This window comes from Bdellovibrio sp. MYbb2, assembly GCF_056175685.1.
Map to the genome: position 1 here is coordinate 171,423 of NZ_JBJKJI010000001.1, position 767,747 is coordinate 939,169.

Sequence of the window (767,747 nt, forward strand, 5' to 3'; positions counted from 1 at the left end):
GACGCTCTTTCAGATCCAGATCTTTAAAGCTGCGGAAGCGGAAGTTGGAAACCATCACCAACGCCAGCAAAATAGTCATTACCAACAAACCATAATTACCCAGCGGCTCCAATTCCAGATCCTGGAATGCCAGAACGGAGGAAGCCACGATACCCGCCGCCATTGGAATCGGCAGACCCTGGAAGTAGTTCTTTTCAACCACGTTCGCCTGAACATTGAAACGCGCCAAACGAAGAGCACCGCAGGCTACGAACAGGAAGCACGCCACCCAACCCAAACGGCCGAACGGTTGCAAAGCCCACAAGAACAACAACACACCCGGAGCCATACCGAAGCTGACCAGGTCACACAAAGAATCGTATTCCGCACCAAACTTGGAAGTCGAGCGGGTCAAACGCGCCAGACGGCCGTCCAACTGGTCAAACACGGCTGCGACAACGATCGCGTAAGCTGCGTAAAGATAGTTACCTTTGATGGATTGGATGACCGCAAAGAAACCGGAAAACAAATTCCCCGTGGTCATCAAGTTTGGAAGAATATAAATGTACATCGCCAAACGCTGAGCTTTGGCATCGTCGGAATCAATTTTATCAAGATGAGTATCAGTAGCCATTTTTCGTCCACCTAAGCTAGAAAATGTATGCGGCTGGAAAGGCGGATGGGCCCTGCTCCAGCCTCAAAGACATTAGCTTACGGCTGCGAAAAATCCAAAGAAATAAAACAGGATAGTCAATCCGACAGCGCTCATCAGAGGCAAAGTCAGATTGTCATCAAGCTTGGCGATAGGAATCAATTCTGCAAAAGCCCCAACCAAACCGGCAAACAAGCTGACCACAATCAGACGATCCATAAGGTAATTATGGTAGATCAGATAAATGAACGTGACAGCTGCGCAAACAAAGAACGCCGCCATGAATCCTTGAATGGATTTATGACCGAAGATCTTGTCTTTGCCGTAAAGAATCCCGAAGTAGCTCGCGATTGGATCGGCAAAAGCCAGGAACAACAGCGTCAACGCCACGATCGGACGAGGGAACAGGATATTAACAATCAAAACACCGCTGAGCAGGAAGGTTGTTCCCGCCAGTTTTTTCACTTCGCTTTGACGCATGATGGGCTTAAATGCGTGCATCGCCCAGTCATTCAAAGCAGGGTATTTCAAACGAAGAAAATCAAAAGGAACAAACAGACTCCACGCGACGATCAACACGGTCATGGAAACAGCCGGTGGCATGTACACATAAGCCAGGAACATCGCGAAGACTCCAGACATATGCCAGATCTTTCGAGCATAATGAATGTCCGAACGTTTTTTTAGATCCACAGGTTGGGTCAATCCTTCAATTAGCATCAGTATAAATCCACTTATTGTCCGCGCTTCAACGCAGGGACGGGGGCTAACTTAAAGGCAGAGTAACTGAAGATCAATTTAATTGATCTTACTCTAGCTGGATGCATTAAGATGTTGATTTTAAAGGACTAAATCTGGCTGGAGTGAACCAAAAGGACTTCCTCGACAGCCTTCCCGGAACGTTCACGATAGCGAATCGTGATTTCATTATCGCCCTTTTTAAGCTGGATCAGATCCGTTTGATATTTGTCAGTACCACGCAGGAAAATAGAAGCCGTGTAACCGTTGCTCTTATTAATGATCTCTACGTCGCCTTCCTTGAAGCCACGCAGACAGTTTTTACCCTCGAACTGGACATAACCGCTGTCCACGCTTAACGGGCTCAGGGCTTTTTTTGCACAGCTCAGATCAAACTGCGTCAGACGGCTGACCGCCGCCACTTTAGCACTCGGAATGCTGGCGGGTTCTCGGCCCCCGGCAAGTGCGGGTGCATTGGCTGTTTCAAACACCTCTTCTTCCGCCACGACAGCTGAATCCTCGGTCAAATTCATAAACGTCGGAATTCCCAAAAGGAGAACCAACACGAAAGTGACTATAATGAACTGAGTGTCTGAAGGTTGTGCTTTAAACATACCTTTTAATCATCGGAATACCGGCGCAGGACTTTAGCTGTGTCATTTTGAGATCCACCGATCAAAAAACAGCCAATTTGCTTTAGTTTTTCCACATTTCTTCCGTATTAAAGTCCAGGTACTTGGGGGAAAGTAACTATGAATGGCCGTATTCTTCGGAAAATTCGGAATTTTCGCGTCCTTTCGGCGTTGATCATCGCTTCCCTTACTATTGTCAGTTTCCAAAACTGTGCTCCACAAAATTCATTTTGCAGTGGCGAATGCGCTGAAGAAGGCTCCAGCACCGAGGCTTCCAAAGGCAGCGGCAGCAGCTCGGGCGGCCGCACCGATATTTGGGGCTCCCGTCCCGGCGGCTCTGGTGGCGTGAATATGGGTGGCGGCTCCAACTCTTCAGGTTCTGGTTCCAGCTCTTCCACGGGTGGCGGTGGCGCCGTCAATATTGGTGGTGGCGGCAGTGGCGGTTCCTCCAGTGGTGGCGGCATCAGTACTGGCGGAGGCAGCTCTTCCGGCGGCAGCGGTTCTTCCGATGGCACCTTCCGCATCACCCGTCAGCCTGAAGGCGTCAGTGTCCAGGAAAACGGCGACTTCCAATTGGATGTCACGATTGCCGGGGGAACTCAGCCTTATTCTTATCAATGGTATGTCAACAGCAAGGCCATTTCCGGCGGCTTTGGCAACTATGCGTTCTATTCCGGCAGTGCTGACAGCTGGAAAAACGAAGGCACCTATTATGTGATTATTAAAGACTCCAAAGGACAGAGCCTGCAAAGCACGATGGCGCGTGTGACGATTCTTGAGCCCACCGTGGGTTGCACTGCCGGCAAGTACTTCACTTTCACCAACGGCACCTACGATCAGGGATACAACTATTTCACTGAGTTCTTTGATGGTCCGCGCGGGAAATTCCTGCTGCATCAAAGCTATGACATTTACAATATGCTGTTCCCGTATCCCAGCTACAGTCAGCTGACTTACTTCAACGTTCCGTCGAACTTGAACTATCTGGACAAGACCTGGATCAGCTGCCGTTCAACGATTCCGCGCATTCACACACCAGCGGTGAATCCGAATTACTATGATTACGGGGATCGCTATGATGATACGTCTGAATGGAAGTATGACGGCAATATCGCCTTTGAGTGCCGCAACAAGAAACTGAAGATGATTTCAAACACCTGCAAATGGGTGCGAAGATAAAAAAAAGGGCTCTTGAAGAGCCCTTTTTCATTTCTATTTTTTATCGATACTGATCGCGAACTTTTTGACCCCGGACCCTTTGACGATATCCAGAAGTCCGACCACTTTTCCGTGCGGCACATCTTTGTCCGCTGAAATGATGGCCTGAACATCCGCGTTCTTGCCCACTTCTTCCGTGGCTTTGGCGCGAACATCCTCTTCCGTCACGAAGGTTCCATTCAGGTTGATGCGTCCGTCAGCAGTCAAAGCAATATTCAGCTTGCTCGGAGCTGTCTGATCACCGCTGGCTGCTTTTGGCAGATTCACGTTGATCGTGGGCTTCATAAACATGGGTGCCGTCACCATGAAGATGATCAGAACCACAAGAATGATGTCCACGAGCGGAACGACGTTAATGTCCGCTATGGCTTCATTATTGTCGCTGTTATTAAATGCCATTTTTAAACACCTTTTTTCTTAGCGTAAGCCAGGCACAACTCTTTCACGCTTTCCAGATTCTGGAACACACCACGAACCTGTTTGCTGTAATAGTTGTACGCGGCCACCGCCGGGATCGCCACGAACAGACCCGCTGCCGTTGCCACAAGGGCCATAGAGATACCCGCCATCACCGTCTGTTGACCCGCTTCAGGAGCTGTCGCCAGATCGTTAAAGGCTTTCATGATACCCAAAACCGTACCGAACAAACCGATATACGGAGCATTGGAACCAACTGTTGCCAGGAAACCCAGGAATTTTTCCAGCTCTGGACGCTCAGTCAAAGCAAAGGTGTTGAAGATTTCAGAAAGACCTTTGCTGCCAGCGTCTCTCATGTGCTTCAAAGCGTAACCTGCGGCACGGCCTTCGATAGAGTTTGGATCTTTCGCCAGATCCTCCACGTCTTCAAGGCTGTTACTTTGAAGTGCCAGCTTGATGCGAGCGCGCACTCTTTGCGACTCTGCGGAGATTTTCTTCAGGGCAAAATAACGCTCCAGAATCATGCCGATGCTCAATACGCTGAGAACAAGCAAGATCCACAAAACGACCTGATCCGCCAAGTGAGCAATAGTAAATATCTTTTCCGTGAGCATGGGTGATTCCTCCAAATCTTTGACTGCGCTGTCTAATTGATCCATTATCACTAAAACCATTACATACGGTCAAGGTATGCGGAAAATCATTTTAACTCTCACACTCTTCCTTCTGAGTTTGGTCCAGCTCTCGTGCCAAACAAAAGACAGGAACTCTATATTGATCATCGCGGTGGACGAATTGACCATCAGCGACGTCAATTGCAGTCAGGATCCTTCCGAGAGGTCTGGTTTTCAATTGCTTTGCAGTGAATCGGTCCGCTTCACTCATGCCTTTTCCCCATCACCGTTATCAGTTCCGGCGTTGGCCTCCCTGCTGACGGGTCTTTATCCTTATCAACACAAGGTTCGCCACAACGGTGGTCCGGGCTTGGCTGCCGAAGTCGAGCTGGCTTCCGAGGTCGCCCTGGATCAGGACTACCGAACCAGCTTCTTTTCTGGGGGCGCCCCCGTCTTTCGTCGTACCGGGCTGAATCAGGGCTTTGAACTTTTTGATGACAATATAGTTCCCAGCTTCCGCAGCCTGATTCGCCCTTTTAAACAAAATGCCGATGCTTTTCGACAATGGGTTTCTCAGGATGTCGGAGGTATGTCCTTTTTCAGCGTGATCTATGTTCCGGATTTGCTGTTCACCACAACTGAGACCCTGACGGATCTGGGCGAAGCCCGCAACTTAAGCTTCGAAAGTCAGCGTGAAGAACTTGATGAAAGCCTTTTTGAACTGTTCCAGGAACTGAAATCCAGCGGCCACTGGGACAGCACCACTATTTTCCTGGTCGGCCTGAACGGGCACACCGGCAACGATCGCCCTAAAGAACTCAGCTCCATGAACCTGCACGGTGAAAACACCCAGGTGGCGTTGTTCATCAAACCGTCCCAAAAGAAAAAGCGCGACGAAGCCATTCACTGGAAGATCGATCAAAATGTCAGCTTGGTGGACGTCGGGCGCACACTGTTCCATCTATTGGGTGAAAGCATCGTGGATCAGGCACCGCAATCCTTCCCGGCACAGTCACTGACTGAAGTGATGAAAAGTGCCACGGCCACTTGGCCGGAAGACCGTCCATTGCTATTGGAATCCGGGTGGGGTCTGTGGCGCAAAGCCGGTCCTTTAAAAACAGCAGCGATTTCCAATCACGTTCTTTATATCAACGATGAAAAGCCCCGCCTGTACAACACTCTGGTGGACCGCTTTGAAACAAACCCATTGCCGCTGTTGCAGGAAAGTATTTTGCCAACCACGCAAAAGCTGCAAAACCTGCTTTATCGCAATCAGTTCGTGTCCTTCCCGCCCCTGCTGTCGGAATGGACCACCAAACTGAGCCTGCCCTATTCCCGCTGGATGCGCGCCGATCAGGAAGATCTGCTTTTGAAAGATCTGAAACGCCTGCAAAGTCAGCAACCCGGCAGTCTGGATCTTTTGAACTGGACAGCACAGATCGCCTTGAACCGCAAAGACTGGGATACTTTAAAGCAACTGGGTCAGAAGAATAAGATTTCAACCTGGCAGTTTGTGGCGGAAAAAAATCTGAATATAAAAACCGCGAAAGTCACCGATGCCTGCTTTGATCTGGTGACGGTGAAGACCATTGGCACTGACAATCTGAAAAACTGCAACGATGCGCTGTTTTTGGAATGGATCGACTGGATCCGCGCTGATGCCCGCGGACTTTCACGCGAAACCCAGCGCAAGCGCTTTGAAAGATCCTTCCGCAACTATATGATGGATCAGCAGATTCAGCGCAATAACATTGCCGCCGGTCTGATCTGGGATACATCCCGCGACAATATCTTCGCCCCATCGCGCGTGGAACTGGCACTGGCATTGCCGGAGTTTTCAAAACTGCGCAATCAGGTTTACAAGTCCCTGACGATCGAAGAACTTTAATTTCCGGGATTATTCGGCGGAAACGTCGATCAGACCCAGCCAGAACGGCGAATCCGGATCTTCCTGAATCATGCCCGTGGTGACAGAGCCCAGATCCAGGGAATCCCCTTCACGGGTCCACAGGGTCGTTGCCACACTGGAACTTGCCAGCAGAACCAGACGATCCCCTTCGTTCACGTAGGTATGTCCGCACTGAATATAGCAGGTCGGATCCAATCCCAAAAGCTGGGAAGGCAAAGGTGGCAAGGCCTGCGGTCTTGGCAGTTCGCTGGACAGATCCTGTCCGATCGACAGCGGTTGCAGCCTTTGATTTCTTCTTTGAATGAACAAACTTGGACAACCCACATGCGCCCACGCGACTTGCGGGCCGCGTTTGAAGATCGCCATCAGCTCCACGCCGGAAAAATACTCTGCACGGTTTTCACCGCGATAAAGCAGATCATTGGCGATCAGAATCCCGGTGCGCACATAGTTCACTTCATCCGAAAGACAGGTCAGAAACTCAAACGGGGAAGTCACTTCCACGTCCGCTTTCGCCGCGCTGACATACTTCACCACTTCATCCAGGGCTCTTTGGGCGTGTTCAGGCTGCCCCCATGAGGTGGCAATCACAAACAGACTTCCGTCATCTTCACGATGAATGAGCGGTTTGGGACGAAGAATCTTGGTGCTGTACGAGCGCTCCTGCAGTTTCACTTTACAATGCTCCGTATTTTTTCAACTTGATGTAAGCCTTCTTGTAGTACTCACCATCCGGGATATCCAGCTCCAGGATCTTTTTCCACTTGTCCTTGGCGCCGGCCTTGGATTCGCCGCCATCGACGTTACCAAAGCTTTCTTCCAGGATGCCCTCCTGATACAGCGTCATCATCTGCTTGCGCAGTTCCGTTGTGTATCGTTCGATGCGGTCCGGAAGTTCATCATTTGTAGGATCCAGGCTGCGCGCTTTACGCAAAGCCTGAATCGCCCCTTTCAGATTCTGGGCCTGATAGTTCTTTTCAGCCTCGGCCTGGAAGCTGGCCGTTTTCGAATTCATCATCTGACGAATTGAAGCGATATTGCGCTTAGCCTGACCTTTATAGCCACTTGGATCCGGAAGTTTTGATTCCAGCACCTTTTCATAAGCGGCAATGGCATCCAACGGTTTGCCTTTTTTGTGCACCCCTTCAGCCCAGCCATACAGTCCGCGCATCTTCGACACCAGGGACTGGTAAGCGGCTCTTTCAGCCTCTTTCGCCTCGCGCTGGGCATTGAGCATATCGACCTGGGATTTCAGATCAAGAATGCGTGGATGCTCTGGATTGAACTGCAGAACGGGACTTAGACAATCTTCCATCTCGGCGGCCGTGATAGCTGGATTGATTTTCTTCTGACATTCCACAACCTGCTTTTGGATTTTATCCTCAGCTTCGGCTTTGGCTTTTTCAATTTCATCCTGACGACGCTGCTGTTCCTGAATGAAGATCGCCTCTTTGGACAGACGCTCGATCTCGCGGATGTCCTCGTAGTCCGGGATGATCTCCTGGATCTTTACGATTTCATCCTGGGCCAACTGGTATTTACCCTGCATGTACAGATTCTTCGCGTCTTTATAGCGCTGACGAACCAGGGCCTGCTGTTCAGGCTTCAGTTTCGAGAACAGCTCTTGCGGCGAACCCGGAGCCATCACCTGACCCGGCTGCGCAGGAGGAGCAGACTTTTCCCCGCCGCTGAACAGATACGCCACGGCCAAAAGCACCACCGCACCCACAATCAGCTTCGGACGGTGTTTCTGGAAATCAAATTTACCCGAAGCCTGCGGCATCTGCCCTGGCATCGGCGCCCCCATGCCCGGATACTGCATCGGCTGTTGATACGGCATCGGCGGCATTGCCCCCTGATACGGCATCATTTCATGGGACTGCTGCTGATATTCCATGGGTACGTTGTCATAGCTGGTTGGCACCAGCGGACTTGGCGGAGCCACATTCACCATTTCCAGACGGCTCTGGAAACTGGCATCGTGCAATTCAAAATAAAGATAATTTTCCAGCACACTGATCGCGTCCCCGGACTTGATCGGCGTCATGTCCGTGGAAGAAATCGGATTGCCGTTTAAAAGCGTCCCATTCACGCTGCCCAGATCCAGAATCACAAACTGGGATCCGGCACGGCGGATTTCAAACTGACGACGGCTGACTCGCTGATCGCGAATCTGGATGTGACAGGTCGAATCCCGTCCTGCAATCCAGGCGTCACCCGCATCAAGGCGGATCATCTCTTTGGTGTCATTCTGAGCATCAACAATCTTGATGAAGGCCGCGGTCGGCGCCACCCCAATCATGGTTTTTTCATCGCTGCCGTCGAATGATTCCGGTGCGGAACCAAGGACTGCGGGCAGGTTTTCGCCACTGTTCATGACGGGAGCTTCCTGATACACCGGCGCTTCCGCCACGGTATTCAGGAAGTCAAATTCGTAAGGAGGCACGGTGAACATCGCCCCGTGCTCAAGCTGGAACTGCTGAACCTGTTCGCCGTTATGGATCACTTCACCATAACGGGACACAACCTCGACATTCCAGCTGCCATTGAAGAAAACTTTGAAATGCTCGCGGGAAATGCCCTTTTCCGGCTGCAAAACGATATCACAGTCCTCTTTGCGGCCAGCCACATAAGAGCGGTCCTCCGTCAGATTCACTTCACAGACTGTTTTGCCACGCAGGCGCACGCGCAGAAGAGCCATTAGAACCTGCCCTCCAGATTAAGCGTGCACTCTTCATAGAACTGCTTGGCTTCCTTGAATGAAGGATCGTCCTTGCGGTGCTGAAGCATGGTCATCACGTTGGAATAATTCGACTGGCACATTCTCCAGTTCTTTTTCTCGCGGTATCTGTTGCCTTGAATCATGTTGAATTTCACCAGCTCGTCAAACTTGATCTTCGAAAGATGGAAATACCGTTTTGCCAGCTCGTTGTCCGGATCCAGATTCAAAACAACCTGGAAAGCCTCGCGCGCACGGGCATACTGGCCCTGCTGGAAGTCGCGGAAGCCCTTGATGAAGTTTTCCTGAGCCCGGCGGTATTGAACCGAGTCGTATTTTTCTTTCTTGATGGTCAAAAGCTCCTGCGACCGCTTTTCAGCTTCAGCCACGTCCGCCATGGACAAAGCAGAAGTTCTGAAAGCATTCGGGTCTTTTTTGTTCTTATTGCCGGAATCCGACAGGAAGAACCACGCTGCCAAGCCCACGATGGCGATGATTCCATAGAATCTTGCCTTCGGATTGGAAAGCAGTCCGCCACCACCGGAGGGGCCACCCATCGGCGCACCCATGTTGGGCATGCCGTGATTCGGAGGTGGAGTATACCCACCATAAGCCATCGGCTGGGCCGGAGGCATTGAAGGATTCGGCATGGCCGGCATCGGACGAGGCTGTTGATAAGCCGGCATCTGCTGCGGACGCGGCGGAGTCGGCGCCGGGAATGGATTCGGCGTCAATAGCGGAGACGGAGTCGCTGCTGGTGTTGGCGGTGGCGCCTGCACCACTGGCATGTCGACTTTGAACAGAATTTCTGTCTCACCAATCTGAATCACCGAATCGTTCGTAAGAACTTCGGATTGAACGCTCTGGCCATTGACCATAACGAAGTTTTTCTGACTCAGATTGACGAGCACAAATTCATTGCCACGCTGTTTGATTTCCGCGTGCTGACGACTGACGCGCGGATCCTGGGAAAGGACAATGTCGTTTTCCGGACCACGGCCCATGGATACAGAAGCCTTTTCAAAAGAAAGCTTCTGACCAATATGCGGGCCTTTGATAATCTCAATATCAAACTTCATGGAATCCTTCACCTGAGGGGCCGCGCTCATCACGAGCCTCCTTCAGTTGGTGACACTGTGATCACATAATAGTCCACTTCCTGACCTGTGCAGAATGCCTGACAGCTCAGAATACAAAGATGTCCGCTGAACTCGAGCTGATCGGTGTGGATGCCGCGTGGATTTTCACGGGAACGCGCCACCAGACCTTCGATGTTCTGCTGCAAAGCCACATCGGGGATTGCTTTGTACATCTGCCCCTGAATCTGCGCCATTTCCGCACGAGCCACCTGCAGGAACGACGGATTGCAGGAAATAATCCGGCCTTCCTTCGCGATCGCCACACACGGGTAGCCGATCATCTGCATCAGATTTTCAGCCTCGCCGTCCTTGTTCACAAATCCTGCAGCACCACCGCCCTTGTCGGTGTCACCGTTGATATATCTTGTCAGCAGACTGTTGATATTGCCAATCAAGGCCTGCAATGGCGGGAACTGGAAGTCCACCACCGTATTGTCGGTCTTTTCACGCATCGCCGCGTCCAGCTGCGCATTCAACGTGACCAGCGGATATTCAATCAGCTTGTACATGAAGAAGAACAACAACAGACCAATCAACGATGCAATCACCAGCGTCTGCATGAACAGACTGATCGCCCGGCCGTCATCGAAGGCCAGACTGCCGATATCATAAAGCACAATCGCATGAGCCTTCACCGACTGCTCGCCCGTGTTCGGATCAAACAGACCAATGGGGAAGCTCGCGCCGATAGTGGATGAATCCACTTCAACGGACTGTGGGCGCATTTCCCGGCGGGCTGAATGCACAAACGGCAGATCCGGTGTGGTTCCCGCGCGCGAAGCCGGAGCCAGGATCATACCGTCAGACTGCTGCACAATCAGAACCTGCTTCACACCGTCTTCGGATTCCGCCGCGTTGGTGCTTAAGGATGAATAGCTGTTTTGCAAAAGAGCTGCCTGATTCAATGTCGCCACGGTGCGGGCAATGGAAGCGGCCCGACGTTTACTTTCATTGATGATGCTGGCGCGGGTGATCTGCACCATCGGGATCATTGAAAGCAGCGTTGTGGAGAAGATGAACATCACCACAAAGCCCAGCAGAACCATTTTCATTTCCACAAACTGTGGAAGCTTGTAAACCCCGGGCAAAGCCACGCGGTCCATATATTCATTGAATTTATCCACCAGGCCTTTGAAGCCACCCTGCTGGAAAGCCGGGGCTGGCGTCGGTGCGGGGCCTGCGCCCGGCATCCCCATACCTGCCATTGGCTGCGGCATCCCCTGAGGCATGCCCATGTTCTGCTGTGGCATACCCATGTGCATAGGTTGCGGCATCTGCGGAGCCGCCCCACCCCCATAATATGGCATTGGTGCCTGCGCACTTGGCTGTCCCTGCGGACGCTGCGCACGGGATTCCTGCGCCGGGATCACATCGGCAATCACATCGTGAATGCCCAGCTTGTCACCCAAACGCATCACACCGCTCTGCACACGGACACCATTCAGGTAAGTACCGTTGCTGGAACGAAGATCCGTCACAACAATTTTGTCTTTGAATACAGAAATCTCGGTGTGTTCTTTGGAAACACCGGAACTGATAAGTTTTATGTCACACTGAGGAGCCCGACCGATGAGGTTCCTCCCCATCTTCAGCTCCAGCACTGAACCCGCCTGCGGGCCGGACAAGATTCTAAGCGCCCACATAAAGTTGATCTCCCACGCTGACATTCCCGTTGCTGACCGTACCTGATGCCATCTCTATCACCGAAGCGGCTCCCCATACCGGGAGCACCAATCTCCAGGGACGCACGTCCCTGCGGATCGCACGCACCTTAAGATTTTTATCCACAAACACGCAATCAATCGCAAACTTCATAAAGAAAGTGTGGATGCTGTTGCAGTGATGAATCCACAACGCCTTTTCAGCCGGCAGATTTTCGCGGCCCAAAAGACCTTTGCCACGGCTCATGAAAGTGGAAGCCACTTCCAGATCCGCAATCAAAGTTTGGTTGTTGGTTGTATTCATCAACTTAGCCATCACTGTTACTTTCCACCATACATAAATGAAACCGCCACCGGACCGAAAACGATGATGAAAACCGCCGGCAGAATGAACAACATCAGCGGAATCAGCATGGTCTGGGAAGCCTGGGCACCGGCTTTCTCGGCACGGACGAATCTTTCCAGACGCATCTGCACTGACTGGTCTTTCAGGACCTGGGAAATACTGGCACCCGTGGACTCTGCATCGATCAGAACCGCCACAAAGCTTGTGATCTCGTTCATGTCCAGGCGCTCGGCCATTTCCTTCAAAGCCTGCGCCTTGGAGGAACCGATTTTGATATCTTTCAAAACAATTGAAAACTCTTCCGCCAGCACACTGTCCGTGCCGTTGGCTTTATCCACGATCTTCTGGATCGCCGAGAAAAAGTCCAGACCCGCTTCCACCGACAGCGCCAGCAGATCGATGAAGAACGGCAGGTCCGCGCGCACTGAAAGCTCACGGCGCTTCTTTTCACCGCGTGCGTGAATCTGCGGCAGATAGAAACCAATCAGACCCATACCCACCACAACCATCGGGGACAAACCCAGCTGCAGCGAGAAGTTCATGACCAGCAGGAAGATCGGGAACATGATCCCCCACAGGAACTGCAACCCGATGAATTCATCCTCGTTCAGCTCTGATGACAGGCCCGAGGTTTTGATGAACTTGCGAACTTTTTTGCGATAGGATTCACTGCGAATTTTCATCGCGTGCTGCAGGGTGAACTGATGCACCAGCGGACGCGAGAAATTGATCACCGGGTTTTTGGATTTTACCGGTTCATCATTGTTCGCCCATGAAAGCTGCTGCTTGTCCGTGTTACTTGCAAAGATGGAACTGACAAAAAGGAAGACCGCAACTCCTGCGAGCAGCAATCCCAGAATCAGCATTAACTCTGCACTTCCCATTTTCGCCTCTTCGTGTTCAAGTATCCTCATGAAACCAGCATTGATCTTGGCCTCAGAGTCACCGCGCCGAAAACAGCTTCTAAGTGAAGCGGGTTTTTCATTCGACGTGGTTCCAGTTAAAGTATCGGAAATTCCTAATAAAAACCTGAATGTAAACGATCAGATTTTAGATATTGCCAGACGAAAAGCGAGTGCGGCTTTGCCCCTGCTAAAGTCCAGCCGTACAGACGCGTTTATCGTGCTTTGCGCGGACACAGAGGTGATTTTCGACGGGGCCCCCCTGGGTAAGCCCGCCGATCGTCAGGATGCCTACCGGATTCTTAAACTTTTGTCGGGTAAATATCATGAAGTCATCACGGCGGTGTGCCTGGTCGAGTCCAGCACCGGCAAGGAAGTGTCTCAGACTGAGACCACAAAAATTCACTTCCGCAATCTGAGCGATGATGAAATCTGGACCTACATAGACACCGGCGAACCGATGGACAAGGCCGGTGCTTACGGGATTCAGGGTCAGGGCGGAAAATTCATCGAACGCTTCGACGGCCCCTTCGACAACGTCGTGGGACTTCCCATCGAGCTGGTGAAAAATCTACTGTCCAAATTTTAAACACTGAAAGATCTCTGGGGCCTTCGGCGCATCCTCTGTTATGGTGCGCCTTTCAGCTTTTAACCGGAGGTCTTGATTCATGAAACGCCCTATCGCTTTGGCCCTGTCCGCTCTGACATTGACCGCTTCTCTGGCTCACGCACAGGAAGAAGTTCTGCCACAAGCACCCTCCAACGAAGAACTGATCGAGCGTCAGACGACTGAGGGTATGAACAAGTCGATGGAAAAGATCCTCAAGCAGCACGGCATTGAGTGGGGCATCTTCGATAAATTCAAACCGAACCGCTGCAAGTACGCCATACAGATTCCTGACTCTGTCACTCGCGGTACGATCGCTCTGACTTTCGATGACGGCCCGAACCCGGAAACCACGCCTTTGATTTTGGATGTACTGAAAGCTCACGGCGCCAAAGCCACATTCTTTATTTTGGGAAGCAAAATCAAAGGCAACGAAGCAATCCTGCGCCGTATGGTGGCGGAAGGTCACCAACTGGCGAATCATTCTTACAGCCATCCGAACTTCCACGAGTTGAGCTCTTCGCGCATGAACTCTGAAATCTCGCAAACCGACCGTCTGCTTCGCACGGTGGGCACGCCAAGATTCTTCCGTTATCCCTACGGAAACTCGACATGTTCCAGCAACGAGCTGGTCAGCTCTTTGGGTTATGTGAACGTGGGTTGGGATATCGATACTTGTGACTGGGCCTATGCTGACGGCCAGGTCAGCGACAAAGAAAATGCAACCTGCCAGGCTCCGCAAAGCCTGCGCCGTGATTATGCCGGCTATGTCGCCAACGCTGTTGCACAAACAAACGGTGGCGTTCTGCTGATGCACGACATTCACCGCAACACCGCTCAAAGCCTGGATCGCCTGATGACGATGCTGGAACAAGACGGCTACCGTTTCGTGTCCCTCACCGACCGCAACATCTTCCCAAAACTAAACCGCCGCTAACCCCAAAAGGTACCTGCTTACTTTTGCAGAAGCCCTGCATAAAACGCGGCGCTTCTGCAAAAGTAAGCAGGTACCTTTTAGATTCTTAAAGGATAGGACTGTGAGTGCAGTCCTATTTTTTTTAGATATTCGAATATTTCGCGGTCAGCAATGACTGAATAACCGCGAATTTCTTCCAAGATCCGGGTCCACGGGCGCTGATCCCAAAACTTCTTTTTCAGTTTTCGTGTTTTACCCGCCCCCGTGATCATCAGGGCCAGCATCCCACTGACCGCACGAATGAACGGTGCAAAGGTGCGCCGCTTGCGCAGGCGAATCCGCACATGCAGACTTTCCCCCGCACAGACGATTTCATTCAGCGAAATGCCGTACTTACGCGCCTGACTTTTCAAAACTGTTTCGATGATTTTCTTGTTCTTCGATTTTTCAAAGGCCCATTCGCCCCGGGCTGATTCTGACGACAACACAACATGCATGGTTTTCTTCAAAGAAAGCGGCCGCGCCGTTTTGGCGTGGCTGTTTCTTAAAAGCTTACCCCCGAACTGCTTCGCAAGATGCAGACGGGGGTTATCTATACGGGTTGTGGCTCTTCGGGAGGAGCGTCTCATGAACCATGTTCTACCACCATTTCCAGTGTCGTCAACAAAAAAAGTAGCGATGGTATTTTTATTGGACATTTTCGCAATCGGAATGATAGGTTTCACGTCATGGCATTAAAAGAGATCACAGAAAAAGCAAAACCCGCCAAAATCCTGGCCGTTTCGAAACTTCAGCCGGCTGAAAAGGTGCGCGCCCTGCACGCCGAGGGTCAGCGCCTGTTTGGTGAAAATTACGTTCAGGAAGCCCTTGAAAAACAAAGTGTGCTTTCTGACCTTGCCGACATCCAGTGGCACCTGATTGGTCATCTTCAAAAGAACAAAGCCAAAATGGTCGTCGGAAAGTTCCATCTGATTCACTCCGTGGATTCCCCGGAACTGGCTCATGTGATCAGCCGCCAATGTGAACAAAAGGGCGTCACTCAGAACATCCTGATTCAGGTCAATCTGGCAGGCGAAGCCAGCAAAGAGGGCTTTTCCGCAGAAACCCTCGAAAGCCAGTGGGCTGAACTGACAAGCCTGCCCCATCTTCATATTTATGGCCTGATGACCATGCCACCATTAACCGAAACCGGGGTCGAAGTACGTCCTTACTTTGCAGAGCTGCGCCAACTGCGCGACCGACTAAAAGCGACTACGGACACGACAGTCCATCCACTGAATGAGCTGTCAATGGGCACGAGTCACGATTATCCGGTTGCCGTTGAGGAAGGCGCCACAATCGTGCGCCTTGGGACTATTTTATTTGGCGAACGTCCCGCCAAAGGGTAGGATCACTATATGAATCCCTTGTTGAAATCGCAAAAAATCGGCTTTCTGGGTGCAGGGAATATGGCGCAAGCCATGATCAAAGGTCTCATCGAAGGAGGCTTTCCTGCCAAAAACATCTTCGCTTCCAACCGCTCCGAAGGAAAACTTCACAAACTTGCTGAGACATTCAAAATAAATCCAGTCTTTAGCAATGATGAACTGGTCGACACCTGCGACATCATCATCCTGGCGATCAAACCCCAGGATCTGTTATTGGCGCTGGAACCAGTCACCCGCAGCTTTGACGAACACAAAATCGTCATCAGTGTTGCTGCTGGCATCCGCATGGAAAAACTGGAACGTTACATTCAGGGGGCCCGCCTTGCACGCGTGATGCCCAACACCCCGTCCCTGATCGGCCGCGGAGTCATCGGTTATCTTTTGAACGATGACGATGACGGGGGACTTGATGCCACCGTCGAAGATTTGTTCGCACCTCTGGGTCGCGTGATTCAGGTTCACGACGAGGATCAGTTTGAAGCGTTGATGGTTTCCTGCTCCAGCGGCACCGGATTTGTCTTTGAAATGATGATGTACTGGCAGGACTGGATCGAAGAGCACGGCTTTTCGGTCGAAGAGGCCCGCATGATGACCATTGAAACTTTTGTTGGCGCTTCTTTGCTGGCAGCACAAGCCCGCGAAGGGGTTGAAGACCTGCAGGCCCGTGTCACTTCCAAAAAAGGTGTCACTGCGGCTGGACTTCAGTCCATGAGAGAGCTTGAGATTGAACGCGCTCTTCGCATCAGCTTTGAGAAAGCGGCGATGAGAAACAAAGAAATGGCCCGGGAAATCAAATAACCTTGCCCAGGCACAGACTCGGCCTTTATCCTTAATCATATTGTTCAAGGAGGAACAAAATGAGAATTACTCCTATCGATATCGCTCACAAATCTTTTGGTAAAAAGATGATGGGTCTTGATGCTGACGAGGTTATGGATTTCCTTCAGCAAATCGCTGCCCAGATGGAGTCCTTGATTCAGGAAAGAAACACCCTGAAAGAAGCCATTCGCGAAAAAGAACTTTCTTTGATGGAATACAAAGAGCGCGATCAGGTTTTGAAAGAGACTATCGCCACTGCAACTCAGATGGCAGACCGCCTTCGTCAGGATGCAGACCGTGAAGCGAAATTGATCATCGCCGATGCTCAGCAAAAGGCCGAAATCATCACTCGTGATTCCCGCGACTCTTTGAAGAAAATGTACCAGGAAGTGACTGAACTGAAGCGCGCACGCATGCAGTTTGAAGCCAACCTGAAAGCTTTGGCACAGGCGCATCTGTCTTTGCTGGAACAAGGTGAAAAGTACATGCCACAGGCTCAGCTTCCAAATCACAATATCGTGAATGGAAATGGCGCAGGCCGCTCTCCAAACGTGTCTCCTCTTTCTGCTGAATAATCAGTACAAAGATCTTCATGATTGAAGCAACAAAAGGTGGAGCTCGACTCCACCTTTTTATTCAGCCCAAGTCCTCCAGGAACGAAGTTGTGGGCCCCCACAACGGCGAAATCAAAATCAAACTGACCGCCCCGCCTGTCGACGGAAAAGCCAACGAATGCCTGATCGAATTTCTTTCGGATCTGTTTGATATTCCCAAGCGTGATGTGCATTTGATCAAAGGGGAAACCGGGCGCCACAAAGTGGTGGAGCTGACAGGCCTGGACGCGGAAAAAATAAGGGAAGCCCTCAGGCTTCCCAAAAACTAACGACGTTTCTTTTTGTTGGTTTTCAGCTCGATCTGGAATTCCGTATCATCCAGCTGCTGTTGCAAGCCATCATCCACTGGCGGTAGCTTCTTCGGCTGCGTGGGACGGGCTTTGAACAGATTCTGATCCACACCGTCACCCGTCTGTTCTTTGAAGCGACGAACTTTCTTTTCAGAACTCAGGTCGCTTTCTTCATACATATTGGAGCGATAGTTCGGCACCGGATTTTCAACCGGCGCAACATATTCAGGTTCTGAATAGCCCTCACTCATATCAAAGCTGTAGCGAATGAATCCGCCCACATGAAATCCCGCCGCCGAGTTAGAACCAGTCAGGGTCATACCCCCGTTGGCCTGCACACTCAGCTTCGGACTGATCAGCCAGGTTGCATACAGCTGGCTGTCCATCAGGTTTGGCTTCACAGAATAGAACTTCATGGATCCGGCATTGACGCTGTTTATGTAGGAAGTCCGCAAAGCTTCAGTCACATCGGTTGTGTCATCAGAAACACTTTGATAGCCGAAAAGCTCGGCCCCCAAACGCAGGCGCTGCAGTTTCATCTGCGCCCCCACGCCCCAAGGCATCAGGAATGAACGACCGCTGCCGCGATAGTTGAAACCCAGCCAGCCATAGCCCCGCATGGTTCCGAAATCTTTCTGTGCAATCAAACGGGAGCGAACCTCAAAAACCCCTTCAGAATTCAATACGGTATCCGAAGCAGGGTTGACCTCTTCAAAAGGCATGACCGCGATGACTTCCGGAATCAGCTGAAACGCATCGGAATACATCAGGAAATCAAAACCCACAGCCGCTTCGCTGATCGAGCTGTTGGAACGGCTTGCGACCGAGTCCTTGCTTTCGGCATTACTGATCGTTCCCCAGCCCAAAATCGACCAGTTTCTTTTCGGAACATAGCGAGTCCCAAAAGAAGTATCGATCAATGAGTAACTGTTGCCGCTTACCAGGCTCTGACTGCCGCCCCCTGAAGCCGGATAATTGGCCTCAGAATAGAAATAGTTGGCATTCACCTCGAAATCCCAGTGATCCCGGCGAAATTCCTTGTAGTTATCCACAGCCAGAGCTGGCAATGAGATCGAAAAAATAGACAGAGCGACACACGCCCAACGCGGAAGATTATTTGCCATTTTCATAACTTCCTAATATTAACAACCCTATGACTGCGACATCAAACAAATCACAGCTGGCCATCATCTTTTTCACTGTTTTCCTGTATTTAGTGGGCTTTGGTGTGGTTATCCCAATCCTCCCCATCCTAAGTCGCAACTTCGGCGCCACGGCGCTTGAAACAGGCTTGCTGCTTTCAGTTTATTCCCTGATGCAATTCCTGTTTGCTCCTTTCTGGGGCCGCCTCAGCGATCGCCTGGGGCGTCGCCCGATTCTGCTGTTCTGCTTGGTCGGCGAAACTCTGTCTTACATCATGTTTGCCTGGGCAAGGTCCTTAGAATGGCTTTTTGTTGCACGCATCCTTGCGGGCTTCTTTGGCGCCAGCCTTTCCACCGCATCGGCTTACATTTCAGACATCACCCCAAAACATGAGCGCTCCAAAGGCATGGCTCTGATCGGTGCCGCATTTGGTTTGGGCTTTGTTGTCGGCCCGGCTTTGGGTGGCGGTTTAGCAGTGTGGGGTCACCACATCAATCCAGCCGCGCACTTTGACACTTCGTTTGCCTCTTACTGGGTGGCGGCTTTGTGCTTTGCGAACTTCCTGTTCGGCTTGAAGTTCCTGAAAGAATCCCTGAGCGAAAAAAGCGAATCTGCCGCCAAGAAAAGACGTTTCTCGGTCATGTGGCAGTATCTGAACAAAAAAACAGTCGGTGCCCTGGTGACCGTGTTCATGCTTTCGTCACTGGCCATGTCCTCGATGGAAGCGACTTTGATTTTGTTCATGGGTGAAAAGTATCAGTGGGATGTGAAACAGGTTAGTTTCGGTTTTGCATACATTGGTGTGATCATCATCTTCACCCAAGGCTTCCTGGTCCGTCGTCTGTTGCCAAAATGGGGCGAGCGCAAGGTTCTGCGTCTGGGTATTTTGCTTTTTGCCCTGGGTCTGACCGGCATTGCAGTGGTGGATTCCATCACCGGTATGGCGATCACCATGACTTTGTTATCACTGGGTAACGGCCTGACCAACCCATCAATCATGGGAAGCGTCAGTTTGCTTTCAGACTCCAACGAACAAGGAGCCGCAATGGGTGTCACTCAAAGCATGGCGTCCCTGGGGCGTATCATCGGCCCGGCACTGGGTGGCGCACTTTACGGAGCCGTGGCGATCACCGCTCCATTCTGGGCATCAGGCCTGATGGCGTTCCTTGGACTTGCCATCGTCCTTATCATTTACAAATTCATCCCGGAACACGGGCGCGTAGGATAAATCATGGACTTTAATTCAATCGGTTATTTTCAATTCGACAATCTGATTCAAACCCGCACGCCTTTTTTACTGGTTATACTGGACAATGTGGATCTGAATGACTGGTACAAAAGCGTGACCAAAATGCATTTGGACAACATCAGTTTGCCATCCACCCCCGAGGGGGCGTTGGAGGCGGTAAAAGGAAAAAGTCTGCCTCCGCACTTTGCCGTCGTGGTTCTGGATCGTGATGAAAAGTCAGCGCCGCAGGTTGCGGCCATGTTGGAACAAGCCGGATTCATCAATAGTTTCTATGTTAAAGGTGGTCTTGAAGGCCTCTTGAAAGAACGCCAACAATAATTTGACACAGAACCAACACAAAATTTTAAAGCATTGTTGTTGAAGGCAAGACTTTATACCATACTGGCTACATCAAAACTTAGAACTTTAAACAAGGAAGTAACATGAAAAAGTTTTTGATTGCAGCTCTTGCTACAACAACGATGACTTCTGCAGCTCAGGCCGGAACTTTGAATTTGGACCTGCGTGCAGACTACAACTCTACAACCTATGACGAATCCGCATTGAAGGACTTCTCCAAGTTTTACTTCAAGACGGGCCGTTTGGATTACCAGGGCAAAGCAACGGAAGATCTTTCTTTCCGCGTTCGTCTGGCCTTCAATAAAGATGCAACTACTGGTGTGGATAGCACACAGACTGCCGTAGAGTATGCATTCTTGACACACAAAATGTCCGACATGTTTGCATTAAGTGTTGGTAAAGTAAATTCTGATATTGGTGGCTTTGAAGGCGCAACTAGTGGCGCTGATCTTTATCTAACTTCTCAATTCTATACTTTAAAAGGCCCGAATGGCGATCTTGCCAGCCGCGCAGCAACTACGGGCGGCACCGGCCACAACCTTGGAACAACTGACCTTCTATATCTGACTGGTGTTAAGGGTATGTTCACTTTTGCTGACCAAACTATTACTCTACTTGCTACAGATGAACCAAGCCCTGTACGTGCATCCGGCACTTCCGCCGATCAAAATACCAGCTTGATGGGTGCGATCTGGAGAGGCACGTTCATGGACAAAGCTCTTATGACAAATCTTTCCTATCATACAATGGGCGGACCGGCTGATGGCGATAAGCACCAACTGATGGCAGCTGGGGTAATGTGGAACGCAAAACCAATGATGGTCTCTTTAGATTACTTGATGTCTGAGTTCAAAGAGGACGCATCTGGCGACAAAGACACTGTGACTTCCATCGTGGCAAAACTTGCTTACACTGGTTGGGAACAGTGGACTCCACGTCTTGAGTTCCAGACTTCTGAAGAGAAGCTTGAAATTGGCGGCGAAGCGACCAACAAGTTCATGGGTTACGGTGCAGTTCTTGAGTATAAACCTTATGCTGACACCAACTTCCGCTATCACCTGGCTTACGCAAACGTGAAAGAAGAGCCAGAAGCTGGCGACGACATCACAAGCCAGGAAGTTGTCCTGGGCGCTCGCCTGATGGCAGATTTCCTGAAGTAAGAAAAATAAGCCCTGTTCATACAGACTTAGATCAAGGGAGGCCCAGAGCCTCCCTTTTTATTTCGCACCGCTCCCCATCCCCCCACCTTCCCTCGTCTATTTTCACCTGAACTTCTGCCGATTTGGCCTATCCCAAAGTGCTTGAATTTGTTAGCCTCTAGGGGTTAAAAACTTAAGAATTTCATATCCTTAAAACCTTTAGAGGTCGTTGAAAATGTCAGAACAGTTATCAGATCGTTATAATCCCGCAGATGTTGAATCGCGCACGTATGAATGGTGGGAAAAGAACGGGTACTTCAAAGCCCAGGATCAATCCACAAAACCTCCATTCTCTATCATCCTTCCTCCTCCGAACGTCACGGGATTCCTGCACATGGGTCACGCTCTGGATCACACAATCCAGGACATGATGATCCGCTGGAAAAGAATGAACGGTTACAACACCATGTGGTTGCCGGGAACAGATCACGCCGGTATCGCCACTCAATCCGTTGTCGAGCGCGAGTTGAAAAAGGACGGTGTCACTCGTCACGATCTGGGTCGTGAAAAGTTCGTAGAAAAAGTTTGGGACTGGAAACACCAGTACGGAAACCGCATCTATGGACAAATGCGCCGCCTGGGTGATTCCTGTGACTGGGATCGCGCCGTGTTCACTTTGGACGAAGGCGTTTCCAAAGCCGTTCGCAAAGTGTTCGTATCCCTTCACAAAAAAGGCCTGATCTATCGTGGCCAGCGTCTGGTGAACTGGTCCGGTCCTCTGGAAACAGCGATCTCTGACCTGGAAGTTGAACACAAGCAGATCAAAGGCTCTTTGTATCACGTGAAGTATCCTCTGGAAGACGGTTCCGGCTTCCTGATTGTGGCGACGACTCGTCCAGAAACCATGCTGGGTGACTCTGCAGTGTGTGTGCATCCTGAAGATGAACGCTACAAGCACCTGATTGGCAAAAACGTTCTGCTGCCTTTGACCAACAGAAAAATCAAGATCATTGCTGACACTTACGTGGACAAGGAATTCGGTTCTGGCGTGGTGAAGATCACTCCGGCGCATGACTTCAATGACTACAAGATCGGGAAAACCCACAATCTTGAGTTCATCAACATCCTGACGAAAAAAGCCGAGATCAATGAAAACGGCGGCGTTTATGCCGGCTTGAAAGTTCAAGAGGCACGCAAGCGCATCCTGGAGGACCTGAAAGCCCAGGACCTTCTGGAAAAAGAAGAACCACACGTTCACTCTGTAGGTCACTGCTCGCGCTCTGGCGCGGTGGTAGAGCCTTACCTTTCTGAACAGTGGTTCGTGAAAATGGAAGCTTTGGCAGTTCCGGCAAAACGTGTTGCTGAAAACGGCACGATCCGCTTTGAACCGGAATCATGGACAAAAGTTTACCTGCACTGGCTGAACAACATTGAAGACTGGTGTATTTCCCGTCAATTGTGGTGGGGTCACCGTATTCCGGTTTGGTACTGTGCAGACTGTAATCATCAGACAGTGGCTGAAACAGATGTCACGGCTTGCGAAAAATGCGGCAGCACGAAACTTCACCAGGACGACGACGTTCTGGACACATGGTTCAGTTCTGCTTTGTGGCCGTTCTCCACAATGGGCTGGCCGAATGAATCCGAAACACTGAAAACATTCTACCCAACCAGCTATCTGGTGACTGGTCACGATATCATCTTCTTCTGGGTGGCTCGTATGATCATGATGGGTCTTGAGTTCCAAAGAGACGTTCCATTCCGCACGGTCTACATCCACGGTCTGGTACGTGATTCTCAAGGGCGCAAGATGTCCAAGTCTTTGGGTAACTCTATTGACCCGGTTGAAATGATTGAAAAGCACGGTGCCGATGCTTTGCGCTTCACCTTTGCGGCACACCTGTATTCAGGCAAAGACTTCAAGTTCAGCGAACAGCGTCTTGAAGGCTACCGCAACTTCATGAACAAAGTTTGGAACGCGGCTCGTTTTGCGCTTTCCAATCTGTCTGATTTCAAGGCTCCGGCTGAAGGCGTGAAAGCTTTGCCGAATAAAGCCCACATCAGCGTCTTTGACCAATGGATCATCTCCAAACTTGAGGAAGTGACCAAAACTGTTGAAGAAGCGATGGAACAGGACCGATTCTCTGATGCATCCACAGCTCTGTACCAGTTTATCTGGAATCAGTTCTGTGACTGGTACATCGAGTTCACCAAACCGATCCTGAACGGCAACAACGCGGAAGAAAAAGCCGCGACTCAGCTGGTGATCGCTCAGGTTCTGAACCGTATCATGCGCCTGCTGCACCCGTTTGCTCCGTTTATCTCTGAAGAGATTTACCAGAAGCTTCCGATCAAAGGCACTGCGTGTATTGTGGATCAGTACCCGAACACCCGTAACGACAAAGAGTTCCTAAGCCTGGGTTCTGCCCAAGCCGCTTTGGAAATCGACATCGTGAAGGAAGTTATCACCGCGATCCGCAATATCCGTGGTGAAAACCGCATCAGCCCGGCTGTCAAATTGAACGTGCGCCTGGGTGTGACCAACGATCAGACGCAAAAAATCCTTGGCAACAACCGCACGGCTTTGATGACGATGGGTCGTCTGGAAAACATGGAAATCGGACCTGAAGGTAACATGATGAAATGTGCCGTGGCTCCGGTGGTGGTGAAAGACGCCAGCGTGAAAGTGATCATCCCACTTGAAGGCCTGGTGGACTTCGACGAGGAAGTAAAACGTATCAACAAGTCGATTGAAAAACTGACTCGCGATATCGGCATGCTTTCTGGCAAGCTTTCCAATGAAAAGTTTGTCGCCAACGCAGATGAAGAAGTTGTAGCCGCCGACCGTGTCTTGCTGGCACAGTCCAAGGTTCAGCTGGATTCATTGCGTGATGCTTTGACCCGCTTCCAGTAATCTGAAAACTCAAAAGCCTCCGTGGTGCAAATCACGGAGGCTTTTTTTATTTCAAAATCAGTAACCCGAGCGATGGCGCGGATGACGACGAGGGCGGCGCAAAGGCCGTTCTTCCCGGCTGTCGAAATCAATATCATCACTGCCATAGCGATAATCAAAATGCCTGCCATAGTGGCGATCCAGCTCGGGATGGCGCGCTTCGTAGGAATTGCGATAACCATTGCGAATGCGTTCAGCTTCATACGAGTCCCGCGGCGTCCAGTCGGACTGACCATAAGCTCTTTCATCGGGATGTCTTTCACGATGAGGTTCGTAATCGCGATAGTCCATCTCGGTGCCGCGCTCATAATCCCGATTCATTTCAAAATCCCGATTGTCAGAATTATCCCGACGACGCAGGCGATATTCCCGTTCCTCCCGAAGCTCCCGATTGTCCCCGCGGCTGCGGCTGCGATAGTCCACGTAATCATCGGGTGCCTGAGCCTCCCGGCGATATCGAATCCGATCCTCCGAGGACGGAGGCGGTGTCTGATGGCGGTCGTATTCATCAATAAACTCGCTGTAGTCAGGCTCACGCTCGGGACGCCGACGATACTCATCCTGATGTCTGAATCGATTTCTTTCCATGAAATCCTCCTTGGGGTGAACGACTTATTTTAAGTTCCGCCGATGTCACCCTCAAGAAAGCAAAAGGCCCTTTGCCAAAGCAAAGAGCCTTTCATGCGATTTGACACACCTTAGACCGGCTCACCTACCACAACATCTCCTAACGTCATATCTTTATGTCGCAAGATCTTCATAATAGGCCAGGTTTCCATTTGGCTTGCCCAGTTAGCATCTTCTTTCTTGATCTTCTCAAAAAGCGTTTCTGCCATTTCATAATTACCAAGCAGAATAGCAGCCCCCATCTTCACCTCATTACCTACGCCATTCCTATATGCGTTGCTAAGTATTTCCAGTTCCTCCGCCAAGAATGGTTCATTTAGGAATGTCTTAATTTGAAGTCGATTTAACATCCAATACGTATCAAATTGTACCGAAGCATCCGCCTTAGCACTAAGATCTTTGGCCTCAGTCAATATAGCGACTGCCTCATCGTACTTTTTTAAAGTAATTAGAGAAACCACGAGCGTAAAGACAATAAACAAATCTTTTTCAATTCGATGCTTATTTTCGCTCCACAGCTTCATAGAAGCATCAACTTTATTCGCCAGACTCCCCTTACTGAGAAGATTAAACAAATAACGAAGAGATGCCATTTCTCCGGACTGTTTAAACTCTCTTAAAGCAAAACTCCAAGCTTCATCAAACTTCTTCTGCTCTTCCGCAACCCGCGCAAGCATCAAGAATGGAATGGTTACTCTAATACCACTACCCTGCACTTCCGCCGATGGAGCGCTTTTAACCTCAGGCTCTTCTTTGGATGAAATCTTTTCGTCTGAAATCCCTTGAGCTACAGCAACGTTCTTAGCCAAATTTTTGATATCTTTATCAATTATGGGATTCACTGGTGCAGACTCAGGATAAATTCTAGTAGAGTCAATAAGACTATTTAGACGAGTAGCAAGTGCCTTGTAAGGATCCACCATCTCAACTTGTAAATCCAAGTTTAAGCTTGCATGAATATTTGCAAACAGATCATCAAAACTCTCAATTTCTACAAACCTAAATTTTGGATGTCTAGAAATTGCGTCAAGTTTTGGTGAGATAATACTATCTTTCCTGAGACACCAGTACACACCATGTGGAAACTTATTTTCATCTTTAAGCAAGGATTCCAACGAGTCCATGACAGTTCGATCATTTCCCGCATACCCTACGACAATCAATCCGTATTCTGTTGCGAACTGTCTAAACTTATCTCTCATGTTTGATTCAAGAGATTCTAGTTCACTTAGGGTATTCTTAATATTATCGAATAGGAAATCGCCATGGAGCTTGATTATTTTTGGTCTTTTGGACGTAATTCGTATCGAAGAAATACTTGAATCATGGGAACAAACAAGCGGCTTAACTTCACTCGAGAATCGATGGCAAGCTTCATTGAGAAGGTCATCAAAGTTAGTAGTTAATACTGTATTAATATACCCTTTTCTAAGTAGATTAACGAGATATATGTAACCCCACGAAGGGGCCGCCTTCTCTAGTAGCGACTCAATTACTTCTCTCCGCTGACTAGGATGATCATAAAGCTTTTCAAATAAAATTGAATACTCTTCAGGGCAATCATACCAAGAAGACTCCTTCACGAACTTATCTTTCTCATTTGGCGGCACTTTTTCGTGAGTGCAAACTTGTTGTCTCCACTTTTCTATTAGTGCTTTCGCAGAACTGACACCACTAGAAATACTGGCACCTGCTCCGAGCAAAAGAGCGTAATTTGGATGATTAGACTGGGTATGACTAAACAGATTTAACAGATGAGCCTGAGGCCGAACCTTTGGACCCATTTCAGCAATTGTTTTTTTCATCTATCTCCTCGCGAGTCCTATCATTCGGCTACCGCTGGAAATACTTTAATTAATCTATTGTTTGTTTAATTATGACTCACTCCATGCTGCATCGAATTAAGACAAAGCCCTTTGCCAAAGCAAAGAGCCTTTCATGCATTTCAACATGTAGTTGCCATTTAGAAGGTGATCTTCACCGACTCCGCCGACTTTTTCGCAGGACCATGGAAGACCGCTTCGATATTGTTCCCATCCGGATCCAGCACAAAAGCAGCATAGTATCCTGGATGATATGGACGTTCTCCGGGAGCTCCGTTATCCTTGCCGCCGGATTTCAACGCCACTTCGTAAAATTTCTTCACCATATCGCGGTCTTTAGCCTGAAATGCCAGATGAGTTCGACCTGTCAACTTTCCTGCGCTGGCCGGACTGTCGATAGCAGAAATAAACAATTCATCACACCAGAAGAACCCAGGCCCCTCGCCACCCATGGGAACGCCCAGGGTTTCAAAAACCGCCGAATAAAACTTTTTGGTTTTTTCCAGATCCTGAACCACCAGTTGCAGGTGATCAATCAAGCGTCCGCGGTGCAGTTCATTTGTTTCCATGATTCCTCCTAGTAAAGAAAGAAAATTGTAGCCTGTTTAATCCCACCAATAGTAGGCATATCCGCATAAAATCAAACCCACGATCCAGTTCCAGAAAGCCCCTTGAACTACATAAGGATAGACCATCAGCAAAATGCCCACGTATCTGAATCGTTTGTTTTCTTTCTTTTTTCCCTGACGAAACAGCCACCAGCCGATCAAACTGAAAAGCAAGCCCGCTACAATCGTCCACATATCAAACGACAGATTCAGCTGATCCAGCGGCAGGTTTTCAAGGCCCAGCTCTTCAGAATCCACAGGGACCTACTTGCACTGACACTGGAAAGTCGCAGCCTTGTCTGCTCCCGTGCAGCGGAAGACCGCCCCGTCATGAGCCAGCTCAAAGGAAAAGATCTTGCCGTTTTTTTCCACCAGCAAAAGATCATCCCCATTGGAGTAAAAGATCTTGCGGGAAATAGAACGACCCACCACTTCCCCATCAGCCTCAAGACTTGCCACCAGGGTGTCGGATGGATTGGCCATCTGTTCTTTGGACAAAGAAATCTCTTTCTGTGCCCCCCCAGCATCAAAGGAATAATATTTCAGCGTGCGGGAAGACTCCATTTCAATACTAGGAGCATTTTCGATATAAATACGGCGCATTTCACCGGACTTCGTTCGCAAGTCCGTGGCCACCCATTCTTCCGACTGCGTGACCACGTCACCCAGATCCGGATTGATCACCTGATTGAAAGTTTCAAAGTTGATTTCAACATTGGGGTCCAGCGTGTTCATCTGCATGTTCAGACAAACCGCCATCTCTTTCAGTTTTTGCTGATAAGCTGCGAACTTGCCGGGATCTTCCACTTCAGTAGGCAAGAAGCCCGCCGAAGAGGGGGCCGCCGACACATCCACCGGAGGAGGTTCGGCCTTTGGCGAAACTGTCGCCGTTTGTTCCGGCTGAGCCGGCACACCCATAGCTTCAGATTCAGCCCCGACATCTTCTGGCGGCGCTGACTGATAGAAATGACAGAAAGAGATAATCAAAAGAACGGCAACAACAAGGGATAGAATCAAAGCTGATTTCTTGCTCATCCCTTATTTATCGACTGATATCAACAGCGACGTCAATGGGTACAAACTGCGGCAGGGAAATTCCTTTAAAGTTAAAGCGAACCTGCATGATATCAAATTTTCTGGCCACGTCTTCGCATCCAGGGCCCTTCATTCCGACATACATCAGATAATTGGGCAGACCGGGTTCGTATTCCAGGTACCACTGATTCACTTCGCAGTATCCGCGCACGGTTGAACCCTGATTGGTTTCAAAATCAACCTCACTGGCAGAGGCAAAAGAAATAGATTTATTCACCAGAAATGCATCTGCCGCATTCAGCACCAGTCCAATGCGCAACATCGCTGTTTCACTAAGAGGATTCCAGATCGCCGAATAGTCATAGCCTTTGCCGCCCAAGGGCTGAATGCGGAAGCTCATACGATTGGCTTCCATCGTCTGCATTGCCTGGCCATACGCCGACCACAGAACTGTCAGGACCATCACCACTAACATCAAATATCGCATGATTCCCCCTCATGTGAAATTCGCAGGTGACTTTGTTCTAGTGGCCCCAGGGCCTAAAACGCAAGAAAGGGATCCGTGTGGATCCCTTTCTTGAAGTCATTTCAACTGTGGTGACAAGTTTGGGCTTACTTCAGCAAGCCAATCTCGCGCAGTCGCTGCATCAAGAAATCCTGTCCAGTAATATCAGCGTACTTCGCGCCTGTCCCTTTACAAGATGGCAAGCAGCTTAGCATTGCATCCGGATGCGGGTGCATGAAGAACGGCATGGAATAACGGCTTTGATTTGTACCATCCTGTGGATTGATCACACGATGTGTAGTGGATGGCAAAACGTCATTCGTCAGACGAGCCAGCATATCACCCACGTCCACGATCAATGTGTCTGGTTCAGAGTCGATATCCAACCAAGTGCCATCACGATCTTTCAATTGCAGACCGGAAGCGGTTGCAGCTGGAAGAATTGTAATGAAGTTGATGTCTTCGTGAGCCGCTGCGCGAACACAACGAGGATCAACACCTTCAGGGATTGGTGGGTAATGCAAAAGTCTTAGGATGGAGTTTCCATCTTTGGTCATTTTTGCGAAGAAGTCTTTTTCAACTTCCAAAGGCATCGTCAGTGCTTCCAGCATTACATCGCCCGCTTCTTCCAATGCCGCAAACAACTTGGAGAAATGCGCCTGGAACTCTGGCAGTTCCGAAGGCCATACGTTGGCTGGGTAAACCGCTTTCAGGGCGCTGCCCTCAGCAAGTTCACGACCCACGTGCCAGAACTCTTTCAAGTCCATCACTGGAGAATCTTTGGCGTGTTCCTGACCGAATGGAGTGTAACCGCGCTGGAAGCCGGCTTTTGGAGAAATATAGGATTTTTTAACTTCTGTCGGAAGTGCGTAGAAGTTCTTAAGGATGTCGTAAGCTTTGTGCAAATCTGCGGCTTGGACGTTGTGATCTTTAAGAATGATGAAACCATATTCTTTCAGACCAGTGAAAAGTTTGTCGATGAACTCTGAGCGTTCACCGGCAGTCCCTTTGGTGTAACTTGCAAGGCTCAATGTTGGCACTTTGCGAAGAGTGCTGTTTTCAGAATGAGAAGCAGTTTCCAGTGTTCTCACGAATCCTCCCTTGTATTGGTTCATCCGGAGAGTAGCCTGCTGCGCAATTAAAAGGCAACTGCAACTAATTATGCATAAAAAGAATATCGAATACGCGCACATGGGTGGGGCTTTCAAATTTGAAATGGACATCCACGTCGTACAGGCGAACCGCGTGAGAGCTTCTATAAGGGGAATCGCCCTCTTCAAAACCACGATAAACGACAGGACGCGGATCCTGCTTCAGGGTTTCTTCGATGACTTCACGCAAAGCTTTGTCAGGGTTTCGCACCTGCCATTCTTGTAAAAGTTGCTCGGCCTTGTCGTCAAAAGTCACCGTGATCGGGTTCTTGGCAATCTCTGCCGGCCAGCCAGTACGGGCATTGGGAATGGATTCCACTTCCGGCAAATAAGGTTTGATGTCCAGAATCGGAGTGCCATCCACCAGATCTGCTCCAGCGACCACGATGCCGTCTTTTTCCACGCGCACCAGTTCCACCAAAGACAGCCCGATCGGATTCGGACGATGCGGAGTGCGGGTCGCAAAAAGACCCATGCTTTCCCCACCCAAACGTGGCGGATGCACTTTCGCATGGAAGCGCGCCACTTTGTTTTGATGGAAGACCCAAATCAGCCACACATGACTGAAACCCTCAAGGCCCTGCAAAGATTCTTCAGGCTGAAGATCCGCGCGGATTTTCAGACGTGCTTCGGCCCGCTTAACAAGCCCAGGCTGTCGCGGCGTTCCAAATTTATCTTTAAAGCAAGACTCCAAGTAGCCAATAGGTTCCATACGCTAGCCCGTACCGCTCGCGGTCTTCCTGCGTCAAGGACTTTCGAATAACAAGGCTTTTTCAGATGACATGTGCCCCTGAAAGCATAAAACGGAGGCACATTTAACAGCCATTTTAGGAGGCATTGATGAAACACCTTATTTTGGTCGCAGCCCTTGTTTTGGGCACTGGCTCTGCGTTTGCGGGCGAGCTGGACAACGAATCTTCCGTAACCAATCAGTCCATGAACGGCACTGTGGTGATCCGTGTTGATAACCGCAACAACCAAACGACGGTTCTGGCATCTGAACAAGCTGTGACCAGTGACGCTCAGGCGCAGGTTCTGGCACAAACCGGTTCCTTCGACCAGTCTGCACACGTTCGCAACGAACTTGATCAGGATGGTGGGGCTTCCAGCTGGTACTTCTACAGCGGTTACAACTACTACAGCTACGTCTACTGGTACGGGAACTGGTACACACCATGCTACACGTACAACTACGGGTACTATTCTTACTATTACTACTCGAACTACTACTGGTAGAAACTAACGGCGGCCTTCCGGGCCGCCCTTAGGAATGGGGATCTTCGCTTGCATCGACACGGGCTCCTGCCCTCGCCAGCCTGTCCGCCTTTGGCGGCCAACGCATCCGCTGGCTGGAGGTCGATTCCAGCGGAGATCCCCATTCCTAAGGGCTTAAGCAAGTCCTTGTTCTTGCACTTCGAAGAAAGTGATAGGAGTCATTTTTATGAAAATTTTCGTGTTTTGCGCTTTGATGCTGGGTCTGACAACAGTCAGCGTAGCGTCTCCGTTCACTAATACTGATTCATTAAAAAATTCATTGGGGTTCACTCCCTACTATTCTTCGCAGAATCCTGGGCGCAAGTTGAAGGTTGCGGTTCTTGATAAAGGCTTCTTTGGGTATGAAAAAGAACTTGGGCGTACTTTGCCCGCGGGGACTCGTTATGTTGCCGGGCCGGTGGCTAATCCTGAAAATTTGAAGGTCGTGCATGGGTTGAAGATGGCGCAGATTCTGACGGCCATGATGACCAATGATATGCGGGCTTCGCAGTGGATGCCTGAGCTGACTTTGTATAATGCTTTTGGGTATTCCAATTTCAAAGCGGCTATTGATGATGTGATTGCTCGTCAATATGATCTGGTTCTTTATTCTGAGGTTTGGGAATACGGTGGCAATGGGGACGGTGGTGGCTTTATCAATGCCGAGGTCAACCGCGCCACTCGTGCGGGCGTCATTTGGGTGAATGCGGCTGGGAACTTTGCTTTGACCACTTACAATGGGCCGCTGACGACGGTTCAGGACAATTGGGTTTTGTTGCCGGATCAGAACAACGCTTTGGCTTTGCGCTGTCAGGCTGCGGCTGGAAAAAAATGTTCGGCTAAGATTGTTCTTTCCTGGAATGACTTCAAAGATGATGTTGAAGAAGGCACCACCAAGGATCTGGATCTGGCCCTTACTGATGACATGCTGAATGTGATTCAGAACAGCGCCTTAAAACAATCCGCCGACCGCAATGAAGGTCGTCCGGGATTTTCCAAATACCCGCGTGAAATCATCTCTGCTGAACTTTCTCCGGGGCTTTATTTCCTGCGTGTGAAAAACAGATCCAACAATTTCACCAACCGCGATCAATTGCGAATCACGGCTGATGGTGATGGTTTGGTGATGCCTTCCCATTCCCGCGGCGAAAGCATCTTGAATCCAGCTGACAACCCAACGGTAATTACGGTGGGAGCGAGTGATTCAGATCGTTCTTCGACTTCTTTCTTCAAGGACAAACCGGATTTGCTGGCGCCTTCTTCCATAAAGCTTTCTGATGGCACTGAATATCGTGGCAGCTCCAATTCGGCGGCGATTGTGGCTGCGGGTTTGGGAATTTTAAAATCCCGTGAACCTCGCATGACTCGCAAAGATTTACTGGATGCTGTCAGCTCCAAACACAACTGGGAACAGCGTGGTCTGTCTTTGAACTTGTTGGGCTTTGGTCCGACAGGTCCGAATTGCTTCCTTGATGTCGCTTTCAATCCAATTCCAGAACAAATCCGTGATGTCGTTGCCCGTGGTGGTGTGCCCGTACAAACCACGGCGGCGATTCGTGTGATGGTTACATTTGATCCCATCTTGCTTGCTCCACATCTGCAGCGTCAGCTTTTGAATGACATGATCGTGGCTTTGCCTCAGGGCGGATACGGCATCTTCAATCGCCGTGCGATGATTCCTCCGGGTGCGGTGGAAATCTTCCAGCGTCCGCTGGAAGCAGGTCTTTGCCGTCCGACTCCGGTCAACGGCAAAAACTTCCGTCTGTAATTGCTGTTCGTCACCATACGATGCAGGCCTAAGCACTTATGTTTTTAACTTCCCGGATTTTTTCCATATAATCCGGGAATGACATTTCTGATGAGCTTTCTTCTTTTGATCTGCATCGGAGTCTCCCCTGCATTTGCAGCGGGCTCTTCTTCGTTTAAATTCCCGCAAGGAACATTGGAACTGATCAGCTCGCACGCGGGCTGGAATCCTGCGCAGAAAAATTCACTGGGTCTGCATTTCAAAATGAATGAACACTGGCATATCTACTGGAAGAACTCCGGTGATTCTGGCGCCGCACCCAAGTGGAAGTGGACCGTTGAAAATGCCAAGATAACTGGCGAACAATGGCCCCTGCCTGAACGAATCAACATCGAGGGCCTGACCAATCTGGGTTATTCCCACGAAAGTCTTTTCATCTTTGACCTAGCCCCTCAGGATCCGGCAAAACCCATCAGCGTGGTTTTGAATCTGGAGTTCCTGATCTGCAAAGTCGAATGCATTCCCTACTTCACCGAACTTCGTAAAGAAATTCCTTTCGCCGCCCAAACCGGCCCGCCCGCGGCGATCTTTTCCACGTTCATTTATCCTGAAAACGCCCCCTCTTCTTTCCGCTGGTCCGTGGATGGTCGCACCGACCAGATCCTGAAAACCACCCTGTCCCTGCCAGCAGAGATTCAGCTTAAGAATCTCGAAGTCTTCCCCGAAGATGGCGAAACATTCAAAAGCAGCGTTCCCGCTCTGGAACCGCAAGGATCGCAGTATCTGATTCAACTGCCACTGCAGGACACTTCCAAAACAGATTTTGCCGGATCCCGTTTTTTACTGGTCACGGAAGACAGCGCAGGCAATAAAAAGGGCTATGAGATGGCCCTTGAAAAAGCCGCTCCCACGGCCTTGGCAACCATTCTGATCTGGGCTTTGTTGGGTGGGTTCATTCTGAACTTTATGCCGTGTGTGTTCCCGGTTCTTTCCATCAAAGTCTTAAGCTTCCTGGGGCCGGATCAGGACAAACAGAAGCTTCGCACCTCGGGTCTTTACTACACCATGGGTGTGATGTGTTCATTCCTTGCCTTGGGTGGACTGCTGCTGGCATTGCGTGCGGGTGGCGAGCAGATCGGCTGGGGTTTCCAGCTGCAGTCACCACTTATAGCCGCCGCAATTGCCTTGCTCTTTTTCTGGCTGGGCCTGAATTTTCTGGGAACTTTTGAAATCGGTCAGTCACTTAGCTATTTGGGAGCCAAGAAAACCTCGCAGTCATTGTGGGGTTCCTTCATGACCGGAGTGCTGGCGACGGTGGTGGCTACTCCGTGCACGGCCCCGTTCATGGGCGCCGCCCTGGGGGCCTCACTTGCCATGCCTGCCATGAACACGCTGATGGTGTTTGCAGGACTGGGATTGGGAATGGCTTTGCCGTTTTTGATTTTATCTTATGCACCCCAGGCCTTGAAGTTTCTGCCCAAGCCCGGAATGTGGATGCAAAAGCTGAAAGAGTTTTTGGCGTTCCCACTGTTCGCCACTGTGCTGTGGCTGATGTGGGTCCTTTCCCATCAGGTCGTCGTGGATTCACTATTGTATCTGCTGGGCGTCTTCCTGCTGGTTGCGCTGTGGATCTGGTTTGTTCACACCATTCGCCACGAAAAACTGCGCCAGCTGATGCTGCTTGCCGGTTTCGTTCTTTCCTTTGTCATTTTGTCGTTCCTGCCAAGGGATCCTGCCTCCGCATCCACGCCAAGCTCTGCCGCCGTGGATGTGTGGAAGCCCTTCAGCGTGGAACAAGTGCAAAAGGATGTGGACGAAGGCAAAGCCGTTTTCATCGACTTCACCGCAGCTTGGTGCATCACCTGTCAGGTGAATAAAAAGCTGGTCCTGCACACCACTGACATCCAAAAGGCCTTCACCGAAAACAACGTGCAGCTTTACAAAGCCGACTGGACTGACAAGGATCCGAAAATCACGGAAGCTCTGGCCCAGTATGGTCGCAATTCACTGCCTCTGTATGTCTATTACCAAGCAGGCAGCCGCAAGGCATTGCTGCTGCCTGAAATTTTAACCAAAAGTATCGTGCTCGATTTATTCAACAAGGAGAATGAACCATGAAAAAACTGATACTTGCACTGGCTTTGACCTTCACCGGAACCCTTGCATTTGCTGACGCAAAAATCGGCGCGCCAGCCCCGGACTTTTCTGTAACTGACGCCAACGGAAAGACCCACAAACTTTTCGACTATAAAGGAAAATACGTGGTGCTTGAGTGGTACAACAAAGACTGCCCGTATGTGCGTAAACACTATGACAGCAAAAATATGCAAAACATCCAGACTGAAATGACCGGCAAAGGTATCGTATGGCTGTCGGTGATCTCGTCTGCCAAGGGCAAACAAGGCTATATGCCAGCTGCTGATGTGGTGAAAAACGGAACCAAAGAATCCTCGAAAGCCACGGCCATCCTGGTCGATGAAAACGGTAAAATGGGCAAAGCCTACGGCGCAAAAACGACTCCGCACATGTACCTGATTGATCCACAGGGCGTGCTTCGCTACAACGGTGCGATTGACAGCAATGATTCTGCGGACCCGGCGACAATCGCTTCTTCTGAAAATTACATCATCCGTGCCGTGGCCAGTGCCGAAAAAGGCGAAAAGATCGCCAAAGAAACCAGCAAGCCTTATGGCTGCAGCGTGAAGTACTAAACACCTGCTCACTTACAATTTGAGACTGCCACCAAAACCCCGTACCCTTTTAAGTACGGGGTTTTTATTTGTGATAAAAAAACTTTTACCCATTCCCATTGTTCTTGGTTTCTATCTGGGGTGCGCCTCGCTCCCACCCAATACAAATCGTCCTTATTCTGAAGCCCTGCCGCCGGATCCAAAGACCCAGCTGGCACAGGCCACAGAAGATCAGCTTAAAAAACATCCCGGACAGTCGGGCTTTTACCCGCTGGCTTCCGGCCTCGAGGCGTTAGTCGCTCGCATGGCGGCGGTCGCAGTTTCTGATCGCAGCATCGATCTGCAATACTATATTTGGGAAAATGACCTGACCGGAAGAATGCTGGTGCACGAAGTGCTGCTGGCCGCAGATCGGGGTGTGCGCGTGCGCGTTCTGCTGGACGATCTGAATCAAGGCCGCTATGAACGAGGCCTTGCCATTTTGGATTCGCACCCCAACATCGAAGTTCGCATGGCAAATCCTTTCGCGGGAAGAAGCTGGCGCATCCTGGATGCGATGAGATTTTCCACCGTCAACCGTCGCATGCACAACAAGGTCTTTGTCGTCGACAATCAAACCGCGATCGTGGGTGGGCGCAATATTGGCAATGAATACTTCTGGGCCAGCGAAGAAATGAACTTTGGTGATTTCGATCTGTGGGCCATCGGTCCGGTGGTGCAGGATCTTTCGAGGGAATTTGATTCTTACTGGAACAGCGAAATCGCCTATCCTATTTCTGTGTTGGTAAATGGATTCCAGCCCACCGCCGAAGATCTGCAAAAACTGAAAGCCGATGCCGCAGCCGCCGTCGAGGAAGCGGAAAAGACCCAGTACGCCGCCGCCTTGAAGGAAACTCCGATGGTGAAAAAATTCACCCGCGAACCTTTGACCCTTTACTGGGGCAAAGCCGAAGTGGTGATTGATCCGCCGGAAAAATTCCGCCAGGATTCCACGGAACAAACCAGCAACCTGGCCCATCAGCTTTATCCTCTGATTGAAAAAACCGAGAAAGAGCTGATTCTGGTTTCGCCCTATTTCATTCCAGGAAAAAAAGGAGTGAAGTTCTTCAAAAATCTGAACGACCGCGGAGTTCAATCGCTCGTTCTGACCAATTCGTTGGCTTCCAGTGATGTGGCCACCGTCTTTTCCGGTTACAAGGGCTATCGCAAGGACTTGCTGGGTCACGGTGTCAGTCTGTATGAACTAAAACCCACCCCCCAGAAAACCATGCCCAGGAAAAATCGTGTCGGCTCGAGCTTTTCCAGCGCCGGTTTGCACGGGAAAGTCTTTATTTTTGACCGAAAGAAAGTTTTTGTGGGCTCTATGAACCTGGATCCTCGTTCGGCCACTTTAAACAGCGAAATGGGCGTGGTGGTTGACAGCCCGGAACTGGCCGAAATAATCAGTAAGAATCTGATCGCCAATCTTCGCGAAGACAGCTATCAAGTTTTACTGAACGCCAAAAAGAACCTGATCTGGAAAACCACCGATGAACAGGGGCACGAGCAAATATTTACCAAGGATCCAGAGACCAGCTGGTGGAAACGCTTTAAAGCCGGATTTAGCTCCGTGTTCGTTCCTGAATCCTGGTTGTAGGGCATAAAAAAACCCCGAGTTTTCACCCCGGGGTCTTCACAACTTCGTCAGCAGTAGCGTTGCGACTAGAAATTGCCAGATCTTCTCATCAGACCGTCTTTATTCTTGATGATGATTTCTTTACCATTGAGGTCGATAAGGCCTTCATTTTTAAACTCTGTCAAATGACGAGACAAGGACTCATTGATCGTGCTGGCAAGCTGAGCGAACTCATTTCTTGTCAGTTTCAAATTCAAAGAAATACCATTCGGTGTCTGAACCCCGAATCTGTCAGCCAAAAGCACCAGTTGATAAGCAATACGTTCCTGAACAGATGCCAGGTAGTGAAGCTGACTGATGGTTTCGAAAGATTCCAGGTCGTTAACAGCCTGATTCAAAAGCAACTTAATCAGGGGGCTGGATTGTGCCATCGCCACTTGAATAAGTTCACGTGGATACAACCAAAGAACTGTGGATTTCACAGCTTTGGCGTGACTTTGTGTTACAGCACCTTTCACAAGTGACTTATAGCCAAAGTATTCACCTGGTGATACAAGCTTCGTCACGTATTCGTTAGTCGTGGTGCGGCCGCGCGCGTGGGATCGATTTACAACAACTTTAACACATCCCGACTGAACGTAATACAGACCCTTCGCCGGCTCCCCTTCTTTGAAGATCATCTCCTCTTCTTTGAGATGAATGACTTCATAGGGAACGTTTGAAGTATTCGGAATACTTAGGTTTTGACCACCCATAAAACCAAGGGAGTTTACTCCGCCGTTGAGTATTGTCTGAGATTCCATACTCTTTTACCTCCGAGCTTTCTTCGTTGGGTTAATTGTTGAGGTCATCCTAAACTGGTATTATACAGCCTCCTAATTGAAATTTCGACATAACACTCTTGTAACGGCCTCCTGTTTACGCACAAACATACTTATGACTTGACTCATACAGGGGCCTCCCCTACTTTCAGCCCAATTCAAAAATGGAATTTTTTCGTAATTTCATGCTCTTATTCAGCATATGACATCGCTGTAAGAGTGGTTTTAGTGGAGTCCAAAAATGGCAAAAAGCTTCGTTACGATGCTGTTATTCCTGTCAATCGGCACATTTTCCCACGCAAATTCCCTAAAAGTTGGTTTGGTTCTCGATAAAGGCGGCAAAGACGACAAGTCTTTCAACTCTGCTGCGTATCTTGGAGCAAAAAAAGCAGAGCAGGATCTGAAGATCGACCTGAAGTACGTTGAAGCCACTGATACCAATGCCATTGAAAATCTGCACCGTGCTTTTGCTCGCAAAAATTTTGATCTGATCATCGGCGTGGGCTTTGCCCAGCAGGAAGCGGTTAAAAAAGTAGCCGCTCAATTCCCGAAAATTAAGTTCGCGGTTATCGACAGTGATGTCAAAGCACCGAATGTGCGCTCACTGCTTTTTGAAGAACATGAAGGCTCGTTCCTGGTGGGTGCGCTGGCAGCGATGGCTTCCAAGTCCAACTCGGTTGGCTTTGTTGGCGGGATGGATATTCCGCTGATCCGCAGATTCTCTATGGGTTATGTGGCAGGTGCCAAATATGTAAACCCGAAAATCAATATCACTGAAAACTACGTGGGTGTGACCGGCGAGGCCTGGAACAATCCGGCCAAGGCCAAAGAACTTGCCCTGGCACAAATTGCCAAAGGCAGCGACGTGATCTTTGTGGCAGCAGGTGCTTCCAACACCGGCGTCTTTGATGCCGCTGAAGAAAAAAAGAAATTTGCCATCGGGGTTGATTCCAACCAGAACTGGATCAAGCCGGGTGTGATCCTGACCAGCATGATGAAAGCCGTCGATGTGGCGGTGTATGACACCATCAAGGAAGCTCAAGCCGGTAAATTCACGGTGGGTGAAATTCGTTACGGCCTGAAAAATCAGGGCGTGAACTACACTCTGGACAAGCACAACGAAAAACTGATCACTGCCGACATGAAGAAAAAGGTCGAAGAGATCAAAAAGAAAATCATCGCTGGCCAGATCCAGGTTCCTGATTACTACAAAAAGAAATAGGTGCCTGTTAACATGTCCATGGCGGTTGAATTCAAAGGCATCAGCAAATACTTTGGCGCCGTTCGCGCCAACTCGGACATCTCTTTCGCAATACCTTCCGGCTCCATCCATGCTATCGTGGGTGAAAACGGGGCCGGCAAGTCCACCGCCATGAAAATCCTTTTTGGAATGTATCAGCCTGATGGCGGTGACATTCTGATTCACGGAAACCCCGTCACATTTGAAACCCCGATTGATGCCATGGCAGCCGGTATCGGCATGGTTCATCAGCACTTCATGCTGGCCGAACCCTTCACGGCCCTGGACAATATTCTGCTGCAGCAAAAAGGCTCTGCCTTTTCCCTGCTTCCACGCGCCGAACAAAGACAACGCCTGAATGACATTGCCGCACGGTATGGCTTTGAGGTCGATCTGGATGCCAAAGTCGAGGATCTGTCCGTCGGCGAACAACAGCGCATTGAAATCCTGAAGATCCTGTCCCAGGATTCAAAGATTCTGATTCTGGATGAACCCACCGCGGTTCTGACTCCGCAGGAAGTCCAGGAGCTCTTCGCCAATCTTCGCAAGCTGAAAGCTGAAGGTAAAACCATCCTGATCATCACCCACAAACTGAAGGAAGTGATGGCCCTGTCTGATGCCGTGACCATCTTCCGCGCAGGCCGCATGGTCGCACACAAAGCAACCCGCGAAACCTCCGTGGAAGAGCTGGCAGAACTGATGGTCGGACGCTGTTTGCAAAATCCGCAGGAACGCACCAGCCCAGTGGACCACAACCATGTGCTGCTGAACTTTGAAAACCTCTCGGCCGCCATGGGGAACCATCGCATTGAAAATATCTCTTTAAAAGTTCATGCCCGCGAAATCGTCGGCGTGGCCGGTGTTGAAGGCAACGGCCAGGACATTCTGATTCGCGCCTTGCTGGATCAAAAGTCACTGAACAAACACTCCCTTCAGGGGCAGGTGCTTCGCGAAGGAACACTTCAGGCCTTCCCTGAAGACCGTCTGCGTTTCGGCGTACTGCCTTCCCGCCCTGTATATGAAAACTTCCTGCTGGGGCAACAGCGCTCCGGCCTGTTCAATTCCGGCCTGCTGCTGAAAACCCGCGCTTTGATTGAGCGCACCCGCGAGATCATGAAAGAATACGATGTCCGTCCTCACGATGAACATCTGCCTTTTGAAAAACTGTCCGGTGGAAATCAGCAAAAACTTGTCGTGGCCCGCGCTCTGACTCAGAAACCCGATGTGATCGTCGCCGCTCAACCAACCCGTGGCGTGGATATCGGGGCTATTGAATTTATTCACAATGAACTGCGCCGCTGCCGTGATGAAGGCGCCGGTGTGCTTTTGATCTCTTCTGAGCTGGATGAACTGATGGCCCTTTCTGATCGCATTGTTGTTCTTTACAAAGGCCATCTGGTGGCCGAGTTCAAACGCTCCGCCTTCAATGAAATTTCCCTTGGTAAAGCCATGGGAGGTGGACATTGAAACGGGTCTTTGGTTTCTTCCTGGGATTGACACTGGCTTTGCTGCTGACTTTGTTCGCAGGTGAAAATCCGTGGAATGTCTTTATGATTCTGGTGCGCAGTGCTTTTGGCTCCATGTACGATCTGGGACTGACCCTTTCTTACACCACGCCTTTGATTTTCTGTGGCCTTTCCGTTGCCATCGGCTTCCATGCCGGTCTTTTCAATATCGGCGCTGAAGGTCAGTTGACCATGGCTGTGGTCACGACCGCAGCTATCGGTGTGCTGTTCCCGCAAATTCCTTTCCCGCTGGCTCCAGTCATTGCGCTGCTGGCGGGTCTTGTGGCTGCCGGTCTGTGGGGCTGGATTGCGGGTTGGCTGCGCGCCGTGCGTGGCAGTCACGAAGTCATCATCACCATCATGATGAACTTTATCGCCGCAGGCCTTGCCAGCTGGTTCACTCTGAAGATCATTCCCAATCCTGAATCCCAGAATCCTGAAACGGCCATGGTGGCGCCTCAGTACATGTTCAAGGACTATGATCTGATTGCCCGTCTGTTCCCGGACACCCCGGCGAATGCCTCTTTGGGTTTTGCGGTTGTGCTGGCGGTTTTGATGTGGATATTCCTCTGGAAAACCACATGGGGCTTTGAATTGCGGGCAGTGGGCTCCAATCCCGAAGCCGCTCACCGCGCAGGAATTTCGGAAAAGAAAGTGCGCATTCTGGCAATGACCTTGGCCGGAGTGATGGCAGGCTTCGTTGCTTTGTCTGAAGTTCTGGGCAGTGCCGGACAATATCGTATTGGCTTTTCTCCGGACTATGGCTTTATCGGCATCGCCGTCGCCCTGCTTGCCAGCAACAATCCGTTGGGGATTATCGTGGCGGCCTTCCTGATGGGCGCGCTTCATAAGGGCGCTTCAGATCTGGATCTTGAAACGACCACGATCACCCGCGACTTTTCTCGTATCATCCAGGCTTTGGTGATCTTGGGAGTGGTGGCTCAGGGCTATTGGGAATGGATCAAAATCAAAAGGAGGAAAGGTTAAATGGAAACAATGACCTGGATTCTGGCTTTGACTTTGGCCACCCTGCGCCTGGCGACTCCGCTGGTGTTTGCCTCTATGGGTGGATTGATGAGTGAACGCTCGGGCGTGGTCAATGTCGCCCTTGAGGGTTTCATGCTGATCGGCGCCTTCGCCGGTGCGATCGCCGGTCAGTATTTTGCGTCAGCGTGGATGGGCTGGGGCTTTGCCTTATTGGCCGGTCTTGCTATTGGCGCCGTTTATGCTTTTTTTGTGATCGAACTCAAAGCCGATCAGATCATCACCGGTATGGCCGTGAATCTTTTTGTGATGGGCTTTATCCCGTTTGTGACAAAGATTCTTTTCAGCTCCACGGGATCGACCCCAGCCTTGTTGGTGGAAGACCGTTTTACCTTTGAGCCGTTATTGATGGCGGGCCTTTTGGTTGCCGCAATCAGCTTCTGGATGTTCCGCACGCGTTCTGGCCTGTGGATTCTGTTTGCCGGTGAAAATCCTGAAGCACTGACTGCCAGTGGTGTCAGTGTTCGTAAAGTCCGCTGGTCGGCAGTGACCTTGAGCGGGGCCTTCGCGGCGATGGGTGGCGCCAGCCTTTCGTTGTTCCTGGCTTCGTCTTATTCGCCGATGATGACGGGCGGCCGAGGCTTCATGGCCTTGGCGGCGCTGATCTTCGGCAAATGGAAGCCGGTTCCGGCCTTTGCGGCCTGTTTGTTGTTCGCCTTTGCAGATGCCGTGCAGATCCGTCTGCAGGGCGTGCAAATCGGCGGTGTGGAAATTCCAGTTCAGTTTGTTCAGATTTTACCTTACATCGTGACTGTCATTGCTCTTGCGGGCTTTATCGGCAAAAGCCGGGCTCCAAAAGCACTGGGTCACCAATAATTTACGAGGTCTCTATGAGAAATATTCTGTTGGCATTGCTTCTTCTTGGATCTTCACAGGCGTTTGCCTGGGGTGGCCGTGGTCACGACACCATTTGCCGTGTTGCCACTTTCCTGGTGAAAGAACCGGGCCTGAAAGAATACCTGCAGCACAAACCCCAGATGATGGGACACCTGTGCAACATGCCGGATTTTTACTGGAAAAGCCTTGGTGGCGATGCTGCAAAGCTGGGTAATTCCACCCACTTCATCGACATCGAAGTTATTGGCCTGGATGTAAAAGACATCACTGTTGATTACAAACAACTGATGACTGACTTCACCGGCAAACCGAACAAATTCAAAAATGACGGCTCCACGATCAAGTCCATCCCTCAGGAATTCGGATCTTCCTGGTGGAGAGCTGACCAGTTCATGCGCCATATCGCCGGCCTGAAAGAAGACTTCGCGAAAGCCAAAGCGCCAACGAACTTCAAAGAAGAACAGGACAACGAGCTTCCTTACAACAAGCTGGCCTATGATATGGTCGTGTCCATGGGTCTGATGGGTCACTTTGTTGGCGACAACTGCCAGCCATTCCACACCACGGCGGACTATGACGGTTATGCCGCCGGTCACGGTGGCATCCATGCTTACTTTGAAGATCAGGTTGTTGGCCAGTTCGATGGCGACCTTGACTATCTGGTGCTGAAGGCGGCTCGCGGAATGAAAAATCCGGAATTCATGAAACCGAAAACCGCCATTGAGAAAATGAAAGTTCTTAGTGTGATCTCCAACAAAGAGATTCCAAAGATCCTGAAAATGGATCCGGTCACCAAGAAGTCCACTCTGGTGAAAGAAAAAGGCATGGAACTTAAAACCGCGGCAGAACGCCAACCGTCCTCTGTGGCCTTCAAAAAAATGAAACCGATCATCGTGACCGAAATGGCTCGTGGTGCGGTTCTTTTGGCAGCGCTTTGGGATGAAGCCTATGCTTCTGCAGGCAAACCAAAAATCGGGGCTTACAAGTCCTACAAGTATCCGTTCACAGTTGATTTCGTGGCTCCGGACTATATCGAAGTTCCGAAAACAGAAGATAAAAAATAGTTCAAAAAAATGTCCACTGCTTTTCTGGCGGTGGACATTTCCTTTTAATGTTTGTGGGCTTGAATCGCGTAGTCCATCATTCCCTGGAAATCCACAATCACAACAGGCTCATCACCCACCACCCAGGCATCATGTCCCGGTGGAACCAAAGATACATCTCCGGGTTTACAGTCTATTTCTGTGCCATCATCCATCTTGATTCTGAGTACTCCTGAAACATGGTACTGAAAGTGCGGAGCTTCACAGCTGTCGGTTTGCGCGATCTCTTTCACTGATTTGGACCAGCGCCAGCCTGGCTGCAAGGTGGCACGTCCCACCACGGCCTCACCGAAACGAACCAGCTCCAGACGCCCGTTTGGAAATTCCCGAACTTCATCGGCGGAATCAAAATTCAATGAAGAAAGAGTTCCGCTGACCTTCGCAAATCCCGCCGAAGAATTCGGTTTCTGGGTCGAATCGGAAGTTTGTTGTGTAGCCATAATAACCTCCTGTAGACACATTCTACTCCCGAGTGCTTAGCCCCTCAAATCTCCGACCTAACCCCATGCCGGACGCCACTGGCCGAGACCCGTTTGCATTCTTCCAGATTCTTGGACCAGGTCCCGCATTTAAGATCAAAACCACACCAAAGACCCTTCATAAAGAACCTATTGAAACTGAGCCCGGCACAGCCACTGCTTAATGTTCCAGTCAGTAACGGAGTTCAAATGAAAGCATTCACTCTTCACACATTGAAACTGACATTACTGGGCATTCTGGGCCTGCATCTGGCAGTCCATGCCCTGTATCTGGCGCCCAACAACCCTGCGACACCTCAATATATGAACTTTGTCGACACTTACATGGGAACGTTCTTCACCCAGAACTGGCACCTGTTCGCACCAGAACCGGCCACCTCAAGCCTGCAATTGTCCTATCGTTGCGACAGTCTGCAAGCCTGGAAGTTTCCTTTGAACGACCTGCTTGATTCCCACAAGTCCCTTCCCGTGACAGCCAAAGGAAAGCAGACCTACGTTCTGCAACATTTAGCCCGCGAAATTTTTAACAGCAAGATTCTAAAAAAAACAGACGCTGCCATGGATGAACTGCACATCCTGCAAAGATACTTGCAAGACCAGTGCGGCGAACAAGCCGCCGCCGAAGTGCGAATTCAGCGCGTGTTCACTCAAGACTATTCCAAGCGCTTCTCTAACACCGAAGTGCGTACCGAAACCTTTACCTTCGGTATCAAACAGAAGTCCTTCGCATGGAACTGATTCAGCAACTGAAAGAATTCTATCTAAAGCTGCATCTGGAAGTAAAATCCCTGCAGGCACTGCGCTTTGCCCGCCGCCTGGTGTATGCCTGGGCCTTTATCAACTACGGCATTCTTGCGACAAAGGCCGCCTATTTCTATTCCAGCAGTGCTTACATTCCGGCCAAGGATTTCGACAGTCTGAATCTGTTGGAAAAATCCTTGAATCTTCTGCACTGGGGACCCTTCGCCGACGCTTATCCCGTTTTTCTGGCGCTAACTCTGGTTGCGACGGCTTTTGCCTTCTTTGAAAAGGCCCCCCGCACCTCTGCGGCGGTGGTTTACTTTCTGATGATGAATCTGGATAACAAGGCTTATGTGACTTTGGATGGCGGTAACAACCTGATGCATCTGGTGACATTCTATCTGATCTTCATCAACACCAAAGAAACACAATCCGCCTTTTCAATCACCCTGACGAATCTTGCAGCACTGATGATCAAAATCCAGGTCACTCTGGTCTACGCTACCGCCGGTCTTTTGAAAGTCATGGGGCCTTTGTGGAACAAAGGGGTCGCCCTTTACTACACCATGGGAGTCAGTGAATACGGCAACCACGGGATCTTTAACACCCTTTCCAACTATCCCCTGCTGCTGGCAGCAATGACGTTGGGAACTGTTCTGTTTCAAATCTCGCTGCCTTATCTGATCTGGCAGCGTAACTGGAGACCCTACATCGTGCTGATGGGAACGGTTTTGCATCTTTCGATTTCTTTGGTGATGGGTCTGTTCATGTTCGGATTCGCCATGTGCGTAAGTTACTTCTTTTTCTATGAAGACGAAGAAAAAGGACTGTTTGGATCCTTACTGAAAAAGGTGCGGGCATGAAATTCAGAAAAATTTTGAGCCATACTTTCACCGTCCTGATCTATTCCTGGGTGGGCCTGCAGTTCTTTTCCTGCAGCCCCGAAGTCCAGAAAGTGAAGGAAAGTGAATTAGCCATCCATCTGCAGAATACTTGGCAGGAGCTAAAGAAAGACAATCTGATTCACGGAAGCATTCTGATTCAAAAAGGCTCTGACGTGCTGTTTGCCGAAGGGGACCTGAATAAGGTTTATCCCATCGCCAGCATATCGAAGTCCTTTGTGGGTTTGATTTACTTTCACAAGTCGCAGCAGGGTTTAAAACTCGACACCCCGGTCTGCCACTGGCTGAAAAACTTCTGCGCCGGAGACTTGCAGAAGATCACTCTTCAACAGCTGTTGGATCATAAGTCCGGCTTTGGCCGGGATCTGAGCCTGGTAAGCTTTTTAAAACGCTCCATGAGTGCTGACTGGAACTTGCAGGATATCGACACACTGGTTCTGGAAGACAAGGACCTGAAATCAGCACCCGGGGAAGAATTCGGATATTCCAACTTTGGATATCTGGTTCTGTCCCGGGTTCTGGAAATCATTGAGCAGAAAAACTTTTCCCAAATCCTGCAGAATCACGTGCCCACTTCCACAACGGCCGCGATTCAAAAAGGTGACAGACTTCCGGCATATGCACTGATACCGGGAAGCTCAATACAGTGGCAGCTGCACAAGGAAAGTTCTTTGTATAAATCCGCTGGTGCCGGAGGCATCAAGTCTTCCGCCCTGGATCTTATGCGGTGGCTGGGACAGCAGCGACAGACGCTGCCACTGCTGAACAAGGACAAGCACTACTCACTGGGCTGGGTGCGCTCTGAAAAGCAGTCTTATCAGGCTTACTGGCACAATGGGGCGACACCGGGGTTTTACTCGCTGGTCGCGGTGATTCCTGAATCAGATTTGAAGATCGTGATTCTGACTGACAACTATAAATTTATAAAACACTGGTCCGACAGGGCCGAAGTATTTGAACAATACCTTTACTAAGGAGGAAAAAATGAAAAAGTTTATCACTGGGGCACTGGCCGGCTTGGTTCTTGTCTCTTCAACCGCGCACGCTCAATTGTGCAGCCCGGTCACCCGCCCTGCAGGCGGCTTTGTTCCACCCATTGTCGTGAAAGAACGACTTAAAGAACTCCGGCAGGAACTGGGCGACCGCAAACTGGAAGAAATTTTAGGAAGACCTGTCTTGGTTTCACTGGACAAGTATTCTGAGATGGACCCCAAAGGCATTAACGCCAATGCCTTTGTTGCCGCCGCAGCAGCCGGAGCCGCCGCTTCCGTTGTGGAGTATGTTTGGGATCGCTATGTTGGTAACGGCCCGAGTGATCGTTATATTCAGGAAGAATATTTTGATATTCGTCCCGGCACTGTACCCGTATTGCCGGCCGATCAACCGAAAGTTGGCGGACGCGACATCGGCCCCGTAGCGCTGACACCGGCTGCTGTGGGAACTGCTGTCGCCGGAACAGTTGCTTACAAAGCGGCTGAATACAGCATGCGAAAAGTCTTTGGCGATCCGAACAAGGACATCCGGAGGTATGACGAAAGAGACTTTGATATTCAAAGAAACTACCAGAACTAAGCTCCCCTAAAAGCCCGCCAAAAGCGGGCTTTTCTTATTGTCTCATTCTGAAACCCTCGTTTACAGCTGTATGCCGTTGCAAGGCCTCTGTCATATCTTTAGACGCCCAGTTCTTCCAGGCTTGGTTTGACCGGGGCACAAAGCTCGCACTCTTCAAAGTTGGAGAAAAACTTTTATTAAGGAGAGAGAGCATGAAAAAGAAGATTGTATTGGCGATGGCTATCATTATGGTTCTGGGTTCTGTTAAAGCGATGGCTTTGAGCTTTGAGGATGAAAACCAAATTACCAAGACTTATGCTGCTGAACAGGATTGGAAAGAACGTCAAAACTTAAACCCAATCGAAGAAATTTCAAATGAAGTCCGCGAAAAGATTTCCAAAATTAGAGCAATGAAAGATGCAGATCAGGTGGAACTATCCAAAGCAGCTGAGGCAACCGCAGCTGATGCGACGGCAAGACTTAACAACCTCAAATCCTCCCAAGACATCCGTGCAATTCAGGATCTATCAGCACAACTCGATGATTCATTCAATAGTCTGAGCAGAATGGACCAACGCAATGACATTCGCGGACTTCGCGTTCACGAAGAGCTTCGTTACTAATTATTAAAGAGGATTAAATGAGCATGCGTAACTTTATAAAGCTACTTGCAAGTTTCTCGATCATCCATGTGGTCGGCGCATGCTCATTCAAAAAAGGCGACGAACAGAAAGAAAAATACCAAATCAACACGCTGAATAACGGCACCAGCAAAGCAATTTTATGCGCTAATTCGACCAACCTGTTTATTGATGACTTCCAAACACTTTTATCTCTAAGTACCAGCTCGAATGAAGAAGATTTATGTACGTCAATTTTGAACTTCAAACGGAAACAGGCCGAAGGCACTTTGCTTCCCGGCGATACTGTCATTTTTGAAAGTATCGTAGAAACCGTTACTAACTTAGTCAGAGAAACTGATACGACAAACAAGAAACACCGGTTTCAGGAGTTCACTCCATGGGCCACCAATTTTGCCAGGACCTTAAAGAACTATAAAATCAGTCCACTTATAAGATTAAACAATCTAACTTCAAATTCACTACTTAACGTAGATCTAATAAATCCTGACTTTGCGGAAAAGAAGATCTACATCTTTGCGGATTCAGATCATCTTTCAAAATATGAATTTTCCAGCTATTTTGATGCGCTCACAAAAAAGCTGAGCCTTGCGACTGTTTGCAGCGATGATGCTGTAACACTTTCTCTAAGATCAAAAAGATTCAACTCTCACACTATGAGCATACTTGAGCGTTGCAGACTAGACCAATCGTATCAACAAGTGACCATCAATCGTTCTTACCTGTCAGCCCCTATTTCCAACGAGGAAATTCAGCTCTTCAAAGCCGCTATTAGCAACAATTTGCTATCAAATAATTCGAAAGGCATTACCAGAAGTAGTGCGCTAGTAACCTTCACATCCGCTGTCAAAAGAAATGATATCCGACTATTTGAAATGGCCACCTATGCCTTCAATGATAAGTCCCTAATTTTTTATAGCTTGGCGTTGGCTAAAGACATTGACTATGATCTTGAAAAGTTCATTCGAGAAAATTCTCGCCCTCTTGCTGAATCCCTGCGACCTCACTGGAAATCCCAGGAAATTATCTCTACACTAAAAAGCCGCGAGTCTTCATCTCTGTTTAATTACCTTTCACAGAATGACATTATCCCCAATGCACAGCAGTCCGAAGAAATACTTAAAGGAATTACTGCCGCTCGAAAAGAGCATTCAGCAACCATCGAGCTTTCCTCCCTCGAGAGTTTTGTTCTACTTTTAAAAAGTAATACTTCTACCAAGTTTCCAGATCACGTCAGAACGCTTAATCTTTCTGATGAAGAACTTTTACTGATAGTCAGAGGTTCTGACACCTCGTATGAACTCGCACAACATTTTGGGGTCAGCTTCAGCCCGCTGGAAAAGATATATCTTCAGAGCGCAATTGGGGGTGTTCCAGAATTTTCAAAAAACAAAAAAACGAAGTTGTATATTACAGGGTCATTCCTGAAAAAGACCTTTTTCCCTATAAAAGGAGAGACTTACGGCGATGAACGAGCGTTGGGGTACTTTACTGACGAAACAAACTCCTACTATCTCAAGATGAATGACCTCTTCGAAGCTCCAATTGAGGAGATTTCCTCCAGGATTCTTTGGGGCCCAGACTCGCTGCTTTCCCCGATCCACGAAGCTCCCTCCAAAGAAGCTCCTGAAGAAGTAAAAAGCACCTTCCTAAGTTTCGCCGAATATGCCAGAGGCAAACACGGAAGATCTCTCAATACCAAATAGTGTGCGGCTTGTTCAGCATTTCCGCGACTAGAATCAAGGAGAAAGACCCGGTGCGAACCGGGTCTTTTGTTTTTTAAGCCGCTCGGGCCATCGGCATCTGGTTGTGTTCTTGGACGTGCTTTTCAATCATGTCCAAAATAGTATGACCGGCCTGTTCATCAATATTCTGCCCCTCAATCACGCTGCGCTGAAAGGCAAATGGGAATCCTTCACCGGAAGTCGCACGCACGCCGAATTCCAGTCGTTTATTAAGGAAATAATACAACGGACCGGCAATAAGGCCGATACCAAACACCGGCAGCAGACACATTCCGATCACCAATGCCTCTTTCCACGGGCGAGTGTAGCCAAAATAGCCTGTGCAGACTTTTGAAACCGGAATCACCACACGGCGCGTGCCGCCCCAGGAAGACGCGGTGTATGTCACCTTTCCGTTGCTCAGGGTGAATTTCACTGTGGGGTCCATGCCCACCAGACTTAGCATAAAGCCAATCAAGCCCGCCTGACGGCCTTGAATAGAGATCATGGGTTCATTCGGTGCAGGGTTGTGATTTACTTTCCAACTTTTGATAACCAAAGACATAAACGTCCTCCTATGTTTGAAGCCCCTATTTTTTCGGAGTTTCCCGTTTTGAACTTGATGCGCTTGAAAAAGAATTGAATGCGTCCAGAGTGCGTACGGGCTTAAGCAGAAAATCATTCAAGAAAAGTTCAAATCTCGTCCAGTCAGGCTTTTGCTATCCATTATACTTGAAACCGTTTACGGCACGTTCAATACTTTAATTTGATGAACAGCCCGGTCCCTATTCTTGCTATCGATGATGACATCTCTTTCCTGAAAAGCCTTTCTACGGCTCTTCAGGCGCGTTATCGTTTGCACTGTGCTGCCAATCTGGAACAAGCGCAGCAGATCCTGAAAGAACAAAGCATCCAGGCCATTTTACTGGACTTCAATTTGGGAAATGAAACCGGGCACGAAATCCTGAAAGCCCTGAACGCCGATCCACAGCGGCCACCGGTTATTGTGGTGACCGGTGAAGTCACCGTAAAAATGGCCATTGGATTTTTGAATCTGCAGGTCTTTGGTTTCCTGGAAAAGCCGCTGTCCCTGGCGGATCTTTTGCGTCTGCTTGAAAACGCGGTCTCTACCGGAACTCAAAGCGATATCATTAAAGGACGTCACTTCGAACTGGATCTGAAAAAACGCACAGTCCGTTACAACGGTGAAGATATCGTTCTGACCCAAACTCAGTCCCAGATTGTCAGCTTCTTTATCCGCCATCGCGGAACCACGGTTGAACGTGAACAGCTGATCCAGCATTTATGGGGTGAAAGCCACGTCAGCCGCAATGCACTTGATACGCATCTGCTGAATATAAAAAACAAGCTTCCTCCATTCCGCACCAGCCTTCAGGTGATTCACGGACGCGGCTATTGCTATGAAGATTAATTCATTCAGCTTTCCTGCGGCAGTTTCCCTTGTCGCGGCTTTGCTGACTTCGGTCACCATTTATCCGGATGTCTTCAGAGTGGAACCCCACCTGCAAAGCATTTTTCTAGCAAGCAAGCTGGGCTTTATCCTGCTGACCCTGGGAATATCGGCCTTCTTTTTCTTCAGTCGGCGACCCGAAGCAGACACTCCCCGTTTCATTCTTTTTGTGGCCTGCATTGCGTACTGCCTTTCGATGATGTGGTTTCTGCCTTTGTACGAAGCGGCCTATCTTCAATGTGCCATCGGCTGTGCCTTCATCAAAACCAAACGACAATGGCTGTTTCCTTCCGTCTTTGGCGTTGGGATGCTGGGTTTCCTTGCGATGTACGAACTTCAGGATCAATTGAACTGGACAGTGCCACCGCCTTCCCGCAAGGACTGGATCACGATTATTCTGTTCTTCTTCATTCTGACCTGGATTATTCAAAAGTACGCCATCAATACCTCCAGAAGAGAAAAAGAACGTCTGATGCGCCTTAGTCGCATTGGGCATGAAACCCAGCGTCTGCTTCATGACGTAAAGGGCATGCTGTCTTCGCCCATCCTTCTTTTTGAATCCATCAACGCCGATGCCAGCCAGTGGACCTTTGAGGGCTACAAAGCCCAGGTGCAGAACCTTAACAGTGAGATGAAGCATGTGCGGGATGTTCTGCGCTCGGTAAATCTGATGTCTAAACCGCAAAAAGACATCCGTGAAGTCTGTGTTTCCCAGGCCTTTGGCAATGCCTGTCAGATTTTAGAGCGTCGTCTGAAAAATATTGAAATCAGCTCATTACCCAGCCGAATGGTTCAGTCTGATGAAGACGTGCTAAGGTCCGTCTTCTTTAATCTGCTGCTCAATTCCATGGAAGCTTTCGAAAGAAAGAAAACTGCATCACCAGCCATTAAGGTTTTCTGGAAGAATGAAACTTTGATCTATCAGGACAACGCGGGCACACTTTCTTCCGACATCAGGGACGAAGGTGGAAACTCTGGAATTGGGCTTGAAATTATTCATGCCGACTTGCATGACCTTGGCATTTCAGCCCGCATCAGCTTTGAATCTTCAGGGCTGCACGTGTCCATGCGCTTTCCCGCAAAGACCGCTTAACGTGCTGTGAGTGTGCTTCCCGCCGAAGCCGCCATAATACAACCGATGGCCACCCACTGCGAAGGCATCAGCGATTCGCTCAGGAACAAAATTCCGATCATCGTCGCAAACGCCGGTTCCAGACTCATCAGAATTCCAAAGGTTTTTGCCGGCATGTTTTGCATGGCCTTCATTTCAAGTGAATACGGCAAGGCACTGGAAAGAATCGCAATTACAAACCCCATCATCCACAACGATGGATTCACCACCTGATCAAAGTTCGTATACAGACCCACCGGGAAAGTCACCGCCGCCGCAAAACACATTCCCACCGCCGCAGTTGCGGAAGAGGAATTTTCTTTCCCTGTCGACTTGCCAAAGACAATGTAAAGAGCCCAGAAGAATCCCGCCGCCAGCGCCAGCAAAACTCCGACCATATCCAACGCCTGACTGACTTCAGACAAAGGCAGAATCAGATAAATACCCAAACCCGCCAGCACCGCCCACACCAAATCCAAAATGCGCTTTGAAGAAAACAGCGCCACTGTCAGGGGTCCCGTGAACTCCAACGCCACGGCGATTCCCAGAGGAATACGTTCAAGAGCAAAATAGAACAGAAGATTCATCAGCCCCAGGGAAATACCATAAGCTGCGATTCTGCGAAGACCGAGTGCTGTAAATTTTTCTTTCCATGGGCGCATCACCAAAACAAGAATCAATGCCGAAATGAAAACCCGCAACGCTGTGGTTCCCGCTGGTCCCGCCACCGGGAAAAGCCCCTTGGCCACCGAAGCGCCAAACTGAATGGAAAGCATGGCGATCAAAATGAGATAGATGGATTTATACAGCGGTTGCACTCAAGGGTTCTCCGTCACTTTTCTAACAGGTGCGCGCGCTCTTGGGCCGAAAGTGTCAGGCCGGTCTCACACTGAGAATCGCGCTTGCTAAGTGCCTGACAGCAGGTCGATGGATTCTCATCTTTAAACACCCACCATGGCACGATCATAGCAATAGGTGTATGTATACCGCTTGTTACAAAGGAGTTCAAAATGACATTCACTAAAATCATCACAGCAGCAATCATCACAATGTCAGCTACAGCTTCTTTCGGTGCTACTAAATGTGCAGACAAAGCAAACATGGGCCGTCACGCTCACACAGCTTCTCAGTCCAAATTTTCCCCGACTGTGAAGGTTGTTAAGACTGCTACAAACTCTGGCATTCAGTAATTAGCTAATTTAATTCAAGTTCCCCCAAACCCAAGCCTTCCCCCCAGGGCTTGGGTTTTCCCTTTTCTGGACCACTGGTCTTCGATTGAAATCCTCTTGAATGGCCAACTCAAATCACTGCGCCCTAACATGAGTATTCCATCAAACATATAGGAGATTAATTTGATGAAGATTCAAATCTTGAAGTGTTCGTTGTCTGTGGCCCTTCTTTCTTTGGCAGCTTGCTCGGGTGGCGGCGGCGGTGGTGGCGGTTCTGCAAGTGGAGATGTTGCAGCCCCAAGTTCCAGTATCACAGCACCTCCAACGGCGGCGAAAGGAACTTCCGCTGAAATGGACACCATCTCCGGCAGTGGCGCTCAAACAACCACTTTGCTCAACAATGCGGTGAGCTCATTTGATATCAGCACATTTACAAGCCAGCTTCCGGCATTCCACAAACCACGTGGTGGCGACTCTTGCATGCAGGCGATCACTCCTGAATCTGACTGGGTCGATCAGGATCAGGATGGCTTCAAAAAGAACCTGAGCGTGAAATTCGTTAACTGCACCGAAACCGAGACCGATGGCGACTTTGCAGGTTTGACCTGGATTGAAAACTCCAGCCTGACTTCCACCGATGCCAATGATTCTTCACCAGAATCCAATGGTTCAATGACAGGCAAAGGCGACACCACCTGGAAAAACGGCTCTGGAACTGTGATTGCGAAAGGCTATGCAGCCGGAAGCCTGACCCTTGATATCGCCAAAGCTACAATGGTCATGAACTACAAAAATGGTGGCTACAACAATGCCGTTGAACCTAAAATTGAAAATGGTTATATGGCCTTCTGGTTGACCTTGGCAGTAACTGATCCGGAAACCAGCGCAGCATCGACTGCAACAGGCTACGTCCAGATCTATAAAGAAGGAAAAGGCCTGGTCACTTTGAGCATTGCCTCTTCAGGTTACAACTTTGATGAAGCGGACCGCTGCTTGAAAGGTGGCTCGATCACGCTGAAATATGCTGATGGCTCTACCGCCGCCGGCCCTACGGCGAAAGACATTTGCTTCACTCAACAAGCAAGCAAATAAAATCAAAAAAACCCCGCTCTTTCGGAGTGGGGTTTTTCATCAGATCTTCAGCAGGTATCCAGTCCCATGAATCGAGGACAGCCGTCCTTTAAGCTCCGGCACCTTTCGCTTCAGATTATACAAGTGAGTGTCCAGAGAGTTCTTCACGATGTGGCGTCCGCCCCAGATGTTTTCTTCCAGTTCAATACGCGTGACCAGTTGATTCTTTTTATCCATTAGAATTCGTAGAATCATGTATTCCACTTTTGTCAGGGCATGACTGTTGCCGGACACATAGATGCTGCGGTTTTTATCATCCAACGAGATGTGCGCTTCATACCAGCCAATAGCGGCAAGGCGGCTTTGCAGGTCCCCTTCATTGATAGGTTTTTCCAGGAAACCGCTGACGCCGCTGTTAACCGCACGAATAGCCATGTCCTTGTCAGCATTCCCGGAAACAATCATGATAAAGGCGCGAGGACTGCGCTCACGAATCGGCGGAATAAGCTCAAAGCAAGTCTGTTCATCCAGCGTGTGATCCAGGAAAAACAGATCCCAGGACTGATCTTCGATCAATCGCTTTGCTTCCGCGAAAGTGGAAGCACACTCAATCTTTCCCAAATGACTGAATTTAGCCTGAAAAAGCAGGGCGAAATCCTTGTTGTCATCAACAAGAAGTATCTTTTTCTCCATGGCTCCTTCCAACGTTCAATATTACCAATAAAGAAATCTGTTATACGCTTTAGTTGTTAAAGCTATGTTAAAAAGTAAACTAACATCAACTTAGTCAGCAGACATTATAAGAGTTTGTCTCGCCAATCTATTTGAGTTTTTCTTGATTTTTATAGAAAAGACCTTAAATATCCATCGCCCGAATGGATGATGTGCTCCAGTCCGAATACCGAAACGGTGTTTGTACAAGGTCAAATCTGCCACGGCTCAGACTTTCCATCACATTTGCAGCGACAATTTACTCAATGATGATATGTATTTACAAACGTATTTACATTTTCCACTTGCTGGAGTAAATTAAAGATGAAACTTGGGATAGAGTTCGACGCCGGAAACACAGTCAAACTTACCAAACATGGCCTATCCCTTGCCGAAATCGAGCGCTTCTTTGAGAACCAGCCTGTTTACACGCACGACGACTCTCACTCAAGCGATGAAACTAGATTTATCGCCTTCGGCAGCCTGGAGTCTCGACTCATTTTTGTAGCTTTTACGATACGAGCGGCGAAGGGAACTTTATGGATACGGCCCATATCCGCTAGATATGCACGGCAGAAGGAGATAAGGAAGTTGTATGAAAAGAACTTCAAATAGAAAACAACAGACCTCGAAGGACCCACTGGATCGGGACCTCTCTCATCTTGTTGCCGAAGGTCAATGGCATGCGCTGGAGGATCTCTATGCATTGGAGATCAAAAAAAAGGACACCACAATCACCTTACGGGTTCCGGCTGATTTATTAGCTGAACTGAAGGCTCTTGCGGCAAGAGACAAAACGGACTATCAGAAACTGATTCGGAAGGCACTGATTGAGCTTGTGATCAAACGGGCATCCTAGTTTTGCCCCGTACCTGGAAGACTTTCTGCTGCAGAAAAACAAAAAAGCCCAGGGGTTACCTGGGCTTTTCGTTCTCTCACTTTTAAGACTAGGTCTTAGAAAGTGTAAGTGTAAGCAACTTGAGAGAAGAAGTTGTCAGAGTCGATTTTACCACCAACTGTATCAGAGAAGGTAGCATCGATCATGCTCTTACCGAATTTGATACCTGCGCCAGCAGCCATTTTAGTGGAGTCTAGGTCAGTTTTATCGCCAGAAGCATCGTCTTTAGTTTCGTTCAGGATCACGTTTTGAGAAACGGATGCACGAAGAACCAACCAAGAAGCTGCATTGTGCTCTACGCCCATGTAAACTGGAAGCAACAGAGACTCAGAAACATCTTTAGTTTTAGAAGAAGCTACTTCTACACCGTAGAAGAAGTTGCCTTCTTCAGTTTTGGATAGAGTGTTAACCATACCCAATTTGTAGGAAGTTGTTTCTGCCTCAGAACCAGCCAAAGCGCCATCGCCTTCAACTTTGGACATTTTTACGTTACCGTAGAATTCCATTTCTGGAGATACGTGGTAACCAACAGTTACGTTAGTCAAACCTTTGGATTCAACTTCAGCAGCAACTGTGCCGTTGTCCATTTCAGACTTGCCAGTGAAACCTTGAACCAATTCGAAGTCCCAAGTGCCATTGGAAGCTGCAACTGCAACGCCCATAGAAGAAGCTTTAGCTTCGATAGCGTCGTTTTTACCGTTGGAGTACTTCGCAGTCACACCCCAAGTCCAGTCGCCCATTTTGGAAGCGTAGAACAGGTTCAGACCGTTTTGCTCTTTCAACAACAAACCGTTGCCTGGAGCGCCTGCTTCGATAGCAGCGTTAGCTGTATCAATTGCAGTAGAGAAATCTGCAGAACGGCGACCGAAGTAAGCACCGAATGCAGAATCGTCACCGTGACGTTTTACGAAACCACCTTCAGCGTGAGGAGTTGCATTACCAGTACCACCCCATTCGATAGTCGCTTGTTCAGAAAGCGCCATGAATTGGTAAGGTCTGTCAAACGCAGTTTGGAAATCCAAAACGTGACGTGAGTTAGCCAAAGCCTCTACACGTGCTTTAGAAGCCATTGCTGCTGGAGCTGCTGCCATAGTCAAAGCTGCTGCTACTAGAATCTTTTTCATTGTTGCATCCTTTCGTTTCGTTGCAATCGTATGAACTTTTAAATCCATTAAAAGCTTTAATCGTTTACAGAAAAAATGCTAATGAGGACCAAGTCCAAGATCAACAACAAAAATTTTCGGTAAGTTTTCAACCCACCAAAAAAGTCGAAAGACGCATCAAGACTGTGACTTCAACTCCACAGGACTTTGTTACCAAGTACCAGCGCTTAAAAATCCCGTTTTATAAAGTTTTTATTCCAATCAAACTCGCGCCAGTAGCGGCTTTCATTGAAAAAGTAAAACCACGAATTTTTCCTCGGGAAAGATGCATAGTTGTGAATTGTCTGCTGTTTGTTGGTCCAAAATAAAATGTGGAAATGACAATTGACGCAAAAGCTCCATTTAGGTCTGGAATGCTGGATCAAGGTCTAGCTTTACAAACATTTTACGTTACACAACCGGACCTCGGTCTTAACCTTTCAGCCAAACTTAACCAACTTTTGAACTTATATATAAGGAGTTCATGTGAAGATCCCAATGCTATTGTCCGCTTTGCTGGTGCTTGGCAGTTTCAATGCGCAAGCCGCAGAAATCTCCGGCTTAACAGTTAATGGAGAGGTCGCTTTCGATTACAGCTTCATTTCCACTAAAGATACAGCCATGCAAAACACAGATGGTGTTTCAAATGAAGCGTACCGTCTGCGCAACGCTCAAGTGCTGATCAGTAAGGAAACCGAACAAGTTTACTTCCTGACCCGCCTGAATTATGCACCGACATCTTATAGAGCAGAATCTTCTCCGGGTGTTGAAGACAACAAAACAGCGAACTTTGGTATGCTGGACCAAGCAGAGATCTTTTATAAAGCCATGCCTAATCTATATATAGGCTTCGGTCGCTTCCTGACCACCATGGGCTATGAGTCCCTGATGAAGTATGAAAATGCTTTCTACAGCACAACCATCGCCTACCAAAGCATCGTACCTGGTTACGGTGAAGGTTTGCGCGCGAAGTATGTTGCCGGTGACTGGCTGACTGCAACCCTGTCCACTTATAACCAAGCTGCTTACGGTGCGTTCGGTGAAGATTATTCCCCGACCAAAACAACGGAACTGTCTGCAACAGGTAAAGCGGCAGGTCTGACCTGGTTTGCAGGTTACTATCTGGGAACTGATGACCCAGCAGGTGTGAAAACTGAAAGATCGTCTTCCAGCGTGTGGGCCTCTTATCAGATCACCGAAAACTTCCTGGCAGCATTGATCTATGATTCATTGACGACAAAACCCGATGGCGACCGCCTGCACTGGTCTGACGCTACCACCGTTCTACTGACTTATGGTCTAGGTCGCAACAACCTGGGTCTGCGTTATGAGATGGTCCGCGGTGCCAACGAAATCGGTTATGGCGCGGCTGACACTGTGAACTCTATCAGTGTGACCGACAAATTTATCCTGAACGACAACTTCAATCTGTATGTGGAATACCGTCAAGACATGTCCAACGAAGATGCCTTCGTGGATGGCGATGGCGCAGCGACTGACAAAGCCAGCGTTGTGACCCTGGGCGCACTGGCGCACTTCTAGTACCCGCACAACTCGTAGTTGGGGGCCTCCCCCAACTACGCAGCAGCTTTGGCCATTAATACTTCATTAATAATAGTCTGATAGCCCACACCCCGACGCTTCCCTTCCTTTTTTGCCCAAGCAATAATCATAGGATGCAGTCGAATTGAAATCGGCTGGAACTTTTCACCGACAGCTTTTTCGGGACGACCGCGAGCCGGTCGTTTGACTCCCAAAGTAGTCTCAATCGCCTTTTTAAAGACCTCGGTCTCCTTCGGGCTGACTCGACGGGCCTTATCAAAACGAAAATCTTTTTGCTTCTTCATAAAGTTTCCTTTCTTTTCTGCTGGCACGCCTCGCACTAATAACTCGCAACGATTTGCCTCGCCTTCGCAGAGTGAAAACCACGACTACGACAATACGACCGTCGGCTTCACCAATCAAAACCGCCCGGCTTTCTGAACCCACACTTCTTTTTAAACTTTCATCAATCAAAGCATAGGGATCGTCAAAGGCCTTAATAGCCTCTTCAAATCGAAGCCGGTGCTTTTCAAAGTTCGCCTGAGCCTTTTTTTGGTCCCATTCAAACCCCTCTATTTCTGTATATACCATATATCAACCCTTTCGCCAAGAGGGCTGCAAGACCGGCACCATATTCAGAAATAAGTTAAATATAATCGGCAACTTAAGAGATACGTCCGGCGGACAATTTCGAGATTTGTCTTATTAGAAAAACTCAGCTATAAATGAAGTACCAATCTTTTCTCTGACCTCTTCATAAATCTCAGAGAATCTTACCAATCTGTTCATTCACAAGTATTGCTGACATTAACAGGACTTCGACGACGATTTTGTCGCCTAAAGAATTCTACTTTAAGCCTGCGCAACTTGTGCTAATCTCAAATAAAAGGAAATACAGCCTGTAATGCAAAAGAAAAAAATCCTCAACGGCACCATCAAAAGACATCCTGACGGATTTGGATTTTTCATCCCCGACGACAAAGAACACCCCGACGTCTATATTCCCCGCCACTCCATGGAAGGCATCATGACCAATGATAAGGTCTCGGTGGAGGTCACCCCTGAAAAAGGTGGTGAAAGATTCCGTGGCGAGCTGGTCAGTGTTCTGCATCGTGGAACCAAAACTGTGGTGGGCCGCTTCTTCAAAATGAACGAGCGCACCGGCCTGATTCGCGATGAAGGCAAGGGCTGGGGTCAGGATCTGAAAATCAAGATCGAAGACTCCATGCAAGCCAAAGACAAGGAACTTGTCGCTGCCGAAATCACCAGCTATCCCGACGACGGCAAACCGTTCACGGGCAAAGTCACCGAAATCATCGGTGATGCCATGGATCCCCTGACTGACCTGAAACGTGTGATTCGCGCCAACAACATTCCACTGGAGTTTTCAAAAGCCACTTTGGAAGAGGCCGAACACTTCACCGAAGTTCCTGACGAAAAAGACTTCAAAGGGCGCCGCGATCTGCGCGACAAAGCCCTGATCACAATTGACGGCGCCACCGCCAAAGACTTTGACGATGCCGTTTATGTGGAAACTCTGAACGAGGGCTTCCTGCTTTACGTCGCGATCGCTGACGTCAGTCACTACGTAAAAGTCGGCACCGCCATCGACAAAGACGCCTATGAGCGCGGCACGTCTGTGTACATGCCGAACTTTGTGGTGCCGATGCTGCCGGAAGTCCTGAGTAACGGACTTTGCTCCCTGAATCCTCATGTGCCACGCCTGTGCCTGGTTGCAGAGATGCTGTTTGATTTCACGGGCGAGCTTGTTAAGTCCGACTTCTATGAAGCCGTGATGGAAAGCAAAGCGCGTGTCACCTACGGTGAAGCTCAGGAAATCATTGACGGCAACGAGGTTGAAAAACACCAACACGTTAAAGAGCACATCCTGCGCCTTTCTGATCTTGCAAAGATTCTGATGGCCAAACGCTTTAAAGAAGGATCCCTGGATCTGGAAATCCCGGAAACCGAACTGGTTATCGACGGGGCCGGCGTTCCCGTGGACATTCAGCGCTCTGAGCGTCTGTTTGCCCATCGCCTGATTGAGGAAATGATGCTGGCAGCGAACGTCGCTGTCGCAAAATTCCTGCACGGTCGTGAAATCCCCGCTTTGTACCGCATCCACGAACCGCCAAATGAAATGGCGATTCGCACTTTGGAAAAGTATCTGGCGAATTTCGGTGGCAAAACCAAACTGGGCAGCGGAAAACTGCAAAAGCGCCTGACCAAAGCGCTGGAAGAGTTTGAAGGCCGTCCGGAAGCACAGATCCTGAACATCCTGACCCTGCGATCCATGAGTCAGGCCAAGTACAGCATGAATAACCTCGGCCACTTCGGTCTGGGCTTTGAGTTTTATACTCACTTCACATCCCCGATTCGTCGTTATCCGGACCTGATCGTGCATCGCCTGCTTAAAACCCAGGTGATGCCAAATTCACGGTACCGCCTGATGAGCGAAGATGATCTGGCTACCGCCGGAACCATTCTTTCCGCAGCTGAACAACGCTCCACCAAAGCAGAACGTCAGGTACAGTCCATCAAGAAAGCCCGCTTCATGCAGAAGTTCGTGGGCCAGGAATTCGACGGAATGATCAGCTCCGTGGCGAAGTTCGGTGTGTTTGTATTGCTTCGTGAATACGACATCGATGGTCTGGTGCGCCTGGACGATCTGGGTGGTGAACGCTTTGAATTCGATGAAGAAAATCTGCGTCTGGTGGCGAAACGTTCTGGTTTTGCTTATTCGATCGGCGACAGCATCCGCATTCAGGTGGTTGCTGCTGATCCGGAGCAAGGCCAGATCAACTTTGCCGTGGCCGGACTTGAAAAAGAAGAGCACGACGACGACACCAGAACCCCGGCGGAAAGATCTGCATCTGCGGTTCTAAAACGCCTGCATGGTGAAAAACGACCGAAAGATCATATTGCCCACGGGAAAAAGAAACATCAGGATCGCGAGTTCGATCGTTCCGAAAAATACGTCAGTAAAAAGGGCGCAAAAGACGGCGAGAAAAAGGACTTTGGCAAAAAGAAAGAGTTCGGCAAGAAAAACTTCCGCGAGGAAGGTCCGGACAGGTTCAAGCAAAAGCCCGGCAAATCCCGTTTCTTTGGTGATGCCCGCAAGGATTCCCCGGAAGGCCCGGCAGAAAAGCTGCGCAAAGTGGAAAAAGCCCAAAGCTTTAAACCTCGTTCCGACGAAGGCGAAAAGCGCGGACCTGACAAGACTTTGCTCGAGATGATCCTTGGTCCAGAGAGATACCGCGAACAAGCCAACGGGGACGCTGCAGACAAACCAAAGCTCAGTAAAAAATTGATGTTTGCCGAACAGTCTAAACTCCGGGATAATGACGGCTATTCGGAGAAGAATAGTGACAGCCTTAAACACCGGACGCCAGATCGGAAAGACCCTAAAAAACGCGGCAAGACTGAGAACGATCGTGGGGGTGTTCGCAAAACACGGGTTTCACCAGGTCGCGGAAAAGGTAAAACTCGGTAAGTTCATCATCCAGCGTTTGAACGCAAGCTCTGACGTCGAACAACTTTCGACGCCAGAGCGGATGAGAATGAGTTTTGAGGAACTGGGTCCCACTTTCGTAAAACTGGGACAACTGCTTGCCACCCGTCCGGATCTGGTTCCGGATGAATATGTCACTGAATTTGAAAAGCTGCATGATCGCGTGCAGCCCCTGTCCTTCGAAACGGTTGAAACCGTTCTGCGCGAGGAATTCGGAAACTCCCTTTACCAAAAATTTGAAACCATCGAACAAGAGCCTCTGGGTTCTGCCAGCATTGCGCAAGTGCACCGCGCCCGCCTTAGCACCGGCGAAAGCGTTGTCATCAAGGTTCAGCGCCCGGGAATCATTCAGACCATCAACGACGACCTGAATGTCCTTTATCTGCTGGCTGAATTGCTGGTCACTTATATCCCTGAAACCCGCACATACAATCCTGTGGGCATCGTGGATGAATACTTCCGCACTCTGGAGCTGGAAACCAACTTTGTTGTTGAAGCCAACAACATCCGTCGCTTCCAGGAAAACTTCGCCGACGATGAAAACGTCAAAATCCCCAAGGTCTATCTGGATCTGACCACCGAGCGGGTTCTGGTTATGGAAGCCCTGCCGGGAGTCCCACTAAGCCAGGAAGCTTCATTGCAACAAGCCGGCATTGATCCCCAGGAAGTCATTCGCCGGGGTTTGAAGGCCTATCTGAAGATGGTCTTTGAAGACGGCTTGTTCCACGGTGACTTGCATGCTGGAAACTTCTTTGTTCTGCCTGAAAACAAAATCGGCTTGATTGATTTTGGTGTTGTGGGCCGCTTGAACACGCGCACGCAAGCTTCCATTGCCAATATGCTTTTGGCCCTTTCGCGTGAAGACTATGAACGTCTGGCCTATGAATACGTGGACCTGGCGCCGTTCACTGACCGCGTGAACATTGATATCTTTGCCAAGGACCTGCGCGAACTGATTGCGCCCTATTTTGGACTGACACTAAAAAACGTAAACCTGGGCAAAGTGCTGATGCGCTCTTCCGGGATTGCCGCCCGTCACCACATCCAGGTGCCTACCGACCTGATGCTGTTCTTCAAGTCGATTGTTTCCATCGAAGGCATGGGTCGCAAGATTCATAAGGACTTTGACTTCCTTCAGTACTCTTTGGAATTTGCCGGTGATCTGGCTAAAACCCACTTCGGCCCGGAAAGAATCCTGAACGACATGTCGCAAATGGCCCGGGAATCCAAAACATTCCTGAATGCCCTTCCCCGCCAGCTGAACTTCTTCCTGCGCAAGGTGAACAGCCCGGATCATGCCTTCAAGCTGAATGTGATTGAAATCAAAGAACTGAAACGCTCGGTGGAAAGTTCTTCCAACCTGCTGTTCCTGGGTGTGATCATCGCAGCCCTGATCATGAGTGCTTCATTTGTATATGTGCACGATACCGTCAGCCATATTGCCGGGATGCCGACAGTGAGCTTTATCGGCTATATCATCGCAGGCTTCCTGGGTATGTTTGCGTTTCTCAATTATATTAGAAAACCCTGATACGGAGACAAGATGCAACAGTTGTACTATGAACTCAGTGTCCTGGCCAAAGCAGTCAACTTCAAAAATCTTTCTGCTGCCGCCCTGCACGTCGGCCTGAGCCAGCCCCAGCTTTCCCGTATCATCGCCAAGATCGAGGACGAACTGAAAATCGTCCTGCTGGATCGTTCAGCGAAAAGAAAGTCCGGATGGACCACCGTGGCCTTCCAGCTTTCCGAAATCTTTGAAAAATCCATCCGCCGTCTTGAAACCGAACTTCAGGGCATCAGCAACAACCAGATGGTGGGTGAACTGCATATCGGCACCCTGGAAGGACTTTCAGATTTTGCGCTGAACACGTCCCGTCTTTGCTTTGAAGAGGTCGGAGTTAAAAAAATCACGCTGGACATCTTTGATCTGAATGAACTGGAAGCAAACTTCCTTTCCGGAAATCTGGATTTGATTTTCACTTCCAAACAGCCGGGCCGTCAGAAGTTCAAATATCTGATGGAGCTGGGCTTCCAGAAGCTGGAGCACATTGAATCCTCGAAGAAATTCAATGTTCTTTCCACGTTCGAATACGGTCGCGCCAATAAAAAAGAGCTGGAACACTTTCCTCATGTTTTCGTTTCCAACTCCCTGTCCATCCGTCGCTCTTGGTTTGATAAGCACGGCGGCACTGGGCATCTTCCCACCGAAGCCAAACGCGGTCGCGCCAAAGACGCTGAACCGGTGATGATGATCGGCTCTGAACTGCTTAATCCCATGCTCTGGGAAAACATCATTTCCGCTATCGAGGAGTGATTCCACATTCCCCTACAGTGACGGACCGGTGACGCCATAAAACGTCACTGGTGTTGAAATTATTCACACAAGGTTCTGTGGGGGCCTCGTATTGAGACACTGGGCTGTGGCACCCCCCTTGCTCATAAGGATTCCGGATTCTTTTAACGGAGGACTTATGGAATTCCTATTGTCACTTGGTCGCGCTTTCACTTCTTCTGACGCTTTCTGGATGTGGGCTATTTTGGCTGCTCAGGTTGTGTCCGTCGCAATTATCGCAGAACGCTCTATCGCTCTATTTGTAAACCGCAAGGTGAACCAAAAAGACCTGTCCAAAACAATTGCTGAAGACATCAAAAACGGCAATCTGGACAAGGCTTTGCGCCGCTCCCTGCAAATGAGCGCCAAAGAGCCGCTTGGTGTTGTTGCTTCTGCAGGCATCCAGGCTGCCATTGATATGGGCGGCAAAGAAGAAATCCAGCTTAAAATGGATGAAATCCTTCTTGAGGAAAACACACGCGTTGAAAAACGCATCGGCTTCCTGGCGATGTTCGCCAACGTTGCGACCCTGGTGGGTCTGTTGGGTACCATCACCGGTCTGATTCATTCTTTTGCTGGTATCGCGAATGCGAACCCGGTTGAAAAAGCGGCGATTCTTTCCAACGGTATCTCTTTGGCGATGAATACGACAGCTTACGGTCTGATCGTGGCAGTTCCTGCTTTGATCATGTATGCCGTTCTTCAAAACCGCGCTTCCCGTCTGAACGAAGACCTGAACAAAGCGGCTTTGAATCTGTTCATCCAGCTGGGTTTCCACTACGCACCGGTTTCTGACAAAAAAGAAAGATCCCTGGTATGAGTAACAAAGAGTTGAACTTCGAAATCAATATCCTTCCCATTCTGGACATCCTTTCAGTCATGATCTGCTTTCTGCTTCTGACTGCGGTGTGGGTTCAGATCGGGACTCTGGATACCAAGCAGGCTATTGGAGACAACTCCACAGCCGGCGCCAAGAATCCCCCTTCCCTGTGGGTGACGATGGCTGCTGACGGTGGCGTTCAGCTCTCTTTGCGTGATCTTCCTCAGGCTAAAGTTCTTGAATCCCGTATTGCCCGATCCTCCAAAGGAGTGAATTGGGAAATGCTGGAAGGAAAGCTGAAGGATCTTCGCACTCAATGGCCGGACCTTAAAACAAGTGTTGTGCGCCCGGAAGCGAACACATCCTATGGTGATGTGATTCGCGTGATGGACCGCCTGAAACAAAGTGCCTTTGAAGGCGTGGGCTTGTCCCCGCTGGGGTAGGATTTTATGGTTAAGACTTTCCTGGAAACATCTCCTAAACGATCTCCGATGACAGAAGCTCTGGCATTGAGTGGTGGTAAAAAGAAACGCGGCGTGGGTCGTGAGCTGGCAATTGCCCTGCCACTGACCTCGCTGATCGACGCCTTTTCCATCATCGTGATCTATCTGCTGATCGGTACTCAGAACAGCGGTATGGAGACTGAAATTCCAAATCAGCTGAATCTGCCAACGGCTCATCACAGTCAAAGTGTGGAAAAGGTGACCCCGATTCTGCGCATTGAAAAGGGCAACTACTTCCTGGATGACAAAAAGATTGCTGCCAACGATCTGACCAAAAAGCTGGCGGAATTGAAAAAGAACGCCCAGGAAAAAGACCTTGAACTGATGGTTCAGGCCGACACCGAAATGAAATACGCAGACCTGGATCCTTTGCTGAAAGCGGGATCCCTGGCCGGAATCGAAAAACTTAAATTTGCAGTGGTGCCAGGACAATGAAAAATCTAAGACGAATCACCCTTCTCAGTGTTGTCCTTGTTGGCGCTTTGAACGTTCGTCTGGCAAATGCAGAAAAGATGAACGCCGGAACGCAGGATCTGGTTATCCAGAAAATGGAACGGGTCCTGTCAGCCATTGGCAAGGAAGATCCATCCTGGGTTCCGACTCAGCAGCGTCTGGCCGATTTGCTGGCAGAACGTGCCCGTGACCGCTTCATGCTGGAAGTTGAAGCCAACTGTGACGGCTGCAAAGGCTCTAAAGCCGACCGTCAGAAGGCCATTGGCATTTACGAAGATCTGCTTCGTCAGGTCAGCCTGAACGAACACGGTCCTATCCTGTTCCAACTGGCGCATTTGTACGAAATGGCCGGTCAGAACGACAATGCGATTCGTCTGTTTGAACAAATCATCAAGGAAGCCAAAGCCAAAAAAATCAATCCGGCGATTGTTTCCCGCTCCCACGCCTCACTGGGTGATCTGTTGTTCCAAAAGAACAAGTTCAAAGATGCCCGTTATCACTATGTAATCGCACTTAAAGACGACAAACTGGAAAACCGCGCCCTGGTGACTTACAACATGGCTTGGTGTGATTTCAACGAGGACAAACTTTCCTCTGCAATCACAATTCTGGAAACGCTTCTTAAGAACAAACACCTGATCACCCGCGACACGGAAGAAGGTTCCAAGTACGACCCTGTTTTCCATGCCGATATCATGCGTGATCTGGCCACTTTCTATTCCCGCAAAAACATCAATGACAGGGAAATCGCCCAGTTTGAAACGCTCGCTCCGGCGCAAAACCGCAAGGAACTTCTGTTCCATTTTGCTGGTGAAGCCGACCGTCTGGGACAAAAACAAGCGGCGCATAAAATCCTGAACCGCTACCTGGAACAGCCCGATCTGACTAAATCAGAGCGTCTGTCTGCGTTTGTTCGCATGGCACAAGTGAACTATGACCGTGGTCAGACCACGCAGTCCACGCAAGACTTCGCCAAAGCGGCCGCGGCCTTCAAAAACACCGATTGTGATGATGAATCCAAGTGTGAAGAACTGCAAAAAACGATGAAGCGTTATGTAACAGAGCTTCACCGTCTGAAAAAGCTGAATCCGGATCAGGATCTGCTGAACGCTTACGTTATCTATAACAAGACCTTCCCGACGGACATCGAAATGGCCAACCGTGGTTCTCAAATCGCGATGGACATGAAGAAATATCCTCTGGCGATCCAGATCTATCGCAGCATCAGCGAAAGCCGCAAGTTCTCTGCAAAAGAGCGCGAAGAGGCTTTGAACAATGAAGTTTCCGCAGCGGAAAAGTCCCAGGATCTGAATCTGCGTCGTGAAGCTTATCTTCACTATCTGAAGTATTCTGACAACGATGCAAAATCTTTTGAGGTTCGTTACCAGCTGGCTTACCTGAGCTATCAGCAGAAACAGCTGAAAGAGGCCGCTGTGGCCTTCAACGACCTGACTGAAGATAAAAAGGGTTCAGCGGATCTTCGCAAAAAAGCCGCCGACCTTTCTTTAGATTCAGCGGCTCAGCTGAAGAACGAAGAGACCCTGCAAAAATGGGCTTGGGACTATGCAAAGATTTTCCCGGCTCACCGTGCAGAGTTTGAAGCACTGGCTCGTAAATCTCTGATGAACGAAGTGGCTTCTGTTGCCAACAATCCAAAATCATCTTCTTCAGACATGAAAAAAGCCCTGAAGAAAGTGATGAGCACGGACGTGGCGACAGCAAAACCCACTGAAAAGGTTCTGTTCTATACCAATGCCAGCGTTCTGGCTCAGAAAACCGGTGAAGACAGTATCTATGTGCAGTCCGTCCTGGCTTTGATTGCCATGAACGAAGTTTCTGACTTGAAAAAAGATGAGCTGCGCGAACAACTGGCCGCTCACTATGAAAAGCATCTGGATTTCAAAAACGCTTACCGCATGGCTTCTCAGGTTCGTAGCTCGAAAGTGTCTGAAAAAGACCGCGAGTTCCGTCTGGGCACCCTGGCTGACTTGGCTGAAATGAATCCGGAAAGACACTACAAGGCCGCTTTGAAAGCCGGTCTTAAAGGTGAGCGTTCCCTGATCATGAGATCCCGTCTGGTGTTGTTGTCTTCAAATCCGGTGAAAGAGCTGAAAGCTCAAGCTCCTGAATTGAAACAAAAACCGGATTTGCTGAATGAAACAGCGTTGCTGGTTTATGCCCGCACAATGGACAAATCCGGCTTGAAATCCGTATTTGAAATGAAAGAGCTTCGTCGCAAATCTGCAGCGCAGTTCTTCCAAAAGCAGGATTTCTATAACAAGGTGGCTATTTTCCATCCGAAGATTGCTTCCCATCAGCTGAACGGCAAGAACGACCGCACTGTGCAAAAATCCATTCAAGAACGCATGAGCCTGACAGCAAAAGCAGATGGCTTGCTGAAGGAATCTTTGGCACTGAAAGACATCACGGCTCAGTTGATCACGCTGAACATCGTGGCATCTGAAAATGAACGTCTGGTGAAAGACCTTGCTTCTTTGCCAATGCCAAAAGGTTTGAGCCCGGCAGAACAGCGTCAGTATGTGGACCTGCTGAAAGGCCGCTCTAAGCCGTACCTGCTGAAGGCTCGCACAGCGAAGCAGAAGATGGATGAACTGTGGGCTCAGTCCCCAGCTTTGGGTCAACTGGCTTCCGAATACAAAAACGCCCGCCCTGAAATCCAGAAGCTGCTTCTGCGTGAAATGCAGATTCTGGAAGACCTTCCAGGCCGTGGCCGTATGAAAACTGCCGTGTCTGATGCTTTGGGTTCTTCTTCCTTCTCTAGCCGTGACCTGGTTTCTGCACGTAAATCCGTGTCTGAAAACCCATCCAATGTGCGTGATTTGGAAAACCTGAAGTACCTAGAGACAAAAATGGGCCACCCTCTGATGCCGTCCTACCTGGAAGCCCGTTTAAATCAAATTCAGAGAGGAAAGAGCCTATGAAATCCCTGATTGTTGTGGCCCCCCTTTTGCTTAGTCTACTAGCGGTACCTTCCCTGGCGTCTCAAAAAGCGACGGGATCGAATAAGGTGAAAAAAGAGCAAAGCCACAGGCCCAAACTCGGCACCTCGTTCAAATTTGATGGCAGTGCGCTCAGAGGTAAGTACCAGAGCTCACTGAATACGAAAGCCACCGTAGAGAACGACAAGCTTCTTGAAGATCTCCTGGGTGGCCGAAACCGGTTCGATGACAAAATCGACCAAGACGAGAAAAGAAACTAGGACGTAAATATGAGTACTGCAAAGTTGTTAATTCTCGAAAACAGGTTAGGACAAAAAGTCCGCACCTTTGCTGTGGACTCCGAATCGCTGAACATCGTTTACCTGAAAAACAGCCGTCGCATTGAGGCTGTTTCCAACCTGCAGTCCCTTGACTCCAACGACATTGAATACCGTCTGCTGCAAACCGTGGATCTTTCCCAGATGGGTGACCAGGGCGTGGCGCTTGAAGGCCTGGGCCGTCTGCGCTTGGCAGACGCCTCTGCTCAAAACAGCCCGACTTACCAGCTGGCAGATGAACAAGACGATGAACAACTTAAAATCATGCTCAAGAAAACCTCACTGGCTCACCTGGCAGCGGTGCTGAGCCTGATGATGGGCGCCTGGATCTGGGCGTCCTATTTCACCAAAGCGGAAGAACCAATGCTGGTGACCATTGAACTTCCACAGGAAAAGCCGGTCGTAAAAGCGGAACCACGCCAGCACGTTCAGGTATCTCAGAAGAAAATCAAACAGACCAGCAAAGTCTATCGCCCGAAAGCTCAGGCGAAATTGAAAACCAAACCTTACAAAGTAAACACGGCAAAGGCCAAAGACGTTTCCCGTTTCGGCGCCTTGGCTGCTTTGGGTGGAACTCCAAAGGGCACTCGTGGTTACGAGGGTCTTGATAACAACTCCATGAAAGCCATTCGTTCTGCCGGTGTTGGCAGCGGCGGTGGTGGTGTCGGTTCTGCAGGTCGCGGTGGTATCAAAGGTTATATGCCAGGCAATGGTCTTATTGCCGGTTCTGCAGGTGAAGGCAGCGGCAAAGCTGTCAGCGCTGGCGGTTACGGCACAGCAGGCATCGGTGGTGGCCGGGCTGGTAACGGCAAGATCTCTTTGGTCGGCGGCACTTCCGCAGTAAGTCTGCCTTTGGATGACGAAGCAAGTGTTGAGGGCGGTCTGGATCGCGATCAGATCATCGCCGTGATCAACAAAAACAGAGGTCAAATTGTTTATTGCTATGAAAAAGGTCTGCAAGCCCAGCCATCCATCGGTGGTCGTGTGGCGGTGGACTTTGTGATCGGCCCTGCAGGTCGTATCACGACAGCCAAAGTGGCGCAGTCCTCTTTGGGATCCCGCATGGTGGAAAACTGCATGCTTCAACGCATGAAAACATGGCAGTTCCCCCGTCCGGTTGGAAACGTAAATGTAGACGTTCTTTATCCATTCGAACTCATGCGCGTAAGCAGTCGCTAAGCGAGGTAGAATATGAACTTTCTTAAAACCACTCTTCTAGCTGTCCCTGTCACTTTGGTACTGTCTGGCTGCGGTGACTGGAATAAAAATCCGGTTCCTGAATCAAAGACTGCCACAGGTGAGGCTTTCGATCTGGATACTTTGAGAAAGCATTCCAAGGACGTGATCACTCACGGTCAGGACAAACCCCGTGAAATCACCAACACCGTGATCGTTGAAAAACCAGTCGTCGTGGTAAAAGAAGAATCCACCATCGACCAGAAATTCATCGTGATCACTCCTGATGCGCAGATGACTTTCAACGAAGGCCAGGAAGGTGTGTTTAAAGTTTATGCCCGCGTTCTGGTACCGGGTGTGCAAATCTCCCTGACAGCCAAAAATCTTCCCGAAGGCGCGACCTTGACGGCTTCCCAGGCTGAAAAAGATCTTTATCTTTTGAAATGGAATCCGGCTCTTTACACGGTTTCCTCCAATGAAAACATGAAAACCTTCAACGTGAAACTGACTGCAGAAATCACATCTGTTTCCAGCCAGCAGAACGCAGACAAACTCAAAGGTCTGGTTCGCGAACGTGAAGTGAATCTATTCCTGTTCAAAAACCAGGAAGCCCCTTCCGACCTTAAAGTCGATGGCTTGGCTTCGGAAGTGGCGCAAGGTCAGGAAATTCCATTCTCGGTGACAGTGAAAGTTCCGGGCATCGACGGTCGTTCTGCACAAAAGCCACGTCTGGTGATCAGCTATGACGGTGTTAGCTACACGACGGGCAATGACTTCCTGGAACTGGATGGTTCCCGTCACGTTGTTGCAGACAAAAACAAAAAAGACCCCGAGTACCTGGGTGATTCCAAATGGAAGTTCTCTTTGGTGTTTGACACCAAGAATATCTCGGTTCAACCACAATTGGCGAAAGACGGTTCATTCATGGTCAACGCCAACGGCCTGCGTGTTCGTCTGAGCTTCAAAGCTTACAGCCCGAACAGTCTGTCCACTCCGGAAGCTCTGAACAAGCTGAAGATCCGTTTCGTGTCCCAGGAGCCAACAACTCCTCCTGCGGCCCCGCAAACTCCCACAGGAGCACAATAGTCATGAAAACACTTAAACTGCTTTCCCTGTCTGTAATCGCTGCAACATTTATGGCTTCGCCAGCAATGGCTCAAGGCAAAGCGTCTGCTAAAAAAGCGACACTGGCTGACGACATTGATTCTTTGGGTGGCAACAAAGAGCTGGCAGAGATGGCTCAGAATATCAAATCCCAGACTCGCACTCGCATCGTGCAAGACCGTATCGTTGAGCGCAGAAACCGTGTTGAGTTCGGTTTGGCTTATGGTTCCACTTTCGGTGGTGACTCTTACGTGAAAACTCAATCCCTGAGCCTGGCGATGGACTATCACATCACACCACGCTGGTCTTTGGGTGTTCGCTACATGGACTTTGGCAACAACCTGACTGATGAAGGTAAACGTGTGTTCGAACAAGCTCGTAAGAACTACGAAGCTGGCGGTCGCGCTTACGCAGTGGATATCGACTATCCTGAAAATGCCGCTTTGGCAGTTGTGAATTGGTACCCGATCTATGGCAAAACCAGCTTCCTTGATATGGGCGTGACTCAGTTCGACCTTTACCTGCTGGCAGGTGGCGGTCAAATGACTCTTTCCAGCGGCACGACGGCTTTGATGACCGCGGGTGCTGGTGTGGGTGCCTGGATCACCAAAAATCTTTCTGCTCGCGCAGAGATGAGATACCAGACTTACAAAGATCAACCCGTGACGGGCTCCAGAACTCTGGACACTGTGACTGGTTCTTTGGGACTTGGATGGATTTTATGATCTCTGGCAATTTGTTCCTGAAAAACATTTTGATGATGGCCTTGGTCAGCTCTGCTTCTGTAGCAGGTGCGGCTGACAAGCTGTCCATCAAGGACTGGGGCAAATCTTTCGAGACGGCCCTGGATGCCAAAAATTCCTCTGAAGCCCTGAAGATGCTGGACTTCAAAAATCTGGAAAAAGACGCTCTGCCAAAGTGCGTGGATTGCTCCAGCAAAGACGCAATGAAAAAAGCCCGCGGTCTTTTCGCCAAAGGCAACTTTGACGAATCCCTGAAGCTTTACAACCAGATCCCTAAAGGCAGCGACTACTGGTTCCAGGCTGTCGAAGAAAAAGGCTGGGCTTACTTCCGCCAAAACGATTCTGAAAAAGCCCTGGCTCAGACTAAAACTCTGGTCAGCCCGCAGTTTGGTGAAGTCGTGAACTCGGAAGCGTACTTCCTGCGCTCCCTGACTCAGCTGCGTATTTGTGATTACAAAGGTGTCTTTGAAACTCATGAGATTTTCAAAGAAAGACAAAAAGCCCGTATTTTGGAAGTTCAAAACCTTTCTAAGACCGGCATGAATGCGGCCTTTGCTAAAGCTTTGACCAAAGTGACAAGCTTCCCGGTTAAAGCTTCTGACGTGGCAGAATCCCTTCTGGATCTTCCGGTTCTTTACTATAAAGACACCGAGCTTCAGGGACAGATGCTGCGCTTTAAAGTGGCTGAAAAAGCTCTGGAAGTTCTGCAAAACCGCGGCACTCACCCGACGCTGCAGTCCCAGGTCAGTAAAATTCAACAGGACAGCCTGGATAAGATGAAATCCCGTCTGAAAAAACTGGCGCAGGATGAAACCGATGCAAACTTCCGCATCGTGCAGAAACTGAACCTGATTGAAGTTGAAGCGATTCAAAGAATTCACACCGACATGAAACTGGCTCAGGAGCTTTACTCCAAGGGCGATTTCAAAAAGTCCGGTGAAGATCAGCTGGTGTTCATGGACGACGGTCGCCCATGGATTGATGAACTTGATAAGTACGACGTGGCAGCCAAATCCTGCCCGCAGAACATCAGGAGGAAAATGTGAAACAGATCATCGCTCTTTGCATTTATACATCCGCATTGATGCTGGCTACTGCCTGCAGTCCTGAGTCCCCGGCACTTATGGCCCAGCAGGATCCAATCCCTGAAACACCAGTTGAGATCCCGCAGTATGAAATGCCGGCTCAGCAGGAATTCAAGTGGATCACGGAAGACGGCGGCCAAAGCCAGCTGGATTTCAATCCGCAAGTGGACATTCTGTTTGTGACTGACAACTCTGAATCCATGAAGTCCGCCCAGGAAAATCTGGTGCGCAATCTGGATCGTTTCACCAACGGGATCAACAAAAACGCCATGATCGACTATCAGATCGGCGTGATCTCGACGTGGGACAACTCGGACCGCTTCCTGAAAACGAAGAAAGACAAATACGGTATTGGTGAACTTCGCCATATCAAAGACGGCAAGTCCCAGAACTACAACAAACGTTTTGTGACCAAAAAGGAAAAGCACCTGCTGGCTTCGACTCTTGATTTAGGTGTTGCACCGTATGACCAGGGCGGTCCTGAAGATGAAGAATTCTTTGCTCCATTGACCGCAGCTTTGGAAAAATCCGGCCGTGGTGGCGTGAATGAGGGCTTCTTCCGTGAAGACGCCCAGTTGGTTGTTGTATTCCTGACTGATGCTGACGAATTCAAACAATCCCGCATCAATCCGGAACAAATGGCCCGCACTCTGCTGGATTTCAAAAAAGGCAAAGCCAACAAATTGGCTGTATACGGTGCTTTGGTGAAAGCGTCTGATTCTGATCAGTACAAAGACTGGGCTTTGCGCATTCACCATAAGTACAACGAACAGTGCTTCGACATGACTCAGAAGACGCCGAAAAACAACGGCACTTGCACTGGTTTTGGCCCTGAGAAACTGGAAGAGCTGATTGTGCGCGCCAACGAAGACAAAGGTGCCCCTGACGCAATCAAATCCAAATACATCGTGGGTATCGTGAACAAAAAATTTGGTGAGGATCTGGCTCGCATCGGTTCGGACATCACTAAAAAAACTCTGTCTAAAGAGATCTTCCTGACCCAGCGTCCACGTGCGACGGCTGACGGTTCTTTGCAGATCCGCGTTCGTTACGGAACTCCGGAACAACTGAATGCCGGCCGCGGCCAGGTGATTCCAAACAAAGCCAATGGTGGATGGACTTACGATCCAGAGAACAACTCTGTGTTGCTTCCGGGTGATATCGAGTACAAGTATCAGGACAAGGCCCGCTTCGCAGTAGACCTTATTCCTCTTACTTTGGCGCAGTAATTCTGTTGATGAAGTCCGCCACCTCGGCGGACTCATTAATCACACGCTGGCTGATGGCCACGTTCTTCCCGAAATAGCCCAAAGCCCGAATCTGCTGGGTATTCCAGATCTCAACACTCGTATTTTTCAGATCATATTTTGGATTGCCGTAAATTTCCTGGCTCCACAGTTTTTCAACCTGTAAATCCGGACGTTTGTTCAAAACCCAGTGAATGGCTGGCTGGGCCACATGGCAGCTGACGCAGTCCATGTTTTCCGGATTGAAGAACTTGGGATTTTCGATGCGAAAAGCCGCACGCACTTCCTCGCGGATGGTGTCTTCGGTGCCCTCACCCATGCGGATGGATTCCGCAGCGATATTGTTGAAAGTGTCTGCACCCTTTGGAATCGGAGAAATCCCGCCGCCAGAGAAATGATCCGCCGGCACCGCCATGTTGATAAAGGACTGGGACAGACGGTTCAAACGTGGGATTGGCAAAAGTTCCAGTTTGTTATTACGAGGTTCAAACCCGGCAAAAGCCCACATGTCACCGTTACCGCGCAGAACCATCGCCGTCACCCGGCTGAAGTTCTGAACCCCGGCATATTTAAGAATAATCTTTTGGAAGTCCGCCAGTGCCGGAGAAGAATCTTTTTCTGCCGCCCACGCCGGATGCACCTGCAAAGGCATGTACTTGGTGTTCACGGAGTGTCTGGCCTTCCAGGCGTCGATCTCTTTCAAAAGATTCGCAAACTCCCAGTCCTGCAGAACATAGAAGCTGTGCAGGGCTGCATCGACGGTTTCAACTTCATTGCGACGGTTCATTTCAATCGGCTGCCACGCAAGACGGATCTGACGCTGACATGATTGTGGAGTCGGAAGCGGGAAACACGGATCAATACGAACAGCCATCACACGCAGAGTGCTGTTCACTTCCGGACGAGTGCGATCAATCGCCAAAACTGGCAGTTGATTGACCATGGCCACCGGAAGCAAAGCGCCCCCGCGAGCCGGACTTTCAAGTCTAAGCAGACCATCCCCGCCCACGGTTTGAGGCAAAGGCATCAGGTAAGTGACATCATTCAAGTCCCACGCCGCTTGAGCGTGCAAAGCCATGCTGGTCAGAAGAATCATTAGCAATTTCATAGGATTGGTTGTTCCTTGGAGATGCTTTTGATTCAACAATATTCGCTCTAGCCGGGGTTGGAAATGTCTAAATGAAAACGCGTTGAAAATGCAAATGATCGCGGGCGATGATGGGAACAAATAAAAACGGCCCCCCGAAGGGAGCCGTTTTTTAGTTTTGGTTATAATTCAGCCTTAGCCCAAAAGCTTCAAAGCCAATTGTTGTGACTGGTTCGCCTGACCCAGGACTGACACACCCGCCTGCAACAAGATGTTATTTCTTGTCATCTCGGACGTTTCTGCCGCCACGTCAGTGTCTCTGATTCGGGAATTCGCGGCTGACAAGTTTTCATCTGCGATCAACAAGTTATTCGATGTTGATTGCAGACGATTTTGTAGCGCACCGAAGTTCGCGCGAATCGCGTTCACCGATGTCAAAGCGGAATCGATCGTACCCAGGCTCAATTGAGCACTTTCCTTGGTCCCCACATTCTCTGCCGTCAATCCCAGGGCATCGATGGAGGCGTTGGCCGCGCCAGCGTTGAAGCTGATACGGTCGCGGAAAGCGTCGTTGTTTACGCCGACCTGGATGTCAATCATCCCACCAGTACCGTTAAGTAGTTCATAACCATTGAAGACCGTGGATTCAGTAATACGCTGGATCTCGGATTTCAGCTGTTGATACTCAACGTCCAAAAACTTTCTTTCTGTTTCACCAATTGTGTCAGAGGAAGCCTGTACACCCAACTCTCTCAAACGAATGAGCATATTGGAAACTTCATTCAAGCTGCCTTCTGCGACCTGCACAAGGGAAATACCGTCGTTGGCATTTCGGTTGGCCTGTCTCAAACCCCGGATTTGTCCTTTGAGGTTTTCACTGATCGCAAGACCTGCAGCATCATCAGCGGCCTGATTGATTCTCATTCCAGAAGCCAATCTTGCCATTGATCTGTTTGCGTTGATGTTAGTCATATACAGATTTTTTTGTGCATTCAACGCTGCCACATTGGTACCGATTCTTAATCCCATTCTATCCTCCGTGCTTCATATTTCTTCCTCCGTGAAAGTGTGCCATCCATTGGCATAAGGCGCGATCCGTGCACCTGTAAAATTAATATTCGGAACTTGCGATACAGTTCCCTGCTTACTTTTCGGAAAAATAACACAACTGCTCGAGTCCAGTTTTTGTCTTTTCTTTTTTATTTTTTGCTGAGGGAAATTTTTTTGAAAATTCGGTCGCTGCGACAGAAAAATGCAGCTTTGAAAAATGGCGGACAAAGTCACCCTTGATGGGTCTTCGTCAGAAGAAAGAAGCATTTCACATCCGCCGTCACAGGCTGAGTGAAAAAAATGAGGCCGCCGTGAAAGACGGCCTCGTCGCAGGAAACAGATCAAATTGTCAGCTCGTTTTACAGAGCTCGGGTCGTTACACTTGAGGGTGATCTTGATCAGTCAAGATCGGGAACCTGGGTCACTCCAAGGATTAACCCTGGAATGACTTGTTCAAGAGTCCAAGTGCTACGTTAGCTTGGGAATTCGCTTGTGCTAGGACGGAAGTACCGGCTTGCAACAAGATGTTGTTCTTGGTCATTTCAGATGTCTCTTCAGCTACATCCACATCTCTGATACGAGAGTTAGCGGCTGACATGTTCTCTACAGACACCTGGATGTTTGAAACTGTAGATTGAAGACGATTCTGAATCGCACCGAAGTCTGCGCGCATTGCGGAGACACTCACGATCGCCTGGTCAATCGCCGCCAAAGCGTTCTGTGCAGAAGCTTTGTCAGATACTGAGGTCAGGTTCACACCCAAAGCTGCAGAGTTTGCATCGGCTTTGGAAGCGTCGAAAGAGATACGGTCGATTTCAGGATTATTTCTAGTACCAACTTGGAAGTCCAGGATGGAACCCACACCCGCCAGCAACTGAGTTCCGTTGAACTCTGTACCTTCGGAGATACGGTCGATCTCGGAAACCAACTGATCGTATTCCACGTTCAGGAACTGTCTTTCTACAGGACCGATAGTATCGGAAGCTGCTTGTACGGACAATTCTCTCAGACGGATCAAGATCGAAGAGATCTCGTTCATGGAACCCTCGGCCACCTGGACCAGAGAGATACCGTCTTGAGCGTTTCGGGATGCTTGTTTCAGACCGCGAATCTGAGCTTTCAAATTCTCAGAGATCGCTAGGCCGGCGGCATCGTCACCAGCTCTGTTGATGCGGAATCCTGAAGCGAGCTTTTCCATGCTCTTATCAAGACCGATCTTCGTCCCCCAGAGAACTCTCTGAGCATTCAACGAAGCACTGTTCGTATTAATTCTGAGACCCATGTTTCCTCCTCCTTGAAGATTTCCTGAGTTTCGATCCTTGAAACTCTGGTGCACCTTTTTAGTGCCCTTGGGCGGTTCATTTGCTTACCTTACTCATCGGAGTCCCCAGAAATTCCTAAAGTGATACGTCTCATTTTTTTACATTTCTGGACCGAGGGCTTGTATCAACCACCCCCGCCCCGCCACCCAAAATCAAGGCTAAATAGCTATTATCAATGAAGTTTTTTCAAACCACTTCGCCGCAGCCTGTAGAGGCAAAAACCCTGTATCTAGCCCTTGGTCCTGTATCAAACAGGCATATCTAGGCAAGTGCAAAGACCTCCTTTATCTATAGATGAAGCTGTTTGACAGCCCCCATGAATGACAGCTAATTGGATTCACTGCTAGGAGACCCCATGGAAATTCGCGATCCCGTTCACGGCTCTATTTACTACTCTGAACAGGAAGTCGCCGTGCTTGATACGGCAGAATATCAGCGCCTAAGAGCGATCAAACAACTTGGTTACGCCGAGTTCAGCTTTCCCGGCGCGACTCACAACCGCTACATTCACTCTGTCGGCGTGGGCCATCTTGCCGGTGAAACATTCGATGCGATTTTCCGCGTTTATCCATTCTCAAAACCATCAGTAAAAACCCGCTTCCGTCAGGTGCTGCGCCTGGGAGCTTTGCTTCATGACGTGGGCCACGGTCCGCTGAGTCACACCACCGAGCAAGTGATGCCGCATTTGTCAGAGCTGAACATTCAGCTTTACAAAGAACAAGAGCAATACGGCGAAGAAGCGCACACAGTGATGAATCACAACCGTCGTGCAAATCACGAAGACTACACCATCAAGTACGTCACAGATTCTGCGATCTCGGAAACCCTGCGCACCAACTTCCCTGACATTCAACCGATTCACGTGGCGTGCCTGATCGACAAGGCCCTGCACTGCCCGGATGACTTCTTTGTCGACAATGGCGTCGACTTCCGCCCGATCCTGTCCCAGCTGGTTTCCAGTGAGCTGGATGTGGACCGTATGGACTACCTTGAGCGCGACAGTTATTTCTGCGGCACGAACTACGGTAAAATCGACCTGTCCTGGCTGATTCAGAACATGACCTTCCACCGCCGTGAAAACAAAATGTATCTGGGCCTGAACCGCCGTGCGCTTTACTCGTTCGATGACTTCCTGATTTCCCGTCACCACATGCACTTGATGGTTTATTGCCATCACAAAAGCATCATCTATGAGGAAATGCTGAACCGTTATCTGACTTCACCGGACTGCACGTTTGTGCTGCCGGGGGATATCAACGAATACACCAAGTACAACGATTATCGTCTGCACGAACATCTTTCCGGAGCCAACAATCCGTGGGCACAACGAATCGCGCAAAGAAAACCGTTCAAGGTTCTGATTGAGCAGCACAACACGGCGGAATCGGAAAGCCCGGAAGCCATCAAAAAAGCCCTGGAAGCTGACGGAATTGAAGTGATCCGCACCAGTTCCAAAGCACGTCTGTCCAAGTACCATACGGCTTCCCCGGAAGAGCGTGCTTTGCAGATTTACGTGGTGGATCAGTATGACCGCTGGGCGCAACCGTCCCCGATCAATCAGACGACCGAGATCTTCCAACGCTATGAAGGCGCTCGTATCATCGACCGTATCTATGTGGCGCCGGAAAATCTAAAACAGGCAGAATTGATTCTGAAAAGCCTGAAGCTGTAAGCGGCCCTTCTCAGGCCGCCGACTTCTAGTTTCGGAAAGAAAAAAACATCTTTAAAAGAACGATCGTGACAAAGGCCAGACCCAATAACTTGGGAAAGGCCTTTTTCCATTTTGAGGGGAACTTGCGGATAAGTTTCACCACTTCAAAGGGCCCGACATCCGTCACCGGAATATGCGCCAGCATTTCAGGAACAGATCCCATGTAAATCAGATAGTCCACGCCGTCACGCTGACAGGCCATCAAATACGCAGGCCCGCGTCTGTAGATCGCCTTCACTTCAGAAAGATCCAGGTCCAAAGTTGCCTTGTTCCAGAAATCCTTCAGCGTGTAGTGAGGAATAAAATCCCACCACTGAAACATCGGGGAATGAGGAGTGATCTTGATTTTACCTGTAGCCTGCATAAAAAACCTAACTTAAGGAAATTACCTGACCGTTCACCGCCGCACCAAACTGGCTGACCAGATAAGTAACGGTGTTGGTGATTTTCTCAGGCTCAGTGATGCGCAAGTGCGGTTCTTTCACCCTTAAAGTTTCAACCGCTTCCTTGATGGACTTGGCCTCCGGGTGCATTGCCAGGATGAATTCTTCAGTCAAACCCAGTTTCAGCACGTTCACGGTGATATTGTGTTCAGCCACCTGTTTGGAAAGGCTTTGCGCAAACGGCACCAGCGCCCCACGAGTACCGGCCAGAATCGGATCAGGGTAAACTTCGTTCAAAAGATATAAAATACGCCCGCGCTTGCGGTTTTTCAGGAAATTCAAAACCGCATGGGTCAGCATCACCGAAGCTTTGAAGTTATGCTGAATTTCATCATCCAGATAATCGATGCTGTCGCCAATCTTATAGCGGTTGGGTTTATTATAGGCCTGAGCATCAATAAACAGATCCACACTGCCGAACGAATGGGCCGCCGAGCCCACTGCATCCTTGATGTCTTCCGCGGTCTTCATCGGGGACTTGATTCCCAATGCCCGGCCAAACTTGGGATTGATTTCACGGGCATCATTGATCTGATTGCAGAAACGCTGACTGGCATTGTTGTCAAAATCCAGCAATACACAATCAGAACCCATTTGGGTCAGACCCATCACCAGACTTTGAACGGTTGAAGTAAAAGGTCCAACGATCAGGGCTGTTCGTTCACGCAGATTAAACTCCATCAGATCCTCTCGATGATGATCGCAATACCCTGACCACCGCCGATACAAGCAGAGCCCAGAGCATACTTGGCATTGCGGCGATGAAGCTCATACACCAGGTGATTCATGATGCGGGTGCCGGAGGCGCCCAATGGGTGACCGACAGCAATGGCACCACCGTTAACGTTGGTTTTTGCCGGATCCAGTTTCAATTCTTTTTCAACCGACAGATACTGGGCCGCGAAAGCTTCGTTCACTTCCACCAGATCCATCTGATCCAGAGTCAGTCCGGCTTTCTGCAACGCCAGACGAGCTGCTCCCGCTGGACCAATACCCATGATCGTCGGGTCACAACCCACAGAAGCGTAGCTCACGATACGGGCCATTGGTTTCATGCCCAGTTCTTTGGCTTTGGATTCGCTCATCAACAACGAACAAGCCGCACCATCGACAATCCCGGAAGCCGCCGCCGCCGTCACGATCCCGTCTTTTTTAAAGACCGGTTTCAGCGTCGCCAGTTTTTCCAAAGTGGAATCTGGTTTTGGATGTTCATCTTTTTCAACAACCACAGTGCCTTTGCGGCCTTCAACTGTTACCGGGCAGATCTCCTGCTTCATGAAACCTTTTTCAACCGCGGCATGGAAGCGCTGCTGGGACTGGATGGAATACTTGTCGGATTCTTCGCGAGTGATTCCATATTTTACCGCCAGGTTTTCAGCGGTGATTGCCATTGGCATTTTTGCGTAGGCGTCGGTCAATGCGGAAGTCATCAAGTCTTCAAGTTCGAAGTTCCCCATGCGCATGCCATCAAAGCGAACTTTGCGTGCGACATATGGAATCTGGGACATTTGCTCTACACCACCGGCCAGAACCGCTGTGGCTTCCCCACACTGAATCATCTGCACAGCGTTCACCCAGGACTGGAAGCCGCTGCCACACAGACGATTGACAGCAAAAGCACCCACTGCGACCGGCACTCCCGTTTTCAAACCAATATGTCTTGGAAGATAGGCTGCATCCGCACCGGACTGAACCACGTTGCCAAAAACCACGTGATCAATCTTGTCTGCAGATAGACCGGCTTGTTCCAGAGTCGCTTTAGCGGCAGCGACACCCAGATCCGTTGCTGATACATCCTTCAAGGAGCCGCCGAAGGCTCCGAAGGGAGTTCTTTTTCCAGAGATAAATACGATTTTTTCCATGTCCTAAGGGTAGGACGCTTACCAGGACCAGGCAAGGCCAATCATCGACAGACCCTGTTCTTTATTGGCTTTGTGACTGACAACCAGATCTTTGTTGTTCATGACTTTGTCTTTGAATTGAATATCGGTTGCCGAAGCTTTCGCATCATAATTGACCGCAGCTTTTACCCAGCCGGAATATTCCACTTTCGCCAAAGCCTGGAAGGCTTCCACACGGAAAGAGAACTTGTGACTGACTCCGCGCGGAGTTGCTGCTGCCACCACCACGTCAGTTTTCAGTTTTTCCTGGGTTTCTTCCACCGCACGGCCCAGAAGGCTGTTTTTAATGACCGGAGAATTGAACCACATATTAAAACCACGGTCAGCAATTCGGCTCATCACGGAACCGGTGCTTTCGTTGCTTTGAATATCCAAAGGAATGATTTTAGCGACGTCTTCTTTGGTGATTTTAGGGGTGACTTTATCTTCAGGAATCACCAGGGGCTTCGTGGTACGCAAGTCCACCTTGGCCCAGCAGGCACCTGAAAAACCCATCATCATTAGAAGGCAAGAAACTAGAAGTCTCATACATACCTCCTCTTACAAAGAGCATTCCACCCAAAGTGGCTCCAGTCCCTTTAAAGGCGAGATAATAAGCAAATAACAGCAGTAGAGCGGGATGTAAGACTTAGGACGTCCAGCGGCACTTCACATGACAACTAATTGTCAGCCAGTCGATGGACTTGTTTCAAAACGATTCATCTGCGCACCGGTTTTGCATCTATGGTGCCTGAACTTGTGGGTCCTAAGATTTCAGTCAGCGGGTTTGTTGTGATTTCAAGAACTTAGATCACAGCCGTCCTGCTGACTGGCTCAAAACGACACACAAAATTAGTTACTTGTCGAAAAGTTAAACACTGGAGACTCTATGAAACTCAAGAACGTTAAGTGTGGCGTAATGGCATTTGCGCTAACAGCGAGCTTCATCGTCCCCCAAACACCTCAACAGGTGTGGGCGGCTGGAAGCACATCAACATTCCCGCTGAATTTATTTGGCGATGACGACAACAGCGATACAGGCCTGGGTTCGACATCTCCAACCATTCCTTCCACTGGAGGAAACAACGGCGGTGGTGGCAGATCCAGCTCAAGCTCCAGCACTTCAAATTCGAGCGGCTCACAGCCACGCTCATCCACGACAGTAAAGTCAACTTCAACCACGCCGGGCAAAATGAATGCGGCGAAGGTTCCTGAAGCTTACAGCTGTCCTTTGTTCGACAACAGACCTCACGCAGAACTTATTTCTGCTATCGACTCCCTTTCCAAAGAGGTGAAAGCTTCTCCGGAATGTACAGGCAGTCCTTCTGCAAAATCTTTGGAAGACAACGGTAATGCAATCAAAGAAAGCATTTCTGCTCTTCAAAAACTGATGACGGCACAGGATCCTTCCCAGGTGAATGTGAACTCCATCGAATCCACAATGGCGTCAGCTTTGACGGCGGTGGGTAACCTGGGTGACATCGTCAACAACAACAACTTCCTGAATTCCAAGTGCGGTCGTCAGACGATGTCCACTGGTAAAGTTCTGCTGGCACTGAATGACGTGATCAACGGCCTGGCTCCATACGCTTTGTTCGCGGTTTCCATGAACGCGGCTTTGGGTCCGGCACTGCCATTCGTTATCGGTGGTGCGGTTGCAACCAGCGGTATTTCTGCGATCGCGAAAATGATTGATCAGAACACTCTGGACATGAGCAATCCTGAACACCGCAAAGCGGTTCTTCAGAACACCTGCCAATACACGAAAGTGGCGAAAAAAGTTCGTTTCATGCAACTGGCTCAATCCGGCAAGATCGAAAAGATCACTCAGGAACTTGAAAAGAACGTGGATCTTTACAACGCGAAATTTGCCAAGCCAACAGGCGAACTGGCAAACCTGCTGAAGTATAAGGATTCTTCCGAGAAATATCTGTCCGCTGTGGGCGTTCAATACACCAGCGACAAAGCGGATATCACAACGGTTGAAGAACAAATCCTGAGCAACAACGACGACCTGATGGTTTGTACACTGGCTAACGAGCTGGTGAACTGGGGTGCGGATGGCAAGACCTTCCCGTCTTCTGCAATCCTGAACCTGGAGCGTGCGACAGTTCAATCGGACCGTACAACAAAACTTCAGGCTTTGACGCTGAAAACGCTGCACACGAACTCTATGAAACGTGTTGCTGAATACGCAGCGAAATCCGGTGACAATGAAGCGGCTTTAAAAGCTTGTGCGCAGACCGGTCGTTCCTGGATCCAGGGCATCCGTCAGGCTGTGAACACAACTGGCAACGTGGTTGCCAAATCCAAGTCTGATCTGGAAGTTCAACTTTCCACCAACGCTGATTACCGTCAGTGGAAAGCTCAGTACACTTTGATCGAAACAGAAAGAACCACGATCAAACGTGTTGAAAAAGCGATGCAACAGTTGTCTCAGGACAATTCCATCATCGACCGCTCTGAGCTGGCTCAGCGTATGGTGAACCTGAAATCCGGTCTATTCGGTTCCCGCAGCGCTTGGGGCTTCGGCAAACCACCGGTTCTGGCGTGGATCAACCACACTAAAACCATGCATGACCAGGCTGTTTCCGGCTTCATCGCCAACATGAAAGCACTTCGTGCTGGTTCTTACAGCCTGACTGACGCTGGTTTGGGTAAAGCCTTTATCATTACTCCAGCTGGTGGTTACTATCAGGATCCGGTTATTCAGGCGGCAAGCCAGAAGATCAGCCAGAACCTGTCGAACTTCACTTTGGATCAGTTGCCAGTGGGTTCCCGTGAAAACGAAATCGCGTGTCAGCAGCTTGAATCCGCTTGGTTGGATTGGTCTGCAGCGATTGACCATATCGGTGCGATCCAGTTCTTCTGCGATATGATCGATCCGGTTTTGGATGTTAAAATGGATTCGTCTGTTGTGACTTCCTGCCGTGGTAATGCTCAGTTGAATGGCCGTGGCTACGTTAAATCCACAGTGGATCTGGCGAAGCAGGTTCTAAGCACCAAGGGCTATCAGAACGAAGCTACATTGGTCAGCAAGAAGCTGAAAGAGCTTCAGTGCCCAATGCCCGCTGTTTCCGTCATGAATCAATAATTCGAGTTTCTTAAATTAATGCCAAGTGAAGGGTCTCTGCAAAGAGGCCCTTTTCTTTTTTAAGGGAAGATGGAAACACGCTCCGAGTTCAACTGAGCGACATCCAGAATATCCTGACGACTCAGCCCGGCCTGCGCCGTGCGTATCACCACCTGCACCCCGGCACGAACATAGTCCTGCAAGTCCGCTTTCAAAATGACCGAGTTCACATTATAGATAAACGGCTTTGCCGCAGCCAAAATCAAAAGATCCGCACGCGACAAACCCGAACTTCCCGACATCACCACCAACTGAACATTGGCGTTTAAAAGAGCGACCAAGTTGTCACGGGAAAGACGACTGCTATCGACATACAGCACATAGGTGCCCGCCGCCGCCATGTCGATAAAGTCCTGACTGGTATAGCTGGTCTTACTGACTGAAAGCCCCATATTCACATTGGGATTGGAAAGCATTGAAAGCAGTTCGGCCTTACCAATCAAACTGACTTGATTCTGGCAATAAGTGATACGCGACACTTTCGCGATCTCAGTCACATCCGTCGCCGTCATATTCGAACCCGAATTCTGCTGCAAACACTCCGAAAACTGCGGCGGCAACGCAGCCAGCACCGAACTAGAGACCAAGATCACCAAGACAAAAGCAAAGCCCTTCATAAGCACCTCACACCTTCAAGTGTAGTGCCTACAAAAAATCATGGCTCAATAATTTCACTGATATTTGCCAAAGCCGCACTGCTTCGGAAAAGTAAGCAGGTACCTTTTAAAAGCGAGGGACGAGGAACCGTTCAAAAAGGTCCAGCCGCAAGGCGGAGGACCGCCCTCGCAGCGCAGGCGTGCTCCAAGCACGTCGAAGCGAGAAAGCCCGCTGACAACGCAGTCGGATGGGCCTTTTTCAACGGTTCCGGCTTATTCGTCTAGGATGTAGTTGATTGGATCTACGGCCGTGCCGTTAATACGCACTTCGTAATGCAAGTGCGGGCCTGTTGAACGGCCGGTATTACCCACTGCGCCGACAACGTCCCACTTGTTCACACGCTGACCCACTTGAACATAGATCTGTGACAAGTGACCGAAACGAGTGGTTACACCATAACCATAATCGATGGTGATCAGCTTACCGTAAGATTCATCGTAACTGGCAAAGACGATCACGCCGTCAGCCGGAGCATACACAGGGGACCCCGGAGCTGCCGCGATGTCCAGACCCGCATGCAAAGCGGTCTTACCCGTGAACGGGGACACACGATAACCGAAGCGCGATGTGATCCAGCCCTTGGCCGGCTTCATGTTCGGTGTGGAATTCAACAAGCTCTGGCGTTCGGAAAGACTTTCCCAAAGATCGATGACACTTTGTTCTTTCAACTGGGTTTCTTTGACGGCCTTGTCGATACGGACCACCAAAGACGCATAGTCCTTATCCGCATTTTCGTTGGCAAGTTCACCGGCCTGATCGTTCAAAGGCTTTTTGTTGGCAAAGACCTGATCCTGTTCTTCCAGAACGTCGGCGCTTTCACGCTGTTCCATCGGTTCGTATTCTTCCACTGGCTGACCGGCAGCAGGCTTTGGACCCATGGTCAGCTTGGTGATACGGTCGTCGGCATCGACGTTGGTGATCAATTTCAGCTTGGTGGTGAAGGTCTTCACACGCTCCAAAGAGTTTTCCAAAGCGCTGACTTTGCTTTCAACCACCTGGAACTGTTTGATCAGCTGAGCATTTTCAGCTTTAAGACGTTTGTTTTCCATGGCCTGCAGAAGCAAACCGAAATAATCCACCAGACCAGCGGCGAAAATGATGATAACGATCGCGGAAATAAAAGAGATGGCTTTAAGCCAGGCAGCCGAGAGCACAAGCTTACGGGTTTTCCCCGTCTGATTGCTCACAATAAACAGCGTGACCTTCTTTTTATCCAAACCTTGACCCCTACTTAGATGTCTTCACCAGAGTTATTCGTGAAAATGCACCAGCATCACTGTGACGTTGTCATCTCCACCATTTGCCAGGGCTTGTTCTACACAGGCTTTAACGGCTTTGTCAGGTGTATTTTGATTTAAAATCTCAGAAATTCTTCCATCTTCCACCAGGCCCGACAGACCATCGGAGCACATGAGGAAAATTTCCCCAGGGAAGATCTCGCGCTCAATGATATCAGGATAAACTTCGCGCTCATAACCCACACTGCGGGTGATGACATTTCGCCCCACAAACTGGCGCACCTGCTCTTCACTCATCACACCGGCACGCAGCTGTTCATTGATCAGAGAATGATCTTCCGTGATCTGCCACAGGTTCGGACGCTTGAACAAATAACAGCGGGAATCACCGACATTTCCGACATAAAGGTGTTTGCCGCGGATGTAAGCCATCACCATCGTGGTGCCCATGCCGGCAAGCTCGGGACGCTCGTTGGCGGCCTTGTCAAAGATGCGTTTTGAAGACTCTTCGTAAGCGTGCAAAATCATTTCGCGCGGCGATTTTTTTGCAGCTTCGGGCTGAAGCATGATTTCTTCAACCGTCTCCACAGCCATGCTGGAAGCGACTTCCCCGCCCATATGGCCACCCATTCCATCCGCCACGATAAACAAACCCAGTTCCCGATTAATCAGGCAGGAATCCTGGTTCGAATCACGACGAAGACCTTTATCTGTCAGATACCACGAGTCAAATTTCATAGTTGTATCATTTTCACCCACTACCGACAGAAGAGTCAAAGTCTGGCCCTAGACTTGGGTCGCAATCTTTGAGTCCGGCTCACCATCTTCTCAATTTCAAGTGTCATAATACCGATAGAAAGGGGTGAGGTCTTATGAAGAAGTCACCGACTTTCAGAAAATATATTGTGCTGTCCCTGCTTCTGCACTTTGTGGTCGTAGGAGGCTTTTACATCACGAGTCTGCTAAAAGAAGAAGCCCCCCTGAAAGAGACTGTCAGTATTGATTTTCTGACGCCGGAACAATTGCAACAATTTGCCCAAGCTGAACAAGCCCTGCAAAAGAAGGCTTTGCAGGTGCCTGCCAATCAGATTGTAGAGCAAAGTGAAACCTCTGCGAATGAGGAAGAGGTCGACACGCGCTTCCTTTCCGCCAAAAATCAGAAGGTTAACAAGCAAACTATCGCCGTTGAACGTGGTCAATTCCAGAACACCAAAAAAGACCAGGCTGTAAAATCGGGTCCAAAAGGCGATGGCCGCCAGAAAAATGTGGCCAAGTCTGAAGAGTCCCAGAAACAAATCGCCAAGGATCTTTTCAAAGGTTTTGATGCCAATGAGGCCATCGAAAGACAGAAGGTTGCTGACCAAAAAACTGGACTGGGTGAAGGTCGTGGCACCGGTGAACAAAACACCGGAACCGGCGCTGAAGCCAGCCAATCCAATGATTATATTAAAGACGTTGAAGTGGGTCTTGAGACTTTGCTGAACACTCGCGAGTTCAAGTACTACTCTTACTACAACCGCATTCGCAAACAGCTGTCCCAGCACTGGGAAGGCCGCGTGCGTGATAAACTGAGCAAAATGTTCAAAGAAGGACGTGCTCCAGCTGCTGCCAATCAGGATCGCATCACAAAACTGATGATTGTTCTGAATGACAAAGGAACCCTGGTGCGTGTTCAGGTTCTGAGTGATTCTGGCGTGCAGGATCTGGATGACGCTGCCATCGAGGCCTTCCGCGCTGCTGCTCCATTCCCGAATCCGCCAAAAGGCATTGTGGAAGGTGACGGCACTGTGAAAATCCGCTGGGACTTTGTTCTGGAAACCTAAGCTCTTTTCGTGAGGCTTTTTCATTAAAAAGCCTCTGCCGACTTCCCTCGTGCAAATCACTTCGCTTCCTGTTATGACGGGCCTATGCAATCCACTTCTGCAAAGCCCAACACTCCCTTCGCATTACTGATTCTTCTGCTGGCCAGTCTGACGGCTTTCGGCCCACTTTCCATCGACATGTATCTGCCGGCGTTTCCGGCGATTGCAGAAAATCTGAATGTGCCTTTGTCTTCCGTGCAGATGTCACTGGCCTCTTTCTTTATCGGCCTTGCCACCGGTCAGATTTTCTATGGTCCGATCACCGATCGTTTCGGGCGCAAAAAACCTTTGTACGTGGGTTTGGGAATTTACGCGTTGGCGTCTTTGGTGTGTGCATTCACCAAAAATGTGGAGATGCTGATTTTGTTCCGCTTCCTGCAGGCTCTGGGTTCCTGTGCGGGCGTGGTGATTTCACGTGCGATCGTGCGTGATTTGTTCACTCACCAGGAAACCGCTCGTGTGTTTTCACTTTTGATGCTGGTGATGGGGGTTGCTCCGATTCTGGCTCCGTTCTTTGGCGGTTACATTTCTGAGTTCTTCGGCTGGCGCGCCATCTTTGCTTTGATGGTGATTATCAGCACCTCCTGTATCGTGATGCTGGCCATCTTCCTTCCTGAGACACATCAGCCGGATCAACGGGTGCATATCAAAGACTCTTTGAAAAACTATGTGCAGATTATCAAAGACCGCCACTTCATGGGTTATGCTTTGGCTGGCGGTGCCGCTCAAGCGGGATTGTTTGCCTACATCACAGGCTCATCGTTCGTGTTCATCAACCTGTTTGGAATTCCGGCGAAGAGCTTTGGTTGGGTTTTTGGCTCAAACGCCATCGGCCTGATTGCCTGTTCACAAATCAATGCCCGCCTGCTGAAACGCCTGAGCTATGACGTGATCTTAGAAAAAATCTTTGTCGTTCTTGGGGTGCTGGGCGCAATCCTGGCTATGGCCGGGATCTTTAACTGGGGCTTCTGGGGTCTGGCAATCCCGTTATTCCTGTTCATCGCGGCCCTGGGCATGACCTTCCCAAATGCCACCGCGGGCGCCATGGCGACACAAAGAAAGGCAGCGGGCAGTGCCTCTGCCCTATTGGGAACTTTGCAGTACGGGATTGCGGCGCTGTCGTCGGCGGCTGTCAGTCGTTTGCATGATGGCACAACTTTGCCGATGTGTGCGATGATCGGCTTCTGTGGCGTGCTGGCCTTGGCACTGCATCGTTTGTTGGTGAAAAAAACCGTCTGATCGTCTGCGGGCACATTTCCCCGGTTGCAGGGCACTCTGCCCTGCCTTGTTTCGTGTAACTCAATTTAAGCCGAACACAGACAGCGCAAAACTTGCATCCACGGCCTTCTTATCCATCAAAATTGATGAAGAGGAGGTCCTCCGTGAAGCATCATCCAACCAAACCCGTCCCTTCCGCAGGCAAACCCACACAAAAACGCAGCCCCCCGTTGCATGAAACCGGGCGACATCAAAAACCATCAAAACCTGAGGTGGGCCGCGTACAACACACTCCCGAAGGCACCATAGAGGAAAGCCACGAAGAACAGGCCCCCTAAACTGAAAAATATTCATTCGGGGCTGTGCAGGGTGCAGCCCCTTCGTCCTAAATAGAGCCAGAACTCTTGCTGCGGGGCTTAAAGGCATGGACTCCTCCTCTGTAGAGTGCTAGTTTGCAGTCGCTATAAAAGACTGAAAAAACTTAGGAGAACCACGTGGATAACACTAATCTCAAAAACGCAAAACCTGAGGTTCTGGACTCTATCGCGAGACGCGCCCATTACCTGGCTACCCAGATGATCTGGCAAGCCAATCACCGCACCGACAAAGAAAAAGGCGACCCAAAAATTGGTGGTCACCCGGCCGGCTGCGCAAGCTCCCTTCACATCATGGGTGCGCTGCACCTGTTGGTAAAATCCGGTTTCGATCACATCGCGAACAAACCGCATGCTTCCCCAACAGATCACGCTTACAACTATCTTTTGGACAATTTGCTGAAGTCCGATCTTTCCAAACTTTCTTTGGAAGAAGCCAACCAGGCTATGCACGGTCTGCGCAAGTTCTCCAACGGTGACGAATATGTGTTCCAGTCCTACCATTCTGCGTATGACCCGGATCAACACAACTTCTTCCCGTCTGGTTCCGTGGGCATTCCACCTGTTGAGGCCGGTTACATGGCTTTGGCTTACCGCTATGCTGCTGAACACGGTTACGATGTGCCTAAAGACGCACACTTCTGGGCTGTTTGCGGTGACTCTGAATTCCGTGAAGGTTCCATGTACGAAGCGGTGCCTGACTTCTCTGAACGTGAAATCGGCAACCTGACTTGGATTCTTGATTACAACCGTCAATCCCTGGATGGTCACCGTCTGGTGAACAATGCGATTTTGGGTGGTACGGATGCAGACCGTGTTGAAAGAACAATGGCTGCCAACGGCTGGGAAGTGATCCAGGTTCGTCACGGCGGCAAGCGTGAAGCTTTGTTCGCGAAAAAAGAAGGCGAAGCCTTCAAAAACTTCCTTGAAAAAGAACTGACTGATTACGACCTTCAGGCGTTGCTTTTGGTTCATGACCTGAAGCTGCTTAAAGACACTTTGGCCAAGGACTATCCGTCTCTTAAAAAATTCCTGACTGCGACTGCGGACCAGGACGTTTACGAAGCTCTTCGTGATTTCGGTGGACACGACATGATGGCCCTGGCCAAAGCCATGATGAAATCCAAAGAATCCAAGCGCAAGCCAACCATCATCATCGCTCACACCCTTAAGGGCTGGGGCTTGAAAGCGGCGGCTCAGCAGGGCAACCACTCTTCTCTTCCACACGAAGATGAAGTTGAAGAACTGCGCGCAAAACAAGGCATCACGGGCAACACCCTTTATGCTCGCTTTGATGACAAATCCGTTGAAGGCAAATTCCTTTCCGCTCGCGGCGAGAAAATCTATGCTGACATCAAAGCTCAAAATGCACTGAAAGCAAAAAATCAGGATTACTTCCTGACTAAACTTGCTGAGTTCGGCGACATGCCATCTTCTTTGGAAATTAACACGAAGATGACAAGCTACCCGCACACGCAGTGGATGCTGGGTCAATTGACTGCGAAACTGACTCGTATCTCCAACACCTCTTTGAATGAGTCTGAATTGAAAGCGGGCCAGAAAGCCCTGACTGACAATGAAAAACCATTCAAGCTGCCGGGTGAATTGTTCATCTCCATGGCTCCGGACGTGGGCACTTCCACGAACTTGAATCCAGCGATGGATGGCAAGATCTTCGGTGCTCAGGAAGTTCAGGACATCGAGGCTGAGCTGGGCGTAAAAGACGGCAAACTTCCGGATCTGGTTCCTGGTGAAGACGTTACGGATCGTTTCCTGCGCTTTGAAATCGCAGAAGGCAACGTTATGTCCTGCGTGGGCGCATTCGGAAAAATGCGTGATATCGTGGGCGTGCCAATCATCCCATTGATGACCGTTTATGACTTCTTCCTGAAACGTGCACTGGATCAGTACTTCTACAACCTTTACTGGAAGTCCTCTTTCATCTGCGTGGGCACGCCATCAGGTGTGACACTTTCTCCGGAAGGTGCTCAGCACGGTTGGAAATCTGACGTTCAGATTCCAAATCAAATCACTTGGGAACCATACTTCTGCCAAGAGCTTGACTGGATCATGGTGGATGCGATCCGCAGACACGTATTGAACGACAACGCAGGCCGCTCCGGCGTATTGCTTCGTCTGGTGACTCGTGGCGCAGAACAAAAGGACTTCACGAAGTATCTTTCCAAACAAGCCCGCTTCAAAGTGGGTCTGGAAGGCAAACTGTCCCGCGCGGAATTCCCGGTGGCGGGCGCAGTGAACGAAGAAGAAGTGGCAGCGATGAGCGAAGCAGAAATGTTCGCCGTTGTTCGTGAAGACGTTCTGAAAGGTGCGTACTTCCTGATTGATTACCGTGGTTACGCAGGATATGAGCCGGGCGACAACGTGATCAACATCTTCGCAATGGGTGCCTTGGTGGCTGAAGCCATGAAAGCTTCCGAAGCTCTTCTGGCTCGTGGTATCTATGCCAACGTGATCGTGGTGACTTCATCTGATTTGTTGACTGGTATCCAGGCGCACGAAAACGATTACCATTATCTGCGCAACGAACTGGGCATCAATGCGGATCTTTACCTGAAAAAAGCAGAAGAGATCTCTACTGGTGATCTGATCACTGTTGCGGGTCGCCGTGTTCCTGTTGTCAGCGTTCACGATGGTGAAGCAGGTCTGTTGGATAACTTGGGTTCTATCATTGGTGTTCGTCAGGAATGCCTTGCGGTTCGCAAACACTCCAAGTGCGGTCGCCCTTCTGAGATCTTCAAGTATCACCACCTTGACGACGCTTCGATCGTTGAAGCCTGCGGCAAGGTTCTTTCTGAAACCGCTCTTGAAAAAGTCATGGTTTCTGAACAGGCATTGGGCGAAGCAAACCAGGCTTCCCACAAAGCCGCTCACTGGACTGATTTGTGGCCATCCGCAACTCACAGCCAGAAACACTAATGCGCAAAACGCAAAAACAAGAACTCCCCTTCGATGGGGAGTTCTTTTATTCCCGCAGCAAACGTTTTGAAGAAGTCGTCTTTTTCGTTCACTTCTTCGAAGGCAGCAAAAAACAGCTGCTTCGTCACATCAAGCTCGTCAATGAAATGGGTTTTGATGCCTTCGCTTTCAATCTTACCGGCACCCACAAAGATCTGACATCACTCAAACTGCCAATCAGCTCCAAAGGCGGATTCGGGCTTAAACATATCTATGCTGATCAGATCGAAACCCTGTTGAATCAGGTGCCCGGCAGAAAAATCATCTTCTCGTTTTCAAATCCCACGGCTTCGGCAATTGAAGCCATGGCCCGTCGCAATTGCAGCGACACCGTGGCATTGGTGTGTGACAGCGGACCTTCCGGAAAGTTCATTCCGTCGGCTTACAACCTTTACACGCACGAATACAAGATCCGCCCTTTGCCACTGCGTCTGGCTTTGACCCCGGTGCTGAGTCTTGCCTGGAGTCCGTTCCTGCACAAGGATTTGGACAAGGATCTAAAGACCTTCCCGCAGGGCTTTAAGATTCTTTCCATTCGTGGCTGGAAGGACCTGCTGATTCCGCCGGATCACATCGACCACGTGTTTGAACCGCACACGAATCTGGATTGGACCAAGCTTTCCCTGCCCGAGGCGGGTCATTTGACTGGATTGCGTGATTTCAAATCCGAATACGCGCCCACGCTGGAAAAATTCCTGAACAGTGTCGCAACCCCTTTGACATGATCTTTGATCCGCAAAACCCTTTCCCCCTGATGCCCCTGACGGACTATGCCTATCACGAAGCCCAAGCCCATGCGGCATTGGTGGACGACTGGCTGGGCTTTCAGTGCCTTGAGGTGGAAAATCAAATCCGCGCCCTGCCAAAAAACGCGGGCGAACATCAGAACTGGGAACACCTTTCCCTACAGGCTTTTCAAACCCCTTACTGCGAGATTCACAACATTCTGGATCTGTTGCAGCCACAACCGGGTCAACACATCGTGGATCTGGGATGCGCTTATGCACGGATGGCCTTTGTCCTGCATCGCCACTATCCCGGCTGCCGCTTCACCGGCTTTGAGCTGGAGTCTTTGCGTGTCCATGAGGCCCAACGGGTTTATTTCCATCACACGGGAAAGAATCTGAATGCGCTATCACAGGATCTTTCAACCACCGATTTTATTCCCCCGGCGGCGGACATTTATTTCATCTTTGATTTCGGCAATCAAAGATCCGTTGAGAAAACCCTGAACGACCTGAAAGATCTTGCCAGACGCCAGTCCATCACTGTGGTGGCCCGCGGAAAATTGTCCAGATTCTGCATTCACAAGGATCACCCTTGGCTGACGGCCATTCAGAATCCCCAGCACTTCGCGCATTTTTCCATCTACCGTTCCTGATTTGCACTTACACAACAAGCTTTGGTTTTTGTAGCTGAATCCGGCCGCATTTTCTATTCTGGAAATCCTGGAGGGGACCCATGAAAATGATTTTGCCATCAGCACTGCTGCTGACTGCCGCCCTGTTTGCCTTCGCTGAAGAATCTTTGGCAGGCTGGGGGTTCGGAAAACGAAATGTCGGCTACATTTACGAAACCAGTTTTTCATCCATGGGATGGCGTTATCTGTCCCTGCTTGAAGACAAAAGCACGGATGATCCCAAAACCCTGGAATCATCCCAGCGCAATGCCTGCTACAAACGCTATGGCACCATTATCAATGACAACACTTTGGATATTCGCATCGCCATCGGCTACTTCGACTGGACAACCGGAAGCAACGTGCATTACGCCGGGCGCAGTTACGGCGTCAGTCCTTCCTTGGACATCGGTGCCTACGAGGCCCTGAAAGATCTTTTGACGTCTTCTTGCGGCGGCAAGGCCCGCTTCTGCGGCTTCCGCAAAGATCCGCAGAACAGTTCACTATTCACTCGCGAAGTCACCATCCATGGAAAAAAGATCCTGGCCCGTGTGGAAATTCGCTTTTCTTCCGCGACTGAAATTCTGTCAGAAAACCTGGGAAGATACCGCGATACTCAAAATCAAAGATCTCGCTATGCGGATGACTTTTTCACGCGTTCTTTGCGGGAAGCCGACGCCGTCTTTTACTTTGGGCATGCCCGTAACGGCGGGGGACCTGATTTCTATCCTCCCGTTTTTCTTCCCGGCACAAACAAGCTGAATTACAGCGGCTATTACAAAGCCAAGCGGCCTGGGTTTAACAAGATGCTAAATGCACTGGATTCTTCCCGTCAGGCCCCGGTGATTGGGCTGATGGCTTGCGCTTCCCGCGACCATTTCCTGCGCCGCACGCGGGCGGTGGCGCCAAATTCCGGAGTCATCAGTTCTATGGATGTATTGAACGTGGACTATGTCTATACCGCGATGATCGGCGCGGTGGATGCTTTGTTGCGCGGTCAGTGCCAAAAAAGCTTTTATCAGTCCATTCGTATGACCAGTGGCAATCAGAAGTACATCACCATGGATGGAATGTTTGAATAAACTCACATCAGGCCGGAGCAATGTCCGGCCTTGATTTGCAAATCAGCAAAGATTGATTTTTGCGTCGGCCTTGATCCTTCCTTTTACTATAATAAAAACATCATAGCCGAAGGAGGAAATCATGAGTCAGCTTGAACATCTGCCTCACCCCAGCCGCTTGCCTTCTCTGAATCACCATACACTGGCCTTTTTTTCCAATCCCGATGACGTTCGCAAAGCGGCTTCGGCGCTGGTCAATGCCGGCTTTCATGAGGCCGACATCAATGTCTTTGAAGGCGATGATGGGGTTGAAGCTGTGGACCTGGATTCAATCCACGCCGACCTGATGGAAAAGTACTATCGAAAATTCGTGAAGTTTTCAGACTCGGCCGAATGGCATTTTTTGACCGAGGCCGACGATGAACTGCGCCGTGGGCATATTCTGATGTGCCTGGTGACCATGAACGTCGAAGAAAAGGACGTGGCGGTGCCGCTTCTAAGAAAACACAAGGCCTTTGATATTCGCTACTGCACGGGCATCGCGATTGAAGAGGTTGTTTAAGGATTCTTTCTAGGGTACATCTGTCACATTCTTTGTGAGGTGACAGATGACCGACCTTGAATTCAAAATTTTCAAAGTTCCTTCCGAATTTGGCGAATGGCTGGCGGCCTTCGAGGACGATCAGCTGATTTTTCTGGGCAGCTACAATGCCGGGAAAAAATTGGTGGAAGGCGATCTGGCCTCTTTGATTGAGAAATTCTACAGCGTGCGCATTGGCTCTTTCCAACCAGCCAAATGGAACAATGGCAATTTCTGGACAACCCAGCACCAAATCAAGCTTCAGGGCACCGAATTCCAAATGAAGGTGTGGCTGGAGCTTCTGAAAATACCCGCAGGCAAAACCGTCACTTATTCTGAGCTGGCTAAAAAACTGCGTAAAGGATCCGCAGTTCGCGCTGTGGCCACCGCCGTCGGTAAGAACCCCATCAGCTACTGGATTCCCTGCCACCGCGTGGTCGGCAAAGGCAGCAATCTTTTGAAATATCACTGGGGCCCGGAAGTGAAAGAATATCTGCTGATAAAAGAAGGCGTGCTTTAAAACTTCAGATTGAAATTCAGCGTGATGCCGGGATTGCGAACATAGTCGTACTGATCAGCAAAGTCGACATTGGGAATCACCTGCACATCCAGCATGTTCTTGTACAGGACGCGGCTCCAGGCAATGCCCAAATTATAGCTTTTCATCTGATAGTTCGGCCGGTTTGTTGACGTCACAAAAATATTATACGAGATATTCGATCGATTGCTGAACCAGTGCCCCAGGGCCACACCGTTGGTCACCGTGAACAAATGGGCACGGTCTTCATAGTCACCCTCATTCACAAAAGTCAGATTAAAGCGCTGGGAAAGCTGAAAGGCAAAGTTGAAGGCCAGAAAGATCCCCGTGCCCTTGTCGGCATCGGCATAAAACTGCAGCTTTGGGTTCACCCGATAGTTTTTGCCGCGCTCGACGACGCTTTCAAGTGTCAGCGTGTGGGAAATCAAAAAAGAGCCGGCAAAGCTAATGCGCGGCTGGAAAGACGCTTTAACATCCCCCAATTTGCGGAAGAATCCCAGTGTCGCCCCGTAATCCCGTTCGCGCGGAGTCTGACGAAGGTATGTCTGGGAAATACCGCGCTCTTTGGTTTCATCATAGCTGGTAAAAGTGATCTGCCAGTATTCTTCCACATTGGGAAGACGCAAATTGAAATTGAAACCGAAGGCATCGTTGTAACCTTCTTTTTCGTTATAATAAAAAGACGGCTCTATCAGGAACGCGGTTTTATTCTGTTTGGTGGTGTACTGCTGACCGGCCAGAAACAAGTCCACCCCTTCGGCCAAACCGTCAAACCATTCAGAAATGGCGACGTTACCGGTGATGAAGGACTTTTCCCATTTGCCTTCCTTGGATTCCGACTCGGCTTCCGAGTATTCTGCGCGCGCATTTCCGCAATACAGGGCCAAGGCCAGCATCACTGACCCCAGAGCACTTTTGCGCGCGAAAGATATTGGTGCTTTTTTCCCCTTCACGTTTTAGTCTCCAAACATGAAGTATTTTAGACTTATCCTTTGCTTCCTGTCGCTGAGTATCTCACTGCTGGCTGCAAAATCAGTCCAAGCCTACATCCCTCAGCGTGGTAACGTCGTGGCCACCCTCAGTCCCTATTTCTTCAAAACCAATTATGACGGCCACGAGCAGGGACAAAACAAGATGACCACCGGGATTTCTTTGGTGGCCAATGGGGATGTCGACAACAAAGGCAGTCTTGAAATCGCCGCAATCTACATGAACAAAACTTACTTCCGTGAAGACGGCAATCGAACCGTTGCAGAAAAAACCCAGCTGATGCACATCACGATGGGATACCGTCGCTGGTGGACAGAACCTTTTTCAACTTCACTGGCTCTTTACACCTCTTATCCGATGGGACTTGTGGACGTGCTTCACAACGACTTCACGCCGGAAGAAGACATGGGCACCACCGCTCGCTCCACCACTGAAACCGGGCTGGATTTGGCTCTTCAGTATGAGCTGATCAACCGCGAACGTTTCACGATCGTGGCTGAAGGGCGCTACTCGTACTCGCTGACCAAAAAGTCCAACGAATACGCCGACCAGTACGGCGCCAGCATCGGGATCAGATACTTCATTCAAAGCAAAGTGGCGTCCCCGAAAGAGCTTCGAGAATAATCAGGTCCTAATTTAGATAAGTTAAATATTTGATTTTGTGGGTCTTTTAAGAAACACAAACTTTGGTCCATATTTGAAAATAGCCTCTTTACTTACATATAATTTACATAGTAATTTATATGTAAATGGAGAGCTTCAAATGAGCACCCTCGCCCTTCCCGAACTGGCTAACATCCCCTTTGTTTCTGCCGAGCAACTGCAACCGCCGCCGGGCCTTTCCACCGGCGTGAATGTCCTGGATGACTTTCTGCTGTGGAAAGGAGTCCCGCAAGGCGACCTCAGCCTGTTGCAAGGGGCCCCCGGCACCGGCGCCACTTCCTTGTGGATTCGCATCGTTCAAAACGTGCATTCCCAAAACAAGTGGGCGGCATGGATCAACGGGGATGCTCAGCTTTTCCCCGCTCATTTAAGCAACTACAAAATCAATCTGAAAAAACTGCTGGTGGTCAAAGAGCCCAAAGAAAATGAACAGCTTTTCTGGCTGCTGCAGGAACTCATCACCAGTTCCCTGTTTGAAGTGATCGGCTGCAATCTGAAAGAGATGTTTTTGAAAAACCATCAGCTGCAAAAATTGAAACGACTTTGTCGTCTGCACAAGGTCGCTTTGGTTTTTGTGAATCAGAAAGCCAGCAAGTTTGTAAACCCGCTGTTCAGTCTGATGATCCATTTTCAACGCGACTTTATCACCATCCAAAGGGCCTTGCACCGTCCGACGCCGTTCAATCTGGCAGGGAGTATGATTCATGCGAACTTTATGCATCAATTTAAAAACACCGCAAGAAAGCTCCTCAGCTGAGGCCTTTTTGGTGCTGAACCCGCGCGTTCAGTACCGCTTCCCGCACTATATCTTCGTGGACATTGGTTCGACCCAGCACTTGATGGGCGGCGAAATGGGCTGCCTTGAAAAAGCGCTGGAAATCGCAGCCAAGTTTGCTCCGGATGCCAGTGCTGCCATTGGTGATACTCCGGCCGGCGCACAGATGCTGGCGAAATGGCGCCCGTCGCATATCAGTCTGCGCGGCAAAGAACAGGAAAGCTTCAAAGGCCTGGGACTGGATGCCCTGAAAGATCTTGAAGGTCTTTCGCCGTGGGCCCAGAAAAAACCGGTCGAGCACATGATTGCCTTCTTCCACACCCTGGGTGTGTACGGGCTGGAAGGTGTTCTGAATTTTCGTCTTAATTCACTGCGTGAACGCTGGGGGGATTTTGGGGTTTTACTTTGGAATCGTCTGCATTCTCAGGACTCTCAGGTCATTTCACCTCTTGTGCCTCGCGACCCTCTTGTGGGCTATGGCTACCTGGATGATCCCTTAGGTTCCGCCCCCCTGCTAATGAACCGGCTCAAGGTTCATCTGGACATTCTGTTTGCGCGCCTGCAGGGCTTGGCCCGTCATGCGCAGCGCCTGGATGTGGTTTTACACTGTGAATACTCGGACAAACACTACAATCTTTCGATTGAACCCGTCAGCCCGACACGCGATCAGGAATTGTTCGAGGATCTGCTATTCAAGAAACTAGAACAGCAGGTTCTGGAAAATCCGATCCGGGAATTTGAAATCACTTTGTTTGATGTACCGGAAAAAATCCAGCAGCTGGATTTCTTTGAACCCCGGGACAACACCGAGGACCGCTGGCGCCGCCTGATCAGCTTTGCAAAACAATCCCAGTGTGAAATGGGCTTTCTGCAAATGGAAGCCAGCCACTTCCCCGAACAAAGTTTCCGTCTGGTGACCGACTGGCCCGAGGACTTTAAACCTCAGGATCTGGTGGAAAGACAGGACGAGGCTTTGCAAATCAAATCAGTGTATGCAAAAGCTCTGGCTTCCAGCCCGCGCCCGTCCCTGCTGCTGGAAAAGCCACAGGCCCTGAGCACTGGCGAGGTGCAAAAGCTTCGGTTTGTGTCGTCCCTTCCCAGTGAACGCATTGAATCGGCCTGGTGGCAAATTTCAGTTCAGGATTTAAAAAACAGAGATTATTACTTTGCGCTCTCTCATCAAGGTCAACTGCTGTGGGTTTTCAAAGATCGCATAAATTCACAGGTCTACTTGCATGGGTACTTTGACTAATAAAGCTTTGATTGCTTCACAAAATTCCAGGCTGCCGGCCAAACCCCGGCCGCGCGCCAAAGGCTTCGTCGAACTTCTGGGTCGCAGTAATTTTTCGTTTCTGCAAGGGGCTTCCAGTCCTGAAGAGATGGTGTCGCAAGCCGTGGAGTTCGGTTACGACGGTATGGCGCTGTGTGATCTGAACGGCCTGTACGGCGTGGTCCGCGGTTTTCAGACCATTCAGTCACCTTCTTTGTTCACCGCTTCGCCGCAAGTGAAGGAAGGCTTTCATTATCTGATTGGTTCAGAGCTGACTTTGACCGATGAAAGCTCCGTCGTGCTGATCCCGATGAACAAACAGGGTTATTCGCATCTGTGTGAAATTCTGACATTGGGAAAACGTCAGGCGGCCAAGGGTTTTTCCAAACTCAGTCTGGAACAGATTGAAAAATACAATCAGGGTCTTTTGTGCCTGGCCATCCCGCCGTGGACGGACGAACGCTATGAAAAACTTGAAAAGATTTTCGACAACCGCCTGTATCTGCCGCTGTGGCGGGATCTGACCTGGGAATCCCAGGAATTCTGCCGACAGGGCTTTGCGCTGGAAGAAAAATACCAGGCGCGTCTGTTTGTTACCCAGCGCCCGTTCATGCACAGTCCGGAACGCAAACCTTTGTTTGATGTTCTGACCTGCACTCTTCATCACACCACTTTGGCAGAGGCGAAAAACAAACTGATTCAGAATTCTGAGAGATGCTTAAAAAGCCTCGATGATATTTCGTGGTTGTGGCAAGACCGCCTGGATCTTGTGGAAAAAACTGTGGAGATCTCGGCACATGTGACGTTTTCACTAAATGAGATACGTTACCGCTATCCCGCATCCAGCTTGCCTTTGGGGATGACTCCCACCGAACACATGCACCACCTCACATTGAAGGGCGCGGAAAACCGCTACCCTGAAGGGATTCCTGACAAAACCTTAAAACAGATCGAGCACGAGTTGGAATTGATCAAAGATCTTCAGTACGAAGATTACTTTCTGACTCTGAAAGAGATCTGTGATTTCGCTTCATCCAGAGGGATTCTTTATCAGGGCCGCGGTTCGGCGGCCAATTCCGTGGTGTGTTTCTGTCTGGGATTAACCGCGATTGATCCGGTGCAAATGAATCTGCTGTTTGAACGTTTTCTGTCACGTGAAAGGCGCGAACCGCCGGATATTGATATCGACTTTGAACACAGCCGTCGCGAGGAAGTGATTCAGCACATCTATGAAAAATACAACGAACGCCACGCGGCCATGGTGTGCACGGTGATTCGTTATCGTTCCCGCATGGCCATTCGTGAAACAGCCAAGGTGTTCGGCATGCCGCTGGCAAAAATCAATGCCATGATCAAGTTCATGGGCCGTGATGGCATGAAGCGCCTGCTGGATCCCGCGGTGGCTGCGGATTTCGGCATGGAGCCGGGGCCGTGGAAGATGTTCATGGCGCTGGCTCAGCAGCTGCACGGATTCCCCCGTCATCTGGGAATTCACAGTGGCGGCTTCCTGATCACTCAGGATCCCATCACTGAAATGGTTCCCGTGGAAAAAGCCACCATGAACGGCCGCTATGTCATTCAGTGGAACAAAGACGACGTGGACTTCCTGCGCCTGATGAAGATTGACGTTTTAAGTCTGGGAATGCTGACGTGTCTGCGCAAGTGCTTTGATCTTTTGCGTGATGTGAAAGGCAAGGACTACAGCCTTGCCACTTTGCCTGCCGATGACAAACTCACTTACGACATGATCTGCCGCGCGGAAACTGTCGGCGTCTTTCAAATTGAGTCCCGCGCGCAGATGAACACTTTGCCCCGCATGCAGCCCAAAAACTTTTATGATCTGGTGATTGAAATCGCCCTGATCCGCCCCGGCCCCTTGCAAGGGGGCATGGTGCATCCATTCCTGAAGCTGCGCCAGAATCCGCCGAAAGAAATCAAATATGCGCATCCCGCTTTAAAGGAGATTCTGAAAAACACCATGGGCGTTCCCATATTTCAGGAACAAGTGATGAAGATGGTGGTCGCTGTGGCGGACTTTACTCCGGGTGAAGCTGATGAACTGCGCCGGGTGATGTCGTCCGCGTGGAAACGCAAAGCCACCATGGGTGGTATCGAGCAGCGCCTGCGCACCGGATTTGCCAGTCACGGGATTTCCAGTGAATACGCCGATCAGATTTATAAAACCATCGAAGGTTTTGCCAACTATGGTTTCCCGGAAAGTCACTCGGCCAGCTTTGCTCTTTTAACTTATGCCAGCTGTTATCTGAAATGTCATTACCCGGATGTGTTTGCCTGCGGCCTTTTAAACAGTCAGCCCATGGGCTTTTACGCGCCCCGCACGATCATCGCCGAAGCCCAGCGAAATGGCGTGGTGGTGGCGCCCTTGGACGTGCAAAAATCTGACTATGACTACACTATTGAAAAAACGGCCTCGGGTGATCAATTGCGTGTGGGGTTAAGATCTATCTATGGCATTCCCGAAACGCTGCTTCGCCGGGTTGAAGACAGTCGCAAAACAGAAGGTCTGTATCAGGATCTGGCGGATTTTATCCGTCGCACGCAGCTTCCCCGCAGTATGCTGCTGAAACTGGCCGCCGCCGGTGCTTTTGAATCTTTCAACGGCAATGTGCGGGAACTGATCTGGAATCTGGAATCTTTAAGCCTTGATCAGCAAAGCTTCCTGTGGGGGCACCCCAAAGAGCAATTTGAACTGGGTGAAGACGAGGATGAACCTGAACATCTGCCGTTTGAATCCAACTGGGACCGCCTGCGCCGCGAATACGACAGCAAGGGGTATTCCGTTGAATCCCACCCGATGTCGGTACTTAGAACCTATCTGCACAGTAAAAGCGAAGCTCTGCGCGAAAAACGTTTTGTGCCTTATTTTTCTTCGGATGATCTGAAGCGCATGAAAACAAAAACCAAGGTGCGGGTTGCGGGTCTGGTGGCCATCACTCAGCGCCCGCCCACCGCCAAAGGAATGTGTTTTATCACGCTGGAAGACGAATTCGGCTTTATGAACATCGTCATTCACCCCGAGATCTATCAAAAGGACCGCACCACGATTTACACCAGATCGCTGCTGGAAATCCACGGCCAGGTTGAAAAAGTGGGCGTCATCACCAATATCCGCGCTGAACGTATTCTGCCGCTGGGATAGGCCCTGAAAGTGCTTTTCAAGTCCGATCCCGCGGTGTTATGGTGCCGGCATGATCCGCGAAGCCATTGAAATGATTTTCACCCCTGCCACGTCCGTCGCCAAAAAATACGGATTCGTCTATCATTCGATTTCTTTGAAGCACCGCTTTGAACGCTGTAAAAAAATATGGCTACCGCATCTGAAAAACTGTCAGGACACTTTTCTGCAAGTTGTAAAAGGCCTGCCTCAGAAAAAATCCGTGGTGGTTCTGGGCAGTGCCCATTTGCATGAAATCCCGCTGCACCTGCTGGTGGACAATTTTGAAAGCATCACCCTGGTGGATGTCATTCATCCTTTGAAACACCACTGGGCGGCCAAACGCAATTCACGCCTGAAGCTGGTCACGCAGGATCTGGGTGGATCTTTGCACGAACTTGAAAATCTGAAATCCCTGGAAGACCTGAACAAATTGATTCAGGATCTGTCTGCAAAACAGCTTTTCCATTTTGAGGCCGATTTGATTGTTTCCGGGAACCTTTTGTCGCAACTGGCTCTGCTGCCAATGGAAGCTTTGGAAAAATTCATGAAGAAAGATCTGACTTTGGCTGAAAAAGATCAGATCTGCACGGCCTTCGGTGAAATTCATCTGAAGAATCTGCGCCAGTGTTCCGGCCACAAGCTGATTTACACAGATCGCGAAGTCACCTATCGCAACCCTCAAGGGGAAAAGATCTATCAGGGCTCTTACCCCGTGAACTTTGAAGGATTCACCAAATTGCGTGAATGGGATTGGATTCTGGCTCCGCTGAAGGAAGCCTCGAAGGACTATTCCATTGAAATGAAAGTGGAAGCTTACGCTTCCAAATAAAAAAGCCGCATTTCTGCATCACAGATTATGCGGCTTTTCTTTTTAGCAGCGAGGTCCTTTGCTGCAACCCAGAAGATCTTCGGTCTCTTTCAACTTGAAGAAGTTTTTCAGGCGGGACTTGTTATCCAGATGAGTTGAGCTGTCACTTTCATTTTCTGCATCCTCAAGATGGCACATCCAGGCCAATGCCGCTTTGGCTTTTTCTGACTGAACTGAAAGCTCCTTATCCTGCGCCAGGAACTTGTTCAAGATGCGGAAACCAATGATATCAGCCTGCGTTTCTTTGTTTTTGCTTTCAATGAACTTTGCAGACTTGTCCGCCAGATCCGTGTTCACACAAGACAGCACCCGGTTATCCAGTTCAAATCCACGGAACTGCAATTGATGAGTCATCTCATGCGCCAGGGTCATCACAAGGCCTGCGATTCTTTCCGTCTTGGTTTTTCCGGCATTCAGCAACAACTGACCAGGACAGATATAGATCACACCACTGGGACCACCCCCCGGCAGCAATGAGCGAGCCATCACGCTCAAACCGTCAACTCCGCAGCCCACGGCCATATCAATCGTGACCGTGTCTTTGCCTTGATAGGAATTTTCAAAAGTCTCTGACACGGACTGAACCACGGTCGTATTCAAGGCACCGACCAGGTCCATACGGCCATTTTCAAGCTTTTCTGATGTCACAAACTCAATCATCAGCTTGCGCACGATCTCAGTGGCTTCTTTCACTTCTTCATCATAGTTATAGATGGTTCGGTATTCTTTGTCGGCCAGGACCAGCAGGCGACTTTGCGCTTGGAATCTTTTGGCTCCATCGGTGATGGTTTTTTGGAACGACTCTTTGGATCCATCAAATTCTTCCGACAAAGACAGCTCGGCTTTCAGGGCTTTCACTGCGGCGGCGAAACCGTTCTTTTTAATATCCGCCACGATGGGCAGAACCGATTTTTCACAGATATTGATTTCAGGTGTTTCGCAGATCGGAGCAGATCTCGCGCCCGGAACAATTTGTTCCGCCTTGGCTTTATCGGTGGCCTTGTTGCGGTACTTTCTTGCGTAATCAGAATCTTTTTCCGCACACGCGGCCAAACCCAAACTGATCGCAAGGATAACGCTAAGCTTTTTCATAACTGCTCCTTTTCTTTACGCGTGAGTACTGAAAAACGGCACTTCCGCGGGCCGGAGCCCCGTGGTTCGAGGCGGACCTGATAGCTAAGGAGTAAAGCAAAGGCAGGGCCAAGCCGCCGTCTCAAAATGAGATAGCGAAAAAGGTTCCCGGTTCTTTTTTGGGTCTACAACGCGTCTAACGCAGTGGGGACCTAAAAAAGAACCGGGAACCTTTTAGTTTATTTTTTGAGGGCGATGTAGAGGCCTTCGAAGGTGGGGATGATGGCGGATTCGAACAGGGTTGGGTCCGCCAGGCGCTTGTTGAAGTCCTGCATGATGCGGGTTTGTTTGTCTGAGAATTTCTGCGTGGGTTCTCCCCACACCGAGCCTGACAGGAAGATGTTGTCAGCCAGAATCAAGCCGCCTTTACGAACGTTTTTCTCGGCCCAAGTCAGATAGTCAAAGTAGGCCGCTTTGTTCCCGTCGATGAAGACGCCATCAAAAGGCCCCAAAGCTGCGATTTTTTCAAGCTCTTCACGAGCATCACCCATCACCAGATGAATTTTCTTTTGGGACTGATCCAGTTGTGCAAAAATCTGTGACGAATACTCGCCATGCTTCGGATCTTTTTCCAAAGTCCACAGCTCCCCGCCTTCAGGCAGGGCTTCAAAGATGTACTGGGCAGACAATCCTGTCAGCGTGCCGATCTCGACAAATTTGCGGCAACCATGCGTGCGCACCAAAGTCTGAATCAACTTCGCTTCAGCAGCATTGATGCTGATTCTTCCCAGATTCAATTCATCCGCAAACTGGCGAGAACGTTTTTTAAGATCACTTTCTTCAGAAAGAAGTGAAAGCATATAATTGTCTTTGTGGGTTAACACGGATTCACGCATGCCCTATCTTCGCACATCCCGCCTGTGAAGTTAACAGGAAGTTAATTTGCCCGTCATTCTGCTCGCGCATAGCCTTAAGGGACCTGTTTCTCTAACACGGAGGTATTTCCATGAATTTGTCTTCAGCTATTAAAATTGCCGCTTCCTTGACCCTGGTGTTTGCCTTGGGGGCCTGCTCCAGCAAATCCAAAAAAGAGGATGAAAACGTCATCGGTCAGCGCGGCAACCGCGGTCCTGATTCGGCCCTGTCCGGAGCCGCCGGTGATTTAAAAAAATCCACCAAGTTCTCAACCCTTTCCCAGAACATTCGCTTCAATGTCGGAAGTTCAGAACTAAATGCCTCCAGCCGCCGTGCTTTGGATGAAATCGCCAGCGAGCTGAAAAAGACCGCCAACTCCTATGAAAAAATCCGTATCTCCGGCCTGACTGACCCTCAAGGCGACACCGATCGCAACCTGCGCCTGTCGGAAGCCCGTGCGATGCGCGTGCGTGACTATCTGGTTTCTCGCGGTGTAGCTGAAGACAAACTGGAAACCATTGGCAAAGGAGCTGTCGCCCGCGACACCATGGGCACATCCTCGCAAATGGCGCGGGATCGACGCGTGGACTTTGAGATTGTCGAATAACGTCAAAAACGGCAAGATAGTGGCCTATGAATCCACTTCTTGTCTTTGACCTTGATGGCACTTTGATTGACTCGGCCCCGGATATTATCGTGGCCGTCAATCGCACTTTGGCAAACCATTCCAAACCAACTCTGAGCGATGAACTAATCATCTCTCACATCGGCGAGGGCATTAAAAAGCTTATCGCCGATTTATTTAAAGACGACCCTTTGGAACCCGCCGACATCATCGCCCTGGAAATGGAATTCCTGAAAACCTACGAAGAAGAGATGCTGCAAAAAACCCGCATCTATCCGGGCGTGGAAGAATTCCTGTCCCGCTATCAGGGACCGATGGGTATCATCACGAACAAAAATGAAATCCCCGCGAAGGTCATTTTGAAACACCTGGGCCTGGACAAGTACCCGTGGGTGAATGTTTTCGGCGCGGATACTTTGGAAGAAAGAAAGCCCAGTCCGCTTCCTTTAAGAACAATGATGAAACTGGCGGGCCGTCTGCCTGGCAACACCCTGATGATCGGCGATGGCATCCCGGACATGGTCTCAGCTCAAAGGGCTGGGGTTGCCTCTATCGCCATTGGGTTTGGCTATACGGCGACTCCTATACTGGAGTCATATGAACCCCTGGCCGTTTTGGAACACTATCAGGAACTCTCAGATTTGATTGAACGAATCTCAGTCCGGGCCTGATGGACGCTGGACCTTGGTCCCATTCGTGGGGGCAGTGTAAAGGATTAACCAAAAAACTCCGATAACTTCTATAGGAATTAGTTTGAGGAGTGGAATGAAGACCCAAGGCAAAATTTGGATCATCTATGATGCTGAGGCCAAGACGCAGACAAAGCCAATGTCTGTGGTTCAAGCTCAAGTTTCGATCCTGTCCATTCCTGAACATGAACACTCGAAATTCTTCCTGTGGACCCCGGGCTGGGAAAGCTGGCTGTCCATCAAAGACTTCCTGGAATCTGATCAAAACTATTTCGTCATCGTTCAACCCCCGAAGCCAGGCGGCATGCCTTCTCTTCCGGGTGAAAATGAACACACTCTGACCGCGACCAAGAATGCTCCAGCCACCAATGGTGGTGTTGACAGTCCGTACACGCAGGTTGTGGTGGGCGATATTCCTCTGAAGCACCGTGAAGTCGGTGGCTATCACCAGAAAGATTTTAACGGAGATGATCTGGATCTGGCCAAGATCCGCAAAGACAAATCCGATATGCCAAAACCTAAAAAGAAAGGCGACGAGCCTGAAGAAGATCCGCTGTCCCAGGCCGCGAAGCCTGAGCCCAAAGGTTCTGATCGCCGTCGTGATCCCCGTCACAACTTCAAAATTGAAGTCGTGCTGGTATCCAAGGTGCGCTCGTTCCGCACTTATTCGAAGGACATCTCTTTAAGCGGAACCATGCTTGAAGACGAAATCCCAAGAGACTTCCTGAATAAGCCTTTCGATCTGATCATTGTAAATCCATTTGAACCGGATCCATCCAAAGCCCGTCTGCTGTTCCGCGCGAAAATCGTGGGTGACCTGGCAGACCCTCGCCGTCTGATGTTCATCGAACAAGACGTCACCATGACATTGCGTCTGGATGCTTTGCTGAAAGCTTACGTGGCTTATCAGGATCAAGTCCGTCGCAGCGCCGGCTAATCTTACTCCAACCTTATCAAAAAATACTGTTTTGCAGGACCGCACATCGGCGCCTCTTCACGACTATCGTCGTATAAATTGCGATACTGAATTGTTTGCTCCTTAATCATCTTTCAAATTTTCAGAATAATTATTGCGTTAAACCCTCTTAATGAAAGATCGAGGCCAGTTTTCTCATATCACCGTCAAGACTCTTTAACACAAACCCGATATCTAATTTTGAGAAATCCATTAAGGAGTCTTTATGAGTACACTGAAGTACGTTGTTGTGATGGGGACCGCACTTGGTCTGCTGACGGGTTGTCAGAAAGAATTGGAAGAAGCTTCCAAACCCCGCTACCTGTACATCGCCAGCGGCGCCTGTTATTCCGGCACTGGCAACACCACTTACAGTGCAACGACTTCCTCTAATGTGATCTTCCGCATCGGTCTTGAAACTGCTCAGTATGAAGGCCGCATCGCCGATTTTTCTTCTGTGCTGGATGCTCCGGGCACAACTCCGGTCAGCATTGTCAATCACGACGATGAACATCTGCTGGCCCTGCTTGAGCACACCGGACAACGGCGTATCGAGCTGATCAAAAAAGAACTGCTCGGCGAAAGACAAACTTTTTATAACAACACTTCCGCGACGGCCCCTATTGGCGCGTTACAATCGGCCGCTCGCTTTTTATTTTCAGTCGTGGATGGTCTTTTGATCAGCCGTACAACGGCGATCGAAAAGCTCGACACGGGCAAGTCCCGCGAAACCGGGACAGGCACCAATGCCTGGGTGCAGGGACCGGGTGGCGCTTGCAGTGCCTCGGTCACCAACATCACTTCACTTGCCACCTATCCAACATCATCCAATGCCGCTGGTTACAACATCATCTACACTCATTCCCAGAATGCCTCCAGCGCCAACAATCGTATTGGTATCATGAACGGACTGACGGGTTGGAACGGAACCACCGGATGTCTGGCGGCACAATCCGGCCCGGCCCTGACCGCTTACCCGACGTCTTCGGTGTACATGCCTGATTCCGGGCGTATCGCGGTGACTTACGCAGGGATCTCGGGATCCATGCTGAATTCAATCTACACTTATGATGTTGATGAAACCGCCAACACCATTTCAGATGCGGTGAATGCTTATGAGGTTCCCAGTGTGATCTATGGGGCTTCGGCGATGGTTTATGACGAAGTGAAAGGGCATCTGTATGTTGCCACTGGCGGCTCCGTGACGACGAATTTCACGACAGGAAACATTCCGTACAATATTGAAAAATTCAGCTATGACAGCACGACGAAGACGTTCACCCGTGTGGGTTCAACGTCCTATTACAGCGGGAATCTTGAAACCCGCTGCATTTCGTCCATGTTTATTGGAAATTAAGGTGTTCCGATGATCTGAACGCCCCAGCTGACCAGATCCCCATTGAAGGTTGAACCACCATCGATGACTTTGATTGTCCAGGTGCCGTTGGAACGTTCCTGGAAGAAGGCATTGCTCAGGAAGACTTCATTGTCATAATCCACCTGACCCAACAATGAATTTCGCATATTCAAAATCATGCTCTTGGTGCCTGACGGAGACGTCAATTCCACACCCAGATCGCCCACACGGTCATGATCCACCTTCAAACGAATACGAACCCCTTCGATGCGCAGATTGTCGGTCACCGTCACGGTATTGCTGACACCCGTCGCACTGTAATCAGGAATTGCCACACGCGTGGTATTTTCAATCCAGCTGGTCCCCGAAAGACCGGCCGTAAATGTCGAAGTATAGTTCTTTGCCATTGCCACGGCGGCATCGACATTCACGCGGCCAAAGCCATACCAGTTATGGAATTTGAAACCGGCACTGTTGGTGACCCAGGCATTTTCCCAGACAGCACCGGCAGGCAGAATCACGTTCTTGGCAGCATTCCCCGGATAATTCCGCAGAGGATGGTTGCTAATCGCCCCTGAATTCGGACGAACCTGCACGGCTGTTTTGGCCAGGATGTATTTCACATCACGCCAGTTCAAGTTCGGATTGGCTTCCAAAAGCAAAGCAATCGCACCCGTCAGAACCGGAGCCGCCGAAGAAGTCCCGTTAAATGTCGTTGTGTAATTGCAATTCAGGTTTCCGTTATTACCCCGTTCGAATTCTACTTTGCCCGAAATGCTGGTCTGAGCATAACCCGCCGTGCACCCCGTGCGGTCCGTGGTCACCATCGCCGGAGAATCATCCCCCGACTCTCCCCCAAAGGAAGAAATCCATACATTGGCCCCAACAGAAGAATACGAAGCTGCATCGCCTGTCGAATTTAAAGCCGCCACAAGAATCGTGTACGGAGTGCTGTTGTCCGGATCCAGATTGGAGTTACCGATGCAGTAAGTATCTGTCGAGCCTTTGCATTCCACCAGGAAGTCATTTCCCGCAGACTTCACATAGATCGAGCCTTTACCGCTGCGACCATTAAGCACACCGTTTAGCAAAGCCGTTTCCCAGGCAGCCACCGGATCCGGCAGATAGTTCTGAGAATTCCCCCAGCTCATATTGTAAACATCATGGCCGCCACCAAGTTGTTCGGCCATACGAGTGAAAGTTTGTGAAACTCCGGTGGAAAGGAAATTGTACGCCAGCAGCTTTGCCTTATAGGCAACACCCTTACTGCCCACGCCATTATCACCCACAGCTGCCGCCAATCCCGCAACCGCAGTCCCGTGATTGTCGTCGGCAGAGTTCGGCGGAGCATTGTTTGTTCCGGAGGTGTGATAGTTCCTGGAAACCCCATACAGGAAGTTGTCCTTCAGGTCAGGATGGACATCCTGAACACCGTCATCGGAAATCACGATCTTGATTCCATTTCCGGTTAACCCGGAAGTCCAAGTCTGTAACAGATTCAAATCCACACCGGCCGTTCCGGCATCACTGGCAAAAACTTTTTGTCCGGTATTATTGATATGCCAGGCATAACCCAACAACGGATCTGCGCCCGTGCCCGCCAGCTCTTCACCAACCGCAGTGAAACTGTTTTTCGCGCAGTTGGTAAATAAAGTCCCCGTGATAGCAGCTATCACCGCAAGGCCCATCAGCATTTTGGCTTTAGGACTAAAACTTTTCATACTTCCTGCTTAAAATCTCCAGCTGGGTCTGACTGATGCCAGGTTCGCTGCTTAAACGTTCTTTCAAAGAGGACAAATTAAAAGTGTCCTGCGCCGAAGTCACAAAATACATATTTGCTTCCGGCATCGAACCCACAACTTTCAGGTCATATTCCTGAATCAGAGAATCGATATTCACGCCTTCATTCACGGTGATCTGAATGGTGCCGGTCACAACGCCCGCAATACCTTTGCGTTCGTTATAAACTGCCAATGGCTGCGACGCCGAGAAGTGGCGGTCATCGCCGCGGAAGCCGTCTTCTTCGACCAGATAGTAACCGTTGATTTCAGCAAGATAGGCGCTGCGCTTTCCGGCAGACTGCGGATACGCGGTTACACCTTCCCACACCTTCCAGGCAGTCCCGGAAAGAACTGATGACTGTGCCAATCGGCGATCATCAGGCTTTGGCAAAACTGTTTGTTTTCTTTTTGGCTCCAGCAACCGGCGGGATTCTTCCGCTTGGTTCTGACCGTGCGACGGGATTTCAGTAACCTGCATTTGCGCACCCGGGGACTGCATGGCGATGTCTTCTTCGCTCAGACGGTCCTCTGAGGATTCAACAACATCGGCGGCCTCTTGCAGGGATTCAGTCAATGTCGGCTCCTGACCTTTTTTCAGGAACAGGGAAAGCGCAACAACCGCTGTGATTACAATAAGTAAGATGATGACGTGTTTACGTGCCATGAGTCCTTTAATTCTATCGTTAAAAAGGGGGCCACGTTCACTATTTTCTGCAAGAAGTATTGGGAAAGTATGGAAACAGCCTGTGTTCTCGTTTTGAGACAGAACTTTGGTCTGTAATAAAAAACCCCTCAGCAATCACTCACTGAGGGGTCCATATTTTTTTAAATCATTTTCTCTTGGATTACGTATTCAACTTCAAAAGCGTTTCCACAGTTTTTTTCAGCTTTTCAACGTCGAATGGCTTTTTGATATAGTCATCAGCGCCGATCTCGAAAGCTTTTTTCATGTCTTCTTCAGAAGCTTTTCCGGAGACAAACACCAGCGGGATTTTTTTAAGATCGCGGTGTTCTTTCAGCAGTTGCGCCAGTTCAAAACCGTTGATCCAAGGCAAGCCCACGTCCATCAGAATCAGATCCACCGAGTGATCATCCAGCACCGTGGAAAGCTCGGTGCCATCGGCCGCAAGCTTTGTCACGTAACCTTCACTTTCAAGGATTCTTTTCATCGCCAGGCGCATGGTTTCGTCATCCTCGATCACCAGAATGATTTTTGGATCCAGCTTTTTCTTGGCTTCACGGAACTGATCCAAAGGCACCACTTCCTGAGAGGCAATGCGCGCTTTGGTCATTTTCTCGATCTTTTCGATCAAATCCTTGGTGTTGATTCTTTTGTCCTTCATATCTTCCTTAGTGAGCTTCCTGGGCTTCCAGCCATCTTTCAGCATCGATCGCCGCCATACAACCTGTACCGGCTGCCGTGATCGCCTGACGATATACGTGATCTTGCACGTCTCCCGCCGCAAAGACACCTGGAATGTTAGTATACGTGGTGTTGGGCTGGGTGATCAAATAGCCTGTCTCATTCATATCCAAAACACCCTTGAAAAGGTCGGTGTTCGGCTTATGGCCAATGGCCAGGAATAGACCCGTGATCGGAAGTTCTTTGACAGCGCCATCAACAGTGCCTTTGATTTTTGCGCCGGTCATACCTTTGCCGTCACCCAGAACCTCGGTCACCTCAGTGTTGTAAAGCACTTCGATTTTCGGATTCTTCAGTGCACGGTCCACCATAATTTTGGAAGCACGGAAATGATCACGTCTGTGAATCAGGTACACTTTGGTTGCGAAGCGAGTCAGGAACTGAGCTTCTTCCATCGCCGTGTCACCACCGCCAACTACGCCGATTTCCTGATTGCGGAAGAAGGCACCGTCACACGTTGCACACGCAGAAACACCGCGGTTGGCGTAAACTTTTTCAGAAGGCAGACCCAGATACTTCGCGCTGGCACCAGTGGAAATGATGATGGATTTGGCCAGGTGAAGTTTGTCACCGATCCACACTTTGAACGGACGCTGGGAAAAATCCACTTTCGTCACGTTACGGGTGATGAAACGAGTGCCGAATCTTTCGGCCTGTTTTCTCATGACAGTGATCAGGTCAGGACCGGTGATCCCGTGGTCAAAGCCCGGGAAGTTTTCAACTTCAGTCGTGGTCATCAACTGACCGCCGGCCTCTTCACCTTCGATCATCAAAGGCTCCAGATTGGCGCGGGAAGTATAAATAGCGGAAGTCAGGCCTGCAGGGCCGGAACCGATGATGATGACGTTTTCAACTTTTTGATCCTGAGTCATAGATTACCTCACAATTGGTCGGGACAATAACGGATCAAGGCTACCACAAATGGGCCCGTTTTCATTAGTTCTTTGCACGTTTTGGACTGCGTCAGCTACACTGGGCTATGCCTTTGATTTCTTTTAAAAAGAACATACGCACTCCGGTGGATGTCCCCACCGAAACGGTCCTGATGACGGCTCTGCTGGAGGCCGGACTTCCCGTCGCCTCCAGCTGTGACGGTGACGGGGTTTGCGCAAAGTGCAAAATCGTTGTCGTTGAAGGCCAGGAACACCTCAGCGCTGAGAACGAAACAGAATGCTTCCTGAGGGAAGCCAATAATCTTCCCAAAGAAGTCCGTATCAGCTGCCAAACCCGAGTTCTCGGTGACATCACTGTCGATGCTACGTACTGGTAATTACAATTACCCCCTGGTTCTGTCTCAGATTGATAGTTAAAAGAGGGCTTTGTCTCATATTCTCTATTCAGAACCTCGACCGTCAGGCCGATAAAATTCTAGTCCGGGAGGATCATGAATATTCGGCACCTTTGGATTTTACTTCTTTCCTGCTTATTCTTAAGCGGCTGCACCATTGAGGCTGAACTGCTTCGTTTGGCCGCCGATGGTCTGCCGTCTCTAAGCCCACCTGAGGGAGGAAATCCTTCCAAGGTCACCGCCTCGTCCTTCAATGTGCGCACGAATTTCCCGGAAAGACGCGGGAACGCCCAACAGATCCATATCGGCAGCGACGGACAAATTATCTTTAATAGCGTCATTTACAATGATTACTACACGAACAGCTACTTCAAAAAGATAAACAACCAGGGTGCCCCGGTTGCCCTTTCCACCGGGAAGTCACAACAAGAGACTCCGTATTTTTCGCAAGCGCACTCGGCCTTAAATTCCACTGGCGACGTGATGGTGCAACTGGGTTACATTTACGATCCCTCGGGTGAATTCATCGGCCTTGTGAAAACAGATATCAATGGTGTCGTCGACACCAGTTTTAACAGCGGAAATCCTGTAAATATCAATCTGGATCAAACCAAATACATCGCCCGATGGCTGAAAGTGGATTCTTCAGAGCGAATCTATGTGATTGGGGAATTCACCGACACTGGCGTCAGCGAGATCTTTATCAGCCGCTATCTTACCAACGGCAGCCTCGACACCAGCTATGGCACCGCCGGATTTGCCAAAACGGATGTGAGTTCCGCCTTCAGCATGCTAGAAGACTGCACCCTTCAAAGTGACCAAAAGATGGTGTGTGCCGGCGCGGCTGGGAACCAATTCTTTGTTGTCCGGTTCAACACAAGCGGTGTTCTGGATACAACCTTCTCCGGAGACGGCATTCTAACCGACTACTATCAAGCCACGATGTTCGATATGGACCGCATCCATTCTGTTATTACCAAGCCTGGCAAAATCTTCGGTCTGGGTCGCGGGACTGTCGCAGGTCCACGAATCATCGCTCTGAATGATGATGGCACCCGTGATAATACTTTTGCCACCAGCGGCCTTTTCAGCCTGGCCCCAAACTTTTCCTACACCGACCATATCACGTTAACATCTTCAGGCGATCTGCTGATCACAGGCAGCAAAGTAAACGGCGCCAACACCGAACTGCGGGTCGCCAAAGTCCTGGCAAATGGAACTTCGGATGCCAGCTTCGGGACCTCGGGACTTGTGTCGCTGAGCGATTTCAAAATCAAAAACACCGCCCTGAATAAAGTTGCGACTTCTGTGACCCTGGATGGATCCGACCGCATCTATCTGTATGGAATCTCCATCAGTCCGGACAGCCCTCGCGGTTACTACGTGACCAAACTGGAAAGTAACGGCAGTCTTGATAACTCTTTTGGCACTGCCGGAGTGCTCAGACCGCATTTTTTGATTTCTTCAAATGAACAGGTGAAGCGATCCTTAATACAGGGCGAAAATCTCCTGGTGGCCGGGACGATGCTTGAAGGAAGGGCCGTGTTTTTATCCAAAGAGCACAATTACGCACTCGACACCAACTTCGGAATTCAGGGGCACTTTACTTTTTACGCCGACAACTTCGAATATATTGAATACATGTTCCTGGCTGAAAATCCTGCTGGAGGCTACTTTCTGTCAGTGGATATCGGCAACGAGGCCACCCAGATAACGACTCAAAAAATTTTAAAAATCACCGCTGCGGGCGCTCTGGACACTTCATTTAATGGAACGGGCATCATCTCACTTCCCAACCCTGAAGCCATGTCGATGGGAATTACTGCCGCCGATGCAAATGGAAATCTGTACGTCCTGAACAAGCTTTGGGAAGGGGCTAACTCGGAGAAAATGATGATCTCCAAATACAATCCGGCCGGCGTCCTTGATACAAGCTTTGGCAGTTCCGGGCAGCTTGTGACCACACTTGAAGTCTGGCCTTTGGACGCCACCTTCAGGAACGGCCGCTTGATGGTTGCGGGCAACAGCTATGATGATGCCTATGTCATCCGGTTTCTGCCTGACGGATCGCTTGATCTGACGTTTAATTCTGTCGGGTACACCATGCAAAGTATCAACATGGAAAACGAATACATGTCGCTTCACTTCGACAGCGATCAAAATGTTTCCCTGTTTTATGCAAACTATGATTCTGAAGAAAAGTTCATTCTGAAAATGGACCAAGATGGAGTTCCGGATGCGACTTGGGGCACGGGCGGCATCCTGGCTATACCGACGGCACCAGCAAACATGCTGACTTCAGCCGTCTGCGATTCTCAAGGAAGATGGCTTCTGACGGGAACGGAAAACTATAGAAAAGCCTTTATCGCCCGCCTGACTCCAGCCGGAACTCTGGACACCACTTTTGGCAACAACGGCTACGTGGTAGATGATGACTATTTGCAATTCAAAACAATAGCGATCGTTGCAGGTGACGGTATCCTTACAACTGGCGAAGTTAATAACAATGGCGTCATCGACGTTGCTGTTATCCCTTATGACAAGGATGGCGTTCGCTAGTGCAACTTTCAAAGAGCCCGCTTTTGAAAGTCCCTGCCAGGATCATCAGATTCATGATCGGGACGATCCAGACGACGGGCTTCTACCGGCTGCGGAACCGCGCAGCGCTCCCCTTCAACGCGTGACATATTGGTTTTTCGCCCAATGCCCGATTGATTTCGTCCATAACAAGGAATCACTGAGCTGCGCAAAACGGTGGTCGGCTCCGCAGGAGCCACAAAGTCAGTTTCGCGTGTGATTGCCGCATTTGCCTTTTCAAAGCCCAGCAGCAGGATCAAAGCAAGGAGTGCCAGAGCAGCCTTAAATAAAGAACCCATAGAAATCTCCTTCTATGGGCCCATTGTATCCCGAGTTCGGGACTAATTTTGAATTTTGCGTTTTAACGCTGGACCTAGAACCTTAGGCCTTTTGCAACCGGACGAAATTGATTTTGATGCCTTCACGCAGGAAGATTTTCTCAAAAGCCGTTTCGAAGTTCTGATCTTTCATTTCGGAATTGTGCAAATCCTGAGTTTCAAAAATGATCTTGTACGGAGACTGACGGATTTCATCCATCGCCCACAGGAAGTACACCAACGAATCCGTTTTGAAATTGATGAATGAACCCGGCTTTTGCAGACGGAACAGCAATTCCAGATTGTCTTTGCAGACGAAACGATTTTTCGGTTTCTTCGGCGACGTCCATGGATCCGGGAAATGGATATAGACGTTGTCGATCTCGCCTTCCGCAAAAAGATGATCAATGTTGAACGCATGAAAACGCGTGATCGCCGCATTTTTGCAGCCCGCATTCATGGCGCGACGGATGGACTGAATCAAAGGTTTATATTTCAGTTCCAGGCCCACCAGCAGACGGTCAGAATGGGTTTTTGCGTGATGTGCAAAATAAGTCCCGTTCCCGGTGCCCACTTCCACGTCCATTGGCAAAGCCGGATCAGCTTTGAAAACGTCAGAACGCCATTTGCCCTTGTTCAGCGGAGCACGCAGCTCATCGAAAGCCACATGTGCATATTCGCCGTTCAACGCCAGGGTGTAGGCATTCTGGTTGGGAAGGTCTTTGGTGATATTAATTTGTCTTCTTAGGGCCTGATCTGTCATGGGTCCCTTGATTAGTCGGACCCGGGTCGTCGGTCAAGCTTTTCACAGAGAAGTCCTGTCTGTTGCGGAAAGGCTGCAAACGAATCGGGCACTGAGGGACCTCGCAGCTGTCACAGTAGGATTTTTTACAAGGATCCAGGTGAAAAGCCAGCTCCCCGTCAAACTCATAATCCTTTACCACGGCCGCCTCAAATTCACCGGTCATGGCATGAACCTGAGAAACATCCCAATATTCCGGCACCACCATATGGGCGTCCACGTGATGGAAACGTCCCGAGCGGATCACCCGCAGATGGTGAATATTGATCACCCCGGGCACTCGGTTTTTTTCAAGCGCCCCTGCCAGCAGTTCGAGCGATTCCACATCCTGCTGGTCCATCAGACCCCCCAGGGATTCACGCACAATCTTGAATCCGGCATACGCCAGCTGCAAACCCACCAGCATGGCGATCACCGGATCCAGCCACTGAATTCCGGTCAGCAGCACCAGACCCAAACCCACCATCACACCCGCGGTTGTCAGCACGTCGGACAGCACGTGGGCCCCGCTGGCTTTCAGTGCGTCGGACTGATGGGTCGTCCCCACTCGCTTCAGATACAAACCCAAAGCCAGATTCACCAAAGCAGCTCCGCCGACAATCAGCAAACCCATTTCCAGCTTCTGAGTCGGTTCGTGATAAATCAATGCCTTGGCGGCCTCGGCAATAATCATGATCGCGGCAAAGAAAATCATCCCGCCTTCAAAGGCGGAGGAAAAATATTCGGCTTTGCCATGGCCATAAGGATGATCCTCGTCCGCCGGTTGAGCGGCAATACGAATCACAAACAGCGCCACGATGGCGGCAATGACATTCACGATGCTTTCCAACGCATCCGACAAAACCGCCGTGGAGCCCGTCAGACGATAGGCGACAACCTTCATCGTGAATATCACGACACTGGCGATGGCAGAAATCCATGCGGCACGATTACGGATTTTATCAGCGGACGAAACAGAGCTTTGCATATAAGAGCGTTTTCTTAGATACCCCGGACGAGGTCAATGACTAATTAGCCAGCAGCCTTACGGCGCTTATGAATGGCAGATTTGATTTCCACCACAGGTGCAGCTTCGGGCTTGTAATGAGCCACTTGATTGCGTCCCGCACGCTTGGCTTCATAAAGCGCGTGGTCGGCACGACGAACCAGTTCACGGGCACTGATATTTTCACCCGGAATTGTGATGGCAAAGCCCAAAGAAGCGGTCAGCTTCATTGAATCTTCCCCATTGCGGAAGGTGGTCTTTTCGATATTTTCACGCAAGCGTTCACAGAAATACATCGCACCGGCGTGATTGGTTTCCGTCAGCACCATCAGGAACTCATCCCCGCCGTAACGGGCCGGGATATCAATGTTACGGGTGTTGGCGCGAATGATCTTACCCACTTCAGACAGCACATAGCTTCCGAACAGGTGATCATGTCCGTCATTCACGGTTTTGAAATAATCCATATCCATCATCACGACACAGACATCACGATGGAAACGACGACCGCGCTCCATCTCGAAGTCCAGACGTTGATACAGCGAACGCATGTTGTACAGACCCGTCAGGTCATCGGTATCAACAAGCTCTTTGAGTTTTTCATTGGCGAAAAGCAACTGCTCGTGCAAATCACGGATGCGCAGCTGCGAGCGAATGCGCGCCAGAAGCTCCAGCGGCACAAATGGTTTTACGATGTAGTCATCCGCACCCGAGTCCAGAGCCTCGATGATCGCCTCGGTGCTGGAATTTTCCGACACAAACACGCAGGAAACGTGAGACAGGCGCTCACGCACGGATTTCAACACCCGCAAACCCGCCATGGAAGGCGCCATCCAGTCCAAAATAACAATGTGAGGGATCCAGGATTCGATCAGCTTATGAGCTTCCGCCTCGGTGGTCACACCGCGCGCGTCGTAGCCCTCCCAGCGCAATGGCTCCAGGAGAATTTCCAGGCTGTCCTTATCGTCGTCGATTACTAGAATACGGCGACTTTTAGGTTGTTTGGGGCTGACTTCAAAACTCATCTACATACCAGTGTAACGTTTGGGATACTGATCGGTTAATTCTGGGAATTATTTAGACAATTTTCTAATCATAAGACTGGGTAACCAAACTTTAATCCTGCCCCGCCGGGAGAAGGACTGGTGGCTGAGCTCCGGCGCTTCGGACAGTCCTCGCTCGGTGGGTTCTTCCATATTTACAGGCCCTTTGGCTCGTCGGGGCACCTTGCATCCCACACTTCCCCGGACCTGCGGAACTTGCGGCGGAGCTCAGCCCCCACCCCTTCCCCCTCAGACAGATCTTGTTGGTGCGCCCGCGCGCGAAGTGTCGGCTATTTGGAGACAACGTGATGCCCTTCGACTGGATTGGGATTTGTGGACTTTGGGCCGGGGATTTTTCTTACATTTTCTGTGTTTTGTGGAGGGGTCTGATGTGGGCGCTAAGGGGGTCTTATTCGTTGAATTGTCTGGGGTTTTTCGTTAATTATGGTTGTGGTGTTTTTCTTTGAATTTTGAAGGATGTTTTTATGAGTTTGAACTTCACCGAGTACGAAACAAAGTGGCAGAAAAAATGGATGGACGCGAAAGCGTTTCAGGCTGAGACAACCAGCTCCAAGCCGAAGTATTATGCCCTGGATATGTTCCCTTACCCTTCGGCTTCCGGGTTGCATGTGGGTCACATGGCCTCTTACACTCCGGGCGATATTATTTCCCGCTACAAGCGTGTGAACGGATTCAACGTTCTTCATCCGATGGGTTATGACGCTTTCGGTTTGCCTGCTGAACAGTATGCGATCCAGACAGGTGTTCACCCTGCAATCACCACCAAGAAGGCTATCGACAGCTTCCGCAAAACATTGCAGACGTTTGGTTTCAGCTTTGACTGGAGCCGCGAGATCTCCACTTGTGAGCCTGATTACTACAAGTGGACCCAGTTCATCTTCCTGAAGCTTTATGAGCGTGGTCTGGCTTACCAGAAGGAAGTTCCGGTCAACTGGTGCCCGGCTTTGAAAACTGTTTTGGCCAACGACGAAGTTGTCGACGGCAAGTCCGAGCGCGGTGGTCACCCGGTGATCCGCGTTCCGATGAAACAGTGGATGCTGAAAATCACCGACTATGCTGAACGCCTTTTGAATGATCTGGATAAACTGGACTGGCCGGAAAGAACCAAAGAAGGTCAACGCAACTGGATCGGAAAATCCGAAGGTGCGCGCATCACCTTCCAGGTTCACGGCGAAAAAGACACCTTCGAAGTCTTCACCACCCGCCCGGACACCTTGTTCGGTGTGACTTTCATGGTGATGGCTCCGGAACATCCGCTGGTTAAAAAAATCACGTCCCAGCCGCAATACACGGCGGTGGAAAATTATATCGCTGACACGGCGAAAAAATCCGAAGTGGACCGCAAGGCTTCCACGGAAAAAACCGGCGTGTTCACCGGGGCGCATGCGACCCATCCGATCACGGGCGACAAAATCGAAATCTGGATTTCTGATTATGTGCTGATGGATTACGGCACAGGGGCCATCATGGCTGTTCCAGGTCACGATGCCCGCGACTTTGAGTTCGCAACCAAATTCAACATCCCGATCAAGTCCGTTCTTGAAAGTGATCTGCTGCCATTTGAAGGCGACAGCATCATGATCAACTCTGAATTCCTGGACGGCCTGAATAAAACTGAAGCCATCTCCAAAATGCTGAAGCATTTGGAAGAAAACAAACTGGGTGTTCGCGAAGTTCAGTACAAGCTGCGGGACTGGCTGTTCAGCCGTCAGCGCTACTGGGGCGAGCCGTTCCCGATTGTTCACTTTGCTGACGGATCCAAAGGGGTTCCAGTCAATGAACTTCCGGTGATTTTGCCGGAAGTCGCTGACTACGAACCAGCTGACACTGGCGAAGCACCTTTGGCCCGCAACGCGGACTGGGTGAAATACATGGATGGCGATAAAGAAGGCCGTCGCGAGACCGATACCATGCCGGGTGCGGCGGGTTCTTCCTGGTACTTCCTGCGTTACATTGATCCGAAAAACACCGAAGCTCCGTTCAGCCCCGAGGCTGAAAAGTACTGGATGCCAGTCGACCTTTACGTCGGCGGTCCTGAGCACACGGTCGGTCATTTGTTGTATGCCCGCTTCTGGACAAAGGTTCTTTTTGACTGCGGTCTTGTGACCCACGATGAACCATTCCAGAAATTGGCGCATCAGGGGATGATCCTGGGCCCGGATGGCGAGAAAATGTCGAAATCCCGTGGAAACGTGATTTCTCCGGAAGACATTGCCCGTTCCCACGGTGCGGATGCTTTGAGAACCTTTATCAGCTTCATGGGTCCGGTGGACAAGGACAAACCCTGGGCTCCGACTGGTATCGACGGTGTAAGACGCTTCCTGGATCGTATCACCCGCCTTGTGGTGAACGACGACGGTCAGCTGGTGGCAACTTCCGAGGCTTTGACTCCGGAGATTGAGAAATTAGTTCACAAAACGATTAAAAAAGTCACAGAAGACATCGAGTCCATGAGCTTTAACACTGCGATCAGCGCCATGATGATCCTGGTGAACGAGCTTTACCGTGCAGAATGCCGCTCTGTTTTGGCCGTTAAACCGCTGGTACAGATTCTGGCTCCGTTTGCCCCGCATTTAGCTGAAGAATTGTGGGAAAAAATGAACGGAGAGGGACTTTGCGCTTTGGCTCCATGGCCAAAATATGATAACACCCTGTGCGCTGATGACACTGTGACAATTGGCGTGCAAGTGAATGGAAAAATGCGCGGCACGATCGAAATTGGCGTGGCAGCCTCCGAACAGGAAGCTCTTGCCGCGGCGAAAGCCGTTCAACAGGTGGCAGCTGTGCTTGGCGATAAGAATCCCGACAAGGTGATTTACAAAGCCGGCAAAATTTTGAACTTGATCGTTAAATAACTGGGTTCTTTTACCGAAAAGGACCCCTGAAAAAACAACGTGGGGTCCTTTTATCCGGGCCCCCTAGTCGTGAGGGCCAGAAGAGATGTCTAATTGGAGTCCTGAAAAAAGCGCTGAGCTTTATGGGATCAACAACTGGGGCAACGGTTATTTCAGAATTAACAGCGCAGGCAATGTTGCTGTCACTCCGATGGGTGCCACAGGTCCGACAGTGGATCTGCATGAGCTGACCCAAGATCTTTTGGACCGCGGTATCCGCGTTCCCATCATGATTCGTTTTCCGGAAATTATTAAATCCCGCGTGGAGCTTTTGAACGGCTGCTTCCAAAAAGCATTTGCTGATCATGGTTACAAAGGCCAGTACCGTGGCGTTTACCCGATCAAGGTGAATCAACAGCGTCACCTGGTTCAGGAGCTGGTGAAATACGGCAAAGACTACTCCATGGGTCTTGAAGCAGGCTCCAAGCCTGAGCTTCTGGTTGTTCTAGCTTTGATGAACACTCCGGACGCGCTGATCATCTGCAACGGCTTCAAAGACTGGGAATACATCGAAACTGCGATCCTGTCTCAGAAACTGGGCCGCAACACCATTATCGTGGTGGATCGTAAAGAAGAATTGAAAATGATCGTGGACGTGGCGAAAAAGTTCAACGCCCGTCCAAAAATCGGTTTCCGCGCGAAGCTGAACACTCAGGGTGCCGGCAAATGGGTTGACTCCTCTGGTGCCCGCTCTAAGTTCGGTCTGACTTCGACTGAAATCGTGGAAGGCGTTGAGTTCCTGAAAAACGAAGGCATGCTGGATTGCCTGGAACTGCTGCACTACCACATTGGCTCTCAGGTTCCTCAGATCCAGTCCATCAAGTCCTCTTTGAAAGAGGGCGCACGCTTCTACACTGAGCTGTACAAAATGGGCGCAGGCCTGAAGTACATCGACGTGGGCGGCGGTCTGGGTGTGGACTATGACGGTTCCGGCCACTCTGACAGCTCTGTGAACTATTCTGAGCAGGAATACGCCAACGACATCGTGTCTGTGCTTCAGACATTGTGTGATGAAAAAGGCATTCCACATCCAAACATCGTGACTGAGTCCGGCCGCTTCCTGGTGGCTCACCACTCGGTTTTGGTGTTCAACGTGATGGGCGTGAACGATCTTCACCGCCATGAACCGCCTCGTCCAGCGACGAAAGCGGATCATTCCATCATGCAGGACATGCAGTACATCTATGAAAAGGTGAACAAAGACAATATCAACGAGTGCTTCAATGACCTTGAACAGGCCAAACAAGAAACTCTGCAATTGTTCACTTACGGCGTCCTAAGCCTTGAACAGCGTGCATGGTGTGAATCCATGTACTTTGCGATCGCAACCAAGATGATCAAACTGGCGCGCGCGACTCCGGATTGTGAAGACATCGTGGCGGCTTTGGGTAAAGAGCTGTGCGACACTTACTTCTCGAACTTCTCTGTGTTCCAGTCTGTACCGGATTCATGGGCGGTAGGTCAGTTGTTCCCGGTGATCCCTATTCACCGTCTGGGCGAAGAGCCTAAACGTGAAGCGACTTTGGCGGATCTGACGTGTGACTCTGACGGTGTGATTGAAAAGTTCATCGACACAGCTTCCGGCGAACCGAAAGAAACCATCCGCCTGCATCAGTTCACTGATGGCCAGCAGTACTACATGGGTGTGTTCCTGACCGGCGCCTACCAGGAGATCCTGGGCGATTTGCACAACTTGTTCGGGGATACTGATGCAGTTCACATCTCTTTGAACGGCGTGGGCTACACTATTGACCACTACGTTCCAGGCGACACGGTGACTGAGGTTCTGTCTTACGTTCAGTACGGCCGCTCTGAAATGGTCGACAGCGTTCGTCAGGCGACGGAAGAATCCATCCAGCGAGGCTCGATCACCAAACAAGAAGCCAAACTTCTGATCAAGCACTACGAAGAAGGTCTTTCCGGTTACACATACCTGGAAGAAGCCGAGTAACCCAAAAGGTTCCTGGTTCTTTTTTGGAAAACTTCAAAGCGGCGGACAACAGTTCGCCGCTTTTTTTTAACCATCACTCAACCACTTCCGTATCGGCTTGAGTGATCGCAGGCTTTCCGCAACCCGAATATGCGACCGTTGTGATTTTATCGGAAGATCTCATCGTCACGACCCCATCATCAAACCCGCAGGCCGCACGGTGCAGACCGTCCGAAGAAACACTGTACACGTTCTGAGTCACGCCGCCCTTCACATGGCTGACATTCCCACTGATCTGAACAAAACCTGCGCCTTTGGCGGCGTCTTCGTCCGGGATGAAATCATAGAAGGAAACTCCGGTGATCTGATGCTGAACACCCTCCACGGTGGAGGTTTCCTCAAACTCGCGATCAATCTGAATCGCCCCGCTGGCAAGACGCGTGTGGGTGTGAGTGGACTGAATGTTTCGAACCAAGCCCGCCTTACCATAAACATCAACATCGGTGTCGATCACCGAGATCACGACGCCGTTTTCTTCTTCACGGGTGCTGATCAGATTCACGACGCCTTTAACTTCGCGGCAGGAATATTCATACAAGATCTCGCGACGAGTGTCCGAGTCCTCTTTCACCGTTCGTTTTACACAAGAGCCTTTGGGCAAAACCAGACCCTTGCCCGAAGCAAAGGATATATTTAAGAAAGGATCCTGCATGATATCGCCCAGAGCTGCGTTGTGAGAGTCAGAATCCAACTGGTCGCAGACCTCGCCGACCATCTCGGAATCAGGCACCGCTTCCGAATCATCACTGGGGTCGTCAGTGGAATCATCAGCATTGTCATCGCTGGTGGAATCGTCTGTTGTGGTGGTTTGTTCAGAGGTTTTAGAACTGAAATCATCAGTGAAAGACACCGGCGTTTTACAAGAGCTCAGCATCAAAGCCAGAAACAATCCCCAGATTCCCGCGTACATCCTTTTGGACATCATAAGATCCCCCCGCACGAACAAGTGCGTTTGATGGGATCAGGTTAGGGGGAAAGTATTGAGGGACTATGCAAGCCCCTCAAGAATGAAAAGAATCTCGAACTGATATATTACTTTAGACCCGCATTAAGACTGGAGGTCATTTTAACCGCAGTTGGGATCACAACCGCAGGACATCGTGGATAATCACGGCGGGATGCATAGGCCAGACGGTCCTCGGAAACCTCACGGCTCATTTCGTATCCAGCAGCGGTTTTTACAAACTTGTATTTGATCACAGTGTCCAGATTCAAAGTCTTTTTCTCGAACGAGTACAAACGGCAGAAACCATCATACTTGTTGTCGTTGTAAGTCACCTGGGAACGAGACAGGCTTGTGAACTCAACAGTGCCATCCGCATAGATACGACCCTGCTCGATGCCTTTGGAATTTACCAGCTTGTTGCCGTCGATTTTCAAGGACACCGGCAGATCATTCCAGCCACCCAGCTGTTCGCACTCATAAAAAGAAAAACCAAGTTCAACATTTTCAGCGGTTTGATCCAGATTCAAAGCCACCGTGCACTTCACATTGCGAACATCAGCAGAGCCATCCAAACGGAAGTATCTGGCTGTCATTTCGCCAGCACCTTTGATTTTACCAAGAACTTGAGCTTGAGCAGACATTGCGAACACAGATACGAGAGCGAACAAGACAGCTTTCATGATTCCCCCGAAACTAAATTGGTAATTGCTTGGAGCATATATAAAAAAAGGTGGCCTGAGCCACCTTTTTTTTAAATTACATTTTAGAGTCGAAGGCGTCGCGGACTGCAAGACCGATGTTGATCAACAGGGTCAGAGTCAGAACCAGAGCCACCATCGGGCCCCAAACAATCCACTCTGCAATCGTGAACCATTTTTGAGCCTGAGCCAGCAACTCACCCCAAGAAGGAGTCGGCGGACGAAGACCCAAGCCCAGGTAATCCAGGAAGGACAACGTATTCACGCCACCAGCGATAAAGAACGGCGCAAACGTCACAATCGGAGTCAGACCATTCGGCAGAATGTGTTTACCGATGATGCGGGAATGATTTGCACCAATGGCTTTCGCAGCCTCAACGTACTCACGCTTTCTCAAAGACAGGAACTGGGCACGCATGTAAGCAGAAATCCCGGTCCAGCTGAAGATCGCAAAGAACCCGATCAACAACGGCAAGCTTGGAGTAAAGATCGAGATGATGGTCAAAAGAACAATCAGAATCGGAGTACTTTCCACGATCTCAACCAGACGCTGACCAATCAAATCGGTCTTGCCGCCCATGTAACCCATGACCGCACCGATCGTGATACCGATAGCATAAGTCGCCAACCAGGATCCGATCGCGAACAACATCGTGTAACGGAAGCCGTACAACAGACGAGTCATCACGTCACGACCGCTCTCATCCGTACCCAACCAGTTTACCTTGGTTGGAGGGGATGGATATGTATCCACAAGCTTGTTGCTTTCATACGGGTCCCACTGAATGACCGGCCATACAGCCCAATCACCCTCTTTCATTTCAAGCTCGCGATAGTCCATCACATAGATGTCATCACGGCCGAAAGCAGTTGGGTGATAGTCCTTGAACAATGGGAAGAACAGCTTCCCGTTGTAGCTCATCACGTGGGGGTGATTGTTGGCCCAAAGTTCCGCCGTGAAGCTCACGAAGAACATAGCCAAAAGAATCCAAACAGAGACAACAGCGACACGGTCGCGCTTAAATCGCTTATATCTCTTCAGCGTCAATTCATTGCGAATAAGATATTTTTCGATCATTTGAAGTCAATCCTTGGATCAATAAGAACATAAATGATGTCAGAGAAAATACGTCCGAACATCAAAAGCAAAGACGAAATAAATGTCAGACCCATGATCACGTTATAATCACGTGCCATGATGGACTGGTAGCCCAGCAAACCGATACCGTCCAAATTGAACATCTGTTCGATGATCAAAGAACCCGCCAGGAAAGCCCCGAAGAAGCCACCCAAACCGGTTGCGATCGGGATCAAAGCATTGCGAAGAGCGTGCTTGAAGATAACCACATTGTCAGAAAGACCCTTGGCGCGCGCTGTACGAACAAAGTCGGACTTCACAACATCCAGCATGGAATTTCGCATCAAAGTGGAAAGCTCTGTGAAACCACCGATCATGTAACAGATCAACGGCAGCACAAAGTGGTGCGCGCGATCCACGATCTTACCCCACGTGGTCAGCACTTCGTAATCGTCCGAGTGCAAACCGCCCAATGGGAACATATTCAGTTTCCCGGCGAACACAACGATCAGGAAGATACCCAAAACCAATGGAGGGATGGAGTACGTCAGATTCAGAATAATAGTGGTGATACGGTCAAAAGCGCCGCCGGCCTTGATGGCCTTGCGAACACCCAGAGGGATACACACCAGATAAGTCAGGATCAAAGAGGCGATACCGAACTGCAAGGACACCGGGAACTTACTTTTGATCACGTCAATGACCGGTTCCTGGTAGGTGAAGCTTTCACCGAAATCCAAACGGGACAGGTTTTTAAGCCAGATGATGTAACGTTCGTGCAAAGGCTTGTCGAAACCGTATTGCTTCTTCAAAGCCTCAATCACTTCTTCGTTAACTGCGGAATCACCGCGACTGTTAACGCCAGCAGCCCCGCCGCCGCCACCTGCAGAACCGAAGCGAATAGCTTGCAGTTTCTGTTCAATGGGGCTGCCCGGAGCCAGATTGATAAGAACGAAAGTCATGATGGTGATCCCGAAGAATGTCGGGATCATCAGTAGTAATCGGCGAATCAGGTAAACGATCAAAGCCCTACTCCCAAACTAATAAGAGACAGATGAACAAATCCAGAGGAAGAAGCCTATTGAGGCTTCATCCACCAGTAGTCTGTACCAATTTCGTACTTAAATGTCTCTGCAGGAGTGCCCATGCGTGAAGAATTTGCATAGAATACGTACTTGTCGTTGAACAGGAACGCGTATGGAGCGTCTTCAGCGATTCTTCTGTAAACTTCTTTCAACTTAACAACACGTTTTGCTTTATTCGGCTCAACGCGAGCTTCGTCGATCAGCTTGTCAACTTCAGGGTTTTTGTAACCGATGAAGTTAGAACCACCCGGGATCGCACCGGAAGAGTGCCAGATTTGTTTTGGATCCGGATCAACAGAACCACCACCCCAAGCCATGGTCACAGCGTCGAAGTTACCTTCGTCAACCAGCTTCAGGAAGGAGTTCCACTCAAGATACTTAAGTTCCATGTCGATACCCGCTTTTTTCAGGTCTTCACGGTACATAGTCCAATATTTCTCTACGTCTTTATTAGGGTAGATCAAAGTGAACTTGAACTCAGATTTCTTGCCGTTAACGGTTTTCTCAAGAACACCGTTTTTATCAGCATCAGCCCAACCGGCTTTAGCCAGCAATTCCTGAGCTTTCTTCGGATTGAATTCCAAAGCTTTGTTGCCTGGATTGTATTCGGATTTGATGTAAACCGCGCCGTTGGCAAGGTCAGACATGCCATAACGGAACTTTTTGTTCATCTCTTCACGGTTCAACAGGTGAGCCAAAGCCACACGCACGTTTTTGTCCTGGAACAATTCTTTGCGGAAGTTCCAGCCCACGAAGCCGTAAGACTTAGGAGCGCTGTTCGCAACTTTGTGCTTAAGAACAGTTTTGCCCCAAGGAGCGCCTTCAGTTTTTTTCATGAAGGATTCGATACGCAGATCAAGGTAATCAAGCTCACCTTTTTTAGCGCGCTCAAGTTGAACGTTTTCGTCTTTGTAGAAACGAAGAGTCACAGTGTCGAAATTGTAAGCGCCTTTGTACAAAGGATCGCTCAAGCCCCACCATTTGTCGAATTTCTTCAACTGGATCATTTGACCACGGTCAAATTTGGACATGGAGTATGCGCCCGTGCAGATCAACTGACGGTTCATTTTTTTGGATTTTTCAACATCGCCATAAATGTGCTTAGGGATGATGGTCAAACCCGCAGCAGATTCAAAGTTTTTGAAGTACATGTCTTTAGCTGTGAATTTCACAGTGTGAGCGTCAACAACTTCAACTTTGGAAAGGCCTTCGTAGTAGGGACGAAGGTGAGCTGCTTCATATTTTGGTTCGAAGATCGCGTCGAAGGAGAACTTAACGTCTTCAGCAGTTACCGGCTTGCCGTCATGGAAGACTGCGTTTTTACGAAGGAAGAATGTGAAAGTTTTGTTATCTTTGGAAACTTCCCATTTCTCAGCCAAACGAGGTTTCCAGTCATAAGTCTCAGAGTCACGAGACAAAAGACCTTCACACACCATTGCTTGCACGTTGGAACCGTACACGTCTGTGCTTGTGATCGGATGAACTGTAGGTGGTTCACCGCCAAGGTTGTTTACGAAATTTCCGCCTTTTGGTGCAGAAGCATTTGGTGCTGCTGCGAAAGCGGGAGCTGTCAAAGCTGAGCTCAGTGCAAGAGCCAGGAGTCCCTTCATATTCATTGTGTTTCCTCCAAAGAATTTCGCTGGGAATTTAAGTGGTTCCCAAAGTTGGGTTAAAATGGGTTATGCGACAAAAATAATCAAGTTATTGCTCGATTGACGCCGCGCTTAAATGCTATACCATGGGGGCTAATTTAAGGAGTAAAAAATGTCTGAAAAGACTGTGAAATTCGACCCGACAACCACCATCTCTGCAGAGTTCGGAATCTTCGGAATTCCGATGACCGAAGACGAGTCCAAGGTCGTTCTAGTTCCAGTTCCCTGGGAAGTAACCACCTCTTATGGCGAAGGCGCTTCTCGCGGGCCTCAGATCATCCGCCAAGCCAGTGAACAGATTGACCTTTTCGACATTGAAGTCGGCAAAGCCTACGAAGTCGGCTACCACATGCGCGATTTCCCTGAAGACCTGTGCAACATGAACGACAAGTTCAAGGCCGTGGCTCAGGAACTGATCGGAATGCGCACCAACATGAGCGACGACGAAGCCAAAATGAACAAGCTGGCTTCCCAGGTGAACGAAGCCTGCGAAGAGATGACCCAATGGGTTTACGACCAGTGCTCTGACGTCCTGAAAAAGGGCAAGCTGCTGGGTCTGGTTGGTGGCGATCACTCCACCCCGCTTGGAGCCATCCGCGCCGTCAGCGATAAATTCAAAGGCGAGTTCGGCGTTTTGCACATCGATGCTCACGCGGATCTGCGCACGGCTTACCAGGGCTTCAAGCAATCCCACGCTTCCATCATGTACAACGTGATGACTGATGCTAAAAAGCCTCAGAAGCTGGTTCAAGTCGGCATCCGTGACTTCTGCGAGGAAGAATACGACTTCAGCAACTCCCGTGAAGACATCAAGACCTTCTACGACCTGGAGCTGAAACGCCGCATGCTGAAAGGCGAAACCTGGGAACAAGTCTGCAAAGACATCATCAAAGAGCTTCCGCAGAACGTGTACATCTCTTTTGATATCGACGGTCTGGATCCGGCCTTCTGCCCTCACACCGGCACACCTGTTCCGGGCGGCTTGAGCGTGGATCAGGTCTTCTTCCTGTTCCGTGAAGTGCATGCTTCCGGCCGCAAGATCGTGGCTTTTGACCTGAATGAAGTTTCCACCGGCGGCTTGCCTGAAGGCGAAGTTGAATGGGATGGCAACGTGGGCGCGCGTATTTTGTACAAAATGTGCGGCTGGTTGGTGAAATCCAATGCTTAAGGTTTACGAGTACGCGAAGTGTTCCACCTGCGTGAAGGCTTTGAAGTTCCTCGACGGTAAAAAAGTTAAATACGACAAACTGCCGATCGTCGACAAAGCCCCGACACAAAAAGAGCTGAAAGAAATGCTTTCGGCTTTGAAAGAGCGTGGCGGCAGCATCCGCAACCTGTTTAACACTTCAGGTGTGATGTACAAGGAAATGAAATTAAGCGAAAAGCTTCCATCCATGACCGAGGCAGAATGCCTGAAACTTCTTTCTGAAAACGGCAAACTGGTGAAGCGTCCGTTCGTCATCGGCGACGACACTCATCTGGTCGGATTCAAAGAAGATGAATGGAAAAAAGTTTTCTAAATAAAAAGGTCCCTTGCGGGACCTTTTTATTTTGTTCGATGGTGCGGATGAAATCCTGGAGGAGCTTTCTTACCAATCTCTTCTTCAAAGAAGCCGTTTTTGCGGCTGCGAAGAATGAAATAGAATCCTCCAAAACTTATTGCCAGCACCAAGATCACGACTGACAGGCTTATCATAACTACCTCCCATCGCTGCCTTTATCTTTTCACAAAGAAAAGTGAGCAAATAGAGAGGATCCATTTTTCAGCGTTTGTTTCTCAACATATCAGACAGCTTAACCAGCCATTTTTCCACCGACTTACGCAGCGACTGCCCTTCAGTCAGATCATCTGCATTCACCAGGACGTGCAGAACCACGATCATCACCGTGATGACCGCCATAGAGCCAGGAATCAATGCCAGAGCCGGAGACAAACCCGACAGCTCTTGCTGTAAAGCCCTAACGGTGAAGGCCTGAATAACGAAACAAGGTGGCTATGAGCAGGCCGGAAAATACGATTTTTCTCATAGTGGTGTCCTTTCTTAAAACAAACGAAGCCGTTGTGGCCCCGCTGGTGGTCAAAGGACTGGTAAAGCAACAGTGATGCCAGAAAAAAATGCACCACCTGATTTCGCCATTATAAAGATTAAATTGCGAACTTGAGCTGAGATGAATCGGATTCCGAGGAAGATTTCTTTTGTGTGCCTAAGCGAACTCCCAGCCCCACAAGTCGCACCGGCACCGCCCTGCGATTCCAGGCCTTTTCAAGCAGGCGTTCAAAATCCTGCAAAGTGGGAAGGTCATGAATGACTTCTTCATGAGTGGTTTGTTTGAAATCGAAAAACTTCAGTTTGATCACCAAACCCTTGATGCGATCGTGATACTGCCCGCGATCCATCCGGCGCACGAAGTCCTCGTACAACGAAGGCAACGTCTTTAAACAGTCCTGCAACGTCGGAAGATCCTTGTTGTAGGTCTCTTCCACCGTCAGGGACTTGCGCTCCCACTCGGTGATCACCTCACGATGATCTATGCCGCGGGAAAAATCATAAAGCTCGGCGGCGCGCGATCCAAACCAGTGCGACAATTCAAGAACGGTGTATTTCTGAATATCGCCACAGGTGCGAAGCCCCAGATCATGCATCTTCTGGGCGGTGACCTTACCCACCCCGAAGATCTTTTCCACCGGCAGATCTTTGACGAAACCCTCCACATCCTGGGGGCGCACCACGAACTGTCCGTTGGGCTTTTTCCAGTCACTGGCGATCTTGGCCAGAAACTTGTTCGGAGCCACCCCGGCCGACGCCGTCAGATTCAGTTCGGTGAAAATCAAACGGCGGATTTCCTGCGCAATCAGAGTGGCGCTGCCGCCAAACTGCTCGCAATCGGTGACATCCAAATAGGCTTCATCCAAAGACAGCGGCTCGATCTTGTTTGTGAATCTTTCAAGAATTTCGCGAACTTTGCGGCTTTCAGCCTTATATAAGTCAAAATGTGGAGGAATCAAAACCAGTTGCGGACACAGGCGCACCGCTTGTGAAGAAGGCATAGCCGAACGCACGCCGAACTTGCGGGCTTCATAGCTCGCGGTGCACAGCACGCTGCGGGTGTTCGGTGGACCGCCGATCCCCAAAGGTTTGCCTTTGAGTTCGGGACGGAACTTCACCTCTACAGCCGCGTAAAAGCAGTCCATGTCGATGTGAATGATCTTCCTCATTTACACATTATTTACATATCGAAAGAACTAAATCAAGTCGGATCTGCCTGCATCTCGGCTGGAGGCTGGGGTTCCGTGGGCAGGCCTTTCACCGGAACAAACTTGGCGGAAATAGCCGCGTGGGCTTTGTCGGCAATCAGGCCACGATCATCATCCGTGGTCGAGTAGATAGGCTCCAGAAACTCGATCTCGCCCTTTACGGATTTCAGAATCGCAGACTTCCACATGGACGTCGCAAACGGGATATCCCCATACCAGCAAAGATGATCACGCCACTTCAGGCTGAAGTCTTCACCGTTCACTTCACGGAAGTTGATCACCACCGGTTGAATCGGCACCCCGGCTTGCGCCGCGGCCATCATCAAAGTTTTTTTGAACGGCAGCACACGCTCACCATTGGTGGACGTCGCTTCCGGATAAAGCACCACGCGGAATCCCGCGCGCAGGGCGTTTACGATGGACTTCATTTCATCCAGAATTTTCGTGCGACTGCGGCGCTCAACGTAAATGCAACCACCCATCTCGGTCAAAAGACCCAGGAATGGGGTTTCACGCATTTCATTGGAAGTCACAAACAGCATCGGACTGCAGGACGCCAGCATCAGAATATCAACGAAGCCCATGTGATTGGAAACGATCAGACATTTTTGATCATTTGCTGGCTTGTTGATAACAGTCAGATCCAGATTGAAAACCTTCAGAATCAGGCCTGAGAAAAAGCGGGAGTTATTTGAAAAACGCTGAAGCCTTTTCTGCGGGTCGCGCACCACCAGATGACAGATGTACGACCACAACATGAATGTCAGGATAATCAGAACAAAGACAGTAAGTTTTAGGACTCCGCGGAGTCCAGCTTGAATCGCTTCCACAGGGTCCTATTTAAATCTTCCCGATGAAGAATCGTCAAGAAGTCAATGCACTGGAATTCACGATCCCATGCAGGCTCCCCGCCGATATAAGCTCCGGCCTTCAAGTAAGCGCGGCACAAAGGGGGAAGAAGTTCCTCAGCCTGGGCTCTCTGAGTCTCCGTGAGAGGGCTTCGGACTTCTTCTAAAAAGTGATTCAGCATCGGCATTGTAAAGGCCAGCGTCGGTCGGGTGCGAAGCCCCGGCACAATACGCCCTTCCTCTTCAAAGTACCGGGTCAACAGGGCTGCATCGCGGGGATCATCCGTCTTCACCGTCGCGCAACCAAAAAGCATTTTGGAATCAGAGGCTGCCATGTATTCAGCAATCCCGCGCCACAAAAGCGAGATCAAAACCCCGCGGCGGAAATCCTTGTGAATGCAGGCGCGCCCCAGCTCAAGCTTCACACCCGGCTGGGCCAGAATTCCATTCATCATGAACTCTTTGCCGGAATAAAATTCGTCAGTGAACAAAGAGCAGTTCAGTCTATAGGTTCCCACGATCCGATTGCTGCGCTTTTCTTTGATGATCAGGTGGTCACAGTCGAAGTCAAATTCATCGACGTCCACCCCTGTCGGGGCTTTCTTACCCTGCATTTCACGGTGGAAGACCTCGTAACGCAAAGTCAGTGCTTCTTTCAGTTCTTCAACATCGGTCACCGTTTTTATTTCAAAAGGACCCACTTCTGACTGAATATGGATCTTGGCTTTGAATTTATGGATGCGATTCAGACGCAGTTGATAGAAAGACTGCAGATTCGTGGAAACTCGCTCAAGACTTGCGTAAGCCAGAGAGTTGATCATCGAAGGCCCCCCTTAAGATCAACCTCAGTGTAGCGGGCTTTAAATGTGAAGATTGTCAGAACTGCGACAGGATATTGTTGGCGTTCCATTAAAGGGCTATGCTATGAGAAGGATACGTCTATGGAAACAGCTGTTTTTCGCAAACCACTTTCCGATATTCCACTTCATCAGGAAGCCGAAAGCTACCTGAAGGAAATCATTCAGAACCTGCCTCAGGACCTTTCTCCAGATCGCTCGGGTTACTACTCCCTTGAAACTGAAGAACTGCTGACCAAGGATGCGGCGGAACGTTTAGCGCAACATCTGAATACTTGCGATAAACCGGTCAGCTTTGAAGATCTGCGTTCCGGCTGGAATGCCATCTTGGTGGATTATCACCGGCAGAACAACTGGAACTATCCGGTTCAGGCGCAAAAGCCGGTGAAAGAACTGACTCAGGATCAAAAGACCGCGCGTGAGCTGTGGCCGTATATCTGGGTGATGATTCAATCCATGATCATCCTGAAAACGGCTGTCTATTATTTCGGAATCACTGGATCTTCAGATCCCTCTACCAGCAACAAAGTGATGCTGGTCCTTGCCATCCTGACTTCGTTCGGAACCCTGGGCTTCTTTGCCTGGAGAAAATCCCGCAAATGAAATTGTTTCTGTTTATTGCTGCGGGTTTGATCTTAAGCCCGACCCTGCTGAATATTCCCAAAACCGAAACTGTTTCCTTGATGGGAACAATCGCGGCTTATGTATTTCTATTTGCCGCGGGTTTAGAGCTAAGTCTTAAAAAAACTCTGGCCCATGTGAAAGAAGCTTCCTGGATCAGTGTGGGGGCTTTCATCTTTCCATTGATTGCCGGGTATATCGGTGCCCTGTATCTGCTTCCGGAAGGCAGCAACACCTTGTTCGTGGCAACCGCCATGGCCGTTTCCGCGTTGCCGGTAATCATCCAGCTTTTAAAAGAAGCAAACCTTTACACCACCAACCTGGGCCGCCTGATCGTCAGCGCGGCCACCTTGTGTGACATTCTGGCGTGGATCATGTTCTCGTTCCTGCTGCCGCCACAAAATATGGGACCATGGATTGCCTCCCATCTGCCGGTGTTTGTCTTTATGGCGGGACTTTTCATTTCAGACTGGAATTTGATTTCTGAAAAGCACATCGAACAGCTTGAAAGTATCACCCGCTGGGTGTTTGCTCCGGTGTTTTTCGTCACCATTGGCTGGGGCCTGAATCTGGCGCAGCACTTTGATGCCCGTCAGGTGGCGATTGTGACGTTGATTGCTTTTGCTGGAAAGATCATCGGATCCTACGCGGTTTCCCGCTGGCGCAAGTTCAATCACACGGACAGCATGACCATCGGACTGTCACTGAATGCCCGGGGCGCCATGGAAATTCTGATGGCCACCTTCGGCTTGAAAGCCGGACTGATCGACATGACTTTGTTCACAAGCCTTGTTGCCATGGCGATTATCACCTCCATGGTCCCTGCTTTAACCTTCCGTTTGCAAAGAAAACTCAGACAATAAGAGACGCCGCTTTATTCAGGCGGTCAAACAGGGATTCCCAGCGCTCACCGGTCTGGTGGGCTTCGCGGTAAAACAAAATGCAATCTTTCCCGCGTGCGGCCACTTCACGCAAGTGACCATAGAATTCACGCGTTGCCAGCAATGGATCTTCCGACAGCTTCAGGATTTCATAGGAATGAATCCCCGCTTTGGGTTTGATGATCTTGATGCTTTCAATTTCATCCGGCAATTCACCGATCTTTTCATTCACTTCCATCAACACACTTTCCGGGCTGCGGGATGGATCCAGACACACCACCATCGGAACTGGCGGCATATAGTGATGCTTCATATGTCCCGGGGATTCGCGCTTGTCGACCTGCTCGATGAATTCATAAGCCAGGCCTTTTTCTTCCAGCACGCGTGCAAGATCTGATTTCAGAATATGCCCGCGGCGAAGAATCGACAGCACCACACCTTCCGGACGGTGACGAACCAACAAGACTGTGGATTCGATGCCGATTTCACAATCGCCACCATCAACCACGAAAACGTTTTCATTTTTGAATTCCACGCGCACATGCGAAGCCGACGTCGGCGACGTGCGACCGAACTTGTTGGCACTGGGGGCTGCCAAAGGCACACCCACCTGCTGCAACAGCTCCAAAGCCAGCGGGTGATTTGGCATGCGAATACCCACGGATTCAAGACCCGAAGTGATCATCGCATTTACGGAAGGATCCCTTGGCAGCACCATGGTCAGCGGACCCGGCCAGAAAGCTTCAGCCAGAGCCTGGGACGCCGGTCCCCAGAAGGCTGTGACCTTCTTCGCCTGTTCAATAGACGCCACATGAACGATCAAAGGATCAAAAAACGGACGTTCTTTGGTGGTAAAGATCTTTTCGATGGCCGAAGGGATATCAATACGGGCCGCCAGACCGTAAACGGTCTCGGTGGGGAAGCCGATGACTCCCCCTTCTTCCAGAATGATTTTGGCTTTGGCCAAGGCCTCGTTCGGCGTCAACATGGATACTTTTGTACATCAAAGCAGACGGGATTGAAAGGTTTCCCGTCTATTTTTCTTCCCGCAGGATGCTCAGGGCGCTTTCACGCACGATATCCAGACTGGCCAGGAACGAGATCACCAGACTTAACGTCGTGATAATCAGCACCGACAGCAGCGGCTGCACCAGCGAGAATTTAAAGTCACTTTCAAAGATGAATGTATTCAGAGCAAAACTCACCACCACACTCAGCGCCGCCCCAAAGAACGAGGCGATAAATGCGAGGAAGGCAAATTCGGTCAGAATGAAGCTTGCGACCTCTCCCCAGCTGGCGCCGAGAATTTTTAGCATGTTCAGCTCCCAACGGCGCAGCTTGATCTGACTGCGCACGATCGAAAACAGCACGATATATCCGGTCAAAAGCGCCAGGCCCGCCATCAGCTCCAGGGACCAGCTCATTTTTTCGGCGGTCTTTAAGACATCATCCACCGTGCGCACAACATCAATAACCGACACGTTGGAAAATTCCTTGGCAATGGCATTTTGCAGTTCAGATCTTTGCTGTTCTGGCAGGAACGGAATCGCTGCAATCCAGCTTTTCGGGGCTTCGTTCAAAACACCGTTTTGCACCATAATAAAGAAATTCGGCTGGAAGCTTGTCCACTTCACCTTGCGCAGGTTGATGATTTCGCCTTCCACTTCCACGCCCTGAACGTCAAAGACCAGGACATCACCAATCTTAAAGCCCATGCGGTCGGCAAAGCGGGTTTCCACCGACAACTCGGCGCGCTTTTGTTTTTCCGGATCAAAAGGACCCGAGAACGGCCGGCCATCAATCATGATTTCGGAATCAGAAAGACCTTCACGGAAGGACAGATTCATCCCGCGGTTGCGGAAGCGGGCTTCACGCTCTTCTTCACGGGTTTTAAATCCCTGGGTGTCGAGCTTTCTTTCATAATCCTGATCGTTCACTTTCAGAATACGCGCGCGCACCAGCGGAGATCTGCCCAAAGGCTTCACTTCACGATCCGCCAGAATCTTTTCAAGACCCGTCCATTGTTCATCCTGAATATCGAACATAAACAGTGACGGGATCTTGCTGTTGGCATCCAGCTGGAACTCCGCCTGCAACGAGTTCTTCAGCTGCGGCAGAATATTGATCAGCAAAGCACCTAAACCCAGCGCCACAAAGATCGCAAGACTCGCCCCCGCACGGCGGGAAAGACTTAAAAAACTGAACTTCAGGAACCAGCGGTTCAAGCCGCGAATCCAGCCGGCCATTTTTACGGTGCCATAACCGATCAAAAGCAGCGCTAACACCACGGCCACCATCGAACCGACAAACAAGCTGCCGATTTTCCAGGAATGCGCCTGATACACAGAAAGGAAATAGAACAAAGCCACACAAGGCAGGAACGTCCAATAACGACGCTGGCCCTCGCCCACGGCAAACTTTTCTTCACTGAACAGTTTCGCCGCACGCAGATCAAAGATCTTCATCAGGAACGGGATACTGACCACGAAGCTGCCAAACACCGCCATCAACAGGCAGATGAAAAACGCTTCCGGTGTCACCGTCGGGCTTAGATCAAACGGAGTGAAGTTCGCAAGCAGCTTACTTAGCAAAGGCAAAACCAACAAACTAAACAGCATTGTCGGAATGGTGGCCAACAATCCCAGCATCGAGGCCTGCAGGATGTAAACGCTGACCGCCTGGCCACTTTGCAAACCCAGGGTGCGCAAGATGGCGATTTCTTTCATACGCGTGGATAGGAACAGACGATAGATGTAGGCCGCCCCCAGCGCCGACATAAACAGGGCCACGATCGCAACCAGGCCCAGATAGTCTGATAAATAACCCAGCTGACGACCGGAATCTTCACCCGCTGTTTCAGGGGTTTCAACATTGATCTGTGGATCAGTCAGAACATTGTAAAGCTGATCACGCACCAGCTTGTGATCCGTGGTGTCTGGCAGCTTAAACAAGTGCGCCAGCGAGAACGTGCTTCCGTACTGTAAAAGCCCCGACTGCGGCAAAAGCTCGCGGTTCACAAAAATTCTGGGTGCAAGACTTGCCATGCGGAAAGTCTGAGTCGCATCTTTCTTCACCACATCAGAAATATTAAGTTTCAACTGACCCAGCTGAATTTCGTCACCCACATCAAGTCCCAGTTGGGATTTCAGTTCGGGATAAATCCACGCTTTGGGTGCTGAAAGAATATCTTTGTTGTCACTGCCCGCGGTGATCTGGCGGCCGGATTCAAGATCCAGCTCCCCGTAAAACGGATAAGCCTGATCGACGGCTTTGACCAAAACCAATCTTGAACCCTTGGACGAACTAAGCATCGCAAAGAATTCATAGATTTTGCCTTCGGTAGCACCGGCTGGAACCACTTCACGCATTTTCCTGGCTTCATCTTCAGTCAGTTCGCGGCGCGCGGCCACGGCAAGATCGGCAGAAAGAATGGATTTAGCATTGGCCTGGATTTCAGTTTCCAGCGCCACGTTGAAGGCCTGCAGGGACACAAAGCCCGTCAGACCAAGACTTAAATTGAATATGAAAAAGAGCCCGAAACGCCAGCTGCGCAGAAGCTCCCGGCAAGCAAGTCTGAAAATCATTAGGCTTCCTTCAGCTGGCCTTCATCAAGGCGCAAAGTACGTTCACATTTTTTCGCCAAAGCTTCACTGTGAGTGACAAGTAACGTGGTGATTTTGTGTTTGCGAACCACATCAAAGAACACATCCATGACCTTGTCGCCCGTGTGGATATCCAGGTTTCCGCTTGGCTCATCCGCCAGCAGAATTTTCGGCTTCACCACCAGTGCACGCGCAATCGCGACACGCTGACACTCCCCGCCGCTTAGCTGACTTGGGAAGTGATTCAAACGATGCCCCAGGCCCAGCTCGGTCAGAGCTTCCTCGGCACGGGCTTTGGGATTTTCCATTTTCAGAATTTCCAGTGCCAGCATCACGTTTTCGACCGCAGTCAAATGCGCGATCAGGTGATACTGCTGAAAGACGACCGCGATGTTCTGGGCGCGGAACAAAGTCATCTGCTGCTCGCTCATCGGGGTCAGGTTGATCTTATCAACCAGAATCTCGCCGCTGTCAGCGCGCTCAAGACCCGCCAGAATTGAAAGCAGCGTGGACTTGCCACTGCCGGACTGACCCACGACAGAAACGACCTGTCCTGGCTCGATAGTGACGTTAAGGCCTTTTAGCACCTGAATCTCGGACTCCCCTTGCAGGAAACCTTTTTTAACATCTTTCAGGATCAAACTCACAACGCCCCCTTTAGAACTGAAAACACATTGTCTGCGATTATCTTATGACCTTCTTCGTTGGGATGAATCCCGTCGGCCAGATTGTATTTTGGATTTCCCGCCACCTTGTCCAGGATGAACGGAATGAAGGTCAGCTTGTATTTCTTAGCAAGCGACTCGTACATTTTTTTGAATTTATCGGTATAGTCTTTGCCGTAATTCGGCGGCATATACAAACCACCCAAGATGACTTTTACTTTCTGAGATTGCGCATATTCGATGGACTGGGCCAGATGTTTTTCACTGTCTTCGACCTTCAGACCGCGCAAACCATCGTTCGCCCCCAGCGCCAGCAATACGACATCTGGTTTTGATTTAAAGACCCACTTCATACGGCTAAGACCTGACGCCGTGGTGGAACCACTGACCCCGGCATTGATGATGGTCCATTCTTTTTTGCCAGACGCGTGAAGTTTCTTTTCAAGGACGGCCGGAAACGCCGCCTCTTTGGCAACACCATATCCTTCGGTGAGCGAATCACCCAGGACGATCAGTTTTTTTTGTGCGAAGGAAAAAGAGCTGCAAAGAAGAATGAGGAGAAATAAAAAAGGTCTCATAGGGTTCCTATGAGACCTTAGTTTTTAAGACTATGACAAGTCCAGCTTCGTCAAAGTATGGGCTGCTTAGCGAGGACCACCGCGACCACCGCCGCCGAATCCACCACGTCTTTCGCCGCCGCCACCGCCGCGACCACCACCGAAGCCGCCACGACGTGGACCGCCTTCGCGAGGAGCCTGAGGACGAGCCTCAGAGATATTGATAGGACGACCGCCCAACTCAATACCGTTGCCTCTTTCGATAGCTTGATCAGCAGCAGAGTCATCAGTCATCTCTACAAAGCCGAAGCCTTTAGAGCGACCAGTTTCTCTATCCATGATCACTTTTGCTGAATCTACCGCACCGAACTGTGCGAAGTGTTGATGAAGTGCCTCATCGTCTACAGAGTAAGGCAAGTTGCCTACATAAAGTTTCTTAGCCACAAAGACCTCCTATGGTTGGGCCATATTACCCGAGGAAGCCTTCGAACAAGATAAAATCGAGTACACTCACACGGGGACTTAACTGCATTAACGCTAGCATAGCCCAAAAAACGTGCAAGCCCAATTTTAAGCGCGCATATTATTAAATTGTAAGGGAAGAGGGAAGTTCCCACCACGCACCAGACTGATGCATTCCTGAAGTTCATCAATACTTTTTGACGTCACTTTCAGTTTATCGTCAGCAACCTGCGGCTGAACCTTCAGCTTGGAATCCTTAATCAATTTAATGATATCCTTAGCGATCTCGCGGTCAATTCCCTGTACCAAAGTGACCTTTTGGCGAAGCATTCTGCCACCGGCCTCTTCGATCTTTTCGAATTTAATCGCCTTGATATCAATCCCACGACGGTGAAGTTTTGTTTGCAGGATGCTGGCCATGGCACCAACTTTGTATTCATCCTCTGCCATCAGGACCATTTCTTTTTTATCCCACTGAAGCTCAGCCTTACTGCCTTTGAAATCGTAACGAGCTTCAATCTCTTTACGCGCCTGATTTACAGCATTGTCCACTTCCTGAACATCAATCTCAGAAACAATATCAAACGAAGGCATCGAAAATATCTCCAAAAGAATAATAAAGAAATTCGAACTAAAAATCTTAATCAACCAAATCCGCAAACCAATAAGGCTGATCAAAAGGGTTCAGCCGCAAGGCGGAGGGGTCCCCTTGAAGCGGAGGCGTGCTCCAAGCACGTCGAAGCGAAAAGGGTCCCCCGACAACGCAGTCGGATGGGCCCTTTTCATCGGCCGCTTAGTGACCACTATTGCCGTGGAGTCCGTGGGGGTGTCCGTGTAGTACCTCTTCCGCCGTCGCCTCACGAATCAAAACCATCTCAATTGCAAATTCAAGATCCTGACCAGCCAATGGGTGATTGCCATCCAAAGTAACTGATTCGTCAGTGATTTTTGTCACGCGTACGATGTGTGCGCCTTGACCCAATTCCAAACGCAAGTGAGCGCCGATTTCCAATTGTGGAAGGTGCGCAAGTTCTGCTTTAGGAACGTCCATGAACATGTTGTCTTTAACTTCGCCGTAAGCGTCTTTCGCTGCCAGCTTCACAGTTTTTTTATCGCCCTCTTGCAGGTCTTTGATTTCTTCTTCAAGTTTAGGAATGATTTGACCCGCGCCTTCCAGGAAAGGAAGCGGTTGGTTGCGCTCGGAAGCGTCCAATACAGTGCCGTCAGGTCCTTTAAGAACGTAGTTAAATGCCAGAACTCTTTTCATAAAAATGCCTCCTGTAGCGCTTAAAACGTCGGTATCCCATTTTGGACCTATTCAGGCAACCGAAAAGACCCAGTTCTTTTGAATATTTAACGAGACACTTGAAATTGAGACGCAGAGCTAGATATAATCATATTTAGGATCGCGCCTGAGGGGGGAAAGCATGATGCACATGTCCTCGCTGAGGTCTTTGTTGCTCAACTCTAGCTACGAGCCAATGCAGGTCGTAGGTTGGCAAAAAGCCTTGGTATTGTGGTTTCAGGGAAAAGTGGAGATATTGGAATATCACTCTGCGTTTGCCCGGTCGGTACAACGAAGGTTTCAGCTGCCCAGTGTTCTGCGGCTGAAGACGTATGTACGACCCCGGACCGCCGGAGCCGTCCGATTCTGCCGGGAAAACGTTTATATCCGCGATAATTATACCTGCCAGTACTGCGGCACCAAACTCGCCGCCAAGCTCCTTACTCTTGATCACGTTGTTCCCGCCTCCCATAATGGTCCGAAAAACTGGACCAACGTTGTTTCCGCCTGCCGGGACTGCAATCAAAGAAAAGCAAACCGAACACCCCGCACTGCCAATATGCCTTTACTGAGTGAACCCCGTGCCCCATCATGGTTGCCAACACTGCAACTGGAAATCGGCGAGGATCACGTGCCTCCCGACTGGACGCCCTATTTAAGACTGAATACCGGATGACGACAGAGTACGAATTCAAAACCATCACCACCACCGAGACTCTTCCTATCCGTCAAAGAGTTCTTAAGCCTCATCTGCGCGCCGAAGAATGCGTGAATCCGGGAGACGATCTTCCGACCACGTTCCACTTCGGCCTTTTTATTTCCGGAAAACTTGTTTCTGTCGCGACTTTCATCCAGGAATCACATCCTGCGTTTTCTGCCGGCTATCCTTATCGCCTGCGGGGCATGGCCACGGATGACAGCTATCGCGGCCAGGGCCTGGGACAAAAGCTTGTGCGCTTTGGTGTAGAAGAATTAAAAAGCCGCCGCTGCGACCTGGTGTGGTTCAATGCGCGCATCAAGGCTTTTCCATTCTATGAAAGACTCGGATTTTCATTCTACGGACCGCTGTTTGATATCAAGGATATCGGTCCCCATAAAACCATGTACAAGCATCTTATTCCCCGTTAACCTCTTTGCAGGAGGAATCGGTGAATAAGGATGTTCACAATCAGCTGACCTCAGCACTGACCACCATCATCAGCGAAACCAACGGGATCTCGCTTTCTGACACCATTGATCTGCTTTTGTCTTCTAAAATGAAAACAGAGAATCTGGATGCCTACGGCCTTGTTGTCGAGTTCCGTGATCTGCTGAATCGTTTTCAGATCAATCAGGTGACGATCTCGTCACTGCTTAAGCACCCGATGTCCGCGGCGTTGTTTGAGTTCTTCAAAAATTTCCCCCTGAAATACAACGAAGAGCACATTCACCTGACCGGCGCAATCACCGCAGAATTCATCTATCCAAGATTGAAAAAACTGATGGAAGGCCCGGACAAAGACATCTATGAACAAAAAATCAAAGAGGTCTATGGCGACAAAGCCCTGCCCATCCGTTCGGTTGAAGACGTCGACCGCCTGATCCGGCTGCAGGAAAACGAAGGATTCTCGCGCTATCTGAAAATTCTGTATCTGCCAAAACTGATCTTCATCAATCGCGAAGTTCACAAGGAAGCGGCCTATTCCATGGCGGAAGAGCTGTATTATAAATTTAACGTGGGCCGCGTGCGTTTGAAATTCTCGCTGTCCCGCTCCACCGCCAGTTCTTCCGAACAGATTCCGGGCATCGACAATGTGACTTCCGAGGATGTCGTGCTGGGCCTGTATGACGGCTTCCGTGCCTTCCAGGAAAAGCATCCGAATTTTGATTTCATCCTGTCGCCGTCTTTCAGAAAAGAATCCAATCACTTCGATTCTGAAAAGTTCAAAACGCGCCAGGAACATTTCATGGAACAAATCAACGAACTGGTCGACATGATCGACAAGTATCCGTTCCTGGAGCGTCACCTGCGTGATGTCGACACTGTCGGCGACGAACGCGAACTGTACCGCAAAGAGCATTTCAACGAAATGCAGGCGGGCTTCCGCAAGCTTCAGTACCGTGGCTTCAAGATCCGTTCGCACCATGGTGAAACCTGGCACACTCTGAAAAAAGGCATCCAGGCCGTCGACAATGCCATGAACATCTGGCACATCGACACGCTGGAGCACGGAATCAGTCTGGGCATCAACCCGAACAAATACTTCCACCGCATCTATCAGGATATTCTGGCGAAGAACCAACAAGGTCAGCCGATTCCTGAAAAGGATCCGCTGTACCGCGAACTGACTGAACTTGATTGGGGCTTCAACCGCCACGTTCTGGAAAAAATCCTGCAAGGGACCAAGATCACCGCGGAAGAAGACATTCTGTTCGTAAAAGCCAAGTTCCACACCGCTCGCGAAGTCGAACATTATCAGCACGACGTTTTGAACCGCATGATTCAAAAAGGCGTGACCCTGGTGTCCCTGCCGTCATCAAACAACAAGCTGACCGGCAAGTTTGAAGACTACAAGGATCACCCGTTTTCGTGGTGGGAGAAAAAAGGTGTGCAGCTTGGCGTTGGCACCGACAACCACGTGACATTGAACACGAACTTCATTTATGAAATGCTGATCCTTCTTTACACCGATGCGGTGAACTTGAAGATTACAAAATTGCTGATGGTGACCACGGGCGAAGTTCGCCGGCCATATATCAGCCACCTTCTTTGGAAGATGCGCAAACAACTGGGAAAGACAACGCAGAGATGACTACCGCAAAAAAATCACGCCGCCTGAGCTGGATGGACACCATCCGCTCCCTTGCCCGTCCGAAAGTTTCTATCATGCTGGCCCTGGGCTTTTCTTCCGGGCTTCCCTTCATGCTGGTCGGAAACACCCTGGGATACTGGCTGCGTGAAAGCGGGATCGCGCTGGCGACCATCGGGTTTCTTTCCTGGGTGGGTCTGGCGTATTCGCTGAAATTCGTCTGGGCTCCGTTGATTGATAAAATGAATGCGCCGATTTTCGGTGCCTGGCTGGGACGCCGTCGCGGCTGGATGATCATTTCCCAAATTCTGGTGGGGATCTGCTTGTTTGGCATGTCCTATGTCAAACCCGAAGGCGGCTTGGCGCTGTTCACCCTGCTAGCGGCGGTGGCGGCCTTTGCCTCTGCCACCCAGGACATTGTGGTGGATGCGTGGAGGATTGAAGTTTCTGACGCCAGCGAAGATATGGCCTTATTGTCTTCATCATATCAACTGGGTTACCGTGCTTCTTTGCTGGTGACGGATGCGTTGATTCTGATTCTGGCGGGCGCGATTGGCTGGTCGGTTTCTTATTCTGCCATGGGTGCTTTGATGGCCGTGGGTGTAATCGCGACATTATTTGCCGCTGAACCAAAGCACGGACCGGCAAATGTTCCCGGGGCTGTGTCTTTGTGGTCTGCGCGCGGTTTGTTTGATGCGGTCGCGGGTCCGTTCATTGCTTTCTTCAAACAGCATGGCCAGCGGGCTTTGTTGATTCTGGCAGCCGTGTGCTTGTACCGCCTTTCTGACTTTGTCATGGGTCCCATGGCAAATCCGTTCTATGCAGATCTTGGTTTGACGAAAGAAACCGTGGGCGCGGTGCGCGGGTCTGTCGGCTTGATCGCGTCAGTTGTCGGCGTAGCGGCGGCGGGCCTGACGGCAGTGCGCTTTGGCTTTATCTCAACATTACTTATTGGTGCCGTGATTGGTCCGGCGTCCAATCTTGGCTTCTCGGTTTTGGCGATGATGGGACCCAGCACTGAAGTGTTTACGGGTGCCATGATCGTGGATAACTTTGCCACGGGCTTTGCCGGGACCGCGCTGGTTGGATACATGTCGAGCCTGACGACGCTCGGATACACAGCCACACAGTATGCCCTGCTGAGTTCGTTCTATGCTTTGTTGGGAAAAGTTCTGAAAGGCTTCTCGGGGCTTGCGGTTCAGAAGCTTAACGAAACCCACGCTTTGATGGAATCTTACGCGCTCTTCTTCCTGGGGACCGCAATGATCGGAATCCCTGCGCTGCTTCTTTGTATTTTACTGGTAAGAAGCACCACCAAACTTTCAAAAATAACATCTGCTTGATAAAAGGCCCGGGCACCGGGCCAAAAAACAACACTGTGTCTTTTCTTTCACCGAGTTCCCACTAGGATTCTGATTCATTCTGAAAAACCAAAGTGCTATATTGGGCGCAGAGGTTCAAATGCCAAAAAAAGTCGTCATCGTCGGTGGTGGTTTTGCGGGGCTGAAAGCCGCGCGTGCTTTTGGAAACAAAGAAGATGTTTCCGTCACTCTTATTGATCGCCGCAATTATCATCTTTTCCAGCCCTTGCTTTATCAGGTAGCCACCGCGGGACTTTCCCCGGCAGAAATTTCAGGTCCCATTCGCGGCATACTTTCCAAGTACAAAAATGTTTCGGTCTTTCTGGACAATCTGGAAAGCGTTGATCTGAAAAACAAAAAGATTCAGGTTCCGGATCGCACTCTTGATTATGACTATCTGATTCTGGCGTGTGGAGCCAAGCACAGTTACTTCGCGCATCCCGAGTGGGAAGAAAATGCTCCGGGCTTAAAGACCCTGGAACAAGCCACCGAAATTCGCCGTCGTCTGCTGATGGCTTTCGAACGAGCCGAAAAAGAAACCGATCCTGAAAAACAGAAGCAGCAACTGACTTTCGTGATCGTGGGCGCGGGCCCAACGGGTGTCGAGCTTGCAGGCACCATTGGCGAGATCAGCCGTCACACTTTAACCAAAGACTTCCGCCACATTGATCCGTCACGCACCCGGGTGATTCTAATTGAAGCAGGCCCAAGAATTCTTGCCGCCTTCCATCCGGATCTTTCCCGCAAAGCCGCAGCAGACCTGGAAGACCTCGGCGTGCAGATTTGGACCAACACACGAGTCACAGATGTAAAGTCTGATTCTGTGGTTCTGGGTGATGAAGTCATTAAAGCCGCCACCATCTTGTGGGCCGCAGGTGTTCAGCCATCCAGTATCAACAAAACGCTCGGGGTCCCGCTGGACCGTGCGGGACGAGTGATCATCGAAAAAGATTTAAGTTTGAAAGAACACCCGGAAGTGTTTATTTTGGGCGATCAGGCTTGTTATCTGACCGACAACGGCCAAGCCTTGCCAGGACTTGCTTCGGTGGCTATGCAGCAAGGAACACATGCTGCGAATCAGATTCTGCGAGAAATCGACGGCAAACCCCGACTTGATTTCAAGTATCTCGACAAGGGCCAGATGGCCACAATTGGCCGCCGCAAAGCCATCGCACAAATCAGCAATCTGAAATTCAGCGGATTCTTTGCGTGGATTTTGTGGTTATTCATTCACGTCTATTATCTGATTGGTTTTAAGAACAGAGTCTTCGTCATCTGGCAGTGGGCTTACTCTTACTTCACGTTCAAACGAGGTGCTCGATTGATTGTCGATAAAGAATGGAGATCAAAACCAAAGCCGCCTGTTTCGTAACACTGGATCTATCCAAGTCTTGAGGCGGTCCTTAGCCTCAAGACATGTACTTACAAAACTTCCACTCCATTCAGCCGCCATATGAAAAAAACCAGAAGGAATGCCTTGAGTGGCTTTCCGAAGCCCACAAGCTGGCACAAAAGAATCAGGGGTACTCGCAAGAGGACTACCTGAAGATGCTGCAACGAGTGGGCTGCCCGGAAACCCAAATCGAAAAAAGGTATTTCTTCATTCCGGATGTGGAACGTTCCAACTGGGATGACAAACCGATCTATCCGGTCAAATCCAGTTCTCACGGCGTCAGCATGCACATGCGCCACGAATACTATCATAAAACTGTGAAAGAACTTTTTGAGCGCATCTATTCAGAGCGCACCTTTCCTGATGATCTGATTCACGTCAGCTGCACCGGATACATCTCGCCCAGTGCCGCACAGATGACCGCGGTGAAGGCGCCTAAACCAGTCACCGTCACCCATTCCTATCACATGGGATGTTACGGAGCCTTCCCCGCCCTGCGCATGGCTTCGGGCTTTCTGGCGAATGAAAATATTCTGGGAAAAAAACTGACCGTGGATCTGGTGCACACCGAACTGTGCAGTCTGCATTTGAATCCGGAAGATCCGACGCTGGAACAAATGGTGATTCAAAGTCTGTTCGCGGATGGCTGTATCGCCTACTCGATGTCCAGTCAGCAGCCAAAGCAGGGGTTTAAAGTTCTGTCGCTGTATGAAGAACTGATTCCCAACACCACAGCGGCAATGGAATGGATGGTGTCGGACTGGGGCATGAAAATGAGCCTGTCGAAAGATGTGCCGATGATGGTGGGGGATAAGATCCGCGACTTTACCACTCGCTGGCTGGCGGAACGCGGGTACGATCTTTCTCACGTAGTTAAAAATGGTCTGTTCGCAGTTCACCCCGGCGGTCCCAAGATCATCGATCAGGTGGTGAAGCATCTTGAGCTGAAGGAAGAACAAGTGGCCCACAGCCGCTCGCTGCTTCGCCAGCGCGGCAACATGTCGTCAGCGACGCTTCCGCATTTGTGGGAGCAGATTCTTCGCGACGACAGCGTTCCGTCGGGCACACCGATCATCAGTTATGCATTTGGTCCCGGACTTACTGTGTGCGGAAGTTTGATGGAGAAACTATGATCAGCGCTTTTTTGGTTGTATCGGGTATTCAAGGGGCTGCAATTTTATTTGATGAATTCGTTTTTCACCGCAAACGCGGACTGCCGCGGTGGGAACGCATCGGGCACCCCATCGACACCATGTCCGTGATCGCCTGCCTGCTGTTTCTGGCCTTCGTGCAGCGAACTCCGACCACGGAAGTGATTTACTATATCATGGCGGGGCTTTCCTGCGTGCTGGTGACCAAGGATGAATGGATTCACCGCAAATACTGTTCAGCCGAAGAAATGTGGCTGCATGCGGTTCTGTTTCTGATGCATCCGCTGGTGCTATTCACCGGAATGGCCGAATGGGAAGACAATCGCCCGCTGTTCCTGGCCGTGGCCGGAGGAATCTTCGTCTTTTTGATTTATCAGGTGGTTTATTGGAACTTTGTGGAGGTTCAAGCCCGCAAAGCCAAGCAAAAGGCCCACTACGCCCGGGTTCGACAGGAAGATCTGTACGAATACTTCGGAGAATAGACCCCTTTTTTTGGTACAAGTCCTTGCATTGCCGCGTTGCGCTATGATACTTTGGCTTCTCTTTACGTTCCTGTTTGCGGAGAGGTGGCCGAGTGGTTGAAGGCGCACGCCTGGAACGCGTGTGTAGGTCACAAGCCTACCGAGAGTTCGAATCTCTCTCTCTCCGCCATTTATTCCAAAAAACTAAGCCATAAAATTTAAACTAGAGACAATGAACGTCGGCCCGATTCGAACGACAGAGTTCGTACAAAGGCGCACGACGCGATCGCGCTTCAGCGCGACGGCGAAGCCGCTTTTTAGGTGTTGGCATCAGCCAACAGTCGCGCAGCGACCAAGCCCAGGATGGGCGCAGCCAATCTCTCTAGGCTCAATACACAAACCAAATATCCTTAATCAACCCATCCTTAAAATCATAAATCGCCACAACATGCGACCCACTGGGAACCACGGACTCTTCATCCAAGACCTTCCCACTCAAAACAATCCGACTTTTCAAAGTGCAATGCAGATCCGGGGTATTCTTAAACTTCTCGCCGTAACTTTTACGAAAAGCCTCCATCCCGACCATGAACGGCACGTCCTGTCCCAGGCGATACGCCGTCACGTCGGCATGATAGAACGAACAGAACTTTTCAATGTCCCGGGCGTTGTAAGCCTCTAGCTGCCCCTGAACCAATGCGACTCGTTGTTCGGTTGTCATTAGCGAGGCTCCTCAATCTTCAAAGTGCTATCCACAGAAACATTATCAAGGACCTGAACCTTCCCCGATGGCCAGCGAACTTCCACCCTGGAAATATCCTTCACCTGCCCCAACCCGAAATGCAAAGTCGGATCATTCTGCTGATTCATCGTCCCGGCCACACCATCAACCTGACGCAAGAACACGCCACTCGAATGATAAACCCGCACCTGGGCTGCCACGGCCTGAGTCCCCGAACGAGTGCCCTTGATCTGCACGCGCAGATAGTTGTTTGCATCCCCCATCACGTTTTGCAAAACTCGGATGGCCGGAGCTTCCTTGTTCTTCGCTCTGCCTGACTGAACCAGATCCATCTTGCCGTCGTTATTCAGATCTGCCCAAGCCGCCGCATAACTGTCAAAGACACGAGTCCCGTGAACCGCGCTGACCTCTTGAAACTTGAAGTTGCCAGTGTTTTTGTAAAGTACTGAATACGAGTAGGCCAAATCATAAACCTGACTGATGTAAACATCGAGCAGGCCGTCGTTATCAAAGTCCGCAGCCGTGGTCTGCGCCCACAACTCATCCCCTTTATATTTCGAGAAATCCCCGATCGGGCGATAGGGAATGCCAGATTCTGCTCTGACATCAACCAACCGATAGGACGGATGTCCGGTGTTGCGATATATTTTTGAATCGTCACACAGGTAACCGCGCTGATCAAAGGTGTTATTCTTTGGATTTATGCCGACAAACTTATGCACTAGATTGGAAACCCACAAATCCAGATTGCCATCATTATCAAGGTCCGCCCAGATTGAAGCAATGGTATGCCCATACTGAGGCCCATAGTAGGCCTTGCGGTTATTGTCATAGAACTTCTTCGGATCGTGCGCCCCTTGAACATTCAGCAGCGGAGCTTTATCCACCATGATCGTCGGATTCAAGGTGTAAAAGTTGTTCGGTCGCAGACGGTAGTTCGAGAAATAAGCATCTGTCTGTCCGTTGTTATCATAATCAGCAACTGCGATACCTCGCAGGTAATTGGGATTCTGTGCGAACACCGTGGGCGTTGCATCCAGGAACTGCTTGCCCTTGATATTCAAAAACATCTTTGCTGGCAGCAATGGATCACCGAATTTGGGTTCAGCAAAACCAACAAGCACATCCATCAGACCGTCTTTATTAACGTCAACAATGGCCAAATCATGAGCGTGCTCTGGAATTTCAAACTTTAAAGCCCTGGAAGATTCCGCAAAGCGCCCCGCAGACACTTGCACAAAGGCCTGTCCCTTGGTGGTCAGAATATCCAACAAACCATTGTTGTCGATATCCACAAACAGCGGCGCCCCTTTTAAATCCAAAATGCCAGCAGTATTAGTCACATCGTCAAAACGGATGTTGCTGCCATTACTGACGTTGCGGAAAAGTCTTCCCGCCGCCAGCATATCCACCCAGCCATCAGCATCATAGTCACCAAACACAATTGTGCCTGAATGAACTTTCGGGATACCTGAAGACTCGGTCACATCCTGAAACTGAGACGCCGTAGAGCTTAAATCCGCATTTTCCGCTTCTGATGATCCTCCCGGATGCGAAACCTGAAAGCCCACCAGAAAACATGCTGCGATCACTGACGCACAGAAGAAAATCCGATTCATTTCAAAGACCCTTCTAAATCCTGAACCGAGATCAGGCAGGAAAATTTCTTAGCCGCTTGAGCAGCCAAGCAGAATTTAACAACCAGAAAGGCCACATCCGCCGGATCGCGCAGCTGATGATCGGCTTTCATCTTTTTGAAGTTCGCCACATCCGGGAAATCCTTCTTTTTAAATCCACGAATGGTCTGCTGCATCTGGGTATCCAGAACACCGGGGCTGAAATGATAGATTTTGATTTTCTTGTTCTTGGCAGTTTGTAAATCCAGAGCGGTGTTTTCGGTAAACATTTTCAGACCCGCTTTGGAAGAACAATACATCGACCAACCAGCAATCGGACGGAATGAGGCCCCTGATCCGATGTTAAAGATCGTCAAAGGTACTTTTTCTTCGGTAGCTATCCGAGCGCACGCTTGTGAAAGCAACAGCGGAGAAATCAAATTAGTCACCAGATGAGTATTCATCTCGGTCGGATTCAAATCCGGCAGTGAGCCCACCGGATTGATCAGCGCTGCATTGTTAATCAGATGAATCTTTTTGAAATCAGAAAAGTCCACATTCTGAAGAACCGATTCAATTTTCTGAATCACCTTAAGACCATGGCTGAAATCCGCCGTGATATGTCTGAATCTTGAAGATTTGATATTTGGACGAGAACGCGAAAGGTTGATGACCTGATGCCCTTTTTCAAGAGCTTGCAGACACACCTGCTCCCCCAGTCCCTTGGAACCGCCGGTAATGATAAATAAATCCATAATATAATTATGGATTCCCGTCCGGAGTTCAGCAAGAGCGACAGGAAAGCAGGTCCAGAATTGGAAACACTAAATACAAACTGAATGCATCAGCTGGACCATAGACCGCCATTAAATTCCCGTGCTAGTCTTGATCCAGGAGAACTCCCATGAAGAATCCACCAAAAACCATCCCTGATCATACGGCAGTTCGCGTAGCTTTGTGGCGCGCCATCCATCTACAGCTGGATGCTTATCCCCCGGTGTTCAATGATGACGTGGGATTGAAACTGATCGCTCCGGAAGAGGGCTGGCAAAAACGCGGTGACATGCACCCGATGGGAACAAAAGGCTACCGCGCCTCTATCGTAGGACGCGCAAGATTTCTTGAAGATCTGGTGTTAGAGCAAATAAAAAATGGTGTGGATCAGTATGTGATTCTTGGAGCGGGCCTGGACACCTTCGCGCAACGCCACCCGCAAGTGGCTGACAAAGTTCGCATCTTTGAAATCGATCAGCCTGAAACCCAGGCCTGGAAAAAGAAACGCCTGCAAGAAACCCGCTTGGACACCATAGGCCATCTGCAGTTCGTGCCCGTCGACTTTGAAGCCGGAGAATCCTGGACAGAAAAATTGATTCAACATGGCTTCAATCCCGGCAAACCGGCGGTGATTGCCTCTACCGGCGTAACCATGTATCTGACCCTGGCGGCGAACAAAGAAACCCTACGCGAGGTCTCTCAGTTCGCGAAAGGTTCAACGCTTGCAATGACTTACATGGTGCCGCTAGATTTGATTGATCCGGAAGAGCGCCCCGGCCACCAAATGGTTTATGAAAAAGCCAAAGCCGCGGGAACGCCTTTCATTAGCTTCTTCCGCCCCGCAGAAATGACCGCACTGGCTTTGCAGGCAGGATTCCCCAATGCCAAGCACGTGTCCCGCGAGCAGATCATTGAAAAGTACTTCAAGGGCCGTACTGACGGGCTGGAACCTTCCAAAGGCGAAGAGTTCCTGGTCGCCCAAACTTAGCTCTTTACCTGCTTGGGGAAATTGGATAGATCTTCGCTATCCAAGGACTTCATTCAGAAAGGATTCCTTATGAGCACTTCTCTTGATCAAATTCAGTTCGACACTGCTGACGGCAAAAAATCCACCTTGTCTGCTTTCAACGGCAAAGTTTTGCTGGTTGTGAACGTGGCTTCTGAATGCGGATTGACTCCGCAGTACGAGGGGCTTGAAAAAGTTCACGAGAAATATGAATCCCAAGGACTGCGTGTTCTGGCTTTCCCGGCGAACGAGTTCGGCGCACAAGAGCCCGGCACAAACGAACAAATTCAGGAGTTCTGCCGCACTCAATTCGGCGTGAAGTTCCCGGTTTTTGCAAAAATGGTTGTTAAGGGCGAAGGCCAACATCCGCTGTACCAGCAACTGACTTCCCTGCAACCAGCAGCGCAACAAGTTCCAGGCGGCAAATTGAAGTCTGTTCTGGAAGAACACGGCCTTCTTTCCGGTGGTCCTTCTGACATCATGTGGAACTTTGAAAAATTCCTGATCGGCAAAACCGGCAACGTGGTGGCGCGTTTTGCGCCAGACATGACTCCGGAAGATCCAACAATCGTAAAAGCGATTGAAGCCGAGCTGGCTCGCTAATCATGACGTGGGTTCTGCTTCACAATCCCAGCTGCAGTAAAAGCCGCGAGGCGATCGAAGCCCTTCGTTCCATCGAAGGACTTGAGGTGCGCAAGTACCTTGAGAACCCCTTAAACGAAGCCGAACTGCGCTCGCTCATCCAAAAGCTCGACACTCCGGTGTCGAGCTTGGTGCGCACAAAAGAGGCCCTCTTCACCGAGGCGCCCTTTGATGTGAATAGTACCGAGGAAGTGATTCATAATCTGGTGAAAACACCGCGATTGCTGGAGCGCCCAATTCTGATTGGCAGCAAAGCCGCTGCCATCGGACGTCCTTTTGAAAAGATTCAGGGACTTCTTCTGCAGGTTCTATAAAAACTTTAAATATAGAACAGAAGAGAAGCTAGATTCTTCACAGTCCAAAGCGGCATAAATAATTTGCATCTTTACTTTATAGTGACCAACTCTGCCTTCCATCTCTATCGGACGCGCAGCAGAATCAGCACCCAAGATATCTGCCTGCTCTCTAACCTTTGCCGCGTAATCAAAAATTAATTCTTCTTCTCCACCCACAAAAAGGAATACACGTCCGGCTCTCATGTCGACACGAATGGAGTCCTTTGTACCCGGTATTGTTCTATGACCTTCTGACACTTCCATTAAGTAGTCATAGCCACTAACATTGAATGATCGTTCCCTGTATTCATGATAAACATTAAAAATTCTGCAAGAACGTTTTCCATTCGAGTACCTTGCCTTTCCATACCCACGAGCACGATTCATTCTGAACAGTTGATCTTGAAGGTCCGGAACTATTCCAAAAGACATCTTCTCTTCATTGGGACGTTTTATGAAGATCCCCCTTTCAAGGCCCTTTTTTTCTAAAACATCAACTGCCTTAAAACGCACGATCACTTGCAATGCCGAACTTGCCCGGTCAATATCCAACCTTTCCCACTCTGAAATTTTAAATTCACTTAACGTCTGATAGCTATCACGGTATTTCTGCAATAGACTCAAGAATCGAGAGCTTTGACTTTGAACTGAAATTGCAGAAGGACTCATTGGCCCCAATGACGTAATCAACAACAACACTGCCGCCAGCGCAATCACCTTTCGTATCTCAGTCTTGCTATAAATCAAGCGCAGGAGCCAACTAAATACCATAACGGTAAATATAAAAACCAAATAGACTCTGTCCGGTGTAAACCCATAGTCACTAATTCTTTTTGCGATCCCGATCAGCATCATTATAAAAAGAGGTGCAAATGCCAAATTGAATAAGCGACGGTATCGCCAAATACCCTCATCACTACGTCCTTGGGACTCAAGATAAGAATTGATGGAAAAAAAGATCAAATACGCTACTGCAATGGGCCTACTCACCATCCCTTGGGGCAATTCAAATACTATCAATATTTTCAATGAATAGATTAATAGTACGATCTGATAAACGATCATTACCGGAATAAACAGAAGACGAACAACTCTTTCGACAAGCCCCTCCAGTGAGTATCGAAGAGCTGCAACTTTTGCAGCTTCAGGCTTAAAGTGAGCAAATAGGTTAACTGGAAGAAAAATACACAACGCCGCCAGCCCAAGTTTTTCGATTAACTTCGGCAACTCCCAGGCAAAGAGCTCTTTAACAACCCACAGCAAAAACGCCAAGAGGCCCAAAAGCACCGAACTGATCGAAATACTTAGACCAAGGGCATACAATACGAAGATCAGCCAATGAAAACCAACCGATTCGTCTCTTCGAACCGCTGGCGGTGTTAACAGCAAAAGTAAATAAGCTGCGAAACCGACGTGCGCCTGCAAACATGGTAGATATCCCAGATAGTACGACATCAGGTAGCCGAAAACAAAAACTGCCGTCAAAGCAGCAGGAAGTAATCCCCGCGAAATTTTGCGGCCTTCTGAGAGATAGCCAGCCCCCAAACAGACAGGAAGGCCCAATAAAAACCCGTAAAGCGCCGGTTCCAAAAACTTTCTAGCACTCTCGGAGTCTTGATGAAGTAAAACCGCCAAAAACAGTGTGCCTGCCAACGAAAACAGAATCAGCGTGGGATTTTCTCGGATATAGTTCGCTACTTCGGATCTTAAATTTTTGATCATTTATAAAGACTAAAAAAGCCTTTAGCATAGTCAACTAACTTCTGATTAGTCCGGACCAACAATAGAGACGCTGCACTTCCTTTTGACTACTTCTTGATCCCCGCCAAACGACGACGGATATCACCCAAAGTACTGCGTGGAATACCCAGATATCTTGCGGCTGCGGATTCTGAGCCTTTTTTCTTCAGCGCAAAATCAATCAGCTTCAATTCAAATTCGGACACCACGTGGCTGTAACGCCCTTCCAGTGCGGCTTCGTCAATCTCTGCCACAGAAGAGCTTTTGATAACTTCTTCGTATACCGGAGCCGACTGCACAAGGTGCGGGGTCAGATCTGATACCTGGATTTCATTGTCTTCAGCCAGGACACATGCCACTTCAATCGCAGATTTCAATTCACGAATATTCCCCGGCCAGGAATACGTCAGCAAAAGTTCTTCAGCCTTTTTACTAAAGGACTTATCCCCATAGTTACCCGCACGCAGGAATTCGTTCGCCAGATCCAGAATGTCCTCTTTACGCTGACGAAGCGGCGGCAAAGTGATCGTGAACTTTTTGATACGGAAAAACAGATCTTCACGGAATTTCTTATCCGCGATCATTTCTTCCAGGTTTTCATTGGTGGCGGCAATCGTGCGGCAGTTTACTTTTTTGCCGAAGTCCTGCCCTACCGGATAAATGTCACCGCTGCTCAAAGCGCGCAGCAGTTTCACCTGCAAGTCTTGACTGAGGGTTGCCAATTCATCCAGGAACAAATCCCCGCCATCGGCACTTTCAAACTTACCCGCGCGGGATTCCGTGGCCCCGGTGAACGCCCCTTTTTTATGACCGAACAACTCGGATTCCGCCAGATGGGACGGAATCGCACCGCAGTTCACCGCGATGAACGGACGGGAATCATCGTTTTCAAGACTCCACAAATACTGCGCCATCACTTCTTTACCTGAACCGGATTCACCACGAATCAGAACCGATTGACCAGAGCCACGGATTTTTTTGGCCGTGTCGATCACGGCCTTAAACGCCGGGGACTTGGTGTATAAGTTAATGTGCGAAACAAGCTTTGATCCCGCCTGATGCTTCAAGGTCTGATTGCGACGAAGCAGGCGGTGCAGTACCGGGGCTTTGCGCAGAACTTGCGTCAGCACTTTGCCATCAAAGGGCTTCACCAGATAATCAACCGCTCCGGCCTTCATGCAGGCCTCAACCAGATGAGATTCATCATGACCGGTCATCGCCACCACCACCGTACTTGGATAGTGTTTTGAAATATGCTGAATCAGCTCAATCCCCTGGCGTTCTGCGGATTCATCCAAAGACAGGTCCGTGAAAACCAGATCAATAATCTGCTTATCCAATACATCCACGGCCTCTTCCATAGAGTCCGCCAATGTCACCGCATGACTGGTGGGAATCTGAGATTGCATGGTTTTACGAACAAGTGTTTCGTCGTCAACAATCAGAATACGCATTAGGAAGTCCTTACTTTAAGTTCAAATTGTGAAATCCAAGGCTTGGGTATCAGGTGAACATTCAACTTACGAACACGGTCCTGCACCCATTTTTCGTCAAATTCAGAAGTACACAGGTACGCTCTTTTAGCGAGCGCCACCTGTTCTAAAATCTCAAGACCCGTTTTGCTGCCATTCAGATTCTGATCGATGATCAACAAAGCAGACTCCGGCAAGGAAGTCACCGGCACCTCGGCCAGGAACTTATCCACGGAGCTGTAAAACGCCGCCGCAGTCAACCCCAAGGCCGCAGCCTTGGCCTGCCATGCACTTAGTACGTTCAGATCATCATCAACAAAGAAGATCTTTTGATCTAAGGCAATTTCAATGGATGGAGCCAGCCACGCCGGGTTCTTTTCTTTGGGAACTTTCATGGTAAAGACAGTTCCCTCGCCCTCGACCGTTGAAACTTCCAAAGTCCCGCCTGTCCACTCGATCGCGGCTTTGGCCTGGAACAGACCCAAGCCCGAACCTCCGGCTTTCCCCGAGGTGAAACTGCGCTCAAAGATCTTTTCAAGAATCGCTGCCGGAATGCCTTTGCCATTGTCGCGAATCTGCAAAGTCCACTTTTTGCCTTCCGCGCCCAGAACCAGATCCACCTTGGTGGCGCCGGCTTCAAAAGCATTATTGATCAGATTTGAAATAGCGGCCTGAAGTTCATTGACCTGCAGGACACTCCAGATTTCAGGCAAAGGCGAAACCCCTGTCAGGGTCAGCTCCTGTACCGGCTTCAGTCGCACACTGTGTTCGTTCACCACACTGGCAATCAAAGGCTCCACCAACGTCAGCTTCGGAGCTTCCACCCCGGATTCCTGATCCTGTTTTGCAATCGAAGCGGACAGTTTCTGTACGATGCCTGCAACACGTGCCACGGCGCTTTTCAGAATTGCCAAAGGCTCCATCGGGGCATTTTCAATCTGGCTGAGCGCCATGTTCATGCTCATCAGCGGACTGCGAATATCATGCGCCACCTGCGCCGCCACCTGGCTGCGGGCCTTGTCGCGCTCGGCTTCCAGCAAACGGGACTGGCTGGCCTGCAACGCCTGAAGCATGTGATTCAGATTTCGGCCCAAGCCATCCAACTCGTCCCTGGAGTTCCGGCCGGGGCCCTCGCCGGATTCTTCACCAGCGACATTCACTCGTTTGGAATAATCCTGAGTCTGCGTGATTTCAGCCAGCAAGGTGTAAATCGCATTCACCTTGCGCAACAAAGTTCTGGTCAAAACACGGGACAGCCACAACGAAAACAGGATCAACGCCGCCGCGGTTCCCAGCAGCGTGTACTTGATTCGATTGAGTTCTTTTTCAATGGTCGCCGCCGAGATTGTCGTCACCAGTCGGTATTCTTTGCCACTTTTGTCTTCAAGCGAAGTCAGAACCACCATACGCCCATCACGCCAGTAGGCCCCATCGGCTTTGGACACCATTTCGGCGGAATCAAATGTCGGTTCAAACTCGGGTCTTGTCACCTTGCCCAGATTTTCGTTTTCCGGGCCGAACAGCTCCACATTCAGATTGTCCACATCGTGATGGATCATGTCTTCCAAAAGATTGTTCATGGCAAGCTTGGCCTGATCCCCCTCAAGGCGCACCAGGGTTCCTGCCAATAGATTCATGTGATCGATGTAGGATTCTTCAAATTCGGTGATACGATGACTGGAAAGGGCGGTGTTCAGGACCAGACACACCGTCAGTGCGGAAAAGACGGCCGTCCCAAAGATTGCCAGAAAGATCTTTTTAGAAAAGCTCATTTGGGAAATTCGACTCATGAATTGATCTTAAAACATGAGCCTTTTATGTCAAAACAATATGCGGCTTACTTGCGTTTCTTACGAGGCTTCATGGACGCCTCGGCAGCCTCGATGATCTCTTGCAGGCTCAGCTCGTGTTCCGGCTGGGACGCGATGATTTCATAGTCGGACTTGCTGACCTTGATCACTTCGATGGTCTTGTTCAAAAGTGCCTGAATTTCTTCCAGCAAAGGTTTTTCCTCGTTGCTGCAGAAAGAAACCGCCACGCCCTTGTTAAAGCCGCGTCCGGTGCGCCCGATGCGATGGACATAGTTGGCTGGCTTTTCAGGAAGATCATAGTTGATCACATGAGTGACATCCGGGATGTCGATACCACGAGCACTCAAGTCTGTGGCGATAAGAACTTTGCAGTCACCTTTACGGAAGGTCTTCATCACCTCAGCACGGTCGGTCTGATCCTTTTCCCCATGCAGGGTCAAAGACTGGACCTCAACACGGGCCAGAGCTTTCGCAACACGTTCTGCGCGCACGCGGGTTCTGACGAAGATGATGAACTTGCCGTCAGCATTCTGGCGCAGGTACTCGGCCAGGAAGAAGCGTTTGTCATCCATTTCCACAAACATCACAGAGTGCGTGATGTTTTTAGAAACCGGATCTTCCGGAGAAATCTGAATACGAATCGCACTGCTGCGAACTTGAGAGAACGCAAGCTTCTTGATTTCCGGATTGATAGTCGCAGAGAAGAACAGCGTCTGGTGACGCTTCGTCAGCTTGCGCTTCACGGAAGTGATGTCGTCGATGAAACCAAGATCCAGCATGTGATCGGCTTCATCCAGCACCAAAGTTTCAATACGGCTGATATCCACATGCCCCTGGGCAATCAGGTCAAACATACGACCCGGAGTCGAAATCAGAATATCAATACCATCCTGAAGCTTCTGAATTTGGGCGTCTTGCTCCACGCCACCAATCAAAGCAAATGGCTTCACCTTGGTGTGCTTGGAAAGCTTGTTGAAAACCTCGCCGATCTGCTGAGCCAGTTCACGAGTTGGCACCAATACCAGACATTTGATCCCGATAGCGCGTTTGCTGCTTTTTTCCGTGTGGATCATATTGATGATTGGAATAGCAAAAGCTGCGGTCTTCCCGGTTCCGGTCTGGGCAATCGCCAGAACATCCTCGCCCTTCAAAATGGACGGAATGGCTTTGTACTGGATGTCGGTGGTTCTGAAGAAACCATTGTCGTTCAGGTTACGCAGCAAATCTTCAGACAAATGGAACTTTTCAAACTTCACGGGGGACCTCTTGGAATTAAACGAAGCATGTACCACAGGGCCCAAAAAAGCGGGACTTTTAATTGAAAAAAGGAAGAAATTTCCAGAATTTACCCTTCAAACGGGCCTTAAATCGACATGACAAATTGCAGGGTTTCAAAACCCCCAATCGGCCTTAAGATAAACTGGTACAAGGAGGCCCCCATGCGCACTATCACCGTCTTTAATTCCGTCTCAATGGACGGCTATTTTGCAGATAAAAACTCGGACATGAGCTGGGCCCACAATCAGGAACAGGACGACGAATTCACCGCCTTCGTTGCCGGAAACGCCAAAGGGGGCGGCGCTCTGCTGTTTGGACGAAAAACATTCGAAATGATGGCCAGCTTCTGGCCCACCTCTGCTGCGAAAGAGGCCATGCCCGAAATCGCCGAAGGCATGAACCGCATGAAAAAGTACGTCGTTTCAAGAAGCCTGAACGAAGTCACTTGGGAAAATTCAGAGCTGATCAAAGGTGATCTGATCAGCGAAATCAAGAAGCTAAAAAAACAAAATGGCCCGGATATCGCCATATTAGGCAGCGGCAGCCTGGTCGCCCAACTGGCGGAAGCCAATCTGGTGGACGAATATTCAGTGGTGGTGCTGCCGCTGATTCTGGGCTCGGGCCGTTCGCAGTTTGACGGTTTGAAGTCCCGTCGTGACCTGAAGCTTGTTGAATGCCGCAGCTTCAAAAATGGCAACGTGTTTCTGCGCTACCGTCCCACTCAAGCACAAGAAGGCCTGCACTAGGCCTGAACTTATTAGGAATTTTCTCGCAACCGGCTCTCTAATGGCCCAGCCCTACTTGCTTTTGAGGACGAAACTTTATCAAATGTAGAAATGCAAAATAAAGAAGTGGATATTCTGGTCGTGGGCGCCGGCATAATTGGTGTGTCGGTGGGTGCGGAACTTTCTCGTCGTGGCGCCAAAGTGTGTGTGATTGACAAAGGCACCGTGGGTAAAGGCTGCTCTTACGGCAATGCCGGATGGATGACTCCTTGTTTTGCCATGCCTCTGCCAATGCCGGGCATGCTGATAAAATCAATGAAGTGGCTGCTGAATCCCGAGGGTCCTCTTTATATCAAACCTTCTTTGTCTTTGGATCTGGCCACCTGGATGTACCACTTTATGAAGAACATGAACGCCACCCAGGCCCGCCGCGCGGTGGATGCCCTGGTGGTGCTTTCCCAGAAAAGCCTGACTGAATATGAAAAACTGGGACGGCTTTATCCGGAAACCCGTTTCCAGCAAAAAGGTCTGATGATGGTCAGCCGCACCCAAGCCGGCGTGGCCGCTGCCGTTGAGGAACTGGAATACGTCAAAGACATCGGCGTTACCGGCAAGATTTTGAATGGCGACGACATCCAGCAGATGGAGCCCGCGTTGAAAGCTCCCCTTTTGGGCGGAGTTTACTTTGATAAAGAAGCCATGGCCGAACCCTATCTGGTGGTTCAGGCACTGGCGAAAGAGATCCGCCAACACGGCGGCGAAATTTTAGAAAACTGCGAGCTGCAGGATATGGAAATTTCCGGCAACCGCATTGAATCTGTAAAAACATCCCAAGGCACCATTCGTGCCAAGCAGATTGTCATGGCGACCGGCAGTTGGTCCAAATCCATGGCCAGGATGATGCGCCTGCGTGTGCCGATTCTGGGCGGTAAAGGTTACGCGATGATCGTTCCGACTTTGGAAAAGCAGCCGCAGTACCCGATCATGCTGGTGGAAAAAAAGATCGCGATCACCCCGCGCGAAAACACACTGCGTATCGCAGGCACTCTGGAACTGGTGGATCAGGATTTTACGATCACCCAAAGACGAGTTGAAAGCATTAAAAAAGGTGCGAAAGAATTTTTGCATCTTCCCGACGACCTTCAGGTTCAGGAACTGTGGGCGGGACTTCGTCCGTGCACTCCGGATGGCGTGCCTTTGATTGGCTATCATCAGAATTTGAACAATCTGGTTTTGGCTGTAGGCCACCAGATGCTGGGGCTGCAAAGCGGTGCTGGTACGGGACTGCTGGTTGCAGATCTTGTCGAAGGCAAGAAACCGTTTATTGATATGTCCGTTGTAAACGCGAATCGTTTCTAAATTCGATTCGCGTTTTTTACTCAGGCCTTAAAGCGATGAGTGATAAGTCCATGGGTTGGATCATAAGGGGACAACCCCACAGTGACACGGTCACCGACCACAACTTTGATTCTGAACTTTTTCATTTTCCCGCACAAACGTGCGCGGATATCGACTCCGTTATCAAGAGTGATGAAATAAACACCCCCGCCGGACATGTCTGACACTTTTCCGTCGATGCTTACCAAATCGTCCTTCGCCATAGGCCTCCCTGCATTGAAATAAAAAAGCCGGTCTTTTTTAGGGGACCGGCCTTCCCAAGGTAATCTTAGTAAGAACGGCGAGAGCCGCCGAAACCGCCGCCATTGCGACGAGGACCGCCACCAGAGCGTGGCTCTTGTGGTTTAGCTTCAGAAATATTCATTGCACGCCCTGCCAGATCCATACCGTTCAATTTCTCGATGGCAGCACGAGCTTCAGTTTCAGTGGACATTTCAACAAAAGCGAAACCTTTGCTGCGACCCGTTTCACGATCGGTGATCACGTTGACCGTATCAACAGTTCCGAATTCTGCAAAAACCTGATTAAGTTGATCTTGATCGACATTGAAAGAAAGATTGCCGACGTAAATTTTTTTTCCCATTTTTTGCCTCCGTTAAAAGCTTGGGGGCCATTCGCAGAAGACAAAAGGACATCTAATGAACTATGTGAACGACAGTGTGGGCTCAGTAGAACACACGCGAGTGGCTATAGATATAGCCAAATCCTTATATGAAGAAAGTATGTAATGTAAGAGCTCAAGTCGTTCACCGCCGAACTGACCCAGAAATCAGTCAAAATACAGCAGGCCGTTCATCGGGGCGAGTCAGAATTTATTTTCTCTTCGCAAATCCTGACTTCTTCGGTCCTGATGTTTTTTTGGGCGCTACAGTCTTCCCGGCAAAGGGATTGATTTTGCCACTCTTGCTTTTGGGCTTACCGGCAGGAGCTGAATTTCGGCGTGCAGACTCTCCGCCTTTGGCAGGCTTGTTTTTATCAAACTTTTTCGAACGATCAATGAAGGCAAATGTCGGATCGACTTTGATTTCCTGGGCACCCTGCAAGTAGCCTTTGATTTTGGTATACATGCGCGTGTCTGACGGCGTGACAAAGGTGATGGCTTCACCACCACGGCCCGCACGAGCGGTGCGCCCGATTCGGTGCAGGAAGTCCTCAGACTGGAAAGGCAGATCAAAATTCACCACGTGATCCACGTGCGGCACATCCAGGCCGCGCGCCAGAAGATCTGTTGCCACCACGATGCGGATTTCACCTTCACGGAAGCCACGAACCACACGGTTTCTTTGCCCTTGGGAAAGTCCGCCGTGAATCAGATCAGTCGAAAAACCGTATTCCTTCAGATAGTTCCCCACCGCTTCACAGTTTTCCTGATTGCCGGTGAAGACGATCACCCCGCCGCGAGTGGCGTTGAGTTCATCCAGCAAACGGTCATTTTTCATTGAGCGATCCAGGAACAGAACCTTTTGTTTCAGGCTTTCCACCGGCGCTTCGGCTTTTTCTGAACGCACCATCACCACATCAGGTTTCATGAACAGCTGGGCGATGGATTCAACATTAGAACCAAAGCTTGCCGAAAACATCATCGTCTGGCGCGGACCACGCAAAGTGCTTTGAATGGTACGAAGCTGCGGGGCAAAGCCCATGTCCAGCATACGGTCCGCTTCATCCAGCACAATCACTTCCACATTCTGCAATAACAGCTTGTTGCCGGAAAGGTGGTCATTCATGCGACCCGGTGTTGCGATGATCAGGCGTGGATTTTTTTTCAGCTGGTTGGCTTGTTTTGAACCCGTGGTGCCCCCGATGGCCAGGCACACCGACACCGGCATTTCTGCACAAAGCTCCAGAAAGACTTTGTAAATCTGCTGGGCCATTTCGCGGCTGGGCACCAGAATCAGACCGCGTGCCTCAGGTTTTCTCTGCAACGTGGTCAGCAACGACAAGGCAAAAGCCAAAGTCTTGCCACTGCCCGTCTGAGCAATAGCGATGATATCCGAACCATCAAGACTTGCCGGGATCGCCTGGCTTTGCACCGGCGTCGGTTTGGTGATTTTCATTTTGGTCAAAGCCGGCATCAACACGGATGCCAGGTTCATATCCTGAAAGCTATTGGCGCGAACGGGGGAATTATGCAGTTTCATAGGGCGCAGGTGTACCACAACCTGTTGAAAAGAGACAAAAAAAAGCGGCTTTAAGCCTTCGCCCAAAGCCGCTTTGCAATTATAACAGACCTGATTACTTCAAAGACGCCAAAGCCGCTTCGTAATTCGGCTCATTCACGATCTCGGACACCTGCTCAACATACAAAACCTTGTTGTCAGCAGAAAGAGTCACCACCGCACGGGAAAGAAGACCCGCCAAAGGGGAATCCGTGATCTGAACGCCCCAGTCCTTGCCGAAAGAGCTGCGGAAAGTGGAAACAGTCTCGCAGTTCTTGATGCCTTCAGCGCCGCAGAAACGGGCTTGAGCAAATGGAAGATCCGCAGAGATGTTCAGAACAACTGTGTTATCCAGATTGGAAGCTTCCTGATTGAAACGACGAACAGACGCCGCACAAGTGCCGGTGTCCACGCTTGGGAAGATGTTCAAAACTTTCTTTTTGCCTGCGAAGGTGTTCAAAGAGACTTCAGAAAGATCGTTGCGCACAAATTTGAAGTCTTTGGCGGCAGTGCCCGCTTCAGGAAGAGTGCCGGAAGTGTTAACGGGATTGCCCTTGAGTGTGATCGATGCCATGGATGCTCCTTTTGTTAAAGCGAACCCAGCATAGCACCGATCCGGTGAAGATCAAAACGATCTACTTGCAAATGGACAGATTCTGGCTCCAGCTGACGATGGACTTATAGCTGGTCTTGTCACCGGCGCGCAACACAGACCAGTAACGGGCGCCACCTTTCCAGGCACCGTCCACTTTGCCGGCAATACGTCCGTCGCGACCCACCCAGCGATCCAGAATTCTGATACCACAGCTCAGGTTTTGCAAAGGATCATGAAGATCTTTGGTGGACTTAAAGCCACAGCCATAAGCATTGCCTGATTCGATGGAAATCTGCAGCAGACCCCGGCTGATCACACGATTGCCGTTGCTGTCGTTGAAGTCCTCGGTGTAAGAGGTCTCGGTTTTAAAGTTACTCTCAAATCTGACCATGGATGACAGCACAAAAGCCCAATACTGCTTGCGCTGTGCATAGGACAAACCGAAATACTTCGGACAAAACAAGCTGCGGTCCGCCGGCATCACGTCCAGCAGATTCGGACCCAGTTTATCCAGCGCACTATAAACATGCGTGGACCAGGCCTTGCCATCAGCGACCTTGTCTTCCCAAAGAGGAATGACTTCGCGCAGATTATTATCCACCGAAGGAGGCGTCACCGGCGGAACCACTTCCGGCTCCACTGGATCCGGCGTCGTGGTGCCGGTATCGGTATCAGGAGTCGACGACGAGGAGTTTTCCGAAGAACCTACCGTCGAAGAGCTAGAGGATTTACAACCCGCCAGGATCTGAACAACAAGCAACAGGGCGACTACGAAGAATAGTTTGTGTTGAGGGGTGCTTTTCATTCTTAACCCATCGGCATAAATTTCCCTGTGCTTGACTGTGGCTCAAACTGTCGAAGTTTTTGTAATTTTCTGGGCCTTTTTCCGTAAACCGAAAATCATGGATTTCCTACACACCGAAGGCCTGTTCGAGGCAAAAAAGTGAACGGCTCTAGAGTCTGACCTTCCCTTTTGGCGACGAAGTCTTTACAACTGGGGGATGTCTGAACATTTCGAAAAACGTCGTCCGGTCTTTTTACAGCTTGGTTTCAACGAAGCCGCCCTGCCTCAGCTAAAGGCGTATCTGGATCTGTTGTGGTCCTCCAATGAAGAGCTGAATCTGATCAGTCGTAAAATGACCTACGAGGAATTGATCGACAATCACGTCATCGACTGCCTGTTGCCAATCAAGGACTTCCCAAAAGACATCAAAGTCGCTGCGGATTTTGGATCCGGCGGGGGTCTTCCGGGTGTGATCTATGCCATTCAGTTCCCGAACGTGGAATACCACCTGTTTGAAAAATCAAAACTGAAGCAGGAATTTTTAAATCGCTGCATAAGCATTGCGCCGAACCTGCGCATTCACGGCGAGATCCCGCCCAAGCTTGAAAAGATCGAAGTGGTTTCTTCCCGCGCCTTCAAGCCGGTGGATGTGATTCTGGAATTCAGCCGTGATTATTATAAAAAAGGCGGCAAGTACTTCCTGCTAAAAGGCCGCAAAGAAAAAATCGACGAAGAAGTCACTTTAGCCCGCAAGAAGTTCAAGGACCTGAAAGTCACTATCCAGCCCCTGAGCTCTCCGGTGCTGGAAGTGGAACGTCATCTGGTTCTGATTTAATTATTTTGGCCTTGTCACCACAAGGCCAATGCCTCCGGCGATCAAGCCCCAAAACGGCGAACCAATCCCCCACAACGTCACACCCGAAGCTGTCACCAGGAACGTGAGCAGTGCGGCCTCACGGCTCCAGTCCTCGCGCATGGCGGAAGCCAAACCGTTCGCAATCGTCGCAAACAAAGCAATGCCCGCCACCGACAAAACCAGCTCTTTCGGGAAGGCTGCAAACACCGCCATGATCGAGGCGGCAAAAAGTGAAATCAGCAGATAAAAAGCCCCCGCGGAAATAGAACTGATATAGCGCTTGGCGGGATCTTTATGGGCTTCCGGCCCGGCACAGATCGCCGCCGTGATCGCCGCAAAGTTCACCGAAAACGCCCCAAAGGGTGCCAGCAACATCGTGGCAAGCCCTGTTCCAGTGATCACCGGAGAAATCGGCGGCTGATAACCTGAAGCTTTTAACACCGCCACCCCGGTCAGATTCTGTGAAGCCATCGTCACCACAAACAGTGGCAATCCGATCCCGACCATCACCGGGAAAGAAAACGCAGGGATCACAAATTCAGGTTTGGCAAATTCAAGGTGCACGGAAGAAAAATCCAGCATCCCCTGCACTTGCGCCACCAGCACACCCGCCAACAACACAAACAATACGGAAAAGCGCGGACTGAATCGGCGGGCGGCAAAATAAACCGCCAGCATGATCAGCACCAGCACTGGTTGTGCTTTCAAAGAATGAAACACATCCATCCCAAAACGCACCAATACTCCGGCAAGCATGGCCGACGCCAACGCCACCGGGATACGGTTGGCCACGCGGGCAAAAATACCCGTGACCCCGGATAGCACAATCAGCACACCACAGAAAACAAAAGCTCCGATCACTTCCGGCATCGGAATGGGCGCTGCAAAACTTGCCACCAACAAAGCGGTGCCGGGTGTGGACCACGCGGCAAGAATCGGCATCTTGTAATGCCACGAGAAAAGAATGGAAACCAACCCCGCCCCGACACAAACGGCAAAGACCCAGGAGCTGGCCTGAGACGGCGTGGCACCCGCAGCTTGGGCCGCTTGAAAAAGAAGGGCCACGGAGCTTGCAAAGCCCACCAGCACCGCCACGATGCCTGTCGCCACACTGGGAAGAACAGAAGTCACTGATTTCATGCCTGAACGCTACCACGCAGTTTGCTGTTCAACAAGGAGGGGGAATTTAATTTGTCCCCGCCGAACCTTGTGAAAGACGATAACAAGCTCATCCGCAAGAAGGAGTTTGCCATGTTGAAAGTGACCGCTGAACACCCCGAATTCAAATACATAGAAATCCTGGTCGACGGGGATATTAGTAAGGATTCCGTCGTACCCCTTCTGAATCTGATACAAAAACGTATTGATGACTGGGGTGAAGTCAGTGTTCTGGAAGAAGTGCGTGATATCGGCAAGATCGAACTTGCGGCCTTCTGGAAAGACCTTCGTTTCGGGATAAAAAATCTCAAGAAAATCCCAAAAGCTGCTATAGTGACAGACATCCACTGGGTGAAAAACGTCAGTAATTTCTTTGATCCGATTGTGGGCACTGACATTGAAGTTTTCACCCGTAAAGAGCTGGATCAGGCCCGCGCCTGGCTGGCGGAAAAGGAACCGGATGAAGCAACGATCAATAAAACAAGTGGCCTCCGCAATCCGTGAGGATATTGACGATCTTGTCACCCGACGCGCACTTCCCACCAATCAGGTGCGCATCGTGGATCCGTTTTTGTTTTTGAATCATCACGGTCCGCAGACTTACCCCTCCCCGAATCATGGATTGCCCTTCGGCCCGCATCCGCACCGCGGCTTTGAAACGGTGACCTTTATCCTTGAAGGCGACATCGCCCACCGTGACAGCGGCGGGCACGAAAGCGTGATCAACGCCGGTGGCGTGCAATGGATGACAGCCGGAGACGGACTGATCCATGAAGAAGTGTCCTCTGCCGAGTTCATGAAAAATGGCGGCCCGCTGGAGATTCTTCAGTTGTGGGTGAATCTTCCCGCGAAACTTAAACGCACCAAACCCAACTACAAAGGTTTGCAAGCCCCGGACATTCCAAAGATCAAAACCGACGACGGTAAAGTGACCGTCGAAGTGATTTCTGGCAGCTGGCTGGGGGAAAACGGCGCATTCAATCCTTTGGTGGATATTCAGTGCCAGGTGCTTCACCTGAAATCATCCGCCCAATTGGACCTGAGCGCTTCAGCCCCGCGAAATGTTTTCTTTTATGTTGTGCGTGGAACTGTGACCGTCAACGGACAGACCGCCGAAAGATTTCAGTTGGTTGAGTTTAACAACGACGGTGACACCCTGAGGGTGAATGCGGAAGAAGATGCTGTGATTCTTTTTGCTCATGCTGATCCTTTCAATGAACCCGTGATTTCCCACGGGCCGTTTGTGATGAACACCAAAGCAGAAATCATTGAGGCCATTGAAGACTATCAGGCCGGAAAATTCGGCTAAAGACTGAGGTTCATACCCCCGTCATCCATTCTTTCAGGACGGCTCCAGTAATGATACTGGGGCGTCCATTCATCCATCCCGATACCGGCAAGGCTAAGCAGACTCCACACCGGGCAGAAGGTGTCCCCTGGGCCCACGACAGTGCTGTTCTTTTTAAAGATGCGCTCTCCGCGCCGTTCATAGTACACCAACCCCGGCATATTGTTTTTTCCCGGCACTACACTCTGTTCGCGGATATAAAGGCCGCCCCCGTGAGACACCATATTAAATCTCCAGCCACGGTCATTAGCGAAACGCCGCTGCACTTCGGGTGAATCCTTTGAAAACATCACCACGGTGAATTGATCTTCCAGGGCCGGCAAGAAAGCATTATAACCATCCGCCCACAACGTGCAGGAACGGCAGCCCTGCCCCATATTGTGAATGGCCAGCAGCCGGTCCTTGCCATCAAAGAGATCGCGCAAGGTGACTTCGCCATAAAGGTTTTTGAAGATGTAGTTTTTTACTTCCAGCGGAGGATTGTCTTTTCTTAAAAGTTCCAGCCGACGCTGCAGACGATAGATATCATTTTCAAGTTTTTGGATTTCGCCCAGAGGATTTTCATTCAACATAAACGCCCCCTGTTCTTATTCTAATTTCAGCGAAGGCCTTTGTCCGGATGTTTTCTGTCAGGGGTTTCCGCAATATCAGGCACTAATCATGTCAATTTGCTGCCCAGAATCCGCACGATCTGCAAAAGATTCTCGGGGACCTCTTGGCGGTCTTCCACGCTCCAAGCGGCTGACAGCATTGAATAACAAAATGCCCAGCCCAGAATCCGATACGGATCCATCGCAAGTTCCCGATAAAGAATGTCCAGTCGCTGATCCAGAATCTTTTCCAGAGGCTGCTCCGAAGGATAATAATCCAGAGGATTTGAAATCATCGCCCCGACTTCAAAGGCCGGATCGCCTACATAACCATGTGGATCAATGATCTTCCAGCCATCAACAGAAGCCAGAATATTGTCATGATGAAGATCCCCGTGCAAAAGAACATCCCGTGGGGATGTCATGCAAAGTTCATCATAAAGAACCGCCACCAGCAGGACCAATTCAGAAGGAAGCTTTCCGTGCAACAGTGATAGCGACGGCAGAAAATCACGCACATGCTTGTAAGGCAGTGGTCCCGCCGGGCGCTCTTTTCCCAACGACCGGATCATTTCTGCAATCACCGCGGTGGCTTCAGCATCCTTGCCTTGTTTCACCAGTGACTTTAAAGAATTCCCGGGCGAAACCATCTGCATCATAAAGGCCCGCTGATCAGCTTGTACTGCCAAAACCGCGGGAGTGACTTCGGGATAATATTTCAGCCATTGCAGTTCTTTATCCAGAATCCCATCCGGACATAGAACTTTGAGGACCACAGGTTTTTTATCGGCATTGGTACGCGCGTATCCGACAAAGTTATAGGACAGATCTTCGGCACGCCCGGTGATCGTCAGATCCCAACGCTGACAAAGACCCCGCAACAATGAGGGAAGACTTTGCAGCCATTCTTCGCCAGCAATGCCAAAAGTATCGCGGATGTTGTTCACAAACGGAGCGGGAAAATTCATACTCTTGACTGTGGCACAGCGCTTCGGAAAAAGTAAGCAGGTACCTTTTGGACCTTGATCCAGATTGGTTGGGGGACTTTTGACTTAAGACAGGAACGCGCCCAGCCTGAATTCATGCTAGAAATGATTCTGTCTTTATTTCTGATGACGAAAGCCGCTCCTGCAAGCAATTACGCGAGTGTGACTGACACTCTTCGCCGCATTGTTCAGGAAAATCCCACCAACGCTCAATGGATCGATATCGGTCCGTCTGATTCCGGCCAGATGATCTCGGGTCTTAAAATCGGAAACGGTGAAATTGCTGATCTGATTGTTGCCACTCACCACGGCAATGAATACGGCTCCACCGCCGTAGCCCTGGGTGCTGCAGAAGCTTTTGCCAGAAATCCAATTCCAGGTCACACCGTGTACGTGATTCCGGTACTGAATATCTCCGGATACAATTCGCGCAACCGCTATGAGCGTACTTCCGCGGGGTCTGTCGATCCAAACCGCGATTACCCGGGGCCGTGTGTGAGCGGAACTTCTCACCGTTCCAAGGCCACCAAAGCTTTGGCGGAATTCCTGGAAGACGCCAAGATCGTAAGTTCTGCCACCTTGCACACCCACTGGCCGGCCGTTCTGTATCCCTGGGGCTTTTCTACCCGTGACACCAAAACTGAATACGACAGCACCTTCATCGGTCTTTCAAAAGATGCGGTGGTGGAAAGCGGTTATGAAGTCGGAAACTCCAAAGAACTTCTTTACGCCGCCGACGGTGCCTTTGAAGACTATGCTTACTGGAAACACGGCGTGTGGTCTTTGCTCTTTGAAATGGGCACGACTCATTCCCCGTCCCAGAATCAGATGAAACAAATGATTGAAGTGAATGTGCCGGGTCTGCGCCGCTTCTTTGAAAACGCGCCGAAACAGCGCGCTGTGAATCACGCCTTCACTGGCAAATGCGACAAGAGCTCCCGTCAAAGAGAGCACCTGGAATAGTCTTGTCTAACGGGCCGTCAGCACAATCTTTCCGGTGTGCTGACTGGCTTCCATCATCGCGTGGGCCTCAGCGGCCTGTTCCAGTTTCAAGACTTTATAAATCACAGGGCGCATTTGATTTTTATTCAACAGCGGCCAGATATTCTGCGACAACGCCGCGGCAATGCGGGACTTTTCCGCCACCGGACGTGCGCGCAGGGTTGAACCCGTCAAAGTCAGACGCTTAAACATCACCTTGCGCAAATCAAGTTCCACCTTCGCCCCTTGCATGGTTGCGATCTGAACCAGACGCCCCTGCACAGCCAACGCTTCAATGTTTCGAGTGAAGTAATCACCACCCACCATATCCAGAATCACATCCACACCCTTGTCCGCCGTAAGTGATTTCACCACGCTGACAAAATCCTCTTCCTTATAAAGGATTACACGCTCGGCCCCCAGCTCCTGACAGATCTGCACGGATTCTTTTTTTCCCACAGTGGTAAAGACCCTTACCCCCATGGAGGACGCCATTTGAATGGCCGTGGTGCCGATGCCGCCGGCGCCTCCGTGAATCAGAACGCTTTCGCCTTTTTGCAGGCGACCGCTTTCAAACAGGTTCGTCCAGACAGTGAAGAAGGTTTCCGGCAAAGCGGCGGCCTCAATCAGACTCATGCCTTCCGGAATCGGCAAACACTGTCCTTCCGGAGCCGCCACGTATTCCGCGTAACCGCCCCCGGTCACCAACGCACACACCATGTCGCCCGTTTTCCAGCGAGTGACATCCGCTCCGACTGCGATGATTTTACCCGCAACTTCAAGCCCCGGAATATCCGAAGCCCCCGCGGGCGGAGGATAGCTTCCCTGCCTTTGCGCGCAGTCCGGGCGATTTACGCCGCTTGCGTGAATTTCAATCAACACCTCGGTGGCGGAGGGTTCAGGCTTTGAACGCTCGCGCACTTGTAAAACTTCAGGTCCGCCGGGTTGGGTGATTTCAATTACACGCATCAGTGACTCCTTCTGGGATTCATTCAAAATGCGCCGCAGATATTCCGCCGTCAAGACTTTGAAACTGGGCCATAGGCCAGTTGCCGGGCGTTAAGCCCGAAGGCCTGAAACACGATAAGATTTATATGAGAATCTGGCTTCTGGGTTTAATCATCACAAGTGCTGTCACCGCGAAAGCTGACGAAAGCTCCGTCTACAACTGCCGATTCGACGGCGAGTACGGAAACTTTTCCTCCATTCGCATGAAGAAGTATTTTGATCCTGAGGAAAACATGCAGATGGGCAAAATCGATCTGCTGCAAAACCTGGTGGTGGTGGAAAGCACCCCCGCCCGCGTTTATCAGATTCCGCTTTTGGACAACCAAACTTATGTGCAAATGTGGAACTCGAAAGACGTTCGCGTCGATGCGCAGCTTTCCTATTCGCAAGGTGGCCGTGAATTCAAAGCCACCTATACCAAGAACGAAGAAAAGAAAGCTCTCGTGTGCCGAGAGCTTAAAGATTAAAGATCAAAATTTCCTGAAGCTTCCGGCTGGTAAGTCACCGCCTGAACTTTCAGTTTTTTGCTTTGTCCATTTGGAAGCTTCCAGTTGATCTCCTGCCCCACACTCAAGCCCAAAAGCGCAATACCCACCGGCGCCAGAATCGACAGACGGCCTTCTTCCAGTTTGGCATCCTGCGGATACACCAATGTCATTTCACTTTCCTGACCGGAAACTTCATCCAGAAATTGCACGCGGGAATTCATCGTCACCACGGTTTTAGGGATTTCTTTTTGAGCGATCACGTTGGCACGGCTCAGTTCTTCTTCCAATGCTTCGGCAAAAGGGCCTTCCACCTGGGAAACCAATGCAGACAGACGATGGAAATCCTGATCAGTGACTAAAATACGAGGCTCAGTGCTGTTGTTGTTGTTCATAACTCCTCCTAAAGGAATAAGAGCGTTTGTTTTAAGTTGATTTGAATTTCGAAAAAGTACGGGGAACTAAAAAGGTAAAACTAGGCCTTCAGCAGAATTTCTCTGCTGCAACAGAATCTTAGAATAAGATTTGCGAATGTTGCGCGGCTCATTGGGTCATTAAACCCCACTCGGCCTCTTTTTTCAAGGTCGAGTGCGAAAAGACCGTAAGTCACTGATTACTTTGCGGGTTCTTGAACTTGCTGACTGATCTCCAGCAGGATTTTCCGGGCCTGTTCATAGTCTTTGTCCGAGCTATCCTTGAATCCCTCCAGATGATAGAGGTTTTTCAGCGCCTTGGCCCCATCCGGAGTGGACGAGAAGCTTTTCAGCGCCGCGATCAAACGGGCCCCGATCTCGGCCGGAAAGTCTTTGCGAAAGACCACTGGATCACTGGGAATGGAGTCGGTCTTTTGAATAATACGCACTTTTTCATAAACATCCGGGAACTGCGCTTTCACCAGTCGGCGCGCATCCTGAAGAACACCGTCTTCAGAAGGAGTGTGATAAGTCGCCCCGGCATCCACCCGGCCCTGATAAACCATCGTCACCACGCTGTCGTGTTTGCCGGCAAAAACCGTGTCACCCAATTTGATGTTGTGATCTTTAAAAAGCTTCGCCGGCAGAACGTAGCCTGAAGTTGAAGCGGGATCGACATACGCAAACTTCTTGCCCTGCAGATCATTCAAAGATTTGATTTTCGGATCGGCGGTGATGATCTGACCCCAGTATTCCGAAATACCACGGTTCACTCCAATCAATTTTGCCTGCGCACCGTACTTGTCGTGAGCCAGCACATAACCAAAAGTGTTTAAGATCGCCACATCCACTCGTTGCGAACCGATGGCCTCCACGACCGCCACGTAACTGACCGGCACCTGCATGCGCACGTGCAGTCCGGATTTTTCCAGAATCCACTTTTCCAGCAGCTTTCCATTCTCCATAAGCACGGCGGAATCCTGGCCCGGAACCAGTGCAAACTGAATTGGCTTTTCGCGGCTTCCCAATTCCTTTTGTGACGTGCATGTAATCAAAAGAAACGGGAAAAGGACGACAAGAAAAAACTTCAACAAGGTGCTTCTCCTAACAGATTTCTCATCGAATTTACTCTTGGTATTAAATGTATGCAATAAACACTGTCATAAACTAATATGGATTGTAAACATGAGCTGTTTTCGAGGATAAGGAGGGCATGGAAATGTCTAAGGTGAAGGTTGAAATCGATGCTGATCTACAAGATCTGATTCCTCAGTTTATTGAGAATCGGAAGAAGGACATTGAGTCCCTTAGCGCCCTCGTGGAGAAAAATGATCTCCAGTCCATCGCGCAAATGGCTCACAAAATTAAAGGTGCCGCTGCTGGCTACGGCTTTGCCGAACTCAGCGACCTTGCAGCTCAAATGGAAGTTGCCGCAAAGAAAAACGATGCAGCTCCATTGCCTGACCTTGTGAAGAAAATGCGCATTCACTTTCTGAATATCGAGATCCATTACGTCCCGATGTAGGAGCCTATGAACCACAAGAACCGCTTGTTTCTTTTTACCTCAGTTCTGGTACTGGGCACTTTGCTCATTGCCGGAACAGTCGGTTACAAGATGGGCAGTTCTTCGCTGGAACAAAGCACCCGCGAACGCCTGGTGCAGATTCGCGACTTCAAATCAGACGAAATTCAAAAAGAATTTGCCTATCTGAAGAATGCCCTGGTGCTGACTTCGGAATATACTCCGATCCTGCAGTTCCTGCGCCGTTATCCCCAAGAATACCAGCAGATGCAGAACTGGCTTCGCGCTAACGGAAAGCCCACGGCCTGGCGCAAAGAGATGGAAGAACGCAATCCCTCTCAGATTTCTGACTATCCCCGAATTCTGGAACAGTTCACGGCCCTGCCCCTGTTTTTACAATATCAGTTTCAACAAAGTGCTCGCACCCAAAGCCGCCCCCTGCCTCAGCTGGCATCGGTCAACGGGTTTTCAGACCTGAACTATTTCCGCAGCTATGAAGGTCTTCATTCCAAACTTTTTGATGTCCTGGAACGATCCCAACTGAGCGACGTTCTGCTGATTGAGCCCAACGGCACCGTGGCTTATTCAGCAGCCAAGTCCCTGGCACTGGGGGACAATCTAATTTCCGGCCCGCTTTCAAATTCCCGTCTGGCGCAAGCTTATCGCTGGTCCCTGAACGCGCCCAAGGGCGCCAGCAAGTATTTTGATTTCACCCCGATCAGTCATTTCTGGCACACGCCTGCTGCGTTCCTGACGATGCCCCTTTTTGATCAGACCAATTTTGTCGGGACTCTGGTGTTTCAGCTTTCTTTGGAACGCATTGATCAGATCTTAAGCCACAACCGCAAATGGAAAGAGCTGGGACTGGGCATGACCGGCGAAATCGTCGCTTTCGGCACGGACGGTTTTGTGCGCAACAACCCGCGCTTGTATTTGGAAAGTCCTGATCAATTCCTTCAAAAGGTGCGTCAGCAAGAGGATTCTCGGGCCGCTCTGGAAAGCATCGAACGATCCCGCTCGGCTTCGTTGTCTTTGATTCTTCCGCCCAATCAAGTTCGCCGCTATATGGAACGAGGCGTGGCCTTTGATTCCAGCGAAGACTATATGGGCACCCGCAGCCTGCAGTCCGCGGGCCGCGTGAATGTTGCCGACAACACGGACTGGATCATCATCAGCAAAATGGATCTGAATGAAAGCCTGGCGCCACTTTCTTACAAGCTGCCATGGTTCTTTATCGGCGGCTTCCTGCTGTGGAGTTTAGCCCTGGCCGGAGCCTGGTTGGTTTATCGCCGCATGTTCTTCCCTTCCCAGGTTCTGGCTGACGGCATGGACAAACTGAAGTCCCACAACTTCAGCGAAGTCATGCCCACACCGGAAGAGGAAGAATACAAAGAGCTTTACCAAAAGTTCGACGAGGTTCGCGAAGACTTCCGCAAAACCAAGGCCGCCCGCGACTTCCTGGAAAACGTAGTCTATTCTTTGAACGAGGTTTTTTTCATTGTCGAAGTGGAGGACGTTGAAGACAGTCTGCGCAAGAACTTCCGCGTGCGTGGATTCAATCCCACCGCACAGTCTTTGACTGGCGCCCCGGCCCACACCCTGAAAAGCAGCGATTTAAGCCTGTGGCTTGAAACCGACTATTCCGTGATTGAAAACTCATTGCGGGAGCGCGATGCCAACAAATCCACCCACACGGCCGAGGCTTCTTTAAAGAAAATCACCGGTGAACGCGTGCCGCTGGAAGTTTCCTGGGCACGAGTGAACACGGAAAGCAAAGACAAGGTCCTGCTGGCCATGATGGGCACCGACATGCGCTGGAAAAAGGAAATTGAAAAAGAACTGAAGCTGAAGGAAGACCTGCTGAAAGAATCCCAGTCCCTTTCCCGAACCGGTTCATTCCGCTGGGACATCCGCACCGGCAAATGCCTGTGGTCAGAAGAGGAATTCCACCTGCTGGGTTTAACTCCGGACAACGTGGTTCCCAGCTATGATTTGTTCCGGTCTTTGATTTTGTCCGAGGATCTGCCGGTCTTTGATAAGGCACTGGCTGAGGCGCACAAGAACATCGCCCCTTTCCATGTGGACCTGCGCATGAAAAAGCAGGACTCCAATGACCTGATCTGGGTGCGCTGTCAGGGCCGTACCGAATACGATGATTATGGCAATGCCCTGTTCATGTACGTGACCACTCAGGACATCACCGAGCTTCGCCGGGTCGAACAATCCCTGATCACCACCAAGAACGAAGCGCTGAAGGCTTCTCAGGCCAAGTCTGAATTCCTGGCTCAGATGAGTCACGAAATCCGCACACCAATGAACGCAATTATGGGGATGGCGGAACTTTTGAAAGAGACACGGCTTGATGCCGATCAAAAGTACTATGTGACGATCTTCTGCAAAGCCGGTGAAGTTCTGATGTCTTTGATTAATGATATTCTGGATCTTTCCAAAATCGAAGCCGGTGAAGTCTCTATCGAAAACATTCCGTTTGAGATGACCAAGCTGATTGCTGACGTTGAGGATATGATGAAACCCCGCGCCCTTGAAAAGGGTCTGAACTGCATTTGCGAAATTGCTCCGGGAGTTTCGCCTCACCTGATGGGCGATCCGACGAAACTTCGTCAGGTGCTGATCAATCTGATCGGGAATTCGATCAAATTCACCCACAAGGGCCAGGTGCGTCTGGTCATTGGTAAAAATCCGTCCAAAAAAGACACCCTGCTTATCAGTGTTACCGATACGGGCATTGGTATTCCCGATGATCGCCAGCACATGATCTTCCAGAAGTTTTCTCAAGCCGACAACTCCGTCACCCGAAAGTATGGCGGCACAGGTCTGGGTCTTGCGATCTCCAAGAGCCTGGTGGAACTGATGGGTGGCCAGATCTGGTTTAAGAGCCGCCCGGGCACTGGAACGACCTTCTTCTTCACGATTCCGTATCGCGAACAGATCTATAATCCGGTAAACTATATGCCGGTGCCAATGCGCACCCCTGAGCTGGATTTTGTAAGTCCGAAGCCGCGTGATCCAAACCATAAGGTGAAGATCCTGATTGCCGATGACACCGAGGACAATCGCACCCTGTTCACTCACTATCTTAAGAACGAACCGTTTGAAATAATTGAAGCAGAGAATGGACTTCAAGCCATAGATCAGATAAAGTCAGGTGAGTTTGACATCGTCTTTATGGACGTGCAAATGCCTGAAATGGATGGCTATGCAGCCACCGATCGCATCCGTGAATGGGAAAAGGAAAGTCACAAGCCTCCGGTTCCTATCATCGCCTTGACGGCGCATGCTTTGGCGGAAGATCGACAAAAATCCTTACGGGCCGGCTGCAACGATCACATCGCCAAGCCGTTTAAGAAGGACACCCTGTTGGGAGTCATTAACAAATACTCTCTGTAGGAGAACCAAGGATGGCTGCGCCACAAGAAGAGAAAAGCCGATTGCTCATCGTCGAGGACGACTCTGATATCCGTGAGCTGTTGAAGCATTTCCTCAAAGAATTTGTGGATGAAATCGTGGAAGCCGAGGACGGCTCTGCCGCTCTTCAGTTCGTCAAAGCCCAGGAATTCGACACCATCTTGTCTGATATTGAAATGCCCCATATGAACGGTCTTAAGTTTTTGGCTTATGTGCGCTCTTTGGGTCAGATGACTCCGTTTGTGGTGCTGACTGCTCACGGTGATCATTCCCGCGCCCTGGAAGCTCTTTCTTTAGGCGCCTTTGACTTCATCACCAAGGATTCCAAACGCAAAGTCGTGATCGAAAGCGTCTGTGCGGCTTTGAAGTTCGGCCGTGAGATGAAGTCCTCCAAAAACGATGCTGTGAGATCCTCTCACCTTCGAAAAATCTATGCGGATATGTCCAAGTCTTCCGAAATGAGACTGCGTAAGATTATCGAGGAAATGTCGTCCTAAGATTTGACCGGCTCCCGATTTGAGGCCATGTTAACTTCACAGGAGTTGCCCCATGGTTAAAATGTCCGGAGTCTATCAAGGTCACAAACACAGTGAAATCAAACACGGCCCATCCGGTGCCGCGCTGGAAACTGACGCCCCTAAAGACAACAATGGCAAAGGTGAATCATTTTCTCCGACCGATCTTGTGGGTGCCGCCATGGGCAGCTGCATGATGACGGTGATGGCGATTGCCGCTGACAAAGACGGTGTGGAACTTAAAGGCGCCCGCTTTGAAGTGGAAAAAGAAATGGGTGTGAACCCGCGCCGTATCGTGAAGCTGAACGTCGTCTTGCACATGCCTCAAAGCATCCCGCACGACTACAGAAAAAAACTGGAACAAATCGCCATGACCTGCCCGGTGAAACAAAGCGTTCACCCGGACATGCAGGTTCCGGTTTTGTTCCATTATGACATCTAGTTATTTCACCAGAACAGAAACCTCGGCCACTTTGCTGTCTCCTTCATAAAGCACAAAGTGGTGACGGCCCAGTGAAGGCGACCACAGATAAGAATCGGTCGCCTTTATTTTTTTATCCTCGTTGATTTTCCAGTAAAGATCTTTCTTTAAAGAATTTTCCACCAGCAGCGGCATCTTCTGATTTCCCGCGGGGATCGCCGGGTCCAGCGCCAGCACCATACCGTCTTGAGGATACAAAATGCGCGCCCCCGGATAAGCTTCAGGCATGGACTCTTTGACGGGAACGGCTTCAGCCATTCTGGCTTCTGAAGGATAGTGATCCTGCAACCAGATCATGGTGCGTTTCCAGATCGGGGCGGCGCCACTGACGCCCATCACATTCCACATGGGTTCCCCGCTGAAGTTTCCAACCCACACACCGACGGTGAAACGGTCATTCATGCCCACACACCAGTTGTCGCGCATGTCTTTGCTGGTTCCGGTTTTCACTGCCGCTCCGGGCAAGGCCAATGCCGAATCCAGACCAAACCCCAAAGCGCGGTTCTGATTGTCTGCCAGAATTTCTTTCACTTCGCGCGCACTGGAAGCTTCAAACACTTCCGTGGCTTCGGCAATTTCCTGATAAGGTTCAAATTTTAACGACGACAAGAATCCATCCTGTGCCAAGGTTCGATAACCTTGCGCCAGATCTTCCAAGGTCACGTCCGCCACCCCCAGCGCCAAGGCGGGGCCATAGTGTTCGGGTTCTTCAAGATCTCTGAAATTAAGTGCCTTTAATTTTCCCCAGAAAGATTCGTCATTCAAAAGCTTAAATGCTTTCACCGCGGGGACATTCAGCGAAGATCCCAAAGCCGTCTTCACCATCACCCAGCCATAGAACTGGCGGTCGTGGTTCTGGGGTTTGTAAACCCCGCGGTCAAAGACGATATCCACAGCGGAATCCTCAAGCCAGGATTCGGCTTTCAAAAGTTTCTTTTCAAATGCCGTGGCATACAAAAATGGTTTTAGAGTTGAGCCCGCCTGCCTTAAGGATTGCACCCCGTCGACATAAGGGGCACTGGACAGATCCCCGGATCCCCCGACATAGGCAAAGACTTCACCGGTGCGGTTTTCAATCACAATCACCGCGGCATCATTTACATTCTGCGCCTGCAGTCTGCGAATCTGGGAGGTGATCTGTTCCTGGATATAGCTTTGCAGATCACGATCCAGGGTTGTCTGAATCTGCCCACGTCGGCCATCTTTGGAAAACCGCTGCGCCAGGTGCAAAGCCTGCTGATTCTGTGAAATCATTTTCTGCGGCTGGATGCGGCTGATGCTGTCTTTGAAAGTCGCACAAAGATCCGGTTCCTGCCAGCAGGCGCGCTTTTCCCACTGGGCTGTTTCAGAGTTTGGTGAACGAATCAGGACAGACAAGAGTGTCGCATCCACACGGGAAAGATCCGCCGCACTTTTTCCAAACATCATCCACGACGCCGCGTTCACCCCGCGCAGTTCACCGCGGAAGCTGACCAGATTCAGATAGCTTTCCAGAATTTGTTCTTTGCTCCATTGGCTTTCAAGCTTGAGGGCCGCCAAAGACTGGCGCATTTTTCCGGACAGCCCCCGCCAGGTTCTTTTATCGGGATGAAGCAGCTTCACAAGCTGCATGGTGATGGTGCTGGCCCCGCGCGGAGAATCCTTCACACTGCGCTGGTACACCGAAGCCGCCATCGCCACCGGATCCACACCCCAGTGACGGAAGAAGTTTTTATCCTCGGATTTTAATAATGCCGTGGTCATGGCCGGAGCAATATCCTTATGATCCGCCCACAGCAATGTGCGCTCTTTCAGATCCTGGCGCCACTGATGCAAAGGTTTGCCATGACGGTCCACCAGAAAAAGATCAGAACTGACATAGGACTTTTTCACCGACTCATAGACTGGCAGTGACGGCACCGTGCTGGCAAACAGGGCTACACCGGCCACGCCACCCAGCAACCCGGTCCCTGCAAGTGCCCAGATCAGTTTCTTTCTCATTGCACGCTCCATACGGATTCTGGCAATTCAGCAAACAGATCGGGGCTGTACATGGCTTCCACTCGTGGAGCTGGCAGCACATAGGTTCCTGACTGGTTGATGCGCAGGGTGTATTCCATCACCTGTTCTTCTTGCGGGAACCAGGAATGGTAGAAACGAATCAGTTCAGCCTTTCTTTCAACCGAAGTGGCATAAGAAGCCTGAATCACACTGGCGCCGGTTGGAATAGGATCTTCCACCACCACCCATGTCTGAGGTGCCTTGGCTTTGACCTTCAACTGCACCTTGGCGATATCACCCACACTCCAGCGGCCTTTTTCTTTCTGTTCAACTGCTGTGATGATTTTTTCGACGTTAAACCCGGCGAAGACCGCTTTGCTCACCGGGACAGCGGCTTTGACTGAAACCGTGATCCACGGACGACCCGCACCCTGCTGATCCATTTTCAGCTCGGCTTTGTCCTGGCGCCAAGGAAGACTCAAGGAACCAGAACTTCCCTTGGACCAAGCGTACTTTTCGGACGCGCCGGCAAGCTCGGCCACGAAGGTGCCTTCGACTTTTTCTTTGCCATAGTGTTCTTGCAGGCGTCTCATCACGATCGCGCCCCAGGCGTTGTCCGAGGTCAGGGCCCAAGCCCCTTCCTGTTGAAGAGACCAAGCCCCCTGATAAAGGCGAGGAATGTCAGACTGCCACTGTGGAAGCTTCATCATGGTCAGAATCAAACGCAAGACCGAGCTTTCTGAATCACGCATCAGCCATGGCATGGATTCCAAACGCTCGTCTTTAAACTGCAAACGTTTGGCCGAGAAATAAAACCTGTTGCGCAAAATGGATTCAATGTCCTTCAAAGTTTGTTCGCGCCCCGGGACATCTTTTTCCCACAGGTGAATCTGATACCATTCAATCAATGTGTACATCGGCCACTGATTCGGTGAATACTCCACCGCCGGGATGGTGGCGACATTCAAACGGCGATAGCGGGACAGAGTTTCCATAACTGTGATCTTTTTAAGAACACTGTCGGCGCGGTCGGCTTCATGGCTTTCCCGCAAGCGGCCTTCTGCATAAGCATTCATCGCATCCAGCATGCGGTTTTCATGTTCATCGCTGAAAGTGAAGCCTGCTTCATGCGCGATATTCAATACATAAGCCGTCAGATTGACACTTCCGGAAACGGCATTACCGGGGAAGTAGCGCAGCAGCCCGTTGCCATCCAAATAGGTATCAAGCTTTTCTTCAAGCTTCTGCCAGGCCTTCTTGTCATTCAAGGACACGGTTCTTGAAACCTGCTGTTCAAGACATGAATACACATAGTTCTTCCAGAATTCGCGAATGCCCTCCGTGGAACCACCCAATGAACTGTTCAACTCAACAACGATCGAGCTTTTGGCAGGATCCGCCCCGCCAGGCTGTTGCAAAGAAAGCTTCTTGAAATCAGGCCAGTTGCCAAATTCGCTTTGATAAATTCTTGCCACTCGCACCGGAAGAATCTGCTGGGTCTTTTTGATCTCATCCACTGCGCGACCGTCAGCCGTGCGTGCACTTAAGATGTACTCCAGTTGGGAAGCCCCGGCCGGAACTTTTATTTTCCAGAAGATCTCTTTGGCTTCACCCGCCGCCAAACGCAGCGCCTGCGCCGGATGCGTCCCCGCATTTGGCGTGACGGCCAGATTCAAATTCAGATCCTGAACTTTGTCCGAGGCGTTTCTGACCGTGAAGCCTGCCTGAAATTCATCGCTGTCACGAACCACCGAAGACAGCCCCGGCATGATCATGACGTCCTGAGACGACTGAATGGATGTCCAGCCCGTGCCGAACTGACCGTGTCCCTGCAGGGCCACCGCCACAATGCGGAAGCTGGTGGTGGAATCATTCAGTTTAATATCCACTTTCGCCTCCCCTTTGGCGTTCAGTTGCACGCTCGGGTTCCAGTACAGCAAAGTATCAAACAGCTCGCGGCGAAGCCCCCCGGCACCGTCACCGCCGACAGGAACGGCTTTTAAACCAAAGTGACGACGACCCACCACTTGGGTTTGCGAGGTCGCGGTCTGCACCGTGTGCGGGCGCAAACGCATCATCGACGACAGCAGATCCCAGGAATCATTGTCACGCAAAGCCAGCAGTCCTTCATCCACCGCCACCAAAGCCACTTCTGCTTTGGATGCCGGGCGCCCCTGACTGTCCTTCACGCTGATTGTGACTTGGGATTTCTGACGTGCACTGTAAGTCTTTTTGTCCGTAGCCACCGCGACTTTCAAAGTGTTTTCTTTCCAGCCCACTTTGATCTGCGCAAGACCCAGTTTGTAAGCGGGCTTGGCCAAGTCCACCAAAGCGGTTGGTTTTGGATCAGCCAGTCGTCCCCGGATCGCAAAGGCCGACACCACCACATTCGGAGCGTACTCCTTTTTGATCGGAACACGAATCACCGGACTGTCACCGCTGACGTCGATAACTTCTGAATGCAAAATGCCATCACGCTCGACGGTCACCAGAACTTTGGCTTGCGGGAATGGCGTGCGCAGCTGGAACTCGGCTGTTTCGCCCGGTTCATAGGTTTTCTTAAATGGAATCAGATCGGCACGGTCATTGTCTTCAGATCCAAACCACTGATTTTCACCGGGACGAATAATCCATTGAGTGACATTGCTGTAGCTTGCGCGGCCTTGGGTATCTTTTCCCGACACCACGGCAATCACGGACCCGGAGACCTTGGTTTTTCCCTTGCACAGGAACTGTCCGCTTGCATCCGTAACCCCGCGACAAAGCTCGCCCACCTTTTTGTATTCACGGAAATCTTCATAGGCATAGAAGCCACCCACCAAACGCTTACGATGAGTGTAATAACGACTGGTATACAGATCGACCTGAACATTCTGATTTTTCAGCGGGCGCTGCTGCAGATCCAGGGCGACCACGTCAAATTCGACCTTATCCGGGGTTGCGGACCAGCCGCGGGATTTCATCCCCAGAACCAAAGATGAAGACCACAGGGGGAATGTGCGGCTCAGGGATTGAATTTCGCCATTCGGGTCTTTGTATTCAATTTCAGTGCGCAGATTCTGCGGAGCTGCTGCATACTTAATTCCCGAGATGGATTCCTGGGCCACGCCTTGTTTGTTCAGCTTGAAATCACGCGTGCCACTTTGTGGGACGTGACGCTGAATCTCTTCTTCCCCTTGGCGGAACAGACCTTCACTGACAGCACCGTTGGCGAAAGCATATTCCTGGAAGTCTTCGTTTTGTGGCGAGAAATATCCGGGCTCAACGTTCCAGCGCATCTTCACTGGCAATTCCCCGGTAGGGCCACCGGCAAAATAAGTCCCTGACACCTGCACGGGAATGTTCTTTTCCTGCACATAAACAGGTTTTGTTCCATCCAGTCTTACCTGCATTAAAGGCACACGGAAGTTTTCAACTGCCACGTCGCCGATTGCAATGCTCATGGCTGGTGTGTCTTTTTCCAAGGTCAGGGTCCAACGACCCAGCTTCGCACCCGCCGGCACCGGCCAGGTTAAAAGAGCCACCCCGGTTTGTTTGTTCCAGGTCAGGGGCAATTTGAAAGTCTGAAGGCCCGAATCATGGGCCACCGTCAGACGGGTCGGCCATTCATTCCCTGCCGGTAAAGAGAAGCCAGCAAGGCTGGTCTTACGCAGAACGATCTTTGCTGAAAGCCTTTCTTCCGGCTTTAGCAAAGTGCGGTCCAAAACCGCGTGGCCCAGCCATGGGGAATCCGTGTCACCTGAACGAATCTGGAAGCGCCAGGATTCAATCCCCTTATCCCAACTGGTGTGCGTGAAACTGAAGTCCTCGCCTTTTTCCGCCATGGCAAAGAAGCCACCATAGAAACTGCTTTGCGGATCAGTCGCCCAATCATCAACAGGTTTTGCGAACTTAAATGAAGCCCAGCCCCGCGCATCCGTGGTCGCGCTGGAAATAACATTTCCGGCGTTATCAAAGATGGACACCTTAGCGCCCGCGACCACTTTAGTGGTTTTAAGCTCTGTCACCCACACCCAGGCTTCGTTGCGAGTGTGCTTAACATGCACGGACATATTCGTCACAAGCCCTGCCGAGCGCACATAAAAAGGTTTCTTCTGATCCAGAAGGTTTTGCCCCAAGAGCGGGCTTTTCATTTCCACCACATAGAAACCCGCAGCCTTCAAAGGAATTCCCACGACCTCAAGGTCCGTGGCTTTGGCTGGCTTATCGACTTTGATCTTCTGCGTGGTTTTTCCCTGCCAGCTTTTCATGGCTTCTTCGCCGTAAGAATTGCGCATCACCTCGCCCAGCGCTTTGATGACGGACTTAAAGTCATTGGCCTTCAATTGCCCCGTCCAGCCTGCAAACTGAGTGTCCACAGACTTTTCCACGCGACGCAAAGTCACAGCCATCGCGGCTCCAGGACCGGATTCGATCACCCCGAAGGTGGAGGCAAACTTAAGCAGCGACGGGTCGTCCCCTGTTTTTACTTTCAACGGGAACTGAGATTGATTGGACAAAAGACGGTCATCCTCGTCCTTCATTTTTGCCGGAATCACAACGGTGTACTGGCTATTGGCGGCAAAAGGCCCCTTGAATTCCAAATAACTGACAGTGTCTTTGCTCCCTGAGGCTGCATCCAGATTCGTGGCTTTGATTTTCTTCCCGTCGGCGGACTGGATATAAATTTCTTGCGCCAGCTTCGCCGAAAATGCGGACGAAGAATTCAGGCGCATCCCCATCAAGGGAACACAAGGGCGGTTCGCAGCTTCACGATCACAGTTGAAAGACAGTTTAAATGACTCACGCACATTGAATTCATAAACTTCATCTTCTTTCGAAGCATACCCCGAAGGTGACTGCACTGCTTTCGACCACACCAGACTGACCCGTGCCCCTGCGGGGAATGGGCGCTGTGCCTTCAGAACGACATAGTCCCCTTTGAACAATTCTTTTTCGTACTTGTATTCGCTTTCTGCCGCCTGATAAGTCTTCGTGGCTTCACCACCGGTGATGACTTGTACCGGAACACGATCCCCCAGTCCTTCAATCACAAAGTAAACACCCGCAGCCAGGGATTCGGTTTTTACTGCAGAATCAACAAAGACCACAAAGCTCTGCTCGGGATCCACATTGCGGTATGTTTGCGGGAAGATGTTCTTAATATGCGGTCCGCCGGTGTTGAAACTAAAAGTCTGACCTTGGACTTTCACTTCACAAGATTGCCCGCCGGCCATTGGCTCGGTGAAATCAAACACCCAGTTCTTGGTGTCGATCCAGCGGCCTTGTCCTTTTTTGACGTCAAAGCAAGAGCTCTGCACTGGTGAATCCAGTTTGATCTCGCCAAATCTGACCATCGGTTGATTGAATTCAACCCGCACTTGCTCGACAGATTTTACAAACCCCTGTGGCGTGAAGGTTTGCACCTGCACTTTTTGCTGAGCAAAAGACACCGTGGTTAGAAGAGAGAAAAACAAACTGATCATAGATGACTCCTTCTGGCCTCTTAAGCTTGTCTGTGGCTTTCATTCAGGTCACTGGTTGATGCCCTATGCCGACGTTCTCAAAGGGCTTTCATTCTCAAAACTGGACTTAGTTCCGTATTCGTTCTCATCTCAAAATCACAAGGCAGAGACGTAAGATTTTCTCTATGAGGTGATTAGTTTTTATCTATTGGTGAGCTCACACAAAACCATGAGAAAATGGTGGTTAGTAAAGGGAGGTCACTATGACGACTCTTGAAACCAGAGCTATTTTGGCTCCGAAAATTCGTTTAGGACGTGTGGTAATTTATTTCTATCTGACCACATTCATCGTGGTCGGTATTATTGCTTATCTGGCGAATGGCTGATGACATCAATAAGGGGATCAGTGACAATATTCAGCACAATACTGAAAGGGGATCCCTATGAAGAAAATGTTGCTTGTCAGTTTGTTGGCCGTTGCGATGACTTCTTGTATGCATAAATCCAAGAAGGCGGAAGCTCCAGCCCCTGCTGATTCCACTCCAACCCCGACGGCGACAGCCGCTCCGCAAAAAGCCCAGGCCGTTCTGAAAACCACCAAAGGTTCCAAACTGAAAGGCATCATTCACTTCACCGAAGGTGATGGCGAAATGAAAATCGAAACCATGGTTGAAGGAATCAAACCAGGTCCTCACGGATTCCATATCCATGAAAAAGGCGATTGCTCTGCTGCAGACTTTTCTTCAGCCGGTGGCCACTTCAATCCGACCAAGGGATCTCACGCAGGTCACGACGGTCATGGACGCCATGTGGGTGACATGGGAAATCTGATTGCCGACAACAAGTCCAAAGCCATCACAACTCTGGTGATCAAAGGCATGACCATGAAGCCAGGTGTGGAAAGCATCATCGGTAAAGCCGTGGTTATTCACGCGGACAAGGATGATTTGAAATCCCAACCGGCAGGAAACTCTGGTGCGCGTATTGCTTGTGGAGTGATTCAGGCCCTTTAATCAAGGGCCCGAAAGAACGGGTGAAGGCTTAAACGGCCTTCACCTTCTGGAAGATTCGTCCGAAGATGCTTTCACCTTGAGCGTTGAACATTTCCATCTCAACGGTGTCGCCGGACTTCATAAATGGCGTTTTGATCGCACCTGTCTCGATTTGTTCAATCATGCGTTTTTCCGCCAGACAGCTTGAACCATTGGCATGATCTTCATTGGAAACAGTTCCACTGCCGATCACAGAACCAGCCGCCAGGTTGCGGGTTTTTGCCGCGTGGGCAATCAACTGACCAAAGTGGAAGTGCATGGCGCCCGCATTGGCTTTACCAAAGAATTCACCATTGTATTTCACGTTCAGCGGCAGATGAATGCGCCCGTCTTTCAGTGCTTCACCCAGCTCATCTGCAGTCACTGCAAATGGCGCCAAAGCCGATGCCGGCTTGCTTTGGAAAAAGCCAAAACCAGAGGCCAGTTCTTCAGGGATCAGGCCGCGCAAAGACACGTCGTTGATCAGAACATACAAACGGATGTACTTTAGAGCTTCATCAGGCGTCACACCCATCGGCACGAAATCAGTCACCACACCCACTTCACCCTCAAAATCCGTCCCGTGCGCGAAATCACGCTGAGGGATGTCTTCTGTTGGCGCCAGAAACTGGCCGCATTCGCCCTGATACATCAGGGGAACGGTGCTCAAAGTCTCTGGCAGCGGAGCTTTGCGCGCCATGCGCACAAGCTTGATGTGATAGATAAAAGCAGAACCATCAGCAAATAACCACGTGCGCGGAAGCGCGGAGTGGAAATCACCTTCTTTAACGGCAAAAGCACCGGTCGCTTTGCCCGCATTCAGATCGTCAGAAAGTTTCTTCAGGGAAGCTTCTTTCTCGGACCATTTTTCCATCGCCTCACGCAGGGAAGATGCAATCGCTGTGGCTTTCACCGCAGTCTTCAGATCGCGGCTGATCACACACAATTCACCATCCATACCCTGAGACGATTTAAGAGAACCTAATTTCACGTCGTATCCTATTTCAAAAAATCTTAGTCAAAAGTGATCTGCAAGTTCGCGCCCACTGCGCGGTAGTTTTTCAGACCGTCAGCTGCATCACCGCTGGCAGTTTCATAATACAAAGTCGCGCCCAATTGCGGGGCAAATTTGAAGCTTGCGCCGAAGATGATCGGAGTCAGTGGAGATTTAACATCGTTCACTTTGCCGACTTCAGCATCGCTGTCCAGGTTCAGACCCAAAGAAACACCGGCAAACACGCCCGCGTATTCTTCAAATTTGTACATAAGAGCCACCGGAACATCCAGATAGTTCATGCTGATCTTGTTTTCATCACCTGTTGCATCGGTTTCTACAACCACCGGTCTTTGAGTGTAAAGCAGACCTGTGCGCATGTGCCATGCACCGGAAATCGGGAAATGAGCTGTTGCCCCGAACTGGAAACCCATTTGGGATTTTACAGAAGCCAGATCAGAATCCACTTCACCGGACTGCTGACGAATACCCACTTCCAAACCATAATCAATATCTGCCATCGCAACGGATGACATCATACCCAAAGCCGCCATCACTGTTAGAGCCAACTTTTTCATTTTAATCCTCCTAAAGGCTTTCATTGAAGCCCTCAAATAGTCCCATAATTTGAATTACTTATCAAAACACCACACAGCATTTAGTGCCATCTCGTTTATAACCTTATCCAGCGACACCTCGCTGTGCTCCAAAGCCAGGTGGTGTGCTTCAACGGTTCCACGAGCGGCCAAAACAATCAGCACCAATGGAAGCAGCACACGCCACAAGGTTTCAAACTTCGACCCGGCCTGCGGGGAATACTCGTCTTTCCACTCCCCGAACTTAAGGCTTTTCACCAGCATGTATCCAAGGCTGAACAAAAGAACTGTGATGATACAGAAGATCCAGGACTGGTTCTGCGGCAAGGACTGGAACTGTTCCAGCCAGCTTTGCATGTTCCAGGAATTGTAATCTGCAAAGCGCATGCGCTTTCCGTACTTTGCGAAATGGAAGAAGTCCACAAACGTCAGCGCACAGATCAGGAACCAGACAACCGTGAAATATGCCTTATAGAACAAAAACCCGGCGCGCGGCCATTTCTGCAAAACCGCCTGAATCATCACCAGGAAATAAAGCGGGATAAAAAGAAAACCAAAAATCAAAAGATCAAAACGAAAGCCGGCCAGGAAGGACTGGGCAATTTCAACAAACGCCGCATCCGGAGTCGCATGAAACACTGACAAGAAATAGAGATTCAGTCGGAACAAGGTCATGAAAACGATCATGGCAAACGCCAAAACTGCCATTTTCAAAAACACTTTAGAAGAAAAACGCAGAGAAAAGATAAAGCGATTGGGCATCGAAAAGTCCTTTGACTGAAAATCAAAAGCAGAATGAAATGTGAGGCTCAATAGGAGTCAGTATATGTCCTCGATAGTACTTTACAACTATTTTCGAAGTTCCACTTCGTACCGTGTTCGCCTGGCTTTGCACCACAAGGGTCTGGCCTTTGAATACAAGCCCATCAATCTGCTGAAGAGCGAACAACTGACCCCCGAATACAAAGCCATCAATCCTCTGGGCGGCGTTCCCACCCTGGTTCACGACGGCAAGATCATCCCGGAATCGTTTGCCATCATCGAATACCTGGATGAGGTCTTCCCACAAACCCCACTGATGCCGAAAGATGCTTACAAGCGTGCCCGCATCCGCCAAGTGTGCGAGGTGATTAATTCCTTCATGCACCCGATGGCCAATTTGAAAACCCTGAAGTATCTGACCGGCAAACACGGCTACGATCAGGACCAGAAAGACGAATGGGCCCAGCACTGGATCTATCAGGGACTTGAAGTTCTTGAAACAACCCTGAAAGAATTCTCGGGAACTTACAGCTTCGGTGATGAAATCACCATGGCCGATGTCTTCCTAATCCCGCAGCTTTTAACATCTCAACGCTACAAAGCCGACATCACCAAATTCCCAACCTTGGTAAAGATCAACAACAACTGCCTGAAGCTGGAAGCCTTCCAAAAGGCTCACCCCTTCAAACAAATCGACACCCCAGACGAATTCAAAAAATAAATCCCCCCATTTGGGGGCAAGGGGCAAAGCCCCAAAAAAAGGGCGACGCCGAAGGCCAGCCCTCCCTCCTCCCCGCAAAACCAGGCTGTTCAAAACGGTTCAAGCGCAAGGCGGAGGGGTCCCTTCGAAGCGGAGGCGTGCTCCAAGCACGTCGGAGCGAAGGAGGTCCCCCGAACAACGCAGTCGATTGGGCCGTTTTCAACAGCCCGTCTTAATTATGATGAATAAAGAGGAAGTTCCATTTGTCGATGACTGGAATGATGATGAACACCAGCATCGAAACGTTGAGCCACATAAAGAAGGCCAACCAACGTTCGGTCCCATTGGACTTATAGTATCGATAGAATTCTTGCAGAACCTTGAACACAAACGGGAATGTCAGAAGTACGAACATCCAGCTGGCGTGAACGAACATCGGCGCCGCCAAAGCCACACCCACATACACGAAGGTGTAAAGACCGACCTGGAACATGGTTTTTTCCATCCCCAAAGCCACCGGCAAGGTTGGAATACCTCCGGCCGCATAGTCATCCTTGTAACGGATCGCCAGCACCCAGAAGTGCGGCATCTGCCACAGGAACATGATCAGGAACAGATACAAAGATTCAGAGTTGAAAATATCCGGATTTGCCACCGCGTAACCGATGGTCACTGGCAAAGCGCCCGGGATCGCACCCGGAACGGCTGCAAACACCCAACGGCGTTTCCACCACAAAGTGTAAGGACCGTTGTAAAGGAAGACGCAGAACAAACCCACCCAGCCGGCCACTGGCTCCAGCTTGAACAGAATGTTCAAACCCACCAGCAACAGACCAACAGAAAGAATGCCCGCCGCTGCCGGTTTGATTTTACCGGAAGGGATCGGACGCTTGGCTGTACGGGGCATTTTTTGATCAAGCTTCCAGTCCTGCACCTGATTCAGGGCCAGCGAACCGGAACTGAGGAAGTAAATCCCCAGCAGAGCTTCAAGGAAGATTTTCCAATCAAAGGGATTTTCAATCTGGAAACCAGTGGCATAGCCGGCCAGTCCCGCAAGGACTGAGAAAACGACTATGCCAAACTTGGTAAGATCTGCGTATAAACGTAACACGATGATCTTATAGTGGGCTGACTTCTAGTACGCGTGTCGCGATATCCATAGCACAAATCACGAAAAGCAGCGCCAGGAAGAAGAAGCCGGAAGCAAATACGAAACGGTTGATTTTGGTGTCATCTTTCAAGTGCATGAACCAAAGACACACAAGAGTCGCTTTCACCAAAGCAATCAGGAACGCCACCGGCGCCGCCAAAGCACCCAGATTTGCTCTGAAGTGGTGGGCGATGATTGTCAGGAAAGTCAGACCGAACAACGCCATGGCAACTTTGAAGTAAGTTGCCAGTGGAGTGATGTGCGGATGAAGAACATTCGGGTTGTTGTCGTTATGTTGAGCCATTTGTTACCCCACCAAATAAAGAAGAGGGAATAGGAAGATCCAGATCAAGTCGACGATGTGCCAGAACAAACCAACACCTTCAACAACGATCCAGTACTGACTGTGGAAATCACCGCGGATAGTGCGGATCAAACACCAAGTGATCAGACCCATACCCAACAATACGTGGATACCGTGCAGACCTGTCATTACGTAGTAGAAGCCGAAGTACAAACCAAGGTTTGCGTGCTCTGCGCCCACTTTCGCGACATCCAGGAATTTACCCGGGAACAGACCCAGGTGGAATTTATGCTGGTATTCGAAGTACTTGATCACCATGAAGATCGCGCCGCAAAGAACTGTCGTTGCCAGGGCAAGGACCGCTTTTTTCTGCTCGTTCTTCTGGATGAAGGAAATCGAGATCGCCATTGTGAAGGACGAGAAGATCAGAACCAGGGTGTTCACGAAACCCATCTTCCAATCTAGGGAAGATGCGCCTTCAGCGAACATCGCTGGATACATGTTGTGATAGATAGCATACCCAACAAAGATCGCACCGAACATCAGGATCTCTGTCAGCATGAACAACCAGATACCCTCTTTACCAGAGGAATACTGTTGCTCAGCCGTTTTAAAGTGGTGAGCTACGTGTGCTGTGTGAGCGCCGTGAACTGTATTATCTGTACTCATAAGGCCCCGCTGTTACTACTGGTTCAACACTGAAGTTGTCGTGTGGAGGTGGAGAGGACGTCTGCCATTCCAAAGTTTTGGAGCCCCAAGGATTCATCGGAGCTTTTTCACCCTTCATCAGACCCTGAACGATCGTGTACAGACCAACCAGGAAGCCGATAAGGATCAACCAGGAACCCACTGTGGAGATCTTGTTCAGATTCTCGTAAGCCGGGATGTAATCGAAGTAACGACGTGGCATACCCATCGCGCCCAGGATGAACTGAGGGAAGAAGGTCACGTTGAAACCGATGAAGATGAACACGAAGGAAATACGAGCTGTGGTTTCGTTGTACATCTTGCCGAACATTTTCGGGAACCAGTAGTAGTAACCACCCATCAACGCCATCAAAGTACCACCCACCATCACGTAGTGGAAGTGAGCTACCACGAAGTAAGTGTCATGGAAGTGAACGTCGATTGGAAGTGTAGCCAACATAACCCCTGTCACACCACCGATGGCGAACAGGAACATGAAGCCCAGGGCGTACAACATCGGAGAACGGAATTCCACAGAACCTTTGTAGAACGTCGCAACCCAGTTGAACATCTTGATCGCTGTCGGAACCCCAACCAGCATTGTCAGGAAAGAGAACACGATACCGGTAGTTTCAGACTGACCGGATACGAACATGTGGTGACCCCAAACGAAGAAGGACACCGCCGCGATACCCAAAGAAGAGTATGCAATCGCCGTGTAACCGAAGATGACTTTTTTGGAGAAGGTCGTGATCAGCTCAGAGATGATACCCATTGCCGGGATGATCATGATGTAAACCGCAGGGTGAGAGTAGAACCAGAAGAAGTGCTGGAACAATACCGGGTCACCACCCAGTTTAGGATCGAAGATACCGATACCCAGGAATCTTTCCACTGCCAAAAGAAGCAATGTGATACCCAGAACCGGAGTCGCCAACATCTGAAGGATCGCTGTGGCATACAAAGACCAGATGAACAAAGGCATACGGTGCATGGTCATGCCCGGAGCTCTTAGCTTGTGCACGGTCACGATGAAGTTCAGACCTGTCAGGATGGAGGACATACCCATGATGAAGGCTGCCAGAACCATCATCGCCGTCGCTGTACCCGTTCTGATAGAATATGGAGTGTAGAACGTCCAACCCGTGTCGATCTTAGTAGTGAAGAAAGTTGCAATCGCCAGGATCGCACCCGCCATGAAGCAGTACCAGCTCAGCAGGTTGATTCTTGGGAAGGCCACGTCTTTCGCGCCGATTTGCAAAGGCAGGAAGAAGTTACCCAGGATCGCCGGGATACCAGGAACGATAACCATGAAGACCATGATCGCCCCGTGATACGTCATCACCTGATTGTAAACGTCACCGTTTGCCAGGATCTGACCCACGTTCGGAGCCGCATTCGGAGCAAAAAGCTCCAAACGAAGCAACAAAGCCATGATTCCACCGATAAGGAAGAAGAACATAACAGTGATGAAGTACATCAAACCGATACGTTTATGATCGACAGTAGTCAGCCAGGACCAGATGCCTTTTTCAAAATTGATATAGTTGTCGCCGTGAGCTTTAGTGTTCGCCATGCTCAACTCCTTACTTCAGATTCTTGACGTACTCGACAAGAGCACTCAGTTCGTTTTCGTTCAGCTGACCCTGGAAGGTGGGCATTACGCCCTTAGGGAAGCCTTTAACGATGTGTTTATTTGGCTCAAGGATGGATTCGCGAATGTAGTTTTCGTCGAACATGATCTTGGTGCCGTCATCCATAACTTCTTCGTGACCGAATTTCTGGAACAAAGAAGGACCGACCATTGCTCCCGGGTGATCCACCGCGTGGCAGGACGCGCAGGCTTTAACCGCAAACAATTTTTTACCTTTTTCAGCCAGTGGCAGGAATCTTTCTTCCTGACCTTGCTCAAGGTATTTGTCGAAGTCTTCGCGGGAAACAACTCTCAACTTACCGATCATGCCGGAGTGAGAAGTACCGCAATACTCAGTACAGAACAGGTGGAATTCACCCAGCTTGTCAGCTTTGAACCACAAAGCCGTGTAACGGCCCGGGATCGCATCCTGTTTAATACGGAAAGACGGAACATAGAAGGAGTGTAGCACATCTGCAGCCGTCAAAAGAATTTTGACGTCCTGATTGATAGGCACAACCACTTCATTCACGGTTTTGTAACCGTTTTTGTATTCAACTTCCCAAGCCCATTGCTTGCCGATCACGTTGATTTCCAACGCATTTTCAGGCATCGCACGCATTTGGTGATAGATGTACCAGCCCCAACCGAACACAGCCAGGAAGATAACCAGTGGAATGAATGACCACAGGAACTCCAACGCTGTGTTGTGAGAGATATAGGCTGTTTTGTCGTTTGGAGACTTACGTCTGTATTTCCAAACGAAATAGATCATCCCACCGATCACAAGGACGCAGGCGATCAAACTTGTTACAAGCAAGAATCCATAAAGATTGTCGACCTGCTTCGCAATCTCGGTTCCCTGCGTGGGCATGAAGGATTGGGCCTTCGCAATATTAAACCACATCATGTACCTTTATCTCCCCGCCGTATTGTTCTGCTCTCTGCGAGAGCGAATCCATACAGGCAATAACCAAATTACCATCACCAAAACCATCACCGCTCCGCCCATCTTCATTACGTTGAAGGCAACAAGCGTGTACTTGCTTTGATGTGGGTCATACTTAAAACAATAAAGCACCAAGCTGTCGACGAAGGTTCCGATTTTGCCATCGGTCGCTTCGTTCAAAGCAATCTTGATGTCCTGAGGATTAAACATAATCCCCGGCAGATAGCGCGAGATCGTTCCGTCCGGCGTGATCACAATCGCCGCTGAAGCGTGTGCCCATTCCTGAGCCGTCTCGTCCCATCTGAACTTGAATCCCAGAGCCTGCGTCAAAGCCTGCACTGTGGACTCGTCCGCCGTGATGAAGTGCCATTCTTTTTCAGCTCCGGCACGGTCATACAGCTTCATGTAAGTCTGTTTTTTGTTTGCCGCCAAGTCGGGAGTCTCTTTTGAGTCAAAACTCACAGACAGCAGCTTAAACTTCTTACCAATCGTCCAATCTTTTTCCATCAACTTGAGCGCGTCTGTCAGACCGTTCAAATGGAAGTTGCAAAGACCCGGACAGGAAAAATACACCGGCGAAATGATCACCGGATGTTTACCGTCGAAGAAAGACCCCAGCGCCACTTCCTGGCCATTGTCGTCTTTCACTTTCAAAGTCAGGTCGATTTTAGAACCCAACTTTTCGTCGATACCCACGCCTTCAAGCTCTTTGGGCTGCTCGCTGGCAACCTTCGGAGCCGGCTTGCCGTCGTAGGCTTGAGCACCTGCTGAAAACAAAACAAGAACGGCCGTTGTAAGCACCGTTCCCATTGTTCTTGTTTTCAATACCAGCTCATTGGCAAGCATTAATTAAACCCTTAATTATTGTGCGGTTTTTGCAAACTCAGCAACTTTAGCAGGATCGTCTTTGGATTTATTTTCAGTGATAGAATCGATGAAATGGATCACAGCCCAACGATCAGCCGGCTTGAAATGAGAGTAAGCCGCCATGGAAGAACCTTTGATACCATTTTGCAAAACTTTGAAGTGAGCGATAACGCCTTCACCTTGAGTCCATTTACCTTCAACCAAGTTGCGTGGTTTTGGATTCAAAGATGCACCCGCAGCACCGTCGCCTTTGCCTTCGTTACCGTGGCACATAGCGCAGTTTGTGGAGTAGAACTTCTTACCGTAAGTAACCATTTCTGGAGTGGAAACCCAAGGATCCTGAACTTTGGTGATATCGAAGACAGGAATAGCACCCTCTACTGCAGGGGCATTTGGATCTACAACGTTTTCGCCAAGATCAACACCTTTATTGATCGCAACGATGTAAACGAAGAATGCACAGACGAATACCATTGAAAAGGCAAACGCCAGCAGACCACTACGGTTATACTCATCTCTAGGCTCAGACATAGGTTGGCACTCCCTGGGGGACGCAAAGTAGTTTTGTCACAGTATTGTAATATATTAAACGATAACTAACCGAAAACAGGCTGATGGGCAACCTATTAAGCCGACCCGGTCGAGTTGAAATTGCGCGGCGCAATGCGCCACGCCATCACTAAAACAGGTAACTCCGAGTGATGTTCACAAAGGTTTCAGGATTCTCGATATTTGGACAATGTCCTAAGTCAGGAATTTGCGCAAATTTACCACGCGAAAATAGAGCCGCCAGAGCTTGAGAATCACCCTCAGAAAGCAGCTTGTCGTGCTCCCCGTGCAGCACCAGAACTTCATGTTCCACGGACTTCAAATCCTCGCGAACATCAAGCCCATCAAGGGCTTTAAGCACCCAGTGACCGATGGTTTGCACAGCCTTATAGGCGTCCGCCACCACCACTTCCTGAAAATATTGGGATTGAGGATTATTATTATGAATCGTGGATCCAATCACTGCCGCCGTCAGCGCGCGGTCCTGCTTCATCTGCTCAAACGCGGTGATCATCGAAGCATCAAACGTGACGCCTTGTGCCCCGACAGGATCCAGCAGAACCGCTTTTTTAAACAGAGTGGGTGCTTTTGACAACATCAGCGCCGCAATCAGCCCCCCGGTGGAATGACCCACCAGGTGATACGGACCCTTATTCAAGTTCTTAAGCAACGCGATGAAATCCTCGGCAAACAGGTGCATGTCAACTTCACTGCTGTCTTTGGGAGCGGCACTTTTACCGCACCCGCGGAATTCAGCGTAAATCAAAGAACCGGAATAGCTTTTTCCTGCCGCGTGTTTTTCCCAGAACTCCTGCGCCGGATACCACCAGCGATTGGAAGCCAGATTTCCATGGATGAAGAAAACACTTTCCGGAACCAGTCCGTCGACGATTTCATGGTGAATCATTCGCGACCCACCTGAATTTCTTCCTGCCCGCTGCGAACTTCACCGCGGAACGGATAACCTTCAAAGTCGCGGCCTTCAGAAAGTTTTTTGTTACCCGTAACGATCTGATAAACCCAGGCTGCCGTGAAATTCGGAACCGCTTCCACCATCTTGTGTTCGGAACCATTGATATACAAACGACTGGCGCGGGCTTTTTCCGGAACTGCATCCCAGTATTCGTCCAGCACACTGGTGTTGATGTATTGATCCTGGCGCGCAATCAACAAATGCAGTGACTTTGCCGGAATGGAATCTGTCAGATCGACAGGGCGGTATTTGCGAATACCCTGAACCAGACGGAAGGTGGCTTCCAGTTTGAATGGATTTTCAAGCACAATGGGTTCTGCCTGCGGATAAGTCGCATAGATGATCTGATGCAGATAGTAATCATACAAATCATCATCCGACATTTTATTAAACGGGAAGATCTGGCGAGTCGCCCAGATCTGCGCACGGATCCACTGATCCTGACCATCCAGCGGACGCGTGAACGGCGCCATCATGATCAGATTTTTTACCAGAGATGGATAAGCGGCGGTGAAGCCCGCAGCCACACCACCGCCATAAGACAGTCCTGCTAAATTGTAAGGACCTTTTAAATTCATTTTCTCCAAAAGCGCCTTAAGATCAGCGACCTGATCCTGCACCGGAATCGGCGCCACCACCGGCGCATATTTCAGCAACGTCTGCCCTTGGCCGATCGGATCATAGCGTAAAACGCCGAGACCTTTTGCCAGCAGAGCATTCACAAAAGAATCCCACTGACGGGTGCTGTAAGTCAGGCCATTGATCAAAACAACCGTGGGCTGTTTTTCTTTGGCGGGAACATAATCCACAAACAACTCTTTTTGCGGAGCAACCTGAACGAAGCCTTTGAATGCTTCAGCCTTTGCCAAAGATTCCAAGGACACAAAGAAACCTGATACCAAGACACTCAAAGCCAAGAACAGAAATCTCATCGAAGTCACTCCTTATAAAAAAGTTGTCAGATCATTAAAGAACCAAACCACCATCAACGCTGATCACCGCGCCGTTGATATAACCCGCCTGCTCGCTGGACAGGAACAGACATGCATTGGCGATGTCTTCCACTTCACCCAAACGCGCCACTGGAACTTTCGCCTTCATGCCGTCAAGCACTTCAGCCGGCATCGCTTTGGTCATTGCCGTGGCGATAAACCCCGGAGCAATCGCATTGGAAGTGAAACCTTTGCGACCCAGTTCCTTCGCCCATGTTTTGGACATACCGATCACACCGGCTTTTGCCGCCACGTAATTGGTCTGACCGAAGTTTCCGTAAAGCGCCACAACAGACGCGATATTGATGATGCGTTTGCTGCTGGAGTTCGGATTGAATTTTTCCAAAACAGATTTTGTGACGTTGAACAAACCTGTCAGATTGGTATTGATGACCGCATCCCAGTCTTCAGGTGACATCTTTGCAAAAGATTTGTCGCGGGTGATACCTGCGTTGTTCACAAGAATATCCACAGCCCATGGCAAAGACGCCGCGGCTTTCGCTACGGAATCACGATTGCCCACATCAACTTGCGCGATGTGAATCTGAGATCCGTATTTTGCAAATTCAGATTTGGCAGTTTGCAAAGCTGCTTCAGAATAATCCCAGATGGAAACATTTCCACCGGCTTCCAAAAAGCTTTTAGTGATTTGAAAACCGATTCCGGACGCTCCGCCGGTTACGATGGCATTTTTGTTTTTGAAATCGAAATTAATATTTGTCATGCACTTGAAGTACCCCGACAGGCCCCCGGTCCGTCAAAGGAAAAAGCACTTTTTCGCTCGGAGTATAGAGTTAATGCTCTAAATTTCTTTTCTTGCCAAAGTTGCGAAATTGAATTGTAGATAAGCGAAATCGCAAAGGATTAAATGATGACAACGACAAGAAAAGCGACAATTGCAGGGACCGGGATGTACGCGCCTGAGCGTGTGATCACCAATCAATATTTCAATGATCTTTACAAAAAAGACATCGGAACCTTCCTAGCGGAAAACCGCAACATCAAGGAACGCCGCTGGATGACTGAAGATCAGCGCACGTCTGATTTGATTCTGCCCGCTGCCGAACAGGCAATGAAAACCGCCGGCATCACGGCGAAAGATCTGGATCTTATTATTGTCTCTACCGACACACCCGATTATCTTTCCCCGTCCACCGCCTCGGTGGTGGCTTACCGCCTGGGTGCAGTGAATGCAGGAACTTATGACATCAACACCGCGTGCGCGGGTTTTGTTGTGGGTTGTGATATCGCTTCCAAATATATTTTCGCTGACAGCAAATACAAAAATGTTCTGGTGGTGGGCGCCTATGCGATGTCCAAGTATCTGAACTTTGATGATTACAAAATTGCCTCCCTGTTCGCCGATGGCGCGGGTGCGGTGATTCTGCAGCCATCCAAAGACAATTCAGGATTCATCGACAGTCAGATGTACACCGATGGTCAGTATCATGACTATATGGGCATCTATGCCGGAGGCACCGCCCAGCCGGTCACCCACCAGGTTGTAGAAAACAAAGGTCACCTGCTGACCTTCCCTAAACGCATTCCCCCTGAAACCAACGGCATTCACTGGCCGCGTCTGACTAATATTTTGTTGGATCGCATCCAGAAGAAGCCTTCTGATATCAAGCACTTCTTCATCACCCAGTTCAACGTGCAAAGCATTTACGAAACGCTGGATAAATTGGAGCTGCCGCGGGATCGCGCTCACTACGTGATGGACCGCTTTGGTTATACCGGCTCTGCCAGCATCGGCATGGCGGTGGCGGATGCAGCCAACCAGAAAAAAATGAAAAAAGGCGACTTGGTCTTTATGTTGGGCTCTGGCGGTGGTATGAGCATGGCTGCACTGGCTCTGGAATGGGGATACGACACTTAATCCACGAGAAGGTAATGATGGAACTGGATTGGCTGAAACGCTGGAAGCTTTATTCACCGAAAAATATCGCCATTAAAGATGGCGATACGGGCCGTGAATTGTCCTATGCTGAATTTTTTGATCTGGCCAATGCCGGAGCACACGTGCTGCACGAAAAATTTGGCATCTGCAAAGGCGATCGCGTGGCGGTTCTGGCCACCAACGAGCTGGAATATGTGTTCCTGTTCTTTGCCTTGCAACGCCTGGGTGCCATCATGGTTCCAGTCAACTTCCGACTGACCCAGCGAGAGGTCAACCACATCATCACCGACTCTTCCCCAAAGCTGGTTCTGTTCCAGGAAACGTATCGCGACATCGTCGAAAACCTTCCCGGCACCAGACACTATCTAATGCAGGGACCAGACAGCTTCGCTGCGGACCTGCTAAGCCCGCCAGCACAGGGGGAAGTTCCTTTTGTGCCCAAGGAAAATGACCCGGCGATGATCCTTTACACGTCAGGCACAACTGGTTCCCCGAAAGGCGCCATCCTGACTTACAAAATGATCTTCTGGAACTCGATCAACACAACCTTGCGATTAAATATCTCGCAAACCGACTGCACGGTGATCTTTTTGCCGTTCTTCCACACCGGTGGCTGGAATGTTTTGACGACGCCGTTCATTCATCGTGGTGCCAAAGTCGTGTTCTTGAAAAAATTCGACGCTGAACAGATTTTGTCTTTAAGTGAAAAAGAAAAAGCGACATTGCTGTTTGGCGTTCCGACCACCATGGAAATGATGGCAAGATCCCCGCGCTTCACCGACACCAACTTAGAAAACATCCGCTATGCCATTGTCGGCGGCGAACCCATGCCTTTGGAGCTGATCAAGACCTGGGATCAAAAAGGCGTTCCGGTGCGCCAGGGTTACGGCCTGACCGAGTTTGGCCCGAATGTGTTTTCTTTGAATGAAGAAGACGCCCTTCGCAAAATCGGCTCTATCGGTTTTCCTAATTTCTATACTGAAGCCAAAGTTGTCGACCCCGAAGGCCGCGAACTGGGAGCGAATCAGGTGGGCGAATTGTTATTGCGCGGTCCGATGATCATGCAGGGCTACTGGCACAACGAAAAGGCCACGCAAGACACCATCAAGGAAGGCTGGCTATACACCGGTGATCTGGTCCGTCGCGATGAAGAAGGATATTACTACGTCGTTGGCCGCAAAAAAGACATGTTCATTTCCGGCGGCGAAAATGTTTATCCTCCAGAGGTTGAGCAGATACTGCGCACCCACCCAGGGGTTCTGGAAGCCGCCGTCATTGGCGTTCCGGACGACAAATGGGGCGAGGTTGGAAAGGCCTTTGTGGTTCGCAGCAGCAATGACCTGACGCCGGAAACCCTGCACCAGCACTGCGTTCAGAACCTTGCTAAATTCAAAATTCCCAAGCATTTCGTGTTTTTGCCAAGCCTTCCCAAAGGCGACAGTGGCAAGATCCTGAAACGCGTCCTTGCGGAAACGGTGAATCAAAGTATCTAGCCAGCAGTTCCGCATTTTAAATTATACAAACTCCCGGGCCGGAGTTATACAAGGTCCACCTAAACGGAGACTTTTTATGAAAAAGCTGATGACGGGCCTTTTGTTGGCCGTAAATCTGATTTCCTTCAATGCCTTTGCTGACAAGCAATTCGTGGGCGCGAACAAATTCTATGACTTGATCGAAGACTACAAAACCGTCTGCAAATCTGCAGAATGCGCAAAGCCTTACCGCGAAAGAATCATCTACACCAACGGTGTGCGTGATTCCTTCCTGACAAAGTTCCAGTTCGAAAGACTTGAGCGCATCTCTGACAAGCAAGCCTTCATCTGGATGGACACTGTGTTGCAAGGTGACTATCACGCTGACGGTAAAACTGTTTTGGAAGAAGTTGTGGCGATCTTTAAAGGGTCTGTCGTTGTTGCTTACAAAGTCGATTACAGCCAGATGGCTTGGTATGTCGGGGCTTGTGGCTGGAATGGCGAAACCTTGGCGGGCTTGGAAAATTGTCCAATGGGCAAAATCCATGAGTCCAGCTATGTGTCCCCAGATTTCAAAACGTATATTCGCAACGACGACGACATCGCGTCCTTCTATAGATAGGTCCTAGGTCGAGTATTCATTTCTTGTCAGGTTGCGCGTATAAAACTCGTGTAAACTGACAAGTATATGTTCAAGTGGATCGTCCTTTCTTTCACCCTTCTATCTTTGTGCGCCTGCGAAAAAGGCCCCAATCTTGGGCCCGGCGACGACGATCTATTAGCCAGTGAAAATCAAGCCGACTGCGGATTCGTACAGAACTCTTACGGTCAGCGTGTTTCCTGGAAATCCAACATTCCGGTAAAATTAAAACTTCACAGCAGCTATCCGGCTGAATACGAAGATGCGCTTAACAAAGCCGCCCAGCACTGGAACGACGCTGCCGGGATGACTTTGTTCACCTTCAGTCACGTGACAGATTCCCAGGCCAACGCCGCCGCCAAGGATGCCAAAAGCACCGTACACGTCCTGACAGCGTGGCCCTGGCAGGAAGCTCCGAAAAAGAACTATCAGGCTTTAACGACCCTGTACTGGCGCTCGAACCAGATCTATGAAGCGGATCTGATTCTGAACGATCAGTTCTTTAACTTCTTTACTTACGACACCCCGTCTATGGGTTCGGGTGTGCATCTGGAAAGTTTGATGGTGCACGAACTGGGACATGTGTTGGGTCTCAAACACCGCGACAACACCATAGCCAGCGTTATGTGGAGTATTCTAAGTTCAGACACAATCCGCAACACCCTGACTCAGGCGGATCGTGATACAATAAAGTGCGAGTATTAATATGAAGAGACAAAAGTCACCGCCACAAAAAATGTCGCGCATGATGAGCCTGATCTTACTGATGGCGGCTCTTCCGTTTATATTGCACACTCTGAACGAGAAACTTTCGCCGAAACGCAAAGTCGCCTCCGACGGTGGATTAAGTTCGGTGGGCACGATCTCTGACAGTTTCGATTTGAGCGAAGCATCCCCTGAAGAATTTAAAAAAGCCTTCAAATACCAGATTCTAAAAAATGTCGAAGTGGATCAGTTCAGCGATGGCCCCGGCATCAAGCTGGGTCTGTTCCTGATGAAAAGCCCTGCCGGGTCCCGCGTATTTGTGTGTGACCGCTATCCGACCGTGGATCTTTTGTTCTCGGCAGAAGGCGTGGCGATTTCCGGTGAAATTCCGAAGATGGTCGTGCGAATTCCTTGCGTGGTCAGCGATGATCAGAATCACATCGCAGCCTTCCCGATTCCGTTTGCACGGATCTTTGCAAGCCCGGTCAGTGACTTTGAATTCGACATCACCGCCCCCGGCATTCGTGAAGGTGGCAAAATCTTCTTCCGCAATGTCGTGGATGAATGGCCGCGCGAGTGGGCTTGGACCGGCGTGAAGTTTTATGGAAAAGATGCTTCAGACACTTTAGAGATCACCGGTTATGAAGTGATCTCTGTCTTGGGTGAACCCCTGGTATTGCCCCAGGGTCAGTAAAACCTGCCTTAACGAACCGGCTCGAAATCCGGAACATAACGAACCTTGTCCTCGCCCTTTGATTTCTTTTCATACTCATCATAGGAACGACGGTGACCTTCAACATCGCGGGCAATCTGTTCGTCGATCTCGCGGTTCTTGCGATCGTTCAATGAATCCAGAGCCACGGCATTCTTTTCTGCCGGCGGCTGCCAGATATCACCAACATAGATGGCGTTGCCTTCAAAGAACTGCACTTCTTTCACAAACTTGATGCGCTTATCATAGAACACATAAGTCCAACGGTCTTTGCCATGAAATCTTTGAGTTTGGGTGGGGCTTCCCATCAGATCCAGAACGTCGTCTTTTTCCATTCCTGGCGTGATTTCTTCAAACTGCTTCAGCATGGATGTCTGGCAGGCAGACAGCATCAGGCCAAGCGAAATCAACGGTATAGCCGCATATCGGAGCATACTTCCCCCATTCTTCTAAGGTACCAGCTTCGCCCGTTCCTCGAAAGCGAGCAACTTTCTTTTGTCTCAAACTGGGACAGGGTTTTTTATTTTTTCAGGATGACCGGATCGGTCAGACTGGCCGGGGCCTGAGGGGCGGACTTTTTATGCCCGTCAGCAGCCTCAGAGGCTTCCACCTTTTTTACATCTTCCGGTGTGTCGTACTGACTGCGAACCTTCTTCAGGGTGCGTTTCACGGATGAACCCAGGCTCATCTGATTTTCCATTTCTTCGATGGTCTTTAAATCAATGCGCTCGTATTCGCGCTTATCCGCCAGACCCTTTTCAGGATAGCGGTATTTCAGCAAAGTTCTTTCTTTGTCGTAGTCTTTAAGATTCTTTGCCATGTCCTTGTGCAAGGTCATCATGTGGCCCAGAATCTCATTCACCTTGGCGGGGTCCTTGGTGTGCTGTTTTTCCAGAATCAGTTTCTGAATTTCAGTTTCCCCGGCCTTGATCTTGGCTTCCAAAGCCGCCACCCGCGCCTGAACCACGCCATAGCTTTCTTCGCGGGATTTGACCTCTTTCGGGGCCGCTTCCTTTTTTTCGCCGTGGCCTCCGCCATGCTCTTCCCCCCCGCTGGCCAAAGCCACGGAAGCAGACAAAAGAATTGTCAAAAAGCTTAACGAAATTTTAGGAACCAGACAGGACATCTTGCCTCCAGGAAATTTTAAAAGGCAGATACTTTATTCGGTTGATAAGGACAGATGCTTTAGCCGGGGTCAGCCCACGTAATACAAGCCTTCCGCCGCCCACGTGCGACAGCAGATCCGTCACATCCCAGCCAAAGCGGGAATCAGTCATCGCCTCGCGAAGCTGGGTCACCAATCGACTGGATTCAATCCCATCAATCGTGACCGTGTAAGCCAGTGGGCCCACCGCCGTGTCGGCGTTGGCAAAATCAGTGACATCAGAAAAATCCGCCGTGTCTGAAGACATCGGTGCAGGTTCTGCCATCGGCTGAGAATTCACCGAATCCAAAGTCTGACTGAAATCGTAAGGGGTTTCTTCCGCTGGTGGGACGTCCCCTGGAACCTCGACAGGTTCAGCGTAAGAAACATTGTCCTGCGGAGGCGCATTCATCCCCGGATCTTGAGAAGGCTCGTAAGCCTGCTCAGCATACTGCGGATCGCTGGAATACGGCTGATCCTGATAGGATTGTTCCGGGATTGAATTATCGGGAGTATAAGGGACAAATTCCTGTCCACCCTGGAAGTCGGTGCCGTTTTGAAAGCTTTGTGCAGGCTCTGAAAACGACTCGGCCGGAGTTTCTGGCTCCGGCTCGTGTTGTGCCAACTCTGGCTGTCCATTCCAGTCGACAAAGAAAACCGCATTGCAGTGGGAACACGTGAAAAGAGTCCCCAGATGCTTATCAAGAATCTCTACCGGCTGGTGGCAACTTGGACAAGAAGCCAATTATCTTTTTCCCTTCGTGTCTTTTTCCTGACGACGACGCTCTTCACGGTTCATCGGACGGTCGTCACGAGGGCCGCTTTGGAAGGTCATCTTGCGCTTTGGAGCATCTTCAGTCTCTGGCAGGCTGTGGCCGATGTCCGCTTCGCTTGGAGATGAATAATCCAATTCATCCAGGTCTGCTTCTTCCGGACGCAGGCTTTCCAAAACTTCCTGCTCGTTCTGCTGAGCCACCAATTGAACGCGCATCACTTTTTCGATCGCATCAGACTTGATGGTGTTGTTCAGGGTTTCAAAGGCTTTGAACGCCTCTTTTTTGTACTCGATCAAAGGATCTTTCTGAGCGTAACCACGCAAAGAGATACCCTCTTTCAGTTTGTCGATCACGTACAAGTGGTTTTTCCAGTGATGATCGATGCTTTGAAGAAGGATCATTTTCTGAACCTGTTCAAAGAACGGACCCATGGAATTTTTCTGACGATCCCAAACTTCTTTCACGCCGGATTTCACGCCGTCTGTGACAGTTTCAGTGTTCACCGCCATAGTCGTGAAATCGATTTTGAAACCGAAGCTTTGTGCCAGGGAGTTATTAAGACCTTCCAGGCTCCACTCTTCTTTTTTGCCGCCTTCAGGAATGTGAGTGTCCAAAAGATTGGAAACAACATCACCCAGCCAGTCCAAAGTGGTTCTTTCGATTTCCTGACCTTCCAGAACCTTGCGGCGCATGCCGTAGATCGCGTTTCTCTGTGCATTCATCACAGAGTCGTATTCCATCAGGTTTTTACGGATATCAAAGTTGTGGCCTTCGACCTTGCGCTGAGCGCCTTCGATCGCGTTGGTCACCATTTTTGCTGTGATTGGTTCATCTTCAGGGATGTTCAGCATTTCCATGATCTTCTGGATGCGCTCACCGTTGAAGATTCTCATCAATTTGTCTTCCAGGGACAGATAGAATCTGGATTCGCCCGGATCACCCTGACGACCGGAACGACCACGCAACTGGTTGTCGATACGGCGGGATTCGTGACGTTCAGTACCGATGATGTACAAACCACCGACAGAGCGAACTTCCGCGCGCTCCGCTTCGACCTGAGGTTTGATTTTCAGAACCGCTTCCGCGAATTCCGGAGAATCATCGTTACCCACCTGCGCTTTTGCCAGCATGTCGGCGTTACCGCCCAGCATGATGTCAGTACCACGACCGGCCATGTTGGTGGCGATGGTCACTGCACCCTTACGACCCGCCTGAGCGATGATTTCCGCCTCGCGTTCGTGGTGTTTCGCATTCAGAACTTCGTGCTTAACGCCTTCTTTGCGCAGGAAAGAACTTAAAGCTTCGGATTTTTCGATGGATTCAGTACCCACCAGAATCGGCTGACCCTTGGCCATACGTTCTTTGATGTCGGCAGTGATGGCTTTGAACTTCGCCTTTTCAGACTTGTAAACCACGTCTTCCTGATCGGCCCGCTGAATCGGACGGTTGGTCGGAATCACGTTCACGTCAAGATTGTAGATTTTTTTGAACTCGACAGCTTCAGTATCAGCTGTACCCGTCATGCCCGACAGTTTGTCGTACATACGGAAGTAGTTCTGGAAGGTGATGGTCGCCAAAGTCTGATTCTCAGACTTAACTTCAACGCCTTCTTTGGCTTCGATGGCCTGGTGCAGACCATCGCTCCAGCGACGACCCGGCATCAAACGACCGGTGAATTCATCAACGATCACGATCTCGCCGTCTTTGATCATGTATTCCACATCAAGACGATACAGATAGTGAGCTTTCAAACCCTGATACACGTGGTGCAGGATCTCGATGTTTTGAGGATCGTAAAGATTGGAAAGACCCATCAGCTCTTCGACTTTCGCGTTTCCGGCGTCAGTCAGAGAGGCTGTTTTGGATTTTTCCTCCATGTTGAAGTGAACATCGCGCTTCAGGTGCGGGATGATCTGATTCACAGCATAGTATTTGTCAGTGGAGGATTCCGCAGGACCGGAAATGATCAGCGGGGTACGCGCTTCATCGACCAGGATGGAGTCGCACTCATCGACGATGGCATAATAGTGAGGTCTTTGAACATAGTCGTTCAAATCAAACTTCATGTTGTCGCGAAGATAGTCGAAGCCAAGCTCATTGTTGGTGCAGTAAGTGATGTCACAAGCGTACATCTGTTTGCGCTGCTGATCTGTCAGACCGTGAACAATAATACCCGTGGTAAGACCCAGCCAGCCATAAAGACGGCCCATGTGTTCGGCGTCACGACGAACCAGATAATCATTCACAGTTACAACGTGCACACCGCGACCCGTAAGAGCGTTCAGGTAAACCGGCAAAGTCGCCACCAGGGTTTTACCTTCACCCGTTCTCATCTCAGCGATGTTGCCGCGATTCAGAACATAACCACCGATCAACTGTACGTCATAGTGGCGCATTCCCAATACACGCTTGGAGGCTTCACGGCAGACCGCAAATGCTTCCGGCAGAATATCGTGAACTGTTTCGCCTTTCTTCAGTCTCTCTTGAAACTCGGGAGTCTTGGCTTTGAGTTGATCATCCGTAAGAGCTGCCATCTGAGGTTCCAGGGCATTGATACGATCCACAGTGGGCTGGATCTTTTTCATCTCACGGTCGTGCTTCGTTCCGAACATTTTTGTCAAAATTTGTGTAACCATAGCCTATGAGGATAGACCCAAATTGACATAAGCGGCAAGGTAAGGGGGCAATTTCTGGATGCGTCATTGACGCGATTTCATTCAGAATTTCAAAGACTTCCTCGAGAGCGACCCCGACCAAAGCCTTAAACTATCGCAATGTAAATCGCACCTGACGAAGACCTTCATAAGCCGCGATCGCCACACTGGTGGCGAGATTCAGGCTGCGAGCCCCCTCCCCAATCATGGGGATCGTGACAGTTTGTTCCGGGTGCTTTTGCAGGAACTCGGGATCCAGTCCTTTGGTTTCTTTACCAAAAACGAACCAGTCTCCGGATTGGTACTGAGGTTCAAAATAGGTGCGCTGGGTCTTGGTGGTAAAAAGCCAGATGCGGGACGGATCTTCAACGTGTTTCCACCAGTCCTCGAAGGTTTCGTGGCGGTACCACGTCAGGTGAGGCCAGTAATCCAGCCCCGCCCGCTTCAAGTTGGTGTCGTTGATCTCAAAGCCCATCTTTCCCACAATGTGCAGTTCGCAGTTGGTACCAACACACGTGCGCCCGATATTTCCGGTGTTTTGCGGGATTTCGGGCTCGATAAGAACAATGCGGAAAAGCTTTTCTGTATTAGGCAAGGTGTCTGTAAACCTCTTGGCCCAGTTTGGACAGCGCCAGTCGACGACCTTTATCGACGATCAGCTCAAGATTCATCAGCTCACGATAGAGCGTCAAATCAATCGGTACAATCTCCCGGCCAGAGGAGCGACCCAGTCTCTGAATATAAGTGACCTGCTTGTCACTCAGTTTGGAAGTCAGCACCGGCTGCTCTTCCATGGAGCGTCTCCAGTCTCCGCCTGAAATCACCGTGGCATTCACAGGCAGCTTCAGAGGATTCAGGAAATAGATCCAGGCTTTCACCGGAGCGGACATGCCTTCCGGGTGCACTTCGATCTCTTCTCTGGAGTAAAGGCTCTTGTCGGGATCCATGCGATTGTAGCCGTGGAACTCATCCATCAGGCTCAACAATAGATCGGATCCCTTAAGTTCAATCAGTTGTCCCGGAACCAGGTCAGATCCCCCTTTGACCATCGCCGGGAAGCCCACTTTCAAGCGGTAGGCAGTTGCCTTAACCCTTGCAAATACTGAAGATTCCACGAAATTCTGGATCTTGCCGAAATGGACCATGCCCTCGCAAAAAGAACCGTAAACGAAAAAACGCGTTGTAGTCATTATCCCCCCCGAGTACGACAACAAAGTTTGATTTTCCGAAAATGAGGTCCCGTGTGTACCAAAAACCACATGGCACCGCAAGCCGCTTTGGCAGCGCTTTTTCTTTTTTTCCAAGGAGTGACACTTACTGGTCTGCGTTATTACGAAATTAAAAAAAATAAATGACCTTTCTAGTTTTTGCATTCCTGAGTTCCTTTGCTATCCTTTTGAAAATCCAAATTTAGAAGTTCGTTTTCCCGAACAAAGAAGTAGATGAAAAAAATTGAGGCAATCATAAAACCCTTCAAGCTTGATGATGTGGTCGATGCTCTCTCAGAGGTCGGCGTTGAAGGGATCACTGTCTCAGAAGTTCGTGGTTTCGGCCGGCAAAAAGGGCGCACTGAGGTTTACAAAGGCGCCGAATACGTTGTCGACTTTCTTCCAAAAATAAAAATTGAAGTGGTTCTTCCTTCAGCTCTGGTCGACAGCGCTGTCGAGGCCATTCGTAAAACAGCTCACACAGGCAAGATTGGTGACGGCAAAATCTTCGTGCTTCCTGTGGACTCAGCCCTTCGCATCCGCACCGGTGAGAAGGACGAACAGGCTCTTTAGATTATGCTTTTTTAACCCCCAGGGAGGCTCACGATGACCGGTAAAGATGTATTAAAATTCGCCAATGAAAAAGGCGCCAAGATGGTGGATCTGAAGTTCTGCGATATGCTTGGAACTTGGCAGCACCTGACTGTGCCTTTGCACCAACTGACTGCTGAAGCTTTTGAAGAAGGCTACGGCTTTGACGGAAGCTCCATCCGCGGCTGGAAAGGCATCGAAGAGTCAGACATGATCATCATGCCGGATCCATCCACAGCGATGATGGACCCTTTCATGCAGGTGCCAACTTTGTCTTTGATCTGTGATGTCTGCCTTCCGGAAACACTTCAAGCCTACAATCGTGACCCCCGCCAAGTGGTTAAAAAAGCCATCGCTTACATGCAGTCCACCGGCATTGCTGACACGGCCTACTTCGGTCCGGAAGCGGAATTCTTCATCTTTGATGACATCCGTTACGAACAAACAAACAACTCTGCCTTCTATATGATCGACAGTGACGAAGCTGTCTGGAACACCGGCCGCGACGAAGGTGGAAAAAACCTGGGTTACAAAATCCGTCCGAAAGAGGGTTACTTCCCGGCCCTGCCAACAGATTCCCAGCAGGATCTAAGAACCGAAATCTGCCTTGAACTTGAAAGATGCGGCATGCAAGTGGAACGTCATCACCACGAAGTTGCCTCCAGCCAGGGTGAGATCAACTTCCGCTTCGACACCGCTCTGAACATGGGCGACAAAATGATGTGGTTCAAATACATCGTGAAAAACGTGGCAAAACGCTACGGTAAAACTGTGACCTTCATGCCAAAACCAATCTTCGGTGATAACGGTTCCGGCATGCACATCCATATGTCCCTGTGGAAAGATGGAAAAAACCTGTTTGCCGGCAACAAATACGCAGGCCTTTCCGAAATGGCTTTGCACTATATCGGTGGCGTTTTGAAACACGCTCCGGCTCTTTGCGGTATCATCAACCCGACAACCAACTCTTACAAGCGTCTGGTTCCGGGCTTTGAAGCTCCGACAAAACTGGCTTACAGCTTCAAAAACCGTTCTGCGGCAATGCGTATCCCGAACTCCGGTCCAAATCCGAAGGCAAAACGTATTGAGTTCCGTACTCCAGATCCATCTGCCAACATTTATCTGGCAGAAGCAGCCATCCTGATGGCGGGTCTTGACGGTATCATCAACAAGATCAACCCAGGTGATCCACTGGACAAAGACATCTATGGTCTGCCTCCTCAAGAAGCAGCGGCGATCCCTTCTGTTCCGGGCACTTTGGAAGAAAGCTTGAATCATCTGATGAAAAACTGCAGCTTCCTGAAAAAAGGCGATGTTTTCACTGACGACTTGATCGAAACCTGGGTTCAGTACAAAATCGACAAAGAAGTGCGTCCGGTTCAACAAAGACCGGTTCCCTACGAGTTCCACTTGTACTACGATTGTTAATCGCGCCCCCCGCCACGCGGAGGATGTGGTGCGAGCAAGCTCGCACCACTGGACTAGATCAGCTTTAGATAAGGAAAGAATATGGCATCTGACGACGTAAGAAATTTTATGGGCTATCTGTGGATCCGAAAGGAAGATGGACTCATCACTATCGGTATCAACGAAGACGGTCTTGAAGACTTCGAATCCATTTCTTCTGTGGACCTTCCTGCAGAAAATGAACAGGTCGAAGAAGATGTTGTGATCGGAACTCTTGAAACTGATGACGGTCCACTGGACATCTACACTCCGGTTGCCGGAACTGTGGTGGAAGTAAACTCTCAGGTTATCGACGATCCATCTTTGATCATGGAAGACCCGTATGAAGAGGGTTGGTTGATCCGCATCGAGGCTGATGAAGAAGCCGATGAGGACGATGAAGACGAAGATGATGACGACGATGATGATGAGGATGAAGACGACGATTACGAAGATGAGGACGAAGACTAGTCCTTAACGACAAAGCCCCGGAAAACCGGGGCTTTTTTTTATCCTTGAATCAATGCCAGGTGGTTCCCTTCGGCGCCATGCGATCCAGCTTTCGGGCCGTCAGCCAGGCTCCGATCACAAAAGCCGCCCCGATCAAAAGGTGCACGATATGATCGGCGGTTCCCAGCTCCAGGTAACCTGGAATCAAACGCCACCAGAAGGAATCATAGTCCATCATTGGCGGAATCATCGTGGTGTTGGAACCAAATAAGAAACCGGCAAGGCCCAACATTCCATAGACAGCACCGAAGATATAGCTGAAGCGCTCAGCTGAAATCAGAGAATTATTCACGCCAAACCATAAAGCCGCAATACCCGAGAAGATGTGCACCAGATTGTGGGTCCAACCCAGATGCATTCCAAACAGGTTCGGCAGCACAAACCCTGCCATTCCGACCAGCACAAAAGCCACCCCGACAACCATGCACACCCACTGCGCGGGCGAGGTTTCATTTTCGGCCAGTACGACCGGCTTATCTTCAGGACGCTGAATCGGTTTCGAGACTTTCTCTTGTTTCGGAATCTCTTTGGGTGTTTTTTCAAAGTTCGATCTTTGCGGTTCCATAAGATGCTCCTTTGTTTAAACAGCATCATTATCCGCCTTCCCCGGGGGCATCGGCAGAAGTCTTATGGAATTTTGACAAGATTCATTGGCCCAGATGCGATTCGACAGGAATCCGGTGACCGTACTTGGACCTTCTGCTAAATTTCGCCGATGCCTGCAAGGTTTGAAAATCTGATTTTATATGCAATCTGCACCCTTATCTGGGGTTCCACCTGGCTGGTGATCACCTTCCAGATCGATGCGGCATCGCCGGTGACTTCGGTGTTTTGGCGCTTCCTGCTTTCAACGGTTATCTTGTTACTTTTCTGTTTCTGGAAAAAACAAAACCTGAAGTATTCCCGCCAGGATCATCTGCTGTTTGCAGGTCAGGGCGTGCTGATGTTTTCCATCAACTACATGCTGACTTACGTGGCGGAAACGATGGTCAGTTCAGGGATGGTGGCATTAAGTTTCACCCTTCTGGTTTACTACAACATGTTCGGAATGCGTCTGTTCTTCAAAAAACCCATCACACAGAATGTGATTTGGGGTTCTTTGCTTGGTGGCGTGGGGATCGTATTTATTTTCCTGAACGAGATTCTGAATTTTGATCCCAGCTCAAAAACCATCTGGGGTCTGCTGGTGGGCTTCCTGGCAACACTCTCGGCTTCCATGGGAAACATGGTCGCGCAGAAAAGCTATCAAAAGCGCATTCCCGTGGTCGTCACCAACACCTGGGGCATGCTTTACGGAAGTTTGTTCACTTTGATTATGGCCTTGGTGCTGCAACATGATTTGAGCATTCCCCTGAATGCCCGTTTCCTGGGGGCCCTGTTCTATCTGGCGCTGTTCGGATCCGTGATCGCCTTTGGCGCGTACTTGTCTTTGGCAGGAAGAATTGGAGCGGAGAAAGCCGCCTATACCAGCGTGCTTTCTCCGGTGATTGCTCTGACACTTTCCAGCTTTTTTGAGAACTTCCACTGGACGCCTTATATCATCCTGGGTGTGGTTCTGTGTCTGCTGGGAAATGTGCTGACGCTTACCAAGCGGGCGGGTTGATTCCCGGAGGAAGGAAGAACACACCCACTTGGAACATGATGGAAATCGTTTTATCTGTCGTTTTTCTTAAATCCCGGCCCTGAGGGGCGCCGTTATCCACGATGATTAAACCGTCATTGCTGCCGGAAATATAAGTATGCCCCGGAGTATATCCCGCGCCATTCATCATGATTGCACCCAAAATCGGGCGATACTTTGTTGAATCCCAGGCAATCCAGCCAGCCTTATAAAGCGCCATGGAATAATTCACGACCGCCGCGGTGCTGGACCAGATCAGCTGATTGCCTTTGGTTTTGTTAAAGTCATCAGTCACCCGATAGCCTGCGCGCTGATAGGCCTGGCGCAAAAGTTCTGACTGAAATTCTGCACATGGAACATTAGAAAACCCGTGGCGAACAGCCGTCCCTTGAGTCGCAATGCTCCAGGCCCCGGTGGTTGTGATCGCTCCGGTTTTTTCAAAGTCGATGGATCTTTGGGTCGCGACCTTTTTATCGATCATCAAATAGGACTTGGGCGTGGCCACTTCACGGTTTACCGCTTTCTGCAGTTCTGCAAAGATGCTCTGGTACTTTTCACGCTGAGCCGCTGACATTGATTCCGGTTTTACACCCTGATTTAGTTTCGCACCAAAACGTTTGGTCACAGAATTAACGTAATTGAACTTGGGCTTTCCATTGGGCTGATAATACTTCAAAAAGCCTTCGCCCGGAGTTGCCGCCTGAACGACTGCAAAGCTTCCTTCGGTGCCTTCCAGATTTCCGACAATGGAAGCAAAAACGAAAAGCCCGCCCGAGGTTTTGTTGATTTCATCAATCTTGCTTTGCGGGAACTGCGTTTTGAACGCATCAGTGACAGAAACGATTTTCACCGGATACAGGAATCCGGTGCTGGATCTTTCAATGGCTCCACTGGAGGTGCGGTAATCCAGATGTTTGACTTCGTAATTGGACGGAACCTCGATCTGGGTTCCCGCCGGAAGTTCGACTTTATTTTCAAGGATGCCGGCTTTTTCATAACGCAGGGTCATCGCCTGATTTAGCAACAACTTCTGACTTGTGACCGCAGAACCACCGCCTGCACCGGCATTGCCGCCCGCTTCTTCTTCCGGGGACTCCACTTCGGGAATCTGCGGAACTATCGAGGCGCTTTCGTTCCCGGTTTCATCAATCGCCGGGAAATCATTGGCTGGTGCGCATGCCGCCAGAGTCAAAAGTGCTGCCAACAAAAGAGACTTGGTGATTTTTGTGGTTCCTGCCATGGGACCTCCGTTCACAGAGGTCTTCGGCCGACTCACATTAGGAATTTAATCTTTTTCCCGGTGTAAAAACTTTTTTCACCAGATTGTATGCAAGTGCACAAGTTCTGAATGAAAAAACAATCGGAGTTGTTTGTTTACGGGGCTCTGGGCGAGCCCGGCAAAGCACGTTTACCTTCCAACCAAAGATTTCAATTCACTCACCAGTCCCTGCATAGCCTGGGACATTTGCGACATTTCATCACTGGTCTGCGCGACTTCCTGAGCAACCTGCGCATTCTTTTGTGACGCCTGATCCAGACGGTTCATTGCCTCACTGATCAGGGTGATACCACGGGCCTGTTCATGGCTGGCTCCGGCAATCTCATTGTTGATCTCCAGCACTTTCTTGGCAGAATCCAGAAACTTTTGCAGTTGCTCTCCACTTTGTGTCGCGGCCTCACTGCCTTCATGAATTCGAGTGACACTGTCTTCGATCATCTTCGAAATTCCTTTGGCCGAATCCGCACTTCGTTGCGCCAGCCCCCTGACCGCATCTGCCACAACCGCAAAGCCTTTACCCATCTCACCAGCCCGCGCCGCTTCAACGGAAGCATTCAGAGCCAGCAGATTTGTCTGAAAAGCAATATCATCAATGACCTGACTGACCTCCCGAATAGCTGCTGAAGACTGCTTCAGAGCTTCCATGGAACCGATCAGCTTTTGCACAGAATCCGCCCCGGCTTGTGAAGCCGCGAAACTTTCCGCCGATAAAGCTGATGCCGTTTTCGCACTTTCGGAATTCAGCTTCACCATGCCAGACAGTTCTTCCAGCGAAGCCACCGTTTCCTCCAGTGAAGCCGCGGACTGGGTGGCACCCTGGGCCAGGTCCTGGCTGGCTCTGCTTAAATGTCCACTGGTTTCATCCAGGGAATCACCAGAGCTTTCTATGTTGGCTGCAAAACGGGTCATGCGGGTAACCAGGCTCTGAGTGACCAGGAATCCACCGACGAAACAGAACAAAACACCTACGACCGCCACCACCACATTCAAAGTTCTCAGCCCTGTGCCGGACTGATAGGCGACTTCAGCATCCTTTTCAATCAGCTCGCCAAGAGACTCCATTTTTTCTTCCAGAACTTTAAAGTTGCTATTGAACTCTCCCAGTTCGCCCAAAGCAGCCCGATACCCTTGAGTACCGGCAAGACCTACAATTTTGCGGGTCTGATCGATGTACTTTTCCATTTCAGGTTTGGTTTCGGCGATGGCCTGGCGAGTGCCCTCATTCAGTGGAAGCTCTTCCAGAGTCTTCAGGTACTGTTTAAAATCCTGCGCCTTTTCTTCCATCTCTTGAGCGGTTTCCTTTAACTTTTCGGCTTCGTTTCCTTCCGCCGCCAACAAAGAGGCCAGCACAACAGATCTCAATCCATCATGCATCATATCCGCCAGCGTCATATTACGAACTGCCGGCAGTTGAACTTTAGCCACGTTGTCGAACTGATTCATCAGTGTCGTGGAGTTCACATACGACAACGTCGCCACTCCAATAAGGACGACGATGAATCCCACACACAAAAACAACAGTCTTTTTCTTAAAGTCCAACCCATGACGGCCACTTACCAAAGCTTGGATTCGATAGAAAGATAGACGAACACACCGCGCTCGTGCTCGACCGCGGAAGGGCCCAACCCCAGCAATGCTCCGATACCAGGAACCACTTCGGTTTCCTGACCCACATCAAACGCGGTGCGGATACCAGGAACAACATAATATGTGGACTCACTGCCCTTGGTGTCCTGCCCCTCGACCGTTTCCGTATTGTTGAATGCAAACTCACACAACAGGTTCGTCTTTGGAGTCACGTTGTAAACCACGCTGGTTCCAAAATTGAAACCAAAGATGGATGCCGTATCACCAACGGCATTTTTTGCATCGGGAGTGTAAGTAAAGCCGGCATTCCAGTGATTGGTCCATTTTTCATTCAAAGTCAAAGACACGGCCTGATTGAACTGAAAGCCCGCCACTCCATTGCCAAAGCCTTTTTTGTAGTCTCCGGTTGGAACAATCAGCGTAAGGCGCGGTGCAATCGCCACAAGATCCGTATTGAGCAGTTGATAGCGATAGTTCAAAAGAACATCACCCACATTCGTTTCCTCTTCCACCCCGTTCAGTTTCAAAACCGGGATCACATAGGAAAATTGATGGGTTTCATCCGTGATAGGAATTTCGTTTGTAAAGCTATAGGTCCAGTCATGAGCTGGGTCCATGTACTGGTAAGCCTGGATAAATTGAACGACTCCGGCTTCCTGATTGTAAGCTTCTTCGATCAAAAAGGAGTTGTCTTTAACAACTTCAGCGGATGTCGCCGTACATACAGACAACAAAACACTCGCAATGGTGATATTTCTAAAGAACGTCATGCAATTTGCCTCCGGATATTTATGACATTCTTTCGGAATTATCCTAGCAACGCAAGGTTCTCCAGACCATCGAGACTATCGTCAATAAAAGAAGGAGATAACAATAGTGCACACTTCCCGCCAGCTCCAGCGGGGAAATTTTCGCCATTTGGCTGGCAAGAAGGATCTGTGCTCCATAGGGAATCACCCCTTGAACCACGCACGAAAAAATGTCCAGAATGCTTGCACTGCGCGCCGGGGGAACACCTTCTGCCCTTGCCACTTCACGGGCCAGATCGCCAGTGATGACAATTGCTACTGTGTTATTTGCCACAGCAAAATTTGCGACCGACACCGACAGAGCGATGCTGAACTCAGACCAAAGCCTCTCCCATTTTCTGCTCCGAAAACGCAGATGCTCCAGCGCCTTCTTCAAGGTGCCGAGACCACCTTGCTCTTTCATCATCTGACCCAGACCACCCATGATCATCGACAGCAGAAAGATCTCCTGCATTTCTTTAAACCCTGAATAGATATCCTGACCCAAGCGCAAGATGGTATAGTCGGCAAAGAACAGGCCCAGCATTGCAGCCAGACCGATCCCCAGGATCAAGACCAAAAACACATTCATTCCCAACAAAGCCAGAATCAAAACCACAATATACGGCAACGCTTTATAGAGATCTCCCGGATTCACAGGCACCGCCACTCCGGACTTCACGGTGAAGTACAAAAGAATCAAAGTGATAAGGCCCGCGGGCAAACTAATCGCAAAGTTCACACGGAACTTGTCCCTCATCGAAGCCCCCTGCGAACGTGTCGCCGCAATGGTGGTATCAGAGATAAATGAAAGATTATCTCCAAACATCGCACCACCAACCAGAACTCCGAAAATAGCCGCCTTATCCACCCCACCGGCCGTCGCCAAACCCAAAGCAATCGGCCCCAGAGCCGAGATCGTTCCCATCGAGGTTCCAATTGCGGTAGAAATTAATGCCGCCAAAAAAAAGAAACCCGGCACCATCAGACTTTCCGGAATCACCTTCAGTCCCCAGTAAATCGTGGCATCCACACCACCAATCGCTTTCACGACGGCACCAAATGCTCCGGCCAGCAAGTAGATCATGCACATGGAAAGAACATTAAAGTCACCCAGGCCTTGCATAAAAGTGGTCAACTTCCGGTCAAAGGCACCCTTCATCAGAATAAAGGCCAGTATCACAGCCGGCAGCGTCGCCACCGGCGACGGTAATTGATAAAAAGCGAAATCCACACCCTGCCACAGATAGTAAAATCCACTCCCCAGAAAAACCGCAACGAAAGTCAGCAAAGGAAGAAAGGGTCTCATGCCTACTCCGTTCGTCGAATGATATGATAACCAAAGCGCGTGCGCACCGGTTGCGGAGTTGTTTCATTCAACTTGAGAGCAAAGGCCGCTTCTTCGAATACTTCGTCCATGCGACCTTCGGCGAAAACTCCGAGATCCCCGCCCGCACGCGCCGAAGGACATTGGGAATATCTTTGCGCAAGCTCTTCAAAAGTCTTTCCACTTTTCAGTGCGCGCAGAATATCTTCGGCTTCATATTGATGTTTTACCAAAATATGGCTGGCTCTGATTTTCATACTGCCCCTTTTAATTTGACGATCACTCAAAGGTTCCTTAAGGTCGTAAATGTGAAGTTCACTTTATTTCTGCTTCTTTTCAGTTTTTCCGCATGGGCAAAACCTGTGGAAGTCCATGTCGGTGGTTATGAATTCCCACCCTATGTGATCAACTCCAGCGGCCGCTACGAAGGCCTGACGCTGGATTTTATTGCATTACTAAACAAAAAGCAGAGCAAATATAAGTTCACCTTTGTGCCAACGACCTCCACCCGAAGATACCACGATATGAAATCCGGGCGATATCAAATCATTGCATTTGAAAGCAAATCCTGGGGTTGGGGCAATGAACAAGTCGACACCAGCAAAATCTTCCGCTTTGGTGCCGAGGTCTTTGTCGCCAATAAGGAACGCGCCAAAGATCAAAGCTTCTTCTCTGAACTAAAAGGTAAAACCATCAAGGGCATGCAGGGTTACCACTATGGATTCCTGGGGCTGTCCACCAGCAACAAAGCCTTAAAGGGATTCAATGTTGAATTCACCAACACTCCGGACGGAAACATCCGCTCGGTCGTGATGAAACGGGCCGATATCGCCGTCATTGCCAAAGAATATCTGGATATTTACCTCAGCAAACATCCCGATGATCGCGACAAGATCCTGGTTTCCAAGAAACCCGATCAGCTTTACGAACTGGGTGTTCTGCTCAGTAAAGAAAGAAGTCCAATTACTGCCGGCGAGATGAACCGACTGATTGATATGGTTCTGAACGATGGCTCCTGGCCTGCCTTGCTGAAAAGCAAAGGTATCGGCGAGCACAGGCTTTAATCTTTGCCCTCGTCCCCAAAGATCAAGTCCACTTTCAAATAAAGCGTCATAACCGGTGCAAAGTCATCTTTGCGGGCCCAGGCGATTTCGGGCGTGGTCTTAAGATAAATCCAGTCGATGCTGGTTCTTTGCGTGTAGGTTGATGACAACACCAGACTGTCTCCGTATAGAGAATAGCCTTCCATTTTCGTGTTAAAGCGGAAGTCATAGGACAAGGCCGAATCTGCCGTGAAGGTTTGAATCAACGACGGCCCATGGTGAGTTCCAAATCGTTCGTTGGTCATCGCCCAGTTGGCTTCGTTGATAAATCGGAACAGTAATTCACGATTGAAAGCATAATCCGTGGTCAAAGACGTTGTTTCTTCCCATTCGTCTTTTTTGGACCAGCGGAATTCCTGATAGAATGAATTTTCAAAAATTCCCAGCAAGAAGTTCCGGCGCAGACGAAGCTTCACAAAGTAATTCACCGGAATGGTCACAACCAACCCCGCCTCGGTGTTCAGATCCCAGTAACGCTGAGCCTGTTCCTCGGTTTCAAGACCGCTTTCCTCGTCGGTGTTTTTACGCGAAAAGTATTTGTCACGGATGCTTTTTTCCCATTTCTGAAAATTCGGCAGATAAAGATTCAAAGATGTTGATAGATCCTCGGAGCCCAGGTCGCCGTCACGGACATAGTACGTCTGCGACACACGCAATGTGCTGGTGTTGCGGGCATCGTCGGCTCTGGTATTTCCAAACAGGGCATCAACGCTTTCAGAAAGACGGATCACTCGATTGGACAAACTTGCTCGAGTGTCCTCAAGATAAACCCTTCCCACGGCCATGGATTCCTGAACGACGCCGGGCTTGGGAACAGGCTCTGCGGGCGGATTTTGAGGTTCTTCGGCATAAACCGGATTAGCTAGAAATAAACAAAAAAGAACCGAAAACAACCTCATAGAATCAGGTTAAGGGGCCCACTCACGATTGTCATTACAGGAATCAGCCACTTAACGTGGATCGCCATGGGTCGCTATTACGCCCCGATTATGATTATTTATGAGGGTGAGAAAAGTATCCCTGGATGTCCGACAATTTGCCCTGCCCTGCCCTCGACGCGGAAGCATCGAGCTGCATTCCGGCTATGGCGCGCCTCCAATGAGCGGGCAGGAAATCCATATGGCCATCCAGCGCCGCCGTCAGCGCGAATTCGATGATTATACTCCGGAAAAGAAAATGAGCTGGGTCTTTGAAGCCGGGCCTTATGAATTCCATATTTCCGGACGTGCCGACGGCATCACTGAAAACCCAGTGCAGATCGAAGAAATCAAAACTGCGTTTGATGTCGAAGAACTTTGGCGCAAACTTCGTGCTGATGACAATCATCCTTACATCTGGCAGCTGCGCACCTATGGATACTTCCACTACAAGGAAACCGGGCGCATTCCGTTTTTGAATCTGCATCTGGTTTCTTCACGCAATTTTAAGTCCATGGATCTGCGTGTGGAACTGGACATCGCCCACTACGAACTGTGGCTGGCTTTGCGTCTGGATGAACTGGTTGAAGAAACCAAGGTGAAAGAAAAGCTTTTCAAAGCCCGTCAGAAAATGGCGGAAGAAATGTCTTTCCCGTTTGCGACCCCGCGTCCCGGTCAGCGCGAGCTGATTGAAGGTATTGAAGCCCAGGTGGCCGATGAACACCCCTTGCTGGTGCAGGCCCCGACGGGTCTTGGAAAAACCGTGGGCGTGCTTTATCCCAATTTGAAGGACTCTTTGTCGCGCGGGCAAAAAACCGTTTATGTGACTCCGAAGAACTCGCAGCATATTGTCGCAGAAGAAGCGGTGGAAAAGCTGCAGGAACAAGGCAGCAAGATCCGTTCTTTGACCCTGACAGCAAAAAGTAAAATGTGCCTTAAGGCTGAAACCCTGTGCAATCCTGGTTATTGTGAATTTGCGCGCGAATACTACACCAAACTTGCCGAGCATGATCTGGTGAACAAACTTTCCAAAAAGCGCACACTGACTCAGGAAAAACTTGTCGAAATGGGTAAAGAATTCGAAGTCTGCCCGTTTGAACTTTCCGTCGAAGCCATCGAGCGCGCTGATGTTGTCATTGGTGATTACAACTATGCCTTCGCCCCGCGCAGCCTGCTGGGTCGTCTTTCGGAACCGTTACTGGAAGCCGGCGAAAAGCCGAATCTGGTGATCGATGAAGCTCACAATCTGCCCAGCCGGGCGCAGGATTATTTTTCTCCATCTTTGAGTGTGCAGGAGCTGGACATTCTGGAAGGCGACTTCACCAAACTGCCACCGACATTTTCCTTGCAAGCCGGGTCCCTGATCCGCAAAGCCAAATCCCTTATTCAGGAATACGGCGAAGACGGCGGTTCCCGTAAGGTCGACATTGATATTGAACCTTTCCTGGATCATGAGCGCTCGATTCGCGCCCTGACCACGGAATACCTTGAAAGCGAAACCGAGATCATCACCCGAGATCCGATGCTGCGCCTGATGAATCTGTGGAGTGACTTTATCGCGGCCCTTGAATACAGCGGTCCGGAGTTTTTCACGACTTATCAAAACAGCCGCTTCACGGAAATGCTGAAGGTCACCTGCTGTGATGCCTCGGAGCAACTGAAAATTGCCTATAAGCAGTTCAAGAATGTCGTGGCATTTTCTGCCACCCTGAAGCCCTTCACCTACTATCAGGAGCTTTTGGGGTTTGATCTGGAAAAATCCAAGACTTTGGAATTCCAGTCGCCTTTTAAACCCGAGAACCGTCAGTTGATGATCATCCCGCAGATTTCCACCAAACTCAGCGACCGCGTGGTCAGCTCGGGCAAAGTGGCCGAAGTTATTTCCCGGGTCACCCGCGTGAAAGCAGGCAATTACATTGCCCTGTTCCCAAGTTTTGAGTTTCTGGCGCAAGTGGAAAAACAGCTTCAAGTGCCACATCTGCGTGTGCTTCGCCAAGAGCGCGACATGAAACAACTGGATGTCCAGATTTATCTGGAAGAACTGAAAGCCGCCAACGAGCCGATTTTACTTTTGGGTGTTCAAGGCGGTGTATTCTCTGAGGGCGTTGATTTCCCGGGCGACATGCTGATCGGGGCCTTTGTCATTGGACCGGCGTTACCCAGCTTTGATTTTGAGCGTGAACAGATTCGCACTTACTTTGACGGCCGCTATGGCAAAGAAAACGGTTTTAACTACACCTATGTGTATCCGGCCATGGCCAAAGCCATTCAATCGGCAGGCCGGGTGATCCGATCTGAAACCGACAAGGGTGTGATCATCCTGATGGACAGCCGCTTCCTGAATCCGGTTTATGCTGAAGCCATGCCGCAGGGCTCGTTCAAGGAAAGTCCGCGCGAACTGGTATCGCAAAAAATTCTGGCTGATATTGAAACCTTCTGGAAAAACAGCGAAGTGCCATGCTCTTAAAAGATCTTCCTGTTTTCTTTTTAGACCTACAAACCACAGGCGCCAAACCCGGCGCTGCTGATATTCTGGAAGTGGCTTGGTCATTGTCCGACAAAGACGAAGTTCACAGCTTGCTTTCGGCACAAGCCGAAGACCGCCCGGTGCCCCGTCGCATTTTGTCCCTGACAGGAATTGCCGCTGAAGAACTTGAAAGTGCGACGCCGCTGCCTGAAATCTTTGAGCGTCTGTATGTGGATATTCAAGATCGTACGGCAGTCATTCACTTTGCCCAGTTTGAAAAACCTTTTCTGAAGGCCGCTTTTGAATCTTTGCAGCGCCCCGAGTTTCCAATCATTTGCACTCATGAAATTGCCAAAAGACTTTTCCCCAACCTGCCGGCGCGGGGGATTAAGGGGCTGGCCGGATATTTCGGCCATGCTTCGGGTGAATTCAAGCGCGGTGCAAGCCACGTTGAAGCCACGAGAATAATCTGGCAGCACTTGGTGAAAGAACTGGAAGGCAAAGGAATATTGACCTTCGTGGATATGCAGACCTGGCTAACCACCGAGATCCCCAAGAAGCGCACCAAGTATGAGTATCCAATGGCCAAGGAAAAACGCCTGAATTTGCCCAAGGTGCCGGGTGTTTATCGCTATGTCTCGCAATGGGGTGAAATCCTATACGTCGGCAAAGCCACGTCCCTGCATGATCGGGTGAATAGTTATTTCCGAGGGCAAAAGGGCCGTGACTCTTTCAAGCTTGAGATGCTGACCCAAGCCTATGACCTGATCGTGACAGAATGCCGGACGCCGCTGGAATCCGCTTTGCTTGAAACCGACGAAATCAAAAAATACAATCCTCGCTATAACATCAGCTTGAAAGCCGGAGAACGCGGCTTGGTGTTCTTTAGCCGTGACTTTACATCAATGAGTCCGGAACAAGATGACGAACACAGCATCGGGCCTTTCTCGAATGCTTTGGTCTTTGATTCGATTCTGAAGCTGAATGAATCCCTGAAATCGGAAGACCAGACATTTAATCCCGAAATGTTCTTTGAACCTTTGGATGCAGAACTTCTGAAATCCGGTTTTGCTCTTTTCTGCGAGCGTCTGGGAAAAAGCCCGGATGTGTTTAAGTCCTTAAGGTCTATTTTTGCGCAAGGTTTGATCTTTGTGAAAAATGCTCCGGACGAAGAAGAACTCGATGAAGCCGAAATCGAGGCCGAAGCTGCGGACTGCGATGACGAAACCGGCGAAGAAATCGAAATCGAACTGACCGCCGAAGACATTGCCGACAAATTTGAACGTCACTTTAAACGTGCGGCGCACGCTTACCTGCGCGCCCGTCGCATGACTAAACTTTTAAACTGCGACATTGAATATTCCCTCAGCGCCAAAGGCAAAAAATTCCAACTGCATTTGCGTGGCGGACACCCCACCCCAGAGCCCACACCCCAAACACGCAGCACCTGGAGCGGGCATTCGGTGGACACCTACGACCGCATGGCCGTTCTGCTGACCGAACTTGAACGCGTGCGCAGCAAAAATGGCCAAGTGTCAGTCCAGCGGAAATATTGAACTTCGAGTCCGATTCTGTTGCAAAATAGGACATGATTTCAAAGACGAGCTATAAATAGGTCGGAATTTCTCCTCACAAAAGGGGACTTTTGCCCCGAAATTTACCGCCATTTCGCTCAGAACGAAATTAAGCTGTGCTCGCAGTTGGAGCCGATCCTGCATTAGTCATTCAACAGAAACCAAGGGGTTGAAGAATGATGAACAAACAAATCTCAAAAGAAAATTGGAAGAGTTTGAAAGCTGAGCTGCGTGCAGCTTGGAATGAACTGACTGCTGAAGAAATCGAAAGCACACGCGGAAGCATCAAAGCCATCTATGGTTTGGTTCAGCAGAAATGCGAACTGCATGAAGTAGAAGTAAAAGAAAAACTGACTTCGCTGCTTAAAAAATACGAGCATCCACCGACTCGTTTCCACAAAGTTTCTTAACAAACGGCTTGTGTCACCTCCATGACGCATCCTAGGGGTCCCTCTGTTTCCTGCATTCTTTCAGAGGGGCCCCGACTCCTCTCCCGTAAACTCAAAATCAGAAATCACAACAAGGAGAAGCACCATGAAACATCTGATGATTCTATTCACCGGTCTATTGATCGCCACAGGTATTTCCACTCTGGCGCAGGCCCAGACTGCTGAAGATATAAAAAATGGAACAAATAACGTAAAGCTCATGTTGGGCTCCACTCAAGCCGCGGTAAACTTTGGCGTTGAGTACGAGCGCCGTACTGGCACTTTCGGGTTGGGCGCCATGCTCATGCACTCCACGAAAAACTCGGATGCGAACAAACCCGAAAGCACCACCCTGGGCGCCTTTGTGGCGTCTCACCTGTATGACCAGAATGATCTGGATCTTTACATCTCTCCAGGGGTGGCGTTGACCAACATGGATCAGATCCAAACATCCGGAGACGACGAAACCCTGTTTGGGCCGACTTTGAATATTGGAGCGACCTACACCATCAATCCAAATTGGGGTGTGGGTTTCGAGTACCTGACGATCTATAACTGGTTCAGCGACAAAACCGCAGACCACTATAGCTTTGCGAATGCCGTGCTTTCATACAACTTTTAGTTGATGACTTGAACCTGATTTATTGATTGCCAAAACTCGACTTGAAAGGGCTCTGGGGCCACGACCCAGAGCCCTTTTCGTTTTAGGAGCACCTCAACCGAACATGTCCGAAAATGGCTATAGTCAGACGTAAAACCACGCTATACTGGCGTCATGAAAAAGGACGACGTTTTTTACAATGCCATGCTGGCCCGGGATCCGCGTTTTGACGGCAAGTTTTTTGTCGGAGTCAAAACCACGGGCATCTATTGTCGTCCGATTTGTCCTGCCAAACCCAAACGTGAAAATGTCGAATTCTTTTCCAATCATCTGGCAGCCGAACAGGCCGGCTATCGTCCTTGCTTGCGCTGCCGACCAGAAAGTGCCCCACAGTCACCGGCCTGGATTGGGAAATCAGCCTTAGTCCGCCGTGCGATCAAGATGATCGATAAAATTGAAACCCTGGAATTCAACGAAGATCAATTTGCGGAATTGTTTGGCGTGAGCGCTCGTCACCTGCGCAGACTTTTCATCGAAGAAGTCGGAAAGACGCCGAAACAGTTGTCCTTTGAGAACCGTTTGAATTTGGCCCGACAACTGATCACCGAGACAGCGTTGCCTGTCACCGAGGTCGCCTTTGCGGCCGGCTTTAACTCCATTCGCAGATTCAATGATGCCTTCAAAGAACGTTTTAAGAAAAGCCCCTCCGAGATCCGCCGAAAGCCTGTGAAGGACAAATCGACTTTAACCATCCGGCTTTCTTACCGCCCCCCTTTTGATTTCAACGGACTGCTGCACTTTTACCGTTCCCACGCGGTGGGACAGTTGGAGTGGTTTGAAGAAGGGCTCATGCACAGAATTATTGAAGTGAACGGCAAAGTGGGACAGATCACTTTGAGCGATCTGCCTGATGAGTCGTGCATAAAGCTAGAGATCGACTTCCCCGACACAACAGCCTTGCACACCATCATATCCCGCGTGCGCAGTCTGCTGGATCTGGATTCAGATCCGGTGATTATCGCAAACGTGCTTGAAACCGACAAAGACATGAAGGCCTTGCTTAAAAAACATCCGGGCATCCGTCTGCCTTCATCCTGGGATCCGTTTGAAGTGGTTGTCGCCGCCATTCTGGGTCAGGTCGTGAGTGTTGAACGGGGTCGCGCACTGGTGAATGATTTGATCGAGCTTGCAGGCAGCGACTCAGGGCTTCTGCGCGATGGAAAATCGGTGCGCCTGTTCCCAACTCCTGCGCATGTGATTAAAGCTGATCTGACAAGTTTAAAAACCACCACCCGACGCAAAGAGACTCTGGTGGCCCTTTCCAAGGCACTGATCAACGGCCACCTTTCGCTGGAACCGGCCCAGGATGTGGATAGTTTCGTGGAAAAGATCCTTGGCATTCCTGGGATTGGCCCGTGGACAGCCAGTTACATGGCACTGAAGGCACTTCGTCACACCGATGCCTTCCCCGCGACAGATTTGATTATTGCTCGTGCGATTGCTGAACACCCTAAGACCAAGTTTGAAAGTTTCAGCCCGTGGCGCGGCTATGTCGCCGCCTTGTTGTGGCGGGAGTATTCCCAAGTCTTGAAGAAAACCGGGAGAAAGAAATGAATCAGCTTCAGTGGAAAATGAATTCACCGTTAGGGGATCTGTACATGGTCGCCTCTGAAAAGGGCCTGCAGTCCCTGTATTGGGAAAAGACCGCGGGGATTCCGCTGGCCTCTGCCCTTGCCGGGAAAGACGGTGCCGTTAAGATTCTTAAGCAAACCGAAACCGAACTTACGGAATATTTTAAAGGCCAGCGCCAGGATTTCGATGTCCCGCTGGATGTTGTCGGGACTGAGTTTCAAGAGTCGGTCTGGCGGCAACTTAAAAAAATTCCTTATGGCAAAACCGTGTCTTACACCGACATCGCCCGCCGAATTAAGAAAGAAAAAGCGGTTCGCGCTGTGGGAACCGCCAATGGAAAGAATCCGATTTGCATTATTGTGCCCTGCCATCGAGTGATTGCCGCAGGCGGGGGCCTGGGCGGATACTCGGGGGGCTTGGAACGCAAAGAAGCTTTGCTAAGACTGGAATCAAAACAGTTCTAAAACAAGAGGACCCAGAAGGGTCCCCTTGAACACCAACGGGAGGGCTTACTTAGTTACAGCTCCTTCTGCCTGCTCTTCAGTTTTTTTGTCTTTTTCCTTGCCGTGCTTTTTGCCTTTCTTTTCTACCTTCGCGACCGTTTTTTGGATGGCTTGATGTTCGTTGGTGGAAGAGGCCGCTGGCATACCTTCAGCGAAAGCAAATGAACCGGACAAGATCATAGACATTGCGATAACTGCGAATCTCATTGTGAACCTCCATTTGGTTACTGAGTTCTTGAAAACAAGAATAGCAAGAGGTTCTTAAGTCCCAATTAAAACAGGATTAATTCTTTTTTAGGGCGGGATTCCCCCGCAGTTCCATAAGGTTGCACTTCAAAATAAAGACCTTTTTATTTTCAAAATCGCGTTTTCGGGGTCAAACCGGTGTCTTAGAAACGGACCAACGGATTGTTTTGCAAGCTTGGAACAAGACTATTGGCGACAACCACCAGCCCCGCCCCCTAAAATGAGGGGACGGAGAACATCAATGAGCAAATCAGGTGCAACTTCAAAAGCGTCCCGTAAAAACCAAACCACAATCCCGGCGCGCGTTCGTCAGGCTTTGGGCATCGCCAAAGGAGACACCCTGTTGTGGACTGTGAACGGTGACGAAGTAAATATCCGTATCATCAACCGCAAACAAGTTGATTGGACAAAAACATCTGAACTGTCTTTGCTGGAGTGGACTGCTGAAACCGAAAAAGAAAAAGAGCCCGGCGTCAGCTTGTAAACTCCGCCTGTAGTTTCCTTGAATTTGTGGTTATTCGATCTTCTTCGAGGACCCTGGCCAAGAAGATGCACATTGTGCGTTGCTTTAATCTGGACATCAATTCAACTCCAACTAAGCTGATCATAAGAACTTAACGGCGAGGATTTCTTATGAAGCTTATTGTCGCACTGATTGTTTCGTTGCCCCTTTTTTCTCTGGCTGGTGAAATTCCCGGTGGCACCTATAGGCTGCAGGGACTGACCTTTACAGAGTGGACACAGTGGACTTGCGAAGGCACGCGCTGGAAACCGAAGTCTACAAAAAGACAAATTCAAAAACAAACGCGAGATCTTAAGATCAAGGATTTGGGATGGGCTCTGACCACCTCGGGTGTTGATATCCTCAAGCCTGGAACCACAGATACAGGCTGTACTTATCTGCATGGCACAGGCAAATCCACCAACAGAAACTCCCATGTCCTGATTCCTTACAAAGACGGAAGCCCCTCTTCGTGTCTGACAACCAATGACCAAGTTGTGACCCTGACCATGGGTCACGAGATCGACTTGCCACTGGGCCCGTGCACACCAGCTCGCCTTATTCAAACTGGCACGTTCAAGTTCCGCTATGGCTACGACCTGAATTCCGAAGGACAAGTCATCTGGAACCCGCAGCCTATTGAAACCGTGTCACGATAGAGCTGTAACCTTTTTCTAATCTTTAAGTTCGTACTGCTGCCAGTTGGTTTCAAACGGTGCAAACGCATACAGCCAGCGCACCGACTGAAGCTGTTCTGCTGACAAAAGATTCTTGTCGCGCAAAGCCCGGGCGCGATACTTCGCCCCCAGGGCGTGAATCTCTTCCACCAGCTCGGTGATGCTTGATTTGGATAATTCCACTTCAGCCGAATGCATGCACACATCTTTGTTCTTCAGAACCACATCGACGTGATCTAAAAACTGCATAATCTGCGGGCGCAAAATTGCACGAGCCAAAGGGCCTTTGTGTTGAAAGCGAATATTGCCAACAGCCTTAATGCGAACCTGATTTTCAGGAAGAACTTCCAACAATCCAAATTGTTCGATCTTACGAAGGACCTTGAACATCTTCTGGCTTGAAAGCTTCCAGACTTCGGCCAGCTTGTCGGGACTGACCCCGCGATGAAGTGCTCTGAAAATTCCAAACATGGCCGGATTCGCCGCAAAAAACTTTTCCTGATCTTCCGACAGAACATAGTCGACTTCTTTGTCCTGATTCGCGAGCGCCGCCAGATCAAAGAATGAAATCCCCACAAGGTCACAAATCTTAAAGACCGTTTGCAGGTTGCAGTTCTGGGTTGAGAAAAGCCTTTTGACGGTGACCTCTGACACTTCCATCTGAAGTGCGAGATCCGCATAGGTGATCTTCTTGGACTTTAAAACCTCTTGAAGGCTTTTAAGCAGCTTTTTGGCATCGGTGTGTTGGCTAATTTGATCCATATTCATGGGTTTAGTATCACTAATGGATACCAATTTAAACATATTTGATAAAAGTATCTAATTTTGACATTTCTAATTCCAACAAGGAGTTATCAATGATCAAAGTACTTACCCACACGGCCCTTATGGTTCTATTCAGCGCAACGGCTTTGGCAGGCTACCTTCCACCAAAAGAGAACGTGGCTTACTGGTGTTATCAGGCCTGCATCGACGACGCCTACACCAACCACAACGAGTGCGTCGCCGAATGCTATGGCGGCAGAAGACCGAAAAAAACGTACAACAATCAATACATTCAAAGCCTGACCCCAGGCCAGAACCAGAATCAGAACTGTGGCGAATACACCGATGGAGCTGAAACCCAAGCTGCCGCTTGCTGCTCTTGGGGTGAAAACATCCAAGGCTGCATGCCGGGTTGCTAAGCCCAACTTGAACCAATACCGATAGAAGCAAAGTAGCGGCAGATTCCCTACGATCTGCCGCTACCCTGCCGGATCAATGTCGAGTATCAATTCACCCCGGGAATGTGCCGATTAGTTTGTCATGCTAAGAACAACTTCAATCTGCATCGCCACTATTTTCGTTTCTCAACTTTCTTTTGCTGACTCAAATCAGGTGAAAGACTTTGGCTTCGGCCTTTCACACGACGAAATGGTCGCTCAAGGATACAAGTCCGTTGTGAAATCTTCGGGCAACGAGATTTACGAAAAGAAGACAAAGTCTGAATTCAAAAAGATCGTGTCACTGAAAAATGAATACGTGTCGACGGTTTACAGAAATCAAACCGGCGTGTACCTGCAACACACCAAGCTGGATGAAAAAGGTGACGTGCTTGGAATGGCCGAATGCAGATTCCAAATCGAAAACAAAACAACTGCCTGTGATGTGCAGACCAACGAAATCTGTCATGAACTGATTGAAAAAGTAGATTCCGGTTCTTACGGATTCGATCTGAAAAAGATCGAAGAGTGCGCCGACCTTTCCAGCAAGATCAGCTACAACAGAAAAAGCGCCGACGACTTTATGCCCGAAGTAGAGAAAAAACTAGGCGCCCTCTTCCCGGGTATCCAATCCGGCATCAAAAAATCACCGGCAGTCTCTCTGCAAACAATCTTGAAAGACTACGCCGCCTGCAAGAAAGCAGAGAAGCACCTAGCCAAACCAACAGAAGCCAGTGCAACCAAAGCCTCCCCAACAAAAGAAGCCAAAGGCTCCCACTAACTACCGAGGAGCGCAGTTTATTGTGTAACTTTGCAGTCCGCCGGGGCCATGCCAGGGTGGCCGTCGACGACAAGTTTAAAATTGCTCTTCGAGTTCAAATCCACCTTGCCCAAACAGATCGGCTTATTGTCGGTGGAGATGACTTCGTATCTTAGGACAAGATCATTCGCGTCCAGCACACCATAGTTTTTTTCAAAAGCTTCACCCGGCGCCAAAACCTTATCGTCCACAATGCTAAGAGGGGCTCCGCCACTCGCACGGGTCAAAATCAAATCTGCCATGAAGCGAACATCTGTCGAGTTCACAACCTTTGCTGTCAGCGCCTGCGCCGAACATCCAAGAATCAACACACAAACCATAGATAGGAATTTCATGAGTACCCCCATTTATATTTTTAGCACTGGCGTCCCGACAGAGATATTGGAAATTGGAGATTAGAGGATTTTTGCTTCGCAAAAATGGTAGGGAGTGCGGAGATTGAAATTTGTTAATGATTTCAGTGCTCTTTTTCCCAAATAGCTACAAAACACTACACCACAGTTAACTGGAACTCTACACTACTTTTCAAGAATTCCGTAAAAGGCATATCTTTCTGATAGTCGTAGAATGAAACTATTTTTCCACCTAATTCCACAGCTTCTCGCAAGGGACCAGGTTTGGCTCTCCTCTCGGCAGTCAAAACTATATTACCAGTGCATGCGCGTACAGCTAAAGAGGCATCAGCTTCTTCATCGTAAAGACCAGTCTTTTTCAACTTTTGTTTTACTTACTTTGAATAATTCTAAATATTTTCCTTCTTCATAAGTAGGCCATCTGCCTTCTCCGAAACCACCTGTTCTTGGACGATAGTCGGAAGGTTGCTGGTAATCGCCGAAGCCAAAAAAGCAGTCTGTCTCGATTCCACAAATTTCAATCTGCTTTTTATGTAGCCAAGCAGTTCCTCATTGGCAGCAGGAATACTTTCAATCTCAAATGCTCTAACTTCTTTCGTCATTAGCAATTTAAATTTATCACTTGGAAACAGATCTAACAGTTCGACCTTGTTTTCAAATAAAGTATATCATACTTTTCAGCTATATGATCAATCTTTGCGTCTTGAGTTGTCGCTAGTATTTCTAAAAATTTTTTAATTCAGATTCAAATTTCATATATTAAGACTCTTTTTTTCTACAGGAGTCCTTTTGATATAATTTTAATTCCAATTCCACCAATGGGCTTCGCCAAGTTCTCGATGATGCTATCTATACGCTCTTTATCAATCGTTTCAGTCAATTGCTCCGAGACGATGAATGGTTGGCCAACTGGAATTTCACCCATCAACAATTGGCATTTCAATAATACTTTCTTCTGTTTTTTTATTAACGAACTAACTTCAGATACTTCGCCAAAATAAATAGCCTTAACGCCCTGCGTGGCTTTTCTCAAATTCGAGAGTTGATAGAATAAAAATGCAGAAACCCCCACATTAAAACACACCAGGACAATCAAAATCCAAAGCAATTCGCGCTCCATTTAAGCAGCCTTCGTATTGATCTTAAAAGGACAGACATCTCTAAATTCGCACAAACTGCACTTTTTTTGTCTCTCTACTTCTGGCGCTGGCGCAAAATCTTTGCTCTCAATTCTATATGCCGTCTCAGACATCAAATCTAAGACTTGTTTTCTCGATTCATTGGTAACAGAAAAGTCTCGTTTAAATTCACTTGGCTTCCGCTGATCTTCCCCTAGGAAATGTAGATAGAAATTCTCTGGAGTCTTACCTACTGTTCTTTCTACAGCTTCCACATAAATATTTCCTTGATGACTTACAAAGGTACTATCAGGCTCTTTTTCGAATTTATCGCGCTTACCAGTTTTAAAATCGATAACTATTAAATTACCATTTTCGGTTTCTGCAATCGCGTCAATTTTCCCAGTAAGAATAAAGCTCGACTCTTCTAAGGTAAATTTTCTCTCAGACACTTGAATCTTACTGAGAAGATCTCCCTGATTATCGACGAAGTCTTTAAAATATACCCGAGCATATTCTTTTTGCTTCTCAGCTGCTCCCAACGCATCGAAACCAAAATTGTTCCAATTGCGTTCAAAAATATCATTTGCATCAACTTTAGATAGAACACCTTTTCCTTGAGTACGAACAAGATTTGAAACTTCTTCGATTGCAGAGTGCAAATTAGAACCGAAAGAGAAATACCCTCTGTGTGGGGCAGCTACAGAATGATTTAATGCATATTTATATCGAGTCGGACAGAATAAATAATACTGCAAATGAGAGGAACTTACTCTCAGCTTCTCCTTATATCGTTTTTTGTCCCCTCCGACTGCTGCTGTCGGCATAGCACAGCTCTCAATTACAGCAACTTTTTTTGATTCAATAAGTTCTTTAAGATATCTAGAAGGTTCTGCTTTTCGACTCTTTTTTCTAAAATACGAAAGATATAGTAAGCTCTCAGACCTTGTCACACCAACGTAAAGAATACGTCTAAAATCTGTATCGACATTCTCGTAGGTCGAGCTTTCAGTCCAAAATTTATGCGTATCTTTTACAAAAGGAATGCCACTCGAATCATCAGCTCGCCGACTTGGAAATCGACTATCTACTAGAGCAGGCATAAACACAACAGGATACTCCAATCCCTTAGATTGATGTATTGTTTGAATTACGACAGCATCGTCATTATCAACCGAGGGATTATCAAGAGCATTCTTTATAATATAGGTGAAAAATTCCCTGAAATCACTGAAGCTTCTCTTTAAAGTTTCGTTTGAGTAGTCACTCAAGAGCTGAGAAAATTTTCCTATTTGATCTAAAATCTCATCTGCTTCGATGGACTCTGATTCCAACGAATAGAACTTAATAGTTTCGGAAATTGTTAATACTTGGAAAAATAGATCCAGAATATCCGTGTAAGACTTTCTTGAATAATTACTTCCCAAGATTTTACGCCGCAAGTCCACAAGAGAAAAGACGCGTTTTCGATCATGAGGAGATTTAACAGGAATATCTTCTATTGTTAGAATATTCTCAATAACATCAGATTCGAAAGAGAGATTTTCTATTTCCGCCAAACTGTTTTCACTGAGAAAGCAAAACACTGGCGGCTTTAAAGAACCAAGATCCTTTATATTTCCTTTTTTCTTTGTTACAAAGTTCATTAAATCAATTATCTGCTGTACTGCAAGCTGACCGCTAAATGACTTATCGCCTTTTGCAATAAAGGGAATTCCTCTTGCGTCAAACTGCTCTTTTAATGAACCAAATATGCTTGAAAGACTATAGCAAAGGATTGCCACTTCATTATATGACTTAATTTTTCCAGAACTTTTTAACTCAAAGATTGTATCAGCAATTCCTTTTACTTCATCTTCATCCGTTTCATAAGAAACGATACCAACGGGCGTTCCATTTGGATTTTTTGTAATTAACTGCTTATCAGTTCGACCTTCCTTAGGAATCAGATCAACTATAGCTCTGCTGACCTCTAAGATCTCCGGGGTACTTCTTCTGTTTTCGGATAATTTCAAAGACTTACAACCTTTTACTCGCTCGCTGAACTTAAGAAAGTTTGTAACTGTTGCTCCTCTAAATCTATACAAACTCTGATCATCATCGCCGATGACAACAATATTATTTTCTGGTTCGGCGATTAGCCTAAGAATCTGATCTTGTAGGGGATTTGTATCTTGATACTCATCGACGATGATGAATTTGAACTTTTCTCTGACGGATTGCAAAACATCACGATGTTCCGTCAAGAGTTCATATGTTTTAGCCAAAATCGAAGAAAACCCTAAGGCCTGATTCTCTTTTAGAAGTCGAAGATACGTGGGATATGTTTCTATCGCGGCAAGCAAGTCTTTATTCTCATCAGAAGTCTTTTCAAGATACTTTTTAAGTTTTTTTACATCGGTTCCCTTTTCCTCAAAGGAACTGTAATACGATAGCATAGCGGAAATATTGCCAGCACTCGGTCTGTCATATATTGCAGACAAACCTAACTCTTTAAAATTCTTAAATAGAAATAGGCTAGCTTTATGCTCATCTAACACGCGTATAGATCTGGCGAAAACTCCCTTATGAACCCCAAAGTCTTCTAAGATGCGAAGACATACACCATGAATAGTTCCAATCGTAATATTCTCAACCTTGGTTGGATCAGAAATTCTTTGCTTCACACGGGCAATTAAATTTTCAGCTGCCTTTTCGGTAAAGGTCGTCAGCAAAATATTACTTGGATCAACTTTATAATGATCAATAAGAACCGCAGCTCTGCGTACCATTGTTTCGGTCTTACCGGAACCCGGCCCCGCAATTACCATAAGCGGTCCTTCAAAATGAGCTGCCGCTTCCGCTTGTTCACTTGAGAGGCCTTTCAAGTAGGTGTTCTTCAATGTATCTACGGCACTGTCTCGCTTTGACATATTGGTGGTCTTTCCTGAATTTTGTTTCACATTCAGACTATCGGTTTTTTTGTTTATTTCCTTAAGATGGCCGCTCAAAAAGCCGACTTATCTGACATGAAAATCGAAGTTAAAAGCGCAGATGTGCCTCAGGCGAATAACCTTGAGAAAGTCTTACGGACTTTAGTCGCTATAGATTCAGGATGCAAAACAGACAAGCAAATCGCTAAATTCATCGGATTTTCAGATAGACAAGGGCGCTACTACCGAAGAGCCGTAGAAATTTTTGGTTTCGCAATAAATCATAGCAATAAATCGGAACTCACGGAAAAAGGCAGAGAGCTTCTATTAGTACTAAAGACAAACCATAATTATGGCGAGATTCTTAAGCCGTATGTAGTAGAAATCCCAATTGTAAGAGAAATATTAGAACAGTTCGAAACATCGGATCCAGTCTCGCCAAAGATGTTTTTAAAGAAGTTAATTGATCTTTCAGAATTAAGCAAAAAGGACTCTACAGCGCAAAGAAGACTTTCTACAATTACTAGTTGGTTATCGCAAGTTGGCCTGCTTGTAAGCGTAGGAGATACTAAGTCGTCTAGAAAACTGTCTTTAATTCCCTACGTTCCAAGCCACACAACTCCTAACCAAAAAATACTCTCACTATACGAACGATTTCTTAGCTCTTTATCACCATACTTACCTTCTTCTGAATCCATAGACATATCGGAAAAGCTAAATAAGCAAATCTCTATTCTTTTTGAATTTACGACCACAAAAGAACTCAATGACGCTATAAAGAAGTCCAAAGATTTGGAAAAGGCTGCCAGGCTCACTCTCGGAATCTCGGAAAAAGAGAAAATTGATTATGATCGGTTGTTAACTGATCTAAAAATTCTGAAGGTCCAACCATTAACACCAGAAAGAGTCTTACTGGAGCGATATCGCGCATTAAAGGGATCTGCTGAAACAATAGCAAAAGGTGGAAACCTGCTCGAAGACATGATCGCTAATTGGCTTCATCAAAATGACGAGGAGTTTAAATCTCACTACCTATTTAAAGGGCTCTCAAAAAACTGTGATTTCTTTGTACCATCTTTAAACCTTGCAATCGAGGCGAAGTATTCAAAAACAAGTGGCACTAAACATGCGGGTGCCATCAAAGATCTTAACGAAATATCCAAGGCTAAAAAAAGCAAGAACGACCTTTTAGTTGGTCTTGTCGTGGCGGGGATAGGATTCCAAAAAGACCCAAGCTTCTGGATAAAACTCAAAGATCTCTACGAAAATAAAAAAATTGATTTTTTATTAACACCAAAAGATTTACGCACAAAGAAACCAAAGAACATAACGCGAAAGCCACTTCCTAGCGAGATTAACCCTGCTGACTTAGAATTAGATGTCAATTCTGCCGCATCATGGAGCATTGATTCAACTGATGAGGAGCTGGGCCTTATTGATGCAATTCTCTGGCTAAAAAGGTATTCGCAGGTCCTATTCTTTAATTTCGAATCACTATTGCAGACCTGGATTTCTCAAACTCCCTTCGCCGTGCAGTGCTTAAGACTAATTTTAGGTTGGTCAGAATCAAAAATGGAAGGGTTTATAAAAGCATCAGTGCCAGTGGCCGTAAAGGGTTGGAAAGATGATATGTGGGCATTTGATTCAGTAACCGTACTAGTAAAGGGACTAGCTAGAACTTTGAGTGAAGATGAGAAAGAGCAAGTTAGAAATTTCTTTAATGACGGTCATTCATATGGAGATCTTGTCGCAGCAAGGGACCTAGGACTTTCTGGTTGGGCAAAGCGCAAAAAGCAATCTAACGTAGAAATGGTAAAAAAGGCGAAGGCAAATTGTAAGTATAAAACTGGCGAAAGCACTTCAATCACTTTGCAAGATGGTACAAAATTGAAATCAAGCTTCTCATTTGTGGATGCCGATGGAAACACCAAACAGGTACTCTGCAAATTCTATTATACAGGCGGATCTGTGCTATCAGATCTCGCAAAATCTGTGGAAAGCTTATCTTCTACTCAGAATAAAGACTCCTGGTTGTTAATTACTGATGGTCCAGGATGGCTATCTAGAGACAAGGATCTCCGTCGCCTTCTCTCCCACGCAGAGAAGGCACAATTCCAAGTAATGAATTTGAATATGTGGGAGTCTTATAACAAAGCTCCTATAGTCCCAAAAAGACGTATTCCTTAACCTGATTAGACTGATTATTCTTCTTATGGCCGTGCGTCCCTACAGAATAAACATAATCTATTTCAACTAGTTCAACGGCCTTTCCGCTGTTCTTAATCATACCTTTAAGAATATCTGCGTTCGGGAAACAGTTTGAAGAATACGAAAGCACAAGAGTACTTTTCTTATACCTATCAAATAATTCTTCGAATGCTGGCACGATAGTATCTTTATGTGTGAACATAGAATCAAATCTATCGAACTTTTTTGTCTTAGTAGATCTGTTAATTTCAACATGGCTCCAATAAGAAACTAGTCCCTCTAAAAAATGATATCTTCGAGTATATTCATTATCAGATTTAAGCGAAAGATATGGAGGATCTAAATAGACAAGATCGTAATCCGTCTTTTTGAATTTCATGATATCTTGATTGAAAGCTCTACACTGTTCTCCAGTATTTATAACTGAATCATTGATCATCTTTACAGCAGCAATGAAATGATCTGCTAATTCAATTTTAAGATCTTTTCGACCATCATCATATCTCATGCCAGTGTAAGTAAAAATACCTCTTGGTCTTTTCTTGATACATGCTCGACATAACGCAGTTAGCGCAATAGCTTTTTTGTAGGGATTAGATAGAAATTCGATATTAGCAATTGCGGAGTCTAACCAACGGCAGTCCTTTTTACTGTAGTACAAACCTGAAAATTCTTTTTCAATGAAGTTACTTTTCTCAGAAGAATTGAACTGTATTATCTCTTGAACTTCGTCGTCATTGAGTTTTATACGAGAATTTTCAACCAGTGCTTTCGCAATGTAATAGTTAAATCGCATGTAGTCGTTAGTGTCGACTGACTTACCCATCATTTTCAGTAAGTATGCGACTGAAGATGTGCCGGAAAACGCATCCAGAGCCGTATCGAAATCCAGCTGCTCAAAAATACTAGAGAGCGATGTTAAGAGCTTTCTTTTACTCCCCATATATCTCGTATCGGGAAAGTTAACTAATGATTCCTCTTGAACAAGAGATTCCGCCTGACTACTCATAGCACCTCCATGTGCATAGACACATTATCGGTGCGCAAGGATCCCGTGGGAATATGTTTGCATTTGTTTAGTTAAAAACTGGATCCGGGGAATTTTTTGCCGGGACCTATCTCTAGTCATTCAACTAATACAGTTAGACCAAGGTTCGGTGATTACGTCTCCAGGCCTTCAGCCTCAACCTCTTTTAAAGATAAGTCGTCGGTTACTCTTTTCCAATCTGTACGACCATTTGTTTGTCCGCCTCTCGCAACAGTTCCAGCTCCAGATGGTGATCTAAACTCAATATCTCTTGTGGTTTTAAGAAGACCTTTAAACTCTGTGGGGACAACTGCGTCGGACTTAATAACTTGATCCCAAATATTGAAATAGGCGTGTCCTTCATCAAAACTTTGTCTTGATATGCTTTTTATATATGAACCTGCTTTTAAAAAATATGCATTACCTTTCACATACATAAAAGCTTTCGGCTGCGCATGCCCTTCGGGTACAAGATCTCGAGGTAAAGTTATGTAGAAATCAACTCCATCAGCCGGGCTACTTTCAACAACTTCAGGATTCTTTAATTGCGGAATAGGGTGACTTACATCTCTTGATGGAAAATATCCTAGTCCTAGTGTTTCAAGAACAAAAATAATGTTATCCATAAACTCGTTCATTGCCGCAATATCTGATTCTGGAAGACTGGAACCAGAGGGAATTGTTGAGTTTTGAACAGTTAACGTGCCGATAGCTTTTTCAGCTAAACGGTATATCTCCCGCTCTAAGTATTTTACGTGTGCCTTTGTTAGGTTTTTATCTTTCGATACAAAAACCACAAATTGAGTCCAGAAATCTTTTCCTTGAGCATGACTCGATAATCTCTCCGAGAAATTGTCTGTTTCTCCTATGTAGATATCTATCGCTCCGTTATCTTCCGAACCGTCACTTAGAAGAAAATAAACTCCCGGCTCGCATAGTTCGTCTCGTTGCCTCGCCTGACTCAAATGTTCCCTACGACCTATGAATGCCTGACCTGTCCAGTTTACAAGCTCCACCGATTTCAGAGATCGCGGATCAGAGCCCATTACAAATACCTTAAGAGTTCGTCCATATTTCATAGGGATCTTATCGGGTCATGGTAATTTTTTATAAATGGACTTTTGTTTTATTTTGTCTTTTTTGTACTTTTTATGAAAAAATGCTTTTCCGACGCACTCATTTCCACAAAGAATTTACATCTATTGTCTAAGTCCGGAATCTCGCCATACTTCTTTTTATAAATCGCTAAAAGCCGATCTACATCTTCTACCGCTTCAACACCATCACGACCAGCTTGATTTAGCTTGGTCATATTCACGGAACCAGAAACCTTCCCAATTTTCTTTTCATGATCCATAGCCTTTTTAGAATCGTAAGCTTTCTTAAGTGCATCGCAAATATCGCTTATCTCATCAATTTCAACTTGCTCGTCTTTACTCAATTCCTTTTCGTTCTTTACTTCCTCAGCAAGTAAAGACGACGAGGTAAAGACCAATGCAAACCCCAAAGCTAAAACAATTCTCATAAAACCTCCTAACGACCTTTCTTGCGACGTTCAATTCGATGAAGGGTGATTCGCACGTCACCAGAGAAAATCTCTTTCAAAATTTCCTCCCCAATAGAGTCATGCGGATCAGGCTCATCAAATAGCAATTCATGCACCGATATTTTTAGAACCGATGCGACCTTTTTAATTTGATCTGGATTGATTGATTTTCGGCCTGTGGTCCACGCATGGACCGTCTGCATAGGAACGCCAGCCTCTTTCGCTAAACGCGATAAAGACAAACCTTGCACCTTACAGAGTTGATTTAATTTTGAGCCTAGCTTCATATCGACCTTTCTTTCCGCAAATGAAACCCGCTCAATGACAACTTTCCTCAATATGAGATGCTGAATCCCAAATTGAAGATGAATTCATGGTAAAGACCGACATCCCCCTCTCTGATCAGAGATGACAAATCAGTTTTAATGAATTAAATGGCTAGAAACTACAAATCGCGTAGTTCGCAAGATCACGAACTACAGCCAAGAACTACAAAGCATTGCAATTGACGTGATTTCGCATGATTTACTGTGATTTACAGCGCAGAAGAGAAAAGAGGCTTCCCTCTCGTAAGTTTTTAAAATTGTTTTGTTTTTTCGTTTTTCTTAGAACTTTGATTTCTTTGGTTCGACTGCTGTCGAAAATGGTAGGGGGCGAGGGACTTGAACCCCCGATCCCAGTGTTATGAGCACCGTGCTTTAACCAACTAAGCTAGCCCCCCACGATCTGGAATAAAGAGAGCCTATCAAACTAAAAAAGGCTTGGCAAAACCACAGTGCATCAGCCTAAACGAAAAAAGGCTCCCCGAAGGGAGCCTTTGAAATTTGAGCTGCTTCAGCCTAACGGCACTGCGGCCGCTGGCCACTAGGAATCAACAAACGCTTTTAGTTTGTTGCTGCGAGAAGGATGACGAAGCTTTCTTAGAGCCTTCGCCTCGATCTGACGGATACGCTCACGGGTTACGTTGAAGTCCTGACCCACTTCTTCCAAAGTATGATCTGACTCTTCCCCGATACCGAAACGCATACGCAGGACTTTTTCTTCTCTTGGAGTCAAAGTCGACAACACACGGCGCGTTTGTTCAGCAAGGTTCAGGTTCACAATCGCTTCTGCAGGATTGATAACCTTTTTGTCCTCGATAAAGTCGCCCAGGTGTGAATCTTCCTCTTCACCCACTGGAGTTTCCAAAGAGATAGGTTCTTTCGCAATTTTCAGAACTTTACGAACCTTATCAACTGGCATGTCCATTTTATCCGCGATCTCTTCCGGGGTCGGCTCACGGCCAAGTTCCTGGATCAGGTAACGGGATGTACGAACAAGTTTGTTGATGGTTTCGATCATGTGTACAGGGATACGGATCGTGCGCGCCTGATCGGCAATAGCACGAGTGATCGCCTGACGGATCCACCAAGTCGCATAAGTCGAGAATTTGTAACCACGACGGTATTCGAACTTATCAACGGCTTTCATCAAACCGATGTTACCTTCCTGGATCAGATCCAGGAATTGCAGACCGCGGTTGGTGTACTTCTTCGCGATGGATACAACCAGACGAAGATTGGCTTCAACCAACTCGGATTTCGCGGCATCAGCTTCACGCTCACCTTTCCAGATGGCAGTGTAGGTTTCTTTCACCCAGTTGTGATTCATTTCAGTTTCTGAATCCAAACGGCTGATACGCTTTTCCGCTTCCTGAGCCTGCAATACGTAGGATTTGAACTTTTGATAGTTCAAACCGGTATCGCGGGTCATACGGGTCAGTTCTTTTTCGTTCGCATCGATCAGTTTCATACGTTCAGCCATAGCTGCAACGTCTTTGGAGAATGTACGCTCCACACCGTCTTTGATACGACGACGAAGAGTTCCGATACGGTTCACCAGGTTTTTGAACTTGATCACAACGCGGTTGATAGTTTTACGGTTGAAATTCACGGACTCGAAGTTCGCCATCAACTTGTCATTCATGACAACAAGCTCTTTCATGGCAGCCTGACGAGCCGGAGTGTTTGTCTCTTCTTTACGAAGAGTCATAAACAGCTTTTCCGCCGCTTTCTGGTACTCAGTCACACGACCGATAAGCTCATGGATCTTATCGATGTATTCCTTTTCATCGTACTGAGTGTCCTCGTCCTCAAGACCACGGAAGATCGATTTAACTTTGATACGGCCTTCATCAAGGCGCTTACCAAGCTGGATGATCTCGTAGGTACCCAGAGGGGACAAAAGGATCGCACGAACGATCTCGCGCTCCCCTTTTTCAATACGACGGGCAATTTCCACTTCCCCTTCACGGGTCAGCAGGGAAACGCTTCCCATTTTGCGCAGGTAAAGGCGTACAGGGTCGTTGCCCTTAACGTCTTCACTTTCCGCTTTTTCTTCGTCATCAATTTCTTCGTCTTCAGAATCGACGTTTTCCAGGAAGGAGCCTTCGCCCTCTTCCTCTTTCGAACTTTCAGACAAGTCTGAAATTACTACACCACCGGCCTCAAGGCCCTGCATGAACGAGTCCAATACAGATGGAGCAACAATTTCAGGAGGAAGGAGCTCATTGATTTCCTCAATGGTCAGCGCACCCTTCTCCTTTGCAAGCTTCAGGAATCTCTGGATTTCTTCTTTAATCAGAGTTTCCTGTTCCTGCAAAGAAAGAACCTTCACAGGCTCTTTCTCTTGTTTGTTTGGTAGGTTCGGTTTCATCAAATACCCGCCTTTTACCCTTTATTCAGAGAGATTCGGTTTCTCTGAATATTCATAATCTGTTCCAACTTATCCGAACTAGGTTCGTTTTTAAGATCACGTGCTAAGCGCTTTGCTTGATCGCGCAGGAAATTTTCTTTTACGCGCTTAAAGCAATCGCGCAGGAGTTTCATTTCTGCCTCTTCGTCGTACCCTGGATCGCCCTCATTCGCTGGGCTCACTTGGAATAAATATTCAGGCTGATCGACGTAAGAGACAAGCAGACTGGTCAATTTATCAAATTTACTGAGATCTTGTCTATACACATCCGTGGCTTTTTCGAGGATCTTTTTCACTCCTTCGTGGGCCACACTCTCGAGCAGATTTTCATTCACAAACTGATCAAAATTGGCACGACTTTTGAGTACCAATCCCAACAGCATCAGCTCTGCTTTAGAGGCACCCTGCAGACTGATTTTGCCGCCCTCTACACTAGAGGACACCTCTTGCGGGGGTTTCTGGTTAGCCGAGCCCATATTCGGGTTTGGCTGCACCGTCCTAGTCATCGCAGGGCGATTATGTGAATTTACAGGGCCGCTGCCTTGTATTCCCACAGCCTGACGCAGCCAAGGAAGCCCTACGTTCATTTTCTGGGCCGCCTCTGCCAAGTACAGGTCTCTTAAACGCAGATCCGGGATGGACTCAAACAAAGGTTTCAGCTTATCCGCCAGCTTCACCTTTTCAGAGGCGTCACCGCGATAACCGTCCATCCAACGGGCCAAAATCATCACAAACAGGTCTGGAGCACGCTCCAGTTCGACTTTCAGGGCCTCAGATCCGTATTTCTTCACATAATCATCCGGATCCATTCCATTCGGCAGCGTCAGTCCCTTGGGATAAAGATCCGCCGCCAGCAGGATCGGCAAACTGCGCTCGGCCGCTTCCATCCCGGCATTGTCCCCGTCAAACAGGGCCACCACGTTTTTGGTCATGCGCTTCAGCATTTTCCCGTGGTCCGGCGTCAGCGCGGTTCCCATCGTCGCCACGACATTGCGAATGCCGGCTTGATACAGGGACACCAGATCCATATACCCCTCTACTATAAGGGCCAGATCGTCGCTGCGGATGTAACGGGCTGTCTGTGACAATCCGTACAACACCTTCCCCTTCACAAAGACCGGGGTCTCTGGAGAGTTCAGGTACTTGGGTTCAGTTTCTTTTTTCTCTAGGTAACGGCCCCCGAAAGCGATGGGCTCACCCATCGCGGAAAGAATCGGGAACATCAAGCGGTCACGGAAGATATCAAAGTGCCCGGACTTGTTGTTGCGAGCCTTCACCAGGCGGGCTTCTTCGGCCAGCGCCATCGGCACATTTTTGCTTAGCAGGTATTGCTCCAGCCCGTCCCATTCCGGCAGGGCATAACCCACGCCGAAAGCTTCGATCACTTCCTGGGACAGCCCCCGGCTGGCGATATACTTCTTCACCGGATGATCGTGAGGAGCACGTTTAAGTTGCTCTGAAAAATAATCAGCAGCGAGCTTATTTACTTTTAACAACAACTTCTTTTTATCGCTGGCCTGGTCACGTTGCGCATCCTCCTTGTCCGGAGCTGGCATCGGGATGCTGGCACGTCCCGCAAGATATTCCACCGCCTCAGGAAAACTCATCCCCTGATAGTCGCGCAAAAACGAAAACAGGTTGCCACTCTTGTGACAACCGAAACAGTGATAGACCTGTTTGGTTTCAGAAACGGAGAAAGACGCCGTTTTTTCAGCGTGATCAGGAAACGGACAGCGGCCCATAAGGCCGCTACCACTAGGTTTCAACTGAGTGTACTGAGAGATGATGTCAACGAGGTTGTTAGCCTCTTGCACCTTCTCGATAAAGTCTTGTGAAAATCGCATGTATCTCCAACAAATTAGGAAAGCTTGGATTTAATAACTTCGCTCACTACTTTGTTGTCTGCGGCGCCGCCGGATTTCGCGATGACTTCTTTCATCACAGGACCCATGTCCTTCACGGTTTTAGCACCCAATGCTGCAATTACTTCGGTAACAAGAGCTTCAATTTGATCACGGCCCATTTGCGCTGGCAGATAAACTTCCAGCACTTTCAGTTCCGCGGTTTCCTGATCAACAAGATCTGTACGACCTGCTGTCTGGAATTGTTCGATGGATTCCTTGCGCTGTTTTACCAGCTTTTTGATCACGTTCATCACTTCATCAGCAGTGATTGGATCCGGTCTCATGTCGATTTCACGGTTTTTGATCGCAGCCTGGAGCATGCGAAGAGCCCCCAATTTAGCGGATTCTTTTGCGATCATGGCAGCTTTAACGTCAGCGGAGATTTTGTCTCTGATTTCCATAGTGCCTCCAAAAGGACTTAAGAGAGGATTCGGTCATAAAACAGAGGCGACCAGTGGTCGCCTCTTGAAAAAACAAACTTTCAAAAAGGGAACTAGTCGTTCCAACCTTTTCTGGATTTTTTTACAGCGCGCTTACGAGCGGCGATAGACTTCTTTTTAAGTCTTACAGAAGGTTTTTCAAAGTTTTCGCGTTTTTTAACTTCAGAAAGAATACCTGCTTTTTCGCAAGACTTTTTGAATTTTCTGAACGCAGATTCAAAAGACTCACCGTCTTTGATCTTAACCATTGCCACGACAATCACCTTCCTTCCCGTGTGGATTATGAATTTGAGAGAAAGAGTGTATAACAAAGCAGCACAAAAGGGGCAAGTTCTGGGGTCCTGACGCGGTATATTATTCTCAAGTCGGTGCTTTTTTATTGAACAGGCCAAAATCGGATGGGACAAATGCAACAGAGGGGACCCTATGAAAGCACTTATCTATCTGATATCACTGTTGTTCGTCGGAACCAACCAAGCCTATGCCTGGGAAGCGTTCTATGTCCTTAAACCCGATGAACTGCGCTTTTCCAAGGCAGCAGGCATCCAATCTCAGCAGACCGCACCCACCGATTGCCGTGCCCGTCTGAAGGAAATCACCTGCATTGTGAATCCGATTCAGGATCCAAAGGAGTCCCGCCGCTGCCAACCTGACAGTGAATCCATGGCCCCGGCAATTGAACGCATCTATGATGTGCTGCCGGCAAAACTGCAACAAACCTTCTGCAGCATGACCGTGCTCTTTATCGAAAACGACACCGAGGTTCTGGGTTATGCCGGCGTGCTGACCTGGGATGCCAACCGCGAACCACAAGGTTCGTTCATGGGTATTCGCCGCACCTTGGTTGAACAAAACTACGACGCCACCTCGGTACTGGGATGGAAAGAGCAAAAGGCCTTCGGCCTGAAGGCTCCGCCATTTGTGCATTTGCCAGAGGGGCCCCGCACCAGCATTGTTCTGCCATCATCGCTGTCAGCTCTTCATTATGTGATCGTGCATGAGCTGGGCCACATTTTGGATTTCGCCAATCGCGCCAATAGCTCCGAGCCCGGATCATGGACGGCTTTAAGCTGGGAAACTCCGGAAAAACCCAAGGCAGATCAGATGTTTCCGCTGTGGTCAAAGCTCTGCTTTTATGACTGCAAAGAACAGCTGAGTGTGGCCGACATGGAAGACTTTTATCGCCAGCTGGCGCCCACAGACTTTATCAGCACCTATGCTGCGGTCAGCCCCTGGGAAGACTTTGCCGAAAGTTTGACGTTCCATGTGATGGCCGAACATGCGGACTTTGAATATCAGATTCAAACCCCGTTTGCGACCTATGACCTTAAAAAGAGGTGGGACAGCCTGGGGATGAAAAAAATCTGGATGCAGGACTTCCTGAACCGCGATCTGAAATACCCAACACCTTTGAAATAGTTTAAATTGGGGGAACAACAACAGGAGTTCCCCTTTATGATGGAAATGCTTGCGAATCCGCAAATCTGGATCGCGTTCTTCACTTTGTTTGCCCTTGAACTGGTTCTGGGCATCGACAACGTTATCTTTATCTCAATTCTTGCCGGAAAACTTCCGCCACACCAGCAGGACAAAGCCCGCATCGCAGGTTTGAGTCTGGCAGTGATCACGCGCGTGATTTTGCTGTTCTCTTTGTCATGGATCATCGGCCTGACAGCACCTTTGTTTGAAGTGTTCGGCCAGGAAATTTCCGGTCGCGATCTGATCCTGCTTCTGGGAGGTCTGTTCCTGATTGTAAAAGCCACCATGGAAATCAATCACAAACTTGAAGGCGTGGAAGGCTCCCAGTCCAATCCGGTGGCGCATTCCTTCAACGCAGTGATTATCCAGATTCTATTGCTGGACATCGTTTTCTCTCTGGATTCCGTCATCACCGCCGTGGGCATGGTGAATGAGATTTCCGTGATGATCGCAGCGGTTGTATTGTCAGCTGCGGTGATGATCGTGTCGGCAAAATCCATCAGCAACTTCGTGGATTCTCACCCGTCACTTAAGATTCTTGCATTAAGTTTCCTTCTGATGATCGGCTTCACTTTGATCGTGGAAGCTTTGGAAGTTCACATCCCGAAAGGTTATGTTTACTTCGCGATGGCGTTCTCTGTGGGCGTGGAAATGCTGAACATTCGCATGCGTCGCAAGAAACCTTCTGAACCAGTGAAACTGCGCGAAAGAATCGCCGAGGAAACAAAATAGTGAACACCCCTGCCCACGACGAAAAATGGATGCGCAAAGCACTGGCGCTGGCCCGCAAAGCGGCCGAGCGCGAAGAAGTGCCTGTGGCCGCCATCGTTGTGGGACCGGAAGGGATGATCTCTTATGCGATCAACACCCGCGAACGTCAGCAGTCGCCACTGGGGCATGCCGAGCTTTTGGCTTTGCATAAAGCTTCGCAAAAGCGCGGCAGCTGGCGTTTAAGCGACTGTACTTTGTATGTGACTTTAGAGCCTTGTGTGATGTGTGCGGGCGCCATTCAGCAGTCGCGCATTTCACGTGTGGTTTATGGTGCGAAAGACGCCAAAGCCGGTGCGGTGGAAAGTCTTTATCATATTCTGAAGGACCCACGCCTGAATCATCAGGTCGAAGTCAGCGCCGGTATTCTTGAAGACGACTGCAGTGAACTTTTGCAGGGCTTTTTCAAAGGCCGCCGCGACGAAAAGAAATCTGAAAAAGCGCAAAAAGTTTTCCGCGATCGAGCCAGCGTCGTGGTTCTGCACGAAGGAAAAGTTCTGGGATTCCACGCCGTGGATCCGACCGCACAAGTGCCTTATTTCTTCCTGCCAGGTGGAGCCGTTGAAAAAGGCGAAACCCCTGCCAGCACCGCCGCCCGTGAGTGTCTCGAGGAAACCGGTTATAAGATCCGCATCCTGGAAGATTCTGCCTTTGAACGTGTTTATGATTTTCCCTGGGACGGCAAAGTTCACGCCTGCCGTACAGTGTTTTATGTCGGCGTCCTGGATCAAAAATGGGTCCCGCCGGGCAAAATTGAAGATGCCTCTTATCACAAGGGTGTTGACTGGGTTTCAGCCAAAGACGCCGCTAAAGTGTTCGGATATAACAAAGACATCCTCTGGGCCGTGCAAAAACTACTCAAAACCGCCCAAAAGGTTGCTGCCAGATCTGCCAAAAAACCTTAAGGAAGATAGAGGTTTACAGAGTCGCCCCTGACCTGTAGAAGTTCCGTCACATGACGACGACTAAATTTACCGACCTTCCTTTGATTGCCCCTCTTCAATTTTCACTTAAAGAAGCAGGATACGAAACTCCAACCCCGATTCAGTTGGCAGCCATCCCTGTTATTCTTGAAGGGCACGATCTGTTGGGCATTGCCCAAACCGGCACCGGAAAAACCGCAGCGTTTTCCCTGCCTATTCTGCAAAACCTTTCCAAACACACGCGCAAGATTGAACCAAAATCCCCGCGCTGCCTGATTCTGACTCCGACGCGTGAGCTGGCAATTCAGATTCACGAAAACATCGAAGCATACAGCAAACACCTGAACATGAAGCACGCTGTGATCTTCGGCGGCGTGGGACAAAACCCGCAAGTGCGCGCCCTGCAAGGTGGCGTGGACATTCTGGTGGCGACTCCAGGTCGTCTGATGGATCTGCACGGACAAAAGCATTTGAAACTGGATCGCGTGGAAATCTTTGTTTTGGATGAAGCCGATCGCATGCTGGATATGGGCTTCATGCAGGATATTAAAAAAATCCTGCCGCTGCTTCCACAAAAGCGTCACAACCTGTTCTTCTCTGCAACTATGCCGCACGAGATTCAGACTTTGGCCAACCGTATTCTGGTGAATCCGAAGAAAGTGGAGGTGACTCCGGTTTCTTCCACGGCCGAAAAAGTTGAGCAACATGTGATGTTCGTCGATAAGCCACAGAAGCTGGATCTATTACTGCACATTCTGAAAGATGAAGCTTTAGCCAAAGTACTGGTGTTTGTTCAGATGAAGTACGGCGCGAACCGCGTTGTGGATCGCTTGACCAAAGCGGGCGTTACCGCAGCCGGCATTCACGGTGACAAATCCCAGAACCAGCGTCAGCGTGCGCTGGAGGAATTCAAAAACGGCGATGTGCGTGTATTGGTTGCGACGGACATCGCAGCCCGTGGTATTGATATCGACGGCATCACTCACGTGATCAACCTGGAGCTACCGCATATTCCAGAATCTTACGTTCACCGTATCGGAAGAACTGCACGTGCCGGTGCAACGGGTGTTTCCATATCTTTCTGTACCGCGGAAGAAAGATCCTTCCTGTTTGCGATTGAGAAAACCACACGCACCAAAGTGAACGTGGTTGAAGATCATCCGTTCCATTCCACTGAAATTGCCAATGCTCCGGTGATGACCGTGGGTAAAGCCAAAGCCATCCTTGAAGGCCAGCGCCTGCAGAATAAGGCTAAAAACCGTGGCGGCGGCCAACGTCGTCAAGGTGGTGGCGGTGGTGCGCCTCAAGGCGGACAGGGTGGCGGAAAGAAAGCCGGTGGCAAACCTGCTCCTGGCGGCCACAAGCCTGCGCACGGCGGCGGCAAGCCGCATGCGAAGTCCGAGCACAAATCTGAGGGTGCGGCTTCTCACAAGTCTCACTCTAAACCGGCGCACGGCAAAACTGCTCATGCCAAACCATCTCACGCAAAGCCTGCTAACAAAAGTGAAAGCAAGTCTGCTGGCAAAAGCGAGTACGCTCCGAAGAAGCGCAGCTTCTGGAGTCGTCTGCGCAACAAGGACTAAGTTTTAGAATTAATCAAAGACCCAGAATTTTTTCTGAAGGTTTCACCAGGGGGCCCTTACAGGCCTCCAGGAACTTTTTCACCAAAGGCTCGGACGACAGGAATCTTTCTTCCTCGTCGATATGAAACTCCGGATGCCACTGAACCCCGACAAAGAATCCGTCCTGAGTGGAGCTGAATGCTTCAACAAGTCCATCCTCGGAAGTCGCCTCCACCTGAAGTCCATTCCCCAGCTTTTTTACACCCTGATGGTGAATGGAAACAATCTCTCCGCCTTCGGTATACATCTTCTGCAACATTCCGCCCGGAGTGATCTCCACCCGATGCGTGAGCTTTTCATAGAGTTCGGATTTAAAGTGCGCCAGATTGCTGGGAAGCTGGGTTGGCAGATCCTGAAATAACGTTCCGCCCTTAAAGACATTCATCAACTGAAAACCACGGCAAATTCCCAGAACAGGCTTGTTCCGGGTCGCAAAGGCCTTCAGCAGCTTCAACTCATAACGATCACGAATCGGATCGGTCTTGTGATGGGCCATGACTTCGATAGGTTCTTCACCATACAAGGTCGGACAGATGTCCACCCCGCCCTGAAGGACCAAACCATCCAGAATTTCTGCATATTGATGAACATTCAGATCATCTTTTTCAAGCAAGCCGGAAGATTCCAAAGACGGAACCATAAACACCAAGCCGCCGTGTTTGGCTATCAAGTGCGCCAGATTCTGTTCGAGATATTGAATGGATTTGCTTTTGATCTCAAAGCCGTCCGGAGTTTTATACAGCAGACGAGGAGAAAGACCAATCAGCAAGGGTTTTGCTGTGTCCATAAATTAATTGTGGACCCATAAAACCCTGCGGGCAAGTTTCTTTCTGCCTATTCCTGAGCTTCCAGTCGGTAGCCCAAGGACGGAACGGCAACAATACGGCCGTTGAATTTATGAATTTTACGCTTCAGATAGTTGATCTGTGAATCCACATTTCGGGAAGTTACTTCCGTATCGCCCCAGATTTCTGAAAGACATTTTTCACGAGTGACCAGATTGTTTTTTCCGGCCACCAGCAGTTTCAGAATATCGAACTGTTTTGGCGTCAGATTCACTTCCTCACCGTCGACAAATACCTGACGGGAAAGAAGGTTCATTTTCAAATTCGCCGCATTCAGCTCAGAAGCCGCTTCCGGTTCTTTTTCAGAAAGGCGAGCTTTGATTCGCAAAATGAGCTCTTTCACATGGAAAGGCTTGGAAATAAAGTCATCAGCACCTGTTTCAAACGCCTTGATTCTTTCATCAATCGTCGCCGCACCGGAAACGAAGATGATCGGCGTGTTTTTCGTGGAATCGCTTTCGCGAACCATACGACACACATCCACACCCATCACCCCTGGCATTTTATAATCCAGCAGAATCAGATCCGGGCGTTTTTCATTGATCAAGCGGAACGCAGAAGTGCTGTCAGAGGTGTAAGAACACTCATACGTGGAGCTGAGAATCTCCGCCAGGAGCTTACAGCTTTCTTCATAGTCATCTACAATCACGATTTTTTTTGCAGCCAAGTCCGTTCCCCTTAAAGGAGTGGAAGTCGTAAACATATTCATATTTAAAAGCATGAGCCCAACAAATGTAAAGTGCAAGTTGCACAGGGTCCAGTTTTACATGCCTTTAAATTTGATCTTCTTCGCTTCCAGAATCTTCTTCAATTGGTCTCTTTTGTCACCCTGGATCTCGATCATCCCGGCTTTGTCGCCCAGGATGTGGGTTCCACCGACGCCACATTTGGCTTTGAATTCTTTGGCCAAAGTCTTTAAGTACTCTTCATTACGAGGGAATCCATCAAGAACCGTGACTGTTTTTCCGCCCCGTCCCCCTTTTTCCAAGCGGAACACTACTGTGAACTGACCTTCTTGCACCGTGTCCTCAGGACGACAACGGCATTCGGATTTTAATTCCTTACAGTTGGGACATGTAACGTTGTCACGGGGATCAGTACTAAAAACTAAGCGAGTATTTTTCACGAACCTGAGCTCTCTTGATTGGATGGATTAGGGCTGGGCTCTTCACCCAACTTGTGCTGAGTATACTCTTTCCCATCGAATCTAAAAAGCTGCGGAGTTTCATCCATCACGGTCGCGATATTCACCGGGCGCTTCCAAAGTTTGAATACGTTTTTCAGGGTTTCGCTCATGAAATCCGGCTGCATGTCGATGCCTTCGTGCAGATGCGTCAGGAGCAGCTCCCCGCGGTTTTCAAAATTGGCGTCCTCAATGCGAATGATCGGCTGACCAAAGTTCGTCATATGGAACAACAATTGGGCTTTGATCGCCTTAAAGTCCTTGGTGTCGACCTCGAACTTCTGGGTCTTTTTATTGAACTTGTACACAAACATTTTGTTGCGCACACAGAAGTCCTCGGTCAGGAACTGATCAATGAACGTCACGTCATTGCAGACTTTTCTGACTTCGAAGATCTTGTCGCGGCCCAGGCCCAATTTCTTATCCCAGTGCTTGCGCTCGCGCACGTCGTCGCACTCTTCCCATTCGCGACCGAACTGCCCTTTGTTCCAACGGTCCTCGATATCGCGCATAAGTTCGATGCCGACTTTGTAGGGATTGTACCCGTTCGGAGCCATTGCCATCGTGCCGGCATGGTGATCGGCAAAGTCGATGATTTCAGAATCATTCAAAATCTTGGTCGTCATCAGCTTGGAATGCCAGTAAGACGCCCAACCTTCATTCATGGTCTTGGTCATACCCTGAGGCGAGAAGTAATAAGCCTCATCACGGATGATCGACAGCACATCCTGCTGCCAGTCCGTCAACGGGGCATAGTGAATGAAGAAATTAAGAACGTCTTTTTCCGGTTCCGCCGGGAAACGCTGAGCTTTGGCCTGCGCTTCGGCATCGGCCTTGCGGCGCTGTTCTTCAACAAAAGAAGGCGGATTGATATAGTCGCGCATATAGGAACGATCCACGCGTAGCAGATAGTTTGGTTCCTGCGCTGGTGGCGGATTCTGCGGCTTTACCACAGACTTTTCCACATACGGACTGTAGCGATCAATCAGATTTTCCAGGGACAAACACACGTCGATAAAGTTTTCCACCACATCCTGACCGTGACGGTCCATGTAGCGGCGGATGCGTGTGGCGTGATTCGCCATCTGATCCATCATCTTGCGGTTGGTTTTGGAAAACCAGATATTGTTCTTAAAGAAATCACAGTGACCGTACACGTGAGCCATGACCAGCTTCTGGTCCATCATGGCGTTGCCTTCCATCAGGTACGCATAGCACGGGTCGGTGTTGATCACCATTTCATAGATTTTGGAAAGGCCGTATTCATAGCTCTTGGAAAGGTGCTCGTACTCCATCCCGAACTTCCAGTGCGGATAGCGCACCGGAAATCCACCGTAAGCGGCGAACTGATTGATCTGATCGTAGGTGATCAGCTCAAAGATCGTCTCAAAGAAATCAAGGCCCGCGTCCTTCGCGATCTGGCAGATTCTTTTTCTTTCGGCTTCAAGTTCGGGTGTCAGATTAGCCATACGAGCTCCGCCCTACTTTCCTTTTCCCAGGAAGTCTTTGATTGAATCCAGGATCTTGTCGCGGTTTTCGATCTGACTCAGCGTCAGTCTTTCATCCTCGCCAAATTCCTTTTGCAGGTCCTTCAGGAACTGCCCGCTGCCGTATTTGCTTTCCACCTGGCCATAACTGAAAACGTTACAGTTCGGCAGGAAGAATTCCTGCAGCATCTTAACACATAGACGCGTATCCTCGCCCGACCAGTTATCGCCATCTGAAAAATGGAACGGATAAATGTTCCATTCATTTGTGGGATAATCCGTCTGGATGATTTCCTGGCACAGCTTATAGGCCGAGCTGATCAGGGTTCCACCCGACTCACTGGTGCGGAAGAACGTGTCTTCGTCCACCTCTTTGGCCGAGGCGTCGTGAATAATAAATCTGGTTTCAAGGCCCTTATAGTGTTTGCGCAGCCAGGTGTTGATCCAAAAACTTTCCAGACGGACGATTTCCTTCTGCTCTTCACCCATGGAACCCGACACGTCCATCATATAGATGACCACGGCCTGGGTTTGTGGCTGCTGCACTTTCTTAAAGGACTTGTACTGCATATCCCGGCGGATCGGCAGCACCAGCGGGTCTTCGGAATTATAAGTTCCGGAACCCACCATGCGCTTCAAGGCACGTTTGTAAGATGATTTGAAGTGGCGCAAGCCCTCTGGCCCCACCGGCGCAAGGCCTGTGAATTTTGTCTTCAGGGAATCAATGTTTTTGGCGCCTTTGGGCTGAATCAGCGGCAATTCCAGTTTTTCACCCAGAATGTCCGCCAGTTCATCCATCGACATTTCGACTTCGACAAGGTGTTCGCCCGGAGCTTCGCCGGCCTGACCCTGTCCGCCTTCACCCGGATCACCAACATCCTGACCCGGCTGCCCTTCCCCCTGACCGACCCCGCCCTGTTGTTTGGGACCGTACCGGAAGTTGGGAATATCGATGCGCGGAAGCGGAATCTTCACGAATTCATCTTCACGCTTCCCGATCATTTCGCCCTGAGAGACGTACTTGCGCAGATCCTCTTTGACCTTGCCTTTAACGATCTCTCTGAATCTGTTATGGTCTTCGCGTATCGACATTATTTATTCTTTACGTCCCCTCGGGCGAAGATACTTGCCACGTAATGCAATACATCCGTAGCAGAGATTTCATCGTAACCGAAGTCCTTGATGAGACGGGTTTTTACAATATCAATCTTCTCTTGAGTGTCTTTGTCAGCAACGTTGCTTACCAAAGTGGTCAGCTTGATGCTGTCTTTCTGATCCTCGAAGAGTTTCAACTCGATGGCTTTGTGCAGGCGTTCGTTCATCTTGTAGTTGAACTTCTTGCCTTCCAAAGCCAGGGCCCCGATGTAGTTCATGATCTCGCGACGGAAATCATCCTTGCGGGACTCTGGGATCTCGATCTTCTCTTCGATAGATCGCATCAGACGCTCATCCGGCTCCTCGTCGTTGCCGGTGAACTGATTGCGAACTCGTTCTCTTTGCGTATAGGCTTTGACGTTATCAATATAGTTGGCACACAGTCGCTGCATGGCACTTTCATCGGCACTGATGGCTCTTTGCACCTCAGCTTTGATGATTTCCTCGTACTCCTGCATGACCACACCCAGAAGTTCCTTAAACTCGGTCTTCAGCTCTTCGTTGGCGATCAACGAGTGACTTTTCAAACCGGATTCAAGCTCTTTAAACACCATGAACGGATTCACAGATCCTTTGTTGGACTGCTGAGCCGCCACCAGGGCGTTGGAAAGTTTATCCTGGATATAACGGGCTGAAATACCCTCAAGACCCTCACGCACAGTTTCTTTACGAAGCTCGCGAACGTTGTCTTCAGTATAGTTCGGCAGCGTTTTACCGTTATACAGTTTCAGTTTCTGCAAACGGGTCAAATTGGCTTTCTTCGGTTTTTCCAGACGGGTCAGAATCGCCCACATTGCGGCCATTTCAACCGTGTGCGGAGCAATACTGATTCCACGCACTTTCTGGGAATTGAAGTCGCGCTTGTAAATGTTGATTTCATCTCTCCAGCGCGTGATGTACGGAATGTCGATCTTCACGGTACGGTCACGAAGAGCTTCCATGAATTCGTTGTCCTGCAGACGACGGTATTCCGGTTCATTCGTGTGACCGATGATCACTTCATCGATATGGGTCTGTGCGAACTTTTTAGGTTTCACACGGTGCTCTTGCGAAGCCCCCAACAGATCGTACAAGAAGGCCACATCCAGCTTCAGAACCTCGACAAATTCAATCATCCCGCGATTGGCGACGTTGAACTCCCCGTCAAAGTTGAAGGCGCGCGGATCGGAATCAGATCCGTATTCGGCAATTTTACGATAGTTGATGTCACCCGTAAGCTCGGTGGAGTCCTGATTCTTTTCATCTTTCGGCTGGAAGGTGCCAATACCCACACGGTCCGCCTCAGAGATGAACAATCTTTTCACACGCACGTGCGACAGAACCTGCATCAGGTTGCCGTCGTATTTTTCCATCAGGGCTTTAAAGATAAAACGAGAAGGCGGGCTTAATTCACCATCCACATGCACACGGAAGCTGCCTTCCTGGCCTTTGTTGATGGAATCATAAACCGTGGAACGAAGCTCTTCCGGAATCAGCAGCAAAGGTTCTTCATTCATTGGCGAATGGAAGACCTTCACACCTTTTCCAAGAATGCCGTCAAGCTCAAGCTTTTCATCGATCCATTCAAACGTGTACACCGCACCCTGCTTGGTGTGCGAGTAGCGCTCAAGGCCTTTTTTTAGCATGCGGCAGATGGTGGATTTCGCACTTCCCACCGGGCCGTGCAGCAGGATCACACGTTTCTCGGTTCCGTAACCCAGGGCCGCCGCTTTCAGAACATTCACCAATTTCATCAACTGCACATCAAGGCCGAAGACCGCGTCTTTGCCATTGTTATGAACGTCGTCGAAAAACTTGTAGCGAATGACTTCTTTTTTGAAATCAATGTACGTCTCAGTGCCTTCCTCAACGATCATGTCATACATGCGCTGATAGGCGTTTCGCGTGATTTTGGGATTTTGTTTTACCAGGTCGAGATATTCCTCGAAGGTGCCACTCCAATGCTCTTTGGCATGAGTGCTTGAGTTTTGCCAGTTGGCGACCAGTGAATGCAGATCAAACTTAGAGGCCATATTCTCTCCCCAAGGTGATTGGTGACACACCTACTCTGTTAGAGTATGCCTCATTACTAGACGGTTAACGAGTTTTTTAATTTAGTTGTATTGCTTTGAACCCTTGCGGTTGTCTCAAGGTGAACAGCTCTGGTTTAAACTGGACCTCAGTCTTGGGTGCTTCAAAGAGCCACTGCATTTCAAATTGCGGGGCCGTAATTACGACTTTCTTTTGCCCTTCTTTTCGATCCAACCACTCGACGCGCGTTTGTTTGGCGATATTCTCACATTGATAAATCAGCCCTGCGGGATCCAATCCACATTTCCAACCGGGGCCTCTGACAGGTTCGTCAAAAGCAATATTGGCCAGATTCATCGGATGCAGTGGCATGCCAATCACATTGGCGAACGCACGTTCGGTATTGCGCCCATAAAAGAACGTCTTTTGAGGATAAACAGCATAAGAGATCTCTGTCGGACTCATCACAACACTGGCCACCTGAAACCCCAGCAAAGCCGTGATTTCAAAGCGTGCTCTTTCGTTTTTGATCGCAAAGATATCAATATTTAATGACTGGGTCTTATTTTCCTTCTGATTTTTGATCAGGGCCTTGGTTTCCCACTGCGCTTTTTGAAACGCACCCTCTTTCACTGTCTTAGTGACACATCCGGAAAGGAAAAGGGTTAATACGAACATGAAAAAATAATTGAACCTGTTCATCATTGCCTTAGCATAGAGAAATGAATTCTCTTAAACAAGCCTTGATTCAATTAAAAACAGACTGGAAAAACAGCCTCTTTTTGGGCTGTACGGCCACCCTGTTCGTTCTGGCGGTGCGTTTTACCCCTTACATTAGTGCCCTGCTGATTTCCTTCGGCCTGCTGTTTTTACAGGAAGTGACCAATCGTTATCTGACTTTGAAAGCCTGGCCGCGTGATCTGAATTTTCTGAAAGAAAATGCCCTGTCATTTATTATCTGCTCTTTGATTCTTTTACCGACCAGCACTCTGCTGGGATCCGCCATCGGAGTTCTGGAAAGCCCGCAGGATTTCCTGCACACCGTCCCGATGTCCTGGGGTCTTTTGATTCTGGCAGTGTATTTTTATCTGGTGCTGACTCATGCTCTGCGCATGACCATTGAAAATGGCACAGCACTGGCGAAAGCTGTGGATATTGCCGCCTTGGCATCGCTGAAGAACTTCCGCGAATATTTCATCATCGCTTTTTATATGGCGCTGGCGGTTCTGATCTCGGGAATCTTGTGGGGCGCGGGGTTCATCGTGTCTTTACCTGTGATCTTTTATGCCGCCCATTACTCGTTCCTGGCGACGAAAGAACGCGGCCTGCTTCAGGAAAAGAGAACCGAACCGGCTTCCTAAGCTTAAAAATAAAAAGCCCGCAGTACGCGGGCTTTTTTAGTTTTAATTGTAAATTTCAAATCTACTTTTCAGAAGCGTGTTCTGCCACCGGCTTTTCAACGGAAGCTGGCAAACGAGGTGTGCCGTTCAGCTCCTGCTTTTCAATTGCAGTGATCTTGCTGCGGATTTCCTGAACTTTTTTAGGCTCAGTTTCCAGATCCGCGGCTTTCTTGTACATCTTCTTGGCTTTATCGACCATTGAGTGCTTGTAGTAAGCATCACCCAAGTGTTCAGCAATGATGCTGACTGTGGACTGATGTTTGTAAGCGGCCTCCAGGAACTTGATGGATTCAGCGAACTTGCTTTGTTTGTACAAGATCCAGCCCAGAGTATCCAGAACATAGCCATCCGTCGGCTCAAGCTCCAGCGCACGACGCGCCAGTTTTTCAGCTTCCGGAAGCTTCACACCCATTTCAGCCCAAGTGAAGGCCAGATAGTTCAGACCCTGCACGTGGTTTGGATCAAGCTCCAGAACTTTTTGCATTTCGCTCACAACCACATCTTTGTTGCCCATACGGTCGTTGATCGTACCGTAATAGAAACGAAGCTGAGCATTTTCCGGGAACTTTTTCAGACCCTGCTCCAATGTCGCAGAGGCATTTTTATAGTCGCCTTTTTCATCCAGCAGGGAAGCATACATCGCAAAGATCTGAGGCTGATCCTGGCGTGCTTTCAAACCAGCGGCCGCCACTTCCAAACCTTCATTCAGTCGGCCCAGCCCTTTTAGCAGGTAAGCAGCGTGAACCACGGCTTCACCATAATAAGTGCTGGTGGACGGGATCTTCGTGTACTCTTTCACGGCTTTTTCATGCTGACGGGTTTCTTCGTAAACCGCTGCCAGATAGAAACGAACTTTGTCTGACTCTGGAGCATCTTTCAGGATCTCTTCCAGTTTTGCCACCGCAGTGTCGTAACGTTTCTGTTCAATCAGGATCAAAGCCATTTTCATGCGAACATTCAGTGGTTCGTCGGAATCATTTTCCATCACTTCCAGCTGCTCATACGCATTTTCATAGTCACCGCGCTCGATATAGATCTGCGCCAGGACTTCCGCCACACGCGGGCTTGGAGAGTTTTCTTTCTGGAAAGCACGGTACAGGGACACGGCTTTGTCTTCCGTTTTCTGCTTGGAATAAAGAACACCCAAAGTCAGAACCGCATCCGCGAAATCCGGCTTCAGCTCCAGAGCTTTCTTAAAGGAAGCCTCTGCCGCTTTTTGGTATTTGGCTTCAGACTGCTCCAGGCGCACACGTCCGATATAGTAGTGAGCCAGATACGGAGTGTTGTATTCAGGGTTTTTCAGCAGGGACTCAAAGTACTTCACCGCTTTGTCAGACTGCTTCTGCTCAGAGTACAAAGCACCAATGTAAAGGGGCGCTTCGGTGTTCTCGGGCTGAAGTTTCATCACGGTGTTGTATTGTTCCATCGCTTTTGGATAAAGCTTCAAAGAAGAATACAAACCACCCAGCAACAAGTGGCTGTCGACGTTCTTAGGGTCTTTTGCCACTGCTTCTTCAGCTTGCGCCAAAGATTCAGTGATCATGCCCTGCTTCAGGAATTCTGCCGCAAGACGCATATTCACAGCCGGGGAATTGGTATCGTAAATAAGAACCATTTTGAAAGCTTCAACTGCTTTCTGGGAGTTGCCTTCCAGAGCGTAGGCCTCACCCATCGCGAAGTAATAGTCCGCTTGTGTGCGCATGTAGAGTGGATCCAAGGAGGCCGCACCATTGTCTTCCGGAGAGACCACCGCCGGAGCAAAAGAAGCAGGAGCGCGATTTCTATCGTTGAATGATGCCTCGTAGTAAGGGGCTTTGTCGTCAGACTCATTTGACGTGAAGGTCGCGCAAGCCGTGAGGGTCATCAGGAAAGGAACGATGATTGCGGTCCTAGTGTATGGAAACATGAAATCTCCTTAGTCACTAGGCTGATCGGCTTCTTATGAGAATTGCTTGATGCGGCTTATGCACCCACTGAGGAAACGCGACCTAGGGCGCGGATGCGAAAGTGCCTAGTTATGAGACACACTCAAAAGGACTCCCAGATCATCCCCTTCATATAGAGGCTGGGTTTCCAGAGGCCTGCCTTCATCATCAAGAGAAGCTGTTTCGATTTTCTGGTTTGGACCGGAAGACCACACCAGGATTTTGATTTTGCCGGCAGCATCGGCAGCTCCGGACAGGATGCGATAGCGGTATGGCTGGCCCCACGGGTCGGTTCCCATGGTCCCTGTGCTGCGCAGGTTTTCAGCATTCAAAGCGGACTTATCCTCTGAAACCGAAGCTGGCAGCCTGCCTCCGGCTTTGTCTTCCGACACTGTATTTTTTGATGCTTCGCGGTAAATTTGTACAACTTGATACCCAACGACCTCGGCTTTTTGGCGGGCTGTCTCACTTTTAGAGTCCTGAATCTGGCGATTCCAGGGGGTCGCAATGATGGCTGTAGAGAATCCTACAAGACCCAGCAGGGCCAAGACACCAGAGGACTTAAACTCTTGTTTTTGCTCGTTTTTCATTAATAATCCGCCCAAGATTGAAGGTCGTTCTTTAACATTTCGGCGGCCTTTGGAAAAAACTTTAGACAAAGGTCTGTAAAATTCGAAAAAACGAATGGCTATTTGCAGAATAAATAACGCCTAGAGTCTTTTCTTTTGATTTTAGGACCCCTTGACAAGGGGTGGCGGCAGGGATAGGTTGCGCCCATCTGCAAGGGGACGCCGAATCATAAGGCACTGTTAACCCCTTGGGACTTTGGGGAAATTTCAAATTGGGAGGCACTTTTGATCAACCAAAACGAAACAATGACATCGAAGCCAAATTCTAAAGTTAAAATCATCAAGCGCTATCAGAACCGCAAACTCTACGACACTCAACAAAGCTGCTATGTGACTTTGGACGATATCGCTAAGATGATCCGCACTAACGAAGAAGTGATGGTTATCGACAACAAGTCTAAAAATGACATCACTGCTGCGACTCTGACTCAGATCATCTTCGAAGCTGAAAAGAAAGCATCTCAGTACGCTCCTCTTTTCACACTGCGTGAGATCATCCAGAACGGTAACGGCAGCATCTCTGGTTACTTGGCTAAACTTGGCGCGTTCCCTCAGGACTACATGACCAAGCAACAAGTGAACACAGTTGTTGAAAACGCTTCTACTGACAGCGTTAAACAAAACTTGGAAAACCGCGTTGCAACTGCAGCGACTCGCTACAACACAGACACTACTGCTAAAGTAGCTGCTGAAAAAGCGACTGTACTTCCAGGTCTTCAGCAAGACGACGAAACTCCAAACCTGCCAGGCACTTCTTTGTTGAACAACTAAGAAGACCTTTCAGCAAGGGTTTCAAAAAAGGCTCCGCAAAGCGGGGCCTTTTTTATTTTTCTTAACGGAATTAACGAGAACAGCTGAAAGACTGTGTTCTACCGTAAACAGTGCTTCGTGTGCTGTAGCTAGCCAGCTTGCCGGATTTATCCAGAATGATCTCGACCTTTTGAGCCACGTTCCCGTCGGCAGAATTACAGAACAGATTGATGGCATTATCATCCAGATGATAGCTGAACTTTAAACCCATGCTGGTGCAGAAATGCTTTGTTCGCGTCACACCGCTGCTGTTCACCGCAATACCGGCCCCCAGACCCACGGACTGTCTGCGATCCTCGTCATAGATTCCATAGACTTCAATAAATCCCTGTCCGACTTTATAATTAACACGGCAGTTCGCCTTTTCCACGCGATCCGACATATCCCCGCTTCCCACCATCACGGAGGCAGAATCCTTGCTTTCAGGTGTGCCACCAAAATCCGCAAAAGCTGGTGCGGAAGCCAACATCACTAGACTCATCAAAAGACATTTCATATAAACTCCTTGGTTTTGAACTAAAAACTCAATCAACCCGAGTCACGGGCCGACATCGCCAAGAAGGATTGCCAAGAGCGGGCCAGTTCATTTGTTTGTTTATTTTCATCTCATGATGTGGCGATTGTCTAAGCCACAATTGAAAGCCGCAATTTGATTCGGGATCAGCTATTTCAGTGATCGCCAGATCACGAATTTCTTCTGGCCGGCTTTGATTTCCACGTCACGGGAATCAAGACCTTCCCCTGTGGATGTATTGCTGTAGTCCACGCCTTCCAGGCGGAACTTGTAGGTTCCCGCGCGCAACGGCACACGGATAATCTGAATTGTCTGAGGCAGGAAAGACCACTGACGCACATCTGCGCGATCCGCCATCAACAAGGCGATGTAAGCCAAGTCACCCAAAGCCTGATTCTGCTGACGGATTTGATCGGACAACACCGCTTTGGTGGCAACACCCGCCACCCGTTTGGCGAAAAGAATTCCGTAATCCTCTTCCAGGGTTTTCATTGCGGCGGTTTGCACATCGTAAACTTCGCGGCTTAGGAAAGGCTCCACGTCGGTGGAAAGATACAGGCGTGCTCGTTGAGTTTGGCTGAGCACCGGCACCAGCGTCGGCAAAGTGTGACCGTTGTTTTTACCCGCGGATTTTCGCGGCCCCCAACCCTGCTGATAAATGATCACCAGCTCCCCGTTTGCCCGGTCATACCAACGGTCGGATTCCACAACATCGGGGAATTTCTTTTTCCATTCCTTGTAGCTGTCCATGCGACGGGCCAGTTTCGCCGAGCGAATCAGGTCCTCGCGGATCGTGGAAATGGACGGGTCAATTTTGTAGGCTTCGGCATAGGCGATGTAAGCATCGTCATAACTGCGGCTGGCTTCCCAGATCACGGCCGACAGATATTTACTGAACGAGTTCAGTTCAAACGCCTGCTTTTCATCGGCACGGTATTTCAGATATTTTTCATTGATACGACGAGCTTCAACCAGAGCATCATCCAGCTGATCCATCTCCAGGAAATTCATCGCCAGATAGGCGTTGATGAAGATCTTTTCAAAAGTGTCGCCCTTGTACTGAACCATTTCCTCATTCAGCGCCAGAGATCCGGCGATGCGGGAAACCGACTGATAGTCGACCAGTTCGGCCAGGCGATCGGCTTTCATCAGAATCTGATTGCTCTCTTTCAGTTGCCCGGCGACTTGAAGGGCTACACCGTAGTCCATCAGGTACGCCAGCTGATCGTCATTTTCCTTGTCGGCCAGCGGTTTTAAATCCGCCAGTGCCTTGGTGAAATCATGACGAGCCAATGCCTCGCGGGCCGGCTGCACCTTATTTTGGTAAGTCGCGCAGCCAATCAGAGGCAAAACTAAAAAAAGACCCACGGCGTGCGTGAGTCTTTGAGCAAAACGATTCATCAATTACAGACCAATAGATTTCTTTTTGAATGTTTTACGGATTTGCTTCTGGTCAGACCATGTGATCATGCTGGATTTCAGGTTGGTCAGATTCAAAGTCAGTTTGTAGTAAACGGACTTGTCTTTGCCCACTTCCTGAACGATGGAATCCAGACGACCGTTGATGATGAAGTCTGCGCCAATCTGACCGCCTGGGCCTTTTTTGGTGCCTTCTTCAACCATGCCGGAATTCTGATAGTTGTATTCATCAGCGATATCCTGACGGGCTTCTTTGTCGATGAAACCCACTTTGCCGGATTTCATAAGCTCAACACGAACCATGTCCATGATGCTTTGAGTGTCGATGTGTTCGCTGGTTTTATTCTGAAGGCCGGTCACCATAACCACTGGCATTTTTTTAGCGCCATTGATGGATGGAGAAGTCATCAAACTTGCCACCAGATCCTGAACTGCTTTCTGCATGTCAGTTTCTGACCACTGATCATTCAGAAGATTTTCACGGTTCACGTCGTCGTACTGGCCTTTCACGAAAGCTTTCGGACCACAACTGGTCATCGCCAAGAAAGAAAGAGCCACGGCTGCAAAAGTCAGATTCTTTTTCATAATACCTTCCTGTCCATTTCGGACACTTCCAAAGTCTATGCTGGGGTATTTCGGGGCGCAAGTCATGCCCCTCCGTTTCAGGACGGCTGTCCTAAATCCGTCCGCTAAATCAGGCCAGATTTCCATTAAAAACCCCGTAATTTTGCAACAAAGGACAAATATGAGAGAAGTGTCCACAAGCCTGCAAGCCTATGAAATCCTGCGCAACGAAATCAACCCCTATGCCGAGGAGCTTTGGGTCATCGCCCTGGACTCGCAAATGAATCTGGTCCGCAAAGAAATGCTGTTTCGGGGGACTGTGGATTTTTGCATGATTCACCCACGCGACATCTTCCGCTGCCTGGTCAAGGCCAACGCCAGTTCATTTATTCTGGCGCACAATCACCCCAGCCAAAACGTGCTGCCATCCGAACAGGATCTGATCCTGACCCGGAAAATTCATCAACTGGCACAGATGTTTGAAATTCCCCTGAACGATCATCTCGTCGTCTGTGAAAACAACTATTTCAGTATGGCTGATCATGGGTATTTTAAGAAGTGGCGAAAGACGCGGGCGGTGCGCAGTCTTACTGTATAGCCTCTGAACTGTAGTCGAACACATTCATGCCCGCACCACTTGGATTGCGAATCGGAGTCACCGACAGAACGCGGGACAAGTCTTCACTTAAAATCACACGGTATCCACCACGGCGGGCATTTTCAACAAACTGACGTGCGTACTCTTCTTTATAGGCTTGAGAATATTCGGCTTGTTGTTCGGCGTTGAATAGTTCTTTCTGAACAATGTCGTGCGGAGAAAGACTTTCCTCTTTGCGCGAACCACGTCCCAACTCTTCTGCCAGTTCCTGAGCACGCGTATCTGAAGTCAGATCCAGACGGTTTTCATTGTGATAAGCACTTTGAGCCGTGGTGGAATTAAAATCCGAATTCATCAGTCGCGCGTTTTCCACCTGCATGCGCTGGCGGGCCATCTCCATCTTTTCATTGGTTAACATCAGATGGCGGTTCACTGACTTTTCAAACTTTTCGGATTTCGCAGCGACGGGGGCCGAGGCCACTTTTTTCGGTGGATCCTCTGAACCCAAATAGACAAAGATCATCACTGCCGCCCCCACAAAGAGCAGCAAAGCCAGAAGCATAGAGTTTTCCTTTTGAGACTTCTGCGATGTCATAAGCCCCTTATCGGACAATGTGTTCCATTTCTCAAGTTTAGCACTGTCTTGAAATGAGACACTTTCAGAGTATTGATCCGTGGGTTTACTGCCTCACGTTCCCGGTTAAAGTTCGTTTAAAAACAGAGACTTCCAAACATTTCCTTGATCAAAGCCGCGGGTTTTTCAGGCTACGCCGAACGGGTGAGCTAAAATTTTGTCTCAAATGTCAAAAAACTGCGCACAAATCACGAGTCATTAACCACTTTAGGGCCTTTTCGGTGTCGGCACAGAAAGTGAAGTTAAGAACTTGTCAACTTAACTCATTACCCCCGAACCCCTTTGAAAGGACCCCCCTCCATGAAAATGATCAAAACTCTTGCCGCTGTCAGTGCCCTGGCTTTCTCTGTTAACGCATTTGCCGCTTCCCAAGGCGCTTTGACGATCACTGGTGTTGTTGGAAATAACACTTATCTTTCCCTGACCAGCATGGATGGCAATGATGCCAACGTGGACCAGACTCTGAACGTGGATCAAATCGTAAACGGAGCGGTGACTTCCAAAACTTTCGCAAGCATCTTCCATGAAGTTTCAAACTCCACGGGTGGTTACAAAATCACAGTTTCCTCTGCTCAAGCCGGTGAATTGCGCGGCCCAGGCACAGCGAAAGTAAAATACTCTTTGGATTATTCCTCGGCAAAAATCACTATTGCTGACTGCGCTCTGATGGCGGCATGTGAAGCTTCTTCTGGTGGTTTGACGGCGAAAACAAGCTCTGCGGTTTCTGTGGTTGTTAAAGCCACTTCCACGGCAGCTGAAATTGCGGCTCTTCCATCCGGCACATACTCTGACGTTGTGACCGTGACGATCGCAGCTCAGTAATTTTAAAAACTGAAAAACAAACTAAAAAGCCGGTCCCAGTGACCGGCTTTTTTTTATTGGCTGGATTGAATAGTCAGATTGATCGTGTCACTGTAGGACCCTTGAGCCTTGCCGCTGGTATTACCGATGATGATCGTCACCGGATTCACCAGCCCACTGGCCGGGGAAGTCCCCGTCTGGGTGGCAATCTGAGTCCACCACGGGATCGCATAAGTGGTTCCGTTGATCTTAAACGTATAATCAATCGTGTCTGTGCCATTGACCTGCTTCAGCTTTCCACCGTTGTCAGACCAGGCAAACAGATTGTAGCCCGAGTTGTACTTCACAATCACATCAGCCGTGCCCTGCGCCCCGGTGGTCAGATTATTTCCGAAGTTGATGGTGTGAGTGGTTTTGGATAGATCAAACGCCCCCCCGGAAGACACCACCGACAAATCCGCCTTTTTGTGTGAACCAAATGTCAGCAGGAACGCCTGCGAAGCCACCAGCGTATAGTTCGAGGTATTTCCCTGATACAAACGCACCGTCACCGTATCAAGGTAAGTTCCCGCCGAACGCCAGTCATTGGCCGTATTAAATGCCACCGTGTAAGACGACGTCTTCGTATTATAAAAGGTACTTCCCTGAAGTTTGTCGCAGATAACATCCGAGCATGAATTCACTTCCGGAAATTTCTTTAAGATCTGCAAACCGGCGCTGTCGGCTGAAACCTGATACGGCCAGACATCAGAACCTTTTTTCGCGGAACGATTGGTATAGGAATTCGAAGATCCGTAATCGAAAGTCAGAAAGTAATTGCAGGTTCCGTTGGTGGTGTTCCCAAAAACGGTAAGATTGAAGGTGTCCTTCATCGTGCCGCCCGTCTGGAAATACGGCGCAGGCTGCGCCAAGATCAAGCCCATCGCAGAGCAGGCCGAAGCTCTGACTGCGGCAAAAGTAAGAGCTGCAAGCAGAAGACCCACGATCAATTTCATGGTTGCTCCTTTGTTCCGGTTTTAACAGTGCCCAGATTCAGCATTCTATCGGCATTACCTGGAATCTCAAATGTGAATGGCGCAAGGCCCGACTGATCTGTCACAACCCGGTAAACACCAGGTTCCAATCCTTCAATCAGGAAGCGGCCCTGTTTGTTGGTAAAGAAGGTGTTATCAACAAGCTGTCCGTTGGCAGCAAACACATCTCCGGCGGCGTATTCCACTGCTTTGTCTGAAGACGTCAGCAACTGACCCTTCACCATCACTTTTTTGGCGATCTTCAGATCCAACAAAATCCCGCTGCGATAAGTGGTTTGAGTTCCATAGAATTCTTTATCCAGTAAATAGCCCATCGGCAAAGACGTGATATCCACGTTCACCGTGTTTCGGTAGTAAGACGACTGATCACGCAGCACCACGGTTCGGCGCGGCCCCAATTGAGCCTGCCCACGATCCCCGGTCGGATTGATCATGATAGCCTGTCCGTCCTCCAGGTTCTTGGCGTGAAGCAACACAAAGCTGTCGGTCACCGGCTGCGTGAAGGCTCCATGGCCACCCACCCAGGCAAAGCCGGTATTCAAGCCCAACGACGTCAGGTTGTATTCGCTCCCCTGCTGGGCATTGTTCATGTGATCCAATCGCACACTGAAGGGCTGCTTCAGATATTCCCCCGAAATGCTTCGGGTGTTGCCCAGTTCGCTGTTTTGGATATTTGCATTCCAGCGATAGTCATCATACTGATAGCGGTTGTTGCGAGCCACAGTGGCATTGGTGGTTTTTTGAAGTGAATCGTAATAAGAACTTGCACTGTAATAGCCCTGACTTTCATTCCAATAGAATGAAATCAGGAAGCGGTCTTCTTCTTTGTCCTGAAGAATCTTGTTATACACAAATTCCAGCCGCATCTGGCTTTTCAGTGGAATCATCAGGTTGGATCTGTAAGTGCGCTGATCTTTACCGGTCATATATTCCAGAGTGTTGGCACCCACGCCCCACAACCAGGATGAATCCAAACGGAAGTTCAACTGCGCATCGTAACGGCGCAGATACCGCAAGGGATCCACGACAGGATTTTGCACGGTCACCGGACTGAAATCACGATCCTGATTTTCAAACTCCAACGCCAATAGCAAGGGCATTTGCCGGCCCATAACCTTGTCCAGACTTCGATACGTCAAACGTTCGGCAAAACCGCTTTCCTGAGACGACTGCGACCCTTGAGCCACCTGCAAAGACAGATATCCCAGATTCGACACACCGGAAACCTCAGCGCCCAAGAGCATCTTTTCATAATAACTCTGATAGTTCACTCCGACCGTCAGCTGATCCGTGATCCCACGGCGGTTGTACAAACTGACAAAGGCAGCAGAATCATCATAAGCCCGGTCACCACCGGATGCCTGCCACGGAAGACCCGCAGCGTACGAGAATTCTTCCACCCCGCGAGCCAGCAGGCTGTTTTCATAAAGCAGCGAGAAGTCATAAACCTCTTCCTGCCCCAGATCATCCTTCACCTTGATACGCACATTGCTTTGGCCCGTTGCCAAAGGGAAATCACGAATATTGAAAACCCCCGGAGCCAAACGCACCTGACTGAACAGCAGGCCGTTGACATAGATTTCCACAATGGAAGTTCGTTTGATGATGATTTCCGTGTCACTGAGCGGTCTTAAAGTTTTATACGGCTGGATCGCAAATTCCCGCGTTGCCGCAAGACCCGCGATAGACGGAGTGATTTGAAAACCGGTCGAACGGAAGGTCAAATCCCCCAAGGTGTAGCGGATCATGCGCTCTTCATCGTCATAGCGAATGCGTGTGTCCTGCCGGCGCCATTGGGAATCGGCATCCTCTAAAAAATCCGCGCTGGATTCAAAGACGAAGCCCCTGATGTTTTCAACCAGCTCCAGATTTCCCGTCAGAGGGCGACGTTCACTTTCCACATCCGGCCCATATTGCCAGGATTGCTGGGTTCTTAAATTCAAGTACCCACTGTGCTGATCGGGTCGCAGATATTTCTGATTTTCAAATTCAATAAAGTTCAAATCCAGATCCTGGGCCTTGCGATACTTGGCCGGCAGACTTAATCGCAGCTCCAGTGTGGGCGGATCAAAGGACACTGAAAAGCCCACTGCCTCCAAAGACTGCGTGGTCAAAACACCGTCGGATGTCACATTGCTTTGCAGGCGCAAAAACAATTCATCCTTCATGTAAGGCTTTACCGCTTCCAGCAAAGTGCGCGCCTCGACAGAAAACTCTTCCGCACGATCGCGCGGGAACAGCCAGGCTTCCGTCAGCGGACGGCCATCCAAAACCACGGGCGCCATCAGGAAGGGTTTCCCCAACGGCGGACGGCCTTGGGCCATGACCAGCACCGGAAGCAGAATAGAAAGAAGTAAAACGAAACCGGATCTCAATTCTCAAGATCCTCCAAATCAATGGTGGCGCTCAAAGCCTGATTGGCCGGGACATCTTTTGCGGTTTCAACTTCGGCTGTGGCAGTGTCGCCTGCCAGAAGATTGATGGATTCAACGGCTTTGTTAGTGGTCAGATCCGCAATCACGGTTTCACCCGCTTTGATTTTCAAATGCTTGAACAACAAAACCTTATGGGCTTTTCCGTCATTAGTGAACGTCACGGCCACTTTGCGGGCCCCCACACGTTTCACTTCCTTGACGATGACCTTGGGTGCGGCCCCTTCCGGAATCACATAAGCCGAGGCCACATACTGCAAAAGGAACTTCAAATTTACGCTGGTTTTTTTCGGATCAGAGTTCTTTTCGCGGAAGTCCACCGGCAATTGTGAAGCCACCAGGCGATAGGCTTTCTCTTTTCCGTCCTTGATTTCGCCAGACCATGACACGCGCACATTGCGCTTTTCTTTTGGAAGCAGGACAACCTGCTCTGGATAGATCACAAAGTCTTCGGTTTTGGTGCGCACTTCCTCCCCTTTGGGATTGGTGGTGCGAGCGAAGGCTTCAATTTGCACGGGAAGTTTTTCATCTCCGGGATTTTCAATCACCAGCACTTGAGTGGATCTGGATCCACTGGGAGCAAACTCCACAACCATGGGAGAAAATCGGAAGGCCCACGAAAGGGACGGAACTGCCAAAGTTACCGAAATCAGGATCAGTGACATTGAGATGATTTTTGCCATATATCCCAATGATAGGGGCTATTTTTAGGCAAAAGAAGACTTCTTAAACCAGTTCTTAACAACTAGTCTTAGGGCGCTTGAACTGTGACAACAGAAGCCGGAGCCCGCTTGTGAACTACGACTTTAAGGTGAGGTGAATTTTTGGTGATTTGCAGCTCACCATTCTTCGCTGTCTTCACATCGACTTTTTCTGCGACTCTTCCAGAAAAATGCAGCTTATGACTTTTTGCCACTGCCATCCCGGAAAACATCAAAATCGAAAGAAAGACTGCCATGATACGCATGTCTTTCTTCTCGGATTAACTGGACTAAAGCTTTAGGACATTAGTTGGGGATTCTTTTCCTGAATCGGCGGATAAACCGGGATGATCACGATAAACTCTGTGCCTACGCCCACTTCCGAGCGGGCCTGAATTTCGCCCCCGTGATTCTGAACAATCCCGTAAGAGATACTCAAACCCAAACCTGTCCCCTGACCCACACCCTTCGTGGTGAAGAAGGGGTCGAAGATCTTTTCCAGAACATCGGCGGACATGCCCTTACCGCTGTCTTGAATTGAGACTTGCACCCAACCACGTTTGTCCTTGGAACCCTTATAGTCCTTCAAAGCCGAAGTGGAAATCCAGATGTGACCGCTGCCTTCAATGGCCTGAACTGCATTGGACAGGATGTTCATGAACACCTGATTCACCTGACTGGCATAACAGTGGATCAACGGAGTTGGCTCATACTGGCGATGAATCTCGATGCGGTTTTTGATTTCACCCTGCAACAGATTCAAAGTTGTATCCAAACTTTGATGAACGTCGATTTCCTGCAGTTTGGCTTCTTCCAAGCGAGAGAAATTGCGCAAACCCAAAACGATATCACGGGTACGACGAGCGCCATCCTGACAAGACGCCACCAACTTCGGCAGATCTTTCACGATATAGTCAAATTCGTACTCTTCTTTCAGGGCCGGAAGTTTCGGCGGATCCTTTTCTGCCACTTCAGCAAGTTCGATCAGTCTTTCAGAATATTCTTTAAGATGGGTCATGTTGCTGTAAATAAATCCAATCGGATTATTCAGCTCATGCGCCACACCTGCCACCAACTGACCCAGGCTGACCATTTTTGCAGAGTGAACAAGCTTTGTCTGAGTGTCTTTCAGCTCTTTATTGGCTGCCTCAAGTTCAGTGATTTTCTTGCGAAGATCCGACCGGGCCACCCAGATTTTTTTGCTCATTTCATTAAAGGACTCTGTCAGAAGACCAATTTCAGTGTCGTTTTTCACCGGAATTGTGACGGCCTGTTCCTGGGATTCAAAGGACTGCAGGGCTTCAACCAGTTCGTAAAGCGGCTTCAGAACCCAGCTTGAAGTCACCAGAATCGTCAGAACCAACAAAACAATAACCGCACCCACGACGCTGATAAAGGCATAGTTCACGTTCTTCAGAACCGCTTTGGCTTCGCTCTTGGAAGCACCCAAAGCCACATAGAACTTCGTGATACCCCAATCCAGTGGATAGATCAAAAAGCCATATGGCGTGCTGCGCACATTCAGATCAAAGAAAGGCTCTGCCCCCGGACGGAAATAAGGACGGAAGAAGTCTTTTTTATAAAGATAAAAATCCGGGTGACTGGCAACAATGGCCTGACCGTTATCCGAGAAAAAAATCAGTTCCAGCTTCAGGCGGCTTTTAATTCTGGATACAAAGGCTTTGTTCAGATCCATCACCTGTTCCATGTAACCCACAACACGGCCACCGGCCCCGGTGATTTTAGAGATCAGGATCAGATTTACTTTTTGTTTGTCACCGAATTCAGCCAGGGAAATTTCACGCTGATCTTTGACCTGTGCCATGTATTTCGCTGACAGGAAAACGGCGTCTTGTACGGGAACGAAGCTGCGCACGTTTTCTTTTTCATCTTTGAAAACCGAAGCCAACATGCGGCCTTCACGATTGAAGAACGTCAGACTGGAAATATTGTCGGCTTTGATCCACTGGGAAGAAATATTGCGAATGGTGCCACTGTCACCTTCCGCCATGTGATACACCAGGCTGGGATCACGCACATAACGGTCACGCTTTTGCTGAATGCTTGTCAAAAGATCCGCCAGAATCAGTTCGACTTCGCGGGCATTGCCGCTCAGGCGCTGGGACAGTTCATGATCGATGGCTTTTTCGTATTTGATCATGGAATAACCGGTAACGAATGCCAGCGGCACGACTGAAAACAGGACGAACCAGATGATCAAGATCGTGCGCAGGGATCGTTTGGGTTTCTTCCGGAGTGTTTTCACTTTTTGGATTCATCCAAAGTGAAGATCAGACGAATGATTCCGTCCGGCATCACACGAGGGTGTTTTTCTTTGGAAAATTTGGTCTTCCCATAAGTGCCCAGATAGTTCATCAGGTCCTGATACTTCGCCTCAGGAATTGTAAGGTGATAATACATGGATGTCGGAGTTTTCTTCCAACCCAGTTCCACGGAACCGGCTTTACGACCACCCAGTTCAAGGATCTTGTCATTGATCTTGGGGCCAATGCTTTCAATGTTAGTCGCAGAGATTTCACCGCGATAAAGGAACCCACCAGAAGCCGCTGCTGGAGCAGTCTCTGCCGGTTTTTCAGGTTTTGCCGCCACCGCAGCCGGTGCCGCTGGTGTCGGTGTCGCCGGAGCCACCGCAACCGGAGTGGCTGCCGCAGGTTTATCCGGAGTTTTTGCCGTTACAGCAGGAGCCGCCTCTTTAGCGCCTTCATCCACGAATTCCGGAGTTTCCTGCACCACGGTGGTGGTTTCTGTTTTGGAAACTTCAGCCAGTATCACATCTTTGGATCCGGTCAAACTGCCCAACTGCATGACTTTCTGCCATGGAGTCACGGACAACAAAGTCACAATCACCCCGACAACAACCAGAGCTTCCAAGCCCCATTTAAGACCCTGAGGCCATTTGTCGAAATTGGATTTTTGCATCAGCACCGTCAGATAGCTGGAAGGCGCGTTGATTTGTGAAATGATGGGTTCGGACACACGTGTGTCGGCCAGGCGTTCAGCGTACTTCTGACCATTTTCGATTTTACCCAGATCCAGCTGGGCATCGCGCGAGAACTTCACATGATCTTCAACCGCGGAACGGCGTTCCGGATCCAGAGTCCCCGTCAAATAGTCATAAAGCAGCTCATGCCCGATGAACGGAGAAATCTCTCGTTTATTTTTCTTGGAGAGCTGAACTTTATTTTCCTGCTGAGCCATGCTTTAGTTTACTCACACCTTGGGTCATGCTTCCCAGCTTGCGCAACGCCCGGCCTAATCTATATCGAATAGTGCCCTGGGTAATGCCCAAACCAGCTGAAATATCATCGTCACTTATCTTCAGGATTTTAGACCAAATAACGGTCAATAGCTCGTCTTCTGAGGCGGATTTCTGAAATTCACGCCATGGGCCCAGATCGACGGCATCAGGAATCAGCCAGCCCGACTCCACGGTGGTGTTGGGACGTCCGCGGGAAACGCGCACTTTAAATTTGTCCCAAACCGTTTTGGTGGCGGCAACGATGGCTACAGAATTTTTTAAATCAGGATTTCGCGCCTTGCGAGCCCGACAAAGGGCCAGCGCTTGGGATGAAGCCTCTATCGCTTTTTGATCATCAAGCAAGGAAAAATAGAAAAACAAAGCGATAGATTGTACGTCAGCTTCGGTCATAGCACCTTTAAGTCCATTCGTGCGTTCGAGGGCACCCTTTCGTGGATGCCCTTTCTATACTAATCGACTGTAAGCTGTCTGAGAAGGTCAAGTTGGTCGAGAACTTTACCGGAACCCATAACCACGCAGGAAAGTGGGTCTTCGGCGATAGAAACCGGCAGTCCAGTTCTTTCTCTCAGAAGCACGTCCAGGTTCGCCAGCAATGCGCCCCCGCCCGTCAGAACGATTCCGTTATCCACGATGTCGGAAGCCAGTTCCGGTGGAGTTTTTTCCAGCGCGGTACGAACAGCATCAACAACTTCAGACAAAGGATCCATCAAAGCATCGTTCACCTGAGAAGAAGTGATCTCGATGGTTTTCGGAGCACCGGCCACCAGGTCACGGCCTTTGATCTCCATGGATTTTTCCTCTTCAAACGGATAAGCGTTACCGATTTGAATTTTGATGTTTTCTGCAGTTCTTTCACCGATCAGAAGGTTGAACTGACGACGAACGTAGTTCACGATCGCCTCGTCAAACTTGTCACCGGCAACTTTGATGGATTTGCAGTAAACAATACCACCCAAAGAAATCACCGCCACGCCCGTAGTACCACCGCCCATGTCGACAACCATGTTGCCGGATGGCTCCGTGATCGGAAGACCGGCACCAATAGCCGCTGCCATTGGTTCCTCGATCAGATAAACCTCACGGGCACCTGCGGACTGAGCTGCTTCTTTCACCGCACGTTTTTCAACCTGAGTGATTCCGTAAGGAACGCAGATGATGATACGAGGACGGATGAAGGATTTTTTCTCGCCAAGGGATTTGCCGATGAAGTATTTCAGCATGGACTGAGTGACTTCGAAGTCAGCGATAACACCGTCTTTGATCGGGCGGATCGCCACGATGCTGCCAGGTGTACGTCCCAACATGTCTTTGGCTTCTTTACCTACGGCAAGAACGCGGTTTTGCATGCCACGATAATTTTTTTGGACCGCAACCACGGAAGGTTCATCAAGGATGATTCCGCGGCCTTTTACGTAAACAAGTGTATTGGCGGTGCCAAGGTCAATGGCGATGTCGTTAGAAAAATAATCTTGAACTTTGTCAAAAAAACTCATGCTGAATCTCACTTCAGTGTAATATTCATCGGGCTTTAAACAGTTCAAGTCTAGGTTCTATAAAAACCGGAGTCAATACTGATATTTAGGCCTTTTTTGAGTTTATTTTGACGCAGGTGCGCACTGGATCGCAAGGTCCGTGCCCGTCAACTGACCACGGAAGCGAACCTCCAAACCTTCGTTCAAGGTTGTTTCCGCCACCATGGTTTTGTCGATATCCAGATCCACTGCCTCAATGGCGATGCGCTCGTCTTGCCCACCAGCAGCGGGTTTCAGACGCAGAGTGATTCTTTCAGTCGAACGTCCACGGAAGATTTCACGCTCTACTTTGTTGGCAACATCCCACACGATCTCTTCATCACGGCGGGTTTCCTTGCGCCCGGATTCAGAGTGAGTCAGGGAGCATTTCACCCGGCGCAAATCCGCCTTGGTACGCTTGAAAGACTTGTCCGACAGACAAACCGCTTCGACTTCTTTTTGAATTTCCAGATTGGTGACCTTCAGGCTGATCTGCGAACCCAGGCCTGAACGCACGGAAAACTTACTGTCCCCGCGCTGCTGATGCAGCTGGATTTCACCCAAAGCGGCGCGACCCGTTTGCGATGGTGTTAACAACAAGCGGCCCTTGCCATAGGAATCAACCAGACTACCCAGAATGTCGTAACCCTGATCGTTCTTTCCGCTCCAGAACATGTCGCGATAAATCTGACGTCGTTGCGGATTGAAAGGATTCATATTCTGCAGGAACGTACGATCTTTCAAATCCATTCCATTCACCACACAACGAGCCGTGCTCATCGCCGGCAAAGTGCCCGGACTGCTGACTTGAGTGTTGGTGGTGCACATGCGGTTGTAGGTCTCAATACGCATTTCGCGGGCGCAGTTGTTGTTCAAAGCATCGTTCAACAAGGCATCACAATAAGCGTTTTTGGAAGTCAGTTTCTGACGACCGGTGGTGCAGCCGTTGAATTTGTATTCATAGGTGAATTCACCCTGAACATCGACAGGAGTTGGCGTGGGTGTAGATGTTGTCGGAACCGGAGCCGCACCGCCACCGCCGCCGCCACCACCATTGGAGCAAGCCGCCACGGACAGAGCCAAAACAGACAAAGCAAGTTGTAGATGAATGCGCATGCTATACCTCCAAACACGGTCAACACCGCCTTTACTTCAAAGACCCTGCCAACGTCATAATGCATTTGTTAGGGAACCAGAGGGGTCTTCTGTTACTTCACTGACAGGTGTGACAATTTGAGACACCTTTCCGCGAGATTTCGCTGAATGCCAGTGATCTTCGGTTAAACATGACGAAACATCGTCCGATAAGTAATGCAATGAACGTAATGGCACTTTGGATTTTCCTTATCACGGGTCTGGTCTCGGGTTGCACCCTTGTGGGCAACCTTACGGACTATAATTCCCTGACGGCACCGGTTCTGACCGACGGTACCGGAACCAAAATTGAATCCCTGATCATCAATTCCTCTGACAGCCTTTCAAACTATAATCTGCGCGGTGAATGTTACTATCCGAAGCAGAAAATCGAAGTCATCATTCAGCCCAGCCTGAACAGCCTGTCGACCATGGAGCCAAAAGTATTCACCACCGTCTGTCAGGACGGAAGCTTCAGTCTGGATGTGAACACTCAAGGCTGGCCGGATGCTGAGTACACAGTAAAACTGGAAGTGACGTCTTTGGCCGGCGTGAAGTCTTCGAATGAAACTGCGGTCACCAAAGACATCATCGCACCGAACGTCAGCTTCGCCACGCCACTGCCAGCGGAAGTTGGCAATGCGCTGATTGCCGCTTTGCCCGTGGATGGGACATGCGAAGATGATGACGGACCGGTGTCAGTTCTTTTCCAGGGCACGACGCTGGCGACCTTCACCTGCAGCAACGGCACTTTCAGTGGCCCGGTGATTGTGGGCGCCCTGAATGATGGTGCAACCATTTTACAGGTTTCCCAAACCGACAGTGCCGGAAATACAGGGACGGCAAACAGCTCTTCCTTCAACAAGGATTCATTGGCGCCCCTTCTGCCGGTGACTTTCGGTTCTTTAGGCAGTGCTCTTTCCAACAACGATGCCGATCGCTCCGTCACTGTAACCGTGCCTGCCGATGCCACTCAATATCGCTATGTGATTGTGAAGGACACCGATTGCAGCAATCAGTGGGCAGCGATCATGGCGACCACTCCGGTTCCGGCGGGGACTCCGGCGACTTTCAGCTTTGCAGGGGATGGCGAATACCGCCTTTGTTTCATTGCCGGGGACCAGGCTGACAACTGGCAGCCCGACACCGCCGTCATTGAATCCGGCGCGGTCATCATCGACACCGCGAGCCCGGCACTGAATATCACAAGCCCGTTGGCTGGCAGCAAACACAAGTCTGCCGTCACTGTGTCTGGCACTTGCGAGGCAGGCGCTTCGTTGAGCTTTGCCGGCGACTATACAACGTCGCCGTCCACCGGAACGTGCAGCGTTGGTGGTACTTTTAGTTTCAACGTCACCCTGACGGCCGTTGATGGATTGAAGAACTTCACTTTGTCTTCGACCGATGGAGCCGGCAACACAACCCATCACACCGCTTATTCTTTGGTACGGGACAATGTGATCGTGGCTCCGTCGGTGACACTGAACACCGCCGCAACCACAAACAATCCTGATGCCCGATTCACCGTCAACGATTGCAGTGATGCGACTTTCATTATGATAAAAGAAATCAATGCGCCTCCGGCTTTGGGTGATTCCGGCTGGATTGCCTGCTCGACAGCGGCTCAGAACTATTCCTTTGATCTGAGTGCCAATGGGGATCAACAGGGCCTTCGCAACGTGCGCTTCTATGCCCGTGACGAAGCCGGTAACGTTTCCACCGCGACGGTCTTTACTATCACTTATGACAGCAAAGCGCCGATTCTGACTTTGGATCCGGTGCCGACTTTGGCGATCAATGTCAGCTATCCGTTTGTGGTGTATGTCACCGAAGCCACCGTGAGCGCCGCTGACACGTTGTATTTGGACTATTCCACTGATGGCGGCGCCACCTGGAATGTGGCGACGAGTCGCGCGCTGGGTCTTGCGGGTCCGATGAACAACAAGTCCTTCACCGTAAACTGGACACCGAATGCCTATAACACCAATGTGCAGGTTCGCGCCCGCTTGACGGATGGCCACGGCCTGACCGGTACCGGTGCCAGCAATGCCTTTGATGTGATTCTGGATACAATCAAACCTGTGATCACTGCCGGTGAAATGAAAATAAACGGACAACTGGATCCGGATGACACTGTCCGATCTTACGTGACCGTCAGCTTGAAAGCTGCGGATGCAGAAACGGCTATCACTAAATTCTGTCTTAAAACTGCCAACAGCGCACCGAACGCTTCCGACAGCTGCTGGGTCAGCGTGAAGGCGCCCAAACCGGGCCTTGCCGAACTGCCCACTCTGACGTTGGTGGATTTTGATTTCTTCCTGGGAATTAATTTTGGCAGTTATAACATTTATGCGTGGGTGATGGATGTCGGCGGCAATATCAGCACCAATTCCGCCACACTTGAAAAAGATTATAACACCATCAATTACGTCAACGACCCACCGCCCGTGGTGGCAAACTTCCTGACCGTGAATTCAGCCACTCCCAACAATCCGCCGAATACTTTCGATATGAACTTTGCCAATGGCGCCGCCGCTCATATCAGCTGGCAAGCCAGTGACAATGGCACTATCGCCAAAGTCGAACTGCTTTACGCCATCGACGGTGAACCGTTCACTTTGATTTCAAACACACTGGCCAACAACTCCAGCAACTCTACCGCGTGTTCCTATTCGGCGCCCCGCACGGGTTGCTATCTTTGGAGCTCCACCGTTCCAAACGACACTTTCTTTAAATTGCAGATTCGTGTGACTGACAACAACGGGCAAACATCCCAGGTTACCAGTCCCCCGCTGAACAGCGGCGCTTACAATCTGATCGCCGGCAATCAGGACCCAGGACATGACGGCAATGCCAAGAGCACCGTCTTTAACACCAGCGTGAACACGGACACGGCTCCGGGCACGGTGCTTGTCACCACTGATGGAAAGATCTTCTTTAATGATTCTTCGTACGGGATCATCTATATCGATCCAACCACCAACAACTCGAAGGTTCTTTTGCGTCTGACGAAAGAAAATGAAAATGCTTTCGGCGACGGCATCCCGGTGGAACAAGCCCGCGCCAAGGCCATCTTGCGAACCGCACTCGATTATCAAAATCGCATTCTGGTTTATGACCGCGAGATGATCCGCCGAATCGACACCAACGTCACTCCGATGACAATCGAAACCCTGATCGGCGCGGACCCGGCGGGAAATCTTGGAACTGACACTGCCGACACCGTGGCCGATCCGCGTGATTTAAAAATCAATATTATTAAAACTCCGACCGTGGATGAAACCTGGCCAATCCGTAAACGTTCACCATTTATTCCGATGCCCAACGGGGATCTGTATTTCATTTCCGAAAAACCGCAAGCCGCCAAAAACAACAGCGGTCGCATCCGTCTGTACAAAGGCTCCCTGGCGGTTCCTCGTGTGGAAAGCGTCCGATTCTCTGGTACAGGTGTCTTTGGTCAGCCTGCCTGGGATCTGGATACAATGGCTTATTCCTTCTTCAGCTTAAGATTTGATCCTGCGACCAGTGCCATTCAAAAAGCTTACGTTCAAGGCGTGCACAGTGTGCCGGGTAATGCTTATGGCCCGATGACGGAACTTGATCCGGTGACCCTGATTGGTAACGGTGTTTTCCCAAATCATCCGTTTGGCAACTCGTCACTGAACTATTATGAAGTCCAAGGCATGGATGGCCGCGTGTACCGCGCGAATCGATCCACCGAAAATGGCGTCAGCCAGTTGCAGGATGACGGAACATGGATACGGGTTCTGGGAACCGGCGTTCAGGGGGAATGTGCAGATGGCATCGATGCGACATCCTGCCCGGTGGCCCTGGATGACGTCTTTGTCGATCGTTATGGCCGGATCTTCTTCTCGGCGCGGGGAATTATCCGAACTGTGGTGAACGGGAAAGTCTACACCCTGTTTGGTCAGCGCAAAGACGCCGGCGATGGTGGTTCTGGATTTGATATGCGTTTGGCTTCTGTCACCTACATTGATCACAGCGTGGGCGACGGCGTGATGCTTCTGGATCACCAGCAAAACAAACTGCGTGAAGTATCGCCGGGCTCTTTGCCGGAAGTACGACTGGTGGCGGGTAATGGTGCCAACGGTGGAGTCAACTTCGGTGTTGCCGCCAATCTGCAGTCCATTCTTATGGGGAACTGGTGGGATGCCAATCAGTTTGCCACCAATCCTGCCAATGGCGACGTTTACATGAACTGCGCAAACCATCAGGTGCTGATCACTCCTCCAAGCACTTATACGGTTTATCACAGCATTTGCCGCTTAAATCGCGCCACCGGTCTGTGGGAACAAATTCTGAATGGGGAAGGGGCAACCCCAAGCTACACTCAAACTTCCATCAACCATGGGGACTTGCTGCTGTCGGGGTATTCTCCTGAAATCGTCGCTTACAAGTCCGGCAATCTTTTGATGAACAACCTTTATTGGAACGGGACAGCTCATAACAATGCCACCTTCCGTCTGATCACACCAACGACCACTCTTCACGTTGGGGGCCGTATCAGTCTGGATTCTGATGCCGATGACTGTCCGGATGGACTTTCCACAGATTGTTCTTTGGGTATCGTGGGGGTTCACCGGGTTGCAGCACCGGTGTACTTTGATCAGCTCAGTGGCTGGATGTATACGCCTCCGGTGCATGTGTCGATCCTGACGGCGAAGATGCACGTGCTGTATTCCGGAAATGTAAAAACCCTGCTGACCCTGCCGCAGATTCCAAGTGCGTATGCCTATGATTCTGCGGGATCGGCGATTTATTACTGCGGCAATGTCGATAAGAAACTTTACAAGGTGGCGATTCACAACGCCGGGGATCTGGGAAATACCGCCGTATGGCCGCTGGGTTCCGGAACTCACTTTACGGTGACCGAGCTTCCGATGCCGACAGACTCTATCACCTGCCAGGGCCGTCGCATTCTGATCAAGGCCGCTTCCGGGCCAAAACCAAAGCGCCTGGTCTTTATGGCCATGCAAAATGGTCTGCCGGCAGTTTCTGAATATTTCATTCCTTAATTAGAAATGTTTTTTCCATTCCACTTCGTGGGCCATGTATTCAGTCAGCATGTGCAGTTCTTCTTTCAGGCGGGCTTCGTTCCAGCCCAGCTTTTCCTGGAAGACTTTACCGATTTCCTCCATGTGCTTCACGCCGTGATTGCGATCCGCCAGGAACAATGGAACCCGGCGCGCAAAGAAGTCACGCATATGCAGACACATCGTCGAATCAATCGCCTGAGCTGCCTCCAGCTGCCAGTAAGTCATGTCGGAAGAATATCTGTTTAAGATCTCTTCGCCTTCCATGCCATAACGTTCTGCCAGCAGGCGCATGTCTTCCGCCGAGTGCCCGGTTTCACGCGCCCACAAATCCGCCTGAACCTTGGCTTGTTGGAAGGCATCAACACTGGTGTAGGGATTCAATGGTTTGATGGTTTTGGATTTAGCCCAGGTCACACGCTCTTCAAACGTAAAGAATTTTAAAGCCGCTTTTACGGTTTGTTCGCACATCAAGCGATACGTCGTGTATTTTCCACCGGCCACAAAAGTAATGCCGCGGTCGTCAGACAGAATCGTGTGCTCGCGGCTGGTTTTGCCTTCACTGCTGGAGCCATCTGCCACAAGCGGACGAACCCCGGCATAGCTTGCGATAATATCGTGAGCTGTCAGATTGGCACCCGGGAAATAGTGATCCGTGATTGAAAGCAGATACTTCACGTCTTCCGGTGTGGTGGTCACATTTTCCGGAGATTCCTTAAAGTCGGTGTCCGTGGTTCCAATAATGATCATCTCGTGACGGGGAATCCCGAACACGATGCGATCACTTTTTTCCGCACCCATCACCACCGCACTGGTCAAAGGCAAACGGTGCTTCGGCAAAGTCAGATGAATCCCTTTGGTGGGACGAAGAATCTTTTTCCAGTCTTTAAAGATGCTTTCACCCAGTTCGTCAGTCCACGGGCCCACACTGCTGATCACATGGCGGGCTTTGATAGAAAACTTTTCCCTGGAATGCTGATCTTCGCACTTCACTGACTGGATTTTTCCATCCGGGCCAAAGTTAACCCCGGTGGCTTTCACATAGTTCACACACAGCGCGCCGTTTTCATTCGCCGATCTCATGGTTTCATGAACCAGACGATCATCGTCCATATAGGCGTCAGAATAAATATAAGATCCCAGCAGATTGTTGGGACGAATTGCCGGCATGCGCTCGATAGAGGCCTGGGCATTCAGGCGTTCGTGCATTTCAGGTGCCTGGAACAATGACAAGGCATCATACAGCCACATGCCAAGACCCATCTTACCCATGCCCACACGGCTTTCCTGATAAAGTGGAATCATAAAGCGCAACGGATGCACCAGATGCGGAGCCATTTCAAACAGACGGGTTCTTTCATTGAGTGCCTCGAAAACAAGTTTGAATTCCATGTTTTCCAGATAACGAATGCCGCCGTGGATAAGTTTGGAGGATTTTGACGACGTGCCAGATGCAAAGTCACGGGCCTCAATCAAAGCCACCCGCATGCCGCGCGCCGAGGCGTCCCGCGCCACACCCGCTCCGTTGATTCCTCCTCCGATTATCACCAGATCAAAATCCTGGGATTTCATCTTGTTGATATTTTGAATTCTGTTCGCGAAGGAGAAATTCTTCATGGCTTATCCTTTTGTCGTCTTGACTGAAAGAGTCCCCGGCTGCCAGCTTTCGGCCTTGAAAGCTTTTACGGAGTTCGGTACTCCGTTGTCGTTGGGGAAGTAAACCCGTTGCAGATGCTTTTCGCGGCCCAATTTATAGGCCAGCTCACAAAGTTCATCGCGGGCCTGCAGGGAGTTGTACTGCACATGCTCCACCCACAGGGTCTGAGTCTGTCCATCCAGGAACAACAGCGGCTGGGCGATGAAATAACCCATCAGCTTGTTTGTGCCCTGCTCCTCAGCCAGAAAACTCCAGCCCAGGGCGATGTAATGGTTCAGAGCCTCGACACGGAATTTGGAATTCCAGGTGGCAATCATTCGTTCCATTTCATCCGGATAGGTTTCTGCGAGCTTTTTATTTTCCAGATCCAAAATCTGTTGCAAATCTTCCGGCTGAATCACGCGGCAATACAGGCTCATGCCCTCAGGTCTCCTTGTCATTTTACTTTTCATATTTCATACTAAGACACTATGAAATACAAAGACTATTCCACCGACATTTGGAACCGCATAAATACGACACTGGACCAAGTTTTAAAACAGGATTCTGCACCTGTGGCCGCCTTTGATGCGGATGGTACTTTGTGGGATACCGATCTTGGCGAAACTTTCTTTCATCACCAGATCGACAACAAACTTGTGACTCTTCCGCCACAACCCTGGGAACACTACGAAGACATGAAAGCCGCAGATCCGCGCAAAGCCTACCTTTGGCTAGCCCAAATCTGTCAGGGACAAAAACTGGAGCAGGTGCACCAGTGGGCCGTTGACGCGGTCAAAGGTCACTTTCCAGTGCCGGTGTTTTTGGAGCAAAAGAAATTGATCGATCTGTTTCTTTCCCGGGGTGTGAAAGTCTACATCATCACCGCATCGGTTAAATGGGCGGTGGAGCCCGGCGCAGAAATGCTGGGACTGACTAAAAACGATGTGCTGGGTGTGGAAACCCAAGTGGATAACGGCGTGATCAGCGATCGCCAAAAAGGCACTATCACTTATCGTGAAGGAAAAGTGGAAGCCCTTCTGGAAGCCACCAGCGGCAAAAGGCCGTTCTTTGCTTCCGGCAACACCATGGGCGATTACAACCTGTTGCAATCCGCGACGCATCTGAGCCTTGCCGTCAGCGCCGCTTCCCGTGATGACAAACTGTTCAAGACCGAAAAAGAACTGCAGGAGAACGCGGAAAAGTTCTCCTGGCTGTCCCATCGCTTCATCTAACGAACAAGTTTATTCATGTTAAAGCGATAGCTTAACGTCAAATTGAACTGATTGGCCTTGTTAGGATATTTCAGGTTTTCCTTGGCACCTTTGCGATCCAGCTGGGTGCTGCCATATTCAAAACCGATATCCAGATTCTTCATGCCCAACAGATTACGACAAGTGGTGCCGGCAGCCCAGCCGCGCACCCCGCGAACCTTTTCAAACGTAAATTCACCATCGGCAAATGCGGCGTCCGTATTAAAGACATGCTGGTTGTAATAGAAGTCCCAGGCGCAGGGCCCCGCCTCCACTCCACGCATCGCCACTTCCACACCATGAGCTTTTGAATTCACATGCTGGGCATGGGGACGACGGCCGTTACCATCACCTTGTTTGTTGCGAGTAAAGTCCGCGCGGAAGACGCGCACTTCGGCCTCACCGTACTTGGATGTGAACATGTATCCCAAGTAAGTGGTCATATCATCCTGGGCTCTTTTTTCACCCGGGAAGCTTCCCACGTCTCCATGCGCGCCCGTCACACCGATATAAAGATCATGATTCTTCAGATACGGTGCTGATTTGTCGAAAACTTTGCGAAGGGCGTTGGCTACGCGCAATTCCACCGTGCCACCATAGGCTGGATAGGAATTCGCACGCGAGTCTGCCGGGTCCAGACTGGATTCACCTTTGATGGTGTCCCCGTCAACAACGCTAAAGGATGCCAACAACACACGATCCAGCTCTTCTTTCAGCTGATAGTTCATCTGAATCCCTTTGTCATAACGAACCATCAAACCATAAGGAGCTGTCACATAGTACCGGCTGGGCTTGCCTTGCAGTGGATTCAGGCCGCTGACCGGGAACGCGCCGGCAAGAACAGTCACATCCTGCGAATCCGTCATCGCAATGTTGGCTCCGATATTTGCCAGGAACCATGGACGGTCCACGTAACCATCGGCGCGCAGACGATCGGAGTTATGGAAGTTCTGTTCATTCTTTTCGTTATAATCCAGCACCTGATTTTTCGGGATGGCGCTGATCGAAATAAAGATCTGCTTGAAATGGCGATTGGCGAAAGTTTTGGAAATCTTTCCTTCCACCTCGGTAACCATGTCGCCCATCGAAGTTTCATTACCACCTTCGCGGCGAAGATCATTGTTGATGACCGCCGCCACCTGCGCAGAAGCAGAGCCCTCCAGACAGATGCCTTCGTGGTAAATTCCACCCCGGTCATAACATTGATAGGATTGATCGCCACCTCTCCAATAGGCATTCGTATCCCAATGCACGGTTTTATCCGCCGCGCCTGCGGGACCTGCCGCAAGCAAAAGACTCACCAAGCCCAGCTTGTTCCAGTTCACTGAATTCTTTTTCATGGATATCTCCTGTTTAAGTTTTCAGTGGCTTAGAGATCAATGTTTATGCCAAGCAGGTGTTCCGTACCAGATCAGCAGAGGGTCGTTCCGATCTGCTCTTATTACAGGCCCTAAATGATAACCGCCGCAAATCCGCTCCCACAGCAACAACCAGCGCCCGGAAACTCGACGAACGTTTCTCCCAACAGATGCGAGGAACACCTCCACCGAGGCGGTGGAATATTCCATTGGATATCTCATATTTGTTGCTGCGAATTTTCTGTCGAGTATAAAGCGGACCTTGCACGAGGTGATGGGATGACATTGGAAGCCGACTTTGCACTGGATGAGCTGTTCTTCTCTAAAACTGATTTTAAGGGGCGAATCGAGTCAGGCAATCAGGTCTTTGTCAGGGTCAGTGAATATTCACAAGATGAAATACTGGGCCGTCCCCACAACATCATTCGCCATCAGGATATGCCCCGCAGTGTTTTCAAACTGTTCTGGAACTATTTGCAATCGAACAAACCCATCGCCGCTTTCGTAAAGAACAAATCCAGAACCGGAAAGTACTACTGGGTCTTTGCCATGGCTTTTCCAATGGCCGATGGGTATTTGTCGATTCGACTGAAACCGACCTCGGTCTTTCTGGGCGAAGTGCAAAAGATCTATACTGAACTGGTTTCCCGCGAAAAGACGGGGCTTAACATGGAACAAAGCGAAGGCCTTTTGCTTTCAGAACTTCACAAGCGGGGCTTTAATAGCTATGACGCTTTTATGACCCGCGCCCTGCTGGAAGAAATGAAGTCCCGTGACCAACTGCTGCTGCACTTTGAAAAGAAAACTTCTTTGACCGTCGATCGATCTGAACGTGTGGGCGAAATGCAGCAGGCCTCGGGCAAATGCACCAAAGCCGCGCGCACTGCGTTTGATCTGGCCGATTCGCTGAACCAACGATTCAGCCGCAACAATCAGGCCCAAAGCATCAGTGATATCTGCCGGGAAGTGCAGATGGTCACGACCAACCTTACCATCTCTGCCGCAAAACTTGGCGAGGCTGGAAAAACCCTCAGTGTGGTTTCCAAGAACCTGGAACGACTGGCGCTGGAAATTGCTGAAAGCTCGCGGGAGTTTGACGAGATCTTTGCCAACTTCAGCATCGCGGCTTCGCGCATGTATTTTTCCATGGCAACGTCACGTCTGCAGATTGAGATGATGAATCACCTGATCGAGGAAACCCAAAGTTCCGATCAGGAGGAATTCCTTTTAAAGAACTGCGATCTTCTGAAAAATCTTATTTCCGCCAACTTTGCCGACGTGGAAGAAACCGCCAAGAAATTGATCAATGAAAACAAATCCCTGAACCGGTCTATCAACATGCTGTCGAAGGTGACCGCTGGTATGGACGTGATTTGTGTCGTGGGGAAAATCGAAATGTCCCGGGTGAAGGAATTTTCCAGCGCCCTGGAATCGTTACTGGGAGACATGGAAAATCTGACCGCCAGCTTTAAGAAAACCCTGCGCTCGATCGAAAACGAGAGCCAATGGGGCCTGGTTCGTTCCAGCGAGCTTAAGAATCATCTTTACGTGATTTCACAAAGTCTTCGCCATGTTGACAACAGCATGATGGCATAAAAAAAGGCCCACCCTGAGGTGAGCCTTTTTGGCATTAAACATTTAAACCTGGCCGACAACCTTTTCGATGTCAGCAATCTCTTTCGGAACAGACGAAGTCATGTTCTCGGAACCCGATGAAGTCACACGCAGGTTGTCCTCGATACGAATGCCGATACCACGGTATTTCTGAGGTGCCGACGCGTCGTCTGCCGGAATATAAAGACCCGGTTCGATCGTGAAGCACATGTTGGCTTCGATCGGACGAGGTTCATTCTTTTTAAAGTACAAACCCGCATCATGCACATCCATACCCAGCCAGTGGCCGATACCGTGCGGATAATACTTTTTCTGCGCCAGCGCCTGAATCAGATCATCCTTGCGACCGGACAACAGACCCAGATCCAGCATCAGATCCGTCAGCAATGACGTGCCCATGTCGTGCAGGTCTTTAAAGAAGATCCCTGGCTTTACATAGTCACAAATCTGCTTTTGAACTTTCAACACACCTTCGTAAACACGCGCCTGCTCGTCCGTGAACTTGCCATTCACCGGATACGTGCGGGTGATATCGCCCGTGTAATAATTAAATTCCGCACCAGCATCAATCAACAGCAAATCACCGTCTTTGCAGACCTGATCGTTGAAGTTGTAGTGCAAAGTTGTCGCGGCATTTCCGGAAGCCACGATATAGTTGTAACCTTCACGGGCAGAGCCTCTCATATAGAAGTTGTGCGCAAGCACCCCTTGCACCTGGCGCTCTGTCACACCCGGGCGGGTGAAACGCATTGCTGCCAAATGGGCTTGAGCGGAAATTTCGCACGCCTCACGCAACTGAGTCAGTTCGTATTCAGATTTCACCAGACGAAGTTCGCCCAGCAAAATATCCGCATCGTGAATCGCCAAAAGACCATTCCCCATGCGACCCTGCAGAGCTTTCACCGTTTGCAGAATGTCCTGCATCTTGTGATCCATCTCCTGGTTTTTGTACTGACTGTAATAAACACGATCCACTTCTTTCAGAAGCTGAGGCGCCACTTTGGTCAGTTCATCAAACGGATAGGCTTTGTCGATTTTAAATTCGCGCTCGCAGCCTTCCGGTCCATAGCGGAAACCATCCCAGGTTTCTCTTTCCACGTCACGACGGCGCACGAACATCACGGTTTCTGGAGTCAAACCCGGACGATGAATCAAAACGGATTCAGGCTCTTCCCAGCCAGTCAGATAAAACAGATTGGAATCCTGACGGTACGGAAAATGACAGTCATGATTGCGGATGTATTCCGGATGAGAAGCCACTACCAAGGCGCTACCTGGGATTTGCTCCCCGGCTTTTTTTCTTCTCTCGGAAAAGATGTTCATATCATAGATGGGTTTTCTGCTCATAAATTCTCCTAAAGTCCCCACTTGCGGGTAAGACCCTTCAACTGACGGGCGGCAGAGTCTGCGCCCTTGTTCATGATCTCACGACGCTTGTCGAAATCCATAATACCATAGCTGGATGTATCAAGCGAGATGACAGTGTCAACTCCTGGCAAAGGCTTATTATACAGTCCCGCAATTTCACTCCATAAGACGTTGTCAGTAGCGCTGGACTCCAGCGTGAAGGGCTTGGAGCCCCCCGGGGCCTGCAGCACATTGACCATCACGATATAGTTGGCGCCTTTTTGGCGCAGGTAATTCGCCAAAGCCGTGATATCGCGAACCCCCGCCACACTGTTCTGATAAGGCTTAAAGAACGGCGGATACGCCATGCACGAGTACATCAACTGATCGATGCCACCGCGGTTCATCAGGTAAACCTGATTCTTCTTCAAGTTGTATGACGGACAGGCAAACGGGACTTTAAAGTCTTCCACTTTGGCGCGGTTGAATGCCACACCGACAAAGTCCTTCAGCACCGTCACTTCGTTATTTTTGTTCACGCCGCCCAGAAGGGATTTTTTCAGAACTTCTTCATCCTTCAGCTTGAACATCTGCCACTCTACATCGTTGGCCAGTTCTTTGTTGGCGTAAAGAGCCGCCATCGGAGCTGCAAATTCAACCCCGCCGATAGCGTAAACTGGAACTTTCGCTCTTTGCAGTTCATGCAAGAAACCAATGTGCGCGTAGGTCTTGGCCCCGCCCCCACCCAGGATCACACCGATCTTGGGCATCGTCGGAATCACCGGCGCCGGAGGAGGTGGTGGCGTTTCAGCCACGTCTTCTTCATCTGATTCCATCGGTGGCGGAGTGCCGACATTTTCCGGCGGACGCGGTTGAGTCACACCCGGACGACCCGGAGTTGGTTGCGGAGTTTTGCGAATGTCTTCCCGGGTTCTTAAGTTTTGACAACTTGCCAGAAACAGGAACAAGACAATCCAACTAGATTTTTTTGGCAAAAACGAAGAACTCATTATTTCCGTCCTTTCCCTGAATCGGAGATGGGAAGTAGTCGAGAACCTTAAATCCATTTTGCGAACAAAGTTCCTTTATTCGCGTCTCGACTTCTTTGTACAGTGAAACATCTTTGACTATACCCCCCTTGGCAAGGCCGTCAACGCCGACCTCGAATTGGGGCTTCACCAGACTTAAAAGACAGCCTTCAGTCTTAAGAAAATGCGCCAATTCCGGCACAATCAAAGAGATCGAAATAAAAGAAACGTCCATGACGACCAGATCAAACTTTTCCTTTGGGGTCGCCTGATTGACCGCTTCTTCACGGGAAAGATTTCGGGCATTGATACCCTCAATCACTGTCAGTCGCGGATTGGTAAGAAGGCTGCTGTGAACCTGGCCGTGGCCCACGTCCACACCCAGCACCTGGGCAGCGCCCTTTTGCAGAAGGCAATCGGTAAAGCCCCCTGTGGAAATACCCACGTCGAGAACTTTCAGGCCTTGCACGGAAACCCCGGCTTGCGCCAAAGCGCCTTCCAGCTTCAAGCCCCCGCGGGACACAAAACGATTTGCCGGACCGGCTTCAACTTCAATTTTTCCACGGTGGGAGTCCAAAACGGCAAAGCTTGCCTTTTTCAGAATACGCTTTTGCGAATTTTCAAAAAGAAAAACCTGACCGGCCTCGATCAGTTCCTGAGCATGAGTGCGCGACTGCGCCAGACCCTTTTCGACAAGATAAAGATCCAAACGCAGTTTATCGCTCATATTACACCTGACGGTTTTGATTAAAGCTGATCAGATACTCCAAAAGCGGAGCATCGGCAGAAACCTTGTGCAATTCCGCCAAAGTCGAAGCACTGACATCCTTCAAATAGGTCTTTGTGCCCTCAAGACCCAGGATACCAGTGAAGCTGCGAAGATCCTGACCTTTTTCGCCGTGATCCAGAACATCATCGGCCACTTGGAAAGCAAGGCCCAGGCCTTCGCCGAATTTTTTAAGACTTTCAATTTCAGTCGGCTTCGCCCCGGCAATCACAGCCGCACCCTCAACCGCCACACGAATCAACGCACCGGTTTTAAGACGATGCAGATGGGTTAGTTCTTCCAGTGACATTTGTTTGTCACCAGCACGCAGGTCAATTGCCTGACCGCCGACCATGCCTCGAATTCCTGCCGCCGAAGACAACAGGCGTGTTAACTGACCTACCAGGAAACTGTTGTCCCCATAATTTTCCGCAATCAGCATGAAAGCTTCAGTCAAAAGAGCGTCCCCGGCCAGCAGGGCAAAGTCTTCGCCGAACACTTTGTGATTGGTGGGTTTCCCACGGCGCATGTCATCGTTATCCATGCACGGCAGATCATCATGAATCAAAGAATACGTATGAATCATTTCCACGGCAGCGGCGAAAGGCAAGATGCGCTCTTTACCGGCACCAAACAACTCACCGACCAGCAAAGACAGAACCGGACGGAAACGTTTTCCGCCATTGGTGGCGGAATAAAGCATGGACTTTCGCAACTCAGAAATGGCGCTGCCTGCTGGCAGCTCCATATCAGACAGATATTTTTCCACAAACTGGTTCACAGCCTGGGTGCGCGCGGCGATTTCCTGATCAATCTGAATTGCGAGATCCAAGGTTTAGTTCTCCTCTGAAGTGAAATCAGTGGTCACCGGCTGGCCGTCAGCTCCCACAGACATCAACAGTTTCACTTTGGATTCAGCTTCATTCAGACGCTGATGGCATTCGCGGGAAAGCTTCACACCTTCCTCGAACAGCTTCAAAGACTCTTCCAAAGCCAGATCGCCTTTTTCCATCTTTTGCACGATCTCTTCAAGACGGCCTAGTTTCTTCTCAAAATCCATTCTATTCCTCCTTCACGCCATCCACGATGGCGGTCACTGAGCCCTGAGCCAGGCGGATATCCAAAAGGTCTCCCTTTTTCACCTGACTCGCAGATTTAATAACTTCAGAATTTTTGGTCACGATTGAATAGCCACGCTCAACCACCTTCAGGGGACTGAGACTATCCAACATAGCCATGACCTTGCCCATGCGGGCCTTTTTTCTTTCAATCGAAAAATGCAGCGCTTTTTCAGAGCGTGCCTTCAGATATTCCAGATCCTTTTTCTTTTCATCAATCAGATCCTGGGGGCTTCCCAGTTTCTGACTCATCAGCTCCACCCGGTGGCGACGCTCCGCCAGACGGCGGTTGATCGCGAACTCCAGACGGTTCAAAAGATCATCGTTGCGAAGCTCCAGATCCTGCAAGCGGCGCTTCGGATCCACCAGTCGTTTGGAAAGACCCAGCATCTTTTCACGCAGGAACTTCATCTTCTTTTCAAAAGTCAGATGCAGCATGCGCTCCAGCGACACAACCTTGTTGGCCAGTTCGCCCGAGCTTTTCGCCACAAGTTCTGCCGCAGCCGAAGGTGTCGGCGCACGCAAGTCCGCCACAAAGTCAGCGATAGTAAAATCAATTTCATGTCCCACGGCAGAAATCACCGGGACCGGGCTTGCCGCAATCAAACGCGCAAGCCGTTCATCATTGAAACACCACATGTCTTCAATGGATCCACCACCGCGCCCGACAATCACCACATCCACACCCGGAAGGGCGGTGGCTTTTTTAAAGGCCTCGCAAATTTGTGGAGCTGCCGCCTCACCCTGCACGATGGTTGGAACCACCGTCACCTGGATGGCTTTGGCGCGACGGGAAAGAACGTTCAAAATATCACGAATCGCCGCTCCGGTCGGAGACGTCACGATCGCAATATGTCTTGGGAAAGTCGGAATCGGTTTTTTGCGGGCTGATTCAAACAAACCCTCAGCCTTCAATTTCATTTTTAGTTGCTCGAAAGCTTTTTGCAAAGCTCCGGCACCGACGGGTTCCATCATCTCGCACATCAGCTGATAGTTACCACGCGGCTCATACACCGTGATGCGGCCGCGAACGATGACTTCCATCCCATCGGTAGGTTTGAATTTCAAACGGGCGTTGTTACCACGGAACATCACGGCCGTGATCTGGGAACGGGAATCTTTCAGGCTGAAATAAAAGTGACCGGAGGTGTGAGCCTTGAAGTTTGAAATTTCACCCTTCACCCACACCTGCCCGATCTGACCCTCCAGCAACTGCTTCACATAGATATTAAGCTGCTCGACGGAAAGCACGGAAGGTTCGTTGTTCTTCGTCAATAGGTCCGCAGCTCCAAGACTGGCTTGGGCTGAAACATCTGTTTTGCGAAGAGGCTGATTAGGAGAGTCCGACATGGGAGCAGAGGCTAATGCTCCCTCGGGGTGGAGTCAATACATTGAGAGTCAACGACCTATAGACTGGAGTGCCAAACGTTCTGAACGGACCACAATCCGCCCACGAAAAAACACACCCAACCCAGGGATTTGTGTTTGGCCAAATTGGCATAGGCCTGACCCATGCGCTCCTGCCCGATGCGCGCCAGGACAGGGTTCTCCAACACAACAACCATCAGGAGTCCATAGAAAAAAACCACGAAGGGAAAAATAAAATCGAGCTTTTCTGGTGTCATAAGCAATTTATCGGAGCTTTACCGGAAAGTAAGAGTCCGGTTCGATTGACGATATAAAAAGACATGATAGAATGGTTTACAGAAGGGTTCGACGGCGTAAATCTCTATCGAAAATAAACCTTACAAGCATATTTTTGGGGACTGTCCCTGACAATGGTGAGCAAGCTCAGCTCGTACTGAGAAGCCTAAAGTTGTTATCATGGTTACCCACCTTAGCTAAAACAGGTTTACTTTTTCAGAGTGGTCTTCGAGCCTTTTTTTATTTGTCTCAAGCCGAGACAGTCCTGCAAAAAACTTCGTCATTTCCTCAATAATTTCGATTAAGAAATAGGGCTTTCCCGCGTTCAGCCCACCCCCCGTAAGTCCGATAAGTTCTACATGACTTTGAACCGGATGATGGCTGGTTTTATCAGCGCGTGGACTCTTATTCTGACAGCTTGTGGTGGTGGCGGCCTTGAAGGCGGCGACTATTCATCCAATGCCCCGGCCTCCCCTGAACCGACCTATTACGGCAAGCCCACCGACATGGATGCCTCCCAATCCGTGACCGTCACACTGCCGGCGAAGTTCCTTTATCGCGGTTTAAGCTTCACTCCAGGCAGCTCTACCAACGGACTGACCTCCGTGGTTTCTGCGGCCAATGCCATTCCGATCGCCTTTGCTGAATTCCATATCTATGATGCTTCCGGCACCCGCATCCAGCAGGGCGAAACTACCACCCAAGGGATAGCGTCATTCAGAATTCCAAAGACGGCCGGCACCTACACATTCAAAGTGTTCTCGCGCGCCTACAATGACTATTTGAAAGTGAGCGTCTTGGCTGACATTTATGCCAATACTCCTCACTATGCTGAAAAGTCCTTCACTATCACGGCTGGCGATATCACTGCCGGAACGAAGGATCTGACATCGACCCCGGTTTATGCCGAGGCCAACGAAAGCATTTCTTCCCGTGTTGAAGGCGGCGCCTTTAACATCATGTATGACATCCTGTTGGCGAATGAATACATCCGCAGAAATATCGGTAAGAACAACGGTGGCACCCCGTCCACAGACACCAACGCCTGGTGGGTGGCTGACAAAGTGACCGTATTCTGGAAAGCCGGATTTAATCCTTACTCTTATTTTGGCTCAAATTCCCCACTGTCATTTTATTCGCCGGGAGAGCGCAAATTATATATTTTAGGCGGCGTGAATGGTGATGTGAAGTCTTCGGACACGGACCACTTTGATGATTCAGTGATCCTGCACGAGTACGGTCATTTCCTTGAAGACGTCTATGGGAACTCCGGGTCTCCAGGGGGATCTCATACCGGGAACTTTGTCATTGATGCCAGACTTTCCTGGAGCGAAGGCTGGGCCAACTATTTCCAGGCGGCCGTACTGAGCGGTGCAGATGCCGCTTTCAACAGTGCCGATGAAAGTCGTGCACCGACAGATCCTCGGTATCATTATTACGTGGACACCTACGGCTATCGCGCTTCCGGCAACACGGCTGGGGTCAGCATTTCCTTCAACCTTTGGCAGGACGGAACGGCCGCCAGCTATGACAATACGTCAGCGGACCTTGCAGGCACAGGAACCTTCCGTGAAGTTTCTGTGTCACGCGCTTTGTATAAAGCCACCCGCAAGGATGATGCACAGTATGAAGCCACCAAATACGGCGGCGGCGTCACCTTCACCAATATTTGGAAAACATTCGCTGGCGAAGACACTTCAGGCCACAAGAAATCCAATCCAATCACGACAAGCCTTGTGAACACTACGACCTATCCGGTGCCAAGCGTGGGACTGTTTAACAATCTGCTCTCCCGCAATATCGGCGGCGCCAACGCAAAGTGGGATGCGATTCTGACGGAAGAAAAGCAGACCAAGACCACCAAGGACTATGCCTTCTATCTGGGCGCAACCGGCGGAGCCTGTTCAGGTACGACCGAGTTCACCGTCGGAAAAGAAGAACAGCTGATGACAGCCCGGGACAGCGTCAAGCGCTCGGACCAGCAGGTGAACAACGACTTCTATCTTTACTATCACGATGGAACTTCCACGACCCTGGGGTTGAGTTACACCAGTACCAAACTGGATTTGGACCTTGTCTTGTACAAGAAAGACTACGTCTACTTTGAAGATACTTACTGGAAAGCCGGATATTCATCAGATTACATCGTAAAACAAAGTCGCAATGTGGCCACCACTTCGGAGAGTATCTCCCTAAGTGGAGTGCCGGCAGGATACTACATCCTTAACGTTAAGATTAATGCCTATAACAAAACAGCATCGCAGATGAACACCAATGCGACCTACAGCTTAACCAAAGGGGGGGCCGCCATATGTGGAACCGAAAGATAACCATCACCGCAGTTCTCTCCCTGGCAGTTGGCGTTTCCGTTTTCTCATTCGCGGGGAAATCGGAAAACCGCACACCCGCCTCCACTGGCAAGTCCACGTGGCGACCGGCTCCTGTTGGCAAGCATCTGGCTCTTTTCCATGTTGAACTAAAATCCGAGGACGAAATCCCTGAATCCGGCAGCGACGAAGTGAACCTTGTCGGCCGCGTTCTGGTGAATCAGACCCTGCAAGGGGATCTGGCATACACCTGGTCCCTGCCGGAAGGCGTGAGCGTTGTTGACGGCATCACCTCTGACACTTTGTCCGGCGTTAAAATCGGCCAGGTGGTTGAACTAAAAATCACAGTGACGGGATTCTCGAAAGAAAAACAGAAAGCCATCTCTTTGGCGGTGAAAGCTTTGGCTCAGGAAGAAGTTCTGGGCAATTCAGCGGTGATTGTCAGCCGCAACGAAGACACCATGGAAGCCACAGCGCTTGATATGAAAAGATCCGCAGAAGAACAACTGGGATCAGAGACAGTCCACCGTCGTCGTAAATAGAAACCCACGAATCTCTCCGTTGCGACGGAGAGAGCTCGCATAACGAGGCTCCACTTCAAAGCGCCGCAGGCCCTCTGAACACAGTTCCCACAATTGATGCTTTCCCACCTGAAACCTCATGGTTCCCGGGACCTTGCCACTGAGCAGATCCAAGGCCGCCGCAAAGAGGTTCCGGGTCACCGCCTCGTCACGCCCGTAAAGCTTCCACCACTCAAGGGTATAAAGCTCTTCCAGAGTGTAGGTTGAAACCTCAAAGAAGCGCAGGTTGCGGAAGATTTGCAGATTGTCGCTGGTATAGATCTCGACGATATTCGACATTTCAAGCTTGTCGAAGAAGTCCGAAGAAGGCACAAGACCCCACCGGCGCAGCGCTTTCCAGCAAAAGCGCGGAGAGTCTTTCAGTGAGTAACTTTCAGCCTGAACTTCCTGGCAGATCTCCACATAATCTTTCAGAGTTTGCAGAGCCAGGTCTTTTTGCTCATCTGCGAGCCGACAGAAGTGCTGCAGAGAGGGGTCACGGTAGGGTTTGACGGACAAACCCTCTTTTTGCAGAACCAGCGAGAGGCGCTCACACAGCAGACGAAATCTTTCAACCTTGTCCGGAGTTTGCTTCTGAGCACCTTGCGCTGACTGCATTCATCCTCACATCGGGATAACTTCAATTGTTGGATTGAATTGATCCCGCAAAATTCCCTCGATGGCCATCAGTGTACCTGAAGTGGCACTCGGGCAGGTTCCACAAGCTCCCTGATAGAAGACATATAGCTTGTTGTCTTCATATTTCACCACATCCAAGTCCCCGCCGTCACCTTGCAAACCGGGACGGACCGTTTGGTCCAGAATCTCTTCGATCTGCTGGACCTCCGGAGGCAGGCTGGCACGGCGAAGTTTCTTTTCATCCATCTGAGTCACTGCCGGGTTGTGCGCCGGCATGCGGGTCTGAATCACCGAACAAACGTTGCGTTGAATCTCTTCCGGATCCGCATCAAAGTTGTGCGTGATCGTAATCACGTTCTGGAAGAAGTGAACCTGACGAACGCCCTCCACCTGGAACAAGGAAGACGCCAGAATGCTCTGCTCAGCTTCCTTGGCATCAGCATAGGTCGCCTTGCCGTCATTCAATACAGCGCGATCCAAAACGAATTTCCACGCATTGGGGTTTGGAGTTGCCTGAATACGAATCAGTACATCTTGGGTGCTCATAACAACATCTCCCGGGCCTTCACCACGGCTTTAACCATAGAATCAATATCTTCACGATTATTATACACTGAAAGGGACGCTCTGACTGTGCCTGGAACTCCCAAACGCGCCATCAGGGGTTGCGTACAATGGTGTCCTGCTCTGACTGCCACACCTTCTTGGTCCAGAATCTGACCAATGTCAGAGTGGTGAGCCCCTTTCAGATTAAAGGACAAAATCGCCCCTTTATTCTGAGAGGTTCCGTAGATTTTTACATCCGGGATCTCCAGAAGCCTGCCAGTTGCGTAGTTCAAAAGATCCATCTCATATTTATGAATCTTATCCAGACCGATGTTCTCAACGAACGTCAGTGCCGCATGCAATCCCACGGCGCCTTCCACGTGCGGAGTTCCGGCCTCAAAGCGCGTCGGCACATCATTGAACGTGGTTTTTTCGATCGTCACCTTGGAAATCATACTACCGCCACCCTGATAAGGGGGCATCTGATCCAGAATCTCTTTTTTTCCGTACACAGCCCCAAACCCAAACGGGCCGAAAAGCTTGTGTGCAGAAAACACAAAGAAGTCGCAATCAATATCAGAAACATTCACCGGCAACTGAGACACGATCTGCGCCCCATCCACCAGAACCTTCGCACCCACTTCATGAGCAAGCTTGGTCAAAAGCTTCATGTCTGTGTTCGTGCCCAGAACATTCGAAGAAGCGGTGAAAGCCACCATCTTCGTGCGAGAGTTCAATTTCTTTTTGAAGTCTTCAAGATCCAGCTCGCCATTGTCCAGAATATCCGCGGCCACGACTTTGGCGCCGACTTTTTCTGCGACCATCTGCCACGGCACGATGTTTCCGTGATGCTCCATCACGGTGATCAGGATCTCATCCCCGGCCTTCAAGTTGGAAAGGCCCCAGGAATTTGCCACCAGGTTCACGCCCTCGGTGGTGCCACGAACAAAGATGATTTCCTCGGACTGACGGGCACCCAGGAATTCGGCCACCTTCTGGCGGGCCGCTTCGAAATGTCCGGTCGCCACGTCACCCAGATAGTGTGCGCCACGATGAACATTGGAAGTTTCATAAGAATAAAAATGCGCAATACGGTCGACCACCGACTGCGGCTTCAAAGTTGTCGCACCACTGTCCAGATAAACCAGGTTCTTGCCATGAACTTTCTGAGTCAAAGCCGGAAACTGGGATCTTACAGAGGCAAATATGTCGTCTAGATTACTCATATCACTTACCGATTCAGGGCAAGGCTGCTGAACGCCTCGTCCAGATGGCGAGACAACCATTTCTGGATGTTCTCGTCGGAAATTTTGTAAATCACTTCAGAAAGATACCCGTAGCTCAGCATCGGGATGGCTTTCTCTTTCGGAATGGCGCGGGACTGCAGATAGAACAGCTCTTCACGGTTCAACTGACCCACTGTGGATCCGTGCGCCGCTTTCACATCGTCAGCATAAATCTGCAGACAAGGTTTGCTGTCGGCTTCCGCTTTGCCGCTCAAAAGAAGATTATTATTCAACTGGGCCGAGTTGGCTTTCTGCGCACCCTTTTCGATGCGAACAGTTCCGCAGAACACGGCACGGGACTCCCCGTCCAGAATACCTTTATAAAGCTGATTGGTATTGCACTCGCCAACCTTATGGTTGATCAAGGAAGTGTTGTCCACGTGCTGATTGCCACGAACCGCGTACACACCCAGAATTTCCGTATTGGAACCAGGGCCGTTCAAAATCACATCCAAAGAATGACGGGACAGTCTGGCGCCCGTTGCAAAAGCCAGGCTTTCCACGTTGGCGTCTTTTTCAACCACCAGACGCGTGCGACCGATATTCACCGCACTTTCGCTTTCAGCCTGAACACGCACGTACACAAGCTTGGCACTTTCGCCAACATGCACATCACTGACAGAGTTTGCAAAGTAAGTGGTGCCAGCTTTGCCGTAATGGCTTTCCAGCACACGCACGGAAGAACGCGCGCCCACGTCAAGACTCAGGCGAGGATTTACCATCAGTGATGGGCCCCCTTCCGCAGACGTGAAGAAGACGAAATTCACAGGTTTTTCCACAGACGTTTCTTTGGCAACAGTCACCACAAACGGTTTTGCCATATAGGCGCCGTTCAAGGCATCAAAGGTGTCATCAAATTGTGCCGGATACTGGGAAAGTTCTTTTAGCCTCACACCCGCTGGCAAATCTGCCGACAGGGTCTTATTCAATACACCGTTAAAGAAAACGATGTTGGCAAATTCCGGATTCAGATTCTTTTTGATCTCTACCAGAGTTTCGTGGCTGGGCTCTACCGGATTCACTGCGCTTGGCAGGAACGTGCCTTCGTTCAAAGTCTTCACGCTGGTATAATGCCAGTCTTCATCCTTGCGGGTCGGAAGACCTTTATTCAGAGCATAGTCATACCCGGCCTTGCGGAAAGCGGACAATGCGCCTTCTGCAGGGTTGGATTGACTGAATTTTTCATAGCTCGTTAACAGGTTCATAGTCACTTCCTATACCGTCAGCCAGTCGTAGCCTTTTTCTTCCAGCTTCAGCGCCAAAGAGCTGTCGCCAGTCTCGATGATTTTGCCGTTCGCCAAAACGTGAACGAAGTCCGGTTTGATATAATCCAACAGACGCTGATAGTGAGTGACCAGAATGATCGCGTTGTCTTTACGGCGAAGTTTATTCACCCCTTCAGAAACAACACGCAAAGCATCGATGTCCAGACCGGAATCTGTTTCATCCAAAAGCGCCAGACGCGGCGACAAAACCGCCATCTGCAGAATTTCATTTTTCTTTTTCTCACCACCAGAAAAACCTGTGTTCACCGGGCGATCCAGGTATTCAGGCTTCATGCTGACCAGTTTCATTTTCTGATAAAGGAATTCACGGAACTCACCTTCCGGCATTGGTTCAGAACCCTGGTGCTGCAATACAGAGTTGAAAGCCGTGTGCAGGAACGTGAAATTGGAAACACCCGGAACTTCAATCGGATACTGGAATGCCAGGAAGATGCCTTCTTTGGCTCTTTCATCCGGCTCAAGATCCAACAAGTTGGTCATGTTGAAGTTCACTTCGTATTTCACTTCACCGGAAGTGACTTCATACGCCGGGTGACCGGCAAGCACTTTGGAAAGTGTGGATTTACCGGAACCGTTCGGGCCCATGATGGCATGAACTTCACCCGGTTTCACTGTCAGGTTCAGACCTTTCAGGATTTCTTTTTCTTCAACTCTTGCATGTAGGTTTTTGATCTCTAGTAAATTCATATTTCACCTTTATTGAGCTGCTTCAGCTACGCTCTGCCGGCCCTAGCCGACACTATTTTCAAGTTTCATTTCGATCAGTTTTACGGCTTCGACAGAGAATTCTAGAGGAAGCTCTTTAAAGACCTCTTTACAGAAGCCGTTCACCAGCATCGAAATTGTTTTTTCCATATCCAGACCGCGGGACTGCAAATAGAAGATCTGATCTTCACTGATACGTGAAGTCGTCGCTTCGTGCTCAATCGTCGCAGTTTTGTTTTTCACTTCAATATAAGGATAAGTGTGCGCACTGCTTTGATCGCCCACCAGCATGGAATCACACTGGGAGTAATTGCGCGCATTTTCCGCCGAAGGCAGAATTTTCACCTGACCACGGTAAGCATTAGAAGACTTGTCCGTGGAAATACCTTTGGAGATGATCGTGCTCTTGGTGTTTTTACCAATATGAATCATCTTCGTGCCGGTATCCGCCTGCATCAGATCGTGAGTCAAAGCCACAGAGTAGAACGCCCCTTCAGAGCCTTCACCCTGCAAAATGCAGGAAGGATATTTCCAAGTGATCGCAGAACCGGATTCCACTTGGGTCCAGGAGATCTTGGAATACTTCCCAAGAGCTTTTCCACGCTTGGTCACAAAGTTATAGATACCACCACGGCCTTCTTTATCGCCTGTGTACCAGTTTTGAACTGTGGAATACTTGATCTCGGCATTATCCAAAGCCACAAGTTCAACCACTGCGGCGTGCAGCTGGTTTTCATCACGTTGAGGCGCCGTACAGCCCTCAAGGTAATTCACGTAACCGCCTTCATCACACACCAGCAAAGTTCTTTCAAACTGACCGGTGTCTTTGGCGTTGATACGGAAGTAAGTGGAAAGATCAATCGGACAACGAACGCCTTTCGGGATGTAACAGAAAGATCCGTCAGTGAAGACCGCCGCATTCAAAGCGGCATAATAGTTGTCCGTGTGAGGCACAACAGAGCCCAGGTACTTTTTCACCAGATCCGGATGTTTGTGAATCGCCTCAGAAATAGAACAGAAGATCACACCGGCTTTATCCAGCACTTCGGTGTGAGTCGTGCCCACAGACACAGAGTCAAACACCACATCCACGGCAATACCGGAGATGCGCTTTTGTTCGGTCAGCGGAATACCCAGCTTCTCAAATGTCTTGATCAGCTCCGGATCCAGATCATCCAGAGATTTTGGTTTGTCAGCTTCGTCCGTCGCTTTTTTCGGCGCGGAATAATAGCGGATCGCCTGGAAGTCGATCTTCGGATAAGACACGTGCGCCCATTCAGGCTCCACCATCGTCAGCCAGTGACGGAACGCCTTCAAGCGGTATTCAAGCATCCACTCTGGCTCGTTCTTTTTCGCAGAGATCAAACGAATGATGTCTTCGTTCAGACCCAGCTGAACCTGATCTGTTTCAATGTCGGTGGTGAAACCGTATTTGTATTCGTAACTTTCCAGCGGATTGCTGGAGGATTTGTTATTATCCATGGGCCACCGCCTCAGAGGATTTTTTCGCTGGCATTGCCATTCTTTCCACCAATAGTTCTTTCAGGCTCAGGCTTTTGTAGAAGTCTGTAAGTCTGTCGTTCAAAGCTGTGATCGGAGACACGATGTTGCAGGTGCCTTGAATTTCACAAGGCGCTTCCTTGTGCAGGCATTTCACCAACGCAGTTGGTCCTTCAATCACCTCAACAAGGTCGTGTATGGAAACCTTCGCAAGGTCTTTAGTGATTTGATATCCGCCATTGGCTCCGTATTCGGCGCGCAAAATCCCACCCTTTTGGGCCATCTGCTGCATCACACGAGCAGTCGCATCAAAAGGTGTGTGGAATGAATCCGACACTTCTTTGGCGGTTGTGAGCTCCCCGGGGATCTTTTGACTCATGTATTTCAGAGCCATCAGAGCGTATTCAAGCTTGCGATTGATTTTATTCATGTAAGGTTCCCTTCACCGGCGCCCTCAGAGGGTCCTCTGCGGACACGGCGTCGCCTTCTATCTAATAGAAAGCCAATTGAAAAACAAGGCGAAATACGCCTAATTTTAACGTATTTAAGGTTATGACAGGAATCTTTCCTTCTGTTTTGAAAAAATGTGCTGATTTCAAAGTCTTAGGATGCTATACGAAGGTCCTATGAGAATCCTTTTCATTACCGCTGTCAGCTTCCTTATCCTTGGTATTTTACTGCTTATGGCCCGTATATGGGGCTTGGGGCAATCCTTCCCGGTCTACGAACACGCCTTCTTTTCTGGCCCCGCTCCGATCGTGATCGTCAAAGCCGACACCCTGGAGAAGGTTCAAGAGACCCTGAAACTCAAACCCGATGCGGTGATCTGGGCGGATGTGCGCATTTCCCAGGACAAAGTGCCGTTCATTTTGCCAGCCAACCGCGACCGTGAATTCATCGATATGAAGATGGCCGAACAAAAAGCCAATCCGACGGCCAAGATCATGACCGGTGGAAAACTGTCGGAATATCCGTGGGAGCAGATCAACGAGTTCTATAAGACCACGCCGGCACTGAAAGAATACTACGAACAGTTCCCGGAAACGCGCTTTGTCCTGAATGTCGTGGATAACGTGCACGACGTGCATTCCACAGTGGTCAACACCATTGACGCTTTCAAACCCAACAAACGCACGCTGATTCAAAGCGACGCTTTGATCGTGATGACAACCATCAAAGAGCTGAAACCAGAATGGGTGTACGGCACCAGCCATCCGGATATTATGAGATTGCTCAGCTTTGATTCGTTGTGGATTCTGCCATCGACTCAATTTAAGGGGGATGTGTTCATCGCTCCATTTACATTGATGAAGCGTCCGGCGTTCAACGACGAGATCATCACAGAGATGCGTCGTCGCAACAAAAGAATCTTCCTGGGTCCTATCGAGAATGAAGCTCAGCTTGCTGATGCAACTCGCTATAAGGCAGAAGGCCTTATCACGACGAATTTGCCAGAATTGCTCCGTCTTCTAAACCAAGGTCCTGCTCAATAGGTTGATCCAAAATGCATTTGGGCATATCTTTTTAAGACGTACCTTAACGGAGGTCTAGATATGTCCCCTATTTTTGTCAACGCGGCCCAAGCTGCACCCTCTGTATCAGTGAACACCAGCTCCATTGATGCTATCGCTCAAGCAAGTCCCATTGTTCAGCTGACTTTGTTGATGCTGATTGTGATGTCCGTTTTCTGCTGGGCCATTGGTTACTCCAAATATGTCACTTTCAAAAACATGAAACAGTCCGATGAACTGTTCTTGTCCAAATTCTGGAAGGTAAATTCTTTAGACACGTTGTTTGAAGACATCGACCAATATAAAGACTCCTCTGTCGCCCGCGTGTTTAAAGCCGTGTACCTGGAGATGAAAAAGATCTCTGAATCCCCGCTGCTTTCCAAAACCGAAGGCGATAAACCGATCCTTTCCGGCATCGACAATCTGGAGCGCGTTTTGAACAAAGCCACTGAAAGCGAAATTTCCAAACTGGAATCCCGCCTGACAGTCCTGGCAACAACCGGCTCCACCGGTCCTTTCATCGGTCTTTTCGGTACCGTTTGGGGGATCATGGGTTCCTTCCACAAGATTGGTCAGACCGGAACAGCCAGCTTGGCGGTTGTAGCGCCGGGTATCTCGGAAGCCCTGATTGCCACCGCAATCGGTCTGGCAACAGCGATTCCAGCGGTTGTTTTGTACAACAACTTTATCTCTAAAATTCGCAAACAGGAGATCGCTCTGAACAACTTCGGCGCCGACTTCCTGAACATCGTTAAACGTAACTTCTTCCAAGGAAATTAATCATGGGAATGAGTGGCGGCGGCGGAAAAAGCCGGGCGACATTAAGCGAAATCAACATCACGCCTTTGGTGGACGTGATGCTGGTATTGCTGATCATGTTCATGGTGACGACTCCTTTGATGCAGCAGGGGATTGAAGTGGATCTGCCCAAGACCTCTTCGTCCGGTGTTGAAGTCAATGAAGAGCCTTTTGTACTGGTGATCAATTCAGATCAAAGAATGACCATCGCCAAACAAAAGATCGCCATGAACGAACTGCGCCCGAAACTGAAAGCGATCTTCGAAAATAAAAAGAACAAACAGGTGTACATTCAGGCAGACCGCAAAGTGGACTATGGCTTCGTCGCGGAAGCTATGGCCGAAGTGCGTGCCGCTGGCATCTTTAACATCGGCTTGATCACACAGCCGAAAGATCAATGACCTGACCAGTGAACTATTTAGAGGAAAAAGATCAGCAGAATGATGAGCAAGTAACCCGCGGCATAGGGATCTCCTTTGCCCTGCACGCGCTTATTATCTCGATCTTTACTTTAAAGACGGTCTTTTTTGATCCGGAACCGATTGATTTCTCGCAAGCCGTGCGTGTGGATATGGTGGGCCTGCCAGACAAGGTGGAACCCAAGGATCTGGCGCCTCCGGCAAAAGAAAATCCCAAACCGGCCCTTCCTGAAAAAGAAGTCGCCAAGGAACCCGTAAAAGAAAAACCACCTGAAAAGGCCCCGGAAAAAGTGGTGGAAAAGAAAACCCCACCAAAACCAGAACCTGTGAAACTTCCTCCGGCGAAAGCCAAGGAAGAGGGCATCAATCTGGAAAAAGTGAAATCCCAGCAGCAAAACGCTTTGGACAAACTCAAAGCCATGGCTGCATTGGAAAAAATCAAAGAGGACGTGGCGGAAGATAAGAAAAAAGCCGCGGCCGCTGCCGGAACCGGCAAAGCCGCCACCGGAAGTGCGCCGGTAAGAGGAAACGTCCTGTCGCCTGGCACATCTTTGACGGGAATTGCCAAGCTTCAGAACGACAACTACATTTCCGATCTGGATCGTCACATCAAACAAAATTGGACAATCCCGGAATGGCTGGCGAAGCGAGATTACAAAGCGCAGGTGCGCGTGTTCGTGGATTCGCGCGGCAATATTCTGGGCAGAAAAATTGTTAAATCCAGTGGCAATCCCAGCTACGATGAAGAAGTATTAGCAACCATTGACCGTTCGGCACCATTCCCGGCTCCGCCGGAAAAACTGATTGCCGTATTCTCTGTGGACGGAATCCTGATCGGATTCCCGGAATAACTAGGAGGACATCATGATGAAACAGATACTGGCCCTTGCTCTGATTATCGGCCTATTCCCTCTTTTCTCCCATGCCCAAAACAACAATGGCATCTATATCAAGTTGGGCGAAGCACGCACCAAAAAAAGCCTGATGGCGTTCCCGCCTTTGCAATACACAGGCTCCCCTTCAACAGCCTCCCGCAATCAGGGTGTCGGGGTTGAGATCTTTAATACGATCACAAACGATCTGACCGTTTCCTCTTACTTCCAGTTCATCAACCAGAGTGCTTTCCTGGAAGACACCTCCAAAACCGGCTTGATGCCGGCTCCGGGTCTGCCAAACGGATTCAAATTCCAAAGCTGGTCCTCCATCGGCGCTGACTTCCTGATCCGTGCGGGTTACTCGGTTGTCGGCAACGAAGTGACTTTGGAAACCTACACCTACCACGTCCCCCGTGCGGCCTTGGTTCTGGGCAAAAAGTATAAAGGCCCAACCAGCAGTGCCCGTCGTATCGCGCACACTTTCGCCAACGACGTCATGAAAGCCCTGACCGGCGTTGAAGGTCCGTTCCTGTCCCGCGTGGTTGTTTCCAGCGACAAAGGCAGCGGCCAGAGCAAAGAAATCTTCACGATGGACTGGGATGGGGCGAACATGGAACAGGTTTCCAATCATCGCAGTATCTCGATTTCTCCAGCATGGTCTCCGGACGGTAAAAAGATCGCCTACACTTCTTATGTGAAACGTGTGGGTGCAAAGTTCCGCAACGCCGACATGCTGCTGTTGGATCTGACGACCGGGAAAAGATCTTTGATCTCTTACCGCCAGGGTATCAATTCAGGCGCGTCCTTCTCGGCTGACGGAAAACACATTTATCTGACCATTTCCCAGGGTAACAGCCCGGACATCTACAAAATGGGACTGGATGGAACTCTGGTTGGCAAAATCACCAATGGACCTGCCGGAGCATTGAACGTGGAGCCGACAGTGTCCCCACAAGGGTTGCTGAGCTTCTCTTCAGACCGTGCGGGCCGCCCGATGATTTACACGGCGGACGCTGCCGGGAACAATGTGAAACGCATCACTTTTGCAGGTGTGTTTAACTCGTCCCCGTCCTGGTCTCCGGATGGCAAGAAAATCGCCTTTGCCGGCCAGAGCGACAACAACTTTGATATCTTTGTGATGAACGCGGACGGCACTGGAATGATCCGTCTGACTTCCGCGAAGAAACCAAACGGTCGCATGGCAAGTAACGAAGACCCTTCGTTCTCTCCGGATGGAAGATTCGTGATGTACACGTCCAACCGCACGGGGAAAAATCAGATCTATATTTCCACCGTGGACGGAACTGAAGAGCGTCGTGTGACCAACGACAACAACAATTACTACAAGCCAAAATGGTCCAACAACATTGACTAACTTATCCATCGAGGATCAGTTAAGGCAAGAGCGCAGCGAGATCTGGTCTCGCTTTGCTGACGCCGCCAAGACCGACTCTATGGCCCCCGATCAAATCTGCCAGCAATGGAGTGGGGCCGCGGATCTTCTTTTACGCCACGCTTTTGATCACTGCTTTTCCAATCAAAAAATCGCACTTTTCGCCCTGGGCAAGCTGGGGTCTTCAGAACTGAATTTAAGCTCGGATGTGGATGTTCTATTGGTCAGTCAGGAGGACTCTGCCCAAGGCCTGTCGGCTTTGCGCAAGTTTCAAAAGATTCTGACTGAACGAACTGCGGCGGGCTTTGTCTTTCGCGTGGACTTTGACCTGCGCCCCGGCGGCAAACAAGGGCCGCTGATTCCAACCCTGGATCAATTCAAAGATTACTATGGCAACTATGGCGAAACCTGGGAACGTCTGGCCTTTGTTCGTCTGCGCCCGATTGCCGGTGATGAAGATGTGCAGAAGGAAGTGCTGGCATTTGCGCAGAAGTTTTCTTTCCGCAAACATCTGGATTTTACTTTGCTGGAAGACTTAAAAACCCTGCGCTCTAAAATTCAGGTGCATTACTGGGAACGCTCGCAGGATCAAGTGGTGGATTTAAAGCTGGGCATCGGGGGCATTCGCGATGTCGAGCTTTTCACCCACGCCCTTCAGGTCATTCACGGTGGCCGCGATCTGACCTTGCAGGTGCGCGGAACCACTGAGGCTTTATTACTGCTGGAAATGAAAGAGCTTCTGCCGTCTGAAGAAGCCAAGTTCCTGCGCCAGCACTATTGGAATCTGCGCCGGCTTGAAAACTATGTTCAGGCACTGAACGATGAACAGACTCACTTACTGGTACTGAACGAAACGCATCCTGAATTTGTGATGCAGGCCTTGCCGAATCTGAAGTTCGACATGCTTCGCTGTGATTCCATCGTTAAAAGTCTGTTGGGGGAAGCCCCGAAGGAGATTTCGCTGGAAGAAGAACTGAAACGCACAGGCTTGCCGGATCAGGATCTGCAGGAACTTTGGCAGGAAATTCTGGGGCAGGAAGTTCTTTCCCGCAACAAGGGCCGCGATGAGCTTTCACGCAAAGCCTTTTTGGGGGCTTTTCTAGAAACCTTGCAGGAACAAAAAGGCGACATTCGCCGGGGTTTGTTGCTGTTAAAAGATTTCATCGGCAGCACGCGGGCCAAAGCCAGCTTCTTTGCGCTGCTATTGCGCGAAAAAGAACTGCTGCAGGAACTGGCGTGGCTGTTCGGTCATTCGCCGTATCTTTCCCGCATTCTGTGCAACCGCCCTGAACTGCTGGACAGTTTCGTGTACCGCGCTCAGGACAAACACTCGGAAGATCTGGGCACCCTGCTGGAAGAGCTGGCTGAAAAGAAGCTTCTTTCTGAAGTCATCAACGGAAGCGAGTATCTGGAGGATAAAAACCTTCAGCAACTGACGGCGAATCTGACTTCCACCGCCGATTCCGTCGCGACGACTTTGCTTGAAGCTTTAAAGAGGGAATACCCCTCCCAACTGCGCATTCTGGCTTTGGGCAAATGGGGCGGCCGCGAAATGGGCTTCCGCTCAGACCTGGATTTTATCTTCGTCGTACCGGACGACCCGGGTGAAGTTGACTATAAGCTCGCCAAACGTTTCATCACCCGCCTGACTGAAAGTCATCGCGGTGGAAATATCTATTCCATCGACATGCGCCTGCGCCCGTCGGGAAAAGCCGGGCCCTTGGTTATTGTGCAAAAGGATCTGGAAGATTATCTGCAAACTCAAAGTTCGCCCTGGGAACGTCAGGCTTATCTGAAAGCCCGTTGGATTGGCGAAAGCATTCACGGCAATCTGGGCTTTTTGGATCTGGGCCTTTCTTCCGTTGAGCTTGATGAGCTTGAGCGCATCCGCACTCAGTTGCAGATTGAGGGAGCTCACCCCAATTTGAAGTACAGCGAAGGCGGCCTGGTGGACGTGGAACTGGCCGCGCAGACCGCAGTTTTGAAGAAGAAACTCAAACCCTCCTCAACTAGAACCGCTGATTTGATCAGCGCTTTAGAGGAGAAATCCGGCGTTTTACTCCAAAACTATGACCGCCTGCGCCAGATTGAACAGATGCTTCAACTTGTTGCGTCAGAATCGGTCGCCGAACTGAGCCCAAATCATGAGTCGTTTCATGCGCTTGCCTTGGCGCTTCATCTGCCTCCATCAGAGCTTCTGAATGAAGTCTTAGGCCTACTTCAGGCCAACGTTGCACTTTTGAAGGAACTTGACCCTCGACGGCTGCCTCACTAATAGTGAAGGGGTTGGACAAAAGTCAGGAGACCGCAATGTCGAAGAATATCGATGTTAAGAAGGTATTTTGGATCTACCTTTTTGCATTCCTATTGGCAGCTTTCAGCTTCCGCGCAGATGCAAAGACAGAATCCAAAGCAAAGGCTACGAAGAAGGGAAAAGACATGATCGCAGTATTTGAAACATCCAAAGGCACTTTCAAAGTAAAGCTTTTCGCAGATAAAGCGCCTAAAACAGTAGAAAACATCGTGGGCCTTATCGAAGGCACCAAAGAATGGACTGATCCTAAAACTGGCGAAAAAGTTAAAAAGCCATTCTATGATGGTCTGACTTTCCACCGCGTGATCAAAGATTTCATGATTCAGGGTGGTTGCCCACTTGGAACTGGAACTGGCGGCCCGGGCTTCCGTTTCGAAGATGAGTTCCCAGCTGGCGCTCCGAAACACGACAAACCAGGCATCCTTTCCATGGCGAACGCGGGTCCTAACACAAATGGTTCCCAGTTCTTCGTAACAACTGTTCCAACTCCTTGGTTGGACGGCCGTCACACGGTGTTTGGTGAAGTTGTTGAAGGTATGGACGTGGTTAAATCCATCGAAAACTCCAAAACAGGAGCTATGGATCGCCCGGTTGAACCTATCGTGATCAAACACGTAACGATCCAGAAGTAATTTCGAATTTCCAGTTTAAATACTAAAAAGCCCGGTGGAAACACCGGGCTTTTTTTTGTGCGACGCTTCGGAAAAAGTAAGCAGGTACCTTTTCCTATTTGCAGAATTGGTCGGCTGCGATCCAGTAGGCTGGGGAACAATAGTCGGTCCACTCATTATTCTTATTGGTGGAGTACGCATAGAACCACGTCAGCTTGTCATCCTGGGATTTGAACTGGATCTTGTCCGGCATTTCCGTCGGCTGCTTGCCGTTGATGGTGTAACACCAGCCGTAGGCACGCAGTTCAGTGTCCGACACCACTTCAATGCTGTCCAAACCGATCGGGCTGTTGATGATGGAATTAATACCTTCCGCAGATCCCACGTACGGGATCTTGTTCGCATCAAAAATCTCAAGACTGAGAGCCCCTACTGATTTAGTCAGGTCCGCCTGATAAGTGCCCTCGTGCACCGGAGTGTTTTTGCAGGCACCAAAGATTCTCCAGGACACAGCCTGGGACTTGGAAGCTGCCAGCACCAGCAGCAGTGGCAACAGGGGCTTAAGAGTTTTCACGACGAACCTCTTCCATGTCGATTTCTTTGGCCTTTGTCACGATCTGCTCAAAGATTTCTTCTGGCAAAGCTCCTGGCTGACTGAAGATGATGTCGCTTTCCTTGATGATCATCAAAGTGGGAATGGATTTGATCTGGAATTTATCCGCCAGCTCGACTTCCGCTTCAGTGTCGATCTTTCCGAAGATCACATCCGGATGTTTCGCCGCCACGGATTCAAAGATCGGAGCAAAACGACGGCAAGGTGCACACCAGGTTGCCCAGAAATCCAGAATGATCATGTTGTTGCTTTCAACGATCTCTTGAATGTTGTTCTTGGTGATTTCTACGACAGCCATGGGGCCTCCTGTTTTGTGGCGCTAGGCTTATCCCAAATCCCAGAATGAGACAATCACAAGATTTAGACACCCCAGTGCCCGTTTGCGGCCTCGTCGCGGTATGAGACAAGTCCCGTGCCATTTAATCGCTTTTGAGGGGCCCAAAGCTTGCTTCTATACATTCAGAGACTGAGGTGAAGCTATGAAATGGTTCTCTAAGATTCTGACTGCCATTGCCGCTGTTAACATGATCCTGGCCCCTGTGGCCCAGGCCGCAGCCAATTGGACTGAGAAAGAGAAAGCTCAACTTGCCCAGTACCGCGATTTCCTGGAGCCAATGGGTTACACCCTTTATGTCGACAAGGAATCCAAGAAAGCTCAGGTCTTTGATAAAACAACAAAAAAGCTGGCGATGGAAATTCCATTTGGTGAGGAAAAACAACTTCGCAAGTTTTCTCCAAAATCCATCAACAAGATGATGCTGGATGAAATGGTTCGCATTAAAAATGCTTCCAAAGCATCCCTGTCCCACACCGTCAGAAACCTACCAACGGAATCTGCCATGTTTTTCGTGGCGATGGGTGCGGTTGTGGCCGGCCAGTTGATCACGAACTATTCGCAAAATCCTGTGGCAATGCAACAGCATATCCAGCACCAGCTTTCACCTATGGGTGTGTTTGGTTTCTTCACTTTCATGTATTCCCAGGGCCTGACTTCAAACCTGCTTTCCACTTACATCAAGAATCCAAAATTCCACCACATGATCCCGTATCTGGGCATGACGGTGGGTGCCTTCCTGCAAACTTATCTGTCTTCTGTCGCTTCTGATCCTAACGTGAAAGCGTGTGCGAAAGTCATGATGGGCGGAAAAGTTTCCCAGAAGGACACTGCTGCCGGTGTTGAGGAAGACCCGTGCGGCAAAGCTTACGAGTACCTTGTTATCCACAAGAAAATCTGGGAGTACGCTCCGGGTATCGCGTCCATGTTGATTTCTTCCGGTGCGGCGGCTTTGGGTCAGGCTCTTCTGACGAAAGTGGTTTTGCGTGTAACGGGTGTTGATATCGCGGTCTGGCTGACTCCGGGCACGATGCAGGTTAAAGGTCTGCGCCTTTTGATTGTTAAAGGTCTTCAGATCTCGGCGTTCGTGGCTTTGGACATGTGGTTCAACCGTCATGTGACGTTTGCCTGGAAGAACTTGTTCGATGGGGCCGATTTCCACGACATGAACCGCGACATGGTGAACCACGTGAACACCCTGAAAACCGCGAAGTGGAACGGCTCCACTGACAACTTGAAACATGAAATGAAGCACTTCCATCAAAAGATGATGGACTGGCGCATGATCAACATGGCGGAAGTCTATGAAGCTCACCACAACTGGTCTGAAGCTTTGAAAAGCCTGACTAGCATGTTTAACAGCAGCTATTCTTTCTATAACGATTTCGTGAATGAAATCCGCAACGCAAGATTCAACGAATCCCAGGTGCAGCCACTGCTGCGCACGGCTCCGCTGAATGGTGTGACTCCGCTGGATATGGCTGAAGGCCGTGAGGATCTTTACCTGACTCACCCCCAGTTTATCGAAGGCATGCAGCTGGACACCGTGGCTGAAGCGGCAATCAAGGCCGAAGCTTTGATGAAGTCCAACAAGACCAAGTATCTGTACCCGGCAGAAAAGAAAGCTCTGAACGGTATCATCGCGAAACTTTCAACAGGTGACCGCGATCAGATCGGTAAAGGTTTACTGGAGCTGAACAACAACATGCGCATTGCCGCTCAGAATGTCTCCAGCTCTCAGAACTATTTCCACGTGATGAACGAGATCCGCAGCTATATGGGTTCTCCGGATCCATCCCTGGAAGTGGGCCGCGGCTTCGGTCAGGCTTACGAAAAAGCTCCAAGCACGGCAGAAGCCATGCAAGGGACTAGCTACTACCGTCAGGTGGGTTTGTTTAAAACTCCGAAGATTACGGACTTCCTGGTTATGCAAATGATCTGTGGTCCGGATGTGGAAGCTAACGGCAAAGTTGTGAAAACTCCAAAGATTGCTGGCGCGCACACGGGCTTCCCGTCGGTGTTCCTGCCGCCGACTTTGGCAAATCAGAATGATGAATTTGATCCGTGCTTCGGTATCAAAGCTGATGCCCCGGTTGAAAGAATCTACAACTGGCCAGTGCGCGCAGCCAACGGCAAAAAATATACAGGCTTTGTTGAATACCTGGTTCACGAAGCCCGTGACAATGCGGTTGGCTCTAAAGAAGAGTCTGCATTCCCGGCTTGGTGGACAGCTAAAACAGAATCCCAGATGCAAAAGGCCTTTGGTGAATTCTCCAAGAGCTATGACGAAATCGTCGTGAAGATGGTTCGTAAAATGTACAACAACGAAAGAAGCAGCTTCAACCGCGGCCCGATGGCAAACGGGATCATCAATGCTGTCTTCCAGGAAGAGCGTGTGTACCTGTCTTTGTTGCAGGAAATGCTTCAGCCTTCTGCGAAGTTTGACCTGAAGTTTGAAAGTCTGCTGAAGAACGCGCCTACTCACGCGGCTTTGAAGGCTGTTGAGGGCGAGTTCTTTGCTCTGAACAATTTGCTGAAGAAAATTGAAGTTAAAACCATCGAGGGCCGTGAAGTGATTCAGTCGCCTCTGGAAAACTATCAGCTGGAAGAACAAGTGACCAAAGTTCAGACTGCCTTGGCGGGCGTATCCACCCTGCTGGGTGTGGGTGACGCGACTGAGGGTGCGGTGGTGACTTTGAACCAACAACAACGCGATATCGCGGTTCAGGCGCTGGAGCAGCTTCAGTCCCTGGCGCAGGAAGTGATGATGTACGGCTCTATGGCGAATGCTGTGAGCTGGGACAAGATCCGCAACATCAAACGTGTCAATGCGGAACAAGGTCAGTTCCAAAATGAGATTCAGGCCAAGATCGCTCAGATGCGTGGTATGGCGATGCCGGGCAAGCAATAGTTGGTACGGCCTTTGATATATAGATTATTGAAACGATTAAACTAAGCAAGGTGCTTCTGGGATTGGAGAGTCCCAAAAATTGGAGTGCCCTGTTTAAAAAATTAACAAGTACTAAGGAGAGAGAGTATGAAAAAAGCATTTGTGTTCGGTATGGCAGCCCTGGTGACAACTATGTCCCTGTCTTTGACGGTCCACGCAGCCCCTGGTGCAAAACCAGCGCGTGAAGCTTTGGTGGAATACACCAAGCAGGTTAAAGCAGCCGCTTTCGGTAAAGGCATGACCTCTAAAGGTTTGGATGCCCAGAAACTGAAAGTCGCTCAGGACAATATCATCAATGAGCTGGCGCTTCCTTCTGGTAAGAACAATGCTCTTTCCATGGCTCTGAAAGCAGATCCATCCAAGTCCGCACAACGTCTGGACAGTCTGGCAACGATCGTTGCAGCTAAAAAGATGGCGGCTGAGATCAGCAAAAACGACGCTAACGAAGGTCAGTCCATCGATGCCGCAGCCACCGCTTCTGCGAAACTGATGGCGAACTCTTCTTTGACGGGCGCTCGTAAAACAGCAAAAGACCTGAACGCAGCTGAGTTGACTGAAACTACAGCGGCATTGTCCAAACTGGAAACTTTGCCAGAGGCGATCTTGACCAGATTCTCTAAAGCAGAGCGTGACTCTTACACTCAGATCATCGAGCGCCACGACCAGATCGTTGAATCCGGCAAACGCGGCACTTCCGAAGAAGCATTCGTAGATGCGATCATGGAAGTAAAAGGCGTTGATAAAGCCAAAGCAATGGAAGTTGTGAAAAAGCTTAAAGAGTGCGTGTAAGACTTAAAAAAATCTCTACTCCGAAAAGCCGGGTCAGCAATGACGCCGGCTTTTTTATTTTTACTGGCAGTTGTTGAATTCTTTGAAGTAGCGCTGGCAGATGGAATACTGGGAATTGCAGTCGTTCACATCGGTGGACTGGTAAGTGGCCATCGGGCATTCACGCATGGCTGTTTTCGTAACCACCGCCTGGAAAGAACCTTCCGCATAAACGGTGCTACCGCTGGTCAAACGATAGTTCACGTTATTCGTGCCCAGTTCAAGCAATGGCTTTTGGAACAAGGTGGAAATCCACAGATTGAAAGCATCTGCACTGATACCGCGAGCCCCTTGATAGTCTTCAGCCTTAGAACGATTGGATCCATCCTGATGGAAAGCTGTCAGCTCCACCTTAGTGACTCGGGCATCACGTGGCCCCACGAAATGATCGTAGGCACCTGGCTTCATCACGATATCACGACAAGAATACAATGCAGTTCCGTTGCCGTTAAAACCGCCGCAGATAACACGAACTTGTCCTTGAATTGGAGTGACTGTGAGGGAATTCCCTTTTTCGAAGCCGGCGTTCTGGGCGTGAGCCAAAGAACACAGCGCTGTGATGAAAATAACAAGCTTTAACATGAAAGGCCCCCTCTGCCTTGGATGTGCGGCTAGAGTAGGGCCTCTAAAATTCTTAATCAATAACTAGCGCGTCAAAGCCTTCAATGTATCCCATGCTTTGAGGTAGCTAAATGCTTGATATGCTTGGTAATCAGCTTTGAACAGCTTATCGCGCGGCGACAGCTTTTCATCTTTTTTTGATCCCACGTCTTTCCACCAAGCCAGTGCGCCTTCTTCCGCGCCCTCTTTCACATCAAGTTTCTCGGCGGCTTTTTCACGATCACCTTTCAAGTGACCTGCGATATCGCCCTCACGAGTTGTGACAGATTTCACAATCGCTTTAGAGAACGCATCCGGATCCACGTCTTCGATTTCAATGTCAGGATGAATACCTTCTGCCTGGATTGAAACACCGTTCGGCGTGTAGTAACGAGCCACAGTCAATTTCAGACCGCTGCCATCACCCAATTTGATCACTGACTGCACAGAGCCCTTACCGAATGTTCTTTGACCTACGATCAAAGCACGTTTGTTATCTTGCAAAGCTCCGGACACAATCTCGCTGGCACTTGCCGTGTATTCATTCACCAGAATCACGATCGGGAAGTTGGTGTACTGACCCTTTTTAGAAGCCGTGGCCACTTCTTTTTCGTTTTTGTTACGACCGATGGTGGACACGATTGTGCCTTGTTTCAGGAACATATCGCTGACCTTGATTGCCTGATCCAGCAAACCACCCGGATTTCTGCGCATATCGATCAACAGACCGGACATGTTTTTGTTGTTCTTGATATGAGTTTCAACAACCTTTTGCAGATCTTTGGAGGTGTTTTCGATGAAGCTTGTGATACGCACGTAAGCAAAACCGTCACCCAAATCCGTGTATTTCACTGATTTGATTTTCACGCTGCCACGAACCACGGTGATATCACGAGGTTTGTCTTCGTTATCACGAACCACACGCAAAACAATCTTGCTGCCTTTTTTTCCGCGCATCATCACGGACGCTTCGGCAAGGCTCATGCCTTTCGTGGTTGTTCCATCGATAGCCACAACTTTATCCCCAGCCTTGATACCCGCTTCCCAGGCCGGCGCATCCTCAATCGGAGAAATGATTGTCAGAATGCCATTTTGAATTGAGATCTCAATACCCAAACCGCCGAACTCACCACTGGTTTCAGTTTCAAAATCCTTGAACATCTCAGGTGGCATAAAGTTCGTGTGCGGATCAAGTTCGCGCAACATCCCCTTGATCGCCCCGTACACCAGCTTCTTGGTGTTCACTTCTTCAACGTAGTACTGTTGAATCAGGTTAAGAACCTTACTGAAGTTCTGCAGATCCGCATACCTTTCCTGGGCAAAGGCTCTTACCTGGAAACCTGTTTCTGCCATGATGAACAAAACCAGCAGAAGGGCGCCGCCCAGAATATAGGTTTTCCAGTAGCGTTTGAGTGATTGCATAGTGTTAGAGTCCTTTCATCCACTGTTGCGGGTCGTAGGGTTCGGAAAAATGTCTAATTTCAAAATACAGTCCGGAACTGCCGTCTTGCGGGGCTTCACCCACTTGAGCCAGCACCTGAGAACCCGTGACTTCATCACCGGTGTTCACTTTCACTTCTTGTGCATGGGAATAGACGCTGTAGTAATGATCTCCATGATCCACAATCAGAGTTGTTCCAAAGCCCGGAAGCGTTCCAACATAGGAAACCTTGCCTTCAAACACGGCTTTAATATTGCTACCCTTGGCCGCCGAAATGAAGATTCCCTTGTGAGTTAAAGTATAGGGGTGATCCTGACCTTTCATAAGTCCAAATTTGCGGGTGATCACACCTTCCAGAGGTGCAGAAAGCTCACCTTTTTGGTCGGCAAACGACGGTTTAAAGAGCAGATCAAACAATCCGGCATCATCAAGATTGAATTGCAGGGACTTTTCGCGAAGGCCATTGATCTTATTGATGGCAAAGAGTTTGTTCTTGCGGATCCCGTCCAGAAGCTTGCCTTTAAGGTCCTGTTCTTTACGCAGGGCCTTTTCCTGAGAGGCGATCTTCTGTTCAACCGACTTCATGTTATCCAGGCGCTGCGCCAGGGTCTTGCGTTTGGTTTCAAGATCCTTAAGGTCCCGGGAATAGTTTTTAATCAGCTCCAGATCACGAGCCGCCACCACACCCAGAATTTTCAAATTTCTTTCCAACGAGGCCGAACTGCTGGACGAAAAAAGAAAGCGCGCGATTGAAGGTCCGCCCAGCTTGTACATGGCACGCAGACGTTCCGCCAAAAGGGTTCTCTGCTGACGGGACTTCTGGTCCAGGTCCTCCACTTTTTGGGTGAGGTTTCGGATATTCACTTCCAGGAAAGCGCGCTGCTGGGACATCTCCCCTTTTTCAGTCACGATTTTTTTGATTTTCTTATTCAACTGATAAAGGGCCGACAGGACCTGACGCTGCTTCAGTTCGGCGTCTTCCAGCTTCTTTTTCGTCGCTTCAAAGTCCTTGGCAAGACTGTCCACATCGCTGGGATTTGCGGCTTTCGCCCCCAACGACAATGAAAACACCAATGCCAGAAGAATCTGTGCAAGCTTCAACGACTACCCCTGACTTCCGGCGAAGCCGTCATTCATACGGCGCACACACAGATAAGATCCCAAAGCGCCCAGACCCGTGCCGGCGACAACAAACACCGCCAAAAGCACCGGACCCAGGAACTGGATGTGCTCCCCCAGCTGCAGGAAGCTTAGCTTCGTGGTCAGCAGATTTTTGATCCCGATATAAACGCCGAAGCAAAGACCCAGCGACAAAACCGAGGACACCACACCCAAAACCGCTCCTTCCACCAGGAAGGGCTTTCGGATCATGGAAGGAGTCGCACCGATCATCTCAAGCACCACAATCTCGTCTTTGCGGGCCTGAACTGAAGCACGAATGGCGTTGGACATCACAAACAAGGACGCCGCCAGAATCACCAGACACAAAGCGCGCAAGGTCAGCTCGATCGCATTAACCAGTGCTGCATACTTTTCAACCCAGTCCTGACCATAGCTGACTTCATCCACACCCTCCAGCTGACGAAGCTTTCCGGCCATGGACTGCAAAACCGTGGTCTGTTCAGCGGCGGCCACATCGGATTTTAACTGTACCAGAAGGCTTGCCGGAATCAGGCGAAGCAGCTCTTCATCCTGGGAAATATCCGGAGCATAACTTGCCATCTGGGAGCGGAAGTCCCCCAAGGCCTGCTCTTGCGTGACAAACTTAACGCCTGCCACATTTTCGTTTTCTTTGATTTTGCTTTCAATATCCTGACGGCCTTTTTCAGACAGATCCTGAGAAAGATAAACCGTCATCTGCACGTCCTCACCCCACAGGGTCAGGATATTTCGGAAGTTCTGCGATACCAGAAGAGCTGCGCCCATCACCACAAAACACGCAGTCACAACAACCAAGGTGGAAACCTTCAATGCCCAGTTCTTTTGGTGTGGTCTCACTTGGTGTCCCCCACGATCATTCCGTCCTGCAGCTGCAATGTGCGTTTCTTGCGACGACGAACCATCTCATGATCATGCGTGGCCACGAAGACCGTGGTTCCCTGAGAACAAACCCGCTCCAAAAGATCCATGATCTCTTCGCTTAAGCGCGGATCCAGATTTCCAGTCGGCTCATCGGCGATCAAAACACCCGGCTGATGAATAATCGCCCGGGCAATCGCGGTTCTTTGCTGCTCACCCCCAGAAACGAAATCCGGGTACTGGTCATGTTTGTGGGCAAGGCCCACCTGCTCCAGCACTTCATACACGCGGCGCTGAATGGCCGGTGTCTTATCGCCTCGCACCTGCAATGGCAGCGCGACGTTTTCAAAGATCGTTCGATCCTTCAAAAGTTTGAAATCCTGAAAGATCACACCGATTTTTCGGCGAAAGAAGGGGATCTGGGCATCTCGCATCGTCAGGAGATCGTGACCGGCCACTTTCACATCGCCTGATGTGGCGATGTCATAGGCCGAGATCATCTTGAACAGAGTTGTTTTTCCTGCCCCACTGGGACCGGTCAAAAACACGAACTCACCCTTGTCGATGCGCAAATCGATATTTTTCAACGCATGAACCGGGCCGGGATAGGTCTTATAGACGTGAGAGAATTCAATCATCCCTCCATCTTATGAAAGATGACTGCTGATGAATACTCGCCACAAGTCGAGGTTTTGGTCTTTTTGAAGGATTTAAGGAAGGCTTCCTGCCATCAGGGTATCAATTATCGTGGTGTGTTGACGACGCAGGGCCAACTTAATGGCTTCTTCCGACTGAACAGAGCCCAATTTCAGAACAGTGTCGTAGGGTGTTTTGATGGTCTTCATAACGGCCCCGTTGCAGAAGATTCTGCTGACCAGATAAGGGTTCTGCGTTCCCCAATCCTCTGTCTGAATGTGATACTTCTGACCACGCACTGTAATATCTGAATTAAAACCTTTTTGCACCTGCACAAACCTCCCGGAAAAATTAGCAGATTTTACTGTGTTTCTCATCAATTTTTTCTTGGACGAAGAGCGAATTAAAACTAGAGTCAAATCCTGGATAAATAAAAGGAGATTTGCGTATGAAGTTGTTCCCGATTGCTGCAAGTGTGTTCACTTTGCTTTGTTCATTCTCTGCTGTTGCTGCCCCCTTTACTGGTGAAGCAGAAGCCGGTGCTGTTGTTGTCAGTGGTAACAGTGACTCTGAAAGCTATACTGCAAAAGCGAAAACCACTTACACTCAGGACAAGAACGTTTACTCCGCGTTCGGTCGTTATTTGAAAACGGACTCCAACGGTGTTGAATCTGCCCGCAACTGGGAAATCGGGGCTCGTTACGAGCGCGAATTGACGGACTATCTGGGGATCTTCGCCGGTCAAAAGGCAGAAAGTGACGTTTTCAATGGCTACATCCAAAGGGACTCTTCCGACTTGGGTTTGAAGTACAGCCTGATCAAGTCTGATGAAATGAACTGGTTCTTCGAGGTCGGTTATCGTTATCAAAAGACACTGCCAACCACTGGCGGCACGACTCATGACAACATGGGACGTCTGTTCACCGAATTTAACAAAGCTTTGGACAAAACTTTGTCATTCAAATACTGGGCTGAATATCTGCCAAACTTCACAACCACAGATGCTTATCTGTTCAACACGGAAGCTTCTTTGAACGTGATGCTGAATTCCGTTTTCTCTTTGAAATTGGCTTATCTATTACAATATCAAAATTCCATTCCTGTTGATGGCAAGTACACAACGACCACGAGTACAATGAACCTCGTGGCGAAATTCTAAGAAAGGATCGCAACCATGTTTAAGGAATTCAAAACGTTTATCATGCGCGGAAATGTCCTGGACATGGCCGTGGGTATCATCATCGGTGCGGCGTTCGGCAAGATCGTTTCTTCATTTGTTGCTGACGTTTTGACGCCGGTTCTTTCGCTGGGTCTGGGGAAGGTGGATTTCTCTAATCTGTTTGTCGCCCTGAACGGCGAGTCTTACCCAACGCTGGATGCGGCTAAAGCGGCTGGTGTGGCGACAGTGAATTACGGCATCTTTATCAACATGGTTCTGGATTTCGTCATCGTGGCCTTTGCAATCTTCCTGATTGTGAAAGCCGCTAACAAGATGAAAAAGGCTGAAGAGCCAGCTCCAGTAACCACGAAAGAATGCCCGGAATGCTGCTCTACCATCCCGATGAAAGCCCGCAAGTGTGCTCATTGTGGAAGTGCGGTTGCTTCCTAGACCTTTTCAGCCTCTAAAACACCTCAAAGCCCGGCCCCAAGCCGGGCTTTTTTATTTCTCACTATGAGACGTAAACCTTTTAGGCAGGTCTGCCGATAATTGGTACTGGTATTGCACCACTCATTATCATCGGGGAGGAAATCAAATGAATAAGATTTCAAGCTCTAAAAAAAATGCATCTGTCAAAACAGTTATCAACATCCTGAGCGTGCTTTCATTGATAGCCCCATCCGTATCTTTGGCTGAAGGACTTAATTTCACCAAGTCCGCAGAAGAAGTCGCTGAAAGCAAAGCTTCGCGTTTGCAATCCCAATGTTCCCAGGCACGCAGCGAGATCACTGCGGCTAAGAATAAAATTGCCGAAGCCTGCCGCAAATCCGGTTTGGGTTCCGGTTGCGCTGAAAAAGCCATGGCGTGTTCCGAAACTTTGGGCACAGACAGCTTTGATACGACGGACGCTATTGGAACTTTGATGGGTCTTCCGGCTGGCTCTAATATTGGCGGCTCTTGCCCTCAGATGAACGGTCGTGACTACTATGACGAAAAGAAACGTCTTGAAACCGAAATCAAAGACACCCAAAAAGACATCGCTGAACTGGCTGACGATGAAGCTGAGATCAAAGAAACCTTCAACACCACAATTCAGGATCTGCAAGAGGCATTGACGACTGCTCAGCAGGAACTTGAAGAAACCAAAACCTCTTTGGATGAACAAGAGCGCGAAAAAATCTCTGAGTTCCAGGCCAGCCAAAATGCTGCCAAAGAAAAGCTGCGCGAATACAATTCCAAAATCATCGCTTTGCGTTCTGAGATGACCAACGCGGTTCGTGAAAAAGCGACCAAAATGCTGGAGCTGACAGCAGAAACATCCAAGTATGCTTGTAATCAGGAATACACCAAGGCCGCTGAATCCTATGGCAAAGTGAGTGCGAGCTCTAACAAGAGCCACATTTCCAAAGCCAAAGCCCAAAAAGCCGCTGCCCTGGACGCCTTCAACAAGTGTATGAACCGCTTCCAGCAGGCGCGCATTTCTTTGAATGAACAAAGCACTGCAAAAATGGAGTCCATCAACGATCAGATCCGTAATGCTGAAGCCAGCACGGACGAACTGAATGATTCTTTGAATCTGGCTTCCACCCAGCTGGATCAAATGAAAGCGGATACCACCAAAAGAAAAACCCAGGCCGAAAAGAAGGTCACTGAACTGATGACCCTGACTCAGAACAAAATGCAGGCGGCTCAGGAAAACATGCAGACCAAACTTAAGGCTCTGGCTACTAAACAACAAAGCTACACCGAGGCTTTGAACCGGGCGAACAATGGTTTGATGACTTTGGGTCCTGCGCCAAAACGTGGAGCTGAGTACACATCTGAAGAAGCTTCCAGCGAAATCTCTGCTCAAACCGAGATTATTGAAGATGTGAAGTCCACCGTCGCTTCAAACTCCGAATTGGCAGCTCAATGTCATTTGGGCGATGCTGCGAAAGGCTCTTCGAAGCGTTCACGCAGTTCCGGCAAAAACACGAGCAAAGCAAAATAACATATATGGGACCCAGCCTTCGGGCCAGTGTCCCTAGACCCTACCCATTTGCACTGTTAGAATGGGGGCCTGTTAAAGGAGCCCCCCACAGTGTTAAAAAAGATCCTGCTATTTTGCGTCGCCCTCGGTCTTGTCGGCATCCTCGGTTTGTACCTTATTGTTCAATCCGTAAAATCCGGTTTGCCTCAGTTGATCACCGTGAAAGACTATCAGCCCTTGCTGGTCAGTCAGGTGTACGACCGCAACAATAAAAAAATCGGCGAATTCTTCCGCGAACGCCGCACGTTGGTTCCTTACGATAAGATTCCCAAAAATCTGGTGAATGCTTTCCTGGCAGCCGAAGACGATCAGTTCTTCTCGCACAAGGGGATCAATCCTACCGCGATCTTCCGTGCGGCTTTGGCCAACCTGCGTGCCGGTCGGTCCGTTCAAGGGGGATCCACGATCACACAACAGGTGGCAAAAACTCTTCTTTTGTCTTCTGAAAAAACTCTGACCCGTAAATTGCGCGATATCCTTCTGGCCATTGAAATGGAAAAGAATCTAAGCAAAGAAGACATTCTGTTTCTTTACCTGAATCAGATTTATTTCGGTCAAGGGGCTTATGGTGTTGAACAGGCTGCCCAGACTTACTATCGCAAGCCGGTTTCCAAACTGACCCTGTCTGAAATGGCGATCCTTGCCGGACTTCCTCAGGCGCCGTCGCGCTACAGCCCGGTATCAAATCCGTTGCGCGCCAAAGAACGTCAGATCTATGTTCTGCGCCGTATGGCCGATGTGGGTTACGTCAGCAAGGAAGAATCTGAAACGGCCATCAAAGAGCCGGTGAAGGTTTACGTCCGTGAAAACTACGAAGAGTATGCTCCGTTCTATCTTGAAACCGTTCGTCAACTTCTGGTGAACCAACTGGGTGAAGACATGGTTTTGGACAAGGGTCTGAAAATCTACACCAGTCTTGATCTGACCAAACAGATGGCCGCTCAGGATTCTGTGAAAGAAGGTCTGAAGTCCTTGGATAAGCGTCAGGGTTACCGTGGTCCTTCGAAAAATCTTTCTGATGAAGACGCCATTGAAGAGTTCCTGAAAGAAAATCAAAAGAAGCTGATCTCGGACTTCACTCCAGAAAGAATCATTCTGCCGGACGGAAAGTTTGCCGACATCGTGCCGGTGAAGTCCGCTCAGGATGAAAAGCTGCACCCATTGCTGCCTCCGTATATCAAACTGAAAGACACCGTGAATGGTGTTGTTGAAAAAATCGACGACACTTTGGGTCTGGTTTACGTAAAGCTGCCTGAAACCCGCGGTGTGATTGATATTGAAACCATGACTTGGGCGCGTAAGCCTGATTCTGATGCCCGCTATGATCTGGCAGCGATCAAAAAGCCCTCTGAGGCCCTGAAAAAAGGCGATGTGATTCTGGTGAAGGTGGTCGCAGATCAGTTCACCTCCACAAGAATTGCCAGCAAGAAAAAAGGCCTGCCAACCGCAGCTGCTCCGGACTTGACCAAGTTCATCGGTCTTGAGCTGGATCAGGAACCGCTGGTGGAAGGTGCTTTGATTTCATTTGATCAGGACAATCAAGATGTCCTGGCAATGGTCGGTGGATCCAGCTTTGCAAAAAGTGAATTCAATCGTGCGATTCAGGCTCCCCGCCAGACAGGTTCTGCATTTAAGGCGATTGTTTACGCTTCAGCCCTGGAAAAAGGCTACACTCCCGCAACTCCGATCATGGATGCCCCGATCGTGTACGAAGAAGGTGGCGCAGCGGCCGATGATGCCGAAGGCCAAGGTGACATGAAGGTTTGGAAGCCATCCAATCACTCAAAAAGCTTCGGTGGTGACATCTTGTTCCGCAATGCTTTGGTGAAGTCTTTGAATATCCCGACCGTGAAAATCATCGAAGACGTCGGTGTTCCGTGGTCCATGGACTACGCTCGTCGTTTGGGAATCTACAGTCCTTTGAATCCGGACTTCACGCTGGCACTGGGTTCCAGCAGTGTGACTTTGTACGAAATGACCAAGGCCTTTGCTGAATTCGGTCGTCTTGGCAAAAGACTTTCTCCGCTGCTGATTCACAAGGTTGATGATGCCAACGGAAAGAATCTGCTAAAAACCGTTTCTTTGGATGCCCGTTTTGACAAAGAAATCAAAACCATCAATGACGGTTTCGAAGAGCGTCGCAAAGCCTTCCTGGAAGCCATGAATGATCCAGCCAAGGTTGAAGAAATGAAGAAAAAAGAAGGCAAGAATGCCAAGCTGGATCCAAGCATCTTCTTCCAGGATGCGGACCAGCTGATTCGTCCTTCCACAGCTTACGTGATGACAACTCTGTTGAAAGGCGTTGTTGAAGACGCTGGCGGTACCGGTGGTCGCGCAAGAGCGGTGGGTCGTGAAGTTGCCGGCAAAACCGGATCCACCAACAACTACTTTGACGCGTGGTTTATCGGCTACAGCCCTCAGATCTCCACTGGTGTGTGGGTGGGCTTTGACAAAGAAAAGAGCTTGGGTAAAGGCGAGGTCGGCGGACGCTCTGCTTTGCCGATTTGGGTCGACTACATGAAAGCGGCTCACGAAGGTCTTCCGCAGATGACTTTCCCCGTGCCGGACGGTATCGTGTTTGCTAATATCGACAGCGAAACTGGCAAACTGGCTTCGGCCTCAACCAAGAAGATCATTCGTCAGGCTTTCGTTGAAGGAACTGAACCTACAGCCGCCTCCAACAAAGCTGAAGAAGCAACTGACTTCTATAAACAGGATTTATCGGAATGAAGGATATTCACCTCTGGGGGGTGAAACAAAACAATCTTAAGAACATTGAGGTCAAGATCCCGGTTGGTTCCATGACTGTGATCTGCGGCCCCAGTGGTTCCGGGAAATCTTCCCTGGCCTTCGAAACTTTGTTTGCCGAAGGTCAGCGTCGTTTTATCGAAAGCATGTCCAACTATGCCCGTCAGTTTCTGAACAAAGCTCCGAAACCGGACATCGAAGGTATCAACAATATTCCCCCAGCTATTTCGATTGAACAAAAGAACACGGTTAAAAGTTCCCGCTCGACGGTGGGAACCACAACTGAAATCATCGATTATCTTCGCCTGCTTTATGAAAAGATCGGGAAATCCTACTGCCCGACTCACCACTGCCCCACCGAAAAAGAAAGTGTGACCGAAGCCACTGACAAGGTTCTAAAAAACTTTGCGGGCAAGCGCGGCTACCTGCTGGTGGAAATCAACGCCGAAGGCCGCGTGGCTGAAGGCAAAAAGCTTCATTCACTTCTTTTGCAGGACGGCTACCTTCGTATCTACATCCCGAAAGTGACCGAGGTTAAAAAGCCTGCTGCAAAAGCCGCTGGCAAAAAAACCAAAGCTTCGGGCAAGAAAGCCTCCAAAAAAGTAGAGGCTCCAGAAGTCGTTCCCACAAACCCTGGTGGCCTGACCAATGAAGAAATGGGTACGGTCGTTGAAATCGGCGAAGCAGCCGCAATCAAAAAAGGTCTGCCTAAAGAAACGTTCTATCTGGTGATTGACCGTATGTCCTTCAACGAGGATGAACGCGGCCGCCTGGCAGATTCACTGACTCAAGCCTATGAAGCCAGCATTAAATACAACACGCATCTGATCACTCGCCGAGCGACCATTCTTTCCACGGACGGCGAACGTCTGCAAGTCAGCGAAGAAGCGTCTTGTCCGGTGTGTGGCTATACTCCGCCGCCACTGAGCTCTAAGCTGTTCAGTTTTAATTCTCCGATTGGCGCCTGCCCGACATGCAAGGGCTTCGGAAATATTCTGGATATAGACGAAGAAAAAGTGATTCCAAATCCAAACTTGAGCCTGGCTCAAGGGGCCCTCAGCCCGTTCTGGATGCCCAGTGCCGCTCATGAAAAAAAGCAGCTGCTTGCGTACTGCAAAAAAACCAAGATCGACACTCACACCCCTTGGAAGGATCTTCCAAAGGCCGAGCGTGATGTGATCTGGAATGGAAACAAAGATTTCTTCGGCGTGCGTGGTCTGTTTGAATACCTTGATCAGATCAAATACAAAATGCACGTGCGTGTGTTTATCTCCCGCTTCCGCAGCCCGTTCCAGTGCCCGAGCTGTAAAGGCGCACGCCTGCGCACGGAAGCCAATCACGTTCTTATCGCCAACTCGAATATCAATGATCTTTCCAATTTGACCATCGAGGACCTGAATGCTTTTTTCCAAAAACTGGAAGTCACGCCTTTCCAGCTGGAAGTTGCCGGAGAAGTGCTAAAGCAGATCCGTTCGCGTCTGGAATTCCTGATGCGCGTGGGGGTTCATTATCTGTCTCTGGGACGCGAAACCCGCACACTGTCAGGCGGGGAATACCAGCGCCTGATTCTTGCAAACCAACTGGGCATGGGTCTTTCCCAGGCTTTGTATGTTTTGGATGAACCCACCGTGGGTCTGCATCCGCGCGACAATGATCGTTTGATTTCGATCCTGAAGGATCTTAAGGAACTTGGAAACACTCTGGTTATCGTTGAGCACGATCACGATGTGATCAAAGCCAGCGAACACATCATCGAAATGGGCCCTGGTTCAGGATACCTGGGTGGTGAAGTCGTTTATGCCGGCACGACGGAAAAGTTCTATGACTATGAAAAGTCCAATACCGTTCCTTTCCTGAAGCCTTCTAAAAACTGGGCCGCTCTTCGCACGATTCGCCCGGTGGATGTCGACAGCTACAAGGTTAAGATCGAACTCAAAGGCGCCAAAGGACACAATCTGAAGAATCTGGATGTGGTCTTCCCGCTGAATCGCCTGGTGACCGTGACCGGCGTCAGTGGTTCTGGCAAGTCGACTCTGATTTCCAAAACTCTGTATCCAGCTTTGGCTCGCGCTTTGGATATCGAGTATATGCCAGCCCAGGACTATTCAGGTCTGGATGGTGTTGAGCATATCAAAAACGTGCTGTTGATTGACCAGTCACCGATTGGTAAGTCTGCACGAAGCTCGCCGATCACTTACCTGAAGGCGTTTGATGCCATCCGCATGATCATGTCCACGACTCCTGAGGCCCAGTCCCGCGGTTACACTGCCGGAACCTTCAGCTTGAACGTGGATGGTGGTCGCTGCCCGGCCTGCAAAGGTACGGGTTATGAGGAAATCGACATGATGTTCATGGATAACGTGGTTATCCCTTGTGACGTCTGTGACGGTAAGAAGTACCGCCCCGAAATCCTTGAAATTCAGTATAAAAACAAAAACGTTCACGAAATTCTTTCAATGACCGTGAATGAAGCCATGAATTTCTTCGTGGCTCACCCGAATATCCGCAAGCCCTTAAGCGTGCTCAAAGAAGTCGGACTGGATTACCTGCAACTGGGGCAACCAGCCAATTCCTTAAGCGGTGGGGAATCCCAGCGCTTGAAAATCGCCAAGGAGCTGTCTCAGGTCCAACAGAAGTCCACCCTGTACATTCTGGATGAGCCGACCACCGGTCTGCACTTCCGCGAGGTGGAGCTTTTGATGAAGGTTCTAAATAAACTGATCGAGACTGGCGGCAGTGTTGTCGTCGTGGAGCACAACTTGGATGTGATCCGTGGCTCAGATTATGTGATTGACCTCGGTCCTGAAGCAGGTAAAAAAGGCGGAAACATTGTGGCTACGGGCACTCCGGACGACATCATGAAAGTGAAGAAAAGTCTGACGGGGCAATATCTCAAGCGTTATATCGAGAGCCACCAAACCTCGTAATCTGGAAACAAAAGATGTCACCTGAAATCAAGAAACTCCTGGGCGAACTTAAGCAGTACAAAAGCACCCTTTACATCGTCGCCGCCACAGGGATTCTGAACGCGCTGGCAACCACGCAGCTGGCTTATATGATCAAAGGGCTGTTCGATGGACTGTCTGCAAACCAGCAGCAGGCCATGGCCACTCTGGTGCCAATGGCCTTGGGTTTGGCGCTGGTTCAAGCGACTTCTCGTTACTTCCACATTTATCTGATGAACTACACCGCTGAGCGCGTGGTTCAAGGGCTGCGCCAGAAGCTTCAGCAGAAGTTCATGCGCCTGAATCTGTCCTTCCATAACAACTATGCCGCTGGTTCCGGCGGCTTGATCAGTCGTATTCTGAATGATATTCGCATCATCCAGGACGGTCTGCGCGTTGTGGCCGACATTTTCCTTTATCCCCTGATGCTGGTGGGCCTGCTGATCAATTTGATCCGCATCGACTGGAAGCTGACACTGGCAACCTTCCTTATTGCACCGGTGATTGCGGTTATTCTGAAAAACATCGCCCGCAGCATGCGCAAGTATATTCCTCAAGAACGTGACGTGATGGAGTACATGACCTCCACCATCAAAGAAAGTCTGGACGGTGTTCGCATTATCCAGTCCTTCAATCTTGAAAAAGACATGGGCGAGCGCCTGATCAAGGAGTCCGACAAATACCTTGGCATCCGCAAGACCATTTACAAACGTCAGGAAGCCAGCGGTCCGGTGACCGAATTCCTGGCAACAGCCATTGTTCTATGTGTATTCATGTATGTAAGTTATGAGATTGCCGCCGGTCGCAGCACTCCGGGAACGTTCGTGGGCTTCGTGGCTTCCTTGTTGATGATTAATCAGCCCATCAAGCGTGTTCAGGAAGCTTACGTTCGCATTCAGGAAGTGACTATTTCCCTGCGTCGTATCTTTGAGATCATTGAAAATGAATCGGAAGTTCCACAAGTGGCCAATCCAGTTCCGTTCCCGAAAGACTGGAAGAAGATCACATACAAAAACGTGAGCTTCACTTATGGCAAAGAAATGATCCTGAAGAATCTGAACCTTGAAATCAACCGCGGCGAAGTGGTGGCTTTGGTCGGCGCCAGCGGCAGTGGTAAGTCCACCATCGTGAACCTGCTGGAAAGATTCTTTGATCCCACTTCCGGCGAAATTCTGATTGATGGCGTGAACATTCACAATATCGGCCTGAAGGATCTGCGCCGCAATGTTGCCTTGGTGACTCAGGATGTGTTCCTGTTCAGCGATACCATCGAAAAAAACATCTGGGCCGGTGACTACAACCGCACCCGTGAAGACATCCCGGCAATGGCAAAACTTGCAAATGCTCACGACTTCATCATGAAAACACCGCAGGGCTATCAAAGCCGCGTCGGTGACCGCGGAAATCTTCTTTCCGGCGGCGAAAAGCAGCGTATCAGCATTGCGCGCGCGATGTTCAAAGATGCTCCCGTTCTGATCCTGGATGAAGCGACCAGTGCACTGGATACTGCCAGCGAAATCGAAGTACAAAAAGGCATTGATCATCTGATGGAAGGCCGTACAGCCCTGGTGATTGCGCACCGTCTGTCGACAATTCAAAAAGCGGACAAGATTGTCGTTATGAAATCAGGCGAAATCGCCGAGATCGGAACTCACAAAGACCTCATGTCAAATGAGGGCGAATACTTCCGCTTCCACAGTTTACAACACACTTAATTCTATGATCTAAATAAAGTATGCCTACTTTATTTGGATCTGAACTGAGCAGCGCTGTTATCAACACCGGTATCGCCACCATCATTCTGATTGTGGCCTTGTCCCTGCTAAGCTGGTTTTTCCCGTGGCTGCAGAAAAAGATTCAGTCCCTGCCCCATAGCCAGCTTCCTGCTTTAAAGATCCATAACTTTGAAATCATCACCGCCCAGTCCTTAACCGCCGGCATCTGCAGTTTGCTAAAGGGTCTGCGACTGATCATCACTGTCCTGGGTCTTTATTTCTATTTCTCGCTGGTGCTGGGCTTTTTCCCCGACACTCAGCATCTTTCTGAAAACATGCTTCACTACATTCTGGATCCACTGAAGGAAGTGCTGAAGACCATCGTCGACTACATCCCGAAAGCCATTTACGTCATCGTGATCGTCCTGGTGATGCGCTATGTTCTGAAAGTCATTCGTTTGTTCTTCCTGCGCATTGAGGCAGGATATCTAAAGCTTGAAGGTTTTCATGCGGAATGGGCCCACCCCACTTACAATCTGGTGCGCATTCTGGTTTTCGCCTTCACCCTGATTATCGTCTTCCCGCATTTGCCGGGATCGAGCTCTCCGGCCTTCCAGGGTGTATCCGTATTCCTGGGTCTTTTGATTTCATTGGGATCAAGCTCCGCAATTTCCAATATGGTGGCAGGCCTCGTCATCACTTACATGCGACCGTTTCAAGTCGGCGACCGCGTAAAACTGGGCAGCACCGTCGGCGACGTCGTTGAAAAGAACCTGCTTGTGACCCGCATTCGCACAATTAAGAACGTGGATGTGACGATTCCAAATTCAAATGTTTTAAACAGCCATATCATCAATTTCAGCGCTGTTGCTGACACCAAAGGACTGATCCTGAATCCACGAATCACGATCGGTTACGACGTGAACTGGAGAAAGGTACACGAGCTTTTATTGGGGGCTGCGGCCCGCACCGAAGGTGTTTTGAAAGACCCGAAGCCGTTTGTTTTCCAGACAGCCCTGGACAACTCGTATGTGCAGTATGAACTGAATGGTTACACCCGTCTTGCAAACAATTTTGACGATGTGTATTCGGATCTATACAGAAATATTCAGGATTTGTTTAACGAAGCTCAAATCGAAATTATGTCGCCGACCTATCATGCGCTTCGTGACGGCGAAGGAAAGCACATCCCAGCGGAGTATAAGTCTTAATCTGAGACGTGCGTCCCAGTCCTTAGTCCAGCTTTGCACGCTCTTTAGACAGTCCCGCTAAAGTTCGTCTACTTTCTTGACGATAAAAGTATCGATACTTTTGACAGTCACTGAAAGGACGATACTTATGATTAATTGGGATGAGTTTGAACATATACATGTCATCAACAAGCTCAAACAGATTCTCAGCGCGTGGTGGAACATTGACGTTGTTTTCACAGACGAGCGCGGAATGCTCAAAGGTTATGACTCTGATAAAGTCACCTTCAGCAATCCGGCAATCACAGCTCTGGTAAGAAAAGAAGCTGGTCAGCAAAGCATCGCGGAACTTGTGACCAAGTCTCTGGATGATCTTCGCACTTCCCAAAACAGATTCTCCCTGCGCAAGTGGGACATGGTTGGTTTTGATGTGGGTGTATTCCCGATCATGATCGAAAATGACTGTGTGGGTACGGTTGTGGCTATGGGCTTCTTCCGCGATTCCAACTTCACTTCCCGCATGACAGAAATCCGCGAGCGCCTTGCGGCCTTCGGCATGTCCGGCGAAGTGATTGAAAAATGCCTGGGCAAACTGAAATTCCTGGATGATCAGGAGCGCGCTCACTTCAATGAGCTTTGCGAACTGGTGGCTCAGGAGATCGTGACTCTTCACCTGGAAATCTCTTCCCGTGAAGACCGCATCAAAGAATTGAATAAAGAACTGGGCAACCGTTTCAAGTATGACAACATGATCGGCAAGTCCAAACCAATGCAGTCTCTGTACGCTTTGCTTGATAAAATCAAAGGTGCGGATTCCACAGTGTTGGTACAGGGTGAAAACGGTACGGGTAAGGAATTGATCGCAAAATCAATTCACTATAACTCTCACCGCAAAGACAAACCTTTCATCATCCAGAACTGTTCCGCATTCAATGACAACCTTTTGGAATCTGAATTGTTCGGTCACGTAAAAGGCTCCTTCACAGGCGCTTTGAAAGACAAAAAAGGTCTTTTCGAAATGGCTGACAAAGGGACCTTCTTCCTGGATGAGATCGGGGATACCTCCCCGCAGATGCAGGTAAAACTGCTGCGCGTTCTGCAGGAAGGCACGTTCATGCCAGTGGGTGCGACTGAATCCCGTAAAGTGGATGTGCGCATCGTGGCGGCAACAAACAGAAATCTGAAAGAAATGGTAGAACAAGGCACATTCCGTGAAGACTTGTACTATCGCCTGAATGTTATCAATATCCGCGTTCCTCCGATGCGTGAAAGAAAAGAAGACATCCCGTTCCTGGTGGATTTCTTCCTTAATAAAATTCACGATCAGCAAGGTGGACCAAAACGTCAGATCACCAAGCGCGCTTTGGAAAAGCTTTATGACTATCCATGGCCGGGTAACGTGCGTGAACTGCAAAATGAGATCGAAAGACTTTGTGTTCTTTCCGGTGACGAAACAAAACTGATGGCGGAACTTCTTTCCCCGAAAGTTTTGGAAGCTGGCGAAAAGAACAAAGTTCAGGGTTCCCGTTTGCAGGGTAAGCTGAAGGATGCATTGGAAGATCTGGAACGCGAAATGATCCGCGAGGGTCTGCGCCGCACAGGTTGGAACAAATCCAAGCTTGCAAAAGAACTGGGTATCAGCCGTGCAGGTCTTATCATGAAGGTCGAAAAGTACGGCCTGGATAAGCGCAAACTGGCGCGCTAAAAAGGGCACCGACCCTAAAAGAATTACCTAAATGATCGAAACTTAGTGGGCTTTAAGAGCAAATCTTAAAGCCCACTTTTTTTGCCAAAAACAGGCTATCCTGCTGAATATACTAAATAATTAAGACCGCATCCAGACTTGGCACTGCTCTTGTAATAGAGGTCCTTTGTGTAAGGGGTACGTGGTTTTATGCAGACAACATTGGATAGCTCTTTTGTAGAAAGACTAAAGCAGATTCTGGCCAACCGCTATGGGAAGGGTTTACAGATCCGTCAATTGATGGACCTGTCTGAAGTTTCAGGCGCGGAAGAAATGTTCACGAGGGGGCGTGACCTTCATATTCCTATTCGAGTGAATGGGAACTTCCTGGGAACAGCTGTGGTGCCATCCGCAGATGATCTGAATAGTGAGAAGCGTTCTGGAGTGGCTCAGTTGGTAAGAATGGTTCTGGAACCAGCCATGTACAAATGGTATCTGGATCAGAAAGAAGCCAATCTTGAAGAGCTTAGCAAAATTCAGCCCAATCTGGACAATGTCCGACTGTTCGGTGAAGAACCGCTGCCGACAATTGATGAGCTTCTGGCTGACGATTCCATCGTCCCAAACGAAGGTCCAGCTGCAGAGTTGATTTCTCACCTGATCCATCTTGAGGGCCGATCCGAAAACAACAACAAGAAAGTCGCTTTGCAACTGCACGAGCTGACCGGCCGCTGGGCATTTGTTCCTTTCAATGACATCAAAGGCCAGCTGCATTCCTCTATGGACATTGCCCGCATGGGTGGAATGACAATCTTTGTGGAAAACGTTGAGAACCTGAATGCCGCCGAACAGGAGCTGCTGATGGATTATATCAGCGAAGAGCATCTGGACGACGAGCCACTGATCATTACCAGCTCCCTGAAAAGCCTGGAAGAACTGGGTGAAAGCACGCTGGATTCAAAATTCGTGGATGAGATTTCCGTGAACTGCTTTGAAGTCGACCGCGCGCCGATGACGCCGCAGGGACTGAAGGAAGTTCTGGAACTGTTCTTCATGAAAGATGGTCCGATCGACGCCTGATTTTCCCGTCTGATTTATCCTTGATAATGCCGTGAGTGTCTGTGAGAATTTTTCTTATGGTCACTCACGATGAATTCCTGGTTCCATTTTTGACAAAAGCTTTGAACTCCGACAACTACAAGGTCTTTTCCTTGGCCGGAGACGCCTCCAACCGCCGTTACTATCGCGTGGTGCAGGACAACCAGTCCTGGGTGCTGATGCGCTGGGAGCCTTTTGATCCCAACAACTATCCGTTCCTGAGCGTGCTGAATCACTTCGCTAAAAACGGCGTGCATGTTCCCACCGTGGTGGCGCAGTCCCCGCAAGAAGGACTGATGCTGCTGGAAGATCTGGGCGATCTGACCCTGGAAAGAAAATTCTGGGAAAGCCAAAGCCAGGAAGCTTCTTTGGAATTCTATCAAATGGCCGTGGACGAGATCGTCAAGATCCACCACCCGGCTACTTTGGACAAATCTGACTGCACCGCTTTCAAAATCGAGTTCAACACCGAAAAATTCCTGTGGGAAATGAACTACGGTAAAGACAATCTGCTTTCCGGCGTTCTGAAGTTCCCCTTCGGTGAATCTTTGAACAAGGAAATCACGGATATCTTTGTGGATATCTCAAGCCGTCTGGACAAGGAACCAAAACGCATCGCTCACCGCGACTATCATTCCCGCAACTTGATGATCAAACTTGATCAGATGAGCGTGATTGATTTCCAGGATGCCCGCCTGGGTCCGATTCAGTATGACCTGGTCAGTCTGATGCGTGACTCTTACGTGGACATGAATGATTCCATGGCGCGCACCCTGATTGACTACTATCTGGATAGATCCAAAGATTATTTGCCAAAAGATTTCTCGCGCGAGCAGTTTGACCGCATCTATGAACTGCAATCCATCCAGCGCTGTTTTAAGGCGTGCGGAAGCTTTGCCAGCTTCTATCACCTGCGCCAAGACCGTCGTTATCTAAAATACCTTTCCGGAACTCTTCGTCGTGTGATGAAAGCCATCAACGAATTCCCGGAATACAAAGTATTTGCCGATGTCCTGATTGATTCCGGTGCTCTGGAAAGAAAGTACGAAACTCTATGAATGTGATGCTGCTGGCGGCGGGTGAAGGCACAAGACTTCGCCCCTACACGCTGACACTTCCAAAGCCGGCCATTCCGTTTGTAACGGTCCCGTTGGCTGGACACTCTCTCAGTTTTCTGGGAAATCTTGCCATCAACAAGCTGGTGGTAAACACCTATCACCTGCCCGGCGAAATCCACCACCTTTTCCACAGCCTGCGCCACCATGCGAAGTCTTTGCATTTTTCTGACGAAGTTGGACAGATTCTGGGGAGCGGTGGCGGACTGGGTAAAGCCCGGGATCACTTTATGGGTGATGATTCCTTCGTCATGATGAATGCCGATGAGATCATTCTTCCCAAAGAAGCTGACATCATGAAAAAAGCGATCACTCATCACCGTCACCAGCGCAATATCGCGACTTTGATGGTGATGGATCATCCCGACGTGGGAACAAAGTTTGGTGGCGTCTGGACAGATGCCCACAACCGCGTTCTGGGCTTTGGAAAAACCCCGGTCGCCGGAGCCGTGAAGGCATGGCATTTTGTCGGCGTTCAGATTCTTGCTGACAAGGTATTTGATTTCATTCCGGCACAAGGTGAATCCAATATTCTGTATGACGCTTTAACGGCGGCGATAAAAAAAGGTCTGAGTGTTGAAGCTTATCCTTTTGAATGCACTTGGTTTGAAACCGGAAACCCCACCGACTTTCTGGAGGCTTCTGAAAAGTGCCTGCATTATTTGGCGGGACCTGTGACTTATCAAAAGACCACTCTGGAAGGAACTCTGAAAAGATATTCCAAAGAAGAAACCATTTTGGCCTCTACTGACGGAGGCTTCAGCTTGATTTCAAAATCCGCCTTTCTGGGACATTCTCGAATTCACAAAACATTCTGTGCCGGCCCCGGAGCCATTGTGGAAAATGGCTGTGAACTGACCAACGTCATCGTGGGCGCCAACGCACGGGTGCCAGCCGGCACTCAGGCCAAAGACACTCTCTTTCTGTAGCAAGGACATTTATGAAACTCGGTCTTGAAGTACTTCTCGCAAATCCAAAAATGTTAAAAAGCCTTAAGGGCAAACGTGTGGGCTTGGTCTGCCACCCTGCCAGCGTTGATGAAAATCTTCAGCACAGCATGGATTTGCTTTCCAAGAAAATCAAACTTTCCTGCGCTTTCGGCCCCCAGCACGGCGTTCGCGGCGACAAACAAGACAACATGATCGAAAGCCCGGACTTTGTGGATCCAATTCACAAGATTCCCGTATTCAGTCTGTACGGAGAAGTTCGTCGCCCCACGGCCGAGATGATGTCCCACTTTGACGTTGTGCTGTTTGATCTTCAGGATCTGGGCTGCCGCATTTACACGTTCATCACCACGCTTTTGTACATCATGGAAGAATCCGCAAAACTTGGAAAAACCGTCATTGTTCTGGATCGTCCTAATCCCGCGGGCCGCCCGGTGGAAGGCTTTAAAATGCTGCCAGGCTGGGAATCCTTTGTGGGTGCGGCACCCATTCCTATGCGTCACGGCCTGACGGTGGGCGAGCTGGCTTTGTACTTTGCTGACTACTACAAAATGGATCTGGATCTGCAGATCGTGAAGATGAAAGGCTACAGTCCTGACAAGGGCCCGGGCTTTGGCTGGGATCTGAAGCGTCCTTGGGTGAATCCCTCTCCGAACGCGGCCTCTTTGAATATGGCGCGAGCTTATTCCGGAACCGTGCTGATTGAGGGCACAACGCTTTCAGAAGCTCGCGGTACGACCCGCGCTCTGGAAATCATCGGTGCTTCGGATATTGACTATGCGGAAGTTTTGGTGCGCATGAAAAAGAAAGCCCCTCAGTGGTTCAAGGGCGTGACTTTGCGTGAGTGCTTCTTTGAGCCGACTTTCCACAAGCATGTAGGTAAGCTATGCCACGGCTTCCAGTTCCACACGGACGGCGTCAGTTACAAACACGATCAATTCAAACCTTTCCGTCTGACGGCACTGATGCTGAAGGTGATTCGCGAAATGCATCCGAAGTACCCGATCTATCGAGATTTTGCTTACGAGTACGTGAACGACCGTCTGGCATTTGATGTGATTAACGGCGGACCGGCGCTGAAGAACTGGATCGAAAATCCAAAAGCGACTCCGAAGGATCTGGATGCAGCTTTAGCCAAGGATGAAAAATCCTGGGTGAAGGAAAGGAAGAAATACCTGCTTTACTAAAACAAAAAGGGTGCTGGAAACAGCACCCTTTCTTTTTTCTGATATCTGGATTCTTATTTCTGCAAAGCCAGTTCAGCGTCGGTATAGAAAGACTCTTGGCTTTCTTTGACTTTATATCTGCGAGTCATCATCAGGAAGATACTGTCAGCGGCAACACCGATAGGTTCACCGTTATAGTTCTTCTGCATGCCTGCAAGACTTGATGGATCACGTTCCAGGCTGACACCACCGGAACCAGAACCACCAGCCCCGGCATAGCCGCTGCCTGAGCCATCATCAGCTGGAGAAGCTGGTCCCCAGCCTCCTCCACCGCCGCCACCACCTTCACTGAAGCCGTTGGAAGCAGTCATCGCACCAATTTTAAGCTTTTCAACTTTATCAGCGGACTTTTTGGAAACCTGGGCATAAGCATCCTGACCCGCAAGGATTGCACCTTGCGGAATACCCGCAGCTGCCATCGACGCTGCAGATGCAAAATCTGACGCCTTATATGTTTTACCATCCGGTGTTTTAATAATCCCGGTCTTAGGATCCAACAGACCCCCGGTGGTCAGCTTTCCTGTATTCGTTCCCAAAGCTTTAACATTCGGATCATTTGAAAGTGGGTTGTTGGGATCATTCAGGTCAATGTTTCCATAGTCATAGGCATTGCCCAAACCGTCAGATTGGAAGCTAGTCAGACCCGAAGAACCCGCGGCACTGCCGTGCTCTTTACCCTGCTTCATGGACAAAACGCCGAAGCCTGTGAAGATTGCAGCCATCGCGCAGGCAGCATAGTTTTGACTGGAGCATTCACCCCATTTTTCCGCCGCCATAGTAAACATCAAGGCCCCTGTAAGGAACTGAGTCGCCTGAGCGCCCTTATTGGAGCTTCCAGACTTATCTGCAGAATCCTTCACTGAAGGGGAAGTGGATTTACCAGTTGTGGTTTCAACCCCTTTGTCCGCCGTCGTCTGATTTGTTGTTGTCGAAGTGCTGCTGCCGCTGACTGTAACAGCGCCCGCCATAACCGGAGACCAAATCAACGACAATACACAAACGAACTTGATTGTTAATTTTGTCATAGCATCCCCTAGTTATTCAAAAGAGTGTTCTTGTTGTCACGATAGCGTTCTTTGATTTTTTCCCAGTTGGACTTGCCACCCTGACCGGTCACTTCATTTTTCCAAGCCTGCTGACCAGCCAATCCTTGAGAAGGATCTTTCGCCCCGCCTGGAAGGTACTGACGCAGCTTCGGATCGGAACCTTTAAAGCCACCGAATCCACCACCGCCTCCGCCGCCACCTGCGCCGGAAAGGATATCCGTGTTCAGACCTTTTTTAGCCGCTTCACCCTGAGCTCCGGCACCACCGCCGCTGCCGCCACCAAAGCCGCTCAGGCCACTGCCACCACCTGTTGGTGCGCCGATACCGGAAGAATCACTGCCACCGGCGCTTGTGGATGCAAGATCACGCAATCCTGCAAGAGGATCACTTTCAATTCCTGGAAGCGTATTTGCACCAGCGCCGTTACCTGCTGTACCAAGCTCTGCACCTTGAGAAGCCAAGCGAGACGTCGTCCCGTCATTAGCTTTCTGATAAGAGTTGGAACAACCCGGAGTTCTTGGATTGGCTTTACAGATACATTCTGGATCGTTGGCTGCTGTTGTGGCATCAGCACACTTGTCGACAGTGGCCGTAGTTGCCACATCCGTGCCCGTACCGTCGGATTCCTCGTCACACTGCTGACCTTGCTTGAAGGAAGAGATCATGGACGCGATACCCGCACCAGCTGAAACCAGCATGTTTCCGTAAGTATAGGTACACGCTTTGTCTTTTGTTGCGATGGACTGTGCTGCAATTTCGGCTTCAGCATCACCCGTCATTGCAGAGTCCTTTTCAACGGTCTGCTGAACCATCGCCATTTTACCTTTTAAGGCAGTCATGTAGTTGGTGCAGGCTGTTGCCGCAGCAGCATTAGTTGGGACTATTGGTTGGCACTGTCCAAGCGTCGCACCGCTGGAATCTACAATTTTCTTGATACGATCAAGATTTGTTTTCACGGTATCACAAGAGGCCTCACACGCTGCACGTGCCGACGAACATGCTGCCGTATATGCAGTCAGGCCCGCCTGCGCCAAACGAGCAATTTTCGCCAAGTTGCTACAGGCATCCTGAACGGCGACCCCCGTGATCATGCTGGCAACAGTGTTAATATTATTGAGTGTTTTCTGAAGCTCAGGACTTGTCTTTTCTCGGCAAAGCCAGGAGGCGGTAGCTTGTGTCTTTACGCAAGTACCATGAAGATTGCTGTAGTAGCTGGCGGCACTATCCAACTCTTGAAGCAAATTTATACCCGGGACATCGGCACCCGCTGTACGTGCAGCGGTACCCAATTGCAACCAATTCGAAGTCGTCGCCTTAACCTGTTTTGCCTCTTCGGTAAACCCTTTGCCTTCAACCTTTTGCTGAGCGGCGCTTACGTCTTTTGTATCTGTATTAACCTTAACATTGGTTTTTCCATCGCCCTCGGCATGGGCGAGCGAAGCCGTGAACGACAATGCAATTAACATCGAAAGAAGACTTGTCTTCAAACTACGCATAAGAATTTCCCCTACTATATCCTTTTCGGACAAAAGTCAGAGTTTCTTAAGTTTTCGGGGCTTGTCTTAGAATGAGACGCTCAGATGAAATCTGTTTAGAACTCGCTGTCTTCAGGTGGTGGATTCAGCAATGCCCCACGCACACCGACGCCACCCAGCTCAAGATCCGTGCGGCGAAGGTAGTCTGATGAAACCATCTTTACAGAATAACCTGTTGTACCACCCGAAACACAGTTTCCTGGGTTCGGAACTTCCGGTTCACCGGAATCAGCGCCTCTTGGAGTGATTGTGCATTTTCCGAACTTGGCTGGATCCAAACTGTAGTCCACAAGACTGACGGGCGCCCAGGAAGTCAGAACATCCTGCCATTTGGTTGAGATATACGTCAGCTTTCCGGCAATATCCAAAAACTGCCGCATGAATGTATTCCCGGCGACAGCTTTGTACTGATCGATGACGCTGAACTTGTCCCAATTGATGCCTTCTTTATTGGAACCTTTGTGGGTTCCGATATCCCCTAGGAACTCTTTGTTTTCGGCATAGTAGCCAGAACCAACTGATTTCAAGAAGCCATCACGCAAGCGGGTGTAGTAGTTGTGATAGAAATCTGGCTCAATGGAGTAATAAGTAAGATCAAACGGATCAGGCAGAATCGCCGACAACTCAAGCATGCGCATGCGCGAGGGCTGATCATTAGTATGATCCCACGCGAGTAAATCCTGATTTCCACCCCGTTGATAGAAATTAAATGGCAAGTGCTTCCAGTGCTCGAAATTCGGGGCCGTGTCTCCGTAGTTCACCGGAGCATTGCCCGGTTCAACGTTCCCGTCAGAACCCACAACCCAGTTAGGATCTAACTTATAGATAGCTCTGCCGTACTGATAAAGAACCCGGCGACTTTTCAGCCCCACTTTATCGCCAACATAACGGCTATAATTCGCGATCCGCGTCGGATCCCCGGGCAAACCGACATGGGCCTGGTCCATCAAACGAGGAGGCAGATTGGGATCTGTTTTGTCGTTAGGACCGCCTTGAGAACCGTTATACGATGCTGATCCAGACGGGTACTTATTGTAATACCAAGGACCGATTCGTCCGCCGAACGGTTTGTAAAATGCGCGGGCCTTAATTTCAAGAGAACCAAAAGGCGAAAACGGAATCTTCGGACGGGCTGACGCGGAAACACCCACATACGCCATACACCAAGGGTTCTTTTCCACCCCGATAGAATAGTTGTAGATATCGCTGATGGGTTCCCGGATGCCGATATAGTTCTTCAGTTCGTCCACTTCGGTTCTGAAGCGTCCGTCTGCAACAGTTGCATTAGGAAGATCTGATTCAACGTTTGAAAGCATTTTGGGCTTAGGCGTAATACTTGAGGTAGTACAGATAGTATCAATGTAACTGAATCCAGGATAAGTCTTAATCTGCTTCAACCAACGAGCTGGCTCCCCTTTGGCTCCTTGAGAACCATTGCAGGCGGAATGCCCCAATGAATTATAGATGCTCATTTTCAAATCGGACGTGTTGTTGGCGGCAGTGAGATTGTTCTTAAGAGTGTTCTCCATACCCAGTTTCACGCTCTTGCCATCAATATCAAAGAAATCTGCATCGGGAGAACTAGGTGCCATCGCCTTAGAAAGATAAGACATCAACAGGGCCCGGTTGCCCTGATCAATATTGAAGGCAACAACGAAACCACCCAGCATCAGATAATTAAAGGATCCAAAATCCTTACAGCGTTCAATCAAGCTGGCACGCAGGTTCAGGGCAAGGCTTCGAGTTCTTCCAGAAACACTTGGTAAGTCGATCAATACAGGCGGGATCTTAAAGACACTGATACCGGTATGCGAAGACAGCGCCTTGCAGGTGTTCTCTCCATCTGGCATCGGCTTGAACGGAATATAAGTGATACAGAAGGACGGAGAATCGTAAAAGTTCTGTGCCGCAGGATTGATACTGTCATCATCACTGTTGCGCAGACGTCCACCACCGATCTTGTCAAACGGATGTTCCTCGAAATCCCCCGCCGTCCCCAGCATACGATAGCGCCAAGCCAGCAATTTCCAGCTTTGACGAATCTGATAGTTCGTGTGGGCAATCACGTTCATGCCCTCGGCCTGCCTCATCGCGCCGTAATAGGCAGCAAGATCGACCGAGTTTTGCAGGTTGATTTTATGGTGAACCAAAAGACCGACGTTGATGACCATCGCAAAGAACAGGAAAAGAATCTGAAAGATCAACGCGACGAAAAGGGCGATCTGCCCCCGCTTGTTGTTAAGATTCTGAATAAAAGTGCTTCGTGAGTTCAACATCTGTATCCCAGCATTGTCTCGTAGGTTGTCTCATGAAGCAACAACTCGACCTCTAAAACTTTGACTTGTTCTATAGTGAGATGACAGACTTTTATCCATGGTTCCGAAGGGAGAACTCGACGATGGTCCAACGACTTTGCCTGACGATTTTGCTGACATTGGTGTTTGCGGGCCACGCTCACGCGGATGTTCTTTTTGAAGGCTATGCAAAAGTTATCTCCGGCGAAGAACACATCGGGTATGTGATCAGCCGCTATGAATTTGAACCAAAGAAAAAGCAGTTCATTTCCACCTACTTCCTGAAAACGGGAAAAGGTCCCAGTGAAACCACCGAAAGCCTGAAGGCCTATGCGGATGCCGACCTGACTCCGATTTCCTATGAATACACTTCTTTGGCCGGCAAAGAATCCAAGATCATCGACGCCAAATTCAAAGGCGGCACCCTGACGGGGGTGATTAAAAACGGCGGAAAAGTCTCTCGCATCGAAAAAAAGATCCCCAAAGGGACTTTCCTTTCAACGTTCCTGGTGTATCTGATGTTGAAGTCCAAAGAAGGTCTGAAATCAGAAACCAACTATGAATATCAGGCCATCGCGGAAGAAGACGGCGCCATCTACAAGGGTCAAGCCCTGGTCGGAAAAGAAGAGATCTACAACGGCTTTAAGTCCTTCAAGATTCTTAACACCTACAAAGACATCAAGTTCCTGAGCTACGTCAATGAACGCGGCGAAGTTCTGGGCACAAATGCCATGGGCCAGGGCATCGTCACCGAACTTGTGGCAAATCCTTCTGAAGCCATTGGAAACATCCCCTACAGCGCCTCTCTGCTAAAAACTTTATTCGGCAAGGTTCCTGCCGGTGATGCCAACGTCGTCACTCGCAATACCAAGCTGAAAGCGGCAGAAGCCAACGCCCCGGCTCCGAGCAAGCAAATGGGCGTCCCACAAGGACAGGGAATCATCATCAAGGCTCAACCGGAAACAGAGAAAAAAGGGAACTAGTTCATGAGTATCAGTCACATCATCGGTCAGCACATGTTCATCGGCGTATCAGGTCACGCCCTTACTGCTGACGAAAAGAAGTTCATTGTAGAAAACAACATCGGTGGTGTGTGCCTGTTTGGCCGTAACGTCGCTGAACCAAAACAGGTTCGCGAGCTGTGCGCCGAAATCCAGTCCCTGCGTCACAAGCAAGTCGACAAAGCGCCACTGTTTATCGGTATTGATATGGAAGGCGGCCGCGTTCACCGTCTGAAAGCTCCATTCACCGTGTGGCCACCGCTGAGAAAACTGGGCGATCTGGATGCACCAACCGTGTCTTTCCATTTTGCCAACCGCATGGGCCTTGAAATGAAAGCCGTGGGCATCAATCTGGATTTCGCACCTTGTGTGGATATCTTCACAAACCCAGGCAACACCGTTATCGGCGACCGTTCCATCAGCTCTGATCCCGAGATGGTGGCAAAACACGCTTCGGCTCTGGTTCGTGGTTACATCAAAGCGGATGTCATCACTTGCGCGAAGCACTTCCCGGGACATGGTAACACCATCGTTGACAGTCACGAGGACCTGCCGGTTGAAAACACCGATCTGGCCCGCCTTGAAGCCTGCGAGCTGATTCCGTTCAGAAAGACCTTCAAGTCTCGCGTGGATATGGTCATGACCTCACACATCAAGTTCCCGAACATCGATCCTGAATGGCCAGTGACTTTGTCAGAGACATTCGTGAAGAAAATGATTCGCGAAGAACTTCGCTATCGCGGTTTGATCATCACTGATGACTTGGGAATGAAAGCCATGACGAAGCACTATGGAATTGACGAGGTTCCAGTGCGCGCCTTGAAAGCCGGCGTGGATCTGCTGCTTTACTGCAATGATCCCGAGGTTCCGCCGCAGGCCTACGATGCCATCCTGGGTGCCGTGGCCCAAGGATCTTTGAAAAAAGAAGACCTTGAAATCAGCTATCGTCGCATCATGGACTTTAAGAAGGTAAAAATTCAGAACCCTGATCCACTTCCCTTGGAAGATGCGATCAAAATCATCGGCAGTCCGGAACACCTGAAGATCGCTTCCGCGATCGCCAATGGTCAGATTCCCGACGGACTTTTGCCAGAATAATTAAATTTCAACTTTGGAACTGTCGGTGACGATGAAAATCTCGATCCGGCGGTTCATCGCCCGGTGCTCGTCCGTATCGTTGGGCACCACCGGCTTCTGATCACCGTAAGACAATGAAACAAAACGCTTTGGATCCATCTGATGCACTTTCACCAGATAGCGCACCACTGCCGAAGCACGTCCACCCGCCAGCTCCCAGTTGCTCGGGAACAGAGTCCCGCCAATCGGCAGATCATCGGTATGACCTTCGATAATGATTCTTTTTTTGTGGGTCTTTAGAACATCCGCCACTTTATCCAGGCTTTTAAGCGCTTCAGGTTTCAGCTTTGCAGAACCTTCCTGGAAAAACGTGGACGCCGCAAGAGCAATCCTCACTCCGACCGCATCGTGATAAACATCCTGAATGGCCTGCTTTTTTTGAGCACCGTCCATGGACTTATCCAGAGCTCTTTCCACATAGTCTTCAACTTCGCCGGGCCCACCCTTTTTGGGAAAGTTCCCGACAGGCATTTCAAGCTCGCCAATGATACTGCCAATGGAGTTTGGCTCGGCATCTGATCCGCCCCGGCCCACCAGATGCAGGCTCAGCTTAACAGAGTCTTCAAATTCTTTTTGTTTTTCTTCGTTGGAAGTTGAAGTGGCATACATCACCACAAAGAAGGCAAACAGCAGAGTAATGAAATCCGCATAAGAGACCAGCCATCTCTCATGGTTTTCATGTTCCTCGTGTTTGCGGTGTTTCTTTGCCATGAATTCTTTCCGACCTATTTTTGATCGCTGTCGAGATAGGCGTAAAGCTTCTGCTCAAGCACCACCGGATTCATCCCGCTGGCAATCAGAAGACCGCCTTCAAGGACCATCATTTTTTCACGGGTTAAAGCCTGAACACGGCGTTTAAGTTTGTTTCCCAGAGGCAGGAACAACAAATTGGCCGAGCTGACTCCGTACACCGTCGCCACAAAGGCCACCGCAATACCTGCGCCCAATTTACTTGTATCGGTCAGATTTCCCATGACATGAATAAGACCCAGAACTGCCCCGATGATTCCGATAGTGGGGGCAAAGCCACCGGCGTCTGTCCAGATTTTGGCGCCGCCCAAAAGCTCTTCTTCTTCCGTGTGAATCTGTGTTTCAAAAATATCGCGAATAGTGGTTATGTCGACACCATCGACCACATTTCTGAGGACTCCTTTTAACAGGGGATCTTCAATGCGATTAAGGCGTGGCTCCAAAGCCAGGATGTTTTCTTTCTTAGCAAGTCTTGCGCAGTCGACAATTTCATGAAGGCGCACTTTGCTGCGGCTTTCCTCGTGACGAAAGGCTTTTTTAGCCAGCTGCAAACCGGTCTTTAAGTCCTTTTCAGAACTGGAAACCATCACGGCTCCGATGGTGCCCGTTAAAACGATAATAAAGGCCGTCAATTGCATCAGCGAACTTGTGTGTCCGCCTTCCAGCAGGTTGCCAAGCAGTATCCCACCGACCCCTACCAGAATCCCAATCCATGTTGCTTTGTCCATAAACAGAATGATGCCATAGGCCCTTGCCGGTGACACTTGGACCAGTGCAGAACCTAGACTTTCTGCGAGCGAAAAATTAGGGTAAAGTCACTCTGATGCTCGATTTTATTTTGTCTCTCGATAAGAGTCTTTTTGTATTGGTGAATTCACATTGGACCGCGGCCTGGGCCGATCAATTCTTCCCGTTTATCACAGATCTGCACAAAACACCGTTTTTCAAGTTCATCCTGGTGCCAGTGATACTGGCGCTGTTTATCTGGCGTCGTGGCCTTAAAAAAGGCCTGATCATCTTTGTGTTTGCTCTTCTGTCCGTGTCAATCTCGGACGGCGTGGGGAACTGGGCCTTTAAGAAAACCGTTCAGCGCCCGAGGCCGGCCAATACGCAAGGACTGGATGTTCAGGTGCGCGCACCATTTGGCGGATACAGCTTTGTATCCAATCACTCCACCAACATGTTCAGTTTCGCGAGCTTTACAGCGGCTATTTTCCCCCCGGCCACGGTGCCTTTGTATACTTTGGCGAGTGTGATTGCCTATAGCCGGGTTTACAATGGCGTGCATTTCCCGACGGACGTGGTCTGTGGGGCACTGCTTGGAATGATTTTTGGTATTTTGTTCGCGCGCCTGTGCAAGCTCATCCTTGATCGCATCAAAGAAGAAGGGACCGTTACAACATGAAGAAAGTTTTAGTCACCGGAGCAAACGGTTTTTTGGGCAGCTGGCTGACCAAAGCCCTTCTGGAAGAAGGACACGACGTCTATGCCCTGGTTCGCCCGAAAAGTGACCTTTCCGAACTTGAAGGCGTAAGGTGCAAATACGTTCATGGCGACGTTACGGATGTTCATTCTTTACTGGAAGCCACTAAGGGCATGGACACGGTCTTTCACCTGGCAGGTGTTATTGCCTATAAAAAGTCCCAGCGCGCCCAGATGGACAAGGTCAATGTGCAGGGAACGGCCAACGTCATTGCGGTCTGCCGCGAACACAAAGTGCGACGCCTGGTTTATTTGTCTTCGGTCGTGGCCATCGGTGCCGGATATACTCCCGATCAGATTCTGAATGAAGAATCCCCTTACAATATCGCCGACCTGAATCTGGGGTATTTTGAAACCAAACACCAGGCTGAAATTCTGGTGAAAAGTGCCTGCGATAAAAATGAAATCGACGCGGTGATGGTGAATCCTTCCACGATCTATGGTCGCGGTGATGCCAAAAAAGGCAGCCGCAAGATGCAGGTCAAAGTCGCGCAAGGAAAGTTGAACTTCTACACTTCCGGCGGCGTGAATGTCGTGGCGGCAGAAGATGTCGTAGCTGGAATCTTAAGTGCGTGGAAAGTGGGCCGCAAAGGTGAGCGCTATATTCTTTGCGGGGAAAATATTCTGATTAAAGATCTCTTTGCCATGATTGCCGCTGAAGCGGGAGTCACTCCTCCGAAACATCAGCTGCCTGATGGCCTTTTGCATGCCGTGGGTGCCGTGGGTGACTTCATGGAAAAGATGGGCATGAAGGGTCCACTCAGTCGCGAGAATGCCTATACCGCAACGATGTATCACTGGTTTGATTCTTCCAAAGCACAGAAAGAGCTTGGCTTCCAGCCAAGACCGGCCCGCGAAGCCATTCACAATTCCGTGCAATGGATGAAAGATCACGGAATGGTGAAAAAGTAATCCTGACATGATCAAAAAGTTAATATTCTTTTTCTTGGGTGTTCTGACGTTGATGGGTGTGGCCGCTGGTTCATTGTGGGCCTGGCTTCCTTCGGACAAAGACATTCGCGGCTGCATGGTCACGAAAATGTATCAGGTCGAACTTTGTCCGGGTTCAAAGAACTATGTTCCATTGAAACAGATCGCCCCCATTCTGCAAAAGACCATCATACTGACTGAAGATTCCAATTTCTATAATCACAAGGGCTTTGACTGGGACGCGATTGAAAAGAACGCCAAAGAAGGTTGGGAAACCGGCGTCTTTAAACGCGGCGGATCCACTATCACCCAGCAGCTTGCCAAAAACATGTTCCTGAATAAGGACCGCACCTTTATCCGCAAAGGTCTTGAAGCAATTATCACCGACCGTATCGAACACACCCTGACCAAAAAAGAAATTCTGGAAAGATATCTGAACGTGGTTGAGTTCGGAAAAGACATCTATGGCGTCAAAGCCGCGGCAAAGTACTATTTCAAAAAATCCCCGGCGGAACTGACGGTGGTTGAAGCTTCTTTCCTGGCCATGGTTCTGCCAAATCCGGTGAAGTATTCGCAGTCCTATTACCGTAAAGAGCTGACTCCGTTTGCGCGCAAGCGACTGGGTCGCATTGTTGATGATCTTTTCCAGTATCATCGCATTTCTCAGGAAGAATACGACATCGCCAGCGCCCAAGTGGCCTATTTCTTCCAACCCGAACCACCACCGGAAGAACTGACATCCGACGAGGCTATTCCGACCCTGGAAGAACTGGAAAATCTGGAATCTCAAGAGCAGCTTGAGAGCAGCGAGGAGGCTGAATGAAAATTGTATCCGCCTGCCTTTCCGGCGTTCACTGCCGCTATGACTGCAAAGCCCAGACAAGATCCCCGATTGAAGAGATGGTGCAAAACGGCGAAGCCATTCCGGTTTGCCCCGAACAATTGGGCGGACTTTCAACTCCCCGGCCTCCGGCAGAACGTATCGGCGATAAAGTTCTGACCAACAAGGGTGTGGATGTGACTGAGCAATACACCCGAGGTGCCGAAGAGGCTTTAAGAATTGCCAAGCTCGTTGGCGCCACTGAAGCCCTGTTAAAATCCAAATCCCCGATGTGCGGGTGCGGAAAGATCTATGACGGCACCTTCACGGGCGCCCAGAAAGACGGTGATGGTGTCTTTGCCGAGCTTTTGAAAAAACACGGCATCAAAGTCACCCCGATAGATTAAGTTATTTCAGCAGTTTCTTGCGAATGCGGAAGAACGCAATGTTCATGCAGATCCAGGTCGCCGCCAGCAGAATCAACACGTGAATCAAAACCCACAATGTCGGCCCCTGATGCAGCACTTCGCGCACCGCCGCCACAGCGTGAGTCAGCGGGAACAAATAGGCCACATATCGAAGAGCCGCCGGCAACTGATCCAGCGGGAAGTAAGTTCCGCTGAGCAGACTCATCGGCACGATCAAACCGGAGGTGGAATATATAAAGGAATCATAATTGCGGGCGTAAGAAGTCAGGATCATTCCGATGCACGAGAACAGCGCACTCATCAGGAACAAGATCGGCAGCGCCAGCAAGATACGATAAGAATCAATCAATCCAAAGAACAGTGCCACGATCGTGACTCCGATCACACCGAAGAAACCTTTGCTGGTCGCCCACAAAAGCTCGCCTGCCACAATTTCTTCAGGCCCCACACGAGTCAGCATGATCGTCGCGTAGGTTTTCTGATGAGTCAGTTTAGTGTAGTTCCCGTAGGTGCCTTCAAAGAAAGCCACCATCATCGCAGTGGTTGAAAGCAGCGCGGGGAAGAAGAATTCAATATAAGACATGCCACCCATGTTGTTCACAAAGGCACCAAGACCAAAACCAATGGCCCCCAGGTAAATCACCGGCTCAAGAACAATCCAGAACAGGGACACCAGCCAGGTTTTTTTAAAGTACATGAAATTGCGGGACCATACTTTCATGGCACCGCTATCAACCTTGGGAATCGTAAAGCAGTCTTTCAGCTTCATTATTCATCCCTCAGTTGATGGCCCGCAAGCTTCAGGAAAACGTCATTCAATGTCGGCTTGCGGATGAAGATCTTGTCGCTGGCAATCAGGTCCACCACGCGGCGGCCTTCCTGATTTTCTTTCACCAGAACAGAAACTGTGTCTTTGATAACCTGATAAGAGAACCCCTCGGCACGCAAGCGGCCCAGGTAATAGTTCAGATCCACAGGGTTTGTATCGAACTCCACCACTTCCTTGCCAATCAGCTCGCGAATCAGATCGCGGGGCTTGCCGACAGTCAGAATGCGGCCGCCATCGATGATCGCCACACGATCACACATCTGCTCGGCTTCTTCCATATAGTGGGTCGTCAGCACCAAAGTGCTTTTTTCAGATTTCAGATGTTTGAAGAAATCCCAGATCCAAACCCGCGCCTGCGGATCAAGACCCGTGGTTGGCTCATCCAGGAAGACCACTTCAGGGGAATTAATCAGGCCACGGGCAATCGCCAAACGGCGCTTCATGCCCCCGCTAAGCGTTTCCACCGAGCGGTCCTGATATTCTTCCAGCTTCATCAGACGGAGCAAGGCTTGAGCCCGAAGATCGGCCTCAGCAACAGGGATATTATGAAAGCTTGCGTAGACGAGAAGGTTTTCAAGGACTGTGAAGTCAGGATCAAGGCCGTCCTCTTGCGGGACGACCCCTATGCGAGATTTGATTTCGCGGTAATTCTTTTTAACATTCAGGCCGAGAACATAAAGTTCTCCGCTTGAAACCAGGGCTGAGCAATACATCATCTTCATTGCAGTTGATTTGCCAGCCCCGTTTGGACCAAGAAGCCCGAAACATTCGCCCTTGTAAATCTCCAGATTGATTCCGTCTACGGCGATCTTGTCGTCGTATTTTTTGGTCAGATCCTTGATTTCAATGGCGACATTCGTACTCATTATTCCTTCGATGTTTTACGCTTGTGCGGATCCAATTCACGCAAACGAAGACGGATGTTCTTCGGCGTGACTTCGATCAGCTCAGATTCTTTGATCCATTCCATCGCTCTTTCCAAAGTGAATTTTTTCACTGGAACCAGACGGATAGCTTCATCAGAACCCGAAGCACGTACGTTTGACAATTTCTTTTCACGAGTGATGTTCACTTCTAGATCATTTTCCTTAGCGTGTTCACCAACGATCATGCCTTCGTACACATCGTCACCGTGTTCAACCATCATAATACCGCGCTCTTGAAGATTCCAGATCGCGTAAGATGTTGCAGTGCCTTTACGGTCAGAAATCATCGCACCGTTCAAACGGTGTTCGATTTCGCCACGGTAGTCATCCCAACCGTCGAACTGGGTATTCAGCAAACCTGTACCACGAGTGTCAGTCAGGAACTCAGAACGGTAGCCGATCAGACCACGGGAAGGAATACGGAACTCAAGACGAGTACGGCCGGAACCTTTTTGAACCATGTTGGTCATCACACCCTTACGTTTACCCAACTTTTCAGTTACGGCACCAACGTAAGCGTCTTCGATATCGATAACCGCGATTTCCATTGGTTCCATTTTCTTGCCGTTTTCTTCTTTGAAGACAACAGTTGGTTTGGAAACAAGAAGCTCGAAGCCTTCACGACGCATTTGTTCGATCAAAACGCCCAATTGAAGCTCACCACGGCCTACAACTTTAAAGGCGTCAGTGCTGTCTGTTTTCTCAACGCGAATTGCCACGTTGTACAGAAGTTCTCTTTCAAGACGCTCGATGATTTTACGGGAAGTAACGTTCTTACCGTCAAGACCAGCGAAAGGTCCGTTATTTACAGAGAAGACCATGCCGACAGTCGGCTCTTCAACGCGAATACGCGGAAGTGGACGAGGATCCAAAACAGAAGTGATGGTGTCACCGATAGTGAAATCTTCCATACCCGCGATAACAACCATGTCACCGGCGCCAACTTCCTGAGCCGGAACCTGAGAGCTGACTTTGTACTGGAACAAAGCGGATACTTTAACTTTCTTCTGAACATTCGCCTGAACGCAAAGAACTTCGTCACCAACTTTGATTGTTCCCGCTCTCATACGACCGATCGCCAAACGACCTACGTAGTCATTGTAAGAGATGTTGGAAACCATAACCTGAAGTGGAGCGTTTTCTTCAATTGTTGGAGGCGGAACCAGGTTTACGATTGCATCGTAAAGAACTTCCAGGGAACCAGTGTTAACCGCTGGATCCAAAGTCGCCATACCTTCACGCGCGATAGCGTATACAGTGTGGAAATCACATTGCTCTTCAGTTGCATCAAGGTCGATGAACAAGTCGAACAATTCATTGTGAACTTCCTGAATACGAGCATCAGAACGGTCAATTTTATTGATACAAACGATAACTTTTTTGCCGCCCTCTAGAGCTTTTTTCAAAACGAAACGAGTCTGTGGCAATGGACCTTCGGAAGCATCACAAAGAAGGATACAACCATCAACCATGTTCAGGATACGCTCAACTTCGCCGCCGAAGTCACTGTGCCCCGGTGTATCGACGATGTTAACTTTGATATCTTTGTACATGAAGGAAGCATTCTTCGCCGCGATTGTGATCCCGCGTTCTTTTTCAAGATCCATGGAGTCCATCAGGCGCTCTTCAACGTGCTCATTGTCACGGAAAGTACCTGCTTGTTTAATCAAGTGGTCAACCAGTGTCGTCTTACCGTGGTCGACGTGCGCGATGATCGCGATATTTCTAATTTTCTTCGGATCTTGAATCATATTTACCCTTCGTTATGAAACTCTCTAAAAACAAAACACTTAAAACTTAAACTAAAATCAAAACAAATGCTCGTCAGGCTCTTGTCAAAAAGCCATCAGAGGCCCCTGCAGTTCACGGTTTGTTAACCGTGACCGCCCATTAAGAAATCTTCCTGACTGGTGTCTTCTTGTTCTACATTTCCAATCCCAGCGAAAAACTCATTCGCTAAGGCCATGATCTCGTCATTGCTTTTGGACTGGAATAGATTCTTACGGAATTGAGCCGCTCCAGAATACCCTGTTGAGAACCAAGCTGCAAACTTTCTGAGCTGGATCCCGGTGATGTGCTCATCACAATGCGCCACGATCTCTTTCTGCAGACCCTGGAACAGACTCACATAATCCCTCTTCACGTCCTTAACCGGCTCGCCCCGCCACAAGGACAGGGCATCCATGAAGATAAATGGATTTTTAAGGCATCCACGGCCGATCATAACCCCGTCACAACCGGACTGCTGCAGTCTCAAATTCGCCTGGCGAGGAGTGAGGATGTCTCCGTTTCCAAGAATGGGAATCTTGGTATTGGCTTTTACGTCGGCGATGAAGTCCCAGTCCGCAAGTCCGGTATAGGACTGAGCGCGGGTGCGCCCATGGATCGCAACCCAGGACACCCCTTCGTTGTAGGCAATATTACAAATCTCAGTGGCGTTGCGGGAATTCGCATCCCAGCCCGTACGGATCTTGATTGTCAGAGGAATTTTAATCGCCGCTTTGACGGTGGAAACCATCTTTTGCACAGCGGCCGGGTCTTTCAGGATGGCGGAACCCGCCCCCTTCTTCACGACCTTCGGAACAGGACAACCAAAGTTCAGATCCACAAAGTCACAGCCATCAGCCTCGGCCACCTGAGCGGCGCGAGCCACGATCTCGGGCTCTTCACCAAAAAGCTGGATACCAATGGGACGTTGAGATTCATCAAAGCTCATCAACTTCAACGTGCGATCAGACTTGTATTCAATACCACTGGCACTGACAAGTTCGGTGACGACAACACTGGCATCTAATTTTTTGATAAAGGTGCGAAAAGCGTGATCCGTGATCCCGGCCATAGGGGCAAGGACAAAGGGATTTGTCTTTAAGGCTTCAACTGGATTCATAGGGGAAGCGATATATCAAAATCCCCTTTCCATGGATAGAGAAAACCGCCGAATAAACAAAAGAAATCGAGAGCTTATAGGTTTTTCAGGCCGGATGACCACGGACTTTACGGGGAATCCGCCTTCCCGCGGGATCTCTATTCGATTGAGGTGGTTTTAAGACAAAGAAAAAGGGCCCAGAAGGACCCTTTAGTTTAAATAAAAATAAATGATTTTATATACTTAACTTTCTTTATTTAAACCAAGTTACGCGACCCTCGGTTTGGCGGGGGGCTTTCGGGGGGTTGTGATCCGGGTACCCCATCACCATCGCACACAGAAGCTCCAGCTCCCCTCGCTGGTATTCCGGAAGTTTATCCACACCCAGGAACTGATCGACCTCTTCCTTGATTTCCAAAGGGGCCCCCATCGTACAGCTGCCAAGGCCTTCCACCAGACATGCCAGATTCATATTTTCCACCGCCATGTACACCGAACCGATGCTGGTGTGATAGCGCTCTTCGGAATCATTGTGGGAATAGGCAAACACAATCACCGGCGCATCACCAAGCGTGTAGAAAAATCTTTCGGTGAAATCGTAAAGCGACGGCTTCAGTCTTTGCGACAAAACGTCCTTGATACCCAGCCAGGATTTTTGCGAATACTTCAGATACTCGTCGCGCTTTTTCCCGGTCACCACAAAGAATCTCCAGTTCTGGCGATTCTTCCCTGATGGTGCCTGCATCCCTGCCGCCAGCACACGCTCGATCACATCCTTTGGCACCGCCTCGGCCTTGTACTTACGAATGGACTTTCTTGATTCCAACAAACTGTAAAATTCATTCTTTTCCATTCGCAAATCCTTTCATGCCGCAGTGTTTATGCAAAAGGTAGCAGGTACCTTTTACGCCATTTCTTCGATGCCGGCTTCAATGAAACAGGCATGCAGGCGTTTGATGGCTTCGGGGCCTTGTTCATCAGCGACCAGGAAGCAGAAGTTGTGCTTGCTGGCGCCCAGACAGATCATGCGCACATTGATGTCCGGAATGGCTTCGAAAATTCTTTTTCCCAGGCCTGCAGTGTGATTGATGTTGTTTCCAATTAAAGAAATCAACGCCAGATTTTCCTCCACCTGAACATCCGCGATCTGAGAAAGATCTTTGATCAGATTTTTATTCAACAAAGTTGAGTCATCCAGGGTCACGCTGACTGAAATTTCAGAGGTGGTGATCGCGTCGATACTGACTTTGTGATCATTGAAGATTTTGAAAATCTGGAACAGGAAACCATGCGCATACAGCATTTCCGGAGTGGAAAGTGTCACCAGAACCTGTTTTTTTCTGAGCGCCATCGCGCGGATCAGCGGGTGATCTTCAACATCCATGCGCACCCAGGTCCCGCGAGCTTCGGCATCAAAGCTTGAACCCACAAAGACCGGAATGTTTTTACGAATGGCCGGCAGCAAAGTCGCCGGATGCAGAACTTTTGCTCCAAAAGTCGCAAGTTCGGAAGCTTCCTTGAATGAAATCTCACTGATCGGTTGCGCCTTCGGGCACAGGCGCGGGTCCGTCGTTGCAATCCCCGCCACATCTGTCCAGATTTCCAGAACGTCGGCGGAAACACCTTCTGCCAAAATCGCCGCAGAATAGTCGCTGCCCCCACGACCCAAAGTTGTGGTGATGCCCTCTTCGGTCATGCCGATGTAACCTTGGGTGCACATGACTTTCTTTCCATCACGCAGGAAGGACAGATTTTTCTGACAAAGATTTGCAACTTCGTTTGTAAGTGGCTTGGCTTTACCAAACTGATCATCCGTGCGCAGAACTGTGCGCACATCCAGAAGCTCGGCGGACTTTGCAGAACCGTGTTTTTTTAGAACCTGAGACATCGCCTCGGTGAAAAGTACGGAAGACATTCTTTCACCCAGACTCATCAGGGTGTCCATGGCTTTTACGGAGCAGTCTTTCAGAAGGTGCACACCCTTGGCCAAAGAGCTCATTTCTTCAAACAGAATTTCAAGTTTGGCTTTGGCATCTGTCGGCAGTTTCAGATCCTGGGCGATCTTGTTGTGTTTGTCCTGAATCTTGGAAAGAATTTTTTCTGCCTCTGGCCAGGCTTGGGATTCAGCGGTTTTGCCAAGAGCAATCAGATCGTTGGTGGTGCCGGATGTTGCAGACACGACCACCAGGCCTGAACCCTGACGGAAGCTGACTTCCGCACTGCGAAGCATACAGTCTGCATCTCCCATGGAGGTGCCGCCAAATTTAGAAACTACCAGTTTTGCCACATGCACTCCTTGGCCCTTGGGCCAGGGAATATCCTAATGCGGTTATGCTTTTTCATTCAACGACTTTTATGGCAGACTTTCCCTATGAACGCGACCACCTCTGAAACGACATTCAAGAAAAAAGAAATCATCCTTATGGGAGCCCTTGCCTTGGTTGCCATGGCTTTGACCGTGATCGCCGTGGTCCCGTCCCTGCGCGGAAAAGTCAAAGATGCTTTCTTAAGTTCAGAGCGCAAGATCGTCGCCAAGGTGGACGGCACGCTGGGTCCGGACGGCCCCAAAGTGGTGGTGCTTAAAATCCAAAGCCGCAGCAGTTTAAGCCTTGAAGTCTATGATGCCGCCGCTGAGGGTTTGACCCTGATAGCAAGACTGCCACTTTATGAAACCCGCGACGGGTTTGTTCTGGTTCAAGGAAACGCCACGAATCTGGCACTGACTGATGTGGACAAAGACGGGACTTTTGAGATTGTGGCACCAACTTATGATGATCAGATGGTGCCTAGATTAAATATCTTCCGCTACAACCCGCACACGAAATCCTTCGATCGGGCCACTGCTCCAGAGGGCTTTGAGCCCTAGTTTTTATCTGGAGTGCCCGGGCGTTTTTGCAGGTCTCTCCAGGATTTTCCTTCACGTGCTTTACGATCCAGCTGGAATTTTTGAACCGCACGCTGATGGCCTTTGTAGTCTTCAGAAAAGACATGTGTCCCGTCGTTCTGACTGACAAAGAACAAATATTGACTTTCCTGAGGCTTCACCGCCGCCAAGATCGCTTCACGACCGGGGTTTGCAATCGGACCCGGAGGCAAACCATAAATCACGTAAGTGTTGTAACGAGTGGGCGTTTGCAAATCCGAACGCGTGATGTTGATCACGATCTTACCTAAAGCTTCGGCCTTTCCGTAAATAACGGTGGGGTCTGTTTGCAGGCGCATTTTTTTTGCCAGACGGTTGTGGAAGACAGACGAAATCAGCGGTCTTTCTTCCGGCGCACCGGTTTCTTTTTCGATGATGCTCGCCAATGTCACCACTTGGGTGCGGGTCATGGATCGGATTTCAGCCTGCGCCATCACCTCGTTATAAACGTACAAGAAACGCTTCACCATGTTTGAGATCAGCGTTTTTGTATCCGTGTACTTGGTCAGCATATAGGTTTCCGGGAACAGATAACCTTCCAGGGTGTCGGCTTTTTCGCCCAGCAAATTTTGAATCAGGGCTGGATCACGCACCAAAGCCATGAAGCTTTCAGCCGAACCGAAACCCTGCTTTTCATAAAGGTCAGCAATTTCGTAAGTGCTCAGGCCTTCACTGACGGTGAAACTTCGGGCGATGCTTTTTCCGGAAGTGATGGCTTCAAGAACTTCAGCCGGGATCATATTGGTGCGAAGAAGGTATTCACCGACTTTGATTTTGGAACGATCCCCTTTAAAGCGGGCGAAAAGATTAAAGAACGTGGCGTTTTTCACCAGGCCCTTTTCTTCCAGCTCTTTGGCAATCGTGGTGAAACCTTTTCCGGGAGTGACTTCATAAACCACATCCTGAGCCACATCACTGGGGCGGGAATTGGTAAACTGATATGCCAAATAGGCCACGCCGCCACCGACAGAGGCCAAAAGGATCACCACCGCAAGAATCAAAACCAAAATCGTTTTCTTCATTACTTCATATCCAAGTTCATGCCCGGCAGAATTTTTGTCGGGTCAAAAGGAGTCGCATCTTCAAGGCTCGCCATCGGAACTGTGCAATACTGAATTGCAAAGTGCGCGGAAGGACGATCATTGCCGGATTTACCCATACCCCCAAACGGCAGACGGGAGCTGGATCCGTTCGTGGTGCGATTCCAGTTCAGAAGACCCACACGCGCCTTCAACAAAGCCTGCTCGTAAAGTTCCTTGTTCTTGGAGAACAGCGCCATCACCAGACCGTAACCGGAAGAGTTCACGATGTTCATCGCCTCTTCAAAGTTGTCTGACTGATAGATCGCCACGTTCGGGCCAAAGATCTCGCTTTTCTGATAAACGCTGTTTGGATCAAACTTGTTCACCAGATGGATCGAAGGCGTCACATAGTAACCTTTGTGTTTCAGATCCAAAGCTTTGCCGCGCATCAGGCTTTCACAGTTTTCGCGGTTGGCGATTTCCTGGAAGCGGATGTATTTTTCCACCGCCGCTTCATTGATCAACGGACCCATGAAGGCGTTTTCTGTCCAGTGACCGATCGAAAGTTTTTTAGCGGCCTGATAGAATCTTTCGGTGAATTCGTCGGCAATTTTCGGGTGCAAAATAATACGGCTGGTGCAAGAACAACGCTGACCCGCAGTCATGTATGAACCCACAAGGCTTTCATAGATCGCCTTGTCCATGTCAGCGTCATCCCACACCACCGTCGCATTCTTACCGCCCATTTCCAGAGCCAGAATTTTCCAGTAATGATTCAAAGTCTCTTGTTTGATTTTCAAACCGACTTCATAAGAACCCGTGAACAAGATACCGTCCACGTGCTCACTTGCCACCAGACGGCCGCCAGCAGCGCCATCACCCTGAACCAAGTTGAACACGCCCGGAGGGAACTGGGCTTTTTCATAGATTTCCGCCATGAACTGGCCCACTGCCGGTGTCTGCTCAGAAGGTTTGAACACCACGGTGTTACCAGCAATCAACGCCGGAATGATATGACCGTTTGGCAAGTGCGCAGGGAAGTTGAATGGACCCACAACGGCCATGACCCCGCGGGAACGATAACGGATCACACCTTCCACCTGAGGAAGGGCATTGGGAATTCTTTCTTCTGCCACCAGATTCAAGGACTGATTCAAAGTGATGTCGATCTTTGCACCCAGGGCTTTGGCTTCAGTCAATGCTTCCCAGGTTGGTTTTCCCGTATCACGGGAAATCACCTGCGCCATTTGTTCCGCGTGAGAATCAAAAAGCTCTTTCAAACGCATCAGATAGCCGCGGCGCTCGTCCACGGACAGCATCGCCCAGCCCATATAGGCTTTCTTCGCCGCCACACAGGCTTCATCGATGTGATCGTGCTTAAATGGCACCGTCATGACCAAATCAGACAAGTCGGCCGGGCTGATATCCTTAAACTCGCCGTCCCCTTTGCTGACCGGAACAAAACGTCCGTTGATAAAGTCACCTTTGTATTTGGTTGGGAAGATGGTGGTGCTCATTTTCTATTTTCCTCTGTTGTAATTAAATGGAGACATATAAATTTCTTCGCCGACTTCAACGCCCAGAAGCTGACGAACTTTCGGTGCCAGTGCCACATCTGTGCCCCGCACATCCGCTGATGCCAGGGAGGCTTTAAAGTCCTCGCCTGTCGTGGCAACAAGGCCCTGCTCTTTGTAAGCGGCATCCTTGAACTCCGCGACTCTCAGGCGGCGCCCTTGAGTGATTGGCAGAATCTGGGATACGTTTGCGCCATAGTGAGGACCGCCGTCAAAAGGATCGACCTCATCCAGATAACTAAAGCCGATGCTTTCCAAAAGATGCTGGGCAGGCTTCGTGGCTTCACCCACACGCCCCAGAACCAGGCGCGCTTTTGCATCCAGCAGGCACAGATAGATATCATCTTGCGGAAACAGGCTTTCGATAAATTCTTTGTGGGACTGGGACAACAAGTCCGCTTCCTGATAAGGAAGGCCGGTGAATCGGCGACCCAGAGCCTCCCAGAATTCACTGCGGCCTTCATCTGTCAGTGGCGGCGTCAGTTCACACAGTACGCGGTCTTCAAAACGTTCCGGATAAAGACCCATGTACAGGAAGCGGGAAAGACTTATCTGCTTTCCCAGTTTTTCCGGACGACGGCGATAGGATTTATCAACAAGAAGTCCTCCGATTTCTGTTGGACCGTCAAAATCCAGCTGAAAGCGCAAAACTTGATGAATAAAGCCCACTCCCAAATCCTGAGAAAAATGGTCACGCTTGAAAATTTTGAAATAACTGTGGGGAACTTCGTCGTTACCGTGTTTGGCCAGAACCAGAGAACTTCCCACGACGTATTTTTCTTCAACGTCTTCCAGAACGAAAAGATATTCGGACTGGGTTTTGGAAAGCTTGCCCGCAAACGACTGTTCGCTGCGATCGATCTTTTCACCGATCACTTTTTTATCACCCGGCAGGTTCAATAAATTGAACTGCTTTGCCAGGTCCACCAGCTGATTCAAATCATCGTGCTGTACCGGACGTATTATGAAACTCATAAACAAAACCTTTCGATGATCCTTTTATAAAACTCAATAGCTTTGTGCAGATCCTCAATCGAGACATGCTCTTGAGGGGTGTGCACATTTCCTTCCCTTTTGCCGGGACCGAAACACACACACTCGATACCAACGCGGGTAAAGATGCTGGCTTCGTTGGTTGAAGCCTGGGTGATTGGCTTGTCATCAAGCCCCATCGCGCGCAATTCATCCAGACACCCTTTTGCCAGAATCGAAGTCACTTCGGTGCGGAAGGGCTTTTTATAATCATTCACACGGAAGGTGGCGCCGTTGGCTTCGCACACCTGGCGCAGACGATCCATCCAGCCTTCATAGATTTCATGCGTGATCACCGGAGGGATACGGCATGAACCGGAAATCTGAATGTCGCCTTCATTCGTGCGGATAAGTCCAATATTCAATGTCGGCGTGGTCGGATAAAAATCATCATCCTTGTGATCCAGAAATTCCAGCTCCAGTGCCTTCACCGCGCGATAGATATTGGCAATCTTGCGCGAAATGGGCTCAGGAATCTGGTTCACCATATCGATTTCTAAAAACGCATGACTGGGAACAGTGTTGAAATTGATCCCGCCATCCATCTCCATAACGTTCACTGAATCAGGAAGCATCATGAGATATTCAAACATCTTGGCAATGGCACTTTCCCCCAAATGCGGGGTTGAAGAATGCGCCGCCTTGCCACGGAAAATCTTGGACTGAGTCGAGGTACTTTCACGCAGGTTGTGTTCTTCCCGATAGCGCATCTCTTCATCCGAGAATGGCACGTGAATTTCAACGCTGGCAAAACCTTTTGCCGCATTGATCACGCGCAGATCACTGGGCTCCCCGATCATGGCCATCTTCGCAGAAATCTTGTTTTTGCGAATCAGCTTCAGGGCCCCCTGCATTCCGGATTCTTCCCCGAAGGTCCCCACCAGCACTGGCGGCAAACGCCAGGCACGGTTGGTTCCAAACGAAGCCAGAGCTTCCAGTTTGCACAAGAAATCAAGCTTCACATCCGCAGCCCCCAGGCCATGGATTTTTCCGTCGATGATATGCGCATCAAAAGGATTGCTGCCCGTATCTGTCCAAAGGGAAAACGGCCCCGGATCCACCGTGTCCAGATGCGTTTGCAGCAGGAACTCAGCTTCCGGGCGCTCCGCCAGAGGGCGCGCAATCACGTTTGCCTGCTCAAGGTCCCCGACAACTTCCTCTTGTTCTTCAACGTGCAATCCACGCTGACGGCAAAAGGCCGCCACCCACTTGGACAATTCTTTATTGCCATGAGTGGGTGAGCTGTCGATAGCGATCAGTTGTCGGCAGGCCTCGATGAAGTCCAACTAGACTCCTTCAAGCAAAGTTTTTTCGATCGCTTTTAGAGCGATGTCGATGTCAGCGTCTTCAATGATCGCCGGCACCAGGAAACGCGCGCGAACCGGATCTTTACCGCAAGGGAAAGCGATCACGCCGTTTTGGAACAGTTTGTTCAGGAATGCATTCACGCTTTCTTTTTTGCCGTCGTGCGGAGTGAACGCAATCATCAGACCCATACCACCCGCATCCTGAGCAATACCTTTGCAGGATGTTTCATTCAAACGGTTGATGCCGTCGATGAAGCGTCTGTGAATTTGATTGATACGACCCTGCGGACCCAGGAAACCTTCGCCCAGCATGTCCAGCATTTCCATACCCGCTGTCAAAGACGGTGTGGAGCCCGAGAACGTGCCCGCGATCAGGCCTGGTTTTGGATTGTATTCTTCAGTGTAAAGAGTCGCACCGATTTGCGCCGTTTTTGCGATCGTGCAGATGTCGATGTACTGACCGATATCCAAAGTTTCATAGGCAAAATATTCACCCGTGCGTGTGAAGGTCTGAACCTCGTCCGCCCAGATCGCGATGTTTTTGGATTTGCAGAAATCCAGAAGCGGGATGAAGAATTCACGCGGAGCCGCCTGATAACCACCCTCGCCCAGCATCGGTTCAAAACCAAAGACAGAAATATTGCCTTCATGTTTTGCCACGTGCTCTTTCATCACGTTCAAAGCTTTTTCGCCGGATTTTGGATCGCGCTTGTCAAAGAAAGGAACGCGCAGAACTTCGTGATATTCAGGCAGACCCTGTTTGTATGCCGGATTATCGGTGACTTCCGCCATCATTGTGGAACGACCGGCAAAGGCGTCCTTGAAGCCCATCACAAAACGCGCCGGAGAATTTTTTTGACGGGAAAGTTTCAGCGCATTTTCATTGGCCATGGTGCCGCAAGTTGCGATCCACGCATATTTCATGCGGCTTTTTTTGCTGGCAAGTTTCACCATTTTTTCAGTGAACAAACGGTATTCATTGTTCGGCTGCAGATTGCCTTGAGTCAGAATGTCTGACAAAGAACCACGAACAGCAGCAGCGATCACACGTGGGTGAGAATGGCCCATCAAGTGAATGCCGATACCGTTGATCAAATCCAGTTTCACGCTGCCGTCTTCAAGTTCAACGTAAGGACCGCGACCTGCACCCGTGCCCATGTACGGATAGTGCAAAGGACGACCACGGAACTGACCGGCAAGATCAATCTTTTGTTTTCCAGAATCTTTAAATTCATCCATTGCGGGGCGAATGCCAGTGATCTGTGCGTTTAGTTTTCCAACTTCGCCAACAAGATCCTGAACCATGGATTTGATTTTATCGGATTGCTGTATCTGATGACCTACAAGAGAACTCATAATACCTTTCGCGGGCCCCTGAACTTTGAGCAGGACCCATTGTTTTTTGAAATGCCCGTCTAGTTTACTCCTGGGTCAGGACTAAGACAAGCCACGCCCTAGACATCAAGAGACTTTTATCTGTAAACTTTGAGAGCTATGTCGAACTTGAAATTGCTCTCTGTGTTCTTTCTTTTTCTGATTTTGCCCTCTCTAGGCGCGGCGCAAACAGAGACCTCTGCAGATCTTTTTAAGCAGGGAACTCAGTTTTATGTCGCGAAGGACTATGCAAAAGCGAAGGAAAGCTTCTCTAAAGCCCTGCAGAATGATCCGCACAACGCGACCGTTCTTACCAACCTTGCTTTGAGTGAATTTCAGCTTGGAAACAAGCCCCTGGCAGTTGGCCTTCTGCGCAAAGCTTTGGATTCAGAGCCGGAACTTTCCACTGCGGTTGCTGGACTAAAGTTTGTGTTGTCACAGATGCAGGTAAAGGAAGTTCCGCACCAGATTGAAACTTACGAAAGCTTGCGAAAAAATCTGCTGCAGCCGGTGCCTCTGACTGCGTATCTCATTCTTTCCACTCTGCTTTTCTTTGTCGCGGGTTGGTTGCTTTTAGGCTATGCCGGAGCTAGACGCCGCGCCCTGAATGAAGAAACCGCGCTGCCAAGATTCCCGACTGTGGCTGTCATTTTGAGCTTGGGCTTTGTTATATTTACAGGGCTTTTGGGGTTCAAAATCTATGACCTGTCTGTGACTCGCGGAACAATCATCGAAGAGAAAGTCGCGTTGCAAACCGCCCCAGGCGAAAACCAGGTCTCCATCCTCGATTTATTCGGCGGAATGGAGGTCGTTACCCACGCCACCCAAGGTGATTGGGTGCAGGTGACTTACCCCGGCTCTCTTACCGGCTGGATTAAAAAATCCTCCCTGCTTTTGACGCGTTGACAGCTGGACCTTGGTCAAAATATGATTTACCTCTATGTTGAAAACGCTCCGAGTCATAGTCATTCTCGCGGCCCTGGGAACTCTTGTTTCCTGCGCCTCCTCTGAAAAGAACTCCAATACACCGGAAGGAGCTTTCGCCATTGCGGAAGAGTACGACAAATCTGAGCGTTATGAAGAAGCCATCCGCCGATACACTGAAGTAAAAAACAAATTCCCGTACAGCAACTTCGCCACCAAGTCCGAACTTGCGATCGCGGATGTTTACTACAAACAGGAGTCCTTCGCGGAAGCTCAGGTGTCTTACCAGATGTTCAAAGAGCTTCACCCGACGGTGCCGAACTCTGACTATGTTCAGTTCCGCATCGGCATGAGCTATTACAACCAGCTTCCCTCCACCATTGACCGTGATCTAACTCTGGCCAATGACACGATCTTGAATCTTTCTGATTTGATTAAGAAATATCCGAACTCTGAGTTCGTGACCGAAGCCAAAGAAAAGCGCACCGCTGCGATTCGCATGCTGGCGGAAAAAGAAGAATACATCGCGGATTTCTACTTCAAACGCAAAATCTTCGACAGTGCTCTGGGCCGCTATGAAGGCCTGTACAACAACTTCCGCGGACTTGGCTTTGATGCCAAAGCCCTTTCCCGTGCCACCATCTCGGCACAGAAAATCGGCGACACCGCAAAAGCGAAAAAATACGAAGCCGTTTTGGCCCGTGACTTCCCTGGCAGCCGCGAACTGAAAGACGCTGAAAAGGAGCTTGAGTAATGAACGCTCTTCATGACGATATGCTCTCTGAAGCCCGTGGATACTTCATCAACGGGAACTACAAGATGGCCGAACCGATTCTGAACCAGATGCTTCTGCAAAACACCCGCAACCCGGAAGTTTATCAGATGCTGGCGACGATCTTTTACGACAAAGGCCAGTTCAGCAAGGCGATCAAAACCTTCCGTCGTGCTTTGGAAATTGATCCAACGTACACCGATGCCAGCGTGGGTCTGTCCATCATTCTGAATGATCTGGGTAAATACGATGAAGGCAAACAGGTGTTCCTGGATGCTCAATCCCAGCTGGAGAAAAAATCCGGCAAGCAGGACCCGTTTGTGGACGAAAAAATCGCCTCCAAACACGAGGAACTGGCAGACCTTTATTATCAGTACAAGCGCTACAACGAGGCTTTGGAACAACTGCTGAAAGCGCAGAAGCTTTCCAGCAGAAAAGCGGAAATCACCATGCGTATTGCCGAAGTTCACGTGCAACTGGGCCAGGGTGACCGCGCCATCAAGGATCTGAAATCCCTGATTCGCGAATACCCACACCTTATTCCAGCTCGACTGAAGCTTGGGGCGATTTACTACAACTCAAACAATATTGCTGAAGCCACGGAACAATGGGAGAATATCCTTATTCGGGATCCGCAACATCCCGAGGCTTTGCGCTATCTGAAAATGGCGCAGGCTGCTGGCATCACTTCCATCGACTTGTAAGAGGCACACAACATGGCACAACTTAAAGATCAAATGGTTTCCTTCCTGGCAAGCGACGAGATTAAAGAGCTTGTCGAAACTCTGGCTTCCCAAATCGAAGCTGATTACGAAGGAAAGGAAATTGTGTTCATCTGCCCTCTGCGCGGATCCATCCACTTCACTGCGGATTTGATGCGTAAAGTGGACCTGCCTCAGCAAGTGGATTTCGTTCATGTGCAGGCAGTTGAGCGCGGTGGCGCGATCAAAATCGTAAAAGATATTTCTGTGAACATCGCGGGCAAGCACGTGATCGTGGTTGAGGAAATCATCGACACCGGCAGAACTTTGAGCTTCCTAAGAAGCCGTCTGTTTGCATCGGCTCCGGCATCATTGAAAATCGTGACCCTGCTGGATAAACCTGCACGCCGTGAATTGCCAATCAAAGCTGATTACATCGGGAAGACTATTGAAGACCGTTATGTAGTTGGATACGGGATGGATTCCGAAGAGCTCGGAAGAAATTATCCGGATATTTACGCGCTTAAAAACTAATCACAGGGACGCCGTTAAGAAACAACGACGTTCACGACGAATAGAATTACCACACAAAAAGCGTAGAGAAAAACAAGGTGCTTAGGCATGCTGAGAAGTCTCCTAAGCCCCAATCTAGAGAGTCTTAAGACCTTCGTCAACACAGGACCCCAACCAAGGTCCAAAATTCTAAACAAAAATCACTTATATAAGATTTAATACCGCCTCGTATTCTGGCTCTGACCCACTCAAAATGGTCGGGCCGGACTCGGTTTGGCATTTAAGGACTCCGAAGAATCTGGCCGGAGGACCCCTTTTATGAACCAACTTTCACTCAAAGGCCGCTTTCTGATGGTGACCGGGCTGCTGATGGCGATCGCGCTGATCACCAATCTGCTTTCTTTGGATCGCCTGCGCTTTCAGAATAAGGTCACCGGGGAAATCGGCGAAGTATGGCTTCCAGCGGTCAGCAAAGCCGCGGATCTGAACATCAATCTGGCCAATTATCGCAAGCTGGAATTCAATCTGCTGGCCACCCAAAGCACCGATGAACGCACTCAGATCCTGGATGAAATGGACAGCCTGCTTGGCAATATCACGATCTATTCGAAGGTTCTGGATCCTTTACTGACGACCGATGATCTTCGCAAAACCTATGAAGAATTCCTGGCCGGCTGGGAAGCTTATCAGGAAGAAAGCGAAAAATTCAAAGCCGCTGTCGATCAGGAAAACGAAAAACTCGCAGAAGAGATCCTGCAGGGCACCTCTAACGCCCAGTACACCAAAGCCTATGATTCACTGAAAAAACTTACCGACGACAGCTATATGGCGGGCGTCACGAACGCTGAGAACGTCGCCAAAAACTTCAAGCTGACCATCTACATTCTCGCAGCCACAATCGGCATCAGTCTTTTGCTGGGGCTGTTGGTCAGCATCTGGAATATCCGCAAAGTGCAAAAGTCCCTGAATCTGGTGGCGGGAGGTTTGGATGAAAGCTCCTCAACCATTCGTAACCGCGCCACGGAACTGGTTACCTCCAGTGATCAGATTTCCTCAAGCTCCACTTCCACAGCGGCCTCTTTGGAAGAAATCGTGGCTTCGATGGAAGAACTGACCGCGACGGTGCGACAGAACTCTTTGAACTCTACGCAGGCGGCTGACATTTCCATCGAGGGTCAGCGCAGTGTTGATGAGGGGCAGAAGAAGCTGGAACTGCTGGTTCAGGTCATCAGTGAAATCTCAAACAACTCGAAAAAAATCGAAGAGATCCTGACCATGATCGACGATATTGCCTTTCAGACGAATTTGCTGGCGCTGAATGCGGCAGTTGAAGCCGCCCGCGCCGGTGAACAGGGAAAAGGATTTGCCGTCGTGGCCGACGCGGTTCGCGCACTGGCGCAAAAAAGTGCCGGCGCCGCCAAAGAGATCAGCGGTCTGATTCATGAAGCCACTGAGAAATCCAAACAGGGCGTGAATCTGGCGGCCGAAAGCGAGTCCGCGCTGAAAGTCATCGTTCAGAATACCCGTAAAGTGTCAGAGCTTATTCAGACCGTCGCGCAAGGGTCCCATGAACAATCCCAGGGAATTGAGCAAATGAACAAGGCTTTGACCGAAATTGACCAAAGCCTGCAGGGTGTGGCGTCTTCGATGGGTGCTGTCACCGGATCCACTGAAGACATGCAAACCCAGTCTGAAGAATTACACAAAATGATGTGCGAACTTCACATTCTGGTCGGACATAAAGAAGATATAAACAAAGAAAACGAAACCAAACACGGACCCGAGGAAATCGAGTCCGCCATTTAAGGAGTTATCCATGAAGAAATCCACATTGATCGCCGCTTTGATTGTTTTTGGATCTGTTGCCGCTCACGCAGGTGATTGCACGATCACAACCAGCCGTAAGGCCTGTGCCGGCAAGGAAACTGATGCGCTAAAACCTTACAACGGCAAAAACCCGACTGATGAATCCAAAAAACTGGACAGCGAGGAAGCCTGCCTGAAATGGGGCGAGAAAAGCTCTAAAATCATCCGTAAAGGCACGCTGACTGAGAAATCCGTGACTGTCAAATTTGATGGCAAGGATCTTGGCAAGACTTTCGCCGACAAAGCTGAGTGTAAATAGAGCGAAATCGTCTAAGTTTTTTACGCCAGGGAGGTCCAGGGACCTCCCTTTTCATTTTCTCAGAATGAGACGTGCGCGTAGTTCAGTTTCTGTAATCCGTCCTCTAAAGAGAATCCCAAAATTATCCGATATTGTCTCTAAGGAGGAACATCCATGAAGAAGTTTAAGAACTTTTCCAAGAAGCTATTGAAGAATGAACGCGGCCAAGGTGCGACAGAATACATCCTGTTGCTGGTGGTTGTAGTCGCTTTGGTGGTTATCTTCAAAGATAAAATCAAAAGCGCAATGGAAGAAAAAGTGGGTTCATTGGCTAGTGATATCACAGGCTTCACCGGTAACTGATTTCTCCTGACGATTTCCGCTGTCAAGCTGGGAATATAAAGGGGGACCCAATGACCGTAGAGTATGTGCTTTTACTATTTGCGACCTTCTTCTTTATCCTGAAGGCGTTCATGACTGCTCCGGCCGAGGCCTTTAAAACATCAGGCCCGCGGCTGGGTGCACGCATCGAACAGCAGCTCACGACAGGAGCAGGTTTCAAGCCCATTGATGGAAATCACATTGGCTGGGACGGAGAAACAAGATGAAAAGGCATGTTAACAACAACAAAGGCCAATTCCTTGTCGAGTCCGTCCTGCTGATGACTTTCATGGTGGGAGCTCTGATCTGGGCAACCGGTCAGCTGCGCGAGAACAAGTATCTTGCAAAACTGATCTCAAGCCCCTGGCAGAAAGTTTCCGGAATGATTGAGTCTGGCGTCTGGGACACCCCGGAAAACGCACGGGCCAAGCATCCCAACCAGGTTCGCAGGTCTCTGACCGCAGAACCTTAAAAGGAGAAAATGAGCAGAACGAAGAGCTTCTCCAGAACAATACAAAATGAACGCGGGATGATTTCCGCAGAGTTCATTTTTGCCATCGTCATTGCGGCGGGGCTTTGTATTGTCTTCTTCGCTCTGAATTTCACTCTATCCATGGCCGAAATCGCCCAGTACATCGCGTTCTCTGCTTCCCGCGCTCACGCAGCCGGGCATATCGATCAGGACAAGCAGGAACAGATGGCCAAGGACAAATACCTTTCCCTGATCAACAACAAAGAGCTTAAACCTCTGTTCAACAAGCCTGATGGCGGCTGGTTCGTCCTGTCCCCGCAGATTGATGTTCGTGGTGGTGGTGAATCCGGTCGCACCTTTGACAACGACTATCGCTACACCGAAGAGCGCGTCCCGCAAGTGGGCGTGCGTTTTGATTTTACAGCCAAGCTGCTCAGTCTGAAAGTCGCCTTCCTGGGGCCGACGAACGAGGACGATGCAGGTTTCAACGCCAAGGTCACAGCATTCCTGATTCGCGAACCGACTCAGAAAGAATGCTACGAACTTCAGATCAAACGCCGCTATGAAGCGGTTTTGAATCTGGATCAACGATTTAAAGAAATGGCCCGCGACACCGCAGGCTATATTCCTTCGGAGGATAACGGATGCTGAAAAAGCAAAAACGCAAATCCTCCATAAATAACGAGAAAGGGATGGCTGTACTAGAGCTCGTCCCTATTATCATTGTGATCGTGCTGCTGGTGAACTTCTCTTTGGGGTTCTTTGGCGCCATTCACACCGGGATCCTGAATTCAATTGCCTCCCGGAACTATGCCTTTGAAACTTTCCGCAACCGCGCCAACCTTACCTACTTCCGTTCCACTCCGAATTCGGATGTGGCTCTGACTTACGATAAGGTCGGCATGCGTGTGCATGGAACCCTGTCTGAGAACACCAAAGAGGGTGCGAATGACTGGGTGGCCAGCTCCCGCCGCATTGACTTTATGACTTTGCAGCGTGAGGCCGCAGAAATTGCGGGAACGAAACCGGAACACGAAAAGACCCGTTCTCTTCCAGGCGGAAGAAACGAAAGTCTTTCAGTGAATCCGATCTGGATTAAAACGACGTATGGAATTTGCCTTAACTCCGAGTGCGCAGGCACCGGAAGCTAAGAGAGTGGGACATTATGGGATCAAACGAAACTAGAAATTTATGGCTTTCGATTGCTGCAGGTGTCTTTGCGACGTTCCTGCTGTACAGCTATTCCCAGGAAAAGAAGGCCGAGTACGACAAACGTTTCGGTTCCACTAAGCGTGTGGTTGTTGCCAAGGAAGACATCGCTGAAATGCAAACCATCTACGACACGATGGTTGAAACCAAAGAGCTTCCGGCGGATTTCATTCAGCCTGACGCCATCACAATTCCTGACGAGATTATCGGCAACGTGGCCGCTGTGCCTATCAGAAAAGGCCAGATGGTCGTGAAGAATAATCTTCTGACTCCGGGCCCGGACACAGGGATTTCCCTGCAGGTCGCACCAAGCAAGCGTGCTGTGACTATTCCAGTGGATGAAGTGCGCGGGGTTGCGAAACTGATCCGCCCTGGGGACCGCATTGATATTTATGCCGCGGTGGATTCCGGCAAGGGTGTGAACCAGCGCCGTGAAGTCTTCACCATGATGAACGACGTGGTCGTTCTGGCAACGGGTGTGAGTGTTGTGAACAACATTCCCCGCATGTTTGAACTGGATTCAACCGGAAAGAATCTGACACAGATCGCCCTGACTGGTGACACCAAGTACACCACGATCACGGTCGAAGCGACTCCGAAAGAGGCGCAGGATCTGTTCTATATTCTTTCCACGGCTCCGGGGAACCTGTTCATGGCTTTGAGAAATCCAAGCGACAGAACAATTCCACCGCGCATGCCAAGTTCGACGTCTGACAGTGTATTGGGAAAACCGATGGTCTCTATGGACGCTCCGGCCGCACCGGCAATCGCGATGCCGCCACGACCTTACGTACCACCGGTTCAACAACAGAGGGCAGCACCTCCGCCAGCACAAAGACCACGCGCCAACGGGTTTCAAACTTTGTAATTGGGTCTGATTCAGGGGAATTTAAGGGGGATATATGAGACGTAAAATTCTGATCACCGGACTGCTAAGTCTGTTTATGATCAGTGGAAGTGTGGCCTGGGCCCAGGAAGAACTGGAAGCCTCGCCGACATCATCCACAGAAGGTGAAGAGGGCGTATACCGTTCTCGCAAATTCATCAATCTCACCCTCGGCATTGAGCAGGACGAGAAGCTTCCCCCGCTTCCGGACAGCATTGAATTTAAAGGTGACTTCCGTCGTATCGTGACTGCCGCCTATGCAAAGGATCTGAACGTCATGCGTTTTACTCCGAAGGGTGAGGGTTTTGCGACCCTGACCATTCACGACAAACGCAACGGCAAGATCGTCGCGGAATTCCGCATTGACGTCAAGAAAAGCAAACTCGACAAAGTGGTGCGTGAGATGCGCGCCCTTCTGGGTGACATCGAAGGTATCAACATCAAGATCGTGAACAACCGCGTGGTTGTGGATGGTCAGATCCTTTTGCCAAAAGATCTGGCGCGTATCTATAACGTGGTTCAGCAGTTCGGTGAACAGGCGTCCTCGCTTGTGACCCTGAGCCCGCTGGCGCAGAAGAAAATAGCGGAATTCATCGCCCGGGACATCAACAATCCGGAAATCGAAGTCCGTGCGGTGAATGAAAAAATCATTCTGCAGGGCTGGGCCAATTCTGATGAAGAAGCCAAACGTGCCGAGATCATCGCCAAGACCTATCTGCCCGACATCGTGATCGAGGCGGCCGAGGAAAAGGGTGTTATTAAAAAACGCCGCCCGGCGAATGATGGTGTGATCAATCTGATTCAGATCAAAGAAGCTCCGGCGAAACCACCAAGCAAAATGATCCAGCTGGTGGTGCACTATGTGGAACTGAACAAGGACTATTCCAAGGCCTTCAAGTTCCAGTTCACTCCGGAACTGGGTGACAACTCGCAGATGACCTTCCAGACCGGTGGTGATTCTCCGGGTGGTGTGATCAGCTCGATCACCGGAACTGTTTCCAATCTTTTGCCTAAACTGAACTGGGCAAAACAACACGGTCATGCGCGCGTGCTTGAAAGCACCAGTCTGATTGTGGAAGACGGTAAAAAAGGTGAAATCAAACAGGTGACCAATCAGCCTTATCCAGTCATCGGTAAAGACGGCACTCAAGGGACCGCATTTGCCGAAGTGGGTATCGTGACGGCGATCACACCGGTATTGCTGGGTGAAAAGTCCGGCAGCGTGCACATGGAAATGGCCTTTAAGGTGTCCAGCCTTCTGGGTAACACTCCAAGTGGTGCGCCGATCACCAGTGCGAATGAAATGACCTCCACCGTGACGGTGCGAGATCGTCAAAGCGCGGCGGTGGGTGGTTTGATCCGTAACTCGACCTCGACCGGATACAATCGTCCGGCTGGTCAGAAGAATCCGATCATCAGCCTTTATGCATCCAAAGACTTCATCAAGCAACAAAGCCAGTTCGTGGTCTTTGTCACACCGATAGTTAAGACTTCTGCCAGCTCCGGGGCTGAGCAAATTAAGAAGAAGTTCCGTTTACGCGACTAGGGTCTCGTAAACGGACCTCCTGTTTCAGCCGATAGGAAAGCTGGAGGTCTGTTTGGCTATCAATCCTAATTGTAATCTCATCGCAGTGGTTGGCGGTAAAGGCGGCGTTGGAAAATCCGTCTTCGCAGCCAATTTCGCCTGCACCATCATGAACGAACTCCGCAGCCAGGTTCTTCTGATCGATGCTGATGCTCGCAGCGTCGGCGATCAGAACGTGATCATGGGACTGAAACCCCAGAAAACACTGAAGGAACTTGCAAGCTTCCAGGGCTCTTTGAACTCCCAGCCGATGAACACACTCGTCACAATGCACCAGTCAGGTTTGGCTTATTTAGGTGCGGTTCGCGGCCCGGAAGAAAGCCTGAACATCAATCCGGATCTTTTGGGAAAACTGGTGGAGTTCTTCTCCCGCGCTTATAAATTTATCATCGTCGATGTGGGTACGGATCTGGGCCCGGCGCAAATGGCCGTGCTTCAGGAAGCCACTGCAATCATGATCGTGACGACTCCGGAAGTTCTGGTGGTGACGCAGACGCAGCGTCTGGTGAATGAACTTCTTTCTGCCACTTTACCTAAAGACATGTTCCAGCTGGTGATCAACAAGGCTTCTCCGACGGGTCTTTCCCCGCAGACGATCTCCAATCAGCTGCAACTGCCTTTCCTGGGAATCATTCCTCAGGATGAAGCCACTGCCATGATGTCCCTGCAAAAGTACACGCCGTTTGTGATCTCCGCCCCGAAAGCTCCGGTCACGGCCGCGTACTATGATGTTGCCCGTAAACTGACCGGCGGGATTTTGCAGCGCCTGAAAACCCTGTCTCGTCCAAAGCCAGCCCCGGCGGCGGCAGCGGCCGCTGGCGACAGCGCCAGCACGGGTTCCACGCAAGGAATGGATGCACGCACCCTGCTAAAAATTCGCATTCATAACGAACTGATTCGCACCGTGGATCTTAAAAAGCTTCTGGTCGACGGCAAGCAGGATGAAAACAAAGAAAAAGAAGTCCGGGAAAAAACCAAACGCGAAATCACCTTGATCGTGGATCGTGAAGCCCCGGATTCCGCCCGTGAAGAACGCTCCAAGCTTATCAAAGAGGTTTTGGAAGAAGCTCTGGGACTGGGTCCGCTGGAAGATCTACTGGCTGATCCGGATGTCACCGAGATCATGGTCAACGGTAACAAACGGGTCTTCGTCGAGAAAAGCGGCAAGGTTCAGCTAAGCCCGGTGACCTTCACCTCCAACGATCACTTGCGCCGTATTATCGAGCGTATCGTGACACCGCTGGGTCGTCAGATCAATGACTCCACTCCGTATGTGGATGCGCGTTTGAAAGACGGTTCGCGTGTGAACGCCGTGATTGAGCCTTTGGCGATCGACGGCCCGGCACTGACAATTCGTAAATTTAAAAAAGGCGGTATCACCGCTGAAAAATATATCGGTTACGGAAGTATCACCAAGAACATGATCGACTTCCTGCGCATCTGCGTGGAAAACGGTCTGAACGTGGTGATCTCTGGTGGTACCGGTTCAGGTAAAACATCCCTGCTGAATATGCTGTCTTCCTTCATCCCGTCCAACGAACGTGTCATCACGGTCGAGGATGCGGCCGAGCTGCAGCTGCAACAGGAGCACGTTGTGCGCCTGGAGACACGCCCGGCTTCGATGGAAGGCTCTAACGCCATTCATATCCGTGACCTTATCAAGAATGCCCTGCGTATGCGTCCGGACCGTATCATCGTCGGTGAGTGCCGTGACGGCGCCGCTTTGGACATGTTGCAGGCCATGAACACGGGTCACGATGGTTCCATGACCACGACTCACGCAAACTCTCCGCGTGAATGTGTGGCCCGTCTGGAAACACTTTGTATGATGTCCGGTATGGATCTGCCAATGCGTGCGATCCGCGAACAGATCGCCGGCGCAGTGAATCTGATTGTGCAGATCTCCCGTCTGTCTGACGGCAGCCGTAAAATCCTGAGCATCACCGAAGTGGCGGGCATGCAAGGGGACGTGGTGACTTTGGCTGAAATCTTCAGATTCAAAGAAACCGGTTACGACAAGAACAGAAAAATCCAGGGGACTTTCCAGGCAACCGGTACCATCCCAAGCTTTATCCAAAAATTGAGCGACAAGGGTGTTGTGATTCCGCGTGAGATCTTTGCCAATGATCCGAACGCAGGCACACCGGCAGCGGCCGCTCCTGCAAAACCACCAATCCCAGCTGCGATGGCGCCAAAAATGCCAGGCGTGGCTCCAGTGAAAAAATCGGGGTAAGCCATGAGTTTCCTGTTTAACGAATGGGTTATGATCCCTCTGTTTGGCATCTGTGTTTTCGTCATCGTCATCCTGTGGGCTGACAAGGCGATTGCATGGCTGCACAAGCGCAGCCTTGGCCAGCGCGACGAGGTGATCAAGATTCTTCGTGTGATGGGAATGGACGTTGACGAAAAGAAAGTCACGCTGATCATCCTGCTGATGAGTTTCGGTCTGGGTGCTTTGGTCTTCCTGATCTTCTGGCCCAGTGTTTTGATGGGTGCCTTTTTTGGTGCTTCCATCACCGTGGCTGGCTGGCAGCTGCCTTTGCTTTTGGTGCGCATGATCTACGAAAACCGCTGCACCAAGTTTGTCGATCAGATGGTCGATGGTCTTACGATCATGGCCAACGGTATCAAGGCCGGATCCAATCCGCAGGAGTCCATGAAACGCGTGGTGGAGATCATGGGAAATCCCATGAGTCAGGAATTTGCGCAAGTTTTGTATCAGATGCAAGTCGGTGACAGCTTTGAAAGCGCACTGAATGACCTGGGGAACCGCATCCCGCGCCCGGATGTGCAGATGTTTGTGACCTCCATCAACATCCTCAAAGAGACCGGTGGTAATCTGGCAGAAACTTTCCAGACCATCGTACTGGTCGTGCGCGAACGACAAAAAGTAGAGAAAAAAATTCAGGCTTTGACCGCTCAGGGGATGATGCAAGGGATAATCGTCACTCTGATTCCATTTATCTTGATGGCCGTATTCCTGGTGATCGATCCGGCTTTCATCAAACCTATGTTTAACACAACCCTAGGTCTAGTGTTACTGGCAGCGATGCTGGGTCTGCAAATAATCGGTGGCGTGCTTATTAAAAAGCTTGTTACCATTAAAGTGTAGTTTGTCAGTTTCAAGGAAGAGGTATCGATAATGAAGAAAGCACTCTTGGCGTTCGCCTTTCTTTTTTCTGCCCAGGCGTTCGCGCTTGTGGATATGAAAAATGCCAACTACTCCAACACCTGGATCGATATGGATGTTCCGGGCAGCGGGTATGATCTTAAAATCGTGCGCACTTATAACAGCCGTTCACTTTTCAACGGCATGTTCGGCTTTGGCTGGTGCTCTGATTTTGAAACCGGGATGGAAGTCACTGCCGAAGGCAATATCAAGGTAAAAGAATGCGGTGGCGGCCTTGAAGTGACCTTCTCGCCTCGTGAAATCACCCGTAAGGATGTCGACAGCTCTATCGCGCAAATCGTGAACAAGATGAAAGCGGAAAAGAAAGTCGGCCTGACCGAGGCGGCGATCAACACGCTGAAAACACAATTGCTTGAAGACGACAGCCTGCGCGCGGACTATGCCCGTCAATACGGAATCACGGTTCCGGTTAAAGAAGGCACCAAGTTCTACGCCAACGGCCGCGAAGTTGAACACTTCACGTTCAACAAAACGTATTACACCAGAAATCTTCCTGACGGCAGCTCTCAGCGCTTCAACCCGCAGGGAAAACTGACTCATATCTATGACAAGAACAACAACTTCCTGAAGTTCGACTATGACAAGGACGTGATTTCCACACTCCAGGACAACAACGGTCGTCGTCTGACTTTCAAATACTTCCAGAACAAAAAAGTTAAAACCATCACCGGCCCGAATGGTCTGATGGCGGAATACAAGTTCGCCAACCTGGATGACCTGGCTTCCGTAAAGAATGCCTGGTTGAAAACGTACACTTACGAATACGATGAGCTTCACAATCTGACCAAGGCGACTTGGCCGGACAAAACGTTTGTCGCTTTGAAGTACGACAAACAAAAAGACTGGGTTTTGGCATTTGCAGACCGCGATAAATGTATCGAGACCTACAAATACGAAGACTCCCCGACAGATCCGAAAAATCACTACTGGTCCACAGTGAAAAAGACCTGCGGCAAGGAAGTGATGGCGGATAATAAGTACGAATTCTGGCACCAGCAGCGCGCTGACGGTCAATTCTATCTTCAGCGCGTGATGACGACTGTGAACGGCAACGTCACCGACATCACTTATCATGAAGTCTTTGGCAAACCGGTTTCCATCCGTCGTAATGCCGACCGTATCTCTTATGAATACTATCCAGATGGTTTGGTGAAGGTGAAAGCCGCACCGAACATGAAGATGGCGTTTGAGTACGATGCCAAGGTTAAAAAGGTCAGCTCTGTGAACAGCACCTACTTTAACGAAAAGGGTGCCAAAGTAGCCACCAAGGCCGCTCAGTTCAAATACGATGGCAAAGGAAACCTTTCCTATGCCCAGAACAGCGATGGCCAGAAGATCAATATGACATATGATAACCGCGGCCGTATTGCGACCATTACAGATCAGGCCAAGAAAGTGGTTAAAATCGAGTACGAGGAACGCTATGGTAAACCATCCGTAGTTACCCGTCCCGGTTTGGGCACAATTGTGGTATCCTATAAACCAAATGGTGAAATCAACAAAGTGGACAGCAAAGAGGGGCCATCTGTAGCCATGCAGGTAGCCAGCACATTTAATAACCTCTTGGATATCATTGCTCCCGCAACTGCGGAACTTTACCTGTAAGGAGAAGGTGATTATATGAAAAGACTCTTGGTTCTTTCCATCTTGCTGACCCTGGGCTTCTCCTTCGCGGGAACAGCCTCTGCTGACGAAAATGCCAACCGCCCGGCTAATCCAGGCGAAGACCCGAATGAGGCCTTCAGATCGACTCCATTTGAAGCCACCACATCGGCTTTGGGTGACTGCCGTGAATGTATCGCCTACCGTACAGGCGCCACCACTGGTAAAGGCTCCCGTCGTCATGACGACACCGTTTCCCGTGAAGTCAAGGGCTCCAGCGCGACCCCTGGTGGATCTGAGAAAACCAGCACCGGAAGACAGTAATCTGATCTGTCTAGAAACCTGACACTCGCCTTACACAAAAGGGCTTTGGACATCCAAAGCCCTTTTTTTTGCCCTGAAACCCTCCGATTCGTCTCATCCTGAGACAAAAAAACTGGCACACGCGATGCAATAGAGCTCTATGAGTTCTTAATGATGTTTTTAAGTGTGTATAGATAAAGGAGAGTTTTATGAAGAAAATCGTACAAGCCACTATTGCTATGTCTTTGATCGCCTCTGTGGCAATGGCGAACACCGGTGTTTCTTGCAAAAACAACAGCGCGAGCGGTCGTCATTCCACGACGGCGTTCAAGCAGGAGTTTAAAGCGAAGGTTGCTAAAGACACTTCGACGAAGACTTCCAAAGAGAAAACAAGCAAAGGCTGGAACTAATCCACGCCCAGGCTTGAATTGAATATGCCCCCTAGGGAGAGTGACTATCCCCCCTTACAGTCGCTCTCCCTTCCCCTTTTTTAAAAGGGCAGGGTGTACTAGCGAATTGCTTTTTCGTGAGCGCCTTCCTGGAATCCGTCCACCGTGCTGGCCACGCCATCACCCAATGAACGACCCAGATTTCTGATCGCCATGGCACCACCCGCTGCCGCACTTTGAATATACTGAGACACCGTGGATTTCTGCAACCAGCGGAAAGAATGAGATTCAATCGAATCGCCGCCCACTTTCACCTGCATCAAAACAATCAGCAAGGCCGTTGCAGCAAAACATTTGAATACAAATTTAAGTTCTTCCATGAGTGGATTCTCCCAGATGCGGTAATACTTTTGTGATTTCTTTTAAAAGCTGTTCTTTGCTGAATGGTTTTGGCAGATAAGCATCAAAGCCCGCCTCGAAGGCTTTCTGCACCAGAGCTTCCTGATCGATTGTGGAACAACCGATGATCTTGATTTCGGGATGAAGCTCTTTCAGAATCTTTGCGGTTTCGATGCCATTACGAAGAGGCATGACCATATCCAAAAATACCAGATCGGGCAGAGTCGCTGACACCAGCGCTACCGCCTCGTCCCCGTTGGCAGCCTCGCCGACGCAAAGGCCTCCTTCAGAGGTCACAAGATTTTTGATAAGTTCACGCAAGAAGGCGGCATCATCAATTACAGCAAAACGAATCTTCATACCGCCAGTATAGAATTTAGCAGGCTATTTTGTGAGTGGATTTTAGTGACCCCAACGATAGCCCAGTGAGAACATATAAAGCGAATTGGTCACGCTGACATTGTTCGGAGTCAAACCTGTACCAGGGTCTGGCAGGCCGGCGGCACCGTCGAAGACGTTTCTTTCAGCCGAAGCACCCAAGCTCCAGATCATCTGACTTTCGCGGGTGAACTTCCATTCACCACCGACATCCAAACCAATGCGCACGCTTTCTTCCGAAGCGCCGGACTGGATATTTACACCCGTGGCACTTTCAGAATGCTGCAGACGCGGAAAGAAACTGCCCCCCAGAGTCCAGGCATAGTTCGCAGACGTCGGAATGCGCGCTTTCAGACCCACACCCAGCCCTTGAGTTTTAAGACGGGCTCGGGAGGTGTTGTCACTTGGAACGGTCATCTTGTTATCACTGAACAACAAAGAAAATTCCAATGAATTGGATTTACGGGAAACCCCGAAGAACTTACGGAAGTTCAAACCCAGATCGACAAATTCATACTTTGCCGAAACCCGGGACTGATCAGCCTGGATAGAGTCCACATCTGCTGCAAACGAGAATAGAATCTGTCCGCTCACACCAATAAGTGGCGTGAACCAAACATTGGTGCGAATCTTCAGCGCATTAAAGAAGCTCTGATAGTCACGGAATGTGTAATTGGACTGGGAATCATTGTAAGCCACCACCGGCATCACATCCAGCTCCAGGCGGTTGTTGCGAATGTCGTCTTCGTGGATTTGCTCACGGTAAAATTCAAAGATCTTGGAAGCTTTGTCAGAAAAAAGGCTCTCGGCCTGCTCGCTGATGGTGGGCTCCTCGACTTCAGACGAGGTCTCAGCACCCGCCACTTTTGGCGCTGCTGCGGGAACCACAGGCGCAGCTGTCGCTGCTGCCGCGGCTTGAGCTTCAGCGGCTGCCTTGGCTTCGGCTTCCTTCTTGGCTGCCAGTTCCTTTTCCTTCTTTTCGGCTTCAGCCTTTTTCTCGGCCTCAAGCTCGCTGGTCTTCAGGGTTCTGACCGCCACGCCGTCGGAATCAGTGATCACCGGAGTTGCTTCTGTTTCAGACGCTGGACTGCGCTTGTTGGCTTTACGAACTTCATAGCGCCCGGAAGAAAAACCTTCCAGACCCACTTGGGCCTTTGCCGGAAAAGCGGAAGCAAAAAGAGCTGCAAAAATCAGAAAAGAAAGTGAAGACTTCATAAGAAATCTTTCGGCTTTCGGTCCGTATTACTTGACGCCAAATTGACCTGTTTTCAGAGGCAGTGCAGAATAAATTTATGAAATCATTCTTGCTGAGTTCTCTCTTCGTCGCGTCCTGTTTCATTTCAATCAGCCCGACTGCGTGGGCCCAGACCAATGCCCAGAACGTTTACGTCAGCGCTGCCGACCAAGATCTTGCCATCAAATCCATCGTGCTGGTTCCAACCACTGACAATGTGGGCGGCATTTATGCAAAACCCGCTGAAGAAGAACTAAGAACTTTGTTAAACGAAGACAAGCAGTGGTCTTTGTCCAACTTTCCAAAAGATCTGAAAATCAAATCTGAAACCCTGGATGAAAACCCGTCGGAAGTTCAAACCGTTTTGCAATCCACGCAAAGCGAAGCAGCCCTGACTTCAAAAATCATCCGTGGTCCCCGCGGGATTTCCATCACGCTGACTTTGTTTGTGGGCCGCGAAGGCCTGCCGCTGCTGCAGGAATCCCTGAATGACTACAAAGGTTTTGAAACTGCGGAAATCAAAAACGAAGTCCACCGCCTGTTTGAAAATCTAAAGTACCGCATGCCTTTCAGAGCCACCATCTTAAGCCGCCGTGGCCAGCAGGTGACCCTGAATCTGGGCAGCAATTACGGGCTTAAACCTGACAGCCGCGTGTCCGTGGTTCAGATCATCAAGATCAACCGTCATCCAAAACTAAAATTCATGGTCAGCACCGAAAAAGAGGTTCTGGGTCGCGTGAAACTTTTCAAAGTTGAACCGTTCATGAGCTTTGGTTACGTCGAAATGGAAAAAGATCCGGGCGTGATCGCCGTCGGATCCAAAGTAATGCCGGACGAGTTTGTGAAGTACTCAACCCCCATCACCACTCCTTCCGGAAAAGTTTTGCAGGACATCAGCACCCGTCCGGACAAAGACGTGGCATTCGGTGAGGAACCGACGGAATGGCTGCCGACAATGCCTCCACAGTTCGGTAAAGTCGAATTGATGGCGGGCTTTGGCAACTACACCCAAAACACCAGCCTGACGACGCCAGAGTCGGTGAGTGGCAGCAACAACTTCGCTCCGAATATCCTGGTGCGTGGTGAATTGTGGCTGAACCCGGAATGGTACATGGGCGTTCACCTGCGCCAGTCTGTGTTCTCGGTTGATAATAACCAGGCCGGAAGCTCCCCTTCGTCTTTGAACATGTCTGTGGGCCAATACGGCGTGAATGCAGGCTATAACTTCCTGCTGACCAATGACTTCTTCGGTCCGAAGCTGCAAATCGGTGCGGGTTACATGACGACCAAGTTCACCGTGGATGGCAGCACGCCCACCACGTTCACCAGCATGGACTATAGCGGCTTCCTGATCAGCCTGGCGGGTCAGTTCCCGCTGTCTGAGGAAATCCCTGTGGATATCGGCGGACGCTTTGATTTCTATATGAATCCCGGCATGAGCGAATCCCAGGACAGCGGTTCAGGATCCGACAGCAAGATCAATTCCTTCAGCTTCTTTATGGATTATAAAATGAAGACGCGATTCAAGATTCGCGGCGAACTGATGATTGAAAATTACAGCACGGATTTCTCGGGTGCGACCCGAGCAACAAGCACCAGTCACAAGATGACGACGTTGTTTGGCGGGATTCAGTATCTGTTCTAAGACCGTCTAATTTAAAAATAAAAAAAGCCTGGGTTATAGCCCAGGCTTTTGTTTTTTGAAGCAGTAACCCGCCGTCGCTGATAGCTTCGGCGGGGTGTAATGGCTTAGCCGTAGGCTAAGCTCATTACATCATGCCACCCATACCGCCCATGCCGTCGTGGCCTGGCATTGCAGGAGCTGCAGATTCTTTCTTAGGTGCTTCAGCGATCATAGTCTCTGTAGTCAGCATCAAAGAAGAAACGGAAGCCGCGTTCGTCAAAGCGCAACGAACAACTTTAACTGGATCGATAACACCGTCTTTGATCAGATCAGTGTATTCGTCAGAGTAAGCGTTGAAGCCCCAGGAAACGGATTTGTTTTGAAGGATACGATCCAAAACGATCGCGCCATCCAAACCAGCGTTAGCCGCGATTTGACGGATTGGCTCTTCGCAAGCACGTTTGATGATAGTCGCACCGAATTGCTCTTCTTCAGAGAATTTGGATTTATCAACTTTAGTGGAAGCACGAAGCAAAGCAGTACCACCACCAGCAACGATACCTTCTTCAACCGCAGCGCGAGTCGCGTTCAAAGCGTCTTCTACACGGTGTTTTTTCTCTTTCATCTCAACTTCTGAAGGAGCACCAACGTGGATAACTGCAACACCGCCAGCCAATTTAGCCAGACGCTCTTTCAGTTTTTCTTTGTCATAGTCAGAGGAAGTTTCTTCGATCTGAGCTTTGATCTGACCAACACGGCCATTGATGTCGTTCTTTTTACCAGCGCCATCGATGATTGTTGTGTTGTCTTTGTCTACAACGATGCGTTTTGCAACACCAAGGTCAGCAACAGTCGCCGCCTCAAGTTTCAAACCAACGTCTTCAGAGATCACTTTCGCGCCAGTCAGGATCGCGATGTCTTCAAGCATGGCTTTACGACGGTCACCGAAGCCCGGAGCTTTAACCGCAGCGATGTGAAGAGTGCCGCGCAATTTATTAACAACCAAAGTTGCCAATGCTTCGCCTTCGACGTCTTCAGCGATGATCAACAATTGACGGCCTTGTTTTGCAACGCCTTCAAGGATACCGATCATGTCTTTCATGGAAGAGATTTTTTTGTCGTAAACAAGAACGTAAGCGTTCTCAAGAACCGCTTCCATTCTTTCTGCGTTGGTTACGAAGTACGGAGAAAGGTAACCACGGTCGAATTGCATACCTTCAACTACAGTCACTTCAGTTTTTGCAGTTTTGGATTCTTCGATAGTGATAACGCCTTCACGGCCCACTTTATCCATAGCATCTGCCAACATTTGACCGATTTCTTTGTCATTGTTTGCAGAGATAGCACCAACTTGAGCTACTTCGTTGGAACCTTTTACCGGCTTGGACATCGCTTTCAATTCGTCGATAACGATAGCCACTGCTTTGTCGATACCACGTTTGATGGACATTGGGTTGTGACCAGCGGAAACAAGTTTCGCGCCTTCACGGTAGATAGCCTGAGCCAAAACTGTCGCAGTAGTTGTACCGTCACCAGCTTCGTCGTTGGTTTTGGAAGCAACTTCCTTAACCATCTGAGCGCCCATGTTTTCGAATTTGTTTTCAAGTTCGATTTCTTTCGCAACAGTCACACCGTCTTTAGTGATCAGTGGGGAACCGAAAGATTTGTCGATAACAACGTTGCGACCTTTAGGTCCCAAAGTTACTTTTACTGCGTTCGCCAGAGTGTTCACACCTTTAAGGATGTGTGTACGAGCGTCTTCTGAGAATGTGATTACTTTACTCATGATTGTCTCCGTTATCTGATTCACTCCGGCCTTCGCCAGAGTAGATATTTAAAAAATTGATTTAGTTGAATACGCCCAGGATGTCTTCTTCGCGCATCATCAGGTATTCTGCGCCATCCAGTTTCAATTCAGTTCCAGCGTATTTGCCGAAAAGAACTTTATCGCCAACTTTAACTTCCAATGGAAGGATCTTGCCATCTTCAGTCACGCGGCCTTTGCCAGTCGCGATGATTTCGCCTTTTTGTGGTTTTTCTTTTGCTGTGTCAGGGATGAAAAGACCGCCAGCGGTTTTTTCTTCTTCCGCCATTCTGCGAACTAGAATTCTGTCGTGAAGTGGGCGAACGCCAATTTCGTTCTTAGCCATTGTGAGCCTCCGTTTTAAAACTCATTATTTAAATGATTTATATACGGAAGCTAATATGAATCGGCTGTGAAAAGAGTCAAGGTCAGGGGCTCCATTTTTCTGAATAGAAATTCAATGGCGCACCGAATAAAGATTAGAGCTTACTGAGGATTTACAAAGGCTTACTTAATGCCGTCTTTGCCAAAGTTATTTGCGCTGACTGGAAGGTCCGAAGAATGCGCCCCGAAAACCGAGTTCGCATAGGCCGTCATCAGCTCGGCGACCTCTTCCGGGGACAATTTACCGGCCACTTCATTAAAAGCGGTCTTTTTATCCTGAACCTTGGTGAGATAACCCACGAAATAGTCCGTCACGGACAGGTCTTTGGCGACCTCAAGGTCATAGATTTCCTCACGAAGTTCGCGTTCCAGCTTTTCCACAGAGATATCCTGAGAAGCCACTGCCTCCAAGCCCCCGCGGTGAACCATATTGGGGTCCGTACCGGCCGCTGCCAGGCGGATGCCTTTACGGGCGTCGATCTGGGTCTTCAAAGTCGTTACTTTGACTTGAGCCTGTTGAACTCTTTCAGTTTTCCACTCCCGATAGCTCTTCACTTCGGCGCCAGCTTTCATTGTGAAAGCCGTCAGGCTCCAAAAGGCGACAAGGGGCAGATATTTAATAAGGCGCATGAGTCCTCCAGCAGACGTCCGATAATTCCAAGTCCCCATAATACAAAGGCTATGCCCGGCGAAAGATGGCTCATTTGCAATATAAACGATTTGGACCCCTAAGAGGGGCCCAATTGGGTCACATTGAGACAAAATAGGCTTTACAGGAAATTGATACAAAGCAGGGCCCGGATTGGGCCCTGTGACGGCTACAGCGGCTTGCTCAGGCGGATCAGATCCTTGTGCAGGGTCTGCGCTTTCTTATCAATGGACTTGGAAAAATTCGGCGTCGTCAGCTTAAACACCAACACCGCCATCATGAAGGCGGATTTGTCTTTATAGTTTTGCGCAAGCTCGCGTTTTGCTTTCAGCAGCTCTTCGTCTTTTTGCAAAGTCGCAATCAGCTCGGTGGCTTTGGCATCTTTCATAAGATCCTTTACGGACTTCACACCCTGGTCGCGCAGCTTTAGTTCTTCATGGAAGGACTTAATATATTTTGCCTCCTGTTCGTCGACGGCTTTTCCCATCGCTGCGGCAGGATTTTTTGCGCCCTTGATCTGATCTATCACTGCGGCCACGGGCTTTGCCCCTTCATTCCAGTCAAAGGCGCCATAGCCTTCCGGATAAAGAAGCTTGATCAGACCCGGAAATCCAACCAACGCAGTTTCTTCTGAACTTTCCTCAAGCTCTTCTTTGTTAAATTCAAACTTTCCGGATTTCAGCTCTGGCAGCAGCAAAGCGGGGGTTAAAGCCATTTCAAATCGGAATTCTTTTTCCAGATGGGCTGAAGGGCTCCAGTCCTTGATGTTGCGCTTTAGTTCCGACAACTTGGTGCGGTCTTCATCGCTCATGTTTTCCTTGGAAAGTTTCGCCATTTCCATCAGTGAATCTTTCAACAGCGCCATGCCGATTTGCCCGGTAATCACTGGCATTTCACAATTACCAAAGTGCCACCACAGATTTGCAAGTTTCAGACTTTGTTCCCAGGATTTGGCAGTGATGGCCTCGTCATTCAGTTTTTTTGAAATATCCAAAAGCCCCGTCATCGGCAGCAACCCCGAAGAGGTTGTTGCCTGAAAAGCTGAACACGTCGTGAAGTCACCTTCTTCAGCCAAAGTGCGCAAAGACTGCTCGGGATTTTCCGACGTCAGCGCTTTTTCCATGCGAAGATACAGGTCTTTGTCGTTGGCTGCCGGAACTTCAAATTTAGCGGATTTTTTTAAATGCGGATTAATGCTAGCAACGGACTCTTGAAAAGCTGGCGGGGAAGCCAAAACCTGGATGGGAAGAATCAACGCGCTGAAAACCCAAAGCTTCATGATGAACTCCTCGTCAGAGTTTCATGCTATCGAACTTTACGGGCCTTAAAAATAAAAAAACCAAGTCTTATGGACTTGGTTTTCTTAATCACAATCTAAAAAAGATTGGCTCAGAAGGAGGGACTCGAACCCCCGACCCAGCGGTTAACAGCCGCTTGCTCTACCGACTGAGCTACTTCTGAACTCGGTGAAGGGCTAAATTAGCGGCTTTGGGCGGTTCTTGTCAAACAGAAATAATCTTAAGGGGCTGCAAGCCTATCCAAAGCCTTGGAAAGCATCGGAGAACTAAAGGGCATCCCTTTGACGCGGAAAACCGGCTTTCCCGGAACCTGTTCCAGGATCACGATTTCTCCGGCCGAGCCGCCGTGGGCAGCTAGGCTCTTTTTAAATGAGCTTTCCTCAATGCCTTCCATGGAAAAGGCCCCCATCATGATTTCACAGACAGAGCTGATGTCTTCAGGTTTTTCCAAGGTTTTAATCACGGTGCCGGTTTGGTCAAAAATCTCCACTTTAGGGGCTTTTTCCGGGCACCAGTTCAAAGGGCGATAGTCGCTGCCGATCAGAAGACCCAGCGCGCTTTGCGGGTCCGAGGCTTTGTCTTCTAAAGCGCCGCCGTCCAGGGCCTTCATGCCATAGAAGACACCCACCAGAGCCAGAACCATCATGCCGATTTTAAGATAAAACGTGCTTTTCATCGCTCAAACGTAACTCGGCGAGTTGAAACTGGCTAGCTATAACATGGGAAGTAAAAAGAGGGAAAAAATGGTGCACTCGAGAGGATTCGAACCTCTGACCACTTGATTCGTAGTCAAGTACTCTATCCAGCTGAGCTACGAGTGCACTGAGAAAGAGACGTATAGATAGACTGCGGCCAGGGAAAAATCAAGCATTCTTGATAATTTTACAAAAAGAGTCGAGGCAAGACCTTGATTAACGGGCTGGGCTATGGCAATTTGGATCCTCAGTCGAGAAAACCGACCGCGGAGAGGTGGGTGAGTGGCTGAAACCAAGCGTTTGCTAAATGCTCGTACACCAAAAGTGTACCGAGGGTTCGAATCCCTCCTTCTCCGCCACTTAAACCTGCCTTCGAGCAGGTTTTTGTGTTTCTGGGCGTTACTTATCTAGTGTTTCGTAATTGCTACTTTGGCTTCAAAAACTTCATCAAAAGAAGAATCCGAAATTCTTAAGTTACCAGAAACTGTCTCGCCCGACCCTGGCAAATAACCGCCTTTGACTTTCAGATAAACCGTGAACCACTGCTTGTTATCGCAGAAAACGGTGCCCCAAAGATTTTCGGCCATGCCAGGGCCCTCTGCCAAAGCATAAACATAGTTGGTGTTCGTCAGCTTTTTACTGGTACTGCAATGACCCAGTTCCTTGCTGGTAAAGCTCATTTGAAAGCCTTCGGACAGTTCCAATTGAAACACTTGAGCGCCACTAAACAAAGAGCGGGATTTGTTAAGAGTGTAAGTTCCCATCTCGGAAGCCTGGGAAGCGGTCGCAAAAAACATCATCAACGAAACAAGGGCAAATTTCTTCATCTTGGACTCCACAAAATAGTTATTATCGACGCCATACTACTGCAGCCCACTAATTCTTGCCTTAGCAACTCACGTGTCCGAAAAAAAGAAAGGCCCTGTCAAAAATCCTGACAGAGCCTTTTGAATTCAAAATTGATGTATGTGCTTAGTAGAGCTTTGAAAGCTCCATAGAGTACTTACCCGGAGCGTATTCGCTCATGCGCTTTTTATAAAGATCCTGGAAGAACTTATCTTTCGCCGCATAGTTCGCGTAAGGGTAAATCGCAATCCCCCCGCGCGGAGTAAACTCGCCGATAACTTCGATGTATTTGGGCTTCATCAACTTCACCAGATCATCACAGATGGTCTGCACGCAGTCTTCGTGGAAGTCCCCGTGGTTACGGAAGCTGAACAGATACAGTTTCAGGGATTTGGATTCGACCATTTTCTTGTCAGCGATGTAGTTGATAAAGATCTTTGCGAAATCCGGCTGACGGGTCTTAGGGCACAACGACGTGAATTCAGTGCACACAAAAGTTGTCCAGGCGATCTTGCCCGGGTTTTTGTTGTCAAAGGCCTCCAGAACTTCTGGAGCATATGTTTCTGGATAGTGGGTCTGAATTTCACCCAAGGCGAAATCAGCAAGCTCTTTGGAATCACGGCCGTTTTTCTTTTTCATGGGGACCTTTTTAAGAGATATCCCCATGATTAGCAACGGTATCTTTTACAGGCACCTAGTTGATATTGGTGGCGCCAATGTAACGAGCCAGCCAGTAGCCATACAGGTAATCCACCCCTGAGTTTTCCACACCTTTTCGGTGAGAATCCTGATACAGGAAGGCCCCGTCTTTCCAGACAAAGTTACTGGTGAAGGCCTGCAGCTCAAATACCGGATAATTATACAAACCCTGATAGAAGTAGCTGACCGGTGGTTCCGGCTTTTTCAGGGACTTCCAGAACAACCTTGGAATCGGAGACATGCACCAATCCGGGCGCAATGAATGATCGATCGTCACATCCAGATTCGGGCGCGGATACGGGATTTCACGAAGACCCCAAGCGGCCTGGTTCAACGAAGCATTAAACTGCGCTTCGCTGCTTTCAGATCGGAAGTTCCCACCACGGGTTCCGTGTTTATAAGCAAAGCCGTAAGCCACCAGTGTTTGCAAATGTCTTTGCGCCGGGGAATAGGTCACCCAGGCATCCATCAGGCGCTCGCGCAACTGATCGCGGATTTTACTTTGACCCAGCAGGTCTGCCAGCGTGATGTCGGTGATATCACCCACCAACCCCAAATTGATCCCACTCCAGTCCGCAGATCCATGCCAGTAGAAAGTGGTGTCGAAGCTGTAACCAGTCACCTTGGTTTTAATCTTGTCATAATACTTGATGTACTGCTCTTTGAAAGAGGCATCATTTGTCAGCCAGGCTGCCAGTCCCAACGCCGCCGGACGGTTCTGGGATTTGTCGTTCACAACCTGCAGATCAATCAGCTTGCGGGAATTGGCACGAAGCTCTTTCCAAAGTTCGGTTTCACTTTGTGGCAGCACCATTCCGGCCCACAAGAAGCCGTGAGTGATCCCTTTGATCATGTCGTTGTTGCCGCCTTCAAGCCAGATCAGGTGCTGGAACTTGCCTTCACCGCGATGCCACTTGGCCGGAACCGGCTGAGCGGGATTGTACAGCGCCAACGTGCGTGCGAATTGCTGCGGATCATTGGTGATCTCCATCAAAGTCATCAGACCGCGCAGGGACTTTTTCACGTTGTCCAAAGCTTCGCTGTCCTTGGTTTTCAGATAGCGCATCGCCTGAGAGCCCAGATACATTCCCGTCCACAGGGCGGCATCCCCATCAAAGGAATAGTTCAACAGTCTTCCGTTTTCGTCCAGCACGGCGTGCGCAACCATGCCGGCTTCATTGATATGGAAGTCACGGGTGTTTTTGTCATAGCTGTTGGCTTTTTCCTCTAACGTCGGAGCATAGGCATTTCGTTTCACCGCCGCTTCGGTGATGCTGATGTCATCGACGATCTTGTTGGTGACACGAATCACATCCTTGTTGTTGCGATAGAACTGGAAGTCCGTGGGATCAAAAACGATGTACGGATTTTCGCTTTTATACTCGGGGCGGTTTTTGTAGGACTTCACCAAAGGATCTTTCTCGTAGCCAATGTCTTTTTTGAAAAGATTGATCACGCCACGAACCACCAGAGTAACTTTCGGTCCCTGGGCACTGATGGTCTGGCGCTGATTCACCCACAACGGTTGCGCTTCAAGATCACGACGGGTGGTGATCCATTCGTTGTAGTTAGAAACTTTTTTATCTGCATAGTGAGTCGCAAGGCCATTCGGAGTCACCACATAGCGGGAAAGCACCGTGATCGGAGCATCGAAGTCCGACGGATCTCGCTTTTGATTGCCAAGCTTTGTGATGAAATCACCCTGGCGAAGGTCATAGGAAATCGTCAGGGAATCATGCGTGGCCACGGCTTTTCCGGTCCACACTTCCTGCACTTTCAAACCATCAAAGAAGTAATTGATATAGGTGACCACGCGAACCACATCAAAAGTTCCATCGGATGCCTTGCGCAGTTCCAGCTCACCATTATAAGGCCCGCGGGTGGAGGAAGTTCCTTGCAAGAACCAAATACCTTCCATGCCGCCATTGGCTTGAAGAGAAGCGATATCGCGGGGGATTTGTTTTTCCTTGTGCTGGCAGGACAAAGAGACAACAACGCTCAAAAAAAGAAAAAGGAATGAAAGTGCTTTCATTCCTTTATTCTCTCTGACTTGTGAATGGGACTGCAGTCCCAAAACTATTTACTGGGCTTTAGTACGGAACCTTGTCGGTCTTACTGTCCCACTCTTTGAAAACTTCCAACGCTTCTGTGTGAGCGCATTGAACCATGGGTACTTTGCGGTCTTTGAGGTCTTTTGGAATTTCCTGATAAAGGAAGTCGTCGTCGAAGTTGATTTCAGCGGCGTCTTTGCGGGTGTTGCCGTAATAGATCTTTTCAATGCGGGCCCAGTAGATTGCAGACAAGCACATTGGACAAGGTTCGCAGCTAGTGTAGATTTCCGCACCCGCCAGTTCAAAATTACTGATTTTGGAGCAAGCGTCGCGGATAGCAGAAACTTCGGCATGCGCGGTAGGGTCGTTGGAGGAAGTCACTTTGTTCCAACCTTCACCGATGATTTTGCCGTCTTTAACAATGACTGCCCCGAAAGGACCGCCTGCGCCGGCACGCATGTTGTTTCTGGAAAGCTCGATGGCTCTTAACATAAATTCTTTGTTCATAGGCCGACGAATTTATGGGGACTCATGGAGTTAGTCAAGTTGAGGCATGGCGTCCAAATTTAAGAAGGGCTCATTTCTTAATAGAACCCGTCGCAAACGGACTAATAGGCGAAAATCAAAGCTCAACCCCTTGCTGGGAAAAGCCCTTGGCACGATGCTCGATAAGCTCAGAGATTCGACTTACTATTCGCACTTCGCTAAAGATCTCTGTAATATTTTTTGCAAGATCGTCTTTATGAGTGTTGATATTTTGATAGGTGTGCTTCATTCGATCGGCCATAGTGCCAACCTTCAAACCAAGTTCTCGATCAAGTTCGGCAAATTGATTTTTGCCAATCTGCGAATACTCGTCCCGACCACCAATTTTAAAAGAGAATTGACGTTTTAGACTCGGATAGAGAGCTGTCGACACCAGATCATAAAAGGGGGCAAGTTCAATTTTATTATCCCTCAGCAAGAAGGATATATTTTTCGAATGCGAATCATTATTCCCAATAAGCAGATTAAAGCATATCCAGTCTAGGTAGGCATAAGTACTTCGAAGGCGCTCCTTGATTGTCACATTAGCAACGATCAATTTATAATTGTCTAAAATGGAAGGTCCGCCTTTACTTTCGTATTTTTTTTCACTGGTGAAGCCTTGAGCCTGACAAAAATCCTGTTGGTGAATTCGACGAACTACACCCTTTCTGTCTTTTTCCCGATCATATCTTTCGATCACAAAAAGAGGATGCTTGCCGCTGTAAACAATCTGATTTACCGGAATGTTGAAACCACAAAGACTTGCCAGCTGCATACAATAGTACTCGTTAAAAACGGACTCTTTAATGCCCTGGCGATCGATGGGAACTTTGATGATATGTTTCGTGGGGCCAGCATTGTCCGGCAAAAAAAAGTTCCCGTCGGCATAGATCGCCGGAAATTTATCTTGCGCCCCGGCCAATGAAAGATACCCAGGTTCAAGTTCGGCTATAACGTGCGCAACAGAATGATGATTCTCAATAGCGTCGTAGACTCTCTCCATATCAATCGGAATATTCTTGGATTCTATGGCCGGATTGTATGGGGATTTTTCTTTACCGCTGATAATCACCGCTCCGGCGCAGTCTTCTCCATACTCTTTTAAAAACTCGTAGGGACCTTGTGTTTGACGAGATCTGGCGATTGCCTCCCGAACGCCGCCTTCAGGCAATAAATTTTCAAAGAAGGATAAAGTGATGCGATTACCAAAGGGCTCTGCCTGCAATGGCATCGCCAAACTAAGCGAGAACTTATTTTTATAACCTAGCCACTGCTGGGAGTACGAAAACGAATAGGTAAGATCTTCGCTTTGAAGAAGGCGTCCCACCAGGATGTCTTCATAAAACACATTAAGTGAATTCATTCTTCGACCTTCAGAGCCAGTTCAAAGCCTAAAAATTTTCCGAGCTTAAAAAGCGTCGAAAGTTTTACTTCTCGGCTGCCGTCTTTATTGCTTTCTAGTTTGCTGATACCGTTCACGGAAAGATTGCAGAGCTGAGCCAGTTCGGCCTGAGAAATTCCCAGTTCTTCTCTTCTCGCTTTCAATAGCAGAGAGAGGTCTTTGGTGCTTTTAATCGATTTGATGGCCATAATCTCCCCCTAGGGAGATTCTATCTAATTTCTGAGGGATTACTATCAAATTCTCCCTTTAGGGAGAATTTGGGCCTTTGTTCAGGGGAAGATCTAATAAATCTCCCTGAAGGGAGATTCATTTTTTTAATCTGGTCTATCCAAACTTGTCTATCTTTTAGCCATTTTCAGAGCCCGGATATAAGATTTCCCCGCCCAGAGCTGGAATATAGAGGTCCCCACACCGATAGGCTATAACTTCGGATTATGAAACACCAAAAAGCCGGCTTTACAATTTTGTCGTTGTTCGCGTTTGTGCTTCTCAATGGGCCTGGGTGTGCCTTTAAAAAGGACAATGCCCCGAAAGCCAAACCCGGTGAAACTCCAACGGACGTCATTGAGCAAATCAAAACTGAGCGCGCCAAAGAAGCTTTCAATGGGCAGTTGACCGCTGATAATGTGCAGGTGACTTTTACTGAAGCTGAAATGGGATTCTATAATATGGCCATCTCATGGCCCTCTGAGGTAGCTAAGGTTCAGATCATTGCAAATGAATTTAAAGAAATTGTCTCAGGGTCCAATACAACCACTATTACTGTGGTAAATAGCCAAGCCCAGAAGATTGAGCTTACAGCCATTGATTCTTTTGGTGCACCAATCTCGGTTTATACCCACGTCACCACAGCGCCGGTCGACACAATCATCGACAAACCTCTATATCTAGGTAAAGGCATGCAAATGGAAGCCAACAGAATGTACATATTAGAGGGTGCATTTATCCAAACGAATGGACACTTGCTAAGCATTTCAGTCAAATCACTTTTACTGGAAGGACCCATTGACTCTGGAAAACTATTTGTAAATCACGCACACATCCGAACACAAAGCGCCCAGAACTACGCCACCGACGACTTTCACGCTCTCAACTCCAGTATCACCATCAATGCTCGCAAGGCAGTCGGTACTTTGCGTGTGGCAATGATCGGCTTTAACGGTAGGAACGGACGCAGTGGTGACGAGTTGGAGAAAAGCAAAGGCATCACTCGCCAACACAATCCGCAACTCGATGGAGCAAATGGGAACGATGAGATTTCAAAGAGAATTCCCAAAACACCCGACAGTCCGGCAGAAACAGTATGTGTTCAAGCCGCATCCAATGGACATAACGGGAAACCTGGCGCCCCTGGCGCAAGCGGCGAAAACGGCCAAGATGGAGGCAGCACAGGAAACCTTCTGGTAACCGTGCTTCAGCACGATCAGTTTGCATTGGAAGTAGGCTCTTTGCCCGGCAAGGGTGGCAAAGGGGCGCCGGGAGCAGGAGGTCACGAAGGTGGCAATGGAGGAGCTCCTGGGCAAACCCGTGGTGTCTGCGCTCAAAAGCCAGTTGCTGGTCAAAAAGGTGCCTTGGGTCCAAAGGGTGCTGACGGAAAAGATGGCGCCATTGGAAAAGTTGGAACCATTAACTCTAATGCGGCAAAGCAACGAATCTTTGATCTGGGAACACTATGAAACAAAGTAAACTACTCTTTGCAGCGTCAGCCTTTTTATCCTTCGTCCTTTTAAATGGATCTGGCTGTGCCTTTAAGAAAGCCGATGAAAAGAACGCCAAACAAAATACCACGGCTGAAGAAGTCGTAACAGAAATTGAGCGCGTCAAACAAGAAGCCTTGAAAAAGCAGACCATTAAGCTTGAGGACTTTGATTTCCGAGTTCACGAGGGCGAAGAGGTAAATCAGTACTCTGTTTCAATTCACTATCCGACCGTTGAGGGTGTTGTTGTTTACATCGCGCTGGAAAGCAATATTCCCAACTTGCATTCAGGTATAATTCTTCCAGCCGACGGTGGCGAAAAGCTAAATTTCAACATCACAGCCTATAACAGCGCGGGCGTTCTCGTTCTAAATACTGTCAAACCTGTTGAGATACCCTTAGATTATGTCATCTCAAAAAATATGCCCCTCAATAAAGATCTATCATTGAAAGTAGGTCGTCTCTATCTGGAACCAAACGCCGTTCTAAAAACAAACGGTTACTTGGTATCAATTGAAGCGAACAAGATATTTGCGGGCCCCAAATCAAAGATCGTCACATTTGATCCGAATGACATTTGGACAGAGGACCCCCAAAATAGTGGCGGGGCGATCTCAATTCGCGCCAAGCAAGCCTCTGGTTATCTTTTGGTAGAACTTCAAGGGGCCAAAGGCAAGAACGGACGCTCCGGCACAGAAGTCGAACGTACACGAGGCCTTTCAAGTGCACGTAACGGTTATGACGGAGATCCCGGCGAATGGGACGGCGATGAAGACTGCACGGAAGACCGCTATTCTGGTCAACAACGGTGTGGGATCATTAATATCAGATGCTCCAGGCAACCGACAAACGGAGAGGATGGTGAAAATGGCGCAAATGGCCTAAACGGTGAAGCCGGCGCTACAGGCGGTGACACCGGAAGTCTTTTTGTTCAAATCGAAGACCATCAACACTTCACACTCAACATATCTTTAAAACCAGGAATGGGTGGAATTGGTGGCCTCGGTGCCCCAGGCAAGACCGGTGGTAAAGGCGGCGCGGCTGGTACATTGGATCAGCAAAAGGTTTGTAAGCCTGCCCAAAGAGGTAAAGATGGCCTGCCAGGTAAACCCGGGCATGATGGCGAAAAAGGCTCAGCAGGAAGCTTAGGCACGATCGAATTGAATGGCCTAAAGAACGCGATTATCGAATAGTAGGCATTTAAGCGTTGTATTATCCGAACTTTGAACAACGAAGTGGACTACTTTGTTTCCTGCTCAAGCCAGGTTAGTGCCCCCAGTTCATAGAAGGAACGATCCAACAGGACCTTGGCATCTACCCAGCCATCGCTGTTCGCATTTTGCCATCCCTCCCCCCAGGAGTTTTGAACTTGCAGGGCTTCGTAGCAGTCACCTGCGCTTCTGCAGACTTTGCGGTAGCCTTTAATCACGACACCATGGCCGGCACCCACCGTGTTACCGCTTTTATCTTTAATCTCTCCGCAAGCCTTGAGGCTCTTAACCGTGACTTTATCCTGGGCACAGAATGAAAAGGCTATGGGCCTTTTCTTGGTCAATACTTCTTTGATCTTATTAATTGAAGACTGGTAATCGGCCTTAGCTTTCGTGGGAAACTGCTGGAGGTTCCAATTGCCCTGAACGCCTATTACATTCTCCGTGCTCCAACACTTTTCTGGAATGAGAAGCTTATCCAAGAATTTTGCATAGGTATCTTGAGAAAAAGCTTCCAAAATATCTTTGTTCGAAGACTTCAAGTTGAAGTTTTCTTTGAGTTCTTGTGTTTTTGCAGTCGCATACTCCAAACCACAACTCATACATTCTTTTGTTTTCTTTTGGAAGGATTCGTAACTATCTTTAAACGTCTTCCACATGGACATCTCAAGCTTCTGCGCTTCACCAGGATCGGTCACTTTCGAAACTATCTGATCAAATGGTGCACAAGACTCCTTGATTACAACATCTCTTAAAACACTATATATCGCTAAAGCGGCCGATCCTCCTTCATTCAATCCTTCGGAGGTAAAACGATCCGACTCCACACCTTCCGGTAGCTTCGTTCCAAATCTCGCCACATCTAAAGGAGAAAACTTATTTTGATCGGGTACATTTGCACAATCAGGCACCTTGTTCCCTGTACAATTCGCCTCATCTAAAATGGTCGTCGCAACGAACGAATAGCAGATACCAAACGAATCCTGGGATCGTGTTTTTGGCATATTTGTTACGGCCAAGACCCCACCATCATCTTTAAGTAAGTCGCGAGGAACCGGATCCAATCCCATCGCGCCCAAAGCAAATGGAGCCACAAAAATACAAAGTAAAATTAAGGCAATTTTTTTCACTTCCGCACCTTACTGTCTGGTTGAAAAGTGTTTGTTAAAGAGGGTCCAAGCATCCACGAATGACCCATCGGGGAACTCACAGTAGTCATATTCTCTGCTTTTCGCGTCCAATAGAATTCGATTCAATGACTTGTGCGCTTGGCAGTATCTCGCGGCCGGATTGCCAATCACACCAACCCCCGGTGTTTCCATATTTTCGATCTTGGACTGAACGGCTTTCCATGCGTCACAATTCATCTTTCCACTTTTCATGCAGCTCTGGGAAAGGGTCACTCCCTGGTAGTCTGTAACGGTGACATTCACATACTTTTTTGTTTTTACGGAATAAACTTTGAACTGCTTGGTTGCAGACGATTGCGCCTCAGCTGAAATTAGAATTAAGCCCAGCACTATCAGGGATAGAAATTGTCTCATATTAATATATTGGAAGAGGATACTTGCCTTAGGAAGATTACATACCAAATCTAGGCTATAGGCCAGCTGGATCTTAGTACCGTAAACCATCGCCGCATTTATACCGATCTACAGGCTGTGAAAATCCTTCTAACCGCCATTTTTGTATTCCAGTCGCTTTGGGCACAGAGTCCAAAGAAGACCTATTTAAAGGCGGAAGAAGTCATTTACAATCCTGGCGGTTCTAAACCGGGCCGATACATGATCTCTTACAAAGACTTCGAGGACATTCGCATCGACGGCGACTTGGATGGACAAATTGATTTTTGGTATCTCAAAAAGGGTTCCACCGAAGTCTTTACCCAATTTAGAAATGGTCTTCCGATACGCTGGGACGTACGATTAAGCGGCAAGGTGGTCCGTGAAATGTCTTATTCATTCACGAATGAGCGGTGGCAACTAGAGGGTCTGAGTACTCGAAAGCACTTTCTGCTTAATTTAGAAGACGGTGGATGCGAACTCACTTCGGTTCAAAAAAAGCTCAAATCATTTACTGCAATTTCTGAATTGGCGGATGTTACAGGTACAAGTGCTATCGAAGAATTCCTTTTAGACGAATCTTGTAAAAAAGAACTCTCTGTAAAAGAGAAACTCTTAACTTCAAAGGCCGTGAAAGTAGCTATTACTTCTGACGAAACACAGAAGTGCCTCAACGATCCCAAATTCCAAGAGGCTGTCTCTGGCGATAAAATCGCAATTTCCGGAAAACTTCTGGCGGCGAAATTTGAACTGCAGAAAGCACAGCTTAGTCAGCAGCCAAAGAACTATGGCCCGCTTTTGAAGTGCCAAAAAGCGGATGGCCAAGAAAAGACTTTAACAACAGATGAATCCACAGGGTTTATCCATTTTGATTTGGAAAAAGCCAGAAGCAAACCTGCCGTTGCTGGTTTGGGTAAGGCGCCAATTGTTTCCACCGAGGGAATTACTCACGAGCTGCTACACCGAGCCGGCTTAAAAAATGAGTCTGAGGTTAAAACTGTCGAGGGCCTTTGCCAAAAGCTAAAAGCAGGTGCTCCACTCGGAAGCGATAACTCTATCACAACTGTTATGGGGGCCATCTCCCTCCAAGACGGCGCTAAAACCGCGACGGCAAAGTCCGAAGGCAACACCCAACAAATTGCCAAAGATGCTGCAAAGAAAGCCCCAAGCACCCAAACAAGTACAAAAAGTGCCCCTATCGCGGTCACTGCACAAACTGGTACTGAGATCGCTGCAAAGGCAGCTACTGCAAATATTCCGACCGAACTCACTGTGGCACAAACTCAAATTCCACCAGCAAATACTCTGTCTGAATCTATCTCCAATCCAGCTCCAGTGACCGAAGCGGGGTCTCAACAGGCGCTGGTTCGTTCAGCCTCTGAAAGCAGTGGCATGCTTCGTATGGCCAATAACCTGGCGGGATCCTTCAGTACTCAGGCCGTTGCAGCTGACACCGGCAGTGGAACTGGTGGCTCAGGCAGCAAAGAAGTATCAAGATCTGTTGCTTCCACTGGAGCTCCCATCAAAGCTTCCAACGGCAATCCAGCCAGCGACCTGCTAAAGGCCTCGGCAAGAACTCTTTCTACCGGTGATCGCGTTGTTGAAGAAATCACGATTGATGGACCGTCCACGACACAGCAAGCGGCACCAACGCGATCTGCAAACATCGCATCAGCTTCCGCGCCAACAGATCGTCAAGCGCCTAGCAGCACCAGTGAAGCCTCCCGTGCGCCAGCAAGTCAGGGATCGGCCTCTGGAGAAGTGGGCAGCGGCATGGCCGCAGGTGGCGGCGGTGGTGGCTTTGCAAGCTCCGGTGGTTCTGCAGGATCCAGTCTTGGTTTCTCGGGTGGTGGCTCGGCAGGAGCTCCCGTGCGCGGACCTGCCGCAACCAATCCAGAGCCTGCGACAAACACCCCCGCAAAATCCAATTCAAAACAGGAAGTCGGTTCTTCTTCAGCGGGATCACGTGAAAAAATCATCACGGATATCTCCAGAAATACTTATAAAGAGACCAAACAGAAACTATCAGACCCAGAATTTGGCAAACAGCTGGAATCACAAAAAATCACCATCTTGGATCTCTATGGAAACTCCACAGGAGCAAAAAAGGGTGAAGTGATCTTCCTGGATCAAGGAGACCGCTTTGTTCGCCAAAAGTAAATGGAACAAGTCGGTTGTAGTTCTTATCGTCGCGGCTTTTTGGCTGAGCTATGTGATCTCGTCAGCGACACAGTTCTATTTTAACGTCAAAGACCTCACCGACAAAGAAATCCTGCGCCGTCAGTCCCAAATGCAGTTCGTGCAGGAAAGCTTCACGCCTCTGGTGATCACTGAGAACTTCAGTCTTTTAAAAGACCGACTTGAGAATGCCAGAAAGCTATTCCTGATTGATTTCTATATTCTGCAAAATGGCTCGGAAGTTGTGACTTGGTATAACAACTTTGAAAACCTGGCCGGCATCAACGCCGACTATCAGGTCTTTAATCAACTGCTGCAAAATGATGACCTGGCATTTAGAACCATCAAACTGATGGACTATCGCTTCACCGTCGGCATCTTTCAGAACAAAAAGAACATCATGCTTGAAACCGCATGGTCCATGAAGGGTCTGATTATCCAGGATATTCTAGTGGTCACGTTGATCGTCGGAATTCTGGTATACCTGTTCTTAAAAGACATCATCAACCTGACCCAGATTCTGGCAAACCGCGACCGATCGAAGCTTGCAAACCTCAAGTCACTTTCCAAAGAGGGTCAAACACTTCTCACGGCCACCCAAAGCTATGAAAGCACCAAAAAGTACTTGGAGTACGAGAATCGCTACTACTCAGATTCCCTGACCCCGGCGATCCTGCACGAAATGAAGTCCGGCCAGAAAGCTCCCTATGCTTTCCAAAGCACCATGATCCGCGTGGATCTGAACGGATACACGCAGATCTTCCTGGATAAGAAGGACGAATACGTCACCGAGATCATGAACACCTACTTCATCAAAGCCCGCGAACTGATCGAACGCTATAACGGTTTGATCTATCAGTACGTGGGTGATGAAATCGTTTTTCATATCAAAGAAGACAAACAGAATTCCCAAGCCCTGGCCCTGGCGTGCCTGCGCAGTGTCTTTGAAGCCGCCCAGCAGATTGAAGCAAGCCTTCCCGAAGGGGCCGATCACTATTTCAAAGTGAAAGGCAGTTTTGTTCTGGGTAAGATTCGTTTTGTGAATCAGGATTCTGGCTTTGCCCTGAGCGGTCTGCCGCTAATTGAATCCGCACGCCTGCTAAGTCAGGTGGATGACAAAGCTTCAAGCTCAGTCACTTTCTATGCGGAAGCCGCCGATTCGGTGGAGGGCCTTTGCACCGTCTCTGACACGAAAGAAACTTTGCTGAAAGGCTTCTCCAAGCCTTCGACTTTGTTCCGCGCAAAAAACTTCACCACGGTGACTGAAGCTTTGCAGAAAGACGTGAGCCTTCTGACTTACTTCCGCAGTGATGAAGACCTGTGCGCCGCTTATGAATTTCTAAGCGCTGAAATCGAAGCCGGGAAAGATCAGTCCTTCTTCACCGCCTTTGGCATTTTAAAAACCTACAAGGTGCGAATGAGCGGCGAAATGCAGGCCGAAGCCTTCACAAACTTCCTGCGAACCATTCACAACGCCAACAAAGCCGGAAAAGCCAACGACAAAGTTCTTTCTGCCGCTATCTCTCTAGCATCGAACTTTGTGCCTTCTTATCTGGTGAAAGAGTCCCTACTGGAAGTCCTAAGTTCTTGTCTGGAACATACAGATCCCCGCGTTCAGGCCAACACAATCATCGTATTGGGTGACCTGGCGGAAGACATCGCTTTCTTAAGACGGTTTGTATATTCGAAGAACAACCGAGTTTCTGCGGATGCTTTGTTAGTCAGTGGTAAACGTAATATTGACAAGGAACTTGCCGAGAAGCTGAAGGAATATCTGGATTCCAAGAATCCGCTATTCCAAGCCAGCGGACGTTTTGTGGTAAGGTCTCTCGGAGAACACTACAAAAATACCGACCCTATATTTTTCGAGACCAATCCAATGTTAAAAGATCTCTTGCGGAAGATCTCCTAAGATCTCAGTCAACCGCCGGAACTCGTCATTTCCTATTTATGAAGTTACCCAAAGCAAAATCGACTTTACTTATACTCCTTGATCTCCTTCAAAATTTCTCCCGTATTAAAGTCTACAACATATGTTCCTTTTGCCACGGCCAACAGCTGACCATTTTCATTCGCAACCATTGAGTATCCAGGGGGAACGACCTGAAAAGGTACCGGTTCAATAATCCACTTCAGTTCACCAGATGCAGTATATGCATATATATTTCTCAAGCTATATTCTCTTTCAAGAACAACAACTGCCAGACCTTGGAACTCCAAATACCCTCTTACAGCTGCCGGCAAACTAACTTCGACTTTATTTATCAATAATTTCTTTCTATCTTCTAATTTGGTAATCATTTAAAACCCCTCAAATTTGCTCAAAATCATTTTAACCTCACCAAAGTATTCAGGCTTCAAGTCATCGACATAGAATTGTATACAGCCCTCAACACCACCAAATTTATTCAAACCAACTCGCCCCATAAACACCTCGGTTTCCTTTGGTAGCACCACCTTCACATACTTTGTGGGAGATTTCGGAAGAGCCAGCAAATGCTTTATTTCGGCAGCAGACAGTCCTTTTACTATATCCTCTGGTATCACCCAGCCAGAATACTTATTCTCTGAGAAAAATCGTACGAAAACTCTTTCTTCGGTTAGTATCCCTCTAAAATATCCAAACTTTACATCCCATGGAGCATCCCATCCCTTTGTTCTTTTTAAGAACGAATTCTCCAAAGACGGGTCTAGAAGATCAACTTTATTGAAGACCCGCAAATGCGATAGGATCGAACTGTGAGATTTTGCTAAAATTTCAGCGGCAGATTCCTTAGCCCCAGAGTTAAGAAGCAACATCTCAAGGAATTTTCGCGCAGTGTCTTTCGCTTGCTCCGCAGAACCCTCAAACTTTGGAAGCAGACCGGCGATTATCGAATTAATTTTGTCTATTGCACCCGTCAACAGTCTCGAATCCCTGATTGCAGAACTTGAGGCCAGCTTTTTTAGAATTACACCGGACCCAACAAAAATACCGAGACCAGCCAAAGCCCGATCAATTGTCGTGAGTTCTTCACCATTTGAGCGACATAACGACCTTCCTGTCACTAGCTCACAGAAATCCACAAACTTACCCACAGGAGTGAAAGACACCCCTATACGGAAGCCAGATTCCGCCATCGCCAGCAATCCCTTTTCCACCTCTTTACGAGCCTGCGGTGCAAAGTTTGCTTGGTCCAAATTCGACTTGAAAGTGAACAGCTCGTCATAAGCTCTCAACATCATATAAAAGTTAACTTGGTTGACCTTTTGTTCTGCATTCAAACGGTCCTGAATGTTCTTATTCATTGCAATTCGCAGGTCATCAGCAAATTTACTGGTCTTCGCGCCTTTAGCTACGAAGGCTTTTACATCCACCGGAATCTGGGCCGCGATATAGAAGCCATTTGGATCGAAGTGCTTCTCTATATTCTCATTAACCTCAATGACCATTTGGTGGAATAAATTTAACTCGAAAGCACCTGCTTTTCTGTCACTAAGACGACGGAACATTTCTTCCCTGACCTGATTCCAGCTCTTTAGTACTTGATCGGCCTGTCTGAAATTAGACGCTTCCAAACTCTTATGAAGTTCGCGGTTTATATTGTCTCTGGTGCGATCATAAGCTTGTTTAACCTCAGCGGCTGGTCTATCCTTTGAACCGCCCAACATGTGAGATTCAATTGTAGCCTCCATCAACCCCAGATCGGGTACAATGGTAGGACCCAGAATCTTGTCATTTTCCAAGTCGTAAGATTGTTTTAAGATACTTTCAATTCCACGATTTCCGTCTCTTCTAAAGACATTTGCAATTTCGTTTTCAACTTGTTCTTTTTCGATAGCCGCCTTAAATCGCAGTTCCTCAATAAGTTGAGCGGCCTCTTCCAGGTCGGAAGAGATCGCGCGAAGATCTTCTGGCGCAATCTTGTAAATATCCAATTTTGCATAGAGAGAAAGCTGCTGAGTCAGCGCTTTCAATTGTTGGTTCTGATTAAGAATCTCTATTTCTAATTTTCTTGTTTCATACTGTAAGTCGGTGATTCGTTGCTTTAGTCCTGGATCCAAGTCTTGCAGATCCATAACCATAGATCCTACACATCCTCGTGTCCCAGATGTTGAGCCCGCGCGGTACTCCTGACAAACAGTTCGCTGATTCACTTTTCCGTAATTAGCATAGAGGATGGATGATGAGTTCCCAGACATGGGAGATCCATCACCGTATCGATATTTCAATTCAATTAAATTTGATCGTATTTTAAGCAACGAAGACGAAAAACAACTTGTAGAGCGGCTACGAACCGCCTTACCTCTATCATAATGAATTGAACTGCGATCAATTTTAAAATAGAGAGGACGTCCATTAATACTAGCAAAATTGTCATTATCTCTGGGCACAGCAATCATATCTGAGTTGTAGTCAGCAGAAAATTCTAGGGTAAGACAAGTTTGGGACGACGCAAAGGAAAGCGACTCCGTCGCATTCCAATTCACGAAATTATTTGCCACAGAGAATTTCGGTAGAGAAATAGGGCAGGAGACGCCCTCTGATTCACAAAGCCACTCATCAATACTCTTCTTATTTAGGCTATGAAGCCTTTTTAAGGCATCCTGATTCTCTATCGCTCTGGAATAGAGTTCTTCTGCTTTACTTTTGTATTGAATCAGCATCGATTCAATTTCCTGTAATCCAACCTCTTTATTGACATCAATATCCCGAAGCAGGGAATCATGACCTCCATAGACAGACGTGCCCTTTTGCTGAGTCAAACGAAGCCGCTCAGTCAGTTGAGCATGGTAGTAGTTAAAGTGGTTCAAGTGACTCTGTAAATTACTCATCCACTTTTCCACAGAGAATCCTGAGTCGATATGGGGACGAAGTTTAGACCTTACGGTCAGGCCGGCTGCTTTGCGATGATCAATGAGAGACTTGAGAAGAGGATTCTTTGCTAGGAATGCAGCGGACTCGCCTTCTTCCTTTTTCCACCTTCTCAGAGCTTCCAGTTGGAAGGAGACGCTATTTAAAGTGGCCGCAAAGTCCATCCCCACATCGAACGCAAGGGACATGTCGTAGACAAGCTTTCCTAGATGTGCCGCGGGATCTTGAAGGGCGAAGGCTTCTTTTTTTATCAGACTAATCTTTTCCTTAACGAGAACCGCTTCAGCCATTTCTTGCGCTGTTCTGACCTTTTCTTCTCCGTATCTTGCAGAAGCCTTATTAGATATCGTGTTTCCAAAATCCTGCAAAAGTGCAGATTTTTTTGCTTCCAGAACAAGCCTATTACATTCTTTTGATTTATTCAGTCGGACCAAGGCAGCCTCATAATCAACTGCACTGACAGTATCTATATTAGGCAATGACGGAGTTGGATCACACGCATTCTTCTGTGCATACACTACATATCGAAGGCTGATGTTAGATCCAGGCTCATTGCAGATGCCCGCGAAACAACCGCATTCACTGTGGGTATCCGCCGTAGCCACTATAGTAACGGTTCTTGAGTTACTGTCATAGCTGTGTGAATAGCTTTTGCTACCATTTCCACTCATTTGAAATTGCGTATGGGCGTACGCCATCGGAACATCACTTGGAATGGATACGATCGCTCGACTTGTCTTTAATCCTTCGCATTTAGAGTTGGCAGTTAAATGACCCTCTTTAATCACAACCAAATCAGGAACCTGACCTGCAGAATTGCTTGCCGCCAAGATCAGAATTAATCCAATGAATTGTGAAATTTTACCAAGGGTCTTCACGTCTTAAGGCTCCTAAAAGCTGTTAAGAACCTAAAGATGCAATTCCATTGCCAATTCTAAATTGCGCGAGCACTCATATAAATGCGATTGATTGTCGATGTCCGACTTTTTGGACAATTTGCGATTCCAGTCTCAGAATGAAACATCGGTGCAACATACAAAAAAGCCCTGATGGTTCTTCATCAGGGCTTCGAAATTCTAAGATGATTATCTAGGCTTTCTTGAATTTACTTGAAACCCACGGCCACACCATCGGCAACAAAGAAACACCGATCACACCGAAGATCACGATATGGAAGTTCTGCTTCACCACCGGAAGATTTCCGAAGAAGTGACCTGCCAGAACAAAGATCCACACCCACGCAATCGCGCCACCGATGTTGTAAACGATGAACTTGCGGTATTGCATTTCACCGATACCAGCTACAAACGGAGCGAATGTGCGAACGATCGGAGCAAAGCGGGCAGCTACAATTGTAAAAGCTCCCCAGCGCTCATAGAAGGCATGGGTTTGTTCCAGATATTTTTTCTTGAAGAAGCGGGAGTCCGACTCAAAGACCTTCGGTCCTAAATACTTCCCGATATGATAGTTCACGGTGTCGCCCAGAATCCCGGCGATGGTCAGACTGATCAGAATCACCCAAAGATTCAGACCACCTTCCACCACGGTGAAAGCACCCAGTGCAAACAGCAGGGAATCCCCCGGCAGGAACGGTGTCACCACCAGGCCGGTTTCAGCAAAGATGATCAGGAAAAGAATCACATACAGCCATGGTCCGAAGAAAACGATCCATTCAGCGATGTGCTTATCAAGGTGCAATATAATATCAATGAGTTCCATCATAGGGGCCAGAATCTTAGCATTGGCCCCCAAGCGCAAGAAAAATCAGATCCCGACGATGCGGCGGGCCTCTGCACGATCGAAGTAACTGAATCTGTCTTCAATCATCTTGGACAGGTTTTCTCGGTCCACAACTGTCGCATGCAACAAACGAAGCGCTTTGAATTTTCCTTCAGAGAACGGGAATTCAGATACCACGTCACCCAGCTGAACCGCCTGCATTTCCGGTTTCTTTTTCAACCCGCGATAAGAAGCCAGATAAGTTTCAATCACCGCAAACTTGTCTTCATCCCGGGAGGCTCTGTCGAGTTGTTCCAGCATCACATCCGTTTTGATGGCAAAGAATCTTTTGGTCATCAGTTTGTTGACGTTATAAACCTCGATTTCGGCACCCGCTGGCATGAAGACCTGAATGCGCACATAACAGCCGCCTTCAAGCTGCACGATTTCACGGTTGCTGGTGGCTATAGAACAAGAATAGCTGCCGTTACCAATCAGATCCAAAGTGGTGCCGTTGGGTCTTTCATTCAAAGAACCCCAGGAAGCCGATTTCGCCCAGACACGATAAATACGCAGGAATCCGGAGTCGGCAGGCAGATCTTTGGAATAGACCACTTCCACGTCGTCATCAAAACCAAAGACGTTCACGTTGATCTTTTCATAACCGTCCACGCGGAACTCAACGTCTTCAATAGAGGGATTGTATTTGGAAGGAATGGAAGACCAATTGATGCGGTTTTTTACGCTGGGTTTTCCGTTGGTGTTGTTGTTGCCATCTTTAGAACCACCGCCGCCGCTGTCGCAGCCTGCAAGCAAAGCCAAAGACATCAATGAAACACAGATCTTGAAAAGAACCGACATAGTGATCACCTCATTGTTTTGAAGTCCGAATCACATCAAGTCACAGCCGCAAACGCAATAGGAAAGCGGGTTCCGGGGAAAACATTATTCAGTTTTACAGGATTTTTTGGGGAAGAAACCTAAATGGCGGAGATGATTTTAATAATTATTAAAAGTGAGGTTTCTCATTAATTCCAACTGGTTAGGTCATTACAAAAATAGTTGGGTGACGGGTGGGTTACACTTCACTATTAAAACACATTACAAAAAAATGGCCGCCATTGAAGTTGCGGCCATTTTTCTTAACTTTTAAGAACGGAGACTAAAGGGCTTTTCTGTTCGCAATAACAGAAAGAGAAAGTTCATCACCGCTATTTTCGCCGACCGTGATTAGAGCGGTTTCGTTTTCTTTAGCCAGTATTTGCGGCTTGGCCTTGATAGTCCGCTCGCCATTTTTGCCAATCACGCCGACAACAAAGTTCATCAAGATACCTTTATGGTTTTGAACCGTTCCCTCGGTGGCAACAACCTCAATAAAACTTTCCTCTGTGTCAGTTTTTTGAGTAATGGTGGCCGTTTCGCCCGCCTTAACAATTACTCTGGGTGAAGAGATATGTTTTCCGTTTAGAGATAAATCCATTTTTAAATCATAGCCGTTTGTAGAAGCGAAAGCCGAACTACCGATAAAAGCTAAAACGATGGCAACTAATTTCATAAAATCCTCCGTGTTTTTTATTACTACCAATATGCTCGGTGGCTATTGGACTTTAGTCAATACTAATGGGTTTTTCTAAGGCCAAAGGTTTCCCGCTCAATCCGCTCCATTTTCTTGTATTCAGGATAAGCCTTTATCCACACACTGATAAAATCCACGACCACAATAAGAGCAAATCCGCCGCACATGGCTAAAAATTGTTTCCCCGTAATTGAACGGCCAAAGACGGCCCCCACGGGGACAGAAAAAATCACGGACAAAAACAACAGCCACGACCTAACCACAAAGCGGAATAAAAAATAAAAGCGGTCATCCTTATCGGGGCGGAAATTATTTAAAAGCACTGGCAACCTCACCAAGACACCATAAAAGCCCCACGACCAATAAGGTCAGTGGGGCCGGATACAGGACAAGGACAACGACGGAACCAAGGAAAAGAAAAAACACCACTTCAATAAAGTGGGTAATTTTATGTTTTGGCCGTCCAACCTTTCCCATATCCCATAAATAGAACGGACTACGGGCTAAAAACTCTACGGTAAGAACTTGTTTTTAACTTATCTTATTCTTTTACTACTCTTAATTCTAATTTTTTAGAATGGCTCTAAAAAAGTTTTCCAGAGACTTAGGCTCCCGTAAGGGCCACGACATATAAAATATATTATATAAGTAAATAGTAATATCTTACTACTTAACTTTTTCTCGCAAACCTGCGGATTATCGCCCGTCTTATAGCTCGGTCTCTTTCAGGATTAGCCCTCTTCCGCCTTATTTAGCCTGCCCATTATTGGGTGTTGCGGTTTTCCTGCGGTCAGTACTTTCACCCCTGACTGGGACGGTTCCGCTTGTTTTCCGTCGGCCCCGCTATGGCTTAACTCCGCTTGCTTGAATAGGTCATTGCTTGCGGAATTGGGCTTAACCATCTGCCCCCATCCTATTCGCTTATCTAAATGGAAACTCTCAAAAACTGATTAGGAATGATTTTTTCTATTTAAGTAACTGAATGAGGAGGATGTATAGATGTTCAAGTTTTACGGATGGTTTTTAAGTAGTAAAGTTTTACCAGATACGGCTTTAAGGGTGTTTCTGCTATTCCGTTATAGAGTGGAGAATAACCCGCATTTACAGGCTAAAAAAATTGTTGGGTTTGCTCGCCGTGATGTTTGTTTTTCTACGGGGCTTTCCTATAACTCGGTTCAATCGGGGCTTAGAGAATTGAAGCGGCTCGGCCTCATTCAGCTTGACCCCTTAGATAAAGGCTCAAAACACTCGGCAAGGCTCACTGAGCCTACGGAGTATAATTGGGAATTGATACAAGAACGGCTCGGGTTTCGTTTCAAATTAACGGACACCGTAGATAAAAAATAATCATCGTCAAAATCCGCCAATCATCAAAAATTGATGTTTTTCCTCTTAAAAATAATTATTTAGGAAATTTTATTTAATTTCCTAAATACGGAACCGCCATCAAATTTAAATGATAGGTAAAAATCCATTTAGTCTTTCATGGATAAGACTGGATACATTTGGCCAGAAGAACAATTTAGAGAAGATGATTTTATAGTCTTTAGAATAAGGTCTTTATCTTATCCCCATTCAATAGCTCTAATTAAAATCAGTCCTCATGATTATACGGTCTATATGGGGGAATACTCTTTAAGGCTTGGGGAAATCCTCGCCGTTCATAAACTCGCTAATCGCCTCATGGGTGATTATTTCCACTATTCCTCGTAAAGGTCACGGATACGGCAATCAAGCACAAGGGCAAGGGCCGCAAGGGTTTTAAAATTGATATTATCGGCGGTCTTCCACTTGGTTATGTTGTTGTAGTAGTTCATCCCTAATCGCTCGGCTATTTCCATATAAGTTAGGCCACTTTTCTCAATAGCCTCGGCCACGGCAAGCCGTGGGAGTTTCCGCCGTTTCTTTTTATACAAGCCTTTAAGGTCTATTGTTTCATTCCGTGCCATTGGCCAACCTTATCTCTTTATAGTAAAACGATACTACATATTTAAATTGACGTGATGAGTTATTTTGTAGTATTATTTTACTATGAACAACCCACTCATGCTAATTTTTATTTCCCCGTTTTTCCTAATCCCTATCTTTATGGGGTTAGTCATTGCTTGGGCTTTATGGGCGGTCTTAGGTGCCGCAATCGCCCGCATACGGGGGCCTAAGGTCATTTACACACCTAAAACAGACAGTCCCGAACTGATAGAGGCCATAAGGTCAGGATATTCACCACGGCTCGGCCTACAGTTGAGTGAGATTTTTTCCGACCCCATACAGGGGCGAGACATTGACCGCCTTTTAGCGGTGAGGGAAAAACTTTTTCCCCGTGAGTTTAGCGGTTTTTTCTACTCGGTAGAGACGCAAGACCTAAGCCCTACAGAGTTTAAAGCTTTGGCCCTACGGCTTTACTTAGAATTGGCCTTTATCCGCTCCTATTTATTAGAAAACTCGTCAAGACTTTGGCCCCAGAAAACTGAAGACCTTTGGACTTATCACGCCCCGAAGCCGCTTAGAAAATTAAACCCCGACTACTACACGCAGTTACGAACGGAGTTTAAGAAAACAGGCCGCACAGGGAACCGCTTGCCCGGGGCCGCTTAATTCAATCTTTTCTTAATCTTACCGAAAAGAGAGAGGGAAAAACTTATGGACTACAATCAAAACGACAAGCCGCAGAAAAAAGAAAAATACCTAAGCCCCCACGACACCGTAAGGGAAAAAGTGGAGGAGTGTATTTATAAAATGGCTAATGGCCGTTTTATGGTTGTGGTTCAAAAACGGATTAACGGAAAAGTTAGAACGAAAAAACAGAGACAGATAAAACTCATTCAAGAGGCCCGACAGCAGCGGAAAAAATTCACCTACGAACTCAATCAAGAGGATATGAAGCACAGAGATGGCCAATTAAAATGGCGGGCCGCCTACGCAAAATATCTCAAGCATATAGAGCAAAAAATAGAGGACAGTAAAAATAGTTACAAGCCAATGGGCCAAGGTTCATTGGAGACGGCTAAGGCCGCCTACAACTTTACGAAGCCGTGGGATAATTTATTTCTCAGCCAAATCACCACCCATCACATTGAGAGAATGATTAGAAGCCCAGAGTTCAGTAGTCGTAAATACGGAGTAAAAAAGCATTACATGCGGCATATCCGCACGGCTTTTAAATATATCTTAGGCCCCGCCGCCAGTATTTATCTCAATCCAGCCCAAGGAATTTATTTACCCCGTGATAAGAACGACGAACCTTATCAAGTCAGGTGGATACGGCCCGAAGTAATGGAGAAAATCATAGACCTCTATCACGACGTGGATATGATTCCGAAAAATAAATGGGCCGCCGCTTTTTATATCGGCTACTACACGGGCTTAAGAAGCGGGGAACTATACGCTTTGAAGTGGGAGAATGTTCATCTTAAAGACCCAGAGAACAGTTACATAGTGGTTAAATCTACTTTCAATTGGAGAACCGAAACACTCACTCCGACCAAAACCGGACAGGTGAGAGAGGTAGATATAACCGCCATTAGGAAATATTTTAAAGAGCACGGGATTAGAACTAAGAAAATAGAAAGCGAATATGTTTTTCCTCGTGACCCTGAATGGCAAGGCGGTAAAGCCGCTCGCGCAATTAAGCAAGCCTTGATAGACGTAGGATACACACCCGACAAAAATCATAAAGGTGAAGAAGAATGGCCCATATTTCACTCGCTACGGGCCTCTTACATTATGAACTTACTCACTGCGGGAGTTCCTCACTTGGTGGTTCAATCGCAATCGGGCCACAGTGATTTCAAAGGCCTTAAACACTACATAGCAAAACTTAAAACCAGTGAGACTAAGGGCGTTTCTCATAAATTGAAGCCGCACACGAAAATCCGCAAGAGCGGATAAAATATTTAATTACTACTTTTAAAACTCATCCGACAAAACCGCCGACAATCTCGGCGGTTTTTTTATTTCTCTCGCACCCATAAAGCCATAGGATTTTTTAAGGCCGTCACCCACTGGGTGAATTTTGGGTTGTTACAAAAAATTAAAAAATTCGCCGCTTAAAATTGAGATAGGAAATTTTTTTGTAATTACAGGCACTTAAAAAAGCACCCCCAGATTACTAAAATTCTCAAAACGATATAAAACAGAGCAAATAATGGCGGAGAGTGAGGGATTCGAACCCTCGAGCCCCGCGAAGGGCTGCCAGTTTTCAAGACTGGTGTATTCAACCGCTCTACCAACTCTCCGTCGACCGTTTTATGGGTTTTGACGAGAGTATTCAAGCAGTTGTTTCCATGACGCAGCATGAGGTCGCCGCCTCATGCTGCCTGGATTTAAAGGACTTACTTACGAATCTCCGTACGGCCGCCCATATAAGGCTGCAAAGCCTTAGGAATGCCCACAGAACCGTCTTCACGCTGGTAGTTTTCCAGGATGGCCACCAAGGTTCTTCCCACCGCCAAAGCAGAGCCGTTCAGGGTGTGAACGAACTGGGGTTTACCACCCGCGCTGCGGAAGCGGATATTGGCCCGACGAGCCTGGAAGTCTTCAAAGTTAGAGCAAGAGCTGATCTCACGGTACGCATTCTGGCCCGGCAACCATACTTCCAGATCATAAGTTTTCGCAGATCCAAAGCCCATGTCCCCGGTGCACAGAAGCACACGACGGAACGGAAGCTCCAGATCCATCAGGATCTGTTCAGCGTGGGAGGTCAAAGCCTCATGAACTTCATGGGACTTGTCCGGATGAGCAAACACCATCAATTCAACCTTGTCGAACTGGTGCTGACGAATCAGACCTTTGGTGTCGCGACCCGCAGAACCCGCTTCAGAACGGAAGCACGGAGAATACGCACAGAAGCTTTGTGGCAGATCTTTTTCATCCAGGATCTCGTTGTTGTAGTAATTCGTCACCGGCACTTCCGCGGTTGGAATCAGATACAAGTCAGAGCCTTCCAGATGGAAAACGTCCTCTTTGAATTTCGGGAAGTTCCCGGTGCCCAGCAAACTGTTGCTGTTCACCATGAACGGAGGAATCATTTCGGTGTAACCATGTTTCATGGAGTGTTTGTCCATCATGAACTGGATCAGCGCGCGTTCCATTTGCGCCGCCGCCCCTTTCAGGAAGGCGAAACGGGTGCCGGTGGTTTTTGCAGCACGCTCAAAATCAATGATGTTCAGCGCTTCACCCAGCTCCCAGTGTTCTTTCGCTTTAAAAGAAAACTGGGTCGGAGTACCAACAACTTTGATCTCTTTATTGTCTTTTTCAGAAGAACCCACAGGCACAGAAGAATGCGGCTTGTTCGGAATCACCAACGCCAGGTTTGTCACCTGCTGGTCGGCTTCCGCAGCCTTGGCTTCAAGCTCTTTCACCTGGGTTTTCAAAACGTCGACTTCAGCCAAAATAGCAGAAGCGTCGCCGCCTTCGCGTTTGATTTTACCAATCTCGCCGCTGAGTTTGTTCTGACTGGCTTTGGCCGTTTCCGCCTGAGTGATCAGTTCTTTACGCTTTTTATTAAGCTCCATGATCTGCTCAAGAACTTCGGTCGAAGCACCACGATTCACAAGACCCTGCTTGTATTCATCATAGTAAGAAGTTCCGGTTTCAGCTTTTTTCTCAAGAAGTTTAATATCAATCATCTCAACGTCCTTTTAACCAACTAGCGCCTCTACTAAGGCGCGACCAGTATATACATTCTAAGAAGCATCACCACAAGCACACAGATCAAATCAAAAATTAAAATCTGACCAATGCTCCAGTTCGCCAGCAATTTCATGATAACGGCCACCACCACCACCATGACAAAAAGCAGGGCAAATGTTCCGTAACCCACCAGTTCCTGGCCGATCAAAGCCAGCGTCAACCCCAGGAGCAATCCTGTGATCAATCGCAAACTGATATGAAAAAGTGAGATTGTTGAAGACTTCACGCCCTCTTGTGCGCTGGAGGCAAGTCCTCTCATTTTATCGCCGATTCCCATGGCTTAAATTCCTTCCGTTGTCCGTCCCTAGTTGCCCAGTCTCATGATTTTCGCTTCTATTTCAGCACGATCCAAAGCATTTGGCGAGAGGCCAAGATATTTATTGTAGGCCTGCGCCGCAGAGCGGGTGTCGCCCTTCATTTCGTAAATGGCCCCTTGCTCCCGGTAGATTTCCGCATATCCGCTTTCGCGGGCCGATGCCAGAGCCAGCATGTCTTCAGCCACATCCAGGGATCCCGACTGGCGGTAACACTGGGCGGACTTCACGTAAATATCCGCCCCTTGCGGACGAAGCTTCATGGCGGTTGAGTACTCTGCCGCACATTCGGCATACTGCCGGCGGGCGGTGAACACTTCCGCTGCCAGAATATAGGAATCAGCCACGTTCGGATTCAGCTTCTTCTCGGACTTGGAGGCTTCCAAAGCCGTCGCAAAATCCCCCGACGCAAATGCCGCCTTCCCAATATAATAGTGCGTGCGCGGGTAGTTGGCGTTCAGACGCTGCACCCTTTTGAACTGCTGGATGGCTTCTTCAAAGCGGCTGGTTTCCAGATACAATTTTCCGGCCTGGAACAAAGCCTCCCCATCCGTGGGATCCAAAACCGCAGCGCTTAAGAACGCCTTCAGGGCTTTGTCGTTTAATCCCAGAGCCTTTTCACTTTCACCCAAGCCCAGCCACGCTTTCTTGTTGCGCGGATCGGCCTCGGCGACTTTTTCATAGATGTCTTTGGCCTGACTGTAGCGATCTTCGGATTTATATACTTCCGCCAAAGCAATTCGGTAATCCAGGGTGTAAGAGAACCGTTTGATCAGCTCGTTCAAGTAAGTGATTCCGGAATCCACCCCGTTGGTTTGCGCCAGCATCTTGGCGTAAGTGATCTGAGCTTCCGGATTGGTCGCATCAATTTCCACCGCCTTGGTGGCATAGCGGATCGCATCTTTCGAGGCGTTGTCTTTACGCTCAATTTCCTTTTTGTTGATCGGCATGATGGAGCGAGCCAGCAGGCCATTGGCTTTAGCCAGCAAGATATAAGTATCAATATCCCCATCGTAAGCTTTCGCCGCACGCAGGGCATAGTTCACGGTGCCAGGCATGTTGTTCTTACGGAACTCCAGCTGCGCCAGTCCACGCAAAACTTCATAGTTGTTGGGTGCAATTCTCATCGCATTGGTTAGAATTTGCAAAGCCCCGATAAAATCAAAACGCTGGGACATATAATCAGCCTGAAGCACGTAAGCAGACACCAGTTTTGGTTCAGCTTTAATGGCTTTATTCAGCCACTCGATCGCTTCAAAGCTTTGATTCAGTTGCCACAAAGCTTTGGCCGCCTTCATCGCAGCCGTTCCGTTCTTGGGATCCGCCTCAAAAGCCGCTTTGAATTCGGCTTGGGCCGCCAGGAAATCCCCTTGGCGCACGTACTGATCACCCAAATAAAGCAATTCGTTATTACGGCCTTTTTCGCCCTTCACCTTGTCAGTACCACCCAGGCGAATCACCAACTGGCGAAGTTCGCCGTTATTGGGATTTAATCCGAAGGCTCTTTGCGCGACTTCCAGGGCTTTCTTTTTCTCGCCACGCAGGACAAAGATTTCAGCCAAAGCGCCGTAACCTTCCGCCTCGATCAAAGCGGGAATGCGACCCTTGGATTCCAATCCCGAATTCAAGAAAGCGTAAGCGGTGTCGGATTTTTTAAAGCCGTTGTATTCCACGATGCCGGCAAAGACTTTGGCTTCTTTGTGTTTGGGATTTTTCGCCAGAACATTTCTGAGGATCCCGGCGGCCGTGGTGAAGTCACCTTGATGATAAAGCGCTTCGGCCAAAGAAACCTGCGGATGCAGCCACTTTTCCCAAAGCTGCGCGGCTTTTTCATAGTAAGGCACGGCATTCACATAGTCTTTTTCACCCGCCAAAAGCTCGGCCTTGAAATCGTAAAGCACTGGCAACAACGAGAACGGCTCAGAGCCTTCCAAGGTCGCCTCGATCGTGCCCTTGGCTTCTTTGTAGCGGCCCGCAGTCATCAACTTCACGGATTCACACACTTGTCCAAACGGGCTGATCACATTCAAAGCCCGCGTGGCCTGGGTGACACCAGCAATGGTTTTGATGTCCTGGGCATCCTGAACGGCATGGGGCCACAGTTCGAAGTAAACGACACACAAAAGTGCGCGCACTTCGATGTTCATCGGAGCGCCTTCAACGATGCTGACCAGTTTGTTTTGGGCGGCCACGTAGGATTCAAACGTGTCTTGCTCCATTGCAAACAGCGCTTCGTTCAGCTTTTCTTTGATCTGCTGATCTGAAAGGGTGGCCGTGGATTTTCCAGGCGCTAATAGATGAATTTTGGATCCATCCGCAGGGCCGGTGTCCCACAGCAGCCAAACCCCCAGAACAATCACCACGGCCAGAATCAAAGCGGGGATTTTCAGGGACTTGGCGATCTCGCCTTTTTCCATGTTTTTGATGTTGGAAAGTTCAATCACGGAGTCAGACTTGGAATCACCCGAGCTGACCGAAGCAATCTTCTGTGCGGGTGGAACATAGGCCGGCGTATCCAGCACATCGATTTGCTGCAACAGCGGCTTTTGCGGCTGAACGTTAGCAAAACTTTCCGGAGAAGGGGTGCTGCCCGTGTTCGTGTTGTTGCGAGGAGCTTTCGGCGCCTGCACGATCACGGTTTCAGCTTCCATCTTCTGGGCTTTTTTCGGATCGACATCAACGACGCCTTCCAAAGCTTCCAGAAGTTTGTCGTAGAAAGCCGGCTCTTTGGAAATCAGAGTCCACTGCCCATCAGGAAGTTTAGAAATCATCTCCTGACCGGAAAAGACACCCTCACCAATCATTTTAAGAATGGCTTCGGTGGAGTAAGGTCCTTTGACCTGACCCTTTCTAGTTTTAACAACCCAAGTGACCTGAATGCGTGACATAGACACCTGATTATACAAAGGTTTTTTGACAAAGGTTACGATGCTTAAGGGTTCGTAAAAAGGTCTGTGCTTTGGTCAAGGAAACTGGTTCCAGAATAGAACCTGAAACCCATAATGGAATTACCTCTGGTTCCGATTTGAGTGCTTAAGTCGAGCCTGGTAGACCTCAAATCGAATTAAACGCACTTTCATGGCTGTCTCATATTGGCACAGCCTTTGCTTTATAGGTCTTCGTAAGTTCGTGATTTGGGGAGTAAGTAGTGATTCGTAACGCTTTGATTGCAGCATACATCTTGGTAGTACTGGCGATTTCCGCTGTAGCGCGCGCTGGTGTTTTGCCAAACAATGCAATGGGCGAAGAAGTCGGTGTTTCCGATCTTCAAAACTACAACTTCAAAACTCACACAGGTGAAATCGTGGCTCTGGCTGACGGCTCTCTCGTTTTGGCGATGGCTGACCAGCAAACATTCTTCCTTTTGAAGTCACAAATCGACCTGACTCCTTACATTGGTTTTAAAGTTATGATGAGCGGTATTGAACTTGAACATCAACTTGCTCCCAATTTTGAGCTGGAAACTGTGGACCCCCTCCCTGGTTTCGGCTTCGGGAACAAAACGGTCGTCTTCTTTGTGTTTGGTATCAGCGAGGTTACTCAGTAATCTCAATCATAAGTCTCAGCCCCATCCCCTCCGCGGGCTGAGACTGTTTTTTTTCTCTTAAAAGGCCTGCGGATCCCCCTCCTTGCAGGCCTTTTCTTTTTTTAAAATTCAAAAATTTGAAATTCAATGCCATGGTTGATTTATGAAATCACTCATCGCTGTTTTTGCATGTCTTGTTGTTTCCAGTTTCACCCAGGCCGCTGAAGTCAGCATCACCATGGACGACTTTAATGTGCATGAAGACACCCGCCTTCCGGCCGACAAAAGAAACGAAGCCATCTTAAGCGCCCTGAAAAAACATAAAGTCAAAGCCGCCTTGTTTGTAACGTGCAAACACCTGAAATCCCCCCGCGATGAAAAGCTGCTGGCTGAGTGGTCGCGCCAAGGCCACCTGATCGGCAACCACACGGTGAATCACAAACGATTCGATGCCAAGGTCAGCGTCACTGACGAGATCGCTGAAATCCAGCAGTGCGAAGAGCAGCTGAAAAACCAGAAGAACTTTGAAAAGATTTTCCGCTTTCCCATGCTGGCGGAAGGGGACACTGCTGAAAAGCGCGATGCCGTTCGTGAATGGATGAAGAAAAATTCCTATCGCAACGGGCATGTGACCATTGATGCTTCCGACTGGTATGTGGACCGCCGCCTGCGCGACAAACTTGGCGCTGATCCTAACTTTGACCTTTCCAAGTTCCGTGACTTTTATCTGCAGCACATGTGGGATCGCGCTCAATACTACAACGACCTTTCCAAAAAGGTTCTGGGTCATGAAGTGAAGCACACCTTATTGGTCCACTATAATCTGGTGAATGCACTTTTCCTGGATGATTTGATTGCGATGTTTAAAAAACGCGGATGGAAAGTCATCGACGCCAAAATTGCATTCAAAGATCCGGTCTTCACAAAGCTTCCCGACAGCATGCCTTCAGGACAAAGCCTGATCTGGGCACTGGCAAAAGAAAGTGGAAAGCATGAAGCAGAACTTCGTTATCCCGGCGAAAACGACACCTATGAAAAAGAAAAAATGGATGCTCTTGGTTTGTAAATTCACTTTCTGTTTCTGTTAATTTTTGGAACGCATGTGTTTGCGCAGCCAATGGTTGCAGTGGTGATCTTTGTTTTGATTTGTTCTTTGAATTTCCATAAGACCTTTCTAAATTTTTTAGAAAGGTTCCTATGAAGTTCGTTGCTTTTGTTCTGATGGCTTCTTTGTTCGCATCTGTTTCGTACGCCGATATCTGCGGTAAATCTGACGATCGTGCGCTTTCCTTTGACAGCAAAGTCGGCAGACTTGTGAAAGAAGGCGAAACCAAGGGCTGCAACGTCACTCTGGTCAGCAACAGCTGTGTTGTGACTGTCGGTGCGTGTGCATTGGATCGTGATTATGCAGAATTTAATATTCCGGTTTCAGTTGCGGGCGTGCCACAGACTGCTGCTTTGGAAGACCGCTACTACGTTGAAAAAGGAACGGAACGCCATAACACCCGTGGCATTGGTCAGCAGTGGGCCGTGCTTCGACTGAAGCCCAATGAAATCACCGGCAAACAGGCGGGGGCGACACAAGGTTACTATCGTGTGGCGACCAGAAAATCCCACAACGGGGATCCGATCCGTGTTGTCAGCTATGGCTACGCTTTGAATGATCTTTACGACATCAAACAAGGCAACATGCCGGCTAACTCAAATCCTGAGCAGATGCATTTTGCCCAGCAGGTTTCCCATGGAAAACTTGTGAAGGCTGGAATCTTTCTGATTCCTTCCATCATTGAACACGATGCGGATACATCTCACGGCAGCTGGGGCGCGCCGGTCATCAATGAAAAAACCAATGAACTTGTTGGCATTAATACTCATGGCGGCTGTCGCGCCCAGTACGTGGTGAAGGCAGGCGCCCGCTACACGAACTCTGGAACTTCCATCACTGGCAATTCTGATTTTAGAAAAGCGGTGCAGGCTTGCGTGAACAGACAGTAGGTAAAAATAAAAAAGGCTCCGTGAAGGAGCCTTTTACTTTGCTATTCAATTCTGCTGATCTTTGCACCCAGGGAGGAAAGCTTGTCTTCAAGCTTTTCATATCCACGATCTAGGTGATAGATGCGGCTGACAACGGTTTCGCCCGAAGCCACCAGGCCCGCAAGCACCAGTGAAGCACTGGCCCGCAAGTCTGTCGCCATCACCGGAGCACCGGTCAACTGCCCAGGACTGCCACGGATAACGGCCACACGTGTTTTCGGAGTGATATCCGCACCCAGACGGCAAAGCTCAGTCACGTGCATGAAACGGTTTTCGAAAACGGTTTCAGTGATAACACTGGTCCCGTGAGCCACCGTCATCAGCGCCATAAACTGCGCCTGAAGATCTGTCGGGAACAATGGGTGAGGAGCCGTCGTGATATCCACCGCCTCCCACTGATCACAAGGGAAGACCGTCATAGTGTCTTTAGTGGTTTCAATCTTGAAGCCCGCTTCGCGCATTTTCAGGATCAATGCCTCCAGGTGAGCCGGCACACACTTGGTCACCGTCACTTGGCCTTTGGTGATCGCGCCCGCAATCAGCAATGTTCCAGCTTCAATACGATCTGGCATGATGGAGTGTTTTGCCGGCGTCAGTTTTGCCACGCCTTCAATGCGAATCACGCTGGTACCATGACCGGTGATCTTTGCGCCCATCTTGTTCAGATATTCAGCCAGATCCACAATCTCGGGTTCTTTGGCAGCGTTTTCCAGAACTGTGATTCCATCAGCAAGTGTTGCTGCCATCATCACGTTCTCCGTTCCACCCACCGTCACAGTTTCAAACAGGAAAGTTCCACCTTTTAGTTTCGGGGAACCTGCGTGAACGTAACCTTCTTTTTGCGTGATGGTAGCGCCCAAAGCTCTGAAACCATCAAGGTGCAGATCAATTGGACGGCTTCCGATAGCACAACCACCCGGCTGGGAAACAACGGCTTCACCGTATTTTGCCAGCATCGGGCCCATGCACAGGAAGCTTGCGCGCATCTTGCGAACCAGGTCGTAAGAAGCTTCGAAAGAAGAAGGTTTATTCACAGTGACGTGAAACTCTTCACCCACCCACTTCGTTTCACAACCCAAGCTGTTCAGAAGTTCAGAAGTGGATTCGATGTCCTTCAGCTTCGGCATATTTGTGAAGACGTGATTGCCTTCAGCAAGAAGAGTCGAAAACAAAATTGGAAGAGCGGCATTCTTTGCACCACTCGTAGCGACAGTACCTTTTAGTGGGCCATTGCCCATGACGACCATTTTATCCATGTGTTTCTCCGCGGATGACTCTATCATGCCCAGAAAGATCTTTGATGACACTGATTTCGTTAAATATTTTTAAGCTTTCATAGACCTGCTTCATCGCCGGCCCCTGACTCATTCCCATTTCCATCAACATCAAGCCCGGCTTCTTCAGGTAGGGGGCGAAAGCTTGGGACCATCCCTTTAGTAGGGCCAGGCCGCTGTCTTCGGCATACAAAGCCGAGTTGGGTTCAAACTTCTTAACGTTTTCTTCCACCTGCGGGTCATCCGAAGCAATGTAAGGAGGGTTGGAGACCAGCACATCAATACCGCTCAAACCGGTGAAGTCCTTGTAAGCCGACATGATGGCTTCCACATTCCCCGCATCCAAGTTCAGGAATTGAACCCGATCAGCCACCTCAAGGGCTTGCGCATTTCTTTGGGCGACTTCAATAGCCCCCGGAAGCAGGTCCACGGCGATCAGTTTCGCGTTCGGATATTCCTTCAACAAACTTAGTCCAATGCACCCCGAACCACACCCCAGATCAACAAGACCCAAGGAAGCTTCTTTATAGGAAGCCCAGGCAAGCACGTCTTCAACAATGTGTTCTGTTTCCGGGCGCGGGATCAGCACCTGGTTGTTCACCTCAAAACGGTGATTAAAGAAATCGCGATAGCCCAGGATGTACGCCACAGGTTCCCCCGAAGCACGACGGCGGACCAGTTCACGCAGAACGGCCAGCTCTTCATCCTTCATCGGCTGGTCAAAGCGCAAATAAAGCTGAATGCGTTCCAGTTTCAGCCCATGGGCCAAAAGCAGTTCCGCATCCAAACGTGGAGTATCGATTTTTTTGTCTTTGAAGAAAGCTGTGGTTTTATCGAGTATTTCTTTGAGTTTCATTCTTTAAGCAGAGGTTTGTTTTTTAAGTGCCTCTGCTTGGAAGTTAGCAACGAGTGGGTCGATCAGCAACTCAAATGAACCACTCATGACCTGATCCAGCTGGTGGATCGTCAAACCGATACGGTGATCGGTAATACGGGTCTGAGGGAAGTTGTAAGTGCGGATGCGCTCAGAGCGATCTCCCGTACCGATTTGCTCCAGACGGACATCGGAAGCCTCTTTACGGGCCTTTTCGTCCTCGATCTGCTGCAGTTTTGCGTAAAGGATCTGGAAAGCACGCTCACGGTTCGTGGACTGTGATTTACCTTCCTGACATTTTACGTCGATACCTGTCGGCAAATGCACGACACGAACCGCTGATTCAGTTCTGTTCACCGACTGACCGCCGGAACCCTGAGAACGCATGGTCTCAATTCTCACGTCAGACATCGGGATCTTGATTTCAGAAACCTCAACCTCTGGGATCACCGCCACGGTCACAGTGGACGTGTGGATACGGCCTGCGGCTTCCGTTTTAGGAACACGCTGAACGCGGTGAACACCGGACTCAAACTTCATTTTACTGAAGACCGAGTCACCGGTGATGCTGGCAATGATCTCTTTGGCGCCACCGGCATTACCTTCAGAGAAAGAGATCATTTCCACTTTCCAGCCCTGAGAAGTCGCATAGTGAACATAGCCGCGGAACATTTCATCCGCGAACAAAGCCGCCTCGTCCCCGCCGGCACCGGCACGAATCTCAAGAATGGTATTCTTGTCGTCGTTCGGGTCTTTGGGAATCAATGCGATTTTAAGCTGTTGTTCAAGATCAGGCAGCTCAGCCTCAAGCTCTTTCACCTCTTCACGGATCAGTTCACGCATTTCTGCATCCTGTTCCGCAGTCAGAAGCTCTTTGCTGGCTTTCAGATTTTCAGTTTTTTTGCGATAGTCGCGATAAACCAGAACGATCTTTTCCAGATTTCCCAGTTCTTTCATCAAAGCACGGTATTGCGTCTGATTAGAGGCAATGTCCGGTCTTTGAAGAGCCATATTGACTTCTTCGTAACGAGATTCGACTGCATCCAACTTCGAGAACATGGCTGAGGCTCCTGGTACTAACGGATCGATTGATAGGTCTGATAAATCATGCTGATCGGGATTGGGACCATCGCTGAAAACGAAAATGCGGTTCGAAGATTGAACCGCATTTCATACAAGAACGTCCTCCGAACGGAGGGCCGAAATTTACTTCTTGCCGTAACGTTTTTTGAAACGATCGATACGACCTTCAGTATCCATCACACGTTGCTTACCAGTGAAGAACGGGTGAGATGCAGAAGAGATCTCAACTTTGATTAGTGGATATTCTTTACCATCTTCCCATTTAACAGTTTCGGAAGAGTGCAAAGTAGATGTTCCCAAGAAACTGAAGTCGCAAGAGATATCTTTAAATACAACAGTATTTACTTTTGGGTGTAGGTTTTGTTTCATGACCTGATTCCTTCTAAATAATTTAACCTATGGGTCTTAAGCTGTAAGGATGTAACATACTGACTACCCCGTGTCGAGCATAAATCGCTGCTTTTTTTAGCAACAGACACCCGATCCAGAAGCCCCCTTAGTTCATACAAACATTCGTGATTACATATATTTAAGTAATATCGAAGGCAGCCGGTGATTGCTTTGCGGGGTTCCTGCACCCCCTAGGAAAACCAGACCTCCCCAGAGCTGACAGCCCCTTGTATTTTACCTTCGGCCCTGACGGATTCTTGAGAGCCACCCCCAGCGCACCTACCCTTGAGCCACTATAACAAGGAGGATTTCCATGAAGTTTCTGATCCCTTTTGCGGCCGTTTTAACTCTGTCTCATGTGGCATCGGCTGAAAGCATCTACTGCACCTTCACTGAACCCTTTATTTCTGTGTCCTATAATTCCGACACCAACAAAGTGAAAGTCTCCACCCCGGATCAGGGATCCGTTGAGCTGACCGGCAAAGTGACTTTTGATAAAGGCGGATTAATTCACATCACTTCTGAAGGGCTGAACCACAAGTTGACCGTGAATACGACCAAAGAGGGCTCTGACGGAATGTCAGACTTCGTATATCCATTTGAAGGTGTCATCAACACCGATCAAATCTACGGAGGTTGTGAAACCGACACCTTGAAAAAGACCGAACCCACTCCCGAACCAGAGCCACAACCGCAACCAGAACCCCAACCGCAGCCGCAGCCGCAGCCCGAGCCTCAACCCCAGCCACAACCAAATCCATAAATAAAAAAAAGGGAGTCCAACGACTCCCTTTTTTCTTAACTTCAAATTTCCAATCTCCAATTTTCAGCTCTAAGCAAAGCTTAGCCCGGTCCGGACATCGCTTTCAGGAAGTCGTTGTTCGTTTTTGTGCCTTCAACTTTATCGATCAGGAATTCCATCGCGTCGATAACGTTCATTGGCGCCAAAACTTTTCTCAGGATCCACAGACGGTTCAAGTCTGCTTTATCAACCAACAGGTCCTCTTTACGAGTGCCGGATTTGTTGATGTCCATGCAAGGGAAGATACGTTTTTCCATCAGCTTGCGATCCAGGTGGATCTCGGCGTTACCAGTACCTTTAAACTCCTCAAAGATAACCTCATCCATACGGGAACCCGTATCGATCAAAGCCGTCGCGATGATAGTCAAAGATCCGCCTTCTTCAATGTTACGAGCCGCACCGAAGAAACGTTTTGGTTTGTGAAGGGCGTTTGAATCCACACCACCGGAAAGGATTTTACCGGATGGAGGAACAACGGTGTTGTAAGCGCGCGCCAGACGAGTGATGGAATCAAGCAGAATAACCACGTCGTGTTTGTGTTCAACCAGACGTTTTGCTTTTTCGATAACCATCTCTGCAACCTGAACGTGACGAGTTGGTGGCTCATCGAACGTGGACGATACAACTTCACCTTTTACGGTACGTTGCATGTCGGTCACCTCTTCCGGACGTTCATCGATCAGAAGAACGATCAACTTCACTTCCGGATGATTGTGCGTGATCGCATTGGCAATTTGCTGCATCAAAACGGTTTTACCCGTTCTTGGTGGCGCGACAATCAAGGCACGCTGACCTTTACCCAATGGAGCCATCAAATCCACAACACGCGTGGTGTATTCACCAGGGCTGTGTTCCAGTTTCAGGCGCTCGTTTGGATAAAGCGGCGTCAAGTTGTCGAAAAGGATTTTGTCTTTGCCGTTTTCAGTGGTCTCGAAGTTCAGAGAATCCACTTTCAACAATGCAAAGTAACGCTCGCCATCTTTCGGTGGACGAACTGTGCCCGTCACGGTGTCACCGGTTCTTAGGCCGAAGCGACGGATCTGGGATGGAGATACATAGATATCATCCGGACCTGGAAGATAGTTGTAATCCGGAGAACGCAAGAAGCCGTAACCGTCCGGAAGGATTTCCAGAACGCCAGAACCATAAATGTCCTGACCCAGTTTCGCGGCACGTTTCAGAATTTCGAAGATCATGTCCTGACGACGAAGACCGGCAGCGTTTTCGATTTTCAGTTTGTTCGCAAGCTCTGTCAGCTGCGTGATGTTTTTTGATTTCAAGTCCTTGGAGGACAACCAGCTCTTTTCCTCGTCGGTCAAAGAGATGTCGGCCAGATCCACGTCCTGGGCTTGCGCCGGCATTGTGGAGTGAGCATCGTCACCCATCGGCTGAGCTTCGTCGCGGTTGCGGTCATGGCGGAAGTCACGGCGCTGATTGTTGCCGCGGTCGTTTCTGTGACCACCACGATCATTTCTGTCGCCACGGTCGTTACGGTCACCGCGGTCATTGCGATCGCCACGATCACGATTGTCGCGATTGTGCGGGCGGAATTCACGGCGCTGTTGATTTTGTTGCTGAGGTCTTTCTTGGCGCGCTTCCGGAGCAGCGGCAGGAGCTGCTGAAACAGGGGCATTTTCGGAAGGTGCTGGGGCCGCAGGGGCGGCTTCGGCGGCCGGAGCTGGGGAAGCTTCAGCAGCGGGGGCGGAGGTATCTTCAGATGTACTCTTCGCAGTGCGAGTACGTTTTTTTGCCACCTCAACGCCTTGTTGATCTTTAGGTTCAGACAAACAAATTCTCCTTGTAGGATTTAATCAGAAAAAAGAGCGATATATATAGGAAGCTGATCCGACTGGATTCATGCTTATTCGTTATGACCTCACTGTCCTTGAGCCGCCCCCCGCTTGTCAATAGCAAAACTCTGGCGGCCCTTGCGCCCCCCAGCCTGTACCAGCTTGAAACAAGGTCGAGGAAACAGAAGATTGTTCATAATGTTCGAGGGTTTAACACTTTTCTTGTTTTCTAAAAATGAAGCTATTTCAGGTGTTTAAATATGAGCCTGGGTAAGTCCAGTTTTCAGAATTTTAATCCGAAAAGTTAAAAATCACCCGGACCCCCTATTAATTTTTGGTAAGTAATACCGAAAGGATAGTATCCAATTTAAGCACAAGGAGTCTGACGTGGAGGACACATATACAGTTCCGGCACCAAGAACCCCTCTTAACCTCGAGGTGTCTTTTAAGCGCAATTACGCGCGCGAAGAGACCAAAGGCACGCTTAAGAATATCAGCATCACGGGAGCCTTTTTAGAGTTTGAGGGCGGAGAAGTTCGCGCCAATGAGAAGCTAAACCTGGTCATTATCGTGGCCGGTCGTGAGCGCAAGATCGCCGCTCATGTGATCTGGACCAATTCGGTTGGGGTCGGTGTGAAATTCATGCCGGTGAACAATCGCGATGTTCAAATTGTTGATGACCTGATCTATTTCGTGGAGAACTCCCGAAACGATCGACGGTCAGTGATGGACACGATCTTCAAGAAAGTCGGATAAGATCCGCAAAAACAAAAAGAGCGAGTGAAAACTCGCTCTTTTCTTTTTTGGAGAACCCGGGAACCTGATTATGTTCCTACGTGGGTGTTGTCCATAGCCTGTTGTTCAAGCTCTTTCTGTTTTCTTTTCTTTCTCATCACAATCAGTACTGCCAAACCTGCGGCTGCCAGACCAACAACTGCCAAAGCCATTGTTGTGTCGTTGTCCATGCCGGTCGGTGCTTCTTCAGCCACTTGCGGAGCTGGAGGGTTGATTGCTTCCACTGGTGGTGGTGGAGGTGGCGCCATGTCCTGAGCCATGTCCGGCGGAGGAGGAGGCGGAGCCATATCACCCGCTTGTTCCATTGGCGGAGGCGGGATGTCCATTTGAGCCTGTTGAGCCATTGGATCTTCCGGCATTGGTGGAGCCGGGATCTCTTCTGCAGGAGCCTGTGGCATGTTGCCAGCAACTTCCTGGTGCGGTTGTTCCATCGCTGGTTGCGCCGGAGCAGCAGCCACTGCGCCGCCTCTCCAGTAACGAAGCTCAGTGCCTTCAGCAATGTTGCCTTTGGAATCTACAGAGTTCGAAGACCAAACTTCTTTCCAGGCATTGTCATAACCCAGAAGGTTTTTGGAAACCGTTCTGATATTGTCACCGGATTTAGCCACGTAAGTCTCTGGCGCAATACCATTGTCTTCGTAGTAGGTGATCATGCGTGCAGAATCATCCGGACGGTTTGGAGAGCTGTAATAAACCTTGTCTCCAGCGCGAACGTCGCGGGAATTGAATGTCGGATTTCCTTTTTTCAGTTCCTTGCGCTTGTCAGCGCCATAGATCATCTGGCTGATGCCTTTCAGGCTGTCACCCGGGCGAGCGAAGTAAACTGTATTGAACCAAGTCCCGCCGGCTTTCCAAGGAGTCGTTGCAACCTTTTGTAGAGGTGCGCTGGCTTTTTTCGGAGCCTCAGAAGAGGAATCAACCACGGTCGTGGAGGATTCAGTCACAGTCGAGCTTTCAAAAACAGAGTTGGAAGAAGTGTCCGTCGTGGTCGTTGTTTCAGCCACAGATGTTGTTGGAGCTGGAACATCCGCCGCTGGAGCTTCTGCAAACGGATCTGCTGGCAATGTTTCGGTGGTGGTCGCGACGTCGGTCTGTTCTGTTGTCGCCTGATCGTCACCTAGAGTCGTTTCAGCAGTTGTTGTGGTTGTTTCAGTAGTGGTAGTGGTTTCGCCCAGAGCATCTTCTGGAAGTTGGTCGCTGGCCAAAGAGTCGTCACCAGCAATTTCAAGGGCGTCATCACCTTCTAGTTTTTCAAGGTCTGCGGAATCGAAGTCGGAAGCAACTTCAGCGTCTGCTTGGCTATCTTTAGACGTACAGCTTGTTACTTGGAATGCCAGACCTAGGCACGCTAGTAAGATAACGAGTTTTTTCATCATGTATTCATCCTTGATTGATGCCACGAAACATACTGTTTCAGTTAAGCGTTATTAACAATCTAAGCACAAGATCGAAGTCATGCAAACACTAAGAAAATCACTGGACTTTTGATCTAGTGGATCTTGAGTTTGGAACCCATCTTTATTTTATTTTTATCGAACCAACCTTTGTTCATTTCAAGCGCATATTTCGCAGGTTGTGCACTGGCATAGGACGGCAGGGCTGCGTCCGGCACACCTTTGCCGGACTTCATTTCCTTCACATCAATCAACGTCAGACTTTTGTCGAAGTACCCGATGGACAGATCTATTAATGTATTCCTCATCCAGAAGAACCGGGTTTCCTCGTTCTTAAATATAAAGAGCATTCCTTCATCTTCACCCATCTGCGAGCGGAACATCAGACCACGCTCGTGCTGGTCCGGTGTTTCAGCGATCTCCACGACAAAAGTCTTGGAGCCCAAAGTGACTTTCTTTTTTGAAAAGTCCCTGGCCGCAAAGGCCTGCGGAAGCAGGACCACGAACAGTCCTGCGAACATGACAAACTTAGCGAGCGTAGAACATTTCCAGCGCAACACCATAACGAACCCCTTTGGTCGTAACAACCATACCTTCTAATTTCAAAGCTTCCACCACTGCCAGCAGAATCGAAGCTCCAGCAAAAATAATATCCGCTCGGCCGCCCAGATGATACTTGGTCTTTTTTTCTTCGACTGTGGTACGGGCAAATTCCTCCACCCAGTGAGCCAGGCGGTCCTTCTTCAGGAAGAAGCCATCAACCTTCTTTTCATCAAAGCCACCAACCTCAATCGCCACCAGGGCGGTTGGCGTTCCCGCCACTGCCACGATCTGATCAATCTTGTGCTTTTGAATTTCAGGCAGAATTGCTTTCAGTTGTTCCTGAATGAATGCTTCCAAAGGCTTGCGGTCTTTTTCAATCACCGGTTGAGTCGTGATGAACTTTTCTGTCAGACGAACTCCGCCGATATCAAGACTGTGGCCATACAGGATGTCAGCCCCTTTACCAACGATCAGTTCAGTGGAGCCACCACCGACGTCCACCACCAGGGAAGTCACATTGGGATTGGTGCCACCTGCGGTACCGCCCAAATAAGTAATTCTTGCTTCATCTTCGCCCGGAATGATTTCAATAGGAATGCCCAGTTCTTCACCGATACGAAAAAGCTCCTGACCATTGCGAGCGTCACGCGCCGCTGACGTCGCCATCGCCAGAATCTGATCCACGTGTTCAGAATCGATTTCTTTTTTGAATTCAGTCAAACACTGACGGGCTCTGGCTAAAGCATCCGGATGAAATTCACCGGTCTGCCCAACTCCTTGACCCAAACGCACCACCTGCATCAGATCACGGTGCACCTTTTTTATTCCATCCTTATCACCTGAAGCAATCAGGCACAGGAAGGTGTTGGTTCCAAGATCAAGTGCTGCAACTTTTTTCATTTCAAATATCCTGTTCTATTTCAATTTCTCTAAAAGAATCTTATTCACAAGATCCGGATTGGCCTGACCCCTGGACGCTTTCATCACTGCGCCGACAAAGAAACCAAAAAGGTTCTTCTTTTTGCCGGACTTGTGATCTTCCACAGTCTGCGCGTTGGCTGCCAGCACTTCATCCACCAGCTTTTCAATGGCGGCAGGATCCGAGATCTGCACCAAGCCCTTGTCCTTCATGATGACTTCCGGATCATTTCCAGAGGCCCACATTTCCTGGAAAATGGTTTTTGCGATTTTACCGGAAATTGTGCCCTTGTCGATCATCGCAATCATTTTGCCCAGCTGCGCCGGTTTGATTGGTGAATCCTTGATGTTTTTATTGGCAGAATTCAGTTCGCGCAAAAGCTCGGTCATAATCCAGTTCGAGGACGCCTTGAAGTTTCTGGATTCTTTGGCGGTGTCTTCATAGAAATCAGCCAGATCTTTTTCCGTGGTCAGCACCGTGGCATCCAGTTCCGGCAAGGCGTGTTCATCCTGGAAACGTTTGGCGCGGGCAATCGGAAGCTCAGGCAGTTCTTTTTTGTATTTCTCAATAATGCTGTCGGTGACAATCACCGGCTGCAGATCCGGATCCGGGAAATAGCGATAGTCCTGCGCATCTTCTTTGGCCCGCATGGAGAACGTGCGGTTTTTATCCGGATCCCACAGGCGGGTTTCCTGAATAATCTTATCACCACGCTCGACACAATCAATCTGGCGCTCAATCTCATATTCGATGGCTTTTTCAACAAAACGGAACGAGTTGATATTCTTGATTTCAACTTTGGTGCCGAACTGAGTCGCACCCTCTTTGCGAACCGAGACGTTGCAATCACAACGCAGTGATCCTTCTTCCAGATTCCCGTCACAGACATCCAGATAGCGAACGATCTGACGAATGGTGCGCGCGTATTCCGCCGCTTCCTGCGGTGTGCGCATGTCAGGGCCGGACACGACCTCCAACAAAGGAATGCCCGAGCGGTTGTAGTTAATCAATGTGTATTCACCGTGATGATTGGATTTACCGGCGTCTTCTTCCATATGGGCGCGGGTGATGGAAACGGTTTTTTCTTTTCCATCCACCTTGAAGGTGATCGATCCATTTTCACAAATAGGCTGATCGTACTGAGAGATCTGATAACCCTTGGGAAGATCCGGATAGAAATAGTTCTTGCGCGCGAAAACAGATTTGCGGCGAATGTCACATCCCAGGGCTAGACCCGTTTTAATCGAGTACTCAACCACCTTGCTGTTTAAAACCGGCAAGCTGCCGGGCATGCCCACACTGACCGGCGAGGTGTTTTCATTGTCACCAGCTTCAAAGGCCGTTGATTCCGAGCTGAAGATCTTGGTTTTCGTGCTAAGCTGCACGTGAATCTCAATACCGATGACGGCTTCATATCCTCTAGATGACATGGGGATGTTTTCCTTTCACCAAAGAGGCGCCTTCCAGCGCGTAAGCCACATTCAGCATCTTTTGTTCCTCAAAGTGACCCGCCGTCAGCTGAACGCCGATCGGAAGACCGCTTTGTGATTGCCCATAGGGAACACTCATTCCCGGAAGACCGGCAAGGTTTGTCGAGGTCGTAAAGATGTCATTCAAATACATCGCCAGGGGATCAGAAACCCGTTCGCCAATCTTAAAGGCGGGCGCTGTCGTCACCGGACTTAGGATCACATCACATTTTTTGAAAGCTTCCAGGTATTGTTCCATAATCAGGCGGCGCACCTGACCGGCCTTGTTGTAAAAGGCGTCATAGTAACCACTGGAAAGACAATACGTCCCCAGCATAATACGACGTTTGACTTCAGCACCGAAGGCCTGGCCCCGCGTCTGGCTGTAGAACTCTTCCAGATCCACGGCCGAAAGATTTTTAAATTCGGCACGGTATCCGTACTTCACGCCGTCATAGCGGGAAAGATTCGATGACGCTTCGCTGGCCGCCACCAGGTAATACACCGGCACGGCAAATTCGGTCATGGGAACAGAGACTTCAACAATCTCGGCACCCAGTTTTTTCAATGTATCCACCGAGTTTTCCACAGTCTTTTGCACGTCTGGATCCAAAGAACCAGTCATGTATTCTTTCATCAGACCGATCTTCATGCCTTTGACATCGGCTTTCAGACTCTGGCTCCAGGCCGGGACTTTTTTCTGAGCGGTGGTGGAATCGTGCGGGTCAAATCCTGAAATCACTTCCAGAGTCAAAGCGGCATCCTTCACGGAACTGACCATGGGGCCAGCCTGATCCAACGAAGACGCATAGGCGATGATGCCGTAGCGGCTCACACGGCCGTAAGTGGGTTTCACGCCGACAATGCCACAGAAACTTGCGGGCTGACGAATCGATCCGCCGGTGTCTGTCCCCAGCGTTCCTGCCACCAGACGCGAAGCTTGGGCGGCGGCAGAGCCACCGGAAGATCCTCCGGGCACTCGTTCCAGGTCCCACGGGTTTTTCACTACACCGTGGAAAGAAGTTTCATTGGAAGAACCCATGGCAAATTCATCCTGGTTCAGTTTTCCCATCACCACAATGCCAGATTTTTTCAGACGAGCCACGGCGGTGGCATCATAGGGCGGAACAAAATTTTCCAGAATCTTGCTTCCGGCAGTGGTTGTCAGACCCTTGGTGCAAAACATTTCCTTAATACCAAAGGGCACGCCCGCCAACAGACCGACGTCCTCGCCCTTGGCGATGCGGGCATCCAGGGCATCGGCGTCTTGAACGGCCTGAAGATTCAATGAAGTGAACGCATTCAACTTTGGATTTAAGGCATCAATGCGCTTTTGAAAGTGCTGTGCAACTTCCTTGGCGCTGACTTTTCGGGATTTGACGGCGTCGGCGATTTCAGAAATAGAGGCAAATGTTAAATCCACAATCAACCTCCTAAACAACCGGTGGAACTTTGAAAAGGTTGCCCGCGCGGTCCGGCGCATTGCCGGTCATTTCATCGGCAGTGAATTCCTGACTGACGACATCTTCACGCCAATAGGATTCAACCTCCGTCGGCGTCACCAAAGGTTCAATCCCGGCGGTGTTGATTTTTGAAATCTGCTCAAAGTGAGTCAGGGCCTTGGCCAGCTGGGTGCTGTATTCCTGGGCTTCTTCATCCGACACATGCAGGCGGGCAAGTTTGGCAATCGCTTCGATCGTCTTTTTGTCAATCACCGGAAGCTCCTCTCGGTCTATCGACATTTAAGCTAGTACAAACTGCGTTGGGAGTCATCTTTTGCCCAATGCGTTTGATGGTGACTGGACCTCAGAGATAGGTGCAAATTGTTCTATGTCCAAAAAACGCCACGAAGAGCTAAAAAAGATCATTTCTGAACACGACCACAACTATCATGTTCTGGATAAGCCCACCATTACAGATTACGAATACGATCAGCTCTTCAATGAACTTCTGGAACTTGAAAAAAGCACCAAAGGTCTGGATCTTAGCGATTCACCTTCCCTGCGAGTGGGCGGAACTGTTTTGGAAGGCTTCGCAAAAGCCCAGCACCGCCTGCCGATGCTTTCACTGGCAAACAGCTATTCGCCCGAAGATATTTTCGAATTCGATGAACGTGTTAAAAAATTCCTCAACACCGAAGAGCCGGTGGAATATCTGTGCGAGCTTAAATTTGATGGCCTGTCCATGGAGCTGATCTATGAAAAAGGGCAGTTTGTTCGCGCCATCACCCGCGGCGACGGCACGGTGGGTGAGGACGTCACTCACAATATTAAAACCATCAAAAGCATCCCGCTGAAACTGTCTCATAAAAATCCGCCAGAACTGCTGGAGGTGCGCGGGGAAGTTCTGATGTTCAAAGAGGACTTCGCAAAGCTGAATGAAACCCAGCAAGAAAACGGGCAGCAGACTTTTGCCAATCCCCGCAATGCTGCCGCCGGAACCGTGCGCCAGCTGGATTCCCGCATTGCCGCTTCTCGTCCGTTGCGTTTCTTTGGTTATGCCTTGGGCGCGGTGGACGGTGAAAGCTTCAACACTCAAAAGAACATTCAGGAATACTTCAGCGATCATGGCATCCCGACGGTACTTCCCTACAAAGAAGAACTGCTGGTGGTGGCCAAGGGGCCTGAAGAGGTCGTGAAGTACTATCACCACATTGAAAAAGTCCGCCCGAAACTTCCTTTTGATATCGACGGTGTGGTGATCAAGGTCAATTCGCTGCGACTGCAAGATGACCTGGGGCTGGTGGCCAGAAGCCCGCGATGGGCCACGGCCGCGAAGTTCAAGCCGGAACAGGCTCAGACCACCGTGGAAGACATCGTGGTTCAGGTGGGTCGCACGGGCGCGCTGACGCCAGTGGCGATCATGAAGCCCGTGAAAGTGGGCGGGGTCACGGTTACAAACGCCACTTTGCACAACCAGGATGAAATCACCCGCAAAGACATCCGTATTGGCGACACCGTGATCATTCAGCGCGCAGGCGATGTGATCCCCGAAGTCGTCGAAGTTGTAAACCCTGACAAGCGTCCGGCGGATCGTCTGCCTTATTCGATTCCTGAAAACTGCCCGGCATGTAATTCCATCGCGGTGAAAGCCGAGGGCGAAGTGGTCACCCGTTGCGTGAATCCACTGTGTATCGCCGTGGTGAAAGAATCGCTGAAACATTTTGTGGCAAGACGGGCGATGAACATCGACAAGGTCGGCGATCGTCTGATTGAAACCCTGGTCGACAACAAACTGCTGACCCGCTTTTCGGATTTCTATCGCCTGACGAAAGAACAGATTCTTTCTTTGGATCGTCAGGGTGAAAAATCCGCCGACAATATCATCAAGTCCATCGAAAACAGCAAGAACCCGACACTGGCGCGATTCATCTTTGCACTTGGAATTCGTTTTGTGGGTGAACAGACCGGAAAACATCTGGCCGATCACTTCCTGACAATTGATAAGTTCCTGGAGGCCAGCGAAGAAGAACTGCTGCTGGTGCCGGAAATCGGCGCCAAGGTTGCCAAATCCATCCGCGACTGGACAGGAAATCCCAAGCTGGTGGACGAAGTTCACGCCATGCTAAAACTTGGAGTCACCATCGCCGGCCCCGTGCGTGCACAAGAGGGTTCTCTTTCCGGCATGAGCTTCCTGATCACCGGAACATTGCCGGTGAAGCGTGATGACGCCAAGGACCTGATTGAAAAGAATGGTGGGAAAATTCTGGGCTCGGTTTCATCCAAGCTGAATTATCTGGTTGTGGGTGATGATCCAGGATCGAAAGTGGAAAAAGCCCAGGGCCTGGGCGTAAAGATCATCTCTTGGGAAGAACTTCAGGCCATGATTTAGTTTCTGCCGTAAACGCTTGTAAGGCGCTGGATGTCACCGGCGCTCAGTGCGGCACTCGGGGCAAGTTGGGATTCTGTTTTTGATTTCATGGTAACACCGCCGTTTTCACTGAACGCGGTCGGCTGATAAAGCATGACGGATTCATAATCAAATGCCGAAGCCCCGCTAAGCACCATCAACGATGCGGGGAAAATTTCAAAGTTGTGTTTGTACTTTTCCTGAATATTATCCCACATCACTTCCACAAACCGGTCCCGGTCACTGCGATTTTGTTCATGGATAAACCCCAGGGCGTGCATGATCTCATGAGTGATCTCGGTCACACCGCACCCCCCGGAAATCCACAGGGGCTGCTTGCCGCCGACTTTTCCCAGATAGGATTTACACCCTGATCCGGCTTCAAACACCAGAACATCTTCCTGATTGGTGTAAGGAACAAACTTGATGGGGGTTTCTACAAACGCGGCAATAGCCTGAATGATCTCTGACTTGTTGGGCACATCATTCTGAATATGAAAAGGCACCACGCCGCCTTCCCATAACTGAACACTTTCCAAAGCCACACTGCCGCGGACTTTGGCGCTGCGGGGAACCCCGATCACGATGTCTTCGTTAACAACGGCCACACCGTCTTCCACCACATAGGTCACTTCGTTCTTGGCAGAAACCTCATCATGAGGTGACGAAGGCTCTTCATAGGGAACACTTTCGCTGACCGCTTGCACGGTCTTCATCTCAAAGACCGAGGCCACGGCACCCGGCTCAGAGTCGGAGGCTGTTTCTACATCTTCGGACTCTTGGTGTTCAATAGAGGATGCCGACTGAGGAATGTCAGGACTTTCGGAAGGTTTCGGCCACAGCTGATAGACAACGACCACAGCAAGAACCAGAAGGACGGGCACGGCTTTTTTAATCATTCAAACTCCGGGGGAATTTTCAGTGCTAAAAAATGCAAAACCCACGGTTTCAGGGCCGTGGGTTTTAAAATTGAACCAATGCTGAACGAATTTTCGTTCGACCGAATTAAAGGTGGTCGATAACGATATCGCGAGCCATTACGGTTTTACGACCGTCAGCTTTTGCAGATTCAACGCCTTTCAAGCACAGTTGCTCAATGGCTTTACTGAGTACGTCAATAGTCTCAGCAGATGTGTTCATTTGACCTTTTTCTTTGATCAGTTTTTTAACTTTGCTTGTTACTACAAGTACTTCTGCCATGATATACCTCTCCATCCATGTTAATCGAACAGCTAAAAGGTTTGCATAGGGTCCTGTGAATGACAATATGAAATCTTCTTGCGGCGCACTAATTTAAGAGCGACCCGGGTTCATTAACAGCTCTGGCTTTCCGTCAACGAACTTGAAAAGCTCTGCCTGACGGGATCCGGCCTCACCCGGCGATATCCACACGAACGTTTTTTGATCCAACGGCTTGGTGCATTCCACATCCAAAAAGGCCGGCGACCAGCAACCACTGTTCAAGTGTTCGACGGACCCGATCATCTCATGACGGGTGTGATGGGTGTGCCCGTAAACTATGCGATTCACCTTGGTGATTGCGCTGGTCATGGCCATCACCCGGTCATCGGGTTCTTTGTAGCCAGACACGAGGGACGTCACCGACTTGCTGTAAAATAGGAAAAACGGCAGCAGCAAGAACAGGGGAATGAATGCCCAGAAGAACGAGATTTCATAGATGGCCCGCACAAAGATCATCAACTGGAAGATCAGATAGAAAGCCACAAAGATAATAAACGCACGATCCAACCACAGTTCGCGCGCCAGCAAAAACGGATTGCTGGCCGCCGGCGCCACAAAGAGCTCTTTCAGCTCACGCACCATGCGAGGTTCGGCATTTGCTTTTTCCGCAATCAACGACACGCGGTCTTCGATCTTCAGTGGATTTCTCATCGGCGCTGCCAGTCGGTCATAGAACGAGTGAAGCAAAGTCAGCACCGAACCCCAGAACCACGTCAGCACCAGTCCCGGCTGCGCACGCAGCATGTATTTCACGAAGAACTTAATGTACTGCGGAATACTCATGATGTAGTTACTGTCCACATGCGGGTTGAAGAAACCCATTCCATTCATCAGATAACGACAGGCCAGATTTCCAAACGGCAGCTTCAATGAAACAAAATTATAACCACGAACAAACGGATTGATCGGATCTTCACACATGCAATACGGATCGTACTGATTGCCGTGTTCAATCAACGTGTCCTGATTGCTGATATAGAACCATTCAACAAAACGAACCTGATGTTTTTTGTCTTCCGGCAGGTTCAGATGACGATAGATCTCGGCCTGTACTTCCGTGAAGTGCAGTTCCAGATCATGATTGCCAATCACAAAGACCGCGCGGTTGCCACGAAGTACAAACTCGCGCAGAGCACGGACCCAGTCGGCATGGTCCTTCAAAATCACTTCAATTTTAAAACGGGATCGTTCTTCAATCGGGAAAAGCCCGCGGCGCTTTTCAAGACCGCTGACATTAAAGACCGGCTCATCCGGTAAGCGCAGAACGCTGTCAAAATCAAAAATGTCACCGTTCAGAACAAGTTCAACGGAGGCGCCTTGTGCCTTTTCTTCACAGTTCTTCAAGAACACTTCAAACGTGTCATCAAAGAAGAACTGACGTGTCTTGAATTTCTTCCACAACGGAAAGCGCAGGTTCACGGGTTCAGCTTCACACAAATGCAAATCACTGATGATCGCTGTGTGCGACGCCATTTTAAAATCAGGAAAAGGTCTTGAAAAAGAAGTGGGCAAATCTGCCTCCCAAGTCTATGATCGTGCAGATGAAAGAATTTATCAAGAACCTGAAGACTCCAATTGCAATTGTCGGCATGGGTAAAAGCGGTGAAGCCGCCAAACGCCTGCTGACTTTGGCAGGTCATGCCCCCGAATCCATTCTGACTTTCGATGGAAAACTGGAATCGGCTCAGTTTCGTGACCCACAGGTCCTGATAAATCAAAAACCCGGCACTCTGGTCGTGTCTCCGGGTGTTCCCCTGGCTTCAGTTTGGATTCAAGACGCGAAAAAAAACGGAGTCCAAATCACCAGTGAACTGTCCCTGGCTTGTGCGACCCTGGAAACCGAAAAAATGATCGGCGTGACCGGATCTGTCGGGAAAAGCACCACGGTTTCCATTTTGGGTGCAGGCCTTGAGGCTTTTTCCAAAACCGGCTTTGTCGGTGGAAATCTGGGCACACCGTTTGCGGACTATGCCGCCGATGTGATTGAAGGCAAACGCCCGCGCGCCGACTGGGTGATTCTGGAGCTTTCCAGCTATCAACTGGAAAACTGCGAAGGTCTTTCCCTGGATTATTCCGCGATCACGTACCTTACATCCAATCACCTGGAGCGCTACGACAACCTTCAGCACTATTACGACACCAAATGGAAGATCCTGTCTTTGACCAAGGATGCTTTGCTGCTGAATCGTGAGGGTGGTGACCTGGTTGAATACTTCCACAAGAATGGTAAATCCGAACAGGTTAAGATCATCTCGCGCTCGGACAAGGCTTTGACTTCTTTGCAGCTTGAAAAAGCGCAACTGATCGGTCAGCACAATCAGGACAATCTGGCATTGGCCAGCGCCCTGGCACTTTCTGCAAAATGGCCGGCCTCGGCGATCGAAGGCATGAAGGCCTTTAAGGGCCTGGTGCACCGCCTGGAAAGTGTTGGCACCCATAAGGGCATTCGTTTTATCAACGACAGCAAAGCCACTGCGATGGACAGCGTGTTGATCGCCGCGGCTGCCGCCCACGACACTCTTTCAAAATCCGGAAAACTGTGGCTGCTGCTGGGTGGTCGCGATAAAAATCTTCCGTGGCAGGATCTAAAAGCACTGGGAAATCTGAAAGACATTGAATTTGTTTTCTTCGGCGAATGCCGTGAAGTGGCTCAGACCAAATCCACACTGACTGGAAAGTCCTTTTCACGCCTGGGTGAAGCCATGTGCGACACCTTGGGGAATGCAAAGTCCGGCGACACCGTGCTGTTAAGCCCGGGCGGCACCAGTCTTGATGAATTCAAGTCGTTTGAAGATCGCGGGAACTATTTCAAGAAATGTGTTTCGGAATTTACTCTCGGAAACTAAGCACGGACAGCGTGTTTGGATCCACCGGCAGAACGCGGGAATAGATCTTCTGCGTTCTTTCGCCCACCACCACAACTTCGTGAATGTCTTCAGGCACGTTGTAAAGAATGAAACCTCCGCCCGCAATGCCTTTGCCGTTTTGCAGGATTTTTCCCTGCATATCGAAGTACACAATCTGGCGTGGATTGAATGAATCATACGCTGCCAGATATACTTCAAAGTTTTCATCCGGAACAAAGCCCACAATCACACCTGCCGTCGGCAGATCATCAATCTTCAGATAACCTTTGATGGCGCTTAACCATGACCAGCGAACCACCGGCGCATGCACGTATTCGTCGTTGTCATTGTAAACATATCTCGCCGCCACATAGTCGGTGCCCTCAGGCTGAACGCGCATCAGACCGTAACGTTTCAGATTCGGCAACGTCACCGTGGTGGCACCCTGAACTTCAAATTCACTCTGCAGGCTTTGCATGGTCACGGTGGCCGGAACCACGTCACCCGCAAAGGCATCATACACCCGCAGCGGAACGGATTCGTTTTTCATGGTGGACTGAATATCCCCTTGAGCCACGGAACCTTCTTCGACCACCACGTTCTGATAACCCACAATGGCTTCGGCTCTTGTTGCCAGCAGGGAATGGAAGCCTGGCTCCGCATTCACAAAGGCAAACAGACCGTTGTCCCCGGTGGCTTTCAAACTTGGATCCGGAAGCATGAACTGATTAAAGTAAACCGGCACAAGGCTTTGATCTGACTCAACAACCACATCAATTCCGGAAAGCGTTTTGCCATCCAGACTGACTTTACCCCAGATGATGGTTGGCGCACCCTCAAAGGACATCTGTCTTTGCTGGCTTAAAATGTCCTGCAAAGCCTGAATCATCGAGGCTGGATATAAAGGCGTCTTGAATTCCTGACCTGAAACCACAATGGAAGCCGTCTGCATGTGTGAAGGCGCTGCCGCCCGCATCACGGTCGTGGATCCCTTGGTCACATTGTCCATCGCCACCGCACCGTCTTTTTTCGGAGCGACTTCTTTGGCACCTTTCACAAAGGTCACCAAAGTCTTCGCTGGAGCCGCATCATCCGGTTTTGGATTGTAAGCACTGGTGACAATACCGCCAAAGTCAGGATGTGGTTCGATGCGAATCTTCGGTCCTTGCAGCCGGTTTTGCGCAATCGAAGCCACACGGTTTAAGCGGAAGCTGCCTTCACCCAGGGTTTTACCCTCTTTATCCACCAGACGGGCAATGATGGATCCGGTCACGTCTTCAACATCTATATTATACTGACCCTGAACAAGATTGACCTTGCCCAGTTCTTTTAAGACACCTTCGTCACTGCGACGGATCTCAATATGATGTTCATTGGTGACCGCAAGACCCCCGGTGATTTCCAAAGGACCCGAGATCGTGCGTATGCCTGCAGGTCTTTGTTCTTCCGCCAGACCATAGGAAGGATTCATGCCGTCATCAGATGGCTGGTTGTTGCGATCCGGGATACGCACTTCAGCTTGAGGGATTTTGGTGCTGGCTTTGCCGGATGCATCCACGCCCGCCACGTACACACGCGGATTGGAAGATGCTGTTGCTTCAGTCAACACGCCTGATTTTTCCAAAACCTCTTTGGCCATGTCAGACCACGTTGGCTGGCTCCAGTCCTGACCAATAACTTCGCTGCGGCTTTGAGCGGCTTGCAGGCGCTTGGCCTGAGCCGGGGAAAGGTCATTCATCCATGCCGTCGGATCGGCATCCACCGTCGTTGTGGTTGGCGCTTCCGCGATAAATCTTTCCGGAGTTTTTTGAATCACCATTTCAGAAATCTCCACACGCTTCGCAAACAGCGGTGCGGTGGATTTTTCTGCGGCAAGATTCAATGGTTTTACTTTTTCAATTCTTGACCACTCTGCAAGTTGCCTCTCAGATTCAAGCAGCTCTTCAAAGGCGATATGTGGTGGAGAATTTTTCTGAGCTTTGATGGTGAGCGCTTCGTAAATAGGAATGAACTTCAAGCCACCCGTGGGGCTTGACCAGTATAAGCTTCCAGCTAATACCAGGAGCGGTAAAATGAACCGCTTCAGTCGCATTCCTTGCAACAGTCACCTCATTTGAAGAATAGTCATTTCTGACTAGCCTTAATCGTATTTAGAAGGAACGGAAGTCGTCAATCACGTTGCGACTGTCGCGACTTTGGTTAAGGGACTGGCGGATCTTTTCCGCGATGGGTGCGGCTTTGTCGTCGTCGCGGTCAAGCAGGTCGAAACCGCCGTCTTCATTACGACCTTCGACCAGAACCTGGACCTGAACATCGTAAGGGCGACGGTCGCCTAAAACAGTGACATGGGTGTAGAAACGTTCTCTGGCCATATCCATCTTGTCGATATTCTTGCCTTTTTTGTCGTAGTACTGAGACGTCATCTCGCGCCCGTTCTGGCTGATGGATTTGGGTTCACCAATCACAGCCACAATCGCGCGTCGGGTCTCACTCAAGTTCAGTGGGGTTTCACGCAAGATCACCCCACCAGTGCGACAACCAGCAAAAAAAAGCGTCGATGCAAAAAGGAATACCCAGACGAAGGTCTTCATCGTTATTTCTTCTGAGCCTTGTTCCAGTCATCCATGAACATCTTGATACCTTTGTCAGTTAACGGATGGTGAGTCATGGATTGCATGACTTTGAACGGAATAGTCGCGATGTCCGCGCCCATTTCAGCTGCAAGTTGGATATGCATCGGGCTTCTTACGCTGGCTACCAATACTTCAGTCTCGAAGTCATAGTTGCGGTACATTTGAATAACCTGATCAACCATCTGCATGCCTTCAACACCAATGTCGTCAAGACGACCCACGAACGGGGAAACCATCGTCGCGCCCGCTTTGGCGGCAAGCAATGCCTGCATCGGAGAAAACACCAGTGTGACGTTGGTCTTGATGCCTTCAGATTTCAATTTTTTTACAGCGATCATGCCGTCTTCACACATCGGGATTTTCACCACAACGTTGGAAGCCAGTTTCGCCAGCTCTTTACCTTCACGAACCATTTCTTCGTGCTGAAGGCTGATCACTTCGGCAGATACTGGACCCGTGATCTCTTTGCAGATCTCTTTGATCACAGTGTGGAAGTCCTTGCCGCTTTTTGCGATCAAAGAAGGATTTGTAGTAACACCGTCAACCCAACCACGAAGATTGGCTTGTCTGATTTCTTCAATTTCTGCTGTATCAATGAAAAACTTCATGGGAACTCCCGAGTCTGGAAACGTGATTTTTGGATACCCTCAATTTGTACGTTTTCCAGGATTAAAAATCAACCAGGCTTTTACCCTGAATATGGAACTCGGCCTGCTTGGCAGGAAGGGCGGAGCGCGCAATTTCGCTTAAGCTCTTTTGATAGATGGGATGCTCATATTGCCCCCAGGCCTCTGCGGCACAGCGAATAATAAGCGGATCCTGGTGCAGTTGCGGATAGGGAAGCGTCAAACGCGGTGACATCAGAATCATGTCATCGAAAGTCAAAAGGGTCAGTTCAGCATGGCTGCGCTGAAGCAAACCCGGCGCCCCTTCCGCGCAGCCGGAAAGAACCACGTGCAGACACTGATCCACAGACATCATGGTTTCAAAGCGGATCACAAATTCCATGCGGGCACTCAAATCCAGACGCTCCGGAGTCAGGTAACGTTTGTACACCGAAGAAATCGCCACAATGTCTCCACACTCTGACAATTTAGCCAAAAGTGCTTTGGCCTTCTCCGTGCCGCCGACCAGATCCAGCGTCAGATATATCAATGCCGAATGCCGCACAGGACTCATTTGTTTTTTCCGAAAAGAACATCGCGGATCTGATAAAGACCGGGCTTTTGTTTCACCAGCCACTCGGCCGCCTGGACAGAACCTTTTGCAAAGACCGTGCGGTTCAAAGCCGTGTGTTCAAAGGTCAGAACCTCTTCATCACTCATGGCAAAGATCTTGTGCACACCAAACACGCCGCCTCCGCGGATGGCCAAAGCTTCAGGAAGTTTCTTATCCACAGCTTTTTCCAGATTTTCCTGCAGGGTGATCGCAGTTCCGGAAGGTCTGTCTTTCTTGCGGTTGTGATGGATTTCCTCAATCTGGAAATCAAAGTGCGAAACCGCGGAAAAGGATTTCAGCGCTTCGTTCAGTACGGCCACACCCAGGCTCATGTTGGAAGACCACAAAACCGGGATTTTTTTGCTGTAGGTTTTAAGCAGCTCTTTTTCTTTTTTGGAAAAGCCCGTCGTTCCGCACACCACCGGTGTTTTGGTTTCGCTGGCTTTTTTCAAAACATCCTTCAAAGCTTCTGGTGAAGTGAAATCAATCCACACATCCACCTGATTGGCTTTCTTGGAATCCCATTTTTCCGCGCGCAGTGGAGCATACACCAGTTCGCAGCGGGGATTGGCTTTAATCACCCCGGCGATCTCTTGACCCATGCGACCGGCCGAACCCATCAGGCCGATTTTGATTTTCTTCACAGCACACCCACTTTTTTCATTTCGGCCTGAAGTTTTGCGGTGTTTTCAGAACCCAGCTCAACCAGTGGCAAACGCAGTTCTGCAGAATCCAAAATGCCCATCAACTGCAAAGCCTTTTTCACCGGGATCGGATTGGCTTCAACGAAAAGCAGATTGATCATGTCGTTGTATTTCGCGATATCCGCGCGGGCTTTTTCAAGGGCGCCTTCAGACACCCATTTTTTCCACTGAACCATTTGTGCGGGAATCACATGTGACGCCACCGAGATCACCCCGTGACCGCCAGCGCCCAGGAATTCCACATACGTGCCATCATCCCCGGACAGCATCACAAATTCACTGCCGCAGGCTTTGATGATTTCACTGGCCAGATCAATTTTGCCCGTGGCTTCTTTGATGCCGACCACGCCCGTGACCTTGGAAAGATCACGGATGGTGCCGCTTTCAAGGGATGTGATCGTGCGGCCCGGGACATTGTAAAGAATCGTTGGAATCTTCACCGAAGACGCCACGGCTTTAAAGTGTTCATAAAGTCCACGCTGTGGTGGTTTGTTGTAGTAAGGAACTACGACCAGGATGGCATCCGCACCCATTTCTTCAGCTTTGCGGGAATCTTCAATCGTTTGGGCCGTGTTGTTGGACCCGGTTCCCATGATCAGAACAACTTTGTCACCGCAAATATTGCGGATGTGCCTGAACAGCTCGGCTTTTTCAGAAGAAGTCAGCACCGGGCTTTCACCTGTCGTACCGTTCACGACAAAACCATCCACGCCGCCAGTCAGCTGTTGTTTTAAAAGCTTATCCAAAGAAGCGTAATCAATTCTTCCGTTTTTAAATGGCGTTACCAGTGCGGTGAACGTGCCTTTGAAATTTTTCATCCTACCACCTCAAGATTGTATTTAAAGTCCCCGACAAAAACCGCATCACCTTCCATCAGCGGGTGGGGATCACCACTGATGAACGTCACTTGCATTGATCCACCGGGCATTTGCACTTCCACGCTGGTATCTTTGCTTTCATTGCTGTGAACCAAAGCCGCCGCCACAGCGCCCGTGCCACAGGCCAGAGTGTAATCCTCGACCCCGCGCTCGAAAGTCACGGCTCTGATTTTCCCGGCTGTTTCCTCGGCAAAGAAAGTGACGTTGGCACCTGCGGGTTGCAGATCGTGATGGGATCTGGCTTCGCGGGCCATGTCTTTTAAAGCCACGGTGTCTGAAAACGCATGGATCTTTTGCACCAGATGCGGAACACCGGTGTTTACCAGGGCGAATTTTTCCGTCGAACTGGATTTGGTTTTAAGTTCAATCAACTCCTGGATGAAGCGCGCCTCCGGCATTTTTACGCGGATGCGGCTGTTACCCAGAATCTGCGCCACCACAAGGCCCGCGCCGGTTTTAAAGCGCAGGATGCCCGTGCCTTTGGCATCTAAAGTGTCATAGCAAAAACGGGCCGCACATCTGGCAGCATTGCCGCACATTTCCGCGGTGGAGCCGTCGTTGTTATAAAAATCCCAGTGAAAATCAAAACCTTCGCTGCCATCTTCAATCAGCAAGAAACCATCGGTGCTCAGACCCAGAACGCGGTCACACACCAGTTTGGCAAACTGCGGGCGAGTCATGCCCAGGGTTTTTTCCAGATCCGCCCACACCGATCCTTTGCGGGCATCAATCAGTGAAAATGTATTTCCCGCTCCGGACATCTTGGTGATGGAAAGCGGTAGCAGTCGGTTCATCGCTCCTCCGTCTCGGCGGCGGTGTCGTCATCCTGATTTTTTTTGATGGTTTTCTTTTTTGGATTCGGTGCTTGGTTGGCATCCTTGAAGGTCGGCTCACCACGGCCCAGCGGCGCCGGGTTCAGTGGTGGCAGGGGACGGCCCTTGACTCCGCACGCGGAGACAGCCAGGGCCAATACTGCAAACAGAAGGATTTTATTCAGTGGTTCCATTCATCCCCTTAAGCTCGCCTTCGACTTCCAAAACGCGGCGGCAAAGCATGGGGTCTATCATATACTGTCTGTACTGGTTCGCAGAAATGTTTTTGCAGGTCATCACGTATTTCTGAGCCTGCTCAGTGTTCATCCTTTTCTGAGAATGAGCCACTTTCCACTGCCAATAGAAGGATTCAGGATATTTTTCGTCCGCTTTCTTCAAAAGACCCAGGGTTTCCTGAGTTTTTAGCGGATTGTTAAGATCCAGAAACTTTTGAACCTCCAGGGCGTACCAGTATTTCTGCAGCGGAGACTTCTTCACAGCCACCGTGTCATAGACTTTCTGGTATTCCGGCCACTTGGTCTGACACGCCAAAGCCTGGGCCTGGGTCAGTTTCAGATCTTCATCAAAAGGCACCACCAGAAGCTGCTTTTTTACAGTTTCCAAGCCCGCCTTGCAGTCGCCCTTGGCGATCATAAGTCTCGCCATTTCAATCACGATCGGGAAATTGTCTGGCTCAATGCGCGCGGCTTCCGAAACTTTGTCCAAAGCCTGATTCACATCGGCCTTGCGCAAAGACACGCCGGTTTCATAAAGCTGCTGGGACTTGTCGCTGAAAAAGATGTTGGAAACTTCGCTGACGGTTTTTTTAAGTTCAGCCACCGCCTGGGGGCGGGTTTCTCTTTGAATCGCGCTGGAAAGAATATTGAGCGCCTGGGTGCGATCACGCTGCAGACTCAAATTGTAGGCTTTTTCGATAATATCTTTGTAGGTCTCAGACTTTGGAAGTTTGGTCTGAGAAAAAGCGGGCAGGGCAAAAAAGGAAAGAGCCGCTGTTAAGGCGGCTCTCATCACTGTCATTCTCATGAATTATTTCTTCTGGAATGATTTCAAAGCAACAGTCACTTGGCCGAATTGGCTTGGAGCAACTTGTTTCAACAAACCGGACATTGGAACCAACTGTGGATTGATCCATGCGTTGATTTCAGAGTTGTCTTCTTTGTTTTTAAGGCGAGCGTGGATGCAATCGAAAGTTCCAGCAGGAACTGTGATGCGCGCTTCTTTAACTTCGATAACTTCGATGTCTTGTTTAGGGATTTGTTGTTCTTTACCGTTCACCAGCAATTTTTTAGTTTCGCCAGTGTTTGGATCGATCAGCATTTCCATTTTTTGCTTACCAGCAAAACCAAGATCCATATCCTGATTCATCCAGATGCCATCAGCGCCGATAGAAGCTACAGACGTGATCATGGAACCTTTGATGAAGCCCATGTCGATGCTGTAGTCAGCTCTGTCGCCAACTTTCCAGTCCAAACCAGTTGTTTGAGCCTGTTCCAAAATACCAGGCATTTGAGCCTGAACTACTACTTCCGTGATAGATGGTGCTGCAACTGCATTAACAGAGAACGCCAAACCTAGGGCCGCAATAAAAGCCTTGAACATAAATTCCTCCTTGAATGGTTATATGGTCTCCTAATGAGACCACGACCAAGGGTGGTGCAGTCAAGGCTCTATTTATTGTTCTCTGTAACTACTCACAAGAACTTGACGCGGCTTGCTGCCATTAGCTGGACCCACAACACCTTCTTTTTCGAAGATCTCAATCATGCGGGCTGCACGCGGATAACCGAGTCTGAATTTGCGCTGAATTAAAGACGCAGAGATTTCTTTCTGCTCCGAAGCCCAAGACAGAATCTCGTCGTATCTTTCATCATACTCTTCTTCACCAAAGCCGCCGCCGTCGCCACCACCAGCTTCGCCGCCATCACCACCGGCAAATCCATCCAGCGCTTTCATCGCCAGTGGATCGTACTCAGGCTCTGCCTGCGATGCCCAGTGTTTCACGACATTGCCGATTTCGGCATCTGACAAATAAGGACCGTGGTGACGAGTTGGTTTCCCCACACCCGGAGCCTGGAACAGCATATCCCCATTCGGCAGCAGGCGTTCTGCGCCCGAGTCATCGATGATGATACGGGAATCCATCTTGGACGCCACTTTCAAGGCCACACGGCCCGGAATATTCGTTTTGATCAAACCAGTCACAACGTCTTTGCGCGGAGACTGTGTCGCCAGAATCAAATGGATTCCGCAGGCACGGGCTTTTTGCGTCAGACGCTGAATCGGCTCTTCGATGTTTTGTTTTTCAACGATCATCAAGTCGGCCAATTCATCCACCACGATCACGATGTAAGGCAGCGGCTGATAATAGTACTGATCAAGCTTCGCTTTGCCTTCTTCCAGATCCTGATTGATCTTTTCATGCTCTTCCACGTCGGCCTTGGAAAGATTGCCGGTCTTTTCGTTGAAGGCTTCAATCTTGCCCACCCCGAACTTGGACAACGACTTATAACGTTTTTCCATTTCGCGCACGGCCCACTTCAGTGCCGTCGCAGCCTTCTTCGGCTCGGTCACGTGTGGAAGCACCAGATGCGGAACTGTCGAGAACGGTGCCAAGTCGACCATCTTCGGGTCAATCAATACCAAGCGCAGCGTTTTCGGTGAATGTCTGAACAACAAACCTGTGATGATCGACCCCACGAACACGGACTTACCAGAACCCGTCGTACCCGCGATCAGCAAGTGCGGCATCTTTCTAAGATCCACAACTTTCGGTTCACCATCCACCGCACGGCCCACGGCCATCGGCAATGCCAGGTCTTCACTCCAGAAGGTGTCTTCGGCGATCAGGTCTTTGTAATAAACCGTTTCACGCTTCAGGTTCGCCGTTTCAATACCCACAACATCCGTACCCGGGATGTGACCCACCACACGCACGGATTCAGAGGACAGTGCCAAAGACAGGTCGTCTTCAAGTTCCGAGATTTTTGAAATCTTCACATCGGCATTGGGTTTAAATTCATACATCGTGACCAGCGGGCCGGGCTTTGCGTCCTGGATGCTGCCTTCGATAGAGAAGTTTTTAAGTTTCTCAACCAGTGAATCGGCTTTGCGCTGAATCTCGGCCTTGTCGATCTTGATACGGGATGCTGGAGGATCTTCCAGCAACGCCAGTTTCGGCATGTCCCAGTTTTCAATACGACGCGGAGGTTTGGCCTTCATCACGACTTTGCGTTTTTGCGCCAGACGAACTGCCGGAACTTCTTCTTCTTCGTCGGATTCTTCCTCGTCTTCTTCGACGTCCTCTTCAGCCTCTTCTTCGGCAGCGGCCAGCAGCTCTTCCAGCTCCTCGTCCTCTTCCTCTTCTTCAGATGCTTTTTCTACGAATTTTTTATCGGAAAGAGGGAAGATCGCCGCTTTGGCTTTTTCCTCTTTCTTGGATTTCCTGGTTTTTTCTTCCTTCACGAACATGCCGGAAAAGAACGCCGCAATTTTGTCGGTGAACTTTTTCTTTTTCATGTCAGCGAAAAGACCTTGAGGAATCTCTGCCAGTTCCTGCAGTGTGCGTTCAGAATAGAACACCACCAGTACGGCCATCAAAGACCACAAAATAACCTGCACACCCACGGAGTTAAACGCCTGCATCAGCGCCTGGGACACGCCCAAACCCAACAGGCCCCCCAGATAGATCTGCCCCTGGAAGATCTTGGTGTTGGGCAAATACAGACTGAACAAAGCCGCCACATTCACGATCAGCAGCAAAGCCCAGACAAAACGAATGTTTTTAAGGTTCAGGGATTCACCCTTAAAGCTTGCATAGGCGATTTTGGCAAAACACGCCACCACCACCCAGGCCGCAAGGCCCATCGCCTGATAAAGCATATCCGCCAGGAAGCTTCCGACAATTCCGCAGTAATTTGTGGATCTTAGGCCCTGTCCCATTGAATTCAGGGAAGGGTCCATAGGGTTATAGCTAACCAGGGCCAGGGCGAGGAAAAGCCCCAAGCCTAAAAAGCCTATTGAAATGACGTCCTGTCGAAACTTTTTAAGGAATTGGTTCATTTAAAAAATTTACGAAATTCCCAGCAGTTAGTCATGCTCGCAGGGGCCTTCCTTGACTTAAGCCCCGGTATGCCCGACAAAGAGCCAGTCAAATGCTTAAAATAAATGAGATTTTCTATAGTATTCAAGGTGAAACGACCTATGTGGGCTGCCCCACGGTGTTCGTGCGCCTGACCGCCTGCAACCTGCGCTGCACTTACTGCGACACCAAGTATTCGTACTATGAAGGTGAGATGCAGACCCTGGAAGCCATCATCGCCGAAATCGATTCTCATAAGGCACCTAATGTTTGCATCACCGGTGGTGAACCACTGTTGCAAAAAGAAGTTCACACTTTGATGAAAACTTTGTGCGACAAAGGCTACTTGGTTTCTTTGGAAACAAGTGGATCAAAAAGTGTTGAACTGGTGGATCCTCGCGTAAAAATTATTTTGGATGTGAAAACTCCTGACAGCGGTGCTGCAGATTCATTTGTGATGGCCAACATCGGCTTTTCCACTGCCAGCACGGAATACAAGTTCGTCATCTGTTCAGAAGAAGATTTCGAATGGTCTGAGGATTTCTGCCGTCAACATAATTTATTTGAAAAATTTGTGGTTTTATACAGCCCATCATACGGCCAAGTGTCTGAACGCTGGTTGGCAGAAAAAATTTTGCAGAAAAATTCATCAGCAAGGTTGCAATTACAGCTCCATAAGTATATTTGGAATCCCGAAACACGCGGAGTATAGTCTCTAACTATTCAGTCTGAAATTTTGGGAGTTCCATGACGCCGAACCTAAACAGTTCCGATAATCTTTTTGTCGCTAACCTTCAATCTGTAAGCTTGGAGAAACTAGTTAAAAGCAAACTAGAAGTTCTTTTTGCCCAGCAAAAAGAAGCACAAGTTGAGTTGAACGGTTTGTACAATGTGGTTCTGGAACAAGTGGAAAAACCTCTTCTTGAGCTTGCTTTGCGTGCCTATAACGGCAATCAGGTGAAAACCGCGCAAATGCTTGGCATCAATCGCAACACTCTTAAGAAGAAAATTGACAACTATAAGATTCGTGTAAAGAAAATGAACTAGTATCGTTCAAGTCTTGCATCAGCGGGCCACCTAGAACCACCACCACGCACGAGGCCCGCAAATTTTGAGTTCTATTAATTTTCGCCACTCTAGAGGGGTTCAATGAGTACGCGAATTCCACCACAAAATCTTGATGCCGAACAGTCCATCCTGGGCGGTTTGATGCTGGATCGCGAAGCTCTCGATCAGGTCGGTGACGTCCTGATGGCCGATGACTTCTACAAGCCTGGTCACCAGAAAATCTACGAAGCCATCAAAGATTTGCACGCCAAGGGCCAGCCCATCGATATCATCACTGTGACCAACGTTCTGCAGTCCCAGGGACACATGGATGTTGCCGGCGGTCCTGAATATCTGATCAGCCTTCTGGATAAAACAATTTCTTCTGCGAATATTTCCACTCACGCGAAAATCGTGAAAGACAAGGCGACTTTGCGCCGTCTTATTTCAATCAACTCTTCGTTGATTGAAAAAGCGTATGATCAGGATTTCATCGACGTTGAATCCTTCGTCGATCAGGCGGAATCCGAGATCTTCAAAATTGGTGATACCAAAGCCAAAACGGGCCTGGTGGGCTCTATGGAGATCGTTAAAGCTTCCATCCAGAAAATCGAAGAGCTTTACAAAAATAAGGCGGAGATCACGGGTCTTGCCACCGGTTTCAAAAAACTGGATGAAATGACTGCGGGTCTGCACGCGGGTGAGATGACGATTATCGCCGCTCGTCCGTCGATGGGTAAAACCGCGTTCTCTCTGAATATCGCCCAGCACGTGGCGCTTCGTCTGAAAAAGACTGTTGCTTACTTCTCCCTGGAGATGGGTAAAGAGTCCATGATGATGCGTATGTTGTCTGCTGAATCCAAAGTCAGCATGAGCGAAATCCGTAACGGCCGCATCCAGGATTCTGCATGGCCGAAACTTATCAACGCCGCCAGCGCGCTTTCTGAAGCTTCCATTTTTATCGACGATACACCGGGTGTTTCTCCGTTTGAGATTCGTTCCCGTGCCCGTCGTCTGAAAGCCGAACACGGTCTTGATCTGATCATGATCGACTACTTGCAGTTGATGAGCATGAAACAGAAAATGTCCTCGCGTGAGCAAGAGGTTGCGGAAATCTCCAAATCCCTGAAAGCCATCGCCAAGGAATTGCAGATTCCGGTGATCGCACTAGCCCAGCTGAATCGTGGGGTTGAGGGACGTACCGAGAAGAAACCTATGCTTTCTGACCTGCGGGAATCCGGATCCATCGAGCAGGATGCCGACGTTATCATGATGCTTTATCGTGATGACTACTACGACAAAGAAAATCCGGACAAACAAGGTCACGCCGAAGTGATCGTGGGTAAGCAGCGTAACGGTGCCACCGGCCCTGTGAAAATGCGCTTCGATGCCCAGTACAATAGATTCCGTGATGCAGATCCGGAAGGCAGCCCGGTGAGTCCACTGCCTCCACCACAGGCGCCCCCACCAATGCCGGGCGGCAGACCTAAAAACTTTGCACCGGGTTCAACGGTCTAACATAATGGGGTCCTATGGGGCCCCTTTTTCATTTCTTCAAACGAAAACACAAACAAGAGTTCAAACCGGTCGTTTTAGTCACTGGATGTTCCTCCGGGATCGGTCTTGCAGTTGCGCATCTTTTGCGCCGGCATCCTGAATACCGCCTGGTGCTGACAGCGCGGGAAAAAAGCCTGGATAGACTTCGCGATGAATTTCTGGAAGATGAACGCCTGTTGATTCGTCCCTTGGATGTGACTTCTGAAACCGATCGTTCACTGCTGGTGAATGAGGTCAGCAAAATCTGGGGCGGCATCGATATTCTGATCAACAACGCCGGCATTTCTTATCGTGCCGTGGTTGAACACATGACCGAAAAAGATGAAGAGCTGCAAATGGCCACCAACTATTTCGGGCCGATGGGATTGATCCGTCTGTGCCTTCCGCACATGCGTGAAACGGGCAGGGGAAAGATCATCAACGTGTCTTCCGTCAGCGGGATGCTGGCGATGCCGACGATGTCTTCGTATTCGGCTTCGAAGTTCGCGCTGGAAGGCGCTTCGGAAGCCTTGTGGTATGAGATGCGCCCCTTTGGGGTGACGATCTCTCTGGTGCAACCAGGCTTCATCCACAGCCCTTCCCACAAGAACGTCTATCACACCCAGAACTCGGATCCGGCCCGCAACTGGAATGGACCGTATTGTGATTTCTATAAGAACATGACCCCGTTTGTGGAAAACATGATGAACATGTCGCTGACCACTCCGGAAAAAGTCGCCAAACAGATTCTGCACACCATGAAAACCGAAAACCCGCCACTGTGGATTCCGGCGACCCTGGATGCGACGGTATTTTATTATATCCGCCGACTGCTGCCACGCCGGGTGCTGTTGCCGTTCCTGTACTGGTGCCTGCCGGGGGCGCGGCATTGGGCTAAAGAGCACACGCACAGGCGCTCTTAGGCGGCCAACTGGACCTTGGACTTGTTTGGGGGTTTGGGGTTGAGTTCCCGTTAACCTCTTGATGGACTGAAGTCGTCTTCAATATAGAGACCTTTGAAAAGCATGGAGGCTGATCATGGGAAATAATCTAGCGAAGACAGTGGTTGCGGCAACTGGACTGCCACAGGACCCTGTCGAAAGAGAATTCAACAGTTTGCTGGAAAAGCACGGGAAGAATCCCGACAGCCTGACGCTGGAAGAACTGCGCGAGGTGATGGCGGAATACCTGCAGATGGTCTTCCTGGAAATGCATGTCGAGGACGGCGCCGAGAGCGCTTAATCAATTCAACCCCTTAAAACGAAAAAAGCCACACTATCTCAGTGTGGCTTTTTGTTTTTAAACCCGGTGGGGAATTACTTCGCCGCTACCGCTGTTTGTTTCGCTCTTTTTTGCAAAGTCTTCATCGCACCGTTGATGAAATCCGCTTGAGATTTCACTTTCGTGTAAACGCTGACCAGAGAGCAGTCATCTTTACCGTCTTTACCGGCACCACGGCTGGTGATACCCCAAACGTACTGCTGACCTTTTACTTCCAGGAACGCCGGACCACCGGAGTCACCGTGGCAAGCACCTTTACCCTGGGACTGATCCAAAAGGATTTCAGTTTTACCGAAGGATTCAACGATCTCAACATCCACTTTGCGAAGACGATCGTCAGATTTTGTGTTCACGCCATCTGTTTCGATCAGACCGTAACCCGCCAAAGTCACTTTCGTGCCTGCAACCAGCAGGGATTCATCAGACAGGAACTTCGCCACTTTGTAGCCCGGAGCCATGTTGCCCGCGAACTTCAAAACCGCCACGTCGTTGGCGTCTTCACCTTGCTCGCCCATTTTGCCGTAGTCTTCATGAACAACTGCATCCGTCACCAGGCGAACATCTGTTCTTTCCATTTTATTGATGTCAGTGTTGAAAATAATATAGATAGCGACTTCTTTGTATTCTTCGCCCACAACCGGAACGCAGTGACCTGCCGTCAGAACCATGTTGTTTTTAAGCAGGGAACCCGTGCAGATGAAAGAACCTTCCTGGCCATCCTGAGTTTGTACAGAAGCGATAATAGCCACTGTGGTCTTTGCGATGGAATCAGAAGTCTCTACCGGCTCGCCGCCGATAATGCTTGTGCCTTGAGTGTTTACCGCGTTTTGAGAAGCCGGTGAACACGCCACCAAACCTGCCAGAACCGTCGTCGTCAGAACCAATACTTTAGATACGTTGATTAGTTTCATGTCGCCCCCTACCTTCCCCAAAAGGTGAGGCCGTTAAACACCCAAAATGGCACCGGTGCAATACAATTTTTCAAATGTGGTCCATAAAAAAGTCTTATGGATAAAAAGAAAAGGGACCCTACAAGGGTCCCTTTAAAGAAACATTCAGCTTTCAGAAGACTGTAATGCGGCTTACGCGCGCTCAACAGCGATCTGGATCTTTGCTTCCATGCCTTCAGAATAACGAACAACCGCTTTGTGCTGACCCAATACTTTGATTGGCTCTTCCAAGTGGATGTCACGACGGTCAACAGAGTGACCCATTTTCTGAAGTTCTTTAGAGATGTCTGTAGTTGTTACAGTACCGAACAATTTGTCAGTGTCACCCGCAGCCAATTTGAATGTAACTGTAGTGCCGTTGATTTTGTTCAGGATCTCTTGTCTTTCAGCCAAAGCTTTTTTCTTTTTCGCTTCAGCAACACGTTGCAAGTGCTCGTACTCTTTTACGCGTTTTTCAGTAGCTTCAGCAGCCAGTTTGCGTGGGAACAGGAAGTTTCTCGCGAAACCTTCAGAAACGTTCACCAACTCACCAACACGACCTACATCTTTAACGTCTTTTTGAAGAATAACTTTCATGTGATCTCCATAGTTTTTAGCTGTTTTCAGACGGTGTCTTCATTTTGCGAAGACGCGCTCTGAAATCAACCCAGTAATCGATCAAGCCAACCACTGCCAGAATCGGCAATAACTGACCGACCAAGATTATGTACGTCAGAACCCGAATGAACAATCCTGCTCTCATCGAATTCAGAAATACCTCCAACACTGCCAGCCCCTGGAAGAAATAAAGAACGATTGCGACGTTCAAAATATTTACTGCGAGGATAGCAATGGCCTTACCGCCAAAACTCACCATTGTCAGAAGGAAGGCTGTCATCGCCACCCAGATAAAATAATCGGGCAAACGATATTCCAACAACTTGAGCTGAGAGGCAATTTTCTCGCGGGGCAAATTGAGCCACGAAAAAACCCTTCTCTCAAAAATAAGTCCCAAACCCAGGGCTAACACCAAAATGATAACCACGGCCGAGGGAACCTGCTGCATCAGAACACCCGGATCCATTTTCACAGCGGGATTCATTTCCTGAACCTTCTGTGCGAATTTTTCCACCAGTCCCTGAACTTCAGCATACGTGTTGATGCCGTTTCTTTTGAACGCCCCCAGGATACCCAGGCCAGCGGCCACAGATCCCACGAAGACACTCAGCAGACCCGAAATCCACCACCCAAGTCCTCTTTGTTCCATTTCCATATAGGCGCCTAAAGTCATCCAAACAGAGCCTAGAAACAGAGCGAGAGGTTGAGCGTTCAGGAGCCACGCTGCTCCTGTGACCACGATCCCCAAAATCCAAAAGGCGACGGGGCCGTAAGTCTGGCGCAAAACACGCAGAAGAGGGGCGCCCATAACCACAGTGAGCATCGACAACAAAATCGAGAGAGATGAAATTGTGATGAACTTCTGTGGGGTCGCCGTCTTCTTCATGGCTTACGCCTTTTCTAAATTATTCGCCTTTGTCGTAACGCTCAGAACGCTCTGCTTTAGCAGCAGCAAATGCAGCTTTACGGGCAGCAGCTTTTGCTTCACGTTCTTTTTCACGAGCTGCAGATTCAGCAAGACCTTTTTTGAAGCCTTCCATGAATTTGCCCAATGAAGTGCGCTCATCCAGGCGAGTGTGCATAAAGCGAAGAACTTTGTCGTTGATACGCATAGTTCTTTCAAGCTCTGCAATAGCTTGAGTATCTGCTTCGAATGTAGAGTGGAAGTAGACAGCTTTTTTCAGCTTACCAATTGGAGTTGCCAAAGTTCTTTTACCCCAAGTTTCCAAAGAGTTGATGGAACCTTTGTAGGATTCAATCGTAGCTTTGTTCTTCTTGAAAAGATCTTTTTGATCTTCCAGAGTAGCATCTGGGTGCATAAGAACGACAACCTCGTAAGGTTTTTTCGTTGTAGTAGTTTCCATTGAACTATCCTTTCGGTTTATAGCCCCCACCTCTGTGTGCGGGAGCAAGGATGACTTTTTAAAATGTTTTACGGGTTTAGCACGGCTTTGGCCCAAGCACAAGGAATAGGCAATTGAATCCCCAAGAAACCAGCCCTAGAATGTGTAAATGGTCACATTTATTGAGATTATGGACGGCCCCAACGAAGGTTCCCGCTTCAAAGTTGAAGAGGGTTTGACCCTGGGTCGATCCAAGGCCGACATCATCATCAAGGACGGAAAAGTCTCCAGCACCCACGCCCAGTTTGCGGTGGACGGGAAGGGGCAGTACGTTCTGCAGGATCTGGAGTCTTCCAACGGGATCCATATCAATGGCCGCCGTGTGAAAAAAGTGGCGTTATTACCGGGGGTTATCTTTGAGCTGGGAAGGACCCAGTTCAAAGTCGTGACCGTCGAAGAGGAACTCGCATTGGATTTCAGCCGCCTGATCACCTGGCGCAGTATTTTGCAAGACCGCCTGGGGGCGCTGACGGCCCCTGAGACCTCCGAGCCGCCAACCTTGCAAAGCTTCAGTCCTGCACTGCGTCTACAGTTCATTCAGGGCATCCAAACCGATGAGGAAATTATTTTAGGGTACGGCCCCCGAAAGGCCGGGGCCGACTGCCTGGATATTGAGCTTTTGGACGACGAAGCCCCTAAAGAGGCCTTTGAACTGCACTCAGGACCGGGCATGGTGGAAATTAAAATTAAAGCACCTGGCCGGGTCACCCTTAACAATAAATCCGTAGATGCCGAAATGTTAAAAGATGGGGATTTGATTTCTGTGGGGAACACCCTTATTAAAGTCACCTACATCTAGAGGAAGGCATCATGCAGACCACACCCAAAACCACCGGCAGCTTTGAAAGCTTCGACGGCACTCCGATTTACTACGAAGTGCGCGGCGAGGGCGAGCCTCTGGTATTGGTGTATGGCATCGCCTGTCTGCTGAATCACTGGCATCACCAGATTGAATACTTCTCGAAGAAATATCAGGTCATCAGTTTTGATCTGCGCGGGCATCAGAAATCCTGTCCCGTCGCCGACGTCAGCCAACTGACCGTGGAAGCCCTTTCCAAGGACATTATCGGGCTTATGGCGCATTTAAATATCCGCAAGGCTCACTTTGCCGGGCACAGCTTTGGCGCGCCTCTGCTGCTGGATCTGTACGAAAAAAAGCCGGAGCTGTTTTTGTCGATGGTCTTCATCAACGGCTTTGCGAAAAATCCGATCAAGGGCATGTTCGGCCTGGATGTCGTTGAACCGTTTTTCTATTTTGTGAAGTCACAATACGAAAATCAGCCGGACGTGTGGAATACTCTGTGGAAACTGGCCGTTGATAATCCGATGTCGATGTACATCGCAGCCCTGGCGGGTGGATTCAATCTGAAGGTCACGCATTTCAAAGACATCGAGGTCTATGCCCGTGGCGTGGCCCGCATGAATCTGGAAGTGTTCCTGAGACTGTTTGAAGAGCTGATGAAATACGACGGCGAACCGGTGCTTGAAAAAATCGAAGTGCCGGTGCTGATTATTTCCGGCGAAAAAGACATGGTCACGCCGATCCGCTTTCAGTATCACTTCAAAGAAAAAATCAAACACTCGGAATTTGCCCTGGTGCCTTACGGGTCCCACTGCACACAGCTGGATTTCCCGGATTACACCAATCTAAAAATCGAAAAATTCCTGATCGACGTCAAAGAAAAGAAAATCTGAATCCGAAAAATAAAAAAGCCACTCATTTACCGAGTGGCTTTTGCTTTTTCAATCACCAGTGGGGCTTATTATCTCCACGCCGCTTTAGTGATATCGAAACCGTATCTGTTAACTGAATCATCGGAAGTGAAGACGATCTTCACATACTCACCATCAATAACCGGAGAGAATGTTTCATCGTTCTTGCCACTCATGTTGCCGACAAGTTTTCCATTGGCATCAAAGAACTCCACTTTGTCATAGTCTCTCTCAGTGTCGAACTTGGAGAAATAGACGGAGATCTGTTTTGCGCCCGGTACAGAAACTTCATACACCAGGTTGGATTTGTTGGTGTAGGGGTGCGGAGTGGAGTGGGCCACGTCCACAGTCTGCCAGTTTACTGGATCGTTTGGATCCGGCTGGGGCAGGGTGTTTGTCAGCATGGTGTAAGCATTTGCCAAACCACCTTTGGATTTACCACGAAGACCCGCCAGAGGCTTGGACGTCGCGATAATTCTTTCTTTCATCTCGATACCCGTCAGATTCGGCTCAGCCGTTGCCAGAAGAACCGCCATACCAGACACGTGAGGTGTCGCCATGGACGTACCGGACCAGGAATCATAACCCGCACCTGTGATGGAGGAAACGATGTTCACACCCGGAGCGCCCACGTGAACTTTGGTTTTACCATAGTTCGAGAAGGAAGCGATCTGACCGCGGTTATCAATAGCTGCTACAGACAACACGTTTGGCACATCGTAAGTTGCAGGGTAAGTCGGGTTGGAATCGTTATTGTTGGATTCATTCCCCGCAGCCGCCACAAACAAAGTACCTGCTGCATTGGATCTTTCGATCGCCTGTTTCAAAGTCTCAGAGTAGCCACCGCCACCCCAGGAGTTGGAAAGGATCTTTGCACCCTTGGAAGTTGCGTAATCAATGGCTTTCAAAGCGCCATCCAAAGAACCGGAACCGCTCGCAGAAAGGAATTTCACACCCATGATGCGAACATTCCAAGCCACACCCACAAGGCCTTTGCCGTCATCACCGGAAGCGCCGATCGTGCCAGAGCAGTGGGAACCGTGACCGTGGTCATCCAGTGGATTGCCAGTTGGTTTAGCCGCGGTTACGAAGTTTGCACCGTAGATATCATCGATGATGCCGTTGCCGTCATCGTCCACGCCGGCTTTACCGTTTAGTTCTGCATCGTTCGTCCAAAGATTGGATTTAAGATCCGGATGGTTGTAGTTGATGCCTGTGTCGATCACGGCAACAACAACATCTTTGGAACCCGTCGTAATGTTCCAGGCTGCTTCCGCACCGATATCAATGCCGGCAATGCCTTCACGTTTTTGGGAATCCGCCTGACCGGTGTTGATCATGCCCCACAATTGACCCAGCATTGGATCGTTGGGAGTTTTGTTGATTCTATAGATGAAGTTTGGTTCTACGATGTCCACGTTTGGATTCATCGCCAGGGACTTCATCACGTTGGATTGGATTTCAAACACCGGGCGTTTGATCACGACGATGTTTTGACCGGGGATTACATCTTTAATGTAAGAACCCAGATCCTGGCTCAGCTCTTTCATGGAAGAAACAGCTACGGCCTCGTCCTTGAATTTTACGATGAATTCACCAGGTACGGATTCAGGCGTTGCTGCAAACGCGTTCAATCCTGTGATCAGCAAACCAAAGATGGCTGCCTTGGAGGCTCTTCCGATAAGCCCTGTCATATGATCCTCTCCTTCATTGGGTGATTTTCCAGAAAGCGAAGGGGAAAAATTTTCCCAGACGTTTCCTAGTTCCAAAATGGTACCAATGTGAGAGGGGGCTGGTTATCTATCTTTCGATTGTGGTTAGATTTCTTAAAAATTTTGGCTCAAAGTCCAGTAGTATCCAGACGAAAGTCCAGTGGTGAGCAGGGATTTCCACCAGTCTCTCGACTAAGACACAGCTTTTTTGCTGGGCTTTGGTCTAGGTGACTCTTCAACAAAATCAAAGCTGAGTTGTTGAGGAGCTTTAAACTGAACAATGCGTTCAGGGTTTGCCGCCATCTCTTTTTTCTCCGACGGGGTCACCACGTTGACGCCCGTTGAAGCTTTAATAAGGTGCTTGATAAAGGCTTCTTTCACACTGTCAGGTGCGTTTTTGTTAAAGCCCAGTTCTGCCATCAGTTGATCAATCTTCTTCATAAGCCCAATCCTTGGTCTAGTTTCGGAAGTTTGCTGAACAAGCTTTAGAAGTATTCGAAGATGATTTGATTCAAAGATGTCTCTCAATAAGACAGACCTTTGATGCAGAATTTAAAGGTTAAAGGTGCCTGGTGATTTTTTACACCTACAACGCGTCATCTTACCTAAGTAACTGAAATCACGCGGGGTTGAAAAAACAAATCTTAGATTCTAGAAAAGAAAAAGGGAGTCCTTGGGACTCCCTTTAATGCATTGTTGCCAGAAATAACAACCAGGCACCTTTTAGCCGGCGCCGCCGTCTTTGTGTTTTTCACGTTTTGTGACGTTCGCCACGAAGAATTCGCGGTTCATGCGGCTGATGTTGGTCAGCTGGATTTCTTTCGGGCAAGCCGCTTCGCAGGCACCTGTTGTGGTACATGCACCGAAGCCTTCAGCATCCATCGCGCCCACCATGCGCATCGCACGTTCTTTTCTTTCAACCTGACCCTGCGGAAGCAAAGCCATGTGAGAGATCTTGGCAGAAGTGAACAGCGCCGCAGAGGCATTCTTACAAGCCGCCACGCACGCACCACAACCGATACAAGTCGCAGAAGACATTGCTTCATCGGCATCCGCTTTCGGAACCAGAATCGCATTGGCATCAACGGCATTGCCGGTGTTCGTGGAAATGAAACCGCCAGAAGAAATCACGCGGTCCAAAGCCGAACGATCCACCATCAAATCCTGGATCATCGGGAAGGCTTTTGCACGGAATGGTTCAATTGTCAGAACCGCACCGTCGTTGAAATTACGCATGTGCAACTGGCACACGGTTGTTGATTTCATCGGACCGTGAGCTTCACCGTCGATCACAAAACCGCAGGTCCCGCAGATGCCTTCGCGGCAGTCATGGTCAAAAGCAATCGGCATATCACCTTTTGCCACCAGTTCTTCGTTCACAGCATCCAGCATTTCCAGGAAAGAAGCGTCTTCAGAAACATTCTTTGCCTGATACTCTGCAAAGGCCCCTTGGTCTTTCGGGCCTTTTTGTCTCCAAACTTTCAAAGTCAGATTAATATTTTTTCCAGACATGCTACGCCTCTTATTTATAGCTACGAGTTGCTAGGTGTACGTTTTCGAAAGTAAGCTCTTCCTGGTGACGAACTGACAGTTTGTTGTCGCCAGTGTATTCCCAAGCAGCCACGTGACAGAAGTTCTCGTCATCACGTTTGGCTTCGCCATCCACCTGATACTCTTCACGGTAGTGACCACCACAGGATTCGTTACGCTCCAAAGCATCACGACACATCAATTCGCCAAGCTCAATGAAGTCCGCCACACGGCCGGCTTTTTCAAGCTCCACGTTCAGATAGTTCGCATCACCCGGAATACGCACGTTGTTCCAGAATTCCTCTTTGATTTTTGGAATCTCTTGAAGGGCTTTTTTCAAACCAGCTTCGTTACGACCCATACCACAGTATTCCCACATCACGTTGCCCAGCTCTTTGTGGAAGCTGTCGACCGTGCGAGCACCCTTGATATTCATCATCTTGGTGATTTCTTCTTTCACGCCATGAGCAGCGGCCTTGAACGCCTCGTGAGTCGTCGCCACTTTTTCAAGTTTTGTTCCACCCAGATAGTTACCCAGAGTGTATGGAAGAACGAAGTAACCATCCGCCAGACCCTGCATCAGCGCGGAAGCGCCCAGACGGTTTGCACCGTGGTCAGAGAAGTTTGCTTCACCCGCAACGAACAGACCCGGGATTGTGGATTCCAGGTTGTAGTCCACCCACAAACCACCCATGGTGTAGTGAGGAGCCGGGTAAATCATCATTGGCTGTTTGTATGGATTCTGACCGGTGATTTTGTCGTACATGTCGAACAAGTTTCCGTATCTTTCAGAAATCTTGTCTTCACCCAGACGTTTGATCGCATCCGCGAAATCCAGGTAAACCGCTTTACCAGCTTCATTCACACCACGGCCTTCGTCACAGCGGTATTTCGCCTGACGGGAAGAAACGTCACGCGGAGCCAGGTTCCCGAATGACGGGTAGATGCGCTCCAGATAGTAATCGCGTTCGTTTTCAGGGATCTCGTTCGGATGACGTTTGTCACCGACAGCCTTAGGAACCCACACACGACCGTCATTACGAAGGGATTCGGACATCAACGTCAGCTTGGACTGATTGTCGCCATGAACCGGGATGCACGTCGGGTGAATCTGTGTGTAACAAGGATTTGCGAAGTAAGCGCCACGTTTGTGGGCTTTCCACGCTGCCGTCACCGCACAGTTCATCGCATTGGTGGAAAGGAAGAAGACGTTGGAATAACCGCCGGAAGCGATCACAACTGCATCAGCTTCGTGGGATTCAATTTCGCCCGTCAAAAGATTGCGAACGATGATTCCGCGGGCCTTGCCGTCGATCACCACAACATCCAGCATTTCGCGGCGGTTATACAGATCCACGGTTTTTGCATCCACTTGTCTCATCATTTCAGAATACGCACCCAGCAACAGCTGCTGACCGGTCTGGCCGCGGGCGTAGAAGGTACGGGACACCTGCGCGCCACCGAAAGAACGATTGGAAAGAGTTCCGCCGTATTCACGGGCGAAAGGAACCCCTTGCGCCACCATCTGATCGATGATGTTCGTGGACACTTCCGCCAGACGGTGAACGTTGGCTTCACGAGCGCGGAAATCCCCGCCCTTTACGGTGTCGTAGAAAAGACGGTAAACAGAGTCGCCGTCATTTTGGTAGTTTTTCGCCGCATTGATACCACCCTGAGCCGCCACTGAGTGGGCACGGCGAGGGGATTCATGCACGCAGAAGGCTTTGACCTTGTAACCAAGTTCACCCAAAGAAGCAGCGGCGGATGCGCCGGCAAGACCGGTGCCCACCACGATGATGGAGTGCTTTCTTTTGTTCGCCGGATTTACCAGCTTGGAACTGAACTTGTGATTCGTCCATTTGCTTTCAATATTACCACTGGGAATTTTGCTGTCTAATTTGTTAGCCATTGTGTGTCCCCTTAGTTACCGATAAGGAAAATGTAAACAGGTTGAGCGATGAAACCCGCAGCCACAACCACGGCATATCCGTAGCTGAGTTTTTTCCACGTGTCTCTGTAAGTGCCTTCCATCAAACCCAATGACTGGAAGGTGGAACCAACACCGTGACTAAGATGGAAGCCCAGAAGAACCAGACACACCACATACCATGCGATGTAAGCAGGGCTTTGGAAAACTTCAAACATCAGTTTCGCCAGGTCACGCATCACCACGCCGTTAACGGTGGTTTCATAGTGTGTGCCGTATTTGAAAGTGATCAGGTGAAGAATAACGAAGATCAGAATCAAAGATCCTTGAATCGCCATTGTTCTTGAAGCCAGGGAAACGCGCTTCGATCCTTTTGCCGCCACTGCGTATTTCTGCTCTTTCGCTTCACGATTGTTTTTCGTAAGGCTGATGGCGCAGAAAACGTGAACGATCAACGCCAGAACCAGAACGGTTTCTGCGACGTAGATGATATTCCCGCTTGTGAGTGCGTGGCCGTAAGCATTGTAGGCATCGTTACTTACGAAGATGAGTAGATTGCCGGCCATGTGTGCGAGAACAAATCCCGCCCATACTAAACCGGTGATTCCCATTAGGTACTTTTTCCCGACGGTAGATCCGAGAAATCCAGACATGGTGTAGAACCCCTTGTTTTTGGTGTGTATTTTCTCAATAAGTTTCCACTTACCATACTCCCGGGTGCAGCTTTTTGTCCATGTCCCCCGTCATGTTTCGCGACACGTTAAATATACAATTTAGTTTTGCCTTTCCTGGACTTGGGATAGAACGAAACCCTCTTAAAAACGGGGTAAAACATGAAGATTTTTGTGTGTATCAAGCAGGTGCCTGACACCGAAACAAAGATTAAGATCTCTCCCGACCAGACTGGTATCGACACGGCGGGTATTAAATGGGTTATGAACCCTTATGACGAGTATGCGGTTGAAGAAGCCAACAAGCTTCGCGACGCAAATCCGGGATCCCAAGTATGGGTTCTGTCTGTTGGACCAAAGGCTCGTGTGGTTGAATCCTTGCGTACGGCATTGGCTATGGGCGCTGACGAAGCGCTCGTGGTTAACGGCGAAGGTCTGGACAACTTTGCCACGGCAAAAGCTTTGGCTGAAGTGATCAAGGCTGAAGGCGGCGCAAAAGTCATCTTCTCCGGCAAACTTGCAATTGATGACAATGCTTCCTCTGTCAGCCAGATGATGGCTGAATTCCTGAACGTTCCTCACACCACAGTGGTATCGAAATTCAATTTCAATGGCGAAAACGTTGTTGTTGAGCGCGACATCGAAGGTGGTGCAAAAGAAGTAGTGCAAATGATGACTCCAGCGGTTGTGGCGGCGAACAAAGGTTTAAACATGCCTCGCTACGCAAGTCTTCCAGGCATCATGAAAGCCAAAAAGAAAGTGATCAAAGAAATCGAATTCGCTTCTTTGAACATCCCGGCTTCTGAAATCAAAATCAAATACTCCGGCTTTACTCTTCCGGCTGATAAACCAGCTGTAAAAATGCTTTCTGGCGATGCTTCTGCACAAGCGTCCGAGCTGGTTAAACTTCTTCGCGATGAAGCGAAGGTTCTGTAAGGATTAAGACATGGGTAAAATTCTGGTTTTTGCTGAACACACAAACGGTAAACTAAAACGCAGCTCTCAAGAGCTTCTTCAGGCGGCAGCCGCTTCCGGCAACACGGTTGTTGCGGTGGCTTTCGGTTCTCACGCAGGTGATGTGACCGCAGCTTTGGGTCACAATGGTGCTTCTGAAGTTCACGTGGTTAAAGACGCTTCTTTGGATTCATACAATCCAGAGGCTTTCACTGCAAACATCGCAGCGATCATCGGCAAGGTTCAGCCTTCCATCATCCTGGCTTCCGCATCCTCCACCGGCAAGGATCTGTTCCCTCGCGTGGCGGCTCGTTTGGGCGTGGGTATTGCAAGTGACTGCACGACTTTGACTATTTCCGGTGACAACGTGACTGCGGTTAAACCAATGTACTCCGGCAAATGTTTTGCGACGGTGAACTTTGAAAACAGCGCAGTTAAAATCGTTTTGATGCGCGCCAATCAGCTTCCAGTGGCGGCAGCGGACACTTCTAAAACTGCAAACGTGGTTGAACACGCGGCAGCTGCGGCAGACCTTAAAACCTTGATCAAAGAAATCGTGAAAGGTGCTTCCGAGAAATTGGATCTGACTGAAGCTAACATCGTTGTCAGCGGCGGTCGTGGTCTGAAAGAAGCGGCAAACTTCAAGATTTTGAATGATCTTGCTGACGTTTTGGGTGCCACGGTAGGTGCTTCCCGTGCAGTTGTTGATGCGGGCTGGGTTGGTCACGGCATGCAGGTTGGCCAGACTGGTAAAACAGTGGCTCCGACTTTGTACATCGCGGTGGGTATCTCCGGCGCTATCCAGCACTTGGCTGGTATGAGCGGATCCAAAGTGATCGTGGCAATCAATAGCGATGCCAACGCACCGATCTTCCAGAAAGCGACTTACGGCATTGTGGGTGACGCCCTGGATATCGTTCCAAAACTGACAGAAGAGTTCAAAAAAGCTCTTCACCACTAATCGTGTTTAGAAAGTATATTCTTCCGATTATTGTTTTCGTCTTCTACCGAACCCTCTCATGGACATGGAGGGTTCGGCTTATCGAGCCTGACTCCCTGAAACAATCTGTTGATTCCGCAACTCCATCTCCGGTGGTGCTTGCGCATTTTCACGGTGATGAGCTGGCACTTTTATCCATCGTCAAAAGATACCGTATTGCCACCATCGCTTCGCAATCCAAGGACGGCGAACTGATGGCGACCGTGCTGAAATGGCTGGGGGCAAAAACCAGTCGCGGTTCTTCCACGCGTGGTGGGGTGCAAGCCTTGAAAGGTCTTTTGCGTTTGGTAAAAGACGGGGGAAATTGCAGCTTTGCTGTGGATGGTCCAAAAGGCCCGTTACACAAAGTCAAACCCGGAGTGTTCGAGCTTTCACGCATGATTCACGGTCCGATTTACGCCGCGGGCGTGGCGTGTGATCGTGCGATTCATTTCCCAAGATCATGGAATAAAACTTTCCTGCCAAAACCCTTCGCCAAAGTGATCATTTACTGGGTGGGACCGATGGCTCCAGTGAGCAAAGAAATCGATCCGCGAAACCCAGACCTTGCTCTAGAGTTAGAGGCTCTTTTGCACCAAGCTAGGCAGCAAGCTCTTAAATTCATTGCGGATAATGATGCCCAGTGCTAGCGTTTTAGCATAGTTCTCATTCAACTTTTTAAAGGGACTTTTGAAGCATGAAACTTGTAATCAGCATCTTGTTGCTCATCTCTGCGACCGCTTTTGCACAGAAATCCACGGACGTCGTGGCTCAGGTGGGTAAAAAAACTATCACGCTTGAAGACTTCAATAAAAAGTACAACGAAGTGAAGTCTCAGACCATCAACCCGCCAACCAAAGAACAATTCCTGGAAGACCTGGTTCGCTTTGAAATGGGTGTTCAAGAGGCGGAAAAGCGCAATCTGCAAAAAGACCCTGTCGTTCAATCCCGCTTTGACCAGGAGATGTACAAAGCCCTTCTGGAAAAAGACATCGGTCAGCGTGTTCAGAAGATCCAGGTTTCTGATGCGGAAATGAAAGCATGGTATGCCAAAAATCCGGAACTTCGCACCAGCCACATCCTGATTGAGTTTAAAGCAGGGGCTACTCCGGCGCAGGTGGCTGAAGCAAAAAAACGTGCGACAGAAATCTACGAAGAGGTTAAAAAGAGCAAAAGACCATTTGAAGAGCTGGTTAAGCTTTACTCTGATGATGCTCTTTCCAAGCAGGTTGGCGGCGATATCGGCTGGCAATCCCGCGTGACACTGGTTCCGAATTACTACGAAGCGGTTGTCAACATGAAGGTCGGTGAGGTTACGGGGCTTATCGAAACTCAGTTTGGCTTCCACGTTATTAAACTGACCGGTCGCAGAAGCTTTGAGAACGCGAACAAACGCCAGATCAGAGCGGCCGTTTTCGATGAAAAAAGAAAACAGGTCTTTAACGACTACTTCGAAAGAATGAAGAAGTCTTATCCGATCAAAGAAAACAAAGGTCTTCTTAAATAAGGATTTGATCCGATGAAATTTTCAAAGAGCCCCGCACTGACGGGGCTTTTTATTTTTATGAGCCTCGCTTTGGCGGGATGTCCATCAAGCTATCAGAAACTCTCCACGAAACCCGTGGAGAAGGTGAATGATCACGTTCTGACCTCCAAGCAGTTCGCCAACCAGCTGGCACGAAGACTAAGAAACTTCGACGCCCTGGCGGCAAAGGATCCCAACAACATCCACCGTATCAAAGAAGAAATTCTGCGCGACTTCCTGGTGAAAAGCCTGACCCTGGACTGGGCAAGGGCTCAGAGTATCGTGATATCGGAAAACACCCTGGATAAAGAAGTCGACAAACTGCGCGCGAACTATCCGGATGATCTTTCTTTCCGCCGGGCCCTGGCTTTGGAAAATCTGTCATTTTCGGAATGGCGTGAAGAACTGAGATATTCCCTGGTCGAACGAGAGGTCTTTAAAAAGATCAACGAAAAGGTCAAGGCCCCCACTGAAGAAGAGATCAAACGCTACTACGAAGACAACAAGGACCGTTACAAGCGCAAAGAGCGCGTGTACCTGCGCCAGATCGTGGTGGACGAGGACGCCAAGGCTGACGCCATCAAAGTCGACCTGAAAACCGGCGATTTTGCGGAACTTGCAAGAAAGTATTCCATCACTCCTGAAGCCAAGCAGGGTGGGGTTGTAGGCTGGATTGAAAAAGGCTCGGTGGATTACTTTGATCCCCTGTTTAACGTCGGTTCCGGCGTGCAAACAATCAAAAGTCCCTTCGGAATCCATCTGATTCGTGTGGAAAAGAAGGCTCCGGCCTCCACTTTGTCGCTGGAAGAGGTCAAACCACAGATTATCCGGGCGCTTCGCGCACAACGCGAGCAGGCGGAATACGTGGCGTGGCTTGATGCCCAGCTCAGAAGTAGTAAAGTCTTAAAGGACTATGAACTGATGAATTCCATCAAGGTGGATACACGAGGAACCAATGATTAATCTTCTTTTTGCTTTGCTAGTGGCTACACCAAGTCATGCCGAGATTGTGGAAAAAACTGTGGCTATCGTAAATAGCGAACTGGTTTTGGAATCTGACTTCAAAGATCTTGTAAAACGCATTCCAAAACAGGGCATGGTTGATGAGTCTTTGTTGTTTGATAAACCAGCCACCAGCCTTGTCGGCAACCGCAAAGCGCAGCTGGATTACCTGATCAACGAAAAGATCCTGCAGTCAGAGATCAAACGTCTGAATCTGGCCGTCACCAACGATCGCGTGGAATCCGAACTGAAAGAAATGGCCCGCAAAAACCAGGTCAGCGAAACAGAACTGGCACAAGTGATTCAGCAACAGGGCGTTTCCATGGATGACTATCGCCGCTTCCTGAAAGACAGCATTGAAAAACGCTCTTTGATGGATGCCGAGATCATTTCCAAACTGCGCATCTCTGATGAAGACGCTTTGAATGAATACCTGAAAACGAATCCGAACAACCGTCCTTCCATTGACGAGTTCTCGGTTTCCCACATCTTCTTCAACCCGAAAAAAGGCGGCGCGGAAGCGTCCATCAAACGTGCTGAAACCGTGCTGGGTAAACTTCGCAGCGGTGAAAACTTTGAAAACCTGGCGCAGCAGTTCAGTGAAGATCCCAATTTCTCCACCGGTGGCGCCTTGGGAACTTTCAAATCCGGCGACTTCCTTCCGGAAATTGAAGAGGCTATTTCCAGCCTGAAAGTGAACGAGACCACTCCGATTGTGAAATCCCGCATGGGCTTCCACATCGTGAAACTGACCGGTAAAAAACTGACCACCGATCCGAAGTTTGAACGCGCCAAAGACAAGATCAAGGCGCAGCTTCTGGAAAACAGCTTCAAACGTCAGTTGAAAAACTGGCTGCAATCCAAACGCGATGAATCCTTCATCCGTATCAATGAGTAAACTTCGAATCGCACTTACGACCGGGGATGTGGATGGCATTGGCTTTGAAGTCACGGCCAAGGCTCTGCATCACCTGGGTCCACAAAAAGGCGTGCAGTTTCTGTTGTGGCGCCAAGACGGTGCTTCACAAAAGTATCTGAAACTGATTGATCAAAAATTTGAGCGTATCACCGTGGATGACCTTTCCCAGGCTCTGGAAATCGAAGGTCCCTACCTGATTGATATTGCCTCGGACCTCGCACCTGCAGAATGGGTGGAATCAAGCGCCAAAGCCTGCCTGAAGAAAGATATTCACGCGCTGGCCACTGCGCCCCTGTCGAAGACCTCGATCAAAGCGGCGGGCTTTAAAGACCTGGGACACACGGATATTTTAAAAAGACTTTCCGGCGCCAAACATGTGCACATGGGTTTTGTCGGTGAAAAGTTCAACGTGGTTCTGGCAACGGCACATCTACCGGTGAAAGAAATCACCAAGCACTTAAGTTTCAGCGTGCTGGCGGAAGCACTTCTTAACGCCAATGAACTAAGAAAGAAGCTTCCCGCAGCCCAGGCTAAAAAACCCATCGGCGTTTTGGGGCTCAACCCCCATGCCGGCGAGGCGGGCCTGATCGGGCAGGAAGAGCTTTTGTTCTTCCCCGAGCTTGTAAGTTTTGCCAAAGAAAAGAAGATTCCGTTTGAAGGACCCTTGGTTCCGGATGCGGCTTTCTTCCCGCAAAACTGGAAGAAATATTCCGTATATTTGAGCCTGTATCACGATCAGGGCCTGATTCCGTTTAAAATGATTCACGGGCAGGACAGTGGCGTGCATATGACCCTGGGGATCCCGTTTATTCGCACCAGTGTGGATCATGGCACTGCCAAGGATATCTTTGGTAAAAACAAAGCCAACCCCCATTCGATGATTGATGCCGTTCGCTGGGCGGTAAAATTAGCTCGACTCTAGAGCGCAGAAATTATAATCCTAAGCCCTTGAAATAATTGAGGTGATATATGTTTCAACCCGTCATTTTTAGAGAATACGACATTCGCGGCGTCTATAACGGACAGTTCGACGACAACTTTGCTTACCTGCTGGGTCGCGCTTACGTCGTTTACATGAAACAAAACAAGAACATCACTAATCCAACCGTGGCGTTGGGCTGTGATGCGCGTGAAAGCTCTCCGGCCATCATCAAGAATCTTGCAAAAGGTCTGATGGATTCAGGCGCGAACGTTATTCACCTGGGTCTGGTAACCACGCCGGTTTGTTACTTCGCCACGTTTGAATTGAAAGTCGATGGCGCGGTTCAGGTAACTGGTTCGCACAATCCTCCAGAATACAACGGCTTTAAAATTTCTGTGGGTAAAGGCACCATCTTTGGCGTCGAAATCCAGAAACTTTTGCACATCATTCAAAAAGGCGAATTCATTGACGGTCAGGGTTCAGAAGAATCTTTCGACATCAAGCCAATGTACTACGCACGTTACGCTAAAGAATTCGGCCACATCAAAGACACCAAAGTTGTTTTGGACTGCGGTAACGGTGCTGGCGGATCTGTGGTGCGCGGCTTGTTTGAAGCCTGCGGTTTGAAACCCACCATTTTGTTTGAACAGCCAGATGGCACATTCCCGAATCACCACCCGGATCCAACGGTTGAAGAAAACCTGGTGGACCTTAAGGCCCAGGTTCTTAAAGAGGGCGCCGTGGCGGGCATCGGCTTTGACGGCGATGCCGACCGTATCGGTGTTGTCGATCACACGGGCCGCATGGTTTACGGTGATGAATTGATGGTGATCATTTCCCGCGCGATTTTGGCTGAACAAAAAGGGGCTAAGATCATTGGCGATGTGAAGTGCTCTGATCGTCTGTACCACGATGTTGCCAAACACGGTGGTCAGCCAATCATGTGGAAAACCGGACACTCTTTGGTGAAAGAAAAAATCAAAGTTGAAAAAGCGCCATTCGGTGGCGAGATGTCCGGTCACGTGTTCTTTGCCGACCGCAATCACGGTTACGATGATGCTCCTTACGCAGCTTTGCGTTTGGTGGAAATCCTGGCAAAAACCGGCAAAACAATTCCACAGTTGCTGGAAGGTTTGCCTCCGTCTTTCAACACTCCAGAAATCCGCATCGACACCACTGAAGAAAAGAAGGTTCTGATCGTTGAAAAAATGATTGAGGCTTTCCCGGCTAAAGAGGGTGCTGATTATAAAGTGGACTTTACGGATGGTATCCGCCTGAGCTTTGCTGACGGCTGGGCACTGTGCCGCTCTTCCAACACACAGCCAGTGGTGGTGGTTCGTTACGAATCCTCGTCCCAGGCGGGGCTGGATGCGATCCGCAACCGCGTTGAAGCCATCGTAAACAAGTATCTTTAAAAATGAAAAGCCGGGTGATGAACCCGGCTTTTTTTATTTCAGACAAAGACTTTCTGTCGGCAGTCCCAGTTTCATCACGGCTGCGAGTGAACTTAAAAGTGCCAGCTCGTCAGTAAATCCCAAAGGGCTCTCCAGCTTCAGATGTACAGCCTCTTTCTGCAGATTATATCCGTACATCGAAAGTTCACTGCCGGAACAAACCAGTCCGCCGATTTTTTTGATCTGCTTTTCCAAAGCGCGGTTTTTTGAATAATACTGGTAGTAGGTGCCTCTGATTCTTTCGTTGGAAACAATCTCAAGCAGCGCCTGATCTTCCGCATGAATCACCGTCGTCACATGAGAGCCAACAAAGTTATAAAGACGCAGATACTTTTCCCGAATCGTACTGTCCGAACCACTGACGGAATTCAGGACAATCACATTGGGCGCAAGGTTTTCCACACCTTTATCCCCGAGGTTGTCTTCGGGAAGAACAAGAATATAGGACTCTGGAAGTTCCAGATTTTCACTCCAGAACAGCAGGGGAATGTGGCGGTCCTGAAGGTGCTTTTGAATATATTCAGCCGTTTTCTGAAGGCCCTGGATTCCTGTGACCACAATGGCCGGATTACCCTGATAACTCATGATTGCTCTCCTCTCATCAGCCGAGATGGGCTTTGTGTTGTTCTTCAAAGAGGAAAGAAGTTGTTCTATCTGCCGGCGCTGATCCTGCAACTGATCGGACTGCTCACGCACCAGATCCAGACGGTGACTGAGTGACCTGACCAGACGTGATTTATCCAATTCGCGGTCAGCCTGAAGAAGAGCTTTCACTTCTTCCAGCTGAAATCCCAGGTCTTTAAACTCTTTCAGCCGAGCGGCTTCGGAAAGCTGGCTTTCCTGATAATAGCGATAGCCGTTGTCCCCACGATAGGGTGGCACCAGCAGATTCATGTCTTCATAAATGCGCAGGGCTCTGGGGGAAAGGCCCGAAGCTTTGGCAAATTGTCCGATCGTCAGCCAGTTTTTCATTCTTACCTCTAAAGACAACTCTCAACGTTGACGCTGGGTTAAGGTCAATGGCGTTTCGCAGGTTTTTTTGATTTAGAGACGGATTTCTTGGCCACTTTCTTTTTAACCAGTTTTTTGACGGATTTCTTTTTCGTTTTCTTGCGCGATTTTTCCTGGGGCCACACACCCACACGCGGATCAGCACTTCGCACCAGACGGGTGATCATTTCAATGCGTTCTTCCCATCCTTCAAAGGTGAAAGGCAGATACAACCACTTCGGCAGCACCGGATGATTTACCAGAAAAGGAAATTGCTTTAACAGGGATTCGTGATGAATTCGGTCCGTCGCAATCAAAACACCATTCCACACTTCAAAGTCGTATTCTTTGCCGCGATAGGAATAATCGCCGGCATTTTCAGACAACAACATCTTCAACTGGCCCTGGTAATAAAGCGCCAGGCCACCGAACATCGACTTGATAATGGCGTCGGACTTTTCTTCAAAGAACTCAAAGATCCAGCGGTTTTCAAATTGCTTCATACTCCATAAATACCAAGGCCTTAACGGCCTCTCAAGACGGAAAAAGGCCCCTGTCTAAGTATTCGACACTTATAATTTCTATCCTGAAATCTGGGGCTTTTAAGCTGTCATATCATTTGCATTTAAGACCCCACGAGGTGAAGTGATGACTCTGATTCGACTGGCAGCTGTGATTCTTTCTGTGGCTTTTAGTGCTTCCGTTTCTATGGCGGACTGCCGGGACTGTACGACCGTGGACTTTGAAAAGAACATCCAGCTGAATCTGCTGACCCCGATGCTGCATATGTCGCTGAAGGAAAAGATCACCTACGTGCAGTCTTTCGGTATTGATGTCTATGCCGTGAAGGATCCGGAAAATCTGCCCATCACTGTGCCGTATCTTCCCTACGCCACTGAAGACCTTATTCCTGCCAAGTTTATCAAGCTGTTTTCGGAAGGCGCAATCGGGCAGTACATGACCGAAACCAACTATGCCTACATGGTGAAAAAGCCGACGATTTTACTCATTGAAAGTGTCGATGACTGGACGGTGATTCACGAGTTTGCGCACTACCTGTTTGATCGCGCTCGTTTGATGGAAGATGACACCCGGGAATCCATGCACCTGATGCATTCTGAAGACGCGCAAGAGGACTTCTTTGACGCCAAAGAGTCCTTTCGCAACTTGGGAGGATATCGGGATGAGGAGCACAAGAAACGCACGATCCAGAGCTTTGTTCTTTACGCGAAAATGCAGATTTTCTTTGAGCGCTCCGCTAGCCTTGAAGAAACCACCATCGAGAAACTTCTGCGCAATTACCATGTGACTCACAAGCCTCACGGTTTTACTCACAAAGACATCGAACGAAGTGACCGCTACGTTTATAATACGTCCTTCAAGGCCCAGGAGGCTTTGCGTTTGATTCTGGAAGACTGCGTGGATCTGGCAAAGACTCTTACGGCGCAGGATCAGGCACTGCTAACAGAGCTTAAGGCGGTCTGCCATCAGGCGAAAGAGTTAAAGAAGGACGGTGTGAAAGTGTATGAAAGCACCGGGCTGAAGAAGTCGCTTACGCCGGCGTACTAGAATTCATCAGCATAAAATAAAAAACCCACAACCGATGAAAGTTGTGGGTTTCTAAAGACCATTGAACCGGCCTTCTTGATCAAAAGATCAAGCCTGAATTATTTCAAGCCCAAAGCGATGATCAAAGCGTAGATAACTAGGGATTCGATAAGAGCTAGACCCAAGATCATTGGGATCAAAAGCTTACCAGAAGCCGCTGGGTTACGAGCGATACCTTCCAAAGCTGTGGAAGCAGTTTTACCTTGGGCCATTGCACCTGCGAATACAGAGATAGAGATTGCAAGAGCTGCTGCGATAGCAACAAGACCGCGGTCAGAGTTAGCAACTACAGTTTCAGTAACTGCAACAGCTGCTTCTTGAGCGAAAGCGGAAGAAGATGCGAACATAGCGATAGCTGCGATGATCATTTTTTTCATGTGGAACTCCTTATGGTTTAAAAATTTGCCTTTTAGTGATCGTGTGCAATCGCGAATGCCACGTAGACCATTGAAAGCAAAGTAAATACAAAAGCCTGAACAAAGCATACGAACAATCCCATTACATAGAATGGAATTGGTACACCGATTGGAACCAGATCAAGGAACACGGAAAGAACCGTGTGGTCACCCATCATTACGTTCGCAAGACGAAGACCCAAAGAGAATGGGCGAACGATGTGGGAAACGATCTCGATCACAAACATCAACGGAGCCAGGAAGATAACCGGGCCCATGAAGTGCTTAAGGTAAGCAACAGGTCCGTTTTCTTTTACACCCTGGAAGTTATAGAACAAGAACATCAACACACCGAAACCGAATGTGGTGTTCATGTTTTCAGTCGCCGGAGTCATACCCGGGATCATGCCCAACAAGTTGTTGAACAGGATGAAGAAGAACACGGAAGCAAAAAACGGGATGTAGTGTTTACCGTGCTCGCCGATAACCATGTCAGCCAGACCAGAAGTCATCTCAGTCAGAAGCTCGAAGATACCGCGCAAAGAGAACTTGCTTGCTGGCAATACAGCGGTTTCACCTTTACCAAGGGAAGCACGTGCAGCTGCACCGATACCTACTGCTGCTACAGTGGCAATACCCAGAGTCGCAACGTGTGCGTACTCGTGACCAACACCCGGAACCAATTGTGTCCAGTTAAATGACATCTTCTTTTCCTTCTCTTAAGGCTTCTTTCACCGCATATCCAAGCGCTGAAAGAATAAAACTTGCGACTCCCAGTGCGAACCACAAAGTGTCGAACCAAGTTTGATCTACAAGCTTAAAGATAATAATCCCTAAAATCGCGTACTTAAATACAATGATCCCGATAGCTAGGGCAACCAATTTCTTACTGAAGATCAATCCCCAGGCCCATCCCATCAGGAAAAAGCTCACCAAAATGACCAAAGCGCCTGAAATGAAGGAATAGCTCTGTTGTGGTGCGGCAAAAAGCCACAGAAGGACGCCCCCAAGAAGGGTGGTTAGGGCTTGAATGGCGAGTACATATTTCATGGCGTCCCGGGTGGTTTCTTGGATTCTGATTCTTTCTCATCTTGTTTCTGAATTCGATTCAGCAACCAGACAACCCTGATCAGCCAGCCCACCAAACACGCAAGACTTAATCCGGCAAAGATAAGACCCTTGGTTTGATACTTTTGATCAAGATATTGGCCAAGGTAAAAACATCCCAGGATCAAACCGACAAGTTCAAAGCCGATGGATGCAAAGATTATATACTTTTTCATTACTTCCTGAACCCTTTCGCTCCCGGAGCGTTCTTCATACGCTCCTGCAGGCGCTTGATTCGCAGTTCGATATACTCAGGAGGGTTGTACTTGCCCCGGTGCTCTTCAAGCACGGCAATGGCGTTTTTGATGTCCAAATTTTCTTCGTAACAAACCGCCAGGGTCAGGGCGACATTTTCCTGAACCGCTTTGTCCGGATACTTATCAATCAGTTCCTTAAAGATCGCGGCGGCATTCTTGAAGTCCTTCTTCGCAACCAGGATATTACCCTTAAGCATCAAACCACTGAAACGGATGTTGTCATCGCTTTTTAGTTTCAGCAAAGAATCAATCTCAGATTCAGCCTGGAAGAAATTGTTCTGATAGTACTGCGCTCGCGCCACGTTCATCTTGTACTGGGCCGCCTCCAGATCCGTGTGAGGCATCTGTTGCAGCTTGCTGTATTCAATGATCGACATTTGATAGTTCTGCAGATTGTTGAAATAAATCGAAGCAATCTGTTTCTGGGATTCAAGGCGTTCCGCCTCGTCGGTTGAATGCAGAACAATGTAATGATGATAGTTGATGGCTTTATTGAAGTCTTTGATCTCAAAGAACGAGATTCTTGCGGCTTCACGGGCAGCTTCCAGCGGGAATTTGCTGTCGCTGTTTCTTTTAATAACCCGATCCAGGTACCCCAGGGCGATCCGATGATGACCCTGGGATATGGATTTTTGAGCTTGTTTAAAATCCGCCTCTTCCTGTGAAGAGCAGGCGGACAGAGCCAAAACTAGAACGACCAGCAAGGCTCTGATCATGTTAGTGTGGTGCGCCTTCCGGTGCCGGAGTTTCCTCCGCCGCCGTATCGTCTTCCGCCACAACCGCAACACCAGTCACGGTTTCGTCTTTTTCATCGATATTGATCAGGCGAACACCTTGAGTGTTACGGCCCAGAACAGAGATGTCCGTCACTTTCATGCGGATAACCTGTCCTTTATCGGTGGAAAGAATAAGTTCCATGTTGTCTGCGACTTTTTTGGTGCCGATGACCAGACCGACCTTGTCTGTCGTTTTCTGAGTGATGATACCCACACCACCACGGGACTGGATGCGGTATTCGCCCGTTTCTGAGCGTTTACCGTAACCTTTGGAGGTCACCATCAAAATGGTGTCTTTGGTGTTCTTCTCCAGAACTTCCATTGCCACCACGACATCGTCTTTTGCCAAAGTGATTGCTTTCACGCCGCGGGCGGTACGGCCCATCTCGCGCACATCAGCTTCGTTGAAGCGGATGGACATGCCTTCTTTGGTCGCGATGAAGATGTCTGACTGACCATCAGAGATCTTCACATCGATAACACCGTCTTCAAGATCAGTGGTCAGTGCGATGATACCTGCAGTTCTTGGGTTTGCGAAAGCATCCAGGGATGTTTTCTTGATCACACCTTTTTCAGTCAGCATCACAGCGTATTTGTTTTCGCTGAATTCATTCACCGGCAGAATCGCACGAACACTTTCACCATTTGAAAGCTGAACCACGTTCGCCAAAGACTTCCCTTTGGAAGTTCTGGAGCCCAACGGCAGACGGTGAACCTTGCACCAGTAAACTTTACCCTTGTCAGTGAAGACCAACAGCATGGTTTTAGTGCTCGCAGAGAAGATGTCCGTTACGTAGTCTTCGTCCTTGGTCTCCATGCCTTTCAGACCTTTACCACCGCGTTTTTGCACGCGGTATTCTTCAACCGGGATACGTTTGATCAGGCCCGTGTTGGTCACAGTCACGACCATCGGTTCATCGGCAATCAGGTCTTCGTCTTCCAGATCGCTTAAGTCACCAGTGATCTGAGTGCGTCTTGGATCGGCGTAACGTTTTTTCACTTCTTCCAGTTCGCTCACGATGATTTTGTAGATTTCGCGAACATCAGAAAGAACGAATTTCAGCCAGTCGATTTGTTTCATCAACTCAGCCAGTTCCGCAACAATCTTGTCACGCTCCAGGCCCGTCAGGCGTTGCAAACGCATTTCCAGGATCGCAATAGCCTGTCTTTCAGAGAATTCAAATTTCGACATCAACGCTTCACGAGCGGCGTTAGCCTCTTTGGAAGCACGGATGGTTTTAATCACCTCTTCAATGTGATCCAGGGCTTTTTTCAGACCTTCCAGGATGTGCGCGCGCTCCTGGGCTTTTTTCAATTCGAAGATACAACGTTTCGTGACAACGTCACGACGGTGATCAACGAACGCTTCCAGCATGCCTTTCAGATCGAAAGTCACCGGTTGGTTTTTCGCATCCAACGCTAGCATGATGATACCGAAGCTCGTCTGCATCTGGGTGTACTTGTAAAGTCTGTTCAGGATCACGCTGGCGTTTTCACCACGTTTCAGAACAACAACGATACGCATACCTTCACGGGAAGATTCATCACGGATATCAGAGATACCTTCGATTTGTTTGTCACGAACAAGGTCCGCCATGCTTTCAATCAGCTTGGCTTTATTCACCTGGTACGGGATCTCGGTGATGATGATCTCTTCACGGTCTTTGACCTGAACGATTTCTGCAACCGCCTTGATAGTGACGATGCCACGGCCTTTTTTATAAGCCTGCAAGATGCCTTCACGGCCGGCGATCACACCGCAAGTCGGGAAATCCGGACCCTTGATGTGTTGCATGAGGTCTTCAATCTGACAGTCAGGATTTCCGATAAGATGGATACATCCGTCGATAACCTCGCCCAGATTGTGCGGAGGAATGTTCGTCGCCATACCAACCGCGATACCCGCAGAACCGTTCACCAGCAAGTTCGGGAACTTGGATGGAAGAACCGTCGGGATCAACAAAGAGTCATCGTAGTTCGGACCGAAAGAAACAGTTTCTTTTTCCAGATCGTTCAGCAGCTCTTCTGCCAAAGCGGTCAAACGGATCTCGGTGTAACGCATGGCTGCCGGAGAGTCACCGTCGATGGAACCAAAGTTCCCCTGACCATCTTCAAGCGGGTAGCGCAGGGAGAAATCCTGGGCCATACGAACCATGGTATCGTAAACGGAAGCATCACCGTGCGGGTGATATTTACCGATCACGTCGCCGACCACACGGGCAGACTTCAGGTACGGTCTGTTGTGGCGGTTGTTCATTTCACTTTGTGCAAACAAGACACGGCGGTGAACCGGTTTCAAACCGTCACGAACATCCGGCAGGGCACGGCCCACGATCACGGACATGGAGTACTGCAGATAAGCTCCGCGCATCTCCTTGCTGATATCAACTAACGTGACGCCTTTTTCTTCTTGATTATTTTCCATAAACTTTCAAATCCCTTAAAAAATTAAACGTCCAGGCTGCGTGCAAGCAATGCATTGTCGTGGATAAACTGACGACGAGGTTCAACCATCTCACCCATCAGGATAGAGAAGGTTTCGTCGGCGGCAACAGCATCGTCGATAGTCACTTTCAGAAGAGTTCTGTTTTCCTTGTTCAGAGTGGTTTCCCACAACTGCTCCGGATTCATCTCTCCCAATCCTTTATAGCGCTGGATGTAGATTCCTTTTTTCGTGGATTCCATAACGTGAGTGTAGAAGTCGTTGTAGTTTTCAAACTGAACTTCGTTTTCACCTTCAAGAATCGTCAAAGGCAAAGTGCTGATCGCCTGAATATCGGCCCAGATTTTTCTAAGCTCGATGATCTCGGAAGAACGCAGATTGTCTGTGCTGAATTTTGTTGTCATGCGGTCTGCGTAACGAACAGTGTAGATGTCAGCATACATTTTTCCGGTTTCAGCTTCGGTCTTAACTTCGCCTTTGTATTCGGTGATACCCAAAGTCTGATCAGAGTTAACCCACGCACCCAGGTCGGTAAGAACCTGTTCGATTTTTTTCGCATCCGTGAAGGTCTTCTCAAAATCAGTCACTTTGCTTAGCAGGAAGTACAGCACATCTTTGTCGTATTTCTTGGAAGAAACACGCAGAAGGTCATTGAAGCGCTGGATGTTCAGGATCAACTGACGCAGATCTTTTTCCGGCAGGGATTCCTTGCCTTTGATTTTGAAATTACCAAGGCCCGAGCTCAGAAGATACTCAGTCAAAGCCGCTTCATTTTTCAGGTAAGTTTCCTCTTTGCCTTTTTTCGCACGGTACAACGGTGGTTGCGCGATATACACATAACCACGCTCAAGCACCAAAGGCATCTGACGATAGAAGAACGTCAAAAGCAAAGTCATGATGTGGGATCCATCGACGTCGGCATCGGTCATGATGATGATTTTGTGATAGCGGATTTTATCCACGTTCACGTTGTCTTTACCGATACCGGTACCCAATGCAGAGATGATGACTTTGATCTCTTCAGAGGAAATGATTTTGTCAAAACGCGCTTTTTCGACGTTCAGGATTTTACCTTTCAACGGCAAAATCGCCTGGGTACGACGATCGCGTCCCTGCTTCGCGGAACCACCTGCGGAGTCACCCTCCACCAGGTACAGTTCACAAAGAGCCGGGTCACGTTCCTGACAGTCCGCCATTTTGCCTGGCAGGGAACCGCCATCCAAAACCGTCTTACGACGAGTCAGATCACGGGCTTTTCTGGCAGCTTCACGGGCACGCGCGGATTCCACGCATTTCATGATGATGTTTTTTGCAACTGATGGATTGCGGTCCATCCAGTCAGCCAGTTTTTCATTTACCAGGGTTTCAACAATACCTTTTACTTCGGCATTACCCAGTTTTGTTTTTGTCTGACCTTCAAACTGTGGTTCACGAACCTTTACAGAGATAACTGCTGCCAGACCTTCACGGATGTCTTCACCCTCAAGGTTGGCTTTCAGATCTTTCAGAAGATTCTTTTCCGTCGCATACGCATTCGTCGTACGGGTCAAAGCGGCACGGAAACCAACAAGGTGAGTACCACCTTCATGTGTGTTGATGTTGTTGCAATATGTGAAAACAGATTCAGAATAGGAATCATTCCACTGCATCGCGATTTCAACTTCGACGTTGTCTTTTTCGCCTTTGAAGTAAACCACTTCATTGTGCAGGGATTTTTTGGACTGATTCATGTACTTCACGAATTCAGCCACACCTTCTGAATACTGGAAGTCCTGCTTTTTGCCGTTACGTTCATCGGTCAAAGAAATATGCAGGCCCGCATTCAGGAACGCCAATTCACGGAAACGATTCGCCAAAGTGGTGAAGTCGTAGCTCAAAGTTTCATCTTTGAAGATTGTGCGATCCGGTTTGAAAGTCACCTTCGTTCCGGTTTTTGTGGTGGTTTCACCCTGAGCCACCGGCGCCAGGATTTTCCCGCGCTCGTAGTTTTGTCTCCAGAAGTGACCATCACGTTGAACTTCAACAGACACACGGTCAGAAAGTGCATTCACAACAGAAGCACCCACGCCATGCAAACCACCGGATACTTTATAACCGCCGCCGTCGAATTTACCACCGGCGTGCAGAACGGTCATAACCAGCTCAAGCGCAGATTTGCCGGTTTGTTTCTGAGTAGCAACCGGAATACCACGACCGTCATCTTCGACAGTGATGGATTCATCGGCGTTGATGGAGACACTGATTTTTTTGCAGTAGCCAGCCAAGTGTTCGTCTACCGAGTTATCCACAATTTCATACACAAGGTGATGGTAGCCTTTGAAAGCGGTATCACCGATATACATACCGGGACGCTTACGAACTGCCTCAAGACCTTCTAGAACCTGAATTGAATCGGCCGAATAGGATTTTTGTTCTTCTGCTGACACTGGGAACCCCTCATTGCTTTGCATACCCCTCGGTACCGTGAAAATTCACTCTCGAAGGCGTCGCGTTCATCATTCACTTCCAGTTTGAAAACTGAAAAGTGCTACTCAAGAATTTGGCCATCCTTGATGCGCACAACGGAAAGCTGATCGAGGCTGAAAGAATCGGGCAATGTGAAATCCGTGGTTGTCACAAAAATCTGCGTATTGATCTCGTGTAAGAACGTAATCAGTGCATCTCTTTTGGCTTTATCAAGCTCGGAAAGTACGTCGTCCAACATCAGCACAGGATAGGTCCCGTGAGCCTTCCTATGATACACAATTTGGGCCATTTTGAAAGAAAGAATGATCGCTCTCTGCTGCCCCTGGCTACAGAAAAATCGTGAGTCTTTTTGCCCATATAGGAACACAATATCGTGCTTATGAGGACCCACCAAACTTGTCCCGCTTGAGAGCTCCGCATCATGCAGTTCACGAAGTCGTTTTGTGATTGCATTTTCGACTTCTTCACGTGTGAAACTCACCGCGTTTTGATCAGAAACAAGGTATTCCACCGAGATATCCACAGTGGAATTGCCAGAAATATACTGCATGGCATTATTGAAGTCTTTGGAAAGTCCCTGCAATGCCGTGATGCGGGCATGGGTCAAATCGGTCGCTAAACGCACAAATTGGGGGTTTAGAGACTCCAAAAGGTTCTCGGTGACCACTTTGTCCTGCAAACCCTCCAAAAAGTTCTTCAGGATCTTGTTGCGCGTTTTAAGCGCTTTTCGGTAATCGGCAATCAAATGGGCGTTTTTCCGGTCAAAAGTCACCAGCAGCTCATCCACCAGTTCACGGCGGTGGTCAGCCCCTTCTTTGATCGAAGAAAGACTTTCTGGACTGAACACAACACTGGCAAAAATTTTTCGGATGTCGGCCGAATTCACACGCTTGTCGTTCAAAGTTAAAACCTTGCGGCTTTTTGAAAGACCTAACTTCAGTTTGTAATGAAGATCGTTCTGAGTAATCAGCGCCTGGATAACCGACTCAGATGTGTTCGAGTTGATCAGGGTGGAGTTGTCAGAGTAGCGGAAGGAGTCCCCTTGAGAGATCATGTACATCGCCTCAAGGAGATTAGTTTTACCCTGTCCGTTCTCTCCGAGGAAAACATTCACTCGCGGAGAGAAGGACAAAACCACGTCCCGATAATTTCGGAAATTAACCAGACGCAGTTTTTCGAAAATCATTAGATTCTCATTGGCATCACAACGCAGGTGTAAGTCTGGTCGTTGTGAGGTCTCATCAATCCTGGTGAAAGATGATCATTCAGTTCGAAATCAATTTTGTCCTGGTTCATGCTGGTCAGAATGTCGGTGATGTACTTTGCATTGAAACCGATTTTGATTTCGCCGCCCATGTAATCCACTTCGATCTCTTCCTTCGCATCACCCAGTTCCGGATTGTTCGAGGAAATCTCCATACGGCCGTTGGAAAGATTCAACAACACCGCCTTGGATTTCTGATTCGCCAACAAAGACACACGCTTTAGTGAAGTCAGGAATGCATCTCGGCTGATCATCACTTTTTGCGGAAGCTTCTGTGGAATAAACTGTTGATAATTCGGGTACTTTCCTTCGATCAAACGAATCATCAGAATTGTTGATGAATGTTTCAATACGAATTGGGAGCCTTCCACAGCTATTTCCACAGTGCCGTCGATGCTTTCAAGAATTTTTTTGATTTCGTGCAAACCTTTGCGCGGAATGATCACACCTTGAGTGGCGTTAACCTTGATGTCCTCGGAAGGTTTGTTTACCAGGCTCATACGGTGACCATCGGTCGCAACCATTTTGAAACCTGTCTGCGGATTCAATTCAAAAAACACACCGTTCAGGTGGTAACGAGTCTCGTCTGTGGAAACAGAGTAAATCGTTTTATCAATCATCTCTTTCAGCACCTGAGCGTGAATTTTGATGAAGGCTTGAGAATTGTAAGTAGGGAAGATCGGATATTCTTCAGCAGAGATACCAACGATTTTGGAAGTGTACTTGCCTTGTTTGATTTCAAGCCAGTTGTTTTCTTTTTTGATCAAAGTGATCGGACCTTCAGAAAGTTCCTTGGCAATGTCGAAAAGACTTTTTGCACTGACGGCCACTTTACCAGCCTGGTGAACTTGAACTTTGATCTGATCGGTAAGGCTTACTTCCAGATCGGTTGCAAAAACTTTCAAAGTGTTCTGATCAGCTTCCAGCAAAACGTTGATGAGGATGGGCATGGTGTTGCGCTTCTCAACAATGTTCTGTGTTTTTCCGATAAGACTTAACAGATCTCGCTTATCAATCTCTAATTTCATGAAAGACCCTCTTTTGAACGCTCTTATTATCTAATTCTATATATATAAATATCTAGTAGTAGTAGTAGGGGCGTGGAAAACCTAACAAATCCCCTAAGTCCATGTAAACACTAAAAAACATTTGTGGATAAAGACTCTGTACAACTTTGCAGTTTTTGAGCCTTTTTTGGGGGTAACTCAGATCCACATTTTAAGCCCCAAACTCTTCCACAACTCTTTCCACAGTCCACATTCACACCCCTGTGATATTGTGGATTCTTTGTTCCAAGTCTTCGATATCTTTGGCGATATCCTGGTCCGCCGCCTGTATATTCTTAACCCGTTCCAGAGCATTCATCACAGTTGTGTGATCTTTGCCTCCGAAAGACTTGCCGATATCCACCAAAGATTTATCCAGGAACTTCTTAATCAGATACATCGCGATTTGACGTGGAACGACAATCGGCTTGGCTCTGGTTGAAGATTTAAGGTCCAAAACACGCACTTTAAAATGATCTGCCACAAGCTTCATAATCTCTTCCACAGAAATCGTGCTTTGAGTTTCGTGGTGGGCCAAAATACGCTTCACCAGTTCATGATCAATCGGCAGACCCTGAAGTTCGGAGAACATCTTCACCTTCTTCAGATTGCCTTCAAGCTCTCTGATGGAACGTTTGGATATTCTGGCTATGTAGTTCACGACGTCTTCAGGCAGGCGCACGTTGAATTTTTCAGCTTTGTAGCGAAGGATCGCAATACGGGTCTCCAGATCCGGCATGGTGATGTCTGCAATTAAGCCACGCTCCAGACGGGTGCGGCTGCGGTCTTCAAGGCCATGGATATCCTTGGGCATACGATCGCTGGCCAGGATGACCTGTTTGCGGCTGTCGATGAAGCTGTTCACGGTGTGGAAGAATTCTTCCTGAACGGCCTCACCCCGGGCGATGAACTGAACGTCGTCCACCAAAAGGATGTCCGAGTTTTCACGGTACTTCTGGCGGAACTTATCCATTTCATGGCGACGGATGGCAGAAATACATTCATTCATAAAGCGTTCTGCCGAGATGTAGGTAATTCTAAGTTGCTGATATTGTTCGCGAATATAATTCCCAGCCGCATGCAAAAGATGGGTTTTACCCATTCCGACCGGTCCATATATATAGAGAGGGTTGTAATCATCAGCCCCTGGGTTTCGGGCGACGTTAAAACAGGCTGCATGGGCAAACTCTGAGTTTTTCCCCACGACAAAGGTCGAAAAAGTAAGTTCAGAGTTCAAAGTATCCGAACTGGACCTTGGTTGAGTAGGCTGGATATTCTGAGCACGTGCCAATTGAGCCTGGAGGATCTCAGAACCGCTTAAAACCTCGTCCGGGGTTGTGGATGTCTCAATATGAGAATTTATTTTGTTCCCCGTAATACTGAACTCAACCTCGAAAGGCTTACCATAAGTATCTGAAATCTCAGTATAAATCTTATCCTGCAGGTTCTCGATAACGAAGTACTGGTGAAGGGCGTTGGGTACTCCAAGGACCAGGCGCGGACGATCCGCCGAGCCCGTGGTGCTCACGTACTCAATAGGATCAAGCCAAGTATCCAACAACTTATTGTTGTCGTTCCGGCTTTTCATCTTTGTTTTGATAAGTGTCCAAAAAGACGAGTTTAATTCCACGTGATTCCCCTCAAGCGCTGGGTCCTCTTAACAAGGGGAGCTGAAGTTTTCAACAGTTGACCTTCATGTCGCAATGTGCTTTATTAATGCCCCACGTATCTAGTTGGAACCAACTTTGTGGAATACATATATAGGTGTCTTTGACGTCATTTAGCGTCGTAAAAAAACCCTGGGGAGATAGTTATGAAACGTACATACCAACCATCAAATAAACGTCGTAAAACCACACACGGTTTCCGCGCTCGTATGGCTACTAAAGCTGGTCAAGATGTTCTAAATCGTCGTCGCGCTAAAGGTAGAAAGCGTCTGACGGTTTCTACTGGTGGAAAATAATTCCGCACAAGTAATTAAGAGAAGCTCTGAATTTCTCTCTCTAAAACAATCGGGTAAAAGACACTGGCCTACAAAGTGGTTGCTTCTGAATTATCAGAGAAACCAGGTAGGTCAGTTGCGTTTTGGCGTAACCGCTAGTCGCAAGACTGGATCGGCCGTCGTGCGCAATAAACTCAAGCGTTGGACCAGAGAGTATTTCCGCAGCTTCCTTGTGGCGGGACAAATCCTTGAAGCCGACATCAATCTTATATTTAAACCTATGGAAGCAAACTTTTACAAAGGTCTCAGTCATGAGGAATTTGTCAAAGCTATGGACCGTGGTTTGGAAACTCTACGAAAACACCTTTAAGTACATCTTATGGTTGTTTATTGGAGCTTACCGGACCATCGGCACCACTCACTTAGGTGGATCCTGTCGATTCGAGCCCAGTTGTTCTGCTTATGCACTCGAAGCCATTAAGACTCATCATACACACAAAGCTCTTTGGTTAATCACCAAAAGGGTTTGCAAGTGCCGACCGGGAGGACCTTATGGGTATGATCCGGTTCCTCTTGCAAAGGGAGTAATCAATGCAACAAAAGAATAACACGCCGTCATTCTTTGATCCCAAAACACTTATCGCCGTGGCCGCCGTAGCTATCGTTTATTACGGATGGAACACTTACCTCGGCAAAAAATATCCAGACTATAATAAGCCTAAGACTCAAACCGAACAGGCTAAAAATTCAGCAACCGCTGCGACCACTTCTGAAACTCCTGCTGCCACAGCAAACACTGTCGATACAAAATCTGAAATCATGGAAACGCCAACAACGGCGAAAGAATTCCATTTCGAAAACGACAAAGTTTCCTTTGTTATGACCAGCTTTGGTATGGGTTTGAAGGGTTACACCATCAACAACTACCAGGATAAAGAAAAGAACAACATCAAGCTGGGTGTTTCCAATGTTGATGGTCTGTTTGAAATGCGCTGGGCAGGGGATTCAAAACCCCTGACGTTTGATGTGGCGGAACAGGCTCCAGGTCACTACGTGGGTACGGCTCATGTGGGTGAAACCGTGATTAAGCGTGAATTGAAGTTCAACACTGAAACTTCCTCTTTCACCAACACGATTTCCGTTTCCAACCCGACTGAAGACTTTAAAAAAGGCTTCTCTTTGTTGATCCCGGAATCCATCCACACGCACGCATCCACTTCCTTCCTGTTCCCTTCCTATGAGCACCAGGATTTCTTTGTCACTCATAACGGTGGTAAACACGACACGGTGAATTTCAGCGGCGCTAAAGAAGACGTGGTGAAAGACTTCCCGGCAACTTCCCTGGTTTCTGTTAGTTCCCAGTACTTTGCCGCGGCTATTTTGGACAAGTCTGAAATCATGCCGGAAGTGAAACTGAACGCTCAGATCAATGCAAAAACAGCGATGGCTGAACTGGTTTACAAACCTGCCTCTGTAAAGTCTGAAATGACTTTCTCTGAAGTTTTCTATGCCGGCCCTAAATCCATCGATGCTTTGAAAGCAGTGGATCCAGAGATGGCAAGCCTGATTGATTTTGGTTTCTTCGGCTTTATCGCTCGTCCGCTTCTTTATGTGATGAAAGCGGCTCACTCGGTTGTTGGCAACTGGGGTTTTGCGATCATCATTCTGACCTTGCTGGTTCGCTTGTGCGTATTGCCGTTCAATATCATGTCTTTCAAATCCATGAAGGCGATGCAAAAGGTTCAGCCGATCATTCAAAACTTGCGTGAAAAGTACAAAGAAGATCCAATGCGTTTGAACCAGGAAATGATGGCCGTGATGAAACAAAACGGCGCAAATCCTCTGGGTGGCTGTCTGCCGATGCTGCTTCAGATTCCGGTGTTCTTCGCTCTGTACCGCGTGATTGGTTCTTCCATCGAGCTTTATAATTCTCCGTTCATCTTCTGGATCACGGATTTGAGCTCTCACGATAAGTTCTATGTGTTGCCGGTTTCCATGGCGGTCTTCATGTTCATCCAGCAGAAGATCACTCCAAGTACCATGGATCCGACTCAGGCGAAAATCATGGCGTTCCTGCCAGTGGTGTTCTCTTTGTTCATGTTGCAGCTTCCAGCCGGTCTGACTCTTTACATGGTTGTCAGCACCCTGTTTGGTATCATCCAGCAATGGCTGATCATGAGAGAGCCAAAGACCAAAGCGGTAACTGCTTAGTCCTTGGGTGAAAGTTTTAGAATTATTTTTTATTTATAAATAGGAGGCATAATGGGTTTTTTTAGTAAGCTTTTCGGGGGGAAAAGCAAAGGTGCTAACAACGAAGTGGAAGCCCTTGTTGAAAAAACTTTGGAAGGGATCATCGAGAAAGCTCAGTTTGAACTGTCTTTTGAGATCGTGACCGAGAAAGAAGAAGACGGCTCCGTAACTTTGGCTGTTCAGTTCTCTGGCGCTGATGAAGAGATTCTGAAAGACAAAAAAGGACAGATGCTGGATGCATTCCAGTTGTTCCTGAAACGCGTGATCCAGCACAACTTCCCTGATGATAAGACAAATATCACAGTGGACTGCGGTGGATACCGTGATGAATCCGCAAACGCTCTGATCGAACGCGCGGAAAACCTGAAAGCAATCTGCATCGAGCAGGGGAAATCTGTTTATTACAGAGCTCTTCCGCCGAAAGATCGCAAAGTTGTTCACCAGTACCTGGCAAAAGATCCGCGCGTAAAAAGCCGCTCTTTGGGTGATGGTCTGTACAAAAAAATCAAAATCTATCCAGCTAAAGGCGGCAATCCAAACGCTGCTGGTAACGAGGAAGTGGCTCACGACTAGTGAGCCCTAAAGTGGGGCCTATGATCCGCCAAGATCGTGATAAGGATACAATCTGTGCGATCTCCACTCCTCACGGAGTGGGCGGAATCTCTGTTATCAGAGTCAGTGGCCCCCAGACTTTAAATATCGTCTCTAAAATCTGCCAGTTTTTGCCGGCACATCCTGAGTCTCATAAAGTCTATTTCGGGAATCTGAAAAACTCCCAATCAGGCGATGAGATTGACGAGGTTCTGGCAACCTACTTCAAAGAAGGCCGCTCTTTCACCGGTGAAGAGGTTATTGAAATCTCCTGCCATGGAAGCCCGCTGATCTGCCAAACAATCTTGAATCAATTGGTCAATCTGGGTGCTCGTCCGGCGGATCGCGGGGAATTCACTTTCCGTGCGTTCATGAACGGGAAGCTGGATCTGGTTCAGGCGGAATCCGTTCTTTCTTTGATCGAATCCCAAAGTCAGCAGGCCGCGAAACTGGCTCTGCGCCAGCTTAAAGGGACCCTTTCCCAAAAGCTTGAAGAAATCGAAGACGACATGACCTGGATTCTGGCGCACGCCGAAGCCAGTATTGATTTTTCCACCGAAGGCATTGAAGTTATCGAAGAAAATATCATTCAGGTTCGTTTGAAAAAAATCGAAGCGAGTCTGAAAGAGCTGGTGGCCACGTTCAAAGTGGGACGTCTGCTGAAAGATGGTTTCCGCATTGTTCTGACGGGCCTTCCGAATGTGGGGAAATCAAGTTTGCTGAACTTGTTCCTGGAAGATGAACGTGCCATTGTGACGGACATCCCAGGGACCACACGTGATGTGATTCACGGGGATACGACTTTCCAGGGTGTGAAATTCACTTTTGTGGATACCGCCGGTCTTCGTGATGAAGCCACCGATTTGGTGGAGCGGATCGGTATCCAGAAAAGTTATGAAGCTCAGAATGAATCCGATGTGGTGTTCTTTGTTTATGACATTGAAAAGGGCCTGGGGGCTGAGGAACTTCAGATTCTGGAGTCCTTGGATCCGGCGAAAACCTATATTTTGGCTAATAAAACCGACAAAATTGGGGGGTCTAAACCCCTGGAAACTGTCGAAAAAACACTTAAAAACAGTAAATTTTTCCAAAAACTTAAAGACCCCGCGGCTTTCTTCACAAGAAGGGTGTTCTTTGTCAGCGCTCTTGATAAAAAGGTGCGTTCCGAGGTGCTTAAGGACCTGGTGAAAGAGTTCGCCGATTTGCAGGTGGAAAACACAGTGTTGATTTCCAATGCCCGTCATTTTGAGAATCTTTCCCGCGCCCTTGAAAACACCCAACGTTCACAATCAGTCGTGGCGCAAGGGTTAGGTGCTGAGTTTTTGGCTCTTGAGTTTAAAGAAGCTCTCATTGCGATTCACGAAACTTTAGGGAAGCGGTTTGATGATCAGATCATGGACCGGGTCTTTAAAGAGTTTTGTATCGGGAAATAATTATGGCTAACAAAAAATATGATGTGATTGTTGTCGGTGCCGGCCACGCGGGTATTGAGGCGTGTCTGTCTTCCGCACGTTTGGGTTTGAACACTCTGATGGTCACCACCAACACGGATCGTATCGGTTATATGAGTTGCAACCCGTCCATCGGGGGCCTTGCCAAGGGACACATGGTTCGAGAGATCGATGTGCTGGGCGGTCAGATGGGTGTTGCAGCTGATGAAACCTGCATCCAGTACAAACGCTTGAATGCCTCGAAAGGTCCCGCAGTTCGCGGCACCCGTGTTCAGAACGACAAGCATTTGTATTCTCAGTTCCAAAAAGATGCTTTGTACAACCAGCCAAACCTTGAGGTTCTGCAAGGTGAAGTAAAACGCCTGATTCTGGAAAAGGATCTGTGTGTGGGCGTGGTTCTGCAGGATGGTTCTGAAATTTTCGCCAAAGCGACCATCATCACCACCGGCACATTCATGAACGGGGTCATGCATATCGGACTTCGCCAGGAAGCCGGCGGTCGTGTAGGGGATCAGCCTTCCATCGGTCTGTCTGATCAGTTGGCGCAATTTGGTTTTGAAGTAAAAAGACTTAAAACCGGAACTCCGGCACGTTTGCTGAAAGATTCCATCGACTGGTCTAAAACGGTCCCACAAGCCGGGGATGAAAAGGTTTATCCTTTCAGCTTCCGCTCTTCCGATAAGCTCAAACTTCCCCAGGTGCTTTGTTACCTGACCCGCACCACTGAAGAAACCCATGATATCATCCGTGGGAATCTGGATAAATCCCCTATGTACTGCGGGATTATTGAAGGTGTGGGCCCTCGTTATTGCCCTTCGATTGAAGACAAAATCACTCGTTTCGCCGAAAGAAACAGTCACCAGACATTCCTGGAGCCGGAAGGTCTTTCCACGGATTTGATTTATCTGCAGGGTATTTCCACCAGTCTTCCAGAAGAAGTTCAGGATCGTTTTTTAAAAACCATTCCGGGTCTTGAGAACGTGAAAGTTGCAAGATACGGCTATGCGGTTGAGTACGACTATATTGAGCCGACTCAGATCTGGCATCGCCTGGAGACCAGAACAATTCGTCAGTTGTTCCTGGCAGGTCAGATCAACGGAACTTCCGGTTATGAAGAAGCAGCCGCTCAGGGTCTGATTGCCGGAATCAATGCGGCTCACAGTATTTTGGGTCGTGAGGAATTCATATTGGGTCGCGATCAAGCCTATATGGGTGTGATGATCGACGATCTTGTGACGAAAGGTACGCGCGAACCGTATCGCATGTTCACTTCGCGCGCAGAACACCGTTTGGTTTTGCGAGAAGACAATACTATCGACAGGTTGAGTGACCTGGGTCGCAAACTGGGTCTTGTTTCTGCAGAGTCTTTTGAGCTTTTGACCAATCTGCGTGAGCGCCGTCAGGTTTTGCACGATCGTTTGAAGAATACCGTGCTTTATCCGACCAAAGATATCCAGGCTATTTTAGCGACAATTCCGACTCCAGCTATGTCGAAGTCTTTAACTTTCGAAGAGTTGCTGCGTCGTCCTGAACTTACGAGTTCACACTTGGAACTTCTGAATTTCGAGCTGGATCCGGATCCAAATGTAGTTGAGCCGGTTGAAATTGAAGTGAAGTACTCGGGTTACGTAAAACGCCAGATGGACCTCATCGTTCAGTCAAAAAGACTGGAAGAAATGCTACTTCCAGACGACTTGGCGTACGGTGAAATCCGCGGTCTTTCCAATGAAGAGAAGGATAAGCTGCTATGCGTCAAGCCCCGTACCTTAGGTCAAGCTCAAAGGATAAGTGGTGTTAATCCATCCGCTATTCAGGCTATAATGATCCATCTAAAAGGTCATAAAAAGATCAAGGAGATGGGGCTTGAAGGACAATCAGGAACAGGCAGCACCGATAGTATACTGGCGCATTGATGAGTGGTTCCCTGATCTAAGTCCAGATCTCAGGACTCGACTTAAGACCTATCACGAAGAGCTTCTAAAGTTTAACCGCACTCTGAATCTTATTTCAGCCAAAACGGTTTTTGTGGCCGACGCTCTTCATTTTGCTGATTCTATTCTGGCCTCTCAGGCCATCATGAAATCCAATCCAAACCTAGATAAAATCTATGACCTGGGGTCCGGCAACGGCTTCCCGGGTCTGGTGTTCGCTCTTTTGTACCCGAAGGTGCAAGTGGTGCTGGTAGAGTTCGATCAGAAGAAGTGTGAGTTCCTGACCCACGTCGCGGGTGTTTTAAAGCTCGCAAATGTGACGGTCGAGAACAAAACCATAGAATCTTTCCCGGACGGATCCATGAACTATGTGATGGCTCGGGGCCTGGCGAATATTTCCAAGTCTATTATGATAACCCGTAAAGTGGTCCCAAAGGGCGGCGTTTTCTATCATCTGAAGAGCGAAGAGTGGGGGATTGAAGTGGGAGATATCCCGACCCAGCTTTGTTCCGTATGGACGCCCTCCCTTGTGGGGGAATACAAGCTTCCGATCGGGGCTATTAAGTTTTCAGTGGTGAAAACAGACAAAATTGCGTGATGTTCCACGTGGAACATTCAAAAAGACACTAATGATGACCCCCGGCCGCTGGTTCGGGGGTTTTTTCTTCCCCAAGGCCGACTTCTTTCATTCTTTCTTTCACATCCCAGCTTTTTTTGGCGTTTCTAAAGCGCTGCTCGGTCTGATAGGACGCCCACTCTTGCGGGTCGGGCCAAGTCTCGCCCTTTTTAAAGGCTTTATTATAAGAGCGTATGGATTCTTTGCGGCGGGCCTCGATTTTTAGTTCGAGATACTGCTTTTCCTGCTCCAGGCGGACGATCTTTTCTTTTGATTCACGCACGCGCTTTTGGGCGTACTTAATTTGACCTGTTTGTGGAATTACCTCAGCCAGTTCTTTCTCGAAACCCTCAAGACCTTTCTTTTCGGATTCAAGGGCAGCGGATGTGGCGCCAAGCTGTGATTTGTAGTCGGTGTATATAGGATCCTTCAGCTCCGGATGTGGATCGGGCTTATTACAGGCTAAGAGGCACAAACTGAGGATGCACAGGGTGATTAATCTCATAAATACACTTGTTCCACGTGGAACATCGGCAAAAACAGCGAAAAACATAAGGTGTGGCGCGAAAAACTAGTCTTTATTCTTGAATGTTCACGCAAAAAGGAGGACTTTTTTATCTCAAGGAGGAAAAATGGCAAAAACAATCTGCATAGCGAATCAAAAGGGTGGTGTTGGTAAGACAACGACGTCTGTGAACCTCTCCTCCGCCTTGGCGTCTCTTGGAAAAAGAGTTCTTTTGATCGACATGGACCCTCAGGGGAATGCCTCCAGCGGTTTGGGTATCAAAAGATACGATAGCCAGGATGCGAATAGCTACCATGTGCTTATCGGCGAGAAAACTCTGACCGAGGCTACTCAAAAAACCTCCAATCCAAACCTTCAAGTATCCACGGCTAATCCTGACCTAGTGGGTGCGGAGATTGAATTGGTTGATATGCCGCAGCGTGAATACCGTCTTAAGCAGGCGATTGCCACCGTGGCTGATCAATATGACTTCGTGATCATTGATTGCCCTCCATCTTTGGGTCTTTTGACTTTGAATTCCCTGAATGCGGCGGACAGTTTCCTGGTGCCTCTTCAGTGTGAGTACTATGCACTTGAAGGGCTTAGTCAGCTTTTGAATACGGCAGGACTAATCAAAAAGAATTTGAATCCTCAACTCCATATCGAAGGCATCGTTCTGACGATGTTTGATATCCGGAATAATCTAAGTCACCAAGTTGTGACCGAGATTAAGAACCACTTTGGCGAGAAAGTATTCAACGCCATCATTCCAAGAAATGTACGCCTCAGCGAGGCACCAAGCCATGGTCAATCCATCTTCGAATACGACAGCAAATCCATCGGCGCAGTGAGATACCTTGAGCTAGCACGTGAAGTGATCGTGCGCTCAGAAGTGAAAGTGACGCCAGAGATGGCTCCACAGACAGAACAGATGGCATAAGAAGGGGAATTTAAATGTCTGATATTGCTGTAGAATCCTCAAACAAGAAAAAAGGTCTGGGCCGCGGCTTAGGCTCTTTGTTGGGTGGCCCTGCTCCGGAACAAACTCCGGCAGCTCCGAAAGCTGCTGCTGCCACATCTATTAATAATACTGTAGCTTCAACTCCCGCTCCAGCGGCTGCTCCTCAAGTAGCGACACCCGTCGCCCCTCCCGTAGATCCTGAGAGCAAAATCTGGAAAGTGGGAATTGATAAGCTTTCACCTGGTCAATACCAGCCTCGTAGAACATTTGAGAAAGAACCGCTTCAGGAGCTTGCTCAGTCTATTAAAGAGAACGGTATTCTTCAGCCCATCGTGGCTCGTCGTACGGTATCCGGGAAACTGGAAATCGTGGCCGGTGAACGCCGCTGGCGTGCATCCCAACTGGCGGGACTGCATGAAGTTCCAGTTATCCTTAAGAATTACGATGACAAACAAGCGCTGGAACTGGCGATTGTTGAGAACATTCAGCGTGAAGATCTGAATCCGATCGAAGAAGCCGAAGGTTATGCGCGCCTGATTTCTGAGTTTAAGTTGTCTCAGCAGCAGGTGGCGGAAAAAGTCGGCCGTGACCGTGCGACCGTGGCGAATGCTGTTCGTCTATTGTCTTTGCCTGATTCTGTGAAAGAGATGATCTCTGGAAACGAACTTTCCGTGGGTCACGCCAAAGTCCTTCTTTCTTTGCAGGATCCAAAGAAGCAGCTGGAATTCGCGAAAAAAGTTGTGAACGAAAAAATCGCGGTTCGTAAGCTTGAAAAAATGGTGCAAGCCGTCGTGAAAGGTAACGATGAAGTTGAAGAGGCACCAACTTTTGATTCTAATGTTACTCAGCGTTTGATTTCTGGTTTGAGCGATGAGCTTCAGAAAATGCTGGGTACGAAAGTGAACATTGATTACGCCAATTCAAAAGGTAAAATCACCATTCATTTCTATTCCGATGATGAACTGACCAATATGGTAGATAGGCTTAAAGAAGGATGGCAGTAAACCTTTCCCCCGCACTCCAAGAAGATCTTTTAACTGGTCATGTGACGGCAATCCTTGACCAGGGGACCCATTTCGAAGGAAAGCTCAGCTTCGAGGGGACTGTTCAAATTGGCGGTGACTTTAAGGGGGAAATCTTTACCAAGGACACCATCGTTATTAACGAAGGGGCCTCTGTAACGGCCCAAATCGAAGCCGATACCATCGTTATTTCCGGCCGGGTTGAGGGAAATCTCTTTGCCCGTCGCAGGGTTATAATGCACCCTCCAGCCATCTTTAAAGGCACCGTAACATCCCCAAGTCTGCGCATCGATGAAGGGGTCATTTTCGAGGGTGCGTCCTACATGCCTAAGTCTTAGGCAGCGAACATTATCATCTAGAAATACGCCTTGACCTGTTCAGGCCGCCAATGCTAATTCCGAAGGTCAAAAAATCAGTAGGGATTTCAACAAAATGGACATTTTTGCACAACTAGGTATCAATACCACGGCCGGCATTCAGTTTGTGTTCTTCGCAATCGCTTTGATCTTTTTAAGCAAAGTCGTTTTCGGTCCTTATGCTCACGCATTGGAAGAAAGAGAAAGAAGAACCAAGGGCGGCGAAGATCTTGCTCTTGAATATCAAAATAAATCCGTAGAGTTGCAGACCGAGTACGAGGTTAAAACCCGTGACTTGAACAGCCAGATGAAATCCATCATCGATGCGGCCAAATCTCAGGCGAACAAAGATTACGAATCTGCAGTTTCCAAAGCCCGCACAGAGGCGGACAAACTTGTTCAGGACAACAGAACTCAAATCACAACTGCGGTAGCAACTGCAGCGGGCGAATTGAAGTCCCAGACAAACTCTGTAGCAATGGCAATCACCAGCAAGCTTCTTGGTAAATAAGAGAGTAATGCATATGAAATTGATTTTGAATCTATTGGTACTTCTGGCTCCAGCAGCAGTATTTGCAGCAGGTGGCGGTCATCACGGTGACAATCATATCCCAACTTCCACAATCATGTTCCAGGCGATCAACCTGACGATCCTGTTTGCGGCGATCATCTATTTCACAAAAGATGCTATCGTTTCCTTCTTCGCAGGCCGCAAAGCGGCTTACCTGGAAGCAGCTCAAAAATCCGCTTTTGCGCGCGAACAGGCTGAAAAAGAATTCGTTGATATCAAAAACAAACTGGCAAATCTGGATCAGACTCGCGAAGAGAACCTGCGCAAAGCACAGACTCACGCTGAAGACCTGAAAAAACAAATCCTTGATGAAGCCAACGACGTTTCCAAGCGTATTAAAACTGATGCCGAACTGACAGCACGTCTTGAAGTTCAGCGCGCTCAAAAAGAGCTTCGCACCCAGCTTCTGCAGGATTCTGTTGAAGCCGCTCGCATCGTTTTGACGAAGGATCTTGGTTCTTCTGATCAACAAAAACTGCAAAAAGATTTCATCAACAACGTTGGAGTGTAAGCCGATGAGAGTCAGCGAGATTTCCAAAAGATACGCAAAAGCCCTTCTGGCTGTAGCAAAGCAAAAAGGCATCCACACTCAAGTGCACGCAGAACTGCAGGCACTGGTGAAGTCCTTCGCGGGCGATGTCTCTGTAAAAAACTATTTCGAAAATCCAATGATCGGTTCTGATCAGAAGATCACAGCGGTAAAAGCGTCTTTGTCCGGCAAAGGTGTTTCTGAAGAAGTGGTGAACACACTTGTTCTGCTGGCTGAAAAAAACCGCTTCGGTGTTCTTGAGCAAATTTCCTTCGCATACCGCGATCTTCTTGATTTGGAAGAGGGCGTGACTCGCGGAGTGGTACGTTCTGCCCAGCCTCTGGCGGCAGATGCTCAAAAAGACATCGAGCAAAAAATCACTAAAGTATTGAATAAGAAAATCGTTCTGACTTACGAACAGGATCCAAAACTGCTTGGTGGCATCGTTGCCACTGTAGGCGGCTGGACATTCGATGACAGCATCGACACTCATCTTAAAAAATTAAATGAAGAACTAAACAGGAGAGCCAACTAACAATGGAAACACAAATCCGTGCTGACGAGATCAGTCGCGTTCTCAAAGAGCAAATCAATCAATACAACAAAAAGATTGAAGTAAGTGAAACAGGTAGCGTTCTTTCCGTAGGGGACGGGGTTGCTCGTATCTATGGTCTTGAAAACGCAATGGCTGGTGAACTTGTAGAGTTCCCAGGCGAAGTATACGGAATGGTTCTGAACCTTGAAGAAGGTTACGTTGGTGCCGTGTTGTTCGGTGAAGACCGTCACATCAAAGAAGGCGACGTAGTTAAAAGAACGAAAAAAATCGTTTCCGTACCTGTAGGTGAAGCTCTTCTTGGTCGCGTTGTAGACGCCCTTGGTAACCCGATCGACGGCCGTGGCGCTATCAACACGCCTCACTCCCGTATCGTTGAAACCAAAGCTCCTGGTATCGTTTACCGTCACCCGGTTGAAGAACCTCTTCAAACTGGTATCAAGGCGATCGACGCCCTTGTACCAATCGGCCGTGGTCAGCGTGAATTGATCATCGGTGACCGTCAAACTGGTAAAACAACTATCGCAGTTGACACTATCATCAACCAAAAAGGTTTGAATGTTCAGTGCTTCTACGTAGCTATCGGTCAAAAACAATCCACAGTAGCTCTAGTGGTTGAAAAACTGCGTGCGGCGGGTGCTCTTGAGTACACCACTATCATCGCGGCGAATGCCTCTGACCCAGCTCCACTTCAATACCTGGCTGCTTACTCCGGTACAGCTATGGCTGAATACTTCCGCGATACTGGCAGACATGCTCTTATCGTTTACGATGACTTGACGAAACAAGCTCAGGCTTACCGTCAATTGTCTTTGCTTCTTCGTCGTCCTCCGGGCCGTGAAGCTTACCCAGGTGACGTGTTCTATTGCCACAGCCGTTTGTTGGAACGTGCTTCCAAATTGTCTGCTGATAAAGGCGGCGGTTCTTTGACTGCATTGCCAATCATCGAGACTCAAGCGGGCGATATCTCTGCTTACATCCCTACCAACGTTATCTCCATCACTGATGGTCAGATCTTCCTTGAATCCGATCTGTTCTACAAAGGTGTGCGTCCAGCTATCTCTGTAGGTAAATCCGTTTCTCGCGTGGGTGGTGCGGCTCAGATTAAAGCGATGAAACAAGTTGCAGGTTCCCTGAAACTTGAGCTTGCTCAGTTCCGTTCCATGGAAGCATTCGCTGCGTTTGCATCCGATTTGGATAAAGCGTCCCAGCAACAGCTTGCTCGTGGTCGTCGTCTGATTGAAGTGTTGAAACAGCCTCAATACTCTCCGGTAAAAGTTGAAGAGCAAATCATCATGATCTTCGCTGCTGGTAACGCGTTCGTTGACCAATACCCAGAGACAGACGTTAAGAGATACGAAAAAGAAATGATCGAGTTCTTGAAAAACAAGCACTCTGAGATCATCAAAACTATCTCTGAGAAGAAAGCGATTGCTGACGATACTAAAAAAGCATTGTTGGCAGCTCTTGAAGAGTTCAAAGCAATCTTCCAACCTTCTAACAAGTAATTTGGTGCTTAAATGGCAAGCTTGAAGGATATCCGGGCTCAGATTGAGTCCACTAAAAACACCCAGCAGATCACGAAAGCTATGAAGCTCGTGTCTGCTGCAAAGTTGAGAAAGGCGCAGAATAACATCGTTAATATGCGTCCTTATGCTCTGGCTTTGCGTCAGGTGATTGCGGATATCGCTGTGACCAATAAAGTGTCGCATCCGTTGATGGAGAAGAAAGAACAAGTAAAGAATGTTTTGCTTGTTGTTATCACTTCTGATCGCGGTCTTTGCGGCGCTTTCAACAGCAATATCAACAAATTCGCTGAAGCTTATTATAACAACAACAAAGCTTCTCTAGAGAAGATCGACTTCCTGTTCGTGGGTCGTCGTGGTCATGACTACTTCGCAAGACGTGGTATCAAGCCGGTTGATTACATCACCAAGCTTGATAAGGACATTTCCTATGAGCTGGCTTCCAAAGTTGCGAACCGCGTGATGAATGATTACCTTGAAGGCGCTTACGATGAAGTTCGTATCGTGCACAACGAGTTCCAATCTGCCATTTCCCAGACGGTGACTGCTGAAACTCTTCTGCCAATCAACCTTGGTTTGACGACTTTCAAAACAGAAACTGAAGCTGCATCCAACTTTGCTGTCGACATGATCTTCGAACCGGCTCCAGAGCAAATCATCAAAGAATTGCTTGAGAAACACTTCGAACTTCAAGTTTACAGATGTATGTCCGAGTCTGTTGCGGGTGAACATGGTGCTCGTATGAGCGCGATGGAAAACGCGACAAACAACGCGAAAGAGATGATCAACAAACTCACTCTGACGTATAACAAATTGAGACAAGAAAAAATTACTACAGAATTGATTGAAATCGTATCTGGCGCTGAAGCGCTTAAAGGATAGGGAGCTGAATAATGGCATTCGGTAAAGTAAAACAGGTTATGGGTCCCGTAGTGGACGTAGAATTTGAAGGCGGGGAACTTCCTGCGATCAACTCTGCTCTGCGTGTATCAAACAAATTTATCTCTGACGTTGAATTCAACCTTGTTCTTGAAGTTGCTCAGCACTTGGGTGACGGTGTTGTAAGAACTATCTCTATGGACCAAACTGAAGGTTTGGTTCGTGGTGAAAAAGTTAAAGCGTTGGGCACTCAAATCACAGCGCCGGTAGGCCGTGAAGCTTTGGGCCGTATCATCAACGTAGTTGGTGAACCAATCGACGAAATGGGTCCAGTAAACGCAAAAGAACACTGGGGTATCCACAGAACAGCTCCAAAATTCGAAGACCAGGCTACATCTGCAGCAATGTTGATGACTGGTATCAAAGTCGTAGACTTGCTGGCACCTTACGCTAAGGGTGGTAAGATCGGTTTGTTCGGTGGTGCGGGCGTTGGTAAAACAGTACTTATCCAGGAACTTATCCGTAACATCGCGACTGAGCACGGTGGTTTCTCCGTATTCGCAGGCGTTGGTGAGCGTACTCGTGAAGGTAATGACTTGTGGCAAGAGATGAAGCAGTCTGGCGTATTGGCCAAGACTTCTTTGGTGTTCGGTCAGATGAACGAACCTCCTGGAGCTCGTGCGCGCGTTGCTTTGACTGGTCTGACTGTTGCTGAATACTTCCGTGACGTTGAAAACCAGGACGTATTGTTCTTCGTAGACAACATCTTCCGCTTCACTCAAGCGGGTGCCGAAGTTTCCGCACTATTGGGTCGTATCCCTTCTGCGGTTGGTTATCAGCCAACACTTGCAACAGAGATGGGTACTCTTCAAGAGCGTATCACTTCCACTAAAAAAGGTTCCATCACTTCCGTTCAAGCGGTTTACGTACCAGCGGATGACTACACGGATCCAGCTCCAGCAACCACGTTCACTCACTTGGATGCTACGACAAACTTGGATCGTGATATCGCGGCTATGGCGATCTTCCCTGCGGTTCACCCGTTGACTTCCACTTCTCGTTTGTTGGATCCAACTGTTATCGGTGAAGAGCACTACAAATGCGCTCGTGACGTTCAGGCGTTGTTGCAGCGTAACCGTGAGCTTCAGGACATCATCGCGATCCTGGGTATGGACGAGTTGTCTGAATCTGATAAATTGGTTGTTTCCCGTTCTCGTAAGATCCAGCGTTTCTTGTCTCAGCCGTTCTTCGTTGCTGAGCAGTTCACTGGCTTGCCAGGCAAGTACGTGGATATCAAAGACACTGTTAGAGGTTTCCGCGAGATCCTTGATGGTAAACACGATGCTCTTCCAGAGCAGGCGTTCTACCTTGTTGGTACTATCGAAGACGCTATCGAGAAAGCTAAGAAGCTGCAGGCTTAGTGCCTGCCTCTTCCTAAGGGGTGAATATGAAACTGACAATCGTGACACCGGAAAAGCGCATCCTTGTTGGCCAAGAGGTCGACGAGGTGACTGTTCCAGCATTCAAGGGAGAGTTGAACATTCTTCCTGGTCACGCTCCATTGATCACCACTCTGGAAACAGGCGTGATGAAATGGAAACTCAAAGGGAAAGAAAAGCAGGACTTGGCTGTTATCAGCTGGGGTTACTGCCAGGTTTCCCCTGAGGGCGTGAATATTCTTGCCAACATCGCGGACCTTCCTGAAGACATTGATCTTCAGGCGACAAAAGAGTTCCTGGCTCTTTCTGAAAAGAAGATCATGAACGAATTGATCACAGACGAGGACTGGGCAGAGTTCCAGCGCGACTGGGCTCACGCGAGAGCGAAAATCGAAGCGGCTGAACAACAGCCAGCTAAGAAGTAAGAAACTAAAACGGAGGCCACAAGCCTCCGTTTCTTTTTTCAGAATGTCATTTCTGAAGATCTAATCTTTCAAGGCAAACGAACCTTGAGAACTCTTTAAGATTTCATCCCGGTACTGGGCTATCTTTTTGCCGGCATCCCTGTGATTAAAGTAAAGCTGAATGACCTGGCGATAGCCACGCGACTTCGGGAACAGGCGAGGCGCCCCCAAGTTCACCACAATCAGCTTTTGGCGTTCCTGCGGGGAAAGACCACGCACCTGACGGGCGGTGCGAGGACCGGTGACGCCAACAAACAAAGCCGTGCATTGATTCTTACTCAACAATGCCGACAGATCCTTACCCAACGAGCTGTTTTCAAGCTTCAGACTTGGGATCTTTCTTTTTTCCGTGCCCACAAAGGACAGCAAGAAATCCTGAGACGGTGAGGCGGCACACACAGTTTCCAGCGACGCGGGCTTACGCGGGGTTTTTGCTGAGGGCAGCTGTCTTGGGATCAGGCTGGTTTTTAAGTTCTGGGATAAAACTTCGTCTTCGATCTCTGCGTATTGAGGCGACGTGAGGCTGTTGCCACTAAGCAGGGAGGGCAGCTTGGGGTCTCTGCGATAAACGTTTGCAAAGGCCTTTACGCGTAAAATACGGCGAAGTTTTTCATCCACGCTGGCGGATGGAAGGTCGCCGGATTTCAGGGCTGCCAAGACGTAATCAAAAGCCTTTCCCTGATCGGCAAAAGACCATGTCAGCATCACGATGTCGGACCCCGATTGCAGGGCGCGCAGGGCCGCGGCTTCCGGGCGCAGCACTTGCTTTGATCCTTGCATCTGCAAGTCATCGGTCATGACCAGGCCCTGGTACTTCAGTTCATCACGTAAAAGAGTTTTGGAAATCTTTGTGGAAAAACTTGCAGGCTCTAAATCTTCATCCAGACCCGGGTAAATCAGATGCGACATCATCACCGCAATATTGGCGCCGATTTTGGAATAACCAATGAAGGGAACCAGATCGCGCTTTTTCATTTCTTCCAGCGTGGCGCTGTTTTTTACAACTGTCAGATGCGGATCCTGATTCAGACTGCCGGTGCCCGGGAAGTGTTTCGCCGTGGGGATCACGCGCGCTTTAAGAAGACCTTTTGAATAGGCGACACCGATGTCGCGCACCAGCTCCGGATCCGAGCCAAAGGATCTGACACCAATGAAGCTTGTCGAATAGGGGTCCACCACATCCAGCACGGGCGCAAGATTCATGTTGAAGCCCACTTCACGCAGGAATAGTCCTGTTTGATAGCCCATCTCTTCCGCCAAAAGAGGGGACTGGGTCTGCCCCAGGGCCAATGCATTCGGCGGAGCGGGCGTGATCGGCAGGCGGGATACCGATCCACCTTCCTGATCGATGGCAATCAGTGGTGGAAGTTTAGAATGTTTGTAGCTTGCTTTATAAAGCGCCAGATTCAGCTCCCGAATCTGCGGGGCTGAAATCATATTGCGTTTAAATAGCAGGAATGATCCGGGTTTGTATTTCGCGATAAAGGATTCCAGATCCGGAGCGACGTTTTTATGGGGAAAGCCGACGATGAAAAGCTGTCCGACTTTTTCTTCAGGACTCATTTGTTTGATCTTGAAATCGATGACTTTTGACAGCTTGTCAGCCGAAGGACCAGAAGCTAGTACAAGGTGGGGAAAAACAAGAATCAGCAGACAAAAACTAAAATTCCTAAGGATTCCCCTGATATACTTGTTCATAAGATTCAGACTATCACTTGGCCCCTACGAGGCCAGACGAGATTTGAGAGACAGCATGAAATTGCACCAAAGTCTTAAATCAAAAGTATGTATTCTGCTGACCTTGATGGTGGGCTTTTCTGCCTATGCTCAAGATATCGAGCAGGAAGTGGAAGCTGCCGATGATGTCGAAATTCAACAGCAGCAACAAGCTCCGGCCGATTTCGATGATCTTTCCCCTGTGGAAACCACCGATGTGGATGAAGATTCTGATCCGTTCGCTGAAGAATCCACAACAACATCTGAAGAAACCTCCACCGCTGAAACCGAAGAGGCCGTTCCAGTTCCTGAAGAGCCGGCGGTGATTGAAGCTCCGGTGCAAAGATACGCCGAACCCACTCCAAGCCCGGCCCTGGAACATCTGCCGCTGGTGGAAGTGCAGATCCGTCAGGATAATCTGGCGGACTATAAAGTCCGACGCGAAACTCACGGAACCTATGTGTCGTTTGATTATGAGGCGATCGAATTTAAAAACTTCATTTCCACTTTGGACGGTCAATCCTACAAAGCCGTTTTTGGTTCGGACACGGTGAATCTGATTCAGCTGGGTTTGGACTATAAATACAATTTCATGCTGGGCTCTTTAGCCGCAGGCGCTTTATATGGCGTCGGTAAAGTGGACGGAAACAGTGACCGCAGTTTGGAAATCACCAAGTACGGAATTGGTTTCAAATTCACGGCAGACATGCTGATGAATGAACCGTACGTTGCGCCTTATGTGGGTATCAATGTTTGGCAGATGGGATTTTCTGAAAAAAGCGCGACGGATTCTTTCTCGGCCACGACTCAGATGGGTTACAACTACACCGTGGGAATGCTGATTCAACTGGATTGGATCGATTACGAAACGGCGAAGCAAAGCACGTTTAGTTGGGGACTTGAGAACACCTTTATTGATGTCTATGCGACTCAGTACGCGAAGACGGAAGCCCCTGATGATCCAGACACCACGACGGACTTCCTGTTCGGTGGTGGTCTTCGTTTAGAATTCTAATCAGGGTGCCAGACGGTCGGTGGTGGTTCCATCACCCAGCTGACCGGACCCATTCGCACCCCAACATTTGAAATTTCCCAGATCATTTAGCGCGCACGTGTGACCGCATCCGTTGTCGCCGCCTTCGCCCAGAGCGACGGCGGTTTGGCGACTGATAAGATTATTCACCTGCAGTGGGATGAACGTTGGATTGTAAGTGCCGTCACCCACCATGCCGCTGGAGTTTGATCCCCAGCAAGAAACCTGTCCGCTTTGATGAATGGCGCACGCCGTGCCGTTGCCATTGGAATCATTTCCGTAAGCGATCGCCAAGTCTTCGATATCCGTCAGACCAAATACATCCACGGGGCTGAGCGAATGAGTGACGGCGTTGTTGTTGTTTCCAAGAGTTCCATTGCTATTAATCCCCCAGCACTTCACGGTGCCGTTTTCCATCAGCGCACAGCTAAAACCACCGTTTAACCAGGATGCAGAGGCTGCCAGAATTTTTTTAACATTGGTCAGTCCGCTGACTTGCACCGGAATTGCTGAATCCATTCCGGTGCCATCGCCCAACTGTCCCCCGGCGTTGCCGCCCCAGCAGACCGCATTTTTGGATTCCAGCAGGGCGCAAGTGTGACCACGACCCGTGGAAATTTGCACTGCGCCCGTCAGGCCAGCGACTGTCACGGGTGTTGCGCTGGAATTCGTGCCGTTGCCAATATTTGCAGGGTGATATCCCCAGCATTTCACTGTTTTATCTGCGAGCAGGGCGCACGCGTAGCCATAATTTCCCCATCGTTCCCCCGAGGTGGAAACAGAGATCACGCCGGATTCCAATCCTTGCACCTGCAAGGGGATGTTGGAATCCAAGACCCCATTGCCCAGCTGACCGCTGGAATTGCTTCCCCAGCAACGAACGGCGCCTTGCGATGTCAGACCGCAGGCGAAATTATCGGTGACCGAAATGCTGTCGTAGTGAACACCGGGATCAAGAACGCTGACGGGAGCGGTGCTGTCGGTGTTGGTGCCATTTCCAAGTTCGCCCCAGACATTGCGGCCCCAGCACCAGACAGATCCATCCGCCTTAAGCTGGCACGTGTGGTTGGCGCCAGCGGAAAGCTTGGAAGCCAAAAAGTTATTGTGGGTATTGTCGTCGATACTTGCTAAGTCTTTTGAAAAGAGATCGGCATCAAGACTGCAGCCTGTACTAAGTATGGCAAAGGAAATTACCAGAAAAGATACGTACAGAAGTCGGTATTTCATATGAAAACTTATCGGAGTATTATGACGCCGTCTTAAGTAGTCTCACTTTGAAACACGGAAATCTTTAGATGAGACGAAGCAGGGTATCGATTTCTTCGTGAACCGCAGACCAGGTGATGGTGCTCATTTTGATGTTCAGGCGGTTGTCCGGAGTCAGTGAATACTTTTTGCTTTCACGGATCGCCAGCTGAATCACTTTTTCAGGGCTCAGTTTGGTTTTTTCGGTGAAGATCAAAGAGATGGATTTCAATCCGGCACTGATATCACGAACGCCCAGCTCTTTACACTGACGACGAATCAGCATAAGGCCCATCAAGTTCACGGTTTGTTCCGGGATCGGTCCAAACTGATCCCGCAGCTCTTCTTCGATGCGATCTAGTTCTTCGTTGGAAGTGATGTCGGCAAGCGCTTTGTAGTAACCCAGACGAATGCGGATGTCCTTGATGTAAGCATCCGGAATAAGCGCCGGAATTTTCAAATTCAGTTCCGGATCCAGATCCATGTCTTCAACCGATTCACCCTTGGCTTCTGCCAGGGCTTCATTCAGAAGATCCATGTACATCTCATAACCGACCGAGTTCACGTGACCGGATTGTTCTTCACCCAGGATGTTTCCGGAACCGCGAAGTTCCAGATCGTACTGGGCAATCTTGATGCCGCTGCCAAGGGCGGTGTTTTCCTGAATGATTTTCAGACGCTCTTGCTGCTCTTTATCGAGCTTGTGATTTCTTGGCATCATCAAATAGCAGTAAGCACGTGTCTTGGATCGGCCCACGCGTCCGCGCAGCTGATAAAGCTGGGAAAGACCAAACAAGTGCGCCGTATCGATGAACATGGTGTTTGCGCGCGGCACGTCCATGCCGGATTCCACAATCGCCGTACACACCAAAACATCAATTTCGTGATGGAAGAAAGCCAGCATCGCTTTTTCAAGCTCGTGTTCTTCCATCTGTCCGTGGGCCACACGAATGCGCGCTTCCGGTACGATCTGGCGAAGTTCATCCACCAGGCCATAGATGGATTCAATGCGGTTATGGATAAAATACACCTGACCACCGCGGGAAATTTCAGCCGTCACGGCTTTGCGGATGGTTTCGGCATCAAACTTTGTCACAAAGGTGCGGGTCGGCAGACGATCCACCGGCGCGGTGTTGATTAAACTTAAATCGCGAATCCCGACTAGCGCCATGTTCAGGGTGCGCGGAATCGGCGTTGCTGACAGTGTCAGGGTGTCGACGCTGGTTTTGATTTTTTTGATTTTCTCTTTATGTGTGACGCCGAACTTTTGTTCTTCGTCGATAATCAAAAGACCTAAATCCTTGTAAGCAATCGATGACCCCAGCAATTTGTGGGTGCCGACGATCAAATCAACTTTTCCGTCTTTCAAATCCTGCAAAGTCTTTTTCACTTCGGCGGGAGTCACGAAACGATTCAGCACGCGGATGTCCACGGGCCAGCCTTCGAAGCGTTTTTTGAAGGTTTCAAAGTGCTGGAAGGTCAACACAGTCGTCGGCGCCAGCACCGCCACTTGTTTGCGGGCTTGAATGGCAAAGAAGGCGGCCCTCATTGCGACTTCGGTTTTACCAAAGCCCACATCACCGCAAACCAGACGATCCATGGGCTTCGTGGATTTTAAATCTTTGCGGATGTCATTGATGGCGCGAAGCTGATCGTCGGTTTCCTCGTAAGGGAAGCCGTTATCAAACATCAGCACTTCATCTTCTTTGATCACAAAAGCCGGGCGGTGCATTTCTGCGCGCTTGGCATAAAGAGCCAGCAAGTCCGCGGCGATGTCGCGCACATGGGATTTGACCTTGGCTTTGGTTTTTTCCCAGGCTGTGCCGCCCAGTTTGTCCAGGATGCTGGTGCCAGCACCCGAGAACTTTTGCAGCTGACCTACGCGGTACACGGGCAGATAAAGTTTGTCTTTATCCTTATAGCCGACCTGAATGTATTCAGATTCGACGCCGCTGATATTCATGATTTTCAGGCCTTCGTACTGGCCGATCCCGTGCTTGGTGTGAACAACCAGATCACCCGGTTTCAAATCACCGAAGGAAAGACGCTTGGCCTGCTTTTGGAAATCCTGGGCGCCACTGGATTCTTTAGCGCGCTGTTTTTTACCATAGAAGTCCTCATCGCGCAGGAAGATGATCTTTTCTTCCTCCAGGCGCAGGCTCTCAGCCAGGTAACGGGGCACGATGTGAACGATGTTTTGTTCACGATCCTGTTCCTGCAGCCACGAATCCCAGCGGTATTCATCACTGTTGGTGCGAACGGCTTTTAGCTCCAGCTTTTCAAACACCAAAGACAACCGGTCGATATGGGACTGATTTTTGGTGCTGACAAAGATGCGATAACCCTCATCACGCCAGCGATGAAGTTTGTTGGCCGCAGCCTGCAACCACGGTTCGGTGCCGACCGCGTTGGCTAATGCCAGGTTTGTAAAATCCTGAGTCATTGCCGTACGATACTCAACCCGGGAATCATCCGAGTTTTCTTCGTCGAAATATTCCAGGGAAGAAAAATACACCTGACGCGAGTTCAGTGGATACGCCAGAGTTTCAAAGTTCACGTAGATGTCTTCAAGCTCAGGGCGGATCACGTGAGCGTCGCTGGTGCGGTGATCGGCTTTTAGTTCCGCCCACATTTCATCCGCACAGCGCGAGATCTCCACCGGATCCAGGAACCACAGATTCAAAGCGCCCGGGAAATGATCGGCCGGCGTGGCAAGTTCGCCATAGAAATAAGGAAGCAGGAATTCAATGCCCGGAAAGGCATTCTTTAGCACCAGAGATCGCAGGGTTTCTTCGGCTTCAGCCTTGTCCACCTTGCGGCCCTCAAGCGAGGCGCGCACCCGTTGCAAAAGTCTTTCATGGGTTTCGTCGCGATAAAGAACTTCGCGGGCCGGAGTCAGAACAAAGGATTGAATTTCGTCCGAGCTTCTTTGATCCGCCACACTGAAATGACGAAGGCTTTCCACCTGATCGCCGAACAGATCCATGCGCACGGGTTGATTTTCGGTAGGTGGATAGATGTCCACGATACCACCGCGAACCGCAAACTGACCCTTGTCTTCAACCATCGGAGCCGCGGTGTAACCTAAGGACGAGAAATAGTCCGAAAGGTTCTCGGGAAGCTCATCTCCGGCGCGAACGGTTTTGGAGTGATCCTTCAGGATCTTCATCGGAAGGGTTTTCTGCATCAGCGCGTCAACTGAGGATATGAAGATTTCTCCGGCTTTGGCGACTTGAGCTTTTGCCAGGAAGCGAACCCGGTCTGCGACGACTTGGGTGTTGGGATAGAGTCCGGAGTAGGGTGAAACATCGAAAGCGGGCAGAATATGACTATGACGACTCGGGTCGAAGAACTCCAGCAAGGCTTGCAAGGTCACCGCTTCACGATGACTGCCAGTCACAACAAGATGCGGCAAGCCGTTGATTTTTTTAGAGTAAGTCTGCGACAAAAAGTAAGCAAGTGCCAGCGGAGACGCCGCCCCGGTGACTTGAATCTTTCCGCGAGTTGTTTCAAAGGCTCTTTCCAGGATGGATTCGAGTCTTGTGTGAGTGCTTTCGGCTTTCATTTGGTGGGCTCATCTTGCCACGCTTATCGCCTTGTTTCCATTCATATTTCTTGGTTTTCACTGACGACACATATATAACTAATTGAAATCCAAATAATAACGACAACTTTGGAGGGACTAGTGCCACTCGGTGGAGTCATATTCATCGTCATTTTCATTGCTCTTTTTGGAGCCTTTTTAGTTTGGCTTGCTGCCAATATTACTGGGACAAAACCGGTATACAACCCTGTGAAGTACGAGCCTTACGAGTGCGGTATTCCTGGTATTGAGAAAAAGGAGACAAAGATTTCTGTTAAGTACTATCTGACAGCGATCCTGTTCATCCTTTTCGATATCGAGATTATCTTCATGTACCCTTGGGCGATTTCATTCCGTGAGTTCATCGCGACAGGCGGAGGCACATTTGTCTTCGTTTCCATGATGATCTTCATCGCGATCTTCATCTTCGGGCTGTTCTGGGAAGTTAAATCTAAAGCTTTGGAATGGGACTAAGCGATGGGAATGGGTAAAGATATTTTCGAAATAACCGTCAACGGTTTAAAACTGGTCGTCATCTTCCTGATGATGGTTCAGGCAGTGCCTATTTTGGTATGGCTTGAGCGCCGTGGTTCCGCCTTCATTCAGGATCGTCTGGGTCCGAACCGCGTGGGTCCTCTGGGTCTCGTGCAGCTTCTTGCCGATGCGGTGAAGTTCCTGAACAAGGAAAACTTCATGCCGCAAACGGCGAAGCCGTTCCTGTACTATGCGGCTCCGATCTTCGCGTTGATTCCGGGTGCAGTGGCTTTCTCTGCGATTCCGCTTTCTTCTCCGATTCAGGTAGGCACCTTTGAAATGTTCGGCTCCACTTGGGGTCCTTACACTTTCCTGGTTCAGGGCTATGATATCGGCGTGGGCATCGTGTTCATCCTGGGCGTCAGCTCATTGGCTGCTTACACATTGCTGATGGCGGGCTGGGGTTCCGGCAACAAGTACACCCTGATGGGTGCGCTTCGTGCTTCCGCACAAACGATTTCCTACGAACTGGCATTGGGTCTTTCCATTGTGGGTGTGATCATGCTTTATGGCACGTTCAACCTGACGGAAATGACACTGGCTCAGCAGGGTCCTTTGGCGTTCTCTTTCCTGGGTCACACAATCACCGCAAACTGGCTGCCAAACTGGGGTATTTTCTATCAACCAGTGGGGGCTTTGTTGTTCTTCTCGGCCGCGTTTGCGGAATCCAACCGTCTGCCATTTGACTTGGCGGAAGGTGAATCCGAGCTGGTGGGTGGTTTCCACACTGAGTACGGCGGTTTCAAATTCAACATGTTCTTCATCGGGGAATACGGTCACATGATGATCGCTTCCGGTCTGATGGTGCTGTTCTTCTTCGGTGGTTACACGATTCCTTACGTGTCTGTGGCTGAACTGAATGAATGGGCGGCGGGTGTTGCCTCCACAGCCGGCACGGCAAGTGCTTTGGTCGCGTTGATCCATTTCCTGGTGTTCAACATCAAGTTTGGTTTCTTCATGTGGGTCTTCATCTGGGTACGTTGGACTTTGCCTCGTTTCCGTTACGATCAGCTGATGGATCTGGGCTGGAAGACGATGCTTCCTTGGGCTTTGGCAAACACCATTATCACAGCCTTTGTGATCTACATCGCATCTTTGTAAGGAGTTAAAATGACAGCAGATGCATTTCTTTTCTGGTTTTTAGCGTTTGTCACTCTGGCTTCCGGCCTTAGTGTCATTTTGATGTCCAATCCGATCTATTCCGCTTTGTGCCTGGCGATGACCATGGTGGGAATCTCCGCCTTGTTCGTGACTCTGAATGCCTACTTTATCGCGGGCGTTCAGCTGATTGTTTACGCCGGTGCGGTCATGGTTTTGTTCACGATGGTGATCATGCTCTTCGACTTGAAAAAAGACGTTCAGGCCTTCACTCGTGGCAAGTTCACGGGTGTGGTTAAAATCGCCTCTGTCGGCCTGTTTGCAGGCTTGGTCGTGGGTGCTATCGCCATGTCGGTGAATCTGATGGGTGAAAAAACCACAGACAATCCGGTGCTGGTGGGTACAGGCATGGAATCAACCAAAGCTTTGGGACAGATCTTGTTCACCAAATACATCTTCGGATTTGAGGCTTTGGGCGTTCTTCTTCTGGTAATTGCAGTGGGTGCCGTTGCTTTGGCGCGCAGTAAAGGTGGAACACATGAACACTGAGTTCATCAATAATATCGGCCTGACTCATTACTTGGTTCTGGCTGCACTTTTGTTTGTTATGGGTATGGCGGGCGTTCTTCTTCGCCGTAACGTGATCGTTCTTTTGATGTCCATCGAGTTGATGCTGAACTCTGTGAATCTGACTTTCGTGGCTTTCAGTAAATACCTGGGCCTGCTGGATGGTCACATCATGGTGTTCTTCGTTATGACTATCGCGGCTGCGGAAGCGGCAGTGGGTCTGGCGCTGGCAGTATCCATCTTTAAACGATTCAACGAAGTGAACATCCGCTTCTTTGAGCATTTGAAAGGATAGGGGATAAGCTGTGAATCATTCTCTATTAATGGCAGTCCTGATTCTGGCTCCTTTTGTTGGTTTCCTGATCAACGGTGTCAGATATAAAAAACACTCTGGAAATGTGGCTGGCTCCATCGCAACGGTTGCGGTGGCGATCTCTTTCATCTCCGCGATCCTTTTGGTTGTGGACCTGGTTTCCATGCCCGCTGAAGCCCGCCGTATCGCGGTGAGCTTCTTCGAATGGATGGCGATTGATAAATTCAAGGTCAACGCCGGTTTCGTAGTCGATCAAATCAGCGCCATCATGATCCTGGTGATCACGGGTGTTGGTACTTTGATCCACTTGTTCTCTATCGGTTACATGCACCACGATAAAGGTGTGGCGAAATACTTCGCTTACCTGAACCTGTTCATCTTCAACATGTTGTTGCTTGTATTGGGTGACAGCTTGCTGGTGATGTTCGTGGGTTGGGAAGGTGTCGGTCTTTGCTCTTACCTGTTGATCGGTTTCTGGTTCACTGACAAAGAAAAAGCGGCGGCAGGTATGAAAGCCTTCATCACCAATCGTATTGGTGACGCGGCCTTCTTGCTGGGTATGTTCGTTTTGTTCATCACCTTCGGCACTTTGAACTTCTCTGAACTGAATGCACTGGCTCCAACAGTGGCTGAATCCTCCTGGTTGGGGGCTTTGACTCTGGGTACGATGTTCCTGTTCATCGGGGCGACTGGTAAATCCGCACAGATTCCTTTGTACGTTTGGCTTCCAGACGCGATGGCCGGTCCAACACCGGTTTCCGCCCTGATCCACGCGGCGACAATGGTGACTGCCGGTGTGTACATGATCGTTCGTCTGAATCCTTTGTTCATCATGGCTCCGAACACAATGATGGTTATTGCGATCATCGGTGCGGCGACCGCGGTGTTTGCAGCGACTATCGGTATCACTCAAAACGACATCAAAAAAGTTCTGGCATATTCGACGGTATCTCAGCTGGGTTATATGTTCCTGGCAGCCGGTGTGGGTGCGTTTGGCGCAGCGATGTTCCACTTGATGACTCACGCGTTCTTCAAAGCCCTGATGTTCCTGGGCTCTGGTTCTGTGATTCACGGAATGCACGAAGAACAGGACATCCGCAAAATGGGTGGTCTTAAAAAGTACATGCCAATCACGCACATCACTTTCCTGATGGGCTGGCTGGCGATCATCGGAACTCCGCTGTTCTCCGGTTTCTTCTCCAAGGATGAAATTCTGGCTTACGCATTCCATTCTCCACTGGGTTCTCCGATCCTTTGGGCGGCGGGTGTGCTGGGCGCGACTTTGACGGCGTTCTATATGACTCGTTTGATGGCGCTGACCTTCTGGGGTAAAAGCCGTGTTTCTGACGATGTTCATCCGCACGAATCTTCCGCGATCATGACGATTCCACTGATCATCCTGGCGATCCTTTCCGTGTTCGCGGGCTGGATTGGCGTTCCTCATGTTATCGGTGAACACCTGGGTCACATGCCGAACTTCTGGGAGCACTGGTTGCACCCGTTGATTTCTCCGATCCCGGGCTGGACAGCAATTGATCACACAACTGAATGGGTTCTGATGGGCTGTTCAGTGGGTCTGGCGACTGTTTCTGCGATTGTGGCTTATCAGTTCTATGTGAAGTCTCCAGAGACTCCGAAGAAAATCGCTGAAAGCATTAAGCCGGTTTACAACACGGTTTACAACAAGTACTTCGTGGACGAAGCCTACTTTGGTTTCATCATCAATCCGCTGGTTTCTTTGAGTAAAAACACCTGGTACTACATCGACGTGAATTTCATCGACAAGATGACGTTCTGGGCTGGTGATCTTGTGCGTGGCATGGGTTCCTTCGCCCGCTCGGTTCAGACCGGAAATATGCAACAATACGCGATGTACATTGGCATCGGCGTGGTTGTGGCCCTTTCATTTGTGATCATGAGGTAATGTATGATCCTGAGTAGCATTGTTTTCCTACCTCTTTTATTCGCGCTGTTAGTTGCGATCTGGCCTAAGGCGAACACCGTTCGCCACCTGGCTTTGGGTCTTTCCGTGATTGAATTCATCGTGAGCCTTTCCCTGTTCAAAAGCTTCGACGCTTCCGCGACGGGCCTGCAGATGGTGGAAAAGTTCATGTGGATTGAACGCTTCGGCATCCAGTACTTCATGGGTATTGACGGGATTTCTTTGTGGCTGGTTCTGCTGACCACGTTCCTGACCCCGATCATTATCCTGGCAAGCTGGACATCCATCACTGAGCGTGTAAAAGGCTTCCACATCTGCCTGTTCATTCTGCAAACTGCGATGCTGGGCACTTTCCTGGCAATGGATGCGGTTTTCTTCTATGTGTTCTGGGAACTTTCTCTGGTTCCGATGTACTTCATGGTCGGTATCTGGGGTGGCGCTCGCCGTATCTACGCAACAGTGAAATTCTTCATCTACACGATGGCGGGTTCTGTGCTGATGCTGGTAGCGATCATCTATATGATGTACCTGACTCAGGAAGCGACCGGGCAGATGAGTGCAAGCTTGCTTGATTTCTATCAGCTGCAGATTCCGTTTGTGGGCGGCACGTTCTTCAGTTTGCAAACGTTGTTGTTCTTTGCCTTTGCATTGGCTTTCGCGATCAAGGTTCCGGCGTTCCCGGTTCACACTTGGTTGCCGGATGCCCACGTTGAAGCTCCGACTCCGGGTTCTGTGATCCTGGCGGGTGTGATGCTGAAAATGGGTACTTACGGTTTCATGCGCTGGGTGATTCCTTTGTTCCCGGAGGCTTCTGAATACTGGGCTTGGTTGTTCATGCTGATCGGTACTGTGGGCATCATCTATGGTGCTTTGGTGGCGATGGTTCAGCCAGATGTAAAGAAACTAGTGGCGTACTCTTCCGTATCCCACATGGGTTACATCCTTCTGGGTCTGTTTGCGTTCAACGCTTACGGCATGGGTGGTGGTTTGTACCAGATGCTGAATCACGGTATTTCTACCGGGGCGCTGTTCATCCTGATTGGTATGATCTACGAAAGAACGCATTCTCGTGAAATCTCCAAATACGGCGGTTTGGCGGGTGTGTTGCCAATCTTCACGATCTTCTTCTTTATCATCACTTTGTCCTCGATCGCGGTTCCAATGACCAACGGTTTCGTGGGCGAGTTCTTCATCCTTCTGGGCACTTACCAGTCTCATCCGGTCTTTGCTTACTTCGCAGTTTCCGGCGTGGTTCTGGGTGCGGTGTACATGCTGTGGATGTTTAAACGTGTGTTCTTCGGCGAGCAGGGTGAACTGGTTAAAGACGAGCATCATCCGCTGCATGACCTGAATGCGCGTGAAATCACGGTTCTGGTTCCATTGGTGATCATGGTGTTCTGGATGGGTCTGTTCCCGAATCATTTCCTGAACTTCTCTAAAGCCAGCATCGATCACCTGGTGAACAACAGAAGCAATTATAATCTGACGATTGTTCAGCCGGGCGCCTCTGAAGTTATGCACGCGCAAGGGGGTAACTAATGAATATCAATGTTGGTCTTAGCGACGTTCTGTTGATCTCTCCGATGATCGCGTTGTTCCTGGCAAGTCTTCTGCCAATCACGATGAAGGTTCTTCGTGGCAACCGCGAACAACATGCCCTGATCACTTTGGGTCAGGCTTTGACGGGTATCGTGGCGGCAGTTGTGCTGTTGGTGGTCTTTGGCGGCTCTGACAAAACTGCTTTCAATAACGGTCTGATCTTCGACGGTGTCACGCAGTGGATGGGTATCATTGCCCTGGCTGGTGCGGGTGCCGCGATGGTGATGATGTACGAAAATCCGGCGACAACCGGCAAGCAGTTCTCTGAACTGATCTTCCTGGCGATGAGTTCTGCGGTGGGGATGTTGATCCTGGTTTCCGCGGTGGATCTGTTGATGGTCTTCATCGGTCTGGAAATGATGTCTTTGGCGCTGTACCTGATGATCGCCATGAGCCACGAGGAAAAACTTTCCAAAGAAGCGGCTTTGAAATACTTCATCCTGGGTTCTTTTGCTTCGGCATTGTTCCTGTACGGGGTGGCTTTCATCTTCGGTTCTACTGGTGGCACAAACATCCTGAGCTTCATGGACAACGCTGCTGAACTTGTTCAGACCAGCCGTCTGTTCCTGTTTGGTGTGACTTTCGTGATCCTGGGCTTCTGCTTCAAGGTTTCGATTGCTCCATTCCACGCTTGGACTCCGGACGTTTACCAGGGGGCGCCGACTCCGCACACAGCCTTCATGGCAACGGCGGTGAAAACAGTTTCCTTCGCGGCTTTCTTGCGTATTATTGCAACGAAGTCTTTGACGGGTTCTGATCAGCTGTTTGATATCCTTCAGTGGATGGCTGTTATCACCATGATCGTGGGTAATGCCGCGGCTATCATGCAGAATAACTTCAAACGCATGATCGCTTATTCCTCTGTGGCTCACTCCGGTTACCTGATGGTGGGTTTGATCACGGCGGGTGTCAGCGATAACGGCGCGTTTGGTGCGTCGGGCGTGATCTTCTATCTGCTGGCTTACGGTTTGATGACGATCGGTGCATTTGCGATTGCGGCGATGCTGGAAAAATCTGAAAACCACATTGTGAATATTGATGATCTTGCTGGTTTTGCGAAACAACGTCCGATGCTGGCGCTGTGTTTGACGGTGTTCCTGCTTTCTTTGGCGGGTATCCCACCAACACTGGGTTTCTTCGGTAAGTTCTACATGTTCAACGCGGCTATCGGTGAAGGCCTTCTGTGGCTGGCTATCTGGGGTATGTTGAACTCTGTGATCGGTGTTTACTACTACCTGCGCCCTATCGTTGTGATGTACATGAAAGAAGGAAACGCGGAAATCGCGGGTCATTCTTTGAATGCAACAACAGTGACTGCAGTGGTTATGGCTCTTGCCATTGTTTTGATGGGCTTTGTATCTGGTCCCATCTTCTCTGCTGTCGAAAAAAGTCTGTTGTAGGACTTTCGCCTTGTGAACAAGGCGGGATCTTAAAATAAGACATAATTAAAGCCTCGGTGAACCCGGGGCTTTTTTATTTTCCAAAAAAGGGTTGGTCACTGCCGCGGCGGCCTTTATCCTATCAGTCTATGAACACCAAGTTTCACGATCTGATTTCTGAAGCCTCGAAAGTTGTCCTGGATAAGAATGTGGAAATCCGTCTGGCCATGACCTGTCTGCTGGCCGGTGGACATCTGCTGATCGAAGATCTTCCGGGTGTGGGTAAAACCACTCTGGTGCAAGTGCTGGGTAAACTGACCGGCTTAAAAACCCGCCGCATTCAATTCACCATTGATCTGCTGCCTGCCGATGCGATCGGTGGTCAGGTGTTTCATCCGCAAGAACAGAAATTTGTGTTTCATCCGGGGCCTTTGTTTTCCCAGATGGTGATGGCCGATGAATTAAACCGGGCAAGCCCCCGCACCCAAAGTGCGCTGTTGCAGGCGATGGAAGAAGGTGAAGTGTCCGTCGACGGCACCACGTGGCCTTTGCCAAAACCATTCTATGTAATTGCCACCCAGAATCCGCATCAGCAAACCGGCACCTTCCCGCTGCCGGAAAGTCAGCTGGATCGTTTCCTGATGAGCTTGGAACTGCATCACGCTTCCAAAGAAACCGAAGTGCGTCTGCTGCAAGGGGAAGATCCGCGCGGAAGACTGCAGAAAATTTCTGCATTGTTCAGTGATGGCGAAATTGAAACGGCTTTGTCTTCAGTGCAAACCGTGACCGTGTCGCCGGTGGTGGCCGGATACATTGCCGAGATCTTAGAGCGTTCCCGCCGTGCGGGATTTGAAGGGGCTCCACTTTCCACCCGCGCCGGCATGGCTTTGGTGCGGGCCGCGAAAGCGTGGGCGTTCTTAGAGGGACGTGACTATGTTCGTCCCGATGATGTTCAACAGGTTCTGGTTCCGGTACTAGGACACCGACTGGGAGGAAATCATGGCATCAAACGAGGTCGTGAGTGGGCCCATGCCCTTCAAAAAGCGACTCCAGTCCCTGTTTAAGAAAAAGAAAAGAACCTATATTATGCCATCCGGATTCGGCATGGCGTTTGGGGCCATGGCCCTGACGCTGTTCTTTTTGGCGGTGGGGTATGCGAACAATCTGATTTATATTTTCGTGTTCTTTCTGATCTCGGTCGCATTCACCGGGATTCTTCTGACCAATAAAAACATGGATGTCGTGCAGGTCGAGGGACTTGAAAACGAAGAGCTTTTTTCAGGTGAAGAAGGACTGCTGCGAATTTCATTGGAAAACCCATCCGTGACTCCGGCCTGGGATGTGGAAGCAGTGTTGGGTAAAGATAAAAACACCCTTCGTAAAACTTCAATCAAGCCGTTGTCCCACGGGGATCTGCAAATTCCCTATCGCCCCGGCAAACGAGGCTGGGTGAAACTTCCGCGCATCACTTTACAAAGCAGTTATCCCTTTGGACTTTTACGGGCGTGGAAATACATGACCTCTCAGGATTCCGTGTTGGTGTATCCGGCACGTTTGGGTGAAAAACAATTCCCCACCGATGCGGTGGCCGGAGAAGGGCAGCAGGCCACGGGTTTATTTCGTGATCATCGCCGTTTTCAAAGCGCGGATTCACTCAGTCGTATCGACTGGCGCGCCAGTGCGCGCCGGCAGGATCTGCTGGTGAAAAATTATGAAGAGCCTGAAAAACCCGCTTTGCATTTCAACTGGGAGCAGACGGAAAACCTGTCGGACGGTGAGGCCCGCATCAGTCAGTTGTGCCTGTGGGTGGATGAAGCTGAACGACAGGGCTTTCAGTATTCATTAAGTATCGGTCCGCAAGAGATCAAACAAAACAAGGGCCCGCATCACCGTGAAGAGTGTCTGATGTTGCTGGCGCTTGCGCAGACCGAGGCCTTGTCATGAAAAGGCAGTTCTTCGCCCAAACCTCCCTGGCATTTTCATTTATCACCGCAATGGTGATGGTGGGGCTGGAAGTGTCCCCGTGGGTGGCGTTGTTTTCGCTGGGCCTTTTGGTCTGGAAGTGGGGAGTTGAAAAACTTCACTGGAAAAATCTTTCGCGCAAAGTGACGGGCGGATTAAGTGTGCTTTTGCTGGCGCAGATTCTGGTGCAGTACCGGACACTGATCGGTCAGGATCCTTCGTACACATTCCTGCTGGGTCTTTCCGCCTTGCGGGTGATGGATTATGAAAACGAACGGGATCATCGTTTCCTGGTGCTTTTGGGTTTTGTTCTGATCTCCATCAAGGCTTTATTCAGTCTGGATATCTATTGGATCATTCCTTCGGGCCTGGCGTTTGCGGGTCTTTGGTATTCACTGTTGTCGCCGGAGCTTCCACAGCGTGGAAAGATTTTATTAAAGGTCTTTGCGCTCTCAGTTCCGGGTGCGGTGGTGTTGTTTTTTGCGTTTCCCAGATTCGTGCTTCCGTGGGCGATGTCGCGGGGTGAAGCCACGGGGCAGATTGGCTTTAGTGAAGAATTAAATCCCGGACGGGTGGCCGAACTTGCGGGCGTGGCCAACATGGTGTTTCGTGCGAAGCTTTCTGATTTGCCGATAAATTCGAGCCAGGAACTTTACTGGCGCGGATCGGTGCTGGTGAATTCCCGGGGTTTAAGCTGGCGACCGGGAATGCTCGGGGTCAAACCGCGCAGTGAGGCTGAAAATGATAAACCCGCTGACAGGCACTATGAAGTCGCGCTGGAACCCCATGCGAATACTTTCTTGTTCGTGCTTGAGGGCACCGAACAGGTGCAGCTTGAAATTGGAAATTCATTTTCACTGAACGCTTCGGTGTTTCGCAGTGCCAGACCTTTGATGACCACCACCGTGTATCGTGGGCGCTGGAATGAAAGCTTCACCGATCGCCAGATTCCGGATGAAGAGTATCTTAAAATTCCGGAGCTGCGCGGGCAGGTGGCCGACTGGGTGACCACCACCAAAGAAAAGCACCCAACACCGGCGGCAAGGATTGAAGCCTTGCAGGCGTTTTATCAGGGAAATGATTTTACTTATACTTTGAATCCCGGTGCCTATGGTGGCGCGAATGAACTTGAATCATTTTTGTTTTATCGAAAACGCGGTTTTTGTGAACACTTTGCCGGCAGTTACGCGACCCTTGCCAGGGCTTTGGGGATTCCGGCCCGGGTGATCGTGGGTTATCAGGGTGGCAGATATAATCCGATGGGGGAGTTCTGGCGGGTCAGTCAGCGCGATGCCCACGCCTGGGTTGAAATTTTCAACAACGGCCGCTGGCAGCGGGTGGATCCCACTCAATGGGTGGCGCCGTTACGTTTGGTGATCGGAGCCGAAGATTTCTTCAATCTGTCCGAAGAAGACCAAAAGGTCTTTGCCCGGGATATCCAATGGCGCCCAAAAACGGGCGATGGCATCACGTTGTGGGACCGCGTGGGTTTTTTGATGGATGATCTGAACTATCGATGGACCTACTTCCTGGTCGACTTCGATCGCACTTCACAAAAAAGCTTCTGGCAAAGCCTGACTGATTTGAAGTTGCAGCTGGTGGTGGGTTTGATCTTCGTGGTGGTCCTGTGTGTTCTGATTTCCCGCAGTCTTTTCAGAAACAAAGGTTTACTGAGCGAAGAACAAGTTCTGTATCACGCGGTTTTAAGCTGGGGTAAAAAACAGGAAACTTTCCCGCAAGACGCCGAAACCCCGTTGCAGTATCTGGATCGTTTGGGGAAAGAGCATCCTTCGAAGAAAGTCATCTTAAGCAAGGTCAGTGACTACTATGACCGGAAGGCTTACGCGAAAAAGGATCTTTCCGGGGAAGGATCCAAGATCTTGGCTGAATGGAAAGAGGCCAGCCGGAATTAAATATCGTGCTGGCGAAGGGCATTGATCCCGGACTTGAAACCGATGCGCACGATGCGCGCCAGGATTTCCGGATTCAAGCTGAAGTGATCAACAAAGAACATCTCATAGTTCTGTGGGCGTGGAGCCACATAGATGTAATCCACTTCCGGACGATAGTTCACACGATTCCTAATGATTTCAAGGATCTTGTCCCGGTGTTCGCCGGGCAAGTTTTGCTGCTTGAAGTAACCATCGACCGCATTGTAGATACCGCGGATGTCGTTTTTATACTGGATATGACGGGTGATCTTTTGCTGCACCACCTGGTAAAGCGCCTGATTGGCAATCAGCGGAATACCATAGTCATGAAGCGAGCCCATCTCTTTGGTGTAGTGATAAGGCTGAATGGAATATGAGGAAATCACCAGATCAGCGCCATAGTCCGCCGCCACGTGGGTGGAAAGCGTGTCGCGAATCTCGCCATCATAATAGAAGATCTCTTTACCGTCCGGGCGTTTGATTCCGTACGGGGAAAACACCGGAGGCAAAGCCGTCGAACAAGCCACCGCATCACTGATGGTCGCATAGTTGATGTACTTGGTGGTGTCGGTTTTGAATGATTCGGGGAAATTCCCGAAGATGGCCTTACGGGTGTGGTTCAGCTGGGTTCCGATGATGAAAAGCTCAACCCCCAAACGGGCAAAGTCATTGTCGACCAGAACTTCTTTGCGCAGGTAGTTTTCGATCCCTTTGGTTGAAAATAGACCGTTTAGCTTCAGGCCGTTTTTTAAAATGGATTCAAGGCCCCCGGTGACCAGGGCTTTTTCCATGATCGAACGCGGGATGAACTTCATCAGGCCGGAAGAGTTTAAGTTAAACAGGCTGCGGTAAGAAATCGGCTTTAAATAACGAAGGTCGGATTTATCAAACGTGGGATCAGAGCCCGAACCGACTTGGAAAGCGTTGATCAAAGATTCCACTGGATAACCAGCGGCAAGAACCGAAGCGACAAACGCCCCGGCGCTGGACCCGACATAAAGACGGATCGTCATCGGGTCGTCGGACCCGAAGTTCTGACGCACCATCTCTTTGGTGCCGCCGGCAAATTTGAATCCCTTTTCTTGAAGGGCCAAGCAAACCCCGATGTGGAAGGCGGCGGCTTTGATGCCTCCACCACTTAAAACCAGGGCCACTTTCTTTTTATCTCTAATACGCATATGGTTAATTTAAATTATCGAGTCTTTGGTCAAAAGGAGCAAAGAATTCTTTTATTCTACCAGAAATCCATGACTTAGGGTTGCGTAGTCAGACTTTGGTCCAGTGAATAGGCAATGATTAACCAGATCAAGGTCCTGAATTTAGTTGAATTTGAGTAAGTGTTCACACAAAATTTGACAGACTGAAGTCCTGTGATAATGTTGACTACGCAAGCTGAGTAAGGATACCACCTATCCCAAAGGCGAGCTACTGAAGCTTCGGCGCCACCGAGGCAGAAAGTATAAGAGGATTTAATGAACGTTGAGAGCTACGGTTCTTGGTTACCGCTAACGGACTACTCTACTAAATACAAAATTAGTGTGAGTACCCTCCGCCGACGAATCAAAGCCGACGACATTAAATTCCGCTTTGAAGACGGCAAGTACTTCATCATGGACGAACCGATGGGTACCCATCAAAGAGTACATCGCCCCTCCCAAGAAAGCGACCTGGCTTTGGTGGGTGCTCATCAAGGAATGATGAAAGGTTATGAAATGGCCACTTCAAAGGACGAAACAAAGACCGCAGACCTTGCCGACAAAGTGGTAAAGGTGAAAAATGATGAGCCCATCCTGACAGCGGCCAACAAGCTGCTGAATGAGCTCAAAAAGGCCTACACCCAAATCCTTCATGAAAAAGAGGAGCAAATCCTCCATCTGAAGGAAGAAGTGACGGACCTGAAGACTCTTGTTCGTGTTCTTGAATCCGAAAATGACCGTCTAAAAGGTTTTAAACAATAAAAAAGGGCTGAGTGATCAGCCCTTTTTCTTTTTTCAGATGCCTTAATTACTGGCAACTGAGCGGTCGTTTTAAATTCAAATTCTGGGAAAAGACTGTGCGCTGGCGGCTGATGTTGGTTTTGATATCCCCGACGGTCTGGCCCTGGTTCCTTTTCATATAACTTTCTGAGGCGTCCAGTTTCAGATCAAAGAGCACCGTATTAAAGCAGACATTGTTAGCCGCATTAAGCATGTCCGGGATGAAATTCGCCGGTTCCACCCGCAGGCCGGACTTGGTGGCCAAGTATCCGATCTTGAATGAATTGATGGTGAAGTCCACGTGCGGGTTTTGTAAAAGCACGGTTTCAGCCCGGGTGTTTTCATCAAGTTTGATCAGACTGCGATCGCTCTTTCGCAAACACAGATAATAAGTGTTGGACGAATACACTTCCGTCCCGGTGATAAAGACCGAGGTTTTCGGAGTGATGCTGCTGCCGTTGGCCGTGGGCGGGGATTTTAAAATCACGCTCACATAATCAAACTTGATGGGATTTCCGGCCGAGTCAATCCGTGACTGGTCATCGTAAGGATCCAGGGTCGCACCCAAACGCATGGTGTGGGTGGACACCTTGTAGCGGCGGATGTACCGGCGATCGGCATCGACCAGAACAATCTCACGCGGCGACTTGGAGGTGCCGAACATGGAACTGGTGGTGGCATCGGCGGTTAAGCGCAGTTCATGGGAGCTGCCGGTTTTATTCACGTCCGCCAGTTCAGACCAGGCGCGAAGCACACGTTCAGAACGCTGCTTTCGATCTAAAGTGGTGTAGCGGATGACCGAACCCGTGGCATCGTTCAGGCACACCGAAGGTTCAAGCCCGGGAGTCAGGGAGGTCAGTCCGAAATAGGCAATGCTGGAAGCCGAAGTCAGATTTTCCACCGGATCAAAACGAATGACGTTGCGGATGTCGCCCTCGGCATTTTTTAAGGCCATCGACATTTCAAGCTGTCCGCCGGACCATACCTCCAGATTGCGCTGTTCAGAAAAGAAATTGTGAATCAGATAGGTCACAATCCCGATGACCATCGTGGAAATACTAACGGCCAGCAGAAGCTCCATGACGGAGAAGCCTGAATTTTTCTTCATCGTTTAAACAGAGTCACCTGATTGTGAATCAGGCGGGCTCCGGCTCCGCTGGAATATCCGCGCACATGCAGGGTCACTTTTTTAAGAGTGTTGGAATATTTGGGAAGCTTCAGGGACGGCGAACTGAAATCCGCATTGATGCTGGTGGCGGGTTCTACCTCCCACACCACCTGAATGGTGTCTTTGGACGGTTCCGCAAGACCACACAGCGGCGGGCTTCCGGCCTGAGTCACTTCGCTTTGAAATTCAGTCTGGTAATTATACGTGCGCACGATGCAATTTCCCGGCAGGGGAATGTCCGTGACCGCGCGTCCTTTAAGTTCGATGGCGTTGTTGGTCAGAATCTCTTTTAAAACAATCGATCGATCCACTTCGGATTTGTGCGTGCGATTGGAAAGAGTCAGCTGCATCAGTACGGTCAAGCTGATCAGGGAAATGGCGATGGCGACCAGAACTTCAACAAGAGTCATACCGGAGTTGTTCAGAGGTTTCATGTTCATTTATTGTCGGGTCTCCAGAATAGGCTGGTCAATCCCGATGATAGAGCCCAGGTTGCGGTAATCCACAGGTGGATCAGCATGAACAAAGATGTAGCGTCCGTTGTTCACCGACGGCTGAGTGCCGTAATAATCCGGCTGACTGGAATAAGCAGCTTCTCGGTGAGTCAGGTTGGCGACAAGACAGGGCGTTCCTGCAGCCATGGGATTGTAATAAGCAGAGCTGGTCCACTGCATGTTTTTATGGGCCAGAGAAAACTGCGTTCCATAGTTTCCGCGCGTGTCGGTCACGGTGTGAAGAGGAGTGTTCAAGTTTCTTTTCCCCGATGGAACAAAATCATCAAACGTCGTGTACATGCGAATGCCGGTGAAAACCAGATCGGATTCCTCGCGAGTGGCATTAAGACCCGCGCCCCGCTGAACCCAGAAGATCGCAGGATAGTAGGATCTTGGGAAACGATCCGTAACACCATTATAGTATCTTGAACCCAGCGGCGGAATCGGAGAATTCGGCGCTGAATGATAAGGGGGGATATTGGCCGTCGTTAAAATGTCGTTCCCCGGAACCGGAGTCAAAGTGTGCCCCGCCATGGAAACCATGCACAGATTGGAAGGGAACTGACTGTCGGTGGAATCAGGCCCGCTCCACAGACCCCGCATCACAAACGGATTTGAGGTGTCGATATTGGCATTGGTGATCAGACTGACATTTTCCATGCGGAAGGTGCGATACCCATAGCGGAAGCCGTCGTTTTCCTGGCGGATATAATCCGTATAATTGTGCAATACAGGCCGAATCTGTCCACTGACGACGGGCCAGTATCCCTGCAAATAGTTATAGGTGGCTGGAACGTATTGGGGACTTAGCAAGTGCACGCGTTCTGGCGACAGTAAAACCATTGGCAGCGGCTCTTTGCCGGCGTTCGTGGCATCGGCATTAAAGACGACTTCACGCAGTCGTCCTGGATCTGTATCCAGTGGTGAGGTGTTGTCCTGCTGATATCCGCGCAAAGCCAGAGTGTCTTCGGAAACAACCCACAAAGAAAAATTCTTTCTTGCCGCATTGGCTGAAAGGGAACCCAGCATCAGACCTTGTGCGGCTGTCTGGCGAATCTCGGTGGGAACTTTGGTGTAAACCACACGACGAAGCAGGCGTTCTTTCAAGGCCGGATTGGTCAGCTGGCCCGGATTGAAATTATTCAGAGCCAAAGAATTCATGTCGATGGTCGAAACCTGCCCACAGACGTTGGATCCGGAACTGGTGGCGTATTTTTTCTGAAACTCCAGATCCCAGATATCGCAATCCTGATAAGGACTGGTGGGGGCGCTGATGACGGTGCCGCAGGCTTGTGCGTCTTCTTCGAGCGCTTCCATGTTATCCCAGTTCAAACTTGGTGAAGGAATCTCTTCTGCATCCGCGGTGAAAAGAGTCCCTTCAAGTCCTGCATCCTGGCGCCACTTTGCAAAGCCGCGCGGGAAGTGCTCAGAGTGTGAACAGATTTTTTTAGTCGTGCCAGCATCGGATCTGGAAATACAGGTGGCATCGATGCGAATACCAAAGCCGTTGGCGCCGCCCCAGGCATAGTTAAAGATGCTGTAGCGATCCGGATTGTTAAAGTAAGTCCCGGAATCTGTCGCAGACCATGATTGCAGGGGAGGTGTCCCGCCAAACAGGGCAATCGGATAAACTTCATTGGCCACCGAGGCCTTGCTAAGCGGGCCTGGAGTAGCGTCGATCACTTGCTGTTTTAAGGTCTGCGCCTTGCTGTAATCACGGGTGACCACAACGGAAGAGGCACCAAACTGCGAATGGTTTGTGCCGGGAGTCCCCAGGTCAGCCGCATAAGGAGCCAGCAGCGTTTCGATATTGTTGCCGACGGGATTTGGTTTGGGGATGCTGTACTGAATGTAGTGCATGCCGCCGCCAAACTGAATGCGGTCCCCTTGAATGATCGTACCCCATTCGCCCGGCCATCCTGCCGGTGAGCCGCTCCAGTTCATGTGACTGTTCGGTCGGTGGATATTTCCACCAAACTGCAAAGGGCCCTTGGTATAGATACGGCGATCGCGCGCAATCAGGGCGGTTGGATATTTCTCATTATACAAACGACGCAAGGTCATCGTGTTTGGGGAGTTTGAGAACAGCAGATAATCTGACACATCCAGAATCTTGATGCGTTTGATATAGAACGCCTTCAGATCGCGGTACTGACCTTCCGAGATCAGTTCATAGTTCTTGGTGGTGAAATTGTACTTGGCGGAAACTTTCCATTTCATGCCCCCGGCAAGTTCGCCTTCGACATTGAAGTCCTCTGACTTCAGGCAGGCGTTGTCCGGCGGCGGTTCCCACATGCGTCTTTGCAAGGCTGCTTCCATCACGGAAAAAGCGGACGTTGTGACTTCGTTTAAAAGCACCTGATCGTAATCTTTGGTTTTATAGTCGTAGTTGCGTTTGTGAATATCAGCCGAACTCAGGACGAAGATAGTCCCAATAGCACACAATACAGTTACGAACAGGAGGGTGCTTTGACCCAGGCGGTTGAATGTCATTGCTAACAGGGTATGACTGTTAGTTGTTTAGCACAAGCCACGGGGGTTGTTTCTGGTCTTGTCGTGATAAAAAGTGTGTCATCACGAGACACATTCACGAGTGTGATTCCAAATAGACAGAAGGCCGGGTTTACCGGCCTTCTGATGTAACATCACATTTTAGGGAGGGGCGATGTCACTTGCGGATTACGCCGCAAGCGTTTTGGTCTTCTTTGGATCTTTCTTCGCGACAGGTTTTTTCTCCTGACCCTTAGCCGACTTGTCGAAGGCTACTGCGAAGACTTCATCCAGATTCTCTGCAAGGATGAAGTTGATCTTGTCCTTGAACACTTTAGGGATATCCGCAAGATCCTTTTGGCAAGCCATCGGGATGATGATGTTTGTAATACCCAGGTTCAAAGCGGCAAGACACTTTTCACGGATACCGCCGACTGGCAGTACACGTCCTTGCAAGGTCACTTCACCAGTCATCGCGATATCGTGACGAACCGGAGTGCCAGTCATCAAACTCACAAGAGCGGTCGTGAGAGTGATACCTGCAGATGGACCGTCTTTCGGGATCGCACCGGCTGGCAAGTGCACATGCACATCGTACTTATCAAAGAAGTCTTCTGGGATGCCCAGTTCTTCCTGGTGAGCACGAGCGTAAGACATTGCTGCGTGAGCGGACTCTTTCATCACGTCGCCAAGCTGGCCCGTCAATGCAAGATGTCCTTTACCTTTCATTTTCAAAGCTTCGATAGTAAGAACTTCACCACCAGCTTGTGTCCAGGCAAGACCTTGTACCACACCCACTTGAGAGTCATGGAACTTGTCATCACGCTGGAAGCGTGGAGGACCCAGAAGCTCTGGAACTGTTGTGGCATTTACTTCCACAAATTTTGCCTCTTCCATCACCACCATCTTAGCCACTTTACGGCAGACGGAACCCACTTCACGCTCCAGGTTACGAAGACCCGCTTCGCGAGTGTAGCCTGCGATCAGGTATTTGATACCTTCATCAGTGAAGCTGATATTTTCTTCAGTGATACCGTTGGCTTCGATCTGTCTCTTGATCAGATGTTTTTTCGTGATCAACAGTTTGTCATTCTCGGTGTAACCAGGAATGTTCAGGATCTCCATACGGTCACGCAAAGCTGGTGGGATATTTTCCAACACGTTGGCTGTTGCGATGAACAACACATTTGAAAGGTCGAAGTCGACATTCAGATAGTTGTCACGGAAAGTTGCGTTCTGTTCCGGATCCAACACTTCCAGCATCGCTGCAGAAGGGTCACCACGGAAGTCAGAGCCCAGCTTGTCAATTTCATCCAGTACGATCACTGGATTGCTTGTTTTTGCCTGACGAAGAGCCTGGATGATTTTACCCGGCATCGCGCCCACATAAGTGCGGCGGTGACCACGGATTTCCGCTTCATCTTTCACGCCGCCCAGAGCGATACGGAAGTATTCACGGCCCATCGCACGAGCGATGGATTTACCCAGGGATGTTTTACCCACACCTGGAGGACCGCCGAAGCACAGGATTGGCCCTTTCAGATTTGGTTTCAGCTTGCGAACCGCAAGGAATTCCATGATACGGTCTTTGGCTTTTTCCAGTTCATAGTGATCTTCATCCAGAATTTCTTTGGAACGTTTAAGATCAATATGGTCTTCAGATTTTTTGCTCCACGGAAGATCCGCCATCCAGTCAAGGTAGGTACGAACCATTGTGGCTTCAGATGCATCCGGGTGCATACGCTCCAGACGGCCCAGTTGTTTCAGGGCTTCTGTTTCCACATGAGTCGGCATACCGGCGTTCACCAGCTTTTCACGCAACTCATCCATTTCTTCTGATTTGGAGTCGCCTTCTCCAAGCTCATTCTTTATAGCCTTCATCTGCTCGCGCAGGAAGTATTCGCGCTGGGATTTGGACATGTCGTCCTTGGCGCCCGTGCGAGTTTTGGATTGAGTCTGCATCACTTCAAGTTCAGCAGCCAGAATCTCGTTAACCAGTTTCAGTCTTTCTGTAGCATCAGAAGTTTCCAGAACCTTCTGTGCGTCATCAACCTTGATACCCAGGTTGGAAGCGATAAGGTCAGCAATGCGACCTGGATCAGAAACATCATCCAATACCAGCAGGATGTCCGGAGAAAGAGGGCGGCCCAGAGCGATGATGCGCTCGATGTGCTCTTTCGCGGTTCTGATCAAAGCTTCGTTTTCAACAACGGTTTTTTGAACCGGAGTTTCTTCGATCTTTTCAACAGCCACTTCAAAGGAAGGGGAAGTCTTGGTGAAGTTTTTCACGCGGCCTTTTGCGACACCCTGGATAAGGATTTTCACGCGACCGTCGGAAAGTTTTCTCATTCTCATGATCATCGCCACTGTACCAACAGTGTAGATGTTGTCCGGAGATGGATTTTCTTCAGTGATGTCTTTCTGGGAAGCCAGGAAGATCAGGCGATTTTTTGCCAAAGCTTCTTCAACTGAGCGGATCGAAGCGTCTCTGCCTACGAACAAAGGAATGATCATGTAGGGGAATACTACGATGTCTCTCACAGGTAGCATGGGAAGGGTCTGTGGGATTTCTAGGACTTTATCGTCAAAACTCATACCGCTCCTCCGCGTAAAATGCGGGAATTTATGTTTCTGGTATGAGTCTTCTCGGTGTGAGACAGTTTTTTCTAAACTGCAATTGAGGATAAATTTAAAAAATTGGACTGACATCCATGTCAGCGGACCTCATCCAATGAGTTTAAATATGAATGTTATTGGAAGAGGCCAGTCTGGCTTTCTTGTTCTTCCATGCAGTCAATACAAAGGGCTGTGAAAGGTCGTGCTTGCAGGCGGCGTGCATTGATGATTTCCGTGCAGGATTCGCACTGGCCGTATGTCCCGTCAGCAATTTTCCCCAAAGCTCTTTCGATCGCGTACAAAGCTGTACGGTCACGTTCGTGCAGATGAATGGAAATATTATTGGAGATATCCTGAGAAGCGGCTTCCGCCTCGTCCGCAACCGCAGCCATGCTGGATTGTTCCTCTTTAAACTCATGTGATTTATTGAGGATCGTGCCCTTTTGGAAGAGCAAGGATTCTTTTAGATTTTGCAGTTCAGTCTCTGTCAACTCTGTGAGTTCGGTTGCGTTCATCTCACCCCCCGATATGATGATCCTTGGCCGAAAATTGATCGCATATTACGGGGGAATGATTATCTGTCACTAAAAATGCACAGCGTGATTATTTATCGCGCAAACTTACGACTTACCGCTTCTCGCATCTCAGCGCCTTCGATGGACAGACGAGTCCACGGAATTGCCAGCAACCTTTCAGATTCGATAGCTTCCTCAGTCTCTTCGCAGATACCGAATGTGCCTTGCTCGATACGTGCCAGGGCCATCTCGATCTCGACCAGTTGATTTCTCATGCGTGCTTGGGATATCAAAAAAGAATGTTCTTCGATGTGGGCGACAGATTGATCTGCTTCGTCACCGCCACGCTCCGCATGGACCAGTTCGCGCTGGGCTGTTCTGAAACGATTCAAAACATCCTGTTTCGCGGTTAGAAGTTTTCTTCTGCACTCCATCACTAAGTTTTCAGAAATACGACTTGTCATAACAACCCCCTTCTAAAGATTTGCGACTCTCTTGGTCGCTGGTGTTCCTAAGACAGGGCACCGCAAGAAGGGGGTTAAAAAATCGTCATTAAATTAACTTATAGATACTATTTGCGGACTTTAAGCGGAATTACTTCGCCTTTTTCAATAGTTAGAGCGGTCACCGGGCGCTCGATCTCGCGTTCAGCATTAATACTGAGGTTTCCTAGAGATCCAGGGAACTTATTTAGCTGCCCTAGCTTCTGCACCAATTCCTCACGGGAGCTGGCTCCGGCGGCAATCAGCTGACGCAGAATCAGACCTGCATCATAAGCCTGGATTTCAATCAGGGAAGGCGGTTCATTATAAAGAGTGCGGTATTCGTTTACAAAACGCGAACGATCCTGATTCGCCGGAGTCATGCTGTCGACGAAGATCAGATTCTGCGAAAAATTCCCGGCACGTTTGGCGATGTCTTTGGTGTTCCAAAGATTGGTTCCCAAAAGCTTCACGCCGCGCACATCATTATAAGACAGCATCGCCGAGATCTGTCCCATCGCACGGGCCGAGTCGGGGATAAAGATCGCATCAAAGTCCGTGATCGGTGGCAGCACGTTTTCAAGATTGCTCTGGCGAACCGAGTGTTTTTTTCCAGAGGTCTGAAGCTCTTTCAAACGCATGTTGAATTCATCCTGACGGGCTTCACCGAAGTAAGTTCCCACCAGACGCTGCACCACCAGACGGAAGTCTGTTTCTTTCACCGAATAGGTCTGAACCGCAGTGATCTCACCACCACGGGCCAAAACTTCATCCCAGAAGATGTTGGTGAATTCAATACCGTACGGATCGTTCGGGTAAAGCACCGCGAACTTTTTCATGCCCATGTCTTCCATGGCGGTGCGAACCAGGGCGCGCACCTGCATACCGCTGGTCAGAGAGTTTCTGAACACTGTGGGGCCCACTTCGGTCAAACCGGAACGCTGGGAAAGGGCGATGGTCGGCACACCCAGTTCGTCAGACTTTGCCGCAACTGCCGGAGCGGTCTTTGAAAGCAAGCTTCCCACGATGGCAATGACGTTGTCTTCTTTCACCAGACGTTCGACACCGCGACGGGCGGAATCAGGATTGCCTTCACTGTCCATCACGGCCAACTGGAAGCCAGAGCCCGGAATATGCAGCCCCAAGCCCATTTCAAGGCCACGCAGGGCACGCTGTCCCACCGGGGCGTTACGGCCGCTTAAAGGCAGCACCACGCCGACAGTCTGGGATTTCACGTTTCTCGCGGAATCCAGCTGCAGGATGATTTCCTGGGCTCGCAGCGCAAGATCGCTGCCCGGAACAAATTCCGTCACGGAGTTAAAGTATTTTTTAGCGTCAGAGGTGTCTTTTTTATCCAAAGAAATTTCACCCAGACGGAACATCGCATGTCCGCGCAGGAAACCAAAATCAGATTCATCGGCAACGTCTTCCAGCTGATCTTCGTTGAGTTTGTTCTCTACAATGTCGATGGCCTTCAGACGGTAAGATTCCTGATCGGCCTTGCTGGGCGCTTGCACAGCCTGGTTCACCAGGGATTTCAGTTGTCCCAGCACATCCGTTGATGGTGCGCCTGGAACACTCAAGGTTTCACTTTCAATCTGCTCAGGAGGTTTACCCGTGGTAAGGCCGCCTACGGCTTTTGGCTTTTTTCCGGTGGCGGCAGTGGTCGCCGCAGGTTTCATCGGAGCGCGTTTGGTGGCTACTGTCGTACAGGAAGCCAGAAGACCGGCCGTCAGCAAGAGTGAAAAGTAGGGTTTCATTTACGCGTCCTCATCAGTTGTGCGACTTTATCCTGGAAGGCCTTCACCAAAGGACTTGTGTCCGTGGTCTTGGCAAGTTCTTCCACCAGTTCTTTTTGTTTGTTGCTTAGACTGCTTGGAGTGTCCACCAGAACGCGCACAAGCATGTCACCGGATCCGAAGCCACCCAGTTTCGGGAAGCCTTTGCCCTTCAGACGGAAAGTCTGCCCAGAGTGTGTTCCCGGAGGAATACGGATCATGGCTTTTCCCGTCAGGGTCGGAACTTCGATGTTGGTTCCCAAAATCGCATCGGTGTAAACAATCGGAAGATCCAATGTCACATCGTTTTCGTTTCGTTTGAACAGCGGGTGTTCCTGAATGTTGATAATCACATACAGGTCTCCGGCAGCCGCGCCACCGGAAGCATCACCTTCGCCAGCCAGTTTCAGGCGCTGGCCTTCTTTCACGCCAGCAGGAACATTCACGGATAATTTTGCCGGCTCTTCACGGCCGCCGCGCTGGCGCATGAAGCTAATGACTTTTTCGCTGCCTAAAGCGGATTCTTCAAAAGAGATATTCAGGGTGTAGCGCAGATCCGTGCCCTTGCTGGGACGACGGGCGCGCGCACCACCGGCACCGGCACCCGGGCCGCGGGCATTGCCGAAGATCTCGCCAAAGACATCACCGAAGATGTCCTGGAACGGATCACCACCGGCACCAGCTCCAGCACCGCCGGCTCCGGCGCCACCAAAGCCGCCGAATCCACCAGCACCACCGAACGGGCCGCCAGCTCCGCCAAAGCCCTGGGCTCCGGCGTGACCGAACTGGTCGTACATTTCGCGTTTTTTGGTATCACTCAAGACTTCGTAGGCCTCGGTGATTTCCTTGAATTTTTCCTCGGCCTTTTTATCACCGGGATTTTTATCCGGGTGATACTGCATAGCCAGCTTGCGATAAGATTTTTTGATCTCATCGGCAGTGGCAGAGCGGGAAACATTCAAAAGGGAGTAAAAATCTTTTTTAGACAAGCAGGGCTTCCTTACTCTGGCTTCTTGGCAACAACCACTTGGCCAGGTCTGATCACTTTATCATGAAGTTTGTAAGGCTTTTTAAACACACGCACGACGTGGCCCGGAGCCATCTGATCTGTGGCTTCGCTGCTCAGCGCTTCGTGTACGGACGGGTCAAACGGAGCCCCGTGCGCCGGGATCTCTGTGACATTGTGACGCTGAAGCAGGGATTTCAGTTCCTGAGCGGTCATATCCACACCCTGTTTGAAGGTGTTGAAGTTTTCAGCGCTCACGTTCACGCTCAAAGCGCGGTCGAAATTATCCACTACTTCCAGCAGGTCACGCACCAGGCGCTCGCCGCCGTACTTCGTCAAATCGGAACGTTCCTTGATCGCGTTGCGTTTGTAGTTTTCAAACTCTGCGCGCAGGTACAGATAGTCGTTTTTGAACTTTTCAGCTTGTTCCTGAAGTTTCTGGATCTCAGAAGCGATTTCGGCATTTTCTGGATTAGGAGGATTGGAGTTTTGAGAGTTGTTTTCTTCTGACATGAGACTTCCTTTCGCAATACTTAAGATTGTGTATTCACGAAGCAATGTCAATGTCAGGGGGGCGGAAGAAAAACTCCTAGCCCCTTAGAGATCTTCTTGAAGGAAAGTCAGTTCCTGGAAAACACGGTTGCTAAGCACAAGGCCCTCGCGCGTCAGTGACCAATGCCCGTTGTCATGACGAATCCAGGATTTCTCTTCCATGTTTTTCATGATTTGCAGGACCTTTTCACTGACATTTTGCGGGAATTTGGCTTGCAGCTGCTCCACATTGAGTCCGCGCATCAGACGCATCGAAGTATGACAAAAGTCTGTAAGAGCCTGATGCATTTCCAGCACTTCCACCTGATTCGAAGGCAGATGGCGCACCGGGGAATCAAACTCCTGACCGTCAAATGCCAGAATCTGCTTCTGGTATTCGTTGATGGAATTGATATTCCAGTAACGCGTGCCCCAAGAGGATTCCTTGGAATAGGAATGCGAGCTAAGGCCCAAACTCCAATAAGGTTGATCCACCCAGTACAGCATGTTGTGACGGGATTCAAAACCCGGCAGGGCAAAGTTGGATATTTCGTACTGCTGAAAACCTTTGCGGGTCAGTTCGTCAGCGATGATGTCAAACATCTCAACTTGTTCATCGTCAATCGGGCGGCCTTTTGACAAAGGATGTCCATCAGGAACTGTCAAACAATAAGGGCTGATGTGTTTGGCCCCTTGTTCAACGGCGATTTCCACATCACGACGCAGGCCTTCGACAGTTTGGGAAGGCAGGGCAAACAGAATATCAAAGCTGAAATTCACACCGTGGGCCCGAAGAAGGTCGAGAGTTTCCAGGGTTTGTTTTGCCGAATGTTCGCGGTGAACCATTTTCAACAAGCGATCATCAAAGGTTTGAGCCCCCACACTGAAACGGTTGATGCCGTTATCCAGATAGGTTTTCAGTTTTTCTTTGCTGACCGTCGCCGGATTGATCTCGATGGTGATTTCCGTGTCAGGTCTAGTTGTAAATCCATATCTACCCAGCTCTTTGATAATCGCTACAATGAGATTTGCAGGGATGAGGCTCGGCGTGCCTCCACCAAAGTAAATGGTGTCCAGACTTTGGGGAGTGTAATAGCGGTGCTTCTGACGAATTTCCTTAAACAGAAGTTCGACATACTGATCCGGCGGCAAAATCTTGCTTTGCTCATAAGTGGCGAAATCGCAGTAAGTACAGCGCTGGATACAGTAGGGAATGTGGATATAGACGCCAAATGCCATGGGAGTTATGTAGAGTATGTCTAAGAAATTTCAACTAAAAAACGGTCTGAAAGTCCTTTTACTGGAAAGCCACAAGTCTCCGGTGGTCTCAGTGCAAATGTGGGTGAAAACAGGCTCGGCCGATGAAAAAAAGACCGAAGAGGGGATCTCTCACTTTATCGAGCATTTGGTGTTTAAAGGGACCCGCAAGTACAAGGTGGGCGAGATCGCGGCCACCGTGGAAGGTTCCGGCGGGGAGCTGAATGCCTACACCTCTTTTGACCAAACCGTGTTTTATGTGACCATTTCCAAACAATTCTCGGATGTCGCCCTGGATGTGATCAGTGAAATGATGGGTTATCCGACCTTTGATCCGCAAGAAATCGACAACGAACGCGAAGTTGTTCTGGAAGAGATCAAACGTGGTCAGGACAGCCCGGGCCGCCGTGCCAGTCAGCTGCTTTTCACCAACGTCTTCCAAAAAAGCCCTTACGGCATTCCGGTTATTGGCTACGACAAGGTCGTTAAAAAAGTTTCTGCCAAAAAAATCCGCGAGTTCTATCAATCCCGGTATGTGCCATCAAATATGTTCCTGGTGATTTCGGGCGACTTTGATTCCAAAGAAATGAAAAACCGCGTGCAGGAAATGTTCGGCGGCTTTGCTCCGTATAAACTGCGCAAAGTGGCGCGCAAAAAAGAACCGGCACAAAAAACCATTCGCATCAAAGTCGAACAGGCGAAGTTTGAACAGACCACCGCTTACCTGACCTGGAGAATCCCGAGCGTCAAACACAAGGACATCGCAGCCCTGGAAGTGATGTCAGCGATTCTGGGACAGGGTGATTCCTGTCGTCTGATGCAGACGTTGCGAATCAAAGAGCCGCTGACAAATTCAGTGGGCTCGTTTGCTTATTCCATGCAGGATGACGGACTGTTTGCCGTGTCGTTGGGGCTGGAAAAAGAAAATCTGACCAAGGCGCTGACGGCGCTGATTCCGGAACTGGTTCGCATTGTGACCGAACCTCCGACCGTGGCGGAAATGCAAAAGGCAATCACGAACTTTGCCAGCCACGAAGTTTATTCCATGGAGACTGTGGATAACATTGCGAGAAAAGCCGGAAGCAATGAGTTTTATTACGGCGATCATGACTACTACAAAAAGTACATGAAACAGGTCTATGCCCTGAAGCCGGAAGACATTCAGAAGATCGCCAGAAAATATCTGAAGGCGGACACCTTCGGTCTTTCCATGATGACGAACATGGATAAGAAAAACGCGGACCGTATCCTGAAAGCCTTTGCGAAAGACTTGAGAAAAGCTTTGCGTGAAGCAAAAGTTGCAAAACAAAAAGTGCCGCGCTTTGCCGCAAAGAAATTCCATATCAATGCCGGAGCTTCTAAAGGTGTGCCGACCACCGAGCGCATTGTGCTGGATTCCGGGGCCACCTTGCTGATCCGCGAACAAAGCGACACGCCGTATGTGGCGATGAAAGCGGCGTTCCTGGGTGGGGCGCGGGTTGAGCCGGAAGGCCAAAACGGGCTGACCGAATTGTTTGCCAGAAACTGGATGTCCGGATCAAAAAACTTCACAGAAGATGACATCAATCTTCGCGTGGACGAACTGGCTGCCGGTATCGGCGCCTTTGGCGGAAGAAACTCGGCCGGTCTGTCCATGGATTATCTGTCACCGTTCGAAGACAAGATGCTGGAAATCTATGCGGATTCCCTGCTGGCGCCACAGTTCCCGGAAATCATCCTGGAGCGTGAAAAAGTTGTTCTGAAAAATCAGATCAAGGCCCGTAACGACAATCCAGCCCAGCTTTGTATTCTGGCCTTCATGCAGGAAATCTTCAAAGGTCACCCGTATGCGCGCGATCTGGTGGGCAGCGAAACCACGGTGAACGCGATCACGTCTGCGGACCTTCTGGGTTATTACAAAAAAATCGCCATGGCGAAGAACGTGACGTTCTCGGTTGTGGGTGATGTTGACACCAAGAAGTGGGTGAAGACGCTCAATGAAATCACCAAAGAGCTTCCGAAAGGGGAGCGCGTGAAAAATCATTTCGCGGCACCAAAAATCACCGAATCCAAACACATGTTCCGCGAACTGAAAAAAGAACAAAGCCACATCATTGTGGGCTATCAGGGTCTGACACTTTCAAGTCCTGAGCGCTACACGATGGAAATCATTCAGTCCATTCTAAGCGGCCAGGGTGGCAGACTGTTTATCGAGCTGCGGGATAAAAACTCTTTGGCATATTCCGTGTCGCCAATGCACATGGAAGGTATCGAGTGTGGATATTTCGGTGGATATATTGGTTGTTCGCCGGAAAAATCGGAAAAAGCCATTCAGATGCTGAAAGCGGAATTCAACAAGCTGGCGACAACCAAAATTTCACCGGAAGAACTGGTGCGTGCGCAGAGATATCTGATTGGCCGACACGATATCGAGCTGCAAAGAAAGAGCACCATAGGCAATGCGATCTTGTTCGATGATATCTATGGCCTGGATTACCGTGAAAGCCTGGATGTGGCTGACAAGTACTTTGCAGTCAGTCCGGAAGATGTGCAGAAGCTGGCGCAAAAAATATTTGCCCAGCCCACTATTGTAAGTCTGGTGGGTCCGACGGATGTGAAATCCTAAAGCTCGCGACGGAAGTCCTCAATGATTCTTTGATTGAGGGCTTCCAGATCCTTGAATCCACGGGGCTTGAGTTCTTCAGGTCCCTTGTTTAATTCCGCACTTAAATGTCTTTCTAAAATCGCAAATACTTTTGGAATCACCGTGCGTTGGTAGTTAGCGCTGCCGATGCGGGTTTTCACAATCTGCCAAAGTTCCCAGCGGGCCGGCAAAAAGGCATAATACAGATCCCCGCCGAACTGGGAATAAAACGGATATTCTTTTTTCCAGCGCTGGCGCGACAGGTGATGACGGCCCTCAGTGAAATCCCGAAGCTGCAGTACGGTGGAAGTGTGCGGGTGATAGCTTTCTGCAGTGCTTTTTAAAACTTTGGACATGGCTTTGGGATCTTTTGTGGCCACTATCGACAGCGAGTCCGCAAACATCTCATGAACGGCGCTGCGCAGACTCCAGTGGGCTGAAATTTCCTTGCGGCGCTCAGCGATGGAGTCGATTTCTTTGATGATGTCATAGATTTTTTTGTCCATGTCCTGGCGAAGAGCAGGATCTGTCAGCTTGTCTCTTTCCAGCATCAAAAGATCATTTTGCTGGTGCAGGTTTTCTTCGCGGGTGTGCAGGGAAATTTGTTCCTCACGCAAAGTCTTGTAGCTTGAGGACTTCAGAGTCATGTTCTTTTCAAAGACCGCGTGGGCGTATTCATGCATCAGGGTGTTTTGATTGATGGCCGGATGTTTTTTTCCCATTTTTTCCGGGCGCACACCGACGCTGATCAGATAAGTCTGAGCATTGAAGGTGGAAAAAATAAATGCACTGTCGACGTGGATTTGCACTTCGTGAGGCACGGCAAGATCACCCAGCAGGGTGTTGATCTTGTCCACCGTGTGGGCGTAGTCCTTTGCCGGCGGCCCTTTCTGGCCGGAGGGTCTGACTTCAATCTGACCCTGCTTCGCATATTCGGAAGCAAAGATCGGCCCGCATTTTTCCCCGAAGGCCCACAGGGACCCCGGCGCAAAAGCGCTCAGCACTGCCAAAGTGATAGTCATCCATCTTAAGTTCATTCTTAGTAGAACTCCTTCAAACGGGCTTGCCGGATTGAAATGCAAAGGTGACGCCGAAGTGGTGTCTCATTGTGAGACTTTTGACCAGCTTTGCAAAAAACAACTAACCGAAAACCATTCAGGATTTGTTAAACTAACAGTATGCGGGAAAAGCGTTCGACACCAACAGTTGAGCTTTTTGTAAGCCCTGAGGGCTACTTCCAGGAGCTGGTTCAGAAAGGTCTGTCCCAGCGAAAGGTTCAGACCTATCCATTGGTTGAAGCCTATCTTGTGAATTTATTACAGCACTATCTGGATGCGCGGAATCTGCACGATCCAGCCTACGCCAGCGAAAGCGGCGCTCGAAATCCCCAGACACTGGCTGAAATGTATCTGGCGGCTCAGAATGCCGAAAGCTTTGCCAAGGCCGAAATGCTGAGAAAACTCGGAGACCGAACCCTGTACATTAGCGGCTTCTTTGGCGACTCGTTGTCTCGCAAGATCATCGATGTGGATTACTATGCGGAGATTGGCGGAGCGGCCTATGCATCCCTGGCCCATTGCACCCGGGAAGACACCATGGCCCGTGTGTACACGGTGTTCTCGGACCGTTTTCTGGAGTTTGTCGATGTGCTGACGTACATCAGTCATCATTCCTTTATCAAAAGCGACGAAAGCATCCTGAGACTGTATGAGCGCTATATGAGAACAGGTTCTGAGCTGGCTCGTGAGAAGCTTGAGGAAATGGGAGTTTTGACCCTTCCTCAGGATCAAGTAAAGCTTGGCAAGCAGAGCTGATTCCTCTATTCTGGCGCCATGTTTGGCTTAGGTATGTCTGAAATTATCTTCCTTGCGGTTCTTGCCCTGATTGTGATCGGGCCGAAAGAACTTCCGGAACTGGCAAGGACTCTGGGGCGCTTTCTCAACGAGTTGAAAAGAAGCACCGATTCCATGGGTGATGAACTCAAGCAACAGATGCGTCTTGATAAGCTCGACAAACTGAATCTGGACACCATCCGCAATCCTCAACAGCAAGGTCAAAATCAGAACGAAGCCGAACAGGCTCCACTGGCGCCTTCTGCTGATGCAGCTCCAATCGTTGAAGAACAGCTGGAGTTTCCGCAAGCCACCGCTGACGAAAAATCAGAAGAACAGAAGCCTTCATGAGACGCGAAGAACTCGATTCCAAAGCCCAATCCTTGTTTGAGCACCTGTCCGATCTTCGCAAATGTCTGATCAATTGTGTTTGGATTTTGTTGATCGCCACGGGTATCTGTTACGGTTTCAGTGAAAAGATTTTCGATTTCGTGCGTGAACCGATTCGTCCGTACCTTCCAGGTGGCGGTCTGATCTATACCGGTCCATTGGATAAATTCATTGCTCATCTAAAGCTTTCCTTCGTGTGCGGTATTTTACTGTCGTGCCCGTTCTGGCTTTATCAGGTGTGGAAGTTCATTGCTCCGGGGCTGTACGCTAAAGAGCGCAAATACACCATGGGCTTTATCGTTTCCGGCACGGGTTTGTTTGTGCTGGGCGCGGCGTTTTCATACTGGATCGCTTTGCCAATGGCCTTCCAGTTCCTGATGACTTTCGGGGGCGAAATCGACAAGCCGATGATTTCCATTGATCAGTACATGGGGTTCTTCACCCAGATGTGTCTGATGTTCGGGGTGGCTTTTGAATTACCCTTGGTGATCGTGGTTCTGGGTATGATGGGAATTGTGTCCCAGTCCTTCCTGCGCAAGAACCGCCGCTATGCCATTATGACAATCGCGGTGATCGCCGCGGTGATCACTCCGCCGGATCTGCTGAGCATGGTGATGATGCTGGCACCGATGTGGGTTCTTTATGAAGCCGCCGTCCTGATCGTCGGTGTCTTTGAAAAGAAGCGTGAAGACAGCTTCGCTGTGAACGAGCGCGAATAGCCACAGTTCCAGCCTCGACTACAGTCGGGGTGTTCGGCTTTTAATGTGAAATGTGAGAATCTTGTGAGTACGCTTGGTAAGTGTACAAAAGCATTCTTACGTTCATGGAGGAACTGTGAAGTCTTTGATCTTCTTGTCTCTGATGGGTCTATCTTTGTCTGCGACGGCGCAAATTCAGGATTACGAAAAAGCGGCCAAACAATTTGCGTGTATCAATCAAGTCAACATGGCAACCATGGATATGGGTTTCGGTACGGAACCTGATGGCGCTGCCTTCGTTATCGGTAATGACGGCAAAACCAATGTGCTTGATTCTGGCAAAATCATTTCCCGCGAAACCAAAGATGGCGTTGAAACGATCGTTTACAAAGCCAAAGTTATGACCGGCTTTAAAGACGGTAAACCGGTATTTGAAACAGACCGTAAAACCGTAAGCCTTCGTCGTGACGATCAGGGCCGCGTGGTGGCGGTGAACAAAGACATGAATCTGAAATCCCAGATTCAGAACCGTGATGCTTACATGAAAACCGAATGGGGCAAAAACTTCAAAGGCAATTTCCCGCTGGTGAAAGGCACCGAATCCACATTCTCTTACAATGGTGATTCTTGTGAAGTGGCGCAAAGCGCTTATATGCAGATGCTGGATGAAAATTCAAAAGTGGAAACCAAAGTCACTTACGACAAGGTTTTCTGTGACCGTATGAAGCCAATGATTTCCAAAATGGGTTCTCAGAATGCGGCTCAGTGCGGAAGCCTGATTGGCATGGCTCAAGGCGCTTATGATCAGCGTAACGCTGAACTGGCAAAAGAGGGTAAATCCATGACTGCAGGTGCATTTGGTGTGTATGCCGGCATGGAGGCTCCAGCTGACAAGAAAAGCAAACAAGCGGCTCAAACCAGCGCCTTTAATATCGGTGGTGCGATTGCGATGTGTGCTTCCATGGCTGATGGTGGCATGGGCATGATGGGTGGTTATTACGGGATGGGTATGGGCAGTATGATGGGCGGCGCAGGAGCTTACGGTGCAATTATTGGTGGCACCGGCAGCATGACAGGCGCATCCCCGGCCAAGACAAAGGCCTCACAGAAGGCCGCCAAAGGAAATCAATAAGACAATAAAAAAGGGGCTCTGATGAGCCCCTTTGATTTTTCAGCTTTTTAAAACCGACTAAGGTTCTTCAAACTTGATCAGAACCGCTCCGGATTCCACAGAGTCGCCCTGTTTCACGCGGATCTCTTTGATTTTTACATCGCGGGATGCACGCATTTCATTTTCCATCTTCATCGCTTCCATGATCAGTAAAGGTTTGTTGGCCTTCACGATTTCACCCTCTTTGGCGAAGATTTCGATGATTTTACCAGGCATACCGGATTTCAGTTCCTGGTCGCCACCGAAACCGCCACCTTTCTTCAGGGATTCATGCAGAAGCATTTCATCATTGAAGACTTTGATGGTGCGGAAAGAGTTACGCGTAAAGACCGTGTACTCAGTGTCCTGTCCGATCACGTCGATCAGATAGGACTTACCGCCAAACAGGAAGCTGATGTACTGCTCGGCCTGCTTGTAGTCGTTTTTGGAGATGTCATAGTGGATCCAGTCTTTGCCCTCTTCCTGCAAGGAAACCTTCCAGGTCGTGCGGTGCTCGGTCACATCCACTTTAAATTTCTTACCTTTAAGTTCTGCCTCAAAATACATGACTACGTCCTCAATTGAAGTTTGCGGCTGACACGCTTCCAGTTGGAAGTCAGATTCAGCTGGCGAACGTCTTTGGATTTACGATCGTTATAAGCAGTGATTGCCGCAGCGATCAGGAATACAGGGTCTTCCACTTCTTTGAAAAGATTTGGTTCGATAACTTCGAAGTTCTTTTCAATGAACTGAGTCGTGTAAGAACCATCGCGGAATTTCGCGTGATCCAGAATGGTTTTATGAAGAACGATATTGGTTTTAATACCGGTCAACACGAACTCACTCAGGGCACGTTGCATTCTGTCGATAGCCTCTTCGCGTGTTTCGCCCCAGGTGATCACTTTCGCGATCATTGGATCGTAGAAGATAGGCACTTCGTAGCCAGGGTATGCGTAGGAATCCACACGCATGAACGGACCTTGCGGGTGACGGCAGGCACGAATCACACCAGGGTGTGGTTTGTACGTGATCGGGTCTTCCGCGCAGATACGGGCTTCGATGGCGTGGCCTTTTTGTTTGATGTCCTCTTGTTTGAAGCTCAAAGGTTTGTTCGCTGCCACGTAGATCTGTTCTTTCACCAGGTCAAAGCCCGTCACGATCTCTGTGATCGGATGTTCCACCTGAAGACGAGTGTTCATCTCCATGAAGTAGAATTCTTTGGTGGTGTTATCAAAGATGAACTCAATCGTTCCCGCGCCCACATAGTTGATCTGTTTTGCTGCGCGAACAGCGGCTTCACCCATGCGCAGGCGCACTTCGTGAGGCACAGAAGGGGACGGACATTCTTCGATGATCTTCTGGTGACGGCGCTGAACAGAGCACTCACGTTCAAACAGGTGAACGTGGTTGTTGTGTTTGTCGCCGAAGACCTGAATCTCGATGTGTTTCGGGTCGTTGATGAATTTTTCGATGTAAACAGTCGGATCCGCGAAATAGTTCTGACCTTCAGAACGACACGCACGGAAAGCGCTTTCCAGTTCGTCCATCTGACGAACCACACGCATGCCTTTACCGCCACCGCCGGCAGAAGCCTTGATGATGATCGGCAGACCGATTTGTTCAGCGATCTTTTGAGCGGCTTCAACAGAGTCAACGCCACCGTCAGAGCCCGGAACCGTCGGAACGCCCGCTTTTTTCATCAGAGACTTGGCGGAAAGTTTATCCCCCATCGCCTCGATGTTTGCCACTGTAGGTCCGATGAATGTGATACCGGCTTCTTCCAGTGCTTTGGCAAAAGTGGTGTTTTCAGACAGGAAGCCATAACCCGGGTGAACAGCGTCCACGCCGGCTTTTTTGCAGACCTCGATGATCTTGTTATAGTTCAGATAGCTTTCGCGCGATGGGGATGGGCCGATGTGATAAGCCTCATCCGCCAGGAATACGTGCAAGCTGTCGCGGTCCGCATCGGAAAACACCGCCACAGATCCGATACCCAGCTCGCGACAAGCACGAGTGATACGGATGGCGATTTCCCCGCGGTTGGCGATCAGGATTTTTTTAAACAATGCCATGTTCGCTCCTACAGAGGGATGTTTCCGTGCTTTTTAGCCGGAGTAACGTCACGTTTATGTTTCAGCATTTCCAAAGAGTCGATGATGCGTTTACGAGTCATCGCTGGCTCAATAACCTCATCCGTGTAACCCAGTTCCGCAGACACGTAAGGGTTGCTGAACTTGGCTTCGTACTCTGCCGTCAGGCGCGCGCGCTCTGCCACAGGGTCTTTGGCTTTGTTGATCTCTTCACGGAAGATGATGCTTACTGCGCCGTCAGCGCCCATAACCGCGATTTCTGCAGATGGGTAAGCCAGGTTCACGTCTGAGCGAAGAAGTTTCGAGCCCATAACGATGTAAGCACCGCCGTAAGCTTTGCGGGTGATAACGGTGATTTTAGGCACTGTCGCTTCCGCGTAAGCATAAAGAAGTTTCGCACCGTGAGTGATGATGCCGTTCCATTCCTGGTCTTTACCTGGCAGGAAGCCTGGTACGTCCACGAAGGAAACCACCGGGATGTTGAAAGCGTCACAGAAACGGATGAAACGAGCGCCTTTGCGGGACGCTTCAATGTTCAAACAACCTGCAAGGATGTTTGGCTGATTTGCCACGATACCCACCGGGCGGCCGTTGAAGCGTGCAAAGCCCACGATCAGATTCTGAGCGAAGTGTTTGTGCACTTCCAGGAAGTAACCTTCATCCACGCACTCGGTGATAACAGAGATCATGTCGTAAGGTTTCTTTGGATTTTCCGGAATCAAAGAATTCAAAGCTTCAGTCAAACGGTCCGGACGGTCGTTGGTTGGAAGAACCGGAGCATCGTCAAGATTGTTGGACGGAAGGAAGTTCATCATCTCGCGGATCAGAAGCAAGCAGTGCTTGTCATCTTCAGCTGCGAAGTGAGCCACGCCGGATTTTGCCGAGTGAGTTGTTGCACCACCCAGATCTTCTTTGGTCACATCTTCGTGGGTCACAGTCTTGATAACATCAGGACCGGTCACAAACATGTATGAGGTGTTTTTCACCATGAACACAAAGTCCGTGATGGACGGGGAGTAAACCGCGCCACCCGCGCACGGGCCCATGATTGCGGTGATCTGCGGGATCAAGCCGGAAGCCATGGTGTTTCTGGTGAAGATGTCGGCGTAACCACCCAGGGATTCAATACCTTCCTGAATACGCGCGCCACCAGAGTCATTGATAGAGATGAATGGAGCCCCGTTCTTCATCGCCAGATCCATCACTTTGCAGATCTTGTTGGCTTGAGTGCGGGACATGGATCCACCGATCACGGTGAAATCCTGAGAAGACAAATAAACCAGTTTGCCGTTGATACGACCGTAACCAGTGATGACACCATCACCAGGAACCACGTTTTTATCCATGCCGAAGTTTGTGCAACGGTGAGAAACGAAACGATCCATTTCAACGAAACTGCCTGGATCCAGCAAAACATCCACGCGTTCGCGTGCAGTCAGACGGCCACCTTGCTTGTGTTTTGCCAAGCGAGCTGCGCCACCACCAGCCATTGCGGCTTCGTTTCTTTTCTCAAGATCTGCCAATCGTGCTTGAATGCCAGATGAAACTTCTGTGCTCATAAAATTCCTTTTCTTGTGAGGAACCATCCTCAAAAAACAAGGAACCAATCTAGCACTTCAGTTCAAAGAATCATCTTAAAACTAGAGACGCAGAGCATACTTTTTATACTCTGCGTGAATTGAGCTATGTGTTTGAAATTATGGAACTAACTGCTGAATGTACTGAAGCGCCTTTTCGACATTGATGCGCCCTCGAGTATTTACTTTAAATTCGTGTCCGGAAGACACGTCCACAGACTTCAAAATTGCCTCTTTAACTTGCACGGCCGTGGCCGTCGGTTTGGCACTCCAAACCAGGGCTGCGGCACCACTTACAAATGGCGCAGCCATACTGGTTCCTTCCATGTAAGCCGTGGATCCGCCCGGCACGGTGGAAAGAATTCTTTCACCCGGAGCCGCCACGTGAACCAGAGAAAAACCACTATTCGACCAGGAAGTCATAAAGTCTGAAACTGAAGCTGCCGCCACGGTGATCTGATTGGCCATGTTGAAGGAGGCCGGGAATTCCGGATACACATCGACATCGCGACCGTCATTACCGGCCGCCACAATAACCAGAATGCCTTTTTTCTCAAGCTCTACAAAAGCATTTCGCAAAGACGCCACACACGGAGCTCCACCCCAGCTGGCGTTGATGATCTTGGCACCTCGGCTGGCGGAATATTGCATCGCCAGAACGGCATCACCCAAAGAACCACCGCCATCATTGGCAATGAACTGCGCGGGAATAATCTGCGCCTGAGGCGCAACACCTTCAATCGAACCATAACGAGAGTCCGCAGCGATGATACCCGCCACGTGGGAACCGTGCGAGCTTGGCGTTTGATTGTTGCCCGGCTGGGAAACAAAGGCAGCGCCATAGTAGTCATCGACGATTCCGTTTTTATCGTCATCAATACCATTGTTCGGGATTTCACCTGTGTTCACGGCAATGCGCGGAAGCAGTTGGGGATGGGACACATCCACGTATGCATCCACCACGGCGACTTTTACGCCCTGGCCGTAAACACCCTGGCTCCACACCGTCGGGGCGCCAATGCGCTGCTGGCCCCAGCTGTCTGTAAACGCATTTACTGACACTTCACTGGATCTTTGCAGTTGGATCACGCGATCGTAATCGACGTGTTTGATGTTTTCCAATTGAGGTTTGATGAAATTTTCTTTGAATTCTTCGGCATTGGTTGCGGTTTCAGTTGTGAAACTGCCGTCCTCCCATTGCACGATGAATTTGTGTTCAAGAGCCTGACCACGACAGGCGCTGGAATCAAGCGCGCCATTTTCTGGAAAGACTGTTTCAGCGGATTTCTGGCTACAAGCTGCAAATACAAAGACGCAAGCGACCGCCGAGAGAATTTTTTGAACATCCATGTTCACTCCCTGTGCGAGCCCAACGGGTCCCATCAATGGGACGCACTACAAAGGCCCGACCGGTTAGCTCTTCGGCTATTATATGTCTTATTTTGAGGCTAAGTTTCAGAAACTGGACTGGACCGTTTTCTCAGGTCCAACCCATTAGATATGAGCGATGAACTCGCGCAAAAACGAGGAGAATTGCATCTCTACTTGCTTGGCTGTCTCTGTCACTTCGTCGTGGGAAAGCTTCTGAGAAGAAATCCCAGCCGCCAAATTAGTGATGCAGGAAAGAGCCGCAACACGCAGACCCAGGTGGTTGGCCGCGATGGTTTCTGGAACCGTGCTCATGCCAACCGCTTTACCGCCAATCAGTTTCAGGTAACGAACTTCAGACGGAGTTTCATAAGTAGGACCGCTCACGCCACAGTACACACCCTTGTGATAGCGTGTGCCCTGCTTCATCATCACGTCTTCCATGATCTGAATCAGGCGTTTGTCGTAAGCTTCAGTCATGTCCGGGAAGCGAGGGCCCAGTTCCTTGATGTTCGGACCCATCAAAGGATTCGTGCCCATCAGGTTGATGTGATCTTCGATGACCATGAAATCACCGGCTTGCATGTTTTCACCAAAGCCGCCGGCAGAGTTCGTCAAAATCAATGTTTCCACACCCAGCATCGCCAAAGTACGAGTCGGGAACACAACACTTTCCATGCTGTGGCCTTCGTAGTAGTGGTTGCGACCCTGAAGGATCGCGATGGATTGGCCATTGATTTTACCGAAGATCAGATTTCCAGAATGTCCTTCGACAGTCGGAGGGGAGAAGTGAGGAATGTCTTTGTAAGGAATGGTCGTTTCAACTTCCACTTCTTTCACAAAAGCGCCAAGGCCCGATCCCAATACAACACCGATTTTCGGTTTTGCCGAAGTCTTGGTGCGGATATAGGTCATGGATTCTTGTAGCTTGTTGAGTACCAAAATATTCTCCCTTTTCGACCTTGAGTATTAGCTCAAAGTTTTGAGTATCAAACTAGGCTTTGTCGTCTTTTGCAAGGAAATTGTCACTGCTGAACGAAGCATCGGCAGAGCAGATTGCAGCAGATCTTTGTCGTCGCCATGCAATGTAAACACGGTGTCGCCCACCTTTACTTCATCGCCCACTTTCACATGGAACTCGATGCCCGCCGTCGGAGCAATGATGTCCGTGGTTTGTGCACGACCGGCCTTGATCAGGATGCCCGCAACGCCAATGCTTTCAGTGTGGAATCCACCCACCCAGCCGGCTTTGTCGGATTTGACTTCGATAGAGTGTTTCGGTTTTGGCAGGGCCTTCAAATTGCCACCGTGGATGGAGCAAAGCTCTTCAAACTTCGCCATCGCTTTACCGGACACCAGAATGTCTTCGGCAATTTTGTAGGATTCCTCTTCGTTCTTGCCAACACCCGCCAATAGCAGCATGTGCGCAGAAAGACGCAGGCTCAGTTCGCGTGTGTCTTCGTAAAGATCATAGCCACCAGCGCCGATGAATTTTTCGTTCTTCATGATCGCCACGCACTCTTCCACTTCCACTGAGTTACCCGCATAGCGGCCCAGCGGCTGATCCATATTGGTCAGCAAGGCAGTGACTTTTTTGCCGTAACCTTTGGCAATCGCCATCAGATTTATCGCCAGTTCTTCCGCTAGCATCGAAGTTTTCATAAATGCGCCGGAACCGAACTTCACATCCAGCACCAGGCCATCGATGCCTTCAGCCATTTTCTTGGACATGATCGAAGCGCAGATCAGCGGCAGGCTTTCCACCGTCGCGGTCACATCACGAAGGGCATATATTTTTTTATCGGCCGGGCAGATTTCTTTGGTCTGACCGATGAAACAGATTTTGTGTTTGTGAACCAGCTCGATAAATTCAGGCAGGGACTTTTGAGTGTTGAATCCCGGAATGGATTCCAGCTTGTCCAAAGTTCCGCCGGTGTGACCCAGGCCACGGCCGGAAATCATCGGCACCGGAATGCCCGCGGCCGCCACAATCGGTCCCAGAATCAGACTGGTTTTATCACCCACGCCGCCTGTGGAATGTTTATCCACTTTGAATTCTTTAACAGATGAAAAATCCACAACTTCACCAGAGTGAAGCATCGCTTTGGTCAAAGAAAGAGTTTCTTCCGTGTTCATGCCGCGGAAGAAGATAGCCATCAGCAAAGCTGACATCTGATAATCAGGAATCTGCCCGCGCGCATAGCCCAGGATGAATTCGTTGATTTCTTCATACGACAGCTGACCGCCGTTGCGTTTGATTTTAATAATTTCAGCAGGAAGAAAAGCCATTAGTAACCACCTTGTACAGAGCCGCCTTGAATAATTGTGATCCCTGAGCTTGTGCCAAGACGGGTGGCTCCAGCGTCGATCATTGCTTTTGCTTGTTGGGCATCTTTGATGCCGCCGGAAGCTTTGACTTCCATGGATGAACCCACAACGGACTTCATCAGTTTCACATCATCCACCGTGGCGCCGCCGCCACCAAAACCGGTGGAGGTTTTTACGAAATGCGCACCGGCCTCCAAAGCCGCTTTGCACGCCAGGGTTTTGTCTTCCTGATTCAGCAAAGAAGTTTCGATGATGACTTTCACGGTGTGACCGTTGGCTGCCTGAACTACGGCCTTGATATCGTCGCGAACATAGTCCAGACGACGGTCTTTCAGTGCGCCGATTTGAATGACCATGTCGATTTCCTGCGCACCGTTGGCGATGGCGGTTTTGGTTTCAAAGGCCTTGCTGACCGTATCCATGGCGCCCAGCGGGAAACCCACCACGCAGCAGACTTTGACGGAAGAGTCTTTCAGAAGTTCTGCACAGGTCTTTACATAGGACGTGTTCACGCAGACAGAGAAGAAGTTATGCTCTTTGGCTTCGGCGCACAGCTTTTCAATCTGGGCGGTTTGGGCTTCGGGCTTTAAAAGAGTATGGTCAATGTAACGACTTAGTTGCACGGGGCACCTCAAGAATGTTTAAATTAAAAAGTTATCTCAGATCATTGCAGGAGGCAATCATGACACCACAGAAGTGGACCTCAGTTTTACTCATATCTTTGTTCATTTTCACTTCCTCCACCTCGATGGCCCAGGCCAACCGCAGTGTGAAACGCAATGTCGCTGCCGTCTTGTTTTCCACTCTGGGCGGGGCGATTCTGGGATTAAGCACATTGTCTTTTTATGGTGAACCTCAAGAGCACACAGGCAATATCACCACCGGGGCGCTGGTCGGACTGTTGGGCGGGGTGGGGTATGTTATTTATGACTCTTCGCGCCCAGCGGCGCCTCAGTATGAGTATTCCCAGAATTTGGGAATGGACTTTAAAAACCGAAGGGCCTCGGAAACTTTCATCGCCAAGGCCCCTCCCATGATTCAGTATTCGTTTACTTTCTAGTTTAGCCCACTTTGGTGCGCGGACCGCCGGCAGGTGCGCCACCCATTCCGGTCTGCACGCTGGTGTCGCCACCACCGGCCTGACCCAGGAAGGTCTTGGCGTCGGCTGCGGAAACTTTACCCTTACGAACCAGATCTTCAATGTACTTTTCAAACAGAACCATACCTTGAGTGGCACCGGTCTGCATGGCAGATGGGATCTGGTGGACTTTACCTTCACGAACCAAGTTCGAGATGGCTTTGGTGTTTCTCATGATCTCGTAAGCCGCTACGCGACCTTGTCCATCCGCGCGGGAGAACAGTGTCTGGGCGACAACTCCACGCAGGGATTCAGCCAGCATCGTGCGGATCTGTTGCTGTTGACCGGCAGGGAATACGTCAATGATACGATCGATGGTTTTCGCCGCACTGTTGGTGTGCAGGGTTCCGAAAACGATATGACCTGTTTCTGCCGCGGTCAGTGCCAAAGAAATAGTTTCCAAGTCACGAAGCTCCCCCACCAGCAGGATGTCCGGATCTTCACGCAGAGCCGCTTTCAGGGCGTTGGCGAAACTTTTGGTGTGGCTTCCCACCTCACGCTGATTGACCAGGGACTTCAAATTCGGGTGAACGAACTCGATTGGGTCTTCCACGGTGATGATGTGGGCTTCGCGGGTCATGTTAATTTGGTGAATCATCGCCGCCAAGGTTGTGGATTTACCAGAACCGGTCGGACCGGTGACCAGAATCAGACCACGATCGCAATCGATCATGTCCATCACGGCCGGAGGCAGTCCCAGTTCCTGTGCAGTTTTGATTTTTTCCGGAATGATACGCATAACGGCGCCAAGGCCTTTACGCTGCATAAAGATATTGCAACGGAAACGACCGACACCTGGCAAAGTGTAGGCGAAATCCAGCTCCCACTTTTCAACGAAAGCTTTCTTTTGCTTTTCAGAGAGAATTTCAAAAAGCAGTCCCTGCACGTCCTGATTGGTGAGCTCACGATAGTTCAATGGAACCATGTTTCCATGCAGGCGCAAATAAGGGGCGGCTCCACTTGTGATATGCAAGTCGGAGGCACCTTGTTCCACCATGAGTTTGAACAATTCATCAATTGTTGCCATCGTCGTCTCCTAAGGTCTCTAATTCAGTGATCTTTTCGGTCAGATATGTTTCAATATTAAATATTAATTGCTATCGGTCTTGTTTCTGGACTATTGAACTAAGACCAACCCCGTTCAAGAGGGGTTATATTCGCCAAGGAGTCGCCTGTGTCCGCAGAAATTCTGATTAACGTTCGACCTCAAGAGACACGTGTAGCCTATGTTGACGGCGGTATCCTGACTGATTTGAAAATTGAACGAAAAACGTCCCCCACTTTGGTCGGGTCCATTCATCGCGGCACGGTGATTCGTGTTCTTCCGGGTATGCAAGCGGCGTTTGTGGATATTGGTCTGGAAAAAGCAGCCTTCCTGTATGTCGGCGATATTCGTGAAGACGTGGATGACAACTTCCTTTCCGCAGTCGACCGTGAAGAGCCGATGGATGAAGGCGATGACGACAAACCTTTAAGTCACACCAATAAAACTCCCATTCAGGATCTGGTGAAAGAAGGCCAGAGCATTCTGGTTCAGGTTTCCAAAGATCCTCTGGGCACCAAGGGCGCGCGCCTGACGACGCACTTGTCACTGCCAGGCCGTTTCGTGGTGTTCCTGCCTACGGTGCGCCACTTGGGTATTTCCCGTCGTATTGAAGATGAAGGCGAACGCGAGCGTCTGCGCAAACTGGTCCAGAAAATCAATCCATCCGGTGGTGTGATCGTAAGAACCGCCGGGGACGGCGCTTCGGAAGAGATGTTGAAAGCCGACATCGAATATCTGGATCGTTTGAGCAAAGAGATTTTCAAAAACTACGAAAAGAAAAAAACTCCGGGCACACTTCACACCGAGCTTGATGTCGAGCTGCGTGCTTTGCGTGATTTGATGAGCGAAGATGTCACCAGCGTATGGGTCGATGACGTTGAGATTCACAAAAAAGTTGTGAAGTTCGTGTCCCAGTTCATGCCGAAGTACAAACAAAACATCGTGCTTTACGAAGAGAAAAAGCCCCTGTTTGACCTGTACGATATCGATATTGAAATTTCCCGCTCTATGGAAAGAAAGATCTGGCTTAAATCCGGTGGTTACATCGTGATTGACGAGGCCGAAGCGCTGGTGGTCATTGACGTGAACACCGGCAAGTTCGTGGGCAAAAAAGATCTGGAAGACACGATCTTAAAAACCAATCTGGAAGCGGTTCGCGAGACCGCGCACCAGCTGCGTGTGCGTAACTGCGGCGGGATCATCATCATCGACTTTATCGATATGGAAAAAGAATCCCATCGCGAAAAAGTTCTGGAAGCTTTGGCTGAAGAACTGGCGCGTGACCGTGCCCGTACCAATATTGTTTCCATGTCCCAGCTGGGTTTGGTGGAAATGACCCGTAAGCGCATTCGCCCAAGCTTGATTAAGACTTTGTGTGAACCCTGCTCTTACTGTGAAGGTAAAGGCTACATCAAACGCAAATCCACGGTGGCAAACGAAATCTTCCGTGAACTTGAGCGTGATGCTGACATGCTGATCAATAAAAAAACCAACGTGGTCATTCATTGTCACAGTGAAGTGGTCGACTGGATCTACGAAGTCGAAGGCGAAAGCCTGGAAGGCATCGAAAAGAAACTGGGCCGCTCTGTCGCGTTTAAAATTGAACCAAATTATCACTTAGAACAATACGAAATCTTCTTCGTATAGATGAATTGTGGAATCAATTTGGGATTGCTGGACCTTGGGCTGTTGAGTCGGGGGTCTGGTGTTCCGATAGATTCTGCATGAAACATCTTTTGATTTTTCTTTTTGGCATTCTATTTTCTTTTCTTGCACACTCCGAGCCGCTTTTTTGCGGCCCGAAGCCTTACCAGCTAAAAGCTCTGGCGGATGTTTCCCGCAACACGTGCATGGAGACTTTGAAGTCCAAAGAGTGTCAGGATCTTTTTGCGAAGATGCGTGCCAATGGGGAAAAACCTGAGGATAAAGCGCTGAAGTGCCATGATCAAAGCTCTCTGTCGCGGGCGGCGGAAAGCACCTGGGGTTACACTTCGGGTTGCGCGGTGGGTGGCTGGAATTTTGTAAAAGACTCTTTTGTCGCTATTGGTACGGCAATTGGTGAAGGGGCGGCGAAGATCGCGCTGGATATGGAAGCGGAAGCGGCTGCTAACAAAGCCTGCGAAGCCGATCCCAAGGGTAAAGAAAATCTGTTCAAACTATATAACAGCACGGTGCCGAAACTTTTGCAGGTGCAGATGCCCGAAGCCTCTGTTTTAAAGCGCGCCAACTGTGCGACCGTAAAACGCATCATCAAAATGCAAGGCATGGACAAGGGCAATGCAACCCTTCGCCTTGTTATGATGAAGGGGGATAAAAATCTTTCTGTCGATGAACGGGAATATGTTCAGTGGAGTCAGAAACAGGTCACGCCCTCAAACATTGATCTGGTGGGGATGGCTAAAGCCAAACTTAAAGAGATGGGTGTGCAGATCGAATGCTACAACGCCCAGCAGGCCGCCGCGATCGTCTGTGAAGCTGTGGCCGAGGTGGCGACTTTGGCCGGCGGACCAGCCGGAGCGGCACTGAAAGCCGCCAAAGCCAAAAACATCATGAAACTGGCCGGGGTGAGTGCGGATGCTGGAAAGGCCTCTGCCGCGACCAGAACCGTGGCTTCAGCCGCGGAACTGGAAAAGGCTGCGAAGCTGTCTAATATAGAGCGCGTGGCTGCGGCGGAAAAATCCCTGGGTCGAAGTTTGACCGAGGCGGAAAAGAAGGCCCTGATCGCGGCCCATGAAGTGGGCAAGGGAACCGGCCGGGGTTATGGGACCTATTCAAAGACGGATCTAAGCGACAAGGCTAATATATTGAAGAACGCCGGGTTCAAAACCGAAGAGCGGGATCTATTAATGCGTCAGGGATTGGCGGGAAGTCTGTCGGACACAAAGGCCGCCCGGGATTTTGCCAACAAGGCCCGTTTGGAAGCCGACAAGTTGCGTGTGTCCGGAAATATCTCAGAGTCTACAACAAGTTACCGCAAGGCGTCTGACTCTTATGAAGTCTTTATGAATGATGCAAAAGCGGCCAAATCTTCACGTGATTACTGGGTGGGGGCGAAGATGAATGCCTCGGCGGAAAGATACGATAAGGCTGCGGAATATTTCATCAAAACCGAGCAAGCCACCAGCCGAACGGATGTGAAAGCCCAGAATATCTTTGATGCTTTAAGCCGCGAAAAAGATGAGTTGCGCGTTATTGCTGCCCGAAACCCTGCCAGTAAGTCCGCCCAGAAAAATTATCAGGATCATAAAAAGCTGATTGAGGCGGTGGTCAATAGTAAGAATTTGCAGCTCGGGGACGCCTGGAAGCGGGAACTTTTGAAGCCCTGAGTTAAGCTAAGGTGCTGAAAATATAGGCTTTTATTTGGCACCTAGACCTCGCTAACTTTTTCCAAAAATATTTGCATTTGAGGGGGGTTAAAGCTAACCTCTCTTTCTCTCGTAAAAAGCTGAAAAAAATAGCATGTATTAGGTTGACAAAGCCTAGTGCAAAGTGGCATTTACCATTGGCTTAATTCGGGTAGCTGGAGGTATTACATGTACGCGATTATTCGTACTGGCGGGAAACAATATAAAGTTCAAGCTGGTGACGTAGTTCAGGTGGATAAACTTGAACAAGCACTTGGTGCAGAGTTTGAAATCAACGAAGTTTTGATGGTTGGTGGTGAGTCCACTGCTGTTGGTCAACCTCTTGTTAAAGGTGCGAAAGTAACTGTTGTTGTTACTAAACAAGCTAAGACAAGAAAAGAGATCGTCTTCAAAAAGAAGCGTCGTCAAGGTTACAGAAAGTTCGCAACTCACAAACAAGAGTTCACCGAACTATTTGTTAAAGCAATTTCCTTCGATGGAAAAACTGCTAAATCTGATGAAGCAGCAACTGTTGTTGACGTGAAAGCAGTTCGTGCTGAAAAAGCACAAGCTCGCGTAACCGCTCGTAAAGAGCGCGCAGCGAACAAAGGTACTGCAGAAGTTGTAAAAAAAGCGGCTAAAAAAGTAGCGAAAAAGAAAGTTGCAAAAAAAGCAGTTAAAAAGACTGTTAAAAAAGCGACTAAAACTGGCGCGAAGAAAAAAGCAGCTAAAAAAACTTCTAAGAAAGCTTAATTAATTTTATTTCGTAAGAGAGGTTCGTCATGGCAAGTAAGAAGGCCGGTGGTAGTACAAAGAACGGTCGTGATTCACAGAGTAAACGACTGGGTGTAAAAAGATTCGGTGGCGAGAAAGTTCTTCCAGGAACTATCATCGTTCGTCAACGTGGTACTAAGTTCCACTTGGGTAACAACGTAAAAATGGGTCGCGACTACACAATCTATTCTGTAGTTGAAGGTCTTGTTAAATTTGAACGTTTCTCCAAAGAGCGTTTCAAAGTTAGCGTTTATCCTAAAGCTGTTTAATCAGTCTTAAGATAAACTGATACATTTTTTCACAAATGGAAAAGGAGCCATCCCATGGCTCCTTTTTTGTTGTATAGATAGTCAGTTATGAAATTCATCGATGAAGTCAGTATCTCTTTAGCTTCGGGTCGTGGCGGCCCGGGTTGTGTAAGTTTTCGCCGCGAGTCCATGCAAGCCCGTGGCGGCCCGGATGGGGGCAACGGTGGTAAGGGCGGGGATGTCGTTATCCGCACATCTCGTCATATCAATTCTCTGGTAGATATTAGACAAAACAAAAGATACGCCGCTCAATCCGGAAGAATGGGTGAAGGTCGTCAGAAATCCGGTATGGATGGCGAAGACCTTATTCTTATTGTTCCTCAAGGCACTGTATTCCGTAATATGGATGGCGAAATCATCATCGATATGACGGGTATTTCCGAACACACTCTGCTTAAAGGCGGTCGTGGTGGCAAAGGAAATGAATTCTTCAAAAACAGTGTGAATCAGGCTCCTGAACACGCGCAACCTGGTGAAGACGGTCAGGAAATTGAAGTTCGTCTGGAACTGAAACTGATTGCGGATGTGGGTATCGTTGGATTCCCGAACGCGGGCAAGTCCACGCTGATTTCCCGTATTTCTGCAGCAAGACCGAAAATTGCGGATTATCCGTTCACAACCCTGACTCCGAATCTGGGAGTGGTGAAGGCCGGGGATTATTCCTCGTTCGTGGTGGCGGATATTCCGGGACTGGTGAAGGGCGCGCACGCAGGTGTGGGTCTGGGCATTCAGTTCCTGAAACACATTGAACGTACACGTCTGTTCATTCATCTGGTTGATGCATCCGGAATGTCAGGTCGTGATCCTTTAGAGGATTTTACAGATATTAATAACGAACTTAAGATGTACGATGAAAACAATCAGGACAAAGAGGGTTTCTTCCCTCTATCCACGCGTCCTCAATTGGTTGTTTTGAACAAGATCGACACTTTAAGTGAATCTCAGCTGACGAAGCTGAAAAAGCAGTTCAAGGAAGCCAGCGGCAGTGAGCCGTTTGCGATCTCTGCGGTGACTGGCAAAAACATCAAAGAATTTGTTCAGGAACTGGCTCGTCAGATTTTGAAAGAGGAAGAAGAATAATGAAAATAGGTATTTTCGGAGGCAGTTTCAACCCTCCACACATGGGTCACATCAACGCAATCCAAACCGTGGCGAAAAAAGCCGGTTTGGGCAAAGTTCACATCCTGCCTGCGGCTCAGAATCCTCTGAAAACTCCGGTGGAAGGTCCAACGCCTGAACAGCGTGTGGAACTGACTCGCCTGGCGTTTGCTCAGTACGGTGAAACTTACTTCGTGGATGATCAGGAGATCAAACGCGGTGGCATGAGCTACACGATTGATACCGTGATGAACCTGCGCAAATCCTACGACGCCAATGATCTGTACCTTGTCGTGGGTGCTGACAAGTTTGAAGAGCTGGCTCAGTGGAAGGACTATCAAAAGATCCTGACTGAGGCGAATCTGATTGTCACAACCCGCCCGGGTTACGACATGCCGGAATCCCTGGAAGAGATGCCAGGCTTCCTGAAGCCATTGGTTGCAGAATTTGATTTCAACTTTATTGAGCTGAACACCGGCCGTAACATCCAGTTCATCACTTTGCGTGATGTGGAAGTTTCCTCCAGTGAAGTTCGTAAATGGCTTCGTTCCGGCAAACCGGTTGAAAAATACCTGCCGTTGTCTGTTGAATCCTACATCAAAGAACACAAACTTTACCGCAATCTGGGCGACCGTATCGGGGACTACACCAAGTTCGCTGAATTCTGCGCGAATGTTTTGTTTGCGAAAAAAGGCATCAACGTTCGTGGTTTTGATCTGACTTCCATGTCGGCTCCAAGCGAATACACTTTGATCGCTTCCGGTACCTCCACCCGTCATGCGGCGGCGATGGCGGAAAACATCGTGATGGCGGTGAAAGAGGAATACAACGTTCACCCGCAAAGCATCGAGGGTGTGGATGAGGGCCGCTGGGTTCTTGTCGATTACGGTTCTTTGATCATCCACGTCTTCTACGACTTCGTTCGCCAGGAATACAGCCTGGAAAACCTGTGGAGACAAGGTAAAGACATGGGATTGAAAGATCCTTATGTTGGCAAGGGCGAGCAGTAATCATGAAGTTCATATTGTACAACCTCGCGACGGCCAAGGAAGCCTGGGCAGACGAGGTCAGCGAGTTGTACAAGAAGAAGATTTCCTTCTTCATTCCCTTCGATATCCAGTCCTTAAAGGCGAAAAAGTCCGCGCGTGAAGACGCGGACTTCAAGCGCAACGAAGAATCCGAACTGATCCTTAAAAATATAAACAGTGATGACTATGTCGTGCTTTTTGACGAGCGCGGCTCGGTGCTGGATTCGATTCAATTTTCAAAAAAAGTGGAAAACATTCTGGGAAGCTCCAAGAAGCGCGCGATTTTCATTATTGGCGGTGCTTTTGGAGTCAATGAAGAGGTCCGCAAACGTGCGGACCTGAAGGTGGCTTTGTCGCCGATGGTGATGAATCATCTGATGGCCCAGGCGATGAGTTTAGAGCAAATCTACCGGGCTTTTACGATCATCAAAAAAATCCCGTATCACAATATTTAGAGCCAAGGCGGCTCGTTACCCAGTTCTTTTTCCGGATCACGATCCAGATCCAGCAGACGGTTCCATTCAAGGCTCAGGAAATTCTTTTGTTCAGAAAGGGCCTCTTGGTCAGACAAGGCACGGGGGTTCAGGCAGTCAGAACCCGGATCAAATGTCTTGTGTGAGCAGATGGTGTATTGCACCTGGCTTTTTTCGCCACCCACCGCTTTGTTCCATTCAGCCAAAGTGACCGGCTTTTCAGGATTGATCGCCGGGTCAAAGACGTAAACCTCGTTCCCCACCCGGTAGGTCACGGCCACGTGATACCACCAGGAAACAGAGCCGCCCGGGGCGTTCTCAGTCGGAGCGTACAGGTTTCCGAAGACAAAAATTTTCTTTGGTGTGGTGAAGTGATGTTCCACCAGCTCAGTGGCGGCAAGTTCTGCGCGGGCATAACAACCATCGTCCGGATACATCCAGGTCAGGCGGCGGGCGAAAGGCTGAGCGTCGGTGATGAAGCGGGTGTCGCGAACGTATTTGAATTCACGTTCGAGGTCTGCATAAGAACCCACATCCGGAATTTCCTGAATGTTCAGTTCTTTCATGGGTTTTTTCATGCGATCAGGATAGCTGTTGCGACCAAAAAGTTCCCACACCGGCGTGCTGCGCTGACGAGCAGACTCAAAAGATTCACCAGAATGTCGGATGGAAGAAAGACCGGCCACGGCCGTGGCGGAAGCAGACAGAATCATCAACGAAACGAAAAATGCCTTCATAAACCCCTCACTCTTTCGGTTCTAGGCCTGCCGTCAGGGACTGTCAAAGAATTTGCACTGACGCGAAAGAATGAATTCTTTGTTGAAAATGCTCAAGACCCGACTGTCCGCCTGTCTGCATTGCGGATCGTTCCAAGTGGTGCGGGCGGGGCTCTGTGTTCCCTGTCATGAAGTGTTGAATCGTTACCCGCATCGACCGCGCCGAAGACAGGAGGGGTTGAGGGCTCTATATTCCTGGAATCCCGGGGAAAGTGATCTGTTGTCGGCCCTGGTGCTGAGTTTAAAGGGCCGGTACAACAGGCAGGGGTGGGAGCATTTTGCACAGATGATGGTGCAGCGGCATGTGCCTGACCTTGCTGCCGGGCGAAGACTGCACTTTGTTCCCGCGCCGTCGAAGTCCGATGCCGAAGATCATGCTTCATTGTTTGCCCGGGCGCTGGCAGCTCACACGGGGGGCGTTTACTTTCCCTGTTTGCGCAAAGCCTCTGCGGGGAAGCAGCGCCGGTCCGACCGGGGAGAGCGCGCCCTGATCGCGATGGAGCTGGTTGAAAAAAATACAGAGGTGTCTAAAAACTCGACAGACATCCTGTGGATCTTTGTCGACGACATCCTTACCACTGGCTCTACAGCGCGCGCCGCACGACTGGCGCTCGGGAGTCCCCCTCACTTTGAAATTTGGGTCTTGGCTGAGAGGGGCCTCTCTTGCGGAGCGTCCACGGATATGCTACAAAACCCGCATGCTTAGATCGACTTTATCCCTGGTCCTGACATTCCTGTTTTCTTTGAGTGCTATGGCGGCCATTACTGGCAACGGTGCTCTTCAGAAAGTCGCAAAAAAATACCGCACCACAAAGCTTGTGGAAATGAATGTGGAAAAGACTGTGAAGTCTGAACTGCTTGGCAAAGAAACCAAGTACGACGGCAAGATCTATCTGGCGAACGGAAAGTTCCGCTGGGAAAACACCAAGCCGGAAGAAACTCTGCTGGTGTTCGATGGTAAAACCATCTGGAGCGTGCAGGTTCCGCCAAAAGAATTCGGCGGACCGGTGCAGGTGGCAAAGGGCATCGTCGACAAAAAGACGAAGTCCCACATCCTGATTTCTTCTTTGCTGGGTGAGGATCTGAACAAAAACTTCAAGATCCTGAAAGAGGAAAAAGACGGGGGGCTGGTCAACATCGAAGTGCAGCCGCTGAATGATGGCCTGACCGTGAAATCCCTGAAGCTGACGGTGAAGTCCAAGGACAACACGCTGCAGACGATTTCCTACCTGGACGATATCGGAAACCTGACCACCATGAAGTTTTCCGATGTGAAGTTCCTGAAAAAAGAAAATAAGAAACTGTTCAAATATCAACCGCCAAAAGATGCACAGGTAACTGACCTATGAAACAAGAGACTGCTCAAAACAAAAAAGTTCACTTTATCTCTCTGGGTTGCCCGAAGAATCTTGTCGACAGCGAAATCATGGCCGGTACTTTGATGAAAGACGGCTATGATGTTGTGGGCGAGGCGGATCAGGCGGACACAGTTATCGTGAACACCTGTGGTTTCATCGAAGACTCCAAAAAAGAATCCATTCAGCGCATTCTGGACATGAGTGACCTGAAACAAGAAGGCAAAATCAAAAAGGTTGTTGTCGCGGGCTGCCTGACCCAGCGTTATAAAGACGACCTGGTGGAAGGTTTGCCGGAAGCAGACTTGTTCGTGGGCTCTGGTGAGTTCCAGAACATCGCCAAGATTTTGAAAAACTCTGATGAAGGTGAAAAACAGAAGACCTTCTTCAACCTGCCAACTTATCTGCAGGAAGAAGCGACTCCGCGTGTGAACTCCCAGCCGGGTCACCGTGCTTATTTGAAAATCTCTGAAGGCTGCATGAAGCGTTGTGCGTTCTGCGCGATCCCATTGATCCGTGGCAACCTGCAGTCCCGTTCCATCGACGCGATCGTGGCCGAAGCCAAGTTGCTGGTTGCGGGCGGCGTGAAAGAGCTGATCATCATCAGCCACGATTTCACTGATTATGGTTTTGATATCCGTCGTAAAGATCCAACTCGCAAAGAAAGCCCGGTTGAGCTGTTGAAGGCTCTGGATCAGGTTGAAGGCCTGCAGTGGATCCGTTTGATGTACCTGTATCCAGATGGCATCACGCAAGAGATGGTTCAGGTTATCAAAAACAGCACCAAGATCGTGAAGTACTTCGACATGCCTTTGCAGCACGTGAACGATCAGGTTCTGAAATCCATGAACCGTAAAATGACCCGTGATGAGATCGAAACGGCACTGATGAACATCCGTGAACATCTGCCGGAAGCGGTGATCCGCACACAGTTCATTGTGGGTTTCCCGGGTGAAACTCAGGAGCAGTTCGAAGAGCTTTTGAACTTCGTGGCCGAACAGCAGTTCGACCGCGTGGGTTGCTTCAAGTATTCTCCGGAAGAAAACACTCCGGGTGGTCGCATGGACAACCAGATCGACGAAGAAACAAAACAATACCGTCACGATGCTTTGATGGAAGTTCAGCAGAACATCTCTCGTGAAAAGCACAGCGACTTTGTCGGTAAAACTTTGCAAGTGATCGTGGAAGGCTTCTCAGAGGAAACAGATCTGCTGTTGCAGGGCCGTTTCTGGGGTCAGGCTCCGGATATCGACGGTGTGGTTCTGATCAATGATGGTCAGGCCCAGGTCGGTGACATGGTGAAAGTTCACATCACCGACAACATGGAATACGATCTGATTGGTGAGATCGTGGTGGAAAACTAGAACGTACAGTTGTCCGACGCCTGTTCAAACTGGTCGGTCCATTTGTTGTTCTTCGCGTTTCTTAAAACTGTCGTGGCTCTTCTAAAGGCCACGGCATTTTTTTTGTCAAATTTGCAGGCGTTTTTGTAAGCCATCAGCGAAAGATCATACTTGCGCAGTTCAAACGACGTGGTGGCAAGTCCCAGCCACGAGCGTCCCGCCTGGCCATCGGCTTCCGTTCCCGATTTAAACACCTTCATCGCCTCGATATAGTTTTTCTGTTCTTCCAGCAGGGCGCCATAATGGTATTGCGCAAGCTCGGACTTGGGGAAGTCGCTGGCGGCTTTTTTAAGCGTCTTTACCGCGATGGCGTCTTCCCCCAGGGCCTTGTAGGAAAGTCCCAGGTAAACGTAAGCGTCGGCGACTTTAGGGTCTTTCTGAATGGCTTCCTTGCAGGACTGCACTGCGGGTTCGTAAGTGCCGTCGCGGGTGTTGATCTCGCAAAGTTTTCTTAGGTACTGCGGGCGCGGACCGATGTTTTGCACCATGTCCTGCAAAAGAATGCGCAGTTCATACAGGTTCGGCGTGTCGCGCTTTTCATAAAGCGAGATCAGACCGTCGTAGGCCGGTTCGTATTTCGCATTCAACTCGATGGACTTTTTGTAGGCTTCCATCGCGTCTTTGGTTTTGCGCTGAAGGATGTGGGCATTCCCCATCAGATTGTAAGCCTCATAGTCTTTTTCATCCTTACCCAGAAGTACATTCAGGGAACGGATCATCTCGGTTGGTTCTTTGCGTTTTTCATGGGATCTTGCCAGGATCAGAAGTCCGCGGCGGTCGATCTTGTCGACGTGTTTCCACAAAAGCAAAGTGACCTTTTCGTATTCTTCTTTTTTGTAAAGTTCCTCTGACAAATCCACAATCAGGCGCGCATTTTTGGGGCTGGCGCGGATTTCTTTTTTTAGGCGCTCAATTTTTTGCTCGGGGGTTTCGTCTGCAGGGACCGCTGCCACCGGGGCAGCCACGGGTTCAGGCTTCGGCACGGTGACCGTTGTTTTTTCCGGAACTGCCGGGGTGGCCGGGGCCGCAGGTGTTGCGACTTTCGGGGTTTCTGCTTTGGGTGCGGTCACCGTGGGTCTGGTCACAGTTGGTTTGCTGATGGTGGGGGCGGTGGGTTTTACGACCGCAGGAGCCGGCGTCGCTGCCGGTTTCAGCTCGTCTTCAAAGAGAGAGAACTCGTCTTTGGTCTGCTCTGCCGCGCGGGCAAGGGGCTGATCAATGACCAGAAATGAGACAAAAGCCAAGAACACAGTAAATATGAGTCGATTGAAATTCAGTCCATTGGGCATATGCTGTATTATGACCTAAATGCTCTTACGAGTGAAGAAATCTCAACTTACATCTGGACTACCCAGCGAGCGAGGTCAGGCCGCGCTCGAGTATGTCCTTATGCTCGTGATCATTGTCGCATTATTGATCGGGCTGACGTCTCAAATTATCAAACCCATGGATGCCTTCATCAAAAACTACATGGGTTCTTACGTGCAGTGTTTACTGGAAATGGGCGAGCTTCCTTCTGTGGGAAGTGAAGACACCACGGTGGCCGATGAAGGGTGCAACACCCGATTCCAGGCCGGAACGTGGGCGAACGGTCGTCCGCCGAATGGCAGTGGCAGCGGCGGATCCAGCGGCAGTGGTTCGGGGTCCAATAAAGACGGTTCAGGAAGTGGTTCAGGCAGTGACAGCAGTGGCGGCAGCGGCAGTGGTGGTTCCGGCGGGGGCACTTATGCCGGTTCTCAATCTCGTGGGGGCAGTCGATTCATGAACCGGGGTCGTCGTCCGTCTTCCGGGGTGGAAACTGGCGGGGGCGCCCAAGGAAAGGTCGTTGAAATCGCGCTGGAAGGGGGCGGCAGCGGTGGATTCTTCCGCGGCAGCAGTGGCGGCAGTTATGGTCCCAGACCGCAGAAAACGCGTTCTGTGGCGATTTCGGGGCTGACCGAAGCGGAACGCAAAAAACTTGAAAAAAAATCAAACGGTGAAGGAAAAGCTTCGATTGTTTCCGGGGAGTCGCTGACTCCGCCGGTGAAGAAGCTTGCGGTGAAGAAGCCGCCGGTCAAAACGTTCGAAAAAGAGGAAGAACCGTTCACCATTGGAAATTTTATAAGAATTCTGTTCATCGTCGCCATCATTCTGGCGCTCGTCGTGTTCCTGGGCGGTCAGGCCCTGCAAATGTCGAAGAGTTTTGAAAAATAATCTGCGTCGCGTTTAGAAATTCTTCATAGAAATTCTTAAGTTGTCTGTCATGTCGTTAATTTCTTGAAACAGAACATTCTTTAAAGGATACAGCCTATCTGTTCAGTGATGGGGGAGTTCCTTTGGAAAATGTGATTGAGATCAATCGCAGTAAAACATTTAATTTGGATGAAGCGCGCCGCTTGCTTCCCGTCATTTATCGTATGACTGAAGAGGCCTGCCGTGAGGTGAAACAACACCTGAACCGCATCGATGCCTATTCCGACAAAAGCCACCCGTCCGTGGCGGTTATTGAAACTCAGATCAACACTGTTATTGACCGTTGGCAGGTTAAAATCGAAAAGCTGGGCGGCGAGCCCAAGGGCTTGTGGATGGCTGATTTTGACAATGGTGATGGATACTATTGCTGGAAGTATCCAGAAGTTGAAATTAATCACTGGCACGGCTACCAAGATGGCTTTTCTGGGCGTATAACGATTGAATGAGAATCGCCGTCGCCCAAATAAATCCAGTTCTTGCTGACTTTCAGTTTAACAAAGAAAAGATCCTCGATTTCGTCAACCAGGCCGTTCAAAGAAAATGTGATCTGGTTGTCTTCCCTGAATGCACCTTGTTTGGTTATCACCCGTTTGATCTTCTGGAGCGTGAAAAGCTCGTCGCCAAACAAGAATCCGAATTCAAAGACCTGATTAAAAAACTTCCTAAAAATATCGGCGTGATCATGGGCCTGATCACCAGGAACCCGGCAAAAAAGGGGCGTCCTTATTTCAACAGCGCCGCTTTGATCGCCAAAGGTGAAAAGCCGCGCTTCTTCCACAAACAACTTCTGCCGACCGGCGACGTTTTTGATGAAGCCCGTTTCATCGAATCCGGTGACCTTTCCAGGAACTATTTCAAATGGAAAGGGAAGAAGTTCTTCCTGACCATCTGTGAAGATATCTGGGCGTGGCCGGACGCCAAGGGGAATTCGGCTTACCGCGAAAACCCGCTGGCAAAAGTAAAAAAACAAAAGATCGACATGGTGATCAACCTCAGTGCTTCGCCTTACTTTGTCGGCAAGATGAAGCAGCGTGAATATGTCACCCGAAAAACGGCGGCGTATTTTAATGCCCCGATCATGTACGTGAATCTGGTGGGCGCGCAGGACGAAATCATCTTTGATGGTGGAAGCTTCGTGCTGGATAAAAAAGGCAAAAAACTTCTGACCTGCCAGCAGTTCAGTGAAGACATCAATGTGATTGATCTCGACACAATGGAAATCTGGAACAAGAACGCAAAACTGGAAGCTATCGAAGAACTTCGCCGGGCGCTGGTTTTGGGAATCCGTGATTTCTGTGAAAAGACCGGCATTAAAAAAGTTCATCTGGGTCTTAGCGGCGGGATTGATTCCGCAGTCGTGGCCGCCTTGGCGGTGGATGCTTTGGGCCCGGCGAATGTTGTGGGTGTGGGGCTTCCGGGGCCGTTCAATGCTCCACAAAGTCTGACGCTGGCGAAGGATCTGGCATCCAATATGGGTGTGGATTTCAAAACTGTAGAAATCGGTCCGATGTATGAATCCGTGCTGAAGGCTTTGAACAAGGGCCTGGGGCTTGAGGGTTTCAGCATCGTGAATGAAAATCTGCAGGCACGTTTACGGGGTCTGACTTTGATGGCCTGGTCCAACAAAGAAAACAGCATGCTGCTGACGACCGGGAACAAGAGTGAATATGCTTCAGGCTATTCCACTTTGTACGGGGACATGTGCGGTGGTTTGGCGCCACTGGGGGATCTGACCAAGGCGCAAGTTTATGCACTGGCCAGATACTACAATCGACAAGGCGAAGTGATCCCGCAAGAGATCATTGATCGTCCACCATCGGCAGAACTTCGTCCGAATCAGAAGGATCAGGATTCTTTGCCGGAGTACGATGATCTGGACAAGGCCGTGACTTATCTGGTGGAAAAATCAGGTCCGGCAAAATCAGCGACGGAAAAATGGTTGCTGCCGGTGTTGATGCGCACGGAATTCAAACGCTGGCAGGCGCCGCCGATTTTGAAAGTGTCGCAGCACTCATTCGGTCGGGGCAGAAGATATCCGGTGGCTCACCGGGCGCGTGAAATCTAGAAACTAAAAAGCCCCTTTTCAGGGGCTTTTCTTTTTACAGACCTCCGAAGAAATCCATTTGTTTTGGCTGGCGCACGATCTGCGGGAAACGCAGTTCGGGTTTGCCGGTCAGGGCGATCAGATTGCCGACCTGAGGTGCCTGGCCGCCGATAGAGATTCTTTTCATCATCTGGCTGAACATGTGGCCCAGGTAAGTCGCATCTTCTTCAGCGCGGTGGAAATTGGAAGTAGGGATTTTCAAGTGCTGAACCAAAGTTCCCAGTTTGTAGTTCGGAAGACCCGGGAAGACTTTGCGAGCAATCGGCAGGCTGTCCAGGATCACACCTTTCGGCGCGGTGGTTTCATGCTTCTTGATGTCAGCAATCAGGAACTGGGAGTCAAACGGCGCATTGTGCGCGACCAGAACGTCCTCACCGCAGAACTCAGCAAAAGCCGGCAGGATAGAATCGATCAAAGGTTTGCCTTTAACCATGTCGTCAGAGATACCATTCACCGCGGAAGCTCCCGGTGGGATTGGACGAAGTGGGTCGATCAAAGTGGCAAAGATCGCCTCGGGCTGGCCGTCGATAAAACGAACGGCACCGATTTCTACGATTTGATCTACTCCAGGAACTGTACCAGTGGTCTCTAAGTCAAAAGCTATGAATCTCATAAAAACATTGATACAAAATGGATGGGGCTGTTTCAACTAAAGAGTGATCACGTGAAAATTATAAGCTTTTTGCCCGAAAATATTGATGTCTCAGTGAGTCAAAAGGATCATTCCGTTTTGGACGTGGCCTTGCGGGCGAAGGTGGCGCTGAACCACACCTGTGGCGGAAACGCGACCTGCGGAACTTGCCGGGTTTTTGTGGTGAAGGGACTGGAAAAACTGCCTGAGCGCAACGAGCTGGAACAGGAGATGGCCGAAGACCGGGGCTTTCAGCCTTTCGAGCGTCTGGCCTGCCAGATTGAGCCCGTGGATGGGCTCACCGTCGAAGTTCCGTTGTCAGGGGATTAAGGGCGAACGTAGAACGGATTGGTGTAAATCCAGGTGATCCATTTTTTGGCGTCCGGGATTGGCAGCATCGGGCTGACTCGCACCTGCACCCGATAAGTACCCGGCTCTTTGATTTCAAATACCGGTTCTGGATCATTCTTTCTTGCCACCACTTCACCGTCTTTGATGATCATGATTTCAAAAAAGTCCTGAGGCTTCGCAGGCAGAATCACTTTCAGACTCATGTTTTTGCTGAACTTCACTTCCGAGCCCATCATGTGACTGTGATTACCGTCTTCGATGGTGGCTGAAAATCCTTTTGGATCACCCAAAGTGTCCAGCGCGATATAGAAGCTTCCGTTTTTAATCGCATTGAAAATCTTGGTGCGGTCACTGTTGAAACTTCCCGTCAGTTCGGATTTCAGCAGCACGTGATTGCTCATGAATTCAAAGCTGCGTTTGTAGCTTGGGAAGCGGATGAAGTAATTCGCCAGCGGGATCGCACGGGCCGAGGCTTCGGTTCCGGCATAGACCACCACTTTGCGCTGCTGGCTGAGTTTGTTCAAAAGTGCGATTTCATCCGTGGGCTCGGTGTAAAGTCGAACAAATGCCAGACGCGGATTGAATGGATAAATCAGAAGACTCCAGATGGTGGAGATCTTGGACTCACCCCAGGCGCGGTTGATCAGACTTTTCATGTTCAAAAGTTCGAAACCATCAAGGCCTGAAGGAATTTCGCCGGACCAGGAATAACCCGCTTTGTACGGATGAGCCAGGATCGTCAGCGTGTCTTTGCTGGCGCCGGTTTTTTGTGACAGCAAATCGGACAGTTTCACCTGGGCATCACCCAGATTTGCGCCGATACTTTCCTGATTTAAAGAATAGTAAATCAAACGCGAATCCAGATAGCTGTATTTGCCGGCATTAAAGACCAGCAGGTTCCCGTGATAGGATTCAAACGTCGTCGGAATATTGAAGATGTTGTAGTCGGTGAAAAAGATAAAATCCAGGTTGGCAAGTTTCGCTGAAGTGATGACAAAACTTGAAGTGGCCGACCCGCTGGAAAGATCGGTGTGCACATTCAGCACACCTTTATAGTCATACAGATTGCGGGAAGAATGCTGTGAGGTGATCTGTGGTGGCACCACAGCCAGTTCGTACTGATTCAGATAAAATCCGTACAGGAAGAAGGTCACCAGCAAAAAAGAAAGAGTCGCAATTACTTTCATGGTCTTGTGAATTCCAACAGGACAAAGTCAGGAGAGATTTTTCGAATCTCTTTCATCTGCCATTGTTGTTCGGAAATCCACTTTGGTAAACCATTTCTCTCGCGCTTTACTAAATAAAAAACTTTACCCTGCGGCTCGGCTTCAGGAAGCGTGTCAAAGAAGTCGTAACGGCTGATTCCTTTGAGCTTAAACACCGGAACTTTGCTGAAATACCAAAGTGAGGACGCCATTTGATAGCTGCTGGCATAAAGTGGACTCACTTCTTTGGCCACGCTGCTTAATTCCTGGAAGACATAGGGTTCTTCGACTTTGTCACTGAGCTTGCGCAGGGCCGGCGTGAACAAAGTGGCCAGCACAATAGCAACAATCGCACCCCAGAAGATCACATACACCTTTGCCCACTTTTGCACCTTGGGGTGGAACAGCGCCAATGCCAGTACCGCCGGATAGGCGATGATGGGCCAGTTGGCTTCCACCAAAGCGCGGAAGGAAGTGAACAGGAAGAACAGCAATGGGCCCCAGCCGAAATAGAGCAGCCAGCGCAGGTCCTTGGGAACTTTTGCTCGCAAGGCCGCCCAGAAGATCAGCGGGAATACGATCAGGATTTGCCCCAGAATGTAGGAAAGTGTCCATTCCGGATCGTAAGAGCTTTTTTCAAGGCCGTGTTTGATCTGGAATTCAAACGACGCAAAGTCATTTTGATAATTCCACAAAAGAACCGGTGTGCAGAAGATCAATCCTGAAACCAAAGTCAGCAAAACTCCGTTCCAGCGCACATCCTTCCAGCGTTTTTCCACGGTCAGGTACGCCAGCAGACACGGAATGAACAAAACGATGTGATATTTTGAACAGAACCCCAGGCCCAAAGCCACACCCAGCCAGATGTAGCTGGAAAGAGATTTGTTATTGATTGCCTGCAGGGATAGCAAGAGGGCCAGGGACCAGAAGAACATCACCGGCAGATCCGGAGTCACGATCAAAGAGCCAAACCCCAGAAGCGGGGAAAACAGCACCAGATACGTCCACACCTTGATTTTATCAAAGTCGATCCTGTCTTTCAGGATATAGAACCACACGGTCAAAAGACCGTGCCCCAGAATCACTGCCGGCCAGCGGACAGCGTTCATGAAGGGTTCAAGGAAGTGACCAAGATAGAAAAGCCAGGATACTAAAGGCGGATGATCAAAATAACTTAGCTGCAGACGCTGGGCCCAAACCCAGTAGTAGGCTTCGTCAGCACTCAAGGGAATGAGTGCTGACAGAACAAGTTTTATCAGAAGGCTGATCCACCAGATGCGGAATAGATCTTTCAAGACTAGTAGCTCAGACGGATAGGTTTACCAAGGTCACCCGGAATGCCGATTTCTTTTCCGTTCAGAATCAGATTCACGGCGCCACCGTTGGAGAAATTAATCTTCAGACCGCTTTTGCTTTTGAAGGTGTGAACCTGTTCAGCAGAAAGACGGATCTTTTGTGGTTTGCCGTTCGGAGCGGAGTATTCGATCTCGACTGAATCCAAAGCTTCTACGATCAGTTCGACAGGTTTGCCGGATTCTGGTTTCGGAGTCGGCGTTGGTGTCGGGGTTGGTGATGGCGAAGCCACTGGCGTCGGCGACGGAGTTGCCGTCGGAGTCGGGCTTGGAGTCGCCGTTGGTTTCGGCGTTGGTGTCGGTGAAACTGCAGGAGTCGGCGCAGTCGCTGGAGTGGATACAGCCGGAGTCGGAGACGCTGCCGTTGTCGCCGTGGAAGTTACTGGTGCCGCGGGAGTCGGTGTTGTCGTCAGGTTGCCCAAAGGACCCGGAGTGGTGTTTGGTTCCACTTCAGTCAAGGTGCCGCCATCAATGGAAGTGTCGACCACAACCGGAGTTGCGCCTTCCATGGTTTGTGCCACTTCCGCACTTGGAACTTCGGCTTCCTTGGAATACTTGTCGATCATTTTCTTTGTGAACAGAATCAATCCCACCAGAACAATACCCAGACCCAGAATGATGTAGGTTTTGGTGTTCTTGTTTTCTTTCAGGGACTGCATGCCATGATTGGAGCTGGTTGGTGGCGGAGTCTTGCGAATCGGAGTGACGGTGGCTTCCGGAACTGGTGCTGCCGCTGCTGCTGGAGCCGCTGTTTCAGTGGTGCTTTCTGTTGCCGGTTTTGATTCTGTCTCAGGGGTGGAGGCTGCTTTGGGCTCTTCCGTCTGGCGGATGTAGGGCTTCGGTTTTGTGGAGCCCATCTCTTCGTAGAAGACTTCAAGAACCTCATCAGAGTTCAGGTGAAGGAAGTTTGCATAGCTCTGTACAAAGCCGCGCAGGAAGGTTTTCGCCGGCAATTGGGTTTCATCACCCTCTTCGATGGCTTTAAGAACCTTGCTGCTGATTTTCAAAGAAAGACCAATTTCGTGCAGGGAGAGGCCTTTATCCTCGCGTGCTTTCTTTAGAAGTTCTCCGGTCTTTTTCATTAATGTCCCTTTCGAATCAAACTGAGCATTCCCTTGGCTTTGTCGCGGTACTTACCGGTGGGATAATATTTTATCAACTCTTCAAAGCGGGCGACAGATTTCGATTTTTCGCCCAGACGATAGTAGGAAAGCGCACTGTAGTAGTGAGGCTCATCAAAAAGGTTCTTCTGGCAGAACCCGATGGCGCGATCCAGAGCTTCGGCAGCACGACCATAGTCCTTTTCTTCAAAGAACGTACGGCCATAGTAAGTGTTGGCGATGCAGTCGTCCGTTTGCGTGTCCATGACTTTGCCAAAAGCGGTGCGGGCGGCGCCGTACTCTTTTTGGTTGAACTTCACCAGCCCCAGATTGATGTAGGCCTTTTCCGGATTTCCGTAAGTCAGGTCATTGATCACAGTGCGGATTTCTTTTTCGGCGTCAGCGTAACGGCCGGCTTCAATCAGCACGCGGCCCAGATTGTTGCGGGCATCCGAGTAGCGCGGCTCATAATCCAGCGCCTGGCGAAGATGTTTTTCTGCCAGATCAAAACGATCGCGATAGAAATACACCTGACCCAGATTGTTTTGGATGACGGGATTCTTTGGATCCAGCTCCTGCGCTTTCAACAGTTCCTGCAAAGCAAAGGGATAGTTGCCGCTTTCAATGTAAGAGGCACCCAAACGGAGGTGAAGTTCAGCTTTTTGTTTTTCCTGTGCCGAGCGGCTGGCACAACCCAGCATGGTCAGGGCGCACAGAGCGAGAATCCATTTACGCATGCTAAAAAGGTATCATTAGAGGACTAAGAGTCAACCCTGAGTTCCGCAATAGTTTCCACATGATCCGTCTGCGGGAACATCTCGAAAGTCTGCACCCGGTCGAGCTTGTACTTGATGCCCATTTTCTGCGTCTGAGCAAAGAACCAGTTAAGATCCCGCGCCAAAGACACCGGATGGCAGCTGATGTAGATGATCTTGCGTGGCTGGGCGGCGGCGAGGGTCTGCATGGTGTATTCGGAAGCTCCGGCCCGAGGTGGATCCAGGACCACCAGATCGTCTTTACCGATGCTGGCTCGGCGCATGTAGGTTTCCACGTCGGACATGAAGTAGGTCATGCGCTTGTCGGTGATTTTGGAGCGGGCGCGCTCCACGAGCTTCGGATTCAGCTCGACACCAATGATTTCGGATTCGCTGTACTTTGCCGCCAGAGGGAAGGTGAAGTTCCCGGCACCGGCATACAGGTCATAAACTTTTTTGTACGGACCGTCGCCCGCCCAGTCCAAAGCCGTGCGCAGCAGGTCTTCGTTCTGAAAGCGGTTCACTTGAGAAAAACCAATGCCGTCGTCTTCGTCGGTGATCAGGCCATAGCGCACGTCGCCCTCTTCGGCGATGTACATCTCAAGACGCTGAAGATCTTTCGCATTTTTCTTTTCGGCCCAGGCTTTCACCTCGGCAAATTTGTCGGTCAGGGTTTCTTCCGTGATCAGGCAGTCCATCGTTTCCACGATTTGGTGGGAATTGCGCGCAAAGAAACCGAAGCGGCCGTTTTTGAATTTCGGCTGAATGCGGTTGCGATAGCGCAGCACACGCGGACTTGGCTGGATCGGCAGATAATTGAATTCCAGATCGCGGTTGAATTTCCTGATCGTTTCCAGAACCAGCGTGTGTTTTTGACGGCGCTGTTCTTCCTCGGTGATGTGCTGCCAGTTGCAGCCGCCACAAGTGTGCGCCACCGGGCATGGTGGTTCACGGCGATGAGGGCTGGCGGACAGAACCTCCACCACACGGGCTTCCATGAAGTTCTTTTTGACCAGAGTGATCTCGGCCAGAACCTCTTCATTGGGCGCTGCTTGAGGAACGAAGACAACCATGCCCTCGTGTCGTGCGACTCCAGCACCGCCAATGGCGAGTTTTTCTATATTCAATTTGATCTTGGAACCAAGAAGGGGAGCTTTCGCTCCCCTTTGGTTTGATTTCGCAGACATTTAATTATCGCAATTTCAAAATTGGATCTGAAAACGACTATGCGTTGCAGATCTCGTGTTTTTCGAAGAACAAAGCCAATTCACGAGCAGCAGACTCTGGAGAGTCAGAACCGTGAACTGCGTTTTCACCAACGTTGTCGCCGAATTTCGCGCGAACTGTGCCAGCGTTAGCTTTTTTAGGGTCAGTAGCGCCCATGATTTCGCGGTTTTTCAAAACTGCGCCTTCACCTTGAAGACACATCAACATAACCGGACCGGAAGTCATGAAGGACACAAGCTCACCGAAGAATGGACGAGCTTTGTGTTCAGCGTAGAACTCTTCAGCTTTTGCAGTTGTAAGAACGGTGATTTTCGCAGCAGCGATTTTCAAGCCGTTAGCTTCGAACATGCTCACGATATCGCCGATAGCGTTTTTCTTCATGGCATTTGGTTTGATGATAGAGAATGTTTGTTCGATAGACATGATGTCTCCTTGTTTATTAATGACAAACTGTTTTAGTAATCTCAAAGAACCTAGGAGTTTTAACGAATTGAGTGACACATGTCCACTCTTGGTTTCCTTGGTTTGCGGTGTTCACAACCAGTTTTGTCTGAACGGCCAGATCGTGACCTTCGGACGGGGTGGTGAAGTTCTGGTAGGTGATCTGATAGCTTTCGCGGTTCTGCCAAAGATTCAGGGTGAACTCGACATCTTCGGTGGTCATGATCTGGATTTCATCAACACGGCCGGCGAATGCAGGACTGGCTGCCAACAAGGCAAAAACCAATAATTTCTTCATCTTAGATCTCCTGAGTGGCCCTTAAATAGAGGCCGGGAGGGGGCGCTGTCAATGGAAAATTGCCGCAGGGGGCTATGAGCTCTTCTATATTCGAACTGAATCCTGGGATAGCGTTTTTTCCATGATCGAAGTGCCCCACAGCCCGGACCCGGGCCCCCGTCTTTAGAATCTGATCTTGAACGAAAAGCCCAGACTGAGAGGGAAGAAGCTTCCGTCTTCATCATCGCCCCCATTCAGGCACTTCTTCAATGACAGGCACAAGCCTTCTGGCAAAAAGAAACCCATTTCAAAACGGTCCGGGCTTTCCGGGTCGTTGATCGATGAATTGATATTGTCCACGATGTTCAGGGACTGCAGGATGGTTTTTTCCTTTGTGATACCCTCGATGTTGGAAGAACGAATGCGCACACGGCGAACAATGCGTTCTGCGGCGCTGCGGTCGCGTTCGCTCAGATCACGCGGAATATTTCTAAGTGTGAAATGCACAAACGTGTGCCCCCGCTGCATTTCCTGCAGCATGGAAAGATCCGACACACGCACCTGCGCGATGGTGGCTTGTTCACGGCGAACCGCCACGCGGATCATGTTGTTGGATTCCCGCGCACTTGGCAGCAAAAACAGTAAACTGGTGCGACCGCCTCGAACAAATCCCACATTCGAGTCGCGAATGGACCGGGGTGCATTGCGTGATGAATCGATCTCGGCCATAAAGTCCCACTCATCCACGGGAATCGTCATTACCACGACACTGATGGGATTGAGTTCATCAATGGCGCACAGGTCTTCTTCCAGGCGCATAAGGCTGCCGACAAGCTCTTTGGTTTTCTGGCATCCCACGCGATCACGGGTGTCGGCAGCGACCATCAATCCGCGCGCAAATGTTTCCTGCTGAAAATCCAGCGTGTTGGCCTTTGCCCCCAGGGACGTCAGCATCATTGCAAATGTCAGTAACAACTTTGATTGTTTCATCGTTATATCTGTCTGTCCCTAAGGTTAAATGGAGCGCATAAAGCTAAGCGCAAATTCCACGTTCTTTTTAATGGCATCAATTTCTTTCATCTGGGCCGAGTTGATCAGGCTTTCCACATTCTTTTGCACTTCATCGTAAATATCAGACCCCTGGCTTTGTTTGTGCGAGGAAAGGCGCTGAACCTGTTCCCAGTCCTGTTCAGTTGGCAAACCGTAACCATCCGCACCCTTTAGGAAGGCCGCTGGTTGCGAGAACATGTCGCTGATTTCAGTTAGTGCTGACACGATCTCTTTCTGGCGGGTGGTCTCGCCACGTTTGGCGGCTTGTTTTTCTTCTTTGATCACATGCTGGGTCAGATCCGCTTTGATCGCCGCTGTCAGGAAGCGGTGAGCCCCGTTTTCAAGCAGCAGGACTGCGGCCGCTGCTTTTTTACGGGTCTTTCTTTCCAGCTTGTTGATGCGGGAATACAGGCTGCCACGCTGGGACGCTGTCAGGCTCAGCAACTCGCGGAAGTCCTTTTGGCTGACGCCAATAGTGGCTTTCAAAACCTTGAAGCTCAGCTCATAGCGGTCACGGTAAGAATCAAACAGGTAGCCGGTGTTGATGGCCTGAGTGCGGTTGGCAAAAACGGTGTTGTCGGCAATCTTCAGACGCAACAGATCCTTTTCAAGACCAATCGGGGTCTTGGTTTGAAGATAGATCAGCTCTGGACGGAACAAGGATCCTTTCATCAGATTCAGCGATTCCACTGCGCAGTTGTTCGAGGTGAAATAGTAGCGGCCATCATACGACCAGTGTGTTTCAATGGTGCGGGTCACGAACTGACGGATTTCATCCCGGGACAAATTCATTGGCACGCTTCTAAGGTCGCGCAGTTCCGTCTTGGTGTATTCATCAATCACCTGATGCATCGGCACCAGGAACAGGCGTGATGGATAATCCCCGGTCAGACCTTTCAAAGTGTTGATCTGAATGCTGTTCACAAAAGCGCGGTAAGAAAGCACCACGTGCTGATCCAGATCCTTCAGGCAATCAGGACCGACAACTTTTCTTTCCGGGGCACACATCACTAGACGGAACATGGAATGACCCCAGCCGCTCATCATGGCTTCGCCTTCGGCGGCCAAAAGATAATGAACCTGATAGATGCGGCTTGGATCAATGCTGCGAAGAGGACTGTCTTTGCCTTTAAAGTCCGGAATCACATAGTTTAGCGGCACCTGACAGCGACTGTTCGGGAATGGCGTGTGATTGAATTTGGAACGGAACAGGTGATAAAGCGAAGGACGACGGCACGCATAGTCCGGATCCATCAGGAAATATTCCATGTTCACCGGGAAGGATTCAAAGGCGCTGGTCAGTTCATAGATGTCAGGACTGCGATGTTTCATCCACGATTCATCGCTGTCAACAAAACCCGCGATCATTGTGAAATACGGATTTTGGGAATAGCTGCGATACATGTTTTCGTAAGGTCGGCATTCCGGACTTGTCTGGCTGTTTTGGCGATCGTCTTTTTCTTCTTTGCAGATACGGATCATGCGGGCTTCATCCGCATCATGAACATTCAGCTTGTCATAGGCGTGAATGGTTTCGTGAATCACGGTGGCCAGAATTTCGCGATAGAATGTTTTATGACTGCGGTTGGTGCGGGTGGCGTTGCTTTCGCCACGGCGGATTTCCGGGACGGCTTTCAGGTCAATGCGGATCTTGCCCCAGGACAGTTTTCCCATGGCATTGTCGCCGTTTTCTTTCAAGCTTTCAAAACGGACTTCCAACGGCTTTTTGAATTTGGATTTGATTGAAACCGGCAGCAGCTGTTCTGCTTGTTTCAGCAGGATTTGTGCGTTCTGTCTGAATTGTTTGTCAGAAGGTCCGTCAGTCAAAGAGTAGCTGAATGAAGCATGAGCGCTGGAAGCCATCAGCATCGCGGCGACAATCAATCCTGCTTTGTTCATTGGTCTCTCCTTGTTTCAAAATGAGACAAACCTGCCGGGACTTTGGAAAATCCAAGCCCTGCTCTGAAAGCTAATACAAATTCAGTGCCAGACTATGGGGACCTAAGTGATTGATTTGAAAATAAAAAAGGGCCACCTTGCGGCAGCCCTTTTCCAGAGAAGAGGAGGAGATAAAGCGCGAATTACATCTTCAAGATGCCTTCAGCGATCTCAAGATCGGAAGCCTGAAGTTTAGGGTTTTCAGCGCGGATTGCTTCCAAAGCTTTTTGCAGGGAAACACCACGGATCGCACCTTCAGAAGCGATCAAAGTTGCAGCGTCTTCTTTAGCTTCCAAAGCCAATTTCAAAGTCTGACCAGAGATGGAAGCAGACGTCGCTACCACACCACCCGTAGTCATCAAAGGGATCGCCAGCAGGGAATCAACAGTGGAAGTCACAGAAGCAGAGTAAACCTGAGAGATCTCAGTAGCTTGAGCCATAGTAGCGGACAACAACAATGCAACGATAACGGACTTTTTCATGGATACTCCTAAAAAGGGGTTTAATGTGTTTTTGGTTACTGGCTGGGGAGTATTGCAGCAACAGTGCCAAGGTGTCTCAGTACGGGAAATCGCGGATTTGCCGGAAATCCGCGGTAAATACGATGATGGCTTGTGTTTAGAGATTGAACAGCGGACGCCAATAAGCGCCCGCATTCGTTGTGAAAAACAGGATGCTCGCAGATGTTCTGTCAGAGCGTCTGCAGGAACTGAATCAGATTGTACTTGTCTTCAGCAGACAAAATCTCAACGCCGTCTTTGATGAAGATACCTTCGTCGTGACCCATGTTGCCCATGCCGGCGTTTCTTGTGTCGTACAGGTGCTCGCGTGTCTTCCAAGCTTTCGGAGTCTTATCGCCGATCGGATAGCCGCCGCAGGCAAAGTCATAATCCGTGTCTTTGTTCAGCGCTTCGCCGGAATAATAAATCGACGGACGCTTCTTTGCCGGAGTCAGCAGTACACACAGATTCGGGATCGAGTTGTTGTGCATATACGGCCATCTTGCCCAGATGCCCACCAGTGGTGGTGGCACATAACCTTCCTGCGCTTTGATGACGATGCCGTTCTTTTTGGAGATTTCAAGATCATTGAGCTGCTCCAAAGACTTCATGCCCTGACGGCGGAATGGATCCGTGCTGACATTTACCACCGGCGTTTTTTCTTTGTAGCGCACTTCCACGGTTTTCAGGCGTTCGGCGGCGGACAGCACCAGGGCGTGCGGCTGGTTCCAGGCTTTTTCATAGTTACCGTGGCACTTGGCGCAGTTGTTTTTAAAAATCTGCTCGCCAGCTTTGGCGCGGCCCAGATCGATTTTTTCCGCTGGATAGAAATCCGTGATGTGCGGTGCTTCTGAGGCAAACACCGCGGTGGTCAGCTCTTTGATCACGTGATCATTTTCAGCCAGCCAGGTTTCAAGTTCGTGCAAATCGGCGCCACGGCCGATCTCGTTCCAAATCAGGTTGGTGAAGATCGGGTTGCCGCTCAGAACACTTCCGTCGGACAGCCAGCGGTTTTTGTATTTTACGTTCCACCAGACGGCCGGTTTGGAATCCGCAGGCTTGTTGTCCAGATAGGCATCCGCACGCGGGGATCTTGCTGCTTTGTCGCTGTAGTTGGCATAGCCGTCTTTCGCACGACGATTCAGTGACAAACTGACTTGCGCCAGGGATGTATCCAAACCCAGAGCGATGGGCTGTTTCAATTCTACGAACTTCAGGCGCGCCTTGGATTCCACCAACAAAGCGGTTTCCGCATCGGTGGCGCGGGTGTAGGCCTGGAAGATGTGGGGATCCATCAAAGGCATGACCTTCTTGGCCTTGATGAAGAATTCATTCGCGCGGGGGAACCGGTTGGTCATGCCCAGGACGGTTTTACCAAACAGGTTCGATGAATGGCAGGCCGCACAGCTGAATGTGAAGCCTTCGGCGCCGTTTCGTTCAATCAATCCAAAACCCATCAGAGTGTCGGGGCGGATTTCATTGGGATAAGGAACAGCATACACCCCGCGCTCGTTTTCAAGCGGGTACTTGTGCAGGCCGAGGTTTTCTAAAACGTCTTCAAAATTTTTGAAACCGCTGATTCCCTTCATCAGGCTTTGAATCCACTTGCGCAAAGGATTGCTGTTCTTTTCCTCGATCAGGCGGCGCACGGGCTCATAGGGTGGCAACATCCCGGTGACGGTCACCGGATAGACTTGGGCGTGGATCTTTCCCTTATTTTGAGACGTCTGGAAATCGAAATCGTTCCACAAGTAGATGTTAGATCTCCCACCCGGTGGGACGGCCACCCCGGCAGTCCAGTCGGGTTCGGTTTGGGCAAAAGCCGTTGCGGAGATCAGGGTCAGAAGGAAAAAGAACTTCGTCATTCCCGATGCTTACAATGTCGTAAGATTACTAGACAATAATATTCTGTCGTTTGACGGGGAGAGCAGGCCCCCAAAGCTTTTTAAATGGGGCCTTATGAAAAATTGTAATGGTGTGTTCCACAAATCTGGAAGGGAGCACTATCTGCGGACAGGATCTGGTGAAAGAAAAATTCTAAGTTAACATGAAATTGTTAACAGGAGTTTTATGGGTGCCGAGTCCGTTAAAGTGATTAAAGTAGTGCGTTCCTCTTCAACATCGCGAGTTGATTCCGGGGCTGCGCCATTAGCAGACAATATTGCCGAGATCCGTGAAAAAGCCCGTGAATTTTTACTTTCGGCTTTGCAGATGTTAGCACCTGAGGCTCAAGGTATCGGTGTGGATGTCGTGATTGGTGAAAAGACCACCCAGTATGTCGTCAGCTGCCCGAAAGAAGCCATTGGCCGGGTGATCGGTCAAAGAGGTGCCACGATCATGTCCTTGCGCCAGGTTCTGGGAGCGATCATGGGCGCGGCCGGAGCCCGCGCTGTCATCGAAATTCCCTATTATCCAGCCGACAAATAAAAAACCCACAGTGTTTCCATTGTGGGTTTTGAAAAATCCTATTTTGATTTTACCAGGCTGCTTAAGTGGACGTTGTGAGTTCCAGAGTATCCGTTCAAAGTGACTTGAGCGGTGCCGTTGCCAAACACCGAAATCACTTTCCCAGTGTAGGTTCGATCGTAAACGATGCGATCACCAGCGCAAATTCCTTTGGAGCAGGTTACAGCCTTCGTCAAGGTGCTTAAGGAAACAGTGTGAGTTCCGTTATAACCCTCGATCGTGACAAGTGCCTGACCATTGCTAAAGACCTTAATGACCTTGGCCTTCATGGTGAAATCATACATCAACTGATCTCCCGCACAGATGCCGCTGGCACAGTTGATTTTTTTGCTCAAAGAGCTGATCGCCACCGTGTGAGTTCCATTGTAGCCTTCGATTGTGACCAGGGCCTGTCTGTTGTTATAGACTTCAATGACTTTGGCTTCCATGGTGCGGTCGTACATCAGGGAATCACCTGCACAAACACCCTCAAGGCAGCGGGTCGGGCGGGAAATTTCTGAAATACTGATCATATGAGTGCCGGAATAACCCTCGATGGTCACTTGCACTTTGCCGTTGGAATAAACCTTCAAAAGCTTGGCTTTAGAGGTGTTGTTGTACATCACAGAATCGCCGACACAAAGTTCACGCGAACACTGAATTGAATTGGCAAGTTCAGACAGGTTTACGATGTGCATTCCGGAATACCCAGCCAGAGTCACCTGAGCTTTGCCATTGGTGAAAAGTTTTTTGATGGTTGCATCGTATGAATTGCTATAGATCGCCTGACGATTGATGCAGAAGTTCTGATGGCAGTCGACGGACTTGGCAAGTTCACTCAAGTTTACGATGTGCAAACCGGAATAACCATCCAGCACCACGCGTGCTTTTTTGTTCGAGAATACTTCTTTGATTACGCCACTATAGCTGCCAGAGTACAAAATGTTGTGCCCGCCGCACAAGCCATCCAGACACGCGGTTTGGGTGCCAATGTCACGAATGTCAATGTCGTGGGTGCCGCTGTAACCGTCGAGAGTTACACGCACTTTGCCGCCACCTAAAATCTGAACGATGGTGCCGACGTAAGATCCGGAATACACAATCTTTGTGCCTTTGGCGATAGCCTCAGGACGGTTGTTCGGAGCAGACGGCTGGATTTGAACCGGAGTCGAATTGCCCGGTGCGGGAGGCGCCGCAGGGGTCGCCGCAACAGGCTCAATCACCTGTTGCAGGGCCAGGCGTGGTACTTCGCTTGCACCGATGGCGCGCAGGCGGACGTTCGCGGCGCCACCATAGGATTCAGCGACCAGTTCGATGGAGGCCACACGGTCGGACAGGTTCAGATTTTCTGACACCAATGATTCCCAGGTGGAAAGCACGCGGCTGTCCTTGAATTCACGCACGGAAATCTGCTGACCCCGTTCGGTGATAAGGGAAGCGGAATGGATCTTCAGCTTGTTGACCTCGACTACCAGTTCCAGTCGGTTCAGGACGGCAGAGCGCTGCAGATCAATCTTATAAGTTGCGCCACCGGACTTGCGCGACATCGAGGTGATGGAAAGCTCACCCTTATATTCGGTCTGCACAGGCGCTGCGGGTGCCGTCGGTGTTGTTGTGGATTGAGTTTGAGTCGTGTCTTCCGCCGGCGGGGCCGGAGGAATCGTTGGGGTGGTGACGACATCGCCCTCGAATTCGCCCGGGAACGGCAAATCGACGATGATTTCGGCGCGAGCCGTGTTGTGAACCAGCGACAATAAGGCCATAAAAGCAGCCAAACCAGAACGTTTCATAAACTCTCCTAAATTGATCAACGCGAAGCTTGTTACAAGAGGTGTTCCACCGCTTTGCGGGCTTGAAATCAATCAGAGGATGTTTGGGATGGGTCAGGGTGTCTTGAAAATTGACAGGGATCGCAAATGGTCAGCCGGGAAAACAAAAAAACCCACGACATTTCTGCCGTGGGTTTTTGAAAGTTGTATCTAAAAACTTAGAACTACTTTTTCAGCATGGATTGCATAGTCGTACCCATGTCCGCTGGGGAACGGGAGATCTTGCAACCAGCAGCTTCAAGCGCTTTGAACTTCGCTTCCGCTGTGCCTTTGCCGCCGCTGATGATCGCACCGGCGTGACCCATACGTTTACCAGCCGGAGCCGCAGCACCCGCGATGAACGCCGTCACTGGCTTTTTGAAGTGAGCTTTGATGTATTCAGCTGCTTCTTCTTCCGCCGTACCACCAATTTCACCGATCATGATAACGCCGTCAGTGTCTGGATCTTCATTGAACAATTTCAAAACGTCGATGAAGTTTGTGCCATTCACCGGGTCACCACCGATACCCACGCAAGTGGACTGGCCGATACCAAGTGCCGTCAACTGACCAACAGCTTCGTAAGTCAATGTGCCGGAACGGGAAAGAACACCGATACGGCCGGCTTTGTGGATATGACCTGGCATGATACCGATTTTGCATTCACCTGGAGTGATAACGCCCGGGCAGTTAGGACCTACCAAGCGAGTGCGTTTACCCTTCATGTATTCTTTCACTTTCACCATGTCCAGAACTGGAATGCCTTCAGTGATACAGATGACAAGATCCAGATCCGCATCAACTGCTTCCATGATGGAATCAGCTGCGAATGGAGGTGGAACGAAGATCACGGAAGCGTTGCAACCCGTGGCTGCTTTGGCTTCCTTCACAGTGTTGAACACTGGAAGACCGATGTGTGTTGTGCCACCTTTACCCGGAGTCACACCACCAACCATTTTAGTTCCGTATGCCAATGCCTGCTCAGAGTGGAAAGTACCTTGAGCACCAGTGAAACCTTGGCAGATTACTTTTGTGTTTTTGTTAATAAGAATTGCCATGTTCGCTTATCCTTTAATCGCAGCAACGATCTTTTTAGCTGCATCAGTCAGGTTGTCGGCTGGAGTGATGTTCAAGCCAGACTCTTTCAACATTTTTTTACCAAGTTCAACGTTTGTACCTTCAAGGCGCACAACCAATGGAACTTTCAGGCCCAGCTCTTTGGACGCCGCGATAACGCCTTCAGCGATGATGTCACATTTCATGATACCACCGAAGATGTTAACCAGGATGCCCTTCACGTTTTTGTCTTTCAGGATGATTTTGAACGCCTCAGTCACTTTCTCTTTATTAGCGCCGCCGCCAACATCCAGGAAGTTTGCAGGTTCAGCACCGTGCAATTTGATGATGTCCAAAGTCGCCATCGCCAGACCCGCACCGTTCACAAGGCAGCCGATGTTACCATCAAGCTTGATGAACGCCAGGTCGAACTTGGAAGCTTCGATTTCAGACGGTTCTTCTTCGTTCAGGTCACGCATCTCTACGATGTCTGGATGACGGAACAAAGAGTTGGAGTCGAAGTTCATTTTTGCATCCAAGCAAAGAACGTCGCCTTCTTTAGTCACAACCAATGGGTTGATTTCCGCGATAGAGCAGTCAGTTGCTACGAATGCGTTGTAAAGACCGGCGAAGAACTTCACCGCTTTGTTCACGATCGCTGGTTCCATACCGATTTGGAAAGCCAGTTCGCGAGCCTGGAACGGCATCAAACCAACAGTTGGGTCGATGTCGACTTTTTTGATCGCGTCTGGATTGTGTTCAGCAACTTCCTCGATGTCCATACCACCTTCGGAAGAAGCCATCATTGCGGCTCTGCCAGTAGCACGGTCAATCAGGCACGCAACATAGTATTCTTTAGCGATGTTGCAACCTTGCTCGATGAAGACCTTTTGAACAACTTTGCCTTCAGGGCCTGTTTGGTGAGTCACCAAAGTCATGCCGATCATTTTTTTTGTGTATTCAGAAACTTCGTCCAGGGACTTAGCAACTTTAACACCGCCGCCTTTACCGCGACCACCAGCGTGGATCTGAGCCTTAACAACCCAAACGCTTCCGCCGATTTCTTTTGCCGCTGCAACTGCTTCTTCTGGAGAGTGAGCCAGTTTCCCTTTCAGGGTGGCTACTCCGAACTTTCTCAAGACTTCTTTGGCCTGATACTCATGAATATTCATTAATAAACTCCTAATTTCCCACCGAAAAATAAAAACTTGCGTTCGATGACCCATTCAATATCAAATCGTATTTAGAGACAACAATTACCGCTGGGCGCAGAAGCCTGCAGAGAGAGAATCTGGACCGCATGAGCATCATCAGTCTGAAAGACGTGACAGTGGCCTTTGAAGATCTTGTTGTGCTGAAGTCCATCAATTTGGAAATTCAGGCGGGCGAATCATTTGTGATTGTGGGTCCCAGCGGGCAGGGAAAAACGACCTTGTTAAAAGCCATGGCAGGGTTGGTAAGTCCCCGTAATGGCAAAGTATTTGTTGAACAAATGGACTGGTCGACGCTGAGCAATAAAGAGCGTCTTCCGCTGCTTAAAAAAGTCGGAATTCTGTTTCAGAAAAACGCACTTTTTGATTCGCTGACATGTGTTCAAAATATCAGCTTCCCGCTGCGTGAAACCACAGGTCTTTCAGACTGGGAAATAACAAAAAAAGCAGAGTATTTCTTGGATGCGGTCGGCATTCCTCATGCCCGTGATTTATTTCCGGATGAAATCAGCGGCGGCATGCAAAAACGCCTGGGAATCGCTCGAGCATTAGCTCTGGATCCCGAGATCATTTTCTATGATGATCCAACGGCAGGCTTGGATCCCATCACTTCACGCAAAATCATCGATCTGATCATGACGCTGAAAAAAGAAAAGAGATCGACAGTTGTTGCGATCACCAACGACATGAATCGTGCGTTTCAAATGGCGGATCGAATCGGCATGGTGGTTGATCAGGAACTGCTTATCACCGGAACACCTGAAGAAACCAAAAATCACGCTGATCCACGCGTGCATCAGTTCATTCGCGGATTGCTTGCAGGTCCACTCACCACAGCTAACGTCTAGGTTGTGAAAAATTGCAGGTAAGTAAGTCCGGAGATAATTCCAATAATTACTCCTGTAACGACCCAGCTGCCAATTTTGTCTCTGCGATTCATCGAAAGCATGTCTGCCTTCGTAAGAGGCTGAGTTCCAAGAGCAACCAAGCTTACTGCAAGACTCACGGCAGTTCTTGATTCCGGAGGAACTGCCATGGTCAAAATGACTAATACTGGATGTATCCACCAGTGTAATGTACGAGAAAGTGTCTTCATTAGTCGTTCCTTCTAGTGGGCGTTGAGATTCTGCCAAAATTACCTTTATTAATTTCAGGAATACTTCTTTTCGTCTCAAATTCTTTGTCGAGACGAATTCGAATATTGTCCGTGCCTTTGCCTGCGGGAGACTTGGTGCCACCTTTGTCTACGTCGTCTCTTCTGCCTCTGTAACCTTCATTGGTTGGCGATTCTTTAGGCTCTTTCGGATCCTTGGGCTCCTTTGGTTCTTCAGGCTCTTTGGGTTCCTTTGGTGCCTTCGGCTCCTGAGGGTCTTTAGGCTCCTTGGGTTGCTTTGGTTCTTTGGGTTCTTTAGGGTTTTTAGGTTCCTTCGGCTCGCTGGGTGTATTGTCTTTCTTTTTGTCCTTGTTGCATTCGGCGGAGTCTTTGCAAGAGAGCCCCCCGAGGATCGCGCCCGTAACTACGCCAGTGACTTTCACAAACCAAGGTCCAGGCAATCCTGCTCCAGATGCCGCGCCAGAAAATATGTCGCTTCCGCATTTCGTTGCACAGCTTGACGAGTAGGCCATTAAATCCATTCTGGAAAAGAGGCCGCGAGGTTGTTCGTCTTGATTTGCTTTCGATCCGGGAGTCGAGGTGTTTCCGCGGTTGTTTCTTGGACTGTATCCAGCCTGTGGGTCCTTGGCGTATTCACCATTCAAACTCGGTTCGTCCCGGAAGTCGTCATTCCTTTCCCGAGTGCGTTCTATAGCGGCTCCATAAAAAGAACTTTTTCCGAATAAAGCGTTAGGCAAAAAGTCGTCATTTGCTTGGATGTCTTGCCCGTTCTCTTGCGAATGGGGCCGGCTTCCACCCAGCTTATTTTTCATAAAATTCAACAGTTCAAGGTCGTTCATTCGTGAAATATTTAAAGAGTCATTGCCTGGCTCATCTAATGGTAACTGATACTTGTCGTGAAGATTTCTAGCTAGGCCTGGAGCAACAAGCTGTAATACCGGATTCAGCATGCGTGTAAATTCGGGCCGCCCAGCGGCATGCGCGACGTCCATCAGCGTGAGTAGTGGTTCAACCAAGCCTTTCATCATTCCCATTCGGTCAACTCGGTGGGATAAGAATCTTTCGGCATCATTAGGGTTAAGCCTTGGATTCCAAGCGATAAGTGCCATTGAAAAGAGGCGAGTTGCCTCCATACTGCGGTCGGCAGTAGGGAAGAGCACTTCGAGCCTCTGAATCACTCTATTTCTTTGATGTTCTACCGTGTTATCCTGGGAAATAGGTGCATCTGACAGGCTTGGAGATGCATGGGTCGTTAGAGATGAAAGAATGATAGAAATTGATACTGTCATTTGTTTAATCTTCATAGGGCTTCCTTTATAGGGATTCCTTTGAGCGATGATCGTGCCGATCCTTTTTCAGCTGTTTTGCGGGTAAATTGATTTTGGGCGTTTAAATGTCTCGGAATGTGGACTTTCTCCAAGAATCCAGAAATTTAAATGGCGGTTGACCCCTGAACTTCAGCCCAACTAACATAGCTAAGTGATTGAGTTCAAAAACCTCGTGAAAAGATTCGGTACAAGGACAGTACTCAACGGATTAAATCTAAAAATCCGCGAGGGTGAGATCATCTTTATTCTGGGGACATCTGGGACAGGAAAATCCGTTCTTCTGAAAAACATCGTGGGTCTGCTGACTCCGGATGAAGGAGAAATCTGGATTGATGAAGAAGAGGTCTCAAAGTTCAGCGAAGAACAATATCTTCCGATCCGCAAAAAATGTGGCATGGTTTTTCAGCATCCCGCCTTGTTTGATTCCCTGACTATCTATGAAAATGTGGCCTTCGGGCTTCGTCGTCATTATCAACTGTCTGAAGAAGTCATTCAGGCCAAGGTTTCAAAGGCCCTGCGCCTGGTGAATTTGCACGGTGTGGAACAAAAACGTCCCGGACAAATTTCCTACGGAATGCAAAAGCGAGTGAGTCTTGCCAGAACTGTGGCATTAGAGCCAAGAATTCTGCTGTTTGACGAACCCACCACAGGTCTTGATCCTGTCACCACCACGGCGGTGAATCAGTTGATTCTGGATCTTTCCCGCGAATTGAAAACAACCTCTTTGGTGGTAAGCCACGATATGAACTGCGCACTTTCCATTGCCGATCGCATTGTCGTTCTGGATAAGGGAAACATCGTGGCTTTGGGCACACCCGATGAATTGAAGAAATCTGATCAGCCATTGGTAAAAGACTTCCTGGCCGAGGTGTTAGAGGCATGACCATGATCACATCCCTTTTGGATCAGGTCGGATCCACACTTTTATTCCTGCAAAAAATCCTGCGCACAATGATGTTCAAGAAACTTAAAGTCCACGAGATTTTTGAACAGATCTGGAAAGTCACCGTCGACAGTTTCCCGACCACGGCGATGGCGGGCTTCTTTGTGGGCGCAATCATGACCGTACAGTTTGCGATGCAGGTGAAAGAATTTGGTGCTTTGGGATATCTGGGGGCATTGGCCACCAGTGCGACTTTCAGGGAAGTGGGCCCGCTGTTGATCGCTTTCATGCTGAGCGGAAAAGTCGGGGCGTTCACTTCGGCTGAGCTGGGGACCATGAAGGTCACTGAACAGATCGATGCCGTTCGCTGTCTGGGCGCGGATCCGATTCAGGAAATCATCGTTCCGCGATTTGTCGGTATTATTGTTTCAAGTTTCTTCCTGCTGGCAGCGGGCTTGATGATGTCGGTCTTTGGCGGAATGCTGTTGGGCGAACTGTTTGCCGGTGTGAACTATGAAGAATATCTGCGCCATGTTCCGTTGATTGTCAGTCCGGTATCTATTTTAAGCGGCCTGGTGAAGTGCGGTACTTTCGCGGTGGTGCTGGCGACTATTTGTACTTATCAGGGCTATTCCACAACCGGAGGCGCCAAAGGTGTGGGCCGTGCGGTGGTCGCAACGGCCGTGACGACGATGATTTGTATTGTGGTGATGGACTGGATGACCAGCTTTATCGGGGACATTATCCTTACAATGGTGCGGGGGTTTAGACCATGATCACATTGATCGCTGAAACCCTGACCGGGGTGTTTACACCGCCGTTTCGTCGCAAGGAATTCTTCCAGCAGCTGCATTTTGTGGGCAATAAAAGCCTTTTTATCGTGGTTTTTTGTGTGTGTTTTGCTGCGATTGTCACGATCCTGGAGTCCTCTTTCCATATGAAGATGGTCATTCAGAATGACTCGATGGTGCCGGGCTTTGCTGCCGTTTTAATCCTGCGTGAACTGGGGGCGATTGTCACAGCTTTGCTGCTCAGTTCCCGCGTCGGGGCGGGATACGCTTCTGAAGTCGGTTCCATGCAGATCACCGAGCAGGTGGATGCGCTGAAAATGCTGGGAATTGATCCGGTCAATTACCTGGTGGTGCCACGCTTTTTGGCCTGTGTTCTGGGCGGCATGATGATCACGATTGTCGCCAATATGGCTTGTATATTCTCGGCAATGGCGGTCAGTCAGTTTTACTTGGGTTACACACCGGGTATGTTCCTGACTTCCATGCAGCGGTTTGTGGATTTCAAGGATCTGATCTTTGCAATGATCAAGGGTGCGTGCTTCGGAGGAGTGATTCCTCTTGTGGCTTGTTACTTTGGATTCCGTTGTCAGCAAGGTGCCGAGGGCGTGGGTCGTGCGACAACAAACACGGTGGTCGTGTCTTCGATCGCAATTATTGTGATTGATTTTATTTTGTCCTATACTTTTAGTTATCTTTACTAGGGGAACGTATGAAGGTTGAAACCAAAGTGGGCCTGTTGGCTCTGGTCTCGGTAGTTCTGATTGTGGTGTTTGCCTACTTCATGGGATTTATTTCCCCGTTCTCCAATTCCAAAGAACTTAATGTCATGTACAACTATGCCGGCGGGATTGAAGAAGGTTCTCCGGTGCGTGTAATGGGTATCAAAGTGGGCAAAGTGAAAGCGATCACTTTTGATCCGGGATACAAAGCTCCATCCGGCGAAGAGGTGAAACTGCGCCTGACGATCACAGTTGATAAGAAAGCCTGGACCAGTGTCCGGAAAGATTCCAAATTCTTCATCAATCTTGCCGGTGTGATTGGGGAAAAGTTTCTGGAAATCTCTCCAGGCTCGGTGGATTCCGGTGAATTTTCATCTGGTGATTATGTTCGCGGTGAAGATCCTCCGCGTGTGGATCAATTGATCTCTCAAGGTTATGGTTTGGCTGGCAAAATCATCGAACTTGTCGAAAAAAACGAAGGTTCGGTGACCAATATGATCCAACAACTGAATTCTTTGACGACAAACTTCAATAAAACGCTGGTTCTGCTGGATAAAACGACGAAGAATAAAGAAATGGCCAGACTGCTGGATAATGCGGTCAAAATCAGCGATGACATGGCATATTTGACAGACAAAATGAGATCGAAGAAAGCGGAAGAGACTTATGAACTGGTTCATAAGCTTCTTTTCAGGCTCGAACCGCTGGATGGTCCGGCTTTGAAGAAATTCTTCCAGCAAGAGGGTGTGAAAGCCCGCGTTTTCTAAGATCTCCTCGAGAACAGGGAGGTCCTCTATGTTGAAACTATCTATCCGTCATGCGGTATCCACCGTGGTGTTTTTTGCGGCCCTGCAAAGTCAAGCAGCCACGGTGATCCTGGGTGCAGACTCTAACTCCATCACCACCAAAGCTCGTTCTATCGAACAAGAATATGCTCAAGGCATGCGCGATGAGCGACTGATGAACACTTATTCCTCCACACTGAGCATGCGCCAGCAGTTGAAAGTCGGCGCCGGCATGTCCGTGGGCGGAGCCCTGGGTGCCATGGGCTTCAATCTGGAATTGAATGTGGAAGATGCTGATGGCGCGGTTGCCGGATTCGGCACGGGTCATGGTTACAACTCTTTCCAACTGGCGTGGAAACATGCTTTTGAAGGTGATTACCTGGCACCTTACTTCACTGCAGGTTATTCCCGCTGGTATAATTCCAGCGGCAGCACCTCGGCTGCTGATCATTCCGGAATTCTGGACCGTATTTTGACCTCCGCCGAAAAGAAATCCGGCCGATTTGGCACAGATTTTGTGAATGCGTCGTTTGGCCTGCAATATAATCAGCTTTCCGGCGACTTCCGAGGTGTCTCAGTTTATGCAGAACTGATGGCCATGACCGAAATAAAACGCGGCATGTTGCTACCAACCGGCACCGTAGGCGCCTTGTACTACTTCTAACCGGTTGGTGAAAAGGGCCCATCCACTTCGTTGTCGGGCCTTTTACTTCTCTCCGACGTGCTTGGAGCACGCCTCCGTTTCGTAAAAAACCCTCCGTCTCGCGGCTGAACCCTTTTGACCAACCTCAAGCTTTTTGGGTTGGTCTTTTTTTTACTGGCTCTCGCTTCGCGAATCGCGTGGGGGAGCGCCTTGCTTTGCAAGAGCGTTTTTGAAACATCTTTTATCGAAAATATTTAGTGGGATTAGAAAATTCGGATCGGCTTGAAAGCCGCTCTGGTGGCGGGTTTTGGGCATAAAAAAACCCCAGAGTTGCCTCTGGGGTTCAAGAACTAAAAACTAGTTCCTAAGAAAGACTACTTCGCAGCTTTCTTAGTAGCTTTTTTAGTAGCTTTCTTAGCTACTTTTTTTGTAGCTTTTTTTGCTACTTTTTTAGTAGTTTTTTTAACTGCTTTTTTTGTAGCTTTTTTAGCTGCTTTCTTTGCCATGTGCTCCTCCTAGGATGCAAACGTTGTTGTTGTTTCTTAACTTACAAAACTTTACTTACTTAAGTTTTTCCTAATTCGACCACCGACGTCAACAAAAAATTTACCTTGCATATTTTTTGCGAGCAACCGGGTTCAAGGAGGTGCCCTTTGCTCATCGTTTTTTCGATTTCGCTGTTCGGACATGCGCTCGTTCACCGAATCTTTTCATCAGTGGCACGGGATTTTGCATTCTCTCAACACTGGGTTCGATCTTTTTCGATCATGAACCTGGTTGTGATCTGCTTTCTCACCGTCGCAGCCTCGACACCCACCTTGCTCTGGCTTTTCATCGGCATTCTTTTAATAACTTTAAAGTTTTTTCCGGCAATTTTGCGATTTTTCTTAATTCGACGACTGCGAAGTGCGCTGATTCCGCTTCTTGATTGCATGATTCTGGGTTTGCAAACCGGAAAATCCTTCCGTGCTTCGTTCCTTTCGGCCGTTGAATCACAAAGTGGTTGGGTGCGTGTGCAGATGTTTGAAGTGTTACATTCGCTGCAGTTTCCGGAATCGGACATCGCCGTGAAATCCGCTCTGCTGGCGGATTTCCTGTCAGAGATGCGCACAATCGATCAGTCGCAAACCCGCTGTGTGGAACAGGTGAAAGCCCTTCGCCGACACTACAAGATGCTTGAAGATTTTCGACGTAGGTCCGGACAAGTAAGCCAGCAGATCAAGATGCAGGCGATAATTGTCACCGCTCTTTATCTCGCGCTTTTTGTCTTTGTAATTATGCAATTTGGTTTCGATAAGCATCGAAATCTGCTTTTTGGCTCCGGTTTGGTGTTCAGCGCGGGCCTTGTTTTCATTTTTTATGTGGGTAGGAGGATGAAATGGACGGTGTAGCACCTCCGTTAAAGCTTTTATTGGAGGTTAAACGTGCGGTGGAGCGCGGGCAGTCGGTGCGTCAGGGTGTTTTATCTTATGTAAAGACCTCGCACGATGACTTTGTCCCCGTTGTAACCCAATGGTTGGCGCTATTGCAGCAGGGACAGGATCCGAAAGAGGCGTTGAAGGCAGTGCCCTCCCTTTATCGCCGCAGCCTTCTGCAGGTTCTGGAGCGCGGTTTGCGGGGTGAAGCTGTGTTTAATGTGCTGGTGCAGCTGGAATCTGAACTGATAGAGGCCTGTCAGGAGGAAATTTCAGAAAAGATAGCGCGGTTGCCGTTTATATTGCTGATCCCGCTTCTTTTGTTTCAGTTTCCGGCATTTCTGTTGCTCCTTTTTGGTCCTCTTCTTCAAAATTTTTTTCACTCTTTGGGAGGGGGGTGATAGAGTGCCTTCTGTTGGAGGATTCCTATGGCTCAGGCTGATAAAAAGCAGGTGGCACTTGAAAAACTGGTGGACGAGTTGATGAAAGATCAACCCAGTCGTCAGCTTGTAAAGCAGCTGACCAACGAGCTGGGAATGCCTTATTCCCTGGATCCAATGACTCAGATCAATACGGTTTTGCAGTCCATGAACACATCCCACCTTCGTTCCAACCGAAGAAAAGAACTAGAAAGATAGTCCCATGTCACAAATTTACGGTTCCATTCTAGAAGCTATCGGCAACACCCCGATGGTGCGTTTGAACAGCGTCACCAAAGGTTCCAAACACCAGTTTTTCGCCAAAGTTGAGTATTTCAACCCGGGTGGAAGTATCAAAGACCGCGTAGCGGTGGCGATGATTGAAGAAGCTGAAAAACGCGGGCAACTGAAACCTGGTGGCACTATCGTGGAAGCCACTTCCGGAAACACCGGAGTGGGTCTGGCTTTGGCAGCCGCGGTGAAGGGTTATAAGTGCATTTTCGTGATGCCAGAAAAGATGAGTGACGAAAAACGCGCGATCTTGCGTGCCTACGGAGCGAAAGTGGTCATCACACCGATGGTGATGCCGGAAGATCCGATGAGCCATTATTCCGTATCAAAAAAGATCGCCGATGAAACTCCGGGCGCATTCCTGGTGAATCAATTCCACAATCCTGACAACCCTGAGCGTCACTATCGCACTACAGGTCCAGAAATCTGGAAGCAGATGGATGGAAAAGTCGACATGATCGTGGGTGGTGCAGGGACCGGCGGGACTTTGTCCGGTATTGCGCGCTACATGAAAGAGATGAATCCGCAGGTGAAAGCCATCTGTACGGATCCCATCGGCAGTATTTTGTATGATTTGTTCTATCATAAAAAAATCGTGGATCCTCCAGGCTCTTATAAAGTGGAAGGTGTCGGCGAGGACATGCTCCCTGACAACGTTCACCTGGACATCTATGACGGCTTTGTTCGTGTTTCTGATCCGGAAGCATTCGCGATGACCCGTCGTTTGGTGGCCGAAGAAGGTCTGCTGGTCGGTCCATCCAGCGCTTTGGCCTTGGTAGGAGCGATGAAAGCCGCTGAACAACTGGAAAAACCATCCAACATCGTTGTGATCTTCCCGGATAGCGGTCGCGCTTATTTGAGCAAGGCCTTCAACGACAAGTGGATGGCTGAAAATGAATTCCTGACTGATGGTGACATTAAAAACGCCTTCAACCGCGTGGTTTCTGCTGAAGAAGCCCTGGCTGATCTTAAAAAATAATAGAGCAGGTGAATGATATGAAAAAAATGAACGACAATCTTGGTTTTTCCACTCGTGCGATTCATGCCGGCCAAGCTCCGGATCCTTCAACTGGCGCCATCATGACGCCAGTTTATTTGACCTCGACTTACGTACAAGAATCTCCGGGTGTGCATAAGGGCTGGGAATATTCCCGCACGCACAATCCAACTCGTCACGCTTACGAAAGCTGCATGGCAAGTCTTGAAGGTGGCAAGCATGGCTTTGCTTTTTCTTCCGGTTGCGCGGCAACGACAACTGTTTTGCACCTTCTAAAAGGTGGCGATCATGTGATTGCCATGGATGACATGTACGGCGGCACTTTCCGTCTGTTTGACAAAATCCTTAAGCACGACGGCATGGAGTTTTCTTTCGTTGATCTGACGAAGGTTGAAAACTTTGAAAAAGCCGTAAAACCAAACACCAAGCTGGTATGGTTGGAAACTCCGACCAATCCGACTTTGAAGTTGGTTGATATCAAAAAGATCGCCGCCATCGCAAAAGCCAAAGGCATTCTGGTTGCGGTTGATAACACGTTCATGAGCCCGTACTTCCAAAGACCTTTGGAGCTGGGTGCGGATATCGTGGTTCATTCAGCGACGAAATACATCGGCGGCCACAGTGATACAGTCGGCGGCATGGTCGTTGTATCCCGCGCGGATCTGGCAGAGCGAATGGCGTTCCTGAGCAACGGTATCGGGGCGACTCAAGGCGCGTTTGATTCCTTCATGTTCCTGAGAAGTTTGAAAACTTTGCCACTTCGTATGAAGGCCCATCAGGAAAATGCCATGGCGATTGCGAAGTTTTTGGAATCTCATCCAAAAGTGGACAAGGTCATCTATCCGGGTCTGGAAAGCCATCCTCAGCATGCTTTGGCGAAAGAACAAATGCATGGCTTCGGGGGAATGATCACTTTCTACATCAAGGGGGGCCTGGATTCGGCTCGTAAGTTCCTGGAAAACGTGAATGTCTTTTCATTGGCCGAGAGTTTGGGAGGGGTGGAGTCCCTGATCGAGCATCCGGCGATTATGACGCACGCCTCCGTTCCACCTGAAAACCGCAAGGCTTTGGGGATCGACGACACCCTGATCCGCCTTTCTGTGGGTGTAGAGGATCTGAACGACCTGATTGCTGACCTTAAAACTGCTTTTGATAAGGCTTAACTGTTGACATGCAGGGGGCCAATGGATAAACCTTTGGTCTCTTTGAACGCATATGTTCCAGTGGCTTGGTAGCTCAGTTGGTAGAGCAGAGGACTGAAAATCCTTGTGTCGGCGGTTCAATTCCGTCTCAAGCCACCATTTTTCTTCAAAAGTTCAAAGCAACTAAACCCGCCTAATCAGCGGGTTTTTTCGTTTCTGGGGCCTGATTTTTGGGTGCTTTTTAAGTGAAATAGATCAGCAGACACAGGTACTGAAGGGCGGTTCCGCCCATCACGCAGACGTGCCAAACGCCGTGGCCGTGTTTGATGCGTTCGTCATTCAGGAAGAAGAACATGCCGATGCCATAGCTGATGAAGCCCGCGATGATCATCGCAAAACCCATCGGCGGAATCGCATCCATCAGGTATTTGATGAACGGGAAGATCGTGACTGCCATGGTTGAATACAAAAGCAGTGAAGGCAGGCGGTTTTTCGGATTCAGAAGTTCCCAGAAAATTCCCACCACCGCCAAAGACCAGACGATTCCCAGAATCACCCAACCCAAAGTTCCGCGCAAAGCCAGCAGGGCATACGGAGTGTAACCACCGGCGATCTTCAGATAGATGCCGATATAGTCCAGACGACGATACAGTTTTTTTCTTTCACCACGGGTGCCGTGATAGATGGTTGAAATACAGTAAAGTCCGACCGTGCAGACCGCATACACACCGAAGCTGAAGATTTTCCAGGTGTCGTGTTTGCTGGCGGCAAGACCCAGAAGCAGGGCACACCCAATCAGCGCCAGCAACGCTCCGATGGCGTGGGTGACGACGTTGAGCTTTTCTCCATGTTCGATCTTCTGAATCATTCGCTAAAACCTGCTGCAAGAAGTTCCTGATGGTTTTAGTTTAGCACCAAGGACCTAGTGCCTAAGAATAAAAATTCATCCACGGTCCAGTAAATCTGATCACTTTTTTGAGACGAACAGATGATCTTTCAGATAAAATCGCAAGGGCCACTTCGCTGCTTCGCCGGCATAATCGACACCGACACGCGCGGTGGGAATGATCTGTTTTTTTGAAACCTTGAAGTCATCATCCGTCACAAATAGCTCAGAACTTTTCTTCCAAAGCTTCAGTCCGTCATGCTTTCGGGTGATGTCATAGTGTTTGCAAAGCTTGCCGGGGCCGTTGGTTTTTAGGTCTTTTTTTCGCAGATTTTCCTGTGCTGGCAGAGGTTCCACGGCACGAATCAAAACCGCTTCGGGATGTTCATGGGTGCGGGTCACAAAATTCAGACAGAAATACATTCCATAGATCATATACACATACGAATGTCCCCCATCCAGATACATGGATTTGGTGCGTTCGGTGCGGCGGTCTTCAAATGTGTGACAGGCGGGGTCTTCAATCCCCAGATAGGCTTCGGTTTCGATGATGCGGGCTTGATTTATGCCGTCGTCAGTGCGGATATTCAGAACTTTTCCCAGAAGAGACTGAGCCACCAGGGTCGTGTCTTCAAAGTAAAATTCCTGTGGCAGAATCATCCAGAGGTCCGGCAGATAAAGCTGATCTGACGCCCGGACTTTTCTTTGTCCCGGCGGTAAGAATGAAATTCGTTGTTGGTGACCGTATCAATATGCAGATCAAACAAGCGGTCCAGATTGATGCCCTCTTGTTGAAGCTGGGTGCGAACCACAAGATTTAAATCCACCAAAGATTTTCCGTCTTCCAGACTCTGGAAATATTGAGCGCGTTCTGCCGGGCTTAACGGCCCCAGGCTTGAAAGGATCTGATCGCGCACGTCGTTTCCGACCTCAAAGCTTTTTTTCTGAATATGTGGTCCGATGATCACATCCAGCTCTGAAGCATCAGCACCTGTGGCAACAAGCTGCTGGAGGGTCTTGGGGATAATTCTGTTGGCAACTCCGCGCCAGCCGGCGTGGACGCCAGAAATCAAATCAGTGCCGTGATGATAGAAAAGCACCGGCACACAGTCAGCGGTGATCACACACAAGGCAAGATTTTTGGTGCGGGAAAAATGCGCATCCCCTAGCACCTGATAGTCCAAAGAACTGTCTTTGCTTTCGATGACCGCGTCGCTGTGAATTTGTTTCAGACGGACAAAATCAAACTGTGGATAGGCGGATTTGACGTCAGCCAAGGTGGCTGCGGCCCCACCGAAGAAAGCCGTGATATGCGAAGTTTTTAGTTCATATCCCAGTGGGGTTTTTTCGAGGTTCACAGCAAACCCCATTTCTTAATCAGCACCAGAACATCTTCAGGCCAGTCCTTTGTAAAGAACATGCGCTCTTGGGTGCGGGGATGAGTGAAACCCAGTTCTGCTGCGTGCAGCAGGAATCTTGGCAAAGCACGAAGGTCTTCCTGGGTCGCGCGCGCCTCGATGGATTTGATCTTGCGGTCAGCACCATAAAGGTTGTCACCGGCAATGGGCAGTCCGCTTTCGGACATGTGCACACGAATTTGGTGTGTCCGTCCGGTTTCAAGTTTCAGCTTCATGTAGCTCATGCCGCTTTTTCTTTGCAGCACTTCAAAGTGGGTCACCGCCCATTTGCCCATTCCCGGATCATCATTCGGATCAGTCAGGGGTTTACGATCGTCACCCAACACGGAAGCATAACGTTTGCGATCCACCGGGTGGCGAGCCAGAAAACTGCGAACGCTGCCGGACAACGTGCGCGCAGTTCCCAGGCACACGGCATAGTATATTCTGTGCGTGCTGCGCTCTTTGAACTGGGCGGTCAGGGATTCATGGGCTTTGTCGTTTTTGGCAACGACGATGATGCCGCTGGTTTCTTTATCCAAGCGGTGCACGATGCCAGGGCGTTCTTCGCCAAACTTCATGGACAGATCATCGGTGTGACTGATCAGCGCATTCACCAAAGTGTCGTGGGCATGTCCCGCGGCCGGGTGAACAACAAGACCCGCCGGTTTGTTGATGACGATCAGATCCTCATCTTCAAACAGCACGTCCAGCTTCAGATCAAAGGGCTGAAGCTCAGACGGCTCGGGTTCCGGCAGTTGAATTTCAATCAGATCGTTTTCTTTAATAGTGACAGAAGCTTTGGCGGGTTTTCCGTTCAGCAGAACTGAATTTGCTTCAAGCAGATGGCTTGCGCGTGAACGGGTGCCGATTTCCGGAATAAGCGCCATCGCTTTATCAAGGCGAAGTCCACTCATCTCTGCTGTGGCAGTGACCGAAATAGTCGTGTTGTTCTTATTTTCCAAGTTTGTTTTTAAAGTGTGTCATGTATGAGTCGGCGACCTTTTTTTCGTCCAGACCCAAAGCTTTGGCAATTTGAACCACATAACCACGAACGAAAACGATCACCGGCAGGTTGCCTGGATCCACGTTTTCAATGGCTGTGACATAGTAAGAATTGATTTTGGTGATCTCACTCATGCGTTGAGTGGTGATCTTTTTGTACTCGCGAACTTTTTTGAGGAAAGCGCCATCCCAGTCCGTGCGGGCCGCGATTTCTTTTTCAAAGGATTCATCCTTTTGATAAGCCACCGCCGGTTTTTCAATTTTCGTTTCAGGGAAAACCTGTTTGCTGGCTTCAAGGATGGACTCGTAAGTCAGATCGTTCAAAGAAGAACGGCCGGACAAAAGTCTTTGATCATAGATATTGCGAAGGATTTTGTTACCAAGGACCTGATAGGCCTCTTCGATCACAACCAGAAGCTCACGGGCTTCCTGTTCAGAGAAAATAGTGTAGATCGCCGGATTGTCCCCGGAATAAGTCGAGCGAGCGCGCTCATAGGCCGTCGTCACCTCATGTTGAGGGGCGTTGGCTGTGAGTTCCAGGACTTCGTAATAGTTGTATCTAGACGTCGCTTGCATCGTAGCTATTATACTACGGCGCGAAGCTCCTCTGGAGCAATAAGTTGTTTGCAGGTTGCCAAAAATTGTCCTGCAAGTGGAGTGAAGGGTTGTGCGACAAGCACGTGTTCTCTCACACGCACGGACTGCCACACCGCATTGTCGTAATCGATCGCGCCGATGTAATCAATACCAAGGTCGTAGTACTTGTTACAGACACTTTTCATCGAGTGACCCAAGTCATCGTTGGCCTGATTGCGTGAAGTATTCACCAACAAACGAACTGGTGTTGAGGAAAGAGCCTCAAAGAAGTCATAGTGAATGCCGGTTTCTTCCTTCAGATACGAGCGGAAAGAAAACGGCTTGCTCAAAGTTCTTTGGCGGTGATTGCGCAAAGTGGAAATCATGTTGCCGTAAGCATCCGGCGTGGAATTTTCACGCAGGGAATAGCACATGAAGGATTCAATAAAACGATAAGTCTTTTCGATGCTGGTTGGTTCCGGAGTTGTGATCAGGAACTTTTCATCAGCGACTTTGAACAGCTCCAGGTGGGCTTCCAAGGCACCGGCCCCCAGATCAACGATCACGTAATCAGCACGCAGATTCTTCAGCTGCGGGATCAGGTTTTGAATCTGGTTGTGGGAAAAATCAGTCGGTGTCCATGAATCCCAGAAACCCTGAACATAAGAAAGATGCGGATACGGAGTCGGGATCACCAGCTCTTGCAGGGTTTTGGAACCTTCAAAGTAGTGACGGATGTTCATGTGGGAAGGATTCAAACCCAGAACCGTGTGGATGTTGGAACCGGAAAGATCCAGATCCACGATCACGACAGAGTGGCCCAATTTGGAAAGAGTCATGCCCAGGGAAGAGGATACAAACGTTTTACCCACGCCACCTTTACCGGAAGCGACAACCCATAGTTTGGTGTCATGATCTTTATTTGCGTGGGTCGGTTTGAATTCCAATACAGCCTTATCCATGGTTGCATCCTCTTGCTATTTCAATGGTGAGATAAGAATCCCTTTTTTTGTCTCTTCGGCTTCAGATGCGCGAATATAAAGAGGAACAAACGATTTCCAGTCTAAAGTTTGACCTTTTTTTGCCCGGGCTTCCGCCATCAGACCCAGAGTGGTCGCGAGCGGATAGTCCGGCAGGGTGGAATCGCGGTGCATTTTCTTGGAAAGTTCTTCGGGGAAGTACTCATGATAAGCCTCCCACCCGTCACCAACGACCAGTACGTCCTGACTGATGTGCTGGGAAAGTTCACGAACGGGAATCGCCGCGGGACCCTTCAGATATTTCGGCTCATCGCCGGACATATCAAAAAGACCGGTGTACACCATGTTTTTATAGGCATTGATGATGGCAAGAACCGGTTTGGCAGATCCGCGCGCGCGTTCAGCCAAAAGCATCAGCGAGTCGATAGTAACCAGAGGTTTGTTGAAGCTGTAGGAAAAGGTTTTCCCCGCATTGGCGGCCACACGGATGCCGGTAAAACTGCCCGGACCCTGGCCCACGGCAAAGACGTCGATGTCTTCAAGTTTTAATCCGGCTTTTTGCAGGCAGTTTTCGGTGAAGGGGCTGATGATTTCGCTATGGGTTTTTTGTCGCAAAGTGGTTTCTTCGGCGACAATTTTCCCATCCACGATGATGGCAACACCGCCGACGGCGGTGCTGGTTTCCATAGCTAGTATTTTCATAGACCAAACAAGCGGGTGAAGTCATTAAACAGGGCAAAGATCATAAGACTCATCAAAATCGCCAGACCCACTTGCTGGGCGATTTCCATTTTCTTCATGCTTAGCGGAGCACCTTTGACCAGCTCAATCACATAGAACACCAGGTGACCACCGTCAAGCACCGGCACCGGCAGCAAATTCAGGATGAACAGATTCACCGAAATAATTGCCATCATCTGCAGGAACTGAGTGATACCAATCTTGAATGTCTCGCTGGCCGCCTGACCGATAGAGATCACACCACCGATATTTTTCGGAGAGATCTTGGCCTGGAACAAACGAACAAAGCTCATGACTGTCATGACTGATACTTCCCACGTTTTTTCCGTACCGCGGATCAAAGCATCCACCGGGTTGGAAGAACGAAGGGTCATCAGTTCCGGCATCGCGATGTTCGGAATTGGTGAAATACCGATGGTATAACGTTTTTCCTCTGCACCCGAAGCGGTCATCTGCTTGGTCATTTTCGGAGTGATTTCCAGATCAATGGTTTTGCCTTCACGCAGAACGGACAAAGCCACCGGGTTTTTGCCGTCAAAGGATTTGATGTTGTTCAGAACATCTTCCCATTTGGACAAAGTGATTTTGTTGATTTTCACCAGACGATCACCAGCACGAAGACCTGCGGCCTGAGCCGGAGAGCCTTCAATCACGCGGGACAGATACAGTTCTGAACTTTCCAGACCCAAAGACGCCAGTGAAAACGCCTTGATGGATTCAATCGGTGCCATGGTCACGGTGATGGCTTTGTCGGCCTTGTCGCCTTCGCGCATGCCCATAACTTCCAGGGTCAAAGGCTCTTTGGCGCTGAATTTTGCCAAAGTGTCTTCCAAAGATCTCCAGTAAGCGACTTTAACACCATTGATGCTGGTGATGGTGTCACCGGTACGCAGACCCAAAGCATGCAACGGAGAATTTTCCAGAACACCAATGGTCGTGCCCGCAGAATAAGGGGAAATCCCCTCAACATTGGCCATGTATTCGTAGCTGGAAAGAACATTTGGATTTGGTTCAGGCTTGGCGGTCGTAGAGACCGTCAGGGATTCACCGGTGCCTTCACGTTTAACATCGACATCGATGTGCAGGTCGTGACTTTCTTTTAAGGAAAGGGTGCGCTGAACGTCTTCCCAGGTCGTGATCGGTTTTTGATTGATAGAAACAATCTGGTCACCAGAACGGAAGCCCGCCGTGTAAGCCGGGGAGTCTTTCGCCACATCACCCAGAACCGGGATTTTTGCGTCTTCGCCGATCAGGGCGACAGTGAAGAACACCAGGATCGCAAAGAAGAAGTTCATCAGCGGACCGGCCAGAACGATGGCAATACGCTGCCACACATTTTTATGCGTGAAAGAGACTTTCTTGTCTTCTTCAGAAATGCCTTCGCCGTTTTGTTCGCCGAACATTTTCACGTAGCCACCCAGTGGGATCAGGGACAGGGCATACGTGGTGTCGCCTTTTTTATAGGTCAGAAGCTTTTTGCCGAAGCCCAGACTGAAAACCTCGACACGCACTCCGCACCAGCGGGCGACAAGGAAGTGTCCCAGCTCATGAACGAAGATCAGGATCCCCAGCAGGATGACAAATGGAACAATTGCAGACAAACCAGATTGTAAGTATGAGAAAATATCCATTGGTCCATTCTAGAGTGAGCCAAGGATTAAGGGGTAGAAAATTAAGGGATTTTTCCTGCGGGGCTCGACGTTTCTCTTAGGACAAAAGATGAGACAGAATCAAAACTCCGCCCAAAACAACAGGACTTGCGAATAGGACGCCGTCGACTCGATCCAAGACGCCACCATGACCTGGCATGATTTTGCCGGAATCTTTCACATCCGCCACACGTTTCAGCAGAGATTCGAAGAAGTCTCCGAACTGGCCCACAAAGCCAGAGATCCCACCAAGAAGCAGGAAGACACCGACGCTGTTTTCCGGGAACAGGAACAACCAGCAGATCAGACCTGCCACGACAGAACCAATGATGCCACCGACAGAACCCTGCCAGGTTTTTTTAGGGGACACCGAAGGCATGACTTTGTTTTTGCCGAACAACACGCCAAATACATATGCCAAAGTGTCACCCGCAAACACCACGGCCAGCAGGAAGATAAACCAGTAAAGACCGTAAGCCTGATCCAGCAAACGGAAAGCAAACGAAGGCAAAAGACCCATATAGAACAGGCCCAGGGCGGACTTCGCCTGAACAGCAGCCATGTGTTCCAGATTGCCTTCTTTGTGAGAAGACAAAAGAACGGCGATAATCATTCCAATCACGGCCAAAGAATAAACAATAGATCCCAGGCTCAGGGAAGTGATCGAGGCAATGAATACCGCATAGGTTGCGATTCTGAACAATGTTTTAATCAGCTGGGATTTTTCACGCTGGAACAAAATGGCTGTCAGTTCCCAGTTGCCGATGACAACAATCAGACCCACCGCAATCTTAAGTCCCATCAGTCCCAACGAAACATAAAGTCCGATGATCAGAGCCAGGGCAATAAGTGCGGAAACAGATCTAGTTAGGAAGCTTTTCATGGTTGTTGTCATTGGATGAGACCTTGCCATAACGGCGTTGTCTCATCGCAAAAGCCTGAAGGGCTTCGTCGAGGTGAGACTCGGTGAAGTTGGGCCACAGTACTTCAGTGAAATAGAATTCAGAGTACGCAGCCTGCCACAGAAGGAAATTCGAAAGTCGCTGTTCACCACTGGTGCGGATGATCAGATCCGGATCCGGCGTCGGGAAAGTGCTCAAAGCAGAATTGATCATGGATTCGTCGATTTCCGCAGGGGACATTTCCCCGGCAGCGACTTTTTCCGCGATTTCACGCACCGCTTGAGTGATTTCCTGGCGAGAACCATAGCTCAAGGCAAAGACCAGATTCAGGCCTGTGCATTGAGATGTGGCTTCGATGGATTTTTCGATGGCATTGGCAACATCCAGAGGAACGCGGGAAAGGTCCCCGATCACCGAGAAGCGGATGTTTTCTTTGACCAGATTTTCAGTTTCGCGCTTCAGGTATCGGCGCAGGATCAGCATCAGCAGGCTGACTTCCGCCTCGGGACGGAACCAGTTTTCAGTGCTGAATGCGTAAAGAGTCAGGTTTTTAATCCCACGGCGTGAACACGCCGTGATGATCTTTTTTGCGACACGGGTGCCTTTGATATGCCCGAACGTGCGAGGACGGCGTTTGAGCTGAGCCCAACGACCGTTCCCGTCCATAATGATGGCAATATGCTTTGGCAAATCCATGAATCCTTCGAAAAACCCTGATTAGATAGTCAGGATTGATTTTTCTTTTTCGTCAGCAACCTGATCCACTTTTTTGATGAAATCGTCAGTTGCTTTTTGGATGTCTGCTTCGGCTTTTTTGCCTTCGTCTTCGCTGACAGCTTTGTCTTTTTGAAGTTTTTTAACTTCGTCATTTGCATCACGACGGGCCATGCGAACAGCCACGCGTGCTTCTTCAGCGATTTTCTTAACTTGTTTCGCCAGGTCTTTACGGCGCTCTTCAGTCAGGTCAGGAACTTTCAAGCGGATCACTTTACCGTCGTTCATTGGGGCCATGCCCAGTTCAGACTTGATGATGGCTTGTTCGATGTCTTTAAGGATAGCCACTTCCCAAGGTGCAATCAGGAAGGATTTTGCGTCCGGAGTGGAAATAGAAGCCACCTGGGACAAAGGGGATGGAGTTCCGTAATAGTTCACACGGATATTATCCAGCATAGAAACCTGAGCACGGCCTGTACGAACTTTTTTAAGTTCTTCAGACAAAGAGTTCAGAGTCTTTTCCATTTTTGCTTGAGCATTTTTTTTAACGTCTGCGATAGCCATAGCTGTCTCCTTATTAGTGTACCAGTGTGCCGATCGTTTCACCCTGAACGGCTCTCAGGATGTTGCCCGGTACAGTGAGGTCAAAGGTGATAATAGGAAGTTTATTGTCCATGCACATGCTGATCGCCGTGGAGTCCATTACCTGAAGTCCGCGGTTGAGCACGTCGATGTAGCTGATCTTGTCGAATTTTTTCGCGTCAGCGTGTTTAGCGGGGTCTTTGTCGTAGATCCCGTCCACTTTGGTTGCCTTCATGATCACCTGGGCATTGATCTCCATGGCGCGAAGGGAAGCTGCAGTGTCTGTAGTGAAGAATGGATTCCCGGTGCCTGCACCGAAAATCACCAGACGATTCTTTTCAAGATGACGAATCGCTCTGCGACGGATGTACGGTTCAGCGATTTCAGCCATTTCGATGGCGGTCTGAACACGGGTAGGAACGCCTTGCTTTTCCAAAGCGTCCTGAAGAGCCAGGGCATTGATACAGGTCGCAAGCATTCCCATATAGTCAGCACTTGCGCGATCCATGCCCTCAGCAGAGGCGGCAACACCACGATAGATATTGCCACCACCGATTACCAGGCCAATTTGAACGCCTGCTTTGTAAGCCGCTGCCACGTCCTGCGCGATCTGAGTGATCGTTGCAGTGTTGATACCAGTCCCTTGCTTTCCAGCAAGAGCTTCACCACTTAGTTTCAGCAAAATTCGCTTATAAACAGGCTCTTTCAAACTAGTGTCCTTTCATCTGAGCAGCAACTTCAGCTGCGAAGTCGTTGGATTTCTTTTCGATACCAGCGCCCAGTTCGAAGCGAACGAAACGTTTTACAGTTACGTCTGCGCCGATTTCTTTACCAACTGCTTTCGCAAGATCAGACACTTTCATGTCCGGGTTCTTAACGAATGGCTGATCAAGAAGGCAGTTTTCAGCAAGGAACTTGCGGATTTGACCTTCAACGATCTTTTCGATCATTTCTGGTTTTTTGCCGGACTCAAGATTTTTTGCAGTCAGGATTTCTTTCTCTTTGGAAACAACATCAGATGGGATTTGTTCGGAAGAGATCGCCATTGGGTTCATCGCAGCGATGTGCAATGCAACGTCTTGAGCGAAAGTTTTCAATGCAGGAGCGTTAGCAGCTTCTGGTTTGGAAACGGAAGCTTCAACCATAACACCGATTTTGCCTTCGCCGTGCAGGTAAGTGTGCACAAGGGAAGTTGCAGTTGCAGTGTATTTTTCCTGACGGCGAAGAACGATTTTTTCACCGATAGTAGCAGTTGCTTCAGTGAACAAATCACCCAGTTTTTTGGAAGAATCAGCAGCGTAAGCCTGAGCCAGAACATCACCTTCAAGGTTTGTTTTAGCCAAGTGGGAAACCACGTTAGCAGCCAAAGCTTTGAAGCCGTCGTTGCGAGCAACGAAGTCAGTCTCAGAGTTGATTTCGATAACAACACCAGTGTTGCCATGAAGTTCTGCGAAGACAGCGCCTTCAGCAGCAATACGGTCAGCTTTCTTGGCGGCAGCGCCAAGACCTTTTACGCGCAACCATTCAACAGCAGCATCGAAATCGCCAGAAGTCGCCTCAAGCGCCTTTTTGCAATCCATCATACCTGCGTTAGTTTTTTCTCTTAGCTCTTTAACAAGAGTAGCGGAAATAGACATTAGGAAGACTCCTTAACTTTAACACCCCAGATCTGCTGGAGCGAACATTTTAGAAAAGTATAAAAAATCCTTAAGTAGGATGCCCGCTTTCGCATTGAGTTTCCGCGGGGCCTGTCCGCCGTAGCCGAAAGGCGTAGGAGGAACAAAGAAAAGGGTGGCTAGGCCACCCTTTTTCGAACGATCTGCAGATTACTCTGCGGATTCGTCAGTAGCTGGGCCTTGTTCAAGCTCAGCTTGGATCTCAACTTCTTCTGCTGTACCAGCAGCAACAAGTTTGCGAGATTTAGTGGCTTTAACAACCGCTGGGCCTGCAGCTTTTTTAGGAGCTTCTTTTGCACCAGCTTTTGCGCCAGGACCACGTCTCTTAGGAGCTTCTTCTTTGCCTTCTGCTTTTGCTTCTTTAGCAACGTCAGATTGCTTGTCAGTCATAGTGCGAAGTTTGCCTTCCCACTCTTTAGCGCCTTCAAGGTAAGCATCAGCTACCAAGTTGGAGAACAACTTGATGGAGCGGATAGCATCGTCATTGCCTGGGATCGCGAATTCAACAGACTCTGGATCAGAGTTTGTATCAGCGATAGCAACAACCGGGATGCCCAAGCGTTTTGCTTCAGCAACTGCGATGTGCTCTTTTGGCAAATCAACTACGAACATAGCGGAAGGCATTTCCTTCATGTCGCGGATACCAGCCAGGAAATCAGTCAGGCGAAGGTATTCTTTTTCAAGCTTCGCGCGCTCTTTCTTAGTAAGGTAATTGAATTCGCCTTTTTCTTTCATGGTGTCGATTTTGCGAAGACGATCGATAGAAGATTTGATCGTTTCGAAGTTCGTCATCATGCCACCCAACCAACGCTTAGTAACATAGTACTGACCGCATTTTGCTGCAGCTTCTTGGATTGGTTCGATCGCTTGTTTTTTAGTACCAACGAAGATCAAACGACCACCGTTAGCAGCGACTTCTTTTACGAACTCAGCAGCTTTGTTTGCGCGTACAACAGTCTTTTGCAGGTCGATAATGTGAATACCGCCGCGAGCTGTGTATACATAAGGTTTCATCTTTGGGTTCCAACGCTGTGTTTGATGTCCGAAGTGGACTCCAGCGTCTAGCATTTCTTTCATGGTCACTTGTGCCATGGTAGTACTTCCTTTCTGGTTAATCGTCCTCGCAGGTAGAGCCAGCTTTTTTTTGTTTCGCCGGAAGACCCCCTTTTTCAGTACTTGGGGGACCAGTTGATGCCTGTGAGTGCTTATTGTTGGACTCTCGGGATATCACAGGGCGCCATTGACCGCAAGCAGTCTTTGGAGCTCTTTTCTGAGACGCTTTCGTTACAAAACGCCGACTTGATTAAGAGATATTTAGACGCACTGAGTAACGGCCGATAAGAAGGGGGTAATCTCCCAATTAATCTAGAACGTAAGCGGTGGGAAATGAACCAATCTAGGGGCGGTCGGAGCGATCCGGAAGCACAACGACAGGTGCAACGAATTTTCCTGGAGCAATCCCGGGACATCCACATTCGCGTAGATCGCGGTTTTTCAATTCTTCTTTTAATTCAATGGGTTGCAGCTATCGTCATGGGCATCGTACTAACCCCCTCGACGTGGCTTGGAAGCTTTTCCGGGGCGGTTGAAAACGCCTTCGTGGGGCTGATCTTTGGGGGGCTTTTCAGTCTGCCAGCGGTCTATTGCGTCTATGTCTGCCCCGGGGAAAAGTGGACCCGTTATGTGGTGGCTGTCTCGCAGATGTGTTTTTCGATCCTGTTTATCCATTTGTCGGGGGGCCGGATCGAAAGCCACTTCCATGTCTTTGTTTCACTGGCCGCCCTGGCCTTTTATAAGGATGTCGGGCTGTTGGGGGTGGCGTCTTTTATCGTGATCTCGGATCACATCCTGCGCGGGTGTATGCTGCCGATCTCGCTGTATGGGGTGGCTGAAAGCAACCAGTGGCGGTGGTTGGAACATGCTGCGTGGATCCTGATTGAAGACATTATTCTGATCATCGGTATTGAGCGCATTCGCGGTGAACTTTACGAAATGGCCTATTCCAAGTACCAACTTGTGCAGGCGCGCGAAGAAGCTCTGCAGTTATCCTCCATCAAATCCACATTCTTAAGCAATATGAGCCATGAAATCCGAACACCATTAAACAGCATTATCGGTTTTGCCGATATTCTGCGCGACACTTCGCTGGACAAGGATCAGACGGACTATGTCCGGACGATTCAGCGCTGTTCGGATTCACTTTTGCATATCATCAATGATGTTCTGGATATTTCAAAAATTGAAAACGGACTTTTGCAGATTGATAGGCACAAGTTTGACGTCAAAGAACTGCACACGGACATTCTTAAAATCTTCGAAGCCAAGTGCCAGGAAAAAAATCTGCAGCTTGAATTCGACATCGATGAAAGTATTCCGGCTTTTGCGATGGGGGATTCCCATCGCTTGCGCCAGATTCTGATGAACCTGGTTGGTAATGCGGTGAAGTTCACGGACAAGGGCCGTGTCTGCATCAGTCTGCAAAGACAGCCCGGTTCAGGTCATTATGCGTGGAAGGTGTCTGACACCGGTCGCGGCATTCGTCTGGAAAACATGTCGAAGCTTTTCCGCAGCTTCTCGCAGGAAGACGTCACGATTTCCCGCACTTATGGCGGCTCGGGGCTGGGGTTGATGATTTGTAAAAATCTGATCGAGATGATGGGCGGGGATATCAAGGTGGAAAGCACGCCGGGTGAGGGAACCACGTTCCTCTTCACCCTGCCGCTGGACGAGGCTTAAAGAGCAGCCTCGGTCATGGATTCGGATTCATCGGATACTGATGGCATGTCGCTCGCTTCAACTTTGAAGCCCAAAGAAGCCACAATCATTTCAGCCTGCAAAAGAGCGCCGACCAGATTTTTCTGCTCGTGCACAGTTGCGGAAGCAATCCACAGATTTTCAAGTTCAGGCATCGTCATGTTGGCGCTCAGTTTGATGTCGCCGTTGCCCGCGATGATCGGAGTCACGAAGATTCTTTCAAGCTTCACGTTGTCCAGAGCTTCCGGATAAGCACGTTTGATCTGACGTTTGATTTTCTTCAAAGCCGTACCCACAACTTCGCTGTCTTCAGTCACTTCCTGTTCGATGAAAGTCATCCACTGAGACGCTTGCAAAGGCGCGCCTTCGACTTCAACCGGAGCATGGAACTTGCCCACGCACGGACCGATTTCGTCCTGGGTGGTGCCGTTTAAAACGTGCATCGCGGTGGATTCAGTCACGGGTTTAGCGTGGCAGATATCCAGGCACAAAGCAGTCCAGTAAGTGTTTTTCGCAAGCTTCGTGCGGGCGCGCACCGAGATCGCGTCTTCCGGCAGAAGCAACGCCAGGTCTTTCACAGTGCCGGCAAAGATAAAGTTCTGAGCGTGCACAGTTTTGGAACCGTTAACCGTGATGTGAGTCACGCGCTCGCCTTCCTGGTGGAACTTGGTCACATAGGAACGAGGCAGGAAAGTGCCGTTGAACTTTTCAAACAGCATCTGGGTCCACTGATAAGGCTCTACCGCCAGATCCAGGCGTTTGCTGGAAGTGAAGTAGCTGAACTCTTCATAGAACGCCGGCGGGTTTTCACCAAAACCCAGGAAGGTTTTGAAGTTTCCGCTTTCGTAGGTCACGGGAGCTTCTTCCGAAGCTTCCGGTGCCACATTCACGTCAATCAGGCTTCCCAAAAAGCGCAGGGCTTTTTCAGAAAGCACAGAGTCCGGAACAAAGCGCAGACCGTTGTTCATCGGGCCGGTCGGGAAGTTGACCTTTTTGTTGGAACCAAAAGGAAGATCCGCCGCTTCGATCAGGGCGATGTTTTTTGTTTCGCGGCTAAGTGCCGCTGCGATGCTAAGTCCGGTAAGTCCGCTGCCAATAATTGCGTAATCGTAGATATGAGCCATGCAAATACCTTCCCTCATAAGGAAGCCGCTTTGCAAGCCTCAAACGGACGAATTATCTGCTAACGCATTTAATCAAAACGCGGAGAGCGGCTCTGACTGAGGGTTTCAGCCAGGAGTGCTTATCGAGTAAGCAAGCAATGTGAGGGGAGTACCTGTAGTAAACAGCGATAAACTTTCTGCCCCAGATGTGTGTTCGCAGTTGAGTGTCGCGGAAGGCGCGAAGCTGCATCACCTCAAAGGCGGCCGGGTTTTCAAAGGCCGAAGTTGCGATAAAGCAGCGAGGGCGTTCTTTGTCGGACATCTTCAGGAACTGTTTTACGATTTGCGGGTTCTTCGCGGTTTTCTGGAAGGATTCAGCCTTGCGGATGATGTCCGGATAAATCGGTGTGAACTGAATGAACATGGAAAGCTGTTTGGCAGCATTCATCATGCGATCCTGATACTTTTCATGGGTGTCGTAGATGCGCAGCAGATCCCAGTACACCGAAGCCACGACGGTCAGCTCGGTGGTGCGTGCACTTTCTTTGAAAGCTTCGGGTTTCAGCTTTTCACCTTTTTTGATGTCAAAGACGATGTCCAGAATCTTCAGATATTTTTCGTAGGAAATGGCGGCTTCAGAATAAAGCTTCTGACTCATGCACATGCGCGCTTTTTTGATCAGCATCACGCGGCTTTTCCAAAGTTGCAGACGGTGCTGCTCGCGCGCGCGTTCTTGTTGCATCAATACGCCGCCACTGCTGGTGGCGACCGTGCGCTTCAGATCCGAAATGCATCCTGCACAAACCTGTGGAGGCAAATTGCCTTCACCAGCGGCCTGAAGCTTACTGATAAGCTCCGGATCCACCGGGTGCAATTCGGTCACTTGTATTCCACATCGAGGGCATTGAATCATTTCATTGGTCCTTAACCTTCTATTTTAGGTAAGGCCTGCGACTAAAGCAAACTCATTGGATCAATATCGATTAATATTTTAACCCCTGAAGGAACCCAATCCTGGTCGCCCAAGAGCTGTCTTGAAAAGGGATTGGCAGCTGCAGGCTGCGTAGTTTTAATTAGAAGATGATATCGGAATTGGCCTCGCAGTTTCGACAGCGGAGCTTCTGCCGGGCCCAAGACTTCAATCGAGCCATATTGCGGGAATTGGGTTTTTAAAGCCTGTGCTCTTCTGGCCAATAGTCTCGCGGTTTCTTCAACCTGTCCCAGTTTAGTTCCTTGAATGCGGAAGCTGACCAGACGGCCCATGGGTGGGTAATTCAGTGCGGAGCGGATTTCCAGTTCATGCGTGGCAAAGCCTTCAAAGTCATGGTTCTTTGCAAACGTGATGCTGTCATGTTCCGTGTTGAAGGTCTGAATGATCACAAGCCCCGGGCTTTCGCCGTCTTTGACGTGCCGGCCGCTGCGGCCGCTCATCTGTGTGATCAGTTGGAAACTTCTTTCGGTGGCGCGGAAATCAGGCAGATTGAAGCCCACATCCGCCAGCACCAATCCCACCAGTTTCAGCTTCGGGAAATCCAAACCTTTGGCGATCATCTGGGTGCCGACCAGAATGTCGATATCCCCGGATTCCATGTTGGCAATCAGGTCTTCCAGATCGGCCCGGCTTTGAATTTCATCGCGGTCTGCGCGGGCGATCTTTTTGCCCGGGAACAGGCGGGTCAAATCCGTTTCCAAAAGTTCGGTGCCAAGACCGATGGCTTCCAGTTGTCCCTCTTTGCAGTCCGGACATTTGGTTTTGAAATTTTCGTGATAGTCGCAGTAATGGCAAATCAGATGCGAGTGCGCATGCAGGGTCAGTGAAATATCACAGTTCGGACATTCACGGGTGTGACCACAGGCAGGACACACCACCATCTGGGCAATCCCGCGACGATTCAGGAACAAAGCGGCCTGATCACCGCGGTCCAGCACCTGATGCATTCGTTCATATAAATCGGGGCTTAGCCAGAATGGCAGATGCGAATATTTAGTGATGGCCTTTTGTTTTTCCTCGTCATCGGATTTCAATTTTCTTAAATCAATGACTTCAATATCCGGCAAAGCACGATTGGCCACGCGGCGGGTTAGGCGGTGCAGGTGATACTTTCCTTCGACCGCATTTTTCCAGGTTTCAAGGCTTGGTGTTGCGGATCCCAGCACCACTGGGCAGTTCATCTGTTTACCCAGCATGACGGCGGCATCGCGGCCGTTGTATTTTAATTTTTCATCCTGCTTGAAGCTGGGCTCGTGCTCTTCGTCGACGATGATCAGACCCAGATTGTCGATCGGACAGAACAAGGCGGAACGAGCGCCGATCAGAATGGATTTTCGTCCCTCGACAATGTCCCACCATTGGTTGGTGCGTTCGCGATCTGTCAGTTGTGAATGCAAAGCCGCGATCTTGTCGCCGAATCGGCGTGCAAAACGCTGAATCAGCTGGGGTGTCAGGGAAATTTCGGGCACCAGCACGATGCCGCGTTTGCCTTCGGAAAGAACCTTGTCCAAAAGACGCAGGTACACTTCAGTTTTACCAGAGCCCGTCACACCAAACAGTAAGTGGGTCGAAAAGCTGGAAAACTTCGCAATGCTTTCAAAGCACGTTTGCTGTTCGTCTGTTAGGTTTAGAGCCGAGTCTGCTTCCAGTTGCGGAATGACCGGCGGCCTTTTGGAAGCGCGCTGCTTTTCTGTTTTTCGCAGTGGCGGAAAAGCCGATTGCACAACCTGACCCACGGGATGCAGATAATACTGCGCCAGCCATTCCAGCCATTTCACATAGGGCTCTGGCAGGGGGGCGTATTCTTCCACAATGCTATCCACAGCCTTGACTTCAAAGTCGGGAACTTCCTGGGTCGGCCCCAGAATCAGGCCATGGACTTTTCGTCCACCGCGGCCCAAGGGCACAGTGACCAGCTGGCCTCTTTGCAGGGGCAGGTCTGAACTGTAAGTTAATGCCTCAGGAAGAGGAGCGTCGGCCGCAACTTTCCAAAGTTGCGTCGAACTCATCTAAACCTCGTGTAGAACTCCGTGATAACGTCTTTCGTTGCCAAAGAGTTGATGCCATCCCATTTCAGGTTCGTATCCAAAGAAGAAGGTTGGAACAGGGCCACGGCTGTTTGTGGGCGAGCCGAAGCGCTGATCAGACGGATGGTCACAGTGTTGTTGCCCCAGCGAATGGTGCGGGAGCGCGGATAAGAAAGGTTTCGGGCGAAGTTGTTATAGTTGTTCGCGCTCATCTCGACCTGGCTTGGCAGGCGCAGCTTGCGCACCACGAATTCATCCTGCTGGATCCAGATGCCCGGGGAACCTGCTTCCTGATCTACCGGGGTTGCCACACCCAGAGCGTAGTTTACGACTCCACCCGTGCGCGAAAAACGCACCCAGTTTTCTGGTTCGTGTTTGATGTCCGCGGCATTTTTCGCAAGAGGTTTTTTATTGAAAGCGCCCGCTGGAACAATTTTGAAATGCGCCAACGTGTTGGCGAAGATTTCAGGATTGCGCATGTTCAGGAATTTTTCCAAAAACTCTTCCGGCAGCTTTTCGCTTTTGCGGTTGCCGCCGGTCATGCTCCATTTTTGTCCGCCGTTATAGACAAACTGCAGACGGAAAGAGTTTTGCAGGTCCTTGCCGCCAGTCACCGTCAGGCGCAGTGTGCGGTCGCTGTCGACCAGCCAGGTTTCTTTCACCAAAGTCGTTTCTTCACCATTGGAAAACTGCACTTCCTGTTCGATGGCGTAAATACCAGAGCCTGCGTTTTCGCTGGTTTTTTGCAGGATCGTGCGAGTCGGAAGAATGTACGCTGTCGCCAAAGCGGGCAGCAGCAAAGTGGAAAGGGCGGCGGAGAAAATCATTTTCTTCATCGGGAACTCCTTACTTCAGTTTTTCGGCCAGGCTGAGGATGTAGGACTTCAATTCCTGATTCAGCTCCGGACTTTGCAGGGCCAGTTCGATATTGGCCTGCAGGTAACCCAGCTTGTCGCCGGCATCAAAACGTTGAGCAGTGAAAGTCATGGCGTTCAGGCCGTGCTGGGCGCAAAGAACCTTCATGCTGTCGGTCAGCTGGATTTCGCCATTCAGGGTTGGTTTTGCATTTTGCAGAATATCCATGATCGCATTGTCGAAAACATAACGACCCGGAAGAGCCCAGCGGCTGCTGGTTTCATTGGCTTTGGGTTTTTCCACCAAAGAAGTCACTTTGAAAAAGCCCGTGGATTTTTCCTCGATTTCAGCAATGCCGTACTTGGAAACGTCCTTGTCTTCCACTTTCATCACAGAAATGGTGGAAGTCCCGGTTTCTTCAAAAGAGCTGACCAGTTGGGATGTCACATTCGGTTCACCGTGAAAGCCCATGGTGATTTCATCGCCCAGCAAAACCGCAAACGGTTCTTTACCCACAATCGGAAGACCGCAAAGCACTGCGTGCCCCAGGCCCATGGCTTGTTTCTGGCGGATGCTGATGATGTTGGCGGAATCACGGATGCGGGTCACACGCTCAAGCAGTTTTTCTTTGCCGTCTTTAGCCAGCTTGTCTTCAAGCTCGTAAGAAGTATCAAAGAAATCCTCGATGGCGTGTTTGCCACGGCCGGCGATCAGGATGATGTCCTCGATCCCGGCTTTCACCGCTTCTTCCACCACATACAGAATGATCGGAGCGTCCACGATGGTCAGCATTTCTTTCGGGACAGTCTTGGTGGCAGGCAGGAAACGGGTTCCGAGGCCGGCAGCGGGAATAATGGCTTTTTTAACTCTTGGCATAGACTATAAAATCTCAAACGTTTCATTCTAAGACAAGCCTTAACGAGGCCTGTCTCAATATGAAAAAGACTGCTGTTTTTCGCCAATATGCCGAAAAGAGATATGATAGTCTAGGTACAGGGGAGTATTCCATGAAAGTGCGTTTTAAAAAGGCGACCTGGCGTGCAGCGGGCGGCATCTTTGCCTCCTTCGTGCTGATCGTGTCGTTCCAGAACTGCGGAAAGGCCGGATTTGATTCCGACCTGGGCAGTGAGGTGGAAGCCGGCCTGACAGATGCTGAACTTTCCGCGAAATACGGCTCCACAACCGGAGCCAAAGTATCCGCCATTCCATTTGCTTTCGATGCAGGGTTTGACACGATCACGTACAACTCCTGTGCGGACACCCATTTGCGCAACAATCCGGCTTTCTTTTCCATTAAGGCCGGCGCTTACAGCACGGGTGGCGTCAAGCTGACGAATGAATTCTTTGATTACGCTGACACGAACTTTAATCCCGTATATCCAGCCACCGAGCTGACTGAAAACCAATACAAGGAATACCTGTCAGATTCCCCGGCCAATAACGGTGCGGTGGCGACAATGGCCATTCGTGTGAAAAACAGTCTGACCGATGTTTACACGGCTACGAACAAACTGACTTTGTGGACGGATGTGATTCCACTGGTGGCGCCGTTGACGGATTCCCTGGTGATGGATTCTTTCGCGCAGAAAAACACGACGGCGAACTATTTCCCGTTTTCACCTGAATCCCGCGTGATGGAAGCTCAGATGAATTTCAATTCAAGTGAATCACTGGCGAACGAATACCGCAGTACTTTCATGACGGCGGCGATTTTAAGTCTGACTTTCATGCCGAACAACGGCGAACTTTATGAGGTTCGTGCGCCAGCGGCAACCGCGCCGGTGAAAACGGCGTATGGTAAAGGTTATTCCATGGTGTTTACGCCAGCTCCGGTAAGTGGTGCGGCGGTGAACAACCCGAACAATATTCTTTCAAGCATTACTGAATATGATTTGCAGAATCCGACGACGGTGACCAAGAACTGGAACTGTGGTCGCCGTTATGCGGTGATCAGAACTCAGGATGCGTCTTCTCTTTGTCCGGCGCAGTCTTACAGTGATATCTCTGGCAATGCGACTTACCGCTCTGAATTGGCGGTGATGCGCCGTCATCTGCGTTCAGATCAGTGGGATGTGAATGTGGCTTTGAAGTGTGTGGTTCCGAAGGGCGGGGTTTCCTGTTACAAGGAAGAATCCATCAATGGTGCCGCCGTTACCGAATATGATCTGACGAAAGAATGCTTCCGCGAAAACGGAAGCTATTCCACCACAGTTCCCAACAGCCGTTGCATGCATTGGGTGACCGTTTGCACGCGTGACTAGTTTGCAGCTACGCGCGCTTCCAACATCGCTTCCATGTGCGATGGATAAGATTTGATGTACTTGATAGGGTCGACCATTCGGCCCTTTTTCTTTACCGCAAAGTGCAGATGCGGACGGGTGCAGTAACCTGTGCAACCCACTTCACCGATTCTTTCCCCGGCCGAAACTCTCAAACCCTGACGGATTCTTTTATCAATGCGATGAAGGTGATTATAGGCCGTCTCCATCCCGTTGGAGTGCAGCAGGATGATATAGTTCCCGGCGGCGTGATTACGTCCGTAACGAACCACCGTGCCCTTGCGGGGGGCATACACCGGTTCGCCCACGGGAAGCTCAAAGTCGATCCCCAGGTGCGGTTGCAGGCGTTTGGTGATTGGGTGAACGCGGTTGGGTTTAAAGCGGCTGGCAATTTTCAGGTAATCCACCGGCGCATAGAACGGCTTGTTTTCAAGCAGGTCGCCAGCGGCAAAAAACACGCCGCCACCTTTGTTATTACGAACAAACTTTTTCTGAACTGGACGGCCATTGATATCCAGTGAAGTCTGCAAAACCTCTCCGTATTTTACGAACTGACCCTGTTCGAACTTTCTTTCCACCACCAGCCAGAAATCAGCGCCGCGGCTGACGGCTCGCGGGGCAATATCAAAGGCATAGGCATCCATAAATCGAGTTGCCACCCAGTTGCTGTTGATTTTGGAAAGGATGCTTCCCAGCAGGGATCCATACACTTTGCCTTCCACGCGGGTGTGGCTGATTTTGTACTGCGGATCGTAAGCAAAAGCCTGAACCTTGCCGGATTTTTTGACGATGCGAAAAGCATCCGAAGTTTGAGAATCAAACATGCGCAGCTCGGTTTCGCCCTTCACCTGACGAACCAGATAGCGTGTGTCGAGAGTAAGGAACAGGTTGCGAAGCTTGCTGTTTGAGCCTACAACTGTTTCACGTTCACTCTGAGAAAAGCCATGCTGGCGCAGAATTGAAATCAGATTGTCGCCAAGACGAACAGGTTTTGCGGTAAATGTGCTGGCTCCGGCCTGGGCCGATTGATAGGATGTGAATGCCAAAAGAAATGCACTCACTAGTGTTACGAGGTGAAGATTCATGATGCCCCATCCTTTGAGCTTGTTAAAAAAACTTTCTGTTTTTTTCTGCTTTTATCTTATCGTGAACGTGGCCCATGCCCAAGTTTATAATTCCTCGACATCCGCAGCCACAGGCGGAACTGGACGTGCGACGGTGGAACCTGGTGATGTGTCATTCATGAATCCGGGTACTATGGTGCACTTAAAAGGCCGTCACTTCTTTTCTTCATTCGCAGAAAATCAGTTCGCCGCCAGTTTGAGCGATAACACAAAAGACAGCGCGATGCCGGCGGCTTTTGCCTTCGTGAAAAAGACTTCTGATGTATCGCTTGGTAAATTGGAAGAAAGTGATATGGCTTTGACTCTGGCGGAATTCGCGACTGAAAAGTGGGCGATGGGTGTGACGGGTCACTATCGTGAACAAAAGCTTCCAAACACCTCATACCGTCAGACCAATGCGGATATCGGCTTTATCTACACACCTCGCCCGAATATCGGTGTGGCCTTGGTGGGTTACAATCTTTTCGGAGAAGACAAGGATGCGCCGGAAGAGCTTCGTCGTAAAACCTCGGCCGGGGCGGGATTTAACTATATCCATAATCGCATGGTCCGAATCCGCCTGGATGCCACGACCGAATCTGAAGTTATGGGGGGCCTGGAAACTTATATGAATAATTTTTTGGTCAGCCGCCTGGGGTACTATAACGACACCAACGACAATAGGGAGCTTCTGACGGCTGGATTGGGCTTTAATGGCCCTAGATTCGCTTTGAACTATGCCTATGAAGGAAATCCCAAGGAGTCTGGGGATTACAGGCATTCAGTTGACTTGGGGATTCCGTTTTGATAACTAACTCATTCCGTTAAAAACCTAGGGGATAAAATGGCTTCAAAAACAAAAAAGACTGAATATATTCGCGAAAGAAAAAAAGCGACTAGCGGCAAAAAGCGTAAAGCTGCAAACCGCACTAAGGGCACTACAAAGTCTGCAAAGACTCTTTTCAAAGACTAATTGTCTTCTGAATTAAAGCACTTAGCTCAAAGCCCCTGGAGACGTCCAAGGGCTTTTTTTTATGCTTAAAACGCTCCGGGAAGGGGCTGAAACGAAAAAAGGGCTCCGTCTGGAGCCCTTTTGTTTTTTGGTCTGTTCTTATCTCTGACCAACGCTGCGTCGCAACATGCCGCCATCTTCCACCGCGCCCCCTTTGAGGTCCCAGCGGAATGGCAGTTCCACCCAGCCTTCCTGACCCGGATAGAAGCGCCATTTCTTCAGCGCCGTCAGGGTTTTGGAATCCAAGTTACGGAAGCCTGTCGACTTCATCATTTTAAACTGCTGAGGATAACCCTCTTTCGTGATGTAGGCATAGAAAGCTACTGCACCCTGGTCTCCGCGAAGACGCTCTTCGCGAGAATACTGCGGGCGTGGGTTGCCCGGCATCTGACGAAGTTGATCCAGACTGCGAACGCCCGTCGGAGTTCCCGCCAGTTGCGTGCCCTGACCTGGAGAACCTGCGTTTCCAGCCCCAGCACCTTTACCCATGCCTCGGCCATTGCCTTCGCCGCCAAGACCGGCTTTTTTACTGCGAGCTTCACGTTCAGCAGCTTCGCGAGCGGCCGCGGCCATCGCAGCAGCACGTTCGTTTGCTAAAGCCGAAGCAATCGCTTTGGAGTTTCTTTGGCGCAGATCTGCCTGCTGGGCCGCCAGTTGGTCGGCTTCAGCTTTGTTGTCTTCATCCAAAGCCGCCAGGGATTCATCCTGTTCGGAAGCAAGTGCTGCCGCCAGTGCATCCATCGACTTCTTCTCATTTTCAAGCGCAGCACCTTGGGCGCGGTCCACGTTTGCGAAGTCTTCATTGAAGTCTTCATTCATGCTGGAGGCCACGGCGTGTTTGGCCAGTTGGCCTTCATCCAGTTCTGGAGCTTCAATGTCATCAATCGTCATTGGAACGGCTTTGAACGCTGTTTTCGGAGCCACACTGCGACCGCCCTTGGCTGCCGCCACGGAAGGTTTAGTCGCCGATTTAGTGGCCTTTACTGGAACCGCTTTCGGAGCTTTCGCCACATTCTTGGCTTTGGCCTGGGCTTTGGGTTTGGCGATGACCACATCGCCCGGACTGCCGGCGTCTTCCAGTTTTTCAACGACCGGAGTATCAGCCGCAACCGGAGTTCCGCCTTGAGTCGGAGGCACTTTTGCTCCGCGCGGAGTGATCAAGCGCTGAGGAACGTCTTCGATTTCAATCGTGATGGTTTCAGTTTTTACCTGTTCAACCAAGGGCACCGTGACCATCATCGCCAGCAGCAGTGCGGCGGCGTGGACGGTGGCAGAGATCGTCAGGAAGCGGGAGGTTTTGCTTTGTTCCGGCTCGCGGTGGGCCATCAGGAAAGCATCAAAATCAATGGCCGTGTTATCGGCATTGGACTTCTTTGCTGGTGCAAAGTCAGCACTAGGCAGCTTGTAGTCGAACAGACTCAGCTGATCTTTTGACTTGTCATTATCGAGGTTAAAACCCATAGGCACTCCTGTAGCTATCCAAGAGTGCATTATCAATTCCCGGGCCATCCCTGTTATGGCTGGATTGCAGCTCGGGGGTGGTGGGTCTGTACTTATTTCAGGGATGTTAGGGCGATTGTCAGTCTTTATAGGGCCGCTGTTGCGACATTCTGGATATAAAAAAGCCCGCCAAGCATCGCCTGACGGGCTTTGGAAGTTTTAAACTTCAGAACGGAAATTCAGCAGACTAGTTGTTTTCTTCTTTCAAAGAACCAGCTGGAACTTCTTTAACTTTCACGGACTTGTTCAGGAAAGCGATTACTTTCTCTTCAGTCAGCATGTAAGTCAGGCGGGAAGCCTGCTCTGGACGACCATAGAATTCCTTGATGCGGGATTCTTCGATACCAGTTTGTTGAGCGTACTCAGCAAATTTAGCATCCAGGTCTTCTTTTTTGCAGAACAAGTCATGTTTCTTGGCAATAGCATCAACCAGGAAAGAAGACTGAATCATTTCAGCAGCCGTCTTTTCGAAGTCGCCATCCCATTTTTCAACGTAAGAAGCGAAGTCATCCGGACCCATGCCTTGTTCAGACATGCGTTTTTTGAAGTCTTCAACCAAAGATGCTTTTTGTTCTTTCATCAAAGATTGTGGAACTTCAACTGGATTTTCTTTCACCAAAGCTTTCAAAAGACGGTTTTTGAAGGCGTCTTCGATGCGTTTGGTTTCAGTTTGCTCAAGGTCTTCCTGGATGGATTTTTTCAAAGTCTCAAGGTCAGTTGGACCGCCCAGAGTCGCCAGGAATTCGTTAGTCAGTTCAGGCAAAACTTTTGCTTTGATCTGGTTCAAAGTCACTTTGAACTCCACTGGTTTACCAGCAAGCTCTGCAGAGTGGTATGGATCCGGGAATTTCAAAGACAAAGTTTTAGTTTCGCCTTTTTTCATTCCTACGATGCCGTCTTCGAAACCTTCGATGAATTGTTTCGCGCCCAGTTCAAGATGGTGATCTGTGCCGGAACCGTTTTCAAGAGGCTGACCGCCCATGAAACCTTCGAAGTTGATAACAGCGATATCGCTCATGGTTACAGCGCGGTCTTCAGCAACAACTTCGAAAGTTGCGCGGGAAGCGCGGATGTTTTCAAGAACCTGATCGATTTTCTTTGCATCGAATTCAGCTTTTTCTTTTTCAACTTCCAGGCCTTCGTATTTTTTCAAAGCGATCTCTGGACGAACATCGAATGCTGCAGAGAAAGAGAAGTCTTTGTTCTCTGTTGGATCTGCGAACTCGAATTCTGGGTAGCTGATTGGTTCAAGCTTGTGCTCGTTCAGTGCTTCAGCGTAGTGCTTCTGGATCAGATCCTGAACCACGTCTTGTTTTACACGGTCGCCGTAAAGGCTTTTTACAGTCGCCAAAGGAGCTTTACCTTTGCGGAAGCCTTTGATGGTCACTTCTTTTTGGATGCCATTGAAGATTTTTTGGAAAGCTGTTTGAACTGCCGCAGCCGGAACTTCGATGTTCAACTTTCTGGAAAGGTTGGAAACCTTTTCTACATTTGATTTCATGTCTATTTCTCCTAGATTACGCCAACGCGTTATAAACTGGTGGATACTAAAAGACGGACCGACTTTAGGCAACTGTAATGCCATGCGTAATGCCTATAAATCAGAGGTCAGCCACACTCTTAGAACCTATGAAGCAAGAGATTCACTTTGTGACCGGAAAAGGGGGCGTGGGGAAGTCGGTTTTAGCCGCAGCCCTGGCGCTTAAAAAGAGCCAAGAGGGTAAAAAGACCCTTCTGGTCGAACTTGGAGATCAGAGTTTCTTTAAGGATTTCTTTAATTTACCCCAAGTTGGATTTCAGCCAGTTTCAATCAGACCCAATCTTTCCTTAGCCTTGTGGACCGGCGAAGCCTGTTTGCAGGAATACGCCCGTCATTTCATCAAGGTGGAAAGCCTGGCGAAGCTGTTCTTCGAAAATGCAGTGATGAAGGCCTTCATTAATGTGGCTCCTGCCCTGCCGGAACTGGCGATCCTGGGAAAAGTCACCAGCGGTCCCCGCAAACACGGCCCTGCGCTGCCGTTTGATTGTATTGTGGTGGATGCGTTCGCCACGGGTCACTTTATTGCTTTGCTGGAAGCTCCAAAAGGCATGGCCGAGGCCGTGCAGTTTGGTCCCATGGGTGAACAAAGCCGCAGTATCGATGCGCATATTCGCAATCCTGAAATCTGCAAATACCACGTGGTCACCTTGCCGGAAGAGCTTCCGCTGAAAGAAGCTTCAGAGTTGATCGCTCGCTTGAAAAACGAATTTGGTGTCACGGCTGAACTGATCATGAACAAGATGATCGCGGCGCCGGTGTCAGAACAGACTTTGCAGGAAGTGCAGTCTGAAAATTCCGACCTTTCAAAATTTGCCGAGTATCTGGACGGTCATATTCGCCGTCAGAATCAAATGTGGGCGCAAGCTCAAGGGTTAAGCCCCGAGGTCACCCGTGTGCCGTTGTATTTTGAATCCAGCGCCTGGGCGCTGGTGGAAAAAACGGCGGAGGTGTTGAAGTGAGCCTGTTTAAAGACACCAAAGTTTTAGTCTGTGTCGGAAGTGGTGGCGTGGGTAAGACCACGATTGCGGCTTCCTTGGCCGTGCTTGCCGCCAAAGAGGGCAAGCGTGTGTTGGTACTGACTATCGATCCGGCGAAGCGCCTGGCGCAGACCCTGGGTATTGAAGGCACCAAAGACATCACCAAAGTTCCGGGGCAGAATTTCAAGGGCGAGCTGTATGCCTCGGTGATTGATCATAAAAAAACCTTTGATGATTTTGTCGCTCGCGCGGCGAAGAAAACAGAATCAGCTCAAAAGATCTTTAATAACAGCCTGTACAAGCAGCTTTCCACGAACTTAAGTGGTTCGCAGGAATTCACCGCTTTGGAAAAACTGTATTCCTGCTATGAATCCGGCCAGTTTGATCTGATCGTTCTGGATACGCCACCGACGAAGCATGCAATTGATTTCCTGAATGCCCCGCAAAAGCTTGCCGCACTTTTCAACGAAGGTGTGGCGAAATGGTTCCGCGATCCCGAAGGAAAAAAAGGCGGCTTCTTTGGTCACCTGCTTCAGACCGGTACGCGCCAGGTTCTGAAAGTTTTGGAATCTTTGACGGGGTCAAACTTCATCCGCGAACTGGGTGATTTCTTCGTCAATATCGAACAGTGGCAGGGGAAGCTTCAGGCTCGCACCATTGATGTGCATCGTATGCTGGTGGCACCGACCACTCAGTTTTGTCTGGTGACGGCCTTTGATCAGGCGAAACTGAAGGAAGCTGAATACTTCTCAAGAGAAATCAAAAAAGGCGGTTACCATCTGGGCACGGTGGTTTTAAATCGCGTCTTCCCGTACTGGCTGGACCTCCGTTCGGCTCAGGACCTTGGAAAAGGCCATGAAGACCTTGTGAAGTTGTATTCACAGATGAGGTCCTACTACAATCAGAGGGATCAATTGTATCAGCAGTTTGAGTCGGGCATGAAGAATCAGGCCCGCGTCTTCCGCATCCCTGATCTGGTGAAGGATATTTCCGATCTGGGGGGACTTGAAGAACTCAGCGCCCTGATTGTCGAAGGAGAAAAGAAAGCATGAGACTGATTTTGTCCACCGCGCTGGTTCTGCTTTCGGGATGTTCCTTGCTGGGGCAAAGAAGTCAGCCGGATGAAACTCAGGCGGTCCGCGCCACAGAGCTTGCTCAGATATCCAATGCGGAAAAAGTTTTAAATACGGGAAGCTTTGATCAGTCCTTGATTCTGTATAAGGAATTCCAGGGTCTGCATCCGCAGTCCACTTTTGTGCAGGCCGCCCGTTTGGGTGAAGCACAATCTTTGGCGGGACTTGAGCGCTGGCAGGAATCGTTGGATCTTTACCGTGATGTTGCAGTAAAAACCCGCAACTATCAGCCCGAGATTGCCGCGCAGGCCTTGTATCAAATGTCCTTTGCCTATGAGGCACAAGGCGATGATCTGCGCACAGTTTCATCTTTGTTGGATGCAAAGAAACTGGGTCAGTATTTGCCACTTGAAACTGCGGCCGCCGAAATTCCTGCTCGCCTGGCTATCGTTTATGGACGTCAGGATCGTGAAGACGATGCCGTGGCTTACTTGAATGAAGCTGAGCGCGGAATTGAAAAAGTTCAGACCGAAAAAGGCACCGAGCTTCCCAAAGACTGGCAGGCAAAAACTTATGTGCAAATGGGCGGGGTTTCCACTAACCAGCTGGGTGTACAGAATTTTACAGCCTTCGTGCGCGGGCAGAAGCTGGTGCAGATTTATCTGTTCAGAGCCGTGCGCTTGAATGACGCCAACTGGTCGGTGCGCGCCAAAACACGCCTGCAGGAAACTTACCGAGATCTGTTCACCGTGGTGGAATCACAGCGCGAACAGCGCCGGTTGCAGTCTGCTTTGGGTGCCGAACTTTTGGGTTTGATTGATCAGGCTGAATTGTATCGTCCGCCGACGGGGCAAAAAATGAATTCTCACGAAACAGAATTCTTCACCTTCCTGGCTGACGTGCGCAAGAAAACCGAGAATATTGTATATACGAACGATGAAGTCATGGGACTGACCGAGGAATCCCAGCGACTGAACAGTCTGCGCAGGTCCGGACGAGTCAAAGCCGACTCGCTCTTGCCTGATGAAGAGAAAGCCACTATACCTCTTCCTCCCAAAGTGGTTCCCTCGGAAGATCCTAATCTGTAATTTCTGTCGCTTTGGCCTTAAGGAGATACTATGGCGAAACTGATTCTGCACAAACAAACCCTCGCCAATATGAACGAGATCTGTGCTTGGTTTGCTTCCAAAACCGCAAACATGTCCTATCCGATTTATTCCAGTTACGACATTCGTGATTCGGGCTACAAAATTTCCAACGTGGATGCGAATATCTTTCCGGCAGGCTTTAATAATATCTGCCCGACAGACAAAGAATCCGCTCCGGCCCTGGTCGACAAGTACATCACCAAACACTACGGCGCCGGCATCAAGAACATCTTGCTGGTGACTGAAGAGCACACCAACAATGCTTTCTATTGGGAAAACGTTCACACCATCCGCAAGCTGATTGAAGCCACCGGTCGCGTCGTGAAAATCGCAATCCCTCGTGAACTGCCAGAGCCTTTGAATCTGACCAGTTCCGCCGGTAACGAAGTGACAGTGCACTCGGCTTTGAAGGGCGGGGAGCTTTTGAAAAGCTTCACTCCGGATCTGATCATCAGCAACAATGACTTCTCTGAGGCCTACGAGGAATGGGCTCCGACAATGAGCGAATTCCCGATGAACCCGCCAAGAGAGCTTGGCTGGTATCAGCGCAAGAAAAGCACGTACTTCAAATACTACAACCAGCTTGCCAGTGAATTTGCCGAAGTGGCCAAGATTGATCCTTTCTTACTAAGAGTTGAAACCGAACTGTTTGAGCACTTCGACATTGGGGATGAAAGCAGCCGCAATGCTTTGGCGGAAAAAGTGGATCAGATGCTGGCTCGCCTGCGTGAAGACTATAAAAAACGCGGCATCAACCAAGAGCCGTTCGTGTTTGTGAAAAACAACGCCGGCACTTACGGTTTGGCAGTGATTCGTGTGGGTTCCGGCGAAGAAGTGAAAGCCTGGTCCTACAAGTCCCGCAAAAAAATGAAAGCGGCCAAGGGCGGTCGTGACGTTGAAGAAGTCATCATACAGGAAGGCATTCCGTCCATCGTGGAAGCGGACGGCGCCAGTGCAGAGCCGGTGATTTATATGCTGGGCTGCGAGCTTGCCGGGGGTTTCCTGCGCACGCACGCCGAGAAAAGCTCTACCGAAAGTCTGAACAGTCCGGGTGCGGTTTATAAGCGTTTGTGTGTGTCGGATCTGGCGATCAATACGCCGGGCTGCCCGCAGGAAAACGTGTACGGCTGGACAGCCAAGCTGGGCCTGTTGGCGATTGCCATGGAGGCTCAGGAAATGGGCGCGGTCTTTAAGGGCTACACGCCGGTGGGCTGCGGTAAGCAGTAATCAGTGATTAGAGTTTCTGAAAATAAAAAAGGCCCCTCTGAAAAGAGCGGGCCTTTTTCTTTTGTCGACAACGTCGAACTAGTGACAAGCCGGAACAGACTGCGGTGTTCCTGAGGCAGAAATAGTCACGCTGCCTTCGCCGTTAGCCAGATTCTGGATAAACTGAATTTTGCCTTCAGTTTTATTCAGGCAAGGCGTTCCGCCCAAGCCCACTTCAGTCAGGTTCATGTTTTTATCAAAAGTGAACGTGGTGTTGTACACGTCAGTTTTGAACAGATCCGGAACCAGTTCGTAAGTGGTGCCCTTGTAGGTCAGCTGAGTTTTCTTGCTCAGCGTGCCGTCCACACGAATCACATTTTTCGCACCATCAAAGAACCACAGGCTGCCAAAGATCGCAAAGCCATTGCTTTCCGGAATGATCAGCATTGGCAGGTTGCAAGCGCCGTCGCGGGCAAAGTCAGGGTTCACACGCAGGGTGCGGATGTTGCCATCCTCCAAAGTCACACGGCCCATTTCAGGCACGGTGCTGCCGACACAAGCGTACTCCATGCCGCCGTAACCGAAGTACTGGTTGGCTGCCAAAGATGCAGAAAGAATACGACCCATTAGATCCATGAACACGTCAGAATCCACCCAGAAACCCTCTGGCGTGGTGTAACCCAAAGACAGCTTCAGGCCGTTTTCCTCGTAAGTGGTCAAGTGCAGTTCACGCAGCATCTTCAGATAGTCTTTTTTCATAAGACTGCGCATGTGGTGTGCATGAATAATACCGTTGAACAGGCGCACGCGTTCAGAGAACAGCTCGTTAGCCGTGCTGTTGATCACTTCACGATAGATAACCTCGTGAAGAATCAGAGCCGCCTGATTGTCGGCATCCAGCTGATTCCACAAGTTGGCATTCACCACATAGCGGGCTTTGTTCAAAATGGACGGATTTCTTTGGAAGACCACCTGCTCAAGAGTGCAGTCCTTCGGCACGGTCACAAGTCCCAGATCCGGAGTCTGGCGAATGCCCAGATCATTCACGAATTGCGCAGAGGCCATAAAGTCTTTTGCGCCCTCGCGGTACTGGCGAGCGCGTGCGGGATCGACCTGTTCCAGGCGAGTCGCAAGATCCACGGCTTTATCCACAGGAGTGACAGCTTTTGAATAAAGGATGGAACCCAGATCACGTGTGCTGACTTCGTATAGATCCAGAACGATTGGCGCCTTGCCGGTGCAGAACAGGGCAAAGCCGGCGTTACCGCGGTCATACCAGTTGTTGGCGTGAGCGGACACCGCGATCAGCGAAAGCAGGGATGTGATGACTAGTTGGCTGATTCTCATTTTTGTACCTTCGTTACCGGGAACAGTTGCACGTTCAGATTGTAGACGTCCGTTTTAGGCCCTTGGGTCATCAAGGTGGCCATTTTGCGGCGGAAGTTTCTGATCAGGCGTTTTGCCTCAGGGATTTTTTTACGGTTCATGGGGAATGTGATGGAAGTCACATCACGCAGATCCAATGGCACACGGTCCATGTTGTCCAGAACCTGAACCAGGGACTGCTTGTGCGAGCGGCGCAAAGATTCAGATGGGATGTTGTGGCTGGTTTCCAGTTGCTTGTGAGTGACGATGAATTTTCCTTCTTCGATCTGCAACAGACCCAGACGGCACAGACGCTCGATGGCTGCCTGTGCGACTTCAAACGGAATGTTCAGGCGGTCGGCAATCCAGTTGGCATTGGGCTGGAATGTTTTTACCGGCACGAGCGCCAGAATCGCAAAGTGGTACCAGTCGCAGATGACGCCGAACTCGTCTTCTTTAAGCTGTACTTCCGGCAGCAGAGTTTTGACTTTGCGTTTGTCGAACTCAATCAGATTTTTCAGATGAACGAAGTCGGTTTCGCCCATACCCAGGCCTTTGATAACCTGTTTACCCACCGACATGGTCATGATCCGGCGACCATTGATATAGTCACTGAGGCGGCTGGACGGAATACCCAGAATCTTGGCGAATTGGGCATTGGTCAATTGAGGCGCTGAAGAGCGTCGTCTTTGATACTCGTTTAATAGAAATTCGGACGTCTTATTCATAAGGACTGGGTTTATTGCATGCTTTCCCAGAGACTAAAAGAGGAAAAAACCAGAGACAAAATAGAGGTAAAATCGGATTGGTAATTACCGCGTTTTAAGGGGATGACAGGTGTTCCAGTGCCGGAACATCGGAAAATATTTCAGGTATTCTTACGGGAATTTCACCTCGACCTTGGTAGGCAAAATCTGCGACCTACGGCCAGCCCGTCACAAAGTAGGATATGTCAGAAACACGCCGTGCTATTCTTCAATAAAAGAGGGATCGCAAATATGAGAAAATTCTACGGAGTGGTCGGTCTGTTCACCGTGTGTTTTGTGGCAGGCTTTGCTTTCTTAAAATCCAACACTGACGAATATCAAATCAATCGTGATCCCGCAGCGGTTAGAAATAATTTCGACTTCTCTCACTTGCGTGGGGAACAGCTGCAAGAGGCTGTACGTCAGCGTCTGCTGGCGGGTTTGGAAATCAGAAAGAACACCCAAGGGGCAGGTATCGGTCTTGGCCACTTTGTCTTTATCGATGAAAACGGCAGCAAGAAACTTGCTTGTCAGGAATTCCAGAAAGTATTTTTGAGCTTTGAGGCAGAAGGTGTTTCTGTCGGTGGCGACAAGCCACAGATGGAAGTGGAGGGGCGTTGTGATGTTTCTTCCGACATGTCCCGTATCAATGCCTTGTATGTTCCGGTGCAAAAGATTTTGGGCGAGCATCCGGGTGATGGTGAATTCCAGTTCAACGAAGGTCCGAAGGTGACCGTGCGCTTTACGAACCTGCCGGAAGAATGGCCGCGTACGTGGTTGTTGAAATCCGTGAAGCTGGTTAATGAAAGCGCGTCTGAAGCGCTGGTCGTGGAAAGTGATGAAGTGGCGAAAACCCTGGGTCACCCGGTTGTGTTCAGCTGGTAAGATTCTTTCAAAATTTGGACATAAAAAAACCCCTTCAGGAACACTGAAGGGGTTTTTGTTTTCAGAAGCTTATGTGTACTGCTTCGCGATTTCAACGAAGGTACGGATCATCGCGCCGGAAGCGCCTTTCTTAGGGCAATATGGCAAACGATTGCCTACAGCCCAGCCGGTACCCGCGATATCGAAGTGCGCCCAAGGGATGCCTTCGCCCACGAACTGCTCAAGGAAGGCTGCTGCTGTTGCAGAACCTGCACCTTTGCCGGAAGAGATGTTGGAAAGGTCAGCGTAAGTGCCTTTCATGTCTTTAACGTGGAAGTCCGTCAAAGGCATGTTCCAAACCCATTCACCGGATTCAACAGCCGCTTTTTCAACTTTTGTTTTCAAAGCAGAGTTACGAGTGAAGTAACCAGTGTGAGTGTTGCCCAAAGCGATAACCATCGCTCCAGTCAAAGTCGCTGCATCCACGATCATTTGTGGTTGAAGCTCTGTCGCGTAAGAAAGAGCGTCTGCAAGGATCAAACGACCTTCAGCATCTGTGTTGTTCACTTCGAATGTTTTACCATTGCGAGCTGTGTGAACATCACCTGGTTTTGTCGCAGAACCGTTGATCAGATTTTCAGTGGAAGCCACAAGGCCTACTGCATTTACCTTCAATTTCAATTTTGCGATCGCCAGCAATGTGCCGATAACGTTCGCGCCACCGCACATGTCGTATTTCATTTCTTCCATGCCAGCGCCTGGCTTAATGGAAATACCACCGCAGTCAAAAGTCAGGCCTTTACCAACGAAGCACACTGGCTTTTTGGAAGCGGCAGCACCTTTGTATTCCATGATGATGAAACGCGGCTCTTGGTCAGAACCGTTGGAAACGCCCAACAGGCCGCCCATTTTTTCTTTTTTGATGCGGGCTTTATCCCACACAGTCACTTTCAGGTTGGCAACGCCTTTAGCGCCTTCAACTGCGTGGTCTGCAAGGATGGTCGGAGTCATCAGGTTGCCTGGCAAATCGCCCAGACGGCGGGAGAAGTTCACAACAGAACCCAGGATCGCGCCTTCGTTGAAAGCAGCTTTCACAGCTTTGTCGTTACCCAATTTGGAAACAACGTGAACGTTGATTTCTTTTGCGTCTTTTTTACCGGACATCAATTCGTTGAATACGTATGAAGTCAGGATCAGACCTTCAGCAGCCGCTTTTGCGAAATCTGCAGCGTCTTTTTTGCCAGCAGTGATGCCGTCGAAGTGAATGGCTGCTTCAGGCACGTTCAAAGCTTTGATCGCCTCGTAAGCGGAAGCCATGGACTGACGAACAGATTCGTGAGTGATTTCGTTTTCTTTGCCAAGACCCACCACGATTACATGGCGGAAACCATTGAAGCTGAATTCACGGAAAACAACAGTTTCCTGATGTTTGCCGGAGATCGTTTTTTCTTCCAAAGATGGCAGCAAAGCTTTGTGAATTTCAGAATGAGTCACTTTTGCGAGCTTGTCTTTTTGAGAAGAAGACTTGGAAAACACGACCAAAGCCGGGCAAGTCAATGTGTCGATGTCTTTGTTAAGTAAGTTGAAAGCCATAAAAACCCCTTAATATTATTCGGTTTTGTTGTGCGTTAATAGATGTAGCACAGCAGTTTTGGGGGTCAAAGGCTTTTTGATAAAGTCCTGCCATAGTATTCCGATAGGTAGCACAGTATGACACCTCAATCACAACCACAGGAGACAGCAGTGGCCCTCATACCTTACGTCATCGAGCAGACCTCAAAGGGTGAAAGATCTTACGATATTTACTCCCGACTACTAAAAGACCGCATTATCATTCTTGGTACTGCCGTTACTGATGAGGTGGCGAACTCTATCATTGCCCAGATGTTGTTCCTTGAAGTGGACAATCCTGAAAAGCCGATTCATTTGTACATCAATTCTCCAGGGGGCAGCGTGTCTGCGGGCCTGGCGATCTACGACTTTATGCAGTTCGTAAAGTGCGACGTGGCGACCTATTGCATGGGTATGGCTGCGAGCATGGGTTCGTTGCTGCTGACCGCGGGTACAAAGGGCATGCGTTACAGCCTGCCGAACACCCGTATCATGATTCACCAGCCGCTTCTTTCCGGCGGGGGTCTATCCGGTCAGGTGACGGACATTGAAATCCACGCCAAAGAACTTGTGAAAACAAAAGAGAAATTGACTCGCATCTACGAGACACACACTGGCAGAGACTATGACACCTTGAGAGCGGCCATGGAACGCGATAACTTCATGGATCCTTATCAGGCGAAAGAGTTCGGTTTGCTTGATCATGTGGTTGAATCCCGTAAGGCAAAAAAAGGATAAGAGCCGATGACAACTAAAGATACCAACGGTGCTTTGAGATGCAGCTTCTGTGGCAAGGGCCAAAAAGAGGTCAAGAAATTGATCGCCGGTCCTGGCGTGTACATCTGCGATGAGTGTATCGATCTTTGCAATGACATCATTGACGAGGAAAAAGAGCGCGAGACGGCAGTCAAGGGCACGTTCAAAGTTCCCAAGCCTTCCGATATCAAAACTTATCTTGATGACTATGTGATCGGTCAGACGCAAGCCAAGAAAACTTTGGCAGTTGCGGTACACAATCACTACAAGCGTGTGAATGCGATGTCCGGCGGTAAAAAATCCGCTGACGTTGAAATGCAAAAATCCAACATCCTTCTGATCGGTCCGACAGGTTCCGGTAAGACCTTGTTGGCTCAGACAATTGCCAAGGTTCTGAATGTGCCGTTTGCGATGGCCGATGCGACGACTTTGACGGAAGCCGGTTATGTCGGTGAAGACGTTGAAAACGTGGTGTTGAACTTGCTGCAGGCTTCTGACTATGACGTGGAAAAAGCGCAAAAAGGCGTGATCTACGTGGACGAGATCGACAAGATCTCCCGTAAGTCTGAAAACCCGTCCATCACGCGTGACGTGAGCGGTGAGGGTGTGCAGCAGGCGTTGCTGAAAATCCTCGAGGGCACTGTGGCGAATCTGCCTCCTAAGGGCGGTCGTAAACATCCTCAGCAGGAATTCATCCAGGTTGATACGACGAATATCCTCTTCATCGTGGGTGGTGCGTTCGTGGGTCTGGACAAGATCATCGAACAAAGAACGACGAACAAAACCATGGGTATCGCGGCAGACATCCGCACATCCGAGGAAGTTGAAAAGAGCGCGAATCTGCTTTCCAAAGTGGAGCCGGACGATCTTTCCAAATTCGGTCTGATCCCGGAGTTCATCGGTCGTCTTCCGGCGATTGCGGTTCTGGCGCCATTGGATGAAGAAGCTTTGCTCGACATCCTGGTTCGTCCGAAGAACGCGATCACGAAGCAGTACCAGAAGCTGTTCAGCTTCGAGGGTGTGGAACTGAAGTTTACGGAAAAAGCCCTGCGTGCAGTTGCCCAGATGGCCTTGAAACGTAAAACCGGTGCCCGCGGCTTGCGTGGAGTTCTGGAAACAGCGATGTTGGATGTGATGTACGATATTCCTTCCAAAAACAATGTGAAGGAAGTTGTGATCGATGAAAACGTGATCAACGAAGGCGCTCAGCCGATGCTCGTCTATAAAACCGACGAAGAAATCCGCGCAGAGGAAGAAGAAGCGAAAAAGAAAAGCTCCGCCTAGTCAGGCCGGAGCTTCCTAAAAGCCGAAAACTAAAAGACCCGGGTTTCCCCGGGTCTTTTTTTATTTTTAGCTATTCAGATTATTCCGTCAGTTTCAGATCCAGGCGAACGGCGTCTCCCAGGCGGCTGAAATCCACCGGCTTGCTGAGGAAGCGGGTGGCCCCCAAGGATTCGGCCTTGTTGCGGAATTCAGAAGATTCATAGGCGCTGACCATATAGAACGGCACCTTGATATGAAGGCCCTTGACGGCCTGTAAAAGCTCAAATCCATCCATGCCAGGCATATTGATGTCTGAAAGAATCAGGTCGACCTTGGCCCCTTCCGGGCTTTTCAGAAAGTCCAGGCAGTCCGGTGCATTCAGGAAAGAGGTCAGATTGAGATCTCCCCAATGTGCAAACAGCTTTTTGAACTTTAATTTATAAAGCAGGTGTGTGTCTGCTTCATCATCGACTATCACAATGTGGATCATGAATTCGGTCTTTCGTGTGTAAGGGGCAGGGACATCGAAAACTCTGTCCATTGCCCGAACTCGCTGTTGTATTTTAATGTGCCACCGTGTTTCTGGGCAATATTAAATGCAACAGTCAGTCCGAGTCCAGCTCCTTCACCCGCTGACTTTGTCGTCAAGAAAGGATCAAAGATTTTTTCACCAAGAATTGTGGGGATGCCCACACCATTGTCGCGGATGGTGATTTCCACCATGTCCCCGCGCACGGCTGTGGACAAAATAAGTTCTGGTTCGAAGTTCTTATTGGCGCGCACTTTCTTTTCCAACGCATGGATCGCATTGTCCACGATATTGGAAAGAGCCCGCAGCAAAGACGTTGTGTACACCGGAGCTTTGACGGATTCACCCAAACGGTAAGTCACCTTCGGCGGCACATAGCTTGAACCCAAAGAGCGGGTTGAAACGGTGTCCTGATAGGATTTTTTAACGATCTCATTGATGTCAGTAACTTCCAGCACATCGCTGTCGTAACCGGATAGGATCTGCATGGAACGCACGATCTGATCAATGCGTTGACTGTGTTTCAGAATCACGCGGCTGATCTCTTTGATCTCTTCCAGATTTTCTGAATCAGTCAGCAGTTCAGAGAAATTCAGAACGAAGTTCAGCGGATTGCGGATTTCATGCGCCACGCTGGCGGTCAGACTTCCCAAAGACGCCAGACGTTCTTGCGCCACCAAAGTCGCCTGCATGCGTTTGATCTGCATCATCGCTTTTTCCAGGCTTTCGTTTTTCGTGGTCAGCTGGCGGGTGCGCTCGGCGACCTTTTGCTCCAAAGCCTGATTCAGGCTTTCCAGTTTCTGATTGGCTTCCAAAAGCTCGGACCGGAACTGATTGATGGATTCAACCAGAACATCCAGTTCATCCTGCCCTTTGTGGGCCCGGCGTTTCAGCTCCAGATCCTTGGCGTCGCGGCCGCGGTTTTCCGCCAGATAGCCGGCGATATGCTTGATATGAACCACCAGGATGCGGTTGAAGATGAAATACAGGAAGAACACCACGACTGCGGTTTTGGCCGCTTGGCGAATGAAGATCCAAATGGCTTCCTGGAAGTACTTTTCACGCAGGCTTTTGATATCCAGTTCGACATCCAAAGCGCCCAGGATTTCATTGGTGTTCTTGTGATAGATATCAAAGCGCTTGTGGCTTTCTTCGGTGGGGTCGGACTTTCCGGTCTCGTAGATGGTTTTATTGTCAGCCACCAGACGCAAATAGCTTACGCCTTGCAAACGACCCAGACCATCAAGCTGAATTTCCAGTAGTCTTGTGTCATATGACCACAGATGTTCGGCCATGGAATCAAGGTAAGAGTTCTTGATGATGGTAAAGTTGTTCTGCAACTTATCAAAATCTCTTTGATAGTCCATAATGAGTTGGAATGCGGTAAGAATCAGTGTCGCAAACGAGCTTACGGCCCAAGTCGCTATAAGCAGCTTGAGTGATAGCGAGTTGGTGCGGAACCATCTTTTGCTGTCTCTGGGTGTCACATAGCACTTATCGAACAAAATGGCTTAAAAGGGCATCAAAATGTTAGGACCTGGAATTACAATTAGGAAAGATTCTCAATTTCCGACACTTATTAGAATTATTTTCGGTTAGCATTAGGGCTGATTATGATGCCTAAAATTAGGGCAAATTGGACTCGCTTCTAGGACCAGAAGTCTTTTTCTCTGCAATATATTTACTTCCCAGCAATCATACACATAGTTAGACTGAGTATAAGAATTTGCTCAAGGTTGAGATGGATTTTTTAACCTAAGCAGATTTGGTTCGGTTCTAAGTAGGAACGAGCCTGCTCGTTAACCCACAGGGAGGGATAGGATTATGAGCGAGGGAAAAGTACAACAACTACCACTTTTGCCCCTAAGAGACCTCATCATTTTTCCGCATATGATGATGCCTTTGTTTGTCGGTCGTGAAAAGAGCATCAACGCTCTTGAAGAGGCGATGAGCAAACAAACCGACATCGTTTTGGCCGCTCAAAAGGACGCCAAAACCAACAATCCCGAACCTAAAGATATCTTTGCAATCGGTACAGTTGGAACAATCATCCAATTGCTTCGTTTGCCGGATGGAACTGTGAAGGTTCTGGTTGAGGGTAAACGTCGCGTAAAGATTAAGAATTTTGTAAACAACGATAATTTCTTCACGGTGGCGGTTGAAGCCCTGGATGAAGATCCTACAAATATCGTTGAAGCGCAGGCTTTGGTTCGCTCCGTAAAAGGAACGTTCGAGACCTACGTGAAACTGAACAAGCGTATCCCGCCAGAGATTCTGATGCGTGTTTCGACCATCGAAAATCCAGGGGAGCTTGCAGATATCATCGTGGCTCAGCTGAACCTGAAACTTGAAGACAAACAGACCGTTTTGGAGATCATTGATCCTTCCAAGCGTCTGGAACACCTTCTGAACCTGATGACCGGCGAGATCGAAATCCTTGAAGTGGAAAAGAAGATCCGCACACGCGTGAAGAAACAGATGGAGCGCTCTCAGAAAGAGTACTATCTGAATGAACAAATGCAGGCCATCCAGAAGGAGCTTGGTGAAAAAGACGATTACCAGGCAGAGCTTCAGGATCTTGAGATCAAGACCAAGAACAAAAAAATGAGTCAGGAAGCCAAAGACAAGGTCATGAAAGAGATTAAAAAACTCAAAATGATGTCACCTATGTCTGCGGAAGCGACAGTTGTTCGCAACTATATCGACTGGGTTCTGTCTTTGCCTTGGGCTGACTACACAGAAGAAAAACACGACATCAAAAATGCCCAGCGCATTCTTGATGACGATCACTGGGGTTTGGAAAAAGTCAAAGATCGTATCCTGGAGTACCTGGCAGTATTGTCTATCTCCAAAGATATGAAAGGGCCTATCCTTTGCCTGGCGGGTCCTCCAGGGGTGGGTAAAACTTCCTTGGCAAGATCCATCGCGGAATCTTTGAATCGTCCATTTGCGCGTATCTCTTTGGGTGGCGTGCGTGACGAGGCGGAAATTCGCGGTCACAGAAAAACATACGTAGGTGCGATGCCAGGTAAAATCCTGCAGGCGCTTCGTAAAGTGGACAAAGGTAATCCACTGGTTCTTCTGGATGAAATCGACAAAATGGCGAATGACTTCAGAGGTGACCCGGCGGCTGCGATGCTTGAGGTTTTGGACCCTGAGCAGAACAACAACTTCCAGGATCACTATCTGGAGCTTGAATACGACCTGTCCAAGGTGATGTTTATCGCGACAGCGAACTCCTTGCACACGATTCCAAGACCTCTTTTGGATCGTATGGAGATCATCAATCTTGAAGGTTATATCGAGCAGGAAAAATTCCACATTGCGAAGAACTATCTGGTTCCGAAGCAGCTGGAAAACCACGGCTTGAAAGACTACAAAGTCACCATCAAGGATGACACCATCCGCGATGTGATCCGCTACTACACTCGTGAAGCGGGCGTTCGTAACCTAGAAAGACAGTTTGCAAACGTGGCTCGTAAGGTCGCTAAAGATATCGTGATGAACGAAACTTTGGAAAACTTCAAAGCCGACACTAAAACAGAGAAAAAAGCTGTAGCGGCCAAAAAAGGCGCGAAAACAGCGAAGACTTCCACAAAGAAGAACGAAGGTTATGTGGTTACTCCGCAGAAACTGGTCGAGCTTCTGGGTCCGCACAAGTACAAGTTCGGTATGATCGAGACTGAAAACGAAATCGGTCTGACGAACGGTATGGCTTGGACGGAAGTGGGCGGTGACCTTCTGGCAGTCGAGGTGAGCGTGGTGCCTGGTAAAGGCAAGTTCACAGTGACCGGTCAGCTGGGTGATGTGATGAAAGAATCCTGTGCGGCGGCGATGAGCTATGTTCGATCCAGAGGTCCTTTGTTCGGTTTGGACAAAGAATACTTCTCTAACATCGACGTGCACATCCACTTGCCAGAGGGTGCAGTTCCTAAGGACGGTCCTTCTGCAGGTATCGCACTGACGACTTCCATCGTGTCAGCGATCATGAAAGTCCCTGTGAAGCGCACAGTGGCGATGACTGGTGAAGTTTCCCTTCGCGGTCGCGTGATGGCCATCGGTGGTCTGAAAGAGAAGATCCTTGCTGCTCACCGCGGTGGCATCAAGCTGATCATCTGCCCTAAGGAAAACGAAAAAGATCTTAAGGACATCCCTAAGGATGTAATGAAAGATCTGAAAGTGATCCTTGTGGACCATGTGGATCAGGTTCTGATCAATGCTCTGGACATCAAGTCTCCGAAAGAATTGTTCAAGATTCAGAAGGAGCGCGAGTTCGGAATCAAAGCTCAGTACACGGGTCAGTCAGTACACCACCACTAAGAGTGGTTGGAGATTAGAGACTTCAAATTTGACGAGAGTCGAATAAAAAAGGCCGGTAGAAATACCGGCCTTTTTGTTTTTTAAAATCAGTTCTAGTTCTGACGGTTGTTGCGCTGATCGCGTATGTCTTTGGCAGTCATTCCGCGTTTGCAGAAAGAGGCCTTGGCGTTTTTGTAGCCCTGATAGTCAACCGCATTGCGGCTGGTGTAAGGGACAGAGTCATAATCCAGCAGCTGCTTCATTCCGCGCTTGTAGTAAACTTTGTAAACATCGCGATCATTGCTATCCAGTACCTTCAGGATATAGCCGTCTCCATCGCGCTCCATATCCACCACCAGCCAGGCGTGAGCCATGATGCCCTCGATTTGCAGCATCTGATAAACCACGCGGCCTGTGCGCACTTCAAGGTAAAGATCATTCATCATATTCTCAAGCTTCTGAGGGGCCACTTCATGATTGCCAGTTACTCCGCGAACCCAACCAAACAAGATGCCGCCGTCCACGATCTGTGCGGCATTCAGCGAGGTCTGAATCTGATCACGATGAGCATAAGAAAATTCTTCCAGGTTTTTAAAGCCGGGAATTTCGACGACACCACGGTTGGCAGAAATGTCTTCAATGATCTGACGGGCTTCTGAACGCGTCGGGCGCGGCAGTTCCGGACGATAAATCGCCAGATAAGTCGCATTTCGCGTGAACATGGAGTGCCACCAGCACACGCCTTGATCGCCGATGCCGCCACGGTTTTCAAAGGCCAGGTGATTCTCCACTTTCATCAGGATGTCTTTGTAATCCTGAGAGGTCATCGCACAGAATTCCGCCTTGTTGGTAGGAGCTTGCTTGGCTTCGGCTTGAGAAATCCAAAGGCTCGATACGGTAAGAACCGCAGATGCGATACGTGCGATATTCTGTAATCTCATGGAACGCTCCTTCAATTGTTTATTCCGGCTTTGGAAGGAGCAAATCAGATGCCGCCCGAAAAACAGAAAAGCCCCCGCTCAATTTGAGGAGGGCTTTAAAATGCTGTCGATAATCTGGACAGGGACTATTTAGGCGTGGTCACACAGCGGAAACCGACGTTGTTCATTTTCAGATTCCACGATGCAGGGGCCTGCATTTCATCGGCGGTGATATCTCCGATATTGGCGGCAAATATCCCGGTCACGCCCTTGGAGTGCATGCAAAGCGCACCACCGCGGATGACTTTGCCCGAGCTTCCTCCGAATAGGTTCCCCATGGAGGTATCCTTTTTGCCAGCATCAGCAAGACCGGTGAAGTCAAACAGCGCTTTTGATCCCGGTTTCACATCCCAGTTGTTGTTGTGATACTGACGACCATAGAAACTTGAAAGATCCGGGTTGTACGAACTGCCATAGATGGTGTCGCTGACCCATTCCCACGCATTGCCACCGAAGTCCCAGATCACTTTGCCGCTTTCCAGAACAAAGGTGCGTCGTTCGCTGCCGCTGGTTTTGCCGGTGCTGTCATATGGATTTGTGACATCTTTGATTTCCACAGGCTCGCTCCATCCGGAATAGTATCCAGTGTACAAAGTGTCTTTCTTGTTTTTATCAATCCAGTTTTCCTGGTTGTTGTAAATTTCCAAAGCCGCCGCATTCCATTCAGAATTTGTCGGCAGACGGTAATCCGCACCCAGCGCGGCACACGCGTCGGTGGCGGCCGCTTTGGTCGCCAGCCAAGGTTTGTTCGTCGCTGTGGAAACGGCTTTTCCGCTGACTTTTTTTATTTCAAATTTCGCGATACAGAACGCTTCAGTTTTCACCGTGCTGTTGGCTGCGACAAGTTCGTAGTTCTCCGGACAACCACTGACTGGAGTCGGCACCGGCACTGGTTCAGGAACTGGTGCTGGTTCAGGTTCTGGCACAGGTGTTGGAGTTGGTGCCGGAGTCGGCTCAGGTGTTGGTTCCGGAGCTGGCGTAGGTGCAGGAACAGGTTCTGGCGCCGGAGTAGGAGCAGGAGTCGGTGCCGGAGTTGGCTCTGGAGTCGGTTGTGGCGCTGGGCTTGGTTCAGGCGCAGGGGTTGGCGAAGGCTCCGGAGTTGGAGCTGGAATTGGTGCTGGTGTTGGTTCTGGCGCAGGCGCTGGATCCGGCGTTGGTGCCGGAGCAGGAGCGGGTTCTGGTGCCGGCTGCGGTGCTGGCACTGGTGCTGGGGTCGGCTCTTCTGGAGTGGGGGCTGGAGTTGGTTCAGGAGTCGGAGCCGGTTCTTCCGGCACGGGCGCAGGCACTGGAGCTGGCTCTGGGCTTGGCTCAGGGGATGGCGTTGGTGTCGGCGCAGGCGTCGGAGTCTGCTGACTTGGCGGCTGCGTAGGATCTGATTGTGGGGGGTTTTCCGCCGTCTGATCTTCCTGTCCTGATTTTTTGCCGCTGAAACTTCCTGAGCACGCAGAAAGAGTTGTCGTCAGACTTAAACACAAAATTATCAGGGGCAGGTTCTTCATTCAGAATCCTTCGTTAGGGGGCTGAACTTATTTTCACTGATTTTTAACGAACTTCGGAAAATTACTTATGTTAGCAGTCAAAACTCGCCTTAAGCCTTTCGCCTGAAAGGGTTACTCATTTTTTCTGCCAGCCCTTGGGTGGGTCGTGGTAAAGGATGTGTTATGAGCGACAACAGTCCGGAAAACGCCGCCCCTATTGAAATCCCCAAAGAAGCCTTAAGCGAACAGGCCCTGCGGGGAGTGATTGATAACTTTATTCAGCGCGAAGGCACCGACTATGGTGTGAATGAAATATCTTACGAAACCAAGATGCAGCAGGTGCAAAAGCAGATCGACAAAGGGCACGTGCGCATCGTGTTTGATCCCAACACCGAAAGCGTCAGCTTGATGTCAGAGCAGGAGTGGAAGAAGTTCCAGAAGCGCTGAAAAGCGCTCTCCTAGCGATTTCTTCACCTCACACGCCGCAATAATGTAGCTGGTTTCATTACCGGCGCATTACATTCCTGAAATCAATTCTCACTATGCTCAAATTTTCAGCAACTGTCCGCGTCTTACATTGACGTATTCCTGACAATCTGTAAAAACCTGTCCCTCGCGAGTAATTTGTTTTTTGTTTTGGAGTTTTAAGACCTTATGAGCCCTACTGATCGTGCTTTCGAGCTCGGCAAGCTTTACTACGACCGGGGAGAGTTCACGCCTGCCGTGGACAATCTTCAGGAAGCGACGAAAGCTTTCTTTGCCGAGAAGAATTTCTCTCAATACTTGAAGTGCATCAATTTGCTTCTGCGTATCTTTGCAGAGCGTGAGCAATTTGAAGAAGTAAATCTGACAAAAGAAAAACTGCAGGATTTGGTTCTGAAAGAGGGCTTCGAACTGAATTCCAAGACGTACTACACGCTCGCGGTGTGCGCGTCTTACAAGGGTCAAATCGACACAGCCATGGACTATCTCCAAAAGGCCCTGGCTATCGCACTTGCTTCTGACAACAAGGAAGACATCTGTCACGCCATCTTCGGTCTTGCGATGGTGTACTCTCATCCGTCTTCGGCTCGCTATTCTGATGCGTTGAAAGAGATCTACAATCTTCAGGTCTTCTTCCAGGTTTATCAGATGCCGGATCTTCAGGCGTCTTCTCTTTTCCTGAATGCGGATATCCTGAAGCAGATGAAAAAATACGACGAGGCGATCGAGGTTCTGTGGAAGGCCTACGATATCGTTCGTGAAACCCGCAACGTGGTTATGTCCAACTATCTGATGGGCGCCCTGGCGGACACGTATTTCGAAATCGGCGACAAGGACATGGCCCGCACTTACATCACTTTGGCGCAAAGATCTGTGGACACTGAAAACCACAAACGTCTGGCGCGCATGGTGAAAAACCTTGCCGAAAAAATCGGTGGCGAAACTCAGAGCAATTTCGACCTTATCTTTGATGAGGCAAATCACTCTGTGATCGAAAAGAAACTGGGCCGCATTGATTTCAAAAACCAGTTTATATTATTGGATCTTCTGCGCCTGTTCGTTCAGAACCAGGGTCAGATTTATTCCAAAGAATTCCTGGTTGAGAATGTATGGAAGCAGCCTTATGATCCTGCCATCCACGACAATAAGATTTACGTGACCATCAAACGTCTGCGTAAACTGATTGAACCGGATTACGAAAAACCTAAATATATCTTTAGAGCCAAAAACGGATATTACATGAATAAAGCGGCTCGAGTTCATTTCGAGCACTAAGGGGGATTCATGTTGAGCAAAATTTTGATCGCAACTTTGGTGACTCTATCGGGACTGACATTCTCTGCAACAGCGTTTGCAAAGGACGAAGAACACATCATGCCAGCCAGCGATGACCGCTGGGTACCATGGCCAATGCACCTGGCGCAGCCATTCCCATGGCAGGACATCCAGGGTCTTTGGAAAGCCCAGCAGGGTGAATTCACATCTTACTTCGCACTGAAAGTGGTTCGTCAAAAATCCACCGGTGTGCGCCAGCTTCAGGTGAAGCAGTTTGATGGTGAAACTTGCCGTGTGATCGCGACGGGTGTGGGTATTGAAAGAAACAAAAAGGTTCTTTCTCAGATGACCAGCAAGGGCGGAACAACCTTCCGTGTTCAGCTGACGGCATTTGATCAGAAAGACTCTCCACTTCCACCGTTGCGCGGGAACCTGCCGACGGAGGCTGTGATGCTTCTTTCCTTCGGAGCGCTGGAGCAGCGTGGGACTGAGGAACTGATTCATATGCAAATTATGAAGATTTCAGCGACTTTGACCCAGAAAACCTGCATGGATGACCTGAAGACCCTAAAAAAATAGGGATTATTAAAAAAAGATATTGATTAAGGGACGGACCGTTGCTAGAAATGGTCCTCTCGATACCAATAGGGAGTTAGCTCAGTTGGTAGAGCGCCACCCTTACAAGGTGGATGTCGCAGGTTCGAATCCTGTACTCCCTACCAAACTTCTTCCAAGAAGTTTAAATCAACCACCGCCAAGGTGGTTTTTTTATGCCCAAAATCTGCCGCAATTTATTTAGCACTCCTTTGCTTGAACAAAATTCTTGAATACACAATTGTTACACAATGCACAATTTTTGTACGGGCTGTGTAATCTTTCTGCTAGATAGCTCTCCATCTTGAAACGACGAATTTTGTCCTTGGGGCGGAATTATTTTCTAAGAGGAGTGATCATGAATCGTCTGCTGACTGTCTTTGGTGTTCTGCTGGTTGCGACTTTGGCATCCTTTAATACATTTGCTCAATCCCGTTCTGAACTAGAGCGCCGTATGATGGTAGAGGACTCTTACGAAGCTCCTCGTGGTCGTCTGTTCAATGAGCAGGCTTACCTGCGCGGCGAAACTTACCTGAACCAGTACACAAACGTGATTGTGATCAATAAAGCCGCTTCCGGTTCCCAGGCCCAGACTTTGCGCCTGTACACGAACCGTCAGTTGATGCTTTCCACATACGTTTCCACGGGCCGTGAAGACCTTGAATACATCAGCGCAGTTCGTGGTGTTGTGAACAAGATCTTCAAAGGGGCGACGTCCTCTCACTGGAGACACACCACTCGTGGTTTCTACACCATCAAACGTGTTCACGGTTACAACTACCGTTCTGGTGAATCCAAATTCCACATGCCATTTGCGATGTTCTTCAATGAAACCCGCGGTCTGGCAGTTCACCAGGTGCCACCGGATCTTTCCGGCGGTGAAGCGGCGGGCGAGGCGATGTTGGGTAAACGCGCTTCCTCTGGCTGTGTTCGCGTTCATAAAAACCAGATTCAAACCATCCATCGTGCTGTGACTGCAGCGGACCGTGGCATTGTTCCAGTGCTGGATACTCGCACTGGTCAGCCTAAGTACGACCAGAACGGCAAAGTTCGCTATGAAAGCGGTTATAAAACAATCGTGATCGTGGAAGAGTACTAGAACGCCCCTCGCAATAGGGCGGCGTCTTGACCTCGCCCCGAAAGGGGCATAAAAAGGCTGGGTTTCCCCGGCCTTTTTGTATTTTAGGAGCAAGCTATGAACCTGATTGAAATCGTAAACACCCCCGATGAACAACGTGACCATCAGTGGGAGATCGACTTTTTCATGGCGGTCACTCAAGGCAACGTTAAGCTGATCCACGAAGTCCCTCAACAAGGACCGGACGGCTGGCCTTATCTGCTGGTTGAAACCGGTGCGGAAGCGAAAGAGCCCGCAAACAAAATCATGCAATGGGCCGCCACCAAAGGTGTGGGCCTGGTTGTGAATCCGATGAAGTCTTATCCTGACTATGTTTTCACTTACGGCATGCTTTGGAGCTTCAAAGAAACCGGCCGTTTCTATCAAGAGGCTGCTCAGTCTCCGGTAGGCACCGTGGAAATGGAAAAAGGTCAGGGTCTGCACGCAGGTCCGCCGGCACCACACTATCTGCCTCAGTACGTTCGCAATATTCTGAAAGAATTCTTCCGCGATCAGGGTGTTCTGCGCCCACGCATTCTGGTGATGAGCCAGGACCGCAAACACTACGATCTGGCTTTCTCTTTGGAAGCGTTGGGTAATCCCCCAACCAAAGAGCACCAGGGCATCGCCGAAGCCCTGAGCTGGTTCCTGCCTCCACACTATTCAGTAGTGCTGGTTTCAGAAATCGGATTGCCACAATTCTCAGATCTATAAAAAGAAAAACCCCGCCAACAAAGCGGGGTTTTTTATTTCATTCCTAAATCAATTTCTAATTTCCAATAACCACTTAGTATTCAACCACCACGGTCTTCACTTCAATGGTCTTGGTGCTTAAAGTTCCATCGTCGTTGGTGACCTGCACCTGGCGCTGATACGCTTGGGTCGACATCTTCGGAACCATCGTCGTGCTTGGGGTGATATAGGCAGTCTGCAACGGCTCAAGCACCTTGCCGCCGGATCGCAGTTCCAGATTCATTTTGTCTTCGGATGTCCAATTCAGCTCAAAGTTCACGACACCTTTTTGTGAGCGCACGGAAGTGATCAGTTGGCGATTGATGTACACATCCACCACCGCGCCATCTTTGGCTTCCGTCAGAATGCTGAGGGCTTTGATATCACGAAGCTGGGAAGATTCGCTGGTGACGTCTGAGGAAAGACGGCCGGCCTCCACGATGGTCAGGCTTACCCCGATGGTCCCGCTGGTCATGCCCGCCGAGGCGGAAAGGGCACTTAGAAGCAAAGAGCAAAACAGCAGGGATGTGGCGGCGATCTTCATGGAACAGACTCCTTGGTTGATTCGAGTTCTTCTCTAAAGCAAGGCCTGTACCTGTTTAAAATAATCCTGCTTCGATCTGAAGAAACGGAGCTGTCAAAATATAAGACACCTGATGCCTTAAAGAGGGCGGTACCAGCAAGACGGGCGTTCTTGCAGCAAAGCGCTGGCGCGGAAAGTATCCAAGCGGCATTGCGGGCTTGGATATCCCAGCAAGGTGGTCGCCGGAACATTGCTGTCTTCGGCATCCAGAGCGGGAACGGGCTGATTGTTGGGAAAGACATTCCACTGCAATTTCGCCATCAGGGCGCCGGACTGCAAGGCGCGACGGCACACGGTGGGCTTTGCGGAATTAGCACAGGTTTGTTCCAGCAAGGCTTCATCGCGTTCCGACAGGCGCGCTGCCGGGGTCTTCATCATCGAGGCAATGCGCGTGAAGCAGCCACGAATGGAATAATAATCCGCAGCGCCCTCAGCCGAAGCCCAGGTGTCCCGGCCATCGGCATCTCTGAAATAAGGCGCGCCCCCCTTGTGGTGACCGACCTCATGGCAGATCATCAACGCCAAGCTGTCAGGCGTGGTGGTGGATTCACGCACCAAACCGCCATAGACGATGATCAGTTTTGACTCGTCAAAACGCAAAGCCTGGGCATTGATGGTGTCGTTGTACCAGCTGGATTGAAAATCGATATCGGGATAAGACTTTTGGAAAAGCGCCAGCAGCTGATTCAGCTGATCTTCGGAAAGTCCTTCGCTGACAGAGGCGCTGGCATTGACCGGCAAAAGAGCCGGGCACAACACGCGCTGAACCGCCACGTGGGACGGAGCCAGCACTGCCAGGAATGTCAGGGTGAACAGCCAAAGTTTCATGGGCGGGATCTTAAAGGGCGTTTAAGGGACCGGCCAATCAAATGGCATTTGGCTGAAAAGATTGCAAAAAAATCGCGGGATCTTTCGACCCCGCGACTGGTGGTTTTCGTGGTGTTTTAATCAAGCTCGCCCGGACGGGGCAAGAGATCCATCAGGCACTCACGCCAGTATTCCGGAGCCTCGTCGCTGTAGTCCACAGCCACATAGAAACCCTTCTTGCCCAGAAGCTGCGTGCGCGTAATTACGCCCGAGATTTCAAGATTCATTTCTTCCAGATGCATGAACACCCGGTCGCCAATCAGGCAATCCAGCGTCAGCGTCTTGCGCAGGGCTGATGGAATCAGATCCTCGCGCTTCACCAGAAGCAAAAGTCCGGTGGAAGAGGCTTCGACAATCTCACTGTTCTTTGCGATCTTTGCAAAGTCATCCAGTGAAGTGAGATACGAAATATGAATGGGAGAGACTTCGGTCCTTGGAGCCACTCTGCGGTTGTATTTTGAACTTCCCATTTTTCACCTACCTTAAAAACAAACTGCATTAGCGTCGGTTAATAAACTCTTCGGCAGGACTCGACCAAAGTTAAGAGGGAAAAATAAAAAAGGCCAAACTCCAGGTGGAAATTTTCATCATCACACCCCTGTTTTCAGAGGAGGAATTAAACGTTTCAGGGTTTGAAAGACGGAATGTCTCAGTCTGAGAATCTATATTTTCCCACGACCCTATAGAAATTTTAGAGATCACCGACGGCTGATCATACGAACGAAGCGCCTTAAAACACGCCTCTTTCGCACACCACAAGGCCGCAGCACTTGGCGCCTCGGTCAGTTCTTCTTGTGACGACACGCGGGACACGGTTTTGTCAGTCACACGCACGGTGACTTCGACATCCACACCAATTGGCGAAGCCGAAAGCATGATGACACCCAAGCCTTCCGTGTGGGAAGTGGAAGAGTGCCAGTTTTCAGGAAGCAGCTTTTGAATTTCCGCACGGATCAGTTCGCGATGTGCGGGATTGTGGCTTCCCCATTCCGGGCGGGCATGAATTTGCAAACCCGGAGACTGAAGAAGCTTTCGCGCGGACTCTGTCAGTTGTTCGGAAAGAACCAAAGAGTCCATAAAGGATTAAACCGTGAATTCCGCAGGCCAGCTGACAGGTTTGCCGCTGGTGATGTCCATCATGCGATCCAAAGACACCTTGGCTTTCAGGCGCAATGCCTCATCCAGGCCCACTTGCGGCTGGAATGTTTCCAAAGCGTGTTTGATTTTTTCCATGTTGTTCATCTTCATGTATGGGCAGTTGTTGCAAGAACAGCCGGCATCCAGAACCGGCGCTTGAATCAGCGTCACGTCCGGACGAAGTTTTTGCATCTGGTGGAAAATACCAGTTTCAGTGGCCACGATGAATTTCTTCGCCGGGTTTTTCTGAACCTCTTCCAGCAAACGGGAAGTGGAGCCTGCCACAGAAGCATACTGCAACACGGATTCATCGCACTCAGGGTGCGCAATCACCACCGCATCCGGGTGTTGGGCGATCAGTTCGTGAAGTTTGCGGGCATTGAACAGCACGTGCACTTCGCACGCCCCTGGCCACAGCACAAACTCACGATTTAGTTTTTTCATCAACCAGCGACCCAGGTGCTGATCCGGTCCGAACAAAATCTTGCGGTCTTTCGGAATGGATTCAACGATCTGCTGAGCATTGGAAGAAGTGATGATCACATCAGAAATGGATTTCACTTCCGCGCTGGAATTAATGTAGGTCACCGCAATCCCGTCCGGGTGCTGACGGCGCCACGCCAGGTACTGATCGTAAGGCGCGCCTTTAACAAGAGAACAGCTGGCTTCCATGTCCGGAACCAGAACTGTCTTGGTGGGATTTAGGATCTTCACGCTTTCGGCCATGAACACAACGCCGGCAAGCAGGATGGTGTCTTGCTGTACCTGTTGGCCCATCTTGGCCAGATAGAAGCTGTCACCGACATAGTCGGCGATGTCCTGGATATCACCATCTTCATAATAGTGAGCCAGAATGACGGCGTTTTTTTCTTTTTTCAGGCGCTGAATATCAGCAGCAATATCATAAGACATATCTACCTCGGGCCTATTGTAACCCAAATGAATACAGATGGGCCTCATATAGCACGAAGAGAACGAAATGCAACCCCACAAAAGCCCAGCTGCGCCTGACGGATGTGAAGAAAATAGCAGAAGAGGATTCAGGGAGATTTGACCAAGTTCCGCAGCGAAGCGAGGACTGTTCGAAGGGCAAAGCGCCCTGAATCCTCTTCTGCGGTCTTGTTTTACAGAGTCGTTCCACCCTTTAATACGTTGATAATGGATTTGGAAACGGTTTTAAGCGATTCAAAAACGCCACGGCCTTCAGAAGCGCAGCCTTCGATTTCAGGGGCGTTATAAGGGTTCAGAGCACTTCTAAGCTCTGCCAGGGACGCCACGTTCGGCAAATCACGCTTGTTGTACTGCATGATCAGCGGGATTTCGCGGATGTCGTAGCCTTGTTGCTCCAGATTGCGTTCCAGATTGCGCAGGGACTCTAAGTTTTCGTCCATACGTTCAATCTGGGAGTCCGCCACGAAGATCACGCCATCCAATCCTTTCAGGATCAGCTTGCGGGAAGCATCGTAAACCACCTGACCTGGAACAGTGTAAAGGTGGAAACGGGTTTTAAATCCACGGATGTCGCCAACATTTAATGGGAGGAAGTCAAAGAACAGGGTGCGCTCGATGTCCGTATTCAATGCCACCAGCTTGGATTTTTGATCCTCGGCTGTTTTCTGGTAAACCCACTGGATGTTCGTGGTTTTACCGCCCAGGGATGGGCCGTAGTACACGACTTTGCAGTGAATTTCTTTGGCATTGTAGTTAATAAAGGACATTACAGCTCCACGCGGTTTTGCAGGGCGCGACCCATCGTTCTATCATCTACGAAATCGATGTCGCTGCCAATAGGAACTCCATGGGCAATGCGAGAAAGTTTCAAGCCTTTGCCCTGCAGCTGCTTTGCCAGGTACAAAATGGTGGTGTCGCCCTCAAGGTCCGCATCCAATGCAAGGATGATTTCCTTGATAACCGGGCTGGTGCCGTTCAAACCGTCATCAACACGGTCGATCAGCTCTTTGATTTTCAATTCTTTAGGGCCGATGCCTTCCAGCGGAGAAATCGCTCCATGCAAAACATGGTAGCGGCCACGGAACGCGCCTGAAGATTCAATTCTCATGATGTCGGAGGGCTCTTCAACCACACAGATGGATTCATCCGAACGGTGAGAATCCTCACAATAGCGGCAGATATCCGTGTCAGTGTAGTTGAAGCAGGTTGGGCAGTCGTGAACTTCAGCCTTGACGCGCAAAAGCGCCTCACTCAAACGTTCCGGGTATTCGTTCCCGGTACGCAGAATGTAATAAGCCAGACGCTGAGCAGTCTTCGGCCCGATACCAGGCAGACGGCTCAACTCGTGGACTAATTTTTCAAGGGCAGAAATATGTAACACTTACTACTCCAGCTTCGGACGCCTGTGGCGCCCTCAGCACTGTGGGCTGTTGCCCCTAGAACATTCCTGGGATATTTAGACCGCCAGTGATTTTTTCCATTTCTTTAGCGGAAGTATCACGGGCTGTTTTAACTGCTTCGTTGGTTGCAGACAGGATCATGTCCTGAAGCATCTCAACATCGCCAGCTTTCAAAACTTCAGGGTCGATGGTCAATGCAGTGATCAAGTGGTCGCCGTTCACTTTTACTTTTACAGCGCCGCCACCGGAAGAAGCTTCGTACTCAACTTTTGCAAGTTCTTCCTGGGCTTTCTTCATTTTCATCTGCATTTGGTTGGCTTGCTTCATCAGCTGGGCCATTCCGCCGGGCATACCCTTCATAAAATCTCCTTTTTTAGTGGCCGCGCTTGTTCAGTTCAACGATGGACTTGATCTGTCCCTTGAACACGGTTTGAGCGGCTTTAACCATGGGGTTTTCGATGATCTTGTTGCGCAGATCCTCTTCGGCCATCTGCACTTTTTTCTGCTGGATGGCTTGGGCGGATTCGCCGACCTGATCACGACTCATCAATACCTCAAAAGAATACCCAGCACCCCAGTACGAATCAATAAATCCCTGTAGTTTTTTGCGCACTTGGGCGTCAGCCATTTGGTCTTTCAGGAAGGCCAATTTCACAGGAACGCCAAGGCTGATCAGCTTTCCCTCTTCCTTAACAAACAGTAAATTTTCCACTTTTGCGGCGAACAAAGCGTCGTCCTGACGAAGCAGTTCAACAAAGTTCACCCAGCGCTCTTTGGAATTCGAACCAGAGGCAATTTTCGGTTTGTTTTCAACAACCGGAGCTGCTTGAGTCGCAGGCGCAGCTGCTGCCACCGGAGCCTGAGTCTGTGCCTGAGCGGTCGCTGCCGGCTTTGCCGCAGGAGCTGGGTTGGATTTCAAAGAAGATGCGGCAGAAGAAGCTTTATTCAATGCAGCCTTCATCGCCTCAAGACCTGTCGGGCCATCAAGAACCTTCTGGGATTCTTCGATGCGATCATGTCCTTTGACTGGAAGGCTTACCGGCGGAACGTAGGGCCTGGCCCCACCTGCGCTGTGAGTGGGAACAGATCCGCCTTGCAACAACGTCTTCAGGTCCACAAGTTTTGGAGCCGAAGCCATGCGCAGCAAAGTCACTTCAAGCACAATGCGAGGATCCTGAGCACGCGGAATATCCGAACCACCCTTCAAAGCCATGTCGAAGAGCATGTGAATGTCCTCTTCCGGCAGACGTTGAGCCATTTCGCTCAAAGCCTGCAGTTCAGAATCCGGCATTTCCAGAATCTGACTGGCTTGCGCTTCAGACACCTTGATCAGAAGCAGGTTGCGGATCATTTCCAAAAGATCCTGAGAATACAAGTGCGGCTCAAAACCGGCCGCAGCGATTTTCTCAATCACTTTCAAAATCGCCTGAGAGTTGCGATCAATCAGGGCATTCAAAGTTTCAAAAAGCAAAGCCCGGTCCGTCAGACCCAGGATTTCAACCACACTGGCGCGGGTCAAAGGACCGTTTGCAAAAGTGATCACCTGATCCAGCAAACTTTGCGAGTCACGCATGGACCCGTCACCCTGACGAGCCACCACCCACAGGGCTTCGTCATCCGCGGTCACGCCTTCGCGATCACAGATCAGCTGCAGGCGCTCGGTGATCGAGCGGGTGGAGATACGGCGGAAATCAAAACGCTGACAGCGCGACAGAATCGTCTGCGGGATTTTGTGCACTTCGGTGGTCGCCATGATGAAAACCACGTGGGACGGCGGCTCTTCCAAAGTCTTCAACAGGGCGTTGAAGGCGCTGGTGGAAAGCATGTGCACTTCGTCGATGATATAGATTTTGTATTTTCCACTGGAAGGCATGAAAGCCACAGTGTCACGAAGTTCACGGATGGCATCCACACCGTTGTTGGAAGCTCCATCGATTTCGATCACGTCGATGCTGGAACCGCCCGCGATTTCGTTGCACGAATAACAGTCGTTACATGGAACGAAGTTCTGGGCATTCGGGCAGCGAAGGGCTTTAGCAAGAATACGAGCGGAAGAGGTTTTTCCTGTGCCACGCGGACCTGTGAAAAGCAGGGCGTGAGGCAAGCGACCGTTTTTAAGGGCATTGGAAAGCGTTTGGGTAATATGATTTTGCCCGACAACGTCGGTAAATGATTGGGGACGCCATTTGCGTGCAATCACCTGATAAGACAAAATCCACCCCTCAAGATCATGAAACAGGAAAAAAAGTGGCCGAGCACCCCATATCACATAGTCCCTCGAGTGCCGTTGCTTCCTTCCGGACCTAGCGGGATTCGTCAAGAAAGCTATTGTATGGGACCCGGCCACCGCTGGATGTATCCCATTGGTGGGGGGATTACATTCGATAACTCGCCGCGCATTTCAGTTAGTTTGGGAGGGGAACCCCGCTTCGTCGGGCACGCCGTCCGGGCTCTGCTGGCGCCGGGGCTTTGCCCCGGTTCGGGCCATCGTGGCCCCGCCAGAGGCCCTCCTTCGGGGGTTCCCCTCCCAAACTAACTGAAATACCCGAAGCTATCGAAAATACTGGGGAATGGGATAACTGGGCGGTGGTGCTTGGGGGACTTCTGGCTGGCCCTGCGGGCGCCGCGGTTTTTCTGGCTGGCCTTTGGCGCCGCCTTCTGGGGCGGCTGCCCCTTGTCCCGGCTGGGGCTTTTGCCCCTTTCCCCCGGGGATGGGGACCGGGGGAGAGGGTTAACTGGGAATTGTTGGGGTGGGTCGTTGCTTGCTGTTCCTCATTCCTTGCGCGAGGATTATTCAACTTACCTGAGGTGAATCCTATGATGAAATTGATCCTTTCCCTGTCCCTGATCAGCTCCTTTGCTTTTGCTCAATCTGTCGGCGTGAAAGACATCCCGGCTGATGGCGACACCACTATTGAAATCAAAAAAGGCTCTAAAACCCAAAACGAATTCGAAGTCATCCAAAGCGAAGACGAAATCGAGGGCGATGCGGCTCCACTTCTGAAAGAAGCCCGCGTGAACTGGAAAAGAGCCTGCGCTGACTGGAAAGCAGAAACCAAAGACCTGAATAAAGAAAACCGTGTCCTTACCTTGAGCTGCGGAAAAATGGAATGCTCCACCGTTGCTATGGAGTCCACTTGTCGTTCCAAAACCAACGCCAAGATTAAAGTTAAGGTAAAATAGGGTAATTCTTTCCACACCTATTTCGAACCAAGCTCAACGTGTCTATATTCTCGGGGCATGTTGAGCTTTTTTGTTTCCGTTCTTCTTTCTTTCGTCACTCCGGCGCAAGCGGCCACCGTGGGTTCCTGCAAAGGTGTCAGTGGTGTCGTTCGTGAAGTGATCTTTCTTGAGCACCAGGACTGTGAACTGGCGGCGAATCTTTCGGACATCTTCAATGAAATGGCGCAGACCTTTCAATCCACCGCTGCTGTGAACATTGTGATTGGCGGCCCTTCAGACAATGCCAGTTTCGACAATGGGTTCATCGTACAGGTGCCCTATCGTATGGTCTTCTATGGCAAGTACGGGCGCACGTATGAAGTCCCGCTTTCAAATTTGTACGTCAGTGCCGCGCATGAATATGGGCATGCGATTTTTCATCAGGCTCTTCGTAAAGCTTCCGGGGATGAATACAGAAATCTTTTTGCGAAACTGGATGATCTCTCGGCGCGCAAGTTGGCGATCTTGAAGGGGGCTTCAGATGTTCACTTTGTTGGTGATTCCACGGCGCTTTACTATTCGCCCGAGTTTTCACATATCAGTTCGCGTATGGGGGCTTATTCTGAATTCTTCGCTGATGTGCTGGCCGTGTATCACTTCAATGATCGTCGGGCGATGGTGAAGGCGCTTTATCATGACGGGCTTGATGACTTTCAATACAACTATATCCGCATGCGCGACTTTTCTGCCGATCCTGATTTGAAATGGCAGCATCTGATGACGGAAGATCACGCGAAACTGGCGCCCACCAGGGCGTTCGTGGGGCGGCATTTGTGGCCGGAAACTTCGGTTCAGGCCGGTGAAATGGCGGATTGGATTTTGTTTTCTGTGCTTCGCATGCTAGCTGAAGATTTGATGGATGAAGAAGAGCCCGAGTGGGAGCTCGCCAACCAGAATCTGATTCGCGAGCTTGAAAGCCTGCTGCCTACAACTGGCAAAGGGACTTTTGTTCGGTAAGGCCTCCGTCTTGAGGTGTTGTCAGGAACTTGCACGGATCATAACCCTTGTCCTGCAGAAATATCGTCAGATCCTTCAGTGTCGCTGCCGGCAGATCCGGAGTGCGTGACAGAATCCAGCCGTAATCGCGACTGGGGTGTCCCACGATGGCGAATTGATAATTTTCATCCAGACGGATGATCCAATATTTGCCTCCGAAAATATAAATCCAGCGGTCGCCAATTTTTACGAACGTCACCTTCAGTTTGGCGTTCGTCGTGGGATCCACAACTTTGCCACGGCCTTCGGATTGGCTGCGATCGCCATTAATGGTCTGACATGAATTCAGAACTTTTACTTCGTTGGTGTCGGTCAGCAATTCATATTCGGCGGTGGTGTTGCTGACACATTGTTTTTGAAAAGATTGAGGGATCGAGGCGATCTCGTGCCACTTTCCCATATAGCGGGGGATGTCCACTTGCTCCACCACCGGCAGATCCTCGGCGAAGGCAAAACTCGTGGAAGAAAACAACAGCAAGCACAACAGCAGTGGCTTCATGAAAACTCCTTGGTGTTTGAATCTTCTTTTATACTTTATTCGTCGGGCGATGACCTGATCCGGTGTTAAAAGACATGTGTATCAAATTGAGAGGAACCCCCAAAAGAAGCCTGTTTTCCGCATAAACGAGGTAATGAACATTTTCTTAAAGAAATCCTCTGGTTTTGACTTCGTTGATCGTTCGGGCCAGCCGATAGGTATTTAGAACACTATTTCAAGGTGCTGGAATGTTTTTGAATGTCTTGATAGTTCTTACTGCCTGGATTTTGGCGGGGTGCTCGTTGGATGCGACCCTTACCGAAATGCCATTCTCAGTGACGGAGCCAGCTCCGGGGACTTCTATTCCCACAACGCCGGTACCACTTGGATCTATCGATGCGGGATTCATTCAGCAAAATCTTCCTTCCAGTTTAAGTAAAATCACTGGCCACTTTGGCAGCATTTCTCCTGAACGCTATTATTTCATTCAGCCGTCAAGCACAGATAATATGCGACGTAAAGTTGTGAAGATTTCTGGTGCAATGAAAAGTGAGCTGGCTTTGGGGTTGAATGTTATCAGTCACTATCATCTGGCCTCCACTCCCACTCACGTTCTGATTATGACCGACGAAGAGATTTCGGCGGGCACAGTGCGTTCTTATATCCGTTCGATTAATAAAAGCACGTTCAGTCTGGATACTTTGCAATGTGCTGGAATGAATATCGACGTGCAAAACAAACTTGAATTCCGCATTTATCCGGATGGCAATCAAGGGGCCTACTTTGTTATGAACTCCGGCGTGGCGCCGCTGAATGCCCAGAATGGCCGACTCTACTATGTGGACGGTGCAAACTGCGTGGACACGGGGCAGACGGCTCTTAGAATATACAACGCTTCGGGAAAATCCTATATCGTCGACAGTTCAGGATCTCTTCGTCAGGTCATTGCCGGTGTTGTTCAGGCGCCGACGGTGGATGGGTCCGTGACCCGTCTTTTATCAGGGGCGATCAGTTACAATGGGGACCTTTACTTCCGTGCCAATGTGAACCCGAGTGGGATTGCAACTCATCAAATCGTCAAAGTGGCAACATCCACCAATAATGCGGTGACAAGTCTGGGTTTCGATTTTGATCCCTGGCCTGAGTTTGGTGCCGACGTGCAGAGCATCAATGGCAGCACCTTCTTTTATTGCCCACCCACCACATGCTTCACTGACGGACGTATCGTGAAAGTGGACATGGCCACTCAGACGGCGACACTTGAGGCGAATCTTTCCAGTATTGGAAATGCAAATGTGCTTGCCGGTCAGAATGCTGCGCTGATTTCAAGCACTGATGGCGGCCGCTATCTTTATAACATTACGGGGCCCACTACCAAGGGCACTTTGGTGGACACGTTCATTGATCGTGAGTACGGTGGTAATATTGCTGGCAAAATTCAGCGTCTGGACTGGGTTCAGCATGCTTATGTGAACAATAACTATTTTCTGCCGGTGTTTGATCAGGTGACAGGCCTGACGTCGCTGAAAAGAGTCAACGCTAACACGCTGGCTGTCGATGATCCCGGCATCAATGTCTTTCAGCCGCACTCGATCCGTGAAAGCGGAGGAGAAATGTTCTTCCTTGGTGTGGGTACTGACGGCAAAGTTCAATTGTATCGAAGTGACGGTACAGACGGTGGAACCTCTGCTATCAGTGGTGTCTCATCCGATGATTATATCTTTGAAGGCGACTATAATATGCCTTCGCGCACGATACGTCGCACTTTGGATGTGAACAAAGAGGGCTCAGACATCTACATTCATACGGCCAGCCTCGCAAAGCCTTACTTGGTTGAATATAACAACGGAAACTTGAAATACATCCAGATTCCCGGAGCATTCTTTGATGAAAACTCCACACGTATTATCGAGGTTCGTAATTCTCGAATCCTTATTGCGACATCGGCCCATCTTCATGTCAGAATCGCCGGGGGGCTGTGGGAACATCCAGGCACCTCTTCATTTGCCGTGCAGTTGATATCCTATAATGGCAGTCAGTTTGAACCGCTGCTGAAGCGTGAATGGGGCTTGGTCGGAGACAGTGTTCGGGGTTATATGTTCAGCGGTATTGGCGCGGCACTGACTGGAACTCAGGATTTTATTTTCACCGGGCGTTCACCCTCAAGACTTGGCGGTATGTTCACCGATCGACCGATTATGCTTTCTGGTGGAACCGCCACCGTGCTGAATAACGAGGATTCGGGTGTGATGGGAACAGTCCGAGAGGACAAGTTTCTTTATCACATCAGTTCAATGTCGTTGAAAAACCTTTATCTGCGCCGAGCTGGGACAACCACGCTTGTGGCATCGAACTTACAGAACGCCGGCAGCTTCCGTTGGGTCGGGAACACGGTTTACTTCCGCGGTTTGGATGTTGATATGAAAGTGTATCTTTGGAAGGTAGATACAACCGCTATTGTGCCGACACTTGAGAAAGTCTCTGCAGAAGTGCAGGTGGGTGAGCAACGTGATTCTCCGTTTGTCACCCGCGTTTATAGCCTGAATGGTGACAAATACATGTTGTTCCCGATATCCACCTCTACGACTTGGGATTATATGACTTGGTCGTGGAATCTTTGGAAGCTGGAAGGCCCGATGAGCAAGATTTCAGACGAAAAGATTCACGAAGTTCTTCAGGGAGCTTCCGGGATCTATTTTATTTCCCAGGCAACCAGTGGTCCCGATCAGGGACGATTCCGAATCGGGGCCATTCAGTCCGATGGCATCACTTATTCCGAATATCAGGACTATTTGATAAATCTTAAGGCTTCTCCCCGTGGCCTGCTGGTTATTCGTGGGGGACAGCTCTCAGAGGTTAAAAAAGATCTGAGTTTTGTGGACTTCTCAGCCGTTTACGGCTCTGCAGTCAGTCCGGTGAATTTTTCTGATATTCAAAATAATATTCTGCAAATCTACCCTCCTTATACTTTAAATTTTGTGTACGGCTATCTTTGTGCGGGGACGAAAGTCATCAATGCCGGATTCGTTGATGCCACTAATCTGCTGGCTGGAATTTTGTATCGAGATCTGGACGGCGGGCACTTCACAGAAGTGATGCTTCCGACACAGGCTGAACAGCAGCCAAGTCTTGATGGCATGTTGCAGGCGCCTCTATGGGATAAGGAGTCCATGCATCCCTTTGGCAATGCTCATATCCCTCGAACAAATTCTTTGTTATTGAAAGTATTTGACGACAACCAGCAGGTGAAATTCTACATCATCGGGGCTTCAGGCCCGCTGGATGCCTCCACTCCATAAACAGTTTTTCCGCAAATGTTTGCCTTTAGTCCTGTCTTTAATAAAAGATCCCTCGTGTTGTCCTGTCCTTTGTTCTGGATCTCGCCCGGTCGTGTAGATGAAAAAAATGTAAGCATTGTAGGCTGACACTTCCTTGCGAAAACGCAATGAAGGAGATCAGATGAAATTGAAAAACCACGCTATCACGATGATCGTCGCTCTGGGCCTGCCTCTTATCGGATGTCAGGGTGGATCGGAAGACTTCCAAAACTACTCCAGCACTTCTTCAGAACAAAACGATTCCCAGAATACCACGGACACTGCCGACACTACGGCCGAAGACAGTCACGATATCGCCGACCACATTCACAATGATATTAGCGAAGCCATCAGTGAAGACATTCAGGCTTTGGGGTGTGTGAAAGCCTCCACTTCACAGAAGAAACAAGTGAACCTGGGTCTTTCTAAAAAAGAAGAGTTCCTGGCGAAATGCTCGAAGGAAACCAATGGATCTTCCTGGTGTGATGAGCTGGTTCGTCCGAACCCGCGCAGTGTGAACACATTCCGTTGCACCTACGGTTCGTCTCAAGCGCACAATCTGATTCACCCGGATGAAGGCACGTGGAAGTACCCTATCGAAGGCGTTCGTATCCTTCAGGATCTTTCTGCGAAAGGCCTTAAAATCAGCCAGATCTACAACTGGTGGAGACCTGAGCCCTACAACAAAAACGTCGGCGGGGCCGCCGGTCGCCATCCGTACGGAACTTCCATCGACGTTCGCTTCTCCAGCAACAGCGAAGCGGACCGCGCTTTCCGTGAGCTTTGCAAAATGCGTAAAGCCAAACGCCTGCGTGCGATTGGTCACTATGGCAGCGCCTCTTTGCATATCGGTGTGGGTGACAAAACCGCCAACACTTGGGGTAAAAGCTGCAACTGATTTTAATCTAATATCCAAGATTGTCCGTCCAGATTCAGGGACGGACCGGACGCCGGGGCCTGTCTTCGGCGTGTTTATTTGATCTGACGGGTTTCTGCGCTTGGCGCGGCTCTTGATATCTCCTTCTTCCGAAAATAGGAGATACCATGAAAACACTTTTTATCGTCCTTCCCTTGGTCCTCACATTGGCCGCTTGTCAGCCCGGTTCTGACTCTGACAAACAAGCGGCCCCCAAGCAGGTTGTCCCAAACGAAAACCCCATTGATGATCAGGTCTCGGGTCCCAAGGCTTCTTCCGAGGCTTCGGTGACAGTGTCGGTGGACCGCGACTCAGAGCCATCTGCAATTACCGTTCGCATTACCAAAGACAACAGCTCTTTCGGTATCGAGTCTGTTGAAAGACTGGATGTGATCACCGGCTATTCTGTGAATGTTCCCGTCAGCGGTGTCGATGTCGTGGACCACGTGAACAGTCCTCGCAGCGACCTGCGCCCTTGGCACTATAAGTACATCATTCAAACTAACCGCGGCCAACTGGTTAAAGAGGTCCGTGTCTTAAAAGACTGGGTTCTTGCTGAGACAGCTCGCATCTCTGATTTCAAAATCGAATCAAATCGTATCGAAGTTCGCTTTCTGGTCCTTAAAGAAGGGGCTGTGCTTATCACTGAAGGCCGAGATCTGCAGATTGATGCCGCCGAACTTCGCAGTGGATCCATCGCGCACATCCAGACATTCAGTGACAAGGATTTGGAACTGTCCAATACAGTTAAAGTTCCAGGTCAGGGCGGTGGTCGTTTGATCCTGAATCTGAAATACGCCACGGGCGTCGTAAAAATTCAAATGCGCGGGCATCGTGGCTCTCGTGGTGAAAAAGGTGTTGATGCGACTCAAGAGCGCCCGGCACAAGCTGCCGCTGGCACGGCGGGCGAATATTTCGCGGGTTTTCCCCGTGGACCTGATTATGGCGGCGAACGCCCAAGTTGCAGCAAACATCCCACCGACGGTCAGCGCGGCACAAACGGTGTTGCCGGTGCCGACGGCTTCAATGGCTTCCAAGGAGGATCTTCCGGTTCACTTTATCTGACGCTGCAATCAGCAAGGTTCTTTGACTACGAAGTCGTCTTTGTTCCTGGTGAAGGAGGCGAGGGTGGTGAGGGCGGCAAAGGCCAGCCGGGAGGTTTGGGTGGTCAGGCAGGAGCCTCTGCGCCTCTTTGCAGAAAAGCGAAGGCTGGTGCAGATGGTGCGAACGGAGCCGTCGGCTCTAAAGGTCAACAAGGAGGTGTGGGTACCTTGGGTGAATTCTGTCTTACTATGGGCGATAAGGGGACATCCTGCATCACCCGCGATCAATTTTCTGGAGGTGTAAAGTGAAAAACAAATTCATTCCAATGACAATAAGTGCGGTGCTGGCCTTGTCGGCATGTGCTCCTCAGAAAGAAACGGTTCGGGAAATCGTCCGAACAGAAAAACCGCAGGGTGATGTTAGCGACGCTTCGTTCTTGCCATTCTGGGAACAGATCGCCGCAGGAAACAGTCCCAATCCTGCATTGGCGGGATTGCTGATTCCCTATCTGTCAGAGCAGGACCGCGCAGCTTACTTGAAGCGTGTTGCGGTAGACGACAGTGTCCTTTCGGCGCTTGAAAGCGACCGTCAGATGGCCAAGAACATTTACCTGTTGCAGACTTTGGGATTCCGAAATGATCCAGCAGTGCTGAATTTCACTTTGAATTACAGATACAACCAGATGTCTTTTAGTGCGAAGGGTATTCGTGATGACTTCAATCTGAATCTGCAAATACAAAAACAGAATCAGGCTATGGACAGTCTTTTGAAAACTTATTCTGAAAGAGCTCAGAAAGTGGCAATTGAACTGATGCCTGCCTACATTCAGCAGCTAAGTCCCGAAGATCAGAAAAAGCTTTCTGCTGCAGTTAAGGGCCCTCGTGCTGAAGCTATTGAAAACACAGTTGAGATCCTGAAGCGTTACGACAAAATTCTTGCCGCTTACAATTTCCATAATGATGACAATACCAAGCTGATCGTCATCGGACTGGTTGCCGGGGCCGTGGTGGATCATCTGGCAAAGCAACCCAGCATCCAAGAGCTGATCAAGAAAGCCCGTGAGGTTGGCGATGTGGTCGCGAAGGTGCGTGAAGCCGCGTCTCTGGTTCAGCTGATCCAGGACAGCCGTCAGAAGATGGGTGAAGACTGGCAGTCGGCCAAGGGCGCCATGGAAGCAATTCTTCAGGAAATCAAAAAAGGAAAATGGGAGCTTGAATTTCGCTATGAGACCCGTGTGGAGTCTTTGCGTTTGATGAGCGACGCTTTGACCGGGAATCTGCAGTCCGCAGAAGGCCAGGGTCCATTGAGTGAGCCACAGGCCATCAATAAGAATATTGAAACTTTTGTAAACAGCGCTGCTTCAGCGGCCGGTCGTCTGGACACGATATTGAATGCGACTGAAAAATTAGCGGTCACTCTGGGAATTAAAATTGATCCGGGCGTTCAGCAGGCTATCGATACAGCCCGCACTGTGGCGTCGGTGGTGAATCTGACTCAGTCGGTGATGAGCGCTTATGCCTCTGGCGGATTGATTGGTGCAATGGGTATGATGGCCGGTGGTCCGGGGCCGGCACTGATGGGGGCGGTTTCCGGTGCAGCGATGCAGGCGGAAATGGCGGCTGATCTAAAGGCTATCCGTCGTGAGCTTGCCGAAATCAAACAACTGCAAAAGCAGATGATCGAAATTCAGCTTGAAACCATGAAAATGATCCGGGAACTTGCAGTCGTTGTTGAATCTTATCACAAGATAGAGATGCGAAAGATTGAAGAGATCAAATCCGTCCTCGTTCAGAATATTGAGGCACAAAGACTGCTTACTCACGCGGAAATCAACTCTTGCGAAAAGATGATTCAATACGGAGTCAGCATGAACGCAGAACAGTCCCAGCTTTATCGCCTGGGCAGTGTTCGTACATTTGAAGCGACAAGGCAGCTTCTGAAAGCCTCTTTGCAGGAAAAGGGAGCACTGGTGCGATTTGCCCGTTCTTCTGGTGAATCCAACTATGAAACTTGCCAGCGAAGCATGACCAAAGCTTTTGGCAGTAAAAATGCCAATGAAAATCCGGTTCAGTTCGTGGCAAATTTCCGCAATGACGAGCTGGCGACTTTCCATAAAGATGTTTATCAGCCGTTGGTGGAGGCCCTTCAAAGTACCAAGATTATTCCATATTCTGTGATGCTCACGGGTTTGCATCTTCCGGCAGTCAATGCGGATTCATTAAGACGCAAAGTTGAATATGCAGTTCGCGGTGAGGGAGCCGTTCATGGTGTTGAACAGTATGACCTGATCAATCTGATTTCAACAGAGGGGCTTGAGCGCTATGTGGAAAATCTGCTGGTGCTTCATCCGATTCTTTCTTATGACAAAGCGGATTGGCTGGCGGCCGAAAAAGACGCCAACACTCTGAAAGAGCGCTATAACATCAGCTGGGCAAGGTCCCACTATTGGCTTGAAAATGCGCTGTCACTGGTTCAGTCCGCGATTGCTCAGGAAAGCCTGATGGTTGGAGAACCTTTGATGCTGGGCCTGGCGGATCAGTTTGGTGCCTTGAGCGAAGTGACTGAATGCGCGGAAGCCAATGTTCCCAATCAGAGCTTAGCATGCGCTGTTCGTCGTAATAAAATTTTAAACAAAAACCTTCTTACTTTCGTGATCAGACAGCGTATTCCGGTCGAGGGTTTAAGAACCCACTATCAGAAGGCACTTTCCGGTTTAAATGCCCAGGCGCTGGAGCTGACCTTGGGGTTGGACTTTGCTGGCAAAATCAAAGTGAAAGAACCTAAAACAAAGGAAGAGGGCAAAGAAAAGTATCTGGTGCTTTCGTGGCCGGACAAAGGCGGGATTTATGATACCCGATTGCCATCCCCTGATGAAGTCATACGTGGGGAGATCGTATATACCGATAACATGAAACGTCTGTTGGTGCTTCAGGACAAGTTGATCGAAGCTTATCTTGAAGTAACCCCGATGGCGGTGGACGAAAGCGTGCAAAGACAAGTGCGCCGAATGACGCTGCAGAAATAAAAAAAGAGGAGCCCTGTGGGGCTCCTCTTTCATTTTATCTTTAAGACAAATCAATTACATGGAAAGAGCTTTTTTCAAGTTCTCGTCCAACTTCGCCAGGAACGGCTCAGTGTTCATGTACTTGTCAGCTGGAACTTTGTCGCCATAGATGCAAACTGCAAGGTCTTTGGTCATGAAGCCAGCTTCAACAGTTTCTACGCAGACTTTTTCCAAAGTCTGGGCGAATTTCACCAACTCTGGATTGTTATCCAGGTTACCACGGTGCTCAAGACCGCGAGTCCATGCAAAGATGGAAGCGATCGGGTTCGTGGAAGTTGGCTTGCCTTGCTGGTGCTGACGGTAGTGACGAGTCACAGTACCGTGTGCCGCTTCTGATTCCATTGTCTTGCCGTCTGGAGTTACCAGTACGGAAGTCATCAGACCCAAAGAACCGAAACCTTGAGCTACTGTATCGGACTGAACGTCGCCGTCGTAGTTCTTACATGCCCATACGAAGTTACCATTCCATTTCAATGCGGAAGCAACCATGTCGTCGATCAGGCGGTGCTCGTAAGTGATGCCAGCAGCATCGAACTTCGCTTTGAATTCTTTTTGGTAGATCTCTTCGAAGATGTCTTTGAAGCGACCATCGTATTTTTTAAGGATGGTGTTTTTAGTGGAAAGGTACAACGGCCATTTCTTGGTCAACGCCTGGTTGAAGCAAGAACGTGCGAAACCAGTGATGGATTCGTCAGTGTTGTACATAGTCAAAGCAACGCCATCGCCTTTGAAGTTGTAAACTTCGTGAGTGATCGTTTCGCCACCGTTTTCAGGTTGGAAAGTCACAGTCAGCTTGCCTTTGCCTTTGGTTACGAAGTCAGTTGCACGGTATTGGTCACCGAAAGCGTGACGACCGATGCAGATAGGTGCTGTCCAGTTAGGAACCAGGCGAGGAACGTTTTTGCAGATGATGGGTTCACGGAATACAGTGCCATCCAAAATGTTACGGATAGTGCCGTTCGGGGACTTCCACATTTGTTTCAGGTTGAATTCAGTCACGCGAGCTTCGTCCGGAGTGATCGTCGCGCATTTGATACCCACGTTGTATTTTTTGATCGCTTCAGCAGCGTCAACAGTCACTTGGTCGTTGGTAGCATCACGATGCTCCATGCCCAAGTCGTAGTACTTAATGTCGATATCAAGGTAAGGAAGGATCAATTGTTGTTTGATGAATTTCCAGATGATTCTTGTCATTTCATCGCCGTCGAGCTCAACGACGGGATTGGCAACTTTGATTTTTTTCATAAGTCGGTGTCCTTTGTGATTGGATTATTGAAGCCCTGAAAATATAGAATGCCCCTGCCGCGATGACAAAGAAAAACAGGGCATCAAAACCTTGGGACAGCGTCTGAAAGTCTGTTTAAGCCAGAAAACTGAAGCGAAAGCGCTATTAACGCAAAGTATTGAAATCTCAAAAGAGTTCAAAAACTAAAACAAGGGATTAAAGCCTGACTGTGAGGCGCCTTTCTATTTCAAAAGAGCTCGCTCCAAAAAGGCCAGATGGCCGTCGATAGCTTCGTTTAAAGCGGTTTTGTTGGTCAGGCTTTGAAACTGTCCGTCGATCATCAATACCGAAAAACCATGAATGCCTGACCAAACCGACCGGCCGGCCTCTTCGGGATTGGATTTTTTAAATACTTGGCTCTTCATTCCGTCGTGCAGGCACTCTGCCAACATGGCAAAGGCTTTGTAGCCCGCGGACTCAAGTTCGGCCCGCTGGTCCTTGGCGCAACGAAGTTCCTGATGAAACATCGCCCGGTAGTGGCCGGAATGGCTTAAGGCAAATTCAATATAGGTTCTTCCTAAAGCCGTTAGACGTTGACGGGGGCTGCGAAGCCCCAGGGTGGACTTTTCAAAGGCGGTGATAAGGTTGTTGAAGCCCTCTTCGGCAATATGCGAAAGCAGATCCTGCTTGGATTTAAAATGGCGATAAACGGCGGTGTGGCTCACTTTGAGGCTTTCGGCAATTTCACGCAATGTAAAATCGGCTTCGCCCTTTTTTTGAATGATTTCAACCGTCTTTTTAATGGCGGCCGTTTTAAGGTCACCATGGTGATATGTCTTAGCCATGAAATAAAGACTAGCACTCCTTTTCTATGTTTACAATGGTCACATTAATGTTAACATTGTAAACATGAAAAAGCTCAATGCCTTTTACCGTATGTTGATCGTGTTTTCTTTGTTGGCGCTGACAGCCAGGGCTGTTGGATTGCTGGCCACCTGGAATGAGGTCGCGCTGTGGATCATGATTCAGGTCTTTTTCTTTGCCGGGGTCAGCCACTTTACGCCGCTTCGCCATGAATTTGTGAAAATGATCCCGCCGGTGTTCCCGGCCAAAATGCTATTGGTCTATGTGACCGGGGCGCTGGAAATTCTGGGCGCTGTGGATCTGGCAGATCCCGTCACGCGCCCGTTTGCCGCAAAAGCATTGATCGTGTTTTTGATTCTGGTCTTCCCGGCTAACTATTACGCCGCCAAACACGACATCCGCTTCAGGGGCGCCAAACAATTGTCCGTGCTGCAGCGGGGCCTGGTGCAAGTCGCATTCATTGCCGCTTTGTATGTGGGAGGTATTGCATGAAAAAGATTCTTATTCTGAATGGTCACCCGAACGAGACGGCCCTTTGCGGATCTTTGGCGCAGAAATACTTTGATGGAGCAAAAGAATCAGGCTTTGACGTGAAGCTTGTGCATCTGTCGCGTTTGCAGTTTGATCCGATCTTGCACAAAGGCTATTTGCAGATTCAGGAACTAGAACCAGATCTTGTGCAAATTCAAAAAGACATCCTGTGTTCTGAACACATCGTGATCGTTTACCCCATCTGGTGGGGAACGGTGCCAGCTTTATTAAAAGGCCTCCTGGATCGCGTGCTGCTTCCGGGTTTTGCATTTAAATATCATAAGAACGATCCGTTCTGGGATCGTTTGTTGAAAGGTCGCACGGGCAGATTGATCATTACGACGGATGCCCCGTGGTGGTGGAATAAATTTGTGAACCGCAATCCGGCGATTCATATGATGAAAACCACCGTGTTGGAATTTTGCGGTGTGAAACCGGTCAAGGTCACACAGTTTGATGAAGTGAAAAACAGAAAGGCCCCACAGATTGAGGCCTTCCTTAAAAAAGCTTACGAATTGGGCAAGAAGGGCGTTTAAGCCCTTCCCCCAATTACCTTTGCAGGCTGAATGGATTTTGTAAGCGGGTTTCCAGCAGCTTGATTTCTGTTTCCAAGGTCTCGAAAGACTTTTCTGGATTTGAATAGCGCACGAGTTTCGGTCCATTGATCGTCCAAGACGCCAATGCAAGCATCATCCTTGTGGATTTGTACGCGAGGTACAGAAGGAAGCTTGTTACTTGACCGGCCTTTTTCACGCTTTCAACAGAAACATCAGCTGAGGTTTCGACGAGACTCATAAAGTATCGTTCGTTTTGGAATTCCCATTCTTTCTTTTTACGCATTAGAGCGTTCATAGCTTCCTCCTCAGGATTAATGATGCTTGCAAAGCGCGGTGGCAAAAGGCCGTTTTGACCGTGCGAATGCAAGAGTTGAAATTTCAGACCGTCAGACGAAATCGCCCCATGCGAACGCGCCTGAGGGACTGAAAAAATAAAATTGTTTTGGGTTAAGAACCAAGAATCAGACGCAGCAAAGCGCTTTAATTCTTAGAATAGCAGTTCAATTGTCGTGGGATTGAATCTGAGTACCTATGATTGGATATCAGAGGCCATCCCGATGACTGCGGATCCTTGGTGATTGGATTTTTTAATGTTCATCAAATTCATTGATGGCCTCCTTTCAATAGAGTGAAGCCAATATCTCCAATGTTGCTTAAAAAGTAAACTGAAATTTATGAAATAATTCAGTTCGTCTACTTAGGCGCACCAGAAGTGCGCCTACCCAGTTCCAACTTGGAACTTAAGTCGCGAATGATTTTGTTTTTCTAAATTTTCTTTGTCAAAGATTCGACGAGTTGTTTGAAGTACGGTGGCATTTCGGTGCGCGGATACCATGCCAATGCAACGGAATAATCCAAATGCAAATCATTGGCCAAAAGACAAAGACTGCCATCTTTAATATAAGGCCGTGCGAATTCTTCTGTCAGGGTCGAATAACCCAGTCCCTGTTGCAGCATATACGTCAGCGCATCGATGTTGTTGGCATAGTTACGCAGTTTCTGCGCTTTGCCGGCAAGTTTGTATTTCTTTAAAAGATCCAAGGTCACAGTGTCCTGCGGATCAAAATCAATAATCGGCTCGTTGGCTAAAATATCATCGAGCTTTCTTTTCTTCCACGCGGAAGTCCCGACGAGAACATATCGTTCCGGCGCGAGCGTCTTGGAATCCAGTTCCAGCCCCACTTGACTGGCAGGCAAAGCCCCAATCTGCGCAAAACCGGTTTTTAGTTTTCCCAAAACACTGTCGGTGTCGGTGATATCAAAACGCACGCGCAGTTTCGGATTCTTTTTCATCACCAAGCTGGCTTTAGGAATAATCCGCGAACGCATCAGCGTGGAGGTGCCACTGATGCAGACCTCAAAGAAGCTGGATTCTTTTTTGCCGGAAATTTTAGACAGGGTGTCCCCTTCGAGATCGCGGGCCGCTTGGACATAGCGCAGAAGGGATTCCCCTTCCTGGGTCAGACGCATGCCTTTACGGGAGCGGGTGAACAGCGTCACGGCCAGTTGCTTTTCCAAGCTCCGGATTCGTTGGGTCACCCCTGTCTGGGTGAGATTTACCATTTTAGCAGCTTCCAGGACCGTGCCCTTTTGGACGACGGCCCAGAAAGCTTCAAGGGAAGGGCTCAGTAAACTCATTTAAAATCATAGTAAAATGAAATATATGAATTATACAAATACTTTGTTTGAAAATAATTTCGCCTCCAACAACGTAGGAGGTTGTAATGAAATTAAAGTCTTTGATGGTTCTTTCCGGTTTGATTCTTTCCACCACAGCGGCGCAGGCGGATTGCTTCCTTGATCGCGCCAGCAGCTATCAGTGTTCATTTCCGAAGCAGATCACCTGCACGAATGAAGCGGACTCTGCCACGGGCAGCAAAGCGCAGAAACTGTCTGTAACTTTCGATGATCAGGGAAAAGTGACTTACGATCTTTCAACCTGGATTGCCGGCAAATGCCCTAGCCGTAACTGCGGCAGCGAAGTCCAATACACGAACGAAGGGTCCAGCGACGAGCCAGGAAAAACCGGCAGCGTGAACAACTACAATGATCAACAGCTGGTTTTGAATGTTGCCAACAGCAACGGCCTTGAGTTCCTGATGATTTTGGAACAAAAGCCGCCACAGGCATTGCAATCCTTTGTAGCCATGACTTTGAAGACTTTGCAGGTTCAAGGCACAGAACTGACAGGAAAAGGCACAAAGTGGTTCTGCCACTAGTCTGCTGAAGGAAATATCCTACGACAAAGTGGTATTTCGGGGCTTCTGAGTCGCGGCTGAAAGGGTCTTTTTGACAAAAGACTTGGAAAACCGTCAACTGATTCAGGGGACAAACTAAGGCCGGTGCCTTTATAGTGGCCTCGGGTTTGAGTTTGGACAAAGGAGTCCCGGATGAAAAAACTTTTAGCAGGTGTCTTTGGTGCTGTGGCGATGAGTCTGTCGGCTCAAGCGGCAAAGAAGGTATCCAACTGTGAAGTCACGGGACTTGTGGATCGCCTGACGTGCCCTTATTTGGAAAAGCTTGTTTCCGGTCCTCATTTAACCCGTCACGTGAAGTACTCCCTGCCCAAAGGAAAGACACCGAAAGCGGGATGGCCAACGGTCATTTTGTATCAGGGCAGTCTTTTTCCGGTGGAGTTTTCCCGCAGCAGTCTGATGATTGCTGGCGGATATAACGAAATTCGTCTGATCCAGACGCTGCTTGATTCCGGCTTTGCGGTGATTGCTCCGCCGGCGATTGAAGGTGTGGCCTGGATGACGAATATCGTGGGAATTGATTATGACACTTCTGAAGATCGCTATTTCGTGGAAGAGCTTTTAGCAGCCATGGGGAATGGGGAATTCGGGAAGCTGAACATGGATCGTCTGTATGCCACAGGGATCTCCAGCGGTGGATATCATTCCAGCCGTATGGCGGTGGCCTTCCCAGGGGTGTTTAAAGCCCTTGCGGTTCACTCGGCGTCTTATGCTGATTGTGGAGGGCCGATGTGTTTTGTTCCGGCGCAGGTTCCGGAGAATCATCCGCCAACAATTTTCCTGCACGGCCGATTGGATCCGGTGGTTCCGGTGCGCACGATGTATCCGTATCACGAGGTTTTAAAGAGTCAGGGTGTGGAAACCGAGATGTTCGTCAGCCCTTGGGCCCGGCACGAGTGGCTGGAAGAAGCTCCCGAGCTGATCACCAACTGGTTCATCAACCATAAATAGTAGAAAACAGATATCGTTCAATTAACAAAAGCCAGGCGTCACGACCTGGCTTTTTTCATTTCTTAACTGATCAATCACATGCAGATTGCCTTCCTCTTGTGGGTTGCGGGTCTTGGTGGGTGTAAGGTTGCAGCTATCCCAGAAAAAAGACGACCGAACTTTTTCTTCAGTTCAACCTAGGCTTCCAAATTCAAACCAAACCAAGACGAGGAGGTCTTTATGAAAGCAAGAAACATTCTTGCCGGTATCGTGTTCCTGGCAGCAAACTATGCGATCGCTTACCCAATGGTCGGGGATAAGGTCGAATGGACGGGCACCGTGGTGGGCACAGACGGCACATCCACTGACGCCAAAGGATCCAAAGAGATTCTGGAACAGGATCCGACCACAATGAAGTGGCTGGTAAAATCGTGGTTTATGGTGGGCAAGTGGGAAAAGATGGAAACCAAGTACACCAAAAAAATGTACACTCCAGCCAAGTGGACTGAAATCAGCACCACGTGCGTGGCTCGTGGTGGGGTGATGGAGGATGTGACTGTACCAGCGGGCACATACAGCACTTGTAAGTTCACGAAAACACATGACGTTCTTGATAAAGATGATGACGACGGAACTACAACAATGTGGTGGGGGGATGTACCATTTGGCGTGGTGAAGGTCGTGCATACGGGTGAAAAGGGAACAAAAACTATCGAGCTGAGCACAGTTACTTTGGGCCAGTAAGACAGCCGAATCCCCGTTACAAGAGCCGCCTAGAGCGGCTCTTGTTTTATAACAGCACTGACCTGTTTTTTAAGGTCACTCGGAAAGAGTTCTCTAAACTAGAGTCAACAACATGAACCAACCGAGGAGCCAATCATGAGACACGAACAAGTAAGAGAAAGTTCACGTGGAAAAAAAGCCGTTCGCGCTAGTTCTGTCGGCAGCTCAAAAAAAACGCGCAGAAAGTCCGCCAGCGCAAAAAAAGCAGTGAGTGGAACTAAAGTTCGCAGTGTGCGCAAAAAAGCCGCCGCCAGCAAAACCGCCAAACCTAAATCCGCAGCAAAAACCCGCACGCTTAAAGCGAAAAGAACCGCCAGTGCGAAAATGAAAGCGGATAAGCCAAAACTTCGCACTCGTCGCGCCGGGGCGTCTAAAGCCATCGGTGGCACTGCCAAAAGAAAATCCGCCAGCAGCAAGGCCACTCCTCATGCACGCAATGAAGCCACTATTGATGAAATGAGCTTTGCCCGCGGCAGTGAGGAAAAATACTCCCGTGCGACGGCTCAGCCTAAAATGCGGTTGCCACGCAAGGGACTGCAAAAGGGAGTTACAAACTTGAGCGCGCGTCCTGAAAAAGACATTCTGCCGTCAAATTCCATCAACCCGGCACTTCGTCGTCGTTGATTCTTCCGCTATATGAATGGCTGAAATGAAAAGACCCGCTGTGACGCGGGTCTTTTTTTTATCCGATTTTCCAGGCGATTTTTTCCAGGGCTTCAACTTCTTCCGCCCAATAGGTGTATTTGTTAAATTCGGGGAACAGGCGCGGGAAGCTTGGATCCGTCCAGCGTTTTGCAATCCATCCGGCATAGGAAATAATCCGCAAACCTCGCAGCATCGGAATCCAGGACCACTGATGATCCGGGAATTCACGCAGTTCTTCATAGCCTTGAATGATCTGCGTGCGCTCGTCATCCAGACTGTCTTCGTCACCTGATAACAGCATCCAGAAATCCTGAATAACCGGGCCATTGACGAAATCGTCAAAGTCGACCAGGAAGAATTCTTTGCCGTTATTCAGTAAATTGCCTTTATGGCAGTCGCCGTGAATGCGGATAAATTCAGACGTATCAAAGCTATCATCAATCGCGTACAGAATATCTTCAGCCGCGATATTGTAGCGTTCCCGCAGTTCCGGGGTGATCCAGTCCTGCAAATGGTCCAACGTATCCCAGCCACCATAATAGCTGGTGTCCAATGTCGGGCGGTGGGGGGCGGGCTTTCTGGCGCCCACGTTGTGAACTTGTGCCATCAGGCGGCCGACTTTATGAAGTTCGCCGGATAAAAATTCCTGCGGCATACGGCCCAGAACCTTTGGGAAGAAAGCGACGTACATGCCGTCGACTTCCTGAATGGTCGAATCATGGCCCTGTAAAAGGGGTGCCACGGCCGGGATGCCTTCGGCTTTCAGGGACAGCAGAAATTCATGTTCTTCCAGGATGGCGTCTTTGCTCCAGCGCTGGGGGCGATAGAATTTGGCAATGACGTTGTTGCTTTGGGCCCCGGGAAAGCTTGGCTGTTCCAGCTTGATATCAAAAACGCGGTTTTCATAGGAATTCAGCTGTGTGAATTCGCCCGTAGGATAAAAGCCCGCGTGTTCTGCTGCCAGCAGCACTTTTTCGGGGTCCAGACTGTAAAAAGAAGAGCTTTTATCCATTATCAGATCTTGCCAGTTTTTAAGGCTTAAGTCATTCTCTGACTGATGAGCGGCAAAGAAACTTTTCTCTTCGCAAAATGGCCTGTAGAGGTGCATCGACGGAATTTTCGTCGCTCGGTTTCCATTTATCTTTATCCGAACAAGCCGATCAAAGTGGTTGCGGCGAAAAGCACAACTCAGAAGGTCATCGTTGATTTTCTGATGGCAAAAAAAGACTGGATTGAAAAGAACTTTGAAAAGTTCCAGGAAATCGCCGAAAAATTCCCCGATAAAAAGATCAAAGCCTATGAAAACTTCCCCTTCAAAGGCAAAGAACGAAAGCTAAAAGTGGTCATCACCCTTCACAAGAAGACTTTCGTGTCGATCACCGATGAACACCTGCTGCTTCACATTCCAAGAAATGACTGGAGTGCCAATTCGCTGATTGAAGAGCATCCGACAGCTTTGAAAGAAATCCGCCACTTCTATAAACGCGAAGCCGTGGAATTCCTCAGTGAACGTGTGAAGTTCTGGGCGGGTGAAATGAACCTGCACCCGTCACAGGTGAAGTTCCGCGAACAAAAGACCCGCTGGGGCAGTTGTTCTTCGCGCAAGGTGATTAACTTAAACTGGCGACTGATTGTGTTCACCCAGGAAATCATCGATTACGTGATTGTGCATGAGCTGGCACACTTGCAGCACATGAATCATTCCAGTCATTTCTGGGGCCTGGTCGAAAAGTACGTTGAAAATTATAAGGACATCGTCAAAACGATGAAGGAATCCCAGTATCTGGTGGAATTCCTTTCTGAAACTTAGCTAGTAAATGCCGTTGCTGGTTTTCTTGCGCATCAATTGCAGGGCCAGCAAAGTGCCGACATAACCCACACACGCGCCAAAGATAATATCGCTGACAAAGTGGTCATGCACCACCACGCGGGTCAGACAAATCAGCATCGCAAACGGAATCCAGAACCACTTAAAGCGCGGGAAGGCCACACTTAGCATGGTTGCTACAGTGAAGATCACCTGCGAATGGCCGGAAGAAAATGAATGCCAGTGCCAGTGAGTCGTGAAATGGTCAAACACGTAGGGATCGAAATCCGGTGTTTTATGCGGACGCTGACGGCCAACGTTGAATTTGATGATATGGGTGATAGCACCGGAAACCAGCAAGGCCACAAAGAAATTCAAAGCCCAGCGGCGATAGTAATCCACGCGGTCCAGATGTGTTTGCAGGAAGCTTAAACGGGGTCCAATCCATTTGCAGAAGATCCACACCAGCAACGAACCCACGAAATAGTACTCGGACAAAGCGATGTCCGTCAGAATGCGGGCCGGGGCGCGGATCAGGCCTTTGACTTCTTGTTCAGCAAAATACAAAGAAGCCTGTTGATCCACGAACACCAAGGCCAAACCAGCCAGGGCCAGGGCAATCAGGGTGACTTTAAGAATATGTCGAATCAGTTTTTTTGGGTCGCTCAGAAGCTCGCCGAATTGTTGTACAGGCATGTAATTCCTTCTCAAAGCCAGTCTAAAACCTATCTGTATTGAAATACAAGGCCTGATGAGGGGTGACGAAATCTGGCCCGAGCCTTGCTAAAGGTCCTTTCTGAATTGGTTTATTGATAGAATTCTTGGAGGTTTCTCATGTTACCAATGCTTCACAAGCATACAATCATCACGGCAGCGTTGCTGGCTTCTTTGTCTCTTACTGCGTGCGGTAAGAAAAAAGACGTATTCAGTGAGCCTAAAAAAGAGGCGACTCAAACTGACTCTAATAAGACAAGCGACACCAACGACAAATTAGGTGGCGGTCTTCCTGATCCTGCAGATCCTAATGCGGGCAGCAAGCCTCAACCGCTTCCGGGTAAACAGCCGTCGACTCCGACGCCTCCTCCTCCACCAAAAACTCCCGAGGCGCCGCAGACTTCCAATCCGACACCTCCACCGGCTCCGGTTCCAACAACTCCTCCGCCAGTGGTGGGGACTCGTCCAGCTCCGGCTCCGGGCACGAATGTGATTCCTGGTGATTATAACGAGAAAGATCCAAACAGTCTTAATCGTGACAACCTGACAAAACGTATGACCGGTGGCGTGACTGAAGACGGTCTGGTTTATACTTCTTCTTCCACTGATGAGCTTTTGAACTATCTAAGAGCTCGTAACGAAAAAGTAAGTTATGAGACTCGTCGTTTGAACAATGAAGCAGCAGCTTCTGTTCAGTCTGCGAAAATGTCTGTTGATGGCATGTCTGGCGATGTGATCATCACTTTGAAAATCAAAGAAGGTAATGACGTTAAGGTTTACAACGTGGCGGGTTCTTCCGGCGAAGGTTCTGCTGCTCCGGTCAGATCGGTGCGCGCTGGTAACGGCGAACGTTCCACAGGCGCTCGCGCTTTGGAAGGCACTGTGAAATGTTTGGATCTGGATGGTGCTTGTGAAACGACTTTCGCGCGCTTGAAAATCGGTACAAGCCCTTCTTCTGCGATCATCAATATCGTGTTCAGAAATTCTTCTGCTGACTTGTTCTTTAAACTTCCAGGAAACTATTCTGACAACCCGGAATATCTGGTTCTGCGCGAGTACATGAGAAATACTTATCTGGGTGAAAACACTCAAGACAAAGTGAAGTCCGTGAAAATGTCCTCTTTCGAAGTTGTGAACGGTCGTTCCGGATTCACAGTTTTGATGAAAGGTGGCAACAGCGAATTGCTGGCTTTCGCAGGTCCATTGCTGGCTCCAGAAGCGGGGACAGGTGTGAATATTCCTCTTTCCCGTATCGCGAAAGATCAGGAAGACACTTTGGATTTGATCTCTTTGAACAACACCAAACTGACTTATGCAAACTGGATTGGCGAAGCACGCTTGGTTGCTAACAACGGTTTGGGTCAGATTCGTCTGGCTTTGAAAATGAGAAAACGCGCAACTTATGCTCAAGATCAGTTCGCGATTACGTTCATGCGTAAGATCAAACCTATCGTTGATCTTACTGATGACAACTTGAAATAGTCCCTAAAAGAACCCTTCGGGGTGGTTAATGTGTTGAGGGTCACTGATACTCCAAGGTCAGTGGCCCTTTTTTCGTTTTTCAGGGTCATTTTGGCCCGCGAAGCGTTGGTACGCTGGTTGCTTTAAGGGTCGGTGGGGGAACTTTCTAACCACTTGGGGGACATAATGACTCTAAAAAACAGCCTTTTATTCTCTTTTGCCGCGATCACTCTTTTCACAGCTGCTGCTGAAGCCTATATCGTGCCGGGTGGTTCTCGTCCGGGCCCAGCGCCAATCCCAGATGTCGGCCCTGGCTTTCCAGGTGACTTCGGACCGGCTCCGATTCCAGCTCCGGGTTATCCAGGGGATGATTTTGGCAATGGTGGCGGTCAAGGTCGTCAGGAACGTAAAGTCATCTATTTGAACCGTCGTGTGAACAACGAAACTTTGCAGCTTCGCCAGTTGGCGGGCATCGGTGAAAACTATCGTGGTTATGTTGTTGAATCTGTTGAAGCAGAATTCCGCAGCAGCGGTTACAACACCGAAGTTTCTTTGCTGACCGATGGCCGTCGCGAGGAAAGTGTTTATTCTCCGCAAGGGTCTGTTCTGCTTCGCCCGCAGTATCGCGCAGTTTTGGGTGAAGACATCCGCACTTTGCAACTTGAAATCCGTGGCAATGCCCAGCTTGAATCCGTCACCGTAAACTTGCGTGATCAGGATTCATACAATCCTCCAGGTCGTCCTGAGCGCACCATCGACGTGCCGTTGTATGTGAACCGTCGCCTGTACGGGAATGACCGTTTGGATCTGGGCATGTACCTGGATATGAACCGCTACCGTGGTTACAGAATCCAGGCGATCGAGCTTGATGCTTCTGCGGTTTACAATGTGGCGTTGCTTGATCTTCTGATCAACGGCTTCAACCAGGGTCAAACAATCCAGGTGGATCGTTATGGTCGCCGCCAAACTGTGTACCCGCAAAATGCTGTGATCGGTCAGACGGCTTCCAGCATCGTGCTTTACACTCGTGGGGACTTGGATGTTCGCGGGGTGACTTTGAAGTTGTCCCGTCGCTAGTTATTTCAGCGTTTTAAAACTTAGACTAAAAAAAGGGGCTCCAATAGGGGTCCCTTTTTTTATGCCTTGCAATAAGTTAAGGATCTTTGCGCCAAATCCGCTTGTTTTGAGGATTCAAATCAGGTGAACTAGTTGAGTGCAAAGGAGAACCATTTCTATGCAAAACCGCCAGCCAGAGTTTAGCAAAGGCAAAGAAATTTCAATGGGTTCGCTCGTTCCGCCCGTATTATCTGATTACATGAACTATCGCCAGTTCTTGGCGGACTTCTATCTTTATAAACGTAAGGCTTCCAAAGGCTCTTTGCGTGCATACACGTATGCTGTGTTCTCTGCCGCTGCGAATATCAAATCCCCGAATTACCTGAAAATGATCATCGAAGGAAAAAGAAATCTTTCCGACGACATGATCGGTAAATTCGGTAAAGCCCTGGGCTTTATGAAAGATCAGACCGAAGAATTCCGCCTGTTGGTTCAATTCACGCAAGCGATGGATCCGGCTGAACGCAACATGTACCTCAAGAAATTGAGCGAACACCGTGTGGCGGGGAAGCTGAAATCCGGCGAAATCGATCGCAAGACCTGGGAAAAAGTTCCGAACTGGGTGGCGTGGATCATTTACGCCATGATCGATCAGGACGGTGTGTCCTTCGATACCGCGACGCTGAAAAACCTTCTGCGTGGCAAAGCTTCTGAAGATGAAATCGACAATGCTCTTTCCACTCTGATTTCTTCCGGCGATCTTCGCCGTGACGAAGTGACGGGTGAACTGAAAAAAGCCCGCAGTCTGACGGATTCCCCGGAAGAAATCCCGGTGGCGTTGGTTCGTAAGCTGCAATCCCAATTGATGTACCTGGGTCTTGAATCCCTGTACCAGGATCAGCCGACCGAGCGTGAATTCGGCACACTGACCCTTTCTTTGACCAAGTCTGAGTTTGAAGAGATCAAATTCAAACTGCGCCAGATGAGAAAAGCCCTGCACAAGGACAACTCGATCGCGCGCATGAAGGACAAGGGCGAAAGAGTTTACCAGTTGAACATCCAATTGTTCCCGGTGACCAACGCGGTTGAATCTGCGGTGAAAGCACCAGCGATGAAGTCCGCTTTGGACATCCAGGTGGAAACTCCGATCGTTGAGACGACCCCGGTGGAAGCTCCTGTGATGATGGCTGAGGTTCCAGCAGTTCCTCAAGCAGCCGCTCCGGCTGCCCCTGTCAGCGCTAAAGAACAGAAGAATGAACGCTCCAATGTGAGCTCTCTAGCCGCAACTGCAGCGTCCGCTGCCGACCTTTTCCGTTAATTCTGAACAATCTAAGGGCTGTCATTGAACGTGACAGCCCCTCGGATAAATTTAAGATTCTTAAATTTTGGTGTCAGTTTTGCCCCATTTTTCAGCCAACAATGTGGATAACTCTGTGGAATAGCCCCATAAATGGTGGATATCTCAATCATTTGGCGTAAATTGTCCCTTGCTAACGTTAGGATCTGGTTAGGATGACACCACCTAAGCAAGACAAAAGTCCTGCGTCACGAAAAATTTAATCGTTGAAAACAGGGGTGCAAATGGGAAGGATAACCGGTTTTCATTTGCCCGAAACTAAGGGACAATGAAGACGATGTGTTCACACACTATGGGGGCGTACTGGCTTCGACGTGGGTGCTGAAGCATAAGGAGCATACCGGGGCGGATGAGGACCTCGTTAAAAACGTCCACTTTGTAATTGGCAACGATTACGCACTTGCAGCTTAATTAAGCAGCACGATCAACCTTGTGGTGGTTCCGCACTTGGATTGATCGTCATTTAGGGACCTCGGCGTGTTGGGTTTTCTCCAGCAGACATGCTTAAATTTACTGGGGGAGAGGTCTTAGGGATTTTGTCTGTGGAAGCCCGAGGACCAATCTAAAACACTGACTAAGTATGTAGCGCCTTATCGTGGATCATTTGCGGACGGGGGTTCAATTCCCCCCGCCTCCACCATCCTTCGCCCTCCGGGCTACGGCTTGGCGGGCCTATGGCTTTTAAGTTAGCAGTGTAGAATCGTGGAACGCACGCGAAGGATGTCACGCCGAAGCTTTAGCGTAGGCGGGCCGTCTCTCCAAATTTTAATGGACCTGACGTAAGCACAAAACATGCAAGCGACAGCGAGCATGTACGTCTATTCAATTAAAAGCATAAATCATCCAAAGTTCTATATCGGCATCACCGCAGATCCAAAACAACGCCTCGCCGACCACAATAACGGGAAATCCCCGCATACCAGCAAATACAAACCCTGGAAGATGGCAGTCTGCGTCTGGTTCGCTGATGAGCAAAAAGCAAAGGACTTCGAGAAGTATCTTAAATCTGGCTCCGGTCGCGCATTCAGCGCAAGACACTTCTAACTATACCTTGGAAGCAACATTGTGGGTTTTGGAAATCTCTTATTCTAAAGCCTCTATCTTCACTTCAAAAGATCCACCCACATGGAAGAACTCTTTTCCGGATTCAAACTGTCCTAGAATAAGCAAGTCGGCAGTTGCGGAAGCTTCTTCTTTATAGAAAACGGCAATATTTCCCCAAGGGGCGTAGTAGGCAAAGTCACCTTCCGAGTTCTGCTTGCTCTTGCCGGATAGCTTTCGCGGCGGATATGCGATCTTTTCTTTTGATGCGAAATCCTTAAATGTCAAAGTCAGTGGTAACTGCGCTGCGAATTCCCTCGCAGCCTGAGTGTTATAAAGAACTGCGATGGCACTGTTCTTTCCAATAGTGAATCGGATTCTTTTCATACTTTCTGCCTTTGCTATGCTTCCGGTAAGAATAACGACGATAACGAAAATCAATGACCTTGCCATTGCTCCCCCTTTGCGCCTCTTATTTGCTCCAGGGCGCTACCAATAAAAAGAAAAACCACCAAGGCAGATAGCCCCCAAGAAAGACCGCTCATCCAAAAAACTCCTTTGGATCCGATACTGTCAAATGCGACACCGCCAAGCATGGCGCCAACCGCGGCTGACAGCTGAACAGATGCGACATAAAGACCACCGGCAGTTTCAGTGCTTTCTGGTGCGGTGTTAGCAGTCCATGTGGACCATGCTACAGGAATGGGTGCGAAGGCGGCACCGAAAATGATAAGAAGCAGAACGGTCGGTACGACTTGGGACCCGAATGCAATAAGTCCCAACGATGAAGCCGCAAGAACGAGTGGCGCGAAAGTCAGACCATAGCGAAGGCTTCTTGTAATAAGCCGACCGGCGATAAGGGTTCCTAAAAAGAAAGCCAAATCAAAGATCAGAAACGACAAAGAAACCCCTGATGACTTTAGCATGGTGATTTGTTCCAGGAAGGGTTTCATGTAAGTCAGTGAAGCAAAGCGGCCACCGAAGGCAAGATTGATAGCAACTAGACCCACAAGCATATTGGGGATTTTTAAAACATCCCAAGTGGTGCGCAGTTTGACTTCGCCTGTCGGTGATAGGGATGGCAAAGCCACGTATTGCCAAATAAATGCGACAGCCCCCATAAGGGCGGCCAAAGTAAAAACGTTCCTCCAGCCGATGAAATCTCCAAGAAAGCTTCCTAGGGGCGCGGCAAGCAGGGCGGCAAAAGAGGCTCCGCCAAATATAATGGAAAGGGCTTTGGGAACGGACTCAGCAGGGACCAGTCGAATAGCGATGGCGGTGGACATAGACCAGAATCCTCCTAGAGCGATTCCCAAAAGGGCTCTCCCGGCAAGAAGTACCGGCAGATTTGGTGCGGCGGCCACGACCAGACTGGAAATAGCCATGCAGCTCGATAGCCATAGCAGAACGGTTCGGCGATTGTATTTGCGGGTCAAGTAGGCAACCAATAAACTTGCGATTACGGCAAAGATCGACGTTGCGGTGACAGCTTGTCCGGCGGCCCCTTCAGAAATTTTTAAGTCGCTTGCCAAAGATGTCAAAAGACCTGCTGGAAGGAATTCGGCGATCATAAGCCCTGACACTCCAAGCGTCAGGGCCCAGATGCCGCTCCATGAAGAAGCGGCTTTCATTTTTACCTCTTACTTTAGATTCGTTTTGAAAAACAGTGCGATTTTTTCAAACGGAATCAATCCGACTCTGTCGTATAGATCCACGTGTCCGGCCCCAGGGATAATCACCAGTTCCTTTGGTTCTGCGGCACGCTTGTAAGCATCCTCGCTAAACTCTCTGGAGTGGGCGTTTTCGCCAGTGACGAACATCATGGGACGAGGAGAAATGGTTTCGATGTCATTGAAAGGATAGAGGTTCATGAACTTCGTGTTGCTGGAGAGTGTTGGATGGGTCGTCAGATCTCGAGAGGAATTTTTCGGTGTAAACTCGCCACGAGGAGTGCGATAGAAGTCGTAGAATTCACGCTCAATGGCGGTGGAGCTTTCTGAGACTTTATGAACAGTTCCACCGGTGTATTTTGTTTTTCCGCCAGCAAATTCGATTTCCCGTTGTTCGACAGCTGCTTTGATGAGTTCCTTTCGTTGTTCCAAGGACAAGCCTTTCTTCAGACCGTTTCGGCTTGCGGCGCCCATGTCATACATGCTCACTGTGGCAATTGCCTTCATTCGTGGATCGATCTTTGCTGCACTGATGGCAAAACTGCCACTACCACAAATGCCGAGGACGCCGATTCGATTTTTATCTACGAAGTTTTGGCTTCCAAGATAATCCACGGCGGCACTGAAAGCTTCGGCATAAATGTCCGGTCCGACCGTGTTGCGAGGCTTACCTTCACTTTCTCCCCAAAATGGCAAATCAATAGCAAGAGTTACAAAACCTTGTTCGGCCAGCTTTGTCGCGTACAGGTTTGAACTTTGTTCTTTAACAGCTCCCATCGGGTGCCCGACGATGATTGCTGGGATCTTGCTGTCTTTGCTGACTTCCTTAGGGATAAAGAGGTTTCCTGCAACTTTGATGTTGTACTGACTGTTAAAAGTTACTTTTTTAACAGTCACTTTATCGCTCTTATAGAAATTGGCAGCACCATTAGACATGTCCTGCGCATGGGAAAGATTGGTATGCACAGTTAATGCCCCTGCAATGGCTGTTACCAAGCTGATCATTTTTAGATTTTTCATAAGTGACTCCTTTAAATTTGCGCTCTTTGTACTCCATCATGATACGGTGGTTTAATATTATGAAAAATGGCATAATGGTTTATGTGGTATTAACTAGAGGTTAATAATGGATAAGAATCAATTAGATGGACTGTTGGCCTTGAAACTGGTGGCAGAGAAGCGCAACTTCACAGCTGCCGCGGAAGAGTTGGGAATTTCTCCACCTGCGATCAGTAAAATGATCAAACAGTTGGAGAAACGTTTGGGAGTAGCATTGCTAACCCGCACAACAAGAAGCACCAGTTTAACCGAGGCCGGAATCAGGTTTTTAGGTCAAGCAGGTCCGGGTCTTGAGCAGATTCTTTCTGCAATTACCAGTGTTGGATCATATGCGGATAAACCCTCGGGTGTTCTGAGGATTAATCTTCCAAGGGCCACATATCAACCGTATATCGAACCTCTTCTGGCGAGCTTCGCGAAAAAGTATCCGGATATTACCGTGGATCTCTATTTTTCTGATCAGACCGAAGACGTTGTGCAAAGTGGTTTTGATGCTGGGATCAGGCATTCCGACATCCTGGCGCAGGATATGGTGGCCGTGAGGATATCCGGGCCCATTCGTTTTGTGGTGGTAGGTTCAAAGAAGTATCTGGATAAGATGGGTCGTCCCAAAACACCAAAGGATCTACTGTTACACAACTGCTTAAAGTTTCGTTTCGGAAGCTCTAGTGTTTATGACCGATGGGAATTCGAGCACAACGGCCGGGATTTTCAGGTACATGTAAAAGGTTCGGTGATTATGAATGATCCATTGCTATTGGTTGATGCGGCCGTAGGGGGAATGGGGCTGACCTACGTCCTTGAAGATACCGTCAAGGACTATCTGAAGTCCGGAAAGCTAGAGGTGGTCTTAAATCAGTTTGCTCCGTCTAGTGCGGGGTACTTTCTATATTATCCGAAGCGCTCCCAAGTTCAGCCAAAGCTCAGGGCTTTTATTGGTCATATCAAAGAGCACTTGAATGTTCGTTAGGAACATTTTGCCGGATAGTACTTGCAATAATCCTTTATCTCTTCTAAGGAAATCCCATGGAACTACCATTCTCCGCTGCTGCCGATCGTAATAAAGAACCCATTCTGGAAGTTCTTAAGAAAGTGATTCGTCCCGAAGACCGCAACCTGCTCGAGGTTGGTGCCGGTACGGGACAACACGCTGTTTACCTGGCGCCCTTCTTCCCAAGGATGGAGTGGACTCCGACCGAAGTGGCAGAGAACCTGCCGATGCTTCGTGAGCGCATCCAACAAAGCGGGATTCCGAATATCAAAACCCCCTTCCGTATGGTTGTCGGGGAGGATGATTTCCCGATTCGCACTTTCGACGTGATTCTGACGATCAATACATTCCACATCATGTCCTGGAAAGAGTGTAAGACCTTTATCAAGCTGATCGCGGGTCGCTTGGAAGAAGGCGGGAAGGTTTTGATTTACGGGCCGTTCAACTATAACGGTAAGTTCACGACCCCTAGCAATGAAGAATTTGATAAGTCCTTGCGTGAAAGAGATCCGCAAAGTGGCATCCGCAATTTTGAAGATGTGCTGGCGGCGATGTTTAAGAATGGTTTTGAGTTCGTGAAAGATTTCGAAATGCCAGCGAACAATCGCATGCTTCTTTTCCGTAGGCTTAAATTCGTAAGAAAGAAGTGAGCCTTTTTCTAAGGCCTCGATGGTCATTTTCAGAAAATGCCAAGAAGCTTTGAGCGCATCTGTTTCTTTCGATCAAGTGTCCTGCCATCGACGACAAAGGTGCCGTCACCCACGGCATGCAGGGTGCGCTTTTCCTTTCGGGAGGTGTCGAAGTAAGCGGCAACTCCCTCAAGCACGACGATGTCGTGCTTCTTGATGATGTCGACGACTTTGCATTCAATGTTGGCAACACATTCTTTGATCAGGGGAGCTTCAACATACTTTCCTTTGATGGGCGTGAGTCGAAATGTATCAAACTTGTCAGTGTCTTTTCCAGAACAAGTGCCCACGCCAACCACTTTATCCAGCAAATCAACAGTCGGTATGGCAATGACACACTCGCGGCTCTTTGTGAGCGCTTTATAGGAAAAGTTCCACGGACCTGTGGTGATAGCAAATTTAGGTGTGAAATCCACCGCCATCGTCCATGAAATGGTCATGACATTATTGGTGCCTCCGGCATTTGTGGTCACGAGCGTCACCGGGCCGGGCTCGATAAGAGTGAATGCTTTGCGAAGATCCATTTTCTTCATAGCAAAATCACACGACCTGGCAACTGGAGCGTCAAGATTTGAACTGGTGTTTTTGAGCAAAGCGCAATAGAGTTTTCTAGATACAAAAATTCAGATATCGGCCACGGGGGATCTATGCCTTACGTTAACGTTCAGATTACAAAGGGCGCAACAAAAGAGCAGAAAGCGCAAATTATCGCTGATATTACTCAGTCTCTTGTAAAAGTACTGGGTAAGAAGCCAGAACACACTCATATCGTTATCCAGGAAATTGCGGACGAGGATTGGGGTTTTGAAGGTCTGCCGACGGATGAATGGAAGAAAAAGCAGAAATAGCTTTTTTAAATACAAATACCCGTCGTCAGCTGACACTGCATCTTCATTGTCTGTTCTGCAAAATGACGATGGCTTGTCCTGAGCCTTTGATGGTTAGTGTTCCGCTTTGGGCAAGAAGGCCGTCACCATCTTGGAGCTCGCTGCCGTTCCAGCTAAGATTTCCAATGGAAACCGCATAGGCGAACTTGTCTTCTGGAATATCAAAGACCTGTTCGTCCCCTTCAATCTTTGCAGCATACAACCACACATCCTGTCGGATATTCAGTGGGGCAGCGCTAGGTCCCGCCAACAGGTTGAAGCCTTTCTGGGTAAGACCTGCTTGCTGCACCACCGGCGTTCCCGATTTGGCATTCGGATGGATCCAGATCTGAAGCAGACGCAAAGGTTGGTCACTGAGATTCCCTTCCGCATGAAAGATGCCGTCTCGCGCACTCATCAGTTGCAGATGCTCTGCCGGAACTTCCTGATTCGTTCCTTTGTCATCCAGATGTTGAAGCTTGCCATGAACCACCCAGGTCAGGATTTCCATGTCATTGTGGGGATGATCGGGAAAGCGGGATTTGGGTTGGATTTTCGCATCCGCCAAAACCAGCAGATTCTTCAGTTGTTCGCCACGACCAGAATACGGGCCGACAGTGGCGATAAAATGATCTTTCAAAGACAGCCAGCCCAGGTTCATTTCCGGCAGCTGGGAATAAGGCCTTACTTGAATTTCAGAAAGTTTTGAATTCATAGAATCGCTCCTTATGGTATTCTGGGGCAGGTGGTATATTTAGTAAAGTAGGGGTATTTTGGAAACTAGTTTCCTGGAGTGAACTAATGGCAAAAAGTAAATCATTGGAAGCCTGCCCGGTATACAAAACGGCGATGATCCTGGACGGAAAGTGGACGATTCTCATTTTTAGAGACTTACTGGCGAATAAAGTCGTCCGGTTCAATGAGCTTCGCCGGTCGTTGGGATCCATCAGCCCCAAAACCCTGACCGAGCGCCTGACGGAGCTTGAAGATCAAGGTCTGGTGAACAGAAAAGTCTACGCCGAGGTCCCGCCAAGGGTGGAATACTCTCTGACTGAAAAAGGCAAAGGTCTTTCTGCCGTGTTTGATTCCATGGCAAAATTCGGAGACAAGTGGCTGCGCTAGATCAAGCCACCTTCCTGAAGCAGCAGTCTGCCGGAAATTTCCGGCAGCTCTGTTGCCAGGCTTTTTAGCAAGAATTCAAAACGTGCGATAGCGGCTTCTTTTCGTTCTTGATCAGTCCCTTCAAGGCCGTCGGCCAGTTCGCGCCATTCCGGTGATCTTAAAAGGACCTCTTGCAATGACTTGGTGAATACATCAGCCCACGTCGGTTGGCTAAATGTAAAGTTCAGTGAAAGGGATTCTTCCTCGGTGGTAGTTTCATGCCAATATCCGCGGGGAACAAACAAAACACAGCCCGGTTTCATCACAACTTTCATGCTGTCTTCATCCAAAGAGTCGATCAGGTGAGCATGACATTGCTTTTCCAGAGCCGCCGGCATTTCTTCTGAGCCGGTGGTAAAGCGCTCCGTGGGGAACTCTACGGACTCGTTCGGTGCAAGTCGCCATGTCTTGGTGCCTTTGATCTGAATGATGAAGTTTGCGTTGGCATCAAAGTGCAAACGAGTGCCGCAACCAGCCGGTGTGGCATAGGCAATCGAACGCGCTTTGCACAGATCGTTTTCAGCTCCACCAGTTACTAACCCCAAGTCCGCGCGGACATTCCCCAATATGTCAGCAATCGTTGAATCCTGACTTTGCATGGAATCAAAAACCAGGGTCATGTTGTTGCGATAGGCTTTCAGCGCATCGTTAGGCTCAAGATGAATCGAGCTGTATTCGTCGTCAAAATCAGGCAGGCAGGCGCGAACTTTGCGCTGTCGGGCAGAGATCAGGTTTTTAAGATCTTGCATTTGCTCTAAGGAAAAGATGTCCTGCAGTTTCCCCGGGGTCGCCGGAATAAACAAAGGCTCTACAGGCCAGTGGGAATTAAAGAATTCAGGAAGTGTGACAGGAGCCAATAGCTCAGCAAGACCAAGTTTTTTCATGTCTTGATTTAACCCCGAGAAACCGATCAGGGCTATCTATTCTTTAAGGTGTCAGCTCTTCAGCAAAGACTTTTTCGGTCACGCGCCAGAACTTGTCCTGTTTTCTGGCGATGACAAAGATCGGGGAGCGGAAAAGCTTCTGGAATCGGATGACTTCCTGAGGACTTGTCAGATCCACGGCCAGTTCCGGCAGTCTTAGGTGGGATCTTAAGAAGTTGATATTGAACTTCTTCACAGCTGTTGTGTTGTTGAAGAAGTGGACTTCGCTGAGGTAATTGGACTCCAGATCGTAATAACGGATTTCGAGGTAAGGATTTGAGTTCTTGTCCTTGCGCTCTTCAAATGAAATCCGGTCCGGAGTCATCACATGGGCGTTCTTGGAAAGCTTCGCCTGCTTCAGTTTGGCTTCAGCATCAATTAAGACGGCATCGCACTTTTCACAAGCCTTGGCCGTGATGTCGTTTTCACAGGAACAGTTGTGGCAAAGCTTAAATCGGAATCGGAATCCGCAGGGCTTGATTTCCAATGTGTTCGGATCTTGAGAGGCCCCTTTGCATTTTCTGCCGAAATGTTCAAAGACCACGCCATCATCATCGGCATAACCCCAGAAATCATTTTCAAAAGCACATTTTGGGCAGGCCACTTTGACCGGGACGGTGTCCTTGGCCGGGCGCTTGTCGCTGATCTCCGGAGCATAGATGTCGTGACCGACCCCGGTGTAATCCAGAACGTAACAATCTTTTTTGTCTTCAGATAAACGAAGTCCGCGACCCACAATCTGCTGATACAGACTGTTGGATTCCGTGGGGCGCAAGATCGCAATAACATCGACATGAGGCGCATCAAATCCTGTGGTCAGGACTGACACGTTCACCAGGTACTTGAATTTCTTCTGTTTAAAGTCGTGGATGATTTGCGCGCGCTCTTTGATATCCGTGTCACCAAAGACGACGCGGGCCTGATCCGTGGGCAGATAGGTCATGATTTCTTCAGCATGTTTAATGGTGCTGGCAAAAATCATCACACCTTGACGGTCGTACTTTTCCGTGATGTCGATGATGTTATTGATAATCAACGGGGTCAGGCGCTTTTGATTCTTAAGAACTTCTTCAACCTCGGCGGTGGTGAAGGCGCGGTCTTTTCCCAGCAGGTCTGAAAAGTCATAGCATGTGACGGGAATATCAACCTTGACCGGGATGGTCAGATAGCCGTGGCGAATCATGTAGGACAGTGGCAGTTCGTACACGCACTGCTTGAAGAATCGGCTTTGTTCGGTTTTAAGCTCGCCACCTTGGTTGTATTCATAAATCCAGCCCAGCCCCATGCGGTAAGGCGTGGCCGTCAGGCCCAAGACACACAAAGTCGGGTTGCGATCCTGCAGCTTTTTAACGACTTCCTGATATTGTGTTGCGCCCTCTTCGGCGACACGATGGCATTCATCGATGATCAGCAAAGAAAAGTTGTTGAAAAATTCATCCGGGGCGCGGGCCACGGACTGGACGCTTCCAAAAATGGCCTTCTGATCGTGATCTTTCTTTCCCAGGCTGGCAGAAAAGATGCCGGCTTCCAGGCCATAGCTTCTGTACTTGTCATGGTTTTGTTCGACCAGCTCTTTGACGTGTGCCAGTACCAGGATACGACCACGGGCGATGCGGGCCAATTCGGCAATAACCAAACTTTTTCCCGCACCTGTCGGCAGTACAATGACAGCCGGTTCCCGTTTCTTCTGGAAATACCGGATCGTATTTGTAACCGCCTGCTGTTGATAGTCACGTAACCTGTACATGGGCCCACCTTACAGGATTAGGCTGAAAATCTCACTTCTTAAGTTTCTCTGGACACAAGCTTATTTACAGCTGATAGCGCCATGACTAAACTGATTCTACAGGGGGTCAATATGGATGAAAGTGATTTTGAGGGAACCTTGGTTCTTGAGAAAATTGCAGAGATCAATAAGATTGACGAGTTCTTTGAGGCTTTGGATTCCGACGACTTTGACCAGGCCCGAGCCCTGATGAGACGCGCCGGGGTGGATGGCGAGACCATTATGATGGTTTTGAGAAAAATGCGTGCGGCGGACGGCGAACACTAAAATTGTCCTCGTTCGCAGATTACTTGAATGATCCAATCCGGTTGGATATGATCCCATGCACTGCTAGAGGGACGTGGATTTGGCGTTAAACGACAAAAAAAAGACAATTGAGTATTTTAGTTCATGGCATGTCCAGAACAAGATCACTCTGATTTGCCTGATTACCATCTTGCTGCTTTCAGCCCTGTTTGTCGCCGCGGCGATCCTCCTTCCGGCCATCACCACTACACAGATCATTGCTTTTATTATTCTGCTTCCAGCCATCGCCTGCTTCGGGATTGCGACCTGCCATTCTTCCGGTCTGGAGTTAGAGAAGGCCCGCCGTGACTACGACAAAATGGCGCAGCGTTTGTCCGAAACGGAAGATTCGCAAATCACCCTGGATAGATTCTTTACCATTTCCAATGACTTGATGGCGGTGGCCGGGAAAGACGGGCGTCTTAAAAAAGTCAGCAAGTCCCTGGTGAACACTCTGGGATACAGTGAAGAGACTTTGCTCAGCACTCCGTTTTTTGAATTCATTCATCCGGATGACCGTGTATCCACCCGCGAAAACATCAAGGCTTTAAGTTTGGGCTTGCGCTCTGTCGACTTTGTGAATCGCTATCGCACGGCCGAGGGGTCTTATCGCACCCTCAGCTGGAGTGCCGCCGCCGACGACGAACTGGGTGTTCGCTTTGCTTCGGCCCGCGATGTGACCGATGAAAGAAACTTCAGAACCCGCATGCAGCAGATTCTGGATTCGGCTCCGTTCCTGCTGATTGTGAAAGACACCGAAGGCACTATCACCAATTGCAATGACGCCTTTGCCGGGGTGGTGGGTTTCACCCGCGAATCCCTTTTGGGAAAAAATATCCGACTTCTAAAATCTCCATTCCACTCGGCTCCTTATGAAAAAGAGCAGGAAGTTCTAAGATCTCAGATCCCGGTCACCTATGATGAAGTGTTGATGACAAATGGGACCGAAGAAAAGTATCTTTCCACGGTGTTTCCGATTGTGGATCAGACGGGCAAAGCGATTTCGATCGGTAAAGTTTCAGTAAAGGTTTTACAGTAACCTTGGGAGGCCTTCATGGCTGCTAACGACAAAAAGATTTTGATCTATCTTCCGGATGAATACGCGGACTGGGAAGGCGCTTACCTGATGAGCGAACTTTCCCAGAACAAGATTCCTTTCACCGTCGTGTCCGAGACGAAGAACACCATCACCTCCATCGGGACTTTGAAGGTGCAGCCTCAGGCGGCTGTCTCGGATTTTACTGCAGATCAGGTGTCAGCTTTGATTCTGATCGGCGGGGAAAACTGGCCGAATATGGATCGCAATAAAGATGTGCGCGCCCTGGCAGCCCAGGTTCTGAAGCAAAACTCTGTGCTGGCGGCAATCTGTGGGGCGACCTTTGCGCTGGCGCAAGAGGGTCTGCTGAAAGACCGTAAACACACCAGCAATGATCTGAACATGTTAAAGGCCTTTGTGCCGACTTATACTGAAGACGCCAATTACCAGAACCAGCTTGCTGTTGCCGATGGAAATCTGATCACGGCTTCAGGAGCCGGTCCGGTGGACTTTACGCTTGAGCTTTTACGAGCTTTGGATGTTTACACCGAAGAAAAGCGTCAGCACTGGTACAACTTGTTCAAAAACGGAACTCCGCCGCCAGCGGAATTTTGGACCTAGTCACGGGTACGAACTTGTACAATCCACAAAAATTCAAGTCCGCAGATCTGGAAGAAGCTTTTGAACTGATGGATTATCATCCGTTTGCGACCGTCATTACGGTTGCCGATGGGGAGCCCTTTGTGTCACATCTTCCACTGACCCCAAAGAAGGTCGATGGCGGGATGGAGCTGATCGGTCACATGGCCAAAGCCAATCCCCAGTGGAAGCAGTTTGCTGAATCCGATATCACGGCGATCTTTCATGGCCCGCATACCTACATCACTCCGGTTTGGTATGCGAAAGATGATGTGCCCACTTGGAACTATTCCGTGGTTCACGTCAAAGGCAAAGCCGAGCTTCTGCATGGTGAAGACCTGGTGGATTGTCTTAAGGATCTTTCCGCCCAATCGGAGCGCCATTGGCCCAGTGGCTGGCAGTTTTCAATCCCGGAAGATCTTCTGGGTGAAAGCCTTGAAAAGCATATCGTTGGATTCAGAATAAAAATTACTGATATCAGCTTTAAAAAGAAGCTCAGCCAAAACCGCAAGCCCGAAGACCGTGCCGGGGTGTTAAAAGGTCTCGCGGGCCGTCCAGACGAAGCCAGCCATGAGGTGTTGACCGCCATGGAAAAGATGTATTCCGCCGACGGGAATCTGAAGGGGAGCCATGATTAAGTCTCACAGCAATAATTTCCAGGCCGAACATTCCTTTTCGATCAGCTCTGAAGATGAACTGGTGAAGTCGTTCCGTGTTCGTGATCAGAAAAAATTGGTTCTGCCGGGAAATTTGAAGTTCCCCCTGAACATTCGTTCTTACTTTACCTGGAAAGAATCTTCCGGCGTTTACACCTATCTGGTGATGAAGATGCCGAACTGGGATCTTCCCAAGGGTGTGGCCTTTAAAAGAACTGCTTCCAGCGGTGAGCCCACGGGTGGTCTTTGCAACTGGTGCAATGCTTATGGTTCGTCAGAAGAAATCGGCCTGCTGTCGGTCGCGATGAGCGCCAACGTCAGTAACTCCTATATGATCTGTCAGGATTTGCGCTGTATTGAAAAGATTGAAGAAGCGGCAATGCTGGCGGGGAAAGATCCCGAGAAAAATATCACGGAGCTTTACTATAAGATGTCCAAGCTCTTTGAAAATATCAGCAACTATCGTCCGGACTAAGCTTTTAGAATTTCAAAATATCTTTTCAAAGAATCATAAAGAGCATTAAAGGCTTTTGGATCTTCAAGGCCTTTTAACATCCCGTAAAAACCCTCATGGGCCATCACCACGAAATGCGCCACCTGACGGGTGTTGATGTCGTCACGCAGATAACCTGCTTTTTTGGCGCGCTTTAGTTCCTGATCCATACCATCAATCCAGTAGTTCAGCGCATCTTGCAGACGCTCTTTAAAGCCAGCATCCACTGGAGCCATTTCCTGCACCAGATTATTTAACGGACAACCATAGCGAAGCTCTTGAGGATCGGCTTTGCCGATCAGGTTCTTTAACTGAAGCAAAATCCCTTCAAGGGGGTTTTCATAGGTTTTCAGTGGATCAATCCAGCGGGCATAGGTCATCGGCTGGATGACTTCGTCGACCAGGGCATAGCCCAGATCTAATTTTGTCGGGAACTGATGGTAAAAGGCCCCTTTGGTCATCGACGTCTTTTTGACAATGTCATCGATGCTAACCCCTTGAAATCCGCGGGTAAAGACCTCCCAAAAAGCCGCATCCAAAATCTCTTTGCGGGACTTTTCCAGGTTTCGGGTCTTTCTAATAGGTGCTTTTCGCGCCTTTTTTCCTTTTTCCATGTAAAGAGTCTAGCAAAAAAGACCGATCTTTACAACATACTAAATAGTATGTTAAGGTTTCTCATATAGGAGGTCTTTATGTTGATCAAAGTGGTCGTGGGTGTTCTGGTTGTCGTGGCATTGTTCCTGGCCTTTATCGCCACTCGCAAGGGTGAATTTCGCTATGAAGCAAGCGAAGTGATTGCGGCTCCGCCGGAAAAGATCTTTCCCTATATTAGTGATTTGAAGCTGGGCGGGGAGTGGTCTCCATTTGAAAAAGTGGATCCGAACATGAAAAAAGAATTTATCGGTGAACCGAATCAAGTGGGCAGCAAGCTGATCTTTGCTGGCAATAAAGAGGCTGGTGCCGGATCAATTGAGATCATCCGAATTGTTCCCAATGAACTGGTGCAGCTTCGTCTGCTGATGACGGAGCCTTTGGCCGCTGACAATATTGTGGAATATCGCCTGACACCCGAAGGACAAGGAACTCGTTTCAGCTGGTCCATGTCCGGTGATGGTGGCTATGTTGGAAAACTTGTTACATTCTTTATCGATTGCGAAAAAATGATCACGGATCAATTCCGCAAAGGCTTTGAAAACCTAAAAGCCATCGTGGAAGTAAAGTAAGGAGCAGCAGATGAAAGGCGAATTTTGGATCAATCTTCCTTCCAAGGATATTGAAAAAAGCCGTAAATTTTATACCGAGCTTGGTTTTGAAATGAACACCGCTCACGCGGCCCCGCACATGGTGGGAATGTTTTTGGGAAGCAAGAAGGTTGTGTTGAATATTTTCCCTGATGTGATGTTCAAAGAATTTATCGGTGGTTCTGCCGTGACAGAAAGCCATGAATCCGGAGAAGTGCTTTTTTCATTGGGTGCTGACTCTGTCGCGGAAGTGGATGATTGGGCCAGTCGAGCCGAAAAAGCCGGGGCCAAATCCTTTGGTGAACCCGGAGACAAAGACGGTTGGATGTACGGGTGTGGCTTTGCCGATCCCGACGGCCACCGTTGGAATATTTTATTTATGAACATGAGCAAGATGCCGAAATAGGAGGCCGTTATGAATATTGATCCAAAGCTTGATCTGGTGCTTGAGAGAGTTATTGATTTGACCCCTGAACAGGTATGGAAGGGCTGGACGACTCCAGAGATTCTGACCAAGTGGTTCTGCCCAGAACCGTGGAAAACCATTGAGGCCGAAGTGGATCTGAAACCCGGTGGGATCTTCCGCACGGTGATGCAATCTCCGGAAGGTGACAAATTCCCGAACGTGGGCTGTTTCCTGGAAGTGGAAAAAAACAAGAAGCTTGTGTGGACTGATGTATTGGCTCCAGGATTTCGTCCGGTTCCGACCGTCGAATCTGGTGCGGGCTTCCCGATGACCGCTTTCATCATCCTTGAAGAGCATCAGGGAAAAACCAAGTACACGGCCGTGGCTCGCCATCGCAGTGAAGAAGACTTGAAAAAACACGAAGCCATGGGCTTCCATGAAGGCTGGGGCATTTGTGCTGATCAGCTTGTGAAAGTGATGAAGAGTCTTTAAAAAGAAAAAGCGGCTTGTAACAAAGCCGCTTTTTTTATTTCTTCAGGGTCAGGCGCACCGGGCAGTGATCTGAACCCATCACGTCCGGGCAGTGGGCCGCCGCCTTCAAGCGGTCAGAAGCCTCTTTGTTCACCAGGAAATAATCCAAGCGCCATCCGATGTTCTTTTCGCGAACTCCGGGGCGGTAGCTCCACCAGGTGTAATGATCAGGCCCTTGTTCAAACTTTCTGAAGCTGTCGACCCATTCAAGCTTGTCCAGGAACTTGGTCATCCATGCGCGCTCTTCCGGAAGGAAGCCCGCGTTCTTCATGTTGGTTTTGGGATTTCTAAGATCAATCTCTTTATGAGCGATATTAAAGTCCCCGCAAATGATGACTTCGCGGCCTTTCTTGCGAAGGGCTTGCAGGCGCTTTTCCGCCGCCGCACAGAATTCCAGCTTGAACGGCAAGCGGGTGTGTTCGCGCTGACTGTTGGGCCAGTAGCTGTTCACAACTGTGATCGGGCCAAAATCCGCTTCCAGCCAGCGGCCTTCGATATCAAACTTCGGGATGCCCAATCCGATGCGCACGTCGTCGGGTTCTTTCTTGGAATAAAGTGCCAGGCCGGAATAACCAGCTTTTTCGGCAAAAGCCCAAGAAGAATGGTATTTCGCGGGATGATAGAATTCTTCATCCTTTTTGATGGCTTCGTCGGTGATTTTAATTTCCTGCAGGCAGATGATGTCGGCTTTTTCTTTTTCAAACCATTCGCGGAAATTTTTGCGGTGGACCGAACGCAACCCATTAACATTCCAAGAGATCATTTTCATAAGCCCTACAATAGGGGATTTTGCCGATGGAGGTCAAGGCCGGTCGAGGGTTGCCGCCGCCCGGGTTTTGATACTATAAAAGGCTCAGCTTTCAGGAGCATTTAAAGATGAATATGAACGAATTTAACATCGCCGCTCAGGACTTTCTGCAGAGGGTATTCAATAAGTTGGATGCTCAGAATATCCAACTGGATAAGCACTGGTTCATTGATCATCTTTGTTATCGCGTTTCTTCTTTGGAAAACTATAACGTCTTCAAAACGCAGTTCGCATCCTTTGCCGAACTTTTGATTGAAAGCGACGTGAATGGTCGACCTATTGCCACTTACAAATTTGCAGAACCTATTCGTTTTAGAGACTGGTCGATTCAGGTGGTCGAACTTCCTGCGCCCAAGCCGGGTAAAGTCACTGTTGAAGGTTTCGAGCACTTTGAAGTGGTCCCGGATATCGGCTTTGATGAAATCAAGGCTCGTTATCCAAAAGCAGTTTTCAGTGAATCGGGTTTAAAAAAAGATTTTAATCCCGAGCTTGAAATTTCATTGGATGAACTGGCGATCAAATTTCATCCGCTGTCTTTGGAATCTGTTATCCGACTTGAAAAGAGCGAAGCCGTTTATGCAGCTGTGAAAAGTTCAGGTGTTCTGAAATCCCTGAAGGAACATCAGCCCCTGTTGGTGGGAACCTACCCGCTGGGTATGAATATTTCTGGATCTGATGTGGATGTTCTGATCAACGTTCCAGATCTGGCGGCAGCGGAAGCTTTGTTTAGAGAGAACTTCTCTGGCTTTGAAAACTTTAAGATCGAAACCCACGCGCAGTATGCTGCGGTGACAGCTTCTTTTGATTTTCAAGGCGTGCCCTTTGAGGTCTTTGCTCAAGCGAAAGATACAGCCAAACAAAATGCAAATCTGCACTTCCTGGTCGAAGAGCGTCTGTTGCATGTGGGTGGATCGTCATTGGCTGAAAAGATTCTGGCTTTACGTAAAGCCGGAGATAAGACCGAGCCGGCATTTGCCAGGGCTTTGGGGCTGTCCGGGAATCCTTATGACGAGCTTTTGCGATTACAAACGCTCAGCGAGTCTGAGCTTCGTCAGCTTCTGAAATAAAAAAAAAGGCCGTGCTTTCCACGGCCTTTTTCATTCTTACTCTTTCGCCAGTAAATCTTCCAGTTTGTCGAAGGATCCAGTCCATCCTTGCGTCATTCCGGCGCGGCCCTGAACAAAGGTTGCCAGTTCCTCTTTCGTCCAAGTCCCGTGAGCTTCCCAGGTGATTGTGACTCGGGTTTCATCCGGAGCTTCCTCGGTCAAAAGCACCGTGGTTTTCATGGATTCGGGCCATGTTGGTGCCAGTGGGTGACGGGATGGTTTTTCATCCTTGTCGCAGAACTGTTGCGTGTACACGATGCGATCCGGGCGATTGATTTCCAGATAGTGAGCGCGACTATAGAATTCGACGCCCTGTCCGTTAGTCATCATGCAAAGCGTGCTACCGCCAGCTTTAATATCCGCACGCAGGAATTTCATGGTGAACCCCGTCGGTGGAATCCATTTGGCAAAGTGTTCTGGATTCGTCCACATTTCAAATACCGTGTTGATCGGTGCTTCAAACGAACGGTTGATCACAAATGTCTCGTGGCCTGAAGATTCTTTTTCCAGATATTCCGCCAGACGGTCCCAAGTGGAATTGCCGCCAGCAGCTTTGATAAACTTTTTGGTTTCCTGTGCCGCTTCCGGAGTTGGCAAAGTCATGGTCATTTCAAGCTTGGTTTTGCCTTTAACATCCTGGAATGTGGCCGTCACACGGAACAGAGGAGGCCTGTCATCGTTGCCTCCGTGATCGTACACCAGTCGCGAACGTTCTACGACTTCGTGATAAATGGTTTTATTTTCCCAGTTGGTTCCATCGGGTCCATGCATGGTGTATGCCCAATGGCCGCCGGGGCGCAGGTCTTTGCTGTGAGTGGTGATTGTGAATCCGCGTGGACCCCACCATTTGGCAACTTGGGCGGGATCCGTCCAGGCATCCCATACGGCTTTCACCGGGGCATCGTAAATTCGGGTGATTTTGATTTCGTTGGATTTACTTTTTGCGGCCATGTTTTTTCCCTTTCGGTTTTTCTTTCACAGTGACGGTTTTTAAGTAGGCATCTAAGCGATCAAGACTTTCTTCCCAGAAGATGCGGTATTGCTCCATCCAGTCGGCGACATCTTTCAAGCCATCGCCGTTCAGTTTGCAGGGGCGCCACTGCGCTTCTTTGGATTTCGTAATCAGGCCCGCTTTTTCCAGCACCTTCAGATGTTTGGTGACAGCAGGCAGGCTCATTTCTTTTAGAAACGGCTTGGCCAGATCCGACACATTGGCTTCACCTTTTGAAAGCTGAGCCAGCATCGCCCGGCGGGTGGGGTCTGCTAAAGCGGCAAAGGTCAGGCTAAGATGGTCTTGCATAATACACCTATCGGTTAATTAACTAATAAGTTAAATATAAACCTCTTAGGTGAATCTGTCAAATTTGCGATTAAATTAAGCAATTTCAATAAGTTATAAATATCACAAAAACGCGTGGCAAAGGCCCGGGTCTGTAATAGAACACTGCCATGGTGAAAGTTTCCCGAATCCTTCATGCCGGTTACGTCTTTGAGTGCGAGGGCACGCGCTTAGCCTTTGATACGATCTTTGAAAATCCCTTCAGTCGTAACTGCCATGCTTTTCCTGCTGTCGAGTTTGACCAAGAGCAGATTCGCGAGCTGAAGTTTTCCGCTGTTTTTATTTCCCATTACCATGATGATCATTGTTCCTTGGACAGTTTGAATCTGCTGGATCGAACCACTCCGATTTACATGTACTGTGTTTTTGACGAAATCTTTGATTGGATTCGTCAGCTGGGATTTACCAATGTGAATTCTTTGGCGTTGAATACGCCAGTTAGAATAGGTGAATTTGAAGTCATTCCGCGCCGGGCTTTGGATGCGGATGTGGATTCCTTGTTTCAGATCAAGGCCAAGGGTTTAAACATTCTGAATGTCGTGGATTCCTGGATTGACTATGACACCTTGGATTTGTTGCGTGATCAGGCCCCGTGGGATCTGGTGATGTGGCCTTTTCAGACGATGCGTGAAATTGAAGTGATCGCTCCAAGAAATGCCGTCCCTTCCGATGGCTTGATCCCAGAAGAGTGGGCCGAACAGATAAAGGCGCTCAATCCCCGTTTCGTGATCCCAAGTTCCTGCCAGTTTTCCATGGAAAGCTGGTCTTGGTACAATCACGCCTTTTTTCCCGTGTCCTATGCGGGTTTTCAAACTCAGATCAAAGCATTATTGCCTCAAGCGCAAGTGGTGCGCCTGAATCCGTCATGCAGCATTGTGCTGGATCATGGCGGGGTTCAATCCTCGGAATCGCTTCCGTGGATAACGCCTGTGGGTCCGCAGGATGTCGATTATGACTATCAGCCGAACCTGGTTCCGCCAAAAACCTCTGAAATGGCTAAGCACTTTCCGGCATTAACGCCCGAACAAACCCGCAGTGTCTTTGAATACTGCCAACGAGGACTTTTGGAAAAGTACCGCTCGATGGCGGCCCCTGAAGATGTCTACTTTGAAAAGCCTCGTCTGTGGCGGCTTTCCGTCTTTGATCATGAAGGTCAAGGACAGGAATTCTTTTATCAGGTCCACGGGTCCGAGATCGAAAGGCTGACGGAAGCCAGAGGCAACATTGCATGGGCAACCGAAGTGTCCCTTTACAAGCTGCACGCGGCTTTGCAGGCAGGCGAGACATTAACATCCATGTATATGCGGATTAATGATTTTGATTTTGTCGCCGAACTAAGTTCTGCCGTGGCTGAAGTGGATGTGGTCGAAGATCCGCTGATTCGCTGTCTGTTCAACGGAGTCTTCGGAGCTTACCAGCTGGCGCAACTTCGCCGTCTGACATCCTGTCAGAGAGCAGTGTTTTAATCTGTTCTATCCATTGACTGATGTTTACAGCAACTCTAAAACTAATATGTGCTTAAACGTCTGATACCCCTTTTAACGATGCTGGCACTGCAACCATGTTGGGGCGCTCCTTTGGGAAATATCCCTACGATTGAAGAAGACAATCTGCGATTGATCTTTGATTTCCGTTCGGATCTTTGGTCTTCGCCATACACGTACAAGGATTCGCCCGTGCGAATTTTCAGTGGTGATATTCTGATTCCCATTTATAAAAGAGAAACCTGGAGTGCTTCGGCCCGGATCTTTGATGAAAATCTTCAGCTGGGACGCGCGCAGTTCAATCTTGGCGGGGAAAACATCTTCATCGGAACCGCTTTGCAGAACCAGGGCGCGGGTTTTGGGGTGCGCAAAGTTTTCGCCAGCGGCAGTATGATGAGTGTATTTGCCTCTTACGCCACCGCCAGTGACGTTCCCTGGGGGGCGCCACGCAATGACTATTTCGACGGGACGATCTCTTACCGAATGGTGACGGGCAATGATTATCACTGGATCTTTGCGGTGAATCAGTCGGACAATCGTGGGATTTACAACGGCCTGCCGTATCCGTTCATCGGGGTGATTCAGGATATCTGGCCCGGTTTTCGTTTCAGTGTCGGTTTGCCATTCCTGATGCTGGAATGGGGTGCTACAGAAGAGTGGGTGACGAATTTCAGTCTGACTCCATTCGGGGTGAAGTTGGCAACAAGCAAGAATATGGATCACGGTTTCGTCTTCCAGGCCAGAACCGCGCTGACCGTACGGTCTTACATGTTTGACACGCGCAAAGACGACGCGGACCGGTTGTACTATCAAGAGATCTTCGCGGAAGGGGCTTTGAAGAAATTTGTAACCCCGGAAACGGGAGTGTCTTTCGCTCTGGGAGCGGCCGTGGATCGTCGATTGTATGAATCTGAGCGCATTTATGTTCCAAACTCAAAAGTGACCACAATCAAAAACGACTTCTATGGCCGTTTGGGCGTGGAGTTCAGACTATGATGAAGTGGGCCTTCTATCTTTCGGCATTTGTACTGACCAGTTCCTGCGCGCCATTTGTGGATTCGCCGTTTTCAGACAACTTGCTGCGACCCGAACGCAATTTGAACGAAATCGCCATCAGTCGTCTGGGGGACATTGAAGGCGACGGTGTGATTCGTATTGGGGTGTTCTCTGATCCCCATCAAAACTACAAGGCCACGGACAAGATGGCTTATCAGATGACTCAGGCCACCGATCTTGATTTTGTTGCGGGTTTGGGGGATTTCACCAATTCGGCCTACAATCTGGAATACGATGAATTTATCGAAGCCATCGGCCGTCTGGATCAGATCAACATCAATGCGGTGGGAAATCACGATTCCATCGGAGCGGGGCCAAAGCTTTATCGCAAGGCTTTCGGGAAATCGAATTTCTATTTCGAGTCGGCGACCTATAGATACATTTTCTTTAATTCGAACAATCTTGAAAATCCCGGTGAATTTGATCCGCAGTGGTTGAAGGACCGCGTGGATGAAACCGGCAAAAACATCATGATCTTTTCGCACGTGCAGTTGCGCGATAACGAGCGCTATTTCAATGACGATGCCACGATCCTGGGCTATGTGATCGAACATCCAAGGGTGAAGGTGATCTTTAACGGTCACAACCACGTTTATGATCTTTCGAAGGATCATGACACCATCATGATGCAATGTGGACGGGTGGCGGGTGATGACGGCACTCATTGGCTGACGATCACGGTGCAAGCCGGGCAGTTCTGTGTGAAACGTATGGATACAGGAGTAACCACATGCGAAAACATCAAATAGGTCTTTTCGTCGTGATGTTGCTGTTGGGTCTTTCGGCGCAGGCCGGGGACTGGCGTGCACTTGTTGAGCGTGCCGGTTTCATGGGAACGGTCGCCGCGGGTGTCAGTTACGAATGGGAACCAGAGCATGCCGTGGATTTTTCAGTGGGGGCTTACCCACTGGATGATCAAACCTATTATCAAACAAACTTCGTCTATCGCTATTCCCGCTGGAATAGTCCGGTCGGTGAAGACATGTGGCGGCCCTTGCAGTTTGGCTTTTTCACGGCGTACTCTTTGGATCAGGACCACTACTTTATGAAGTCTCCGGATAAATATCCTTACCCGGAATACTATGACTGGACCGCGCTTCGTTATGGTTTGGAATTTGGAACAACGTACACCTTTATGCCCAGCCGGATTGGCCTGGCTTATCGCATCCGTATCTTTGATAACGGGGTGATCGCGCTGTTTAACAATTCCAATCGCGATCTGCAATACTATGTGTCTTCCGGATTCTCGCTTCAGTATTTATTTTAAAGATAGTGGCTGAAAGGTCGACAGATTCATTGTCTTTCCTGCTGGACGGCCTGTTTTAAAACGAGATTCGGATCAGGGATCTCGACAAGCCAGAGAATTAATCCTTTTCCTGCAGAAAATTTGTCAGAATGGATTCAGGAGATTTCTCATGGATCAAAGAGCAGCGCCAGTTCTGGGCGCCATTGACGACTGCATTGAAAAGTTCGCCGCGGACAGAAAGCAGCATATCGCCCCCTTCATTGAAAAGCATTTCTCAGTGTCTGAATCCATTCAGATTCAGAAAAGGCACTTGCCGTTGGATCTGCTGTTAAGTCCGGTGAATGCGCTTTGGTCGATCCCTTACTTGATGTTAAAAAAGGCGGTAGAGACGTCTGATAAAATGGGCTGGCCCGCGCTGAATCCCATTATCGATATTCTTCCGGCAAGTTTTAAGACGGGCTATCAGAAAGACATTGAAAAGCTGATTGCAACAGAGCTTGTGGGCGAAGGTATCCTGATGGACTACGTTCGCAAAGATCCCGTCTTGGGTCCCATGGTGGCCTCGGGTGCTGTGGAGTTGAATCAGCGCAAGATTCGCAGTGAAGTGCTGAAAGAAATTGAAAAGTATACGTCCAGTCAGGCTATGATCAATGACATCTGCAGCTCCCTGTTAACCTTGGCTGCGGGTTGGACCTATTTCGGGGATAAGTCCCTGGGAATCATGGGGTTGGGCAGCCGCATCGCCGGTAAGATGGCCCGGGAAAAAGCTTCTTCGAATTTCTTCCTGGGTGAAAAAGTGGGCTCGGTTTTTTACGGAGTGTTTCCACCGGCCCCGACAAATACGCAGGTGGTGATGGCGACCTTGGCGGTCGGTACCTTACTGACCGTGTGCAGTCTGTTAGTCAGTGTTCTAAGTGATCCGGCCCGCAAGCGGTTTGGACTGCACGATAAAAAGCTTCATGCCTTGGTGGACAATCTTGAAGAAAAGCTTTTTATCGCCTTGAAGAAAGATCTGAAAAATCACCTTCGTCAGCCTGCTTCGGTGAAGCAGGTGGCCTAATCAGAAGTATTTCTTGTGTTCGATGATCAGGCAGCGGTTGGAAACAACTTTGATCCCGGCCTTTTCGGCGCGGGCTTCAGCTTGGGGATTGGCAATTCCCAGTTGCAGCCATAGCACTTCCACTCCACCCACGGCCAGGGCTTCATCCACGACTTCGTCAATGCGGTCAGAGCTGCGAAACACATCCACAAACTTGCGATATTCAGCGGGAACGTCAGCAAGACTGCCATATATTCTGAATCCACCAGCTTCATGCTTTTTTGGGTAAGTGCCCACCATATCCCAGCCGTGATCTCGCATATACGCGGGCACATAGTGACTGGCTTTGGTGGCGTCGGGGCTTAGCCCGTACACAGAGAATTTTTTGTACTTTTCCAGCAGGGCTTTGAATTCGCTGTCTTTGACATTCATAAGGGCACCTCAGTTTGAATTTCCATGTTCAACGAGGGACGGGTTAAGTTCAAGCTTTCAGCGGGAATTTAGTACAATGACAGCATGAAATCCCTGCATAGACTTTGTTTTAAGCAAACATCTTGATTAAGTTTATCGATTTTTAAAATGAACTGCCCTGAGCTACATTGAATTCATCAGGAGGCAGAAAATATGAAATGTCCAAACTGCAAAGAACCAAATCTTGTGATCTCTGAACGCAAAGGGATCGAAATTGACTATTGCCCTGAATGCCGCGGCATCTGGCTGGATCGCGGAGAGCTTGATAAGATCATCGAAAGATCCGCAGAATACGATGCGGCTCCAAAACGCGAAGAGGTTGTTCAACATCAACAACCCCCTCAGTATCAGCAGCAGCCATATCAGTATCAGAAGCCGTACAAGCGCAGAAAATCATTCCTGGAAGAACTGTTCGACTAGGACTTCTTTTCAGTAAGGAAGTAAGCAAAGGCGAGGGCTGGCATCAGGAACCCCACCCACGATGTCAGCTCCCAGCCGCCACGGGCATAAGCCCATGCACCTAATGTAGAGCCTATTGCTCCTCCCACAAAAATTGTTGCGATAAAGAGTCCGTTCAAGCGGCTGCGGTATTCCGCCTTTAAGGAAAAGATCGCCCTTTGGCCCATCACCAGATTTGCGGTGATTCCGGCATCCAGCAAGATGGCTGAAGCCACCAGTGCCGCCAAAGCTGCAGTAGAGCCACCTTCAAAGAAATGACTTAGCAGGAATGAAAAGGCCGAGATGATCATAGCAATCATGGTGGCAATACGGCTGTGACCTTTGTCGGCGGCTTTCCCCGCAATTGGTGCAATCACGGCGCCGGAAACTCCGACCAGGGCAAAGATCGCAATCGCTGATTGGGACAGATTGAATTTCGGCCCTGCCAGCAACAGGGGACTCGCCGTCCAGAACAGACAGAATGCTCCGAACATACAGGCCTGATAAGCCCCGCGCCGACGAACCACTGGTGTTTCTACAAACAGTCGCCCCATGGATTTTAGCAAATCAAAATAGTGCAGATTCTTGTTTTCGGGATGACGCTCGGGCATGACTTTGTAAAGAACGAGAGCCAGCACGGTCATTAGCGCCGCGGAAAGAACAAACACTGCATGCCAGGAAAACAAATCCGTTAACAGACTTGAAATCGGACGCGACAGCATAATCCCGATCATCAACCCGCTCATCAGACTACCGACGACCTGACCGCGTTTTATCTCTGGAGCAAAGTGCGCCGTGTAGGGCACAAGGATCTGAACAGTTGAAGCACCAAGGCCCGTGGCAAAAGCCGCGATAAAGTAGGGTGTCAGTTGCGAGGCAAAGGCCAATCCCAAAACACCCAGGACTGCAATCCCCATCATGGTCAGAACCAGGCGGCGATTTTCGATGATGTCACCCAAAGGCACAATCAGCAAAACTCCCAGTCCATATCCGATTTGAGTAAGGGTCACGACAAGACCCGCAGCGCTGGGATCCAGTCCCAGTGCCTGACTGATCATGGCGGTGATGGGTTGAGCATAATATAAGTTGGCAACGATGATTCCGACGGCAGCCATCAGAAGCAGGACCAAGCCGCGAGTTAAGGTAGGGTGTGCAGTGTCCGTGTTCATAATCCCGAAGCTACGCCTGCTGGTGAGTTTGCGCAAGCACAGTGATGAAAGCTGACCTGGGCTCGGTATTCGCTAAGGATTCCTAAAGGGATTATTGATCTGCAGTCAAAGATCAATTGCGGTTTTAGGTCTGAATCAGCAACAGTGAAAGTGCTAAATTAGTCTTATCAAAACGTATCTTTGAACAGGAGAACCTTATGAAAATACCACAAATCGGACTGGGAACCTTTCGCCTTAAGGGAGCTGACGCCGAAAATTCCGTAAGAATGGGACTTGAGCTGGGCTATCGCCATATCGACACCGCTCAGATCTATGATAATGAAGCCGAAGTGGGAAAGGTACTGGCTGAAAGTAAGATTTCTCGCGCAGATGTTTTTCTGACCACTAAAATCTGGACAGAGAATTTGTCCAAAGAACGTCTGATTCCCAGCCTGAAAGAAAGTCTTCAGAAGCTGCAAACCGATTATGTGGATTTGGTATTGATTCACTGGCCTTCCCCGGAAGGAAAGGTGCCGCTGGCGGAGACTCTCGAAGCTTTGATGCAGGCCAAATCCCAGGGGCTGACCAAAGACATCGGGGTTTCCAATTTCCCGGTCAGTGAAATGAAGAAAGCCGTAGAAATTGTGGGCGCAAAAAACATCTTTACCAATCAGATCGAGGTTCACCCGTATTTACAAAACCGCAGGCTGGTGGATTATTTGAAGTCAGTAGGGGTGACGGTCACAGCCTATATGCCTCTGGCTTATGGAAAGGTCATGAAAGATGAAGTGCTGCTGAAGATCGCAGACCGTCATGGTGTGACAGCGGCCGACGTGGTTTTATCCTGGCTGATGGATCAGGATATGGTGGTGATTCCGTCGTCTACCAAAAGACAGAACCTGCAAAAGAATCTGCAGGCTCGTCGGGGTCTTTTAAGTGCGGAAGAAAAAGAACTTATTGCCAGACTGGATTCCGCGGAGCGACTGGCCAATCCGCCGTTTGCACCCGAGTGGGATTGATTCAGGATAGGTTTGCTTACATGATCCGCAGAAGGTCTTCCAGGCGATTGTAGCTTTCGCTGAGTCCGCGATGCATGCCGGATTGTAATACCATGTCGCGCGCTGTTTTGGATTCATAGCGCAAGACCACGGTGTGCAAAGTGGTGGTGCCGTCCTCGGTCAGCGACAGATCATTCACGCCTTCGCCCGGATACCACGGTTCATCGAAAAGTTCTGTGGTCTGCAGGTGATCGGGACGATGGATTTCTTTGACCACTCCGTGCATGCCCATTTCTCGGCCGTCCTCATGGCGCCACATATAGTGATATTCGCCGCCCGGTTTGGGATCCAGTGTGCATACTGGCAGCGTCCAGCCTTTGGGCCCCAAGAGCCAGCGCTTCAGATGTTCTGGCTTGGTATAGGCATCAAAGATCTTTTCTTTTGAGGCTTTGAAGGTGCGGGTGATAACAATGTTTCGATCCCCGGCGGATACGACTTTTAAATCGTTCATACGTCCTCCTGCTTTGGTGGCTCTTCGCCAGAATAGCTGACAACTTCCCAAACATGCCCGTCCAGATCCTCAAAACTGCGGCTGTACATAAAACCATAGTCTGTGGGCGGCCGTGCGGACGAGCCTCCGGCTTTTTTAGCCTTGTCGATCAGCGCATCGACCTGCTCTTTTGAATCCACCGAAAAGCAGGTGATGACTTCGATGTTTTTTCCGGCATCGATGATGTTTTTGTCGGTGAAGGTCTGAAAGAAATTTTCATCCAGCAGCATGGCAAAGATATCTTTACCCATGACCATGCAGGCGGCGCTGTCGTTGGTGAACTTCATGTTGTATTCAAAACCCAGATTGCTGAAGAACTCCATGGATCTTTTCAGATTCTTGACAGGAAGATTCACGTAGATTTGGTTTACCATGCATTTCTCCTTCCAGAAGTGGGCAGATTCCATATATTGTTAATAATGTGGCAATAAGTCTCAAGTGAGTGCGAAGGAATACATAAAAACACAAGCAGGAGGAATCACATGGCAAAATACGTTGACGGATTTGTACTGACTGTTCCCAAAAAGAACATGGCCCAGTATCGCAAGATGGCGATGCAGGCTTCCAAAATCTTTCTGAAGCACGGGGCCTTGGAATACAAAGAGTGTGTCGGGGATGACATGAATATTGAATGGGCCCTGCCATTTCCGAAGTTGACCAAAGCGAAATCCGATGAAGTGATCGTGTTTTCCTGGATCACCTATAAATCCCGTGCGGCCCGTGATCGTGCCAACAAAGCGATGATGAATGATCCAAAAATGAAGGAAATGACCCCGGACAAGATGCCATTCAATATGAAACGCATGGCTTATGGCGGCTTCAAGACGATCGTGGATAAGTAGGATTCAGGACGGTTTATGAAAACATTTGGAATTATAGTTGGCTCTTTGGTGGCTTTGTTTTTGGTGTTGGGTCTGATTGCACCCAAAGATTTCAAGGTTAGTCGTGATATCATCATCGACCGGCCTCAAGCGGATGTTTATGCTTATGTGAAGCAGTTAAAGCACCAAAATCTTTGGAATGCGTGGTTTCTGAAAGATCCCAAAGTCAAAATGGACTACAAGGGCGAAGACGGGACTGTGGGCTTTATCGTGACCTGGGAAAGTGCCGTCAAAGACGTGGGTGTGGGCGAGCAAGAGATTAAAAATCTTGTCGACAACAGCCGCGTGGACACCGAAATTCGCTTTAAGGTGCCGATGGAAGCCAGCTTTGATTCCTACGTGATCACGGAATCAGTGGACGCTGCTCAGACCAAAGTGACAATGGGCATGCACGATGAAATGTCCATTCCGATGAACGTGATGAGCTTCCTTTTTAACAAGATCTTTGGTGGCGAAGATCATATCATCCGGGATATGGATCAGAGCCTGATAAATTTGAAAACACAGCTTGAGCAGAAATAAGGAGAGAGTTTATGCAATCTAAATTGGCAACAGGTTCCCGTTATTTACTGGGTTTGATTTACTTTGTTTTTGGTTTGAATGGCTTTTTGCAATTCATCCCGGCACCACCGACTATGCCCGAAGGGGCGATGGCCTTCATGGGGGGGATGATGGCAGCGCCTTATTTCTTTCCGGTTCTTAAAGGGACTGAAGTCATCTGCGGGGCTTTGTTGTTGAGCGGCTTTGCAGCACCTCTGGCTTTGGTGGTTCTGGCGCCGATCACACTGCAGATCTTCCTTTTCCATTCGTTCCTGACACCAGGTCTTGAAAACGTCATTATGCCTGTGGTGATGATTGCTTTGCATGTAATGGCGGCCACAGGATACTGGCATCTTTACAAGCCATTGTTTAAAAGAGGCTGAGGTCGTGGCGGGGTTTTCCCCGTCAGCCGCAAGACTTCTTTGACAATGTTTTTGATCGGACTGGGTTTGCTTAAGTGCTGCTGGAATCCGGACTCCAGCGCCTTTCTGATATCTTCAGTGCTGGTATAAGCCGACAAGGCTATTGCCGGCAGGTGGCGATTCCGCGGGCCTTCCCAGTCCCGTAAAGCACGAATCAGTTCATAGCCGTCCATCTCGGGCATGCCGATGTCCGAAATCAGAATATCAAACTTGCCCTCTTTCAAAAGTGACAAAGCCTGCTTGGGTAAAGAAGTATCCGTGACTAAAGCACCCTCTCTTTGCAGCAGGCGCTTGATCAGAACAAGTGTATCTTCAGAATCATCCACCAAAAACACATGCAAACCTGAAAGGGAGCCCTGGGTTTCGGTTTCGACAAACTGAAGATTTTCACTTTGTCCGCTTAAGGTCAGGGCCGCTCCCTGTGTGGTTTCAACTGACACCAATGGCAACTGGAAACGGAAGGTGGCGCCCTGATTTTTACCGGGGCTGCTGACTTCGATGTTGCCACCGTGAAGTTCAGTCAGGTGTTTGGCGATGGAAAGCCCCAAACCCAGTCCCATGCGTTTGCGGTTTATGCCCGAATCCTCCTGCCAGAATTTTTCAAACATATACGGCAAGTTTTCGCTTTCAATCCCCTGGCCGGAATCCTGAACCGATACGCTAAACTGCGAAGCGTGCCGTTCACAACGGACCTGGATACGGCCGCCGTTGGAGGTGAACTTGATTGCGTTGGACAAAAGATTCCAAAGAATCTGGCGGAAGCGATCCGGATCCACCACTGCTGGCGTGGCCACTTCGCTGCAAGTCAGTTGAACTGAAATATTCTTGGCATACGCCGCACTTTCCAAGGACTCCGTAACCGATTGAATTAGTTCCTGCACGATGATCTTTTTCAGATTCAGTCTTGTTTTGCCGGTGGTGATGCGGGAAATCTCAAGGGTGTCTGACACCAGACGGATTTCATGATTCAGGTTTCGTTCAATGGCGTCCAGCGCATCATGATATTCGCGCGAGTTGGGATCAGAACCCTTTAAAAGATCCAGGCCTCCTTTGATGATATTCAACGGAGTACGCAGCTCATGGGACAATGTCGCCAGAAAGTCGTCTTTTTTCCTGTGGGCGGCATGAAGCTCCTGAATGCGCTCTTCAAGCTCTTTGTGAAGGGCGTTACGGCTCATGGCGATGGAAAGAGTGTTCACCAAAGACTGAATAAAGCGGACTTCTTCCTCAGAGAAATGACGGATGGCCTTGTTCATCAGAAGTAACAAACCAAACAGCTGATTTTTTTCAAGTCCCTGTACGGGCACGAGCAGGCAAGTGTTGAAACCCTCTTCCCGCAAGTCCCGGAAAGAGGAAAGCTTCATCGCCAAATCACCATCCAGCAGCAGTTTCGGAGTCTGCAGACCCCAGAAGCTGGATTTTGCGAATTCTTCTGACATTTTTTCAGAGTCCCTGCGGATCAGTTCGACGGCGGAAAGCTTCAGGCACTTCAAAGCGCTTTGGCGCAGATGTTCGATCATTTGCTCTGGATAAGGTTCGGTCATGACGAATTTGGAAAAATCAAATAGCGTCTGCATTTGTTCAAACTGCTGGCGCATCAGAACTTCGGCGGATTTTCTTTCGATGGCGGCATAAATTCCCCGAACCAGGGTTTCAGAGGACAGTTCGGACTTGCACAGGTAGTCCTGGGCACCCTCATGCACTTTTCTCAGGGCGAACTCACGATCCTCCAAGGCGGAAAGAATAATGATCGGGGCGTCGGGGAGTATCGACTGCATGCGTGGCAGAGTTTCATCCAGGTCGCTGTCCGGCAGGCGCAGATCCAGCAGCACCAGATCATATTTTTTGCCGTCGATCAGCTGCAGGGCGGTCTTCAGCATCGCGGCCCGGTCCAGAGTGATCTCAGGCACGTCCTTTATGCGGCGAAGATAGCGCGAAATGATGAAGGCGTGTTCGTCGTTGTCCTCCACCAGCAGAATATTCAGTGGCTTCAGCGGTGACATCAGTGCTCCTTTTCAGGGGAGGCTTCCGGCTTGCTGATATTGCGATTCCAGATACCCCAGTAGGTCGCCATGCTTTCGACCATTTTTTTTAATTCTTCGGCCTGCAACGGCTTTACCAGATAGCTGTTGGCGTGCAGGTCGTAGGCCTTCAGTTTGTCGACTTCCGCGTCTGAGGTGGTCAGTACAATGATGGGGATCTTGCGAAGTTTGGCGTCATCTTTGACTTCCGAAAGAACTTCGTGCCCGTCAAGGCGGGGCAGTTTCAGGTCCAGCAGAATGATGTCCGGCTTTTCCCGGCTTTCATAGGGAGTCAGTCCTCGCAGATACTGCAGGGCCTGAACTCCGTCGCTCACCCGGTCCACTTTGTGAACAAAGGATTCTTTTTTGAGGTTCCTCATGACGATCAGGGCGTGATCGTCATTGTCTTCAACCAGCAGAATTCTTAATGGATGTTCTTCATCATGACTTGGTTGCATCGAAGGCTCCTCGCTCGGTGAAAAATTTTGGGAAGGCCAGCCAGAACGTGGCGCCTTCGTTTTCACGGGATTCAACCCAGGCACGCCCTCCGTGCAGTTGCATGATTCTTTGCACGATCGCCAGCCCCACTCCGGTTCCTTCTTTGGTGTTGTCCAAGCGCTGGAACAAACCAAAGATTTTTCGGTGATAAGCAGGTGCAATGCCCGGGCCGTTGTCCTTCACGCCCACCAGCATTTCAGTGGGGGCGTCTTTGGTCAGGATCTGGATTTGCGGCTGGGGCATGTCCGTTCCGTACTTCAGGGCATTGGTCACCAGATTTTCCAAAACCTGGTAAAGGCGGCGCCGGTCGCCGATGACTTTGGGCAGATCTGCCGGCACTTGCACGTCGATGTTGCGGTCTTTAAAGCGATTGGAGAAGTTTTCCAGAATCTCGTTGATGATGTCGCTCATGCTGACATCGCTAAGGTTTAATTCCATGCGGCCGGCGCGACTTAACTGCAGCAGATCATTGATAAGTTCCTGCATGCGCTTGTGCGCCTTTTCCAGGCGGTCGATGGAATCGGCGACATCATCCATGTTGCCGCTTTTGATGTCCTCTTTGATAAACTCAATAAAAGATGAACTCGTCACCAGTGGGGACTTCAGATCGTGGGAAACGGTGTAAACGAACTGTTCCATTTCCTGATTCTTTTGCTGAAGTTCATCATAGGCGTGCTTCAGCCGTGTTTCGATGGTTTTTCTTTCAGTGATATCGACGATGGAAGCAATGGCATAGCTGCTGTTGTCGATGACAATGTGATTCAGGCCGATCTCGACCGGGATTTCTTTGCCGTCTTTGCAAAGACCGGACAGATCGCGGCCGGCACCCATTTGGCGCTTGGTCGGATTTTGCATGAAGCTTTCGCGGTGTTGGGGATGGTGCGGGCGTGACCCCATGGGAACAAGTCGTTCTATCGGAGAACCTTTCAGTTCGCCGGGATTGTATCCAAACATCTTTTCCATTTCACCATTGCACAGGACCACGAAGCCGGCTTTGTTCACCATGACGATTCCTGTTGGCAAAGACTCGATAATGGTTTTGAACCGGTTCTCATGCTCGAAGGCTACAGTTTCCACAGATCCCCCTTTATTCCTACGCACAATTTTAGTTTGTTTACGCAAAATTCCGGACGCAATATGTTTGATCACAGGTGTGTCTTCACAACCGGATTTTCTTTAGCACCACTTAGCAGTTCATTTTGGCAAAGCACGCGAATCAACTTTCTCTTTCCTTTAATTTCGCTACCTTCTGGCTGTGAAAGAATTTTCACCAACGCAGGAATCAAGGAGGATGGTATGCGTTTCTCGAAATTAGTTCTGATTTTGTTTTTAGTCACAGCCACATCGCTGACAGCAAAAGGCTTTGTGATGACAGATGCGCCCTACGGGCCACTGCATGATGATCCACAACCCCCTGGATGGTCCGCCTGGACCAGCGTTGGCGGAGTTGGCACTTCAGATCCGGCCACCTGTTCACGCAGCAACTTCCGCACAGATTTGTTCGTTCGCGGAACTGACAATGCTCTTTGGTATCGTCACTGGAATGGATCAAGCTGGGGTTCTTGGACTTCGCTGGGCGGATTCCTGACCTCTTCACCCGCGGCCGCTTGTTGGGGCCCTAATCGCATCGATGTCTTCGTGCGAGGCGGAGACAACGCTCTCTGGCAGCGTACCTTCCGTCACGGTGTGTGGCAGCCTTGGGTGTCACTGGGTGGCTTCCTGACATCAGGTCCGGCGGCAGCATCTTGGACGGGGGGACGTCTTGATGTCTTTGTTCGCGGTGGCGACAATGCCCTCTGGCACAAGTGGTTCACTGGAGGAGCTTGGTCCGGCTGGGAATCGCTCGGAGGAGTGCTGACTTCAGATCCTGCGGCAGTGTCCTGGTCAAGTGGTCGCATCGATGTGTTCGTGCGAGGAACCGACAACGCTCTTTGGCACATCTGGTATTGGGGAGGCTGGTCCGGTTGGGAATCACTGGGTGGAGTTCTAACGTCATCGCCGGGGGTGTCTTCCTGGGGCAATGGACGTCTTGATGTCTATGTGCGAGGCACTGACAATGCCCTCTGGCACAAGTGGTACAGCGGCGGCTGGTCCGCGTGGGAATCGTTGGGCGGTGGTTTAAGCTCCGGCCCGGATGCCACGTCGTCTGCGCGCGGTCGAACGCTGGTGTTCGTGAAAGGCAACGACAATGCGATTTGGTATCGGTCCTGGAAACAGTAAAAATAAAAAAGCCGGGTTTTGCGACCCGGCTTTTTTATTTATTGTCCTGGCATCAAATAGAGCAAATTTGCCCCCGGTCCCAGAGGCAGACCCAGCCAGATCCATACAAACAGCAACAGCGACCAGAAGATCGTGAAGGCAATTGAATATGGCAGCATCAGGGCGATCAACGTTCCCAGGCGGGCTTTCGGATCATATTTATTCGCAAACGCCAGAATCAGCGGGAAGTACGGCATCAATGGCGAAATAATATTCACCACGGAATCCGCCACGCGATAAGAAGCTTGTGTCAGTTCCGGCGCAATTCCCAAAAGCATGAACATCGGCACAAACACCGGGGCCATCAATGCCCACTTTGCCGAAGCACTTCCTAAGAACAGATCCACCACACAAGTCAGAATGATAAAACCGATCATCAGCGGGATGGCGCTCAGGTGCATGTCCTTCAGAAGCTCAGAACCCTTCACTGCCAGAATTAATCCGACGTTAGAGGAATTGAATAAAGAAATAAACTGCGCCGCAAAGAAAACCATGACCAGGTACGGTGCCATTGTCACCATGGCGTCTTGCATGGCATTGGTCACATCACTTTGGGATTTGAAAGTCTTTGCCGCAAATCCATAAGCCACACCGGTGAAGGCCGCCAGGAAGAACACCATCGGGATGATGCCCTTCAAGAATGGGGAATCCAGCAAAGAACCATTGGCAGGATTTCTGAGGAATCCTGAGTCAGGAACTGTGCCCCACAAAACCAGCAGAACGAAGATCGCAAAGACCACACCGGCCCACAGCAGACCTTTTTTTTCATAAGCATTCAGTGGTTCAGGCGCGGTGCGCTCGGCAGAACCTTTGTATTCGCCCAAAAATGGCAGGGTGATCTTTTTTGCCACCAAAGTTCCGATAGCAATAATCAAAACAGATGAAACCGACATGAAGTACCAGTTCACCACCGGGGTGACCGTGTAAGCCGGATCAATAATGCGAGCAGCCTCTTGGGAAAGACCGGACAAAACAGGGTCGGCCACGCTGAGCATGAAGTTGGCGGCAAAGCCCCCGGACACACCGGCAAAACAGATGGCCAGACCCGCCAATGGATTCAAACCGGCGCTATGGAAGGCCATCGCGGAAAGAGGAATCAGTAACACGTAACCGATATCACCCGCGGTGTGGGACATGATTCCCGCCAATAACACAGCCGGAACCAGAAGCTGACGCGGGGACTTGATCACCAGCAATCGCAGCAGGGCGCCAAGAAGTCCACTTTTTTCCGTCAGACTGAAACCCAGCATCGCCACCAGAACCGTTCCCAGGGGAGCAAAGCCGGTGAAGTTTTTCAGCATGTCGGTCAAAACCATGTGCAAACCCGTCACCGACAGCAGATTCACCGCCGTGATGGTTTCTTTTTTGACCGGATGAACGGCCTCAACACCCAAACCACTGATGACCGCAGACAGCAGAACCACCAAAATGGTTAACAACAAGAACATCAGAGCCGGTTGTGGCAGGGCATTCCCCGCGCGTTCCACCTTTAGCAGAAAGCGATACAACGGTCCGGACTCTACAGAATTATCAGTGCTCGACATGTGGAAATTCCCCCTCAAGCGAATATCTTTTAATATTTGTAAGTACTTGTCACATATTAAAGACAAAGTAAGATGAGTTATGAGCGAAGTATTTTCCGAGAAGGTTCTTAAGCTGATCAAAAAGATCCCGGAAGGGAAAGTGGCCACCTATGGGCAGATCGCGGCCTTGGCGGGGAAGCCTCAAGGATCCCGCGGGGTGGCGTGGCTGCTGCATTCCTGTTCTGAAAGTCATAAGCTTCCGTGGCAGCGGGTTTTGAATTCGAAAGGAAAGATTTCTTTTCCGCCCGGGACGAAATCCTATCGTCAGCAAAAGAAGCTTTTAATTTCTGAAGGTGTGCAGTTCGGTGAAGGCGATGTGATTGATATGTCAGTTTTTCAGTGGAAGAAAAAAGTGGCGCCGTTGAAACGCGCTTCGCAAAAGCCACGCATGTTTTCTTAACCGGTTCTGAGTATCCTCGTAAAACCTGCTGCAGTAGCGGGTTTTAAGTTTGTTTGTTTGCGCTTCTTTGGTCTTAAATAGGTCTGGAAACTGGTCTAAGGGTCTTTTCAGTTACAGAGTTGTTAAAGAAGACTCAGGCAATGGCAAAACACACAAACTTAAAAAGTGTCTTAGAGTCCTCGAATAAAAATAAAATTTCAGTTCGGTTTTTGCTGGTCTTGGCAGGTCTGTCCCTAGTGGTAGGATGTGCTGGTGCCAGTGGAGACGGCGAGTGGGCTTCAGGGAATCCGGACAGCGCTCAAGGCGGTGTAACCCCTGATCCTGAAGTTCCGACCACACCGAGTGTCCCGGAAGAGGAAGAAGAGGTGGAAACAACAACGCCACCTTTGGCGGGTCTGTTTTTCTCTTTCAAGCCTGGCACCCAGACGCTGGCATATGGCTTGGGTAAAACCTGGGATGGCTGTGACAAAGAGGCCATCGTGCGCGGCGGTTATGACAGTGATACCAAGTGCGGTAACGGCACGGTGCTGCCGGCCTATGCTGAGCACTTGAACAAGCACTTCTTTGGCTGCGTGGAAAAGGGTTCGTTGGCGGCAGGGTATTCGCAACCAGAGCGGGTCTTTATCCGTCACTGGGGAACTTACGTGAACCGCAATGCCCGAAATTCTTCAAGCTTGAGCATGCATGCTTACGCCCGCGCGATTGATATTGTGAAGTTCATTATTTACGACCGCACCGGCAAGGCGACTTCGGTCAGCACCCATGTGCGGGACTTTAAGGGCACGACGGCCAAGTTTTACAATGCCTTCCGCCAGTGCTGGAAGGACACGATGCCATCGAAATGCCGGCCGGGTCAGCGGGAATACAGCGGCTCGATTGGTATTCCGGGTTCAGAGCTTGGCGGAAACAGTTTGCATAACGATCATATTCATCTCTCATTTCCATTCTGTGCGGGGTAACTTATGAAAAGAATTATTTTTACTTTGATGATTTTGACGGGGACTTCTTTGTCTGCGGTGGCAGCGACTGACGTGGTGGGTGAAAAAACCCTGGATTTAAAAGGCGGCGGTCAGGCCATGATCACCACCCGAAAAGTGGGCGACAAGCTGGGGCGTCCTTATACAATGGAGCTTCGCGTGAATTGTCAGGGTGGGCGCATGGCGTGGCAGGAACTGCCGGTGCTGGATCAAGAGTCTGTTTGTGACGTAAAACCCCAGTCCGCCAAGCTGTCTGAAGACGGCAAAAGCATTGTGGTTTTGATTCGTGAGACCGATTCTGATGAATTCAACCGTCTTTCCAAACAGACTCCGGCGGGAATCCTGGGCGAGATCCAGCCTCAGTGTAAAAAAGAGGCGGCCGAGTTCAAATTCCCGGTGGAAAGTTATTGTTTGCGATAGTTCCAGTCGAATCTGCTCTGAAGCTGTGATAGCTTTGGGGCATGAGTTCAACTTGTTGTGTATGCCAAAAACCCAAAGCCACGCTTCAGTGTGGCTGTTGCAAAGAAGCGGTCTGTAAGAACTGTGCGCAGTTTCTGGAAGAGGGCCGCTTTTCCTTTATGACGAAGGTTCCGGAATTGCTTTCCCACGGGGCTTATTGCACGCCGTGCTTTGATTTCAAAGTCATGCCGGAAGTCGAAGCTTATGATGCCGATCTGGAAGCAGCTCGCAACATCGCGGTCTTTTTCAAGGATCAAAGCAAGGAAACCCGCAATTTCAAACGCACGGAAAAAGCTTTCAAGGTTGTTGATTGCGAGGATCGTGAAGAGACTCTGCTGCGTCTGGCTTTCTTTGCCGTCCAGGCTAAATTCAATGCCATCATTGATGTTGAGATCACTTCCAGGAAAGTTCGCACCGGGGCCTATCAGACTCATCTTTGGAGTGGCAGCGCCATTCCCACGAACTATATCGGCCGCCGTTAAGTAAATGCATAGCCCCGTCCTGGTTTGAACGGGGCCCTTGCCCGGAACGCTCCATCACAACGTGCTCTATTGAACCGTAATCCACACATTTGATTTTCCGTAGCTGCGCACCAGCCGGTTGAAGACATATCCGTTATCAGGGTGCATGCGAATGCAACCGTGGGATGCGCGGGTGCCTAACTTAGACCAGTTGCCTTGAGGTGTGCCGTGCAGGGCAAATCCTCCACTGATAAAGACAGCATAAGGCATGTTGCCCAAGCCATTATAGTCGCCACCGGGGAATTTGCTGGAGCTGTAGCGATCATAGATACGGCCGTTGGGATGTTTGTCAAAGTTAGGGGTGCCGTATCCCGACATGCCGGTGGATACCAGCCATGAACCGCGCAGGGATCCATTCACATACAGATACATGCGTTGACTTGATTTCACCACTTGGGCCCACACCGCGCAGCTGTTGCGAGTGCAACCGCCAAAGATATTCACGATGTCATCCAGATAAGTCTCTGGAAGGTGAGCGGACTGTCCGGTTTCTTCTTCGTAAATTTTATCGAATTGTTCCAGTACTTGCTCGATGTTCGGGTCAAAGGGGTTGATCTCGTCGATCACGGTAGGACTGCGTTTTTGCATTGTTTCGGTGGGCTCTGCCTGGGCAGTATTCACTGTCAAAAACAGCAGAGCGGCTATTGCTCCTGTTATTTGTTGTAGAGTTCTCATGCCACACCTCATTGGTTAGAGAGTTGGGATTTGTCCTCATTGTACTTTGTGGGGGCAAAAATTTGGTAATTTCCGTACAAGCTTGGACGGATGACAGAGAATTTTTCAGATAGGAAGACCGACGAAGGGAACCTTCATGCAAGTTCAGAAAGGGAACGACACGGAAGTCTGGTGTGAGGATTGGGGACAGAATGTGAGCATGTCGAATTTCTCTTCAACATGCTCACTAGCAGCAGACTAGGACTTAAATGGCAGGGCGCCCAGGAAATCTTTTTTGCCAACTTCCACGCCGTTGTGGCGAAGGATGGAATAAGCCGTTGTGACATGGAAATAGATGTTCGGAATCGCGTGATGCAAAACGTAGTCTTCTCCAGTCAGGTACTTTCCTTCCCAGCGGGGCTGAGAGATGTGCTTCTTTTCAGAGCCAGCAAAATCATTGGCAGAAACTGATTCCAGGAAAGCAATCGTGCTTTCGATACGCGCTTTTAGTTCCGGCAAAGTTTTTTCGGTGTCTGGATGGGAAGGAGCTTCTTTGTCTGTCAAACGTGCCACACCCAGTTTCGCTGTATCGCAGGCGATCTGAATCTGACGAGTCAGCGGGAACTGATCCGGTGCCAGTCGGGAGTTCAACAGAACCTCGACATCAAACTTTTTTGTCTCGGCCAGGTGAGCACCCTTGTCCAGAAGTGCGGAAAGATTTTTAAGAGTTTTGATAAATGGGGGAACAGTCATTTCGTAAAGCATGGAAACCTCCGGTGAACAGTGCAGAAGAATTAGAGCAGAGGCTTTTCCCAGTGACAAGTTCTGTGTTGCGGTTAGACTCATTGCCTGCAGCGGGAGTCAGGCCATTGGATTTAAAAAAATATCAGGAGCGCAAAACACAACAGCAGGGCTTTCAGTTGGGCCGGCCGCTGTGTTATTCCTGCATGCAGCCGGGAAAAGCCTGTTATTGCCACGCCATCCAAAGATTTGATCCCCAAATCAGTTTCGCTCTTTTGATTCATCCCATTGAGGTGCGCCGGCGCATCGCCACCGGGCGCATGACGTCTTTGTGTCTGGAAAAGTCTTATTTAATCTCTGGACAGAATTTCAGCGAGAACCCGCAGGTCAATGCCTTGATCAGGGATCCGGCGAATCACTGCGTGATTCTTTATCCGGGGCGGGATTCCAGTGACCTGTCGTTGATGAACCCGCTGGCGCGCCAAAGTCTGGTGCCCGCCGGGAAAAGACTGACCGTGTTTGTGGTTGATGGCACGTGGGCCACAGCAAAAAAGATGATGCGTGAAAGCCATAACCTTCACGCCCTTCCCAAGATCTGTTTTTCTCCTGAAAAACCGTCAGCGTTTCGAGTTCGCAAACAGCCGAAGGAATTCTGCTATTCCACCATCGAAGCGGTTCATCAGACGATTGAATTGTTGGGTGGGGATCTGGGGCTGAATCTGAAACAGCGCCCGCATGACAACCTTCTGGAGGTCTTTGATCTGATGGTGGAGCGTCAGCTGCTTCACCTGCGCCATGCAGAGGAAATTCACGGGCCTTTTAATTCACGTGATCTTAAGGCCCGTGACAGTCGTTAGTGAGTCACTTGCTTGGAAGCAAGGTACTCTTCGTAAGTGATGTGATTGTCGTAAACCACACCCTGATCAATTTCGATAATTCTGTTGGCCACGGTTTGAATCAGTTCATGGTCGTGGGACGTGAAGATCACAGTGCCCTTAAAGCGGCTTAAGCCTTCATTCACGGCCGTGATGCTTTCCAGATCCAAGTGACTCGTTGGTCCGTCCAGAATCAGAATGTTCGCACCTGACAACATCAGTTTAGAGAACATGCAGCGAACCTTTTCGCCTCCGGAAAGAACCTTGGGCTGTTTCAGAGCATCAGTGCCGCCGAAAAGCATTTTACCCAGGAATCCACGCAGGAAGGTTTCGTCTTTTTCTGTGGAGTAAGGGCGCAGCCAGTCCACCAGAGTTTCTTCTTCGCCATTGAAGTAACGGGAGTTGTCCGTCGGGAAATAGCCGACAGAAGTGGTAATACCCCAGTTGTAAGTTCCGGAATCAGCCTGCATTTCGCCAGAGATGATTTCCAAAAGAAGTGTCTTTGCCAGGTCATTGCGACCCAGAAGAGCGACTTTGTCGCCTTTTTTCAGGGTGAAGCTCAGGTTTTTCAGCAGAGTTTCGCCTTCCCAGGTTTTGGTCAGCTTATCAACGACCAGGACATCGTTCCCCAGTTCGCGTTTGATATCAAAGCCGATGAACGGCTTTTTGCGGGAAGATGCCGGCAGATCCACGAACTCCAGTTTTTCCAGTTGTTTTTGACGGGAAGAGGCCTGACGGGATTTCGAGGCATTGGCGCTAAAGCGGGCAATGAAGGCCTTCAGTTCTTCGGCCTTGTCAGAGCTTTTCTTGTTCTGATCTTCGCGCAGGCGCTGATTCAGTTCGCTGGCCTGTCTCCAGAAATCATAGTTCCCGGTGTAAGTGGTCACTTTGCCAAAGTCGATGTCAGCAATGTGCGAGCAGACTTTGTTCAGGAAGTGACGATCGTGCGAAATCACGATGACGGTGTTTTCAAAGTTCAGCAGGAATTCTTCCAGCCACTGGATCGCATAGATGTCCAAGTGATTCGTCGGCTCATCCAGCAGCAGAATGTCCGGGCGGCCAAACAGGGCCTGCGCCAGAAGCACTTTTACTTTTTCGCCGCCGGTAAGCTCTTTCATCAGTTTGCCGTGCAGTTCTTCCGGGATTGCCAGGCCAGCCAGCATCACGGCCGCTTCGGATTCTGCTTCCCAGCCGTTCAGTTCCGCAAATTCGGTTTCCAGGTCAGAAGCACGAACGCCGTCCGCTTCCGAAAAGTCCGCCTTTGCATAAAGAGCGTCTTTTTCTTCCATCACCTTGTACAGGCGGTCATTCCCCATCAGAACGGTCTTCAGTACCGGGAATTCGTCATAGGCATAGTGATCCTGCTTCAGGATAGACAGACGCTGATCAGAGCCGATGATCACTTCGCCGGTGTTGGGCTCGATTTCTTTGGAAAGAACTTTCAGGAACGTGGACTTGCCAGCCCCGTTGGCGCCAATCAGGCCATAGCAGTTGCCTGGGGTGAACTTTACATTCACTTCTTCGAAGAGTTTTTTGCCGCCAAAACGCAAACTTACATTGTTCGTGCTGATCATCGGAAGGGTCCTTTTGAAAGCTGTTTTTTTACGTGTTTCAGGCGGGAAACGCAACCCTTTCCCCATCTGAAAGGGGGCCTTGGAAAAAACTCCCGGTGAAAAGGCCTGGCCGTGTGCTCTTGGCTTGAAAATAGGGGGGCTTGGCGGCTTAATAAATGAATTATGTTTGTAGGAGGACTTATGAAATTTACAGTACTACTGGCCCTGTTTATCAGTCCCTTGGCTTTGGCGGCCGAGACGGAAGTAAAAGAGTTTGATGCGAAAACCATTCATAGTTTCGATATCGAAAATCTGAACGGAAACATCAAAATTGAAGGGGGTCATGAGGATAAAATCGTGATCACGGCTGAAAAAACCGACTTCACCAAGTCCTGCCGCCTGGAATTCAAACAAAAGGGCACGGATCTGGATGTGGAAGTGTCCCGCAAAGGTGTCTTTAAAAAATCAGACTGCACCACCCATTTCACCGTGCTTCTGCCCAAAGTGGTCGAGCTGGATGTGAAAACGGGCTCTGGGAACATCGCTGTCACCGGAACCAAAGGGGACATTGACTTTAAAATCGGCAATGGCCAAGTGACGATCGACGCTGACGTGCACGAACTGGATGGTTCTGCTGGAAATGCGGAAATCAGCGTGAAATCCCTGACGGGCAAATCCGAGCTGAAAATGGGTTCCGGCACGGTGAAGGCCGCATATACCGCCTTGCCAGCCACGGGTGAATTCGAGATCAAATCCGGCAGCGGCAACGTAGAACTGACCCTGCCGGCCGATGCGAAAATTCAGACCAGCTTTATTTCTGTCGGTGGAAAAATGACCAATGAACTGGGCGATACGAAAAATGCCGGATTCAAAGTGAAATTGCAGTCTGGTGCCGCGAACCTGCATATTAAGAAAGCTCCGTAATTGCGCATGACCAAAAAAGCACCTGTCGTCATTGAGGTTTTAAACAGGGTCACTGCAGTTTCCGTGGAAAAACACACGGGCAAGAACTGGGATCAGTGGGTCAGAATTCTGAATGACCAAGGGGCAAAAAATCTTTCCCACAAAGAGATCGTGGCTTTGCTGGGAAAGAAACCTTTCAAGTTGAAGGAATGGTGGCGTCAGATTGTGACTTCAGGTTATGAGGTTCACATCGGCCGCCGTCAGGAAGGCCGCAATCAAAAAGGCGAGCTTTCCGCCACGGTGACACGAACCTTCTATATCAGCGCGGATAAACTTTGGAAGCTGCTGGAATCCCCGGAAGGTCAGGCCGTGTGGCTGAAGCCTTTGTCTCGTTTCAAGTTTAAGCCCAAGAATGTTTTTGAAACCGAAGATGGCTACTTCGGAGAAATCCGCACCATGAAAGAAGGCGAGCGCCTGCGCATGAGCTGGCAGGATCCGGAATGGCACAAGCCCACGATTGTGCAGATTTATGTAATGGGCCGGGTTCCGGGCAAATCCATGCTGGCATTCATGCACGATGGAATCAAAGACACCCGTTCAAAAGCGGCGATTCGCGACCGCTGGACCGAAGCCATCAACGCCCTTGTGGAAATGACTCCGGCGGCTCCGGTACGAAAGAAAAAATCCTAACGACCGCCGACGTTCGTGCGATCAATAATAAATTTCAAAAGAGTTTCACGACTGATGCCGCGTTCTTTCAAAGGACCCTGTGTGCCGATGTGACCGGTTTCTTTGATCCAGCTTTTCACAGTTGAAAGTGTCGACTTTGATGTCGGAACAAATCCGGCGGCCAGATCCAGACAGATGCCGCGAGCAGCACCGGCCTTCGGTGAATAGTCGTGGGAAACAAAGATCCCCTTGTAGCGCCATTTATTATCACGATCGATGTCCGGATAGACCTTGCGATTCAGCTGCGCCCATACTTCGCAGTATTCGGCATTAGTCATGTCCGAACGCAGTTGGTAAGCGAAGGTTTGTACGGAATCCAGAATCCAATCCGCCACTTCGGGCTGCAGAGTCGTGGCCAGTTCGGATCTTAGCTTTGTGAATTTCAGCGTACTGACGCGAAGTTTCGGATCGAACAGGGCCTGAGGCAGCAAATCCGGATAGCGTTCGCCATTTTGTGTGGCCCAGATCTGAGTTGCTTCATAGTTCACGCAGGAATCAAAGAACGACACCGGCATATGACCCAGCAGCGTTTGATAGAACGGCTGACGGCAGGCCTTCAGCACACGGTCTTTCTCGGTGCTGGTCAGGCTGTCGTCGCGGTCGATCTCTTTTTGGAATTTCTTTGAAACGCCAGTGTCATTGCAGTTTTTGCTGGAGGTGTATTCCAGCCCGTCGTGCACCAGGTATTTGATCAGATTGTATTTTTCGGCGGATTTTTTCTTAAGCAGATTTGGATTAAAGCGGTAAGCAGTCACACTTTCTGCAAAATCCTCAAAGGGATTGGATTGACCATAGCGGGACACGAAAGGATGCCCTTGCAGGGCTTTTTTCTTTTCAACTTCAAATCCACCGGCTTTGGCTTCTTTCCAGTTGCTTAGCTGCAGCCACGCTGCCGAGCGGTCATAGTCCGAAAATTGATTGTCAGAATGGTTGTGGGCGATTTCGTGATAAAGCGTGTATTGGCGCATGATCGAGGATTGCTCTGACCACGAATCAAAAAGTTCAATGGCGGCATTGGCCAGAACTTTTCCGCCGTCGTCACCGTAAGAGGCGCGGGTGTAGCCGCGTTTGAATTTGATCAGCTGTTTGTTAAATCCAAAAGGCAGCTGCCCGGGTTTAACCAGTTCAAAGGTCCGAATGACATCGGCGATTTCGCTGGCGGTGAAAAGCGAAGCGCTGGAAAAAGAATAAGGTGATGTGTTCACATCAAACTGATCCATCAGATAAAGCATCTGAGGTCCGACATCGGAACCGAAGATCTTTTGCGCCGCACACAGAGCTTTGTCGCAGGCGGGGCCGATTTTAAATTCTTTCTGGAAATCCTTGATAACTTTTTCTGGCGCCGCACCTTCGCGTCCTAAAGTCAGCAGGCGGCTGAGCGCCAGCACCAGACGGGGGCGTTCATTGGTCATAACCACGCCAAGAACTTCATGAGTTCCCGCTTCATAGCCGTTTTCAATCGGAAGATTTTTATAGTGGCGCTGGATTTCTTCGGTGGTGACCGGCAGTCGCAAACGACAGACGGCAGATTTAACCTGGCGTTCGTTGGCGGCCCACCAGTCAAGTTCCTCTGCGGCCGGGGTGCGCTTGTTGGGCGGAAGAGGCACCACGTGATCGGTTACGTGCGGGCTTTCATTCACCGTTGTTTTGGGCAGATGAGTGCAGGCGGAAAGTACAAAAACAGCTGCCAGAATAAAACGGGATAAAAACAAGCGTAACTCCTCAGAAATAGATCCAATATTGTCTTTTCGGAGAAGGCTCAAAGGGCTTAATGGCGCCGTTGGGAAATCTCAAATTAACACAGGACTTTCAGAGAGGAATTCGCGATTAAAAACTTTCGAAGGTGCCTTTTTCGCGGTTCTTGCGCACTTGAGGCACGTTGAACACCTGGTTGTGGAAGGAAATATAGAACCCCGGTTGCAGAAGCTTCGCAGACAACAAAGCTTCGGTAACATTCTGGGCGGCATCGCTGTCATCAAAACCCATAGGGATCATCGCGCCGGTGAACACCACTGGAACTTTAGGTGTGCCGATGTCCTTAAAGCAGTGTTCGGCAGAAATGTGCATGGTGTCGGTTCCGTGCAGAACAACGATCGGGCTTCCACGCTGCATTTGATCTTTGACGGTGGCAGAAATCAGGGCACGGTCTTCGTCTGTCATATACAGCGAGTCTTTGCTTAACAGCGGGTACACCATGATATTGGTGTACGGCAATCGCATCTTGGAAAGAATGCGGTTTTTAATGCTGGTGCCTCTGTTTTCCAGGGATCCATCGAACTCATTGTAAGTTTTTTCGATGGTACCACCGGTGGTGATAATGATGACGTCTTGAATAGCTGTGCCCATGGTTCGAGATCCTATGTCAACTTTCGGAAGCTGGCAAGAAAAGCAAGAAAGCGGATGCTCGTGGAAAAGCCCCCGTGGTAGCATATGTTGGCAAGTGAGGTGAGTATGGAAGCACGACTGACGATGATCACGCTGGGCGTTCAAAATCTGGCAGTATCCAGAGAATTCTATGAAAAAGGTCTGAAGTGGCCTGTGTCGCCCGCAAGCAATGAAAACGTGGTCTTCCTGCGAACTGGCGGGGTGGCTTTGTCGTTGTTTCCTTCAGAGGAACTGGCGAAAGATGCCGGCGTGGACCCGCAGGGCAGTGGTTTCAGAGATTTTACCATCGCGCACAATGTGAACAGCAAAGAAGAAGTGGCCCAAGTTCTGGCGCAGGCCGAAAAAGCCGGAGGCCGCATCATTAAGCCTGCCCAGGATGTTTTCTGGGGAGGCCACAGCGGGTACTTTGAAGATCCGGATAGATTTTTGTGGGAAGTGGCGTGGAACCCCATGGCGCCACTGAATGAAAAAGGCGAAATGCAGCTGCCTTAGGCCGCAGCGTTTTTACCAGATATTGATAATGTCGTATTCGCGAACCTGAGGGCCATTTTCGACAACGGCGACGCCGCCGACTTTCTGATCCAAAAGCGCTTCGCCCAAAGGACTGTTGGGCGTGACCACCTGAATGCTTTTTCCTTCAAACGGCACACTGACGCCGCCGCCTTTGGCGAGAATAAAGAAGAAGCTGGTTTTTCCGTTGTGTTCCACTTCAATAACAGCGGAAGAAGAAATCCCGTCATTCGGGCCGAAGTCTCGGACACTCAGGTGTTTTAGCAAAAGCAGAACTTCCTCGATATCAGCAATGCGCTTGGCCTGACCGCGTGCCAGGTAAGACGCTTCCAGCCCACGGGTGTCGTATTCGTTTTCAGCTTTGCTTTCCTCGTTGGTGGCCGCATCGATAGTGGCTTTGACGGCTTCTTTAAGAGCCGTCATGTCTGCGACAAGTTGCGTGCGAATAGCTTCAATCAGTTTCTTTTTATCCAAGGGACACCTCGGCCGTCAGTATCGCCGTTTGTGTGAACTCAGGCAATCGATTATGCCCAGTGGCTGACAGACTTCACATGTGAAGAAAATAGAAGAGGGCTTGACGGGGAATCAAGCCCTCTGAGGGAAGGGACAAGGAAAGGTGGAGGGAAGGAATGTAGATTAGTTGCCTTCGGTGCCGGTGCCTTGAGTGGCATTCAGCTTTTCGAAGAAACCCCCTTTTTGAGTTTGAATTTCAATTTTTTGTGCTTTTGCTATCGGAGCTTTCGGCAAATAAATGCTGAGCACTCCGTCTTCGTGGTGGGCTTCAACTTTTGAACCATCCACAGTGTCTGGAACGGTGAAGCTGCGGGTGAAGGTGCTTAACACCTTTTCGTCGCGCTTGCGTTCGCCCGAGATGGTCAGAAGTTTTCCGTTTACCTCGATTTTAATACCTTCTTTTTTGAATCCCGGAACATCCATGCTTAGCAGGTAATGTTCTGCGGATTCAGCCACTTCGCAGGCGGGCGTGAACAGTTGTTCCCGTTTTTCCTGAGCCGGGGTCGCAGCGAAACTTTCGAATATGCGATCCATCTCTTCAAAGAAATTGGAGTTCATTCTGCGAGCGGGCCAATAAGGTGTTGTAGTCAGTCTCATTAAAAACCTCCTTTGCAGGTTTCGTTCTTACACTCTAACGATGTGGTTGCTTGTGCGACTGTCAAGTTGGGTGGATTAAAAATTTTTGCGCCAACCAAAATCAAAGCCGTTAAATAAAGTGCAAGAAGCAGTTCTTTAATAAGATGTTTGATGGAAAAAGAATCTGTTCGTCTCATGACCGACAACCTCCTTTCGTGGGTCAAAAAGAGGAACCAAAAAATCAGTTTGTTGCCTTAAGTCTGTGTACGATATTTTTGTTGTCAAGCTGCGTGCAAGTGCTTGTTATTTACCAATAATTTTAGGACTCTGGATGAACGTGTTAGGATGGGTCTATCTGCGAGGTCGAATGTGAAGGTGGCAATTGCCGGAGCCAGCGGTTTTGTTGGCAAGGCACTGATCAGGGAACTGCAAGGACATCATGAAATCGTTGCGCTCAGTCGGTCCGGTAAAAAGGATTCGGCAGACGGCGTCGAATGGCGTTCCTGTGATTTATTCAGTCTGCTGGATTCTGAAAAGGCTTTGCGGGGCTGTGATGTCGCCGTTTATCTGGTGCATTCCATGCGACCTTCAGCGCAACTGACCCAGGGGACTTTTGAAGATTTTGATCTGATCGTGGCCGATAACTTTGTTCGCGCGGCGGAAAAATGCGGAGTAAAAAGAATTTTCTATCTGGGAGGCATGTGCCCTGAAAATTCCCAAGGGATGTCCCGCCATCTGCACAGCCGTCACGAGGTCGAAGGTGTTTTTAAAACCAGTCGTATTCCTGCAACCATCCTGCGCGCGGCAGTGATTCTGGGGTCTGAGGGTTCATCCTTTCATATTATGACTCGGTTGGTGGATCGCCTGCCGGTGATGGTCTGCCCAAAGTGGACGAGTACGCAGAGTCAGCCCGTGGCTTTAAAAGATGTGGTGCGCAGTCTGCGCTATTGCATTGAGACCGCTGAAACTCAGAATCATATTTATGATATCGGTGGGCCGGATGTGATCAGCTATCTGGACATGATGAAGATGATTGCCCGCATGCAGGGGCTGGAGCGCACGTTGTTGCCGGTGCCCTTTTTAACGCCAGGACTTTCTACCTTATGGGTGTGCATGGTTACGGGGGCCCCAAAGGCTTTGGTTGCACCTTTGGTGGAAGGCCTAAGATCTACATTGCTGGTCAGTGACAAGCGCCGACTGGATATACCTGGATACAAGTTCATGCCGGTGGAGCAAGCGCTGAAAGAAGCCCTGGCCGATTTCACGGAAAAGAAAACTCCGCTGGCCTTTCAAAAAAGTCCCCTGGGCAGCTATGAAGTGCGCTCGGTGCAGCGCCTGTTGATCCCCGAAGGTGTTACCGCAGATGAAGTGGCCCACGCTTACATGGAATTCTTACCCAGCATGCGTCCGGGTCTGATGAAGGTGGAAGTCAGTGGACGCTGGGTGAACTTCTGCTGGAGCTTTCCGTATGTGCGTCTGTTGATTCTGGAATATTCTCCGGAAAGAAGCTGGTCCCATCGTCAGTTGTTTTACGTGCGTGGTGGTCTGCTGGCGCAAAAAACCGTGCGGGGGCGCCTTGAGTTTCGCGAAACTCTGGGTGGCAAGGCGGTCATTGCCGCTATTCACGAGTTCAAACCCCGCATGCCGTGGTTCTTGTATCGCTGGACTCAGGCGTTGTTTCATATCTGGGTTATGCGTCAGTTCGGACTTTACTTGAATCGGCCCAAGTCTGCGCGGTAGTCTTTTAGTGCAAGGAGGCCCGCATGGCCAAGTCAGATCATTCCAGCTTTATCGGTTATATTCTTTGGATTTTTGGTTTCATGGGGGCGCACCGCTTTTATTTCGGGAAGTCCATCACCGGGACCATCTGGTTTTTCACGTTTGGTCTGGCGGGCATTGGCTGGCTGATTGATATCTTCCTTATTCCGAGCATGAATCGCAGCGCCCAGCGCAGCTATCGCAGTGGGCGTGTGGACTACAACGTCAGCTGGATTCTGCTGACGTTCTTGGGGATCTTTGGTGTGCACCGGTTCTATATGGGAAAATGGCTGTCAGGTTTGATCTGGCTTTGTACCGGCGGTCTTTTCCTGATCGGTTACCTGTATGACTATTGGACTTTGAATGAGCAGATTTCCGACGTGAACCGCGAGACGGCTTAACCACGCGGCCCCCAGCGACCCCCAGCTGATCAAAAGCGCATCAAAGGGAACGCGGAAACGGTTTTCCGACTTAAAGAACCACACGGTCAAAAACAGCGAAAGCATCAGAAGAATCGTCGCCTTGTTAAAAGGTTCTTCTGACTTTCGCAGCACCAGCAGACCCAGCAGGGTCAGTGGCAGCATGGCATAATAAAAGAAACTTTCCCAAGGATAATAAAGTTCCTTGGTGGGGTTTGAAATGATCGGCCACAGTGGATTTCCCCACGCCAGATAATAAATATATCTCAGACTTGAAATCAGCACGGCTGGATTTTCGGCGACACACTTCAGACCTTCTTTCCAGAAATAGGCCTGGTTGGTGAAAGGCTGATCCCACTGTTTGAATGTTCGTTCGTTGGTAAAGTGAAACAGCGGGGACATCCAGCGTGCACCCGATGAATCGGCGTTGTCTTTGGACGGACATTTGCCTTCGATAAAGTTTAAAGCTCCGGCCGTGGGTCCCAGCTGAGGCTTGCCATAGTGTTTCCACGTCCACGTCATATGAGGAACGGCGATCAGCAGGCAGCCGATAGCCATGACCGTCACTTTTAAGACTGCACGTGTGAAGTGATGGCGTTCACGATAAAGCAGCCACAGCCCCAGAATCGGGATGAAGAACGCGTGATTGCCTTTAAAGTAAAATGCCAGGGCCAGCAAAATTCCCATCGCGAAATAGCCTGACAGCTTTTCGTGCTTGAGCGTTTTCATCATCAGCCACAAGAACAGTGTGATCAAAAAAGCATAAGCATTTTCAGCCATGTGGAACGTCGCAAATCCCGCCAGCGGAATATAACTTGCGGATATCAGCGCGGAAAAAGCCCCTGCCAGCGCACCGAAACGTTCGCGCACCATCAGATAGATCAACACGACCGTACCCCATGACAAGAACACCTGGGACCAGTTGAAAAGCTCAAAGCCTCCCAGTTGGCGCAGCCAAAGACTCCATAAAGTAAATCCCGCGGGCTGGAAAAGCTGACTTAAGGTGTATTCTCCGCGCATGATTTCTTCACCGCGGTGGAAGTATCCGGCCATGTCAGAAAAAAGACTGAACTCGGGCGGAGCTTTGATAAACACCAGCCAGAAGCGGAACAAGAAGGCTCCACCCAGAACAGCGACGACAAAAGTGCGTTCGGGTAACGGCATGGCCGGCAGCTTCGCAAAAAGCATCATCATCAGGGAGCCTGCAACCAGCAAAAGTCCCAGTGCAACGGGAAGATCTTTCCAGTCCTTTTCAAGCAGGACACCGTAGCTGTCCCCCTTGGTGCTGCCAGCAAAATGCCAGGTGGTTTCCTTGGCAAGGCTGGGGGCGGTGTTGTTCAGTTTGAATCCTGCAAAGTTGTCGCAGCGGGTGTTCAGATTCGTGGGCAGATTCCAGTCACCGTGCTGGGTGCTCATCTCATGCACGCAGTTCATCGTGCGCAGGTTCAGATATTTCAAAGGATAGATCATCGGGGAGGTGGTGAACTTCACCCAATAAAGGCCCTCCCGTTCCGGATTCATGTCCTGAAACTGAAAGGTCGCCAGGGAATCCTGAACGGTATTTAGATCCGGTTTGATGATTTCAATATTGTGGGCACGAGGAGTCAGCAGAAACAGCCAGCACATTGCCAGAGTGAAAAGGACAAGGCCCAGGCCGAAGAATACGTTCGATTTCAGAGAGTTTTTCATGGCTGGGGACTATCTACTTAAAAGAAGTCCCTGCCCTCAAGTTACGAAACCCTTAGTGAACAAGTCGTAATAGAGACATGTTATGGAAGAACACCAAAAGCAGATAAGGCACGGTGGTCGTCACCAAAACGCCCCAGGGCTTTGGGTTGTGAAGGATGTGCAGGCCTGAAATGACAAAAATAAGCGGCGCAAAGACCACCAGGGTCGCGGGCACCGCGAAATTCAGCAAAAGAACGGCGCCTCCGATGATTTCCATCAATTTAACTGTGGGCATGATAAAGCGCGTTTCAAAGCAGGCGTTCACAAAGGCATCGATCTTGGGATCAGAGGGTGGAATCTTCACCCAATGGAAGAAGCCGTTCAGGCCCCAGAAAAACATTTGCAGTCCAAAAATCCACCGGCAGACAATCTCGATGTATTCAATCATGCCGTCAGTGTAGCGGAAGGACCAGGTCAGATCAATGCGGGATTCGTGCATGATTCTTACCACTGGACTTCGCCAAACCTCCAATTGCCCTGAACCCCTTGATAGCTTTGGGAAAGACAGGGAGGTCGATGTGGATATGGAATTGGCGAAGGTGGATCGCGAGATTGTGAACAATGAAGCTTATGATCATCTCGCGGATCGATGGTATGAAGCGCAGGATGATCCTATTGCTCTTTTGCGCAACCAACACAAAGTTGAAATGCCGTGGATTCTGGAAGCCATCCGACGCAATATTGGTTACAAAGCCGAAATTCTGGATATGGGTTGTGGTGCGGGCTTTCTGTCGAATGATCTTGCGGCTGCAGGTCACAAGGTGACGGGGATTGATCTTTCCACATCCAGTTTGAAAGTCGCGGAATCCCGTGATCTCACCCATTCAGTGCACTATAGCCAGGGGGATGTCTATCAAGTGCCGTTCCCGAATGAAAGTTTCGATGTCGTTGCCGCGATGGATCTGTTGGAACATGTTTCTGATCCTCAACGGGTGATTGCGGAAGCTTCGCGGGTGCTGCGTCCGGGGGGACTTTTCTTTTTCAACACCTTCAATAAAAATCCTTTAGCCTGGCTTGTGGTCATTAAAGGCATGGAATGGTTCGTAAAGAACACACCCAATGACTATCATGTGTATTCTTTATTCATTGAACCGAAAAAACTGAAGTTGTGGCTGGAGGATTTTGGCCTGGAAACCAATGAAATACGTGGTATTCGTCCGGTGTTCGCCCAAAAAGCACTGTGGCAGCTGATTCGCACGGGTGAAGTGCCAAAAGATTTTAAATTCACATTTTCGCGAGCCCCTTTAATTGCGTACACAGGCTTTGCAAAGAAGTCGCGGGGATTCAATTAATTAACAAAAAGCAACTTGAGGAGTGGTAAACAAAGGAATATAGATTTCGACATGAATGTTTCCACTCTTCTTAGATATTGCGGCTTGCTCTTGGTGGGCATGATGGCGGGGAGCTCTTTCGCCTTCGTTCTGGGTATGGGCCCTGCGATGGAGCAACTGTCCATCACTTCCTACATGGAATTTCACCGCTCTATGGAGACTCCGTTTAATATCTTCAGTCCCTTGATTTATTTGCTGGCTATCGCGACTTTGGTGGCCAGTCTTTATCAGATTCGTCAGTCGTGGAAGTCGATGGAATTTCTATTGATCGCTTTTGCCCTGCTGTGTGTGGTGGACGAATTGTTGATGACTCGCTTTGGAAATTTGCCTTTGAATCACGTGATCAGCCAGTGGGATTTGATTGCGCCGCCACCGGATTGGATGGAGATCCGTTCACAGTGGCTTAGATTCATGTACATCCGCAGCGCTTTGCTGGTGTCAGGATTTGCGCTGCTGTTGGCGTCAACGTTCTTTATGAAACGGTCTCCGGCTTCCCCGCAAGATGTCTTTGCTGTCGCTTAGGCAGATTGATTTTGTTTGAATTATCTCCGGATAACTTCTGATTTTTGTCTTCGCCCTTTTTCAGGAAGCGAGGAACTTCTTTTTTCCCCGTAGCCAAATAGTCTTCAGCCAAAAGGTCTTTGGCTTGCTCTTCCGGCCACTGCTGACTTTCAGTCAGATACACCAGGGCTGATTCAAACAGATTCAGCTGGGAAATCCCGTGGGACTGAGTATGGCGTTTGGACATAAAATCATTGAAGTCATAGAACTGCCAGAAGAAGGACTTGTGTTCCTGATCCTGGGCTTTTTCTTTCATGCTTTCCACGAACTTTTTAAAAGTTCCGCTGTTGGCGTAAAGGTCCCAGTACTTGGCGAAACGATTCATCACCTGCAGGGTCGCAAAGTCCATGGATTTGGTGCGCAGGATCTGGAACGGAGGGTGATTGGAATAAACCATCTCCCATTCCTTGTCGTGACGGGCGATCGGGGCGCCTTTCAGGCGTTTCAAAATACCGACCTGAATTTCGTCCGGGCGAAGTTCCGCCAAAGTATCAAACCCACGCGCAAAGCTATGGATGTCTTCACCCGGCAGACCCACGATCAGATCGGCATGAGTGTGCACGCCGGTTTCTGAAGCCAGGAAACGGAAGTTGTCTTTTACTTTTTCCAGATCATTTCTGCGGCTGACCAGACGAGCCACATCGGTGTTCCAGGTCTGAATGCCGATTTCAAACTGCAGGGCTCCGGCTGGGAATTTTTTGATTAATTCTCTGATTTCGGTCGGCAGACGGTCGGGCACCATTTCAAAGTGCAGGAAAAGCCCCAGATGCACACGCTCCAGGAAGAATTCCAGAATCTGGGTGCAGGTGGTGGGGCTTAAATTGAAAGTGCGATCGATGAATTTAAACTGACGGGCCCCGCGGTCCATCAGCTTTTGCATGTCGGCCAAAAATGCCGGGACGTCAAAGTTTCGAACGGCTTTATCCAAAGACGACAGGCAGTATTCGCAGCGATAAGGACAGCCGCGGGAAACCTCGACATACAAAACCCGGTTCTGAATGTCTTCGTCAGAGTAAAACTCGTACGGGGTTCTGATGGTTTTAATATCCGGCAGGATGTTGGTGACAAACTTTTGGGCCGGCAGTGTTCCGTCAGTCAGGAAGTTTTTGCAGAAGTCGCGGAACAGGAAGTCCGCCTCGCCCTTAATGGTGAAATCTGCGATCTGACAAATCGGATTGCTTTCGGCTTCGTGGCTGACCTCGGGCCCGCCCAGAACCACCAGGGTTTCGGGGCTGATTCGTTTTAGCAGGGACATCAGTTCCAAAGACTCCTGGGCATTCCAGATATACACACCCAAACCAATAATTTTTGGTTTCTGACGCAGAAGGGTTTCGGCGATATCGCGGGGATCCCTTGCAATGGTGAACTCCATGATTTGAGCGCGGTTTTGCAACTCTTCAAGATTGGCGTACAGATAACGCAGTCCGAACGAACTGTGTTGATAGGTGGAGTTCAGGGTTACAAGCAAAATGTCAGTCGTCATAGGGGGCTATCCTAATGCATGTTGAAAAAATAAGCGAATTGTCTTTGCCAACATGAGGACAATTTAGCTACCATTACTTTGCGGTAATGCTTTTTTCAAAGGATTGAAAATGATGAAAACTGCCACGATGGCTTTTGTGACGTTGGTTGCTGTGACGGCAACTGCGCATGTGCCTACGCTAGAGAATTTCGAGACTAAACCTATTCTGGCGGATCTTAAGGACTTGCGTGCCCTGAACATCCCGGTATTGGCAAAAGATGAACGCATCGAAGTCGGTTACGCAATCGTGACCCCGTTGATGCAACAAAGAATTCAGGAACGTTCTCACGCCGTCGGTAAATGCGGCGGCTTTGAAGATCTGACTTTGGATATGCATATCCAGGGCACAGGCTTTAACGGCATTTTGGATAGTCTTGCGGCTATTCAGGAAAAGAACGCCCTTTATGAGCGTGCTCCATTTGCAGCGTTGGCTTTGGAAAAAAACGGAATCATCGAATCTGCGATGACCGAAGTCAGTGAAGACAACCTGCGCAGTTATGTGACCTGGCTTTCTTCTTTCCCAAGCCGCAGCAACCGTGATGCGGATCCAAACCGTCACGTGGTGGAAATGAAAACCCGCCTGGAAGCGATGCTGGCTGAATCCACAATCCCTTACGAGATTTCCGAGATCAACCACACCTCGACCAAGCAAAGAACTTTGAAAGTTCGTCTGGTCGGCAGCGAGCGCCCTGGCGAGATCGTGGTCCTTGGTGGTCACCTTGATTCCATCAATCAAAGCTGGGGCGGTGGCAAGACGGCGCCGGGCGCTGACGACAATGCTTCAGGCTCTGCGAATCTGATTGAAGCTTTGCGTATCATGATGACCAAAGCTCAGCCAAAACGCACGGTGGAGTTCTTCTGGTACGCCGGTGAAGAGTCCGGTCTTTTGGGTTCAGCTGAAATTGCCAAACAATACAAAGCTGAGAAAAAAGACGTGGTCGCAGTTCTGCAACTGGATATGACTTTGTTCGCGGGGTCCGGCGAGCTGGTTATTGGCAGCATGACGGATTTCACCAGCTCTTGGTTGCGTGACTATCTGAAGGCCGCGAATGAAACCTACATCCACGCACGCATCGTTGATGACAAGTGCGGATACGGCTGCAGTGACCATGCTTCATGGAATCGTCAGGGTTATCCAGCGGTGATGCCGTTTGAAGCGACCTTCAGCAAAAGCAACAAGAACATCCACACCACGCGTGATGTGATTTCTCCAGAATCCAACTTCAAGCACTCGGCAGCTTACACGAAAATTGCCCTGGTGATGGGAATGGATCTGGCCAACTCCACAGCCCGCCAGCCTTACTAGGGTAGGGCTCGATGAAAAAGGCCCAACTGACTGCGTTGTCGGGCCTTTTCCTTCTCTTCGACGTGCTTGGAGCACGCCTCCGTTTCGGAAAAAACCCTCCGCCTTGCATTTGGACCTTTTTGATCGACCCTGTTTTGATTCGATCTGCTAAATTTTCTCCAGGCGTTTGACGGTTTTTCTTAGATCTTGAATTGTTTCGTCTTCTTTTTCGTCTTTTCTTCCTAACAAATACAACGTGTGTTTCCAGTAGCCGGCTTTGGGGCCCAGCAGGGTCAGGATGCCGGATTGGACTTCGTCCATCACGTAAGGCACTGGCAGGAAGCCCACACCGGCGCCATCAACGATGGCTCGTCCTACGACAGACATGATGTCGGATTCAAAGACCACTTTTTTGCGCGCGCGGATTTCCTGAAAGAACAAGTCCGTTTCATGGCGCAGCTTCATCTTGTAAGACGGAATAATCAGGCCCCATGGAACGGCATTCAGAAATTCCAGGGCCGAGGTGTTTCGTGAAGTGCGGATCTTTCTTTCCTTCAGGTTCTTCGTGGACACCATCAGATTCACCGGCATTTCGGCGGTGGCAAGTTCGGTCACGTCGTCGGCATAGATCGGCTTGTTCGTCAGCAATAAATCAATTTCACGGCTTCGCAGTTGCGTAACCAGAACATCGGAAGGGGCTGAACTGACGAAGAAGATCTTTTCCACTCCACGCTTTTGTTCGCGAATCAACGGTGCCAGCAAGTCGGCGATGAAAGGACGTTCCACCTGATCGCTGACTCCGATGCGGATGCGCTGACTTTGTTTTTCTGTCGGGCTTTTCAGTGATTCAGCAAAGTCCGCCGCAACATCAAACATCTTTTTGCAGTAGGCAAACGTGCGTTCACCTTCCGGAGTCAGATGAAGATTTCTTCCGCGCTTTTCAAAGAGCTTCTGATCGATGCTGGATTCAAGCACTTTGATCTGAGAGCTCAGCGACGGCTGACTGATATGCAGGTATTTGGCAGCGTTACTGACTCCACCCAGCCGGGCGGTCACATAAAAATAGTACAGGTGATTGTAGTTAAACATGATACTAGACCTCCTAATAACATGGCTTTTTTGGAGCCCTTTTGGAACTGGTCTTTCGCTGCGACTCTGTAAGTGATGACCTTTACAGCGAATTTCTAAACAGGACCCTCTTAATATATAATTTTAACCTAATTATGTCTTCTAAATTATATATTTAACGAAATTGTCGATATGAACGATAATAGACTCAAGAAGGAGGTAGATATGCAAACAGACATCTACTACAGAGACATCACTAAAACTGAAAATCTCGAATCTTACTTGTTGGAAACAGTCGAAGGGGCTGTTGGAGAATTCTTCAAGTATGACAGTGGTGCTCACCTCACAGTGCGTGTGGAAACCGATCGACATCGATCGCAGACTCGCAAACCCAGTTATGTGTGTGAGGTCATCTTGAAGCCATCTCGCTCGAAAACCGTGATCAAAGTGGTCAAACGAGACGAGAACTTCAAGCGATGTGTAGCTAAAACGGTATCTGCTTTGAAGGGCGTTCTAAGTAAACGTTCCTCTCGCAAATCCCAGCACCGTCGTAATGACCCTATGCTGGAATTCCAACCTATGCCACTCGAAGGGGTGGCATAACCCAAAAGACAAAGACCCGTCAAAGGCAAGGAGCAGCTTTATGAAAACTCATCTTCTGAAAAACCAAAGTGACGGCGAACTGGGTCGCAAGATCCGGGACCGCATTAAATGGGACAAAAGAGTGAGCTTGGCTGATCTGGATATCGTCATTCGTGACGGCGTGATTGTGGTCAGTGGATTCGTCGACACTTGTTATAAAAAAAATGCCGCTTTGGAGGTCATCTCTGAAACGGAGGGTGTTTGGACGATCGAAGATCGCATCGTTGTGCCGGCGGACTATTACCGCTCGGATGAAGAAATCCAGAATATCCTGCAGGCTCAGATCGAAGACATGATCAAAATCGGCGGAGAGCATATTGAGGTGGTCGTCAAAGACGCCGTCGTCAGACTGGAAGGGGAGGTATTCCGTCCACGTCTGAAAGCGACAGCAGTTGGTGCTGCCTGGGAGCTTTCTGGAGTTCATGACGTCGTTAACGCCATTGAAATCAAAGAGCCGCCAAGACGGGTTCCCATGACTGTAGGTTTTCAATTTGAAGTTCTGTCCCCTTTGAACAAGGGGACAGAGATCCTCGAAGACAAACTAAAGGAGGTCTCTTGATGAAAGTAGACACAACATAATGTGCGGTCCTTTTCCCATCCCTCCATGTGCAGGCGTCTGATTCAGACGCCTGTCATTTTTTTAGGAATGCCTGTTAGAACAGGTAGCGCAGCTGGGCTGCTGCTGTGAACATGTTATATTTTTCCAGATTGCGATCGCTTTGATTCATCACCGTGGCAAGTCCTGCGGTCGGGATGAATTCCAGTCTTTCAGCCACCGGCATGCGCGCGCTGAAATTTGCATAGAACATTTCAAGGTCCTCGTCGATCGTGCCGGAAACAGTGTCCGAGCTGAAGCTGCGGCTGTACGTGCGGGCATAAGTCAGGCTGAAGTTGGGATGGTTTTCCCCTTCAACTTCACCAAAGAACGAGAATCGCACCTGGCTGCCACCTTTGACTTTGCCCGAGTCAGAAAAAACACCCACGTCAATATCGGCATCCCCTTCCATGGCAATGTCATAAGCGGCGATACCGCCCAGAGTGAAGTCGACAAGTTTTTGCACGTACCCCGCTGCCAAAGTCACAGTTGTCTGTCCGGTGCTGGCGCTGAATTGGGCATCGTTGGAATTGAACTCATACTTTTCGCTGGGGAATGAAACGCCGGCTTCCAGGTAAACTGTTCCGCTTTCGGTATCCAGATTTCCTTTATAGGTGATGTCGATATTGCCGAAGTCTTGAGTTTCACCGCTGCCGGAAAGGCCGGCTTTGGAAAAGTTGGAATCATTTTTAAGATAGTAAGTTTCAACACCCACCGCATGATGCGTGGTGATGCCGTAGAAATAAGAAACTGGAACAACAAACTGATTGGAAGTGGCGGATCCGCCCAGATCAGCCTCGGCCGACACGTGAGAGTAGGCGATGCCACCTTTGAATTCATTCTGACCCGCTTTGGGTGCCAGAGTTTGCAGGGTTTCGGTGACCGCAAAGGCGGAGCAAGGCAGCAGTGAAAGCAGAAGAATCAGGTGTTTCATGAACGTCCTTTCATTTGCCTTCATTGTGGCCCTCGGCGGACCTCAGTGTACAGACAAATGTTTATGGGCGTTCGCATTCACCGCGTTGCTGGCATTGCATCAGCTGTTCACGCAGGACCATCATTTCTTCCAGAGAATAACCCAGAGTCATGTCAAAACCGCGCTTCTCGCCACCATCCTGAGAGATGGACACAAACTTTTCCACAGCCTTGAAGTTCTTTTTACTGAAGCTGCATCCCGTTTGTTGAGAAGTGCAGCCCATGATCAGGCCACCGCCGTTTGACAAAGCGGCCTTGAATCTTTGGCGCTGATCCATGGCTTTGGAGCGGGCACTGGAAAGATTTGTCCAGCATTTCACTTCGCCCACCAGTACGGCCTTGTTGTCGCTGGACTTGAACACCACGACATCCAGTTCGCCGATGACGTGTTTCTTGTTTCCATAATAGATGCCGGTCACCACATAATAGTCCGGGGCTGGATAGTCCTGTTCCAGATTCAGCTTGGCCACCTGTTCGCAAACGGTACCGACAATTTCATAGCGGGCGCCGGAATCCGCCAAAGCATCAAAAAGTGGACGGATGTCCTTGGCCTGAGCCGCGGAAACAGACAATAATGTGGAAAGCAGGAATTGAACCATGAAAAGCCCCTCGCGCCACAGAGGTAACACCACCATGGGCACGGGGCAAAGAAATCCTGCTTTCGAGTGAAACAGGGAAGTGGAAGCATGAAAAAAGTTTTGATCTTAAATGGCAGTCCCACGGGGGACAAAGGCAACTGTGCTCAGTGGATCAAGGGGCTGGTGAAAATATTTGGTAAGCAAGCCGAAGTGGAAGTTGTGCATTTGGCAAAGACCTCTTACGGGCCGGTACTGCGCAAGAAACTTGAATCTGCTTCAGGCCTGTTCTTTGTGACGGGAACTTACTGGGATTCATGGGGAAGCCCGCTGCAGAAGTTGATGGAAGATATGACGGAACTTGAGGGCTCGGCCGCCTTTATGGGAAAACCTGCGGCGGTCTTTGTGCTGATGCATTCGGTGGGTGGTAAAGGGGTGCTGTCCCGACTTCAGGGGGCTCTGTCCACTATGGGCTTTTTGATTCCTCCGATGAGCGGCATGGTCTATTCACTGGTCTCGGATATCGCCCTGAAAAACCCGAGCTCCCACGCCAAGGACTTCTGGCAAAAAGAGGACGCCGAGCTGATTGTGGAAAATTTCCTGAAAGCCTGTGATCTGCAGGTGACGTGGACCACGTGGCCCGTCGACAAAAAAGACCCCCGTCGCAAATGGTTGAAATAATCTGATCAGCTTTTGGTCGCCGTGAACTATTTACCCGGTCAGCGGGGGATGGCGGCGCTCAGAGGGAAATGAGGGGCTTTCGGGCCCCTTTGTATTGGCACTTATCTTGTATCGCGTGCGGGTATGCGTGCGTTGATTTCACTCATCATTTTGGCTTTCAGTGTTCAATCCCTGGCGGGGTTTGACGACGTCATTCCTGAAAAACGGGTGGTGTTCAATCCGGTGGTCAGTACTTCTGCTCGCACTTTGCCGCAGTGGCAGTTCGGCTATCAGCGTGCTGGCGGCGCCAATGTCAATTCCCACATGCTGACGAATGCTTTAAGTATGGGTGTGTTGCCTCGTCTGGAGATCGGAACGGTTCCGATGTTCTATGCAACAGCTTCCGGCAGCCGCAACTACACCCTCAAGGGAAATTTCTATCGTGGGGAAAACTTTGACTGGGCTGCTTCATTCACCGAAACACGTTTTAGATCTGAAGTGAAAAAAGAGGGCAAGGTTGTCGAAAGACCGGATTTGGTTTTGCGTTCAACCCAGTTGGGTTTTAACTATCGTCCCGACTGGAATGAAAACGTGACGATGTCGCCGTTCGTGACCCAGGTGTGTGGGCACATTGATTCCACCAACGGTTTGGTCTTTGTCTATTCTTTGAAGTGTGAAGCTGAGTACGGTCTGGATATTCAGTATCAGATCAAGGATCGTGAATGGGTGACTTTGGCTTATGGTCACCTGCGAGAAGCGGGTCTTTCCCCTTACGAGCAGATGAACACCGGTGTGGGTGTGGCCTGGTCCCAGCTTCGTCCGAAAGAAATGTTCTCGCGCCCCTCCGTCGGCGTGTACTACACCCCAGACACACAAGACACCCTGTTCCTTCTTTCCACAACCTTCTTCGAACTCTAAAAAAAAAAGGAACTGCTGATGAAGGCAGTTCCTTTTTATTTTTCAGGTACTTTTTTGTTACGTCATGGACTTTGTCAGGTCGCGGACTTTTTTGGAAGCGAAGTTTTCGGAAACGAAGTTCCAGTTTACCTGCGCCCAGAAAGTCTCAAGATACTTTGCACGAAGATTTCTGTAATCAACGTAGTAAGCGTGTTCCCAAACGTCAGCAACCAACAATGGAGTCGGGCCGTTGTTAGTGAAAGGAACCGCTGCGTTGGAAGTGGAAACCAAAGACAATTTGCCAGCAGCGTCCATGCACAACCAGATCCAGCCGGAACCGAAGGTTTTTACACCACCGTCAACGAACTTCGCTTTCAATTCATCCATAGAACCGAAATCGCGAGTGATCGCAGCAGTGAGTTCTGCAGATGGTTGGCCACCTTGACCAGCAGGGCTCATGCCGAACCAGAAGAATGTGTGGTTCCAGGCCTGAGCGGCGTTGTTGAAGATGCCACCCGTGGAAGTCAAAGTGATCTCTTCAAGGGATTTACCTTTCAGGGATGCATCTGTTTCCATGAACTTGTTCAGATTGTCGATGTAAGCTTTGTGGTGCTTGTCGTAGTGGTAAGTCATTTGTTCTTCGTTGAACAAGGGAGCAATACCGGTTTTTGCGTAGGGAAGATTTGGAAGTTTGAACATTACGCCTCCTGTTTTGTTTAGTTTTCTAAATGAAACTATAATGAAAACAGGAGGCGGTCTATCAATTAAGCATTATCGCCAAGCATTGTTTTGACGAAAGTAGGAAGGCTGAAGGCCGCAGTGTGCAGGTCTTCATTGTAGTACTTAAGACCTTTGTCCTGAGCGAACTTGGCCGCTTGGTCTTTATTGAAGTCCTTCGCCGGATGTTTGGATCCTTTGACTGCAACCTGCAAGCTCCACATGCCAGACGGGTAAGTCGTTGCGTGGAACAGCATGGTGTGAACACTTTGTTTGCCGAAGATGCCTTTTAGGCAATGGTTCAATTCAACGAAAGTGCCTTCATGGAACATTGGGGATTCACCTTGAGTGATCACCAAGCCGCCGTCTTTCAATGCGTTTTTACAGTTGTTATAGAATTCCGCAGTGAAAAGGCCTTTTGCCGGACCTACAGGATCAGATCCGTCCACGATGATCACGTCGTAAGAGTTCGCAGGCGCGTCTTTAACAAACTGGATGCCGTCACCGATAATAAGATTCAATTTCGGGTTGTTGAATTCGCTGGCGATTTTTGGAAGGTGCTCTTTGGAAGCACGAACTACTGCCTCGTCGATTTCAACCATGGTCACATTGTCCACGTTATATTTGAACAATTCACGGATGGTGCCGCCATCGCCGCCACCGATAACCAGTACGTTTTTCGCACTGCCATGAGTCTGCATCACCGGGTGAGTGATCATTTCGTGATAATGGTATTCATCACGCTCGGTGCACATAACCATGTTGTTGATCGCCAGGAATTTGCCGTGAGAATAAGAATCCAAAACGCGCACGCGCTGGAACTGATTTGTTTCATCAAACAAAACATCGCCCGTATAGCGTAAAGATAGCGCCTGGTTTTCGTCTTTGTCAGTGAACCATACGTTGCGGTCGATCTGGTGACCTTTGGAAAGATCGAAAGACGGCTTTTCACGCATGATTTTAGGCTGGAAGTCGGATTTTTGGATGACGTGCAAAGAACCACGGTTCATCTCAATCGCCGAATAGTTCGCCTGGAAAGCTTTTTTCAGGTGCTCGAAAGAAACCCAAGGATCCACTGAATCACCGCAGGTGAACAGATCCACGGCCGCATAACGGTATTCAGGCCAAGTATGAATAGCCAAATGGCTTTCCTGAATAACAACCACACCGCTTACGCCCCATGGGGAGAAGTGGTGGAAAGTGGAGTTGATGACTGTCGCACCAGCAATCTGCGCCGCTTCGACCATGCTTCTTTCGATGATGGAAACGTCGTTCAGAACTTCTGCGTTACATCCACTGAACTCAACCAAAATATGACGACCTAAAGCTTTCAATTCCCTGTCCTCCAACGGCCCATGCAAAGTGGCCTTAATAAGTAAAATTTAGGGGGTTCTAGGGCGTTTTTACCTGTGGGGCAAGGTATTTTTGTCCCCAAAAGGGAAAAGGGGCTGGTTGGGCCCCTAGTTGCTTCTGATCTCGAAACAGTTGTGTATTTTTTTGTCGTGGAAGTCCTGGGGGATGCTCTCGGTGGTAATTTCTTTCACCTTGTATTTGGACAGCACCGCCGGAGACATTTTAAACTTTCGTTTATTATTCGAGAAATAGAGTATTCCCTCTGGTCGCAGCATGTTCATGCAGCTTTCCACCAGGAACTCCTGGTCCCTTTCAACCTCGAAGCTTTCGTCCATTTTTTTGGAGTTCGAAAACGTCGGCGGATCCAGGAAGATCACGTCGAAAGTGTTCGGTAATTTTGTGATGCGCATCCATTCCAGAACGTCGGCGTTGATAAAGTTGTGTTTGGCCGGATCCAGATTGTTCAGTTGGAAGTTTTCCTGAGCCCAGCGCAGGTACGTCTGGGACATGTCCACGCTGGTTGTGGTGGCGCCACCCAGGGCCGCAAACACGCTGACCGAACCGGTATAGCAGAACAAATTCAGGAACTTCTTGTCTTTGACAGATTTAAACACTTTCTGGCGCATCGGGCGGTGATCCAGGAACAGGCCGGTGTCCAGATAGTCGTAAAGGTTCACCTTCAACAGAGCCTGGGATTCACGCACGACAAAGGTTTCTTCTTTGGCGTCGAGCTTTTCGTATTGCTTCAGACCTTCCTGGCGCTCACGTTTTTTGACCACGATCTTGCTGTCATCGCATTTGAAAAGGGCCTTCAGGGCCTCTTGCACATGGGGCAGGTGGTTTTTCTCAAGATCGCGCAGGTCGCTCTTGTCGTAGATCAGGAAGTGATCCTTGTAGATGTCGACGATGTACGGGTATTCAGGGATATCCCGGTCATACAGACGGTACGCCTCGATCTGGGCGCGTTCAGCCCAGCTTTTCAGTTTTTTGTAGTTTTTCTCAAGGCGGTTTTTGATCATGTCCATGGGGGCTTTTTAGACAATTTAGCCGGGATATGGTACCAATTCCTCGATGTTGGCAGAAAAAAGGGCAGAACATATAGCATTTTTACTCGCCTTGGACGGTGCAGAGGTCGCCTTTGTCGAAGACAAGGGGACCGTTTATTTCGCCCGCTTTCCGTCAGGAGTAAAGGCACCTTCATCGGCAGTGGTAAAGCTGCTGCAGGGGCTTTTTGACCGCTTTGTCGATCACAGCTTTTTTATTCTGCGTCAGCGTATTTACACAACAGCGGTACTGACTGAAATGTGCCGGGGTATGGTGAAAGTCGTCGCCAAACGCATCACTGAAGATATCAAACCGCACGATCATGGCGAAGACCCCGGCGTTCAGTTGGTGGAAATCAGCGACGCCGGACAGGTTGTTATGTCGGTCGCGCATCTGAATCAGGAAAATCAAAAGCCTTTGCCTGAAGTTTTCAGCTGGTTGCAGGCCCATCCGGCGAAAACCCCTGAAAAACAGCTGGAGCTGGCTTCGGGCTTGGCGCGTTTAGTTCCCCGAGGGGATGTGCTGCATGACTATGACCGCGATATCGCAGCCTTCCTGCTGAATGATCAGGGGCAGCTTCTAAGTTACGGCGTGAATTCAAATTCTAAAAACAAAACCCTGCATGCTGAAGTGAATTTGGTGCAGCGTCTGTACCGTGAAACCGGAAAGAAAATTCCGCCGGGGGCGGTTCTATATTCGACCCACAAGCCGTGCAAGATGTGCGCAGGCATGATCTATCACTGGTGTGAAGATCCTTCACAAATGAAGGTTTACTATTCGGTGGAGGAAAAAGGCGGGCTGTCACGGCAGACCGTACTGGATCAGCACGGTCTGAATCATCACGTTAAAACGTAGCTTCGGGTGCTTCGCTAAAATAAGAAGAAATCGCTTTTAGCATGGTGTCTTTGCGCACGGGCTTGGACAGATGCAGATCGCAACCTGCGGAAATGCTTTTTTTGACGTCTTCCTGGAAGGCGTTTGCGGTGCAGGCAAAGATTTTCGCCGGAGTGCGATTTAACTGGCGCTCCATTTCGCGGATGCGCTGGGTGGCTTCATATCCGTCCATGCCCGGCATCTGCACGTCCATAAAGATGATGTCGTAGTGTTCTTTGGCGACCATTTCCACGGCTTCGGCCCCGCCGCTGGCGTAACTGACGGCGTGAGCGGTTTTTTGCAGATAAATTCCAAATAGATGGCGGTTGTCCTCGACATCATCCACAACCAGAATGCGCAGACGGCTTTGAGAAATATTGTGTTTGATGTCGCTGAGCTGGTAGCGGCCCTGCCAAGGATTGTGCATGGTCGTTTTCCTTTCAGTTGTGGAAGGTACGGAAATCGTGAAGAAGAACGAGGTGCCCTGACCCGGTTGGGATTCAAACCAGATGTGACCGTTCATCATCTGCACGATATTTTTGGTGATGGAAAGACCCAGTCCCGTGCCGCCGTATTTGCGGGTTGTTGTGGCATCAGCCTGAGTGAACGGCTGAAAGATGTCTTTGAATTTTTGTTTGGAAATTCCAATGCCCGTGTCGGTCACGCTGAACAGCAGATTGCCTTTGTGAGATGTCCGATTCACAGAAACCTGCAGCGAAACCTCGCCCGTATCCGTGAACTTGATCGAGTTGTTCACCAGATTCATCAAAACCTGGCGCAGGCGATCTGAGTCTCCCACGAAGTATTCTTCAACATCAGGATCAATCGCCAGCGACAGCTTCAGACTTTTTTCTTTGGCGCGGAATCCCAGCACGGCATTCAGTTCATCCAGCAGACGTGGCAAATTAAACGGCAGCGGGCGCAGTTCCATTTCGCCGGCTTCCACTTTGGAAAGATCCAGAATGTCGTTGATGATGGTCATCAGCTGATGATTGGCGCGCTGAAGGATTTCCACGAAGGAAGACTGCTGATCATCCAGCGGAGTTTCTGCCAGTGTGTCAGTGATGCCGATGATTGAGTTAAGCGGCGTGCGGATTTCGTGGCTCATGTTGGCCAGGAACACGGTCTTGGCGTCCGTGGCCGCTTTGGCTTTGATGGCTGCGCCCAGAAGCTCTTTGTTTTTCTTTTCAAGATTGTCGGAAAGACTTTTCTTTTCGGTGATATCGACGGCCATTTTTACGATCTTGGAAACTTCACCCTGCAGATTTCTTACTGGAGTGTAAGATCCCTGAATCCAAACTTCGCGATTTTTTTTGGTAAGTCGCTTGAACTCTCCTGCTTGGGCTTGTCCTTCAGCAAGTTGGCTCCACATTTCTTGATATTCCAGCTCGTGTTGGTGAAACTCCGGCAGGAATATTGAGTGATGACGTCCTTCGATCTCTTCGAGTTCATACTCCATGAGATTCAGGAAATTCGGGTTGGCCCAGAGAATGTATCCCTGGTTGTCGAACTCGATCACCGCATTTGAATTTAATAGAGCCTCATAAACCGAATGAGTCATGACATAAGTGTATCTACAGTCATGTTTATTAATAAAATTACAAAACTCCCTGGGGATTAAAGTTTTGTAATTACGCTATGAGTCCTGCACTTCGACAGACATAATTTTCATAATGTGGATGAATCATTGAACTTCACTGCGGCTTAACAATCAGTTTTTTTCTAAATTTTACGGCCACTGATTTTCCAGCAAAGCTTTGCGCGCTTCCATGGCGTTGCGAATCCCCACTGTGCATGAATTGGAAAGCTGACGACTGTTGTCCTTCAGACAACGCAGGATGCGGCCTTCGCCGGGTTTAAGCATATCGCAAAACTGCAGCAAGTCGTTGTTGCACGCACGACGAAGTTCCATCATCAGCTGATGCACCTTCTGACTGCGGATGCGGCAGTCGCTGGTCAGTTTGTCTTTGTGATCATCCAGACACTTCAAAAAATTTCCAGCGCCGGGTTCGATATCCTGACAATAGCGGCCTAGATCCGCACGACAGGGATCCAGCGCGGTTTTTTCCGTCTGAGCCAGGGCTTCAATAGAGAATATAAAAATCAGCGTAAAGATCAATGTCAGCACGCCGACGATGAAACGATTTTCCATAGGCGAAACCTCCGGAGTGATCAAGCCATCCAGTGAAGTTGTATTCAGTTTTGAAAGGGAAGATTTTTTTAGAAGAGCCCTCTCTGAAAGAAAGTATGGAGGGCTCTTGAAGAACTTAGAACGAGAAAGCTAAGGACGTGTTACTTTGCAGCCGGTGTTTCGAACATGGACATTGCAAAGAAGCTCTTACGGAATGTGCTCCAGTTTGTGGATTTCACAGCCGCGACTCTCCAGAAGTAATGTTTGCCAGCTTCCAAACCAGTTGCTTCGAAAGTCGTGCCTTTAACAGAGTATTCGTTTGCCACCAGCCATTTGAAGTTAGCATCTGTAGCCACTTGAACGTGGTACTCGTCCGCGCCAGTAACGGATTTCCAAGTCAAAGTTGTTTTGTCAGCTTTGATGGAAGTGTAATAAGCCGGGCTTACAAGCTCTGGTTTTGCAGGAACTTCGTTTTTCGCAGGATCGGCTTTTGGCTTAGGGAACAGGGAGTTCATCTTTTCAGTCAAACCACCGTGGCCGCCGCCGTGACCACCACCACCATGAGCCTCTTCAGCCAAAGAAGCAGAAGCAAGAGTCAAAGTCATAGCGAACGCGAATAGAGATACCAAGATCTTCATGATTTAATCCTTTTGTAAACGATGCTTAGAAAGTAAAATAAAACCGGGATTAAGAAAACCTTCTTGCGCTAAATGCTGGACGGTGTTAGAAATCCCCACGGTTTTGCGGATGATTGCTCTAATAATACTCTAAATTCCTGAAATTAGAGAGGAAAGTCCGGACTCCATATGGCAGCGCAAGGGGTAACGCCCCTCTACAGTAATGTAAGGAACAGTGGAACAGAGAGAATGTCCAGGGCATTGAGCCAGACACCGGGAACGGGAGGGTCTGGGGAGCTGCTGGAGTGAAAACAGCCAAACTCTGCGCGGAGCAAGATCAAATAGGGTGACACTAGTAGGGCGGCCAGCCCGTAGTCACCGGGTAAGATCGCTTGAGGGTGTCAGTAATGCCACTCCCAGAGGAATGATCATCCACGATTATCGGGGCAAATTATGGGACCTGGTAGTTTGGACAGAATCCGGCTTATAGCAAAACCGAGATCCCGCCTTCTTTTTCGACGACTCTGCAAGTTTTGCAAAACTTGAGAGTTTTCGTGCCCTTAGGATATCTCTTTGGGCTAAATTCCCGCACATGAAAACACTGTTGTTTGTCCTGATCATGGCTGCGGGCGTGGCTTCGCAGGCCCAAATTTCTTTGAATATCCCTTCTGAATCGACATATGAATCAGGCAAATCCCTTTGTCAGAAAACCTACGCCTCTTTGATCGCCCACGAAAAAGGGTTCTATGTCCAGGTCCCTGTCGACTATGCCCGTCCGGAACGGGGCATGACCGAGGTTTACTCTTATTTCCACCGCGGGTTTGATGCCAGCAAAGAAACCATGATTTATTTCACGGGCGGACCCGGCCAAACCTCGCATTGGGGATTGTTCCGCAACCCGATGCCTTACAATGTTTTGATCATGGAGCATCGGGGGATTGGTTGTTCGCGTCCGGACACCCGCGCGATGTTTCTGGATCCGTCTTATTATTCCTCTGAAAATGTCGCGCGTGACGCTGAAGTGGTTCGTCAGCATTTGATGATCAATCAGTGGACCGTGTACGGAATTTCTTACGGCACAGTGCCGGCGACGATGTATGCATCACTGTTTCCGCAAAACACCCGTGCTGCCATTTTGGAAGGTGTCGTCTATGACGGGGGCTTGCAGTTGTGGGATGCGCCTCACCGACGCAAACTGGTGCAGAAAATGCTGAACTCTTTGTCGCCTTCCCTGATGGCAAGACTTGAAAGTGTGTCGACAGTTCATGGCATCCCGGACACCTGGCTGTCCCGTCAGGCGCGCACGCAGTTAATGTACAATGACGGCGTGAAAAAACTGAAAGAGCGTCTGGAGCTTTTAGCTGACGACAAGGTGTTTAAGGAATTTCTTACTGAAGTTCGCAAAAGCTATGAGCCCATCACATATACTCCGCACATTTTGTTTGCATCCAACGACATCGCTTACATGATGATTTCCTGCCAGGAGCTGGGAATGGCGGCACCCGATCTTAGCATCGAGGATTCATTCATCAAGGGTCAGCTGGTGCGCAAGGTGGACACGGATTCGATCAAACAGTGTGCGCGCCTTCGCGCCAAGGGTGACAGAATTTATCGAGCGGAAAATTATCCGGTGAAAGTTCCGGTCACTTACTTCCAGGGATCTGATGATGGGGCAACCGCGGCACCGGAAGGTGTTCGTCATTATAAAAAAGTTCCGGTGGGCTTCAAGCAGATGGCGATTTTAGTTCGTGGTGGCCACAATCCCAATTTGGAATTGATCCTGTACGAAAATCCACATCAGTTGCAGATCTTTGATTACGCCGTGAAAGGTCTGCCAATTCCCAAGGTTCTTTATTCTGAAATGAAAAAGAACACCGGACATTTCTGGGCTTACACCTCCAACTGAAGTCGGGGCTGAATGTTTGTCGGCACCAGCCTTTGAATGAATCTGATTTCATGTTTAGTCAGGGCTAACATAAAGATCGTTCCTTAAAAGACAAGGAGGTCTTTATGTGGCAGTGGTCAAAGGGTGTTGTTGCTTCCGTGATGACGGTTTTGCTGCTGGCGGGTTCTGCAGCGGGGGCCGCTGAAAAAACCGAACGCATCAGTGACAAGGACGTGGTGGATGCCTACGCTTACTATTTGGGTCGTCTGCTGGTTCTGCGCCAGGAGCACCTGGATTTCCGGGATGAAGGTTTTCGCTGGAATAAAATCATACATCGTTCTGTCGGCGGAGTGAAATGGGCCAATCCCAATCTGGATGTGGCATACAGTGAGGCGTGGGTGGGGCTTGATAAAAATTCCTGCACCATGCTGGAAGTTCCTAAGATCACGGGCCGCTATTATACCATTCAGACTTTGAATGGCTGGGGCGAAACCACATCGAACGTGAATGAAAGAACTTTTCCGCGTCATGCTTCAGGGAAATTTGCCTATTGTTTGAAAGACAGTACAGTGGCGTTGGGTCCTGATGTCCAAAAAGTGATCTTGCCAAGTGTGAAGTCGCGAATTCTGGCGCGAATCGAGCTGGGGGCCGACCCGTCGCAGGCGGTGGCTTTGCAAAAGCAAATCAAACTGTATTCAACCGGCACACCTGTCATTGCCAAGCCCGTTGCGATTCAGATTTTCACCAATAAAAATCTGCCGGGAATTACCGCTTTTGACAATGCCTCGGCTGTTCTGGCCAGCGAAGCGGATATCAATCCCGGAATGGAAGAAATGCAGGCCAAAGTGCGGGGCATTCAAAGCGCCGCCAAGGGGTCTGAAAGAACCCGTCTGAACGAGCTGATTCGCACGCGGGCGATTCCTGATTTTGGTGCGCAGTTTTTGAAACTGGGAACCGCGGGCAATGGTTGGCATCATCCGACAACCGTGGGTAACTATGGTTCAGATTATCGCGCCCGTTCATCGGTGAATCTGGGTGGGATCTGGGCCAATAACAGTAAAGAGGCTGTCTATTATAAAACCAACACTGACGGGCAGGGAGCTGATCTGAATGGGACAAACGTATACACGATGACCTTCCCTAAAGATCGTCAGCCGCAGTCATTGGTGCGCTATTTCTGGTCCGTCATTGTGGTGGATGGTGAAAAGTTCCAGGTGGTCCCGAATTCTTTGAAACGCTACAACCTGAATAATCAGTCCGGTCTGAAGACCAACGCCGATGGGTCGCTGACCGTGGTCTTTGCGAACAAGCTGCCGTCGGGTTATCCGCAAAGCAACTGGTTGCCGACACCCGCCGGTAAAAACTATCACCTGACCATGCGTTTCTATGGTCCTTCTGCGGATCTTGAAAATGGAAAATACTTTCCGCCACCTCTGGTGAAAGCCAGCGGTTCACTGGCGAAATCAGATCGCAGTGGCAGTTTGAAATAAAAAGAAAGTCCGCCTTCATTCTGAGGGCGGACTTTCAACTCACAGAATCTTCATTCCTAAAGATCCACGTTCGTTTTTAATGTCTGGTGATGGGGAACTGGAGATTCAGACCCACAAAAGTCTGATAGTTCGGAACTCCGACGCCTTCGTGAGCGACGGTCCACTGGGGTTCGGCGAACAGATTCATGGTGGTGCCGCTTTCAAGCTTCCACACTTTGCCGATGCCCAGGCCGATGGGGATGTAGTAGTCGCCGGTTTCCCAGTTGAAGTACCAAATCCCGGTAGAGCGCAGGTAAACAGATGACGGAAGATTATAGATCACAAACGGCTGCAAAGTGGCGATGTTCTGGGTCGGACGGTCTTCGTCGCCGGCGACGTCATGTTGATACGTCAGCAGACCTCCTAAAAGCCCCCAAGGGTGTGGACTCATCGCCATGACGGAGGCGCCGACTTGCCATTTGCCTGCTCCGGTTTCATCTTCGCTTGCCGTGGGGAAAACAAAATAGGGCCCAACACCAAATTCGACACTTTCAATACCCTTTACCAGAAAGATATCAAAAAGATTGATGTCACCCAGGCCCGAAACCTGATCGCCGTCGGGTCCCGGCATTGTCTGATAGGGTACGGTCATGCGGGCAAGCTGCGGCATTCCGCCCAGCAAATGGGGTAAAGCCCCGCGCAGATTGAAGCTGTTGGAAGTTTCATCCGTGCCAAAGATGGATGAGGTTATATAGTCATGCAGATTCAAAGCGACCATCGGAGTCAGGGGATTGTTGGATTTGTTCATGTCATCGGATGACACTTCTGCATTTGCGTTCCAGGCTGTCGTTGCAAATGCCAGAGCAGTAAGAACATTTCTGAATCTGAAATTCATGGATCCTCCATCAAGCATGAAGGTTCATTATTCCCTGACTGACAGGATCAAGATACTGAAGTGAAGAAAGACAGGAAAAAAACAAAATTCCTTTATTCTGTGTAATTCGCCCTTAAGAGTTCTTGTGTCGTGATGAGTGTCATAAAATAAATGTGATGAAATCAGCGGGCTGGATATTGCTTCTAATATTCCTTGTGACTGGCGGGGCCGAGGCCTCTTTGTTTCTTTCACCAGTTGGTCACCGCGAGGCTTTTTTGGGAAATACCGGGGCGGGACTGGCGCAGTCACCAGGGGCTGTGCTTTTTAATCCGGCCGGCATAGCTTACTTCACGGATCACCCGGCTTTGTCCCTTTCCGGATCGGCTGTTAGTTATCAGGAATTTTCGGGAACGACTTTGACCCGCGAAACCGGGCAGCTGAAGTCCGAGACTTTGCTGGGCACGGCCATATTTCCGATTGAAGCAGGTTTGCGGATGGGAGTCTTTTATTCCGACCCCGGCAATATTCAGGATTACCTGCGCTCAACCTCTGGCGATAGTGGATCAGAAATCATCGACACTTCTGAACTGCAACGCCAGTCCGCAGTGGCTGGGATTGCCTATGCCGGACTGATCAACGCGGAACAGAGTTGGGGCGTGGGTATCAATATTGTCTATCGGGAGCTGGACGGCCTTGTTCTGCGCCAGTCGCTTTCTTCCGGATCATCCACCGTGCGCACACAACGAAACGTTGAACAACAGACATCGCTGGTGCTGACGCCGGGATATATGTGGCAGGTTCATGGGACTTATTCGTTTGGTATTAGTGCACAGTGGAAAGCCCTGAATGTTTATTCGGAAGGGGATCAGTACATCAACGAATTCAGCACCGGGGACACACGCCCGCGCGAGGATTTTTCCAGGTACACTCCAGCCTCTGAGTCTTTGTTGGGTTTTACTTTTGGGCAGGTGTGGAATATTGGCGGACACCGGCTTTTGATGGATCTTTCCTATGCGCCTTATTCCGGTTATCGCCAGATGGCGGGGCGTGCAGATCCGACGGTTTCAAAAAATATTTCCTTGGGATGGCAGGCACCGGTATTGCCCCGGGCGGATATTTTAAGTGGTCTTTCGCTGACCGAGGTGGGGGCTCAGAATTTTTATTTATTAACCGGGGGATTGGGATTTAAAAACCGCAACTATGATGGAAGCGTGGGTGGATTTTATAAATACACCACCGATTCTCGCGATGGTGGTTTGTCGTCAAGCACACTGGGCTTTCTGTTTTCGTCGTATATCGAATACTGAATTAGAACCAGGCTGATCCGGCCTGGATATAGAAGACAGTTTCCTCTGGTCCGCGGGCGACATCAAATCCCATCTGAAAGCCCACCAGCCGGGCCATTAAATAGCGCAGACCTGCGCCATAAGTCCCAGCGGATTCTGAACTTTCAAAAAGGTCTGTGTCGGTGCTGGCTTTGCCCCCGCCGCCAAAGACACTGTATTGCCACCGTGGTTGAGGGCGCCAGCGCAGTTCCAGTTCTGCAGATCCGGCGACGTCACCCTGATAACGTTGTTTTGCAATACCACGCAGATCGATATAGGGCTTTGCATAGAAAGGGGCGCTGCCGTCAGTCCATCGGGTCAACAGACGGGCGGCCCCGCCCCAGTTTTCGTTCCACTTCCAAAATCCCTGAATGTCGGCCGCAGAAAGGTTATAGTTCAGATTTCCACCCAGATTTTCCGAAAACATGTAATAGCGCAGCTCGCCCTGCAGGCCGGTCAAAGGCGACAGGGTGTTGTCGCGACTGTCGTAATTGATCAGAACCGCCAAGCCCCCATTGCGATTTTCGGTTTCGGGCAAAGGCAGGTTGCCGCCTTCAAAGGTCGCTTTCAGATCTGAATACATGTAGCGCGCGCCCAGAAACCAGTTGCTTTCACCAAGTCGGTGACGCAGATCCTGCAACAGAAAAAAACCATCCAGACTGTATTCCATTTTTAAGTCTTCCGATCCTGGAAATCCTCCGGAACCATAAAAGTTCAAATTCATTCCGGCCGTGCCAAGCGCGCCCATGTATCTCCAGCGGTCTTTGTCCCAGTTTCGCACATAGAAGCCAGCGCCCCCGGCGCTGCCGTTGTCTGTGGCAAAAGCGGCGACCCCTTTGATCGTGGGTGGAGCAAAATGACCCGGTCGTGCGGCTTCGGAACTTTTATCCATGAAAATCAAAGCCAGCCCACCGCCAAAACCCACGGCTGGTTCAGTGATGATAATCGGCACCGGCAAAAATCCACTGTGTTCTAGCAGCCAACGGCTGGCATCCAGATAGCCGTCCTCGGGATCAACGAACACATTTCCCCAGGAACAGGGCCCGGCGAAAACAATCAACGTCGCGGCAATGAAGAGCAGGTTTTTTTTCATTTCTGTCCTCCGTCTAGTAGCTGGCAATAAGATTCAAGGTTGTCAGGGAACTCGTGTTTTCAAGACCGGCAAAAGGCTGGCGCTGGTACTGCAAAAGATAACCCAGCTTTACAAAAAGCTGCGGACTTAAAGACGAACCCAATCCGATCTCGGCATTGGCAAGATCCATTCCTGCATCAGTAAAATTGGGAATATATTCGGCCCAGACTTCGGCGCTCAGCCGGGCTGTCAGTTTTCTTTGGTAAAAGGAATGCAGACGCGCGGCGGTCTGAAATCGGTTGGATGTATTCAAGGGATTGACCTTCATATACCGGATTCCGGCTTCCACCAGCCACAGGTTCTGTCCGTTTTCGACAAGTCTTTGCTGAACGCCGACTTCGTCACTGTCACGTTGAATGATGCCAGCATAAGGATCAGATTCCATCTGGTGAAAATAATAGCCCCGGGTTTCAGTCAGGTTCAAATTTCTTTCCAGACGAAAACCACCCAGCCAGTTTCTGTTGTTTTCGATGCCATTGTCTTTGGTGCGCAGAAAATGTCCGTACAATGAGATCTTTCCTGCATCCAGGTCGTAGCCGGCATCAAGGCTGGCGGCGTAAGAATCCGAATCACTGCCCCCGCGCATTTCCAGCAGGCTCATTTCCAGTGTCACATGAAAGGGACTGGGCGTATGCAGAGTATCCTTTGAGGACGCGCCAAACAAAGAAGCGATGGCCAGAAAAAGAATCAGCATTTTATTTCCTTAAAAGCGATAGTTGACGTTCAGGGTCTGATTCTCTTTGTTGTCTGAAAAGCCCAGCTCCAGAACTGCGGACCATTCAGTGCTGAGTTCCCAGTTGACTCCGGCCAGGGCATTCCCTTTGTCCAAAGGCTGCTGGCTCATACGATAGCGGACGGTCACGTCTTCTCCCACGTTCGGATCCCCGGCCAAGGGCAGTGAATAGTGGCCGGTCAGATTCACTTTCGTATTCAGATAATTTGCGCCGACATAGAAACCGAATTTGCCACTGCGGGGTGTGCGATAGTTGTAACCAACCCGCGGGATAAAGCTGAACGCTGTGATGTCATCATCGGAAACGTTCACGTTGGTGATGACATAGGTCATGGGGGCTGCAAAGAACCAGTCCTGATATCCACCAGCCAGTAAAAGACCCACACCATAGTTGAAGCCGTTATAGTCAATGGGTGCGGTCGCCGAAAAATAACCTTCACAAAAGGCGGGCGGGGACCCGCCAGAACAAAGGTTCGGGGTGAAAAAGTCATACAGATCTGCTTTGGCAATTGAAATGGGAACCGTTCCGGTTCCTTTGACGGAACCCAAAGTGACAAAAGCATTCAAAAAAGGAAAGATCCACGCATCCAATTTGGTTTGCCAGCTGGTGTTGTCGACTTTTGATCCTGAAAAGTCGATGAAATCGATATTTTTATAAGGAACATCCGGTCGAAATGCGACTTCCATGGATTCAATGCTGAACCCCTGGTTTTGATGAAAGAAGATCAGACTGACCCCGTAAGGCAAAGGCAGGCTGAAGCCTTTGTCGATAACCCGTTGGCCTAAAAAAGGCAGCGCATGGTCCCAGGTTTTTTCACGGTTGTTGTCGGGGTGATAGGCGGGATAGGGTTTCCCCTGAATGGTGTTGCCAGGCTCCAGAACGCGCGGACTTTCTTCGGTTGGCGGTTCTGCCTGACTGCGAACGCAGATCAGAAGTGATGCAATGGCCATGATCCAGATGATGTAATTCACGTCAAGCCTCCGGAAGTTTACTAAAATGATTGTCCGACACTGAAGTAATAACTGATTTTTTGGTCGCCATAGGCCGTGTCAAAACGGAAGTCGACCGGGTTTTTCTGAGCAATGCGAAATCGCAAACCCAGTCCACCGCTGCCTAGAAAAGCCGCGCCGTCAAATTCGGAAACTTTGGGTGCAAGTTGTCCGGCGCCGGCAAAGGCGACACCGCCCCAGCGGTCGGTAAAGCGATAACGATATTCGGTTTGTGCCGCCCACATCATTTTGTCACGGTATTTGCCGGTTTCATATCCCCGCAGGTCACCGCCCTGACCGAACATACTCAGACTGTAAAAGGGGACATCCCCATAGGCAAAGCGGGCCATCAGGCGATAGGCCAGTACGGAAAAAGGTGCCAGATCCAAATACTGGTTCCATGAAATTTTATATGTTTGGTAAGTCGTGTTGTCGTGAAGTTCCTCGCTGTGAAATTCGGCCTGCAGATCAAACAGCGATCCTTGCGTGGGGTAAAAGCTGTCATTGCGGGTGTCGCGCTCGGCTTTCAGGTTGGGGGCAATGAAATCGGTCTTGGCAACGATTTCGTTGGCAAGGTTTCCGGGAATGCTTTCGGTTTCGATGTTGGTGGTAATTTCGGCGCCAATCAGCTCTAAACCCAGAAACAATTTGTTTGTGACCTGTTTCATTAATCTCAGTCCGGCAAATTCGACCTGTTGTTTCAGAGGAATGGAAATGTCCTCTTTATTCTGGTCATAGCCAATGCCGTAAAAGTCATAGAAAACTGTGGCCTTGCCCACGGCCAGGCCCACGCGCCACTGATCGTTTGCAAGCTTTCCTGAATAGGCCAGGCCTCCGCCATAGGAATGCTTTTCGGTGTAAAACGCCCCGCCCCCGACAATGGACGGCGGGCTTTCATCGTCTTTCAATGTGAAGATGTATTGTCCCACCAGCGCCAGACCCCAGCCCTGACTGGGATTCAGAAATGGAATCGGGGCGATGACGAATTCGTTTTTGTCCTTTTTATGAATGGCGGTGAAAGGTGTGGGCTGGGCGGCGTTCACCGGCAGTGCTTTTTCGTCGTCCAGCAGATCTGAACTTTCATTCCATTGAATAGCGGGTTCCTGTTCGGTGGCAGGCTCTTGTCCCCGCACCGAACAGGAAAAAAGAATCGTCAGCATAGCGAATCCGATTCTGCTGATCATAAGGAATCAGTCCATCGAATAGGTCAGATTAAGACCCACGGCTTTATAGTTGCCAAGACCCTTGGCCATGGCACCATTCGCACCGTCGATATAGAAATTGAATCCGAACTTAGGCGTGGCTTTAAACAGCACACCAAAGATAATCGGAAAAGTTGGCGTGTCCACATCCTGCACCTGGCAGGAATCATTGCCGGAACAGGATTTGGAAATGTTGATGCTGGTATGAAAGCCCATGTACATACCAAAGTTTTCACCGGACTTGATCAGAATATCCACGGGGATATCCAGATAATCCAGGTGATAGTCAATGGTTTGCCCGGTGATATCACTTTCCGATTGCAGCGGTCTTTGGGTGTATAAAAGACCCGTGCGGAAATGAACCGGGCCCTGTTCCATCGGCACATGGACAAAGACACCGCCCTGGAATCCGACCTGGGAGTTGGCCGAAAAATTCAAGCCACCCACATCGCCCGCCTGTTGACGGGCACCCAGTTCAATACCCCAGTCCATGGCCGCCATCGAGTTGGAAGCAAACAGAGTCAAAGCCAGATAACAGAAAATCCTTTTCATATTCATGGTGCACTCCTTTTTATTATTTTATTTATCTGCGGAAACCACCGCCATGGAAACCACCTGCGCGGAAGCCTCCTCCTCCTTGCAGTTGGGAGCGTCCTGAAAAGTCACGTCCTGTGGGTGGTCGGGCCACATCTCGGTTGATATCCCGGGAACCGTGCATGTGATCCAGATCCGCGGTGTTCTTGCGATCGACATTTTCCCAGGATCCCGGGCCGATATTTTTTTGCCAGCCGGAATCCGTGCGGCGATAGACCTGACCATCATGTGTGGCATAGATGTTGGAACTGTCGTTGCCGCGGATGAATTTTGTTTGTCCTATGGTGTTGGTGGTGATTCCGTGGCCAGCCGGTCCAGAGATGACGGTGTGGCGACCCCAGTTGGTGTAGGTGTTGTTGATATTGATGTTAACAAAGGTGGGGCCGTAGCAGCAGTATCCCCAACCCCAGGGATACATCAGCGAACCCATTGAAAACCCCATAAAGAATCCGGCCTCATAGCCCCAGCCATAGCCGACACCAAAGCCATATGTGCTTGGGGCGGGATACCACTGATTGCCTGAGGTGTAAGAGTCATAGTTGTAGCCGGTTCCATAAACGATTGTGCCATCGGCAGATACAAAGGTTCCGTGATAGCCCGGCGTATATCCCACTGTGACCATGTCTGATGTGGAGCCATAGACGTGAACATAAGTGACATAGTAAAGCGGGGATGATGCGGGAATTTTATAGATTTCTTCCGGGACTGCCAAAGCCACTTGCCAAGGGCCTTTTGCCGAGGTCGCCGTGAACCACACGCCATCCTGAACCAGATAGAATGATTCCGCAGTGACTTCAATCAGCGGACTGTTGCAGTTTTGCGCGAACTTCAAATTAGTTCCGGGGATGGATTGCCACTTTACCTTGCCGTCACAGGATATGTCTTTGGGTTTAAGGTCTCTTTTTACTTGTGCGGTCTGGGGAATCTGGCTGACAACAACTGCTTCTTTTGCCTGAGGGGTGCCGGGAACAGAGACCAGCACCTCGGCCACGGGGCTTTTCACCGGGATCTTTGCAAAGTCTTTTGGCAGTTGTTTGCCGCTGACATAGCTCCACGTTCCCTGAAGGCTGGCAGAACGGAACCATCGCCCGGATACAAGAGTATAGTAATTCTGATCTTTGGAATCTATGAAGATGGAATTGGGCGAATTCGACATATAAAGCAAAGCCGTGCCCTCGACTGCCGAGTACTTGGGTTCACCGGTGGATTGCAAAAGTTCGGTGGGTTTTGTTGCGACGATGATTTTTGGAGTGACTCCGGGCTGGTACAAAGGTTTACCGTCAGGGCCTTTACCCTCCAGCGGATCAATTTTTTTATCTTTGACCAGTTTATCCTTAATCATCACAAATTTTGATGTCGGACCGGATTTCGACACCTGCCAGGGACCTTTAAGGTCGGCAGATTGGAACCATTTTCCCAGGGCCCAAAGATAGAAGTCCTTTGAATCCTTTTGATGCAGGAAAAGCGCACTGGAATTCAGGATACGTTTCACTTCCTTGGCGCCGGATGAATCAGTCCATTGTGGTTCGCCAGAGATCATAATCAAGATCGAGGGTTCCGATGCAAATACGAAGTCAGGCGGTGCATTGTGCAGATCGGGTTGTTTGATGTGGGAACCGGCAGCCAGCGAAAGGTTATCGACCAAAGCTCTGTAAGAAAAGGACACGGTTTTCCCATCCAGTTGCTTTTCGATTTCGGTTTGCAAGTCGTTATTGGTGATATTCGCGGTGGGTGCCTGAAGGTTCTTGATACGGATCCGGCTTAATTCAACAAGGTCGGATTCTTTGTTGATTTCGGCTTTGGCTTCTATTTTACAGCTGCCGTAATAGTCCTTGCCGTCGCGGGTCAGTTTAAACGCGGCCCGTGCCTTGATGTCGTTTTGGGCGAGCGATTCAACTTGGGGTTGGTACAATTCGACGGTTTGATTGCCGGTTATCTTAAGTTCTTGGGGCCACACTCGAGTCTTTGTGGGTTTGGTTTGGGCCAAAGCCAAAGGTGAAAGAGCCAGAACAAGAAGGGCCGCGGTCCAGGACTTCATGGGATGTCTCCTCTGATTGATAAATCAAAGTTTATCAATCGAAAGAGCGTGGACAATTCAGTCGCGGAAATTACAGTGGTCTAGGTTTACCAACTCACCTTTGTTACCTGGTCCAGCGACATGAATATCGGTATCCTTTCGCACTGGGCCTCTGGACCAGATTTACTGTCGCTAAACATGTTTAAAGCGAGAAGTTAGCCCAGCTCAGATAATCTGATCGTATGGAGGGAAAACCCATGCGTTTCGCTATTGTTCTGTTGTGTGCACTCACAGCATTTGTTGGCGCTTGTTCTTCGTTCAAATCTTCTACGGAAAGAACGCCAGCGGCTACCTATTATGTAGATCCTCAATATTATGACCTGCAGGTTTTGATGGCGGAAGCTTTGGATTTCCGCGCAACAGCCTTGCGCTTTGCTGATGAAAAGAAGCTGGGCCAGACGGGTGATGTGTCTTTAAGCCGTTCTGAGGGTGAATGGGTTCGTGATATGGGTGCGAAGTACCTGGAAACACGCAAAAAACTCTTGGATCTGGCGATTGCTGAAGGTGAATACTTCTCTGGCAAAAATCAGGTGAAGCTTGCCCCTTACAAAGGCACCAGGACTGAAAAGAAAGATCGCCATGTTCGTAAGGACACGTACGAAACTTATAATGTTTTGAATGTGGATCCAAAAGACGCGCAAGGTGAAAAGCAGATCTTCCGCATGCAGATGGCTTTGGCTTCAGCGTTGCTTTTGATGGACAACTATCTGGTGGCGATCCAGCCATTCAATGACAACGATTCTTTGCGCTATGTTCTGAATTATGATGTTCCTCAGAAGCGTGCATTGCAGGCAATTGCCGATTCCTATTCCTCCACACACCGTCGTGATCAGATCGAGGACGCCATCAAGTTCATCGACTCTGTGATGGCTTGGCGTCGCGCTAATGGTGAAAAAACCAGTCCGGAAGAAGCTCAGCTTTATACTCTGACTCAATCCAGTATCTGGTATCTGGCTGTTAAAAACGACAAGACGGGTACAGGCTTCAAAGACGCCATTGCCAATTTGTGGAATCGCCTGACTTTGCGTGGTAAGCGCGGTGTTCGTGCGGTGTCTTACGGTGTGAGCATGGGCTTTGGTAACATGGTCGGCCTGGTGGAAACCCGTAAAGGTTTTCTTTACAACATGTCTGAATCTGAAAAAGCCAACCTGATTGGGGAAATGAAACCTTTGGACATTCTGATGGAGAAAACTCCATTCCGTCTGACTGACAAGATGATCCCGGGCCACTATGGTCACGTGGCCATCTGGTTGGGAACCGAAGAGCAATTGAAAGAGCTGCAGGTTTGGGATCAGATCCCAGCCAAAATTCAGGCGAAAATCCGTGCTGGTCACCGCATCGTGGAAGCTTTGCGTCCGGGTGTGGAATTGAACACTTTGGAGCACTTCCTGAATATCGACGACTTCCTGGTGGTGCGTGACACTCGTTCCAACATCACGGATGAATATCGTCGCAAGGCCGTTTTGCAGGCGATTGCCCAGATCGGCAAAGAGTATGACTTCAACTTCGATGTTCACACGCACACGCGTATCGTTTGTTCCGAGATTGCTTACGTGGTCTTTGGTGACGTGAAATGGCCTTTGGAGGAAACTTTGCGCCGTTACACCATCAGCCCGGACAACGTGGCTCAGCTGGCGATCGGCAACCAAAGAACTTTTGAGCCGGTGATCATGTATTACGACGGTAAACGCGTTTACAAGGATCTGCCTTATTCCTTGGGCCTTCTGTTGAAAGCCGACGATCAACATTACTCTGAATTCAAAAAATTCCAGAATCTGTAGGAAGTAATCATGAAGATGACGATGAAATCCGCTTTGATTGCCTGGGCAGCCCTGATGGCTGTGCATTGCACCCACAAAGAGATGCGCGAGCCAGCCAGTGAAAAGAAATACACGATCTCAGATGGTCAGACGCAGGCGCTGGCCGATCTGATCGGAGGCGATTCTCCGCTAAAACCTTATCGTCATCCAATGAAAATCTCGTTCCATACAAACGGTGATCAAAAGTATTTGTCTGAAACAGCCCGCAAGGCACTGAATCAGGCGATCATTGAAACTCTGGGTGTGGAAAATCCGGAACAGGGCCTTGCTAAACTGGCTGCCGGAAATCTGAAAGACGCGATGATTGAAAACTTTGTAAAGACCATGCGTGTTTACAAGATCATCAACACCGGCTTGCAGGTGGACCTGACGTTCCTGCCACAGCCGAACCAAAGAAACGATTATGCGGCAGAGCTTAACAGCAACCAACTGGTGCGCTTTAATGAAACCGGGGCGTTAAGCTCTAAATGGGAACAACTTGAAAAAGCCACGGACACCGGCACTGTTTATAATAACTCGGTATTGATCCCGGCCACTCAAGGCCAGGCCGATTATATCGGTGGCACTGTGACCTTCTATGTCGAGATTCTGGATACCCGCCCTAAATTCGGTCTGCCAAGCATTAAAAAGAACGGTGTGAAGGGCTTTGCCCGTTATCGCCGCTATTATCGCCTGAACCGCGAAGTGCAAAAATCCGTGTCCTGTGAAGGTTACACGCTGTCGGCTAAAAAGTCCGGCCCGGGTGTGCCGTTGTTCTACACCGTGGATTTGTACAAGAATTTCAGCTTGAAAAACATCATCCCGACGGAAGAAACCATCGAAGTTTTCCCGGGCCTTGTGGCTTCAAACAATGAAGGCCGCAACGAGCTGATGCCGGATAAATATGAAAAAACCGGAAAATCCATTCCGACGGGTCAGTTCCTGGTGGAAAGTAAAAAGTCCTTTACTGAGGAAATCAGCTTCAACCTTGAAAAGATCGTTTATGATTTGAAAGAGAAAAAGCTCGACCGTGACCGTTCCCGCGTGAAGCTTGTGAATTACTATTCCTCGCGCGATCAGGACAGTACGGCCAACGAAACGCAGGCGCTTTATTCCGCCCGTATCCAATATTTGAAAAAGTGTGAGTCCTCAATGGAGAAGTTCCTGAATCTGGATGCTCTGGTGAACGGAGGTGTCCTGTGAAAAAGACGCTGATGATTTTGAGTTCCGTAGTGATGGCTTCAACGGCGATGGCGCAAACCGCGCAGGTGTCCCTGAAGGAACGTCTGGCCGCCATGGACTATTATAAGAATAATCACGACATGATGTTTGCGGCCGAAGCCTGCCGTCGTCCGGAGGCTTTGCTTCAGGAAATCAAAAAATTGCCTGCCGCAGAACAGACCAAAGCGCGTGCCTTTGTAAAGACAAACGATGCAGTGGTTCCGGAAAAGATTCTGTTGCCACTGGTATACTGGAAGTTTGTTAAAAAGAATTCTGCTAACGAAGCCAAGGTGATGCAGTACTGGTTGCAGATGCGTTTACAGTCCTTGCGTGATTATGCTGACAATCCGCTGATAAAGGACAAAGCTTCTCAGAATGAAGCCCGTTCTTTGATGAATTCCTGGGCGACAGCGGGAAATCTGTCCCTGACCAGCCGCGAACTGACGGAAGATCTTAAAAAGCGCTTCCCACAAATCGATTCGTATTCTCTTTCTGCCGGCGGTTTTGTTCCAGGAAATGTCGTCGAACTGGTCAGCCATAATGAAATCTCTCCGGAAAGAATCCAGTGGTTCAATGACCGTGTGATCTTTGCCGGTGGGGTGCTTGATTTCAATCAGCCGTATATGAAGATGCCTTTGCACAAGGACGATGAGGGACATCCGTCTTTCAAAGATCCGATGTTTGCCAAGATCCGTGACATGATTCTTTCTGCTAAAGATTCCGTTTTCATTGATATCTTCCTGTTCGGTGGAACCATGGGGGGAACTTTGAGCAAGTTCCTTCTGGATCAGGCCGTGGAAAAGAAAAAAGCCAATCCGAACTTCAAAGTGCTTTTGTTGCATGACTATGCAACGAACTACAACATGAAGGACGAGATGATGCCGATCTTTAAATACATTAAAGACCGTGCGGCGACGGATCCGGGCCTGAAAGGTTCTGTGTATCTGCTTCAGGCCAATATTCAGCGCCATCCTCCGGGAATTCCTTTTGGTATCACCAATCTGGTGCCTAAAACGGAAGAAACTTTCAAGGCCTTGGAAAAGCGCAATACCTACTACGAATCCAAGATCGACCACAGTAAGGTGATTGTGGTGGACCCGGAATCGGACGCGCCTCAGGCTTACTTTGGTTCCAAGAACTGGTCGGATCACAGTGGTGGCTACTACTATGATAATGCTCTTTACGTGAAAGGCCCGGCGGCGGCGCTGGTGCAGGCGGCTTACTACGATGACGTGGAAGCGGCTTTGACGACGGACCCGAATGAAAAGAAGTGGTTTTTCTATAAGGAAGAAGGTTACGGCAACGAGGCTTACCTGAAAAACCGCGAGCAGATTCTGGCGTGGTTCCGTGTGGAAAGATCCTCTTTCCCTGCGGTGGGGAACCAGGCTGTGCGTCTGGCTGAAGCCAACGTCGATGGAAAAATCAAAGACACTCGCAACATGCTTGTGGATATGATTTCCAAAGCAGAAAGCCATATTTATATGGAGCATCTGTTCATCTATGACAAATACATCAACGATGCATTGATGAAACGTAAAGCCCAGGTTCCGGGTTTGAAAATTCGCATTCTGGCTGACCACAATGGCAATTTCAGCCTGGGTGGATTGCCAAATACGTTGTACTTGGATCAGCTGCTGCGCCATGGGGTTGAAGTTCGTGCCCGCCGTACACTGGGTATTGAAGCGAAGTTCCCTAATGGAAAAACACAAGGCTATCACCAGGAAAATCACAGAAAGATCACTTCTGTGGATGGCAAAGTGATGCTGGTGGGTTCTTCGAACTTGAATCCGGATACTCTGCAGGGAAGCTTCCGTGAATTTGGTGCTCAGCTGTTTGATCAAAAAGTCATCGGTGGCTTTGAAGATGAATTCGTGCAAGCTTGGAATGACGACAAGCTGGTTGGGCCATTCTATGAGGGCGAGCATCTGCAACTGCAGGTGATGGGAAAAACCCTGTCGCCGGAACTGAGCAAGATCATCAATGATCTGGGCTCTACGGTGCTAAGAGCCAAAGACGACATCGAAAAGCGTTAAAATCTTAAAGGGCCGAAAGGCCCTTTAAGATTTTCAGCCTATGCGGTAAGATCTGTTCCATGGAAAAAATGGCCTGGAATCTAGAATCTGAATATCCGTCTTATAACTCTCCTGAATTTCAGGCTGAATTTGATCTGGTGAAATCCCAGGTGGATCAGCTGGAAAAGGACGTCAAATCCCTGAAGACTCCGTTTGAAAACGAAGTGGAAAAGATCCAAAAAATCTGGATCGACGTGGAAGCGACCCAAGTTTTGGTTGGTAATATGTCGACCTTCTTGAATTGTCATCTGTCGGTGGACAGCACTTTGAACGAGGCTCAAGCCAAAAAATCAGAGGTGATGGCGCTTAATTCCCGTATGTGGCAGATCCTGATCCCGGTGGATAACTTTATGAAACGCTGCTCAGAGGAAACTCTGAACAAGATTCTTTCCCACCCGGAACTGACTCCGGCGAAATTCGACTGGAGCCAGGAACGCACACAAAAACCATTCATGCTTTCGGATGAAGAAGAAACTTTGTTGCAGGCACTTTCAATGCCGGGCTTGCATGCGTGGGGCGAGCTTTATACTAACTTAAGCGGAACCATGCGCTGTGAAATGAAATTCAAAGACCGCACGGAAACTGTGGGTCTGGCGAAAGCATCGGCATTGATTCGCAGTCAGGATGAAGAAACCCGTCGTGTGGCGTGGACGTCCATTCAAAACGCATGGACCACGCACAAAGAAACAGCTTCTTCGATCTTGAATGCCTTGGCTGGCTGGCGCCACGAGGTGATCAAGAAACGTTCGCAAGTGAAACCGGCCCACTATCTAGATCAGTCCCTGTTTTATAGCCGTATCACCCAAGAAACTTTGGATGCGATGCTGACGGCTTGTTATGAAAATGTCGATATGTCCCGCCGTGCGAATCTGGCGATGGCAAAGCTGATGGGTAAAAAGTCTTTGGACCCTTGGGACTTGCTGGCACAAAGCCCGATTTCGGCTTCCAAATCAGAGCGCAGCTATGAAGAAGGCTTGAAAATGATCAAGGATGCCTTTGCTCAGGCTTCACCGGACATGGCGCAGTTTGTGGATATGATGGCTGATAAGCACTGGATTGAAGCGCGAGTTCTTCCGAATAAACGCAACGGCGCTTATTGCACCGGTTTCCGTAAAAAACGTGAACCCCGTGTGTTCATGACCTACATGGGTTCTAACAGTGATATTTCAACACTCGCGCACGAACTGGGCCATGCCTATCATTCCTGGGTGATGCGCGACATGCCCATCGCTGAATGTGGTTATCCGATGACGTTGGCTGAAACGGCCAGCATTTTCTCGGAAACCCTTTTGCACGACGTGCTTTTGACCAATGCCAAATCCCGTGAAGAAAAAATCGAATTTGCGTGGGGCGAGATGGACCGAGCAACGGCGTTCCTGCTGAATATCCCGGCTCGTTATGACTTTGAAAAAAGCTTCTATGAGATGCGTGAAAAGCGCACTGTCAGCGCCGATGAGCTAAGCAAGCTGACCGACGAGGCGTGGAGCAAATGGTACGGCAGCACCTTGAGCGAAAATGATAAAATGTACTGGGCAACCAAACTGCATTTCTCGATGTCCGGAATCAGCTTCTATAACTATCCGTACACCTTCGGTTATCTGTTCAGCATCAGTGTGTACGCCCGTCGTGAAGAATTGGGTAAGAACTTCATGAAGACTTACGTCAACATCCTGCGCGACACCGGCCGCATGACCGCGGAAGATCTGGTGCAAAAGCACCTGGGCGAAGACATTCGCAAGCCAGAGTTCTGGAGAAAATCCATCGCGGTCATTAATCGCAAGATTGAAGAATTCGAAAAACTCGCCCTTAGCTAGGGCGAGCTCTTAGATCCAGTGACATGGAAATGTCATCGGTGAAAACCCCATCGGGTTGGCGATAAGCTTCGCGCAAATAACCAACCTGCTGGAATCCCAGTTTTTCATACAGTTTGAACGCCGGTTGATTCGCGCTCATCACGTTCAGTTCCAGAAAGCTCAGGCCTTCAATGTTTTGTGCGACTTCAATCAGACGACGCAATAAAGCCTCGCCCAATCCCTGTCCGCGATAATCGTGATGCACTGACATTCCCAAGCCCGCGCGGTGGCTGCGTTTGCTGTCTTTGAACGGCACCATGTTGGTGATGCCGATGATGCGACCTTGGTGTTCAGCGATGATCAAAGCACCCTTAGGGTCTTCGTTGGCATCGGTGATCCACCTCACTTGAGTTTCCACGGTTTTCTTGGCCGCGGATTCCGCGGTGCTCAGGATATAGGGGGAAGTGGGCAGAATTTCCAGAAAGGCGTTCAGTAAGGCTTCGGCTTCACTGACCAAAGCAGGCCTCATAATGATGGAATCGCCGTTTTTCAGTTGAATGGTGCGGGTTTCATGCAATGCCATTTGGACCTCCTTTGGTGATCTTTAAGATCGGCGAAAAGAGGCGTTAAAACAAATCAATAAAACTAATGGGGCCTCAAAGAAAAATGCATCTCTTTAAGGCCTCCCGCATTTTTAGTGCGCCTGAGCAGTTGCGCGCAGTTTGTCCAGCTTTTGAGCCGCCGGACGGCTGGTACAAAGTCCCATCCACTTGTTAATTTCCGGATACGGGGACATGTCGAATTTCAGAGCGTAAAGCAAACCTGCCACGGAAGCCACGTTCAGATCCGCCACGGTGAAACGGTTGCCGACAAGGTAAGTCTTGCCTTTAAGGCCGGCTTCCAAAGTGTTCAGATAATTTGGCAGAACTTTTTTCGCGTCTTCGATGACTTTAGGATTTTTGAATTCATCCGGAACAAACAAAGCCTGAATCAACCAGTTCACTGCCGGAGTTTGCAAATCCACCAGGGCCCAGAAGCTCCATTGCATGATGTGGCCTTCTTCGTCCAAGTTCTGTGGTGCCAGAGGGCTGTTGTGCTTTTTAGCCAGATAGTTGGTGATCGCCATGGATTCCCACAGCACGTATTCACCGTCGATGATGGCCGGGATCTTGCCGTTCGGGTTGATCTTCAAAAAGTCAGCGGACTTGTGCTGCTTTTCGCGCATGTTCATCGGCATCTGCTCGTAAGGCAGACCCAGTTCTTCAAGCATCCAGTAGCAGCGGCCGGCGCTGGACATCGGGGATCCGTAAATTTTGATCATGTGAGTATCTCCTTAGGAACTTGCGCTGGAATAAAATCTCAGGGCAAATTTCCAAAACTTGTTTGTTAGATAAATCAAAATACCTGAAAGCAGCACCACCCACGTAAACAGGGTGAAATCCGGTGGCTCAAGCAGGGCGCGGGCCGGCACGCTGGCAATCACCCCCACGGGCAGGGCAGTTAGCAGCATCCATTTAAACCACGGCACATAGATTGAATCCGGGCGCATGCCCAGACGATAGATCTGATACCAGATAAACTGCAAATTTTCGGAACGGGCAAAGATCACCGCCGTGGAGGCCATAAAGAATCTCATGGCATACAAGGCCACCAGTCCGCACGGAATCAGCAGTAGCAGCCAGAACAGACGCAGCCATTCGAAGTTTGATAGCTGCAAAATGCTATAGATAAACCAACTGGAAGCGATGATCAGATTCCCGATCATTGCCGTGGACGCCTTTTGCAATGAAATCATGAACTGCGAATTAATGGGTTTTGCCAGCAGCAGATCCAGATCGCCTTTGCGCACTTTTTCAGAAAACTGATCCAGGTTTTCGGACAGAATGATCATGTAAAGACCATCAACGACAAAAACCACGCCCAGGAACACGCGCATCTGTTCCAGGTTCCAGTCGCCAATTTTCGGCGTATGGCGGAACAAAACCTCAAAGGTCATGATCTGCGCCAGATACCAGAAGATATCTGTTGCAATACGGGTGATGAAGTTCACACGGTATTCAAGATCCGCGATAAAGCTGGTGCGGAAAAGGGCGGCGTACAAAGACAGGTACTTTTTCAACGTCTGAAACATTTAAGCCCCCGTCCCGGTGTATACGTTAACACCTTTTCGCCAGATCCAAGCGCCGATCAAATTCACCACGACGATGCCGACAGTGACCGAGGCAAAGGATTGCCAAACGGTGCCGATTTCAAGACGCCCGGTCAGATAACCCACTGGAACATAAACCCCGGCACTGAAAGGCAGGGCGATCATGATGGACCTTACCGGTTCCGGCATCAGATCCAGCGGGAACAATTCCCCGGTCATCAGCCACAGGGCCAGATTTTTTGCTCCGGTCACGGCATAGACCTTGTTCAGGTAAAATGCGCAGGCTGCGATCACAAAGCTGATCGAATGCACCAGAATCAGGTAATAAAATTCCAAAGCAAAAGCCAAAGGCAGGCGTTCAAACTTGGTCGGCAGGTCAAAAATAAAGATCGCGATGAACGGGATCAGCATCGACACCAAGGTGGTGATGAACTTATATCCCATCAACTGCGAAAAATAGTATTCATAGAAGCTCATCGGGCGCACCAGCAGGCTGTTGATGCTTCCGGAATCGATTTCCTGAATCATGCGGTATTCATACATCCAGCTGGTGCAGATGCGCGCAAAGAACGCGCCCCACATGGCATAGGCCAGATAGTATTCACGACCGAAGCCGGCGATTTCTGTGGCGCCAGCCCCTTTAAAGACAGCAAACCACAAAAGGACTTCAATCCCCGTGGTCAGTGTCGGCTGAAGAATCGCATCAACGAAGTAGTTCAGCCGGTATTCAAGATTGGACAGAATCGCGAGTTTAGCGAACGCGAGATTCCGCTTCCAAAAAGCGGCGGATGACATCTTCAAAATCGACCTCTTCGTTTTCAGCCAGTTCAGTGTTGGATTTGGTTACGAAATCAGGAACCGTGCCCTGATAGACGATGTTGCCTTTGCTGATAAGAAGCAACTTGTCAGCAAGCTTGGCGATATCGTCCATATAGTGACTGGTCAGAATGACCGTGGGTTCTTTTTCTTTCACGTATTGATCCAGGAACTCACGGATGGTTTCCTGGGCCACGATGTCCAGACCGATGGTCGGTTCATCCAGAAACAGAACTTTGGGTTCATGCAAAAGGGCGCCGATGATTTCCATTTTCATGCGCTCGCCAAGGCTGAGGCGGCGAAGCTGCGTGTGCAGGACGTGCGTGCACTGAAGCATCTCGGCTAAATGGTCCACGCGCTTTCTTGCTTGAGCGGGATCCAGATCATAGATACGCGCCAGTAAAGAATAAGAATCCGCCGGGGAAATATCCCACCACAGCTGATTCTTCTGACCCAGCAGAATGCTGATCTGGCGCAAGAATTCGTTTTTTCTTTCCCAGGGTCTGAAGCCCAGCACACGGGCATCGCCACTGGTCGGCGTGACCAGGCCGGAAAGCATTTTCAGCAAAGTGGTTTTGCGGGGGGCGGGGGGGCCCCCCCCCCCCCCCGACTGGCGGGGTTGAATTTTTTATTTTTTTTTTTTAAAAACAAAAATTGTTAAGAGGATTCTGATTAAGAAACCCCTAA

General features: G+C 49.4%; 759 protein-coding genes, 8 tRNA genes, 4 other RNA genes and 1 pseudogene (1 of these 772 only partly in view). 364 read left to right on the top strand and 408 right to left on the bottom strand.

Annotated elements, in window-relative coordinates:
- The 3 genes from pssA to AC04MQ_RS00850 form a co-directional block, all read right to left on the bottom strand.
- Positions 1-613, bottom strand: the 5' portion of a protein-coding gene (gene pssA, locus AC04MQ_RS00840) for a CDP-diacylglycerol--serine O-phosphatidyltransferase (protein WP_015089663.1). The gene continues 245 nt to the left of window position 1, outside the view; 613 of the gene's 858 nt are visible here — the first part of the coding sequence; its start codon is at positions 611-613; its stop codon lies beyond the left edge, outside the window.
- Positions 614-685: 72 nt separating this feature from the next.
- A complete protein-coding gene (locus tag AC04MQ_RS00845; RefSeq protein WP_226987909.1) occupies positions 686-1,273 on the bottom strand; it encodes a diacylglycerol/polyprenol kinase family protein in 588 nt (195 codons plus the stop codon).
- A gap of 206 nt (positions 1,274-1,479) precedes the next feature.
- Positions 1,480-1,983 (bottom strand): hypothetical protein, encoded by a 504-nt coding sequence (locus tag AC04MQ_RS00850; RefSeq protein WP_015089661.1) that lies wholly within the window; start codon positions 1,981-1,983, stop codon positions 1,480-1,482.
- Between the two features lie 138 nt (positions 1,984-2,121).
- Here AC04MQ_RS00850 and AC04MQ_RS00855 point away from each other — a divergent pair, with 138 nt between their 5' ends.
- The gene (locus AC04MQ_RS00855) at positions 2,122-3,180 is read left to right on the top strand and encodes a hypothetical protein (protein ID WP_051026257.1); all 1,059 of its coding nucleotides are present in this window, start codon (positions 2,122-2,124) and stop codon (positions 3,178-3,180) included.
- A 33-nt stretch (positions 3,181-3,213) separates the two neighbouring features.
- Here AC04MQ_RS00855 and AC04MQ_RS00860 read toward each other — a convergent pair whose 3' ends face one another.
- Positions 3,214-3,618 carry an ExbD/TolR family protein gene (locus AC04MQ_RS00860; protein WP_041576891.1) on the bottom strand — a complete coding sequence of 135 codons (405 nt, stop codon included), beginning with the start codon at positions 3,616-3,618 and terminating at the stop codon, positions 3,214-3,216.
- Between the two features lie 2 nt (positions 3,619-3,620).
- Positions 3,621-4,250, bottom strand: a complete 630-nt coding sequence (locus tag AC04MQ_RS00865) for a MotA/TolQ/ExbB proton channel family protein (RefSeq protein ID WP_011163060.1) — start codon at positions 4,248-4,250, stop codon at positions 3,621-3,623.
- A gap of 160 nt (positions 4,251-4,410) precedes the next feature.
- On the opposite strand from AC04MQ_RS00865, the gene AC04MQ_RS00870 reads away from it, so the two are divergent.
- Complete coding sequence (locus AC04MQ_RS00870) at positions 4,411-6,138, top strand: sulfatase-like hydrolase/transferase (protein WP_235046231.1); 1,728 nt, start codon at positions 4,411-4,413, stop codon at positions 6,136-6,138.
- Positions 6,139-6,147: 9 nt separating this feature from the next.
- Here AC04MQ_RS00870 and AC04MQ_RS00875 read toward each other — a convergent pair whose 3' ends face one another.
- From AC04MQ_RS00875 to AC04MQ_RS00900, 6 genes are read right to left on the bottom strand one after another with little or no spacing between them, the layout of a single operon-like run.
- Complete coding sequence (locus tag AC04MQ_RS00875) at positions 6,148-6,834, bottom strand: hypothetical protein (RefSeq protein ID WP_417862458.1); 687 nt, start codon at positions 6,832-6,834, stop codon at positions 6,148-6,150.
- Between the two features lies 1 nt (position 6,835).
- Complete coding sequence (locus AC04MQ_RS00880) at positions 6,836-8,860, bottom strand: FHA domain-containing protein (protein ID WP_015089656.1); 2,025 nt, start codon at positions 8,858-8,860, stop codon at positions 6,836-6,838.
- On the bottom strand, positions 8,860-9,987 hold the full coding sequence (locus AC04MQ_RS00885; protein WP_041576887.1) for an FHA domain-containing protein: 1,128 nt from the start codon (positions 9,985-9,987) through the stop codon (positions 8,860-8,862). The genes AC04MQ_RS00880 and AC04MQ_RS00885 overlap by 1 nt, the downstream gene beginning before the upstream one ends.
- Positions 9,987-11,660, bottom strand: a complete 1,674-nt coding sequence (locus AC04MQ_RS00890; protein WP_041576885.1) for an FHA domain-containing protein — start codon at positions 11,658-11,660, stop codon at positions 9,987-9,989. The genes AC04MQ_RS00885 and AC04MQ_RS00890 overlap by 1 nt, the downstream gene beginning before the upstream one ends.
- The gene (locus tag AC04MQ_RS00895; RefSeq protein ID WP_041578229.1) at positions 11,647-11,994 is read right to left on the bottom strand and encodes a DUF192 domain-containing protein; all 348 of its coding nucleotides are present in this window, start codon (positions 11,992-11,994) and stop codon (positions 11,647-11,649) included. The genes AC04MQ_RS00890 and AC04MQ_RS00895 overlap by 14 nt, the downstream gene beginning before the upstream one ends.
- A gap of 5 nt (positions 11,995-11,999) precedes the next feature.
- Positions 12,000-12,908, bottom strand: coding sequence for a type II secretion system F family protein (locus AC04MQ_RS00900; protein WP_200859547.1), 909 nt, complete (start codon positions 12,906-12,908; stop codon positions 12,000-12,002).
- A 28-nt stretch (positions 12,909-12,936) separates the two neighbouring features.
- Here AC04MQ_RS00900 and AC04MQ_RS00905 point away from each other — a divergent pair, with 28 nt between their 5' ends.
- Together AC04MQ_RS00905 and AC04MQ_RS00910 are read left to right on the top strand one after the other, a co-directional pair.
- Positions 12,937-13,515 (top strand): Maf family protein, encoded by a 579-nt coding sequence (locus AC04MQ_RS00905; RefSeq protein WP_475390617.1) that lies wholly within the window; start codon positions 12,937-12,939, stop codon positions 13,513-13,515.
- A gap of 79 nt (positions 13,516-13,594) precedes the next feature.
- The gene (locus tag AC04MQ_RS00910) at positions 13,595-14,470 is read left to right on the top strand and encodes a polysaccharide deacetylase family protein (RefSeq protein WP_015089650.1); all 876 of its coding nucleotides are present in this window, start codon (positions 13,595-13,597) and stop codon (positions 14,468-14,470) included.
- Between the two features lie 77 nt (positions 14,471-14,547).
- On the opposite strand, the gene AC04MQ_RS00915 is transcribed toward AC04MQ_RS00910, so the two are convergent.
- On the bottom strand, positions 14,548-15,078 hold the full coding sequence (locus AC04MQ_RS00915; protein WP_475390619.1) for a hypothetical protein: 531 nt from the start codon (positions 15,076-15,078) through the stop codon (positions 14,548-14,550).
- A 99-nt stretch (positions 15,079-15,177) separates the two neighbouring features.
- Between AC04MQ_RS00915 and AC04MQ_RS00920 the strand changes: the two genes are divergently transcribed.
- Genes AC04MQ_RS00920 through AC04MQ_RS00935 form a run of 4 tightly spaced genes read left to right on the top strand, consistent with a single transcriptional unit; the run spans position 15,178 to position 17,578 of the window.
- Positions 15,178-15,837, top strand: a complete 660-nt coding sequence (locus AC04MQ_RS00920; protein WP_475390621.1) for a YggS family pyridoxal phosphate-dependent enzyme — start codon at positions 15,178-15,180, stop codon at positions 15,835-15,837.
- Between the two features lie 9 nt (positions 15,838-15,846).
- Positions 15,847-16,674, top strand: a complete 828-nt coding sequence (locus tag AC04MQ_RS00925; RefSeq protein ID WP_015089647.1) for a pyrroline-5-carboxylate reductase family protein — start codon at positions 15,847-15,849, stop codon at positions 16,672-16,674.
- A gap of 59 nt (positions 16,675-16,733) precedes the next feature.
- Entirely contained in the window at positions 16,734-17,270 is a 537-nt protein-coding gene (locus AC04MQ_RS00930; RefSeq protein WP_015089646.1) for a DivIVA domain-containing protein, read from the top strand.
- 17 nt (positions 17,271-17,287) lie between these two features.
- Entirely contained in the window at positions 17,288-17,578 is a 291-nt protein-coding gene (locus tag AC04MQ_RS00935; RefSeq protein ID WP_041576881.1) for a DUF167 domain-containing protein, read from the top strand.
- On the opposite strand, the gene AC04MQ_RS00940 is transcribed toward AC04MQ_RS00935, so the two are convergent.
- Positions 17,575-18,723, bottom strand: a complete 1,149-nt coding sequence (locus AC04MQ_RS00940) for a hypothetical protein (RefSeq protein WP_475390624.1) — start codon at positions 18,721-18,723, stop codon at positions 17,575-17,577. The genes AC04MQ_RS00935 and AC04MQ_RS00940 overlap by 4 nt on opposite strands.
- Before the next feature lie 29 nt (positions 18,724-18,752).
- Between AC04MQ_RS00940 and AC04MQ_RS00945 the strand changes: the two genes are divergently transcribed.
- From AC04MQ_RS00945 to AC04MQ_RS00960, 4 genes are all read left to right on the top strand, one after another.
- Positions 18,753-19,970, top strand: coding sequence for an MFS transporter (locus tag AC04MQ_RS00945; protein ID WP_475390626.1), 1,218 nt, complete (start codon positions 18,753-18,755; stop codon positions 19,968-19,970).
- Positions 19,971-19,973: 3 nt separating this feature from the next.
- Entirely contained in the window at positions 19,974-20,309 is a 336-nt protein-coding gene (locus AC04MQ_RS00950; protein ID WP_015089642.1) for a rhodanese-like domain-containing protein, read from the top strand.
- 104 nt (positions 20,310-20,413) lie between these two features.
- Positions 20,414-21,490 (top strand): porin, encoded by a 1,077-nt coding sequence (locus AC04MQ_RS00955; protein ID WP_475390628.1) that lies wholly within the window; start codon positions 20,414-20,416, stop codon positions 21,488-21,490.
- A gap of 214 nt (positions 21,491-21,704) precedes the next feature.
- Positions 21,705-24,383, top strand: a complete 2,679-nt coding sequence (locus AC04MQ_RS00960) for a valine--tRNA ligase (RefSeq protein ID WP_475390630.1) — start codon at positions 21,705-21,707, stop codon at positions 24,381-24,383.
- 57 nt (positions 24,384-24,440) lie between these two features.
- Here the strand turns inward: AC04MQ_RS00960 and AC04MQ_RS00965 are convergent, their stop codons facing one another.
- The 8 genes from AC04MQ_RS00965 to tsaA all read right to left on the bottom strand — a co-directional run bounded on the left by AC04MQ_RS00965 (position 24,441) and on the right by tsaA (position 30,883).
- Positions 24,441-25,010, bottom strand: coding sequence for a hypothetical protein (locus AC04MQ_RS00965; RefSeq protein WP_475390632.1), 570 nt, complete (start codon positions 25,008-25,010; stop codon positions 24,441-24,443).
- 110 nt (positions 25,011-25,120) lie between these two features.
- Positions 25,121-26,854, bottom strand: coding sequence for an SIR2 family protein (locus AC04MQ_RS00970; RefSeq protein ID WP_475390634.1), 1,734 nt, complete (start codon positions 26,852-26,854; stop codon positions 25,121-25,123).
- A 158-nt stretch (positions 26,855-27,012) separates the two neighbouring features.
- Positions 27,013-27,441 carry a VOC family protein gene (locus AC04MQ_RS00975; protein WP_417862490.1) on the bottom strand — a complete coding sequence of 143 codons (429 nt, stop codon included), beginning with the start codon at positions 27,439-27,441 and terminating at the stop codon, positions 27,013-27,015.
- Positions 27,442-27,477: 36 nt separating this feature from the next.
- Positions 27,478-27,738, bottom strand: coding sequence for a hypothetical protein (locus AC04MQ_RS00980; protein WP_475390636.1), 261 nt, complete (start codon positions 27,736-27,738; stop codon positions 27,478-27,480).
- Between the two features lie 6 nt (positions 27,739-27,744).
- The gene (locus AC04MQ_RS00985; RefSeq protein WP_475390638.1) at positions 27,745-28,515 is read right to left on the bottom strand and encodes a hypothetical protein; all 771 of its coding nucleotides are present in this window, start codon (positions 28,513-28,515) and stop codon (positions 27,745-27,747) included.
- 7 nt (positions 28,516-28,522) lie between these two features.
- Positions 28,523-29,002 carry a hypothetical protein gene (locus AC04MQ_RS00990; RefSeq protein ID WP_475390640.1) on the bottom strand — a complete coding sequence of 160 codons (480 nt, stop codon included), beginning with the start codon at positions 29,000-29,002 and terminating at the stop codon, positions 28,523-28,525.
- A 125-nt stretch (positions 29,003-29,127) separates the two neighbouring features.
- A complete protein-coding gene (locus AC04MQ_RS00995) occupies positions 29,128-30,111 on the bottom strand; it encodes an isopenicillin N synthase family dioxygenase (protein WP_015089635.1) in 984 nt (327 codons plus the stop codon).
- A 64-nt stretch (positions 30,112-30,175) separates the two neighbouring features.
- Positions 30,176-30,883 (bottom strand): tRNA (N6-threonylcarbamoyladenosine(37)-N6)-methyltransferase TrmO, encoded by a 708-nt coding sequence (tsaA, locus tag AC04MQ_RS01000; RefSeq protein ID WP_475390642.1) that lies wholly within the window; start codon positions 30,881-30,883, stop codon positions 30,176-30,178.
- A gap of 128 nt (positions 30,884-31,011) precedes the next feature.
- Here tsaA and AC04MQ_RS01005 point away from each other — a divergent pair, with 128 nt between their 5' ends.
- From AC04MQ_RS01005 to AC04MQ_RS01025, 5 genes are all read left to right on the top strand, one after another.
- Positions 31,012-31,407 (top strand): hypothetical protein, encoded by a 396-nt coding sequence (locus AC04MQ_RS01005; RefSeq protein ID WP_475390644.1) that lies wholly within the window; start codon positions 31,012-31,014, stop codon positions 31,405-31,407.
- Between the two features lie 205 nt (positions 31,408-31,612).
- Positions 31,613-33,193 (top strand): S8 family serine peptidase, encoded by a 1,581-nt coding sequence (locus tag AC04MQ_RS01010; protein ID WP_475390646.1) that lies wholly within the window; start codon positions 31,613-31,615, stop codon positions 33,191-33,193.
- Between the two features lie 78 nt (positions 33,194-33,271).
- Positions 33,272-35,290 carry a protein-disulfide reductase DsbD family protein gene (locus AC04MQ_RS01015; RefSeq protein WP_475390648.1) on the top strand — a complete coding sequence of 673 codons (2,019 nt, stop codon included), beginning with the start codon at positions 33,272-33,274 and terminating at the stop codon, positions 35,288-35,290.
- Positions 35,287-35,883, top strand: a complete 597-nt coding sequence (locus AC04MQ_RS01020; protein WP_475390649.1) for a redoxin domain-containing protein — start codon at positions 35,287-35,289, stop codon at positions 35,881-35,883. The genes AC04MQ_RS01015 and AC04MQ_RS01020 overlap by 4 nt, the downstream gene beginning before the upstream one ends.
- 70 nt (positions 35,884-35,953) lie before the next feature.
- The gene (locus AC04MQ_RS01025) at positions 35,954-37,498 is read left to right on the top strand and encodes a phospholipase D family protein (protein ID WP_475390651.1); all 1,545 of its coding nucleotides are present in this window, start codon (positions 35,954-35,956) and stop codon (positions 37,496-37,498) included.
- A gap of 65 nt (positions 37,499-37,563) precedes the next feature.
- Here AC04MQ_RS01025 and AC04MQ_RS01030 read toward each other — a convergent pair whose 3' ends face one another.
- Positions 37,564-38,280 (bottom strand): Crp/Fnr family transcriptional regulator, encoded by a 717-nt coding sequence (locus AC04MQ_RS01030; RefSeq protein WP_041576875.1) that lies wholly within the window; start codon positions 38,278-38,280, stop codon positions 37,564-37,566.
- 259 nt (positions 38,281-38,539) lie between these two features.
- Here AC04MQ_RS01030 and AC04MQ_RS01035 point away from each other — a divergent pair, with 259 nt between their 5' ends.
- Genes AC04MQ_RS01035 through AC04MQ_RS01055 form a run of 5 tightly spaced genes read left to right on the top strand, consistent with a single transcriptional unit; the run spans position 38,540 to position 43,988 of the window.
- Positions 38,540-39,520, top strand: coding sequence for a BMP family lipoprotein (locus AC04MQ_RS01035; protein WP_475390653.1), 981 nt, complete (start codon positions 38,540-38,542; stop codon positions 39,518-39,520).
- Positions 39,521-41,005: an ABC transporter ATP-binding protein gene (locus tag AC04MQ_RS01040; protein ID WP_475390654.1), complete on the top strand. Its 1,485-nt coding sequence runs from the start codon at positions 39,521-39,523 to the stop codon at positions 41,003-41,005. It begins immediately after the preceding gene.
- Positions 41,002-42,030, top strand: coding sequence for an ABC transporter permease (locus AC04MQ_RS01045; RefSeq protein ID WP_015089625.1), 1,029 nt, complete (start codon positions 41,002-41,004; stop codon positions 42,028-42,030). Before AC04MQ_RS01040 ends, AC04MQ_RS01045 begins: the two co-directional genes overlap by 4 nt.
- A complete protein-coding gene (locus AC04MQ_RS01050) occupies positions 42,031-42,903 on the top strand; it encodes an ABC transporter permease (protein ID WP_475390656.1) in 873 nt (290 codons plus the stop codon).
- Positions 42,904-42,917: 14 nt separating this feature from the next.
- Positions 42,918-43,988, top strand: a complete 1,071-nt coding sequence (locus tag AC04MQ_RS01055; protein ID WP_475390657.1) for a hypothetical protein — start codon at positions 42,918-42,920, stop codon at positions 43,986-43,988.
- Between the two features lie 44 nt (positions 43,989-44,032).
- On the opposite strand, the gene AC04MQ_RS01060 is transcribed toward AC04MQ_RS01055, so the two are convergent.
- Positions 44,033-44,467, bottom strand: a complete 435-nt coding sequence (locus tag AC04MQ_RS01060) for a cupin domain-containing protein (protein WP_475390659.1) — start codon at positions 44,465-44,467, stop codon at positions 44,033-44,035.
- 228 nt (positions 44,468-44,695) lie between these two features.
- On the opposite strand from AC04MQ_RS01060, the gene AC04MQ_RS01065 reads away from it, so the two are divergent.
- From AC04MQ_RS01065 to AC04MQ_RS01090, 6 genes are all read left to right on the top strand, one after another.
- The gene (locus AC04MQ_RS01065) at positions 44,696-45,244 is read left to right on the top strand and encodes a DUF5819 family protein (RefSeq protein ID WP_475390661.1); all 549 of its coding nucleotides are present in this window, start codon (positions 44,696-44,698) and stop codon (positions 45,242-45,244) included.
- On the top strand, positions 45,235-46,110 hold the full coding sequence (locus tag AC04MQ_RS01070) for a hypothetical protein (RefSeq protein ID WP_475390663.1): 876 nt from the start codon (positions 45,235-45,237) through the stop codon (positions 46,108-46,110). Before AC04MQ_RS01065 ends, AC04MQ_RS01070 begins: the two co-directional genes overlap by 10 nt.
- The gene (locus AC04MQ_RS01075; protein WP_475390665.1) at positions 46,107-47,123 is read left to right on the top strand and encodes a serine hydrolase domain-containing protein; all 1,017 of its coding nucleotides are present in this window, start codon (positions 46,107-46,109) and stop codon (positions 47,121-47,123) included. The genes AC04MQ_RS01070 and AC04MQ_RS01075 overlap by 4 nt, the downstream gene beginning before the upstream one ends.
- Positions 47,124-47,133: 10 nt before the next feature.
- Positions 47,134-47,721, top strand: coding sequence for a hypothetical protein (locus AC04MQ_RS01080; RefSeq protein ID WP_475390666.1), 588 nt, complete (start codon positions 47,134-47,136; stop codon positions 47,719-47,721).
- A gap of 191 nt (positions 47,722-47,912) precedes the next feature.
- Positions 47,913-48,323 (top strand): hypothetical protein, encoded by a 411-nt coding sequence (locus AC04MQ_RS01085; RefSeq protein WP_475390668.1) that lies wholly within the window; start codon positions 47,913-47,915, stop codon positions 48,321-48,323.
- Positions 48,324-48,340: 17 nt separating this feature from the next.
- Positions 48,341-50,047, top strand: coding sequence for a hypothetical protein (locus tag AC04MQ_RS01090; protein ID WP_475390670.1), 1,707 nt, complete (start codon positions 48,341-48,343; stop codon positions 50,045-50,047).
- Positions 50,048-50,120: 73 nt separating this feature from the next.
- Here the strand turns inward: AC04MQ_RS01090 and AC04MQ_RS01095 are convergent, their stop codons facing one another.
- Entirely contained in the window at positions 50,121-50,630 is a 510-nt protein-coding gene (locus tag AC04MQ_RS01095; RefSeq protein ID WP_015089615.1) for a hypothetical protein, read from the bottom strand.
- A 204-nt stretch (positions 50,631-50,834) separates the two neighbouring features.
- Here AC04MQ_RS01095 and AC04MQ_RS01100 point away from each other — a divergent pair, with 204 nt between their 5' ends.
- On the top strand, positions 50,835-51,497 hold the full coding sequence (locus AC04MQ_RS01100) for a response regulator transcription factor (protein WP_475390672.1): 663 nt from the start codon (positions 50,835-50,837) through the stop codon (positions 51,495-51,497).
- Entirely contained in the window at positions 51,487-52,629 is a 1,143-nt protein-coding gene (locus tag AC04MQ_RS01105) for a sensor histidine kinase (RefSeq protein WP_475390674.1), read from the top strand. Before AC04MQ_RS01100 ends, AC04MQ_RS01105 begins: the two co-directional genes overlap by 11 nt.
- On the opposite strand, the gene AC04MQ_RS01110 is transcribed toward AC04MQ_RS01105, so the two are convergent.
- Positions 52,626-53,423: an EamA family transporter gene (locus tag AC04MQ_RS01110; RefSeq protein WP_475392009.1), complete on the bottom strand. Its 798-nt coding sequence runs from the start codon at positions 53,421-53,423 to the stop codon at positions 52,626-52,628. The two genes, AC04MQ_RS01105 and AC04MQ_RS01110, sit on opposite strands and share 4 nt — an antisense overlap.
- Positions 53,424-53,657: 234 nt before the next feature.
- Here AC04MQ_RS01110 and AC04MQ_RS01115 point away from each other — a divergent pair, with 234 nt between their 5' ends.
- Positions 53,658-53,837: a hypothetical protein gene (locus AC04MQ_RS01115; RefSeq protein WP_088566413.1), complete on the top strand. Its 180-nt coding sequence runs from the start codon at positions 53,658-53,660 to the stop codon at positions 53,835-53,837.
- Positions 53,838-54,002: 165 nt separating this feature from the next.
- Positions 54,003-54,908 carry a hypothetical protein gene (locus tag AC04MQ_RS01120; RefSeq protein ID WP_475390677.1) on the top strand — a complete coding sequence of 302 codons (906 nt, stop codon included), beginning with the start codon at positions 54,003-54,005 and terminating at the stop codon, positions 54,906-54,908.
- Between the two features lie 39 nt (positions 54,909-54,947).
- Here AC04MQ_RS01120 and AC04MQ_RS01125 read toward each other — a convergent pair whose 3' ends face one another.
- On the bottom strand, positions 54,948-55,580 hold the full coding sequence (locus tag AC04MQ_RS01125; protein ID WP_041576871.1) for a response regulator transcription factor: 633 nt from the start codon (positions 55,578-55,580) through the stop codon (positions 54,948-54,950).
- Between the two features lie 342 nt (positions 55,581-55,922).
- On the opposite strand from AC04MQ_RS01125, the gene AC04MQ_RS01130 reads away from it, so the two are divergent.
- Both AC04MQ_RS01130 and AC04MQ_RS01135 read left to right on the top strand, forming a co-directional pair.
- Complete coding sequence (locus AC04MQ_RS01130; protein WP_475390679.1) at positions 55,923-56,213, top strand: BrnT family toxin; 291 nt, start codon at positions 55,923-55,925, stop codon at positions 56,211-56,213.
- On the top strand, positions 56,194-56,457 hold the full coding sequence (locus AC04MQ_RS01135; protein WP_475390681.1) for a CopG family antitoxin: 264 nt from the start codon (positions 56,194-56,196) through the stop codon (positions 56,455-56,457). Before AC04MQ_RS01130 ends, AC04MQ_RS01135 begins: the two co-directional genes overlap by 20 nt.
- Before the next feature lie 95 nt (positions 56,458-56,552).
- Here the strand turns inward: AC04MQ_RS01135 and AC04MQ_RS01140 are convergent, their stop codons facing one another.
- Complete coding sequence (locus tag AC04MQ_RS01140) at positions 56,553-57,620, bottom strand: hypothetical protein (RefSeq protein ID WP_475390683.1); 1,068 nt, start codon at positions 57,618-57,620, stop codon at positions 56,553-56,555.
- A gap of 20 nt (positions 57,621-57,640) precedes the next feature.
- Between AC04MQ_RS01140 and AC04MQ_RS01145 the strand changes: the two genes are divergently transcribed.
- Together AC04MQ_RS01145 and AC04MQ_RS01150 are read left to right on the top strand one after the other, a co-directional pair.
- Positions 57,641-57,967 carry a hypothetical protein gene (locus tag AC04MQ_RS01145; RefSeq protein ID WP_475390685.1) on the top strand — a complete coding sequence of 109 codons (327 nt, stop codon included), beginning with the start codon at positions 57,641-57,643 and terminating at the stop codon, positions 57,965-57,967.
- Between the two features lie 157 nt (positions 57,968-58,124).
- The gene (locus AC04MQ_RS01150; RefSeq protein WP_148278666.1) at positions 58,125-59,180 is read left to right on the top strand and encodes an outer membrane beta-barrel protein; all 1,056 of its coding nucleotides are present in this window, start codon (positions 58,125-58,127) and stop codon (positions 59,178-59,180) included.
- 35 nt (positions 59,181-59,215) lie between these two features.
- Here the strand turns inward: AC04MQ_RS01150 and AC04MQ_RS01155 are convergent, their stop codons facing one another.
- Both AC04MQ_RS01155 and AC04MQ_RS01160 read right to left on the bottom strand, forming a co-directional pair.
- Positions 59,216-59,485: a BrnA antitoxin family protein gene (locus tag AC04MQ_RS01155; protein ID WP_015089607.1), complete on the bottom strand. Its 270-nt coding sequence runs from the start codon at positions 59,483-59,485 to the stop codon at positions 59,216-59,218.
- Positions 59,457-59,771, bottom strand: a complete 315-nt coding sequence (locus tag AC04MQ_RS01160; RefSeq protein WP_015089606.1) for a BrnT family toxin — start codon at positions 59,769-59,771, stop codon at positions 59,457-59,459. Before AC04MQ_RS01160 ends, AC04MQ_RS01155 begins: the two co-directional genes overlap by 29 nt.
- Positions 59,772-60,084: 313 nt before the next feature.
- On the opposite strand from AC04MQ_RS01160, the gene rnr reads away from it, so the two are divergent.
- The 13 genes from rnr to AC04MQ_RS01225 all read left to right on the top strand — a co-directional run bounded on the left by rnr (position 60,085) and on the right by AC04MQ_RS01225 (position 75,413).
- Positions 60,085-62,673, top strand: a complete 2,589-nt coding sequence (gene rnr, locus AC04MQ_RS01165; protein WP_475390688.1) for a ribonuclease R — start codon at positions 60,085-60,087, stop codon at positions 62,671-62,673.
- Positions 62,674-62,740: 67 nt separating this feature from the next.
- Positions 62,741-64,222 carry an ABC1 kinase family protein gene (locus tag AC04MQ_RS01170; RefSeq protein ID WP_015089604.1) on the top strand — a complete coding sequence of 494 codons (1,482 nt, stop codon included), beginning with the start codon at positions 62,741-62,743 and terminating at the stop codon, positions 64,220-64,222.
- A gap of 12 nt (positions 64,223-64,234) precedes the next feature.
- Positions 64,235-65,005, top strand: coding sequence for a LysR family transcriptional regulator (locus AC04MQ_RS01175; protein WP_015089603.1), 771 nt, complete (start codon positions 64,235-64,237; stop codon positions 65,003-65,005).
- 157 nt (positions 65,006-65,162) lie between these two features.
- Complete coding sequence (locus tag AC04MQ_RS01180) at positions 65,163-65,843, top strand: MotA/TolQ/ExbB proton channel family protein (RefSeq protein WP_015089602.1); 681 nt, start codon at positions 65,163-65,165, stop codon at positions 65,841-65,843.
- On the top strand, positions 65,840-66,286 hold the full coding sequence (locus tag AC04MQ_RS01185; RefSeq protein WP_015089601.1) for an ExbD/TolR family protein: 447 nt from the start codon (positions 65,840-65,842) through the stop codon (positions 66,284-66,286). Before AC04MQ_RS01180 ends, AC04MQ_RS01185 begins: the two co-directional genes overlap by 4 nt.
- Positions 66,287-66,292: 6 nt before the next feature.
- Positions 66,293-66,781, top strand: a complete 489-nt coding sequence (locus tag AC04MQ_RS01190) for an ExbD/TolR family protein (RefSeq protein ID WP_475390691.1) — start codon at positions 66,293-66,295, stop codon at positions 66,779-66,781.
- Positions 66,778-69,741 (top strand): tetratricopeptide repeat protein, encoded by a 2,964-nt coding sequence (locus tag AC04MQ_RS01195; protein WP_475390692.1) that lies wholly within the window; start codon positions 66,778-66,780, stop codon positions 69,739-69,741. Before AC04MQ_RS01190 ends, AC04MQ_RS01195 begins: the two co-directional genes overlap by 4 nt.
- Positions 69,738-70,019, top strand: a complete 282-nt coding sequence (locus AC04MQ_RS01200) for a hypothetical protein (protein ID WP_041576864.1) — start codon at positions 69,738-69,740, stop codon at positions 70,017-70,019. The genes AC04MQ_RS01195 and AC04MQ_RS01200 overlap by 4 nt, the downstream gene beginning before the upstream one ends.
- A gap of 9 nt (positions 70,020-70,028) precedes the next feature.
- Entirely contained in the window at positions 70,029-71,255 is a 1,227-nt protein-coding gene (locus tag AC04MQ_RS01205) for a TonB family protein (RefSeq protein WP_475390694.1), read from the top strand.
- A 12-nt stretch (positions 71,256-71,267) separates the two neighbouring features.
- A complete protein-coding gene (locus tag AC04MQ_RS01210) occupies positions 71,268-72,338 on the top strand; it encodes a hypothetical protein (RefSeq protein WP_475390695.1) in 1,071 nt (356 codons plus the stop codon).
- A gap of 2 nt (positions 72,339-72,340) precedes the next feature.
- Entirely contained in the window at positions 72,341-73,081 is a 741-nt protein-coding gene (locus tag AC04MQ_RS01215; protein WP_015089596.1) for an outer membrane beta-barrel domain-containing protein, read from the top strand.
- Positions 73,078-74,145 carry a tetratricopeptide repeat protein gene (locus tag AC04MQ_RS01220; protein ID WP_475390696.1) on the top strand — a complete coding sequence of 356 codons (1,068 nt, stop codon included), beginning with the start codon at positions 73,078-73,080 and terminating at the stop codon, positions 74,143-74,145. Before AC04MQ_RS01215 ends, AC04MQ_RS01220 begins: the two co-directional genes overlap by 4 nt.
- Positions 74,142-75,413, top strand: coding sequence for a hypothetical protein (locus AC04MQ_RS01225; protein ID WP_475390698.1), 1,272 nt, complete (start codon positions 74,142-74,144; stop codon positions 75,411-75,413). The genes AC04MQ_RS01220 and AC04MQ_RS01225 overlap by 4 nt, the downstream gene beginning before the upstream one ends.
- On the opposite strand, the gene AC04MQ_RS01230 is transcribed toward AC04MQ_RS01225, so the two are convergent.
- The 3 genes from AC04MQ_RS01230 to AC04MQ_RS01240 form a co-directional block, all read right to left on the bottom strand.
- On the bottom strand, positions 75,397-76,539 hold the full coding sequence (locus AC04MQ_RS01230) for a hypothetical protein (protein ID WP_235046230.1): 1,143 nt from the start codon (positions 76,537-76,539) through the stop codon (positions 75,397-75,399). The two genes, AC04MQ_RS01225 and AC04MQ_RS01230, sit on opposite strands and share 17 nt — an antisense overlap.
- A 174-nt stretch (positions 76,540-76,713) precedes the next feature.
- Entirely contained in the window at positions 76,714-77,547 is an 834-nt protein-coding gene (locus AC04MQ_RS01235) for a flagellin N-terminal helical domain-containing protein (protein ID WP_015089592.1), read from the bottom strand.
- Between the two features lie 454 nt (positions 77,548-78,001).
- Positions 78,002-78,850, bottom strand: coding sequence for a flagellin N-terminal helical domain-containing protein (locus AC04MQ_RS01240; RefSeq protein WP_011162997.1), 849 nt, complete (start codon positions 78,848-78,850; stop codon positions 78,002-78,004).
- 395 nt (positions 78,851-79,245) lie between these two features.
- Here AC04MQ_RS01240 and AC04MQ_RS01245 point away from each other — a divergent pair, with 395 nt between their 5' ends.
- The gene (locus tag AC04MQ_RS01245) at positions 79,246-80,562 is read left to right on the top strand and encodes an HD domain-containing protein (RefSeq protein ID WP_015089590.1); all 1,317 of its coding nucleotides are present in this window, start codon (positions 79,246-79,248) and stop codon (positions 80,560-80,562) included.
- A gap of 25 nt (positions 80,563-80,587) precedes the next feature.
- Here the strand turns inward: AC04MQ_RS01245 and AC04MQ_RS01250 are convergent, their stop codons facing one another.
- Genes AC04MQ_RS01250 through AC04MQ_RS01265 form a run of 4 tightly spaced genes read right to left on the bottom strand, consistent with a single transcriptional unit; the run spans position 80,588 to position 83,473 of the window.
- On the bottom strand, positions 80,588-80,965 hold the full coding sequence (locus AC04MQ_RS01250) for a hypothetical protein (RefSeq protein ID WP_015089589.1): 378 nt from the start codon (positions 80,963-80,965) through the stop codon (positions 80,588-80,590).
- A gap of 7 nt (positions 80,966-80,972) precedes the next feature.
- Positions 80,973-81,725 (bottom strand): SDR family oxidoreductase, encoded by a 753-nt coding sequence (locus tag AC04MQ_RS01255; protein ID WP_475390702.1) that lies wholly within the window; start codon positions 81,723-81,725, stop codon positions 80,973-80,975.
- The gene (locus tag AC04MQ_RS01260) at positions 81,725-82,906 is read right to left on the bottom strand and encodes an acetyl-CoA C-acetyltransferase (protein WP_475390704.1); all 1,182 of its coding nucleotides are present in this window, start codon (positions 82,904-82,906) and stop codon (positions 81,725-81,727) included. The genes AC04MQ_RS01255 and AC04MQ_RS01260 overlap by 1 nt, the downstream gene beginning before the upstream one ends.
- 18 nt (positions 82,907-82,924) lie before the next feature.
- Entirely contained in the window at positions 82,925-83,473 is a 549-nt protein-coding gene (locus AC04MQ_RS01265; protein ID WP_041576859.1) for a hypothetical protein, read from the bottom strand.
- 340 nt (positions 83,474-83,813) lie between these two features.
- On the opposite strand from AC04MQ_RS01265, the gene AC04MQ_RS01270 reads away from it, so the two are divergent.
- A complete protein-coding gene (locus AC04MQ_RS01270) occupies positions 83,814-86,018 on the top strand; it encodes a hypothetical protein (RefSeq protein WP_041576857.1) in 2,205 nt (734 codons plus the stop codon).
- Positions 86,019-86,077: 59 nt separating this feature from the next.
- Here the strand turns inward: AC04MQ_RS01270 and AC04MQ_RS01275 are convergent, their stop codons facing one another.
- From AC04MQ_RS01275 to AC04MQ_RS01285, 3 genes are all read right to left on the bottom strand, one after another.
- Positions 86,078-86,674, bottom strand: coding sequence for a hypothetical protein (locus tag AC04MQ_RS01275; RefSeq protein ID WP_475390706.1), 597 nt, complete (start codon positions 86,672-86,674; stop codon positions 86,078-86,080).
- Positions 86,675-86,926: 252 nt separating this feature from the next.
- Positions 86,927-87,931: a M23 family metallopeptidase gene (locus AC04MQ_RS01280; protein WP_015089582.1), complete on the bottom strand. Its 1,005-nt coding sequence runs from the start codon at positions 87,929-87,931 to the stop codon at positions 86,927-86,929.
- Between the two features lie 33 nt (positions 87,932-87,964).
- On the bottom strand, positions 87,965-88,690 hold the full coding sequence (locus AC04MQ_RS01285; RefSeq protein ID WP_041576855.1) for a Stp1/IreP family PP2C-type Ser/Thr phosphatase: 726 nt from the start codon (positions 88,688-88,690) through the stop codon (positions 87,965-87,967).
- A 134-nt stretch (positions 88,691-88,824) separates the two neighbouring features.
- Here AC04MQ_RS01285 and AC04MQ_RS01290 point away from each other — a divergent pair, with 134 nt between their 5' ends.
- The 8 genes from AC04MQ_RS01290 to AC04MQ_RS01325 all read left to right on the top strand — a co-directional run bounded on the left by AC04MQ_RS01290 (position 88,825) and on the right by AC04MQ_RS01325 (position 97,942).
- Positions 88,825-89,775, top strand: a complete 951-nt coding sequence (locus AC04MQ_RS01290) for an energy transducer TonB family protein (RefSeq protein WP_475390709.1) — start codon at positions 88,825-88,827, stop codon at positions 89,773-89,775.
- Between the two features lie 84 nt (positions 89,776-89,859).
- On the top strand, positions 89,860-91,053 hold the full coding sequence (locus tag AC04MQ_RS01295; protein ID WP_417862560.1) for a Bcr/CflA family multidrug efflux MFS transporter: 1,194 nt from the start codon (positions 89,860-89,862) through the stop codon (positions 91,051-91,053).
- 473 nt (positions 91,054-91,526) lie between these two features.
- Positions 91,527-94,343 (top strand): pyruvate dehydrogenase, encoded by a 2,817-nt coding sequence (locus AC04MQ_RS01300; RefSeq protein ID WP_475390711.1) that lies wholly within the window; start codon positions 91,527-91,529, stop codon positions 94,341-94,343.
- A complete protein-coding gene (locus AC04MQ_RS01305) occupies positions 94,343-95,107 on the top strand; it encodes a hypothetical protein (RefSeq protein WP_015089577.1) in 765 nt (254 codons plus the stop codon). Before AC04MQ_RS01300 ends, AC04MQ_RS01305 begins: the two co-directional genes overlap by 1 nt.
- Positions 95,104-95,763, top strand: a complete 660-nt coding sequence (locus AC04MQ_RS01310) for a class I SAM-dependent methyltransferase (RefSeq protein ID WP_015089576.1) — start codon at positions 95,104-95,106, stop codon at positions 95,761-95,763. Before AC04MQ_RS01305 ends, AC04MQ_RS01310 begins: the two co-directional genes overlap by 4 nt.
- Positions 95,764-95,843: 80 nt before the next feature.
- On the top strand, positions 95,844-96,863 hold the full coding sequence (locus tag AC04MQ_RS01315) for a hypothetical protein (protein WP_015089575.1): 1,020 nt from the start codon (positions 95,844-95,846) through the stop codon (positions 96,861-96,863).
- Positions 96,864-96,984: 121 nt separating this feature from the next.
- Entirely contained in the window at positions 96,985-97,404 is a 420-nt protein-coding gene (locus AC04MQ_RS01320) for a hypothetical protein (RefSeq protein ID WP_015089574.1), read from the top strand.
- 46 nt (positions 97,405-97,450) lie between these two features.
- Complete coding sequence (locus AC04MQ_RS01325) at positions 97,451-97,942, top strand: methylated-DNA--[protein]-cysteine S-methyltransferase (protein WP_015089573.1); 492 nt, start codon at positions 97,451-97,453, stop codon at positions 97,940-97,942.
- Here the strand turns inward: AC04MQ_RS01325 and AC04MQ_RS01330 are convergent.
- Entirely contained in the window at positions 97,939-98,913 is a 975-nt protein-coding gene (locus AC04MQ_RS01330) for a hypothetical protein (protein ID WP_015089572.1), read from the bottom strand. The two genes, AC04MQ_RS01325 and AC04MQ_RS01330, sit on opposite strands and share 4 nt — an antisense overlap.
- 16 nt (positions 98,914-98,929) lie before the next feature.
- Here AC04MQ_RS01330 and AC04MQ_RS01335 point away from each other — a divergent pair, with 16 nt between their 5' ends.
- From AC04MQ_RS01335 to AC04MQ_RS01355, 5 genes are all read left to right on the top strand, one after another.
- Complete coding sequence (locus tag AC04MQ_RS01335; protein WP_015089571.1) at positions 98,930-99,574, top strand: hypothetical protein; 645 nt, start codon at positions 98,930-98,932, stop codon at positions 99,572-99,574.
- Between the two features lie 139 nt (positions 99,575-99,713).
- Positions 99,714-100,370 carry a RecA family protein gene (locus tag AC04MQ_RS01340; protein WP_015089570.1) on the top strand — a complete coding sequence of 219 codons (657 nt, stop codon included), beginning with the start codon at positions 99,714-99,716 and terminating at the stop codon, positions 100,368-100,370.
- Positions 100,318-101,640, top strand: a complete 1,323-nt coding sequence (locus AC04MQ_RS01345) for a DNA polymerase Y subunit UmuC family protein (RefSeq protein ID WP_235046229.1) — start codon at positions 100,318-100,320, stop codon at positions 101,638-101,640. Before AC04MQ_RS01340 ends, AC04MQ_RS01345 begins: the two co-directional genes overlap by 53 nt.
- Positions 101,624-104,818 (top strand): DNA polymerase III subunit alpha, encoded by a 3,195-nt coding sequence (locus tag AC04MQ_RS01350; RefSeq protein ID WP_015089568.1) that lies wholly within the window; start codon positions 101,624-101,626, stop codon positions 104,816-104,818. The genes AC04MQ_RS01345 and AC04MQ_RS01350 overlap by 17 nt, the downstream gene beginning before the upstream one ends.
- A gap of 49 nt (positions 104,819-104,867) precedes the next feature.
- Positions 104,868-105,665 carry a hypothetical protein gene (locus AC04MQ_RS01355; RefSeq protein WP_475390716.1) on the top strand — a complete coding sequence of 266 codons (798 nt, stop codon included), beginning with the start codon at positions 104,868-104,870 and terminating at the stop codon, positions 105,663-105,665.
- A 42-nt stretch (positions 105,666-105,707) separates the two neighbouring features.
- Here AC04MQ_RS01355 and AC04MQ_RS01360 read toward each other — a convergent pair whose 3' ends face one another.
- Both AC04MQ_RS01360 and AC04MQ_RS01365 read right to left on the bottom strand, forming a co-directional pair.
- Complete coding sequence (locus tag AC04MQ_RS01360) at positions 105,708-106,796, bottom strand: hypothetical protein (RefSeq protein WP_475390718.1); 1,089 nt, start codon at positions 106,794-106,796, stop codon at positions 105,708-105,710.
- Between the two features lie 218 nt (positions 106,797-107,014).
- On the bottom strand, positions 107,015-107,671 hold the full coding sequence (locus AC04MQ_RS01365; protein ID WP_015089565.1) for an O-methyltransferase: 657 nt from the start codon (positions 107,669-107,671) through the stop codon (positions 107,015-107,017).
- A gap of 110 nt (positions 107,672-107,781) precedes the next feature.
- Between AC04MQ_RS01365 and AC04MQ_RS01370 the strand changes: the two genes are divergently transcribed.
- The 4 genes from AC04MQ_RS01370 (at position 107,782) to AC04MQ_RS01385 (ending at position 111,316) form a co-directional block, all read left to right on the top strand.
- Positions 107,782-108,297: an OmpA family protein gene (locus AC04MQ_RS01370; protein ID WP_015089564.1), complete on the top strand. Its 516-nt coding sequence runs from the start codon at positions 107,782-107,784 to the stop codon at positions 108,295-108,297.
- A gap of 26 nt (positions 108,298-108,323) precedes the next feature.
- Positions 108,324-108,986: an HAD family hydrolase gene (locus tag AC04MQ_RS01375; RefSeq protein ID WP_475390721.1), complete on the top strand. Its 663-nt coding sequence runs from the start codon at positions 108,324-108,326 to the stop codon at positions 108,984-108,986.
- 94 nt (positions 108,987-109,080) lie between these two features.
- Positions 109,081-109,941 (top strand): PilZ domain-containing protein, encoded by an 861-nt coding sequence (locus AC04MQ_RS01380; protein WP_475390723.1) that lies wholly within the window; start codon positions 109,081-109,083, stop codon positions 109,939-109,941.
- 244 nt (positions 109,942-110,185) lie between these two features.
- Positions 110,186-111,316, top strand: coding sequence for a hypothetical protein (locus tag AC04MQ_RS01385; protein ID WP_475390725.1), 1,131 nt, complete (start codon positions 110,186-110,188; stop codon positions 111,314-111,316).
- Here the strand turns inward: AC04MQ_RS01385 and AC04MQ_RS01390 are convergent.
- The 4 genes from AC04MQ_RS01390 to trxB form a co-directional block, all read right to left on the bottom strand.
- On the bottom strand, positions 111,313-113,037 hold the full coding sequence (locus AC04MQ_RS01390; protein ID WP_475390727.1) for a S8 family serine peptidase: 1,725 nt from the start codon (positions 113,035-113,037) through the stop codon (positions 111,313-111,315). The genes AC04MQ_RS01385 and AC04MQ_RS01390 overlap by 4 nt on opposite strands.
- Positions 113,024-113,761 carry a hypothetical protein gene (locus tag AC04MQ_RS01395; protein WP_475390728.1) on the bottom strand — a complete coding sequence of 246 codons (738 nt, stop codon included), beginning with the start codon at positions 113,759-113,761 and terminating at the stop codon, positions 113,024-113,026. Before AC04MQ_RS01395 ends, AC04MQ_RS01390 begins: the two co-directional genes overlap by 14 nt.
- Before the next feature lie 181 nt (positions 113,762-113,942).
- A complete protein-coding gene (locus AC04MQ_RS01400; RefSeq protein WP_015089558.1) occupies positions 113,943-114,440 on the bottom strand; it encodes a response regulator in 498 nt (165 codons plus the stop codon).
- A 7-nt stretch (positions 114,441-114,447) separates the two neighbouring features.
- Complete coding sequence (gene trxB / locus AC04MQ_RS01405; RefSeq protein ID WP_015089557.1) at positions 114,448-115,392, bottom strand: thioredoxin-disulfide reductase; 945 nt, start codon at positions 115,390-115,392, stop codon at positions 114,448-114,450.
- Positions 115,393-115,499: 107 nt separating this feature from the next.
- Between trxB and AC04MQ_RS01410 the strand changes: the two genes are divergently transcribed.
- Together AC04MQ_RS01410 and AC04MQ_RS01415 are read left to right on the top strand one after the other, a co-directional pair.
- Entirely contained in the window at positions 115,500-115,790 is a 291-nt protein-coding gene (locus tag AC04MQ_RS01410) for a 2Fe-2S iron-sulfur cluster-binding protein (RefSeq protein ID WP_475390731.1), read from the top strand.
- 114 nt (positions 115,791-115,904) lie between these two features.
- Positions 115,905-118,367: an NHL repeat-containing protein gene (locus AC04MQ_RS01415; protein WP_475390733.1), complete on the top strand. Its 2,463-nt coding sequence runs from the start codon at positions 115,905-115,907 to the stop codon at positions 118,365-118,367.
- 8 nt (positions 118,368-118,375) lie between these two features.
- Here AC04MQ_RS01415 and AC04MQ_RS01420 read toward each other — a convergent pair whose 3' ends face one another.
- From AC04MQ_RS01420 to AC04MQ_RS01435, 4 genes are all read right to left on the bottom strand, one after another.
- Entirely contained in the window at positions 118,376-118,684 is a 309-nt protein-coding gene (locus AC04MQ_RS01420) for a hypothetical protein (protein ID WP_475390735.1), read from the bottom strand.
- Positions 118,685-118,766: 82 nt separating this feature from the next.
- Positions 118,767-119,465 (bottom strand): tRNA (guanosine(46)-N7)-methyltransferase TrmB, encoded by a 699-nt coding sequence (gene trmB / locus AC04MQ_RS01425; RefSeq protein ID WP_015089553.1) that lies wholly within the window; start codon positions 119,463-119,465, stop codon positions 118,767-118,769.
- Positions 119,434-120,471 (bottom strand): cation diffusion facilitator family transporter, encoded by a 1,038-nt coding sequence (locus tag AC04MQ_RS01430; RefSeq protein ID WP_475390737.1) that lies wholly within the window; start codon positions 120,469-120,471, stop codon positions 119,434-119,436. Before AC04MQ_RS01430 ends, trmB begins: the two co-directional genes overlap by 32 nt.
- A 44-nt stretch (positions 120,472-120,515) precedes the next feature.
- Positions 120,516-121,514, bottom strand: a complete 999-nt coding sequence (locus AC04MQ_RS01435; protein WP_475390739.1) for a GGDEF domain-containing response regulator — start codon at positions 121,512-121,514, stop codon at positions 120,516-120,518.
- A 503-nt stretch (positions 121,515-122,017) separates the two neighbouring features.
- Here AC04MQ_RS01435 and leuS point away from each other — a divergent pair.
- On the top strand, positions 122,018-124,408 hold the full coding sequence (gene leuS / locus AC04MQ_RS01440) for a leucine--tRNA ligase (RefSeq protein WP_475390741.1): 2,391 nt from the start codon (positions 122,018-122,020) through the stop codon (positions 124,406-124,408).
- Positions 124,409-124,493: 85 nt separating this feature from the next.
- Positions 124,494-126,398, top strand: coding sequence for a biosynthetic arginine decarboxylase (gene speA / locus AC04MQ_RS01445; protein ID WP_015089548.1), 1,905 nt, complete (start codon positions 124,494-124,496; stop codon positions 126,396-126,398).
- Between the two features lie 73 nt (positions 126,399-126,471).
- Here speA and AC04MQ_RS01450 read toward each other — a convergent pair whose 3' ends face one another.
- The 5 genes from AC04MQ_RS01450 to AC04MQ_RS01470 all read right to left on the bottom strand — a co-directional run bounded on the left by AC04MQ_RS01450 (position 126,472) and on the right by AC04MQ_RS01470 (position 131,854).
- Positions 126,472-127,362 carry a hypothetical protein gene (locus AC04MQ_RS01450; protein WP_475390743.1) on the bottom strand — a complete coding sequence of 297 codons (891 nt, stop codon included), beginning with the start codon at positions 127,360-127,362 and terminating at the stop codon, positions 126,472-126,474.
- Between the two features lie 107 nt (positions 127,363-127,469).
- The gene (locus AC04MQ_RS01455) at positions 127,470-128,063 is read right to left on the bottom strand and encodes a hypothetical protein (RefSeq protein ID WP_475390745.1); all 594 of its coding nucleotides are present in this window, start codon (positions 128,061-128,063) and stop codon (positions 127,470-127,472) included.
- Positions 128,064-128,139: 76 nt separating this feature from the next.
- Complete coding sequence (locus AC04MQ_RS01460) at positions 128,140-129,159, bottom strand: ABC transporter permease subunit (RefSeq protein WP_015089545.1); 1,020 nt, start codon at positions 129,157-129,159, stop codon at positions 128,140-128,142.
- Complete coding sequence (locus AC04MQ_RS01465; protein WP_148278663.1) at positions 129,156-130,184, bottom strand: ABC transporter permease subunit; 1,029 nt, start codon at positions 130,182-130,184, stop codon at positions 129,156-129,158. The genes AC04MQ_RS01460 and AC04MQ_RS01465 overlap by 4 nt, the downstream gene beginning before the upstream one ends.
- A 53-nt stretch (positions 130,185-130,237) precedes the next feature.
- Positions 130,238-131,854, bottom strand: a complete 1,617-nt coding sequence (locus AC04MQ_RS01470; protein WP_235046227.1) for a peptide-binding protein — start codon at positions 131,852-131,854, stop codon at positions 130,238-130,240.
- Between the two features lie 154 nt (positions 131,855-132,008).
- On the opposite strand from AC04MQ_RS01470, the gene AC04MQ_RS01475 reads away from it, so the two are divergent.
- Both AC04MQ_RS01475 and AC04MQ_RS01480 read left to right on the top strand, forming a co-directional pair.
- Positions 132,009-133,064, top strand: a complete 1,056-nt coding sequence (locus tag AC04MQ_RS01475) for an agmatinase family protein (protein ID WP_475390748.1) — start codon at positions 132,009-132,011, stop codon at positions 133,062-133,064.
- The gene (locus tag AC04MQ_RS01480; RefSeq protein ID WP_475390749.1) at positions 133,057-133,416 is read left to right on the top strand and encodes an arsenate reductase family protein; all 360 of its coding nucleotides are present in this window, start codon (positions 133,057-133,059) and stop codon (positions 133,414-133,416) included. The genes AC04MQ_RS01475 and AC04MQ_RS01480 overlap by 8 nt, the downstream gene beginning before the upstream one ends.
- A 26-nt stretch (positions 133,417-133,442) precedes the next feature.
- Here AC04MQ_RS01480 and AC04MQ_RS01485 read toward each other — a convergent pair whose 3' ends face one another.
- The 5 genes from AC04MQ_RS01485 to AC04MQ_RS01505 form a co-directional block, all read right to left on the bottom strand.
- Positions 133,443-133,592, bottom strand: a complete 150-nt coding sequence (locus AC04MQ_RS01485; RefSeq protein ID WP_158320216.1) for a hypothetical protein — start codon at positions 133,590-133,592, stop codon at positions 133,443-133,445.
- Between the two features lie 67 nt (positions 133,593-133,659).
- A complete protein-coding gene (locus AC04MQ_RS01490; protein WP_015089538.1) occupies positions 133,660-133,830 on the bottom strand; it encodes a hypothetical protein in 171 nt (56 codons plus the stop codon).
- A gap of 212 nt (positions 133,831-134,042) precedes the next feature.
- The gene (dinB, locus tag AC04MQ_RS01495) at positions 134,043-135,113 is read right to left on the bottom strand and encodes a DNA polymerase IV (RefSeq protein ID WP_475390751.1); all 1,071 of its coding nucleotides are present in this window, start codon (positions 135,111-135,113) and stop codon (positions 134,043-134,045) included.
- A gap of 32 nt (positions 135,114-135,145) precedes the next feature.
- Positions 135,146-135,910 carry a lysophospholipid acyltransferase family protein gene (locus AC04MQ_RS01500; RefSeq protein ID WP_475390753.1) on the bottom strand — a complete coding sequence of 255 codons (765 nt, stop codon included), beginning with the start codon at positions 135,908-135,910 and terminating at the stop codon, positions 135,146-135,148.
- Between the two features lie 35 nt (positions 135,911-135,945).
- Entirely contained in the window at positions 135,946-136,821 is an 876-nt protein-coding gene (locus AC04MQ_RS01505; RefSeq protein WP_015089534.1) for a GNAT family N-acetyltransferase, read from the bottom strand.
- A 120-nt stretch (positions 136,822-136,941) separates the two neighbouring features.
- On the opposite strand from AC04MQ_RS01505, the gene AC04MQ_RS01510 reads away from it, so the two are divergent.
- Together AC04MQ_RS01510 and AC04MQ_RS01515 are read left to right on the top strand one after the other, a co-directional pair.
- On the top strand, positions 136,942-137,460 hold the full coding sequence (locus AC04MQ_RS01510; protein ID WP_015089533.1) for a hypothetical protein: 519 nt from the start codon (positions 136,942-136,944) through the stop codon (positions 137,458-137,460).
- Complete coding sequence (locus AC04MQ_RS01515; protein ID WP_015089532.1) at positions 137,457-138,341, top strand: cation:proton antiporter; 885 nt, start codon at positions 137,457-137,459, stop codon at positions 138,339-138,341. The genes AC04MQ_RS01510 and AC04MQ_RS01515 overlap by 4 nt, the downstream gene beginning before the upstream one ends.
- Here the strand turns inward: AC04MQ_RS01515 and AC04MQ_RS01520 are convergent.
- From AC04MQ_RS01520 to AC04MQ_RS01550, 7 genes are all read right to left on the bottom strand, one after another.
- On the bottom strand, positions 138,331-139,347 hold the full coding sequence (locus AC04MQ_RS01520; RefSeq protein WP_015089531.1) for an L-threonylcarbamoyladenylate synthase: 1,017 nt from the start codon (positions 139,345-139,347) through the stop codon (positions 138,331-138,333). The two genes, AC04MQ_RS01515 and AC04MQ_RS01520, sit on opposite strands and share 11 nt — an antisense overlap.
- Before the next feature lie 46 nt (positions 139,348-139,393).
- Entirely contained in the window at positions 139,394-141,943 is a 2,550-nt protein-coding gene (locus tag AC04MQ_RS01525) for an ABC transporter permease (RefSeq protein WP_015089530.1), read from the bottom strand.
- Complete coding sequence (locus AC04MQ_RS01530; RefSeq protein WP_015089529.1) at positions 141,943-142,608, bottom strand: ABC transporter ATP-binding protein; 666 nt, start codon at positions 142,606-142,608, stop codon at positions 141,943-141,945. The genes AC04MQ_RS01525 and AC04MQ_RS01530 overlap by 1 nt, the downstream gene beginning before the upstream one ends.
- Positions 142,605-143,204 (bottom strand): arylesterase, encoded by a 600-nt coding sequence (locus AC04MQ_RS01535; RefSeq protein ID WP_015089528.1) that lies wholly within the window; start codon positions 143,202-143,204, stop codon positions 142,605-142,607. The genes AC04MQ_RS01530 and AC04MQ_RS01535 overlap by 4 nt, the downstream gene beginning before the upstream one ends.
- 66 nt (positions 143,205-143,270) lie before the next feature.
- Complete coding sequence (locus AC04MQ_RS01540) at positions 143,271-143,627, bottom strand: RNA recognition motif domain-containing protein (RefSeq protein ID WP_041576834.1); 357 nt, start codon at positions 143,625-143,627, stop codon at positions 143,271-143,273.
- A gap of 126 nt (positions 143,628-143,753) precedes the next feature.
- Positions 143,754-144,239, bottom strand: coding sequence for a YajQ family cyclic di-GMP-binding protein (locus AC04MQ_RS01545; protein ID WP_015089526.1), 486 nt, complete (start codon positions 144,237-144,239; stop codon positions 143,754-143,756).
- A 199-nt stretch (positions 144,240-144,438) separates the two neighbouring features.
- On the bottom strand, positions 144,439-144,912 hold the full coding sequence (locus AC04MQ_RS01550) for an FKBP-type peptidyl-prolyl cis-trans isomerase (protein WP_015089525.1): 474 nt from the start codon (positions 144,910-144,912) through the stop codon (positions 144,439-144,441).
- Positions 144,913-145,072: 160 nt separating this feature from the next.
- Here AC04MQ_RS01550 and AC04MQ_RS01555 point away from each other — a divergent pair, with 160 nt between their 5' ends.
- The 8 genes from AC04MQ_RS01555 (at position 145,073) to AC04MQ_RS01590 (ending at position 152,275) form a co-directional block, all read left to right on the top strand.
- Positions 145,073-145,606, top strand: a complete 534-nt coding sequence (locus AC04MQ_RS01555; protein WP_080602315.1) for an HNH endonuclease — start codon at positions 145,073-145,075, stop codon at positions 145,604-145,606.
- Complete coding sequence (locus AC04MQ_RS01560; RefSeq protein ID WP_015089524.1) at positions 145,603-146,058, top strand: GNAT family N-acetyltransferase; 456 nt, start codon at positions 145,603-145,605, stop codon at positions 146,056-146,058. The genes AC04MQ_RS01555 and AC04MQ_RS01560 overlap by 4 nt, the downstream gene beginning before the upstream one ends.
- 20 nt (positions 146,059-146,078) lie before the next feature.
- Positions 146,079-147,722, top strand: a complete 1,644-nt coding sequence (locus AC04MQ_RS01565; protein WP_015089523.1) for an amidohydrolase family protein — start codon at positions 146,079-146,081, stop codon at positions 147,720-147,722.
- On the top strand, positions 147,719-149,062 hold the full coding sequence (locus AC04MQ_RS01570; RefSeq protein ID WP_041576832.1) for an AmpG family muropeptide MFS transporter: 1,344 nt from the start codon (positions 147,719-147,721) through the stop codon (positions 149,060-149,062). The genes AC04MQ_RS01565 and AC04MQ_RS01570 overlap by 4 nt, the downstream gene beginning before the upstream one ends.
- Positions 149,063-149,180: 118 nt before the next feature.
- The gene (locus AC04MQ_RS01575; RefSeq protein ID WP_015089521.1) at positions 149,181-150,452 is read left to right on the top strand and encodes an NAD(P)/FAD-dependent oxidoreductase; all 1,272 of its coding nucleotides are present in this window, start codon (positions 149,181-149,183) and stop codon (positions 150,450-150,452) included.
- Positions 150,453-150,496: 44 nt separating this feature from the next.
- Positions 150,497-151,606, top strand: a complete 1,110-nt coding sequence (locus AC04MQ_RS01580) for a 3-oxoacyl-[acyl-carrier-protein] synthase III C-terminal domain-containing protein (protein ID WP_015089520.1) — start codon at positions 150,497-150,499, stop codon at positions 151,604-151,606.
- Positions 151,603-152,106 carry a hypothetical protein gene (locus AC04MQ_RS01585; protein ID WP_015089519.1) on the top strand — a complete coding sequence of 168 codons (504 nt, stop codon included), beginning with the start codon at positions 151,603-151,605 and terminating at the stop codon, positions 152,104-152,106. Before AC04MQ_RS01580 ends, AC04MQ_RS01585 begins: the two co-directional genes overlap by 4 nt.
- Before the next feature lie 78 nt (positions 152,107-152,184).
- Positions 152,185-152,275 (top strand) — tRNA-Ser (locus AC04MQ_RS01590).
- Between the two features lie 198 nt (positions 152,276-152,473).
- Here the strand turns inward: AC04MQ_RS01590 and AC04MQ_RS01595 are convergent.
- From AC04MQ_RS01595 to AC04MQ_RS01605, 3 genes are read right to left on the bottom strand one after another with little or no spacing between them, the layout of a single operon-like run.
- On the bottom strand, positions 152,474-152,806 hold the full coding sequence (locus AC04MQ_RS01595; RefSeq protein WP_015089518.1) for a nuclear transport factor 2 family protein: 333 nt from the start codon (positions 152,804-152,806) through the stop codon (positions 152,474-152,476).
- Positions 152,806-154,446, bottom strand: coding sequence for a CRTAC1 family protein (locus tag AC04MQ_RS01600; RefSeq protein WP_041576830.1), 1,641 nt, complete (start codon positions 154,444-154,446; stop codon positions 152,806-152,808). Before AC04MQ_RS01600 ends, AC04MQ_RS01595 begins: the two co-directional genes overlap by 1 nt.
- Positions 154,443-155,198 (bottom strand): SDR family NAD(P)-dependent oxidoreductase, encoded by a 756-nt coding sequence (locus AC04MQ_RS01605; RefSeq protein ID WP_015089516.1) that lies wholly within the window; start codon positions 155,196-155,198, stop codon positions 154,443-154,445. The genes AC04MQ_RS01600 and AC04MQ_RS01605 overlap by 4 nt, the downstream gene beginning before the upstream one ends.
- Before the next feature lie 149 nt (positions 155,199-155,347).
- On the opposite strand from AC04MQ_RS01605, the gene AC04MQ_RS01610 reads away from it, so the two are divergent.
- From AC04MQ_RS01610 to AC04MQ_RS01620, 3 genes are all read left to right on the top strand, one after another.
- Entirely contained in the window at positions 155,348-156,205 is an 858-nt protein-coding gene (locus AC04MQ_RS01610; RefSeq protein ID WP_015089515.1) for a class I SAM-dependent methyltransferase, read from the top strand.
- A 69-nt stretch (positions 156,206-156,274) separates the two neighbouring features.
- Positions 156,275-156,826, top strand: a complete 552-nt coding sequence (locus AC04MQ_RS01615; protein ID WP_015089514.1) for a glutathione peroxidase — start codon at positions 156,275-156,277, stop codon at positions 156,824-156,826.
- Positions 156,827-156,828: 2 nt separating this feature from the next.
- Positions 156,829-157,179: an ArsC/Spx/MgsR family protein gene (locus AC04MQ_RS01620; protein ID WP_475390762.1), complete on the top strand. Its 351-nt coding sequence runs from the start codon at positions 156,829-156,831 to the stop codon at positions 157,177-157,179.
- On the opposite strand, the gene AC04MQ_RS01625 is transcribed toward AC04MQ_RS01620, so the two are convergent.
- The 4 genes from AC04MQ_RS01625 to AC04MQ_RS01640 all read right to left on the bottom strand — a co-directional run bounded on the left by AC04MQ_RS01625 (position 157,174) and on the right by AC04MQ_RS01640 (position 163,479).
- Positions 157,174-158,922 (bottom strand): DUF4153 domain-containing protein, encoded by a 1,749-nt coding sequence (locus AC04MQ_RS01625; protein ID WP_475390764.1) that lies wholly within the window; start codon positions 158,920-158,922, stop codon positions 157,174-157,176. The genes AC04MQ_RS01620 and AC04MQ_RS01625 overlap by 6 nt on opposite strands.
- Before the next feature lie 86 nt (positions 158,923-159,008).
- Positions 159,009-160,394 (bottom strand): sigma-54-dependent transcriptional regulator, encoded by a 1,386-nt coding sequence (locus AC04MQ_RS01630; RefSeq protein WP_475390766.1) that lies wholly within the window; start codon positions 160,392-160,394, stop codon positions 159,009-159,011.
- Positions 160,394-162,184 carry a sensor histidine kinase gene (locus AC04MQ_RS01635; protein ID WP_475390768.1) on the bottom strand — a complete coding sequence of 597 codons (1,791 nt, stop codon included), beginning with the start codon at positions 162,182-162,184 and terminating at the stop codon, positions 160,394-160,396. The genes AC04MQ_RS01630 and AC04MQ_RS01635 overlap by 1 nt, the downstream gene beginning before the upstream one ends.
- A 65-nt stretch (positions 162,185-162,249) precedes the next feature.
- On the bottom strand, positions 162,250-163,479 hold the full coding sequence (locus tag AC04MQ_RS01640) for a DEAD/DEAH box helicase (protein WP_015089510.1): 1,230 nt from the start codon (positions 163,477-163,479) through the stop codon (positions 162,250-162,252).
- A gap of 183 nt (positions 163,480-163,662) precedes the next feature.
- Here AC04MQ_RS01640 and AC04MQ_RS01645 point away from each other — a divergent pair, with 183 nt between their 5' ends.
- Both AC04MQ_RS01645 and AC04MQ_RS01650 read left to right on the top strand, forming a co-directional pair.
- On the top strand, positions 163,663-164,247 hold the full coding sequence (locus AC04MQ_RS01645) for a dihydrofolate reductase family protein (RefSeq protein WP_475390770.1): 585 nt from the start codon (positions 163,663-163,665) through the stop codon (positions 164,245-164,247).
- A gap of 90 nt (positions 164,248-164,337) precedes the next feature.
- Entirely contained in the window at positions 164,338-165,585 is a 1,248-nt protein-coding gene (locus tag AC04MQ_RS01650; protein ID WP_475390772.1) for an NAD(P)/FAD-dependent oxidoreductase, read from the top strand.
- Positions 165,586-165,605: 20 nt separating this feature from the next.
- Here AC04MQ_RS01650 and infA read toward each other — a convergent pair whose 3' ends face one another.
- From infA to AC04MQ_RS01675, 5 genes are all read right to left on the bottom strand, one after another.
- Positions 165,606-165,827: a translation initiation factor IF-1 gene (gene infA, locus AC04MQ_RS01655; protein WP_011162918.1), complete on the bottom strand. Its 222-nt coding sequence runs from the start codon at positions 165,825-165,827 to the stop codon at positions 165,606-165,608.
- Positions 165,828-165,892: 65 nt separating this feature from the next.
- Positions 165,893-166,207, bottom strand: a complete 315-nt coding sequence (locus AC04MQ_RS01660; RefSeq protein WP_015089507.1) for an RNA recognition motif domain-containing protein — start codon at positions 166,205-166,207, stop codon at positions 165,893-165,895.
- Between the two features lie 229 nt (positions 166,208-166,436).
- Complete coding sequence (locus AC04MQ_RS01665) at positions 166,437-167,765, bottom strand: DEAD/DEAH box helicase (protein WP_015089506.1); 1,329 nt, start codon at positions 167,763-167,765, stop codon at positions 166,437-166,439.
- Positions 167,766-167,859: 94 nt separating this feature from the next.
- Positions 167,860-168,357 (bottom strand): thiol peroxidase, encoded by a 498-nt coding sequence (gene tpx, locus AC04MQ_RS01670; RefSeq protein ID WP_015089505.1) that lies wholly within the window; start codon positions 168,355-168,357, stop codon positions 167,860-167,862.
- Between the two features lie 61 nt (positions 168,358-168,418).
- Entirely contained in the window at positions 168,419-169,183 is a 765-nt protein-coding gene (locus AC04MQ_RS01675; protein WP_080602313.1) for a hypothetical protein, read from the bottom strand.
- 196 nt (positions 169,184-169,379) lie between these two features.
- Here AC04MQ_RS01675 and AC04MQ_RS01680 point away from each other — a divergent pair, with 196 nt between their 5' ends.
- Positions 169,380-169,997 carry a 16S rRNA (guanine(527)-N(7))-methyltransferase RsmG gene (locus tag AC04MQ_RS01680; RefSeq protein WP_015089502.1) on the top strand — a complete coding sequence of 206 codons (618 nt, stop codon included), beginning with the start codon at positions 169,380-169,382 and terminating at the stop codon, positions 169,995-169,997.
- Here the strand turns inward: AC04MQ_RS01680 and AC04MQ_RS01685 are convergent, their stop codons facing one another.
- On the bottom strand, positions 169,998-171,158 hold the full coding sequence (locus tag AC04MQ_RS01685) for a benzoate/H(+) symporter BenE family transporter (protein WP_015089501.1): 1,161 nt from the start codon (positions 171,156-171,158) through the stop codon (positions 169,998-170,000).
- Between the two features lie 111 nt (positions 171,159-171,269).
- On the opposite strand from AC04MQ_RS01685, the gene AC04MQ_RS01690 reads away from it, so the two are divergent.
- A complete protein-coding gene (locus AC04MQ_RS01690; protein WP_235046225.1) occupies positions 171,270-171,680 on the top strand; it encodes a SpoIIAA family protein in 411 nt (136 codons plus the stop codon).
- Positions 171,637-172,485 (top strand): pirin family protein, encoded by an 849-nt coding sequence (locus tag AC04MQ_RS01695; RefSeq protein WP_235046224.1) that lies wholly within the window; start codon positions 171,637-171,639, stop codon positions 172,483-172,485. The genes AC04MQ_RS01690 and AC04MQ_RS01695 overlap by 44 nt, the downstream gene beginning before the upstream one ends.
- On the opposite strand, the gene AC04MQ_RS01700 is transcribed toward AC04MQ_RS01695, so the two are convergent.
- Together AC04MQ_RS01700 and AC04MQ_RS01705 are read right to left on the bottom strand one after the other, a co-directional pair.
- Positions 172,482-173,096 (bottom strand): DUF899 family protein, encoded by a 615-nt coding sequence (locus AC04MQ_RS01700; RefSeq protein ID WP_015089498.1) that lies wholly within the window; start codon positions 173,094-173,096, stop codon positions 172,482-172,484. The two genes, AC04MQ_RS01695 and AC04MQ_RS01700, sit on opposite strands and share 4 nt — an antisense overlap.
- Before the next feature lie 86 nt (positions 173,097-173,182).
- The gene (locus AC04MQ_RS01705) at positions 173,183-174,082 is read right to left on the bottom strand and encodes an aminoglycoside phosphotransferase family protein (protein ID WP_015089497.1); all 900 of its coding nucleotides are present in this window, start codon (positions 174,080-174,082) and stop codon (positions 173,183-173,185) included.
- A 114-nt stretch (positions 174,083-174,196) separates the two neighbouring features.
- Between AC04MQ_RS01705 and AC04MQ_RS01710 the strand changes: the two genes are divergently transcribed.
- The gene (locus tag AC04MQ_RS01710; RefSeq protein ID WP_475390777.1) at positions 174,197-175,063 is read left to right on the top strand and encodes a M14 family metallopeptidase; all 867 of its coding nucleotides are present in this window, start codon (positions 174,197-174,199) and stop codon (positions 175,061-175,063) included.
- 6 nt (positions 175,064-175,069) lie between these two features.
- Here the strand turns inward: AC04MQ_RS01710 and AC04MQ_RS01715 are convergent, their stop codons facing one another.
- Positions 175,070-176,050 carry an NAD(P)H-quinone oxidoreductase gene (locus AC04MQ_RS01715; RefSeq protein ID WP_041576827.1) on the bottom strand — a complete coding sequence of 327 codons (981 nt, stop codon included), beginning with the start codon at positions 176,048-176,050 and terminating at the stop codon, positions 175,070-175,072.
- Between the two features lie 125 nt (positions 176,051-176,175).
- Between AC04MQ_RS01715 and AC04MQ_RS01720 the strand changes: the two genes are divergently transcribed.
- A complete protein-coding gene (locus AC04MQ_RS01720) occupies positions 176,176-176,556 on the top strand; it encodes a cell wall hydrolase (protein WP_475390779.1) in 381 nt (126 codons plus the stop codon).
- On the opposite strand, the gene rnk is transcribed toward AC04MQ_RS01720, so the two are convergent.
- Complete coding sequence (rnk, locus tag AC04MQ_RS01725) at positions 176,553-176,969, bottom strand: nucleoside diphosphate kinase regulator (protein WP_015089493.1); 417 nt, start codon at positions 176,967-176,969, stop codon at positions 176,553-176,555. The genes AC04MQ_RS01720 and rnk overlap by 4 nt on opposite strands.
- 218 nt (positions 176,970-177,187) lie before the next feature.
- The gene (locus AC04MQ_RS01730; protein ID WP_475390781.1) at positions 177,188-178,081 is read right to left on the bottom strand and encodes a phosphate/phosphite/phosphonate ABC transporter substrate-binding protein; all 894 of its coding nucleotides are present in this window, start codon (positions 178,079-178,081) and stop codon (positions 177,188-177,190) included.
- 125 nt (positions 178,082-178,206) lie between these two features.
- Here AC04MQ_RS01730 and AC04MQ_RS01735 point away from each other — a divergent pair, with 125 nt between their 5' ends.
- Genes AC04MQ_RS01735 through AC04MQ_RS01750 form a run of 4 tightly spaced genes read left to right on the top strand, consistent with a single transcriptional unit; the run spans position 178,207 to position 182,892 of the window.
- Positions 178,207-178,512, top strand: coding sequence for an Hpt domain-containing protein (locus tag AC04MQ_RS01735; RefSeq protein ID WP_235046223.1), 306 nt, complete (start codon positions 178,207-178,209; stop codon positions 178,510-178,512).
- A 6-nt stretch (positions 178,513-178,518) separates the two neighbouring features.
- The gene (locus tag AC04MQ_RS01740) at positions 178,519-181,917 is read left to right on the top strand and encodes an ATP-binding protein (protein WP_475390784.1); all 3,399 of its coding nucleotides are present in this window, start codon (positions 178,519-178,521) and stop codon (positions 181,915-181,917) included.
- Positions 181,918-181,928: 11 nt separating this feature from the next.
- Positions 181,929-182,432 carry a response regulator gene (locus AC04MQ_RS01745; protein ID WP_011162897.1) on the top strand — a complete coding sequence of 168 codons (504 nt, stop codon included), beginning with the start codon at positions 181,929-181,931 and terminating at the stop codon, positions 182,430-182,432.
- A gap of 52 nt (positions 182,433-182,484) precedes the next feature.
- Positions 182,485-182,892, top strand: a complete 408-nt coding sequence (locus AC04MQ_RS01750; protein WP_015089489.1) for an OsmC family protein — start codon at positions 182,485-182,487, stop codon at positions 182,890-182,892.
- On the opposite strand, the gene pbpC is transcribed toward AC04MQ_RS01750, so the two are convergent.
- Positions 182,893-184,911, bottom strand: a complete 2,019-nt coding sequence (gene pbpC / locus AC04MQ_RS01755) for a penicillin-binding protein 1C (protein ID WP_148278661.1) — start codon at positions 184,909-184,911, stop codon at positions 182,893-182,895.
- Entirely contained in the window at positions 184,908-190,376 is a 5,469-nt protein-coding gene (locus tag AC04MQ_RS01760; RefSeq protein WP_475390786.1) for an alpha-2-macroglobulin family protein, read from the bottom strand. The genes pbpC and AC04MQ_RS01760 overlap by 4 nt, the downstream gene beginning before the upstream one ends.
- 242 nt (positions 190,377-190,618) lie before the next feature.
- Between AC04MQ_RS01760 and AC04MQ_RS01765 the strand changes: the two genes are divergently transcribed.
- Positions 190,619-190,741 (top strand): hypothetical protein, encoded by a 123-nt coding sequence (locus tag AC04MQ_RS01765; protein ID WP_015089486.1) that lies wholly within the window; start codon positions 190,619-190,621, stop codon positions 190,739-190,741.
- Between the two features lie 57 nt (positions 190,742-190,798).
- A complete protein-coding gene (locus AC04MQ_RS01770; RefSeq protein WP_015089485.1) occupies positions 190,799-191,368 on the top strand; it encodes a superoxide dismutase family protein in 570 nt (189 codons plus the stop codon).
- Between the two features lie 28 nt (positions 191,369-191,396).
- Here AC04MQ_RS01770 and AC04MQ_RS01775 read toward each other — a convergent pair whose 3' ends face one another.
- From AC04MQ_RS01775 to AC04MQ_RS01785, 3 genes are read right to left on the bottom strand one after another with little or no spacing between them, the layout of a single operon-like run.
- Positions 191,397-192,377 (bottom strand): fumarylacetoacetate hydrolase family protein, encoded by a 981-nt coding sequence (locus AC04MQ_RS01775; protein WP_041576822.1) that lies wholly within the window; start codon positions 192,375-192,377, stop codon positions 191,397-191,399.
- A gap of 23 nt (positions 192,378-192,400) precedes the next feature.
- The gene (locus tag AC04MQ_RS01780; RefSeq protein WP_235046222.1) at positions 192,401-192,958 is read right to left on the bottom strand and encodes a porin family protein; all 558 of its coding nucleotides are present in this window, start codon (positions 192,956-192,958) and stop codon (positions 192,401-192,403) included.
- 54 nt (positions 192,959-193,012) lie between these two features.
- Positions 193,013-193,684, bottom strand: a complete 672-nt coding sequence (locus AC04MQ_RS01785; RefSeq protein WP_235046330.1) for an LTA synthase family protein — start codon at positions 193,682-193,684, stop codon at positions 193,013-193,015.
- A 118-nt stretch (positions 193,685-193,802) separates the two neighbouring features.
- Here AC04MQ_RS01785 and maiA point away from each other — a divergent pair, with 118 nt between their 5' ends.
- Positions 193,803-194,459 carry a maleylacetoacetate isomerase gene (maiA, locus tag AC04MQ_RS01790; protein WP_015089481.1) on the top strand — a complete coding sequence of 219 codons (657 nt, stop codon included), beginning with the start codon at positions 193,803-193,805 and terminating at the stop codon, positions 194,457-194,459.
- A gap of 211 nt (positions 194,460-194,670) precedes the next feature.
- Here the strand turns inward: maiA and AC04MQ_RS01795 are convergent, their stop codons facing one another.
- From AC04MQ_RS01795 to fabG, 10 genes are all read right to left on the bottom strand, one after another.
- Entirely contained in the window at positions 194,671-195,549 is an 879-nt protein-coding gene (locus AC04MQ_RS01795; protein ID WP_015089480.1) for a protoheme IX farnesyltransferase, read from the bottom strand.
- Between the two features lie 7 nt (positions 195,550-195,556).
- On the bottom strand, positions 195,557-195,892 hold the full coding sequence (locus tag AC04MQ_RS01800) for a cytochrome C oxidase subunit IV family protein (RefSeq protein ID WP_015089479.1): 336 nt from the start codon (positions 195,890-195,892) through the stop codon (positions 195,557-195,559).
- A 3-nt stretch (positions 195,893-195,895) separates the two neighbouring features.
- Positions 195,896-196,561, bottom strand: a complete 666-nt coding sequence (locus AC04MQ_RS01805) for a cytochrome c oxidase subunit 3 family protein (protein ID WP_015089478.1) — start codon at positions 196,559-196,561, stop codon at positions 195,896-195,898.
- Positions 196,548-198,155 (bottom strand): cytochrome c oxidase subunit I, encoded by a 1,608-nt coding sequence (gene ctaD / locus AC04MQ_RS01810; protein ID WP_015089477.1) that lies wholly within the window; start codon positions 198,153-198,155, stop codon positions 196,548-196,550. The genes AC04MQ_RS01805 and ctaD overlap by 14 nt, the downstream gene beginning before the upstream one ends.
- Positions 198,156-198,165: 10 nt before the next feature.
- Positions 198,166-199,122: a cytochrome c oxidase subunit II gene (gene coxB, locus AC04MQ_RS01815; protein WP_015089476.1), complete on the bottom strand. Its 957-nt coding sequence runs from the start codon at positions 199,120-199,122 to the stop codon at positions 198,166-198,168.
- Positions 199,123-199,128: 6 nt separating this feature from the next.
- Positions 199,129-199,986, bottom strand: coding sequence for an SCO family protein (locus AC04MQ_RS01820; RefSeq protein ID WP_235046221.1), 858 nt, complete (start codon positions 199,984-199,986; stop codon positions 199,129-199,131).
- 36 nt (positions 199,987-200,022) lie between these two features.
- Complete coding sequence (locus AC04MQ_RS01825) at positions 200,023-200,559, bottom strand: c-type cytochrome (protein WP_041576818.1); 537 nt, start codon at positions 200,557-200,559, stop codon at positions 200,023-200,025.
- A gap of 148 nt (positions 200,560-200,707) precedes the next feature.
- Positions 200,708-201,484, bottom strand: a complete 777-nt coding sequence (locus AC04MQ_RS01830) for an alpha/beta fold hydrolase (protein ID WP_015089473.1) — start codon at positions 201,482-201,484, stop codon at positions 200,708-200,710.
- Positions 201,481-202,482 (bottom strand): alpha/beta fold hydrolase, encoded by a 1,002-nt coding sequence (locus AC04MQ_RS01835; protein WP_235046220.1) that lies wholly within the window; start codon positions 202,480-202,482, stop codon positions 201,481-201,483. The genes AC04MQ_RS01830 and AC04MQ_RS01835 overlap by 4 nt, the downstream gene beginning before the upstream one ends.
- Positions 202,483-202,516: 34 nt before the next feature.
- Positions 202,517-203,266 (bottom strand): 3-oxoacyl-ACP reductase FabG, encoded by a 750-nt coding sequence (gene fabG, locus AC04MQ_RS01840; protein ID WP_015089471.1) that lies wholly within the window; start codon positions 203,264-203,266, stop codon positions 202,517-202,519.
- A 144-nt stretch (positions 203,267-203,410) separates the two neighbouring features.
- Here fabG and AC04MQ_RS01845 point away from each other — a divergent pair, with 144 nt between their 5' ends.
- The 5 genes from AC04MQ_RS01845 to AC04MQ_RS01865 all read left to right on the top strand — a co-directional run bounded on the left by AC04MQ_RS01845 (position 203,411) and on the right by AC04MQ_RS01865 (position 207,953).
- Positions 203,411-204,421, top strand: a complete 1,011-nt coding sequence (locus tag AC04MQ_RS01845) for a ketoacyl-ACP synthase III (RefSeq protein WP_015089470.1) — start codon at positions 203,411-203,413, stop codon at positions 204,419-204,421.
- Positions 204,422-204,435: 14 nt separating this feature from the next.
- Complete coding sequence (locus AC04MQ_RS01850; RefSeq protein WP_015089469.1) at positions 204,436-205,935, top strand: acyl-CoA synthetase; 1,500 nt, start codon at positions 204,436-204,438, stop codon at positions 205,933-205,935.
- Positions 205,936-206,011: 76 nt separating this feature from the next.
- A complete protein-coding gene (locus AC04MQ_RS01855; RefSeq protein ID WP_015089468.1) occupies positions 206,012-206,536 on the top strand; it encodes a hypothetical protein in 525 nt (174 codons plus the stop codon).
- Positions 206,537-206,602: 66 nt separating this feature from the next.
- Positions 206,603-207,259 (top strand): matrixin family metalloprotease, encoded by a 657-nt coding sequence (locus AC04MQ_RS01860; protein ID WP_015089467.1) that lies wholly within the window; start codon positions 206,603-206,605, stop codon positions 207,257-207,259.
- Between the two features lies 1 nt (position 207,260).
- Positions 207,261-207,953, top strand: a complete 693-nt coding sequence (locus tag AC04MQ_RS01865; protein WP_041576816.1) for a hypothetical protein — start codon at positions 207,261-207,263, stop codon at positions 207,951-207,953.
- 8 nt (positions 207,954-207,961) lie between these two features.
- On the opposite strand, the gene AC04MQ_RS01870 is transcribed toward AC04MQ_RS01865, so the two are convergent.
- From AC04MQ_RS01870 to AC04MQ_RS01895, 6 genes are all read right to left on the bottom strand, one after another.
- Positions 207,962-208,405, bottom strand: a complete 444-nt coding sequence (locus AC04MQ_RS01870) for an outer membrane protein assembly factor BamE (protein WP_041576814.1) — start codon at positions 208,403-208,405, stop codon at positions 207,962-207,964.
- Between the two features lie 86 nt (positions 208,406-208,491).
- Positions 208,492-209,097 (bottom strand): hypothetical protein, encoded by a 606-nt coding sequence (locus AC04MQ_RS01875; RefSeq protein WP_015089464.1) that lies wholly within the window; start codon positions 209,095-209,097, stop codon positions 208,492-208,494.
- A complete protein-coding gene (locus AC04MQ_RS01880; protein ID WP_475390795.1) occupies positions 209,078-209,860 on the bottom strand; it encodes a hypothetical protein in 783 nt (260 codons plus the stop codon). Before AC04MQ_RS01880 ends, AC04MQ_RS01875 begins: the two co-directional genes overlap by 20 nt.
- A complete protein-coding gene (gene secA, locus AC04MQ_RS01885; protein WP_475390797.1) occupies positions 209,861-212,527 on the bottom strand; it encodes a preprotein translocase subunit SecA in 2,667 nt (888 codons plus the stop codon).
- A 130-nt stretch (positions 212,528-212,657) separates the two neighbouring features.
- Positions 212,658-213,140 (bottom strand): tRNA (cytidine(34)-2'-O)-methyltransferase, encoded by a 483-nt coding sequence (locus tag AC04MQ_RS01890; protein ID WP_417862717.1) that lies wholly within the window; start codon positions 213,138-213,140, stop codon positions 212,658-212,660.
- Positions 213,133-213,735 carry a gamma-glutamylcyclotransferase family protein gene (locus AC04MQ_RS01895; protein ID WP_417862718.1) on the bottom strand — a complete coding sequence of 201 codons (603 nt, stop codon included), beginning with the start codon at positions 213,733-213,735 and terminating at the stop codon, positions 213,133-213,135. The genes AC04MQ_RS01890 and AC04MQ_RS01895 overlap by 8 nt, the downstream gene beginning before the upstream one ends.
- 252 nt (positions 213,736-213,987) lie before the next feature.
- On the opposite strand from AC04MQ_RS01895, the gene AC04MQ_RS01900 reads away from it, so the two are divergent.
- The 3 genes from AC04MQ_RS01900 (at position 213,988) to AC04MQ_RS01910 (ending at position 216,261) form a co-directional block, all read left to right on the top strand.
- On the top strand, positions 213,988-214,326 hold the full coding sequence (locus AC04MQ_RS01900) for a P-II family nitrogen regulator (protein WP_015089459.1): 339 nt from the start codon (positions 213,988-213,990) through the stop codon (positions 214,324-214,326).
- Positions 214,327-214,359: 33 nt separating this feature from the next.
- Positions 214,360-215,772, top strand: a complete 1,413-nt coding sequence (gene glnA / locus AC04MQ_RS01905; protein WP_011162866.1) for a type I glutamate--ammonia ligase — start codon at positions 214,360-214,362, stop codon at positions 215,770-215,772.
- An 81-nt stretch (positions 215,773-215,853) separates the two neighbouring features.
- The gene (locus AC04MQ_RS01910; RefSeq protein ID WP_417862721.1) at positions 215,854-216,261 is read left to right on the top strand and encodes a glycine cleavage system H family protein; all 408 of its coding nucleotides are present in this window, start codon (positions 215,854-215,856) and stop codon (positions 216,259-216,261) included.
- 49 nt (positions 216,262-216,310) lie between these two features.
- Here AC04MQ_RS01910 and AC04MQ_RS01915 read toward each other — a convergent pair whose 3' ends face one another.
- Positions 216,311-216,865: a DUF4383 domain-containing protein gene (locus AC04MQ_RS01915; RefSeq protein WP_417862723.1), complete on the bottom strand. Its 555-nt coding sequence runs from the start codon at positions 216,863-216,865 to the stop codon at positions 216,311-216,313.
- 150 nt (positions 216,866-217,015) lie between these two features.
- Here AC04MQ_RS01915 and AC04MQ_RS01920 point away from each other — a divergent pair, with 150 nt between their 5' ends.
- Positions 217,016-217,903, top strand: a complete 888-nt coding sequence (locus tag AC04MQ_RS01920; protein WP_417862725.1) for a DMT family transporter — start codon at positions 217,016-217,018, stop codon at positions 217,901-217,903.
- Here AC04MQ_RS01920 and AC04MQ_RS01925 read toward each other — a convergent pair.
- From AC04MQ_RS01925 to AC04MQ_RS01945, 5 genes are all read right to left on the bottom strand, one after another.
- Positions 217,884-219,161, bottom strand: coding sequence for a hypothetical protein (locus AC04MQ_RS01925; RefSeq protein ID WP_475390801.1), 1,278 nt, complete (start codon positions 219,159-219,161; stop codon positions 217,884-217,886). The genes AC04MQ_RS01920 and AC04MQ_RS01925 overlap by 20 nt on opposite strands.
- Positions 219,162-219,329: 168 nt before the next feature.
- Positions 219,330-220,745, bottom strand: coding sequence for a HAMP domain-containing methyl-accepting chemotaxis protein (locus tag AC04MQ_RS01930; protein ID WP_417862729.1), 1,416 nt, complete (start codon positions 220,743-220,745; stop codon positions 219,330-219,332).
- Between the two features lie 9 nt (positions 220,746-220,754).
- A complete protein-coding gene (locus AC04MQ_RS01935; protein WP_475390803.1) occupies positions 220,755-221,558 on the bottom strand; it encodes a DUF3187 family protein in 804 nt (267 codons plus the stop codon).
- 43 nt (positions 221,559-221,601) lie between these two features.
- Complete coding sequence (locus AC04MQ_RS01940; RefSeq protein ID WP_475390805.1) at positions 221,602-222,885, bottom strand: Na+/H+ antiporter NhaC family protein; 1,284 nt, start codon at positions 222,883-222,885, stop codon at positions 221,602-221,604.
- A 2-nt stretch (positions 222,886-222,887) separates the two neighbouring features.
- Positions 222,888-223,160 (bottom strand): peptidylprolyl isomerase, encoded by a 273-nt coding sequence (locus tag AC04MQ_RS01945; RefSeq protein WP_417862734.1) that lies wholly within the window; start codon positions 223,158-223,160, stop codon positions 222,888-222,890.
- A gap of 51 nt (positions 223,161-223,211) precedes the next feature.
- On the opposite strand from AC04MQ_RS01945, the gene AC04MQ_RS01950 reads away from it, so the two are divergent.
- Positions 223,212-223,967, top strand: a complete 756-nt coding sequence (locus AC04MQ_RS01950) for a substrate-binding periplasmic protein (RefSeq protein WP_475390807.1) — start codon at positions 223,212-223,214, stop codon at positions 223,965-223,967.
- Here the strand turns inward: AC04MQ_RS01950 and AC04MQ_RS01955 are convergent.
- Complete coding sequence (locus AC04MQ_RS01955) at positions 223,964-224,905, bottom strand: hypothetical protein (protein ID WP_475390809.1); 942 nt, start codon at positions 224,903-224,905, stop codon at positions 223,964-223,966. The genes AC04MQ_RS01950 and AC04MQ_RS01955 overlap by 4 nt on opposite strands.
- A 100-nt stretch (positions 224,906-225,005) precedes the next feature.
- On the opposite strand from AC04MQ_RS01955, the gene AC04MQ_RS01960 reads away from it, so the two are divergent.
- From AC04MQ_RS01960 to AC04MQ_RS01985, 6 genes are all read left to right on the top strand, one after another.
- On the top strand, positions 225,006-227,390 hold the full coding sequence (locus AC04MQ_RS01960; RefSeq protein ID WP_475390810.1) for an ATP-dependent DNA helicase: 2,385 nt from the start codon (positions 225,006-225,008) through the stop codon (positions 227,388-227,390).
- A complete protein-coding gene (locus tag AC04MQ_RS01965; protein ID WP_475390812.1) occupies positions 227,381-228,946 on the top strand; it encodes an exonuclease domain-containing protein in 1,566 nt (521 codons plus the stop codon). The genes AC04MQ_RS01960 and AC04MQ_RS01965 overlap by 10 nt, the downstream gene beginning before the upstream one ends.
- Before the next feature lie 194 nt (positions 228,947-229,140).
- Positions 229,141-229,374 (top strand): CsbD family protein, encoded by a 234-nt coding sequence (locus AC04MQ_RS01970; RefSeq protein WP_088566556.1) that lies wholly within the window; start codon positions 229,141-229,143, stop codon positions 229,372-229,374.
- A gap of 124 nt (positions 229,375-229,498) precedes the next feature.
- On the top strand, positions 229,499-230,014 hold the full coding sequence (locus AC04MQ_RS01975; RefSeq protein WP_475390814.1) for an outer membrane protein: 516 nt from the start codon (positions 229,499-229,501) through the stop codon (positions 230,012-230,014).
- 153 nt (positions 230,015-230,167) lie between these two features.
- Positions 230,168-231,607 carry an AlkA N-terminal domain-containing protein gene (locus AC04MQ_RS01980; RefSeq protein WP_475390816.1) on the top strand — a complete coding sequence of 480 codons (1,440 nt, stop codon included), beginning with the start codon at positions 230,168-230,170 and terminating at the stop codon, positions 231,605-231,607.
- Positions 231,604-232,089, top strand: a complete 486-nt coding sequence (locus tag AC04MQ_RS01985; protein WP_475390818.1) for a methylated-DNA--[protein]-cysteine S-methyltransferase — start codon at positions 231,604-231,606, stop codon at positions 232,087-232,089. Before AC04MQ_RS01980 ends, AC04MQ_RS01985 begins: the two co-directional genes overlap by 4 nt.
- Before the next feature lie 45 nt (positions 232,090-232,134).
- Here AC04MQ_RS01985 and AC04MQ_RS01990 read toward each other — a convergent pair whose 3' ends face one another.
- Positions 232,135-232,335 carry a hypothetical protein gene (locus AC04MQ_RS01990; RefSeq protein ID WP_416479645.1) on the bottom strand — a complete coding sequence of 67 codons (201 nt, stop codon included), beginning with the start codon at positions 232,333-232,335 and terminating at the stop codon, positions 232,135-232,137.
- Positions 232,336-232,615: 280 nt separating this feature from the next.
- On the opposite strand from AC04MQ_RS01990, the gene AC04MQ_RS01995 reads away from it, so the two are divergent.
- Together AC04MQ_RS01995 and AC04MQ_RS02000 are read left to right on the top strand one after the other, a co-directional pair.
- Entirely contained in the window at positions 232,616-232,858 is a 243-nt protein-coding gene (locus tag AC04MQ_RS01995) for an AbrB/MazE/SpoVT family DNA-binding domain-containing protein (RefSeq protein ID WP_417862751.1), read from the top strand.
- Positions 232,859-233,007: 149 nt separating this feature from the next.
- Positions 233,008-233,535 carry a hypothetical protein gene (locus tag AC04MQ_RS02000; protein WP_417862753.1) on the top strand — a complete coding sequence of 176 codons (528 nt, stop codon included), beginning with the start codon at positions 233,008-233,010 and terminating at the stop codon, positions 233,533-233,535.
- A gap of 15 nt (positions 233,536-233,550) precedes the next feature.
- Here AC04MQ_RS02000 and AC04MQ_RS02005 read toward each other — a convergent pair whose 3' ends face one another.
- Complete coding sequence (locus tag AC04MQ_RS02005) at positions 233,551-234,315, bottom strand: helix-turn-helix domain-containing protein (protein ID WP_475390821.1); 765 nt, start codon at positions 234,313-234,315, stop codon at positions 233,551-233,553.
- A 95-nt stretch (positions 234,316-234,410) separates the two neighbouring features.
- Between AC04MQ_RS02005 and AC04MQ_RS02010 the strand changes: the two genes are divergently transcribed.
- Together AC04MQ_RS02010 and AC04MQ_RS02015 are read left to right on the top strand one after the other, a co-directional pair.
- Positions 234,411-234,737, top strand: a complete 327-nt coding sequence (locus tag AC04MQ_RS02010; RefSeq protein WP_475390823.1) for a hypothetical protein — start codon at positions 234,411-234,413, stop codon at positions 234,735-234,737.
- Positions 234,738-234,858: 121 nt separating this feature from the next.
- A complete protein-coding gene (locus AC04MQ_RS02015) occupies positions 234,859-235,536 on the top strand; it encodes a hypothetical protein (protein ID WP_475390824.1) in 678 nt (225 codons plus the stop codon).
- Between the two features lie 17 nt (positions 235,537-235,553).
- Here the strand turns inward: AC04MQ_RS02015 and AC04MQ_RS02020 are convergent, their stop codons facing one another.
- From AC04MQ_RS02020 to AC04MQ_RS02040, 5 genes are all read right to left on the bottom strand, one after another.
- Positions 235,554-235,910 (bottom strand): hypothetical protein, encoded by a 357-nt coding sequence (locus tag AC04MQ_RS02020; RefSeq protein WP_475390825.1) that lies wholly within the window; start codon positions 235,908-235,910, stop codon positions 235,554-235,556.
- A gap of 155 nt (positions 235,911-236,065) precedes the next feature.
- Positions 236,066-236,290 carry a hypothetical protein gene (locus AC04MQ_RS02025; RefSeq protein WP_475390827.1) on the bottom strand — a complete coding sequence of 75 codons (225 nt, stop codon included), beginning with the start codon at positions 236,288-236,290 and terminating at the stop codon, positions 236,066-236,068.
- A gap of 27 nt (positions 236,291-236,317) precedes the next feature.
- Positions 236,318-236,530, bottom strand: a complete 213-nt coding sequence (locus AC04MQ_RS02030) for a hypothetical protein (RefSeq protein ID WP_475390828.1) — start codon at positions 236,528-236,530, stop codon at positions 236,318-236,320.
- A gap of 173 nt (positions 236,531-236,703) precedes the next feature.
- The gene (locus AC04MQ_RS02035; protein WP_475390830.1) at positions 236,704-237,048 is read right to left on the bottom strand and encodes a hypothetical protein; all 345 of its coding nucleotides are present in this window, start codon (positions 237,046-237,048) and stop codon (positions 236,704-236,706) included.
- Positions 237,049-239,988 (bottom strand): ATP-dependent helicase, encoded by a 2,940-nt coding sequence (locus AC04MQ_RS02040; protein ID WP_475390832.1) that lies wholly within the window; start codon positions 239,986-239,988, stop codon positions 237,049-237,051. It lies immediately after the preceding gene.
- Positions 239,989-240,024: 36 nt separating this feature from the next.
- On the opposite strand from AC04MQ_RS02040, the gene AC04MQ_RS02045 reads away from it, so the two are divergent.
- Positions 240,025-242,145, top strand: coding sequence for a DpnII family type II restriction endonuclease (locus AC04MQ_RS02045; RefSeq protein WP_475390834.1), 2,121 nt, complete (start codon positions 240,025-240,027; stop codon positions 242,143-242,145).
- On the opposite strand, the gene AC04MQ_RS02050 is transcribed toward AC04MQ_RS02045, so the two are convergent.
- The 9 genes from AC04MQ_RS02050 to rpsU all read right to left on the bottom strand — a co-directional run bounded on the left by AC04MQ_RS02050 (position 242,117) and on the right by rpsU (position 250,064).
- Positions 242,117-243,175, bottom strand: coding sequence for a DNA adenine methylase (locus AC04MQ_RS02050; protein WP_475390836.1), 1,059 nt, complete (start codon positions 243,173-243,175; stop codon positions 242,117-242,119). The two genes, AC04MQ_RS02045 and AC04MQ_RS02050, sit on opposite strands and share 29 nt — an antisense overlap.
- A 152-nt stretch (positions 243,176-243,327) precedes the next feature.
- Complete coding sequence (locus AC04MQ_RS02055; RefSeq protein ID WP_475390838.1) at positions 243,328-244,272, bottom strand: GIY-YIG nuclease family protein; 945 nt, start codon at positions 244,270-244,272, stop codon at positions 243,328-243,330.
- Positions 244,273-244,319: 47 nt separating this feature from the next.
- The gene (locus AC04MQ_RS02060; RefSeq protein ID WP_475390840.1) at positions 244,320-244,718 is read right to left on the bottom strand and encodes a hypothetical protein; all 399 of its coding nucleotides are present in this window, start codon (positions 244,716-244,718) and stop codon (positions 244,320-244,322) included.
- Between the two features lie 8 nt (positions 244,719-244,726).
- Complete coding sequence (locus AC04MQ_RS02065) at positions 244,727-245,077, bottom strand: helix-turn-helix domain-containing protein (RefSeq protein ID WP_475390842.1); 351 nt, start codon at positions 245,075-245,077, stop codon at positions 244,727-244,729.
- A gap of 306 nt (positions 245,078-245,383) precedes the next feature.
- Positions 245,384-245,460, bottom strand: a tRNA-Met gene (locus tag AC04MQ_RS02070).
- Between the two features lie 143 nt (positions 245,461-245,603).
- On the bottom strand, positions 245,604-247,433 hold the full coding sequence (gene rpoD, locus AC04MQ_RS02075) for an RNA polymerase sigma factor RpoD (RefSeq protein WP_417862758.1): 1,830 nt from the start codon (positions 247,431-247,433) through the stop codon (positions 245,604-245,606).
- A 14-nt stretch (positions 247,434-247,447) separates the two neighbouring features.
- Entirely contained in the window at positions 247,448-249,316 is a 1,869-nt protein-coding gene (gene dnaG / locus AC04MQ_RS02080) for a DNA primase (protein ID WP_475390844.1), read from the bottom strand.
- Positions 249,317-249,330: 14 nt separating this feature from the next.
- Entirely contained in the window at positions 249,331-249,777 is a 447-nt protein-coding gene (locus AC04MQ_RS02085) for a GatB/YqeY domain-containing protein (protein ID WP_011162840.1), read from the bottom strand.
- Between the two features lie 92 nt (positions 249,778-249,869).
- On the bottom strand, positions 249,870-250,064 hold the full coding sequence (gene rpsU, locus AC04MQ_RS02090) for a 30S ribosomal protein S21 (protein WP_038452062.1): 195 nt from the start codon (positions 250,062-250,064) through the stop codon (positions 249,870-249,872).
- Positions 250,065-250,242: 178 nt separating this feature from the next.
- Here rpsU and AC04MQ_RS02095 point away from each other — a divergent pair, with 178 nt between their 5' ends.
- The 4 genes from AC04MQ_RS02095 to AC04MQ_RS02110 are packed head-to-tail and all read left to right on the top strand — an operon-like array spanning position 250,243 to position 254,569.
- Entirely contained in the window at positions 250,243-251,235 is a 993-nt protein-coding gene (locus tag AC04MQ_RS02095) for a hypothetical protein (RefSeq protein ID WP_475390845.1), read from the top strand.
- Positions 251,236-251,274: 39 nt separating this feature from the next.
- Positions 251,275-252,027, top strand: coding sequence for a TerC family protein (locus AC04MQ_RS02100; RefSeq protein WP_417864084.1), 753 nt, complete (start codon positions 251,275-251,277; stop codon positions 252,025-252,027).
- Positions 252,027-252,968: a tRNA adenosine(34) deaminase TadA gene (gene tadA, locus AC04MQ_RS02105; RefSeq protein ID WP_475390847.1), complete on the top strand. Its 942-nt coding sequence runs from the start codon at positions 252,027-252,029 to the stop codon at positions 252,966-252,968. Before AC04MQ_RS02100 ends, tadA begins: the two co-directional genes overlap by 1 nt.
- Positions 252,969-253,018: 50 nt before the next feature.
- Complete coding sequence (locus AC04MQ_RS02110) at positions 253,019-254,569, top strand: DEAD/DEAH box helicase (protein ID WP_475390848.1); 1,551 nt, start codon at positions 253,019-253,021, stop codon at positions 254,567-254,569.
- Between the two features lie 13 nt (positions 254,570-254,582).
- Here AC04MQ_RS02110 and AC04MQ_RS02115 read toward each other — a convergent pair whose 3' ends face one another.
- The 7 genes from AC04MQ_RS02115 to AC04MQ_RS02145 form a co-directional block, all read right to left on the bottom strand.
- Positions 254,583-255,395: a gamma-glutamyl-gamma-aminobutyrate hydrolase family protein gene (locus tag AC04MQ_RS02115; RefSeq protein ID WP_417862764.1), complete on the bottom strand. Its 813-nt coding sequence runs from the start codon at positions 255,393-255,395 to the stop codon at positions 254,583-254,585.
- A gap of 47 nt (positions 255,396-255,442) precedes the next feature.
- The gene (locus tag AC04MQ_RS02120) at positions 255,443-256,120 is read right to left on the bottom strand and encodes a response regulator transcription factor (RefSeq protein WP_232468861.1); all 678 of its coding nucleotides are present in this window, start codon (positions 256,118-256,120) and stop codon (positions 255,443-255,445) included.
- 96 nt (positions 256,121-256,216) lie between these two features.
- Positions 256,217-256,474, bottom strand: coding sequence for a translation initiation factor (locus AC04MQ_RS02125; protein WP_200859546.1), 258 nt, complete (start codon positions 256,472-256,474; stop codon positions 256,217-256,219).
- Between the two features lie 101 nt (positions 256,475-256,575).
- Positions 256,576-258,105 carry a SpoVR family protein gene (locus tag AC04MQ_RS02130; RefSeq protein WP_417862766.1) on the bottom strand — a complete coding sequence of 510 codons (1,530 nt, stop codon included), beginning with the start codon at positions 258,103-258,105 and terminating at the stop codon, positions 256,576-256,578.
- Positions 258,106-258,117: 12 nt separating this feature from the next.
- Positions 258,118-259,215 (bottom strand): DUF444 family protein, encoded by a 1,098-nt coding sequence (locus AC04MQ_RS02135; protein ID WP_011162830.1) that lies wholly within the window; start codon positions 259,213-259,215, stop codon positions 258,118-258,120.
- Positions 259,215-261,290 carry a PrkA family serine protein kinase gene (locus AC04MQ_RS02140; protein WP_417862768.1) on the bottom strand — a complete coding sequence of 692 codons (2,076 nt, stop codon included), beginning with the start codon at positions 261,288-261,290 and terminating at the stop codon, positions 259,215-259,217. The genes AC04MQ_RS02135 and AC04MQ_RS02140 overlap by 1 nt, the downstream gene beginning before the upstream one ends.
- Positions 261,291-261,366: 76 nt before the next feature.
- Positions 261,367-261,966, bottom strand: coding sequence for a hypothetical protein (locus AC04MQ_RS02145; RefSeq protein ID WP_374034568.1), 600 nt, complete (start codon positions 261,964-261,966; stop codon positions 261,367-261,369).
- Positions 261,967-262,010: 44 nt separating this feature from the next.
- Here AC04MQ_RS02145 and AC04MQ_RS02150 point away from each other — a divergent pair, with 44 nt between their 5' ends.
- Positions 262,011-262,649 carry a hypothetical protein gene (locus AC04MQ_RS02150; protein WP_417862770.1) on the top strand — a complete coding sequence of 213 codons (639 nt, stop codon included), beginning with the start codon at positions 262,011-262,013 and terminating at the stop codon, positions 262,647-262,649.
- A 61-nt stretch (positions 262,650-262,710) separates the two neighbouring features.
- Here AC04MQ_RS02150 and AC04MQ_RS02155 read toward each other — a convergent pair whose 3' ends face one another.
- Both AC04MQ_RS02155 and AC04MQ_RS02160 read right to left on the bottom strand, forming a co-directional pair.
- Positions 262,711-264,594 (bottom strand): tetratricopeptide repeat protein, encoded by a 1,884-nt coding sequence (locus AC04MQ_RS02155; protein WP_475390851.1) that lies wholly within the window; start codon positions 264,592-264,594, stop codon positions 262,711-262,713.
- 105 nt (positions 264,595-264,699) lie between these two features.
- Positions 264,700-265,203: a hypothetical protein gene (locus AC04MQ_RS02160; RefSeq protein ID WP_475390853.1), complete on the bottom strand. Its 504-nt coding sequence runs from the start codon at positions 265,201-265,203 to the stop codon at positions 264,700-264,702.
- Between the two features lie 264 nt (positions 265,204-265,467).
- On the opposite strand from AC04MQ_RS02160, the gene AC04MQ_RS02165 reads away from it, so the two are divergent.
- Positions 265,468-266,013: a polyhydroxyalkanoate synthesis regulator DNA-binding domain-containing protein gene (locus AC04MQ_RS02165; RefSeq protein WP_011162824.1), complete on the top strand. Its 546-nt coding sequence runs from the start codon at positions 265,468-265,470 to the stop codon at positions 266,011-266,013.
- Between the two features lie 70 nt (positions 266,014-266,083).
- Here the strand turns inward: AC04MQ_RS02165 and AC04MQ_RS02170 are convergent, their stop codons facing one another.
- The 3 genes from AC04MQ_RS02170 to lpoB form a co-directional block, all read right to left on the bottom strand.
- Positions 266,084-266,548 (bottom strand): hypothetical protein, encoded by a 465-nt coding sequence (locus AC04MQ_RS02170; RefSeq protein ID WP_011162823.1) that lies wholly within the window; start codon positions 266,546-266,548, stop codon positions 266,084-266,086.
- A 168-nt stretch (positions 266,549-266,716) separates the two neighbouring features.
- Entirely contained in the window at positions 266,717-267,934 is a 1,218-nt protein-coding gene (locus AC04MQ_RS02175) for a COG3014 family protein (protein ID WP_475390855.1), read from the bottom strand.
- 36 nt (positions 267,935-267,970) lie between these two features.
- Positions 267,971-268,570 carry a penicillin-binding protein activator LpoB gene (lpoB, locus tag AC04MQ_RS02180; RefSeq protein ID WP_038450554.1) on the bottom strand — a complete coding sequence of 200 codons (600 nt, stop codon included), beginning with the start codon at positions 268,568-268,570 and terminating at the stop codon, positions 267,971-267,973.
- A 160-nt stretch (positions 268,571-268,730) separates the two neighbouring features.
- Here lpoB and AC04MQ_RS02185 point away from each other — a divergent pair, with 160 nt between their 5' ends.
- Entirely contained in the window at positions 268,731-269,147 is a 417-nt protein-coding gene (locus tag AC04MQ_RS02185) for a JAB domain-containing protein (protein ID WP_417862777.1), read from the top strand.
- Here AC04MQ_RS02185 and AC04MQ_RS02190 read toward each other — a convergent pair.
- Positions 269,137-269,742 (bottom strand): hypothetical protein, encoded by a 606-nt coding sequence (locus AC04MQ_RS02190; protein ID WP_235046214.1) that lies wholly within the window; start codon positions 269,740-269,742, stop codon positions 269,137-269,139. The two genes, AC04MQ_RS02185 and AC04MQ_RS02190, sit on opposite strands and share 11 nt — an antisense overlap.
- 339 nt (positions 269,743-270,081) lie before the next feature.
- Here AC04MQ_RS02190 and AC04MQ_RS02195 point away from each other — a divergent pair, with 339 nt between their 5' ends.
- A complete protein-coding gene (locus AC04MQ_RS02195) occupies positions 270,082-270,603 on the top strand; it encodes a hypothetical protein (RefSeq protein ID WP_475390858.1) in 522 nt (173 codons plus the stop codon).
- A 53-nt stretch (positions 270,604-270,656) separates the two neighbouring features.
- On the opposite strand, the gene AC04MQ_RS02200 is transcribed toward AC04MQ_RS02195, so the two are convergent.
- The 9 genes from AC04MQ_RS02200 to AC04MQ_RS02240 all read right to left on the bottom strand — a co-directional run bounded on the left by AC04MQ_RS02200 (position 270,657) and on the right by AC04MQ_RS02240 (position 280,656).
- Positions 270,657-271,577 carry a hypothetical protein gene (locus AC04MQ_RS02200; protein ID WP_475390860.1) on the bottom strand — a complete coding sequence of 307 codons (921 nt, stop codon included), beginning with the start codon at positions 271,575-271,577 and terminating at the stop codon, positions 270,657-270,659.
- Positions 271,574-273,991 (bottom strand): fimbria/pilus outer membrane usher protein, encoded by a 2,418-nt coding sequence (locus tag AC04MQ_RS02205; protein WP_475390861.1) that lies wholly within the window; start codon positions 273,989-273,991, stop codon positions 271,574-271,576. Before AC04MQ_RS02205 ends, AC04MQ_RS02200 begins: the two co-directional genes overlap by 4 nt.
- Positions 273,988-274,731, bottom strand: a complete 744-nt coding sequence (locus AC04MQ_RS02210; RefSeq protein ID WP_475390863.1) for a fimbrial biogenesis chaperone — start codon at positions 274,729-274,731, stop codon at positions 273,988-273,990. The genes AC04MQ_RS02205 and AC04MQ_RS02210 overlap by 4 nt, the downstream gene beginning before the upstream one ends.
- Before the next feature lie 68 nt (positions 274,732-274,799).
- The gene (locus AC04MQ_RS02215) at positions 274,800-275,015 is read right to left on the bottom strand and encodes a hypothetical protein (RefSeq protein WP_015089396.1); all 216 of its coding nucleotides are present in this window, start codon (positions 275,013-275,015) and stop codon (positions 274,800-274,802) included.
- Between the two features lie 32 nt (positions 275,016-275,047).
- A complete protein-coding gene (locus tag AC04MQ_RS02220) occupies positions 275,048-277,015 on the bottom strand; it encodes a HAMP domain-containing sensor histidine kinase (RefSeq protein WP_475390865.1) in 1,968 nt (655 codons plus the stop codon).
- Entirely contained in the window at positions 277,012-277,968 is a 957-nt protein-coding gene (locus tag AC04MQ_RS02225) for a zf-HC2 domain-containing protein (RefSeq protein WP_475390867.1), read from the bottom strand. The genes AC04MQ_RS02220 and AC04MQ_RS02225 overlap by 4 nt, the downstream gene beginning before the upstream one ends.
- Entirely contained in the window at positions 277,949-278,419 is a 471-nt protein-coding gene (locus tag AC04MQ_RS02230; protein ID WP_015089393.1) for a hypothetical protein, read from the bottom strand. The genes AC04MQ_RS02225 and AC04MQ_RS02230 overlap by 20 nt, the downstream gene beginning before the upstream one ends.
- Before the next feature lie 59 nt (positions 278,420-278,478).
- Complete coding sequence (locus AC04MQ_RS02235) at positions 278,479-279,522, bottom strand: rod shape-determining protein (RefSeq protein ID WP_015089392.1); 1,044 nt, start codon at positions 279,520-279,522, stop codon at positions 278,479-278,481.
- Positions 279,523-279,624: 102 nt separating this feature from the next.
- Positions 279,625-280,656: a hypothetical protein gene (locus tag AC04MQ_RS02240; protein ID WP_475390869.1), complete on the bottom strand. Its 1,032-nt coding sequence runs from the start codon at positions 280,654-280,656 to the stop codon at positions 279,625-279,627.
- Positions 280,657-280,856: 200 nt separating this feature from the next.
- Between AC04MQ_RS02240 and AC04MQ_RS02245 the strand changes: the two genes are divergently transcribed.
- Complete coding sequence (locus tag AC04MQ_RS02245; RefSeq protein WP_475390871.1) at positions 280,857-285,710, top strand: hemagglutinin; 4,854 nt, start codon at positions 280,857-280,859, stop codon at positions 285,708-285,710.
- On the opposite strand, the gene AC04MQ_RS02250 is transcribed toward AC04MQ_RS02245, so the two are convergent.
- Positions 285,711-287,345: a glycerol-3-phosphate dehydrogenase/oxidase gene (locus tag AC04MQ_RS02250; RefSeq protein WP_475390873.1), complete on the bottom strand. Its 1,635-nt coding sequence runs from the start codon at positions 287,343-287,345 to the stop codon at positions 285,711-285,713.
- A gap of 3 nt (positions 287,346-287,348) precedes the next feature.
- Entirely contained in the window at positions 287,349-287,804 is a 456-nt protein-coding gene (locus AC04MQ_RS02255) for a hypothetical protein (protein ID WP_148278647.1), read from the bottom strand.
- Between the two features lie 51 nt (positions 287,805-287,855).
- Here AC04MQ_RS02255 and AC04MQ_RS02260 point away from each other — a divergent pair, with 51 nt between their 5' ends.
- A complete protein-coding gene (locus AC04MQ_RS02260) occupies positions 287,856-288,599 on the top strand; it encodes an HAD family hydrolase (RefSeq protein ID WP_475390875.1) in 744 nt (247 codons plus the stop codon).
- Here the strand turns inward: AC04MQ_RS02260 and AC04MQ_RS02265 are convergent.
- A complete protein-coding gene (locus tag AC04MQ_RS02265) occupies positions 288,596-289,957 on the bottom strand; it encodes a hypothetical protein (RefSeq protein WP_475390877.1) in 1,362 nt (453 codons plus the stop codon). The two genes, AC04MQ_RS02260 and AC04MQ_RS02265, sit on opposite strands and share 4 nt — an antisense overlap.
- 297 nt (positions 289,958-290,254) lie before the next feature.
- Between AC04MQ_RS02265 and AC04MQ_RS02270 the strand changes: the two genes are divergently transcribed.
- The gene (locus AC04MQ_RS02270; RefSeq protein ID WP_015089385.1) at positions 290,255-291,571 is read left to right on the top strand and encodes a PAS domain-containing protein; all 1,317 of its coding nucleotides are present in this window, start codon (positions 290,255-290,257) and stop codon (positions 291,569-291,571) included.
- Positions 291,572-291,613: 42 nt separating this feature from the next.
- Here the strand turns inward: AC04MQ_RS02270 and AC04MQ_RS02275 are convergent, their stop codons facing one another.
- The 7 genes from AC04MQ_RS02275 to AC04MQ_RS02305 are packed head-to-tail and all read right to left on the bottom strand — an operon-like array spanning position 291,614 to position 297,473.
- A complete protein-coding gene (locus AC04MQ_RS02275) occupies positions 291,614-292,936 on the bottom strand; it encodes an aminopeptidase P family protein (protein WP_051026249.1) in 1,323 nt (440 codons plus the stop codon).
- Between the two features lie 8 nt (positions 292,937-292,944).
- Positions 292,945-293,946, bottom strand: coding sequence for a patatin-like phospholipase family protein (locus tag AC04MQ_RS02280; RefSeq protein WP_235046213.1), 1,002 nt, complete (start codon positions 293,944-293,946; stop codon positions 292,945-292,947).
- Positions 293,915-294,691: a TlyA family RNA methyltransferase gene (locus AC04MQ_RS02285; protein WP_475390880.1), complete on the bottom strand. Its 777-nt coding sequence runs from the start codon at positions 294,689-294,691 to the stop codon at positions 293,915-293,917. The genes AC04MQ_RS02280 and AC04MQ_RS02285 overlap by 32 nt, the downstream gene beginning before the upstream one ends.
- Before the next feature lies 1 nt (position 294,692).
- Complete coding sequence (locus AC04MQ_RS02290; protein WP_417862808.1) at positions 294,693-295,562, bottom strand: polyprenyl synthetase family protein; 870 nt, start codon at positions 295,560-295,562, stop codon at positions 294,693-294,695.
- Between the two features lie 3 nt (positions 295,563-295,565).
- Positions 295,566-295,790, bottom strand: a complete 225-nt coding sequence (locus AC04MQ_RS02295; protein WP_011162803.1) for an exodeoxyribonuclease VII small subunit — start codon at positions 295,788-295,790, stop codon at positions 295,566-295,568.
- A gap of 1 nt (position 295,791) precedes the next feature.
- Positions 295,792-297,198: an exodeoxyribonuclease VII large subunit gene (gene xseA / locus AC04MQ_RS02300; protein ID WP_011162802.1), complete on the bottom strand. Its 1,407-nt coding sequence runs from the start codon at positions 297,196-297,198 to the stop codon at positions 295,792-295,794.
- Positions 297,199-297,254: 56 nt separating this feature from the next.
- Positions 297,255-297,473, bottom strand: coding sequence for a hypothetical protein (locus tag AC04MQ_RS02305; protein ID WP_015089377.1), 219 nt, complete (start codon positions 297,471-297,473; stop codon positions 297,255-297,257).
- A gap of 80 nt (positions 297,474-297,553) precedes the next feature.
- Here AC04MQ_RS02305 and ssrS point away from each other — a divergent pair.
- The 3 genes from ssrS to AC04MQ_RS02320 all read left to right on the top strand — a co-directional run bounded on the left by ssrS (position 297,554) and on the right by AC04MQ_RS02320 (position 300,361).
- Positions 297,554-297,733: non-coding RNA, 6S RNA (gene ssrS / locus AC04MQ_RS02310), on the top strand.
- A gap of 118 nt (positions 297,734-297,851) precedes the next feature.
- Positions 297,852-299,822 (top strand): hypothetical protein, encoded by a 1,971-nt coding sequence (locus tag AC04MQ_RS02315; protein WP_475390883.1) that lies wholly within the window; start codon positions 297,852-297,854, stop codon positions 299,820-299,822.
- Positions 299,804-300,361: a hypothetical protein gene (locus AC04MQ_RS02320; protein WP_417862812.1), complete on the top strand. Its 558-nt coding sequence runs from the start codon at positions 299,804-299,806 to the stop codon at positions 300,359-300,361. Before AC04MQ_RS02315 ends, AC04MQ_RS02320 begins: the two co-directional genes overlap by 19 nt.
- On the opposite strand, the gene AC04MQ_RS02325 is transcribed toward AC04MQ_RS02320, so the two are convergent.
- From AC04MQ_RS02325 to AC04MQ_RS02355, 7 genes are read right to left on the bottom strand one after another with little or no spacing between them, the layout of a single operon-like run.
- Complete coding sequence (locus tag AC04MQ_RS02325) at positions 300,332-300,997, bottom strand: hypothetical protein (protein WP_417862813.1); 666 nt, start codon at positions 300,995-300,997, stop codon at positions 300,332-300,334. The two genes, AC04MQ_RS02320 and AC04MQ_RS02325, sit on opposite strands and share 30 nt — an antisense overlap.
- 6 nt (positions 300,998-301,003) lie before the next feature.
- Positions 301,004-301,564: a NifU family protein gene (locus AC04MQ_RS02330; protein ID WP_011162797.1), complete on the bottom strand. Its 561-nt coding sequence runs from the start codon at positions 301,562-301,564 to the stop codon at positions 301,004-301,006.
- Positions 301,561-302,790: an aminotransferase class V-fold PLP-dependent enzyme gene (locus AC04MQ_RS02335; protein ID WP_475390886.1), complete on the bottom strand. Its 1,230-nt coding sequence runs from the start codon at positions 302,788-302,790 to the stop codon at positions 301,561-301,563. Before AC04MQ_RS02335 ends, AC04MQ_RS02330 begins: the two co-directional genes overlap by 4 nt.
- A gap of 5 nt (positions 302,791-302,795) precedes the next feature.
- Entirely contained in the window at positions 302,796-304,055 is a 1,260-nt protein-coding gene (sufD, locus tag AC04MQ_RS02340; protein WP_475390888.1) for a Fe-S cluster assembly protein SufD, read from the bottom strand.
- 9 nt (positions 304,056-304,064) lie between these two features.
- Entirely contained in the window at positions 304,065-304,823 is a 759-nt protein-coding gene (sufC, locus tag AC04MQ_RS02345) for a Fe-S cluster assembly ATPase SufC (protein WP_011162794.1), read from the bottom strand.
- A gap of 42 nt (positions 304,824-304,865) precedes the next feature.
- The gene (sufB, locus tag AC04MQ_RS02350; protein WP_011162793.1) at positions 304,866-306,323 is read right to left on the bottom strand and encodes a Fe-S cluster assembly protein SufB; all 1,458 of its coding nucleotides are present in this window, start codon (positions 306,321-306,323) and stop codon (positions 304,866-304,868) included.
- Positions 306,316-306,771 (bottom strand): RrF2 family transcriptional regulator, encoded by a 456-nt coding sequence (locus tag AC04MQ_RS02355; protein WP_011162792.1) that lies wholly within the window; start codon positions 306,769-306,771, stop codon positions 306,316-306,318. The genes sufB and AC04MQ_RS02355 overlap by 8 nt, the downstream gene beginning before the upstream one ends.
- Before the next feature lie 196 nt (positions 306,772-306,967).
- On the opposite strand from AC04MQ_RS02355, the gene AC04MQ_RS02360 reads away from it, so the two are divergent.
- Genes AC04MQ_RS02360 through AC04MQ_RS02390 form a run of 7 tightly spaced genes read left to right on the top strand, consistent with a single transcriptional unit; the run spans position 306,968 to position 314,283 of the window.
- Positions 306,968-307,834, top strand: coding sequence for a type 1 periplasmic-binding domain-containing protein (locus AC04MQ_RS02360; RefSeq protein WP_374027818.1), 867 nt, complete (start codon positions 306,968-306,970; stop codon positions 307,832-307,834).
- Between the two features lie 60 nt (positions 307,835-307,894).
- Positions 307,895-308,632 carry a protein TolQ gene (gene tolQ, locus AC04MQ_RS02365; RefSeq protein WP_038450529.1) on the top strand — a complete coding sequence of 246 codons (738 nt, stop codon included), beginning with the start codon at positions 307,895-307,897 and terminating at the stop codon, positions 308,630-308,632.
- A gap of 2 nt (positions 308,633-308,634) precedes the next feature.
- Positions 308,635-309,051, top strand: a complete 417-nt coding sequence (locus AC04MQ_RS02370; RefSeq protein WP_011162789.1) for an ExbD/TolR family protein — start codon at positions 308,635-308,637, stop codon at positions 309,049-309,051.
- 8 nt (positions 309,052-309,059) lie between these two features.
- Positions 309,060-309,920 carry a TonB family protein gene (locus tag AC04MQ_RS02375; protein ID WP_427721721.1) on the top strand — a complete coding sequence of 287 codons (861 nt, stop codon included), beginning with the start codon at positions 309,060-309,062 and terminating at the stop codon, positions 309,918-309,920.
- A gap of 13 nt (positions 309,921-309,933) precedes the next feature.
- A complete protein-coding gene (locus tag AC04MQ_RS02380; protein ID WP_011162787.1) occupies positions 309,934-311,319 on the top strand; it encodes a protein TolB in 1,386 nt (461 codons plus the stop codon).
- Entirely contained in the window at positions 311,312-313,612 is a 2,301-nt protein-coding gene (locus AC04MQ_RS02385; protein ID WP_475390892.1) for a [protein-PII] uridylyltransferase family protein, read from the top strand. Before AC04MQ_RS02380 ends, AC04MQ_RS02385 begins: the two co-directional genes overlap by 8 nt.
- Before the next feature lie 35 nt (positions 313,613-313,647).
- The gene (locus AC04MQ_RS02390; protein ID WP_011162785.1) at positions 313,648-314,283 is read left to right on the top strand and encodes a peptidylprolyl isomerase; all 636 of its coding nucleotides are present in this window, start codon (positions 313,648-313,650) and stop codon (positions 314,281-314,283) included.
- A gap of 94 nt (positions 314,284-314,377) precedes the next feature.
- Here AC04MQ_RS02390 and AC04MQ_RS02395 read toward each other — a convergent pair whose 3' ends face one another.
- A complete protein-coding gene (locus tag AC04MQ_RS02395; RefSeq protein ID WP_475390894.1) occupies positions 314,378-314,836 on the bottom strand; it encodes a DUF4430 domain-containing protein in 459 nt (152 codons plus the stop codon).
- Positions 314,823-315,173, bottom strand: a complete 351-nt coding sequence (locus AC04MQ_RS02400; protein WP_015089359.1) for a thioredoxin family protein — start codon at positions 315,171-315,173, stop codon at positions 314,823-314,825. Before AC04MQ_RS02400 ends, AC04MQ_RS02395 begins: the two co-directional genes overlap by 14 nt.
- Before the next feature lie 181 nt (positions 315,174-315,354).
- Here AC04MQ_RS02400 and AC04MQ_RS02405 point away from each other — a divergent pair, with 181 nt between their 5' ends.
- Both AC04MQ_RS02405 and AC04MQ_RS02410 read left to right on the top strand, forming a co-directional pair.
- Complete coding sequence (locus tag AC04MQ_RS02405; RefSeq protein ID WP_475390896.1) at positions 315,355-318,120, top strand: hypothetical protein; 2,766 nt, start codon at positions 315,355-315,357, stop codon at positions 318,118-318,120.
- Between the two features lie 126 nt (positions 318,121-318,246).
- Positions 318,247-318,948: a hypothetical protein gene (locus AC04MQ_RS02410; protein WP_015089357.1), complete on the top strand. Its 702-nt coding sequence runs from the start codon at positions 318,247-318,249 to the stop codon at positions 318,946-318,948.
- A 60-nt stretch (positions 318,949-319,008) separates the two neighbouring features.
- Here the strand turns inward: AC04MQ_RS02410 and AC04MQ_RS02415 are convergent, their stop codons facing one another.
- The 6 genes from AC04MQ_RS02415 to AC04MQ_RS02440 all read right to left on the bottom strand — a co-directional run bounded on the left by AC04MQ_RS02415 (position 319,009) and on the right by AC04MQ_RS02440 (position 324,060).
- Positions 319,009-319,569, bottom strand: a complete 561-nt coding sequence (locus tag AC04MQ_RS02415) for a hypothetical protein (RefSeq protein ID WP_015089356.1) — start codon at positions 319,567-319,569, stop codon at positions 319,009-319,011.
- A 63-nt stretch (positions 319,570-319,632) separates the two neighbouring features.
- Positions 319,633-321,009: a S41 family peptidase gene (locus tag AC04MQ_RS02420; RefSeq protein ID WP_015089355.1), complete on the bottom strand. Its 1,377-nt coding sequence runs from the start codon at positions 321,007-321,009 to the stop codon at positions 319,633-319,635.
- A 4-nt stretch (positions 321,010-321,013) separates the two neighbouring features.
- On the bottom strand, positions 321,014-322,129 hold the full coding sequence (locus AC04MQ_RS02425; RefSeq protein ID WP_015089354.1) for a murein hydrolase activator EnvC family protein: 1,116 nt from the start codon (positions 322,127-322,129) through the stop codon (positions 321,014-321,016).
- Positions 322,130-322,132: 3 nt separating this feature from the next.
- Complete coding sequence (locus AC04MQ_RS02430) at positions 322,133-323,026, bottom strand: cell division protein FtsX (RefSeq protein ID WP_015089353.1); 894 nt, start codon at positions 323,024-323,026, stop codon at positions 322,133-322,135.
- Positions 323,023-323,685, bottom strand: a complete 663-nt coding sequence (gene ftsE, locus AC04MQ_RS02435; protein ID WP_015089352.1) for a cell division ATP-binding protein FtsE — start codon at positions 323,683-323,685, stop codon at positions 323,023-323,025. The genes AC04MQ_RS02430 and ftsE overlap by 4 nt, the downstream gene beginning before the upstream one ends.
- Before the next feature lie 72 nt (positions 323,686-323,757).
- Entirely contained in the window at positions 323,758-324,060 is a 303-nt protein-coding gene (locus tag AC04MQ_RS02440) for a hypothetical protein (protein ID WP_235046211.1), read from the bottom strand.
- Between the two features lie 71 nt (positions 324,061-324,131).
- Between AC04MQ_RS02440 and AC04MQ_RS02445 the strand changes: the two genes are divergently transcribed.
- The 12 genes from AC04MQ_RS02445 (at position 324,132) to AC04MQ_RS02500 (ending at position 341,500) form a co-directional block, all read left to right on the top strand.
- Positions 324,132-324,842, top strand: a complete 711-nt coding sequence (locus AC04MQ_RS02445) for a DUF481 domain-containing protein (RefSeq protein WP_475390900.1) — start codon at positions 324,132-324,134, stop codon at positions 324,840-324,842.
- A 15-nt stretch (positions 324,843-324,857) separates the two neighbouring features.
- Positions 324,858-325,292, top strand: coding sequence for a large conductance mechanosensitive channel protein MscL (gene mscL / locus AC04MQ_RS02450; RefSeq protein ID WP_015089350.1), 435 nt, complete (start codon positions 324,858-324,860; stop codon positions 325,290-325,292).
- Positions 325,293-325,437: 145 nt separating this feature from the next.
- On the top strand, positions 325,438-326,832 hold the full coding sequence (locus AC04MQ_RS02455; protein WP_015089349.1) for a coiled-coil domain-containing protein: 1,395 nt from the start codon (positions 325,438-325,440) through the stop codon (positions 326,830-326,832).
- A 90-nt stretch (positions 326,833-326,922) separates the two neighbouring features.
- Positions 326,923-329,601 (top strand): penicillin-binding protein 1A, encoded by a 2,679-nt coding sequence (locus tag AC04MQ_RS02460; RefSeq protein ID WP_015089348.1) that lies wholly within the window; start codon positions 326,923-326,925, stop codon positions 329,599-329,601.
- Positions 329,598-332,546 (top strand): excinuclease ABC subunit UvrA, encoded by a 2,949-nt coding sequence (gene uvrA / locus AC04MQ_RS02465; RefSeq protein WP_041576766.1) that lies wholly within the window; start codon positions 329,598-329,600, stop codon positions 332,544-332,546. Before AC04MQ_RS02460 ends, uvrA begins: the two co-directional genes overlap by 4 nt.
- 14 nt (positions 332,547-332,560) lie before the next feature.
- Entirely contained in the window at positions 332,561-334,279 is a 1,719-nt protein-coding gene (locus AC04MQ_RS02470; RefSeq protein ID WP_015089346.1) for an ABC transporter ATP-binding protein, read from the top strand.
- A gap of 20 nt (positions 334,280-334,299) precedes the next feature.
- On the top strand, positions 334,300-335,490 hold the full coding sequence (locus AC04MQ_RS02475) for a mechanosensitive ion channel family protein (protein ID WP_475390904.1): 1,191 nt from the start codon (positions 334,300-334,302) through the stop codon (positions 335,488-335,490).
- A gap of 127 nt (positions 335,491-335,617) precedes the next feature.
- Entirely contained in the window at positions 335,618-337,174 is a 1,557-nt protein-coding gene (locus tag AC04MQ_RS02480) for a sigma 54-interacting transcriptional regulator (protein ID WP_015089343.1), read from the top strand.
- Between the two features lie 189 nt (positions 337,175-337,363).
- Complete coding sequence (locus tag AC04MQ_RS02485) at positions 337,364-338,233, top strand: hypothetical protein (protein WP_475390906.1); 870 nt, start codon at positions 337,364-337,366, stop codon at positions 338,231-338,233.
- A gap of 41 nt (positions 338,234-338,274) precedes the next feature.
- Complete coding sequence (locus AC04MQ_RS02490; RefSeq protein WP_235046210.1) at positions 338,275-339,309, top strand: aminoglycoside phosphotransferase family protein; 1,035 nt, start codon at positions 338,275-338,277, stop codon at positions 339,307-339,309.
- Complete coding sequence (locus AC04MQ_RS02495; protein ID WP_475390908.1) at positions 339,306-340,295, top strand: sugar phosphate nucleotidyltransferase; 990 nt, start codon at positions 339,306-339,308, stop codon at positions 340,293-340,295. The genes AC04MQ_RS02490 and AC04MQ_RS02495 overlap by 4 nt, the downstream gene beginning before the upstream one ends.
- An 11-nt stretch (positions 340,296-340,306) precedes the next feature.
- Entirely contained in the window at positions 340,307-341,500 is a 1,194-nt protein-coding gene (locus tag AC04MQ_RS02500) for an exo-beta-N-acetylmuramidase NamZ family protein (protein WP_475390910.1), read from the top strand.
- Positions 341,501-341,553: 53 nt separating this feature from the next.
- On the opposite strand, the gene AC04MQ_RS02505 is transcribed toward AC04MQ_RS02500, so the two are convergent.
- The 3 genes from AC04MQ_RS02505 to AC04MQ_RS02515 form a co-directional block, all read right to left on the bottom strand.
- Entirely contained in the window at positions 341,554-342,564 is a 1,011-nt protein-coding gene (locus AC04MQ_RS02505) for a hypothetical protein (protein WP_475390912.1), read from the bottom strand.
- A gap of 8 nt (positions 342,565-342,572) precedes the next feature.
- Positions 342,573-344,081 (bottom strand): hypothetical protein, encoded by a 1,509-nt coding sequence (locus tag AC04MQ_RS02510; protein WP_475390914.1) that lies wholly within the window; start codon positions 344,079-344,081, stop codon positions 342,573-342,575.
- A 95-nt stretch (positions 344,082-344,176) separates the two neighbouring features.
- Positions 344,177-346,396 (bottom strand): Tad domain-containing protein, encoded by a 2,220-nt coding sequence (locus AC04MQ_RS02515; protein WP_475390915.1) that lies wholly within the window; start codon positions 346,394-346,396, stop codon positions 344,177-344,179.
- Positions 346,397-346,518: 122 nt separating this feature from the next.
- On the opposite strand from AC04MQ_RS02515, the gene AC04MQ_RS02520 reads away from it, so the two are divergent.
- Both AC04MQ_RS02520 and nagZ read left to right on the top strand, forming a co-directional pair.
- Positions 346,519-347,397: a hypothetical protein gene (locus AC04MQ_RS02520; RefSeq protein ID WP_475390917.1), complete on the top strand. Its 879-nt coding sequence runs from the start codon at positions 346,519-346,521 to the stop codon at positions 347,395-347,397.
- Between the two features lie 3 nt (positions 347,398-347,400).
- On the top strand, positions 347,401-348,513 hold the full coding sequence (gene nagZ / locus AC04MQ_RS02525) for a beta-N-acetylhexosaminidase (RefSeq protein WP_475390919.1): 1,113 nt from the start codon (positions 347,401-347,403) through the stop codon (positions 348,511-348,513).
- Here nagZ and AC04MQ_RS02530 read toward each other — a convergent pair whose 3' ends face one another.
- Both AC04MQ_RS02530 and AC04MQ_RS02535 read right to left on the bottom strand, forming a co-directional pair.
- On the bottom strand, positions 348,514-349,263 hold the full coding sequence (locus AC04MQ_RS02530) for an OmpA family protein (RefSeq protein ID WP_015089333.1): 750 nt from the start codon (positions 349,261-349,263) through the stop codon (positions 348,514-348,516).
- A gap of 14 nt (positions 349,264-349,277) precedes the next feature.
- A complete protein-coding gene (locus tag AC04MQ_RS02535; RefSeq protein WP_475390921.1) occupies positions 349,278-350,030 on the bottom strand; it encodes a flagellar motor protein in 753 nt (250 codons plus the stop codon).
- Positions 350,031-350,125: 95 nt separating this feature from the next.
- Here AC04MQ_RS02535 and AC04MQ_RS02540 point away from each other — a divergent pair, with 95 nt between their 5' ends.
- From AC04MQ_RS02540 to AC04MQ_RS02555, 4 genes are read left to right on the top strand one after another with little or no spacing between them, the layout of a single operon-like run.
- The gene (locus AC04MQ_RS02540; protein WP_475390923.1) at positions 350,126-350,707 is read left to right on the top strand and encodes a phosphatase PAP2 family protein; all 582 of its coding nucleotides are present in this window, start codon (positions 350,126-350,128) and stop codon (positions 350,705-350,707) included.
- Positions 350,704-351,696 carry an SDR family oxidoreductase gene (locus AC04MQ_RS02545; protein WP_015089331.1) on the top strand — a complete coding sequence of 331 codons (993 nt, stop codon included), beginning with the start codon at positions 350,704-350,706 and terminating at the stop codon, positions 351,694-351,696. Before AC04MQ_RS02540 ends, AC04MQ_RS02545 begins: the two co-directional genes overlap by 4 nt.
- A 7-nt stretch (positions 351,697-351,703) precedes the next feature.
- The gene (gene mtgA, locus AC04MQ_RS02550) at positions 351,704-352,537 is read left to right on the top strand and encodes a monofunctional biosynthetic peptidoglycan transglycosylase (RefSeq protein ID WP_015089330.1); all 834 of its coding nucleotides are present in this window, start codon (positions 351,704-351,706) and stop codon (positions 352,535-352,537) included.
- A complete protein-coding gene (locus AC04MQ_RS02555; RefSeq protein ID WP_475390925.1) occupies positions 352,534-352,941 on the top strand; it encodes a 2-thiouracil desulfurase family protein in 408 nt (135 codons plus the stop codon). Before mtgA ends, AC04MQ_RS02555 begins: the two co-directional genes overlap by 4 nt.
- Position 352,942: 1 nt before the next feature.
- On the opposite strand, the gene AC04MQ_RS02560 is transcribed toward AC04MQ_RS02555, so the two are convergent.
- From AC04MQ_RS02560 to lysC, 6 genes are all read right to left on the bottom strand, one after another.
- Positions 352,943-353,731, bottom strand: a complete 789-nt coding sequence (locus AC04MQ_RS02560) for an ABC transporter permease (RefSeq protein ID WP_475390926.1) — start codon at positions 353,729-353,731, stop codon at positions 352,943-352,945.
- On the bottom strand, positions 353,731-354,657 hold the full coding sequence (locus AC04MQ_RS02565; protein WP_015089327.1) for an ABC transporter ATP-binding protein: 927 nt from the start codon (positions 354,655-354,657) through the stop codon (positions 353,731-353,733). The genes AC04MQ_RS02560 and AC04MQ_RS02565 overlap by 1 nt, the downstream gene beginning before the upstream one ends.
- On the bottom strand, positions 354,657-356,468 hold the full coding sequence (typA, locus tag AC04MQ_RS02570) for a translational GTPase TypA (RefSeq protein WP_015089326.1): 1,812 nt from the start codon (positions 356,466-356,468) through the stop codon (positions 354,657-354,659). The genes AC04MQ_RS02565 and typA overlap by 1 nt, the downstream gene beginning before the upstream one ends.
- Before the next feature lie 122 nt (positions 356,469-356,590).
- Positions 356,591-357,604, bottom strand: a complete 1,014-nt coding sequence (dusB, locus tag AC04MQ_RS02575; RefSeq protein ID WP_015089325.1) for a tRNA dihydrouridine synthase DusB — start codon at positions 357,602-357,604, stop codon at positions 356,591-356,593.
- A 232-nt stretch (positions 357,605-357,836) separates the two neighbouring features.
- Entirely contained in the window at positions 357,837-358,436 is a 600-nt protein-coding gene (locus tag AC04MQ_RS02580; RefSeq protein ID WP_475390928.1) for a nitroreductase family protein, read from the bottom strand.
- A 51-nt stretch (positions 358,437-358,487) separates the two neighbouring features.
- Entirely contained in the window at positions 358,488-359,870 is a 1,383-nt protein-coding gene (gene lysC / locus AC04MQ_RS02585; protein WP_475390930.1) for a lysine-sensitive aspartokinase 3, read from the bottom strand.
- 84 nt (positions 359,871-359,954) lie between these two features.
- On the opposite strand from lysC, the gene AC04MQ_RS02590 reads away from it, so the two are divergent.
- Positions 359,955-360,449: a hypothetical protein gene (locus AC04MQ_RS02590; RefSeq protein WP_475390932.1), complete on the top strand. Its 495-nt coding sequence runs from the start codon at positions 359,955-359,957 to the stop codon at positions 360,447-360,449.
- On the opposite strand, the gene mltG is transcribed toward AC04MQ_RS02590, so the two are convergent.
- Genes mltG through AC04MQ_RS02615 form a run of 5 tightly spaced genes read right to left on the bottom strand, consistent with a single transcriptional unit; the run spans position 360,446 to position 366,797 of the window.
- Positions 360,446-361,528 (bottom strand): endolytic transglycosylase MltG, encoded by a 1,083-nt coding sequence (gene mltG / locus AC04MQ_RS02595; RefSeq protein ID WP_475390934.1) that lies wholly within the window; start codon positions 361,526-361,528, stop codon positions 360,446-360,448. The genes AC04MQ_RS02590 and mltG overlap by 4 nt on opposite strands.
- Positions 361,528-363,045 (bottom strand): succinylglutamate-semialdehyde dehydrogenase, encoded by a 1,518-nt coding sequence (locus tag AC04MQ_RS02600; protein WP_475390936.1) that lies wholly within the window; start codon positions 363,043-363,045, stop codon positions 361,528-361,530. Before AC04MQ_RS02600 ends, mltG begins: the two co-directional genes overlap by 1 nt.
- A gap of 3 nt (positions 363,046-363,048) precedes the next feature.
- Positions 363,049-364,077, bottom strand: coding sequence for an arginine N-succinyltransferase (locus tag AC04MQ_RS02605; RefSeq protein WP_475390938.1), 1,029 nt, complete (start codon positions 364,075-364,077; stop codon positions 363,049-363,051).
- Positions 364,074-365,420: a M20/M25/M40 family metallo-hydrolase gene (locus tag AC04MQ_RS02610; protein WP_475390940.1), complete on the bottom strand. Its 1,347-nt coding sequence runs from the start codon at positions 365,418-365,420 to the stop codon at positions 364,074-364,076. The genes AC04MQ_RS02605 and AC04MQ_RS02610 overlap by 4 nt, the downstream gene beginning before the upstream one ends.
- The gene (locus AC04MQ_RS02615; RefSeq protein WP_475390942.1) at positions 365,421-366,797 is read right to left on the bottom strand and encodes an aminotransferase class III-fold pyridoxal phosphate-dependent enzyme; all 1,377 of its coding nucleotides are present in this window, start codon (positions 366,795-366,797) and stop codon (positions 365,421-365,423) included.
- Positions 366,798-366,935: 138 nt separating this feature from the next.
- On the opposite strand from AC04MQ_RS02615, the gene AC04MQ_RS02620 reads away from it, so the two are divergent.
- The 19 genes and pseudogenes from AC04MQ_RS02620 (at position 366,936) to AC04MQ_RS02710 (ending at position 381,867) form a co-directional block, all read left to right on the top strand.
- Positions 366,936-367,721, top strand: coding sequence for a tetratricopeptide repeat protein (locus tag AC04MQ_RS02620; RefSeq protein WP_475390944.1), 786 nt, complete (start codon positions 366,936-366,938; stop codon positions 367,719-367,721).
- A gap of 34 nt (positions 367,722-367,755) precedes the next feature.
- Entirely contained in the window at positions 367,756-368,493 is a 738-nt protein-coding gene (locus AC04MQ_RS02625; RefSeq protein WP_475390946.1) for an outer membrane protein assembly factor BamD, read from the top strand.
- Entirely contained in the window at positions 368,493-369,215 is a 723-nt protein-coding gene (locus AC04MQ_RS02630; protein ID WP_011162737.1) for a tetratricopeptide repeat protein, read from the top strand. Before AC04MQ_RS02625 ends, AC04MQ_RS02630 begins: the two co-directional genes overlap by 1 nt.
- Positions 369,216-369,227: 12 nt before the next feature.
- The gene (gene hpt, locus AC04MQ_RS02635; protein WP_417862882.1) at positions 369,228-369,746 is read left to right on the top strand and encodes a hypoxanthine phosphoribosyltransferase; all 519 of its coding nucleotides are present in this window, start codon (positions 369,228-369,230) and stop codon (positions 369,744-369,746) included.
- A 297-nt stretch (positions 369,747-370,043) separates the two neighbouring features.
- Positions 370,044-370,529: pseudogene (locus tag AC04MQ_RS02640) on the top strand (MCP four helix bundle domain-containing protein); the annotation flags it as partial.
- A gap of 297 nt (positions 370,530-370,826) precedes the next feature.
- Complete coding sequence (locus AC04MQ_RS02645) at positions 370,827-371,531, top strand: methyl-accepting chemotaxis protein (RefSeq protein WP_475392010.1); 705 nt, start codon at positions 370,827-370,829, stop codon at positions 371,529-371,531.
- Between the two features lie 10 nt (positions 371,532-371,541).
- A complete protein-coding gene (locus tag AC04MQ_RS02650) occupies positions 371,542-371,850 on the top strand; it encodes a hypothetical protein (protein WP_015089312.1) in 309 nt (102 codons plus the stop codon).
- Positions 371,851-372,003: 153 nt separating this feature from the next.
- Positions 372,004-372,192 (top strand): Flp1 family type IVb pilin, encoded by a 189-nt coding sequence (locus AC04MQ_RS02655; protein WP_015089311.1) that lies wholly within the window; start codon positions 372,004-372,006, stop codon positions 372,190-372,192.
- A gap of 50 nt (positions 372,193-372,242) precedes the next feature.
- Positions 372,243-372,437 (top strand): hypothetical protein, encoded by a 195-nt coding sequence (locus AC04MQ_RS02660; protein WP_011162732.1) that lies wholly within the window; start codon positions 372,243-372,245, stop codon positions 372,435-372,437.
- Entirely contained in the window at positions 372,434-372,682 is a 249-nt protein-coding gene (locus AC04MQ_RS02665; protein WP_015089310.1) for a hypothetical protein, read from the top strand. Before AC04MQ_RS02660 ends, AC04MQ_RS02665 begins: the two co-directional genes overlap by 4 nt.
- A gap of 9 nt (positions 372,683-372,691) precedes the next feature.
- Entirely contained in the window at positions 372,692-373,333 is a 642-nt protein-coding gene (locus AC04MQ_RS02670) for a hypothetical protein (RefSeq protein WP_041576753.1), read from the top strand.
- 41 nt (positions 373,334-373,374) lie between these two features.
- Positions 373,375-373,833 carry a hypothetical protein gene (locus tag AC04MQ_RS02675; RefSeq protein ID WP_235046208.1) on the top strand — a complete coding sequence of 153 codons (459 nt, stop codon included), beginning with the start codon at positions 373,375-373,377 and terminating at the stop codon, positions 373,831-373,833.
- A 14-nt stretch (positions 373,834-373,847) separates the two neighbouring features.
- On the top strand, positions 373,848-374,759 hold the full coding sequence (cpaB, locus tag AC04MQ_RS02680; protein WP_015089307.1) for a Flp pilus assembly protein CpaB: 912 nt from the start codon (positions 373,848-373,850) through the stop codon (positions 374,757-374,759).
- Between the two features lie 34 nt (positions 374,760-374,793).
- Positions 374,794-376,323: a BON domain-containing protein gene (locus AC04MQ_RS02685; protein WP_015089306.1), complete on the top strand. Its 1,530-nt coding sequence runs from the start codon at positions 374,794-374,796 to the stop codon at positions 376,321-376,323.
- A 52-nt stretch (positions 376,324-376,375) separates the two neighbouring features.
- Positions 376,376-378,595, top strand: coding sequence for an ATPase, T2SS/T4P/T4SS family (locus tag AC04MQ_RS02690; RefSeq protein ID WP_041576752.1), 2,220 nt, complete (start codon positions 376,376-376,378; stop codon positions 378,593-378,595).
- Between the two features lie 3 nt (positions 378,596-378,598).
- The gene (locus AC04MQ_RS02695) at positions 378,599-379,474 is read left to right on the top strand and encodes a type II secretion system F family protein (RefSeq protein WP_475390952.1); all 876 of its coding nucleotides are present in this window, start codon (positions 378,599-378,601) and stop codon (positions 379,472-379,474) included.
- 30 nt (positions 379,475-379,504) lie between these two features.
- Entirely contained in the window at positions 379,505-381,157 is a 1,653-nt protein-coding gene (locus AC04MQ_RS02700) for a DUF6531 domain-containing protein (RefSeq protein ID WP_015089303.1), read from the top strand.
- A 15-nt stretch (positions 381,158-381,172) separates the two neighbouring features.
- The gene (locus tag AC04MQ_RS02705) at positions 381,173-381,478 is read left to right on the top strand and encodes a hypothetical protein (RefSeq protein WP_015089302.1); all 306 of its coding nucleotides are present in this window, start codon (positions 381,173-381,175) and stop codon (positions 381,476-381,478) included.
- A gap of 188 nt (positions 381,479-381,666) precedes the next feature.
- Positions 381,667-381,867, top strand: coding sequence for a hypothetical protein (locus AC04MQ_RS02710; protein ID WP_015089301.1), 201 nt, complete (start codon positions 381,667-381,669; stop codon positions 381,865-381,867).
- Between the two features lie 98 nt (positions 381,868-381,965).
- On the opposite strand, the gene AC04MQ_RS02715 is transcribed toward AC04MQ_RS02710, so the two are convergent.
- Genes AC04MQ_RS02715 through AC04MQ_RS02725 form a run of 3 tightly spaced genes read right to left on the bottom strand, consistent with a single transcriptional unit; the run spans position 381,966 to position 383,838 of the window.
- On the bottom strand, positions 381,966-382,226 hold the full coding sequence (locus tag AC04MQ_RS02715) for a hypothetical protein (RefSeq protein WP_015089300.1): 261 nt from the start codon (positions 382,224-382,226) through the stop codon (positions 381,966-381,968).
- A complete protein-coding gene (locus AC04MQ_RS02720) occupies positions 382,213-382,605 on the bottom strand; it encodes a response regulator (RefSeq protein WP_015089299.1) in 393 nt (130 codons plus the stop codon). The genes AC04MQ_RS02715 and AC04MQ_RS02720 overlap by 14 nt, the downstream gene beginning before the upstream one ends.
- A gap of 42 nt (positions 382,606-382,647) precedes the next feature.
- The gene (locus AC04MQ_RS02725) at positions 382,648-383,838 is read right to left on the bottom strand and encodes a hypothetical protein (RefSeq protein ID WP_475390956.1); all 1,191 of its coding nucleotides are present in this window, start codon (positions 383,836-383,838) and stop codon (positions 382,648-382,650) included.
- Between the two features lie 77 nt (positions 383,839-383,915).
- On the opposite strand from AC04MQ_RS02725, the gene AC04MQ_RS02730 reads away from it, so the two are divergent.
- Entirely contained in the window at positions 383,916-385,502 is a 1,587-nt protein-coding gene (locus AC04MQ_RS02730; RefSeq protein ID WP_475390958.1) for a hypothetical protein, read from the top strand.
- A 124-nt stretch (positions 385,503-385,626) separates the two neighbouring features.
- Here AC04MQ_RS02730 and groL read toward each other — a convergent pair whose 3' ends face one another.
- The 7 genes from groL to AC04MQ_RS02765 all read right to left on the bottom strand — a co-directional run bounded on the left by groL (position 385,627) and on the right by AC04MQ_RS02765 (position 390,437).
- Positions 385,627-387,267, bottom strand: a complete 1,641-nt coding sequence (groL, locus tag AC04MQ_RS02735; protein ID WP_041576747.1) for a chaperonin GroEL — start codon at positions 387,265-387,267, stop codon at positions 385,627-385,629.
- Between the two features lie 61 nt (positions 387,268-387,328).
- The gene (gene groES, locus AC04MQ_RS02740; protein ID WP_038452046.1) at positions 387,329-387,616 is read right to left on the bottom strand and encodes a co-chaperone GroES; all 288 of its coding nucleotides are present in this window, start codon (positions 387,614-387,616) and stop codon (positions 387,329-387,331) included.
- 176 nt (positions 387,617-387,792) lie between these two features.
- The gene (locus tag AC04MQ_RS02745) at positions 387,793-388,299 is read right to left on the bottom strand and encodes a hypothetical protein (RefSeq protein ID WP_041576745.1); all 507 of its coding nucleotides are present in this window, start codon (positions 388,297-388,299) and stop codon (positions 387,793-387,795) included.
- Positions 388,300-388,487: 188 nt separating this feature from the next.
- Positions 388,488-389,597, bottom strand: coding sequence for a hypothetical protein (locus AC04MQ_RS02750; RefSeq protein WP_015089293.1), 1,110 nt, complete (start codon positions 389,595-389,597; stop codon positions 388,488-388,490).
- Between the two features lie 106 nt (positions 389,598-389,703).
- Positions 389,704-389,779: transfer RNA gene (locus AC04MQ_RS02755), tRNA-Asn, on the bottom strand.
- Positions 389,780-389,836: 57 nt separating this feature from the next.
- Positions 389,837-390,292, bottom strand: coding sequence for a hypothetical protein (locus AC04MQ_RS02760; protein WP_015089292.1), 456 nt, complete (start codon positions 390,290-390,292; stop codon positions 389,837-389,839).
- 68 nt (positions 390,293-390,360) lie between these two features.
- Positions 390,361-390,437: transfer RNA gene (locus AC04MQ_RS02765), tRNA-Arg, on the bottom strand.
- Between the two features lie 142 nt (positions 390,438-390,579).
- Here AC04MQ_RS02765 and AC04MQ_RS02770 point away from each other — a divergent pair.
- Positions 390,580-390,670 (top strand) — tRNA-Ser (locus AC04MQ_RS02770).
- Positions 390,671-390,718: 48 nt separating this feature from the next.
- On the opposite strand, the gene AC04MQ_RS02775 is transcribed toward AC04MQ_RS02770, so the two are convergent.
- The 6 genes from AC04MQ_RS02775 to AC04MQ_RS02800 form a co-directional block, all read right to left on the bottom strand.
- Positions 390,719-391,138, bottom strand: coding sequence for a hypothetical protein (locus AC04MQ_RS02775; protein WP_041576743.1), 420 nt, complete (start codon positions 391,136-391,138; stop codon positions 390,719-390,721).
- Between the two features lie 145 nt (positions 391,139-391,283).
- Positions 391,284-391,796: a preQ(1) synthase gene (gene queF / locus AC04MQ_RS02780; protein ID WP_041576741.1), complete on the bottom strand. Its 513-nt coding sequence runs from the start codon at positions 391,794-391,796 to the stop codon at positions 391,284-391,286.
- 55 nt (positions 391,797-391,851) lie between these two features.
- Complete coding sequence (locus tag AC04MQ_RS02785) at positions 391,852-393,888, bottom strand: hypothetical protein (RefSeq protein WP_475390961.1); 2,037 nt, start codon at positions 393,886-393,888, stop codon at positions 391,852-391,854.
- 58 nt (positions 393,889-393,946) lie between these two features.
- Complete coding sequence (locus tag AC04MQ_RS02790; RefSeq protein WP_011162705.1) at positions 393,947-394,414, bottom strand: nucleoside deaminase; 468 nt, start codon at positions 394,412-394,414, stop codon at positions 393,947-393,949.
- A 115-nt stretch (positions 394,415-394,529) separates the two neighbouring features.
- Positions 394,530-395,798, bottom strand: a complete 1,269-nt coding sequence (locus AC04MQ_RS02795) for a HipA domain-containing protein (RefSeq protein ID WP_475390964.1) — start codon at positions 395,796-395,798, stop codon at positions 394,530-394,532.
- Positions 395,795-396,025, bottom strand: coding sequence for a helix-turn-helix domain-containing protein (locus AC04MQ_RS02800; protein ID WP_015089287.1), 231 nt, complete (start codon positions 396,023-396,025; stop codon positions 395,795-395,797). Before AC04MQ_RS02800 ends, AC04MQ_RS02795 begins: the two co-directional genes overlap by 4 nt.
- A 246-nt stretch (positions 396,026-396,271) precedes the next feature.
- On the opposite strand from AC04MQ_RS02800, the gene AC04MQ_RS02805 reads away from it, so the two are divergent.
- Positions 396,272-397,513 carry a hypothetical protein gene (locus tag AC04MQ_RS02805; protein ID WP_475390966.1) on the top strand — a complete coding sequence of 414 codons (1,242 nt, stop codon included), beginning with the start codon at positions 396,272-396,274 and terminating at the stop codon, positions 397,511-397,513.
- Positions 397,510-398,727, top strand: a complete 1,218-nt coding sequence (locus AC04MQ_RS02810) for a hypothetical protein (RefSeq protein WP_475390967.1) — start codon at positions 397,510-397,512, stop codon at positions 398,725-398,727. Before AC04MQ_RS02805 ends, AC04MQ_RS02810 begins: the two co-directional genes overlap by 4 nt.
- A gap of 47 nt (positions 398,728-398,774) precedes the next feature.
- On the opposite strand, the gene AC04MQ_RS02815 is transcribed toward AC04MQ_RS02810, so the two are convergent.
- Positions 398,775-399,875 (bottom strand): C1 family peptidase, encoded by a 1,101-nt coding sequence (locus AC04MQ_RS02815; RefSeq protein WP_475390969.1) that lies wholly within the window; start codon positions 399,873-399,875, stop codon positions 398,775-398,777.
- 9 nt (positions 399,876-399,884) lie between these two features.
- Positions 399,885-400,289, bottom strand: a complete 405-nt coding sequence (locus tag AC04MQ_RS02820) for a DUF333 domain-containing protein (RefSeq protein WP_475390971.1) — start codon at positions 400,287-400,289, stop codon at positions 399,885-399,887.
- Positions 400,290-400,937: 648 nt separating this feature from the next.
- Between AC04MQ_RS02820 and AC04MQ_RS02825 the strand changes: the two genes are divergently transcribed.
- On the top strand, positions 400,938-402,467 hold the full coding sequence (locus AC04MQ_RS02825) for a hypothetical protein (protein ID WP_475390973.1): 1,530 nt from the start codon (positions 400,938-400,940) through the stop codon (positions 402,465-402,467).
- Positions 402,451-404,397 (top strand): adenylate cyclase, encoded by a 1,947-nt coding sequence (locus AC04MQ_RS02830; RefSeq protein ID WP_475390975.1) that lies wholly within the window; start codon positions 402,451-402,453, stop codon positions 404,395-404,397. Before AC04MQ_RS02825 ends, AC04MQ_RS02830 begins: the two co-directional genes overlap by 17 nt.
- Before the next feature lie 65 nt (positions 404,398-404,462).
- Here the strand turns inward: AC04MQ_RS02830 and AC04MQ_RS02835 are convergent, their stop codons facing one another.
- The 6 genes from AC04MQ_RS02835 to AC04MQ_RS02860 form a co-directional block, all read right to left on the bottom strand.
- Entirely contained in the window at positions 404,463-404,786 is a 324-nt protein-coding gene (locus AC04MQ_RS02835; RefSeq protein ID WP_475390977.1) for a DUF7957 family protein, read from the bottom strand.
- A complete protein-coding gene (locus AC04MQ_RS02840) occupies positions 404,787-408,218 on the bottom strand; it encodes a hypothetical protein (RefSeq protein ID WP_475390979.1) in 3,432 nt (1,143 codons plus the stop codon).
- Positions 408,219-408,429: 211 nt separating this feature from the next.
- Positions 408,430-409,059 (bottom strand): DedA family protein, encoded by a 630-nt coding sequence (locus AC04MQ_RS02845; RefSeq protein WP_475392011.1) that lies wholly within the window; start codon positions 409,057-409,059, stop codon positions 408,430-408,432.
- A gap of 45 nt (positions 409,060-409,104) precedes the next feature.
- Entirely contained in the window at positions 409,105-409,920 is an 816-nt protein-coding gene (locus AC04MQ_RS02850) for a DUF4476 domain-containing protein (RefSeq protein WP_475390981.1), read from the bottom strand.
- Between the two features lie 301 nt (positions 409,921-410,221).
- Complete coding sequence (locus AC04MQ_RS02855; RefSeq protein WP_475390983.1) at positions 410,222-410,614, bottom strand: hypothetical protein; 393 nt, start codon at positions 410,612-410,614, stop codon at positions 410,222-410,224.
- Positions 410,615-410,676: 62 nt separating this feature from the next.
- Positions 410,677-410,958 (bottom strand): hypothetical protein, encoded by a 282-nt coding sequence (locus AC04MQ_RS02860; protein WP_475390985.1) that lies wholly within the window; start codon positions 410,956-410,958, stop codon positions 410,677-410,679.
- A gap of 676 nt (positions 410,959-411,634) precedes the next feature.
- Here AC04MQ_RS02860 and AC04MQ_RS02865 point away from each other — a divergent pair.
- A complete protein-coding gene (locus tag AC04MQ_RS02865; RefSeq protein WP_475390987.1) occupies positions 411,635-411,982 on the top strand; it encodes a hypothetical protein in 348 nt (115 codons plus the stop codon).
- Between the two features lie 353 nt (positions 411,983-412,335).
- Here the strand turns inward: AC04MQ_RS02865 and AC04MQ_RS02870 are convergent, their stop codons facing one another.
- The gene (locus AC04MQ_RS02870) at positions 412,336-412,584 is read right to left on the bottom strand and encodes a helix-turn-helix domain-containing protein (RefSeq protein WP_475390989.1); all 249 of its coding nucleotides are present in this window, start codon (positions 412,582-412,584) and stop codon (positions 412,336-412,338) included.
- An 82-nt stretch (positions 412,585-412,666) separates the two neighbouring features.
- On the opposite strand from AC04MQ_RS02870, the gene AC04MQ_RS02875 reads away from it, so the two are divergent.
- Entirely contained in the window at positions 412,667-413,230 is a 564-nt protein-coding gene (locus AC04MQ_RS02875) for a hypothetical protein (RefSeq protein WP_475390991.1), read from the top strand.
- A gap of 45 nt (positions 413,231-413,275) precedes the next feature.
- Positions 413,276-414,523 (top strand): tyrosine-type recombinase/integrase, encoded by a 1,248-nt coding sequence (locus AC04MQ_RS02880; RefSeq protein ID WP_475390993.1) that lies wholly within the window; start codon positions 413,276-413,278, stop codon positions 414,521-414,523.
- Positions 414,524-414,780: 257 nt separating this feature from the next.
- Here AC04MQ_RS02880 and AC04MQ_RS02885 read toward each other — a convergent pair.
- From AC04MQ_RS02885 to AC04MQ_RS02900, 4 genes are all read right to left on the bottom strand, one after another.
- A tRNA-Ser gene (locus AC04MQ_RS02885) sits at positions 414,781-414,870 on the bottom strand.
- Positions 414,871-414,966: 96 nt separating this feature from the next.
- Complete coding sequence (gene serS, locus AC04MQ_RS02890) at positions 414,967-416,262, bottom strand: serine--tRNA ligase (protein ID WP_475390995.1); 1,296 nt, start codon at positions 416,260-416,262, stop codon at positions 414,967-414,969.
- Positions 416,263-416,294: 32 nt separating this feature from the next.
- Complete coding sequence (locus tag AC04MQ_RS02895; protein ID WP_015089278.1) at positions 416,295-416,603, bottom strand: hypothetical protein; 309 nt, start codon at positions 416,601-416,603, stop codon at positions 416,295-416,297.
- Positions 416,604-416,630: 27 nt separating this feature from the next.
- Positions 416,631-419,528, bottom strand: coding sequence for a tetratricopeptide repeat protein (locus tag AC04MQ_RS02900; RefSeq protein ID WP_475390997.1), 2,898 nt, complete (start codon positions 419,526-419,528; stop codon positions 416,631-416,633).
- A gap of 260 nt (positions 419,529-419,788) precedes the next feature.
- Here AC04MQ_RS02900 and AC04MQ_RS02905 point away from each other — a divergent pair, with 260 nt between their 5' ends.
- The 3 genes from AC04MQ_RS02905 (at position 419,789) to AC04MQ_RS02915 (ending at position 422,161) form a co-directional block, all read left to right on the top strand.
- A complete protein-coding gene (locus AC04MQ_RS02905) occupies positions 419,789-420,187 on the top strand; it encodes a hypothetical protein (protein WP_011162695.1) in 399 nt (132 codons plus the stop codon).
- A gap of 142 nt (positions 420,188-420,329) precedes the next feature.
- Entirely contained in the window at positions 420,330-421,232 is a 903-nt protein-coding gene (locus AC04MQ_RS02910; RefSeq protein WP_475391000.1) for a polysaccharide deacetylase family protein, read from the top strand.
- 131 nt (positions 421,233-421,363) lie between these two features.
- Positions 421,364-422,161, top strand: coding sequence for a trypsin-like serine peptidase (locus AC04MQ_RS02915; protein ID WP_475391002.1), 798 nt, complete (start codon positions 421,364-421,366; stop codon positions 422,159-422,161).
- Positions 422,162-422,202: 41 nt separating this feature from the next.
- Here AC04MQ_RS02915 and murA read toward each other — a convergent pair whose 3' ends face one another.
- From murA to AC04MQ_RS02935, 4 genes are all read right to left on the bottom strand, one after another.
- Positions 422,203-423,456: a UDP-N-acetylglucosamine 1-carboxyvinyltransferase gene (gene murA, locus AC04MQ_RS02920; protein ID WP_041576733.1), complete on the bottom strand. Its 1,254-nt coding sequence runs from the start codon at positions 423,454-423,456 to the stop codon at positions 422,203-422,205.
- Positions 423,449-424,330 carry a peptide chain release factor N(5)-glutamine methyltransferase gene (prmC, locus tag AC04MQ_RS02925; protein WP_475391003.1) on the bottom strand — a complete coding sequence of 294 codons (882 nt, stop codon included), beginning with the start codon at positions 424,328-424,330 and terminating at the stop codon, positions 423,449-423,451. Before prmC ends, murA begins: the two co-directional genes overlap by 8 nt.
- A 3-nt stretch (positions 424,331-424,333) precedes the next feature.
- A complete protein-coding gene (gene prfA / locus AC04MQ_RS02930; protein ID WP_015089271.1) occupies positions 424,334-425,407 on the bottom strand; it encodes a peptide chain release factor 1 in 1,074 nt (357 codons plus the stop codon).
- Between the two features lie 147 nt (positions 425,408-425,554).
- On the bottom strand, positions 425,555-425,800 hold the full coding sequence (locus tag AC04MQ_RS02935) for a type B 50S ribosomal protein L31 (protein WP_011162689.1): 246 nt from the start codon (positions 425,798-425,800) through the stop codon (positions 425,555-425,557).
- Positions 425,801-426,134: 334 nt separating this feature from the next.
- Between AC04MQ_RS02935 and AC04MQ_RS02940 the strand changes: the two genes are divergently transcribed.
- Positions 426,135-426,584: a hypothetical protein gene (locus AC04MQ_RS02940; RefSeq protein ID WP_475391005.1), complete on the top strand. Its 450-nt coding sequence runs from the start codon at positions 426,135-426,137 to the stop codon at positions 426,582-426,584.
- An 80-nt stretch (positions 426,585-426,664) separates the two neighbouring features.
- On the opposite strand, the gene rho is transcribed toward AC04MQ_RS02940, so the two are convergent.
- Positions 426,665-428,410 (bottom strand): transcription termination factor Rho, encoded by a 1,746-nt coding sequence (rho, locus tag AC04MQ_RS02945; RefSeq protein WP_015089268.1) that lies wholly within the window; start codon positions 428,408-428,410, stop codon positions 426,665-426,667.
- Between the two features lie 390 nt (positions 428,411-428,800).
- Between rho and AC04MQ_RS02950 the strand changes: the two genes are divergently transcribed.
- On the top strand, positions 428,801-429,169 hold the full coding sequence (locus tag AC04MQ_RS02950) for a PilZ domain-containing protein (protein ID WP_011162686.1): 369 nt from the start codon (positions 428,801-428,803) through the stop codon (positions 429,167-429,169).
- 68 nt (positions 429,170-429,237) lie between these two features.
- On the opposite strand, the gene AC04MQ_RS02955 is transcribed toward AC04MQ_RS02950, so the two are convergent.
- The 6 genes from AC04MQ_RS02955 to gatC all read right to left on the bottom strand — a co-directional run bounded on the left by AC04MQ_RS02955 (position 429,238) and on the right by gatC (position 435,248).
- The gene (locus tag AC04MQ_RS02955; RefSeq protein WP_475391007.1) at positions 429,238-430,584 is read right to left on the bottom strand and encodes an LPXTG cell wall anchor domain-containing protein; all 1,347 of its coding nucleotides are present in this window, start codon (positions 430,582-430,584) and stop codon (positions 429,238-429,240) included.
- A gap of 113 nt (positions 430,585-430,697) precedes the next feature.
- Positions 430,698-431,123 (bottom strand): DUF192 domain-containing protein, encoded by a 426-nt coding sequence (locus tag AC04MQ_RS02960; protein WP_475391009.1) that lies wholly within the window; start codon positions 431,121-431,123, stop codon positions 430,698-430,700.
- 7 nt (positions 431,124-431,130) lie between these two features.
- Positions 431,131-432,045, bottom strand: a complete 915-nt coding sequence (locus AC04MQ_RS02965) for a Ppx/GppA phosphatase family protein (protein ID WP_475391011.1) — start codon at positions 432,043-432,045, stop codon at positions 431,131-431,133.
- Between the two features lie 15 nt (positions 432,046-432,060).
- The gene (gatB, locus tag AC04MQ_RS02970) at positions 432,061-433,494 is read right to left on the bottom strand and encodes an Asp-tRNA(Asn)/Glu-tRNA(Gln) amidotransferase subunit GatB (protein ID WP_475391013.1); all 1,434 of its coding nucleotides are present in this window, start codon (positions 433,492-433,494) and stop codon (positions 432,061-432,063) included.
- Complete coding sequence (gene gatA, locus AC04MQ_RS02975) at positions 433,484-434,956, bottom strand: Asp-tRNA(Asn)/Glu-tRNA(Gln) amidotransferase subunit GatA (protein ID WP_041576728.1); 1,473 nt, start codon at positions 434,954-434,956, stop codon at positions 433,484-433,486. The genes gatB and gatA overlap by 11 nt, the downstream gene beginning before the upstream one ends.
- 10 nt (positions 434,957-434,966) lie before the next feature.
- Positions 434,967-435,248 carry an Asp-tRNA(Asn)/Glu-tRNA(Gln) amidotransferase subunit GatC gene (gene gatC / locus AC04MQ_RS02980; protein WP_015089261.1) on the bottom strand — a complete coding sequence of 94 codons (282 nt, stop codon included), beginning with the start codon at positions 435,246-435,248 and terminating at the stop codon, positions 434,967-434,969.
- Between the two features lie 115 nt (positions 435,249-435,363).
- Between gatC and ligA the strand changes: the two genes are divergently transcribed.
- The gene (gene ligA, locus AC04MQ_RS02985) at positions 435,364-437,364 is read left to right on the top strand and encodes an NAD-dependent DNA ligase LigA (protein WP_475391015.1); all 2,001 of its coding nucleotides are present in this window, start codon (positions 435,364-435,366) and stop codon (positions 437,362-437,364) included.
- Here the strand turns inward: ligA and AC04MQ_RS02990 are convergent.
- From AC04MQ_RS02990 to AC04MQ_RS03000, 3 genes are all read right to left on the bottom strand, one after another.
- Positions 437,361-438,281, bottom strand: a complete 921-nt coding sequence (locus AC04MQ_RS02990) for a M12 family metallopeptidase (RefSeq protein ID WP_475391017.1) — start codon at positions 438,279-438,281, stop codon at positions 437,361-437,363. The two genes, ligA and AC04MQ_RS02990, sit on opposite strands and share 4 nt — an antisense overlap.
- Positions 438,282-438,387: 106 nt before the next feature.
- A complete protein-coding gene (locus tag AC04MQ_RS02995; protein WP_011162677.1) occupies positions 438,388-438,582 on the bottom strand; it encodes a histone-like protein in 195 nt (64 codons plus the stop codon).
- Positions 438,583-438,675: 93 nt separating this feature from the next.
- Positions 438,676-440,097, bottom strand: coding sequence for a metallophosphoesterase (locus AC04MQ_RS03000; RefSeq protein ID WP_015089258.1), 1,422 nt, complete (start codon positions 440,095-440,097; stop codon positions 438,676-438,678).
- 20 nt (positions 440,098-440,117) lie between these two features.
- On the opposite strand from AC04MQ_RS03000, the gene murD reads away from it, so the two are divergent.
- Complete coding sequence (gene murD / locus AC04MQ_RS03005; protein WP_475391020.1) at positions 440,118-441,470, top strand: UDP-N-acetylmuramoyl-L-alanine--D-glutamate ligase; 1,353 nt, start codon at positions 440,118-440,120, stop codon at positions 441,468-441,470.
- Here murD and AC04MQ_RS03010 read toward each other — a convergent pair.
- The 11 genes from AC04MQ_RS03010 to AC04MQ_RS03060 all read right to left on the bottom strand — a co-directional run bounded on the left by AC04MQ_RS03010 (position 441,454) and on the right by AC04MQ_RS03060 (position 451,795).
- Positions 441,454-443,487, bottom strand: a complete 2,034-nt coding sequence (locus tag AC04MQ_RS03010) for a hypothetical protein (RefSeq protein ID WP_475391022.1) — start codon at positions 443,485-443,487, stop codon at positions 441,454-441,456. The genes murD and AC04MQ_RS03010 overlap by 17 nt on opposite strands.
- 133 nt (positions 443,488-443,620) lie before the next feature.
- Positions 443,621-444,061 carry a hypothetical protein gene (locus AC04MQ_RS03015; protein WP_475391024.1) on the bottom strand — a complete coding sequence of 147 codons (441 nt, stop codon included), beginning with the start codon at positions 444,059-444,061 and terminating at the stop codon, positions 443,621-443,623.
- A gap of 2 nt (positions 444,062-444,063) precedes the next feature.
- On the bottom strand, positions 444,064-444,711 hold the full coding sequence (fsa, locus tag AC04MQ_RS03020; protein WP_011162672.1) for a fructose-6-phosphate aldolase: 648 nt from the start codon (positions 444,709-444,711) through the stop codon (positions 444,064-444,066).
- Between the two features lie 61 nt (positions 444,712-444,772).
- The gene (locus AC04MQ_RS03025; RefSeq protein ID WP_015089254.1) at positions 444,773-445,282 is read right to left on the bottom strand and encodes a hypothetical protein; all 510 of its coding nucleotides are present in this window, start codon (positions 445,280-445,282) and stop codon (positions 444,773-444,775) included.
- A complete protein-coding gene (locus AC04MQ_RS03030; RefSeq protein WP_475391026.1) occupies positions 445,279-445,965 on the bottom strand; it encodes a 4-hydroxy-tetrahydrodipicolinate reductase in 687 nt (228 codons plus the stop codon). The genes AC04MQ_RS03025 and AC04MQ_RS03030 overlap by 4 nt, the downstream gene beginning before the upstream one ends.
- Positions 445,962-446,843, bottom strand: a complete 882-nt coding sequence (gene dapA, locus AC04MQ_RS03035) for a 4-hydroxy-tetrahydrodipicolinate synthase (RefSeq protein ID WP_475391028.1) — start codon at positions 446,841-446,843, stop codon at positions 445,962-445,964. The genes AC04MQ_RS03030 and dapA overlap by 4 nt, the downstream gene beginning before the upstream one ends.
- A complete protein-coding gene (dapF, locus tag AC04MQ_RS03040; protein ID WP_015089251.1) occupies positions 446,840-447,697 on the bottom strand; it encodes a diaminopimelate epimerase in 858 nt (285 codons plus the stop codon). The genes dapA and dapF overlap by 4 nt, the downstream gene beginning before the upstream one ends.
- On the bottom strand, positions 447,694-447,909 hold the full coding sequence (locus AC04MQ_RS03045) for a lipoprotein (protein ID WP_015089250.1): 216 nt from the start codon (positions 447,907-447,909) through the stop codon (positions 447,694-447,696). Before AC04MQ_RS03045 ends, dapF begins: the two co-directional genes overlap by 4 nt.
- Positions 447,893-448,744 carry a tetratricopeptide repeat protein gene (locus AC04MQ_RS03050; protein ID WP_475391030.1) on the bottom strand — a complete coding sequence of 284 codons (852 nt, stop codon included), beginning with the start codon at positions 448,742-448,744 and terminating at the stop codon, positions 447,893-447,895. The genes AC04MQ_RS03045 and AC04MQ_RS03050 overlap by 17 nt, the downstream gene beginning before the upstream one ends.
- A gap of 18 nt (positions 448,745-448,762) precedes the next feature.
- Positions 448,763-449,335: a hypothetical protein gene (locus AC04MQ_RS03055; RefSeq protein WP_475391032.1), complete on the bottom strand. Its 573-nt coding sequence runs from the start codon at positions 449,333-449,335 to the stop codon at positions 448,763-448,765.
- 72 nt (positions 449,336-449,407) lie between these two features.
- Positions 449,408-451,795, bottom strand: a complete 2,388-nt coding sequence (locus AC04MQ_RS03060) for a DNA translocase FtsK (RefSeq protein ID WP_475391034.1) — start codon at positions 451,793-451,795, stop codon at positions 449,408-449,410.
- Positions 451,796-451,887: 92 nt separating this feature from the next.
- Between AC04MQ_RS03060 and AC04MQ_RS03065 the strand changes: the two genes are divergently transcribed.
- From AC04MQ_RS03065 to AC04MQ_RS03085, 5 genes are all read left to right on the top strand, one after another.
- Complete coding sequence (locus tag AC04MQ_RS03065) at positions 451,888-452,526, top strand: radical SAM protein (protein WP_015089246.1); 639 nt, start codon at positions 451,888-451,890, stop codon at positions 452,524-452,526.
- A 95-nt stretch (positions 452,527-452,621) separates the two neighbouring features.
- The gene (locus AC04MQ_RS03070) at positions 452,622-452,861 is read left to right on the top strand and encodes a helix-turn-helix domain-containing protein (protein WP_015089245.1); all 240 of its coding nucleotides are present in this window, start codon (positions 452,622-452,624) and stop codon (positions 452,859-452,861) included.
- A gap of 102 nt (positions 452,862-452,963) precedes the next feature.
- Positions 452,964-454,379 (top strand): replicative DNA helicase, encoded by a 1,416-nt coding sequence (gene dnaB, locus AC04MQ_RS03075; RefSeq protein WP_015089244.1) that lies wholly within the window; start codon positions 452,964-452,966, stop codon positions 454,377-454,379.
- Positions 454,380-454,393: 14 nt separating this feature from the next.
- On the top strand, positions 454,394-455,320 hold the full coding sequence (locus tag AC04MQ_RS03080; RefSeq protein WP_015089243.1) for an SDR family oxidoreductase: 927 nt from the start codon (positions 454,394-454,396) through the stop codon (positions 455,318-455,320).
- A 115-nt stretch (positions 455,321-455,435) separates the two neighbouring features.
- Positions 455,436-455,639 carry a hypothetical protein gene (locus AC04MQ_RS03085; RefSeq protein ID WP_011162659.1) on the top strand — a complete coding sequence of 68 codons (204 nt, stop codon included), beginning with the start codon at positions 455,436-455,438 and terminating at the stop codon, positions 455,637-455,639.
- A 74-nt stretch (positions 455,640-455,713) separates the two neighbouring features.
- Here AC04MQ_RS03085 and AC04MQ_RS03090 read toward each other — a convergent pair whose 3' ends face one another.
- From AC04MQ_RS03090 to rpsF, 4 genes are all read right to left on the bottom strand, one after another.
- Positions 455,714-456,589: a S1 family peptidase gene (locus tag AC04MQ_RS03090; RefSeq protein WP_475391038.1), complete on the bottom strand. Its 876-nt coding sequence runs from the start codon at positions 456,587-456,589 to the stop codon at positions 455,714-455,716.
- 171 nt (positions 456,590-456,760) lie between these two features.
- Complete coding sequence (gene rplI / locus AC04MQ_RS03095; RefSeq protein ID WP_015089240.1) at positions 456,761-457,204, bottom strand: 50S ribosomal protein L9; 444 nt, start codon at positions 457,202-457,204, stop codon at positions 456,761-456,763.
- 16 nt (positions 457,205-457,220) lie between these two features.
- A complete protein-coding gene (locus AC04MQ_RS03100) occupies positions 457,221-458,111 on the bottom strand; it encodes a DUF2232 domain-containing protein (protein WP_475391040.1) in 891 nt (296 codons plus the stop codon).
- A gap of 19 nt (positions 458,112-458,130) precedes the next feature.
- The gene (rpsF, locus tag AC04MQ_RS03105; RefSeq protein ID WP_015089238.1) at positions 458,131-458,589 is read right to left on the bottom strand and encodes a 30S ribosomal protein S6; all 459 of its coding nucleotides are present in this window, start codon (positions 458,587-458,589) and stop codon (positions 458,131-458,133) included.
- Between the two features lie 148 nt (positions 458,590-458,737).
- Between rpsF and AC04MQ_RS03110 the strand changes: the two genes are divergently transcribed.
- Positions 458,738-459,427 carry an FHA domain-containing protein gene (locus tag AC04MQ_RS03110; protein WP_041576715.1) on the top strand — a complete coding sequence of 230 codons (690 nt, stop codon included), beginning with the start codon at positions 458,738-458,740 and terminating at the stop codon, positions 459,425-459,427.
- A gap of 11 nt (positions 459,428-459,438) precedes the next feature.
- The gene (locus tag AC04MQ_RS03115; RefSeq protein WP_475391043.1) at positions 459,439-460,323 is read left to right on the top strand and encodes an alpha/beta fold hydrolase; all 885 of its coding nucleotides are present in this window, start codon (positions 459,439-459,441) and stop codon (positions 460,321-460,323) included.
- Positions 460,324-460,391: 68 nt separating this feature from the next.
- Here AC04MQ_RS03115 and AC04MQ_RS03120 read toward each other — a convergent pair whose 3' ends face one another.
- The 5 genes from AC04MQ_RS03120 to AC04MQ_RS03140 form a co-directional block, all read right to left on the bottom strand.
- Positions 460,392-462,035, bottom strand: coding sequence for a S8 family serine peptidase (locus tag AC04MQ_RS03120; protein WP_475391045.1), 1,644 nt, complete (start codon positions 462,033-462,035; stop codon positions 460,392-460,394).
- Between the two features lie 210 nt (positions 462,036-462,245).
- A complete protein-coding gene (locus AC04MQ_RS03125) occupies positions 462,246-462,494 on the bottom strand; it encodes a hypothetical protein (RefSeq protein ID WP_015089234.1) in 249 nt (82 codons plus the stop codon).
- Between the two features lie 282 nt (positions 462,495-462,776).
- Positions 462,777-463,565: a succinate dehydrogenase/fumarate reductase iron-sulfur subunit gene (locus AC04MQ_RS03130; protein ID WP_015089233.1), complete on the bottom strand. Its 789-nt coding sequence runs from the start codon at positions 463,563-463,565 to the stop codon at positions 462,777-462,779.
- A 10-nt stretch (positions 463,566-463,575) separates the two neighbouring features.
- Positions 463,576-465,492, bottom strand: a complete 1,917-nt coding sequence (locus AC04MQ_RS03135; protein ID WP_015089232.1) for a fumarate reductase/succinate dehydrogenase flavoprotein subunit — start codon at positions 465,490-465,492, stop codon at positions 463,576-463,578.
- 11 nt (positions 465,493-465,503) lie between these two features.
- Positions 465,504-466,163, bottom strand: a complete 660-nt coding sequence (locus AC04MQ_RS03140) for a succinate dehydrogenase cytochrome b subunit (protein WP_041576713.1) — start codon at positions 466,161-466,163, stop codon at positions 465,504-465,506.
- Between the two features lie 180 nt (positions 466,164-466,343).
- On the opposite strand from AC04MQ_RS03140, the gene AC04MQ_RS03145 reads away from it, so the two are divergent.
- The 8 genes from AC04MQ_RS03145 (at position 466,344) to AC04MQ_RS03180 (ending at position 473,897) form a co-directional block, all read left to right on the top strand.
- Entirely contained in the window at positions 466,344-467,117 is a 774-nt protein-coding gene (locus AC04MQ_RS03145) for an electron transfer flavoprotein subunit beta/FixA family protein (protein WP_475391047.1), read from the top strand.
- Between the two features lie 10 nt (positions 467,118-467,127).
- Positions 467,128-468,096 (top strand): electron transfer flavoprotein subunit alpha/FixB family protein, encoded by a 969-nt coding sequence (locus tag AC04MQ_RS03150; RefSeq protein WP_015089229.1) that lies wholly within the window; start codon positions 467,128-467,130, stop codon positions 468,094-468,096.
- A gap of 134 nt (positions 468,097-468,230) precedes the next feature.
- Entirely contained in the window at positions 468,231-468,764 is a 534-nt protein-coding gene (locus AC04MQ_RS03155) for a lysophospholipid acyltransferase family protein (RefSeq protein WP_235046204.1), read from the top strand.
- A 47-nt stretch (positions 468,765-468,811) separates the two neighbouring features.
- Entirely contained in the window at positions 468,812-469,621 is an 810-nt protein-coding gene (locus AC04MQ_RS03160; protein ID WP_015089227.1) for a peptidylprolyl isomerase, read from the top strand.
- 12 nt (positions 469,622-469,633) lie between these two features.
- The gene (locus tag AC04MQ_RS03165) at positions 469,634-470,602 is read left to right on the top strand and encodes a peptidylprolyl isomerase (protein ID WP_015089226.1); all 969 of its coding nucleotides are present in this window, start codon (positions 469,634-469,636) and stop codon (positions 470,600-470,602) included.
- Positions 470,595-471,539, top strand: a complete 945-nt coding sequence (locus AC04MQ_RS03170; RefSeq protein WP_475391049.1) for a peptidylprolyl isomerase — start codon at positions 470,595-470,597, stop codon at positions 471,537-471,539. Before AC04MQ_RS03165 ends, AC04MQ_RS03170 begins: the two co-directional genes overlap by 8 nt.
- Complete coding sequence (locus tag AC04MQ_RS03175; protein ID WP_051026248.1) at positions 471,532-472,482, top strand: 4-hydroxythreonine-4-phosphate dehydrogenase PdxA; 951 nt, start codon at positions 471,532-471,534, stop codon at positions 472,480-472,482. Before AC04MQ_RS03170 ends, AC04MQ_RS03175 begins: the two co-directional genes overlap by 8 nt.
- A 47-nt stretch (positions 472,483-472,529) precedes the next feature.
- Positions 472,530-473,897: a phosphomannomutase/phosphoglucomutase gene (locus AC04MQ_RS03180; protein WP_015089223.1), complete on the top strand. Its 1,368-nt coding sequence runs from the start codon at positions 472,530-472,532 to the stop codon at positions 473,895-473,897.
- Positions 473,898-473,930: 33 nt separating this feature from the next.
- Here AC04MQ_RS03180 and AC04MQ_RS03185 read toward each other — a convergent pair whose 3' ends face one another.
- Together AC04MQ_RS03185 and AC04MQ_RS03190 are read right to left on the bottom strand one after the other, a co-directional pair.
- Entirely contained in the window at positions 473,931-474,908 is a 978-nt protein-coding gene (locus AC04MQ_RS03185) for a MerR family transcriptional regulator (protein WP_475391051.1), read from the bottom strand.
- 44 nt (positions 474,909-474,952) lie between these two features.
- Positions 474,953-475,429, bottom strand: a complete 477-nt coding sequence (locus AC04MQ_RS03190; RefSeq protein WP_015089221.1) for a hypothetical protein — start codon at positions 475,427-475,429, stop codon at positions 474,953-474,955.
- 145 nt (positions 475,430-475,574) lie between these two features.
- On the opposite strand from AC04MQ_RS03190, the gene AC04MQ_RS03195 reads away from it, so the two are divergent.
- Entirely contained in the window at positions 475,575-476,495 is a 921-nt protein-coding gene (locus AC04MQ_RS03195; protein WP_015089220.1) for a hypothetical protein, read from the top strand.
- Between the two features lie 98 nt (positions 476,496-476,593).
- On the opposite strand, the gene AC04MQ_RS03200 is transcribed toward AC04MQ_RS03195, so the two are convergent.
- The 10 genes from AC04MQ_RS03200 to dnaA all read right to left on the bottom strand — a co-directional run bounded on the left by AC04MQ_RS03200 (position 476,594) and on the right by dnaA (position 487,918).
- Positions 476,594-476,911: an ATP synthase F0 subunit C gene (locus AC04MQ_RS03200; RefSeq protein WP_011162635.1), complete on the bottom strand. Its 318-nt coding sequence runs from the start codon at positions 476,909-476,911 to the stop codon at positions 476,594-476,596.
- Between the two features lie 32 nt (positions 476,912-476,943).
- The gene (gene atpB, locus AC04MQ_RS03205; protein ID WP_015089219.1) at positions 476,944-477,633 is read right to left on the bottom strand and encodes a F0F1 ATP synthase subunit A; all 690 of its coding nucleotides are present in this window, start codon (positions 477,631-477,633) and stop codon (positions 476,944-476,946) included.
- Entirely contained in the window at positions 477,623-477,979 is a 357-nt protein-coding gene (locus AC04MQ_RS03210) for a hypothetical protein (protein WP_041576707.1), read from the bottom strand. The genes atpB and AC04MQ_RS03210 overlap by 11 nt, the downstream gene beginning before the upstream one ends.
- Entirely contained in the window at positions 477,976-478,212 is a 237-nt protein-coding gene (locus AC04MQ_RS03215) for an AtpZ/AtpI family protein (RefSeq protein WP_015089217.1), read from the bottom strand. Before AC04MQ_RS03215 ends, AC04MQ_RS03210 begins: the two co-directional genes overlap by 4 nt.
- Positions 478,212-479,009 (bottom strand): tetratricopeptide repeat protein, encoded by a 798-nt coding sequence (locus AC04MQ_RS03220; protein ID WP_475391055.1) that lies wholly within the window; start codon positions 479,007-479,009, stop codon positions 478,212-478,214. Before AC04MQ_RS03220 ends, AC04MQ_RS03215 begins: the two co-directional genes overlap by 1 nt.
- A gap of 1 nt (position 479,010) precedes the next feature.
- A complete protein-coding gene (gyrA, locus tag AC04MQ_RS03225) occupies positions 479,011-481,494 on the bottom strand; it encodes a DNA gyrase subunit A (protein ID WP_051026247.1) in 2,484 nt (827 codons plus the stop codon).
- A gap of 23 nt (positions 481,495-481,517) precedes the next feature.
- The gene (gene gyrB / locus AC04MQ_RS03230; protein ID WP_015089214.1) at positions 481,518-483,962 is read right to left on the bottom strand and encodes a DNA topoisomerase (ATP-hydrolyzing) subunit B; all 2,445 of its coding nucleotides are present in this window, start codon (positions 483,960-483,962) and stop codon (positions 481,518-481,520) included.
- A 77-nt stretch (positions 483,963-484,039) separates the two neighbouring features.
- Positions 484,040-485,164 (bottom strand): DNA replication/repair protein RecF, encoded by a 1,125-nt coding sequence (gene recF / locus AC04MQ_RS03235; RefSeq protein WP_015089213.1) that lies wholly within the window; start codon positions 485,162-485,164, stop codon positions 484,040-484,042.
- A complete protein-coding gene (gene dnaN, locus AC04MQ_RS03240) occupies positions 485,164-486,270 on the bottom strand; it encodes a DNA polymerase III subunit beta (protein ID WP_011162627.1) in 1,107 nt (368 codons plus the stop codon). The genes recF and dnaN overlap by 1 nt, the downstream gene beginning before the upstream one ends.
- A gap of 232 nt (positions 486,271-486,502) precedes the next feature.
- A complete protein-coding gene (gene dnaA / locus AC04MQ_RS03245) occupies positions 486,503-487,918 on the bottom strand; it encodes a chromosomal replication initiator protein DnaA (RefSeq protein WP_475391058.1) in 1,416 nt (471 codons plus the stop codon).
- Positions 487,919-488,101: 183 nt separating this feature from the next.
- Here dnaA and rpmH point away from each other — a divergent pair, with 183 nt between their 5' ends.
- Genes rpmH through rsmG form a run of 8 tightly spaced genes read left to right on the top strand, consistent with a single transcriptional unit; the run spans position 488,102 to position 495,051 of the window.
- Entirely contained in the window at positions 488,102-488,251 is a 150-nt protein-coding gene (gene rpmH, locus AC04MQ_RS03250; RefSeq protein WP_080602459.1) for a 50S ribosomal protein L34, read from the top strand.
- Complete coding sequence (rnpA, locus tag AC04MQ_RS03255) at positions 488,241-488,600, top strand: ribonuclease P protein component (protein ID WP_051026343.1); 360 nt, start codon at positions 488,241-488,243, stop codon at positions 488,598-488,600. Before rpmH ends, rnpA begins: the two co-directional genes overlap by 11 nt.
- Positions 488,542-488,838 carry a membrane protein insertion efficiency factor YidD gene (yidD, locus tag AC04MQ_RS03260; RefSeq protein WP_080602457.1) on the top strand — a complete coding sequence of 99 codons (297 nt, stop codon included), beginning with the start codon at positions 488,542-488,544 and terminating at the stop codon, positions 488,836-488,838. Before rnpA ends, yidD begins: the two co-directional genes overlap by 59 nt.
- Complete coding sequence (gene yidC / locus AC04MQ_RS03265) at positions 488,822-490,441, top strand: membrane protein insertase YidC (protein WP_015092845.1); 1,620 nt, start codon at positions 488,822-488,824, stop codon at positions 490,439-490,441. The genes yidD and yidC overlap by 17 nt, the downstream gene beginning before the upstream one ends.
- A 51-nt stretch (positions 490,442-490,492) precedes the next feature.
- Positions 490,493-491,053 (top strand): Jag family protein, encoded by a 561-nt coding sequence (locus AC04MQ_RS03270; RefSeq protein ID WP_015092844.1) that lies wholly within the window; start codon positions 490,493-490,495, stop codon positions 491,051-491,053.
- A 20-nt stretch (positions 491,054-491,073) separates the two neighbouring features.
- Positions 491,074-492,504, top strand: a complete 1,431-nt coding sequence (mnmE, locus tag AC04MQ_RS03275; RefSeq protein WP_475391062.1) for a tRNA uridine-5-carboxymethylaminomethyl(34) synthesis GTPase MnmE — start codon at positions 491,074-491,076, stop codon at positions 492,502-492,504.
- 2 nt (positions 492,505-492,506) lie between these two features.
- The gene (gene mnmG / locus AC04MQ_RS03280; RefSeq protein WP_475391064.1) at positions 492,507-494,435 is read left to right on the top strand and encodes a tRNA uridine-5-carboxymethylaminomethyl(34) synthesis enzyme MnmG; all 1,929 of its coding nucleotides are present in this window, start codon (positions 492,507-492,509) and stop codon (positions 494,433-494,435) included.
- Entirely contained in the window at positions 494,386-495,051 is a 666-nt protein-coding gene (rsmG, locus tag AC04MQ_RS03285) for a 16S rRNA (guanine(527)-N(7))-methyltransferase RsmG (RefSeq protein WP_475391066.1), read from the top strand. Before mnmG ends, rsmG begins: the two co-directional genes overlap by 50 nt.
- Positions 495,052-495,079: 28 nt before the next feature.
- Here rsmG and AC04MQ_RS03290 read toward each other — a convergent pair whose 3' ends face one another.
- A complete protein-coding gene (locus AC04MQ_RS03290) occupies positions 495,080-495,574 on the bottom strand; it encodes a hypothetical protein (RefSeq protein WP_475391068.1) in 495 nt (164 codons plus the stop codon).
- A 127-nt stretch (positions 495,575-495,701) separates the two neighbouring features.
- Between AC04MQ_RS03290 and AC04MQ_RS03295 the strand changes: the two genes are divergently transcribed.
- The 10 genes from AC04MQ_RS03295 to atpC all read left to right on the top strand — a co-directional run bounded on the left by AC04MQ_RS03295 (position 495,702) and on the right by atpC (position 503,835).
- The gene (locus tag AC04MQ_RS03295) at positions 495,702-496,514 is read left to right on the top strand and encodes a ParA family protein (protein WP_015092839.1); all 813 of its coding nucleotides are present in this window, start codon (positions 495,702-495,704) and stop codon (positions 496,512-496,514) included.
- A 14-nt stretch (positions 496,515-496,528) separates the two neighbouring features.
- On the top strand, positions 496,529-497,539 hold the full coding sequence (locus AC04MQ_RS03300; protein ID WP_015092838.1) for a ParB/RepB/Spo0J family partition protein: 1,011 nt from the start codon (positions 496,529-496,531) through the stop codon (positions 497,537-497,539).
- Positions 497,530-497,895, top strand: a complete 366-nt coding sequence (locus AC04MQ_RS03305) for a bactofilin family protein (RefSeq protein WP_475391071.1) — start codon at positions 497,530-497,532, stop codon at positions 497,893-497,895. The genes AC04MQ_RS03300 and AC04MQ_RS03305 overlap by 10 nt, the downstream gene beginning before the upstream one ends.
- Before the next feature lie 94 nt (positions 497,896-497,989).
- Positions 497,990-498,424 carry an ATP synthase F0 subunit B gene (locus tag AC04MQ_RS03310; RefSeq protein WP_015092836.1) on the top strand — a complete coding sequence of 145 codons (435 nt, stop codon included), beginning with the start codon at positions 497,990-497,992 and terminating at the stop codon, positions 498,422-498,424.
- Between the two features lie 13 nt (positions 498,425-498,437).
- Positions 498,438-498,995, top strand: coding sequence for an ATP synthase F0 subunit B (locus AC04MQ_RS03315; protein WP_475391073.1), 558 nt, complete (start codon positions 498,438-498,440; stop codon positions 498,993-498,995).
- 4 nt (positions 498,996-498,999) lie between these two features.
- Positions 499,000-499,548, top strand: a complete 549-nt coding sequence (atpH, locus tag AC04MQ_RS03320) for an ATP synthase F1 subunit delta (protein ID WP_015092834.1) — start codon at positions 499,000-499,002, stop codon at positions 499,546-499,548.
- A 2-nt stretch (positions 499,549-499,550) separates the two neighbouring features.
- Positions 499,551-501,074 (top strand): F0F1 ATP synthase subunit alpha, encoded by a 1,524-nt coding sequence (atpA, locus tag AC04MQ_RS03325; RefSeq protein ID WP_015092833.1) that lies wholly within the window; start codon positions 499,551-499,553, stop codon positions 501,072-501,074.
- 12 nt (positions 501,075-501,086) lie between these two features.
- The gene (gene atpG / locus AC04MQ_RS03330; protein ID WP_015092832.1) at positions 501,087-501,974 is read left to right on the top strand and encodes an ATP synthase F1 subunit gamma; all 888 of its coding nucleotides are present in this window, start codon (positions 501,087-501,089) and stop codon (positions 501,972-501,974) included.
- Between the two features lie 11 nt (positions 501,975-501,985).
- The gene (gene atpD, locus AC04MQ_RS03335; RefSeq protein WP_041578169.1) at positions 501,986-503,392 is read left to right on the top strand and encodes a F0F1 ATP synthase subunit beta; all 1,407 of its coding nucleotides are present in this window, start codon (positions 501,986-501,988) and stop codon (positions 503,390-503,392) included.
- 26 nt (positions 503,393-503,418) lie between these two features.
- On the top strand, positions 503,419-503,835 hold the full coding sequence (atpC, locus tag AC04MQ_RS03340) for an ATP synthase F1 subunit epsilon (protein WP_235046201.1): 417 nt from the start codon (positions 503,419-503,421) through the stop codon (positions 503,833-503,835).
- A gap of 60 nt (positions 503,836-503,895) precedes the next feature.
- Here atpC and AC04MQ_RS03345 read toward each other — a convergent pair whose 3' ends face one another.
- On the bottom strand, positions 503,896-505,437 hold the full coding sequence (locus tag AC04MQ_RS03345) for a glycoside hydrolase family 3 protein (RefSeq protein WP_475391076.1): 1,542 nt from the start codon (positions 505,435-505,437) through the stop codon (positions 503,896-503,898).
- Between the two features lie 190 nt (positions 505,438-505,627).
- On the opposite strand from AC04MQ_RS03345, the gene AC04MQ_RS03350 reads away from it, so the two are divergent.
- Positions 505,628-506,605 carry a hypothetical protein gene (locus AC04MQ_RS03350; RefSeq protein WP_015092828.1) on the top strand — a complete coding sequence of 326 codons (978 nt, stop codon included), beginning with the start codon at positions 505,628-505,630 and terminating at the stop codon, positions 506,603-506,605.
- Here the strand turns inward: AC04MQ_RS03350 and AC04MQ_RS03355 are convergent, their stop codons facing one another.
- Both AC04MQ_RS03355 and mfd read right to left on the bottom strand, forming a co-directional pair.
- A complete protein-coding gene (locus tag AC04MQ_RS03355) occupies positions 506,606-507,850 on the bottom strand; it encodes an RCC1 domain-containing protein (protein WP_051026342.1) in 1,245 nt (414 codons plus the stop codon).
- Between the two features lie 64 nt (positions 507,851-507,914).
- On the bottom strand, positions 507,915-511,433 hold the full coding sequence (gene mfd, locus AC04MQ_RS03360; protein WP_475391079.1) for a transcription-repair coupling factor: 3,519 nt from the start codon (positions 511,431-511,433) through the stop codon (positions 507,915-507,917).
- Between the two features lie 228 nt (positions 511,434-511,661).
- On the opposite strand from mfd, the gene AC04MQ_RS03365 reads away from it, so the two are divergent.
- The 10 genes from AC04MQ_RS03365 (at position 511,662) to AC04MQ_RS03410 (ending at position 522,758) form a co-directional block, all read left to right on the top strand.
- Positions 511,662-511,925: an NADH-quinone oxidoreductase subunit A gene (locus AC04MQ_RS03365; protein WP_015092825.1), complete on the top strand. Its 264-nt coding sequence runs from the start codon at positions 511,662-511,664 to the stop codon at positions 511,923-511,925.
- Between the two features lie 9 nt (positions 511,926-511,934).
- A complete protein-coding gene (locus AC04MQ_RS03370) occupies positions 511,935-513,086 on the top strand; it encodes a complex I subunit 1/NuoH family protein (protein ID WP_235046199.1) in 1,152 nt (383 codons plus the stop codon).
- Positions 513,087-513,095: 9 nt separating this feature from the next.
- Positions 513,096-513,632, top strand: coding sequence for an NADH-quinone oxidoreductase subunit J (locus AC04MQ_RS03375; RefSeq protein ID WP_011166188.1), 537 nt, complete (start codon positions 513,096-513,098; stop codon positions 513,630-513,632).
- A complete protein-coding gene (gene nuoK / locus AC04MQ_RS03380; protein WP_011166187.1) occupies positions 513,622-513,945 on the top strand; it encodes an NADH-quinone oxidoreductase subunit NuoK in 324 nt (107 codons plus the stop codon). The genes AC04MQ_RS03375 and nuoK overlap by 11 nt, the downstream gene beginning before the upstream one ends.
- Before the next feature lie 28 nt (positions 513,946-513,973).
- Positions 513,974-515,887, top strand: coding sequence for an NADH-quinone oxidoreductase subunit L (gene nuoL / locus AC04MQ_RS03385; protein WP_015092823.1), 1,914 nt, complete (start codon positions 513,974-513,976; stop codon positions 515,885-515,887).
- 3 nt (positions 515,888-515,890) lie between these two features.
- Entirely contained in the window at positions 515,891-517,444 is a 1,554-nt protein-coding gene (locus tag AC04MQ_RS03390; protein WP_015092822.1) for a complex I subunit 4 family protein, read from the top strand.
- A complete protein-coding gene (locus AC04MQ_RS03395) occupies positions 517,444-518,904 on the top strand; it encodes an NADH-quinone oxidoreductase subunit N (RefSeq protein WP_015092821.1) in 1,461 nt (486 codons plus the stop codon). The genes AC04MQ_RS03390 and AC04MQ_RS03395 overlap by 1 nt, the downstream gene beginning before the upstream one ends.
- Before the next feature lie 128 nt (positions 518,905-519,032).
- Positions 519,033-519,947: an AAA family ATPase gene (locus tag AC04MQ_RS03400; protein ID WP_015092820.1), complete on the top strand. Its 915-nt coding sequence runs from the start codon at positions 519,033-519,035 to the stop codon at positions 519,945-519,947.
- Positions 519,883-520,827 carry a DUF58 domain-containing protein gene (locus AC04MQ_RS03405; protein ID WP_475391084.1) on the top strand — a complete coding sequence of 315 codons (945 nt, stop codon included), beginning with the start codon at positions 519,883-519,885 and terminating at the stop codon, positions 520,825-520,827. Before AC04MQ_RS03400 ends, AC04MQ_RS03405 begins: the two co-directional genes overlap by 65 nt.
- On the top strand, positions 520,824-522,758 hold the full coding sequence (locus tag AC04MQ_RS03410; RefSeq protein ID WP_475391086.1) for a transglutaminase TgpA family protein: 1,935 nt from the start codon (positions 520,824-520,826) through the stop codon (positions 522,756-522,758). Before AC04MQ_RS03405 ends, AC04MQ_RS03410 begins: the two co-directional genes overlap by 4 nt.
- Here AC04MQ_RS03410 and AC04MQ_RS03415 read toward each other — a convergent pair.
- The gene (locus AC04MQ_RS03415) at positions 522,755-523,954 is read right to left on the bottom strand and encodes a patatin-like phospholipase family protein (RefSeq protein WP_011166180.1); all 1,200 of its coding nucleotides are present in this window, start codon (positions 523,952-523,954) and stop codon (positions 522,755-522,757) included. The genes AC04MQ_RS03410 and AC04MQ_RS03415 overlap by 4 nt on opposite strands.
- A 294-nt stretch (positions 523,955-524,248) precedes the next feature.
- On the opposite strand from AC04MQ_RS03415, the gene AC04MQ_RS03420 reads away from it, so the two are divergent.
- The gene (locus AC04MQ_RS03420) at positions 524,249-524,734 is read left to right on the top strand and encodes a hypothetical protein (RefSeq protein WP_011166179.1); all 486 of its coding nucleotides are present in this window, start codon (positions 524,249-524,251) and stop codon (positions 524,732-524,734) included.
- A 46-nt stretch (positions 524,735-524,780) separates the two neighbouring features.
- On the opposite strand, the gene AC04MQ_RS03425 is transcribed toward AC04MQ_RS03420, so the two are convergent.
- From AC04MQ_RS03425 to hemW, 10 genes are all read right to left on the bottom strand, one after another.
- A complete protein-coding gene (locus AC04MQ_RS03425) occupies positions 524,781-525,860 on the bottom strand; it encodes a PulJ/GspJ family protein (RefSeq protein WP_015092816.1) in 1,080 nt (359 codons plus the stop codon).
- The gene (locus AC04MQ_RS03430; RefSeq protein ID WP_015092815.1) at positions 525,857-526,360 is read right to left on the bottom strand and encodes a PulJ/GspJ family protein; all 504 of its coding nucleotides are present in this window, start codon (positions 526,358-526,360) and stop codon (positions 525,857-525,859) included. Before AC04MQ_RS03430 ends, AC04MQ_RS03425 begins: the two co-directional genes overlap by 4 nt.
- Complete coding sequence (locus AC04MQ_RS03435) at positions 526,361-528,907, bottom strand: hypothetical protein (RefSeq protein WP_475391089.1); 2,547 nt, start codon at positions 528,905-528,907, stop codon at positions 526,361-526,363. It lies immediately after the preceding gene.
- 186 nt (positions 528,908-529,093) lie between these two features.
- Positions 529,094-531,499: an endopeptidase La gene (gene lon, locus AC04MQ_RS03440; protein WP_041578162.1), complete on the bottom strand. Its 2,406-nt coding sequence runs from the start codon at positions 531,497-531,499 to the stop codon at positions 529,094-529,096.
- A gap of 155 nt (positions 531,500-531,654) precedes the next feature.
- Positions 531,655-532,035 carry a TraR/DksA family transcriptional regulator gene (locus AC04MQ_RS03445; protein ID WP_015092812.1) on the bottom strand — a complete coding sequence of 127 codons (381 nt, stop codon included), beginning with the start codon at positions 532,033-532,035 and terminating at the stop codon, positions 531,655-531,657.
- Positions 532,036-532,127: 92 nt separating this feature from the next.
- The gene (locus AC04MQ_RS03450; RefSeq protein ID WP_041578160.1) at positions 532,128-532,499 is read right to left on the bottom strand and encodes a TraR/DksA family transcriptional regulator; all 372 of its coding nucleotides are present in this window, start codon (positions 532,497-532,499) and stop codon (positions 532,128-532,130) included.
- Positions 532,500-532,606: 107 nt separating this feature from the next.
- Positions 532,607-534,277, bottom strand: coding sequence for an ABC transporter substrate-binding protein (locus tag AC04MQ_RS03455; RefSeq protein WP_475391092.1), 1,671 nt, complete (start codon positions 534,275-534,277; stop codon positions 532,607-532,609).
- Positions 534,274-535,284: a DnaJ C-terminal domain-containing protein gene (locus AC04MQ_RS03460; protein ID WP_015092808.1), complete on the bottom strand. Its 1,011-nt coding sequence runs from the start codon at positions 535,282-535,284 to the stop codon at positions 534,274-534,276. Before AC04MQ_RS03460 ends, AC04MQ_RS03455 begins: the two co-directional genes overlap by 4 nt.
- Before the next feature lie 11 nt (positions 535,285-535,295).
- Positions 535,296-535,814: a nucleotide exchange factor GrpE gene (gene grpE, locus AC04MQ_RS03465; protein ID WP_015092807.1), complete on the bottom strand. Its 519-nt coding sequence runs from the start codon at positions 535,812-535,814 to the stop codon at positions 535,296-535,298.
- A gap of 84 nt (positions 535,815-535,898) precedes the next feature.
- Complete coding sequence (gene hemW / locus AC04MQ_RS03470) at positions 535,899-537,071, bottom strand: radical SAM family heme chaperone HemW (protein ID WP_015092806.1); 1,173 nt, start codon at positions 537,069-537,071, stop codon at positions 535,899-535,901.
- 16 nt (positions 537,072-537,087) lie between these two features.
- Here hemW and AC04MQ_RS03475 point away from each other — a divergent pair, with 16 nt between their 5' ends.
- Positions 537,088-539,694 (top strand): M16 family metallopeptidase, encoded by a 2,607-nt coding sequence (locus AC04MQ_RS03475; protein ID WP_015092805.1) that lies wholly within the window; start codon positions 537,088-537,090, stop codon positions 539,692-539,694.
- Here AC04MQ_RS03475 and AC04MQ_RS03480 read toward each other — a convergent pair.
- On the bottom strand, positions 539,691-540,749 hold the full coding sequence (locus tag AC04MQ_RS03480) for a hypothetical protein (RefSeq protein ID WP_475391095.1): 1,059 nt from the start codon (positions 540,747-540,749) through the stop codon (positions 539,691-539,693). The two genes, AC04MQ_RS03475 and AC04MQ_RS03480, sit on opposite strands and share 4 nt — an antisense overlap.
- 141 nt (positions 540,750-540,890) lie before the next feature.
- Between AC04MQ_RS03480 and AC04MQ_RS03485 the strand changes: the two genes are divergently transcribed.
- The 4 genes from AC04MQ_RS03485 (at position 540,891) to AC04MQ_RS03500 (ending at position 543,764) form a co-directional block, all read left to right on the top strand.
- The gene (locus AC04MQ_RS03485; protein ID WP_015092803.1) at positions 540,891-541,526 is read left to right on the top strand and encodes a hypothetical protein; all 636 of its coding nucleotides are present in this window, start codon (positions 540,891-540,893) and stop codon (positions 541,524-541,526) included.
- An 18-nt stretch (positions 541,527-541,544) separates the two neighbouring features.
- Positions 541,545-541,895 carry a twin-arginine translocase TatA/TatE family subunit gene (locus AC04MQ_RS03490; RefSeq protein WP_041578157.1) on the top strand — a complete coding sequence of 117 codons (351 nt, stop codon included), beginning with the start codon at positions 541,545-541,547 and terminating at the stop codon, positions 541,893-541,895.
- Entirely contained in the window at positions 541,892-542,653 is a 762-nt protein-coding gene (tatC, locus tag AC04MQ_RS03495; RefSeq protein ID WP_015092801.1) for a twin-arginine translocase subunit TatC, read from the top strand. The genes AC04MQ_RS03490 and tatC overlap by 4 nt, the downstream gene beginning before the upstream one ends.
- Before the next feature lie 115 nt (positions 542,654-542,768).
- Positions 542,769-543,764 carry a hypothetical protein gene (locus AC04MQ_RS03500; protein WP_015092800.1) on the top strand — a complete coding sequence of 332 codons (996 nt, stop codon included), beginning with the start codon at positions 542,769-542,771 and terminating at the stop codon, positions 543,762-543,764.
- Positions 543,765-543,821: 57 nt separating this feature from the next.
- Here the strand turns inward: AC04MQ_RS03500 and AC04MQ_RS03505 are convergent, their stop codons facing one another.
- The 7 genes from AC04MQ_RS03505 to deoC form a co-directional block, all read right to left on the bottom strand.
- Positions 543,822-544,349, bottom strand: coding sequence for an acyl-CoA carboxylase biotin carboxyl carrier protein subunit (locus AC04MQ_RS03505; protein WP_011166160.1), 528 nt, complete (start codon positions 544,347-544,349; stop codon positions 543,822-543,824).
- 2 nt (positions 544,350-544,351) lie between these two features.
- Complete coding sequence (gene accC / locus AC04MQ_RS03510; protein ID WP_015092799.1) at positions 544,352-545,854, bottom strand: acetyl-CoA carboxylase biotin carboxylase subunit; 1,503 nt, start codon at positions 545,852-545,854, stop codon at positions 544,352-544,354.
- Between the two features lie 8 nt (positions 545,855-545,862).
- A complete protein-coding gene (locus AC04MQ_RS03515) occupies positions 545,863-547,431 on the bottom strand; it encodes an acyl-CoA carboxylase subunit beta (protein ID WP_041578155.1) in 1,569 nt (522 codons plus the stop codon).
- 138 nt (positions 547,432-547,569) lie between these two features.
- Positions 547,570-548,799 (bottom strand): S8 family peptidase, encoded by a 1,230-nt coding sequence (locus tag AC04MQ_RS03520; protein WP_041578153.1) that lies wholly within the window; start codon positions 548,797-548,799, stop codon positions 547,570-547,572.
- Positions 548,800-548,943: 144 nt separating this feature from the next.
- Positions 548,944-549,759, bottom strand: a complete 816-nt coding sequence (locus AC04MQ_RS03525) for a purine-nucleoside phosphorylase (RefSeq protein ID WP_080602456.1) — start codon at positions 549,757-549,759, stop codon at positions 548,944-548,946.
- Between the two features lie 27 nt (positions 549,760-549,786).
- On the bottom strand, positions 549,787-551,106 hold the full coding sequence (locus AC04MQ_RS03530; RefSeq protein WP_015092795.1) for a thymidine phosphorylase: 1,320 nt from the start codon (positions 551,104-551,106) through the stop codon (positions 549,787-549,789).
- Entirely contained in the window at positions 551,106-551,768 is a 663-nt protein-coding gene (deoC, locus tag AC04MQ_RS03535; RefSeq protein ID WP_015092794.1) for a deoxyribose-phosphate aldolase, read from the bottom strand. Before deoC ends, AC04MQ_RS03530 begins: the two co-directional genes overlap by 1 nt.
- A 59-nt stretch (positions 551,769-551,827) precedes the next feature.
- Here deoC and AC04MQ_RS03540 point away from each other — a divergent pair, with 59 nt between their 5' ends.
- The gene (locus AC04MQ_RS03540) at positions 551,828-552,205 is read left to right on the top strand and encodes a hypothetical protein (protein ID WP_235046198.1); all 378 of its coding nucleotides are present in this window, start codon (positions 551,828-551,830) and stop codon (positions 552,203-552,205) included.
- A gap of 1 nt (position 552,206) precedes the next feature.
- On the opposite strand, the gene AC04MQ_RS03545 is transcribed toward AC04MQ_RS03540, so the two are convergent.
- A complete protein-coding gene (locus AC04MQ_RS03545) occupies positions 552,207-553,310 on the bottom strand; it encodes a type IV pilus twitching motility protein PilT (protein ID WP_041578149.1) in 1,104 nt (367 codons plus the stop codon).
- 147 nt (positions 553,311-553,457) lie between these two features.
- Here AC04MQ_RS03545 and AC04MQ_RS03550 point away from each other — a divergent pair, with 147 nt between their 5' ends.
- The 7 genes from AC04MQ_RS03550 to AC04MQ_RS03580 all read left to right on the top strand — a co-directional run bounded on the left by AC04MQ_RS03550 (position 553,458) and on the right by AC04MQ_RS03580 (position 560,335).
- Entirely contained in the window at positions 553,458-554,975 is a 1,518-nt protein-coding gene (locus AC04MQ_RS03550) for an Rne/Rng family ribonuclease (RefSeq protein WP_015092790.1), read from the top strand.
- 77 nt (positions 554,976-555,052) lie between these two features.
- Positions 555,053-556,654 carry a hypothetical protein gene (locus tag AC04MQ_RS03555; protein ID WP_015092789.1) on the top strand — a complete coding sequence of 534 codons (1,602 nt, stop codon included), beginning with the start codon at positions 555,053-555,055 and terminating at the stop codon, positions 556,652-556,654.
- 207 nt (positions 556,655-556,861) lie between these two features.
- Positions 556,862-557,425, top strand: coding sequence for a 50S ribosomal protein L21 (rplU, locus tag AC04MQ_RS03560; RefSeq protein WP_015092788.1), 564 nt, complete (start codon positions 556,862-556,864; stop codon positions 557,423-557,425).
- 29 nt (positions 557,426-557,454) lie between these two features.
- Positions 557,455-557,715 carry a 50S ribosomal protein L27 gene (gene rpmA, locus AC04MQ_RS03565; protein ID WP_011166148.1) on the top strand — a complete coding sequence of 87 codons (261 nt, stop codon included), beginning with the start codon at positions 557,455-557,457 and terminating at the stop codon, positions 557,713-557,715.
- Between the two features lie 87 nt (positions 557,716-557,802).
- Positions 557,803-558,834 carry a GTPase ObgE gene (gene obgE / locus AC04MQ_RS03570; RefSeq protein WP_015092787.1) on the top strand — a complete coding sequence of 344 codons (1,032 nt, stop codon included), beginning with the start codon at positions 557,803-557,805 and terminating at the stop codon, positions 558,832-558,834.
- The gene (gene nadD, locus AC04MQ_RS03575; protein ID WP_041578145.1) at positions 558,834-559,862 is read left to right on the top strand and encodes a nicotinate (nicotinamide) nucleotide adenylyltransferase; all 1,029 of its coding nucleotides are present in this window, start codon (positions 558,834-558,836) and stop codon (positions 559,860-559,862) included. The genes obgE and nadD overlap by 1 nt, the downstream gene beginning before the upstream one ends.
- Positions 559,863-559,864: 2 nt before the next feature.
- Positions 559,865-560,335, top strand: a complete 471-nt coding sequence (locus tag AC04MQ_RS03580) for a 23S rRNA (pseudouridine(1915)-N(3))-methyltransferase RlmH (RefSeq protein WP_041578143.1) — start codon at positions 559,865-559,867, stop codon at positions 560,333-560,335.
- On the opposite strand, the gene AC04MQ_RS03585 is transcribed toward AC04MQ_RS03580, so the two are convergent.
- A complete protein-coding gene (locus AC04MQ_RS03585; RefSeq protein ID WP_475391103.1) occupies positions 560,332-561,090 on the bottom strand; it encodes a protein-glutamine glutaminase family protein in 759 nt (252 codons plus the stop codon). The genes AC04MQ_RS03580 and AC04MQ_RS03585 overlap by 4 nt on opposite strands.
- Before the next feature lie 217 nt (positions 561,091-561,307).
- Here AC04MQ_RS03585 and AC04MQ_RS03590 point away from each other — a divergent pair, with 217 nt between their 5' ends.
- Genes AC04MQ_RS03590 through rimO form a run of 3 tightly spaced genes read left to right on the top strand, consistent with a single transcriptional unit; the run spans position 561,308 to position 563,848 of the window.
- Positions 561,308-561,835: a ComF family protein gene (locus AC04MQ_RS03590; RefSeq protein ID WP_041578139.1), complete on the top strand. Its 528-nt coding sequence runs from the start codon at positions 561,308-561,310 to the stop codon at positions 561,833-561,835.
- A complete protein-coding gene (locus AC04MQ_RS03595; RefSeq protein WP_015092783.1) occupies positions 561,828-562,478 on the top strand; it encodes a LolA family protein in 651 nt (216 codons plus the stop codon). The genes AC04MQ_RS03590 and AC04MQ_RS03595 overlap by 8 nt, the downstream gene beginning before the upstream one ends.
- Positions 562,475-563,848: a 30S ribosomal protein S12 methylthiotransferase RimO gene (rimO, locus tag AC04MQ_RS03600; protein ID WP_015092782.1), complete on the top strand. Its 1,374-nt coding sequence runs from the start codon at positions 562,475-562,477 to the stop codon at positions 563,846-563,848. The genes AC04MQ_RS03595 and rimO overlap by 4 nt, the downstream gene beginning before the upstream one ends.
- On the opposite strand, the gene AC04MQ_RS03605 is transcribed toward rimO, so the two are convergent.
- Positions 563,845-565,137 carry a tetratricopeptide repeat protein gene (locus AC04MQ_RS03605; RefSeq protein WP_475392012.1) on the bottom strand — a complete coding sequence of 431 codons (1,293 nt, stop codon included), beginning with the start codon at positions 565,135-565,137 and terminating at the stop codon, positions 563,845-563,847. The two genes, rimO and AC04MQ_RS03605, sit on opposite strands and share 4 nt — an antisense overlap.
- A 139-nt stretch (positions 565,138-565,276) precedes the next feature.
- Here AC04MQ_RS03605 and AC04MQ_RS03610 point away from each other — a divergent pair, with 139 nt between their 5' ends.
- The 3 genes from AC04MQ_RS03610 to AC04MQ_RS03620 all read left to right on the top strand — a co-directional run bounded on the left by AC04MQ_RS03610 (position 565,277) and on the right by AC04MQ_RS03620 (position 568,184).
- Positions 565,277-566,080, top strand: a complete 804-nt coding sequence (locus tag AC04MQ_RS03610; RefSeq protein ID WP_235046197.1) for a hypothetical protein — start codon at positions 565,277-565,279, stop codon at positions 566,078-566,080.
- A 131-nt stretch (positions 566,081-566,211) separates the two neighbouring features.
- A complete protein-coding gene (locus AC04MQ_RS03615) occupies positions 566,212-566,565 on the top strand; it encodes a DUF2203 domain-containing protein (RefSeq protein WP_235046345.1) in 354 nt (117 codons plus the stop codon).
- The gene (locus AC04MQ_RS03620) at positions 566,562-568,184 is read left to right on the top strand and encodes an NAD+ synthase (RefSeq protein WP_015092778.1); all 1,623 of its coding nucleotides are present in this window, start codon (positions 566,562-566,564) and stop codon (positions 568,182-568,184) included. The genes AC04MQ_RS03615 and AC04MQ_RS03620 overlap by 4 nt, the downstream gene beginning before the upstream one ends.
- Positions 568,185-568,218: 34 nt before the next feature.
- On the opposite strand, the gene AC04MQ_RS03625 is transcribed toward AC04MQ_RS03620, so the two are convergent.
- Positions 568,219-568,836, bottom strand: coding sequence for a 3'-5' exonuclease (locus AC04MQ_RS03625; protein WP_015092777.1), 618 nt, complete (start codon positions 568,834-568,836; stop codon positions 568,219-568,221).
- A 51-nt stretch (positions 568,837-568,887) separates the two neighbouring features.
- Here AC04MQ_RS03625 and AC04MQ_RS03630 point away from each other — a divergent pair, with 51 nt between their 5' ends.
- Positions 568,888-569,184, top strand: coding sequence for a 2Fe-2S iron-sulfur cluster-binding protein (locus AC04MQ_RS03630; RefSeq protein WP_041578135.1), 297 nt, complete (start codon positions 568,888-568,890; stop codon positions 569,182-569,184).
- On the opposite strand, the gene AC04MQ_RS03635 is transcribed toward AC04MQ_RS03630, so the two are convergent.
- The 11 genes from AC04MQ_RS03635 to AC04MQ_RS03685 all read right to left on the bottom strand — a co-directional run bounded on the left by AC04MQ_RS03635 (position 569,181) and on the right by AC04MQ_RS03685 (position 580,915).
- Positions 569,181-570,392: a PHP domain-containing protein gene (locus AC04MQ_RS03635; protein WP_015092775.1), complete on the bottom strand. Its 1,212-nt coding sequence runs from the start codon at positions 570,390-570,392 to the stop codon at positions 569,181-569,183. The genes AC04MQ_RS03630 and AC04MQ_RS03635 overlap by 4 nt on opposite strands.
- On the bottom strand, positions 570,389-571,705 hold the full coding sequence (locus AC04MQ_RS03640; RefSeq protein WP_475391106.1) for an ArnT family glycosyltransferase: 1,317 nt from the start codon (positions 571,703-571,705) through the stop codon (positions 570,389-570,391). Before AC04MQ_RS03640 ends, AC04MQ_RS03635 begins: the two co-directional genes overlap by 4 nt.
- A gap of 2 nt (positions 571,706-571,707) precedes the next feature.
- Positions 571,708-572,844 carry a helix-turn-helix domain-containing protein gene (locus tag AC04MQ_RS03645; RefSeq protein ID WP_475391108.1) on the bottom strand — a complete coding sequence of 379 codons (1,137 nt, stop codon included), beginning with the start codon at positions 572,842-572,844 and terminating at the stop codon, positions 571,708-571,710.
- Complete coding sequence (locus AC04MQ_RS03650; RefSeq protein ID WP_475391110.1) at positions 572,844-573,599, bottom strand: tetratricopeptide repeat protein; 756 nt, start codon at positions 573,597-573,599, stop codon at positions 572,844-572,846. The genes AC04MQ_RS03645 and AC04MQ_RS03650 overlap by 1 nt, the downstream gene beginning before the upstream one ends.
- A gap of 23 nt (positions 573,600-573,622) precedes the next feature.
- A complete protein-coding gene (locus AC04MQ_RS03655) occupies positions 573,623-574,804 on the bottom strand; it encodes a class I SAM-dependent RNA methyltransferase (protein WP_475391112.1) in 1,182 nt (393 codons plus the stop codon).
- A gap of 37 nt (positions 574,805-574,841) precedes the next feature.
- The gene (ndk, locus tag AC04MQ_RS03660) at positions 574,842-575,267 is read right to left on the bottom strand and encodes a nucleoside-diphosphate kinase (protein WP_015092769.1); all 426 of its coding nucleotides are present in this window, start codon (positions 575,265-575,267) and stop codon (positions 574,842-574,844) included.
- Positions 575,268-575,283: 16 nt separating this feature from the next.
- Positions 575,284-575,583, bottom strand: coding sequence for a hypothetical protein (locus AC04MQ_RS03665; protein WP_015092768.1), 300 nt, complete (start codon positions 575,581-575,583; stop codon positions 575,284-575,286).
- 162 nt (positions 575,584-575,745) lie between these two features.
- Positions 575,746-576,552, bottom strand: a complete 807-nt coding sequence (locus AC04MQ_RS03670; RefSeq protein ID WP_475391115.1) for a hypothetical protein — start codon at positions 576,550-576,552, stop codon at positions 575,746-575,748.
- Positions 576,553-576,576: 24 nt separating this feature from the next.
- A complete protein-coding gene (locus tag AC04MQ_RS03675; RefSeq protein ID WP_475391117.1) occupies positions 576,577-578,511 on the bottom strand; it encodes a DUF7844 domain-containing protein in 1,935 nt (644 codons plus the stop codon).
- A 182-nt stretch (positions 578,512-578,693) separates the two neighbouring features.
- Entirely contained in the window at positions 578,694-579,032 is a 339-nt protein-coding gene (locus AC04MQ_RS03680) for a DUF2388 domain-containing protein (protein ID WP_475391119.1), read from the bottom strand.
- A gap of 209 nt (positions 579,033-579,241) precedes the next feature.
- Positions 579,242-580,915 (bottom strand): c-type cytochrome, encoded by a 1,674-nt coding sequence (locus AC04MQ_RS03685; RefSeq protein WP_475391121.1) that lies wholly within the window; start codon positions 580,913-580,915, stop codon positions 579,242-579,244.
- Positions 580,916-581,120: 205 nt separating this feature from the next.
- On the opposite strand from AC04MQ_RS03685, the gene AC04MQ_RS03690 reads away from it, so the two are divergent.
- On the top strand, positions 581,121-581,477 hold the full coding sequence (locus tag AC04MQ_RS03690) for a KH domain-containing protein (RefSeq protein WP_041578129.1): 357 nt from the start codon (positions 581,121-581,123) through the stop codon (positions 581,475-581,477).
- Positions 581,478-581,515: 38 nt separating this feature from the next.
- On the opposite strand, the gene AC04MQ_RS03695 is transcribed toward AC04MQ_RS03690, so the two are convergent.
- From AC04MQ_RS03695 to sucC, 3 genes are all read right to left on the bottom strand, one after another.
- A complete protein-coding gene (locus tag AC04MQ_RS03695; RefSeq protein ID WP_475391123.1) occupies positions 581,516-583,285 on the bottom strand; it encodes a beta-sandwich domain-containing protein in 1,770 nt (589 codons plus the stop codon).
- A gap of 203 nt (positions 583,286-583,488) precedes the next feature.
- A complete protein-coding gene (gene sucD / locus AC04MQ_RS03700; protein ID WP_015092761.1) occupies positions 583,489-584,361 on the bottom strand; it encodes a succinate--CoA ligase subunit alpha in 873 nt (290 codons plus the stop codon).
- A 6-nt stretch (positions 584,362-584,367) separates the two neighbouring features.
- Complete coding sequence (gene sucC, locus AC04MQ_RS03705; protein WP_015092760.1) at positions 584,368-585,531, bottom strand: ADP-forming succinate--CoA ligase subunit beta; 1,164 nt, start codon at positions 585,529-585,531, stop codon at positions 584,368-584,370.
- 128 nt (positions 585,532-585,659) lie between these two features.
- Between sucC and AC04MQ_RS03710 the strand changes: the two genes are divergently transcribed.
- Positions 585,660-586,418, top strand: a complete 759-nt coding sequence (locus AC04MQ_RS03710; protein WP_475391125.1) for an ABC transporter ATP-binding protein — start codon at positions 585,660-585,662, stop codon at positions 586,416-586,418.
- On the opposite strand, the gene AC04MQ_RS03715 is transcribed toward AC04MQ_RS03710, so the two are convergent.
- The gene (locus AC04MQ_RS03715; protein WP_041578128.1) at positions 586,415-586,666 is read right to left on the bottom strand and encodes a hypothetical protein; all 252 of its coding nucleotides are present in this window, start codon (positions 586,664-586,666) and stop codon (positions 586,415-586,417) included. The genes AC04MQ_RS03710 and AC04MQ_RS03715 overlap by 4 nt on opposite strands.
- The gene (locus AC04MQ_RS03720) at positions 586,666-587,988 is read right to left on the bottom strand and encodes a hypothetical protein (RefSeq protein WP_015092758.1); all 1,323 of its coding nucleotides are present in this window, start codon (positions 587,986-587,988) and stop codon (positions 586,666-586,668) included. Before AC04MQ_RS03720 ends, AC04MQ_RS03715 begins: the two co-directional genes overlap by 1 nt.
- Before the next feature lie 175 nt (positions 587,989-588,163).
- Here AC04MQ_RS03720 and AC04MQ_RS03725 point away from each other — a divergent pair, with 175 nt between their 5' ends.
- Genes AC04MQ_RS03725 through AC04MQ_RS03745 form a run of 5 tightly spaced genes read left to right on the top strand, consistent with a single transcriptional unit; the run spans position 588,164 to position 591,854 of the window.
- The gene (locus tag AC04MQ_RS03725; protein ID WP_011166109.1) at positions 588,164-588,895 is read left to right on the top strand and encodes an ABC transporter ATP-binding protein; all 732 of its coding nucleotides are present in this window, start codon (positions 588,164-588,166) and stop codon (positions 588,893-588,895) included.
- Positions 588,892-589,671, top strand: a complete 780-nt coding sequence (locus tag AC04MQ_RS03730; RefSeq protein ID WP_015092757.1) for an MlaE family ABC transporter permease — start codon at positions 588,892-588,894, stop codon at positions 589,669-589,671. The genes AC04MQ_RS03725 and AC04MQ_RS03730 overlap by 4 nt, the downstream gene beginning before the upstream one ends.
- Positions 589,668-590,387, top strand: a complete 720-nt coding sequence (locus AC04MQ_RS03735; RefSeq protein ID WP_015092756.1) for an MlaE family ABC transporter permease — start codon at positions 589,668-589,670, stop codon at positions 590,385-590,387. Before AC04MQ_RS03730 ends, AC04MQ_RS03735 begins: the two co-directional genes overlap by 4 nt.
- 8 nt (positions 590,388-590,395) lie before the next feature.
- Positions 590,396-591,172: an MlaD family protein gene (locus tag AC04MQ_RS03740; protein WP_011166106.1), complete on the top strand. Its 777-nt coding sequence runs from the start codon at positions 590,396-590,398 to the stop codon at positions 591,170-591,172.
- 28 nt (positions 591,173-591,200) lie between these two features.
- A complete protein-coding gene (locus tag AC04MQ_RS03745; protein WP_475391129.1) occupies positions 591,201-591,854 on the top strand; it encodes a hypothetical protein in 654 nt (217 codons plus the stop codon).
- Between the two features lie 353 nt (positions 591,855-592,207).
- Here the strand turns inward: AC04MQ_RS03745 and AC04MQ_RS03750 are convergent, their stop codons facing one another.
- Entirely contained in the window at positions 592,208-592,339 is a 132-nt protein-coding gene (locus AC04MQ_RS03750; RefSeq protein ID WP_011166103.1) for a hypothetical protein, read from the bottom strand.
- A 147-nt stretch (positions 592,340-592,486) separates the two neighbouring features.
- Here AC04MQ_RS03750 and AC04MQ_RS03755 point away from each other — a divergent pair, with 147 nt between their 5' ends.
- The 6 genes from AC04MQ_RS03755 (at position 592,487) to AC04MQ_RS03780 (ending at position 596,256) form a co-directional block, all read left to right on the top strand.
- Positions 592,487-593,224: a hypothetical protein gene (locus AC04MQ_RS03755; RefSeq protein ID WP_148278903.1), complete on the top strand. Its 738-nt coding sequence runs from the start codon at positions 592,487-592,489 to the stop codon at positions 593,222-593,224.
- The gene (locus AC04MQ_RS03760; RefSeq protein ID WP_041578125.1) at positions 593,212-593,649 is read left to right on the top strand and encodes a hypothetical protein; all 438 of its coding nucleotides are present in this window, start codon (positions 593,212-593,214) and stop codon (positions 593,647-593,649) included. Before AC04MQ_RS03755 ends, AC04MQ_RS03760 begins: the two co-directional genes overlap by 13 nt.
- 27 nt (positions 593,650-593,676) lie before the next feature.
- The gene (locus AC04MQ_RS03765) at positions 593,677-593,886 is read left to right on the top strand and encodes a hypothetical protein (RefSeq protein ID WP_015092751.1); all 210 of its coding nucleotides are present in this window, start codon (positions 593,677-593,679) and stop codon (positions 593,884-593,886) included.
- Positions 593,887-593,890: 4 nt separating this feature from the next.
- A complete protein-coding gene (locus AC04MQ_RS03770) occupies positions 593,891-594,937 on the top strand; it encodes a PLP-dependent cysteine synthase family protein (protein WP_015092750.1) in 1,047 nt (348 codons plus the stop codon).
- A gap of 17 nt (positions 594,938-594,954) precedes the next feature.
- On the top strand, positions 594,955-596,118 hold the full coding sequence (locus tag AC04MQ_RS03775) for a cystathionine gamma-synthase (protein ID WP_011166098.1): 1,164 nt from the start codon (positions 594,955-594,957) through the stop codon (positions 596,116-596,118).
- 62 nt (positions 596,119-596,180) lie between these two features.
- Positions 596,181-596,256: transfer RNA gene (locus tag AC04MQ_RS03780), tRNA-Phe, on the top strand.
- Between the two features lie 82 nt (positions 596,257-596,338).
- Here AC04MQ_RS03780 and trhA read toward each other — a convergent pair.
- The 14 genes from trhA to rpsB form a co-directional block, all read right to left on the bottom strand.
- On the bottom strand, positions 596,339-596,965 hold the full coding sequence (trhA, locus tag AC04MQ_RS03785; RefSeq protein ID WP_015092748.1) for a PAQR family membrane homeostasis protein TrhA: 627 nt from the start codon (positions 596,963-596,965) through the stop codon (positions 596,339-596,341).
- A 99-nt stretch (positions 596,966-597,064) separates the two neighbouring features.
- On the bottom strand, positions 597,065-597,643 hold the full coding sequence (locus AC04MQ_RS03790) for a DNA-3-methyladenine glycosylase (RefSeq protein ID WP_015092747.1): 579 nt from the start codon (positions 597,641-597,643) through the stop codon (positions 597,065-597,067).
- Positions 597,640-598,341, bottom strand: coding sequence for a peptidoglycan editing factor PgeF (pgeF, locus tag AC04MQ_RS03795; RefSeq protein WP_015092746.1), 702 nt, complete (start codon positions 598,339-598,341; stop codon positions 597,640-597,642). The genes AC04MQ_RS03790 and pgeF overlap by 4 nt, the downstream gene beginning before the upstream one ends.
- Complete coding sequence (locus tag AC04MQ_RS03800; RefSeq protein ID WP_015092745.1) at positions 598,338-599,345, bottom strand: RluA family pseudouridine synthase; 1,008 nt, start codon at positions 599,343-599,345, stop codon at positions 598,338-598,340. The genes pgeF and AC04MQ_RS03800 overlap by 4 nt, the downstream gene beginning before the upstream one ends.
- Positions 599,335-599,961 (bottom strand): helix-turn-helix domain-containing protein, encoded by a 627-nt coding sequence (locus AC04MQ_RS03805; RefSeq protein ID WP_080602454.1) that lies wholly within the window; start codon positions 599,959-599,961, stop codon positions 599,335-599,337. Before AC04MQ_RS03805 ends, AC04MQ_RS03800 begins: the two co-directional genes overlap by 11 nt.
- 8 nt (positions 599,962-599,969) lie before the next feature.
- A complete protein-coding gene (locus AC04MQ_RS03810; RefSeq protein WP_015092743.1) occupies positions 599,970-600,923 on the bottom strand; it encodes a P-loop NTPase in 954 nt (317 codons plus the stop codon).
- Positions 600,924-600,938: 15 nt separating this feature from the next.
- Positions 600,939-601,628 (bottom strand): tRNA (adenosine(37)-N6)-threonylcarbamoyltransferase complex dimerization subunit type 1 TsaB, encoded by a 690-nt coding sequence (tsaB, locus tag AC04MQ_RS03815; protein ID WP_015092742.1) that lies wholly within the window; start codon positions 601,626-601,628, stop codon positions 600,939-600,941.
- An 11-nt stretch (positions 601,629-601,639) separates the two neighbouring features.
- Positions 601,640-603,313, bottom strand: coding sequence for an RIP metalloprotease RseP (rseP, locus tag AC04MQ_RS03820; RefSeq protein WP_041578121.1), 1,674 nt, complete (start codon positions 603,311-603,313; stop codon positions 601,640-601,642).
- 76 nt (positions 603,314-603,389) lie between these two features.
- Complete coding sequence (locus AC04MQ_RS03825; RefSeq protein WP_015092740.1) at positions 603,390-604,214, bottom strand: phosphatidate cytidylyltransferase; 825 nt, start codon at positions 604,212-604,214, stop codon at positions 603,390-603,392.
- The gene (locus AC04MQ_RS03830) at positions 604,195-604,929 is read right to left on the bottom strand and encodes an isoprenyl transferase (protein ID WP_015092739.1); all 735 of its coding nucleotides are present in this window, start codon (positions 604,927-604,929) and stop codon (positions 604,195-604,197) included. Before AC04MQ_RS03830 ends, AC04MQ_RS03825 begins: the two co-directional genes overlap by 20 nt.
- A 21-nt stretch (positions 604,930-604,950) precedes the next feature.
- On the bottom strand, positions 604,951-605,511 hold the full coding sequence (frr, locus tag AC04MQ_RS03835) for a ribosome recycling factor (protein WP_015092738.1): 561 nt from the start codon (positions 605,509-605,511) through the stop codon (positions 604,951-604,953).
- A gap of 13 nt (positions 605,512-605,524) precedes the next feature.
- The gene (gene pyrH / locus AC04MQ_RS03840; protein ID WP_041578118.1) at positions 605,525-606,238 is read right to left on the bottom strand and encodes a UMP kinase; all 714 of its coding nucleotides are present in this window, start codon (positions 606,236-606,238) and stop codon (positions 605,525-605,527) included.
- A 1-nt stretch (position 606,239) separates the two neighbouring features.
- The gene (tsf, locus tag AC04MQ_RS03845) at positions 606,240-607,166 is read right to left on the bottom strand and encodes a translation elongation factor Ts (protein ID WP_041578116.1); all 927 of its coding nucleotides are present in this window, start codon (positions 607,164-607,166) and stop codon (positions 606,240-606,242) included.
- A 189-nt stretch (positions 607,167-607,355) separates the two neighbouring features.
- Positions 607,356-608,297: a 30S ribosomal protein S2 gene (gene rpsB / locus AC04MQ_RS03850; protein ID WP_041578114.1), complete on the bottom strand. Its 942-nt coding sequence runs from the start codon at positions 608,295-608,297 to the stop codon at positions 607,356-607,358.
- A gap of 294 nt (positions 608,298-608,591) precedes the next feature.
- Here rpsB and AC04MQ_RS03855 point away from each other — a divergent pair, with 294 nt between their 5' ends.
- Positions 608,592-609,941: a sensor histidine kinase gene (locus tag AC04MQ_RS03855; protein ID WP_475391138.1), complete on the top strand. Its 1,350-nt coding sequence runs from the start codon at positions 608,592-608,594 to the stop codon at positions 609,939-609,941.
- On the opposite strand, the gene AC04MQ_RS03860 is transcribed toward AC04MQ_RS03855, so the two are convergent.
- The 5 genes from AC04MQ_RS03860 to galU all read right to left on the bottom strand — a co-directional run bounded on the left by AC04MQ_RS03860 (position 609,938) and on the right by galU (position 615,811).
- Entirely contained in the window at positions 609,938-611,083 is a 1,146-nt protein-coding gene (locus AC04MQ_RS03860) for an NAD(P)-binding protein (RefSeq protein WP_475391139.1), read from the bottom strand. The genes AC04MQ_RS03855 and AC04MQ_RS03860 overlap by 4 nt on opposite strands.
- Before the next feature lie 52 nt (positions 611,084-611,135).
- Positions 611,136-611,945, bottom strand: a complete 810-nt coding sequence (locus tag AC04MQ_RS03865) for a CFI-box-CTERM domain-containing protein (protein WP_144313881.1) — start codon at positions 611,943-611,945, stop codon at positions 611,136-611,138.
- A gap of 71 nt (positions 611,946-612,016) precedes the next feature.
- On the bottom strand, positions 612,017-614,062 hold the full coding sequence (gene priA / locus AC04MQ_RS03870) for a replication restart helicase PriA (protein ID WP_011166080.1): 2,046 nt from the start codon (positions 614,060-614,062) through the stop codon (positions 612,017-612,019).
- Complete coding sequence (locus AC04MQ_RS03875; RefSeq protein WP_475391140.1) at positions 614,059-614,916, bottom strand: hypothetical protein; 858 nt, start codon at positions 614,914-614,916, stop codon at positions 614,059-614,061. The genes priA and AC04MQ_RS03875 overlap by 4 nt, the downstream gene beginning before the upstream one ends.
- A 10-nt stretch (positions 614,917-614,926) precedes the next feature.
- Positions 614,927-615,811, bottom strand: coding sequence for a UTP--glucose-1-phosphate uridylyltransferase GalU (galU, locus tag AC04MQ_RS03880; RefSeq protein ID WP_015092729.1), 885 nt, complete (start codon positions 615,809-615,811; stop codon positions 614,927-614,929).
- Positions 615,812-615,942: 131 nt separating this feature from the next.
- On the opposite strand from galU, the gene AC04MQ_RS03885 reads away from it, so the two are divergent.
- The gene (locus AC04MQ_RS03885) at positions 615,943-617,196 is read left to right on the top strand and encodes a hypothetical protein (protein ID WP_015092728.1); all 1,254 of its coding nucleotides are present in this window, start codon (positions 615,943-615,945) and stop codon (positions 617,194-617,196) included.
- Here AC04MQ_RS03885 and AC04MQ_RS03890 read toward each other — a convergent pair.
- The gene (locus AC04MQ_RS03890; RefSeq protein WP_041578106.1) at positions 617,193-618,299 is read right to left on the bottom strand and encodes a M23 family metallopeptidase; all 1,107 of its coding nucleotides are present in this window, start codon (positions 618,297-618,299) and stop codon (positions 617,193-617,195) included. The two genes, AC04MQ_RS03885 and AC04MQ_RS03890, sit on opposite strands and share 4 nt — an antisense overlap.
- Positions 618,300-618,360: 61 nt before the next feature.
- Between AC04MQ_RS03890 and AC04MQ_RS03895 the strand changes: the two genes are divergently transcribed.
- Together AC04MQ_RS03895 and AC04MQ_RS03900 are read left to right on the top strand one after the other, a co-directional pair.
- Complete coding sequence (locus AC04MQ_RS03895; RefSeq protein WP_475391143.1) at positions 618,361-619,125, top strand: PorV/PorQ family protein; 765 nt, start codon at positions 618,361-618,363, stop codon at positions 619,123-619,125.
- Positions 619,126-619,161: 36 nt separating this feature from the next.
- Positions 619,162-619,290: a hypothetical protein gene (locus AC04MQ_RS03900; protein ID WP_011166074.1), complete on the top strand. Its 129-nt coding sequence runs from the start codon at positions 619,162-619,164 to the stop codon at positions 619,288-619,290.
- A 138-nt stretch (positions 619,291-619,428) separates the two neighbouring features.
- On the opposite strand, the gene AC04MQ_RS03905 is transcribed toward AC04MQ_RS03900, so the two are convergent.
- The gene (locus AC04MQ_RS03905) at positions 619,429-620,790 is read right to left on the bottom strand and encodes an energy transducer TonB (RefSeq protein ID WP_475391145.1); all 1,362 of its coding nucleotides are present in this window, start codon (positions 620,788-620,790) and stop codon (positions 619,429-619,431) included.
- Between the two features lie 226 nt (positions 620,791-621,016).
- Positions 621,017-622,330, bottom strand: a complete 1,314-nt coding sequence (gene tig, locus AC04MQ_RS03910; RefSeq protein ID WP_015092724.1) for a trigger factor — start codon at positions 622,328-622,330, stop codon at positions 621,017-621,019.
- Positions 622,331-622,458: 128 nt separating this feature from the next.
- On the opposite strand from tig, the gene AC04MQ_RS03915 reads away from it, so the two are divergent.
- Genes AC04MQ_RS03915 through gshA form a run of 4 tightly spaced genes read left to right on the top strand, consistent with a single transcriptional unit; the run spans position 622,459 to position 626,794 of the window.
- A complete protein-coding gene (locus AC04MQ_RS03915) occupies positions 622,459-623,328 on the top strand; it encodes an ArsA family ATPase (protein ID WP_475391147.1) in 870 nt (289 codons plus the stop codon).
- Entirely contained in the window at positions 623,325-624,398 is a 1,074-nt protein-coding gene (locus AC04MQ_RS03920; RefSeq protein ID WP_475391149.1) for an ArsA family ATPase, read from the top strand. Before AC04MQ_RS03915 ends, AC04MQ_RS03920 begins: the two co-directional genes overlap by 4 nt.
- Positions 624,395-625,507 (top strand): tetratricopeptide repeat protein, encoded by a 1,113-nt coding sequence (locus AC04MQ_RS03925; RefSeq protein WP_015092721.1) that lies wholly within the window; start codon positions 624,395-624,397, stop codon positions 625,505-625,507. Before AC04MQ_RS03920 ends, AC04MQ_RS03925 begins: the two co-directional genes overlap by 4 nt.
- 30 nt (positions 625,508-625,537) lie before the next feature.
- Complete coding sequence (gshA, locus tag AC04MQ_RS03930) at positions 625,538-626,794, top strand: glutamate--cysteine ligase (protein WP_015092720.1); 1,257 nt, start codon at positions 625,538-625,540, stop codon at positions 626,792-626,794.
- A 78-nt stretch (positions 626,795-626,872) separates the two neighbouring features.
- Here the strand turns inward: gshA and AC04MQ_RS03935 are convergent, their stop codons facing one another.
- Entirely contained in the window at positions 626,873-628,120 is a 1,248-nt protein-coding gene (locus AC04MQ_RS03935; protein WP_015092719.1) for a hypothetical protein, read from the bottom strand.
- A complete protein-coding gene (locus tag AC04MQ_RS03940) occupies positions 628,117-628,866 on the bottom strand; it encodes a TIGR02147 family protein (protein WP_080602453.1) in 750 nt (249 codons plus the stop codon). The genes AC04MQ_RS03935 and AC04MQ_RS03940 overlap by 4 nt, the downstream gene beginning before the upstream one ends.
- A 270-nt stretch (positions 628,867-629,136) precedes the next feature.
- Between AC04MQ_RS03940 and AC04MQ_RS03945 the strand changes: the two genes are divergently transcribed.
- The gene (locus AC04MQ_RS03945; RefSeq protein ID WP_080602452.1) at positions 629,137-629,769 is read left to right on the top strand and encodes a hypothetical protein; all 633 of its coding nucleotides are present in this window, start codon (positions 629,137-629,139) and stop codon (positions 629,767-629,769) included.
- A 69-nt stretch (positions 629,770-629,838) separates the two neighbouring features.
- On the opposite strand, the gene AC04MQ_RS03950 is transcribed toward AC04MQ_RS03945, so the two are convergent.
- Positions 629,839-631,341, bottom strand: coding sequence for a leucyl aminopeptidase (locus AC04MQ_RS03950; RefSeq protein WP_015092716.1), 1,503 nt, complete (start codon positions 631,339-631,341; stop codon positions 629,839-629,841).
- Between the two features lie 117 nt (positions 631,342-631,458).
- On the opposite strand from AC04MQ_RS03950, the gene AC04MQ_RS03955 reads away from it, so the two are divergent.
- Both AC04MQ_RS03955 and clpX read left to right on the top strand, forming a co-directional pair.
- A complete protein-coding gene (locus AC04MQ_RS03955; protein WP_011166059.1) occupies positions 631,459-632,097 on the top strand; it encodes an ATP-dependent Clp protease proteolytic subunit in 639 nt (212 codons plus the stop codon).
- A 6-nt stretch (positions 632,098-632,103) separates the two neighbouring features.
- The gene (gene clpX, locus AC04MQ_RS03960; protein WP_011166058.1) at positions 632,104-633,399 is read left to right on the top strand and encodes an ATP-dependent Clp protease ATP-binding subunit ClpX; all 1,296 of its coding nucleotides are present in this window, start codon (positions 632,104-632,106) and stop codon (positions 633,397-633,399) included.
- Positions 633,400-633,478: 79 nt separating this feature from the next.
- Here the strand turns inward: clpX and AC04MQ_RS03965 are convergent, their stop codons facing one another.
- Positions 633,479-633,868 carry a response regulator gene (locus AC04MQ_RS03965; RefSeq protein WP_015092714.1) on the bottom strand — a complete coding sequence of 130 codons (390 nt, stop codon included), beginning with the start codon at positions 633,866-633,868 and terminating at the stop codon, positions 633,479-633,481.
- A complete protein-coding gene (locus AC04MQ_RS03970) occupies positions 633,865-635,274 on the bottom strand; it encodes a sensor histidine kinase (RefSeq protein ID WP_015092713.1) in 1,410 nt (469 codons plus the stop codon). Before AC04MQ_RS03970 ends, AC04MQ_RS03965 begins: the two co-directional genes overlap by 4 nt.
- 457 nt (positions 635,275-635,731) lie before the next feature.
- Here AC04MQ_RS03970 and lon (AC04MQ_RS03975) point away from each other — a divergent pair, with 457 nt between their 5' ends.
- Positions 635,732-638,227 (top strand): endopeptidase La, encoded by a 2,496-nt coding sequence (lon, locus tag AC04MQ_RS03975; RefSeq protein ID WP_041578099.1) that lies wholly within the window; start codon positions 635,732-635,734, stop codon positions 638,225-638,227.
- Between the two features lie 92 nt (positions 638,228-638,319).
- Here lon (AC04MQ_RS03975) and AC04MQ_RS03980 read toward each other — a convergent pair whose 3' ends face one another.
- Complete coding sequence (locus tag AC04MQ_RS03980) at positions 638,320-639,147, bottom strand: hypothetical protein (RefSeq protein ID WP_051026339.1); 828 nt, start codon at positions 639,145-639,147, stop codon at positions 638,320-638,322.
- 125 nt (positions 639,148-639,272) lie between these two features.
- Positions 639,273-640,685, bottom strand: a complete 1,413-nt coding sequence (locus AC04MQ_RS03985) for an SUMF1/EgtB/PvdO family nonheme iron enzyme (protein WP_475391154.1) — start codon at positions 640,683-640,685, stop codon at positions 639,273-639,275.
- A gap of 162 nt (positions 640,686-640,847) precedes the next feature.
- Here AC04MQ_RS03985 and AC04MQ_RS03990 point away from each other — a divergent pair, with 162 nt between their 5' ends.
- The 6 genes from AC04MQ_RS03990 to AC04MQ_RS04015 all read left to right on the top strand — a co-directional run bounded on the left by AC04MQ_RS03990 (position 640,848) and on the right by AC04MQ_RS04015 (position 644,847).
- Positions 640,848-641,111 (top strand): YheU family protein, encoded by a 264-nt coding sequence (locus AC04MQ_RS03990; protein WP_015092708.1) that lies wholly within the window; start codon positions 640,848-640,850, stop codon positions 641,109-641,111.
- A 207-nt stretch (positions 641,112-641,318) separates the two neighbouring features.
- Positions 641,319-642,422, top strand: a complete 1,104-nt coding sequence (locus tag AC04MQ_RS03995) for a winged helix-turn-helix domain-containing protein (RefSeq protein WP_011166050.1) — start codon at positions 641,319-641,321, stop codon at positions 642,420-642,422.
- Between the two features lie 9 nt (positions 642,423-642,431).
- Positions 642,432-643,001 carry a hypothetical protein gene (locus tag AC04MQ_RS04000; protein WP_015092706.1) on the top strand — a complete coding sequence of 190 codons (570 nt, stop codon included), beginning with the start codon at positions 642,432-642,434 and terminating at the stop codon, positions 642,999-643,001.
- Between the two features lie 67 nt (positions 643,002-643,068).
- A tRNA-Val gene (locus tag AC04MQ_RS04005) sits at positions 643,069-643,144 on the top strand.
- A 230-nt stretch (positions 643,145-643,374) separates the two neighbouring features.
- Positions 643,375-644,115, top strand: a complete 741-nt coding sequence (locus tag AC04MQ_RS04010; protein WP_235046195.1) for a L,D-transpeptidase — start codon at positions 643,375-643,377, stop codon at positions 644,113-644,115.
- A 96-nt stretch (positions 644,116-644,211) separates the two neighbouring features.
- Positions 644,212-644,847 carry a hypothetical protein gene (locus tag AC04MQ_RS04015; RefSeq protein ID WP_475391157.1) on the top strand — a complete coding sequence of 212 codons (636 nt, stop codon included), beginning with the start codon at positions 644,212-644,214 and terminating at the stop codon, positions 644,845-644,847.
- A 73-nt stretch (positions 644,848-644,920) separates the two neighbouring features.
- Here AC04MQ_RS04015 and AC04MQ_RS04020 read toward each other — a convergent pair whose 3' ends face one another.
- The 10 genes from AC04MQ_RS04020 to ffs form a co-directional block, all read right to left on the bottom strand.
- The gene (locus AC04MQ_RS04020; RefSeq protein ID WP_015092703.1) at positions 644,921-645,409 is read right to left on the bottom strand and encodes a hypothetical protein; all 489 of its coding nucleotides are present in this window, start codon (positions 645,407-645,409) and stop codon (positions 644,921-644,923) included.
- A 117-nt stretch (positions 645,410-645,526) separates the two neighbouring features.
- Positions 645,527-646,276 carry a M48 family metalloprotease gene (locus AC04MQ_RS04025; protein WP_015092702.1) on the bottom strand — a complete coding sequence of 250 codons (750 nt, stop codon included), beginning with the start codon at positions 646,274-646,276 and terminating at the stop codon, positions 645,527-645,529.
- A gap of 116 nt (positions 646,277-646,392) precedes the next feature.
- Positions 646,393-646,758: a hypothetical protein gene (locus AC04MQ_RS04030; protein WP_475391159.1), complete on the bottom strand. Its 366-nt coding sequence runs from the start codon at positions 646,756-646,758 to the stop codon at positions 646,393-646,395.
- 97 nt (positions 646,759-646,855) lie between these two features.
- Positions 646,856-647,392: a 4'-phosphopantetheinyl transferase superfamily protein gene (locus tag AC04MQ_RS04035; protein ID WP_015092701.1), complete on the bottom strand. Its 537-nt coding sequence runs from the start codon at positions 647,390-647,392 to the stop codon at positions 646,856-646,858.
- 6 nt (positions 647,393-647,398) lie between these two features.
- A complete protein-coding gene (nadA, locus tag AC04MQ_RS04040; RefSeq protein ID WP_011166042.1) occupies positions 647,399-648,364 on the bottom strand; it encodes a quinolinate synthase NadA in 966 nt (321 codons plus the stop codon).
- Between the two features lie 212 nt (positions 648,365-648,576).
- The gene (gene mglA, locus AC04MQ_RS04045; protein WP_011166041.1) at positions 648,577-649,170 is read right to left on the bottom strand and encodes a GTPase MglA; all 594 of its coding nucleotides are present in this window, start codon (positions 649,168-649,170) and stop codon (positions 648,577-648,579) included.
- Positions 649,170-649,784, bottom strand: a complete 615-nt coding sequence (gene recR, locus AC04MQ_RS04050) for a recombination mediator RecR (RefSeq protein WP_041578098.1) — start codon at positions 649,782-649,784, stop codon at positions 649,170-649,172. Before recR ends, mglA begins: the two co-directional genes overlap by 1 nt.
- 55 nt (positions 649,785-649,839) lie before the next feature.
- Positions 649,840-650,163 (bottom strand): YbaB/EbfC family nucleoid-associated protein, encoded by a 324-nt coding sequence (locus AC04MQ_RS04055; RefSeq protein ID WP_041578097.1) that lies wholly within the window; start codon positions 650,161-650,163, stop codon positions 649,840-649,842.
- 13 nt (positions 650,164-650,176) lie between these two features.
- Positions 650,177-652,015, bottom strand: a complete 1,839-nt coding sequence (dnaX, locus tag AC04MQ_RS04060) for a DNA polymerase III subunit gamma/tau (RefSeq protein WP_015092698.1) — start codon at positions 652,013-652,015, stop codon at positions 650,177-650,179.
- Between the two features lie 34 nt (positions 652,016-652,049).
- Positions 652,050-652,148, bottom strand: an RNA gene (gene ffs / locus AC04MQ_RS04065) — signal recognition particle sRNA small type.
- Positions 652,149-652,620: 472 nt separating this feature from the next.
- On the opposite strand from ffs, the gene AC04MQ_RS04070 reads away from it, so the two are divergent.
- Both AC04MQ_RS04070 and AC04MQ_RS04075 read left to right on the top strand, forming a co-directional pair.
- Positions 652,621-652,986, top strand: a complete 366-nt coding sequence (locus AC04MQ_RS04070; RefSeq protein ID WP_015092697.1) for a hypothetical protein — start codon at positions 652,621-652,623, stop codon at positions 652,984-652,986.
- A gap of 57 nt (positions 652,987-653,043) precedes the next feature.
- Positions 653,044-653,982 (top strand): hypothetical protein, encoded by a 939-nt coding sequence (locus tag AC04MQ_RS04075; RefSeq protein ID WP_475391162.1) that lies wholly within the window; start codon positions 653,044-653,046, stop codon positions 653,980-653,982.
- On the opposite strand, the gene AC04MQ_RS04080 is transcribed toward AC04MQ_RS04075, so the two are convergent.
- Positions 653,951-654,520 (bottom strand): lipocalin family protein, encoded by a 570-nt coding sequence (locus tag AC04MQ_RS04080; protein ID WP_015092695.1) that lies wholly within the window; start codon positions 654,518-654,520, stop codon positions 653,951-653,953. The genes AC04MQ_RS04075 and AC04MQ_RS04080 overlap by 32 nt on opposite strands.
- A 227-nt stretch (positions 654,521-654,747) precedes the next feature.
- Between AC04MQ_RS04080 and AC04MQ_RS04085 the strand changes: the two genes are divergently transcribed.
- The 4 genes from AC04MQ_RS04085 to AC04MQ_RS04100 all read left to right on the top strand — a co-directional run bounded on the left by AC04MQ_RS04085 (position 654,748) and on the right by AC04MQ_RS04100 (position 662,801).
- Positions 654,748-657,798: a hypothetical protein gene (locus AC04MQ_RS04085; RefSeq protein ID WP_475391164.1), complete on the top strand. Its 3,051-nt coding sequence runs from the start codon at positions 654,748-654,750 to the stop codon at positions 657,796-657,798.
- A gap of 160 nt (positions 657,799-657,958) precedes the next feature.
- A complete protein-coding gene (locus AC04MQ_RS04090; protein WP_475391166.1) occupies positions 657,959-658,714 on the top strand; it encodes a hypothetical protein in 756 nt (251 codons plus the stop codon).
- 146 nt (positions 658,715-658,860) lie between these two features.
- Entirely contained in the window at positions 658,861-660,084 is a 1,224-nt protein-coding gene (locus tag AC04MQ_RS04095) for a hypothetical protein (RefSeq protein ID WP_475391168.1), read from the top strand.
- A complete protein-coding gene (locus tag AC04MQ_RS04100) occupies positions 660,081-662,801 on the top strand; it encodes a hypothetical protein (protein WP_475391170.1) in 2,721 nt (906 codons plus the stop codon). The genes AC04MQ_RS04095 and AC04MQ_RS04100 overlap by 4 nt, the downstream gene beginning before the upstream one ends.
- Positions 662,802-662,855: 54 nt before the next feature.
- Here AC04MQ_RS04100 and AC04MQ_RS04105 read toward each other — a convergent pair whose 3' ends face one another.
- Positions 662,856-664,085, bottom strand: a complete 1,230-nt coding sequence (locus AC04MQ_RS04105) for an NADP-dependent isocitrate dehydrogenase (RefSeq protein ID WP_015092690.1) — start codon at positions 664,083-664,085, stop codon at positions 662,856-662,858.
- A gap of 222 nt (positions 664,086-664,307) precedes the next feature.
- On the bottom strand, positions 664,308-664,910 hold the full coding sequence (locus AC04MQ_RS04110; RefSeq protein WP_015092688.1) for a TetR/AcrR family transcriptional regulator: 603 nt from the start codon (positions 664,908-664,910) through the stop codon (positions 664,308-664,310).
- Between the two features lie 64 nt (positions 664,911-664,974).
- Here AC04MQ_RS04110 and AC04MQ_RS04115 point away from each other — a divergent pair, with 64 nt between their 5' ends.
- Both AC04MQ_RS04115 and AC04MQ_RS04120 read left to right on the top strand, forming a co-directional pair.
- A complete protein-coding gene (locus tag AC04MQ_RS04115; RefSeq protein ID WP_015092687.1) occupies positions 664,975-665,421 on the top strand; it encodes a DoxX family protein in 447 nt (148 codons plus the stop codon).
- Entirely contained in the window at positions 665,418-665,996 is a 579-nt protein-coding gene (locus AC04MQ_RS04120; RefSeq protein WP_015092686.1) for an NAD(P)H-dependent oxidoreductase, read from the top strand. Before AC04MQ_RS04115 ends, AC04MQ_RS04120 begins: the two co-directional genes overlap by 4 nt.
- Positions 665,997-666,009: 13 nt before the next feature.
- Here the strand turns inward: AC04MQ_RS04120 and AC04MQ_RS04125 are convergent, their stop codons facing one another.
- Together AC04MQ_RS04125 and AC04MQ_RS04130 are read right to left on the bottom strand one after the other, a co-directional pair.
- Positions 666,010-666,312 carry a hypothetical protein gene (locus tag AC04MQ_RS04125; RefSeq protein WP_038450245.1) on the bottom strand — a complete coding sequence of 101 codons (303 nt, stop codon included), beginning with the start codon at positions 666,310-666,312 and terminating at the stop codon, positions 666,010-666,012.
- Positions 666,313-666,782: 470 nt separating this feature from the next.
- Positions 666,783-667,655 carry a LysR family transcriptional regulator gene (locus tag AC04MQ_RS04130; RefSeq protein ID WP_041578093.1) on the bottom strand — a complete coding sequence of 291 codons (873 nt, stop codon included), beginning with the start codon at positions 667,653-667,655 and terminating at the stop codon, positions 666,783-666,785.
- An 86-nt stretch (positions 667,656-667,741) separates the two neighbouring features.
- On the opposite strand from AC04MQ_RS04130, the gene AC04MQ_RS04135 reads away from it, so the two are divergent.
- The 4 genes from AC04MQ_RS04135 to AC04MQ_RS04150 all read left to right on the top strand — a co-directional run bounded on the left by AC04MQ_RS04135 (position 667,742) and on the right by AC04MQ_RS04150 (position 670,609).
- Positions 667,742-668,236, top strand: a complete 495-nt coding sequence (locus tag AC04MQ_RS04135; protein WP_015092682.1) for a hypothetical protein — start codon at positions 667,742-667,744, stop codon at positions 668,234-668,236.
- 171 nt (positions 668,237-668,407) lie between these two features.
- The gene (locus AC04MQ_RS04140; protein WP_015092681.1) at positions 668,408-669,223 is read left to right on the top strand and encodes an extracellular medium-chain-length polyhydroxyalkanoate depolymerase; all 816 of its coding nucleotides are present in this window, start codon (positions 668,408-668,410) and stop codon (positions 669,221-669,223) included.
- 219 nt (positions 669,224-669,442) lie between these two features.
- Positions 669,443-669,946 carry a hypothetical protein gene (locus AC04MQ_RS04145; RefSeq protein ID WP_015092680.1) on the top strand — a complete coding sequence of 168 codons (504 nt, stop codon included), beginning with the start codon at positions 669,443-669,445 and terminating at the stop codon, positions 669,944-669,946.
- Positions 669,947-670,081: 135 nt separating this feature from the next.
- Positions 670,082-670,609, top strand: a complete 528-nt coding sequence (locus AC04MQ_RS04150; protein WP_051026338.1) for a hypothetical protein — start codon at positions 670,082-670,084, stop codon at positions 670,607-670,609.
- A 58-nt stretch (positions 670,610-670,667) separates the two neighbouring features.
- On the opposite strand, the gene AC04MQ_RS04155 is transcribed toward AC04MQ_RS04150, so the two are convergent.
- The gene (locus AC04MQ_RS04155) at positions 670,668-671,642 is read right to left on the bottom strand and encodes a serine/threonine protein kinase (RefSeq protein ID WP_015092678.1); all 975 of its coding nucleotides are present in this window, start codon (positions 671,640-671,642) and stop codon (positions 670,668-670,670) included.
- 90 nt (positions 671,643-671,732) lie between these two features.
- Between AC04MQ_RS04155 and AC04MQ_RS04160 the strand changes: the two genes are divergently transcribed.
- A complete protein-coding gene (locus AC04MQ_RS04160) occupies positions 671,733-672,440 on the top strand; it encodes a M48 family metallopeptidase (protein ID WP_475391175.1) in 708 nt (235 codons plus the stop codon).
- Here AC04MQ_RS04160 and AC04MQ_RS04165 read toward each other — a convergent pair whose 3' ends face one another.
- Entirely contained in the window at positions 672,441-673,133 is a 693-nt protein-coding gene (locus tag AC04MQ_RS04165; protein WP_416479799.1) for a phosphatase PAP2 family protein, read from the bottom strand.
- 138 nt (positions 673,134-673,271) lie between these two features.
- Between AC04MQ_RS04165 and AC04MQ_RS04170 the strand changes: the two genes are divergently transcribed.
- The 5 genes from AC04MQ_RS04170 (at position 673,272) to AC04MQ_RS04190 (ending at position 678,069) form a co-directional block, all read left to right on the top strand.
- Positions 673,272-674,633 carry a hypothetical protein gene (locus tag AC04MQ_RS04170; RefSeq protein ID WP_475391177.1) on the top strand — a complete coding sequence of 454 codons (1,362 nt, stop codon included), beginning with the start codon at positions 673,272-673,274 and terminating at the stop codon, positions 674,631-674,633.
- Between the two features lie 165 nt (positions 674,634-674,798).
- Positions 674,799-675,689 carry a hypothetical protein gene (locus tag AC04MQ_RS04175; protein ID WP_475391179.1) on the top strand — a complete coding sequence of 297 codons (891 nt, stop codon included), beginning with the start codon at positions 674,799-674,801 and terminating at the stop codon, positions 675,687-675,689.
- 157 nt (positions 675,690-675,846) lie between these two features.
- Positions 675,847-676,986: a DUF4423 domain-containing protein gene (locus AC04MQ_RS04180; protein WP_475391181.1), complete on the top strand. Its 1,140-nt coding sequence runs from the start codon at positions 675,847-675,849 to the stop codon at positions 676,984-676,986.
- Positions 676,987-677,319: 333 nt separating this feature from the next.
- Positions 677,320-677,665, top strand: a transfer-messenger RNA (tmRNA) gene (gene ssrA / locus AC04MQ_RS04185).
- 152 nt (positions 677,666-677,817) lie between these two features.
- Entirely contained in the window at positions 677,818-678,069 is a 252-nt protein-coding gene (locus AC04MQ_RS04190; RefSeq protein ID WP_427722059.1) for a GIY-YIG nuclease family protein, read from the top strand.
- 39 nt (positions 678,070-678,108) lie between these two features.
- On the opposite strand, the gene AC04MQ_RS04195 is transcribed toward AC04MQ_RS04190, so the two are convergent.
- From AC04MQ_RS04195 to AC04MQ_RS04205, 3 genes are read right to left on the bottom strand one after another with little or no spacing between them, the layout of a single operon-like run.
- The gene (locus tag AC04MQ_RS04195; RefSeq protein WP_475391183.1) at positions 678,109-678,453 is read right to left on the bottom strand and encodes a cyclophilin-like fold protein; all 345 of its coding nucleotides are present in this window, start codon (positions 678,451-678,453) and stop codon (positions 678,109-678,111) included.
- A 50-nt stretch (positions 678,454-678,503) separates the two neighbouring features.
- Positions 678,504-679,697, bottom strand: coding sequence for an MFS transporter (locus AC04MQ_RS04200; protein WP_427722063.1), 1,194 nt, complete (start codon positions 679,695-679,697; stop codon positions 678,504-678,506).
- A gap of 9 nt (positions 679,698-679,706) precedes the next feature.
- Positions 679,707-680,756 carry an alpha/beta hydrolase gene (locus AC04MQ_RS04205; RefSeq protein WP_475391185.1) on the bottom strand — a complete coding sequence of 350 codons (1,050 nt, stop codon included), beginning with the start codon at positions 680,754-680,756 and terminating at the stop codon, positions 679,707-679,709.
- A 106-nt stretch (positions 680,757-680,862) separates the two neighbouring features.
- Between AC04MQ_RS04205 and AC04MQ_RS04210 the strand changes: the two genes are divergently transcribed.
- Together AC04MQ_RS04210 and AC04MQ_RS04215 are read left to right on the top strand one after the other, a co-directional pair.
- Positions 680,863-681,765, top strand: a complete 903-nt coding sequence (locus AC04MQ_RS04210; protein WP_011166002.1) for a LysR family transcriptional regulator — start codon at positions 680,863-680,865, stop codon at positions 681,763-681,765.
- A gap of 56 nt (positions 681,766-681,821) precedes the next feature.
- Complete coding sequence (locus AC04MQ_RS04215) at positions 681,822-682,436, top strand: DUF938 domain-containing protein (protein WP_011166001.1); 615 nt, start codon at positions 681,822-681,824, stop codon at positions 682,434-682,436.
- Between the two features lie 29 nt (positions 682,437-682,465).
- Here the strand turns inward: AC04MQ_RS04215 and AC04MQ_RS04220 are convergent, their stop codons facing one another.
- Positions 682,466-683,008, bottom strand: a complete 543-nt coding sequence (locus tag AC04MQ_RS04220; protein ID WP_475391187.1) for a flavin reductase family protein — start codon at positions 683,006-683,008, stop codon at positions 682,466-682,468.
- A 96-nt stretch (positions 683,009-683,104) separates the two neighbouring features.
- On the opposite strand from AC04MQ_RS04220, the gene AC04MQ_RS04225 reads away from it, so the two are divergent.
- Entirely contained in the window at positions 683,105-683,323 is a 219-nt protein-coding gene (locus AC04MQ_RS04225; RefSeq protein WP_269147471.1) for a tautomerase family protein, read from the top strand.
- A 43-nt stretch (positions 683,324-683,366) separates the two neighbouring features.
- Here the strand turns inward: AC04MQ_RS04225 and AC04MQ_RS04230 are convergent, their stop codons facing one another.
- On the bottom strand, positions 683,367-684,056 hold the full coding sequence (locus tag AC04MQ_RS04230; RefSeq protein WP_475391189.1) for a pirin family protein: 690 nt from the start codon (positions 684,054-684,056) through the stop codon (positions 683,367-683,369).
- 86 nt (positions 684,057-684,142) lie between these two features.
- Here AC04MQ_RS04230 and AC04MQ_RS04235 point away from each other — a divergent pair, with 86 nt between their 5' ends.
- Entirely contained in the window at positions 684,143-684,463 is a 321-nt protein-coding gene (locus tag AC04MQ_RS04235; protein WP_038450219.1) for a winged helix-turn-helix transcriptional regulator, read from the top strand.
- Here the strand turns inward: AC04MQ_RS04235 and AC04MQ_RS04240 are convergent.
- Together AC04MQ_RS04240 and radD are read right to left on the bottom strand one after the other, a co-directional pair.
- Positions 684,460-685,386 (bottom strand): JmjC domain-containing protein, encoded by a 927-nt coding sequence (locus AC04MQ_RS04240; protein WP_475391192.1) that lies wholly within the window; start codon positions 685,384-685,386, stop codon positions 684,460-684,462. The two genes, AC04MQ_RS04235 and AC04MQ_RS04240, sit on opposite strands and share 4 nt — an antisense overlap.
- A gap of 43 nt (positions 685,387-685,429) precedes the next feature.
- On the bottom strand, positions 685,430-687,172 hold the full coding sequence (gene radD, locus AC04MQ_RS04245) for a DNA repair helicase RadD (RefSeq protein WP_041578088.1): 1,743 nt from the start codon (positions 687,170-687,172) through the stop codon (positions 685,430-685,432).
- A gap of 111 nt (positions 687,173-687,283) precedes the next feature.
- Here radD and AC04MQ_RS04250 point away from each other — a divergent pair, with 111 nt between their 5' ends.
- The 5 genes from AC04MQ_RS04250 to AC04MQ_RS04270 all read left to right on the top strand — a co-directional run bounded on the left by AC04MQ_RS04250 (position 687,284) and on the right by AC04MQ_RS04270 (position 690,302).
- Positions 687,284-687,478, top strand: a complete 195-nt coding sequence (locus AC04MQ_RS04250; protein ID WP_226987839.1) for a hypothetical protein — start codon at positions 687,284-687,286, stop codon at positions 687,476-687,478.
- Positions 687,479-687,551: 73 nt separating this feature from the next.
- Positions 687,552-688,535: a PAS domain-containing protein gene (locus AC04MQ_RS04255; RefSeq protein WP_475391195.1), complete on the top strand. Its 984-nt coding sequence runs from the start codon at positions 687,552-687,554 to the stop codon at positions 688,533-688,535.
- A gap of 15 nt (positions 688,536-688,550) precedes the next feature.
- Positions 688,551-689,153 (top strand): type 1 glutamine amidotransferase family protein, encoded by a 603-nt coding sequence (locus AC04MQ_RS04260; protein ID WP_475391197.1) that lies wholly within the window; start codon positions 688,551-688,553, stop codon positions 689,151-689,153.
- Positions 689,144-689,809 (top strand): FMN-binding negative transcriptional regulator, encoded by a 666-nt coding sequence (locus AC04MQ_RS04265; RefSeq protein WP_475391198.1) that lies wholly within the window; start codon positions 689,144-689,146, stop codon positions 689,807-689,809. Before AC04MQ_RS04260 ends, AC04MQ_RS04265 begins: the two co-directional genes overlap by 10 nt.
- Positions 689,802-690,302, top strand: a complete 501-nt coding sequence (locus tag AC04MQ_RS04270; protein WP_051026357.1) for an FBP domain-containing protein — start codon at positions 689,802-689,804, stop codon at positions 690,300-690,302. Before AC04MQ_RS04265 ends, AC04MQ_RS04270 begins: the two co-directional genes overlap by 8 nt.
- On the opposite strand, the gene AC04MQ_RS04275 is transcribed toward AC04MQ_RS04270, so the two are convergent.
- Positions 690,299-690,934 carry a TetR/AcrR family transcriptional regulator gene (locus AC04MQ_RS04275; protein ID WP_475391199.1) on the bottom strand — a complete coding sequence of 212 codons (636 nt, stop codon included), beginning with the start codon at positions 690,932-690,934 and terminating at the stop codon, positions 690,299-690,301. The two genes, AC04MQ_RS04270 and AC04MQ_RS04275, sit on opposite strands and share 4 nt — an antisense overlap.
- Before the next feature lie 78 nt (positions 690,935-691,012).
- On the opposite strand from AC04MQ_RS04275, the gene AC04MQ_RS04280 reads away from it, so the two are divergent.
- Genes AC04MQ_RS04280 through AC04MQ_RS04290 form a run of 3 tightly spaced genes read left to right on the top strand, consistent with a single transcriptional unit; the run spans position 691,013 to position 692,459 of the window.
- Positions 691,013-691,543 carry an SRPBCC family protein gene (locus AC04MQ_RS04280; protein ID WP_475391201.1) on the top strand — a complete coding sequence of 177 codons (531 nt, stop codon included), beginning with the start codon at positions 691,013-691,015 and terminating at the stop codon, positions 691,541-691,543.
- Between the two features lie 10 nt (positions 691,544-691,553).
- Positions 691,554-691,967 (top strand): VOC family protein, encoded by a 414-nt coding sequence (locus tag AC04MQ_RS04285; RefSeq protein WP_475391202.1) that lies wholly within the window; start codon positions 691,554-691,556, stop codon positions 691,965-691,967.
- A 9-nt stretch (positions 691,968-691,976) separates the two neighbouring features.
- Complete coding sequence (locus tag AC04MQ_RS04290; RefSeq protein WP_475391204.1) at positions 691,977-692,459, top strand: SRPBCC family protein; 483 nt, start codon at positions 691,977-691,979, stop codon at positions 692,457-692,459.
- A gap of 34 nt (positions 692,460-692,493) precedes the next feature.
- Here AC04MQ_RS04290 and AC04MQ_RS04295 read toward each other — a convergent pair whose 3' ends face one another.
- Positions 692,494-693,267, bottom strand: a complete 774-nt coding sequence (locus tag AC04MQ_RS04295; RefSeq protein ID WP_041578087.1) for an exodeoxyribonuclease III — start codon at positions 693,265-693,267, stop codon at positions 692,494-692,496.
- A gap of 113 nt (positions 693,268-693,380) precedes the next feature.
- Between AC04MQ_RS04295 and AC04MQ_RS04300 the strand changes: the two genes are divergently transcribed.
- Positions 693,381-694,373 carry a VOC family protein gene (locus AC04MQ_RS04300; RefSeq protein WP_475391206.1) on the top strand — a complete coding sequence of 331 codons (993 nt, stop codon included), beginning with the start codon at positions 693,381-693,383 and terminating at the stop codon, positions 694,371-694,373.
- Positions 694,374-694,409: 36 nt separating this feature from the next.
- Here AC04MQ_RS04300 and AC04MQ_RS04305 read toward each other — a convergent pair whose 3' ends face one another.
- Together AC04MQ_RS04305 and AC04MQ_RS04310 are read right to left on the bottom strand one after the other, a co-directional pair.
- Positions 694,410-695,363, bottom strand: a complete 954-nt coding sequence (locus AC04MQ_RS04305) for an SRPBCC family protein (protein ID WP_475391208.1) — start codon at positions 695,361-695,363, stop codon at positions 694,410-694,412.
- Entirely contained in the window at positions 695,347-695,712 is a 366-nt protein-coding gene (locus tag AC04MQ_RS04310) for an ArsR/SmtB family transcription factor (protein ID WP_015092650.1), read from the bottom strand. Before AC04MQ_RS04310 ends, AC04MQ_RS04305 begins: the two co-directional genes overlap by 17 nt.
- A 149-nt stretch (positions 695,713-695,861) precedes the next feature.
- On the opposite strand from AC04MQ_RS04310, the gene AC04MQ_RS04315 reads away from it, so the two are divergent.
- From AC04MQ_RS04315 to AC04MQ_RS04335, 5 genes are all read left to right on the top strand, one after another.
- Positions 695,862-697,217, top strand: coding sequence for an MBL fold metallo-hydrolase (locus tag AC04MQ_RS04315; protein ID WP_475391210.1), 1,356 nt, complete (start codon positions 695,862-695,864; stop codon positions 697,215-697,217).
- Positions 697,218-697,265: 48 nt separating this feature from the next.
- A complete protein-coding gene (locus AC04MQ_RS04320; protein WP_475391212.1) occupies positions 697,266-698,231 on the top strand; it encodes a hypothetical protein in 966 nt (321 codons plus the stop codon).
- Positions 698,228-699,040, top strand: coding sequence for a metallophosphoesterase family protein (locus AC04MQ_RS04325; RefSeq protein WP_475391214.1), 813 nt, complete (start codon positions 698,228-698,230; stop codon positions 699,038-699,040). The genes AC04MQ_RS04320 and AC04MQ_RS04325 overlap by 4 nt, the downstream gene beginning before the upstream one ends.
- Positions 699,022-699,558: a hypothetical protein gene (locus tag AC04MQ_RS04330; protein WP_235046187.1), complete on the top strand. Its 537-nt coding sequence runs from the start codon at positions 699,022-699,024 to the stop codon at positions 699,556-699,558. The genes AC04MQ_RS04325 and AC04MQ_RS04330 overlap by 19 nt, the downstream gene beginning before the upstream one ends.
- 148 nt (positions 699,559-699,706) lie before the next feature.
- Positions 699,707-700,597 carry a DUF6635 family protein gene (locus AC04MQ_RS04335; RefSeq protein ID WP_475391216.1) on the top strand — a complete coding sequence of 297 codons (891 nt, stop codon included), beginning with the start codon at positions 699,707-699,709 and terminating at the stop codon, positions 700,595-700,597.
- On the opposite strand, the gene AC04MQ_RS04340 is transcribed toward AC04MQ_RS04335, so the two are convergent.
- Complete coding sequence (locus tag AC04MQ_RS04340) at positions 700,598-701,008, bottom strand: CoA-binding protein (RefSeq protein ID WP_475391218.1); 411 nt, start codon at positions 701,006-701,008, stop codon at positions 700,598-700,600.
- Positions 701,009-701,200: 192 nt separating this feature from the next.
- On the opposite strand from AC04MQ_RS04340, the gene AC04MQ_RS04345 reads away from it, so the two are divergent.
- Positions 701,201-701,467: a TFIIB-type zinc ribbon-containing protein gene (locus AC04MQ_RS04345; RefSeq protein ID WP_475391219.1), complete on the top strand. Its 267-nt coding sequence runs from the start codon at positions 701,201-701,203 to the stop codon at positions 701,465-701,467.
- Here AC04MQ_RS04345 and AC04MQ_RS04350 read toward each other — a convergent pair.
- Positions 701,464-702,654 (bottom strand): MFS transporter, encoded by a 1,191-nt coding sequence (locus AC04MQ_RS04350; RefSeq protein ID WP_475391221.1) that lies wholly within the window; start codon positions 702,652-702,654, stop codon positions 701,464-701,466. The two genes, AC04MQ_RS04345 and AC04MQ_RS04350, sit on opposite strands and share 4 nt — an antisense overlap.
- Before the next feature lie 197 nt (positions 702,655-702,851).
- On the opposite strand from AC04MQ_RS04350, the gene dkgB reads away from it, so the two are divergent.
- Positions 702,852-703,652: a 2,5-didehydrogluconate reductase DkgB gene (dkgB, locus tag AC04MQ_RS04355; RefSeq protein ID WP_475391222.1), complete on the top strand. Its 801-nt coding sequence runs from the start codon at positions 702,852-702,854 to the stop codon at positions 703,650-703,652.
- Between the two features lie 16 nt (positions 703,653-703,668).
- Here the strand turns inward: dkgB and AC04MQ_RS04360 are convergent, their stop codons facing one another.
- Positions 703,669-704,142, bottom strand: coding sequence for an SRPBCC family protein (locus AC04MQ_RS04360; protein ID WP_475391224.1), 474 nt, complete (start codon positions 704,140-704,142; stop codon positions 703,669-703,671).
- Entirely contained in the window at positions 704,139-704,555 is a 417-nt protein-coding gene (locus tag AC04MQ_RS04365) for a VOC family protein (protein ID WP_041578084.1), read from the bottom strand. The genes AC04MQ_RS04360 and AC04MQ_RS04365 overlap by 4 nt, the downstream gene beginning before the upstream one ends.
- A gap of 108 nt (positions 704,556-704,663) precedes the next feature.
- Here AC04MQ_RS04365 and AC04MQ_RS04370 point away from each other — a divergent pair, with 108 nt between their 5' ends.
- The 3 genes from AC04MQ_RS04370 to AC04MQ_RS04380 are packed head-to-tail and all read left to right on the top strand — an operon-like array spanning position 704,664 to position 705,985.
- Positions 704,664-705,023: a DUF1428 domain-containing protein gene (locus tag AC04MQ_RS04370; RefSeq protein ID WP_015092637.1), complete on the top strand. Its 360-nt coding sequence runs from the start codon at positions 704,664-704,666 to the stop codon at positions 705,021-705,023.
- Between the two features lie 15 nt (positions 705,024-705,038).
- Positions 705,039-705,584 (top strand): SRPBCC family protein, encoded by a 546-nt coding sequence (locus tag AC04MQ_RS04375; protein ID WP_015092636.1) that lies wholly within the window; start codon positions 705,039-705,041, stop codon positions 705,582-705,584.
- Between the two features lie 11 nt (positions 705,585-705,595).
- Positions 705,596-705,985 carry a DoxX family membrane protein gene (locus tag AC04MQ_RS04380; protein ID WP_041578083.1) on the top strand — a complete coding sequence of 130 codons (390 nt, stop codon included), beginning with the start codon at positions 705,596-705,598 and terminating at the stop codon, positions 705,983-705,985.
- On the opposite strand, the gene AC04MQ_RS04385 is transcribed toward AC04MQ_RS04380, so the two are convergent.
- Genes AC04MQ_RS04385 through AC04MQ_RS04395 form a run of 3 tightly spaced genes read right to left on the bottom strand, consistent with a single transcriptional unit; the run spans position 705,958 to position 709,620 of the window.
- On the bottom strand, positions 705,958-708,027 hold the full coding sequence (locus tag AC04MQ_RS04385) for a hybrid sensor histidine kinase/response regulator (protein WP_475391227.1): 2,070 nt from the start codon (positions 708,025-708,027) through the stop codon (positions 705,958-705,960). The two genes, AC04MQ_RS04380 and AC04MQ_RS04385, sit on opposite strands and share 28 nt — an antisense overlap.
- On the bottom strand, positions 708,027-708,503 hold the full coding sequence (locus AC04MQ_RS04390) for a response regulator (RefSeq protein ID WP_475391229.1): 477 nt from the start codon (positions 708,501-708,503) through the stop codon (positions 708,027-708,029). The genes AC04MQ_RS04385 and AC04MQ_RS04390 overlap by 1 nt, the downstream gene beginning before the upstream one ends.
- On the bottom strand, positions 708,487-709,620 hold the full coding sequence (locus AC04MQ_RS04395) for a sensor histidine kinase (RefSeq protein ID WP_041578081.1): 1,134 nt from the start codon (positions 709,618-709,620) through the stop codon (positions 708,487-708,489). The genes AC04MQ_RS04390 and AC04MQ_RS04395 overlap by 17 nt, the downstream gene beginning before the upstream one ends.
- Before the next feature lie 219 nt (positions 709,621-709,839).
- On the opposite strand from AC04MQ_RS04395, the gene AC04MQ_RS04400 reads away from it, so the two are divergent.
- Entirely contained in the window at positions 709,840-710,763 is a 924-nt protein-coding gene (locus AC04MQ_RS04400; protein ID WP_041578079.1) for a PLL family lectin, read from the top strand.
- 38 nt (positions 710,764-710,801) lie between these two features.
- Here AC04MQ_RS04400 and AC04MQ_RS04405 read toward each other — a convergent pair whose 3' ends face one another.
- The gene (locus AC04MQ_RS04405; protein ID WP_475391232.1) at positions 710,802-712,346 is read right to left on the bottom strand and encodes an AbgT family transporter; all 1,545 of its coding nucleotides are present in this window, start codon (positions 712,344-712,346) and stop codon (positions 710,802-710,804) included.
- Positions 712,347-712,425: 79 nt separating this feature from the next.
- Here AC04MQ_RS04405 and AC04MQ_RS04410 point away from each other — a divergent pair, with 79 nt between their 5' ends.
- The 4 genes from AC04MQ_RS04410 (at position 712,426) to AC04MQ_RS04425 (ending at position 714,703) form a co-directional block, all read left to right on the top strand.
- Positions 712,426-712,785, top strand: a complete 360-nt coding sequence (locus AC04MQ_RS04410; RefSeq protein ID WP_475391234.1) for an MGMT family protein — start codon at positions 712,426-712,428, stop codon at positions 712,783-712,785.
- Positions 712,786-712,925: 140 nt separating this feature from the next.
- Positions 712,926-713,744: a hypothetical protein gene (locus AC04MQ_RS04415; protein ID WP_475391236.1), complete on the top strand. Its 819-nt coding sequence runs from the start codon at positions 712,926-712,928 to the stop codon at positions 713,742-713,744.
- A gap of 3 nt (positions 713,745-713,747) precedes the next feature.
- The gene (locus AC04MQ_RS04420) at positions 713,748-714,182 is read left to right on the top strand and encodes a hypothetical protein (protein ID WP_475391238.1); all 435 of its coding nucleotides are present in this window, start codon (positions 713,748-713,750) and stop codon (positions 714,180-714,182) included.
- Between the two features lie 158 nt (positions 714,183-714,340).
- A complete protein-coding gene (locus tag AC04MQ_RS04425) occupies positions 714,341-714,703 on the top strand; it encodes a hypothetical protein (RefSeq protein WP_015092625.1) in 363 nt (120 codons plus the stop codon).
- A 66-nt stretch (positions 714,704-714,769) separates the two neighbouring features.
- Here AC04MQ_RS04425 and AC04MQ_RS04430 read toward each other — a convergent pair whose 3' ends face one another.
- On the bottom strand, positions 714,770-715,417 hold the full coding sequence (locus tag AC04MQ_RS04430) for a L,D-transpeptidase (protein WP_041578075.1): 648 nt from the start codon (positions 715,415-715,417) through the stop codon (positions 714,770-714,772).
- Positions 715,418-715,654: 237 nt separating this feature from the next.
- Positions 715,655-716,161: a DUF1993 domain-containing protein gene (locus AC04MQ_RS04435; protein WP_475391240.1), complete on the bottom strand. Its 507-nt coding sequence runs from the start codon at positions 716,159-716,161 to the stop codon at positions 715,655-715,657.
- Between the two features lie 104 nt (positions 716,162-716,265).
- Here AC04MQ_RS04435 and AC04MQ_RS04440 point away from each other — a divergent pair, with 104 nt between their 5' ends.
- Positions 716,266-716,994: a tRNA-uridine aminocarboxypropyltransferase gene (locus tag AC04MQ_RS04440; protein WP_475391242.1), complete on the top strand. Its 729-nt coding sequence runs from the start codon at positions 716,266-716,268 to the stop codon at positions 716,992-716,994.
- Here the strand turns inward: AC04MQ_RS04440 and AC04MQ_RS04445 are convergent.
- Positions 716,991-718,586: an ABC-F family ATP-binding cassette domain-containing protein gene (locus AC04MQ_RS04445; RefSeq protein ID WP_015092621.1), complete on the bottom strand. Its 1,596-nt coding sequence runs from the start codon at positions 718,584-718,586 to the stop codon at positions 716,991-716,993. The genes AC04MQ_RS04440 and AC04MQ_RS04445 overlap by 4 nt on opposite strands.
- A 180-nt stretch (positions 718,587-718,766) precedes the next feature.
- Here AC04MQ_RS04445 and AC04MQ_RS04450 point away from each other — a divergent pair, with 180 nt between their 5' ends.
- Positions 718,767-719,489, top strand: a complete 723-nt coding sequence (locus AC04MQ_RS04450; RefSeq protein WP_475391244.1) for a DUF4097 family beta strand repeat-containing protein — start codon at positions 718,767-718,769, stop codon at positions 719,487-719,489.
- Positions 719,490-719,495: 6 nt separating this feature from the next.
- Positions 719,496-720,158 (top strand): SRPBCC domain-containing protein, encoded by a 663-nt coding sequence (locus tag AC04MQ_RS04455; RefSeq protein WP_015092619.1) that lies wholly within the window; start codon positions 719,496-719,498, stop codon positions 720,156-720,158.
- On the opposite strand, the gene AC04MQ_RS04460 is transcribed toward AC04MQ_RS04455, so the two are convergent.
- Together AC04MQ_RS04460 and AC04MQ_RS04465 are read right to left on the bottom strand one after the other, a co-directional pair.
- Positions 720,155-721,909 carry a hypothetical protein gene (locus AC04MQ_RS04460; protein WP_475391246.1) on the bottom strand — a complete coding sequence of 585 codons (1,755 nt, stop codon included), beginning with the start codon at positions 721,907-721,909 and terminating at the stop codon, positions 720,155-720,157. The genes AC04MQ_RS04455 and AC04MQ_RS04460 overlap by 4 nt on opposite strands.
- A 115-nt stretch (positions 721,910-722,024) precedes the next feature.
- On the bottom strand, positions 722,025-722,543 hold the full coding sequence (locus AC04MQ_RS04465) for an asparaginase domain-containing protein (RefSeq protein ID WP_015092617.1): 519 nt from the start codon (positions 722,541-722,543) through the stop codon (positions 722,025-722,027).
- A 105-nt stretch (positions 722,544-722,648) separates the two neighbouring features.
- On the opposite strand from AC04MQ_RS04465, the gene AC04MQ_RS04470 reads away from it, so the two are divergent.
- Complete coding sequence (locus tag AC04MQ_RS04470) at positions 722,649-723,074, top strand: VOC family protein (RefSeq protein WP_015092616.1); 426 nt, start codon at positions 722,649-722,651, stop codon at positions 723,072-723,074.
- Positions 723,075-723,086: 12 nt separating this feature from the next.
- Here the strand turns inward: AC04MQ_RS04470 and AC04MQ_RS04475 are convergent, their stop codons facing one another.
- From AC04MQ_RS04475 to AC04MQ_RS04485, 3 genes are all read right to left on the bottom strand, one after another.
- On the bottom strand, positions 723,087-723,566 hold the full coding sequence (locus tag AC04MQ_RS04475; RefSeq protein WP_015092615.1) for a GreA/GreB family elongation factor: 480 nt from the start codon (positions 723,564-723,566) through the stop codon (positions 723,087-723,089).
- Positions 723,567-723,728: 162 nt separating this feature from the next.
- A complete protein-coding gene (locus AC04MQ_RS04480) occupies positions 723,729-724,202 on the bottom strand; it encodes an Hsp20/alpha crystallin family protein (protein ID WP_475391249.1) in 474 nt (157 codons plus the stop codon).
- Positions 724,202-724,378, bottom strand: coding sequence for a hypothetical protein (locus tag AC04MQ_RS04485; RefSeq protein WP_158320251.1), 177 nt, complete (start codon positions 724,376-724,378; stop codon positions 724,202-724,204). Before AC04MQ_RS04485 ends, AC04MQ_RS04480 begins: the two co-directional genes overlap by 1 nt.
- A gap of 172 nt (positions 724,379-724,550) precedes the next feature.
- Here AC04MQ_RS04485 and AC04MQ_RS04490 point away from each other — a divergent pair, with 172 nt between their 5' ends.
- Entirely contained in the window at positions 724,551-725,921 is a 1,371-nt protein-coding gene (locus tag AC04MQ_RS04490) for an NAD(P)H-binding protein (RefSeq protein ID WP_475391251.1), read from the top strand.
- A 23-nt stretch (positions 725,922-725,944) separates the two neighbouring features.
- The gene (locus AC04MQ_RS04495) at positions 725,945-726,340 is read left to right on the top strand and encodes an NINE protein (protein WP_080602446.1); all 396 of its coding nucleotides are present in this window, start codon (positions 725,945-725,947) and stop codon (positions 726,338-726,340) included.
- On the opposite strand, the gene AC04MQ_RS04500 is transcribed toward AC04MQ_RS04495, so the two are convergent.
- On the bottom strand, positions 726,233-728,047 hold the full coding sequence (locus tag AC04MQ_RS04500; RefSeq protein ID WP_475391252.1) for an ArnT family glycosyltransferase: 1,815 nt from the start codon (positions 728,045-728,047) through the stop codon (positions 726,233-726,235). The genes AC04MQ_RS04495 and AC04MQ_RS04500 overlap by 108 nt on opposite strands.
- Before the next feature lie 52 nt (positions 728,048-728,099).
- Positions 728,100-728,537 carry a hypothetical protein gene (locus tag AC04MQ_RS04505; protein WP_148278892.1) on the bottom strand — a complete coding sequence of 146 codons (438 nt, stop codon included), beginning with the start codon at positions 728,535-728,537 and terminating at the stop codon, positions 728,100-728,102.
- A gap of 73 nt (positions 728,538-728,610) precedes the next feature.
- Between AC04MQ_RS04505 and ubiG the strand changes: the two genes are divergently transcribed.
- Together ubiG and AC04MQ_RS04515 are read left to right on the top strand one after the other, a co-directional pair.
- Complete coding sequence (ubiG, locus tag AC04MQ_RS04510) at positions 728,611-729,378, top strand: bifunctional 2-polyprenyl-6-hydroxyphenol methylase/3-demethylubiquinol 3-O-methyltransferase UbiG (protein ID WP_015092610.1); 768 nt, start codon at positions 728,611-728,613, stop codon at positions 729,376-729,378.
- Positions 729,379-729,429: 51 nt separating this feature from the next.
- Positions 729,430-729,939 (top strand): anthrone oxygenase family protein, encoded by a 510-nt coding sequence (locus AC04MQ_RS04515; RefSeq protein ID WP_015092609.1) that lies wholly within the window; start codon positions 729,430-729,432, stop codon positions 729,937-729,939.
- Here the strand turns inward: AC04MQ_RS04515 and AC04MQ_RS04520 are convergent.
- Positions 729,890-731,461 (bottom strand): B12-binding domain-containing radical SAM protein, encoded by a 1,572-nt coding sequence (locus tag AC04MQ_RS04520; RefSeq protein ID WP_475391254.1) that lies wholly within the window; start codon positions 731,459-731,461, stop codon positions 729,890-729,892. The genes AC04MQ_RS04515 and AC04MQ_RS04520 overlap by 50 nt on opposite strands.
- A gap of 109 nt (positions 731,462-731,570) precedes the next feature.
- On the opposite strand from AC04MQ_RS04520, the gene AC04MQ_RS04525 reads away from it, so the two are divergent.
- Positions 731,571-732,806, top strand: a complete 1,236-nt coding sequence (locus tag AC04MQ_RS04525; RefSeq protein ID WP_015092607.1) for a M20/M25/M40 family metallo-hydrolase — start codon at positions 731,571-731,573, stop codon at positions 732,804-732,806.
- 147 nt (positions 732,807-732,953) lie between these two features.
- Here AC04MQ_RS04525 and AC04MQ_RS04530 read toward each other — a convergent pair whose 3' ends face one another.
- Positions 732,954-733,874, bottom strand: a complete 921-nt coding sequence (locus AC04MQ_RS04530; protein WP_015092606.1) for a LysR family transcriptional regulator — start codon at positions 733,872-733,874, stop codon at positions 732,954-732,956.
- 204 nt (positions 733,875-734,078) lie between these two features.
- Here AC04MQ_RS04530 and AC04MQ_RS04535 point away from each other — a divergent pair, with 204 nt between their 5' ends.
- The gene (locus AC04MQ_RS04535) at positions 734,079-734,456 is read left to right on the top strand and encodes an HPF/RaiA family ribosome-associated protein (protein ID WP_041578067.1); all 378 of its coding nucleotides are present in this window, start codon (positions 734,079-734,081) and stop codon (positions 734,454-734,456) included.
- A 40-nt stretch (positions 734,457-734,496) separates the two neighbouring features.
- Positions 734,497-735,054, top strand: coding sequence for a BON domain-containing protein (locus tag AC04MQ_RS04540; protein ID WP_015092605.1), 558 nt, complete (start codon positions 734,497-734,499; stop codon positions 735,052-735,054).
- Between the two features lie 94 nt (positions 735,055-735,148).
- Here the strand turns inward: AC04MQ_RS04540 and AC04MQ_RS04545 are convergent, their stop codons facing one another.
- Together AC04MQ_RS04545 and AC04MQ_RS04550 are read right to left on the bottom strand one after the other, a co-directional pair.
- Positions 735,149-736,024: a hypothetical protein gene (locus AC04MQ_RS04545; protein WP_015092604.1), complete on the bottom strand. Its 876-nt coding sequence runs from the start codon at positions 736,022-736,024 to the stop codon at positions 735,149-735,151.
- A gap of 61 nt (positions 736,025-736,085) precedes the next feature.
- Positions 736,086-736,661, bottom strand: a complete 576-nt coding sequence (locus AC04MQ_RS04550) for a hypothetical protein (RefSeq protein WP_041578065.1) — start codon at positions 736,659-736,661, stop codon at positions 736,086-736,088.
- Positions 736,662-736,748: 87 nt separating this feature from the next.
- On the opposite strand from AC04MQ_RS04550, the gene AC04MQ_RS04555 reads away from it, so the two are divergent.
- Positions 736,749-737,318 (top strand): flavodoxin family protein, encoded by a 570-nt coding sequence (locus AC04MQ_RS04555; protein WP_041578064.1) that lies wholly within the window; start codon positions 736,749-736,751, stop codon positions 737,316-737,318.
- A gap of 123 nt (positions 737,319-737,441) precedes the next feature.
- Positions 737,442-738,215 (top strand): hypothetical protein, encoded by a 774-nt coding sequence (locus AC04MQ_RS04560; protein ID WP_015092601.1) that lies wholly within the window; start codon positions 737,442-737,444, stop codon positions 738,213-738,215.
- Positions 738,216-738,272: 57 nt separating this feature from the next.
- On the opposite strand, the gene AC04MQ_RS04565 is transcribed toward AC04MQ_RS04560, so the two are convergent.
- The 3 genes from AC04MQ_RS04565 to AC04MQ_RS04575 form a co-directional block, all read right to left on the bottom strand.
- Positions 738,273-738,893, bottom strand: a complete 621-nt coding sequence (locus AC04MQ_RS04565) for a superoxide dismutase (protein ID WP_015092600.1) — start codon at positions 738,891-738,893, stop codon at positions 738,273-738,275.
- A gap of 65 nt (positions 738,894-738,958) precedes the next feature.
- Complete coding sequence (gene speE / locus AC04MQ_RS04570) at positions 738,959-740,245, bottom strand: polyamine aminopropyltransferase (RefSeq protein WP_015092599.1); 1,287 nt, start codon at positions 740,243-740,245, stop codon at positions 738,959-738,961.
- Positions 740,246-740,371: 126 nt separating this feature from the next.
- Entirely contained in the window at positions 740,372-741,289 is a 918-nt protein-coding gene (locus AC04MQ_RS04575) for a class I SAM-dependent methyltransferase (protein WP_475391259.1), read from the bottom strand.
- Between the two features lie 46 nt (positions 741,290-741,335).
- Here AC04MQ_RS04575 and AC04MQ_RS04580 point away from each other — a divergent pair, with 46 nt between their 5' ends.
- Positions 741,336-742,163 (top strand): Bd3614 family nucleic acid deaminase, encoded by an 828-nt coding sequence (locus AC04MQ_RS04580; RefSeq protein ID WP_475391260.1) that lies wholly within the window; start codon positions 741,336-741,338, stop codon positions 742,161-742,163.
- Here AC04MQ_RS04580 and AC04MQ_RS04585 read toward each other — a convergent pair.
- From AC04MQ_RS04585 to AC04MQ_RS04595, 3 genes are all read right to left on the bottom strand, one after another.
- Positions 742,153-743,742 (bottom strand): ATP-binding protein, encoded by a 1,590-nt coding sequence (locus tag AC04MQ_RS04585; protein ID WP_475391262.1) that lies wholly within the window; start codon positions 743,740-743,742, stop codon positions 742,153-742,155. The two genes, AC04MQ_RS04580 and AC04MQ_RS04585, sit on opposite strands and share 11 nt — an antisense overlap.
- 168 nt (positions 743,743-743,910) lie before the next feature.
- Positions 743,911-744,333, bottom strand: coding sequence for a cysteine rich repeat-containing protein (locus AC04MQ_RS04590; protein WP_475391264.1), 423 nt, complete (start codon positions 744,331-744,333; stop codon positions 743,911-743,913).
- Between the two features lie 140 nt (positions 744,334-744,473).
- Positions 744,474-744,950 (bottom strand): fibronectin type III domain-containing protein, encoded by a 477-nt coding sequence (locus tag AC04MQ_RS04595; RefSeq protein ID WP_475391266.1) that lies wholly within the window; start codon positions 744,948-744,950, stop codon positions 744,474-744,476.
- 97 nt (positions 744,951-745,047) lie between these two features.
- Between AC04MQ_RS04595 and rnpB the strand changes: the two genes are divergently transcribed.
- From rnpB to AC04MQ_RS04610, 3 genes are all read left to right on the top strand, one after another.
- Positions 745,048-745,432: RNase P RNA component class A (gene rnpB, locus AC04MQ_RS04600), an RNA gene on the top strand.
- 89 nt (positions 745,433-745,521) lie between these two features.
- Entirely contained in the window at positions 745,522-746,835 is a 1,314-nt protein-coding gene (locus AC04MQ_RS04605; protein ID WP_475391268.1) for an alpha/beta fold hydrolase, read from the top strand.
- 104 nt (positions 746,836-746,939) lie between these two features.
- A complete protein-coding gene (locus AC04MQ_RS04610; RefSeq protein WP_475391270.1) occupies positions 746,940-748,304 on the top strand; it encodes a DUF1214 domain-containing protein in 1,365 nt (454 codons plus the stop codon).
- 76 nt (positions 748,305-748,380) lie between these two features.
- On the opposite strand, the gene AC04MQ_RS04615 is transcribed toward AC04MQ_RS04610, so the two are convergent.
- Positions 748,381-749,178: a hypothetical protein gene (locus AC04MQ_RS04615; RefSeq protein ID WP_041578060.1), complete on the bottom strand. Its 798-nt coding sequence runs from the start codon at positions 749,176-749,178 to the stop codon at positions 748,381-748,383.
- Between the two features lie 152 nt (positions 749,179-749,330).
- Here AC04MQ_RS04615 and AC04MQ_RS04620 point away from each other — a divergent pair, with 152 nt between their 5' ends.
- A complete protein-coding gene (locus AC04MQ_RS04620) occupies positions 749,331-750,464 on the top strand; it encodes a hypothetical protein (RefSeq protein ID WP_475391272.1) in 1,134 nt (377 codons plus the stop codon).
- Position 750,465: 1 nt separating this feature from the next.
- Here AC04MQ_RS04620 and AC04MQ_RS04625 read toward each other — a convergent pair whose 3' ends face one another.
- Genes AC04MQ_RS04625 through AC04MQ_RS04650 form a run of 6 tightly spaced genes read right to left on the bottom strand, consistent with a single transcriptional unit; the run spans position 750,466 to position 757,171 of the window.
- Positions 750,466-751,575: a BamA/TamA family outer membrane protein gene (locus AC04MQ_RS04625; protein WP_475391274.1), complete on the bottom strand. Its 1,110-nt coding sequence runs from the start codon at positions 751,573-751,575 to the stop codon at positions 750,466-750,468.
- A 13-nt stretch (positions 751,576-751,588) separates the two neighbouring features.
- Positions 751,589-752,308: a DUF481 domain-containing protein gene (locus AC04MQ_RS04630; protein WP_475391276.1), complete on the bottom strand. Its 720-nt coding sequence runs from the start codon at positions 752,306-752,308 to the stop codon at positions 751,589-751,591.
- A 9-nt stretch (positions 752,309-752,317) separates the two neighbouring features.
- Entirely contained in the window at positions 752,318-753,319 is a 1,002-nt protein-coding gene (locus tag AC04MQ_RS04635) for a hypothetical protein (protein ID WP_475391278.1), read from the bottom strand.
- A gap of 20 nt (positions 753,320-753,339) precedes the next feature.
- Positions 753,340-754,497, bottom strand: coding sequence for a BamA/TamA family outer membrane protein (locus tag AC04MQ_RS04640; protein ID WP_475391279.1), 1,158 nt, complete (start codon positions 754,495-754,497; stop codon positions 753,340-753,342).
- A gap of 30 nt (positions 754,498-754,527) precedes the next feature.
- Positions 754,528-755,097, bottom strand: coding sequence for an outer membrane beta-barrel protein (locus AC04MQ_RS04645; protein WP_015092584.1), 570 nt, complete (start codon positions 755,095-755,097; stop codon positions 754,528-754,530).
- Between the two features lie 25 nt (positions 755,098-755,122).
- Positions 755,123-757,171 carry a carbohydrate-binding family V/XII gene (locus AC04MQ_RS04650; RefSeq protein WP_475391281.1) on the bottom strand — a complete coding sequence of 683 codons (2,049 nt, stop codon included), beginning with the start codon at positions 757,169-757,171 and terminating at the stop codon, positions 755,123-755,125.
- Positions 757,172-757,407: 236 nt separating this feature from the next.
- On the opposite strand from AC04MQ_RS04650, the gene AC04MQ_RS04655 reads away from it, so the two are divergent.
- The 4 genes from AC04MQ_RS04655 to AC04MQ_RS04670 are packed head-to-tail and all read left to right on the top strand — an operon-like array spanning position 757,408 to position 764,116.
- Positions 757,408-758,991, top strand: a complete 1,584-nt coding sequence (locus AC04MQ_RS04655) for a YiiX/YebB-like N1pC/P60 family cysteine hydrolase (protein WP_148278885.1) — start codon at positions 757,408-757,410, stop codon at positions 758,989-758,991.
- A gap of 9 nt (positions 758,992-759,000) precedes the next feature.
- A complete protein-coding gene (locus tag AC04MQ_RS04660) occupies positions 759,001-760,212 on the top strand; it encodes a hypothetical protein (RefSeq protein WP_475391283.1) in 1,212 nt (403 codons plus the stop codon).
- The gene (locus AC04MQ_RS04665; RefSeq protein ID WP_475391284.1) at positions 760,209-762,263 is read left to right on the top strand and encodes a phospholipase D-like domain-containing protein; all 2,055 of its coding nucleotides are present in this window, start codon (positions 760,209-760,211) and stop codon (positions 762,261-762,263) included. The genes AC04MQ_RS04660 and AC04MQ_RS04665 overlap by 4 nt, the downstream gene beginning before the upstream one ends.
- Before the next feature lie 59 nt (positions 762,264-762,322).
- The gene (locus tag AC04MQ_RS04670; protein ID WP_475391285.1) at positions 762,323-764,116 is read left to right on the top strand and encodes a M3 family oligoendopeptidase; all 1,794 of its coding nucleotides are present in this window, start codon (positions 762,323-762,325) and stop codon (positions 764,114-764,116) included.
- On the opposite strand, the gene AC04MQ_RS04675 is transcribed toward AC04MQ_RS04670, so the two are convergent.
- From AC04MQ_RS04675 to AC04MQ_RS04695, 5 genes are all read right to left on the bottom strand, one after another.
- Positions 764,109-764,678, bottom strand: a complete 570-nt coding sequence (locus AC04MQ_RS04675) for an N-acetyltransferase family protein (protein ID WP_475391287.1) — start codon at positions 764,676-764,678, stop codon at positions 764,109-764,111. The two genes, AC04MQ_RS04670 and AC04MQ_RS04675, sit on opposite strands and share 8 nt — an antisense overlap.
- 111 nt (positions 764,679-764,789) lie before the next feature.
- Positions 764,790-765,416 carry a glutathione S-transferase family protein gene (locus tag AC04MQ_RS04680; protein ID WP_475391289.1) on the bottom strand — a complete coding sequence of 209 codons (627 nt, stop codon included), beginning with the start codon at positions 765,414-765,416 and terminating at the stop codon, positions 764,790-764,792.
- Positions 765,417-765,428: 12 nt separating this feature from the next.
- Positions 765,429-766,226, bottom strand: a complete 798-nt coding sequence (locus tag AC04MQ_RS04685) for an ABC transporter permease (RefSeq protein WP_475391291.1) — start codon at positions 766,224-766,226, stop codon at positions 765,429-765,431.
- Positions 766,227-767,039, bottom strand: coding sequence for an ABC transporter permease (locus tag AC04MQ_RS04690; RefSeq protein WP_015092574.1), 813 nt, complete (start codon positions 767,037-767,039; stop codon positions 766,227-766,229).
- Entirely contained in the window at positions 766,996-767,628 is a 633-nt protein-coding gene (locus AC04MQ_RS04695; protein WP_475391293.1) for an ATP-binding cassette domain-containing protein, read from the bottom strand. Before AC04MQ_RS04695 ends, AC04MQ_RS04690 begins: the two co-directional genes overlap by 44 nt.
- Between the last annotated feature and the right edge of the window lie 119 nt (positions 767,629-767,747).

What these genes read in the sequence shown, in the direction of transcription:
- AC04MQ_RS00845 (WP_226987909.1), bottom strand. Translation starts at nt 1,273, where the DNA reads ATGTCTGGAGTCTTCGCGATGTTCCTGGCTTATGTGTACATGCCACCG.
- AC04MQ_RS00850 (WP_015089661.1), bottom strand. Translation starts at nt 1,983, where the DNA reads ATGTTTAAAGCACAACCTTCAGACACTCAGTTCATTATAGTCACTTTC.
- AC04MQ_RS00855 (WP_051026257.1), top strand. Translation starts at nt 2,122, where the DNA reads ATGAATGGCCGTATTCTTCGGAAAATTCGGAATTTTCGCGTCCTTTCG.
- AC04MQ_RS00860 (WP_041576891.1), bottom strand. Translation starts at nt 3,618, where the DNA reads ATGGCATTTAATAACAGCGACAATAATGAAGCCATAGCGGACATTAAC.
- AC04MQ_RS00865 (WP_011163060.1), bottom strand. Translation starts at nt 4,250, where the DNA reads ATGCTCACGGAAAAGATATTTACTATTGCTCACTTGGCGGATCAGGTC.
- AC04MQ_RS00880 (WP_015089656.1), bottom strand. Translation starts at nt 8,860, where the DNA reads ATGGCTCTTCTGCGCGTGCGCCTGCGTGGCAAAACAGTCTGTGAAGTG.
- AC04MQ_RS00885 (WP_041576887.1), bottom strand. Translation starts at nt 9,987, where the DNA reads ATGAGCGCGGCCCCTCAGGTGAAGGATTCCATGAAGTTTGATATTGAG.
- AC04MQ_RS00890 (WP_041576885.1), bottom strand. Translation starts at nt 11,660, where the DNA reads ATGTGGGCGCTTAGAATCTTGTCCGGCCCGCAGGCGGGTTCAGTGCTG.
- AC04MQ_RS00895 (WP_041578229.1), bottom strand. Translation starts at nt 11,994, where the DNA reads ATGGCTAAGTTGATGAATACAACCAACAACCAAACTTTGATTGCGGAT.
- AC04MQ_RS00900 (WP_200859547.1), bottom strand. Translation starts at nt 12,908, where the DNA reads ATGGGAAGTGCAGAGTTAATGCTGATTCTGGGATTGCTGCTCGCAGGA.
- AC04MQ_RS00905 (WP_475390617.1), top strand. Translation starts at nt 12,937, where the DNA reads ATGAAACCAGCATTGATCTTGGCCTCAGAGTCACCGCGCCGAAAACAG.
- AC04MQ_RS00910 (WP_015089650.1), top strand. Translation starts at nt 13,595, where the DNA reads ATGAAACGCCCTATCGCTTTGGCCCTGTCCGCTCTGACATTGACCGCT.
- AC04MQ_RS00915 (WP_475390619.1), bottom strand. Translation starts at nt 15,078, where the DNA reads ATGAGACGCTCCTCCCGAAGAGCCACAACCCGTATAGATAACCCCCGT.
- AC04MQ_RS00920 (WP_475390621.1), top strand. Translation starts at nt 15,178, where the DNA reads ATGGCATTAAAAGAGATCACAGAAAAAGCAAAACCCGCCAAAATCCTG.
- AC04MQ_RS00925 (WP_015089647.1), top strand. Translation starts at nt 15,847, where the DNA reads ATGAATCCCTTGTTGAAATCGCAAAAAATCGGCTTTCTGGGTGCAGGG.
- AC04MQ_RS00930 (WP_015089646.1), top strand. Translation starts at nt 16,734, where the DNA reads ATGAGAATTACTCCTATCGATATCGCTCACAAATCTTTTGGTAAAAAG.
- AC04MQ_RS00935 (WP_041576881.1), top strand. Translation starts at nt 17,288, where the DNA reads ATGATTGAAGCAACAAAAGGTGGAGCTCGACTCCACCTTTTTATTCAG.
- AC04MQ_RS00940 (WP_475390624.1), bottom strand. Translation starts at nt 18,723, where the DNA reads ATGGCAAATAATCTTCCGCGTTGGGCGTGTGTCGCTCTGTCTATTTTT.
- AC04MQ_RS00945 (WP_475390626.1), top strand. Translation starts at nt 18,753, where the DNA reads ATGACTGCGACATCAAACAAATCACAGCTGGCCATCATCTTTTTCACT.
- AC04MQ_RS00950 (WP_015089642.1), top strand. Translation starts at nt 19,974, where the DNA reads ATGGACTTTAATTCAATCGGTTATTTTCAATTCGACAATCTGATTCAA.
- AC04MQ_RS00955 (WP_475390628.1), top strand. Translation starts at nt 20,414, where the DNA reads ATGAAAAAGTTTTTGATTGCAGCTCTTGCTACAACAACGATGACTTCT.
- AC04MQ_RS00960 (WP_475390630.1), top strand. Translation starts at nt 21,705, where the DNA reads ATGTCAGAACAGTTATCAGATCGTTATAATCCCGCAGATGTTGAATCG.
- AC04MQ_RS00965 (WP_475390632.1), bottom strand. Translation starts at nt 25,010, where the DNA reads ATGGAAAGAAATCGATTCAGACATCAGGATGAGTATCGTCGGCGTCCC.
- AC04MQ_RS00970 (WP_475390634.1), bottom strand. Translation starts at nt 26,854, where the DNA reads ATGAAAAAAACAATTGCTGAAATGGGTCCAAAGGTTCGGCCTCAGGCT.
- AC04MQ_RS00975 (WP_417862490.1), bottom strand. Translation starts at nt 27,441, where the DNA reads ATGGAAACAAATGAACTGCACCGCGGACGCTTGATTGATCACCTGCAA.
- AC04MQ_RS00985 (WP_475390638.1), bottom strand. Translation starts at nt 28,515, where the DNA reads ATGAGCAAGAAATCAGCTTTGATTCTATCCCTTGTTGTTGCCGTTCTT.
- AC04MQ_RS00990 (WP_475390640.1), bottom strand. Translation starts at nt 29,002, where the DNA reads ATGCGATATTTGATGTTAGTGGTGATGGTCCTGACAGTTCTGTGGTCG.
- tsaA (WP_475390642.1), bottom strand. Translation starts at nt 30,883, where the DNA reads ATGGAACCTATTGGCTACTTGGAGTCTTGCTTTAAAGATAAATTTGGA.
- AC04MQ_RS01005 (WP_475390644.1), top strand. Translation starts at nt 31,012, where the DNA reads ATGAAACACCTTATTTTGGTCGCAGCCCTTGTTTTGGGCACTGGCTCT.
- AC04MQ_RS01010 (WP_475390646.1), top strand. Translation starts at nt 31,613, where the DNA reads ATGAAAATTTTCGTGTTTTGCGCTTTGATGCTGGGTCTGACAACAGTC.
- AC04MQ_RS01015 (WP_475390648.1), top strand. Translation starts at nt 33,272, where the DNA reads ATGACATTTCTGATGAGCTTTCTTCTTTTGATCTGCATCGGAGTCTCC.
- AC04MQ_RS01020 (WP_475390649.1), top strand. Translation starts at nt 35,287, where the DNA reads ATGAAAAAACTGATACTTGCACTGGCTTTGACCTTCACCGGAACCCTT.
- AC04MQ_RS01030 (WP_041576875.1), bottom strand. Translation starts at nt 38,280, where the DNA reads ATGGAATCTCAGACAATACTCAACGGCGGAGTAAACTCCCTTGGTTTT.
- AC04MQ_RS01035 (WP_475390653.1), top strand. Translation starts at nt 38,540, where the DNA reads ATGGCAAAAAGCTTCGTTACGATGCTGTTATTCCTGTCAATCGGCACA.
- AC04MQ_RS01050 (WP_475390656.1), top strand. Translation starts at nt 42,031, where the DNA reads ATGGAAACAATGACCTGGATTCTGGCTTTGACTTTGGCCACCCTGCGC.
- AC04MQ_RS01055 (WP_475390657.1), top strand. Translation starts at nt 42,918, where the DNA reads ATGAGAAATATTCTGTTGGCATTGCTTCTTCTTGGATCTTCACAGGCG.
- AC04MQ_RS01060 (WP_475390659.1), bottom strand. Translation starts at nt 44,467, where the DNA reads ATGGCTACACAACAAACTTCCGATTCGACCCAGAAACCGAATTCTTCG.
- AC04MQ_RS01065 (WP_475390661.1), top strand. Translation starts at nt 44,696, where the DNA reads ATGAAAGCATTCACTCTTCACACATTGAAACTGACATTACTGGGCATT.
- AC04MQ_RS01070 (WP_475390663.1), top strand. Translation starts at nt 45,235, where the DNA reads ATGGAACTGATTCAGCAACTGAAAGAATTCTATCTAAAGCTGCATCTG.
- AC04MQ_RS01075 (WP_475390665.1), top strand. Translation starts at nt 46,107, where the DNA reads ATGAAATTCAGAAAAATTTTGAGCCATACTTTCACCGTCCTGATCTAT.
- AC04MQ_RS01080 (WP_475390666.1), top strand. Translation starts at nt 47,134, where the DNA reads ATGAAAAAGTTTATCACTGGGGCACTGGCCGGCTTGGTTCTTGTCTCT.
- AC04MQ_RS01085 (WP_475390668.1), top strand. Translation starts at nt 47,913, where the DNA reads ATGAAAAAGAAGATTGTATTGGCGATGGCTATCATTATGGTTCTGGGT.
- AC04MQ_RS01090 (WP_475390670.1), top strand. Translation starts at nt 48,341, where the DNA reads ATGAGCATGCGTAACTTTATAAAGCTACTTGCAAGTTTCTCGATCATC.
- AC04MQ_RS01095 (WP_015089615.1), bottom strand. Translation starts at nt 50,630, where the DNA reads ATGTCTTTGGTTATCAAAAGTTGGAAAGTAAATCACAACCCTGCACCG.
- AC04MQ_RS01100 (WP_475390672.1), top strand. Translation starts at nt 50,835, where the DNA reads ATGAACAGCCCGGTCCCTATTCTTGCTATCGATGATGACATCTCTTTC.
- AC04MQ_RS01105 (WP_475390674.1), top strand. Translation starts at nt 51,487, where the DNA reads ATGAAGATTAATTCATTCAGCTTTCCTGCGGCAGTTTCCCTTGTCGCG.
- AC04MQ_RS01110 (WP_475392009.1), bottom strand. Translation starts at nt 53,423, where the DNA reads ATGCTTTCCATTCAGTTTGGCGCTTCGGTGGCCAAGGGGCTTTTCCCG.
- AC04MQ_RS01115 (WP_088566413.1), top strand. Translation starts at nt 53,658, where the DNA reads ATGACATTCACTAAAATCATCACAGCAGCAATCATCACAATGTCAGCT.
- AC04MQ_RS01120 (WP_475390677.1), top strand. Translation starts at nt 54,003, where the DNA reads ATGAAGATTCAAATCTTGAAGTGTTCGTTGTCTGTGGCCCTTCTTTCT.
- AC04MQ_RS01125 (WP_041576871.1), bottom strand. Translation starts at nt 55,580, where the DNA reads ATGGAGAAAAAGATACTTCTTGTTGATGACAACAAGGATTTCGCCCTG.
- AC04MQ_RS01130 (WP_475390679.1), top strand. Translation starts at nt 55,923, where the DNA reads ATGAAACTTGGGATAGAGTTCGACGCCGGAAACACAGTCAAACTTACC.
- AC04MQ_RS01135 (WP_475390681.1), top strand. Translation starts at nt 56,194, where the DNA reads ATGAAAAGAACTTCAAATAGAAAACAACAGACCTCGAAGGACCCACTG.
- AC04MQ_RS01140 (WP_475390683.1), bottom strand. Translation starts at nt 57,620, where the DNA reads ATGAAAAAGATTCTAGTAGCAGCAGCTTTGACTATGGCAGCAGCTCCA.
- AC04MQ_RS01155 (WP_015089607.1), bottom strand. Translation starts at nt 59,485, where the DNA reads ATGAAGAAGCAAAAAGATTTTCGTTTTGATAAGGCCCGTCGAGTCAGC.
- AC04MQ_RS01160 (WP_015089606.1), bottom strand. Translation starts at nt 59,771, where the DNA reads ATGGTATATACAGAAATAGAGGGGTTTGAATGGGACCAAAAAAAGGCT.
- rnr (WP_475390688.1), top strand. Translation starts at nt 60,085, where the DNA reads ATGCAAAAGAAAAAAATCCTCAACGGCACCATCAAAAGACATCCTGAC.
- AC04MQ_RS01170 (WP_015089604.1), top strand. Translation starts at nt 62,741, where the DNA reads ATGAGTTTTGAGGAACTGGGTCCCACTTTCGTAAAACTGGGACAACTG.
- AC04MQ_RS01175 (WP_015089603.1), top strand. Translation starts at nt 64,235, where the DNA reads ATGCAACAGTTGTACTATGAACTCAGTGTCCTGGCCAAAGCAGTCAAC.
- AC04MQ_RS01180 (WP_015089602.1), top strand. Translation starts at nt 65,163, where the DNA reads ATGGAATTCCTATTGTCACTTGGTCGCGCTTTCACTTCTTCTGACGCT.
- AC04MQ_RS01185 (WP_015089601.1), top strand. Translation starts at nt 65,840, where the DNA reads ATGAGTAACAAAGAGTTGAACTTCGAAATCAATATCCTTCCCATTCTG.
- AC04MQ_RS01190 (WP_475390691.1), top strand. Translation starts at nt 66,293, where the DNA reads ATGGTTAAGACTTTCCTGGAAACATCTCCTAAACGATCTCCGATGACA.
- AC04MQ_RS01195 (WP_475390692.1), top strand. Translation starts at nt 66,778, where the DNA reads ATGAAAAATCTAAGACGAATCACCCTTCTCAGTGTTGTCCTTGTTGGC.
- AC04MQ_RS01200 (WP_041576864.1), top strand. Translation starts at nt 69,738, where the DNA reads ATGAAATCCCTGATTGTTGTGGCCCCCCTTTTGCTTAGTCTACTAGCG.
- AC04MQ_RS01205 (WP_475390694.1), top strand. Translation starts at nt 70,029, where the DNA reads ATGAGTACTGCAAAGTTGTTAATTCTCGAAAACAGGTTAGGACAAAAA.
- AC04MQ_RS01210 (WP_475390695.1), top strand. Translation starts at nt 71,268, where the DNA reads ATGAACTTTCTTAAAACCACTCTTCTAGCTGTCCCTGTCACTTTGGTA.
- AC04MQ_RS01215 (WP_015089596.1), top strand. Translation starts at nt 72,341, where the DNA reads ATGAAAACACTTAAACTGCTTTCCCTGTCTGTAATCGCTGCAACATTT.
- AC04MQ_RS01220 (WP_475390696.1), top strand. Translation starts at nt 73,078, where the DNA reads ATGATCTCTGGCAATTTGTTCCTGAAAAACATTTTGATGATGGCCTTG.
- AC04MQ_RS01230 (WP_235046230.1), bottom strand. Translation starts at nt 76,539, where the DNA reads ATGAAATTGCTAATGATTCTTCTGACCAGCATGGCTTTGCACGCTCAA.
- AC04MQ_RS01235 (WP_015089592.1), bottom strand. Translation starts at nt 77,547, where the DNA reads ATGGGATTAAGAATCGGTACCAATGTGGCAGCGTTGAATGCACAAAAA.
- AC04MQ_RS01240 (WP_011162997.1), bottom strand. Translation starts at nt 78,850, where the DNA reads ATGGGTCTCAGAATTAATACGAACAGTGCTTCGTTGAATGCTCAGAGA.
- AC04MQ_RS01245 (WP_015089590.1), top strand. Translation starts at nt 79,246, where the DNA reads ATGGAAATTCGCGATCCCGTTCACGGCTCTATTTACTACTCTGAACAG.
- AC04MQ_RS01250 (WP_015089589.1), bottom strand. Translation starts at nt 80,965, where the DNA reads ATGCAGGCTACAGGTAAAATCAAGATCACTCCTCATTCCCCGATGTTT.
- AC04MQ_RS01255 (WP_475390702.1), bottom strand. Translation starts at nt 81,725, where the DNA reads ATGGAGTTTAATCTGCGTGAACGAACAGCCCTGATCGTTGGACCTTTT.
- AC04MQ_RS01260 (WP_475390704.1), bottom strand. Translation starts at nt 82,906, where the DNA reads ATGGAAAAAATCGTATTTATCTCTGGAAAAAGAACTCCCTTCGGAGCC.
- AC04MQ_RS01265 (WP_041576859.1), bottom strand. Translation starts at nt 83,473, where the DNA reads ATGAGACTTCTAGTTTCTTGCCTTCTAATGATGATGGGTTTTTCAGGT.
- AC04MQ_RS01270 (WP_041576857.1), top strand. Translation starts at nt 83,814, where the DNA reads ATGAAACTCAAGAACGTTAAGTGTGGCGTAATGGCATTTGCGCTAACA.
- AC04MQ_RS01275 (WP_475390706.1), bottom strand. Translation starts at nt 86,674, where the DNA reads ATGAAGGGCTTTGCTTTTGTCTTGGTGATCTTGGTCTCTAGTTCGGTG.
- AC04MQ_RS01285 (WP_041576855.1), bottom strand. Translation starts at nt 88,690, where the DNA reads ATGAAATTTGACTCGTGGTATCTGACAGATAAAGGTCTTCGTCGTGAT.
- AC04MQ_RS01290 (WP_475390709.1), top strand. Translation starts at nt 88,825, where the DNA reads ATGAAGAAGTCACCGACTTTCAGAAAATATATTGTGCTGTCCCTGCTT.
- AC04MQ_RS01295 (WP_417862560.1), top strand. Translation starts at nt 89,860, where the DNA reads ATGCAATCCACTTCTGCAAAGCCCAACACTCCCTTCGCATTACTGATT.
- AC04MQ_RS01305 (WP_015089577.1), top strand. Translation starts at nt 94,343, where the DNA reads ATGCGCAAAACGCAAAAACAAGAACTCCCCTTCGATGGGGAGTTCTTT.
- AC04MQ_RS01310 (WP_015089576.1), top strand. Translation starts at nt 95,104, where the DNA reads ATGATCTTTGATCCGCAAAACCCTTTCCCCCTGATGCCCCTGACGGAC.
- AC04MQ_RS01315 (WP_015089575.1), top strand. Translation starts at nt 95,844, where the DNA reads ATGAAAATGATTTTGCCATCAGCACTGCTGCTGACTGCCGCCCTGTTT.
- AC04MQ_RS01320 (WP_015089574.1), top strand. Translation starts at nt 96,985, where the DNA reads ATGAGTCAGCTTGAACATCTGCCTCACCCCAGCCGCTTGCCTTCTCTG.
- AC04MQ_RS01325 (WP_015089573.1), top strand. Translation starts at nt 97,451, where the DNA reads ATGACCGACCTTGAATTCAAAATTTTCAAAGTTCCTTCCGAATTTGGC.
- AC04MQ_RS01335 (WP_015089571.1), top strand. Translation starts at nt 98,930, where the DNA reads ATGAAGTATTTTAGACTTATCCTTTGCTTCCTGTCGCTGAGTATCTCA.
- AC04MQ_RS01340 (WP_015089570.1), top strand. Translation starts at nt 99,714, where the DNA reads ATGAGCACCCTCGCCCTTCCCGAACTGGCTAACATCCCCTTTGTTTCT.
- AC04MQ_RS01345 (WP_235046229.1), top strand. Translation starts at nt 100,318, where the DNA reads ATGCGAACTTTATGCATCAATTTAAAAACACCGCAAGAAAGCTCCTCA.
- AC04MQ_RS01350 (WP_015089568.1), top strand. Translation starts at nt 101,624, where the DNA reads ATGGGTACTTTGACTAATAAAGCTTTGATTGCTTCACAAAATTCCAGG.
- AC04MQ_RS01355 (WP_475390716.1), top strand. Translation starts at nt 104,868, where the DNA reads ATGATCCGCGAAGCCATTGAAATGATTTTCACCCCTGCCACGTCCGTC.
- AC04MQ_RS01360 (WP_475390718.1), bottom strand. Translation starts at nt 106,796, where the DNA reads ATGAAAAAGCTTAGCGTTATCCTTGCGATCAGTTTGGGTTTGGCCGCG.
- AC04MQ_RS01365 (WP_015089565.1), bottom strand. Translation starts at nt 107,671, where the DNA reads ATGCGTGAATCCGTGTTAACCCACAAAGACAATTATATGCTTTCACTT.
- AC04MQ_RS01370 (WP_015089564.1), top strand. Translation starts at nt 107,782, where the DNA reads ATGAATTTGTCTTCAGCTATTAAAATTGCCGCTTCCTTGACCCTGGTG.
- AC04MQ_RS01375 (WP_475390721.1), top strand. Translation starts at nt 108,324, where the DNA reads ATGAATCCACTTCTTGTCTTTGACCTTGATGGCACTTTGATTGACTCG.
- AC04MQ_RS01380 (WP_475390723.1), top strand. Translation starts at nt 109,081, where the DNA reads ATGAAGACCCAAGGCAAAATTTGGATCATCTATGATGCTGAGGCCAAG.
- AC04MQ_RS01385 (WP_475390725.1), top strand. Translation starts at nt 110,186, where the DNA reads ATGAGTACACTGAAGTACGTTGTTGTGATGGGGACCGCACTTGGTCTG.
- AC04MQ_RS01390 (WP_475390727.1), bottom strand. Translation starts at nt 113,037, where the DNA reads ATGAAAAGTTTTAGTCCTAAAGCCAAAATGCTGATGGGCCTTGCGGTG.
- AC04MQ_RS01395 (WP_475390728.1), bottom strand. Translation starts at nt 113,761, where the DNA reads ATGGCACGTAAACACGTCATCATCTTACTTATTGTAATCACAGCGGTT.
- AC04MQ_RS01400 (WP_015089558.1), bottom strand. Translation starts at nt 114,440, where the DNA reads ATGAAGGACAAAAGAATCAACACCAAGGATTTGATCGAAAAGATCGAG.
- trxB (WP_015089557.1), bottom strand. Translation starts at nt 115,392, where the DNA reads ATGACTCAGGATCAAAAAGTTGAAAACGTCATCATCATCGGTTCCGGC.
- AC04MQ_RS01410 (WP_475390731.1), top strand. Translation starts at nt 115,500, where the DNA reads ATGCCTTTGATTTCTTTTAAAAAGAACATACGCACTCCGGTGGATGTC.
- AC04MQ_RS01415 (WP_475390733.1), top strand. Translation starts at nt 115,905, where the DNA reads ATGAATATTCGGCACCTTTGGATTTTACTTCTTTCCTGCTTATTCTTA.
- AC04MQ_RS01420 (WP_475390735.1), bottom strand. Translation starts at nt 118,684, where the DNA reads ATGGGTTCTTTATTTAAGGCTGCTCTGGCACTCCTTGCTTTGATCCTG.
- trmB (WP_015089553.1), bottom strand. Translation starts at nt 119,465, where the DNA reads ATGACAGATCAGGCCCTAAGAAGACAAATTAATATCACCAAAGACCTT.
- AC04MQ_RS01430 (WP_475390737.1), bottom strand. Translation starts at nt 120,471, where the DNA reads ATGCAAAGCTCTGTTTCGTCCGCTGATAAAATCCGTAATCGTGCCGCA.
- AC04MQ_RS01435 (WP_475390739.1), bottom strand. Translation starts at nt 121,514, where the DNA reads ATGAGTTTTGAAGTCAGCCCCAAACAACCTAAAAGTCGCCGTATTCTA.
- leuS (WP_475390741.1), top strand. Translation starts at nt 122,018, where the DNA reads ATGAGTTTGAACTTCACCGAGTACGAAACAAAGTGGCAGAAAAAATGG.
- speA (WP_015089548.1), top strand. Translation starts at nt 124,494, where the DNA reads ATGTCTAATTGGAGTCCTGAAAAAAGCGCTGAGCTTTATGGGATCAAC.
- AC04MQ_RS01450 (WP_475390743.1), bottom strand. Translation starts at nt 127,362, where the DNA reads ATGATGTCCAAAAGGATGTACGCGGGAATCTGGGGATTGTTTCTGGCT.
- AC04MQ_RS01455 (WP_475390745.1), bottom strand. Translation starts at nt 128,063, where the DNA reads ATGAAAGCTGTCTTGTTCGCTCTCGTATCTGTGTTCGCAATGTCTGCT.
- AC04MQ_RS01460 (WP_015089545.1), bottom strand. Translation starts at nt 129,159, where the DNA reads ATGATCGAAAAATATCTTATTCGCAATGAATTGACGCTGAAGAGATAT.
- AC04MQ_RS01470 (WP_235046227.1), bottom strand. Translation starts at nt 131,854, where the DNA reads ATGAAGGGACTCCTGGCTCTTGCACTGAGCTCAGCTTTGACAGCTCCC.
- AC04MQ_RS01475 (WP_475390748.1), top strand. Translation starts at nt 132,009, where the DNA reads ATGTCTGAAAAGACTGTGAAATTCGACCCGACAACCACCATCTCTGCA.
- AC04MQ_RS01480 (WP_475390749.1), top strand. Translation starts at nt 133,057, where the DNA reads ATGCTTAAGGTTTACGAGTACGCGAAGTGTTCCACCTGCGTGAAGGCT.
- AC04MQ_RS01485 (WP_158320216.1), bottom strand. Translation starts at nt 133,592, where the DNA reads ATGATAAGCCTGTCAGTCGTGATCTTGGTGCTGGCAATAAGTTTTGGA.
- dinB (WP_475390751.1), bottom strand. Translation starts at nt 135,113, where the DNA reads ATGAGGAAGATCATTCACATCGACATGGACTGCTTTTACGCGGCTGTA.
- AC04MQ_RS01500 (WP_475390753.1), bottom strand. Translation starts at nt 135,910, where the DNA reads ATGTTGTGGTCGTACATCTGTCATCTGGTGGTGCGCGACCCGCAGAAA.
- AC04MQ_RS01505 (WP_015089534.1), bottom strand. Translation starts at nt 136,821, where the DNA reads ATGATCAACTCTCTGGCTTACGCAAGTCTTGAGCGAGTTTCCACGAAT.
- AC04MQ_RS01510 (WP_015089533.1), top strand. Translation starts at nt 136,942, where the DNA reads ATGGAAACAGCTGTTTTTCGCAAACCACTTTCCGATATTCCACTTCAT.
- AC04MQ_RS01515 (WP_015089532.1), top strand. Translation starts at nt 137,457, where the DNA reads ATGAAATTGTTTCTGTTTATTGCTGCGGGTTTGATCTTAAGCCCGACC.
- AC04MQ_RS01520 (WP_015089531.1), bottom strand. Translation starts at nt 139,347, where the DNA reads ATGTTGACGCCGAACGAGGCCTTGGCCAAAGCCAAAATCATTCTGGAA.
- AC04MQ_RS01525 (WP_015089530.1), bottom strand. Translation starts at nt 141,943, where the DNA reads ATGATTTTCAGACTTGCTTGCCGGGAGCTTCTGCGCAGCTGGCGTTTC.
- AC04MQ_RS01535 (WP_015089528.1), bottom strand. Translation starts at nt 143,204, where the DNA reads ATGAGACCTTTTTTATTTCTCCTCATTCTTCTTTGCAGCTCTTTTTCC.
- AC04MQ_RS01545 (WP_015089526.1), bottom strand. Translation starts at nt 144,239, where the DNA reads ATGCCTTCGTTTGATATTGTTTCTGAGATTGATGTTCAGGAAGTGGAC.
- AC04MQ_RS01550 (WP_015089525.1), bottom strand. Translation starts at nt 144,912, where the DNA reads ATGAAAAGAGTTCTGGCATTTAACTACGTTCTTAAAGGACCTGACGGC.
- AC04MQ_RS01555 (WP_080602315.1), top strand. Translation starts at nt 145,073, where the DNA reads ATGATGCACATGTCCTCGCTGAGGTCTTTGTTGCTCAACTCTAGCTAC.
- AC04MQ_RS01560 (WP_015089524.1), top strand. Translation starts at nt 145,603, where the DNA reads ATGACGACAGAGTACGAATTCAAAACCATCACCACCACCGAGACTCTT.
- AC04MQ_RS01570 (WP_041576832.1), top strand. Translation starts at nt 147,719, where the DNA reads ATGACTACCGCAAAAAAATCACGCCGCCTGAGCTGGATGGACACCATC.
- AC04MQ_RS01575 (WP_015089521.1), top strand. Translation starts at nt 149,181, where the DNA reads ATGCCAAAAAAAGTCGTCATCGTCGGTGGTGGTTTTGCGGGGCTGAAA.
- AC04MQ_RS01580 (WP_015089520.1), top strand. Translation starts at nt 150,497, where the DNA reads ATGTACTTACAAAACTTCCACTCCATTCAGCCGCCATATGAAAAAAAC.
- AC04MQ_RS01585 (WP_015089519.1), top strand. Translation starts at nt 151,603, where the DNA reads ATGATCAGCGCTTTTTTGGTTGTATCGGGTATTCAAGGGGCTGCAATT.
- AC04MQ_RS01595 (WP_015089518.1), bottom strand. Translation starts at nt 152,806, where the DNA reads ATGACAACCGAACAACGAGTCGCATTGGTTCAGGGGCAGCTAGAGGCT.
- AC04MQ_RS01600 (WP_041576830.1), bottom strand. Translation starts at nt 154,446, where the DNA reads ATGAATCGGATTTTCTTCTGTGCGTCAGTGATCGCAGCATGTTTTCTG.
- AC04MQ_RS01605 (WP_015089516.1), bottom strand. Translation starts at nt 155,198, where the DNA reads ATGGATTTATTTATCATTACCGGCGGTTCCAAGGGACTGGGGGAGCAG.
- AC04MQ_RS01610 (WP_015089515.1), top strand. Translation starts at nt 155,348, where the DNA reads ATGAAGAATCCACCAAAAACCATCCCTGATCATACGGCAGTTCGCGTA.
- AC04MQ_RS01615 (WP_015089514.1), top strand. Translation starts at nt 156,275, where the DNA reads ATGAGCACTTCTCTTGATCAAATTCAGTTCGACACTGCTGACGGCAAA.
- AC04MQ_RS01620 (WP_475390762.1), top strand. Translation starts at nt 156,829, where the DNA reads ATGACGTGGGTTCTGCTTCACAATCCCAGCTGCAGTAAAAGCCGCGAG.
- AC04MQ_RS01625 (WP_475390764.1), bottom strand. Translation starts at nt 158,922, where the DNA reads ATGATCAAAAATTTAAGATCCGAAGTAGCGAACTATATCCGAGAAAAT.
- AC04MQ_RS01630 (WP_475390766.1), bottom strand. Translation starts at nt 160,394, where the DNA reads ATGCGTATTCTGATTGTTGACGACGAAACACTTGTTCGTAAAACCATG.
- AC04MQ_RS01635 (WP_475390768.1), bottom strand. Translation starts at nt 162,184, where the DNA reads ATGAGCTTTTCTAAAAAGATCTTTCTGGCAATCTTTGGGACGGCCGTC.
- AC04MQ_RS01645 (WP_475390770.1), top strand. Translation starts at nt 163,663, where the DNA reads ATGCGCACTATCACCGTCTTTAATTCCGTCTCAATGGACGGCTATTTT.
- AC04MQ_RS01650 (WP_475390772.1), top strand. Translation starts at nt 164,338, where the DNA reads ATGCAAAATAAAGAAGTGGATATTCTGGTCGTGGGCGCCGGCATAATT.
- infA (WP_011162918.1), bottom strand. Translation starts at nt 165,827, where the DNA reads ATGGCGAAGGACGATTTGGTAAGCATCGACGGAAAAGTGTCAGACATG.
- AC04MQ_RS01660 (WP_015089507.1), bottom strand. Translation starts at nt 166,207, where the DNA reads ATGGGAAAAAAAATTTACGTCGGCAATCTTTCTTTCAATGTCGATCAA.
- AC04MQ_RS01665 (WP_015089506.1), bottom strand. Translation starts at nt 167,765, where the DNA reads ATGAAACTGCATAATTCCCCCGTTCGCGCCAATAGCTTTCAGGATATG.
- tpx (WP_015089505.1), bottom strand. Translation starts at nt 168,357, where the DNA reads ATGGCATCGATCACACTCAAGGGCAATCCCGTTAACACTTCCGGCACT.
- AC04MQ_RS01675 (WP_080602313.1), bottom strand. Translation starts at nt 169,183, where the DNA reads ATGAAAAGCACCCCTCAACACAAACTATTCTTCGTAGTCGCCCTGTTG.
- AC04MQ_RS01680 (WP_015089502.1), top strand. Translation starts at nt 169,380, where the DNA reads ATGTCTGAACATTTCGAAAAACGTCGTCCGGTCTTTTTACAGCTTGGT.
- AC04MQ_RS01685 (WP_015089501.1), bottom strand. Translation starts at nt 171,158, where the DNA reads ATGAAATCAGTGACTTCTGTTCTTCCCAGTGTGGCGACAGGCATCGTG.
- AC04MQ_RS01690 (WP_235046225.1), top strand. Translation starts at nt 171,270, where the DNA reads ATGTTGAAAGTGACCGCTGAACACCCCGAATTCAAATACATAGAAATC.
- AC04MQ_RS01695 (WP_235046224.1), top strand. Translation starts at nt 171,637, where the DNA reads ATGAAGCAACGATCAATAAAACAAGTGGCCTCCGCAATCCGTGAGGAT.
- AC04MQ_RS01700 (WP_015089498.1), bottom strand. Translation starts at nt 173,096, where the DNA reads ATGTTGAATGAAAATCCTCTGGGCGAAATCCAAAAACTTGAAAATGAT.
- AC04MQ_RS01705 (WP_015089497.1), bottom strand. Translation starts at nt 174,082, where the DNA reads ATGAATTTTCCCGCTCCGTTTGTGAACAACATCCGCGATACTTTTGGC.
- AC04MQ_RS01710 (WP_475390777.1), top strand. Translation starts at nt 174,197, where the DNA reads ATGCTAGAAATGATTCTGTCTTTATTTCTGATGACGAAAGCCGCTCCT.
- AC04MQ_RS01715 (WP_041576827.1), bottom strand. Translation starts at nt 176,050, where the DNA reads ATGCGTGTAATTGAAATCACCCAACCCGGCGGACCTGAAGTTTTACAA.
- AC04MQ_RS01720 (WP_475390779.1), top strand. Translation starts at nt 176,176, where the DNA reads ATGAGAATCTGGCTTCTGGGTTTAATCATCACAAGTGCTGTCACCGCG.
- rnk (WP_015089493.1), bottom strand. Translation starts at nt 176,969, where the DNA reads ATGAACAACAACAACAGCACTGAGCCTCGTATTTTAGTCACTGATCAG.
- AC04MQ_RS01735 (WP_235046223.1), top strand. Translation starts at nt 178,207, where the DNA reads ATGTCTAAGGTGAAGGTTGAAATCGATGCTGATCTACAAGATCTGATT.
- AC04MQ_RS01740 (WP_475390784.1), top strand. Translation starts at nt 178,519, where the DNA reads ATGAACCACAAGAACCGCTTGTTTCTTTTTACCTCAGTTCTGGTACTG.
- AC04MQ_RS01745 (WP_011162897.1), top strand. Translation starts at nt 181,929, where the DNA reads ATGGCTGCGCCACAAGAAGAGAAAAGCCGATTGCTCATCGTCGAGGAC.
- AC04MQ_RS01750 (WP_015089489.1), top strand. Translation starts at nt 182,485, where the DNA reads ATGGTTAAAATGTCCGGAGTCTATCAAGGTCACAAACACAGTGAAATC.
- pbpC (WP_148278661.1), bottom strand. Translation starts at nt 184,911, where the DNA reads ATGAGAAAGAAACTGATCTGGGCACTTGCAGGGACCGGGTTGCTGGGT.
- AC04MQ_RS01760 (WP_475390786.1), bottom strand. Translation starts at nt 190,376, where the DNA reads ATGATCAGTTTGTTTTTCTCTCTTCTAACCACGGTGTCTTTTGCTCAG.
- AC04MQ_RS01765 (WP_015089486.1), top strand. Translation starts at nt 190,619, where the DNA reads ATGACGACTCTTGAAACCAGAGCTATTTTGGCTCCGAAAATTCGTTTA.
- AC04MQ_RS01770 (WP_015089485.1), top strand. Translation starts at nt 190,799, where the DNA reads ATGAAGAAAATGTTGCTTGTCAGTTTGTTGGCCGTTGCGATGACTTCT.
- AC04MQ_RS01780 (WP_235046222.1), bottom strand. Translation starts at nt 192,958, where the DNA reads ATGAAAAAGTTGGCTCTAACAGTGATGGCGGCTTTGGGTATGATGTCA.
- AC04MQ_RS01785 (WP_235046330.1), bottom strand. Translation starts at nt 193,684, where the DNA reads ATGGCAGTTTTGGCGTTTGCCATGATCGTTTTCATGACCTTGTTCCGA.
- maiA (WP_015089481.1), top strand. Translation starts at nt 193,803, where the DNA reads ATGTCCTCGATAGTACTTTACAACTATTTTCGAAGTTCCACTTCGTAC.
- AC04MQ_RS01800 (WP_015089479.1), bottom strand. Translation starts at nt 195,892, where the DNA reads ATGGCTCAACATAACGACAACAACCCGAATGTTCTTCATCCGCACATC.
- AC04MQ_RS01805 (WP_015089478.1), bottom strand. Translation starts at nt 196,561, where the DNA reads ATGAGTACAGATAATACAGTTCACGGCGCTCACACAGCACACGTAGCT.
- ctaD (WP_015089477.1), bottom strand. Translation starts at nt 198,155, where the DNA reads ATGGCGAACACTAAAGCTCACGGCGACAACTATATCAATTTTGAAAAA.
- coxB (WP_015089476.1), bottom strand. Translation starts at nt 199,122, where the DNA reads ATGATGTGGTTTAATATTGCGAAGGCCCAATCCTTCATGCCCACGCAG.
- AC04MQ_RS01825 (WP_041576818.1), bottom strand. Translation starts at nt 200,559, where the DNA reads ATGTCTGAGCCTAGAGATGAGTATAACCGTAGTGGTCTGCTGGCGTTT.
- AC04MQ_RS01830 (WP_015089473.1), bottom strand. Translation starts at nt 201,484, where the DNA reads ATGATTCACCATGAAATCGTCGACGGACTGGTTCCGGAAAGTGTTTTC.
- AC04MQ_RS01835 (WP_235046220.1), bottom strand. Translation starts at nt 202,482, where the DNA reads ATGAGATTTCTGTTCTTGGCTTTGAGTGTCTTGGTATCAGGTTTCTTT.
- fabG (WP_015089471.1), bottom strand. Translation starts at nt 203,266, where the DNA reads ATGACAAATATTAATTTCGATTTCAAAAACAAAAATGCCATCGTAACC.
- AC04MQ_RS01845 (WP_015089470.1), top strand. Translation starts at nt 203,411, where the DNA reads ATGATGACAACGACAAGAAAAGCGACAATTGCAGGGACCGGGATGTAC.
- AC04MQ_RS01850 (WP_015089469.1), top strand. Translation starts at nt 204,436, where the DNA reads ATGATGGAACTGGATTGGCTGAAACGCTGGAAGCTTTATTCACCGAAA.
- AC04MQ_RS01855 (WP_015089468.1), top strand. Translation starts at nt 206,012, where the DNA reads ATGAAAAAGCTGATGACGGGCCTTTTGTTGGCCGTAAATCTGATTTCC.
- AC04MQ_RS01860 (WP_015089467.1), top strand. Translation starts at nt 206,603, where the DNA reads ATGTTCAAGTGGATCGTCCTTTCTTTCACCCTTCTATCTTTGTGCGCC.
- AC04MQ_RS01865 (WP_041576816.1), top strand. Translation starts at nt 207,261, where the DNA reads ATGAAGAGACAAAAGTCACCGCCACAAAAAATGTCGCGCATGATGAGC.
- AC04MQ_RS01870 (WP_041576814.1), bottom strand. Translation starts at nt 208,405, where the DNA reads ATGCTCCGATATGCGGCTATACCGTTGATTTCGCTTGGCCTGATGCTG.
- AC04MQ_RS01875 (WP_015089464.1), bottom strand. Translation starts at nt 209,097, where the DNA reads ATGTCCTGTCTGGTTCCTAAAATTTCGTTAAGCTTTTTGACAATTCTT.
- secA (WP_475390797.1), bottom strand. Translation starts at nt 212,527, where the DNA reads ATGGTTACACAAATTTTGACAAAAATGTTCGGAACGAAGCACGACCGT.
- AC04MQ_RS01895 (WP_417862718.1), bottom strand. Translation starts at nt 213,735, where the DNA reads ATGACTACAACGCGTTTTTTCGTTTACGGTTCTTTTTGCGAGGGCATG.
- AC04MQ_RS01900 (WP_015089459.1), top strand. Translation starts at nt 213,988, where the DNA reads ATGAAAAAAATTGAGGCAATCATAAAACCCTTCAAGCTTGATGATGTG.
- glnA (WP_011162866.1), top strand. Translation starts at nt 214,360, where the DNA reads ATGACCGGTAAAGATGTATTAAAATTCGCCAATGAAAAAGGCGCCAAG.
- AC04MQ_RS01910 (WP_417862721.1), top strand. Translation starts at nt 215,854, where the DNA reads ATGGCATCTGACGACGTAAGAAATTTTATGGGCTATCTGTGGATCCGA.
- AC04MQ_RS01915 (WP_417862723.1), bottom strand. Translation starts at nt 216,865, where the DNA reads ATGGAACCGCAAAGATCGAACTTTGAAAAAACACCCAAAGAGATTCCG.
- AC04MQ_RS01920 (WP_417862725.1), top strand. Translation starts at nt 217,016, where the DNA reads ATGCCTGCAAGGTTTGAAAATCTGATTTTATATGCAATCTGCACCCTT.
- AC04MQ_RS01925 (WP_475390801.1), bottom strand. Translation starts at nt 219,161, where the DNA reads ATGGCAGGAACCACAAAAATCACCAAGTCTCTTTTGTTGGCAGCACTT.
- AC04MQ_RS01930 (WP_417862729.1), bottom strand. Translation starts at nt 220,745, where the DNA reads ATGGGTTGGACTTTAAGAAAAAGACTGTTGTTTTTGTGTGTGGGATTC.
- AC04MQ_RS01935 (WP_475390803.1), bottom strand. Translation starts at nt 221,558, where the DNA reads ATGACGTTCTTTAGAAATATCACCATTGCGAGTGTTTTGTTGTCTGTA.
- AC04MQ_RS01940 (WP_475390805.1), bottom strand. Translation starts at nt 222,885, where the DNA reads ATGAGACCCTTTCTTCCTTTGCTGACTTTCGTTGCGGTTTTTCTGGGG.
- AC04MQ_RS01945 (WP_417862734.1), bottom strand. Translation starts at nt 223,160, where the DNA reads ATGAAAATCAGAGCCAGCCATATTTTGGTAAAACATCAATATGAAGCC.
- AC04MQ_RS01955 (WP_475390809.1), bottom strand. Translation starts at nt 224,905, where the DNA reads ATGAGGTTGTTTTCGGTTCTTTTTTGTTTATTTCTAGCTAATCCGGTT.
- AC04MQ_RS01960 (WP_475390810.1), top strand. Translation starts at nt 225,006, where the DNA reads ATGAGGGTGAGAAAAGTATCCCTGGATGTCCGACAATTTGCCCTGCCC.
- AC04MQ_RS01965 (WP_475390812.1), top strand. Translation starts at nt 227,381, where the DNA reads ATGCTCTTAAAAGATCTTCCTGTTTTCTTTTTAGACCTACAAACCACA.
- AC04MQ_RS01970 (WP_088566556.1), top strand. Translation starts at nt 229,141, where the DNA reads ATGATGAACAAACAAATCTCAAAAGAAAATTGGAAGAGTTTGAAAGCT.
- AC04MQ_RS01975 (WP_475390814.1), top strand. Translation starts at nt 229,499, where the DNA reads ATGAAACATCTGATGATTCTATTCACCGGTCTATTGATCGCCACAGGT.
- AC04MQ_RS01980 (WP_475390816.1), top strand. Translation starts at nt 230,168, where the DNA reads ATGAAAAAGGACGACGTTTTTTACAATGCCATGCTGGCCCGGGATCCG.
- AC04MQ_RS01985 (WP_475390818.1), top strand. Translation starts at nt 231,604, where the DNA reads ATGAATCAGCTTCAGTGGAAAATGAATTCACCGTTAGGGGATCTGTAC.
- AC04MQ_RS01990 (WP_416479645.1), bottom strand. Translation starts at nt 232,335, where the DNA reads ATGAGATTCGCAGTTATCGCAATGTCTATGATCTTGTCCGGTTCATTT.
- AC04MQ_RS01995 (WP_417862751.1), top strand. Translation starts at nt 232,616, where the DNA reads ATGAGCAAATCAGGTGCAACTTCAAAAGCGTCCCGTAAAAACCAAACC.
- AC04MQ_RS02000 (WP_417862753.1), top strand. Translation starts at nt 233,008, where the DNA reads ATGAAGCTTATTGTCGCACTGATTGTTTCGTTGCCCCTTTTTTCTCTG.
- AC04MQ_RS02005 (WP_475390821.1), bottom strand. Translation starts at nt 234,315, where the DNA reads ATGGATCAAATTAGCCAACACACCGATGCCAAAAAGCTGCTTAAAAGC.
- AC04MQ_RS02010 (WP_475390823.1), top strand. Translation starts at nt 234,411, where the DNA reads ATGATCAAAGTACTTACCCACACGGCCCTTATGGTTCTATTCAGCGCA.
- AC04MQ_RS02015 (WP_475390824.1), top strand. Translation starts at nt 234,859, where the DNA reads ATGCTAAGAACAACTTCAATCTGCATCGCCACTATTTTCGTTTCTCAA.
- AC04MQ_RS02020 (WP_475390825.1), bottom strand. Translation starts at nt 235,910, where the DNA reads ATGAAATTCCTATCTATGGTTTGTGTGTTGATTCTTGGATGTTCGGCG.
- AC04MQ_RS02030 (WP_475390828.1), bottom strand. Translation starts at nt 236,530, where the DNA reads ATGACGAAAGAAGTTAGAGCATTTGAGATTGAAAGTATTCCTGCTGCC.
- AC04MQ_RS02035 (WP_475390830.1), bottom strand. Translation starts at nt 237,048, where the DNA reads ATGGAGCGCGAATTGCTTTGGATTTTGATTGTCCTGGTGTGTTTTAAT.
- AC04MQ_RS02045 (WP_475390834.1), top strand. Translation starts at nt 240,025, where the DNA reads ATGGCCGCTCAAAAAGCCGACTTATCTGACATGAAAATCGAAGTTAAA.
- AC04MQ_RS02050 (WP_475390836.1), bottom strand. Translation starts at nt 243,175, where the DNA reads ATGAGTAGTCAGGCGGAATCTCTTGTTCAAGAGGAATCATTAGTTAAC.
- AC04MQ_RS02055 (WP_475390838.1), bottom strand. Translation starts at nt 244,272, where the DNA reads ATGAAATATGGACGAACTCTTAAGGTATTTGTAATGGGCTCTGATCCG.
- AC04MQ_RS02060 (WP_475390840.1), bottom strand. Translation starts at nt 244,718, where the DNA reads ATGAGAATTGTTTTAGCTTTGGGGTTTGCATTGGTCTTTACCTCGTCG.
- rpoD (WP_417862758.1), bottom strand. Translation starts at nt 247,433, where the DNA reads ATGAAACCGAACCTACCAAACAAACAAGAGAAAGAGCCTGTGAAGGTT.
- dnaG (WP_475390844.1), bottom strand. Translation starts at nt 249,316, where the DNA reads ATGCGATTTTCACAAGACTTTATCGAGAAGGTGCAAGAGGCTAACAAC.
- AC04MQ_RS02085 (WP_011162840.1), bottom strand. Translation starts at nt 249,777, where the DNA reads ATGGAAATCAGAGACAAAATCTCCGCTGACGTTAAAGCTGCCATGATC.
- rpsU (WP_038452062.1), bottom strand. Translation starts at nt 250,064, where the DNA reads ATGGTTAAGATCAAAGACGGTGAGTCTTTTGAATCTGCGTTCAGAAAA.
- AC04MQ_RS02095 (WP_475390845.1), top strand. Translation starts at nt 250,243, where the DNA reads ATGAAAGCACTTATCTATCTGATATCACTGTTGTTCGTCGGAACCAAC.
- AC04MQ_RS02100 (WP_417864084.1), top strand. Translation starts at nt 251,275, where the DNA reads ATGGAAATGCTTGCGAATCCGCAAATCTGGATCGCGTTCTTCACTTTG.
- AC04MQ_RS02110 (WP_475390848.1), top strand. Translation starts at nt 253,019, where the DNA reads ATGACGACGACTAAATTTACCGACCTTCCTTTGATTGCCCCTCTTCAA.
- AC04MQ_RS02115 (WP_417862764.1), bottom strand. Translation starts at nt 255,395, where the DNA reads ATGGACACAGCAAAACCCTTGCTGATTGGTCTTTCTCCTCGTCTGCTG.
- AC04MQ_RS02130 (WP_417862766.1), bottom strand. Translation starts at nt 258,105, where the DNA reads ATGGCTAATCTGACACCCGAACTTGAAGCCGAAAGAAAAAGAATCTGC.
- AC04MQ_RS02135 (WP_011162830.1), bottom strand. Translation starts at nt 259,215, where the DNA reads ATGTCGATACGCGAAGACCATAACAGATTCAGAGAGATCGTTAAAGGC.
- AC04MQ_RS02140 (WP_417862768.1), bottom strand. Translation starts at nt 261,290, where the DNA reads ATGGCCTCTAAGTTTGATCTGCATTCACTGGTCGCCAACTGGCAAAAC.
- AC04MQ_RS02145 (WP_374034568.1), bottom strand. Translation starts at nt 261,966, where the DNA reads ATGTTCGTATTAACCCTTTTCCTTTCCGGATGTGTCACTAAGACAGTG.
- AC04MQ_RS02150 (WP_417862770.1), top strand. Translation starts at nt 262,011, where the DNA reads ATGAATTCTCTTAAACAAGCCTTGATTCAATTAAAAACAGACTGGAAA.
- AC04MQ_RS02155 (WP_475390851.1), bottom strand. Translation starts at nt 264,594, where the DNA reads ATGTTTCCATACACTAGGACCGCAATCATCGTTCCTTTCCTGATGACC.
- AC04MQ_RS02160 (WP_475390853.1), bottom strand. Translation starts at nt 265,203, where the DNA reads ATGAAAAACGAGCAAAAACAAGAGTTTAAGTCCTCTGGTGTCTTGGCC.
- AC04MQ_RS02170 (WP_011162823.1), bottom strand. Translation starts at nt 266,548, where the DNA reads ATGAAATGTCTTTTGATGAGTCTAGTGATGTTGGCTTCCGCACCAGCT.
- lpoB (WP_038450554.1), bottom strand. Translation starts at nt 268,570, where the DNA reads ATGAAAAAGAATCTGACTTTTGCAGCCGTGGCTCTTTCTTTCTTGGCG.
- AC04MQ_RS02185 (WP_417862777.1), top strand. Translation starts at nt 268,731, where the DNA reads ATGAGAGAAGTGTCCACAAGCCTGCAAGCCTATGAAATCCTGCGCAAC.
- AC04MQ_RS02190 (WP_235046214.1), bottom strand. Translation starts at nt 269,742, where the DNA reads ATGACATCGCAGAAGTCTCAAAAGGAAAACTCTATGCTTCTGGCTTTG.
- AC04MQ_RS02195 (WP_475390858.1), top strand. Translation starts at nt 270,082, where the DNA reads ATGAAAATGATCAAAACTCTTGCCGCTGTCAGTGCCCTGGCTTTCTCT.
- AC04MQ_RS02200 (WP_475390860.1), bottom strand. Translation starts at nt 271,577, where the DNA reads ATGAAATTGATCGTGGGTCTTCTGCTTGCAGCTCTTACTTTTGCCGCA.
- AC04MQ_RS02210 (WP_475390863.1), bottom strand. Translation starts at nt 274,731, where the DNA reads ATGGCAAAAATCATCTCAATGTCACTGATCCTGATTTCGGTAACTTTG.
- AC04MQ_RS02215 (WP_015089396.1), bottom strand. Translation starts at nt 275,015, where the DNA reads ATGCGTATCATGGCAGTCTTTCTTTCGATTTTGATGTTTTCCGGGATG.
- AC04MQ_RS02225 (WP_475390867.1), bottom strand. Translation starts at nt 277,968, where the DNA reads ATGGCTCAGCAGGAAAATAAAGTTCAGCTCTCCAAGAAAAATAAACGA.
- AC04MQ_RS02230 (WP_015089393.1), bottom strand. Translation starts at nt 278,419, where the DNA reads ATGACCGAAGCTGACGTACAATCTATCGCTTTGTTTTTCTATTTTTCC.
- AC04MQ_RS02235 (WP_015089392.1), bottom strand. Translation starts at nt 279,522, where the DNA reads ATGAGTTTTTTTGACAAAGTTCAAGATTATTTTTCTAACGACATCGCC.
- AC04MQ_RS02240 (WP_475390869.1), bottom strand. Translation starts at nt 280,656, where the DNA reads ATGCGCATTCATCTACAACTTGCTTTGTCTGTTTTGGCTCTGTCCGTG.
- AC04MQ_RS02245 (WP_475390871.1), top strand. Translation starts at nt 280,857, where the DNA reads ATGAACGTAATGGCACTTTGGATTTTCCTTATCACGGGTCTGGTCTCG.
- AC04MQ_RS02250 (WP_475390873.1), bottom strand. Translation starts at nt 287,345, where the DNA reads ATGAAGAATTTCTCCTTCGCGAACAGAATTCAAAATATCAACAAGATG.
- AC04MQ_RS02255 (WP_148278647.1), bottom strand. Translation starts at nt 287,804, where the DNA reads ATGAGCCTGTATTGCCGCGTGATTCAGCCGGAAGATTTGCAACAGATT.
- AC04MQ_RS02260 (WP_475390875.1), top strand. Translation starts at nt 287,856, where the DNA reads ATGAAATACAAAGACTATTCCACCGACATTTGGAACCGCATAAATACG.
- AC04MQ_RS02265 (WP_475390877.1), bottom strand. Translation starts at nt 289,957, where the DNA reads ATGAAAAAGAATTCAGTGAACTGGAACAAGCTGGGCTTGGTGAGTCTT.
- AC04MQ_RS02270 (WP_015089385.1), top strand. Translation starts at nt 290,255, where the DNA reads ATGACATTGGAAGCCGACTTTGCACTGGATGAGCTGTTCTTCTCTAAA.
- AC04MQ_RS02275 (WP_051026249.1), bottom strand. Translation starts at nt 292,936, where the DNA reads ATGAGCAGAAAACCCATCTATGATATGAACATCTTTTCCGAGAGAAGA.
- AC04MQ_RS02280 (WP_235046213.1), bottom strand. Translation starts at nt 293,946, where the DNA reads ATGAGTTCTTCGTTTTTGCCAAAAAAATCTAGTTGGATTGTCTTGTTC.
- AC04MQ_RS02285 (WP_475390880.1), bottom strand. Translation starts at nt 294,691, where the DNA reads ATGAGCGATAAACTGCGTTTGGATCTTTATCTTGTCGAAAAGGGTCTG.
- AC04MQ_RS02295 (WP_011162803.1), bottom strand. Translation starts at nt 295,790, where the DNA reads ATGGATTTTGAGAAGAAACTAGGCCGTCTTGAAGAGATCGTGCAAAAG.
- xseA (WP_011162802.1), bottom strand. Translation starts at nt 297,198, where the DNA reads ATGTCGGACTCTCCTAATCAGCCTCTTCGCAAAACAGATGTTTCAGCC.
- AC04MQ_RS02305 (WP_015089377.1), bottom strand. Translation starts at nt 297,473, where the DNA reads ATGACACCAGAAAAGCTCGATTTTATTTTTCCCTTCGTGGTTTTTTTC.
- AC04MQ_RS02315 (WP_475390883.1), top strand. Translation starts at nt 297,852, where the DNA reads ATGACTTTGAACCGGATGATGGCTGGTTTTATCAGCGCGTGGACTCTT.
- AC04MQ_RS02320 (WP_417862812.1), top strand. Translation starts at nt 299,804, where the DNA reads ATGTGGAACCGAAAGATAACCATCACCGCAGTTCTCTCCCTGGCAGTT.
- AC04MQ_RS02325 (WP_417862813.1), bottom strand. Translation starts at nt 300,997, where the DNA reads ATGCAGTCAGCGCAAGGTGCTCAGAAGCAAACTCCGGACAAGGTTGAA.
- AC04MQ_RS02330 (WP_011162797.1), bottom strand. Translation starts at nt 301,564, where the DNA reads ATGAGCACCCAAGATGTACTGATTCGTATTCAGGCAACTCCAAACCCC.
- AC04MQ_RS02335 (WP_475390886.1), bottom strand. Translation starts at nt 302,790, where the DNA reads ATGAGTAATCTAGACGACATATTTGCCTCTGTAAGATCCCAGTTTCCG.
- sufD (WP_475390888.1), bottom strand. Translation starts at nt 304,055, where the DNA reads ATGAACCTGTTAACGAGCTATGAAAAATTCAGTCAATCCAACCCTGCA.
- sufC (WP_011162794.1), bottom strand. Translation starts at nt 304,823, where the DNA reads ATGAATTTACTAGAGATCAAAAACCTACATGCAAGAGTTGAAGAAAAA.
- sufB (WP_011162793.1), bottom strand. Translation starts at nt 306,323, where the DNA reads ATGGATAATAACAAATCCTCCAGCAATCCGCTGGAAAGTTACGAATAC.
- AC04MQ_RS02355 (WP_011162792.1), bottom strand. Translation starts at nt 306,771, where the DNA reads ATGAATAAAATCAATCGCAAGCTTGAATACGCTCTGATGGCTCTGAAA.
- AC04MQ_RS02360 (WP_374027818.1), top strand. Translation starts at nt 306,968, where the DNA reads ATGAGAATCCTTTTCATTACCGCTGTCAGCTTCCTTATCCTTGGTATT.
- tolQ (WP_038450529.1), top strand. Translation starts at nt 307,895, where the DNA reads ATGTCCCCTATTTTTGTCAACGCGGCCCAAGCTGCACCCTCTGTATCA.
- AC04MQ_RS02370 (WP_011162789.1), top strand. Translation starts at nt 308,635, where the DNA reads ATGGGAATGAGTGGCGGCGGCGGAAAAAGCCGGGCGACATTAAGCGAA.
- AC04MQ_RS02380 (WP_011162787.1), top strand. Translation starts at nt 309,934, where the DNA reads ATGATGAAACAGATACTGGCCCTTGCTCTGATTATCGGCCTATTCCCT.
- AC04MQ_RS02390 (WP_011162785.1), top strand. Translation starts at nt 313,648, where the DNA reads ATGTCGAAGAATATCGATGTTAAGAAGGTATTTTGGATCTACCTTTTT.
- AC04MQ_RS02400 (WP_015089359.1), bottom strand. Translation starts at nt 315,173, where the DNA reads ATGGCTGTCGTAGAAATCACCAAGAACAACATTCAAGAGATCGTTGAA.
- AC04MQ_RS02405 (WP_475390896.1), top strand. Translation starts at nt 315,355, where the DNA reads ATGAAATGGTTCTCTAAGATTCTGACTGCCATTGCCGCTGTTAACATG.
- AC04MQ_RS02410 (WP_015089357.1), top strand. Translation starts at nt 318,247, where the DNA reads ATGAAAAAAGCATTTGTGTTCGGTATGGCAGCCCTGGTGACAACTATG.
- AC04MQ_RS02415 (WP_015089356.1), bottom strand. Translation starts at nt 319,569, where the DNA reads ATGTTAAAGCTTGTTATTTTCATCACAGCGCTGTGTTCTTTGGCTCAC.
- AC04MQ_RS02420 (WP_015089355.1), bottom strand. Translation starts at nt 321,009, where the DNA reads ATGCAATCACTCAAACGCTACTGGAAAACCTATATTCTGGGCGGCGCC.
- ftsE (WP_015089352.1), bottom strand. Translation starts at nt 323,685, where the DNA reads ATGATTGAATTCTCTCACGTCTATAAGACCTATCCCGGCCCGGTTCAT.
- AC04MQ_RS02440 (WP_235046211.1), bottom strand. Translation starts at nt 324,060, where the DNA reads ATGAGAAACACAGTAAAATCTGCTAATTTTTCCGGGAGGTTTGTGCAG.
- AC04MQ_RS02445 (WP_475390900.1), top strand. Translation starts at nt 324,132, where the DNA reads ATGAAGTTGTTCCCGATTGCTGCAAGTGTGTTCACTTTGCTTTGTTCA.
- mscL (WP_015089350.1), top strand. Translation starts at nt 324,858, where the DNA reads ATGTTTAAGGAATTCAAAACGTTTATCATGCGCGGAAATGTCCTGGAC.
- AC04MQ_RS02455 (WP_015089349.1), top strand. Translation starts at nt 325,438, where the DNA reads ATGAATAAGATTTCAAGCTCTAAAAAAAATGCATCTGTCAAAACAGTT.
- uvrA (WP_041576766.1), top strand. Translation starts at nt 329,598, where the DNA reads ATGAAGGATATTCACCTCTGGGGGGTGAAACAAAACAATCTTAAGAAC.
- AC04MQ_RS02470 (WP_015089346.1), top strand. Translation starts at nt 332,561, where the DNA reads ATGTCACCTGAAATCAAGAAACTCCTGGGCGAACTTAAGCAGTACAAA.
- AC04MQ_RS02475 (WP_475390904.1), top strand. Translation starts at nt 334,300, where the DNA reads ATGCCTACTTTATTTGGATCTGAACTGAGCAGCGCTGTTATCAACACC.
- AC04MQ_RS02480 (WP_015089343.1), top strand. Translation starts at nt 335,618, where the DNA reads ATGATTAATTGGGATGAGTTTGAACATATACATGTCATCAACAAGCTC.
- AC04MQ_RS02485 (WP_475390906.1), top strand. Translation starts at nt 337,364, where the DNA reads ATGCAGACAACATTGGATAGCTCTTTTGTAGAAAGACTAAAGCAGATT.
- AC04MQ_RS02495 (WP_475390908.1), top strand. Translation starts at nt 339,306, where the DNA reads ATGAATGTGATGCTGCTGGCGGCGGGTGAAGGCACAAGACTTCGCCCC.
- AC04MQ_RS02500 (WP_475390910.1), top strand. Translation starts at nt 340,307, where the DNA reads ATGAAACTCGGTCTTGAAGTACTTCTCGCAAATCCAAAAATGTTAAAA.
- AC04MQ_RS02505 (WP_475390912.1), bottom strand. Translation starts at nt 342,564, where the DNA reads ATGACAAAATTAACAATCAAGTTCGTTTGTGTATTGTCGTTGATTTGG.
- AC04MQ_RS02510 (WP_475390914.1), bottom strand. Translation starts at nt 344,081, where the DNA reads ATGCGTAGTTTGAAGACAAGTCTTCTTTCGATGTTAATTGCATTGTCG.
- AC04MQ_RS02515 (WP_475390915.1), bottom strand. Translation starts at nt 346,396, where the DNA reads ATGTTGAACTCACGAAGCACTTTTATTCAGAATCTTAACAACAAGCGG.
- AC04MQ_RS02520 (WP_475390917.1), top strand. Translation starts at nt 346,519, where the DNA reads ATGGTCCAACGACTTTGCCTGACGATTTTGCTGACATTGGTGTTTGCG.
- nagZ (WP_475390919.1), top strand. Translation starts at nt 347,401, where the DNA reads ATGAGTATCAGTCACATCATCGGTCAGCACATGTTCATCGGCGTATCA.
- AC04MQ_RS02530 (WP_015089333.1), bottom strand. Translation starts at nt 349,263, where the DNA reads ATGGCAAAGAAACACCGCAAACACGAGGAACATGAAAACCATGAGAGA.
- AC04MQ_RS02535 (WP_475390921.1), bottom strand. Translation starts at nt 350,030, where the DNA reads ATGGACAAAGCAACATGGATTGGGATTCTGGTAGGGGTCGGTGGGATA.
- AC04MQ_RS02540 (WP_475390923.1), top strand. Translation starts at nt 350,126, where the DNA reads ATGCTCGATTTTATTTTGTCTCTCGATAAGAGTCTTTTTGTATTGGTG.
- AC04MQ_RS02545 (WP_015089331.1), top strand. Translation starts at nt 350,704, where the DNA reads ATGAAGAAAGTTTTAGTCACCGGAGCAAACGGTTTTTTGGGCAGCTGG.
- mtgA (WP_015089330.1), top strand. Translation starts at nt 351,704, where the DNA reads ATGATCAAAAAGTTAATATTCTTTTTCTTGGGTGTTCTGACGTTGATG.
- AC04MQ_RS02555 (WP_475390925.1), top strand. Translation starts at nt 352,534, where the DNA reads ATGAAAATTGTATCCGCCTGCCTTTCCGGCGTTCACTGCCGCTATGAC.
- AC04MQ_RS02560 (WP_475390926.1), bottom strand. Translation starts at nt 353,731, where the DNA reads ATGAAGCTGAAAGACTGCTTTACGATTCCCAAGGTTGATAGCGGTGCC.
- AC04MQ_RS02565 (WP_015089327.1), bottom strand. Translation starts at nt 354,657, where the DNA reads ATGAGTACGAATGTCGCCATTGAAATCAAGGATCTGACCAAAAAATAC.
- typA (WP_015089326.1), bottom strand. Translation starts at nt 356,468, where the DNA reads ATGATTCAAGATCCGAAGAAAATTAGAAATATCGCGATCATCGCGCAC.
- dusB (WP_015089325.1), bottom strand. Translation starts at nt 357,604, where the DNA reads ATGAATCCAGTTGAAGCCTTAAAGACAAATCCCTTTGTCCTTGCCCCT.
- AC04MQ_RS02580 (WP_475390928.1), bottom strand. Translation starts at nt 358,436, where the DNA reads ATGGAAAAGAATGAATTTTACAGTTTGTTGGAATCAAGAAAGTCCATT.
- AC04MQ_RS02590 (WP_475390932.1), top strand. Translation starts at nt 359,955, where the DNA reads ATGAACGCGACCACCTCTGAAACGACATTCAAGAAAAAAGAAATCATC.
- mltG (WP_475390934.1), bottom strand. Translation starts at nt 361,528, where the DNA reads ATGAAGAAAACGATTTTGGTTTTGATTCTTGCGGTGGTGATCCTTTTG.
- AC04MQ_RS02600 (WP_475390936.1), bottom strand. Translation starts at nt 363,045, where the DNA reads ATGAGCACCACCATCTTCCCAACCAAATACAAAGGTGACTTTATCAAC.
- AC04MQ_RS02605 (WP_475390938.1), bottom strand. Translation starts at nt 364,077, where the DNA reads ATGAGTTTCATAATACGTCCGGTACAGCACGATGATTTGAATCAGCTG.
- AC04MQ_RS02615 (WP_475390942.1), bottom strand. Translation starts at nt 366,797, where the DNA reads ATGAGTTCTCTTGTAGGTCATCAGATACAGCAATCCGATAAAATCAAA.
- AC04MQ_RS02620 (WP_475390944.1), top strand. Translation starts at nt 366,936, where the DNA reads ATGTCGAACTTGAAATTGCTCTCTGTGTTCTTTCTTTTTCTGATTTTG.
- AC04MQ_RS02625 (WP_475390946.1), top strand. Translation starts at nt 367,756, where the DNA reads ATGTTGAAAACGCTCCGAGTCATAGTCATTCTCGCGGCCCTGGGAACT.
- AC04MQ_RS02630 (WP_011162737.1), top strand. Translation starts at nt 368,493, where the DNA reads ATGAACGCTCTTCATGACGATATGCTCTCTGAAGCCCGTGGATACTTC.
- hpt (WP_417862882.1), top strand. Translation starts at nt 369,228, where the DNA reads ATGGCACAACTTAAAGATCAAATGGTTTCCTTCCTGGCAAGCGACGAG.
- AC04MQ_RS02645 (WP_475392010.1), top strand. Translation starts at nt 370,827, where the DNA reads ATGGAAGAACTGACCGCGACGGTGCGACAGAACTCTTTGAACTCTACG.
- AC04MQ_RS02650 (WP_015089312.1), top strand. Translation starts at nt 371,542, where the DNA reads ATGAAGAAATCCACATTGATCGCCGCTTTGATTGTTTTTGGATCTGTT.
- AC04MQ_RS02655 (WP_015089311.1), top strand. Translation starts at nt 372,004, where the DNA reads ATGAAGAAGTTTAAGAACTTTTCCAAGAAGCTATTGAAGAATGAACGC.
- AC04MQ_RS02660 (WP_011162732.1), top strand. Translation starts at nt 372,243, where the DNA reads ATGACCGTAGAGTATGTGCTTTTACTATTTGCGACCTTCTTCTTTATC.
- AC04MQ_RS02665 (WP_015089310.1), top strand. Translation starts at nt 372,434, where the DNA reads ATGAAAAGGCATGTTAACAACAACAAAGGCCAATTCCTTGTCGAGTCC.
- AC04MQ_RS02670 (WP_041576753.1), top strand. Translation starts at nt 372,692, where the DNA reads ATGAGCAGAACGAAGAGCTTCTCCAGAACAATACAAAATGAACGCGGG.
- AC04MQ_RS02675 (WP_235046208.1), top strand. Translation starts at nt 373,375, where the DNA reads ATGGCTGTACTAGAGCTCGTCCCTATTATCATTGTGATCGTGCTGCTG.
- cpaB (WP_015089307.1), top strand. Translation starts at nt 373,848, where the DNA reads ATGGGATCAAACGAAACTAGAAATTTATGGCTTTCGATTGCTGCAGGT.
- AC04MQ_RS02685 (WP_015089306.1), top strand. Translation starts at nt 374,794, where the DNA reads ATGAGACGTAAAATTCTGATCACCGGACTGCTAAGTCTGTTTATGATC.
- AC04MQ_RS02695 (WP_475390952.1), top strand. Translation starts at nt 378,599, where the DNA reads ATGAGTTTCCTGTTTAACGAATGGGTTATGATCCCTCTGTTTGGCATC.
- AC04MQ_RS02700 (WP_015089303.1), top strand. Translation starts at nt 379,505, where the DNA reads ATGAAGAAAGCACTCTTGGCGTTCGCCTTTCTTTTTTCTGCCCAGGCG.
- AC04MQ_RS02705 (WP_015089302.1), top strand. Translation starts at nt 381,173, where the DNA reads ATGAAAAGACTCTTGGTTCTTTCCATCTTGCTGACCCTGGGCTTCTCC.
- AC04MQ_RS02710 (WP_015089301.1), top strand. Translation starts at nt 381,667, where the DNA reads ATGAAGAAAATCGTACAAGCCACTATTGCTATGTCTTTGATCGCCTCT.
- AC04MQ_RS02715 (WP_015089300.1), bottom strand. Translation starts at nt 382,226, where the DNA reads ATGGAAGAACTTAAATTTGTATTCAAATGTTTTGCTGCAACGGCCTTG.
- AC04MQ_RS02720 (WP_015089299.1), bottom strand. Translation starts at nt 382,605, where the DNA reads ATGAAGATTCGTTTTGCTGTAATTGATGATGCCGCCTTCTTGCGTGAA.
- AC04MQ_RS02725 (WP_475390956.1), bottom strand. Translation starts at nt 383,838, where the DNA reads ATGAAGTCTTCACTTTCTTTTCTGATTTTTGCAGCTCTTTTTGCTTCC.
- AC04MQ_RS02730 (WP_475390958.1), top strand. Translation starts at nt 383,916, where the DNA reads ATGAAATCATTCTTGCTGAGTTCTCTCTTCGTCGCGTCCTGTTTCATT.
- groL (WP_041576747.1), bottom strand. Translation starts at nt 387,267, where the DNA reads ATGAGTAAAGTAATCACATTCTCAGAAGACGCTCGTACACACATCCTT.
- AC04MQ_RS02745 (WP_041576745.1), bottom strand. Translation starts at nt 388,299, where the DNA reads ATGCGCCTTATTAAATATCTGCCCCTTGTCGCCTTTTGGAGCCTGACG.
- AC04MQ_RS02750 (WP_015089293.1), bottom strand. Translation starts at nt 389,597, where the DNA reads ATGAAGCTTTGGGTTTTCAGCGCGTTGATTCTTCCCATCCAGGTTTTG.
- AC04MQ_RS02760 (WP_015089292.1), bottom strand. Translation starts at nt 390,292, where the DNA reads ATGAAAAGCACGTTTTATCTTAAAATCGGCATGATGGTTCTGGCTCTG.
- AC04MQ_RS02775 (WP_041576743.1), bottom strand. Translation starts at nt 391,138, where the DNA reads ATGAAGAAATTTGCCCTTGTTTCGTTGATGATGTTTTTTGCGACCGCT.
- queF (WP_041576741.1), bottom strand. Translation starts at nt 391,796, where the DNA reads ATGAAAAAGAAAAACGGCCGTGATTCCAAAGAGCTTGCTGATTTCGCC.
- AC04MQ_RS02785 (WP_475390961.1), bottom strand. Translation starts at nt 393,888, where the DNA reads ATGAAAGCACTTTCATTCCTTTTTCTTTTTTTGAGCGTTGTTGTCTCT.
- AC04MQ_RS02790 (WP_011162705.1), bottom strand. Translation starts at nt 394,414, where the DNA reads ATGAACAAAGAATTTATGTTAAGAGCCATCGAGCTTTCCAGAAACAAC.
- AC04MQ_RS02795 (WP_475390964.1), bottom strand. Translation starts at nt 395,798, where the DNA reads ATGAATTCACTTAATGTGTTTTATGAAGACATCCTGGTGGGACGCCTT.
- AC04MQ_RS02800 (WP_015089287.1), bottom strand. Translation starts at nt 396,025, where the DNA reads ATGGCCATCAAATCGATTAAAAGCACCAAAGACCTCTCTCTGCTATTG.
- AC04MQ_RS02805 (WP_475390966.1), top strand. Translation starts at nt 396,272, where the DNA reads ATGAAACACCAAAAAGCCGGCTTTACAATTTTGTCGTTGTTCGCGTTT.
- AC04MQ_RS02810 (WP_475390967.1), top strand. Translation starts at nt 397,510, where the DNA reads ATGAAACAAAGTAAACTACTCTTTGCAGCGTCAGCCTTTTTATCCTTC.
- AC04MQ_RS02820 (WP_475390971.1), bottom strand. Translation starts at nt 400,289, where the DNA reads ATGAGACAATTTCTATCCCTGATAGTGCTGGGCTTAATTCTAATTTCA.
- AC04MQ_RS02835 (WP_475390977.1), bottom strand. Translation starts at nt 404,786, where the DNA reads ATGATTACCAAATTAGAAGATAGAAAGAAATTATTGATAAATAAAGTC.
- AC04MQ_RS02845 (WP_475392011.1), bottom strand. Translation starts at nt 409,059, where the DNA reads ATGGAACTCATTGATATTATATTGCACCTTGATAAGCACATCGCTGAA.
- AC04MQ_RS02850 (WP_475390981.1), bottom strand. Translation starts at nt 409,920, where the DNA reads ATGTCGGTTCTTTTCAAGATCTGTGTTTCATTGATGTCTTTGGCTTTG.
- AC04MQ_RS02855 (WP_475390983.1), bottom strand. Translation starts at nt 410,614, where the DNA reads ATGAAATTAGTTGCCATCGTTTTAGCTTTTATCGGTAGTTCGGCTTTC.
- AC04MQ_RS02865 (WP_475390987.1), top strand. Translation starts at nt 411,635, where the DNA reads ATGTTCAAGTTTTACGGATGGTTTTTAAGTAGTAAAGTTTTACCAGAT.
- AC04MQ_RS02870 (WP_475390989.1), bottom strand. Translation starts at nt 412,584, where the DNA reads ATGGCACGGAATGAAACAATAGACCTTAAAGGCTTGTATAAAAAGAAA.
- AC04MQ_RS02875 (WP_475390991.1), top strand. Translation starts at nt 412,667, where the DNA reads ATGAACAACCCACTCATGCTAATTTTTATTTCCCCGTTTTTCCTAATC.
- AC04MQ_RS02880 (WP_475390993.1), top strand. Translation starts at nt 413,276, where the DNA reads ATGGACTACAATCAAAACGACAAGCCGCAGAAAAAAGAAAAATACCTA.
- serS (WP_475390995.1), bottom strand. Translation starts at nt 416,262, where the DNA reads ATGATTGATATTAAACTTCTTGAGAAAAAAGCTGAAACCGGAACTTCT.
- AC04MQ_RS02895 (WP_015089278.1), bottom strand. Translation starts at nt 416,603, where the DNA reads ATGGGAATCGGCGATAAAATGAGAGGACTTGCCTCCAGCGCACAAGAG.
- AC04MQ_RS02900 (WP_475390997.1), bottom strand. Translation starts at nt 419,528, where the DNA reads ATGTCACGCATTCAGGTCACTTGGGTTGTTAAAACTAGAAAGGGTCAG.
- AC04MQ_RS02910 (WP_475391000.1), top strand. Translation starts at nt 420,330, where the DNA reads ATGAAATCACTCATCGCTGTTTTTGCATGTCTTGTTGTTTCCAGTTTC.
- AC04MQ_RS02915 (WP_475391002.1), top strand. Translation starts at nt 421,364, where the DNA reads ATGAAGTTCGTTGCTTTTGTTCTGATGGCTTCTTTGTTCGCATCTGTT.
- murA (WP_041576733.1), bottom strand. Translation starts at nt 423,456, where the DNA reads ATGGATAAAATGGTCGTCATGGGCAATGGCCCACTAAAAGGTACTGTC.
- prmC (WP_475391003.1), bottom strand. Translation starts at nt 424,330, where the DNA reads ATGAAACTCAAAGAAATACTCGATAAAACCACAGCTTTCTTCAAAGAC.
- prfA (WP_015089271.1), bottom strand. Translation starts at nt 425,407, where the DNA reads ATGTTCTCGAAGTTGGATGCAGTCGAATCTCGTTACGAAGAAGTCAAT.
- AC04MQ_RS02935 (WP_011162689.1), bottom strand. Translation starts at nt 425,800, where the DNA reads ATGAAACAAAACCTACACCCAAAAGTAAATACTGTTGTATTTAAAGAT.
- AC04MQ_RS02940 (WP_475391005.1), top strand. Translation starts at nt 426,135, where the DNA reads ATGAAGTTTCTGATCCCTTTTGCGGCCGTTTTAACTCTGTCTCATGTG.
- AC04MQ_RS02955 (WP_475391007.1), bottom strand. Translation starts at nt 430,584, where the DNA reads ATGATGAAAAAACTCGTTATCTTACTAGCGTGCCTAGGTCTGGCATTC.
- AC04MQ_RS02960 (WP_475391009.1), bottom strand. Translation starts at nt 431,123, where the DNA reads ATGTTCGCAGGACTGTTCGTGGTCCTGCTTCCGCAGGCCTTTGCGGCC.
- AC04MQ_RS02965 (WP_475391011.1), bottom strand. Translation starts at nt 432,045, where the DNA reads ATGAAAAAAGTTGCAGCACTTGATCTTGGAACCAACACCTTCCTGTGC.
- gatB (WP_475391013.1), bottom strand. Translation starts at nt 433,494, where the DNA reads ATGTCATCTAGAGGATATGAAGCCGTCATCGGTATTGAGATTCACGTG.
- ligA (WP_475391015.1), top strand. Translation starts at nt 435,364, where the DNA reads ATGTCCAAAAAACGCCACGAAGAGCTAAAAAAGATCATTTCTGAACAC.
- AC04MQ_RS02990 (WP_475391017.1), bottom strand. Translation starts at nt 438,281, where the DNA reads ATGATTAAAAAAGCCGTGCCCGTCCTTCTGGTTCTTGCTGTGGTCGTT.
- AC04MQ_RS02995 (WP_011162677.1), bottom strand. Translation starts at nt 438,582, where the DNA reads ATGGCAGAAGTACTTGTAGTAACAAGCAAAGTTAAAAAACTGATCAAA.
- AC04MQ_RS03000 (WP_015089258.1), bottom strand. Translation starts at nt 440,097, where the DNA reads ATGGCGTCGCACACAGCGATCATCAGTGATTTGCATTTGTGTGAAGCT.
- AC04MQ_RS03015 (WP_475391024.1), bottom strand. Translation starts at nt 444,061, where the DNA reads ATGAAGACCTTCGTCTGGGTATTCCTTTTTGCATCGACGCTTTTTTTT.
- fsa (WP_011162672.1), bottom strand. Translation starts at nt 444,711, where the DNA reads ATGAAGTTTTTCATTGATACAGCAGAAATTGAAGAAATCAGACAAGCC.
- AC04MQ_RS03025 (WP_015089254.1), bottom strand. Translation starts at nt 445,282, where the DNA reads ATGAGTCCTGTGCGGCATTCGGCATTGATATATCTGACGCTGGATCTG.
- dapA (WP_475391028.1), bottom strand. Translation starts at nt 446,843, where the DNA reads ATGAAAAATTTCAAAGGCACGTTCACCGCACTGGTAACGCCATTTAAA.
- dapF (WP_015089251.1), bottom strand. Translation starts at nt 447,697, where the DNA reads ATGAACCGACTGCTACCGCTTTCCATCACCAAGATGTCCGGAGCGGGA.
- AC04MQ_RS03045 (WP_015089250.1), bottom strand. Translation starts at nt 447,909, where the DNA reads ATGGAACCACTGAATAAAATCCTTCTGTTTGCAGTATTGGCCCTGGCT.
- AC04MQ_RS03050 (WP_475391030.1), bottom strand. Translation starts at nt 448,744, where the DNA reads ATGAGAGCCGCCTTAACAGCGGCTCTTTCCTTTTTTGCCCTGCCCGCT.
- AC04MQ_RS03055 (WP_475391032.1), bottom strand. Translation starts at nt 449,335, where the DNA reads ATGTTCAAGGCTTTTATTGCGGCCCTAGGTTTGGCGTTCTCTGTTAAT.
- AC04MQ_RS03060 (WP_475391034.1), bottom strand. Translation starts at nt 451,795, where the DNA reads ATGAACCAATTCCTTAAAAAGTTTCGACAGGACGTCATTTCAATAGGC.
- AC04MQ_RS03065 (WP_015089246.1), top strand. Translation starts at nt 451,888, where the DNA reads ATGCTTAAAATAAATGAGATTTTCTATAGTATTCAAGGTGAAACGACC.
- dnaB (WP_015089244.1), top strand. Translation starts at nt 452,964, where the DNA reads ATGAGTACGCGAATTCCACCACAAAATCTTGATGCCGAACAGTCCATC.
- AC04MQ_RS03080 (WP_015089243.1), top strand. Translation starts at nt 454,394, where the DNA reads ATGGGGCCCCTTTTTCATTTCTTCAAACGAAAACACAAACAAGAGTTC.
- AC04MQ_RS03085 (WP_011162659.1), top strand. Translation starts at nt 455,436, where the DNA reads ATGGGAAATAATCTAGCGAAGACAGTGGTTGCGGCAACTGGACTGCCA.
- AC04MQ_RS03090 (WP_475391038.1), bottom strand. Translation starts at nt 456,589, where the DNA reads ATGAAACTAATCAACGTATCTAAAGTATTGGTTCTGACGACGACGGTT.
- rplI (WP_015089240.1), bottom strand. Translation starts at nt 457,204, where the DNA reads ATGAAAGTTATTCTTCAAAAAGACGTTAAAGATGTAGGTCGTGTTGGT.
- AC04MQ_RS03100 (WP_475391040.1), bottom strand. Translation starts at nt 458,111, where the DNA reads ATGAAGAAGACGGCGACCCCACAGAAGTTCATCACAATTTCATCTCTC.
- rpsF (WP_015089238.1), bottom strand. Translation starts at nt 458,589, where the DNA reads ATGGAAACTACTACAACGAAAAAACCTTACGAGGTTGTCGTTCTTATG.
- AC04MQ_RS03110 (WP_041576715.1), top strand. Translation starts at nt 458,738, where the DNA reads ATGGTCACATTTATTGAGATTATGGACGGCCCCAACGAAGGTTCCCGC.
- AC04MQ_RS03115 (WP_475391043.1), top strand. Translation starts at nt 459,439, where the DNA reads ATGCAGACCACACCCAAAACCACCGGCAGCTTTGAAAGCTTCGACGGC.
- AC04MQ_RS03120 (WP_475391045.1), bottom strand. Translation starts at nt 462,035, where the DNA reads ATGACAGGGCTTATCGGAAGAGCCTCCAAGGCAGCCATCTTTGGTTTG.
- AC04MQ_RS03125 (WP_015089234.1), bottom strand. Translation starts at nt 462,494, where the DNA reads ATGAAGAAGATTGATCAACTGATGGCAGAACTGGGCTTTAACAAAAAC.
- AC04MQ_RS03130 (WP_015089233.1), bottom strand. Translation starts at nt 463,565, where the DNA reads ATGTCTGGAAAAAATATTAATCTGACTTTGAAAGTTTGGAGACAAAAA.
- AC04MQ_RS03135 (WP_015089232.1), bottom strand. Translation starts at nt 465,492, where the DNA reads ATGGCTAACAAATTAGACAGCAAAATTCCCAGTGGTAATATTGAAAGC.
- AC04MQ_RS03140 (WP_041576713.1), bottom strand. Translation starts at nt 466,163, where the DNA reads ATGTCTGGATTTCTCGGATCTACCGTCGGGAAAAAGTACCTAATGGGA.
- AC04MQ_RS03145 (WP_475391047.1), top strand. Translation starts at nt 466,344, where the DNA reads ATGAAGATTTTTGTGTGTATCAAGCAGGTGCCTGACACCGAAACAAAG.
- AC04MQ_RS03150 (WP_015089229.1), top strand. Translation starts at nt 467,128, where the DNA reads ATGGGTAAAATTCTGGTTTTTGCTGAACACACAAACGGTAAACTAAAA.
- AC04MQ_RS03160 (WP_015089227.1), top strand. Translation starts at nt 468,812, where the DNA reads ATGAAACTTGTAATCAGCATCTTGTTGCTCATCTCTGCGACCGCTTTT.
- AC04MQ_RS03165 (WP_015089226.1), top strand. Translation starts at nt 469,634, where the DNA reads ATGAAATTTTCAAAGAGCCCCGCACTGACGGGGCTTTTTATTTTTATG.
- AC04MQ_RS03170 (WP_475391049.1), top strand. Translation starts at nt 470,595, where the DNA reads ATGATTAATCTTCTTTTTGCTTTGCTAGTGGCTACACCAAGTCATGCC.
- AC04MQ_RS03175 (WP_051026248.1), top strand. Translation starts at nt 471,532, where the DNA reads ATGAGTAAACTTCGAATCGCACTTACGACCGGGGATGTGGATGGCATT.
- AC04MQ_RS03180 (WP_015089223.1), top strand. Translation starts at nt 472,530, where the DNA reads ATGTTTCAACCCGTCATTTTTAGAGAATACGACATTCGCGGCGTCTAT.
- AC04MQ_RS03185 (WP_475391051.1), bottom strand. Translation starts at nt 474,908, where the DNA reads ATGAAAAACTGGCTGACGATCGGACAATTTGCCAAAGCTTCGGGCCTT.
- AC04MQ_RS03190 (WP_015089221.1), bottom strand. Translation starts at nt 475,429, where the DNA reads ATGAAGCAATTTGAAAACCGCTGGATCTTTGAGTTCTTTGAAGAAAAG.
- AC04MQ_RS03195 (WP_015089220.1), top strand. Translation starts at nt 475,575, where the DNA reads ATGACTCTGATTCGACTGGCAGCTGTGATTCTTTCTGTGGCTTTTAGT.
- AC04MQ_RS03200 (WP_011162635.1), bottom strand. Translation starts at nt 476,911, where the DNA reads ATGAAAAAAATGATCATCGCAGCTATCGCTATGTTCGCATCTTCTTCC.
- atpB (WP_015089219.1), bottom strand. Translation starts at nt 477,633, where the DNA reads ATGTCATTTAACTGGACACAATTGGTTCCGGGTGTTGGTCACGAGTAC.
- AC04MQ_RS03210 (WP_041576707.1), bottom strand. Translation starts at nt 477,979, where the DNA reads ATGAAATATGTACTCGCCATTCAAGCCCTAACCACCCTTCTTGGGGGC.
- AC04MQ_RS03215 (WP_015089217.1), bottom strand. Translation starts at nt 478,212, where the DNA reads ATGAAAAAGTATATAATCTTTGCATCCATCGGCTTTGAACTTGTCGGT.
- AC04MQ_RS03220 (WP_475391055.1), bottom strand. Translation starts at nt 479,009, where the DNA reads ATGATCAGAGCCTTGCTGGTCGTTCTAGTTTTGGCTCTGTCCGCCTGC.
- gyrA (WP_051026247.1), bottom strand. Translation starts at nt 481,494, where the DNA reads ATGGAAAATAATCAAGAAGAAAAAGGCGTCACGTTAGTTGATATCAGC.
- gyrB (WP_015089214.1), bottom strand. Translation starts at nt 483,962, where the DNA reads ATGCAAAGCAATGAGGGGTTCCCAGTGTCAGCAGAAGAACAAAAATCC.
- recF (WP_015089213.1), bottom strand. Translation starts at nt 485,164, where the DNA reads ATGATTTTCGAAAAACTGCGTCTGGTTAATTTCCGAAATTATCGGGAC.
- dnaN (WP_011162627.1), bottom strand. Translation starts at nt 486,270, where the DNA reads ATGAAATTAGAGATTGATAAGCGAGATCTGTTAAGTCTTATCGGAAAA.
- rpmH (WP_080602459.1), top strand. Translation starts at nt 488,102, where the DNA reads ATGAAACGTACATACCAACCATCAAATAAACGTCGTAAAACCACACAC.
- yidD (WP_080602457.1), top strand. Translation starts at nt 488,542, where the DNA reads ATGAGGAATTTGTCAAAGCTATGGACCGTGGTTTGGAAACTCTACGAA.
- yidC (WP_015092845.1), top strand. Translation starts at nt 488,822, where the DNA reads ATGCAACAAAAGAATAACACGCCGTCATTCTTTGATCCCAAAACACTT.
- AC04MQ_RS03270 (WP_015092844.1), top strand. Translation starts at nt 490,493, where the DNA reads ATGGGTTTTTTTAGTAAGCTTTTCGGGGGGAAAAGCAAAGGTGCTAAC.
- mnmE (WP_475391062.1), top strand. Translation starts at nt 491,074, where the DNA reads ATGATCCGCCAAGATCGTGATAAGGATACAATCTGTGCGATCTCCACT.
- mnmG (WP_475391064.1), top strand. Translation starts at nt 492,507, where the DNA reads ATGGCTAACAAAAAATATGATGTGATTGTTGTCGGTGCCGGCCACGCG.
- AC04MQ_RS03290 (WP_475391068.1), bottom strand. Translation starts at nt 495,574, where the DNA reads ATGAGATTAATCACCCTGTGCATCCTCAGTTTGTGCCTCTTAGCCTGT.
- AC04MQ_RS03295 (WP_015092839.1), top strand. Translation starts at nt 495,702, where the DNA reads ATGGCAAAAACAATCTGCATAGCGAATCAAAAGGGTGGTGTTGGTAAG.
- AC04MQ_RS03300 (WP_015092838.1), top strand. Translation starts at nt 496,529, where the DNA reads ATGTCTGATATTGCTGTAGAATCCTCAAACAAGAAAAAAGGTCTGGGC.
- AC04MQ_RS03305 (WP_475391071.1), top strand. Translation starts at nt 497,530, where the DNA reads ATGGCAGTAAACCTTTCCCCCGCACTCCAAGAAGATCTTTTAACTGGT.
- AC04MQ_RS03310 (WP_015092836.1), top strand. Translation starts at nt 497,990, where the DNA reads ATGGACATTTTTGCACAACTAGGTATCAATACCACGGCCGGCATTCAG.
- AC04MQ_RS03315 (WP_475391073.1), top strand. Translation starts at nt 498,438, where the DNA reads ATGAAATTGATTTTGAATCTATTGGTACTTCTGGCTCCAGCAGCAGTA.
- atpH (WP_015092834.1), top strand. Translation starts at nt 499,000, where the DNA reads ATGAGAGTCAGCGAGATTTCCAAAAGATACGCAAAAGCCCTTCTGGCT.
- atpA (WP_015092833.1), top strand. Translation starts at nt 499,551, where the DNA reads ATGGAAACACAAATCCGTGCTGACGAGATCAGTCGCGTTCTCAAAGAG.
- atpG (WP_015092832.1), top strand. Translation starts at nt 501,087, where the DNA reads ATGGCAAGCTTGAAGGATATCCGGGCTCAGATTGAGTCCACTAAAAAC.
- atpD (WP_041578169.1), top strand. Translation starts at nt 501,986, where the DNA reads ATGGCATTCGGTAAAGTAAAACAGGTTATGGGTCCCGTAGTGGACGTA.
- atpC (WP_235046201.1), top strand. Translation starts at nt 503,419, where the DNA reads ATGAAACTGACAATCGTGACACCGGAAAAGCGCATCCTTGTTGGCCAA.
- AC04MQ_RS03345 (WP_475391076.1), bottom strand. Translation starts at nt 505,437, where the DNA reads ATGAGTCCTGAAGAAAAAGTCGGACAGCTTTTCATCGTCGGCTTTCCC.
- AC04MQ_RS03350 (WP_015092828.1), top strand. Translation starts at nt 505,628, where the DNA reads ATGAAATTGCACCAAAGTCTTAAATCAAAAGTATGTATTCTGCTGACC.
- AC04MQ_RS03355 (WP_051026342.1), bottom strand. Translation starts at nt 507,850, where the DNA reads ATGAAATACCGACTTCTGTACGTATCTTTTCTGGTAATTTCCTTTGCC.
- mfd (WP_475391079.1), bottom strand. Translation starts at nt 511,433, where the DNA reads ATGAAAGCCGAAAGCACTCACACAAGACTCGAATCCATCCTGGAAAGA.
- AC04MQ_RS03370 (WP_235046199.1), top strand. Translation starts at nt 511,935, where the DNA reads ATGGGTAAAGATATTTTCGAAATAACCGTCAACGGTTTAAAACTGGTC.
- AC04MQ_RS03375 (WP_011166188.1), top strand. Translation starts at nt 513,096, where the DNA reads ATGACAGCAGATGCATTTCTTTTCTGGTTTTTAGCGTTTGTCACTCTG.
- nuoK (WP_011166187.1), top strand. Translation starts at nt 513,622, where the DNA reads ATGAACACTGAGTTCATCAATAATATCGGCCTGACTCATTACTTGGTT.
- nuoL (WP_015092823.1), top strand. Translation starts at nt 513,974, where the DNA reads ATGGCAGTCCTGATTCTGGCTCCTTTTGTTGGTTTCCTGATCAACGGT.
- AC04MQ_RS03390 (WP_015092822.1), top strand. Translation starts at nt 515,891, where the DNA reads ATGATCCTGAGTAGCATTGTTTTCCTACCTCTTTTATTCGCGCTGTTA.
- AC04MQ_RS03395 (WP_015092821.1), top strand. Translation starts at nt 517,444, where the DNA reads ATGAATATCAATGTTGGTCTTAGCGACGTTCTGTTGATCTCTCCGATG.
- AC04MQ_RS03400 (WP_015092820.1), top strand. Translation starts at nt 519,033, where the DNA reads ATGAACACCAAGTTTCACGATCTGATTTCTGAAGCCTCGAAAGTTGTC.
- AC04MQ_RS03405 (WP_475391084.1), top strand. Translation starts at nt 519,883, where the DNA reads ATGGCATCAAACGAGGTCGTGAGTGGGCCCATGCCCTTCAAAAAGCGA.
- AC04MQ_RS03410 (WP_475391086.1), top strand. Translation starts at nt 520,824, where the DNA reads ATGAAAAGGCAGTTCTTCGCCCAAACCTCCCTGGCATTTTCATTTATC.
- AC04MQ_RS03415 (WP_011166180.1), bottom strand. Translation starts at nt 523,954, where the DNA reads ATGCGTATTAGAGATAAAAAGAAAGTGGCCCTGGTTTTAAGTGGTGGA.
- AC04MQ_RS03420 (WP_011166179.1), top strand. Translation starts at nt 524,249, where the DNA reads ATGAACGTTGAGAGCTACGGTTCTTGGTTACCGCTAACGGACTACTCT.
- AC04MQ_RS03425 (WP_015092816.1), bottom strand. Translation starts at nt 525,860, where the DNA reads ATGAAGAAAAATTCAGGCTTCTCCGTCATGGAGCTTCTGCTGGCCGTT.
- AC04MQ_RS03430 (WP_015092815.1), bottom strand. Translation starts at nt 526,360, where the DNA reads ATGAACATGAAACCTCTGAACAACTCCGGTATGACTCTTGTTGAAGTT.
- AC04MQ_RS03435 (WP_475391089.1), bottom strand. Translation starts at nt 528,907, where the DNA reads ATGACATTCAACCGCCTGGGTCAAAGCACCCTCCTGTTCGTAACTGTA.
- lon (WP_041578162.1), bottom strand. Translation starts at nt 531,499, where the DNA reads ATGAGTTTTGACGATAAAGTCCTAGAAATCCCACAGACCCTTCCCATG.
- AC04MQ_RS03445 (WP_015092812.1), bottom strand. Translation starts at nt 532,035, where the DNA reads ATGAACGCAACCGAACTCACAGAGTTGACAGAGACTGAACTGCAAAAT.
- AC04MQ_RS03450 (WP_041578160.1), bottom strand. Translation starts at nt 532,499, where the DNA reads ATGACAAGTCGTATTTCTGAAAACTTAGTGATGGAGTGCAGAAGAAAA.
- AC04MQ_RS03455 (WP_475391092.1), bottom strand. Translation starts at nt 534,277, where the DNA reads ATGAAACCCTACTTTTCACTCTTGCTGACGGCCGGTCTTCTGGCTTCC.
- grpE (WP_015092807.1), bottom strand. Translation starts at nt 535,814, where the DNA reads ATGTCAGAAGAAAACAACTCTCAAAACTCCAATCCTCCTAATCCAGAA.
- hemW (WP_015092806.1), bottom strand. Translation starts at nt 537,071, where the DNA reads ATGGCATTTGGCGTCTATATCCACATTCCCTACTGTATCCAGCGCTGT.
- AC04MQ_RS03475 (WP_015092805.1), top strand. Translation starts at nt 537,088, where the DNA reads ATGTCTAAGAAATTTCAACTAAAAAACGGTCTGAAAGTCCTTTTACTG.
- AC04MQ_RS03480 (WP_475391095.1), bottom strand. Translation starts at nt 540,749, where the DNA reads ATGAACTTAAGATGGATGACTATCACTTTGGCAGTGCTGAGCGCTTTT.
- AC04MQ_RS03485 (WP_015092803.1), top strand. Translation starts at nt 540,891, where the DNA reads ATGCGGGAAAAGCGTTCGACACCAACAGTTGAGCTTTTTGTAAGCCCT.
- AC04MQ_RS03490 (WP_041578157.1), top strand. Translation starts at nt 541,545, where the DNA reads ATGTTTGGCTTAGGTATGTCTGAAATTATCTTCCTTGCGGTTCTTGCC.
- tatC (WP_015092801.1), top strand. Translation starts at nt 541,892, where the DNA reads ATGAGACGCGAAGAACTCGATTCCAAAGCCCAATCCTTGTTTGAGCAC.
- AC04MQ_RS03505 (WP_011166160.1), bottom strand. Translation starts at nt 544,349, where the DNA reads ATGTATTTTGAGGCAGAACTTAAAGGTAAGAAATTTAAAGTGGATGTG.
- accC (WP_015092799.1), bottom strand. Translation starts at nt 545,854, where the DNA reads ATGGCATTGTTTAAAAAAATCCTGATCGCCAACCGCGGGGAAATCGCC.
- AC04MQ_RS03515 (WP_041578155.1), bottom strand. Translation starts at nt 547,431, where the DNA reads ATGAGCACAGAAGTTTCATCTGGCATTCAAGCACGATTGGCAGATCTT.
- AC04MQ_RS03520 (WP_041578153.1), bottom strand. Translation starts at nt 548,799, where the DNA reads ATGGATGTTCAAAAAATTCTCTCGGCGGTCGCTTGCGTCTTTGTATTT.
- AC04MQ_RS03530 (WP_015092795.1), bottom strand. Translation starts at nt 551,106, where the DNA reads ATGGCTTTTCTTCCTGCTGAAATTATTAAAATCAAACGCAACGGCGGT.
- AC04MQ_RS03540 (WP_235046198.1), top strand. Translation starts at nt 551,828, where the DNA reads ATGACACCACAGAAGTGGACCTCAGTTTTACTCATATCTTTGTTCATT.
- AC04MQ_RS03545 (WP_041578149.1), bottom strand. Translation starts at nt 553,310, where the DNA reads ATGGCAACAATTGATGAATTGTTCAAACTCATGGTGGAACAAGGTGCC.
- AC04MQ_RS03555 (WP_015092789.1), top strand. Translation starts at nt 555,053, where the DNA reads ATGAAACATCTTTTGATTTTTCTTTTTGGCATTCTATTTTCTTTTCTT.
- rplU (WP_015092788.1), top strand. Translation starts at nt 556,862, where the DNA reads ATGTACGCGATTATTCGTACTGGCGGGAAACAATATAAAGTTCAAGCT.
- rpmA (WP_011166148.1), top strand. Translation starts at nt 557,455, where the DNA reads ATGGCAAGTAAGAAGGCCGGTGGTAGTACAAAGAACGGTCGTGATTCA.
- obgE (WP_015092787.1), top strand. Translation starts at nt 557,803, where the DNA reads ATGAAATTCATCGATGAAGTCAGTATCTCTTTAGCTTCGGGTCGTGGC.
- nadD (WP_041578145.1), top strand. Translation starts at nt 558,834, where the DNA reads ATGAAAATAGGTATTTTCGGAGGCAGTTTCAACCCTCCACACATGGGT.
- AC04MQ_RS03580 (WP_041578143.1), top strand. Translation starts at nt 559,865, where the DNA reads ATGAAGTTCATATTGTACAACCTCGCGACGGCCAAGGAAGCCTGGGCA.
- AC04MQ_RS03585 (WP_475391103.1), bottom strand. Translation starts at nt 561,090, where the DNA reads ATGAAGGCATTTTTCGTTTCGTTGATGATTCTGTCTGCTTCCGCCACG.
- AC04MQ_RS03595 (WP_015092783.1), top strand. Translation starts at nt 561,828, where the DNA reads ATGCTTAGATCGACTTTATCCCTGGTCCTGACATTCCTGTTTTCTTTG.
- rimO (WP_015092782.1), top strand. Translation starts at nt 562,475, where the DNA reads ATGAAACAAGAGACTGCTCAAAACAAAAAAGTTCACTTTATCTCTCTG.
- AC04MQ_RS03610 (WP_235046197.1), top strand. Translation starts at nt 565,277, where the DNA reads ATGCTCGTGATCATTGTCGCATTATTGATCGGGCTGACGTCTCAAATT.
- AC04MQ_RS03620 (WP_015092778.1), top strand. Translation starts at nt 566,562, where the DNA reads ATGAGAATCGCCGTCGCCCAAATAAATCCAGTTCTTGCTGACTTTCAG.
- AC04MQ_RS03625 (WP_015092777.1), bottom strand. Translation starts at nt 568,836, where the DNA reads ATGAGATTCATAGCTTTTGACTTAGAGACCACTGGTACAGTTCCTGGA.
- AC04MQ_RS03635 (WP_015092775.1), bottom strand. Translation starts at nt 570,392, where the DNA reads ATGAAAGTAATTGCGACTCTTTCTTTTTTGCTGGTGACCTTCTTCCTG.
- AC04MQ_RS03645 (WP_475391108.1), bottom strand. Translation starts at nt 572,844, where the DNA reads ATGAAAAAGACCGGAGAACTTCTAAAGAAAGCACGCGAGGATAAAGGC.
- AC04MQ_RS03650 (WP_475391110.1), bottom strand. Translation starts at nt 573,599, where the DNA reads ATGCGTAAATGGATTCTCGCTCTGTGCGCCCTGACCATGCTGGGTTGT.
- AC04MQ_RS03655 (WP_475391112.1), bottom strand. Translation starts at nt 574,804, where the DNA reads ATGTCTGCGAAATCAAACCAAAGGGGAGCGAAAGCTCCCCTTCTTGGT.
- ndk (WP_015092769.1), bottom strand. Translation starts at nt 575,267, where the DNA reads ATGTCTATCGAACAAACATTCTCTATCATCAAACCAAATGCCATGAAG.
- AC04MQ_RS03665 (WP_015092768.1), bottom strand. Translation starts at nt 575,583, where the DNA reads ATGAAGAAATTATTGGTTTTTGCCTTGTTGGCAGCCAGTCCTGCATTC.
- AC04MQ_RS03670 (WP_475391115.1), bottom strand. Translation starts at nt 576,552, where the DNA reads ATGAAACAATCAAAGTTGTTACTGACATTTGCAATGATGCTGACGTCC.
- AC04MQ_RS03675 (WP_475391117.1), bottom strand. Translation starts at nt 578,511, where the DNA reads ATGAACAAAGCAGGATTGATTGTCGCCGCGATGCTGATGGCTTCCAGC.
- AC04MQ_RS03680 (WP_475391119.1), bottom strand. Translation starts at nt 579,032, where the DNA reads ATGAAAAAGTCCGTTATCGTTGCATTGTTGTTGTCCGCTACTATGGCT.
- AC04MQ_RS03685 (WP_475391121.1), bottom strand. Translation starts at nt 580,915, where the DNA reads ATGACGAAGTTCTTTTTCCTTCTGACCCTGATCTCCGCAACGGCTTTT.
- AC04MQ_RS03690 (WP_041578129.1), top strand. Translation starts at nt 581,121, where the DNA reads ATGGGTGCCGAGTCCGTTAAAGTGATTAAAGTAGTGCGTTCCTCTTCA.
- AC04MQ_RS03695 (WP_475391123.1), bottom strand. Translation starts at nt 583,285, where the DNA reads ATGAAACGTTCTGGTTTGGCTGCTTTTATGGCCTTATTGTCGCTGGTT.
- sucD (WP_015092761.1), bottom strand. Translation starts at nt 584,361, where the DNA reads ATGGCAATTCTTATTAACAAAAACACAAAAGTAATCTGCCAAGGTTTC.
- sucC (WP_015092760.1), bottom strand. Translation starts at nt 585,531, where the DNA reads ATGAATATTCATGAGTATCAGGCCAAAGAAGTCTTGAGAAAGTTCGGA.
- AC04MQ_RS03710 (WP_475391125.1), top strand. Translation starts at nt 585,660, where the DNA reads ATGAGCATCATCAGTCTGAAAGACGTGACAGTGGCCTTTGAAGATCTT.
- AC04MQ_RS03715 (WP_041578128.1), bottom strand. Translation starts at nt 586,666, where the DNA reads ATGAAGACACTTTCTCGTACATTACACTGGTGGATACATCCAGTATTA.
- AC04MQ_RS03720 (WP_015092758.1), bottom strand. Translation starts at nt 587,988, where the DNA reads ATGAAGATTAAACAAATGACAGTATCAATTTCTATCATTCTTTCATCT.
- AC04MQ_RS03730 (WP_015092757.1), top strand. Translation starts at nt 588,892, where the DNA reads ATGACCATGATCACATCCCTTTTGGATCAGGTCGGATCCACACTTTTA.
- AC04MQ_RS03735 (WP_015092756.1), top strand. Translation starts at nt 589,668, where the DNA reads ATGATCACATTGATCGCTGAAACCCTGACCGGGGTGTTTACACCGCCG.
- AC04MQ_RS03740 (WP_011166106.1), top strand. Translation starts at nt 590,396, where the DNA reads ATGAAGGTTGAAACCAAAGTGGGCCTGTTGGCTCTGGTCTCGGTAGTT.
- AC04MQ_RS03745 (WP_475391129.1), top strand. Translation starts at nt 591,201, where the DNA reads ATGTTGAAACTATCTATCCGTCATGCGGTATCCACCGTGGTGTTTTTT.
- AC04MQ_RS03750 (WP_011166103.1), bottom strand. Translation starts at nt 592,339, where the DNA reads ATGGCAAAGAAAGCAGCTAAAAAAGCTACAAAAAAAGCAGTTAAAAAA.
- AC04MQ_RS03760 (WP_041578125.1), top strand. Translation starts at nt 593,212, where the DNA reads ATGGACGGTGTAGCACCTCCGTTAAAGCTTTTATTGGAGGTTAAACGT.
- AC04MQ_RS03765 (WP_015092751.1), top strand. Translation starts at nt 593,677, where the DNA reads ATGGCTCAGGCTGATAAAAAGCAGGTGGCACTTGAAAAACTGGTGGAC.
- AC04MQ_RS03770 (WP_015092750.1), top strand. Translation starts at nt 593,891, where the DNA reads ATGTCACAAATTTACGGTTCCATTCTAGAAGCTATCGGCAACACCCCG.
- AC04MQ_RS03775 (WP_011166098.1), top strand. Translation starts at nt 594,955, where the DNA reads ATGAAAAAAATGAACGACAATCTTGGTTTTTCCACTCGTGCGATTCAT.
- trhA (WP_015092748.1), bottom strand. Translation starts at nt 596,965, where the DNA reads ATGATTCAGAAGATCGAACATGGAGAAAAGCTCAACGTCGTCACCCAC.
- AC04MQ_RS03790 (WP_015092747.1), bottom strand. Translation starts at nt 597,643, where the DNA reads ATGATTCTGCCACAGGAATTTTACTTTGAAGACACGACCCTGGTGGCT.
- AC04MQ_RS03805 (WP_080602454.1), bottom strand. Translation starts at nt 599,961, where the DNA reads ATGCAAGCGACGTCTAGATACAACTATTACGAAGTCCTGGAACTCACA.
- AC04MQ_RS03810 (WP_015092743.1), bottom strand. Translation starts at nt 600,923, where the DNA reads ATGGATAAGGCTGTATTGGAATTCAAACCGACCCACGCAAATAAAGAT.
- tsaB (WP_015092742.1), bottom strand. Translation starts at nt 601,628, where the DNA reads ATGGAAACCAGCACCGCCGTCGGCGGTGTTGCCATCATCGTGGATGGG.
- rseP (WP_041578121.1), bottom strand. Translation starts at nt 603,313, where the DNA reads ATGGATATTTTCTCATACTTACAATCTGGTTTGTCTGCAATTGTTCCA.
- AC04MQ_RS03825 (WP_015092740.1), bottom strand. Translation starts at nt 604,214, where the DNA reads ATGAAAAGCTTCCTAACTAGATCTGTTTCCGCACTTATTGCCCTGGCT.
- AC04MQ_RS03830 (WP_015092739.1), bottom strand. Translation starts at nt 604,929, where the DNA reads ATGGATTTGCCAAAGCATATTGCCATCATTATGGACGGGAACGGTCGT.
- frr (WP_015092738.1), bottom strand. Translation starts at nt 605,511, where the DNA reads ATGGCTATCGCAGACGTTAAAAAAAATGCTCAAGCAAAAATGGAAAAG.
- tsf (WP_041578116.1), bottom strand. Translation starts at nt 607,166, where the DNA reads ATGTCTATTTCCGCTACTCTTGTTAAAGAGCTAAGAGAAAAAACTAAC.
- rpsB (WP_041578114.1), bottom strand. Translation starts at nt 608,297, where the DNA reads ATGGCACAAGTGACCATGAAAGAAATGCTAGACGCTGGAGTCCACTTC.
- AC04MQ_RS03855 (WP_475391138.1), top strand. Translation starts at nt 608,592, where the DNA reads ATGAACCAATCTAGGGGCGGTCGGAGCGATCCGGAAGCACAACGACAG.
- AC04MQ_RS03860 (WP_475391139.1), bottom strand. Translation starts at nt 611,083, where the DNA reads ATGGCTCATATCTACGATTACGCAATTATTGGCAGCGGACTTACCGGA.
- priA (WP_011166080.1), bottom strand. Translation starts at nt 614,062, where the DNA reads ATGAGTTCGACGCAACTTTGGAAAGTTGCGGCCGACGCTCCTCTTCCT.
- AC04MQ_RS03875 (WP_475391140.1), bottom strand. Translation starts at nt 614,916, where the DNA reads ATGAAGAAAATGATTTTCTCCGCCGCCCTTTCCACTTTGCTGCTGCCC.
- galU (WP_015092729.1), bottom strand. Translation starts at nt 615,811, where the DNA reads ATGCCAAGAGTTAAAAAAGCCATTATTCCCGCTGCCGGCCTCGGAACC.
- AC04MQ_RS03885 (WP_015092728.1), top strand. Translation starts at nt 615,943, where the DNA reads ATGAAAGTGCGTTTTAAAAAGGCGACCTGGCGTGCAGCGGGCGGCATC.
- AC04MQ_RS03890 (WP_041578106.1), bottom strand. Translation starts at nt 618,299, where the DNA reads ATGAATCTTCACCTCGTAACACTAGTGAGTGCATTTCTTTTGGCATTC.
- AC04MQ_RS03900 (WP_011166074.1), top strand. Translation starts at nt 619,162, where the DNA reads ATGGCTTCAAAAACAAAAAAGACTGAATATATTCGCGAAAGAAAAAAA.
- AC04MQ_RS03905 (WP_475391145.1), bottom strand. Translation starts at nt 620,790, where the DNA reads ATGGGTTTTAACCTCGATAATGACAAGTCAAAAGATCAGCTGAGTCTG.
- tig (WP_015092724.1), bottom strand. Translation starts at nt 622,330, where the DNA reads ATGAAATCAAATGTAGAAAAGGTTTCCAACCTTTCCAGAAAGTTGAAC.
- AC04MQ_RS03915 (WP_475391147.1), top strand. Translation starts at nt 622,459, where the DNA reads ATGAAGCAAGAGATTCACTTTGTGACCGGAAAAGGGGGCGTGGGGAAG.
- AC04MQ_RS03925 (WP_015092721.1), top strand. Translation starts at nt 624,395, where the DNA reads ATGAGACTGATTTTGTCCACCGCGCTGGTTCTGCTTTCGGGATGTTCC.
- gshA (WP_015092720.1), top strand. Translation starts at nt 625,538, where the DNA reads ATGGCGAAACTGATTCTGCACAAACAAACCCTCGCCAATATGAACGAG.
- AC04MQ_RS03935 (WP_015092719.1), bottom strand. Translation starts at nt 628,120, where the DNA reads ATGAGAATCAGCCAACTAGTCATCACATCCCTGCTTTCGCTGATCGCG.
- AC04MQ_RS03940 (WP_080602453.1), bottom strand. Translation starts at nt 628,866, where the DNA reads ATGAATAAGACGTCCGAATTTCTATTAAACGAGTATCAAAGACGACGC.
- AC04MQ_RS03945 (WP_080602452.1), top strand. Translation starts at nt 629,137, where the DNA reads ATGAGAAAATTCTACGGAGTGGTCGGTCTGTTCACCGTGTGTTTTGTG.
- AC04MQ_RS03950 (WP_015092716.1), bottom strand. Translation starts at nt 631,341, where the DNA reads ATGGCTTTCAACTTACTTAACAAAGACATCGACACATTGACTTGCCCG.
- AC04MQ_RS03955 (WP_011166059.1), top strand. Translation starts at nt 631,459, where the DNA reads ATGACACCTCAATCACAACCACAGGAGACAGCAGTGGCCCTCATACCT.
- clpX (WP_011166058.1), top strand. Translation starts at nt 632,104, where the DNA reads ATGACAACTAAAGATACCAACGGTGCTTTGAGATGCAGCTTCTGTGGC.
- AC04MQ_RS03965 (WP_015092714.1), bottom strand. Translation starts at nt 633,868, where the DNA reads ATGATCCACATTGTGATAGTCGATGATGAAGCAGACACACACCTGCTT.
- AC04MQ_RS03970 (WP_015092713.1), bottom strand. Translation starts at nt 635,274, where the DNA reads ATGGACTATCAAAGAGATTTTGATAAGTTGCAGAACAACTTTACCATC.
- lon (WP_041578099.1), top strand. Translation starts at nt 635,732, where the DNA reads ATGAGCGAGGGAAAAGTACAACAACTACCACTTTTGCCCCTAAGAGAC.
- AC04MQ_RS03980 (WP_051026339.1), bottom strand. Translation starts at nt 639,147, where the DNA reads ATGAGATTACAGAATATCGCACGTATCGCATCTGCGGTTCTTACCGTA.
- AC04MQ_RS03985 (WP_475391154.1), bottom strand. Translation starts at nt 640,685, where the DNA reads ATGAAGAACCTGCCCCTGATAATTTTGTGTTTAAGTCTGACGACAACT.
- AC04MQ_RS03990 (WP_015092708.1), top strand. Translation starts at nt 640,848, where the DNA reads ATGAGCGACAACAGTCCGGAAAACGCCGCCCCTATTGAAATCCCCAAA.
- AC04MQ_RS03995 (WP_011166050.1), top strand. Translation starts at nt 641,319, where the DNA reads ATGAGCCCTACTGATCGTGCTTTCGAGCTCGGCAAGCTTTACTACGAC.
- AC04MQ_RS04000 (WP_015092706.1), top strand. Translation starts at nt 642,432, where the DNA reads ATGTTGAGCAAAATTTTGATCGCAACTTTGGTGACTCTATCGGGACTG.
- AC04MQ_RS04010 (WP_235046195.1), top strand. Translation starts at nt 643,375, where the DNA reads ATGAATCGTCTGCTGACTGTCTTTGGTGTTCTGCTGGTTGCGACTTTG.
- AC04MQ_RS04015 (WP_475391157.1), top strand. Translation starts at nt 644,212, where the DNA reads ATGAACCTGATTGAAATCGTAAACACCCCCGATGAACAACGTGACCAT.
- AC04MQ_RS04020 (WP_015092703.1), bottom strand. Translation starts at nt 645,409, where the DNA reads ATGAAGATCGCCGCCACATCCCTGCTGTTTTGCTCTTTGCTTCTAAGT.
- AC04MQ_RS04025 (WP_015092702.1), bottom strand. Translation starts at nt 646,276, where the DNA reads ATGAAACTTTGGCTGTTCACCCTGACATTCCTGGCAGTGCTGGCTCCG.
- AC04MQ_RS04035 (WP_015092701.1), bottom strand. Translation starts at nt 647,392, where the DNA reads ATGGACTCTTTGGTTCTTTCCGAACAACTGACAGAGTCCGCGCGAAAG.
- nadA (WP_011166042.1), bottom strand. Translation starts at nt 648,364, where the DNA reads ATGTCTTATGATATTGCTGCTGATATTCAGCGCCTGAAAAAAGAAAAA.
- mglA (WP_011166041.1), bottom strand. Translation starts at nt 649,170, where the DNA reads ATGTCCTTTATTAACTACAATGCCAAAGAAATTCACTGCAAAGTCGTG.
- AC04MQ_RS04055 (WP_041578097.1), bottom strand. Translation starts at nt 650,163, where the DNA reads ATGAAGGGTATGCCCGGCGGAATGGCCCAGCTGATGAAGCAAGCCAAC.
- AC04MQ_RS04070 (WP_015092697.1), top strand. Translation starts at nt 652,621, where the DNA reads ATGATGAAATTGATCCTTTCCCTGTCCCTGATCAGCTCCTTTGCTTTT.
- AC04MQ_RS04075 (WP_475391162.1), top strand. Translation starts at nt 653,044, where the DNA reads ATGTTGAGCTTTTTTGTTTCCGTTCTTCTTTCTTTCGTCACTCCGGCG.
- AC04MQ_RS04080 (WP_015092695.1), bottom strand. Translation starts at nt 654,520, where the DNA reads ATGAAGCCACTGCTGTTGTGCTTGCTGTTGTTTTCTTCCACGAGTTTT.
- AC04MQ_RS04085 (WP_475391164.1), top strand. Translation starts at nt 654,748, where the DNA reads ATGTTTTTGAATGTCTTGATAGTTCTTACTGCCTGGATTTTGGCGGGG.
- AC04MQ_RS04090 (WP_475391166.1), top strand. Translation starts at nt 657,959, where the DNA reads ATGAAATTGAAAAACCACGCTATCACGATGATCGTCGCTCTGGGCCTG.
- AC04MQ_RS04095 (WP_475391168.1), top strand. Translation starts at nt 658,861, where the DNA reads ATGAAAACACTTTTTATCGTCCTTCCCTTGGTCCTCACATTGGCCGCT.
- AC04MQ_RS04105 (WP_015092690.1), bottom strand. Translation starts at nt 664,085, where the DNA reads ATGAAAAAAATCAAAGTTGCCAATCCCGTCGTTGAGCTCGACGGCGAT.
- AC04MQ_RS04110 (WP_015092688.1), bottom strand. Translation starts at nt 664,910, where the DNA reads ATGGCTAAGACATATCACCATGGTGACCTTAAAACGGCCGCCATTAAA.
- AC04MQ_RS04115 (WP_015092687.1), top strand. Translation starts at nt 664,975, where the DNA reads ATGAAAAAGCTCAATGCCTTTTACCGTATGTTGATCGTGTTTTCTTTG.
- AC04MQ_RS04120 (WP_015092686.1), top strand. Translation starts at nt 665,418, where the DNA reads ATGAAAAAGATTCTTATTCTGAATGGTCACCCGAACGAGACGGCCCTT.
- AC04MQ_RS04125 (WP_038450245.1), bottom strand. Translation starts at nt 666,312, where the DNA reads ATGAACGCTCTAATGCGTAAAAAGAAAGAATGGGAATTCCAAAACGAA.
- AC04MQ_RS04130 (WP_041578093.1), bottom strand. Translation starts at nt 667,655, where the DNA reads ATGAGTTTACTGAGCCCTTCCCTTGAAGCTTTCTGGGCCGTCGTCCAA.
- AC04MQ_RS04135 (WP_015092682.1), top strand. Translation starts at nt 667,742, where the DNA reads ATGAAATTAAAGTCTTTGATGGTTCTTTCCGGTTTGATTCTTTCCACC.
- AC04MQ_RS04140 (WP_015092681.1), top strand. Translation starts at nt 668,408, where the DNA reads ATGAAAAAACTTTTAGCAGGTGTCTTTGGTGCTGTGGCGATGAGTCTG.
- AC04MQ_RS04145 (WP_015092680.1), top strand. Translation starts at nt 669,443, where the DNA reads ATGAAAGCAAGAAACATTCTTGCCGGTATCGTGTTCCTGGCAGCAAAC.
- AC04MQ_RS04150 (WP_051026338.1), top strand. Translation starts at nt 670,082, where the DNA reads ATGAGACACGAACAAGTAAGAGAAAGTTCACGTGGAAAAAAAGCCGTT.
- AC04MQ_RS04155 (WP_015092678.1), bottom strand. Translation starts at nt 671,642, where the DNA reads ATGGATAAAAGCTCTTCTTTTTACAGTCTGGACCCCGAAAAAGTGCTG.
- AC04MQ_RS04165 (WP_416479799.1), bottom strand. Translation starts at nt 673,133, where the DNA reads ATGCCTGTACAACAATTCGGCGAGCTTCTGAGCGACCCAAAAAAACTG.
- AC04MQ_RS04170 (WP_475391177.1), top strand. Translation starts at nt 673,272, where the DNA reads ATGTTACCAATGCTTCACAAGCATACAATCATCACGGCAGCGTTGCTG.
- AC04MQ_RS04175 (WP_475391179.1), top strand. Translation starts at nt 674,799, where the DNA reads ATGACTCTAAAAAACAGCCTTTTATTCTCTTTTGCCGCGATCACTCTT.
- AC04MQ_RS04180 (WP_475391181.1), top strand. Translation starts at nt 675,847, where the DNA reads ATGCAAAACCGCCAGCCAGAGTTTAGCAAAGGCAAAGAAATTTCAATG.
- AC04MQ_RS04190 (WP_427722059.1), top strand. Translation starts at nt 677,818, where the DNA reads ATGCAAGCGACAGCGAGCATGTACGTCTATTCAATTAAAAGCATAAAT.
- AC04MQ_RS04195 (WP_475391183.1), bottom strand. Translation starts at nt 678,453, where the DNA reads ATGAAAAGAATCCGATTCACTATTGGAAAGAACAGTGCCATCGCAGTT.
- AC04MQ_RS04200 (WP_427722063.1), bottom strand. Translation starts at nt 679,697, where the DNA reads ATGAAAGCCGCTTCTTCATGGAGCGGCATCTGGGCCCTGACGCTTGGA.
- AC04MQ_RS04205 (WP_475391185.1), bottom strand. Translation starts at nt 680,756, where the DNA reads ATGAAAAATCTAAAAATGATCAGCTTGGTAACAGCCATTGCAGGGGCA.
- AC04MQ_RS04210 (WP_011166002.1), top strand. Translation starts at nt 680,863, where the DNA reads ATGGATAAGAATCAATTAGATGGACTGTTGGCCTTGAAACTGGTGGCA.
- AC04MQ_RS04215 (WP_011166001.1), top strand. Translation starts at nt 681,822, where the DNA reads ATGGAACTACCATTCTCCGCTGCTGCCGATCGTAATAAAGAACCCATT.
- AC04MQ_RS04220 (WP_475391187.1), bottom strand. Translation starts at nt 683,008, where the DNA reads ATGAAGAAAATGGATCTTCGCAAAGCATTCACTCTTATCGAGCCCGGC.
- AC04MQ_RS04230 (WP_475391189.1), bottom strand. Translation starts at nt 684,056, where the DNA reads ATGAATTCAAAACTTTCTGAAATTCAAGTAAGGCCTTATTCCCAGCTG.
- AC04MQ_RS04235 (WP_038450219.1), top strand. Translation starts at nt 684,143, where the DNA reads ATGGCAAAAAGTAAATCATTGGAAGCCTGCCCGGTATACAAAACGGCG.
- AC04MQ_RS04240 (WP_475391192.1), bottom strand. Translation starts at nt 685,386, where the DNA reads ATGAAAAAACTTGGTCTTGCTGAGCTATTGGCTCCTGTCACACTTCCT.
- radD (WP_041578088.1), bottom strand. Translation starts at nt 687,172, where the DNA reads ATGTACAGGTTACGTGACTATCAACAGCAGGCGGTTACAAATACGATC.
- AC04MQ_RS04250 (WP_226987839.1), top strand. Translation starts at nt 687,284, where the DNA reads ATGGATGAAAGTGATTTTGAGGGAACCTTGGTTCTTGAGAAAATTGCA.
- AC04MQ_RS04260 (WP_475391197.1), top strand. Translation starts at nt 688,551, where the DNA reads ATGGCTGCTAACGACAAAAAGATTTTGATCTATCTTCCGGATGAATAC.
- AC04MQ_RS04270 (WP_051026357.1), top strand. Translation starts at nt 689,802, where the DNA reads ATGATTAAGTCTCACAGCAATAATTTCCAGGCCGAACATTCCTTTTCG.
- AC04MQ_RS04275 (WP_475391199.1), bottom strand. Translation starts at nt 690,934, where the DNA reads ATGGAAAAAGGAAAAAAGGCGCGAAAAGCACCTATTAGAAAGACCCGA.
- AC04MQ_RS04280 (WP_475391201.1), top strand. Translation starts at nt 691,013, where the DNA reads ATGTTGATCAAAGTGGTCGTGGGTGTTCTGGTTGTCGTGGCATTGTTC.
- AC04MQ_RS04285 (WP_475391202.1), top strand. Translation starts at nt 691,554, where the DNA reads ATGAAAGGCGAATTTTGGATCAATCTTCCTTCCAAGGATATTGAAAAA.
- AC04MQ_RS04290 (WP_475391204.1), top strand. Translation starts at nt 691,977, where the DNA reads ATGAATATTGATCCAAAGCTTGATCTGGTGCTTGAGAGAGTTATTGAT.
- AC04MQ_RS04295 (WP_041578087.1), bottom strand. Translation starts at nt 693,267, where the DNA reads ATGAAAATGATCTCTTGGAATGTTAATGGGTTGCGTTCGGTCCACCGC.
- AC04MQ_RS04300 (WP_475391206.1), top strand. Translation starts at nt 693,381, where the DNA reads ATGAACGAATTTAACATCGCCGCTCAGGACTTTCTGCAGAGGGTATTC.
- AC04MQ_RS04305 (WP_475391208.1), bottom strand. Translation starts at nt 695,363, where the DNA reads ATGGCCGCAAAAAGTAAATCCAACGAAATCAAAATCACCCGAATTTAC.
- AC04MQ_RS04310 (WP_015092650.1), bottom strand. Translation starts at nt 695,712, where the DNA reads ATGCAAGACCATCTTAGCCTGACCTTTGCCGCTTTAGCAGACCCCACC.
- AC04MQ_RS04315 (WP_475391210.1), top strand. Translation starts at nt 695,862, where the DNA reads ATGGTGAAAGTTTCCCGAATCCTTCATGCCGGTTACGTCTTTGAGTGC.
- AC04MQ_RS04325 (WP_475391214.1), top strand. Translation starts at nt 698,228, where the DNA reads ATGATGAAGTGGGCCTTCTATCTTTCGGCATTTGTACTGACCAGTTCC.
- AC04MQ_RS04330 (WP_235046187.1), top strand. Translation starts at nt 699,022, where the DNA reads ATGCGAAAACATCAAATAGGTCTTTTCGTCGTGATGTTGCTGTTGGGT.
- AC04MQ_RS04335 (WP_475391216.1), top strand. Translation starts at nt 699,707, where the DNA reads ATGGATCAAAGAGCAGCGCCAGTTCTGGGCGCCATTGACGACTGCATT.
- AC04MQ_RS04340 (WP_475391218.1), bottom strand. Translation starts at nt 701,008, where the DNA reads ATGAATGTCAAAGACAGCGAATTCAAAGCCCTGCTGGAAAAGTACAAA.
- AC04MQ_RS04345 (WP_475391219.1), top strand. Translation starts at nt 701,201, where the DNA reads ATGAAATGTCCAAACTGCAAAGAACCAAATCTTGTGATCTCTGAACGC.
- AC04MQ_RS04350 (WP_475391221.1), bottom strand. Translation starts at nt 702,654, where the DNA reads ATGAACACGGACACTGCACACCCTACCTTAACTCGCGGCTTGGTCCTG.
- dkgB (WP_475391222.1), top strand. Translation starts at nt 702,852, where the DNA reads ATGAAAATACCACAAATCGGACTGGGAACCTTTCGCCTTAAGGGAGCT.
- AC04MQ_RS04360 (WP_475391224.1), bottom strand. Translation starts at nt 704,142, where the DNA reads ATGAACGATTTAAAAGTCGTATCCGCCGGGGATCGAAACATTGTTATC.
- AC04MQ_RS04365 (WP_041578084.1), bottom strand. Translation starts at nt 704,555, where the DNA reads ATGGTAAACCAAATCTACGTGAATCTTCCTGTCAAGAATCTGAAAAGA.
- AC04MQ_RS04370 (WP_015092637.1), top strand. Translation starts at nt 704,664, where the DNA reads ATGGCAAAATACGTTGACGGATTTGTACTGACTGTTCCCAAAAAGAAC.
- AC04MQ_RS04375 (WP_015092636.1), top strand. Translation starts at nt 705,039, where the DNA reads ATGAAAACATTTGGAATTATAGTTGGCTCTTTGGTGGCTTTGTTTTTG.
- AC04MQ_RS04380 (WP_041578083.1), top strand. Translation starts at nt 705,596, where the DNA reads ATGCAATCTAAATTGGCAACAGGTTCCCGTTATTTACTGGGTTTGATT.
- AC04MQ_RS04385 (WP_475391227.1), bottom strand. Translation starts at nt 708,027, where the DNA reads ATGTCACCGCTGAAGCCACTGAATATTCTGCTGGTGGAGGACAACGAC.
- AC04MQ_RS04390 (WP_475391229.1), bottom strand. Translation starts at nt 708,503, where the DNA reads ATGCAACCAAGTCATGATGAAGAACATCCATTAAGAATTCTGCTGGTT.
- AC04MQ_RS04400 (WP_041578079.1), top strand. Translation starts at nt 709,840, where the DNA reads ATGCGTTTCTCGAAATTAGTTCTGATTTTGTTTTTAGTCACAGCCACA.
- AC04MQ_RS04405 (WP_475391232.1), bottom strand. Translation starts at nt 712,346, where the DNA reads ATGTCGAGCACTGATAATTCTGTAGAGTCCGGACCGTTGTATCGCTTT.
- AC04MQ_RS04410 (WP_475391234.1), top strand. Translation starts at nt 712,426, where the DNA reads ATGAGCGAAGTATTTTCCGAGAAGGTTCTTAAGCTGATCAAAAAGATC.
- AC04MQ_RS04415 (WP_475391236.1), top strand. Translation starts at nt 712,926, where the DNA reads ATGGCAAAACACACAAACTTAAAAAGTGTCTTAGAGTCCTCGAATAAA.
- AC04MQ_RS04420 (WP_475391238.1), top strand. Translation starts at nt 713,748, where the DNA reads ATGAAAAGAATTATTTTTACTTTGATGATTTTGACGGGGACTTCTTTG.
- AC04MQ_RS04425 (WP_015092625.1), top strand. Translation starts at nt 714,341, where the DNA reads ATGACGAAGGTTCCGGAATTGCTTTCCCACGGGGCTTATTGCACGCCG.
- AC04MQ_RS04430 (WP_041578075.1), bottom strand. Translation starts at nt 715,417, where the DNA reads ATGAGAACTCTACAACAAATAACAGGAGCAATAGCCGCTCTGCTGTTT.
- AC04MQ_RS04435 (WP_475391240.1), bottom strand. Translation starts at nt 716,161, where the DNA reads ATGCTTTACGAAATGACTGTTCCCCCATTTATCAAAACTCTTAAAAAT.
- AC04MQ_RS04445 (WP_015092621.1), bottom strand. Translation starts at nt 718,586, where the DNA reads ATGATCAGCACGAACAATGTAAGTTTGCGTTTTGGCGGCAAAAAACTC.
- AC04MQ_RS04450 (WP_475391244.1), top strand. Translation starts at nt 718,767, where the DNA reads ATGAAATTTACAGTACTACTGGCCCTGTTTATCAGTCCCTTGGCTTTG.
- AC04MQ_RS04455 (WP_015092619.1), top strand. Translation starts at nt 719,496, where the DNA reads ATGACCAAAAAAGCACCTGTCGTCATTGAGGTTTTAAACAGGGTCACT.
- AC04MQ_RS04465 (WP_015092617.1), bottom strand. Translation starts at nt 722,543, where the DNA reads ATGGGCACAGCTATTCAAGACGTCATCATTATCACCACCGGTGGTACC.
- AC04MQ_RS04470 (WP_015092616.1), top strand. Translation starts at nt 722,649, where the DNA reads ATGGAAGCACGACTGACGATGATCACGCTGGGCGTTCAAAATCTGGCA.
- AC04MQ_RS04480 (WP_475391249.1), bottom strand. Translation starts at nt 724,202, where the DNA reads ATGAGACTGACTACAACACCTTATTGGCCCGCTCGCAGAATGAACTCC.
- AC04MQ_RS04485 (WP_158320251.1), bottom strand. Translation starts at nt 724,378, where the DNA reads ATGAGACGAACAGATTCTTTTTCCATCAAACATCTTATTAAAGAACTG.
- AC04MQ_RS04495 (WP_080602446.1), top strand. Translation starts at nt 725,945, where the DNA reads ATGGCCAAGTCAGATCATTCCAGCTTTATCGGTTATATTCTTTGGATT.
- AC04MQ_RS04500 (WP_475391252.1), bottom strand. Translation starts at nt 728,047, where the DNA reads ATGAAAAACTCTCTGAAATCGAACGTATTCTTCGGCCTGGGCCTTGTC.
- ubiG (WP_015092610.1), top strand. Translation starts at nt 728,611, where the DNA reads ATGGAATTGGCGAAGGTGGATCGCGAGATTGTGAACAATGAAGCTTAT.
- AC04MQ_RS04515 (WP_015092609.1), top strand. Translation starts at nt 729,430, where the DNA reads ATGAATGTTTCCACTCTTCTTAGATATTGCGGCTTGCTCTTGGTGGGC.
- AC04MQ_RS04520 (WP_475391254.1), bottom strand. Translation starts at nt 731,461, where the DNA reads ATGACGACTGACATTTTGCTTGTAACCCTGAACTCCACCTATCAACAC.
- AC04MQ_RS04525 (WP_015092607.1), top strand. Translation starts at nt 731,571, where the DNA reads ATGATGAAAACTGCCACGATGGCTTTTGTGACGTTGGTTGCTGTGACG.
- AC04MQ_RS04530 (WP_015092606.1), bottom strand. Translation starts at nt 733,874, where the DNA reads ATGTTTAACTACAATCACCTGTACTATTTTTATGTGACCGCCCGGCTG.
- AC04MQ_RS04535 (WP_041578067.1), top strand. Translation starts at nt 734,079, where the DNA reads ATGCAAACAGACATCTACTACAGAGACATCACTAAAACTGAAAATCTC.
- AC04MQ_RS04540 (WP_015092605.1), top strand. Translation starts at nt 734,497, where the DNA reads ATGAAAACTCATCTTCTGAAAAACCAAAGTGACGGCGAACTGGGTCGC.
- AC04MQ_RS04545 (WP_015092604.1), bottom strand. Translation starts at nt 736,024, where the DNA reads ATGAAACACCTGATTCTTCTGCTTTCACTGCTGCCTTGCTCCGCCTTT.
- AC04MQ_RS04550 (WP_041578065.1), bottom strand. Translation starts at nt 736,661, where the DNA reads ATGGTTCAATTCCTGCTTTCCACATTATTGTCTGTTTCCGCGGCTCAG.
- AC04MQ_RS04555 (WP_041578064.1), top strand. Translation starts at nt 736,749, where the DNA reads ATGAAAAAAGTTTTGATCTTAAATGGCAGTCCCACGGGGGACAAAGGC.
- AC04MQ_RS04560 (WP_015092601.1), top strand. Translation starts at nt 737,442, where the DNA reads ATGCGTGCGTTGATTTCACTCATCATTTTGGCTTTCAGTGTTCAATCC.
- AC04MQ_RS04565 (WP_015092600.1), bottom strand. Translation starts at nt 738,893, where the DNA reads ATGTTCAAACTTCCAAATCTTCCCTACGCAAAAACCGGTATTGCTCCC.
- AC04MQ_RS04575 (WP_475391259.1), bottom strand. Translation starts at nt 741,289, where the DNA reads ATGGACATGATCAAAAACCGCCTTGAGAAAAACTACAAAAAACTGAAA.
- AC04MQ_RS04580 (WP_475391260.1), top strand. Translation starts at nt 741,336, where the DNA reads ATGTTGGCAGAAAAAAGGGCAGAACATATAGCATTTTTACTCGCCTTG.
- AC04MQ_RS04585 (WP_475391262.1), bottom strand. Translation starts at nt 743,742, where the DNA reads ATGACTCATTCGGTTTATGAGGCTCTATTAAATTCAAATGCGGTGATC.
- AC04MQ_RS04590 (WP_475391264.1), bottom strand. Translation starts at nt 744,333, where the DNA reads ATGGAAAATCGTTTCATCGTCGGCGTGCTGACATTGATCTTTACGCTG.
- AC04MQ_RS04595 (WP_475391266.1), bottom strand. Translation starts at nt 744,950, where the DNA reads ATGAAGATCTTGGTATCTCTATTCGCGTTCGCTATGACTTTGACTCTT.
- AC04MQ_RS04605 (WP_475391268.1), top strand. Translation starts at nt 745,522, where the DNA reads ATGAAAACACTGTTGTTTGTCCTGATCATGGCTGCGGGCGTGGCTTCG.
- AC04MQ_RS04610 (WP_475391270.1), top strand. Translation starts at nt 746,940, where the DNA reads ATGTGGCAGTGGTCAAAGGGTGTTGTTGCTTCCGTGATGACGGTTTTG.
- AC04MQ_RS04615 (WP_041578060.1), bottom strand. Translation starts at nt 749,178, where the DNA reads ATGAATTTCAGATTCAGAAATGTTCTTACTGCTCTGGCATTTGCAACG.
- AC04MQ_RS04625 (WP_475391274.1), bottom strand. Translation starts at nt 751,575, where the DNA reads ATGAAAAAAAACCTGCTCTTCATTGCCGCGACGTTGATTGTTTTCGCC.
- AC04MQ_RS04630 (WP_475391276.1), bottom strand. Translation starts at nt 752,308, where the DNA reads ATGCTGATTCTTTTTCTGGCCATCGCTTCTTTGTTTGGCGCGTCCTCA.
- AC04MQ_RS04640 (WP_475391279.1), bottom strand. Translation starts at nt 754,497, where the DNA reads ATGCTGACGATTCTTTTTTCCTGTTCGGTGCGGGGACAAGAGCCTGCC.
- AC04MQ_RS04645 (WP_015092584.1), bottom strand. Translation starts at nt 755,097, where the DNA reads ATGAATATGAAAAGGATTTTCTGTTATCTGGCTTTGACTCTGTTTGCT.
- AC04MQ_RS04650 (WP_475391281.1), bottom strand. Translation starts at nt 757,171, where the DNA reads ATGAAGTCCTGGACCGCGGCCCTTCTTGTTCTGGCTCTTTCACCTTTG.
- AC04MQ_RS04655 (WP_148278885.1), top strand. Translation starts at nt 757,408, where the DNA reads ATGCGTTTCGCTATTGTTCTGTTGTGTGCACTCACAGCATTTGTTGGC.
- AC04MQ_RS04660 (WP_475391283.1), top strand. Translation starts at nt 759,001, where the DNA reads ATGAAGATGACGATGAAATCCGCTTTGATTGCCTGGGCAGCCCTGATG.
- AC04MQ_RS04670 (WP_475391285.1), top strand. Translation starts at nt 762,323, where the DNA reads ATGGAAAAAATGGCCTGGAATCTAGAATCTGAATATCCGTCTTATAAC.
- AC04MQ_RS04675 (WP_475391287.1), bottom strand. Translation starts at nt 764,678, where the DNA reads ATGGCATTGCATGAAACCCGCACCATTCAACTGAAAAACGGCGATTCC.
- AC04MQ_RS04680 (WP_475391289.1), bottom strand. Translation starts at nt 765,416, where the DNA reads ATGATCAAAATTTACGGATCCCCGATGTCCAGCGCCGGCCGCTGCTAC.
- AC04MQ_RS04685 (WP_475391291.1), bottom strand. Translation starts at nt 766,226, where the DNA reads ATGTTTCAGACGTTGAAAAAGTACCTGTCTTTGTACGCCGCCCTTTTC.
- AC04MQ_RS04690 (WP_015092574.1), bottom strand. Translation starts at nt 767,039, where the DNA reads ATGTCATCCGCCGCTTTTTGGAAGCGGAATCTCGCGTTCGCTAAACTC.